The sequence below is a fragment of the Brevibacillus sp. FSL K6-0770 genome (assembly GCF_038000275.1).
GTDB classification, from domain to species: Bacteria; Bacillota; Bacilli; order Brevibacillales; family Brevibacillaceae; genus Brevibacillus; species Brevibacillus parabrevis.
Window position 1 is genome coordinate 1150343 of the sequence record NZ_JBBOBQ010000001.1, and the last position, 922746, is coordinate 2073088.

At 52.5% G+C, this 922746-nt stretch carries 841 protein-coding genes, 1 tRNA gene, 1 other RNA gene, 9 pseudogenes, 9 riboswitches and 6 other annotated features (2 of these 867 only partly in view); of the genes and pseudogenes, 649 read left to right on the top strand and 203 right to left on the bottom strand.

What is annotated here, in order from left to right:
• Positions 1 to 1164 carry the 3' portion of a bis-aminopropyl spermidine synthase family protein gene (locus NST23_RS05840; protein WP_340965163.1) on the top strand. It extends 24 nt beyond the left edge of the window, so 1164 of the gene's 1188 nt are visible here — the last part of the coding sequence; its start codon lies beyond the left edge, outside the window; it ends in the stop codon at positions 1162 to 1164.
• A 118-nt stretch (positions 1165 to 1282) separates the two neighbouring features.
• Positions 1283 to 1627, top strand: a complete 345-nt coding sequence (locus NST23_RS05845; protein ID WP_287102290.1) for a DoxX family protein — start codon at positions 1283 to 1285, stop codon at positions 1625 to 1627.
• Between the two features lie 30 nt (positions 1628 to 1657).
• Here NST23_RS05845 and helD read toward each other — a convergent pair whose 3' ends face one another.
• The 3 genes from helD to NST23_RS05860 all read right to left on the bottom strand — a co-directional run bounded on the left by helD (position 1658) and on the right by NST23_RS05860 (position 5424).
• Complete coding sequence (helD, locus tag NST23_RS05850; RefSeq protein ID WP_340963328.1) at positions 1658 to 4024, bottom strand: RNA polymerase recycling motor HelD; 2367 nt, start codon at positions 4022 to 4024, stop codon at positions 1658 to 1660.
• 280 nt (positions 4025 to 4304) lie between these two features.
• Positions 4305 to 4904, bottom strand: a complete 600-nt coding sequence (locus NST23_RS05855) for a DUF6143 family protein (RefSeq protein ID WP_173600005.1) — start codon at positions 4902 to 4904, stop codon at positions 4305 to 4307.
• Between the two features lie 145 nt (positions 4905 to 5049).
• Positions 5050 to 5424 carry a DUF423 domain-containing protein gene (locus NST23_RS05860; RefSeq protein WP_122962755.1) on the bottom strand — a complete coding sequence of 125 codons (375 nt, stop codon included), beginning with the start codon at positions 5422 to 5424 and terminating at the stop codon, positions 5050 to 5052.
• A 201-nt stretch (positions 5425 to 5625) separates the two neighbouring features.
• Between NST23_RS05860 and NST23_RS05865 the strand changes: the two genes are divergently transcribed.
• From NST23_RS05865 to NST23_RS05890, 6 genes are all read left to right on the top strand, one after another.
• On the top strand, positions 5626 to 5808 hold the full coding sequence (locus NST23_RS05865) for a hypothetical protein (RefSeq protein WP_122962756.1): 183 nt from the start codon (positions 5626 to 5628) through the stop codon (positions 5806 to 5808).
• A gap of 279 nt (positions 5809 to 6087) precedes the next feature.
• A complete protein-coding gene (locus tag NST23_RS05870; protein ID WP_173596021.1) occupies positions 6088 to 6315 on the top strand; it encodes a hypothetical protein in 228 nt (75 codons plus the stop codon).
• 575 nt (positions 6316 to 6890) lie between these two features.
• Positions 6891 to 7064 (top strand): hypothetical protein, encoded by a 174-nt coding sequence (locus tag NST23_RS05875; RefSeq protein ID WP_233454046.1) that lies wholly within the window; start codon positions 6891 to 6893, stop codon positions 7062 to 7064.
• A gap of 205 nt (positions 7065 to 7269) precedes the next feature.
• Positions 7270 to 8691, top strand: coding sequence for a SpoVR family protein (locus NST23_RS05880; protein ID WP_122962758.1), 1422 nt, complete (start codon positions 7270 to 7272; stop codon positions 8689 to 8691).
• A gap of 139 nt (positions 8692 to 8830) precedes the next feature.
• Positions 8831 to 9766, top strand: coding sequence for a 3-hydroxyacyl-CoA dehydrogenase family protein (locus NST23_RS05885; RefSeq protein ID WP_217021859.1), 936 nt, complete (start codon positions 8831 to 8833; stop codon positions 9764 to 9766).
• A gap of 240 nt (positions 9767 to 10006) precedes the next feature.
• Positions 10007 to 11989 (top strand): methyl-accepting chemotaxis protein, encoded by a 1983-nt coding sequence (locus NST23_RS05890; RefSeq protein ID WP_217021860.1) that lies wholly within the window; start codon positions 10007 to 10009, stop codon positions 11987 to 11989.
• Between the two features lie 114 nt (positions 11990 to 12103).
• Here NST23_RS05890 and NST23_RS05895 read toward each other — a convergent pair whose 3' ends face one another.
• On the bottom strand, positions 12104 to 12538 hold the full coding sequence (locus tag NST23_RS05895) for a hypothetical protein (protein WP_122962761.1): 435 nt from the start codon (positions 12536 to 12538) through the stop codon (positions 12104 to 12106).
• 357 nt (positions 12539 to 12895) lie between these two features.
• Here NST23_RS05895 and NST23_RS05900 point away from each other — a divergent pair.
• Positions 12896 to 13159 (top strand): annotated as a pseudogene (locus NST23_RS05900) (transposase); the annotation flags it as partial.
• A gap of 148 nt (positions 13160 to 13307) precedes the next feature.
• On the top strand, positions 13308 to 14558 hold the full coding sequence (locus tag NST23_RS05905) for a hypothetical protein (protein WP_122962762.1): 1251 nt from the start codon (positions 13308 to 13310) through the stop codon (positions 14556 to 14558).
• A gap of 430 nt (positions 14559 to 14988) precedes the next feature.
• Here NST23_RS05905 and NST23_RS05910 read toward each other — a convergent pair.
• Positions 14989 to 15161, bottom strand: a pseudogene (locus NST23_RS05910) (IS256 family transposase); the annotation flags it as partial.
• Between the two features lie 54 nt (positions 15162 to 15215).
• Complete coding sequence (locus NST23_RS05915; RefSeq protein ID WP_287103240.1) at positions 15216 to 15476, bottom strand: hypothetical protein; 261 nt, start codon at positions 15474 to 15476, stop codon at positions 15216 to 15218.
• A 181-nt stretch (positions 15477 to 15657) separates the two neighbouring features.
• Here NST23_RS05915 and NST23_RS05920 point away from each other — a divergent pair, with 181 nt between their 5' ends.
• The 29 genes from NST23_RS05920 to NST23_RS06060 all read left to right on the top strand — a co-directional run bounded on the left by NST23_RS05920 (position 15658) and on the right by NST23_RS06060 (position 42101).
• Positions 15658 to 15882, top strand: a complete 225-nt coding sequence (locus NST23_RS05920) for a hypothetical protein (RefSeq protein ID WP_122962765.1) — start codon at positions 15658 to 15660, stop codon at positions 15880 to 15882.
• A 36-nt stretch (positions 15883 to 15918) separates the two neighbouring features.
• A complete protein-coding gene (locus NST23_RS05925) occupies positions 15919 to 17484 on the top strand; it encodes a PucR family transcriptional regulator (RefSeq protein WP_122962766.1) in 1566 nt (521 codons plus the stop codon).
• A 288-nt stretch (positions 17485 to 17772) separates the two neighbouring features.
• Positions 17773 to 19383 carry an OPT/YSL family transporter gene (locus NST23_RS05930; protein WP_122962767.1) on the top strand — a complete coding sequence of 537 codons (1611 nt, stop codon included), beginning with the start codon at positions 17773 to 17775 and terminating at the stop codon, positions 19381 to 19383.
• A 21-nt stretch (positions 19384 to 19404) separates the two neighbouring features.
• On the top strand, positions 19405 to 20466 hold the full coding sequence (locus NST23_RS05935; RefSeq protein ID WP_122962768.1) for a DUF917 domain-containing protein: 1062 nt from the start codon (positions 19405 to 19407) through the stop codon (positions 20464 to 20466).
• A 63-nt stretch (positions 20467 to 20529) separates the two neighbouring features.
• Positions 20530 to 21474, top strand: a complete 945-nt coding sequence (locus tag NST23_RS05940) for a DUF1177 domain-containing protein (protein ID WP_122962769.1) — start codon at positions 20530 to 20532, stop codon at positions 21472 to 21474.
• 76 nt (positions 21475 to 21550) lie between these two features.
• Positions 21551 to 22225, top strand: a complete 675-nt coding sequence (locus tag NST23_RS05945) for an AroM family protein (RefSeq protein ID WP_328140237.1) — start codon at positions 21551 to 21553, stop codon at positions 22223 to 22225.
• Positions 22226 to 22331: 106 nt separating this feature from the next.
• Complete coding sequence (locus NST23_RS05950; RefSeq protein ID WP_287102218.1) at positions 22332 to 22664, top strand: hypothetical protein; 333 nt, start codon at positions 22332 to 22334, stop codon at positions 22662 to 22664.
• 184 nt (positions 22665 to 22848) lie between these two features.
• Entirely contained in the window at positions 22849 to 23550 is a 702-nt protein-coding gene (locus tag NST23_RS05955) for a TerC family protein (protein WP_122962772.1), read from the top strand.
• A 2-nt stretch (positions 23551 to 23552) separates the two neighbouring features.
• Complete coding sequence (locus NST23_RS05960; RefSeq protein WP_122962773.1) at positions 23553 to 24425, top strand: LysR family transcriptional regulator; 873 nt, start codon at positions 23553 to 23555, stop codon at positions 24423 to 24425.
• 179 nt (positions 24426 to 24604) lie between these two features.
• Entirely contained in the window at positions 24605 to 25684 is a 1080-nt protein-coding gene (locus NST23_RS05965) for an AbrB family transcriptional regulator (RefSeq protein WP_280648084.1), read from the top strand.
• 278 nt (positions 25685 to 25962) lie between these two features.
• Entirely contained in the window at positions 25963 to 26175 is a 213-nt protein-coding gene (locus NST23_RS05970; protein WP_122962775.1) for a hypothetical protein, read from the top strand.
• Positions 26176 to 26714: 539 nt separating this feature from the next.
• The gene (qoxA, locus tag NST23_RS05975) at positions 26715 to 27692 is read left to right on the top strand and encodes a cytochrome aa3 quinol oxidase subunit II (protein ID WP_122962776.1); all 978 of its coding nucleotides are present in this window, start codon (positions 26715 to 26717) and stop codon (positions 27690 to 27692) included.
• Positions 27693 to 27713: 21 nt separating this feature from the next.
• Positions 27714 to 29684 (top strand): cbb3-type cytochrome c oxidase subunit I, encoded by a 1971-nt coding sequence (locus tag NST23_RS05980; RefSeq protein ID WP_122962777.1) that lies wholly within the window; start codon positions 27714 to 27716, stop codon positions 29682 to 29684.
• Between the two features lie 2 nt (positions 29685 to 29686).
• Positions 29687 to 30289 (top strand): cytochrome o ubiquinol oxidase subunit III, encoded by a 603-nt coding sequence (cyoC, locus tag NST23_RS05985; RefSeq protein WP_173596270.1) that lies wholly within the window; start codon positions 29687 to 29689, stop codon positions 30287 to 30289.
• Between the two features lies 1 nt (position 30290).
• The gene (gene cyoD / locus NST23_RS05990) at positions 30291 to 30608 is read left to right on the top strand and encodes a cytochrome o ubiquinol oxidase subunit IV (protein WP_063228404.1); all 318 of its coding nucleotides are present in this window, start codon (positions 30291 to 30293) and stop codon (positions 30606 to 30608) included.
• A 137-nt stretch (positions 30609 to 30745) separates the two neighbouring features.
• Positions 30746 to 31270: a GNAT family N-acetyltransferase gene (locus NST23_RS05995; protein ID WP_122962779.1), complete on the top strand. Its 525-nt coding sequence runs from the start codon at positions 30746 to 30748 to the stop codon at positions 31268 to 31270.
• A 160-nt stretch (positions 31271 to 31430) separates the two neighbouring features.
• Positions 31431 to 32000: an FAD-dependent oxidoreductase gene (locus tag NST23_RS06000; RefSeq protein ID WP_063228402.1), complete on the top strand. Its 570-nt coding sequence runs from the start codon at positions 31431 to 31433 to the stop codon at positions 31998 to 32000.
• A 167-nt stretch (positions 32001 to 32167) separates the two neighbouring features.
• Positions 32168 to 33691 carry an MDR family MFS transporter gene (locus tag NST23_RS06005; RefSeq protein ID WP_122962781.1) on the top strand — a complete coding sequence of 508 codons (1524 nt, stop codon included), beginning with the start codon at positions 32168 to 32170 and terminating at the stop codon, positions 33689 to 33691.
• A 13-nt stretch (positions 33692 to 33704) separates the two neighbouring features.
• The gene (locus NST23_RS06010) at positions 33705 to 34226 is read left to right on the top strand and encodes a PadR family transcriptional regulator (protein ID WP_063228400.1); all 522 of its coding nucleotides are present in this window, start codon (positions 33705 to 33707) and stop codon (positions 34224 to 34226) included.
• Positions 34227 to 34320: 94 nt separating this feature from the next.
• Entirely contained in the window at positions 34321 to 34611 is a 291-nt protein-coding gene (locus NST23_RS06015; RefSeq protein WP_122962782.1) for a DUF3817 domain-containing protein, read from the top strand.
• Positions 34612 to 34725: 114 nt separating this feature from the next.
• Positions 34726 to 34923, top strand: a complete 198-nt coding sequence (locus NST23_RS06020) for a hypothetical protein (protein WP_122962783.1) — start codon at positions 34726 to 34728, stop codon at positions 34921 to 34923.
• Positions 34924 to 35001: 78 nt separating this feature from the next.
• Positions 35002 to 35928 (top strand): ADP-ribosylglycohydrolase family protein, encoded by a 927-nt coding sequence (locus NST23_RS06025; protein WP_173598473.1) that lies wholly within the window; start codon positions 35002 to 35004, stop codon positions 35926 to 35928.
• Positions 35929 to 36102: 174 nt separating this feature from the next.
• A complete protein-coding gene (locus NST23_RS06030; protein ID WP_122962785.1) occupies positions 36103 to 36621 on the top strand; it encodes a DUF2179 domain-containing protein in 519 nt (172 codons plus the stop codon).
• 192 nt (positions 36622 to 36813) lie between these two features.
• Positions 36814 to 37542, top strand: a complete 729-nt coding sequence (locus tag NST23_RS06035; protein ID WP_122962786.1) for an amino acid ABC transporter ATP-binding protein — start codon at positions 36814 to 36816, stop codon at positions 37540 to 37542.
• A 33-nt stretch (positions 37543 to 37575) separates the two neighbouring features.
• A complete protein-coding gene (locus NST23_RS06040) occupies positions 37576 to 38430 on the top strand; it encodes a glutamate ABC transporter substrate-binding protein (RefSeq protein WP_122962787.1) in 855 nt (284 codons plus the stop codon).
• An 83-nt stretch (positions 38431 to 38513) separates the two neighbouring features.
• Positions 38514 to 39167 (top strand): amino acid ABC transporter permease, encoded by a 654-nt coding sequence (locus NST23_RS06045; RefSeq protein WP_063228395.1) that lies wholly within the window; start codon positions 38514 to 38516, stop codon positions 39165 to 39167.
• A 13-nt stretch (positions 39168 to 39180) separates the two neighbouring features.
• Positions 39181 to 39831, top strand: a complete 651-nt coding sequence (locus tag NST23_RS06050; protein ID WP_122962788.1) for an amino acid ABC transporter permease — start codon at positions 39181 to 39183, stop codon at positions 39829 to 39831.
• 80 nt (positions 39832 to 39911) lie between these two features.
• Complete coding sequence (locus NST23_RS06055) at positions 39912 to 41180, top strand: sensor histidine kinase (RefSeq protein ID WP_122962789.1); 1269 nt, start codon at positions 39912 to 39914, stop codon at positions 41178 to 41180.
• Between the two features lie 3 nt (positions 41181 to 41183).
• Positions 41184 to 42101 (top strand): response regulator, encoded by a 918-nt coding sequence (locus tag NST23_RS06060; RefSeq protein ID WP_122962790.1) that lies wholly within the window; start codon positions 41184 to 41186, stop codon positions 42099 to 42101.
• 141 nt (positions 42102 to 42242) lie between these two features.
• On the opposite strand, the gene NST23_RS06065 is transcribed toward NST23_RS06060, so the two are convergent.
• Genes NST23_RS06065 through NST23_RS06080 form a run of 4 tightly spaced genes read right to left on the bottom strand, consistent with a single transcriptional unit; the run spans position 42243 to position 45782 of the window.
• Positions 42243 to 42971: an ABC transporter ATP-binding protein gene (locus NST23_RS06065; RefSeq protein WP_280648086.1), complete on the bottom strand. Its 729-nt coding sequence runs from the start codon at positions 42969 to 42971 to the stop codon at positions 42243 to 42245.
• Between the two features lie 4 nt (positions 42972 to 42975).
• Positions 42976 to 43782 carry an ABC transporter permease gene (locus NST23_RS06070; protein ID WP_122962794.1) on the bottom strand — a complete coding sequence of 269 codons (807 nt, stop codon included), beginning with the start codon at positions 43780 to 43782 and terminating at the stop codon, positions 42976 to 42978.
• A 27-nt stretch (positions 43783 to 43809) separates the two neighbouring features.
• A complete protein-coding gene (locus NST23_RS06075; RefSeq protein WP_122962795.1) occupies positions 43810 to 44397 on the bottom strand; it encodes a nitrous oxide reductase accessory protein NosL in 588 nt (195 codons plus the stop codon).
• A complete protein-coding gene (locus tag NST23_RS06080) occupies positions 44394 to 45782 on the bottom strand; it encodes a right-handed parallel beta-helix repeat-containing protein (protein WP_340963331.1) in 1389 nt (462 codons plus the stop codon). The genes NST23_RS06075 and NST23_RS06080 overlap by 4 nt, the downstream gene beginning before the upstream one ends.
• Before the next feature lie 281 nt (positions 45783 to 46063).
• On the opposite strand from NST23_RS06080, the gene NST23_RS06085 reads away from it, so the two are divergent.
• Positions 46064 to 46375, top strand: coding sequence for a hypothetical protein (locus tag NST23_RS06085; RefSeq protein ID WP_122962796.1), 312 nt, complete (start codon positions 46064 to 46066; stop codon positions 46373 to 46375).
• A gap of 93 nt (positions 46376 to 46468) precedes the next feature.
• Here NST23_RS06085 and NST23_RS06090 read toward each other — a convergent pair whose 3' ends face one another.
• Positions 46469 to 46999, bottom strand: a complete 531-nt coding sequence (locus NST23_RS06090; protein WP_122962797.1) for a peroxiredoxin — start codon at positions 46997 to 46999, stop codon at positions 46469 to 46471.
• 213 nt (positions 47000 to 47212) lie between these two features.
• On the opposite strand from NST23_RS06090, the gene NST23_RS06095 reads away from it, so the two are divergent.
• Positions 47213 to 48811, top strand: a complete 1599-nt coding sequence (locus NST23_RS06095) for an FMN-binding glutamate synthase family protein (protein ID WP_122962798.1) — start codon at positions 47213 to 47215, stop codon at positions 48809 to 48811.
• Here the strand turns inward: NST23_RS06095 and NST23_RS06100 are convergent.
• Positions 48791 to 50035 (bottom strand): copper amine oxidase N-terminal domain-containing protein, encoded by a 1245-nt coding sequence (locus tag NST23_RS06100; protein WP_122962799.1) that lies wholly within the window; start codon positions 50033 to 50035, stop codon positions 48791 to 48793. The genes NST23_RS06095 and NST23_RS06100 overlap by 21 nt on opposite strands.
• Before the next feature lie 273 nt (positions 50036 to 50308).
• On the opposite strand from NST23_RS06100, the gene NST23_RS06105 reads away from it, so the two are divergent.
• The 21 genes from NST23_RS06105 to NST23_RS06205 all read left to right on the top strand — a co-directional run bounded on the left by NST23_RS06105 (position 50309) and on the right by NST23_RS06205 (position 72425).
• Positions 50309 to 52399 carry a TerD family protein gene (locus tag NST23_RS06105; RefSeq protein ID WP_122962800.1) on the top strand — a complete coding sequence of 697 codons (2091 nt, stop codon included), beginning with the start codon at positions 50309 to 50311 and terminating at the stop codon, positions 52397 to 52399.
• Positions 52400 to 52579: 180 nt separating this feature from the next.
• Positions 52580 to 52801: riboswitch (cobalamin riboswitch) on the top strand.
• A gap of 270 nt (positions 52802 to 53071) precedes the next feature.
• Complete coding sequence (gene cobO, locus NST23_RS06110; protein ID WP_122962801.1) at positions 53072 to 53611, top strand: cob(I)yrinic acid a,c-diamide adenosyltransferase; 540 nt, start codon at positions 53072 to 53074, stop codon at positions 53609 to 53611.
• Positions 53611 to 54717, top strand: a complete 1107-nt coding sequence (cobD, locus tag NST23_RS06115) for a threonine-phosphate decarboxylase CobD (protein ID WP_122962802.1) — start codon at positions 53611 to 53613, stop codon at positions 54715 to 54717. The genes cobO and cobD overlap by 1 nt, the downstream gene beginning before the upstream one ends.
• 5 nt (positions 54718 to 54722) lie before the next feature.
• Entirely contained in the window at positions 54723 to 55253 is a 531-nt protein-coding gene (gene cobU / locus NST23_RS06120; RefSeq protein ID WP_233454051.1) for a bifunctional adenosylcobinamide kinase/adenosylcobinamide-phosphate guanylyltransferase, read from the top strand.
• Positions 55250 to 55990 (top strand): adenosylcobinamide-GDP ribazoletransferase, encoded by a 741-nt coding sequence (cobS, locus tag NST23_RS06125; protein ID WP_122962804.1) that lies wholly within the window; start codon positions 55250 to 55252, stop codon positions 55988 to 55990. The genes cobU and cobS overlap by 4 nt, the downstream gene beginning before the upstream one ends.
• On the top strand, positions 55987 to 56592 hold the full coding sequence (locus tag NST23_RS06130; RefSeq protein ID WP_122962805.1) for a histidine phosphatase family protein: 606 nt from the start codon (positions 55987 to 55989) through the stop codon (positions 56590 to 56592). Before cobS ends, NST23_RS06130 begins: the two co-directional genes overlap by 4 nt.
• A gap of 13 nt (positions 56593 to 56605) precedes the next feature.
• A complete protein-coding gene (gene cbiB, locus NST23_RS06135) occupies positions 56606 to 57565 on the top strand; it encodes an adenosylcobinamide-phosphate synthase CbiB (RefSeq protein ID WP_340963333.1) in 960 nt (319 codons plus the stop codon).
• Between the two features lie 87 nt (positions 57566 to 57652).
• Complete coding sequence (gene cobJ, locus NST23_RS06140; RefSeq protein ID WP_280648091.1) at positions 57653 to 59437, top strand: precorrin-3B C(17)-methyltransferase; 1785 nt, start codon at positions 57653 to 57655, stop codon at positions 59435 to 59437.
• A 50-nt stretch (positions 59438 to 59487) separates the two neighbouring features.
• Positions 59488 to 60528, top strand: coding sequence for a sirohydrochlorin chelatase (locus NST23_RS06145; protein ID WP_340963334.1), 1041 nt, complete (start codon positions 59488 to 59490; stop codon positions 60526 to 60528).
• A gap of 13 nt (positions 60529 to 60541) precedes the next feature.
• Entirely contained in the window at positions 60542 to 61309 is a 768-nt protein-coding gene (cobK, locus tag NST23_RS06150) for a precorrin-6A reductase (protein ID WP_122962809.1), read from the top strand.
• Between the two features lie 57 nt (positions 61310 to 61366).
• The gene (locus tag NST23_RS06155) at positions 61367 to 62017 is read left to right on the top strand and encodes a precorrin-8X methylmutase (protein ID WP_063228372.1); all 651 of its coding nucleotides are present in this window, start codon (positions 61367 to 61369) and stop codon (positions 62015 to 62017) included.
• 4 nt (positions 62018 to 62021) lie between these two features.
• Positions 62022 to 63158 carry a cobalt-precorrin-5B (C(1))-methyltransferase gene (locus NST23_RS06160; protein ID WP_340963336.1) on the top strand — a complete coding sequence of 379 codons (1137 nt, stop codon included), beginning with the start codon at positions 62022 to 62024 and terminating at the stop codon, positions 63156 to 63158.
• The gene (gene cbiE / locus NST23_RS06165) at positions 63121 to 64350 is read left to right on the top strand and encodes a precorrin-6y C5,15-methyltransferase (decarboxylating) subunit CbiE (RefSeq protein WP_122962811.1); all 1230 of its coding nucleotides are present in this window, start codon (positions 63121 to 63123) and stop codon (positions 64348 to 64350) included. The genes NST23_RS06160 and cbiE overlap by 38 nt, the downstream gene beginning before the upstream one ends.
• Positions 64347 to 65060 carry a precorrin-2 C(20)-methyltransferase gene (gene cobI / locus NST23_RS06170; RefSeq protein ID WP_063228369.1) on the top strand — a complete coding sequence of 238 codons (714 nt, stop codon included), beginning with the start codon at positions 64347 to 64349 and terminating at the stop codon, positions 65058 to 65060. The genes cbiE and cobI overlap by 4 nt, the downstream gene beginning before the upstream one ends.
• Positions 65057 to 65836 (top strand): precorrin-4 C(11)-methyltransferase, encoded by a 780-nt coding sequence (cobM, locus tag NST23_RS06175; RefSeq protein ID WP_063228368.1) that lies wholly within the window; start codon positions 65057 to 65059, stop codon positions 65834 to 65836. The genes cobI and cobM overlap by 4 nt, the downstream gene beginning before the upstream one ends.
• Entirely contained in the window at positions 65833 to 66975 is a 1143-nt protein-coding gene (locus NST23_RS06180; protein ID WP_217021871.1) for a cobalt-precorrin 5A hydrolase, read from the top strand. Before cobM ends, NST23_RS06180 begins: the two co-directional genes overlap by 4 nt.
• Entirely contained in the window at positions 66972 to 68351 is a 1380-nt protein-coding gene (locus NST23_RS06185) for a cobyrinate a,c-diamide synthase (RefSeq protein WP_122962813.1), read from the top strand. Before NST23_RS06180 ends, NST23_RS06185 begins: the two co-directional genes overlap by 4 nt.
• The gene (locus NST23_RS06190) at positions 68344 to 69861 is read left to right on the top strand and encodes a cobyric acid synthase (RefSeq protein WP_122962814.1); all 1518 of its coding nucleotides are present in this window, start codon (positions 68344 to 68346) and stop codon (positions 69859 to 69861) included. Before NST23_RS06185 ends, NST23_RS06190 begins: the two co-directional genes overlap by 8 nt.
• The gene (gene cobT, locus NST23_RS06195; protein ID WP_173596049.1) at positions 69858 to 70910 is read left to right on the top strand and encodes a nicotinate-nucleotide--dimethylbenzimidazole phosphoribosyltransferase; all 1053 of its coding nucleotides are present in this window, start codon (positions 69858 to 69860) and stop codon (positions 70908 to 70910) included. Before NST23_RS06190 ends, cobT begins: the two co-directional genes overlap by 4 nt.
• The gene (gene cobA, locus NST23_RS06200) at positions 70907 to 71695 is read left to right on the top strand and encodes a uroporphyrinogen-III C-methyltransferase (RefSeq protein ID WP_122962815.1); all 789 of its coding nucleotides are present in this window, start codon (positions 70907 to 70909) and stop codon (positions 71693 to 71695) included. The genes cobT and cobA overlap by 4 nt, the downstream gene beginning before the upstream one ends.
• A 73-nt stretch (positions 71696 to 71768) precedes the next feature.
• Positions 71769 to 72425, top strand: coding sequence for a precorrin-2 dehydrogenase/sirohydrochlorin ferrochelatase family protein (locus NST23_RS06205; RefSeq protein WP_217021873.1), 657 nt, complete (start codon positions 71769 to 71771; stop codon positions 72423 to 72425).
• Between the two features lie 39 nt (positions 72426 to 72464).
• Here NST23_RS06205 and NST23_RS06210 read toward each other — a convergent pair whose 3' ends face one another.
• Positions 72465 to 72770, bottom strand: a complete 306-nt coding sequence (locus NST23_RS06210) for a hypothetical protein (protein ID WP_217021874.1) — start codon at positions 72768 to 72770, stop codon at positions 72465 to 72467.
• 85 nt (positions 72771 to 72855) lie between these two features.
• Here NST23_RS06210 and NST23_RS06215 point away from each other — a divergent pair, with 85 nt between their 5' ends.
• Both NST23_RS06215 and NST23_RS06220 read left to right on the top strand, forming a co-directional pair.
• A complete protein-coding gene (locus NST23_RS06215; protein WP_122962818.1) occupies positions 72856 to 73548 on the top strand; it encodes a hypothetical protein in 693 nt (230 codons plus the stop codon).
• Complete coding sequence (locus NST23_RS06220) at positions 73538 to 74104, top strand: peroxiredoxin family protein (protein ID WP_173596052.1); 567 nt, start codon at positions 73538 to 73540, stop codon at positions 74102 to 74104. The genes NST23_RS06215 and NST23_RS06220 overlap by 11 nt, the downstream gene beginning before the upstream one ends.
• A 101-nt stretch (positions 74105 to 74205) precedes the next feature.
• Here the strand turns inward: NST23_RS06220 and NST23_RS06225 are convergent, their stop codons facing one another.
• Together NST23_RS06225 and NST23_RS06230 are read right to left on the bottom strand one after the other, a co-directional pair.
• Entirely contained in the window at positions 74206 to 75435 is a 1230-nt protein-coding gene (locus NST23_RS06225; protein ID WP_122962820.1) for a cation:proton antiporter, read from the bottom strand.
• Positions 75436 to 75437: 2 nt separating this feature from the next.
• Entirely contained in the window at positions 75438 to 75935 is a 498-nt protein-coding gene (locus tag NST23_RS06230; protein WP_173596053.1) for a cation:proton antiporter regulatory subunit, read from the bottom strand.
• Between the two features lie 260 nt (positions 75936 to 76195).
• Between NST23_RS06230 and NST23_RS06235 the strand changes: the two genes are divergently transcribed.
• The 12 genes from NST23_RS06235 (at position 76196) to NST23_RS06290 (ending at position 87271) form a co-directional block, all read left to right on the top strand.
• Complete coding sequence (locus tag NST23_RS06235) at positions 76196 to 76450, top strand: hypothetical protein (protein ID WP_063228359.1); 255 nt, start codon at positions 76196 to 76198, stop codon at positions 76448 to 76450.
• Between the two features lie 243 nt (positions 76451 to 76693).
• Complete coding sequence (locus NST23_RS06240) at positions 76694 to 77440, top strand: stalk domain-containing protein (RefSeq protein WP_122962822.1); 747 nt, start codon at positions 76694 to 76696, stop codon at positions 77438 to 77440.
• A 173-nt stretch (positions 77441 to 77613) separates the two neighbouring features.
• Positions 77614 to 78294: a response regulator transcription factor gene (locus tag NST23_RS06245; protein ID WP_122962823.1), complete on the top strand. Its 681-nt coding sequence runs from the start codon at positions 77614 to 77616 to the stop codon at positions 78292 to 78294.
• The gene (locus tag NST23_RS06250) at positions 78284 to 79768 is read left to right on the top strand and encodes a HAMP domain-containing sensor histidine kinase (protein WP_122962824.1); all 1485 of its coding nucleotides are present in this window, start codon (positions 78284 to 78286) and stop codon (positions 79766 to 79768) included. Before NST23_RS06245 ends, NST23_RS06250 begins: the two co-directional genes overlap by 11 nt.
• The gene (locus NST23_RS06255) at positions 79765 to 81135 is read left to right on the top strand and encodes a sigma-54 interaction domain-containing protein (RefSeq protein ID WP_122962825.1); all 1371 of its coding nucleotides are present in this window, start codon (positions 79765 to 79767) and stop codon (positions 81133 to 81135) included. Before NST23_RS06250 ends, NST23_RS06255 begins: the two co-directional genes overlap by 4 nt.
• Positions 81136 to 81368: 233 nt before the next feature.
• Positions 81369 to 82298, top strand: coding sequence for a S66 peptidase family protein (locus tag NST23_RS06260; RefSeq protein WP_122962826.1), 930 nt, complete (start codon positions 81369 to 81371; stop codon positions 82296 to 82298).
• A complete protein-coding gene (locus tag NST23_RS06265; protein ID WP_328140231.1) occupies positions 82295 to 83509 on the top strand; it encodes a M20 metallopeptidase family protein in 1215 nt (404 codons plus the stop codon). The genes NST23_RS06260 and NST23_RS06265 overlap by 4 nt, the downstream gene beginning before the upstream one ends.
• Positions 83510 to 83609: 100 nt before the next feature.
• On the top strand, positions 83610 to 84062 hold the full coding sequence (locus NST23_RS06270) for a Dps family protein (protein WP_122962828.1): 453 nt from the start codon (positions 83610 to 83612) through the stop codon (positions 84060 to 84062).
• A gap of 179 nt (positions 84063 to 84241) precedes the next feature.
• Positions 84242 to 84733, top strand: coding sequence for an RNA polymerase sigma factor (locus tag NST23_RS06275; RefSeq protein ID WP_229049840.1), 492 nt, complete (start codon positions 84242 to 84244; stop codon positions 84731 to 84733).
• Entirely contained in the window at positions 84724 to 85710 is a 987-nt protein-coding gene (locus NST23_RS06280; protein WP_122962829.1) for a hypothetical protein, read from the top strand. Before NST23_RS06275 ends, NST23_RS06280 begins: the two co-directional genes overlap by 10 nt.
• Before the next feature lie 155 nt (positions 85711 to 85865).
• Positions 85866 to 86798: a type I pantothenate kinase gene (gene coaA / locus NST23_RS06285; protein WP_229049841.1), complete on the top strand. Its 933-nt coding sequence runs from the start codon at positions 85866 to 85868 to the stop codon at positions 86796 to 86798.
• 32 nt (positions 86799 to 86830) lie between these two features.
• Positions 86831 to 87271, top strand: a complete 441-nt coding sequence (locus NST23_RS06290) for a DUF523 domain-containing protein (RefSeq protein WP_287102239.1) — start codon at positions 86831 to 86833, stop codon at positions 87269 to 87271.
• Positions 87272 to 87393: 122 nt separating this feature from the next.
• On the opposite strand, the gene NST23_RS06295 is transcribed toward NST23_RS06290, so the two are convergent.
• The gene (locus NST23_RS06295; RefSeq protein ID WP_173598456.1) at positions 87394 to 88917 is read right to left on the bottom strand and encodes a glycine betaine uptake BCCT transporter; all 1524 of its coding nucleotides are present in this window, start codon (positions 88915 to 88917) and stop codon (positions 87394 to 87396) included.
• A 97-nt stretch (positions 88918 to 89014) separates the two neighbouring features.
• Entirely contained in the window at positions 89015 to 89884 is an 870-nt protein-coding gene (locus tag NST23_RS06300) for a LysR family transcriptional regulator (RefSeq protein WP_173598455.1), read from the bottom strand.
• A 144-nt stretch (positions 89885 to 90028) separates the two neighbouring features.
• On the opposite strand from NST23_RS06300, the gene NST23_RS06305 reads away from it, so the two are divergent.
• Together NST23_RS06305 and NST23_RS06310 are read left to right on the top strand one after the other, a co-directional pair.
• Positions 90029 to 91321, top strand: coding sequence for an NCS2 family permease (locus NST23_RS06305; protein ID WP_122962833.1), 1293 nt, complete (start codon positions 90029 to 90031; stop codon positions 91319 to 91321).
• Positions 91322 to 91524: 203 nt separating this feature from the next.
• The gene (locus NST23_RS06310) at positions 91525 to 92001 is read left to right on the top strand and encodes a hypothetical protein (RefSeq protein WP_122962834.1); all 477 of its coding nucleotides are present in this window, start codon (positions 91525 to 91527) and stop codon (positions 91999 to 92001) included.
• An 88-nt stretch (positions 92002 to 92089) separates the two neighbouring features.
• Here NST23_RS06310 and NST23_RS06315 read toward each other — a convergent pair whose 3' ends face one another.
• A complete protein-coding gene (locus NST23_RS06315; RefSeq protein WP_340963337.1) occupies positions 92090 to 93280 on the bottom strand; it encodes a hypothetical protein in 1191 nt (396 codons plus the stop codon).
• Between the two features lie 827 nt (positions 93281 to 94107).
• On the opposite strand from NST23_RS06315, the gene NST23_RS06320 reads away from it, so the two are divergent.
• A complete protein-coding gene (locus NST23_RS06320) occupies positions 94108 to 94548 on the top strand; it encodes a GNAT family N-acetyltransferase (protein WP_173596057.1) in 441 nt (146 codons plus the stop codon).
• A gap of 152 nt (positions 94549 to 94700) precedes the next feature.
• Here the strand turns inward: NST23_RS06320 and NST23_RS06325 are convergent, their stop codons facing one another.
• Positions 94701 to 95759, bottom strand: a complete 1059-nt coding sequence (locus tag NST23_RS06325; RefSeq protein ID WP_122962835.1) for a hypothetical protein — start codon at positions 95757 to 95759, stop codon at positions 94701 to 94703.
• A 357-nt stretch (positions 95760 to 96116) separates the two neighbouring features.
• Between NST23_RS06325 and NST23_RS06330 the strand changes: the two genes are divergently transcribed.
• The 8 genes from NST23_RS06330 (at position 96117) to NST23_RS06365 (ending at position 109272) form a co-directional block, all read left to right on the top strand.
• Positions 96117 to 96797: a queuosine precursor transporter gene (locus NST23_RS06330; protein WP_122962836.1), complete on the top strand. Its 681-nt coding sequence runs from the start codon at positions 96117 to 96119 to the stop codon at positions 96795 to 96797.
• A gap of 170 nt (positions 96798 to 96967) precedes the next feature.
• Complete coding sequence (locus NST23_RS06335; RefSeq protein ID WP_340963340.1) at positions 96968 to 102499, top strand: chitobiase/beta-hexosaminidase C-terminal domain-containing protein; 5532 nt, start codon at positions 96968 to 96970, stop codon at positions 102497 to 102499.
• Between the two features lie 275 nt (positions 102500 to 102774).
• Positions 102775 to 103506 (top strand): IclR family transcriptional regulator, encoded by a 732-nt coding sequence (locus tag NST23_RS06340; RefSeq protein WP_173596059.1) that lies wholly within the window; start codon positions 102775 to 102777, stop codon positions 103504 to 103506.
• A gap of 19 nt (positions 103507 to 103525) precedes the next feature.
• The gene (locus NST23_RS06345; protein WP_122962839.1) at positions 103526 to 104914 is read left to right on the top strand and encodes a dihydroorotase; all 1389 of its coding nucleotides are present in this window, start codon (positions 103526 to 103528) and stop codon (positions 104912 to 104914) included.
• Between the two features lie 2 nt (positions 104915 to 104916).
• On the top strand, positions 104917 to 106272 hold the full coding sequence (locus NST23_RS06350; RefSeq protein ID WP_173596060.1) for an MmgE/PrpD family protein: 1356 nt from the start codon (positions 104917 to 104919) through the stop codon (positions 106270 to 106272).
• Between the two features lie 7 nt (positions 106273 to 106279).
• On the top strand, positions 106280 to 107485 hold the full coding sequence (locus NST23_RS06355; RefSeq protein WP_173596061.1) for a Zn-dependent hydrolase: 1206 nt from the start codon (positions 106280 to 106282) through the stop codon (positions 107483 to 107485).
• Between the two features lie 114 nt (positions 107486 to 107599).
• Positions 107600 to 107803, top strand: a complete 204-nt coding sequence (locus tag NST23_RS06360) for a DUF3311 domain-containing protein (protein ID WP_122962842.1) — start codon at positions 107600 to 107602, stop codon at positions 107801 to 107803.
• Positions 107800 to 109272, top strand: a complete 1473-nt coding sequence (locus NST23_RS06365; protein ID WP_173596062.1) for a sodium:solute symporter family protein — start codon at positions 107800 to 107802, stop codon at positions 109270 to 109272. The genes NST23_RS06360 and NST23_RS06365 overlap by 4 nt, the downstream gene beginning before the upstream one ends.
• A 71-nt stretch (positions 109273 to 109343) precedes the next feature.
• Here NST23_RS06365 and trpS read toward each other — a convergent pair whose 3' ends face one another.
• Positions 109344 to 110327: a tryptophan--tRNA ligase gene (gene trpS / locus NST23_RS06370; protein ID WP_122962844.1), complete on the bottom strand. Its 984-nt coding sequence runs from the start codon at positions 110325 to 110327 to the stop codon at positions 109344 to 109346.
• Positions 110328 to 110394: 67 nt separating this feature from the next.
• Positions 110395 to 110659: a binding site (T-box leader), on the bottom strand.
• Positions 110660 to 110792: 133 nt separating this feature from the next.
• Here trpS and NST23_RS06375 point away from each other — a divergent pair.
• The 5 genes from NST23_RS06375 to NST23_RS06395 all read left to right on the top strand — a co-directional run bounded on the left by NST23_RS06375 (position 110793) and on the right by NST23_RS06395 (position 115906).
• Positions 110793 to 111383, top strand: coding sequence for a TetR/AcrR family transcriptional regulator (locus tag NST23_RS06375; protein ID WP_173596064.1), 591 nt, complete (start codon positions 110793 to 110795; stop codon positions 111381 to 111383).
• 12 nt (positions 111384 to 111395) lie between these two features.
• A complete protein-coding gene (locus NST23_RS06380; RefSeq protein ID WP_242772387.1) occupies positions 111396 to 111932 on the top strand; it encodes an HXXEE domain-containing protein in 537 nt (178 codons plus the stop codon).
• A gap of 72 nt (positions 111933 to 112004) precedes the next feature.
• Entirely contained in the window at positions 112005 to 113303 is a 1299-nt protein-coding gene (locus NST23_RS06385) for an ArsR family transcriptional regulator (protein ID WP_173598449.1), read from the top strand.
• Between the two features lie 130 nt (positions 113304 to 113433).
• Positions 113434 to 114663 (top strand): Zn-dependent hydrolase, encoded by a 1230-nt coding sequence (locus NST23_RS06390; protein WP_173598448.1) that lies wholly within the window; start codon positions 113434 to 113436, stop codon positions 114661 to 114663.
• Between the two features lie 58 nt (positions 114664 to 114721).
• Positions 114722 to 115906 carry a M20 family metallopeptidase gene (locus NST23_RS06395; protein WP_122962850.1) on the top strand — a complete coding sequence of 395 codons (1185 nt, stop codon included), beginning with the start codon at positions 114722 to 114724 and terminating at the stop codon, positions 115904 to 115906.
• A gap of 79 nt (positions 115907 to 115985) precedes the next feature.
• On the opposite strand, the gene NST23_RS06400 is transcribed toward NST23_RS06395, so the two are convergent.
• From NST23_RS06400 to NST23_RS06420, 5 genes are read right to left on the bottom strand one after another with little or no spacing between them, the layout of a single operon-like run.
• A complete protein-coding gene (locus NST23_RS06400) occupies positions 115986 to 116456 on the bottom strand; it encodes a DinB family protein (RefSeq protein ID WP_122962851.1) in 471 nt (156 codons plus the stop codon).
• 28 nt (positions 116457 to 116484) lie between these two features.
• Positions 116485 to 116991, bottom strand: a complete 507-nt coding sequence (locus NST23_RS06405) for a HugZ family pyridoxamine 5'-phosphate oxidase (RefSeq protein WP_122962852.1) — start codon at positions 116989 to 116991, stop codon at positions 116485 to 116487.
• 25 nt (positions 116992 to 117016) lie between these two features.
• Positions 117017 to 117796, bottom strand: coding sequence for an ABC transporter ATP-binding protein (locus NST23_RS06410; RefSeq protein ID WP_122962853.1), 780 nt, complete (start codon positions 117794 to 117796; stop codon positions 117017 to 117019).
• Position 117797: 1 nt separating this feature from the next.
• Entirely contained in the window at positions 117798 to 118793 is a 996-nt protein-coding gene (locus NST23_RS06415; RefSeq protein ID WP_173596068.1) for an iron chelate uptake ABC transporter family permease subunit, read from the bottom strand.
• 19 nt (positions 118794 to 118812) lie between these two features.
• A complete protein-coding gene (locus NST23_RS06420; RefSeq protein ID WP_173596069.1) occupies positions 118813 to 119820 on the bottom strand; it encodes a helical backbone metal receptor in 1008 nt (335 codons plus the stop codon).
• 246 nt (positions 119821 to 120066) lie between these two features.
• Between NST23_RS06420 and NST23_RS06425 the strand changes: the two genes are divergently transcribed.
• The 7 genes from NST23_RS06425 to NST23_RS06455 all read left to right on the top strand — a co-directional run bounded on the left by NST23_RS06425 (position 120067) and on the right by NST23_RS06455 (position 132341).
• A complete protein-coding gene (locus NST23_RS06425) occupies positions 120067 to 120756 on the top strand; it encodes an ABC transporter ATP-binding protein (protein WP_122962856.1) in 690 nt (229 codons plus the stop codon).
• Positions 120757 to 120760: 4 nt separating this feature from the next.
• On the top strand, positions 120761 to 121897 hold the full coding sequence (locus NST23_RS06430) for an efflux RND transporter periplasmic adaptor subunit (protein WP_229049842.1): 1137 nt from the start codon (positions 120761 to 120763) through the stop codon (positions 121895 to 121897).
• A gap of 18 nt (positions 121898 to 121915) precedes the next feature.
• Positions 121916 to 124792, top strand: a complete 2877-nt coding sequence (locus NST23_RS06435; protein ID WP_340965166.1) for an FtsX-like permease family protein — start codon at positions 121916 to 121918, stop codon at positions 124790 to 124792.
• Positions 124793 to 124796: 4 nt separating this feature from the next.
• Positions 124797 to 125660, top strand: coding sequence for an ABC transporter ATP-binding protein (locus NST23_RS06440; protein ID WP_122962859.1), 864 nt, complete (start codon positions 124797 to 124799; stop codon positions 125658 to 125660).
• Between the two features lie 160 nt (positions 125661 to 125820).
• Complete coding sequence (locus tag NST23_RS06445) at positions 125821 to 130614, top strand: polymorphic toxin-type HINT domain-containing protein (RefSeq protein WP_340963342.1); 4794 nt, start codon at positions 125821 to 125823, stop codon at positions 130612 to 130614.
• Positions 130615 to 130625: 11 nt separating this feature from the next.
• Positions 130626 to 130997 (top strand): hypothetical protein, encoded by a 372-nt coding sequence (locus tag NST23_RS06450; protein ID WP_122962861.1) that lies wholly within the window; start codon positions 130626 to 130628, stop codon positions 130995 to 130997.
• Between the two features lie 126 nt (positions 130998 to 131123).
• A complete protein-coding gene (locus NST23_RS06455; protein ID WP_173600261.1) occupies positions 131124 to 132341 on the top strand; it encodes an IS256 family transposase in 1218 nt (405 codons plus the stop codon).
• Positions 132342 to 132781: 440 nt separating this feature from the next.
• Here the strand turns inward: NST23_RS06455 and NST23_RS06460 are convergent, their stop codons facing one another.
• A complete protein-coding gene (locus tag NST23_RS06460; RefSeq protein ID WP_173596075.1) occupies positions 132782 to 133357 on the bottom strand; it encodes a hypothetical protein in 576 nt (191 codons plus the stop codon).
• A 598-nt stretch (positions 133358 to 133955) separates the two neighbouring features.
• A complete protein-coding gene (locus NST23_RS06465) occupies positions 133956 to 134561 on the bottom strand; it encodes a hypothetical protein (protein WP_340963343.1) in 606 nt (201 codons plus the stop codon).
• Positions 134562 to 134851: 290 nt separating this feature from the next.
• On the opposite strand from NST23_RS06465, the gene NST23_RS06470 reads away from it, so the two are divergent.
• Complete coding sequence (locus tag NST23_RS06470; RefSeq protein WP_122962864.1) at positions 134852 to 135046, top strand: hypothetical protein; 195 nt, start codon at positions 134852 to 134854, stop codon at positions 135044 to 135046.
• A gap of 167 nt (positions 135047 to 135213) precedes the next feature.
• On the top strand, positions 135214 to 135909 hold the full coding sequence (locus NST23_RS06475) for a metal-dependent hydrolase (protein WP_340963346.1): 696 nt from the start codon (positions 135214 to 135216) through the stop codon (positions 135907 to 135909).
• 82 nt (positions 135910 to 135991) lie between these two features.
• Here NST23_RS06475 and NST23_RS06480 read toward each other — a convergent pair whose 3' ends face one another.
• The gene (locus NST23_RS06480; protein WP_122962866.1) at positions 135992 to 136216 is read right to left on the bottom strand and encodes a hypothetical protein; all 225 of its coding nucleotides are present in this window, start codon (positions 136214 to 136216) and stop codon (positions 135992 to 135994) included.
• A 158-nt stretch (positions 136217 to 136374) separates the two neighbouring features.
• Between NST23_RS06480 and NST23_RS06485 the strand changes: the two genes are divergently transcribed.
• Complete coding sequence (locus NST23_RS06485) at positions 136375 to 136833, top strand: TspO/MBR family protein (RefSeq protein ID WP_122962867.1); 459 nt, start codon at positions 136375 to 136377, stop codon at positions 136831 to 136833.
• 19 nt (positions 136834 to 136852) lie between these two features.
• Here the strand turns inward: NST23_RS06485 and NST23_RS06490 are convergent, their stop codons facing one another.
• Positions 136853 to 138151, bottom strand: coding sequence for an amidohydrolase (locus NST23_RS06490; protein ID WP_340963350.1), 1299 nt, complete (start codon positions 138149 to 138151; stop codon positions 136853 to 136855).
• A 215-nt stretch (positions 138152 to 138366) separates the two neighbouring features.
• On the opposite strand from NST23_RS06490, the gene NST23_RS06495 reads away from it, so the two are divergent.
• The 10 genes from NST23_RS06495 (at position 138367) to NST23_RS06540 (ending at position 148561) form a co-directional block, all read left to right on the top strand.
• Positions 138367 to 139224: a MurR/RpiR family transcriptional regulator gene (locus tag NST23_RS06495; RefSeq protein WP_122963250.1), complete on the top strand. Its 858-nt coding sequence runs from the start codon at positions 138367 to 138369 to the stop codon at positions 139222 to 139224.
• A 20-nt stretch (positions 139225 to 139244) separates the two neighbouring features.
• Positions 139245 to 140282 (top strand): serine hydrolase domain-containing protein, encoded by a 1038-nt coding sequence (locus NST23_RS06500; RefSeq protein WP_287102523.1) that lies wholly within the window; start codon positions 139245 to 139247, stop codon positions 140280 to 140282.
• 60 nt (positions 140283 to 140342) lie between these two features.
• Positions 140343 to 141641, top strand: coding sequence for an ABC transporter substrate-binding protein (locus NST23_RS06505; RefSeq protein WP_173596080.1), 1299 nt, complete (start codon positions 140343 to 140345; stop codon positions 141639 to 141641).
• Between the two features lie 84 nt (positions 141642 to 141725).
• Positions 141726 to 142658, top strand: a complete 933-nt coding sequence (locus tag NST23_RS06510; protein WP_122962871.1) for a carbohydrate ABC transporter permease — start codon at positions 141726 to 141728, stop codon at positions 142656 to 142658.
• Positions 142659 to 142702: 44 nt separating this feature from the next.
• Positions 142703 to 143527, top strand: coding sequence for a carbohydrate ABC transporter permease (locus NST23_RS06515; protein WP_122962872.1), 825 nt, complete (start codon positions 142703 to 142705; stop codon positions 143525 to 143527).
• Positions 143514 to 144488: an N-acetylglucosamine kinase gene (locus tag NST23_RS06520; RefSeq protein ID WP_309538940.1), complete on the top strand. Its 975-nt coding sequence runs from the start codon at positions 143514 to 143516 to the stop codon at positions 144486 to 144488. The genes NST23_RS06515 and NST23_RS06520 overlap by 14 nt, the downstream gene beginning before the upstream one ends.
• 8 nt (positions 144489 to 144496) lie before the next feature.
• The gene (gene murQ, locus NST23_RS06525; protein WP_122962874.1) at positions 144497 to 145399 is read left to right on the top strand and encodes an N-acetylmuramic acid 6-phosphate etherase; all 903 of its coding nucleotides are present in this window, start codon (positions 144497 to 144499) and stop codon (positions 145397 to 145399) included.
• 147 nt (positions 145400 to 145546) lie between these two features.
• Entirely contained in the window at positions 145547 to 146959 is a 1413-nt protein-coding gene (locus tag NST23_RS06530) for a PAS domain-containing sensor histidine kinase (RefSeq protein ID WP_173596082.1), read from the top strand.
• A gap of 33 nt (positions 146960 to 146992) precedes the next feature.
• On the top strand, positions 146993 to 147319 hold the full coding sequence (locus NST23_RS06535) for a DUF3870 domain-containing protein (protein WP_063229137.1): 327 nt from the start codon (positions 146993 to 146995) through the stop codon (positions 147317 to 147319).
• 27 nt (positions 147320 to 147346) lie between these two features.
• On the top strand, positions 147347 to 148561 hold the full coding sequence (locus tag NST23_RS06540; RefSeq protein ID WP_122962876.1) for a sensor domain-containing diguanylate cyclase: 1215 nt from the start codon (positions 147347 to 147349) through the stop codon (positions 148559 to 148561).
• Here NST23_RS06540 and nhaC read toward each other — a convergent pair.
• Positions 148558 to 149910, bottom strand: coding sequence for a Na+/H+ antiporter NhaC (gene nhaC, locus NST23_RS06545; RefSeq protein WP_173596083.1), 1353 nt, complete (start codon positions 149908 to 149910; stop codon positions 148558 to 148560). The two genes, NST23_RS06540 and nhaC, sit on opposite strands and share 4 nt — an antisense overlap.
• Before the next feature lie 356 nt (positions 149911 to 150266).
• Between nhaC and NST23_RS06550 the strand changes: the two genes are divergently transcribed.
• The 14 genes from NST23_RS06550 (at position 150267) to NST23_RS06615 (ending at position 166065) form a co-directional block, all read left to right on the top strand.
• A complete protein-coding gene (locus NST23_RS06550) occupies positions 150267 to 151190 on the top strand; it encodes an NAD(P)/FAD-dependent oxidoreductase (protein WP_340963353.1) in 924 nt (307 codons plus the stop codon).
• Between the two features lie 28 nt (positions 151191 to 151218).
• The gene (locus NST23_RS06555; protein ID WP_122962878.1) at positions 151219 to 151467 is read left to right on the top strand and encodes a glutaredoxin family protein; all 249 of its coding nucleotides are present in this window, start codon (positions 151219 to 151221) and stop codon (positions 151465 to 151467) included.
• Positions 151468 to 151539: 72 nt separating this feature from the next.
• A complete protein-coding gene (locus NST23_RS06560) occupies positions 151540 to 152094 on the top strand; it encodes a peroxiredoxin (RefSeq protein ID WP_173596084.1) in 555 nt (184 codons plus the stop codon).
• Positions 152095 to 152606: 512 nt separating this feature from the next.
• Complete coding sequence (locus NST23_RS06565) at positions 152607 to 154841, top strand: hypothetical protein (RefSeq protein ID WP_340963356.1); 2235 nt, start codon at positions 152607 to 152609, stop codon at positions 154839 to 154841.
• A 24-nt stretch (positions 154842 to 154865) separates the two neighbouring features.
• A complete protein-coding gene (locus tag NST23_RS06570) occupies positions 154866 to 156053 on the top strand; it encodes a HEAT repeat domain-containing protein (RefSeq protein WP_309538942.1) in 1188 nt (395 codons plus the stop codon).
• 17 nt (positions 156054 to 156070) lie between these two features.
• Positions 156071 to 157507 (top strand): glycosyltransferase family 2 protein, encoded by a 1437-nt coding sequence (locus NST23_RS06575; protein WP_122962882.1) that lies wholly within the window; start codon positions 156071 to 156073, stop codon positions 157505 to 157507.
• Positions 157508 to 157509: 2 nt separating this feature from the next.
• The gene (locus NST23_RS06580) at positions 157510 to 158301 is read left to right on the top strand and encodes a response regulator transcription factor (protein ID WP_122962883.1); all 792 of its coding nucleotides are present in this window, start codon (positions 157510 to 157512) and stop codon (positions 158299 to 158301) included.
• 22 nt (positions 158302 to 158323) lie between these two features.
• Positions 158324 to 159685 carry a nucleotide sugar dehydrogenase gene (locus NST23_RS06585; protein ID WP_309538944.1) on the top strand — a complete coding sequence of 454 codons (1362 nt, stop codon included), beginning with the start codon at positions 158324 to 158326 and terminating at the stop codon, positions 159683 to 159685.
• A gap of 34 nt (positions 159686 to 159719) precedes the next feature.
• On the top strand, positions 159720 to 161552 hold the full coding sequence (gene glmS / locus NST23_RS06590) for a glutamine--fructose-6-phosphate transaminase (isomerizing) (protein WP_309538945.1): 1833 nt from the start codon (positions 159720 to 159722) through the stop codon (positions 161550 to 161552).
• 57 nt (positions 161553 to 161609) lie between these two features.
• On the top strand, positions 161610 to 161816 hold the full coding sequence (locus tag NST23_RS06595; RefSeq protein ID WP_122962886.1) for a hypothetical protein: 207 nt from the start codon (positions 161610 to 161612) through the stop codon (positions 161814 to 161816).
• Positions 161813 to 162835 (top strand): bifunctional UDP-N-acetylglucosamine diphosphorylase/glucosamine-1-phosphate N-acetyltransferase GlmU, encoded by a 1023-nt coding sequence (glmU, locus tag NST23_RS06600; RefSeq protein WP_340963361.1) that lies wholly within the window; start codon positions 161813 to 161815, stop codon positions 162833 to 162835. The genes NST23_RS06595 and glmU overlap by 4 nt, the downstream gene beginning before the upstream one ends.
• A complete protein-coding gene (locus NST23_RS06605) occupies positions 162835 to 163755 on the top strand; it encodes a hypothetical protein (RefSeq protein WP_274874997.1) in 921 nt (306 codons plus the stop codon). Before glmU ends, NST23_RS06605 begins: the two co-directional genes overlap by 1 nt.
• Before the next feature lie 5 nt (positions 163756 to 163760).
• Positions 163761 to 165440, top strand: coding sequence for a hypothetical protein (locus NST23_RS06610; protein ID WP_173598442.1), 1680 nt, complete (start codon positions 163761 to 163763; stop codon positions 165438 to 165440).
• 82 nt (positions 165441 to 165522) lie between these two features.
• On the top strand, positions 165523 to 166065 hold the full coding sequence (locus NST23_RS06615) for a hypothetical protein (protein WP_340963364.1): 543 nt from the start codon (positions 165523 to 165525) through the stop codon (positions 166063 to 166065).
• Between the two features lie 75 nt (positions 166066 to 166140).
• Here the strand turns inward: NST23_RS06615 and NST23_RS06620 are convergent, their stop codons facing one another.
• From NST23_RS06620 to NST23_RS06645, 6 genes are all read right to left on the bottom strand, one after another.
• The gene (locus NST23_RS06620) at positions 166141 to 166986 is read right to left on the bottom strand and encodes a hypothetical protein (RefSeq protein WP_122962891.1); all 846 of its coding nucleotides are present in this window, start codon (positions 166984 to 166986) and stop codon (positions 166141 to 166143) included.
• A 105-nt stretch (positions 166987 to 167091) separates the two neighbouring features.
• Positions 167092 to 167574 carry a GNAT family N-acetyltransferase gene (locus NST23_RS06625; RefSeq protein WP_122962892.1) on the bottom strand — a complete coding sequence of 161 codons (483 nt, stop codon included), beginning with the start codon at positions 167572 to 167574 and terminating at the stop codon, positions 167092 to 167094.
• Between the two features lie 5 nt (positions 167575 to 167579).
• Positions 167580 to 168893, bottom strand: coding sequence for a YheC/YheD family endospore coat-associated protein (locus NST23_RS06630; protein ID WP_173596093.1), 1314 nt, complete (start codon positions 168891 to 168893; stop codon positions 167580 to 167582).
• Between the two features lie 42 nt (positions 168894 to 168935).
• Positions 168936 to 170312 (bottom strand): YheC/YheD family endospore coat-associated protein, encoded by a 1377-nt coding sequence (locus NST23_RS06635; protein WP_122962894.1) that lies wholly within the window; start codon positions 170310 to 170312, stop codon positions 168936 to 168938.
• Between the two features lie 2 nt (positions 170313 to 170314).
• Positions 170315 to 171406: a YheC/YheD family endospore coat-associated protein gene (locus NST23_RS06640; protein ID WP_122962895.1), complete on the bottom strand. Its 1092-nt coding sequence runs from the start codon at positions 171404 to 171406 to the stop codon at positions 170315 to 170317.
• Between the two features lie 5 nt (positions 171407 to 171411).
• Positions 171412 to 172845 (bottom strand): YheC/YheD family endospore coat-associated protein, encoded by a 1434-nt coding sequence (locus NST23_RS06645; RefSeq protein WP_340963366.1) that lies wholly within the window; start codon positions 172843 to 172845, stop codon positions 171412 to 171414.
• Positions 172846 to 172938: 93 nt separating this feature from the next.
• Between NST23_RS06645 and NST23_RS06650 the strand changes: the two genes are divergently transcribed.
• From NST23_RS06650 to NST23_RS06660, 3 genes are all read left to right on the top strand, one after another.
• On the top strand, positions 172939 to 174096 hold the full coding sequence (locus NST23_RS06650) for a DUF445 domain-containing protein (protein ID WP_340963370.1): 1158 nt from the start codon (positions 172939 to 172941) through the stop codon (positions 174094 to 174096).
• Between the two features lie 214 nt (positions 174097 to 174310).
• Complete coding sequence (locus NST23_RS06655; protein WP_063229161.1) at positions 174311 to 175621, top strand: DRTGG domain-containing protein; 1311 nt, start codon at positions 174311 to 174313, stop codon at positions 175619 to 175621.
• A gap of 210 nt (positions 175622 to 175831) precedes the next feature.
• Positions 175832 to 176470: a DUF2087 domain-containing protein gene (locus tag NST23_RS06660; protein WP_122962898.1), complete on the top strand. Its 639-nt coding sequence runs from the start codon at positions 175832 to 175834 to the stop codon at positions 176468 to 176470.
• 175 nt (positions 176471 to 176645) lie between these two features.
• Here NST23_RS06660 and NST23_RS06665 read toward each other — a convergent pair whose 3' ends face one another.
• Together NST23_RS06665 and NST23_RS06670 are read right to left on the bottom strand one after the other, a co-directional pair.
• Positions 176646 to 176972 (bottom strand): hypothetical protein, encoded by a 327-nt coding sequence (locus NST23_RS06665; RefSeq protein WP_122962899.1) that lies wholly within the window; start codon positions 176970 to 176972, stop codon positions 176646 to 176648.
• Positions 176973 to 177192: 220 nt separating this feature from the next.
• On the bottom strand, positions 177193 to 177504 hold the full coding sequence (locus tag NST23_RS06670; protein WP_173596094.1) for a YtpI family protein: 312 nt from the start codon (positions 177502 to 177504) through the stop codon (positions 177193 to 177195).
• A 177-nt stretch (positions 177505 to 177681) separates the two neighbouring features.
• On the opposite strand from NST23_RS06670, the gene NST23_RS06675 reads away from it, so the two are divergent.
• The 9 genes from NST23_RS06675 to nrdJ all read left to right on the top strand — a co-directional run bounded on the left by NST23_RS06675 (position 177682) and on the right by nrdJ (position 191190).
• The gene (locus NST23_RS06675) at positions 177682 to 181110 is read left to right on the top strand and encodes a DNA polymerase III subunit alpha (protein WP_274875000.1); all 3429 of its coding nucleotides are present in this window, start codon (positions 177682 to 177684) and stop codon (positions 181108 to 181110) included.
• Between the two features lie 168 nt (positions 181111 to 181278).
• The gene (locus tag NST23_RS06680; RefSeq protein WP_122962902.1) at positions 181279 to 182523 is read left to right on the top strand and encodes an NAD(P)-dependent malic enzyme; all 1245 of its coding nucleotides are present in this window, start codon (positions 181279 to 181281) and stop codon (positions 182521 to 182523) included.
• 98 nt (positions 182524 to 182621) lie between these two features.
• Positions 182622 to 183293 carry a FadR/GntR family transcriptional regulator gene (locus NST23_RS06685; RefSeq protein WP_122962903.1) on the top strand — a complete coding sequence of 224 codons (672 nt, stop codon included), beginning with the start codon at positions 182622 to 182624 and terminating at the stop codon, positions 183291 to 183293.
• Between the two features lie 82 nt (positions 183294 to 183375).
• Complete coding sequence (locus NST23_RS06690; RefSeq protein WP_122962904.1) at positions 183376 to 183558, top strand: glutamate decarboxylase; 183 nt, start codon at positions 183376 to 183378, stop codon at positions 183556 to 183558.
• Between the two features lie 21 nt (positions 183559 to 183579).
• Positions 183580 to 184524: an acetyl-CoA carboxylase, carboxyltransferase subunit beta gene (gene accD, locus NST23_RS06695; RefSeq protein ID WP_122962905.1), complete on the top strand. Its 945-nt coding sequence runs from the start codon at positions 183580 to 183582 to the stop codon at positions 184522 to 184524.
• On the top strand, positions 184491 to 185447 hold the full coding sequence (gene accA, locus NST23_RS06700) for an acetyl-CoA carboxylase carboxyl transferase subunit alpha (protein ID WP_063229170.1): 957 nt from the start codon (positions 184491 to 184493) through the stop codon (positions 185445 to 185447). The genes accD and accA overlap by 34 nt, the downstream gene beginning before the upstream one ends.
• A gap of 311 nt (positions 185448 to 185758) precedes the next feature.
• Complete coding sequence (pfkA, locus tag NST23_RS06705; protein ID WP_122962906.1) at positions 185759 to 186718, top strand: 6-phosphofructokinase; 960 nt, start codon at positions 185759 to 185761, stop codon at positions 186716 to 186718.
• 45 nt (positions 186719 to 186763) lie between these two features.
• Positions 186764 to 188518 carry a pyruvate kinase gene (pyk, locus tag NST23_RS06710; RefSeq protein ID WP_122962907.1) on the top strand — a complete coding sequence of 585 codons (1755 nt, stop codon included), beginning with the start codon at positions 186764 to 186766 and terminating at the stop codon, positions 188516 to 188518.
• Positions 188519 to 188928: 410 nt separating this feature from the next.
• Positions 188929 to 191190 (top strand): ribonucleoside-triphosphate reductase, adenosylcobalamin-dependent, encoded by a 2262-nt coding sequence (nrdJ, locus tag NST23_RS06715; RefSeq protein ID WP_122962908.1) that lies wholly within the window; start codon positions 188929 to 188931, stop codon positions 191188 to 191190.
• A 30-nt stretch (positions 191191 to 191220) separates the two neighbouring features.
• On the opposite strand, the gene NST23_RS06720 is transcribed toward nrdJ, so the two are convergent.
• Together NST23_RS06720 and NST23_RS06725 are read right to left on the bottom strand one after the other, a co-directional pair.
• The gene (locus tag NST23_RS06720) at positions 191221 to 192333 is read right to left on the bottom strand and encodes a GerAB/ArcD/ProY family transporter (protein WP_122962909.1); all 1113 of its coding nucleotides are present in this window, start codon (positions 192331 to 192333) and stop codon (positions 191221 to 191223) included.
• 11 nt (positions 192334 to 192344) lie between these two features.
• A complete protein-coding gene (locus NST23_RS06725; protein ID WP_122962910.1) occupies positions 192345 to 192578 on the bottom strand; it encodes a hypothetical protein in 234 nt (77 codons plus the stop codon).
• A 138-nt stretch (positions 192579 to 192716) separates the two neighbouring features.
• Between NST23_RS06725 and NST23_RS06730 the strand changes: the two genes are divergently transcribed.
• Both NST23_RS06730 and NST23_RS06735 read left to right on the top strand, forming a co-directional pair.
• Positions 192717 to 193148 (top strand): acyl-CoA thioesterase, encoded by a 432-nt coding sequence (locus NST23_RS06730; RefSeq protein WP_173598436.1) that lies wholly within the window; start codon positions 192717 to 192719, stop codon positions 193146 to 193148.
• Position 193149: 1 nt separating this feature from the next.
• The gene (locus tag NST23_RS06735) at positions 193150 to 193545 is read left to right on the top strand and encodes an FxsA family protein (RefSeq protein ID WP_122962912.1); all 396 of its coding nucleotides are present in this window, start codon (positions 193150 to 193152) and stop codon (positions 193543 to 193545) included.
• 88 nt (positions 193546 to 193633) lie between these two features.
• On the opposite strand, the gene ytvI (NST23_RS06740) is transcribed toward NST23_RS06735, so the two are convergent.
• Positions 193634 to 194764, bottom strand: a complete 1131-nt coding sequence (ytvI, locus tag NST23_RS06740) for a sporulation integral membrane protein YtvI (RefSeq protein WP_173596098.1) — start codon at positions 194762 to 194764, stop codon at positions 193634 to 193636.
• A gap of 369 nt (positions 194765 to 195133) precedes the next feature.
• Between ytvI (NST23_RS06740) and citZ the strand changes: the two genes are divergently transcribed.
• The 12 genes from citZ (at position 195134) to NST23_RS06800 (ending at position 208505) form a co-directional block, all read left to right on the top strand.
• Positions 195134 to 196246, top strand: coding sequence for a citrate synthase (gene citZ / locus NST23_RS06745; RefSeq protein ID WP_063229179.1), 1113 nt, complete (start codon positions 195134 to 195136; stop codon positions 196244 to 196246).
• Positions 196247 to 196396: 150 nt separating this feature from the next.
• Positions 196397 to 197680 carry an NADP-dependent isocitrate dehydrogenase gene (gene icd, locus NST23_RS06750; protein WP_122962914.1) on the top strand — a complete coding sequence of 428 codons (1284 nt, stop codon included), beginning with the start codon at positions 196397 to 196399 and terminating at the stop codon, positions 197678 to 197680.
• A gap of 54 nt (positions 197681 to 197734) precedes the next feature.
• Positions 197735 to 198673: a malate dehydrogenase gene (gene mdh, locus NST23_RS06755; RefSeq protein ID WP_122962915.1), complete on the top strand. Its 939-nt coding sequence runs from the start codon at positions 197735 to 197737 to the stop codon at positions 198671 to 198673.
• A 263-nt stretch (positions 198674 to 198936) separates the two neighbouring features.
• Positions 198937 to 199632, top strand: coding sequence for a response regulator transcription factor (locus NST23_RS06760; RefSeq protein ID WP_122962916.1), 696 nt, complete (start codon positions 198937 to 198939; stop codon positions 199630 to 199632).
• Positions 199633 to 199646: 14 nt separating this feature from the next.
• Positions 199647 to 201410 carry a two-component system histidine kinase PnpS gene (pnpS, locus tag NST23_RS06765; RefSeq protein ID WP_122962917.1) on the top strand — a complete coding sequence of 588 codons (1764 nt, stop codon included), beginning with the start codon at positions 199647 to 199649 and terminating at the stop codon, positions 201408 to 201410.
• 93 nt (positions 201411 to 201503) lie between these two features.
• Positions 201504 to 202160 carry a phosphate signaling complex protein PhoU gene (phoU, locus tag NST23_RS06770; RefSeq protein WP_122962918.1) on the top strand — a complete coding sequence of 219 codons (657 nt, stop codon included), beginning with the start codon at positions 201504 to 201506 and terminating at the stop codon, positions 202158 to 202160.
• 188 nt (positions 202161 to 202348) lie between these two features.
• Positions 202349 to 203437 carry a PRK06851 family protein gene (locus NST23_RS06775; RefSeq protein ID WP_122962919.1) on the top strand — a complete coding sequence of 363 codons (1089 nt, stop codon included), beginning with the start codon at positions 202349 to 202351 and terminating at the stop codon, positions 203435 to 203437.
• A 65-nt stretch (positions 203438 to 203502) separates the two neighbouring features.
• Positions 203503 to 204441, top strand: a complete 939-nt coding sequence (locus tag NST23_RS06780; RefSeq protein ID WP_122962920.1) for a VanW family protein — start codon at positions 203503 to 203505, stop codon at positions 204439 to 204441.
• Between the two features lie 142 nt (positions 204442 to 204583).
• The gene (locus tag NST23_RS06785; protein WP_122962921.1) at positions 204584 to 205012 is read left to right on the top strand and encodes a MarR family winged helix-turn-helix transcriptional regulator; all 429 of its coding nucleotides are present in this window, start codon (positions 204584 to 204586) and stop codon (positions 205010 to 205012) included.
• Between the two features lie 9 nt (positions 205013 to 205021).
• Entirely contained in the window at positions 205022 to 205681 is a 660-nt protein-coding gene (locus tag NST23_RS06790) for an efflux RND transporter periplasmic adaptor subunit (protein ID WP_122962922.1), read from the top strand.
• A 6-nt stretch (positions 205682 to 205687) separates the two neighbouring features.
• Positions 205688 to 206917, top strand: coding sequence for an efflux RND transporter periplasmic adaptor subunit (locus tag NST23_RS06795; protein WP_122962923.1), 1230 nt, complete (start codon positions 205688 to 205690; stop codon positions 206915 to 206917).
• A gap of 13 nt (positions 206918 to 206930) precedes the next feature.
• Positions 206931 to 208505 (top strand): DHA2 family efflux MFS transporter permease subunit, encoded by a 1575-nt coding sequence (locus NST23_RS06800; RefSeq protein WP_122962924.1) that lies wholly within the window; start codon positions 206931 to 206933, stop codon positions 208503 to 208505.
• A gap of 63 nt (positions 208506 to 208568) precedes the next feature.
• Here NST23_RS06800 and NST23_RS06805 read toward each other — a convergent pair whose 3' ends face one another.
• The gene (locus tag NST23_RS06805) at positions 208569 to 208709 is read right to left on the bottom strand and encodes a hypothetical protein (protein WP_167470232.1); all 141 of its coding nucleotides are present in this window, start codon (positions 208707 to 208709) and stop codon (positions 208569 to 208571) included.
• Positions 208672 to 209616, bottom strand: a complete 945-nt coding sequence (locus tag NST23_RS06810; RefSeq protein ID WP_122962925.1) for a DMT family transporter — start codon at positions 209614 to 209616, stop codon at positions 208672 to 208674. Before NST23_RS06810 ends, NST23_RS06805 begins: the two co-directional genes overlap by 38 nt.
• Positions 209617 to 209744: 128 nt before the next feature.
• Between NST23_RS06810 and NST23_RS06815 the strand changes: the two genes are divergently transcribed.
• Positions 209745 to 210503, top strand: a complete 759-nt coding sequence (locus tag NST23_RS06815; protein ID WP_122962926.1) for an N-acetylmuramoyl-L-alanine amidase family protein — start codon at positions 209745 to 209747, stop codon at positions 210501 to 210503.
• Here the strand turns inward: NST23_RS06815 and NST23_RS06820 are convergent.
• Complete coding sequence (locus NST23_RS06820) at positions 210481 to 211278, bottom strand: divergent polysaccharide deacetylase family protein (RefSeq protein WP_122962927.1); 798 nt, start codon at positions 211276 to 211278, stop codon at positions 210481 to 210483. The two genes, NST23_RS06815 and NST23_RS06820, sit on opposite strands and share 23 nt — an antisense overlap.
• Before the next feature lie 140 nt (positions 211279 to 211418).
• Here NST23_RS06820 and polA point away from each other — a divergent pair, with 140 nt between their 5' ends.
• The 5 genes from polA to NST23_RS06845 all read left to right on the top strand — a co-directional run bounded on the left by polA (position 211419) and on the right by NST23_RS06845 (position 217384).
• Entirely contained in the window at positions 211419 to 214067 is a 2649-nt protein-coding gene (polA, locus tag NST23_RS06825; RefSeq protein WP_173596100.1) for a DNA polymerase I, read from the top strand.
• A gap of 59 nt (positions 214068 to 214126) precedes the next feature.
• Positions 214127 to 214954, top strand: coding sequence for a DNA-formamidopyrimidine glycosylase (gene mutM / locus NST23_RS06830; protein ID WP_173596101.1), 828 nt, complete (start codon positions 214127 to 214129; stop codon positions 214952 to 214954).
• A 21-nt stretch (positions 214955 to 214975) separates the two neighbouring features.
• Entirely contained in the window at positions 214976 to 215584 is a 609-nt protein-coding gene (coaE, locus tag NST23_RS06835) for a dephospho-CoA kinase (RefSeq protein ID WP_122962930.1), read from the top strand.
• Positions 215581 to 216144 (top strand): lytic transglycosylase domain-containing protein, encoded by a 564-nt coding sequence (locus NST23_RS06840; RefSeq protein ID WP_122962931.1) that lies wholly within the window; start codon positions 215581 to 215583, stop codon positions 216142 to 216144. The genes coaE and NST23_RS06840 overlap by 4 nt, the downstream gene beginning before the upstream one ends.
• 193 nt (positions 216145 to 216337) lie before the next feature.
• A complete protein-coding gene (locus NST23_RS06845) occupies positions 216338 to 217384 on the top strand; it encodes a glyceraldehyde-3-phosphate dehydrogenase (RefSeq protein ID WP_122962932.1) in 1047 nt (348 codons plus the stop codon).
• Positions 217385 to 217505: 121 nt separating this feature from the next.
• Here NST23_RS06845 and NST23_RS06850 read toward each other — a convergent pair whose 3' ends face one another.
• Positions 217506 to 218636 (bottom strand): HD-GYP domain-containing protein, encoded by a 1131-nt coding sequence (locus NST23_RS06850; protein ID WP_122962933.1) that lies wholly within the window; start codon positions 218634 to 218636, stop codon positions 217506 to 217508.
• A 137-nt stretch (positions 218637 to 218773) separates the two neighbouring features.
• Here NST23_RS06850 and nrdR point away from each other — a divergent pair, with 137 nt between their 5' ends.
• From nrdR to dnaI, 3 genes are all read left to right on the top strand, one after another.
• Positions 218774 to 219262 carry a transcriptional regulator NrdR gene (nrdR, locus tag NST23_RS06855; protein ID WP_122962934.1) on the top strand — a complete coding sequence of 163 codons (489 nt, stop codon included), beginning with the start codon at positions 218774 to 218776 and terminating at the stop codon, positions 219260 to 219262.
• A gap of 151 nt (positions 219263 to 219413) precedes the next feature.
• On the top strand, positions 219414 to 220853 hold the full coding sequence (locus NST23_RS06860; RefSeq protein WP_122962935.1) for a replication initiation and membrane attachment family protein: 1440 nt from the start codon (positions 219414 to 219416) through the stop codon (positions 220851 to 220853).
• 15 nt (positions 220854 to 220868) lie between these two features.
• Complete coding sequence (dnaI, locus tag NST23_RS06865) at positions 220869 to 221807, top strand: primosomal protein DnaI (protein WP_122962936.1); 939 nt, start codon at positions 220869 to 220871, stop codon at positions 221805 to 221807.
• Positions 221808 to 221909: 102 nt separating this feature from the next.
• Here dnaI and NST23_RS06870 read toward each other — a convergent pair.
• Positions 221910 to 222605 (bottom strand): annotated as a pseudogene (locus NST23_RS06870) (YdcF family protein); the annotation flags it as partial.
• Positions 222606 to 222624: 19 nt separating this feature from the next.
• Between NST23_RS06870 and NST23_RS06875 the strand changes: the two are divergent.
• The 3 genes from NST23_RS06875 to NST23_RS06885 all read left to right on the top strand — a co-directional run bounded on the left by NST23_RS06875 (position 222625) and on the right by NST23_RS06885 (position 226863).
• Positions 222625 to 225249, top strand: coding sequence for an Ig-like domain-containing protein (locus NST23_RS06875; RefSeq protein ID WP_122962937.1), 2625 nt, complete (start codon positions 222625 to 222627; stop codon positions 225247 to 225249).
• A 103-nt stretch (positions 225250 to 225352) separates the two neighbouring features.
• Positions 225353 to 226438 (top strand): ankyrin repeat domain-containing protein, encoded by a 1086-nt coding sequence (locus NST23_RS06880; RefSeq protein ID WP_340963374.1) that lies wholly within the window; start codon positions 225353 to 225355, stop codon positions 226436 to 226438.
• Positions 226439 to 226787: 349 nt separating this feature from the next.
• Positions 226788 to 226863: transfer RNA gene (locus tag NST23_RS06885), tRNA-Ala, on the top strand.
• Between the two features lie 227 nt (positions 226864 to 227090).
• On the opposite strand, the gene NST23_RS06890 is transcribed toward NST23_RS06885, so the two are convergent.
• On the bottom strand, positions 227091 to 228206 hold the full coding sequence (locus tag NST23_RS06890) for a site-specific integrase (protein WP_340963376.1): 1116 nt from the start codon (positions 228204 to 228206) through the stop codon (positions 227091 to 227093).
• A 169-nt stretch (positions 228207 to 228375) separates the two neighbouring features.
• Positions 228376 to 228585: a helix-turn-helix domain-containing protein gene (locus NST23_RS06895; RefSeq protein ID WP_340963378.1), complete on the bottom strand. Its 210-nt coding sequence runs from the start codon at positions 228583 to 228585 to the stop codon at positions 228376 to 228378.
• Between the two features lie 405 nt (positions 228586 to 228990).
• On the opposite strand from NST23_RS06895, the gene NST23_RS06900 reads away from it, so the two are divergent.
• Positions 228991 to 230946, top strand: a complete 1956-nt coding sequence (locus NST23_RS06900) for a hypothetical protein (protein ID WP_340963380.1) — start codon at positions 228991 to 228993, stop codon at positions 230944 to 230946.
• Between the two features lie 285 nt (positions 230947 to 231231).
• On the top strand, positions 231232 to 232305 hold the full coding sequence (locus tag NST23_RS06905) for a hypothetical protein (protein ID WP_340963382.1): 1074 nt from the start codon (positions 231232 to 231234) through the stop codon (positions 232303 to 232305).
• A 72-nt stretch (positions 232306 to 232377) separates the two neighbouring features.
• Here NST23_RS06905 and NST23_RS06910 read toward each other — a convergent pair whose 3' ends face one another.
• The 4 genes from NST23_RS06910 to radC (NST23_RS06925) all read right to left on the bottom strand — a co-directional run bounded on the left by NST23_RS06910 (position 232378) and on the right by radC (NST23_RS06925) (position 234959).
• Entirely contained in the window at positions 232378 to 232827 is a 450-nt protein-coding gene (locus tag NST23_RS06910) for a hypothetical protein (RefSeq protein WP_340963385.1), read from the bottom strand.
• 57 nt (positions 232828 to 232884) lie between these two features.
• On the bottom strand, positions 232885 to 233820 hold the full coding sequence (locus NST23_RS06915; RefSeq protein WP_340963386.1) for a hypothetical protein: 936 nt from the start codon (positions 233818 to 233820) through the stop codon (positions 232885 to 232887).
• Entirely contained in the window at positions 233763 to 234215 is a 453-nt protein-coding gene (locus tag NST23_RS06920) for a helix-turn-helix domain-containing protein (protein ID WP_340963387.1), read from the bottom strand. The genes NST23_RS06915 and NST23_RS06920 overlap by 58 nt, the downstream gene beginning before the upstream one ends.
• Positions 234216 to 234350: 135 nt before the next feature.
• Entirely contained in the window at positions 234351 to 234959 is a 609-nt protein-coding gene (gene radC / locus NST23_RS06925; RefSeq protein WP_340963389.1) for a RadC family protein, read from the bottom strand.
• A 258-nt stretch (positions 234960 to 235217) separates the two neighbouring features.
• On the opposite strand from radC (NST23_RS06925), the gene NST23_RS06930 reads away from it, so the two are divergent.
• The 9 genes from NST23_RS06930 (at position 235218) to NST23_RS06970 (ending at position 246164) form a co-directional block, all read left to right on the top strand.
• Positions 235218 to 236405 (top strand): ABC-three component system protein, encoded by a 1188-nt coding sequence (locus tag NST23_RS06930; protein ID WP_340963391.1) that lies wholly within the window; start codon positions 235218 to 235220, stop codon positions 236403 to 236405.
• A complete protein-coding gene (locus tag NST23_RS06935; RefSeq protein ID WP_340963393.1) occupies positions 236402 to 236884 on the top strand; it encodes a three component ABC system middle component in 483 nt (160 codons plus the stop codon). The genes NST23_RS06930 and NST23_RS06935 overlap by 4 nt, the downstream gene beginning before the upstream one ends.
• A complete protein-coding gene (locus NST23_RS06940) occupies positions 236881 to 238827 on the top strand; it encodes a DUF3732 domain-containing protein (protein ID WP_340963394.1) in 1947 nt (648 codons plus the stop codon). The genes NST23_RS06935 and NST23_RS06940 overlap by 4 nt, the downstream gene beginning before the upstream one ends.
• Positions 238828 to 238932: 105 nt before the next feature.
• Positions 238933 to 239883, top strand: coding sequence for a hypothetical protein (locus NST23_RS06945; RefSeq protein ID WP_340963396.1), 951 nt, complete (start codon positions 238933 to 238935; stop codon positions 239881 to 239883).
• 179 nt (positions 239884 to 240062) lie between these two features.
• A complete protein-coding gene (locus tag NST23_RS06950; RefSeq protein ID WP_340963399.1) occupies positions 240063 to 241379 on the top strand; it encodes a hypothetical protein in 1317 nt (438 codons plus the stop codon).
• Positions 241380 to 241442: 63 nt separating this feature from the next.
• Complete coding sequence (locus NST23_RS06955) at positions 241443 to 242795, top strand: hypothetical protein (RefSeq protein WP_340963400.1); 1353 nt, start codon at positions 241443 to 241445, stop codon at positions 242793 to 242795.
• Positions 242796 to 243582: 787 nt separating this feature from the next.
• Complete coding sequence (locus NST23_RS06960; RefSeq protein ID WP_063229206.1) at positions 243583 to 244155, top strand: MarR family winged helix-turn-helix transcriptional regulator; 573 nt, start codon at positions 243583 to 243585, stop codon at positions 244153 to 244155.
• Positions 244145 to 245104, top strand: a complete 960-nt coding sequence (locus NST23_RS06965) for an alpha/beta fold hydrolase (protein ID WP_280648112.1) — start codon at positions 244145 to 244147, stop codon at positions 245102 to 245104. The genes NST23_RS06960 and NST23_RS06965 overlap by 11 nt, the downstream gene beginning before the upstream one ends.
• Before the next feature lie 625 nt (positions 245105 to 245729).
• Positions 245730 to 246164, top strand: coding sequence for a DoxX family protein (locus NST23_RS06970; RefSeq protein WP_122962939.1), 435 nt, complete (start codon positions 245730 to 245732; stop codon positions 246162 to 246164).
• Between the two features lie 386 nt (positions 246165 to 246550).
• Here the strand turns inward: NST23_RS06970 and NST23_RS28410 are convergent, their stop codons facing one another.
• Entirely contained in the window at positions 246551 to 246691 is a 141-nt protein-coding gene (locus NST23_RS28410) for a hypothetical protein (RefSeq protein ID WP_412679200.1), read from the bottom strand.
• A gap of 312 nt (positions 246692 to 247003) precedes the next feature.
• Between NST23_RS28410 and NST23_RS06975 the strand changes: the two genes are divergently transcribed.
• From NST23_RS06975 to NST23_RS07040, 14 genes are all read left to right on the top strand, one after another.
• Positions 247004 to 247336: a hypothetical protein gene (locus NST23_RS06975; RefSeq protein ID WP_242772327.1), complete on the top strand. Its 333-nt coding sequence runs from the start codon at positions 247004 to 247006 to the stop codon at positions 247334 to 247336.
• A 414-nt stretch (positions 247337 to 247750) separates the two neighbouring features.
• The gene (locus NST23_RS06980; protein ID WP_340963402.1) at positions 247751 to 248746 is read left to right on the top strand and encodes a DUF6602 domain-containing protein; all 996 of its coding nucleotides are present in this window, start codon (positions 247751 to 247753) and stop codon (positions 248744 to 248746) included.
• Complete coding sequence (locus NST23_RS06985) at positions 248743 to 250344, top strand: hypothetical protein (protein ID WP_280648114.1); 1602 nt, start codon at positions 248743 to 248745, stop codon at positions 250342 to 250344. The genes NST23_RS06980 and NST23_RS06985 overlap by 4 nt, the downstream gene beginning before the upstream one ends.
• Positions 250341 to 252539 carry an RAMP superfamily CRISPR-associated protein gene (locus tag NST23_RS06990; protein WP_280648115.1) on the top strand — a complete coding sequence of 733 codons (2199 nt, stop codon included), beginning with the start codon at positions 250341 to 250343 and terminating at the stop codon, positions 252537 to 252539. Before NST23_RS06985 ends, NST23_RS06990 begins: the two co-directional genes overlap by 4 nt.
• Positions 252536 to 253957, top strand: coding sequence for an RAMP superfamily CRISPR-associated protein (locus tag NST23_RS06995; RefSeq protein ID WP_280648116.1), 1422 nt, complete (start codon positions 252536 to 252538; stop codon positions 253955 to 253957). Before NST23_RS06990 ends, NST23_RS06995 begins: the two co-directional genes overlap by 4 nt.
• The gene (gene csx19, locus NST23_RS07000; protein ID WP_340963404.1) at positions 253954 to 254607 is read left to right on the top strand and encodes a type III-D CRISPR-associated protein Csx19; all 654 of its coding nucleotides are present in this window, start codon (positions 253954 to 253956) and stop codon (positions 254605 to 254607) included. The genes NST23_RS06995 and csx19 overlap by 4 nt, the downstream gene beginning before the upstream one ends.
• Positions 254585 to 256522 (top strand): TIGR03986 family type III CRISPR-associated RAMP protein, encoded by a 1938-nt coding sequence (locus tag NST23_RS07005; RefSeq protein ID WP_280648118.1) that lies wholly within the window; start codon positions 254585 to 254587, stop codon positions 256520 to 256522. Before csx19 ends, NST23_RS07005 begins: the two co-directional genes overlap by 23 nt.
• 266 nt (positions 256523 to 256788) lie before the next feature.
• Complete coding sequence (locus NST23_RS07010; RefSeq protein ID WP_280648119.1) at positions 256789 to 257628, top strand: Ig-like domain-containing protein; 840 nt, start codon at positions 256789 to 256791, stop codon at positions 257626 to 257628.
• Positions 257629 to 258110: 482 nt separating this feature from the next.
• A complete protein-coding gene (locus NST23_RS07015) occupies positions 258111 to 258926 on the top strand; it encodes a MerR family transcriptional regulator (RefSeq protein WP_122962946.1) in 816 nt (271 codons plus the stop codon).
• 30 nt (positions 258927 to 258956) lie between these two features.
• Positions 258957 to 260156: an MFS transporter gene (locus tag NST23_RS07020; RefSeq protein WP_122962947.1), complete on the top strand. Its 1200-nt coding sequence runs from the start codon at positions 258957 to 258959 to the stop codon at positions 260154 to 260156.
• A 451-nt stretch (positions 260157 to 260607) separates the two neighbouring features.
• Complete coding sequence (locus NST23_RS07025; protein ID WP_122962948.1) at positions 260608 to 261078, top strand: hypothetical protein; 471 nt, start codon at positions 260608 to 260610, stop codon at positions 261076 to 261078.
• A gap of 362 nt (positions 261079 to 261440) precedes the next feature.
• Complete coding sequence (locus NST23_RS07030) at positions 261441 to 262451, top strand: ATP-binding cassette domain-containing protein (RefSeq protein WP_340963406.1); 1011 nt, start codon at positions 261441 to 261443, stop codon at positions 262449 to 262451.
• Positions 262448 to 263263 (top strand): ABC transporter permease, encoded by an 816-nt coding sequence (locus NST23_RS07035; RefSeq protein ID WP_242772287.1) that lies wholly within the window; start codon positions 262448 to 262450, stop codon positions 263261 to 263263. Before NST23_RS07030 ends, NST23_RS07035 begins: the two co-directional genes overlap by 4 nt.
• Before the next feature lie 202 nt (positions 263264 to 263465).
• Positions 263466 to 265604, top strand: a complete 2139-nt coding sequence (locus NST23_RS07040) for an AraC family transcriptional regulator (protein ID WP_340963408.1) — start codon at positions 263466 to 263468, stop codon at positions 265602 to 265604.
• 76 nt (positions 265605 to 265680) lie between these two features.
• Here NST23_RS07040 and NST23_RS07045 read toward each other — a convergent pair whose 3' ends face one another.
• The 3 genes from NST23_RS07045 to NST23_RS07055 form a co-directional block, all read right to left on the bottom strand.
• Entirely contained in the window at positions 265681 to 266208 is a 528-nt protein-coding gene (locus NST23_RS07045; RefSeq protein WP_122962951.1) for a hypothetical protein, read from the bottom strand.
• Positions 266209 to 266311: 103 nt separating this feature from the next.
• Positions 266312 to 267295 (bottom strand): drug/metabolite exporter YedA, encoded by a 984-nt coding sequence (yedA, locus tag NST23_RS07050; protein ID WP_340963411.1) that lies wholly within the window; start codon positions 267293 to 267295, stop codon positions 266312 to 266314.
• A gap of 22 nt (positions 267296 to 267317) precedes the next feature.
• On the bottom strand, positions 267318 to 267770 hold the full coding sequence (locus NST23_RS07055) for an Lrp/AsnC family transcriptional regulator (protein WP_242772282.1): 453 nt from the start codon (positions 267768 to 267770) through the stop codon (positions 267318 to 267320).
• A gap of 122 nt (positions 267771 to 267892) precedes the next feature.
• On the opposite strand from NST23_RS07055, the gene NST23_RS07060 reads away from it, so the two are divergent.
• The gene (locus tag NST23_RS07060; RefSeq protein ID WP_122962953.1) at positions 267893 to 268168 is read left to right on the top strand and encodes a hypothetical protein; all 276 of its coding nucleotides are present in this window, start codon (positions 267893 to 267895) and stop codon (positions 268166 to 268168) included.
• 271 nt (positions 268169 to 268439) lie between these two features.
• Here the strand turns inward: NST23_RS07060 and NST23_RS07065 are convergent, their stop codons facing one another.
• The 4 genes and pseudogenes from NST23_RS07065 to NST23_RS07080 form a co-directional block, all read right to left on the bottom strand.
• Entirely contained in the window at positions 268440 to 268856 is a 417-nt protein-coding gene (locus NST23_RS07065) for a hypothetical protein (RefSeq protein ID WP_063229227.1), read from the bottom strand.
• A gap of 125 nt (positions 268857 to 268981) precedes the next feature.
• A complete protein-coding gene (locus tag NST23_RS07070) occupies positions 268982 to 269935 on the bottom strand; it encodes a hypothetical protein (protein ID WP_148040610.1) in 954 nt (317 codons plus the stop codon).
• Between the two features lie 162 nt (positions 269936 to 270097).
• Positions 270098 to 270416: pseudogene (locus NST23_RS07075) on the bottom strand (hypothetical protein); the annotation flags it as partial.
• 251 nt (positions 270417 to 270667) lie between these two features.
• A complete protein-coding gene (locus NST23_RS07080; RefSeq protein ID WP_063229229.1) occupies positions 270668 to 271198 on the bottom strand; it encodes an ECF transporter S component in 531 nt (176 codons plus the stop codon).
• Positions 271199 to 271408: 210 nt separating this feature from the next.
• Here NST23_RS07080 and NST23_RS07085 point away from each other — a divergent pair, with 210 nt between their 5' ends.
• From NST23_RS07085 to NST23_RS07130, 10 genes and pseudogenes are all read left to right on the top strand, one after another.
• The gene (locus NST23_RS07085; RefSeq protein ID WP_122962955.1) at positions 271409 to 272251 is read left to right on the top strand and encodes an AraC family transcriptional regulator; all 843 of its coding nucleotides are present in this window, start codon (positions 271409 to 271411) and stop codon (positions 272249 to 272251) included.
• A 288-nt stretch (positions 272252 to 272539) separates the two neighbouring features.
• Positions 272540 to 273847 (top strand): NtaA/DmoA family FMN-dependent monooxygenase, encoded by a 1308-nt coding sequence (locus NST23_RS07090; RefSeq protein ID WP_122962956.1) that lies wholly within the window; start codon positions 272540 to 272542, stop codon positions 273845 to 273847.
• A gap of 87 nt (positions 273848 to 273934) precedes the next feature.
• A pseudogene (locus tag NST23_RS07095) lies at positions 273935 to 274096 on the top strand (TetR/AcrR family transcriptional regulator); the annotation flags it as partial.
• A 27-nt stretch (positions 274097 to 274123) separates the two neighbouring features.
• Positions 274124 to 274492, top strand: a complete 369-nt coding sequence (locus tag NST23_RS07100) for a DUF4180 domain-containing protein (protein ID WP_122962957.1) — start codon at positions 274124 to 274126, stop codon at positions 274490 to 274492.
• Between the two features lie 32 nt (positions 274493 to 274524).
• A pseudogene (locus tag NST23_RS07105) lies at positions 274525 to 274635 on the top strand (formylglycine-generating enzyme family protein); the annotation flags it as partial.
• Positions 274636 to 275017: 382 nt separating this feature from the next.
• Entirely contained in the window at positions 275018 to 276277 is a 1260-nt protein-coding gene (gene tyrS, locus NST23_RS07110; RefSeq protein ID WP_122963254.1) for a tyrosine--tRNA ligase, read from the top strand.
• Between the two features lie 195 nt (positions 276278 to 276472).
• Positions 276473 to 277243 carry a DUF4253 domain-containing protein gene (locus NST23_RS07115; protein WP_122962959.1) on the top strand — a complete coding sequence of 257 codons (771 nt, stop codon included), beginning with the start codon at positions 276473 to 276475 and terminating at the stop codon, positions 277241 to 277243.
• Positions 277234 to 279879 (top strand): LuxR C-terminal-related transcriptional regulator, encoded by a 2646-nt coding sequence (locus NST23_RS07120; protein WP_340965169.1) that lies wholly within the window; start codon positions 277234 to 277236, stop codon positions 279877 to 279879. Before NST23_RS07115 ends, NST23_RS07120 begins: the two co-directional genes overlap by 10 nt.
• A gap of 119 nt (positions 279880 to 279998) precedes the next feature.
• Positions 279999 to 280937, top strand: coding sequence for an NAD(P)-dependent alcohol dehydrogenase (locus NST23_RS07125; RefSeq protein WP_242772276.1), 939 nt, complete (start codon positions 279999 to 280001; stop codon positions 280935 to 280937).
• A gap of 260 nt (positions 280938 to 281197) precedes the next feature.
• On the top strand, positions 281198 to 282175 hold the full coding sequence (locus NST23_RS07130; protein ID WP_173596107.1) for an iron-hydroxamate ABC transporter substrate-binding protein: 978 nt from the start codon (positions 281198 to 281200) through the stop codon (positions 282173 to 282175).
• A gap of 216 nt (positions 282176 to 282391) precedes the next feature.
• Here NST23_RS07130 and NST23_RS07135 read toward each other — a convergent pair whose 3' ends face one another.
• The 8 genes from NST23_RS07135 to NST23_RS07170 form a co-directional block, all read right to left on the bottom strand.
• Positions 282392 to 283249, bottom strand: a complete 858-nt coding sequence (locus tag NST23_RS07135; protein ID WP_122962962.1) for an amidohydrolase family protein — start codon at positions 283247 to 283249, stop codon at positions 282392 to 282394.
• Positions 283236 to 286361 carry a GNAT family N-acetyltransferase gene (locus NST23_RS07140; RefSeq protein ID WP_340963412.1) on the bottom strand — a complete coding sequence of 1042 codons (3126 nt, stop codon included), beginning with the start codon at positions 286359 to 286361 and terminating at the stop codon, positions 283236 to 283238. The genes NST23_RS07135 and NST23_RS07140 overlap by 14 nt, the downstream gene beginning before the upstream one ends.
• Before the next feature lie 181 nt (positions 286362 to 286542).
• Positions 286543 to 286848, bottom strand: coding sequence for an AraC family ligand binding domain-containing protein (locus tag NST23_RS07145; RefSeq protein WP_122962964.1), 306 nt, complete (start codon positions 286846 to 286848; stop codon positions 286543 to 286545).
• A 6-nt stretch (positions 286849 to 286854) separates the two neighbouring features.
• Positions 286855 to 287625, bottom strand: coding sequence for an ABC transporter permease (locus NST23_RS07150; RefSeq protein ID WP_122962965.1), 771 nt, complete (start codon positions 287623 to 287625; stop codon positions 286855 to 286857).
• Positions 287600 to 288667, bottom strand: coding sequence for an MqnA/MqnD/SBP family protein (locus NST23_RS07155; RefSeq protein WP_173596108.1), 1068 nt, complete (start codon positions 288665 to 288667; stop codon positions 287600 to 287602). The genes NST23_RS07150 and NST23_RS07155 overlap by 26 nt, the downstream gene beginning before the upstream one ends.
• 4 nt (positions 288668 to 288671) lie before the next feature.
• On the bottom strand, positions 288672 to 289391 hold the full coding sequence (locus NST23_RS07160; RefSeq protein ID WP_122962967.1) for an ABC transporter ATP-binding protein: 720 nt from the start codon (positions 289389 to 289391) through the stop codon (positions 288672 to 288674).
• A gap of 20 nt (positions 289392 to 289411) precedes the next feature.
• On the bottom strand, positions 289412 to 290191 hold the full coding sequence (locus tag NST23_RS07165) for a class I SAM-dependent methyltransferase (RefSeq protein ID WP_122962968.1): 780 nt from the start codon (positions 290189 to 290191) through the stop codon (positions 289412 to 289414).
• 29 nt (positions 290192 to 290220) lie between these two features.
• Positions 290221 to 291006, bottom strand: a complete 786-nt coding sequence (locus NST23_RS07170) for a Crp/Fnr family transcriptional regulator (RefSeq protein WP_173598421.1) — start codon at positions 291004 to 291006, stop codon at positions 290221 to 290223.
• 391 nt (positions 291007 to 291397) lie between these two features.
• On the opposite strand from NST23_RS07170, the gene NST23_RS07175 reads away from it, so the two are divergent.
• The 4 genes from NST23_RS07175 (at position 291398) to NST23_RS07190 (ending at position 294780) form a co-directional block, all read left to right on the top strand.
• Positions 291398 to 292243 carry an SDR family NAD(P)-dependent oxidoreductase gene (locus NST23_RS07175; protein ID WP_173598420.1) on the top strand — a complete coding sequence of 282 codons (846 nt, stop codon included), beginning with the start codon at positions 291398 to 291400 and terminating at the stop codon, positions 292241 to 292243.
• A gap of 2 nt (positions 292244 to 292245) precedes the next feature.
• The gene (locus NST23_RS07180) at positions 292246 to 293811 is read left to right on the top strand and encodes an AMP-binding protein (RefSeq protein WP_242772271.1); all 1566 of its coding nucleotides are present in this window, start codon (positions 292246 to 292248) and stop codon (positions 293809 to 293811) included.
• A gap of 111 nt (positions 293812 to 293922) precedes the next feature.
• On the top strand, positions 293923 to 294363 hold the full coding sequence (locus NST23_RS07185) for a CoxG family protein (RefSeq protein WP_217021902.1): 441 nt from the start codon (positions 293923 to 293925) through the stop codon (positions 294361 to 294363).
• Between the two features lie 174 nt (positions 294364 to 294537).
• The gene (locus NST23_RS07190) at positions 294538 to 294780 is read left to right on the top strand and encodes a DUF2798 domain-containing protein (protein WP_217365623.1); all 243 of its coding nucleotides are present in this window, start codon (positions 294538 to 294540) and stop codon (positions 294778 to 294780) included.
• A 114-nt stretch (positions 294781 to 294894) separates the two neighbouring features.
• Here NST23_RS07190 and NST23_RS07195 read toward each other — a convergent pair whose 3' ends face one another.
• On the bottom strand, positions 294895 to 295743 hold the full coding sequence (locus NST23_RS07195) for a LysR family transcriptional regulator (protein ID WP_173596113.1): 849 nt from the start codon (positions 295741 to 295743) through the stop codon (positions 294895 to 294897).
• A gap of 124 nt (positions 295744 to 295867) precedes the next feature.
• Between NST23_RS07195 and NST23_RS07200 the strand changes: the two genes are divergently transcribed.
• From NST23_RS07200 to NST23_RS07220, 5 genes are all read left to right on the top strand, one after another.
• Positions 295868 to 296977, top strand: coding sequence for a Gfo/Idh/MocA family protein (locus tag NST23_RS07200; protein WP_340963414.1), 1110 nt, complete (start codon positions 295868 to 295870; stop codon positions 296975 to 296977).
• A gap of 94 nt (positions 296978 to 297071) precedes the next feature.
• A complete protein-coding gene (locus NST23_RS07205) occupies positions 297072 to 298460 on the top strand; it encodes a TraB/GumN family protein (protein ID WP_340963416.1) in 1389 nt (462 codons plus the stop codon).
• Between the two features lie 244 nt (positions 298461 to 298704).
• A complete protein-coding gene (locus tag NST23_RS07210; RefSeq protein WP_122962975.1) occupies positions 298705 to 299097 on the top strand; it encodes a DoxX family protein in 393 nt (130 codons plus the stop codon).
• Positions 299098 to 299185: 88 nt separating this feature from the next.
• Positions 299186 to 299404 (top strand): hypothetical protein, encoded by a 219-nt coding sequence (locus tag NST23_RS07215; protein WP_340963418.1) that lies wholly within the window; start codon positions 299186 to 299188, stop codon positions 299402 to 299404.
• 6 nt (positions 299405 to 299410) lie between these two features.
• On the top strand, positions 299411 to 299620 hold the full coding sequence (locus tag NST23_RS07220; RefSeq protein ID WP_340965172.1) for an SRPBCC domain-containing protein: 210 nt from the start codon (positions 299411 to 299413) through the stop codon (positions 299618 to 299620).
• 37 nt (positions 299621 to 299657) lie between these two features.
• Here the strand turns inward: NST23_RS07220 and NST23_RS07225 are convergent, their stop codons facing one another.
• Positions 299658 to 300650 (bottom strand): helix-turn-helix domain-containing protein, encoded by a 993-nt coding sequence (locus NST23_RS07225; RefSeq protein ID WP_122962977.1) that lies wholly within the window; start codon positions 300648 to 300650, stop codon positions 299658 to 299660.
• 180 nt (positions 300651 to 300830) lie between these two features.
• On the opposite strand from NST23_RS07225, the gene NST23_RS07230 reads away from it, so the two are divergent.
• The 6 genes from NST23_RS07230 (at position 300831) to NST23_RS07255 (ending at position 308591) form a co-directional block, all read left to right on the top strand.
• A complete protein-coding gene (locus tag NST23_RS07230) occupies positions 300831 to 301433 on the top strand; it encodes an MptD family putative ECF transporter S component (RefSeq protein WP_122962978.1) in 603 nt (200 codons plus the stop codon).
• Positions 301430 to 302107 carry an energy-coupling factor transporter transmembrane component T gene (locus NST23_RS07235; protein ID WP_122962979.1) on the top strand — a complete coding sequence of 226 codons (678 nt, stop codon included), beginning with the start codon at positions 301430 to 301432 and terminating at the stop codon, positions 302105 to 302107. The genes NST23_RS07230 and NST23_RS07235 overlap by 4 nt, the downstream gene beginning before the upstream one ends.
• The gene (locus NST23_RS07240) at positions 302104 to 303573 is read left to right on the top strand and encodes an ABC transporter ATP-binding protein (protein WP_122962980.1); all 1470 of its coding nucleotides are present in this window, start codon (positions 302104 to 302106) and stop codon (positions 303571 to 303573) included. The genes NST23_RS07235 and NST23_RS07240 overlap by 4 nt, the downstream gene beginning before the upstream one ends.
• Positions 303563 to 305374, top strand: coding sequence for an ABC transporter ATP-binding protein (locus tag NST23_RS07245; protein ID WP_173596119.1), 1812 nt, complete (start codon positions 303563 to 303565; stop codon positions 305372 to 305374). Before NST23_RS07240 ends, NST23_RS07245 begins: the two co-directional genes overlap by 11 nt.
• Positions 305374 to 307113 (top strand): ABC transporter ATP-binding protein, encoded by a 1740-nt coding sequence (locus NST23_RS07250; protein ID WP_340963420.1) that lies wholly within the window; start codon positions 305374 to 305376, stop codon positions 307111 to 307113. The genes NST23_RS07245 and NST23_RS07250 overlap by 1 nt, the downstream gene beginning before the upstream one ends.
• A gap of 638 nt (positions 307114 to 307751) precedes the next feature.
• A complete protein-coding gene (locus NST23_RS07255) occupies positions 307752 to 308591 on the top strand; it encodes an alpha/beta fold hydrolase (RefSeq protein ID WP_340963423.1) in 840 nt (279 codons plus the stop codon).
• 24 nt (positions 308592 to 308615) lie between these two features.
• Here NST23_RS07255 and NST23_RS07260 read toward each other — a convergent pair whose 3' ends face one another.
• Positions 308616 to 308975 (bottom strand): winged helix-turn-helix transcriptional regulator, encoded by a 360-nt coding sequence (locus NST23_RS07260; RefSeq protein WP_340963424.1) that lies wholly within the window; start codon positions 308973 to 308975, stop codon positions 308616 to 308618.
• A 126-nt stretch (positions 308976 to 309101) separates the two neighbouring features.
• On the opposite strand from NST23_RS07260, the gene NST23_RS07265 reads away from it, so the two are divergent.
• Together NST23_RS07265 and NST23_RS07270 are read left to right on the top strand one after the other, a co-directional pair.
• The gene (locus NST23_RS07265; protein WP_340963427.1) at positions 309102 to 309824 is read left to right on the top strand and encodes an SDR family oxidoreductase; all 723 of its coding nucleotides are present in this window, start codon (positions 309102 to 309104) and stop codon (positions 309822 to 309824) included.
• A gap of 142 nt (positions 309825 to 309966) precedes the next feature.
• Positions 309967 to 310935, top strand: a complete 969-nt coding sequence (locus tag NST23_RS07270) for a hypothetical protein (RefSeq protein WP_173596123.1) — start codon at positions 309967 to 309969, stop codon at positions 310933 to 310935.
• Between the two features lie 76 nt (positions 310936 to 311011).
• Here NST23_RS07270 and NST23_RS07275 read toward each other — a convergent pair whose 3' ends face one another.
• Positions 311012 to 311749, bottom strand: a complete 738-nt coding sequence (locus tag NST23_RS07275; protein WP_173596124.1) for a cyclase family protein — start codon at positions 311747 to 311749, stop codon at positions 311012 to 311014.
• 402 nt (positions 311750 to 312151) lie between these two features.
• On the opposite strand from NST23_RS07275, the gene NST23_RS07280 reads away from it, so the two are divergent.
• From NST23_RS07280 to htpG, 4 genes are all read left to right on the top strand, one after another.
• The gene (locus NST23_RS07280) at positions 312152 to 312958 is read left to right on the top strand and encodes an alpha/beta hydrolase (RefSeq protein WP_340963429.1); all 807 of its coding nucleotides are present in this window, start codon (positions 312152 to 312154) and stop codon (positions 312956 to 312958) included.
• A 164-nt stretch (positions 312959 to 313122) separates the two neighbouring features.
• Positions 313123 to 313357: a binding site (T-box leader), on the top strand.
• A 182-nt stretch (positions 313358 to 313539) separates the two neighbouring features.
• Positions 313540 to 315075, top strand: a complete 1536-nt coding sequence (locus tag NST23_RS07285; RefSeq protein WP_122962989.1) for a 2-isopropylmalate synthase — start codon at positions 313540 to 313542, stop codon at positions 315073 to 315075.
• A 409-nt stretch (positions 315076 to 315484) separates the two neighbouring features.
• The gene (locus tag NST23_RS07290; protein ID WP_340963431.1) at positions 315485 to 316243 is read left to right on the top strand and encodes a MerR family transcriptional regulator; all 759 of its coding nucleotides are present in this window, start codon (positions 315485 to 315487) and stop codon (positions 316241 to 316243) included.
• Between the two features lie 211 nt (positions 316244 to 316454).
• Positions 316455 to 318335: a molecular chaperone HtpG gene (gene htpG / locus NST23_RS07295; RefSeq protein ID WP_173598406.1), complete on the top strand. Its 1881-nt coding sequence runs from the start codon at positions 316455 to 316457 to the stop codon at positions 318333 to 318335.
• Positions 318336 to 318670: 335 nt separating this feature from the next.
• Here the strand turns inward: htpG and NST23_RS07300 are convergent, their stop codons facing one another.
• Positions 318671 to 319417, bottom strand: a complete 747-nt coding sequence (locus tag NST23_RS07300) for a DUF5701 family protein (RefSeq protein WP_340963434.1) — start codon at positions 319415 to 319417, stop codon at positions 318671 to 318673.
• 139 nt (positions 319418 to 319556) lie between these two features.
• Between NST23_RS07300 and NST23_RS07305 the strand changes: the two genes are divergently transcribed.
• Complete coding sequence (locus NST23_RS07305) at positions 319557 to 320261, top strand: MerR family DNA-binding transcriptional regulator (protein WP_340963436.1); 705 nt, start codon at positions 319557 to 319559, stop codon at positions 320259 to 320261.
• 39 nt (positions 320262 to 320300) lie between these two features.
• Here the strand turns inward: NST23_RS07305 and NST23_RS07310 are convergent, their stop codons facing one another.
• The 3 genes from NST23_RS07310 to NST23_RS07320 form a co-directional block, all read right to left on the bottom strand.
• On the bottom strand, positions 320301 to 321140 hold the full coding sequence (locus NST23_RS07310) for a putative bifunctional diguanylate cyclase/phosphodiesterase (protein WP_122962993.1): 840 nt from the start codon (positions 321138 to 321140) through the stop codon (positions 320301 to 320303).
• 149 nt (positions 321141 to 321289) lie between these two features.
• Entirely contained in the window at positions 321290 to 322006 is a 717-nt protein-coding gene (locus tag NST23_RS07315) for a response regulator transcription factor (RefSeq protein ID WP_122962994.1), read from the bottom strand.
• A gap of 146 nt (positions 322007 to 322152) precedes the next feature.
• Positions 322153 to 325095 carry a response regulator gene (locus NST23_RS07320; protein WP_340963437.1) on the bottom strand — a complete coding sequence of 981 codons (2943 nt, stop codon included), beginning with the start codon at positions 325093 to 325095 and terminating at the stop codon, positions 322153 to 322155.
• A gap of 124 nt (positions 325096 to 325219) precedes the next feature.
• On the opposite strand from NST23_RS07320, the gene NST23_RS07325 reads away from it, so the two are divergent.
• Complete coding sequence (locus NST23_RS07325) at positions 325220 to 325558, top strand: hypothetical protein (protein WP_122962996.1); 339 nt, start codon at positions 325220 to 325222, stop codon at positions 325556 to 325558.
• 20 nt (positions 325559 to 325578) lie between these two features.
• Positions 325579 to 327180: a sigma-54 interaction domain-containing protein gene (locus tag NST23_RS07330; protein WP_122962997.1), complete on the top strand. Its 1602-nt coding sequence runs from the start codon at positions 325579 to 325581 to the stop codon at positions 327178 to 327180.
• A 101-nt stretch (positions 327181 to 327281) separates the two neighbouring features.
• Here the strand turns inward: NST23_RS07330 and NST23_RS07335 are convergent, their stop codons facing one another.
• Positions 327282 to 328655 carry an amino acid permease gene (locus NST23_RS07335; protein ID WP_122962998.1) on the bottom strand — a complete coding sequence of 458 codons (1374 nt, stop codon included), beginning with the start codon at positions 328653 to 328655 and terminating at the stop codon, positions 327282 to 327284.
• A gap of 338 nt (positions 328656 to 328993) precedes the next feature.
• A riboswitch (glycine riboswitch) is annotated at positions 328994 to 329052 on the bottom strand.
• Positions 329053 to 329055: 3 nt separating this feature from the next.
• A riboswitch (glycine riboswitch) is annotated at positions 329056 to 329155 on the bottom strand.
• Positions 329156 to 329560: 405 nt separating this feature from the next.
• On the opposite strand from NST23_RS07335, the gene NST23_RS07340 reads away from it, so the two are divergent.
• The 7 genes from NST23_RS07340 to NST23_RS07370 all read left to right on the top strand — a co-directional run bounded on the left by NST23_RS07340 (position 329561) and on the right by NST23_RS07370 (position 337334).
• The gene (locus NST23_RS07340) at positions 329561 to 330706 is read left to right on the top strand and encodes an iron-containing alcohol dehydrogenase (protein WP_340963438.1); all 1146 of its coding nucleotides are present in this window, start codon (positions 329561 to 329563) and stop codon (positions 330704 to 330706) included.
• Between the two features lie 14 nt (positions 330707 to 330720).
• A complete protein-coding gene (locus NST23_RS07345; protein ID WP_340963441.1) occupies positions 330721 to 332103 on the top strand; it encodes a hypothetical protein in 1383 nt (460 codons plus the stop codon).
• Between the two features lie 65 nt (positions 332104 to 332168).
• Complete coding sequence (locus NST23_RS07350) at positions 332169 to 333542, top strand: NAD-dependent succinate-semialdehyde dehydrogenase (RefSeq protein ID WP_281869067.1); 1374 nt, start codon at positions 332169 to 332171, stop codon at positions 333540 to 333542.
• 294 nt (positions 333543 to 333836) lie between these two features.
• Positions 333837 to 334580, top strand: a complete 744-nt coding sequence (locus NST23_RS07355; RefSeq protein WP_122963002.1) for a metal ABC transporter ATP-binding protein — start codon at positions 333837 to 333839, stop codon at positions 334578 to 334580.
• Positions 334580 to 335440, top strand: coding sequence for a metal ABC transporter permease (locus NST23_RS07360; RefSeq protein WP_173596130.1), 861 nt, complete (start codon positions 334580 to 334582; stop codon positions 335438 to 335440). Before NST23_RS07355 ends, NST23_RS07360 begins: the two co-directional genes overlap by 1 nt.
• Before the next feature lie 18 nt (positions 335441 to 335458).
• Positions 335459 to 336403, top strand: a complete 945-nt coding sequence (locus NST23_RS07365) for a metal ABC transporter substrate-binding protein (RefSeq protein WP_173596131.1) — start codon at positions 335459 to 335461, stop codon at positions 336401 to 336403.
• Positions 336404 to 336614: 211 nt separating this feature from the next.
• Complete coding sequence (locus tag NST23_RS07370; protein ID WP_122963004.1) at positions 336615 to 337334, top strand: YebC/PmpR family DNA-binding transcriptional regulator; 720 nt, start codon at positions 336615 to 336617, stop codon at positions 337332 to 337334.
• 314 nt (positions 337335 to 337648) lie between these two features.
• On the opposite strand, the gene NST23_RS07375 is transcribed toward NST23_RS07370, so the two are convergent.
• A complete protein-coding gene (locus tag NST23_RS07375; RefSeq protein WP_340963443.1) occupies positions 337649 to 338599 on the bottom strand; it encodes an ABC transporter substrate-binding protein in 951 nt (316 codons plus the stop codon).
• Between the two features lie 315 nt (positions 338600 to 338914).
• Here NST23_RS07375 and NST23_RS07380 point away from each other — a divergent pair, with 315 nt between their 5' ends.
• The 18 genes from NST23_RS07380 (at position 338915) to NST23_RS07465 (ending at position 359100) form a co-directional block, all read left to right on the top strand.
• Entirely contained in the window at positions 338915 to 339781 is an 867-nt protein-coding gene (locus tag NST23_RS07380) for a LysR family transcriptional regulator (RefSeq protein WP_173598401.1), read from the top strand.
• Between the two features lie 164 nt (positions 339782 to 339945).
• Positions 339946 to 341352 (top strand): YfcC family protein, encoded by a 1407-nt coding sequence (locus NST23_RS07385; protein ID WP_174769194.1) that lies wholly within the window; start codon positions 339946 to 339948, stop codon positions 341350 to 341352.
• A 31-nt stretch (positions 341353 to 341383) separates the two neighbouring features.
• A complete protein-coding gene (locus tag NST23_RS07390; protein ID WP_173596134.1) occupies positions 341384 to 342493 on the top strand; it encodes a mandelate racemase/muconate lactonizing enzyme family protein in 1110 nt (369 codons plus the stop codon).
• Positions 342494 to 342599: 106 nt separating this feature from the next.
• Positions 342600 to 343016, top strand: a complete 417-nt coding sequence (locus NST23_RS07395; protein WP_122963009.1) for a VOC family protein — start codon at positions 342600 to 342602, stop codon at positions 343014 to 343016.
• Between the two features lie 189 nt (positions 343017 to 343205).
• Positions 343206 to 343310: riboswitch (glycine riboswitch) on the top strand.
• A gap of 229 nt (positions 343311 to 343539) precedes the next feature.
• Positions 343540 to 343878 carry an iron-sulfur cluster biosynthesis family protein gene (locus NST23_RS07400; RefSeq protein WP_167470236.1) on the top strand — a complete coding sequence of 113 codons (339 nt, stop codon included), beginning with the start codon at positions 343540 to 343542 and terminating at the stop codon, positions 343876 to 343878.
• Positions 343879 to 344007: 129 nt separating this feature from the next.
• Positions 344008 to 345420 (top strand): dihydrolipoyl dehydrogenase, encoded by a 1413-nt coding sequence (gene lpdA / locus NST23_RS07405; RefSeq protein WP_340963445.1) that lies wholly within the window; start codon positions 344008 to 344010, stop codon positions 345418 to 345420.
• 14 nt (positions 345421 to 345434) lie between these two features.
• Positions 345435 to 345538: riboswitch (glycine riboswitch) on the top strand.
• A gap of 2 nt (positions 345539 to 345540) precedes the next feature.
• A riboswitch (glycine riboswitch) is annotated at positions 345541 to 345621 on the top strand.
• A gap of 103 nt (positions 345622 to 345724) precedes the next feature.
• Complete coding sequence (gene glyA, locus NST23_RS07410) at positions 345725 to 346978, top strand: serine hydroxymethyltransferase (RefSeq protein WP_122963012.1); 1254 nt, start codon at positions 345725 to 345727, stop codon at positions 346976 to 346978.
• Positions 346979 to 346993: 15 nt separating this feature from the next.
• Positions 346994 to 347512: a serine dehydratase beta chain gene (locus tag NST23_RS07415; RefSeq protein WP_122963013.1), complete on the top strand. Its 519-nt coding sequence runs from the start codon at positions 346994 to 346996 to the stop codon at positions 347510 to 347512.
• A 1-nt stretch (position 347513) separates the two neighbouring features.
• Positions 347514 to 348386 carry an L-serine ammonia-lyase, iron-sulfur-dependent, subunit alpha gene (sdaAA, locus tag NST23_RS07420; protein ID WP_122963014.1) on the top strand — a complete coding sequence of 291 codons (873 nt, stop codon included), beginning with the start codon at positions 347514 to 347516 and terminating at the stop codon, positions 348384 to 348386.
• Between the two features lie 20 nt (positions 348387 to 348406).
• Positions 348407 to 349522, top strand: coding sequence for a glycine cleavage system aminomethyltransferase GcvT (gcvT, locus tag NST23_RS07425; protein ID WP_280648142.1), 1116 nt, complete (start codon positions 348407 to 348409; stop codon positions 349520 to 349522).
• Positions 349523 to 349575: 53 nt separating this feature from the next.
• A complete protein-coding gene (gcvH, locus tag NST23_RS07430; RefSeq protein ID WP_274875030.1) occupies positions 349576 to 349965 on the top strand; it encodes a glycine cleavage system protein GcvH in 390 nt (129 codons plus the stop codon).
• A 23-nt stretch (positions 349966 to 349988) separates the two neighbouring features.
• A complete protein-coding gene (gene gcvPA, locus NST23_RS07435) occupies positions 349989 to 351323 on the top strand; it encodes an aminomethyl-transferring glycine dehydrogenase subunit GcvPA (RefSeq protein ID WP_420840580.1) in 1335 nt (444 codons plus the stop codon).
• 25 nt (positions 351324 to 351348) lie between these two features.
• The gene (gene gcvPB, locus NST23_RS07440; RefSeq protein WP_429827470.1) at positions 351349 to 352833 is read left to right on the top strand and encodes an aminomethyl-transferring glycine dehydrogenase subunit GcvPB; all 1485 of its coding nucleotides are present in this window, start codon (positions 351349 to 351351) and stop codon (positions 352831 to 352833) included.
• Positions 352814 to 353692, top strand: coding sequence for a lipoyl synthase (lipA, locus tag NST23_RS07445; RefSeq protein ID WP_280648145.1), 879 nt, complete (start codon positions 352814 to 352816; stop codon positions 353690 to 353692). The genes gcvPB and lipA overlap by 20 nt, the downstream gene beginning before the upstream one ends.
• A 149-nt stretch (positions 353693 to 353841) precedes the next feature.
• Positions 353842 to 354717, top strand: coding sequence for a formyltetrahydrofolate deformylase (gene purU, locus NST23_RS07450; protein WP_122963020.1), 876 nt, complete (start codon positions 353842 to 353844; stop codon positions 354715 to 354717).
• Positions 354718 to 355185: 468 nt separating this feature from the next.
• The gene (locus tag NST23_RS07455) at positions 355186 to 356892 is read left to right on the top strand and encodes a DUF262 domain-containing protein (RefSeq protein WP_340963447.1); all 1707 of its coding nucleotides are present in this window, start codon (positions 355186 to 355188) and stop codon (positions 356890 to 356892) included.
• A 429-nt stretch (positions 356893 to 357321) separates the two neighbouring features.
• Positions 357322 to 357759, top strand: coding sequence for a hypothetical protein (locus NST23_RS07460; RefSeq protein ID WP_063228592.1), 438 nt, complete (start codon positions 357322 to 357324; stop codon positions 357757 to 357759).
• Positions 357760 to 357774: 15 nt separating this feature from the next.
• Positions 357775 to 359100 (top strand): hypothetical protein, encoded by a 1326-nt coding sequence (locus NST23_RS07465; protein ID WP_122963022.1) that lies wholly within the window; start codon positions 357775 to 357777, stop codon positions 359098 to 359100.
• A gap of 68 nt (positions 359101 to 359168) precedes the next feature.
• Here NST23_RS07465 and def read toward each other — a convergent pair whose 3' ends face one another.
• Both def and NST23_RS07475 read right to left on the bottom strand, forming a co-directional pair.
• On the bottom strand, positions 359169 to 359687 hold the full coding sequence (def, locus tag NST23_RS07470; RefSeq protein WP_122963023.1) for a peptide deformylase: 519 nt from the start codon (positions 359685 to 359687) through the stop codon (positions 359169 to 359171).
• A gap of 26 nt (positions 359688 to 359713) precedes the next feature.
• Positions 359714 to 359956: a helix-turn-helix domain-containing protein gene (locus NST23_RS07475; protein WP_122963024.1), complete on the bottom strand. Its 243-nt coding sequence runs from the start codon at positions 359954 to 359956 to the stop codon at positions 359714 to 359716.
• Between the two features lie 271 nt (positions 359957 to 360227).
• Between NST23_RS07475 and NST23_RS07480 the strand changes: the two genes are divergently transcribed.
• The 3 genes from NST23_RS07480 to NST23_RS07490 all read left to right on the top strand — a co-directional run bounded on the left by NST23_RS07480 (position 360228) and on the right by NST23_RS07490 (position 365197).
• Positions 360228 to 361316 carry a M24 family metallopeptidase gene (locus NST23_RS07480; RefSeq protein WP_122963025.1) on the top strand — a complete coding sequence of 363 codons (1089 nt, stop codon included), beginning with the start codon at positions 360228 to 360230 and terminating at the stop codon, positions 361314 to 361316.
• Positions 361317 to 361611: 295 nt separating this feature from the next.
• Complete coding sequence (locus NST23_RS07485; protein WP_122963026.1) at positions 361612 to 363348, top strand: ABC transporter ATP-binding protein; 1737 nt, start codon at positions 361612 to 361614, stop codon at positions 363346 to 363348.
• A gap of 1 nt (position 363349) precedes the next feature.
• Positions 363350 to 365197 (top strand): ABC transporter ATP-binding protein, encoded by a 1848-nt coding sequence (locus NST23_RS07490; RefSeq protein WP_328140205.1) that lies wholly within the window; start codon positions 363350 to 363352, stop codon positions 365195 to 365197.
• A gap of 401 nt (positions 365198 to 365598) precedes the next feature.
• Here the strand turns inward: NST23_RS07490 and NST23_RS07495 are convergent, their stop codons facing one another.
• Both NST23_RS07495 and NST23_RS07500 read right to left on the bottom strand, forming a co-directional pair.
• The gene (locus NST23_RS07495) at positions 365599 to 366339 is read right to left on the bottom strand and encodes an MBL fold metallo-hydrolase (RefSeq protein ID WP_242772232.1); all 741 of its coding nucleotides are present in this window, start codon (positions 366337 to 366339) and stop codon (positions 365599 to 365601) included.
• Between the two features lie 83 nt (positions 366340 to 366422).
• On the bottom strand, positions 366423 to 366689 hold the full coding sequence (locus tag NST23_RS07500) for a CD3324 family protein (RefSeq protein WP_340963449.1): 267 nt from the start codon (positions 366687 to 366689) through the stop codon (positions 366423 to 366425).
• A gap of 215 nt (positions 366690 to 366904) precedes the next feature.
• Between NST23_RS07500 and NST23_RS07505 the strand changes: the two genes are divergently transcribed.
• Positions 366905 to 367318 (top strand): hypothetical protein, encoded by a 414-nt coding sequence (locus NST23_RS07505; protein ID WP_340963451.1) that lies wholly within the window; start codon positions 366905 to 366907, stop codon positions 367316 to 367318.
• Complete coding sequence (locus tag NST23_RS07510; protein ID WP_340963453.1) at positions 367275 to 367829, top strand: ABC transporter substrate-binding protein; 555 nt, start codon at positions 367275 to 367277, stop codon at positions 367827 to 367829. The genes NST23_RS07505 and NST23_RS07510 overlap by 44 nt, the downstream gene beginning before the upstream one ends.
• Positions 367830 to 367889: 60 nt before the next feature.
• Here the strand turns inward: NST23_RS07510 and NST23_RS07515 are convergent, their stop codons facing one another.
• A complete protein-coding gene (locus NST23_RS07515; RefSeq protein WP_122963031.1) occupies positions 367890 to 368771 on the bottom strand; it encodes a LysR family transcriptional regulator in 882 nt (293 codons plus the stop codon).
• Between the two features lie 147 nt (positions 368772 to 368918).
• Between NST23_RS07515 and NST23_RS07520 the strand changes: the two genes are divergently transcribed.
• From NST23_RS07520 to NST23_RS07530, 3 genes are all read left to right on the top strand, one after another.
• Positions 368919 to 370151 carry an MFS transporter gene (locus tag NST23_RS07520; RefSeq protein ID WP_280648151.1) on the top strand — a complete coding sequence of 411 codons (1233 nt, stop codon included), beginning with the start codon at positions 368919 to 368921 and terminating at the stop codon, positions 370149 to 370151.
• A gap of 619 nt (positions 370152 to 370770) precedes the next feature.
• On the top strand, positions 370771 to 370986 hold the full coding sequence (locus NST23_RS07525; protein ID WP_173596149.1) for a hypothetical protein: 216 nt from the start codon (positions 370771 to 370773) through the stop codon (positions 370984 to 370986).
• A 65-nt stretch (positions 370987 to 371051) separates the two neighbouring features.
• Positions 371052 to 371882 carry a prohibitin family protein gene (locus tag NST23_RS07530; protein WP_122963035.1) on the top strand — a complete coding sequence of 277 codons (831 nt, stop codon included), beginning with the start codon at positions 371052 to 371054 and terminating at the stop codon, positions 371880 to 371882.
• A gap of 70 nt (positions 371883 to 371952) precedes the next feature.
• Here the strand turns inward: NST23_RS07530 and NST23_RS07535 are convergent, their stop codons facing one another.
• Together NST23_RS07535 and NST23_RS07540 are read right to left on the bottom strand one after the other, a co-directional pair.
• The gene (locus NST23_RS07535; RefSeq protein WP_063228603.1) at positions 371953 to 372342 is read right to left on the bottom strand and encodes a VOC family protein; all 390 of its coding nucleotides are present in this window, start codon (positions 372340 to 372342) and stop codon (positions 371953 to 371955) included.
• A gap of 20 nt (positions 372343 to 372362) precedes the next feature.
• Complete coding sequence (locus NST23_RS07540; RefSeq protein ID WP_340963456.1) at positions 372363 to 373226, bottom strand: S-layer homology domain-containing protein; 864 nt, start codon at positions 373224 to 373226, stop codon at positions 372363 to 372365.
• A 187-nt stretch (positions 373227 to 373413) separates the two neighbouring features.
• Here NST23_RS07540 and NST23_RS07545 point away from each other — a divergent pair, with 187 nt between their 5' ends.
• The gene (locus tag NST23_RS07545; protein WP_173596151.1) at positions 373414 to 373863 is read left to right on the top strand and encodes a DinB family protein; all 450 of its coding nucleotides are present in this window, start codon (positions 373414 to 373416) and stop codon (positions 373861 to 373863) included.
• On the opposite strand, the gene NST23_RS07550 is transcribed toward NST23_RS07545, so the two are convergent.
• Positions 373860 to 374681: an MBL fold metallo-hydrolase gene (locus NST23_RS07550; protein WP_173596152.1), complete on the bottom strand. Its 822-nt coding sequence runs from the start codon at positions 374679 to 374681 to the stop codon at positions 373860 to 373862. The two genes, NST23_RS07545 and NST23_RS07550, sit on opposite strands and share 4 nt — an antisense overlap.
• A gap of 174 nt (positions 374682 to 374855) precedes the next feature.
• Between NST23_RS07550 and hrpB the strand changes: the two genes are divergently transcribed.
• A complete protein-coding gene (gene hrpB, locus NST23_RS07555) occupies positions 374856 to 377378 on the top strand; it encodes an ATP-dependent helicase HrpB (protein ID WP_173596153.1) in 2523 nt (840 codons plus the stop codon).
• Positions 377379 to 377534: 156 nt separating this feature from the next.
• On the opposite strand, the gene bluB is transcribed toward hrpB, so the two are convergent.
• Positions 377535 to 378218: a 5,6-dimethylbenzimidazole synthase gene (gene bluB, locus NST23_RS07560; RefSeq protein ID WP_063228607.1), complete on the bottom strand. Its 684-nt coding sequence runs from the start codon at positions 378216 to 378218 to the stop codon at positions 377535 to 377537.
• 139 nt (positions 378219 to 378357) lie between these two features.
• Between bluB and NST23_RS07565 the strand changes: the two genes are divergently transcribed.
• From NST23_RS07565 to NST23_RS07590, 6 genes are all read left to right on the top strand, one after another.
• Positions 378358 to 379041, top strand: coding sequence for a response regulator transcription factor (locus NST23_RS07565; RefSeq protein WP_122963040.1), 684 nt, complete (start codon positions 378358 to 378360; stop codon positions 379039 to 379041).
• The gene (locus NST23_RS07570) at positions 379034 to 380440 is read left to right on the top strand and encodes a HAMP domain-containing sensor histidine kinase (protein ID WP_122963041.1); all 1407 of its coding nucleotides are present in this window, start codon (positions 379034 to 379036) and stop codon (positions 380438 to 380440) included. Before NST23_RS07565 ends, NST23_RS07570 begins: the two co-directional genes overlap by 8 nt.
• Before the next feature lie 159 nt (positions 380441 to 380599).
• Positions 380600 to 382237: an efflux RND transporter periplasmic adaptor subunit gene (locus NST23_RS07575; protein ID WP_173596154.1), complete on the top strand. Its 1638-nt coding sequence runs from the start codon at positions 380600 to 380602 to the stop codon at positions 382235 to 382237.
• Between the two features lie 3 nt (positions 382238 to 382240).
• Entirely contained in the window at positions 382241 to 382963 is a 723-nt protein-coding gene (locus NST23_RS07580; protein ID WP_122963043.1) for an ABC transporter ATP-binding protein, read from the top strand.
• Positions 382960 to 384177 (top strand): ABC transporter permease, encoded by a 1218-nt coding sequence (locus tag NST23_RS07585; protein ID WP_122963044.1) that lies wholly within the window; start codon positions 382960 to 382962, stop codon positions 384175 to 384177. Before NST23_RS07580 ends, NST23_RS07585 begins: the two co-directional genes overlap by 4 nt.
• A gap of 53 nt (positions 384178 to 384230) precedes the next feature.
• Positions 384231 to 384446, top strand: coding sequence for a hypothetical protein (locus NST23_RS07590; RefSeq protein ID WP_063228613.1), 216 nt, complete (start codon positions 384231 to 384233; stop codon positions 384444 to 384446).
• 405 nt (positions 384447 to 384851) lie between these two features.
• Here the strand turns inward: NST23_RS07590 and NST23_RS07595 are convergent, their stop codons facing one another.
• Complete coding sequence (locus NST23_RS07595) at positions 384852 to 385184, bottom strand: hypothetical protein (RefSeq protein WP_173596155.1); 333 nt, start codon at positions 385182 to 385184, stop codon at positions 384852 to 384854.
• A 235-nt stretch (positions 385185 to 385419) separates the two neighbouring features.
• Here NST23_RS07595 and NST23_RS07600 point away from each other — a divergent pair, with 235 nt between their 5' ends.
• From NST23_RS07600 to mscL, 3 genes are read left to right on the top strand one after another with little or no spacing between them, the layout of a single operon-like run.
• On the top strand, positions 385420 to 386268 hold the full coding sequence (locus NST23_RS07600) for a nucleoside hydrolase (RefSeq protein ID WP_287103211.1): 849 nt from the start codon (positions 385420 to 385422) through the stop codon (positions 386266 to 386268).
• The gene (locus NST23_RS07605; RefSeq protein ID WP_122963047.1) at positions 386265 to 387197 is read left to right on the top strand and encodes a nucleoside hydrolase; all 933 of its coding nucleotides are present in this window, start codon (positions 386265 to 386267) and stop codon (positions 387195 to 387197) included. Before NST23_RS07600 ends, NST23_RS07605 begins: the two co-directional genes overlap by 4 nt.
• Before the next feature lie 12 nt (positions 387198 to 387209).
• Positions 387210 to 387674: a large-conductance mechanosensitive channel protein MscL gene (gene mscL, locus NST23_RS07610; RefSeq protein WP_063228617.1), complete on the top strand. Its 465-nt coding sequence runs from the start codon at positions 387210 to 387212 to the stop codon at positions 387672 to 387674.
• 131 nt (positions 387675 to 387805) lie between these two features.
• Here the strand turns inward: mscL and NST23_RS07615 are convergent, their stop codons facing one another.
• From NST23_RS07615 to NST23_RS07630, 4 genes are all read right to left on the bottom strand, one after another.
• Positions 387806 to 388507, bottom strand: a complete 702-nt coding sequence (locus tag NST23_RS07615; RefSeq protein ID WP_173596160.1) for a YczE/YyaS/YitT family protein — start codon at positions 388505 to 388507, stop codon at positions 387806 to 387808.
• A 268-nt stretch (positions 388508 to 388775) separates the two neighbouring features.
• Complete coding sequence (locus NST23_RS07620) at positions 388776 to 390503, bottom strand: amidohydrolase family protein (protein ID WP_173596161.1); 1728 nt, start codon at positions 390501 to 390503, stop codon at positions 388776 to 388778.
• Positions 390504 to 390866: 363 nt separating this feature from the next.
• On the bottom strand, positions 390867 to 391844 hold the full coding sequence (locus tag NST23_RS07625) for a LacI family DNA-binding transcriptional regulator (protein ID WP_173596162.1): 978 nt from the start codon (positions 391842 to 391844) through the stop codon (positions 390867 to 390869).
• 180 nt (positions 391845 to 392024) lie between these two features.
• A complete protein-coding gene (locus tag NST23_RS07630) occupies positions 392025 to 392795 on the bottom strand; it encodes a YheC/YheD family protein (RefSeq protein ID WP_173596279.1) in 771 nt (256 codons plus the stop codon).
• A 181-nt stretch (positions 392796 to 392976) separates the two neighbouring features.
• Here NST23_RS07630 and NST23_RS07635 point away from each other — a divergent pair, with 181 nt between their 5' ends.
• From NST23_RS07635 to NST23_RS07670, 8 genes are all read left to right on the top strand, one after another.
• Entirely contained in the window at positions 392977 to 393855 is an 879-nt protein-coding gene (locus NST23_RS07635) for a helix-turn-helix transcriptional regulator (protein ID WP_173596163.1), read from the top strand.
• A gap of 90 nt (positions 393856 to 393945) precedes the next feature.
• Positions 393946 to 394323, top strand: coding sequence for a VOC family protein (locus tag NST23_RS07640; RefSeq protein WP_173596164.1), 378 nt, complete (start codon positions 393946 to 393948; stop codon positions 394321 to 394323).
• 233 nt (positions 394324 to 394556) lie between these two features.
• Positions 394557 to 396503: a transporter substrate-binding domain-containing protein gene (locus tag NST23_RS07645; protein ID WP_173596165.1), complete on the top strand. Its 1947-nt coding sequence runs from the start codon at positions 394557 to 394559 to the stop codon at positions 396501 to 396503.
• On the top strand, positions 396484 to 397851 hold the full coding sequence (locus tag NST23_RS07650; RefSeq protein WP_173596166.1) for a sigma-54-dependent transcriptional regulator: 1368 nt from the start codon (positions 396484 to 396486) through the stop codon (positions 397849 to 397851). Before NST23_RS07645 ends, NST23_RS07650 begins: the two co-directional genes overlap by 20 nt.
• Positions 397848 to 398858, top strand: a complete 1011-nt coding sequence (locus tag NST23_RS07655) for a TAXI family TRAP transporter solute-binding subunit (RefSeq protein WP_173596167.1) — start codon at positions 397848 to 397850, stop codon at positions 398856 to 398858. The genes NST23_RS07650 and NST23_RS07655 overlap by 4 nt, the downstream gene beginning before the upstream one ends.
• Before the next feature lie 283 nt (positions 398859 to 399141).
• Complete coding sequence (locus tag NST23_RS07660) at positions 399142 to 400461, top strand: MFS transporter (protein WP_173596168.1); 1320 nt, start codon at positions 399142 to 399144, stop codon at positions 400459 to 400461.
• A 210-nt stretch (positions 400462 to 400671) separates the two neighbouring features.
• Complete coding sequence (locus NST23_RS07665) at positions 400672 to 402087, top strand: FAD-binding oxidoreductase (protein ID WP_340963457.1); 1416 nt, start codon at positions 400672 to 400674, stop codon at positions 402085 to 402087.
• On the top strand, positions 402080 to 403378 hold the full coding sequence (locus tag NST23_RS07670) for a (Fe-S)-binding protein (RefSeq protein ID WP_340963459.1): 1299 nt from the start codon (positions 402080 to 402082) through the stop codon (positions 403376 to 403378). Before NST23_RS07665 ends, NST23_RS07670 begins: the two co-directional genes overlap by 8 nt.
• Before the next feature lie 85 nt (positions 403379 to 403463).
• Here the strand turns inward: NST23_RS07670 and ytvI (NST23_RS07675) are convergent, their stop codons facing one another.
• Positions 403464 to 404495: a sporulation integral membrane protein YtvI gene (gene ytvI, locus NST23_RS07675; RefSeq protein ID WP_122963059.1), complete on the bottom strand. Its 1032-nt coding sequence runs from the start codon at positions 404493 to 404495 to the stop codon at positions 403464 to 403466.
• A 264-nt stretch (positions 404496 to 404759) separates the two neighbouring features.
• Between ytvI (NST23_RS07675) and NST23_RS07680 the strand changes: the two genes are divergently transcribed.
• The 13 genes from NST23_RS07680 to ileS all read left to right on the top strand — a co-directional run bounded on the left by NST23_RS07680 (position 404760) and on the right by ileS (position 418438).
• On the top strand, positions 404760 to 406034 hold the full coding sequence (locus NST23_RS07680) for a cation:dicarboxylate symporter family transporter (RefSeq protein ID WP_122963060.1): 1275 nt from the start codon (positions 404760 to 404762) through the stop codon (positions 406032 to 406034).
• Positions 406035 to 406216: 182 nt separating this feature from the next.
• On the top strand, positions 406217 to 407125 hold the full coding sequence (locus NST23_RS07685) for an NUDIX hydrolase (RefSeq protein WP_122963061.1): 909 nt from the start codon (positions 406217 to 406219) through the stop codon (positions 407123 to 407125).
• Positions 407126 to 407149: 24 nt separating this feature from the next.
• Positions 407150 to 407995, top strand: a complete 846-nt coding sequence (locus tag NST23_RS07690) for a TIGR02452 family protein (protein ID WP_340963461.1) — start codon at positions 407150 to 407152, stop codon at positions 407993 to 407995.
• Positions 407992 to 408705, top strand: coding sequence for a nicotinamide riboside transporter PnuC (gene pnuC / locus NST23_RS07695; RefSeq protein WP_122963063.1), 714 nt, complete (start codon positions 407992 to 407994; stop codon positions 408703 to 408705). The genes NST23_RS07690 and pnuC overlap by 4 nt, the downstream gene beginning before the upstream one ends.
• Positions 408693 to 409715, top strand: a complete 1023-nt coding sequence (nadR, locus tag NST23_RS07700) for a multifunctional transcriptional regulator/nicotinamide-nucleotide adenylyltransferase/ribosylnicotinamide kinase NadR (RefSeq protein ID WP_173596173.1) — start codon at positions 408693 to 408695, stop codon at positions 409713 to 409715. The genes pnuC and nadR overlap by 13 nt, the downstream gene beginning before the upstream one ends.
• A 78-nt stretch (positions 409716 to 409793) precedes the next feature.
• Positions 409794 to 410381, top strand: coding sequence for a DUF1802 family protein (locus tag NST23_RS07705; protein WP_122963065.1), 588 nt, complete (start codon positions 409794 to 409796; stop codon positions 410379 to 410381).
• 128 nt (positions 410382 to 410509) lie between these two features.
• Complete coding sequence (locus NST23_RS07710) at positions 410510 to 411490, top strand: quinone oxidoreductase family protein (protein WP_340963463.1); 981 nt, start codon at positions 410510 to 410512, stop codon at positions 411488 to 411490.
• Between the two features lie 38 nt (positions 411491 to 411528).
• Positions 411529 to 412005: a GNAT family N-acetyltransferase gene (locus NST23_RS07715; RefSeq protein WP_173598381.1), complete on the top strand. Its 477-nt coding sequence runs from the start codon at positions 411529 to 411531 to the stop codon at positions 412003 to 412005.
• Between the two features lie 225 nt (positions 412006 to 412230).
• On the top strand, positions 412231 to 412671 hold the full coding sequence (locus NST23_RS07720; protein WP_122963068.1) for an Rrf2 family transcriptional regulator: 441 nt from the start codon (positions 412231 to 412233) through the stop codon (positions 412669 to 412671).
• 74 nt (positions 412672 to 412745) lie between these two features.
• Positions 412746 to 413138 carry a hypothetical protein gene (locus NST23_RS07725; protein ID WP_340963466.1) on the top strand — a complete coding sequence of 131 codons (393 nt, stop codon included), beginning with the start codon at positions 412746 to 412748 and terminating at the stop codon, positions 413136 to 413138.
• A 36-nt stretch (positions 413139 to 413174) separates the two neighbouring features.
• Positions 413175 to 413738, top strand: a complete 564-nt coding sequence (locus NST23_RS07730) for a thioredoxin family protein (protein ID WP_340963468.1) — start codon at positions 413175 to 413177, stop codon at positions 413736 to 413738.
• Between the two features lie 32 nt (positions 413739 to 413770).
• Positions 413771 to 414976: an MFS transporter gene (locus tag NST23_RS07735; protein ID WP_122963071.1), complete on the top strand. Its 1206-nt coding sequence runs from the start codon at positions 413771 to 413773 to the stop codon at positions 414974 to 414976.
• A gap of 70 nt (positions 414977 to 415046) precedes the next feature.
• Positions 415047 to 415305, top strand: a binding site (T-box leader).
• A 52-nt stretch (positions 415306 to 415357) separates the two neighbouring features.
• The gene (gene ileS / locus NST23_RS07740; protein WP_340963471.1) at positions 415358 to 418438 is read left to right on the top strand and encodes an isoleucine--tRNA ligase; all 3081 of its coding nucleotides are present in this window, start codon (positions 415358 to 415360) and stop codon (positions 418436 to 418438) included.
• A 54-nt stretch (positions 418439 to 418492) separates the two neighbouring features.
• Here ileS and NST23_RS07745 read toward each other — a convergent pair whose 3' ends face one another.
• The gene (locus tag NST23_RS07745; protein ID WP_122963073.1) at positions 418493 to 418873 is read right to left on the bottom strand and encodes an ArsR/SmtB family transcription factor; all 381 of its coding nucleotides are present in this window, start codon (positions 418871 to 418873) and stop codon (positions 418493 to 418495) included.
• Positions 418874 to 419287, bottom strand: a complete 414-nt coding sequence (locus NST23_RS07750) for an SRPBCC family protein (RefSeq protein ID WP_122963074.1) — start codon at positions 419285 to 419287, stop codon at positions 418874 to 418876.
• A 198-nt stretch (positions 419288 to 419485) separates the two neighbouring features.
• Here NST23_RS07750 and NST23_RS07755 point away from each other — a divergent pair, with 198 nt between their 5' ends.
• The 4 genes from NST23_RS07755 to NST23_RS07770 all read left to right on the top strand — a co-directional run bounded on the left by NST23_RS07755 (position 419486) and on the right by NST23_RS07770 (position 425576).
• The gene (locus tag NST23_RS07755; protein ID WP_217021930.1) at positions 419486 to 420055 is read left to right on the top strand and encodes a TetR/AcrR family transcriptional regulator; all 570 of its coding nucleotides are present in this window, start codon (positions 419486 to 419488) and stop codon (positions 420053 to 420055) included.
• 96 nt (positions 420056 to 420151) lie between these two features.
• Positions 420152 to 421405: an efflux RND transporter periplasmic adaptor subunit gene (locus NST23_RS07760; RefSeq protein ID WP_340963473.1), complete on the top strand. Its 1254-nt coding sequence runs from the start codon at positions 420152 to 420154 to the stop codon at positions 421403 to 421405.
• Positions 421398 to 424502, top strand: a complete 3105-nt coding sequence (locus NST23_RS07765; protein WP_340963475.1) for an efflux RND transporter permease subunit — start codon at positions 421398 to 421400, stop codon at positions 424500 to 424502. The genes NST23_RS07760 and NST23_RS07765 overlap by 8 nt, the downstream gene beginning before the upstream one ends.
• Positions 424503 to 424619: 117 nt before the next feature.
• Complete coding sequence (locus NST23_RS07770) at positions 424620 to 425576, top strand: Gfo/Idh/MocA family protein (protein WP_122963078.1); 957 nt, start codon at positions 424620 to 424622, stop codon at positions 425574 to 425576.
• A 94-nt stretch (positions 425577 to 425670) separates the two neighbouring features.
• Here NST23_RS07770 and NST23_RS07775 read toward each other — a convergent pair whose 3' ends face one another.
• Together NST23_RS07775 and NST23_RS07780 are read right to left on the bottom strand one after the other, a co-directional pair.
• Positions 425671 to 426636 (bottom strand): DHH family phosphoesterase, encoded by a 966-nt coding sequence (locus NST23_RS07775; protein WP_287103221.1) that lies wholly within the window; start codon positions 426634 to 426636, stop codon positions 425671 to 425673.
• A gap of 163 nt (positions 426637 to 426799) precedes the next feature.
• Positions 426800 to 427690 carry a LysR family transcriptional regulator gene (locus tag NST23_RS07780; protein ID WP_173598374.1) on the bottom strand — a complete coding sequence of 297 codons (891 nt, stop codon included), beginning with the start codon at positions 427688 to 427690 and terminating at the stop codon, positions 426800 to 426802.
• Positions 427691 to 427806: 116 nt separating this feature from the next.
• On the opposite strand from NST23_RS07780, the gene NST23_RS07785 reads away from it, so the two are divergent.
• Complete coding sequence (locus tag NST23_RS07785; RefSeq protein WP_122963081.1) at positions 427807 to 428967, top strand: MFS transporter; 1161 nt, start codon at positions 427807 to 427809, stop codon at positions 428965 to 428967.
• Between the two features lie 766 nt (positions 428968 to 429733).
• Here NST23_RS07785 and NST23_RS07790 read toward each other — a convergent pair.
• On the bottom strand, positions 429734 to 430624 hold the full coding sequence (locus NST23_RS07790) for a LysR family transcriptional regulator (RefSeq protein WP_173596184.1): 891 nt from the start codon (positions 430622 to 430624) through the stop codon (positions 429734 to 429736).
• Between the two features lie 148 nt (positions 430625 to 430772).
• Here NST23_RS07790 and NST23_RS07795 point away from each other — a divergent pair, with 148 nt between their 5' ends.
• The 6 genes from NST23_RS07795 to NST23_RS07820 all read left to right on the top strand — a co-directional run bounded on the left by NST23_RS07795 (position 430773) and on the right by NST23_RS07820 (position 437518).
• Positions 430773 to 431708, top strand: coding sequence for a dipeptidase (locus tag NST23_RS07795; protein WP_242775327.1), 936 nt, complete (start codon positions 430773 to 430775; stop codon positions 431706 to 431708).
• A 26-nt stretch (positions 431709 to 431734) separates the two neighbouring features.
• Positions 431735 to 432826: a DmpA family aminopeptidase gene (locus tag NST23_RS07800; RefSeq protein ID WP_242772179.1), complete on the top strand. Its 1092-nt coding sequence runs from the start codon at positions 431735 to 431737 to the stop codon at positions 432824 to 432826.
• A 56-nt stretch (positions 432827 to 432882) separates the two neighbouring features.
• On the top strand, positions 432883 to 434199 hold the full coding sequence (locus NST23_RS07805; RefSeq protein WP_122963084.1) for a serine hydrolase domain-containing protein: 1317 nt from the start codon (positions 432883 to 432885) through the stop codon (positions 434197 to 434199).
• Between the two features lie 368 nt (positions 434200 to 434567).
• On the top strand, positions 434568 to 435716 hold the full coding sequence (locus NST23_RS07810) for an ABC transporter substrate-binding protein (protein ID WP_373926306.1): 1149 nt from the start codon (positions 434568 to 434570) through the stop codon (positions 435714 to 435716).
• A 17-nt stretch (positions 435717 to 435733) separates the two neighbouring features.
• Positions 435734 to 436684 carry a carbohydrate ABC transporter permease gene (locus NST23_RS07815; RefSeq protein ID WP_122963086.1) on the top strand — a complete coding sequence of 317 codons (951 nt, stop codon included), beginning with the start codon at positions 435734 to 435736 and terminating at the stop codon, positions 436682 to 436684.
• Positions 436685 to 437518: a carbohydrate ABC transporter permease gene (locus NST23_RS07820; RefSeq protein WP_122963087.1), complete on the top strand. Its 834-nt coding sequence runs from the start codon at positions 436685 to 436687 to the stop codon at positions 437516 to 437518.
• A 5-nt stretch (positions 437519 to 437523) separates the two neighbouring features.
• On the opposite strand, the gene NST23_RS07825 is transcribed toward NST23_RS07820, so the two are convergent.
• The 10 genes from NST23_RS07825 to NST23_RS07870 form a co-directional block, all read right to left on the bottom strand.
• Entirely contained in the window at positions 437524 to 438402 is an 879-nt protein-coding gene (locus tag NST23_RS07825) for a phosphotransferase family protein (RefSeq protein WP_274875059.1), read from the bottom strand.
• 75 nt (positions 438403 to 438477) lie between these two features.
• Positions 438478 to 438924 (bottom strand): hypothetical protein, encoded by a 447-nt coding sequence (locus NST23_RS07830; protein ID WP_122963089.1) that lies wholly within the window; start codon positions 438922 to 438924, stop codon positions 438478 to 438480.
• Between the two features lie 99 nt (positions 438925 to 439023).
• Positions 439024 to 439917, bottom strand: coding sequence for a DMT family transporter (locus NST23_RS07835; RefSeq protein WP_340963478.1), 894 nt, complete (start codon positions 439915 to 439917; stop codon positions 439024 to 439026).
• Positions 439918 to 439981: 64 nt separating this feature from the next.
• Positions 439982 to 441298 carry a sodium:solute symporter family transporter gene (locus NST23_RS07840; protein WP_063228656.1) on the bottom strand — a complete coding sequence of 439 codons (1317 nt, stop codon included), beginning with the start codon at positions 441296 to 441298 and terminating at the stop codon, positions 439982 to 439984.
• Positions 441295 to 441999, bottom strand: coding sequence for a response regulator transcription factor (locus tag NST23_RS07845; protein ID WP_122963092.1), 705 nt, complete (start codon positions 441997 to 441999; stop codon positions 441295 to 441297). The genes NST23_RS07840 and NST23_RS07845 overlap by 4 nt, the downstream gene beginning before the upstream one ends.
• A gap of 5 nt (positions 442000 to 442004) precedes the next feature.
• Positions 442005 to 442724, bottom strand: coding sequence for a sensor histidine kinase (locus NST23_RS07850; RefSeq protein WP_229049852.1), 720 nt, complete (start codon positions 442722 to 442724; stop codon positions 442005 to 442007).
• Between the two features lie 170 nt (positions 442725 to 442894).
• The gene (locus tag NST23_RS07855) at positions 442895 to 443884 is read right to left on the bottom strand and encodes an ABC transporter ATP-binding protein (RefSeq protein ID WP_122963094.1); all 990 of its coding nucleotides are present in this window, start codon (positions 443882 to 443884) and stop codon (positions 442895 to 442897) included.
• A gap of 4 nt (positions 443885 to 443888) precedes the next feature.
• Positions 443889 to 444911 (bottom strand): ABC transporter ATP-binding protein, encoded by a 1023-nt coding sequence (locus NST23_RS07860; protein WP_122963095.1) that lies wholly within the window; start codon positions 444909 to 444911, stop codon positions 443889 to 443891.
• Between the two features lie 12 nt (positions 444912 to 444923).
• A complete protein-coding gene (gene nikB, locus NST23_RS07865; RefSeq protein ID WP_122963096.1) occupies positions 444924 to 445844 on the bottom strand; it encodes a nickel ABC transporter permease in 921 nt (306 codons plus the stop codon).
• Positions 445845 to 445857: 13 nt separating this feature from the next.
• Positions 445858 to 446757: an ABC transporter permease gene (locus NST23_RS07870; RefSeq protein ID WP_340963480.1), complete on the bottom strand. Its 900-nt coding sequence runs from the start codon at positions 446755 to 446757 to the stop codon at positions 445858 to 445860.
• A gap of 184 nt (positions 446758 to 446941) precedes the next feature.
• On the opposite strand from NST23_RS07870, the gene NST23_RS07875 reads away from it, so the two are divergent.
• From NST23_RS07875 to NST23_RS07885, 3 genes are all read left to right on the top strand, one after another.
• Positions 446942 to 448186, top strand: coding sequence for an amidohydrolase (locus tag NST23_RS07875; protein WP_173596192.1), 1245 nt, complete (start codon positions 446942 to 446944; stop codon positions 448184 to 448186).
• 6 nt (positions 448187 to 448192) lie between these two features.
• Positions 448193 to 449416 carry an amidohydrolase gene (locus NST23_RS07880; RefSeq protein WP_340963483.1) on the top strand — a complete coding sequence of 408 codons (1224 nt, stop codon included), beginning with the start codon at positions 448193 to 448195 and terminating at the stop codon, positions 449414 to 449416.
• A 117-nt stretch (positions 449417 to 449533) separates the two neighbouring features.
• On the top strand, positions 449534 to 450754 hold the full coding sequence (locus tag NST23_RS07885) for an amidohydrolase family protein (RefSeq protein WP_340963485.1): 1221 nt from the start codon (positions 449534 to 449536) through the stop codon (positions 450752 to 450754).
• A 246-nt stretch (positions 450755 to 451000) separates the two neighbouring features.
• On the opposite strand, the gene NST23_RS07890 is transcribed toward NST23_RS07885, so the two are convergent.
• Complete coding sequence (locus NST23_RS07890; protein ID WP_340963488.1) at positions 451001 to 451675, bottom strand: MBL fold metallo-hydrolase; 675 nt, start codon at positions 451673 to 451675, stop codon at positions 451001 to 451003.
• A 293-nt stretch (positions 451676 to 451968) separates the two neighbouring features.
• Between NST23_RS07890 and NST23_RS07895 the strand changes: the two genes are divergently transcribed.
• Entirely contained in the window at positions 451969 to 453171 is a 1203-nt protein-coding gene (locus NST23_RS07895; protein ID WP_340963492.1) for a hypothetical protein, read from the top strand.
• A 316-nt stretch (positions 453172 to 453487) separates the two neighbouring features.
• On the opposite strand, the gene NST23_RS07900 is transcribed toward NST23_RS07895, so the two are convergent.
• Positions 453488 to 454732, bottom strand: a complete 1245-nt coding sequence (locus NST23_RS07900; protein WP_340963495.1) for an amidohydrolase family protein — start codon at positions 454730 to 454732, stop codon at positions 453488 to 453490.
• 308 nt (positions 454733 to 455040) lie between these two features.
• Between NST23_RS07900 and NST23_RS07905 the strand changes: the two genes are divergently transcribed.
• The gene (locus tag NST23_RS07905; protein ID WP_122963103.1) at positions 455041 to 456510 is read left to right on the top strand and encodes an amidohydrolase family protein; all 1470 of its coding nucleotides are present in this window, start codon (positions 455041 to 455043) and stop codon (positions 456508 to 456510) included.
• Between the two features lie 95 nt (positions 456511 to 456605).
• Here NST23_RS07905 and NST23_RS07910 read toward each other — a convergent pair whose 3' ends face one another.
• Genes NST23_RS07910 through NST23_RS07920 form a run of 3 tightly spaced genes read right to left on the bottom strand, consistent with a single transcriptional unit; the run spans position 456606 to position 457986 of the window.
• Complete coding sequence (locus tag NST23_RS07910) at positions 456606 to 457370, bottom strand: SDR family oxidoreductase (protein WP_122963104.1); 765 nt, start codon at positions 457368 to 457370, stop codon at positions 456606 to 456608.
• A 54-nt stretch (positions 457371 to 457424) separates the two neighbouring features.
• On the bottom strand, positions 457425 to 457631 hold the full coding sequence (locus NST23_RS07915) for a hypothetical protein (RefSeq protein ID WP_122963105.1): 207 nt from the start codon (positions 457629 to 457631) through the stop codon (positions 457425 to 457427).
• The gene (locus tag NST23_RS07920; protein ID WP_233454203.1) at positions 457624 to 457986 is read right to left on the bottom strand and encodes a hypothetical protein; all 363 of its coding nucleotides are present in this window, start codon (positions 457984 to 457986) and stop codon (positions 457624 to 457626) included. Before NST23_RS07920 ends, NST23_RS07915 begins: the two co-directional genes overlap by 8 nt.
• A 165-nt stretch (positions 457987 to 458151) precedes the next feature.
• Here NST23_RS07920 and NST23_RS07925 point away from each other — a divergent pair, with 165 nt between their 5' ends.
• Both NST23_RS07925 and NST23_RS07930 read left to right on the top strand, forming a co-directional pair.
• Positions 458152 to 458595, top strand: coding sequence for an aminotransferase class I/II-fold pyridoxal phosphate-dependent enzyme (locus NST23_RS07925; RefSeq protein WP_122963106.1), 444 nt, complete (start codon positions 458152 to 458154; stop codon positions 458593 to 458595).
• 127 nt (positions 458596 to 458722) lie between these two features.
• On the top strand, positions 458723 to 459796 hold the full coding sequence (locus NST23_RS07930; RefSeq protein ID WP_122963107.1) for a branched-chain amino acid aminotransferase: 1074 nt from the start codon (positions 458723 to 458725) through the stop codon (positions 459794 to 459796).
• 185 nt (positions 459797 to 459981) lie between these two features.
• On the opposite strand, the gene NST23_RS07935 is transcribed toward NST23_RS07930, so the two are convergent.
• Positions 459982 to 460500 (bottom strand): DUF3231 family protein, encoded by a 519-nt coding sequence (locus NST23_RS07935; protein WP_122963108.1) that lies wholly within the window; start codon positions 460498 to 460500, stop codon positions 459982 to 459984.
• 266 nt (positions 460501 to 460766) lie between these two features.
• Here NST23_RS07935 and NST23_RS07940 point away from each other — a divergent pair, with 266 nt between their 5' ends.
• From NST23_RS07940 to NST23_RS07990, 11 genes are all read left to right on the top strand, one after another.
• Entirely contained in the window at positions 460767 to 462371 is a 1605-nt protein-coding gene (locus NST23_RS07940; protein ID WP_173596199.1) for a glutathione ABC transporter substrate-binding protein, read from the top strand.
• A 210-nt stretch (positions 462372 to 462581) separates the two neighbouring features.
• On the top strand, positions 462582 to 464171 hold the full coding sequence (locus NST23_RS07945; protein ID WP_122963110.1) for a glutathione ABC transporter substrate-binding protein: 1590 nt from the start codon (positions 462582 to 462584) through the stop codon (positions 464169 to 464171).
• Positions 464172 to 464284: 113 nt separating this feature from the next.
• Positions 464285 to 465856: a glutathione ABC transporter substrate-binding protein gene (locus tag NST23_RS07950; RefSeq protein WP_280648175.1), complete on the top strand. Its 1572-nt coding sequence runs from the start codon at positions 464285 to 464287 to the stop codon at positions 465854 to 465856.
• Positions 465857 to 465871: 15 nt separating this feature from the next.
• Entirely contained in the window at positions 465872 to 467101 is a 1230-nt protein-coding gene (locus NST23_RS07955; RefSeq protein WP_217021939.1) for an amidohydrolase, read from the top strand.
• Between the two features lie 222 nt (positions 467102 to 467323).
• Entirely contained in the window at positions 467324 to 468895 is a 1572-nt protein-coding gene (locus NST23_RS07960) for a glutathione ABC transporter substrate-binding protein (RefSeq protein WP_340963500.1), read from the top strand.
• A 254-nt stretch (positions 468896 to 469149) separates the two neighbouring features.
• Positions 469150 to 469770 carry an NUDIX hydrolase gene (locus tag NST23_RS07965; protein WP_122963113.1) on the top strand — a complete coding sequence of 207 codons (621 nt, stop codon included), beginning with the start codon at positions 469150 to 469152 and terminating at the stop codon, positions 469768 to 469770.
• 185 nt (positions 469771 to 469955) lie between these two features.
• The gene (locus NST23_RS07970; RefSeq protein WP_122963114.1) at positions 469956 to 471395 is read left to right on the top strand and encodes an MDR family MFS transporter; all 1440 of its coding nucleotides are present in this window, start codon (positions 469956 to 469958) and stop codon (positions 471393 to 471395) included.
• A 178-nt stretch (positions 471396 to 471573) separates the two neighbouring features.
• Complete coding sequence (locus NST23_RS07975; RefSeq protein WP_340963504.1) at positions 471574 to 472824, top strand: GNAT family N-acetyltransferase; 1251 nt, start codon at positions 471574 to 471576, stop codon at positions 472822 to 472824.
• A gap of 90 nt (positions 472825 to 472914) precedes the next feature.
• Positions 472915 to 473091 (top strand): hypothetical protein, encoded by a 177-nt coding sequence (locus NST23_RS07980; protein ID WP_167470237.1) that lies wholly within the window; start codon positions 472915 to 472917, stop codon positions 473089 to 473091.
• 155 nt (positions 473092 to 473246) lie between these two features.
• Positions 473247 to 473723 carry a PilZ domain-containing protein gene (locus NST23_RS07985; protein ID WP_122963116.1) on the top strand — a complete coding sequence of 159 codons (477 nt, stop codon included), beginning with the start codon at positions 473247 to 473249 and terminating at the stop codon, positions 473721 to 473723.
• A gap of 136 nt (positions 473724 to 473859) precedes the next feature.
• The gene (locus tag NST23_RS07990; protein WP_340963507.1) at positions 473860 to 475011 is read left to right on the top strand and encodes a DUF2087 domain-containing protein; all 1152 of its coding nucleotides are present in this window, start codon (positions 473860 to 473862) and stop codon (positions 475009 to 475011) included.
• Between the two features lie 42 nt (positions 475012 to 475053).
• Here the strand turns inward: NST23_RS07990 and NST23_RS07995 are convergent, their stop codons facing one another.
• The 3 genes from NST23_RS07995 to NST23_RS08005 all read right to left on the bottom strand — a co-directional run bounded on the left by NST23_RS07995 (position 475054) and on the right by NST23_RS08005 (position 476356).
• On the bottom strand, positions 475054 to 475359 hold the full coding sequence (locus tag NST23_RS07995; protein ID WP_122963118.1) for a hypothetical protein: 306 nt from the start codon (positions 475357 to 475359) through the stop codon (positions 475054 to 475056).
• A gap of 124 nt (positions 475360 to 475483) precedes the next feature.
• Positions 475484 to 475906 carry a spore coat protein GerQ gene (gene gerQ, locus NST23_RS08000; RefSeq protein WP_122963119.1) on the bottom strand — a complete coding sequence of 141 codons (423 nt, stop codon included), beginning with the start codon at positions 475904 to 475906 and terminating at the stop codon, positions 475484 to 475486.
• Positions 475907 to 475933: 27 nt separating this feature from the next.
• Complete coding sequence (locus NST23_RS08005) at positions 475934 to 476356, bottom strand: cell wall hydrolase (protein WP_122963120.1); 423 nt, start codon at positions 476354 to 476356, stop codon at positions 475934 to 475936.
• A gap of 182 nt (positions 476357 to 476538) precedes the next feature.
• Here NST23_RS08005 and NST23_RS08010 point away from each other — a divergent pair, with 182 nt between their 5' ends.
• Genes NST23_RS08010 through NST23_RS08020 form a run of 3 tightly spaced genes read left to right on the top strand, consistent with a single transcriptional unit; the run spans position 476539 to position 480331 of the window.
• Positions 476539 to 476955, top strand: coding sequence for a MerR family transcriptional regulator (locus NST23_RS08010; RefSeq protein WP_122963121.1), 417 nt, complete (start codon positions 476539 to 476541; stop codon positions 476953 to 476955).
• Entirely contained in the window at positions 476952 to 478523 is a 1572-nt protein-coding gene (locus NST23_RS08015; RefSeq protein ID WP_340963510.1) for a class I adenylate-forming enzyme family protein, read from the top strand. The genes NST23_RS08010 and NST23_RS08015 overlap by 4 nt, the downstream gene beginning before the upstream one ends.
• Positions 478520 to 480331 (top strand): acyl-CoA dehydrogenase family protein, encoded by a 1812-nt coding sequence (locus NST23_RS08020; protein WP_122963123.1) that lies wholly within the window; start codon positions 478520 to 478522, stop codon positions 480329 to 480331. Before NST23_RS08015 ends, NST23_RS08020 begins: the two co-directional genes overlap by 4 nt.
• Positions 480332 to 480396: 65 nt before the next feature.
• Here NST23_RS08020 and NST23_RS08025 read toward each other — a convergent pair whose 3' ends face one another.
• Positions 480397 to 480963: a YqaA family protein gene (locus NST23_RS08025; protein ID WP_063228694.1), complete on the bottom strand. Its 567-nt coding sequence runs from the start codon at positions 480961 to 480963 to the stop codon at positions 480397 to 480399.
• A 316-nt stretch (positions 480964 to 481279) separates the two neighbouring features.
• On the opposite strand from NST23_RS08025, the gene NST23_RS08030 reads away from it, so the two are divergent.
• From NST23_RS08030 to thrS, 4 genes are all read left to right on the top strand, one after another.
• Positions 481280 to 481498, top strand: a complete 219-nt coding sequence (locus NST23_RS08030) for a hypothetical protein (RefSeq protein ID WP_063228695.1) — start codon at positions 481280 to 481282, stop codon at positions 481496 to 481498.
• Positions 481499 to 481651: 153 nt separating this feature from the next.
• Positions 481652 to 482758, top strand: coding sequence for a cyclic dehypoxanthinyl futalosine synthase (mqnC, locus tag NST23_RS08035; protein WP_122963124.1), 1107 nt, complete (start codon positions 481652 to 481654; stop codon positions 482756 to 482758).
• Positions 482759 to 482943: 185 nt separating this feature from the next.
• Positions 482944 to 483864, top strand: a complete 921-nt coding sequence (gene ytxC / locus NST23_RS08040; RefSeq protein WP_122963125.1) for a putative sporulation protein YtxC — start codon at positions 482944 to 482946, stop codon at positions 483862 to 483864.
• A 332-nt stretch (positions 483865 to 484196) separates the two neighbouring features.
• On the top strand, positions 484197 to 486110 hold the full coding sequence (gene thrS, locus NST23_RS08045) for a threonine--tRNA ligase (protein ID WP_122963126.1): 1914 nt from the start codon (positions 484197 to 484199) through the stop codon (positions 486108 to 486110).
• Between the two features lie 89 nt (positions 486111 to 486199).
• On the opposite strand, the gene NST23_RS08050 is transcribed toward thrS, so the two are convergent.
• Positions 486200 to 487930 carry a methyl-accepting chemotaxis protein gene (locus tag NST23_RS08050; protein WP_122963127.1) on the bottom strand — a complete coding sequence of 577 codons (1731 nt, stop codon included), beginning with the start codon at positions 487928 to 487930 and terminating at the stop codon, positions 486200 to 486202.
• Positions 487931 to 488078: 148 nt separating this feature from the next.
• Positions 488079 to 488161, bottom strand: a riboswitch (cyclic di-GMP riboswitch).
• A gap of 188 nt (positions 488162 to 488349) precedes the next feature.
• Here NST23_RS08050 and moaA point away from each other — a divergent pair.
• From moaA to leuB, 12 genes are all read left to right on the top strand, one after another.
• Positions 488350 to 489375, top strand: a complete 1026-nt coding sequence (gene moaA / locus NST23_RS08055; RefSeq protein WP_173596208.1) for a GTP 3',8-cyclase MoaA — start codon at positions 488350 to 488352, stop codon at positions 489373 to 489375.
• Between the two features lie 262 nt (positions 489376 to 489637).
• Positions 489638 to 490141: a translation initiation factor IF-3 gene (gene infC, locus NST23_RS08060; protein ID WP_005829338.1), complete on the top strand. Its 504-nt coding sequence runs from the start codon at positions 489638 to 489640 to the stop codon at positions 490139 to 490141.
• 30 nt (positions 490142 to 490171) lie between these two features.
• Positions 490172 to 490369, top strand: a complete 198-nt coding sequence (gene rpmI / locus NST23_RS08065) for a 50S ribosomal protein L35 (protein WP_012685334.1) — start codon at positions 490172 to 490174, stop codon at positions 490367 to 490369.
• Between the two features lie 91 nt (positions 490370 to 490460).
• Positions 490461 to 490820 (top strand): 50S ribosomal protein L20, encoded by a 360-nt coding sequence (rplT, locus tag NST23_RS08070; RefSeq protein ID WP_063228701.1) that lies wholly within the window; start codon positions 490461 to 490463, stop codon positions 490818 to 490820.
• A 270-nt stretch (positions 490821 to 491090) separates the two neighbouring features.
• The gene (locus NST23_RS08075) at positions 491091 to 491324 is read left to right on the top strand and encodes a hypothetical protein (RefSeq protein WP_173596209.1); all 234 of its coding nucleotides are present in this window, start codon (positions 491091 to 491093) and stop codon (positions 491322 to 491324) included.
• 154 nt (positions 491325 to 491478) lie between these two features.
• The gene (locus NST23_RS08080; protein ID WP_173596210.1) at positions 491479 to 492180 is read left to right on the top strand and encodes a phosphoadenylyl-sulfate reductase; all 702 of its coding nucleotides are present in this window, start codon (positions 491479 to 491481) and stop codon (positions 492178 to 492180) included.
• Positions 492181 to 492202: 22 nt separating this feature from the next.
• On the top strand, positions 492203 to 493354 hold the full coding sequence (sat, locus tag NST23_RS08085; protein WP_173596211.1) for a sulfate adenylyltransferase: 1152 nt from the start codon (positions 492203 to 492205) through the stop codon (positions 493352 to 493354).
• Between the two features lie 607 nt (positions 493355 to 493961).
• Positions 493962 to 495698 (top strand): biosynthetic-type acetolactate synthase large subunit, encoded by a 1737-nt coding sequence (gene ilvB / locus NST23_RS08090; RefSeq protein ID WP_173596212.1) that lies wholly within the window; start codon positions 493962 to 493964, stop codon positions 495696 to 495698.
• Position 495699: 1 nt separating this feature from the next.
• A complete protein-coding gene (ilvN, locus tag NST23_RS08095) occupies positions 495700 to 496206 on the top strand; it encodes an acetolactate synthase small subunit (protein WP_063228706.1) in 507 nt (168 codons plus the stop codon).
• 57 nt (positions 496207 to 496263) lie between these two features.
• Positions 496264 to 497286, top strand: coding sequence for a ketol-acid reductoisomerase (gene ilvC, locus NST23_RS08100; RefSeq protein WP_122963131.1), 1023 nt, complete (start codon positions 496264 to 496266; stop codon positions 497284 to 497286).
• Between the two features lie 56 nt (positions 497287 to 497342).
• A complete protein-coding gene (locus NST23_RS08105) occupies positions 497343 to 498878 on the top strand; it encodes a 2-isopropylmalate synthase (protein WP_122963132.1) in 1536 nt (511 codons plus the stop codon).
• A 77-nt stretch (positions 498879 to 498955) separates the two neighbouring features.
• A complete protein-coding gene (leuB, locus tag NST23_RS08110; protein WP_173596213.1) occupies positions 498956 to 500050 on the top strand; it encodes a 3-isopropylmalate dehydrogenase in 1095 nt (364 codons plus the stop codon).
• Positions 500051 to 500125: 75 nt separating this feature from the next.
• Here leuB and NST23_RS08115 read toward each other — a convergent pair whose 3' ends face one another.
• Positions 500126 to 501472, bottom strand: a complete 1347-nt coding sequence (locus tag NST23_RS08115) for a TrkH family potassium uptake protein (protein WP_173596214.1) — start codon at positions 501470 to 501472, stop codon at positions 500126 to 500128.
• A gap of 93 nt (positions 501473 to 501565) precedes the next feature.
• A complete protein-coding gene (locus NST23_RS08120; protein WP_173596215.1) occupies positions 501566 to 503008 on the bottom strand; it encodes an aminotransferase-like domain-containing protein in 1443 nt (480 codons plus the stop codon).
• A 192-nt stretch (positions 503009 to 503200) separates the two neighbouring features.
• Here NST23_RS08120 and NST23_RS08125 point away from each other — a divergent pair, with 192 nt between their 5' ends.
• From NST23_RS08125 to NST23_RS08210, 18 genes are all read left to right on the top strand, one after another.
• Positions 503201 to 503707: a MogA/MoaB family molybdenum cofactor biosynthesis protein gene (locus tag NST23_RS08125; protein WP_173596216.1), complete on the top strand. Its 507-nt coding sequence runs from the start codon at positions 503201 to 503203 to the stop codon at positions 503705 to 503707.
• A 133-nt stretch (positions 503708 to 503840) separates the two neighbouring features.
• Positions 503841 to 505619, top strand: a complete 1779-nt coding sequence (locus tag NST23_RS08130; RefSeq protein WP_173596217.1) for a B12-binding domain-containing radical SAM protein — start codon at positions 503841 to 503843, stop codon at positions 505617 to 505619.
• Positions 505582 to 506070: a DNA alkylation repair protein gene (locus tag NST23_RS08135; RefSeq protein WP_229049854.1), complete on the top strand. Its 489-nt coding sequence runs from the start codon at positions 505582 to 505584 to the stop codon at positions 506068 to 506070. Before NST23_RS08130 ends, NST23_RS08135 begins: the two co-directional genes overlap by 38 nt.
• 178 nt (positions 506071 to 506248) lie before the next feature.
• A complete protein-coding gene (locus tag NST23_RS08140) occupies positions 506249 to 506866 on the top strand; it encodes a DedA family protein (protein ID WP_063228714.1) in 618 nt (205 codons plus the stop codon).
• A gap of 3 nt (positions 506867 to 506869) precedes the next feature.
• On the top strand, positions 506870 to 507229 hold the full coding sequence (locus NST23_RS08145; protein WP_122963137.1) for a DUF1294 domain-containing protein: 360 nt from the start codon (positions 506870 to 506872) through the stop codon (positions 507227 to 507229).
• A gap of 183 nt (positions 507230 to 507412) precedes the next feature.
• A complete protein-coding gene (locus NST23_RS08150) occupies positions 507413 to 508177 on the top strand; it encodes an IclR family transcriptional regulator (protein WP_122963138.1) in 765 nt (254 codons plus the stop codon).
• A gap of 164 nt (positions 508178 to 508341) precedes the next feature.
• Entirely contained in the window at positions 508342 to 508881 is a 540-nt protein-coding gene (locus tag NST23_RS08155) for a 3-hydroxyanthranilate 3,4-dioxygenase (protein WP_122963139.1), read from the top strand.
• Complete coding sequence (locus NST23_RS08160) at positions 508866 to 509858, top strand: amidohydrolase family protein (protein ID WP_173596218.1); 993 nt, start codon at positions 508866 to 508868, stop codon at positions 509856 to 509858. Before NST23_RS08155 ends, NST23_RS08160 begins: the two co-directional genes overlap by 16 nt.
• 14 nt (positions 509859 to 509872) lie before the next feature.
• Positions 509873 to 510334, top strand: a complete 462-nt coding sequence (locus NST23_RS08165; protein ID WP_122963141.1) for a RidA family protein — start codon at positions 509873 to 509875, stop codon at positions 510332 to 510334.
• Between the two features lie 13 nt (positions 510335 to 510347).
• Positions 510348 to 511799 (top strand): aldehyde dehydrogenase, encoded by a 1452-nt coding sequence (locus NST23_RS08170; RefSeq protein WP_173596219.1) that lies wholly within the window; start codon positions 510348 to 510350, stop codon positions 511797 to 511799.
• Between the two features lie 31 nt (positions 511800 to 511830).
• A complete protein-coding gene (locus tag NST23_RS08175) occupies positions 511831 to 512610 on the top strand; it encodes a 2-keto-4-pentenoate hydratase (RefSeq protein WP_122963143.1) in 780 nt (259 codons plus the stop codon).
• Between the two features lie 14 nt (positions 512611 to 512624).
• A complete protein-coding gene (locus NST23_RS08180) occupies positions 512625 to 513524 on the top strand; it encodes an acetaldehyde dehydrogenase (acetylating) (protein ID WP_122963144.1) in 900 nt (299 codons plus the stop codon).
• Complete coding sequence (gene dmpG, locus NST23_RS08185; RefSeq protein ID WP_122963145.1) at positions 513511 to 514539, top strand: 4-hydroxy-2-oxovalerate aldolase; 1029 nt, start codon at positions 513511 to 513513, stop codon at positions 514537 to 514539. The genes NST23_RS08180 and dmpG overlap by 14 nt, the downstream gene beginning before the upstream one ends.
• A 3-nt stretch (positions 514540 to 514542) precedes the next feature.
• Positions 514543 to 515334 (top strand): 2-keto-4-pentenoate hydratase, encoded by a 792-nt coding sequence (locus NST23_RS08190; protein WP_122963146.1) that lies wholly within the window; start codon positions 514543 to 514545, stop codon positions 515332 to 515334.
• Between the two features lie 64 nt (positions 515335 to 515398).
• Positions 515399 to 515593 (top strand): 4-oxalocrotonate tautomerase, encoded by a 195-nt coding sequence (locus NST23_RS08195; protein WP_122963147.1) that lies wholly within the window; start codon positions 515399 to 515401, stop codon positions 515591 to 515593.
• Between the two features lie 22 nt (positions 515594 to 515615).
• Positions 515616 to 516899 (top strand): kynureninase, encoded by a 1284-nt coding sequence (kynU, locus tag NST23_RS08200; RefSeq protein ID WP_122963148.1) that lies wholly within the window; start codon positions 515616 to 515618, stop codon positions 516897 to 516899.
• A 56-nt stretch (positions 516900 to 516955) separates the two neighbouring features.
• On the top strand, positions 516956 to 518371 hold the full coding sequence (locus tag NST23_RS08205; RefSeq protein WP_122963265.1) for an amino acid permease: 1416 nt from the start codon (positions 516956 to 516958) through the stop codon (positions 518369 to 518371).
• A 49-nt stretch (positions 518372 to 518420) separates the two neighbouring features.
• Positions 518421 to 520169 carry a hypothetical protein gene (locus tag NST23_RS08210; protein WP_122963149.1) on the top strand — a complete coding sequence of 583 codons (1749 nt, stop codon included), beginning with the start codon at positions 518421 to 518423 and terminating at the stop codon, positions 520167 to 520169.
• A gap of 157 nt (positions 520170 to 520326) precedes the next feature.
• On the opposite strand, the gene NST23_RS08215 is transcribed toward NST23_RS08210, so the two are convergent.
• Positions 520327 to 521328: a virulence RhuM family protein gene (locus NST23_RS08215; protein WP_242772123.1), complete on the bottom strand. Its 1002-nt coding sequence runs from the start codon at positions 521326 to 521328 to the stop codon at positions 520327 to 520329.
• Positions 521329 to 521597: 269 nt separating this feature from the next.
• Between NST23_RS08215 and NST23_RS08220 the strand changes: the two genes are divergently transcribed.
• Genes NST23_RS08220 through NST23_RS08235 form a run of 4 tightly spaced genes read left to right on the top strand, consistent with a single transcriptional unit; the run spans position 521598 to position 526607 of the window.
• A complete protein-coding gene (locus tag NST23_RS08220; protein ID WP_340963512.1) occupies positions 521598 to 523133 on the top strand; it encodes a spore germination protein in 1536 nt (511 codons plus the stop codon).
• Positions 523130 to 524290: a GerAB/ArcD/ProY family transporter gene (locus NST23_RS08225; protein WP_122963151.1), complete on the top strand. Its 1161-nt coding sequence runs from the start codon at positions 523130 to 523132 to the stop codon at positions 524288 to 524290. The genes NST23_RS08220 and NST23_RS08225 overlap by 4 nt, the downstream gene beginning before the upstream one ends.
• Positions 524283 to 525443: a Ger(x)C family spore germination protein gene (locus tag NST23_RS08230; protein ID WP_122963152.1), complete on the top strand. Its 1161-nt coding sequence runs from the start codon at positions 524283 to 524285 to the stop codon at positions 525441 to 525443. Before NST23_RS08225 ends, NST23_RS08230 begins: the two co-directional genes overlap by 8 nt.
• A gap of 12 nt (positions 525444 to 525455) precedes the next feature.
• Complete coding sequence (locus NST23_RS08235; protein ID WP_122963153.1) at positions 525456 to 526607, top strand: GerAB/ArcD/ProY family transporter; 1152 nt, start codon at positions 525456 to 525458, stop codon at positions 526605 to 526607.
• Between the two features lie 34 nt (positions 526608 to 526641).
• On the opposite strand, the gene sspI is transcribed toward NST23_RS08235, so the two are convergent.
• Positions 526642 to 526878: a small acid-soluble spore protein SspI gene (gene sspI / locus NST23_RS08240; protein WP_063227234.1), complete on the bottom strand. Its 237-nt coding sequence runs from the start codon at positions 526876 to 526878 to the stop codon at positions 526642 to 526644.
• 227 nt (positions 526879 to 527105) lie between these two features.
• Here sspI and NST23_RS08245 point away from each other — a divergent pair, with 227 nt between their 5' ends.
• Entirely contained in the window at positions 527106 to 527759 is a 654-nt protein-coding gene (locus NST23_RS08245; protein WP_005829288.1) for a potassium channel family protein, read from the top strand.
• A 2-nt stretch (positions 527760 to 527761) separates the two neighbouring features.
• Entirely contained in the window at positions 527762 to 528577 is an 816-nt protein-coding gene (gene rlmB, locus NST23_RS08250; RefSeq protein WP_122963154.1) for a 23S rRNA (guanosine(2251)-2'-O)-methyltransferase RlmB, read from the top strand.
• Positions 528578 to 528640: 63 nt separating this feature from the next.
• Here the strand turns inward: rlmB and NST23_RS08255 are convergent.
• Positions 528641 to 528880, bottom strand: a pseudogene (locus tag NST23_RS08255) (LysR substrate-binding domain-containing protein); the annotation flags it as partial.
• Here NST23_RS08255 and NST23_RS08260 point away from each other — a divergent pair.
• Positions 528852 to 528965 (top strand): zinc-binding dehydrogenase, encoded by a 114-nt coding sequence (locus NST23_RS08260; protein WP_233454121.1) that lies wholly within the window; start codon positions 528852 to 528854, stop codon positions 528963 to 528965. The pseudogene NST23_RS08255 and the gene NST23_RS08260 sit on opposite strands and share 29 nt — an antisense overlap.
• A 108-nt stretch (positions 528966 to 529073) precedes the next feature.
• Here NST23_RS08260 and NST23_RS08265 read toward each other — a convergent pair whose 3' ends face one another.
• Positions 529074 to 529793, bottom strand: coding sequence for a DUF2225 domain-containing protein (locus NST23_RS08265; protein WP_122963155.1), 720 nt, complete (start codon positions 529791 to 529793; stop codon positions 529074 to 529076).
• 454 nt (positions 529794 to 530247) lie between these two features.
• Here NST23_RS08265 and pheS point away from each other — a divergent pair, with 454 nt between their 5' ends.
• The 5 genes from pheS to larB all read left to right on the top strand — a co-directional run bounded on the left by pheS (position 530248) and on the right by larB (position 535779).
• Positions 530248 to 531282, top strand: coding sequence for a phenylalanine--tRNA ligase subunit alpha (pheS, locus tag NST23_RS08270; RefSeq protein ID WP_122963156.1), 1035 nt, complete (start codon positions 530248 to 530250; stop codon positions 531280 to 531282).
• A gap of 15 nt (positions 531283 to 531297) precedes the next feature.
• On the top strand, positions 531298 to 533721 hold the full coding sequence (pheT, locus tag NST23_RS08275; protein WP_242772117.1) for a phenylalanine--tRNA ligase subunit beta: 2424 nt from the start codon (positions 531298 to 531300) through the stop codon (positions 533719 to 533721).
• Positions 533722 to 533802: 81 nt separating this feature from the next.
• Positions 533803 to 534078, top strand: coding sequence for a cell division protein ZapA (gene zapA, locus NST23_RS08280; RefSeq protein WP_063227229.1), 276 nt, complete (start codon positions 533803 to 533805; stop codon positions 534076 to 534078).
• A gap of 77 nt (positions 534079 to 534155) precedes the next feature.
• Positions 534156 to 535016, top strand: a complete 861-nt coding sequence (gene larE / locus NST23_RS08285; protein ID WP_173598490.1) for an ATP-dependent sacrificial sulfur transferase LarE — start codon at positions 534156 to 534158, stop codon at positions 535014 to 535016.
• Positions 535009 to 535779, top strand: coding sequence for a nickel pincer cofactor biosynthesis protein LarB (larB, locus tag NST23_RS08290; RefSeq protein ID WP_122963159.1), 771 nt, complete (start codon positions 535009 to 535011; stop codon positions 535777 to 535779). The genes larE and larB overlap by 8 nt, the downstream gene beginning before the upstream one ends.
• A gap of 51 nt (positions 535780 to 535830) precedes the next feature.
• On the opposite strand, the gene NST23_RS08295 is transcribed toward larB, so the two are convergent.
• The gene (locus NST23_RS08295; RefSeq protein WP_063227226.1) at positions 535831 to 536205 is read right to left on the bottom strand and encodes a phage holin family protein; all 375 of its coding nucleotides are present in this window, start codon (positions 536203 to 536205) and stop codon (positions 535831 to 535833) included.
• Positions 536206 to 536402: 197 nt separating this feature from the next.
• Here NST23_RS08295 and NST23_RS08300 point away from each other — a divergent pair, with 197 nt between their 5' ends.
• The 5 genes from NST23_RS08300 (at position 536403) to NST23_RS08320 (ending at position 541568) form a co-directional block, all read left to right on the top strand.
• Positions 536403 to 538760, top strand: coding sequence for an endonuclease MutS2 (locus NST23_RS08300; RefSeq protein WP_122963160.1), 2358 nt, complete (start codon positions 536403 to 536405; stop codon positions 538758 to 538760).
• Between the two features lie 20 nt (positions 538761 to 538780).
• A complete protein-coding gene (locus tag NST23_RS08305) occupies positions 538781 to 539191 on the top strand; it encodes a DUF350 domain-containing protein (RefSeq protein WP_122963161.1) in 411 nt (136 codons plus the stop codon).
• 41 nt (positions 539192 to 539232) lie between these two features.
• The gene (locus tag NST23_RS08310) at positions 539233 to 539550 is read left to right on the top strand and encodes a 2Fe-2S iron-sulfur cluster-binding protein (protein WP_217021951.1); all 318 of its coding nucleotides are present in this window, start codon (positions 539233 to 539235) and stop codon (positions 539548 to 539550) included.
• 298 nt (positions 539551 to 539848) lie between these two features.
• Positions 539849 to 541147 carry a nucleotide sugar dehydrogenase gene (locus NST23_RS08315; protein ID WP_340963514.1) on the top strand — a complete coding sequence of 433 codons (1299 nt, stop codon included), beginning with the start codon at positions 539849 to 539851 and terminating at the stop codon, positions 541145 to 541147.
• Positions 541148 to 541367: 220 nt separating this feature from the next.
• The gene (locus NST23_RS08320; RefSeq protein WP_063227221.1) at positions 541368 to 541568 is read left to right on the top strand and encodes a cold-shock protein; all 201 of its coding nucleotides are present in this window, start codon (positions 541368 to 541370) and stop codon (positions 541566 to 541568) included.
• 283 nt (positions 541569 to 541851) lie between these two features.
• Here the strand turns inward: NST23_RS08320 and NST23_RS08325 are convergent, their stop codons facing one another.
• Positions 541852 to 542679 (bottom strand): M55 family metallopeptidase, encoded by an 828-nt coding sequence (locus NST23_RS08325; protein WP_340963515.1) that lies wholly within the window; start codon positions 542677 to 542679, stop codon positions 541852 to 541854.
• A 162-nt stretch (positions 542680 to 542841) separates the two neighbouring features.
• The gene (locus tag NST23_RS08330; RefSeq protein WP_340963518.1) at positions 542842 to 543978 is read right to left on the bottom strand and encodes a glycosyltransferase; all 1137 of its coding nucleotides are present in this window, start codon (positions 543976 to 543978) and stop codon (positions 542842 to 542844) included.
• A 154-nt stretch (positions 543979 to 544132) separates the two neighbouring features.
• Between NST23_RS08330 and NST23_RS08335 the strand changes: the two genes are divergently transcribed.
• Together NST23_RS08335 and NST23_RS08340 are read left to right on the top strand one after the other, a co-directional pair.
• A complete protein-coding gene (locus tag NST23_RS08335) occupies positions 544133 to 545497 on the top strand; it encodes a glycosyltransferase family 4 protein (protein ID WP_340963520.1) in 1365 nt (454 codons plus the stop codon).
• 76 nt (positions 545498 to 545573) lie between these two features.
• Positions 545574 to 546731 (top strand): MFS transporter, encoded by a 1158-nt coding sequence (locus NST23_RS08340; protein WP_173596226.1) that lies wholly within the window; start codon positions 545574 to 545576, stop codon positions 546729 to 546731.
• A gap of 133 nt (positions 546732 to 546864) precedes the next feature.
• Here NST23_RS08340 and NST23_RS08345 read toward each other — a convergent pair whose 3' ends face one another.
• Genes NST23_RS08345 through NST23_RS08355 form a run of 3 tightly spaced genes read right to left on the bottom strand, consistent with a single transcriptional unit; the run spans position 546865 to position 550571 of the window.
• Positions 546865 to 547683, bottom strand: a complete 819-nt coding sequence (locus NST23_RS08345; RefSeq protein ID WP_173596227.1) for a hypothetical protein — start codon at positions 547681 to 547683, stop codon at positions 546865 to 546867.
• On the bottom strand, positions 547676 to 549304 hold the full coding sequence (locus NST23_RS08350) for a hypothetical protein (protein WP_173596228.1): 1629 nt from the start codon (positions 549302 to 549304) through the stop codon (positions 547676 to 547678). Before NST23_RS08350 ends, NST23_RS08345 begins: the two co-directional genes overlap by 8 nt.
• Before the next feature lie 4 nt (positions 549305 to 549308).
• Positions 549309 to 550571, bottom strand: coding sequence for an O-antigen ligase family protein (locus NST23_RS08355; protein ID WP_122963170.1), 1263 nt, complete (start codon positions 550569 to 550571; stop codon positions 549309 to 549311).
• Between the two features lie 248 nt (positions 550572 to 550819).
• Between NST23_RS08355 and murJ the strand changes: the two genes are divergently transcribed.
• Complete coding sequence (gene murJ, locus NST23_RS08360; RefSeq protein WP_173596229.1) at positions 550820 to 552346, top strand: murein biosynthesis integral membrane protein MurJ; 1527 nt, start codon at positions 550820 to 550822, stop codon at positions 552344 to 552346.
• On the opposite strand, the gene NST23_RS08365 is transcribed toward murJ, so the two are convergent.
• Positions 552321 to 553697, bottom strand: coding sequence for a phenylacetate--CoA ligase family protein (locus NST23_RS08365; RefSeq protein ID WP_173596230.1), 1377 nt, complete (start codon positions 553695 to 553697; stop codon positions 552321 to 552323). The genes murJ and NST23_RS08365 overlap by 26 nt on opposite strands.
• Before the next feature lie 188 nt (positions 553698 to 553885).
• Here NST23_RS08365 and NST23_RS08370 point away from each other — a divergent pair, with 188 nt between their 5' ends.
• Positions 553886 to 555523 carry a polysaccharide biosynthesis protein gene (locus NST23_RS08370; RefSeq protein WP_122963173.1) on the top strand — a complete coding sequence of 546 codons (1638 nt, stop codon included), beginning with the start codon at positions 553886 to 553888 and terminating at the stop codon, positions 555521 to 555523.
• A gap of 34 nt (positions 555524 to 555557) precedes the next feature.
• On the opposite strand, the gene NST23_RS08375 is transcribed toward NST23_RS08370, so the two are convergent.
• Positions 555558 to 556415, bottom strand: a complete 858-nt coding sequence (locus NST23_RS08375) for a class I SAM-dependent methyltransferase (RefSeq protein ID WP_122963174.1) — start codon at positions 556413 to 556415, stop codon at positions 555558 to 555560.
• 26 nt (positions 556416 to 556441) lie between these two features.
• A complete protein-coding gene (csaB, locus tag NST23_RS08380) occupies positions 556442 to 557539 on the bottom strand; it encodes a polysaccharide pyruvyl transferase CsaB (RefSeq protein ID WP_122963175.1) in 1098 nt (365 codons plus the stop codon).
• A gap of 461 nt (positions 557540 to 558000) precedes the next feature.
• Between csaB and NST23_RS08385 the strand changes: the two genes are divergently transcribed.
• From NST23_RS08385 to NST23_RS08445, 13 genes are all read left to right on the top strand, one after another.
• Complete coding sequence (locus tag NST23_RS08385) at positions 558001 to 558948, top strand: 50S ribosomal protein L11 methyltransferase (protein WP_173596231.1); 948 nt, start codon at positions 558001 to 558003, stop codon at positions 558946 to 558948.
• A 40-nt stretch (positions 558949 to 558988) separates the two neighbouring features.
• Positions 558989 to 560164 carry a thiolase family protein gene (locus NST23_RS08390; RefSeq protein ID WP_122963176.1) on the top strand — a complete coding sequence of 392 codons (1176 nt, stop codon included), beginning with the start codon at positions 558989 to 558991 and terminating at the stop codon, positions 560162 to 560164.
• 141 nt (positions 560165 to 560305) lie between these two features.
• A complete protein-coding gene (locus tag NST23_RS08395; RefSeq protein ID WP_122963177.1) occupies positions 560306 to 561301 on the top strand; it encodes an LCP family protein in 996 nt (331 codons plus the stop codon).
• Between the two features lie 191 nt (positions 561302 to 561492).
• Positions 561493 to 563193 carry an AMP-binding protein gene (locus tag NST23_RS08400; RefSeq protein WP_217021959.1) on the top strand — a complete coding sequence of 567 codons (1701 nt, stop codon included), beginning with the start codon at positions 561493 to 561495 and terminating at the stop codon, positions 563191 to 563193.
• A gap of 204 nt (positions 563194 to 563397) precedes the next feature.
• Positions 563398 to 563988 (top strand): TetR/AcrR family transcriptional regulator, encoded by a 591-nt coding sequence (locus NST23_RS08405; protein ID WP_122963179.1) that lies wholly within the window; start codon positions 563398 to 563400, stop codon positions 563986 to 563988.
• Positions 563989 to 564107: 119 nt separating this feature from the next.
• Entirely contained in the window at positions 564108 to 564881 is a 774-nt protein-coding gene (locus NST23_RS08410) for an enoyl-CoA hydratase (protein ID WP_122963180.1), read from the top strand.
• A 56-nt stretch (positions 564882 to 564937) separates the two neighbouring features.
• Complete coding sequence (locus tag NST23_RS08415) at positions 564938 to 565705, top strand: electron transfer flavoprotein subunit beta/FixA family protein (protein ID WP_063227201.1); 768 nt, start codon at positions 564938 to 564940, stop codon at positions 565703 to 565705.
• Positions 565706 to 565725: 20 nt separating this feature from the next.
• A complete protein-coding gene (locus tag NST23_RS08420; RefSeq protein ID WP_063227200.1) occupies positions 565726 to 566685 on the top strand; it encodes an electron transfer flavoprotein subunit alpha/FixB family protein in 960 nt (319 codons plus the stop codon).
• A gap of 121 nt (positions 566686 to 566806) precedes the next feature.
• Positions 566807 to 567094: a hypothetical protein gene (locus tag NST23_RS08425; RefSeq protein WP_122963181.1), complete on the top strand. Its 288-nt coding sequence runs from the start codon at positions 566807 to 566809 to the stop codon at positions 567092 to 567094.
• 161 nt (positions 567095 to 567255) lie between these two features.
• The gene (gene trxA, locus NST23_RS08430) at positions 567256 to 567573 is read left to right on the top strand and encodes a thioredoxin (protein ID WP_063227198.1); all 318 of its coding nucleotides are present in this window, start codon (positions 567256 to 567258) and stop codon (positions 567571 to 567573) included.
• A 259-nt stretch (positions 567574 to 567832) separates the two neighbouring features.
• Positions 567833 to 568084 (top strand): DUF2164 domain-containing protein, encoded by a 252-nt coding sequence (locus NST23_RS08435; protein WP_122963182.1) that lies wholly within the window; start codon positions 567833 to 567835, stop codon positions 568082 to 568084.
• A 29-nt stretch (positions 568085 to 568113) separates the two neighbouring features.
• Complete coding sequence (uvrC, locus tag NST23_RS08440; RefSeq protein WP_122963183.1) at positions 568114 to 569895, top strand: excinuclease ABC subunit UvrC; 1782 nt, start codon at positions 568114 to 568116, stop codon at positions 569893 to 569895.
• Positions 569896 to 569981: 86 nt separating this feature from the next.
• Positions 569982 to 570168, top strand: a riboswitch (Lysine riboswitch).
• Between the two features lie 231 nt (positions 570169 to 570399).
• A complete protein-coding gene (locus tag NST23_RS08445) occupies positions 570400 to 571641 on the top strand; it encodes an aspartate kinase (RefSeq protein ID WP_122963184.1) in 1242 nt (413 codons plus the stop codon).
• Positions 571642 to 571745: 104 nt separating this feature from the next.
• Here NST23_RS08445 and NST23_RS08450 read toward each other — a convergent pair whose 3' ends face one another.
• Positions 571746 to 572198, bottom strand: coding sequence for a DUF2507 domain-containing protein (locus NST23_RS08450; protein WP_122963185.1), 453 nt, complete (start codon positions 572196 to 572198; stop codon positions 571746 to 571748).
• 325 nt (positions 572199 to 572523) lie between these two features.
• Here NST23_RS08450 and NST23_RS08455 point away from each other — a divergent pair, with 325 nt between their 5' ends.
• From NST23_RS08455 to sdhB, 3 genes are read left to right on the top strand one after another with little or no spacing between them, the layout of a single operon-like run.
• Positions 572524 to 573135, top strand: coding sequence for a succinate dehydrogenase cytochrome b558 subunit (locus NST23_RS08455; protein ID WP_063227193.1), 612 nt, complete (start codon positions 572524 to 572526; stop codon positions 573133 to 573135).
• An 18-nt stretch (positions 573136 to 573153) separates the two neighbouring features.
• On the top strand, positions 573154 to 574911 hold the full coding sequence (gene sdhA / locus NST23_RS08460) for a succinate dehydrogenase flavoprotein subunit (RefSeq protein ID WP_122963186.1): 1758 nt from the start codon (positions 573154 to 573156) through the stop codon (positions 574909 to 574911).
• An 18-nt stretch (positions 574912 to 574929) separates the two neighbouring features.
• A complete protein-coding gene (gene sdhB / locus NST23_RS08465; RefSeq protein ID WP_063227191.1) occupies positions 574930 to 575679 on the top strand; it encodes a succinate dehydrogenase iron-sulfur subunit in 750 nt (249 codons plus the stop codon).
• Positions 575680 to 575709: 30 nt separating this feature from the next.
• Here the strand turns inward: sdhB and NST23_RS08470 are convergent, their stop codons facing one another.
• Complete coding sequence (locus NST23_RS08470) at positions 575710 to 576171, bottom strand: MarR family winged helix-turn-helix transcriptional regulator (protein WP_063227190.1); 462 nt, start codon at positions 576169 to 576171, stop codon at positions 575710 to 575712.
• A 192-nt stretch (positions 576172 to 576363) separates the two neighbouring features.
• Between NST23_RS08470 and NST23_RS08475 the strand changes: the two genes are divergently transcribed.
• From NST23_RS08475 to NST23_RS08505, 7 genes are all read left to right on the top strand, one after another.
• Positions 576364 to 580128 carry a S8 family serine peptidase gene (locus NST23_RS08475; RefSeq protein ID WP_340963522.1) on the top strand — a complete coding sequence of 1255 codons (3765 nt, stop codon included), beginning with the start codon at positions 576364 to 576366 and terminating at the stop codon, positions 580126 to 580128.
• A gap of 65 nt (positions 580129 to 580193) precedes the next feature.
• Positions 580194 to 580589: a hypothetical protein gene (locus NST23_RS08480; RefSeq protein WP_063227188.1), complete on the top strand. Its 396-nt coding sequence runs from the start codon at positions 580194 to 580196 to the stop codon at positions 580587 to 580589.
• 79 nt (positions 580590 to 580668) lie between these two features.
• The gene (locus tag NST23_RS08485; protein ID WP_122963188.1) at positions 580669 to 581127 is read left to right on the top strand and encodes a chemotaxis protein CheX; all 459 of its coding nucleotides are present in this window, start codon (positions 580669 to 580671) and stop codon (positions 581125 to 581127) included.
• A gap of 145 nt (positions 581128 to 581272) precedes the next feature.
• Positions 581273 to 582136 carry an ABC transporter permease subunit gene (locus NST23_RS08490; protein WP_229049857.1) on the top strand — a complete coding sequence of 288 codons (864 nt, stop codon included), beginning with the start codon at positions 581273 to 581275 and terminating at the stop codon, positions 582134 to 582136.
• A gap of 34 nt (positions 582137 to 582170) precedes the next feature.
• Positions 582171 to 583094, top strand: a complete 924-nt coding sequence (locus tag NST23_RS08495; RefSeq protein ID WP_063227185.1) for an ABC transporter permease — start codon at positions 582171 to 582173, stop codon at positions 583092 to 583094.
• Between the two features lie 460 nt (positions 583095 to 583554).
• Positions 583555 to 583776 carry a helix-turn-helix domain-containing protein gene (locus tag NST23_RS08500; RefSeq protein ID WP_003387736.1) on the top strand — a complete coding sequence of 74 codons (222 nt, stop codon included), beginning with the start codon at positions 583555 to 583557 and terminating at the stop codon, positions 583774 to 583776.
• A 167-nt stretch (positions 583777 to 583943) separates the two neighbouring features.
• Positions 583944 to 584090, top strand: a complete 147-nt coding sequence (locus NST23_RS08505) for a hypothetical protein (protein ID WP_340963525.1) — start codon at positions 583944 to 583946, stop codon at positions 584088 to 584090.
• A 19-nt stretch (positions 584091 to 584109) separates the two neighbouring features.
• On the opposite strand, the gene NST23_RS08510 is transcribed toward NST23_RS08505, so the two are convergent.
• From NST23_RS08510 to NST23_RS08525, 4 genes are all read right to left on the bottom strand, one after another.
• Positions 584110 to 585630: an NAD(P)/FAD-dependent oxidoreductase gene (locus NST23_RS08510; protein WP_340963528.1), complete on the bottom strand. Its 1521-nt coding sequence runs from the start codon at positions 585628 to 585630 to the stop codon at positions 584110 to 584112.
• A gap of 468 nt (positions 585631 to 586098) precedes the next feature.
• A complete protein-coding gene (locus NST23_RS08515; protein ID WP_340963531.1) occupies positions 586099 to 586827 on the bottom strand; it encodes a hypothetical protein in 729 nt (242 codons plus the stop codon).
• Positions 586828 to 587727: 900 nt separating this feature from the next.
• Positions 587728 to 588147 carry a hypothetical protein gene (locus NST23_RS08520; protein ID WP_340963533.1) on the bottom strand — a complete coding sequence of 140 codons (420 nt, stop codon included), beginning with the start codon at positions 588145 to 588147 and terminating at the stop codon, positions 587728 to 587730.
• Between the two features lie 15 nt (positions 588148 to 588162).
• Positions 588163 to 588381 (bottom strand): PLDc N-terminal domain-containing protein, encoded by a 219-nt coding sequence (locus tag NST23_RS08525; RefSeq protein ID WP_122963269.1) that lies wholly within the window; start codon positions 588379 to 588381, stop codon positions 588163 to 588165.
• A gap of 453 nt (positions 588382 to 588834) precedes the next feature.
• Here NST23_RS08525 and NST23_RS08530 point away from each other — a divergent pair, with 453 nt between their 5' ends.
• The 9 genes from NST23_RS08530 to NST23_RS08570 all read left to right on the top strand — a co-directional run bounded on the left by NST23_RS08530 (position 588835) and on the right by NST23_RS08570 (position 598224).
• Entirely contained in the window at positions 588835 to 590040 is a 1206-nt protein-coding gene (locus NST23_RS08530) for an ROK family transcriptional regulator (protein ID WP_122963194.1), read from the top strand.
• Positions 590041 to 590188: 148 nt separating this feature from the next.
• The gene (locus NST23_RS08535; protein WP_122963195.1) at positions 590189 to 591472 is read left to right on the top strand and encodes an ABC transporter substrate-binding protein; all 1284 of its coding nucleotides are present in this window, start codon (positions 590189 to 590191) and stop codon (positions 591470 to 591472) included.
• Positions 591473 to 591553: 81 nt separating this feature from the next.
• Entirely contained in the window at positions 591554 to 592501 is a 948-nt protein-coding gene (locus NST23_RS08540) for a carbohydrate ABC transporter permease (RefSeq protein WP_122963196.1), read from the top strand.
• Between the two features lie 30 nt (positions 592502 to 592531).
• On the top strand, positions 592532 to 593374 hold the full coding sequence (locus tag NST23_RS08545; protein ID WP_122963197.1) for a carbohydrate ABC transporter permease: 843 nt from the start codon (positions 592532 to 592534) through the stop codon (positions 593372 to 593374).
• 31 nt (positions 593375 to 593405) lie between these two features.
• On the top strand, positions 593406 to 594395 hold the full coding sequence (locus NST23_RS08550) for a Gfo/Idh/MocA family protein (protein ID WP_173599782.1): 990 nt from the start codon (positions 593406 to 593408) through the stop codon (positions 594393 to 594395).
• A gap of 13 nt (positions 594396 to 594408) precedes the next feature.
• Positions 594409 to 595383, top strand: a complete 975-nt coding sequence (locus NST23_RS08555) for a Gfo/Idh/MocA family protein (protein WP_122963199.1) — start codon at positions 594409 to 594411, stop codon at positions 595381 to 595383.
• An 18-nt stretch (positions 595384 to 595401) separates the two neighbouring features.
• Positions 595402 to 596370, top strand: a complete 969-nt coding sequence (locus tag NST23_RS08560) for a Gfo/Idh/MocA family protein (protein WP_173599783.1) — start codon at positions 595402 to 595404, stop codon at positions 596368 to 596370.
• Between the two features lie 15 nt (positions 596371 to 596385).
• Entirely contained in the window at positions 596386 to 597207 is an 822-nt protein-coding gene (locus tag NST23_RS08565) for a sugar phosphate isomerase/epimerase family protein (RefSeq protein WP_122963201.1), read from the top strand.
• A 30-nt stretch (positions 597208 to 597237) separates the two neighbouring features.
• Complete coding sequence (locus NST23_RS08570) at positions 597238 to 598224, top strand: ROK family protein (RefSeq protein WP_122963202.1); 987 nt, start codon at positions 597238 to 597240, stop codon at positions 598222 to 598224.
• Positions 598225 to 598310: 86 nt separating this feature from the next.
• Here NST23_RS08570 and NST23_RS08575 read toward each other — a convergent pair whose 3' ends face one another.
• Positions 598311 to 598862: a DUF3267 domain-containing protein gene (locus tag NST23_RS08575; protein ID WP_229049876.1), complete on the bottom strand. Its 552-nt coding sequence runs from the start codon at positions 598860 to 598862 to the stop codon at positions 598311 to 598313.
• A gap of 197 nt (positions 598863 to 599059) precedes the next feature.
• Between NST23_RS08575 and NST23_RS08580 the strand changes: the two genes are divergently transcribed.
• From NST23_RS08580 to NST23_RS08590, 3 genes are all read left to right on the top strand, one after another.
• Positions 599060 to 600133 carry a hypothetical protein gene (locus NST23_RS08580; protein WP_173599784.1) on the top strand — a complete coding sequence of 358 codons (1074 nt, stop codon included), beginning with the start codon at positions 599060 to 599062 and terminating at the stop codon, positions 600131 to 600133.
• A 140-nt stretch (positions 600134 to 600273) separates the two neighbouring features.
• Positions 600274 to 601188 (top strand): cysteine synthase A, encoded by a 915-nt coding sequence (gene cysK, locus NST23_RS08585; protein WP_173596245.1) that lies wholly within the window; start codon positions 600274 to 600276, stop codon positions 601186 to 601188.
• A gap of 114 nt (positions 601189 to 601302) precedes the next feature.
• Entirely contained in the window at positions 601303 to 602478 is a 1176-nt protein-coding gene (locus NST23_RS08590) for an FAD-dependent monooxygenase (RefSeq protein ID WP_173599785.1), read from the top strand.
• Between the two features lie 52 nt (positions 602479 to 602530).
• Here NST23_RS08590 and NST23_RS08595 read toward each other — a convergent pair whose 3' ends face one another.
• The gene (locus NST23_RS08595; protein WP_242772095.1) at positions 602531 to 603718 is read right to left on the bottom strand and encodes a M20 metallopeptidase family protein; all 1188 of its coding nucleotides are present in this window, start codon (positions 603716 to 603718) and stop codon (positions 602531 to 602533) included.
• Between the two features lie 247 nt (positions 603719 to 603965).
• Here NST23_RS08595 and NST23_RS08600 point away from each other — a divergent pair, with 247 nt between their 5' ends.
• The 7 genes from NST23_RS08600 (at position 603966) to NST23_RS08630 (ending at position 611913) form a co-directional block, all read left to right on the top strand.
• Complete coding sequence (locus tag NST23_RS08600; RefSeq protein ID WP_229049877.1) at positions 603966 to 605243, top strand: ATP-binding protein; 1278 nt, start codon at positions 603966 to 603968, stop codon at positions 605241 to 605243.
• A gap of 429 nt (positions 605244 to 605672) precedes the next feature.
• Positions 605673 to 607931 (top strand): immune inhibitor A domain-containing protein, encoded by a 2259-nt coding sequence (locus NST23_RS08605; RefSeq protein ID WP_122963209.1) that lies wholly within the window; start codon positions 605673 to 605675, stop codon positions 607929 to 607931.
• A gap of 357 nt (positions 607932 to 608288) precedes the next feature.
• Positions 608289 to 609119 (top strand): electron transfer flavoprotein subunit beta/FixA family protein, encoded by an 831-nt coding sequence (locus tag NST23_RS08610; RefSeq protein ID WP_122963210.1) that lies wholly within the window; start codon positions 608289 to 608291, stop codon positions 609117 to 609119.
• Positions 609116 to 610138, top strand: coding sequence for an electron transfer flavoprotein subunit alpha/FixB family protein (locus NST23_RS08615; protein ID WP_173599786.1), 1023 nt, complete (start codon positions 609116 to 609118; stop codon positions 610136 to 610138). Before NST23_RS08610 ends, NST23_RS08615 begins: the two co-directional genes overlap by 4 nt.
• Complete coding sequence (locus tag NST23_RS08620) at positions 610131 to 611426, top strand: FAD-dependent oxidoreductase (RefSeq protein WP_122963212.1); 1296 nt, start codon at positions 610131 to 610133, stop codon at positions 611424 to 611426. The genes NST23_RS08615 and NST23_RS08620 overlap by 8 nt, the downstream gene beginning before the upstream one ends.
• Positions 611426 to 611722: a ferredoxin family protein gene (locus tag NST23_RS08625; protein ID WP_122963213.1), complete on the top strand. Its 297-nt coding sequence runs from the start codon at positions 611426 to 611428 to the stop codon at positions 611720 to 611722. Before NST23_RS08620 ends, NST23_RS08625 begins: the two co-directional genes overlap by 1 nt.
• Before the next feature lie 17 nt (positions 611723 to 611739).
• A complete protein-coding gene (locus NST23_RS08630; RefSeq protein WP_167470239.1) occupies positions 611740 to 611913 on the top strand; it encodes a hypothetical protein in 174 nt (57 codons plus the stop codon).
• 41 nt (positions 611914 to 611954) lie between these two features.
• Here NST23_RS08630 and NST23_RS08635 read toward each other — a convergent pair whose 3' ends face one another.
• The 5 genes from NST23_RS08635 to NST23_RS08655 form a co-directional block, all read right to left on the bottom strand.
• Positions 611955 to 612341: a Mov34/MPN/PAD-1 family protein gene (locus tag NST23_RS08635; RefSeq protein WP_122963270.1), complete on the bottom strand. Its 387-nt coding sequence runs from the start codon at positions 612339 to 612341 to the stop codon at positions 611955 to 611957.
• A gap of 22 nt (positions 612342 to 612363) precedes the next feature.
• On the bottom strand, positions 612364 to 612546 hold the full coding sequence (locus NST23_RS08640) for a hypothetical protein (protein ID WP_063227158.1): 183 nt from the start codon (positions 612544 to 612546) through the stop codon (positions 612364 to 612366).
• An 82-nt stretch (positions 612547 to 612628) separates the two neighbouring features.
• Positions 612629 to 616561 carry a hypothetical protein gene (locus NST23_RS08645; protein ID WP_340963537.1) on the bottom strand — a complete coding sequence of 1311 codons (3933 nt, stop codon included), beginning with the start codon at positions 616559 to 616561 and terminating at the stop codon, positions 612629 to 612631.
• 173 nt (positions 616562 to 616734) lie between these two features.
• Complete coding sequence (locus tag NST23_RS08650; RefSeq protein ID WP_122963215.1) at positions 616735 to 617937, bottom strand: hypothetical protein; 1203 nt, start codon at positions 617935 to 617937, stop codon at positions 616735 to 616737.
• Positions 617938 to 618044: 107 nt separating this feature from the next.
• Positions 618045 to 618929, bottom strand: coding sequence for a glycosyltransferase family 2 protein (locus NST23_RS08655; protein WP_122963216.1), 885 nt, complete (start codon positions 618927 to 618929; stop codon positions 618045 to 618047).
• A 139-nt stretch (positions 618930 to 619068) separates the two neighbouring features.
• Between NST23_RS08655 and NST23_RS08660 the strand changes: the two genes are divergently transcribed.
• The gene (locus NST23_RS08660; protein ID WP_281869060.1) at positions 619069 to 620586 is read left to right on the top strand and encodes a hypothetical protein; all 1518 of its coding nucleotides are present in this window, start codon (positions 619069 to 619071) and stop codon (positions 620584 to 620586) included.
• Between the two features lie 60 nt (positions 620587 to 620646).
• On the opposite strand, the gene NST23_RS08665 is transcribed toward NST23_RS08660, so the two are convergent.
• Entirely contained in the window at positions 620647 to 621723 is a 1077-nt protein-coding gene (locus NST23_RS08665) for a peptidoglycan-binding protein (protein WP_173596254.1), read from the bottom strand.
• Positions 621724 to 621817: 94 nt separating this feature from the next.
• Between NST23_RS08665 and NST23_RS08670 the strand changes: the two genes are divergently transcribed.
• A complete protein-coding gene (locus NST23_RS08670) occupies positions 621818 to 622162 on the top strand; it encodes a DUF1360 domain-containing protein (RefSeq protein ID WP_173596255.1) in 345 nt (114 codons plus the stop codon).
• A gap of 16 nt (positions 622163 to 622178) precedes the next feature.
• On the opposite strand, the gene NST23_RS08675 is transcribed toward NST23_RS08670, so the two are convergent.
• Positions 622179 to 623366: a glycosyltransferase family 2 protein gene (locus tag NST23_RS08675; protein WP_173596256.1), complete on the bottom strand. Its 1188-nt coding sequence runs from the start codon at positions 623364 to 623366 to the stop codon at positions 622179 to 622181.
• 195 nt (positions 623367 to 623561) lie between these two features.
• Positions 623562 to 624410 (bottom strand): DUF1698 domain-containing protein, encoded by an 849-nt coding sequence (locus NST23_RS08680; protein WP_173596257.1) that lies wholly within the window; start codon positions 624408 to 624410, stop codon positions 623562 to 623564.
• A 212-nt stretch (positions 624411 to 624622) separates the two neighbouring features.
• On the opposite strand from NST23_RS08680, the gene NST23_RS08685 reads away from it, so the two are divergent.
• The 5 genes from NST23_RS08685 (at position 624623) to NST23_RS08705 (ending at position 629780) form a co-directional block, all read left to right on the top strand.
• Positions 624623 to 625471 (top strand): hypothetical protein, encoded by an 849-nt coding sequence (locus NST23_RS08685; protein WP_173599789.1) that lies wholly within the window; start codon positions 624623 to 624625, stop codon positions 625469 to 625471.
• Between the two features lie 168 nt (positions 625472 to 625639).
• Complete coding sequence (locus NST23_RS08690; RefSeq protein ID WP_340963538.1) at positions 625640 to 627007, top strand: sugar phosphate nucleotidyltransferase; 1368 nt, start codon at positions 625640 to 625642, stop codon at positions 627005 to 627007.
• Positions 627007 to 628110: a CDP-glucose 4,6-dehydratase gene (gene rfbG / locus NST23_RS08695; protein ID WP_340965174.1), complete on the top strand. Its 1104-nt coding sequence runs from the start codon at positions 627007 to 627009 to the stop codon at positions 628108 to 628110. The genes NST23_RS08690 and rfbG overlap by 1 nt, the downstream gene beginning before the upstream one ends.
• Positions 628107 to 628874 (top strand): glucose-1-phosphate cytidylyltransferase, encoded by a 768-nt coding sequence (gene rfbF / locus NST23_RS08700; RefSeq protein ID WP_173596260.1) that lies wholly within the window; start codon positions 628107 to 628109, stop codon positions 628872 to 628874. Before rfbG ends, rfbF begins: the two co-directional genes overlap by 4 nt.
• 6 nt (positions 628875 to 628880) lie before the next feature.
• Positions 628881 to 629780, top strand: a complete 900-nt coding sequence (locus NST23_RS08705; RefSeq protein ID WP_173599790.1) for an NAD-dependent epimerase/dehydratase family protein — start codon at positions 628881 to 628883, stop codon at positions 629778 to 629780.
• A gap of 104 nt (positions 629781 to 629884) precedes the next feature.
• Here NST23_RS08705 and NST23_RS08710 read toward each other — a convergent pair whose 3' ends face one another.
• From NST23_RS08710 to NST23_RS08730, 5 genes are read right to left on the bottom strand one after another with little or no spacing between them, the layout of a single operon-like run.
• Positions 629885 to 631318, bottom strand: a complete 1434-nt coding sequence (locus NST23_RS08710) for an FkbM family methyltransferase (RefSeq protein ID WP_229049878.1) — start codon at positions 631316 to 631318, stop codon at positions 629885 to 629887.
• A gap of 18 nt (positions 631319 to 631336) precedes the next feature.
• A complete protein-coding gene (locus tag NST23_RS08715; protein ID WP_173599791.1) occupies positions 631337 to 632443 on the bottom strand; it encodes a glycosyltransferase family 4 protein in 1107 nt (368 codons plus the stop codon).
• Positions 632440 to 633396 (bottom strand): GDP-L-fucose synthase family protein, encoded by a 957-nt coding sequence (locus NST23_RS08720; protein WP_173599792.1) that lies wholly within the window; start codon positions 633394 to 633396, stop codon positions 632440 to 632442. The genes NST23_RS08715 and NST23_RS08720 overlap by 4 nt, the downstream gene beginning before the upstream one ends.
• A gap of 31 nt (positions 633397 to 633427) precedes the next feature.
• Positions 633428 to 634669 (bottom strand): glycosyltransferase family 2 protein, encoded by a 1242-nt coding sequence (locus tag NST23_RS08725; RefSeq protein ID WP_173599793.1) that lies wholly within the window; start codon positions 634667 to 634669, stop codon positions 633428 to 633430.
• A complete protein-coding gene (locus tag NST23_RS08730) occupies positions 634669 to 635652 on the bottom strand; it encodes a GDP-mannose 4,6-dehydratase (RefSeq protein ID WP_173599794.1) in 984 nt (327 codons plus the stop codon). The genes NST23_RS08725 and NST23_RS08730 overlap by 1 nt, the downstream gene beginning before the upstream one ends.
• Before the next feature lie 237 nt (positions 635653 to 635889).
• Here NST23_RS08730 and NST23_RS08735 point away from each other — a divergent pair, with 237 nt between their 5' ends.
• Entirely contained in the window at positions 635890 to 636606 is a 717-nt protein-coding gene (locus tag NST23_RS08735; RefSeq protein WP_229049879.1) for a hypothetical protein, read from the top strand.
• Here the strand turns inward: NST23_RS08735 and NST23_RS08740 are convergent.
• Complete coding sequence (locus tag NST23_RS08740) at positions 636603 to 638351, bottom strand: phospho-sugar mutase (protein WP_173599795.1); 1749 nt, start codon at positions 638349 to 638351, stop codon at positions 636603 to 636605. The two genes, NST23_RS08735 and NST23_RS08740, sit on opposite strands and share 4 nt — an antisense overlap.
• 227 nt (positions 638352 to 638578) lie before the next feature.
• On the opposite strand from NST23_RS08740, the gene NST23_RS08745 reads away from it, so the two are divergent.
• The 10 genes from NST23_RS08745 to NST23_RS08790 all read left to right on the top strand — a co-directional run bounded on the left by NST23_RS08745 (position 638579) and on the right by NST23_RS08790 (position 650982).
• Positions 638579 to 639547 carry a GDP-mannose 4,6-dehydratase gene (locus NST23_RS08745; RefSeq protein ID WP_122963231.1) on the top strand — a complete coding sequence of 323 codons (969 nt, stop codon included), beginning with the start codon at positions 638579 to 638581 and terminating at the stop codon, positions 639545 to 639547.
• 291 nt (positions 639548 to 639838) lie between these two features.
• Positions 639839 to 640864 carry an asparaginase gene (locus NST23_RS08750; RefSeq protein ID WP_122963232.1) on the top strand — a complete coding sequence of 342 codons (1026 nt, stop codon included), beginning with the start codon at positions 639839 to 639841 and terminating at the stop codon, positions 640862 to 640864.
• Positions 640865 to 640933: 69 nt separating this feature from the next.
• Entirely contained in the window at positions 640934 to 642604 is a 1671-nt protein-coding gene (locus NST23_RS08755; RefSeq protein WP_122963233.1) for a peptide ABC transporter substrate-binding protein, read from the top strand.
• Positions 642605 to 642678: 74 nt separating this feature from the next.
• On the top strand, positions 642679 to 644754 hold the full coding sequence (locus NST23_RS08760) for a sigma-54 interaction domain-containing protein (protein WP_122963234.1): 2076 nt from the start codon (positions 642679 to 642681) through the stop codon (positions 644752 to 644754).
• Entirely contained in the window at positions 644751 to 646187 is a 1437-nt protein-coding gene (pepV, locus tag NST23_RS08765; protein WP_309539213.1) for a dipeptidase PepV, read from the top strand. The genes NST23_RS08760 and pepV overlap by 4 nt, the downstream gene beginning before the upstream one ends.
• A gap of 15 nt (positions 646188 to 646202) precedes the next feature.
• The gene (locus NST23_RS08770; protein WP_063227133.1) at positions 646203 to 647135 is read left to right on the top strand and encodes an ABC transporter permease; all 933 of its coding nucleotides are present in this window, start codon (positions 646203 to 646205) and stop codon (positions 647133 to 647135) included.
• A gap of 9 nt (positions 647136 to 647144) precedes the next feature.
• Positions 647145 to 648080: an ABC transporter permease gene (locus tag NST23_RS08775; RefSeq protein ID WP_167470244.1), complete on the top strand. Its 936-nt coding sequence runs from the start codon at positions 647145 to 647147 to the stop codon at positions 648078 to 648080.
• 17 nt (positions 648081 to 648097) lie between these two features.
• Positions 648098 to 649126, top strand: coding sequence for an ABC transporter ATP-binding protein (locus NST23_RS08780; protein WP_122963237.1), 1029 nt, complete (start codon positions 648098 to 648100; stop codon positions 649124 to 649126).
• Positions 649123 to 650073 (top strand): ABC transporter ATP-binding protein, encoded by a 951-nt coding sequence (locus tag NST23_RS08785; protein ID WP_122963238.1) that lies wholly within the window; start codon positions 649123 to 649125, stop codon positions 650071 to 650073. The genes NST23_RS08780 and NST23_RS08785 overlap by 4 nt, the downstream gene beginning before the upstream one ends.
• Before the next feature lie 225 nt (positions 650074 to 650298).
• A complete protein-coding gene (locus NST23_RS08790; protein WP_254223227.1) occupies positions 650299 to 650982 on the top strand; it encodes a hypothetical protein in 684 nt (227 codons plus the stop codon).
• Here the strand turns inward: NST23_RS08790 and NST23_RS08795 are convergent.
• Positions 650960 to 651337: a DUF3899 domain-containing protein gene (locus tag NST23_RS08795; RefSeq protein ID WP_217021970.1), complete on the bottom strand. Its 378-nt coding sequence runs from the start codon at positions 651335 to 651337 to the stop codon at positions 650960 to 650962. The genes NST23_RS08790 and NST23_RS08795 overlap by 23 nt on opposite strands.
• 334 nt (positions 651338 to 651671) lie before the next feature.
• On the opposite strand from NST23_RS08795, the gene NST23_RS08800 reads away from it, so the two are divergent.
• From NST23_RS08800 to NST23_RS28415, 7 genes are all read left to right on the top strand, one after another.
• Positions 651672 to 661349 carry an Ig-like domain-containing protein gene (locus NST23_RS08800; protein ID WP_340963540.1) on the top strand — a complete coding sequence of 3226 codons (9678 nt, stop codon included), beginning with the start codon at positions 651672 to 651674 and terminating at the stop codon, positions 661347 to 661349.
• On the top strand, positions 661346 to 662335 hold the full coding sequence (locus NST23_RS08805; protein WP_340963543.1) for an RCC1 domain-containing protein: 990 nt from the start codon (positions 661346 to 661348) through the stop codon (positions 662333 to 662335). Before NST23_RS08800 ends, NST23_RS08805 begins: the two co-directional genes overlap by 4 nt.
• A gap of 57 nt (positions 662336 to 662392) precedes the next feature.
• Positions 662393 to 667819: an RHS repeat domain-containing protein gene (locus NST23_RS08810; RefSeq protein ID WP_340963546.1), complete on the top strand. Its 5427-nt coding sequence runs from the start codon at positions 662393 to 662395 to the stop codon at positions 667817 to 667819.
• Positions 667820 to 667836: 17 nt separating this feature from the next.
• Positions 667837 to 668415 (top strand): hypothetical protein, encoded by a 579-nt coding sequence (locus NST23_RS08815; protein ID WP_173597497.1) that lies wholly within the window; start codon positions 667837 to 667839, stop codon positions 668413 to 668415.
• 556 nt (positions 668416 to 668971) lie between these two features.
• Positions 668972 to 669295 carry a methyltransferase domain-containing protein gene (locus NST23_RS08820; protein WP_173597496.1) on the top strand — a complete coding sequence of 108 codons (324 nt, stop codon included), beginning with the start codon at positions 668972 to 668974 and terminating at the stop codon, positions 669293 to 669295.
• A gap of 88 nt (positions 669296 to 669383) precedes the next feature.
• Complete coding sequence (locus tag NST23_RS08825) at positions 669384 to 669875, top strand: hypothetical protein (RefSeq protein ID WP_173597495.1); 492 nt, start codon at positions 669384 to 669386, stop codon at positions 669873 to 669875.
• Between the two features lie 241 nt (positions 669876 to 670116).
• Positions 670117 to 670488, top strand: a complete 372-nt coding sequence (locus NST23_RS28415; RefSeq protein WP_371736957.1) for a hypothetical protein — start codon at positions 670117 to 670119, stop codon at positions 670486 to 670488.
• A 118-nt stretch (positions 670489 to 670606) separates the two neighbouring features.
• On the opposite strand, the gene NST23_RS08835 is transcribed toward NST23_RS28415, so the two are convergent.
• Positions 670607 to 671071 carry a VOC family protein gene (locus tag NST23_RS08835; RefSeq protein WP_242772053.1) on the bottom strand — a complete coding sequence of 155 codons (465 nt, stop codon included), beginning with the start codon at positions 671069 to 671071 and terminating at the stop codon, positions 670607 to 670609.
• 129 nt (positions 671072 to 671200) lie between these two features.
• On the opposite strand from NST23_RS08835, the gene NST23_RS08840 reads away from it, so the two are divergent.
• The 4 genes from NST23_RS08840 (at position 671201) to NST23_RS08855 (ending at position 675383) form a co-directional block, all read left to right on the top strand.
• On the top strand, positions 671201 to 672112 hold the full coding sequence (locus NST23_RS08840) for a helix-turn-helix transcriptional regulator (protein WP_340963549.1): 912 nt from the start codon (positions 671201 to 671203) through the stop codon (positions 672110 to 672112).
• A gap of 772 nt (positions 672113 to 672884) precedes the next feature.
• The gene (locus tag NST23_RS08845; protein ID WP_242772050.1) at positions 672885 to 673289 is read left to right on the top strand and encodes a DUF4279 domain-containing protein; all 405 of its coding nucleotides are present in this window, start codon (positions 672885 to 672887) and stop codon (positions 673287 to 673289) included.
• 612 nt (positions 673290 to 673901) lie between these two features.
• Positions 673902 to 674528 carry a hypothetical protein gene (locus NST23_RS08850; protein ID WP_122964276.1) on the top strand — a complete coding sequence of 209 codons (627 nt, stop codon included), beginning with the start codon at positions 673902 to 673904 and terminating at the stop codon, positions 674526 to 674528.
• A 111-nt stretch (positions 674529 to 674639) separates the two neighbouring features.
• A complete protein-coding gene (locus NST23_RS08855) occupies positions 674640 to 675383 on the top strand; it encodes a suppressor of fused domain protein (RefSeq protein WP_122964275.1) in 744 nt (247 codons plus the stop codon).
• Positions 675384 to 675435: 52 nt separating this feature from the next.
• Here the strand turns inward: NST23_RS08855 and NST23_RS08860 are convergent, their stop codons facing one another.
• On the bottom strand, positions 675436 to 676506 hold the full coding sequence (locus NST23_RS08860; protein ID WP_340963551.1) for a hypothetical protein: 1071 nt from the start codon (positions 676504 to 676506) through the stop codon (positions 675436 to 675438).
• Positions 676490 to 677023: an RNA polymerase sigma factor gene (locus NST23_RS08865; protein ID WP_122964273.1), complete on the bottom strand. Its 534-nt coding sequence runs from the start codon at positions 677021 to 677023 to the stop codon at positions 676490 to 676492. Before NST23_RS08865 ends, NST23_RS08860 begins: the two co-directional genes overlap by 17 nt.
• A 249-nt stretch (positions 677024 to 677272) precedes the next feature.
• Between NST23_RS08865 and NST23_RS08870 the strand changes: the two genes are divergently transcribed.
• The gene (locus tag NST23_RS08870; protein ID WP_242772047.1) at positions 677273 to 678382 is read left to right on the top strand and encodes a peptidylprolyl isomerase; all 1110 of its coding nucleotides are present in this window, start codon (positions 677273 to 677275) and stop codon (positions 678380 to 678382) included.
• 88 nt (positions 678383 to 678470) lie between these two features.
• On the opposite strand, the gene NST23_RS08875 is transcribed toward NST23_RS08870, so the two are convergent.
• Complete coding sequence (locus NST23_RS08875) at positions 678471 to 679520, bottom strand: superoxide dismutase (RefSeq protein WP_340963553.1); 1050 nt, start codon at positions 679518 to 679520, stop codon at positions 678471 to 678473.
• Between the two features lie 169 nt (positions 679521 to 679689).
• Between NST23_RS08875 and racE the strand changes: the two genes are divergently transcribed.
• On the top strand, positions 679690 to 680502 hold the full coding sequence (gene racE, locus NST23_RS08880) for a glutamate racemase (RefSeq protein WP_063231179.1): 813 nt from the start codon (positions 679690 to 679692) through the stop codon (positions 680500 to 680502).
• Between the two features lie 103 nt (positions 680503 to 680605).
• The gene (locus NST23_RS08885; protein WP_340963556.1) at positions 680606 to 681658 is read left to right on the top strand and encodes a GerMN domain-containing protein; all 1053 of its coding nucleotides are present in this window, start codon (positions 680606 to 680608) and stop codon (positions 681656 to 681658) included.
• A 69-nt stretch (positions 681659 to 681727) separates the two neighbouring features.
• On the opposite strand, the gene NST23_RS08890 is transcribed toward NST23_RS08885, so the two are convergent.
• On the bottom strand, positions 681728 to 682999 hold the full coding sequence (locus NST23_RS08890) for an MFS transporter (RefSeq protein ID WP_242772044.1): 1272 nt from the start codon (positions 682997 to 682999) through the stop codon (positions 681728 to 681730).
• Between the two features lie 237 nt (positions 683000 to 683236).
• Here NST23_RS08890 and rph point away from each other — a divergent pair, with 237 nt between their 5' ends.
• The 10 genes from rph (at position 683237) to NST23_RS08940 (ending at position 695160) form a co-directional block, all read left to right on the top strand.
• Positions 683237 to 683998, top strand: coding sequence for a ribonuclease PH (gene rph / locus NST23_RS08895; RefSeq protein WP_063231181.1), 762 nt, complete (start codon positions 683237 to 683239; stop codon positions 683996 to 683998).
• 1 nt (position 683999) lies between these two features.
• Positions 684000 to 684584, top strand: a complete 585-nt coding sequence (locus tag NST23_RS08900) for an XTP/dITP diphosphatase (protein ID WP_173597505.1) — start codon at positions 684000 to 684002, stop codon at positions 684582 to 684584.
• Positions 684585 to 684630: 46 nt separating this feature from the next.
• The gene (locus NST23_RS08905; protein WP_242772042.1) at positions 684631 to 685155 is read left to right on the top strand and encodes a metallophosphoesterase family protein; all 525 of its coding nucleotides are present in this window, start codon (positions 684631 to 684633) and stop codon (positions 685153 to 685155) included.
• Between the two features lie 142 nt (positions 685156 to 685297).
• Entirely contained in the window at positions 685298 to 686590 is a 1293-nt protein-coding gene (tig, locus tag NST23_RS08910; protein ID WP_063231184.1) for a trigger factor, read from the top strand.
• A gap of 168 nt (positions 686591 to 686758) precedes the next feature.
• Positions 686759 to 687340, top strand: coding sequence for an ATP-dependent Clp endopeptidase proteolytic subunit ClpP (clpP, locus tag NST23_RS08915; RefSeq protein ID WP_122964266.1), 582 nt, complete (start codon positions 686759 to 686761; stop codon positions 687338 to 687340).
• 20 nt (positions 687341 to 687360) lie between these two features.
• The gene (clpX, locus tag NST23_RS08920) at positions 687361 to 688626 is read left to right on the top strand and encodes an ATP-dependent protease ATP-binding subunit ClpX (RefSeq protein ID WP_063231186.1); all 1266 of its coding nucleotides are present in this window, start codon (positions 687361 to 687363) and stop codon (positions 688624 to 688626) included.
• Positions 688627 to 688802: 176 nt separating this feature from the next.
• Positions 688803 to 690500, top strand: coding sequence for an ATP-dependent protease LonB (lonB, locus tag NST23_RS08925; RefSeq protein WP_122964265.1), 1698 nt, complete (start codon positions 688803 to 688805; stop codon positions 690498 to 690500).
• 257 nt (positions 690501 to 690757) lie between these two features.
• Positions 690758 to 693100: an endopeptidase La gene (lon, locus tag NST23_RS08930; RefSeq protein ID WP_122964264.1), complete on the top strand. Its 2343-nt coding sequence runs from the start codon at positions 690758 to 690760 to the stop codon at positions 693098 to 693100.
• On the top strand, positions 693097 to 693753 hold the full coding sequence (gene yihA / locus NST23_RS08935; protein WP_122964263.1) for a ribosome biogenesis GTP-binding protein YihA/YsxC: 657 nt from the start codon (positions 693097 to 693099) through the stop codon (positions 693751 to 693753). The genes lon and yihA overlap by 4 nt, the downstream gene beginning before the upstream one ends.
• Positions 693754 to 693807: 54 nt before the next feature.
• Positions 693808 to 695160 carry a protein O-GlcNAcase gene (locus NST23_RS08940; RefSeq protein WP_173597486.1) on the top strand — a complete coding sequence of 451 codons (1353 nt, stop codon included), beginning with the start codon at positions 693808 to 693810 and terminating at the stop codon, positions 695158 to 695160.
• Between the two features lie 119 nt (positions 695161 to 695279).
• On the opposite strand, the gene NST23_RS08945 is transcribed toward NST23_RS08940, so the two are convergent.
• Positions 695280 to 696221: a DMT family transporter gene (locus NST23_RS08945; RefSeq protein WP_328139424.1), complete on the bottom strand. Its 942-nt coding sequence runs from the start codon at positions 696219 to 696221 to the stop codon at positions 695280 to 695282.
• A 281-nt stretch (positions 696222 to 696502) separates the two neighbouring features.
• Here NST23_RS08945 and hemA point away from each other — a divergent pair, with 281 nt between their 5' ends.
• The 19 genes from hemA (at position 696503) to NST23_RS09040 (ending at position 716211) form a co-directional block, all read left to right on the top strand.
• Positions 696503 to 697864 carry a glutamyl-tRNA reductase gene (hemA, locus tag NST23_RS08950; protein WP_173597485.1) on the top strand — a complete coding sequence of 454 codons (1362 nt, stop codon included), beginning with the start codon at positions 696503 to 696505 and terminating at the stop codon, positions 697862 to 697864.
• A 66-nt stretch (positions 697865 to 697930) separates the two neighbouring features.
• Entirely contained in the window at positions 697931 to 698749 is an 819-nt protein-coding gene (locus NST23_RS08955; protein WP_063230139.1) for a cytochrome C assembly family protein, read from the top strand.
• Positions 698750 to 698773: 24 nt separating this feature from the next.
• Complete coding sequence (gene hemC / locus NST23_RS08960) at positions 698774 to 699703, top strand: hydroxymethylbilane synthase (RefSeq protein WP_122964259.1); 930 nt, start codon at positions 698774 to 698776, stop codon at positions 699701 to 699703.
• Positions 699700 to 700494 (top strand): uroporphyrinogen-III synthase, encoded by a 795-nt coding sequence (locus NST23_RS08965; protein ID WP_122964258.1) that lies wholly within the window; start codon positions 699700 to 699702, stop codon positions 700492 to 700494. Before hemC ends, NST23_RS08965 begins: the two co-directional genes overlap by 4 nt.
• Before the next feature lies 1 nt (position 700495).
• Entirely contained in the window at positions 700496 to 701470 is a 975-nt protein-coding gene (hemB, locus tag NST23_RS08970) for a porphobilinogen synthase (protein ID WP_063230142.1), read from the top strand.
• A gap of 7 nt (positions 701471 to 701477) precedes the next feature.
• Positions 701478 to 702773, top strand: coding sequence for a glutamate-1-semialdehyde 2,1-aminomutase (gene hemL, locus NST23_RS08975; RefSeq protein WP_281869102.1), 1296 nt, complete (start codon positions 701478 to 701480; stop codon positions 702771 to 702773).
• A 133-nt stretch (positions 702774 to 702906) separates the two neighbouring features.
• Positions 702907 to 703383 carry a GyrI-like domain-containing protein gene (locus NST23_RS08980; RefSeq protein ID WP_173597482.1) on the top strand — a complete coding sequence of 159 codons (477 nt, stop codon included), beginning with the start codon at positions 702907 to 702909 and terminating at the stop codon, positions 703381 to 703383.
• A 113-nt stretch (positions 703384 to 703496) separates the two neighbouring features.
• Positions 703497 to 704309, top strand: coding sequence for a HipA family kinase (locus tag NST23_RS08985; RefSeq protein ID WP_274875142.1), 813 nt, complete (start codon positions 703497 to 703499; stop codon positions 704307 to 704309).
• A 134-nt stretch (positions 704310 to 704443) separates the two neighbouring features.
• Entirely contained in the window at positions 704444 to 705256 is an 813-nt protein-coding gene (locus NST23_RS08990; protein WP_274875143.1) for an alpha/beta fold hydrolase, read from the top strand.
• Positions 705257 to 705322: 66 nt separating this feature from the next.
• Positions 705323 to 707197 carry a bifunctional metallophosphatase/5'-nucleotidase gene (locus tag NST23_RS08995; protein WP_122964253.1) on the top strand — a complete coding sequence of 625 codons (1875 nt, stop codon included), beginning with the start codon at positions 705323 to 705325 and terminating at the stop codon, positions 707195 to 707197.
• Positions 707198 to 707308: 111 nt separating this feature from the next.
• Positions 707309 to 707638, top strand: a complete 330-nt coding sequence (locus tag NST23_RS09000) for a PadR family transcriptional regulator (RefSeq protein WP_122964252.1) — start codon at positions 707309 to 707311, stop codon at positions 707636 to 707638.
• On the top strand, positions 707625 to 708176 hold the full coding sequence (locus NST23_RS09005) for an HAAS signaling domain-containing protein (protein ID WP_122964251.1): 552 nt from the start codon (positions 707625 to 707627) through the stop codon (positions 708174 to 708176). The genes NST23_RS09000 and NST23_RS09005 overlap by 14 nt, the downstream gene beginning before the upstream one ends.
• A gap of 1 nt (position 708177) precedes the next feature.
• Complete coding sequence (locus NST23_RS09010) at positions 708178 to 709026, top strand: DUF4097 family beta strand repeat-containing protein (RefSeq protein WP_122964250.1); 849 nt, start codon at positions 708178 to 708180, stop codon at positions 709024 to 709026.
• 138 nt (positions 709027 to 709164) lie between these two features.
• Complete coding sequence (hemE, locus tag NST23_RS09015; RefSeq protein WP_122964249.1) at positions 709165 to 710202, top strand: uroporphyrinogen decarboxylase; 1038 nt, start codon at positions 709165 to 709167, stop codon at positions 710200 to 710202.
• A 16-nt stretch (positions 710203 to 710218) separates the two neighbouring features.
• Positions 710219 to 711151: a ferrochelatase gene (gene hemH / locus NST23_RS09020; protein ID WP_122964248.1), complete on the top strand. Its 933-nt coding sequence runs from the start codon at positions 710219 to 710221 to the stop codon at positions 711149 to 711151.
• A 12-nt stretch (positions 711152 to 711163) separates the two neighbouring features.
• Positions 711164 to 712573 (top strand): protoporphyrinogen oxidase, encoded by a 1410-nt coding sequence (gene hemY / locus NST23_RS09025; RefSeq protein ID WP_280648217.1) that lies wholly within the window; start codon positions 711164 to 711166, stop codon positions 712571 to 712573.
• Between the two features lie 176 nt (positions 712574 to 712749).
• On the top strand, positions 712750 to 714216 hold the full coding sequence (locus NST23_RS09030) for a LysM peptidoglycan-binding domain-containing protein (protein ID WP_173597478.1): 1467 nt from the start codon (positions 712750 to 712752) through the stop codon (positions 714214 to 714216).
• Between the two features lie 14 nt (positions 714217 to 714230).
• Entirely contained in the window at positions 714231 to 715229 is a 999-nt protein-coding gene (locus NST23_RS09035; RefSeq protein WP_122964245.1) for a phosphotransferase, read from the top strand.
• Positions 715216 to 716211, top strand: coding sequence for a hypothetical protein (locus NST23_RS09040; protein WP_122964244.1), 996 nt, complete (start codon positions 715216 to 715218; stop codon positions 716209 to 716211). The genes NST23_RS09035 and NST23_RS09040 overlap by 14 nt, the downstream gene beginning before the upstream one ends.
• A 40-nt stretch (positions 716212 to 716251) precedes the next feature.
• Here the strand turns inward: NST23_RS09040 and NST23_RS09045 are convergent, their stop codons facing one another.
• The gene (locus NST23_RS09045) at positions 716252 to 716437 is read right to left on the bottom strand and encodes a hypothetical protein (RefSeq protein WP_063230156.1); all 186 of its coding nucleotides are present in this window, start codon (positions 716435 to 716437) and stop codon (positions 716252 to 716254) included.
• 176 nt (positions 716438 to 716613) lie between these two features.
• Between NST23_RS09045 and NST23_RS09050 the strand changes: the two genes are divergently transcribed.
• The 21 genes from NST23_RS09050 (at position 716614) to NST23_RS09150 (ending at position 740411) form a co-directional block, all read left to right on the top strand.
• Positions 716614 to 718428 carry a PP2C family protein-serine/threonine phosphatase gene (locus NST23_RS09050; RefSeq protein WP_242772029.1) on the top strand — a complete coding sequence of 605 codons (1815 nt, stop codon included), beginning with the start codon at positions 716614 to 716616 and terminating at the stop codon, positions 718426 to 718428.
• Positions 718429 to 718443: 15 nt separating this feature from the next.
• On the top strand, positions 718444 to 719688 hold the full coding sequence (locus tag NST23_RS09055; protein ID WP_122964243.1) for an ATP-binding protein: 1245 nt from the start codon (positions 718444 to 718446) through the stop codon (positions 719686 to 719688).
• Between the two features lie 105 nt (positions 719689 to 719793).
• A complete protein-coding gene (locus tag NST23_RS09060) occupies positions 719794 to 720144 on the top strand; it encodes an STAS domain-containing protein (protein ID WP_063230159.1) in 351 nt (116 codons plus the stop codon).
• A 33-nt stretch (positions 720145 to 720177) separates the two neighbouring features.
• Positions 720178 to 720424 (top strand) — a binding site (T-box leader).
• A gap of 40 nt (positions 720425 to 720464) precedes the next feature.
• On the top strand, positions 720465 to 723137 hold the full coding sequence (locus NST23_RS09065) for a valine--tRNA ligase (RefSeq protein ID WP_173597477.1): 2673 nt from the start codon (positions 720465 to 720467) through the stop codon (positions 723135 to 723137).
• Between the two features lie 43 nt (positions 723138 to 723180).
• A complete protein-coding gene (locus NST23_RS09070) occupies positions 723181 to 724554 on the top strand; it encodes a bifunctional folylpolyglutamate synthase/dihydrofolate synthase (RefSeq protein WP_173597476.1) in 1374 nt (457 codons plus the stop codon).
• A gap of 1 nt (position 724555) precedes the next feature.
• The gene (gene murC, locus NST23_RS09075; RefSeq protein ID WP_122964240.1) at positions 724556 to 725938 is read left to right on the top strand and encodes a UDP-N-acetylmuramate--L-alanine ligase; all 1383 of its coding nucleotides are present in this window, start codon (positions 724556 to 724558) and stop codon (positions 725936 to 725938) included.
• Positions 725939 to 726074: 136 nt separating this feature from the next.
• Entirely contained in the window at positions 726075 to 727076 is a 1002-nt protein-coding gene (locus NST23_RS09080) for a ketoacyl-ACP synthase III (RefSeq protein ID WP_173597475.1), read from the top strand.
• 144 nt (positions 727077 to 727220) lie between these two features.
• A complete protein-coding gene (locus NST23_RS09085; protein ID WP_122964238.1) occupies positions 727221 to 728504 on the top strand; it encodes a hypothetical protein in 1284 nt (427 codons plus the stop codon).
• Between the two features lie 281 nt (positions 728505 to 728785).
• Positions 728786 to 728914 carry a DUF4321 domain-containing protein gene (locus tag NST23_RS09090; protein ID WP_229049943.1) on the top strand — a complete coding sequence of 43 codons (129 nt, stop codon included), beginning with the start codon at positions 728786 to 728788 and terminating at the stop codon, positions 728912 to 728914.
• An 8-nt stretch (positions 728915 to 728922) separates the two neighbouring features.
• On the top strand, positions 728923 to 729513 hold the full coding sequence (locus tag NST23_RS09095; RefSeq protein ID WP_122964236.1) for a Maf family protein: 591 nt from the start codon (positions 728923 to 728925) through the stop codon (positions 729511 to 729513).
• A 101-nt stretch (positions 729514 to 729614) separates the two neighbouring features.
• Entirely contained in the window at positions 729615 to 730313 is a 699-nt protein-coding gene (gene radC / locus NST23_RS09100; protein WP_173597474.1) for a RadC family protein, read from the top strand.
• A gap of 47 nt (positions 730314 to 730360) precedes the next feature.
• A complete protein-coding gene (locus NST23_RS09105) occupies positions 730361 to 731404 on the top strand; it encodes a rod shape-determining protein (protein ID WP_063230168.1) in 1044 nt (347 codons plus the stop codon).
• Positions 731405 to 731419: 15 nt separating this feature from the next.
• Positions 731420 to 732406, top strand: a complete 987-nt coding sequence (gene mreC, locus NST23_RS09110; RefSeq protein ID WP_217022415.1) for a rod shape-determining protein MreC — start codon at positions 731420 to 731422, stop codon at positions 732404 to 732406.
• Positions 732407 to 732931, top strand: a complete 525-nt coding sequence (gene mreD / locus NST23_RS09115; protein WP_281869093.1) for a rod shape-determining protein MreD — start codon at positions 732407 to 732409, stop codon at positions 732929 to 732931.
• 40 nt (positions 732932 to 732971) lie between these two features.
• Positions 732972 to 735413 carry a peptidoglycan D,D-transpeptidase FtsI family protein gene (locus tag NST23_RS09120; protein WP_122964232.1) on the top strand — a complete coding sequence of 814 codons (2442 nt, stop codon included), beginning with the start codon at positions 732972 to 732974 and terminating at the stop codon, positions 735411 to 735413.
• A 113-nt stretch (positions 735414 to 735526) separates the two neighbouring features.
• The gene (gene minC / locus NST23_RS09125) at positions 735527 to 736204 is read left to right on the top strand and encodes a septum site-determining protein MinC (protein ID WP_122964231.1); all 678 of its coding nucleotides are present in this window, start codon (positions 735527 to 735529) and stop codon (positions 736202 to 736204) included.
• Positions 736205 to 736224: 20 nt separating this feature from the next.
• Positions 736225 to 737019 (top strand): septum site-determining protein MinD, encoded by a 795-nt coding sequence (gene minD / locus NST23_RS09130; RefSeq protein WP_122964230.1) that lies wholly within the window; start codon positions 736225 to 736227, stop codon positions 737017 to 737019.
• 58 nt (positions 737020 to 737077) lie between these two features.
• Complete coding sequence (locus NST23_RS09135) at positions 737078 to 738208, top strand: FtsW/RodA/SpoVE family cell cycle protein (RefSeq protein WP_122964229.1); 1131 nt, start codon at positions 737078 to 737080, stop codon at positions 738206 to 738208.
• Between the two features lie 234 nt (positions 738209 to 738442).
• Complete coding sequence (locus NST23_RS09140) at positions 738443 to 738643, top strand: cold-shock protein (RefSeq protein WP_005832370.1); 201 nt, start codon at positions 738443 to 738445, stop codon at positions 738641 to 738643.
• A 159-nt stretch (positions 738644 to 738802) separates the two neighbouring features.
• Positions 738803 to 739582: a M23 family metallopeptidase gene (locus NST23_RS09145; protein ID WP_340963559.1), complete on the top strand. Its 780-nt coding sequence runs from the start codon at positions 738803 to 738805 to the stop codon at positions 739580 to 739582.
• Positions 739575 to 740411 (top strand): M50 family metallopeptidase, encoded by an 837-nt coding sequence (locus NST23_RS09150; RefSeq protein ID WP_122964227.1) that lies wholly within the window; start codon positions 739575 to 739577, stop codon positions 740409 to 740411. The genes NST23_RS09145 and NST23_RS09150 overlap by 8 nt, the downstream gene beginning before the upstream one ends.
• An 86-nt stretch (positions 740412 to 740497) precedes the next feature.
• Here NST23_RS09150 and NST23_RS09155 read toward each other — a convergent pair whose 3' ends face one another.
• A complete protein-coding gene (locus NST23_RS09155; RefSeq protein ID WP_340963561.1) occupies positions 740498 to 740917 on the bottom strand; it encodes a GNAT family N-acetyltransferase in 420 nt (139 codons plus the stop codon).
• A 130-nt stretch (positions 740918 to 741047) separates the two neighbouring features.
• On the opposite strand from NST23_RS09155, the gene NST23_RS09160 reads away from it, so the two are divergent.
• The 9 genes from NST23_RS09160 to NST23_RS09200 all read left to right on the top strand — a co-directional run bounded on the left by NST23_RS09160 (position 741048) and on the right by NST23_RS09200 (position 748347).
• Positions 741048 to 742538 (top strand): Rne/Rng family ribonuclease, encoded by a 1491-nt coding sequence (locus tag NST23_RS09160; RefSeq protein ID WP_340963563.1) that lies wholly within the window; start codon positions 741048 to 741050, stop codon positions 742536 to 742538.
• Positions 742539 to 742590: 52 nt separating this feature from the next.
• Positions 742591 to 742669: a sequence feature (ribosomal protein L21 leader region), on the top strand.
• A 10-nt stretch (positions 742670 to 742679) separates the two neighbouring features.
• Complete coding sequence (gene rplU / locus NST23_RS09165) at positions 742680 to 742991, top strand: 50S ribosomal protein L21 (RefSeq protein WP_173597471.1); 312 nt, start codon at positions 742680 to 742682, stop codon at positions 742989 to 742991.
• 15 nt (positions 742992 to 743006) lie between these two features.
• Positions 743007 to 743357 (top strand): ribosomal-processing cysteine protease Prp, encoded by a 351-nt coding sequence (locus NST23_RS09170; RefSeq protein WP_122964225.1) that lies wholly within the window; start codon positions 743007 to 743009, stop codon positions 743355 to 743357.
• Positions 743358 to 743364: 7 nt separating this feature from the next.
• On the top strand, positions 743365 to 743658 hold the full coding sequence (rpmA, locus tag NST23_RS09175) for a 50S ribosomal protein L27 (RefSeq protein ID WP_063230242.1): 294 nt from the start codon (positions 743365 to 743367) through the stop codon (positions 743656 to 743658).
• Positions 743659 to 743839: 181 nt separating this feature from the next.
• Positions 743840 to 744424: a Spo0B C-terminal domain-containing protein gene (locus NST23_RS09180; protein ID WP_340963564.1), complete on the top strand. Its 585-nt coding sequence runs from the start codon at positions 743840 to 743842 to the stop codon at positions 744422 to 744424.
• A gap of 13 nt (positions 744425 to 744437) precedes the next feature.
• The gene (gene obgE / locus NST23_RS09185) at positions 744438 to 745715 is read left to right on the top strand and encodes a GTPase ObgE (protein WP_122964223.1); all 1278 of its coding nucleotides are present in this window, start codon (positions 744438 to 744440) and stop codon (positions 745713 to 745715) included.
• 8 nt (positions 745716 to 745723) lie between these two features.
• Complete coding sequence (locus NST23_RS09190; RefSeq protein ID WP_122964222.1) at positions 745724 to 746389, top strand: PilZ domain-containing protein; 666 nt, start codon at positions 745724 to 745726, stop codon at positions 746387 to 746389.
• A 290-nt stretch (positions 746390 to 746679) separates the two neighbouring features.
• Positions 746680 to 747129 carry a DUF1641 domain-containing protein gene (locus NST23_RS09195; RefSeq protein ID WP_122964221.1) on the top strand — a complete coding sequence of 150 codons (450 nt, stop codon included), beginning with the start codon at positions 746680 to 746682 and terminating at the stop codon, positions 747127 to 747129.
• Between the two features lie 39 nt (positions 747130 to 747168).
• Positions 747169 to 748347 carry an NAD(P)/FAD-dependent oxidoreductase gene (locus NST23_RS09200; RefSeq protein WP_173597470.1) on the top strand — a complete coding sequence of 393 codons (1179 nt, stop codon included), beginning with the start codon at positions 747169 to 747171 and terminating at the stop codon, positions 748345 to 748347.
• A 162-nt stretch (positions 748348 to 748509) separates the two neighbouring features.
• Here the strand turns inward: NST23_RS09200 and NST23_RS09205 are convergent, their stop codons facing one another.
• The gene (locus NST23_RS09205; protein ID WP_167470286.1) at positions 748510 to 748662 is read right to left on the bottom strand and encodes a hypothetical protein; all 153 of its coding nucleotides are present in this window, start codon (positions 748660 to 748662) and stop codon (positions 748510 to 748512) included.
• 187 nt (positions 748663 to 748849) lie between these two features.
• Here NST23_RS09205 and NST23_RS09210 point away from each other — a divergent pair, with 187 nt between their 5' ends.
• The 6 genes and pseudogenes from NST23_RS09210 to NST23_RS09235 form a co-directional block, all read left to right on the top strand.
• On the top strand, positions 748850 to 749293 hold the full coding sequence (locus NST23_RS09210; RefSeq protein ID WP_122964219.1) for an ACT domain-containing protein: 444 nt from the start codon (positions 748850 to 748852) through the stop codon (positions 749291 to 749293).
• 24 nt (positions 749294 to 749317) lie between these two features.
• Positions 749318 to 750619 carry a homoserine dehydrogenase gene (locus tag NST23_RS09215; RefSeq protein ID WP_122964218.1) on the top strand — a complete coding sequence of 434 codons (1302 nt, stop codon included), beginning with the start codon at positions 749318 to 749320 and terminating at the stop codon, positions 750617 to 750619.
• Entirely contained in the window at positions 750619 to 751701 is a 1083-nt protein-coding gene (gene thrC / locus NST23_RS09220; protein WP_122964217.1) for a threonine synthase, read from the top strand. The genes NST23_RS09215 and thrC overlap by 1 nt, the downstream gene beginning before the upstream one ends.
• Complete coding sequence (gene thrB / locus NST23_RS09225) at positions 751698 to 752627, top strand: homoserine kinase (protein ID WP_173598623.1); 930 nt, start codon at positions 751698 to 751700, stop codon at positions 752625 to 752627. Before thrC ends, thrB begins: the two co-directional genes overlap by 4 nt.
• Before the next feature lie 23 nt (positions 752628 to 752650).
• The gene (gene pheA / locus NST23_RS09230) at positions 752651 to 753526 is read left to right on the top strand and encodes a prephenate dehydratase (protein ID WP_173597468.1); all 876 of its coding nucleotides are present in this window, start codon (positions 752651 to 752653) and stop codon (positions 753524 to 753526) included.
• Positions 753527 to 753675: 149 nt separating this feature from the next.
• Positions 753676 to 753729, top strand: a pseudogene (locus NST23_RS09235) (LysM peptidoglycan-binding domain-containing protein); the annotation flags it as partial.
• Positions 753730 to 753827: 98 nt separating this feature from the next.
• Here the strand turns inward: NST23_RS09235 and NST23_RS09240 are convergent.
• Both NST23_RS09240 and NST23_RS09245 read right to left on the bottom strand, forming a co-directional pair.
• Positions 753828 to 754229 carry a hypothetical protein gene (locus tag NST23_RS09240; RefSeq protein WP_340965224.1) on the bottom strand — a complete coding sequence of 134 codons (402 nt, stop codon included), beginning with the start codon at positions 754227 to 754229 and terminating at the stop codon, positions 753828 to 753830.
• 75 nt (positions 754230 to 754304) lie between these two features.
• Complete coding sequence (locus tag NST23_RS09245; protein WP_340965226.1) at positions 754305 to 754445, bottom strand: hypothetical protein; 141 nt, start codon at positions 754443 to 754445, stop codon at positions 754305 to 754307.
• A gap of 51 nt (positions 754446 to 754496) precedes the next feature.
• Between NST23_RS09245 and NST23_RS09250 the strand changes: the two genes are divergently transcribed.
• Together NST23_RS09250 and NST23_RS09255 are read left to right on the top strand one after the other, a co-directional pair.
• Positions 754497 to 754898: a hypothetical protein gene (locus tag NST23_RS09250; RefSeq protein WP_340965229.1), complete on the top strand. Its 402-nt coding sequence runs from the start codon at positions 754497 to 754499 to the stop codon at positions 754896 to 754898.
• 186 nt (positions 754899 to 755084) lie between these two features.
• Positions 755085 to 756113, top strand: a complete 1029-nt coding sequence (locus NST23_RS09255; protein ID WP_122964214.1) for a phosphotransferase — start codon at positions 755085 to 755087, stop codon at positions 756111 to 756113.
• Positions 756114 to 756173: 60 nt separating this feature from the next.
• On the opposite strand, the gene NST23_RS09260 is transcribed toward NST23_RS09255, so the two are convergent.
• Positions 756174 to 758162 (bottom strand): bifunctional 2',3'-cyclic-nucleotide 2'-phosphodiesterase/3'-nucleotidase, encoded by a 1989-nt coding sequence (locus NST23_RS09260; protein ID WP_122964213.1) that lies wholly within the window; start codon positions 758160 to 758162, stop codon positions 756174 to 756176.
• Between the two features lie 256 nt (positions 758163 to 758418).
• Between NST23_RS09260 and NST23_RS09265 the strand changes: the two genes are divergently transcribed.
• Positions 758419 to 758988: a BofC C-terminal domain-containing protein gene (locus NST23_RS09265; RefSeq protein ID WP_173597466.1), complete on the top strand. Its 570-nt coding sequence runs from the start codon at positions 758419 to 758421 to the stop codon at positions 758986 to 758988.
• Between the two features lie 57 nt (positions 758989 to 759045).
• Here NST23_RS09265 and NST23_RS09270 read toward each other — a convergent pair whose 3' ends face one another.
• Positions 759046 to 760137, bottom strand: a complete 1092-nt coding sequence (locus tag NST23_RS09270; protein WP_340963565.1) for a hypothetical protein — start codon at positions 760135 to 760137, stop codon at positions 759046 to 759048.
• A 134-nt stretch (positions 760138 to 760271) separates the two neighbouring features.
• On the opposite strand from NST23_RS09270, the gene NST23_RS09275 reads away from it, so the two are divergent.
• From NST23_RS09275 to yajC, 9 genes are all read left to right on the top strand, one after another.
• Positions 760272 to 760463, top strand: coding sequence for a hypothetical protein (locus tag NST23_RS09275; protein WP_063230197.1), 192 nt, complete (start codon positions 760272 to 760274; stop codon positions 760461 to 760463).
• A 124-nt stretch (positions 760464 to 760587) separates the two neighbouring features.
• The gene (ruvC, locus tag NST23_RS09280; protein WP_063230198.1) at positions 760588 to 761088 is read left to right on the top strand and encodes a crossover junction endodeoxyribonuclease RuvC; all 501 of its coding nucleotides are present in this window, start codon (positions 760588 to 760590) and stop codon (positions 761086 to 761088) included.
• The gene (gene ruvA, locus NST23_RS09285; RefSeq protein ID WP_122964210.1) at positions 761085 to 761702 is read left to right on the top strand and encodes a Holliday junction branch migration protein RuvA; all 618 of its coding nucleotides are present in this window, start codon (positions 761085 to 761087) and stop codon (positions 761700 to 761702) included. Before ruvC ends, ruvA begins: the two co-directional genes overlap by 4 nt.
• Before the next feature lie 4 nt (positions 761703 to 761706).
• The gene (gene ruvB / locus NST23_RS09290; RefSeq protein ID WP_122964209.1) at positions 761707 to 762705 is read left to right on the top strand and encodes a Holliday junction branch migration DNA helicase RuvB; all 999 of its coding nucleotides are present in this window, start codon (positions 761707 to 761709) and stop codon (positions 762703 to 762705) included.
• Positions 762702 to 762920: a DUF2905 domain-containing protein gene (locus NST23_RS09295; protein WP_063230201.1), complete on the top strand. Its 219-nt coding sequence runs from the start codon at positions 762702 to 762704 to the stop codon at positions 762918 to 762920. Before ruvB ends, NST23_RS09295 begins: the two co-directional genes overlap by 4 nt.
• 183 nt (positions 762921 to 763103) lie before the next feature.
• Positions 763104 to 765032: a SpoIID/LytB domain-containing protein gene (locus NST23_RS09300; protein WP_122964301.1), complete on the top strand. Its 1929-nt coding sequence runs from the start codon at positions 763104 to 763106 to the stop codon at positions 765030 to 765032.
• 43 nt (positions 765033 to 765075) lie between these two features.
• Entirely contained in the window at positions 765076 to 766104 is a 1029-nt protein-coding gene (gene queA / locus NST23_RS09305; RefSeq protein ID WP_173597464.1) for a tRNA preQ1(34) S-adenosylmethionine ribosyltransferase-isomerase QueA, read from the top strand.
• A gap of 117 nt (positions 766105 to 766221) precedes the next feature.
• Complete coding sequence (tgt, locus tag NST23_RS09310) at positions 766222 to 767352, top strand: tRNA guanosine(34) transglycosylase Tgt (RefSeq protein ID WP_063230203.1); 1131 nt, start codon at positions 766222 to 766224, stop codon at positions 767350 to 767352.
• Between the two features lie 15 nt (positions 767353 to 767367).
• Positions 767368 to 767688, top strand: a complete 321-nt coding sequence (yajC, locus tag NST23_RS09315) for a preprotein translocase subunit YajC (RefSeq protein WP_063230204.1) — start codon at positions 767368 to 767370, stop codon at positions 767686 to 767688.
• 60 nt (positions 767689 to 767748) lie between these two features.
• Here yajC and NST23_RS09320 read toward each other — a convergent pair whose 3' ends face one another.
• A complete protein-coding gene (locus NST23_RS09320) occupies positions 767749 to 768150 on the bottom strand; it encodes a TIGR04086 family membrane protein (protein WP_122964207.1) in 402 nt (133 codons plus the stop codon).
• A 133-nt stretch (positions 768151 to 768283) separates the two neighbouring features.
• Between NST23_RS09320 and corA the strand changes: the two genes are divergently transcribed.
• Together corA and NST23_RS09330 are read left to right on the top strand one after the other, a co-directional pair.
• Positions 768284 to 769261, top strand: coding sequence for a magnesium/cobalt transporter CorA (gene corA / locus NST23_RS09325; protein WP_063230206.1), 978 nt, complete (start codon positions 768284 to 768286; stop codon positions 769259 to 769261).
• Positions 769262 to 769305: 44 nt separating this feature from the next.
• Positions 769306 to 770043: a DUF421 domain-containing protein gene (locus tag NST23_RS09330; protein ID WP_217365236.1), complete on the top strand. Its 738-nt coding sequence runs from the start codon at positions 769306 to 769308 to the stop codon at positions 770041 to 770043.
• 3 nt (positions 770044 to 770046) lie between these two features.
• Here NST23_RS09330 and spoVB read toward each other — a convergent pair whose 3' ends face one another.
• Positions 770047 to 771633: a stage V sporulation protein B gene (gene spoVB, locus NST23_RS09335; protein ID WP_122964205.1), complete on the bottom strand. Its 1587-nt coding sequence runs from the start codon at positions 771631 to 771633 to the stop codon at positions 770047 to 770049.
• 87 nt (positions 771634 to 771720) lie between these two features.
• Here spoVB and NST23_RS09340 point away from each other — a divergent pair, with 87 nt between their 5' ends.
• The 9 genes from NST23_RS09340 (at position 771721) to NST23_RS09380 (ending at position 781510) form a co-directional block, all read left to right on the top strand.
• The gene (locus NST23_RS09340; RefSeq protein ID WP_122964204.1) at positions 771721 to 771957 is read left to right on the top strand and encodes a post-transcriptional regulator; all 237 of its coding nucleotides are present in this window, start codon (positions 771721 to 771723) and stop codon (positions 771955 to 771957) included.
• Positions 771958 to 772135: 178 nt separating this feature from the next.
• Positions 772136 to 773374 carry a protein translocase subunit SecD gene (gene secD / locus NST23_RS09345; protein ID WP_122964203.1) on the top strand — a complete coding sequence of 413 codons (1239 nt, stop codon included), beginning with the start codon at positions 772136 to 772138 and terminating at the stop codon, positions 773372 to 773374.
• Positions 773364 to 774278: a protein translocase subunit SecF gene (gene secF / locus NST23_RS09350; protein ID WP_122964202.1), complete on the top strand. Its 915-nt coding sequence runs from the start codon at positions 773364 to 773366 to the stop codon at positions 774276 to 774278. The genes secD and secF overlap by 11 nt, the downstream gene beginning before the upstream one ends.
• A gap of 113 nt (positions 774279 to 774391) precedes the next feature.
• Positions 774392 to 775300 carry a cation diffusion facilitator family transporter gene (locus tag NST23_RS09355; protein ID WP_122964201.1) on the top strand — a complete coding sequence of 303 codons (909 nt, stop codon included), beginning with the start codon at positions 774392 to 774394 and terminating at the stop codon, positions 775298 to 775300.
• A 73-nt stretch (positions 775301 to 775373) separates the two neighbouring features.
• A complete protein-coding gene (gene recJ, locus NST23_RS09360) occupies positions 775374 to 777728 on the top strand; it encodes a single-stranded-DNA-specific exonuclease RecJ (RefSeq protein ID WP_340963568.1) in 2355 nt (784 codons plus the stop codon).
• 12 nt (positions 777729 to 777740) lie between these two features.
• Positions 777741 to 778253 carry an adenine phosphoribosyltransferase gene (locus NST23_RS09365; RefSeq protein WP_063230212.1) on the top strand — a complete coding sequence of 171 codons (513 nt, stop codon included), beginning with the start codon at positions 777741 to 777743 and terminating at the stop codon, positions 778251 to 778253.
• 358 nt (positions 778254 to 778611) lie between these two features.
• Positions 778612 to 780783: a RelA/SpoT family protein gene (locus NST23_RS09370; protein ID WP_340963570.1), complete on the top strand. Its 2172-nt coding sequence runs from the start codon at positions 778612 to 778614 to the stop codon at positions 780781 to 780783.
• Between the two features lie 84 nt (positions 780784 to 780867).
• The gene (dtd, locus tag NST23_RS09375) at positions 780868 to 781305 is read left to right on the top strand and encodes a D-aminoacyl-tRNA deacylase (RefSeq protein WP_173598617.1); all 438 of its coding nucleotides are present in this window, start codon (positions 780868 to 780870) and stop codon (positions 781303 to 781305) included.
• 25 nt (positions 781306 to 781330) lie between these two features.
• Positions 781331 to 781510, top strand: coding sequence for a hypothetical protein (locus NST23_RS09380; RefSeq protein WP_340963573.1), 180 nt, complete (start codon positions 781331 to 781333; stop codon positions 781508 to 781510).
• 223 nt (positions 781511 to 781733) lie between these two features.
• On the opposite strand, the gene NST23_RS09385 is transcribed toward NST23_RS09380, so the two are convergent.
• Complete coding sequence (locus NST23_RS09385; protein WP_445662488.1) at positions 781734 to 783647, bottom strand: SH3 domain-containing protein; 1914 nt, start codon at positions 783645 to 783647, stop codon at positions 781734 to 781736.
• 146 nt (positions 783648 to 783793) lie between these two features.
• On the opposite strand from NST23_RS09385, the gene NST23_RS09390 reads away from it, so the two are divergent.
• The 7 genes from NST23_RS09390 (at position 783794) to NST23_RS09420 (ending at position 791603) form a co-directional block, all read left to right on the top strand.
• On the top strand, positions 783794 to 783964 hold the full coding sequence (locus tag NST23_RS09390; protein WP_167470285.1) for a hypothetical protein: 171 nt from the start codon (positions 783794 to 783796) through the stop codon (positions 783962 to 783964).
• 93 nt (positions 783965 to 784057) lie between these two features.
• A complete protein-coding gene (locus NST23_RS09395; RefSeq protein ID WP_340963578.1) occupies positions 784058 to 785563 on the top strand; it encodes a coproporphyrinogen III oxidase in 1506 nt (501 codons plus the stop codon).
• Positions 785564 to 786070: 507 nt separating this feature from the next.
• Positions 786071 to 787351 (top strand): histidine--tRNA ligase, encoded by a 1281-nt coding sequence (gene hisS, locus NST23_RS09400; protein ID WP_173597460.1) that lies wholly within the window; start codon positions 786071 to 786073, stop codon positions 787349 to 787351.
• Between the two features lie 39 nt (positions 787352 to 787390).
• Entirely contained in the window at positions 787391 to 789181 is a 1791-nt protein-coding gene (aspS, locus tag NST23_RS09405) for an aspartate--tRNA ligase (RefSeq protein WP_217022422.1), read from the top strand.
• A 50-nt stretch (positions 789182 to 789231) separates the two neighbouring features.
• A non-coding RNA gene (gene ssrS, locus NST23_RS09410) (6S RNA) lies at positions 789232 to 789413 on the top strand.
• 69 nt (positions 789414 to 789482) lie between these two features.
• Positions 789483 to 790238, top strand: coding sequence for a tRNA threonylcarbamoyladenosine dehydratase (locus NST23_RS09415; protein WP_340963581.1), 756 nt, complete (start codon positions 789483 to 789485; stop codon positions 790236 to 790238).
• A gap of 6 nt (positions 790239 to 790244) precedes the next feature.
• A complete protein-coding gene (locus NST23_RS09420) occupies positions 790245 to 791603 on the top strand; it encodes an AAA family ATPase (RefSeq protein ID WP_122964194.1) in 1359 nt (452 codons plus the stop codon).
• A 15-nt stretch (positions 791604 to 791618) separates the two neighbouring features.
• On the opposite strand, the gene NST23_RS09425 is transcribed toward NST23_RS09420, so the two are convergent.
• Entirely contained in the window at positions 791619 to 791792 is a 174-nt protein-coding gene (locus NST23_RS09425) for a hypothetical protein (protein ID WP_167470284.1), read from the bottom strand.
• A 98-nt stretch (positions 791793 to 791890) separates the two neighbouring features.
• Between NST23_RS09425 and cymR the strand changes: the two genes are divergently transcribed.
• From cymR to NST23_RS09470, 9 genes are all read left to right on the top strand, one after another.
• Complete coding sequence (cymR, locus tag NST23_RS09430) at positions 791891 to 792310, top strand: cysteine metabolism transcriptional regulator CymR (protein WP_063230222.1); 420 nt, start codon at positions 791891 to 791893, stop codon at positions 792308 to 792310.
• A gap of 33 nt (positions 792311 to 792343) precedes the next feature.
• Positions 792344 to 793492, top strand: coding sequence for a cysteine desulfurase family protein (locus NST23_RS09435; RefSeq protein ID WP_274875154.1), 1149 nt, complete (start codon positions 792344 to 792346; stop codon positions 793490 to 793492).
• Between the two features lie 136 nt (positions 793493 to 793628).
• Positions 793629 to 794009 (top strand): DUF4183 domain-containing protein, encoded by a 381-nt coding sequence (locus NST23_RS09440; protein WP_173598614.1) that lies wholly within the window; start codon positions 793629 to 793631, stop codon positions 794007 to 794009.
• A gap of 106 nt (positions 794010 to 794115) precedes the next feature.
• Positions 794116 to 794493, top strand: coding sequence for a DUF4183 domain-containing protein (locus NST23_RS09445; RefSeq protein WP_122964191.1), 378 nt, complete (start codon positions 794116 to 794118; stop codon positions 794491 to 794493).
• A gap of 234 nt (positions 794494 to 794727) precedes the next feature.
• Positions 794728 to 796392, top strand: coding sequence for a methyl-accepting chemotaxis protein (locus tag NST23_RS09450; protein WP_122964190.1), 1665 nt, complete (start codon positions 794728 to 794730; stop codon positions 796390 to 796392).
• 102 nt (positions 796393 to 796494) lie between these two features.
• On the top strand, positions 796495 to 798756 hold the full coding sequence (gene recD2 / locus NST23_RS09455) for an SF1B family DNA helicase RecD2 (RefSeq protein WP_173597456.1): 2262 nt from the start codon (positions 796495 to 796497) through the stop codon (positions 798754 to 798756).
• Positions 798757 to 798831: 75 nt separating this feature from the next.
• The gene (locus NST23_RS09460) at positions 798832 to 799329 is read left to right on the top strand and encodes a PRC-barrel domain-containing protein (RefSeq protein WP_122964188.1); all 498 of its coding nucleotides are present in this window, start codon (positions 798832 to 798834) and stop codon (positions 799327 to 799329) included.
• A gap of 18 nt (positions 799330 to 799347) precedes the next feature.
• Entirely contained in the window at positions 799348 to 799554 is a 207-nt protein-coding gene (locus tag NST23_RS09465; protein ID WP_005832479.1) for a hypothetical protein, read from the top strand.
• Positions 799555 to 799584: 30 nt separating this feature from the next.
• Positions 799585 to 799779, top strand: coding sequence for a hypothetical protein (locus NST23_RS09470; protein ID WP_229049892.1), 195 nt, complete (start codon positions 799585 to 799587; stop codon positions 799777 to 799779).
• 120 nt (positions 799780 to 799899) lie between these two features.
• Here NST23_RS09470 and NST23_RS09475 read toward each other — a convergent pair whose 3' ends face one another.
• The gene (locus NST23_RS09475) at positions 799900 to 800586 is read right to left on the bottom strand and encodes a TerC family protein (RefSeq protein ID WP_122964299.1); all 687 of its coding nucleotides are present in this window, start codon (positions 800584 to 800586) and stop codon (positions 799900 to 799902) included.
• Positions 800587 to 800958: 372 nt separating this feature from the next.
• Between NST23_RS09475 and NST23_RS09480 the strand changes: the two genes are divergently transcribed.
• The 11 genes from NST23_RS09480 to udk all read left to right on the top strand — a co-directional run bounded on the left by NST23_RS09480 (position 800959) and on the right by udk (position 813194).
• The gene (locus NST23_RS09480) at positions 800959 to 802023 is read left to right on the top strand and encodes an AI-2E family transporter (protein ID WP_287102321.1); all 1065 of its coding nucleotides are present in this window, start codon (positions 800959 to 800961) and stop codon (positions 802021 to 802023) included.
• A 321-nt stretch (positions 802024 to 802344) separates the two neighbouring features.
• On the top strand, positions 802345 to 804993 hold the full coding sequence (gene alaS / locus NST23_RS09485) for an alanine--tRNA ligase (protein ID WP_340963584.1): 2649 nt from the start codon (positions 802345 to 802347) through the stop codon (positions 804991 to 804993).
• A 123-nt stretch (positions 804994 to 805116) separates the two neighbouring features.
• The gene (locus NST23_RS09490; protein ID WP_063230247.1) at positions 805117 to 805377 is read left to right on the top strand and encodes an IreB family regulatory phosphoprotein; all 261 of its coding nucleotides are present in this window, start codon (positions 805117 to 805119) and stop codon (positions 805375 to 805377) included.
• A 9-nt stretch (positions 805378 to 805386) separates the two neighbouring features.
• Positions 805387 to 805803 carry a Holliday junction resolvase RuvX gene (ruvX, locus tag NST23_RS09495; RefSeq protein WP_122964184.1) on the top strand — a complete coding sequence of 139 codons (417 nt, stop codon included), beginning with the start codon at positions 805387 to 805389 and terminating at the stop codon, positions 805801 to 805803.
• Between the two features lie 6 nt (positions 805804 to 805809).
• Entirely contained in the window at positions 805810 to 806100 is a 291-nt protein-coding gene (locus NST23_RS09500; RefSeq protein ID WP_005832492.1) for a DUF1292 domain-containing protein, read from the top strand.
• An 82-nt stretch (positions 806101 to 806182) separates the two neighbouring features.
• On the top strand, positions 806183 to 807661 hold the full coding sequence (locus NST23_RS09505; RefSeq protein WP_122964183.1) for a sigma-54 interaction domain-containing protein: 1479 nt from the start codon (positions 806183 to 806185) through the stop codon (positions 807659 to 807661).
• Between the two features lie 528 nt (positions 807662 to 808189).
• Positions 808190 to 809080: an NAD(P)-dependent oxidoreductase gene (locus NST23_RS09510; protein ID WP_167470288.1), complete on the top strand. Its 891-nt coding sequence runs from the start codon at positions 808190 to 808192 to the stop codon at positions 809078 to 809080.
• A gap of 24 nt (positions 809081 to 809104) precedes the next feature.
• Complete coding sequence (locus tag NST23_RS09515) at positions 809105 to 810562, top strand: CoA-acylating methylmalonate-semialdehyde dehydrogenase (protein ID WP_122964181.1); 1458 nt, start codon at positions 809105 to 809107, stop codon at positions 810560 to 810562.
• Positions 810563 to 810692: 130 nt separating this feature from the next.
• A complete protein-coding gene (mltG, locus tag NST23_RS09520; protein WP_280648229.1) occupies positions 810693 to 811793 on the top strand; it encodes an endolytic transglycosylase MltG in 1101 nt (366 codons plus the stop codon).
• A gap of 71 nt (positions 811794 to 811864) precedes the next feature.
• Complete coding sequence (locus tag NST23_RS09525) at positions 811865 to 812509, top strand: O-methyltransferase (protein ID WP_340963586.1); 645 nt, start codon at positions 811865 to 811867, stop codon at positions 812507 to 812509.
• A 43-nt stretch (positions 812510 to 812552) separates the two neighbouring features.
• Entirely contained in the window at positions 812553 to 813194 is a 642-nt protein-coding gene (gene udk / locus NST23_RS09530) for a uridine kinase (RefSeq protein ID WP_309539015.1), read from the top strand.
• A 196-nt stretch (positions 813195 to 813390) separates the two neighbouring features.
• On the opposite strand, the gene NST23_RS09535 is transcribed toward udk, so the two are convergent.
• Positions 813391 to 813954: a DUF3221 domain-containing protein gene (locus NST23_RS09535; protein WP_167470282.1), complete on the bottom strand. Its 564-nt coding sequence runs from the start codon at positions 813952 to 813954 to the stop codon at positions 813391 to 813393.
• A gap of 31 nt (positions 813955 to 813985) precedes the next feature.
• Positions 813986 to 815347 carry a S1 family peptidase gene (locus NST23_RS09540; RefSeq protein ID WP_280649188.1) on the bottom strand — a complete coding sequence of 454 codons (1362 nt, stop codon included), beginning with the start codon at positions 815345 to 815347 and terminating at the stop codon, positions 813986 to 813988.
• Between the two features lie 386 nt (positions 815348 to 815733).
• Here NST23_RS09540 and NST23_RS09545 point away from each other — a divergent pair, with 386 nt between their 5' ends.
• Entirely contained in the window at positions 815734 to 817563 is a 1830-nt protein-coding gene (locus tag NST23_RS09545) for a peptidoglycan D,D-transpeptidase FtsI family protein (protein WP_340963589.1), read from the top strand.
• Between the two features lie 91 nt (positions 817564 to 817654).
• Here the strand turns inward: NST23_RS09545 and NST23_RS09550 are convergent.
• Positions 817655 to 817966: pseudogene (locus NST23_RS09550) on the bottom strand (Mov34/MPN/PAD-1 family protein); the annotation flags it as partial.
• Positions 817967 to 818136: 170 nt separating this feature from the next.
• Between NST23_RS09550 and NST23_RS09555 the strand changes: the two are divergent.
• The 8 genes from NST23_RS09555 to NST23_RS09590 all read left to right on the top strand — a co-directional run bounded on the left by NST23_RS09555 (position 818137) and on the right by NST23_RS09590 (position 825318).
• Positions 818137 to 819201, top strand: coding sequence for an HD-GYP domain-containing protein (locus NST23_RS09555; RefSeq protein ID WP_122964174.1), 1065 nt, complete (start codon positions 818137 to 818139; stop codon positions 819199 to 819201).
• 212 nt (positions 819202 to 819413) lie between these two features.
• Entirely contained in the window at positions 819414 to 819980 is a 567-nt protein-coding gene (locus tag NST23_RS09560) for a GNAT family N-acetyltransferase (protein ID WP_122964173.1), read from the top strand.
• A gap of 240 nt (positions 819981 to 820220) precedes the next feature.
• Entirely contained in the window at positions 820221 to 821537 is a 1317-nt protein-coding gene (locus tag NST23_RS09565) for an SMI1/KNR4 family protein (protein ID WP_340963590.1), read from the top strand.
• Positions 821538 to 821573: 36 nt separating this feature from the next.
• Positions 821574 to 821993 carry an immunity 22 family protein gene (locus NST23_RS09570; RefSeq protein ID WP_340963593.1) on the top strand — a complete coding sequence of 140 codons (420 nt, stop codon included), beginning with the start codon at positions 821574 to 821576 and terminating at the stop codon, positions 821991 to 821993.
• Between the two features lie 277 nt (positions 821994 to 822270).
• The gene (locus NST23_RS09575) at positions 822271 to 822555 is read left to right on the top strand and encodes a DUF4183 domain-containing protein (RefSeq protein ID WP_122964170.1); all 285 of its coding nucleotides are present in this window, start codon (positions 822271 to 822273) and stop codon (positions 822553 to 822555) included.
• Positions 822556 to 822641: 86 nt separating this feature from the next.
• Positions 822642 to 823049: a DUF4183 domain-containing protein gene (locus tag NST23_RS09580; protein WP_122964169.1), complete on the top strand. Its 408-nt coding sequence runs from the start codon at positions 822642 to 822644 to the stop codon at positions 823047 to 823049.
• Between the two features lie 129 nt (positions 823050 to 823178).
• Positions 823179 to 823889, top strand: a complete 711-nt coding sequence (sigK, locus tag NST23_RS09585; RefSeq protein ID WP_122964168.1) for an RNA polymerase sporulation sigma factor SigK — start codon at positions 823179 to 823181, stop codon at positions 823887 to 823889.
• Between the two features lie 211 nt (positions 823890 to 824100).
• A complete protein-coding gene (locus tag NST23_RS09590; RefSeq protein ID WP_173600261.1) occupies positions 824101 to 825318 on the top strand; it encodes an IS256 family transposase in 1218 nt (405 codons plus the stop codon).
• 497 nt (positions 825319 to 825815) lie between these two features.
• Here the strand turns inward: NST23_RS09590 and NST23_RS09595 are convergent, their stop codons facing one another.
• Positions 825816 to 826415, bottom strand: a complete 600-nt coding sequence (locus NST23_RS09595) for a hypothetical protein (protein ID WP_122964167.1) — start codon at positions 826413 to 826415, stop codon at positions 825816 to 825818.
• 391 nt (positions 826416 to 826806) lie between these two features.
• Between NST23_RS09595 and NST23_RS09600 the strand changes: the two genes are divergently transcribed.
• On the top strand, positions 826807 to 827220 hold the full coding sequence (locus NST23_RS09600; protein WP_173597444.1) for a hypothetical protein: 414 nt from the start codon (positions 826807 to 826809) through the stop codon (positions 827218 to 827220).
• A 513-nt stretch (positions 827221 to 827733) separates the two neighbouring features.
• Here NST23_RS09600 and NST23_RS09605 read toward each other — a convergent pair.
• Both NST23_RS09605 and NST23_RS09610 read right to left on the bottom strand, forming a co-directional pair.
• Positions 827734 to 828585, bottom strand: a complete 852-nt coding sequence (locus tag NST23_RS09605; RefSeq protein ID WP_340963595.1) for a hypothetical protein — start codon at positions 828583 to 828585, stop codon at positions 827734 to 827736.
• A 91-nt stretch (positions 828586 to 828676) separates the two neighbouring features.
• Positions 828677 to 829090 carry a hypothetical protein gene (locus NST23_RS09610; RefSeq protein ID WP_173598603.1) on the bottom strand — a complete coding sequence of 138 codons (414 nt, stop codon included), beginning with the start codon at positions 829088 to 829090 and terminating at the stop codon, positions 828677 to 828679.
• A gap of 569 nt (positions 829091 to 829659) precedes the next feature.
• Between NST23_RS09610 and NST23_RS09615 the strand changes: the two genes are divergently transcribed.
• The 4 genes from NST23_RS09615 (at position 829660) to NST23_RS09630 (ending at position 832030) form a co-directional block, all read left to right on the top strand.
• The gene (locus NST23_RS09615) at positions 829660 to 830085 is read left to right on the top strand and encodes a DMT family transporter (RefSeq protein ID WP_122964298.1); all 426 of its coding nucleotides are present in this window, start codon (positions 829660 to 829662) and stop codon (positions 830083 to 830085) included.
• Between the two features lie 48 nt (positions 830086 to 830133).
• Positions 830134 to 830832, top strand: a complete 699-nt coding sequence (locus NST23_RS09620) for a Crp/Fnr family transcriptional regulator (RefSeq protein ID WP_122964164.1) — start codon at positions 830134 to 830136, stop codon at positions 830830 to 830832.
• Between the two features lie 13 nt (positions 830833 to 830845).
• On the top strand, positions 830846 to 831313 hold the full coding sequence (locus NST23_RS09625) for a DMT family transporter (RefSeq protein ID WP_122964163.1): 468 nt from the start codon (positions 830846 to 830848) through the stop codon (positions 831311 to 831313).
• A 171-nt stretch (positions 831314 to 831484) separates the two neighbouring features.
• Complete coding sequence (locus NST23_RS09630) at positions 831485 to 832030, top strand: CarD family transcriptional regulator (protein ID WP_122964162.1); 546 nt, start codon at positions 831485 to 831487, stop codon at positions 832028 to 832030.
• A gap of 305 nt (positions 832031 to 832335) precedes the next feature.
• Here the strand turns inward: NST23_RS09630 and NST23_RS09635 are convergent, their stop codons facing one another.
• Positions 832336 to 833403 carry a CapA family protein gene (locus tag NST23_RS09635; RefSeq protein ID WP_242771977.1) on the bottom strand — a complete coding sequence of 356 codons (1068 nt, stop codon included), beginning with the start codon at positions 833401 to 833403 and terminating at the stop codon, positions 832336 to 832338.
• A 150-nt stretch (positions 833404 to 833553) separates the two neighbouring features.
• Here NST23_RS09635 and NST23_RS09640 point away from each other — a divergent pair, with 150 nt between their 5' ends.
• Entirely contained in the window at positions 833554 to 834744 is a 1191-nt protein-coding gene (locus NST23_RS09640) for a UDP-N-acetylmuramoyl-tripeptide--D-alanyl-D-alanine ligase (RefSeq protein ID WP_254223384.1), read from the top strand.
• A 233-nt stretch (positions 834745 to 834977) separates the two neighbouring features.
• The gene (locus NST23_RS09645; RefSeq protein WP_122964159.1) at positions 834978 to 835967 is read left to right on the top strand and encodes a C40 family peptidase; all 990 of its coding nucleotides are present in this window, start codon (positions 834978 to 834980) and stop codon (positions 835965 to 835967) included.
• 577 nt (positions 835968 to 836544) lie between these two features.
• Here the strand turns inward: NST23_RS09645 and NST23_RS09650 are convergent.
• The 6 genes from NST23_RS09650 to NST23_RS09675 form a co-directional block, all read right to left on the bottom strand.
• Positions 836545 to 837327: a FixH family protein gene (locus NST23_RS09650; RefSeq protein WP_242771975.1), complete on the bottom strand. Its 783-nt coding sequence runs from the start codon at positions 837325 to 837327 to the stop codon at positions 836545 to 836547.
• Positions 837328 to 837332: 5 nt separating this feature from the next.
• Complete coding sequence (locus NST23_RS09655) at positions 837333 to 837944, bottom strand: SCO family protein (RefSeq protein ID WP_063231326.1); 612 nt, start codon at positions 837942 to 837944, stop codon at positions 837333 to 837335.
• A 49-nt stretch (positions 837945 to 837993) separates the two neighbouring features.
• Positions 837994 to 838863 carry a cytochrome c oxidase assembly factor CtaG gene (ctaG, locus tag NST23_RS09660; RefSeq protein WP_063231423.1) on the bottom strand — a complete coding sequence of 290 codons (870 nt, stop codon included), beginning with the start codon at positions 838861 to 838863 and terminating at the stop codon, positions 837994 to 837996.
• Positions 838864 to 839028: 165 nt separating this feature from the next.
• Complete coding sequence (locus tag NST23_RS09665; protein ID WP_122964156.1) at positions 839029 to 839499, bottom strand: thioredoxin family protein; 471 nt, start codon at positions 839497 to 839499, stop codon at positions 839029 to 839031.
• 3 nt (positions 839500 to 839502) lie between these two features.
• Positions 839503 to 839931, bottom strand: coding sequence for a disulfide oxidoreductase (locus NST23_RS09670; RefSeq protein WP_063231328.1), 429 nt, complete (start codon positions 839929 to 839931; stop codon positions 839503 to 839505).
• A 147-nt stretch (positions 839932 to 840078) separates the two neighbouring features.
• A complete protein-coding gene (locus NST23_RS09675) occupies positions 840079 to 840864 on the bottom strand; it encodes a metallophosphoesterase family protein (protein WP_173597437.1) in 786 nt (261 codons plus the stop codon).
• 196 nt (positions 840865 to 841060) lie between these two features.
• Between NST23_RS09675 and NST23_RS09680 the strand changes: the two genes are divergently transcribed.
• The 4 genes from NST23_RS09680 to NST23_RS09695 all read left to right on the top strand — a co-directional run bounded on the left by NST23_RS09680 (position 841061) and on the right by NST23_RS09695 (position 845121).
• Positions 841061 to 841891 (top strand): cupin domain-containing protein, encoded by an 831-nt coding sequence (locus NST23_RS09680; protein WP_340963597.1) that lies wholly within the window; start codon positions 841061 to 841063, stop codon positions 841889 to 841891.
• Positions 841892 to 841978: 87 nt separating this feature from the next.
• Positions 841979 to 842701: an NAD-dependent deacylase gene (locus NST23_RS09685; protein WP_340963599.1), complete on the top strand. Its 723-nt coding sequence runs from the start codon at positions 841979 to 841981 to the stop codon at positions 842699 to 842701.
• 167 nt (positions 842702 to 842868) lie between these two features.
• Positions 842869 to 844791 carry an ABC-F family ATP-binding cassette domain-containing protein gene (locus tag NST23_RS09690; protein ID WP_173598598.1) on the top strand — a complete coding sequence of 641 codons (1923 nt, stop codon included), beginning with the start codon at positions 842869 to 842871 and terminating at the stop codon, positions 844789 to 844791.
• 108 nt (positions 844792 to 844899) lie between these two features.
• Positions 844900 to 845121: a hypothetical protein gene (locus NST23_RS09695; RefSeq protein ID WP_122964150.1), complete on the top strand. Its 222-nt coding sequence runs from the start codon at positions 844900 to 844902 to the stop codon at positions 845119 to 845121.
• 57 nt (positions 845122 to 845178) lie between these two features.
• Here NST23_RS09695 and NST23_RS09700 read toward each other — a convergent pair whose 3' ends face one another.
• On the bottom strand, positions 845179 to 845541 hold the full coding sequence (locus NST23_RS09700) for a L,D-transpeptidase (protein WP_173598597.1): 363 nt from the start codon (positions 845539 to 845541) through the stop codon (positions 845179 to 845181).
• Positions 845542 to 845625: 84 nt separating this feature from the next.
• Entirely contained in the window at positions 845626 to 845862 is a 237-nt protein-coding gene (locus NST23_RS09705; RefSeq protein ID WP_122904675.1) for a hypothetical protein, read from the bottom strand.
• 196 nt (positions 845863 to 846058) lie between these two features.
• Between NST23_RS09705 and NST23_RS09710 the strand changes: the two genes are divergently transcribed.
• The 3 genes from NST23_RS09710 to NST23_RS09720 all read left to right on the top strand — a co-directional run bounded on the left by NST23_RS09710 (position 846059) and on the right by NST23_RS09720 (position 848929).
• Positions 846059 to 846817 carry a DUF4931 domain-containing protein gene (locus tag NST23_RS09710; protein WP_063231335.1) on the top strand — a complete coding sequence of 253 codons (759 nt, stop codon included), beginning with the start codon at positions 846059 to 846061 and terminating at the stop codon, positions 846815 to 846817.
• Positions 846818 to 846836: 19 nt separating this feature from the next.
• Entirely contained in the window at positions 846837 to 847697 is an 861-nt protein-coding gene (locus tag NST23_RS09715) for a GNAT family N-acetyltransferase (RefSeq protein ID WP_173597432.1), read from the top strand.
• Positions 847698 to 847798: 101 nt separating this feature from the next.
• The gene (locus NST23_RS09720; protein ID WP_173597431.1) at positions 847799 to 848929 is read left to right on the top strand and encodes a virulence factor; all 1131 of its coding nucleotides are present in this window, start codon (positions 847799 to 847801) and stop codon (positions 848927 to 848929) included.
• Positions 848930 to 848986: 57 nt separating this feature from the next.
• Here NST23_RS09720 and NST23_RS09725 read toward each other — a convergent pair whose 3' ends face one another.
• Positions 848987 to 849673 carry a M15 family metallopeptidase gene (locus tag NST23_RS09725; protein WP_173598596.1) on the bottom strand — a complete coding sequence of 229 codons (687 nt, stop codon included), beginning with the start codon at positions 849671 to 849673 and terminating at the stop codon, positions 848987 to 848989.
• A 182-nt stretch (positions 849674 to 849855) separates the two neighbouring features.
• Here NST23_RS09725 and NST23_RS09730 point away from each other — a divergent pair, with 182 nt between their 5' ends.
• Positions 849856 to 851154 (top strand): phytoene desaturase family protein, encoded by a 1299-nt coding sequence (locus tag NST23_RS09730; protein ID WP_122964145.1) that lies wholly within the window; start codon positions 849856 to 849858, stop codon positions 851152 to 851154.
• 99 nt (positions 851155 to 851253) lie between these two features.
• On the opposite strand, the gene NST23_RS09735 is transcribed toward NST23_RS09730, so the two are convergent.
• Entirely contained in the window at positions 851254 to 852066 is an 813-nt protein-coding gene (locus tag NST23_RS09735; RefSeq protein ID WP_122964144.1) for a serine hydrolase, read from the bottom strand.
• Positions 852067 to 852174: 108 nt separating this feature from the next.
• Here NST23_RS09735 and NST23_RS09740 point away from each other — a divergent pair, with 108 nt between their 5' ends.
• The 5 genes from NST23_RS09740 to NST23_RS09760 all read left to right on the top strand — a co-directional run bounded on the left by NST23_RS09740 (position 852175) and on the right by NST23_RS09760 (position 856457).
• Positions 852175 to 853800, top strand: coding sequence for a peptide ABC transporter substrate-binding protein (locus NST23_RS09740; protein WP_122964143.1), 1626 nt, complete (start codon positions 852175 to 852177; stop codon positions 853798 to 853800).
• A 30-nt stretch (positions 853801 to 853830) separates the two neighbouring features.
• Entirely contained in the window at positions 853831 to 854565 is a 735-nt protein-coding gene (locus NST23_RS09745) for a gamma-glutamyl-gamma-aminobutyrate hydrolase family protein (protein WP_122964142.1), read from the top strand.
• 87 nt (positions 854566 to 854652) lie between these two features.
• Positions 854653 to 855096, top strand: a complete 444-nt coding sequence (locus tag NST23_RS09750; RefSeq protein ID WP_122964141.1) for a peroxiredoxin — start codon at positions 854653 to 854655, stop codon at positions 855094 to 855096.
• A 99-nt stretch (positions 855097 to 855195) separates the two neighbouring features.
• Entirely contained in the window at positions 855196 to 856248 is a 1053-nt protein-coding gene (locus NST23_RS09755; RefSeq protein ID WP_122964140.1) for a DNA polymerase IV, read from the top strand.
• A gap of 11 nt (positions 856249 to 856259) precedes the next feature.
• Positions 856260 to 856457, top strand: a complete 198-nt coding sequence (locus NST23_RS09760; RefSeq protein ID WP_122964139.1) for a hypothetical protein — start codon at positions 856260 to 856262, stop codon at positions 856455 to 856457.
• Between the two features lie 154 nt (positions 856458 to 856611).
• On the opposite strand, the gene NST23_RS09765 is transcribed toward NST23_RS09760, so the two are convergent.
• Both NST23_RS09765 and NST23_RS09770 read right to left on the bottom strand, forming a co-directional pair.
• On the bottom strand, positions 856612 to 857832 hold the full coding sequence (locus NST23_RS09765) for an MFS transporter (RefSeq protein ID WP_173597428.1): 1221 nt from the start codon (positions 857830 to 857832) through the stop codon (positions 856612 to 856614).
• 82 nt (positions 857833 to 857914) lie between these two features.
• Positions 857915 to 858478, bottom strand: a complete 564-nt coding sequence (locus NST23_RS09770) for a TetR/AcrR family transcriptional regulator (protein ID WP_340963602.1) — start codon at positions 858476 to 858478, stop codon at positions 857915 to 857917.
• 199 nt (positions 858479 to 858677) lie between these two features.
• Between NST23_RS09770 and NST23_RS09775 the strand changes: the two genes are divergently transcribed.
• From NST23_RS09775 to leuS, 9 genes are all read left to right on the top strand, one after another.
• The gene (locus tag NST23_RS09775) at positions 858678 to 859202 is read left to right on the top strand and encodes a YqeG family HAD IIIA-type phosphatase (RefSeq protein WP_122964136.1); all 525 of its coding nucleotides are present in this window, start codon (positions 858678 to 858680) and stop codon (positions 859200 to 859202) included.
• On the top strand, positions 859199 to 860320 hold the full coding sequence (yqeH, locus tag NST23_RS09780; RefSeq protein ID WP_122964135.1) for a ribosome biogenesis GTPase YqeH: 1122 nt from the start codon (positions 859199 to 859201) through the stop codon (positions 860318 to 860320). Before NST23_RS09775 ends, yqeH begins: the two co-directional genes overlap by 4 nt.
• Positions 860321 to 860403: 83 nt before the next feature.
• Positions 860404 to 861255, top strand: a complete 852-nt coding sequence (locus NST23_RS09785) for a shikimate dehydrogenase (RefSeq protein WP_173597426.1) — start codon at positions 860404 to 860406, stop codon at positions 861253 to 861255.
• Positions 861256 to 861292: 37 nt separating this feature from the next.
• Positions 861293 to 861583 carry a ribosome assembly RNA-binding protein YhbY gene (yhbY, locus tag NST23_RS09790; RefSeq protein WP_122964133.1) on the top strand — a complete coding sequence of 97 codons (291 nt, stop codon included), beginning with the start codon at positions 861293 to 861295 and terminating at the stop codon, positions 861581 to 861583.
• A gap of 17 nt (positions 861584 to 861600) precedes the next feature.
• Positions 861601 to 862194, top strand: coding sequence for a nicotinate-nucleotide adenylyltransferase (locus NST23_RS09795; protein WP_122964132.1), 594 nt, complete (start codon positions 861601 to 861603; stop codon positions 862192 to 862194).
• Complete coding sequence (yqeK, locus tag NST23_RS09800; protein WP_122964131.1) at positions 862178 to 862768, top strand: bis(5'-nucleosyl)-tetraphosphatase (symmetrical) YqeK; 591 nt, start codon at positions 862178 to 862180, stop codon at positions 862766 to 862768. Before NST23_RS09795 ends, yqeK begins: the two co-directional genes overlap by 17 nt.
• Complete coding sequence (gene rsfS, locus NST23_RS09805; protein ID WP_063231353.1) at positions 862768 to 863124, top strand: ribosome silencing factor; 357 nt, start codon at positions 862768 to 862770, stop codon at positions 863122 to 863124. Before yqeK ends, rsfS begins: the two co-directional genes overlap by 1 nt.
• Before the next feature lie 5 nt (positions 863125 to 863129).
• Positions 863130 to 863867: a class I SAM-dependent DNA methyltransferase gene (locus NST23_RS09810; protein ID WP_173598595.1), complete on the top strand. Its 738-nt coding sequence runs from the start codon at positions 863130 to 863132 to the stop codon at positions 863865 to 863867.
• A gap of 51 nt (positions 863868 to 863918) precedes the next feature.
• Positions 863919 to 864160 (top strand) — a binding site (T-box leader).
• 129 nt (positions 864161 to 864289) lie between these two features.
• Positions 864290 to 866707: a leucine--tRNA ligase gene (gene leuS / locus NST23_RS09815; protein ID WP_173597424.1), complete on the top strand. Its 2418-nt coding sequence runs from the start codon at positions 864290 to 864292 to the stop codon at positions 866705 to 866707.
• Positions 866708 to 867143: 436 nt separating this feature from the next.
• Here the strand turns inward: leuS and comER are convergent, their stop codons facing one another.
• From comER to asnB, 3 genes are all read right to left on the bottom strand, one after another.
• Entirely contained in the window at positions 867144 to 867977 is an 834-nt protein-coding gene (comER, locus tag NST23_RS09820; protein ID WP_122964128.1) for a late competence protein ComER, read from the bottom strand.
• A gap of 71 nt (positions 867978 to 868048) precedes the next feature.
• Positions 868049 to 868810 carry a helix-hairpin-helix domain-containing protein gene (locus tag NST23_RS09825; protein ID WP_340963604.1) on the bottom strand — a complete coding sequence of 254 codons (762 nt, stop codon included), beginning with the start codon at positions 868808 to 868810 and terminating at the stop codon, positions 868049 to 868051.
• 112 nt (positions 868811 to 868922) lie between these two features.
• The gene (gene asnB, locus NST23_RS09830; protein WP_122964126.1) at positions 868923 to 870848 is read right to left on the bottom strand and encodes an asparagine synthase (glutamine-hydrolyzing); all 1926 of its coding nucleotides are present in this window, start codon (positions 870846 to 870848) and stop codon (positions 868923 to 868925) included.
• Positions 870849 to 871061: 213 nt separating this feature from the next.
• Here asnB and NST23_RS09835 point away from each other — a divergent pair, with 213 nt between their 5' ends.
• The 5 genes from NST23_RS09835 (at position 871062) to holA (ending at position 876323) form a co-directional block, all read left to right on the top strand.
• Complete coding sequence (locus NST23_RS09835; protein ID WP_340963607.1) at positions 871062 to 873437, top strand: DNA internalization-related competence protein ComEC/Rec2; 2376 nt, start codon at positions 871062 to 871064, stop codon at positions 873435 to 873437.
• Positions 873438 to 873490: 53 nt separating this feature from the next.
• A complete protein-coding gene (locus NST23_RS09840; RefSeq protein WP_340963609.1) occupies positions 873491 to 874036 on the top strand; it encodes an RNA polymerase sigma factor in 546 nt (181 codons plus the stop codon).
• On the top strand, positions 874036 to 874896 hold the full coding sequence (locus tag NST23_RS09845; protein WP_122964124.1) for a hypothetical protein: 861 nt from the start codon (positions 874036 to 874038) through the stop codon (positions 874894 to 874896). Before NST23_RS09840 ends, NST23_RS09845 begins: the two co-directional genes overlap by 1 nt.
• Positions 874897 to 875064: 168 nt before the next feature.
• Positions 875065 to 875229, top strand: a complete 165-nt coding sequence (locus NST23_RS09850; protein ID WP_173597418.1) for a hypothetical protein — start codon at positions 875065 to 875067, stop codon at positions 875227 to 875229.
• A gap of 53 nt (positions 875230 to 875282) precedes the next feature.
• Positions 875283 to 876323 carry a DNA polymerase III subunit delta gene (gene holA, locus NST23_RS09855; RefSeq protein WP_217022443.1) on the top strand — a complete coding sequence of 347 codons (1041 nt, stop codon included), beginning with the start codon at positions 875283 to 875285 and terminating at the stop codon, positions 876321 to 876323.
• A 79-nt stretch (positions 876324 to 876402) separates the two neighbouring features.
• Here the strand turns inward: holA and rpsT are convergent, their stop codons facing one another.
• Positions 876403 to 876678 (bottom strand): 30S ribosomal protein S20, encoded by a 276-nt coding sequence (gene rpsT / locus NST23_RS09860; RefSeq protein WP_005833151.1) that lies wholly within the window; start codon positions 876676 to 876678, stop codon positions 876403 to 876405.
• A gap of 176 nt (positions 876679 to 876854) precedes the next feature.
• On the opposite strand from rpsT, the gene gpr reads away from it, so the two are divergent.
• From gpr to NST23_RS09935, 15 genes are all read left to right on the top strand, one after another.
• On the top strand, positions 876855 to 877955 hold the full coding sequence (gene gpr, locus NST23_RS09865) for a GPR endopeptidase (RefSeq protein WP_122964122.1): 1101 nt from the start codon (positions 876855 to 876857) through the stop codon (positions 877953 to 877955).
• A 147-nt stretch (positions 877956 to 878102) separates the two neighbouring features.
• Positions 878103 to 879281 carry a stage II sporulation protein P gene (locus tag NST23_RS09870; protein ID WP_122964121.1) on the top strand — a complete coding sequence of 393 codons (1179 nt, stop codon included), beginning with the start codon at positions 878103 to 878105 and terminating at the stop codon, positions 879279 to 879281.
• Between the two features lie 5 nt (positions 879282 to 879286).
• Entirely contained in the window at positions 879287 to 879595 is a 309-nt protein-coding gene (locus tag NST23_RS09875; protein WP_063231364.1) for a DUF3679 domain-containing protein, read from the top strand.
• 313 nt (positions 879596 to 879908) lie between these two features.
• Entirely contained in the window at positions 879909 to 880877 is a 969-nt protein-coding gene (locus NST23_RS09880; protein ID WP_122964120.1) for an ABC transporter ATP-binding protein, read from the top strand.
• Between the two features lie 19 nt (positions 880878 to 880896).
• A complete protein-coding gene (locus tag NST23_RS09885; RefSeq protein WP_122964119.1) occupies positions 880897 to 881868 on the top strand; it encodes an ABC transporter ATP-binding protein in 972 nt (323 codons plus the stop codon).
• A 128-nt stretch (positions 881869 to 881996) separates the two neighbouring features.
• Positions 881997 to 883661 carry an ABC transporter substrate-binding protein gene (locus tag NST23_RS09890; RefSeq protein WP_122964118.1) on the top strand — a complete coding sequence of 555 codons (1665 nt, stop codon included), beginning with the start codon at positions 881997 to 881999 and terminating at the stop codon, positions 883659 to 883661.
• 103 nt (positions 883662 to 883764) lie between these two features.
• Positions 883765 to 884775, top strand: a complete 1011-nt coding sequence (locus NST23_RS09895) for an ABC transporter permease (protein ID WP_122964117.1) — start codon at positions 883765 to 883767, stop codon at positions 884773 to 884775.
• A gap of 18 nt (positions 884776 to 884793) precedes the next feature.
• A complete protein-coding gene (locus tag NST23_RS09900; protein WP_122964116.1) occupies positions 884794 to 885687 on the top strand; it encodes an ABC transporter permease in 894 nt (297 codons plus the stop codon).
• A gap of 185 nt (positions 885688 to 885872) precedes the next feature.
• The gene (locus NST23_RS09905) at positions 885873 to 886964 is read left to right on the top strand and encodes a M24 family metallopeptidase (RefSeq protein ID WP_340965177.1); all 1092 of its coding nucleotides are present in this window, start codon (positions 885873 to 885875) and stop codon (positions 886962 to 886964) included.
• A gap of 17 nt (positions 886965 to 886981) precedes the next feature.
• Positions 886982 to 887191, top strand: a riboswitch (cobalamin riboswitch).
• A gap of 298 nt (positions 887192 to 887489) precedes the next feature.
• Complete coding sequence (locus tag NST23_RS09910) at positions 887490 to 888527, top strand: ABC transporter substrate-binding protein (protein WP_122964114.1); 1038 nt, start codon at positions 887490 to 887492, stop codon at positions 888525 to 888527.
• Positions 888528 to 888574: 47 nt separating this feature from the next.
• On the top strand, positions 888575 to 889612 hold the full coding sequence (locus tag NST23_RS09915) for a FecCD family ABC transporter permease (RefSeq protein ID WP_063231372.1): 1038 nt from the start codon (positions 888575 to 888577) through the stop codon (positions 889610 to 889612).
• Positions 889609 to 890415, top strand: coding sequence for a heme ABC transporter ATP-binding protein (locus NST23_RS09920; protein WP_122964113.1), 807 nt, complete (start codon positions 889609 to 889611; stop codon positions 890413 to 890415). The genes NST23_RS09915 and NST23_RS09920 overlap by 4 nt, the downstream gene beginning before the upstream one ends.
• Positions 890412 to 891422 (top strand): methyltransferase domain-containing protein, encoded by a 1011-nt coding sequence (locus NST23_RS09925; RefSeq protein ID WP_122964112.1) that lies wholly within the window; start codon positions 890412 to 890414, stop codon positions 891420 to 891422. Before NST23_RS09920 ends, NST23_RS09925 begins: the two co-directional genes overlap by 4 nt.
• A 58-nt stretch (positions 891423 to 891480) precedes the next feature.
• On the top strand, positions 891481 to 892029 hold the full coding sequence (locus tag NST23_RS09930; RefSeq protein ID WP_340963611.1) for a sigma-70 family RNA polymerase sigma factor: 549 nt from the start codon (positions 891481 to 891483) through the stop codon (positions 892027 to 892029).
• Entirely contained in the window at positions 891999 to 892985 is a 987-nt protein-coding gene (locus tag NST23_RS09935) for a hypothetical protein (RefSeq protein WP_340963615.1), read from the top strand. The genes NST23_RS09930 and NST23_RS09935 overlap by 31 nt, the downstream gene beginning before the upstream one ends.
• Before the next feature lie 81 nt (positions 892986 to 893066).
• Here NST23_RS09935 and NST23_RS09940 read toward each other — a convergent pair whose 3' ends face one another.
• Both NST23_RS09940 and NST23_RS09945 read right to left on the bottom strand, forming a co-directional pair.
• Entirely contained in the window at positions 893067 to 893933 is an 867-nt protein-coding gene (locus NST23_RS09940; protein WP_340963618.1) for a GNAT family N-acetyltransferase, read from the bottom strand.
• A gap of 6 nt (positions 893934 to 893939) precedes the next feature.
• On the bottom strand, positions 893940 to 894416 hold the full coding sequence (locus tag NST23_RS09945) for an HIT family protein (RefSeq protein WP_328139360.1): 477 nt from the start codon (positions 894414 to 894416) through the stop codon (positions 893940 to 893942).
• A gap of 189 nt (positions 894417 to 894605) precedes the next feature.
• On the opposite strand from NST23_RS09945, the gene lepA reads away from it, so the two are divergent.
• From lepA to NST23_RS10010, 13 genes are all read left to right on the top strand, one after another.
• Complete coding sequence (gene lepA, locus NST23_RS09950) at positions 894606 to 896423, top strand: translation elongation factor 4 (RefSeq protein ID WP_063231378.1); 1818 nt, start codon at positions 894606 to 894608, stop codon at positions 896421 to 896423.
• 830 nt (positions 896424 to 897253) lie between these two features.
• Entirely contained in the window at positions 897254 to 898396 is a 1143-nt protein-coding gene (gene hemW, locus NST23_RS09955; RefSeq protein WP_173597413.1) for a radical SAM family heme chaperone HemW, read from the top strand.
• 197 nt (positions 898397 to 898593) lie between these two features.
• On the top strand, positions 898594 to 899619 hold the full coding sequence (gene hrcA, locus NST23_RS09960) for a heat-inducible transcriptional repressor HrcA (protein ID WP_063231382.1): 1026 nt from the start codon (positions 898594 to 898596) through the stop codon (positions 899617 to 899619).
• 76 nt (positions 899620 to 899695) lie between these two features.
• Positions 899696 to 900223 (top strand): nucleotide exchange factor GrpE, encoded by a 528-nt coding sequence (grpE, locus tag NST23_RS09965; RefSeq protein WP_229049944.1) that lies wholly within the window; start codon positions 899696 to 899698, stop codon positions 900221 to 900223.
• A gap of 52 nt (positions 900224 to 900275) precedes the next feature.
• Positions 900276 to 902105 carry a molecular chaperone DnaK gene (dnaK, locus tag NST23_RS09970; protein ID WP_122964105.1) on the top strand — a complete coding sequence of 610 codons (1830 nt, stop codon included), beginning with the start codon at positions 900276 to 900278 and terminating at the stop codon, positions 902103 to 902105.
• Between the two features lie 155 nt (positions 902106 to 902260).
• Complete coding sequence (gene dnaJ, locus NST23_RS09975) at positions 902261 to 903388, top strand: molecular chaperone DnaJ (protein WP_122964104.1); 1128 nt, start codon at positions 902261 to 902263, stop codon at positions 903386 to 903388.
• A 71-nt stretch (positions 903389 to 903459) separates the two neighbouring features.
• Positions 903460 to 904401, top strand: coding sequence for a 50S ribosomal protein L11 methyltransferase (gene prmA, locus NST23_RS09980; protein ID WP_173597412.1), 942 nt, complete (start codon positions 903460 to 903462; stop codon positions 904399 to 904401).
• A gap of 18 nt (positions 904402 to 904419) precedes the next feature.
• A complete protein-coding gene (locus NST23_RS09985) occupies positions 904420 to 905178 on the top strand; it encodes a 16S rRNA (uracil(1498)-N(3))-methyltransferase (RefSeq protein WP_063231386.1) in 759 nt (252 codons plus the stop codon).
• Positions 905179 to 905202: 24 nt separating this feature from the next.
• Positions 905203 to 906561: a tRNA (N(6)-L-threonylcarbamoyladenosine(37)-C(2))-methylthiotransferase MtaB gene (gene mtaB, locus NST23_RS09990; protein ID WP_122964102.1), complete on the top strand. Its 1359-nt coding sequence runs from the start codon at positions 905203 to 905205 to the stop codon at positions 906559 to 906561.
• Positions 906558 to 906986: an NUDIX hydrolase gene (locus NST23_RS09995; protein WP_122964101.1), complete on the top strand. Its 429-nt coding sequence runs from the start codon at positions 906558 to 906560 to the stop codon at positions 906984 to 906986. The genes mtaB and NST23_RS09995 overlap by 4 nt, the downstream gene beginning before the upstream one ends.
• Positions 906987 to 906989: 3 nt before the next feature.
• Entirely contained in the window at positions 906990 to 907655 is a 666-nt protein-coding gene (gene deoC / locus NST23_RS10000; RefSeq protein ID WP_063231389.1) for a deoxyribose-phosphate aldolase, read from the top strand.
• Between the two features lie 117 nt (positions 907656 to 907772).
• Entirely contained in the window at positions 907773 to 908165 is a 393-nt protein-coding gene (locus NST23_RS10005) for a CidA/LrgA family protein (RefSeq protein WP_217365248.1), read from the top strand.
• Complete coding sequence (locus NST23_RS10010) at positions 908158 to 908823, top strand: LrgB family protein (RefSeq protein ID WP_122964099.1); 666 nt, start codon at positions 908158 to 908160, stop codon at positions 908821 to 908823. The genes NST23_RS10005 and NST23_RS10010 overlap by 8 nt, the downstream gene beginning before the upstream one ends.
• Here NST23_RS10010 and NST23_RS10015 read toward each other — a convergent pair.
• The gene (locus tag NST23_RS10015) at positions 908804 to 909781 is read right to left on the bottom strand and encodes a Na/Pi cotransporter family protein (protein WP_122964098.1); all 978 of its coding nucleotides are present in this window, start codon (positions 909779 to 909781) and stop codon (positions 908804 to 908806) included. The two genes, NST23_RS10010 and NST23_RS10015, sit on opposite strands and share 20 nt — an antisense overlap.
• Before the next feature lie 131 nt (positions 909782 to 909912).
• On the opposite strand from NST23_RS10015, the gene NST23_RS10020 reads away from it, so the two are divergent.
• Positions 909913 to 911208: a class I SAM-dependent rRNA methyltransferase gene (locus NST23_RS10020; protein ID WP_217022446.1), complete on the top strand. Its 1296-nt coding sequence runs from the start codon at positions 909913 to 909915 to the stop codon at positions 911206 to 911208.
• Positions 911209 to 911384: 176 nt separating this feature from the next.
• Here NST23_RS10020 and NST23_RS10025 read toward each other — a convergent pair whose 3' ends face one another.
• Complete coding sequence (locus NST23_RS10025; protein ID WP_122964096.1) at positions 911385 to 911879, bottom strand: hypothetical protein; 495 nt, start codon at positions 911877 to 911879, stop codon at positions 911385 to 911387.
• A gap of 235 nt (positions 911880 to 912114) precedes the next feature.
• Here NST23_RS10025 and NST23_RS10030 point away from each other — a divergent pair, with 235 nt between their 5' ends.
• Complete coding sequence (locus NST23_RS10030) at positions 912115 to 913200, top strand: D-alanine--D-alanine ligase (RefSeq protein WP_122964095.1); 1086 nt, start codon at positions 912115 to 912117, stop codon at positions 913198 to 913200.
• 78 nt (positions 913201 to 913278) lie between these two features.
• Here NST23_RS10030 and NST23_RS10035 read toward each other — a convergent pair whose 3' ends face one another.
• Positions 913279 to 914661: a UDP-N-acetylmuramoyl-tripeptide--D-alanyl-D-alanine ligase gene (locus NST23_RS10035; RefSeq protein ID WP_122964094.1), complete on the bottom strand. Its 1383-nt coding sequence runs from the start codon at positions 914659 to 914661 to the stop codon at positions 913279 to 913281.
• Positions 914662 to 914911: 250 nt separating this feature from the next.
• Between NST23_RS10035 and NST23_RS10040 the strand changes: the two genes are divergently transcribed.
• The 11 genes from NST23_RS10040 to NST23_RS10090 form a co-directional block, all read left to right on the top strand.
• Positions 914912 to 915235 carry a histidine triad nucleotide-binding protein gene (locus tag NST23_RS10040; protein ID WP_122964093.1) on the top strand — a complete coding sequence of 108 codons (324 nt, stop codon included), beginning with the start codon at positions 914912 to 914914 and terminating at the stop codon, positions 915233 to 915235.
• A gap of 112 nt (positions 915236 to 915347) precedes the next feature.
• The gene (gene rpsU / locus NST23_RS10045) at positions 915348 to 915521 is read left to right on the top strand and encodes a 30S ribosomal protein S21 (RefSeq protein ID WP_007727630.1); all 174 of its coding nucleotides are present in this window, start codon (positions 915348 to 915350) and stop codon (positions 915519 to 915521) included.
• A 17-nt stretch (positions 915522 to 915538) separates the two neighbouring features.
• Positions 915539 to 915985, top strand: coding sequence for a GatB/YqeY domain-containing protein (locus NST23_RS10050; RefSeq protein WP_063231398.1), 447 nt, complete (start codon positions 915539 to 915541; stop codon positions 915983 to 915985).
• Positions 915986 to 916152: 167 nt separating this feature from the next.
• Entirely contained in the window at positions 916153 to 917487 is a 1335-nt protein-coding gene (locus NST23_RS10055) for an NfeD family protein (protein ID WP_122964092.1), read from the top strand.
• 15 nt (positions 917488 to 917502) lie between these two features.
• The gene (floA, locus tag NST23_RS10060; protein ID WP_122964091.1) at positions 917503 to 918507 is read left to right on the top strand and encodes a flotillin-like protein FloA; all 1005 of its coding nucleotides are present in this window, start codon (positions 917503 to 917505) and stop codon (positions 918505 to 918507) included.
• Between the two features lie 11 nt (positions 918508 to 918518).
• Positions 918519 to 919028: a hypothetical protein gene (locus NST23_RS10065; RefSeq protein ID WP_173598582.1), complete on the top strand. Its 510-nt coding sequence runs from the start codon at positions 918519 to 918521 to the stop codon at positions 919026 to 919028.
• 303 nt (positions 919029 to 919331) lie between these two features.
• Complete coding sequence (gene yqfC, locus NST23_RS10070; protein WP_007777585.1) at positions 919332 to 919628, top strand: sporulation protein YqfC; 297 nt, start codon at positions 919332 to 919334, stop codon at positions 919626 to 919628.
• Positions 919629 to 919652: 24 nt separating this feature from the next.
• On the top strand, positions 919653 to 920861 hold the full coding sequence (yqfD, locus tag NST23_RS10075; protein ID WP_122964089.1) for a sporulation protein YqfD: 1209 nt from the start codon (positions 919653 to 919655) through the stop codon (positions 920859 to 920861).
• A gap of 40 nt (positions 920862 to 920901) precedes the next feature.
• On the top strand, positions 920902 to 921873 hold the full coding sequence (locus NST23_RS10080) for a PhoH family protein (RefSeq protein ID WP_122964088.1): 972 nt from the start codon (positions 920902 to 920904) through the stop codon (positions 921871 to 921873).
• Between the two features lie 32 nt (positions 921874 to 921905).
• Entirely contained in the window at positions 921906 to 922385 is a 480-nt protein-coding gene (ybeY, locus tag NST23_RS10085; protein ID WP_122964087.1) for an rRNA maturation RNase YbeY, read from the top strand.
• A 9-nt stretch (positions 922386 to 922394) separates the two neighbouring features.
• On the top strand, positions 922395 to 922746 hold the 5' portion of the coding sequence (locus NST23_RS10090; protein ID WP_122964086.1) for a diacylglycerol kinase family protein. It continues 20 nt past the right edge of the window; 352 of the gene's 372 nt are visible here — the first part of the coding sequence; it begins with the start codon at positions 922395 to 922397; its stop codon lies off the right edge, out of view.

Consider the following 922746-nt stretch of genomic DNA (forward strand, 5'->3'; position numbering starts at 1 on the left):
TATCGTCAAGTTCAATTGCAGGAAGGGCCGCAAGTGATTGAGCAGTTCCTGCTGCATTGTTATTTTCAGCCGGGCTTGCCTGGCAAAGAGTTGGCGCGAAAAGTCATGCTGCCTGTTCCGGTGGCGACTGCAATCAAAAAAGAACTGATCAAGGCCGGGGCGTTGCAAGCGAGAAACGGCTTGGCTTGCACGGAAGACGGCTTGGCCTACGTGGAAAATGGACTTGGGTTCGGCGGGCTGGACCGGACTTTGTACAATAAGCTGATGCAAGACGAGTCGGCCTGGAAAAACGAGCTGGCGGACGTGTACAACGAGTTGGAGAGCATCTTGTCCGAGCGGCCGCAAGTGAATGTGCAGCTCGATCAGGCAAAATGCACGGCAGAGACGAGTTTGCGCCGGGCGCTGCTTTGTCTGCGGAACCATGCGCTTGTCGGCAAGAAAGTATTGTGCGTGGGCGACGACGACTTGGTCAGCGTGTCGCTCGCCCTTTTGCTGAAACGGTTGTTTCCAGGAAAAGCGGGGGGCGCAGGCAAGATTGAGGTTGTCGATATTGATGAACGCTTTTTGCAATATATCAGGGATGTAGCGCAGCAGCGGAACTTGGCGATCCAATGCCATCACGCCGATTTGCGCGAGCCGCTGCCTGCGCGGTTGCATCGTCAGTTCGATTGCTTTTTTACCGATCCGCCGTATACGCTGCAAGGGATGTCCCTGTTTTTGTCACGGGGAATCAGCGGTTTGCAGCCGCGCAAAGGACTGCCTGTTTTCTTGTCTTTTGCGCACAAGTCGCCCGATTTTACGTTGCAGATGCAGCAGCAGTTCGTGCAGGCGGGATTGAGCGTCCGGGAAGTTCTCAGTCATTTTAACGAGTACGAGGGGGCACAACTGCTGGGCGGAAAAGGCCAGATGATCGTGCTCGTCACTACCGAGCAGACGGCTCCAATCGTGAAGGAAGCGTACAGAAAGCCGCTGTACACCGGAGAAGAAGTGCGTTCGCAGCGGCTGTATCGCTGCAAGCGCTGCGCTCAGGTGGCCAAGGTTGGGGCCAACGAGCGGGTGAAGACGATTGAAGCTCTGAAAAGCAAAGGCTGCCCGCGCTGCCGACAGACGAGGTTTGAACTGATCTCTCGCTGTAGCGTCGATCGTCATGCTGATCATGATTGATTGCCCTGTGGCTCGGTTCGATCGCAGAGCTGCCCATAGGTGCGCTGACCGAACGTCATGCCGAGCACGACTGATTGTCCCGCGACTGGCATATGGTAGTGGTGAGGAGGGGCGAGCTATGGCTTACGAGAGAGCGTTCGTTGTTTTGCGGATGGCGACTGGCGTGCTGTTTTTGCTCCATGGTCTGGCGAAGCTGCAGCGGGGGATGGGGGCGGTCAGCGAAATGTTTGGCGATCTCGGCTTGCCGGGGTGGCTTGCTTTTCTGGTGCTTGCCATCGAGCTGATTGGCGGACTGGCCTTTTTGCTGGGGATCGGAGCGAGCTATGCGGCGTGGGGACTGGCAGGAGCGATTGTGACGGTGAAGTGGGAGAAAGGGTTTATCGGCGGGTATGAACTGGATTTGATTTTGCTTTTGGTCGCAATCTATGTCGGCCTTAAACCGACAAAAGCAAGACCCGGTTAAGCCAGAGTGGCGCAGCCGGGTCTTTTGTGATCAGTTGTCCGTTTCCAGATGCTCGTAGCTGCTCGCGGATACGTGGTCGAGCAAGAACGTTTTTGCATCGCGGTAGTAAAGATGCAGCTCGTGCATGGCGCGTGTGCAAGCGGTATAAAACAGCTTGCGTTCGCTTTCCCGGCTGTAGCTCTTGGCAGAAGCGTCGTATAGGATGACGGCATCGAACTCGACCCCTTTTGCCAAGTACGACGGGATGACGAGATTGCCTGTATCGTAGGACAAGGTAGAGGTGGTAATCAGACGAATCGGCAAAAGCGCAGCGAGACTCTGATGCGCTTTCTCGGCTTCCGCAGCTGTTTTCGTAATGACGGCAATCGTCTTGTGGCCGTTTGCCGACAGCTTTTTCACCCGCTCGACAATCTGCTGTGTAAGCTCGGCGTCGCTGTGTACCTTCGTCACGGTCGGCATCCGGCCATCCCGGTTGAAAGGCTCGATCTGCTCGCCGCCTGCGACCAGCTGCTTCGTGAACCGGACAATCGGCAAGGTAGAGCGGTAGCTTTTCGTCAGCACGAATGTTTCTGTCTCTTCTGGTTCAAAGAGCGAGGAGACTGTGCCGAAGCTTTCGTCGTGCGCAGCATGCGCGTAAATCGCCTGATTCCAGTCGCCGAGCACGGTCATTTTGGCGCGCGGAAACAAGTTTTTGATCAGCGCAAACTGAAACGCCGAGTAATCCTGGGCTTCGTCGAGAAATACATGGCGGACGAGATTGTTCGTCTGCTTGCCTTCCAGGCGCTCCTGCAAGTACAAATAAGGCGGAATGTCTTCCTGTGTCAGCTTGCCTTGATCCAAGCACTCCAGGGTCAGCGAACAGATCGCGGGCCATGCAGCTGAACTCAGGGACGGCTCAGCTGACAGCAACTGGTCGAGCAGCGCCTGATCGGCATACATTTGGCGATAAGTGGCCTGTATATCAATAAATTGCAGCGAAGCAATCGAGTCGCGAACCGGCTGAAAATGCTGTTTGACCACCCGCTTTGCCAGCAGCTCCTGCTCGCGGTCGAAGTCGTCGAAAGAATCGTCGCGAAACTGCTTTTTGCGGCGAAGCTGCTGATAGGCGGCTACATAAGCATCTTTATCGAGCAATTGCACCTCGTCCTCGACCCACGGTTTACTGCGCTCGCGCCGTTCCAGCTGTTTGACTTCCGCGAGCAAAGCTCGTGCCACCAGAGCCATCCGGTTCGGGATCGGCAGAGAGGTGTCATGGGAATAAAACAGCTCCTGTATGTGCGCGGCGGAAATAAGCGTGCCCTGGCGAAACGAAATCGGACGGAACACGATGCCTCCTCGCATGAGGCGATCCGCGTACTGATTCATCACGCGCAGGAAAGGCGCGGACGATTTGCAGCGAATCGCCGCAAGCCTTGCCTCGTAGCCAGGCTCGTCATGGGCGGTAAGCACGTATTCCATTTGCTCCAGCGAATTTTCCAGGGAAAAGGAATCGCCAAGCCGATGCTGGGCGTACTCCTGAAAAGTCGTTTGCTGCATGTTTTCCTCGCCCAGCTCGGGAAGAACCGTCGAGATGTAGCTGTTGAACAGCGAGTTGGGGGAAAACAGGACGATCTGCTCTGCGGTCAATGTCTTGCGATAGCGGTAGAGCAAATAGGCGACCCGTTGCAGGGCGGCCGAAGTCTTGCCGCTGCCGGCTGCCCCGGAGACGATCAGCAAGCGGCTTTTTTCGTTGCGAATAATCCGGTTCTGGTCACGCTGGATCGTGGCGACGATGCTTTTCATTTGCGAATCGGCTTGCTTGCCCAACACTTCCTGAAGCAGCTCGTCGCCGATGGTCACGCCTGTATCGAACATGTGAAGCAGTTGCCCATCGCGGATGATATATTGCCGCTTGCACGTAATCTTTCCTGAGACGACCCCGCTTGGCGTGTCATAGTGAGCCGGGCCGGGGGAATAGTCGTAGTACAGGCTGGAGATCGGTGCCCGCCAGTCATAAATGAGAAAATGCTCGTCGTTTTTGTCCAGCAAAGAGGCGATTCCGAGATAAATGCGTTCTGAACCAGGCTCGGTTTCTTCGTGAAAATCAATCCGGCCAAAATAGGGAGAGTGCATCAATCGCTGCATGGTACGCAACTGATTCTGGGCATGACGCTGGCTGCGCTCCCGCTCCGACAATACTTCAGCTTGCTGCTTGATGCTGACGTACGTCTCGATCGCCTCGGTGGCATCCTCGAAGTTGACGGTCACATCGTCCCAAAAATGCTTGCGGATTCCGACGATATCTTCACTTACGACTTGTACTTGCTGTTCGAGGTCGGTGATCCGGTTGCTGATTTCAGTGATGACTGTCTCAACCCGTTGCTGCTCGTTTTGCCTTTCTTGATCAGTAGCGCTCATGGTACCGCTCCTTTTTCGTTCCCCTTTTTTGATCTGAAGGTTTGACAAGGATGTTGCAATGTGGTAAGATTAAATTGGAGATAGAATGATAGTTGTTTCGAAAAGTCACCTACAGACCAATTCCCATTGTAGCAGAGGGTCTATAGGTTTTCAACATGTAAAAAAATAGTAGCCGATACGACGAAGACGGGGCGATGCCTGTGTCTTCGTTTTTTTGCTTTCAGGGGCAGTTATGGTTATGGAAAAGAGGGCGGGGAAAAAGCGAATGGCTTTTTCCCTCCTATAACGGGTGCTCCCACCAGTTCATGTAAACATAAAAAGCCGGTTGCTCGCCTGTATCCGGGACGCGAATCGTCAAGGCCATTCCCGGGCCGATGATCCACTGGCCGTTTGGTTGCTCGCCCGCTGTCGCCATGGGCGGGACGATGCGGATCGAGGCGAAGACTCCGTCTGGATGGCCGGGTGGATGGTCTGATCCGTACATGATCTGTCCTTGAGCCGCGGGACAGGCAGCAAGCTGGATGTAGCCGGACGTCACTTGCGCCGATGCTTTGGCTTTGCCGATGCCAGCTGCTTTGCCAAACCAGATGTGCGCTTCGAGAGGGCATGCTTGCGGATTCGTGATCAGCCACTGGTTTACGTATAAAAGCACGCCAGAGCGAAGCGGATTGACCAGAGAAGCGAAGCCGTGCTCGCCGTCTTGAGCGACTATTTTTTCCGATTGCCCGAGGAAGTGCTTGCATGGATCGGAGATTGGCATCGTGTATGGGACGGGCATGTTGCGGTTCAGCGGTGCAGTGGGCGGAGGTGTGGGAAAGGGAAAGTAGCCCATCTGCATGTAAATATCAGGCAGGCCGTAATAGTAGGAGGAGTTGGTCATGTTCTTTTCTCCTTACCGATTCAGTAGTGCCAGCCCTACAGCATATGGCATTCGTCTATCCGGGGTGCGGCGCTGCTTCTTTTACAGAGAAAAACGCCCAAACAGCGAGCGTTGGGCGTACGATGACGTCTGAGGTATGGAGCGGTTACGATACGGCTTTCCAGGCGTGGAAGGCAAGCAGTGCCCAGCCAGCGAGAAACAGGACGCCGCCGATCGGGGTAATCGCCCCGAGCACTTTGATCCCGGTCATGGCCAATGTGTAGAGACTGCCGGAAAAGATCACGGTTCCGGCTGCGAAGCACCATCCCGCCCAGACAAGCCCGGAAGAGTCCGGGTACCATTTGAGCAGCAAAGCGACGAGCACGAGTGCCAGAGCGTGAGTCGTCTGGTACGTCACTCCCGTATGAAAAATGCCAAGCGAATATTCATCCAGCTTTTCTTTCAGGGCGTGGGCACCGAATGCTCCAAGCGCAACCGAAAGAAAACCGCTGACACTGCCGAGCAGCAAAAACAGCTTCATGCGTCATTCACTCCTTCAGATAATCGAAATCAGGCACAAATATCCATTATTATTGTACCGCACAAGGATGAGCTATGCCCAATTGCAATTTGATGAACAGTGTGTTGGACGAACGTACAGACCGCTTGTCAGCCTCTGACATAGAGTGAAGTATTGCAGCGGTTTCATTTTTAGGCTGTTGCATAGGGAGGTGACGTGGACATGAACAAATGGCTTTCCTTGGCTGGCGGTCTGCTCGGCGGCTATGCTTTGTTGAACACTCCGTTGGACGGCACGTTTTTGAACGGGCTGAATCCAGTGGTGGACGGCATTGGCCTGATCGCTATGCTCGTCTTCTCCGGTGCTCTTATTTATTCGGGCGTGCGTGACTGGTTCCAAAAATAAGGACGACACGCAGGCGTGAACAAAGCGAAGGCGTCTCCTGGATGGGGGCGCTTTTTTATTTGGGGAACAAGTTCTTGCCAGCCTGGCGATTTAGAAGCATATTGATTCAAGCGTGGCAAAGCAAGTAAGCTAATTGCCTTATCTAACATCGCTGCGTGCATTACATATTTGTGATATAGGGCTAAAGAAATAGACATATTGGAAATTTTCAATTAAAATATTCTGGAAATGAGGATCGCCTGAATTATGTTCATTTGACCGAATTAGGAGGAGCAAAAAATGGCAACTCTTGAAGATGTAGTAAGCGTTTTGGTGGAAATACTAGGTGAGATCAAGGTTTTAAATGAGCGCGTGGATAAGATCGAGGACTATCTTATTGATATGACAGTTGCTGTTGAGTCGATTAAGAATATTACAGAAAGCATAGACGATAATGTCCATACTATAAAATTAGATGTTGATTCAATCGACAATACTGTTCAAAATATTGATATTTCCGTCGGCTAAAGGCATTAAAATCTTAGACCGATTGTGTATAGGGTTGTCCCGAAAGTCAGATGTCTGATTTTTGGGACAGCCCTTAATTATGCTTTTATCCACGTGTATCACTGGAAAAAGGTGGTAGCTGGGGATGAGAAGCAAGCAAAGAGCTTATTGGAATGGGCAAAGCCTAAGTTTCCAGAAAAATGGTTGGCTTGGCATTATCGCTCGCAGTACGAAGAGCTAATCAATTTTTCAAACTACGCATTTTATGACAAACGAGTTCAGATAGCACCTACAGTATCAACGGACAAGAAATCGAAGCCTATCGAATTTATACCTGTTAATGGGCATTGGTTGAACCGATCAAACAGACTGGAAGCCGAGCAGATCGTTGAAACAGTACCAATTCCTTATCGAAGAAGCCAAAAATCGAAAAAATGGTGAAGAGAATGTCGGGTTTTTTGTGAAAAATATTGAAAATGTTCAGGGGGATGAACGAGATATTATCCTTTTTTCAGTTGGGTATGCCAAAGATATCGATGGAAAAATGGTAAGTCAATTCGGCCCATTGTCACGTGACGGCGGGGAAAATCGATTAAATGTGGCTAGTTGCGCGGGAAAGGGATATATACAGACAAAGATTTTTAGAAGAAAAGGGATGGGTTATTCATCGCATTTGGAGTCGAAATTGGTGGATTTCAAAGGAAAAAGAGATGGCTAAGATTGAGAGCGTACTTGAACAATTAATGAGCACAAAAATACAAAGAGTGTGAGATAGCATGACATATGAGGGCTTTTAAGTACCCAAGAATAAAGAATGACTAAACTCGATGAAGGCGTTTCCTCAAAAGGAGACGCTTTTTTGTTGTCAAAACACTTCCCTGCCACTCCAACCGTTTTTTCCAAGAACCGTGGCGTCTTTTCTCCACTTGCCCCATATACATAAAGTAGGCTTTGGCGAATGGAGGGGGAAAGGCAATGACAGGCGACGAGCGCAAAGAACTGGAGCGATCCATTGACGAGATCACGGAGATAGCCAAGGGGTTCAACCTTGATTTTTATCCGATGCGATACGAAATATGCCCGGCAGACATCATCTACACGTTTGGCGCGTACGGCATGCCGACCAGGTTCTCGCACTGGAGTTTTGGAAAGAGCTTTTACCGGATGAAACTGCAATACGACCTGAACCTGAGCAAAATTTACGAGCTGGTCATCAACTCCAACCCGTGCTATGCGTTTCTTCTGGACGGCAACTCACTGATCCAAAACAAGCTGATCGTTGCCCACGTGCTGGCTCACTGCGACTTTTTCAAAAACAACATGCGCTTCTCCAATACGAACCGCGATATGGTCGAGAGCATGGCGGCGAGCGGCGAGCGGATTCGCCAGTACGAGATCGAGCACGGCAAGGAAGCGGTCGAGAACTTGCTGGATGCGAGCCTGGCGATACAGGAGCATATTGATCCGAGCTTGCTGCGTCCCAAGCTGAGATGGAAGCGGGAAGGGGAAGAGCCACAGAAAAAAGCGAAGTATGAGCGGACATCGCCTTACGATGACCTGTGGGGACTGGATCGCAAAGAAAAAGTGGAGGCTGATCCCGCCAAGCAAGTGCGCAAATTCCCGCCGGCTCCGGAAAAAGACTTGCTGCTGTTCATCATGGAGTACAGCAACGTGTTGGACGATTGGCAACGCGATGTGCTGACGATCATCCGCGACGAGATGCTCTACTTCTGGCCGCAGATGGAGACGAAGATCATGAACGAAGGCTGGGCGACCTACTGGCATATGCGCATTTTGCGGGAGATGGAGCTGACGGAGGCGGAGACGATTGAATTTGCCAAGCTGCATTCCTCAGTCATCCAGCCGTCGACGACAAGCATTAACCCGTACCATCTCGGCTTGAAAATTTTTGAGGACATTGAAAGACGCTGGGACAATCCAACGCAGGAAGAGCAGGAGCGCTTTGGCCGCAAGCCGGGCGAAGGGCGCGCCAAGCTGTTTGAGGTGCGCGAGCTGGAATCCGACATCAGCTTTATCCGCAACTTCCTGACGAAAGACTTGGTGAGCGACCTCGACCTGTACATGTTCGGCAAGCAGGGCAACGACTGGGTCGTAACGGAAAAACAGTGGGAGCAAGTACGCGACGGTCTGGCCGGGACGCGAGTAAACGGCGGCTTCCCATATGTGCTGGTGCATGATGGCGACTATTTGCGCTCAGGAGAGCTATTGCTCAAGCACCACTTCGAAGGCTTGGAGCTGGACGTGAAGTACGTCGAGAAGACGCTGCCTTACGTCTACACCTTGTGGGGAAAAAATATCCACCTGGAGACAGTCGTGGAAGACCGGCAAGTCATGTTCACCTATGACGGCAAAAAGGTGCATCGCAGGTTTTTGTAAAAAAGGCAAGCCGTACGTCCGGGGATGATCCAGCCGGGGGTGCGGCTTTTCTGCTTGCTGCCAGCAGGATTTGGTCCGCCCGTTGTGGAAATTTTCGCAAAGCAAAAGCGATCTACCTACTTCCCGGGAGGTTCTCCACATGATAAAGCACGTAGCAGTAATCGGATCAGGTGTAATGGGGCATGGCATCGCCCAGCTATATGCGTTGGCGGGTTTCTCTGTTTCGCTTTACGATTTGCAGGAGGAACTATTGCACAAAGCAAAAGCGAGCGTGGAACAAAGTCTGGACTTGCTGGAAAAAGAGGGAGTCATTACGGAGCAGGACAAGTCCTCTGCACTGGAGCGGATTGTGCTGACTACCGATTTGCAGCAAGCAGTGGCTGAGGCTGATGTGATTACGGAAGCTGTGCCGGAAGTGATCGAGCTGAAATGGCAGCTGTTCGCCCAGTTGGAGCAGTTTGCCAAGCCGGAGGCGATTATCGCTTCCAATACGTCTACTTTCTCTATCGCGCGGCTGATCGAAAAGGCAAAGTTGCCGCACCGTTTTATCATCACTCACTTTTTCAATCCGGCGCAGCTCGTTCCGCTTGTCGAGATTGTGCGCCATGAACAAACGGCTGAGGAAGTTGTCACAGCGACAGTCAAGCTGATGGAACGAATCGGAAAAGCTCCCGTGCTGCTGAAAAAAGATGTGCCTGGCTTTATCGCCAACCGCCTGCAAACGGCGTTGATGAGAGAGGCGTTTCATTTGCTGGAGGAAGGCGTGGCGAGTGCGGAAGACATCGATACGGTAATGAAAGCAGGCATCGGCTTTCGCTGGGCGTTCGTCGGGCCGATCGAGACGGCTGATTTTGGCGGGCTGGATACGTGGCAGCGCGTCATGGACAATTTGGCGCCGGAACTGGATCAATCTACTGCGGCTCCACAGATTATTAGCGAGCACGTGAACAAAGGCGAGCTGGGCACCAAATCAGGAGCAGGCATCTACTCGTACGAGCACGTCTCAGTCGCGGACAGGCTGCACGCAAGAGACGAGCAGTTTATCCGACTGACCAAGCTGAAAAATGAGCGATGACGAATAGGACAAAAGCCACTAGGAAAAAGGTCGGGGGATATCCCGGCCTTTTTTACATCCATTTTTTCGCCCGGAAACGCATGCTACTGCCCTTTTGCAGGCGATCCCGGGTATCATAGCCGATTAACTTTATCGTCTTTTTGCTAAACAAACGTTAGCTAGTTACCGATATTAGTCATTAGGACTTATAACGATTGTCCTTTTTTCTCCAAATTCAACACGGAAAGAAGATGAACAGACTTGAACGTAAGACAGCTAGAATGGATCAAAAGCTTCAAAACCAAGTTGATTGTGACGTTTCTGTTGATCCTGATTATCCCTTCCCTCGTGGTTGGAGCCTTGTCTTTCCAGGAGGCCAAGCAGGAAATTGAGAAGCAGATCATGACAAGCGCGAATGAAAATGTTTCTCTCGTAAATTCGATCATCTCCAATACGTTTGAGCCGAAAATGAAAGACGCTGACTACTTGGCGAAAGTGATCAACAAGAGCATGTATGCAGCAAAAGACAACTCGGAGGCTGTGAAATTCCTCGATATTTACATGGGGATGAACCCGGAAGTAGCGAGTATCAGTTTAGGGACGGAAGACGGGAGTTACATGCGCTCGCCCAGACAGGAAGTGAAGGCAGACTTTGACCCGCGTACCCGCGACTGGTACAAAATCGCGATGGCGAGCAAAGGCAAGGCGATTATTACCGCGCCGTACATTTCCGCCGTTACGGGTGAAGTCATCGTAACGATTGCCAAAGCGACGGATGACGGCTCTGGAGTCATCGGCATTACGCTCGGCATTGAGCAAATCAAAAAAGTGGCCAGCAGCGTGAATATCGGCACGAACGGTTACGTGATGGTGTTGGATGGGACCAAGAAGTACGTTGTGCACCCGGAAGAGACTGCGGGAGAGGAAGCAAAAGAAGCTTTCTATGACAACTTGTACCAGGCGGAGACGGGCCAGTTCTCGTATTCGTTTCAGGATCAGCCAAAAGAAATGTACTTTATGACCAATCCGACTACGGGCTGGAAAGTAGCTGGTTCGATGCTCCGCTCGGAAGTGGATGAGGCTGCCCGCCCGATCTATACGCATACGCTTTGGACGATTGCGGTTTGCTTGATCGTGGGCGGGATGATCATTTTCGTGATTTTGCGTTCGATTATTGCAAGCATTCGCGAGGTGAAAGAGCATGCGGTCCGGGTCAGCCAAGGCATTTTGACCGATTCCATCGAAGTGCGCACGAGCGATGAGCTTGGCGAGCTTGGCCGCGCGTTCAACATGATGCAGGAGCATTTGCGCACGCTCATTTCCGATGTGGAAGCGCGAGCCGAGCAAGTTGCCGCTTCGTCCGAGCAGTTGACGGCAAGTGCCCAGCAGACAAGCATTGCTACGGAGCAAGTGACGAATGCGGTTCTGGAAGTGGCAGGAGGGGCGGAAAAGCAGACCGCAGTCACGGAGCGCAATGTGCACTCTCTCCAAGAGGTGTCGGAAGGAATCGTCCAAATCACGCAAAGTGTCCAGGTTCTCGCGGATATCGCTACGAAAACGACGGAGCAGGCGGATGAAGGCGGAAGCTCGGTGCAGCAAGTCGTAGGGCAAATGAACTCGATTCATGCTTCCGTGGAGAAATCCGATCAAATGATAAAATCGCTGTACGACCGTTCCAAAGAAATCGGCTCGATCTCGGAAGTCATCAGCGGCATCTCCCAGCAGACCAATTTGCTGGCGCTCAATGCCGCGATCGAAGCAGCCCGCGCTGGCGAACACGGAAAAGGCTTCGCCGTCGTCGCGACCGAAGTGCGCTTGCTGGCAGAGCAATCCCAGGAGTCAGCCAAGCAAATCGTCGAATTGATCGCAGAAATTCAAAAAGAGACGAGAGCCTCGGTCGATAACATGGAGAAAGTCAGACAGGATGTGGCTGAAGGCTTGGCTCTCTCTACGGAAACGATCCACAAGTTTGAGGAAATCGTCCAGAGTACCCGCCAAACGAATCCGCTCATCGACGAAGTATCAGCCATTGCGGGACAAATCGCAAACGCGGTGCATGAAGTGACGACAGCTGCGAACGATCTGGCGCAGATTGCGAGAGGCAATGCCGAAACTGCCGAGGAAGTAGCGGCTTCCTCCGAAGAACAGCTCGCCTCCATGGAGGAAATTTCCTCGTCGGCGCAAGCGCTGTCGGTGTTGTCCGAGGAATTGAAAGTGTTGATTAACAAGTTTACGTATGAGTAAAGGCAAAATTTCCAGGTAGGGAGATAGAAGCTCAAAATATACGAAAAGAAACAGGCCCTTTTTAAAAGCTGCCTGTTTCTTTTTGTGTATGGTTCGAAAAATGACAGCTCAAAACTAATAAACAAAATACAACAACAAAAAGATAGAAATGGATACGACCAGGCCACCTATCGCAGTTGTGTAAGAAGCAGTGCGTTTAGTAGAAAGCTGAGCAAGATAAAAAAATATTGAACCGCAAATCGTAATTACAAATGTAATCATTTTGAACGGCAATAAAAACGAAAGAACGATGGAATACGCCAATCCAAGTAGTGCGAATAAAACGATATTAAGCAATACGTTGTGTGACTTTTTTCTTGATAAATTCAAATATAGTGCCAATCCAAAAAGTGCTCCGACAAAATTTAATACAATAATGTAGCCTTGAAGTATATAGTATGTACCGCTATCATCTACTGGTACTACTCCTTCTCTACTTACTACATAAAAATAAAGTAGAATACTTGCAACGAATAATGAACAGCCTGCACCTCTAAAGTAGGTTAGCACTATTGCACCTCCTTGGTATTATTTTATATAAAAATAGTATTATATTACATTTGTTACAATAATAAATAATCTTGTTTACCTAAATAGAAAAGTCCTCCTTTAACCACAGTGTAATTGTCCGAAGAAAAACAGCAACCGACAATAAGCAGACTAAGAAAATCCAGCCGGGACAAGACGCGTGGGAGAAAATCAGCTGAGTAGCCAGCCGTTAGCCATCAAGCCGTTTCTAAAACAGGCTCAGTACAGTTTAAGAGAGCGTAAAAAGTTTTGTGTAAATGGTTAAACTCCCCATTAAGGAGATGATCATTTATGCAAGACAACAGAGACATGACGATCAAGTAGTTAGCGAAGGATTAAGACGTACACGCCATGCTTAAAGATTTGTTTCGTGACACCATCCAGCAGTTGTTTGAAGCATAAATAGATGACCATTTGGGCTATAACAAATATAGTACCGAGGGCAATCATTCAGGAAATAGTCGGAATGGGTATAGTAAAAAGACGCTGAAAACAAAGTTCGGTAACACAAAAATTCGTGTACCTCGTGGCCGTAACAGCGAATTTAAACCTCACATTGTGAAGAAGCATGAAACCACCGCAAATGGTTGTATATCACAACTGGCCATCCATTTTGGAGATCGATTGTAAGGCACATAACCCAACGGTTGAGTCGGCTTGACATGGAGCCTAGTATGAGCGAATGTTGCACACATTACTAATATATATTATATTTGTCATATTATGTAAATTTCTTGTGGAGGCATAAATTATGAAGTTGAAAAGTGTTGTGCTGAATTTAATGGTCGTAGGTGCAATATCTATTTTGCCACTATCTAATACGATCATTGCTGAAGGAAAGGAAAAGGAGGACAAAGTGCGTTATGTTACTCCGATTGATGAAGATGAGTTCTGGGATAGAATGGAGATTCAAAAGCGAATACCTGACTTGATTGAGTATTTAGAAAAAAAGTTTGATGATAACTATGCGGGGCTATACGTTGATCAAGAACATGGAGGAATAATTCATATTGGTTTCCATTCTATCCCTCAAAAAGATGAGTTGAATAAAGTTAGAGACATATTGGGGGAAGATGTTGAAGTTGAATATGATGAAGTAAAGTATTCCAAGGAAGACTTGGATAAAGTTGTTGAAGAGCTTTCGGTGAACATTGATAGATTCGAGAAGAATGTTGCAAGCATCTCTTCTAGTTTTAAAGATCAGTCTGTAATCGTAGGTTATACTGAAGATGAAAGTGAGGCAAAAGATAGTATAGAAAAAGGGTTGAACAAAAAATCGATTCGAAAAATGACTATAGATGAGTCACTAATTAAATTTGAACAAACAGAAAAAATTGAGCCTAAAATAGATAGAGCACAAATAAAGGTTAGACCAGTACCGGGAGCAGCTCAAATGAATTATTCAGGAAGCGGTTTTTGTACAAATGGCTTTTCAGCAAAAGATTCAAATAGTTCTACTTACTTTTTAGTTTCAGCAGGACACTGTGCTGATAATACAGGGCAACAAGTTTTACAGAGCTACAATAAAGACAATTTAATCGGCACTGTTCATAAAAAGATATTTTACTGGGGTAGTTCAGTAGATGTATCCCTGGTCAAAGTTAAATCTGATTTAACAACTCACAACATCTTAACTACATCAGGAAACAATTACGATGAAGCAGGATACCAAATCATTGGTGAGCAAATCAACGATTGGGAAGGTATGGGAGTATGCACATCATTAGGTCAATCTGATACTCAAATGTGTGGATTTGTACAAGGAACGAATGAAAGTGTATATGCATTAGGCAGCCATTTAAAAAACCAGAAAAAGGTTTCGCTTAAAGTTGTAAATGGAGACAGCGGATCGCCAGTTGGAGTACCTGATTCTAAAAACACGAAAAAACTATACTTATATGGAATTGTATCTGCTGCTAGATCTAATGAAAGTGTTACCTATTTAACTTATATTGGCAATATAAAAGCAGAAACAGGCATCAAAGTAATAACTGGTAAATAGTTCCAAAATACTAACCCGCGCCTAAGAGAGACTCATAAAATGGGCGTGGGTTAGTAAGGAGGTATATTCTATGAGGAAAATAATAGAATACTTAATAATATATTTGATTACTGGGACTTTCGTGTTTCTTGGAAAGGTATTTGTTTATATGCTAGGTGATGAACAGGCGTTTGGAGAATCCGCACTTTATTACTTTTGCAATTTTATATATTACGTTGTGGCATTCTATATTATTTACATTGGTGTCAAAAGGTTACGATTAAATAATGCAAGTAAAACAAATAGAGTAATGGATGTTTCAATATTTATAATCTGTGTTTTTTTAGTGTATTGGAGTGCAAATGTGTTTATCTCAAATTATGTTGTTTATCTTGTATAGAAAGTAATAGGGTCTGACCAGTATTTTGGTAAACCCTTTTGAAGCATAGAACTAACGCAAGCAATGCCCGATCCGATCAGGGAAGAAAACGGAGAGTTGAAGGAGCATTTGCCCCAGTTTTGTACACGCCCCGTCCACTTTCGGGTCACGTCCGTGGTCGCCAAATAGAGCATTTTGAACAGGGCTTCATCCGTCGTAAAAATGCTCTTGCCCTTGGTCACCTTTCCAAACAGCCCCCCTGCTCGCCTAAACGCACAGGGGGGCTGTTTTGGTGACATTTACAAATCGCGTGCGACGTGGGGTTTGCTATAATGACTGGTGCCCCCACCGCCAACGAGGACTCTGCCGCCTTTGCCGAAAATCAGCAGTTTTCTGGAACCGTCCGCCAACAGGACGATGATTTTGGCCTGGTTAGCTGTTGCCGTATAAACGACGTATCCGCTTCTGGACACGAATCTGCGCCAGTTTCTGTCAAATTCCGAGCGCAGAACGCGAGTGGAGTACACTTGGTTTTCTACGCGTGTTGCCGTTTTTTTCATCTTGATGAACACCTCCTGTCCCTTTTACTTTATTCACAAGCGAACAATTGGTTTGGACAAGTGTTGGTAGACGTCGCCTATTTTCGTTGCAAACCAGCACCAGGCGTACTATGATAACAACAAGGATGGCAGTCGCAGACGGTACCAAAGCGAACGGGCCGCCACAAAGGAGTGAGTGAAAATGGCAAAAAGCAGCGCGCGCAAGCATCGGGAAAAATTGGCGCGGGAAGGCAAGCGCAACCCGGAGTTGAACAGGAGCATTTTCGTGTTTGCTGACATGAGACAGCGAGCGACGAAGACAAAAGCGGAGAAACTGAATCAGCACAAGCACAAGAGATCGTTGTCCTATCAAAGTGATGACGGTCTTTTTTATTGCCGTTTTTCTGCCCTCCGCATTTTGTGGTAGCATGTAGCCAAGAGTCAAAAGCGAAGAGGTGAAGTCATGGAAAACTCTCCTTTTACCGTCGAGCGGCTGTTGCAATTGCCTGTGTTTCGCGGATCGGAAATCATGGCCGGACACGCAGGAATCGCCAAAGAAATTTATTACATAAGCTCCGTGGAAATGCCTGATTTGACAGGCTTTTTGCGGCCGAACGAACTGATTATTACGACAGGTTACGCGTTTCGGCATGAGCCGATGCTGCTCTGCCGCTTGCTGGATGAAATGCATCGGATTGGCAGTTCGGCTATCGGCATCAAGACGAGGAGAGTCATTCAGGAAGTGCCTGCGGAGGCGTTGTACAAAAGCAATTTGTACGGTATCCCGCTGTTTGATATCCCGCTGGAAAATTCGTTTATCGACATGACGCATGCCGTGATTGACCAGGTGCTTCAGCGCCAGGCGTTTTTGTTGCGCGAGGTGCGGGAAGTGAACCAGCAGTTTACCAATCTCGTCCTGAATCGGCGGACGACCGAGCTTGTCGTATTGATCGGGAACATGCTCGCTTGCGAGGCGGCTGTGCTGAAAGAGGACGGGGAAATCGAGAGTGCTACGTCGCAGTTTGATGTTAGGCAGATTCAACAAAAGCGGCCGATCCAGGTGGGCAGCAGGGTGATGGGCTATCTTGCCATTTCGCGCGAACTGAAAGAACAGGAACGCTTCGAACAAATGTGCCTGGATCATGCGGTGACCGTGCTGGCGATTGACTTTACGATCCGCCAGTCACAGCAGTTGCAACGGGAACGAGAGCAGGAGTCGTTTTTGGTCGAGCTGTTTTCCGGTTCTGCCCACCAGGAAGACTTGCTGCGCTACCGGGCCAAGCAACTGGGAATCTCGCTCAGGCAATATCATTACGTAATCGTCATGCGTGTGCAAAGCAAGGTCGAGATGGCGCAAAAGGAACGGGATGAACAGCTTGCGCAGGTGTACCATCTGCTGTTGCAAAAGCTGAACAAGCCAGGGGTGCATGCACGCAAAGGAGTCGTCATCAACGATTCGCTGCTCGTGCTCTGTTCATCGGCTTTTGCCGAAGCGGACAAGCAAAAAGCGGACGCGGAAGCACTCATGAGGGAGCTGGCGCTTCTGCAAGAGGAGTTTTCGGCCCAGTGGCAGCTTGCTGTAGGAATCGGGGGAGCGCGCGAGCATTTGGCAGACGTTCCGGCTAGTTCGCGCGAAGCGTACAAAGCGATTGCTGTCGGAGCCAAGACGCGACCGAAACAGGAAATGGTGCATTATCACGAGATTCTCGTCGAAGACTTGCTGCTGGACAACACAGGTCATCCGGTGCTGGCGGCGCTCACCTCCATGCTGATCGAGCCGCTCGTCCGCTACGACGAAGAGTACGGGACAGAATTGCTGGCGACATTGGGCGCTTTTCTTCAATCGGGGGGAAATACAAAGCGGGTCGCGGAGGAAATGTTCATTCATCGCAACTCGGTCTTGTATCGGCTGGAGCGAATTGGCGAGATTCTGCAAACCGATTTGAATGATCCCGAGGTGCGGTTTCGTTTGGATGTCGCCATGCGAGTCTGGAAAACGCAGGGAGTCGACATTCATTCGTTCGAATAACGACAGGCCGTTTGTGATCGTGCCCAAAAAAGGGTGCGAACTTTTGGGACGCTTCCCATAGGGGAAAGCGTCCTTTTTTTGTTAAAGTGGAAAAACACAGAATAGAAAGAAACGTGGCGCAAAAGGGGGGAAAGCAACAAAGCTTTTGGCCAGCGAACGTGGAGGCGCTTTCATGGCAAAAGGCGAAGCGGATTGGCAATACTAGCCAACAAATAAGTTGGATCGCAAAAAGGCTATTTTCCATTTTTTCTTTTCATCATGATTCATTCAACAAAGGAGGCGCTACTTATGCAAAAAGACAAGACACCACGAGAAAAACATCCCTCCGCATTTGAGCCAATGACGCTTATTCTCAATATCGCCTTGTCCGTATTCGGGGCGATGATCGGGATGCAACTGATTACTTCACTCGGGGTCACACCGAGCACATCGATTATCGGGGCGATTGCCGCGATGCTGATTGCGCGCATTCCGATGGAGATTTTCTCCAAATACCGCTCGACTCATCGGCAAAATCTGGTGCAAACGTCGATCTCCTCTGCGACGTTCGGGGCTGCCAACAGTTTGTTGATTCCGATCGGGATTCCGTTTGCGATGAACATGCCGGAGCTGATTATTCCGATGCTGATCGGGGCTGGACTGGCGATGTTTGTGGACACGGCCCTGTTGTACAAGCTGTTTGATTCGAAAATTTTTCCCGCTTCCGGGACATGGGCACCTGGCGTAGCAACGGCCGAGGCGATTATCGCCGGAGACAAAGGCGGCAAGCGCGGCGTGCTGCTGGGAGTCGGTACAGGCGCTGGATTGTTAGGCTCGTACCTCGGCATTTCGATGTCGGCGTTCGGGGTGGCGTTCATCGGGAACATCTGGGCGCTCACGATGTTCGGAATCGGTCTTTTGCTGCGGCAATATTCCGTTCCGCTGTTCAATCAAGACTTGAACGCGCTGTACATCCCGCATGGCTTCATGATCGGGGCCGGGATCGTCGCGTTGTTCCAAGTAGCTTTTATCATTTTGAAAAAGAAAAAGCCTGCTGCGGCCACCGCAGGAAACGCGAACAATCCCGAGGACAGCTACACTCAAAATGAAAAGACGACATCCCGCATCTTGGGGCTTGGCTTCGTCGCGTATCTCGTCGTAGCGCTGATTGTTGCGCTTGCAGGCGGATTGATGACGGACATGTCGTTTGGCATGCTGATCGGCTTTCTGTTGTTCGCCGCTTTTGCTGCCTATGTTCACGAGCTGATTGTGGGGATTGCGGCGATGCATTCCGGCTGGTTCCCCGCGTTTGCGATTGCACTGATTACGCTGATTATCGGGATGATGATTGGCTTCCCGCCTGTCGCGCTCGCTCTTCTGGTCGGCTTTAGCGCAGCGACCGGGCCTGCTTTTGCCGACATGGGCTACGATTTGAAAACCGGCTACATTTTGCGCGGCCAGGGCGCAGACGCGGCTCTGGAGGTAGACGGTCGCAAGCAACAGTACATTACCGGATTGATTGCCTTCGGGGTTGCGCTCATTACCGTTGCCTTTTCCTATCAAAGCTTTTTCTCGCAAGGCTTGATTCCGCCAGTAGACAAAGTTTACGCCAGTACAATCGCAGCAGGCACTTCCCCGGAAGTGGCCAAGCAGCTGTTCCTGTGGGCGATTCCGGGTGCGCTCCTGCAATTGATTGGCGGCTCCAACCGTCAGCTCGGCGTCATGTTTGCCACAGGTTTGCTGATTCTCAACCCGAATGCGGGCTGGGCCGTACTGGCGGGAATTTTGATCCGCTTTGTCGTCCTGAAAGTGAAGGGCAAACAGGCAGAAAGCACACTGAGCATTCTCGCAGCAGGTTTTATCGCAGGTGACGCGATCTACAGTTTCTGTAACTCCCTGATCAAATTCGCGAAAAAATAAAGCAACTGGAGGAGAAACGAAATGGCGAAAATCATACTGGATCAAGCAATGATGGAAGCGGCCGTCTACGGCGGAGCAGTCCTTGGCGGCGGCGGGGGCGGCTGGATCGAGGATGGCATGGAGACAGGACGTCTCGCCCTCGAAGTCGGCTCTCCTGTCCTGGTGACAGCAGATGAAATGAATGACGCTGATTTGCTGGCAACCGTTGCGCTGGTCGGAGCGCCTGCTGCGGAAAATCAGTACGTCAAGCCGATGCACTACGTACGCGCTCTGCAACTGCTGGAAAAGACGATCGGACAACCGATCAAAGGAATCATCACCAATGAAAATGGCGCCGGAACGACCGTAAACGGCTGGTTCCAGGCCGCAGTGACGGGATTGCCCGTAATCGACCTGCCTTGCAACGGCCGTGCCCATCCGACTGGTTCGATGGGAGCGATGAATCTGCACGAGGTAGAGGGCTACATTTCCCATCAGGCGGCAGTCGGCGGCAAGGATGAGCTTTACCATGAAGTATGTGTGAGCGGACAGTTGCAGCAGGCGGCAGGTCTGGTGCGCAAAGTGTCGGTCGAGACGGGCGGTTTGGTAGTCGTGGCCCGCAACCCGATCAGCGTAGGCTATGCCCGCGAGCATGGAGCGCCAGGAGCGATCAGCCAAGCGATTGAAGTGGGGCAGGCACTGCTCGGGGCAAAAGGCGAGGCTGCGATCGAAGCTGTGTGCCGAAAATTGGGCGGGCGCATTGTGACGGCAGGCTCCGTAGATGAATGCGAATTGACGACAGCGGGCGGTTTTGACGTCGGGCGCGTAGTGATCAGCGGGCACGAGATGACTTTCTGGAACGAGTACATGACATTGGAGCACAAAGGAGAGCGGCTCGGCACGTTCCCGGACCTGATCATGACACTCGACGCCAATACAGCGAAGCCGATTGTTTCGGCGGAAATCGAAAAAGGACAGCAAATTGCCGTTATTCACGTCCCGAAAGAGAACTTGCTTCTCAGCGCAACGATGCGAAACAAACAACTGCTTGCCGCTGTGGAAGGTGCCGTGGGCAAACAAATCCTGCCTTATCTTTTCGGCTAGAAACGATTGATTCCACATCACATCACGAGACAACATCTATGTTCGGATCGAGGAGGAGCAACCATGTCTTTGAAGCAAACGATGACTGTTTTTGAAACGATGGACAGCGCCTATGTGAATGGCGAAACGATCAAGGAGCTGTTTACCGCCTACCCCGGCGTTTCGGTTGCCGTGCAAACGGTCGCAGGAGCAGAAGGCAGCACCGATTTCGTAAAAATCGTCGTACCGGGGAAAAACGGCAAGTCCACTGGCGGCAGCGCGCGAACATTCGGGATTATCGGCCGACTTGGCGGAATCGGAGCGCGTCCGAGCCGGATCGGGATGGTATCTGATGCCGACGGCGCTGTAGCTGCAATCGCTTGCGCCTTGAAGCTTGCCGAGATGCAAAAAAATGGCGATGTTCTCGATGGCGATGTGATCATCAGCACGCACATATGCCCGAATGCGCCGACACAGCCGCATGAGCCGGTCGATTTCATGGGATCGCCTGTCGATATTTTGACGATGAATCGCTATGAAGTCAGCGACGAGATGGAAGCGATTCTCTCGATTGACACGACAAAAGGCAACCGCATCGTGAACCATAAAGGAATCGCCATCTCGCCAACCGTCAAGGAAGGCTACATTTTGCGCATCAGCGAAGATTTGTTGCGGATCATGGAAATGACGACAGGGCAGCTGCCTGTGACGTTCCCGATTACGCAGCAAGACATCACGCCGTACGGCAACGATCTTTTTCACATCAACAGCATTTTGCAGCCTGCTGTCGCCACCGATGCTCCGGTAGTCGGAGTAGCGATTACGGCCCAGACGGCTGTTCCCGGATGCGGCACAGGCGCAAGTCATGAGACGGATATTGCGCTCGCGGTCAAGTTTGCGGTTGAAGTGGCAAAAGAATACACGAACGGCACAACCAGCTTTTACGACGAACAAGAATTTGCTCATATGAATCGCCGCTACGGCTCCATGAAAATTTTTCAAACGATGGGCGTGGAAGCGCACAACTAAACAAGCGAACGGGGAGAGCTGGATTCTCCCCGTTTTTTTACAAACAAGCGATGTGGAAAAAGGAGGCAAGCAGCCGATGAGAAAAGTAGGAATGATTACGATTGGACAAGCACCGCGGCAAGATATTGCGCCGATTGTAGAAAAGCATTTGGCGGGCCGGGCGGAGCTGGTCCAGGCCGGGGTGCTGGATCAGATGACGAAAGCGGAGATTGCAAACAAGCTGGCTCCGACTGCGAGCGATTACGTGTTGACTTCGCGCCTGACAAGCGGCGAGTCTGTCGTCTTGTCCAGGGAACGGATTCAGCCGATTTTGCAGCAAAAAATAGCGGACATGGAGCGGTCAGGAATCCGCAACATTTTGCTTTTGTGCACGGGAGTCTTTCCCGGACTGCGCGCAGAGCAGGCTTTTTTGCTGGAACCGGATCGGATCATTCCGCCCATGGCAGCAATTATGGCAAAAGGCCGCAGACTCGGCGTGCTTGTGCCTTTGGCCGAGCAGGTGGAAGCGCTGCGGGAAAAATACGCGCCGCATGGCTTGGAGCCAATATTTGCCGTCGTCTCCCCGTTCGCGCTGGATCGGGCGGCATACCAGGCGGCAATCGAACCGCTCAAAGACAAGGTCGATGTCCTGCTCATGGATTGCATGGGGTATACGGAGGAAGCGAGAGAGCTTGTGAGCGAACTGACCGGATTGCCCGTTGTATTGTCCAGCGCTTTTATGGCGAAGCTGATAGCGGAGTGGTGCAGCTAGGCTCGCCGCGCGATCATGCTTTTTGCGCATGTTATGGTTGTTGAAAGCATGGGCATTGCTTATGCTAGAAGGGCAACTATATATAGAAGAAACGAGGCATTTGTTTATGAATGACCGTTTGGCGAATGCGGCCAGTCCCGATGTTCATCCCGATTGTGCGAGAGCAATTCGGCAACTGCTCCAGATGAAAGAACCGAAGCGAGAAGATTTTCTGGCCTTGCGCACTTACGGCAATGACCGTTATTCGGCAATGGGCTGGGAAGAGCTTCAGTCCTACATAAATGAAAAGACGGTCATTATCGTCGAGCAGTTTGAGAATGAGCAAAATATCATGTCGGCTTTGCGTTGGGTAGCGCGGGGCTTGCCTGTCTGGCATGCGATCCGCAAAGTAAAGGCCGACTACTCCGTATACGGCTACAAGGGACAGGGCAACAACTAATGCAATCGCGCTAGATGAATCCTTCAGCCAGCCGCAATCGAACGAAAACAGAGTCTGTCGCGATGGGCAGACTTTTTCTGTGCCTGAACCTGATAAAAAGTGCAGGCAAAAGCGAAAAAAATACTGCAGATGAAAACGAAAAGGTCTATTATTGTCACTATCATCGCCTACGGAGGGAGCCATCATGACAGAATTGTTACTTAGCTTACTACAAATCATCATCGTCAATCTGGTCTTGAGTGGGGACAATGCCGTCGTTATTGCGCTGGCTTGTCGTAACTTGCGTCCAGAAGTGCAAAAGAAAGCTGTTTTCTGGGGCGGATTCGGGGCAATCGGACTGAGAATCATCCTGACTTTCATTGCCATTTGGCTGCTGCAAATCCCGTTTGTCCAAGTTTTGGGCGGACTGCTTTTGATCGTGATCGCGGTCAAACTGCTCAAAGGCGAGGAAGAGGATGCCCGCATTGGTAGCGGTTCGAACATGATGGAGGCTTTGAAAACGATTATTTTTGCCGATTTGATCATGAGTCTGGACAACGTCATCGCCGTTGCAGGTGCAGCAAATGGGAACATGCTGCTGGTCGTCATCGGGCTTGCGGTCAGCATTCCTTTGATTGTGTGGGGCAGCCAGCTTTTGATGAAGCTGATGAATCGGTTTCCGATCATCGTCCTGCTGGGAGCGGCATTGCTTGGGTACACAGCAGGCGAGATGATCGTCGGCGACAAGGTAGTCGGAGCTTTTCTGGAACAACTGTTGCCTGCTTTGCATGTCATTTTGCCGGTCGCTTTGGCGCTCGTGGTCATTGCTGTGGGCACGTACCTGAAGCGCAAGGGTGAAAAGTCAGAGGAAGGCAGCGCCGCGCAAGATCACGCGGAGACATTGTAGCCATGGAATACCGCGACTGGTCGATTTTGCGAACGCTGTATCAGGAACAAAACATTACCAAAACGGCGAAAAGCCTGTACTTGTCCCAACCTGCTTTGACCAAGCGTCTGCGGCAAATCGAAAAAGAATTTGGCGTGCAAATCGTGCAGCGCGGCAGAAGGGGCGTTCACTTTACACCGGAGGGCGAGTATTTGGCGAACTGTGCAGACGAAATGCTCGTCCGACTGCGCAAGATCAAGGAACATGTGGCGAATATGGGAGAAGAGGTTAGCGGCACCTTGCGCCTCGGCGTCTCCAACTACTTTGCCCGTTACAAGCTGCCAGGGCTTTTGAAGCTGTTCAAGCAAAAGTATCCGCTGGTGGAATTTAAGGTGGAGACAGGCTGGAGCAAAGACGTGTACCAGGCCGTTTACAACCAGGATGTGCACCTTGGCTTCGTGCGCGGTGATTACAATTGGCCGGGGGGCAAACAGCTTTTGTTTGAGGAAAGCGTGTGCATTGTCTCGCAAACTCCGCTCGATTTAAAAAGCCTTCCTGACTTGCCGCGAATTGATTACGAGACTGATCCGCTTTTGCAGACATTGGTGGATAGCTGGTGGACACAAAATTACTCCTCGCCGCCGCGAATCGACATGGAAGTAGACAAGGCTGACACGTGCGGCGAGATGGTCGCGAGCGGGCTTGGCTACGCCATTTTGCCCCGTCTGGTGGCAGAGGGCAAGGAAGGGCTGCATCTGATCGAGCTTCGGGATGCGGCAAACCAGCCGATCAGGCGAAGCACATGGATGTTTTACCATGAGGAATCCATGGAGCTGCAAAATGTAAAAGCGTTCGTCCGCTTTATGCAACAGATGGATTTTCCTCATTCCTATTAACGCGTTCGTCGCTGCCCGAGCAAGGAGTGCAAGCTCCACGCGGGCAGCTTTTTCTTTTGTGCCATTCGCGAAACGAATCGATCGCGATAACGATTCGGTATTTTTCAGCTGTTTTCTTCTGGCGTACACTGGAACTGTACAAAAGATCGCAACGTCAGACAGGGAGAGAAGGAATCAGCATGAACTTGCTTCGAATAGGGCTTGCACTGTCGCTCGGAGCGGCTGGAGGCTGGCTGTTTGCTCTCGTTCACAGCCCGCTTCCATGGATGATCGGTTCGCTCGTCGCCACCGTCGCTGCTACGATGTTGGGCAGCAAAAACTTGTGGATTCCCGGTTGGTTCCGTCAGGCGGGACTGATCGTGATCGGCATATCGCTTGGCCTGCGCATGACGCCGAGTATTTGGCAGACCATGACAGATCATATCGGTTTGATGCTGATCGCCACCTTGTTCACCGTGTTGCTCAGCCTGTTCAACGCGTGGCTTTTTTACAAAATCGGCAAGGTGGATCGAATTACTGCTATCTTCAGCAACATACCGGGCGGGCTGTCGGAAATGGTGTCGATTGGACAGTCCATCGGCGGCAATCAGCAGATCATCTCCATTTTTCATTCGATCCGCGCCGTCATGATTGTGCTGTGCATCCCCTTTTTGATTTCCTGGATATCCGGGAACCACAGCTCGACTACGGGGGTGTTGGCGAGCGGCCAGCAGCTGGCATGGCTCCCGACTGTGCTTCTGGTCATCGCCAGCTCGCTTGCTGCCTTGCTCGCAGCGCGCTGTCGCGTGCCAGCGCCATACCTTCTCGGACCATTGCTGATTGCCGCGATTGTGTCGCTGAACAACCCGTCGGGCAATGCAAATCCGCTGCTGGCGGGAGAGCTGGTCAAGGCGGCGCAAGTGATGATCGGGGTGAGTATCGGCCTTGGCTTTCGCAAAGAGGAAGTCCGGCAGCAAAAACGCTTCTTTCTATTCGCCGTCATGCACGCTCTGCTGCTGTTCGCGATCGTAACAGCGATGGCTGCCGGCATGACTTATTTGGCTGACATGGAGCTTGCGACAGGCATCCTGGCGACTGCGCCTGGCGGAATCGCGGAAATGAGCCTGACTGCGATGACGATCGGAGCCGATCCGTTGCTTGTGACCGCCTTCCAGTTGTTCCGCGTCCTGTTTGTCCTGACGTTGTTCTCTGTTGGCGGGCGCAGTTGGGGCAAAAGGCACAGGAATGAGGCGGCTGCCACTTTGGAAAAGACAGCTTGATTGGTTGATGGGCAAGGCAAAAGGGAACAAAAGAGTCTGCCGTTTTTCGCAAAAGCGAGGCGGCAGGCTTTTTTTGTCCGCTTTTTCCCTGTTTCACAATTAAGACACAAAGGAAAAATGTAACAACATAGACCGCAAGAGGTTTGCGAAAAAACTTTTGACAAATTTTCAATCAAAATTTGAACAAAACATGAACAAAAAGTGAATTTTATGTTACAATAAGTTCAACAAAGAAAACGAGCAAAGACGAAAATCCAAAACGACAGGGGTTTTAAATCATGAATACAGATAAAAGAGCCGCAGATGTGCTGAGATGGATTGCCTGGACCGCAATTGCAATTGGTGGCCTGCTGATGGCGTTTACTGCAAGCGATTTCAGAGCAGAGAACTTCCCGTTGATGGTATCGATTGGTTTCTTGATTGCAGGAATGAACATTTTCATTATGAGCACCGTTTTCCGCCTGTTGAATCTGCGTAAGCAAGAAGTGTAAAGAGCGATGACAAATTCATAGACAAAACCTCTCATGAAGCTTTCTTTTTAAAATGAGAGGTTTTTTTCTGTGAAAAATGTCTCGACGTTTTTCATGAAATGGGATGTGACCGTTTGTTTGCCTTGATCCAGCCCCTTCTTCTGGCGATGTCCAAAGGAAGGGGCTGTTTATTTTAAATGAAACAACGCAAAGGCGGCAAAACGGCTGGATATCGCGACCAATTTTGGATGGAGATGTGCATCGCAGGGGATTGTTAACAAGAATTTGATCAACTCGTGACTGGTTCGTGAACACTTTGTCACAGAAAAGCTACGAATTATTGAACGTCCGAAAAAAGAAGTACAAAAGTTCTCCGTCTCTGATAGTATGTATATGCGGTTAGTTGATATGTTCACTTACGTTAAAATTCTCTGCTGAGTCCTGCTCGAAGATGGATTCCATCCTCTGTCGTGAAAGACTCGGAGGGGAAGCGGACGCGAATAGCGGACACATCATCAGTTAGAGGCTTGTTGTTTTGTGAAAGAGGAGGGATTAGGAGAATGAGTGGAGGAAAAATGCTGAGGCAAATCCACTTTTGGATCTTGGCAGCGTTAACCACCGTCCTGCTTTCAGGCTGTGGTAGTGAGTATCTTGTCTTGAATCCGAAAGGGCCTGTAGCAGAGACGCAGTACAATCTCATTATTATTTCCACGATATTGTGCGCCGTCATCATCGTTCCGGTTCTTGCGCTTACCGCTTTTATCGTGTATCGATATCGGGATAAACCGGATAACAAGGCGCCTTACAAACCTGAGTGGGCACATAACTCGGTCCTTGAAGCAATCTGGTGGGGCATTCCGGTAGTCATCATTGCGATCTTGGGTTACTTTACCGTTCGCGATACGTATGTGCTGAAGGAATCTCCGAATAAAGAAGTAGCACCGATGACCGTTCAGGTTACCGCATTGGATTGGAAATGGATGTTCACTTATCCAGAACAAAACATTGCGACGGTCAACTACCTGGAAATTCCGGTTGGTGTACCTGTTCATTTCCAAATTTCCGCAGAAGCTCCGATGAACTCTTTCTGGGTGCCATCGTTGGGCGGTCAGGTTTACGCGATGGCAGGTATGGCGACTGAGCTGTATTTGCAAGCAGATGAACCAGGCGAATTTGCTGGATTCAGTTCCAACTTCTCTGGTGAAAAATTTGCGCACATGCAGTTTAAAGTAGTAGCGAAACCGCAAGAAGAGTTCAATAAATGGGTCAGTGAAGTAAAAGGCACTTCCCCTGCTATGACAAAAGAAGATTACAACGAGCTGAAAAAACCAGGATTGGCTGAGGAAAAACTGTACTCTGCATTCCCGGAAGGCTTGTTTGAAGAGATTGTTCAAAAATACGGTCATGGCCATGATATGGACCATGTAATGCAAAAGCAGCCTGCTCCGACAGGCGATAAGTCAAAAGAAACCTCGCAATTGCCACCAACTGACATGAGCAACATGCCTGGAATGGATCATTCCAGCATGAAACATTAGGAGAGGGAGGAGGAATACCACGTGTGGGAGGACATTAAGGATTTTGCATCCACGTTCTTTGTAACTGGTGACCCACTGATTTACGGTGCGGACGTATCGATTGTTTTGACAATGCTCGCGATCGTGTTTGTCCTGACCAAATATAAAAAATGGGGTTGGCTCTGGCGCGAATGGCTGACTACCGTTGACCATAAACGTATCGGGATCATGTACCTGATTGCATCGCTCCTCATGCTGTTCCGCGGTGGGGTTGACGCCCTGCTGATGCGTTTGCAGCTGGCATTCCCGAATTTGGAATTCCTGCATGCCGATCACTATAACGCGATCTTTACGACTCACGGTACGATCATGATTTTGTTCATGGCGATGCCGATGATGTTTGGTTTGTTCAACATGGTTGTTCCGCTGCAAATCGGTGCGCGCGACGTTGCGTATCCGTTCCTGAACGCGCTCAGCTTCTGGCTGTTCTTCCTTGGCGCGATGCTGTTCAACCTGTCGTTCGTTATCGGGGGCTCCCCGGACGCTGGTTGGTTGTCTTATCCGCCATTGTCACAAAATGATTTCAGTCCGGGACCTGGTCAAAACTTCTGGATCTGGGGTATTCAAATTTCCGGTATCGGTAGTTTGGCAACAGGTATCAACTTTATCGTTACGATTCTCAAAATGCGTGCACCAGGAATGACTCTTTCCAAAATGCCGCTGTTTAGCTGGTCGGTATTGTCTTCCAGCATCATGATTATCTTTGCTTTCCCAATCTTGACTATTACAATCGCACTTTTGTTCCTTGACCGTTTCGCAGGTGCTCACTTCTTCACGATGGACGGCGGCGGTAACCCGATGATGTACCTGAACCTCATCTGGATGTGGGGTCACCCAGAGGTATACATCGTAGTTGTACCAGCATTCGGTATTTTCTCTGAAGTAGTTGCGACATTCTCGCGCAAACGCATTTTCGGTTACAAATCCATGGTGTGGGCTTTGATGGCGATTGCGATCGCGTCCTTCTTCACATGGGCTCACCACTTTTTCACAATGGGTACAAGCGCCAGCGTTATCGCGTTCTTTGCGATATCGACGATGGTCATTGCGATCCCGACCGGGGTTAAGGTATTTAACTGGCTGTTTACGATGTTCCGTGGTCGGATATCCTTTAAACAACCAATGCTGTGGACCATTGCGTTCATTCCTTGCTTCCTCGTAGGGGGAGCGACAGGTGTCATGCTGGCGGTAGCTCCGGCAGACTACCAGTACCACAACAGCTACTTCCTGATTGCCCACTTCCACCAAGTGTTGATCGGTGGGGTTGTGTTCGGTTACCTGGCAGGTATTTACTACTGGTGGCCAAAACTGTTCGGCTTCAAGCTCGATGAGAAGCTCGGACGTTGGGGCTTCTGGTTCTGGAATATCGGTTTCTATATTTGCTTTATGCCGCAATACGCGCTCGGTTTCATGGGTATGACACGCCGTTACTACACATACGGCTGGGATCGCGGTTGGGAAGACCTCAACCTCGTATCGACTGTCGGTGCCTTCATGATGGGGATCGGTTTCATCTTCCAAGTATGGCAAATTACGTACAGCATCAAGCATGGGGAACGGGATACAACAGGCGACCCATGGGATGCGCGTACACTGGAATGGTCGATTCCATCTCCAGCACCGTTCTACAACTTTGCTGTCGTTCCGAATGTAAAAGACTCGGATGATTGGTGGGCAACAAAACAAGCGAAAGCAAACGGCACGTATAAAGAAGAGCCGGTGCATCTGGAACCAATTCATATGCCGAAAAACTCGGGTATTCCGATTATCATGTCGACCTTCTGGTTCCTGATTGGATTTGGTTTCACCTTTGGATGGGTATGGATGGCCGTAGTTGGATTCATTGGAGTTGCCGTGTGCATGTGGGTACGCTCCTTCCAATACGATACGGATTATTACGTACCGGTGGATGAAGTGCGTCGCACGGAGGCTTCACTGGGGAGGGTGTTGTAATGATGGCTAATCATCACGACCATAGTCATGGCCATGACCATCATGAAGAGCATGAGCAACTCAAGGTTCTTGGCTTCTGGATTTTCGTTGTAACGGACTGCATTTTGTTCGGTACGCTGTTTGCTACCTATGCGGTAATGATGCATAGCTTTGCAGGCGGACCGACTGGAAAAGAATTGTTTGAACTGCCTGGGATCATCGCTTCAACCTTTATCTTGTTGACCAGTAGCTTTACCAGCGGACTTGCTGTACTGGCGATGAACAAAGGGAAAGTAAAAGAGCTGATCGCCTGGCTCGCTGTAACTGCTGTTCTCGGTCTTGCGTTCGTCGTGCTGGAGGTTAACGAGTTTACGCATTTGATGCACGAAGGTGCGACCATGGCTACTAGCGGCTTCTGGTCCGCGTTCTTCACACTGGTCGGTACGCACGGTTTGCACGTTTCCGTTGGTCTGTTCTGGATGGTAGCGCTGATGATGCAGCTGAAGCGCCGTGGAATTAATGCGGTAACTCGCCGCAAAGTTACCAACCTGAGCTTGTACTGGCACTTCCTGGACGTTGTGTGGATCTTCCTCTTCACAGTCGTCTATCTGATGGGGGTGATGTAAGATGACACAACATCAAAACCATGGCGGTCATCAAGATCACGGATCGCTGAAGTCTTACGTGATCGGTTTCGTTCTCTCGATTGTGCTCACCATCATCCCGCTGGTGCTGGTCATGAATCAGATGCTCGAAAAAACGGCTCTCGTAATCACGATTCTGGTGATGGCCATCTTGCAATTCGTTGTTCAGCTGTTCTTCTTCATGCACATCCGTGAGGGAGAAAAGCCGCGCTACAATGTACAGACACTGATTCTCGGACTTGTGATCGTGTTCACGATTATCGCAGGTTCCATCTGGATCATGATGTTCAACAAGTACTAAGAAGCAAGGGTAATTTTCAAAAACAAACAAGGCGTGATGCGAGCGATTGGCTGCTCGTGTCACGCTTTTTTTCTTGTCCAGCGGCGATGTCCATGCTAAGATAGACGGAATTTATTGACAAAAAGGAGAGAACAAGCATGTCGGAGACGCCGTATTTGGTCAAGCCGTCAGTCGAGCGCAAACAGGAGTATTTGGCTTTTTACGAGGAATGGAAGCAAAGCGGGGAACCGTTCGTTCCATGGGTGATCGGGCACGATCCGCATGATTTTGAGACTTATCTGGCATTCATGGAGCGAGAGGGAAAGGAAGAAAACTTGCAAGCAGGTTGGGTGCCGCACTCTACTTACTGGCTGGTCGATGGAAAAGAGCAGATCGTCGGGGCGGTCAACATTCGCCATCGCCTGAACGAACGGTTGCTGAACGTCGGGGGACATATTGGCTACGGCATCCGGCCCAGCGAAAGACGCAAAGGCTACGCGACGGCAATTCTTGCCCAAGCGCTGGACAAGACGAGGGAGCTTGGCCTGGAGCGGGTGCTGGTCGTGTGCGACAGTCACAATATCGGTTCGGAAAAAACGATTCTCGGCAACGGCGGGGTGTTTGAATCCGAGGTGATCGAAGAGGATGGCAATGTCGTGCGGCGGTTTTGGATTCGTCTGTAAGGTTTTGCGCCAAAGCCGTGCATCGTTTTCTGCGAAGATTTCATACTATTGAAGGGTGCAGAACGTCTTCGCGAGATTTTCAGAGAAGGGAAGGCTTTTCTTTTCACAAACAAAGTATATAATTATGTCTTGTAACACATTTTGGAAAGGGGAGATTTCTTTGTTTGATATCGTGATTATTGGAGCAGGTCCAGCGGGAGGCAGCGCAGCGATTTTCGCTGCAAAAGCAGGCAAAAAGACGCTGTTGATTGACAATGACAAAAGCATGACCAAACGCGCTTGGATGGAAAACCACTATGGCATCATGGAAATCTCTGGCCCTGACCTGATTGAAACGGGGAAAAAACAGGCTGCGAAATTCGGAGCAGAGCTGGTGGAAGACCAAGTAACCAACGTGACGAAAACCGAGCAAGGACTGGTAGTCGAAACGGCGGAAAAAGGCTCGTTCGAAGCGAAGCACGTCATTTTGGCGACGGGAGCAGTCACAGCTCTCGCGGAAACAATCGGCTTGAATACGAAAGATGGCACGGAGCCAAGAATCAAAACAATAGTAGATGTAGACGCGCAAGGAAAAACGAACATCGACGGCATTTGGGCAGCGGGCACGTGCGCAGGCGTGAGCGTACATACGATCATTACTTCTGGCGATGGCGCCAAAGTTGCGATCAACGTCATCAGCGAGCTGAATGGCGAGCGTTATGTCGATCACGACGTGTTGAAAACGAACTAAGCGAAAAGTAAGGCACCTTCTCTTTTGGGAGAGAAGGTGTTTTTGTATCGCGCGAAGAGAAGGAGAAGCCAGTTGGAGTTCTTCAATATTTTTTTACAGACAAATGGTCAAATTTGAATATAATAAGGAATATTAGTTTGATTTGACTATCAGGGAGGACAACGGCAATGATCGCCAAAGAAAGCAAAGTGAATTTTGTCGTCGCGGGCCTCTTGTTAGGGCTCTTGATCGCGTCTATGGACAACACGATCGTGGCGACTGCCATGGCGACGATTGTGGGCGAGATGGGCGGCATGGACAAATTCGTCTGGGTAACATCCGCTTACATGGTCGCGACGATGGCGGGTATGCCGATCTTCGGCAAGCTTTCCGACATGTACGGGCGCAAGCGTTTCTACATATTTGGCCTGATCGTTTTCTTATTGGGTTCGATTTTGTGCGGAACGGCAAACAGCATCATCGAATTGAGCATTTACCGCGCCATTCAGGGGATCGGCGGAGGCGCTTTGATGCCGATTGCCTTCACGATCATTTTTGACGTGTTCCCGCCGGAAAAGCGCGGGAAAATGACGGGGCTGTTCGGTGCGGTTTTCGGTACTTCCAGCGTGTTCGGGCCGTTGCTCGGAGCGTACATCACGGAGTACGTCAGCTGGCACTGGATCTTTTTCATCAACGTGCCAATCGGGGCGCTGTCTCTCTGGTTTATCGCGAGGTACTACAGAGAGTCGCTTGAGCACCGCAAGCAAAGCATCGACTGGTGGGGAGCGATCACGCTTGTCGGCGCTGTCGTCAGTCTCATGTTTGCCCTGGAGCTTGGCGGCAATCAGTACGCATGGAACTCCGTGCAAATCATCGGACTGTTCACTGCGTTTTTCCTGCTGTTCGTGATTTTTCTGTTTGTGGAAAAGAAAGCTTCGGAACCGATTATTTCGTTTGCGATGTTTAAACGCAGATTGTTCGCTACGACGAATGCAGTCGCTCTGCTGTACGGAGCCGCTTTTATCATCACGACGGTCTATTTGCCGATCTTCATCCAAGGGGTATATGGCGGGTCTGCATCCAATTCCGGCTTGCTCCTGACGCCGATGATGCTCGGTTCGGTTGTCGGCAGCCAGGTCGGCGGTTTTCTCACGACGAAAACGAGCTTCCGCAACATCATGCTGCTGTCAGCGGTCTTTTTCGTACCGGGATTGTTCCTGCTCAGCACCTTGTCGCCTGACATGGCTCGCTCTACGGTGACGATCTTCATGACGATTACCGGATTTGGCGTCGGGTTCAATTTCTCGGTTCTCGGGATATCCGCGATTCATGGCTTCGACATGCGTCAACGTGGATCGGCCAGCTCGACGAACTCTTTTTCCCGTTCGCTCGGCATGACGCTGGGGATTACGGTGTTTGGCATTTTGCAGCGCAACCAGTTTGAAAATGGCATGGCTTCTGCTTTCTCCGGTCAAGGTGCAGCTGGTGCGATCACCGATCCGCGCGCGATTTTGACGCCGGAAGCAAGAGCTGCGATTCCGGCTCCCGTGCTGGAAAAAATGACGGACATTCTTGCTTCTTCCATCGCTCACACGTTTTTGTGGGCGCTTGTTCCCGCTCTACTCGCGGTCGTCTGTATTTTGCTGATGGGCAATGAGCGAGTGGTAACGTCGGGAAAAAAGGCTCCGCAAGCCAAGCCTGAACGCGGGTAAGAGGGGAGTAGCCATGAGTTTGAAATTGCTTATTTTAGGGCTGCTGATGGAAGGGGAAAAGCACCCGTATGAAATCCAGCAGCAGGTGAAGACGCGAGGAATCGATTGCTACGTCAAATACGCCAAAGGCTCACTCTACTACGCCATCAATCAGCTTGAAAAGGGTGGGATGATCGAGATTACGCAAGTCATTCGCGAGTCTAACCGCCCGGATAAGACAATGTATCGCATCACCAAAACAGGGGAGGCGGAGTTTCAGGAGCTGCTTTTGCAGGAAATGCGCAAGCCGATGCAACTCACCAATCCGATTTATACAGCTCTGACCTTCGCCTCTCATGGCGATCCCGCAAAAATGGGGGAAGCTTTGGCCGTGAACATCCAGGAGGTGCAACGGCTCGCTGCCTTGCTCGAATCGATCATGGAGCAGCAGCAGCTGAATTGGGGGGCGAAGACGATCCTGATTGGGGCGATCGAGCATTTGCATGCCGAGGTGCGCTGGATGGAACGCATTCGCGAACAATCATGGGGCCGCTGATTTTGAATTTATTATGAACAATGGACAATTCTCATCATTTAGATAGTTTTTCGTTTATAATGATGATAATTACAAGCAAGGATGGTATCCGCCCATGATGAATACCGCACTCGGACGTTTTCGCGTTATCGGCATTATTGAAGGAATTTCGTATCTGGTGTTGCTGTTGATTGCGATGCCGCTCAAGTACTACCTCGATTTTCCGGACGCAGTAAAAGTCGCAGGCTCATTGCATGGCTTGTTTTTTGTCCTCTATATTTTGGCCTTGGCTCATGTTACATTTAAGGACAGATGGTCCATTTTGAAGGTAATCGTGGCGTTTATCGCGTCTCTGTTGCCGTTCGGCAATTTTGTTCTGGATGCACGATTGAAAAAAGAGCAATAAAACAACAAAGAGCGCAGAGGAAAGGCGGGTCATCGTACCCGTCTTTGCTGCACCAGCAGATAAGTTCAATCGTAGGTGGGTTGTCTATATTTACCACGACGGGGGAGGATCTGTGTGGAGACCAGGATTTTGGCAGGTGTTCTTTTGTGGGATAACGAAGGGCAGTATGTGCTGGAAACCGTGATGGAGAATCGGTACAAGCTGGTAATGCCGCAGATTATTACCTTCACGCAAAGCGACGAGAAGGTGGCGTCTGACGAGCTGGACGAGCAGCATGTCGGCAAGAGTGTGATTGCCAGATGTTTTGTCTGAAGGAGGTAGGGTAGGCAAGAGCCTATTCTGACCTGCTGATAAATAGATTGATAATTCTGTTAAAAGGTGGTGTTGGCTATGGAACTGCGTGAGCGTTATGCAGGCAGTTTGCTCGGTTTGGCAATAGGGGATGCGCTTGGAGCGACGCTGGAATTTCGCAAGCCAGGCACGTTTGAGCCGCTTACGGAAATGATCGGCGGAGGGCCGTTTGATTTGCAGCCGGGTCAATGGACGGATGATACTTCCATGGCACTGTGCCTGGCGGAGAGCCTGAGCGAGACGGGGAGGTTCGATCCAGAGGATCAAATGAACCGTTACTTGGCCTGGTATCGCAAAGGGTACATGAGCTGCAAGGATCACTGTTTTGACATCGGCAATGCGACAAAGGAAGCGCTGTGGCGGTATGAACAGACAGGACAGCCATACAGCGGATCGACAGACCCGAGGACGGCTGGAAACGGTTCGATCATGCGGCTGGCTCCTGTAGCGCTCTTTTTCGCAGGCGAGCCGAGGCAAGCCATCGACATGTGCGCCCAAAGCTCGCGCACGACGCATGCGGCAGCCCAAGCGGTAGATGGCTGCCGGTTTTTGGGTGCGCTGTTGCTGGGAGCTTTGCAGGGCGTGCCAAAAGATCAATTGCTGGCGGGAGCCTATTCGCCTGTCGAGAATTTGTGGGCAGAGGAACCGCTTGATCCCGGCATTGCCCGCGTCGCTCTTGGTTCGTACAAAGGCAAAGCAGAGACGGAAATCAAAGGATCAGGGTACGTGGTAGAGTCGCTGGAAGCAGCGCTGTGGGCTTTTTGCACGACAGACACATTTGAGGCGGGCTTGTTGCGCGCTGTCAATCTCGGTGATGACGCGGATACGACCGGGGCTGTTTACGGTCAATTGGCAGGAGCCTACTACGGAGTCGAGGCACTGCCCAAGCGAATGCTCGATTTGCTGGCCAAGCGCGAGCTGATCGAGCAGATGGCTGACAAGCTGCTGGATCGGCGGGCGAACTGAGCAAATCTACCCAATTCTTTTGGTCATTAAGCTGTTTTGGGCTGTTGGTGAAAGGCGGCTCGCTGGAAAATTTTAAGCGTCCTTTTCCAGCTAGATTTTGCACGGCACATCGTTTATATTCGAGACGTGATTGGAAAACAGCAATGACCCGGTCTGGGTGGGGGTAGGGGAGAAATGGGCTTCGAGTTTGTGTGGATCATCATCGGGATTAACATTTTGTACGTGTCTTTTTTTACGTTGAGACTGTTGATGGTGATCAAAGGGTACCGCGTGTTGGCTTCGCTCCTGGCGATGGTGGAAGTGTTCGTGTATTTGAAAGGACTGGCGATTGTTCTGGATAACCTGGACAATCCGGTCAATCTCGCCGCTTACTGTATCGGGTGGGGAATGGGCGTGTACATCGGCAGCAAGATCGAGGAATATTTGGCCCTGGGCTATGTGACGCTCCAGGTGGTGGTCGATTCTGTCGATCTGGACGTTCCGGTGAAGCTGCGGGAACATGGCTTTGGCGTCACTTCCTGGGTAGCGGAAGGCCGCGATGGGCATCGGCTCATGATGCAAGTGCTGACCAAGCGCAGCAACGAAAAAAAACTGTGGCAGCTCATTCAGCAGATCGCGCCTAAAGCTTTTGTCATTTCTTTTGAGCCAAAACACTTGAAGGGCGGTTTCTGGGTGAACCGTCTGCGGGGATAAGGCGATCCAAAAACGAAGCCAGTTGACTTTTGTGCCGGGCAGGCATGGGGGCAACTGGCCTTTTTTGTGCTTAAATTCCGTTCACAATTTAGAAAATTATAAAGAGAAATAAAATTGATTTGTATTTTTCTGTAGATTCGGGTAGTTCGCCTTTACGATACAAACTATGAAAGAGAGCAAGGGGGGATCTGGTTGATCAGTTTTCATCAAGTCAACAAACATTACGGAAGCTTCCACGTCTTGAAAAACATCGACCTGCATATCAACCAGGGAGAGGTTGTCGTCGTCATCGGCCCGTCCGGTTCGGGGAAGAGTACGATGGTTCGTTGCATCAACAGATTGGAAACGGTTACAAGCGGAGAGCTTTTGGTGGACGGCGTAAAAGTAAACGACAAAAATACCGACATCAACAAGCTGCGCCGCGATATCGGCATGGTGTTCCAGCACTTCAACCTGTATCCGCACAAGACTGTTCTGGAAAACATCACGCTTGCGCCGATCAAAGTATTGGGTGTCTCCAAACAGGAAGCAGAAGAAACGGCGCTCTATTACTTGGAGAAGGTAGGGATTCCGGAAAAGGCGGAAAAATTCCCGACCCAGCTCTCCGGCGGGCAGCAGCAGCGCGTAGCGATTGCCCGTGGACTGGCGATGCGTCCGAAAATCATGCTGTTCGACGAGCCGACCTCAGCGCTCGATCCCGAGACGATCGGGGAAGTGCTGGACGTCATGAAGACGCTTGCAAAAGAAGGGATGACGATGGTCGTTGTCACGCACGAAATGGGCTTTGCCCGCGAGGTGGCCGATCGCATCGTGTTCATGGACCAGGGAACGATTTTGGAAGAAGCGACACCGCAGGAATTTTTCGCAAGTCCGCGTGAAGAGCGTGCGCGTCTGTTCCTGAGCCGAATTTTGAATCACTAGCCATTCACATAAAAAGAGATGAGGGGTAATCAAATGAAAACAAAAAACGTCTGGAAAAAAATCGCAGGAATGGGTCTTGTCTTGATGCTTAGCGCAACTGCTTTGGCAGGCTGTGGCGGGGCCAAGTCGGAGGGAGGAACCGCTTCGACTGGCGCTGGTGCGGCAGCTGGTACCGGAACATTGGCAAAAATCAAAGAAAGAGACAAGTTTGTCGTCGGCGTCAAGTACGACCTGAACCTGTTCGGTTTGAAAGATCCGGCGTCCGGCAACGTAGAAGGCTTCGACATCGATATCGCCAAAGCGATTGCGAAAAAAGTGCTCGGCGACGAAAACAAAATCGAGTTGAAGGAAGTAACCTCCAAAACGCGCATCCCGATGCTGAAAAACGGGGAAATTGACGCAATTATCGCGACGATGACCATTACCGAGGACCGCAAAAAAGAAGTAGACTTCTCCGATGTGTACTTCCTGGCTGGACAGTCTTTGCTCGTGAAAAAAGACAGCCCGATCAACGGACTCAAAGACCTGCAAAAAGGGATGAAAGTGCTGACAGCCAAAGGCTCCACTTCTGCGAAAAACATTCGCGCCAGCGCGCCTGATGTAGAAGTGCTCGAATTTGAAAACTACGCAGAAGCCTTCACAGCGCTCAAGGCTGGACAAGGCGATGCGCTCACTACCGATAACGCTCTCCTGTACGGAATGGCGAAGCAAGATCCGAACTACCGTGTAACAGAAGAAACGTTCACCGAAGAGCCGTACGGTATCGCGATCAACAAAGGCGACGCCGAGTTTGTCAAAGCCGTCAACGACCTGCTGAAAGAAATGAAGGAAAACGGCGAATACGACAAGATTTATGAAAAATGGATCGGGGAAAAACCAAAAAAATAAGCGGTTCTACTCCATGACGGATGAGCGGTTCACTTCGCCGCTCATTCCCTTATTTTCTTACGACTAGGGGGATCGCTACAGCTATGATCGATTTTTCCATCTTGTTTGATCATTGGGATATGTACCTCGAAGGCTTCTGGAACACGGTGCAAGCCAGCCTGCTCGCTCTCGTCGGGAGCTTTGTTTTGGGAACGCTTTTTGCGATTTTTCGGATTTCGCCGATTCGCCCGCTCAATTGGATCGGAACGGCTTACGTGGAGTTCGTCCGCAACATTCCGCTGATTCTCGTCGTGTTTCTGTTCTTTGTCGGTCTGCCTGCCATGGGCATTTTGCTGGCGCCATTCGTAGCCGGGACGCTTGGACTGACGGTGTACACCGCAGCATTCATTGCGGAGACTATCCGCGCCGGAATTTTGGCTGTACCAAAAGGACAAATGGAAGCAGCCCGTTCCTCGGGACTTACGTACGGACAGGCGATGCGCTACATCATTTTGCCGCAAGCGATCAAGGTCGTCATTCCGCCGATGGGCAACCAGTTTATCAACCTGGTGAAAAATTCCTCGGTGCTTGGCGTTATCGCGGGTCTTGATCTGATGTACTTCGGGGATTTGATCTCTGCCGACACATTCGTGACGTTTGACGTTTACATTTTTGTCGCCATCTTTTATTTGATTTTGACACTTCCGTTGAGCATGCTCGTCAGCTATTGGGAGCGACGCTTGGCTGGAAGCCGCTAAGGGAGGGGAAAACATGGACTTTATCGGAGCATACGCGCCCAGTCATTTGACCTTCCTGCTCGAAGGTTTCTGGCTTACTTTGCAAGTTGCCTTTTTAGCGATTGTGTTCAGCTTTGCGATCGCGATCGTCGTCGGGGTTCTGCGCTACGCCAATATTCCCGGTGTTTCCCAAGCTCTGGCTACAGTCGTCGAGCTGATCCGCAACCTGCCGCTCTTGTTGATTATATTTTTCACGTACTTTGCTTTGCCGGAAGTCGGCATCAAGCTCGACAAGTTTTATGCAGCTGTCCTTGCACTGGTCATCTTTGAAGCGGCGATGCTCTCGGAGATCGTGCGCAGCGGTTTAAAATCGGTGGAAAAAGGGCAAATTGAGGCTGCGCGTTCATCGGGCCTTACCTACGTGCAAACGCTGTGGCACATCATTTTGCCGCAAGCTTTGCGAAGGATGGTTCCGCCGATCGTCAGCCAGTTCATCTCGCTGCTGAAAGACACGTCGCTCGCCGTCGTAATCGCCCTGCCAGAGCTGATGAACCACGCGCAAATCATCAACGGGCGCAACGTCAACTACGTGATCCCGACCTTCCTGCTGGTAGCGGTCATGTACTTCGTCGTCAATTACGCCTTGTCGATCGTGTCCAAACGACTTGAAAACAAACACGCCTGATGCAAAAGCATCTGTTCGGATCTCCAGTTCTTAGTAAAATAGGAATGGGAGATCTTTTTGCGTAGGAAAGGGGGGAATCTATGCGCGAGCGCCTGTTGGTCCTCATGATTATTATGCTGGCAACGGCCTTTTTCGGAGAGATGAAGGTCAATCCGCTTGGAGGATCGTTTCGCTTCTCGCTGGGGATTGCTGCTTTTTCTTTCGGTTTGCTCTGGTTTTCTTCCGTACCTGTGATCACGACAGGCTTTTTAACCGGGACGTTCATCCTCGGCTTTCGGGTCGGCATGGACATGCTCATGGGCTACGGCCCGTGGCTGGAAAGTGTGTATGATCACCTTCCCTCTGCGTTTTACTATTTCAGCTTTGCCATTTTGTTCCGGGTGCTGCGGGCAAGAAACTACGTGGAATTTCCGCTGAAAATGGGGCTGATCGGAGCTTCTGTCGACTTTGCTTCCAATCTGGTCGAATTGCAGGTGCGCGAGTTTTTGAACGGTTTTCCGCCGCTTACGTGGCAAGGCTTTTTCATGCTCTTGTTCTTCGGCGTATTGCGCAGCTTTTTCGCTGTCGGTCTGTACAACAGCGTCTCGATCCGGCAAATTCGTGCGGTAGGCGAGGTGCGCCAGCAAGAGCTGGAACGGCTGCGGATGATCAATACCGAGCTTTACGAAGAGGCGTTTTACTTGCGCAAATCGATGACGCAACTGGAGGACATCACCCGTGAAAGCTATCGGTTGTACAGGCGGCTGCTGACGTCGCAGCATGCCGAATCTCCTACGGCTTTGACGATTGCCGAGCATGTGCACGAGGTAAAAAAAGACTCGCAGCGCATTCTCGCAGGTATTTCCAAGCTGATCAATCAGGAGGGACTGGCTCCCCAGATGCCTGTCGGCGAATTGTGCGAGCTGGTGATGCGAGCGAATCAGAAGTATGCGGAGATGCTCGGAAAAGAAATCGAGTTTGCCTGGAGCTGTCAGGTCAGCCTGGCGACCAATCAAATTTATGCGCTGTTGTCTGTGCTGAACAATTTGGTGGCGAATGCCGTAGAAGCAATCGACGGATCGGGTAAAATTGAATTGAACGTCAGACTGGAAGGGCGGCAAATCGTCTTTCAGGTGCTGGACACCGGGCCGGGAATCTCGCAGGATGAACGGGAGTGGGTGTTTGAACCGGGCTATACGACGAAATACGACGCGCAGGGCAACGCATCCACCGGGATTGGCCTGACACATGCTAGAGGCATCGTGCAGAGCTTGCAGGGACAGTTGCACATTTTGCGCGATCTGGGAGAGTGGACTCATTTTGAAGTGCGGATTCCGACTCATCAATTGCTGAGAGGGGAGGGAGGATAACCGATGATACGTTTCTTTTTGATTGAAGACGATGCCGTAGTGCGACGCATGCTGGAGCGAATCATAGCGGACAGCGGCCTGGGCGAGATCGTCGGCCAGGCAAGCGATGGCAACTGTGTCTCCATCGATCAGCTTTACGGAGTAGATGTCGTCCTGATCGATTTGCTCATGCCTGGGCTGGATGGCATCCAGACGATCAAGAAGTTGCAAGCGGAAGGGTTCGCGGGCCGGTTCATCATGGTTTCTCAGGTGGAGAACAAGGAGATGATCGGAGAGGCTTATTTGCAGGGGATTGATACGTTTATCCAGAAGCCGATCAACCGCCTGGAGGTCATCGCAGTGCTCAAAAGGGTGTCTGATTACTTGACGCTGGAAGCCTCTTTGCAATCTATCCGCAAGTCGTTGCAAATTCTTGATGTCAAAGGAAAAGAGCAGCCGACGGGCGGGCTGAAAGCTCATTCCTCCGACGAGGAGGGCCTGGCGCAAAAAGCGAGACAGCTGCTGTTGCAGCTCGGGATCGCAAGCGAGGCGGGGGCGCACGATTTGCTCGTCATCATGGGCTGGCTGGCGCAAAACGATCGGGAAGTGGACAAACTGCGGGATTTGCAACTGAAGGAGCTGTACACGCAAATTTTGCTCAAGTTGCACGGCAGCCTCGACGAGCAGGCGTTGACCAAAGAGGTACGGGCGATGGAGCAGCGGATTCGCCGCATGGTGTTGCAAGCGTTTACGCATTTGTCCTCGCTCGGTTTGACGGATTACGCGAACCCGACTTTTGAGCATTTTGCCCCGCGCTTGTTTGACTTCCAGGAAATTCGCCAACGGATGCAGGAGCTGGAAGCCGGAGAAAAGACGACGAAATGCCGCATCAGCGTGAAAAAGTTTTTATCTGTTTTTTATATGGAAGCGAAGGCGATTTGAGTTACAAAATCATGGTAGACAAGGCTTTTCAGGGGAAAGGGATTGCCAAGACAGCGACAGCGCTGATGATTGCCGAAATGGCTGCAATCAAATCGATGAACTGAATAAAAGCAAAAAGCTTGGGAATAATCCCAAGCTTTTTTATTGCGCATGCGCCCGAGACACCAGCTCCGCGAACGCGCCGTACAGTCCGACATTGCCGTACTGCTCCTGGTACTGATCAATCGTGTCGTCGCGGACGATTTGTCCGTTCATGAGGAAAATCGCGCGGTCAGCCACGGCGTCAGCTACTTGAAGCTGGTGAGTGGAGAAGATGACCGACTGTCCCGCCAGGCGCAGCTCGCGCACGAGATCGACGAAGGCGTCCATCCAGTAAGGGTCGAGGCCGTTTGTCGGCTCGTCCAGGACGACCAAGGCCGGTTTTGCCAGGATCGCCTGGGCAAACAGCAGGCGTTGCTGCATGCCTTTGGAAAAATGCGAAACGCGCTTGTTGCGGGCATCGTGCAGACCGACGGCTTTCAACATCCGGTCGGCATCTTCTGCGGTCCGATTGCGCAGCGCAGCGTAAAACTCCAATGTTTCGCGTGCAGTCAGACCAGCCGTGAAGGAGAAATGATCAGGCATGTAGCCAATCTGCTGCAAATAGTCGACGCGCTGCTCCTCCCAGCTCATGCCGTTGAGCTGAATCGTGCCTGTAGTGGGACGGAGAATGCCTACCAGCATGCGCAGGATCGTGCTTTTTCCCGCTCCGTTTCCGCCGCACAGAGCGACCACTTCGCCAGGCTCGATGCGCAGGCTGAAAGGATGGACAATCGTTTTGTCGTTGATCGTCTTGCTTACCTGATCGACGGTAAGGCCGAATGTTTGCATCGTTTTATCTCCTTTCCCATGCCCGGGTAGCGATAAACAGCGTAGCGCTAATCCACAGCAGACAGAGTGCGACGAAGCAAACGTCGCCGAGCGCCGAGTCGATCCAGTAAATCCACTTGTAGTATTCCGGCCCGAAAATGGCACCGCCGCCAAGCCGGGTCACAGAATAGACGCGGACAAATTCAGCTGGATTGAAAAAAGTCACGATTTGCAGCAAGGGCTTGATCCACGTGTACGGCACGAAGCTGAGCAAGGAAATCAACAGCGTCGGCCAGGCCAAGATGTAGAAAAACCAGATGCTGACGCCCATGGTCAAAGCTTGCCAGCGATTCCGGCACAGCGCGCCAATCAGCATGGCGATTCCTAAAAATAAAAGGATCAGACAAATCGAGAAGACGAGCAGGAACAGCAGGGTGGAAAAGGCAAAGCTTTTGCCGAGCAAAAGTCCAGCCACCCCGGAGATGCCGTAGCCAAAGCTGACGATGGCAATCAGGACGAGCGCCTGGCCGACGTATTTGCCGATGAGAAACGACGAGGTCGTCATCGCGTAGGTCGAGAGCAGTTGCCAGCTGCCTTCCTCTTTCTCCGCAGTCAGGGAGAAAGAGGAGAGGAGCATCGTCATCAGTGGCAGCAAATACAAAATCAGATTGAGCATGGTGCCTGTCGTATACGTGTAGCCTTTCATGTAGGACTGCGACTGGATCACCAGCAGCCCCAGGCTAAACAGGGAAAACAGAGCCATGAAAGAGTAGGCCCATGGATTGCGGAAACCTACCTTCACTTCCCTTTTCGCAATCAGATTGATGTGCAAGGCTCGCCACTTCCTCTATTCGTGGTATTAGTGGTGTGTAGTCGTTGGCGTGCTTGTGCCATTGCCGTGTGCTGGGGCAGGAGTGCTCTCCGTACCGCCGGATTGATGTCCGCCCGAAGAATGTCCGTCTTTTTTCATATGCTCGCTCATGCTGCGTTCCCACGTGTGGCTTTTCAGGCCTTCCGCGTTCATGACGACGCCTTTCTTTTGTTCCGCCACGAATTTGTCCGCTTCCGCTTTGTCTTTAAACGAGTAGATGCCGTAGCTCATTGGCGTTTTAAATTCTTTGTCGTAGGCAAAAGTTGCCGTATCGGCTTTTGTCCACTCTGCCGTATAGTAATCGCGAACGTATTGCATGGCGACTTCGTCTGTTCCGTGTTCTTTCGTCCATTCATGCAAGCAGCCGATATCGTCGAACTTCAGCGCTTTGCCGTCTTTCAAAATGATTTCTGTTGCGTTGTGGTCGTTCGGCACGTGCATGTGGCAGAGGTCACATTTGTCTACGCCTTCCGCGATGTCTACAGGCTGTGCTTCTTCTTTTCCGCAGCCGACCATGAGCAGGCTGATTCCTGCGATTGCTCCCAGTGTGGTTACCCATTTTTTCAATTTCATCATGATTTCTTCACTCCTACGTATATGAATGTACAGCTTCCCAGTAAAAGAATGAGGCCAAGTATGCCAGCACCCCAGCCGCTGGTCGTTTGGGCATCGGCTGCCAAGACAGCGGATGTCGGCATCAGCGGCGAGTTGTCCCGAATCGGACTGCCTGCGCCGTTTGTGAACAAATTTTCCAGAAACACGAAGCCCGGCGACTGGAAAAACAGCTGATAGGCGGGAACGGCGTCAGTCAGGCCGAGGTAAAACGGGTTCATTTCGTACGGCAGATCGCTGATATGATCGCCGTCTACGTCAAGACCGAGCAAGTTGTCCCAATAGTTGCCGTTTATGTTGTCAGTGGCGCTGTCCTGGGCTTGCGCCGCGATGACATTGGAGATGAACTGGTTGTTCGTCCACGTGTTTTGCGAAGAGGACGTGAGCTGCATCCCGACGAAATTGAGCGCCAGTTGATTGCCTTTGACGGTAATCCCGGTCGAGCGTTCCAGGTACAGTCCGACCCGGTTCCCTTCGATGCGGTTGTCCGTGATGAGCGAGTTTTGCACATCGTACAGCAAAATGCCTTGGGAGTTCGGGTTTTTCTGCTGCTTCAAAAATTGGTTCCCGATGACTGTGGCTTCGCTTGTTTCCATCAGCATGGCGCCCGTCACATTTTCGCTGCCGGTATTGTTTTTCAAAGTTGTATTCGTGGTGCCCATCAGGTGATAGCCGTAGCGCGACTTTTCCACCCAGTTTTGCTCCAGTTGATTGCCGCTGCTTTTCTCCAGGTAGATTCCGTCAAAGACGTTCGTCACCTGATTGTCGGTCAGCCGATTGTCATTCGAGTCGTACAGGTCGATGCCGTTTCCTTTTTGAGCCTGAACCGTCACCTTTGGCTTGCTTTGGCTTTTGGACAGATGAGCGCTGTGATCGTGGCCGACATCACTCGTACTGCCCCTGTCTTTTACCTTGCCGATGACGAAAACTTTGTGCAGCGTATTGGAGTTGGCCCCTCGCAACTGAACGCCCGTTCCCATCGTATCCACGGTGACTTTTTCCAGCAGATTGCGGTTGCCCTTGACGATAATCGAGGCGTCCTCGCTGTTGATTCTCCTGTCCACCACCGTAATGCCTTGCAAGGTAACGTCGTCTGCCGCGATGATCAAGGCAGCTTCCTCGCTCGGGTTGGTCAGCTTGACGTCTCCGTCTGCCACCAGTTTGAGCGGCTTCGTAATGCGAATCGGCCCTTCGTATTTGCCTTCCGGTATCGTGATAGTTTCGCCTGATGCCGCCCGGTCGATCTGTGCTTGCAAGGAGTCTGCGGACTCTTCCGCCAGCGCTGTGAGGGCAGCAGGCATGACAAGCGCGATTGCCAGGGAAGCAGACAGCAGTTGGCGAAGCGCCATTTTTTTGTTCCTAGTACGAGTCAGGGTACGTTCCCCCCTTTGTAATGAGAGCTCTCGATAATTCCTCCTGAGGGAAGGGGCTGCCAGCTAAGACTAGGATAGCAGTCCCGATTCATTTGCGTATGACTCAAACGGGCTATAAAAGGTGTCAAAAATCGCAACGATTATAAAAAATGGAAGGGACTTCATCCGAAAGCGGAGGTGCCGGAAAGGCTGGAAAAGGGCAGCGAAAGCGGTCATACTAGCTAGGAAGAATACAGGAGCGAAAAGGAGGGCGGAGCATGGACGCGACGATCGAAAAAGCACTGCGCCAGACGCTGGATGCGTGGGAGCGGATGAAAAGAAGCCATGAGGATGACGCCGAAGATGACGCCAACCAGTTCGAGGCGTCGTTTTACAAGCTGATGGATGCGATTCGCGGCTGGTTCAATGAGCTGCCAGCAAAGCCCGAATCGCTGGAAGACGCGCTGCTGCTTCCCGATTTGGCAGAGGTCGCCGACCAGATGCCGGGCGAAATCGTGCTGAACTTCGAAACGGAGCTGGAGCTGATCGTGGACGGGCAAATACGCGTGGACGACGAGAAGTACGATTAGGCTGTTTGTTCGCCAAAAAGAAACCTCGACCGGAGCTGTCAACCAGCTCATTCGGTCGAGGTTTTTCGTTGCCTGTCAGTTGCTGTATGCCTGTTAAGAGATCGTTTTTTGCCCTGGCTTCCAGTCCATCGGACACAGGCCGCCGGATTGCAAAGCTTCAATGACCCGCAATGTCTCATCTACGCTTCGGCCCACTTTGGAGTTGGAGACAACCGCATACTGCAAGATGCCTTCCGGGTCAATGATGAAGCTCGCCCGCAGGGGTGCTTTGGTCGCTTCATCGAGCACGCCGTAGCTGTTGGTCGCTTCTTTGCTGTAATCAGAAGCCAGCGGGAACGACAGCGGCCCGATTCCGTCGCTTGCTCTCATCCAGGCTTTGTGCGTATGCACACTGTCTCCGCTGACGCCGAGCACTTCGACGTTCAGCTCACGGAACTCGTCAATTCGGCGATTGAGACTGAGAATTTCGGTCGGGCATACTTTGGAAAAATCAAATGGATAAAAAAATAGCAGCAGCCACTTGCCGCGGTAATCGACCAAGCTTTTCGGAACAGGGAAGCCGTTGTCAAACGTCACGGTGTCCATCGTAAAATCGGGTGCGGGAAGTCCAATGCGTGCGCTCATCGAGAATCTCCTCGTTTCTGTAGGCATGATGTATGGTTCTGCTATCAAATTATCATGAATGATATTTATAATCAATATCATTTGAAAGTTACTTTAAATAATATTTTGCACAAAAACAGGAGCGGAATTGCCCTAAACCGCCGTACTGTATGAGAGGAAGGATCAGGTAGCATCCTAATGAACGAAGATGCTCAATGCCGGAGGGGAAACAAGATGCAGTCGATACTTTTGATCATAGTGCTCGTGGTGGTGGTACTGCCGCCGCTTGTCTTTTTCGGATATATGTACGCCTTGTCCAAACAGCCGAAGCATTCGATTATCCGCTCGCACCCGTTTTTGGGCTGGGTGCGCTATTTGCTGGAAAAGCTCGGGCCGGAATTTCGCCAATACTGGTTTGACAACGACACAGACGGCAGACCGTTTTCCCGCGCTGATTTCGTCGGGTTGGTCTACGCGGCGAAATACCGCACGGATCTCATCTCGTTTGGCGGCAGACGAGATTACGAAAAGCCGGGCTTTTACTTGTCCAACGCCATGTTTCCCAAGCTGACGAGCGAGCTGCGGGTAGACAACGAGCAAGTGCTTGTGGGCAAAAAGTACGTGATTACAGATGAGGGCCTGTTCACTCGCCAGGAAAAGTTCATCGAGGAACAAGTGAAGCCGTGGCTGCTGGCTGATCAGGATGCGATTGTCGTGGGAGAGCGCCGCGAACACCCGTGGCGGCTCAAAGGCATGTTCGGGGCATCTGCCACATCGTACGGGGCGGTCGGAGAAAACTACATTTTGTCTACGGGAAGCGGAGCCAAAATGGCGGGCGGCTCCTGGATCAACACAGGAGAAGGGGGCGTGGCGGAAGTCCACCTCGCTACAGGCGCGGATATCGTCGCACAGATCGGGCCAGGCATGTTCGGATACCGCGATGACGAAGGGCGATTCTCGATCGAGGAATACAAGCGCAAGGCGAGTCAGCCTGCGATCAAAGCGTTTGAACTGAAATTTCATCAAGGGGCAAAAATACGGGGCGGCCATCTCGAAGGCTCCAAGGTGACAGAAAAGGTGGCGGCAGCGCGGCTGGTGCCTGTGGGCAAAACGGTCAATTCCCCCAACCGTTTTGCGTTTCTGACCAAACCAGAGGAAGCTCTCCGGTTTGTCGGCACGTTGCAGGAAGCGGGCGGAAAACCAGTGGGAATTAAAATCGTCGTCGGTGACGCCAAAAGGCTGGAGCCGCTGTTCGCCAAAATGACCGAGCTGGATATTTACCCCGATTTCATTACGGTTGACGGCTCGGAGGGAGGTTCTGGCGCGACTTTCAAAGCGATGGCGGACGGGATGGGGCTGCCGCTCTATCCTGCGCTGCTCATCCTCGACGATGTGGCGCGGACATTCGGCGTGCGTGACCGCTTCAAAATTTTTGCGTCCGGCAAGCTGATCACGCCTGACAAAGTGGCGATTGCTCTCGCCTTAGGGGCGGACGCTGTCAACTCCGCGCGCGGCTTCATGATGGCGAACGGCTGCATCATGGCGATGCAATGCCATACAGGCAAGTGTCCGACCGGAATTACGACCACGGACGCCAAATACCAGGAGGCGCTCGCCCCGGAAGAAAAGCAGTGGCGGGTCATGAACTACATTTTGCAGTTGCGCGAAGGCTTGTTTTCGCTCGCCGCAGCCTGTGGACTGGAAAGCCCGCGTGATTTTACGCGCGAGCATGTCGTCTACACGAATGAAAGCGGCCAGAGCGTGCGGGTAGCGGATTTGTTCCCGTATCCCGAGCCCGAGCAGCCCGGACACTCAGAAGCTGTCTTGCTTTAGTTTCGTCCAGTGGTTGTAGTCATGAATGGCAAAGCCTGCGTAGCTTGCGTGCTGAGCGAGCTTTTCCTTGGCGAGCTGAAGCTCTGTTTTCAGCACATGTGTCGGCAGCGAATGAAAAGTCGTATGGGCACCTTCCGCGCTGGGGGCGGTTTCGATTCCGACGATGACCTGCTTGCCCAATGTGCCCGCTTCCCGCAAAATCGGCTGGGCATTGGCGATGATTCCGTCATTGCCCAAAGCGGAGTTGCGGTAATCCATGATGACCACCGCATCGGCTTTTTCCAGCATCCACGCACTCAAACTGTAGCGGGTGTCGGGAACCTTGACCTGATGCAGCCAAAAAGGAATGTCCAGCGTAAGCCGCAGACCGTTCGCTTTTGTTCTGCGCTCGATCAGGCGTATGCTGTCCATCCAGTTGCTGACGACCCGTGTCTGATCGCTTTTCCATTCGGGAAGCACGTACGGTTCAATGTCAAAATGCAGCCCGGAAAACCTCTCCTCAGGGGCGACAGCCGCATTGTAGGCTTCGACCCAGTCGATAAAAGCCTCGATCTGGCTGTGGCCGGAAGGAAAAGCCCATCCGGGGCGGCCGTTCAATGCTTCTACTTTGATTTGCCTTTTTTGCGCTTTTTGCATGAACGATTGGTATACAGCTTGCGGAATGTCCTTGTCGATTTGCAAGTAAATGCTCGTCACTTGCTGTTCCGCGGCAAATTCAATCATTCGCTCCTGTTCCTGACCGCTCAAAAGCAAGGACGCATCCCACAGCCACGTGCTGTGCTGCTTTGGAGCGGCTGTCGCGATAACAATCAGATTGCGCTCGGCGTTCCAATCGATCCGGGCGTCAAATGATTCGCTGATAAAACGGAGCGGCACCATTGTCCGGCCATTGCGGAGCGCAGCCGCCGTATCCAGCTGGACTTGCTTGCCGTTCACGTGCGCAATGCTTTGACCGACCGTCAGCCTGATCGTGGTTGTCGCGTTTTGCAGCGTAACCTGTCCGGTTTTTGCATCCCATTGCGTGCGCAGCCCGAGCTTTTCAGCCACGAATCTGACGGGCACCAGCGTACGTTGCGAGCGTGCGTCTACATACGGCTGGACGTCGGGAAAGGCGACAGCTTGCCCGTTTACCGTGACGTCGACGGGCTGTGCGCAGACAGGAGTGCCGAAGGAAACAGCGCTTTGCAGTACAGCCAGCGCCATGATTTGCTGAATTTTTTTCATCTGTCATGTCCTCAATGTTTTTCATTTCAGGCAGGTGCTGTCTTATTGTACTATGGGGTTGTTTTCCAGTGCCTGATCGAAAGGATGCAAGGCCAAACAGACCGCCTGTGAAGAAACTCCTATTTTTCGGGAGAGCCTTTACAACCTATGGCAAACAGGATAATATGTATAAAAATGACAAAAGGAACAAAAAAATCAGGCTATTGTACACCTTCCTTCTACTCAACTTGGATATTAGGGGTACTGCTTTCCTGATTTTTTTTATTGCTGCCGATGAAAAATCAAATCTACCTTCGCCGGAAAAACAAACTGATTGTGAAAGCGGGACAGCATGAATTGCCTGTCTCTTACTTGGCTGCGGCCTTGCGCAATATGGAGAGCTTGGGCTACACGTTTTCCCTGGAGCTGATCGAGCGAATCCGCACGCTGTCCGAAGCGGAATTTTTCCCGCTCTACTCGGAGGTAGTGAGAGTTTTAAAAGACATGGTCGGTGCCTCCAGGCGCTTCAAGCCTTTTTATCCGAATTTCCCGCGCCAGGTCATGGAAGCGAGCGACGGGGAACTGTACCTCCAGGCGATTATCCATTACTTGACGTGGCAGCTTCCCGTGCATGAAGTGAAAAAGCGGCTGCCGCTCCTGAAAGAATCCCGTTTGAAAGTGATTCAACTGGGAACGGACGAAGAGCTGCTGCAAATAGGCATGAACATGCTGCGGGCGAACAGCTCGCTCTCCGCTCAGGACAAGGAAGACTTGAAAGGCTTGATTCACGGTTGCAAAGGGATTGCGGAAGCTTTGCCGCCGGAAATCCCGCACAAGGAAAATGCCGCTGTCGTGGCGAGCGTGTTGCTTCGGGCCGACAAAATGCCGCCTGACTTTTTTGCGAAGTATTGCAAGACGTCAACAGATGTTCTGCGACTGGCGACGGCTCTGTCCGACGGGGATGTCAGCCTGGCTGCCCCTGCGAAGTTTCGCAAGTTCAGACGGGCCGAGCGCAGGCTGTTGCTTCGATTGCTGGAAGCAAGCCCGAACCTGGCGGAAGACATGCAGCGCTATAAAAACCGCTGGATTCGCCTCGGGGAGATTTTGCATCCTTTTGAATACAAAGACCGTTATCCGCGGGCAGCGGAAGCGTTTGATATTTTGCGCAACAATCGGCGCATCGAGACTTTCAACAGTCAGGTCGAGCTGGCGATCCTGGCGTGCGATATAAAAGAAGCGACCAGATTGCTGATGCAACGGCCAGGTGAATTTGCCCGACGGCTGGATCACATGCTCCGCTTGACGGAAGCGGGCGATCAGGTGTTGCGCTCCTTTGAGCAGATAGCGACTTCTGTATCGACCCCCGTCCTTTTGCAGGTGATGAATCACTTTGACAAGCGGGAGCGATACGGTGAGTGGCGAACGTTCTTTCCAAAAGGAGAAGTGGCAAAAGTACAGGCGATCCCCAATATGCTTCCGCAGCTGGCGGATGAACAGCGCGCGCGTGCAGCCGGGATATGTCGCGAGGTATTGATTCGGCGCTTTTCTGCCTTGCCTACTCTCGGAAAAGTTTATATCGACCCGCAATTGCACGAGCAACTGGTGCCTTTTTCCCAAAGATCGGCAAGCAAGGCGTTGCGCACGATAGCGCGCGGCTCCAGACTGCCGATCCCCGAGGGGAGCACGATCCGCTTTTTCACCTGGTGGAAGGAAGGGATCGTCAACGATGTCCCTACCGGGCGGGTAGATATCGATTTGTCCGCTGTCCTGTATGACGAGAAGTGGACGTACATGGAGCATGTGTCCTACACCAATTTGCGGTCCGCGAAGTATCGCGCCTGCCATAGCGGCGATGTCGTACAGGCGCCGAACGGAGCGTGCGAGTTCATCGATGTCGATATCGAGTCAGTGCTTCGATACGGCGGGCGCTATGTCGTGATGTCACTGAACTCGTTTACGAGCCAGCCGTATTGCGATTTGCCGGAGTGCTTCGCAGGCTGGATGATCCGCAGTCAGCCCGAGTCCGGCGAAGTTTTTGAACCGTTGACAGTTCAGGATAAAGCCGACATCGCTGCCCGTTCGACGATCTGCCTCCCGGTCATTCTCGATCTGGCAGAGCGAAAAGTCATTTGGACGGACATCGCGCTGCGTTCGCATCCGCGCTTCGTCAACAACGTAGAGGCAAATGGCGGCGGTATCGAATGGATGGGCCGCGCGCTGACGACACTTGTGAAGCCGACCTTGCACGAGCTGTTCACCCTGCACGCACAGGCGAGAGGGACGATTACCGACCGGATGGAGGAAGCAGACACGGTTTTTTCCATGGAAGAGGGGATTACCCCGTTTGACATGGAAGTGATCTTGGCTGATTTCCTCGCTGGTTAATGATGGGAAGTTTAAAAGTCAGCTCAGGCTGGCTTTTTTCGTTGTTTGCAAGAATCGCTCCCTCGGATTTTCCGTGTTTTTCCATTTTCCCTCTCCGATTTGCAGCTTTTGCTTGAATCCACGGTAGCATTTGCTATTATTAAAACAAGTGAGTGTTATTGAAATGAATGAACGACATTTGAATAGGATAGAAAACAGGTCCTTGTGTTTTTGCGAGTGCTTATTTCGTGAAAGACAGGGTTAAAAGGGAAGTTTGGTGAAATGCCAACGCGGTCCCGCCACTGTAAAAGAGTAGCTCTTCTTCCTGGCAACGGCGCCATCCACTGCCCCACTACGAGGCGGGAAGGAGAAGAAGAGTGATGATCCTTGAGCCAGGAAACCTGCCTGTTTTGGTGTATGCACTGTTTTCCTTCGGGTCAAAGGAAGAGGTGAGGATTGTTTTTGTCAGCTATCCGCGCTTTGTTTTCCTTCTAGATTTTGGAAAACAAAGCGTTTTTTTGTGCGCCTGACAAGCAATCGCTGACACTTTTTGGACTGGACAATGGGGTCCCCGAAAAGTACCTGAAAAGGGCTGGAGAAAACTATCCTTTTTAGGTAACTGACGGGGGCCCTGAAAAGTATGTAGGGTCAAAATGACAGCAAGGTCTTCACTTCAATCTGGGGGTGTGCGTTGTGAGCAATAAACGTGGACTGTTTTTGGTCTATACCGGAGACGGAAAAGGAAAGACGACAGCAGCGGTGGGCTTGGCTGTACGGGCGACCGGGCGGGGAAAAAAGGTGATTATGATTCAGTTCATCAAGTCGCCTGAGCGGACGTATGGAGAGAAAATCATTTTTGACAAGCTCGGCATCGAGATCGTGCAAAAGGGCGTAGGCTTTACGTGGACGAAGACGCCAGAGGAGCATCGGGAAGCGCTCAAGGAGGCGTGGACTTTTGCCCGGGAAACGCTGTCTTCGGGAGCGTATGACGTCGTGATTTTGGACGAGCTGAACAACGCGCTGGCGATCGACCGTTTTCCCATTGACGATGTGCTGCCGCTTTCGGATGTTTTGGAAGCGATTCAAAACAGGCCGAGCCATGTGCATCTGGTCGTGACGGGGCGGAGCGCCAAGCAGGAAGTGATGGACATGGCTGATCTGGTGACAGAAATGAAGCCGCTCAAGCATTACTATGACGAAGGAATACCAGCAGTGCTGGGGGTAGAATTTTAATGAACGTGCTGGAAACGTATGGTCACGGTGGCGACTTGCTGACCGCCTCGCAACGCTTTGGCGTAAAGCCTGGAGAGTTTCTCGATTTCAGCGCCAATATCAATCCGCTCGGCATGCCGGAACGGGTCAGGGACATGCTGCTGGATTCGCTGTCTGCGGTGTTGCGCTATCCGGACCCGGGACACCGCGAGTTTCGCAAGGCGCTGGCGAAGCGTCTCGGACTGCCGGAAGCATATCTTTTGCCAGCCAATGGAGCGGCGGAAGCGATGGCTTTGGCGATTCTCGGGCTGCAACCAGAGACAGTCGGCGTCGTGTATCCGTGCTTTTCGGAATATGCAGAGCTTTCCGAGCAGTTTGGCGCGCGTGTCATTGGTTGCTACGGAAAAGCAGAGAACGGCTACAAGCCGGATCGCGCCGAGCTGTACAAGCTGTTTGAACAGGCTGATCTCGTATTTGTCGGCTCGCCGAACAACCCGACCGGGATCTTGTACGAGCCGCAGGAGCTGTTGCAAATGGCGGACTGGGCGGCAGAGACAGGCACCTGGCTGGTCGTGGACGAAGCTTTTCTCGATTTCGTGGCGGAAGAACGGCAGTTTACGCTGGCGAGTCGCCTGGAGAGCTTTCCATGGGTCATTTTGATGCGGTCGATGACGAAAATGTATGCGATTCCCGGCCTGCGTCTGGGATACGCGATCGCCCATCCAGACGTGATCGCCAACATGCGGCAAAAGCAAGTGAGCTGGAGCGTGAATGCGCTGGCCCTTTTGGCGGGGGAACTGTGCCTGATGGAGCAGGAGTACGAGCGAAAAACCCGCAGCCTGATCGCCGAAGAGCGGGCCAAATTGCTCGACTTCGTCGGCAAGGAGCTGGGATGGCAAGTGTGGCCGGGAGAGGCGAACTTCTTGCTCGTTCGCTCGCCGGGGGAGCTGCCGGCGGCCCAGTTGCAAGAATGGCTTGGCAAAAAAGGGGTGCTGATCCGCAATTGCGCGATGTATCCCGGACTGACTGCCCATGACGTGCGCATCGCGGTTCGCGGAAGTGCGGAAAATGCTCGCCTGATGGCGGTCTTGCGCGAGGTGCGGGATGAAAGGGGCGGCAAGCGTTGAGTCTGGTGTTGGTGACAGGCGGCGTTCGCTCCGGCAAGAGCCGCTTTGCCGAAGAGCTGGCCGAACAGGCTGGCGAGCGAGTTCTTTACGTAGCAACGGGGCAAGCCTGGGACGAAGAGATGAAGCAGCGGATCGAGCGGCACAAAGAGCGCCGTCCAAGTCAATGGGGAAGCGTCGAGGTAGGGGAGCGGCTTTGCGACTACGAGAGCGTTGCATCAGGCTACGGGGTCGTGCTGATTGATTGCTTGTCGACATGGGTGAGCAATCGGCTGATGAGCGTCGAGGAAGCGCAGTGGCGCAGCCAGGAGCATACCGAAGCGCTTTTGCAGGAACTGGAGGCGTGGCTTGCCCTCGTCAGCCGCTCCCCGCAAAAAGTGATCGCAGTCACCAGCGAGGTCGGCTTGGGCGGAGTGGCGATGAATCGGCTGGGCAGATGGTTCGCCGATGTGCTCGGGGATGTCAATCAACAGACTGCACGGCAGGCGGATGCCGTCTACGCGGTAATGGCCGGAATCCCGTGGAGGATCAAAGGATGAATGCATTTTGGCACGCGATTGCCTTTTTTACGCGGATTCCCGTCCCGTGGCTGCGCCCATCCGATGAGGCGTGGAAAAAAAGCGTCAACTGGTATCCGGCTGTCGGGCTGGTCATAGGTATTTTGCTATGGGGTGTCCACCAGGCAGGGCTTTCGCTCTTCAGTCCGTGGCTTGCCGCCGTGTTGACGCTCATCGTCTGGGTGTACATCACAGGCGGACTGCATCTCGACGGCTGGATGGATTTGGCGGACGGATTGGGCAGCAGCAGGCCAAAAGAACAAGTGCTTGCGATCATGAAGGACAGCCGCGTGGGTGCTTTTGGCGTGCTGGCGGCGCTTTTGCTACTGCTGCTCAAGGCGGGCGCTTTGACAGAGCTGACACATCCAGGCTGGGGGCTGCTCCTCGTTTTTGTTCCCGCAGCGGCGCGGACCCATGTCCTGCTTGCCATTCGGCTCTGGCCGTACTTGTCGGCGGATAAAGGGATCGGCAAAGGCATCAGCGCCGGATTGTCGCTGTGGGCGATCGTCATCGGCTATGTGGCTTTGCTCGCAGTTGGCTGGCTGGCAGGCGGCTGGCAGGTCGTCGCGGCGATCGCTGGATCGTGCTTGTTCGCTCTGCTGTTCTGTCGTTCGGTTGCCCGCAAGCTGGGCGGGCTGAACGGGGATTGCTACGGGGCTGTCATCGAGAGCAGCGAGGCGGTCATGCTGCTTGTACTGGTCGGGAGTTGGTGGTTATGAGGTGGGTCTGGATACGCCATGGCGAGACTGACAGCAATCGGGAACACAGATATCTCGGGCATAGCGACGTCCCTTTGAACATAGATGGAAAAAGGCAGGCGAGTGAACTGGCAGAGCGCTTGTCCCGCCAGATCGAACGGCCTGATGCGCTCTACGCCAGCGATTTGCTCCGGTGCATGGAGACGGCCCAACCGCTGGCCGACGTATGGGATGTGCCGATCATCTCTGTTCCGGCTTTGCGGGAGCTGTCTTTTGGCGACTGGGAGCTGCTGACCTACGACGAGCTGATGCAGGCGGATTGCGAGCGGGCTACGCGCTGGTACGACGATCCTTTTCACTGCTGTCCGCCCAACGGGGAAAGCCTGCAAGCGCTGGGCCACCGCGTAGACGGCTGGTTGTGCAAGCTGATGGATCGGCAACAGCGGGAGCCAAACGAAACGACCGTATTGGTTGCCCACGGCGGAGTGATTCGCTGGTTTCAGGCGGCATGGCTTGCAAAAGACCCGCGCCAATACTGGCAAGTAGACGGGCTAAAGCACGGAGAAGCGCTGTTTGCGGAGTGGGATGGGCAGCGCTGGCACAGACAAAGGCTGGGAAGCTAAAGAGAGGGACAACATGACGGAAGTGTGGGTATTGTGCGCGGCATACTTGATTGATCGGGTGGTAGGCGACCCGCGCAGCTTGCCGCATCCGGTGGTGATCATCGGATGGTGGATCACGCGGCTGGAGCGTGTCATTCGCGCTGTCGTCAAGCGGGAATCGCATTTGAAGCTGGCGGGAATCCTGTTTCCGCTCCTGATCGTGTCAGGCAGCTATGCCGCCGTCTGGCTGATTTTGTGGGTGGCTGCTCTCGTGCATCCACTGCTCGCGTGGGTGGTTGGAGCCTGGCTCATCTCCACGACGATCGCGACAAAAGGCTTGGCGGACGCTGGGCTGGAGATTGCCCGCCATCTGCTGGCAAATGACATGGCGGCGGCAAGGAGCTCCTTGTCGATGGTTGTAGGGCGTGACACGGATCAGCTCGATGAGCCGGAAATTTGCCGGGGGGCGGTGGAGACGGTAGCGGAAAACATCGTGGATGCGATTGTTTCCCCGCTGATCTACGCCGCATTGGGCGGTGCGCCACTGGCGATGGCTTATCGGGCGGCCAACACGCTTGATTCGATGGTCGGCTACAAAAATGAGAAGTACAAAAACTTGGGCTGGGCGTCCGCGCGTTTTGACGACGTGATGAATTACATACCCGCTCGCCTGACCGCGCTGCTTTTGGTCATGGCAAGCTGGCTGCAACGACTGGACTGGAGACAGTGCTGGGCGATGATCAAAAGAGACGCGCACCTGCATCCAAGTCCAAACAGCGGATTGCCGGAAGCGGGGGTGGCTGGCGCACTTGGCGTACAGCTTGGGGGTCTTAACTACTACCAAGGTGTGCCGTCCAATCGGGCAAGGCTCGGGGACCCGCATCGGCCGTTGGCTGCTGCCGATATCACGGCAACCATTCGTCTGATGTATCTCACTTCCTTGCTGTGCCTGCTTTTATGTTTGGGGATTGCAGCAGTTCTGGCACTTGTCTAGCCGGATGATGAGCGAAAAGACACCGTAAGAGTAAGACCATATAACGCCTGCATGCGACACGTATGCGATGGAAAGGGGAGGGGCCGTATGAGCGGCAAGTTGTTTGTGATCGGGTTTGGCCCGGGAAGTTTTGAACATATCACCAAGCGTGCGCGGGAAGCCCTGCAAGAATCTGACGTCATTATCGGTTACTCGACGTACGTGGATTTGATCCGCGGACTTTTGACCAATCAGGAGATCGTCAGTACCGGGATGACCGAGGAAGTGACGCGTGCGCGCGAAGCCGTGCGCCAAGCGGAAGAGGAAGGCAAAAAAGTAGCGGTGATCTCCAGTGGAGACTCCGGCGTTTACGGGATGGCGGGTCTGGTCTACGAAGTGCTGGTCGAGAAAGGCTGGACAGAGGCGACAGGCGTTCCGATCGAAATCGTTCCGGGCATCTCGGCGATCAACTCCTGTGGCGCTATTCTCGGTGCTCCGATCATGCATGACGCCTGCACGATCAGCTTGAGCGACCACTTGACGCCGTGGGAGCTGATTGCCAGACGGATCGATGCAGCCGGGATGGCTGATTTCGTCATCGCCTTGTACAACCCGCGCAGCGGTCGACGCACGCGCCAGATTGTGGAGGCGCAGCGCATCCTTTTGCAATACCGTTCGCCTGATACACCTGTCGGAATCGTGAAAAGCGCCTACCGCGAGCGCGAGACGGTCGTGGTGACGACACTTGCGCAAATGCTGGAGCACGACATCGGCATGTTGACGACGGTCATCATCGGGAACTCTTCGACGTTCGTATACGATGGCAAAATGATTACGCCGCGCGGCTACCAGCGCAAATACACGCTGTCGGCAGACGAACAGCCGCTCAAGCCGCATCAACGGCTGCGCGTGGAAAATGAACCGTGGTCATTGGAAGCAGGCGACGAAAGCGTGGGCACGACTGCCCCAAAGACAGTAGAGCCAGCAAGTGAGCGACCTGTGCTGGCGACTGATGTGGAAAGTCCGTCGGCTGCTGGTCAAGCCGGACTAGCCGGAAGTGCAACGAGTACGGCTGTCCTGGAAGCTCCTCCGGTGGAACAGGCAGCGCAAACGGTTGCTCACCAGGCAGAGCGCTCGCCGCTCGATTGGGCCATGCAAGCGCTGAGTGCCGTCAATACGGCAAAAGGCATCGAAACGAAGCCTGCCCAAGCAAGCGCTGTTCGTACGGCTTCATCGTTTCAGCCGGAAATGATTTTTGAGTTCGCCGTCAGTCCCGGTGTCGCCAACAAAAAAATCACGCCGATGCAGATGATGGCGATCGCCGAAGTCGCAGGAGAAAAAGGCGAGATCGAATATACCCCGCACCACCAGATCATCATGCGTGTGCCGACTGCTGATCCGGAAAGCGTGACCAGCCGTTTGCGCGAGCTGGGGCTTATCCTCAGCCCGATCGGGGATGTGTTGCAGGTGAAGGCGTGCGATTTTTGCGATGGCGAGAAAAAAGACAGCATCCCGTACGCGGAGGAGCTGCACCAGCGGCTGGGTGGCAAGGAAATGCCCAAAGAGCTGAGAATCGGCTTTAACGGCTGCGGCATGGCCTGCTATGGAGCTGTTCAGGAGGATATCGGAATCGTGTTCCGCAAAGGCAAATTCGATTTGTTCCTGGGCGCGAAAACGGTGGGACGTAACGCGCATTCCGGCATTCCGGTTGCGGAAGGCATTGATAAAGAGGCGATTGTGCCGCTTGTCGAGCGAATCGTGAACCGATTCAAAAAAGAGGCGTTTCCGAATGAGCGCTTCCACAAGTTTTTCCAACGGGTAGGCGAGCTGGAGGGGTATGCCTGGTACGAACCTGCCAAAGCGGAAATCGAGAACGCCGCTTGCGGAGATTGACAGACGGATCAATAGGTAGCGGAGTTGACCGAAAACGAGGGGGAAACGAAATGGACGCGGTTTTATTTGTAGGACACGGAAGCAAGGACCCGGAAGGCAACGAAGAGATTCGCCAGTTTGTCGCTTCCCTTGCGCCTGAGCTGGATGTGCCGATTATCGAGACGTGCTTTCTCGAGTTTGCCAGACCAGACATGCTGCAAGGATTGAATACGTGTGTAGCGAGAGGAGCGACGCGGGTAGTGGTCATTCCGATCATCCTGTTCTCTGCGGGGCATGCGAAAATCCACATCCCGGCGGCGATTGACGAAGCGAAGGAGCTGCACCCGCACGTACAGTTCATCTACGGTCGTCCGATCGGCATTCACGAAGAAGTGATCAACATTTTGTCTACACGCATGGCAGAAGCGGGCTTCGCTTCCGGAGAAGATTACGACGATCTGGCTGTGCTCGTCATCGGGCGCGGCAGCAGCGACGCGGATGCCAACAGTGATATTTACAAAATGTCCCGCCTTTTCTGGGAGCGTTACAAGGCGCCTTTGGTCGAGACAGCTTTCATGGGTGTGACCTACCCGCTGTACGACGAGGGAGTGGAGCGCTGCCTGAAGCTTGGCGCCAAGCGCATCGTGCTGTTGCCGTACTTCCTGTTTACAGGTGTGCTGATCAAACGGATGAGCGATCAACTGGAGAAGTTCCGCGCGCAATATCCGGATGCCCAGTTTGAGATGGCCGAGTATTTCGGTTTCCACCCGTTGCTGAAAGAAGTGCTCAAGGATCGCGTCGAGGAAGCTTTGCACGGGGAAGTGAAGCTGAACTGTGACACCTGTCAGTACAGACTGGCAGCGATGGAGCATATCGACCACCATCACCACCATCACCACCACCATGATGACGATCACGGACATGGACATCACCACCACCATCACGGGCATCATCATGATCACGATCACCACCATGACCATGATCATCACCATGCTCACGATCATCACCATGACCACGATCACCACCATGCTCACGATCATCACCATGGTCATGATCACGATCATGACCACGACCACAAGCATGACCACAAGCATGACCACGTAACCAAGTAGGAGGAGACACAGCATGATTCTCGTATTGGCTGGAACGAGCGACGCGCGTGAATTGGCCTTGTTGATCAAGGAAAACGGCTACGATCTGCTGACCACCGTCGTAACGGACAACGCAGCGAAAAGCATGGAGGAGGCCGGTGTGCCCGTCCAGGTCGGACGCTTGACTGCCGACGACATCCAGCAGTTGATCCAGGAAAGGGGCGTGCGCTGTGTCGTTGACGCGAGCCACCCTTTTGCGGAGGAAGCCTCGAAAAACGCGATGGCGGGCGCACAAGGAGCGGGTGTTCCGTACATCCGTTACGAGCGTGAGAGTCTGGATGCGCCAGGCAGCGAAAAGCTGATCATCGTCGAGGATTACGTGCAAGCAGCCGAGCTTGCGGCTGACAAGCGCGGCGTCATCATGCTGACGACTGGCAGCAAGACGTTGAAGACGTTCACGGATCGTCTCCTGGGCCTGCCGGACACGACATTGGTTGCCCGCATGCTGCCGCGGCTCGACAATATGCAAAAATGCGAAGAACTCGGCGTGGAGCAAAAAAACATCGTCGCCATGCAAGGGCCTTTTTCCAAAGAGCTGAACAAAGCGCTCTACGCCCACTATGGCGTGACGCTGATGATTACGAAAGAGAGCGGCAAGGTAGGCGCTTTTGACGAAAAAGTGGAAGCAGCGCTGGAAATGGGCATCGAGACAATCGTCATCGGACGTCCGAAAATCGATTACGGCACCAAGTTTTCCGACTACCAAAGCGTGCTGAACCAGCTTAAAGAGGTCGTGCAATAACACGGCATCCCGCCTGTATAAACAAGCATCCAAACAAGTGACTGGAGGAAACCAACCATGGACTTCAAAACCGAATTTAAGCCTTTGACTGTACAACCGCAAGAGATCGAGGACATGAGCTTTCAAATCATTACCGACGAGCTGGGCGAGCACCCGTTTACAGAGGAACAATACCCTGTCGTGCAGCGCGTCATCCACGCTTCCGCCGACTTTGATCTCGGACGCAGTCTCGTTTTCCACCCGGATGCTGTCCAATCCGGTATTCAAGCGATTCGCAGCGGAAAAATCGTCGTGGCGGACGTGCAAATGGTTCAAGTCGGCATCAGCAAAAATCGGATTGAGAAATTCGGCGGCGAAGTGAAAGTATACATCTCTGACCGCGACGTCATGGAAGAAGCAAAACGCCTCAACACCACTCGTGCGATTATTTCCATGCGCAAAGCTGTGAAGGAAGCAGACGGAGGAATTTTCTGCATCGGTAACGCGCCGACAGCTCTGCTGGAGCTGATTCGCATGGTGAAGGAAGGGGAAGCGAAGCCAGGACTTGTCATCGGAATGCCAGTAGGCTTCGTATCTGCGGCGGAGTCCAAGGAAGAGCTGGCGAAGCTCGACATTCCTTTCATCACCAACATCGGGCGCAAAGGCGGAAGCCCTGTAACTGTAGCGGCATTGAATGCCATCTCCATCATGGCGGAACGGTTGGGCTAAGCAGATGGCAGCCAAAGCAGCATCGGACGAAAAAGAGGCGAAACCCCTCCGCCACGGCTACACAACTGGATCATGCGCAACGGCGACGACCAAGGCTGCTTTGATAGCGCTGATAACCCAGGAGCCGCAAAGGGAGGCTACGATCCGCCTGCCGATCGGGGAAGACGTGACTTTCCAGATGGAGAGCTGCGAGTTTTCGCCGGAAAAAGCGACAGCAGCCACGATCAAGGACGGCGGTGACGACCCGGATGCCACGCATGGGGCGTTGATTCTTTCCACTGTCGAATGGTCAGACGAGCCTGGGATTATTTTGGACGGTGGCGTCGGGATAGGACGGGTGACCAAGCCAGGGTTGCCTGTCCCGATTGGCGAGGCCGCGATCAATCCCGTTCCGCGCAAAATGATTCGCGAGACGGCTCAGGCGGTACTCGATGAGTACGGGATAGAGCGCGGGATCAAAATCGTAATTTCCGTGCCTGCGGGCGAGGAAATTGCCAAAAAAACATTGAACGGACGACTCGGCATACTCGGCGGCATTTCCATTTTGGGGACGCGCGGAATCGTGGTGCCGTTTTCCACTTCTGCTTACAAGGCAAGCGTGGCTCAGGCGATCAACGTCGCCAAAGAAGCGGGCTGCGATCACATCGTCCTCTCCACGGGCGGAAAAAGTGAGTCGTATGGAATCGCTACCTACCCGGAGCTGTCCGAGGAAGCTTTCGTGGAGATGGGCGATTTCGTCGGGTTTGCGCTCAAGCAGTGCAAGGTCAGGAAAATGCGCAAAGTGACGCTTGTCGGCATGATGGGCAAGTTTTCCAAAGTGGCGCAAGGTGTCATGATGGTTCACTCGAAAAGCGCTCCTGTCGACTTCGGATTTTTGGCCCAGATGGCGACGGAAGCAGGTGTTTCCCAAGAGCAAGTGGACGAAATACTGGGAGCAAATACAGCCTCGCAGGTCGGGGATATGATGGCGGAGACGCCTGCCTTTTTCGAGATCATGTGCGCCAACTGCTGCCGTGCCGCCCTGAAAGAAGTAGGCGGCGGCATCGTGGTCGAAACCATCATCATTACTATGAAAGGGTCCCTGCTGGGAAGGGTGACGATCGATGACACAAGCGATGAAAGTGATCGGGATCGGGGATGACGGACAGCAAAGCTTGCTGCCGCTGTACCGGACCTGGATCGAAGAGAGTGAGCTGTTGGTTGGAGGAGAGCGGCATCTTGGCTTTTTTCCGGAGTACAAAGGGGAAAAGCGAGTTTTGAAAGGCGGATTGACCGCGATGGTCGAGGAACTGCGGTCAGAGACGCGCAAGACGGTCATTCTCGCTTCCGGCGATCCGCTCTTTTACGGGATCGGCAGCCTTTTGGCGAAAAAGCTCAACGTGGACATTTACCCGCACCTCAGCTCCATTCAGCTCGCTTTTGCCAAAATGGGCGAGGCGTGGCAAGATGCGACATTGCTCAGCGTACACGGCCGCAGCATCAAAGGGCTGGCGCAGCGGATGGACGGGAAGGACAAAGTCGCGCTGCTCACCGATCGGGAAAACACGCCTGCGGCGATCGCCAAGTATTTGCTGTCGTTTCAGATGACCGAATACGATGCGTTCGTGGCGGAAAACTTGGGCAGCGAAGACGAGCGGACAGGCTGGTACGCTTTGCAGGACATGGCTGACGGCGTCTTTTCCGATTTGAACGTCGTGATTTTGAAAAAGCGTCGGCCAAGCCCGGTCTGGCCGTTTGGGATTGCGGACGAGGAGTTTTCCCAGCGCAAGCCGGACAAGGGACTGATTACGAAAAAAGAAGTGCGCATTTTAAGCATCGCCCAACTGCAATTGCACGCCAAAAGCATCGTTTGGGACATCGGCACCTGCACAGGCTCCGTCGCGATCGAGGCAGCGCGAATCGCACGCGAAGGCGAAGTGTACGGCGTGGAGAAAAATGCGGACGACCTGGAAAACTGCCGCCAAAACATGGCGAAGTTTCGCACCGATCTGACTGTTGTGAATGCCCGCGCGCCAAAAGGACTGGATGAGTTCCCCGACCCGGATGCTGTATTCATCGGGGGCAGCGGCGGAGAATTGCGCGAGCTTCTGAACATTTGCTGCACGCGGCTTCGGGCAGGCGGACGCATCGTGGTCAACGCGGCGACGATTGAGACGTTGTACGAAGCGACGCAAGCTTTTGCAGAGGAAGGCTTCGAAACATCGGTCACGCTGGCGCAGCTGTCGCGCAGCAAGCCGATTTTGTCTTTGACCCGTTTTGAAGCGTTGAATCCGATCTACATCATTACGGCCTGGGCAAAGCAGGCAGAGGAACAAGGAGGAGACAGCAAGTGACCAAGATCGGAACATTGTACGGGCTGGGAGTCGGCCCTGGCGATCCAGAATTGATTACTGTCAAGGCATTCCGCCTGCTGCAGCAATCCCCGGTAGTTGCGTACCCGAAAAAACGGATGGGCAGCAAAAGCTACGCCCACCAAATTGCCGAGCTGTACGTGCAGCCGCAAGACAAGGAAATGCTCGGACTCGTCTTCCCGATGACACGCGACAAAGAAATTTTGGAGCGCGAGTGGAACAAAACGGTCGAAATCGTCTGGGAGCGTCTGTCCGAAGGCAAAGACGTCGCGTTTGTGACCGAAGGCGATCCGATGTTTTACAGTACGTTCATCCACATGATGCGCGTCATGCATGAAGAGCACCCGGAAGTGCCTGTCGTAACCGTGCCGGGCGTATCTTCGTTCCTCGGAGCTGCTTCCCGCTTCAACATGCCGCTCGCGGATGGCGACGAGCAAATCGGGATCATTCCGGCTACAGAAGACAAGGAAGCGATGCGCAAAGCGATTGAAGATCACGATACCGTCGTGTTTTTGAAGGTAGCAAAAGTGCTGCCGATGATCATCGGTTTGCTGAAAGAAATGGGACTCGCAGACAAAGCCGCTGTTGCGACAAAGGTCACTTCCTCGGAAGAAATGGTCTGGACGGACATGCGTGAACTGGAGCGGGCAGAGCTTAGCTATCTTACACTGATGGTGGTGAAAAAGGGATGAAACTGTACATAGTGGGAGCGGGTCCCGGCGACCCGGATTTGATTACCGTAAAAGGCATGAAGCTGCTGCAAAAGGCAGACGTCATTTTGTACACCGACTCGCTCGTCAACGAAGAGCTGGTTGCGCTTGGCAATCCTGATGCAGAGGTGCTGCACAGCTCGGGCATGGCGCTGGAAGAAATGGTAGAGCTGATGGTAGACCGCATCAGCAGCGGAAAAACAGTCGTGCGCTTGCATACGGGCGACCCGTCCGTGTACGGAGCGATCATGGAGCAGATCGCCTTGCTGAAAGCAAAAGGCATCGAGGTAGAGATCGTGCCAGGCGTCAGCTCCGTATTTGCGGCAGCAGCAGCAGTAGGCGCCGAACTGACCATCCCGGAGCTGACCCAGACGCTCATCCTTACCCGCGCAGAGGGGCGCACGCCTGTACCGGACAGGGAGAAGCTGCGCGCGCTTGCCGAGCATCACTGCACACTCGCTTTGTACTTGAGCGCGACTTTGACGAAAAAAGTAGTGCGTGAGCTTGTCGAGGCAGGCTGGAGCGAAGATACGCCAGTCGCTGTCGTGCAACGGGCAAGCTGGCCGGATCAGCTGATCGTGCGCACGACTTTGAGAAATTTGGACGAAGACATGGGCAAAAACGGCATTCGCAAGCACGCGATGATTTTGGCAGGCTGGGCTTTGGACCCGGATATCCATGAAAAAAGCGAACAGTACCGTTCCAAGCTGTACGATAAAACCTTCACGCACGGGTACAGAAAAGGTGTGAAAGAATGATTATCGAACTGGTTGAAGGGGAAATTCCAGCCATCCGCCAGCGCGGGGAATATGCGATCGTCGCCATCACGAAGCACGGGGTAGAGATGGCACGCGATCTGGCGCAAAAATTTCCCGGGGCAGACTTGTACTACATGAGCAAGTTCGCCCGTGGAGACGAGGAAGCGCGCGGCATCCAGCTGTTTTCCAACAGTGTGCGCATGCTGTTTCCTGCGCTTTGGCCCGCTTACAAAGGGCTGATTATCATTATTTCGCTCGGGGCGGTTGTGCGGATGATCGCTCCTTTGCTGGAAGATAAAAAGAAAGACCCGGGTGTCGTCGTCGTGGACGATCGCGGGGAAAATGTGATCAGCGTCCTGTCCGGCCACCTCGGGGGAGCCAATGAGCTGGCTCGCGAGGTAGCGGCAATCATGGGCGCTCGTCCGATCATCACGACTGCTTCCGATGTACAAAAGACGATCCCTGTCGATTTGTTCGGCCGCCGTTTTGGCTGGGAGTGGGATTCGGCTGACAAGCTGACGCCAGTGAGCGCCTCTGTCGTCAACGAGGAGCATGTAGCGGTGGTCAACGAATCAGGCGAGCGCGACTGGTGGATGCACGACACGCCGATGCCACCGTCGATCAAGGAATACAAGACGATTGCCGAAGCGCAGGCAGCCAATCCGCATGCCGCGCTCGTCGTCTCTCACCGCTTGCTTGCGCCAGAGGAGCAGACGATTTTGGACAATGGCGTCCTGTATCGTCCGAAAGTAATCGTGCTCGGAATGGGCTGCAACCGGGGAACATCTGCCGAGGAGATCGAGGCGGTCATCAAGGAGACGCTGGATGAATTACAGTTCTCCATCAAAAGCGTCAAGGCTCTTGCGACGATTGAACTGAAAAAAGACGAGGCTGGACTGATCGCCGTATGCGAGAAGTACGGCTGGCCGTTCGTCTGGTATTCCTCGGAAGAGCTGAACAAGGTGGAGATCAGCGATCCGTCCGAGACGGTATTTAAGTTCACGGGAGCGTACGGGGTAAGCGAGCCTGCGGCGAAGCTGTACGCAGGTGTCGACGAACTCGTCCTGACCAAGAAAAAATCGGGCAACGCCACTATTTCTGTCGCTTTAATGCCTTATCGTGAGGAGGAGCGCGTATGACGGATAACAGCCGCCGTATCGTAATCGCCGGAACGGGCAGTGGGGCAGGCAAGACGACCGTTACCATCGGACTGATGGCTGCCCTGATCCGCAAAGGCCATGTCGTCCAAGGCTTCAAGTGCGGCCCTGACTATATCGATCCCACTTACCATACAGCCGTAACAGGCAGAGCGTCGCGCAACCTCGACAGCTTCATGCTGGAGCATGAGGTGGTCAAAGAGATTTTCGTCCGCGGCAGCGAAGGCGCGGACATCTCGATCATCGAGGGCGTCATGGGCATGTACGACGGCAAGGAAGCGACGAGCGACAAAGGAAGCACGGCTGAAATCAGCATTTTGACAGCTTCGCCTGTGTTGCTCGTGGTCAACTGCCAAAGCATGGCGCGCAGCGCGGCTGCGATCGTCAAAGGCTTTCAGCTGCTCAATCCGCAGGCGAAAATCGTCGGTGTGATCGCCAACAAAGTCGGCAGCGAAGGGCACCACAAAATCGTCAAGGCGGCGATTGAGCAGGAGTGCGGGATTCCGGTTGTCGGCTATTTGAAACGGGAAAACGAGCTGGAAATTCCCGAGCGTCATCTCGGACTCGTGCCATCCGTGGAACGCGGCGAGCTTGCGCCTCTGTTTGCGAAGCTGGCAGACTTGATTCACGAAACGGTAGACCTCGATCTGGTTTGGGAACTGGCGAAAGCAGAGCCGCTGCAAGTGGAGCCAAAGCTGTTCGCGCCGCGTCAAGCGAACTACGACGTGACGATCGCGGTAGCGAAAGACCCGGCGTTTCATTTTTACTATCCGGAAAATTTGGAACTGCTGCAGGCGCACGGAGCGAAGCTGGCCTTTTTCTCGCCGCTGGCAGGAGAAGGCGTGCCGGAAGCAGCGGACGGCCTGTACATCGGCGGAGGCTTTCCTGAGGAGTTTGCTGCCGAGCTGTCGCAAAACGAGCTGGTGAAAGACTCGTTCCGCAAGGCGATTGCCAAAGGCTTGCCGACCTTGGCCGAGTGCGGCGGGTTCATGTTTTTGACGGAAGCGATTGTGACGACAGACGGCGAGAGCTTCCCGATGCTCGGGATCGTGCCCGGGAAGGTGACGATGCAGAAAAAGCTGGCCGCGCTTGGCTATCGGGAAGTGCGCGGCAAGGCAGGCAATTTCCTGATCGGCCCGGATGAACAGGCAAAAGGGCACGAGTTCCATTATTCGACTTATTCTAGCGAGCAACAGCTTCCTGCGGCCTATGAGACAAAAGGGCTGCGCGGAACTAAGCCAGAAGGCTTCGCAGAGGGCAATCTGGTCGCAGGCTACACGCACTTGCACTTTGGCTCCAATCCAGAGCTGGTGAAGCGGTGGCTGAGTCTGTGCGCGGAGGTGGCGGCTCGTGCCTAAAGCTCTCCCGCTGATGGTTCAGGGAACCAGCTCAGACGCAGGGAAAAGTGCGATCGCAACGGCACTTTGCCGAATTTTTGCGCAGGATGGCTACAAGACGGCCCCGTTCAAATCGCAAAACATGGCGCTGAACTCCTACGTCACGCTGGACGGGAAAGAAATCGGGCGGGCACAGGGCGTTCAGGCGGAAGCGGCCGGGATTCTCGCCACGACCGACATGAATCCGATCCTGATCAAGCCGACGCGCGATTCCGAGTCGCAAATCGTGGTGAACGGCGAGCCGTACGCCAACATGAAAGCGATGGCGTATCGCCAGGAGTTTTACGAGGAAGGACTGCGGATTATCGGCGAGGCTTACGAGCGGCTCGCCGCCGCGTATGAGCGGATCGTGATTGAGGGGGCAGGCAGTCCGGCAGAAGTCAATCTCAACGATCGCGAGCTGGTCAACATGCGGGTCGCGCGACTGACGAACGCTCCGGTCATTTTGGTGGCTGACATCGAGCGCGGCGGCGTTTTTGCCAGCCTGGTCGGCACGCTGCAACTGCTCGAACCCGAAGATCGCGACCGGGTGATCGGCGTCGTCATCAACCGTTTTCGCGGCGATTTGACGCTGTTGCAGTCAGGCTTGGACTGGTTTGAGGAGTATACGGGCAAGCCTGTGCTTGGCGTGGTGCCGTTCATTCCCGACTTGTGGATCGATGCGGAGGACTCGCTGATTTTGCATCGCTACCAGGGGCAGAGAGAGACGCCGCGCGATCTGGACATCGCGGTCTTGCGCTATCCGCGCATTTCCAATTTCACAGACGTAGACCCGTTTTTTGTGGAGCCGGATTGCCGGATGCGCTTCGTGACTCGTTTGGAAGAGCTGGGCGAGCCTGACCTCATCGTGTTGCCAGGCAGCAAAAATACGCTGGAAGACTTGCAGTTTTTGCGCGAGTCAGGGCTGGCAGACGCCGTGAAACAGCTCCATGTGCAAAAAAAATCGTACGTAGTCGGTCTGTGTGGCGGCTATCAAATGCTGGGGCTGACGATTTTGGACCCGGATGGCGTGGAATCTCCGCTGCAGCAGCTTGACGGGCTGGGGCTGATTCCGATGACGACGACGATGGAGACAAAGAAGACGACGGTTTTGTCGAGGGGCGAAGCGGTGTTTGCCGGAGAGCGGCTCGAAGTGGAAGGCTACGAGATTCATATGGGCCAGTCCGCTTATGAGCAGGTGGATGCCCCCTTTATCCAGATGGGAGAGCGCACGGAAGGCTACTGTCAGGAGGAGCGCCAACTGATCGGGACGTATTTTCACGGGTTGTTTCACAACGACCGCTTTCGTACGCTGCTATTGAACGCAATCCGTGCGAAAAAAGGGTTGGAGCCAATCGTGGAGCGTCCGTCCTTCGTGGCGCTTCGCGAGCAAGGCTACGATCTGCTGGCAGATACGGTACGCCGTCATGTGCGGATGGATGTCATTGAAGAACAGATGAAGGCTTATCAGGAAAAAGAGGTGCGTATATGATGGCAGGCTTGGAAAAGCTATTTCCGGCGATTGAGCCGCGAAACCATGAGGCAAGTGAGCAAACGAGACAACATGTGGATCAGCTGACCAAGCCGCTGGGAAGTTTGGGACGCCTGGAGGAACTGGCTGTGGAGCTGGCAGGAATGACAGGAGAGACGTTTCCGGTCGTCACGCCGCCTGGCGTACTTGTTTTCGCGGCGGATCACGGCGTCGCTGCTGAGGGAGTGTCGGCCTATCCCCAGGAAGTAACGGCGCAAATGGTGCTGAACCTGGTGAACGGTGGCGCGGGGATCAACGTGTTCGCCCGGCAAATCGGCGCGATCCAAAAATTCGTGGATGTCGGCGTGGCTGTAGAGGTAGAGGCTCCCGGAGTGACCAGCAGACGTATCCGCTCTGGCTCGGGCAACATGCTGAAAGAAGCGGCGATGTCGCCGGAAGAAGCGCGGCAGTCGCTTGCGGTCGGCATCGAGCTGGCGCAGCAGATCATCGATGAAGGAGCCAAGGTGCTGATCGTCGGTGAAGTAGGGATCGGCAACACGACAGCGAGCAGCGCGATTTTGTCCGCTTTGACGGGCGCAGACCCGGATGAGATTGTCGGGCGGGGCACAGGCTTGGACGACGCTGGCTGGCAGCGCAAAAAAGCCGTTGTCCGCGAAGCGCTCGCGCTGCATCGCCCGGATGCGGATCAGCCGCTCGACGTGCTGGCAAAAGTGGGCGGACTGGAAATCGGCGCGATGGCAGGGGCCGTGATCGGCGCTGCATCCAGACGCGTTCCGGTGTTGCTCGACGGCTTTATCGCCACCGTAGCAGCACTTTTGGCGGTGCGGTTGGAGCCAGGCGTAGCGGACTACTTGATTGCCGGTCACCGTTCCCAGGAGCCGGGACATGCTTTCGTACTGAACGTACTGGGCAAACAGCCGTTGCTCGATTTGAACCTGCGGCTTGGCGAAGGCAGCGGAGCGGCAGTGGCGTTTTCCATCGTCGAGGCATCGGCACGGATGGTGCGCGAGATGGCGACTTTTGCTTCGGCGGGAGTCAGTGACCGATGAGCGGCGCGGGAAAAGTGTACCTCGTCGGCGCTGGACCTGGTGATCCCAAGCTGATTACGGTCAAAGGGCTTGAATGCTTGCAAAAGGCTGATGTGGTCGTCTATGACCGCCTGGCTAACCCTGAATTGCTCGCTTATGCGCCTGAAACGGCAGAGCGTATTTATTGCGGCAAACTGCCTGATCATCACACGATGCGCCAGGAATCGATCAATGAAGTCCTCGCGGAGAAGGCGCTGGAAGGCAAGATCGTTGTACGCCTGAAAGGTGGCGACCCGTGCGTGTTCGGACGTGCGGGAGAAGAAGCCGAGCATCTGGCTGGGCGAGGAGTCGCTTTTGAGATCGTGCCAGGCGTCACGGCGGGAATCGCGGCTTCCGCATATGCGGGAATCCCGGTGACTCATCGCGATCACGGTTCATCTTTTGCCGTAGTGACAGGTCATCTGCGCGAAGACAAGCCGGAGCTGGCTGTGGAAAAATGGCGGGCGCTGGCGAGCGGGATCGACACGGTTGCCTTTTACATGGGCGTCGCCAATTTGCCGCTGATCCGCACGCAATTGATCAAGCACGGCCGCGACGCAGAGACGCCTGTCGCTGTCATCTCCTGGGGGACGCTGCCCAAGCAAGCGGTCGTAACGGGCACTTTGGCAAACATCGAGGAACGCTTGGCAGAGAACAGCCACGTCACCAATCCGGCGATCATTTTGGTCGGCGATGTCGTGAAAATGCGGGAAAAAATCAACTGGTTTGAGGCCACGCTTGGCGTAAACGATAGTCTTGCCGAGTAAAGCGCAACGGCTGGGCGGCTAGGCTAGACGGTTTGCTGCCGCGAATATGTAGTATTGCAGGGAGGGACGGCGGATGCCGCACTATGCGATGATGGTCAATCTGGAACGTAAACGTTGCGTCGTAGTCGGTGGCGGACAGGTCGCAGAACGGAAAATCGCCAGTCTGCTTGCCGCTGGCGCGGATGTCTGCGTCGTCAGTCCCACCTGTACAGAAGCGATTCACGCCTGGGGGCAAGCGGGCAGGCTGACGCTTTGGCAGCGACCGTTTGCTTCCGCTGATGTTTCTTCTGCTGTGCTCGTTGTCGCTGCGACCAGCGATTCTGCGGTCAATCTGGCTGTCTACGAAGCGTGTCAGCAAGCCGGGTGCCCGTGGATCAATGTAGTGGATCGTCCCGACCTGTGCTCGTTTACGGTTCCGTCCGTAGTCGAGCGCGGCGACCTGACTGTGGCCATCTCGACAGGGGGCAACAATCCGGGCTTGGCGAAAAAACTGCGCCGCCAGCTGGAAGCGTGGATCGGGCCTGAGTACGAAGACTACACGCGCTTTTTGGGAACGATGCGCAAACGGGTGCTCGCGCTGGACGAACTGGACGCTGCAGGCAAACGAGCCGTTTTGGCCGAGCTTTTGGATGACCGTTTCCTGGAATGGACCCGCAGCGGGGAGATCGAGCGAAGGGATCGGGAGGCAGAGGCGGTTGTAGCTGAATGGCTGGGCTGTGATCGATCATAGGCAAAAAAGGAACAACCTAAGTCTGATCGGGATGTCGACTTAGGTTGTTTCTTTTTGTGCGCGATCCGCGATGAGAAGCAGGCAGCTTAGCTCGTCCGAAAAAGGCAAGGAGGGATGCAGTGTTACTTTCAGACGTCCCAGCCCTCGTTCTTTGGCGTCCTGTAGCTGCCTGGCTATGTAGCTTTTGATCCAGTCTTCACCCGGCGCGTCATAAATTTGGCTGAAATTGCTGGAATACATGTCTGAAATGTTCTCGTCCCGGTAGTGATGAACGTGGGGCACGGTCGTGCGTTTCGAGAAGGAGCAGTCAAAGCTCTCTTGCAACGCAAAAATTTGCTGAAGCATTCCATTATTCTCCTTTTCCTGATATGGTGATAGTTGGTACGTATACCCTCTAGCGTAAGTCATTTTTTTCAGGGAGGAAACCTCTTTGTGGGATGCTGTTCAAATCGGCCCGTTTTTATTGAAAATGAGCACCTTGGCCGTCATCGTTTCCATTGCGACGGGCTTTCTTGCAATCACGTTTCTTGTCAAAAAAGACAGGGCGACAAGAGGGGCGCTCACGGAGCTGCTAAGCAACGCCGTTCTCCTCGGCTTTTTGGTTTGGAAGTTCAGCTATGCGCTGTTTCATCTGGACCAAGTCGTGCAAAATCCTTCGTCGCTTTTGTATTTTTCCGGCGGCGAGCGTGGAGCCTGGCTGGCGGCGCTTGCTGTGCTGGTATATTTTTCGCTGCGTCTGCGCAAAAAATCGGTTCCGGTCGACCTCGTGGCCTGGGCGGTGGCTACTGGTTCGTTGGCTGCGACAGGCATGTATCAGCTATTGACGGTGCTGCTTGAACAAAGCGGCTTTTTGTACGATGTTCAGCAGATCGTTTTATGCCTGTTGTTCCTTGTCTGGCTCCAACGCGCGCGAAAACAGCTGAACGAGCTGGCTGTCTGGCTTATGCTGCTGATGTGGTTTGCGATTGGACAAGTGTACGTGCAGTTTTACGTTCAACCGCGCGAAGCCGCCTTCGCGGGACTTTCCTCCGAGCAGCTTGTCTACTACGGGTGCGCGCTGTTGCTGCTCTTTTTGTCCAGACGCATGACCAAACGGAAAGGTGAGAACGCAGATGAAGTTTAATCAAATAGCGGCGTTTGTCGTGTTGATCGGCTTGCTGGCGTGGGGAATTGTCGATGCCTCGATCCTGTCGCCAAAAGGGAAAAATGCCGCGACGAGCGGGCCGGGGGCGACTAGCACAGCGCAGGTCGGCACGGAAAAAGGAAACGCGGCTCCCGATTTTGAACTGCAACAGCTGGACGGCAAGAAAGTAAAGCTGTCCGATTTTCGCGGGAAAAAAGTGATCGTCAATTTGTGGGCTACCTGGTGTCCGCCTTGTCGGGCAGAAATTCCCGACATGCAGCAATACTATGAAGCAAACAAAGACAACGATGTCGTCATTTTGGGCGTAAACTTGACGACGACGGAAACAAAACCGGAAGATGTCGGCGTGTTCGTAAAAGCGTACGGCATGACGTTCCCTGTCCTGCTGGATGAAGACAAGCAAGTCACCAACGAGTACAAGGCGATCTCGATTCCGACCAGCTACATTATTGATTCGAATGGCATCGTCCAGCACAAGTACATCGGGCCGATGAGCTACGAATGGATGGAGGAGACGCTGGCAGCGATTCAGTGAGGAAGCATGGGGGCGGAAAGCGGCGAGCACGATGATGGACGGAACGGACGAAAAAGGCAGCCTGTACACGCAGCGGCTGCCTTGAATCACCTATCAATACACTATGAATCGGACTGGTTTGCAGGAGGCTGCTTGACACTGCCGCGCTCCAGTGGAAGGACGGCATTCAGCAACTGGTAGATGCGCTTTGATTCTTTCGTCAGCAAAGGGCCTAAAATGGCGAGAATCAGCACGTACAAAGCTGCGAACGGCTGGAGAATATCCATGAGTGCGCCCGCTTTTCCCAGATTAGCCATGATGATGGAAAACTCACCGCGTGAAACGATTGTCAGTCCAATGTTGGTGGAAGCTTTGGGCGGCAGCCCGGCGCTGCGTCCTGCCAAAAGTCCGGCAGCGACGTTTCCGATGAGGGTGATGACGACCGCAGCGATGGACAGCCAGACGGCTCCCCCCAATGACAGAGGATCAATCGTTAAACCGAAGCTGAAGAAAAACATGGCGCCGAAAAAGTCGCGAAATGGCAGTATCAGATGTTCGATGCGTTTCATATGTTGTGTTTCTGCTAATACGAGCCCCACGAGCAGCGCGCCGATGGCTTCAGCTACATGGATTGTCTCGGAAAAACCCGCAATCAAAAACAGGGCGGCAAACACCGTAATCATGAACACTTCGTTTGATTTGATGTTTAGCGCGCGATTCAAAAAAGGGACGAGCCTGCGGCCTACGACGATGAGCAGGAGCATGTAGCCGAGAGCAATCAGAGCGGAGGAAACCACGCCTCCGAGAGAAGTTGCTCCGCTGAGGACAAGCCCCGATACGATCGAGATGTACACTGCCAAAAAGATGTCCTCGAACATGATGATCCCAAGAATCATCTCGGTTTCGCGATTGGCTGTCCGTTTGAGATCGACCAGGACTTTGGCGACGATGGCGCTGGACGAAATCGTAGTGATTCCGGCGATGATCAGCACTTCTTTCAGCGGAAAGCCGCAGACCCAGCCAAACAGCACGCCGAGAGTAAAGTTAATGGCGATGTAGATCGTCCCGCCGATCGCGATAGAGCGTCCGGCCTTGATCAGACGCCCTACCGAAAACTCAAGGCCGAGGTAAAACAGCAGGAAAAGCACCCCGACTCTGCCCATAAATTCGATGAGCGGCGCACTGTCGATAAAGCGCAGATCGAACAGGCCGATATCGGGGGCGTGCGGACCGACGACCATCCCGACCAAAATGTAAAAGGGAACGATGGAGAACTTCAACTTGATGGAGAGGAAGCCGGCGATGGCAATCAGAGCGAGCGCCAGGCCGACTTCAAACACGATGTGCTCCAAGGTCAATCACCCCCGTTGCTGAGAATAGTCTTGAGCGCTTTCACCTGCTTTCGTTCACCTGCTACTACGAGGGTGGAGCTTGCACGAAGCACATACTCCGGTCCCGGATTGATCGTTTGTGTGTGGTCTTTTTCAATGACAGCGATGATCGTGGCACCCGTCTCCTGACGCACGTCCAGCTCGCCGATCGTCTTGCCGACGGCGCGTGAGCCAGCGTCGATTTTGTACCATTCGATCATAAGCTTGTCCAAAGCGACCTCAACTGTTTCCAGAGCGGTCGGCGTGTACGTCAGGCCGCCGACAATCGCTGCAATTTGCCGCGCCTCGTCGTCATCCAGCGTAACCATCGAGATGTTCTCATCCGGATCTTCGCGGTCAAAATGGTACATTTCCCGGCGGCCGTCATCGTGAATGACGATGACCAGCTTGTCGCCGCCTTTTGTTTCTACCTGATATTTTCTGCCGATTCCCGGCAAATCCGTCTCGCGAATCGAGAACATGCAACAACCTCCTTCTACGTCTGCCCATATGTATATAGGTAATCACTCTTATGCACGAAAGAGCGCCCTGCATGTCGCGCAAGATCATTTGGAATTATAACCATTCCGGTGTTACTTTAGTAATAATTCCGGATCATCCTTGGAAGCATTGTCGACATACGTACCCATTATCCATTATTATACACGAAGCGGCTTTCCCTTTTTGGCATAACCGAAACAAATTCGCATAGATTTGACACATTTTTTAAGGGTGATGAAGCGTGGCTAACAAGCAATATCGTTTGACAGAAGCAGAGTGGAACTTTATTTCGGACATGCGCTCCATGGAGATGGATGAGCTGCTGGACATTGTCATCGCTCTGCGCAATGAAGTGCGAGAGCTGGAAAAGAAAGCGGAAATCATCCGCGAACGGGAAAAAGAAGGCTGGGAAGCCGAATACCAGGCTGCCAAGAAGCGAATCAATCACCTTCGCCAGTTTGAGCAAGACTTGCGCAAGACGTGGCCGCATGATTAACCAGGCAGCCCGGCATGGCTGGCGCTTGCCAAAAGCATCCATAAGGAAACAGCAGAACCTGCGATCAGCGGGTTCTTTTTTTGTCTGATGGAATAAACCTGGAGGTGCGAAACAGGATGTCTCCGGAATTTGGCAAGGAAAAAATGCGATGTTGACATACTCTCGACACGATCAATAGGTAAAGTAAGTTATGTACATAGCGACATGATAGGAAAAAGACAACCGGGAGAAGGAGGACTTTTCATGTTCAAAAAACAGTATCTAGCAGTTTTCTCAGCGGTGGTTCTTGCGACGAGCTTGCTGCCGACTGGCTCTCAGGCAGCGACTGGAACAAAAAACTTGCAGGCAAAGTACAACAATATCAAGGTCTTGTATAATGGTGCTACTGTTCCGACTACGATCGAACCATTTATCGTAAACGGAACCACTTACATCCCGCTTCGCATGATGGCAGGCGTGTTCAACAAGGAAGTCGAGTGGAATGGCACGTCCTACACCATCACGGTAAAAGATCAGGCAGATGCGCAGCATGCAGCCGAGTTGTCCGCGCGTGACGCCCAGATTCGCACCTTGCAAAGCAAGATCGACACGCTGAACCAACAAATCTCTGATCTGGAAGACGATTTGGACGATGCGAAAAACAAAGACGATGACGACGATGTAGATGACCGTATGGACGATCTGGAGGATGCCCTGAATGACGACTACGGAGATTTCCGTGGCGTTGAATGGGATATCACCCTGAGCGGCGACGAGGATGACATCGACGTAGAAATCGCGCTTGACTTCGATGAGTACGAGGATGAACTGGATCAATCGGACTTCGAAGACCTCGTGGAAAATGTCATCGAAGACATTTGGGATGAGTTTGAAGACGCTGACGTAACAGGCGAAATCGTAGACTCCAGCAACAACGACAAAACGGAATACGACTTTGATGGCGATGCCAGCGATGAAGAAATCAGCTTCGAAGACGATGTTATCAACTAATCTTTTCTAAAGAAAAGCCTTGCTTCCCGAAAAATGGGGCAAGGCTTTTTTCCTATTTTCCAAAAACCGCAAATCCAAATATAAAAAGAAAGAGGTAAACTGATAGTATTAGGAGTACGTATTGGAAAGAGAGGAACCATGCGAGCAATCGCGAATGGGAGAAAAGGGAGCCTATGAAAAGCATTTTGTTGGTAGAAGATGAACTGGTAATCTCGCGCGTTTTGAAGGCGTACCTGCAAAAGGAAGGCCATCAGGTCTGGCAAGCTGACGATGGAATCGCCGCCATTCGGCTGTTTGACGAGAAAAAGCCGGATCTCGTTCTTTTGGATGTCATGCTTCCGGAGCGAAGCGGCTGGGAGATTTTACAGTATATTCGCGAAAAGAGCGCCTGTCCGGTGATCATTTTGACTGCGCTGGGGCAGACTGATCAAAAGCTGAAAGGGCTGAACCAGGGAGCCGATGACTATATAACGAAACCGTTTGTCGCTGAGGAAGTAGTGGCGCGGGTCAATGCTGTGCTGCGGCGGTCGGCGATTTTGGTAAAAGATCAGGAGACGCGCTTTTTCGGCAGTCTGAGAATCAACTTCCAGTCTCACCACGTAACCTTGCATGGACTGGAGCTGGTGTTTCATCCTCGCGATCTGTCGCTGCTGCTGTTTTTGGCCCAAAATCCGAATCAGACGTTCACGCGGGAACAATTGATAGATCAAGTGTGGGGAATCGACTTTGCAGGCAGCGATCGCGCTGTGGACCTCGCTATCAAGCGAGTGAGAAAAACATTGGAGAACTGGCCTGCCCAAGAAGGCGAGATCAAGACGCTCCGAGGGGTGGGGTATCAGTTCTGTGTTTACTAAAAAAAACGAGCCTGTCTCACTGCTGCGCTACTGGACGACGCGCTACCTGCTGACGTTGGTAGTAGGACTGCTCATCGTCGGAGCGGTTTCCGCCTACTGGATCAAATACGCCGCCGTGGAGAAGCAGATTGAAGTGACCAAGCTGTTCGCCGAAGAAGTAGCGGATCGGGTCGTAGACGACGATGGCAACATTTTGGTAGGCGGCAAGCTTCATCAGACGCTGGACAATCGGCGAAAATTTATGGGGGTGGATCGCAACCTCGTTTTGTTCATCAAAGACAAGCAGGGCGAAGTGATCTACAGCCGACCGGGGATGGGCATGCTCCCTCCCGAAATTCAGAAGGTGCTTCCCGGTTTGCTCCAGCAAGCAGACGAGGCAGACAAAATTCGGCAACCGACAGGAGATACGCTGTACGTCATCAGGAAAAATTTGGAATATAATGACAGCGTAATCGGGAAGGTCATTTTGCTGTTTCCGGAAACAGACATCAAGATCGGCAGGGAGCAGCTACAGTATTTGGTCATCATGCTCGGCAGTCTCGGCGTGCTCGGTTGGGCCGTCATCTACTTCCATTCCAGAAGGTTGTCTGAGCCGATTCAAAATGTCGTGCTGTCTGCGCGCAAAATCGTGGAAGGCAACTACGATGTGACGATTACGAAGCCGATCAAGGAGCGGGAAATTCACGAGCTGGTGTATACTTTCAAGGAGATGGCGGATCGGCTTCGTCAACTGGAAAGCATGCGCACGGAGCTGTTGGCAGGTGTGACCCACGAGTTGAAGACTCCCGTCACTTCGATTAGCGGATTGGTGCAGGCGGTTAACGACGAGGTCGTTTCGGGAGCCGAGCAGAAAGAATTTCTGGAGATTTGCCTGCGTGAAACAAAACGGCTGCAAAAAATGGTCGAAGACTTGCTCGATTTCAACTCGTTTGCGGTCGGAGCCATTACAGTCCAGCAAGAAGAGCAAAACATCAGCAAGCTGGTCAAAGAAATCGCTTCGCAATGGCGAATCGTCCAGGAGCTGGAAGGAATCGTGTTTGAGATCGTCGTCCCGGAAAAGCAACTGCTGCTGTTTGTTGACTCTGGCCGCGTTCAGCAAATCTTGACGAATTTGTTGAACAACGCAAGACAGGCAGTAGGCAAAGCAGGCGCGCGCGGGAACATCCAATTGGTGATGTACGAGACAGAGCACGCGGTGTGCATCGATGTAAAAGACAATGGCAACGGGATTCCCGTTGAGGAGCAGCCGCTCGTTTTCGAGCGCTTTTTTCGGGGCAGCAACAAAAAAGACAAAGTGCGCGGATTGGGATTGGGGCTGTCCTACTCCCGTCTGATGGCAAAAGCGCTCGGCGGGGAGCTGGTGCTTGCATCCAGCAGTGAGCAAGGCTCCGTTTTTACCCTTGCATTGCCATTGCCCAAGCGAGCGGAGGCAGGCGCAAGCGAGCACGAGACTGGGGGTGGCAAGCGGATATGATCGATTACGAAGCCATTTTGGGGGCGCTTTTTGATATCGTGCACGTCACCGACGAAAAGGGACGGACACTGTATTGCTCCGGGCGCTACGAGGAATTTTTCGGGATTGACCCGCAGGAAATGATCGGGAAGCCTATCGAGGAATTTTATCATTTGGGCTATTTTTCTCCGACCATCACGATGCGGGTCATTCGCGACAGAAAAAAGGTGCATACGATTCAGACGACGCGCAACAACCGTAGATTGCTGGTCGAAGGCACTCCGCTGTGGGATGCGAACGGGGAGTTTTGCGGAGTCGTCAACACGTCGCTTGATATTACCGATCAGGAGCAGCTACAGCAGGTGCAGAACGAGAGGAAGTACGTCGGCGGCATTTTGCAAAGCGAGATGACCAAGGAGAACAGCAGGAAAAAAAGCAAAACGAACCTGATCTACCGCAGCCAGTCGATGGAGCAGGTGACCACGATGGCAGAAAAGCTGGCGCAGGTCGAGTCGTCGATGATTTTGCTTGGAGAGTCAGGCGTTGGCAAGGGCGTCCTGGCGAAATACATACACGAGTGCAGTCCGCGCTCAGGGAAGCCTTTTATCCACATCAACTGTGGCGCGATCCCCGAGACTTTGCTGGAGTCCGAGCTGTTCGGGTACGAAAAAGGCGCGTTTACCGGAGCGGACAAGGACGGCAAAGCAGGCTTGATCGAAAAGGCGAACGGCGGCACGCTGTTTTTGGATGAAATCGGCGAAATGCCGCTATCTTTGCAAGTCAAACTGCTCAATGTGCTGCAGGAAAAAACGATTACGCCTGTCGGCAGTGCGGTCCCGCGAAAAGTCGACGTCAAGCTGATTACCGCCACCAACCAAAATTTGCGGCAGATGGTCAAAGAGGGCAGATTTCGCGAGGATTTGTACTACCGGATTCACGTCGTGCCGCTGGAGATTCCGCCATTGCGGGAACGCCGCGAAGAAATTCCGGTGCTCGTCCATTACTTTCTCCATGTTTTTTCGGAAAAATATTGTTTGGACAGACGGCTGGCCGATGTGTGCTACCGGATTCTTGCGGAGTACGATTGGCCTGGCAATGTGCGTGAATTGGAAAATGTAGTGGAGCGGCTTGTCGTGACTTCACCGGACGTCCTCATCACGCCGAGTCAAATTCCGCGCTATATCCACGGCCACGAGGGCAGCCCTTCAGGGGGAATCAAAGTGGAGCGGGTGATGCAGATGCAGGAGGCGATGGAGGAAGTGGAGCGGCAATTGCTTGAGCGCGCCTACGAGCAGCATAAGACGACGACAAAAGTAGCGGAAGTGCTTGGCATCAGCCAGCCGTCAGCGAGCCGGAAGCTGCGAAAATGGCTATTCACGCGTGAATAAACGCTATTCAACTGCGAATAGCACGCGAGCCGATGATTTTCGCTTTTAGCGACTCCGATATGCAGCGGTGAATAGAGGAGGAGCGGATCGCGAGCAGCCAACGTATTGGCATTGTTTTTGCAATATTACGAAAGTCATCAACAGCATAGTGGCAGCGTACGTGGAGCGTGCCAAGTTGCATGCAACAGGAAGCTGTGAACGGGATCAATCATCGTAAAAGGGAGACGGGTCGGATGAACAAAGGAAAAGCGTTGCGTGCAGGAGATACGATCGGACTGGTTGCCACTTCAAGTCCGGCTACGGAAGAAATGTTGAACAAAGCGATTGCCGGGCTTGTGGAGCTTGGCTTCAAGGTAAAAGTCGGGGAAACGTGCTATGAGACGTACGGCGGGTATTTGGCCGGGACGCCGCTGCAGCGGGCTGGCGAGCTGAACGCGATGTTTGCCGATGACGAAGTGGACGGAATCATGTGCATGCGTGGCGGATACGGGGCGCCGCAAATTTTGCCGATGCTCGATTACGACCTGATTGCGCAAAATCCGAAGCTGTTTGTCGGCTACAGCGACATTACAGCGCTGCACACCGCTTTTGGGCAGCAGGCCGGGCTTGCGACTTTGCACGGCCCGATGGCGACTTCCGATATTGCACACGGGCTGGATGACTGGTCCAAACAGTATTTGCTGCGGGCGATGACGCGACCGGAGCCGCTCGGACCGATCATCAATCCGCCGGGAGAGGACGTTGTCTGTCTCGTAGAAGGGCAAGCGTACGGGCCGATTGTCGGCGGCAATCTCGCTTTGATCGCCACTTTGATGGGCACGCCTTATCAGCTGGATACGCGAGGAAAAATCTTGTTTCTGGAAGATATCGACGAGGAGCCGTACCGCATCGATCGCATGCTGACACAGATGGCGCTCGGCGGGCTGTTCAACGATTGCGCGGGCGTGGTCATCGGTACGTGGACCAACTGCGAGCCGAAAAAACGCGAAGGCTTTTCCGTGTGGGACGTCTTCCAAAACATTGTCGTGCCGTACGGGAAGCCGACCATCTGGAACGTGCAAATCGGGCACGGCGCTTTCAACATGGCTCTGCCTTTTGGCGTGGAGGCTACGCTTGACGCAACGCACGGGGTGTTGGCGATTGAGGAGAGTGTGACGGTATGAGTACAGGGCTAAACGAAGCGTTGCTGCAACGTGCACAAGAGCTGCTTCCGTGGCTGACGGAGGTTCGACGCGATTTTCACCGATATCCCGAGTTCGGGATGGAGGAGTTCCGTACCCAGGAAAAAATCAGCGCCTACTTGAACGAACTGGGCATTCCGCATGAAAAAGTGGCGGGCACAGGTATCGTCGGAATAATCGAAGGAGCGCATCCGGGTGGTGTTGTCGGGCTTCGCGGCGATATGGATGCCTTGCCGATTTTCGAGGAAAACGCGGTGGAGTACCGCTCCCAGATCGAGGGCCGGATGCATGCCTGCGGTCACGATGCCCACATGACATGCTTGCTTGGCGCAGCGCGGCTGCTCGTAGCGCAGAAGCATCAACTGGCAGGCAGCGTGAAGCTGTTTTTCCAGCCAGCAGAAGAGACGGTAGGCGGGGCGTTGCCGATGATTCGCGAAGGCGTGCTGGACAACCCGCGTGTGGACGCCGTCTTTGGCTTGCACGTATCCCCGGAGCTTGCCGTCGGCAGCATCGCGGTCAAATACGGACAAATGAACGCCGCGTCTGACGATGTACACATCGTCGTCAGGGGAGAAAACGGGCACGGCGCCTATCCGCACAACGGAAGAGACGCGATTGTGATCGCCGCCCACGTCATCACCGCTCTGCAAACGATTGTCAGCCGAAACGTCGATCCGCGCGACTCGGCGGTGCTGTCGCTCGGCATGATTTCCGGCGGGACGGCGAGCAACGTGATCGCTTCGGAAGTGAAGCTGACCGGAACGATTCGGACGCTGGACAAAAAAGTCAGGACGATGGTGAAGGAGCGCGTGCGCGAGGTGGCAGAGCTTGCGGCGCGAAGCCTCGGCGGGGCGGCTGAGGTCGTGTTTGAGGAAGGCTACACTTCCTTGATCAACGACAGCGCCATGGTTGACCTCGTGAAGCAGTGCGGCGAGCAACTGCTGGGAACCGACAAGGTTAAGGTGAATGAGCTGCCCAGTCTGGGCGTAGAGGACTTTGCCTTTTTTGCCGATCATGTTCCCAGTGCTTTTTACCACCTGGGCGTGCGCAATGAGCAGGCGGGCCTCGTTTATCCCGTTCACCACCCGCGCTTCGACCTCGATGAGCGCAGCCTGATGATCGGCGCAGCCATGCAAGCCTGTAACGCCATGACCTTTTTGCAAAAACAGGCGGCGCAACGCCAAGCAAAATAGCGAGGAAGCTGAATCCGTGGGACGGGTATAGGATATCGCGAGCGGCGGCACAATACAGACGCATATCTTTTTTAGGAAAGTGAAGAGAGGAGCGTCTTTCATGAGCATGACAATGAGTCGGCCCGTCACCGATGTGTTGAATAAGCAGGTTGCCAACTGGTCTGTGTTGTATGTGAAGCTGCACCATTTCCACTGGTATGTAAAAGGCCCGCATTTCTTCACGCTCCATGCCAAATTCGAGGAGCTGTACAACGAAGCCGCGACGTATGTGGACGACCTGGCTGAACGACTTCTCGCTGTCGGCGGCAAGCCTGTCTCGACCATGAAGTCCTGTATCGAGCAAGCTTCCATCAAGGAAGCGGCTGGCGGCGAGTCGGCCGATCAGATGGTGCAAGCAGTCGTGAGCGATTTCACGACATTGATCGGGGAGCTTGAAGAGGGCATCACGGCGGCGGAAGCGGCAAACGACGAAGCGACAGGCGACATGTTTTTGGGAATGAGTGAAAGCTTGCAAAAGCATGTCTGGATGCTGCAGGCGTACTTGGGAAAATAAACGAAAGCAGAAGCAAGCTGATGCCTTTGGTGTCAGCTTGTTTTTATATGAAAATATTTACAAAATAGCTGTAAGAAACAAGCAGATGTTGTATCTAACAGGAGAAGGAGGCGAGAAAGCTGAGGAATAAAGAGCTGCTATCGTCCATCTCGGTTCTCCATGCTACGGCGGAAGTCTCGTTGGAACAATTGGTTGATGACCATCTTTATCGCGTGTATCGCCTGTGTTGTTGGCTGGTCCAAGATCGGCTGGTTGCGGAAGATATCACGCAGGAAGTGTTTTTGCGTGCGTATCAGCATCTGCCGAACTTTCGGGGCGATAGTAAAGTCGAAACCTGGCTGTATCGGATTGCTGTCAATGAATGCAAAAGATATCGACGATCATGGTCATTCCGAAATTTGTTTTACCAGGCAGATCCGCTTGTTCCAGGGTTTACCGAATTGGAAGAGGAAGTCATGCAAAAAGAAGAATGGCGTCAATTGGTTACAACTGTATCCAAACTGCCCTATCGGCATCGGCAAATGCTGATTCTCTGCTATTTTGAAGAGCTTAGCGCGGAAGAGATCGCAGAGGTGCTTGGCATCTCGACTGGTGCGGTGTATACGCGATTGCATCGTGCCCGCGAAAAGCTAAAGGCACTTTTGCTAAAGGAGGGAGAGGATTGGACATAGAGAAAGGACTGCGCCTGTTGGCAAAGCGCGAGCAGAAGGCATTCAAGGCGGATGCAGAACACTTGAAGCAAATCGAACAAAACATTTTCGCCCAGGTAAAGGGAAGGAAAAAAAGCGGGTCAGGCCGGATCGCAGCCATTTTGGCGTGCTCGGTTCTCATTGCCGTGACAAGTGCAGGCGTTACGAGCGAGTTTGGCCAGGAGAGCAGCAAAAATTGGTCGCAGGAAAAAGAGAGCGTTCCAGTGAGCGATTATTTCGTTCAAAGGCAGCTGGAAAGCATGAAAGAGCTGCTGTGGGTATATGGAGGGGTGAACATCGAGAAAATGTCACGTTCACCACTGGACGGTGTCTTCCTCGATGCCAAAGAAGCGCTGCTGTTAGAAGACAAGCGCAGGAAGCTTCATGTCGTTTTGTTCCCGGAAGGCTATCAGGCAGACCAAATCAAGATCAAAGAAGACTTCACGCGCTCGCACGATATTACGTATACGTTTGAGAATGCCCGTTTGAAAGCAGAACGGCTGCCGCTGCGAGCCAGTGGGCCAACTTATGTGTATGCTTTTCAAAACATTCTTTTTTTGACGAACAACCTGGAATTTCAGGCAGATGTGAAGTATGCCTATGAACTTGCGCAAAAAAAAGCAGCGATGCTCCAATCTTTTTCTCTTGAGCCGTCTGCCTTTATTTACCTCAGCAATGACAAGCAGGGTCGTATCTACGCTGATTTGGGATGGAGGGAAGAGGTGTTAAAACAAATCGCTCGCCTCTCCATGCAACCAGTTTTCGAGAACAGGCCGTACAAAGGGAGCCTTCCTTCCGTATTTTTAGCAAGGCATAATCCTACCGCAATCGTGATTTACAATGACGGAAAGGGCAGCGATCAGTCTGTTCGCTACCGCTGGGTGGAGCAAACGAAAACCTGGGAATTGGAGGGAAAACAAAGCTTGCCAGCCAAAGACTTCGCGAAACAAGAAAGGTGATATTGCTGTGGGAATGTACTCATTTTCGCAGGGGGAAAGTGTCCGTGATTTGCTTCGGGACATCCCTCTTGTTCCCAAGAGCGGCATGCTAGTGTAAACTTACTTTGTGATGAAACAAAGAAAGCACTTTCATGATGGAAAGGATGTACATTCCCATGGCATCACCCTACGTTACTTTCAACCGCGAGCAGTGGAGAGCACTGCGTGCTTCCACACCGCTAACCATATCAGATGAAGAGCTCTCCTGTTTGCAGGGACTGAATGAAAATATATCCATGACCGAGGTCGCCGACATTTATTTGCCGTTGTCCCGACTGTTGAACTTGTATGTTGGCGGCATGCAGGAGCTGTATCAGGCTACGCATACGTTTTTGGGCAATCAGGACGGCAAGGTTCCGTTTATTATCGGGATTGCCGGCAGCGTCGCTGTAGGCAAAAGCACGACGGCCCGGATTTTGCAGACGCTCTTGTCGCGTTGGCCGAACCATCCCAAGGTCGATCTGGTCACGACAGACGGCTTCCTCTACCCGAACCGCGTCCTGGAAGAGCGGGGCATCATGAAGCGCAAAGGCTTCCCGGAGAGCTACGACCTGCGCCGTTTTATCAATTTTTTGGCTGATGTGAAATCCGGGTTGCCTGAAGTCAAGGCTCCTGTTTACTCCCATCTGGTCTACGACATCGTTCCGGGGGAATGGCAAACCGTTCGCCAGCCGGATATTCTGATTGTGGAAGGATTGAATGTTCTGCAACCGCCAAAAGGCGACGAGCCGCGCATATCGGAAGTCATCGTCTCCGATTTCTTCGATTATTCGATTTACGTGCATGCAGAAGAAAAAGACATTTTGGAATGGTACGTCGAGCGCTTCAAGTTGCTGCGGCAAACGGCGTTTTCCGATCCGAACTCGTATTTCAGACGGTATGCGAGCTTGTCCGACGAAGAAGCGACAGAAGTGGCGACAGGCATCTGGACGGAAATCAACGGGGCCAATTTGGTGCAAAACATTTTGCCGACGCGAGTCAGGGCGCAGCTCATTTTGAACAAAGGGCAAGATCACATGGTGCAAAGCGTCAAGCTGCGCAAACTGTAACGAAAAGCGAATCGCAACGGGAGGGATTGCTTGTGAAAGTGATCAGTGCGTGCCTGATCGGGTGTGAATGCCGTTATGACCAGAAATCGTGCCTGGACAGCGAGCTGGAACAACTGCTGAGGGAGGGCAAAGCAATCCCTGTCTGTCCTGAGCAGTTGGGTGGTCTGCCAACTCCCCGTCCGCCAGCGGAGATTGTCGGGGGCGACGGATACGATGTGCTGGATGGCCGGGCAAAAATTATCGACAACACAGGCCGCGACGTGACGGCCGAATTTTTGGCGGGAGCACAGCAGGCGCTCAGGCTGGCGACAACTGTCGGGGCAACTTCTGCCATTTTGAAGGAAAACAGTCCGTCCTGTGGCAGTTCGTTTGTGTACGACGGCCAATTTTCGGGGAAAAAGGTGTCGGGCATCGGCTTGACCGCCGCCTTGTTCCGCAGAAACGGGATAGAAGTCCGGTCGGAGCGGGACTAAAGCGAAACAGAAGAACAAAGCGGGTGGAGAAAACTTTTGCCTGCGATGCCATGAAAAGCCCGTGTACGCAGCGATTGCTCTGTACGCGGGCTTTTTGTGCTGGCTGACTCCTCATGAGCCATTCACGATTTTTCCAGCAAGCGCTCCAACTTTCTTTGCTGTTCCTTGCGCTGCTTTTTGACAAGCTGGTCTTCTTCTTTGAGCGCTTTTAGCAAGGAGTAGCACATCAAAACCATGATGACGGCAAAAGGCAGGGCAGCGACGATCGAGGCGGTTTGCAGCCCTTCCAATCCGCCGCTGAGCAACAGCACGACGGCAATGGCCGATTGCAGGATGCCCCACGTAATTTTGACGCGATTGGACGGATTCAGCTTGCCGTCCGACGACAGCATGCCCAGGACAAAAATAGCCGAGTCCGCCGAAGTGATAAAAAAGGTGATGACCAAAAGCGTTGCGACTACGGCCAAGATGTAGCCCATGGGAAGCTGCTCCAGAGCGAGAAACAGGGCAGTGGAAATATCGTTCTGCACAGCTTGCCCGATCTGGGCCTGATCAAAAATCTCCAGATGCAGCGCGGTTCCCCCAAACACGGAAAACCAGATGAAGCTGAGCAGGCTCGGCACGAGCATGACGCAGATGACGAACTCTTTGATTGTGCGCCCTTTGGAGACGCGGGCGATGAACATGCCGACAAACGGTGCCCAGGCAATCCACCAGGCCCAGTAAAACAGCGTCCAGTTCGCCACCCATGTTCCTTGCGTGAACGGGGTGAGTCTGAGGCTCATGGAGACAAGGTTGTTCAAGTAGCTGCCAAGGGTGCTTGTGAAAGTATCGAACAGAAACGAGGTCGGCCCCAGGACAAGCGTGAGGAAAAGCAAGGCCAATGCCAAAATCAGGTTGGTGTTGCTGAGGTACTTGATCCCTTTGTCCAGTCCGGTCGTTGCGGACACGAGAAACAGCACGGTAATGACTACGATAATGGCGATTTGCACGAACAAATTGGAAGGCACGCCGAACAAGTGGGTAAAGCCTCCGTTAATTTGCAGCGTGCCCAGCCCGAGGGAAGTGGCAACGCCAAAAGCAGTCGCAATGACAGCGAGCACATCAATGCCTTTGCCGATCGGGCCGTTTACTTTGTCGCCAAGCAGAGGGAGAAAAGTCGAGGAGATCAAGCCTTTTGCCCCTTTGCGGAACTGAAAGTAGGCGAGGGCAAGCGCAATGACGGCGTATATTCCCCACGGATGCAAGCCCCAGTGGAAAAAGGCGTAACGCAAGGCCGTCTGGGCGGCTTCGGTCGTTTGTCCGGTCACGCCCGCCGGGGGAGCAAAGTAGTGCGAGATCGGCTCTGCCACTCCCCAAAAAACAAGCCCGATGCCCATTCCGGCACTAAACAGCATGGCAAACCAGGTCGGCAAGGAATATTCCGGCTCGTCGTCATCGCCGCCGAGCGGAATTTGTCCATAGCGGCTAAACGCGAGAAACAGGCAAAAGATCAGAAAACCGAATGTGACGATCAAGTAAAACCAGCCAAAGTTCGTCGTGGTCATCTTCAGCACCTGCGCGGCTGCGCTGGCAAAAAGCTCCGGCGAGATAGCACCGAACAAGACGATCAGCACCACGATCACGATAGAAATGAAAAAGGTCATACGGTTCCTCCCGGGACAGGCAATATGGCGATAGTTTATCGTCCCGCGAGATTTCCGAGATTATTCCAATGAGATGGCATTAGACATACGGCAGCCTCTACGAAAACGTCTCAATGAACCGCTTGGCGGCTTTGGACAAATGCCGCCCGGATTGCCAGACGACAGCCGCGGACGAGTAAATAGAAGTTCCCGCGAGCTTGATTCCGCGGATTTGTTCGCTCTGATGCGTTTCCCAGGCGGAGATCGGGACGATCGACGAACCGACGGAAGCGGCGACCATGCTGACGATCAGCGAAATATCCGGACACTCGCAGATGACGTGCGGCTCCACGCCCAGCCGGGAAAATTCTTTCACGATCAGATCGTAGATGCCCAGCCCGGGAAGGCTTGGCATGATCAGCGGCAACTGGGCGATTTCACGCATGTGAATCTCGCTGCGATCTGCATAGGGCGAGTCTGCCGGGACGATCAGGACGAAAGCTTCCTCTTCCAGCGGAATCATGGTGCAGTTGTTGAGCGAGTGGGGCAGCCGGACGATGGCGACCTCAATCGTGCGCCGCTCCAGCCATTGATTGAGCAACTGGGTGTCGCCTTTCCAGACTTTATACGTAATGAGCGGGTATTTTTGCTGGAACAGGCGAATTTGCCCCGGCAGGCGATAGGCGGACAGAGCGCTCACCCCGATGGACAGCGTCCCGCGAATCCCTTCCCCCGTTTCTTTTACTTCGGACAAAGCTTCTTCCATTTGGTGCACGATATTCAGCGCCTGTCTGTACAGAGTGAGTCCGGCTTCCGTCAACTCCATCCGTTTTCCGGAGCGCTCCACCAGTACGACTCCCAGCTCGTCCTCCATTTGCTTGAGCTGCTGGCTCAGCGGCGGTTGGGCCATGTTCAGCCGCTTTGCCGCCCCCGTAATCTGCCCTTCTTCCGCGATCGCGATAAAGTAGCGTAACTGCCGTATATCCACGTAGCTTCCTTCTTTCTGTTGTCATCTATATGATTTCGATATGAAAAGCAGATTTTCTTGATATTTTTCATATTGTTGTCGCTATGATAGCATATTTTTTACGTGAAAGTTGGAGAAGACAACGAAGAAAGAAGGGAAATATACGTGCGTACGTGGCTGGAAAAACTTTTTCACTTGCGCGCTTGCGACACGACGTTTCAAAGGGAACTTATCGCCGGATTTATCGGCTTTGTCACCATTGTCTACATTGTTGCCGTAAACGCTTCGATTTTGCAGGATGCCGGAATACCGATGGAAGCGGGCATTCTCGCAACGGTACTGACCGCTTTTATCGGCTCGCTCTTGATGGCCTTCTGGGCGAATGCGCCGATTATTCTCGTCCCTGGGATGGGGATTAACGCGCTGTTCACTTATACGCTTTGCCAGTCGATGGGGCTGTCCTGGCAAGAAGCGCTGGCAGCCGTATTCGTTTCCGGGTTGATTTTTACCGTCATCGCCTTTACCCGGGTGGCGACGATTTTGTCCAATGCGATTCCTACGTCGCTGAAAGAAGCGATCACCGTGGGCATCGGTCTGTTTTTGACCTTTATCGGGCTGCAAAAAGGCGGCCTGATCGTCACCAACCCGTCCACATTCGTGGCGCTCGGCGATTTGTCCAGCCCGCATGTGGTAGTGACACTGGTCACGCTGTTGCTTACGCTGATCTTGTTCGTGCGCAATGTCCCGGGCAATTTTTTGATCGGGATTGCGGCGGGAACCGGATTGGGTTTCTTGCTCGGGGTTGTTTCGCCGGGTGAAGGCGGCAGCTTCTCGTTTGCGCAGTACGGGCAAGTTTTTGCTGGCATGTCGTTTTCCGCCATCTGGACTTTGCCATTCTGGATCGCCACTTTTTCGCTGGCAATGGTGATCGTGTTTGAAAATATCGGATTGCTGCACGGGCATACAGCGATGTTCGGCCAGCCGCAAAAGTTTCGCCGCTCCTTGCAAGCAAACGCCTTGTCGGCAGCCATCTCGGGGATTATGGGAACCAGCCCGACGGTCGCTACGGTTGAGACAGCCGCAGGTATCGCCGCAGGTGGGCGCACAGGCTTGACCACGCTCGTGACCGGAACGCTTCTGCTGTTCTCGCTCGGCCTGATTCCGGTCGTGAAAATGATCCCGGATGGCGCCGTTGCTCCTGTGTTGATCATCATCGGGGCGTTGATGCTGCAAAATGTGCAAAACATCAACCTGAAAGACTTTTCCGAGGGCTTCCCGGCCTTCCTGATCATCGCGATCATTCCGCTGTCCTACAGCATTGTCGACGGAATCGCTTTTGGCTTCGTGGCGTACCCGCTGATGAAGCTCGCGCTGGGCAAACGCCAGGAAGTGCCTGCTCTGCTCTACGTGATCGCCGGACTGTTTTTGCTCAACCTGATGCTGCCGATTTTGGCGTGAGACAACGATACCCTGACGTAAATAGTCGGGGTATTTTTTTGTCTCGTTTGGGCGTGATGAAAAATTGCCTTTTGATAAAGATGAAATTACATAAAAAAGAGAGCATGCCTGTGTTAAGAAGAGGTTTCTATACGATATTACTTATTTGTGATATAATTTTAAAATGTAAATTTTATACAAAAATAGAAAGCGGGTAGATTCTAATGAGAAAAATTATTTTAGTTTTTCTGATTATTATTGCTGTTGTCTTAGGATTGCTTGCTAGAGATTTGTATAACTATAATTCTGCTACTGAAGCATTAAAAAAGATAAAAGTTGAGTATGAGGAAGATGGAACTACGATTAATGAAAGGGATAAAATAAGCATAAATTTAAAAATATCAGGAGTACCTCAAACAGGAGAGACCAAAATAATTATTCATGCAGACAATAGGTACTTAGAATTAGCTCCAGAGAGTTTCAAGCAAGCCGAAGGAGTCAGTTTTGAAGGGATGAAAGGAGGATATGAAGAGTCTGTATTTTCAGTTAGTCATGATGTGGAAATTCGATTGACATACTGGAAGAAAGGAAATAACTCTGCTCCACTCACCTCAGTTTATTCTTCCTTTGTGACAGAAGTGGATAACTACATTCTGAGCGATACAATTCTTTTTAGTGATATGTATCCATTTTCCTATTAAAAAAGTTACATAACTTAAATAAAAGAAGCTAAAAGCAAAAATAGCGGTTAGGTTATATAGCCTAACCGCTATTTTTGTGCAAATAAGATTATTTAATTATTTTAATCGTGTAGTAATCACTATGCGTTATTTCTGTATAATAATTGAGTAGTAGAGAATAGGAGTTGTATTTTGATCTGTATTTAAAATAACCATTAAAATTAACTTTTTTGCTTCCAGTGCTTATTGAAGAGGGCGTATCCATAAAATATTTTACAACAAAACCTGGAGCGGATTTAGGATTAACATCAAATTTTCTTTCATCTAGGTAACCAGAAGGGGAATAGGCTGAATTCCATGTTAATTTGTAGAGTAAGTTATCTGTACCTGATCCTGTTATTGTAACATCGTGAGCTCTCACAGTAATAAATTGTGTACCCACGTATTGTCCTAAGTACATTGGGATTTGGAACTCTGTTGTTGAATTGCTAATTGGCTCTACAGTGTTAAATACAAGAGGCGCATTAGTGTATACTCTTGTTCTGAAATCAACAATATCATGGTATCCAGTGTAATCAATCCCTTCTTTTTTTAATTTTGTTTCAATGTCCTTAATTTTTGTACCCCATCTAAATGCGTAATTATTACCAGCGTCTATATGTGTTGTCTCAGGCCCTTGAATTAAGTATCTATAGCCTTTTCCAGACCCACCTTGTAAATCGCTATAATAGGAGTCTTCTTCACTAAAAGATTTTAGAGCATTATTAGATAAGCTAAGTACAATAGGTTTTCTTTCTGTTTCAATTCTATATTTTTTTATCTCAGAAGAATTTCCATCAAATATAAAAGTATTTGCATTTATTGGTTCTTCATTGTTTTCCAAGTATTCATAGATGTTAATGGTTGATTTATAGTCATTGTCTGATACTTTTTCTACTATTGCTTCAAATTGAATCAAGTCATTATTAGAATCTTTTCCAATAAAATAGTAAGCTTGATCTTCAGACAATACTTTATCTAATTCTCCTATTAAATTGTAGGAAATCCCTTGTTCTAAATTCTTAATCTTGGCTGAAAACAATTTTTCATTCACGTTAAACATTCCTTTTACATCTACACCGTGTTTTTCAGTTGTTATTTCTTCCCCTGTTGCTTCATTGTACTCCGTTTCTGAAGTGATTGACTCAAGGTGACCTACTGTCCTTATATTGAAATTTTTTTCTGCTGCCATACCACTAGGTGTAACCACTAAGGAAGATACAAGAGCAAAAGCTATAACTAAACTACTTATTTTTTTCATACTTATTACCTCCTTTATAATAAGTGAAATATTACCATTAATTATTTTTGTTGTAAAATATTGTTTAGGAGTTCATTTCCAATTATTAATATTTTGAAACTTTTACTTTGGCTTTCATACGTCTCTTAATAGCTATCTTTAAAATAAATAGGGTGCATAGTTTTCTAAAGCGTTTTTCATAGATGAGTCTTTGACAGGTTCTTGAGACCTTTGGTATCAAGGGCTAGAAAAGCATAAAAAAGACTTCACCTTCTTGGAGGTTTTCAAGCGACCAAGCACGAAAACTTCGAGAAAGGTGAAGTCACTTGTGCCAATACGTAAAAGAATTAAGAAGCATTCCCCCCAAGGTGCAACGGGGCACAGCCGCGAAGCGATTTTACGGGCTTTGTTGATGGCGCCGCGCGAAGGCACTTTTTAATTTATTGCCCTTCACCTGAGATTTATCAGTGATTTACGTTTGCGTTATCAATGTGGGTTTCCCATCGATCATCCGGTTCCATCCATTGCAACATTTAGATTTGAAATGGCGTACGCAGGCGACGACAGAAACGATCTCAAATTTCACTGCCCTCATGTGATGGGAAAAGTAAAGTTTCCACACGGTTCGAACTGGTGCTCCTCATCCAAATACGGAATGGTAGTAAAAGTGAACGGCACCGATGATCTCCACAAATTTTCATTGTCACATCGGGACACAAGAAAATTGGAGGAATCTGTATAATGAACGAGCAGGTGTAGAGCGATGCAATGCCTGTTTCAAGGAAAACCTGACAGCCAATGATTTTTATGTCGGCGGCATTCAAAAAGTGAAAAAGGGGAGGAAACAAATGCTCCAGCTAAAACAAATCCATGAACTGACGGATGATGTCGCGTCCGTCATCGCAGCGAGCATTTTCAACCCGACCGAGGAAAAACTGAACGTGCTCATGCGGCTGTACAAGTCCGACCCGAACCGGATTTTGTACGCTTTCGCGGAAGGCGAAAAGCTCGTGGCGATCATTGGACTCAAAATCAATCGCACGGAAAATACCGCCGTCATTTTACATATCGCTGTCGAAGAAGCAAAAAGAGGAAAAGGAATTGGCCGCAAACTGATTGACGAGGTATTGCAGCAGCATTCGTTTGCTGCCCTGCAAGCGGAGACAGACCAGGACGCAGTCGCGTTTTATCAGGCGTGTGGCTTTGCCGTGGAGAGCCTGGGAGAGCTGTACCCCGGGACGGAACGTTTTTTCTGTGTCAAACCAAACAGTCATGACCGTGTCGTTTGAGCGCAAGCCGTCACACCCCATTGCATAAAAAAACGCCGAGACGTTGTTCACAGAAAAAAGACACCTGCTGCACCTGATCGGGCAAAAGGTGTCCTTTTCTTTTTCATGGCTCACGAAGTCTAGAGGCTCGGCTGGCTCAGATGCTTGAAAGCTTAGCGCTTCACCAGCACGAACGCTTTTTTCACTTCATCCAGCGTCATGACCAGCGAGAGAAACTTTTTGCCTTGGTCTGTTGCCGGGTCGAATACGCTGTCCTGAGGCAAAGCAGCTGCATAGACCGTGTTGGTAGCGGGATCTTGCGCGATTTCGTAGCCGACTGGCGGCTCGTCAGGGTTGTTCAGCTTTTTCCAGTCGTTTTTGTCAAAAGCGTAGATGACGACGACAGCCGCCTGATCTTCCGTTTTGCTTGCGTTGAACTGGAAGGAAGTCACGCTTTTGGCTTCCGGCAAGTAAGGGTCTGCGTTCGGGCCTGTCCGCTCGTCAATCAGGATGTTGCCGTTCCAAGACTTTGGCGCGAGAAAAGCATACGCGGAGTCATGGCTTTTAAAAGAACCTTGGTACACTTGCTTTTCCGTTTTGGTCGGCTCGAAGTGGGCGCTCATCAATTCCCATTTGTTTTGGCTCCATTTCCATTTCGACTGGAGGTAGCCGCGAACGTCCGCATTGTAATCTCCGGTCAGGCGCTCTGTGCCTTCCAGAACGTACAGGCCGTTTTTATTGTTGTCGATCGGTTTCAGCTGGACGAATCCGCCGCCGAGCACACCTGCCTTGTTTTTATCCAGTCCAGGCAAGCTGAGCTTCTCGGCTTTGCCGTTTTTCAGCGTGTAAATATAGTTGGTGGTATAGCCGCCGCTGCCGCCTGTATCAGCCGAAACCATGATTTCGCCTTTTTTGTCGTAAGTGAAATCTTGCACGGACAGCTTTGGCTCATAGCCGCTGTCTTTGAGGTCAATCGTCACGGACTTTTTCGTTTGGCCGTCTGTCACTTTGACAGTGAGATCGCTCACGTACGGGCTGTTTTTCTCCTTTTTGCCATACAAGGCGATCGTGTCGGCTTTGTTGTCGCCGGTAACGTCTGCCGTTTTTTGCGAGAGCACCTGCAAGTTTTTCGGTGCAGAGCTTGTGCTTGCGGCATCGGCAGTCAGGGCTTGTCCGGTGAAAAGCACCGAAGTGAGCACCGTTCCGGTTACGATTTTGTTCCAGTTGTTCATGATGAAAATCCTCTCCTGTCCAGATGTTTGTTCGTGGTGTGTGTGGTGAGTGAGCTCGTGTCTTGCTATGCGTTCATTATGTACGAAGCAGATAGCGAAATGGTTACAACCGGATGACATCGTGCTGACAAAGGAGTAACAGGACATGCTTGAAGGATCGTTGTCATGAAAAATAGCACGTGGAAAACGACAGCGGGCGACATGCGGCGCGGCAAGCCGGAGGGGGAGGGGGAGGGAGTGGGAACCTCGCCAAGATATCATTGCGAAAACAAGCAAATCCAAGTACAATGTTGGAATGCCCAAAAAGGGCCGCGGTTCGCAAAACTCCCGCGTTATCAAAACTAGGAGGCATTATATATGTTTAATCTTACACTTGGAGTCTTTTTCGCTCTGGTGAATTTCGGGCTGTTTCTGCTCTGCTACCGCCTGTTCGGCCGCATGGGGCTGTATGCCTGGATCGGGATGGCTACGGTGCTCGCCAACATACAGGTGGTGAAAACCATCGAAATGTTTGGACTGGTCATGACATTGGGCAACACGATTTACGCGTCGATTTATCTCGTGTCAGACCTGCTGAACGAAAAGTATGGGGAGAAGGCAGCGAAAAAGGCAGTCTGGTTCGGATTTTTCACCTTGATCGCGACGACGATCATTATGCAGCTCGTGCTTGTATTTGAGCCGCAAGAAACAGACATTTCGCAGCAATCGCTGGAGACGCTGTTCGGCTTGATGCCGCGGCTTGCGCTGGGCAGCCTGTGCGCGTATTTGCTCAGCCAGTTTGTCGACGTGAAAATTTACTCCTGGCTGAAAAAGAAATGCCCGGGCCGCAATCAGTTGTGGATTCGCAACAACGGGAGCACCTTGTTTAGCCAATTGCTCGATTCCGTTACTTTTTGCACGATTGCTTTTCTCGGTGTATACCCGATGGAAGTATGGTGGCAAATTTTGCTGACTACCTACCTGATCAAGTTTGTCGTATCGGCCGCTTCCACGCCGGTTCTCTATATCGCCCGCAGTATGAAAGTTCCGGAGGATTAAGTGAAAAGACAGAAAAACCGCCAAAGCATCGTGCTTTTTGGCGGTTTTTGTTGTGTGCATAATGGAAGGATTATACATTGTTTACATCAAATTTACATACAGTTCAGATTGATTGTTTACGATGTTCATAGCTTTCGTTTCGTATTTTGGAGAGGAGGAATGAAGAAAGAATGTCACACAAAAACCAAGGTTTTCGCCGTTTGCCCAAGCTGGCGCTAATCGCAGCTGTGGTTGCGGGCGCGGTTTTGCCGACGGGATGGCTGCCGCAGGCAAAGGCGCAGCATGCCGATCATATCGTGATCAGCGAGGTGTACGGGGGCGGGGGAAACAGCGGGTCCCATTACAAAAATGACTTTATCGAGCTGTACAACCCGACTAGCACACCAGTATCTCTTAACGGCTGGTCGGTGCAATACGGTTCTGCCAAAGGAACAGGCGCCTGGCAAAAGTCCAGTTTGACTGGCACGATTGCCCCGTACGGCTTTTATTTGGTCAAACAGGCGGCAGGCACAGGTGGCATAGCAGAGCTTCCCGCACCGGATGATACAGGGACGCTGAACTTGTCCGGCACGGAAGGAAAGGTTGCGCTGGTCAGGAGCGGAACCGTTTTGACCGGAACCGATGTGTCATCCCCTGATATCGTCGATCTGGTCGGCTTCGGAGCAGCCAATGCGTATGAAGGCGCAGCACCTGCTCCGGCTACGACGGCCTCCACCAGTGTCTCTCGCAAAAGCAACGCCGACGGCATCGCGCCAAACGGCGGAAACGGCTGGGATACGAACGATAACAGCGCCGACTTCATCGCGGGTGAGCTGACGCCGAAAAATACGGCGAGTCCGGCAGAAACTCCGCCTGCGACAGATGTCACCGAGAAGCCGAGCGGCAGAGGGCTGCTGTTTGACAACACGAATCCGGCGGCAGCCACCATTCGCGGCTATGTCCGCCCGAATGTCACGATCAAAGTATACGCAGCCCAGCCCACGGGAAGCGAAACAGCTCTGGCTGAACAAGCAGCAGACCAAGCCGGGCAAATCGATTTGACTTTTGCCAATCACAATCCGGGGGCAACGGCTGTCTATCTCACGGCAAAAGAAGGCAGCAAACAGGAAAGTCAGGGCGCGGAACTGGTTCCAGCAGCTACAAGCCCTGCCATCGCAGTAGACAAAGTCAGTTTGCAGCAAGGGGGGCAGACAGCCGAGCTGAAGGGCCAGGCAGGAGCGGCAGCGGGCAAGGCGATTCTTCGCGCGTATGACGCTCCCGGCGGAAACAGCTTGTTGCTCGGCGGCAGTCCGACAGGAAGCGCAGCGGACAATGGGGCCTTTTCCTATTCGGTTCAAGTTCCCGATCAGCTGGAAAAAGTGTACGTGACGCAGCAGCTTGCGGACGAGCGCGGCCAGATGTTCGAAAGCGAGCCTGTAGCCGTGGCGAAGGCTGTGCTTGCGCCGAGCGCGATTGCCGAAGCGAGAGTTTTGGCCAAAGGGACAACAGCCATGATTGAAGGAACCGTCACAGCCATGTTCGAGGCAGGCGGGCAGTTCAACGTCTACATGCAGGATGACACAGCCGGGATTGTCCTGCGCGCGCCAGGACTTGCGGGCAAGATCGAGGTCGGAGACAAAATTCAGGCGACCGGAAAACTGAACGACTACTACGGGCTTGCCCAGTTGGAAGCGGCAGCCGATCAGGTCACGGTCGTAGAAAAGCAGGCAGGCGTGCCAGCACCGCAGTTGGTTACCTCGGCCGATTTTGCGGCAAGCACGGGAGAAGCAATCGAAGGCAAGCTGGTCACAGTTCACCAAGTTACGGTAAAGTCCGTACAAAGCGGAAACTACACGCTGCAAGACGCGCAGGGAAGCTTTCTGTCGCGTCCATCGCCAGCGCTTCCTTTGGAAAAGGACGTGACCTACGCCAGCATCACCGGGGTCGTCAATTACGATTATAACGAGTACAAACTTGTGCCGCGCACGGCGGCTGATCTGGTAGAGGATGCGACCACAGTGCCGACTGTGACAGCGTATCCGCAAGGGCCGCTGATCGCCGCAGGCACCAAAGTAACTTTGTCTACGTCTATGGCCGATGCGAAAATTTACTACACGACAGACGGTTCGCCGCCGACTCGCGCCAGTGCCGTCTATACAGCCCCGCTCCAGATTGATGCGGACACGACGATTCAAGCGTTTGCAGTCAAAGAAGGCTTTACGGATAGCAAAGTCGCCACGTTCCGTTACACGATCCAAAAAGACAACATTCGCATTCATGATATCCAAGGAGCTTCGCACCAATCGCCGATGGCGGACGGCACGGTAAAAGCTGTTGCGGGAATTGTCACGGCGGTCGTGAAAAGCAGCGGAACAGTCCAGGGCTTCTACATGCAAGACACAGCTCCCGACGATGATCCGCGTACATCAGAAGGAATTTATGTGTATGAGCCGAAAGCAGCCGTCAAACCGGGCGATGAAGTGAGCGTCGACGGGACTGTGAAGGAGTATGTGCAACAGAGCAGGGCGGCCACTGACCTCACGCAGACGCAGATTGATGCTGCGAAAGTCACCGTGACGAAACCGGATCAGTCCTTGCCAGACCCGATTGTGCTCGGAAAAGGAAATTACCGCTATCCAAAAAGGGTCATCGACAACGACAGTCTGGGCAAGTTCGATCCGGAGGAGGACGGCATTGATTTTTGGGAAAGCCTCGAAGGGATGCTGGTTCAGATCGACAATCCAGTCGTGGTCGGGGAGACAAAAGTTTTCTCCAACCCGGCAAGTGTTGAGTTCGTCATCATTGACGACCAAGCGCACCCCGAACAGCCGCGAACGCCAGCAGGCGGAGTTTTGCTGCAAGCAGACGATTTTCACCCTGAGCGCATTACGGTAGCGGACAAATTCGAGCCGATCTTGGATCATCCGAAGGTTGGCGACACTTTTTCCGAACCGTTGGTAGGAATTGTCGATTACAGCTTTGCGAACTACAAGCTGTATCACACCAAAACGTTTTCCGTACAGGCAGGCGGCAGCGAGCCGACTGTGACCAAACTGTCTCCAAAACCGGATAAGCTCGTGATCGCTTCCTACAACATCGAGAACTTTTCAGCGAAAACGGATTCAGACAAAATCGGGCGCATCGCGGAAACGATCGTGGAGAACATGAAAGCGCCGGATATTATCGGTGTCGTAGAGATGCAGGACAACAACGGGCCGACAGACAACGGTGAGACGGATGCTTCCAAATCGGCGCAAGCGTTGATTCAGGCCATCGGGCAAAAGAACGGGCCTGCTTACCGCTACGTCGATATCGCTCCGCAAAACAACCAGGACGGCGGCCAGCCAGGCGGCAACATTCGCGTCGGATTTTTCTACAACCCGGATCGCGTGCAACTGGCAGACGGCGCAGCGGGAACAGCAACAGAAGCGGTGCAGGTCGAGTCGCGCAACGGAGCGCCGCATCTCACACTCAATCCGGGCCGGGTCGATCCGAACAACGAGGCGTTCGCGTCCAGCCGCAAGCCACTGGCAGCCGAGTTTGTATTCCAGGGCCAATCCGTGTTTGTCATCGCCAACCATTTTAATTCCAAGGGCGGAGATGGGGCGCTGTTTGGCAAAGATCAGCCGCCGAAGCTGGTGAGTGAAGCGCAGCGGATGAAAATCGCCGGCGTTGTGAACCGCTTTGTCAAACAGATTCACGCAGCAGACGCCAAGGCAAACGTAGTTGTTTTGGGTGACCTGAATGACTTCCCGTTCTCCAACCCGGTGAGAGCTTTGGCGGATGGAGCTTTGACCAACATGGTCGAGACGCTGCCGCCGGGCAGACAATACACGTATGTGTACCAAGGCAACTCGCAAGTGCTCGATCAAATTTTGGTCAGCCCGCATCTGGAACCAAACGCGAAGGTCGATATCGTGCATATCAATGCCGGGTTCACAGAGCGTCAAGGCCGGGTAAGCGACCATGATCCGGTGCTTGTGCAGCTCGATTTGCAAAATCAAGGCGAGCACGAAACGACAGCGCAGGAAGTAGCAGACAGTATTACACGCATCGCCCAGCCAGCAGCCGGAGCGACCAGACTCGCTCTGCCGCAAGTGCCGGCAAAATTTGCGCTTGCGATCAAGTCGTCGAGCGACACCGATGTCATAGCGCTGGATGGCACGATCACGCCGCCGAATCGCGCGATGAGTGTAGAGCTGATTTTGCAAGTGACCAGGCTGTCAGATCAATCGACTGCCCTGACCCAAACGCTTGCGGTGCAAGTGCCTGCCAAACCGACAAGCCCGTCGATTCCGCCAGTCACCCCGCCAGACACGACACCGACGCCGGAAAAGCAGAGGGAGCTGAACAAGCAAGCGGAAAACGCGATTTTGTCTGCAACCGACGAGGAAAGCATTGTGAAACAGGTGGGCCTCGTTCTCGGCAGTTTGGAAAAGCTGCTCCAATCGAAAAAGCCGGAGCCAGCGGACAAGTGGGATACAGTTTCCGATACGATTTCAACGGTGCTGGCTGCTGTAATGGAGCAGGCCGAACGTGAGGTCATCCGGGAAGCGACAATGCGTGATTTGACCGAATCATTTTTGCAAAAAGCGTTTGATCCTCTTGTCAGCGAAAAAGGGGAGGACGAAGAGCTTGCCAGACTCGGGCTTGCTGCCTTGACGAACTTTGCCAAAACGGCGCTCGCCCCACTCGATGCAGAAGATATCTCAAAAGACGCGGCGAAACGCGTTCGCGTCCTGGCTGAAACGCTGCTGAAACAGGCTGGCACAATCGAGGTCGAGTCTGGAGCCGAGATCAAGGCGTCAGACGAGCAAGTGGAGGAATTGCTGGAAACGCTCGGCGATTTCCTTGTGGCAATCAAGGATGTGAGGGAAAAAATCGGCTTCACGCCTGCGTTGTTCATCCAGATCGAAGAGGAGGCAGTAGAGGCACCCGAGGAGGATGATGCCGATACAGAAGATCGCTTCCAGAGCAAACAGGCAAGGCAGGAAGAGCAGCAGATTTCACTGGATCAGCAACTGGTCGAAGTGTTGAAGAAAAAGGAGATCGGCGCAAGACTGACCGTACCTGGCGGGGCATGGGTGGAAGTGCCGGGAGCGTATTTTGCGGCGGAACGGGCCAGAAAATTCGCCCTCTCCTTGACGGAAGCAGAAGGAAACGGGTGGCAAGGCGTTCCCAATCCGGGCGAAGCCTACCTGTTGCAAGCGTGGAGTAACGGAAAAGAACTGACCAGCCTGGGCAAAGCAGGCTTCACGCTCGGATTGCCCGCTGCAACTGACGGCGACGACAAGCGGCAAGTTTACACGTACCGGAACAAAAAGTGGAAGACGGTAACCGGAGCCAAGGGCAAGCCGATCAAGGTGACACGAGAGGATGACATGGCCGTTTTCCCGGTGCAATCCGCTGCGGCTTACGTCGTCGGAGATGCCGCTTTGGACAAACTCGAAGTCAAGGCAAAATCGCTAAAGCTCGTACCTGGAGAGGAGCTGCAGCTTGAAGTCCTCGCTACTTACGGCGACGGAAGTTCAGAAGAAGTGACGGATGCAGCAGGAATCCAGTTCGAGTCGAGCGTGCCCGAGCAGGTGGAGGTAGACGAGACAGGACGGATTCGCGTCTTGGCAGATGCCTCTGGGGGTACAAGGGCAACGATCACGATCCAGTATGAAGGCAAGACGGTGAAGGTGTATGTGTTTGTGCGAAATGTAGAAACTAGCCAATGAGCGAAAAGCTCCTCTGTCAAACAGGGGAGCTTTTTCTTTTTTGCTGCGTACCAAACAAAACCCGCTCGTATCAAGCATTTATGGCCGGGAGAAAAGCTTTATTTTCAGGCAAATGAAAAAATGAGTTGTCTTCAGCAAACGAAGTGCGCTATAGTAAAAACATAAAATTTAATAAATGATAATCAATTATCAAATGTTGATAATGGAACAAGAGTCAGTCCTATGCTAATCTGTTAGGAGGGATATCACACTACGAAAGAAGGATACAAGATCAGATGAGTGCAGAGAAAACCTTGGACATTTTGGATTTGTTCGATTTTGACACAAGAGCGTTGAACGTACCGCAAATCGCCGAGAAGTTGGGACAGCCGCAAAGTTCTGTCTATCGTCATCTGCGTTTGCTCAAAGAAAAAGGCTATATCATGGAATCGGCCAACGGGTACTACAGCCTGGGCTACCGTTTTTTGAAGCTGGCGAAAATCGTCCGCCTGGACATGAACATAACAGCCATCGCGCAGCCTGTGATGAGGCAATTGACCAAGGAGACAGAAGAGACGTCGATTTTGCTGGTGTACTCCAACATGCAGGCGGTCTGTCTCGAAACGATTGCGTCTCATCAGCCCATCAAAGTTTCGTCGGAGCAAGGACAGATTGTTCCGTTGTACGGCGGGGCATCTTCCAAGGCGCTGCTTGCCTTTCTTGCAGAGGAGATCGTGGAAGAGCTGTACGGGAAAGGGTTTGTGCGCAAACACACCGAGCAGACGATCACCGATCTCGCCGTCATGAAACAAAATTTGGCTGAAATCAGAGAGAAGGGGTACGCCTTCTCGGATGGGGAGATCGATGAAGGCGTCGTTTCTTACGGTGTACCCATCCATGATTCCGATCAGCAGGTTGTCGCTTCTTTGAGCATTGCCGGACCTCGTGGACGGATGCTGGAAAAAGACGAAAAGGAACTGGTTGCCCATCTGATGGCAGCGGCAGAGTCGATTCAGCGCTATCTGTAAAGATAGGTGGGAGAATACAATGGAAAAATACGATTTGGTTGTTCGCGGGAAGATGGTACGAGAAGATCAGGTGACTTTGGGACAGATTGGGGTCAAGGACGGGAAGATTGCCGTTATCGAGTCGCCGGATGCGGTTCTTGTGGCGGATAAGGTGCTGGATTTTGCCAACGCCTACGTGTTCCCGGGAACCATCGATGTTCACGTTCACTGTTTCAGCAATCCGAACGAAGGATTTATCCCGACGAGCATGTCTGCGGCAGCAGGGGGAATCACGACATTTCTGGACATGCCCTACGACCTGCCAAATCCGATTTCGAATGTAGAAATCTTTGAAAAAAAGGTAAAACAATTGGAGCAAGAAGCGGTCGTGGACATATGTCTGTGGGGCACCATTTCCAAAACGAACGGGACGGATCAGATCGTGCCGCTCGCGGAGGCTGGCGCCGTCGCTTTCAAAATGTCCACGTTTGAGACCGATGCGTACCGTTTTCCGCGCATCCCGGACCCGGAAATTATCAAGGCGATGGAGCTGATCAAAGAAACGGGACTGCGCGCAGCTTTTCACTCCGAAAATGACGAAATCATCGTCGACATGATCGAGGAGTATAAACAGGCAAACAAAGTGTACCCAAAAGCGCATAATGAGACGCGCCCGCCTGTCACCGAGACAAGCGCCGTGCTCAAGCTGATGGAATTTGCCTATTGGACAGGCGTGAAGCTGCACATCGTCCATGTCAGTCATCCGCGTACGATCGATTTGATCAATGCTTTCAAGGCGCAAGGCGTCCAGGTGACGAGCGAAACTTGTTATCCGTACTTGCTGCTGGACGTGAACGCACTGGATCAGTTCGGACCGAAAGCGAAAAACAATCCTCCGCTGCGCGAGCCAGAGGAAGTGGCAGGGTTGTGGAAGCACCTCCAGGACGGGAATATCGAACTGATTTCCTCCGACCATGCGCCATGGGGAGCCGAGCACAAAAATCCGGGCAACGACAACATTTTCAAAGCGGCATCCGGTTTGCCAGGCGTGGAGATCATGACGCCGCTGATGTTTGCTGCGACGGTAGCAAAAGGCACGATGACCCCTGTCCAGTTCGCCAAAGTAATGGCGCAGCATCCGGCAGAAGTGTTCCAGATTCCGGGCAAAGGGAAAATCGCCGTAGGCTACGATGCCGATTTTGCCGTGATTGATCCTGACCAGACATGGGTAATTGACGAGACTCGCTTCCGCTCTCATTCGAAAATGTCGCCGTTCCACGGCCAGGAAGTGAAGGGCAAAGTCATTCAGACGATTGTGCGCGGAACGACTGTGTACGACGGCGAAGAGGTCACTGTCGAGCCGGGCTTCGGTTCGTTTGTTCCCGGTTCCGCTTACAAGGGAGCGGCTGTTGGGGGGCGCAACCATTGAGCATGGAGCGATTTACAGACATGTTGAGCGAACTGCTCGACTTGCGGCCGGAAGACATCCCTGCCGAGACGATCGAGCGGGCTACGTGGATGATTGCGGATACGCTGTTTGCTGCCTGCTACGGCTTCGCTTCGCCAGAGCTGAGCGCTTATTTGGAAAACGTGGCTTTTGCCGAGCGGGACGAGCTGCACGCCGTTCCCGTATTTGGAACCGGATTGTATACGACGAGTGCGCAGGCAGCGATGCTGTACGGCACCGCGATCGTAACGAATGAGCTGGATGAGGGCAACCAGTTTGCAAAAGGGCATCCTGCGGCGCACATGCTCGCGCCTGCCCTGATTACCGCCCTGGAGCACAAGGCGTCAGGCGCAGAACTGATCCGTGCCTTTGCCATTGGCTATGAAGTAGCAGCGCGTCTGGCTTATGCGAGCAACATGAATGACGACATGCACCCGCACGGAACGTGGGGAATTGTCGGGGGAGCGGTTGCCAGCGGCCTTTTGCAAAAAAAGTCCAGGCAGCAAATCATCGAGGCGGCGCTGCTCGCTGCCTCGCTCCCGCTGGCAACGTCTTGGGAAGCAGCCGTCACGGGGATGACGGTTCGCAATCTGTATGCCGGGATCGGCAGTTTTCTGGCGTTGCAGGCGTGGGAGTTCCAGGCGGCCGGTTTTGCAAGCAGCGAGCATGTCGTCGACCATCTGTGGGGAACGATTTTGTCCAAAGGCATCCGGTACGAGCTGTTCCAGACGGATTTGTGGGCACCGCCCTTGTTGAACAAAAATTACTTCAAGCTATACCCGTCTTGCCGTTTTTCCCATTCCGCAATCGATGCCCTGCTTGCTCTCCAGCAAGAAATGGAGCTGCAAGCAGCGCAGATCGACTTCGTGCAAGTAGAGACGTACGGTTTGGCGGCCCGCCTAGACGATCCAGATCCGGCGAACGCTTTGGCGGCGAAGTTTTCCATCCCGTTTTTGCTCTCCGTGCTCATCCACGGCCATTCGCTGTACGATTGCTTCTCTGGGGCCCTGTTCCAAGACCGTTCTGTCCGCGAGCTGGCAAAAAAAATACGCGTGACGGAAAGTGCGGAAATGACGGCGCTGCTGCCAGCCAAGCGTGCGGCGAGAGTGACGGTTGCGACGCGCGAAGGCACAACGAAAAGCGTCTACGTCGATGCGGCATCGGGGGGATTCGATCAGCCGTTTCCAACGGAATTGCTGCGCGACAAATTTACCAGCATGCTCGGACGATGGAAGGCGGATGTATCCAGCAAGATGATCGCAGAAGCCTTGCTGCTACCAGAGCGAACGTCCGTCGGCGAATGGCTGGAGCGGATCGAAAGTTGGTCAGTGGAAGGATGAAGACAACATGACACGAATGCGCATCAACCTCGAACGGTTGAAAAACAACTTGATGGAAGTGGGCGCGGTTGCCAATGCAGGAACAGCAGGCTATACCCGGCTGGCCTACTCCGCCGAGGAAAAAAGGGCGCTTGCCTGGCTGCAAGAAAAGATGTCCGCACTGAAGCTGACGGTAAACGAAGACAGCTTGGGAAACGTGACTGGTCGGTGGGGAGCTGCGGGAGTACCCGCCATTGTGTTTGGCTCCCACCTCGATACGGTGCCAAACGGCGGATTGTACGACGGAGCGCTCGGCGTCATCGTCGGACTGGAATGTATCCAGACATTGCAGGAAGCAGGCAGCCTGCCGGAAGTGCCGCTAGAACTGGTTGGTTTTGTAGGCGAGGAAGCCAATCTTCTCGGAGGCACATTTGGCAGCAGAGCAGTCGCAGGATCAATCGAACAGTCGGAAGATTTTGACAAAAAACTGCGTCAGTTGAACTTTACATGGTGCGACGTTGCAGGCGCCAAGCGCAGTAAAGACGACTACCATTGCTATCTGGAACTGCACATTGAGCAGGGCGCCCTTTTGGAAACCAATCAAAAGCGAATCGGCATTGTGACAGCCATTGCGGGAATCCTGAGACTAGCCGTGAAAGTTAAGGGGCGGGCCAGCCACTCCGGCACGACACCGATGCATCTGCGCCATGACGCCTTGCTTGATGCGGCGCGCTTGATCCAGGAGGTCAACAGGCTCGCTGTCGCAGCGAACAGCGATATTGTGGCAACGGTTGGCGAAATAGCTATTTCGCCCAATCTGGCAAACGTCGTGCCAGGCGAAGCCGATCTCAACATTGAAATTCGCGGCAGCAACTGGGAGGAAATGAAGGGGATTGAGGAGCAGATTCGGAACTGGTCGCAAGCCAATATCGCGGCCCGGATCGAGGTGGACGTGGAAAAGCGGCCAAATGCGCTCTCGCCGCGGATTCAGGCGAACATAGAGGCAGCGTGCCAGCAACTAGGCGAGTCTTACCAGTACATGTTCAGCGGGGCCAATCACGATGCCAACTCGCTGACGGCTGTTACCGACGTCGGCATGATTTTCGTTCCCAGCAAGGACGGGGTTAGCCATCATCCGGATGAGTTTACGTCTTGGGAAGACATTGAGGCTGGAGCCAATGTCATGCTGGAAACACTGCATTTGTTGATGAAAACATACGGACAGGCCCAATAAAAACAGTCACAGAGCAGGCGAACGGAGCGCTGGCCATTTTTACCGGAACGGCTGTAAACGACCGGACCGGGCGGCTGGTCTCCTGTTGCCTGCCACGAAAAGGGGGCTACATCGATGAAAGTGTATTATTTGCTCGGCTTGCTGCCGTTTCTGGCAATTCTTGTCGGCACAGGATTTGTCAACCGAATGGAACCATTCGTTTTCGGACTTCCTTTCCTGCTGTTCTGGTTCTTTTTCTGGACGATTATGTCCTCTGTCATCATGTGGATCATTTTCAAGCTCGATCCGATTAACAAACAAGAGGAGGAAACCGAATGAACAGCGCGATGTGGATCATCTTCGGGGCGTTACTCGTCAGTCTGTTGCTGGGCATCATGGCCCGCAGGGGAAAAGACATGAGCATGGAGCAATGGGCGATTGGCGGCAGGGGATTCGGCAGTATTTTCGTGTTCCTGCTGTTGGCGGGTGAGACGTACTCGATTTTTACCCTGCTCGGCACGAGCGGTCTGGCTTATTCCAAAGGCGCAGTCGGCTTTTATCTGATCGCTTTCACGACTTTGGGCGCGATTACGTCCTACTGGCTGTTGCCCCCGATCTGGCGGTTCGCGAAGAAACACAACCTCGTGTCCCAATCCGAATTTTTTGCCGTCAAATACAACAGTCCCGTGTTGGGCGTGTTTGTGACGATTGTCGGCGTAGTCGCCCTTGTCCCTTATATTGTTCTGTTGTTCAAGTCGATGGGTATACTGGTGTCCGCCACTTCGTACGGAGCGATTTCTCCTACCGTAGCGATCTGGATCGGGATGATCGCCTTGGTCGTTTACGTCATGATTTCCGGCATCCACGGTTCTGCCTGGACTTCCACGGTGAAAGACTTTCTGATTTTCTTTGTCATCCTGTTCCTCGGTATTTACTTGCCCGTGCATTACCATGGCAGTTTTCAACATATGTTTGAAACGGTCAGTGCGGCCAAGGAAGGGATTTTGACCTTGCCGGACAAAGGCATGAGTCTCTCCTGGTTCATCTCCACCGTAGCGATCAGCGCTTTCGGCTACTTCATGTGGCCGCATAACGCACCGACGATTTTCGCAGCCAAAAATGCGCGGACATTCCGCACCAACGCCATTTTGCTTCCGCTCTATGCGATCATGATTTTGTTCGTCTACTTTGTCGGCTTTACCGCCATCGTTCAAGTGCCTGGACTTACGGGGCCAGACGGCGATTACGCGCTTTTGCGCCTGTCGATGAAGACGTTTGATCCGTGGTTTGTGGGCATCATCGGTGCTACAGGCTTGTTGGCTACCCTCGTGCCCGGCTCCATGATGCTGATGTCTGCGGCTACGATGCTGACGAAGAATGTATACGGTTACATGTTTCCCAAGGCCGAAGGGGCCAACTCTGCCTTGATTGCCAAAAGCTTCGTGATCGTCCTGTCCCTCGTGTGCACGATGATGGCTTTGGGCGAGAACAACACGCTTGCCACTTTGTACCTCACCTCGTTCAGTTTGGTGACCCAATTGGCTCCGGCCCTGTATTGCAGCTTGATGAAGCGTAACCAGATTACGAAGCAAGGGGCGTTCCTGGGCATTTTCTTCGGGGTAGGAATCGTCTTGTACATGACGTTCACCAAAACGACCATGGCCATGCTGTTCGCGGGCTTCCCCCAGTGGATTCAGGATTTGAACAACGGGGTTTTCGCTCTCGTGGTCAACATATTCGTCATGGTTGCTGTCAGCTTCGTTACCAAAAAGGCGGCCGATGCGAAGCAAGTAACGCAGTATTCGTAGTCGCCTTTGCCAAAAGAAAACGGGTCGGGAGATATATCCCGGCCCGTTTTTTGCGTGGTTCTTGCTGTCGGTCAGCGAGCCATGCCCATCGCTGTTTCGACTTTGTGCAGCATCTCGTTGGCAGCATCATTGGCTTTTTTGGCTCCGGCAGAGAGAATGTCATCCAGCTCGGAGGAGTGGAATAGCTGCTCGTAGCGCTCCTGGATCGGACGCAATGTTTCCACCACGACTTCGGCCAGGTCGGTCTTGAAAGCGCCGTAGCCTTTGCCGTCGTACATCGCTTCGATCTCTTGCAGCGATTTGCCGGAGCAGAGCGAGTAGATGGTCATCAGGTTGGAGACAGCTGGCTTTTCTGTCTTGTCATAGCGCACAGCGCTGTCGGAATCGGTCTGCGCACGCTTGATTTTTTTCGTGATCGTAGCCGGGTCATCCAGCATGGAGATGAAGCCGCCCTGGTTCGGATCGGATTTGCTCATCTTTTTCGTGCCATCGGCGAGCGACATGATGCGTGCGCCCGTTTCCGGCAGGCGAACTTCCGGGATGGTGAAAATTTCTCCGTAACGGTTGTTGAAGCGGGTTGCCAGGTCGCGCGTCAGCTCCAGGTGTTGCTTCTGGTCTTCGCCGACTGGAACGAGGTCTGTGCCGTACAGGAGAATGTCTGCCGCCATCAGCGGAGGATACGCCAGCAGTCCGGCAGGGATCGACTCGCCGCGTCCGTCCGATTTGTCCTTGAATTGGGTCATGCGCTCCAGCTCGCCGAGGTACGCCGTGCAAAGCATGATCCAGCCGAGCTTGGCGTGGGCCGGAACTTCCGATTGGATGAACAAGGTCATTTTGTTCGGATCGAGGCCGACTGCCAGGTAGAGGGCTGCGAGACGACGAATGTTTTCGCGCAAAACAGCTGGCTCTTGCGGCACAGTGATCGCATGCTGATCGACGATGCAGTAATAGCAGTTGAACTGGTCCTGCAACGGAACAAAATGCTTCATGGCGCCCAGATAGTTGCCGAGGGTCAAGATGCCGCTGGGCTGAATACCGGAAAAAATGGTTTTCATGATAGATGCTGCTCCTTTCCAAATGGGGAAATAAATGATGGAAATACAAAAAGGTCCATCCGCCCTGGACAGGGACGAATGAACCGTGGTGCCACCCTTGTTATTTTGCACAGGAAACAATCATGCGCAAAATCGCTTTGTTCCGTACCGTTTTGATACGGTGTCCTTTGTAACGTACGGACGTAACGCCAAAGCCTACTGCCGCTGCGAACAAGCCGGGTTCGGTTTGGAGCTCGGAAGCCCATTCATCATTCCCTCAACACTGATTCGCACCAACCATCAGCTCTCTGTCGTCTCGAAAAATGACTACTCTTCTTCCTCATTGCCATTAAAAAGATACCCTTTGAGCAATCATTTTACGCAGTGCCAATCAAAAAAGCAAGAGGGGATTGACAAAATAAGCCAAAAAATGTAAAAGTAACTCATGAGTTATATAACTGTTGAGTTACTTTTGGGGGTGGGGAGATGGAGGAGAGCAAATTGCCAAAAGGCGAGCAAAGCCGTGGCCGACTGCTTGCGGCGGCAGCTTCTGAATTTGCGGCGAAAGGGTTTCATCGCGCGCGGGTGAGCGACATCGTCAAGGCGGCGGGGCTGACGCAAGCTTCTTTTTACCAGTATTTCGAGAGCAAGGAAGGGCTGTACCAGCAGCTTATGGACGAATTTTTTTCCCGGCTGTGGGAGCTTGCTGACGGAGGGAGCAAGGTAACGGCGTTGGGCAAAGCAGACGTCTTCGACCAGGTGCGCGAAAATCTCGTCGCTCTGTTTGGGTTCTTTCAGGAGCGGCCCGAATTGACGCAGATTGTCCTGTATCAGGCGGAAGCAGGAGAGGAGCTGCACCGCAAGCTGGCAGCGATGGTAAGCGCCAACTTGCGGCAAAATCAGGCTGCCGGACACGTCCGCGCCGCTTTGTCGCCTGAAGTGGCCGCAGAAGCGATGGTCGCCGTATGCTACCGGCTGACGGCCCGCTTTTTGCTGACCGGGGAAAAGCCGCCCGAGCAGCTCGCCGACGAAGCCGTATGCTTTTTGGCGCACGGAATTTTGCAGGAAAAGCGATGAGGAGGATGGCGCATGGGTGAGTTGACGCATCTCATTTGGCTGTTGCTGGTTGTGTTTGTCTTTCACGATCTGGAGGAAATCATCATGGTCGAAAGCTGGCTCCGGGTGAAGCGGGAGCAGATCATGCAAAAGGTTCCCCGCGGCCTGCAAAAATGGCTGGAGCCGTCTCTGTCCATGAGTACCGCACAGTTTGCCGTGGCAGTCGCGTGCATTTTCGCTGTCCTCTCTGCTGCGGTCGTGCTTGCGGCTGCCACACTGCCACAGGGAACTTATTTGCCGTTGTTCCTGGTCTGCCTGCACGTCATGTTTCTGCATGTCTTCACCCATCTCGGGCATACAATTGCGCTGCGCACGTACACACCTGGCGTGGCAACTGCCGTGATTTTGGTTCTGCCCTACAGCGTGTACACGTATGTCCACTTGTTCGAAGCGGGTCTGGTCACATGGTCGCTCGTCTGGAGCACGCTGCCTTACTGTTTGCTGGTCGTGCCCATTTTGTACGCGGCGCACCGGATCGGGCAGGCAGCAGGCAGTCTGGTCGCCCGTTAACGGAAGGCGGTGGCTGTTTGCCGGCGCAAATTTTTGCTATTCTAGGAAAAAAGCGTGAAAGAGGGACGAGTATTGAGGCTGCGACTAGGCGTGATCGGCGCGGATGATTCGCTTGCGATCATCGAATCGGCTGTGCAGGAGTTTCCCGAGATTGAATGCTTGCCGATTGTGTATTGGAGAGAAGAAGACATTCCGGATTTGCTGCTGCCGCACCTGGACGAGGTGGACATGTGGCTTTTTTCCGGCCAGGTTCCGCATGCGATGGCGAGCCAGACGGGCAAAATCCAGGTGCCGACAGCCTATGTGCCGCACATTGGCGCGAGCTTGTACCGAACGTTGCTGCATTTGTCCCACCAGCTCGGGATTCGCGTAGACGAGGTGAGCTTCGACACGTTCACTGCGGAAGAGCTGGGACACTTTTTGCAGGAAGCGGGCATAGCAGAAGGCTTTCGCTGGCTCAAACATTACGAGGGCGCGATTTTGGCCAGTGAGCTGGCGGATTTTCACGAAAAGCTATGGCAGGAAGGCAAGACAAAGGCAGCGGTCACTTGCCTGCGAACGGCTGAGCTGGAGCTTTTGCGCCGCGGTGTCCCGGTACATCGCGTCGTGCCGACAAAAGCGGGGGTGCTGTCTGTCATCCACATGCTTTTGCGCACGCACGAGATGCTCCACTTCAAGGATACGCAGATCGCGGTGCAGATGATGGAAATCGATCCGTTCCGCGAGCTTGCGGGCGGCAATTTTTCCACGGATGAATGGCAAAATGCCGAGATCAAGACGATGGAAAAGCTCTTGCGCTACGCCAAGTATTTGCAAGGCTCGCTGAAGACGGCCGGGCCGGGGCGCTACGTGATTTTTACCACGCGCGGAAAAGTGCAGGAGGTCACGTCTGACTACGCCACGATTCCCGATCTGGAGGAGCTGTTCGGGATTCGCCCCGATCTGGTCACGTGCGGCATCGGCATCGGCAAAACGGCTTACGAAGCGGAAATTCACGGCGGCACGGCACTTCTTCACGCCAAGGAGCGGGGAGCTGGCAACTGGATGGTGTTTTTGGACGACAAAAGCGTCCTTGGACCACTGGGACGGGAGGAGCAGATCGCCTATCGCTACGACTCGGAAAAGTTGCAGGAACTGAGCCAGTTGACGTCGTTAAGCGTCATGACTTTGTCCAAGCTGGAGTCGATTTTGAAAAAGCGGGGCAAGCAAGAGATCAACGCGCATGAGTTGGCTTCGCATATGCAAATTTTGCCACGCAGCGCCCGCCGGATATTGATCGAGCTGGAGTCGAAAGGCATCGCGCAAGTCGTCGGCGAGGAGAGTCCGAATCCGCGCGGCCGTCCGCGCAAAGTGTACCGGATTTCCTTGTGATAAGTGCGTTATTTGGGAGGCGTGGCGACACGCTTTTTTCTTTTCAAAATAGACAGACTATTATACAATTAGGGACATAGCCGTAAATCAACCGTTAATAAGCGGTTGGATAAGGGAGGAGTCACTCGTCATGATCAATGCGGATCGGTTGTGGGATCGACTGGGGCAGTTGGGCAAGATTGGCGCCCAGGAAGCTGGAGGGATAACGCGGCTGTCGTTTACCCCCGAAGAGCGTGCGGCAAAAGATCTCGTAGCTTCCTTCATGAAGGAAGCAGGGCTTGACGTTCGCGAGGATGAAGTAGGCAATCTGATTGGACGCAAAGAAGGGAAAAATCCTTCGGCACCTGTTGTTTTGGTTGGCTCGCATATCGACTCCGTGCCGAATGGCGGAGATTTTGACGGGCCTCTTGGCGTTTTGGCAGGCGTGGAAATTTTGCAGACGATGAATGAGCAGGGAATTGAGACGGAGCACCCGATTGAGGTGCTTGCTTTGACGGACGAGGAAGGAACGCGGTTTGGCTACGGGATGATCGGAAGCCGGGCGATTGCCGGACTGATCAAAAGAAGCGAGCTGGAGCAGGCAGACAAGGACGGAATCACCATAGCCGAGGCGATGCGCCAGGTCGGGCTTGATCCTGACCAGACGGGCCTTGCCGCACGCGCGCCTGGCAGCGTCAAGGCGTATGTGGAGCTGCATATCGAACAGGGCAAAGTGCTGGAAAGCCGCGGTTTGTCCGTCGGAATCGTCACAGGTGTAGCGGGGCCGCTCTGGATGAAATTCATTTTGGAAGGCGAGGCAGGGCATGCCGGAGCTACCCCGATGAATTTGCGCCGTGATCCACTGGCTGCGGCCGCACGCGTGATGCTCGCCATCGAAGACGAAGCCGCCCGGACGAGAACCAGCGTCGGGACAGTCGGACAAATCCAGGCGTTTCCTGGCGGGGTCAACGTGATTCCGGGCCGGGTAGAGTTCTCGCTCGACCTGCGCGATGTGGACGAGTTGATTCGCGATGACGTAGAACGGCGCATTTGCGATCGGGCCAAGGCGATTTGCGCAGAGCGCAACGTGACGCTGAAAGTGGAGTTGTTGCAGCGGATCGCGCCAGCGGTATGCTCGGACAGCATTCAGGAGGCTGCGGCGGACGGCTGTGCAGCGGAAGGCTTGGAAGTGTTCCGACTCCCTAGCGGAGCGGGGCACGACTGCATGCAGCTGGTCGATTTGTGTCCGGTCGGGATGATTTTCATCCGCTCCAAAGACGGCATCAGCCACAATCCGGCGGAATACTCGACTATGGAGGATTGTGCGGACGGAGCGAAGGTGTTGTACCGAACCGTTTTGACTTTGGCAAAGCAAATATAGAGAGCAGGCAGGCGGGCAGGCGCTCCAAAGCCGTTCGCCGGGCGAGGAGGAGACAACGATGACAGCGACAGTGACAGATTTGAACCAGGCGGCCGGAGCGGTCAAAGAGCAAGTCATAGCGTGGAGACGCTACTTGCACGAGCATCCCGAGCTGTCCTTCCACGAAGAGAAGACAGCGCAATTCGTCTATGAGACGCTTTTGTCTTTTGGCAACCTGGAAGTGAGCAGACCGACGAAAAACAGTGTGATGGCGCGGCTTATCGGCTCCGAGCCTGGAAAAGTGCTGGCGATGCGCGCGGACATGGACGCGCTCCCGATTACGGAAGAAAACAGCTTTGAATTTGTCTCGAAAAATCCGGGCGTGATGCACGCTTGCGGGCACGACGGACATACCTCGATGCTGCTTGGTACTGCGAAAATTTTGTCCGGCATGAAAGAGCAGATCAAGGGCGAAGTGCGCTTTTTGTTCCAGCACGCCGAAGAAGTGTTTCCAGGCGGTGCGGAGGAGATGGTGCAGGCAGGTGTAATGGATGGCGTGGATATCGTCATCGGGACGCACCTGTGGGCGACGATGGAGTTCGGGACAGTCGGCATTTGCCCGGGACCAATGATGGCAGCGCCTGACACGTTCTGGATCACTGTGGTGGGAAAAGGCGGCCATGCCGCGCTTCCGCATGAAACTATCGACAGCATCGCCGTTGCGGCACAGGTCGTAACCAATTTGCAGCATATCGTCTCGCGCAATGCCGATCCGCTCGACAACCTGGTGCTGTCCGTCACGCAGTTTGTCGGCGGGACTACTCACAACGTCATTCCTGGCTCGGTAGAAATTTGCGGGACGGTGCGCAGCTTTGACCAAACGTTGCGGGAGTCCATTCCCGGCCTGATGGAGCGCGTGATCAAAGGGATTACCGAAGCACACGGCGCGAGCTATCAGTTCAAGTACGAGTTCGGCTACCGTCCGGTAATCAACGATGCGGAAGTGACGCGTCTGATGGAAGAGGTCGTCGTGGAAGCGCTGGGCGAAGAGTGGGTCGAGCATATGCGTCCGACGATGGGCGGCGAAGACTTTTCCGCCTTCCAGCAAAAAGCTCCGGGCTGCTTCTTCTATGTCGCGGCCGGAAACAAGGAAAAAGGGATCACTTACCCGCACCATCATCCGCGCTTTACCATCGACGAGGATGCGCTGGAAATCGGCGTGAAAATGTTTTTGAACGCAGCCAGAAAAATCGTCATGTCCTGACGCAATTGCCAATGAAAAAATCGCCCTTTCGTCCGCTGGATCGTGACGAGGGGCGATCTTGTTTGTGTAGAGCGGCGCTTTAATGCGTGCGCTCTTTTTCTTTTGCATGGAACGCTCGCTGAATTTGCGAGATTTGTCCGGCGTGGATGCCTGTGTGGTACATGAGGCGTCCCAATGCTTCGAGCGGGGTCGACGTACCGAGCGGCGTCGTCACAGGCGTCGTCCACGCTTCTTCCGACATGTTCTGCATTCCGGCAAGCAGATGGTCGTTGGAGGCTGTCATGAAATCGGCAAGCTCGCGCATGTTGGTAAATTCTTTTCCCTCGACAGGCCCGTTTTTCGTCAAAAGCTGAACGTCTGCCGGGATGCTTTGCCCGAAATACCAGTCGGCAAACATGTATTCCACCTCGGCGTTATGTCTGAGCATATAGCCGATGGATGCCGCGCCCATGCGGAGCTTCAAATCTTCTTCCGGCATGCTTTTGGCTGTTTTGTGGAATCTCTCCTGGATGGTGAGCCACAGTGTCAATGCAGTTGAATATGTAGTCATGAAATTGCCCTCCTGTTGGCGTGAATGTCTATTTGGCTGATTGGGAATGGCCGTCCCGGTTGACGTGCACGAATTTGTCCGCGGCCAGGTCGATGTCGTAGGCCTGACCAAATCCGGCAACGTAGCGTCCTTCCGATGGCTCAAGCTCGAACAGGGAGAAGTCGAGGCCGCGCAGCATATCCATCATGCTTTTGCCGAAGCGCTGTTCGAACTGGGCGAATATCTCATCATGTCCGGTGTTGCCGATGTTGCGGGCTGTGCAGACGAAGCGGGCGCGCTGGCGGGCAAACAGATTCGCCGTCTTGGATTCGTCTTCAATCAGCATCGCATCGACTCCCGGCTGTTCTTCCAGGTAACGGTAGTGATTGGCGATTTTGCTGATGTAAATATAAAAATTTCCGTTGTGCTTGACGAACGGGGCATAGGAGATAAACGGCGTTCCATGCTCGTCGATTGTGCTGAGCATGAGTGTTTTCATACCGGCAGCAAACGTCTGGTACTGAACCTTCATCGCTTCTTTGTCCATTGCTTTCATACGAGCATCCCTCGCTTTTCGTAAATTATTGTGCTTTTTTCAGGACGTGGATACGCGGGCTTTTGCTGTCTGGCGTATATTGAATTTCCGTGTCGACGCCGTAGACGCTGCGAATCAGCTCCATCGTAAAGACATCCTGGGGCTTGCCGAATACGCGAATGTCCCCGTCCTTGATGACGCAAATCTTGTCGCTGTAAGTGCTGGCGTGGTTCAGATCGTGCAGCACCATCACAACCGTGAGCTGTAATTCCTTATTCAGCTTTGCTACCAGCTCGAGTACGTCCAGTTGGTGGGCGATGTCCAAATACGTTGTCGGTTCATCGAGCAAGAGAAGCTTCGGTTTCTGGGCCAAGGCCATGGCAATCCAGGCTCGTTGGGCTTCCCCGCCGGACAGGGAAGCCAGATAGCGCTTCCGGTAGCTGTCCATGCCTGTTTGTTGCAAGGCCCAGTCGACGATTTCAAAATCGTTTGCATCGAGTCGTTCATACCACTTTTTGTGCGGAACACGACCATATCCGACGAGTTCCTCGACGGTGACATCCGAGGGACAGGAGTTGGATTGGCACAGCATGCACATGACGCGGGACAGCTGCTTCATGCTCATGCTGTCCGCCAGTTGGCCCGCGATGCGCACACAGCCGCTCTCGCAAGGAATCAGGCGCGAGATCGCTTTGAGCACGGTCGATTTGCCTGAGCCGTTTGGTCCGATGATCGAAACGATTTCCCCTTCCTCGATCGTCAGGGAAAAATCGTTGACGATTCGTTTGCTCCCGTAATTTATATTCAACGACTGTACATGTAGCACTTCACTGTCCTCCTTTTCGCATCAGGTAAAGGAAGTAGGGGCCGCCGACAATCGCCATGACGATCCCTGCCGGAATTTCGAGCGGTGCAAAAAGCGTCCGTCCCAGCGTATCCGCTACGAGCAGGACGAGAGAGCCGAGGACAAGTCCGAAAGGCAGGTTCATCCGGTAATCGGAGCCCATCAGCATGCGCGCCATGTGCGGGACGATCAGCCCGACAAAACCGACCAGTCCCACGGTCGATACGGAGATGGCAGCGAGGTAGACGGCGATCAGGGACAAGGTGAAGCGGAGCCGATTCAAGTTTTGCCCGAGATTGTGCGCGACCTGCTCGCCCAGGCGCAAGATGTTGGTGGAGCGAATGCATAACAGAGCGGCGATCCACCCGGCGACCGAGTAGGGGAGGATCGTCAGCACATCGCTCATGCTTTTCCCGGACAGGCTCCCGTTCATCCATTGCAGAGCCGCTGGCAGCTTGTCGCTGTACAAAATGGACAACAGGCCGATGACGCCGCCAAATACGGCATTGACGGCGACACCAGACAGGATGATGCGCACAGGAGTGAAGCCCCCCTGCTTTTTCCAGGCCCATATGTAAACCATCAAGGCAGCGACCCCGCCTCCGAGGATGGCAAAAAGCGGGATGAGAGCGGAATAGCCGGGCACCACCAGCATAATGAACAAAACCGTGACGGCTGCACCGCTGGATACTCCGGTCAGCCCGGGATCGGCCAGCGGGTTTTGCATGACAGCCTGCAACAGCGCTCCGGATGCGGCGAGATTGGCGCCAATCAAGAGCGCAAGGAAAACGCGGGGAATCCGAATGTCCCACAGGATGGTATGGTTGGCCTCAGTCCCTTGCCCCAGTACCGTTGTCATTGTTTCCCACAGCGATAGCTGCACACTCCCGAGCCCGACAGAGAGCAGCGTAGCCAGCAGAAGCAGCAGGCAGGCGATTCCCAACACGACTGTTTTTTTGTTTGAGTGGTTCTGGCTCACGGCAAAAGCTCCTTATTGCTTACTTGTACAGGATGTCCGCAAGCTGCTGATAGGCCGCAGGGGCGTTGACGAGAGAAGCCGTGCCGAACGTACTGAAATCAAGCGACTGCATTTTGCCATTTTTGAAGGCGTTCATTTTTTCCCAGGCGCCGTTCTTTTTCACGTCTTCTTCGAATTTTTTCGCTACAGCATTCGGATCGCCGTGCGCTACAAGCAAGATGGCATCCGGATTGGCCGCGATGATGCTCTCCATGTTCAAAGGAGCGTAGGTTTGCGTTTGTTTGAGTGTATCGGCAGCTACGTTGACAGCCCCCAGGTTGCGGGCGATGCTTCCGGCGAACGTGTTTTCATTCATGACCATGAGCGCTTCAGCCGAGCCGAACAAAAACAGCACTTTGGGAGCCGGCTTGCCCTTCGTCGCCTCGATGGCGGTTTTTTCCTGTTCCGCGATTTTGCCGAGCAGTTGTTCTGCTTTCGCTTCCTGTTTGAAAAGGCGTCCGAGCACGACTGTGGACAGCTTCAGCTCATCGAGGGAATCGACGGGCAAATAAGCGGTTGGCGTGCCCGCAGGCTTCAATTTTTTGTCGACACTGTCTTTGATGGAGCTGGGGCCGAGGACGATTTCCGGCTGGAGCTTGGCGATTTGCTCCAGGTCAGGCTGGTGCGACGTCCCGATCCGGGGCACGCTGTCCAGAGCAGCAGGCAGCTTGCTGCTGGTCGTAGGCACTCCGATCGGGGCAATGCCTAGCTCGTTCATGATTTCGGTAATCGCGACGGAGATCGTTACGACTTTGGCAGGAGAGTGACCCTGGAATTGCGCCAGCAGCTCTGCTGCCTGTTTCTCGTCCACGCTAATTGCGGCAGCCGCTTTCTCTGTTGAGGACGAGGTTGTCTGTTGTTCTGTAGCTGGTTGTTGTGCGGTTGCGCTTGAATCCTTCGCCGGTTCGGCAGGTTGCGTGTTGCTGCACCCGACTGCACTTGTCAACAGCAACGCCATCATGCCCATTTTCCATCCTGCTTGCTTCACGATGTATAGCCTCCCGTTACTTGATAATGAGAATCAATATCTTTGTCTTTTGGGATGATTATATTAGAGAATGATTACTATTATCAATAAGAATTTTGAATAGGAATAGAACTGGAAACAAAAAGAAATAAAGTAACGGTTTATTTTATTTTATATTGCTTTATTACATTTTCATGGAAAAGAAGTCATTATTTTCGTTACTATAATATTCTATCTATTTAAAAATTTATTTTCGGGGGTGTCATCGTGACTTTGATTGCAGAGACAAAAAGCGTAGAACGCATATTTGGCCGAGGGGCGGCTGCCGTTCGAGCGCTGCAAGGTGTAGAAATGCACGTGGAAAAAGGAAGATTGCTAGTTTTAAAAGGAAGATCAGGGTCAGGCAAGACGACTCTTTTAAATCTGCTGGGCGGCCTTGATCGCCCGACGTCAGGCAGCGTTTATTTCGAGGGCCGTGAAATCGGCAAGCTTCCTGATCATGCGCGCACCAAAATCAGGAAAAAGCACATGGGCTTTATTTTTCAATCGTTTGGCTTGCTTCCACTCATGTCAGCGGCGGAAAACGTCGAGTTTGGGCTGCGCCTGTCCGGAGCGTCTGCTGCGACATGGAAGGAGCGTGTTGGTGAATCTCTTGACTTCGTGGGATTGTCCAAACGGGCACAGCATCGGCCGTTCGAGATGTCCGGAGGAGAACAGCAGCGATGTGCGATTGCCAGAGCGATTGCGAGCAGGCCGACACTGCTTTTGGCAGATGAGCCGACAGCCGAGCTAGACAGCAAAACAGGGCTGCAGATCAGCCGTTTGTTTCGCCGCTTGGTGGATGAAGGCGAAATGAGCATCGTCATGACCACACACGATCCTGGGGTAATGGAGGTGGCGGATGATGTCTATGAATTGGAGGACGGTCGCATCAAGACGGTACGCGGTTCGAGGTAAGCAGATGAAGTGGCTGTATGTATCGTTGGCCGTGATGTTGACAGGCTGTTCCCTGTTGCCAAAGGAAGAGGAAGCTTTGGCGCCGCCGCTGGTGGAGCCATCTCCGATTACGTACGAGGTTGCCGAAGTGACGCAAGGATCAATCGTGAAAAGCGTCAAAGGCAACAGTACGTTTACGACCGCGAATACGGTGGAGCTATCTTTTCCCGAGACAAAAGGACTGCGCCTGAAGTCGTTTGCTGCCCAAAGCGGGGAGCGGGTGAAAAAAGGGCAAGTGCTGGCTGAGCTGGATGCCGCCGATCTGGAGCGGGAGATCGAATCCGCCCGCTACGAGGTGGAAAAAGCCAAGCTGGAGCTGCTGGATGCCCAGCGCGACAATCATTACGAAGTGGAATCGGCCAAGCTGGATGCTCTGAAGGCGGAGATGAACGCCAAGGCGAGTGAGACGAAGCTGGCCAAGATCGAGTGGGACAAGGCTCTTTTGGAGCTGGCAAAATTGCAGGACCCGCAAGAACGCAAGTACGCCGTGGAGCGGGCGAAGCTGAATGTGAAGCAAAAGCAAATGGAGCTGGACAATCTGCAAAAGCGCTGGACGCAGACCAAGCTGGTGGCGCCTTTTGACGGAATCGTCATCTTCGTCAGCAACGAGCAAGTAGGCGATGAGGTGGACGCGCACCAAACGCTCGTCACGGTAGGCGATCCGAGCAAGCTGTACGTCATTTACACTGCTCCGGAGCGAGAGGCTCTGAAAGATGTCAAGGAAGGCATGAACGTCATTATCTCTGTTAACGGCGGAGATAAAATAGAGGGAACAGTCGTACAGACACCGCTTCACGTCCCGGAAAATTTGCCGGAAGATTTGAGCAATTTGTATCAGCGAAGCTTGCTCATCTCCCCGAAAACGTTTGCGCAGGGACTGGAAATCGGAACGGGAGTCAGCATTGAGGTTATCGTGGACAAAGCGGAGCAGACACTGATTATCCCGCGAAAAGCGCTGCATGAAATAGCGGGCAGAAACTACGTGCGCGTCTTGGACGGCAAGAGCAAGAAGGAAGTGGACGTGGAGATCGGGATCATGAACCAGACGGAGGTCGAAATTCGCAAGGGTCTTGTGGCAGGCCAACTGATTATTTTGGAATAGGGGGACAATGTCGTGGCGATGGTGCAGATGATCCTGCGAAAAATGATAAATAACCGCTGGCTTGTCGGCAGTTTGCTGATCGGGCTAATCGTCGCTGTAGGATTGGTTTCCAGCATTCCTGCCTTCACGTCAGGGGTTCTCCAGCGTTTGCTCACAAAGGAGCTGGAGGAATACCAAAACAAGGTGAAGCACTTCCCTGGCGGCCTGCTCGTCTCTGTCAATTTGAACAAACCAGTGGAGAATAGCGCAGCCCTTTTCGACAATATGGCCGTCCATTTGCAAAACGAGGTGATTGCTCCGCTGGGTGTGCCTGTACTCGAACATGTCACCGTTTTGCGGACAGTCCCTTTTGACGCCGTGCCATCCCGTCTGCAAGGAACAAAGGCTGCCAGCTCCGATAGTACGCCGCTCTATTCCTTGAGTGAGTTGGAAAAGCATACGACTCTGGTCGATGGGCGAATGCCGGCTGCAACGCAAGTAGATGGCGTGCTGGAAGCGCTTGTGACGGAAAAAGCTTTGCGGGATAGAAAAATGGTCCTGGGAAGTTTGTATGAGCTGACGACAGATAAGGCAAAAGGGCTTACGGTACGAGTCAAGCCAGTTGGCGTATTCAAGGAAAAAGAGGGAAACGATCCGTATTGGTTTGTCACCGCGTCCGAATACGAAAAAGGCTTTATTTTGGACGAGCAACTGTTGCGCAGCGCTTTTTTGCAGGAAAAGAATCTCGTTATATTTGCCCAGATGTACGTGGCCATGCAGTATCAGTCGTTTCGCATTCCCGATACGGAACAGTTGCTTTCTGTCGTAGCGGGGATGGAAGCGTATTTGAAGCAGCAAGGTTTGAAGGGGGCGGAGTACGGCATCCAGTTTCCAGCAGGCAGTATCGCGAAAAAATACGAGGAGCAGGCGAAGCAGTTCAAGCTGATTCTTTGGTCGCTCTACATCCCGATTTTTCTGATGCTCGGTCTGTATTTGGTCATGGTTTCCGGCTTGATTGTGGAGAGGCAGCGCACAGAGATTGCAGTGCTCGGGAGCCGTGGAGCGAGTCGGCTGCAAATCTTTTTTATCTATTTAATGGAGATAGGCATTCTCGGATTGTGCGCTTTTCTGCTCGGGCCTTTTGTCGGGGTTCAGCTCAGCAAAATATTGGGCATTTCCAACGGGTTTCTCGAATTTGTCGATCGCAAAGGGCTGGAGATCGCCGTAAACAGCGAGGTTTTTGCTTACGCGGCGTGGACGGTGCTTGCATGTATCGGGCTTTTGCTGTTGTCGGTGTTTTTCGCTACGAGACAAAATATAGTGACGCATAAGCAAAGTCTCGCGCGAATGAGTGGCTCGGCGGTCTGGCATCGGCTTTTCCTCGATGTACTGCTGCTTGCGATATCGTGGTATGGCTGGTATTCGCACCGACTCGCCGTGGAAAACGCCGCCAAAGTGACGGAAGGGGCTTCGGACATCTCCGTAGACTTCCTGCTCTTTTTTGTGCCTGTTCTGTTTTCGCTAGGCTTTGGCTTGCTCTGCCTCCGGCTGTACCCGTGGTTGCTGCGGTTGCTGTCGTGGGCGGGGCGCTCGGTCTTTCCGCTCTCGCTGCATACTACGCTGGTCCAGGTAGGCAGGTCGCCGCGCCAGTATCATTTTCTCATGCTCTTTGTGACGATTACCGTTGCAGTGGGGATGTACAGCGCAAGCACGGCGCGGACCATTAATCAAAATGCGGAAGAGCGAATCCGCTACGGAACAGGTGCCGACATCCGGCTGAAAACCGAGTGGGAGAGCGACAAGCCACCTGTCATGGTCTTTAGGCGGGGCAACAACGCAGAGGAAGGCGAGAGCGCGGAAAAAGAGCCTGTAGCGCCTCCTGTTCAGTATATCGAGCCGGATTTTCAAGTGTTCACCAGCTTGCCGGAAGTGGAGCATGCCGCGAAGGTATACGTAAATGGACTGGCCGAGGCCGCTTTTCAGGGAGATCCGGTGTCCGATGTTACCTTGATGGGGATCGATCCAAAAGAGTTCGGACAGACGGCCTGGATCAAGCCTGGTTTGCTGCCGCATCATTTTCATGAATATTTGAACTTGCTGGCAAAAGAACCGCGGGCGCTTTTGTTGTCCCGTTCGCTCGCCGACAAGCTGCACGTTGTGGAGGGGCAAACGATCCTGATGGGATGGGGCAATTCGCGCCGGGTTGAGATGGTTGTATATGCGATCGTCGACTACTGGCCGGGATGGAGTCCGGCGCCAGTCAAAAGCACGTATACAAGCAAAATGCAGGAACAGTACCTGGCTGTGGCCAACTTGCCTTTTGTCCAGGACAAGATTCGGCTGGAGCCTTATGAGGTCTGGATCAAAATGAAGGCTGGGGCATCCTCCGAGTCGCTCTACAAAAGTTTGGCCCAAGGCGGGGTCAAGCTCGCCATGCTGGACAATGCCAGGCAGCAGCTGATCACGGTGAAAAACAACGCCTTTTACCTCGGACTGAACGGCTCGCTGACGCTCGGATTTTTGCTGTCGATGCTCGTTACTTTTATCGGGTACGTGATGTATTGGGTACTGACACTGGGAGCAAGGAAATTGCAATACGGCGTGTTCCGCGCGATGGGCATGCCGTTCAGGCAGCTTTTGTCCATCCTGGCCTGGGAGCAGCTGTTGACGTTCGGCTTTGCTTTTGCGATCGGAATGGCGGCAGGCAAGCTGTCCAACATCCTGTTTTTGCCGGCACTGCGTCTCTACTTGCATGCAGACAAGCAAGTGCCGCCCTTTACCGTCGTCTCGATGCCGCAAGATGAGCAAGTGATCTATACGTTTATTGCGGTGACACTTGCTATCGGAATCGGCATTGTAGGGTTTTTGCTGTCGCGCATGCAGATTCACCAGGCCGTCAAGCTGGGGGAGGACTAAGCAGATGATTGTGTGCGAAAACTTGGTTAAAATCTACAAGGCTAACGATCTGGAAGTAGTGGCGCTGCAAGGATTGGATCTGCGTGTGGAGAACGGAGAATTGATGGGAATTATCGGAAATAGCGGGAGCGGAAAGTCAACGCTTCTGAACATGCTGGGGGGACTGGATCGTCCCTCGGCCGGAAAGCTGTCGGTCGCGGGAGCGGATTTGTTTCGGTTGACGCCGAGGGAATTGGTGCAATATCGTTTGCAGACGGTCGGCTTTGTCTGGCAAAACAACGCGCGCAACCTGATCCCGTATCTCTCGGCTTTGCAAAATGTAGAGATGCCGATGCTGCTTCGCGGCATGCGAAAACGCGAGCGGGCGCACGAACTGCTGGAACTGGTCGGGCTGGGCCATCGCAAAAAGAACAAGCTGAGCGAGCTGTCCGGTGGCGAGCAGCAGCGAGTGGCGATCGCCATTGCTTTGGCAAACAACCCAAAGCTGCTGTTGGCTGACGAGCCGACGGGAAGCGTAGACACCCGCACAGCGGCGATTATTCTCGATTTGTTTCAGGAGCTGAACCGTTCGTTCGGTCTTACCGTCGTGATCGTGACGCATGACCTGGAGCTTGCGCGCAAGGTGGATCGCGTCGTAGCGATCCGGGACGGAAAGACGTCCAGCGAGCTGTTGCGACGAAAAGGAACAGAAGAGGACAGCGGCGATTCAGCAGGAGAAGAGGCGGATTCCCATGAAGAATGGGCAGTGCTTGACCAGGCTGGACGGCTGCAAATCCCGATGGAGTACCTCCAGGCGATCCAGGCAGACGGCAAGCTGCGGATCGAGTTGCAGGATGATCGAATCGTTCTCTTCCCGCCGCGGCGGTAAATTATGGTTTGGGGGCAGGGATTTGTTAGAAAACAGACACGTACATGTGACGTGTCTGTTTTTGATGTGAAAAGCTAATCATCTTGCACTCAGATTCATTAAGCGTATAATCAAGTTTGCATATCAATTAATTGGAAAAAGAGGAAGGGATGTGTAAGGTTTGGTTCACTTAAAGCGACTTTTATGCTGCTTTGTTATGTTTTGCCTATTGCTAGAACCAATCGGTATTTTTAGCCAGCCACTCATTTTTAACAATACGGCCTTGGCTCAGGAAGTTGTTTCATCCGTCGATGAAAGCAAGACGAATCCGGGCACTGCCCCTCCGGAAGAACCTGTCCAGACTGATACAGAAGAAGAGATTGCTGATGGCACGTCATCAGAAAAAACACCCGAAGCAGAGCCTGCTAATCTTGAAGAAGAAGCCTCGGTAAAAGGAGAGTTTGCACTAGCAGCAGCTTACGATGGATCCATCACCTTATCAAAGGGTGAGTCTTATAAATTCACGAACATCCATACGAATGCCACGTACATAAAATCTAACGCAACGAGTACAAATACGTACGATTACGCCATCTACCTGCCAGACGGATCCGGTTACGATTATGATACGGATTCAAAGTCTACTTCCAGGTCCGTTCGTGCCGGTGGGCACATGGTTGTTACAGTTACCTCGTCAAACCCCGTTACTTTCACTTTTACTACCAGTCAAGTCATCTCTGAAGCGAGCACTACTCCGGCATTAGTAAAAAAAGAAGCGTCGTCAGGAGAGAGTTTCTCGTTTGTAAATACCGGGGAGGTTAACAATTCCATCAAGGTGGAAGGTGTAGCAAAAGAGTTTAGTTATCAAACGTATAAAGAAGATGGTACTTTATCAACCGAAGCCTATGATTATGCTTCCAGTACCGTAACGATACCCGCAGGCGGGAAAATCATCGCTACAGTGACAGCCGACGATCCCGTTACGTTTGCTGGATATTATGACTTTAACGACGAAGAACCTGTAAGCGATGCATTACTTTTCGTAACTTTGGAAGCAGGGGAATCCTATCTTTTTGAAAATCTTGATGATACGGCTACCCACGTCATTAAAACAAACGCTTCAAACTCGTCCAGTGCCAAGAAGACATACGATTCAGCCATATATAAAGCAGATGGTAGCGCTCATGCCCAGGATGCCGATGCAACGGTTACTTCCAAAACGATCCCTGCTGGCGGGAAAATGGTCGTTACTGCCACGTCAGCTATTCCCGTTACCTTTAAGGCTTTCACAAGCTACTTTAGTGGGAAAAGAAACGATCATCCGGCATTAATCAAAAAAACACTCAAAAAAGAGGAAACGATTCAACTATTCAATACGGCAACGGAAAGCACGACCGTTTTGGTAAACGGCTCCAGCAGCAGACGCTACAGTTACCAGTTGTTAAAAAGTGATGGATCTACTTATCAACAGTCCTATGACTCTGGAAATACCTCTCTCTCCATCCCTGCTGGTGGCAAGCTGATCGCAACCACAATCAGTGATACGCCTGTTACCTTTACCGGTTATTATGATATTTTGCAAGACCTTACTTCGGCGGATTCGATCATTACGAAAACGTTGGACAATGGTCAATCTTATATTTTCGTAAATACGTCAGGTTCTAACCAAAGCATAGATACAGATGGGACTTTAAATTCGTCCGGTAAAAGAACTTTTAACTATGCCATCTATAGCGGCAGCGGGGACCCGTTATATCAGGATATTGATTCAGGCGTATCTTCCAAAGTTGTCCCTGCAGGTGGAACGATTGTCGTTACCGCAACATCAGAGTTGCCTGTAACCTTCCGGGCATTCAAATCTTATTTTATCGGGCAAGATACATCGAGACCTGCTCTATTTACACAGAAGCTCAGCAAAGGAAGCAGTATCTCGGTAACGAACATCGGCAAGGCGAATGCAGACTTGCTCACCATTAGCAGTGGAGGCAAGTTTAGTTACCAGTTGATGGAAAACGGAACGGTTACATCTGCTCATCATAATGCCACTGTTTCCTATCGAAACATCCCTGCGAATGCAACTATCCTTGCTACAGTCACATCAGAGGAGCCCGTTACTTTTAGCGGATACGAACAAATATTTCGGCCGGAATTGCAGAGTGCCTCCTCTATCATTCAAAAGACTTTGGAGAACACTCAATCGTATGAGTTTGTGAATCAAACCGATCAGCAACAAAGTGTAGATATCCGTACCAATGGAGCAAAGTCGTTTGATTTTGTGATCTTGAATCAGGATGGGTCTATCCGTTCACAAGATATGGATGCGACCATTTCTACCATGCAAGTTCCGCCGCGTGGCAAATTGATCATTACGAATCATTCCAATGATCCGCTCATGCTAGAAGCCTTCACCTCGGATTTTGTTGGCTTGGAAAGAACACAGCCTGCAATTATTAGAGAAACCGTTGTTCAAGGCCAGAACCTTGCATTTAAAAACAAATCTTTGCTGGAGAGCCAACTACTGAGATACGATGCGATCAATGTGGTGGAGAGATACGACTACGAAATCTACGATAGCGCGGGTTCCCTGGTTTCCAGCGAGTTAAACTCAGCGCTTACTTCGCTTCAAGTTCCGGCAGGTGGAGCGATTAAAGTAACCGTAACATCAGCAGCTCCGATCACTTTTTTTGGTTCCTACGATCATATTCAAATCGCAAATGACAGCGGCAATGAACCGCAGTTTGAGAACTTGAGTGTCGATGCATTTACGGATGTAAATAAAAATAATCGCACAGCAGCTTTCTTTAAAGTGACGCCGGACCATTCTGGTAAGCACCGGATCTTTTCGTCTCCGTATTTAAATAATGGACTTGAACAAGATACAAGACTGTATATTTATTCGGATGTAAATTTGCAGAATGAAGTGACAAGCAACGACGATCACGGTGGTCCTTTTGGCACCAAATTTTCAAAAGTCGAATGGGACGCAACAGCGAATACAACATACTACGTTAAACTTGAAACAACAGCATCTGCCTTGCAGTCTCGACTTACATTTGAAGAAGACTTGGACAGCACGAGAGAAACAGCCATTCCGGCTGAATGGGATGAAATTTATACGGACAAATTGTCTTCTCCCTATGACGTTGACTACTTTGTGCTCACGGCTGAAGAAATGGCTTACATGAACCTTTATGTGACAAATAACATGCTCATCTTGGAGGACTCACAAGGAACAGAGCTTAAAACCTTCCACGCGAATGAGGAAGACACGTTGTTTGTTACGGAAGTGGCTGGGACCTATTATGCAAAAGTAGTTTGGAATAAAAGCCAGACGCAAGCCCAATTAAAGTCTGGCATTTCGCTATTGTCCACCGAAATCGGTGGAAACTATCAGGCAGGCTTTCATGGTCCAAAACGAATTTCCAGTAATTTCGCAGTGGATACAACACCAGGTTTTGAAAAATCAGTAACTGTACAATGGAGATTTTCAAATCCGCATCCAAGCGTAACGATTCAGGTAATCAAGCAGGGAAGACCTGTCTATGAAGAAACCAGAACAAACCAACCAGCAGGATACCATACGTTTAGTTGGAATGGCATCTACACAAAAGGGAATCCCGGACAACGGGCTGAAAGTGGCGTCTACTTTGTTAAAGTCGTAGCTTCCGATGCACAACAATATCAAATTCTTGTGCCAATAAGCGTTGTGAATACGAACCCGAATGAAGAGCTTGATATCCAATATTTAATCTCTCGCTACAATAGCACCATTCCAAGCGCAACGATCCGTCAAGCACAAGAGAACCTACAGGCGATGCTGTTCTACGATGGCCCGATCACGGGTGCGTACAATGAAGACTTCTTGATGTCTGCCATTGCTTTTGAAGTGATTCTGAACAGAAGCGTGCATGTTTCTCTCAACGTAAACGTTGGCGGTGGAGAAGTGCTAGAAGAGAAAGGGGAGTTAACGAATCAGTTAGTTTATTACATCCATTCAGGAAGAGCGACTGGGCGGGATAAATATGGAAAGTTTGCTCAGTTTCTCTTTAATGGAGATATTGTTATATATGAGACTGGTGCAGCCGCGGTTCCTGTGCTTCGCTTGACCAAGAGTGGTGGAAAGCTAGTCAAGAAAGCGGGTAAGACCATTGATGATCTATTTGAATGCAACTGCTTTACAGCAGGCACAAAGATTTTAACAGACGCAGGGGAGAAAAATATCGAAGACATTGAAGTCGGAGATAAGGTTCTTTCCAAGAATGAAGAAACTGGTGAGCAGGCTTACAAGGTAGTTACGCATCTGTATCGAAATGATAAGGAGATCATCTATGAACTCACTGTAGGCGACCAAGTCATTGAGACAACCGATAACCATCCGTTTTGGGCAATAGGCAAAGGCTGGGTACTGGCGGCAGACTTGAAGGTGGGGGATAAGTTACAGCAGAGTAACGGGAATACCTTGACGATTGACAACATCAAGATTGTTAAGCATGATGAGCCAGTTGAGGTATATAATTTTACTGTTGCTGACTTCCATACCTACTTTGTAAGTGACTTGGGCATTTGGGTTCATAATATTGGATGGTGTGATATAGCTAAAAGTGTTTACAACATTATGACTACCTATGTAACAAAAATTAAAAAGCTATATCCCGATGCAAAAGTTGGTTATCGAGGGTCTCTTGCAACTGGCACCAAATATTCCACTGGGGGCCCTTTTGACCCGAATGATTTTGACGTAGATGCTTTCATCGTAAGTGATAAATTGGCTTCTCAGTTTGGCCCTAACGTTGTTTTCAGGGATGCGAGAAGGTTTAAGGAATTAGGTGCTATATGTGATGACTTGGAGAAGGTATTTAAAAAATCCTTTGATGGATATCGCACGGAACCTGGAAAACCATTTACATTTAGGGTTTGGACAGAGGCAGAGTTCGAACAAAAGGTTAAACCGTATGGATACAATTTATTTAAATAGGGAGGACATGAATGGATAAATTACCTTATCTCGTGGGCGATGTTACAATAAAATCGAACTTGGAAATAGAGGAAGTAGGAAACGTTATTTCTAAGGAAATATTAGGGGGATTAAAATTTGGAGGGAAGGAGAAGAGAATTTATGATGAGGTACCAGCATTATTCATCTCATCTCCATTATTAGGTCTGAGCGTGGTATTACAAGGGTATAAAGGATTTGGTGAAACAGAAGGTTATGTATTATCAATTTTGCCAAATGACAATATATGTGATGTTGAACGAGAGGAGTTTAAACTTGATTATTATTTAACCATGCTGCTTAAAAGTGTACTTAAAAATCATGACGAAATTGAAGTGTTGGATGTAGACATAAATAGATGTTAAAGAATAAGCAATGAACAAATAATTACAAGAGGGTGGTAGCTGAATAGTTGCCACCTTCTCTATCTCTCGAGAGCGTAAAAAGTTTTGTGTAAATGGTTAAACTTCCCATTAAGGAGATGATCATTTATGCAAGACAAGAGAGACATGACCATCAAGGAGTTAGCGAAGGATTGCCGAACCATCGAGGACGTGCACATCATGCTAAAAGATTTGTTCCGTGACACCATCCAGCAGTTGTTTGAAGCAGAAATGGATGACCATTTGGGCTATGCCAAACATAGTGCCGATGGTGATCATTCAGGAAATAGTCGGAATGGGTATAGCAAAAAGACGCTGAAAACAAAGTTCGGCAATACAGAAATTCGTGTCCCCCGTGATCGCAACGGCGAATTTGAACCTCACATTGTGAAGAAGCATGAAACAACCACAAATGGCTTGGAGGAGCAAATCATCGCACTCTACGCCAAAGGTATGTCTACTCGCGATATTGAAGAACACATGAAGGATCTGTATGGGATCGACGTGTCTCCTACGATGGTCAGTAAAGTAACCGACAAGATTATGCCGATGGTGGCAGAATGGCAATGTAGACCACTTGATCGAGTCTATCCGATCGTGTTTCTTGATGCCATTCACTTCAAAGTTCGGCAAGAGAATCGTATCGTTAACAAAGCAGCATACAGCGTTCTTGGCATTACTATGTCTGGTCATAAGGACATTTTGGGCATTTGGATCGGCGAGCACGAAAGTGCAAGCTTCTGGCTCAATGTGTGTACAGAGCTGAAAAGCCGTGGTGTAGAAGACATTCTCATCGCCTGCAAGGACGGTCTTTCAGGGTTTTCTGAGGCGATCCATGCTGCTTTTCCGAAAACCCAAATTCAACTGTGCGTCATCCACCAGATTCGTAACTCTATGAAATATGTTCCGTTCAAAGAAGAAAAGTTAGTCTTGGCAGATTTAAAGAAAGTCTATCAAGCCCTTACGTTAGAAGAAGCTGAGACTGCTTTTTCTACGTTCAAAGACAAGTGGGGAAAGAAGTACCCCATCATTATTCGCTCCTGGGAAAACAACTGGCTCGAACTGACCGCCTATTTCAGCTATCCCCCAGAGATACGCAAGATGATTTATACGACGAATATCATCGAGGGCTATCATCGGCAACTCCGTAAGGTCACAAAGACAAAAACGGCTTATCCATCCGACGATGCTCTACGGAAAATCATCTATCTGGCTACCGTTGAGGCATCGAAGAAATGGACTATGCCGCTTCGGAGTTGGAAAGAATGTATATCGCAACTTGCCATCCATTTTGGAGATCGATTGCAAGGGGAACTGTCCGCATAATCAACTGTTGAGTCGGCTTGACATGGAGCCTCTGCGGGCATGATTTCTTGCGATTGGGCGATGCCAGTAAAATATGCATCGCATGGCAAGCGAGCCTATCATGCCCGCCACTCCATGTAAAGCCGTTGACGTAACTGTCCACCCGTTAAAAACCCATTTACACAAAAAAATTTACATTCCCTATCTCTCCTTCACACCCAGTGCCAAATGAATCGGGCGGCACACTCCGAAAGAACTTAACCCTCATCACCTCCGCATGATATTCCTCTAATATGCTTGTACGTACTTAAACGCTTGAATTTTTATGCTTTTGGGAAGATGATGGAAGGAAGTACAGATCCAAGTTACTATAAGCGTGCAAGTTCCGGTTCGGGTGCGGGGAGTTGTTGCAAGAAAAACAGACACGTGCATGTGACGTGTCTGTTTTTGCTGTGGCAAAACTATTCAATGGAAAGCTCTCTTGCTTCTATTACTGGAACAAGGGAAGAGCCGATGTTTTCGTATTTTTCGCCGTTCTTTTTGTATATATGGTTGGGAGTTGTCAGCTGATAAATTTCTTTCCCGTATAAATCTGAGTGGGTGCTTTTAAGAAAGAGTAAATATTCCCCTGCCTCCAATTTTATTTTTTCTTCTTCGACAAGAGGAAGAAATTTACCGCTTTTCTTTTGTTTCAATCCAACTGGAACGTAAAGCTCAATCATTTCGTCTTTTTTAAGAGCGTGGTTGCTGTTGTTTTTGGCGGACTCTGCCACTTTGACTTCGTACACGCGTGAAATTTCATAAAGCCCTTTTTCGTCAGGCAGTTCTACTTCTACTTCCGTATATTGTTCGGGAACAAAGCCTGTCACAATCAGATCCGATTTCTTCATCAGCTTGTCTTTTTCTTTGTAGGCTGGGCTTAAAGCAGTGGTTTCCTGACGATCGCTTTTTTTGTATTCGTTCAGAGCGACAACAGAACCCACTCCCAGTAACACAGCTAACATACTTGAAAGTACCGTTATGGAAAGCTTTTTCATTTATTTTCTCCACCTGTCTTTTGGTATCTGAATAGGTCGAGTTGTGGTCAAGCCCTGTTTAGTGGACATTGAAAAAAGTCCTGGGCAGCAAGCTGATGTCGGTACTCAACTGGCGTCAGCTTCTGAGTCCCTCCTGGTGGTGCCAAACTGGCTTTAGAACATTATCAAATGTCTGCACAAGAGTGCCAAATAAATGACAAGGGATCGTCAGGTTTGACTCTTCGCAGGAGACAGATAAACAGTGGTTCATTGAAATCGTAAACGACTCGCATCAAGAAATTTCACCGGAGAGACAGCGAGGGCAAAGGGAAGGCTACCTGAATGGACGATGGAGCGGCAAGCTGTCTGCCAGAATCGAACTGGCGGAAGAGATGAAAAATACATCCAATGATCAGCAACGCGCCTGGAGCGCATGCGCAATCACCTATCATGACCAGCCCCACAACGTAACAGTTAACGACCAAAACAAAAAACACTCTACCGCCCTCCCGCACCGAGGCGAGTCAGAGTGTTTTTGCATTTGCCTCACGAACAAATGAACGAAACCGCAGAACCGTCCCCCGCCAGCTTGCCAAGCAGCAGCTATCTACCATTACATTTAGTTCAGCCGAAACAGCTTATGCCAAATAGAAGTTTTCCGCTCGGCGTCCTGCATTTTTGCCAACTGCACCTTGGCGTCCATGATGTCGCTCATTGCTTTGGTCAGGCGGCGGTCGCGCTCCTTCAAGCTGGTGCGAATGTACGCTTCCTGCTTTTCCAGACGGGCGAGCAATGCCTGCTGGTTCTCGTCCTGTTGCTTCACGTGGAGCGCCAGTGCGTGCAGCTTTTCATCGATGGCTTCCAGTGCTTCCAGGGCGTCCAGGGCGTCTTCATTTGCGGCAGGGTGAGTGACAGGAGCGAGGGCAACCGCGACAGCCGTTTCGTTTCGGGTCGTTTCCACCTGGGTTTGGCTGACGATCATTTGCGCGGCTTCTTCCTGGGGGATGAGCTGATCTTTGGTCAGCCGATAAAAGCGTTTCATGCAGGATACATCCAGCTGGCGATACTCGCGGCGGTTTTGGCTGTCCCGCAGGAACCAGTAGCCGTGCTGTTCTAAGAGCATGCTCCATTTGCGCAAGGTGCTCGCGCCAATTCCCAGCATCTCGGCGACTTCCCTGCCGCTGTAAGTCCGTTCTCTGGCAACAAGCTCAATGACGTCTCCCATGTTTACCCCTCCTGACGCAGAGTGCGTTCGTACGTTTTCTAACCCTTTTCTGTGCGCCAAAAGGGAAATCCTTTTGGAATCGTGCGACAAATTCCAGCAGCGTTCGAAACTCGTGCACGACTGTTTGTCCGGCTCTGCCAACTGGCGGAAAAACTTGTCTATTTGACGGGAAAAGCGGCAATCGGGACAAATGACGGACGGGTACAAGTACATTTTCTGTTTGTCTGTGCATCTGCTCAGTAGGGCTATGCCAAACGTACATAGGATGCTTACAGAAGGAGGGATTGACCATGGCATTCAGAGACCAGGTGAAACGATTCGAAGGGAAAAATGTAAAGGTTGAGACTGTGAATGGCAACTTTTTCGGCAAGCTGGTTGAAGTGAAATCCAGCACGATCATCCTGCGTGAACACGATAATAATCGCCGCACTATCATCCGTGATTCGAAAATCATTGCCGTTACAGAACACGACCACGATTGCTAAGCTTCCAAGGAAGTCTTGGCAAGAAAAAAGTTGTTCCTCAGGCTGTCGAGCAATCGGCGGCCTCTTCTCTTTTTGGGCAGCAACTGTTCAGGTGGATTTTATTCCCACCCCTGGACGTGGTAACATGATAGAGTACAAAACGATAATGAAAGAGGGCAGGGGATACCATGTTGGAAATCCGGTTTCACGGACACTCTTCCGTGCAGTTGACCAGTGAAGGTCATTCGATCATGATTGACCCGTTTATTTCGGGAAATCCGCTGGCAAAAACAAAGCTTGAAGACATCCACGTCCAGTACATCCTGCTGACGCACGGACATCAGGACCACATTCTCGATGCGGTGGAACTGGCAAAAGCGAACGATGCCACGATCGTTGCGACGCATGAGCTTGCTACATACCTTGGCTGGCAAGGAGTAAAAACGATTTCCATGAATTTGGGCGGATCGGTGACGCTGCCTTTTGGCAAAGTCAAAATGACACAGGCGTTCCACAGCTCGGGCGTGGTGCTCGATGACCAACAGCAAATCGTCTACATGGGCATGCCGGGCGGATTCGTATTCGAGCTGGGCGGCAAAACGATCTATCACGCGGGAGATACAGGCTTGTTCGGGGATATGAAGCTGATCGGCGATTCCCACGACATCGATCTGGCGTTTTTGCCGATCGGAGACGTGTTCACGATGGGGCCGGAGGATGCCGTGAAGGCTGCTGAGTGGATCGAAGCCGACTACGTTGTGCCGATTCATTATGACACCTTCCAGCCGATCAAGCAGGATGGAGACGCCTTTGTTGCGACATTGGCCGAAAAGGATATCAGAGGCAAAGCGCTCAAGCCGGGAGAGATTTTGCGTCTGCCGTAGCTTGAGCACTTGTTTTGCGATTGCAAAAAACCGCTCGTCTCGAAAAAGGGACAAGCGGTTTTTCTTGTTTTGCCAGGAGTTATCAGAAACCCCATTTTTGTAGCCGCATGTAGCCATAGACGCCGATCAGAGCAGCAATAGCCACGATCACTCGAAAAAGTTGTTCCGGGAAGGGCGAGACGCCAAATCTGTCTGCAAGCCCGATTTCACTGGCATCTGCTTGCCACATTACGGCTGTGACGAGCAGCACGACTGCACCAAATATGTAAAAATAGCCGATTAAGGTTACTCCGAGAGGTCTGTTCATTTGCTTGCCTCCTTTTATCAGGCAATACGCATTCTAAACTTGACGCTGAAAAAAGAGCAAGGGACTATCTTTGAAAATACGGCATGAAAATGGTAGCGACTCTCATAGACATAGAAACATAGGAAAGGCAACTTGGCAAAAAGGAGAGGGTTGTCTGAATGAGTACGCTGCATCATGTTTTGCTATTTTTCACTGTCATTGTCCTTTATTCGCTGGCGAGCTTCGCCTTTCCAGTAGGTGGGGCTTGGTATGCTTCATTAGCCAAGCCTGACGGAACGCCACCCGACTATGTGCTGGGAACGGTTTGGTTTCTTTTGCATGCGCTCATCGCCGCTTCTGTCGTTCTTTCGGTTCGGCGCAGACAAATGAACCGGGAGCTGCTTCTATTATATGGAATCAACTGGTTTTTTCATCAGTTGTTCCCGCTTTTGTTCTATGGCTTGCAGCTCCCGTTTCTTGCCGCTGTCGACACGCTCCTGATTTTGTACTCGACATGGGTCCTGATCAGAGCGATCCGTCCTCTGGACAAAATCGCTTCCTCGCTCTTGATTCCGTATTTGCAATGGAGCGTATTTGCCATCTACTTGGCTGTTTCGTTCTGTGTGCTGAATTTGTGAGCGCTGAGCGCTGCTTGGCTTACAGCCCTTCGACGAGTCGCTTGGCCCGCACAGCGGCTTCCCGCTGGATTTCTTCCCAGGAAATGAGCGTCAGTTCGCGGTTGCGCATCAGTATTTCCCCGTTGACGATGGTCGTATCGACATCTGCTCCGGTAGCGCTGTAAGCGATGAGCGAATGCAAGTCGTGGAGGGGAGAGAGATGCGGCTTGTTCGTATCGATCAGGATGAGATCAGCCCGCTTGCCGACCTCAAGTGTGCCCACTTCGTGATCGATGTGCAGCAGCTTGGCGCTTTCAATCGTCGCCATGCGCAAAACTTGCTCGGCAGGCAGGACAGTCGGATCGCCGTAGTGCAGCTTTTGCATCCAGGATGCCGCCTTGATTTCGGCAAACATGTCGAGCGTTGTGGCGCTTCCTGCTCCGTCCGTACCCATTCCGACTGTGACACCTTGCGAGAGCAGTTCCGTCACAGGCGCGATGCCGCAGCCGAGCTTTAGGTTGCTGACGGGATTGTGCGCGACACCGCCGCGCATGCCGCGAAGCCGTCCGATGTCTTCCAGATCGAGATGGACAGCGTGGGCGAGCAGGACGTGATTGTCGTGGAACACCCCAAGCTCGTGCAAATACTCGGTAGGAGTCTGGTTGTATTTTTCGCGGATTTTGGCCACTTCTTCGCGCGTTTCCGCGAGGTGAATATGCAACGGGATTTGCCGGCTTCTGGCCAGGGCGGATACTTCTTGCAGCGGTTGCGGAGGGCACGTGTAAGGCGCGTGCGGCCCGAGCATGGTCGTGATTCGGCCGTCTGCTGCACCCGACCATTTATCAATCAAATCGAGGGCTTCTGTCATGCGGCGGCCGCCGTCATCTTGCAAAAAGACGAGCCCGCGAGTCAGGGAAGCTCTGATTCCGCTGTCCTGCACCGCTTCGGCGACAGCATCCATGTGCACGTACATGTCGGCAAAAGCAGTCGTGCCGGATGCGATCATCTCGGCAATGCCAAGCAACGTTCCCCAGTAGACGTCTTCTCGCGTCATGCGCGCCTCGGCAGGCAGCATTTTTTTGTCCAGCCAATCCATCAGCTTCAGGTCGTCGGAAAAAGCGCGCAACAGCGACATGCTGGCATGGTTGTGCGCGTTGATCAGCCCTGGCATGGCTATCCTATTTTTCGCCTCGATCACGGTGCCGGTGCTTGCACTCGCCTCAATCGCTTCCGCCATCCGGACGATCCGGCCATTCTCGATCAAAATGTCTCCGATCCACGGCTTTTCCTTTTCCACCATCGTCATGATGTGGCAGCCTTTAATCAGCAATGTTTTCATTTCCGCTTCCTCCTTGGTATCTTGTTCGGTTGTTAGCGTAAAGCTTCACGCCACGGCAGAGTCAAGGATGATTTGCCGTGAAAAAACAGCATCGGGCGGAAAAGCAGTGCTGATTTGCAGGTTTCTGTAATATTGTTTATTAGATAACAATTGACGCAGGAAATAATGCTACATAAAATGGAAGTAAGATTCGGAGGAAGAAAGCGGTGGCGCATATGTTAAACGGAGGACTTGTCAGCTTGCAGGCGATTTTGGATGAGTTGAAACCATCCGAACGCAAGGTGGCAGAGTATATAGTAGCTCACCCGGAAGACGTGGTGAAGCTGTCGGTGCAAAAACTGGCGGAGCTGAGCGGAGTGTCCGAGGCGACGATCATTCGTCTGGCTCGCTCGCTCAATATGAAAGGCTATCAGGAGTTGAAGCTGCGAATCGCGGGCGATCTGAACAAGCAGACGACTCCCACGAGCTATCAGGAAATCATGATGGAAGGCTCGGTAGAATCGATCATGCAGGCGGTCAGCTGGAACAACATCCAGTCGATCCAGGACACTCTCTCGGTTTTATCAAGCGAGGAAGTGAAGCGAGCGGTCGAAGCGCTGTCTACAGCGAGAAAAATAGATGTATACGGCGTGGGAGCTTCCGCCGTCATTGCCGATGACATCAAGCAAAAATTTTGCCGGATCAATCTGTGGTGCGAGGCGTACTCCGATTTTCACGCCCAATTGACATCGGCAGTCAATTTGACGCCAAACGATGTAGTGATCGGCATCTCTTATTCCGGGCAGACAGAAGACATCATTCAGTCGCTGACGGAAGCGAGACAGCAAGGGGCTACCGTCATTACGCTGACCAAGTTCGGCCCTTCTCCCGTAGCGGAGCTGGCCCACATTCGGCTCTTTACCAGTTCGGTCGAAAAAAGCATTCGCAGCGGAGCGATGGCATCACGCATCGCACAGTTGAATGTCATCGATATTTTGTTCATGACCATGGTCAGCAGAAAGCAGGAAGAGGTCATACCATTGCTGGAAAAAACCAGGCTGGCTGTCAGCCGTACGAAGCGTTCATCCAATTGACAGCGGAAGGAGGGGAAAGCATGAAGGCGATCGAAACATTGTTGCAAAGCTGGATCGACGAGAAATTGTTGCCGGGAGCCGCCCTGCGCATCGTACGGGAAGGGCGGACCTGCTTTTCTCTCGATGTTGGCGCCACGAGTGTAGCTTGCGGCCAACCGATTACAAAAGACACGTTATTCGATTTGGCGTCCCTGACGAAGGTGACGGCGACATTGCCCGCCGTGCTGCTCTTGATGCAGGACGGAAAGCTTGCGGCCGATGAGCGGATTGGCGCCTTTTTTGCGGATTGTCCAGCAGATAAGGCTGAGATTACGATTGGGCAATTGCTCACGCACACATCCGGTTTGCCCGCTGATCTGGAGGTGCGCACAAGGAACAGCGACATTGACCTGCCGGGGCTTTTGTATCGCCAGCCGTTGCTTTACAAGCCAGGCGAGCAGGTCGTTTACAGCGATCTCGGCATGATCTGGCTCGGTTTGCTCATTGAAAAACTGGCAGAGAAGCCACTGGATGAGTTTGTCACGCAGCGCGTATTTGCTCCTTTGAAAATGGAACGCACCTGTTTCCGTCCAAGTGCCAGATGTTTTCCGAATATTGCGCAAACAGAGTATTGTTCGCTCACAGACGCGTACATCTGCGGGGAAGTGCACGATGAAAAAGCATTCGCCATGGGAGGCGTCGCAGGCCATGCCGGATTGTTTTCGACGGCTGACGACTTGTGCCTGTACGCCAAAAGCTGGCTGTACGCCGACCCTCCCTTGCTGGCAAAGCAGTGGCGCGATGAGGCTGTCCGCAACCATACGGCGCACGCCAATGGCAGTCGCGGTTACGGCTGGGAGCTGAATCAGACAGGAACGTTGCTCAGTTGCGGCCAAAATTTTCACTCTACCAGCTACGGACATACAGGCTTTACCGGAACAAGCATCTGGCTCGATCCGGTACGCGAGCTTGCTGTCATTTTCCTCACCAATGCCGTTCACCTCGGGCGCAATCATCAGCTTAGGCAACTGCGGCCTATTCTGCATGACGCTGTCACGACCGCTTTGCAAACGGTCTGACTGGATAAAGCGAGAGCAGCAGGAAGGATCGGTTCGAAGAAAAAGGGGGAGGGTTTGCGGATGAAGCAGTTCCGTCTTCACAAGGTGGCATCTGTCTGTTTGATTGCAGCCATGGCGCTTGTCGGTTGCAGCTCGCAAGGAGGGGAGAAAGCCGCGCCAGGCACTCAGCCAGGCGCAAGTGAAGGGAGCGGACAGCAAGTGACGCTGTCCATGCATAGCTGGCGCGTCGAGGACACGGAAGGCTACAAGGCGATTATCCAAGCATTCGAGGCCGAAAATCCGAATATCAAGATCGACTTCAAGCCGTTCAAAGCGACGGAGTACAACACGATTCTCAACACAGCGCTGCAAAGCGACAGCGGGCCGGACATTCTCCAGTTGCGGCCATACGCCCCGGGCATTTCGCTTGCGGAAGCAGGGTATTTGGAACCGCTGGACAACATCGCAGGCATCTCGGCTTTCCCCAAAGACGTCCTCGCAGCAGCGACAGGCAAAGACGGCAAAGTCTACGGCGTCCCACTCTCCCTGAACTCCACGCAATTTTTCTACAACAAGAAAATTTTCGAGCAAAACGGCCTGAAGGAACCGAAAAGCTGGGATGAACTGATTGCAACGGCCAAAACGTTGAAGGAAAAAGGAATCGTTCCGATTTCGTTTGGAGCAAAAGAAGGCTGGCTGCTCTCCTTGAGTCACGGCGTCATTGCGCCAGCGAGCTACAGCGGCAGCAGTTACATCGACAAGCTGCTAAAAGGCGAGAGCAATTTGCAAAGTCCCGAGTTTCTCCAATCCATTTCACGAATGCAGGAACTCATCCCTTATTTCCCGGAAAATTATGTTGGGCTTGAGTTGAATGATATGCGCACGCTGTTTGCGACAGAAAAAGCGGCGATGTTCATCAATGGCAGCTTTGAGCTGGAAGGACTGAAAAAGCTCAACCCTGACTTGCAGCTCGATTTCTTCCCGATGCCGACCAACGATCAAAAAGCAGTCATTACGACTTGGGTAGACGGCTCTTATGCGGTGAACGCCAAGTCGAAGCATAAGCCGGAAGCGTTGAAGTTCATGGAGTTTATGGCGACGAAAAAATTCGGGGAGCTGTTTGCCAACCAATTCAAGCGGATCAGTGCAGTGCCGGGCGTGTCGACTGATGATCCGTTGGTGAACAAAATGGCGGAGCTGTCCCAATCCAGCTCGACACCGTATTTGATGGTCGTTCATTTTGCCGAGGGCAAACCGACGACGAAGCAAGCGCTGGAAAATGCACTGCAAGGCATGTATTTGGGCAAGCTCACACCGGAACAGGTTGCAGAGGAAATTCAAAAGTCAGCCGCTACCTGGTTCCCTCCATTTAAAAAGTAGGCCGTGATGACAACAGGCGGGAGGCAAAGGCAGGGCAAAACTCCCGCCTGTTGATTTGTTAAGGGGGTGGAGAACATCGGTACGATGAACAGGCACACGATTCAACCGAAGGGGCGGGCTCGCTGGTTGATCCACCTGTTTCCTTTGCCCGCGCTGATCATTTACACGCTGTTTGTCCTGTACCCGATTGTGAGCGCCTTTTTGTATAGCTTGTACGATTGGGATGGGATCAAGCGCGGAGTATTTGTCGGGCTGAAAAATTTCGTCACGTTGTTTACAGTGGAGCCGTTTCATGAAATGTTCTGGAATGCTTTCGGGCACAACGTCTACTATTTTGTCATCGAGATGATCGTGCAAAACGGCATCGCCTTTGGCCTGGCTTTTCTCATCTACCGCAAAATTCGCGGCGCGGCTTTTCTCAAGATGGCGTACTTCATGCCGAGACTTCTGTCCGTTATTGTGATTGGGTTTTTATGGAAATTGATTTTGAATCCGAATTATGGCGCGTTGAATACGCTGCTGACAGAAATCGGGCTGCAACAATGGGCCAAACCGTGGTTGGGCGACCCGGATACGGCGCTGCTCGCGATCATTTTGATCAACTGCTGGTTCGGCATCGGCTTTGCCATGCTCATATTTTTGGCGGGGCTTCAGGCGATCCCGGAGGAGCTGATTGAGGCAGCCAGGCTGGATGGCGCTACGGGCTTCCGGCTGTTGTGGAAAATCATCCTGCCGTTGTGCATGCCTGCGATTACGATTATGACCATTTTCACCTTTATCCAGGCGTTTGAAGCTTTTGAGCTGGTGTATGCGATGCAAGGCTCGATGGGCGAGCCGTTTCGGTCGACGGATACGCTTGCCGTCTATTTTTACCGATTGGCGTTTTCCAGCGCGGGCGGGGCGGGAGACGTGGCGGTCGGACTCGGTTCTGCCCTGGCTGTCGTGCTGTTTTTCATCGTCGCATCCGTATCGGCCGTCTCGCTCTACTTGATGCGCAAGCGTGAAGTCCAGCATTGAGCGATCAGGCGTGTGGCAAATGGAACGTGAAGGGAGGGATGCGGGTGAAAACGAACGTGGGCAGCAAGGCGATCTCGTATGTCGCCGCGTATGTGTTTGCATTACTGTCGCTGTATCCGATCGTCCTGATGATTCTTTCTTCCTTGAAAACGAACTTGGAAATATTTTCAAGTCCTCTGTCTCTTCCCAACTCTTTCAGTCTGGATACGTATAAAAAGCTGTGGGAAGCCGTGCCTTTTGCCGACTTTTTGCTGAACAGTGTTTTCGTCAGTGGCATGTCGGTCCTGCTCATCACCGTTTTTTCCGCGATGGCGGCCTTTTACTTGTCCCGCTTTTCCTACAAATGGACGGGGGCGCTCTATTTCTTTTTCATTATCGGGCTGATGATTCCGATTAAACTGGGGATTGTGCCGTTGTTTTTGCTGATGAAAAATATCGGGCTGTTAAATTCGCTCTGGTCGCTGATTCTCATCTACACAGCAAGCGGGATTCCCATTTCCGTGTTTATTTTGACAGGGTTTTTCCGGACCTTGCCTGTGGAACTGGAGGAAGCGGCGCGAATCGATGGCTGCAATCATCTTCAAGTGTTTTGGCGGGTGCTTTTGCCGTTGATCCGGCCAGCGCTTGCGACCGTTGTGATCATTAATTTCATCCACGCCTGGAACGACTTCTTTTTCCCGCTGATTTTCATTCAGGAAGAAGCGCTGAAGACGATTCCGGTGGGCATGATGGTTTTGTTCGGAGAATACGAAACAGATTGGAGTCTGCTTTTTGCCGGATTGACATTGTCTGCTTTGCCGATGATCGTCGTATTTTTGCTGGCGTCGAAGCAGTTCATGGAGGGGTTGACCGCAGGTGCTGTCAAATGACGAAAAAAAATGGTTTATCGGGATAGATGGAGGGGGAACAAAGACAAAAGCGGCGATTTGCGATGAGCGAGGTCAGGTGCAGACGATCGCGACAGGCGATTCTTCCAATCCGTTGTCGCGTCCTTGGGCTGAGGTGGAAGCGACGCTCAAACAGCTCGTCACAACCGTATGCCAAGAGGCCCGGATCAGGGATGAAGAGGTTTCGGGCCTGTTCATCGGCCTGGGCGGTGCAGATCGCCCGTTTGTTCGGGAAAAAATCGATGCTGCGTTTGCTGAGGCGTGGCAGGAGCGGTTGTTCTTTGACAACGATGTGATCCCGGCGCTTTACTCCGGGACGTGGGGGCAGCCGGGGATCGTTCTTATCTCAGGTACAGGCTCGATCGCGTGTGCGCTGACGAGCGAAGGAGTGCGGCATCGCGTAGGTGGCTGGGGCTATTTGCTCGGGGATGAAGGCAGCGGCTTTGATCTGGGAAAAAAAGCGGCCGCGGCCGTTTTGCGCGCACATGACGGGCGCGGGGAGCCGACGGTTTTAACCGAGCTGTTTCTTGCCCATTACCATGTGTCCAGTCAGGAAGAGTTGATCGCATTCATTTACGGTGACGACAACCCGCGCATGCAGCTTGCCAGAGCCAGTGAGCTGGTGGAGCAGGCGGCAAGGCAGAAGGACCGTCTCGCGAACGGACTGATCCGGGAAGCGGCGGCTGCGTTGTGCGAACTGGCGCATGCTTGCTTGAAAAAGACGCAGGAAGCGCTCCCGGTTGTCCTCGCTGGCGGGGTGCTTGCACAAGACACGCTGGTCAGACAGCGCGTGCTCGCAGAAGCTTCATTTCCGGTTGTGATCCCTGAGGTTTCGCCTGTGATCGGGGCGTTGGTTGCAGCCATGACCCGCGCAGGCCACCGGGTGGACGAAAGCGTGGCAGAGCAGTTGCGAGAAAGCGGTACAGCCTTGGAGAAGAGGTGAGCCTCACCATGGATGAGAACTTGTATCAGCTTCAGACCGAAAAGCGCAATGCGGCAAGCGAGCGGCTGGATCAGATGAGTGCGCTGGAAATCGTCACTTTGATGAACGAAGAAGATCAAAAGGTCGCCTTGGCCGTGAAGCGTGTGCTGCCACAAATAGCTCAGTCCGTCGACATGATCGTGCGCTCCTTGTCCGGCGGAGGGCGGCTGCTTTACTTCGGGGCGGGTACGAGTGGCAGGCTGGGGATTCTGGATGCGGCAGAATGCCCTCCGACTTTTGGCACGGAGCCTTCTGTCGTGCAAGGAATCATCGCGGGCGGAGTCAAAGCGATGACAGAGGCGATCGAAGGAGCCGAGGATTCCCGCGAGCTGGGCTGTCAAGATGTGCAGGAGGCAGGAGTGAGCCAAAAAGATGTCGTGGTCGGAATAGCCGCCAGCGGGCGGACACCGTACGTATGGGGCGCGCTTCAGGAAGCAAAGACGCGGCAGGCGGGAACGATTTCGCTCTCCTGCAACTCTGACCCGGATATTGGCAAAAGCGCGGATATTGCGATCAATCTCGCAGTCGGCCCGGAAGTGGTGACAGGCTCGACAAGGCTCAAGGCGGGCAGCGCGACGAAGATGGTGCTGAACATGCTGACGACAGCCAGCATGGTGAAGCTGGGCAAGGTCTACCAAAATTTGATGGTCAACGTCCAGGCGACCAACCAGAAGCTGCGCGAGCGGGCCAAACATATTGTGATGCAGGCGACGGGTGTCTCGTACGCGGTTGCCGACCGACTGCTTGCGGAAGCGGCGGGCGATGTGAAAGTGGCGATTGTGATGCAGAAAACAGGACTGGCAGCCAAGGCAGCACAAGAGCGTCTGGCGCGTGTCGGCCACAAGGTCAGAGAAGCAATCGAACTTATATAAAAGAAGATTTATGTGCATTTCGCAAACCCAAGGGTTGGAAACGACCCAGGGAATAGGGTAAAATTGGGTATGAATAGCATTTGAGAACGGTTAGGCTATTTCCGGAGTGGAGTAGCCGTTTTCTCGTCCCAGGAGGGGAGGGGCACAATGAAAGACTTGGTAGATAATGAATGCAGGAGCAGTCTTCTCTATCGCTCCTTCTTTGATCAAATGGTGCAAGCCGCTTTTTTGCTAGATCAATCAGGAAGCGTTTGCAAGGGAAATCCGGCTTGCGAAGCACTGACAGGCTTTTCAGCAGACGAGTGGGAAGGCGACCCGTTCTGGAAGCTGGCAGTTGCAGAAGAACAGGAAAGAGTGCGTCTGCAAACGCAGTGCGCGGTAAAAGGGGAGCCGAAGCCGTTTTGTACCTATTTTTCCCGCAAGAATGGCCCGCCTGTTCACGTACATATTACATATGGCGAGTTTTTTTCCGAAGGGACAACGATCGGATACTACGCGATGGTGCAAAAGATGTCGCAAGCCATGGCAGAGGCCAGCGAGGTCAAACAGTGCAAAATACTGGACCTGTCTCTGGAAGCGGCTTTTGTCTATGAAAAGGGCGTGCTGCGCTATGTCAACCAGTCTGGCATCAGGCTCATCGGGGCACAGCGTTTCGAGGAACTGTTGCCGTATCCTTTCACATCCTTTTTTCATCCGCGAGACATGCCGTTGATTCGCGAGTTGCAAAAGCGGCTGGAGTGGGGAGAGACAGCGGCTCCGATCGAGGCCGAGCTGATCCGGCTGGACGGGGCGCGCATTGAAGTCGAGGTCTGCGGAACATCTGTCATGATTCAGGACAAGCTGTGCAAATACATACTCATTCGCGATATGACCGAGCGGAAAAGAGCGCATGAATTTTTGCAAAACTCGGAAAAACTGGCATTGGTTGGGCAATTGGCTGCCGGGATCGCTCATGAGATTCGCAATCCGCTGACTTCCTTGAAAGGCTTTGTGCAACTGATGCAAGAAGATGGCATGAGAAAGCAGGAGTATTTTTCCATCATGAGCTCGGAGCTGGCCCGGATTGAGTTGATCGTCAGCGAGCTGCTGGTGCTGGCCAAACCGCACGCTTCCGCCTTCGAGGTACGGGACTTGACCAACTTGATGAACCACGTCGTGACGCTTTTGGAAACGGAAGCGATCCTGCAAAAAGTGACGATTCGCATGGTCATGGAGTCGCCGCTGCCGATGGTGCATTGCGATGAGAACCAGCTGAAGCAGGCATTCATCAACTTTTTGAAAAACGGGATCGAAGCCACATCCGGCAGCGGAGAAATCGTCATCCGGCTGTGGTGCGAGAGGGACAAGGTCGTCATCCGTTTTGAGGACAATGGAGTAGGGATACCCGAGGAGCAGCTTGCTCGTCTGGGCGAGGCGTTTTTCACGACCAAAGAGTCAGGAACCGGACTGGGATTGATGGTCAGCCGCAGAATCATCGAAAACCATCGCGGGACATTACGGCTCATGAGCACCCAGGGCAGAGGTACGACGGTAGAGGTATGTTTGCCCATTATCAGTTAACAGGGCGCGAGCGGCGAAGGGGAGGACAAGCAAATGGCTGACTGGAAAAACAGAAATACGGTGCTGACAGCGGGGTTTGCCCAAATTCCCAAAGGGACGACACTGTACGAGGTGTCGACGATGGTCGGCTGTGTGCTCATCATCGACGCGGATGACGGTGTGATATGCGATGCCAGCTTTACTTTTGTGATGGACAAGACCAGTGAGTTTTTGGTCAGTTTGCTCGTGGGCAAGTCTGTGGCAGCAGGGATGCAGGAAATTACGCAGACGATTCAGGAGCGTTTCCTCGCCCCCGGCCAGGGAGCTGTTTTGCAGGCAATTCGTGCAGCTGTCGATCGATATCATGAGAAAAAATCGTAAGACTACCCAATAGTCGGAGGGTTGTTCATGCATGAAGACCACGCCGTAAAAGAAGCGTATGCAAAGCAGTTGTTGGAGCGTTACAGCGACTGGCTCAGCCGTGTGGAATCAGTAGATCCGCAGGAAATCGAGGCAGTCGCTGTCGAGATAGACGAAGTATTTTCCGCAGATGTCGGACAACTGCACAAGGAGCTGCTGGGCAAAATCAGCGCCTTGCGCGACAAAGTGTCCGAAATGATGTGGATGTCGGAGCACATGAAGATTTTGCACGACTTGAGCCACATTTTTGCGAAGACGTTTGAAGAGGACAAGATTTTGTGGAAAGCGTTCGAGCTGGTTTCGCGCGTGATGCGCACAGATGCGTTTTTCATTGCGTTTTTTGACGAGGGCGACAGTGAGATCAGGATTCCGATCAGCATCGACGACGGTGTCAATTACGGGCCGCTTGTCATTCCGTACGGACAGGCGCTCATCTCCAGAGTGATCGAGACGAAGCAAACGATCCACATCCGAACGATGAAGGGAGAGCCGAGCGAGCCGGAAATGATCCGCTGGGGCAGCCCGGAGATCGACACCAACACTTGTATTTTCGTTCCCTTGATGCTGGGGAATCAAATCAAAGGCGTGATCTCGGCCCAGTCGTATCTCGAATTTGCCTATAAAAAAGAGCACGAGGAGCTTTTGAAAATGATCGGCTTCCAGGTGGCGAGCGCGATTGAGACGGCGCGTCTGTACGATCGCATGTACCAAATGTCTTTTCAGGATGAATTGACCGGGCTTGCCAACTACCGGGCGTTTCACCGCGATTTGGAGCAGTTGCTGGGAGAAGAGGATTCGGCGGTTGCCTTGATCATGCTCGATTCGGACAGCCTGAAATCGGTGAACGATCTGTACGGGCATCATGCCGGGGATGAGCTGATCCGCAGAATTGCCCAAGCGATGCGGACGGTGGCGGACAAAAAAGAGAACGCCTATCGTTATGCAGGAGACGAGTTTATGCTGCTGTGTCCACAGGCGAGCATGAAAGAGGCGGAAGAAAAGGTGAGGGCGATTCGCGACTTTTTGCGTTTGCATCCCTTGCTTCAGGACAATTGCTGTATTCCAATCGGGGTCAGTGTCGGCATCGCCCGGTTTCCGGACGACAGCAACACGGCGGACGGCTTGAAGCGGGCAGCCGATGAGGCACTGTACCGCTCCAAGCGCAGAGGCAAAAACTGTACGACCGTGTATGCGACAGGCTAGGCTTTCGGCTGTCGCAGGGCAAAAAGGAAAGTGAGCAGCGGCGAAATCCACAGGTAGATCACATACGGCAAGTAATCGATCGTCGCTACGTGCAACGTAGAGGTGAAAAAGGCTCCGCTGACGCCCCAGGGGATGAGCGGGTTAACCAATGTACCGCAGTCTTCCAATGTGCGGGAAAGACGTCGGCCCTCGATTCCTTGCTCGGCAAACGCATCGCGGAACATTTGTCCCGGCAGCAGGATCGACAAGTATTGCTCCCCTGTCAGCACATTGACGAGGATGGAAGACGATCCGGCCAGTCCGACCATGCCTGCCGCTTTTTTGATCCGTTTGATCATGCCTGCGAACAAGGCGTGGAACACACCGCTGTATTGCAGGATGCCGCCGAGAGACAGGGCAATCAAAATCAAGGCGAGGGACCAGGTCATGGACAACAGCCCTCCCCGGTTTACGATAGAAGCAACGGCTTCGTTGGCGATCTCGCTGGCGAAGCCGTTTTGCATGACGTTCATCCATTCGACAGGGGAATGAACACCTTGCATCAGGGCAGCTGTGGCGATTCCGCTCAAAATCCCGAAGACGAGCGTCGGGAGGATCGGCTTGCGCAGGGCAGAGCAGACGAGCACGACGGCAGCAGGCAACAAAGTCGCTATGCCAAGCGAAAAGTTTTGTTCCAAAGACAACTGGATCGCTTGGATGGCATCGAGGCTCACGTTCGCGGACTGCCCTTGAACGACGAAGAAAATCGCAGTAATCGCCAGCGCCGGAATCGCGGTATGCGACATGAATTTGACGTGATTCATCAGCGAGACATTGGCGATAGCCGCAGCAAAGTTGGTCGTGTCCGACAGGGGAGACATCTTGTCCCCAAAACAGGCTCCGCAAATAATCGCTCCGGCGGTCATCAACGGATCAAGTCCAAGCGCAGTGGAGACACCCATCATCGCCACGCCGATCGTGCTGATCGTCGTAAACGAGCTACCAGTGACAGTCGAGACAATCACAGTCAAAAAGAGGGCGCTGATCGTAAAATATTCCGGCGAAATCAGGGAAATGCCGAGGTGCAGGATCATCGGCACGGTTCCGCTCATCATCCAGACGCCGATCAAAATGCCGATCAGGCACAAAATCAGCATCGGGGCGATCGCGGTTTGAATGCCTTTGACCAAGCCTTCCTCCATCTGCTTCCAAGGCACGCCGAACAGGCGCAGCAGAGTGGCTGCCGCAATCGTGGCGGCAAAAAGCGGCATGTGTGGTTCTACTTTCCCCCAGAATAAGGCGGGAAACAGGATGCCGAATATGATCAAGAGCACCCAGAGACTTTGGGAAAAGGAAATAGTTTTGTTCATGATGGCAACTCCTTGCAAAGACTGGCAAGCAAAAGCGGACAAGCTGCACAGCTTTCCACTTTTGTGCTTTGTCGCTTTTTGGCTTTTTTGCTTTTGTGCGTTCAAGCGATAGGCTGACTTTATCCTGAATGCCCAGCTTCGTCAACGCGTTCAAATAAATTCGGAATCGCAAAATAATACGGAGTAGTAGCACATTTCTTGCGATCATAAGCCTGGCTGGCATATCGCTCCATGGGAAAAAGCTTATTTAAAATGATTACAAAAAGATATTGACTTTTACTTTATATCTAGTAAAATGAGAAATGTTCCTAGTTGATAATAATTATAATTTGGATGCGAGAAAGGGGGAGCCATACATGTATGATGTCATCATCATTGGTGGCGGTCCGGCTGGCACATCCGCTGCCATATACACAGCCCGGGGAAATTTGAAAACACTCGTAATCGACAAGGCACCCGGCACAGGTGCGCTTGCCCTGACACATAAAATCGCCAACTACCCTGGTGTAGAAGGCGAAATGACCGGAAAAGAACTGCTGGATAAAATGCGCAGACAGGCAGAGAGCTTCGGCGCTGAATTTATCCAGACGACGATTTCCGCTGTCGATGTAGAAGACGAAGTGAAAAGCATCTTCACAGCGCATGGCACTTTTGAAGCGAAGGCTGTCATCGTCGCTACCGGCTCCAAAGGCCGCAACCGGATGCTGCCAGGCGAAGAGGCGCTGCTCGGTCGCGGTGTCAGCACATGTGCGACATGCGACGGCGCTTTTTATGAAGGAAAGCATGTCGCTGTGATCGGCGATTCGGAGGAAGCGTTGGAAGAAGCGCATGCGCTGACCAAATTTGCAGATAAAATTACTTTCCTCGTACCGCGTGGCGACCTGCAAGGAGTCGAAGAGGTGCCTGAGCTGCCTAATACGGAAATCTTTTTCCGCTCCCGACCTTTGGAGATTGTCGGTGAAAAGGCAGTAGAAGGCTTGCGCGTCCGCACAGCGGAAGGCAACGAAGAGCTGCTTGCGGTAGACGGTGTGTTCGTCTTTTTGTCCGGCAGCAAGCCCGGGACGGATTTTCTGGACGGACAGGTTCCGCTCGACGAGGAAGGCTTCATGATCCTCGACGAATACATGCAGTCTTCTGTTCCGGGCGTGTTCGGAGCAGGAGAGGTTCGCAAAACTCCGGTCAAGCAAGCTGTCGTGGCTGCGGCGGACGGAGCGATTGCGGCGATGGCTGTCGACAAGTACATCAACAAACGTTCCAAAGTGGTTCCCCAATACAAATAATCGACGACTATAAAGGAGAGATTTTCTCATGGCACAAGCAATCGTATACTCCAGCACAAACTGCAGCTTCTGCAAACAACTGAAAACATATTTGACCGAACAAAACATCGCTTTTGAAGAGCGCAACATTGACGAAAAAGAAGAATTTGCCCAAGAACTGAACCGTCTCGGCGTGATGTCCGTACCTTTGACGGTCATCGGTGAAAAGCAAATCCTCGGCTTCAACCCGACCCGCATCAAAAAAGCGCTGGCAGCTCTGGAAGAGACTGCACAGTAATTCATCGCCGCTGTTTCGATCACTTACGCCCACTGACTATAAAAAGCGCAACAGGAAAAGGAGCGATTGATGATGACAACGCAACAAACTGTACAACTGCAAGTAGGAAAACCGGCACCAGACTTCAACATGCTCTCCACGAAAAACTTGGAGACATTGGAAGAGCGCGTGACGCTGGCTGATTACAAAGGCAAATGGCTGATTCTCTTCTTCTGGCCGTTCGACTTCACCTTCGTTTGCCCTACCGAAGTCACTTCCTTCAGCGACAACATGGAAGAATTTGAGGATCTCGATTGCGAAGTGCTCGGCGTGTCCACAGACAGCGTACACACTCACCGCGCATGGATCAAAACGCCGCGCGACCAAAACGGAATCGGTCCAGTCAACTTCCCGATAGCGAGCGACTTCAACAAAGACACAGCGCGTGCGTACGGCGTACTGGATGAAGAAACAGGCGCAGCTCACCGCGGACTGTTCATTATCGACCCGGAAGGAATCTTGCGCTATCAAGTCGTTACAGACATGAACGTAGGCCGCAGCGTCGACGAAACAACTCGCGTGCTGCAAGCTCTCCAGGCAGGCGGACTGTGCCCTGCAAACTGGAAGCCTGGCATGAAAACTTTGTAATTTCGTCTGGCCAAACAGCATAAGCGTGAAAAAAGAGGCAATCTAACCGTCCTGGTAAGGCGGCGATTGCCTCTTTTTTTGCAGTCTTCCTTACCACGAAAAACAGAAGAGTAGGGCTATTCGCCGATTCGAAACGGCTTTTACAACTTTTCTCCTGTAATTTTTATGTAAAGATCAGACGATATCGGCAAAAATCAGTCATTTCCAAATAGTAGCAACCTACTATTTTTCCTGCCTTTCCCAAATGGAAAACTTCAAGCACATATACCTAATTGTCAGAAAAATATGGGTCAGATGGACGGTCGGGTTGCAGGACTTCGCACCAAAAAAAGTAGGCCGATGGGGGCGAATATGCTTTTGCATTACATTTTCATGACAAATAGGCAAAAGAGACATTAGTGAATTTCGTCTATGGGAACCGTTTGCCCCCTATGTTTACAATGACAGTGATGTTGGGCGAGAGAGCCGGCAGCCGCTCGCGGCAGCGGCAGCTTATCGGAGGTTGACGGGAATTGGAACCAAAAAAGAATAGACGCAAGCGTTGGGCGAGTCTCATGGCCCTGATGGTGATAGGCGTAAGCGCGGTGTGGTGGTTCTGGGACGCAGACCGGGTCGAGAGCATGGAGACGACGTCTGGCATCCAAATCAAGTTTCGCACAGAAGGCGATCAGCTCCAGGTATTCCAAGCGGAAAAATGGCAGCCGTTCTTTGCAAAAGGCGTCAATCTGGGGGCGTCGCTGCCAGGACATTATCCCGGAGAGCTGCCCATTCAAAAAGAAGACTACTTGCGCTGGTTCGCAATGATCGACGAGATGGGCGCGAATGTCATCCGCGTATACACGATTCACCCGCCTGCTTTTTATGAGGCGCTCGTTGAGTTCAATCGCAGCAAGGCAGGATCACCGCTCTATTTGATGCAGGGCATCTGGAGTCCGGAGGAGTTGTTGATCGAGAAAAAAGACGCGTATTTGCCAGAGATTCGCGAGCAGTTTCGCCAAGAGATCAAGGACGCGGTCGGGGCTGTTTACGGCGAGGTCACTCTGCCGGAGAAGTCAGGCAAGGCGAGCGGCAAATATGCGGCGAATGCAGGCAAATACTTGATTGGCTGGCACACCGGAACGGAGTGGGACCCGGTCATGGTGCAAAACACAAACCGTTTGCACCAGAAGCTGCCGCCGTATCAGGGGAAGCATTTTAACGCCACGGCGGATGCTACCGCTTTTGAGACCTGGATCGCCGAAATGGTCGATACGGTCGCAACAGAAGAAAGCAAGTACGGCTGGCAGCACCCGATGACGTTTACCAACTGGGTGACGACCGATCCGCTGTCGCATCCGGGAGAACCGTTGCATCACGAAGATTTGGTCAGTGTGGACCCTATGCATATTCAGCCAGTGAAATGGGAGGCGGGCTACTTCGCGTCCTACCACGTCTATCCGTACTATCCGGATTTGTTCCGTTACGATCCGGCCCTGCAACAAGTGAAAAACGACGCAGGGCAAATCGACACGTACAAGGCGTATTTGCGGCAATTGAAGGCGCATCACAAAAACATGCCAGTCATGGTTACGGAGTTCGGTGTCCCGGCGTCAGTCGGAATCGCTCACCTGGGCAATCTCGGACGCAATCAGGGCGGGCACTCCGAGCGGCAGCAAGGCGAGATCGACGCGGCGCTCATGCGCGAAATTCATCAGGAAGGATACGCGGGCGGCATCCTGTTCGTCTGGCAGGATGAATGGTTCAAAAAAACGTGGAACACGATGCGCTTCGAACTGCCGGAAGATCGCCGTTCCTTTTGGCTCAACGTCCTGACCAACGAGTCGTTGTTCGGCGTCCTGGGGATGTATCCGAACAAAGAAGGCGTGCTCGTCATGGATGGCGATCGTTCCGACTGGGATCAGCTCAAACCGGAGGAGAAGCAGAAGCTCGACATCCGTGTTCCCGGTATCGACGAAATCTGGATGACGCACGACGAAGGCTATGTGTATATGCTGGCGAAGCTTGCGCACCCTTTTGACCCGGAAAAAGCAAAGCTGTATTTCGGTGTCGATACGATTCTGGGAGGCAACAAGCACACGGCACAACTGCCCGGACTTACGCTGGACGAAGGATGGGAGACGCTGATCGAGCTGGGCAAAGCCGAGGAGAGCCAGATTCAGATTGCGGCGAACTACGACTTCCACACGCGGCTTTACGGGAAACGGTACGGGATGCTTGAAGTGAAGGAAGAGGAGCTGCGCGACGATTCCGGTGTATTCAAGCCGTGGAAACTCGCCGTGGGACTGGAGATGGAGCCGCCCGACAGCAAGACGTACCATCCGCTGGAAGAAGTGCTGGTCGGGAAGCTTTTGCGGGGAACGATCGATGCCCAGGACCCGCAGTACGACTCGCGGACGGCCTGGCAGGCAAAAGGCGATGTGGTAGAGCTGAGAGTGCCGTGGATGCTGCTTGGATTCACCGATCCGAGTTCGCTTGCGGTCATGAGCTACAAGGATGCTGGCAAAAGCTTTTCATCAGAGACGAGCAAAGGAATCCGGCTTTTGCCCATTCTCGTCGAGCGCTCGACGCAAAGCATTGTCGGGAAAAACGAGCTGCCTTCCCCTTATCCGGTGTCGCAGCTTCCGATCTACTCCTGGCCAGCCTGGGAGCAGGTCGGTTACCACGAGCGGAAAAAGCAAAGCTATTCGATCATCCAAAAAGCATGGAAACAGATACAGGCTCCCGTGACAGACAAAGCTCAACCTTAAACGTTGGACAGGAGAGTGGCAAATGTGCAAACACCTTTGGCGACAGCAATTGTTTTTGTGTACGCGCTAAGCGGGATTACCGTGCTGGGATTGCTTGCCTTGTTCGCACTGAAGCTGCGAAATTTATCGGCAGAGAAGCAGGCACGCATGTGCGAAGAAAAATACCGCGATTACTTCGTCTACTTGCAGGCTTACGGCGAAGAGGAAGAACGCCTGAAGGTGCCCTACGGCGAGGTGACGCAAAAGGAAAAGCAGCTCATTCAAAAAAAGCTGTTTGAACTGATGGAACGCTTTACGGGCGTCCACAGGCAGAAATTGATCCAGCTCTGCGAAGATATGGGACTCGTTGCACACGATCTCGAACGGCTGCGGAGCGGCTGGAAATGGACGCGAGTCGACGCCGCCTACAATTTGGGGGTCATGCGATCCGGCCAGGCAGCGCCTGATTTGCTCGTTCTGTTGCAAAAAAGCGGGGCAAACGATCCGAGCCTGTTCATCTTTGCCAGGGCGATTGCCAAATGCGCCCGAGATGCGGAAGACCTGCGGCAGATGGCGGAGTATGTCGTGCGGATGAAAAAGAACGTTCACCAGCTCATCGTCGACATGATCAGCGACTCGCAGCTGGACACGACTTCGTTTTATACCGAATGGATCCGCGACAAAAATCCGGAATTGGTCAAAATCGGGTTGATCGGCTTCGCCGTACACGCTCAGCCTGAACTGGAGCCGGGATTGTCCAGGTTGGCGCTCTCTTCTGACAAAGAGGTGCGGATCAAGGCCGTGAAGCTCATGTGCCGCGATATCCGTTATTTGAACGACCAGACGATCAAAGACTTTTTGAACCACAAAGACTGGGAAATACGCGCATTGATCGTCAAAGCTATTGGGGCGATGCAGCTTGCAGACTACGTACCCGCCCTGAAAAAAGCGGTTGGCGATGCCAACTGGTGGGTGCGGCATCACAGCGCCCGCAGCTTGACGCAGCTGCAAGCAAAAGGCTTTTCGGCTCTGTGCGACATATTGCGGGAAGAGGGCAGCAATCCGAAAAGCGAGATGGCTCAGCAAATCATCCAGGAAGAGCTGGAAAAAGCAGAGCGCAGCCTCGGTGGCGAGCCAAGCACAGAAAAGCTGTTGGATTACAATGAAAAGCTGCATTTGTACCGCAAGTCGTGCAAAAAAACCATTTCCACCGTTCAGGCGATGGAAGGATAAGCAGAAAGGAGGCCCGCATGAGAGAGTTTTTGCTGTACTACGGAATGTTTGCCATCTACTACGTCATGGCGATCAATTCCTTGTATTTCATCATCATGCTGTTTTCGTTCAAAAGCATCATGGGGATTTTGAAAAGCTCGATTTATTCGCGCTTCCAGGCATTGTCCGGCTCGGAGCACGTACCGCCGATTTCGATTCTCGTGCCTGCCTATAACGAAGAGCTGACAATCATTGAGAATGTGCGATCGCTGCTTGCGCTGAACTATCCGCGGTATGAGGTGATCGTGGTCAATGACGGCTCCAAGGATGATACTTTGCAAGTGTTGATCCAAGAGTTTTCCTTGACGATATCCAAACATTTGCCAGTTCAGCCGCTGCTGCACACTTCACAGGTCAGGGGCATTTACCACAACCCGGATTTCCCCAACTTGTACTTGATCGACAAAGAAAACGGGGGCAAAGCGGACTCGCTGAACGCCGGAATCAATTTGTCGCACTATCCGCTGATCGCTTCGATTGATGCCGACTCGTTGCTGGAAAAAGATGCGCTCATTCGCATTGCCAAGGTGTACATGGAAAACCCCGAGGAAACCGTGGCGATCGGCGGCGACATCCGGATTGCCAACGGCTGCAAAATCGAGAACGGCGTGGTCAAAGAAATTCGCCTGCCGGACAAATTTTTGCCGATGATGCAGTCGGTGGAATACTTGAAGGCGTTTCTCGGCGGACGCATCGGCTGGAGCGCGATCAACGGCCTGATCATCGTCTCGGGGGCGTTCGGCGTCTTCCGCAAAGACTACGTGGTCAAAGTCGGCGGCTATCGCGAGGGTTATCCGGGCGAGGACATGAACATCATCATCAAGCTGCACAAATACATGCTAGAAAACAAGCTGCCGTACCGGGTAGCGTTTTGCCCGGACGCCGTCTGCTGGACGCAAGCGCCCGACTCGTTGAAAATTTTGGGCAGTCAGCGCCGCCGCTGGGGGCGAGGCAACCTGAAAAACATGATCGAATACGGCAAGCATATGGTACTGCGCCCGAAATACAAGCTGTTCGGGATGCTAACGCTGCCTTTCAACATTTTGTTTGAGACATTGAATCCGTATTTTCGCATTACGGGACTGCTGGCGCTGATCGGCTATACGCTTTTGGACATGACGAACAGCCACGTTCTTCTGATTTACGGCTTGCTCAACGTGCTGTACGGCGTACTGCTCGGCATCGGGTCCCTGTTGCTAGAGGAAATCGCATTTCGACGCTATCCCCGTTTTCAGGACATCGTCAAAATGCTTTTCTATACCATTCTCATGTTTTTCGGCTATCGGCAAATCGGCGTCATCTGGAGATTCCTCGGACACATTGAATATTTGCGGAACAACAATTCGTGGGGAACGATGACCCGGACGAGCTGGCAGTCGAAAAGCAATAAAAACATTTCCAGTCTGGAGGCTTGATCATGAGTAATCTCGTACCTGCTTTTTATGAGCTTCTGAGCAAAATGGAAGAGCGAAGCGTGGCGTGCGGCGTCATTTTGGCTGCTTGCAAAAACGTTTCGGCGGAGTCGCTGGAGCTGGTCAAACGGGACATGGAGGCACAGCTAAAAGACGGGCTTACGTTGCATGCCGCATACGACAAAAACAAGCAAATTCTCGGTATTTTGCTGGAACAGAAGAAACTGGCAGATACCCATTTTTACGCCCTGCAAATCAGGGATTACATGCTCTCGCGCAAGCTGCTGACAGGCGGCATGTACATCGCCAGCTTCCCGGAAAGCTCCCGTTCCACAGCGCAAATGCTGATGCGAATGATCCAGGAAATGAAGGAGCAGAGCGAGCCGGGCAGCATCAGCGTATACGAGCAGCACGGCAATCAGAGACAGCAGGAGCAGGCGAGCATCTTGCTCGTCAATCCGGATGAGACGGTCAACGAGTTTTTGCGCATCTATTTGCAGCGCAAAGGCTACCAGATCACGGTCGCCCACGATGGAGGAGACGGCGTGGAAAAGCTGCGCCAGGCCGCTTTTGATCTCGTCATTACCGATCTGAATTTGCCAGTATTAAACGGCTACCAGCTGATGGAAAAAATTCGCCATCTCGGTCAGGAAGCGATGAGCAAAATCATGGTGCTGACGGACAAAAAGCTGGAAGAAGACGTGCAAAAATCGTTTGCCCTCGGGGCGTCCGACTACATGACGAAGCCATTTTCGCCAGTAGAGCTGGAAGCCAGAGTCAAGCGCTTGATTTCATAAAGAAAAAGGGAGAGAAACCGGGATGACTAGATACGAGGAGCTACAGAAAAAAATTGCCGACAAAACAGCGAGAATCGGCGTAATTGGACTTGGCTACGTCGGGCTGCCCCTCGCAGTGGAAATTGTGAAAAGCGGGTACACCGTAGTAGGAATTGATTTGCACGAGGGAAAAATCGAGAGCTTGAAAAACGGACAGTCCTACGTCCAGGACATCGCCAATGAAACGTTGCAGGAGTGCCTGGCAACCGAGCGCTTTTTGCCAACGAGCGAATATCGCGTCATCGGGGAGCTGGACGCGATCAGCATTTGCGTTCCGACGCCGCTCAGTCCGAATCAGGACCCGGACACGTCCTACATCACGAATGTCGTGGAACAAATTAAAACGTACATGCGACAAGGGCTGCTCATCACTCTGGAGAGCACGACGTATCCGGGAACGACCGACGAGCTGATCGGGCGCGAGCTGGAGAAGCTCGGCTATGTCACAGGTGTCGACTTTTTCCTTTGCTACTCGCCGGAGCGGGTCGATCCGGGCAATCGCAAGTTCAACACGTACAACACGCCGAAAATTATCGGAGGGACAACGGATCGTTGCATCGAGCTGGGAACGCTGTTGTACGGCAACCTGGTGAAAACAGTGGTTCCGGTCTCCTCGCCAAAAGTGGCGGAAATGTCCAAGCTTTTGGAAAACACGTTTCGCAGCGTCAACATCGCGTTCATGAATGAAATGGCGATGATGTGCGACAGAATGGGCATCAACGTCTGGGAGGTAATCAAGGCCGCATCGACCAAGCCATTCGGGTTCATGCCGTTTTATCCGGGACCTGGGATCGGTGGGCATTGCATACCGCTCGATCCGATGTATCTGTCTTGGAAAGCAAAAGGCTATCGCTTCCACAGCCAGTTCATCGAAATTGCCCAATCGATCAACGACAATATGCCAGACTACGTGCTGAACAAGACGGCACAAGTGCTGAACATTTACGCCAAGGCGATCAACAGCTCGCGCATCCTCATTTTGGGCATGGCCTACAAGCCGGATATCGACGATCTGCGCGAGTCCCCGGGCCTGGAAATTTACGAGTTGTTCAAAAAGAGCGGTGCGCAGGTGGACTATTTCGATCCGTACGCGCAAAGCTTCCTCGACAAAAAGGGGCAAGTTGTTTCTTCTATTAATAATGACTACGACTTGTTCAAAACGTACGATTGCATGGTGCTCATCACCAACCACAAATGCTTTGACTATCAGGAGCTGGCTGATTTGGGCATCGCGATTATCGATACACGCAATGCCTTCGACGGAATCAAGAATCCGAATGTGTATCGCATCGGCACCTCGGTAGCGATCCAGGAGGAAAAACAGATTGTAAGCTTGCTGGCGTAAACAGCGCCGGGCAGCAGAAGGAGGAGTTACGAACATGTGCGGAATCATGGGATACATCGGGTACAGACAAGCACAACCCATTTTGATCAACGGCCTGAAAAAGCTGGAATACAGAGGCTATGACTCGGCTGGCATCGCGATTTGCGATGGAGAGTCTATCGCCGTGCGCAAGGCGAAAGGAAGAATCGACGCGCTGGTGCAAAAGACCGAGCAATCCGGGCTATCCGGCTCCATCGGCATCGGGCACACGCGCTGGGCTACGCACGGGCGTCCTTCCGATGAAAATTCACATCCTCACTTGGATGCGACCAACAAGTTTTCGATTGTCCACAACGGCATTATCGAAAACTACCTGGAGATCAAGCAGGAGCTGATCGAGCAGGGTGTCGCGTTTCGCTCGGAAACAGACACGGAAGTGATCGCCCACCTGCTGGCGCGGGAATACGCTGGCGATCTGGTCGCGGCGGTACGCGCAGTGGCAGGGAAAATTCGCGGAGCGTTTGCTCTCGGAGTCATGTCGGAATACGAACCAGACAAGCTCGTCGCGGTACGCGTGGCGAGTCCGCTGATCATCGGAGTGGGGGAGAACGAGAATTTTATCGGCTCTGACATTCCCGCTATTCTGGAGCATACGCGCGATGTGTACGTTTTGGAGGACGGCGATCTGGCTGTGCTGACGAGTGATTCTGTGCGGGTCATGAGTCTTTTGACAGACGATCCTGTCAAGCGCGAACTCGTCCGCATTGACTGGGACAAGGAGCAGGCGGAAAAAGACGGGTACGCCCATTACATGGAAAAGGAAATCCATGAGCAGCCGCGCGCTCTGCGCAATACGATGACAGGGCGGATCGACGAGACAGGACAGAAGGTTATTTTTCCTAATCTTCAGTTATCGTCTCAATCTGTCAAGCAAATCGAGAAAATATACATCGTCGCATGCGGTACCGCCTACCACGCGGGCTTGATCGGCAAGCACGTCATCGAGAGTCTTGCCCAAATCCCGGTCGAGGTGGATGTCGCTTCCGAGTTCCGCTACCGCCGACCGTTGTTTGCGAAAAACACGTTGACGATTGCCGTCAGCCAGTCCGGGGAAACGGCGGATACGCTCGCTGCCATGCGAGAGGCGAAGCGCAACGGATCGGCTGTCCTCGCCATCACCAACGTGGTCGGCAGCTCGATTGCCCGTGAAGCAGACGATGTGATCACGACCAATGCCGGGCCGGAAATCGCCGTCGCTTCCACGAAAGCGTACACTTCCCAGCTGATCGCCTTTTATTTGTGGGGAATGTATTTGGCGCAACAAAAAGCGACGATGGCCCCGCAAGAGATTGCTGCGCTGCTCGGGAAGCTGAAAGAGTTGCCAGAGCAAGTCGCAGAGATTTTGACCCATGCCAAGCAGTTGCGGCATTTTGCCGAGTCGATCAAGGACGAGCGCCAGTTGTTTTTCATCGGGCGCGGAATCGACTTCGCCGTTTCCATGGAAGGCTCGCTCAAGCTCAAGGAAATCTCCTACATCCACTCCGAGGCGTACGCGGCGGGAGAGTTGAAGCATGGCACCTTGGCCTTGATCGAAGAAGGGACGCGGGTGATCGCGCTGTCCACGCAGGACGCGCTGCATGAGAAAATGATCAGCAACATTACGGAAGTAAAAGCGCGCGGCGCCAACGTGCTCGGCATTACGCACGAAGACCACCTCGACTTGCACCGGACAGTGGATGATGTGTGCCTGATTCCGAAGACAGATGCGCTGCTCTCCCCTGTGCTTAGCGTCATTCCGCTACAGCTCATCGCTTACTACACGTCAGTCGTCTTGGGCAATGATGTAGACCGTCCACGCAATTTGGCCAAAAGTGTAACAGTTGAGTAGGCTGATCCGTCCATGGTTAAGAACCACAATACGGGACTGACTGGGAGGAACGAGCGAATGAGCACCTCGAAGCCGGAGTTGAATCAGGAAGTATTGCTTGCGATCATGCTCCAAGCCTATCAGCTGGGCGTACAGAGGAAAGATGTTGATTTGAACATGATGATCCACACATTGACGTATGAATTGAAACCGTATTTGGAACCACAAATCCAGCAAGGCCCGCTTGCATCCAGTCAAGGGGCCAAAGTGGAGGCGACAGGATGAACATACACGCAGTAGTGCTTGCAGCAGGAAAAGGCACCCGAATGAACTCATCGCTCTACAAAGTGATGCATCCGCTGTGCGGAAAGCCGATGATTGAGCATGTTGTCGATGCGCTTGTTCCATTGGCATTGCGAAATCTGGTGGTGATCGTCGGCCACGGAGCGGAGGCGGTGAAAGAGCAGCTGGGCAACCGCGTGCAGTACGCCTTGCAAAAAGAGCAGCTTGGCACAGCGCACGCCCTCTGGATGAGCAGCGGCATTCTCGGGGAGCAAGAAGGTGTAACGATTGTCCTGAACGGCGATACGCCTCTCGTCCAGAGCGAAACATTGCAGGAGCTGCTCGACTGCCATCAGGCCAAACAGGCTGCGGCGACCGTGCTGACCGCCGTCGTGGACAACCCGACAGGCTACGGGAGAATTATCCGCGATGAGAATGGAGCCGTCCGCAAAATCGTCGAGGAGAAAGACGCGACGCTGGGACAAAAAAAGGTGAACGAAATCAGCACGGGAATTTTTTGCTTCGACAACCGGAAGCTGTTTGCCACTCTCCCGCACGTTTCCAACGAGAACGCCCAAGGTGAATATTACTTGCCGGACGTCCTCGCATTGTTGCAGGAGCAAGGCGAGCTGGTGGCTGCATCGGTGGCAGCGGACGCGGAAGAAGGCGTGGGAGTCAACGACCGGGTGCAGCTCGCCTACATGGAGCAGCTCATGCGCAAGCGAATCAACGAGCGCCACATGCGCAGAGGGGTAACGATGGTTGATCCCAACGCCACCTATATCGATTCTACCGTGACGATTGGCCGTGACACGGTGCTCTATCCCGGCACCGTTTTGCTGGGACAAACCCGGATCGGGGAAGGCTGCCAGTTTGGGCCGCATGCCCAGGTAAAAGACATGAATATCGAGGATTACACGAGAGTTCCGCCATTTTCGGCGTTTGACGGGAACAGGCACACAGACAGGGCATTGGCATATGCAGGGGCGGCGACAAGCGGGCAGAGCTACGAGCAGAAATGATGCGCGCACTACGCAAATACGGCCCGCTCTGGGCAGGCGTTGCGCTGCTCGTGGCAGCCTCCATTCTCATGCTCACACTCGCAAATCAAACCCGTCAAGCCCTGACGACAGCTACCTGGATATGGGATGCCAAACAGATCGAGACACAGACCGACGAAATGATCGACTTCGCCAGGCAAAATGAGATCAATCTGATTTACCTGCACATTGAACCGACTGCGGTTGCTCCGCACACGTACCGCTCCTTCGTCCGCAAAGCGGGACAGGCTGGCATTTTGGTGGAGGCGCTTGGCGGCGATCCCAACTGGGCGCTGACCAAGAATCGCCAAAGTATCGATGAGCTGATCTCCTGGGTGAAGGCGTACAACAAACAGGCGAAGGCAAACGAACGCTTCTCAGGCATCCATGTCGACATCGAGCCGTATTTGCTGCCGGACTGGAAGGAATCCCGGCAAGAAGTCGTCCGGGAGTGGCTGAAAAATGTTACATACTTGGTGGCTGAGACGAAAAAAGACACCGATTTGACGGTCAGCGCGGACTTGCCGTTCTGGATCGACTCCGTGTCGGTTCCGGGGAGCGAAGAAAAGGTGAGCAACTGGATGGTGGAACGGCTCGACAGCATCACGCTCATGGCGTACCGCAATCGTGCCGAGGGAAACAACGGCATTGTGGAGCTTGTCAAAAAGATCGTCGCCGATGCCAATTCCCGAAAAAAAGGCTCCGTCATCGTCGGGGTCAACATCATGGAATCGGCGGAAGGCGCACATGTCAGCTTTTTTGCTGACGGCCCGACGGAAATGAAAAACCAGCTGGTCATTTTGCAAGAAGTGCTGTCAGGCAATCCTGCCTTCGCGGGAAGCGCCATTCACGACTACGAAAGCTGGAAGCAAAGTATAGAAGCCAACGAGAGGAGTAGCTAACATACATGAAAGCCGCGCCCATCTACCTTAGTGCACTCTGCCTGACGCTCGGCTTTCTGTTCGGCTTTTCCCCAGCGGAAAAAAAGAGTAAGGCCACGTGGATTTGGCAATCCGAGATGATTGGAGACGAGAAACGGGAAATTCTGGCCTTTTGCCAGGAAAACGAGATCAATTTGATTTACTTGCGGATCGAAATGAACAAGCCGTTTGATTACTACCAGGCTTTTATTCGCGAAGCAAGTGCGCTGGGGATCGAGGTTCACGCTGTCGCTGGTCATCCCGCCTGGGCGCTTGCCAGCAACGAAAAGCGAATGCTCAACATCGTCAAGTGGGTGAAGGCATACAATCTGGAGGCGACTGATCAGGAGCGAATCCGCGGCATTCAACTGGATATCGAGCCGTATTTGCTGCCGTTTTGGGACACCGATCGCGAACGGGTGCTCCGCGAGTGGCAAGCGAACATGCAGGCATTCACGCGGGAAGTGAAACGGCAGCCCGACCTTGTGGCGAGTGCGGCGATCGCTTTTTGGCTCGACGATATATCCATGCCGGATCAAAAAGATGTTTTTGTGTCCGAGTGGATGATCGAGCAGTTTGATACGGTGTGCATCATGGCGTACCGCGATACGCTCGCCGGGAACAACGGCATCCTTGCGCTGGTCGAGGATGAGCTGAGAGAAGCGGACAAGCTGGGCAAACGGGTGATGGTGGCAGTCAACATGAAAAAGCTCAGCGACGATCACGCTTCCTTCGCCGAAGAAGGTGCGATGGAGATGAACCGCCAGCTTGCGCTTTTGCCGGAAAAGCTGGGAGATCATCCCTCCTTTTCCGGTGTGGCGATCCACGATTATCGGCATTGGAAGGAGGCTGCGCCGTTGGAGCCGGTTCCGAAAGCGCGTTACAGAGGCACCTATATATGGCGAGCCGAATTGATCGGCACAGAAAAAGCGGAAATTCTCGCCTTTGCCAAACAGAACGGGGTCAACCTGTTGTACGTCCGGCTTGATTTGGAACAGCCGCCTTCCTATTATCGTGATTTCGTCCGCCAAGCCAAAGCTGCGGGGATCGAAGTGCACGCCATGGGCGGTCATCCGATCTGGGCGCTGGCTGAGAGCAAAGGGAAAATCATGAAGCTCGTCAACTGGGTGAAGGCGTACAACCGCTCCGTCAGCGAGGACGAACAGTTTCACGGCATCCATCTCGATATCGAGCCATATGTCATGCCTGTCTGGCGGGAAGACAAGGACGAGGTATTGCGCCAGTGGATGGGCAATATTGAAGCGTTCGTGGAGGAGACGAAGCGAGACGGCGAACTGGAAGCAAGCGTCGATCTCGCAGCGTGGCTGGATCATACGCCAGTGCCGGGACAGCCTGATCTGCCGTTTTCCCACTGGATGATTCAGCAGCTGGATCATACGACCTTGATGGCTTTTCGCGATTCAGCAGACCGAATCGTCGGACTGGTAGAGCAGCAGCTGGCGTACGCGCAAAGCATCCAGAAAAATATTGTCGTCGCCGTGGAAACGAAGGAAAGTCACGAAGGGAGCGGCATCTCGTTTTACGAGGAAGGGATGACCGAGATGGAGCGGCAGCTAAAGCAGGTGACGAAATCGCTTGCGCCGTACGAATCGTACATGGGCCACGCCATCCACGCTTACGATTACTGGAAAAACGGGAAAGAGTAAAAAGCAGGGAAGCGGCGCCACGAACTGGCGAGTGTTGTACAATGAAAGAGAGGAAGGTCGGTGGAAGAGAGGGGAAACGATCATGCGTGACAGTTCCAACAGACATCGAGGTCTTCCGCCTCGCACGCCTGAGCTTTTGTACAACGTCGTTCGCAAGTTTTACCGCGGTGCCGTCAGCCATTACGACCTGATCCAGGAGAAAAAGCAGGAGGCGTACGCCTGTTTTGAACAGATGCAAACTACTGGTGACGATCAGCCGTTGCGTGCCGCTCTTGCGACTCTGTTTTTGGAATTTCATTTTTACACGACTTGCTGGCTGCAAATCGAGTTGGCGCTGTACCGCTTGGCCCGTCAGGATGAGCGGCTGGCGAAGGTGATGGATACGTTTCGGACCGCACTGGAAACGCATGTGGCTGTCCGCGAGCAACTGGAGCAGACAGAGGCATGTGTAGCCGCCCAATTCGCAGCGGGAAGCTCCGGCTTGTCCTGTGTCGGGGTGGAACGCGACGCCTATTTGTTCGACCGCTTCACGTTCACAGTCGACGAGACGAGCCTGGCACAGTTGCACGCCCTGTTTGCCGCCGTCGAGGAACAGCGCACCATGTCTACAAGTGAAAAAGCGTGACCGTCTTTAAGGGCGGTCACGCTTTTTTTGATCGACAGGCTTGCGGCCCGTTGATGCCAATGTGTGTCAGGGGTCCTAGTAAGATCCCGGGAAGATCGAACCTGTATGTGGCGCTGCTGCCTGACCAGGCGCGTTCAACTGACGAACTTCTTGCACGTTGGTTCCGGCGAAGCCAGGAGAGAAAATCGATTGTGCCCCAAGGCCGATCGAAGGCTGGTGTTGCTGATATTGCTGCGGCTGGTTGTAGTTTGCCTGCATGCCATATCCGCCTTGCGCGGTTGGGGAAGCATAGCCGCCTTGGTTGAGCTGACGCACTTCCTGAACGTTTGTATTCGCGAATCCAGGAGAGAAGATGCTGCCTGTCAGCGCAGGAGGATAGGAAGTTTGTGCAGCATAGTGCTGCTGACCTGTGTAGCCAGCGTATCCCGGTTGATTTTGCTGGCGCACTTCCTGCGCGTTTGTTCCGGCAAAACCGGGAGAGAAAATCGAATTGATGCCGGCACCGTACGATTGCTGGTACGCAGGCTGAGCCGGAATGTAGCCTCCCGATTGGTGCATGATGGATTGCAATGCCTGGTTTTGTCCATAGCCTTGCTGTTGCTGACCATAAGCTTGTTGCTGGTTGTAGCCTTGTGCTTGCGGAGCCTGATAGCTGTGGTTCAGCTGTCTGACCTCCTGTGCATTGGTGCCCGCGAAGCCTGGAGAGAAAATGGACTGTCCTTGGCCGATACCGCCGCCCGCAGGCATGCCGTATGTAGGAGTCCCGATCGATTGGGCATGTCCACCGTGATTCCAGTGTTGTACTTCCTGAACGTTTGTTCCGGCGTACCCTGGTTGAAGCATAGCCCCTGCTGGAGTCATCGCTCCGAGAAATTGTTGTTGTCCAGATTGCATTTGATTTTGGTTGTTTGTGTAGGTCATGGGTAAGACCACCTCCACGAGGTATTTTTACCAAGGTGGTTTTACTCATGCACGAATCGATGAAGCAAAAGAATTCGCATTAGGAAGAAAAAACATGCCGGACCATCAGCCGGCATGTTCCTGTAAATCGGTGAGAGTCCAATGGCCATAGGCGAGCCAAAGCGTAGGTTTGCCCGCTGGCCCGATGCTCGCTTTGACAGGCTCAAAGCCCAACGTTCGGAAAAAGGAAAGACTTGCCTCATTATCCAGACCTACGCGCACATACAGTTTGGGCAGACACTGACAGATGTGTTCCGTCAGTGCCTTGCCGATTCCGCGATGGCGGTAGCGCTTATCTACAACCAGGAAGGAATGACCCAGTCCACAGCGAGAAACAGCGAACAGTCCGACTACGTGCTTCCCGTTCATGGCAAGAGCGACACTGGTTTCCTGTTTGGAAAGCATCTTGGGGGTCAGGCGCGCGAGCCATTCGATTGCGTGCTGGGTGATGCGCCGCTCCCCTTCCTGACGGGCAAATCTCACCAAGGTTGCCTGAGATTCGGCCAGTGCTTGTGGAGGCAGGAGTACGTATTTCAACGATTTTATCATGGCGATTACCCTGCGGCGGCTTCACGCCCGTTTTGCAATCGCGACACGTACTGAGCGTAGTGGATGAGGTTGGACAAAGACAATCGCCTGATGGAAGGCTCATCGAACTTCTCCGGTTTGGCATTGGCTTCAAAAAACCACAGACTGCCGTCTTCTGTCAGGCCGAGGTCCATCGACATTTCCGCCAGATCCGGGATTTCCTCATTCAAAGCGCGGGCGATGGCAAGTGCTGTCTCGTGAATCGAGTTTTCCATCTTTTCCGGATCTGCCTTGAACAAAGACTGGAGAACGGAAGACAAAGAGTGGATGGAGCCGCCGCGAGGCACGTGCGTAGTAATGCTTTGCGACCCGGAACGCCGGATGCCGACCCCGGTTACGCCCCATTCGCCTTTGCCGTCTTTTTGCACCAGCACCCGAACGTCAAACGGCTTGCCGTTGAAGCGTGCCCTGCGTATCCCCTGCTGCATGATGTACCGCTGCTGCCGCACATGGCTCTTCACATGCTTCCATAAATCGTCCAGATTGGAAAAACGGCGCGTGACGGCCTTTTGTTCCTTCAGCCGCTGAAGACGCCAGCCGTCATTTTTGTATTCAATGCGCATGATTCCTTCTCCGGCTTTGCCGCGCACGGGCTTGAGGTACACAAAGCGATGCTCGTTGCAAAAGCCTTTGAAGCGGGCGAGCGTATCGAGCTTTTTCGTCTCCGGCAAATAGGTCTGCACCTCAGGGTGTTTTTTCAGCATGGAGAAAAGCTCTTGCTTGTCAAAAAAGCAACGGTTGAACAAGGTGACGTTAGGCAGTTCGTCGATGCGGGCCAAAGCTTTTTTGACGTCGGGCCGCTGCTCGGCTTTGCGGGTTGGGATGCGGTTGTAGACGACATGCGGGAAAGGAAGGATGACTTCTTGCCACAAGTTTTGCTTTTGATTGTACAAATAGCCGCGAACCTTCTTTTTCTCCCAGTTGATACCTTGGGGAGTGAAGACGTACACGAGTGCGCCCCATCGCTTGCCGGATTGTGAGATGTCTTTGAAGTTTTCGCGATTTCCCACAAAGGCCGTGCCCTCACCAACGGTCAAAATGCCGATGAGCGGACCTAGCTTCAGTGACTCGCTGTTGATCATTTTCCAGTTGATTCTCGTTCGAAAACGCCCTGGCTGCATTGCCGGCAAGCCGGTGTACACCCGTTTGTGATGAGAAAAGGGGCCGAGGCTTGCGAATAACTTTTTTTGCGACCGCTTGCCTAGAGCTTGCCGAGGTAGCTGTATGAACCATTTGCCGCTTGGGAGGATGGTCAGCCACCCGGAGCGCTGCTGAAGCATGGGTGTTCCTCCTTCCTGAAAAACGGTGCTAGTTGCATGCGCCTAGAAATTGGCCAAATAACAACTGTAGTCGACGAGAAGCTTGCGGGATTCCTGGTCTGCCTGCCTCAGTCTGGAATGCTTGAAGATGGAGCGTCCCGGCTTGGAGTTGGCTTCGAACATCCAGACATGGCCGTGGATGTCGATTCCCATGTCCAGACCGAGTTCGCCAAGGTCGATTCCTTTTGCCTGCTCAATCGCGGTAGCGAGGCGGATGGATGCTTCGCTGACCCGCTCGGACATCAATTCTTTTTGTTTTCCGTACAAATGGTGCAGCAATTCGTCGCCAGGGATGACGGTGCCGCCTGTGCGCACGTGTGTCGTCACGCTGCCGGAACCGGCTACTTTGGCGGCCGTGCAGGACACGACCCATTCGTTTTGCTGGTTTTTATGCAAATGGACGCGGAAATCAAACGGGCGTCCGTGGAATGTTTTGAGCGGGATGCCTTGCTGCGCCAAATAACCGCCTACGCGACGGCTGCGGAACACATGCTGGTACAGACTGGACAGCTTGGAAAACTGCCGTTTCACATTTCCGCTGCCGTTGTGGTAAGAAGCGGTATAGCCGCCGCCGGATTGTCTGACGACCTTCACGATGCCGTAACCGAGGCTGCCGTTTTTCGGCTTCAAATAGACGATCGGATACTTGCGCAGCAAATTGCGCACAGTGGTGAGGGACGGGGAGGTGTACGTTTCCGGGATATGCTCATTGACTTCCGGGTTCGGATAGAGCAATTGGTGAACTCCCCACTTGTTGAAAAAGCCCTGGTTGAACATCGGCATGTTCGGGTAGCTGGCGAGCTTGTATTTGAACTCCCTGACAGCTTCATGCTTCTCCGCTGAACGGGAAGGGATTCGGTCGTAGACCACATCCGGCATGGCTGTGACCATCTTTTTCCAGAAGTATCCGCCTGTTTTGCCCTTGCGCAAAAACCAGGCATTGACGGTATTCGTGCTCCAGTCCACGTCGTGCGGGGAGAAGATGTAGTAAAAGACGCCTTTTCCTTCCTGAGCTTGTAGCAGCTTGTAGAAAAAAGAGGTGCGCGGGCCGATTGGCTGCCGCGAGTCCCTGCGGATTCCTGTGGTGACAATCCCGATAGCCGGACCGATGCGCAGCGCCGAGTCTTCTTGCTTGAGCTGGATCAAGCCGCCGTGAGGAATGCCAAGCTCGGATTGCAACAGCGTCGTCACCTTGATGACGTTTGCTTCCGGATTCCGCTTGTCTTGCAGTACGGTTGCGACGACTTCCTTTTTGCCCAGCATGACCTTGATTTTTTGCCGATGGCGCAGCTGTAGCTTGGAGAAGAGATTAGTCGGCAGGATGATCCCGCTGACACGGGGATTGGAAAGGAAGCGGAGTCGCATTCTGAACGTTTCCATGCTTAGTAACCTCCTACGCGCTCTTTCATGAGATAGTGGGCGTATCGAACGGGCTGGGTAATCGAGTGACGCTTGGCGATCGGGTCGTCAATCAAGCGAAAGACAGTCCTGCCGGGCCTGCTGTTGACTTCGATAATCCAGACGTTTCCGGATGTATCAATCCCGACATCGATTCCCAGCTCCACCAGTCTGCCGTGGCACTCCTCCAAAAAGCGTGGCAATTTTTCTGCCACCTGATTGATGGTCGTCTCGATTTTGGAGTGGACGGCAGGCTTGAAATGACGAGATAGGAAAGCGGAGAGCGGCTGTGCTTTACCGCCTCCGTGCAGGTTGGAGGTGATACTTCGCTTGTCGCCCAAGCGGACCGCCTTGCCGGTTGTCTCCCAATCACCCTGCCCGTTTTTTTGCACGAGCACCCTCACATCAAAAGGGGTGCCGTCCGGTGTGTGCAGCTTCAGATAGGGCTGTACAAGGAACTTGCGACCAGAAGTGAACGAGGCGATAAAAGTTTTCAATCCGGCGGAGTCGCGGATCAGTCTGCGGAACGGCTGGTTCTCCCGGTTCCGCCCTGTGGCCTCGTAACCGCTTTTGGTTTCCTTGATGCGCACGACGCCGATTCCATGCGTTCCCGCCATTGGCTTGATGACGACGGCGCCGTATTGTTGCAGCATGTCGTTCACCGTGGCGAGCGATAAAATTTCGGTCGGCGGCAACAGGGAAGCCAGTTGCGGCGATTGGGTCAGCATCTGGTGCACCTGCCACTTGCCGGACAGGCCATGCCCCAAAAATGTAATGTTGCGATCGTTTTGCAACTTTTCCACAAATGGTTTATAGTGGCGATAAGATGGGCCAACGAAGCACCGATCGTAGATCAAGGCGGGGAGCGGGAAAGTGTTCGGCTGCCATGATCCGTTGCGGTACTCGAAGCCTCTTACGGTTCGCGAGGAAAAGTTGACCTGACGCGGCGAGAACACGAAGACACGCATCCCGTGCTTGCGTCCGTAAAGCGTCAGCTTTTTGTAATAGCCTTTGTCTACAAAGTGGGAGCCTTGGCAGCGCGTCATGATGCCAAGACTTCGCTCGTCTGCTCTCATGTGGGTCACCTTCGCCTGTTTTTCTTGCTCTTCGGTTTTCCTGTTGCCGTTCTGGTTTTAGTTTTGGCTGACCGGGGAAAACCACTGATGTATGATGCGTATTCCAGCATGCGTACGACGGAAGGCCGGGCGCGGCGGGGCGGTTCTTCCACGCCTTCAGGCAAAGGAACGGTATTGGCCGTTTTGGACGGCTTGCTGTTAACCTCCAATAGCCATACTTGCCCGCGGACATCGACGCCGAGATCGACACCAAATTCAGCGTAATGGCCGGGCAGCGCCTCTTCGAGCAAGACAGACAGCTTCAACGCCACAGCTTTTAGTGTGGCTGGGGATGGGCGAACCGAACTGGCCCAAGGCCCACAGGCACGCAGAGCCTGGAGGGGCGTCATCATCTGGCCGCCTCTGGATATATTGGAAACGATGCGATTCAATCCCAAACGGGCAACCATAGATGTAACGGCCCATTCGCCTGCCCGGTTTTTTTGCACCAATACACGAAAATCAGTCGGCCGTCCGTGAAGGCCGATCAATGGTAAACCTTGTTGCAGCAAATAAGGTTTGCCTTTTGTCTGTTTGCTCAAATATTGATGCAAGCCCATTATGCTGGAAAATGTTTTGCCAAACCCGCCCGGGCGAGCGAGCTGATATCCCTCCTGCGTTCGGCGCAGCCGGATAATCCCTCGACCCATGCTGCCGTTTGCCGGCTTTGCATAAACCGTCCGGTGCTCGGACAGCATCGTCCGCAAATCTTCCAGACTTTGATAGCGAACCATAGCTGGAAGATGTTCGGAAGCACTCTCCTGATCTTGCAGAGCGGAATGCACGTGCCACTTGTTTAAAAAGTGTTCGTTGAAAAACGGAATGTTGGCGTCTTTGCACCGTTGCAACCAGTTGGCCATCTGCTCGCTGCGCTCCCGCTGACGGGATACGAGCCGATTGTAAATACATTGGGGCAAGGGCAAGACTCTTTGGCGCCACACTCCGCCCCGGCGAACAAGACCGCGCACGATCCCGGCATCCCAGTTGACGTCCTGTAGGCGGAATGCGCAGATAATCCCTCCGCGCTTGCGGCAAATATCGGCTACTTCGTTGAAAAAAGGGGACAATGGTCCAAACGGGGATTGCGGAAATTGGGCATTGTAAGAGGATACGAGAATCCCTACATACGGCCCGACAACAAGAGTTTGCTGATCTGCGTTGTAGCGCACAAGCATGGGCCCTCCTGTAGGCAGCCGGAGCGACTGGGCCAAGGCAGGCCGGATAAGCGTTTGGTTGCTGCGATCAATGCCGCTGATACGGGCGCGAACCGTTTTGCTTCCGAATTGGACAGTAGCTGTGGGCGAAGAAAGATTCCATTTGCGCATTTGCGCCTGGGGCAGGTAAAGGTCTACTTCCGTCTTTGGCTCGTATCCGACGACGATGGTTGGAACGTAAGACATGGCTATCCCCTTCCCATCAGGCATAAAGTTAGTCTATGGTATGAGTAGCCAAATCGTTTGGTGCCATGCAGAGAAGAAAGGTTGTTAGTATTTATGAACTTGTGGATAGTATTAGTGAATATCGGCGTAGGCTCTGTGATCGGCGGCGTCACGAACGAACTCGCCATCCGCATGCTGTTTCGACCGCTCAAGCCTTGGTATATCGGCAGTTGGAAGCTTCCGTTCACCCCGGGACTGATCCCGAGAAGGCGGGACGACATCGCGATACAAATGGGCAGATTAGTGGAGGAGCATTTGCTTACGACAGAAGGCGTCAGGCGGGCACTGGCCCAGGGCGACCTGGAAAATACGCTGGCGGGCTGGATGAACAACCTGGCTGCGGACTGGATGGCGGATGAGCGTACGTTGCGCCAAACGCTGCAACGGGCAGTGCCCCAGCTTTTTATCGAGGACGGAGGATGGAGCGAAGCGGTACGCGTCCCTGTCCAGCAAAAATGGCATTCTTTTGTCCAGCAGCTGTTTACACAATATGAAGAAACAAAACTGCGCGATCTGCTTCCACAAGCAGGCATAGATCGCCTGGACGGGGCGGTGACTTCGGCGAGTCACCATATGTTGGGCCGGATTCGCGAGTATTTGTACTCCCCGCAAGGACAGCAAACGTTGCAAGGCATGGTCAAAGGCATGCTCGGCGGAGGCGGGGGCATGTTCGGTGGGCTGGTCGGCATGTTTCTTGGGGACGACAAGATCATTGGCAAAATTGTTCCGCATCTCGATGAGCTTTTGCAAAGCCCGGAGATGGCTGAGCGCTTGCAACAGTTTTTGCGCAAAGAGGCGGACAAGCTGCTGGATAAAACGGTCGGGGAACTGGTGGAGTGGCTCGGCCACGATCAGCTCGACGACTGGTCCCGCGCGCTTTTTGCGAGAATCGAAGCGCAGAGCCTGCAACTCGTGGATCAGCCTATGTCGCGCCTGACCGCGCCGATTCAGCAAACCGTCACAAACGATCTCGTTCCGCGCCTGGCGAAATGGATGGTAGAGTCTTTGCAGACAAACGTCGAGAAAATCTTTTCCCGTCTAGCGATTCGCGATATTGTTACGAGACAGGTGGAAGGCTTCCCGATCGAACGGATCGAAGAAATGGTGGTCGGCATCTCGGGAAAAGAGTTCCGCATGATTACGGTCCTCGGCTTTATTCTTGGCGGGATTATCGGACTGGTTCAGGGACTTTTGGCGAATTGGCTGGGATAGGAAAACTGAAACGAAACTGTAACGGCTCTGTAATAATCCTGTAATATTCCTTGGGTAAGATAAAAGCACGATGAAAACCCCCTTAATGATATACTTTCTGAGTTGGTAGCTTGAAAAAAGCTACCCTTTTTTTTTGTCGCGCCTTCGGGTATATTGGTCGAAGGAGCGCACGTACATTGGAACGGGTGGGAGACCAGGAAGGGGGATTAGCAATATGGCAACGAAACATGAACAAATCTTGCAACATATTGATCGCCTTCCGATCGGTTCGAAGATTTCCGTGCGGCAGATCGCCAAAGACCTGGATGTGAGTGAGGGTACGGCCTACCGCGCAATCAAGGAAGCGGAAACACAAGGATACGTCAGTACGATCGAACGTGTCGGCACAGTGAGAATCGAGAAGAAGCACAAAGAAAACATAGAGCGGCTGACTTTCGCGGAAGTGGTGAACATCGTCGACGGCCATGTGCTTGGCGGACGGGAAGGGCTGCACAAGACGCTGAACAAATTCGTCATCGGTGCGATGCAGCTGGAAGCGATGATGCGCTATATCGACGCGGGCAGTCTATTAATTGTAGGAAACCGTTATCAGGCGCACAAAATTGCCTTGCAGCAAGGAGCGGCTGTCCTGATCACGGGTGGCTTCGATACGAGTGAGGAAATCAAGCAGTTGGCGGATCGTTTGGCTTTGCCGATCATTTCGTCGAGCTACGACTCTTTTACAGTAGCATCGATGATCAACCGGGCCATCTACGACCGTTTGATCAAAAAAGAGATCGTCATGGTCGAGGATGTGCTGAAGCCGCTGGCTGAAACGCCCGTGCTGCTGCCGTCCGACACAGTCGCCAAATGGCACCAGTACACGGAGCTGTATCAGGATACGCGCTTTCCGGTTGTCGATGAGCAAATGCGGCTCATCGGGATCGTGACTTCGAAAGATATTATCGGCCACGAGGAGACGGCGACGATCGACAAGGTCATGACGAAAAATCCGATCACGACCTCGCCGCGCGTGTCTGTCGCTTCGTCGGCGCACATGATGGTGTGGGAAGGGATCGAGCTGTTGCCGGTCGTGGACAATTATCGCAAGCTGGTGGGCGTGCTGAGCCGCAACGACGTGTTGAAGGCGCTCCAGTTTACGGCGAAGCAGCCGCAGATGAGTGAAACATTTCCGAACCTGATCATGTCGCATTTCCGCGAGGAGCGTCAGGCAGACGAGCTGATTTACTTGGGCGACGTCACGCCGCAGATGACGAATCACCTGGGAACGATCGCCAGTGGCATCATGACGACAGTGATGGTCGAAGCGGCCTGTAACTTGCTGCGTCAGCATCGCCGCGGCGACATGGTGCCGGAAAATATTACGGTGTACTTTTTGAAGCCGGTGCAGATGGAGAGCCACATACAGGTGCAGCCGCGACTTTTGGACATCAGCCGCCGCTTCGGTAAGGTCGAGGTGTCGGTTTACCACGGCGAGCAGCTTGTGGGGCAGGCTATGATTACGGCGCAGATTATTGATCGGTAATAGTGGATCGTTGGTGAGGGCAGTCTCTTTGGGGGGCTGCTCTTTTTTTGTTTTTTGCTTGGGGAAGTGGCCGCAGTGCAGGGCTTCGCGAACCGTGGCGTCTTTCCGCCCTCCTGATTGACAAACCAAACAAAAATAACCTATCATCTAATTAGAAAAGTATCTAATTAGAACCGAAAGCACATTTTCCCGAAGAAAGGAGCATCTCTTTTGCAACTCGATAAACTCGTCACCTTTTACAAAGCGCTCGGCGACCCGACTCGTGTGCGGATTTTGGCCATGTTGGCAAATGGACCGCTGCACGGGCAGGCGCTGGCAGGGAAGCTCGGAGTGACGCCGCCGACGATTACACACCATATGGCGAAGCTGCGCGATGCAGGAATCGTCTACGAGCGGCGTGACAAAAACACGATTTACTTTTATTTGCACGAAGCGAACATGAAGCGGCAAACCCAGGCGATTTTGAATGTGTTGGAACGGGCGAAAGGTACGATGGAGGAAGACCTTTTTGCAGATGAGGAAACCAAAACGATCCAGGAGCAGAGGAGGTCCCAGATGGCAGCGGATCAGATGCACGTAATCAAAAGCTTCTTGACCCCCGACGGCAAGCTCAAGCAGATTCCGGCCCAGCGCAAGAAAAAGCTGATCGTGTTCGAATACATGGTGCGGGGGCTGGAGTTTGGCCGCAAATACAAGGAACAGGAAATCAATGACTACATCCGCCAGTTTCACGACGATTACGCGACGATTCGCCGCGAATTTGTCATGAACCACTATATGTATCGCGAAGAGGGCATCTACGAGCTGAATCCGGAAGAGATGTGGGCCAAGGCAGAAGAATTGCGCTAACAGGAAAATGATTCCTTTTGAAAAAGCATAAAAAAAGACAACCGTCGGCACTGCGCTCAGGTTGTCGGAAACAATAGAATGTCACACAAACTGATTATAGCGAGAACTAATTGCGTTTAGCCATGGCAAACGATTGGGAAAACAGGAAAAGTATTTCAGCATGCTGCTTCTTCGCTTAATTCCAATTCACTTTTGATATTTTCCATTTAAGAGCCGCAGAGATGAAATACAGGATGGAAGCAATAAAAAATAGAGTAAACATATCTCCGGTCATCAATAAGTAAAGACTTAAAGGTAAGGAAATCACAAAAGAAATAATGATCAGCGGTTGTTTAAGGAACGAGGTAAGTAAACCGAATATCGCGGGAAGTAACAAACAAAGTGCAGTAAAGACAGAAACAGTTGGTTTGTTGTAAAGCAAAAAGTACCAAAGAATCATGGTTCCAACAGAAGCAAGCAAACCACATATCAGCGACAGGCTGAACATAAAATTGAATTTCACGTTGGTCACCCTCTTTCAAAAACGCACGATTTTCCCATTTAGTGAAGGGCTCGCGTATTCGACGTGAGAAGGAACGTGTTGCTGGCAAAAAGCAGCAGCACAAGCGATGCAGAACTGGTAGCAAGCTGCTCGCCTGTTGTTCTCGGCTTCGCTTCACATAGGCCCCCATACAGAAAAAAGCATGTGGAACAATCGCTCTGTTCTCATGCTTTTTTAGCTCTCAGCTGCCTTTTTTCAATTCTGCCTGCCAGGCGCTGCGATAGTGCAAAAAGTTGCGGGTTCCCAGGTACAGGTTCAGCACACCGACGATCAGCATGATGATCGCGACCACGATGCGGATCGTATCGAGCGTATCAAACGTAAACTGGTTAAGCCCGAACAAAGATACGAGAATGCCGAGTGCGATGTTCATTTTGCCCAGCGTCATTCTGGATTCCAGCGGGTGGATGCCTCTTCTGCGTGCGTGGATGCTGAAGTAGACGCTGGCTACAAGTGAAGCGAGAACGCCGGTCAAATAAAAGGCCGACCACATAGATGGCTTCATCCTTTCCAACAAATCTGGTATTATCCTACCAAATCAAAGCAAGAAAGGTCAAATTCAAACAAGAACGTTCGTTCTTGTTTCCCCACGATCCTCTTACTTTCGGTATAATGATAGAGAGAAAGCTACTACACGATTCGAGTCGTAAACAGGAGAGGAAGGAACCAGATGACCTCCTTTGTCCATTTGCATGTTCATACGGAGTACAGCCTGCTAGACGGAGCGGCGCGGATTGATGCGCTGGTGGAGCGTGCCAAAGAGCTGGGCATGACTGCGCTGGCGATTACGGATCACGCCAATCTGTATGGCGCTGTCCCTTTTTATAAAGCATGTACAGAAAACCAGATCAAGCCGATTATCGGGATGGAATTGTATGTGATCGAAGGAAACTTGCAAGATCGCGTGCGCAATGCGCCTCCCCCGAGCCATTTGATCGTGCTTGCCGAAAATGAGGCGGGCTATCGCAATCTGTTGAAGCTCGCCACGATCGCCAATACGGATGGAAACTACATGATTCCCCGCCTGAACAAAGAAGTGCTGGCCCGGCATGCGGAAGGGTTGATCGCCCTTAGCGGCTGCCAGCAGGGCGAGGTTGCGCAGCTTTTGCTGGCTGGCGAAGCCGAGGCAGCGAAAGAAGCAGCCTTGTGGCACCTTCGCGTTTTTGGCGAGGCGAATTACTTTTTGGAGCTGGCTGACCACGGCCTGGAGAGCGAGCGCAGACTCAATGCCCGTCTGGTCAAGCTGAGCCAGGAGACGGGCATCCCGCTGGTCGTCACGAACAATGTGCACTACGTGAAGCAAAACGAGCATCGCCAGCACGATATTTTGCTCGCGATCAAAGAGGGCAAGACCATCGACGAGGAAAACCGCTTCCGCTACGAAACCGACCAATACTATTTGAAAAGCGAAGCAGAAATGGCCGCCGCCTTTTCTTACGTACCCGAAGCGCTTGCCAACACGGGAAAAATCGCGGACAGATGCAACCTCACATTGTCGTTTGGGGCGCACATTTTGCCGGAATTTCCCTTGCCGGAGGGCCGGGATTCGACGCAATATTTGCGTTCGCTATGCGAGCAAGGCTGCCGGGAGCGGTACAAGACAATCACGCCGGACATACAGGCGCGTCTCGATCACGAGCTGTCGATCATTACAGGCACGGGCTTTACCGATTACTTCCTGATCGTCTGGGACTTCATGCGCTACGCCCATCAGCACGGGATTCCGACCGGACCAGGGCGGGGTTCTGCTGCCGGAAGCCTCGTCGCCTACGCATTGAAAATAACGAACGTAGACCCGCTTCATTTCAATCTGCTGTTTGAACGGTTTCTCAATCCGGAGCGGGTGACGATGCCCGATATCGATATCGACTTTTCCGTGGAGCGGCGCGACGAAGTCATCCATTACGTGGCGAAAAAATACGGTCACGACCGCGTGGCCCAGATTATTACGTTTGGAACGATGGCGGCTCGCGCTGCGGTGCGCGACGTAGGCCGGGCACTCGGCCTGTCCGTCGGGATCGTCGACCGGGTAGCGAAAATGATTCCGCAATCTCCCGGCATGACGATTGACCGTGCCATGAAGCTCATTCCGGACATCGGCAAGCTGTGCCAGGAAAACAGACAGGCCGCCCTTTTGATCGAGACGGCAAAAGGCGTGGAAGGTTTGCCGCGCCATGCTTCGACACATGCGGCGGGCGTCGTGATCTCGCGGGAGCCGCTGACCAGCTATGTTCCGTTGCAGACGGGCAGCGAAGGCTTGGCACTGACGCAGTATCCGATGGAGGTGCTGGAGGAAGTCGGTCTGTTGAAAATGGATTTTCTCGGCTTGCGCAACTTGACGATCATTCAGGAGACACTTCGTCATCTGCATGAACAGGGGATTGCGATTGAGTTGGAGAGCATTCCGACGGATGATCCGAATACGTTCCGCATGTTGTCGCGCGGCGAGACGACAGGGGTATTCCAGCTGGAGTCCGGCGGGATGCGCAACGTGCTCCGCGACCTGAAGCCGACCAGTCTGGACGATATTATCGCTGTGCTGGCCTTGTATCGGCCGGGACCGATGGAAATTATCCCGCAGTACATCGCCGCCAAGCACGGCCAGAGCGCTGTGCATTACGCGCATCCGGTGCTTGAGCCGATCTTGCGCGAGACGCACGGCTTCATGATCTACCAGGAGCAAATTATGCAAATCTCGTCTACGCTCGCTGGCTTCAGCTTGGGTGAGGCAGATATTTTGCGCCGGGCGGTCGGAAAGAAAAAACGCGAGCTGTTGGCCGAGCAGCGGGAAAAGTTCGTGGCTGGTTGCGTCCGTCAAGGCTACGGCGAAGAGCTTGGTCATCAAGTGTACGATCTGATCGTCCGCTTTGCCGATTACGGCTTCAATAAAGCGCACTCTGTCGCCTACGCGGTCATCGCCTACCAGATGGCGTATTTGAAAGCGACCTATCCGCTTGCTTTTATGGCAGCCCTTTTGTCGCTGTCGATCGGCTCGCAGACGAGAATCGCCGAGTACACGGAGGAGGCGCGGCGTCTGGGGCTTCGCGTGCTGGGGCCGGATGTCAACAAAAGCACGGCGTCCTTTGCAGTCGAACAAGATGCGATTCGCTTCGGGCTTGCTGCCGTCAAAAACGTCGGCTATGGAGCGATCGAATCGATTGTAAAAGAACGGGCTGTGCGTCCGTATCGGGACGTTTTCGATTTTTGCGCCAGAGTAGATGCGCGTCTCGTGAACAGACGAGTCGTAGAATCGCTGACGCTCTGCGGGGCGCTGGATTCGCTGCCTGGTCACCGCAGCCAGTTGCTGCTGCTTTTGGACGAGGCGGTCGGCAAGACGAATGCGAAGCGGATCGAGCGCGACGCGAATCAGCTCGACCTGTTTGCGGGAGAAGAACAAGCGGCGCCATTGCGCGAGCCGGCTGAATATCCGGAAGTGCCGCCGATGTCACGCGCCCAGCAACTGAAAGAAGAACGGGAACTGATCGGCGTGTACATTTCCGGCCATCCGCTCGACCAGTATGCGCACGTGGCTGCCCGCCCCGAAGTGACGGCTGTTTCAGCGCTCAGCGAGCTGGCCCGCGACAAAACGGTGAAAGTGTTCGGAATGATTGCGGAAGAAAAGCGCATCCAGACGAAAAAGGGCGACCCGATGGCGTTTTTGGTGCTGGAGGACAAAACCGCGCAGGTGGAGCTGGTCGTCTTTCCGCAAGTGTTTGCCAAGTACGGCGACTTGCTCGGCAAAGAGCGGATGGTCGTAGCCGAAGCGCGGGTGGACCATCAGGATGACATGGTGAAGCTGCTCGCATCGCGCTTTTGGGATGCCGAGACACTGCAAGCGCCGACTGCCGAGACGGTGTTGTTTGTCAAAATTTCCGCCCAGCAGGAGCACGATTCGACACTGCAACGTTTGCAACGGCTGTTTGTCGAAAAAAAAGGAACGATTCCTGTGATTCTGTTTTACGAGGGAAAAAGACAGACAATTCGCCTGCCGGAGGACATTCGGGTCGAGGTGGACGAGTCATTTTTGGAGCAAGCGCGAGATATTGTGGGACGTGACAGCGTAATTCAGAAAGAATTGCCCATAAATTGGGGAGGATGAGGAATGTCCTCCCTTTTTCGCCGTTTTCGGCAGGTTTACAGGATAACAGGTTTTGCTATATATTGAATTCATAACTCGTTAAGTGGTCAGACCACTTAGGGCTTTCAAGCAATAAAGAGGCTGTTCAGGCAATCATAGAAAGACTATCGTGAAATGGAGTGGTAATGGATGTCTAGTTTGAGAGAGGAAGCGCTGGAACTTCACCGAAAAAATAAAGGGAAGCTGGAGGCAGTGACCAAGGTTCCCGTTCGCAATGCTCGCGATCTGAGCCTTGCTTATTCTCCTGGTGTTGCTGAGCCTTGCAAAGACATTTTTGACGACAAATCCAAAGTTTACGAATACACCATGAAGGGCAACCTCGTTGCAGTCGTGAGCGATGGTACCGCTGTTCTCGGTCTCGGCAACATCGGACCGGAAGCCGCTATGCCGGTGATGGAAGGAAAAGCCGTACTGTTCAAATCGTTCGCAGGCGTGGACGCATTCCCGATCTGCCTGAACACGACTGATGTAGACAAAATCGTAGAAACTGTGAAGCTGCTCGAACCGACTTTTGGCGGTGTTAACCTTGAAGATATCGCAGCTCCGGCATGCTTCGAGGTAGAAGAGCGCCTGAAGCGCGAAACAAACATTCCGATTTTCCACGACGATCAGCACGGTACAGCAATCGTAACGGCTGCGGGCCTGATCAACGCCCTGCGCGTGGTTGACAAAAAGCTCGAAGATATCCGCGTGGTAGCGAACGGTGCGGGCGCTGCTGGTATCGCGATCATGAAACTTTTGATTTCCATGGGTGTAAAAGAAGTGATCATGGTTGATACAAAAGGAATCGTGTACGAAGGCCGTCAATTCGGGATGAACCCGGTAAAAGAAGAGATGGCGAAAATCACGAACCGCAGCAAGCTGCAAGGCGACCTCGCTGACGCGATGAAAGGCGCTGACGTCTTCATCGGCGTATCTGTAGCAGGCGCGGTAACTCCTGACATGGTTCGCTCCATGAACCGCGATGCGATCATCTTCGCGATGGCGAACCCGACTCCGGAAATCATGCCGAGCGAGGCGAAAGAAGCAGGGGCAGCCGTAGTCGGTACAGGCCGTTCCGACTTCCCGAACCAGGTGAACAACGTACTTGCCTTCCCGGGCATTTTCCGTGGGGCGCTCGATACGCGCGCGACTGAAATCAACGAGGACATGAAGCTGGCAGCCGTGTACGCAATCGCGGACCTGATCACGCCAGAAGAGCTTTCCGCAGAAAAAGTCATCCCTGCTCCGTTTGATCCGCGCGTCGCTCCAAATGTGGCGGCAGCCGTAGCCAAAGCAGCGATGGAGAGCGGCGTTGCCCGCATCACTGTCGATCCGGAAGCAGTAAAAGAGAAAACAGCCAGTCTGGCAGCCATTTCCTATCAGCAAGTGTAAGGAAGTGCAGTCAAACACCCTCCACGAGCATCTGTATCAGACGTGAATATGTGGGGGGTGCTTCACTTCACCAGTAGCAGCCATTAAGGGGGATCATTGTGCTCGACTCAACTCAAGATCGAAAGGTTTACGAAGGCATACTCCTGCAATTGCATGCAATCATTCAGGAGCAAAACTTACGGCCTGGCGACAAGCTTCCGTCGGAGCGAGAGTTGTCTGAGCAATTAGGGGCTGGTCGCTCCTCTGTACGCGAAGCCCTCCGTGCGCTGGAGCTGCTCGGGCTCATCGAGACGCGCCGCGGGGAAGGCACTTTCCTCAAGCATTATCGGCACAACCGACTGATCGATATTCTTGGCTTTTTTATCCTACGGGATACGAAAACCAAGAAGGACTTGATCGAAATGCGCAAGATGCTGGAGATCGATGCTGTCCGTCTCGCCTGTAGACGGGCCACGCCCAAGCATTTCGAGGAAATGGAACGGATTCTCGCGATCGCACAAGAGCGGGTAGAGAGAGGCGAGGTTCCTACAGAAGAAGACTACCAGTTCCACCGCGTGATTTGCCGATCCAGCCGCAACTCCATTTTGCACCGCATCTGGACGCCTTTGGTAGAGTACAGCAACAGTGTGCGGATTGAATCGTTGTCGCGGGAAGGCAGGGCGCGCATGGCATTGGAGGAGCATCGCGAGATCATGGAAGCGATTCGCGAAGGCGATGTCACTGTCGCGGTTGAGAGAATGAGGCACCACTTGGAGAACAGCAAGCTCTAGATTTTACTCCTATTTGCGAGGGGCGCTGGCGCTGTGATATGATGATGCAGACCTGTATTGGACGATGAAGGAGGAAGCCAGCATGTGGACGGTCATCTACATCGCTCCTAGCGCTAGAATAGCTGAACGGATACAGCAACGTTTGACAGATGAAGGATTTTTGGTCAAGGTTCGCGAGGCGAGAGTTTCGAAGCAATACGAGATTCTTGTGCCCGAAGGCGAACTGAACGAAGTCCGGGATGTACTCGGCTCGATCCTTCACTGATGAGAAAGGTGGGGTGTACCTGTGCTAAAAGATCTTTTTGGGAAAAAGCGCAAATTTGCCACTGTCCCTTCCGAGACGCTGGCACGTGTCCCTGCTTCCACCGACGCTAGCAAGGAAGCGGGTACGAAGGAGAAGGAAGTCCCTGAGGGATTGATGAATAAATGCCCACATTGTGGGACGATCCACTACTCGAAGGATTTGGAAAAAAACTTGCGCGTATGCAAAGGCTGCCAGTTTCACTATTCCATGTCCGCGCCAGAGCGGTTGCAATCCCTTTTGGATGAAGGTGTCCTGACAGAGGAGTTTGACGCGAACCTGATCGCGTCCAATCCGCTCGGGTTCCCTGACTATCTGGAAAAGCTGGAGCAGGATATGGCAAACACGAATTTGAACGAAGCGATCATCACTGGCGAGGGCTTGCTCGGCGGCAACCGCATCGTGATCGGGGTTATGGATTCCCGCTTCCGCATGGCCAGCATGGGCTCGGTTGTCGGGGAAAAAATTACGCGTGCAATTGAGCAAGCGATCGAACGGCGTCTGCCTTTCATCCTGTTCTCCGCATCCGGCGGTGCGCGCATGCAGGAAGGCGTACTGAGTCTGATGCAGATGGCGAAGACCAGTGCCGCTTTGTCCAGACTGGACCGCGAGCGCTTGCTGTTCGTTTCGGTCATGACGAATCCTACATATGGCGGTGTATCTGCAAGCTTCTCTTCCCTTGGCGACTACAATATCGCAGAACCGGGAGCCATGATCGGCTTTGCGGGACGTCGCGTCATTGAGCAAACGATTCGCCAGGAGCTGCCAAAAGACTTCCAGACTGCGGAGTTTTTGCTGAAAAACGGTCAGCTCGACATGGTCGTACATCGCAAGGACATGCGTCAAACGCTGTCCAAACTGGTAGAGATGCACACGTCACGGGAAGGAGTGGAAATATGGCAGGCGAACTCCCCTTTGAAAAGCCATTAGTAGAATTGCAAGACAAGATTAAGGAATTGCGCCGCTTTACCGAAGAAAAAGGCATTGATTTCTCCGACGAAGTAAAGCGTCTGGAGCAAAAGGCAAAAGAGCTTGCCGAACAAATTTATGGCAACTTGACGCCGTGGCAGCGCGTCCAACTGGCCCGTCACCCGGAAAGACCAACGACTTTGGACTATATTCAACTTCTTTTTACTGATTTTATAGAAGTACACGGGGACAGGTTGTACGGGGATGACCATTCGATCGTGGGCGGCATCGCCAAGCTGGACGGTCGTCCGGTGACTGTGATCGGCCATCAAAAAGGCAAAGACACCAAGGACAACATCAAGCGCAATTTCGGGATGGCGCATCCTGAAGGGTACAGAAAAGCTCTGCGCATCATGCAGCAGGCCGACAAATTCGGACGTCCGATTATTTGTTTCATCAACACATCGGGAGCGTATCCGGGTAAAGCGGCAGAAGAGCGCGGCCAGAGCGAAGCGATTGCTCGCAACTTGCGGGAAATGGCTACTTTTCGCGTGCCGATTATTTGTATCGTCATCGGCGAAGGCGGCAGCGGCGGTGCGCTGGCGATCAGCGTCGGCAATCGCATCTATATGCTGGAGAATTCCTATTACTCCGTGATTGCACCGGAGAGCGCGGCGGCCATTTTGTGGAGAGATTCCAGCCTTGGCATGCGCGCAGCGGAGTCGATGAAAATTACGGCTCCTGATTTGCTCGCGCTCGGCGTGATCGACGGCATCATTGACGAGCCGTTCGGCGGGGCGCATCGAGACTTGATTGCGCAGGCAACAGCGGTCAAGACGGTGATTGCCGAGCAATTGGAACAGTTGGGTCGTTTGAGCCCGGATGAACTGATACAGGACCGATATGAGAAGTTCAAACGAATCGGCGAATACGCCTCCCTGTAAGTCACAGGGGGCGTTTTTTGTGCGGTAAAAAGACTGAGTCTATTGATGGACGATCGTATAGTCTGAACACAGACCGCAATAAAATCATGGCACAGCCAAGTTTTCTTATCTTTTTTTGGCACGGAAAATCTGCTACAATCGATTTCGAACAAGCGAGTTATCAGAGCTTTCAAAAAGTATGGCACATTTCTGTTCTGTGTATAACAGATATACGAAATGGAGTAATACAGCATGTTTCATAGTCGTTATGGTACATACTGTTTCCGTTTCATGACATGCTAAAGACGAAATGGATTGGAGAGGTGGATTCCATGCAAAAGCTTGCGGTTCTGACCAGCGGAGGAGATTCGCCCGGCATGAACGCCGCGGTGCGTGCGGCAGTTCGTCGTGCTGCTTACCACGGAGTGCAAATGTACGGGGTGTATCACGGCTACGAAGGTCTGATGAATGGCGATATCCAGGAAATGACACTGGGCTCCGTTGGGGACATTATCCAGCGAGGAGGAACCATCCTTTACTCTGCCCGCAGCCAAGCCTTCAGAACAGAGGAAGGGCAGCAAAAAGCAGTGGAGCAGCTGCGCAAATTCGGGATTGAAGGGCTGATCGTCATCGGTGGAGACGGGTCGTTCCGCGGCGCACAGAAGCTGACGGAAAAAGGCTTCCCGACCATCGGCGTGCCGGGAACGATTGATAACGACATTCCGTGCACCGATTTTACGATTGGGTTCGATACCGCTCTGAATACGATTGTGGAAGCGATCGATAAAATTCGCGACACGGCAACCTCTCATGAGCGCACCTACATTATCGAGGTAATGGGCCGGGACGCAGGCGATTTGGCACTGTGGGCAGGACTTGCTGCTGGGGCCGAGTCGATTATCATCCCGGAAGAATCCCAGGACATGAGCGATATTATAGAACGCCTGCATGCCGGACAGCGCCGTGGCAAAAAGCATTCCATCATTATAGTGGCGGAAGGCGTAGGCAGCGCTGCTTCGTACGCGGAAGCCATCACCAAGGAAACAGGCTGGGAGACGCGCGTGACCGTGCTCGGACACATTCAGCGCGGAGGCTCACCTACCGCGATGGACCGCATGCTGGCGAGCCGGATGGGAGCAGCCGCAGTCGACTTGCTCCTGGAAGGCAAAAAAGACCGGATGGTTGGCATCCAGAACAACACAATCGTCGACGTCGATTTCAATGAAGCATTGTCCCAGAAACACCAACTGGATTTATCCGTATATCAACTGGCGCGCACACTGTCTATTTGATCAGGCAAAGCCTGGATAGCAGTGTATAGAGGAGGCATAATTCCTATGTTAAGGAAAGCAAAAATCGTGTGTACAATCGGACCGGCGAGTGAGTCCGTTGAAACGTTGAAAAAGCTGATTCATGCGGGGATGAACGTAGCCCGTCTGAACTTTTCCCACGGAAGCCATGAAGAGCACGCAGCGCGGATCGTGAACATTCGTCGTGCGTCCGAAGAGACAGGCAAGCCGGTGGCGATTCTTTTGGATACAAAAGGGCCGGAAATCCGCACAGGCACGCTTGCTACAGATTCGGTCGAGCTGGAAGAAGGCAAGACGCTGATTTTGACGACAGAAGAACTGGCAGGAACGGCAGAAAAAGTCTCGATCACTTATTCGGAACTGCCTCAGGATGTCAATCCGGGCGACACGATTTTGATTGATGACGGCCTGATCGGGCTGACGGTTCTGGAAGTGCAAGGCAACGAGATCGTTTGCCAAATCAAAAACGGCGGCACGCTGAAAAGCAAAAAGGGCGTCAACGTGCCAGGCGTCAAAATCAATTTGCCGGGAATTACGGAAAAGGACGCACAAGATATCGAGTTCGGGATTGCGCAGCAAGTCGATTTCATTGCGGCTTCTTTTGTCCGCAAGGCGAGCGACATTCTCGAAATTCGCCAGATTTTGGAGCGCCACAACGTGCGCATTGACATCATCGCGAAGATCGAAAACCAGGAAGGCGTCGACAATGTCGATGAAATCCTCGTCGTAACAGACGGCATCATGGTAGCGCGTGGCGACCTTGGCGTGGAAATACCTGCTGAGGAAGTGCCGCTCGTCCAGAAAAAGCTGATCAAAAAATGCAACGAGCTGGCCAAACCTGTCATCACGGCGACGCAAATGCTCGATTCCATGCAGCGCAACCCTCGTCCTACTCGCGCAGAAGCAAGCGACGTAGCCAATGCGATTTTTGACGGCACAGACGCGATCATGCTGTCCGGTGAGACGGCTGCGGGCAAATATCCGGTAGAATCGGTCGAAACGATGGACCGCATCGCGGTACGAGCAGAGCAAGAGCTTAACTACCGTGAGATTTTGTATGCGCAAGCGCAGCTCAAGCAAGTGACGATTACCGATGCGATTAGCCAGGCTGTCTCCAATGCAGCGCTCGATCTCGATGCGACAGCGATCATTACGGCGACAGAGAGCGGTCATACGGCGCGCATGGTATCCAAATTCCGTCCGAAAGCTCCCATCGTAGCGGTCACACCGCACGAAGCTGTCATTCGCCGACTGGCGCTCGTAAACGGCGTATATCCGGTCAAAGGCGTGCTGGCAAACACAACCGATGAGATGCTGGAGATGTCTGTCCAGGAAGCAATCGACGCAGGCTTCGTGCGTCACGGCGACCTCGTAGTCATTACCGCGGGTGTGCCTGTGCGTGAAGTAGGGACAACCAACCTCATGAAGATTCACGTGATCGGCGATGTCGTGGCAAAAGGCCAAGGCATCGGTCGCAAAGTCGTGACGAGCAAAGTCGTCATCGCCCGTTCGGCAGAAGAAGCGCTGCAAAAAGTAGAAGACGGCGTGATCCTGGTGACGATCGGAACGGACTCGGACATGATTGAAGCGTTCAGCAAGGCAGGAGCGGTCATTTGCGAAGAGGGCGGGCTGACATCCCATGCAGCGATCGTCGGGCTCAATTTGGGCGTCCCAGTGATCGTAGGCGTGCAGTTTGCCACCGACTTGCTGAAGGAAGGCCAAATCGTTACGGTGGACTCCGAACGTGGGCATATTTATTCAGGGCAGACGCGGGTTCTGTAGGTCATCAGACTCATTTTTATAGCAAAAGCACTTTTTGGGGGTGGCATCTTGTCACCCCTTTTTGCATTGGGCAGACTGGTGGCAACGCGATTTTCGCTGATAGCATTTTCCAGAATACGGTGTTTTTTAGGTGGTGCAAACGGGGAGGGAATCTGATAAAATCGATCAGGTGTTCGTCTGAGCAAGCGCCGGGAAAGTGTCGAGTTTTCACTGTAACGGCCTGTTTGCAAGGAGCGAAAACACCGAAAATCGCTTCCCGTTGCGTGATGAGCGATGTCAAGAACTATTTTTGCGCAAAACACAACATATAGTGTTGTCGAATTTTATTGCGTACAACATATAGATAAAACTATTGAGTTTTTCCCATAAAGATAGTTAACTAGAGAGGAACCATTCGAAGGAGGAACGTTATGCTGGCGACCGAAACTGTATCCCGCACCGCTTTCTTGAGGGATGAATTTTTAGCACAATACAAAGACTTTCCCGATCATATGAATCCTCTGGGACAATTTGTGTACTATCGGACTTATTCTCGTTTTATCCCGGAAAAAGGCAGACGGGAAACATGGAAAGAAACATGCCGCCGTTCGGTGGATTACAATATGAAGCTTGCGTATCAACATTTGCAAAAAATCGGCCTGTACCCGGATGAGCGTGCGATGGAAGCAGAAGCGGAAGGTCTGTTTGACAACATGTTTAACCTGCGTCAGTTTTTGTCCGGCCGGACGCTGTGGGTGGGCGGAGCTGAAAACGGCGTGGCCGATTTGTACCCGCTGGCCAACTTCAACTGCTCTTTCCTGAACATCAAATCGTGGGACGACCTTGGCGATTTGTTCTACCTGCTGCTGGTAGGAACAGGTGTCGGCTTCAAATGCACGAAAGCGATGGCAGCAGGACTCGGTCCGATCCGGACCAACGTGGCCTTGCTTTCTTCCGAGTACCGCCCATTGCCCAAGCATCAGCGACTGGAGCGTTCCGAGCTGAATGTGCTGGATAACGGTTTCGCCAAAATTTACGTGGGAGACAGCAAAGAGGGCTGGGTAGAGTCGCTGCGCTTGTACCTGCAAATTTTGACCGACGGTTCCTACGAGCATATTCATACAGTGAAAATCTCCTACAACAGCGTGCGTCCAAAAGGAGAGCGACTGAAGCGTTTTGGCGGTACAGCAAGCGGACATGAGCCGCTTCGCGAGATGTTTGAAGGCATCGACAAAGTGCTGAAAAACCAGATCGACGAGCATCTGGCCCCGATTGAAAGTGACGAAAAAGGGTACGGCAAGATTCGCCCCGTACATATTCTCGACATTGGCAATCTGATCGGAGCAAACGTCGTAGTTGGGGGCGTGCGCCGCACAGCGGAAATTTTCCTGTTCGATCACGACGACTACGAGTGCATGCTGGCGAAATACGGCATCAACGGCTTCTGGACGGAAGAGCAGCTGGCGCATCACCGCCGCGTCGGCGAACTTTTGGGCGAGCACAAGCCTGTATGGTTTGACAGCATTGAAAAGGTAGGGGACGGACGATTCGGCCTGGATCACCGCCGCATGTCCAACAACTCCATCGCCTTTACGAAACAACCGTCTAGAGAGTTTTTGCATCTCGTGTTCACCTTGATGCAACTGGAAGGCGAGCCTGGCTTTATCAACTTGGAAGAAGCCAATCGCCGTCGTCCAAATGCGGAGGGCTTGAATCCTTGTGCGGAAATTTTGCTTGATTCATATGGCGTTTGCAACTTGACTACGGTCAATCTCGTTCAGTTTGTGCGTGAGAACGAAGACGGCTCCAAGTATTTGGATCTGGATGGACTTTTGGATGCGCAACGCAAATCTGCCCGTGCAGGACTGCGGATGACGCTCGTTACACTGGAGCTGCCACATTGGGATACGGTGCAACAGCGCGACCGTTTGCTCGGAACGTCGCTGACTGGCTTGAAAGATGCGCTCGCGTCTCTCGGCTATACGGAGGAGCAGGAGCTTGAACTGCTGCGTCAGCTCGGAAATGCTGCCCGCGACGAAGCGAACCGCTATGCGTACGAGCTGCGCGTCAATTCGCCGCTGCTGGTCACGACAGTGAAGCCGGAAGGAACGCTGTCACAGGTGGCTGGCGGGGTTTCCAGCGGCTTGCACTGGTCGCACTCGCCGTACTACATCCGCCGCATTCGCATCAACGCACAAGACCCGTTGGCAAAAGCGGTACAAGCTCTCGGCTGGACGGTTCACCCGGAGGTCGGCACACAAGGGGAGACGCACGAGGAGCGCATGGCGAATGCCCGCACGCTCGTGATTGACTTCCCGGTAGCGTCGGGTGCGCAGGAAACCAAAAACGAAGTGAGCGCCAAGCGCCAATTCGATACGTACTTCCGTTTCCAAAAGGAGTACACCGAACACAATTCCTCCAACACGATTACCGTTCGCAAGGAAGAATGGAACGAAGTGGAAGAGATCGTCTATGCAAACTGGGACAATTTTGTCGGCGTGTCTTTCTTGCAGCTCGATGGCGGAAACTACCAGTTGGCTCCGTACGAGGAATGCAGCAAAGAGCAGTACGAAGCGCTCAAGCAGTCGATGAAGCCTTTCGATCCTGCTATTTTGCAGCAATACGAGACAGGCACAGATGCAGACCTGTCGACCGCAGAATCTTGCGAAGGCGGCGCTTGCCCGATTCGCTAATCCAGTCAGTCATCAACCAGGGAGAGACCGTTACGATGGGTCTCTCCCTGGTTTTGTTTTGGCTCGGATCAGGCCGACGACGAGCAGGAGCAGCGGGTAAAACAGTCCGAAGATCAGGCTGTAGGGAAACCAGGCATCGACATCCCATTTTGCCATGTACGCTGTGTTCGGGTAGACAATCAGCGAAAAGACGGCTACGACGAAAGCGGTCGGGATGATCAACGGTTTGTAGGTGCGGAGCCGAAAGACGTGGGTCATGCTGATTAATCCGGCGTAAAAGTACATGCTCAGTTTGACGAAGATGGTAAAGAACCAGAGGATGGCGACGATCGCCTCCACTCTCTGCAAAAAATTTCCAATACTAATCCGCTGGGCCAGCGTATAGCTGGGGTAGGCGTAAAGGATCGAGCCATCAGGCCCCAGTACCAAAATGCTGACCAGGATGACCATGGATAATTTCAAACCGGCAATCAGCCCTCCGGCAATAAAATATTTGCGTGCGGAGCGGGGATCAGTGAGGCAAACGGGAAAAAAGACGAGCAAGGTGGGAAGTGTCAAATACGTCATACTGGCAAACGTCAAGGTTCCTTTTACGAGGCTTTTCCCGTCCGCTTCCAGAATCGGCTGGATATTTTCGATCTCCATGCTCGGAAAAAGAAAAAAGATCAGGGAGAAAAACAACAAGAGCAAAAGCGGCACAAACAACTCGATGCTTCGCGCAAACGTCTCCAGTCCCAGGTGGGCAGCGAGCATGACGACGAGCAAAAAAAGAATGTGCAGCGCGATGATGGGCGTCTCCGGGAACATGTTTGTCTTTAAAAAATTGCCGATGTAAAAAAGCACCTGAGCGGAGGAGAGCAGCATGGTGAACAGAAAGAAGCACGAAGCAAGCCAGCCGAGCCATTTGCCCAAGATCCGTTCGTTTATTTCCAGCAGGTTGTTTTTTGGATAAAACAAGCCGACGGAGATGTACAGCCAGGCCAGGCCCAAGCCGACTGCATTTCCCAAGAGGGCGCAAATCCAGGCGTCCTGTTGTGCGTTCGCAGCCAGAGTGGAAGGGGCGACCAGAATCGTCGTGCCGATGCTGAATAGGCAAGTAATGATCGTCATTTGCCGATTCGAGATTTTGACTGTGGACAGCACCTGACGTCCTCCTATTCGAACAGTTTCTGCAAAAATTCTCCGAAGGGACTCAAGATGACTTTCACCCAGTCGCCCGGATTGGGGACAGGTACGTCCAATATCTTGAGCGTTCCTGTAATGGCGCCGAGCAGAAGCAAGAGGGAAAACACGACGAGCTCCCGATGATAGCGTCTTCGAACAAGCTTCGGGACTTCAAACCAGGCGATGATGGCCGCTGTGACCAAAACAAACGCTGCTCCCCACATTCCCTTTTTTCCTACTTTCCTGATTTAGGCAGTCTTTTCTTCGAGTATTGACCGAATGAAAAAATGCCATACCATCGTCAACCGCAAGCGCAGTTTGTCTATGGTACAATAGCCTTAGAGAGAAAGGGGCGATGGTTTGTGAGTCCAATTATTCATACTCATCAATTGCGAGTGCGCTACGGCGAAACCGATCAGATGGGTGTGGTCTACCATACGAATTACTTGAACTGGTTTGAGGTGGGGCGAACAGAGTTGATCCGCCAAGCGGGACTCACCTATCGCGAGCTGGAGGAAAGAGGTGTGCTTTTGCCGGTTACGGATGCCGCCATCTCGTACAAAAAGCCTGCTCGTTACGATGATATGGTGGAGATCAGGACGCGGGTCAAAGAACTGACTGCCGTTCGCCTGACGTTTGCTTACGAAGCTATTCGCGTGTCGGATCAGGAGCTGCTTGTGTCGGGGGAGACGATGCACGTCTTCACGAACAGCGAGCTTAGACCGATACGCCTGGCCAAAACGGAGCCGGAAGTTTACGCTTGGCTGGATGCCCAGCACAAAGGAGGGGAATAGCATGTTGCGCTTTCTCGTGATCCTGTTTGTGATCGGATTTGGTTTGGAGCTATGGGGATTGATTACAGTAGGTTCGCTGATCGGCGGATGGAACACCGTTTTGCTGGTCATTGTTACGGGGCTGTTGGGCGCTTGGCTCGCGAAGCAACAAGGGGTTCAAGTGTTTCGCACGCTTCAGTTCCAACTGTCTCGCGGGCAGATGCCGACAGAGACGATCATCGACGGTGTGCTGATCTTGGTTGGCGGCATTTTGCTCTTGCTCCCAGGGTTTGTGTCGGATGTGATCGGTTTGATTTTTCTCATCCCTTACACCCGGATGATGCTGCGGCACTTGCTGAAGCAATGGCTGTGGTATTTGATTTCTTCGGGACGGATTCGCTTTTTGTTCCGTCGCTAAGTCGCTAGGTAGAAGACAGACAGGTTATGGCAAAAAAAGAACCGCTTCGAGCTTTGCCCCAGCAGGCAGCTCGCAAGCGGTTTTTTCTTTAGGTGCGTTTTCCCTTGATGTACATCCAGATGTCGACGAACACATTGGCTTTGACCAGGGCGTTGATCAACACGAGGGAGACGGGGCCGATGATCAGTCCGAGGAACCCGAACAGCTGCAACCCGACGAACAGGGCGACCAGCGTGAGCAGCGGATCGAGGCCGACGCTCTCTGCTACAACCTTTGGCTCGATGATCTGGCGGAAGATGAGCACGACAGCGTACAAAATCGACAGACCGATGACCATGGTGTAGTTGCCTTTGAAAAACATGTAGATGATCCAGGGAACGAAAACGGTTCCCGTGCCGAGATACGGCAGGAGATCAACCAATCCGGTAATCAGGCCGATCGTAATCGCGTATTCCACGCGCATGATCAACAGTCCGATGATCACGATTGCCGCAGTCAGGGAAATAAGCGTCACCTGAGCTTTGATGAACCCGAACAAAGCGGCGCGCAGATCGCGAAAAATCTGATCCAGGCGATTGTTGACCCCGCTTGGCAAAAGGCGGCGGAAGCGCGATTCCCAGAGGAAGAAATCTTTTGAAATAAAGAAAGCGCCCATGATGGAGATGACCGAGACGGTAGCCATGTTCGGCAAGGAGACGAGCAAGTTTTTCAAGCCGTCCAGGAAGCTGACAATCAGATTTTGTCCGGCGTGTGTGATCGAAGTGATGCCGCTGCCGACCGTGTTGCTGATTTTGTCCTTGTAGTTCGGATCAAGCTGGTCGTAAATCCATTGAACCTGGTTGTAGATGCCGAGCAAGAAGTCTTGGGAAATCGTCCGCTGCAAATACTCGGACAGCTCTTGGGCAAACACCGGCAGCCGTTTTGCCAGTTCGCCGATCTCTACGACCGTTTCCGTTACGACCAGGGTAGCCAGGCCGATGGCGAGAAGCATCAGTACAAGCAGGGCGATCGTAACCGACAGCCAGCGGGGAATTTTGAACTTTTTCGTGATGAAAGTGACGGGTCTGTGGATCATGAGCGCAATGACTAAAGCGATTATAAATGGGTACAGTAATGGTGTTGCAAACTGAAACAGCCAGATTCCTACATAAACAAGCAGGCATACCCAGAAAAAGCGAATGATCTGAAAGACGCGCTCCACCCAGTTTTCCTGATTCAAAAAGGTCTCCTTTCTGCCAAAAAACAGCAACAAATGCTTATGGAACTATTATGCAGCAATCGGGACAAATGGAGCAAGCGCGCGAAAAAACAAAACTGGGTTTCATCCTTTGAAACATTTTTTCGCCAATCTTATTCACAAAATCGCAATAATCTTTTATAATTGGGTCGACTTATAGTGGATTCTTTTCTCTCGCCTCTCCCCCTTGGCATGCTCAAGGATTTGCGTGGATATATTTCCTGACAAGAGTGGTGGATGAAAGAAACCGCTGCTATCAATTTCTTTAAGAAGAGGTCGTTTATCAGTCACGAGGACAAGCGAAGGACTGGATAAGCACTATTACTTGAGTGGAAAAGGAGAGGGAGTTCTATGACAACAACACGTGGACTTGAAGGCGTCGTTGCCGCTCAATCATCGATCTGTTCGATCGTCGATGGGGTTCTTTGCTATGGCGGGATCAACATCGATGAGTTAGCAGAACATGCAACTTTTGAAGAGGTTGTATACTTGCTCTGGCATGGAGCGTTACCGAAGCGTGATCAGCTGGACGCTTTGAAAAAACAATTGGGTGAAAATGCAGCAGTAGCAAAAGAAGTGCTGGAAAGCATTCGCCATTACCCAAAAGGCGTGCACCCAATGGCGGCGTTGCGCACAGCTGTCTCTTCGTTAGCGCTCTACGACACAGAAGCGCAAGATATGTCTCCTGAAGCCAACTATCGCAAATCCATCCGTCTGATGGCTCAAACTCCTACTCTGATTGCTGCTTACGAGCGCATGCGCAAAGGATTGGAGCCAATCGCTCCTCGTGCAGATTTCACCATTGCCCAAAACTTCCTTTACATGCTGACTGGCGAAGAGCCAACAGAAACAGCTGTGAAAGCGTTTGATGTTGCGCTGGTTCTGCACGCAGACCATGAGTTCAATGCTTCTACTTTTGCTGCTCGCGTAACCGTTGCGACCCTGACAGATATCTACTCCGGTATCGTGTCCGCAATCGGCACGCTCAAAGGCCCTCTGCACGGCGGCGCCAATGAAGCGGTTGCGAAAATGCTGGTGGAAATCGGCGGACTCGACAACGTGGAATCTTACATCCGCAGCAAGCTGGACAACAAAGAGAAAATCATGGGCTTCGGACACCGCGTTTACAAAGATGGCGACCCGCGTGCGAAATGGCTGAAGCAAATGTCTCAAAAGCTGACGGCGCAAATCGGCCGTCCTGAGCTGTATGAAATGTCCGTGAAAATCGACAACATGATTACATCGGAAAAAGGATTGAAGCCAAACGTTGACTTCTACTCCGCATCCGTGTACATCTCTCTCGGCCTAGAAACAGACCTGTTCACACCGATCTTTGCCATCAGCCGCATGTCCGGTTGGACGGCACACATCATGGAACAGTATGAAAACAATCGTCTGATCCGTCCTCGCGCGGATTACATCGGTCCGGTCAACCAACATTACGTTCCGATTGACCGCCGCTAAAAACCCGCTATTTTCGAGCGTGGAGGGCCGTGTGCAGCCATGCTGACCAGCCCTAAGTGCAAGCTTGAGAACTACCACAAGAAGTGGTAGTTCTCCTACGTCTGGAAATATTCATAATCACCCAATATCTTCAACACTGGAGGGATTCTTGTGTTCAAAAACCTTACTCAACCAACTGCTGGTGAAAAAATCACCGTAGATAACGGCAAACTGGTCGTTCCAAACAACCCGATCATTCCTTTCATCGAGGGTGACGGTACTGGCCCTGACATCTGGAACGCTTCCGTTCGCGTTCTGGATGCAGCAGTAGAAAAAGCGTACAACGGCGAGAAAAAAATCGCTTGGTTCGAAGTGTTCGCAGGCGAAAAATCGTTCAACCAATACAACGAGTGGCTGCCAGAAGATACGCTGACTGCTGTTCGCGAATACTTGATCGCAATCAAAGGTCCTCTGACTACACCAGTAGGCGGCGGTATCCGCTCCATCAACGTAGCGCTGCGTCAAGAGCTGGATCTGTACGCTTGCGTGCGTCCTGTTCAATACTTCGATGGCGTTCCATCCCCTGTCAAACATCCTGAATTGACAGATATGGTGATCTTCCGCGAGAACACAGAAGACATCTACGCTGGTGTTGAATGGGCAGAAGGCACTCCAGAAGTGAAAAAAGTAATCGACTTCCTGCAAAACGAAATGGGCGTGAAGAAAATCCGCTTCCCGGAAACTTCCGGTATCGGGATCAAGCCTGTTTCCAAAGACGGTACAGAGCGTCTGGTTCGCGCAGCGATCAACTACGCGATCGACAACAAACGCAAATCCGTTACCCTCGTACACAAAGGCAACATCATGAAGTTCACCGAAGGCGCGTTCAAAAGCTGGGGCTATGCAGTGGCTGAAGCAGAATACGGCGACAAAGTGTTCACTTGGGCACAATACGACCGCATCAAAGCAGAAGGCGGCGACGCTGACAAAGCGCAAAAAGAAGCAGAAGCAGCTGGCAAAATCATCGTAAAAGACGTGATTGCTGACGCGTTCCTGCAACAAATCTTGACTCGTCCGGCTGAGTACGATGTAGTAGCTACCCTCAACCTGAACGGTGACTACATCTCCGACGCTCTGGCTGCACAAGTAGGCGGTATCGGTATCGCTCCGGGAGCGAACATCAACTACCTGACTGGTCATGCGATCTTCGAAGCAACACACGGTACAGCTCCTAAATACGCTGGTCTGGACAAAGTGAACCCATCCTCCGTGATCCTGTCCGGAGAAATGATGCTGCGTCACCTGGGCTGGAACGAAGCAGCTGATCTGATCATCAACTCCATGGAAAAAACCATCTCCGCGAAAACAGTAACGTACGATTTCGCTCGTCTGATGGATGGCGCAACTGAACTGAAATGCTCCGAGTTTGCTGACGCGCTGATTCAAAACATGTAAGATAGAGATAGTTTGGCAACTATTTACACTTACAGTTTGGAGGGGAGTTAAGTCATGGCATTCAACCGTAAAAAAATCGCTGTTATCGGTAGTGGCTTCACTGGTGCAACCACAGCATTTATTTTGGGGCAAAAAGAATTAGGCGACGTAGTTTTGGTTGACATTCCGCAACTGGAGAACCCGACAAAAGGGAAAGCGCTGGATATGATGGAGTCTTCCCCTGTGCTTGGCTTCGACGCCCAGATTACAGGTACTGCAAGCTACGAGGATATTCAAGGCGCTGATCTGGTGATCATCACCGCAGGTATTGCCCGCAAGCCAGGCATGTCCCGCGATGACCTTGTAAACACCAATGCAAGCATCATGAAGTCGGTTGCGGAGCAAGTGAAGACATATGCTCCCAACTCGATCGTGCTCGTCCTTTCCAACCCCGTTGATGCAATGACTTACACTTTCTTTAAAACGTCCGGCTTCCCGAAAGAGCGTGTCATCGGGCAGTCCGGCGTGCTGGATACGGCGCGTTTCCGTACCTTCGTGGCCATGGAGCTGAACGTTTCTGTTGAGGACGTGACAGGCTTCGTGCTCGGTGGTCACGGCGACGACATGGTTCCGCTGGTTCGCTACTCGTATGCGGGTGGCATTCCACTGGAAACGTTGATCCCGAAAGACCGTCTGGACGCCATCGTCGAACGCACCCGCAAAGGCGGCGGCGAGATCGTCAACTTGCTTGGCAACGGCTCCGCTTACTATGCGCCGGCTGCCGCTCTCGTACAGATGGCGGAAGCGATCATCAAGGATAAACGACGTATCCTTCCATCCATTGCGCTTTTGCAAGGCGAGTACGGCTATCAAGATATTTACCTCGGCGTTCCGACCCTTCTGGGTGCAAACGGAATCGAGAAAGTCATCGAGCTGGAACTCACCGCAGAAGAAAAAGCCGCGCTCGACAAATCGGCCGACTCGGTGCGCAATGTCATGGCTGTATTGAAATAGTTTGTCTGATCGGAATACGAAAGACGCCTTTCTTCGTGAAGGGCGTCTTTTTTCATGCCAAAGCCGATTTCGAGGAATACTACAGTCCAAAGCAAATTTCATGCCCAGAGTAGCCTGTCGCTAAACACCTTTACAAAAAAATTACTTGTCTTCCGGTTTCAGCATTGGCAGACTGAGTAGTGTAGAGAGAAGAAACAAATCAGAGGACGAAGGTCTGCAACATTCAATCTGTAGCATCGCATTGGTAGGGGGAAACGGACAAAATGATCAAGGTTTTGGTAGTGGATGACGAAGCTTCTATCGTGAAGCTGCTGCAATTCAATCTGGAAAAATCGGGATTTCAGGTCGTTACTGCATTTGATGGCAGACAGGCATTGGATATGGTGAAAAGCGAGCAGCCTGACTTTATCATTCTCGACTTGATGCTGCCAAAAATGGACGGCATGGATGTCTGTAAAACATTGCGGCAGGAACGCATCAATACACCGATTCTCATGCTGACCGCAAAAGATGACGAACTGGACAAGATTCTCGGCCTGGAGCTTGGGGCTGACGACTACTTGACCAAGCCATTCAGCCCGAGAGAGGTAGTGGCACGCGTCAAAGCCATTTTGCGACGAATCCAATCGACACCGGAAGCGGCTACTGCTCCTGAAGACGTCGTGCTTCAGTTTGGCGACATCCGCATCTATCCGGAAAAATATGAAGTGTTTTGCAAAGACGCCAAAATCGAGCTGACTCCGAAAGAATTTGAGCTGCTCAACTACTTGGCCAGCCACCAGGGACGTGTCCTGACGCGCGATCAACTGCTGAATGCCGTCTGGAACTACGATTTCATCGGCGACTCGCGGATTGTGGACGTACATGTGAGCCACCTGAGAGAAAAACTGGAGGAAGACACGAAAAATCCGCGCTACATTAAAACAGTCCGCGGCTTGGGATACAAACTGGAAGGATAACAGGAGGCACGACCTTGACTCGCTTTCGTATCAAACTCACCTTCACTATCTTGGGATTAATCTCATTGGTTCTCCTTTTGATGGGAATGTACTTTGCGAAGGTACTGGAGAACTCTTACCTGCAATCTTTGCATGAGCTTTTATCCCGCGAGTCCAAGCTTGTTGCCCAGGCTGTTCGCTTCCCGACGGTTTTTGACAATCAGGTTACGCTGGCGGATCGCGTCAAGCAAGTGGCTCCTTCCGACGAAGTCCGCCTGACGATCATCAACCGCGAAGGTCAGGTGCTGTACGACAACTCCTCCCATGTAGAGGAGATGGAAAATCATCACGACAGGCCGGAGATGAAGGCTGCGCTGCGGGGCGAAACAGGCATTTCCCGCCGATTCAGCGAGACGCTCGGCTATGACATGATGTACGTGGCGGTGCCAGTCGAGCAAGGCACAAACATTGTCGGGGCTGTTCGCTCCGCCATGTCGATGAAAGACATTACGGACACGATTCACAACATGTGGTACAGCTTGCTTACAGGGCTTTTGGTCACACTGGTGGTCGGCTCCATTGTGGTCTCACGCATTTCTTTTTCCATCATCCGTCCGATTGAGGAAATCACCAGGGTAGCCCGCAACATTACCCAGCGTCAGTACGAGAGCCGGGTACGGATCAAGGCCAAGGACGAGATCGGTCAGCTCGCCGGGGCGATTAACTTCATGGCTTCCAGCTTGGAGCAGCAAATGTACGAAATCTCCGAGAACCAGCAGAGGCTCGCCGGGGTTTTGACCAACATGACGAGCGGTGTGATCTTCATATCGGAGCAGCGCAGAATCATGCTCGTCAACCCTGCGGTCGAGAAGCTTCTCGGGACGGCTGGGCATGAGCTGGTAGGCAAGCTGCACATCGAGGCAGGCAAAAGCTTTGGACTGTCCCAGTACATCGACAGATGCCTGGACAAGAGCGAGAAGTTTCGGCAGGAGGTTCACATTTACTACCCGCAGGAACGCGTGCTCGACGTCAATTTTGCCCCGTACATCAATTTCAAGGGCGAGTCGCGAGGTGTAGTCGTCGTCCTGCATGACATCACGGAAATCCGCCGTCTGGAAAAGATGCGCAGCGACTTTGTCGCCAACGTGTCGCACGAGCTGCGCACGCCGATTACGTCGATCAAAGGGTTTACCGAGACGCTGTTGGAAGGCGCGATGCAGGATGAGGAGACATGCCGCAACTTCCTGCAAATCATTTCCGATGAAAGTGAACGGTTGTACCGGATGATCCGCGACATTCTCGATTTGTCCAAAATCGAGCAGAAGCGCATCCCGCTGCATCTCAGCCACGTGCACGTACAGGAGCTGATCCGTTCTGCGGCCGCGATCATGCACGATCAGGCGCAAAGAAAGCAGCTGAAAGTGGCGCTGCCGGAGAGCCAGCCGGACATTTGGCTGATGACGGACAAAGATTGCCTCCAGCAAATCGTGCTGAACCTGATGACAAACGCGATCGCCTACACGCCGGAAGAGGGCGAGATCACGATCAGGACAGAAGCGGACGACAAGCAGATTACCATTCAGGTGGCAGATACAGGGATCGGCATTCCGGAAAAAGACCTGGCAAGAATTTTCGAACGGTTCTACCGGGTGGATAAGGCTCGCAGCCGCGATTCGGGCGGCACAGGGCTTGGTCTGGCCATCGTGAAGCATCTGGTCGAAAACTTGCACGGCCAGATCAAGGTAGAGAGCGTGGAAGGAAGAGGCTCCACCTTCACAGTCATCTTGCCGCTCACCTGAAATATTTACACAAACAAAATAGTAGCTTTACCCGCAGACTACAATCCCCTTGTACTATTTGTCGTGTCAGACAAATGAAGGGGGACGAGGAACATGTCGCGGCACGCTTTCGAAGAGCAGCTGGATGTACTGCATCGCAAACTCATGTCCATGGGAACATTGGTTGAGGAAGCGATTCATAAATCGATTAAAAGTTTGGTAGAACGGGATGTCCATCTGGCGGAACAAGTGATTGCGGCCGATCCGGTTATCAATGAGCTGGAGCAGGAAATACAGAGCGAATGCTTCCGCCTGATCGCCTTGCAGCAGCCTGTCGGGAGCGATCTTCGCCGCCTGGGAACCATGCTGAAGCTGGTGACTGATCTGGAGAGAATGGGCGATCATGCCGTGTCCATCTCCAAGACGACACGTCGCCTGATGGCGGAGCCATACGTCAAGCCGCTGATCGATATTCCGTTGATGGCGGATCATGTGAAAGCGATGGTGAGGGATTGCCTGAATGCCTATATCGCTCGCAACAAAGAAGCGGCAGAAGAGATCGCTGCGCGAGACGATATTGTCGATAAGCTGTTCGCCACGATCTTCCGTGATCTGATCGAGGTCATGATGAAAAATGGCAATGCGATTTCCCAAGGCACGCATCTGCTCCTGGTGGCGCAATATTTGGAACGGATTGCCGATCACGTCACGAACATTTGCGAGTGGATCATCTACATGTCCACAGGCAAAATGACGGACTTGAACAAATAGGATCGAGGACGCTCAAAGCTTTTGCCAGCGGGCGCTCTGGATACGGAATAAAAGTCGCTGTGAGCCTTTCGCGCTTGCAGCGGCTTTTTTCCTTTTTCCTGTCGTGACAGATGCCCATTTCCTCCTCGCTGCATACAATACATCGATCCGATCCATTTTCGATCAGTGAGTGACTGGAGGGAATGTGCATGGCTAAAAAAGTGCGTCACATATACGCTGCGGGCAACACGGCGCGAGGATACAAAACATTTTACGACTCGGTCCTGCAAGGCATGGAGCGCGTATACATCCTGTCAGGAGTGGTGGAGGGGGTTACATCGCCGCTCATCGAGACGATTGGCAAGGAGATGTCTCGCAAGACCGATCAGGTGGAGTGGATTCATTCACCGTTCGTGAACGGGCAGTACGACGGTGTTGTCTTTCACGAATGGCGGGTAGCGATTATGGACGGCAGCTATCCCCGCATCTGGAGACCGGCTGCGCCCGGCGTTACCGAGATTCACGTCAACTTGCAGTCGGCGCTCGATACCGATCAGCTGGCTTTGTACAAAAGGCATATCGCGGCGTGGTACGAAGAGATTTTCCAAAAGAGCGAGGAAGCTTATCAGGCATTCGGGGAGGCGCTGCGCATCCACGATGAATGGGAAGCCCCCTACATCGAGAATCTGAACCGGGAGGCAGCCAATCTCGTCACGCAAGAGGTCGTGGAGCTGTTTTTCGGAGAGGAGAAGCAGAACAAGCGGGCGCAGGTGCGCAGAATGTACCTTGGCGCCGCCACTCCGAACGGTCCGGTGGATCACATCATGAAGCTGACCGATTCGCTGCAGAAGCGCTATTTCATCAAAGGCCGGCCGGGATCAGGCAAGTCGACCATGCTGAAAAAGCTGGTGACAGAGGCGGAGAATCGCGGCTTCGATGTGGAGGTATACCACTGCGGACTTGACCCGCACAGCCTGGACATGGTGATTGTGCCGGAGAAAAGCGTGGCGATTTTTGACAGTACGGCTCCACACGAATACTTCCCCAGCAAAGAAACAGATGAAGTGATCGACATGTACGCACGGGCGATCGACCCTGACACCGACGAGCTGTATCACGATGAGCTGGCTGAGATCAAGTCGCGCTACACGCAAAAAATCAAGGAAGCGACAGCATCGCTTTTGGCTGCCAAGGAACTGCGCGATCAGCTGAACAATGTGTACGCCGAACTGGCAGATGAGTCCAGGCTCAAAGCGGTTGCCCAAGCGATCATGAGCAGGCTGGCGCGGATGGGATAAACCAATATCGACCCGAATGAAACCTGTTCGGCTGCTCATACTACAAGAAGGAGGTGAGCGGCCGGATGGGTTTTGCTTTGACGCTGGCTTTGCTGCTGCTAGCCAATCCCCTCGATCCGACCAACTTTTTGCACATCGAGTTGGGAGAGAAAACAGTAGCCATCCTGGACCGAGCGGATTATACCTTGCCTGTTGACGGTGTCCCAGTGGCAGATGACTACCGTTTGCAAAAAGTAATAGACGATGTCGCCAAACAGGCGTATGTGGAGCCGATCAATGCGACGATTAATGCGCAAGGGTCCATCGTTGCCGAGAAAAAAGGGCGCAAGCTGGATGAAGCTGCTTTTTTGCAGCAGTTTTACCAGTATTACTACGGCGAGGGCGCTTCGACTCTACAAGTTTCCTTCCAGGAAGTCCATCCAAAAGTGGACAAGGCTCTCATCAGCCAGGTTCGGAAAAAAGTGATCGGGCAGTATGCCACCTATTTCAATTCGCGGAACAAAAACCGCTCTCACAACATCAAACTCGCTTCCCAAGCGATCAACAACTACGTCGTCTTGCCGGGAGAGATTTTTTCTTTCAATAAAGTAGTCGGCCAAAGAACGAAGGAAAAAGGGTACATGCAGGCACCGATCATCGTCAGGGGAGAGCTGTCGGAGGGAATTGGCGGCGGGATTTGCCAAGTATCCTCGACTTTGTTCAACGCCGTGGACAAGGCTGGATTGCATATCATGCAGCGCTATTCCCATAGCAGAAACGTCGCCTACGTCCCGCCTGGCCGGGATGCGACCGTGAGCTGGTACGGGCCGGATTTTGTGTTTCAGAACAAATACGCCTACCCGATCATGCTCAGGGCTATCGCAGGAAACGGAGCGATGTATGTGACCGTGCATTCGTTTCCCGAGATTGAATACGAGCCTCGACATGTTCCAAGCGTGCGCCAGAACACACCGGAAGAAGGGCCAGCCAGCCCGGAAACCATCACGGAACCAACACTGCCTTGAGCTTGACGGGCATGTTGGTTTTTTTATTACCTAGTTAAAATTTAATGTAAAGAAATAGTTGCCACGGAATAAAAAAAGTCGTATAGTGTTTTCTGTGATAAAAATTTCGTGTCCGAAATATTAGTTAGGAAAGGAGTGCATCATGAACAAGCCGTTGCATATACGGGACTTGCTGAAGCGTCTGAACAAGACCTTCGCGACGATGGCTACCAAGGAACTGAGCAAATACGGTTTGACCGTTCCCCAATTGATGATCATTCGGCAAATTCATTGCGAGCCCAAAACGATCGGCCAGTTGAGCAAAGCTGTCGATTTGTCGTACAGCACCGTTTCCGGCATCATTGACCGACTGGAAAGGGAGCAGCTGGTCGAGCGAGTGCGTGATGAGAAGGACCGCCGAGTTGTCTGGATTCAGAAAACGGAGAAGATTACCGAACTGTTTGCCAAGGTTGACTTTTTCTCGGAAGAATTTTACAAGCGGATTTTCCACGGTTTTTCGGATGAAGACCTAGATGGCATTATTTATTCGATGGAAACGTTGATTACGAAACTAGAAGAGAGAGAAAGTTGAGGAGAAATCATGAAGCGAAAACTGGTTTTGTATGTCATTTTGCTCCTGTTTGTCGCAGGGGGCGGGGGCATCGGTTACTACTACTGGTATCAAGGTGAACACTACGTTACGACGCAGGATGCCAGAGTCGCAGGGGATATTTATCGGGTTATGCCTAAAATGACAGGCAAGCTGACCGGACTCGCTGTAAAAGAAGGCGACGCGGTTGTAGCAGATCAAATTGTCGGACAGCAAGATACGAGCAACCTCGCGACTACTTCGCTGGAAAACAGCGTCCTGCGTTCTCCGATTACAGGAACCGTGATCAAAACGCAGGCGAAGGAAGGCGAAATTGTTTCCACAGGGCAATCCGTTGCGCTGGTGATTGACGAGAGCAAGCTGTACATCTCCGCAAACCTGGAAGAAACCGAGATCGAGCGGCTGAAGCTGGGCCAAAAGGTAGAATTTTCGCTGGATGCCTATCCGGGCAAAAAACTGACTGGTCATCTGATGGAGATCGGAAAAGCGACCAACTCCACGTTTTCCTTGATGCCAGCCGTCAACACAAGCGGGAACTTCACCAAAGTCACCCAGCGTATTCCGATTAAAATTGCCATTGATGACACAGCAGGTCTTCATTTGGCTGCCGGTTTGAACGCCGAGATCAAAGTGCAAGTGAAGGAGATGTAATCTGGCATGAAAAAAACAGCTCAATGGAAGTCCATCGCCGCTGTCTTGATGGCGATTTCGCTCATTACAGCAGGCTGTAGCGATACATCCTCCGCGTCTTCCGGAGGCGAAAGCATTCCGGTTGTGAAGACATGGAAGGTGACCCCTTCCCAGACAGGAGTCATTGCGAACGGTAAAATCGCCGCTTCGGATGAAATTCAGGTCGTGTCCAAAGTGTCCGGCAAAGCGGCGAGCGTCAACGTAAAAGAAGGCTCTGTCGTCAAGCAAGGCGATGTATTGGTTACGCTGGAGGCGGCAGACTATCAGCAACAAATTAATCAGGCGCAGGCGGCTATTGCCGGAGCAAGCGCCAAGCTGCGCGATACAAAAGCAGGCGCCCGCAACGAGCAGCTCACACAGTTGTCGAGCATCGTGACGCAAGCGCAAGCCGGCTTGAAGGTGGCAGAGAGCAACTACAATCGCATGAAAGCTTTGTTCGATGCAGGGGCGCTGTCACAGGCTGAACTGGAAAGAGTCTCGCTCGATCTGGAAAAGGCGAGAACAGGACTGGAGCAGGCGCAAGCGCAGTACGATCTGGCAAAAGCAGGTCCGACCGCTGACACGGTTGCCGCGCTTCAAGCAGAGGTAAGCCGTCTCAATTCCAGCTTGGAGCTGGCAAAAAGCAGCTATGACAACACGATCATTCGCGCGCCAATCAGCGGCATCGTCGCGAAGCGTTCCATCGATCCGGGTGAAATGGCTGGAGCAGGCACGCCATTGCTCGTCCTCGTCAACATGGCTGACGTGAAAGTAGAGGCAAGCGTACCGCAAGATCAGATCAACAGCGTCAAAGTTGGCTCTGAAGTTGACGTAAAAGTCGGCAGCCTGGGCGGAAAAGTGTTGAAAGGTACAGTAGAGTTCGTCTCCCCGGTTTCTGACCCTAACAGCAGCTCGTTCCCGATCAAGGTTAAGGTGAGCAATCAAGAAGGACTGCTGCGCGCCGGGATGGTAGCTGAAGTGGCCCTGCAAGGTCAGGCGACCCAAGGAATGAAAATACCGACGACAGCTGTTCTTGCCAAAGAAAACAAGCATTACATCTACACCGTGGACAACGACGTCGTTCACCAGGTGGAAGTTTCTGTAGACAACGCAAGCGGTGACTGGACAACTGTGACCCAAGGTGTGAAAGACAACGATCAGATTGTTTTGAACCCGACAGACAAACTGTCCGAGGGCACCAAGGTGATCGCAAACTAACGGGGGTGATGACATGGCGGAAGCGGTGGCACAGCGGGAGGAAAAGAGCGGCAACGGCAGCATGTGGCTGTCATTGATCGCGATTCTCTCGGGAACCTTCGTTGCGATTTTGAATAACAGTTTGATCAACGTTGCCCTGCCCACCATGGTCAGTATTTTTGGCTCCACGACAGAGACCATGCAATGGGTTTTGACAGGATACATGCTGGCAAACGCCGTCATGATTCCGATGAGCGGTTCGCTGTCAGCCAAATTCGGGGCAAAGAAAATATTCGTCCTGTCATTGTCTGCCTTTACGATCTCATCCGTCCTTTGTGCGCTCGCCTGGAGCGATTCTTCCTTGATTGCGTTTCGCGTCGTGCAAGGGGTGAGTGGCGGGATGATCATGCCGATCGGGATGTCGATGATCTACATGATCGTTCCCCGGGAAAAGATCGGGATGGCTCTGGGGATTTTCGGGATTGCTTCGATGACGGCGCCTGCATTGGGCCCGACTCTTGGCGGTTACCTCATTGAGTTTTTGAGCTGGCAGTTTCTGTTTTTGGTCGGTGTTCCTTTCGGGATTTTTGCGGTAATCATGAGTATGGTTTTGCTCAAGGAAACACCGAAAAAACCGGAGTTGAAGTTCGACTTTCTCGGCGCTTTTCTGGCGATTGTCGGCTTTGGTGCCCTTCTGCTCGCGTTCAGTAAAGGACAAGCGGAAGGATGGACGTCCTTTTTTATTGTCAGTCTGTTCTTCGTTGCCATCACGAGCCTTGCGCTGTTCGTCTGGGTGGAACTTGGAAAAGAACAGCCGCTGCTTGACTTGCGCTTGCTGAAAATTCCTGTCTTTTCCATCAGTATTCTGACGTCCGGTTTTGTCATGATGGGGATGATGGGCGGGATCTTCCTGATGCCGATCTTCCTGCAAAACATTCAGGGGATGACGGCCATGGAGTCAGGGATATTGCTGATGCCGCAGTCGATTGCGATGGCAGTCATGATGCCGATCAGCGGCAAGCTGATGGATAAATACGGCATCGGACCAATCGGACTGGTCGGGCTGACGATCATGACCATCACGACTTATGAGCTGCACAATCTTGCGGCAGACAGCATGCATTCCTGGATGGACATGATTTTGACCATCCGCGGTGTGGGTATTGGCCTGTGCATGATGACGCTGTCGACGGTCGGGATGAACGCGGTGCCGCGGACGAGTGTCGGGGATGCTTCTCCGCTCTCGAACGTGCTGCGCCAGGTCATGAGCTCGTTCGCGATTGCGATTTTGACCGTGATCATGCAGGCGCGGCAAACGTTCCACATGTCTTCCATTGCCGACAACCTGAACTCGGATATGGCTACGCAGTTTATCGGCGGAATTTCCGGCTTGTACGTTCAGGCAGGGGTAGATACAGCGAGCGCAACAGGCGGAGCGAGCACGATCCTGTACGGGATGATGGCAAAAGAAGCGCTGGTGCAAGGGATCGGAGACACGTTCCTCGTCTCTGTCATCCCGATTGCCTTGTCGATCCCACTCTTGTACTTTTTGCATAAAAAACCGAAGAAAGCTCCGCAGGCGCCCGAGCAACAAAAGGCGGCTGCCTAAGAAGAAAGGGTCACTCCTGCAAGCCTTGTGTCAGGCTGCGGGGGTGACCCTCTTTTCATCCAGTCAGGAAGTAACCTTCCACAACCAGTACACGATCCTTCCGACGATGTAGCCCAAAAGAATCGTCCAGCCGATCTTGGCCCAGACGTTCAGTCCTTTGACAAATTCACGCAAGCTTTTTCGGTGTTGGGGGTGCTTGTTCACCTTGGGACACTCCTTTAGCTGGTTGGTTATAGCGAATGAACAAATAAATACCTGCGATGATGACAAGGCCGCCTACCCATTGCGGCACCGTAACGATCTCTCCCAAAATAAAGTAAGCCAGGATGGCCGTCCCGATCGGTTCTCCCAAAATTCCCATCGAAATCGTGGTCGTACTCAGCCACTTGATCACCCAGTTGAAGATCGAGTGCCCAAGCAAAGTCGGGAACAGGGCGAGGCAGAAAAACCAACCCCAGTCTTGCGCGGGATAGCCGACCAGCGGATAGCCCAGTGCGAGATCGTACGCCACGAGAATCACGCTCGTCGCAGAGTAGACGACGAGTGTATAGGAGAACGAAGACATGTGCTGGCGGACGTATTGGCCGACCAGCCAGTAGCCTGTAACGGTCACCGCTCCGAGCAAGGCGAGGGCATCGCCAAAAAGAGCCATTCCCCCGACCTGAAAATCACCCCAGCCGATGACGAAGCTGCCCACGATCGCGAGCAGTCCGCCAGAGAGCGCGAGCAGCCGCACGCGTTCCCCGAAGAAAAAGTAACCGCCGATAAAGGCGAACAAGGGCTGCAACGTTACGAGAACCGTAGAACTGGCTACAGATGTGTAGTTCAACGATTCGAACCACAACAGAAAGTGGCTGGCCAAAAATGCGCCAGACAATAGACAGAGTAGCCACACTTTTTTGCTCATTTTTCCGATCTCGGCGATGGCACCGCGATTCCAGAGCAAAAAAGGAAGCGTGAGCACGACAGAAAAAATCAGCCGATACGTGGCGATGATCGGTGCAGGTGCACTGGACAGTTTGACGAAAATCGCGGACGAAGAAATCGCAATCACCCCGATCAACAGCGCGAGATACGGGGGAAAAGGCGGTTTTTCCAATGAATGATTCATGAGTACACCTTCTTATGTCTGCTAAAAGTCACGATGTTCTCTATTGTAACGTCCGCCTGAAAAATTCACAATGTTATGCTTACCCAGTTGCCTGAAAGGTTTTTTTTCAATCAGGCAATCCTACAAGCATGAGATATCTACCTTTCTTTTTCCGTGTTGCTGTCCTGCTGTTCCTGTTCGTCGTCGTCAGTTTTCCGGCCCGGACAGAAGCGATCCCGCTGACTCCCATCCACATTTTGATTGACGTCGGTCACGGAGGGATTGATTCCGGCACGTCGTATGGCGACCTTTACGAAAAGGACATCAATCTGCAAATCGCCAAGCGCTTGTATGAGCAATTGACCAAAGCGGGGTACAGCGTCGCGCTCAATCGGTACGAGGATATCGCGCTGAGCGACGACAACCGCTGGCTGGGGAATCGCTCCCGGCACATTCGCGACCTGGCCCAGCGCAAAAACTTGGCGAAAGAAATGGTGCCGCAAATGATGTTGAGCCTGCACGTCAACTGGTCAAAAGATGCGCGCCGCCGCGGCCCTGTCGTGCTCTACCAGAGCAACGAGCAGAGCTACATGCTGGCGGATCTTTTGCAAAGCTCCCTCAACCGTCTGGCGAACACCAATGACAAACCAGTCAAAGGCAAAACGTACTACGTACTTCGCCACCAATACTGTCCGTCCGTCATTGTGGAAATGGGATTTATCAGCAACGCTTCTGACCGACATATGCTTACCCATCCCCAGTCACAAGAAAAAATCGCCCAGGCGATCAGCGATGCCGTGAGCGAGTACGTGACCTTGACGGGAAATTTGAAAATGGAGGCGTCCACAGAAGAAAGCTGGTGGCAAGAGCCATTGATTGAGCAAATCAATGGCCGGATTGTTGAATAAGCTTCGAGATAGTTACAAATTCGGCCTCCTTCTGAATCCGCGGGATGTACTGGCGCAGAACGGAGGCTGTTTTCTTGCCAGGAGGGCCGACATGCCCGATCGCGATGCAAACCGGGTGGTTATCGATCAGCTTGCATATTTTCTCCATTTGTTTGGTGATGTGCGGCACGGTGTACTGGTCGTCGAGAAAAATCCGGTTTTCTGCATGGGGAACCCCCATTTCAGCCGCGACCTTGCCTGCGACGCTCTTGTCGGTTGTTTTGCTGTCCAGGTAAACCAGACCGCGCTCTTTGATGACGCTCATCACGATGCGCATGATTCGCTCGTCCGCCGTCACTTTTGAGCCCATATGGTTGTTCATCCCGATCGCGTGCGGCACGTCATCAATCGCCTTTTCCACGCGCTTGCGGATTTCTTCATCGGACAAATCCGTGGTGAGCGCCCCGGGGCCGAGCCAGGAGCGTTTGCCTTTTACCGGCTCCATCGGCATATGGACGAATACGTCGTGCCCTTTTTGGTGGGCAAGCTCGGCGTCCTGCTTCGTACTGGGCATAAACGGCATGACCGCAACTGTCAGCGGTACGGGCATGTTCAGCATTTCTTCTGTTCCCGCCATGTTGTTGCCAAAATCATCGATAACAAAAGCAATCAGGTGCTTTGGCTTCGGCTTTGGCTGTTCGGGCGAAGGCGTATCATTTGCCGTTGTCGCCGTGGAAAAGGCAAAACACGAGAGCAGAAGCGCTACAATCAACGGGATTTTTTTGAGCAGTTGCATGCAATCGCCTTCCTTGTCATTTTTTTCATAGTCTGTTCAACCATGCCCGTGTTTACCCGCGACATCTGCGGCTTGGCTTATGCAATCGCCCTATGTTACGATAAAAGATAGTAGTTTCGCCACGAGAGGGGTCGGATTCCTTGAGTCATTTTGTGTTGATTGATGGAAACAGTGTTGCTAACCGGGCGTTTTACGCGCTCCCTTTGTTGTCCACGTCAGCTGGACTGCATACGAACGCAGTGCTCGGTTTTACCACCATGCTGCTGAAAGTGCTGGAAGAAATGAAGCCAACGCATATCATGGTTGCTTTTGACGCCGGAAAAGTTGTGTTTCGCCACAGCGAATACGCAGAGTACAAGGGTGGACGCAGCAAGACACCACCTGAGCTGTCCGAGCAGTTTCCGCTGATTCGCGAGCTTCTGGACGCCTTTTCCATCAAGCGATTTGAGCTGGAGGGCTACGAGGCCGACGACATTATCGGTACGCTGACCAAGCATGCGGACGAGCAGTCTTGGAAAACGACCGTCATTACCGGGGACAAAGACATGCTCCAGCTCGTGTCCGATCACATATCGGTCGCGCTGACTCGCAAAGGCGTCAGTGAAATCGAGCTGTACACCCCGCAGGAAATTCAGGAAAAATACGGCCTTGCGCCGCTGCAAATCATTGATCTGAAAGGCTTGATGGGCGATTCGTCCGACAACATTCCGGGTGTTCCCGGCGTCGGCGAGAAAACAGCCCTGAAGCTGTTGCACGAATACGGCTCTGTCGAGAAGGTGCTGGAAAACATCGATCGCATCTCCGGCAAAAAGCTGCAAGAAAACTTGCGCGAGAACGTGGACAAGGCCAACATGAGCAAGGCGTTGGCGACGATTTTGCGCGAAGCTCCGGTCGAATTGCAAGTCGAAGAGACAGCGTACGCCGGCTATGACGGAGCGCTCGTCAGCGACTTCTTTAAAAAGATGGAATTTAAGTCGCTGCTCTCCAAAATCAAGGTGGCACAGCCAGGAGAAGGCAGCGAGCAAGCAGAGGCGAAGCCGTTCCACTTCGAAGTGGTCACGGAGGAAAATGCCGACAAGCATGCAGACAAGCTGACCTCGCCAATGGCGCTGTACATCGAAATGGATGGGGAGAACTACCACCATGCGCCGATTCTTGGCTTCGGTCTGGCGTCAGAAGAGAACGTCCTGTTCGTACCGTGGGACGTGGCACGCGAATGGAAGGCATTCTGTACGTGGCTGGCTGACCCGGCGCAGGAAAAGTGGGCGTTTGACGGCAAGCGCGACACGGTCGGCCTAGCCTGGCATGAGCTGGAGGCGAAAGGGATCAGCTTTGACGTGTACCTCGCGTCTTATTTGCTCAACGCTGCGGAGAGCAACCCTACGCTTGACAGCATCGCTTCGCAATATGCCCACGTACGCGTACTGTCCGACGAAGAGGTATATGGAAAAGGAGCCAAACGGCTTGTTCCAGAGATGGATGTGCTCAGTGAGCATGTAGCGCACAAGGCCGCCGCGATTTGGCAAAGCGTTCCCGTCCTGCGCGAGCAGCTGGTGGAAAATGAAATGGTGGAGCTGCTCCGCGATCTGGAAGCGCCGCTCAGCATGGTGTTGGCGCAAATGGAGAAGCAGGGCATCAAGGTCAACAGCGAGCGCCTGGCACAGATGGGGGAAGAGCTGGACAGAAAGCTGGCTGATTTGACCACCCAGATTTACGACCTGGCTGGCGGTTCGTTCAACATCAACTCGCCGAAGCAATTGGGTGAAATTTTGTTCGACAAGCTGTCTTTGCCTGTGATCAAAAAAACGAAAACAGGTCCGTCGACCAGCGCAGACGTGTTGGAGAAGCTGGCACCGTATCACCCGATTATCGACGCGATCCTAAACTTCCGCCAGCTCGGGAAGCTTCGCTCTACGTACATTGAAGGCTTGATTAAAGAAATTCATACGAAGACGAGCAAGGTGCACACGTTGTACAATCAGGCCACTACCGCCACAGGACGTTTGTCGAGTACGGAGCCGAACCTGCAAAACATCCCGATCCGCATGGAGGAAGGCCGCAAAATCCGCGAAGCGTTCATCCCGTCCGAGGAGGACTGGTACATGCTGGCGGCGGACTACTCGCAGATCGAGCTGCGGATTCTCGCCCATATTTCCGGCGACGCCAATCTGATCGACGCGTTCCAAAAAGGGATGGACATTCATACGCGGACAGCGATGGACGTGTTCGGAGTGAGCGAAGACGAAGTGACTTCGCTGATGCGCCGTCAGGCCAAAGCGGTCAACTTCGGCATCGTCTACGGGATCAGCGACTACGGATTGTCGCAAAACTTGAACATCACCCGCAAGGAAGCGGCCGATTTTATCGAGCGTTACTTCGCCGTTTTCTCCGGCGTGAAACATTGGATGGAAGAGATCGTTCAGCAGGCCAAGCAGGATGGCTACGTGACCACTCTGCTGCACCGCCGCCGTTATTTGCCGGACATTCGCAGCAGCAACTTCAATCTGCGTTCCTTTGCAGAGCGCACAGCGATGAACACGCCGATTCAAGGGACAGCGGCGGATGTCATCAAGCTGGCGATGATTCGCATGCAAGAGAGTCTGGTGGAAAAAGGGCTGTCCAGCCGCATGCTTTTGCAGGTGCACGATGAGCTTGTGTTTGAAGTGCCAAAAGACGAGCTTGAGATCATGCGCAAGCTCGTGCCGGAAGTCATGGAAGGGGCGCTTGCGCTCGATGTTCCGCTCAAAGTGGACGTGAGTGACGGACGCAGCTGGTACGAAGCGAAGTAAGCAGGCGTGTCGCCGTAAACAATAGAAGAAGCAAAGAGACAGCGAGAGGAGGAGGCACCATGCCGGAGTTGCCAGAGGTAGAAACCGTTGTGCGCACACTGCGCAGTTTGGTGCTGGGAAAAACGATTGAGCGGGTCAGTGTCCATCTGCCCCGAATCATTCGCCAGCCGGATGATATCGAACAATTCAAGGCCCAATTGGCGGGACAAACGATTCAGGACATCTCGCGCCGGGCCAAGTTCATTCAATTTTTCATGGATCAGGATGTGCTGATCTCCCATCTGCGGATGGAAGGAAGGTACGGATTGTACCAGTCGGAAGAGCCGATGGAAAAGCACACGCATGTCGTGTTCCATTTTACAGATCAGTCGGAGCTGCGTTATCGCGACGTGCGCCAGTTCGGGACGATGGATCTTTTTCCAAAAGGAATGGAAACAGCGACCGGGCCGTTGGCAAAACTGGGAGTAGAGCCGCTTGAAGAGAGCTTTACTCCCGATGTTCTCGCCAAGCTTTTGGCAGGGCGGTCAACAAAAATCAAACCGCTCCTTCTGAACCAGGAATGTATTGTCGGGCTGGGGAATATTTATGTGGACGAGTCGCTGTTTAAGGCAGGAATCCACCCGGAGAAGCCGGCAGGAGAATTGACGCGCGAAGAGGTCGAACGACTGCACGAGAGCATCGTCGCTACTTTGTCCGAGGCTGTCGAGCAAGGAGGCAGCTCCATCAAGTCCTACGTGAACGGCCAGGGCGAGATGGGCATGTTCCAGCAATCGCTTACGGTGTATGGACGGAAAAACGAGGCTTGCGTCCGCTGCGGAGCCGAGATCGTCCGCTTTGTCGTGGGTGGCAGAGGAACCCATATTTGTCCGGTGTGCCAGAAGAAGTAACATTTTTGCCGAGGGAGGAGGATGGATATGATTTTAGGATTGACAGGCGGGATCGCCACTGGCAAGAGCACAGTCACAGGGATGCTCAGAGAACGCGGGATTCCCGTGATCGATGCGGATCAGATTGCCAGAGAAGTCGTAGAGCCGGGGAAACCAGCCTATGAAGCGATTGTGCGTCATTTTGGAAGAGACATTTTGCTGGAAGACGGTCAGATTGATCGAAAAGGGCTGGGAGAAATCGTGTTCTCAGACGAATCCGAGCGACAAAAGCTGAATGCCATCGTCCATCCTGAGGTACGGAGAGTCATGCGGGAGGAAGCGGAAGCAGCAGAGGCCAACGGGGCTGACATCGTGTTTATGGACATCCCGCTGTTGTTCGAGAGCAAGCTGCAACACATGGTCGAGAAAATCGTCGTGGTCTACGCGCCAGGCGATATGCAGCTCGCCCGCATGATGGAACGGGACGAGTTGGAAGAAGAACAGGCGCAAAAACGGTTGCGAGCGCAATTTCCGATTGACCAGAAGAAGCTGGAAGCCGACTTTTTGATCGACAACTCCTTTTCACGCGAAGAGACAGAGCGACAAGTGGAAGCCCTTCTCGCCGAGATTCGGGCGGAGCTGCGATCATGAAATCAGGCAAACGCGCAGCATTCATCCTGCTCGTCTTGATGAGCGTTTTTTTGCTGCAAGGCACGCCTATGGTTTGGAAGTGGATGTACCCGATCAAGTATCAGCAGGAAATTTTGACAGCAGCGATCAAATACAATGTGGACCCTTATCTCGTGTTGGCCGTCATCCGTTCGGAGAGTGGCTTCAAGACGGATCGCGTCTCGAAAAAGGGCGCAGTTGGCTTGATGCAAATCATGCCCGACACCGCTGAATGGATCGTCACTCAGGCCAAATTTCAACCGAAAGACGAGCAATACTTGTACGATCCGGTCATGAACATCGAGATCGGAACATGGTATTTGAACTTTTTGCTCAATCGGTATGAGGGCGATCTGATCAAGGTCGTCGCCGCCTACAACGCCGGCCCGGGAAAAGTGAACGGCTGGCTGACGACCGAGCAGTGGAGCGGGCACCGCGAGACGATTGAAGACATTCCGTTCGGGGAGACGCGCCAGTACGTGCAGCGAGTCCTCTATTATCATGACCGTTACAAGCGCATATATGACTTCCAATTGAGGTAAAAGCCGCTTCTCGTGTATGAGGGCGGCTTTTGTTCGTGTTTAGGGCAGGCTAAGAAACAAAACGGACAAAAAATAGGAGGGGAAAATCGTCCAAATATTTATTTTTCAGTAAAACACATTGATAATTGTGTTATACTTATTATAATGAAAGTAACAGATGAGCGTAACTTAATCGCGAAAGGGGTTTCTATTTATGACAATCAAAATTGGTATTAATGGTTTCGGCCGTATCGGGCGCATGGTATTCCGCCGCGCTATTCAGGACCCCAACATTGAAATCGTAGCGATCAACGCTAGCTACCCAGCGGAGACGCTTGCACATTTGCTCAAATACGATACCATTCACGGACGCCTGCAAAATAAAGTAGAAGTACAAGACAACAAAATCATCGTAGATGGCAAAGCGACAGTTGTCCTGTCTGACCGCGACCCGCTGAAACTGCCTTGGGGCGAACTGGGCGTGGAAATCGTCGTAGAAGCGACAGGCAAATTCAAAGACCGCGAAGGCGCTGGCAAGCACCTGCAAAGCGGAGCGAAAAAAGTAGTCATTACCGCTCCTGCCAAGGAAGAAGACGCAACGATTGTGATGGGTGTAAACGATACCATCTACGACCATGCGAATCACCATATCGTGTCCAACGCTTCCTGCACAACCAACTGCCTCGCTCCTGTGGCAAAAGTGCTGAATGATGCATTCGGCATCGAGCAAGGCTTGATGACAACCATTCACTCGATTACGAACGATCAGGTAAACATCGACAACCCACACAAAGACCTGCGCCGTGCCCGCGCTGCTGGCGAGTCCATCATCCCGACCACTACAGGTGCTGCCCGCGCGGTAGGCAAAGTGTTGCCTGAGCTGAACGGCAAGCTGAACGGCTTCGCGCTGCGTGTCCCAACTCCTAACGTGTCGGTTGTGGACCTGGTGATCAACACGAAAAAGCCTGTAACGGTCGAAGAAGTGAACCGCGTGCTGCGCGAAGCGAGCGAAGGCCATATGAAAGGCTACCTGGAATTTTGCGACGAGCCGCTCGTATCCAGCGACTTCAACGGAAACGACAACTCCTCGATCGTAGACGGTTTGTCCACCATGGTAATGGGAACCAACCAAGTAAAAGTGATCGCTTGGTACGACAACGAGTGGGGCTATTCCTGCCGCGTTGTTGACCTGGTTCGCCACGTATCTGAGATGCACAACCAAACAACTGTGAAAGAAGCGGCTACAGCTGGTGTAAACTAAGTTGCTGCTATGGAGAACCCTCTGTCCCGATTGAACGGGCAGAGGGTTTTTTCATGACATGAGAAGGGAAAAGAAAAAGCTTCGCCGCAAGTGGGCGAAGCCGGATATGTTTGCAAGCAAGTCACGAGGATTCGGATTCAGACAATCCACTGATGTTAAACAACTGGTCATCTTCGAACCCGATGATAAACAGCCTGATGTTCTCCTTGAGGTTGAGATCGTAAGGAGCGATGACATCGTTGCCGCGGCCGTCTCTCAGGATACGCACCGTTGGCCGATGCGAATAGTCCGGGTCAACACGGCTGACTACTCCTGTCTCGCCTGTATTGAGAACGACGCTGCTTCCGATCGGGAAGATGGCGATATGCTTGATAAAGGCGTTCACGAGATGGTGCTCGAACAGGTGACCGCCCGAGCCGAGCAAGTATTCGACGGCATCTTGCGGCATGTATCGTTTACGCCAAGGACGAGGCGAAGTCAATGAATCGTAAATATCGCAGATGCCCACGATTTGGGCAAATTCGTGAATCTGCTTTCCGACCAGTCCTTGAGGATATCCGCTTCCGTTCAGCCGTTCGTGGTGCTGCAAGCAGACGTGTGCGGACATCAAAGAAATGTCATGCTGCTTGCGGAGCAGATTAAATCCGAGCGTGGTATGCTGCTTGGCAATCTCTTGTTCTTCCGCGTTCCAGCGCTCTTTTTTCTGCAACAACTCTTCAGGCAAGCTGACTTTGCCGATATCATGCAGCATGGCCCCAACGCCCAGGTTCATCAGTTGTGTCCGGTTGTAGCCGATCGACATGCCGACGGCTGTCGCGAGCACGGCCACGTTGACCGAGTGATGATACAAGGACGGAGAGTGAGAAGAGATTGTCGTCAGGTGGCCGACCATTTGTTTATTTTGCATCAGGTCGTCCAGAATGGAGCTAAAAGCCCGTTGAAAATGCAACCCCATCTCTTTCAAGGAGATTTTACGGGCGAGCTTGTTTGAGTTGGTGATCTGCTTGATCGTCTTTTCGATGACTTCGACCGCGATTTGTCTAGTCTGGGGGCGAATGACTTCCTCCACCACGATGTCTTCTGTACGCGGGTCATCGATGTACACAGAGTCCACACCAGATCGCTGGAGCCCAGAAATCAAGCGCTCTGTCAATTGCATACCGACGCCAAGCAGCACTTTGCCATCTTCCGTGAAAACGGTACGGCCGAGCTTCATTCCCGGCTGGACTTGTCTTAAAGAAACTAAACGCATTGCAATCCCTCCAACAGTACCCATATTGTACTCCAAACGACTTATCATATAAATAGGTACAAGGATTGACTTGACTTCTGACTGGAATATGAGGGACACTGTAGACATGTATTGTCAATATTGGAGTTGATTCTGATATGCGTTGTCCATTTTGTGAATACAACGGGACTAAAGTCCTGGATTCGCGTCCGTTTAATCATAATAAATCGATCCGTCGCCGCCGTGAGTGCGAATCGTGCGAGCGTCGCTTTACTACATTTGAAATGGTCGAGGAGACCCCGCTGTTGATTGTGAAAAAGGATGGCACCCGCGAAGAGTTCAGCCGTGAAAAGGTGCTGCGCGGATTGGTGCGCGCCTGCGAGAAGCGGCCCGTTCCTTTGGAAGTCCTGGAAAATGTGGTAAACGACATCGAAAAAGAATTGCGCAGTTGCGGCCAGGCCGAGATCCCGAGCAACGACGTCGGGGAAAAGGTCATGGAACGTTTGTACCACGTAGATGAAGTCGCTTACGTCCGTTTCGCGTCCGTTTACCGCCAATTCAAAGATATCAATGTATTCATGAAAGAGCTGGAGGAGCTTCTGACGCAGGCGAGGGGCAGCCAGCCATCATCCCCAAAAGAATCATAGAGAAAGGCGGACGCGTCCGCTCCTATAGATTTCTCCTCACGCTCTTGCGAAAAAACGCCAGGGCTTCTTTGCTTTCCAGTTATTTTTCTACGCACATTCGTTTGCCATGCTATAATAAAAGAATCGAATTTTGTCAGGAAGGAAAGATCGGATGCGCCGTTTAGTCTGGAACGAATTGTTGCCCAAGGATCGTTATTTGGTGCGGCTGGCAAGACCTCTCAGTTTTTCGGAAATGGGGTTTGTCACGCAGTTGTACTTGCCGATCATTGGCGTCGAATCGTACGCCCTCTACCAAATGCTTGTCCATAGCATGCAGGAAGCGAGCGGGGCCTCTGCGGAGGGAACCCACCGCAGTCTCATGCTTGCGTCTTCCTTGTCCCTGGATCGTTTGCTGGATGCGCGTGAACGTCTGGAGGCCATCGGACTTGTAGAAGTGCGCCGCCGCGAAAACCAGCAGCGCGATTATTACTACGAATACTTGATCAAACCTCCGCTTGCACCCGGAGAGTTTTTTGCCGATTACGTCCTCTCGCTGATGCTGCTCAACAAGATCGAAAACGTCCGCTTCTCCCAGCTGCGCCAGCAGTATGCGGATGGGCTGGGCAGCCAGTTGGCGGAAGAATATTCGCAGGTCGAAAACATAACGAAAGATTTTCATGAAGTGTTCCAATCGTTGAAACCGTCGGAGCTGGAAGTGAAAAAAGGTTCGGAGCGCGAGCGCTTTTTGAGCGAGATGGAGACGAGCTTCCCGCAGGCTGCGATGAAATCCGGCTTCGAGGCCCAGGTGAACCACTCGCTGAGCGTGTCGTCGCTGCGGCTTTATTTGCCGGACAATGCCGATCCTGCCAAGGTTCTGGATGGCAAAAGCATGGAGCTGTTGTTTTCCCTCTGCCATTTTTATCAGTTGGACAGTTGGGGAATGGGGCAGGAACTGCGGGACTGGACGTTGTACAATACGGATCGGAGTTTGGACGGGGATGTGCTGCGCAAACGGCTCATGCAGCGCTACACGGAAGACAAGCTGTACCGCAGCGATTCGGCGCCTGCATCGCTGGATGACGACTGGGGGCCAGGCAAGTTGCCCGAGCCGGGCAGCGAAGCGTTTGTCCGTGCATGCCGCTTGCTTTCCCCGCTTGCGCTGCTCGAAAAGGTCGTGGGCGGCCGCGTGAGCAAAGTGTACTTGGAGCGGGCGGAGACGCTCGTTTTTGCAGACGGCATGTCCGCTGAAGTAGTGAACGCACTGCTTTTGCACACGCTCGCCAGCATGCAAATGGAGCTGCCAAAAGCGTACATGGAGACGATTCGCGACAGCTGGAAGGCCAAGCGGATCGCCACGGTCGATGAAGCGGTGAAGCAGATCGTAGAGCGCTCCGAGCAACGGGCGCAATCGGCCGAGAAAGCCAAGACAGCGAAAAAGGAAACGACGCCAGTCAGACGCAACGGCAGGGCGATTTTGCAAGACAAGCTGCCGGCTTCGGTGGAGTGGCAAATGTCGCAGGAAAAGGCAGCGCCAGACGTTGCCAAAGGACAGTCGATTCAAGATTTTCCGGACTTGCAGAAGAGACTGGAAACACTGCGAAAACGGAAGTAAGGAGCGTGAGGGAAAATGGAATCTATCAGTGAGTTCATGCAGGAGCTTGCCAAGCGAACACCGCGTCAGCTGCTGACACCCGATCAGCAATTGGATAAAATGTTTCGTTCGTCCGCCTATCTGAAAGCATTTCAAGCGGAGCACCCGGCATTGACCCGAGACGATTACCTGCGCTCGCTCTCCAGTATATATACAGCGGTCAAAGAACAGTATTGGTGCGAGCGTTGTCCAGGGCTGAAAGAGTGCCCGAATCTGGTCAAGGGCCACAGCACGCAGCTGGAAGTGGCCCACCAGAACATCGTCAGCTCCATCACTCCCTGTTCCAAGCAGCTTGCCCATGAGGAAGAAGTGCGCCGCCGCCGCCTCATGCGCAGCTACTACGTGTCAGAAGAGACATTGAACGCGAGCTTTGAAGGAATGGTCATCGACACAGACAATTTGGCCTCGGTGGAAGCGGCCGTGCAGTTTTGTGAAAAGATCGGCACGGGCGAGCGGGTAAAAGGTCTGTATTTTCACGGCCCGTTCGGCGTAGGAAAAAGCTACATCATGGGCGCGATCGGCCGCGAGCTTTCCGAGAAGAACGTGGCTTCCCTGCTCGTTTACGTTCCCGATTTTATCCGCGAAATGAAAGACTCGATCTCGGATCAATCGTATGCCGGAAAGCTCGAGTTGCTCAAAGAAGTGCCCGTGCTTATCTTGGACGATATTGGCGCGGAAAACTTGACGCCATGGGTGCGCGACGAGATTTTGGGAGTCATCCTGAACCAGCGGGCGAACAATCACCTGCCGACTTTGTTTACATCGAATTACTCGCTGGAGGAACTACAGGAGCATCTGTCTATCTCCAACGGCAACCGGATTGAACAGACGAAAGCGGCCCGGATCATGGAGCGGATTCGCCATTTTGTGGACGTCTACGAAATCCGCCGCCAGAACCACCGAGCGGGCAACTAATGAGAACAGGCTGGAAACCTCCCAATAGGAGAGAGCCAGCACTTCTCTGCCGCGATGGTACGGTCCAAACAGGACGTGCGAATGGACGGCGACGGGAGAGGCGTTGATTCCCAGCGATTCAGCCATCGTCATCGCCCGCGCCAAATGGTAGTCGTGGCTAATGATCAACACATGTCGAATAGAGTGCTTTTCCAAAACCTGCTGGCTATTCAGCAGGTTTTCGTATGTACTGGTAGATTCGTCTTCCATGAGAATCTGCCCGGACGGAACGCCGTGGGCGATCAAATACTCGCGGCTGACCTCTGCTTCTGTTCGCGTCTTGCCTTCACCAAGCCCGCCAGTGACCAGCAAAGTGGAAACGTACCCATCTTCGTACAGCCGGACGGCTTGCTCCAGTCGTTCGCGCAGTCCGGGACTGGGGCCTTCCCCCCACACAGCAGCGCCGAGGACAATTCCGATATCGGCATGGCGAGGAATCGCCTGTGCGGCTGCTTGTTCAATCCGCCACCAATGATAGCCGACCCACACTCCGCCGATCAGAAAAAGGATAGCCAACGCGATCAAAACTCTTCGCGGAAAAAATATTTGCAGTCGTTTTGCTAGATTCTTCATTTTTTTGCTGCTCCCTTGTATCTCTCTTTTTCGCACAAATGCTAGTTCTTTCTCTTTCATTAGACGTGGAAACAGCTGTCTAGTTACACCCTTCGACACATGGCCGACATAAATCACTGGTAAATTATTTCTCGCAAATGCCGATATAGTAATGGTGGAATGGTTTCGAAAAACAGCAAATGTCATACTTGCGAGGAGGCTGGCAATGTTCTGGAAAAAAACAATGCTCTTGTTTCTGGCCGCCCTGCTTTTTGTGGGAACCGGGAGCGCAGGGGTCGGATTGGCTGCGGAAGTAATCAACCGCCTGGTGCTGACCAAAAACGAGGTAACGGTAGAGTTGGGTGACACGGTATCCGTAGGAGCCACAGCCCTTTACGAGAGCGGAAAAACAGAAGATGTTACGGTAAAGACGAATTGGCAAAGCCCTGACCAGGGCAAAGTGATTAACGTCTACTCAGGACAAATCACGGCCAAGGCTGTTGGAAACGCCGTAGTTACTGCGGAATATATGGGCCAGACAGCCATCGTCAATGTAACCGTCACGAAAAAAGTCAAGGCGCTGTCGTTGAATCAGCAGTCGGTCAACACCCGCATCGGGGAAGAGAAAACGGTTGAATTGACTGCGTATTACAGCGAAGGCGAACCGGAAAAAGTAACAGAAAAAGCAGACTGGTCGATCGACAAGCCGGCCGTCGCCACCGTGATCAACGGCAAGATCAGAGGGCTTAGCTCCGGTACGGCAACGATTACTGCCAAGTTTGGCAGTCAGTCTACAAGCATGCAGGTAAGCGTCGAGATTGCGCATCGACTCGACCCGGACAAAACCCAACTGTCGCTGCTTTTGGGAGAATCGCAAAACATCGTGCTGACCGCGATTTATCCGGATGGCTCCGAAGATAAGGATGTCGCTGCAAAAGCAGAATGGTCTTCTGACAACGCTGCAGTAGCAGACGCCATCAAAGGAAAAATTACCGCCTACAGCGCGGGTACTGCCACCATTACCGCCACATACGGGACAAAAACAGCTACGATCAAGGTGGATGTGGACAATACGCAACGACTGGTCGTTTCGCCACAAAACGTCTTTTTGAAAGTTGGCGCAGAGCAGACGGTCAAGCTGGAAGCTACCTATGCCAACTCCACCACTCCTGTCGACGTGAAGGACAAGGCAGAATGGTCCTCGGACAAGGAAAACGTCGCTTACTACAGCAACGGGAAAATTCATGCTGTAGCTTCAGGCGAAGCCGTCATTACGGCGAAATACAGCAACAAAACGGTGCAAATTCTCGTTGATGTAGAAGTGCCGCGCTCGCTGGATATCATTCCGTCCTACCTGACGATGCAAAGCGGCAAAAGCGTGGAAGTAGGAACGGCACCAAATGGCAACAACGTAGTGGTAAAAGCTTATTTTGCAGATGGACAAAGTGAGTATATTACGGACAAGCTGGAATGGTCCTCGGATCAACCGGACATCGTGTTTGCCAGCGGGAAAACCATTACGGCTTACAAAGCGGGCTCCGCGACATTGACGGCGAAATACGGCGGCAAGACAGCGAACTTCGTGGTAGACGTGGATGTACCGCAAAGCTTGACAGCCAATCCTTCCAAAGTGGCAATTCAGGTGGGCGACGTCAAGCAGATCACAGTAACGGCTGCCTTCCCGAACGCAAGCAGTGAAGATGTGACACAAAAAGTCACCTGGACATCCAGCGCGCCAGCAGTTGCAACCGTGCGCCAAGGTCTGGTCACAGGTGTAGCGACGGGTGCCGCAACGATCACAGCGACGTTTGGCACACGCTCGATCACCATTCCGGTATCGGTCGGTGTCCTGCAATCTTTGACGGTAGACAAAAAGTCAGTGGTCTTAAGCAAAGGCGACAGCCAGGAAGTCAAGCTGACCGCCACTTATGCGGATGGAACAGTCAAAAACAACATCAATGAGCAAGCGACTTGGACGTCCACTTCTGCGGCAGTAGCCGAAGTGAACGCAGGCAAAATTACAGCAATCGGCTCCGGGAAAGCGACGATCACAGGTTCTTTTGAAGGCAAGAGCGTGACCGTGACGGTCGAGGTAGACCAGGCACAGACCTTGACCATCAATCCGCGAATCTTGATCATCAACGTCAATGACACGGCCTCAATCGAATTGAAAGCGACAGACGCTTCCGGCGCCACTATCGATGTATCCAAAACCGCAGATTGGACCTCGACCAACCTGAAGGTAGCCGATGTGGAAAACGGCAAAGTGCGTGGGCTTGCCAACGGTCGCGCGACAATCACTTTCAAATACGGAAGCAAGTCTGTATCGCTTCCGGTAGAAGTAGGCATTGTGACCAAGCTGGAGGCGGACAAGCGCTTTGTCAGCCTGAAATCAAACGGTGGCGGGGTACAAATCACCCTGACCGCAACCATGTCAGACGGCCGCACGATGGACGTCACGAACATGGCAGACTGGAAGGTCAGCAACTATAAAATTGCCGACGTATCCAAAGGCTTGGTCAAAGGTCTGGCTTTCGGCAAAGCCACAATCAGCGCCAAATACAGCGACAAGAGCGTGAGCATCCCGGTCGATGTGGACACGCTGAAATATTTGAAAACAGACGTCGTTCAAGTCGTCATGAGCAAAGGCGAGTCGAAGCAAGTCAGCGCGATCGCTACTTACATGGACGGCACCGAAGCGAACGTCACGAAGCCAGCCCTGTGGACCACCTCTCGCCTGCTCGTAGCAGACGTGAAGGACGGGATCATCAAGGCGACTGGCTCCGGCAAAGCTACCATTTACGTCAGCTACGGCGGCAAGAAAACGCCAATCGTCGTAACCGTACGCTAGATCTGATCTATAGAAGCATTAGCTCCAGGGGGTGTCTCATCAGCCGAGTATTCGGCAGGAGACCCCCTTTTTTTAGGGAAAAGAGAAAAGGGAGGGGCCACACATGCCCAAGATCAAGGACTTAGGGAATTTTGAGGTGTTGCCAGAGATTGCAGCGCACATTTACGAAGGAAATGTCGACGCTTTGCAGGCAGCTTTGGCAGCCGGCTGGGATCTGGAAAAAGAAATCGTCTTGAGCCAATACACGACAGTCAGCCCGCTAGAGTTGGCGTTAATGGCGGAGAAGCTGGAAGTAGTCAAGCTTCTCGTCGAACACGGCGCCAACCTCAATGCGAAAGAGAAGCCTGCTTTTTTGCTGGCTGTCCGCTATTGCAAAGAAAACATCGTCCGCTATGTTCATGCACAAGGCGCCCGCATGGATATGGTAAATCGGGTCAAATCCGGCGCATATGAGCAAGCCTACTACGGCCAAAAAAGCAATATCCCGCTGATCCACGAGCTCGGTCTGGACATCAGACAGCACGCAGGAGAGGTGCTGCGCAAGGCCGCAGCGGACAACGACCGCAAAACAATCGATTACTTGCTGGAGCATGGCGTAGACATCAACTACAATCAGCCAGACATGGTCTATCCGTACAAGGCAACACCGCTGACCGTCGCAACCCGCATGGGCAACGTCGGCATGGTCAAATACTTGGTCGAGCGCGGCGCAGACGTCACCTTCGCGGAAAAAGGCGGCGAGCGCCCCTATACGATTGCCGTCAGCAACAAGCAGGAGGAACTGGCCGCCTATTTAAAATCGTTGGAGCCCGCCGAGCTGCATGATCTGGAGAACAGAAAATACGAACTGCAAAAGCACAAGCTGTCCGCCGAGCTAATCGCCTTCCTCACCGGAGACAACTTGCACGTGAAGCTTGCAGACAATGATTTCGAGATAAAGCACATCGATTTTTTGTCCCTGACAGATACAGTCGAAATGAAAATCGGCCGCAAAAAGCTGCTGCGCATCTCCGCCTGCGTCGACAACTACTCCGGTCTGGTTTTGGTATGGAATCCACAGAAAAAAGGCATGATCGGCTGCTACGACGAGGAGCACCAGGAATATGCCGACCTGGCCAGCTTTGCAGAATTTATGAAGCGGCCGGAGGTTTATTTGATGAAGTTTATGGAGGGGGAGTTGGGAGAGTAGGGCGTGGGAAGAGAGAGGGAGGCAGGTAAGGGGTCTGGGGAGTAATGTTTGCGGCTTGGTGGGGTGAGTCAGAGAGAGCAACTGGAGCGGAAGGGTCACCCACCAGCTTTGCCCCCTATTCCTCTTCGCCACTCGGCTGCTCCCCAAAAAGAAAGCACGATTAGCACAGCTGACACACCATCAGGTCATCAAACTAACGACTCCCTTCTTTAAATGAAAAGGCGAAGGAATGGCCGAAGGATTTTTCAAAAGGAGTGGGAATTTTTCCTGTTTTTTCGCTTGCAGTGTAAACGGACCGTGTGCTATACTTAGAACACTGAGGCGGTAATATCGCTGAAGAATACATAATGGGGCATTAGCTCAGCTGGGAGAGCGCTACACTGGCAGTGTAGAGGTCAGCGGTTCGATCCCGCTATGCTCCACCATAAAAAGACCTTGAGACGCTTGAATTTCCGAGCGTTTTTTGTTTTTCTGATAAGAAATCGATTCTCTTGTGTTGGGCTGTGGTCACACAGTTGGTCACACTGGGTAGTTTCAGAGGTTTATTTGCTCATTATTAGGGCACCTATCGACCAATCAGAGATAAATAATTCTCGATCTTAAAAAAACTCGCTCAGTCCATAATCTTGTGACTGAGCGAGTTTTCATGTCATTATCCAAACAACATATTGCCAAATTGTTTAGCGGTCTCTTTATGAACGGTTGGTAAAACGTGGGTATAAGTATCAAGAGTAACTCTGATATCGCTATGCCCAAGGATTTCTTTTACTACTTTTGGATTTACTCCTTGGGTGAGCAGCAATGTGGCAACAGTATGACGGAGCCCGTGGAATTTTATCTTAGGCACCTTTGCCTTTTTCATTAGCCTATAAAAGTCACGGAGCAAATTTCGGGGATTGATCGGGGTTCCCGTCTTAGTGCAAACGACAAGGTTGTAATCTTGGTAGCTTGATCCGGCAGCAAGCTTTTCCTTTGCTACCCTCTTCTTGTGGGCCTTGAGTTCCTCGATTGTTTTTTCAGTAAGTGTAATGGTTCGAGTGCTTGATTTGGTTTTGGTTTCTTTGGAGAAATGCTTTCCGTCATGGCTCAATGTTTGACGAACTTGAAGAGTTCCATTCTCTAAATCTATATCCTTCCATCGGAGGCCGAGTATTTCTCCTTGCCTCATTCCTGTTGTCAGGGCGAGAAGATACGCCATGGATAAATTGCTACCTTCAGTCTCTTTGAGGAAACGGGTGGTTTCTTCTAAATTCCACACCAGCATTTCCTTTCGAGGGACCTTGGGAGTCTCCACATCTGCTGCTGGGCTGTAAGAAATATACTTTCGCTTAACGGCCATCTTCAAAGAGCTCTTGACGATCTTATGAATATCTAAAATGGTGGTCTCTGATAATCCTTTTTCTTTTGCCAAGTGAGCGTAGAATTTTTCGATCATCTGTGGTGTGATTTTTCTGAGTTCTACCTTTTTAAAATATGCGACGATGTGTTTCTGGACGTTGTGTCTGTAGGTAGCAAGTGTAACAGGCTTTAGCTTTAAAGCTTTGCTATCCAGCCATTCACCTTCTAAAAATTCACTGTATCCCAGTTTGGTATTTTTGATATAGGTATTCTCATCTACCTGTTGCAGAATTTTCCTCATTTCTCTCAAAGCTTCTTTTTCTGTACGAAATCCCCGGCGCTTGATTTGTCTTCTCTTGCCGAGTTCATCTTTCCCCGCGCTGACAACAAACCAGTATGTACCTGTCTTTGAGTCTTTGTTAACTTTCATTTACGCATAACCTCCACTTGGTTAGTCATTTAGGAAACAAAAATAAGCAGGAGCATTTGGCCCCTGCCGATTTACAAAGCTGTTACTCAACAAATGATTTTTTACTGTAATATGCTGTCAGATTGGAATGAACTGCATGAAAGCCAATAACAGCTCATCTAGGCGAAACTTAATCAGCTAATTCTCTGTAACGCTCCAGTTTCATATCCGTCTGTGTGAGAACAAAATCAATGACGGCTGCTTTTGGTACTCGATAGCCTTTCAGTTTGATCGCCTTTATTCGTCCAGTCCTCAACAGATCATATACTTTGGAGCGGCCTAAATTCAGAGCTTCCATTACATCCTCAACTGACATGATGTCATCGTACTGAGTAAACATAGTCTCATCCTTTCTTTACAGGCTTTTCTCTTGTTTGAAATAGATGCAAGTCATTTCAACGAGTTCAATTATCATATTGTTCTGTGCAAGTTAGTTTTAATTGATTGTCGTTCGTTCGATTTAGTTGACGTTCAATACTACTGATACTAAGAGCAATGACAGACAGGCTACTTAGAAGATGGATGCCACGAAATCAGAGAGGTGTGGTAAAATAATCCTGCTAGGTGTGACCATGATTTTTTATTTGGATCTTAACAGTGTTCAAATAGTTGCTGCCAATGAATACTTCATACAGAAACAACAAATTGTACAGTTATAGAAAGCCTATAATCATGGGTTTTCTATCTAACTACCTTGCTTCCTTACTTCCTAATAGTCCAAATGATTGCAGATGGAGAATGATAAATGTTTAAAGGTATGAAGCTGTTTACTGACTCTTATCATATAAGTAGTGACTCTCTCTATGGCATTCATGAAATTGAGAAAATGAGAGCGACCTTTAATCAAGCTTTTGAGGAGAATAACATTGAAATCTTTGTAGATGATGATTTTACCGTTATCTATGGTGATCCATCTGATCATCTATCCACTTACGAGTTGAACGCCGATCCTATTTTGAATAAATATTTCTTCTTCCCAATCGCTAAACTCTATTTGGATGATGGCTCTAATAAGCGAGATATGGGAATTAGAATGTGCTTTGTTAAGGAAGGAAAGCGTGGAATAAAATGCCACGTATTTGATATTGCAAGCAAGCAATATGAAAAGGTCGGAAGTTGGTCTAAGGCACAAGAATTCTTCGGAAATAAGTATATTAGTAATAATATTCGCAAGATGTACCCCACATATATATCTGTGTGTAACAAGATTTCCGGTCAATTAGAAAAGAGACCACATATTGTTTATACAACTCAAAACGGTTGGGTCGAAGGGGGTCATAACTGGTTCTACGTCCCTGTTTCTCCTAGTGACGAATGTGACTTGCTCTACAGTGAGTCATTAAACTCAAAGTATAAAATGAGTCCAGCTAGACATTTAACCAGCCAGGAGGCATTCCGGCAAACATGGAGTATGTTAGACATTGCGGACAAGAGAATAACATTGCCGCTTTTGTCTTACACTTTTTTGTCTCTGATTACAAGCTTAATGAACTATAATGCAGATGATTTTCCCAAATTTACAATCTGCATTTCGGGTAACAATGAGTTACTGAATCAACAAGGTTTTGCCAACCTGTTTTGTAACTTGTATGACAGAAAAATGAATATTTTCAGCTTAAATTCTGTGTATCACATTAACTCGGACATGGACAAAAATACAATTGAAAAGAAGTTCTCCAAAATTAGGGATGGCATTCTGATCATTAATGCCAATACACGCCCAAAACTTATTGAGCGGTCAATACGAGGGATGCAAAACCTCAATGCTGAGAACATGCTGCTGATCCTAAATGAAAAAAGGTTAGATAAAGAGTTTGTATTGAATCTTGATATAAGCGAAGTTGACATTAATTCCTCCCATTTAGAGTACCAGCGGCAAAATACTGATTTACTAGCGTCATCGGTCTTTCATGCTATTGAGTTCTTTAGAAGATCGTTTCAACTCGCAGACACTTCTACTCTAAAGAAAATGGAAGGGTATCTACGCAAACGATATAAGTACTTCCGGAAGCTTCTTGAGAAGGACGATACTCGGCAGGACGAAGATAAATTACACATGTATTCGTGCCTGCTGATAGGGCTTGATCTATTACTTAATCCAGTAAAAAATGATTTGCTCGTGTTTAGTCACAACATAGGTGACGAAAAAGTACAGGCATATATGGACGAAGCGGTGCAGCTTTTCCAACAAGAGTGTACAACTGAAGATACGGCTGCTGTGATCGAGAGTAAAATGACAACCGAGAATAACGGACAGCCGATAAAGGATGAACATATTGTTTTTCTTGAAAAACTGTTTGAATTGCTGCCAACGCCAATACCACGTTTTCAAGATAAAAACGACAATCCTGATATATTTACTTGGACGGATAAAAAGGACGAAAACATTATTTGGATTAAGAATTCCGTTTTTCAAACGATTTTGTTATCTATCTACAGCAAGTTTGAAGAACTAGATGAAGATGAGCGAAGATCGACCATTACTAAATATAAGACCAGGATTTACGAAATGCTGCGTTCCAATGAAATTTCCGTTATTTTGCCTAAGAATGGTGACCCACAAAATAGTACTATTAAAATTGGGACTACCGAAAAAGACGATTACACAGGGAATAGAGCTATCGGGACGCGCAAGCCGTGTTCAGTTTTCAAAATGGACAGACGGAGAGCAGAAGAGTATCTAAACTCTTTAAAGAATTGAATGATTCAGTATCAGAAGGCGTATAGACAAAGCGAAACGATGTCATAAACTGCGAGGCCTTGCTAGTTCCAAGGCTTGATTGAAGAACTATCTACAGACTAATTCCGAGTCTCAATAAAAGAAAAACTACACGGTCAGCACTTGATTGACACTCCGTGTAGTTTTTTATTTGCCAAGTAACAGTACCTCGACTTAAATAATACTCCCCCTCCGCCAGCAGAGTCTGACACTACCTGCAAATAGCGGTACTTCGGGGAATAAGGCGAGGTACGGAGAATGATTGACATGATGTACATTACCTGTCGGCTATCTGCCACTGAGTATAAAACGTGCAGAGAACGATTGAATCAATACTTGGATAAGAATTTCCATTCACATAAGCTTCGCAAAGATCGATTTGATAAAACTGCTCTCGTGACGAATGGGTTGGCAAAATGGGGTTTTCAAGAAATCCGATTGCGGAAGGGGTGTTGGGCAAATACGATGGAGATACGCTTTCGCCCGCAGCTGCTAATAAACCAACAAGGGTATTATCAACTGACATCCATCCGGCAATTTGAGCAGATACACATTCTATTCAATTATTTGTTGCTTGATCTTCTCTCACTACCAGTCCCCGATTTTTTTGCTTGGACTGCCAAGAGAGTTGAGGCTGCTGTTGATCTGGCCGTAGACGAACAGCTTATCCCGAAATATATCGTCCTCTTCAAAAAAGGATATATCCCTGAGTATTTTTGGATGGCAAAACTGACAAGAACGTATTGGGATTCAGTGACGAATGTTTATTTAATGTCCGCTAACAAAACCGTTAACTGGTATAATCGGTACGCGACTTTGCAGGAAAAAACTAAGAAATCGAACAAGCAATATATGGACTTCTCTGAGACGAGAGGAATTCTACGTTTTGAGACTCAGGTTAGAGACAATATGAAATCAGTGATGGATACGCTGAACCAGACTTATTTAAAACAGGAAGTTATGAAATTCTACAACTTGATTGTAGGAAAGGGTGACTATTATTCCCTGGAGAAAGCACTCACCATTGTACGTCAAAACACCTCGAATCAGACAAAGCGTATGGCGCTTGAAAGACTGCTACGGCTTCTTGAGAGATGCGGAAGTATTCATGCTGCAAAGGATTGCTTCCTTGAAGGACAGAACGCTGACAAAGCTGCTGACAAATTTAGTAAACGCATCAATCAGCTACGTAATCTAGGTATAAATCCTGTGCTGTTGCCTCCTGAATGGGGAATAGAGTGGTTAGAGAATTTATACGACAAGATCAATGCCACGGCTGACAAAGAGGAAAAAGGAGCCAAGAGCCTTAGGGAATTGGGAGTGCTTACTATGTCTGTTTAAAATAACAGAAGGAGCTATTCGCCCCTTCTGTTGTTGTACTGTCAAGATAAAACTTACCTCTGTATTTCTGGTCTAAGAAGCCTTTTTCCAATCCCATTTACGCCACTTAACCGATTCCCCGTGCTCTTTGCGTACTAAGTCTTTCAACATCCACAAAAAGTTATTGGAATTATCAAAATCACCCGTTAAGCAACCCGCACAAAATTGATGGCAATTATCCAGCAGCACATTGTACTTTCTAATCGCTTCCAGATTGTCATTTGCTCGGGCTCCTGCCATAGGGAAGCCGATGGACCAGTCTCTATCAGAATAACAAGGAACATAGATTTCATGGTTAAACGTAGTGATATGATTTGTGAATTCTTCTAATGAGACTCTTTCGACGAGTCCTTGTCCATTCAGATGAATGATAGAATTCTGACCAACGAAAATACCTGAATGTTCCGCAATACCAAAGCCTAATTCAGTGTACACAACTGAACCATATGATGGTGCTATGTTCCTAGTTGTTCCCCAAAACATATAAAGACCTCCTTTAGAAATAGGAATGAATTACTTCCAAGAATTTGCAAGTTGTCATTACTTGATCTTGATTTCCATATACACGATTTTATTGTCAGCATTGTTGACCGTCAGATTTACAATGGTCGGTCTCTGGCTGCCAGCAAAGTTGTAACTATATAGGGTTGTATTCTTGACTCCTTCATTTGTATGGAGGGGCTTTCCAAATACTTGAGTTGCCTTGTCCAAGCTGTCGTTAGTCCGTATCCCTTGAATGTTATAAATGCTGTTTGTAGGGATGATAATTTGCTTTACAATGTTACTTTGATTGTCGACAACCAGTTCAAAGCCTTCCAAGGCGTACAGTGTTTCACCCTGAGATGTGTTTTTGTCTTTAACCTCGAACAATTTTTTTATTTCTTCTTCCGAGGCTGTTAATCCTAGCATCTTGGAAAGGTCGAGACTCTGGGACTGCAGACTTCCATTATAGGCAACGAAATCGATGCTGGATATTTGATCAGAGTTAAAATCAGTGGAAAACAGTAAAAGGAAATCTTCATTCGTCAAATACATGGCATTTTTCTTTCCATCTTTGACTGTACTCAAATTTGGCTTACCAAGCCGGGTTACATTTTCGTCAAAGGACGAACCAATCGTGACATCAAAGATTTTATAGGTATCTGATGAGGGAGATTTCATCATGTCATTCTGCATGGAAATTTCTAGTGCGCCTTTTTCGGTCCCGCTCACCATAAATCCCGCATCATATCCAAAACTGTAGCCGTCTGCATCCTCACGAACAATTTCAGAGGGTTTTCCGAACTTCTCGATAATCTGTTGCTTGCTCATTGTAGTCATTTTAGTTAATTCATAGGCCGTAGATTCGCCACCAGATGATAAAATTCCAACAAACAAAAAGAGAGCAAATACTGACAAGAGCCAGAACCACCAGCGTTTTAGGAGCGGTTTTTTTCTTGGTCTTCCAATTGATTGACTGATCTCTTGCTTGGACATGTGTGAAAATTCCCCTTTTCTATTTGAGTGTTAGTATATGCTTTTAAACTCTTTCCCTGATGAGTAATAACGATGTTCGTATTATCTATGAGCACTTCAAGGAGGCACTGCTTGATGTCGTCAGGGGTTAGAAAATCCAGCGGTTGATGACCCCGGCAATCTTGGTTCATCCCTCCTCTCGTTGATTCGTATGAGGATATAAGAGCGAGGAGAGAAATTCCAAGAGCGGATGAAATTTTTTCGAGTACCTTAATCGTAGGGTTCTTTTCTCCACGTTCGATTTGACCGATGTAAGACGTATTTACGCCCGCATTCAAAGCAAGCTGCTCTTGACTCATCCCGTTCTTCAGCCGATGGAGTCGAATACTTTCCCCAATAGCTTCCATGTTTTCCATGCCTCTCACCCCTAGTAAAACGATAGACTTTCTTCAAAGTGCTCTCAATAGGATATAGTGAGGATGCCAGTGTCTATAGTCTCGAATTGATGCGGAGTGTACTGATTTACCGGATAAAGGCGTTGGGCAATGGGATTAGAAATGCCCGTTTTCTTTCAGACTATAGAACCGGTTGCCGCCAATAATGACGTGATCCAGTACTTCTATGCCAATGATTTCGCCAGCTTCCCGAAGGCGTTTTGTCAAAATCAAGTCTTCAGTAGATGGAGTCGAATCTCCGCTCGGGTGATTGTGGGCGCATATGAGAGAAGCGCTGCAACGCTTGATTGCAGCGCGGAAAACTTCTCTTGGGTGGACGATTGCGGCATTTAGGGAGCCAATAGAGATAATCTCCTTGCATATGACCCTATTCTTTGTATTTAGGAATAAGCAGATAAAATGTTCCTTGGCTTGATACCTTACTTCGGGTTCAAGTAGATCATATACATCCTTTGGGGTTCGAATGGTGTATTGTTCGCTCAATGGAATAGTAAGAACCTTTGCAAGTTTAAGTAGTGCAGTAATTTGTCTTGCCTTTCCAACTCCAATACCCTTGATGGCTATCAATTGTTGTTCAGTGGCGTCCATTAATTCTGTTGGTGTCGGAAATTGGTGAAATAGCTCTTGGATGACATAACTATCTTGACGTTCTCTTAATGTCTCGGAAATCAATTTTTTCAGATCTTCATTGTGGTGTACGATCATCGAGTAATCCTCCTTAATTTTATAAGAAAATTGAAATAGAAAGTGCCGAACACGTTTGATTGTGTTCGGCACTTTGCATTAACACTACTCAAGTAGATTATCTATATGAATAGGTTACAGGTATATAATATGTAACTAAAATTAGGGATATTACGACAAAAAGAACGTTTGTTTGGAAGGAATTGGTGCTAATTTGACGAACCGTGAAACTAGAGTAGTTCAATAGTCTTGTAATCTAATTAAAGGTGGCGAATAATCTTGTCAACAAACATTCACTCCGCGAAAGCACCAATGCTGGGGTATCGATTTCAGCCACTTTACGCACTAATGGTATTGTGGCAAGAATCAGATGATGATTTCGATCAAGTAAGTGTTGAATCTGATGATGATGTTGTACTTAAAGGTAAAGAAATTAAGCTTTATCAATTAAAGCATAGCGCTGGAAAAAACGGAACTCTTACGATAAAGAACGATGGTTTTTGGAAAACTATTAGAATATGGTCGCAGTATGCTGACACTTCAAATTATAAGTTGTTCTTTGTTACTGGAGATACTGTTGCCCAAAATGATCCGTTGATAAAACTGGTAAATGGCGATACCGATAGAGTAGATATCATTACCTTAATGGAGGCTGAAGCGAAAGCCGTTATTTCAGCAAGGAAACAAGCAGTTGCTAACCGGAAGCAAAAACTGCCATATGAAACAAGATTCCAAGGCTGTGAAGCTTTTTTAAAATTATCTGCTAACCAACGCAAAAAGTTGTTAGACAAAATTACGGTTCGCCCCGATACTTTTAATATTTTTGATATTCATAACCAAGTTATTGATCAACTAGGTCAAATGGTAATAAAAAAAGTGCGTCCGCTCATTGCACAGCGATTACTGGAGTGGTGGGATAATAGGATGCTTAATGCCACTCTAGGAATTAGCAAAACTGAACTTCTGTTTCAGCTTCAAAATTTAATTGCTCAATTTCAGGATAACAATCTATCGGATGATTATTCCAAATTAACCCCAACTTCAATTCAATCGGAGTTAGGTGGTTATATGGAGAAGCAGATTGATTTAGTTAATGGAGGCGATAGTAGAAAAAGAAGGGCAGCGGTAGCAAGATGGAGAGCCAGAAATCAAAGGGAAAAATGGATTCAGGACGATGTGCTTAATGCGATGGAGCTTGAGGAATACGATTGCCAATTAATAGAGACTTGGACATATCGACATGAACCAATGAAAGAAGATTTAGAAGGTGAATCAGAAGATATATGCAAAAAAAGAGGTCTAAAGTTGCTTGACTGGATTCATGATGATTCTCATCTACACATTCATCCAATTAGAAGTGAATGGAAACAGCACTTTTTAATTCATGGTTCATTCCAGCAACTATCAGAAGATTTGAAAGTTGGTTGGCATCCTAGATATGATGAATTGTTGAGGGATGAACGATGATTTCGACGGATGTATTTTCAATTACTAATCCTGCTCTTGGATCATTGGTAATATGGTCATTCTTACAAGGATATGAAGAAAATGAGAAAAGCGGTTGTTCTTTTCCTTTACTCTTCTTACCACTCCCATTAATACTATCTAAATCAATACGAGATGAATTCAAAGGAACAAATGCGGAAACTGGATTGTATACTTGGATTACTAGAAAGCAGAACGTTTTAATCAATCTTGATTTAAGAATAAATAAATGCAGTGATTTAACAAGAAACGCCATTATTTTTGGTTGCACAAATGAAATACTAGTCATTCGAGAAAATGGTAAACTTCATTCTAACAACAAAGGAGTTTATAAAGGTCGGATAAATAATTCTTCTGATGAGGTTAAAGAAATGATAAATGTCTCCAAGAAGTTGGGGATTTGGTTATCACAAATCAACTCAACATCAAGTATATTAAACAGTTTGGGGTTAACGTTATGAAGAGATGGAATATTCGACAGATACTTTTATATAGTCATGATGGTCGAAGAAATGAAATAACTTTTGATCTTGAAAAAGTGAATATAATAACTGGAGATTCACAAACAGGTAAATCAGCAATTCCAGAAATCATCGATTATGTCATGGGATCAAGTGAGTGTCATATCCCTACATATGTAAGAAGAAGTGTAGCTTGGGTTGGTGTCTTATGGAAAAAGGATGAAACTGAATATGCTATGTTTAGAAAGGTACCAAGAGCCCCCTATGTATCAAGTAATGAAATGCATTATCTTACAGGAAAAGTGGTAAATATTCCTAACACAGCAAATGAAATCCCTTCTTCCACTAATTTAGATGGAGCACTTAGAAAATTTGAACGATTAGTAGGGATGGGAAATGTTAAAAGTGAAGTTTTTGGAACGTCGAGGGATCGCAAGGCAGTTACAATAAGAAGTGCAATGCCTTTATTATTGCAAGACGATAATATTATTATTAATAAAACTACGCTCTTAAGAGGACTTAATGATTATAAAAGACGACAAACAATTATAGATGCATTACCATATTATCTTGGAATTATTGATGAAGATACTATGGAAAAGGAAGTAGAATTAAAAATATTAAGCAAGCAACTAAGGCGCATTGAAAAAAATAGTAATGAAGATGAGCAAATTTCTGGAAGTATAAAAGCTCATACTTTATTGTATCAAGCAGCACAACTAGGACTATGTGAAGTCCCATCTTTTGGGGCTACTGAAGAAACTGTTTTCAGTATGCTAAATAATATTGCACAATGGAATCCTACCGTAGATTCTTCCACTGAAGAAGATAAGTTATCTGAGTTATATGATCAATTAAGTGTTCTACAGAATGAGGCCATTTCGATTAAAAGACGAATTAATTATACGAAAAAATCAATTCATTTTGCTGATGAGTTTGAAAATACTATCAGTAACCAGAAAAGACGACTAGATGTCATAAATATATTTAAAAATCCAGCTGAACCAGATTCATGTCCACTGTGCCAACAAAATCTCAATAAAGAGATTAAACCAATTAAACTTATAAATGAAACTGTAAGTAAAGTCCAAATGGATTTAAATAATATAGAAAAAGAAAGACCAAAGTTAGATGAATATATTAACTATTTGAAAGAACTTTTAGGTTCTACAGAAGAGAAGATATCAATAGTTCAGAATGAAATTGCTTCTCTTATAAAGGAAAACGAAAGTATTGAAGCAGGATTAGATTTAAAAGATAGAAGGAATAGATTGGTAGGGGTTGTGAATTTTTATCTTAACTCAGTTAATAAAGTAGCTGCGAAAACTTCATCGACCACTTATTCAGACATTTCTACATTACGAAGACGTATTGAGGAACTAAATTCAGAACTAGATGTTGAATCGAAAAAAGAAGCACTTGAAAATGCTGAACGAAGAATTGCAAATACTGCTAAGGAGATTATTTCTAAACTTCCCTTTGAGAACAGATATAAAGATAATCCAATTTATTTAAACTTTCGTGATCTCAAAGTAGGTGTTTCCTTACCAACTCGTATCGAATACATGAGAGATGTAGGTTCAGATGAAAATTATTTAAGTCTCCATGTTTCAATTTTGCTTGCATTACATCGACATTTTGCTGAATTAAATCGACCTGTTCCGGGAGTGTTATTATTTGATCAATTAAGTCGTCCCTATTTTCCTTCTGACGATGAACCTGAAATCATCGAAATTGGGGAAGAGCGTGACAATGATACAAGTGCATTGTTAAAGTATTTTAATTTGCTATTTGAAGAGGTTAACCGTGGCGAATCATTACAAATAATAGTTATAGAACACGCTTATTTTAATAATCATCCTGAGTATAAAAAAGCAGTTAAGAAGAGATGGAAGAAAGGGATCGATGGTTTAATCCCTATTGGCTGGCCTGAGAAAGATTAGATTACGGGAAATATTAAAATTGGAAATCTGAGTTTCATAAAGAAGATGGAGCATTAAACTGCTTGCATCCTTTTGGTAAATGAGTCATTGATTAGGAGAATGGTTATGCAAACAAACATTGAGGTAAAAAAAATCGCTATTGAAATAATATCTAATTTAGTAAATATAAAAAATCAAATGTACGAGCATATTCTCAAGCCTGCTGGTATAAATAAACAATACTTCGCAGAATTATTAAAAAGAAGAAATCCAGATGGGAAGCAACTAACAAAAAGAGAAATGGGGGCAATAATTCTGGATTCTTTAGATAATAAGTCGGAATATCAAAAAAACATTCGAAAGATCATTAGTATTGGTGCAAATTGGTCGCAATATCATTTAGCAGATAATGAGATGCAAGCAAGGGCAACTGTACAAAAAGCGAGAGAAGTGCTCAATCTAATTGAAATCATGGAGGAAAAAGACGCAGAGATTCTTAGAAATGAGCGTGAAAATGAACGGATAAGGCTAGAGAAAGAGAAACAAAGAGTCAAGTTAGAAAGGCAACTTGAAATAAAAAAAAGTTCTAGTCTCTTATTAATGATGTACGATGAGCTTGTATTGATGAAGGATAATCCACAGAAAAGGGGTCTAATGCTAGAAGAGGTTATGAATTTACTCTTTAATGTCTATGGAATTGCACTTATGGAGAGTTTCCGTAGAAATTCAGGAGGAGAACAAATCGACGGAGCCTTTAAAATAGACGGATGGCATTACATAGTAGAAATAAAGTGGACAAATCAAGTAACAGATATAAGACAATTAGACTCTTTATATGGAAAAGTTGCACGCTCTGGGAAACAAACAATGGGAATGTTTCTTTCGGTGAATGGATGGTCAAGTCATGTTATTCCATTAATGAAACAGCAGCCTGATAAATCGATCTTCCTAATGGATGGTTTAGATTTGAGAATGGTTTTGACGCAAGAAATTTCTTTAATTGATCTATTGCATAAGAAAATTGGTAAGCTCAATATCGAAGCAGAACCTTTTGTAGGCGTAAATTCTTTATTATAAAGAATAAACTCCTTTTTGGAGATTTATATATGTAGAAATATGTTGTGTGAAGTTAACAATTGTAGAACGGGCAGTCTGTAAAATCGGAAGTATAAAAACATTTTCCCCGTTAATTTTCGATTTAATATTGATTAACTGTTCAATACCGAGAGGTTAGATTCAAAGGAGGAAACATTAGAATGTCAATAAATAATAATATTAGAAGTGGCTACTGGTCAATTTCTACACAAAAGCATCTAAAAGTCTTTAAAAGTGATTCGGCAGGTTTGTCTCAATTGGGTAATCTCAACTTAACTGGCAAAGTAGGTAGATTTCTTGGTGTCATAAGAGGTAACGGACAAATAACTGATATGAATAAGATTGAGCTTATGGCAAATAGTGTGGGGATAAATAATAAGCAAGAGCTCCACAAGATTGTACTTCCTGAACTTGAAGCAGCTTCGGATAAAAGAATTGAATTGATTAAAGATATCACTGGTGGAATTACTGGAATTGCTGAATATGTATACGACAATCCTACTGTACTTGCTATTTCTGGACAAGTTTTCGAAAATCAAAATCCGTCGGAGATAGAAAGAATCGTAATTAATACAATGGACGAGACTAAAAAAATTCCATATTTGCAAAGGGATTTAGTTCAAATTTTAACTTCACAAGGGTTTTCAGAGAAAGATGTTTCTATGTCACTTGCATTGCAGAATAACTTTAAACTAATAAGAATATTAGACAAAATGAAAAATCGAGAGCCGATTATTAGCAATGAATACGTCTGGGGGGATAATCATGAGAAAATTGCTATGGCAGTCTCGGGTCTAGATGGTTTTGAAAAAGAAACCTTAAAAACTATCATCGAGGCGATTCAAAATTTTCAGGGATTACCTCTAGAAAAGATAGATCCGAGTGCAAATAGCTTATTGTCATTGGCAAAGAAAACAGGCATGATTAATCCTACTACCATTGTTTCAACAAGAGGGCTCCAGAAAGACTTTGGTTTTAGTACTAACCTGTTACAGCCTGAAAATTACAATAATGACATTCTCGATGATGTTAAATTACTTCTAGCTTCAATTCGTTTTGGAGAAAATTACACTCCATATTCAACGATAAATGACCCGGAAAAATTCCTAACTAAGTTAATTGACTCAGGTGACATTGGACCACATGATGCTAATAAAACGGATTATACACTTCTCGAAAAAAAGGGTATTGTTAGAGTAGTAACTAAAACAAAGTATAATTCCTATTGGGGGACATATAGAACAGGTCCTTGTCTTGAACTGATAAGAACAGATGTCGCGAAGGAAGCCTTGAGCATTATCAAGCATCCAAACTATACTATGAACAACGACACTGAAATTACAGATTTTGGTTCTATGATGGATGTTGGAAGCTTTTTTACTCCAGAAGAGGAACGTATGAGGATGGCGGAAATGCCAGAACCTATGAAAGAAATAGAAGAATATACACTAAGAGTACTTAGAGGAGAAAATATTTAAGGAAGATGGTGACGCCTTTTGAACGAAATAAATAATCCGAAAAAGACAAATGAGGAAGAGACAGTGAGTACACCTGTAAGCAAACCAATAGGTGTGAGTACTGAAAAATTAGGTAGCATAATATCTAATGAGAATGTAAATAAGCAAAATATTGAAAAGGAGGAAGAGGGCTCTCACAGTGCCTTCCTTGCGACTGATCAAAGTAAACAGCAGGATAACACAAAGAATGGTAGATATAATAAGGGAAACAAAAAAAGGGGGAGTAATCAACATAACAAAAAACAACTTTCTAGTGGGAATGAAAATTTACCCAAAGGATATCTATTAGAATATCGAATGAAGAGGCTTCTATTTTACATGGGATACTTTCCGAAAGTTGGAATAGATATCCGTACTACTTATGATGATTCGTCAGACAAAATTACCGACTTAGATGTTTATGGTATATATGTCCATCGTAACTTTGCACGTAAGACCATATGGGTAGATTGTAAATCAGGTTCCGTTCAGATACATGATAGGATTACATGGATAAAAGGGATAATGGGAGAAGTAGCAGTAAACGATATGATTTTTGTAGTAAATGGTGCTCGTACATCAGTAAAGCAATATGCGAGAAAAGCAGGTATTCAACTACTAGATTTAAGGATACTTGATAAACTTGAGGCGGATTATAATATCAATGAGAATGATTGGAGGGGATCCTGGAATCCAGACACACAACATAATAAAATTAACCAATTAGCTAAGTTCAGTATTCCAACAAATGATTTATATAAAAGAATTGCAAAATATATTTCATCTGATTACTGGGCAATTGATGATAATTACTCTAAAGTGAAGAAAACACTTTCGGGAATTAGAGATTTGTCACTATTTAATAATGAGAGTTTTAATGCGGAGCAGAATAAAGTCATACAGTGGGCAATCTTTGAACTAACTAATTTGTTTTTATTAGCCGTACTTGATATAGCAAAAGAGCTATATTATTTTAATGATAGCGAAAAACGCGAAACGATTTTAGAAGGGCTGAGTTCAGGAGATATCCCTAATAGAAAACGGAAAGAAATATTTGATTCTGCATTTAGGGTAGCGTATAGTATGGTTAAAACTCAAATTCCTGACTTCAAATTGCCATCGACTATGCCTTCATTTAACATTACACCACCCAGCTATTCCGATGCTTTTGTGGATTTGATCTATAGGATAACAAATAATCCAATGAATTTTTATGATTTATTACGATTTTTAGATTTTACTCTTATGGAGTATGATCATCAATCCAAAAGTATTAATGAGAATGAATTGCGGACTCTCTTCAAAAATTATGATGAATTACTCGTCGGTGCTAAGACTTTAGTTCACTTTATTTGTCAGGTTACTAATGTTCCGCGTTCATTTTTTCAATTAATTTAAAATGTACTCAGAAAAAACCTCTTACTTGAAATTTGAATTAGAGGTTTTTCTCTTTTATATAAGTAAATTAATTATAAAAATCAGAGCCCTACTGGCTCAAGGGTTTTAAGCATAGAAAAGGTGCCCCCTTCAAATCTTGATAAAGTTGTAAGAACACATCATTGACATATGGAGGTCAAAAATTTGAAAACAGCTGCTCAACACAATTATTAAACAGAACTTGAATTATGTTACGGTGGTCACAGTTTTGGTCACACTTTTGCATTATTGACCTTCTCGGAAACTCCGAACGGAGAACCATAAAATCAAATAAAGACTTGCCACATAAGGTTTTCCTACACAAATTCCTTTACATTCAAAAGCCTCTCCCCACACTGGCAGTGTAGAGGTCAGCGGTTCGATCCCGCTATGCTCCACCATATGAAACACAGGAAAACGGCAGAGATGCCGTTTTTTTATTATAGTGAGGTTGCCTACTTACACAGCACAGTGTAGTGAATCAAGTGTTTATTGGGGAAAGTAGAGAATTCTTGAATGATGTATCAACTTTCACCACGGAAGAATGCTACACTGGGGAGTGAAGAGATCAGAGCTTCGCCCCCCGCTATGTTCCATTATATATAAGAATGTAGAACCCTTGAGAAATCATGGGTTTTTTGCTGTTTATGGAAGACGGAGTCCCACTCAAAATTTCACTTACCCACAAATAAAGACAATATATTGACTTAACTTCCCTTCCTTGATATGCTCCCATTAGACTATATATTGTCTAATGGGAGAGGTGCTTATGGATATTTTCAAAGAGTTATTTTTAATGCAGCAGACCTATGCCACCCTGTTTTCGCTTGCAAATAAGATTCAGATAACAGGCGATCAATACCTAAAGAGTCTGACATCCAGACAGTACATGGCGATGTTGGCAATTGCTCATCTGCAGGAAGAAGATACAACACTCAACAACATCGGAAAAAAACTTGGCACCAGCAAACAAAATGTGAAACAAATCATCTCGATATTGGAAAAGAAAGGATACGTACACATTACGCCCAGCCGAAAGGACAAGCGCGCTGTCAATGTCCAAATCACGGAATCGGGAAAACAGGTGTTATTGGAAGCGGCCGAAAGAGGAATCTATTTTTTTACGGATCTTTTTAGAGAATTTACGGCAAAGGAACTGGAACAAACATGGGGCTTGTTGAAGAAAATGTACCGATTTGACGGTGAAGATCAGGACGGTTTTGAAGAGGAAGGCTACTTGGAACACGTTGAAAATCAAAATGAAATACAAGCAAGAGTGTTGATGGAATTCGAAAAACGAAGAAAACAAACAAAGAAGGCGGATGCAAAAGATGAAGAATAAATCGGAGAGGACGATTTGTCTTGAGGAATATGTAACCATAAATGGCATCAGTCAATTTTTGTATCACATGGGAACAAACAATGAGAATCCCGTTATGCTGTTTTTGCACGGAGGACCCGGATCGGTCGAATCCTTATTCACGAAGAAATTTCAGGAAAAATGGGAGGAAATTTATACTGTTGTGCATTGGGATCAGCGCGGGGCTGGGAAAACATTGACGAAGAATCCAGATAAGTTGCCTACAATTGAATTGCTGCTACAGGATTTGTATGAAATCATTCAGTACCTGAAAAAGAAATATGACAAGCAAAAGATCGTAATTCTTGGCCATTCATGGGGCAGTGTTTTAGGATCGATATTTATCAGAAAACATCCCGAAGAGGCAGCTTATTTCATAGGCGTCGGGCAAGTTGTCAATATGCTGGAGAATGAGCAAGTTGGCTACAACAAACTTCTCGAAATGATTGAGCTATCCGGTGACCAAAAATCCAAAAAAATGCTTCAGTCAATCGGTGAATATCCAGGTAATAAGATCGTTTTTGACAAAGAGTTTTTGAAAAAGTGCGAAAAGGTCAGGAAGCTTCAAGGAAAATATAACTTGGGCATAAAATTTGATCTTTCGGTTTGGATAACGATGTTCAAGAGCCCCATTTTCAGATTTTCGGATATTGTCGCGTTTATGAAGATTTTTCGTGCAAATGCACATCTTCACAGGTTTCTGGGAGATTTCAACTTACGCAATGAAAAGGCAGAGTATAAAGTACCAATCTATTATGTTTTGGGCGGGAATGACTGGCAGGCCCCATATGTCATAGCCCAGAAATACTTTGAAGAAATAGAAGCTCCGAATAAAGGTATATATATTATTCCCAATGCCGGACATATGACGATGATGGATCAACCTGATCTGTTCTTTGATGCATTGCTAGAAATAAACAAGAAAGAATAACTGTGGCAATAACACCATTAGTCGGTGTGGGTAGTGAAACTGACCACTACGGGAGAGGGCTACACTGGCGGCGATGAGGTCAGGGGTTCGATCCCGCTACGCTCCACCATATGAAACGTAAGAAAAACGGCAGAGGTGCCGTTTTTTGTTGTGAGATTCAAACATTATATGAGCATATCTTATTGACTAAAAATAGCATAGTTTCCTAAAGACCCCCCATTTTATGGAAAGGGAAAAAGCGCAAGGATAAATATTTCCAAAAAAGAGATCGCCCATTTACAAACCGACGGTCGGTATTTTATAATTGGCATAGAGACACCAAATGCCCCGCATAAAGATACAAACTAGCCTGGTTAGCCGTACTTATTCCGTTGCAGCTCAGAATGATTCGCTACAGCTTCCACCACATCAAAAGCGGCAAAATCTCCAAGGAGTATCGTGAGACTTCCCGCTCTTGGGCAGTTTTCGGCATCGCCATTACGGCGACCGCCCATCGTGATGGTTGATGGTATACCTCTTGGCAGTGACAGGCTTCTATAAAAGGCTGGGGACAACAGCGAATAGAACAAGGGTCTGACCCTCGTCACGTTCCTTAATAAGCAGATTCCTAAAGGGAGAGATGAAAATGGTGCCTTTTTACGTGCTTGTCGGAGCTTTTCTGCTGTTCAAGATTCTCGGGTTAATCGGCTTGTCTTATTTCGAAGGGTGGCATTCCTCGCTTCAGGGAGCGGTAGCTGTTATGCTGCTGCTTACCGCTTCTGCCCACTGGGGGGCAAAACGTCCTGACCTAATCCGCATGGTTCCGCCGATTTTTCCGAAGCCAGGTTGGATCGTGACAGCTACCGGGCTGCTGGAAATTGCCGGAGCCATCGGCATTCTGTTCCCAGCCACCTCTCAGGCGGCTTCCATAGGTTTGGCAGTGCTGCTGGTGGCGATGTTCCCAGCCAATGTGCGTGCGGCCAGGGAATCCTTAACGATTGGGGGGAGACCTGTACCTAAGCTACTTCTTCGTACAGTGCTTCAGTTCGTCTTTTTAGCAGCAGTCCTGTTGGCGGGGTAAACTTGTGGCTTGCATAACTTTCTCACTATAGTAAAACGATGTTCCAGGTGCCTCGTTCATTATGTGTCGTTTAGTTTGTTTCGGATTTATGGGGAGTGAAACAAACTATTGTGGGAGAGCGCATCGCTGGCAATGTAGAGGTCAGTGGTTTAATCCGGCTATGTTCCATCATATAACAACACTTAAAACCCTTGAGGAATCAAGGGTTTTGATTATTACAAGACTTTGATTACGAATGATACAGCAGCAATCGATTATTGAGGCTGTTTACGGATTGTTGACGTAATTAGCTAATTTTCTGGTTTAGATCGCGGAATGCACATGCTGTACATCTATTCATTTCTTTGATTGAAGTGAGTAGTGCTGGACAATATGCGAGCATACTTTTAGTATACTGGGTTCAGCCGGTTCACCAAAAAAGTTACAATCTGAGTAGTTTTTATCTGGTTTATCCGTAAGGGACCAAAAGAGGGTAATATATGACTTTTCAAATAGGTGTCATGGCTATCTAAAGTAGTGAGAGACATTTTTTCTCCCCTTTTTTACAAAAGAGCTAAAAGTCATTTTCACTGTAGCAATATATTCGCCTGTGCCCACTTCAATAACAAACTTCGCTAACCTCTTATCCGCTCCACGCTTGCCATTACTTCTTCAGTTTTGGTCTTTTATTCGTTTGCAATCGCAGCACTCATAGGGCTCACCACTTATTCAGAACGTTCGCTCCTTCTGTGTTCTTACTCCTTTATTAATCATGTGTTGCGTTATTTGAAACAAAAAGCCAATAGTCTCGTATTACTAATTGTAATTTTTTATCAAATAGACTAAATGGAGGTTATTTTTTGAATCAGGAAAACATTGATAATCCAACTGTAGAAGCATTTAGGGTATTAGTTTTCTTCAAAAGCGCTCAAGAACATAGAGATGTAGAGCAAATGATTGAGCATTCCATAGATATTAGATACCAGGATGATGATGCACGGAGAAGAGATTATCCCTCTCTCTTGAGTCAAGACTCTACTTCAATGGCCAGCATTGGAAAAATGATAGAAATTGATAATAATCTCGTCATGGCTCAAGTTAAATTTCAAAAAGACGGAAATTGTCGTTACTTAACAGTGCCAATCTATAGAAAAGATGGCCAATGGAAAGTGATAATGGGCGCAAGTGTATAAAATACATATTCAATTTTTTCACGCGCACCTTGCGCGTTTCTTTATTATTACTGATCTGTTATTGCAGTTTCTTCACTGCCTCCATACCGACATTGCAATCGTGTCGCTCTTTCAATTTGTTGCATACAGATGACCATCCTTTCTAGTTAAAAGCAAAGATCGGCAATGCGCTTGATTTTTCTCTAATTGGGATAATCAGGGAGGAGTTTGTAATAATGAGTCGAAATTTTGGGATAAGGGCATGATTCTTATGAACTATGTCAAAAGTTTGATTTCACTTTAATTGAAGCTTGCATTGAATTTTGTGGTCGCCACACGAAGCCTTATTGAGAGAATGCCAGCATTCATGCCATCCAATCAGATCAGCACATCACTTTACAAACAATGATCAGAAAACTGGGAGGGACATAAAGAATGGACAAGGAGACGAAGCAGAAGGAAGAACGAATCAAAGCAGAAAAAAATACAGTTCGTGCCATCATTGACAACTATAAAGGATTGGCTGGTTCACTTGCGCAGCAGTTGACCTTGAAGACGCCGAATCATCATGTGACGACAGGAAGTCATCGTGAAGAAGTATGGAAGAGCTTGTTTGTGCAAATGGTGCCTCGCAAGTTTCATATCGAGCAAGGCGTGTTCATCATTGACTCCGAGGGGCACATTTCGGATGAGGTGGATTTGGCTATTTTTGATGAGAACTACACCCCATATATTTTCAAGTTTGGCAAAATCAAATTCATTCCGATTGAAGCGGTTGCAGTAGCTGTGCAATGCAAAAGCTCGAATATTAATGGCGCAGAGGATTGGGCGAAATCTATAAAGCGGTTGTTGCCAGCTTTTGATTCAGTCACGCGAGTCTTACCCGGCTTGAATCACAATAATTTGGAATCGGCAAAAATGCTACTAGAAAAGGAGAAAAAACAACAATCTCAAACTGCCACTCGCCCAATATTAATTTTGTGTTCTTTGGTGGAAAAAGGAAATCCGGCCGATCCACACAAGGCGGGTACCATACAGCATGGAAACGCAAAAGACTTCGACATCATCCTGAACGTTGATGAAAACAACCAGTTGAGCCAAGTCATACCCAATGAGAATTGGGATTACAGGGAGTGGTACAAGGAACTGAATCATTATGATCTGAAGCGATATAAGGAGTGCGACGATTATGAAAAGGTAGCCATGGGCGGCTCCTCTCTCGGCAAAACATTAAAAGAACTGGAGATCGATAAGGAGGGCGAAAACGTCATTTTGTCGCTCACCTTCCAATTGAACCAACTGCTGATGCTCATTAACAACCCGATGTTTTTCCCGCACCAATCTTATGTCAATATGTTCCGGGAGCATTTAATTAACACGGATCGTGTAGGTAAGGAGCAAACGGGAGCAAAATCAGGAGGCACTAAATGATACTTGCCAACTACGATGTGAGCGGCATACAGGAATACATTTTTCAGTCGAGGCGCATGAAGGAAAATATCGGCGCATCCCGGATTGTTGGAGATGTACTCAAAGTGCATCTGCCAGACATTTTGAAGCAACAGTATCCTGACGATGCGGGGCAGCGGGTGATTTGCAACTGGAGTGAGCAGCCGTTTTCTCTCCTGGCGAATCAGGCTGTCATGATCGAGGTCATTTACGTTGGCGGAGGCAATGCTTTCGTCGCTTTTCGGGATGTAGACGACTTTCACGCGGTCAACGAACAGTTGGCAAAACGCTTGCTGGAACGCAGCCGTACGCTTTATTTGGCGGTGGCGGCCATTGAATCGAATGGGCAAAGCTTTATCGAAGACAAGCAAAGGCTGGAACGGCGCATGGCCAAAGTGAAGGCACAAATGCTGCGGCCCCAACCTCCCGGAGCTTTTCCCGTATCGGAACAGGAAAACCAAAGCGGACTGCCGATTACCGATTTCAGTGAGGGTGTACAACAAAATGTTTCCAGACTGCAATGGCTGAAGCTGGCGGCAATTCCAAAGGAAAACGCACAGGAGATTGTTCCTTTCCCATCCAATGTGTTCGGCTATAAAAACTGGACGCTTGAACTAGACCATATGATCCAGGGGCGAGACACGGATAGCTTCATCGCCATCATACATATCGACGGAAACGGGATGGGAATGCAACTGAAACAAAAGGAAAACGAGATTAAGGAGAAAAAGCTCTCTTATTCTGATGAGGTACAGGCAATGCGGAGGCTGTCCGAGCAAATCTCCAGCGGCTATTCCAAAGTGTTTGAGCAGGCGACGATCAGCCTGATGGAAGCTCAGCATTCGGAATCCGGTTCCCCTAAATCACTTTACTTGCCTATGCGGCCGCTCATTATGGATGGAGACGACCTGACCATCGTGTGTCTTGGCGCCTGGGGAGTTCCGTTTGCAGCTCGCATGTTGGAGGAGTTGGAAAAGGCATCCCGTGATGTGCCAAGCGATGGTATCTCGTTGTCAGCTTGTGCCGGTGTTGCGCTTATGCATAGCCATTTTCCATTCAATTTGGGTTATGAAGTTGCGGAAGCCTGCTGCAAGAGGGCGAAGCGGAAGCGGACAGACGAGGGTGGAAGCCATGCCTATCTGGATTTTGAAATGGTAAGAGACAGCATTCCGCAAAATTCAAATCGTGAACAATTGCAGGCAGGTCCGTATCGCATTTCTTTTGGGGCGGAAAACTTGCTTGCGCAGATGGCATCGAGTTGTAAGCAACGTTTGGACGACTTTTCCATATTGGCAAAATGTATAGCCAGGATTACCGAGAGCAAGTGGCCGAACTGGAGGTTGGAAAAGCTGTATTCCGCTTTGTTGGGCAATTCAGAGCAACTGCGGTTTTACTTGCAGGAATGCAGGTCGCGCGGCTACGAGGTGGATATGCTTTTGCCTGTTGATGAAGTCGGCTGTTTGGATAACAAACAACAGGATATTCCAATCGATGTGCGCAAGCTGTTGCTCGACGCACTGGACTTGTACCAGATGTTTGACCAGAAGGTGTGGACCTGCGGCAAGGGGGGCGCCGAATGAAAAGTGGATGGCTGGATATTGAACTGAGAAGCGAATTGACAACGGGGACGGGAGATACATTGAATGGGCTTGTTGATATCGACATTGCCCATGTACACGGACTCCCTGTCATTCCGGCGAAGCGGCTGAAGGGTGCGCTGCTCGAAGTAGGCAAAGAGATGGTGGACTGGGGCCTGCTGAAAGCAAGAGATTTATATGCGGTATTTGGCAAGGCCGGGCTTGACGTCAGCTCGCCGCTGCAAATTCATGATGCCCATTTGTATCAAATCCCGGACGGCTCGTCGACACAAGTGGTTGAACATGTTCCCGAATTGCTGCGCCAGCTTCGGGAGAGCGAGTGGCAGGAGCAGGAGGTACTGGAGGCGTTTACAGATTTGCATACCCGTACTGCGATTGATGAACAGGATGGTTCAGCGAAGGAAGGGAATTTGCGTACCGTGAGAGCGGTAAACAAAGGAATTGTATTGCGCAGCTACGTCGAATTAGACGAAGAGGTCAACTCCGAGGTGCTGGAGAATACGCTGCAAATGTGCGTCAAGGGGCTGCGTCACCTTGGATTGGCAAGTACGCGTGGCAGCGGCGAGGTTCGCTGTAAATTAACAAAGTTTTCCTATCCTAAAGAAGAACTCGTTCAATCAGGTACTGCTGTCATGAAGGAGCTAGGCGATGGCAGGGTAGAGCTGCCCTTTCACCTTGAACTGGAGCAGCCGCTTGTCATTGCAGGACGCAAAGGGCTTGCGGACAGGAGCGAGGAATGGATTCCGGGCAGTACGCTGCTCGGTGTCTTCGCTGAGTTGTACATCCGCGAGTATCAATGCGGTCAGCAGGCACATGAAGATGAGCGCTTTTCACGAATATTTCTCAGAGGCGGGGTTAGCTTCGGCTATGCCCTGCCATTGGTTGGCAGTCGGGTATTTGCGCCCAGTGCCGCCATGTGGCAGCAGCAAAAGAATGCAAATGATGGCTTTGATCTGATGCGCGGCTCGGAGCCATCTGACACGGTCTTGCGAAATTTGGACGGAATGGTGCACATGGCGTTGCCAACGTCGCATACAGAACAGGCAAAACCGACCTTGTACAAGTATAAAGTTCGCAAACAAGTACGCATGCATCACGCTCGGGCGAGCAACCGAGCCATTGGACGAGCGCTTGGCGAGAAGCAGCCGGCAGATGCACAAAAGCAGGGAGTACCACTGCAACAAGATTCTGCAAACCGCGGGCAACTTTTTCAATATGAAGCGATAGAGGCTGGCCAGCGGTTCTATGGAGTGTTGCAAGGTAGACGCGAGGATGTCCAACTGCTGGTTGATTTGGCCGCAAAGTACCGGAACCGACTGAGAATGGGACGTTCACGTACAGCAGAATACGGCAATGTCCACTTCGTTCCTCGTCACGATTTTTGCCCGGTGCTGCTATCGGGCGAGCCAGCCCGAGAACCGTCTGCTTTCGTCGCGTTATCTTTTGTCACACCGATGTTGCTATTGGACGAGAGCGGCCGTCCTGACCCAGCCCCAAGGTGGCTGCAAAAGCAGATTACTGACAAGCTTGGTTGCGATGTTGAAGTGAAAGCGGCGCAGCTACGTTACACGACCTTATCCGGCTACAACGCCAAATGGAGGCTGCCGAAACCACAGAATGCAGCACTGGATGCTGGCACAACCCTAATTGTAAAACTGACGCCGCCGATCGCTGCCGAGAAACTGGAATCGATGTTTTGGGGATGGGATACAGGAGAGGGCAACGGACAGGTTCGGGCGATTCCTCTTGCTGAAGAGCAACTGCAGCAGGCACAATCGTTTACATTGTCTGCGGTGAAGCTGGAAGAATCACAACCTGTCGAAGAGGCGTCAGCCCACCCGCTACTGATCTGGCTTGCCAAACGCAGGCAGGACAAGCTGTGGATACTGGAACAACAGGCGGCGGGAGTCGAGTGCGCTGAGAGGACTGTGAGCAATTTCGCTGATGCTTTTAAAAGCGTGGGGCTTACCAAGATCCAGCAGATGAGGTTATGGGCGAAAACAACTAACGACAACCAGAGCAGCTATGAGACGCTGCAGAAACAAGTCGAGGAAATCGAGCAATCGCAGACGAACCAGGCTTGTATGAAACTGATCCAGCCTTGCGAAAACAAAAGCAGTGTGTTTATTCAATCGTATTTACGAGCGTTGGAGCTGAAAGCGAGGGGAAGAAAATGAGCAATCCAATTGTCAAACGTTATTGTCTGCTGCTGGAGGGCTGCCTGGCTTCCCCGTTGTTGGCAGGCTCAGGCAAAGATATCGTAACAGATTTCGATGTGATCGTGGATTCCGCTGGACGTCCTTATTTGCCTGGCAGCTCGCTGGCAGGGGCAAGTTTGCATTATTTAAAAACGTCTTTTCCCGATCAGACAGATGCCTTGACGAACTTGTTCGGATCAAGGGAAGGGTATCGCAGTCGACTGCATTGTTATCACACAGAGCTGTTTTCGCCAGACCGGGGGGAAAGGATTTTTTCTCGCAGGGATGGAGTGAAACTGGATGAATTTAAAACGGCCGAAGATCAGGCAAAGTATGAGCTGCAAATCGTGGAGAGCGGCAGTTCGTTCCGGATGAGGCTGGAGTGGATTTTGCGCGAAGACAGTGTGATACAGGAGGAGAAGGAGGAGGCGCTGTTGTGCATGCTGTTGGACGGCATCGCCCGGGGCGAGCTGACCTTCGGTGCCAAGAGCAGGCGAGGATTCGGGCGTCTGAAGCTGGAGCGTGTGTCAATCACTGCCTTTCAGCATTTGAAAGGCATGGAACGGGACAACCTGCGCTGGCTCGATTGGGACTGGCAGGAGAATGACTTCGACTACTCCATAGACTGGCAACCAGGCGAGAGTACGCTGCGGCAAACGGAAAACAGTTGTCTCCGTTCCTTGCGAGCGAACTCCAGATGGCATGAGCTTCGGATTCCGCTTGCTGTCAGACAGACCATGATGATTCGACAGTATAACACCTCTTCGTCCGGGAAAGTCGATTACGAGCAATTGACCGGAGGAGCGAAAAATCTTCCCGTTATTCCAGGTACGAGCTGGGCAGGAGCCATTCGGCGTCATCTGCTGCGAATCGTAGAGGAAATAAGTGCGGACCGGAATCTGGCGGCTTTCAAAATCAGTCAGTTATTCGGCTCTTGGACAGATGGGGCGCCAGAAAATCGAAATCGGCTGGAAGCGTCATTGTTGCGCATAGAAGAAACAGAAATCGTGGGGGGCACGGCGCTGCTGACCTCACGAACAGCAGTAGACCGCTTTACAGGTGGTGTCAAGAGTGGCGCATTGTTTACGACTAGACCATGGGTACATGGACATGTTGAGCTGGTCATTCGCTGGATGGACAAGAAAACAGAAGTGGACGCGCATGGGCTGGCCTTGTCACATGAGGTAATTTGTGGTTTGCTGCTGTGGATGGCGCGGGATTTGCAAGACGGTCTGTTGCCGATTGGCGGCGAAACAGCGATTGGGCGCGGTGTCATGGAAAAGGCAGGAGAAATTCAGCTGGACGGCAAGGCTATCGATCCCGGGTTCGAGTCCAGATGCAGCCGCCAAGCACTGATATGGTGCGATCCGCAACATCAGGAGGAGAATCAGGCATGAAACGGACAGTAGATGAAACTGTGTTTTTAAAACGCCAGGTACAAAGCGATGTCGATGAGCAGACCGTTATGAAGCTGGCGCGGGAAACAGTTGATTCATTCGCTGAAGCCTTCGCGTATGCGATGATGGATCATGCAGTTGCTTTCGGTTGGTACCGCGACGGCGAGATTACGTTGATCGTCGATGGTTTCCCAGTGGCGCTGGATTCGCTGCGTTATGTGCGGGAACTGCGGCTGTTTGACAAATCCGGCGAGTTCAAGGCTGTTCGCACAGGAGAAGCTTTTTGCTGCCGGGTGCTGCAGGAAGACGAGGACACAACCAGCAAGCCATACACGGTTTACGAAGAGACGCACAAGCTCTGGGGCTCGGTCGATACAAGCGGCAGAAACGGCAGAACGACTGTGCCAGAATGGTGTCTGCTTTCCTCGGAGCGAGGGACGCGTCTCTATGTGCCGGAACCAAAAGGACGGGCAAGGAGCAAGGGACTAATTGTGCGCAGCTATATCGAATTTTGCCGACAACACCCGGGTGTCGAAGCAACGGATATTGATTACTCCGGTTTGTATCGATTTATAGATGAACGCTTTGTCAAATTTGTCGATTGGGGCGAAAGGGGAGTGGAAAATCGTGAAAGGTTGGAAGGAAACTAAAAAACGATTCGTAAATCCGTACAACTTCGTTCCGCTGGATGGGAGATGCGAACGTCATCCTGCTGAATATTATCGGGAAGGGGAGCGGTTGACGGGCTATATCGAATGCTCGCTCACTACCTTGACACCGCTGATTATTCCCAATACATCGAATGACAAGGCGCTGCATACTTCCGGGACGCAAATTGAGCAGAGTTACAATTTTTATTCCTATACAAATCTCGAAGAAGTCGAAGATGAAGCTACCCTGAAAGACTTTCACGAACCGGTAATCCCTGGCTCCGAGCTGCGCGGAGTCATACGCAGTGTATATGAAGCGGCATTCAACGGTTGCCTTTCGACGGCGGATATTGGAAGAACGTTGTATCGGAGGACGATGAAGGTAAAGCAGGCTGGGATTCTGCGGAGGGAAGAAGGTCGGTGGACGATAGAGCCTTGCAGGAGATATCCTCTTTCTGTTGCACCTGAAGGAAGTGGTGGAGCCGATGATAAGTACATTGTGTCACGTGAGATCTATAATCAATGGAAGGAGGGAGAAACAGTCTCGGTTATAGTCGGAGGAACAAAGGTTAAAAGAGTTTTAGAGATAGAAAAAGGTCATTTTAAAAAAAATGATTTCAATCCAGGATATTTACATAAAGGAGAAGCGTTTGAATCCAAAAAATACGAGTCAGTTTTTGTGACCACCCCACATAAAACTAAAATTCTTGTACATGACGACGAAATCAACCGATTGAATGAGGTATTGACTCAGTATGCAGATGACAAGTTGAACCGGCATATCGGCCCAACAGGGCATACCGGATATGCTGAGTACCGAAAGATATTTGACAGGCTTCGGAAAAATGGCGGACAGGGTCAGTTGCTTGTTTATTACAGCACATACAAGCAGGGAGCAACTGAGCAGGCTATTTATTTGACACCGGCAATGATGTCCAAAGAAGTGTATCGCAAAACAATCGCTGATTTGTTGGATAAGAATGGAAAATATCAACCGTGTACAGATCGGAGCCATGTTTGTCCTGCTTGCGGTTTATTTGGGATGATAGGGGAAAAACCAAAATCTTCACTTGGCTCGCGTATTCGTTTTTCAGATGCTGAGTATGTGCCTAATGATTCCAATCAAACACGTGGAGGTATGTATAAGTCAATAGTCTTGCCAGAATTGGGAGAACCAAAGCCGGGGGCAGTCGAATTTTATACAATGCCCCCTGTAAAGAGGGATTTTGGTTACAAGAAATGGACGTATGAGGATGTCCTGGAATCTTCGAAAGAAATTCGGCTCTTGAAATCACATGAATCTCGACTGAGAGGGCGAAAGTTTTATTGGCATCATTCGCCTAAGCTGGGAGAAGAAAATAGCGATTCGAGTCAATCGGATGGAAACTTGGCGATGCAAAAAGAAGTTCGGGCAATCAATGAAGATAATACTTTTCGGTTTCGTCTCTATTTTGACCAAGTGACAATAAAGGAACTCGCACAGCTATATTGGTCGTTGGCATTAGGGAACAGCGACCAATACGCCCACAAAATCGGTCACGGCAAGCCACTTGGTTACGGGAGTGCGAAAATAAAACCGGAAAACGTATGGATTCGACGGATCGACTCTACTAACGGATTGAGGACGTTATCTCTTTTGGATTCCAATGAACTGGAGAAGCATACACCAAAATTATCGAGAGCTATGGAACAACTCCAACATTTGCTGAATTACAAGTCTCCACTCTCTAAGTTTGTTTCTTACCCGAGGGTGCGATCTGGAGAGGAAACAAGTACAATCAACGACAGTGCCTCTCATCAGTGGTTTAAGGCAAATGTGGTCAAAAATCAGTTTTCAAAGGTGCTTCCTACAGTTGAACAGGAAGTGGGAGTTAAGCAATTTGCCCATCTGTTTGAACTTGATAAGAAAGAGTAAGGTTCATAGTTCAACAACGTTCCGAAAAAGATCGCGTGCGTAACCTATAGCGGTCTTATCGTTTCTACTTGAAACAGAATAATTACGCGAACTGCTTACATGTTGCCCCCAAAACTGATTTTTCAGTATTTACTTTTATAGCCGATGAAATCTATGATACAATCAAATTGCCCGTTGTAGGAGTTCTAAAGTCCTAGGAAAGGAGTCCTTCTTTAGCGTTGGTGGAACGCCGTGTGCGTTGAAAGGCGCCTGCACGGTGTTGGTCTGTGCGAAAGCCCGTTTTTGGGTTAGCCGGAAATAGCGGACAAGCAATTACAGGAGTAGGTACATCTGCAACAGTTTTACAGATTGGCGAGACAATTACGAGAACAGCAACAACAACAGAACCAGGAACCAAGATTTGGTCATCGAGCAATCCGTCAGTAGCGACTGTAAATGCTTTCACTGGAGTGATTACGGCAGTTTCACCTGGAACGACAACGATCCAATATACAAGTTCTAATGGAGCTGTAAACAGTGTCACTGTGACAGTCTACGCTACAGCGCAAGAAACCAACCCTTCATACTCGGGTACTGGAACGAATGGAAACCTTGCTGAAGGCGATACGGCTATATCCCCGGATCAAACGATCACGGCAGGTTCCGGACAAACCATTACTTGGACATCAAGCAATCCAGGCAAAATTTCAGTCGACACAGAGGGCAAGATTTCGAGGCAAGGTGGAGGCTCAGCAGTGATTAGCTACGTGATTACTGATGATGCTGATCATCATGTGGTACAGAAGGGTTCTGTGACCGTTACCGCTGATTTTGCCATCAACAATGATGTGACATTGACTGCGAAACCTACTGCGATGTTCACAATCGACAGTGCCGCAAAAGTGATTGATGGAAGTGCTGTCTTCTTCAGTGGTTCTACCTATGTCGGATCTGCATTGATGGGTCATCTTGAAGGCCCAGATGGCGCAACGGTCAAGCTGTTCTCTGCTTCTCACGTCGAAAAAGGTTCCTTCGACCTTTTGGAAACAGGAGATTATGTGCTGGTTACAGCAACGGATGGAACGACAACAGCCACATACACGATCTTGTTTGTCACTACCCCATAGTTCTGTTGCATGCACCACAATTCCCCAGGAGAAATCCTGGGTTTTTTCATTTCAAACCGCAGCCCTCAAAACGTTTTAGCAGCCAGAAAACGTATGAGTGAAGGAGGCGCTAGTAGGTTAACCATACTTAAACATCCAAAGCAGCCAAAATGAAGGCTGCTTTTTTCTGTGTCGGGAGCGGCCTGTTTACTTTCAGATAAATGCAGGGGCAATCGCGATACGTTAGAGCAACGAAAGACTCGCGAACAGGATTCTCCTCTGAATGATGCAGGAATCTTGTTGCCAACCTAGTGTCTTCTACTAAAACGGTGAGACGAATGACAGGTTCAGCGGCTCCAGGTAGAAATGGCGAAGACGCAGAAATTCCGGTTTATACGAAAATTTCTCCTAGATCGCTTCCCTTGACTCTCCCCTCAACTGGAACGTTATACTCGGAAAAGACCAGGGAGAGAATAGAATGACCCGTGCAAGGAGATGGATGGATGTTTAAAATCAGCGAGTTTTCAAAAATCAGCCAGGTGTCCGTAAAGACGCTTCGTTACTACGACCAGTTAAATTTGCTCAAGCCGAATCACACCGACCGATTTACAGGTTATCGGTATTATACGGCTGACCAAATGTTTCAACTCAATCGGATTTTGGCCTTTAAAGAACTGGGCTTCTCGTTAGAGCAAATTCGCCAGTTGGTAGGAGAGCAAATCTCGCAAGAACAAATTCGGGGAATGTTTCGGTTGAAGGAAAGCGAGATTTTGTCCAATTTGGCTAAGGAGCAGGCAAAACTGACGCAAATTAAGGAACGGCTGTCTTTCATCGAAAATGAAGGCGAGAATCAAAAGTCGCACGACGTTATTGTAAAGGAAGTCGGGCCTCAACTTGTGCTGTCTTACCGCCAAAAAGCTTCGCTCAAGCAAATTCCGGAGCTTTTCCAACAGGTGGATGATCAATTGGGAAATTCCGTTCAGCCATCTACGCCTCAAATTGTACTTTGGCACGGATGTGAAGAAAGCGAGGACGAAATTGACATGGAAGTGGCACGGCCTCTGACTCTTGATATGCCGAGCCGGCCTCCTTTTACGGTGAAACAATTGCCGGAAGTTCCGATGATGGCTACGCTTATCCACCTTTGCCGGACGACTCGCCCCTGTAGTGCAAGCGCGGTATTGGCAGCGTGGATTGAACGGAACGGATATCGTATGAAAGAGAATGAACCGCGGCGCGAAATTTGTTTGCCGCATGAAAAGTCAAACGATCCGGAAGCTCACGTTGCCGAGTTGCAGGTTGCCATAGAAAGAGCATGAGGAAGTTCATCTGGAGAGGAGATTCAATGAATGGCGAAACAACATAAGCGACTGATTTTCAATTTGTTTTTATTAACTTTCGTCTTGGGAACGAGTGAATTTGTGATTGTCGGGTTGCTCAATGAAGTGTCAGCAGATTTGAAAATAGCGATATCAACGGCGGGTTCGCTTGTATCGGTTTTTGCCATCACGTTTGCCATAAGCACGCCGATCTTGACGGCTGTTTTAAGCCGATTTTCCAAGTATCCGCTGATGCTTGCCCTGATCGGGGTGTTTATTGTCGCAAATGTCATTACGGCTTTATCGGGATCGTTTGCACTGCTTGTTGCCAGCAGAATCGTCACGGCCGTAGTTACCGGGGTACTGATCGCACTTGCAATGAGTGTGGCGAATGAAACGATGCCTGCCGACAAGCGGGGGCCAGCTATATCGATTATTTTTGCGGGGTTTACGATAGCAAGCGTAGTCGGGGTGCCGATCGGAACGTATATCGGGCAATGGAGCGGCTGGCAAATGGCTTTTTGGTTTACCAGCGTATTGGGTATCGTATCCTTAATCGTAAGCGCTGTGACCATTCCCAAACAGCTGAGGGGAACAAAGAGTTCCTTGCAAAAACAAATGGGTCTCATAACCAATCCGCGTATTGTCATCGGCTTTTTTATTCCCGCATTAAGTATTGGGGCTACCTATACGGTATATACGTATTTGGCTCCTTTGCTGCAAGAAGTGCTATTCGTGCCTGAGCGTTACATCGGCGTCATTTTTTTGCTGTACGGTGTTGTTTCCGTTTTTAGCACGCTCATTGGCGGGAAGCTGGCGATCCGTAACGGGATTGGCAAGTTGAGGTATGTGTTTCTGATTCAAGCTGCTATCCTTGCTTCGTTGTACTTTTCTTCCCATTCGATTGTCGCAGCCTTGATTAGTATCGCACTCATTGCTCTTGTTGTTTACATGATGAACTCGACCATGCAATTGTATTTCATTGATGTAGCACATAAGTATTATCCGGCAGCGAAGGAGTTGGCTTCGTCGTTGGCTCCTGTATCTATAAACGTCGGAATCGCATTTGGAGCGGCTCTCGGGGGAATCGTCACGGTGAACAGGGAACTTATCGACGTATCCTGGGCAGGCGGGATCGTTGCGGTGGCTGCATCATTGTTGACCTTTGTCAGTTATCAGCTGGACCGTAAAGCCAGCCGCTACCGCAGTCACATGAAAGAAACGCTTTGATGGATCTTGCAAAAACGGCAGAAGTGCCGTTTTTTTGTTGGATATGACGGCTTCCGCGAATGATCTGCGAACAATGTTTTAACCAAACGATTTTCCGTGCCAGGCACTAAAGTCGGCAGCCTAGCTGACTATACTAGGTTATGCTACTATGAGGAAAACTTTTGATAGATTCTCCTGTGTAAAAGTGTGGCCGATCCTCACTTTGCCTGATCGCACTACTTGCTAGACGGACATCACAAAATGTTTGCGGCTGCTCATGCCAAAATGCCCGTCTCCATGTTGTCTTTCCTATCAATTGATGAGTCATTTGCCAGCCGGGCGCAGATCGATAAACTTATCCAAGCATTGAGATGATAAAATGTTTTTTGACTGGAAAAAGCAGATTGGCTGACGGGTGATTTTGGAGAGATGAGGAACGAAATAACGTTAGGATCGGGAGGCACAACAGAAAATGCAAAGCGTTGACAAGAGCAGCAATCACTCGAAAATTACGGGGGATTTTGCCGAACATTTAATTATGTACTGGTTGTCTCGACATGGATTCGAGTGTGTGCATGTCACTCATACGGGAATTGACATCATTGCAACGAGGAAGTCAACAGGTGAACGGTTGGGCATATCCGTTAAATCGCGAAGCAGGGCAGCGGGGCAAATTGATAACGCACTGACAATTACCAGACCGAGTGATGAATTTCGAAAAGTAGACGAGGCGTGCGGGCATTTTGCTTGCAAACCTTACTTTGCGATTGTTATTGATCAGGAGAATGTCATTAACGCTTATATAACTTCGAAGGAAAACATCATTAACATGTTTGGGCACAGCAGTGCATCAAGCCAAAACTGGAATTATAAGAAGCTTGAAAATGATCGTAATACCGTTTTGTTTTCCCTTGAATACGGCAAGCAGCGGTGGTTTCAGTAATATCACCGCCATTGCTACATTGATTATACTGCCAATGGTGCTCGTTCGCTCCCGCTTACGTGCGCCAGCATATAAAAGGCACGAAAAACGGCCGAGATGCCGTTTTTTTGTTGGAGTTAAAAGCGGATTGTTGTAGCTAACCAAGAACATTCCACATTGTCTCTGGACAATCATTCTCTTTTTATGTCTCGGCAAAACACTTCCCTCTCCTCCTCCAGACTGACCTCCACCCCCTTCCCATGTACGTGTAACAACCGGACAAAAAGCCCTAAAATAAAAAAACGACAACCAGTTTACATTCAGTTTAAATCCGCACGGTATTGTTGCGATATCAAATAAACAGTGGGTAAGGAGATGCCAGAATGAACAAGAAGTACAGCAATGAATGGGCAGTCGAAGCCCGTGGGCTTGTCAAAGTGTTCGGAGACAATCGCGCTGTAGATGGCGTGGATTTGAACGTGTGCGCAGGCTCGATTTACGGCGTGCTTGGTCCAAATGGGGCGGGCAAGACTACGACGATTCGCATGTTGGCGACTTTGCTCCGGGCGGATGGCGGAGAGGCGCGCATTTTCGGGCACGATGTGACGAAAGAGGCGCATGTCGTGCGGCAGTTGATCGGGGTAACGGGGCAATACGCTTCGGTCGATGAGTCGTTAAGCGCCACAGAGAACCTGATTATTTTCTCCCGTTTGCTCGGCTTGGGGCGCGCCGAGGCGAAGCGAAAAGCTGCTGAGCTGCTGGAAGAGTTTGGTCTGACGGAGGCTGCCAAACGTCCATTGAAGCACTTTTCCGGGGGGATGCGCCGTCGGCTGGATTTGGCTGCCAGTCTCATCGCGCAGCCACCGCTCATTTTCCTGGACGAACCGACGACCGGGCTGGACCCGCGAACGCGTTCGCAAATGTGGGATACGATTCGCCGCCTGGTAGAAACGGGGTCGACAGTTTTGCTCACCACGCAATACCTCGATGAAGCAGACCAGTTGGCCGACCGAATCGCGGTGATCGACCGTGGGCGGGTCGTGGCAGAAGGTACGGTGGATGAGTTGAAAGCATCTGTCGGGAACTCCGCCTTGCATCTGCGAGTCCAAAATGTACAGGACATTGCCAATGCTCGTGAAATGGTGGAGCAAGTGCTCGGAGTTCGCTCCAGCGTAACGGCAGAAGCAGGCAAGATTACGGCGCCAATGGCGAACGCCGACCAGGTCACCGATTTGCTGATCGCTCTGCGGGCGAAAGGCATTCACCTGACGGAGATCAGCGTGCAAAAGCCGACGCTGGACGAAGTCTTTTTAACGATTACGGGGCACGGTGCCAGCGAAAATGCACAGCAAGCCTCAGAACAATCGAACAGAACGGAGGAAGCCACTGTATGAAAAGCGCAGCATTGACGCAAGAGCTTGATCGTTCGTTGAAAAACCGCGCCAGTTTCGCTCAGGCGCTCCGCCATTCGTTGACGATGGCCTACCGGGGGCTGCTGAAAATTCGGCGCACTCCCGAGCAGCTGTTTGATGTCACGATTCAGCCGATCCTTTTCACCCTGATGTTCACGTATATTTTTGGCGGCGCGATTTCAGGAAACGTGGAAAACTACTTGCCGATCATCATTCCTGGCATTCTCGTGCAGACCGTTATCTCGACGTCTATCGTGACGGGCGTTCAGCTCCGTGAGGATATGGACAAAGGAGTTTTCGACCGATTCAAGTCGCTGCCGATTGCCCGGATCGCGCCTTTGGCCGGGGCGTTGCTCGCCGATACGATCCGCTATACGATTGCGACCGTGCTTACTTTTGCGATGGGGTATATCATGGGCTACCAGCCAGAGGGCGGACTGGGATTCGTCGCGATTGCGGGGATTCTTGTCATTGCCTGCTCGTGGGCGGTCAGTTGGATTTTCGCCTTTTTCGGGGTTATTGCGAGGACGGCGGCAAGCGTGCAAGGGATTTCCATGCTGGTGCTGTTTCCGCTGACTTTTCTCTCCAATGCGTTCGTGCCAGTTGAAACGATGCCGACGTGGCTCCAGTGGTTCGTCCAACTCAACCCGATCTCCCATCTGGTGAGCGCGGTTCGCGAATTGGTCAATAGCGGCACGATCGGCACGGAGTTCGTTTTGTCGCTCGCGAGCGCTGCCGTTATCGTGGCTATTTTCGCTCCGCTGACGGTGCGGGCTTACATGCGGCGGACGTAGTGAATTTTGTAGGGACGGGAAGCGGGTCAACAAGGGATTGCAAGGCTTGCTCAGACTTAGACTCAGGCTCGGTGTAACTATCATTTGGCAATTGTACATTGTACGGTTCATCCAACTAACAAGAGACATAAACAACCGCTATATGCCGGAGCTGTCTGGCAGGTAGCGGTTGTTGTTGTTGTTGTTGGGAAGACAGTTTTTCATGACTATATACATTTATAATGCCGTCAATCGCTGGTTCGACCACTCTTATGGGAGACGGATAAACAGCGAAAAAAGCTATGAGCACAGCAAAGCGATGGCTCCGGTTCGTTTTAGCCAGATTGCTGTTCTTGCTCTTCAACTGATAATTATTATCAATTATAATAAAGCAACCAAACAAAAAGGACTGGTCACATTGAAGCAAGAAAACACCCAAGCGCTGCTATGGAACCAGGCTGCCATTAAAATTTTGGACATCCGTCACACAGCGTTGGCACCGGGGGAAGGGTTTGGACCGTACAAGCTCCCGGCCAGCATGTTTCTTTTTTCCACGCGGGGCAACGCGCAGGTTTTGTTGGATGGGACGGCGTACATGGCAAAAGGGTTTCAGCTCATGCACAGCGGAAAAGGAGCCACGCTCCAGATCGTACCTGCGGGTGAAGCGTTTGAATATTACTCGATTTTTTACAAAGCAACGATTCCGGCACCCGCAAGCCAGAGTTTGCTTGAACTGTTAAAGCGCAGCAACCCATTTTTGGCGCAATACAGCCTGATCCCGAGCAGCCCGGTTTTGCTTTTTCACAACTTGCAACAAATGCACGAGCAATGGCAGGGCCCAGAGTCGCTGAGGCGGTTTCAGATCAAAGCTCTTTTCTACCAATTTGTTTATCAGGTGCTGGCAGAGTTGGAGCGGGAGGGCAGTGAAGTGACCTATCCCGATTTGACGGCACAAATCATGCTGTACATGGAAAAAAATTATGCGGAGCCGATCACGCTGGAGTCTTTGGCGGAGATGTTTCGTTACAGTGCATACCATTTATCCGCGACATTCAAGCAAAGCACGGGCTACAGTCCGATCGATTATTTGATTCGCATTCGCCTTGAAAAAGCGGCGAGCCTGTTGACGGAGACGGACGCTTCGCTGCGGACGATTTCGGCAGGTGTCGGGTACAAAGATGTGTATTATTTCAGCCGCTTGTTCAAGAAAAAGCTGGGCGTGTCGCCTGCCGAGTATCGGAGAAGGAATTGGCAACAGAGCAAAGTTGCAGATAGTCCGGCAAAATTCCCTACATATTCTATTGTGGAACGGATGCTGAATCGGTACATTGATAGTGATAATTATTATCAATATACAAAAAAAGGGGATTTTCCGATGAGCAGAGGTTCACGAGCGTCACTGGCGGCAACTGCGCTGTTGTGCATCATGCTGTTGCTGAGTGCTTGCTCTGGCGCGACCAGCACGAGTAATGGGGCAGCAGCCCCGGCACAAGGGGATGCGAATAACGTGGCAAAAGTAGAGACGATCACCTACAAGACGACAAGCGGAGAGGTGACGATTCCGAAAAATCCGAAGCGGGTTATCGTTTTGGCAGACAGTTACGTAGGCTATTTCCTCGCTTTGGGCATCAAGCCTGTAGGGTTGTCGGAGTTTGCCCTGAATCATCCTTTTTACGCCGGAAAAGTGGACGGGATTGAAAATATCGGGGGCTATGGCGATGACAGCAACTCGCTGGAAAAGCTGTTGGAGCTGAAGCCTGACGTCATTATCGCCTTGGACAACGCGAAAAACCTGGAGAACATCCAAAAAATAGCGCCGACTGTCGCGATCAAATACGGGGAAAAAAATTTGCGGGAGCAGCTTCGGGCTTTTGGCAAAGCGTTTGGCAGGGAGCAGGAAGCAGAAGCGTGGATTGCGAACTGGGATAGCAAAGTGGCGAAGTATAAGCCAGCCGTGCACGAGGTCGTGGGTGACAAAAAAGTGGCGATTTTGGGGGGAGACATGAAATCGCTTGGTGCGTTCGGAGATTTTTACGGACGAGGCGGAGAGATTTTATATCGCGAGTTTGGGTTGAAAGCGCCGGAGATCATCCAGAAAGCAACGATGGATATCGACAAAGGCTACGTTGCGCTTTCGCATGAAAAACTGCCGGAATATGCGGGAGATTTTTTGTTCATCGAGGATTCGCTGGAAAAGGAGATAAGCAAGAACGAGTTGTGGCAACAGCTGGATGCCGTCAAAAACAAGCGTGTGTATACGATTGATTCGAATACATTTTATTTCAATGATCCGCTGTCGTTGGAAAAGCAGTTTGATTATATTGCGGGGAAATTGCTTGGTGAGGAAACGATCAGTAAGTAGTAAAAGTTGAGAGATACGCGAAACCAAAAGCAGCCCTCCTTGTATTCGACTGGCAGAGGGCTGCTTTTGATCCTTTTTAAATGATGGTAGGCTGGATACCCATCTGAACTTGAATCCCTTTAAACCATACTAAGTAGTTCTGCATCTCTTCATCAGTGAAAATAGTGCCGGGGGCTGTAGCTACTCTTGGCAGTTTCCTTAGATCGATTCCTTTCCCAATGAAGTAATTTTCGTTGGGATTAATTTCAAGGTTGGTGACATTACCGTATTTTACAAGCAAGAGGGCATCTTCCACTCTGAGATCATACCACTTCCCAAACCCCTCTTGAAACCGATACCCTGCCGCTGGCGGCGACCCTGTAGCTGTCTTTTTGTCCTTGATAAAGCTATCTTCAATTCGGCCAATGACATGGAAAGAACTCTTTTTAAGCAACATCGCTATGAGACGGATGAAGCTTGGATTTATGCGGCTTAACTCGATTGTATTTCTGGAGATGCAATCTTCAAATACATTTCTGGTCAATGACTCCAGTTGTTCCTCCAGTCCCTCTTGTTCAATAAGGTCGAAAATTTTAGTTTGAAGTCCCTGGTTCTCTTTGTCCAAATGATTCGCCCCTCTGCTTTTTTCTAAGCAAACATGACTTGTTTTTGCTTTATTATAAAAATTGGATTATGAGGGTAATTTCACCTTTTTCTCAAACTAATAATTACACGCCCTCCCCTTCCCCTCTCACCACTTCTTTCCGCTCGATGGCTTTCCTCTGCCCGCCAAAAACCGTAATCATCATGACCGCGACAACGATAATGATAGCGGCGGCCCAGGCGTGGGGAGAGAGTCGCTCGTTTGCCAGAAACCAGCCCAAAAATACGGCGACGATCGGATTGACGAAAGCATAAGTCGATACCCAGGCGGGGTCAGCATTTTTCAATAGCCAAATGTACGCTGTGTAGCTGATGATCGAGCCGAACACGATCAGATAGCCCAAGGCGAGAGCGGAGCGGACAGATAGCTCAGACAGGTGCAGCTTCGTCCAATCGTCGAGGAAAAATGAAACAAAGATCAGCAAAGCGCCGCCTACCATCATTTGCGCCGCTGTCGATTGCAGGGGAGACGCGGGGAGTTTTGCCCTGCGAGAATACAAAGATCCGATTGACCAAGAAACCGAAGCGATCAAGAGGGCGATCATGCCGATTGTGTCCATGTTTTGGCTGTTCGCTCCGCCTGTGTTCAGGACGAGCACGGCAATGCCGGAAAAGCCGAGCAGTACGCCAGCGAGGACGCCGAGCGCAGGTCTTTTTTTGTTGCCGCCAAGCCAGTTGAAAGCAAGAATCCATAAAGGAACAGTTGCTACCAGCAGGGAGGCGATGGCTGACGGGACTTTTTGTTCCGCCCAGGCGACCAGCCCGTTCCCGCCCAAGAGCAAGAGAGCGCCCACGATTCCTGCGCCTTTCCATTCGGCAACGCTCGGATGCTGCTCACCCTTTAACCGCGCAAGCACATAGAGGACAGTTCCAGCCACAAAAAACCGAATGCCTGCCATGATAAAAGGCGGGATGGTTTCAATCGCAACCTTCATCCCGAGATACGTTCCTCCCCAAAAAATGTACACGGAGAGTAAAGCGATTACAACGAGAGTAATATTTGAATTTTCTGACTCGTAGATTTGCATTGCTTTTTTCCCTTGCATCATCCAGGGTCGCCTCTCTTCTTTCTCAATTCTCCTTCATCCCGTTTTCGTAAAGGGTAGATAAAACAAACGTCGTCGAGGTCTCCTGAACGTCAGGGAATTTGACCATTTCATCGATCAGATTCGTAATATCCTCAGGGGAGGATACCCGCACTTTGAGCATCATGCACCATTCCCCGGCCAGTCTTTGGCATTCGAGAATCGTTGCGCCCGGAACGTGCAAATCGACAATCTTGCCTGCGATTTCTTTGAAGTTTTGGCATTTCATTTTGACAAAGATCAGCACTTTCAACTTCTGCTCCAACTTGCTCCAATCGACAATGCAGCGGTAACCTTTGATGATGTTGCTCTTTTCCAGCTTTGCCACCCGCTGATGAACGGCAGGGCGGGATATGTGCAAAAGCTTGCTTAGTTCTTCGTGCGAGAGTCTCCCTTTTTCCTCAAGGAGTTGCAAAATTTTGATATCGATATCGTCCATGGCGTACCTCCTGCAGAATCTTTTCGAATGTTTTACGCATAATCGCGACTCTTTTCTATAATCGCATTGTAGTAATGATTATCAGCTATGATTGTTTGGTTGGATAAAAGGGGCGTGAACGCATGGACAAGCTGTATGGTGGGCAGAGAATGCTTCGAGGGGCGCTCCACAATGCGTTGTGGATGTGGGAAAATGCGACCATTATGATTGCCGATATCCCGCATCGGCTGCTGCGACCGGACGAGTCAATTCGCCACTATCAGATGCTTGCCAACATGTTTATGTTCGCGGAGCGATCACAAGTGTATTTGGATGATGCACAGTATCAAACGGAACGGTTTGGCGTTTTTCATGAAGGGAAGGGAACGCTGCTCTCCATCCCTCCTAAGTATCTTTGAAGTGGAGACGTTTAAAATCTTCACTAAATTTCGTCATAGAAAAACTGCACTTCCAACTGTTGGAGGGCCCAACAAATGTGGTGCAGTTCAAACCTGGTCTGTGGAGGAATTTAAAAGTCATCAAAAAACAACGTGTTATAGCTAATAGCAGCATGTGAAACTGACATGACCTATGCAACCAATTGCTAGCCCTTCGGACGAAGGAGGCACATGATCGAAAGTGCCCCCTCCTTCGTCCGAAGATGGTACTTAAAAGGGAGCACTTTAAAAATTATTCACTCGATTCATCTTGATCGGGGATAAATCGCTTTAAGCAGTTGATAAGCGATTCAAAGTTCTCTATATAATGATCGCAGTATTTGGACCAGACTACGGATTTCCCTTCTAGCAATGTAAAGAAATCCAAGACGGGGATCGGGCGATTGATTCCAATTTCTGCACCTAACAGACTCAATCTGGATAACAATTCAATTTCCGTCCACTCCCATTTGAGTTCACCTAACACAATAGTAGCTGCGGACAGATCGATATCTTGAGGAATGGAGCATGCGTCTTCGGGAAACACATTTTCATCCAGGTAATGTTGATAGTTATGGTGAAAGAACTTGGCTGACTGTTCGTCAATGTCTTTGTAGAGCTTTTCGAGATGGATGGAATTCTGATTCGAATGAAGGTCATCCTGATTCATGAAATTATCACCTAGCTATGTTCGAAATAGGAGGTTAAAAAATGAAGCAACTGTTTTTTAGTGAAATATCGGAAACGACATATACATTTATAGCTTATATGTCGTTTCCAGTCCCAGACTAATTATTAATCAAGTGGATCGTAGGGGAAGAAATGGTGACCAGGCAATTTATTTCGACGAGCTTCATCAGTGGTCATATGATAATGAGGTAAATTGGCGAGATATCCCAATGTAATGTGACCGCCTTCATCATAATACCAATAGTTTGTTTGCTTTACTACTTTTTTTGCACTCTCTTTACTTACACTAAATGTATCCAAACCATTTCGAGCCCGACTTTGCGCTTCAGATAAACTAATCGACCGTCCAATAAAAATACCGCCCCATCCACCAGTGGATAGCCAAGCTTCGAAGTGTTTTTTTCCTTTCTTAATTTCTTTTCTGGTTGCAATGCTTAATGAAACAGCTCCGGTGACTTTACTAATAGCGTTTCTTAGGGAAACTGATTTTAAATAGTTTGTAATTTCATCTAAATTTGCAATGTAGTTGTCAAGATTCGGGTTAAGGATCACAGCCCCTGCAAGGAGAGCAACAAAATCTCCAATAGGAATAGGACCATCAAGAGATGCGATAGCACCTAAAGTTGCGAGTCTAGCAATTAGTTGATCTTTAGTCCAATTCACGCCGTAACCTTTTAATAGATTTAAGGCTACATCATAAGAGGCAGACGAAGCTAATCTATTAGTAAGGACTTTCTTTTCAGGAAAATATCCGTGTTCTTTATAAAAGTCAAAGTAAGTATCAAAGTAACTTTGCGCTTCAACGTCGATACTATGAAACTCTTCAATTAATTCCTCATTTATTTCTATCTCGTTAGATTCAAAATAAACTTCTTGTTCATTACCAATTTGCTCGAACTGAACGTTGTTTCTCTGCTTAAAAAGATCTGTTAGATTCTCCGTGTCACTTGTAATGCTAGTAGTTTGTTGACTTGAGTTTTCAGCTGCAGCTACATTTGTAACACTACCAAGCAATAATGCGACAGTTATTAGAAACTTTAAAAACACATTCATCTTCATAAAAAAGTTAATCATATATATTTTCAATATATGATTTTTAACCTCCCTTATATTGGTATTTTTGACCGGTCAATTAGGGATTATAGCAACTTGTTTAGTTTGTGTAAACATATTTTTACAATTAAGTTATTTTATATAAAATCTTTTGATTCAGACGGATTGTCAAGCCAAGTGCGACAGAGCTTCCATGAATGATTCGTGAGCCGTCTTCCAGCCCGGACATTTTCTTGGTCGGTTGTTAATGAGATACAAGGCTTGAGCAAGTTCTTCTTCAGAGACCTTGGCAAAGGCGAGTCTTACGCTCAGCGAACCTAGCGACGCATGCTTTACTTTTTCCCCGACTGGAAACAACCGTATCCAGTTCCCAGTGACCAAAACTAAGACGTTTTCTCACTTCTTTAGGGCGCTGCTGGATGGACTTCCCTACGTTGAATCGGCCACGTGTTTCAACAGGATCTCGGCGTTTGCTCTTATGACGCAAGACAGCCGTATTCCCTTTGCCGTACCATCGATGTCTCCGGCTCCAGCTCAGCCCATCCGGCTCCATCGTTACACATACGAGCACAAATTTATCGCCTTTGTCTGACCGAATCGTTCGAGAATTTCAGACACATCCTTGAAAAAAAATCGCCTAGGAATCAGAATCTCCTGGGCGATTTTTATAGTTACAGCTCTATTGGGGCATCACATGAATCGCTCTTTTGCAAGTTTTACGAGAAAGTGATTTTCTACTTACACCTGTCCCACAATCTTTTTCAACCGCCCTACGAGTGGCAGCACGATAATTCCGGCAACGATAACCTGGAGGAAGTTCCCAGGGATGGAGCCGAACGGCTGAATCCAGTTGCCATACAAAATCACTTCCACGAAGTAGTAGCCGACGATTTTAATAATCAGCGCGACGGCGATCGCCACACAGTAAGCCAGTGTGCGTTTGCCAGGCATTTTTTCCCCGATGAGGCCAGCGACATAACCCATGGCACCGACGATGATGAACGTAAAAGGCGCCCAGGCTGTCCAGCCGGAGATCAGGTCGAAGAGACCCATGCCGAAAGCTCCGGCAATCGCTCCCGTTTTTCTGCCGTACACAAAGGCAGCAATAAAAAGAGGCACGTTACCGAGGTGAATCAGGCCGCCGTTGCCCATGATCGGTAGGCGGATGTTGATGAACATGGTAGCTGCGAGGGTAAAAGCGATAAAAAGGGCATGAATCACAAGCATTTTTGTTTTCGAAGTAGATCTTGGTGAGTAAGTTGAATCCATATAACAGCCTCTTTCTTTTTTTCTATTATCATACCCGCAAACGGTTCCTAAATAAATATGCTTCCCGCGATTTATTTGGGCAGGGAGCGCCAGATGGTACGGCAAACCCGGGGATGGAGCGCATGCGATGTTCCTACGGCAAAATCAGGCCCGATCCTATGATAAAATAAGCAGGGGTACACGATATGGACAGAAAGCAGGTTTCCTTTCATGATGGATTTGGACAAGATAGCGGAAATATTCGCCGGCGGTTCCTATGAGATAGCCAATGTGCAGCGCTTGGTCATTCAGCCGAAAAGTATTTTGCGCGGTTTCAAGACTGTCCAATACGGATTTCTGTTTATTGTGCGTGGAGAGGCGAAGATGCATGTGAACGGAACCGCTTACGATTTGTTGCCGGGAACGGTCGTTCATGCTGCTCCAGGCATGCAAATGGACTCGCGGGTCATTGGTCAGTCAGAATTGGAGTATTTCATTGTCTTTTACAGGTGGAACAAACACGCAAATGACACAGCGGCTGTTGAACTGGATACTCACTTCAAGCTCGAATCCGGCGCGAATCCCCGGCTGCTTGAAGCGCTCATCATGATCCAGCAAAAAGCCCGCGCTACAGGCGGGATCGGGAAGCTGCATGTCAAAGAGCTGTTTTTAGGCATCATGCATCAAGTGCTGGTGGGCTGCAAGAGTCGGGAGGAAGGACGTTCTCCAGGCCAAAAAATAATCGAAGAAGCGATTGCGTACATTAGCGGGCACTACATGGAGCCGCTGACGCTCGGCGAATTGGCTGAGTTGCACGGTATGAGCCCCAAGCAATTTTCTTACTTTTTCCATAAATACACAGGATACCGCCCTATCGACTACGTGATTCATTACCGGATGGAGAGAGCGCGCGAGCTACTGAAAGCAGGCAGCTATCCGATCAGCGATATCGCCGTCAGTGTCGGGTATGCCAATCCGCTCTATTTCAGCAGGATGTTTAAAAAGAAATTCGGCGTGTCGCCTTCCGCGTACAGAGAGCAAGAAGAGAGTCATAAGGACGTCGGACAGTCATGACTGTGATTGCTGACTGCAAGAAACCGCAAGCTGCGAGCTGCAAACCGCCCACCAACTGCGCTGAAAACGCCGGGACGTTTTTCAAAGAAAAGCACTGGATTAGACAATCTTGCATATCGTTTTCGTGATTTGTGCATTTGCTTTTACTTCTGCCCTTGCTACACTATTTAACGATAATGATTATCATTGTTGGAAAAAGGCGCGTATTTGCGCTTTTGCCAACATGACGGAAGAGCGGGGCAAGTCCTAATCGCGAAACGAATCTCAATCCAGGAGAGGTGGATACGTATGGCTGAAAATAGACAATTGTGCATCGGACTGGCGATTAATACTACGTGGATGAAAGGGGCAGGCTGGCGGCGTCCTGACAGTGATATCGAGAAACTGGACACGATCGACTACTATATTGATTTGGCGAAAATGGCCGAGCAAGCCAAGCTCGATTTTTTGTTCAAAGCCGATTATTTATACGTCGGTCCGCAGATGCTGGGAGACGCCGTCAGCTTTGGCAGCGTTGATCCGACACTGATGTTCTCCGCTATTGCCCGGGAAACCGAGCGAATCGGGTTGGTGACGACGATCTCCACCACATTCAATCCGCCGTTCATCGTGGCGAGACAGCTTCAGTCGTTGCACTGGCTGAGCAACGGGCGAGCTGGCTGGAATATCGTCACATCGATTGAAGGGGCCGAGAACTTCGGCGATGCTCCGATGCCATCACCGCAAGAGCGCTATGCGAAAGCAAAAGAGTTTATCGAGGTCGTACGCAAGCTGTGGGATAGCTACCCGCGCGAAGCGATTGTCATGGATCGGGAGACAGGCATTTTTACCGATCGGGACAAGGTAACGCCGATCAACCATTCGGGCGAATTTTTCAGTGTCAAAGGGCCGCTGACGATGCCAGCCCATGCCTCCGGCTCGATTCCGTTTTTCCAGGCGGGTGCGTCGGATACGGGACGTGATTTTGCTTCTTCCGTCGCGGATGCGATTTTTGCAGCCATGCCGGATATTGAATCAGGAGTCGAACTGCGAAGCGACTTGCGCAAAAGGGCGGAGGAGCATGGACGTAATCCGGATGCAGTCAAAGTGCTGCCGGGCCTGTACTTTTTCTTGGGGGAGACGCGCGAGGAGGCAGAGGAATTGCATAAAGTGGCGCATGCCAATTTGAGCACGGAGCGCAGGCTGGCTTCGCTGAAATTCGTACTCGGAATGGAAGCAAGCCATCTGGCTCTGGATCAACGCATAACAGCTGACATGCTCCCTGATCCGAACCTGCCCGTCCGCAGCCGGACACATGCCGAGCTGTTGCGCCGATTTATCACGAAGTACGAGCCGACTTTGCAAGAAGTGCTGGCACGCCCTGAGGTAGTCGGATCGGCGCATTGGGTGTCTGTCGGAACTGTCGACGATGTACTGGCTGATATTATCGAGCGTTACGAGGCGGGAGCGATTGACGGGTTCATCGCTCTGCCGGGCGGATCGGAAAAATCGATGAACATCTTTTTCGAACAACTGATGCCCAAGCTGGTGGAAAAAGGCTTGTTCAAGCGGGAATACGCAGGCGCCACCTTGCGCGAGCATCTGGGAATCCAATAAAATCGTGCGTTGCCGGGAATGAACTGCTTTAGCCACCCTGCCCCGCCTCCTGTCCTTCTTTTTCCCTAAAAAATCAGCCGTTGCCAGCTGGCGGAAGAAGATGCTCAGGGGGCCGCTTATGGGCTGATGGCGATGGTAGTCGGGCTGAGCTTTTTTCGGGTGGCGGGGATTGCGCCGCCGCAGGGCGAAGACAATCGCTATATAGGCGAGCAGTATGTCCAAAGACTTTTCCAGGCCCATGCCAAATGAGTGGCTGATCAAACAGGGAGGTAGACGATGAACATTGCCAAGCACACCGTTAACGGAGTCAATATTGCTGTCGTAACAAGCGAGGAACACGTCATCGCCGATGTCCAGGCGGCACTGGATCTGATCGCGACGGCATGGTACGAAGCCGAATGCGACCGCATCGTCATTCACAAAACGATGCTTGCGGAGAGCTTTTTCGATCTGAAGACGCGACTGGCGGGCGACATTTTGCAAAAGTTCATCAATTACAAGGCAAAGCTGGCGATCGTGGGCGATTTTTCCGTGTATGCAAGCAAAAGCTTGAAAGACTTCATCTATGAGTCGAACAACGGCAACGACATCTTTTTCCTGCCGACTGAGCAGCAGGCGATCGAAAAGCTGAGCTTGGCTAAATAAAAGTGGAAAGCGGAGGGAATCAGATGACAGGCGGGCAGGCTTGGGCGGAAGCGGCTAGAGGTGTCGGCGCGACATGCCGCAGGCGCAGTCATTCGACGTTTTGCATCGATGATCTCGGCTTTCGGCTTGCCCGGGCGGTGTGAGGGCAAACGCCAGTTGACACCGATCTTCCAATTCACTATACTGTCTGTAATCTTATATGCGACATACGTTGAAAGAGCCCAGTAGCAGATTGGTCCCTGTCCCAGAAAGCCGGGGGATGATGAAACCCGGCACACACCAAGCAAGCGAATTACAACTCTGGAGTATCTCGGGTAATGCTGAGCGGAAGCGGCGAACGATATCTCGCCGAGAGTGGCATGAATGGCGCGCAAAAGGAAGGCGTGTGCGGCATTGGTGCAATCTGGGTGGTAACACGGTTATTCAATCGTCCCTATGTCTATATGACAAGGGGCGATTTTTTGTTGTCACGCACAACGTTGATCCGGTATAGGAGAACTACGAACCTGAGGGAGTGAATTGGCTGTGAACATTATTGATGAACTCGAATGGCGCGGCGCCATCAATCAACAAACAGATGCCGAGGGACTTCGCGAATTGACCGAGCAAAAATCGATCTCGCTCTACTGTGGCGTGGACCCGACAGGCGACAGCATGCATATCGGTCACCTGATCCCATTCATCATGCTGAAACGCTTCCAGTTGGCTGGTCACCGCCCGGTTATTTTGATCGGCGGCGCGACAGGAACGATCGGCGATCCGAGCGGCCGGCAATCGGAGCGCTCGCTGCAAACATTGGAGCAAGTGCAGGCGAATGTGGATGCGCTGACTGCGCAAATGAAAAAGCTGTTCATCACAGAAGGCGACAATCAAATCCGCCTGGTGAACAACTACGACTGGACGCATAAAATCAACGTCATCGAATTTTTGCGCGACTACGGGAAAAATTTCAGTATCAACGCGATGCTCGCCAAAGACGTGGTGGCAAGCCGACTGGACAGCGGTATTTCCTTTACCGAGTTCTCCTACCAAATCCTGCAATCGCTCGATTACTTGCACCTGTACAAACACGAAGACGTGCAGCTGCAAATCGGCGGTTCGGACCAATGGGGCAACATTACGAGCGGCCTCGATCTGATCCGCAAAAAAGAAGGGCCAGAAGCGAAAGCGTTTGGCTTGACCATTCCGCTGATGCTGAAAGCAGACGGCACGAAGTTCGGGAAAACGGCTGGCGGCGCTGTCTGGCTCGATCCGAACAAAACGACGCCATTCGAGTTTTACCAGTTCTGGGCGAATACCGATGACCGTGATGTTGTGAAATACTTGAACTACTTCACGTTCTTGTCCAAAGAGCAAATTGAGGAGCTGGCTGAAAAAGTCCAGACCGAACCGCATAAACGCGAAGCGCAAAAAATGCTCGCAGAAGAAATGACCCGATTCGTGCACGGGGAAGAGCTGCTGGAGCAGGCCAAACGCATTACAGCTGCCTTGTTCACGGGAGACATCAAGTCGTTGACGGCAGATGAAATCGAGCAAGGCTTCAAAGAAATGCCGACCTATGAAGCGACGAAAGAAGCGAAAAACATCGTGGATTGGCTGGTAGAGCTGGGCATCGAGCCATCCAAGCGCCAGGCGCGCGAGGACATTACCAAAGGCGCGATTTCCATGAACGGCGAAAAGGTGAGCGATCTGGAGCTGGAAGTAACGGCTGACCTCGCCATCGGCGGACGCTTCATCATCATCCGCAAAGGCAAGAAAAACTACAGCCTGGTTAAGCTGTCGTAACACAAGCAAATCGCACGAAAAAAGGAAAGCTTCCCTCCCGACTGGCGAGGGAAGCTTTTTTTAGGTTAGCTCTACATTCTTCTGGATAGATGGTGTACGATGAACAAGTGTGGCTTATTTTTCCAAAAATGCGAACAAGCCATTTGCATAAATCGATAAAGCGAATGAATGCGTGAAGAAAAAGAGGTGTCGGTCATGGTTGAAGAATTGGTCGAGTATTTGGATGAATGCGAAACAGAAGTCGTCGCAGTAGAACAATTGGCGTTGCCGCTGCAAGCAGAAGGGAAGCACCGCATTTTGGTGTTGCCGGGCTACAACCTGCTGGAAATGATGGAAGAAGTGTGCGAGGAAGCAGAAACGTTGTCCGCTTTTGTCGCGCAGCAGCTGGAAGAAGCCCGCAGCCTGAGCGTAGAGGATACCTTCCGCAAAATCGTGGAGTCCCGGCTGGTCTACACTGATTTGCCAGCTGAGGAGAAGCAGCTGCAAGGCAAAAACTTTTCCGAATGTTATCAGGCGTACGCAGCGATGTGGGAAGGCAGCGAGCTGGTTCACGAGCAGTTGGTCGCAACAGAAGCATCGACAGAACCGTTTCAGCTCGATCGGGAATGGGCACAGGACCGGATCGAGGATGGAGATTCGCTCGTCGTGCTGAACTTGCCGCAGGAGCGCGGGCATGAGGCTCCGCTGTGGATTCCGATGGGCGGATACAACGAATGCCCTTTGCCTGTGTACCAGTCGGTCATCTTCAAGCATTTTCAGGAACAGTACGGCGCAAGCATCCTCGCTGTGACAGGCGATACATGGGTGCTGCAAGCGAAGCGGCGTCCGCAAACGGCTGAAGAAGCGCTGCAATTGGCAAAAGAGCATTTTATTTTTTGCCAGTACGTTTTGGACGATCAACAGACGCTCGGTCATTACGCCGATTACTTGCTGAAGCAGGACGTGTGGTATTTTTGGTGGGATTAGAAAAGGACATTCTTTTGACAAAGCTGTACATCCCCAAACCGCGGCCAAAAGCGGTCCGACGCCCGCGGCTCGTGGAAAAATTGAGCGAAGGGATGCATCGCAAGCTGACGCTGATTTCTGCTCCAGCAGGCTACGGCAAGACGGCGCTTGTCAGTGAATGGCTGGCAGATGCTCCCGTCTCTGTCGCCTGGCTGTCGCTCGATGGGGGAGACGACGACCTGGGGCGTTTCCTGCGCTGCGTGATCGCAGCTATGCAGACGATTGAGCCGTCTATTGGAAAAGGGCTGCTGCCCATGCTCAAGGCTGCGGAAAGTTCGCCAAGCGAGGCGATGCTGCTGTCTTTGTTGCACGATCTCCACTCTTTATCCCCGGCGATGGTTCTCGTTCTGGATGACTATCATCTTCTCCGCTCTCCGAGTATTCATGAGGCGGTTGCTTTTCTGGTGGAACGCATGCCGCCGCAGCTTCATCTCGTCATCACGACCCGCGCGCAGCCGCCGTTGCCTTTGGCGAGGATGCGCGCGAAGGATCAGCTGACGGAAGTTCATGCTGGCGATCTGCGCTTTGCCCAGCGGGAAGCCGGCGAATTTTTGTGCCAGGGGATGGGGCTGGTTCTTTCCGAGACAAGCGTCGGGATTTTGGCAGAACGCACAGAAGGCTGGATTGCCGGATTGCAGCTGGTCGCGCTTGCTTTGCGCAGGGAAGGCGAGCCGGATCGGTTGATTCGGTCTTTTCCGCCTAATCATCCTTATGTGTGGGACTATTTGGTCGAGGAAGTGTTGAATCAGGAAACGGAGAGCATCCAGTCGTTTTTGCTCCAGACGTCTGTTCTTGAACGGATGAGCGGGCCGCTGTGCGATGCTGTTCTGAGCGACGGGGAGCACACAGTCCGGGCTGGCTTTGGCGAAGCGACGCTGGCCTTGCTTGATCGCGCCAATCTGTTTCTTGTCGCCTTGGACAGCGAACGGCGCTGGTATCGCTACCACCATCTTTTTGCCGAGCTTTTGCGCAAACGGCTTGATCCAACCGTCGCTGCAAGCTTGCATATTCGCGCAAGCAGCTGGTATGAAGCGAACGGCTTTGCGTTTGAGGCGTTTCACCATGCTGTTTGCGCCCACGATACAAAAAGGGCGGCGCGGCTGGCGGAAGGTGCTGGCTTGCCCCTGATTTTTCGCGGGGCAGTGACCCCTGTTCTGCAATGGCTGGAGTCATTGGGCGAGCAGGAAAAGAACGAGCTGCCCGGTTTGTGGGTGATGCAAGCGTCTGCGCTGTTGATGACTGGAAAAACAACAGGCGTGGAACCAAAGCTGCAAGCTGCCGAAAAAGTGTTGCAGGCGGTGGAGCAAAGCGACATGACCCGTGATTTGCTCGGTCATATCGCGGCGATCCGCGCTTCGCTGGCGGTGAGCAAGCACGACGCGGAGCGGATCGTAGCGGAGTCGCACCGTGCTCTGGAGCTTTTGCATCCGGAAAATGTGCCTGTACGCACAGCGACACTATGGGCACGCGGGTACGGCTGCCAGCTTCGGGGTGAATGGGCAGAGGCGAGCGTGGCTTATACGCAAGCTTTGGCGAACAGTGAAAGGGTCGGCCATGTCCTGATTACCATGCTGGCAACACTTGGCCTGGGGATGATTCAGGAGATGGAATCCCGGCTGTACCTGGCGGAGCGAAGCTATCTGCGGGTGCTGAAGCTCGCGGGCGATCCGCCGCTGCCGGCAGCTTGCAAGGCGCATCTTGGTTTGGCTCGCCTGTATTACGAGTGGAATGAACGGGAAAAAGCGTTGGAGCATACTCGTCAGAGCGTGAAGTGGGCAAAACAGCTGGAACAGACGGACTGCGTGGTCGAGAGCGAGATTTTTTTAGCCAGGCTAAAGCTTGTCCAAGGCGATGCCAGCGGGGCAGCACGCATGCTGGCAGAAAGCGATCACACGGTCCAGCGGCAAAACTTCGCAGTCCAGCTTCCTCAGCTTTTGGCGGTCCAGACCATGGTGCAACTGCATAAAGGCAATCTGGCTGCTGCCGAGCGCCTGGCGACGGCGAATGGACAGCTCGCAAGCACTCGCGCCCGGGTGTATTTGGCCAAGGGCAATTCCGCCCAAGCCGTGGCGATTCTCAAACCGTGGCATCAAGAGCTGGAGCAGACCCGCCAAGAACGGGAGCGGATCGAGGCCAAGCTGCTTTTGGCTGTCGCGCTTTTTGGGCATGGGGAAAAGCGCCAGGCGGTACAACTGCTTCGCGAAGCTTTGGCACTGGCTGAGCCGGGCGGGCTGGTGCGGACGTTTGTCGATGAAGCTGCTTTGCTCCTGCCGCTGTTGCGTGAGTGGACAGCAGCCGAAGCGGCGTCTGAGTATTGTGGCAAGCTTCTCGCTGCCATGAACCAGTTGGCGCCAGCACACGGGACGGGTCAGCCAGCGCAAGCGCAGCAAGCCGAGTCTCTGATCGAGCCGTTGAGCAATCGCGAGCTGGAAGTGCTCCGCCTGATTGCCCAAGGATTTTCCAACCAGCAGATCAGCGAAAGGCTGTTTATTGCGTTGCCGACTGTAAAAGGGCACAACCGGGTCATTTTTGAAAAGCTGCAAGTGAAGCGGCGCACGGAGGCAGTCGCGCGGGCACGCGAGCTTGGACTGTTGTAGGCGGTGCTGTTTTTCAGCCGTGATTGTTTTTGCAAAACCATACTTTAGTAGCTGTAGCGAGACAGTTCATAGCGGCTATACTCATGGCAAACAGGAAATAAGGAAAAAGGAGGAAGCCCATGAGAGCTGTCGTCTGCACAAGCTATGGAGCACCGGATGTCCTCTCGCTCCAGGAGGTAGCCAAGCCCGTTCCGAAAGAGCATGAGATTCTCGTGAAAATATATGCGACCACGGTCACTTCCGGGGATTGCCGGGTGCGCGCTTTTCGCTGTCCGTTGCTGTATTGGCTGCCTATGCGGTTGCTGATCGGATGGAACAAGCCGCGAAACCCGATTTTGGGCGTCGAGCTGGCTGGAGAGGTGGAAGCGGTCGGCAAGCAAGTCAAGCGCTTCAAGCCAAAAGACAAGGTGTATGCGATCACCGAGATGGACTTTGGCACGTATGCCGAATACAAATGCTTGCACGAGGACGCCAACGTCACCCTCATGCCGACTAATGCCACTTATGAAGAAGCCGCAGTGATGCCGTTTGGCGGAACTACCGCCTTGCACTTTTTCCGCAAAGGACAGTTGCAGCGCGAGCAACGAGTCTTGATCTACGGCGCCTCGGGATCGGTCGGCACATCGGCGGTGCAGCTCGCCAAATACTTCGGAGCCGAGGTGACCGGAGTGTGCAGTACCGCCAATGTAGAACTGGTCAGGCAGCTTGGCGCGGATGAGGTGATCGACTATACAAAAGAAAACTTTGCCCAATCCGGCAAGCAGTACGACATCGTCTTTGACGCTGTAGGAAAATGCGCGAAATCCCGCTGCAAGCAGGTGCTGGCTCCCCATGGCAAATACCTCACCGTGGAAGGGCAAGGAGTGGCAAAAGTGCGCGTGGAAGACATGCAGCTTCTCACCGAGCTGATGGAGGCGGGCCAGCTTCGGGCGGTCATCGACAGACGCTATCCGCTGGAACAGATTCCGCAGGCACATGAATACGTAGAGCAAGGGCACAAAAAAGGAAATGTAGTCATTACGGTAGCAGATGACTCCGCGAACGGACACAACGGCTGAAAAGGCCGTTTTTTTGTATTTGTATGGAAAAACGTCTCGATATTTATCGCGAAAACGCATGTGACCGCTTCTGGTCAGCCAAGCAGACATGACGTCATTGTTTGCCGCAACACATGGGTGGAAGCGGTTCCAACAGCATGTCAGGGGAAAGAGAGTGACCGTATTGACAGGCAGGTGAGAACTGTTTATAGTATGTAATTGTCAGAAATGATTATCATTATCATCTGCAAGTTTTTATTTGCCAAAAAGGAGACTGCAACATGAAAAAGTGGCTCATTCCTTTCCTGATGTCGCTTTCGCTGATGGTCAGCGCTTGCGGCAATGCATCGACGCCGGCACCAAACAATGCGGGCGGCAGTGAGACAAATCAACAGCAGGCAACAAAAACCGAAGAAAAGCCGAATGCGAATGCTGAGGCCAAACCTGAAATGATCACGTACCAGTCGGAGAACGGTCCGGTTGAGGTTCCTGCCCAGCCAAAAAGAATCGTGGGCCTGACCAACGCACCTAACGTAGTTGCGCTTGGCGGCACACTGGTCGGGATCGACGAGTGGACGAAGAAAAATCCACTGTTCACCGACAAAGTCAAAGATGTCGAAGTCGTATCGGACGAGACGATGGAGAAGATTTTGGCTCTTCAGCCCGACCTGATTATTGCCGGATCGTGGATGAAAAACCTCGACAAGATGAAGGAAATCGCACCGACAGTCGTCTACACGTGGGGCAAGCTGGACTACCTGGCGCAGCAACGCGAGATTGGCAAGCTTTTGAACAAGGAAAAAGAGGCGCAAGCGTGGATCGACGATTTCACGAAGCGCGCGCAAGCTGCTGGCGAAGAAATCAAGGCGAAAATCGGCAAGGACACGACCGTCTCCGTGTTCGAGCATGATACGAAAGACTTTTACGTCTTCGGCAACAACTGGGCTCGCGGAACGGAAATCCTGTATCAGGCAATGGGCCTCGCCATGCCGGAAAAAGTCAAGAAAGACGCACTTGGCCCTGGCTACTACACGCTTTCTTTGGAAGTGATTCCGGAGTACGCTGGAGACTACATCGTGCTCAGCCAGCGCAAGGGCGGAGAAAATCCGTTCCTGACCTCGGAGACGTGGAAAAAGATTCCCGCTGTGAAAAATAACCATGTGATCGTGATCGACATGGAAGCATCGACGTACAGCGACCCGATTACGCTGGAATATTTGCTGAAAATCTTCAAGGAAGGCTTTCTCTCCCAGTCGTAACGAGAGGCAGCTGCATACGAAAAAAGAACGAGAACGTCTGGGGAACCAGGCGTTTTTATTTGTGGGAGCATGCCGGGGCGCAAAGCTCGCACAATACTGCCAAAGAACACGTCAAACCCCTTCTGGCAAAAGAAAAATCCCATGTGTCTTCACGCGAATGAGCGCAGACATGTGGGATTTTTTTGATGGACGTGAAAGGAAATTCATTGCAGTTTACTACTCGACAAAAGCCCGCACCTTCGGAAACACCTTCAACGCCGTCTTGTAAAACACATCCGCATGATACTCAGCCGGAATCAGCTCCTGCACAAACTGGATGTACGACTTCACAGGGGCGAGCGGCCAGTCGGTGCCGAACAAAAATTTGTCATAATGATCGCAGTACGTAATCGCATGGCGCAGATGAGCGAAGAACAGCGGCGATTCGGCCAGTCTGCGGCAGTTGTCTGCGTCACCGACCATCAAGCCGGACAGGTCGGCAAACATGTTGCGGTTTTTGTACACGACTTCTGCGCCATCCAGCACCCACGGGTCACCGAAATGGGCCATCATGAAGTTCACGTCCCGATGCTTCACCGCTACCTCGTCGAGAGTGAGCGGATGCGAATACTTGAGCAGACCTCGTTCCGAGTAAGTGTCACCCGTATGGAAAACAACGGGCACCCCGTATTTGGCGGCGAGTGCATAGACCGGATCGTAGACGCTGTCGTAGGCGTAAAACGGATAGTAGCCGAGATAAATTTTCAAGCCGACCGCCTGGGGGTGTTGCAAATCTTGCTCCAGGCGAGCAACCGCCGCATCGTCCAGCGTGTACGGATTGATCCCCAGGCAGTAGACGAGCTGCGGTGGCAGTTCAGCGGTCAAGTCCAGACCCATCGGCGTGATCGCTTCGTAATCGGGAAAGCCGTCCTGCTTTGTTTCCGTCAAGCCCATGCCGATTCCGAGCACCACTCCGTTGTCCTTATATTCCTGCAAAATGCCTTGGACAGAGTAGTCGACAAACGACTTCTCCGCGGCTGTCCGCTTAAATTCTTCGATATGCGATAAATGCATGTGCGCATCAATGATCTTCATCTGAATTTCCCCCTTCGCCTTCGCTGGTAAACCGGATCGCCCGCAAAGCCGCCAAGGAATCGGCAGGCAGCTCTTTGTCGGCAAACAGGAAAAAGACAGGCGGTGTAAAGCTCGTGCTGTTGTCCGGCAAGTTCAGTTCGCGCAGGATGGTGGTCATCGCGATTTCCTTGTTGGCGTACACTTCGACATCTGCGGTGCCCAGATCGGTGAAGAGCGTGAGCTGCTCGGCGCGGGAAGCTGCGCCAAACGTATAGTCGGATTGTTCCGTTACGGTCAAATCTCCCTGCGCCAGCTTGTAGGTCAGCGGCTCCCCGTGTTTCCCCGCTGTTTTCAGCCAAACCGTTTCGTCAGCCGCTTCTGTCTGCAAAAAGACTTCGGTCGCAAAGCTTTTGTGGGCAAAGTACGTTCCGGTTTTTTGCACGATTTCGACCGTATGGCAAAGGAGCGGGACGCCCGGCAGCAAAAGAAAATATTGGTGGCAGGTGAGGCCGCGATACTTCTCCTGTTTTTTGACGTGATAGCTGAGCTTGATGCCTTGCCAGACGTTCTGGCGATTGTCGGTCAGCTGGACGAAGGCGGCGCTTCTTTCTTCTTTAACCAGTGAAAAAGCGCTCAGTTCTTCGATGTGGTTGCCGATGCCGCCTGTCCACGGATTCCACCACGATTTCGGTTGCCGCTGCGGGAAAGAGCTGGCCAGCCATTCCTGTCCGCCCGAAACGAGCGAGAACAGCGACGGGTAAAAATCCGGTGCTGCTTTGATGCGGATGGAGCCGTTGTCTGCGCTGTAGACTTGCTGGCCTTGCTCTTCGGTCACTTCCATGGAGATGGAGCCTGGTTGAACCGGGAAAAGGGCGCTTTGCAAGCAAATGTCGTGGGTAGCGAACTGACCGTCCACACGAACCAGCTCGTACGCTTTGGCCGAAGCAGGCAAAGCGAAGTGCGCTTCCTGTTCCTCGGCTTCTTCCGTGAAGCGTTGCGTCTGTCCCAGAGCTTCTTCGCTCGCAAGTAAGGCCGTCAGTTCCCCGTCCAGGTACTGCTGTTTGTATTCTTTTACCTCAACTTTCACTTCGCCGTTTGCCAAAAATGGGTTGTGATCGTTGGCAATCAGCTCCAGATGAGGGGTCAGCGACAAGTCTTTGGCCAAAGCTTCTTTTCGGGCAAAAGCACGAAATTCTTTCCAGTCCGTATACGCTCCATGCGCCACGCATATCGGGCCGAACGTCGCGCTGCTCTGCGGCTCCAGCTCTCCGATGCACGATTCCAGGGCGATTTGCCAGCCTTGAATATCCATCTGGCAAGATGGCGGCCAGCACAATCCCCACGGGGCTGCATCTTCCCGGGAAAACAGCCAGTTTTCACTGAGCAGCTTGCCGTCCCAATATTCCAGGTCGCTGCCGTAAGAAGTGGGAACGTCTACATAGCGGCCTTGATAGGGCAAGATCGGGTGCTGGATCGAGTGGATGAGGCTTTGTGTCAGCCATAGCTCAGCAGCCAGTTTTTCCGTGGAAGTGTTGGTTATATCCAGCGTGTGTTCAACGGTGCCATCGCCGTGCAGCAGCGTTTTGCTGATCAGCGAAAGAGCAGGGTAGGCATCGGAACGGTAAGCGGCGCGAATACCGATGGCGCCTTTTTCGGAAAAGAAGTCGACGTGCTCCGCGCGCTTTTTGGAAAACTCGCTGGAATACGGCTTGCCAAGCTTCGGATAGGCGATGTACGTCGGCGCTCCGCCGTTTCCGCCGGAAATGGTGAGTTCGTTGTCGTCCTTGTTCAAGGTGAGCGTATGGCGGCCGTGATGCACTTGCCACGTCAATTCTGTTTCGCCTGCCAGGAGCGCTCCCAATCCGGTAAAGGCAGCGCCAAGCTTTTTCACGAAGGAGACTTGCTTGCCGTCTGCAAGCTGCCCCACGATTTGCACATCGGCGCTGTAAAATCCGTGGTCGATCAGATCGGCGCGAAGCGGAAGCGAGACGCGTTCTTTGCCGGACAACCGCAGCGAATGGCTGTGTTCGTGGAAGCGCAAGAATGGCGAGTCAGCCAGTTCAAAAGAAAACTGTGCTTCTTCGGAAAAGTTGTTTTCCATGTCCAAATAATAGTGTGCAGTTTGACCCGGATAAGTCAGACCAGGAACGTGCATGGTGAGCGAAGCAGGGAATTTGGGCAAGATGCCGACCTGGAACAGCGCCTTTTTGCCGTTGATTTGAATGTGTGTGCAAACTCTTGGATGCGTGCGCCAAATGCTTTGCTCTTCCGTGATTGCTCCGACCGTAAAGCTTGCAGACAAGCTCGTTTCGTCCGTGACGGACAGCTCCTGCTGGTAGTCAAACTGAATGTTTTCATTCGACTCTCCCGTCAAGGAAAGCTGCAACGGCTTGCCCGATTTATTGACGATCCGGTAGTGAATCTGGTAGTCGCGGCCGAAGACCAGCTCCAGCTGCTCGACCTCGGCGGACAGCAAGTAGTCTTCCGTTTCGATCAGGCGCAGCCCGCGGCCGCGCCGTTCAAACTCCACGCGCAAGCTCAGGTCGGCTTTTTTCCAGGAGTAGGTGAAGTAATCAAAGCCGTTTTCTTTTCGTCCATCCGGCTCGACCACAATTTGTCTTGTGGAATCCTGGTACCAGTCCAGCGTATCGAAATAATGCGCGATAGCTTCTGTGCGCAGGACAGTGGGCATCATGTTCATCAAGTGCGTCGAGTCATCCCGGTCTTCCCAGAAAAAACCGAATTTTTTATACAAAGGAACCGCCTTCGTGTTGCCAGCCCATGTGTACAGGTCAAGCCGCGGCCAACCAAGCTGGACAGTCTGGTCCAGGGCGAGGGCAAGCAGCATGCGGCCTACTTTTTTTCCGTGATAGTCAGGACGAACGTTGAGCAGGGGGATGTAGAGGGCGCCCGTATCTTCCCTGTATTCCGCCAGGCTGCAATAGCCGACTACCGATTCGCCGTCCATTGCGAGGTACACAGCAAGCGCGTCGGAGCGAGCTTCTTCCTGTCTGATTTGTTCCGCCGTCGTAATCGAATTGCCGCCTCCCCAGCTGTCTCGGCTGGCGTTCCACATATCAGCGACAGCCGCAGCCAGCTCCGGTCGGTAGAGAACGATAGAGATAGATTCCATGTTTGCTTGCACCTCGATCTCATGTCAGTTTTTGCCTATTAATAGAGATACGTTTGAAGATAGCATCGGTTTCTCGTTCTGGCAGTTTTTTCTTGTCAACGCGAAAAGCCAGTATCGCTCGGTCAAACTCTAACGATACTGGCTTTTTCACTGTTCACTTGTGGCAACCGAATGTGTGCACTTACGCACGCTCGATGCGGATGACGACCATTTCCACGTCTTCATCCAAAGCGCGCACACTGTGCTTCTCCGCTGGCAGCATGTACAAAAGCGACTGTGGATCAAGCTCGATCTGCTTCCCGGAAAAGTCAAAGACCGCTTTGCCTTTTTGCACGAGAATCAACACGTCGGCGTCTGTGTCGTGTTCCGGGATAAAGCTGCCGGCACGCAATTGCAGTTGCAGCACTTTGGTGCGTTCAAAGCCCATCAACGCGCCAATATGCTTGGGCGCGGACTCCAGATAGTTTTTCAGGTCGAACGTTTGCATAAATGATCACTCCTCACGGTTCCAGCGCAGAATAAATTTCCGCAGCGGAGATATGACAAGATGGTCCAGCAGGATGATGATGAAAATACTGACGAGTGTCCAGGCGAACACTTTTGCCGTATCGATGTTGACTCTGGCAAAGGCGAGCGAATAGCCGATTCCCGCATCTGCGCCGAGCAGCTCTGCCATGATCGTGATGCGGACGGCAGAGCCAGTCGCAAGCGAGATCGCAGTGAAAATCGGCACGGCAAGTCCGGGCAAAATGATGTGTCTCAACGTGTGCCACGGAGTGCTTTTGTAGATCGCCGCCATTTCCAGCAGCTGGCGGTCGATATTGCGCCAGCCGTCCGCCGTATTCAAGTAAATGCCGGGGAAAACGAGCACAGAGACGACAAACACGGGAACCATCGAGCCTGTGCCGAACCAGACCATCGCCAGGACGACGACGATGATCGGCGGAATCCCCATGAGCATCGACTGAACCGGACGCATCGCATCGTACAGGACGGGAGAACGTCCTGCGACAAGCCCGCAGCAAATCGCGACTATCATTCCGCTAAAAAGTCCGGTAAACATGCGGGAAGCGGACTGGAGCAACTGCTCGGTGAACTCCCCGCTCTCGACCATCCGAACGAAAGCGGCTGCGGTGTCCAGTGGTGAAGCGAACAGGATAGAGGGCAAGGACATCGATAAGCCTTGCCAAATGGCGAGCAGGATCAGGATTGTCACGCCCTGTACGAGCAGGCGGCGATTACGGAGCGTAGTAGAATCCTGCATCCGGCAATTTCCCCCCAATAATCTCCGGGGACAGAGTGGAGAGCTCGGTGAAGAAAAATTCCAGTTCTTCCTTGGCGTCCTTGGCCGAGACGAACTGCAAGTTCAGGGAAGGAATGACATTTTCAATGATTGGCGGGGTCAGCCCGTCCTGGTATTTCGCGATCATCGCGGCAGCGTCTTTTGGCTTTTCGTTCAGGAACTGGACGGATTGCTCAAACTGTTTTTGCAGTTCCGCCACCAGTTCAGGATGCTTGGCGATCAGTTCGCCTGAGACGAGGATACCAGCTTGCGGGATGCGCGGCGATTTGCCTGTCGCTTTCGCCCATTCGGCTTGCAAGCTCATGACTTTGCCCAGTTTTTTGCCTGCCTTGTTGCCTTGCATCACAGACATGGTCGCCATATGCTCCGGCAAGATGGCGTACTTCGCCTTGCCTGCGACGAGCAAGCCGACCAGCTCCTGCGGCGCGCTGACGTATTCGATTTTGACATCTTTAGTCGGATCGAGATTGTTTTTTTTCAGCAAGTAGCGGAAGACGAGATCGGGCATATCGCCTTTAAACGGAACGTGAACGGTCTGCCCGCGCAGGCTGTCCCAACTGACTGCCTCACCGTCGGGGCCGATCATATAGAGGATGCCCCAGATCAGCGTGTTGATCAGCTTGACATCCATTCCCCGGTTGTACAGATTGGCGCCGACATAAGTAGGTACGGCGGATACTTCGGCCTGGCCGCTACTGATTCGGGCGCGCAGCTCATCCGGTGTTTTCCACGGCTTGTACTCAACGTTTTCGGCGAACGGGCTGAGCGATTTGTCCTCGATCATTTTATAGATGGGAGAAGAGAGCGAGATTCCCACTGGTGCCTGAATGGTCAAATGCTCGCGTTTTTGCACTTCTTGCGCAGTCGCAGCTGGTTGCTCGGCGGCTGATTGTTGGCTTGAGGTGGTAGCCTGATTCGTTTGAGCGGAGCAGCCGATCAGGGCGCTGGTGATGGCGACAATCAGGGACATCATGACGTAGCTGGTTTTGGATGTGCGTGACACTTGTCTATCCTCCTGTCAGGTGCTGGTGCAGCACGGCTTTGATTTGTTGAATTTGTTCCTCGCTCCTGCCTGCTCTTTGTCCGGGGAGGGGGTATTCCCGGATGACTGTTGCCGCTGCAAGGTTGTTGCTTTTGCTGAACAACAGGACGCGGTCAGCCAGGCGGGCCGCTTCTTCCGGATCGTGTGTCACATAGACCATTCCGATGCGGCGTTCCTCGATCAAACGGATGACATCTTGTTGCAGCTCGCGCTTGAGGGCGAGATCGAGCGCGGAAAAAGGCTCGTCCATCAGCATCATTTTCGGGTCTGTGACCAGCGCGCGTGCGATGGATACACGTTGCTTCATCCCGCCGGAGAGCTGCTTCGGATAGTAGTCGCGGGCATGGAACAGCCCGACTTTTTGCAACACCGTCGTCACTTTTTCGTTCATCGTGTCTTGGTCCATGCGGCCGAGCACAAAACGAATGTTGTCCGTGACCGTTTTCCACGGAATCAGCCGCGGCTCCTGAAAGACATAGCCGAGCTGTTCCGTGCGGACGGTCACCGTTCCGGAAGTCTGCCTGATCAATCCGGCTGCCATGTTGAGAATCGTTGTTTTGCCGCAGCCGGAAGGGCCGAGGATGGCGACGACCTCTCCCGCCGCGAGAGAGAAGGAAAAGCCAGCGAGTACAGTCGTCCCGTTGAACGACTTCGTGACGGAGGCAAATTCCAGCAAGGCTTCCATCGGCTCGCCTCCTGACTTTGTTATTTCACGACCGTAAAGGTGATGTGTCCGTACAGGTCGTCGTTGGCATCGAATGTACGAATCAGTTCAAACAAATGGGCTTGATCCGCCGGGTTTTTGCACGCGTTGGTCAAAAGTTGGATCGTGCCTTCCCAGCCTTCGTCTGTGAGCAAGCCTTTCAGCGACAGAAGCGACATTTTTCCTGTCTGGCAATCGACTTGGCGGAAGGCAGCCTGTTCGAACAAACCGCGCCAGTTCGCTTCGGTCATCGGCTGGGCATTGACCGCGAGCAGTTGGCGCAAAGCAGCCAGGCGCTCCTGCACTTCCGGCGTTTCCGGGTCCTTGCACAGCAGCAAATCGTGGGTCGCCAGTCTGCCGCCCGGCTTCAAGACGCGGAAATATTCCGCGATCGCCTGCTTTTTCTGTTCCAGCGGCAGCATGCTGAGCATCGCTTCATTGATCACCACGTCAAACGTTTCAGCGGCAAAAGGCAGCTCCAATGCATTGCCGTATGCAATCTGGACGCGCTCTTCCAGTCCGTGCTGGCGAATGTTTTCCTGCGCCCGCTCGACGCTCGGCTGGTGAATATCAATTCCGGTCACCTGGCAACCGTACTCCTTGGCGATCTGAATGGCGGTCGTGCCCATGTTTGGCGCTACTTCCAGCACTTTCGTATCGGCGGTGAGGCGGCATGCTTGCAAAATGCGCTCGGTCGCTTCTTTTCCGCCCGGACGCAGCCGGGTTTTCCCAAGGGAAGCGAGAAACAGGTGAGTAGGCTTGCGGCTTGCTTTTTCGGTCATGTCAAACATCCTTTCTTATGATCGCACGTTCACACCTCATGGCAGCCTCTGACGCAGCATGCCTGGGCGTGAGTGCGGATAAAATGGTCTTTTTGGGGATCGATCGGTACAACAGGCGTGTCAGGAAGCAAGCTTCTCAGCTTTTCCAGGTGAATGTGCATGCTGCCGCCCTGGGCCATCACGACCGCTTGCTGCTTTTTCAGCTTCTGGATCGTGCGGTTGACCGTCTCTCGCGTCGTGCCGAGCATCCCGGCCAGCTCGCTATTGGTAAAAGTGGTGGAAAAGCGGAGCCATTCTGCGTCGAGCCTGGCTGCGTGTGTCTCGCTCAGGCGCAGCAACAAAGACACGAGCTGGCTTTCCACCGGATAAAACGTCTTGTCTTCCAGACGCTGCTGAAGGTCGATAATTTTGTCCGCCAGCACTTGCATGATTTTGAAGCTGATGGCGGGATGAGCGAGCAGCAGCTGTTCGAAAGTGCGCACGGGAATGACGAGGCAATGGACGTCATCCAGCGCGACGGCGTGGTGCGGATAGCTGTCTGTGCGAAAAAATCCGAGGTGAGGGAACATGTCGCCCTGATCGGCAAGCAGGAAAGTTTGTTCTTTTCCATCTTCACTCGTGCTGAACAGACGGACTCGGCCGGAAATGACGAAGTACACTTGCAAGATTTCTTCCGATTGATAGAAAAGGTAGTCGCCTCTTGCAAATTCACCGGATTTGCACGTAGCCGCAACAGCTTTCAACTCATGCTCGGACAAATTGCGAAACAAATGAAAGCAACGCAAAACGGAGGAGATCGGGCCAGTAGACAGCATAGGAATGCACTCCTTTTCTCGCATTGTTATAATTGATTATAATAATCATTCTCAATTATAACATTGTGTGAACGGAAAAAAATGAGAAAAGGAAGCAAAGGCCAGAGCAATCGCACTGAGGCGCACTTTCACAACCTTTCACGCGTTTTAATGGGAGCAGGTAGTTGATTGATTACGAGCCCAGTATAAAACATGTGCAGAGCGATGCCTTGTGACCAATATCACAGTTGAGAATTTATCTCATTCTTGTTTCTGCGGGCTAGGTCGAGGAAAATAAAGGAGAATGGACGACTAACCAAAACGAACATGACCGTTTTGTTGACCGCAAGCGGTCACATCCCATTTCATGAAAAACGGCGAGACGTTTTTCACAGAAAAAAGGACGATGCGGATGCCTGCCTATACGTTGTGGGAAAACATGCTGTTTTGGCCAACGGCTCTGGATGAGGGCAAGCTCGCGGCGGCTGTTGCGGGCAAGACGATTCTCATTACCGGGGCCAGCTCGGGAATCGGGGAGCAGCTGGCATATGTGCTGGGGCGCTGCCAAGTGCACTTGCTGCTGGTGGCGAGAAGAGAGGAAAAGCTGCGCCGGATCAAAGCTGAAATCGAGCGAGACGGGGCGAGAGTCAGTGTGTGCGGGGCCGATCTTCGCGATCCGGCTCAGTTGGAGGCATTTCTTGCGTTTTTGCACGAGCAGTCTGGCGGGATCGACATCGTGGTCAGCAATGCAGGCTTGTCCATCCGGCGACCGATCATGGACTCTCTGGAGCGCTATCACGATTTTACCCGGACGATGGCGATCAATTATTTTGCTCCGGTTAAAATCTTGTTGTCGCTTACTGAGCAGCTCGCCCGAAACAAAGGGCAGATCGTAAACGTCTCCACGATCAACACATCGTTGCTCCCGTTGCCTTACTGGGCGGCGTATCAAGCTTCGAAAGCCGCGTTCGACACCTGGTTTCGCTCGGCCGCGCCGGAGTGGAGCGCGAAGGGGATTGCCACGACATCGATTTACTTGCCGCTGGTGAGAACGCCGATGATTTTGCCCACGACTGCCTATCGGAGCATGCCTGCCATGAGCGCAGAGCACGCTGCGAGGCTCATCGCCAAATCGCTGTACACGAAACGGACCACGATCCGCCCGTGGTGGCTTTTGGGGGGCGAGCTGGCTTCCTTGTTTGGCAGAGGGCTATGGGAGCGATTGCTTCCTCGCTGGCTACGCAAAAGGGGGGAATGACGATGCGCCTGATGTATTTGCTCGCTGTGCTTGCCAAAATGAAGCTTTTGACGCCAGCAGGCATCGGCAGGCTGCTCGCCGCCTTGTTCCGATGCGGAACGAACCTGATGACGCTGCTGAAGCTCGCGCAAAGCACCCACGCTCAAAAGGTCGCATTGGTCGACGAGCGGGAAACGGTTTGCTTTCAGCAGCTTTGGACAGACTCTCTGCGGCTCTCTTGGGTGTTCAAGGAAAAATACGGTCTTGCGAAAAGCAAACAGGTCGGCTTTTTATGCCAAAACCACATCGCGTTGGTGCGAGCCATTTTCGCGGCGTCCGGTACGGGCTGCGATGTATATTTGCTCAATCCCGAAATGAGTGCGGGACAGCTCAGGCAGTTGTTCGACGAAGTGGAGCTGGACCTGCTTATCCACGACGAAAAGCAGACGGCGACCATCGAGCAGGCGGGATACGCGGGAGCGAGTCTGTACAGCTATCACGAGCATCTTCCCGCGATCAACCAGTTGCTGGGAGAATGCTCGGACTGGTCGGACGAAGAGCTGGCGTCAGTGCCAGTACCAGCGCGCAGTTCTGCGGGCAAGATCATGCTCCTGACAGGCGGAACGACGGGGCGTGCGAAAAAAGTGCCGCACAAGCCGTCGCTGTTTCATTATTTGCCGCCGTTTTTGGCTCTGCTCAGCCAGCTTGGGCTGCTTCGGCTGAATACAGCCTATATTGCGACGCCGATCTACCATGGATACGGTTTGGCTATCTTGCTGTTGTTTGTCGCTTTGGGCAAAAAAACAGTGATCACTCCCGGCTTCGCTGCCGCCAAAGCGTGTGAGCTGATTGCCAGACACAAAGTAGAGGTCGTATCCGTTGTCCCGTTGATGCTCAGAAAAATGCTGCATCACGATCCGACAGCGTTGCAGTCTCTTGTTTGCATCGCATCAGGCGGAGCGCCGCTTGCCACCGGACTCGTAGCCGAGGTGTCCGCCGAATTGGGCGACTGTCTGTACAATTTATACGGGACAACGGAAGCGGGGCTATGTGTGATCGCCACGCCCGGCGACCTCCGGCATCGTGCGCACACGATCGGGCAAAAAATCCCGGGTGTCCGTTTGCATGTGCGAAATGTGCGAAACTCCGATCAGCGTCCATGCAAGGCAGGCGAAATCGGCCAGCTGTGCGTGAAGGCGGGCGGCTCGCTGTTTTTCAAGCGACAGGCTTGGATCGAGACAGGCGACGTCGGTTATCGGGATGCAGCGGGCTATTACTACTTGTGCGGGCGAACAGACGACATGGTGGTGTCCGCTGGCGAAAATGTGTATCCAGTCGAGCTTGCGCGAGTGCTTGTGGAGCATCCGGCCATCGAAGACGCGACTGTGATCGGCATCCCGGATGAAGCGTTTGGGCAAAGGTTGAAGGCGTTCGTCCAGCTCGCGAGTCATGCCGGACTGACTGAGACACAATTGCAGCAATGGCTGCGGCAAAAAGTAGCCAGATATCAGATGCCCAAAGAAATCGTTTTTGTCGAGCAGCTGCCGTACACCGAGTTGGGCAAGCCGGACCGGAAGCAGCTCATGTAAAATGGCCTGGCATGGGCAAACGCTTCGCCACATTTTCCCGATATATCCTGTCAAAACAAACCATACATATTACGAGACAGAGAAATCATACGGGGAAAGGGATGAAAAGCCATGCCTCAAGGCATCCACGATATCGAAGTGCCGCTGCCAATCCGAACGGTTTGGGAGTTTGTCCGTGTATTGGATCATTGGGTAGTGCTAGTTCCGGGCTACATCAGCCACGAAGTCATTAACGAGCGCCGCGTGACCTGGAGCTTTACCGGAGACATCGGCATCTTGAAAAAGGAGATCAGCTTGCAGGTAGATATTACGGAATGGAACGAGCCGACCGAAGTCAAATTCATGCTGGCCGGAATCAACGAGAATTTCACGGGCGAAGGCTACTTCAAGGCACAGGAATTGGGCGAGAAGTGTACGAAAATGACCGGCTTTCTCGATATTACAGCCAAAGGCTTGAAGGCGCCGATGGTAAATTCCATCCTGAAATCGCACGTTCCCCAGTTGACAACCGAACTGGCGGAAGCGGTAGCCAGCCGGATGAAAGAACAATAGCGAAGACATGTCTAAAAACCCTTGATTGCCAAGGGTTTTTTCTTTTTTTTCAGCCGACACTTACGCGATTGACGACTTCGCCATTATGCTTTAATCTACCATAGTTAACGAGGTAACTATTGCGCAAAATAGGTACCTTATAATAGGAAATAACAGGAAATTACAACGAGGGTGATGCTTGTGAAAATCAACAAAAAATACGAACACATTCTTTTTACTTTTCTGATGGCTTTGGGCATGTCCTGTCTTTTGTCGTTTTTCATGATGCTGGTTAATTTCGGCTTCGACTCCATGCTGCTCGCACGCTGGCTCAAGGCGTGGCCGATGGCGTTTTCACTGGCTTTTCCAGTCGCTTATTTTTTGCCAAAAGGCATCAGGCTGCTCATGAAGAAGATTACATTTGTCGAGGGAAAATAAAGAGCGGATCGGGAACGCACAGCAGGGGCAAAGCTGTGTGTTTTTTTTCAGCGCTGTCCCAGTACCTCGAACCGGGACAAGAAGCAGGAAAAAAGCGGAGAAAACCAGGTCGGACTATAAAAAGTGGCTGGCTTCTATAAATTGCTTTTCCAGCGGAGAAAGCTCATAGCCTTGCCTGGTAACCACATATTTATCGAGAAAACGCTGCTCGGCAGGCAGCTCCAAATAGTTCGTCACACCGAGCCGTTCGACAATGCGTTTGGACATGAGAGTAATGCCCATTCCCAGCGCGGCGAATTGTAGCAGAGTTTCCACTACAGCAACCTGTGTCACGGGTGCTTTTGGCAGACCGAAATCGGAAAAAAGTTGTGCCATGCGCGATGTATACAGGCATTGTTCGGACAAAATCAGTACCGTTGCTCCTGGCAAAATGCTTTTGAGCGACATGCCTGGCACGGCTCCTTTTCCAACCAGGACGACTTCCTCCAAGCCGATTTTTTTATAGTGCAGCTGTTCCGTCTTGCTGGATGCGCCAATCGTGAAAGCCAGGTCGATCGTGCCATTCATCAGCGCTTGTTCCATTTCGGCAGTTGAGCCAGTCTGTAAAGTAACGGACAGCTGCGGGTATTTTTCATACAAGCCGGCAAGCGTAGCGGTAATTTCCGAGCCAATCACCGATTGCATCGTGCCCAGCCGAAGCTTCGGTTCAAGCTGTTTCATCTCTTGTTCGGCTTCTTCCCACAAGCTCAAGAGCTTCTTGTAGTGCGTGTAAAGCCGCTTGCCTTCCACCGTCAGCTCCATGCCTTTGGAACTGCGAATGAACAGTTGCTGTGCGTAATGAGCTTCGATTTTTTTGATTTTCGCCGTCATGTTGGATTGCAGATGGTTCATGCGAAAGGCAGCGGCGGACAGGCTCTTCAACTCGGCAACTGTCACGAACGCCCGGATCGTATCCATATCCATGTTTTCAACTCCTTCCATCAAAAAAAGTGATAGAGCAATCAAAAGTTAACATTATTCGAGATGTCTTTGGATTAGTATACTTTTCACAAAAAAGAATTGCACGCGTGAAGCAGGAGGGAAAGACATGGATACAAAGCAAATTCGCACCGGGATTATCGGCGGGTCGTTGAACAATCAGTGGGCAAGCAAGACGCATATTCCTGTGCTTTTGCAAAGTGAGCGACACCGCATCACCGCAATCGCCACGACAAACGAAGCGAGTGCGCGAAAGAGCGCGGAAGTGACCGGGGCTACGCTCGCTGCGACAGACCACCGCGCCGTAAGCGGCTCGTCAGCTGTGGAGCTGGTAGTTGTAAGCGTCAAGGTTCCTGATCATTACGATGCAGTCCGCAGCGCCATCCTTGCAGGGAAGCATGTGTACTGCGAGTGGCCTCTAGCTGTCACGACAAGCGAAGCAGAACAGTTGGCTGGTCTGGCAAGACAGGCAGGCGTTCATCACGCAGCAGGGCTTCAGGCGAGACAGTCACCTGTGCTGCGGCAAGTGAAGCAGCGTCTGGAGCGAGGCGAGATTGGCCGTATCTTGTCTTGTCACATGCGCGTTTCCACGCAAGGAAAAGGCGGAGTCACCGATCAGCAAGGGGCGTATTTGCTGAGCGAAAAACACGGTGCGACATTGCTTGCGATCAACGGCGGCCATTCCCTGGATGCCCTGTGCTACTTGCTTGGCGATTTTCGTGAGCTGTCCGCGATGATGAACCGGAATTTTTCTACTGCGACTGTGCTTACGACGAATGAAATCATTGCAAAAGACACAGCAGATCAGATCATGGTGCAAGGAGTGCTGAAAAGCGGGGCTTCGGCATTCGTTCATATCCAGGCAGGCACGTATCCCGCCTTTGAGCTGGAAATTCAGGGAGAGCTGGGAGTCATTCGCATCGTGCAGCACAATTCGGTGGGGCATGTACAGTTCGGCAACCTGGAAGCGCACATGACAGCCTACTCTTCTGCAAGCCGTGTTGCAGCAAGCAATCCGGACCACTTCGTCTCGGTTGCAAAAGATGCGGCAGAAGGCGAAGCAGTCAGGCAATATGTGGCTAGTGCCCATGAAGCTTTTGCCAAGGACATTCAGACAGGGACGTTCACCGTTCCCGATTTTTTTGAGGCACTCCACCTGCATCGGCTTCTGGATGCGATCAGACTGGCGGCTGCCACAGGGAGCAGGCAGACTTTTTGACGTTTACCTACCATTTTCAACTGTGGTATAATCTACCATTGTTTACTAGAAGCATGCAGGCAAGTTGCAGACAGCATGAGAGGAGATCTTGAAAATGCAAAGAAACAACCACTGGAAGAAGCTTGGCAGATGGGCAGGGGCGGGAGTGCTTGGCCTGACGATTTTGCTCGGCCACGTATACCCGCTGAAAGCCGCAGAGCCTGTTCAGGTTCCTGTTCTCAGTGAATGGTCCATTTCGACATTGAATGAAGGCGAGAAATACGGAATTTTTCCGTTAGCCTGGTACAAAGACGAATCGTTCCTTCAACCGATTCCTGCCGATAAGTTTGCGGATTTGCTGAAAGCGACAGAGAAGAAGCTCGATCAGCTTGGCTTGAAGAAAAAAGCAGCTTTGTCCTGGTCAGACAACCGTGTGGCGACGCGCGAAGCAGTAGCCGTTTCCTTGCACAAGCTGCTGGCAAACTATGAGTGGCCAGCCGGAAAGGGAGCCGATGTGACTGCACTCGCTCCGTTGGAGTACATGCGCAAACATGGACTTGTCAAAGGGACGAGCGCAGGTTTGGAGCTGGATCAGCCAGCAACAGTAGAGCAGGCTGCGGTCATGGCCAGCCGGGTGGTCGAGTTCGCCAATGATTTGGCGGGCGGCGGAGCCAAAGGCTTGTTGTGGAAAGTGACCAAAGGCCAAAATACGCTCTATTTGCTCGGCTCGATTCATATGGGCACAACCGACATGTACCCGATGCAAAAAACAATCCGCGACGCTTATGAAGCGTCAGACGATCTGTGGGTCGAGGCGGATATCCTTGCTGGCGACATGAATTACATGCTGGAGAAAATGATTTACAGCGACGGAACGACACTCCAGGATCACGTGTCAGCCGCCACATACAGCAAGCTGCAAAAGGCGCTGGCAAGCATGAAATTGCCTGAAAATGCGTTCGATGGCTACAAGCCGTTTGCCGTTGGTCTTTCCCTGGTAACGGTAGGCTATACCGGAAGCCCGGAGGAAGGAGAGCTGGCGATGCTGACAGGGATCGACCGCTATTTCCTGGCCAAAGCGATGCTTGAGCAAAAGCCGATCCACGAGCTGGAAGGCATCAAGCTGCAAGCCGATTTGCTCTCGGGCGTATCCGCAGAGCAGCAGGAAAAGGAATTGAACGTCATTCTGGACAGCTTGCTTTCCGGAAAAGAGCCGGCAGCAAGCTATCAGGTGTTGCAAGACATGCAGACGAAGTGGGTGCAAGGCGATCTGGAAGGCATGACTCGCGTTTTGAGCGTGGAAGGACAATTCGATGCCGGAGGATTGAACCAGCGCCTCGTTGGTGAACGGGACAAAAACATGGCGAACAAGCTGGCCCAGTTGCTGGAACAGGAAGGCGAGCACACTTCCTTTGTCGTCGTAGGCTCTGCCCACTACGCGCTGAAAGGCATGGTGCTTGACCAACTGAAGGAAAAAGGCTATCAGGTGGAGCGGCTGAAGTAAGCGGCACAGCAAAATAACAGAAGAACGCAGGCAGTTCGAGCAGCGAGGCAGCAGCCTTTTGCACGGACTGCTTTTTTCTGTGAAAAACGTCTCGATGTTTTGGCAGGAGAGTGAGAGGAGCGGCATGCGGTCCACAAGCCGTGACGCTGAACATAGCAAACGAGAAGAAACGTTGTTGAGCGGTTTATGATACGCTTCTTTTAACAAAAGGATTTTGGCAAATAAAGAGAGGCGGTTAGAAAACATGGCGAAAACAATTTCCCGAACGCGACTGTGGGTAGCGCGGATCATGAGCTGGCTGGTCATCCTCTTCATGCTGTTTGACGGTGTGTTCAAGCTGATCCAACCCGCTCCTGTCGTCGAAGGCACACTGGTACTCGGATTTGCGCAGCACCATATTGCGCTCTTGGGCATTTTGGCGATTATCTCTACTGTTTTGTACGCTTTGCCGCGAACTGCAGTGTTGGGAGCGATTTTGCTGACAGGCTACTTCGGTGGCGTCATCGCTACACAAGTTCGCGTAGATGCGCCGCTTTTGACGCACACGCTGTTTGCTGTCTACCTGGCCATTTTGGCCTGGGGCGGGCTTTGGCTGCGGGATGAGCGGGTACGCAACTTGTTTTCCTCTGTGGATTGATTGATATTTCCAAAAAATGAAAGTATGCTAGAAAGACAAGTTTGTGAGCATTAGCATGCACATTTCGAACGGATAGGGGGAAGTACAGATGAACAAAAAGCAGTCCGCTGCCATCCCTAAGGTGGTGGGGCAAACCGCTGCTGCCGGGTTTCAGATCGGCGTGAGGAGAACGCTTCCCGTAGAGGCGGAGCCAATCTGGCTTTTTCTGACCTCTCCGGAGGGAACGAAGCTTTGGCTGGGCGACCTGCCGCCGCTGTCGCTTGCAGCAGAAGCAGCTTTTGAATCGCAGCAAGGAATATCCGGATAGTTCAAAATCGTCAAGCCTTATCAGCAGCTTCGCCTAAGGTGGAAAAAAAGCGATTGGGAAAAGTTCTCGACGCTGCAAATCCGCTTGATTTCCGCCAAAAACGGGAAAACTACCGTCAGCTTTCATCAGGAAAACTTGGCGGATGCCGACATGCGCGAGCAGATGAAGGAACATTGGGAAAGCGTGATCGAGCAACTGAAGACGCACGTTTGCTGAAAAAATAAGCTGTAGCCGTCACAGAAGCGGCCACAGCTTATTTTTTTGCTACGCCAAGCAGAGGGGTGGCGCAATGTCTTCTGTATTCGTTGGGCAAAAGACCAGTCATCTTGCGGAACAGCTCGGAAAAACGGCTCGAATTGTGATAGCCGACGATCTGGGCGATCTGGCTGATCGGCAAGTCAGTCGTGCTGAGCAGTTGTTCCGCATGGCTCATTCGCTTGTTTTGAATGTATTCGGTAATCGTGCACTTATAGACGAGCTTGAACGTGTACTTGAGCTTTGTCGTACCCATGCAGGCAATGCGGGCGAGATGCTCCAGGTGAAGTTCTCCGGCAAAATGTTCATCCATATACGCAGTCACAGCTTGAAGACTATCCAAATCCTCTCTGGACACAAACTTGCTCGGATGAGCCTTTTTTTGCTGTTTGGCCCGTTCGACGATCAGGGAAACCGCTTCGGCAACCTTGCTCTCGTAGTACAGTCGCGCGGCAATTCCCGTACCGCGAAATTGTCTGATTTGCCTGAGCAAAAAGACAAGCTCGGGGAAATGAGTCAGGCCGTCCACGCTGACAAAAGCGGAACGAAGGTCTGTGTACTCATCGGGGTATTTGGTCTGCAAATAATCTTCGTAATACTCCGGCGTAATCTCAAACCCAGTGGAACGAATCGGCACATTTTTCTCATATCGCGCCCGATACACGTTATTGCAGCCAAAATGCACCCGGATGTATCCGGAGGAGAGACGCTTCGGCGGATGCAGCTCTTCTCCCGCCACGGAGTCGTAGTAGTTCAGGCTCATATATTTCGGCTGCTCAAATTCCAGGTACAAATCCTCGTAAAAAACGAAGTCGAGGATGGAGATGGAAAACAGATTCTCGCGGGAATACGTCCAGTAATGCCCGGAGCCTTTTTCCGGCGAGATGGAGAAGCACGTTCCCGCCTGACTGTAAGGAGATGGGCTGTCATCGCGGAAAAAACCGCATTTTGCCAGGCAAGGCACGTGCATGTCAGCTACAAGATCCTTCATTTCTACTCACCTCCCAATGCTTTGATCAGACGAAATGATGCCATGAAAAGACACACCTGCCGTTAGCTCATTGACCCCCCGAGTTGGAAAAAAATAAAATGGAACCAAGTTACTGCAAATGAAAATTGATCTCATTTACAGTCCTATCATCTCAGAGTATGAACAAAAGGAGGATTTATCATGGAAGCCGCCGTCTCACCCCTGCAAAACAGATGGACTTTGCGGGACTTTATCACACTCGCTATTTTTAACGTAGTCATGCTCATTATTATGACGATTTGCCCGATCTTTACCTTCGCCTCGTATCTGGTGGTTGGCGGGATTACGGCTTTGCTCAATGCGCCGCTTTACGTTGTCATGTCCAACAAAATCAACAAAAGAGGTGTCCTGTTCTTCACTTCCGTCATTACAGGCTTGTATTTTATCGCCTATGGCTACGCGTATTTTTTGCTCGTATTGGCCTGCATGGGAATCGTGGGCGAACTGGTTTTGTGGGGCAAGGACGGCTATAAAAATCCTGTCCGCAACGCCATTGCCTACGCCCTGTTTTACGTAGGCTATTCGCTCTGCGCCATCGTTCCGCTCATTTTCTTCCGCGATGCGTATATTGCCACTTTGTCCAAGAGCTATTCCAAAGCCGCTATGGATAAGATGCTCTATTACTACAGTACGCCGAGCATGGCGATTACGATGTTAGCGATTTCAGCAGCGGGCGGGCTGCTTGGGTGCCTGATCGGAAACGTGTTGTTCAAGAAGCATGTGAAAAAGGCGAAGCTGGCATGAGAAAACCGGGTCCAAAGACACACTTGTCGGTGCTTTTGCTGGCAACGATCCTGACCATTTTGATCAAGGAAGAATGGCAAGTACATATGATGGTTGCTTTAAGTGTAGTGTACTTGGTCTTAAATCACCTGTCCAGAAAGGTCATGCCATTTATTCTCGTTTATGTGATGTCGCTGGTTATTGCGTATATCATGCCGCAGATGCTGGGCACGATGAAGCTCGTTTTCTATTCTTTTGCCAGAATGATGCCGCTGGTCATGATCGGGGCGACGCTGATGTACTCGCCTCCTGGCAGTCTGATGTGCGTGCTGGAGAGAATGGCTGTGCCCCGGCCGATCACGGTAATGATTTGCGTTTTGCTCCGCTTTTTCCCGGTTGTCATCATGGAAATGCAGGCGATTCGGGACGGGATTCGCGCTCGGGGCATTTTCCCGCACTGGTACAGCGCGCTGCTTCATCCGGCTATGGCTTACGAGTGCTATTTCATGCCGCTGGTCGTGCGTTGCCTGAAACTGTCAGCCGAGCTGGCTTCATCGGCTGAGCTGCGCGGGATCGAGAGCAAGTGCAGCAGGACATCTATCTATCCGTATCATTTCAAATCGGTGGACGCAGTGGCTTTGCTCATTTATATCATCGCAGGAACAGCGATTTACGGGGGAGGGATTATTCGATGATCGAATTGCGCGATGTCACCTTCCATTATGCAAGTGATGACGGAGAGCCCGGCAGCGAGTCGGGAGTCAAACAGATCAATTTGTCTGTCAAAGCCGGACAGTGCGTCGTGTTGTGCGGGCGCTCCGGCAGCGGCAAGAGCACGATGATGCGGCTGGTCAACGGGCTGGCTCCCGGCTTTTATCCAGGGACGCTCAGCGGTACGGTGAGTGTGGGCGGGAAAAGTCCGGCCGAGCTTTTGCCGCAGGAGAGAACGATGCTGATGGGTGTCGTATTTCAGGACCCGCGCAGCCAGTTTTTTATGGAAAAGGTGCGGGATGAGCTGGCGTTTTCGGCGGAGAACATCGGGATGGACCCGGGAGAAATTATCGAGCGGGTTGAAAGTGTGGCGAAACAACTCGGGGTAGATCATTTGCTCGACCGCTCGCTGCACAAGCTGTCCAGCGGGCAAAAGCAGCGTGTCGCGATCGCGGCGGCATCTGTCCTGAACCCGCCGCTGCTTTTGCTAGACGAGCCTACAGCCAATCTGGATCAATCCTCTACGCGAAATCTGATCGAGATTTTGGGGAGACTCAAGGACAACGGCACGACTTTGCTCATTTGCGAGCATCGGCTGAATCCGTTTTTGCCTGTCGCGGACTCGTTTGTCTGCATGAATCAAGGCCAAATCGCCCGGAGGTGGTCGCGGGACGAGTTTGCCGAACTGCCGATGGAAGCGGTTCGCCCGTACGGTTTGCGCCATCCCGATATGATTCGGATGGGGGAGCAGGAGCACAGGGAGACCGTACGCACGGCGGAAATGGCGCTGGAAGCCCGGGAGCTGTCGTATTCCTACCGGAAAAAAGGAGATGGGATCTCGAATCTGAACGTCACGCTTCCGAAGGGCACAGTGACGGCCTTGACGGGTGAAAACGGATCGGGGAAGACGACCCTGTGCAAAGTGTTGTGCGGGCTGTTGCGCGAGCGAAGCGGAGCGGTCTTCTACGGTTCTGCCCGTTATTCCGCCAGCAAGCGGCGCTCGGCCAGCTACTTGGTCATGCAAGACGCAGACTACCAGCTGTATTCGGACAGTGTGGGCAACGAGATTGTCATGGGCAGAGCGCTGGACGAGAACTTGCGCAAGCGGGCCTATGAAGCGATGGCAGCGTTCGGCATTGAAGGACTGCGCGACCGTCATCCGGCTTCCTTGTCAGGGGGAGAAAAGCAGCGGGTGACGATGGCTGCCGCCTACTGCTCGGATGCCGAGTGGATTATTTTGGACGAACCGACGAGCGGGCTGGACGGTGACGGTGTCCTCAAAGTCGCAGCGTGGGTCAAGCAGCTGGCCCGGGCAGGAAAGACCGTCGTGATTATCACACACGACAAGATTTTGTCCGGACTGGCAAGCGACCAGGTTGTGGAGTTGAAAGCGGCTCATGATGAGGAGACGATTTTCACAGAACAAGGAGTGAGAACCGTTGAAACGTAAGCCCAAAAAAGGACTGGCCCGGCTTATGGAACTGGCAGGCGAGAAAAAGACGCTGATGGTTTGCTCGGCCGTTTTGTCTACCGTGAGCGTCTTTTTGCTGCTCGTCCCGTACTTGTCGATTTACTGCGTTTTGGCTGAGCTTTTGCGCCATGCGGATGACATTGCCGCTGTCGACGCCGCGTATGTCATCACATGGGCGGTATGGGGCGTGGTTGGACTGCTCCTCGGCTATTTGTTCATGTACGTTGGCGGGATGTGCTCGCACATTGCCGCTTTTCGTATTTTGTACGGCATCCGGGTCAAGCTGGCTGATCATATCGGCTCTTTGCCGCTCGGCTACTTCAATAAAAATGCGACGGGAAAAATTAAAAAAGTGGTGGAGCTGGACGTGGAGCGAATTGAGCTGTTTATTGCCCATCAGCTTCCCGATTTGATCAATACGGCAGTCATGCTAGTCGTGATCATCGTGGCGATGTTCTCGCTCGACGTTTGGCTGGCTCTGGCCTGCATCATCCCGATGGTGCTCGGATTTGCCGCCCAGTTTTCGATGATGGCTGGCAAAAAGGCAAAGGCGGGGCTGAAGGAGTATTTTGACGCGCTGGAATCGATCAGCACCTCTTCTGTGCAGTACGTCCGCGGGATGCCGGCGATCAAAGTATTCGGCCAAACTGTGCATTCATTTCGCAAGTTTTATCAAGACATGCTGCATTATCGCGATTTCAGTCTGCGCTATACGGACAATTTTGAACGGGGCTACGTCTCTTTCAAGGTCATCTTGCTGTCTCTTGCGACTTTTTTCTTTCCGGTCGGGGTGTATTTTCTCAGCAAAGACCCGGATCATGTCGCTTTCGCCGCCACACTGATGCTGTTTCTCGTGCTGGCGCCAGGGATTTCTACGCCGATTTTCAAGCTGAACAGCTTCGCTTCGGCCATGACGACGATCGCGGAGGGAGTCAACCGTATTGACGACATGCTGAAAGAGCAGCCGATCCCGGAACCGGACAACGGACACAAGCCGACGGGCTATGACATCGCGTTTCAACATGTCTCCTTCTCCTATAACGAGCAGGGGGGCAACGAAGTGCTGAGAGACATCAGCTTCGTGGCACAGCAAGGAAAAATTACGGCGCTGGTCGGCCCGTCCGGCTCTGGAAAATCGACGATTGCCCAGTTGATTCCGCGGTTTTGGGATGTGCAAAAGGGGACGATTTCCGTTGGCGGGGTGGACATCCGTGCGATGAAAACTGGCGAGCTGATGGATGCGATGTCCTTTGTATTCCAGGATACGTTCCTGTTTTCCGATACGCTGTACAACAACATTTTGGCGGGAAGGCCGTCTGCGACGCGAGAGGACGTATACCGGGCGGCCAAGGCTGCGCAATGCCACACGTTTATCGAGCGGTTGCCAAAAGGCTACGACACGCTGATCGGCGAGGGCGGCGTGCATCTGTCGGGTGGAGAGGCGCAGCGTGTGTCGGTTGCCCGGGCGATTTTGAAAAACGCGCCGATTTTAATTCTCGATGAAGCGACGGCTTACGCTGATCCTGAGAACGAGTACGAGATGCAGCTCGCCTTGGGGGAACTGATCAAGGGCAAGACTGTACTGATTATCGCCCATCGGTTGACGACCATCTGCGAGGCGGACCAGATCATCGTGCTGCGGGACGGAACGATCGCGGACAGAGGTACGCACAGAGAGCTTTTGGCCAGAGGCGGGCTGTACAAAAACATGTGGGTGGCCTACACGAGTTCGACGGATTGGACAGTCGATCTCAGGCAAGAGAAGGAGGTGTTCGGCTGATGCGCAACATGTTGTATAACATTACGGCCGGCCACCCGGAAAAAATGGCGAAGCCGATTATCTGGGCTGTGCTTGCCAATCTGGCGAACATGCTGCCTTTTGGCTGTCTGGCTTGGGCTGTCAGTCTCGTGTACGCCTATTACGCGGGGGAGCAGGCCGTGCTTGACACGACAGGTTTGTGGCTCGCAGCGGCTGGTATGGTTGTGTTTCTCGGCGTGGTGTATTTCTGCGAGCAGAAGGCGTATCGCGCCATTTATCGCGGCGCCTATGAAGCGTCTGCCGCCGGACGGACGAACTTGGCCGAGCATTTGCGCAAGCTGCCGCTTGGCTTTCTCATGCGCAAGGATGCTGGCGAGCTGGGCCACACCATCATGAACGATTTTACTCAAATTGAAAATGCGAGCACTTCGGTGTTGCCGCAACTGGTCAGCGGGATACTGATTCCGTTCCTCGCGTTTTTTGGCTTGCTGTTTTGGGATTGGCGCATGGCGTTGGCGATGTTGGCCGGCTTTCCTGTCACGATCCTGATTTTGTGGGGAGTCTCCAGGCTGGAGCGACAGCTTGGCACGAGCCATTCCCAGGCAAAAGTCACACTCGCCAACTGTCTGCAAGAATACTTGTACGGGATGAAGGTCATCAAAGCGTACAATTTGCGCACGGACAACTTTACCCGGCTGGAGCGATCGTTTTATCAGTTCATGAAGGAAAGCATCCGCATCGAAGGGGTGCTCGGCCCGTTTTTTCTCGTGGCGATGGCGTTCATGCAGTCGGGCGTGTCGCTCGTGACGATTGTTGGCGTGTATCGCGTACTCGGCGGGGAAATGACCGTTCCTTTGTTCGCGATGTTTCTGCTCGTAGGAGCGCGTATTTTCGACCCGCTTTCCGTCGCGATCATGCGCTTGCCTTCATTCAAATACGATGCGATGGCAGGCGAGCGCATCGTCAACCTGCTTGCCCAGCCGATCATGCAAGGAGAACAGGATGCGCCGCACGGGCACGACATCTGGTTCGAGGAGGTCAGCTTCGGCTATGACGATACGCTTGTGCTCGACAAAGTTTCTGTCGAAATGAGAGAAGGCACGTTGACGGCGATTGTCGGGCCATCCGGCAGCGGGAAAAGTACCATGCTGCGGCTGGCGGCGCGGTTTTACGACCCGCTCGGCGGACGAGTGCTGTTCGGCGGCAAAGATGAGCGCGAGCTGGACCCGGAGAAGCTGTTGAAAAAAATCTCCATGGTTTTTCAGGATGTATATTTGTTTCAGGACACGATCCGCAACAATATACGTTATGGCCGAGAAGATGCGACGCAAGAGGAGATTGAGGCAGCCGCCAAGGAAGCGTGCTGTCACGATTTCATCATGAAGCTGCCGGACGGCTACGACACGATGGTCGGAGAGGGCGGTTCTACCCTGTCTGGCGGGGAGAAGCAGCGCATCTCGATTGCGCGGGCGATTTTGAAAAATGCGCCTGTGCTGTTGCTGGACGAAGCGACTTCTTCTCTCGATCCGGAAAATGAAGCGGTCATGCAGCAGGCGATCGGCCGTCTGGTCAAAGGGCGCACGGTCATCATGATCGCTCATCGGCTGAAAACAGTCGTGAATGCGGACAATATCATCGTGCTGGAAGAGGGCAAAGTCGTGGAGCAGGGGCGTCACCAGGAGCTGCTGGAAAAAGGCGGGCTTTACGCGCGGCTGTGGGAGCTGCAGCAAAGAACGAGCGGCTGGAGAATTACCGCGTAGCACGCGAAGGAATGGGCTGTTGGATGGGCAACAAAGAACGAAGCGATTGGAGAGTTACTGCGTAGCTGAAAAGGAACGAGCTAAGGAAGCCAATCGCTGGGCGAGCACCAGTTATTGACAGTCAAAAGCAGCGCATGATAAGCTGTAGGCACTTGAATGGAACGGAGGGTTACGTGTGGCAAATTAATTTTTCGATTGGATTCCTGGCACAATGATTTTGAATAGCACAAAAAGGCTATGTTGTGTGCATACGGTAATCGAAAAATGGTTTGCCATTCAGGTAACCTGTTTGCAGGGCGCAAGTGCGTAAGCGTGTGAAAACGCGTGAAAAGCAGGTGAATGCGGCACTTGTTTGCCCTGGAAAACAACAAACAATGGAAAAGAGAACGGAACGGCCATTTTCTCGTGGCTGTTGTCATCGTGCGCGGAAAGCAGGGTGTTTTTTGCGCGGTTCTTTTTCTTTGTATGTTTCGATTACACAAGCACAGGCAACCAGCCTGTGTTTTTTTGTTGGCAAAATGTGATGAGCGAAGCGAAACAACTGTGCAAGCTTGGCAGAGGCAGCGAGCGATATTGCCTGGTTCTCGTAGCAGCCAAGCGAGCTAATGATAACACGGACTTTGAAGGGAGATGTACGAATGACTCAACAAATGGTGAAGGTGAAGAACGCGGAGATTTGCACGGAGAGCTTTGGGAACCCCGCTGATCCGGCTATTTTGCTGATTATGGGGGCTCAGGCGTCACTGGTTTGGTGGGAGGAAGAGTTTTGCCAGCGGCTGGCGGATGCAGGCCGGTTTGTCATTCGCTACGACAATCGCGATGTCGGGCGCTCCACGACTTTTGAGCTTGGCAATCCGGGGTATACGTTCGAGGACATGGCGGACGATGCGATCTGCATCCTGGACGCTTACAAAATCGAGCGGGCGCACATCGTCGGCATGTCGATGGGAGGGATTATTACCCAGATGATCGCTTTGCGAAACCCGGAGAGGGTGCAGGCGATCAGTTTGCTGGCAACGTCCAATTTCGCTCCTGATTTGCCCCCGATGGAGGACAAGGTGATACAATTTTTCAGCAATGCGCAAGAGGTCGACTGGGCGAATGAGCAGGCGGTGATTGCGTTTTGCATTGCAAGGTGCGAAGTGCTCGTCGGCTCCAAGTATCCGCTGGATGAGAAGCGCACGCGAGAGTTGGCAGCGGCGGAATTTAAAAGAAGCCGCAAGATGGCAAACATCAACAATCATGCCCTGATCACAGGCTGCGAAGCTTATTTGGCCCGGACGGAAGAAATCGCGGTGCCTACTTTGGTCATTCATGGCACAGAGGACCCGATCATTCCGTATCCGCATGGAGTGGCGCTTGCTCAGGCGATTCCCGGAGCTGTGCTGCTGACGCTGGAAGGGACAGGGCACGAGCTTCCGTATGGCGATTGGGCTGCCGTCCTTGGCGGAATTTTGCAGCATTCCAGAAAGGGCTAAAGGTAGCAGCGAGAGCGCCCTGCGTCATTTCTCTTCTGTTTCGTCGCAGAGCAGACGCTCCATTTGCCCGTGATCGACGTGCGCAATTCCCCAGTCGCAAATCATTTCCAAAAGCGGGATGAGCGAGAGTCCTTTTGCAGTCAGCGCGTATTCGACGCGGGGCGGAACTTCGGGGTAGACGGTTCGAATTACCAGGCCGTCTTCTTCCAGCTCTCTTAATTGATTGGTCAATGTTTTGGGCGAAATATCCCGGATGTAGCGGTGCAGCTCCCCGAAGCGTCTGGGAGAGTTTTCATACAGCTCGTAAAGAATCATGACTTTCCACTTACCCTGGATGATTTGCAGGGTGGCGTCAAATTCGTTCAGGTACTTTTTCTTCGTCATGGCTGCGTCCTTTCTTACCTCAAGGTTACTAGCTCACTTCAAAGTGCTTACTAGCGAAGCGCGGGCATTCCTTTTATACTCACTTTACCATGAAACACGAAACGATAGGGAGAGAGGGAGACAGGAATGAAAACGGGATTTGTAGCAGTAACCGGGGCTTCTTCCGGGATCGGCAAAGCGACCGCTGCTTTGTTTATTGAAAAAGGATTCAACGTGCTTTTGATCGCAAGACGGGTAGAGCGGCTGGAGGAATTTCAGGGAGACAATATCATCAAGGCGCAGGTTGACGTGACTGACGAGCCAGCGTTGAAGCAGGCGATTGCCGATGCAGAGGCACGATTTGGTCCGGTAGAGGCGATCGTCAACAATGCAGGACGGATGCTCCTGGGCGATATCAGTTCCCAGGACAGCAGTGAATGGAAGGACATGTACGCGGTCAATGTCATCGGCGTGTTGAACGGCATGCAGGCCGTGCTTCCATCCATGATCGAGCGCAAGACAGGAACGATCATCAACATCAGCTCGATTGCGGGCAAAAAGACGTTCGCGGACCATGCGGCTTACGTGGGCACGAAGTTCGCCGTTCATTCCATCAGCGAAAACGTGCGGGAAGAAGTGGCGAAGCACAACGTCCGCGTCATGACGATCGCCCCCGGCGTTGTCGAGACGGAACTGTTGAGCTACACGACCGATGAGACGATCAAGGAGAATTACACCGATTGGAAACAGTCGATTGAAGGCGGCCTCGATCCAAGAACAGTAGCGGAGACGATCTACTTCGCCTTCAGCCAGCCGCAAAGTGTCAACATCCGAGAAATAGCGCTGGCGCCGACGAGGCAGCAAGGTTAATAGAGTGCGGAACCCCCAGATGGTTGACTAGGGGTTCTTTTTTTGGATCAAAAGTCCTGGGAGTATGGTACAATATTTGGTAATTTGCATGATTGTTGAGTGTAGCGGAATGGAAAATGGAAAAAAGAGTATGGAGGGGAGCATGGGAGGGACGCGGTTTTGGGAGTTTTATTTGGTGCGCTACTTGCTGGGCACGATTTTTGGGATTGTGATTTTGTTTTATTTGGTGATTAATTATGATGGGCTGATAACGAAAGCTTTTTATCCCAAATCAGATTTTCTATGTGCAGAGTGCGATGTTGCTGGCTGTCAAAGTATAAAAGATGATGTGAAAAGCTTGTTGTTTAGTACGACTTATGGTCTGGGCGTTGATGATGCGAACAGTCTTTTAAAAACCATAGGGAGTAATCATTTGATTGATGCGAAAAATGAAAACATAGAGATAACAGAGACAGGTTTTCCCATCTTGGCTGCGATTATTTTGGCAGTCTCCGGATTTTTGTATATGTATTTTTCCAGTATGCTGATTTTGATTTTGCATGGAATTAGGTCATTAATATTTTTTTATCCTCCAAAATCATGGACAAAATACGTAGGAATAGTATTTTTTGTAGGTTTCTTGTCGTACATTTCTTGGATATTTACTCCTATGTTAATGGACGGGAAATACGCGGATCATTGGAGAAATAACAAGCACCTCATTGCAATAAGTATCATTGTAGGATTAATTCTCTTACTATTATTTAGTTCTCGTCTCATTCAGGAGTTTTATGAGAAATTAAGCAAATTCAGAACGAATAATGAGGATATAGCAAGAAAATCAAGCGTTCTTAAAATGAGAGTAACGACGGGCGAAACCCACCTAAATAAAGAAAGCTTATCTGAGGAACAGAAGGATGATCAAATTAAAGATTATATAGAGTCGTACAAACATTTGAGAGAGCATGGCAATGCATTCGGAATCATTGTGTGCGAAATAGTATTCGCATTCTGGTTGTATATTTGGGACTTTGAATTTTGGGCTGTTCTTTATTGGTGCATTCTGGGCTTTATGGCGTGGTTTTTAGGTTCCTATTTAGAAATCAGAGGAGTATCCACTAAAAATAAGTAGGACAAAAAGTAGACGATAAAAGAAGACAGTCCTAAGTCAATTTTGACTGCGGACTGTCCTTTTTTATTTGGAAAAACTAAGGCAAAATCGCAAACGAACGCACCGGGAATCCGGACGCTTTTTCCGGTTTGGGGGTAATGTTGACGATGACGGCGCCTTTGGCTGGCAGCTTGTCCAGGTTTTTCAGCAGCTCGACCTGGTACGTATCTTGTGCCAGCACGTAATACTCGCCAAGCAGCGCGCCGTTTTTCTGGAAGTCCACGCTGGCGTCGGTGTCGAATGTTTCGTGGCCGACGGCTTTGATTTGCCTTTCTTCAAACAAGAACTTCAAGGCGTCCAGGCCCCAGCCGGGAGCGTGGTTGTTGCCATCTGCATCTTTGTTGTTGAACGCCGCCACATCGGGCCAGCGCTTGCTCCAGTCCGTGCGAAGGGCGACGAAGCTGCCGCTCTCGATTTTGCCGTGCTCGGCTTCGAATTGCAAAATATCTTCCACCGTCAGGCTGTAGTCGTTGTTTGCTTCGGCTTCCTTCGATTTGTCGATGACGACGAGGGGCAACACGAGTTCCTTCAAGTCCAGCTCGTCCAGGTACCGCTTGTCGCGCACAAAGTGGATCGGCGCATCCAGGTGCGTGCCGTATTGTCCGGCAAAAGTGAAGCTTTGCGAGAAAAAGCCGTCGTCATGCGTAAACAGCGTTTTGAACTCGGCTGATTCAAAGGCAGAAAAATGCGGTGATTCCGGGCCGAATGTATGAGTCAAGTCTACCCATTCTTTCTCTTTCAGCAGTTGGATTGCTTGGATCAAGTCGTTTGCCATGCGCCCACCTCATCAACGTTTTTGGAATTTTCGCCCGAATCCTTCGGCAACAAGTCCTTGTCTGCCAAGACGAATCTTGCCAGGCGCCAGGGCGTCCAGAGGTTGTCCGGTTTTTGCATGTCTGCCTGCAACTTGTTGGAAGGATTTATTATACCATTACTTTATGCGTTATAATTCCGAGTGTCAATAAGGGGATTAACGAGACGAATAAATCGACAGGGGAGAGTGGCGACGATAGAGGTGGGGGCGTGAGCGAGGGATTTTTGGGCGCGAAGGTTGGCGGGCAAGCTCAGGCAAGCGGCTTTTGGCGTTTTGTCCATCTCCGATCTGGATTTAGTACATGGCAACGCGCTGCCCTACTCCTTATAATTTGATAGGAATGAGTGGGAGAGGGGTGCAAAGATGCAGCAACATCGAATCATCAAGGAAAAAGTAGCGGATTTTGAACTGACCATTTATTTGCCGAACAGCTATGCAGAAGGCGCGAAGCGATATCCGGCTTTTTATGTGCAGGACGGGGGAAATGTCGTCCTGAATGCGTTTAATTACCTCGATCATCTGTTCATCACAAAGCAGCTGCCGGAACTGATTTTTGTCGGAATCACGCCGCACGACCGCAATTATGAATACACGCCGTGGCCGGCAGACACGCTGGTGCCTGGCGGAGTGTTGTTTGGCGGTGGAGCGAACGATTATATTCAAGTGCTTGCCGATCAGATCAAACCATATATCGACGCTCATTATGCGACGATGCCTGAACCGGAGCACACGGCAATTGCCGGATGTTCGTTCGGTGGTCTGGTCAGTGCGCACGCCTATTATTTGCGATCCGATACATTTGGCAAAAGCGCCTGGCTGTCCGCCTCCTTCTGGTATGAGGGCTACGTCAAGCACATGCAGGAAACACCGCTTCCCGCTGCCGATCATCGGCTGTACATGTACGTGGGCGAGCTGGAAGGCATCCACAAGACGACGATTCAAGCGGAAATGGTCGCACAGACGAAAGCAGCGTACCGCATCTTGCTGGACAAAGGCTTCCCGGAGCAAAACGTGAAATTCGAGACAGATCCGCTCGGCACGCACGACAGCTTTTTCTTCGCCATGAAGTTTATTCATGCGCTGAGATGGCTGTTTGCGGAAGGGACGGAAGCGGAAAAAAGGGAATTTGCCCGCGACCGTACGCGCGAGTCGAACAGGGAAACGATTTAGCAGCGACAAAAGCGAGCGCCTTCTTTGCGGAGGCGTTTTTTCGATTTGCCCGCCGGATTGTTCTCGCTTTATTTTCTTCAATCAAAAATGTTTGATCGACCATCCAGCATTTTGCTTGTTGACAGTGGCATTTTTCTGCCCATATAATTACAAAAAATGATAAAACAAATGTTGCGATTAGAAATAGTAGAAATAAAAAGACTTTTCAGAGAGCCGTTGGGTGGTGCGAAACGGCAATGTCGTTTATTTCGAACTCGTCTATGAACAGCTGCCTGACAATGTAGGGTAAGCCGGAGTTCCACCGTTACAGGGATAGATGGTGATGGCCATCGAAAAAGATCGTTTCCGTTATTTGGAAATGAATTAGAGTGGTACCGCGAGTTCAACCTCGTCTCTATGCGCAGAGACGAGGTTTTTTTGCGTGAAAAACGTCGCGACGTTTTTTTAGAAAAGCGGATGTTGATTGCGAGTGATCAATAAAACGGGTCATGACCGTTTTGCTGGCTGAAGACCGGGTTTAGCCGGCCCCGCTTTCCATAAATCGAGTTGCAAAAACAAACCATTTTGGGGAGGAACAGAAAATGAGCCGTAAAATTATCGTGTTTGATACAACGCTGCGTGATGGAGAACAAGTGCCGGGAGCGAAGTTGAACGTCCAGCAAAAAATCGAGATCGCCCAACAGCTCAAAAAATTGCGGGTGGACATCATCGAGGCGGGCTTTCCGGCTTCGTCCGAGGGAGATTTTCGCGCGGTGCAGGAGATTGCCCGCAGTGTCGGTGACAGCGTGTCGATCACGGCTTTGGCCCGTGCCGTGAAAAGCGACATCGATGCGGTGTACGAAAGTGTCAAGATCGCCCAGGACCCGCTCATTCACATCGTTTTGGGAACGTCCAACATTCACGTAGAGAAGAAGTTCAACCGCTCCAAGGACGCCGTCATGGAAATGGGCGTGGAGGCAGTACGCTACGCCAAAACATTGCTGCCGCACGTTCAGTATTCGACTGAGGATGCATCGCGGTCCGATTTTGAATATTTGTGGAGTACGATTGAAGCCGTCGTCAAAGCGGGAGCGACGATGATCAACGTCCCGGATACGGTGGGCTACGCGGTGCCGGATGAGTTCGGCGATTTGATCCGCCGCATCAACGATCGCCTGAAAAACCTCAACCCGGATGTCATCCTGAGCGTCCACTGTCATAACGATTTGGGCATGGCTACGGCCAATACGCTCGCCGCGATCAAAAACGGAGCGGAAAAAGTCGAGTGTACCATCAACGGACTCGGGGAACGTGCCGGAAATGCCTCGTTGGAGGAAGTCGTGATGGGGATGAAGGTGCGCGAGAATTTTTACCAGTGCCATACGAACATCAACACGAAGGAGTTGCTGCGCACCTCGATGCTGGTGAGCCATTTGACTGGTCTGGATGTGCAGGTGAACAAGGCGATTACGGGCGCGAATGCTTTTGCCCATTCGTCGGGGATTCACCAGGACGGTCTTTTGAAAGATAAGCAAGTGTACGAAATCATGTCGCCGGAAGAAGTCGGGGCAGACAGCATGGAGCTGATTTTGACAGCGCGTTCTGGGCGCCACGCTTTTAAAAATGCTGTTGAGAAGCTCGGCTTTGAAACGAACGACGCGGCTGATTTCGAGGTGTTGTTCGCCAAGTTCCTGGAGCTGGCAGACGCCAAAAAAGAAGTGTACGACCACGACGTATTTTATTTGGTGGCGAATCACCGCACGCTCGCAGATAGCAGCAAGCATCTGTATGAGCTGGAGTCGTTCCAGGTCGTCAGCAACGATTTGTACCCGACTGCGACGGTCAAGCTGAAAAAAGGCGAGGAAATGCTGAAAGGCAGCGCAGTAGGCGAAGGGCCGATCGAAGCGTTGTACGACGTGATCAAAACGTTGGTCGGGCTGGATGTCCACCTGAAGGATTACAAGATCAACAGCATTTCTCGCGGCAAAGACGCTGTAGGCCGTGTCAATATTCGCATCGAGTACATGGGGAAAACGTACTCCGGTCGGGCGATGGATACCGATATTATCAAGGCGAGCGCCCTTGCGTTTTTGAACGGGGTCAACGCTGCGGTGCTTGATCTGGTTGCGGTCGGATAGTCGGATAAAGCAAGAGCAGGCGCGAGACGACTAGGCGATCCCTGCCTGAAAAACGCCGAGAATCAAGCATGTAAAAAGACTGCTGCCAACTCAGGCTGAATGTCCAAAGGCTGCTCGAACAGGAAAGCGGGCTGCAAAGGCAAAAAGGCTGCTCGAACAGGAAAGCGGGCTGCAAAGGCAAAAAGGCTGCTCTGTATCGGTAGAAATGGCTGCCAACTGATGGCAAAGCAGATTTGGCAGCGAGCCTGCAAGTATAGGAATGGAAAATTTGGAAAAACTGATTACCATACACTGTTAACCACCTTTTTCAACCCTCGCGGCTGTTTGCGGGGGCTTTTTTTATGAAAAAAACGCTGGACTCTCCGCTTGGGGGAGTCTTTACACTAGAGGAGAAAGGAGGGCGGACAGCGTGTTGTACACAGTTAAGGAAGTAGCGGAGCTTTCCCGCGTGACGATCAAGACGTTGCACCATTACCACAGGATTGGCCTGCTCATTCCGGGCGAGATCAGTGAAGCGGGCTATCGGTTGTACGGCGACAAAGAGCTTGCGCGTTTGCAGCAAATTTTGTTTTACTGCGAACTGGATTTTCCGCTGCAAAAGATTCGCGAGCTGCTTGATGGAGAGCCGGAGCGAGAGCTTGTGTTGCAAGAACAGGAACAGCTGCTCTTGGCCCGACAAAGCAGGTTGGAAGAGGTCATACGCACGCTGCAAAAAACGCTGGCGTGCCTGCGAGGAGGAAAAGGAATGGATAACCAAGCGATGTTTCAAGGGTTTAGCAGTGAGGAAGAGTGGAGAGCAGCCCTGCAGGAGCAAAGCGAGCATTTGCAGGAAACGTACGGATACGATCTGGCACAGGAAGCTTCCATCGACGTGGCGAAGATGAATGAACAAGCGCAGGAAGCCGAACGGTTCATGGCGCAGATGGCTGCCGCATTGCGCGATGGAGTCAAGCATACGGATGCGAAGCTGCATCAGTTGATCGGGGAGCATCTGCGCTTTATGCATGAGCACGGGCATTCGCTTACTCCGTACGAGTTTGCCGGGCAGACTCGGTTTTTCCTGCAAGACGACTTCCATTTGCAGATGCTGGAGGGGCAGCAGACAGGACTTGCCTATTTTCTGGCGATCGCAGCCGAGGCGTATGCGGCTCATGCAAAAGCAGAGTAGGGAAAGAGAGAAGGGACCATTGAGAACGATGGTCCTTTTTCTTTTGGTCTTTTGGGCAAAAAGCTTGTGCGGCGATCAGGGAATAATTTACAAAAAACAGGGGCGGTATATTGACAGAAAAATCTAGGACTGTTATAAAAAATAGTGGATAGCACTCTCGCGGTGAGAGTGCTAACAATTGTGTGTGGCAAAATAGAAGGGAGAATGGCCGATGGAAAAAAAGCAGTTTCAGGCTGAATCGACGCGACTGTTGGAAATGATGATCCACTCCATTTACACGCAAAAAGAGATTTTCCTGCGTGAGCTGATTTCCAACGCAAGCGATGCGATTGACAAAATCTATTACCGCTCGCTGACGGATGATCAGCTGGTGTTCGATAAAGACAATTACTTCATTAAAATTAGCGTGGACAAGGCTGCCCGCGAATTGACGATTACCGATACGGGAATCGGCATGACCGCTGAAGAGCTGGAAAACAACTTGGGCGTGATCGCCAAAAGCGGTTCCCTTGCCTTCAAAAAAGAAAACGATGCCAAAGACGGCTACAATATTATCGGGCAATTCGGGGTGGGCTTCTACTCTGCCTTCATGGTCGCTGACGTCGTAACGGTCACGAGCAAAGCGCTGGGGGCAGACACAGGCTACAGATGGCAATCCAGCGGAACCGATGGCTATACCATCGAGCCTTATGCAAAAGATGAGGTCGGCACTACGATCACTCTCAAAATCAAAGAGAATACGGAAGAAGAACGCTACGATGAGTTTTTGGAAGAGTATCGCTTGAAGGCGATTATCAAAAAATACTCGGACTTCATTCGCTACCCGATCAAGATGGACGTGACGAAGCATCAGCCGAAAGAAGGCAGCGACAGCGAGTTTGAGGAAGTGCAAGAAGAGCAGACGGTCAACAGCATGGTGCCGATCTGGCGCAAGAACAAAAACGAGCTGACTGACGAAGACTACGAACAGTTTTATGTAAGCAAGCATTACGGTTTCGACAAGCCGCTTGCGCACGTTCACGTCAGCGCGGATGGAGCGGTCGTCTATCAGGCGATTTTGTACATCCCGGAAAGCATTCCGTTCGACTACTACTCCAAAGAGTATGAAAAAGGTCTGGAGCTGTACGCCAATGGTGTACTGATCATGAACAAATGTGCTGACCTGCTGCCAGATTACTTCAGCTTCGTCAAAGGGATGGTCGATTCGGAAAGCCTGTCTCTCAACATTTCCAGGGAAATGCTGCAGCATGACCGCCAGTTGAAGCTGATCGCGAAAAACATCTCCAGCAAAATCAAGGGCCAACTGCAAAGCATGCAAAAAAATGAGCGGGAGAAGTACGAAAAGTTTTACGAAGCGTTCGGCAGACAGCTGAAATACGGCGTATACAGCGATTTTGGCACACACAAGGACACGCTTCAGGACTTGCTCATGTTCTACTCTTCCAAAGAGAAAAAGCTGGTGACGCTGGCCGAGTACGTCGAGAGAATGCCGGAAGACCAGAAGTACATCTACTATGCGACAGGGGAATCCAACGAGCGCATCGAAAAACTGCCGCAAACCGAGCTGGTATCCGACAAAGGCTATGAAATCCTTTACTTCACAGAGGATATCGACGAGTTCGCGATCAAGATGCTGCGCACCTACAAAGACAAGGAGTTCCGTTCCGTCTCCAGCGCCGATCTGGGAATTGAACCAGACGAGCAGGACAAGGCGGCAGACGCTGAAAATGAAGACAACCAGGAGCTGTTCGCTTACATGAAGAGCCTGCTCGAAGGCAAAGTTGCAAGCGTAAAAGCATCCAAGCGTCTCAAATCCCATCCAGTCTGCCTGTCGACAGAAGGCGATGTCACGATCGAGATGGAAAAAGTGCTGAACGCCATGCCGAACAGCCAAGGCGTGAAAGCGCAAAAGGTGCTGGAGATCAACGTGAACCATGACGTGTTCCAGTCGCTGAAGGCCGCTTTCGGTCAAGACAAGGAAAAAGTGAATTTGTACACAGCGGTGCTTTACCATCAGGCGCTGCTGATCGAAGGCTTGCCGATTGAAGATCCGGTCGCGTTCACGAACGATATTTGCAAAATGATGGTATAGCAAAAGGGGGATGCATGAGGCATCCCCTTTTTTCGCTGGAAATAATCGCTTGCGAAAAGCACATCGCGCACCGCGGTTTTCTTGCCTTTTCCGAGTGTGGCCGAGAAGATGGAAGCAACAAAGGAGAATCGTTCCCAAGCGCTCTTGGCGTGTAGCGATCCAGTCCGGTTCGTGATGGAGGTCGGAAAATGCGGGCTGAGCAGCTGCAAAAGGCGCTTGCGACCGATGCAGATGAACTGCGCAGCCTTGTGGGAGTTCCGTACGAGGCAGTAGCGAAAAAGCATTGCCCAGGTGGAAGCACATGTCACCAACGGAGTTACGCTAAAGTAAAACCGTTAGCTGTTGTGGGAGCAAACCTTAAAGCTGCCTTCAAGGTTTTTTTCGTTTGCGACGCTGTCCGTTCCTATGCGCTCCAGACATGAGGCTGAGCCTAGCCACGTATGCGGGTTACCTGCCCAGCACCATCCGAGCTTCGGCTTGCCTTGACTGATCCATAGGGCCGTTACGCGCCGATCGCCACAACGGGAGCCGAGCAGGGAAAAACCGTTGTTCTTTTTCAACAGCTCAGGAAAGTGGGTAACGAGGGCAATGCCTTCCTCCAGAGTAAGCGGAGAGCGCCCTTGGGCCAAAAGGCGGGGCAGGGCGTCGTTCGGCGTGACGTTGAGCGTTTGTCCTCCGGTATCAATGTCAGCCAAAAGATAGGCGACTCCGGCAGGCAACGCGATTCCATCGATCGGCTTGAAGCGGCACATATCCTGCTCATCCATGACGCTAAAGCCCGCCTTTTTCTGGCGCTCCACGAGCTGGATGGCACGGCTGCTGTCGACCCACTCGCTTTTTACGACGAGGGCAAAAGGAGCATAACCTTCAGGCAGTTCCGTCTCATTTGTCCACGGAGGAAGCGAGGCTGCTTTGTCCTTCAACGGTTCCAGTTGCTTGCGGAAAGCGCTCTCTGTCATCCGGGCAATGCTAGGATACCCTTTTGCAACGAGATTGGTAACTTGGCGTTCAAATTCCATTTCCAACAGGTCAAAGACGATGGGAAACCCCTCCTTCGATATGCGCATCACTAACGAGGACATTTTTCCTTTTCATCTTACAACATGGATGCTAATTCGAAGGTTTGATCAGAAGTTTTGTTGAATAAATAGGGGAGAGTTGCTCAAACGTTATAAGCGAGCTTTAAACCAGGAACAAATGAAGAGAGGGGTCCACGAAAAAATGCGGCCGATTGACATTGCGCGAAAATTGAAGCTGAGCACAAGCGCCTTGCGCAACTACGAAGCGCAAGGACTTGTTCCGCCAGTGGAACGGTCTGCGGGCGGCTATCGTTTGTATACCGCCGAGCACGTTGCCTATTTTACTTGTATACAGGCTATGTCGCCCGGGTTCGGGATGGAGGTGACTGCGGAAGTTGTGCGGAACGTTCAAGCAAGGCAGCTCGATGCGGCGCTATGGCGCGTGAATGAGGTGCAAGCCCTTTTGCAACGGGACAAGCAACTGGCAGAAAGCAACATGCGGATGTTCTGCGAGCTGGATGGCAAGCAAACGCAAGCAGAGTCTGGCGAAGCGTGGCTGACGATCAAGGAAGCTTCCCGAAAAACAGGGCTTCCCAGCTCGACGATTCGCCATTGGGAGAAAACAGGGCTGATTACAACCACGCGCGATCCGCAAAATGGCTATCGGTTGTTCAATCGCTCGCATATCCGAAAAATTATGCTTTTGCAAGCGTTGCGCGCGCAGGTGTATTCGCCAACGGTTGTAGAGCTGAAAAATGCCATTGCTCACATGAGGGAAGACGATGTTTTAGAGGCGAGAAAAATCGCCACGGACTTCTTGCAGTATTTGCATCGGGTCAACTGCTGGCAAATGCGCGGAATCCATGCTCTCTATGATCTGTGCCGATTGGTAAAGCTGGTTGAATGAGAGGAGGGTGCCTTCGGTTCGGTAACCGAAGCTTTTTCATCATGTATGCAGAAACTTGTTTTCCTGCTTCCATTCTACTTTGCGGAAAAACAGGGGCAACTCGCTTTCGTGCAACGGTTTGCTGATCAGAAAGCCTTGCACAAAATCACATTTCCACTTTTGCAGGCTATGGAGCTGTTCAAACGTCTCGATGCCTTCAGCGACGACAGTGAGCCCCAGTTTGCGCGCCAGTGAAATGATCCATTCGACGAGTACCGTTCCTTCATAATGATTGGCAATATGAGCGACAAATGACCGATCGACTTTAATAGTTGAGAGGGGGAGAGTCGTGATGTATTCAAGCGAGGAGTATTCCGTCCCGAAATCATCCAATACGATTTTGATGCCGTGGTTAGCGAATTTTTTCAAAGTATCGATCCGTCTGTCCTTGAGCGAGATTCTGTCCCGTTCTGTCAATTCCAGCTCCAATGATTGAGGGGAGAGAGCTGTTTTCTGCAAAATGCCGCATACCCGATCGAAGAAGAGAGAGTCTTGCAATTGCAGGCCCGAGATGTTGACTGACATGACGGAAGTGGGCATGTACTTTTCTTGAATTTGCTTGTTTTTTTGGCAAGCGGTCTGGATGACCCAGTCACCGATGGAATAAATCAGTCCGATCTCTTCGGCGAGCGGGATAAATTCCGTAGGGGAGATCGGTCCGAAGAGCGGATGGTGCCATCTGAGCAAAGCTTCAAAACCGCGTACGTTGCCAGAGACGGTTTCGAACTGCGGTTGGTAATGCAAAGTCAGCTGTTCAAGCCGTACTGCTTCTTGCAAATCATTGGCCAGTCTCAGCTTGTGCTCCAGATCCTCGCTCGTCAGTAACGATGTAAACTCCATGTTTTATTTACCCTCCATTTTGCGTCCATTTCTTCTGGGATTGATTATGCACGGGATGTATTAGATAAGTTTCTGTCTATGTATTAGGATAGTGTGAAATAATCTCAAAAAAATAGCACCATCTCGCAGGAGACGATGCCATTTGTCTGCTAGTTTTTAGAAACGAACTTGTATCCTACACCCCAAACGGTGCGGATGTATTTCGGTTCCTTCGGATTGTCTTCGATTTTTTTGCGCAGGTTGGCGATGTGAACATCGATGGCCCGATCTGTCACAAAAGAATCGAAACCGCGCAGTTCGTAGAGCAATTCCTCCCGACTGAATACTTTTCCCTCATTTGTAATGAACAGACGCATAATCTCAAATTCGGAAAAAGTCGTTTCGACGTGAAACTGATTGACAAAGATCGCCCTGCGCTCCAAATCGAGCAGGAAAGTATTCTCGGAACTCGCGACTGCTGTGTCAGCCTGTTCCCCGCTTTCTGGGGCAGCAGGCTGTTGGTATTGGTGGGTTCGTCTGATCATGGCTCCGATTTTTGCGGAAATCTCTCGCAAGGAAAAAGGCTTGCAAATATAATCGTCCGCTCCAGCTTGCAAAGCCTCTACGCGATCGGATACGTCTGTCTTCATCGAGACAATCAGGATGGGAGCAACGGAAAAGGTGCGCAGCTCGCTGCATATCCTGGTACCGCTCATATCCGGCAGAATCATGTCCACGAGGATGACATCTGGAGCAAATGATTGCGCCATGTCCAAGCCTTTCTGTCCATGATCCGCTATTTTTACAGAATAGCCTTCTTCGGTTAAATACATGGCCAGCATTTCGCCCATAATCTGATCGTCTTCGATAATCAATAGGTTGTACATCAGATTCCTCACTCTTTCTGGGAGAAAGTTATTCGTAAAAATGGGAAAGAGCTAGCAATTTTTCGTTTTTTCCTAATACTTTTCTCATATTTTAGCAAAAAAGCGAGGAGAATGGACCTAATTTCATGAAAAATGCTAAAAAAATGTTAGGAGATTGCCAGAGTTTCTTGCCATTCGTTTGCTAACGCTAACACTTCGTTCAACTGCCATTCCAGTTCGCTCATAAATTCTTGATAATCGTTCGGATTTACAGAAGCAGAAAGCTGCGCCTCCATTTTTCTTGATAAAAGAAGCAATCTTTGTGCAGACAAATTTCCCGCAACACCACTGAGAGTGTGAATCATTCTTCTTGCTTCCTGGAAGTTTCCTGCGAGAAACGCCGTTTGGAGGTTTGATGTAAAATCCGAATATTCTTTAGTGAATGAACGGAGAATTTGCGTGTATATCGGGATTTTTCCATCCAGTCGCTCCAGTGCGAGCGAAACATCCAGACAAGGTACGGGAATTGCTCGCTTCAATGTTTCCTTCATCTCGCCCAAATGAATCGGCTTGGTAATGACGCCGTTCATCCCCGAACGGTAGCAATTGTCGTGTTCGGCTTTAATGACGCTCGCCGTCATCGCAATAATGGGCAGGCTGGCGTACTGTTTGTGCTGGCGGATGCGGATCGTCGCTTCACAACCGTCCATCTCCGGCATGTGGACATCCATGAGAATCAGATCCCATTTTCTCGTCTCCAAAAGCTCCAGCACTTCTTGCCCGTTTTTGGCAACGGTCACAGCGTAACCTTCGCGCCGGAGGAACTCGACCGCTACCAGCTGATTGATCTCGTTGTCCTCTGCCAGCAAAATTTTGCCGCGATATCCGGGGAAGAGGACGTTTTCGTAAGGAGCGGACTGCGGCTTCTGCAAAGTCTCGGTCACATGTGTTTCCTTGTGCTCCTGTGCCCCCAGTATCGCGCGCGCTACATCCATCCGGTTAATCGGCTTGATCAGAACAGCGTCAGGCTGGGCGGATTCCTCCAGGGAGGCCAGCTCGTCGCGGCCGTACTCTGTCGTCATGGCAATTGTCGCTGCGTCGCATAGCTCGGCGAGCGCGTGCAGCCGCTGCAACGATTCTACGCCGTACATGTCTTCCGCTTCCATGTCGACGAACACAAAGCGAAACGGGTTGTGCGCTTCAGCGTGTTCCAACAGCTCGAAAGCCTCTCGCCAGGTGGCGACGCAGATAGGCGAAAAGTTTAGGCCAAACAACATGTCAGCCATGCTGCTTCGCATTTTGTCGTGATTTTCCACAATCAGGACACGCTGGCCTTCGTAGCCTGGTGGCAGCATGGAGCCAGGGCTTTCGCTTTCCAGCCAGGGCGCGTGTTCAAACGGGAGGGTGAAGGAGAAGCAGCTTCCTTTGCCGATTGCGCTAGTCACTTCGAGAGTGGCGCCCATCATCTCGACGAGACTGCGCGAGATGACCAGACCAAGTCCGGTGCCGCCGTATTTTCTGCTCGTCGTGCCATCTGCCTGTGTGAACGGTTCAAACAGCTTGTCGAGCTGATCTTCCGACATGCCGATGCCTGTATCCTCTACGGCAAAATGCAAGTACAGCAGTCGTCCTTCTTCTTTTTCCAGCGTGATTCGCACAGAGACGTATCCTTGCTCGGTAAACTTGATGGCGTTGTGGCACAGATTGAGCAACACTTGCTCCAGCCGATGCTGGTCCCCGATCAGTTTGGGCAACATTTTCGGCGGCAGATCGAGAATGATTTCGATTTGCTTCGTCCCGAGGTAAATGCTCAGCATATGCGAGAGCCGCCGGACAAAATCGTCGAGGTCAAAGCTTGCCTTTTCCAGCTCCAGCTTGCCAGCCTCGATCTTGGAAAAGTCGAGAATCTCGTTAATGAGGCGGAGCAATACTTGGGAGGAAGACAGCACCTTGTCCAAGTAATTTTTTTGCATCACCGTCATCACCGTTTTCTGCATCAGTTGGGACAGTCCGATGATCCCGTTGAGCGGGGTGCGGATTTCGTGACTCATCCGCGCCAAAAAGTCGGTTTTCGCCTTGCTCGCTTCCTCCGCTTCTTCCTTGGCTGCCCGCAGTTCGGCCTGAATCCGCCGCTGTTCCTTCAACATGAAGTGCAGCAAAAGCGAGAGCAGACTGACCAGAACGAAAATGGAAACTTTGGTAATCAGGCTGGACAAGTCTTGTACAGAGTTCAATTGTCCGAGCGCTTCGCTGGCAGGCAGTACGGCTGCGACAGACCAGCCCGTGGAAGAGACAGGGGAGTAGCCGATGTAATAGTTGTTGCCGTCGATGGAGACGAGTTGCAATCCTTTTTGTCCAGCGACCATGCCTTGTCCGATTTTGGCCAGATCGCCTGGTTGTTCCGTCAGCTTGTGTCGGCTGACAAGCTCGGGATTTGGATGGTACATGATCGTTCCGTCTTTGGAAACCAGGATGGCGTAGCCCGATTCCCCGATCGGGTACGTGCCGAGCATTTGCGGAATGTCGTCGAGCAAAATATCGATGGCGACGAAGCCCAGCAGCCTTTCGTTTTCCTCAATCTTCATGGTGCCGCTGGTCACCATTTTTTTCGTGAGATAATCGGCGTACGGCTCGGAAAAAACGACGTCATTGGAACGGACGGCGTCTGGATACCAGGGGCGTTTGGTGAGCGACCAGTCTTTTCCTGAGAGCGTGTCGGTGTTGCCGATCGTGAAGTTGCCCGCATTGCTGGAAACCCATACAAGACCCAGGTTGTGGTCCAGCCGCTGGATGCCGTCCAATGCGGTCGCTACGTCCAAGTAATGCGGGCTGGTGAAGGCATGCTCTCGCGTCTGCACGGTTTGCAGGTAGCGCAAGATTGCCTGGTTGGTGCTCATTTGCCTGATCAGCAACGCTTTTTGCGCAAAGAAAGCGTCCATCCGTTCGGCCAGAGCCTGGCTTTGCAGGGTCAGCTTGTTCTCAATCTCGACTTTCATGATCCGGTTGGTTTGGGAGCGCATGATGTAGCCGGACAGGGAGAAGGCGACCACGATGATCAGGAGGATGAGAATGGTCAGTTTTCGGGCATGGCTGACGTGAAAAGTTTTCATGAACGACCTCGCAATCTGTGATGTACGTTGTTTTCATTTTACAACACAAATCTCAAAATCTTCCGGAAAAAGCGCGGCTTGCTCCCGATTCATCTAGTAAAATAGAGAGGAAGGGGTGACAGTCATGTACACCGTATGGAAAGTGAAATACTTGAAAATATCTTCCTACCTCAAACTATGTGTGGGAGCCGGTTTTTCACTGGGTCTCTTGATCGGACTTGTTCAACTGCTTTTTCTGTTTTTGATGCGTGCCACAGAGGGACATTCAGGAGCAAGCGGCATGTGGGACAGCTTGCTTGCCGGCCTGGCGAATGCGGCAGGCACTGTCATCGTCTATACTTTTGGCGCCGCGGTTATCAGTCTTATTTCTTATTTTCCTTTTATGGCTTTTCTCAAACGCAAGCAAGGAATAAAGATCGAAGGAATATTGGAACCATTTGAAGAGAGCGAGATCAGGTCATGACATCATGGAGAGAATCGCACATGCATCCATTGCGTCCAACGATGACGGTCGAGGAAGCCGTCGCCCATTTTACGCCAGACCGGAACGAAGTGCAGGAAGTATACAGTGAAGAAGACGAATTTATCGGCTATTTGACGGTAGAAGCGATCGCCCATGCGATTCATCGCGGGGAATTGACGCGGCCGATTGTCGAATACGTGGTGCCGGAAGTGAGCTTGCCGGATCGAAAGCGGCAGGCAAGCTCGCAGGCGCAGCTTCACGCTTTTTTCGAGAGTCCGATCTGCCAAATCGTGTTCAATGCGCTGTATGACGGCGTGTACATTACAGACGGAGCGGGCATTACTTTGTTCATCAACCAGGCGTACCAGCGCATTACCGGGATTCGCGAAGAAGAGGTCATCGGCAAGCATATGGGCGATTTGATCAAGCAAGGCATGATCTCCGTGTCCGCTTCGCTGGAGACGATCCGCACGCGAAGGCCCGTGACGCTGATCCAGACGATACGCAACAGCCGCAAAATCATCGTTTCCGCGACGCCTGTGCTGTCGTCCGCAGGCGAGATTTTATACATCATCAGCAGTGTCCGGGACATCACCGAGCTGATCCGCTTGAAGCACGAGCTGGATAGTCAAAAGCTGCTGCAAAGCGATGTGCCCCCTGCCGATCAGATGGGGCTGGAAGATGTTGTGCTCGGGCCAGCGACGCGCTCGCTTTTCCGCCTGGCTGACAAGGTCGCCAAGACAGATGCAAAAATTTTGTTGCAGGGCGAGACGGGTGTAGGGAAAAGCATGATTGCGAAATACATCCACGCCAGGAGCAGTCGAGCCAACGAAATTTTTATGGAGTTGAACTGCGCGGCAATCCCGGGCCATCTGGTGGAGGCTGAGCTGTTTGGCTACGAGCCGGGTGCGTTTACGGGAGCGCTCAAGCAAGGCAAGGTCGGCATTTTGGAAAGCGCCCATCGCGGTACGCTTTTTCTCGACGAGATTGGCGATTTGCCGCTGGAGCTGCAAGTCAAGCTGTTGAAGGTCGTGGAGGAAAGCAAATTCATGCGCGTCGGCTCCACGCAAGTGCGACATGTAGATGTGCGGATCATCACGGCGACTCATCGGGATTTGGCTACGCTGGTGCGGGAAGGGTTGTTCCGCGAGGATTTGTACTATCGGCTGAACATCGTCACTTTCGAGGTTCCACCGCTGCGGCAGCGCCGGGAAGAGATTGTCCCGCTGCTTGAGTCCTATCTGGAAAAATTCAACGAAAAGTACAACGAGCAAAAAACGATGACGCTGGAGTGTTACGAGTGGCTGACCAACTACAGTTGGCCGGGGAACATCCGGGAGCTGGCGAACCTGGTCGAGCGGCTGGTTGTCACGACTTTTCACAACACGATTGACGTGGGAGATTTGCCCGGCTTTTTGCAACAGGTGTTTCCGCAAGCGGAGCCGACGTCGTTGCGCGATGCGGTGGCACGACTGGAGCGCAGCATGATCAGCCAAGCGATCCAGACGCACCGGACGACCAGACTGGCAGCAGAAGCGCTTGGGATCAGCCAAAGTGCGCTCGTCCAGAAGATGAAAAAGTGGCAGCTGCACATCGGCAGCGAACCGGAGTTGAACGAATAGGAAAACATCCCGCGAGCGCCTGACGCCATCGCGGGATGTTTGTTTTACTCATGCAGCCACATTCGTTCATGAATGTGGTTTTTGGTTGTGTCGCTTACCGCTTACGAGTTTTCGGCAATTTTGACCTGATCGACTTTCGCTTTGCGCAGCTTGTAAATCACCACGAGCATGATGAACCAGACAGGTGTGATGAACAAGGCAACGCGCGTGTCTTCAGCAAGTGCGAGCACGACGAGAATGAACGCGAGAAAAGCGAGAATCAAGTAATTGGCAAACGGATAGAGCGGCATTTTGAATTTGTTTTGCGCTGCCAGCTCTGGTCTTGTCTTGCGGTATTTCAGGTGGCAAATGACCGTAATGCCCCAGATGAACAGGAAGCAAACCGTCGAGACACTCGTGATCAGCGTGAAGACGCCTTCTGGCATGATGTAGTTCAATACAACGGCGATGAGAATGACGACGGTAGAGAAGAACAGGGCATTGGCAGGAACTTGGCGAGTCGTGAGCTTGGTCATGGCCGCAGGCGCGTTTTGTTCTCTGCCCAAAGAGTAGACCATTCGGCTTGTACTGAAGACGGCGCTGTTACATGCCGAAGCGGCGGAGGTCAGTACGACAAAGTTGACGATTCCCGCAGCGGCAGCAATTCCGATTGCGGCAAACACTTGCACGAACGGGCTTTCTGTCGGAACGATCGCACTCCATGGGTAGATGCTCATAATCACGATCAGCGCACCGACGTAGAACAGCAAGACGCGGATCGGAATGTTGTTGATCGCTTTTGGAATGACGCGCTCAGGATTTTCTGTCTCTCCGGCAGTCAGTCCGACCAGCTCAATGCCGACGAACGCGAAGACGACCATCTGGAACGAAAGTAAGAAGCCGTTGATTCCGTTCGGGAACATCCCGCCATGGCTCCACAAGTTCGTGAAGCTGGAAGCGCCGGAGTTGGTGGAGAAGCCTTTGACGATCATGACGATACCGACGACGATCAAGGCGAGAATCGCGATGACTTTTACCAGCGCGAACCAAAACTCCATTTCTCCGAACAGCTTCACGGTTGCCAGGTTCATGAAAAGTAAAATTACGAGGGCAATCAACCCCGGCATCCATTGCGGCACTCCCGGAAACCAATACTGTGTGTACAAGCCGACAGCCGTCAAATCGGCCATGGCAATCGAAATCCAGCAAAACCAATACGTCCAGCCTGTGACGAACGCAGCCATGTTTCCGAGGTAGTCTTTTACGAAGTCGACGAAGGAATGGTAGTTCAGGTTGCTCAGGAGAAGTTCACCGAGCGAGCGCATGATCAAAAAGCAAATAATCCCAGTAATCAGGTACGCAAACAAAATGGATGGCCCGGCGAGGTGAATGGATTTTCCCGCACCCAGAAATAGTCCGGTACCAATGGCTCCACCGATTGCGATGAGTTGAACGTGTCTGTTTTTCAGACCTCTCGCCAATTTTTGTTGTTCCATGTGATCCCCCTCTTTCTCTCTGTCTGATTCTGCACAGTTACTTGGAAAGACAACTACTTGCTCGACGACTTTTTCTTCGCAAAAGTTTATGGTTCTTTATAATTCTCATAGTAACATAGCTGTACAGAATAAATACATCATTAAGTTACTTCCAACGAAAAAAACGCTTACATTTTTCAGTGAGTCCTTATTTTTTGCTGTTTGCTTCCGGTTGCTCCCTCCTTGTTTGCCCGAGTGGGGATGTGGCTGTTCCCCTGAAAGCGCAGCGATTTCTAGCAGCAATCCTATTTTTCGCCAATAAAAAAAGGAACGGGAAAAATAGGCTGGTTCCTATTTTCCTCTGTCCTTTTACCTGAGAGTGTTTAACTCCTTTGGTGGCCAATGGCTCTCTCCAGAGATGCGTCCCATTGCGGTCCTTTTACCTGAGAGATTTGTCCTGGGGGTCAGGATTTGCTCCTTCGGTGCTAAACGGTAAGTTTAGTCTCTCCCGCAATATTCATCCGCGATAGATATTCGCATGCGTTCTTTTGATAGTAAATTATTCCAAATAGCTTGTCAAACGAAAATTGCCAATTGACAGACTATTTTAAGCATAAAACATTTTTGACCGATTGAAGTCCAACAAACAAGGGAGATGGCAAGAATCAACAACAATTTGATTCGAAAGCAAATCAATATGATGTATTTTGATTTGAAACATGATCGGTGATCGGATGAAAACGGTTGCTTTTTGTTCCGGGCAAAGCGAGAGCGAAAAATGTGACGAACATGTGAGAAAAGGTGGTTTTGCGAGCGGAAATCTACCATTTCGCCGGGAGCAAACGAGGTTGGGTGCAGCGAATTTTAAGGCTTTGGCACGGGATTTGCTTTTAAGTGGCAGCACAGAGAAGGGAGAGAGTGACAACATGAACATTTCTACATTTGCTGCTGCGAACAAGCTGGTCACAGGCCGCGATTCGCTGACATTGCTTGCAGAGGAAGTCGCCCGGCTGGGGGTGCAGCGTCCGCTGATCGTCACCGACCATATTTTGATTCAGGCCGGGGTGGTGGCACAAGTCGAGGAGCTTTTGCCGATGAAGGCAGGCATCTTCCCGGACGTCAATCCGGAGCCGGAAATCGAAATCGTCGACCTGTGTGTCAGCATGATTCGCGCAGGAAGCTACGACGGGCTGATTGCGGTCGGCGGAGGAAGCGCGATCGACATTGCGAAAGCGGCTGCGGTCATGGCGACTAATGAGGGCAGCATCGAACAGTATTTTGGCACGAATCTGGTCAAGCAGCCGGGCTTGCCGCTGATCGCGATTCCGACTACAGCGGGAACAGGCTCGGAAGTGACCAATATCTCGATTTTGTCCGATACGAAGGAGCAAGTAAAAAAAGGAATTGTAAGCCCTTACTTGCTGCCGGATGTCGCTATCGTCTCGCCGATGATGACGCTGACGTGCCCGCCGAGTGTTACCGCTGCGAGCGGCGTGGATGCGTTGGTGCATGCAGTGGAAGCCTATATTTCCAAGTTTGCCTCCCCAGTCACGGACGCGCTGGCGATTGGCGCGATGAAGCTGATCGCTGTTCACCTGCCAAAAGCGTACGCGGCCCCGGACAACATCGAATCGCGCGAAGCCATGATTACAGCCGCGTTGATGGCGGGTCTTGCCTTCGGAAATGCAGGGGTAGGAGCTGTACATGCCCTGGCTTACCCGCTCGGCGGACGCTTCCACATGGCGCACGGCGTCAGCAACTCGCTGCTTTTGCCTTACGTGATGCGCACGAACAAGATCGCCTGCCTGGAAAAGCTGGGAGACATCGCCCAGGCGCTCGGAGAAAATACAACTGGCCTGAGCCTGGATGAAGCGGCGGAAAAAGCGATCGAAGCGATGACGCGTCTGTGCCGTTACGTGGAAATTCCCCAGTCGTTGCGCGAGTTCAACATCCCTGAGACAGCGCTTGCCGAGATGGCGGAAGAAGCGATGAAGCAGACCCGGCTTTTGAAAAACAATCCCCGCACCTTGCGGAAAAAAGACATAGAAGATATATATCGCGCAGCTTACTAAGAGGGGGATATCACATGAAGTGGAAGCAACGCAAAGATGGTGCAGAGACTCCGTATATTCCGGTTGGCCCGTTCAAAATTCGCCTGCCGTTCGTGCATTATCGTTTTGAATGGCCTGATTACTTGCAAGGATTGCTGATGTGCGCCGTCGATCTCGGCGCCATCACGTTGCTTGCCGATCACCTTGGCATGCCGTTTGAGGTCGGCTTGGCTGTCGTCATTTTAAATGGCTTCTTGTATTTGCTGCACCACTTGCTGGGCGATCCGGTCATTCCGGGCTGGATTACCCCTGCGATTCCGTTGATCGTGCTGTTTGTCGGGCAATTTCCCGAAGGGCCGGATCGGGTGTACGCCCTGATTGCCTTCCAGTTGACGCTCGGGCTGCTATCGATTATTTTGGGCGTCACCGGGCTTGCCAAACGGGTAGTCAACTTCGTGCCGAACGCGATCAAATCAGGCATTATCCTCGGCGCGGGGATTGGCGCGATCACCTCGATTTTTGAAAAAGGCGGGAAGTTCGACCTGTTCCCGTACACGATTGCGATTTGTATCGGTTTCTGCTTTTATCTCGTATTTTCCAAGCATTTTGAAGGATTGAAGCAAAAAGGCAAGCTGTGGGCGCTGCTCGGCAATTTGGGGATTTTGCCTGCGATTTTGTTGGCGGTATTCGTAGCGCCGATCTTCGGGGAAGCGAAGTGGCCGGATATTCAGTGGGGATTCAGCCAACCGGACTTCGCCACGCTCTGGTCGCAGTATACGGTCTTCGGCTTGGGGCTGCCGGCGCTGTCCTTTTTCATCACGGCGCTTCCTGCGGTGTTCGCGACTTACCTTGTCGTCTTTGGCGATGTGCTGAAAACGAAAGCGCTGTTATCCGAATCTGACCAGGTGCGTCTCGATGAAAAAGTCGACTACAATCCTGACCGGGCGCACATGATTTTTGGCGGACGCAACATGCTGATGAGCCTGATCGGACCGGATATTACGATGTGCGGCCCGATGTGGGCAGCGATGCAGGTCGTGGTCGTGGAGCGGTTCAAAAAAGGCAAGCAGGCGATGAACTCCTTTTTCGGGGGCGCAGGCTCTTTCCGCTGGGGAACGAATACAGGTCTGCTGCTGTTGCCGATCGTCAGCCTCGTTCAGCCGATTCTCGGTGTTGCAGTGGCATTGACCTTGCTCGTGCAAGGCTACGTCAGCGTGCGAATTGGCGTGATGCAGGCGCGTAGCCAGCGCGATTTGGGGATCGCCGGAGTCGTCGGAGCCATTCTGGTGATCAAAGGGGCAGCGATGGCTTTTGGCGCGGGAATTTTGCTGTGCGTTTTATTATATGGAAAAGATTGGTTGCGCGGAGAAAAAGAGAAATTGTTTACAGCCAATGAACAGGAGGAAAAAGCGGCGTGAAACAACAACAAGAGTGGAACAAAGGGATTTACGTGAATGGAACATGGCTGACATTGGACAAGCGCATGATCGTGCAAAATCCGGCGACGCTCGCGACGATTGGCAGTGTGCCGGACGCGGGTGCGGAAGAAGCGAAGCAGGCAGTCGATGCCGCGCAAGCCGCTTTTGACAGCTGGTCGAAAACGACGGCTTACGAGCGGGCCACTCTTCTGGAGCGCTGGCATCAGGCCATTGAAGCCAGACTCGATGAAATCGCCTACGTGATGACGATGGAGCAGGGCAAGCCGCTTGCAGAAGCGCGGGGCGAGGTGCAGTATGCCAACAGCTACATCAAATGGTACGCGGAAGAAGCGAAGCGGATTTACGGGGAGACGATCCCGTCGTCTGCCGTCTCCAAACGGATCATCGTCCAGAAGCAGCCTGTCGGTGTCGTGGCTGCGGTTACTCCGTGGAACTTTCCGGCGGCAATGATCGCGCGCAAGCTCGCTCCGGCGCTTGCCGCAGGCTGCACGGCCGTAGCCAAGCCAGCGGAACAGACGCCGTTGACGGCGCTGTTGCTGGCGGAATGCGCCGAGGAGGCTGGCATCCCCGCAGGTGTAATCAACATCGTCACTACTTCGCGGGCGGGAGAAGTGGTCGACGTCTGGATGGAAGATTCTCGCGTGAAAAAGCTGACGTTTACCGGATCGACGCCTGTGGGCAAGCTCTTGATGAAAAAAGCGGCGGACACCGTGAAAAAGCTGTCTCTGGAGCTGGGCGGTTTGGCGCCGTTCATCGTGGCAGAAGACGCGAATCTCGAAGCGGCTGTCAAAGGCTTGATCCAGTCCAAATTCCGCAACGCCGGGCAAACGTGCATTTGCGCCAACCGGATTTACGTGCACGAGGCTGTGAAAGAACCATTTTTGCAAAGGCTGACAGAAGCGGTCGCTGCGCTGCGCGTAGGTGTCGGGACAGAGGACCATGTCGAGATCGGCCCGCTGATCGATGACAGAGCGGTCAAAAAAGTCCGGCAGCAGGTAGACGACGCTATCTCCAAAGGGGCTGTGCTGCATGGCAATCCGGAGCTGGAAGGTGCGGTCGGCTATTTCTTGAAGCCTGTTGTGCTCTCGGAGGTCACAGACGAAATGCTCTGCATGCAAGAGGAGACGTTCGGGCCGATTGCTCCTGTCAGCACGTACTCCGACGACGCGGACGTCATCAGACGCGCGAATGCGACACCGTACGGACTGGCGGCTTACGTTTTCACCCAGTCGTTGACGCGGGCATTCATGTTCTCGGAAAATCTGGAATACGGCATTGTCGGGGTAAACGACGGGGGGCCATCTGTCGCGCAAGCACCGTTTGGCGGCATGAAGGAAAGCGGTCTCGGCCGGGAAGGCAGTCACCAAGGAATCGAAGAATATTTGGAGGTCAAATACATTTCGCTGCAACTGGTGTAACCAACAGATGACAAAGTGAATAAACAAAGAGCACAGCGCGTGATATGCGGGCTGTGCTTTTTCTTTATTCCCTAGAAAATGAAATTAAGGGTTGACAGTGAGAACGATTTCCAGTAAATTTTGCATCAGGGAAACATTTTTATACACAAGCATATTATTTTGCCATGGCGAATATTATTGGTTAATAACTACAATTTTGTGTATAAGCATATATAAGTGAGTCGGGACAACCAGAGCGGATGATGTAGCGCAACAGCGAGAATAAAACGACTGATTATTTTTGGAGGGAATCTCATGAATAGTGCTGTGTCAGTCAGAGAGCTTCACGTTTCCTATTTTGGAGTTGAGGTCGTGCAGGGTGTATCGTTTGCGGTTGAGCAGGGCAGCATGGTGGGCATCATCGGCCCGAACGGCGCAGGCAAATCGACCATGATCAAAGCCATGTTGGGGTTGATCGGAAAAGACAAGGGAGACGTCCTGTTTTACGGCAAAGAAGTAAGCGAGGTGCGCAAGAAAATCGCTTATGTGCCGCAGCGAAGCCAAATCGACTGGACGTTTCCGATCACGGTGATGGATACGGTTCTCATCGGAACATATCCAAGCGTCGGATTATTCAAATTTCCGAAAAAAAAGGAAAAGTTGTGGGCGATGGAGTGTCTGCGAAAAGTGGGACTGGAGGACTTCGCCAAGCGGCAGATCGGCGAGTTGTCAGGCGGGCAGCAGCAGCGCGTATTTTTGGCCCGGGCACTGGCGCAAAAACCGGAATTGCTCCTTCTGGACGAGCCGTTTGTCGGAATCGACGTCGCCAGCGAGGAAACGATCATCCATATTTTGAAGGAGCTTCAGCTTCAGGACAAAACGATCGTAGTCGTCCACCACGACTTGAGCAAAGCGAATGCGTATTTCGATCAGCTGCTGCTTTTGAACAAGGAATTGATCAAGTTTGGAGCAGTCGATGAGGTGCTGAACCGGGAAGTCATGTCCAAAGCTTACGCGCATCAACTGCAATTTCTGGAGAAGGCCGAGGTAACTGCGTAATGGAATTTTTACATGCGATCGGACAATATGATTTTTTGCAAAAGGCATTGTTTACATCAGTCGTGGTGGGAATCATTTGCGGGGTCATTGGCAGCTTCATCATTTTGCGCGGGATGTCGTTGATGGGCGATGCCATCTCCCACGCGGTTTTGCCAGGGGTGGCGCTCTCGTATGCCTTCGGGATCAACTTTTTCCTGGGCGCAGTCGCCACCGGGGTGCTTACAGCGATCGGGATCGGATATGTCAGCCAAAACAGCCGGATTAAAAACGATACGGCGATCGGGATTTTGTTCACTTCCGCTTTTGCCTTGGGAATCATCATGATTACGATGCTGAAAAGCAGCACGGACCTGTATCACATTTTGTTCGGGAACGTTCTGGCAGTGCGACCGTCCGACATGTGGGTGACGGTCGGGATCGGCGTGATTGTGATTGTGACCGTCTACGCGTTTTTCAAGGAACTGCTGCTGACGTCCTTCGATCCGACGATTGCGGCGGCGTACGGTCTGCGCAACAATCTGATTCACTATTTGCTGATGACGTTGCTGACGATGGTTACCGTAGCGTCGCTGCAAACCGTGGGAATCGTGCTGGTGGTCGCCATGCTGATTACTCCCGCAGCGACAGCCTATTTGCTGACAGACAGACTGTCGGTGATGATTTTCCTGGCAGCGAGCTTCGGGGTCATTTCAGCGATTATCGGCCTGTACTTCAGCTTTACCTACAACCTGGCTTCGGGGGCAACCATCGTAATGGTGGCGACAGGTTTGTTCCTTCTGGCCTTCCTGTTCTCGAAAAAGCACGGAGTTGTATGGAAATCCATTCGAGTGCGGCAAAAAAGAGCCGAGCTTTCGAAGTAAATAAAAGGAGAACTCGTCATGAAAAAATGGAATCTGTTTCTCGTCTTTCTCATCTCATCCGTCCTGCTCGCCGCGTGCGGTGCGCCGCAAAGTTCCAATCAAGAGGTAAAAACTGGAAATGAAAAGCTGCACGTAGTGACAACGTATTCGATTTTGTATGACATTGTGAAAAATGTGGGCGGAGATCGCGTGGAAATTCACAGCTTGGCTCCGGTCGGCTCGAACCCGCACGAATACGATCCGTTGCCAGCCGACGTGCAAAAAACAACAGATGCCGATGCCGTGTTCTACAACGGCTTGAATCTGGAAGCAGGAAACTCGTGGTTTGAAAAGCTGATGCACACAGCAGGCAAGTCTGGACAAGATGCACCCGTGTTCCGCATGAGTGAAGGCGTAGCCGCCAAGCATTTGACGACAAAAGGCAAAGAGAGCGAAGAAGATCCGCATGCGTGGCTGGATGTGCGCAACGGCATCAAGTACGCGGAAAATGCCAGAGACGCACTGATCAAGGTCGACCCGGCGCACAAGGACACGTACGAGCAAAATGCAAAAGCGTACATCGAAAAGCTGCGCGCTTTGCACGAAGAGGCAGTCAAGCAATACAATCAAATTCCGCGTGAACAGCGCGTTCTCGTAACGAGCGAAGGAGCGTTTAAATATTTCAGCGAAGCATACGATTTCGACGCCGCCTACATTTGGGAAATCAACTCGGAAAACCAGGGAACGCCTGAGCAAGTCAGCCAGGTAGTCGATACGATCCGCGCGAAAAAAATTCCGGCTCTGTTCGTGGAAACGAGCATTGACCCGCGCAGCATGGAGATGGTATCCCGGGAAACCGGTGTGCCGATCGTCGGAAAAGTGTTTACCGACTCGCTCGGCAAGCCAGGCGAAGATGGCGATACGTACATCAAAATGATGGAGTGGAATATTAAGACAATCTACGAAGGCTTGACGAAAAAATAGAAAGCAAGTCGTACACGGCGCAGCTCTCCATCCAGGGGGGCTGTGCTTTTTTAGCCGATGGAGGAGTTGTCCGCAACAAGGGGCGGATGAACTTTTCGAAATGATTTTCTCGTAAAAAAACACGAGATTGAGGTATAATAGTTGAGTGTGAAAATGGACTACGGAGTCTTGCAAGCAATCAATCTGTGACGTTGAAAGAGAGTGGGAATTTATGGGTCGTAAGTGGAACAATATCAAAGAGAAAAAAGCGTCGAAGGATGCGAGCACCAGTCGCGTATATGCCAAGTTCGGGAAGGAAATTTATGTAGCGGCGAAGCAAGGCGAGCCGGACCCAGAGTCGAACCGCGCTCTGAAGGTCGTCCTGGAGCGTGCCAAAACATACAGCGTACCGAAAGCGATTATTGACCGCGCAATCGAGAAAGCGAAGGGCGGATCGGAAGAAAGCTACAGCGAGCTGCGTTATGAAGGCTTCGGCCCGAACGGCTCGATGGTGATCGTGGACGCCTTGACCAACAACGTAAACCGCACAGCGTCTGAAGTGCGCGCCGCTTTCAACAAAAACGGCGGAAACATGGGCGTGACCGGATCTGTCGCTTACATGTTCGACCCGACTGCGGTGTTCGGCCTCGAAGGCAAAACCGCCGAGGAAGTGCTTGAGCTGTTGATGGAAGCCGAAGTCGATGTGCGCGACATTTTGGACGAAGACGGAGCTGTCATCGTCTACGCCGAGCCTGAGCAGTTCCACGCTGTACAGGAAGCGCTGAAAAAAGCGGGCATTACCGAGTTTACCGTAGCGGAGCTGACCATGCTCGCTCAAAACGAAGTAACGCTGGACGAAGAGGCGCAAGCCCAGTTTGAAAAAATGATCGATGCGCTGGAAGACCTGGACGATGTGCAACAGGTGTACCATAACGTTGATTTGGGAGAATAAATATGTCCGTGAAAAAACCTTTGCTGGCAGTTGCTGCGAAGGTTTTTTTTCATGGGCAAAATAAAACCGCCTCCTAAAAGGAGACGGCATATATCGAGCTCGCTAGTTTTGAGGTGTTACCGATCATCACGTGCGACGCATCTACCTCCAGTGTGAAGTTAGAAGCTTATTGCAGTGTTGCGGTTTTCCTTACTCACTAGGTGATCGTGTAAATCATCCATGGCACATCGCCTCCGTTAGGGACTACAGCCTGTTTGAAAACACACCACCGAGCTCGATAAGTATAGTATGGTCCGATTTTGTGCTCTTATACATCATTTCAACATGCGGGCGGAAATCGCGTTCATGAAGGACTGGTTGCTGTAGGCAGTGCCCCCGGCCAAGCCCGGATTGACGGCGTTGACGTAAACCCGTCCGTCTTTGGTCACATGCAGGTTGCTCCATTCGCTTTTTTGCTGCAACTGTTCAAAGGCAGCTTCTGCGCCGGGGTCGCTGCTTTTGTCGACCATGACAAACAAATAATCGGGGTCTGTCTGGGCCAGTTGTTCAAGCGTCAGCGATACAGGCTCTTTTGCCTGTTCTACAACGTCTGGTGTCGCCAGCCCGAGATCGGTGTAGAGCAAATAGTTGTACCGTTCGTTTTTCGGGGAGACGACAAAAGCGCCCTCGTGGAACCAGACAGCCAACACCTTTTTATCCTTCAGCGGGGCAAGCTTTTCCCGCGTATTTTCGATGTTGGTTCTTACCTTGCTCACAATCGCATCCACGTTTGCGTCTTTGCCGCGCACTTCAGCCAAAAGCCGCAGGTTGTCTTCCCAGTGCGCTCCGTTCGAGGAAATAGGGATCACGGACGCTGCCTTTTCCAGCGTGGCGCGCTTTTCCGCAGGCGTCTTGTCAGAGGTCAGGATAGTGTCCGGGTAGAGAGCTTTCAGGTCATCAATCCGCTCGACGATGTCTGCCGGGAGCTTTTGCGTATTTTGCGTAATCGAGGCGTATTCCTGCGGGAACGCGCCGGATTTTTCTACCGTTGCGGCGAACGGCGGTATGCCGAGCAAAAGCGAGTCTTCAAAGCTGCTTCGCGAATCGACAAAGGCGATTTGTTTGGTTCGCGCCGGAATTTTATAGGCAGTGCCCAAATATTGAATGGACCTGGTCGGCTTTGCGGCAGGCGAGCCGTCTGCGGTTTGCCCTCCGGAACCCGCGCCGCATGCGGCAAGCAACAGAAAAACAGCCGTCACAGGGATGGCCAGTAGCTTTTTGTACATCTCTCGTCACTCCGATCGTACATATATGGTCTGTCTATGGCAGGGGAGATCATCACAGTAAATTATAGGGTACCCGAATGAGCCAGGGCTGCTTCATTCCTGAACATTTTCAGACATTCTCCCGTAAGCTTTTTCCGTCACCAAGAGCCATCGCCCCATGACGAAGCAGTATCCTTCAGCGCCAAGCGGCTTTTCGCCCTCCTGCGAGGCACGCTTTTCGGTGCGGTTTTCGTATTGTCTGTTCACAGCAAATGTTCTACGATGAACAAATACAAAACGAAACGAAAGTCTAACTGAGCTTTTGGGGTGATGGGGATGGAGCTGCGCCACTTGAAGACGTTCCACGTCGTTGCGGAATGTTTGAATCTCACCAAGGCTGCGGAAATTTTGCGCTATACGCAACCGACGATCAGCCTGCAAATTCAGGCGCTGGAACAAGACATCGGCCATACCTTGCTGAACCGGGTGGGAAAAAGGACGTTTTTGACGCCGACAGGCAAGCTGTTGAAAAAGCATACAGACAAGCTGTTTCAAAATTTGGATGAGCTGGAACAAGACTTGCGGCGGCTGGAAAAGCCGTACGGCAATTTGACCATCGCGGCGCCCGAGTTTTATTGCAGCTATTACTTGTCGCAACTGCTCAGCATTTACGTGAAGGTGCATCCGCAAGTGCAGATGAAGCTGCTCTGTTACAACAGCAAGGAGACGATCAAGCTGGTGGAGTCGAACCGGGCGGATATCGGGATTGTCGCCGGGAAGTGCAATCGGCCGGGGATTGAGGAAATTTTGATCGATCAGGAAGATTTGGTGCTGGTAGCGAGTCCGCTCCTGGTCAAGTCGCGCAGCGCCGAGGAGCTTTTTGCGGAGCATCCGTTCATTACGTACGATATGGAAGGCGTTATTCGCGAATGTTTGGAAGAAATCGGCTGCAAACCGCTCTGGACGATCGAATGCGGCAGCGAAGAGGCGATCAAGCGGGCGGTTATGTCCCAGACGGGGATTGCCTTGATCAGCGACGTCATGATTGAAAAAGAAGTAAGGCAGGGAACGCTGCAAGTGCTGCACCGCTTTCCGAAAAGGCTTTTGACTTACTTGATTTATCCGCGCGACCAGCGCGATTACAGCACCGTCAGCAGCTTTGTCGACGTGGTGCTTGATGTGTGGCCGACTTTTCGGGCTTGAATGAAGCCGTGGTATACGACTTTCGGAAGCGATTCCGGGGGTCGTTTTTTTGTGTGGCGAAGTATGGATTTATTTATGGTTATCATTGAACAACCTCATTTTTCATGCCGAATCAAATCGACTACGATAAAAAAACAGAATAATAAAAAAAGGGGGAGTTGGAAGTGCTTCCAAACAGCAAAGAACAAGCAGCAAGACGCAAGAGAGGAATCAACGTTTTCGTGCTGTTGTTTGGCGTGCTGCTCATCGCGACGTTTCTCACCCACGTCGTTCCGGCGGGAGAATACGCCCGCGTGGAAGTGAACGGCAGAAACGTCGTCGATCCACAGTCGTACAAAGCGATTGAACAGACGCCCGTCTCCGTTTTTTCCCTGTTTAGCGCGATCCACACGGGGATGGTGGACGCAGGAGAAATTATTTTCTTTGTTTTGATCATCGGAGGAGCGTTTGGCGTGCTGACTGCGACAGGAGCTGTCGACGCTTTTATCCGCTCGCTGTCCAAAAAGCTCGGGAACAAGGAAAAGTGGCTGATCCCGATCATGATGCTGTTTTTCGCCTTTGCCGGGGCGTTTACCGGAATGGCGGAGGAGACGCTGGCTTACATCCCGATTTTGGTGCCGCTTGCTGTCTCGCTCGGCTTTGATGTCATCACGGGAACCGCGATTGTCCTGGTAGGAGCCTCGATCGGTTTTACGACGGCGATCATGAATCCGTTTACAGTGGGGATTGCCCAAGGAATCGCCCAGCTGCCGATTTTCTCGGGCATTGGCTACCGGATCATCTTGTTCGTGATCATGTATGCCGTATCGGTTGGCTTCATTTACCGCTACGCGATGAAGGTGAAAAAAGATCGCTCGCTCGGATTTTACGGCGAAGGAGTCGCAGCGTTTGAGCAGATTGCACCGACAACTGACCAACCTTTGTCCCAAACGCACAAATGGGTGCTGATCTGCTTCCTGCTTAACTTCGTCGCCTTGATTTACGGCGTCCTGCAATTCCAATGGTACATTACCGAAATCTCTGCCTTGTTCGTCATTTTGGCCATCGTAATTACGCTCATTTCCCGCATGTCTGCCGATCAGTTGATCGAGTCGTTCATGAAAGGGGCGGCGGGGATGCTCACGGGCGCTCTCATCATCGGGTTGTCGCGAGCGACACTGGTCGTGCTTGGCGACGGACACGTCATCGATACGCTGTTGTTCCATGCGTCAGGCATGCTGCACGAAATTCCGCCTGTGCTCAGCGCGGCTGGCATGTACATTTTGCAAGCGTTGATTCACTTCGTCGTACCTTCGGGCAGCGGACAAGCGGCGCTGACCATGCCGATCATGGCGCCATTGGCTGATCTGGTCGGAGTGACGCGGCAAACGGCGGTGCTGTCTTTCTCGCTGGCAGACGGAATCGGCAACATTATTTTCCCGACCTCGGGTTACTTCATGGCAGGGCTGGCGCTTGCGGGCATCCCGTGGATTCGTTGGGCGAAGTGGATTTTGCCATTGATTTTGACGCAGTTCGGGATTGGGCTGGTAGCGGTCATCATCGCCAATTGGATGCACTATGGACCGTTTTAAGAAAAATGTGTGAGCAATGGAGGGTTTCCTGTTGAAAATTGTTGCGATTGAAGTATTTGCGACCGAGCTGCCTTTGGTGCGGCCGTTTATCGTGGCCTACGATGCGTTTCACAAGCTTCCGAGCATCATTGTCAAAATGACGACGGACACGGGGCTTGTCGGTTACGGCGAAGGCATGCCCGACCCGCACGTGACGGGCGAGACATTTTCCAGCACGTACGAGATGCTGGTGAAAGACATTGCGCCGCTCGTCCTCGGGGCTAACCCGTTTGATATTGAAAAAGTTCACCGAATCATGGAGCAGGCTGTCTATTGCGCGCCATCTGCAAAAGCGGCCATCGATATCGCCTGCTACGATCTCATGGGCAAAGCCGCGGGACAGCCTGTCTACAATTTGCTTGGCGGAAAAGCGCACGACTTTTTGACGGTGCCTTATGTTGTGAGCATTTTGCCGCCGGAAGAAATGGCTCGCCAGGCGGCGCAAGCTTTGCAAGACGGATATTCGAGCATCAAGATCAAGGTCGGCGGCGATCCGGCTGTCGATGTCAAACGGATTCGCGCCGTCCGCGAGGCAATTGGCCCGGACGTCCAGCTGCGCGTGGACGCGAACCAGGGCTGGCGCAATGTGGCGACAACGATGCGCGTGTTGAAGCAAGTAGAGGACTGCCAGCTCGACTGGATTGAGCAGCCTGTTTTGGCGGACGATCTGATCGGTTTGGCAGAGGTTCGCCAAAAAACGTTCATTCCGGTCATGGTCGACGAAGGCTTGCACGGCGACAAAGAAATGCGGGAAGTCATCGTCCGCCAGGCAGCCGATTTGATCAACATCAAGCTGATGAAGTGCGGCGGCCTGTATCCGGCGCTCAAGCTGGTCGCGCAGGCAGAGATGGCGGGGATGGGATGTCAGGTTGGCTCGATGGTCGAATCAGCCGTGGCCACCGCCGCCGGGGCGCATCTGTCTTTGGCAAAAGGGATGATCTTTTCCAACGAAATGGTGGGGCCGCTCATGTTCTCCCGCGACTTCGGACAGCTTCGCTACGAGCAGGATCGCTTGCTGCTCGCAGATCGTCCGGGGCTTGGCGTGGAAGTCGATGAGGCTGTTGTGCGCGAGTTGAGTGTTTTTGCGGCGGAGGTTTCTTAGGAGGGGCGAATCAGTTGGCGTAATTAGCAATCCATAAGAAGCATCGTATCCCAAGAGATGGTACGATTTAATCAATCACAACACTTATCGAAAAGAGGGATACGCAATGGCACTGCAATCAAAACAAATTTTTGTCAATTTGCCCGTGAAAGATTTGAACAAGTCGATTGATTTTTTTACAGCGCTGGGCTATGAGTTCAACCCGCAATTTACGGATCAAAATGCCGCTTGCCTGGTGATTGGCGAAAATATTTACGCGATGCTCTTGGTGGAGGAGTTTTTCCAATCGTTCACGAACAAGCCCGTGACGGATACGGCCCAGAGCACCGAGGTCATCGTGGCGCTGTCAGCCGAGAGCCGGGAGCAAGTCGACGAGATCGTAAACAAAGCGCACGAAGCAGGGGCCAAGCCGGCTAAAGACCCGGTAGACCACGGCTTCATGTACAGCTGGAGCTTTATCGATCTGGACGGACATTTGTGGGAATACGTGTACATGGATGAGGCTGCGATTTCGCAACAGTAAAAAATAGGGTGGATCAACAGGCCAAAAGCAGGCGTTACCGCTTTTGGCCTGTTCGCGATGCCAGTCGTCATGGCGGCCCGCCGCAAATCGAATAAGGTTACCTGAATAATAATTTTTTTCAGAATTGACATCGGCAGAAGGAGTGTGATTTACTAATGTCAATGTTAGCCAACAAGTGAATAGCGGCGGATGATGATTGTAGGAGAGACTAAACGACGCGTTTAGCACCGAAGGAGCAAGTCCCATAAAACCCTTGGGATTAATCTCTCAGGTACCAGATACTACAATCGGACGCACCTCTGGAGAGCGCTGCACAAGCCACCCAAGGGGAATACTTCGGAACCGATTGATTGCCGAAGTTAAACTCTCAGGTAAAAAGGACAGAGGAAAGGTAGAGTATTCGTCACTCTATCTTTCCTCTGTCCTTTTTTGCTGAATGAAACGTCGCGTCGAGTTGCACAAAAGCGGGCGCAGACGCTTGCATTTCGGCCAAACGAAACGGATACGAGTGAAAGGTGGCGCGATGGGAAAGGAGCAGGCGATCACGAAAATGGAGCTTACGATCAAGAAAGCGGCTCAAGCAGAGCTGAAAAAACTGAATTTTCCGCAGGATACCGCGCTCAGGATTGACGTGGTGATCTCCGGCGACTGCGGTTGCGGATTTTTTGTCCAGCTCGGAGTAGATGAGTTGCGCAAAAACGACACGCTCGTGTACGAAAACGGGATTCCGGTCTGCATGGATCGGTTGACCAAACGGCATCTCGGGGATGTGCTTACCCTGGACTACGACCCTTTCCTGGGCTTCGCCTTGTCCAGCCCGGAAGAAGCTTTTGCGGATCGGCTCGCTGTTCGTCGCGGTTGACAACGGAAACAGGCAGAACAGCACGAGCAGCAGTTGGCCGACTGCAAGCAGGCGCAGGCGCCTCTTCCTGCGGGGTAAAACCGCGGGAGACGCCTTACACAGAAAAAGAAAAACAGGTGGAGAGAACAAATGACAACGAACGGAACAGTAGAGCAGGTGGATGTTCTCGTGATCGGAGCGGGGCCGGGGGGCTACGTAGCCGCGATCCGGGCGGCTCAGCTCGGCAAGCAGGTCGCGATTGTGGAAAAAGATACGGTCGGCGGCGTATGTTTGAACCGCGGCTGCATTCCTTCCAAGGCGCTGATCTCGGCGGCGCATCAATACGAAGCGATGACGCAATCCGCGAGCATCGGCTTGCAGGCAGCAGAAGTGAGCGTCGATTTCGCCAAGGTCCAGGCATGGAAGCGCAGCGTGGTCGACAAATTGACCGGAGGCGTAAGCTCGCTGCTCAAAGGCAACAAGATCAAAAGAATCAGCGGGGAAGCGCGGCTAGTCGGCGAGCAGCTGGTTGAGGTGAAAAATGGCGACGACTGCATACAGGTGCAATTCCGGCAAGCGATTCTCGCGACAGGCTCGCGTCCGATCGAATTGAAAGCCTTTCCATTCGCGGGCCGCATTCTTTCCTCGACAGAACTGCTGGCGCTTGAAGAATTGCCGAAAAGCTTGCTGGTCATTGGCGGCGGGTATATCGGGATCGAGCTGGGGCAGACATTTGCCAAGCTGGGCACGAAGGTGACGATTTTGGAAGGCTCGGACTCGATCTTGCCCGGCTTTGAAAAAGAGCTGTCGCGTCTGGTGGCGAGGAAGCTGAAAAAGCTCGGCGTGGAAGTGCACACCGAAGCGCTGGCCAAAGGGGCGGAACAAACAGCCGAACAGGTCAGCGTCACCTATGCGGAAAAAGGCGAAGAGCGTCAGGCGACCGCTGACTATGTGCTCGTTACGGTTGGCAGACGGCCGAACATCGAGGGGCTGGGATTGGAAAAGCTCGCTGTCAAGCTGACAGAGCGCGGCTTCATCCAGATCGACCAACAGTGCCAAACGAGCATTCCGCACCTGTATGCGATCGGCGATCTGGTGGAAGGCCCGGCTCTTGCCCACAAAGCGTCGTACGAAGGCAAAATCGCGGCGGAAGCCATCGCTGGCAAAGACAGCAAGCTCACCGACAAAAAGATTCCCGCTGTCGTGTTCTCCGATCCGGAGATTGCCAGTGTGGGACTGACCGAGTCGGAAGCCAAAGAGCGCGGACACAAGGTGGCAGTTGGCAAGTTCCCTTATGCCGCGAATGGGCGGGCACTGTCTCTGAACGTCGGGGAAGGCTTCGTGAAGCTCGTGGGCGACAAGGAGACGGGGCTGCTGCTGGGAGCGCAGATTATCGGGCCGGAAGCGTCCAATCTGATCGGCGAGGTTGCCCTGGCGATTGAAAAAGGGCATACGCTGACAGATATTGCCGAGACGATCCACGCCCATCCGAGCCTGGGAGAAATCATCATGGAAGCGGCAGAAGGAGCGCTCGGGCACGGCATTCATCAACTGAACAAATAACTGCATATCGGCGGATGATGATCGTGGGAGAGACTGGCCGCACTGGCTGGCACCGAAGGAGCAAGTCCCAAAAACCCTTGGGATTAATCTCTCAGGTAAAGAGTACCACGATTGGACGCACCTCTGGAGAGCGCTGCACAAGCCACCCAAGGGGAAAGCTTCGCGAACCGAAGCCAAACTCTCAGGTAAAAAGGACAGAGGAAAGGTAGATTTTTTCCGAAAAAGGAGTCTATCTTTCCATTGTCCTTTTTTCGCGTTCGTACGCTTGGGAAAGGTAGCGAGCAAAAGTTGAAACGGGGGAGATATCGTGAGTTTGCAGGAGCGCGATCAAGAAATTTTTGCGGCGATGGAAGACGAGCGGCAGCGGCAGCATCAAACATTGGAGCTGATTGCTTCCGAGAACTTCGTCAGCGAAGAAGTGATGCAGGCGATGGGGTCCGTACTGACTAACAAATACGCGGAGGGCTACCCGGGAAAACGGTACTACGGGGGCTGCGAGCATGTCGATGTCGTCGAGCGTTTGGCGATCGAACGGGTGAGCAGCTTGTTTGGCGCAACGTACGCGAACGTGCAGCCGCACTCCGGGGCGCAGGCGAATACGGCCGTCTTTTTCTCCCTGCTTTCGCCCGGCGATACGATCATGGGGATGAATTTGTCCCACGGCGGGCATTTGACGCACGGCAGCCCTGTCAGCCTGTCGGGAAAATGGTTCAATGTCGTCGCTTACGGCGTGCGCGAAGATACGCACCGGATCGACTATGAAGAAGTCGAGGCTGTTGCATTGCGCGAACGGCCGAAGCTGCTGATTGCCGGAGCGAGCGCTTATCCGCGCCAGATCGATTTCGCCCGGTTCAAGGAAATCGCGGACAAAGTCGGAGCCAAGCTGATGGTGGACATGGCGCACATCGCCGGACTGGTCGCCGCAGGCTTGCATCCTTCGCCCGTTCCACACGCAGATGTCACGACGAGTACGACGCACAAAACATTGCGCGGCCCGCGCGGCGGCATCATCCTGACGAACGACGAAGAAATTTTCAAAGGGATCAACAAAGCCATTTTCCCGGGCATCCAGGGCGGGCCGCTCATGCATGTGATCGCCGCCAAGGCAGTGTCCTTCAAAGAAGCGTTGCAGCCGAGCTTCGTCACCTACGCGCAGCAAGTGGTGAAAAACGCCGCGGCATTGGCGGAGACGCTGAAAAGCGAAGGGGCGACGCTCGTGTCCGGGGGAACGGATAACCATCTGGTCTTGCTCGATGTGCGGCCGTGGGATTTGACAGGCAAAGAAGCGGAGCATCTGCTGGAGGCGGCAGGCATTACGGTGAACAAAAACACGATTCCGTACGATACGGCAAGTCCGTTTGTGACGAGCGGCGTGCGAATCGGCACGGCTGCGATTACGACCCGCGGCATGAAGGAAGCGGATATGGAGACGATTGGCCGGGCGATTGCCGCTGTGCTCAAAGAAAAGGGCAGCGAAGCGACGACCGCCAGGGTGAAAAGCGAAATTCGCGGGCTGTGCGAATCGTATCCGCTGTATCAACAGCTCGCAGTGAGGTAAGCAGGAGGAGCGACGATGGTATACAACAGCTGCTTTGATATTATCGGGCCGATCATGGTTGGCCCTTCCAGCTCGCATACAGCGGGAGTCGTCACGATCGGAAAATTCGTCCGCGATTTTCTCGGCGGCGAAATCGAGTCAGCGACGATTGTGTTTTACGACTCTTTTTCGGAAACGTACAAAGGGCACGGGACAGACAAGGCAGTGGTCGGCGGCTTGCTCGGGATGGACACGGATGACAGCCGGATACGCGTAGCGCTGGAGCTGGCAGCGGCGAAAGGGCTGCAGGTCGTATTCGAAAAGCGGGGCGACTGCCCGTACTACGATCATCCCAATACCGTCATGATCCAGGCCCGCACAGCACGCGATATCGCCGTCATCGGCGGCGTCTCGCTCGGCGGCGGCATCTCGAAAGTGTTTTACGTGAACGAGTTCGCTGTCGATATTCCGTTGAACGCGCCGTACGATCTGGATGACTTGCGCAACAAGCTTTGGCACAATACACGCTGCGAGGCTGCGGTAGGGGGAGCATAGCATGGACTTTACTTCAATGACAGAGCTGCTCGCTCTCTGTGAATCGACCAACAGGAGCATAGCAGAAGTGATGGTGGCCCGCGAGAGCGCGAAAAGCGGGCGGTCGGAGCAGGAGATTGTGGAAACGATGAAGCTGCGGCTCGTCCGGATGAAAGAGGCGATCGATCAGGGAGTGTCCGATCAGTCCCTCGCCCCAAGCGGCATCTCGGGCGGCGATGCCTACAAGCTGGAGCGCTACCTGGAAAAAGGGGAGCAGCTGACAGGGCCGATTGTCGGGGATGCGATGAAGTTCGCTTTTGCCACCTCGGAAATGAACGCCCGCATGGGAATCATCGTCGCGACGCCAACAGCGGGCTCGGCAGGAATCTTGCCCGGCTGCCTGTTTTCGCTGCACGAAAATCAAAAATATACGTTTGAGCATCTGGTGATGGGGCTGTTCACGGCAAGCGCCATCGGCTATGTGATCGCCAACCGCGCGTTTATTTCGGGTGCTGCGGGAGGCTGCCAGGCAGAAGTTGGATCTGCAACAGCGATGGCTGCTGCCGCGCTCGTCGAGATCAAGCAAGGGACGCCGCGCCAGGCGGTTCATGCGGCTGCCATCGCCTTGAAATCGTTGCTCGGGCTTGTCTGCGATCCGGTTGCAGGCTTGGTGGAAGTGCCGTGCATCAAGCGCAACGTGATCGGTTCTTCCATCGCCTTTTCCGCAGCCGATATCGCGCTGGCTGGCATCGAAAGCCAGATTCCGTGCGATGAAGTGATCGGAGCGATGTACGAGATCGGAAAAAAAATGCCCCGCGCCTACCGCGAGACGGCTCTCGGCGGACTTGCCGTGACGCCAACCGGAGAGGCGGTCAAAGAGAGAATCATGAAATGAAGACGAAGGGATGAGGCTGGATGCAAGCTCAAGCTTTGAAACGAACGCCGCTCTACCCGCTCTACGCCCAGCACGGCGCCAAGGTAATCGACTTTGGCGGCTGGGAGTTGCCTGTGCAGTTCAGCAGTATTATCGAAGAGCATCACACGGTACGGACGAAGGCAGGACTGTTCGATGTGTCCCATATGGGTGAGGTCATGATTGAAGGCCCTGACGCCAGCGCGTTTGTCCAGTCGCTGATTACGAACGACGTGACGACGCTGCAAACGAATCAGGCGCTGTACGCGGCGATGTGCTACCCGGATGGCGGCACAGTGGACGATCTGCTTGTCTACAAGCAGGGCGAGCAAAAATTTTTGCTGGTGATCAACGCGTCCAACATCGACAAAGACGTAGACTGGATCGTCTCGCATGCCAAAGGCGAGGTCACGGTCGAAAATGTGAGCGACGCGACGGCTCAACTGGCGATTCAAGGCCCGCTTGCCGAGCAGGTGCTGCAACGGTTGACCGCAACTGACCTGTCGCAAATCCGCTATTTCTGGTTCCAGCAAGACGTGGATGTCGCGGGCATCAAGGCGCTCGTATCGCGCACAGGCTACACCGGAGAAGACGGCTTCGAGCTGTACGTGTCTGCGGCAGATGCGCCTTCTCTCTGGGAAAAAATTTTGGCGGAGGGCAAAGCAGACGGCGTGCTGCCGTGCGGACTGGGCGCGCGGGACACGCTGCGTTTTGAAGCAAGACTGCCTCTGTACGGGCAAGAGCTGGGGGCCGACATCACGCCGCTTGAAGCCGGGATCGGCTTTGCCGTGAAGCTGCAAAAGGAACAGGACTTCATCGGCAAAGAGGCGCTGCAAAAGCAAAAAGCAGCAGGCGTGCCGCGCAAGCTCGTCGGCGTCGAACTGATCGGCAGAGGGATTCCGCGCCCAGGCTATCCTGTGTTTGCGCAAGAAGCAGGGGAGCAGGATGAGCCGATCGGCTACATCACCTCTGGCACGCAATCCCCGACATTGAAGAAAAACTTGGGGCTGGCGCTGATCCGCGCAGAGTACGCAGCTGTAGACACGCCGCTTGCTGTGGAGATTCGCGGAAAGCGGGTCGAGGCGGTAACGGTCAAATCCCCTTTTTACAAACGCTAAAAAATCAGGAAACGGATGAATCCGAATACGAACGAGTCAAAGGAGATCAGGACATGAGCAAAGTCGTCAAAGGTTGGTTGTACAGCAGGGAACACGAATGGGTCGAGGTGCTGAGCGAAACGAGAGTGCGCGTGGGAATCACCGATTTTGCGCAAAACCAGCTCGGGGATCTCGTATTTGTAGATCTGCCGCAAGTGGGTGCCGAAGTTGTCGCGAATCAAAGCATGGGCTCGGTCGAGTCGGTCAAAGCGGTATCGGACCTGTTTTCGCCAGTGAGCGGCAAAGTGGTGGAAGTGAACAGCGAGCTGGAAGACAGCCCGGAAGTCATCAACAGCGATGCGTACAGCGGCGGCTGGATGATCGTCGTGGAAATCAGCAATCCGGATGAACTGTCCGAGCTGCTTTCTGCGGAACAATATGCAGATTTTGCCTTGGAGGGATAAGTGTGAACTATCGTTACTTGCCAATGACAACGGAAGACAAGCAAGAGATGCTGTCGTTTCTCGGTCTGTCTAGCGTAGAGGAGCTGTTTGCGGACATCCCGGAAGCGATCCGCTTTCAAGGCAGCCTGCAAATTCCGACTGCGCTGTCCGAGCCGGAAACCGTGCGGCATTTTACCAAGCTGGCGAGACAAAATGTCGACAGCAGCGAATACGCCTATTTTCTCGGAGCGGGCATCTACGACCATTACATTCCCAGCACCGTGAACCACGTGATTTCCCGTTCGGAGTTTTACACGGCTTACACGCCGTACCAGCCGGAAATCAGTCAGGGAGAGCTTCAGGCGATTTTTGAATTTCAGACGATGATTTGCGAGCTGACCGGGATGGAAGTAGCGAACTCGTCGATGTACGACGGGCCGACGGCGTTGGCGGAAGCGGCGAATCTGGCTGTCGGCGGCGTTGCCGGAAAAAATGTCATCGTGTCGAAAGCGGTACATCCGGAAGCGCGTGAAATTCTCGGGGTCAATGCCAAGGCTCAAGGCTATGAAGTGATCGAGATTGGCTGCAAGGGCGGCGTGACTGACCTGGAAGCGTTGGAGCAAGCGGTAAACGAACAGACGGCAGCGGTCATGGTGCAGTACCCGAACTTTTTCGGGGCAGTCGAAGATTTGGCTTCGCTTGAGAAAATCGCGCATCAGCACAAGTCGCTGTTTGTCGTCAGTGCCAACCCGCTGGCCCTCGGTGTGTTGCAGCCGCCGGGAGCGTACAACGCCGATATCGTCGTCGGCGAAGCGCAGCCTTTTGGCATCCCGATGCAGCTTGGCGGGCCATCTTGCGGTTATTTTGCCGTCAAGGAAAAGCTCATGCGCAAAATCCCGGGAAGAATCGTCGGCCAGACCGTTGACCAGGAAGGACGCCGCGGATTCGTGCTTACGCTGCAAGCGCGCGAGCAGCACATTCGCCGGGAGAAGGCGACGTCCAATATTTGCTCGAACCAGGCGCTGAACGCTCTGGCTGCCTCTGTCGCCATGACCGCCCTCGGCAAGCGCGGCGTGCAGGAAATGGCCCGGCTGAACGTGCAGAAGACCCAGTATGCGCTGCGCGAGCTGGCGAAGCTGGACAATTGCCAGCTCGTTTACCACAGCCCTGTTTTCAACGAATTTGTGCTCAAGGTGCCGAAAAGCGTAGGCGAAGTCAACCGCGAGCTGTTGAGGAAAAAGATCGTCGGGGGCTACGACCTCGGGCGGGATTACCCTGAGCTGGCCAACCACATGCTTTTGGCTGTGACGGAAGCACGCACGAAAGAAGAGATCGACGCACTTGTCCAAGGATTGGGGGAGATTGGCCGTGCAAACTAACAAGGAAAAAGAGCTGATTTTCGAAATGAGCAAGCCGGGTCGCGTCGCTTACAGCCTGCCTGAGAGCGATGTCCCAGAGGTGGAGCTGGACGCAGTTTTCCCCGCACAGTATTTGCGCAAGCAGCCTGCGGAGCTGCCGGAAGTATCCGAGCTGGACTTGATGCGTCACTACACCGGGCTGTCCAACCGCAACCACGGGATCGACTCCGGCTTTTATCCGCTCGGCTCATGCACGATGAAGTACAATCCGAAAATCAACGAAGATGTCGTTCGCTACCCCGGCTTTGCCAAAATTCATCCGTACCAGGCGGAGGAAACGATGCAGGGCGCATTGCGGGTATTGTACGACTTGCAGGCGGAGCTTTCGGAAATTACCGGGATGGATGCGGTTAGCTTGCAGCCTGCGGCGGGAGCACAGGGCGAATGGGCGGCGCTGATGATGATTCGCGCTTACCACGAGAGCCGCGGGGAAAAACGGACGAAAGTGATCGTGCCTGACACGGCGCACGGGACGAATCCGGCGAGCGCGGCAGTCGCTGGTTTGGAGACGGTCACGATTTCTTCTGATGAACAGGGAAACGTCAATCTGGAGGAGCTGCGCAAAGTCGTGGGAGCAGACACGGCTGCATTGATGCTGACGAATCCGAGCACGCTCGGCTTGTTTGAGGAAAGCATCCAGGAGATTGCCGAGATCGTCCACGCGGCGGGCGGCTTGCTGTACTACGATGGAGCGAATGCGAACGCGATCATGGGCATCGCTCGCCCGGGAGACATGGGCTTCGATGTGGTGCATCTGAACTTGCACAAGACGTTTACCGGGCCGCATGGCGGCGGCGGTCCTGGCGCTGGCCCAATCGGCTGCAAAAAAGAGCTGGTGCCGTTTTTGCCGCGTCCGCAGGTGGTCAAGGAGGGCGACACGTATCGCCTCGACTACGATATTCCGCAATCGATCGGACGGGTCAAAGCGTTTTACGGCAACTTCGGGATTTTGCTGCGCTCGTTCGTCTACATTCGCGCCAACGGGCCGGAAGGGTTGCTGCGCGTCTCCCAGGAAGCCGTGTTGAATGCGAACTACATGATGCGCAAGCTGGCGCCGTACTACGATCTTCCTTACGACCGCATTTGCAAGCATGAATTTGTCCTGTCCGGGCGCAAACAAAAGAAATTGGGCGTGCGCACGCTGGACATTGCCAAACGTCTGCTTGATTTCGGCTATCACCCGCCGACGATTTACTTCCCGCTGATCGTGGATGAGTGCATGATGATCGAGCCGACCGAGACGGAGTCGAAAGAGACGCTGGATCAGTTCATCGACGCCATGATTGCGATTGCGAAAGAAGTGGAGGAAAATCCGACGATTGTGCAGGAAGCTCCGCATACGACGATTGTCTCGCGTCTGGATGAGGTGACGGCGGCGCGCAAGCCCGTATTGCGCTATCGGAAGCCGGCAGAGGAAAACGCTGTGCCGAAAGCAGAGGGGAGCCAAGCCAATGAAGGTGCCCTCGTCTGAGCGAAAACCGGAATGGCTGAAAATCAAGCTGCATACGAATGAGCAGATGAAAGAGCTGAAAGCGATCATGCGCGGCGGCAACCTGCACACCGTATGCGAGGAAGCGAAATGCCCGAACATCTACGAATGCTGGAGCAACCGCACGGCGACGTTCATGATTTTGGGCAGCATCTGCACGCGCGCCTGCCGCTTTTGCGCCGTGAAAACGGGCCTGCCAACCGAGCTTGACCAGGAAGAGCCGCAAAAGGTAGCGATTGCGACAGCGAAAATGGGCTTGAAGCATGTGGTCGTCACCTCGGTTGCGCGCGATGATCTGCGCGACGGCGGAGCGTCGATTTTCGCGGAGACGATCCGGGCGATTCGCGAGCGCAATCCGCTGACAGGCATCGAAGTATTGATTCCCGACTTCGGCGGATCGGAGGAGGCGCTGGCGACGGTTTTGGCCGAAAAGCCGGACATATTGAACCACAACATCGAGACAGTCGAGCGCCTGTCGGATCGGGTGCGGGCGAGAGCGAAATATCCGCGTTCCTTGACGCTTTTGCAAAATGCGAAAAAGCTTCGGCCCGGGCAGAAAACAAAGTCCAGCATCATGCTTGGCGTAGGGGAAACGGACGAGGAAATCGTGCAGACGATGCACGACTTGCGCGCCGTCAACTGCGATATTATGACGCTCGGGCAGTATTTGCAGCCGACGAAAAAGCATTTGCCCGTCCTGAAATACTACACGCCGGATGAGTTTCGCGAATTTAAGGAACTGGGAATGAAGCTGGGCTTTGCCCATGTGGAATCAGGGCCGCTCGTCCGCAGCTCCTACCATGCGCATGAGCAGGTGGCGCAAGCGACGATTGCCAAATAAACGCGACTCCCGCGCCTGTTGCTTGACAGGGCGGGAGCTTGCTTGTTTGTTTGTCCATGCCATGAAAGCTGATCGCAGCTTTTCCAACGGTTTTGGACAGTCTATGTCTATGAAGAGGGAAAAGCATCCAGAATGGGAGGAACATACATATGAACCACGAGCCTGCAAAAAATGAGAACCGCGCCGTCCTCTTGATTTCTTGCCCGGAGAGATTGGGCATCATCTCTGCCGTTTCCAATCTGCTGCTCAGCTACAAAGCGAACATCGTTCAGTTCGACCAACACACGACAGACCCGCGCGACGGGATGTTTTTCATGCGCATTTTGTTTGACCTCGACTCTCTTCCGACGGCATTTTCACAGTTGGAGCAGGACTTGGCCAAAATGGCCGAGGATTACCCGATGGACTGGCGGCTCAGCAAGGAAAGCCAAAGAAAACGCATGGCGATTTTCGTCTCCAAAATGGATCATTGCCTTGTCGAGCTGCTCTGGCGAGTCAAATCGCAGGAAATTCTCGTCGATATTCCCATGGTCATCAGCAATCATCCGGATGCGAAAGAGACGGTGGAAGCGTACGGCATTCCGTTCCATCACATATCGCTTGCGACCCAGAGCAAGGAAGAGGCTGAGCGCAAGGCGCTTGAGCTGTTGCAAGGCAATGTCGACTTCATCGTTTTGGCCCGGTACATGCAGATTTTGTCTCCGCGCTTTATTACCCATTTTCCCAATCAGATTATCAACATTCACCATTCCTTCCTGCCCGCCTTTATCGGGGCGAATCCGTACAAGCGCGCCTTCATGCGCGGGGTGAAGCTGATCGGGGCAACGGCGCACTACGTCACGAACGATCTGGATGAAGGCCCAATCATCGAACAAGACGTGATTCGCGTCAACCATCGCTATACGGAAGAAGATTTGAAAGTGGCAGGCCGCCACGTCGAGCGAAACGTTTTGGCCCAGGCGATCTCCTGGCACGTGGAGGACAAAGTCATCGTGTACGGCAACAAGACGATCGTGTTTGCCTAAAAAATATTTGCTTATTTTTCAGGCTTTGTTACGCTTGCCCTATCGAAAAATGAAAGGGTGACCGAAAGCCGATGATCTCCTAATCCGATTTCCAGGAAAAACTCATATGAAAATGACGAATTTTTTTGGACAGGATAGGTGTAGGCTTTTGCTCGTAAAATATGGCATTTGACTTTTTCTCATGGAGAAGTGTGCCTGTTTATTTGCGTGTCGAATTTTCGCCTCCTGTCCAAAAAATGGATGAGGGGGCTTTTTTATGTTGCGCAAAGGTCATCTGCCAGCTGTGCTTGGCGTTTGATGGTGAATATGTTTATGGTGATGGTGGGAGTTGGCTTGATTATTCCGCCGCGGTGGCAAGAAACCTTTTGAAATGGCAAAAGGTTGTGGAAAACCGTGGTCATTTTAACTAAGATGAAAGGAAAAGACGAATATTGAATCCGCTTTTTGGAAAAAGGAGTCCGATGGCACATGGCTAACTGGGAAACAAAAAAAGTATCCGAAATCGTTACGCGTATCCACGACAACACCCTGGTACTGCCTGTCATCCAGCGCAGGCTCGTCTGGGAAGAAGAGAAAATGGAATTGCTGTTTGACACTCTGCTCAAGGGAAACTCGTTCGGCGGGATTATGGCGATCGAGGAAGAAGAGGGCAACAAGCCGCTCTTTGCCTATAGGCATTTTACGAAGGACGGTCAGGCCATCAGTTCGATCTACGATGAAACCAATTCAAAGGATCACCTGTTCATCATCGACGGTCAGCAAAGACTCCAATCGTTTTACCTCGGATTGCTGGGAAGCTTTAACGGAAAAATTTTGTATTTCGACTTGTTTAGCGACTTTAAAAATCTCGTATTTTACTTCAAGTTCGAAAAAGACAGCGACAAGCTGCCCAAGCAGGCGACGGATAAAGAAGAGTGCGAATTGAAGACGTACAAGTGGTATTCGGTCAGCAAACTGTACCGCTCCTTGAAACAGACAAACGACGAGGATCAAGTAGCGGATGAAATCATCCAGAACTTTGCGATCACGGAAGCGCTTGAGAAGGACTACGTTCGCAAAAACATCGCCCGCTTTTACCGCAGCATTTTTAATAACGAAAGCATTGGCCTCTCGAAAGTGCGCATCAACCGTTCGCTGAACGAAAACTCCAATCGCCAGCGGATCGTCGAGTTGTTCAGAAGGCTGAACGACGGCGGGACAAAGCTGTCTTCCTTTGATTTGGTGGCGTCGATCCTGAAAGGGTTCGAGTGGAAAATGGAAGAATTTCTGGAGTCCACGCTGAAAGATTATCAAGACATCGGATTGACGCAAGAAGTTTTGATCAAGCTCGTCTTTTTGCTGAACGACAATCACAAAAAGGAAATGACCGATATCGAGGAAGCAGACGCGACATTCGCCATCGAAAATCGGGCGCGCATCCTTGAAACGTTAAAATCGTTGCGGAAGTTTTTGCAGTCCGCCAAGCTGCTCAACTACTACCGGGAAGGGAACCGTTCCTTTATCCCGCTCTACTTCATCGCGTATCATATTTTTCACAAAACGGATGTGCCGACGGACAGGCTGGAAAATCTGTTCGATACATTCGATACGAGCAACGAGGACTTCGCAAGTATTTATGAATGGATGTACTGGTCGCTGCTGAACGGGGTATTCAGCCGAGGCTCCGGATGGATTCCGTATAAAACGGGGATTCGAAAAATATTGGAGGAAATGAAGCAGCACAAAAATGCGCCTTTTCCGACGCAGCGCCTGTTTTCCATCTACACCAGCCACCCGCTCTGGTTTACGCGGAATCTCGATGCATCCAGCATCAGCAACCAGTTTGACAGCAACTTTTTGTTCTATTTGATCTACGACCGTGAACCTGTCACAAGAAAACAGGATATGGACCACATCCACCCGTACTCGATTCTTGTGAGCAAAGGGTATTCGCTGGACCAGGTCAACAGCGTCTTCAACTATCAGCTCCTCGATTACGGCACAAACCGCGGAGTGAAAAACGCGAAGCCGTTGAAGGAATGGATTGACAATCATGTCACGAACAAAACGTTTTACATCAACCAGCATCTGATTCCAAGAGATGAGCAAACGTGGGATGCGGATCAGTTTCTCCGGTTTTACGAGCAGCGTGCTCAGTTGATTAAGGAGAAGCTTCATCCGATGTTGTATATTTAGGTTGGCGTAGAAGAGTAAGGGCATCCACAGGCTGGTTTGGTGTGGGTGCCTTTTTTGGTGCGTTGGGGATCGGTGCTGTAGTGGAGGGAGGAAACAGGAGAAATTGCTTTAGGGCACCTGGACTCTTGCGGGGAAGCATGGACTGGTCCGCCTATGGCAAAAAAGGAAAACCGCGTCAAAAGCAGCGTGCTCGAAGAAGCGTAATCACGTGCTGCTGAAAAGCCGGTTTCCTTTTTCTCCTCCAGTTGGGTGGGAGTCCGAAAGTTCTGCCGCTTGTTTTTTCTGTTTCCTCGACCAACGTTAGCTTGATCCGATACTGCGTTCCTGAGCGAGTTTTGGTAAATCATACGCTGGAAGATGATTCCGAAAATAGAGGCTAACGTGTAAAATTGAAAGAGCATGGGAAAATATGAAAGTCGAGGGAATTACATGAGTATTATCGCACTAACTATTATTCTGTTTTTTGTGTTCCAGCATTATTTGCCTACTGTTACGCAGGACGATCTGTGGTATCCAGAAATGCTCGGTTATTACCAGCAGTTTCATTCGGACACGGTTGCGATCCTGATTCTCTCCTACGCTATCGCCTTTCCACTTGGATTAATCATGGAGGGATGGATCGCAAAAGGACTGCAAAAGATTCGTTTCAAAAGGGAAGACTGGGCGATTTTAAGAGTTTTGACGGTAGCGAATGAGAATGATGGATACATTACGGCCGTGGATGTTGCCGCAAAAACTACGCTTTCCTTAACGGAATCGCAAAAAATTTTGGATGATCTGCATAACAGGGGATACGCAGACTTGAGCGTGGCGAAAACAGGGGATATTCTTTACTGCTTCCCCGGATTTTCCAATAGGGACGAATAGAAGGGAGGGGAAGGAATGGAATACTTCTTCGGGATGGCTTTTTTTATTTTGGTGGGTATTTTAATTCTTTGTGCAGTATTAATAATCCTTGGTGTTGCACTATGGAAGCCATTTTTTACTACTATACATCTCTTGATGGACAATGAGAGCATCATAGGTCTACTCTTGGTGATTCTTTCCCTGATCTACATTGGCTCCCGGATGATTGAGCGAATGCTTGCGAAAAAGAGTCAGGATATCAAGTATCATGCAGATGTGATCGGGATTGCGCTAGATTATGGCAACGAGGTTACCGCGCCAATGCTGGCATTGAAAACTTCATTGAAGCTGGCAGAATGTGAGCGGATTTTAAAGGAACTTGAACAAAAGCAGATTCTAAGCAGTTCATCTGCTGTCGGCGACGCCACAGTATATGAATTGGCGCCGCTCGTCTACGAGAATTGGCTGCCAGATGAGCGGGATTATTGTGGCAAGGTGGATGAAACGGAAGAAGATGAAAAGAAACAAAAAGCATGGAAAAAGTTGCCGAGGATTACCTTTATCGTTCTTGTGACCATCATAGCTCCGCTCTGGCTATTGGATAAACAGATGATTTATTCAGATGCATTTTTGACAGGAGCCATCATCGTCTGCACGTTAGCAGTGATCCGCCTGATTCATGTTGTTTACTTGGCTTACCGAGACTATGTGCGGAAAACCGAACATGATGTCCTGGGTTACGTTTTGGACAACCAAGGCGTGCTATATCCGCAAGAAATCGCAGAATTTACCAACGAGAGCATGTCATCCCTCCAGCCGATGATTGATCGCTGGCACAAGAACAATCTTGTGACGATATCGTACGAGAATGACGGGACAGCGATATATTTGTTTCCGAATTGCTCGCATGAATCTATGGTGTACAATCGGGAGCCAAATTACAAGCCGCAAGCGAAGTTCAAGCATCTGCAAGAGCAGCTGATGATGACGTGTTGTTATGCTTTCTTTTATTCGTTATTGGCTGGTTACGCTTTAATGAACTGGAATAATTTCCTCTTTTATGGGGGGATTGGGGCGGTTATCGGCGGATACAGAGTTTTGTATTTAATCAGGGCTAAGGAGGAAGCAGAAAAAATGGAGCGAGTGGCTTTCCAGGTAGCCAAGCGGAAGAATGGTCGCCTGACCGTCCACGAATTGGCTTACAATGCAGTGGTCAGCATGGAGGAGGCGGCAAAACTGCTGAAAAAGTGGGAGCTTGACGGCTTCGCCAGAAAAATGGATGCCAGCGAAGAGTTCGTTCCTGTCTACATCATCAGCGGTATCGTTTCCAAAGAACAGCGGCGGACTTCAGAACGCGTATAGAACGTATAAAACGAAAAATCCACCCTGAAATCATCAGGTGGATTTTTCGTTTTCCCATCAAAACCGAATTACCCTTGCTTTTGCGTCAACTTCCACACATCCATCAGGTTCACTTTGCGCTTCGTCTGGTCATGGTACAGCTTATCGCCTTCAATCCGGTCCACGAACAAAATCCCGTCCAGATGGTCGATTTCGTGCTGGATGCAGCGCGCCAAAAAGTCTTCGGCTTCCATGGTGAATGTCTCGCCAGTGCGGGTCGCAGTCTCGATTTTGACGTACTGGGCGCGTTTCACAATGCCGGAGTAGCCGGGAAAAGACAGGCAGGCTTCCGGGCCGAGCTGCTCGCCGGACATCTCCAGAATCTGTGGATTGATCAGCTCGATCAGCCCGTCTCCGCAATCCATGACGATGACCCGCTTCAAAAATCCGACTTGCGGAGCGGCCAGCCCTGCGCGGCCTTCCTTGGCGTACAGCGTTTCTGCCATATCGTCCAAAAGTTTCCCCAGTCTGTCATTAAATTCAACCACCGGCTTCGCGCTTTTGCGCAAAATCGGCTCTCCGAAAGGCAGGATTGTTTTGACTGCCATCTGCTTTCAACCTCCAAAGGTAGTAATTATGCCCCATCTTGTTGGGAGGGTGGGGTGTAGACCCATAAATCATTCGGTGTGCAGTCCAATGCCGTGCACAAGGCATCGAGCGTGTCAGCCTTCATCTGCTTGGGCTGACCGTTCAAGAGAGCGCTGATCGACGGTGCCGATATTTCGTAGCCGGCTTTTTCCTTCAGCAGACGGGCGAGCGCTGCTCCGGACCAGATCCCTCTGTCAGCCATTACTTTTCGCAACATCCACACAAGCATTCGATCACCTTCTTTTAGGTGTTGCCTAATGTTTTAAGTTATTACCTAATATAACGGATTTCGCGAAAAAAGCAAGCGGGACGGCGGACCATTTTGCCAAAAGGACATCGGCTTTCCGGTACGCAGGTGCAGAATGGACGGCTTCGGCAGGATTTGTCGTCCGTTCTGTTGTATTGAAGGGGAAAGGCAAAGAGGCGGAAGTGGAAAAAAGCATCCTTGCCGCAGGCTATATCGGAGCAAGCGCCATCAACGGCAAAAAGGAGAGAACGAGATGCAGGAAGCGAGAAGACAACGCCTTGCCCATCATTTGCAGCAGGAAAACACGGATGCGTGCATTTTGGTGCCTGGCCCGAATCTGTACTACTTCACTGGTCTGGCGCTGCATCAAAGCGAACGGCTCAGCCTGGCTATTCTCACGAAGGAGAATCAGTTGTTGTTTTTGATGCCCAAGCTGGAAGTGAGCAAGGTCGAGCAGGTGGCACACGATGCTTTGTTCTCGTACACGGACGAGCAAGGTCCGGGACAGGCGTTGGCGGAGGTGCAGAAAAAACTGGGCACGCTCGGCCGGGTCGGAATCGAGTATGGGCACATGCGCGTCAAGGAATGGAAAGCGGTTGAGCAGCTTGGGGCACAGGAGTTTGTCGAGATCGAGCAAACGGTTGATGCGTTGCGCGTGATCAAGGACGAGCAAGAGATCGAGGCGATCCGGCAAGCGGTACGCATCGTGGAAGACAGCTTTCAGGCGATCCTGCCTCGCGTCAGGGCTGGTGTCGCGGAGCTGGAGGTTGCCGCCGAGCTGGAATACGAGATGCGAAAAAGAGGCTCGGAAGGCACGCCGTTTGACACGATTGTCGCGTCGGGATATCGCGGGGCGCTGCCGCACGGACGGGCATCGGACAAGCTGATCCAGTCCGGTGAGCTGGTCGTCATCGATTTCGGAGCCATTTTTCATGGGTATGTGGCTGATATTACGCGAACGGTGGCTGTCGGGGAGCTGGACGCGGAGCTTGCGAACATTTACGAGGTCGTGCGGCAGGCGCAGCAAGCGGCAGTTGAGGCGGTTCGCCCTGGCGTCACGGCGCATGAGATTGACGAAACAGCCCGCGCGATTATCCGGGATAGCGGCTATGGCGAATACTTCACGCATCGGCTTGGACATGGCATCGGGCTTTGCGGACACGAGGAGCCGTACATGATCCAGAACAATCCGCTGGTGCTTGCGCCAGGCATGGCGTTCACGATTGAACCGGGCATTTACTTGCCGAACAAAGGCGGAGTCCGAATCGAGGACAATGTCATTGTGACGGAAGACGGCTGTCTCAATTTGATGAATTTGCCGAAAGAGCTTCTGTCCTTGTAAAAAAGCGATGATGGGCGGGTGCCAAACGCATTTTGCTGAAAAAAGCGGACGTCCAGCCGGAGATCACTCGAGACGAAGCTTGAGTTCAAGGCATAGGAAGTCGCAGCAATAATCGGAAAGCGTCGCATATAAAATAATCCTTATATATAGAAGAAACACCTCACAAGCAGCAAAGAGCAAGCATGTTCTCTGCTGCTTGTTTATCGTGAAGAGATACAACTCCCCTCGTGACAATTTGGATGGCAACAGGTATCGTGGAACGTAGAAGCTTTGCAGCAAGAAATGAGGTGACTCAATGCGGTTTTATCAAAAATACATAAAAAAATACGGCTTTGTTGCAAGCGTATCCATGATCTTTTTGACGGTGGAAGCTTTGTGCGACCTTTTACAGCCGACGATTATGTCCCGAATCATCGACATCGGTGTCGCGCAGCGCGATCTGGATTACGTGCTGAAAACGGGCGGGCTGATGCTGTTGATTACAGCCTTGGGCGCTGTGGCTGCTACCGTCCGCAATCTGCTTGCCACGTACGTGTCGCAAAACTTCGGAGCGCAGCTTCGCGCCGATCTGTTCACGAAGGTGCAGTCGCTGTCTTTTGACAGTTTGAACAAGTTCGACCGCGCCTCGCTCGTCACGCGCATGACCAACGACGTCAATCAGGTGCAGGTGTTTGTCAACGGCATGATGCGTATTTTCGTCAAAGCGCCGCTGATGTGCATCGGCGGCTTGTTCATGGCGACCCAGTTGAATGCCGACCTGGCGGTAGTGCTCGCAGTCGTGGTGCCGATTGTCGGGCTGTTGATCTTTTTGAATCTGAAAATCGGTTTTCCGTTTTTCCTCAAGGTGCAGCAGGCGCTCGACAAGGTAAACGGTGCTATGCGCGAGTATTTGTCGGGCGTGCGGGTCGTCAAGGCGTTTAACCGTTTTGACTTCGAGGTGGGCAAGTTCACCGGGGCCAATGAAGAGTTGCAAAAGAAATCGCTGTCTGCGACCCGCGTCATGTCGGTTTTCAGCCCGGCGATCATGCTCACGGTCAACCTCGGAATCGTCGCTGTGCTGTGGCTGGGCGGTTTGGGAGTCGAGCAAGGGAGCATTCAGGTTGGACACATCATCGCGTTTACCAACTACATGACGCAAATCTTGTTCTCGCTGATGATGATTTCGCTCGTCTTCAACATGTTCGTGCGGGCCAAAGCATCGGCTGGGCGGATCGGCGAAGTTTTTGCCGAGGAAAACCGGATGAGCTGGAAGGAAGCGGCGGCGGGGGCGGATGAAGCCGGGGCTGAAACAGGCCGGATCGATTTTGAAAACGTCAGCTTTTCCTATGCCGGAACGAATGGTCAGCCTGTCCTGAAGCAAGTCTCTTTTACATGCTTGCCGGGGGAAACAGTAGGGATCATCGGCTCTACCGGATCGGGGAAAAGCAGCCTGGTCGGCTTGATTCCGCGTTTTTACGATGTGACGGAAGGGACGATTCGCGTAGACGGACAGGATGTGCGCGATGTCGAGCCTGCCAAGCTCCGCGAAAAAATGGCGATCGTGCCGCAGAAAACGACGCTTTTTACAGGCACGGTACTGGAAAATATTCGTTGGGGCAAGGAAGATGCGACGGAGGAAGAGGCGATCGAGGCGGCGCGCATGGCACAGGCGCATGAGTTTATCGCCGCCACTCCCGAAGGCTACCAGACGCGGGTAGGCCAGGGCGGGGTCAATTTTTCCGGGGGGCAAAAGCAGCGGCTCTCGATTGCCAGAGCGTTGGTGAAAAAGCCGGACATTCTCATTCTCGACGATAGCACCAGTGCGGTTGATGTGGCGACGGAAAGCCGGATCAAGGAAGCGCTCAAAACGTACGCGAAAGGGCTGACCTGCATTTTGATCGCGCAGCGGATCACGTCTGTCATGGATGCCGACAAGATTGTCGTCCTCGACAACGGCGCAGTGGCGGGGATTGGCTCGCACGAAACGCTGCTCGCTACGTGTCAGGTCTATCAGGAAATCTTCCTATCGCAAATCGGCAGGGAGGTGAGCTAACATGTCGCAACAACAAAAAGAGCAGCAGCCGATTTTTCCGACGCGGCCTGGACGCGGGTTTGGGCATGGGGCACAGCGAGGTCCGGTGAGCAAGCCGAAAAACTTCCAAGCCACGCTGAAAAGACTGTGGCAATCGTTCGGGCGGGAAAAAAGATGGCTGCCGCTCGTCTTTGTCATCGTGTTGGTAGACGGGTTCCTGATGCTCTCGGCTCCGTACTTGATCGGAAAATCGATCGATGCGATGACGGGCGGCCCCGGGTCGCTTTCGCTGTTGTCGATCATCGTTTTGGCCTTGCTCAGCTCTTATGTGCTCGATGGGGCTTTGACGTTTTTGCAAGGCTGGATGGTCGCGGGAATCACGCAGCGGATCGTGACGAATATGCGCCAGGCGATGTTTGAAAAGCTGCAAAAGCTCCCGGTCGCCTTTTTCGATTCGCGTACGCATGGCGAGCTGATGAGCCGGCTGACCAACGATATCGACAACGTCAGCAACTCGATCTCGCAGTCGACGACACAGCTGATGTCAGGCGTCATCGTGATTGCGGGGTCTTTGATCATGATGATCGTGCTGTCCCCGATTTTGACGCTTGCCTGCCTGATTACGGTTCCGCTTGTGTTCCTGTTGACCCGCACGATTGCGAAAAGAACCAGTGTGCTGTTCAAAGATCAGCAGTCCGAGCTGGGCAAGCTGAACGGGCATATTGAAGAGACGATTTCCGGCATCCAGGTCGTCAAGGCGTTCAACCATGAAGAAAAGGCGATTGCCGACTTCGCGGCGATTAACGACCGACTGTGCAAGGTCGGGATGAAAGCGCAAGTGTGGTCGGGCTTTTTGATGCCGATCATGAACGTGATCAACAACCTCGGCTTCGGCATGGTCGCGATTGTCGGCGGTGTGCTCGCGGTCAAAGGGATGATTACCGTCGGCGTGATCGCCAGCTTTCTCAGCTATTCGCGGCAGTTTGTCCGTCCGCTGAACGACCTCGCCAGCATTTTCAACGTGCTCCAGTCTGGAGTCGCCGGAGCAGAGCGCGTGTTTGAAGTGCTGGACGAGCAAGAAGAGCCGCTCGATGCGCCGAATGCGGTCGTGCTTGCGAATCCGAAAGGGCATGTCGTCTTCGATCGGGTGAGCTTCGGCTATCGCCCTGATCAGCCGATTTTGCAAAACGTCAGCTTCGGGGCGGAGGCGGGCAGCACGACGGCATTGGTCGGACCAACAGGGGCAGGCAAAACGACAGTGGTCAACTTGCTGACGCGCTTCTACGATGTGACGGAAGGAACCATTTACCTCGATGGAAAAGACATTCGCGAATATTCGCGGGACAGCCTGCGCCGCAGCTTCGGCTTCGTTTTGCAGGACACGTATTTGTTTTCCGGGACGATCAAGGAAAACATCATGTACGGCAAGCCCGATGCGACAGACGCCGAGGTGGAAGCGGCAGCGAAAATGGCGCATGCAGACGTGTTCATCAACCGCCTGCCCAAGCGCTACGATACGCCGCTGACGGAAAACGGGGGGAATCTGAGTCAGGGACAGCGCCAGCTTTTGGCGATTGCCCGCGTCTTTCTCGCGAGGCCGTCGCTGTTGATTCTCGACGAGGCGACGAGCAGCATCGACACCCGTACCGAGTTGATCATTCAGGACGCCCTTGCTTCGATCATGGAAGGGCGCACGAGCTTTGTGATCGCCCACAGGCTCGGAACGATCCGCGATGCCGACACGATCATGGTCGTCGATCGCGGGCAGATCGTGGAAAAAGGCAGCCACGACGACCTGATCGAGCAAAAAGGGATGTATCATCAATTGTTTTACAATCAGTTCAAAAACTTGGAGACGGCTTCGCAGTAGAAAAATGCCTCGGCTGGCGCGCGTTGGCGCGTGTGCAGGCGGGGTGTTTTGTTGTGGCGGACTCAGCGATTTGACGCCTATGACTTTGATGCGACGCTGAACATTTTTTCCCCGTCGTATGGACGAGAATGCGCTCCCTCCTCGGTTGATGACGCCCTGGAACATATCGGCTTGATTTTGCATGACCATGACTGCTGTACTCTTGTGAAACCGAAGCGGTACCGAGCGAACGACGGCAAAAGCAAAGCCCTGGCATCCACTTCGGCGGACGACAGGGCTTTTTGGCGGTGACAGCTTGTGCAAGCGAAAAAAGCGAAGTTGCAAAACAACGCCAATCCTCATTGTAACTTGTTGCCTGGCATCGGACTGCGCGCTTTTTGCAGTCGGGAGTAATCAATTTGTCATGTTGTCTGGTAACGTTGAAGCAGCTCTTCCAGTGCCTGCTTCACATCGCCCTGAAACAGCCCGCCGTGATAACAGACGAGCTGCCTGATCTCATAGTCGAGCAAGCGGCGGACAGAGCGGACGGCATCGGCAAGGTCCAATGCGTACTGCGGATTGGCAATCGCGAGTTTTCCGTCCTCGATGACCACGGCATCTCCGGCAATCATGGTCTGGCTTGCCGGAAGATACAAAGACATATGTCCAGGCATGTGACCGGGCGTGTGAACGATCTCGATCCCGCCGCACCAGGGCAGACGATCCTGATCGACTACCGTGCGCTCGACTGGTGCTGGCTCGATCGTCTGCAAAAAGCGGATAAACTGTTCCGCAAGCTCCAGCTCCTCGCCAGTGAGGGAGGCGAGCGTTGCTTGCGCCTGCAAAATTCGCAGCGAAGTTTTGGCGCCAGTTACGTATGGGGCATCTGACTCGTAGGCGATGATTTCAATTTGCGGGTATGCTTGCTTCAAAGCGGCGAGCGCGCCGATATGGTCGACATCATGGTGAGTCGCGATCACTCTGGTCAGCGCGGACAAGTCGAGCTGCTGGCTGTTCGCTGCTTCTGCCAGCAGCGGCAGGAATCCGGGATAGCCGCAGTCTACGAGGATCAGCTCGTGTTCGTCGCGCAGCAGGACGGGTGTGATGACTTGACTGTGTCCGTTTTGCTCAAAAGACAGCGAAAGCAGATGCATGCCATTCATGGAACGTACCTCCATTTGTCGTAGCGATAAGCGAAGTGTAACGCAGGAAGTGCGGTACTTGCACGGACGACTACTTTTCTGGATTATGGCTGTTCGCGAATGATGCGGCGGATGCTGTGTCTCGTCAAAAAATATTGCTCGGCCAATTCCTTGACGCCCGTTCCTTGGCGATAAGCCTGCAAGATGGCCTGGTTTCGCTCGCGAAGCAATTGCTTCGTGTCGGTGCCGTCGCCCCACTTTCTTTTGGAAGCGGAAGACTTCGGAATATACAAATAGCTGCCCTGGACGTATTGCTGGATTTCCTGCAAAAGCGGTTCCGGCAAAACGAGTTTGGCATTTTGGTATCTCATCTGACTCTGCTCCTGTCTATATAACGTGAAGTCGGTATATAGCAGGGCAAAGAGGCCCTTCTTTTAACACTAGCGAGTCGGCCCTGAGTAAAGAGGAAGGAGGACTCTTTGCCCAGAGCCGCAATCGGCAGTTCGAACGTAAGGGTCTAGCATACGGTCAACTCCTTTCCCTTTTAATAGTAGTAAGCGGTTTGGCGGGATGCAAGGACATTCCCTTGTGGACATGGAAAAAAGCTGCTGGTAAGATAGCTTGTGATAATAATTATCAATTTCATTCGGAGGAAACTGTGCCAAAATACGCGAAATGGATCGCGAAAGGAACGGCAATTCTCGCTTTACTCGTTGCCATGACAGGATGCGGGGCGGCAACGGAGCCAAAAGGGGCCAGCAATGAAACCCCGGCTCAGCAAGCGGCGCCAGCACAGGATAGCGTGAAGATGAAAATGTATAAAATGCCTAACGGAAAAGAAATCCAGATTCCTGCAGCACCGAAGCGCATCGTCTCCGATCTGTATCTTGGCCAGCTTTTGTCCATCGGGGATCAAGCCGATCGGAACGACTGGCTATTCCAAGATCGCGCCGACTGTGCTGATCCCATACGGCACGTACAACGACGACATCCGCGCTGACATACGGGCTTTTGGCGAGCTGCTGGACAAGCAAGCGGAGGCAGAGGCTTGGATCAAGCAATTCGATGAAAAAGCAGCGAGTGCCCGCGAAAAAATCAAGACGGCGGTAAAAGACGGGGAGACGGTCGGAATTTACGAGCTGCGCTCTCAGGAGTTTTACGTGCTCGGAGACAACTGGGGACGCGGCGGTCAAGTCATCTACAATGCGCTCAAGCTGACACCGCCGCCAGCCGTGAAGGAAGTCGTAGATGCCAACACGCCGCCCAAGCTGATTTCCCAGGAAGTGTTGCCGCAATTCGCAGCAGACCACATGTTTGTGACCACGTATGAGACGAAGCAAGAGGATAAGGATAAGTTTTTCGGGAACGCGGTTTACAAAAATTTGCCAGCCGTCAAAAACAACCACATCTACGAGATGACGTTTGAGCAAATGTACTATTACGATCCGCTGGCGATTGAAGGCCAGCTCGACCTGGTCGTCGAACAGCTGTTGGCGCATCAGGCAAAATAAAGCAACGAATATGCGGAAAGACCCTCGGAGCACAGCCTACAGTCCGAGGGTCTTTTTCCGTCATTTCCTGAATGTGTCCAGGACAAATTCCTTGAAGCGCACGGCAGCAGGAGACAAGTAGCCGCCCTGGACCTGGGCCATGCCGATGACGCGCTGGCATTTCGGGCTGCTGATGCGGATTTGCGCGATTTTGCTTTTGTCGATGCCCCGCAAATCGGGCAGCAAGGACACGCCGAGTCCCGCCGAAACCAGCCCTGCTACGGTGGCTGCTTCTTCGCCTTCGAAGGTCACTCGCGGGACTACACCCAGCTGCTCAAACAACTGGTCTGTCGTTCGCCGCAGGGCGTAGCCCTTTTTCAAAAAGATGAACGACTCCTCGGCAATTTCCGCGAGCAGGATGCTCTCCCGTTCAGCCAGCGGATGTCCGAGCGGAACGATGGCAAACAGTTCTTCGCTCCAGAGCGGCGTCCACAAAATCGGCAGCTTGGTTTCGGTCGGTTCTGCCAACAGGCACAAATCCAGCTCGCCGGCGTCGAGATGCGCAAGCAGCGAGTAGCTGTGATTTTGGATCATGGTGAAGCTGATCGAGGGCGACTTGGCGCGGAAAGAACCGATCAGGTCGGGAATCAGGCTGGTGCCGAGCGTGTGCAGAAAGCCAAGCGCCACTTCCCCGTGATCGGGATGAACGAGATCGCGAAGCTCCTGTTTTCCGTCCTCAAATTCCTTGAGAATCCGGTTGACGCGCTTTAAAAAAAGCTGGCCGTAGCGATTGAGCATAATCGTCCGGCCTTGGCGCTCAAAAAGCGGGACGCCAAGCTCCTCCTCCAGCCGGGCGATGGAGCGGCTAAGTGCAGGCTGGGAAAGCGACATGGCTTCCGCTGCGCGGGTGACGTGCTGGATGCGGGCGAGTGTCTGAAAGTATTCGAGCTGTTGCCATTCCATGGAAGCAACCTCCCTGTATGACGCTGATCTGTCGTCGATTCATTACTTTGGTGCATCAAAATTATGATTACAATAAATTATACATTATGAATTGTCAATGATAGTATAACAGTGAAGCGGGGAGAAACACGGGGAGGTTTCACCATCATGGGACACATCAAGCAAGGCACAGCCACTTTTCGCAAGACGAACCTGGCGTTTTTTGCAGCGGGTTTCAATACGTTTGCCATTTTGTACAGCACGCAGCCATTAATGCCTGAATTTACGAAAGAATTTGGCATTTCGCCGACGATGGCAAGCTTGTCGCTTTCGCTGACGACGATCTCTCTTTCGATCAGCATGCTGATTTTCGGGACGGTGTCCGAAGTGTGGGGGCGCAAGCCGGTGATGATCAGCTCGATGCTGGCGGCGTCGCTCTTGTCGATTTTGACGGCATGCAGCACTTCCTACGAGACTTTACTTCTGTACCGCATTATTCAAGGAATTTCATTGGGAGGACTCCCTTCGATCGCCATGGCTTATCTCGGAGAAGAGATGGAACCGAAAAGTCTCGGTGTGGCGATGGGACTATACATCAGCGGGAACTCGCTTGGAGCGGTGTGCGGGCGGATTCTCTCCGGGACGCTCACGGACTTGTTCAACTGGCACGTGGCAATGGGGACAATCAGCCTGATGAGCCTGGTAGCCACACTGGTTTTCTGGATGAGCTTGCCCGCCTCGCAAAATTTTCACGCGCGTGCTCCCGAGCTGCGCAAGCTGGCAGGCTCGATGCTCGCCCACTTGCGGGACCCGGCTCTGCTTTGTCTGTTTGGCATCGGATTTTTGAGCCTTGGCAGCAACGTCGCGCTCTACAACTATATCGGGTATGTGCTGACTGCGCCGCCCTACTCGCTCAGCCAAACGCTCGTAGGCTGGATCTTCATCGTCTTTCTCGTCGGGATGTTCGCTTCCGTCTGGATGGCGAAGCTGGCCGAGAAGTTCGGGCGGACGAAAATGCTGCTCGTCTCTTTGTTGCTGACGCTGATTGGCGCATGCCTGACGCTCGATGCGCATTTGGCTGTCATCGTCGCGGGCCTGCCGATTCTCACCTTTGGCTTTTTCGGCAGCCACTCCATCGCGAGCGGCTGGGTAGGCAAGCGCGCAACCCACGACAAGGCGCAAGCGTCTTCGCTCTACTTGTTCTTTTATTACGCAGGCTCCAGCATTGGCGGGACGATGGGAGGACTTTTCTGGTCTTCGCTCGGCTGGGGTGGCGTCGTCACCATGATCGCCGGATTCATGGCCGTAGCCTTCGTGTTTGCCACAAAATTGTCCAAAGCGATAGCCATTCCGGCGCCTCCGGTTTTGGAGAAGAAGTGGTCGGTGGCGAAGATGAAGTGATAATGAGGAAAAGCCCCAACGGCTTGTTGGGGCTTTTTCTTATGAACTGCGATTCCTCGTAACACTTATCACTGCCGCTAAGTAAAGAATCGCAGCAACGATGGCTCTTAGGAACGAGCGGTCACCAGTGTCATTATTGTAAATGGAAACGGACGCCATTACCACGATGTGGCCAAGTATGTAAACCAATAGGCCGTACAGAAGTTTTTTCCACATAAGGGACCATCCTTTTTCATAATCAAAGCTGTCGTAATCGGGGGATGCCATCTCTATATCTGCAAGGTATTGTACGGTTGAGCGATGGCTGGTGAGTTTCTTTTCGGCTGCAAATACAAGGGCGCTTTTTGCTGTAATTATTTTCCTTTTCATTATATACCAGGAAATTCCGAATGAATATAATTACAAGAAGAAGTGCGAGAAGATCGATAAAAACCTCCGACATAGGACGCTTTGTACTGCCGGAGCAACGAGATTCAGGAAAAAAGAGCCGGGAAACGCTCGGGATTGCAAGTGGAGAGAGATAGGGGTTCACAAACTCGGTAAAAACGTTCAATATTAGCACCATATACGAGAAGACGACAAGATCCAGTTCTATTCATCCCGAAAGGACCTGATCAAAATGACCCTAGGCGGTTTTCAAAGCGGCTTTTCAGCCAGAAAAGTGCCGCGCTCCGAAGTGAAGTGGGAGCAGTTCCTCATTTGCAGTCACGGGTGCGAGGAAGTCATCCAGCTGATCTCCCACGTATCGGGCGAGGTTGAGTTTGAGTTGTGCAAAATCGAGGCGGAGCGAATGGGCAAAGTGCTGCTTGAAGCTGCGAAGACAGAAAGTTTTTGAAACTTCTGGGCCGCTGATCCGTACGTATGTAAGAAGAGAACCGATTACAAAAGGGGAGGCGGAACATGAGCGAAAATCAGGGAGTAAAAATGAGTCCCTTCCAAGCTGGGGGGAAGCTGATCGTCACGATTCTCGTACTTGTCGTTTTGGTCTTGCTCGGGACCCAATCGTTTACCATCATATCAGCTGGTCACAGCGGCGTCGTTTTGCAGCTCGGTGCTGTCCAGCCAAAAGTTTTGCAGGAAGGCATGCACTTCAAAATTCCTTTTATCCAAACGATCGTTCCGATGGAGGTGCGGGTGCAAAAATCGGAGACGAGTCAAACGTCCGCTTCGCGTGACTTGCAAACCGTATCGACGACCATCGCGGTCAACCACCACCTGGACAGCGACAACGTGAACAAACTGTACCAGCAAGTAGGTTTGGAGTACAACAGCCGCATCGTCGACCCGGCTATCGCCGAGGCTTTGAAGGCGGTTACGGCGCAGTACACGGCAGAAGAACTCATTTCCAAGCGTTCCGAAGTGAGCAACAAAGTCAAAGAAGTTTTGCGGCAAAAGCTGTCCACGTACAATATCATTCTGGATGAAATCAACATTCGCGAATTTACGTTCAGCGATGAATTTAACCGCGCAATCGAGTCGAAGCAAGTGGCGGAGCAGCAAGCGCTCAAATCGAAGCTCGACCTGGAGCGGATCAAAATCGAGAAAGAGCAGGAAATCACGCGAGCGCAGGCACAGGCCGAAGCTTTGCGCCTGCAAAAACAAGAAGTGACGCCGGAGCTGATCCAGCTCAGACAGATCGAAGCACAGCTGGAAGCGATCCGCAAATGGGACGGCAAGCTGCCGAACGTCACGGGAGGCGCCACTCCGTTTATCAACGTGGGGAATCAATAACGACCAAACGAAAAGACCATCGGGCTACAGTCGGCCAGATGGTCTTTTTTTTTTTGCAGTGAAAAGCTTGTTAGCGGGTGCTTTCAAACAACTCCAGCCACTCGCCATCCGGTCCGCGGAAAAACATGTAGCGGGAGCCGTTGGGGAGAGTGGTGATCGCCTCGTCGATAAAGGAGACGTCAAGCTGTTTGAGCCGCGCGATTTCTTCTTCCAGGTTGTCCACAGCGAGTGCGAGATGATGAACTTTGCCCTCTACAGGCAGAGAGTCGTTGTAGCCGTGGATCAGCTCCAGCTCGGTTTCCGGGCGGCCGGGGAAGCCGAGGAAAGCGAGCGTGATAACTTGGTTGGAGTGCACCAAGGTGCCTTTTAGCTCCATGCCAATCACGTTCGTATAAAAAGCGATGGACGCATCCAAATCTTTTACCATCAAGCCGACGTGCTCGATTTTTTTGATCGCCACTTTGATTTCCCCCGTTACATTTATTTGCTGGAATACTTCGCAAGCGCTCCGGTTTGCTTCAGGCGCAAGTACAGCCTGTGCAAAATCGTGACCGCTTCCGCACGAGTCAGCATGTCTTGTGCCTCAAATTCTCCGTTGTAGGCTGTCATGATGCCTGTTTTTTGCAAGAGAGCGAGATCGCTGGCGACAATGCCGCTGTAATCATCCGGGATGTGCAGTTCATTGCCGTCTTTGGCGAACAACAGAGGAAACAGCAGGTTCGTTTTATTGCCCGCGTTTTCGTCGTAGCGCCCATCCTCTTGAAGGGGATGGCCCATAAACAGCTCGTCATCTGAGTAAGAGCTGACGACTATGGGAACATCGCGCATGGCAGAAACGATCTGATACACTTCTTCGTTGGACAGATCCTCCTCCGCCAGCATGAACAGCGGGAGAAGGTTGACCGCTCCGATGCGATTCAGCTTGGCGTCAGGGTAGAACAGATACCCTTTCGGGGAGGATTGGACGGCATTCCACCAGGAGATGTTGATGAGCGAGCTGATTTCTTTGTACGCCCAATGATTGCTAGGAACATCGGCAAATTGCTTGATCGAATAGCTGTTATCGTTCGAACCTTGACCAGAGCTGTTCGGTCGGTAGCGATCAAACAGCCGATAAATCATCACGGTCATCTCCGCTTTGTCTACGAATCTCCCTGGCTTGAAGGTGCCATCCGGATAGCCGCTGATCACGCCTTTTCCGACCATAAAGGAAATGGCGTCCTCCGCCCAGCCGTACTCTGCGGGATTGACGTCGGAAAAGCGCGTAGCAGCCTGCGCGGGAGCTGATGTTGCCAGAACAGTGCCAAAAATGAAAACAAAAAATAGGCAGAGCTTTCTTCTCATGTTGCCTCCTTTGCTGATCGCGTTTGGCGAGGATCATACGGGTATGGAATCAGTGCTTCTTTCTAGTATATCGCCTGAACGAAAAAAAGGAAGACTTCACCAATACCGATGACGGCCATCGAACTCTTCTATTGGTGCAGACGGGCCGGATCTGATAGGGTGAAAAGAAAGCAGAGGAGGAATGAGCATGGAGCAACAAATTGCTAGGCTGGAAAAACATTTGCTTGCCGTTGCCCAAACATTTCAGCAGATCGGAGAGGAGAAGGCGGCAAGCCGTCCTGCTCCCGGGAAGTGGTCCGCCAAGGAAATTTTGGGTCATTTGTGCGATTCGGCGATCAACAATTTGCCCCGATTTGTCCGGGCACAGACTGAACAGCCGTATGTGCTTATTCCGTATCAGCAGGATGAATGGGTGAAGGCGCAGGCGTACCAGCAGCGGACCGTTGAAGAGATTGTTCAGCTCTACAGCAGCATGAACCGCGCGATCATCACCGTGATCTCCGTCATGCCAGCATCCGCCTACGACCATTCATGTACGACTGCCGATGGCACAGCCGTGAGCTTGCAGTGGCTGGTGCAAGATTACGTGGAGCACATGGAGCACCACCTCGACCAGTTGCAGAGGCAAATCAGCTAGATTAGCGATGACGGCTCGCTGTGTCCTTGATCCGAGAGCACAGAAGTAACGATGTGCCGGGAGTCGAACTCACCTTCCGACAGTGCGATGATCGGAGATGTTTTTGCAAAAAGCTTCGAATGGATCTCTGCGGCAGTCAGTCCTTGCTGGTGCAAGTGCACAATCTCTCCCTGCAAATGGAGCAGGTCGTCCAGCTTGCGGGACAACAGAGCTTTTCCCTCGGCGATGTAACCCGCGTGTGCGCAGAACATGGCGCCAAAATCGCGTGTCAGCACCTGGCGAAGCGATTGGATCAGCAGCGGGATGGATTCGTCTTGCAAAATCACTTTCGTTTTCGTCCCGAGAAACAGGTCGCCAGAAAACAGGCGGCCTGTTTGTTTGTCAAAAAACGCGACGTGGTCATGCGCGTGTCCAGGTGTATGGATGACCTCCCAGTCGATGGAACGGGAATGAACAGTCTCTCCCAGAGGCTGTGCGGCAAAAGGCTCGCGCACTCCCCAAACCAATTGGCGATACAGCGGGTAGTCTGCTGGCTGCAAGCATTGCCCTACCCCTTTTTCATGGATGAAAATGGGCACGCCTTTGGTGCTGGCGATCCAGGCTGCGTTGCCGCTGTGATCTTCATGGCTGTGTGTCAAAACAACCGCGTCGAACGAGGCTTGCGAAAAACAGTCGATCAAATCAGTGGCAAGTGATTGCGGGCCAGTATCGATCATCATGCCGTCTGCCACATACACGCAGATGCCGGATTCGCGGCCAGCTCTTTTCACCACGCCTTCCAGACATAAAACATTTTCATGCTGATGGACTTCTACCACGTTAACACCCCCGTATTTTCTTCATCCTGCTGCCAGATCCGCTTCCGCCCTGCAGTGAACGTATGCTCATTATACTATTGAATGATTATTCAGTCATTTGGCAATCTCTTTTCCTGTCGCTCCAATCGTGTATGATGATTACAGAATGGATTTGGACATGAGGTGAAACACAACATGGCATTGCCTATTGATACCGTGCTGCCGCAGCTGATCGAGACGCTTGCGGCAAGCAACAGCGCGGTGCTGGTCGCAGCTCCCGGCGCGGGAAAGACGACCAGAGTGCCGCTTGCTTTTCTGGAGCAGGCGTGGCTGTCCAACAAGCGCATTCTCATGCTGGAGCCAAGGCGTCTGGCAGCCCGTTCGGCGGCGGGTTACATGGCGCGTAAGCTGGGAGAACAAGTAGGGGAGACGGTCGGCTATCGGGTCAAGCACGATACGCGAATCGGCCCGAACACGCGGATTGAGGTCATTACGGAGGGTGTCCTGACACGCATGCTTCAGGACGATCCGGGTCTGGAAGCTGTCGGTCTGCTTATTTTTGACGAGTTTCACGAACGCAGCTTGCATGCCGACCTCGGACTTGCCCTCAGTCTTCAGACGCAAAGCCTGTTTCGCCCCGACCTGCGCATTTTGGTCATGTCAGCGACGCTTGCGGCGGAGCCTGTCGCCCGGTTGCTCGGTGACGCTCCGATCATCGTCAGCGAGGGCAGGGCTTTTCCGGTCGAGACGCGCTTTTTGCCCAAACCGCTGAATGGTTCCGTGGAAGAAGAGATCGTCCGTCTCGCGCTCGCGGCGCTTATGCAGGACGAGGGAGACATGCTGGTATTTTTGCCGGGAGCCAAAGAAATCCGCACGACGCAAGCTCTGTTGGCGAAAAGTCAGCTTGGGGCACAGGTGCGCGTATGTCCGTTGTACGGAGCGCTTTCGCAGCAGGAGCAAGATCGGGCGTTGCGTCCCGGGCAGCCAGGAGAGCGCAAAATCGTGCTCGCGACTTCCATCGCGGAAACGAGCCTGACTGTAGAAGGCGTGCGGATTGTCATCGATAGCGGTTTGAAAAGGTATCCGCGCTTCTCTTCGCGCACCGGGATGACGCGACTGGAGACAGGGCGTGTATCGAGATCGTCCGCAGAACAGCGCATGGGCAGGGCGGGCAGGCTGGACACGGGCGTGTGCTATCGGTTGTGGACCGAGCAGGAAGACCGGATGCTTGCCGCGCACGATTCGCCGGAAATCATCGACGCTGACCTAGCGCCGCTTGCTTTGGAGCTTGCGGCTTGGGGCGTGAAGGATGTCGAGGAGCTGCAATGGCTGGATATCCCGCCAAAAGCGGCACTGGCCCAGGGGCAAGAGCTGCTTCAGCAGTTGGGAGCACTGGACGCTCATGGGCAAATAACGGCGCATGGCCGGGTGCTGGCCGGGATGGGACTGCATCCGAGGCTTGGGCAGATGATTCAGCGAGCAAGCGAGCTGGGACTGCTCGATTTGGCTTGCGAATTGGCTGTGCTGCTGGAAGAGCGGGATATCGTTCGCGGGAGAGGGGCTGCGGCTGACGCGGATATTGGCTCGCGAGTCGAACTTTTGCGGCTCGTGGCAGGAAATCGCGGGGAGGGCCGTTCTGTTCACGGACATGGGCTGCAAGTGGAAGAAGCCGTTTGCAGCAAGCTGTGGAACGACGCGGCGCAGTTGAAGCGGCAGTGGAGAAAAAGCGGGGAGCCAAAGACAAGCGTGAGCGGCGACATCAGCCAGACAGGCAGACTGCTGGCATTTGCTTATCCAGATCGGATCGCGCAGCGCAGGGGCGACGGGCGATATTTGCTGCGCAATGGCCGTGGAGCAGCGTTTGGGTTGGAGCAGCCACTGGCTTTTGCCCCGTATGTGGTAGCGCCGCTTCTTGACGATCAGGGAGTAGACAGCCGCATCATGCTGGCAGCGCAAATCGAAGAGAGCGAACTGCACCAGGACTGGGCCGGGCAGATCAGCGAAGAAACAGCCGTCTGGTGGGATCGTTCCGCTGGCGCTGTGCGGTCGCGTACCCGCAAGAAGCTCGGTGCGCTCATCTTAAAAGAGACGGCGGCAGACCGGGATGCCGACGCCGTGTTGCACGCCTTGCTTACCGGCATCAGGACAGAGGGCCTGGCGATACTGCCATGGAGCCGTCACGCCCGCCAGCTCCGGGAGAGGTTGCAGTTCATGAGCGACCTGTTCCCGGAATGGCCTCGCGTCGATGACGAAGCTCTGCTCGCTACGCTGGAAGAATGGCTTGCGCCGCATGTGTACGGCATGCGAAAAAGAGACGAGCTGCAACAGCTGTCTCTGGCTGCCATTTTGGAAGGGATGCTCGGCTGGGACGAACGGCGACAACTGGACGAGTATGCGCCCACCCATGTGCGAGTTCCCAGCGGATCGAACATTCCCGTCGATTACAGCGATCCGGCTGCGCCCAGTCTGTTTGTCCGGCTGCAGGAGCTGTTCGGCTGGCAAGACACGCCGCGCATCGGGCGTGGAAAAGTGCCGCTAACGCTTCACCTGCTGTCTCCGGCACAGCGTCCGGTGCAAGTGACGAAAGACTTGGCGAGTTTTTGGCAGCAAGCGTACTTCGAAGTGAAAAAAGACTTGAAAGGGCGCTACCCGAAGCATTACTGGCCGGACGACCCGCTGACGGCTGTTCCGACAAACAGGACGCGCCCGCAGAACTAACTCATCTGCTTGCGCTGCCAGCACGATCGGGTGATATTTCCCAATTTTGTAGTTCCATGTGAGCAAGTCGGCTTTTCGCTGAAACTTGCGGGCAGGGTAGTTACGTCAGGAACATACCGAGATTCACGTACTACCCTCCACTTTGATTGGGGCTGCCTAGTTTTCCGGCAGCCCTTTTTGTGCGTGCCGGGCACTTTCTCCCCAGCTGTTGCGATAGATCAGTTGTTGCAAGTCTTGCCGCTGTGCCCATTTGTGCAGCTCTAAAAGCGGCCGATCCGGGTAGTGGTCTGTATAGCCAATAGATAGCAAGGCAACCGGATCGATGTGCGGCGGGATGTGCAAAATGCGGCGGACGTCTGCTTTTTTGTAAAAGCTCACCCAGCCCATCGCCAAGTCTTCGGCATACGCTGCCAGCCACATGTTCTGGATGGCGCAGCTGACAGACATGATATCTGTCTCGGGGATGGAATTGCGTCCGAGGACGTGGTCGCCGCCCCGCGTCGGATCACAGGTGACGCAGATCGTAATGGGAGCTTCTTTGATCCCTTGAATTTTCAAGTCGAGAAAAGCCGATTCGCGGCCGGTTCCCTCGTAGTGGATCGCGAGCGCCCGACGTTCTTTGTCTGCACAGTCTGCCAGCTCCTGCTTGATTTGCTCATCCTCCACGAGAATGAAATTCCACGGCTGCATGAAGCCGACGGAAGGAGCGTGGTGAGCAGCGGCGAGAATCATGGCAACTTTTTCAGGCGGAACCGGGTCGCGGCGAAAAGTGCGAATATCCCGCCGATTGCTGATCGCCTTGTACAGTCCGGTTTTTTCTTCCTCGGTCAAACGTTTCATAAGTATAGCCTCCCCAAATCTACTACAGCTTTCTTCATTTTAATGCCAGTCTAGCTATTGATCTAGACATTTGCTTGACATATTCATGTCCTACGCTAGAGAGGGAAGACCTGTCGTTTTCGAGGGGAGAGAAAGTGCAATGACAAACATCTTGATCGTGGAAGACGAACTGCCCATCTCTCGGGTACTAAAAGCGTATCTGGAGAAGCATCAGTTCCAGGTCGAACAGGCTTTTACCGGAGACGAAGCCCAGAGCAAATTCGATGCCTTCAACCCGGCGCTGGTCCTTCTGGACGTCATGCTGCCAGGACGAAGCGGGTGGAGTCTCTTAGAATACATACGTTCCAAAAGTTCTTGTCCCGTCATCATGCTGACGGCACTCGGGCATATCGACAACAAGCTCGCCGGGCTGGAGCAAGGAGCCGACGATTACATTACCAAGCCGTTTATCGCGGATGAAGTCGTTGCGCGGGTCAAGGCTGTGCTTCGCCGCTCCAAGCAAATTATCGAGGGCGATCAGGTCAAGCAGTTTGGCAGTCTCAAAGTCGATTTCAAGGCGTACACCGTTACCTTGCATGGCATTGAGCTGGCGTTTACGCCGAAAGACTTGTCCCTGTTTTTGTTTCTCGCCCAATACAAAAACCAGACATTTACCCGCGAGCAGCTGATCGAGCAAGTGTGGGGGATGGATTACGAGGGAAGCGACCGGGCCGTCGATCTCGCCATCAAGCGGATTCGCCGATCGTTGGAGAACTGGCCGGCTTCTGAAGGGGAAATTCGCACGTACCGCGGCTTGGGTTACAAGCTATGTGTCTATGAGTGAGAAAAAGCGGATTACTTTGTTCCGGTATTGGACGACCCGGTATTTGATTACGCTTTGCATCGGCCTGTTGGTCATCGGTATCGCTTCCAGCTTCTGGATCAACTACAGCGAAAAGCAAAAGCGGCTCGACTTCATGCGCTTGATGGCGGCGGAAGTATCGGACCGCGTCGTGGATGCGGACGGAAAAGTCGTCATTTCGCCGTTTTTGTTCCGCCTGCTCGACAGTCGGCAAGAGTCGCTGCGCGTCAATTACAAACCGTTCATGGTCATTTTGGATGCCAATCATCGGGCCGTGTTTGGCGGGCGTGATCCGCTCAACTCTGAACTGCGGCGGATGGCCCAAGACCTGGTGGAAGCAGACGAAAGCATGTCACAGGTGAAGCTGGAACGCGGCGAAGAGTTGCTGTTCGTGAAAAAAAGCATCCGGGTCAACCAGCAAACTGTCGGCTGGGTCATGCTTTTTACCCCGAAGCAAGACTTGATGCGCAGCACGACCGAGTTTCAGCTGATGTTCATCATGCTGATCAGTCTCGGACTGCTCGGCTGGCTCGTCATCTATTTGTTGACGAAAAAGCTGTCTACCCCGATCAAGGACGTAGCAGACGCGGCCAAGCAAATCGTCATGGGCAACTACGAGATTCACTTCGAGAAAGACAGGCGCGAAGAGGAAATTGACGAGCTGATTCATTCGTTCAAGGAAATGGCTGATCGCTTGCGGCAGCTGGAGCTGATGCGCACCGAATTGCTGGCAGGAGTCACGCACGAGCTGAAAACGCCTGTCACGTCGATTAGCGGGCTGGTTCAGGCGGTCAAGGATGATATCGTCAGCGGCGAGGAAGCCAAGGAATTTTTGGAGATATGCGCGAAGGAAACCGTACGCCTGCAAAAAATGGTGGAGGATTTGCTCGACTTCAACTCGTTTGCGGTCGGGGATATCCGCATTCGCCGCGAGCAGCAAAACATGTACGAGCTGGTGCAGGAAATTACGCACCAGTGGCAGATTATGCAGGAGGCGGAGCAGATCGAGCTGTCCATCCAGAAGCCAGCCGAACCGATCATCGTGAACACGGACCCGTTGCGCGTGCAGCAAATTTTGTACAATCTGCTGAACAATGCGGCACAAGCGATGGGCTCGCGAGGGAAGATCGACGTGTCGCTTTCGGTGGTCGGCGAAGAAATTCGCGTAGATGTCAAAGATACGGGGCAAGGAATCCCGGAGGCGGAGCAGCCACTGATTTTCGAGCGGTTTTACCGTGGCGAGGAAAAGAAGCAGGTCGTTCGCGGGCTGGGGCTGGGCTTGTCTTTTAGCAAAATGATCGCGCAGGCGCTCGGGGGCAAGCTGCTGCTTGCGGAAAGCTCCAAGGACGGCAGTACCTTCACCCTTGTTTTGCACCAATAACATAGGCTTGCCACAAGCGACCATGCCAAATCGGCTGGTCGTTTTTCACATCATTCCCATTCATCTGACTTATCCCTGACGTATTCGTTCCGTATATTGATCGCAACAGGGAAGACAAGGTGTTTCCCGCTTATTACGCACAAGGCAGGAGGATTTGATGTGACGCAATCGGAGAAGAAACGGACGTTGTTTTCGGCGGCGCGAAATAGCAAGAAGAAATGGCTCATCGCCGGACTGGCGGTCGCGGTGATCGCGGGAGGGGGCGTGTATGGATACAAAGCGTTTGTGACCCCTGAGCAGGCGCAAGCAGCTTTTCAGGTTGTCACGGTCCAAAAAGGCGACGTCTCCGAAACCGTGCTGGCATCCGGGACCGTTCAGGCTTCCAAGCGTTCCTCGCTATCGTTTTCAGATGCAGAGGACGCCAAAGATTCCATCTCGACCATCCAGGTGAAAATCGGTGACCAGGTCAAAGCGGGACAGGTGCTGGCAACGATGGATGATTCCGTGGCGAAAATCCAGGTGACGAATGCGCAGGCTAATCTGTTGTCCGCGCAAGCCAAGCTGGAAGATGCGCAAAAGCGCAAGAGCACAGCGGAAATTGCTTCGCTCCAGGCGGCGGTCACTCAAGCGAAAAGCGAGCTTGAGCTGGCGAAGCAAAACATCGACGGGAAGAAGGCGACAAACGACGTAGCGAAGGCCAAAGCCGCGCTCGAAAATGCGCAGAAGACATTTGACTCGCAAAAAGCGCTGTTTGCGGCAGGAGCCATCTCGCAGACTGAATACGACAACGCGAGCGACTCCCTGGAGCAAGCGAAGCGCGACTACAACTCCGCTACATTGACAGCCGGACAGACGACATCGCAGTCCAGCGTCAAAGTCGATCAGGCGGAGGCAGCCTATCAGACGGCGCAAGAAGCTTTGAAAGAAGCGAGCGAAGGCCCGGATTCTGCGACGATCCTCGCAGCGAAGGCAGCGGTAGAACAGGCGAAAGCCGAGCTGCAAAAAGCGCAGAAGGCTTTGAATGCTGTGACACTGAAAGCGCCGATGGACGGGGTGATCGTTCAGTTGAACGGCAACGTAGGTGAAATTCCCGGCAATGATTTTATTATTATGGATAATTCCAACTCGGGTGACCTTGAGGTGCTGGCGCAAATCAGCCAGAGCGACATCGGAAAAGTAAAAGAAGGTCTGCCCGTGTCTTTTACGACCAGCTCTTATACGGATGATACTTTTACAGGCAAGGTCAAGCTGATTTACCCCGAGGCGAAAACCGATTCGGGTGTGACGAGCTATGATGTGCTGCTGTCTGTGGCAAACAAAGACAACAAGCTGAAGATCGGAATGACGATGAACGTGACGATTGAGCTTGGGACACACAAGGATGTGCTCTACGTGCCAGCTGCTGCCCTGCAAACGCAAAACGGCAAGGACGGCGTCTACCTGATGGCCGGAGAGCGTTCGGGTACGGCGGCAAATGCAACCGCAACGGCTGCGCAGACTGAGACAAAAACGGAAGCTGCCGACAAGTCGCAAGAAAAGCCGAGAAGTGAGCGAGCCAACAGAATGGCGTCGATGCCGTACCATTTCACACCGATCAAAATCGGATTTTTTGCGGCGGATCGGGTAGAGATTTTGGAAGGCTTGAAAGAAGGCGATCGGGTCGTCATCCCGGTCAGCACAAGCACAACCTCAACGTCCGCCAACTCGGGTAATATGCGCATGGGCGGAAGCGGATTCCCGGGGATGGGCGGAGGCTTCCCTAGCGGCGGAGGCGGCGTCCAGATGAGGGGTCGATAAAAGATGAGACCAGTCATTCAAATCGAAGACTTGAAGAAACAGTATCAGATTGGCGACCAGGAGATTATGGCTTTGCGGGGCGTCAGCCTGACGATTGACGAGGGCGACTTCGTGGCGATCATGGGGCCGTCCGGCTCAGGCAAGTCGTCGATGATGAACGTCATCGGCTGCCTCGATAAACCGACCTCGGGAGAGTTTTATTTGGACGGGCAGCCTGTGTCTTTGGCTCACGATGACGAGCTGGCTGTAATCCGCAATCAGAAGATCGGATTTGTCTTTCAAAATTTCAACTTGCTCCCGCGCACGACCGCGGTAGAAAACGTGGAGCTGCCGCTTCTGTACGGCGGTGCGTCAGCCAAAGAGCGGCGGGAGAGAGCGATCAAGGCACTCATCAGCGTAGGACTGGCCGAGCGGCTGAACAATAAGCCGAATGAGCTGTCTGGCGGCCAGCAGCAGCGGGTGTCGATTGCCCGGGCACTGGTCAACGATCCGGTTATCTTGCTCGCGGACGAACCGACGGGTGCATTGGATACGAAGACGAGCGAAGAGATCATGGGAATTTTCCAGCGGCTGAATGACGCAGGCAAGACGGTGATTCTCGTCACGCATGAGCCGGACATTGCCGAGTATGCCAAACGGATCGTCCGTTTTCGCGACGGTCAGATCATTTCCAATGAAGTGGTACAAGAGCGCAGAATAGCGCAGGCAGAGGAAGTGAGAACATGAGCTTGATTGAATGTGTACGTGTTTCGTTTCGCAGCATCCGGGCAAATGGCTTGCGCTCTGTGCTCACGATGCTGGGGATTATTATCGGGGTGGCAGCCGTTATTGCCATGGTTGCGATCGGGGAAGGAACGTCTTCTTCTGTCGCTTCCCAAATCAACGGACTGGGGAGCAATCTTTTGATCGTCTCGCCGGGACAGGCGACACAAGGCAGGGTAAGCCTCGGGGCCGGGTCGCTGAATACGCTGACGATGGCTGATGCCGAAGCGATTGCCGAGAACGATTCGGTCGCGGGAGTGGCACCGAGCGTCAACGGACGCGCGCAAATCGTCTGGGGAAGCAACAACTACTCCAGCTCACTGGAGGGAACGACTGCCGACTTCCTGCAAGTCCGCAACGCAGAAGTAGCGCAAGGCCGCTTTTTCTCGAATTTCGAGGTGACGAGGCAGTTCAACGTGGCGGTTGTCGGGACCGAGGTCGTCAGCAATCTGTTCAAAAACGCGACGACAAACCCGATCGGGCAAACCGTTCAAATCAACCGGGTTCCTTTTACAATCATCGGGGTGTTGAAAAGTCAGGGCAGCTCGGGGATGACGAACAATGACGACAGAATCCTTATTCCGATTACGACCGCAATGAGCCGTCTGACGGGGGGCAAAAATGTCGGCACGATCTACGTGTCCGCTGCTTCCTCTGATGTCATGGACAAAGCGCAGCAAGACATCCGCCAGACGTTGCGCGCCAAACATAACTTGCGGCCGCAAAAAGAAGATGATTTCCGCATTACCTCCCAGTCCGACATTTTGAGCACAGCGCAGGAAGTGTCCAGCTCCATGACGGCGCTGTTGTCCGGCATTGCCGCGATCTCGCTTATTGTCGGCGGGATAGGCGTCATGAACATCATGCTGGTGTCCGTGACGGAGCGCACCCGGGAAATCGGCATTCGCAAGGCGATCGGAGCCAAGCGCCGAGACATTTTGCGCCAGTTTTTGATCGAGGCGGTCACTCTCAGCCTGATTGGCGGCATTTTAGGGATCGCCTTCGGTGTAGGGGCGGCGCTGTTGATCAGCAAGCTCGGATCGCTTTCGACCTCGATCAGTCTCACCCCGATTTTGTACGCCTTTTTGACCTCGTCATTGGTCGGCGTCATCTTCGGTGTCTATCCAGCGCGCAAGGCAGCCCAGTTAAAGCCGATCGATGCGCTGCGGTATGAGTAAGTGTGTATTTTTTCCAATCGGGGCATACTAGCTTCGGTGAGGTGTTTGTACAGATGGAGAAAAACGTCCAATTTTCCGTGTCGTGGCGAGAAGCGGTGCGCATCTTGAAACGGCTGAAAACGAGCAAATTGCGGTATGTTGTCAGGCAGCATGCGGGGAAAGCGGGCGTCGCCTTTGTCTTTCCGCGAGTCAGTGTCAGCCAATACGTCTATTTGTACATCATCTTTGGGCCGAGAGCTGCTGATGTGATGGACAAGGATACGAAGTAGCAGGGAATCCCTGATCGGATAGTCGGGTCAGGGGTTCGCTATTTTTCCACTTTTTCTATCTATTTTCCCACTATTTCGCTATAAAACAAAACCTGACACTTTTCGATAGAAGAGTTTCATAGTACAATTCCAATATGAACGAACTTGGGGAAGTTCGGGATGGCGGTACCCAAACTGTGCAGGAGGGCCGCCTACTTTTTTTCAAGAGCGGGCGAATGTGGCTTTGCAGGTGGATAGAACAGGTTTTTTTGCCTAAACATACAGCTAGACCCGATAGGTACTTGGATATACAATAATCGTATTCACGTGAATACTTCCGTACTACCCTTCCCAGGAGCATATCCTGGGTTTTTTGTTGTCCAAAAACAGCAAACAGCCACCCGAAGTTGCTCATCTGGCTGGCTGTTACGATGCGGGTGTCTTGGGGGAAAAGCTGCCTTTCAACAGGGCGTCAATCAACTGCTCCTGTGAGAGCGAAATAGAGATTCCGGGATCGGGAAGATCGGCGTGAAAACAGTCTTCCTTGTGCAAATACCAGAGGGAGCCTGTTGGCTGAAGAAGATAGAGGCGGATGTTTTCCCGGCGTTGCCGCCCAGTTTTGGCGATGTCCCGCAAAGCGGTAAAAAGCTCGCCCCACACGGGTAAATAAGGCTTTGTTTTGGATTGGATAATCGCGCGAAGCAAATGCTGTTTGGCGAGGGAAATCGAGTCAGTCGGGTGGTTTTCCACAGAGGGCATGTCGCTTGCTCCTTTTGTGAAGATTGTCGAATCGCAGGAGAATGAGTATAACCTACAAAATGGAAGTTGACGAACTTTGTCGAATATAAAGATAAGTGTAAAATAGACTGCCCCGCGATGCAAGAGGATAGCTGGTGCAAGTGTGCTGACATTTGACGACTGCTGCCGATTTCGTTAGCATAAGTACAGCACATTTTGCAAAAAAAGACATAGACCAATGCGGGAGTTGAGAGCCATGGCATCAAAACAGCGGCTGCTGATCGATTTTAGCGGTGACTCCGATCAAGCGATAGGGCTGTTGTATGCACTACAGTCGCCAAAGGTTCAAGTGAGCGGAATTATCGTGAGCGATGCCGAGCCAGATCGCGGCATCCAGCTGGCACGCAGACTGGTAGATCAGGTTCGGCCAGGTGAAGAGATTCCTGTCATGGCAGGAACGCAACAGCCGCTATTTCGCGGGGAAGCCGATCGCGCGGCTGATTCCGTCATGACCAGTGAAGCGGTCACCTTTTTGACTGAGCTTGCGCCCGATCCGGACAACCCGCTCACGCTCGTTACTTTAGGGCGTCTGACGACCGTGGCCAAGGCGATTGCCAGAAAGCCTGAGTGGCTGCAAGTTGTGCAGCGAATCGTCGTGCGCGGGGGAGCGATCCGCGTGCCGGGAGATGTGACGGCTATTGCGGAAGCCAATTTGCATGCCGACCCGGAGGCTGCTGCTTTTGTTCTCGCTGCGAAAGGACCGCTTTTGTTCGTTCCGCTTGATGCGACCGAATCGCTCGGCGTGACGGATGAACAGGCGGCGTTGTTGGCGAAAACGGTAAGGGGAACCACAGCCACTGGAAAAGCAGGCACTGTAAAAAGCGTGCTGGGAGCGATGATTGCGGCTGTAGCGCCTGAACAGATCGAAACCGAGCGGCTGAAGCTGAGCATCGACTGCCACAGCCTACTGTCTCGCGGCGCTCTTATTGCCGACCTGCGGGCCAAGCCAAGTGCAGGAACAGATGCCGACGTCTGCATGGCGATACAATCCGAAGCGATCGAGACTTGGGTCCGGCAGCTGACGGAGGGGGAGGACAGAGCATGAAAAAGGTCATTCTGGACGTAGATACGGGAATCGATGACGCACTCGCGATCTCTTACGCCGTACATTCCCCTCATTTAGAAGTGTGCGGCATCAACACGACCTTCGGGAACATTACAGTGGAGGAAGCGACGAGAAATACGCTGCAAATGCTGGAGCTGCTCGGGGCTACCCACATACCTGTCTACCAGGGATCGTCTCGTCCGATCGTGCGCGAGCTGACGGGCAAGGCGAGGCTGTTTCACGGGGAAAACGGGCTTGGCAACGTCGTGTTGCCTGAACCGACTGCAACTGCGCAGCCAGAGAGCGCCACGCAGTTTCTGATTTCGACGATCAAGGCGAATCCCCATCAAGTCACGCTGATCACGGTAGGCAGCATGACGAACCTCGCCCGGGCGATTATGGCGGCGCCAGAAATCGTGACACTCATCGAGCAGGTCGTCGTAATGGGCGGAGCGGTCAGTGTGCCCGGCAATCGCACTCCGGTCGCGGAAGCCAATATATGCGCCGACCCGGAAGCGGCTGCCTTTGTGTTTCAATCAGGCATCCCGCTGACGATGGTCGGACTGGATGTGACGATGCAGACGTTGCTCACCCGCGATCATCTGCGGGAATGGAGAGCGCTGGATACACCGCTTGCCCATGTGTTCGCTGATATGTGCCAGGTGTATATGGACGCGTATGCCACAGTCGGCAACCTGCGCGGCTGCGGCTTGCACGATCCGCTGGCGGTCGGTGTGGTGATCGACCCGACTTTCGTGAAAAAAGTGCCGATGCACGTCGAGGTGGATACGTCCGGCGGCGCGAGCGATGCCCGCACGATTGGCGACAGACGGGCCAATCCGGCCAAGCCTGCGAATGTGCAAGTGTGCCTGGAAGTAGACCACGAGCGGTTTGTCGAACATTTTTTGCAGCATGTACTGGGACATTAAGGAGGAATTTGCATGTTAAAAGAATTTAAAGAGTTTGCTTTAAAAGGCAATGTACTGGATCTCGCTATCGGGGTCGTCATCGGGGGAGCCTTCGGAAAAATCGTGACCTCGCTCGTCAACGACATCATTACGCCGTTAATCGGTCTGTTGCTGGGCAAAGTTGACTTTACCAATCTGTTTATTACGTTGAGCGGCGGAGATTTCCCTACGCTGGCGGAAGCCAAAAAAGGCGGAGCAGCGACGCTGAACTACGGACTTTTCCTTAATTCTGTCATCGATTTTCTGATTATCGCCTTCTCGATCTTCATCGTGATCAAACAGCTGAACCGCTTCAAGCGCAAGCAGGAAGTCGTTCAGGCGCCGGTAACAACCAAGGAGTGCCCGCACTGCATCACGTCCATTCCGATCAAGGCAACCCGCTGCCCGCATTGCACCTCCATGCTGGACGGGAACAAAGCTGCACTGGCGCACGAGTAAGCGGGGGCGCAAGTCAAACGCGCAATCACACAATCACAACGATTATGGAAACGACAAAAGCAAGCCGACCAAAAGGAGCGGCTTGCTTTTGTTTTGTTTGCAACCGAATGTTTACCGTCAAAAGGATGCAGCTAGTTTTTGATAATGTTCGGATTTTGCGGGGCTTTTCCGGCCTGCGATTTTTTGTACAGGTGCGTGTACAGCTTGATGTATTGGCCGACGAGGATGGCGTTGATAATCGTACCTTCGCGGATGAACTTGATTTCGCCGAGGAACAGCAGGCCGATACATGCCGAGGCGACCAAAAGGGAGCAGTCGAATGCGGTCTTGATGTTCCCCCATTTCCACCCGGTTTTTTGGAACAGCGTATTGACGAACAAATCGACGGGAATCAGGACCAGGTTCGCCTGGAGCATGAGAAACAGTCCGAAGGCGAGAGCCGCGTCAGCGACAATCAGCAGCATGACTTTTGCCGCGTACAAATCCAGCTGGATGAAGCCGGTCAACAGCAAGTTCAGGTCGAGAAACAGGCTGAGGGCAAGCGCCGGGATCAATCCGGCAAAATACTTGAGCTGGAACGCCTTTGGCATGACGAGAAAGGCAAGCAAAAGCATGAGCAGCTCCAGCATGAAAGAATAAGTGCCTTGGGTCAAGTTTGGATAAATGACAGTGAGCGTCCGGGTAAGGCTGCTCTGCGGCGAAATACCGATTCCCGCCCGGATCGCCAGGCTGATGCCAAGAGTCAGGATATAAATGCCGACCAAGTAAATGATCCACCGTTTGGTCAAACTGCCCTTCAGTTGCAGTTCCGTCGAATCCCCGTGAGTGTGCATATACCAATCCCTCTTTCTAAAGAAGTTTTATGATGCTGACAGCAAACCACCAGGCGTGAAAATGGGGAGGGAAAGTAGCGCGAGCAGGATACGATACAGCGTGAGATAGCAAATGTTCCCCCGAAATGTGCGCAGGCATGGGGGAGATGAGGCTTTTTGAGAGATCATCCCCCCATACGTTAAAGCGCTTTCTTTTTTGTGAAAAGGATTCAGGCAAAAAGATTCCGATGATTCAGACAGTTAATGACAGTCTTGACGAGCTTTGCCATTATTCCATGAAGCGGAAGCGGTGCAGAGAGATAAACAGGCTGAGCAGCTTGTTTACAACAGGTTCGCCTTCGTTGCGGTTGCCCATCTCTTCCAGAGCGGCGTCGATGGCATCGGCGCTTTGCGTCAGTTCGCTGACAGTCATGTTCGCCATCACCCCGTAAATTTCCAGCGGCAGCACGCTTTTGTTGGTCTTGTTGTCGGTGACGATGCAAGCTCCGGAATACTTGTCCACTTCTTTGGCGCAATAGCACATTTCTTCGCTTTCTTGCCCGACGACGACGAAGTACGGGATCGGTGCTGGCCAGGAGGTTGCCACAGCGCCGTGTTCCACGTAAACGCCTTTGAACAAACCGTTGACAATATGGCGTTTGCCATCGGCATAGCGGCGAATGACAGACAGGCGGCTCAATTTTTCGCCTTCATGCTCCGCGACGACTTTGCCGTCTACTACAGGCACCCAGATTTCCTGATAAAACTTGGCATGGCCGCGGCCGTATACGTCAAACAGGTACACTTTGGCTTGTTGCCCGTCTTCGGACAGTTCCAGCGGCACGATGTCAAGCTGCTCCGGCGTCAAGTCGTCCAGCCCGGTGACGCCTTTTGTGCACATGGCGGAGTAGTCGATGTCGGCATTTTTCAACATTTTTCTGTCTTTGGCAATCAATTCCCCGTCCTTGAAGACGTACAGCGGGTTGATTTGCGACAAGCTATCTGTCAACACGATATCGGCAAAACGGCCTGGTGTCAAAGAGCCGATTTGATGATCCATGTTAAACGACTTCGCCGTGTTGTAGGAAGCCATTTTGATCGCCTTGATCGGATTGATGCCCATTTGGGTGCAGAGGGAGATGATCCAATCCATGTGTCCCATTTTCAGCAAGCGCTCAATCGAGATGTTGTCGGTGCAGAGCATGAAGTTTTCCGTCGGGAACTTGCGGTCGACGATGGAGCGGAGCAATGTTTTGATGACTTCGCTGCTGCCGACGCCAAATTTGATTTGGGTAGGGAAGCCGTAGCGGATGCTTTTTTCGATGTCGTCTCCGTTCCAGACGTCATGGTTGTTCGATACCCCGATGGCTGGCAAGTAGTTCAGCACCATGTCCGGCAGAGCGGTCAAGCCCCAGTGGCCATTCATGAAGCCGCCTTTGGCCCGCACCCACGCTGCTTTCTGGAAATCGTCCTCATCGCCTTTGCTGTAGGTGAAATGCTCGAACTCGCCCAAACCGATGACTGGCTCCATTCCCAGCACTTCTTTGGTCACCCAAGCTGCGGTCTTTTTGCCAGGCGCAAAAGCGTACAGGCGATACGGTAGCTTGTCGTAATCGCGGAACAAATTTTGCGCCGCGCGCACGCCATCTTCGCCAGCAGCACTGAGGAGGTCCAGACATTCTGCAAAAATCGTCGTCGTCCCGCAAGGCACCATCGCTTCCGCAAGCGCCGTCGGATGAGCGAGCTGCGATTCGAAGTGCAGGTGGGCATCGATCAAGCCTGGAATGGCATACAGTCCTTGACCGTCAAATACTTCTTTTACCTGGATGACCGATTCGTCTGGGTTGAGCGCAACGATTCGTTTGTCGTAAATCAAGAGGGAGCCATGGTAGACGGTTTCTCCGTGAACATCCAAAATGTTCAGGTTTTTCAGGAGCAGGTCGGCTTCCTTTTTCCCGTGCAAAATATCGAAGATCGCACGGACTTTTTCAAGGTGGTTGATTTCTGTTTGCTTCATGGCTGAGTTCTTCCTTTCCTTGGCAAAAATTTTATATAAGTAGAGCTAGGCTCTGCACTTATCGGGAGTAGGGTGATGACAGTCAGTTAATCGTTTAACTAAAAGGGAACAAACAGAGACTGGCTGCAAAGGGCGAAAAAAAGAGATTGGCTGCATGGGACGAAAATTTGCTTAGTTAAACGATTAACCAAGTGGGTGTAAAAAAGCAGCTTTCCATGCAAGCCCAAAAACGAAGGGAACTTCCAGTTAATCGTTTAACTAAAAGAGGAACGAAAGGCCAAAAGACGTGTGGTCCTTTTGCGGCCTGGTGACTGTTCTACCAACTGCGCTGCCAACTGTTCTACCAACTGTCGCGCCATCCAGTCACGCTGATTTTCGCACGACGATGCACGGCGCAAGCACAGTGACAGGTTCAAACTCTTCTTTGCGAATCTGGCTTAAAATCATTTCTGCGCTTTTGATCCCAAGCTCGCGGTTCTGCAAATCCACACATGTCAGCTCAGGGGTCGATATTTGCGACATCAAGGAATTGCCCAAGCTCAGCACAGCCATGTCTTCCGGAATCCGAATGTTGGCTTCAACGAGTGCTTTCGTCAAATAGACAGCGCTTAGCTCGTTCAGCACAAAAACGCCTTCGATGCTGTTTTCGACAAGAGTCGGAATGCAGTCTTTGACAAGCTCCAGCTCATCGGAGATTTCCAGGAGCAGTGGCTTCTCGTCGCTGTTCGTCGCCTGGCGATACCCTTCCAAAAATAGCGCGAGCAGCTGATCGGGCACTTTTTTGTGGACAAAAGCGAGCTTGTTTTTGCCGCTGGCTTGCAAATATTCGGTTCCTAGCTTGCTGGCCTGGACCAAATCGGGGTACAGCAGCGGGAAGCCTTCGAACGGCATGCAGCGATTGGCGTAGACGACGGGAATGTTCCAGTCGATGACGTTCTGGATGCTCTCGGAAAAGGAAGTGTCCGAGAACAAGCCGATGAAGATGATGCCCGCTACCATGTTTTCGCGCATGAGCTGGAGGATGGCTTCTTCCTGGAGGTTCAGGTTGTCGACTTCATAAATATAGAGATTGTAGTGATGCTTCCCCAAAGTTTGGCTGATGCCGGAGGTAATCTCGGAATAGTAAAGGTTGTTGATTTTCGGCAGGATGACAGCGATGTTGAACGTCTCCTTGCGCTTGAGCGATTTTGCCACCACGTTGCGCACGTAGCCGAGTTCTTTGATGGCGTGCAAAATGCGTTCCTCTGTTTCTTTTTTGATGACGATATCATCGTTCAAATATCGGGAGACGGTGCAGGCACTGACATTCGCATGCTTGGCAATGTCTTTTAAAGTAGCCATGGGAACCTCCTTGCCAAAGCTTAGTTAAACGTATCAGTTAATCGATTAACTTGTTCTGTTGAGAGAATAGTAGCATTGTGTTTGTGGAATTGCAAGAAAATTCTGTTGTTGTTTTTCGAAAAAAGCAAAGATAGAGAATCCAGAGGCGATCTGAAAGCTCTATCCCGAAAAATGGCCCGCTCACGCTTTTTTCTTTTTGCGCCTCACCCGGTTTTTGTACTGGTAGTGCAGCCGCTTGATGTTGTGGAAGTACGTTTTGTCCTTGAGCTTGGCAAAAAGCGCGTGCGACGGAAAGTCGTAGTTGACCTCGATGATCGAGAGCTGGCCTTGCTTGTCGATGGCAAAATCAACCCCGATTTGCGCGCTGTGGCGGTACTTGTTGAAGTGCGCACAGACGCGATGACTGACCTGGATGAGCTTCGCGACGATGGCTTTGACTTGTTCCGGCTCCACGGCTTTCGACTTCGTCAAGGCATACGGAACGGTAACCGCATATCCGCCGCCGCGGGCGACGTTCGTAATTATGCTGTCGCTGCCAGCCACCTTTGCCAGCATTCCGGCATACTGCCATTTCCCGAGGCCGTTTCGCATCATCATGACGCGTATATCGTACGGTCGTCCGTCCAGCTCCGCCAAGTCCAGCCCTTTTTGAATCACGTAGTTTTTTTCCGTGCATTGGCGAGCGAGCTGTTGCTTCAACTCGGACAAGGAGCCTGCCTGTACAGGCTCTCCGCGTTCTTTGACGAGCGAAAAGCCGTCTGCTGTTTTCCAGACGCGCATGATGCCTTTGCCCATGTGGGTTCTGGTCGGCTTGATATAAACCGTGCCGTACTTGCCGAGATAGTCTTCGAGAAGCGCAGGCTGGTAGAGCGACGTGGGGGGCAAATACGGGCGAACGTACGGGCTTTTGGAAAAGAACTGATGAAGACTCCATTTGGATGAGGAGATCAAATCGTGCACCTCGCCTTTCTCCAAAGATCAAAGTTCCATTCTTGCTAACATATACAACAAATTGGGAAAAAGTGAGCAGGAGTTGGGCCATCGTGGGGAAAATAGGTTCTAGAAGCAAAGAAGCCCGCTTCGCTTCGCAAAAGCCAGTGAAGCAGGCTCGCCAAAAGAACGGAGAAACACGATGAGACGATACCGACCTGTGCAGCCGCCGACCTTGCAAAAGCCGGACTGGCCTGACCGTTACCATTATCACGAATACTTGCCGAGCGAGCGTCTGGCGAACTATGTGGCTTGCTATTGGACGTCGCAGTTTCACGGGCAGAGCACGCCGCACTTGCACCGGGTCATACCGGATGGCTGCGTCGACATCATTTTCGATCTGCAAGCCGGGACGTTTGCCAGCGGAGCTTTTGTCACCGGGTTGATGACCTCCTATGAAGTCATGCCACTGGCAGGGCCGCAGTCGATGTTCGGCATTCGCTTTTTCGTGGAGGAGGCAGACCGTTTTTTCCGCTTTCCCGTAGCCGAAGTGAGTGCAGCCCATGTCTTTTTGCAAGATTTGTGGGGGATGGAGGCGCTTTGGGCTATGGAAAGAATTTTGGAGGCGGCGAATACGGCGGAGCGGATCGCCCGTGTCGAGCAAATGCTTATGCAGTGCCTGAACCGCGACAGGCCACCGACAAACTCGTTGCTGTTGACCAGCATGCAGTACATGTACGAGCAGCGCGGAACGCTGTCCATCGCGGCTTTGGCGGACAAAGTGGCGTACAGCGAAAGAAACGTGCGCAGGCTGTTCCAGCAAGCTTTTGGCGTGGGGCCGAAAGAGCTTATGCGCATCATTCAGTTCCAAAGCTTGCTGCAAATGCTGTCCCGCAATCAGGCGGTGCCTTTTGTAGAAGCGGCTTTGCAATGCGGCTATTACGATCAGTCGCACGTGATCAAAAGCTTTCGCAGCTTTTACGGCGAGCCGCCAAGCGGAGTTTTTGCCCAGCCCCAGCGTACAGGTGTGCAGGTGCAGCAATCGCCCGAAGCTGTCCGTTTTTTACAATCCGGCAACTAGGCTTGTCTGATATGGTTGAACAAGACCCCCGCTGACGCCTGGATCGCTCTGGCGGGAGAAGCTGTGAACAAGGACAGGAGGACATTAAACATGACAATCAAGCTCGATATGGTAGGAATTGTCGTACAGGATATGAAAAAAGCGCTGGACTTTTACCGCACGCTCGGACTTGCGATTCCAGAAGAGGCGAATGGGGAGCACCACGTAGAAGTGGCGCAGGATGGCGTCCGCTTGGCTTTTGACACGGTAGAGATCGCGAAAAGCGTCTACGGCGGTTGGGAGCCTGCCAGCGGCCACCGAATCGAGCTGGCCTTTTTATGCGAGGATGCCGCCGCTTTGGACGCTTTGTATGCAAAAATCGTCGAGCGCGGCTACGAAAGCCACCGCGAGCCGTGGGATGCCGTCTGGGGCCAGCGCTATGCGATCGTCAAAGACCCGGACGGAAACTTGATCAGCCTGTTCGTCTGAGATTCAGCGGCGTCCGGCATTCTGCGATCCGCCAGATGCAGAGGAAAGAAAAGCAAGCCGATTCTCCATGCCAAAAGGAGACTCGGCTTGTTTGGTTTTGGTTTTGGCTGTAACTGTAGTTTTGGCGTTCGGGCGCATGCATTCTTTTCAAGCATGCTTCCTTCGTCCATAATAAGCTTGTTGCATCAACCCGTCTGGACGGCACGAAGAGCAGGAGAAAGGAGGCGGGTTTTTTGCGCAGGTTCGCATGGCTCATCGCTTTATTCACCTTGGTTTGCTTGTTCGTACCAATCGCTCATACGAAAGCGCAGGAAGAGCGGCTCATCCGCGTCGGCTTTGACAAAAGCTTGCCGCCGCTGTCTTACGTGGATAAAAACGGGGAAGCAGCCGGGTTTGATATTGAACTGATTCGCAGCATGGACGCCTTGCATGGCTATCAGATCGAGTATGTTCCGCTCGAATGGGAGGATGCGGTCATCAAGCTGAGAGAAGGACAGCTGGACGTGGTTGTCGGGATGAAATACACGAGTACGCGCGATACGCAGTTCGACTTTAGCGACTCGTATTTGACCGCGGCGGACGCGTTCGTCATTCCGCAAGCGATGCGGGATATTGCGGCGATCAGCGACCTGCGGGGCAAAGTCGTGGCAATTCAGCGCGACGACGCAGGCGTGTCGCAATTGGAGAGCATTCGCGGCGGCAAAAGGCTGGCTGCGTTCAGTCAGACGGATGCGCTGGAGATGCTTTTTCTCGATCGGGCCGATGTGTTTTTGGGCAACCGCTGGACAGCCGAGTATATGCTGGAGAGAACGGGCAAGGGGAGCGACTACCGGATTCGCACGGGACTGATTCCGCCGTCCGACTATGCGTTTGCCGTCCGGGAAGGAAACTACGAGCTGGTGAACAAGCTCAATGCCGGACTGGCGCAACTGCACCGCAACGGCGTGTATGAACAGTTGTATTCGCGGTATTTGGAGCCGTACAGCGCACTGGCGATCGACTGGTGGCGAAAGCTGGTCTACGGGCTGCTCATCGTGATGGGCATCGTCATCGTCGTGTTGACGGGCAGTTTTTTGTGGAACAAAAGGCTGCAAAAAGCAGTTCGGAGGCAAACGGCAGCTTTGGCGGACAGCTTCGCTTTTCAGACGACGGTTCTCAACAGCGTAGACAACGGCATCTTGTCGTTCGACCAGGAAGGCAAAATTACACTGATCAACCATGCGGCACAAAAATGGTTGGGGAACATGGACAAGCCGGAAGCCGCGTCTGTGATGGATTGCCTGCCGGAGCTGCCCGTCCGGGAGCTTTTGCAGATACAGGATGCCCGCGTGCTGGAAGGCGAGCTGCACTTGGGGGATGGCACGGGTCGGATTGTGCAATACTACCTCGCTACTTTGACGAACGGGGCTGGACAGAGAACGGGCGGGATACTCTGCTTGCAGGATCGGACGGAGCAGAAGCATTTGCAGGCCCGCTTGATTGCCCAGGAAAAAATGCGCGCGCTGGGCGAACTGGTCGCGGGCATTGCTCACGAAATCCGCAATCCGCTCACCGCGATCAAAACGTTTGCCGAGCTTTTGCCGAAGAAGCTGAATGACGAACGCTTCCGCGCACAGCTTGTGGAGCACGTTCCCGAAGAAGTGGCGCGCATGAACCGCATCATCGAAGACTTGCTCGATTACTCCCGGGAAAAGCCGTTGCAGCGCAAGTGGGAAAATCTGCTGGAGATTGTGCAATCCGTGCAGGGACTTTTTGCCAAGCGGCTGGAGAGCGAGCGGATCGAGCCAAAGCTTGACCCTACGCTCGATGTGGACGTGCTTGTCGATCGGGACCGGATCAAGCAAGTGCTGATCAATCTGTTGCTGAATGCCAGCGAAGCGATGGCGCAACAATCTGCTGACAAGCAATTGACGTTTCGCGTACTGCCCGGAGAAGCTCGGGCGGTGTGCCTGGCGATTTCCGATACCGGGCCGGGCATGAGCGAACAGGACAGGCTGCATTTGTTCCAGCCTTTTTTCACGACGAAAAGCCAAGGAATCGGACTAGGCTTGTACCTCAGTCAAAAAATCATGCACGACCACGGGGGAGAAATTACCGTGCAGAGCACAGAAGGAGCGGGAACGACGTTCTACCTGCATTTTGCGAAAGGAGAGACTGGCGATGAACATCTTGATCATTGATGATGAACGGGCGATCTGTTCGTCGCTTTCCTTTGCCCTGGATGACGAGTATCGGGTGTTCACTGCCTCCGGGCCAGAGGAAAGCTTGCAGTTGTTGGAACAGGAGCCGATCGACGGCATTCTGCTCGATTTGAACTTGCGCGGGACGAGCGGGATCGAGCTTTTGCGCCAGATCAAGGAAAAGCAGCCGGACGCAGTCGTCATCATGATGACTGCCTACGGCTCCATCGAGTCGTCCGTCGAGGCGATGAAAGCAGGTGCCTACCATTACTTGACCAAGCCGCTCAATTTGGAGGAGGTCAGGCTGCTGCTCGGCAAAGCGCTCGCTTTTCAGCAGCTGCATCGCCAGGTTCAGGTGCTGAGTCAGGCTGTCCGCCAGCAGGAAACGTACGCGGGGATCATCGGCAAGAGCCATGCCATGCAGAAAGTGTTTCAACTGGTGGAAAAGGTCAAGGACATCAATTCGCATGTGCTGATTAGCGGAGAAAGCGGGACGGGAAAAGAGCTGGTCGCCCGGGCGATCCATTATCAAGGCGACAGGCAAAAGCGCGCCTTTTCCGTCATCAACTGCGCGGCTATCCCTGAGTTGCTGTTGGAAAGCGAACTGTTCGGGCATGAAAAAGGGGCGTTTACCGGAGCGTACGCGCGGCAGCAAGGTCTGTTTGAGCGCTCGGATGGCGGCACGATTTTTCTCGATGAAATCGGCGAGATGCCGCTCGCCCTGCAAGCCAAAATTTTGCGCGTCATTCAGGAAAAGGTGGTCACGCCGATCGGCTCGCAGCAGTCCAAGGAAGTCGACGTGCGAATCATCTCCGCAACGAACCGTCAGTTGCAGGACGAAGTGGCAAAAGGAACGTTTCGCGAAGATTTGTACTACCGGCTGAACGTGATTCCGATTCATCTGCCGCCATTGCGAGAGCGCAAGGAAGACGTGCCGCTGCTCGTGGAGCACTTTTTGGCCTTGTATTCGGCGAATATGGGGGTCAGGACGAAAACGCTCAGTCCGGAGGCCAAGCGAAAGCTGTATGACTATGCATACCCTGGCAACGTGCGGGAGCTGTCCAACATCCTCGAATATGCGGTTGCCCTATCGGAAAAGGAAGTGATCGGGCCGCATGACTTGCCGGAAGCAGTGCGCGAAAAGCGGAGCAGCAGCCAGGCGCAAGCAGCAGAAGAACAAGCGCTGTTGATACCGCCAGGATTGACTTTGGCAGAAGCAGAGCGGATGTACATTTTGTATACGCTGGACAATAACAACGGGCATCGGTTGAACACGGCCAAGCAGCTTGCGATCAGCGAACGGGGCTTGCGCGAGAAGCTGAAGCAATACGGGAGAGGCGCGCAATGAGGCAGGCTCGCGCATGGATTGCCGTGACGGCTGTCGTTGTTGGATTGGCGCTTTTGGCAAGCGCTGGCGGGTGCGCTCCGAAGCCGGAGTCGGCCCAGCCTGTTCCCGGCGAAGAACAAGCGCTGCTGACGATCGCAACGGGCGGCGCGTCAGGTCCGTACGACGTCATCGGGGGAGCGTTGGCTAAAGTGTATCAAACGAAGCTCGGCTATCATACGGCGGTCCGTTCCTCTGACGGCTCTGTGGAAAACGTGCGCCTGCTGGAGAGCGGAAAAGCCGATTTGGCCTTTGCGATGTCAGATGTCGCTTCGTTCGCGCTCGGCGGGCTGGAGAGCTTCCAGTCAAGCGGGCCGGTTGCGCGCATGAAGTCGGTGGCCGGGCTGTATTTGAACTACGTGCAAATCGTGACGAAAAAAGACCGGGACATTCATTCCGTGTACGATCTGAAAGGCAAGCGGGTAGGCGTAGGTGCGCCGAACAGCGGCGTCGAGGTCAACGCGCGGATGATTTTAAACGAGCACGGCATTACGTACAACGATCTGCGGCCGGAGTATTTGTCTTACTCGGAGGCGATCGAGCAGTTGAAAACCAACGCGATTGACGCAGCCTTCGTCACGTCCGGCTTGCCCAACACGGCTGTGCTCGCGCTGCAATCCACCGATGAGGTGCAAATCGTCCCGATCTTTCCCGAGCATATCGAAAAGCTGACCAAACGGTTTGCCTTTTTCGAAAAAGCCCAGCTTCCGCCTGGCGTCTACCAAAACGAAAAAGCGATCCCGACGGTTGCGATCCGCAATATTCTTTTGGTTCGCTCCGATTTGCCCAACGAACAAGTGTATCGGCTGACGAAAGCCTTTTTCGAAAATCTGGGCGCCTTGCAACATGCCCATGAAGCCGCGAAGCAAATCGACAGGCAAAAAGCGGGCGAAAACCTGGTCGTTCCGCTTCATCCGGGAGCAGCCTTGTACTACGCGGAGCTGGCCCGAGCGAAGGAGCCACAGCCGTAAAGGAAAAAAAGTACGCGTCATGTTACCGACCCGGCAAAAAATTCCGCCTCAACCGGAGTTTTTTGCCGGGTTTTTGTGTGGGCCAAGAAAAATGCTGATGGACGCAGGCGGCTGATTTGCTAGACGAAACATTTTGGCAGATCGGAAAATTCCATGGATAGCGCGCGCTCAGAATCGTTTGCCTGTGACCTGCCAGCAGTTTGCGACTGGTTTGGCATGCAACTTGCTTTTGTATATTCGCGAATGATTTTTGAAACCGATTACATTTGGAGGAGGAAGAAAAGTGAGTCAAGCAAACGATCGCGCCAATTCGCGACGCATCACGGGCAACATTTTCAAAGGTTCGATCGGAAACCTGATTGAATGGTACGACTGGTATGTGTATTCCGCATTCGCAGTGTACTTCTCGTCCGAGTTTTTCCCGAAAGGTGATCCGACCAGCCAACTGCTCAACACCGCAGCGATTTTTGCCATCGGCTTTTTAATGCGTCCTATCGGAAGCTTGCTGATGGGGCGTTACGCCGACCGTCACGGCAGACGCGCAGCATTGACGCTGTCCATTACGGTGATGGCCAGCGGTTCCCTGATTATCGCCTTGACGCCAGGCTATAGCACGATTGGCATTTATGCGCCTATTATTCTCGTTCTCGCGCGCCTGCTGCAAGGTTTGTCACTGGGTGGAGAATACGGAACTTCCGCTACTTATTTGTCAGAGATGGCGAGCAGCGGACGCCGCGGCTTCTACTCCAGCTTCCAGTACGTTACGTTAATCGCCGGACAGTTGCTTGCCCTCGGGGTGCAAATCGTCCTTCAGCAAGTTCTCAGCGAAGCGGACATGCATGCATGGGGCTGGCGCATTCCGTTCGTGATCGGGGCGCTTGGAGCTTTGGCTGTCCTCTGGCTGCGCCGCTCGATGGATGAGTCGGAGCAATTTTCGAAAATGGAGAAGAAGAGCAAGGAAAGCGCGGGTACCCTTCGCGCGCTGATGAAGCATCCGAAGGCTGTGCTGACCGTCGTCGGACTGACGCTCGGCGGAACGATTGCTTTCAACACGTACACGACGTATTTGCAAAAGTTCATGGTCAATACCGTGGGGCTTCCGAAAGAAACGGTAAGCTGGATCAACTTCACGGCGTTGCTCGTCTTCGTCGTGCTGCAACCGATTGCCGGAATGCTGTCTGACCGGATCGGCCGTCGTCCGCTCCTGATGGGATTCGGTATTTTGGGAACGCTGTTTACGGTGCCGATGTTCCTGTTGATGGAGCAAACAAAAAGTCCGATGGTTGCCTTCGTCTTGATGCTGACAGGGCTGATCATCGTCACTGGCTACACTTCGATCAACGCGATTGTGAAAGCCGAGCTGTTCCCGACGGAAATTCGCGCATTGGGCGTAGGCTTCCCGTATGCGATCACGGTTGCCGTCTTCGGGGGAACGGCTGAATTTATCGCCCTCGGCTTGAAAAACATCGGCTCTGAATCGCTCTTCTACTACTATGTCGCCGGCTGTATTGCGATCAGCCTGATTACGTACTGGCGCATGGGCGAAACATCCAGCGCTTCCCGGATCGAGGCTGAGCTGGATGACCAGAAGAACGCAAGCTAACGAGGTGTACACAGAAAAAAGGCGCGTATTGCGTCTTTTTTTGTTTGGGGTGAAAAAATACTTTGAAACAAAATTTACTTAAAACGATTTGACTAACGTAATTTCATTACATAAAATGAAAACGAATGATAAAGAGCGAATATTTGAACGATTGATGGATGGATGGATGGATGGATGCAGAAAGGGATTGCCGGAAGGGAGAGATTTTGGATGTTGCCTGCACCGATTCGCGCACAGCTTCGGGCCACTGTCGGCGAGAAACATTGCCTGGACAGCCAGGAAGCGCTTGTAGCCTATTCGTATGACGCGACTCCTATGCAACAAGCTTTGCCCGATGCCGTAGTCATGCCGGGGAGCACCGCAGAAGTTCAGGAGGTGATGCGGCTATGCGCCTCGGCACGGATTCCCGTCGTGACACGCGGCGCTGGCTCCAACTTGTGCGGCGGGACGATTCCGCTGGGAGGCGGCATTGTGCTGGTGCTCAACCGCATGAATCAAATCGTGGAGATCGACGAGCAAAACTTGACGATTACGGTTCAGCCGGGAGTACGGACAGTCGACATTCATCAGGCGGTGGAAGCGCGCGGACTGTTTTATCCGCCCGATCCGGGGAGCATGGTCATTTCGACCATTGGCGGGAATATTGCGCTCAATTCGGGCGGACTGCGCGGTTTGAAGTACGGCACGACCAAAGATTACGTATTGGGACTGGAAGCGGTGCTGCCGAGCGGAGAGATGATTCGCACCGGAGGAAAGCTGATGAAGGACGTAGCGGGCTACGATCTGACGAAGCTTCTGGTAGGCAGCGAAGGGACGCTGGCGATCATCACGGAGGCGATTTTGAAGCTGATTCCCAAGCCGCAGACGCAGCGGGTCATGCTGGCGATGTACGCGGATATGGCGCAGGCGGCGAAGTCGGTGTCGGACATTATCGCCAACCGGATCATTCCCGGCACGCTGGAGTTTCTCGATCAGGGCACGATTCGCGTCGTCGAGGAGTTCAAAAAGATCGGGCTTCCTACAGACGTGGCGGCCATTTTGCTGATCGGACAAGATGGCGACCCGCTGACGGTCGATCAGGATATGGACAAAATTGCTGCGATCTGCCAAAAAAACGCTGCGGTACAAATCAAAGTGGCGACGACAGCGGAAGAAGCGGACGAAGTCATGACGGCGAGGCGGAGTGCGCTTGCCGCCCTGTCCAGAATGCGGCCGACGACGATTTTGGAGGATGCGACTGTGCCGCGCGCAGCCATCGCTCCGATGGTCGCCGCCATCCAGGAAATCGCCAGCCGCTACGGGCTGCAAATCTGCACCTTTGGCCACGCGGGAGACGGCAATTTGCATCCGACCTGTATGACCGATGCCCGGAATACGGAGGAAATCGAGCGCGTGGAGCACGCTTTTGAAGAAATATTCGCCGCAGCGATCGAGCTGGGCGGGACGATTACCGGAGAGCACGGCGTCGGAATCGTCAAAGCGCCCTATCTGGAATGGAAAGCAGGGGCTGCCGGAATGGAAGTGATGAAGGGAATCAAGCAAGCTTTTGACCCAAATCATTTGCTGAATCCGGGAAAGATGTTCGCCAAAGAGTCGCGCCAGAGAGTGGTGGTGCAGCGTGCTTAAAGAAGCGCTCGTCAAAAAGCTGGATTACGAGGAATTGTCCAATTGCATGCGCTGCGGCTTTTGTCAGCCAGCTTGTCCGACGTTTCGCGAGACAGGCTATGAGGCGGCATCTCCGCGCGGCCGGATAGCCCTGATGAAAGCGGTGGCAGACGGCGTCATGGAACCGGACAAAGACTTTGTCGACCAGATGAATTTGTGCCTGGGCTGCCGGGCGTGCGAGCCAGTTTGTCCGGCTGGCGTGTCTTATGGACAGCTGATCGAGCAGACGCGGGAGGCGATCGAGGACGTACAGCAGCACCCGTGGTGGATCAAAGCCGTGCGCAAGCTCGCTTTTGTGCATTTGTTTCCCGAGCAAAAGCGGCTGCGACAGCTCGGCCGACTGCTGCGCTTTTACCAACGCTCCGGGCTGCAAAAGGCAGTGCGCAAGCTGGGCTTGCTGTTCTGGCTGCCCCGGCACTTGCGGGAGATGGAAGCGATCATGCCGGAAGCAGCCGCGCGCAGTCTCGCGGACGAATGGCAAGCTGCGGTCATCCCGGCCGTTGGGGAACGCAAGTATCGGGTCGGGATGTTTTCCGGCTGTATTATGGATGTGCTGTTTCAGGAGACGAACCGAAATACGGTGCGCTTGCTCGCCGAAGCGGGCTGCGAGGTTGTCATCGTGCCCGGTCAGGTTTGCTGTGGCGCGCTCCATGCCCATAGCGGAGAGCGCGGCATCGCCCGCAAGCTGGCGCGGACCAATGTAGCGGTCTTTCACGCAGCGAATGTGGACATGATCATTTCCAATGCGGGCGGGTGCGGCGCCATGCTGAAAGAGTACGACCATTTGCTGGCGGACGACGCGGAGGTGCGCGAGCAGGCTGACTGGTTTGCGGCGCGAGTCAAAGACATCAGCGAGGTGTTGGGCGAGCAAATGGATGCGCAAACATGGCAGTCCTTGCCGCAGCGAATCACCTATCAGTCTTCCTGTCACCTGCGCAACGGGATGAAGGTGAGCAACGAACCTGTCCAACTGCTGAAAGCGATCCCCGGTGCAACGTATGTCCCGCTGTTTGAAGGGGAGCGCTGCTGCGGCTCGGCAGGCATCTACAACTTGCTCCAGCCCGAGATGGCTTCCGGTTTGCTGGATGAAAAAATGGGGCACGTCGCAAAGACGCAAGCGGACATTCTCGTCACCTCGAATCCGGGCTGCCTGCTTCAGATGAAGGCCGGGATTCACCGCGCCGGATTGGACGGGCGCATGGAAGCTGTACATCTCGTCGATCTGTTGGCCCGCGTCTCCCCCAAGGAATAAGAAAACCGTCTGGATTGTCCAGGCGGTTTTTTGCTGTTGCTTCATATAGACGTCCAACGCTGCATGAACGGCGCGGCCTGCGTTTTTAAAAATCAATTTTGAAGTTCAAAAAGCCCGCCTTGCGCAAGGCTTCGTAAATGATCACCAGCGCAGGGCCGATAATCAGCCCGAAAAATCCCATGACCTGAAAACCGAGGAAGAGGCTGACGAGAGCCGCCAGGGCGCTGATCCCGAGGTTGGAAGCGAGAACTTTCGGCTCGATAATGCGCCGGACAACGGTAATGACGAGGAACAGGATAATCAGCCCGATCCCCAGGCGGGCATTTCCGGTCAAAAAGTTGTAGACCGCCCACGGAACGAGAAAAGAACCTGTTCCGAGAATGGGCAAAATATCGACGAGTACGATCAGCAAAGCGACGACAGCCGCGTATTTTACGTGCAAGATGAGCAGCCCCAAAAACGAAAGCAAAAACGTCAGGAGACTGAGGATGATTTGTGCGCGCAAAAATCCGACGGTGGCGCGGTTCAACTGGGAAAAGACAACATTGACCTTTTCTCTGGCCGACACGGTGAACATCCGCAGGAAGCCAGCCCGCAGCCTTGGCAGATCCAGACTGATCAGGAACAGCGCGACCAGGTAAATGATCGTGCTGATCAAAAAGCCGGGGATGATCGCAACGGCTCCGAGAATCGCTCTGGCGACGCCTGACGCGCTCGTGATCGCCCAGTTTTTCAATCCGGCAAAGACGCTCTGGATTTGCACGACCGTGTCTGCCGGCAAAGTAGCGTAGTAGCTTTCCCAGCTCAACAGGTACGATTCCACCAGCTCGAACAAGTGCTGGGAAAAGCCCGGCAACCGCTGGGCCAAATCAATCCCTTGAATGACGATCTGCGTGGCGATCCAGTACAAAATGATGCCAAAGGAGACGAGAAAAAGCAAAAAGGAGACGCTGACGGCGCCCATCCGGTTCATTTTGACCCGACGGATGAGGAACAAAACAAGCGGCTCAAGCAAAATCGCGGTCAAAAGCGCGAGCAGAAACGGGACAGAGTATGGCAATAGAAATAGTGCAACGGCCAACAGCAAGCCCAGAAGCAACATTTTCCGAATTGTCATGAAAGTGCTCCATTCATGTTTAATGAGTCCAGCGTATTACGGTAGGCTTATTTTAGCATTTTTGCCGAACCGAGCACAATCTGCCCGCTAATTGCGGAAAAAGAACTGGTTGTCAAAAAATAAAGAGAAATAAAAAGAATAGAAAAAAACAGGGTAGCCAAAAAAACATGATATGATTCTCATCTATATAACACTTCGTTTCAGACGGATGTGTATATAGTGTGACAAACCATTCTTTTCAAACTATACTAGCGAGGTGTCAGAATGAAGCGGTTTGGGTTAGCGATTCAAATTGTCCTCGGACTCATTCTGGGTATCCTGGTGGGTGCCATCTTCTATGGCAACCCGGCAGTGGCGACCTATTTGCAGCCTATTGGCGATGTATTTTTGCGGCTGATCAAAATGATTGTCGTTCCGATTGTCATTGCCACTCTGATCGTTGGGGTAGCGGGAGTCGGAGACATCAAGAAGCTCGGTAAAATCGGCGGAAAAACCATCCTCTATTTTGAAATCGTTACCACGATTGCCATTGTGGTCGGTCTTTTGGCCGCCAACCTGTTCCAGCCGGGTGTGGGCGTCGACATGTCCCATCTGACGAAAACAGACATTCATACGTATGTTGAGACAGCGGAAACGACGCAAAGTCACAGCATGATTGACACATTCGTAAATATCGTTCCGAAAAACATATTCGATGCCATTGTCCGCGGAGACATGTTGGCCATTATTTTCTTCTCTGTCTTGTTTGGACTTGGTGTTGCCGCTGCCGGGGATAAAGGAAAGCCCGTGCTCGCCTTCTTCCAGGGAGTTGCCGATGCGATGTTCTGGGTTGTAAACGCGATCATGCGCTTTGCCCCATTCGGTGTATTCGCCCTGATCGGGGTGACGGTATCCAAGTTTGGCTTGTCGTCCCTTGTTCCATTGGGAAAACTGGTCATCCTCGTTCACCTGGCGATGCTGTTCTTCATCCTCGTCGTACTGGGAACGATCGCCCGCATCAGCGGAGTCAAGATCACGTCGATTCTTCGCATTTTGAAGGACGAGCTGTTGCTGGCCTACTCCACGTCCAGTTCGGAGACGGTACTGCCGAAGATCATGGAAAAGATGGAGAAAATGGGCTGTCCAAAGGCGATTACTTCCTTTGTCGTTCCGACGGGCTACTCCTTCAACTTGGATGGCTCGACCTTGTACCAGGCACTGGCTGCTTTGTTCATTGCCCAAATGTACGGCATTGATATGCCGATCAGCGCTCAAATTACGCTGATGCTTGTGCTCATGGTAACTTCCAAAGGGATTGCCGGTGTTCCAGGCGTATCGTTTGTCGTATTGCTTGCGACTCTCGGTTCCGTAGGGATTCCGCTGGAAGGACTCGCCTTTATCGCTGGTGTCGACCGACTGCTGGACATGGCTCGCACCGTCGTCAACGTGGTAGGAAACGCGTTGGCTGCTGTCGTCATCTCCCGTTGGGAAGGCCAGTTTGACCAACAAAAAGCAGAGCAGTACATTCAAGAAGTGAAAGCCGAAGCAAGAGCGGCTTAACCATCGAAACATACGAAAGCCTCCTGTTAGGATGTCCTGACAGGGGGCTTTTTGCTGTTGTTTTTGCTTGACACCAAAAACAGGAAGCAGTAATATGATGAAAACAAATTGATAATAACATTTTGTTAATAACAAAACGTGCGTAACAATAAGCGATTTTTTACAGAGGTGATTTTATTTCCATGACCGATAAACCGCTTGTCAATAAAAGAGGTCAGACCGAGCAGGAGTATTTGCGCACGTACGATGCCAGCCAGTTCGAGCGGCCGTCCGTGACAGTCGATATGCTTATTTTCACCGTAGTGGACGAACAGGAAGAAAACTACCGCAAGCTCTCGCCCAAATCGTTGCAAATCTTGCTCGTGAAGCGCGGAGAACATCCGTTTTTGGGCCAATGGGCGCTGCCGGGCGGGTTTGTCTCGCCGCGCGAAAGTTTGGAGGATGCGGCCAAGCGCGAGTTGTTTACGGAAACGAACATCCAGAACATTTACCTGGAACAGCTGTACACGTGGGGAGACGTCGGGCGTGATCCGCGCATGCGAGTCATCAGCACTTCCTACATGGCTTTGGTCGATAGCTCGACTCTCAGTTTGCAGGCAGGGGATGACGCGGACGAGGCAGAGTGGTTTCGCATCGAGGACAAGTGGCTGAAGGAAACGAAAACGGCGACAGAGAACGGCACGGTGACAGAAAAATGGCTGGAGCTGCGGCTGGTCAATGCCAAGGAAGAACTGTCTGCCACGATCAAGATTACGAAGACGATCGCCAACCGGATCGTGCAGGAGAAGCGCGAGATTGTGGACGCTGGCAATATCGCGTTCGATCACGCCAAGCTGATCCAGTACGCGCTGGAGCGGCTACGCGGCAAGATTGAATACACCGATATCGCGTTTGCCTTGATGCCGGAGCTGTTTACGTTGAGCGAGCTGCAACAGGTGTATGAAGTCATTTTGGGCAAGGAGCTGCTCGCAGCGGCATTTCGCCGGAAGGTGGCAGACAAAGTGCTGGAAACGAACCAATACAGAAAACATGCCGGACACCGTCCATCCAAATACTATCGCTTCAACCCGGAGTGGATGGAACAGTCATAGGCGCAAGCAGGGAGAGAAGAAACGATGAGCCAGGGAAACAACCGTGGCGGCCGCGCAAAAACGGCCCACGAAACGTTGCACATATTGGAGCAAGGCGAGTACGTGAATCGCCGCGGACAAAAAGTGCAGATCGCAGCCGAGCTTGCGACAGCAGTCAGCGGCACTCTGTTGTATCGTCCAGATGATTTGACCGAGAACTCGGCGGCAGGGGTAGCGAGAACGGGCCGAGGCTCGATCCAGGTGACCTCCGAGTCGAGCTTGGGGGCAGCGGAAAGGCTCATTGTGCGGGAAAAGCGCAGCGATACGCTCTGCCTGAACTTCGCTTCGGCGAAAAATCCGGGCGGCGGCTTTCTCGGCGGGAGCCAGGCGCAGGAGGAAAGCTTGGCCCGGGCGTCCGGACTGTATCCGTGCCTGGTGCAAATGGAGGAAATGTACCAGTACAATCGCCAATTGAAAACATGCTTTTATTCCGACTACATGATTTACTCGCCCGACGTGCCCGTGATCCGCAACGAGGCAGACGAACTGCTGGATGAGCCGTACCTGCTGTCGTTTGTCACCGCTCCGGCTGTGAACGCGGGAGTAGTCCGCGAGCGCGAACCGGAAAATGTCAGCCTAATCGCAACTGTAATGAAAGAGCGCATCCGAAAAGTGCTGCGCCTGGCTGCGATGCACGAGAAACGCACAATCATTTTGGGCGCTTACGGCTGCGGCGTCTTTCGCAATCACGCCCGGGATGTGGCGGACTACTTTGCCCAGGTGCTGCTGCATGAAGAGTACGCGCCGCTGTTTGACCAGATCGTCTTCGCCATCTATGACCATTCGGCGCGGCAGGAAAACCTGCGGGCGTTCAAGGAGAGATTCGCATGATCGCAATGAGTCGCCGGTTTTTGGCAGACTGGAATTGGTTCGAGCGGATTTGGCTGGCTTCGTTTACGCTTGTCACCGTCTATTTGTACGTAGCGCTCGATGATACGTGGATCGGCTTGTGCGCGTCATTGACCGGGATGCTGAGTGTCGTGCTGGTCGCCAAAGGCAAGACGTTCAACTACTATCCGGGCATCGTCAATGTGATTTTGTACGCCTTCGTCGCGTATGGGCAAAAGTATTATGGCGAAGTGATGCTGAACCTGCTCTATTTTTTGCCGATGCAGTTTATCGGCCTGATCATGTGGCGCAAGAACAAAGTGTCGGAGCAAAAGCAAAACGACGTCAAAATAGCCGTATTGCGCTCGTCTGAACGCATTTGGTGGAGCGTGCTGTGCGTAGTCGCTACGGTCGCCTACGGATTTGTGCTGAAACAGCTGGGCGGAGCCTTGCCCTTCATCGATTCGCTGACAGCCGTTCTCTCGATTGTGGCGATGATTTTCATGGTGAAACGGCTGGTAGAGCAGTGGGTTGTCTGGGTCATCATCGACTTGTTCACGATTTACATGTGGGTGGTCGCTTTTCTCGCGGACGGCAATGACATCTCGATTCTCGTCATGTGGTCGGCTTACCTGGTCAATGCGCTTTACGGCCTGCTGAACTGGATTCGCCAATATCGCGCGCAAAAGGAGGGGCAGCTATGGGTACCGTAGGCTTTATCGGCGGCAAGTTTTTGCCGTTGCACCAAGGGCACGTCTACGCCATTACCCAGGCGGCGTGCCGCTGCGACGAGCTGTACGTGGTGCTCTCGCACAGCCCCGTTCGCGATCAAAAGCTGTGCGAAGCGGCGGGGATGAAGCCGATACCGTACGAGGTCAGGCTGCGCTGGCTGTCGACACTGGTCAAGGATATGGAAAATGTGCGGGTAATTGCGGTGGAGGATGGCGCGGAGAGCGACGAGACGTACGATTGGCAGGCGGGCGCTGCCGACATCAAGCGCAAAATCGGCAAGCCGATCGATTTCGTCTTCAGCTCGGAGCAGTCGTATGATCCGATTTTTCGCCGCTTGTACCCGGACGCCAAACACGTCGTGCTCGATGGTGCGCGCAGTCAGGTGCCGATCTCGGCTACCCGGATCAGAAACGAGGGCGTCTTCGCCCATTGGCAGCACATTCCGGCCGTGGCTCAGCCTTTCTTTGTGAAAAAGGTGGTCGTCGTCGGGACGGAAAGCTGCGGCAAGTCGACGCTGACCCGCTATCTCGCCAAAATCTACAACACTGTGTTTGTCGAGGAGTACGGCCGCACGATTTGCGAAGAGGTGGGCGGCTGCGACACGATTTTGACGAAAGAGTATTTCCCGCACATCGCCTACGGGCATAAAATGAAGGAATACGAAGCGCTCCAGCGGGCCAACAAGCTGTTGTTCATCGATACGGAAGCGATCGTCACGCAGTTTTATTCAGAGCTTTACACAGGGACTTCCTTTCCGGTGCTGGACGAAATCGCGCGCGAACAGCATTACGATTTGTGGCTGCTCCTCGCGCCGGATGTCGCCTGGATTGATGACGGCCTGCGCGTCCACGGCGCTGAGCAAATCCGTCTGGACAATCACCAAAAGCTGTGCCGGATGCTGGATGAGCGGGGCATTGCTTACGTGACGATTACAGGTGACTATGAAGAGCGTTTGCATCGCGCTGTGCAGCAAGTCAATCAATTGCTGTAAATGTCTTCCCTTTTAGTCGGAATTAAGCTAGACTATGGTCATCAAACGATTCTGACAGAGAGAAGGGAGACGTACTGCATGCAGACGATCGTACAGCCGCAATCCCCCTTGAGCCTGAAGGAATGGGCGGTCGCTGTCAAAGCGCTCGGGGAAGGCGAGCAGATCATTACGATCCGCAAGGGCGGGTTATACGAAGAAACACGAGAATTTCGATTGGAAAACAATCTGTTTTACTTGTACCCTACTTACGAGCATCAGAAGCGCGACATGGTGAAGCCAGCTTACCACCATTTGCTGGATGCGACGCTTGCAGGCTGGTCGAGTGATCAGACGACCGTCTCCATCGAATATTTTGCCGAAGTGACCGACGATGTGGAGCTGATGGACGAAGCCAAGCTGCGCGCGCTCTCGCCTTACCACATCTGGACAGACAACTTTGCGGATGTGCGCCTGCACTGGAAAAAGAAGCAGCCGCTGCATATTTTGTTCGTCCGCATGTACCGTCTGGCGCAGCCGGTCGTGATTCCGATTGAGGCCGCTTACCAGGGGTGCAAGTCGTGGCACGATTTGCTCGCAGACTTGCCGCGCAGCGAGTTTGCGCCCGTGCTTGCCGACGAAGAGTTTGCGCGGAAAAAGGCGGAAATCTTGGGCATTTTGCAAGCATAAAAGCATAAAAAAGCGAGAAACCGTTCACGCCTTGAGCGGTTTTTTGCGTCTGATCGGCAGGAACTGGCAGGGAATCGGAAGCTCATGCGGAAGTAAAAGAGCGACCAATCAGCATGGGAGGCATGTTCATGAAGGCGATCTTGGTAACACAACTGGGCGGCCCGGAAACGATGCAGTACACGGACGTGGATATACCGAAGATTTCAGCTGTGCAAGTGCTCATTCGCGTGGAGATGGCGAGTGTCAATTTTGCCGATATCAAGTCGCGCTACGGCAAAAAGGGAGCAGCCAAGCTGCCGTTTATTCCCGGACTGGATGCGACAGGAGTAATTGAAGAAGTCGGGTCAGAAGTGAAAAATTTGCGCGTCGGGCAGCGCGTGATCGCGTTTCCGGCGAACGGCTCGTATGCGGAATACGTCGTTGCCGATGAGGCGCTCACCTTCGCGATTCCCGACTCGATCAGCACGGAAACAGCCGCAGCTTGCCCTGTGGTGTCGTTTACTTCCTATCAGTTGCTGGCAAAAGTCGCCCGTTTGGCCGAAGGAGAAACGGTGCTGATCCACGCGGCGGCGGGCGGGATCGGCACGACGGCGATTCAGTTGGCCAAGCTTCTCGGAGCGGGGCGCGTCATCGGGAGCGTGGGCAGCGCGGCAAAAGCCGCAGTCGCTTTGGCTGCCGGAGCGGATCATGCCATTTGCCACGACACGGAAGACTTTGTGGAAAAAGTACGCGAGCTGACGGACGGGGCTGGCGCTGACGTCATTTTGGACTCGATCTCCGGCCGGGTGAGCGAGCGAAGCATCGAATGTCTCGCCTGGTACGGCCGACTCGTGCATTTTGGCAATGCGAGCGGAGAAATCGGGCAAATTCGCACGCTTGATCTGCATGCAAGCTGCCGCTCGGTGCTCGGTTTCAGCTTCGGTACGACGCGGAAGCTGCGTCCGCATCTTTTGCAGGATACAGCCCGGCAAGTGATCGACTTTTTGGCAAAAGGACAGCTCGACGTCAAGATCGGCAAAGTGTTTTCGCTGGAAGAGGCGGCAAACGCCCACGCATGGGTAGAAAGCAGACAGAGCACAGGAAAGGTACTGCTGCAAGTGCGGCCCTAGCATACGGGAGAATCGAAACGGCTAAAGAGGTGCAGAGCATGAACATCATAGCGGCAAGCGAACTTTCGAAAAGCGTCATTACGGACTTTTTCATCACCAACTGGGGAAGTCCGCAAATGGTGATCGGAAGCGGCATTTTTACATGTGACGAGCTGGACGGCTATGCGCACATCGGCGCGGATGGCGCGATCCAGGGGTATGTCAGCTATGTGCTGGAGCAGACCGAGTGCGAAATCATTTCGCTGGACAGCCTGGCGGAAAACAGGGGGATCGGCTCTGCCCTTTTGGCGAGAGCGGAGCAGGCGGCGAAGGAAGCGGGCTGCGAGCGGATGAAGCTGGTGACGACCAATGACAACTTGCATGCGCTCGGCTTTTATCAGCGGCGCGGCTATCAGTTTCACGAGCTGCATGTCAACGCTGTGGAAAAAGCGCGGGCGATCAAGCCGGAGATTCCGCTGATCGCGGACAACGGGATTCCGATTCGCGACGAAATCGTGTTGGTCAAGCTGATTTAAACAGTATGAGCATGAGAGGGGAAGAGGAAACCAGAACGGAAGCCAGAGCATCAGCTAGAGCCAGAGCACCAGACCAAGGCTTCCTCCCGCTCAAGCCCGCCACCACAACCACTGCAAAAGAAAAACCAGCATATTTGGAATACAGTTACGCCTCCCGCAATTGTTGACATTCTTAACTGTAAGAATTATGATTACAGTACTCTTTCGGAGGGGGCCGTCTCAGACGTGAATAGTGAGTTTACGATAGCTGTTCACAGCTTGGCCTTGTTGGCTCATATACCGGGACATATGGCAAGCAGTGAGCTCATCGCGCAAAACGTGTGCACCAATCCTGCCAGAATACGCAAAATTATGGGTATCCTGCGAAAAAACGGATTTGTGAAGACAAAAGAAGGCGTAGGCGGCGGATACATTTTGGCTTGCGATCCGCATGCAGTGACACTGGCCGAGATTTACCATTCCATGTCAAAAGGAACCTTGAAGCCGCATTGGTGTTCGGGTGACCCGAAAGAAGCCTGCCTGGTGTCTGCGAATATCCACAACGTGATGGATCAAATTTTTACGGAAGCAGAGCTGTACTACACGAAGTATTTGGAGCAGCTTACCATTCAGAGCGTTCTGGATAAAATTCGTCAAAGCACGTGTCAGGATCAGGTCAGCGAATAAGCAAAGCAGACGAAGCGACTTGTTTGACTGGAAACTGTAACTATTTTTACTACATTTTAAGGTGGTGCGTTCGTATGAATCGGGAACAGTTGCTGGAAATCAGTGATTGGGTATTGGGCAAGACCAAGCATGGCGAGTTGGTTCAAGGCTTCGTGGAAACCGTCGATTCATTGCGGGGCATTGCGAAAGTCTACGTCGTCAAATGCGACAACGAAAACACGGTGGGCAAGATCGTGACCATCCCGTTGCAATGGCTGGAGCGCATGCCGACAGGCACTTTTGACGATCTGGAATCTTTGCATGATTTGATCGACCTGTCGCTGCTCATTCGCGACAAAGCGTGGTTCCTGGAGCTTGCGGCAAAAGCAGAAGCGGTGCGGGACTCGGCAACTGAGGTGCAAACGGGCAAGGCCAGACATTTTTCTGTGCGAAATCGCCTGGGCACGTCAGCGATTTGGGAGCAATGATTTATCATTTTTGCATATAGAGGAGGAGTACCCATTATGTCTAACGTGAATCAGAGCAGTTGGTTTGAAAAAGGAATGACATTTGAGCAGTATCGCGACAGCATGAATGTGAACAAGCAAGAGTTGAGCCGCGTCTACGAGCAGCTGACGTTCAGCGAGGAAGATCTCGCGTTTTGGAAGGATCTGTCCGCGCGCAACTGGAAAGGCATCGTGCTGACAGCCGACTGGTGTGGAGATGCGGCGTTGTGCGTTCCGGTCATTCAACGCATCGCGGAAGAAAGCAATATCGAGCTGCGCTTCCTCATTCGCGACGAGAATCTGGAGCTGATGGACCAATACTTGACGAACGGTACAGCGCGGGCGATCCCGATTTTCGTTTTCCTCGACCAGGATGGTTACGAAGCTTGTGTCTGGGGGCCGCGCTCGCCAGAGGTGCAGGAAATGATCACGACTGCGCGGGCGACGCTGCCTGCGACCGATGCGCCGGATTTTGAGGAGAAGCAAAAGCAGTTGTATCGGACGTTCAAGGAAACGATCACGACTGATCCTGCGGTGTGGCGCACCGTGATCGAAAGCGTGAAGGCGAGGCTCAAAGCGTAAAGAGAAAAAATAAACAGGATAGGATTGGATCAATGAAAAGTGAAAATGCAGAGAATAGCGGGCGACCGATTCTCTTTTTGATGATGAACATGTTTATTGCCATGCTCGGAATCGGCTTGATTATCCCGATTTTGCCCGAGTTTTTGAAAGAATTTGGAGCAGGCGGGAAGACGGCTGGCTACCTGGTGGCAGCGTTTGGTTTGACGCAGTTTCTGTTCTCTCCGATCGCGGGAGAGTGGTCGGACAAATACGGTCGGAAAATCATGATCGTCTCCGGCCTGGTGTTGTTTACGATTTCGAATCTGGTGTTTGCCCTGGCCGAACAGACATGGGTGCTCTACCTCTCCCGTTTGATCGGGGGAATCGGCGCCGCTTCGATGATTCCTTCCATGCTCGCGTACGTCGCCGATATTACGACCGAGGACAAGCGCGGAAAAGGCTTGGGACTGCTCGGCGCGGCGATGTCTCTCGGGTTCGTGATCGGGCCGGGGATCGGCGGTTTTCTCGCCGAGCTTGGGCTGCGGATGCCGTTTTACATTTCCGCGGCGGTAGGGGCCGTGGCGACGATCGGCTCCGTGCTCTTTTTGTCTGAATCATTGCCAAAAGACAAACAGCTGGCAGCCCGCCGTTCGGAGCAGAAGAAAGAAAATATTTTCCTGCAACTCGGCAAGTCTTTCCAGTCGTCGTATTTCATCATGCTCGTGCTGATTTTTACGATGACTTTCGGGCTGGCGAACTTTGAAGTAATTTTTCCGCTCTTCGTAGATGCGAAGTTCGGCTATACGCCGCGTGACATCTCGATCATCATCACGGTCGGAGCGTTGGCTGGAACGATTGTGCAGGCTATGCTGATCGGGAAGCTGATCTCCCGTTTTGGAGAAAAGAAGCTGATCAACTGGACGTTTTTCAGCTCGGCGGTCACGATGGTGCTGATGCTTTTGTCAGGGAACTTCTGGTATATGCTCGTCTTGACTGTGTTGTTCTTCACCTTGACCTCGATCATGCGTCCGGCGATCAATACGCTCATCTCCAAGCGGGCCGGGGATGAACAAGGCTTTGTCGCCGGGATGAACAACGCCTACATGAGTCTGGGCAACATTTTTGGCCCGGCTGTGGCGGGGACTTTGTACGGAATGCATGTGAACGCACCGTACTTGTTCGGAGCGATCGTCCTTGTCCTAAGCTTGTTCCTGTCGCGCGTGGAAAGCCGCAGAAGCTTGAAGCGGGTCGCGGCGTAACAGACCGCTTGCTTTCGTTTCTTGACAAAGCTGGAAAACTGATGTAAAAAGAAGGTACGAATTGAACTGATCAAATTCATTGACGAGAAAGAGTACGCTAAACCCCTTGTTCCCCAGAGAGTTGGCCTAGTGCTGAAAGCCAACGTTCAAGACTTAGCCGAAAATCCTCTCCGAGAAGGAAAGCTGAAGCGCAACAAAGTAAGCTGACCCGGGACCCCGCCGTTACAAGGGGCGCGTATGATGGTACGTAGCAGAGGTGTCGAAGCGTCACGTTTTCGTGATCGTTTCGGAACAAGGGTGGTAACGCGAGATGAAATCTCGTCCCTTCGGGGGCGGGATTTTTTGCGTTTTCGGACATCAATCGCAGGAGGGATGAGTGAAATGAGAAAAGTCGACGTCAAAGAAAAGGCGAGGGCACGCGAGCTGCGTGTGCTGGCGCAATGGAAAGAGGATGGCACCTTTCAAAAATCGATGGACAATCGGCTCGGCAAACCGAACTACGTGTTTTACGAAGGGCCGCCGACGGCAAATGGTCAGCCGCATATCGGACACGTGCTCGGGCGGGTGATCAAAGACTTCATCGGGCGTTACAAAACGATGTCCGGATACCGCGTCGTGCGCAAAGCAGGCTGGGATACGCATGGCTTGCCAGTGGAGCTTGGCGTGGAAAAGCAGTTGGGCATCTCCGGGAAGCATGAGATCGAGAACTACGGTGTGGCGAAGTTCGTGGAGCGCTGCAAGGCGAGCGTGTTCGAGTACGAGAAGCAATGGCGGGAGCTGACGGAGGCAATCGGCTACTGGACGGATATGAATCATCCGTACGTGACGCTCACTAACGACTACATCGAAAGTGTCTGGCACATTTTGGCTACGATCCACAAAAAGGGGCTGTTGTACAAAGGGCATCGCGTCAGTCCGTACTGCCCGGATTGCCAGACGACGCTCAGCTCTCACGAAGTAGCGCAAGGCTACGAAGATGTGAAAGATTTGAGCGCGACGGTCAAGTTCCGCAGCAAGCAGGGGGAGGAAGTGTTTCTCGCCTGGACGACTACGCCGTGGACGCTTCCGGCAAACGTGGCTCTCGCCGTCAACAAAGAGCTGGACTACGTGCGCGCGAAGCAAAACGGCGAAGTGTACGTCGTCGCGAAAAATCTCGCAGACAAAGTGTTCACCGATGCATATGAAGTGTTGTCGACGCACAAAGGGGCGGAATTTGTCGGGACGGAATACGAGCCGCCGTACAGCTACGTCCGCGTGGAAAAAGGGCATGTCATCGTCGACGCCGAGTATGTCAGCGATACGAGCGGGACGGGGATCGTCCATACGGCTCCCGCCCACGGAGAGGACGACTATCGCACGACCCGTCAGCACGGACTGGACTTCGTGAACGTAATCAATCTGGCTGGGCGTTACACGGAGCAAATTACCGATTTTGCCGGGCGCTTCGTCAAGGAGTGCGACGTCGACATCGTCAAAGACTTGGCCCATCGCGGACTGTTGTTCTCCAAGGAACGGTACGAGCACAGCTATCCGTTTTGCTGGCGCTGCAAGTCGCCCTTGCTCTACTACGCGATGGAAAGCTGGTTCATCCAGACGACGGCGATCAAGGATCAGCTGATCGCCAACAACAGCAAAGTCGAATGGTATCCGGGCCATTTGCGCGAAGGGCGGTTCGGCAATTTTCTCGAAGAGTTGGTGGACTGGAACATCAGCCGCAACCGCTATTGGGGAACGCCGCTCAACATCTGGCTTTGTCACGATTGCGGCAGCGAGTACGCGCCTGGAAGCATCGCAGAGCTGCGCGCGAAGGCAGCCGTGTCAATCGACGAGTCGCTGGAGCTGCACAAGCCGTATGTGGATGAAGTCAAGCTGCGCTGTACATGCGGCTCTGTGATGGAGCGCACCCCCGAAGTCATCGACGTCTGGTTTGACAGCGGTTCGATGCCTTTTGCCCAGTACCATCATCCGTTTGGCGACGACAAGCAGTTCCAGGAGCAATACCCTGCCGACATGATCTCGGAGGGGATCGATCAGACGCGGGGCTGGTTTTTCAGCCTGTTGGCTGTCTCCACGCTTTACAACGGGCAAGCGCCGTACAAAGCGGTCATCTCGACCGGGCACGTATTGGATGAGCACGGCCAAAAAATGTCGAAGAGCAAAAGCAATGGAATCGACCCGTGGGAAGTGATCGAGGAGTTCGGGGCAGATGCATTCCGCTGGGCGCTTTTGTCGGACAGCGCGCCGTGGAGCAGCAAGCGCTTTTCCAAGCGGATCGTCGCCGAGGCGAAGTTCAAGGTGATCGATACGATCCACAACACGCACGCCTTTTACTCGCTGTACGCGGGTATCGACCAGTTCGATCCACAGCAGCATCCAGCGGTCGTGTCTGAAAACGAGCTGGATCGCTGGGTACTGTCCCGCTTGCATACGACGTTGAAAAATGTGCGCAAAGGGCTGGACACGTACGACTTCATGAATCCGGCGAAGCAGATTGAAGCATTCGTCGACGAGCTGAGCAACTGGTACATCCGCCGTTCGCGCGACCGCTTCTGGGAAAGCGGCCTGTCTGCCGACAAAATCGCCGCTTACCATACGCTGCGCGAGGTGCTTTTGACACTTGCGCGGATGATTGCGCCATACGCTCCACTGATCGCGGATGATATGTACGGCAATCTCGGCGAAGCGGGCAGCGTTCATCTGGCAGACTATCCGCAAGTAAACGAGGACGTACGCGACGAAGCGCTTGAGCGCGACATGGAGACGGCGAGACAAATCGTCGAGCTGGCCCGCAATATCCGCAACGAAACCGGAATCAAGACGCGTCAGCCGCTGTCCGAGCTGATCGTCTCGCTCGATCGACCGTTTCGCCTCGACCAGTTTGCCGGCATCATCCGGGACGAAATCAATGTGAAAAGCATTCGTCTGGAACAGAGCGACGACGGTTTTGTCACCTATCATTTCAAGCTGAATCTGAAAGTGGCTGGCAAAAAATACGGCAAGCTCGTAAGCGGGCTGCAAGCGCATTTGAAAGAACTGTTGCCAGCCGCAGCCAAGCAAGTGATGGAGTCGGGGCATCTGGACGTGGTGCTGGACGATGAGCCGATTCGCGTTCCGCTCGAAGACTTGCTCGTCGAAAAGCAAGGAAAACAAGGCTTTGCCTCCGCATCCGGCTATCAAATCCACGTTGCGCTGACGACGGAGCTGACAGAGGAGCTTGTCCAGGAAGGGCTGGTGCGGGAAGTGATCCGCGTCATTCAGGACTACCGCAAGCGCATGGAGCTACCGATCGACAAACGGGTAGTTGTCACACTCGCGGTCGACGAGGAGCTGCGGACAGCGCTGAACCGTTTTGAGCATTTGCTGCGGGAGAGCGTGCTGCTGTCCGATGTGGTGTACACGTCCGGGCAAGAGCTTGCGACGGTGTCTTTTGGCGAAAAATCGTTCGGCTTGCATATCGAATAAGCAAAAAGGATAGGGAGAAGCGGCACGAATGCTGCTTTCCCTATCCTTTTTTCATTACAACTCATCCCGCTTGGTTTCCACAAGACGCGGCCCTGTCAGCGAATGATCCTCAGGCTGCTCGGCTTCCACCAGCCGTTTCAGTGCGGTCAGCTTGTTGTCCCAGAAGCGGTCATAGTAGGACAGCCAGCTTTTCAGCTCGGCAAGCGGCTCCGGTTGCATCCGATACCTCGTCTCGCGGCCTACACGCTGCTCCTTGACCAGCCCTGCTTCGGACAAAATGCGCAAATGCTTGGAAACGGCAGTGCGGCTGATCGGAAAGTGTCTGCTGATCGCGGTCACAGGCATTTCCTGATCGGTCAGCAATTGCAAAAGCTTGCGGCGCGTCGGATCGGCGATGGCTTGAAATACGTCATGCTTGGCGGCAGAGCTGCTCATTTACGCTTCCACATACGCTTTCAGCTTAGGCAGCACAGAAGAATCCCAGCCCTGGTTCATCCGGTCGCGGACGACGGCATGGCCTTCCCCAAACTCCGTTACCGTATCGGCAGACCAACCGGAATGAATCAGTGTGAACTCTGTTGTTTCTCCCAAATCTTTTAACGCGAACGTGATTACCCAGTCTTTGCCCCATTTGAACACGAGACGGTTCGGCGGGTCAATTTCTTGCACGACGCAAGGAGAATCGCCGTATGGGGAATGGATGGTAAAGGCATGTCCAGCTACTGGCTGAAAATCGTTTGGCATGAACCAGGCGGCAATCCCGTCTGCTGTAGCGACGGCATCCCAAACTTTTTGCAGCGGAGCTTGAAATACTTGTGTCTGAACGATATCAGGAATGGTGTTGGACATGAATACGCCTCCGTAAAAAGAAAGTAGTTTCCTAGTTTGCACATGGAAACGAAACCAAAACGTTTCGCTTTTTGCAGTATACGAAACCAAAAGGTTGCATGTCAACGGATGATAGGAAAGAAAGATTTGACAGGTTCAGGAGAAATTGATTACAATCAAAACGGAATGAACATTCATTCCGAAGTGAGGAGGTCTGGCATGTCTGAGACAAAGCGGGAGTTAATATTGGAAGCGGCGATGGTTCTGTTTGAACAGCGAGGCTTCGACGGCACGACTGTTCCGATGATCGTCGACAAAGCAGGCGTGGGCGCCGGGACACTGTATCGCTATTTTGAAAACAAGGAAGCGCTGGTCAACACGTTGTTTCAAGAGTGCGTCAACGATGTGCTGGAGACGCTGAACCAGGGCTATCCGCACGACTCGCATGATTCGCGCAAGCAATTCGCTCATATTGCCAAGCAGTTGGTCAGCTATGCGAATAAAAATCTCACGGCCTTGCTGTTTGTCGATTCCCATGTCAATGGCTACTATTTGGACGAAGCAAGCCAGGCAGCTTACATGCGCCTGCGCACGTTTTTTTATGAGTTCATTGACCAGGGGAAGAAAAACGAAATCATTCGTCCGTTGCCTGCCGACGCATTGATCGCGATTATTGACGGTGCGTTTATATCGCTGTACAAGTCTTGCCGGGCGGGCGAGATCGAGGAAACACCGGAATTGCTGGCAGGCGTGGAAGAGGCTTGCTGGGATGCGATCAGAATTCATTGATTCTGATCTTTCTTTTGAACAAAACGGAATGAATATTCATTCCGTTAAACCGACAGCGCTTGGGCATGTACCTAATTAAGTAGGAGTGAAGAGAACATGAATGCATGGATCAGGAAAGCGGCGGGAAGTGTAGCGCTCCTCTCGCTTGTGCTGGTGGGAACGGCTTGCACAACAGGGGAGCAGCCTGCAAGCAGCGTGGAAACCCGGCTGGATGCAAAAGTGGTGGAAACGAAACGCGTTCAAACGAAGACTGTCCGTACCGAGAGCGAGCTGTCGGGCACGCTTGCTCCTGTAGAAGAGGTGACGGTTGCTTTTGAAATTGCCGGGGAAATCAAACGGATGCCGTTCAAGGAGGGGGATTCGGTTAAAAAGGGAGACGTTCTGGCGGTGCTTGGCACCACGGACTACTCGCTCCAGCTCGCAATGGCAAACGCAGAAGCAAACGGCGCGAACGCCCAATTGGCCAAAGCGAAAAACGGCTCCCGCAAGGAAGAAGTCCAGCAAGCGCAGGCAGCGGTTGAAGCGAAGCAAATCTCTTTGCAGCAGGCCGAGAGCGATTACCGCCGCATGGAGCAGCTACATAAAAATGGGGCGATCTCGCAAAGTGAGTTTGAACGGGCGAAAAATGCGCGGGAGCTGGCGGAAAAAGATCTTTTCCAGGCAAAAGCGACCTACTCTCTGGTCGTCGAAGGGGCGCGCGCGGAAGATGTGAACGCGACGCAGGCGAGCTATCAAGGAGCGATGGCAGCACGCAATCAGGCGGCGGCGACACTGGCGAAAACCGAGGCGAAAGCGCCTTTTGCCGGAACCGTACTGGCAAAAATGGCGGATGTCGGTCAGCTTGCAGGCCCGGGTGCTCCCGTGTATCGCATCGGCAACATCCAGCAGTTGAAAACGATTTTGCCTGTGCCGGATCAAGACATCTCATCCTGGCGGGCAGGCGACGAGGTCGAGCTTGCGCTGTACGGGAACAAGCGCAAAGGCAAAGTGACGAACATCTATCCGGCTACGAATGAACAGACGGGCACGATCGGCGTGGAAGTGGTGGTCGACAATGCCGCCAAAGACTGGTTTGCCGGGCAAGTGGTCAGTGCGAAACGAACCTTGGAGCAAAAAGCAGCGATTTTTATCCCGACCCAAGCTGTTTTCAGCCGCGGGTCTGAACCTTATGTCTTCCTTTTGACAGAAGGAAAAGCCCGCAAGACGACGGTAACGCTGGGGGAGTATGTCGACAACGAGCTGGAAATTACAGCAGGGATAGCGGCGGGCGATGTCTTGATCACTGACGGGGCAGACCGCTTGCTCGACGGGGATCAGGTCACTGTCAAAGGAGGCGTGAAGCATGATTGAATTTTTGATCAAGAAGCGAAAAATCACGCTCGTTTTTTTTGCGATGCTGATCTTGATGGGGGTTTACGTCTTGTTCTCGCTCCCGAGACAGGAGCAGCCTGACATCATCGTCGGCACCGCGACAGTGACTACGGTCTATCCGGGAGCGACTCCGCAAAAAATCGAGCAGACCGTCACGAAAAAGCTGGAAGAGAAGATCAATGAAGTGCAAGGGATCAAGTCGATCAACTCCGAGTCGCGTTCAGGGGTGTCGATCATTACCGTACAGACGGAAAATGATGCCAAACCGAAAGCCGTGTTTGAAGACATGCGGAAAAAAGTGAAGGACGCCGAAGCCGACCTGCCGGAAGAGGCGGAGCAGCCGATCATCAATGATGACATGAGCCGCACTTTCATCCAGTCGTTCCAAATTACCGCCGATTCTTTTGAACAAATCCTGCAATTGCGCGATACGCTCGACCTGTGGAAGGATCAGCTGCGCACCGTTCCGGGCGTGTCCGATGTCTCGATCCTCGGATTGCCCGAGCAGGAAGTGAAAGTCAACGTACAGGCGCAAAAGCTCCAGCATTACGGCATTTCTTGGGCGCAAGTCATGAACGCGATTCAAACGAAAAACGAGACGGTTCCACTCGGAGACATACATGTCGACAAACGCCAATACCAACTGACCATGCCTGTCAGCTACGATCCGACTTCGCTCGGAAAAGTGGTCGTGACCCGTACTGCTCAGGGGGTACCCGTCTATTTGCAAGATGTCGCCACGATTTTGGACAGTACGAAACGGGTGGAATACAAGACGTACTACAACGGAAAGCCCGCCGTCACGGTCAGCATCAACGCCGAGCTGGGCAGCAACGTCCCGAGCGTCCAGCGCGCGGTCGACGAGAAGCTGCATTCTTTAGAAGAGCAGCTGCCTTCGTGGGCGAAAAAGGAAACGGTTTACGCCCAGATGGAGCGGATCGACAGTTTGTTTTCCGAGCTGTTGCATGAAATGCTGATCGCGATTGTGGCCGTCCTGTTCGTTTGCATGCTCGGCTTGAACTTGACGACTTCGATGATGGTCGCCCTCGCGATCCCCATCTCGCTTGCGTCAGGGATGGCTGTTCTCCCTTTGCTCGGGATTACGCTGAATCAGATGAGTGTCTTTGGCATGATCATCGTTCTCGGGATTTTGGTGGATGACGCCGTTGTGGTCAATGACAACATTGAGCGCAGGCTGTCCGTGCTTGGAGAGGAGCCGTATACGGCAGCTGTGCTTGGCACGAAAGAGGTTGCCGTTTCGATTGTCACGGCGACATTTGCCACGATCAGCGCATTTGGCCCGATCATTTTTTTGACAGGCGATGCCGGGCAGTTCATTTTTCCGGTGCCAGTCGTCATCATTTTCACGATGACCGCCTCCATGATCATGTCGCTCTCGCTCATCCCGATTTACCGGGAGTGGAACGAGAGACGAAAAAACAAGCGCGCGAAAAAAACGGCAGCAGACCGCAAGCCAGCCGGACTTTTGGGCAAGCAGATCGATGCGCTGACCCGCTGGTACGGAGATCGAGTCATGCCGGCGATGCTGAAAAACCCGTTGAAAACGGGAGTGATCGGGGTGCTGGTCGCTACAGCCTTTTACGGACTGGCTGCGTTTATTCCGATCCAGCTGTTCCCGGATGACGACAGACCGCAGATGATTGTCAACATAAACATGCCGATCGGCAGCAATTTGCAGGAAACCGACCGGATCGTCCAAGGCACCAGCGACTGGATTGTCAAACAGCCGCACATTCAAAAGGTGGCTGCCTTCGTCGGGGGAGCTGCCCCGCAGATGATCACGAGTGCCCCGTCGATCGGAACAGGCGAAAACATGGCGCAGCTCGTCGTCGTCTTTGACCATACGCAGATGGATGCGCGCAAAGTCGTCGAGCCGTGGACTGTGCAGCTGAAAGAACTGTACCCGGAGGCGAATATCATTCCGTACAGCGTGAAGGCGGGCATGTATTCGGGCAGCCCGGTCGCCATTCGCGTGTATGGAAATGACTTGTCCGAGCTGTATGCGATTTCCGAGGAAGTCAAAGCGATGATTAAAGAGACGAAAGGAACTTACAATATCAATGACACGCTCGGGAATGCGCAATATTCCCTCCAATTCCAGGTGGAGCAGGGGAAAATGGACAAGGCGCTGGTCCATGAAGCGGATTTGACGAGAACGTTGCGTCTGATCAGTCAAGGCATCCCGGTTGGACAGTTTGACAACGGGAAAAAGCTGATCGACATGACTTTGCTGGCTGATCAGGCGAACATGACTCCGCAGCAGCTTTTTAGCCAGCTTACGGTTCCGAATAGCCAAGGGCAGCTCATTCCGGTGGCGCAAATAGCGGAAATGAAACCGACTTTGTCCATCCAGAGCATTCCCCGCTACAATATGTCCCGCAGTGTCACGATTACGAGCGATGTGCGGGGGCGCACGGCGGATGACGTGATGAGCGAGCTGGTGCAAAAGCTGGAACACGTCGAAATGCCGGATGGTTACGCATGGAATGTGACGGGTGAATCGGAGGAGGAAGGCGACGTGCTGGCCGATTTGGGGCTGCTCGCGGTGGTGGCTGTGCTGCTCATCTTCCTGTTGATTGTGTTGCAGTTCAATTCCTTGTCGATACCGACTTTGGTGATGAGCACAGTCTACCTGGCAATCGCCGGAAGCATGATCGGGTTGTTCATTACCGACACGCCGATCGGCTTCATGACAGTAGCCGGGTTTATCTCCTTGGCCGGAATTGTCGTGCGAAACGGAATTGTCCTGATCGAGTTCATCGAAGAAGCAAGGCACGCTGGCATGGGGTTGCGAGACGCGGTGATCGGCGCTGGAAAAGCGCGGTTGCGCCCGATTTTGCTGACGACTTTTGCAGCCGTGGCTGGCCTTGCGCCGATGGCGATTTCCGGGAGCGTGCTGTTCAAACCGCTGGCCATCACGATTATTTCCGGGCTGCTGTTCTCGATGCTTTTAACTTTGATTGTCGTGCCGTCGCTTTATACCGTCGTGGCGCTGCAAAAGGAAAAGAAGCGTGAGCGGGTGGAGAAGCAGCAAGAGGCTCCGGCTTGCGTGTAGCGGTTTTGGCAAAGCTTTTTTGCGCGATCTCGTTTTTTTACAAGGAATTTTCAGACAAATGGAGAAATGGGGGAGGTGCAAAAAAGACGTATTTCATCAGGAAGCGAGGAAAGACAGATGAACCAGAGCAAGTGGAAAGTGGGCGTCATCGGCGCAGGAGTCATGGGCGAACGAATGATGAACGCCATTCGCACGCACGAAACATTTTGTGTAGCGGCAGTCAGTGACGTTTCGGCGGAAAGAGCCCAGGAGGCTGCGCAAAAATCCGGAGACGTGCCGTGGTACACCGATTACAAGGAATTGCTCGCAAAAGAAGAGCTGGATTGCATCTATCTGGCTGTTCCGCCAAAATTCCACCACGCGATTGCCTTGGACGTGCTGGCTCACAAAAAGCATTTGCTGTGCGAGAAGCCGCTCGCCAACTCGCTTGGGGAAGCGGAGGAAATGCTGGCCGCAGCGAAAGACGCAGGTGTCGTACACGCGATGAATTTCCCGCTCTACTATCAGGGCATTTTCCCGGAGCTGCGCCGCAGGCTGGAGGAGATCGGCGATGTGCGCAGAATCGACATTTTGACTCATTTCCATACATGGCCGCGCCCGTGGCAGCAGACGCCGTGGCTGTCCGGTCGGGAGCAGGGCGGCTTCATCCGCGAGGTTTTGCCGCATTTTACCCATTTGACGTACGCTTTGTTTGGCGACTTGCAGGTGATCCGCTCGGAGGTAGACTATCCGGAAGATCCGCAAGCGTGTGAAACAGGCGTATCTGCCTTCTTGCGCCTGGCAGACGGCACGCCTGTGACGATCAACGGGCTGGCGGGTATCGCGCATCAGGAGCATTTGGACTACCGCATTTACGGTACAAAAGGCACGCTCAGTGTGGTCAACTGGAGCAAGCTGTCTGTCGGAAGAGACAATGAAGCTCCTCAGGCAGCGGGCGTGCCCGAGCAGGACCGTCTGTCGCTGTTGCTCGATGAGCTGGCGCTGGCTCTGGAAGGCAAGGAAGCCAGGCTGGTTACGTTTGAGACAGGTGTAAAAGTGCAGAAAGTATTGGAAGCGTTGCTGGGTCACGCGTAACGGTAAGGCAGGAAAAATCCCCTCGCGGAAGCGTCCGCGTTCGTCTCGTAACAGCTTGGGACGGACGTGGATGACCGGAGGGGATTTTTTGCGTTTAATGGACGCGCAGGGCTGGGTAGACGAACGTTTTCAACGTCAGCCCTGTGAACGAGCAGCCCGCCGCTTTTGGATGTCCGCCACCGCCGTAATGGGCGGCGATCACAGAGAGATCGACGTCATCGCGGTTCGTGCGCAGGCTGATCCGGCCTTTTCCCGGATCGAGCATGGCGACAAAGTCGATTGTCTCGTCGCTTTTGCACAAAAAGCTTCCCGTCGTAGAGTGGTATTGCTCCAAAAAGACGACCCCGACTGTGTACTGCTTCGGCTTGTCCAGGTCGATGTCGACCGGAAGCCGCTTCATTTGCCGCAGCTTTTTTTGCTCGTAGGCAGCGATTTTGCGTTCCTCCGCATAGATCAGGATCGACTCCCATTCCGTGAACACAAACTGATCCGTGTCGTCGCCTTCCCCGCGCAATCGTCCGATTACTTGATCGGCAAAAGTCTCCCGTTCTGCCAAGTAAAACAACAGGTTCAACTGATGCGCCTGGTCGTTGCCGCTCGTCTCCCAGTCCCACGTGTCAAAAGCGCGAACCAGCTCTACGTAGTGGGAGAGCACGTCGGTAGGCGCAAGCGCGCCCTTTTGGATCAAGTAGTCGTAGTAAAGGCTTGTGGCCGAGGGCTTTTTCCCCGCCTCCTCTACCACGACATTCGCCCAGTCGTACTTGGCTGACAGCGGCAGCGCTGTCGGGTGGTGGTCGATCAGGACGAACGAATGCCCGCGCGCGACCTGTTTTTGAATCAGGGCGGCGGCTTTTTCGTTGACGCTGACATCGGTAATGACAACGGACATTCCGGGGGCAAGCTCCTGCTCGATAAACGTCTCGATCTCCTGGCTGACGGTATACGGAGATACGCCGCGGACGAGGACTTCCTGGTCGGCATAGGCGATTCGGCTCAGGATGGCGCACGATTCTCCGTCGAGGTCCTTGTCGGTGAAATGGATGATGGCTGGCTGATGCATTGAAGGCTCTCCTTGTGTTTGGCTTTTTGTGGGATAGCGAAGCTACCACTTAGGATGTCCTTTTCGGCTGGTGTTCGAACCAGCGGGAGGGCGAGCCGAGCCATTTTTCAAAAGTGTGTGTCGTCTGAAGTTCGTTGATGAACAAGCAGTCCGCCTGCGTTTGTTAACGAAAGGTGCGAAAAGACGTCTCCAGCTTATGGATAAACGCTTTGGCAGCCACACTCATGTACTTGTCGTTGCGATACATGATCACCATTTCCCGGATCGGCGAATCTTTGATCTCGATCGCGCGAATGTTGAGCGAGGGGAAGCTTTCGATCAGGCGGCTGGGCTGGATCGTGGCTCCGATTCCGGCGTGAACGAGTTGGAGCAGAGAGGTGGCAGAGCCTGTTTCCATGATCGTCTCAACGGTCAGCCCGTATTCCAGCCCCCATCTGTCGATCAAATCTCTGCCGTAAAAGCCTTTCGGATACATGACAAACGGGATGGTGCGCAAATCGTCGGCAGACACAAATTCGTTCTCGGCAAGCGGGTGGTCGGCATGGACGTAGAGACTGTACGTTTCCGTGTAAAACGGGATGCGGGTCAAGCGCTGGTCGGCAGGCACGGCGGGCATGGACAGACCGACACCCAGGTCGACTTCAATGTTTAATACCTGGTTGACGATGTCGATGGAAGGAAACACTTGCACTTTGGTTTGCGGGAATTGCTTATGAAAGTCGATGAGCAAAGAGGTGAGCCGATAGTCCAGGTCGGAGGGCAGTACGGCAATGCGCAAGTGGCTGGCATGCAGGCGGGTCAAGTCTGCGATGGCTGTTTTCGCATTTTCAAGCTGCTGCGCGATTTGTCTGGCGTGATACTCCAAAATTTCTCCGGCTTCTGTCTTTACCGTTTTTTTCCCGATGCGGTCGAACAGGGGGACGCCGACTTCGTCTTCCAGAACGCGGATTTGCTGGCTCAATGTCGGCTGGGTGATGCCGAGCTTGTAGGCGGCTTCGGAAAAATGCAGTTCGTTGCACAGCATGAGAAAGTATTGCAGCTGGCGAAATTCCATCGCTTCCGCTCCTTTATACATAGTCTGTAACTATTGTTTGTATAGAAAAAATAGAATTGATCTATTATAATCCGGCATTTACACTTCATTCAAGGACTGAGGAAGGAAGTGCTTGCGTGAAGTTTTTTTATTTGGGTTTCGTCGTGTTTTTTCTGTCGCTGAACTTGCGGCCGTCCATTACGTCTGTAGGACCGTTGCTTGACATCATTCAAAAGGATTTGGGCATGAGCGGCGTGACCGCCAGCCTGATTACGACGCTTCCGGTCTTGTGCATGGGGCTGTTTGCGCTTTTGTCGATCACGCTTAGCCAGCGTTTTGGGCTGGAGCGAGCGTTGTTTGTCTCTATGGTGATGATTTTTGCGGCTACGGCGTTTCGGGCGGCGGTCAACGACAGTGTCAGCCTGCTGGCGACTGCCCTGATTTCCGGAATTGGCATCGGCATCGCGGGCCCGCTTTTGTCAGGCTTTATCAAAAAGCATTTTCCTGGCAGGCCGGGTGCTACGAGCATCTACTCCGTATCGCTGGTCATCGGGGCGGCGGTCGCTTCGAGCTTGTCGATTCCGATTTTTGAAGGGCTGCACCAGTCGTGGCAATATGCGCTGTGCGTCTGGGCAGGCTTGGCGGTGATTGCGGCGGGGCTGCTGCTTCCGCTGACGAAAGAAAAAGCGGCGAAATCGGAGCTGACACGGCCTTCCTTGCGGGTGAAAAATGGGCGAATGGGCAGCAGCATGGTGTTTTTCGGTTGCATGTCATCGATGTTTTACATGATTACCGCCTGGCTGGCGCCGCTCGTGCAATCGGCAGGAATCAGCCACGAGCAGTCGGGACTCGTTCTGACGTTGTTTACGATCATCCAGATTCCCGTCAGCTTTTTCGTCCCGGTCATCGTCAGCCGCACGGGCAAACGCAATCTGTGGCTCGTCATCTGTGCCCTGTCCGAGCTGATCGGCGTCGCTTTGCTGCTCGCTCACCTGTCGCCGTGGTTGGCGACCGTGTTTCTCGGAATCGGGGCAGGCGGTCTGTTCCCGCTGGCGCTTTTGATCCCGATTCAGGAAGCGGAGAGCGCTGCGGAAGCGACTTCCTGGTCAGCGGCAATGCAATGCGGCGGCTACATGCTCGGCTGTCTTGGGCCGATGCTGATTGGGTTGACTGTGGATGTTTTTGGCAATTTTACGGTTGGGTTGATCGTGATGCTGTTCATCATCGGTTGTCTGCTCTGGTCGATCAGCAGGCTCGGCGGGCGGAAGCAGGTGGTTAAAAGGACGGTGGCGACATAGGGGAGGAAACAGGAGAAACCGCCGCAGGGCACCTGGCCTCTTGCGGAGAAGGGGAGACTGGAGGAGTCCGAAAGCCCTGCCGCTTGTTTCTCCTGTTTCCTCGGCCAGCGTTTGGCTTTGGTCGGAGTTTGTTTATTTGTTGAAAGTTAATTGGAGGAGAAAATTTTGGATGAGGTTTGTGGTGGTTGATCAGGAACTGAAATTTTAGTGCAGCTGTTGATCGGTGCTGCAGCGAAGGGAGGAAACAGGAGAAACCGCCGCAGGGCACCTGGCCTCTTGCGGAGAAGCCTAGACTGGCCGCCTGCGGTGAAAAAGGAAAACCGCGGCAAAAGCAGTGTGTTCGAAGAAGTGTGCTCACGTTGCCGCTTAAAAGCCGTTTTCCTTTTTCGCCTCCGGCTGGGGGGAGTCCGAAAGCCCTGCCGCTTGTTTCTCCTGTTTCCTCGGCCAGCGTTTGGCTTTGGTCGGAGTTTGTTTGTTGAAAGTTAAGCGGAGGAGGAAATTTCTGGATGAGCTTCGTGATGGTTGATCAGGGGGAAATTCAGTGCGGGAAGTAGACAATCCTTTTTTATAGATGCGTTGTATGACGCAACCGACTTCAAGAAAAACCTTAATCATGGTTTCGATTTTACCTTGTCACGGCGGAAGTGCCGATGACGCAAACTACAGAGAGTCAGCCCAAGCGCTCCCCATTCAACCGAAGCCACCCAAAAAGAAAAAGCCTCGCGCACAAAAAACGTGCCGAAGCCTTTTGCCAACGGTATATCCCTCACTGCAACGCCTTGTTTTGCATCAAAAAATCGATAAACGTCCGCATGATTCCGTTCACAGGCGTGTCTTTCAAGTAAATCAGCTCAAAATTGCGGTTGATTTGCGGCAGGTTGAGGACATCTACTTCCTTCAACTCCCCGTCACTCAAATCCTTGCTGATCGCAAAGCGCGGCAAAAAGGCGATGCCAAGCCGCTGCTTCACCATCCGCTTGACGACCTCGATGTTGTCCGCTTCCATGACCACGTTGTTTTGCAGTTGAAAATGGCTGAACGCGTTGTTGATCAGCTTCCAGTCCAAAGAGCCGCGGTTGAACAAAATCAGCCGTTCGCGCGCCACCTCTTCGATCGACACCTGATGGCGATAGGCAAACGAATGCTCAGGGTAAATCGCCAGCACCATGTCGTCGGACATGAGCTGAATCCGGTTGATCTGCGGGTGGTTGACCGCCCTGGCGATGCCGAACGAAACCTCGTGGTTGAGCACCATATCGAGCACCTGATGAGAATGTCCCGTGAGGATCGTCAGCTTGATTTTCGGGTACAGCTGCTGAAACTGTTCCACGAGATCCGGCAAGATGTAGAAGGCCGAAACGAATACGGTCGAAATGGTCAGCTCGCCTTCCACGTCGCCTTGCGACCGCTGAATCGCCTGTTGGCCTTCTTGCAGTGTGTTCATGATATTTTTCGCGTAGGGCAAAAACAAGTCGCCTTCTTTGGTCAGCGAGATCGTATGTCCGGTGCGTTGAAACAGCTTGCAGCCCATCGAGGTTTCCAGCGCTTTGATCCGCATGCTGACGGTCGGCTGGGAAAGGTACAACAGGTCTGCTGTTTTGCTGAAACTCCCGGTCAAGGCAACAAAGATAAACGCTTCCAGTTGTTCCATATTCATAGGGGTAGGCTCCATTATGCAAAATTTTGAAGATGCCTATAGCAAAAATTCATTGGAATCGCACTTAAAAATACATTACCGTAAAATGAGAGAATTAGGTAGAGTTCGACCAGAGAAAATAGAGCGAGGAATGATGGGAATGCAGGGAATGATGGGAATGCCGATTATCGATTTGCATTGCGATGCGCTGTTGAAGCTGTGGGAGGAAAAGGGCAGCATCTCCTTCACCGATTCCGACAAGCTCGATGTGAACAGAAACAGACTGCACGAAGGCGGAGTAAAGGTGCAAAGCTACGCGATTTTCACGCCACCCGATCTGCCGTCGGAAAGCCGGTTCCAGTGCGCGCTGGATCAGATTCATTACTTTTACGCCGAAGTGCTCGGCAAACACCCGGAAATGAAACAGATTCGCGACTGGAGCGATCTGGACAAGCTCGGCGACGGTGAGATCGGAGCCATGTTGACACTCGAAGGGGTCGAGCCGATCGGCAACGACTTGAAAAAGCTGCACATTTTGTACCAGCTGGGCGTGCGTTCTGTTGGGCTTACCTGGAACTTGGCGAACTTGGCGGCTGATGGAGTGCTGGAAGAACGGAAGGGCGGGCTGACCGCGTTTGGCAAAGAGCTGATCCAGTTTCACAATGAACGAAAAATTTTGACAGATGTTTCGCATTTGTGTGAGCGCAGCTTCTGGGAGACGCTGGAGCTGGCAAAATACCCGATCGCGAGCCATTCCAATGCGCAGGCGATTTGCGGCCATCCCCGCAACCTGTCCGATGAGCAGGCCAAGGCGATGTTTGCCAAAGGAGCCAACGTCCACGTCGTCTACTGCACGATGTTCATTAACGAGTCGACACCGCCGACAATCGACGATCTGATCCGGCATATCGACCATTTTTGCTCGCTCGGCGGAGTACGCCACATCGGGCTAGGCTCCGATTTCGACGGGATTTCTGCCAAAGTCGTCGGACTGGAGCATGCGGGCATGAGCCAAAATTTGATCAATGAACTGCTCAAACGATACAAAGAGGATGAAGTGCGCGGGTTCGCCTACGAAAACTTTTTGCGCAACCGTCCAGTGTAAGCAAAAAAGCGCAAGGAGGAGTAACCATGGACCGCACTGAAAAGAACAGAGGAAAAATTCGCGAATGGGGAGCTGCCGTCGGCAAGCTGCCTACAGGCGAAAAAAACGATCTGACAGACGTGGCAGGTGTCCGCGTGGGGCATGTGACGATTCAGCACGAGTTGGCAGACGGGGAGTGCGCATGTACAGGAGTGACGGCGATTTTGCCGCACGGAGGGAGTCTGTTCCGCGAAAAGGTGACCGCTGCAAGCTACGTCATCAACGGCTTCGGCAAGACGACCGGGCTTGTGCAAGTAAACGAGCTGGGGGTGCTGGAATCGCCGATCATGCTGACCAACACGTTTTCGGTGCCAGCTGTCACACAGGGCACCTTGCAATACATGCTGGCTACCAACGAAGAAATCGGCGATACGACAGGAACGGTCAACATCGTGGTCGGCGAGTGCAACGACGGGCATCTCAACTCCATCCGCCGATGCGTGGTACGGCCGGAAGACGCAGTGGCGGCGATTGAAAACGCTTCGGAGCAAGCGGTAGAGGAAGGAGCGGTCGGAGCAGGAACGGGCATGATCGCTTTTGGCTACAAAGGCGGAATCGGTTCGTCTTCACGGGTCGTGGCGGCGGATGGGCAGAAGTACACGCTCGGTTCGCTGGTGCTGTCCAATTTTGGCAGCAAGGACGACTTTTTGGGCCACCGGCTGTTTGCCAACAGCAATACCAACGCCGACGAAACAGAAACGGACAAACAGGCAACCGAGCGCAAAGAGGACGGTTCGATCATCATGGTACTGGCTACGGACGCGCCGCTGAGCGATCGGCAGTTGCTGCGCGTCGCCAAGCGGGCAGGAATCGGGCTGGGGCGTACGGGAAGTCACTTCGGGCACGGGAGCGGCGACATCGTCATTGCCTTTTCCACCGCACAGAAAATTCCGCACAACACAGACGCGCATATCGAGACGCGCGTACAGCTTCGCGAGGATCACCCGATCATGAACGAGCTGTTTGCGGCGGCGGCAGAGGCGACGGAGGAAGCGATCTACAACTCGCTGTCCCAGGCAGTCACGACGAATGGCAGAAAAGGGCGCACGGTGCACGCGCTGCCGACCCCGCTTTTGTAAAAAGGTCGGCTTCAGCAAGAACGATCTCATTTATCCCAACAATATGGAGGACGGCTATGGAGCGACTGCAAACGACAGAGCTTGCGCATTACATAGAAACTTTCATGGAAGAGCACAGCGTCCCTGGCCTTGCCGTGGCGCTGTCTCTTCACGGACAAACGATCTATGCCAAAGGGTTTGGCGTGCGCGATCTGGATACAAAAGAGCCTGTTACGCCCGAAACGGTTTTCGGCATCGCTTCCGTCACCAAGTCGTTTACGGCAGCGGCGATCATGCAGCTTGTTCACGAAGGAAAGCTGTCGCTGGATGATCCGGTCAACAAATACTTGCCGTCGTTCCGACTGACAGGCTGCGATGCGGGCAAAATCCAGATTCGCCATCTCCTGTCCCATACCTCCGGCGTTCCGCCGCTGCTGCGCAAAGAAGAGCTGATCCAGTTTCACGAGCATCTCGATTATTTGGCTCACGTGGAATTTGCCGCGCTGGGCGAGCCGGGACAGTATTTCAGCTACGCCAATGACATGTTCCTGCTGCTTGGGGCGATCATCGAGCGAGTGACGGGCCGTCTGTACCGCCGTTATATGACGGAACGGCTGCTGGAGCCGCTTGGCATGCACCGCTCTACGTTCAGCCTGGAGGAAGTCGCGCGTCTGTCCAATGTCTCTACCCCGTATGCGCGGCGAGGGGCAAACCAGCAGATGACAAAGGTTGCCTGGCCAACGCTCGGCAACTACGAGGTTGGCGGCGGCATTCGTTCCAGCGTGGAGGATTTGCTTGCGTACGGAAGCCTGTACGTAGGCGGAGGACCCGATCAACAGCAGGAAATCGTGCCCGCCAAAGGACTTGCGCCGATGTGGCAGCCCGCCCATCGGCTGACGAAAGACGCCTGGTACGGATATGCGCTCAAGACGACAACGGACTACGCGGGGGTCACGCTGGTCGAGCACGGGGGAGGGCAGCCAGGCGTGTCGTCCAATTTCGGTTTTGTGCCAGAAAAAGGTCTGGTTTGTGTCGTGCTGTCCAACATGGAAAACGTGCCAATCCGCAAAGTATGGCTGGCAGCGGTAAACGCGGCGCTGGGCTTGCCGCTTGCCCACAAGGAGCCAGACGCGCCGCTGTATCAGATCGACGGCGAGGAGCTGGACAAGCTTGTCGGGACGTACGCTTGCGCAGAAGGCGGGCACCTGCGGCTTTTCGTCAGGGAGGGCGTGCCCGTCGCCGATGTGGCAGGCACCGAGTTTGCCCTGCGCGCTGCCGCAAGCGATACATTGATCTTTACAGACAGCGAGCTGCCGCTGCGCTTTTTCTTCAAGGCGGATCGCCGAGCCTGGGCTGTGCTGCTCGGGATGAGGATGCTGCAACGCGTCGAATAGTCTTTTGCAAAAGCTGCATTCGCAAGCCTGTTTCACGGGAGAAGTAAGTCGTGGAACGGGCTGTTTGCTTTGCAGCGAAAAAGAGTAAAGAAAGTGAAAATATTGGTAAAAATTTTAAAACTAATAATTCTGAATATTTACTATAATACGAACTGTCTTCCAAAAGTAGAGGGGGTTCGTGTATGGGAGTTCGATCCTGGATATTTGCGGCACTCCAAGTGAGTATCGCCACGGCATTGCTGGTTGGGTGTAGTCAGCCCGCCGCCAATTCCGGCCAAGCGCAGCCAGATGGCGCGAAAGAGCAAGCTGGACAAGAAGTCAGGCTGAAGATGGTCGAGAGCATTACCAGTCCGCAGCGCACAGCGCTTCTGAAGGAAATGCTGACCCAGTTTGAAGCGAAAAACCCGGGCATCAAGGTAGACCTGATCTCCCCGCCTTTCGAGGGGGCCGATCAAAAAATTACGCAAATGCTGATGGCAAAAGAAGAGCTTGATGTGCTGGAGGTCCGTGAGTTCAATGCGAAGCAGTTCTCGATGAACGGCTTTATTGAAAATCTGAAGCCCTACACGGAAAAATGGAGCAATTACGACCAGCTGACCGATGTGGCGAAACGCCGCGCCACTTGGGTCGACAACACCCCTTACTATATTCCGAACGGCTTGTATCAGCGCGTCCTGTACTATCGGGCGGACTGGTTCAAGGAAGCGGGCATCGAAGCGCCCAAGACGTGGGCTGAGCTGTTGGCCGCGGGCAAAAAAATGACCGACCCGGCCAAAAACCGTTACGGGTACAGCTTCCGGGGAGGCCCTACCGGGTGGGACTACGCCTTGATTGCGATGTGGGCCTACAACGGCACCGAGGTCGATCCGTCCTCTGCTTTTTTCCTGAAAGACGGCCGGACGCTTTTTTCTACGCCGGAGTCCTTGGAGGCAATGCGCTACTACAAGCAGCTGTACAAAGAAATATCGCCGCCCGATTCGGTAAGCTGGGGCTTCCAGGAGATGGTGCAAGGCTTCGTGGCAGGTTCGACGGCCATGCTGATCCAAGACCCCGATGTCATCGATGGAGCCAAGGAAAAAATGCAGGAAGGAACATGGGCAACCGCCCCTTTGCCGATTGGGCCATCAGGTGTAGCCCAGCAAGTGGTAGGCGGACCAGGCTGGGGCATGACAGCATACTCCAAGCATAAAGCGGAAGCATGGAAGCTGATCGAATTTCTCTCTGACCCCGAGCAAAGCACCCACTTCGCCAAGAAAACGTCTGTCATTCCTGTGGTAAAAAGCGCAGCGGAAGACGAGTTTTACAAAACCGGATACTTCCAGCCGTTCATTGAGATGAACCAGCAGCCGCAAACATTCATCGATGTATCCAGACCTGTCGACTACAAAGGCTGGGGAGCGTGGCAAAGCGCGGCAGACAAGGAAATCCAGAGCTATTTGCTCGATCAGCTCTCTGCGGAAGACTTGCTGAAAAAGTGGGACGAGTATTGGACAAAAGAGCGGGCTGAGCGCAAATAGACGAGGAGGGAACGGTCTTGCAAACAGAGAAGCCCATCGTTGTAACGAAAGAACCATTCGTTTCGCCACCGAAAAAGCCGTTTCGCCTGTCCAAGGAAGGAGCTTTCATCTGCCTTTGCTTGCTGCCAGCGGTATTGTTTGTCGGCATTTTTACTTACTATCCGCTGCTGCGCGGCATCATCATGTCCTTCCAAAACTACACGTTGTTTAATTTGCTGGATGTGCGCTTCATCGGCTTGGACAACTTCTTCGCTGTCCTGACCAGCCCGGAGTTTCCCCGTGTGGCGTTGAACAGCTTTTACTGGGTGGCTGTCTCGCTGTTCTTCCAGTTGCTGTTCGGCTTTGCCTTGGCGTTGTTCATGCGCCGCCGTTTCCGGGGGAGAGGCATCTATCAGGCGTTTGTGTTTTTTCCGTGGGCGATGTCCGGGTTTTTGATCGGATTGATCTGGCGGTGGATGTTCAATGCGCAATTTGGCGTCATTAATGACTTGCTGGTGAAAAGCGGGTTGATCGCTGCCCCGATCCCGTTTTTGGCCGATGGAAAATGGGCGCTTGCGGCCGTGATCATCGCAAACATTTGGTACGGTGTCGCTTTTTTTGCCATCATGATTTTGGCTGCCCTGCAATCGATCCCGGAGGAGCTGTACGAGGCGGCAGCGATGGACGGCGCGGGGCGCATCCAGCAGTTTTGGAGCGTGACCTTGCCCTACATTTTGCCGACGATGCTGGTGACGATTCTTCTTCGGGTCATTTGGATCTTGAATTTTCCCGACATCATTTACGCGATGACCAATGGCGGTCCGGCAGGCTCGACTCACATCTTCGCCACGTATATGATCGATAAAGTCATTTTCGGACAGGATTACGGGCAAGCCTCGGCTGTAGGGGTCATCATTGTCTTGCTCCTTCTGGTGTTCACCGTGTTTTACGTCAAGGCGACCCGCATGGAGAAGGGAGGGGATTTCTAGATGCAGCGCGATCACATATGGTGGCAAACAGCGCGGGTAGTTGTCTTGGGCGGATTTTTGGCCTTTGCGATTTTTCCGTTGTACTGGATTGTCATCACGTCGCTCAAAGGGCAAAAAGAAATTTTCTCGTTGCCGATCCGCTACTGGCCCGATGAGGTGACGTTGCTCAATTATGTGGAGATTTTTCGCATCTCGCATTTTCAGGTCTATATCTGGAACAGCTTTCTCGTATCGCTGTTCGCTTCGGCGCTTGTCGTCGTGATCGCCATGCTTGGCGGGTACGTTCTGGCCCGCTTTTCGTTTCGGGGCAAAAGAGAGGTCATGTTCGGCTTTCTCGTCACGCAGATGATTCCGATCTTCATCGGGATGGCGCCGCTCTATGTCATGATGTCGAAAATGCATATTTTGAACAGTCTGTTTTCTTTAATCCTGATTTACACCGTCATGCTGATTCCGTTTTGCACGATCATCATGTCCGGCTTTTTTCAACGCATCCCGAACGCGTTGGAAGAGGCGGCCATGATGGATGGCTGTTCCCGGATCAGCGCGTTGTTTCGCGTAATCGTGCCGATCATGCTCCCCGGTATCGCAGCCACGTTCATTTTTGCCTTCGTGCAATGCTGGAACGAGCTGATCATGGCCGTTTTGTTCATCGATGAAGAGTCGGTCAAGACGATCCCGGTCGCCATGAACGCTTTCATCAAAAAGTACGACATCGAGTGGGGAGCGATGTCGGCAGCTACTGTTCTGTCTGTCATCCCGACGATGCTGTTGTTTGCCTTTTGCCAAAAGTACCTGGTGGAGGGGCTGACGCAAGGAGCCGTGAAAGGATGAAGACGCTACACATAGTCCCGCATCCCCGCCCGATACGCCTGTTCATCCCCTTGCTCGATGCCGAACAATGCTTCCTGCAAGGCAAACGTGCTGCGATAAAAGCGCATGCGGACGAGGACGGAATCCAGATCGGGGTACCACGGTGACAGGCAGGACAAAAAGTTCTCGCCATAGCTCGCGGCGAGTCCGGCGAAATCGTAAGCCGCGTCGCCGATGCCTGCTCCGCCGAAGTCAATGATGCCTGTGATCCGCTGTTTTTGCGCGTCGTACAAAATGTTGGTCGTGCCGAAGTCGCCATGAATGAGCCGCGGCGCAAACGCAAAGTGGGCAGGATCAGCCAAATACGTCTCAAATCGTTCAGCAATCTCCTGTTTGGCCGACTCGCGCATGGCCGGGAACAGCCGGGAGACGATTCGGTCGTAAAGCTCCGTCAGCTCGTCTGCCATGCCAACCGAGTCGGAAACAAGCTCAGGGAGCCGCTGTTCATACGGAAAAGAGTGCAGCTCGTACAGAAATCGCCCGAGCTGGGCCGCGATGGCAGGGAGCTGATTGTGACGGGCTGCTTGCGCAAACGCTTCACGCGTAAACGGCTCTCCGCGTAGCAGCGGGTAGCCAGTGAAGACTTTTCCAGGCTCCTCCGGCACGAAGGAACGGTAGACCGGAGCGGGGATCGGCAGGGAAACGCTATCCTGGACCGCTTGCAAAATGGCTGTCTCTTTTTTCAACTGGCGAATGCCCAGCGCGTACTTGGGAAAGCGAAATACGTACGCGCCGTTGACGATCCACACATCGTTGTTTTGTCCGATCTCATTGCGAACGAGAGAGTGGACAATGAAATCAGGATAGACATCCTGGATGGCGCGTATGCAGCTTTGTTCATTCATAGCCGTTCTCCTTTTAGCGTGTAAAATGTGAAAAAGAAAGAGCACTCTCCCGCGTGGAAAGTGCTCTTTTCGCATTCAGGAAGCAGCCAGCTCGAATCGGACCACCGTTTCCTTGCCGCCCGCGAGCTTTTCCTGCTCGACGACTCGCCAGTTTCTGGAGATCGTCTTGCGCATCCAGTCGAGCGCTTCAACTGACAAGCGAACCTGGCTCAGTGCCGTTTCCTCTACCTCATAATCTTGCTCGGCCAGCAGCTGATAGCGCTTATTCAACAGGAACTTGATCCCGTTTATCGTCGTGAACTTGATTTGATAGCCGTCGCGAATGGCTTGTTCCAGCGCAGCAGAATCGTTTTGGTACAGTTCAAAGAGGGGAGAGAAATCGTATTTGCCGCCTTCCACATCAGCGAAAGGCTCCGAATCGCCCGTTCTCAGCCTGTGAATGATTTCTTCATCGACAAATCCATGGGCACGAGCGGCTTCCAGAAGCATCGTCTCCCATTGGGACAGCTTAACCGTAGACATGAACAGCCCTCCTCGATCTTTGCATGTACTGTCTAGTATAATCTCTGCTTTTGTAAAACTCAACCATAATTCCGACTGTTTTTGTATGAAATGAAAACGTCACGAAGAAACAGGCGAAGCGGACTTATGATCGCGCGGCTCTTTGGAAGTGGTGGTTAGCGTAACGCCTGCGATGATCAGGAGCGCTCCAAACAGTTGAATGAGCGTGACGGGCTTCGCCAACAGGAAAAAGCCGAACAGCATGGCGATAAACGGCTCCAGATTGGAAAACATCGCGGCTTTGGCCGCTCCGACTTTTTGCAGCTGGCTGTTCCAGATCAAGGTGACGATGCCGTGCATGATGACAGCGGTCACAAACAACAAAATCCACGAAGACAACTGCGTGCTGTAGGCAACTTGCGGCAAGCTGGCGAAGACGAACGGCAGCAGCGCGCCGAATCCGATCAGGTTGGAAAAAAGCGTGGTCACGAGCGAAGGCAGTCGGTGGCCGAGCATGCGGACGAGAATGATCGAGACGGCAAATGTCAGCATCGTCAGCACGATCCAGAGAATGCCGACGTCAAAGTGCAGCTCCGCCCCTGTGTAAATGACGAACAGAACACCAGCCGTACCGATGACAGCGCCAAGCCCCATCCGCCATGTCAGCGCTTCTTTTAAAAACAGGGCGGCGAGCAGCGCAGTCGTTACCGGAGTCAAAGCCAAAATCAGCGACGAAGTAGTGGGATCAGCCGTCACCAGCCCTTTGTAAAACGACCACTGGTTAATCCCGACGCCGACAATGCCGAGAGTCGCAACCAAAAGCCAGTCGCGCCGTGACAGCTTCGGAATCGTCAGTCGTCCTTTTGCCCAGATCAACAAAAACAGCGCGATGAACAGCAGACGCATGACAGACAAAAACAGCGGCGAAAATTCCGCCACCAGCATTTTGCCAAAGACAAAATTGCTGCCCCAGGCGGTGACGCAAAAAATGAGCAGCAAGTAAGATCGCAGCATGACATTCGTTCCTTCCTGTGCGATCAGCGCCAGCCAGCACCAGCAGCGTAAGGGCTTGCAGGCGTTACGCCGTGCGGAAGTAGCGCCTCCACAGCCAGGCGATGCTCAGGTAGCCTACCAGGAAGAAGGCCGTAGCAAAAGAAGCGATCCAGATCGCTTTCATCGGATCGACAAACGCTCTGCTGACGTACCCTGCTGCCTGTCCTACCACAGCGCTGATCAAAATGAAATTGGATGCCTTCCCCCGCGACCAGACGATGACGATCAAGGGCAAAATCAGGGAGGCGTAGATGATGCCGAAGAAAAACAGCAAGTCGAGCAAGGTCGGCTTGAAATAGCTCGTCAGACCAAAAGACACCGCGCCAATCATGATGGCGAGCATGTAGCCCGTGCGAATTTTTTGCCGTTCGGTTGCACGCGGGCGGAACAGCTGATAGACGTTGTTGACCATCAGGCTGATCATGGAATGCAGCCCGGCTCCGAATGCGGACATGATCGCACCGAAGGAGCACAGGACGAACAGGACAAGCAAAAACATCGAATCGATTTTGCGGACGAGGTCGAACATGAGCGAGTAGATGTCGTCAAAGCCGCCCGTGAAAATGACGATGATGATTAGCGACGAAAAGGCCAGCGGCACCGTGGCGAAAATCAGTCCGGACAGCAAAAAGGTCGGGACGATTTTTTTCTCTTCCATCATATACAGCCGCTGCCAGGAAGCCTGGTCGGAAAAAACTTGTCCGAAGCCGATCAACAGCCCCGTGACGATAAACAACAGCCCTTCCTTGTTGCTTGCCACGAGCAAATACGGATGGTACAGCCGCAAGCCGTTGTAGACGTGCTCGACGCCTTTTCCGATGAAAAAGTAAACCGGAATGAGAATCGCCGCAGCAAATGTAATCACAATCTGCACGATGGCAAAGCGGTGGATCGAGCGGATTCCACCGATGCCGGCAAACAGGACGGAGAACACAAAAAAACAGAGCAGACCGAGCGGGATAGGCAAGCCGAACAAAATGTTCAGCAAAACGCCGCCAGCCATCCCTTGGACAAACATCGCTTCGATCGTCGTCAGCAGCAACAAAATAATCATCAGCCAGTAGCCAAAAGGGTGCAGCTTGCCCTGCAAGTAATCGCCGATGGTCATGCCTTCGGAAAATTCCCGGCGCACCCGGCGGCCGAGCAAACCGAAGAAGCAGAGGGCGACTGCCCCCATCAAGGCGAAGCCGATCCCGCCGAAGATGCCGTATTTGACGAGCGCCTCTGGTGAGCCAAAAATGGTGTTGCCAGTCACCCAGCGGGCAAGAATGGAGACGGCTCCGAGTCCGATCCCGATTTTGGCTGCGCCCAGCACGTACTCGCGAAAGGATAAATACGTCAAAATACATTCCCCTTGTCCCGATATTCTTTGGGAGTTTTCCCGACCACCTTGCGGAAGATGGTGCTGAAATAGTGCTGGCTGTTGAAGCCTGTGCGCTCCGCTACGGTCGAGATGCTCCATTCCGGATGGCCGATCAGAAATTTTTTGGACATCTGAATCCGGTATTGCATCAGGTACTCGGAAAACGAAACGCCGACTTCCTCATGAAACCGTCGACTGAGATAAGTCGGATTGATGTGCACCTCTGCCGCGAGGTCAGCCAGGTTGAGCTTTTCGGCAAATTTCTGGTGGATGATGTTCATCGCATCGGAAATAATCCGGGTGTAGGCGGACAAGGCAGGACTTTTCTGGTATTTGTTCAAAATCTCGACCAGCTCGCTCTCGATGACAGGCTTCGTGATGTAATCGACGACACCGAGGCGGATGGATTGTTTGGCGTAATGAAAATCTTGGTAAGCGGTCACGATGATCAGTTCGATCTCTTTATGCTGGGCACGCAGCTCCTCGCCGAGCGCCAGCCCGGATTTCCCCGGCAAATTGATGTCCAGAAAGGCGAGATGAAGAGGCACCTTCTGGCTGATCGCCATGGCTTGGCTGCCGTCAGCGGCCTTGTACAAATTCCACAAGGGGAACATGGGCTGGATCAAGTATTCCAGCTGGTCCAGCTCCAACGGTTCGTCATCCACGAGTAGTACGTTCATCTTGTTCACCTCACATCAACATGTTCAAAAATACACGGCCATTGAACAATCACACGCGTTCCTCCCTCAGATGAGCTTTCTAGCTGTAATTGTGCGTGATCACCAAAGCAAAGGTGAAGGCGGCGCCGGATGTTGTCCAAGCCGTGGCCGCTCTTCTCATGCGGCTGTTCGGCTTCGCTGTCTGTTCCATTCTCATGCTCGAAGGCGGCGAGGTCAACAGAGCCGTTGTCTGCGACGACGAGCAAGACATCGTCTGCTTGGCGGCTGATGTGGATTTGCAAAACAGCGTCGCCCATCTTGCGCTCCAGCCCGTGTTTGAACGCATTTTCCACGAGCGTTTGCAGCACGAACGGAGGGATCGAGGCGGTGAGCAAATCGTCCGCGCATTCGAGAGTAATGTGCAGTCGGTGGCCGAAGCGGAGCTTTTGAATCTCCAGGTACTGCTCGGTGTATTGAATCTCCCGGGCGAGTGAAATCAACGGCTCCGTCGATTTGTACTTGAATTTGAGAAACTGGGAGAGGACTTCGAGAGCCCTCACCAGCTCTTTTGTCCGGTTGAGCCGTGCCAGGCTGAGGATGACATTCAATGTATTAAACAGGAAGTGCGGCTGGATTTGCTGGTTCAGCTGATTGTAGAGCGCTTGCTGAAGCTCCTTTTCCAGCTCGATCTTCACATTTTTGTTTTCCAGCAGGTCGATGCGCTTTTCAAAAATGAACAAAAACAATAAAGCAATAGCTCCTATAATAGGAGCCAAAATGAACAACAGAATGAGCAGAGTGAAACCTTCGAAGCTTATCATGAGATCCCTTCTGTATGGTCGTCTTTGATTTTGCAGTTACCATCATATCATGCCGCTTGAGGCTCGCTTGCTTTTTTAGAAAATTTTAATGTCTCTTACGGCACGAGGTGGCAGGCAACCTGATGCGTGCTGTGTACGTTGGTCAGAGCCGGAACTTCTGTCTTGCAGCGCTCGACCGCGAGCGGGCAGCGCGTATGGAAGCGGCAGCCTTGCGGTGGATTGATCGGCGAAGGCACGTCTCCGCGCAGGATGATCCGTTCTTGCTTTTTGCTGACGTCCGGGACCGGAATCGCGGACAAAAGCGCCTGTGTATACGGATGCTGCGGACTGTCGAACAGCGACTTCTTGTCGGCGATTTCCACGACTTTGCCGAGATACATCACCATCACGCGATCAGAAATGTGGCGAACGACGCCAAGGTCATGCGAGATGAACAAGTAGGTCAGCTTGAACTCTTTTTGCAGGGATTTCAACAGATTCAGCACTTGTGCCTGAATCGAAACGTCGAGAGCAGACACCGCTTCGTCGCAAATGATCAGCTTGGGCTGCATCGCCAGAGCGCGGGCAATCCCGATCCGCTGCCGCTGCCCGCCGCTAAATTCGTGCGGAAAACGATCGATTTGATCCGGGCGCAGACCGACGTGGCTGAGCAGTTCAATGATGCGCTCCCGGCGCTGATTGGCAGGGACGATGTTTTGGATCGCCAGTGCTTCGCCGAGAATTTGCGCCACGGACTGACGCGGATTCAGCGATGCGAACGGGTCCTGGAAGATGACCTGCAAGTCTTTGCGCATGCTGCGCATTTGCGATTTGGACATGGCGAGCAAGTCTTTTCCTTCGAAAAACACCGAGCCGCTTGTCGGTTCATCGAGGCGAAGGATGGCGCGTCCGGTGGTCGATTTTCCGCAGCCGGATTCGCCTACGATGCTGAGCGTTTCGCCTTCAAAAATCGTGAAGCTGACATCGTCAACCGCTTTGACGTGATTGACGGTGCGGCCCAAGATGCCGCCTTTGATCGGGAAGTGCTGCTTGAGGTTTTGGACTTCGAGCAGTGGTTTTTTCGTTTGATCGGCTGTCATCATCATGACGTCATACCCCCATTTCTGTAGCAGTCTTGCTGGCGCCATCCCATTCAGGCGTGTACATCCAGCAGCGTACCTTGCTTCCGTCGTCGCTTGTCAAAAGCTCGGGCAGCTTGGAGTGGCACAGTTCAGTGGCATGCGGGCAGCGCGGGGCGAAGCGGCAGCCAGTCGGCATGTTGAAGGGGCTTGGAACGTTGCCCTTGATCGCCACCAACTCTTCCACATCCTCGTCCAGACGGGGGAGGGAGTTCATCAGACCGATCGTATACGGGTGCTTCGGATTTTCGAACAAGTTTTTGGCGGTCGTGTACTCGACGACTTTTCCGGCGTACATGACAGCGACGCGGTCGCACGTCTCTGCGACGACGCCGAGATCGTGGGTAATCATGATAATGCTCATGCCCATTTCGGCCTGCAGCTTTTTCATCAGCTCCAAAATTTGCGCCTGGATCGTCACGTCGAGCGCGGTCGTCGGCTCATCCGCGATGAGAATTTCCGGGCGGCAAGCGAGTGCCATCGCGATCATGACGCGCTGACGCATCCCGCCGGACAACTCGTGCGGCTCCTGGGTCGCGCGTTTTTCCGGGGAAGGGATGCCGACGAGGCGCAGCATGTCGACCGCTTTTTCCCACGCTTCTTTGCGGCCCATGTTCTGGTGCAGACGCAGCACCTCGGCGATTTGCTCGCCGACCGTGTACACCGGGTTGAGCGATGTCATCGGCTCCTGAAAAATCATCGAGATTTCGTTACCGCGAATTTTGCGCATCTCGGCTTCTGATTTGGCAATCAGGTCTTGCCCTTTGAACAAAATTTCTCCTCCTACAATTTTTCCCGGAGGGCTGGCAATCAAACGCAAGATCGAAAGCGAGGTGATACTTTTTCCACAGCCGGATTCGCCTACCAGACCGAGCGTTTCTCCTTTGTTCAGGGAGAAATCAACGCCATCCACGGCTTTACTGACGCCATCATCTGTGAAAAAGTGCGTTTGCAGGTTGCGAACGTCCAGTATTTTTTCTTGTTGTCCTGGCATGGTGCTCCCTCCTTAGTTCAGATCGATTCGTTTATTGAAGTAGCGATACAGTACGTCGACGAGCAGGTTGACGAACACGAAGATGACGGAAGCGATCAGTACGCCGCCCTGGACGACAGGCAAATCGCGCATGCGGATCGCGTCGACGATCAGACGGCCCAAACCGTTGATGGCAAAGACGGATTCGACGAGAACCGTACCGCCCAACAGGAACCCGAACTGCAAGCCGACAACGGTGATAATCGGGATCAGGGCGTTTTTCAACGCGTGCTTGTAAACGATCACTTGTTCACGCAAGCCTTTTGCCCGCGCTGTGCGGATGTAGTCCTGGCGTACGACGTCGAGCATGCTGGAGCGGGTCATCCGCGCTACGATGGCAGCCCCGGCTGTTCCGAGCGTGATCGCGGGCAAAACCATGTGTTTCCACGTGCCCCAGCCAGCGACCGGGAACCATTGCAGTTTGACCGAGAAGTAGTAGATCAGGCTCAAACCGAGCCAGAAGCTTGGCAGCGAGACGCCGAGCAGGGCGACGATCATGATCGTGATGTCAGCCGCGGAATACTGCTTGGTAGCCGAGATGATCCCCGCGACCATTCCGAGTACGACGGTGACAAAAATACTGGCAATGGCAAGCTCGATCGTTGCTGGCAGGCGAGCCATGATTTCGTCGAAGACAGGCAGGTTGGAGCGCAGGGACGTACCCAAATCTCCGGTCATGACGTCCGTTACATAATGGAAGTATTGCACCATGACAGGCTGGTCGAGCCCGAGCTGTGTGCGAATTTTGGCAATCGTTTCTGCAGAAGCACCTTCACCAGCGAGCAGGACAGCCGGATCGCCGGGAACCATTTGCATGATCAAGAACACAACCAGAATGACACCGAGCAGGACGGGAATCATCTGTAACAGGCGACGAACAATGTAGACAAACATGAAGCCTTCCCTCCTATTGTTTCATTCTTGGGTCCAGAGCGTCCCGCAGGCCGTCTCCGAAAATGTTGAAGCCGAGTACGAGCGTAGAAATCGCCAGGCCAGGGAACATGGCCAAATAAGGAGCGGTGAACAAAAAGTCGCGTCCGTTGCTCAGCATGGCGCCCCATTCTGGCAGGGGAGGCTGTGCGCCGAGCCCAAGGAACGACAGACCGGCAGCGGACAAAATCGCTGTCGCGAGACGCATCGTTGCTTGCACGATAATAGGAGACAAAATATTTGGGAAAATGTGCTTGAAAATGATCGTGAAGTCGTTGGCGCCGAGCGAGCGAATCGCGTCGATGTATTCCAGCTTTTTCACCGTCAAGGTAGAACCGCGGACGATCCGGGCAAACACCGGAATCGAGAAGACCCCGACAGCGACCATGACGTTGAACAAGTTGGGACCCAGGGCGCTGACGATAGCCAGCGAGAGCAGGATGCCCGGGAACGCAAGCAGAACATCAATGACACGGGAGATGATCGTGTCGACCCATTTGCCGTAGTAGCCGGACAACAGACCGAGAATAATTCCGAAGAAAGCGCCGATAAAAACAGCGACGAATCCGACAGATATGGAAAGACGTGTTCCGTAGAGGAGACGACTGAGCACATCCCGACCTTTGTCGTCCGTACCCATCCAGTGATCAGCGGATGGCGGCTTGAGCTTGTTCACCAGATCAATCGCGTAAGGATCATGCGGAGCGATAACTGGTGCCAACAGGGCGATTGCGATGTAGAACAAGACGATAAACCCGCCTACCATCGCCAATTTGTTTTTGCGCAATTTCCGGTAAAAAGTCCGCCATCTGCCTGGGCGTGCTGCCGCAGCTTTTGACGGAAGAGCTTGATTGGTTGGTGCGAACTCAACCTTCATGATGTGACCCCCTCCTTTGCTTACGTCAAAGTTATCAGAAAAATGTATGAAGTAAAGGCAATTTGAACAAGTCGTAAAAATAGTGAAAATAGACGTAAAGATTGTGCAAATCAACGCTCGTCCCTTCCTAGATAATGGGTAGGGAAGGCATAGATACACATTTCCCAGAGAGGATGGATGATGGATGGGCACTGCCTATTGGCTGACCAATGTTCGTTTGGAGACGGGCTATCGCAGGGAAAACGGAGTCGTCGCTGGAACGGATGCATCCTTGTTTCACATCTTGATAAAAGACGGAAAATTTGCACGTATTGCACAGGCGACGGAGACGCTTGCGGACGATTTGCCGCAAAAAGACGCCAAAGGACTTTTGGCGTTGCCGTCCTTCATTGAAAAACATGTGCATCTGGACAAGACACTCTTGGGCGAGCCGTGGCGGGCTGTCATTCCGGTAGCGAACATTATCGAGCGCTGCGAGATTGAAAAGCGGGCATTGCCAGCCTTGCCGACGACTACGCAGGAGCGGGCGGAAAACCTGCTGTCCGTGCTGCTTTCCTACGGTTCCACACACGTGCGCACACACGTCGACATTTATCCGGAAGCGGGCATCTCCAATCTGGAATCGGTGCAGGCAGCGCTGGCTACTTATGCGAATCGGGTAACTCATGAGATCGTGGCGTTCCCGCAGCACGGGCTTTTGCGGACGGATGCGCAGCCGCTGTTGCGTGAGGCGCTGCGCCAGGGCGCGACACATGTCGGCGGAGTAGACCCGGCAACGGTAGACGGCGATCTCGAACAGTCGCTGCACCAGATGATGGAGCTGGCGGTCGAGGCGAACGCCGGGGTTGATTTGCATTTGCACGACCCGGGACATTTGGGAACGTTTACGATGAAAAGGCTTGCAGCCATGACGGTAGACGCCGGGTGGCAAGGCCGCGTAGCGATCAGCCACGCTTTTGCGCTCGGAGACATTCCGGTGCCGGAAGCAGAAGAGATGGCGACGATCTTGCGGGAAGCGGGCATTACGATTATTTCCAGCGTTCCGTTCAGCCGGGCGATCCCGCCTGTGTCATTGCTGCATCAAAACGGAGTGGACGTGGCGCTTGGCTGCGACAACATTTTTGATACGTGGCAGCCGTACGGCAACGGCGACGTGCTGGAGCGCTTGTGGCGCTTGGCGGAGCGTAACCGTTGGCTGGACGAGCTGGCTTTGTCCCAGTCGCTTCGCTTCATTACGGGCGGGAAAACGACTTTGGATGCGAATGGCACGCAGCTGTGGCCTGCTGTCGGAGAAGAAGCGAGTCTCGTTCTGGTGGAAGCGTCGTGCTCGGCTGAAGCAATCGCGCGGCGGGCAGATCGCCAGGCGGTCTTTTTCAAAGGAAGCCAGGTCGCCGGACAAGTGGAAGAAGCGACCACAACGAAGGGATGATCGCAAATGAAGGCATCTCCGTACTGGATAATTAACGCTCGCCTGGAGTGCGGGTATGAGTGGGATCAGGGAGTTGTCACAGGAACGCGTACCGAGCTGTGCGATTTGCTTATCGAGAACGGGAAAATCACCCGAATCGTTCCGTCCAGCGAAATTTTGGAGGACGGAGTGCCAAAAAAGGATGCGAAGGGTCTGTTGATTTTGCCTGCGATGGCGGAAAAGCACATCCACTTGGAAAAAACGTATTACGGCGGGCCGTGGAAAGCGACGACTCCGGTGAAAAACTTGTTTGAACGGCACGCGGAGGATCGCACGTTGCTGCCGATGTACTTGAAGCAGGCACAGGCGGGAGCGGAGAGCATTTTGTCGCTTTTGGTGGCAACGGGCGTTACGCACGTGCGCACGCATTGCCACGTCGACCCGACTGTCGGCCTCGGTTTTTTGGAGAGCATGCTGCGGGCTTTCGAAACTTTTACAGACAAAGTGTCGCATGAGATTGTCGCCTTCCCGAACTACGGCATGCTGCGCACGCAAGCACGCGAGACGGTGCGAGAGGCGCTGCGCCAAGGAGCGACGCATGTGGGCGGCGTCGATCCCGGCGGCGTCGACCAGGATATCGAACGCTCGCTGCAAACGATCATGGAGCTGGCTGTGGAAGCGGATGCCGACATCGACTTGCATCTGCACGACCCTGGGCACCTCGGACTTTTCACGATCAAGCGGATCGCAGCGATGACGGAAGAGGCAGGGTGGCAAGGGCGTGTCACGATCAGTCACGCGCTCGGGCTGGGAGATGTGTCGCTGGAGGAGGCGAGAGAGGTGGCGCAGCAGCTGGCAACGCTCGGCATCTCGATCGCATCGACGGTTCCGATCAACCGCCCGACGATTCCGATTCCGCTGTTGCACAAAGCAGGCGTCGCCGTCATGCTCGGCAACGACAGCCTGACAGACAACTGGACGCCGTTCGGAAGCGGAGATTTGCTGGAAAAAGCAGGCCGACTCGCGGAACGTTTTCGCCTGACGGATGAGCGGTCGCTGGGAGTGGCCCTCGGCTTCGTGACAGAGGGGCGCATTCCGCTGGACGATGCGGGCAATCGTCTGTGGCCGCTGGTAGGGGATGAGGCAAGCCTGATGGCAGTGGAAGCCGCTTCTTCGGCAGAAGCGGTGGCAAGGCGGGCGAAGCGCAGAGTGGTGCTGTTTCAGGGCAACAGGGTAGCGGGCGAATGGTAACAGGCAACAGGCAACAGGCGTCGCGACATGTGGCGAAGAAGCCAACGGTCGGCGGCAAGCCTTGCGCGGTGACAACGGTTTTTTACAAATCCCATCTGGAAAGGATGTTATGAATACATGTCTACAGCCTATTGGATTACGAACGTTCGCCTGGAGCGTGGATACCGGACAGAAAATGGCAAAATTGTCGCAACCGACACAGAGCTGGCGCACCTTTTGATCGAGGACGGCCGGATTGCCCAAATCGCCTATGGCGACGAGGCAGGGGCGAGCGGACTGCCTGTCAAAGATGCGAACGGCTTGTTGGCTGTACCGTCGTTTCAGGACATGCACATCCACATCGACAAGACGTACTACGGCGGCCCTTGGAAAGCGGTCACTCCGGTCAAAAGCATTTTGGAGCGTCTGGAAGAAGAGAGCCGACTGATGCCCAAGCTGTTGCCGACGGCGCAGGAGCGCGCGGAAAAGATGCTGGAACTGCTTTTGTCCGCCGGTTCGACGAAAATTCGCAGCCATTGCAACATCGACCCGTATATCGGCCTGAAAAACTTGGAGGCGACACTTGCTGCCATGGAAACGTTCAGCGGCAAGTTGGAATGCGAGGTCGTTGCTTTCCCGCAACAAGGGCTTTTGCGCAGCAATCAGGTGGAGAACATTCGCCAGGCGCTGAAAATGGGCGCGACCTACGTCGGCGGCGTCGATCCGGCGACTGTCGATCAAAACATCGAGAAATCGCTGGCGACGATTTTTGAACTGGCGGTAGAAGCGGATGCTCCGATCGACGTTCACTTGCACGATCCTGACCATCTCGGCATTTTCACGTTCAAGCGTCTGGCGAAAATGACCGAAGAGGCAGGCTGGCAAGGCCGCGTCACGATCAGCCACGCCATCGCTTTGGCTGACGTCAGCCTGGAGGAAGCGGGAGACGTAGCCGAGATGCTCGCCGCACTCGGCATCTCGATCACTTCTACCGTTCCTGTCAACAAGGCGACCATTCCGATTCCGCTTCTGCGCGACAAAGGCGTCAAAGTCATGCTCGGCGACGACAGCATTACCGATCACTGGTCGCCGTTCGGCCAGGGAGACAGTTTGGAAAAGGCAGGACGATTGGCGGAGCGCTTCCGCATGCAGGATGAGCGTTCCTTGTCCCAGGCGCTGGGCTTTATCACAGGCGGCAAAACGCCGCTCGACAAAGAGGGCAACCGCCAATGGCCGAATGTAGGAGACGAAGCAGACATGGTGTTGTTGCACGCTTCCTCTGTGGCGGAGGCCGTAGCGCGCCGCTCGAAGCGTCAGGCTGTCGTGTTCCGTGGCAATGTGGTGTCCGGGGCGCTGTAAGCTGACAGGTACTTGAAACGTTACGTACCATTTGCAGCAAAACATTCATGGCCGTTTTGTTGACTGCAAGCGGTCACATCCTATTTCACGAAAAACGTCGAGATGTTTTCACAGAAAAAAAGAGGCAGACCGCTTGCGGTTTTGCCTCTTTTTTGGCGTATGGAGCCATGCTTGTTTGCTAATGCGTTCGTGAAACAGCCCGTTCTTCCTATGAAATCAACGCCTGAGACGACAGACAGCGCGCGATCATTCCTGGCCAAGCTTCACGATTTGCTCGCGGACGTTTCCTTTGCATACGCCCCCGTGATAGCAGACGACGGCTTCCAGGTCGAGGTCTGCATACTTTTTCAGCGAGCGCCGGGCTGCATCCATATCTGGTGTCGTCGGGGCATGAATGCCGCCGATCATCCCGTCTACACTGTACAGCGAATCTCCGGCAATGAGCGTCTTGCTCTTTTTTACATACAGGCTGATATGTCCGGGAGTATGTCCGGGCGTATGAATGACGCGAATCCCGCCGCAAAAAGGCAGATCCTGACCGTCCTTTACTGTATGATCTACGCGGCCTTGCGGGGGATTCTCCAGGTGGCTGTCTTTTAACAGCGGCAACTCTCCCTGAATGTACGGCTGATCCAGCGCGTGCGCGTAAATTTTCACACGTGGACCGCATTCCTGCAAAATCTCAGGCAGACAGCCGATATGGTCCATGTCCTGATGCGTCAAAATCACGGCTTGCAGCTGGGCGATCGGCACTCCTGCCGCGTCCATGGCTGCGCGCAAATCTTCTATTTGCCCGGGAAAGCCTGTGTCTATCAAAACGCTCATTTCTCCCTCGCGCAGAAGCATGGGGTGAACGATATTCCCGTGAAAATCGAGCGAAAGCATGTAAACCCCCGGTGAAATCTCCGCCGCCATTGTCATCGCCATCAACCTTTCGTAAAATTACATTTTTACGTAAATATATAATATTACGTTGGTTTTGCCGTTGTCAATCTTTACCGGATGATTTGGCTTGCTGCCCTTGACCTGGTTGTATCGTGTGGCACAAGAAAAAAGCTCCCGACTTGTAAAACTGGAAATAGTTCTTAAACAAATTATGAAAAATGGCAGAAAAAAGTTGATCACAAATTGATTTGCAAATGGAAATTATTAGATTTAATTTATATATTTTGGTAAAATTTGGTTAAGAAGATTATTAAGAAAGGATGTAAGCAATGAAGCGTTATTTTCATTACCTGTCCAAAATATTCTTAGTGGCATGCCTGTTGTTTACTTGTTTAACAGTTCCTAAAGTAAGTGCAGAGGAAGAATATGAGCAATCCAATAATCGCTTTACAATAGAAGTTCTGGATGACTCGTCTTCCCATTATGAAATTGCTATTCACAACACTGTGGAAGACTCCACTTATACTATTCAAATAGTAGATACCGAAGATGGAAAATACCTTTGGAAAGCTGCAATACGTGTAAATGACAAAGTAATATCAGAATCCGAATTATTGATTCAAAAGATAAAGAGTTTTGACAAAAAAGAATTCGAACAGATCGTGAGTGATTATTTTACTGGGAACGGAAATGAAGACTATTTTGCTGAGTATCTTGCTAAAACATTTGTGTTCGCATCTTCTGATGAAGGCGGGAAAAATAGTCAAAGGGCTGTGGTGGCTTCAACAAGTGTCAGTATTGCAGCAGGGCCAATAAATACGACGAACTTAGCCGTTTTCCACGCGGCGCTGTTTAGAATATTATCTACATCACTTGCAATTAACTCCTATCTTATCTTGGAAGATAGGGCAAACACATCAACGGTAACAAACAGTGTACGAGAAAGAGATACTGCAGTGGAACATTGGGAGGACTTCACTGGAATTCCACGTAGAACTACTACTTCAGCTACTCGACATATCTCAATGGATGGTGTTCGTGAAATCTCAAATCGTCTCAATAGAGATCGAGACAATAATGGTGATCTTGAGCTGTTTACCAGTACATCGGCAATTGGAGAGAGGGTTTTAGCTGTATACGACATAAATAGTAGACTTGTAACAAATCTCAATCGACATCTAGGGAATCACTTAGATGGCTCTGTCATTGCGGATAGAGCTTATGGAAATGAGCGCTTGGACTTAAACGGTTACACTGTTTATCTGATCTACAATCACGAGAGTGGCTATCTGTTCCATGCTCACTTTGTACCTCAATCCGATAGATCAAAAGAAACTAAGTATCAGCGCTATAGAGGAGGGTTTGATCTTAAACTTTTCCCAAGGATATCGCATGCTCCTGCATATAACAAAGACAAGCAGAAAACGGATGCTGAAATTTTAGAATGGGAAAGAATGTATGACAGGGCTTTGCAAAATCGCAATTTGACACGAGATACAAACGGTAGAAAATCTGTAGTACCATATAAATAATAAAAATCATGTGCCTGGGGTAGTGAAAAGATGCGGAGCGGTTTCGATTTTCTTGTTTGTGACCATTGTTCTAAAAAAGTGAGTCCTGGAGAAATTGAGCATCTTACGCTCAGTAAATGTGACATTTTGCTTGAGGGCGAGATGTACTCGATTTGTGAATATTGCATCGGGGATATGGAAGGTAAGTTCATGGATAATGGCGGCGAAAAAAATTATTGGAACCAATGGGTTATGCAAAAAAGACAAATATAAGGAGATGCTGTGAACAACCTCCCGACTGTTCTTGCTGACAGTCGAGAGGTTGTTTTCGTCTTCTTTAGTTTTCCCTTTCTCTCTCCAACGCCCCATGCACGACTTTCCCTTTGAACATGACAGCAGCCCGGCGCGATCTTCTGGCGATGGCTTCGGCGGAGCAGGAAGCTTCGGCAAAAACGATGTTCGCTTCGTCACCAGCTTTGGGCCATGCGCGGTTGCCAGCGCGGTCGAGCGTCGTTTTGCCGCCTGTGATGAAAAAGAGCGATTGCACCAGCGAGCGCTCGTCCACCCAGCGATAGCGCTCCACGAGGCGATTCAGCTTCTCCAGCATGTCGCCCGTTCCGTACGGCGACCACGAATCGTAGAAACCGTCATAGCCAAGAGCTACGCGCACGCCTTTTTCGTGCAGAATCGGTACGGGAGGCATCGCTCGGTTGATCGGCACGGTCGTCATGATCATCGTGCCCAATCGGGACAAACGCTCCGCCATTTCTGTACTTTCCTCGACAGATACATCACCGAGAGCAAAGGCGTGGCTGATCGCCATCCGGTTTTGCCAGCCTGCTTCTTCTGTCAGGTCGAGAATGCGCTTGATCGTATAAAAGCCGAGCGTGCCCGGATCGTGCAGGTGGATATCGACATCGGCGTCAGCTTCCACGGCAATGTCCATCATCTCGCGCAGCGAACCTTCCAGCTCGTTGTCGATGCCGGCAGGGTCCAATCCGCCGACGAGCGTAGCGCCTTCTTTCATCGCCTGTCTCATCAAGGAGCTTGCTTGTGTGCGCAACAGCCCTTGCTGCGGAAAAGCGACAATCTCGTAGGTCATCCGGTCGCTGTACGCTTCCAGTGCGGCCCGTACGCCCTCCAAGTTTTTCAGGCCGATGTACGGGTCAATATTGACGTGCGTCCGTACATGGGTGGCACCGCCGTTCAGCAAAAGCTGCAACATCGCTTCGGCCCGCTTTTGCGTGGTTCCGGTCATCAGCGGCATTTCTGTCGCTTCGAACTCTAGGCGATCAATCAGCTTTTTCGGAGGGAGACACGACTTCCAGGTAGCGCCTGCATACGTTTTGTCCAGATGGTTGTGCTTTTCCACGAACGACGGGAGCGCAAGCAGTCCGTTGGCGTCCTGCTGCGGAAGCGTTGTGTCGAGCGGCTTGGTCGCGGAAATGATCTCGTTAATCACCCCGTCCTGAATTTTCAGGTGGCAAATTTCCGAGCGTGTGTGGACTACCCCATCCTCTCCGGTTTCAAATCCGCTATCGAGACGAACGTTGGTTAGCCAGTATGAGTATGCTTGACTCACAAAAAATCAGCCCTTTCGCATGAAAAATAGTAAGAGGATCGTTGAAAAAAGCCCAGCCTAGCTTCATTGCTCTCTATTAATTGTAAGGAATATTTTGAATAAAGATTTGCAGCTTCTTTACGAGTTTTTGCATGATTTTTACTTATTGGCGAAATTCTTGCCGTTTTTTGAAAAGTAGTAAAGATTGTGCAAATACATGTAAAGCAATTGAAACAAACTTGACAGAATATTTCTTATACTGGCAAAGGATACAAAGATAGATAGTGGAGAGTGTGAGCACGAATCCGGAAGCAAGGGGGAGGAGCAGCATGAAAAAGAAACTGACAGCCAAGTATGTCATCGGGTACGACGGAGAAGACCACATCATCATCAAAGACGGGGAAGTCGTCTACGAAGGTGAGACGATTTTGTATGTAGGACATGCGTATGACGGAGAAGTGGACGAAGTGACCGACATGGGCAATGCCGTGATCAGCCCGGGGTTCATCGATCTGAACGCGCTTGGCGATATTGACCACGACATCGTGCATCTGGAAGTGTCGGCGCAGCGAAACAAAAATTTGCTCTGGTCGGAAGCGTACTACAACAAAGGCTACCACGAGGTCATGACGCCGGAGGAAGAGGCGTTTAAATCGCTGTACGCCTACAGCCAACTGATCTTGAACGGCGTGACGACGGCGATGCCGATCACCTCTGTCTTTTACAAGCGCTGGGCAGAGACGTACGAGGAACTGGCAGCGGCAGCGGAGCATGCAGGACGCCTGGGACTGCGCATGTACATGGGACCGAGCTACCAGTCGGGAATGCGCGTCGTCAAGGCAAATGGCGAGATTGAAGTGCTGTGGAACGAAGCGGAAGGACGGGCAGGGCTTGAGCGGGCTGTCCAGTTCGTCAAAGACTTTGACGGCGCCCACAACGGCCTGATCCGCGGCATGCTCGCGCCGGAGCGGATCGAGACGCAAACGCCGGAAAATCTGGTTCTGACGAAACGCTACAGCGATGAGCTGGGTTGCCCGATCCGCCTGCATGCGGCGCAAGGAAGCTACGAGTACACGGAAATTCATCGTCGCCATGGCATGTCGCCCATCCAGTACCTCAACGAAATCGGGTTCCTGGGCAAAAGGACGGCGATTCCGCACGCGCATTTCATCCCTGGCTACAGCGAAGCGACGATCGGGGAAGGCGACGATCTGGCCATCCTGCAAGAAACGGGAACAACGGTCATTCATTGCCCGCTCGTCATCGGACGCCACGGCTCCGCGCTGGAATCTTTTGCCCGCTACAAGCGTCGCGGCATTAATATCGCGATCGGGACGGACACGTTCCCGCCAGACTTCATCCAAAACATTCGCACGGCCAGCATGCTTTCCCGCTTGCAGGAGCGCGATGTGGCAGACTCCAGCTACGCGGATATTTTCCGCGCGGCAACACTGGGCGGCGCCCACTTCCTCGGAAGGGACGATCTCGGCAGACTCGCTCCGGGAGCGCAAGCCGACATCATCGCGATCGACCTGGACGGATTCCACATGGGAACCGTTGACGATCCGATTCGCACCCTGATCATGTGCGGCTCCGGGCGCGATGTGAAGCTGTCGATCATCGCAGGACGCACCGTAATGAAAGACCGCGTGCTGCCAGGCGTTGATCTTGCGGAAATCAAGGAGCGCGGCCAACGCTATTTTGACAAAATGCGCCTCGGCTATGTGGAGAGAGACTATCAGCAGCTTGGCGAAAAGGAACTGTTCACCCCGTCGTTTCGCATCGTCAACAAACCGTAACGCTCTGCACTAAAAGCCAATCCAAAAAGCACAATCTGCTGTTGTATAGCGGATTGTGCTTTTATTTTGCGCGCAACACACGCAAAAGTGGCAGCTCAACGCAAAAATCCTCCTTCCGAATGAATGATTTGTCCGGTAATCCATCCCGCTTCCTCGCTTGCCAAAAAAGCGACCAGACGTGCCGCATCTTCCGGTTGGCCGATCCTGCCCATGGGGCTGCGCTCCAAGAGGAACGGCACCAGCTCTTTTGACATCCATCCGGTATCTGTAGGGCCGGGATTGACTGCGTTGACGGTAATTCCGAGCGGAGCGACTTCTGCGGCAAAAGTAATCGTGAACGCATCCAGCGCCCCTTTTGTCGCGGCATAGGCGATTTCGCCAGGCATGGGACCTTTCGATTGCCCGGAAGTCAGGTGAATAATCCGGCCGTTGCCAGGCTGGGAGAATCGACGGGCAAATTCGGCGCTGAGCATGATCGGCGCGCGAACGTTGAGCGCATAATGAGCGTCCAGACTGGCAGCCGAAAGCGACTGATAATTGTCGGAAGTGGAATGGCAAGCGTTGTTGACGAGAATACAGGGAGCGCCAACCTGCGAGCTGGCTTCATCGAGGACATGCGACCACGAGTCAGGCTTGGACAAATCGATTTCGCTGCACGCGCACTGTACTCCATAGCGGGTCAACTGTTCGCGCAGTTGCGCTGGCTCATCGTCTTGTATCCCCCAGTCCATTGTCTTGTCGTACGCTGTCCAATACGTGAAAAACAGATCAATCCCTTGTGCAGCCAACGCTCTGCATATGGCAGCACCAATACCGTTCAGCCGACTTGCTCCTGTGACGATGGCGACTTTTCTACTCATAGGCACGAAACCTCCTCAGCGATAATGGATCATTTGCGTTTTGCCCACGGGTAATCAAAACAAGTTCAGCAACAACGATGGCGGAGCCAAGTAAATATACCCGATGATGAGATAGGCGAACAGCAAGAAAAAGCAAATCCCGGAAATGGTGAGGTGTATGCGAATTTTTTTCGGATGGTAACCAAACAAACCGAGGAGCAGGCAAACGAAGCCGACGATTCCCAGCAAAAGCGGGATCGCGATGATAATATATTCATTCATGATAAAAATCACCCCACTTTACTACCTTCTTTTCGTTCCATGTAAAAGTCCAATCTTTGATGGGATGCGTGAGCACAACCAGAGCGCTGTTTTTGCAAAATGCAGTCCATTTTTCTTGCGCTGATGAATACTGCCTTTTTTGGGAATAGTCAATCACTTCGCTGTTCGCTCGCACATGCCGATGAAAATCACCCGATTCCATGAACAGGTACAACGTTTTCTGGAAAATGGGCGCAGCGTACTGGTCGTAGCTGTTGCTTTTCGTCAGGAAGCGGTCGAGCAGTGCGGGAGGCAGAACGAGATAGCTGAGCCGAATAGAGGGGCACAACACTCTGGAAAACGTTCCGACGTACACGACGCGTCCGTTGGAGCATGTCGACTTCCATTCCTTTCGTTCCTGGCACTGGAAAAAGCAGAAAACTGGATATTTCTTCTTTGTCTTTGTAAAATTAAGGATATTCTACATCATAACATCTTTGCAAAGCGAATCGGAAGCAGGGATGAGAAAGTCGCACGCGACATGGAGGAGAGAAGCAATGACGATGATTTTGCCTCATATCGAAAAGATGCCCGGCAATGTGAAAGGCGCGATGCCCTCGGCGGGAACAAAAGCGATCCGCCTGAATCTGCGATCGCACGCCATCTCGCGCTTGCGGCGTTGCGCGATCAAAGCTATATGCAAGAGACGACAGGCAGGATCAAGCGGACGCGGGCGGTTTTTTCCAAGCAGCTTGAATCGCTCGGTTTCAGCGTCGTCCCAGCGCAGACGAATTTCATTTTGTGCCAGCCACCAGCGAAGGCAGAAGGACAGTCTGCGCGCGAGCTGTATGAAAAGCTGATGGAGCAAGGAATTTACGTGCGCTATGATCAACTGCCGCGCCTTGCGGACATGTTGCGCATCACAGTCGGAACGGAAGCGGAGATGGAAGAGGTTTATGCTGCACTTTCCCCGATGATAGAGTAACTTTCCTGTTAGCCGTTTCTGGCAAAAGGAAAGTTAAGCTGGCAATCATTCGAAATAGTTGATATTTTAAATATATAAAGCTTATTTCAGAAATGCAGGATTTTAATAATCAAGGGAGATGTAGAAGATGGAGTGTCAGCTAACGATTGTCCGAACAGAACAGAAAAAAGAGAAGCCAGCACTCGACAAGCTGGGGTTCGGCGTGCATTTTACCGACCATATGTTCACGATGGATTACACGGAAGGAAAAGGCTGGCACGATCCGCAAATCGTTCCGCACGCTCCGCTGACGCTCGATCCGGCTGCGATGGTACTCCACTACGGACAAGCGATTTTTGAAGGAATGAAAGCATACCGCAACAAAGCAGGCAAGGTGCTTCTGTTCCGTCCGGAGCAAAACTTCAAGCGGATGAATCGGTCCCTGGAGCGGATGAGCATGCCGCAAGTGGACGGGGAATTTATGGTCGATGCGCTGAAACAGCTGGTAGCGCTTGAAAAAGAATGGATTCCGGCAGAGAGCGGCATGTCGCTGTACATCCGTCCATTCGTGATCGCTACGGAGCCATGTTTCGGCGTGCGTCCATCGCACACGTACAAGCTGATCATCGTTCTGTCTCCGGTTGGCGCTTACTATGCAAATGGTATGGAGCCAGTGAAAATTTACGTAGAAAACAAATACGTTCGCGCTGTCCGCGGCGGTACAGGCAATGCCAAAGTAGCGGGGAACTACGCAGGCGCTCTGAAAGCACAGGCGGAAGCCAAGGAAAAAGGCTACGAGCAAGTGCTTTGGCTGGATGGCGTAGAAAATAAATACATTGAAGAAGTCGGCAGCATGAACGTATTTTTCAAAGTGGGCGAAGAAGTGTGGACCCCTGCTTTGAACGGCAGCATTTTGGAGGGAATCACCCGTGATTCGACGATCCACCTGCTGAAAGACTGGGGCATCCCGGTAGTAGAAAAGCGGATTTCCGTCGAAGAATTGTACGAGGCGTACACAAAAGGGCAACTGGAAGAAGCGTTTGGAACAGGCACGGCAGCGGTCATCTCGCCAGTCGGCGACCTGAACTGGAACGGCCACCAAATGATTCTCAACGGCGAAAAAACAGGCCCGTTGACCACCAAACTGTACGAAACAATGACCGGAATCCAGTATGGCGAAAAAGAAGACAAGTTCGGCTGGTCTGTAGAAGTCAGCGAGTAATTTGATAACGACAATGCGACAAGCTGCAAAGCATGCCTTCCTCGTCTCGACGAGCGGGGGCATGCTTTTTTATGGCGCTACGCCAGCGAGATTTGCCAAGTTGCTTCCCTCAACGTAATCAAAAATGACCGAACGCGCAAAAAAGCACTGCCCACTCACTGACAGTGCTTATTCACGACAACAGGCTAGACGTGCGCAAGCTCTGGCGCGTGCATGTGCAGGGGTGGGGAAATCAGCCAGCCCTTTTCCTTGAGGATGCGTTGCAGACGAAAACCGGAGTGCGCTTTCGCAAAGTGGAACTCGGCAAACATCAAGCCGATATCCTCGCGCAGCGACTGGCTCATGACCTGGCTGCATGTCAGCAAGCCTCCGGCAATATCCCGGGCAATTCCCAGCGCAATCTCGGAGTCGTTGAGCCTGGCTCCGACCGGAATGCTGCTCCGATCAGCCAGTGGCCGATCGGGAGGGGAAGGCGGCAAGGCGACGCCGTTTATTTTAAGTACATCCTCCAACTGGTCAATTTCCTTTTTCATCGTTTGCATGATATCTTCGAGAAAGTCCTTCAAATCCGTATCGCCAGCATGATTCATCGCTGTCTGATAACCAGCGAGCAGAGCTTTTGTCGTCGCCAAATAAACCCAGACGCCAAACACTTCGCCATAATGCAGCGGCTCTTGTTTGGAATTGTCACCAAAAATCCCCATGCCTGTCCTCCTTCTGATGCCGTTCATCTGACGGCGGCACTCGAATGATCTTCCGCCCATTGATAAGATTCGCCATGCACGGCAAATTCACCGTGGAAAATGTAGGCACTCGCCTGGTAGAGATTTTTTTAACATTCAAAAACAACAAGGTAAAGATAGTGAAAAAGAAAGTAAAGATCGTGCAAAGATTAATAGTAAGAAAATTAGTAATATTTTGTTATGTCATTATTTTTCTTTTTACCAACGAGACAAAGGGGGCATTTTCATTGAAGAAAACGCGCATCGTACGTTCCATTCTTGCTTTGTCTGTCGCGTTTGCGACCGTTTTGACAGGCTGTTCCGGCACCTCGCAATCGCAACCGGCCTCGACCGGCTCCAACTCCGGACAAGCAACCGGCAGTCCTGCGCCATCCACCCCTGCTGCGGCTGGCGGCGGTACGTTGATTATCGCCCGGCTGTCTGACGCGAACAACCTCGACCCGCATTTCAGTACGCAAATCAACTCCATGGCAGTCGTGCAGCACAAAATGTACGAAGGTCTGGTGATGATGGACCGCAACAGCGAGTACAAGCCGCTTCTGGCGACAGAATGGAAGCAGAAAGACGATGTGACATGGGAATTTACTTTGCGGGACGGCGTGACGTTCCACGACGGAACCGCGTTTGATGCGGAAGCTGTGAAGAAGACGATCAATCGCATTTTGGACAAAAACCAGCCGACTCCCAAGGCAAATATGTTCGGGATGATCAAGGAAGTCAAAGTGATTGATCCGAAAAAAGTCGAGATCATTTTGCATTATCCATTCGCGGGATTGCTTTCTGTCCTCGCCAGCGCCGAGGGCGGCATCATCAGCCCGAAGGCGATTGAGCAGTACGGCAAAGACTTGGCCAAGCACCCGGTAGGGACAGGCCCGTTCGTCTTTGAGTCGTGGACGCCCGGTCAGGAAATCGTCATCGTCAAAAATGAAAACTACTGGGGCACGAAGCCAAAAGTGGACAAAGTCGTGTTCAAGACGGTTCCGGAGGACACGACGCGTGTCGCGATGGTGGAGACAGGCGAAGCGCACGTTGCCGAGCAGTTGCCCGTCACGGAGCTGGAGCGGGTGCAAAACTCCGCGAATATGTCGCTGGGGCGCTTCGAGTCTTTTGCCGTGGATCATATCGGGATGAATGTCAAAATGAAGCCGTTTGACGATGTCCGCGTCCGCCAGGCGATTGCGCATGCGATTGACAAGGAAGCGATTATTCAAGGCGTCTACAATAACGTCGGCAAAGTCGCGATCTCTTCGCTCGGTCCAAAAGTAATCGGCTATAGTCCGAACATCAAGACGCCTGAGTACGACTTGAACAAAGCCAAGCAATTGCTCACAGAAGCCGGATACGGCAACGGACTCAAGGCGACCGTGTACTTGAATGACAACAAAGCGCGCATCAACGTGGCAGAGGTGTTGCAATCGCAGCTGAAAGGCATCGGCATTGACCTGCAAATCCAGGTGATGGAGTTCGGGGCGTATTTGGAGCTGGCGGCAAAAGGCGAAGCCCAGATGTTCATCAGCGGCTGGGGCAATGCCACAGGCGACGGCGACTACAACCAGTACAACTTGTTCCACAGCACGTCTGCCGGAGTGCCAGGCAACCATTCCTTCTACAGCAATCCAAAAGTCGACGCGTTGATCGAAGCAGCCCGCAAGGAAAAAGACCCGGAGAAACGCAAGCAAATCTACGCAGAGGCGCAACAGATCGAGATGGACGAAGTGCCGCTGCTCCCGTATCGCAGCTCTGAAAACCTGGCAGCTATCGCGAAAAATGTGCAAGGCGTCTACATCAGCCCTTCCGGCTACATCGAGGTCAGCGATGTGACGATTCAATAGGCTGTGCCAAAAGTCTCTCCCAATTGCTGGGAGGGGCTTTTTCTTTTGCTATCCCAATATGTGGAAAAGGCAAAAAAAGAGTAAAGAAAGTGAAAATAGTAGTAAAGAGAGTGAAAAAATAATGCCTGAATAGTAGGTAAAATGAGACATGCGCGAATGGTCAAAAAATTATAGCACATCCGGCGCAAACAAAAGAGGGGGAAACACTACATGAAAAAGACGCGCTTTTTCCAGACGCTGATCGCCATGACTGTTGCCGTATCGGCAGCTCTGGCCGGCTGCTCGCAGGCGCCAGCGCCAGAAGCGGGGACGAACGCCAATACGTCCGGGCAAACAGCAGCGCCTGGCACGGGCAAAGCAGGTGGCACACTGGTCATCGCCCGGTTGTCGGACGCAAACAATCTGGACCCGCACTTTCTTACGCAAATTAACTCGGCAGCTATCATTCATCACAAAGTATACGAGGGTCTGGTCCGCATGGACAAAGAAAGCAAATACGTCGGTTCGCTGGCAAGCGAATGGAAGCAAGTGGACGATGTGACGTGGGAGTTTAAACTGCGCACAGGCATAACTTTCCACGACGGCACCCCATTCAATGCAGAAGCGGTGCAAAAGACGATCGCCCGCGTCCAGGACCCGGCAGTCGGCTCGAACCGCGCCAACCTGTTCGAAGCGATCAAGGAAGTAAAAGTCGTGGATGACAACACGGTGCAATTTATCCTCAACTACCCGTACGCTCCGCTGTTGTCCGTTCTCGCCAGCGCAGAAGGCGGCATCCTGTCGCCAAAAGCGATCGAGCAGTACGGCAAAGACTTGACCAAGCATCCAACCGGAACAGGGCCGTACAAGTTTGAATCGTGGACGCCAGGACAAGAAGTTGTGCTGGTGAAAAACGACAACTACTGGGGAGACAAGCCGAAGCTGGACAAGGTTGTCTTCAAAACAGTACCTGAGGACACAACCCGACTGGCTATGGTCGAGACAGGCGAAGCACAAGTGGCTGAACAACTTCCTGTAACAGAAGTAGACCGCGTGAAAAACTCGGCAAACATGACACTCGGCCGCTATGCGTCCTTCTCCAGCGAGCATATCGGCATCAACAACAAGAAAAAGCCGTTTGACGATGTGCGCGTCCGTCAAGCGATTGCGCTTGCGATCGACAAGCCGACGATCATTCAAGGGGTGTACAACGATGTGGGAACGGTCGCTCATTCCTCGATCTCTCCTACGATGGTCGGCTACAGCGCGAACGTAAAAGACCTTGGCTACGACATCGAGAAAGCGAAAAAATTGCTGGCGGACGCAGGCTATGCCAACGGCTTCAAGGCAACCGTCTACCTCAATGACAACAAGGCGCGGGTCAACGTAGCGGAAGTATTGCAACAACAACTGAAACAAATCAATGTCGATCTGGAAGTCAAAGTGCTGGAGTTTGGCGCCTATATCGACGCAGCGAGCAAAGGCGAAACAGACTTGTTCATCAGCGGCTGGGGCAACGCGACAGGCGATGCTGACTACAATCAGTACAACTTGTTCCACACGAAGTCTCACGGCGCACCAGGCAACCACTCCTTCTACAGCAATCCGGAAGTAGACAAGCTGATCGAAGAAGGACGCAAAGAGAAAGACGAAGAAAAACGCAAACAAATTTACGAAAAAGCGCAACAGCTCGAAATGGATGAAGTAGCAGTCGTGCCTTACCGCTTCGCAGAAAACTTGGCAGCGATTGAAAAAGGGGTAGAGGGCGTCTGGATCAGCCCGGCTGGTCACATCGAAATCGACGAAATCACCTTGCCATAACCGCAAGCTTCCAAGAGCAATGAATCGCAGCATAGCCGAGTTCCTTGAAGGGATCAGCTATGCTGCTCTACTTTCAAAACAAGAGACAGAAAAGCAAAAACGGGGGCGATTTTATGAAAAGACGCAAAGGATGGAGCATTCTGATGTCGGGCGTGCTCGGCGTTGGACTGGTGCTTGCAGGGTGTTCGGCACAACCGGAGCAGGGGGCTGCGGACAATCCAGCCAAAAGCGAAGCGGCTGATGGAACACAGACGCTGATTATTGCCAGACAATCGGATGCCAACAACTTGGACCCGCACTTTATTTCCGCGATCAACGCGGCGAGCGTCGTCCATCACAAAGTGTACGAAGGATTGATTCGCCGTGATGAAAATATGGAGTTCAAGCCGATGCTCGCAACCGAGTGGAAGCAGCTGGACGAAGTGACGTGGGAGTTCAAGCTGCGCCAGGGCGTTGTTTTCCACGACGGAACACCGTTTAACGCAGAAGCGGTCAAAGCGACGTTTGCTCGCGTCCTCGACCCGAAAGTCGGCTCTCCGCGCGCCACCCAGTTCCAAATGATCCAGGAAGTGAAAGCCGTAGACGACTACACTGTGCAAATCAAGCTGACTTACCCATACTCGCCGCTGTTGTCCATTTTGGCCAACCATGAAGGGAGCATTATCAGCCCGAAAGCGATCGAGCAATACGGAAAAGATTTGAGCAAGCATCCGGTAGGCACAGGGCCGTTCGTGTTCGAGGCGTGGACGCCGGGACAGGAAATCGTGCTCGCACGCAATGACAACTACTGGGGTGAAAAGGTAAAATACGCAAAGGCCGTCTTCAAGGTCGTTCCGGAAGATACGACGCGAATTGCCATGGTTGAGACAGGCGAAGCCCATATTGCGGAGCCGCTGCCTGTAACCGAGATCGAACGCGTCAGCCAGTCGCCGCAAATGGCTCTGTATCGCACAGAAGGACTGGGCACCGATTTTATCGGCTTCAATACGAAGAAAAAGCCTTTTGACGATGTCCGGGTTCGCCAGGCGATCAACTATGCGATCGAGACAGATGCCATCATCCAAGGCGTTTTTAACAATGTAGGAACAAAAGCCAATTCTGCGATGAGCCCGAAAGTTCTCGGCTATAGCGAGGCGCTGAAAGGCTACGAGTTCGACCCGAACAAGGCCAAGGCGCTGCTCAAGGAAGCGGGCTATGCCAACGGCTTCAAGACAACGCTGTGGACCGGGGATCGCAAAGAGCGGATCAATGCCGCAGAAGTCATTCAGTCGCAGTTGAAAGGCATCGGCGTGGAAGTAGAGGTCAAAGTGCTGGAGTACGGAGCGTACCTCGATGCCGAAGACAATGGCGAGACAGACATGTTTATCAGCGGTTGGGGCAACGCGACAGGCGACGGCGACTACAACCAGTACAACCTGTTCCACTCCAGCTCGCTCGGCAAGGGCGGCAACACGACTTTTTACGTGAACAAGGAAGTGGACAAGCTGATCGAAGAAGCGCGCCGCGAGCCGGACAGCGCCAAGCGCAAGCAACTTTACGCCCAGGCGCTGGAAATCGAGTCCAAGGAAGCGCCGATGGTTCCGATCCGCAATCTGGAACACGTTGCAGCGGTCAGCAAAAAAATCAAGGGCTTCTGGATCAGCCCATCCGGTTACATGATGATTAACGATATTACGATGGAGTAAGAAGGGGGAGCGAACATGGAGAGCGGGAAAGACAGCCTCTGGATCAAAAACGCACGTCTGGAAAGCGGGTTTCAAGAGGAGAACGGGAGGATAACAGGGACGGCGACAGAGCGTGTCCATCTGCTTTTGGCGGACGGCCGCGTGGAAAAAATCGTCCCTGCCAGCACTTCGCTCCCACAAGCTGCCTCTTACTGGGACGCAGACGGGCTGCTCATGCTGCCGTCTTTTCGGGAGATGCATATCCATCTGGATAAAACGTTTTACGGAGGTCCCTGGCAGGCAGTCATTCCTGCTCCCAACCGCTTTTTCCGGATTCAACAAGAGCAGGAACTGCTGCCGCGCCAGCTTCCGGTAGCCAAACAGCGTGCAGAAGGCTTGCTGCACCTGCTGCAATCGCACGGTGCGACACACGTCCGAACGCATTGCAATATCGATCCGGTCATCGGTTTGCAAAACTTGGAGGCCACACTCGCTGCTCTGGAAACTTACCGGGAAAAACTTTCCTGGGAAATTGTCGCTTTCCCTCAGCATGGATTGCTGCGCAGTGATTCCGTAGCGCTCGTCCGCGAGGCGATGAAGCATGGGGCGGGACTCGTCGGGGGTGTCGATCCAGCTTCTTTTGATGAAGATATCGAAAAATCGCTGCACACAATGATGGATATTGCGGTAGAAGCCAATGCGGACATCGACCTGCATTTGCACGAGCCGGGGCATTTGGGCATTTTCATCATGAAGCGACTCGCTGCGATGGTGCGCGATGCTGGCTGGCAAGGCCGGACGACTGTCAGCCACGCCTATGCGCTGGGAGAGGTGCCGACGGCTTTGGCAGAAGAGATCGCGGAATTGTGCACGGAACTGAACATCGCGATCATGTCCGCGGTGCCGATCGACATGCCGACGATCCCGATTCCGCTGCTCCGGGCAAAAGGGGTGCAGATCGGACTTGGCAACGATAACATTACCGATCATTGGGACCCGTTCGGCACAGGAGATATGCTGCAAAAAGCGAATCGCGTAGCGGAGCGCTTCCGGCTCATTGACGAGAAATCGCTTGCCCGCACGCTCGGCCTGGTCACTGGCGGCATCACCCCGCTTGACGAGGCAGGGAATCGCGCCTGGCCAAAGCCTGGTGACGCTGCCGATGCTGTGTTTGTCCGGGCCAGTTGCTCGGCTGAAGCTGTCGCACGTCAAGCTGCGAAGGAAGCAGTCGTGTACGCGGGAAAAATCGTCTGGCAAAAGCAGTAGCCATCTGCTTTTATTGGAGAAAACCGCTTATCCGTTCACAGGGGATGAGCGGTTTTTTCACGCAGTCCCTTTCCGGAAGCTGAATTAGATAAAATTAAATAAAAGTAAAAATATTATAAATAGAAGTAAAGATGCTGAAAGGCTGCGCAGAAAGTCTACCGTATAATGCAAATAAGAAATAGATTCAGAATTTTCGACAGCATTGTACAGGGGGACACGCAGATGAAGAAAACACGCTTGTTTGGATCGCTGCTCGCGCTGTCGCTGACCGTCGGTGTAGCACTGACGGGATGTGGCGCAGGTACAGAGCAGCAAAACGTAAATGGAGCACCGGCTTCCGAGGCGGCAAAAGAAGGCGGAACCTTGATCGTAGCGCGCAAGGCAGACGCAAACAATCTCGATCCGCATTTCATTTCCAACATTCCATCCGCCAACTATATTTACGGCAAAGTATATGAGAGTCTGGTGGCGCGGGACAAAAACGCAGGCTACAAGCCAGCGCTGGCTACCGAGTGGAAACAGGTTGACGATCTGACTTGGGAATTTAAGCTGCGCGAAGGCGTTACTTTCCACGACGGCACACCGTTCAATGCCGAAGCCGTGAAAAAGACGTTCGAACGTGCCCTCGATCCGAAAGTAGGTTCCCCGCGCGCTTCCAACTTCGCGATGATCAAGGAAATCAAGGCAGTCGACGACAAAACGGTTCAGTTTATTTTGGACTACCCGTTTGCGCCGCTGCTGTCGATTCTCGCAAGCACGGAAGGCAGCATTATCAGCCCGAAAGCGATTGCCGAAGGCGCTGACACATTGGCGAGAAAGCCGGTAGGAACCGGGCCTTTCAAATTTGAAGACTGGATTCCAGGTCAGGAAATGACCCTGGCGAAAAACGAAAACTACTGGGGCGAGAAGCCGAAAGTGGACAAAGTCCAATATAAAGTCGTACCGGAAGACACGACCCGCATCGCGATGGTCGAGGCAGGCGAAGCGCATATCGGCGACCAGCTTCCTGTAACAGAGGTGGAGCGCGCACAAGCAACGCCAAGCATGAACATGGTTCGCGCAGAAGGTCTCGGTGTGGAATACATCGGCTTCAACGTGACGAAAAAACCGTTTGACGACGTACGTGTGCGCCAGGCTGTCGCGCATGCGATTGAAAAAGAAGCGATTGTCAAAGGCGTGTACAACAACGTAGGGACAGAAGCAGTCTCTTCGATGTCTCCTAAAGTGATCGGCTACAACCCGAACCTTGAGGACTACAAGTACGATGTGAACGAAGCGAAGTCGCTGCTTGCTGCGGCAGGGTACGCGAACGGCTTCAAAACATCGATTGTGACCGATGACCGCAAAGAGCGCATGAACGTAGCGGAAGTAATCCAGTCCCAGCTGAAGGGCATTGGCATCGACGTGGAAATCAAAGTAATGGAGTACGGGGCATATTTGGAGTACACAGACAAAGGCGAGCATGCGATGTTTATCGGCGGCTGGGGCAATGCCACAGGCGACGGCGACTACAACCAGTACAACGTCTTCCACAGCTCCTCTAAAGGCAGCGCCGGAAACATTGCCTTTTACAACAACCCGGAAGTCGACAAGCTGATTGAAGAAGGCCGCCGCGAAAAGGATGAAGCGAAGCGGAACGCGATCTATGCCAAGCTGCAAGAGATCGAGCTGAAAGAAGTTCCGGTCATTCCGATCCGCACCATCGACCACGTATCGGTAACAGCCAAAGATGTAAAAGGCTTCTGGTTAAGTCCGGTAGGCTACCTGATGCTGGACGAAGTCACAATTCAATAAGCTTTCACCAGGACAACACGATGAGACAAAGGGATGGCGCCAGGCGCTGTCCCTTTGTCTATAGGAAGGGAGCGAGGCTGTCAACATAGCGGCCTGGCAAGGCTTTGGATCGAGCATGGACAGCGCAAAAGCAAAGCCGAGACGGGGCGGAGTGGCGGTAGTGCATATTTCGGGCGAACAGAGTAGCCAACACTTCGCCTAACTGGTAAGGTGGAAAAGAATGAGAAACCGATACGCAGATGAGGTGGAGTTGGATGACGGAAGAACGCTTTGACATTTTTGACGAATCAGGACAGCAGATCGGTGTGGAAGCGCGCAGCGAGGTGCACCGAAAAGGGGATTGGCACCAAACTTTCCATTGCTGGCTTTACCGGGTGCACAATGGACAACTGGAGCTTTTGTTCCAGAAAAGGCATCCGGAAAAAGATACGGGCCCGAATTTGCTTGATATAACATCGGCAGGCCATTTGCTCGCAGGGGAGCGGCCCTGTGACGGAGTGCGGGAATTGGAGGAAGAGCTTGGACTTGTCGTGCCGTATGAAAAGCTCCGCCAGATTGGCGTCATTCGCGATGTGATTACGGCGCCAGGCATCATCGACAAGGAGCTGTGCCACGTATTTGCGATGGAGTGCGATCAGCCGCTGCACGAATATCGCTTGCAAAAGGAAGAAGTGACAGGACTTCTCTGGGTGAATGTGCAGGAGTTGGAGGCGTTGTTTGCAGACCAGCTTTCGCAAGTGGCAGCGAAAGGGTTTTTGACCGATGCGGCAGGAGAGCGCTACGACGCTAGTCTGATGGTCAAGCAGAGTGATTTTGTTCCCCATGAAGTGCATTATTATCAGGAAGTGTTTCAGGCGATCAAAAGCTGGCTGTAACAAGATCAGGAGCGAAGGCGGCTCCCCGAGTCCCCAGTCTTGTCAATCCTTTCGCGCGTTGCAACAACGGCGCGGACAGGTGGCAGACGCGTTTTTGTTTCATAGGTAAGCAAAGTTTTGTGATATACTATGACAACGCTTTTTGGCGAATCGCGATCGTGCGTAGATAGAGAGAGGAGATCGAGATGAGAGTAAAAATTATGGTGGCACTGATGCTTTCCACCTTCCTGGCCGCCATGGAAGGGACGATTGTCAGTACAGCGGTGCCGCGGATTACAAGTGATTTATCGGGATTTGAGCTGGTCAGCTGGGTTTACGCCATCTACATGCTGGCGACTGCCGTGTCTGCCCCGATTTATGGCAAACTCGCTGACTTGTTTGGACGCAAAAATGTGTTGCTGATCGGGATCGGTATTTTCTTGCTTGGTTCCACGCTTTGCGGTGTGGCCATGACGATGGGCCAGCTTATCGTGTTCCGGGCGATTCAAGGCTTGGGCGCGGGTGCGGTCATGCCGATTACGATGACGATTATCGGCGACTTGTATACCGAGCAGACCGCGAGAGCGAAAGCCCAGGGCTGGATCAGCGCTGTATGGGGCCTGTCGGGTGTGGCAGGGCCGCTCGTTGGCGGGTTTTTGGTCGACACGCTTTCCTGGCGTTATATCTTTTTTCTCAATTTGCCGTTCGGGCTTTTGTCCTTTTTCATGCTGGTCTGGTTTTACCGCGAAAAGCTGCTGGCAAAAGCGAAGCGTCATATCGATTATCCGGGAGCGCTGATCTTCACCGTGGGCACGATTGCCTTGTTGTACGCGCTGTTGACGGGCAGCCAGGATCAGTCCTGGACCAATCCGGTGACGATTTCTTTGATTGTGTTTGCACTCGTGACCTACCTGGTTTTCGTTACGGTAGAAAAGCGCTCGCCTGAGCCGCTGATTCCGCTCACCCTTTTGACGAATCGCAACGTGACGATGATCAACATGCTGACGTTTTTGACCAACGGAATTGTGATCAGCATGGTCGTGTACTTGCCGATCTGGAGCCAGGGCGTACTGGGGGAAAGCGCGACGATGGCAGGCTTTGTCCTGACGCCGATGCCCGTCTGTTGGACGATCGGCTCGATTTTGTCCGGCAATCTCTTGGGCAAGCTGCGGGCAGAGCAGTTGATTATCGGAGGGACGGCCATATTGACCGTTGCCACGACGCTTTTAACGATTCTGTCTTCCCATTCGGCAAGTTACTTGATTTATGTCGCCGTAGGCTTGGTGGGGCTTGGCATGGGGCTGATCAGCCCGATCGTCATGGTCAAAATTCAGGCGTCGGTCGCTGTCGACAAACGGGGAACGGCTGTCGCATTGAACACGTTCACAGGAACCTTCAGCCAAACCTTCGGGGCGGCAGTCTTCGGGATGCTGTTCAACATGGTCACGGTAGCGGGAGGCCACGCGAATCTCGGCGCATCCTTCGAGACAGGCTCCATCCCTGCGGAACAGCTGGCGTCGATCCGCGATTTGCTTTCTTCCGGGGTTCACGTCGTCTTTACCGGAACACTGGTTATCGCGATTGGCTGCTTCCTCTTGTCGCTTGTGATTGCCAAAAATCAGCGGCAACAGGCGAACAGCCAGTAATTCATCAAGCGTCGGCCAGTCGGTCGGCGCTTTTTGGATGGCCAAGCTAAATATGGCTGAAAATGAAACTTTTCCAAAATATACAAAAACTTGTTGCTATTTACCGCATAGATTCTATAAAATTTTTTTAGACGAAATGGTTTGTCCCAAATGCGTACAGACAGGAGTGATTGTGACGATGGACGAGATTCGCCCTGTTTCTTTGAACGATATCGACGAGGTAGCGAGAATTGCCGCCATGGCTTATCCGGGAAGCAATCTTCTCGGGACGGAGGGCAGACAGCAGTTCGCTGAACGGGTCAAAAGCACGCTGGAAAATGACCCGAACGTAAGCTATCACGGATGCTATCGGGACGGACAGCTCGTAGGAATCATGAAGTGGTACGATTTTTCCATGTATGTATACGGTCAATCTGTACTGACAGGAGGAATCGGCACGGTCGCTGTCGATCTGTTGCATAAAAAAGAAAAGGTAGCGAAAACGATGCTGCACGGGTTTCTCGCGGCTTACCGGGAGAGAGGGATTCCACTTGTGTCGCTCTATCCGTTTCGCGTTGATTTTTACAAGCAGATGGGCTTTGGGACAGGAAGCAAAATTCATCAGTACAAATTCAAGCCTGCAAGCCTTCCCTATACGGGCAAGGATCAAATCGTGTACATGACAAAAGAGGACAAGGAGCAAGTGCTGGCGTGTTACCAGCGGGTCGCCCGGCAGACGCACGGGATGATCAAACGGACGGAGCGGGATGTGGACAGCCTGCTGAATGTGCCGGAAAAAATCGTCGTCGGTGTCCGACAGGAGGACAAACTGACGGGATATCTTGCCTTCCAATTTGAAAGCGCTCACGAGGAAAATAAAATTTTCAACAATATCGTCGCGAAAGAGCTGGTCTATGAATCGCGCGAGGCGTTGGCGCAGCTACTCTCCTTCCTGCACAGCCAGGCGGATCAAATACAGCGGGTTGTCCTCAATACTGCGGACGAAGACTTCCATTTGCTTTTGTCTGATCCGGGAAATGGAACGAACCGACTTTTGCCTAGCGTCTACCATGAGAGTCATGTTTCAGGGGTTGGGCTGATGTATCGGGTGATTGATGTACCGGGCTTTTTCCGGCAAATGTCCGCTCATCGCTTTGGCGCAGAAACGGTTCGCTTGCAGCTGACGGTGCGCGACTCCTTCCTGCCGGAAAACAGCGGGACATGGCTTGTCCAGTTCACAGACGGACATGCTCGCGTGGTAGAGGAAGGACAGGCAGACGCTGCTGTTCAACTGGATATATCCGATTTTTCCTCGCTCGTCATGGGGGCGGTTCGTTTCAGCAAGCTGCACGAGTACGGTCTGGCAGAGCTGGATGACCTGCGCGCGTTGCCGCAGTTGGATCGGCTTTTTTACACGACGAAAAAACCGCAGAGCATGACGCCGTTCTGATTTTTAAAATTGTCATGATTTTGCCATAATTGGTCATCTTATTTTGCCTCTCCCCATATGTTGTTAACAAACGGGGAGGGGGCAGGTCTTATGATTTTTTTTACCGTCGTCATCTTTTTTGCGTTTTTGCTGGTTGTCTGGTTTGTGGTGAAGCTCCTGTTCCGTCTGGAGAAGCGCGATTCCATCAAGTACGACCAAAGGGAGCTTTGGGAATCATTTGACACAAAGTTGCAGGACATTCGGTACAAGAAAGAGAAAAATAAATAGAGCGCCAGTCACACGGCGCTGTTTTCTTTTGTGACATGCGGTGGGAAGTCATTACCTAAGAAATGAATGCGGGCAGCGAAAACCTTGTGCCGACAGGGACGAGGGCTTCGCCGCGTTTGGGAATAAATCGGGCAAGGGAAAGGAAGGTGAGAGCAATGGCGAGTGGATCAGAGGGTCACAAACGTGAATATTTCCGGTTGAAGCTGGAGCATCCCCTCTGTGCATTCATGACCATTGTTCTTGTCAAAGGAAAGACGATGGAGATCGGCAGCGCGAAGGTGCTGATTGAGGATATCGGCGCAGGCGGACTGCGATTTCTCTCGCACTTGAAAATGCCGGCCAGCGACCAGCTCGTCTTGCAGTTTGAGACGGAGTTGTGCGGTTCGACATTGAAAATGTACGGACATGTCGTGCGTACAAGCCCGTGGGAGCAAGATTTTTATGAATACGCGGTACGGTTCACGATGGAAGAAGCGCAGCATTTGGAGATCAACCAGTTGGTGAACCGTCTGGCCATTCGCTATCGGCAAAACCGGGTAGGGACGGAAGGGAGCTTTTGGAAGGGCGATCGGCAAGCCTTTCTGCAAGAATTGGCCCAGGCGTCGCAAACTTTGGAGACGACGAGAGCATAGGGCAAAACAGCAAACGAATCAAGACGAGCAGGCTTCTTGTTGGTGGGGTGACCAACAAGGGGCTTTTTTTGACAATGCACAAACGAAGTGTTATATTGTCTGCAATAAACTAAACATTTTGGGGATGTGCTTGTCAATGGGCATCAATGAATCGTTTTGGACTGCTTCATTGGAGGAAGCCAAGCAAGGATATGTAGAGCGGGAGCACGATTATTTGTGCTTGCTATGTGGCGCAGAAGTGGAAAAAGGAATTATCTATCCGGTAGACGGCGCCCTGTTCGAGGCGTCCCGTTACATGCGTCATCATATCGAGCAGGAGCATGAATCGGTTTTTGCTCATCTGAGCGGGTTGGACAAGCGGTTGACCGGACTGTCCGATCATCAGGCCAGCTTGATGCGGTTGTTTTATGCGGGCAAAAGCGATGCCGAGGTGCAAGCCGAGATGGGCATCGGCAGCGCTTCGACGATCCGCAATCACCGTTTTGCCCTCAAAGAGAAAGAGCGGCAAGCAAAAGTATTTTTGGCAATGATGGAGCTGCTGCGGGAAACGGACAAAGCAAGCACAGGCTCTTCAACGGGTAAGGGAAAGCCAAACAAGCAGGCTGAAAAGCAGAGAGAGGCCGGGCCGTCTGAATATGCCGCGGTTGTGCAAAAGTATTTTCCGAACGGGAAAGGCCATTCGCTGGCGCGGATACCACGCAAGCATAGCCACAGGCAGATTGTTTTTCAGGAGATTGCCAATCGCTTTGCGCCGGACAAGGTGTACAAGGAGCGGGAAGTCAATGAGCTGCTGGAAGCGATTTATGAGGACCACGTCACCTTGCGCCGTTACTTGATCGACTTCGCTTTGTTGAGCCGGGAAGCCGACGGCAGCGCGTATTGGCGCACGAGCCGGGCGGGCGGCGACGGAGCGGAGCAAGAGGCGACGACGGATCGCAAGCAAGAGCTGAAGCAGCTATACAAAGAAGTGAAGAGCGAGGCTGGCGTCTACCAGATCCGCAACAAAGAGAACGGCAAGGTACTCGTGGCGAGCACCATGAACATCAAAACGATGAACGGCAAAAAGTTCATGTTGCAGCACGGCTCCCATCCCAACCGGGAACTGCAAAACGATTGGAACGAGCTGGGCGCTGATGCATTCGAGTTCGAGGTGCTGGAAGTGCTGGAAAACAAAGACGACTCCTCGTTTGATGCGAAGGCTGCTTTGGAGAAATTGGAAGCAAAGTGGGTAGAGAAGCTGGCTCCATACGGCGACCGCGGATACCATACCCGAAAACAGGCAGAGTAGAAAAAGCAACAGGCTACCTTGAACTGGAGGGTAGCCTGTTTTTTAGTCGAGCAGGCGAAAGCGCTCCAGGTGGTCGTGCAATCCGATCTGCTGCAAAATCTCGATTTGCCTCGGGCCAATCAGGTCAAAGTGGGGAAAAGCGGCGCGGTTGTGAATATAGGCGGGATTCAAGCCGTGCTGGCGGCACCATTCCACCAACTTGTTTGGATCGGCGCAGCCTACTTTTGTCACGGTTTTCATCTCAGGAAAACGCGGGTCCAGCCAGTAATGTGTCAGAAAAGCAATCTCTCCGCGCCGGACCGCCTGTTTCCACTCGTTTAACTCTGCTCGTGAAATGCCGAATGCCACGAATGCTCTCCTCTTTCTGTTGAAAAGATGTGTGGCACAAGCGCATGCTTTGCCTATCGCCCCATTATAGCAAAAAGACAGCGCCCATCTGAACGAGAGATGGACACTGTCTTTTTGGTAAAGCTTAACGTACCCCCTGAGGAAGTGTCGGAGGAATGTAGTTCAGCTCTTCGTCGGCTGTGATGTAGTCGGTATTGACCATGAGCAGCAAGTAGCGTTTGCCCGTTTGCGGGTCGCTGAGAATGATGTGGTCGCGCCCGGCTGTCTCCAGCACGCCGCGGAAAATTTTCGCGTTCCACTGGCTGTTGTTCTCGAACGTCTGGTAAACGGTAATGACCTTGCCGCGATTCATGCGCAAAATGTTTTCGATGTACGATTCTTCCATGACTTGCCCCGGCGTATAAGGCGTGCCAGGGATCAGCGCGCCGCTTGGCTGCATAGGAACCAATTGCGGCTGCTGTTGTTGCTGCATGCCAAAAGGAAACTGTGCGGAAGGATACATTTCATACCCGTAAGGATACGGTTGGTATGGGATTTGCTGACTCATGATGAACTCGCTCCTTTTATCTATCTGTTAAAAAACGCGCGGACAATCGGCTCTGGTTGGAATGAAGAAGCAGTGCGCCTTGTAACGCCCGGAGTTTGCCTGATCCCACCAGGTGGCAGGGCAATTGCCGACAGGACGGTAAAACCAAAGCGCATTGGTGGCTGGACGTGTCCGCTCGCCATTGATCGTTCGCTGGGCCAAACGTCTTTCGCGCTCACGTGCCCGCTGGTAGAAGTACGGCTTTTGCACAGACTCATATCCGCCCGGAGATTGATAGACCATATCTCGCATCGTCCGTATGTTCTTGAAGTCAAGGCAGTTGGCGAGAATCCGGTTGACGCCCACATTCCCCACCATCAGCATCCCCAGCTCGCCTTCGCCTTCCGCTTCCGCGCGCATTAAACGAGCCAACATATCGACGTCATTGCTGTTCGCTTTGATAACGGCCATTGCTTCACCTCCTCATAAAACTCACAATGACAATATATGGGCGTATGCCAGATCGGTGATTGCACCAGCGAAATTTTTCGGTAGATCGGGGCGGCAGTTGACGTTAACGTAAACGGAAGGTAAAATATGGTTAATCAGTTATTTCTGAATATTAGAAAAGAAAGGTAAAGGAGCAGGAGACGATGAACAGAGAAGGCGACGAAAAGCAAGCACCATGGTCCATCTCTGATCTTGCTCACGAACTGGATGTCAGCACGAGAACGATTCGTTACTACGAGGAAGTCGGCCTGATTTTTCCGGCTCGAACTGAGCGGGGGATCAGGTATTACAGCCGCCAGGATCGGGCCAGGCTGCGATTGATTATGCGGGGAAAGCGCTTCGGCTTCTCGCTGGAGCAAATCCGGGAAATGATCGAGTTGTTTGGCGAGGATCGCAGCGGTCGCGCCCAGTTGCTGCGTGCCATTGATTACGGCAACCAGAAGCTGGCGGAGATTGACGACAAGATCAGGGAGCTGTCGCTGCTGCGGGAAGATATTCTCGCTTACAAGCTGGGGTTTGAACAAAAATTGCTGGAAGAACATGGGGAGGGGAACCGATGAACGTATCAGCTTTGCTTGCTGCAAACGGACGCAAATATCCCGACAAGCCTGCACTTGTTGCAGGTGATGCAGAACTTACCTTTGCCGAGTGGAATGATCGGGCGAGCAGGTGGGCCTATCGTTTGAGAGAGCATGGCGTCGAGCCAGGAGATCGCGTGGTTTTGATGCTGCCGAATTGTCCGGAGTTTGCGGTTTTTTACATAGCCGTTATTCGCTGCCAGGCGCTTGTCGTACCGATCAATGCGCGGTCGACCCAGGAGGAAGTGCGCTACATATGCGAGCATGCAGGGGCGAAAGCACTGATCGTTCACGAAGCTCTCGTGCACGCGGTCAACGAATGGATCGAACAAGGAACGAATCTGCTTGCCATCAAGACGGGCGGCAGTCAGGGCGTTTGGCTGGGAACAGCAGCTTGGGAGACAGGCGAAGACGTTCTCGGCAAGCTGGATGAATTTGCGATCGACCCGGATGCTCCGAACTTGACAGAAGACAGCGAAGTCAGCATTTTGTACACGTCAGGTACAACGGGCCGGCCAAAAGGTGTTTTGTACACGCACAGAAGCTTGCTGACCGTCGCGACCATGATGGCCATCGAACTGTCGATCCAGCATCGCTCTCGCATCCTCCAGCTCATGCCGCTCAGCCATTCAGCGCCGCTGCACTTGTTTTTTATCTCAGGCTTGATGGTCGGAGCGACGCAAGTGATGGCGCTCACGTTTTCGCCGGAGCTACTCTTGTCGCTCGTGCAAAAGCACCGGATTACCCACTTTTTCGGGGCGCCCGTTGCTTACTTGCTGACGATGAAGCATCCCGAGTTCGCCCGGTACGATTTGTCATCCGTGGAGTTTTGGATGTACGGAGGCGCTCCTTTGTCCAAGGAAATGGCTGCGCAGATGGAGCAAGCGTACGGCAGGGACAAACTGGCTTGCGTCTACGGGCTGACGGAAGCAGGGCCGACGGGCACTCGCCTGCTGCACCGCGAGCACCCGGACAAGGTGGGCAGCGTCGGAAACCGCGGTGTCCTGTTCGCCGAAGTCGAGGTTGTCGACGAAGCGGGCAGACCTGTCCCGGCAGGTACGCCTGGCGAGGTGCGAGTTCGCGGAGCAGGCACGATGAAAGCCTATTACAACAACCCGGAAGCGACGAGCGAGGCGCTGCGCGACGGCTGGCTTTACACGGGAGATATCGGAAAATTCGACGAGGACGGCTTCCTGTGGATCGTCGACAGGAAAAAGGATGTCATGATTACGGGCGGAGTCAATGTCTACCCGAAGGAACTTGAACAGCTGCTGGAGCGTCACCCGGCGATTGCCGAAGTGGCTGTCGTGGGGCTGCCCCATCCCGAGTGGGGCGAGACGGTTACCGCTTACGTGGTACTTGCTGCAGGGGCTGATCCGGCGCACGATTGGCTGACAGAAGTGCGCGGCTTTTTGAGCGGACACCTTGCCGATTACAAGCTGCCGCGACAGGTGAAAGTCCTCGCCCAGCTGCCGCGCAATACGAGCGGAAAAGTGCTCAAGCATGCTTTGCGCGATTCGGCTGCGCAAAAGGAAGTGGAGCTGACATGAGCGACCTGCAAGCGAAAATCGACCAGCGCCGCTACAGCGACAACATCCCTCACCCGCGCGCAGGCAGCCAGCAAAACTTTTTTGCGGCAGACCCCAACCTTGCTTTCTTGCTGGAGCGGTATTTGCCGGCGCCGATGCACGATTGGGCGAAGCAGCAGCTCGGTTGGCTGGGGGCACATGCGGCGGGGCCGCTGGATGAGCGGGCAGCCTATACCGATCGGGACGGCAAGCCGCACTTGCGCAAATACAATCGCCTTGGCGAAGACGTTTCCGAGATCATCACCAACGAAGGCTACAAGCAGACGGTGGCTGACGTGTACGGGGCGGGGATCGTCCATTATTTGTACCACGACATTCCCGAGCTTGGGTTCAAGGCACCGTACAGCTACTCCTTTTTGCTGGGCTACCTCGTCAGCCAGACCGAGCCAGGCTTTTATTGCCCGGTGACCTTGACGATGTCGGCGGCGTATTTGATCGATAAATACGGGGATGAGCAGCAAAAAGAGCAGTACCTGAGCGGGCTGACCTCGCGGGATCGCCGTTCGCTGTACGAGGGAGCCACTTGGCTGACGGAGCGTCAGGGCGGCTCGGATGTCGGGGCGAATCTCACGGTTGCCAAGCCGACAGCTGGGAAGCCGGGCGTCTATCAGTTGACGGGCGAGAAATTTTTTGCCAGCAATGCGGGCGCGATGGTCGCCACGGTGCTTGCGAGAATCGACGACAGCAAGCCGGGCACAAAAGGCTTGGGGCTGTTTCTCGTCCCGTGGGTTCGGCCGGATGGCACGCGCAACCAGATTGAGGTTCGGCGTTTGAAAGATAAGCTCGGAGTGAACGCAGTGCCGTCTGCGGAGGTGCTGCTTCACGGCGCGGAAGGCTATTTGATCGGACAGCCGGAAAATGGCTTCAAATACATGGCGGAAGCGCTGAATTTGTCGCGAATTTGCAATGCGATCGCATCGGTCGGAATCATGCGCCGAGCCTTGTATGAAGCCAAATATTACGCGAGCGAGCGGCGTGCTTTTCAAAAGCCGATCGACCAGTACCCGATGGTCAGAGAAATGCTGGTCAACCTGCTCTTGGATACGGAAGTAAGCACAGGCGCCGTGTTCGACATGATTGCTGTCTACGACCGCGTACAGGATGGTTCGGGGGGCAGGGACAATTTGGCGCTTTGCCGGCTGTTGATTCCCCTGTTGAAATACCGGACGGGAGAGGAAGCGGTGGAAGCCGCCCACACAGCTATCGAGATTCACGGCGGCAACGGTTTTATCGAAGAGTATGTCACACCGCGCTTGCTGAGGGATGCGCAGGTGTTGACGGTGTGGGAGGGAACTTCGAACATTCTTGCGCTGGACATTTTGCGCGTCATGCAAAAAGAAAACAGCCATGCGGTCTTGATCCGGCTGTTGCGTTCGCGTGCGGCAGGCTGGCACCATGCCTTTTCCCGGCCGTTCGCCCAGCTTTTGCAATCCGAGCTTGCTGTACTGGAGGAGAATATTGCTTATTTGCTCCAGCAGTCGCCTGATTATCTCAGCTATAAATTGAAGGCGCTCGCCGACCACATGATTGACTTGTACACGCTTTCCTGCATCGTCAGCGAAGCAGAGGATCAGCTGCTGCGAGACAACAATGCCCGCAAATACGTGCTGGCAAAGCTGTACGCAAACAAGCATTTGCTGCCGAAGACAAAGCGGGGCATCCAGGGTGACGAGCTGCTGGATGTGCATTTTTTCCGCGAGCTTCTGGACTATGAGCCGATCCCGCTGGAGGCGCTACAGCAGCAGTCTGCCTTTTTGTTCGCCACGTAACCAATCGCATCAAAAGGAAAAAACGCCCATGCAGCCAATTCGAGGTTGCTTGGGCGTTTTTCATCTCAGGCATAGCGTTTTCTGCGTTTGTTCCAGATGAACCAGCCAACGGCTACAAGTGCAGCGGCTGCGAGCAATGAGACTTCCAAGTATTCGTCCAGCAACACTTTGGCATGTTTGCCGTACAAGTAAAACAACGTACCGATCAGGAAAAATTTCAGGCCGCGACCGACGATGGCAAAGAGCATCAGCTTTGTCAGCGAATAGTTGAAAACGCCGCTCAATACGGTAAATACTTTGAACGGGATGGGCGTAAATGCGCCGATCAACACCGCAGCGTCTCCGTTTTTGGCGAATTTCTCGGTGGCGACCACGACCCATTTTTCCGGGAGCAGCTTGTGCAAAAGCGGTTTCCCCAGCCACTTGCCGAGCAAAAATCCGATTGGCGCCCCAAGAATCGAGGCGGTAAAAGCCACCGTTGCAAAGCGGAGGGCCGATCCGGGGTCAAGCAGACTCATCGCAATTTGCATAAAAAAAGGAGGAATCGGACTGATGAACGAATCCAAAAATGCCATGCCAAAGAGGCCCCATATTCCATATTGCATGAAAAGTTCTGTGATTTGATCGAGCATGAGCATCTCCTTAAGCACATTTCCTCTCGGGAATCAATTATACAGGAAAAAAGCGGTTTTCAGTAGTTAGGATATGCTTGGTCGTGCGGACAAAGACCGAAAAAGCGGGCTGATCCAAACAGATAGAAATACGATTGATTACACCGGGGGGTTACATTTTCCTGGTATTTTCCGGCTTTTAAGGAGATTCGTCCTGAGCGAAACGGCCCTGTGTATGCGTGAGTCGTGGTCAGGAAGTCCCTAGCTTTTCCATTGACGATAGGAAAGAATATCCATTAGTATAGAGAAGAAGGACATACAGCGTTGGGAGGAGCCCATGAAGACATTGGGATCGGGGAAAGTCGTTTTTTATGCGCCGGATGGAACCAGCGTGCAACTGACAGGAGAAATTGACGTGCGCGGAGACCGGGTAGCCGTGACTGAAATCATTTACTTTAACGGTCAGCCTAATGGTGCGCGTGAAACCAATCTGCCACTTTCGCAAACGGTCATCTACTGGGAACCGGAAGTGTATGAGCAGATCGGATTTGAATGATAAAAGAACAAGAAATATCGGGCAGCCCTGCTTTTTGCGGGGCTGTTTTGCATAAAGCTCCTGTTTGTGGCAGCACCTCGGGCTATAGCCGTTATGTCCCGAGTGTGATATCATGTGGGATGGAATTTACGTATGGTACAAGGAGTGATCCTGATGATCGATGCTATATTGGAGCGTGCCCTTGCAGGGGAACGACTGGGCCTGGAAGACGGCCTGGCCTTGTTTGCCAGCAACGAAATTGAAAAGATCGGACACTACGCCAATCTGGTGATGCAAAAGCATCATCCGGAACCAATTGCCACGTTTGTTATCAGCCGAAATGTGAACTACACGAACATTTGCGATACGTATTGCCGCTTTTGCGCCTTTTACCGTCGTCCAGGCTCAAGCGAAGGCTATGTACTGCCAAGAGAAACCATTTTCCAAAAGATTCAGGAGACCGTAGACGTAGGCGGTACGGAAATCTTGATGCAGGGCGGAACGAACCCGGATTTGAAAATTGATTACTTTACCGACCTGCTGCGGGCGATCAAGGAACGTTTTCCGAAAATCACCATGCACTCGCTGTCGGTAGCGGAAGTCATCAAAATCGCGGAAGTCTCCAACATGTCGGTCGAGGATGTGCTCAAAGAGCTGAAGGCAGCGGGGCTGGATTCCTTGCCGGGAGCGGGCGGAGAAATTCTCGACGACCGTACGCGCCGCAAAATTTCCCGTTTGAAAGGCTCTTGGAAAGAGTGGATCGATACGCAAAAAGCTGCTCACCGCATCGGGTTGCCAGGTACGGCGACGATGGTAATCGGCTTTGGCGAGGAGATGGAGGAGCGCGTGCTGTCTTTGCTGCGCATCCGTGAAGCACAGGACGAGACGCACGGCTTCAAAGCGTTCATCGTCTGGACGTTCCAGCCGGACAACACCAACATGAAGGCCGTCAACAACACGCCGGAGGAATACCTCAAGTCTTTGGCGATCAGCCGACTCATGCTGGACAATATCGAAAACTTCCAATCTTCCTGGGTTACCATGGGCCCGCACTACGGCCAATTGTCACTCTCTTACGGAGCAAACGACTTCGGTCAGACGATGATGGAAGAAAATGTCGTGTCAGCCGCCGCATGTACGTACAAAGTGAACACCAACCAGATTCTCGAACTGATTCGCGGAGCAGGCAAAATCCCTGCGCAGCGCAATACCCAGTACGACATCCTGCGCGTGTTCCAGGACGGCGAGATGGCAGAGAAAGATTTTGTGATGCAAAACTAATTGATATACCAGCTGTTTCCACGCGCTGCTTGATCACCAGCCTTTGTCAAAGGGGAAGTGATGAGGGAGCGCGTTTTTCATATGGAACGACCCCATTTTCCAATCCCCGGTTTCCAATCGTTTAAAAGTATATCGCCAATCAAGGGACATATACTGTAACTACAATTGCGGTTGGGGGGATGAAAATGCAAACGTATCGCGTATTGCTGGAGAATGTCCCTGAGCATAGTGGCACGTATCGCGTGATCGTAAACGAAATGCTGGAGCGAGTCAATACGGCCCCGGTGCGCATTACATACAAGGAGCAAGAGCAGGAGGACTACTGCACGTTCCTTTTTCAAAGCTGGTGCGAAGAAGAATATGATGCGCAGACGATAGAGTGGGCGAGAGCTTTTGTGGCATTGACGTTGGCAGAGTGGGTGACACAGGTCAAGGAAGCGGACATCATGCAGGAAATGGCTGCCGATCTGTTGGCGGCAGAACAACTGGAAGAAGAATGGGGAGAAATTTTGCCCTACATCGAGCGCATGTGCCAGGAAATCGAGCAGGATGGCCGCGAGCTTTTGGCTGCCACGACCCGCAAGGCCAATGTTTACCGCAAGGCGTTTTTGTATCTGGAGCAGGAGCGGACGATCAACGTCCTGGGTTTCATCCGGTTCCGGCTGCAAGAGCATTGGAACGAGCTGTTTGAACTGGTGGAGTCCGGGATTGACGAATATCTGGAAGACAAGCAATACCAGGAATTTGTCGAGCTGTTGCGCTACTTCATCGCCGTGCAGGAAGTGAAACAGGAAGTGGTCCATGTTGTTCCTAGTGTGGACAAACCTTTCCATCTTTATGACAAACAGGGAGACCGTCTCTGGCTGGAGCAGCTTGATTCCGTGCTCAGCATGGACGAACAAAAGTGCCGGGACGAGGATTATTTGGTCAGCGCCTTGGTTACACTGGCTCCTGAGAGTATCGTGCTGCACATGGCTGGCGACAGGCCGGGGCTTGCGCAAACGATACGCAGCATTTTCGACAGCCGGCTGATTACGTGCCATTCCTGTTCATTATGCATTGGGCAAAGACGTGTACTTGACGGGAACAATCCGAGTCCACTATAATAAGCAACAACAAACGTATATGGCTTACAAATACGATGAGAAGGACATGGACGATATGAAGATCGCTCTAGAGAGGCGGGCCTAGGCTGGGAGCTTGCTGCGAGATCATATGGATCTACCCCCTTCGAGTAGCAGCCGGGAACGAAGCGCGTTTGCTTCCACTATCGGTTTGCCGGTTCCCATACCGTTATCATGTCATGAGGAGTCTGTTTCGGTGTTCCTTTTTATGCAAACAGACTTGAACTAGGGTGGTACCGCGAGAATGCACTCGTCCCTTTTTGGGATGGGTGTTTTTTATTTTCTCAAAAACAAACAGGAAGGAAGAATCCAAGGTGGCACAAATTAACGTAACATTCCCAGATGGCGCAGTTCGTCAGTATGATGCTGGGATCACCATCGAAGAGATCGCAGGCTCGATTAGCGCAAGCCTGAAGAAAAAAGCAGTAGCCGGTAAAAAAGACGGCAAAGTGGTGGATTTGTACACGCCACTTGAGGATGATGCAGCGATTGAAATCGTCACTCTCGATACACCGGACGGATTGGAAGTATATCGCCACAGTACCGCTCACTTGCTCGCCCAGGCTGTACGCCGCATCTACGGCAGCGAAGTGAAATTCGGTATCGGTCCCGTGATTGAGGATGGCTTCTACTACGATATGGATATTCCGGTAGCACTCTCGCCAGAGGATTTGGGCAAGATCGAAGCCGAAATGGAAAAAATCGTGAAAGAAGATTTGCCGATTCGCCGCAGAGTGGTGAGCCGCGATGAGGCGATTCGAATCTTCTCCGATCTGAACGATCACCTCAAGCTGGAACTGATTCGCGATCTGCCAGACGAGGCTACCATTACTTTGTACGAGCAGGGCGAGTTTTTCGACCTCTGTCGCGGCCCGCACTTGCCATCGACTGGCTTCATCAAGGCGTTCAAGCTGATGAGTGTAGCAGGCGCATACTGGCGCGGAAAAGCGGAAAACCAGGTGCTGCAACGCGTATACGGTACAGCTTGGCCGAAAAAAGCCGACATGGATGAATATCTGCACTTCATCGAAGAGGCGAGAAAACGCGATCACCGCAAACTGGGCAAAGAGCTGGGATTGTTCATGTTCTCCGAAGAAGCTCCAGGCATGCCGTTCTACCTGCCATACGGCTTCACTGTCCGCAACGAGCTGGAGCAATTCTCCCGCCGCCTGCAGCAGTTGGCGCAGTACACAGAGGTGCGCTCTCCGTTCCTCATGAACGAGCGTCTCTGGAAAGAGTCCGGCCACTGGGATCACTACAAGGAAAACATGTACTTCTCCGAGGTCGAGCACGCGACTTATGCGCTGAAGCCGATGAACTGCCCTGGACACATGCTGATTTACAAAAATGCGATGCACTCCTATCGCGACCTGCCAATCCGCTACTCCGAATTTGGTCAGGTGCACCGCCACGAGTATTCCGGTGCGCTGAACGGCATGCTTCGCGTTCGGACTTTCTGCCAGGATGACGCGCACGCCTTCGTTCGTCCTGACCAGATCCAGAACGAAATCAAGAGCATGATTCAACTGATCGATAAAATTTACAACGTCTTCGGCTTCGAATACAGCGTAGCGCTCTCGACTCGTCCAGAGGATTCCATGGGCTCCGACGAACTGTGGGAGACTGCGGAAAGCTCCTTGAAAAAGGTGCTGGAAGACTTGGAAATGCCTTACGAGATCAAAGAAGGCGACGGCGCTTTCTACGGTCCGAAGATCGACTTCCAAATTACTGACGCGTTGAAACGCCGCCACCAATGCGGAACGATCCAGCTCGACTTCCAGATGCCAGAGAAGTTTGACCTGACTTATATTGGCCAGGACAACGAGAAGCACCGTCCGGTTGTCTTGCACCGTGCGATGTACGGCTCGATGGAGCGCTTCATCGGCATCCTGATCGAGCACTATGCCGGGGCGTTCCCAGTATGGCTGACTCCGGTTCAGGCTCGCCTGATGAACATTAGCGAAGTGCACATTCCTTATGCAGAGCAAGTCAAAGAAAAACTGCAACAAGCAGGAATCCGCGTGGAGCTGGATGCGCGCAACGAAAAAATCGGCTACAAAATCCGCGAAGCGCAAGTGCAAAAAATCCCGTACATGCTGGTCATCGGTGAAAAAGAGATGGCTGACGGCACACTGTCTGTTCGCAGACGTGGCGTAGGCGATGAAGGTGCCATGACTGTGGATGCCTTCGTGGAAAAAATCCGCGCTGAAATCAACGAAATGAAGTAAAAACAACAAAACGGTCATGAAAAAGGGCAGTCTCTTCCGCGATGAAGAGAACTGCCCTTTTTGCTTTTTTCGTGATTCGTGAAAGGAAATTACAGAGCGGACTCCAGGCGGGACAACAGGGAGACGACCTCGCTCGATGCCTCCTGGAGCAAGAGATACGTTTGCTGCGCTCCCGCCAGATCTTGAGCCTGGTACTGCTCGACGGCTTGCTTGGCGTAAGCATGAACCATCCGGTGCGGCTCCTCAAGCTTTTTGAAGATCGGATTGTTTCGCACTTGGGCAGACAACTCGCCATAGTACCAGTTCCCGAGACGGCATGTGTGGTGGGAGCCCATTTCGCTTGCGTTCAAGTGCTCCAAGCCCAAAAACATGTTGTAAATTTTCCATTTCCACAGAAGATGGTCGGTTTTTGCCACGCGGACGATGTCTTTCGAGCTGAGCTTGACGTTGATCGTAAAGAATGTTTTGCGGTAATCGTCCATTTTTCGGCTCAATTCCAAAATCAGCTGGGCCGTATCCTTGGCGATTTCCTGCGAATGCGCGCTCAAGTCAAAAATCGTGGAGTTGCGGCGGGCAATGTCCGTTACGGAAGAAGCCTGCTCCTCGGTCATGGCGGCAATTTGCGAGGTCGATTGGCTGATTTCCTGCATCGCGGTCACAATTTTGTTCAAGGCGACGTCAGCGTATTGGGCCTCACTCACACAGCGCTCAACCAGTTTGCCTGTATCGTCCATTTGCTGGGTCACCTGATTGGAGACATGCTGCAACGATGCCATATTGGTTGTAATTTGGCTGATTTGTTCTTTTGTATGCTCGGCCAATTTGCGAACTTCCGAGGCGACAACCGCGAAGCCGCGCCCCTGGTCGCCTGCCCGCGCAGCCTCGATACTGGCGTTGAGGGCGAGCAGATTCGTTTGCTCGGCGATTTCCCGAATAATATGCACGACATCCTGGGTCTGGTGAATCTCCTGATCGAGCTTGTTGACGCGGCCCATGACCTCTTCGAAGACGCGCCCGACTTGCCGGATGTCTCCCAGTGCGGCATTGATGATCTGCCTGCTCTGTTCTGCGGAGTGGACGGCATCGTCCGTTCCTTCCGCCACCTTGATAGCGTGGTTGGCCACTTCCTGAATGGAAGCGCTCATTTCTTCCGTAGCTGCTGTCACGCTGTGGCTTTCCTCAATTTGTTCGTCCATGCCCGAGATGAGCTGTTTGGTCGTATCGAGCTGTGTCATATGATTCAACATGTCGGAGATGCCGAACAAAAATGATTTGAACGTCTCTTCCATATATACTTCCACGATCAGTTGCTGATCGAACGCTGCCAGTTTTTGGACGGATGTGACCATTTGCATCATTTGATGCGGCTGATGGCTCCATTTTTCCATCAAGATCGATGTCATGATCTGAATCAACATATGATGAGCGGAGATAAAATGATCGGCTGTCAGATGAATGCGGCTGTGAACTTGTCCAATCACAATTCTCGTCTTCACGTATTCGTAATCCACATTCGCCTGCAGAAACTGTTCAAGATACAACTCCAATGTGTGTTTCAATTTTCCTAGTGTTGAGTGGTCGAGAATCAGTTTTTGCAATTGATCAACAGCCGTGATTGCGCCGTAAAATTGGTCGACAATCTTCGCTTTAAAGGGCGAAAGCGTTTCGGCAGCATTTTTGACATGGGCGAGCGTGTCTTGATCCACCCCTAAAAAGGACAAGCGCTCCTTTACTCGTTCTCCTACTTGATCGATGTCAGTCGTGTGAGAGGATTTTACGTACTCTGTCCATGGCTTTGTTTTCTTCGTAAAAAATTGCATGCAGACCTCCGGATTCTTTGCTTTTCTCTTTTTTAGTCGTTCGCTTCAAAACGGGGGAAGAGAGCATACGTCAATGGTGCTTTGGTGAGTGAATTGGCGATAGTGGACACGACAAATGTTCTGGGATAAAATAAACCGACCCTACAGCAATAATAGGGTCGGTTGCACTACTCACTCCCAGCCATTCAAGTGCCCACATACAAATCGCTGATCATCGCTTCCACTTTCAGTTATACAATTTCACAATATATAGTCATATTAGCTTATATTAATTCAAAAAGGGAATAGCAAAAATGAGCTATTTACACTTTCAAGCAAAATATTATGGTTTTGCATAGGAACAACCAGGCGAAAGTGCAGGAAAGCTATTACGCCCGATCGTGGATATGATACGCTAGGAAAAAGGAGAGTGACAGCCAATGCCAGAGCAGTCGCCACTCGTTGATACACGAAATCGCCCTCTCCGCGATTTGCGTATTTCCGTGACAGACAAATGCAATTTTCGTTGCAGATACTGCATGCCTGCGGAAATTTTTGGACCGGACTTTGAGTTTTTGCCGCAGCACAAGCTGCTTTCATTTGAAGAGATTGTTCGACTGACCGACATTTTCGCCTCGCTTGGCGTCCAGAAAATCAGAATTACAGGCGGAGAGCCGCTCATGCGCAGAGGCTTGCCTGTGTTAATTGAAATGATAAAAAAAGTAGCAGGTATTCACGACATCGCTATGACCACCAACGGTTCGTTGCTCGTCCGCCACGCGCAGGCTCTGAAGGAAGCAGGACTTGACCGCGTGACAGTCAGTCTCGACAGTCTGGACAACGAGCGGTTCGGCACATTGAACGGCAGGGGCTATCCGGTAGAAGCTGTGCTGGACGGCATACGGGCGGCGGCTGAAGCAGGTCTTGGCGTGAAAATCAACATGGTCGTGCAGCGGGGAGTGAATGACCAAGATATTTTGCCGATGGCCAAATACTTCCGCGAGCAGGGGCATACTTTGCGCTTCATTGAATTTATGGATGTCGGAAACTCCAATGGCTGGAAGCTGGATCAGGTCGTGCCGTCCAGCGAAATCGTCCGCATGATTCACCAGGAGATGCCGCTTGTTCCGATCGAGGCAAATTACTTCGGGGAGGTCGCTTCGCGCTATCGCTACGAGGACGGGGATCAGGAGATCGGGCTGATTTCTTCTGTGACGCAAGCTTTTTGCTCCACCTGTACCCGCGCCAGGCTGTCCGCAGAGGGCAAAATGTACAACTGCTTGTTCGCTTCTGCGGGAGAAGACTTGCGCGAGCCGCTGCGAAACGGAGCGAGCGACGATGAGATCAGAGCGCAGATTCAGACGATCTGGAGCAAGCGCGATGAACGATATTCAGAAGAGCGGCTGGATGAGACGCCTGGCCTCGTAAAACGTCCCAAGGTGGAAATGTCGCACATTGGAGGATAGTGTGTGATAAGCCTTGACAAAGACAACTCTAACCTGTATCATGAATTGAGTGTATAAACACTTCATACTTCGAGAACAAGCAGAGGCGCCCAGCTTCTCACCTGCGTCGACGTCTTCCACGACTGTTGACAGGTAACTCTTATGCAAAGATCCTTGGATCTGATGAAATTGCTTAGGTGAGATATGTGCGGGCGCAGATGCGTTCGCACATTTTTGTTCCTTCTCGAAATTGACGGAGGTGGCAAGTATTAGCAAGGATCAAATGTTAATCAACGAAGCGATCCGTGCCCGTGAAGTCCGTTTGATCGGTGCTGACGGGAGCCAATTGGGAGTCGTACCTTTTAGGGAAGCGTTGCGCATTGCCCAGGAAGCCGAACTGGATCTGGTAAACGTTGCTCCTACAGCCAAACCGCCTGTTTGCCGTATCATGGACTATGGAAAGTTCAAGTACGAGCAGGCGAAAAAGGAGAAAGAAGCGCGGAAAAACCAGAAGATCATCGAGCTGAAAGAAGTGCGTTTTTCGTCTAACATCGAGGAACACGATTTTCAAACCAAGCTTCGCAACGTCCGCAAGTTCTTGGAGGATCATCACAAGGTGAAGTGTACGATCCGTTTCCGTGGACGTGAAATCACCCACTCCGAAATCGGCCTTGGCGTTATGGAACGTGTGGCTGCCCAGTGTGAAGATCTCGCTACGCCTGAGCGTAAACCGAAGATCGAGGGCCGCAGCATGATCATGATTCTGGCTCCGAAAGCGGAAAAGTAAGATAGTAGTTTAGACAGGAGGATTTTTCAGATGCCTAAAATGAAAACCAACAAGGCTGCTGCGAAACGTTTCAAAAAGACTGGAAGCGGCCAATTGAAGCGCGACCGCGCATTTGGTAGCCACTTGTTCGCTAACAAATCGACGAAAGCGAAGCGCCACCTGCGCAAAGCTGCACTCGTTTCCAAAGGCGATCAAAAACGTATTGAGCAAATGCTCACTTACCTGTAAGTTTTTGTATCACTACACACATTACGCAGCATGAGCTCCCTAAGCGCCTAGCAGTAGGCCGCCATGCTGGAAAGACCAGGAGGAGTTTAGTATGCCAAGAGTAAAAGGTGGCATTGTTACACGCCGTCGTCATAAGAAAATTTTGAAGCTGGCGAAAGGATACTTCGGTTCCAAACATCGCCTGTTTAAATCCGCTAATGCGCAGGTAATGAAATCCCTGCTTTATGCATACCGTGATCGTCGTCAAAAGAAACGCGACTTCCGCAAACTGTGGATCACTCGTATCAACGCGCAAGCTCGCTTGAACGGTCTGTCCTACAGCCGTCTGATGCATGGCCTGAAAGTGGCTGGCATCGAAGTGAACCGCAAAATGCTGGCTGATCTGGCTGTTAACGACAAAGCTGCTTTCAACGAACTGGCAACAGTTGCAAAAGGCAAGCTGAACGCTTAATCGGCTGCATCACGAGCCGACCTTTTCCCCGTGGGGAGATGGTCGGTTTTTTTGCGTATAAAGGTCTTTCCCTTTTTCCATCCGCAAGACAGCAAGTATCGGCAAAAAGCAGCCAAACGGCTTTTGCCGCCAAAAAATGGGCGTGGGACGTAGAAGAACTTCCGTCTCAGGTTGGAGAGAAAAACAATCTTCCGTCCGTGTCGGAGGGACTGCCTCCTGCCATACAATAAAAAGTGTCAAAGGAAAACATTGGATAGGGAGAGATCATATATGAAAAAACAAAAATGGATGATGATGATGGGTGCTACGGCGGTTGTTTGTTCGGCGTTGTTCGTTCCGGGAGCATTTGCCAAAGAAAAAGACGATGTCTATGTAGCACCGGTCGTTTTCACGAAAGGCGCACCTCTTGTGCAAAACGTGGATCAGGTCAAAAATACGATTCCTACCAGCAGCACATTTATTATCCCGCCTGCCAAAGAAGACGTGAAAGTAGAAAAGAAATAACAGCGAAATACCGCGAGAAGCGATCAGGCATAATGTCTGGTCGCTTCGTTCATTTTGGCGTGGCCGATGCAGTTTTGTCGGCAGGACGAATCTCCACTTCCGGATTTTCAACATATGATGGTGGGTGAATCCTAGCAGGAAGGGAGTTTCGCTGATGAGCAATCGCCAGAGGATGGCGGATGAGGAATTGCAGGTATGGGCATACCGGATGGAAGCCAAATTGCCACAGGACGTGCTGGTTCTGGCGGTAGAAAACTTTGCAGGCAATCTCGTCCTCGCCTCAAGCTTTGGTGCCGAAGATGTAGTGCTGATCGACATGCTGCATAAACTGGCGCCGACCATACCTGTCTTTTATCTCGATACGAACAAGCATTTTGCCGAAACCTACGAGACGCGGGACAAACTGCAAGAGCGTTACCAGACCAAGTTTATCCAGGTGTTGCCACAGATGACGCTGGCTGAGCAGGAAGAGAAGCATGGAGAGAAATTATGGGAAACGGACCCGAATCTTTGCTGCCAAATTCGCAAGGTAGAGCCATTGCAGCGGGTTTTGTCCGGCTACGACGCGTGGATTACAGGAATACGCCGCGATCAGGCGCCGACACGCGCCCATGCGAAAAAAGTGGAGTGGGATGACAAATTCAATCTGGTGAAGTTTAATCCGCTTGCGGACTGGACGATGGATCAGGTGTGGGAATATATACATGCAAATCAGGTCCCTTACAATCCGCTGCATGATCGCCACTATCCGAGCATTGGCTGCAGTGTGTGCACCCGGCCTGTCCTCCCGGGGCAAGATCCGCGTGCAGGGCGCTGGGCCGGCTTTGACAAGACCGAGTGCGGTCTGCACAAGTAGGAGAGGAAGAGGGGGAGTTGGCATGCAAACGATCTTGCCGCACGGCGGAACACTTATCAATCGGCTGGTGAACCAGGCGGAAGCGGCAGACAACGCAAGTGTCAAAAAAGTGATCACGATAGACGAATGGACCTTGTCCGATCTCGATTGTTTGGCGATTGGCGCCTTTTCGCCGCTGACAGGCTTTATGAACGAGGCAGACTACCGCTCTGTCGTCGAGACGATGCGGCTCGCAGACGGGACAGTGTGGCCTTTGCCAGTAACACTTGCTGTCGATCCGCTCGCGCATGCGGACATTCAGCCGGGAGACAGGGTGCTGTTGCGCGGGGAGGATGGGGAGAATTATGCGGTTCTTCACGTGCAAAGCTGCTATGAGCCGGACAAGGAACGGGAAGCGAGACAAGTATTTCGCACGGCCGATCAGGCGCATCCGGGCGTGAAAAAGCTTGCCCAGAAGCCGGGCCTGTATGTGGGCGGCCCTGTGCAAGTGCTGAAAAGACCGAGGCCAAAGCGTTTTGCCGAGTATTATTTGACGCCGCAAGAAACGCGAGAAAGCTTTGCCAGACAAGGCTGGAAAACAGTGGTCGGCTTTCAGACGAGAAATCCGGTCCACCGGGCGCACGAGTACATCCAGAAAGCGGCGATGGAGATCGTTGACGGGCTGTTTCTCAACCCGTTGATGGGGGAGACGAAGTCGGACGATATCGATTCGCAAGTGAGAATGAAAAGCTATCTCGCCCTGCTGGAAAATTACTATCCGAAACAGCGCGTGCTGCTCGCCGCCTTTCCGGCAGCCATGCGTTATGCGGGGCCGAGAGAGGCGGTTTTTCACGCGCTCGTCCGCAAAAACTACGGCTGCACGCACTTCATCGTAGGCCGCGATCATGCAGGAGTCGGCGATTACTACGGGACGTATGACGCGCAGCACATCTTTTCTGCGTTTGAGCCAGGCGAGCTGGGTATCCAGCTTTTGTTTTTCGAACACAGCTTTTACTGCACGGCTTGCCAGGGGATGGCGACCGCGAAGACTTGCCCGCATGACGCGAGCTTGCACCTGACGCTTTCCGGGACAAAAGTGCGCGAATTGCTGCGCAGCGGCAAGACTCCGCCCCCGGAATTTACCCGCCCGGAAATCGCCAGCATTTTGATCGAGGGTCTGCGCGAACAGAGATAAACGTGTTCCCAAAACAGGGGGAAGGGACGGCAGTGCCGTTCCGTTTCCTTGTCCAAAACGGGGACAAGCCGGAACAAAAATGTATCCGCTTTCACGCAAAAACCGCGCCGTTCCGCCATTTTCTATTGAGCACTCGTTCGGACGAAAGTCTAGTAAAATCTTTTTGTTTTCGTTGACACCCCAAAAGTGCCTAGCTATAATCAGACGTAACACTTTATTTTCTGACAACAACAATATTAGAAATATTGTTATAATAGCAGGCTATGACGAGGATGGTGCACGTCTCCCCTTTTACAGAGAGCCCTGATTGCTGAGAAACGGGTATCGGGTACGTTGCATTGCTCACCTCCGAGCTGTTTTGCTGAAATGTGCGTAAAATCACATAGTAGGCAAAACCGATTAACACCCGTTAGCGTGTTACAGTCCGCATTTATTGTGACTGGCTGAGATCGGCTGACCGTGAGGCGCCGATAAAGTTGGGTGGTACCGCGAACCCTTTCGCCCCAAAAGACATGGAAATCGAACCGTGTCGGGGCGAAAGGGTTTTTCTATGTGTCTATAGGTATTGTTTATAGGTACCTGTTGAGAAGTGGGAGGAGGAGAGGAAATGAGTGTTGAAATGGCCGAATTGCAGAAAAAGAACGGCATGCCACCGATCCAGTTCGGTGAGGAAGTGACAGGAGCAGAAACGCTTCTGCGCTGTTTGATCCTGGAGCAGGTCGAGTACATTTTCGGCTATCCAGGCGGAGCGGTTCTCCCGATCTACGATTCCTTGTACGGGAGCTACTTCAAGCACATTTTGACTCGCCATGAGCAAGGCGCTATCCACGCTGCTGACGGATATGCCCGCGCCACTGGCAAACCGGGCGTATGTATCGCCACTTCCGGGCCGGGGGCGACCAACCTCGTAACGGGAATTGCGACAGCCCAGATGGACTCGGTTCCGCTGGTGTGCATCACCGGAAACGTAGCCCAGTCGTTGATCGGAACAGACGCGTTCCAGGAAGCGAACATTACAGGGATCACGATCCCGATTACAAAGCACAGCTACTTCGTCCGCGATATCCGCGATCTGCCGCGCATCGTGAAGGAAGCGTTCCACATCGCAACGACAGGACGTCCGGGTCCGGTGCTCATCGATATTCCAAAAGATGTGGCGAATGCGACAGCGCCGTTCACCTACCCGGACAAAGTCGAGATTCGCGGCTACCGCGACACGCTCGTGCCGACAGACGAAGAAGTGCAAACATTTGTTACCGCGATTGGCGAAGCGAAGCGCCCGGTCATTTTGGCAGGCGGCGGCATCATCGCCTCGAAAGCCGAAGCAGAGCTGCTCGCTTTTGCCGAAAAGGCTCGCATCCCTGTCATCAACACTTTCATGGGTCTTGGCGGTTTCCCTGGAACGCACGAATTGGCGCTCGCCATGCCGGGCATGCACGGAAACTACACCGCCAACCAGGCGCTGCTGAACGCAGACTGTGTCATCGGGCTGGGCGCGCGTTTCGATGACCGGATCACGATGGGCCGCACAAAAGAATTTGCGCCGAAAGCTCGCATCGTTCACGTCGACATCGATCCGGCAGAGCTGGGCAAAAACGTGGAAACAGCCGTAACGGTGGCCGGAGATGTCAAAAGCACCCTGGCCAAAGCGATTCCGGTTGCCCGCACTTGCGATTCCGAAGCGTGGATCAGCCAGTTGAAAGAATGGCAAGCCCAGTATCCGTACAAGTACAAAAAAGACGGCGACGTGCTGAAGCCGCAAGCAGTCATCGAGCTTCTGTACAGCTCCACAGATGGGGAAGCGATCGTCACAACAGACGTTGGACAACACCAGATGTGGACAGCACAATACTACAAGTTCAAGCATCCGCGCTCGTTTATCTCTTCCGGTGGCCTCGGCACGATGGGCTTCGGCTTCCCGGCAGCGATCGGCGCACAGATCGCGCATCCTGATCGCACAGTAATTTCAGTGGTTGGCGATGGCGGCTTCCAGATGACAAACCAGGAGCTGGCGATTGTCTCCCAGTACAACATTCCGGTGAAAGTCGCGATTGTGAACAACCAGTGCTTGGGGATGGTTCGCCAATGGCAGGAATTGTTCTACGACAATCGTTACAGCCAAATCGATCTGACGTGCAGCCCGGATTTCGTCAAACTGGCGGAAGCGTACGGAGTCAAAGGATTGCGTGCAACCACACCAGAGGAAGCGGAAGCGGTTTGGGCAGAGGCGCTCAAGCATGATGGGCCAGTCGTAGTGGACTTCCGCGTCGCGCAGGAAGAAAACGTATATCCGATGGTAGCGTCAGGCGACACATTAGATCAGATGGAATTGGGGGACGATTAGGATGCAACAACATACCATCGCCGTACTCGTCAACGATCACCCCGGCGTTTTGACCCGAGTCGCTACCTTGTTCGGGCAGCGCGGCTATAACATCGACAGCATCACGGTGGGCGGAACAGAAGAACAAGGTCTGTCCCGGATGATTATTACCACAGGCGCAGATGACCGTCAGATCCAACAACTGATGAAGCAACTGCAAAAACTGATCGATGTCATCTCGGTGACGAACCTCAGCGAAAATCCTTATGTTTCCAGAGAGCTGGCGCTGATCAAGGTAAGTGCTTCGCCAAGCCAGCTGGCAGAGCTGAACGGGATCGTCGAGCCGTTCCGCGCCGCGATCGTCGATGTCGGGCCGACTTCGCTGATCGTGCAAGTGACGGGTGACACCGAAAAAATCGACGCGCTGCTTGTCCTTTTGCAAAGCTATGGGGTACTCGAACTGACCCGCACCGGATCAGTAGCGATGGCGCGCAGTATTGTTCCAGCAACAGCCGCAGCAACGGTTTAAATTGCAAAATTCAGAATAGAAATTCAAACTAAACGATATTTCAGGGAGGCTACACAAATGGTAAAAATGTATTATGAAGCGGACGTAAACAAAGAGGTACTGCGTGGCAAAACAATTGCGATCATCGGCTACGGCAGCCAAGGCCATGCGCAAGCACAAAACCTACGCGACAGCGGTTATAAAGTAGTAGTAGGTCTGCGCCCCGGGAAATCCTGGGATGTAGCGGCTAAAGACGGCTTTGAAGTTTTGACGGTAGCAGAAGCAACCAAGCGCGCTGATGTTGTGCAAATCTTGATGCCAGACGAGCGCCAGGCGCAAGTGTACCGCGACGAGATCGCGCCAAACCTGAAATCCGGCGCAGCACTGTGCTTCTCCCACGGCTTCAACATCCACTATGCGCAAATCGTGCCGCCAGCAGACGTTGACGTCATCATGTCCGCTCCGAAAAGCCCTGGTCACCTCGTTCGCCGCGTATACCAAGAAGGCTTCGGCGTACCTGGTCTGATCGCGATCTATCAGGATGCGACTGGCAATGCGAAAGACCTCGCTCTGGCCTACTCCAGCGGAATCGGTTGCACCAAAGCAGGCGTAATCGAAACAACCTTCCGTGAAGAGACAGAAACAGACCTGTTCGGTGAGCAAGCGGTATTGTGTGGCGGAGCAAGCGAGCTGGTAAAAGCAGGATTCGATACGCTGGTAGAAGCAGGGTACGCCCCTGAGATCGCCTACTTCGAGTGCTTGCATGAGCTGAAGCTGATCGTCGACCTGATGTACGAGGGCGGTCTGGCTCGCATGCGCTACTCGATCAGTGACACAGCGGAATACGGTGACTACAGCACAGGCCGCCGCATCATCACAGACGAGACTCGCAAAGAAATGAAAAAAGTGCTGGCTGAAATCCAAGACGGTACTTTCGCTCGCAACTGGATCTTGGAAAACCAAGCGAACCGCCCTGGCTTCACTTCCCGCCGCCGTCTGGAAGCAGAACACGGCATCGAAGTAGTAGGTCAACAACTGCGCGGCATGATGTCTTGGCTGAACAAAGACACGAAAAAAGAAGAAGCGAAAATCGGTCAATAAGGATCGTTACAAAGAGACATATATAATGTAGGAAAAAATGTGGAGGTGAAAAGTTCATGCGGACCATTGAGATTTTTGATACGACATTACGTGATGGGGAGCAGTCTCCGGGCGTCAACATTAGCACGAACGAAAAGGTGGAGATCGCCCTCCAACTGGAAAAGCTGGGCGTAAACAGAATTGAGGCCGGCTTCGCGGCTGCTTCCCCGGGCGACCAAAAGTCTGTGGCCGAAGTGGCGAAGCGGGTGAAAAACTCCACCATCGTAAGTCTCGCACGTGCCGTCAAAGACGACATGGATAAGGCGTACGAAGCGCTGCGCAACGCGCAAAACGCATCCCTCCACGTCTTTCTTGCAACCTCTCCGATCCACCGCCAGTACAAACTGAACATGAGCAAGGAGCAAGTCCTTGCTCGTGCGGTGGAGGCAGTCACGTATGCGAAAAAGTATTTCACGGAAGTACAATTTTCTGCTGAGGATGCAGCGCGTACAGAGATCGACTTTTTGGCCGAGGTAGTGGAGGCAGTCATCAAGGCTGGGGCTACGACTGTCAATATTCCGGACACGGTTGGCTACATGACGCCTTATCAGTACGGAAACATTTTCCGCGAGTTGAAAAAGCGCGTGCCGGCTACAGACGGAATCCGCCTGAGCTGTCATTGCCACGATGACCTGGGAATGGCTGTCGCGAACAGTTTGGCAGCGGTAGAAGGCGGGGCGACCCAAGTGGAAGGCACGATCAACGGGATCGGTGAACGCGCCGGCAACGCTGCCTTGGAAGAAGTCGCGCTCGCTCTTGAGACTCGCAAAGATTACTACCAGGCGACAACCAAGCTGCACTTGAAGGAAATCGCGCGGACCAGCCAGTTGGTGAGCCGTTTGACGGGAATGATCGTGCCGGGCAACAAGGCCGTCGTAGGAGCGAACGCTTTTGCGCACGAATCCGGTATCCATCAGGATGGCGTTTTGAAGGAAGTTACCACCTACGAGATTATTCGTCCAGAGTCGGTCGGCTTCAAGTCAAACAAACTGGTTCTCGGCAAGCACTCGGGCCGTCACGCTTTCAAGGAAAAGCTGGTGGAACTGGGCTACCACCTCGACCAAGAGGAAGTAAACGCCGCTTTTGCCGCATTCAAAGCATTGTGCGACAAGAAAAAGGAAATTACGGACGACGACATTCTTGCCTTGATCGATACCAAAATCGTTCGCGGCCAGGAAGCGTTCCAGCTGGAATCGGTTCAACTCGCCTACGGCAACATTTCCGTGCCGACCGCCAGCGTTCGTCTCAAGCGGGCTGACGATTCGGTCGTAGAAGAAGCAGCGATTGGCAATGGTTCCGTCGATGCGATCTACAAAGCGATCGACCGTGCGACTGGAGAAGAAGTCACTTTGATTGACTACAAAATTCTTTCGGTTACGCATGGCCAGGATGCGCTCGGCGAAGTGTATGTCCGTCTGCAACAGGGCGAGCTGACGGTTACGGGCCGTGGAGTCAGTACGGACGTGCTGGAAGCGAGCGCGATTGCCTATATACGCGCCATCAACAAAATTTTGGAGCGTCGCGGGGAATCGGTACCAGTGGCTGTGAACTAGAAAGAAAGCGTATTGGATAGGAACAGGAACCAGCAAGGAACGAAAAACCATTACAGAAAAGAAATGCGGGATAAACGATGAAGAAAAACTATCGCATCGCCGTTCTTCCTGGTGACGGTATCGGACCGGAGATCATGCAGGAAGCAGTCAAAGTCCTTCAGCTTGTAGGAGAGCGCGAAGGCGTTACATTTACGTGCGAGGAAGGCCGAATCGGTGGAATTGCCATCGACACGGACGGAACTCCTTTGCCGGAAGCAACCATCACATTGACGAAGCAAGCTGACGCTGTGCTGCTTGGCGCAGTAGGCGGACCGAAGTGGGATCAAAACCCGGGACATCTGCGCCCGGAAACTGGCCTCTTGGGCATTCGCAAAGCGCTTGGATTGTTTGCCAACATTCGCCCGGCGACCATGCACAGCTCGCTCGTCGACGCCTCTTCGCTCAAGCCTGAAGTGGTTTCCGGCGTAGACCTGATTGTCGTGCGCGAGCTGACTGGCGGCATTTACTTCGGGGAGAAAAAGCGCTACGACGGCCCGAACGGAGAAGTAGCGGAAGATCAGTGCATCTACAACGAAGCCGAAGTGGAGCGAATCATCCGCGTGGGCTTCGATATCGCCCGCAAGCGTCAAAAACGTCTCGTCTCCGTCGACAAAGCGAACGTCTTGGAAAGCTCCCGCCTCTGGCGCAAAGTAGCCGAGCGTGTTGCAGCCGACTATCCTGACGTGGAGCTGTCGCATCAGCTGGTCGATTCGTGCGCGATGCAGCTTGTTCGCGCACCGAAGCAGTTCGACGTCATCGTGACGGAAAACATGTTTGGAGACATTTTGAGCGATCAGGCGGCTATGCTGACCGGATCGATCGGAATGCTCGCTTCTGCCAGTCTGGCAGCGGGAAGCTTCGGTCTGTACGAACCTGTGCACGGCTCCGCGCCTGATATTGCCGGAAAAGGCATTGCCAATCCGCTGGCGACGATTCTTTCCGTAGCGATGATGCTTCGCCTCTCGCTCGGCATGGATGAGGCTGCGGCAGCGGTCGAGAATGCCGTGTGGGCCGTTCTTGAGGCCGGACACCGCACAGGCGATATCGCAGCAGATCCGAGCAAAGCGATTGGCACCGTGGCAATGGGCCAACTGGTTCGCGACGAGCTGTCCAAACAGTTGCAGCATAAGTAAGCAAAAGCACGAAAAAGATGAAAAACCCTGCCGCAGCGTCCCAACGGACAACTGGCAGGGTTTTCGTTCGTTCATTCAACCGATCGTGATTTTGCCTTTTGGATAGCGGAAGTATTCTTTCTGCCTGCGTTGGGCCAGTGCGAATGCGATCGTCAGCGGCCCGACCCGTCCTGCAAACATTGTCAAAATGATCAGCGTTTTGCCGATCGGGGAGAGACTGGGGGTCAGCCCCATCGATAGCCCGGTCGTGGCGAAAGCGGACGTGACTTCGAACAAAATCATTTCAAAACGTGCGCCTTCTTCGGTAATGGACAGAGCCATCGTGACGGCCATGACGATGAACAACCCGGTCATGGTCACGGTCAGCGACTTGTAAATCATGTGCGGCAAAATGCGTTGCCGGAAAAAGATGACGTCTTCCTTCCCTTTGATCTGGGCGATGACCGCACCGATGAGCGTGGCAAACGTCGTCGTCTTGATCCCGCCCCCGGTGGAACCGGGAGAAGCCCCGATGAACATCAGCAAAATGATCAGGAACAGCGAAGACTGGCGCATGTCGCCGATGCTCAGCGTGTTCGACCCGGCCGTTCGCGCCGTCACAGACTGATAGAGCGAGCCGAGCACTTTTCCGAGCATGGAGAGCGGCTGCAACGTTTTCGGGTTCGTATACTCCAAAATGAAGATCAGCACCGTACCGCCCAGTACCAAGAGGGCAGTCGTGGACAAGACGACTTTGGTATGCAGCGACAGGCGGCGCGTATGGCGATATTCGTACAGATCGCTGACGACGATAAAGCCAATCCCGCCGAGAATAATCAATAAGCATACGACGAGCGTGACGAGCGGATCGTCTACATAGCCCGTCAGGCTGGCGAAGTCGCCCATCAAGTCAAAGCCGGCGTTGTTGAAATTGGAGATGGCGTGAAAAAAGCCAAAGTAGATCGCTTTTGGCAAAGGAAAGTCGAAGGCGAACCGGATCGAAAGCAAAACCCCGCCGATCAGCTCTGCCAGCGCGGTGAAAATCAGGATCATTTTGGCCAGACGGACGACGCCTTCCATCGTCATCTGGTTCAGCGACTCTTGCAAGATAAGTCGCTCGCGCAACGAGATTTTTTTGCGCATGATCAAGGAAAAGAAAGTGGCGACGGTCATGAAGCCAAGACCGCCAATTTGGATAAGCGAGAGGATGACCATCTGACCGAAAGTCGTAAAGGTCGTTCCGGTGTCCACGACGACCAGACCTGTCACGCAGGTGGCCGAAGTGGCGGTGAACAGAGAATCAAGCCACGGCAGTCCTTGTCCGTTGACGGTAGCGCTCGGCAGGGTCAACAGGAATGTGCCGAGAAGGATAATCAGGGCGAACCCAAGGACGAGTGTTTTCGGGGGATCAAGCTGTAGCTTGTCAGTCCATTTTCTGATCATGTAGGTCATACCTCGACTTCTTTATACGATTGTGAATGGTTTGATGCGAGAAAAACTCGGTATTTCCTTAGTATGGCGTTTCCCCTGAAAAAATTACCGCAAAAGGGCGGCCCCCAGACGATGCAGCCAGTGCTTCAGTTCGCGCTCCTCCAGCGGGGCGAGCGGAAACCGGACAGCAGGGCGGCGCTTGGTGTCGTCAGGCTCGTCAGCTACCCGAAAAGCATGGCCGCACGTAAGCTCAAGCCCTTCTTCCCGCAGGATGGTTACGACCCGCTCTTCCAGCTCGGTGGCGTTCGTAGTCGGATTTCCCCATTCGATCCACGTATTCAGCCCGCCGGAAATCGGATACATCCGGGCGTGGGACGGCAAAGCCTGCTGTTTTTCCTTCCAAAGCCTAAGGAAGCGGGATTGGAACAAAGCGCGGTGATCCGGCAAATACTTTTCGTAAAACCAGGGATCGCCGAGGAGTGTAACGGCTGCCTCTACGACCAAGAGCGATGGCTCCGCGCCTGTCATCGAGACAATCTGTCTGTAGCGCTCCAGCTCCTCTTCGGCAAAATCAGAAGGCAGCATCAGGACGCCGAGTTGCAGATCGCGCGCCAGCGTCTTGGACAGAGAGTGCAGGTAGTACACGTCGACAGGGCTTTTTTGCTGAAAAGCCATCTCGTAAATCGGCTTGCTCGGCTCCTCGAACCACAAGTCGCCGTAGTGGTCGTTTTCCACGATGCGCACGCTGTGGCGTTCGGCCCAGGCAAGCAGTTCTTCCTTGCGTTTCAGCGAGTAGCTGATCCCGGTAGGAAAATGATAGTGCGGATTGATCAAGAGCCAGTTGGCCGGGTAGTGCTCCTGTTCCTGATCGAGTGCTTCTATGCTGACTCCTTCGTCGTCGAGCCGAATCGGACGCACCGTGATGCCGCACTGACTGAGCAAGCGCAAAAAGACGGGGTAGCTGTATTCCTCCACGTAGACGACATCGCGCGGATTCATGATGCGCTGGGCGAGAAAGGCGAACCCGCTCGTACTCCGGTTGAACAGCAGCACGCGTTCAGGGGAGTGCGGCAAGCCTCTTCTGCTCAGGTGATCGGCAAATACTTTGGCGGCTTGGGCGCGGCGGAGTTTCTTTTGCGCCGAAGGTTCGTCCAGTACGGCCAGGCTCTCGTAAAAGGCGCCGCGCAGTCGCTTGACCAGCTCTTCGCCAGGGCGGGGAGAAGAGTCGGCGAGCGAAGCGATCGGAATGTCGGTGAGCGGCAGGCGGCTTTCCAGACGCGCTTCTTTTGCCAGTTGCGTCAAGTAGTAGCCTTTGCCGTGCACCGCCTCCAGCCAGCCTTCCAATGCGAGGTGATCGTATGCTTTTTTGACGGTTTCCAGCGAGCAGCCGCTGACGGTTTTCATATCGCGAAGGGAAATCAACTGCTGACCGTCTACAAGAAAGGCTCCGCGCAGAATAGCTGTTTTCAGTTGCTCGGCTAGTTGCACATAAATGGGCGTGTGGGATTGCTTGTGAAAATGGAACGAAAAAAATGGGCGTTCTGCCATCCGGGGACGCCTCCTTGTCTGTCGAAAATAGCTGTCATCAGCATTATATCGAAAACCGCGCCATCTCGGGTAGCAGAAGTGTGAAAAACGTCGAGAGGTTTTCACGGAAATCGCGCGGTTGAGCCGTACCGGATTGAGGGAAAATGGTAGAATGAGAGAAAATGCGCCAGCAGGAAAAGGGGAGGACGCAAAATGAGCACACAGGAGCACAAGGCATTGTCGCCCAAACACGTAACGTGCATGGTCATCACCGTGTCAGATACGCGGACCGAAGAGACAGACAAGAGCGGACAATTAATGAAGCAACTGGTGGGCGAAGCAGGTCATCACGTTGCCCTGTACCAGATCGTGAAGGACGAGCCTGCCGAGGTGATCGCAGCTATCGAAGCAGGAGTGGCGCATCCAGACGTGCAGGTCATTTTGCTCAACGGCGGGACAGGCATATCGCCGCGCGACAACACGTTCGAAGCGGTGCGCGGCTTGCTGGAAAAAGAAATGCCCGGCTTTGGCGAGCTGTTTCGGATGCTGAGCTTTACGGAAGATATCGGATCGGCGGCCATGCTCAGTCGCGCAGTCGCGGGCACCCGGGGAGGAAAAATGATCTTCTCCACGCCTGGATCGACAGGTGCGGTCAAGCTGGCGATGAATCGCCTGATCGTGCCGGAACTGGGGCATGTCGTGCGAGAGTTGAATCGCTGATCAGAACAGGATTTGCCGTGTTCTTGTCTCGTGTGGTACTGTTACGAAAGGAAATCGCTCGGTTTTCCACCGACTGTCGCAGCACAGATGGTTGGTGGCATGGCCGGATTGTGCAAGGAGAGTAGACTCATTCATGAAGATTGTATTATCGACCTTAAATGCCAAGTTCATTCACTCCTCACTGGCTTTGCGCTATTTGCGCAGCTACGCCCAGGAAGCTTTTCCGGGCATCGAGCTGGTGGAGTATACGATCAACGACGTGACGCTCAACATCGTGGCGGACATCTACAAGCGACAGCCCGATCTCGTCGCCTTTTCCTGTTATATCTGGAACATCCGCGAGACGTTGGACGTGATCCGCACATTGAAAAAAATATGTCCCGATGTTCCAGTGATTCTCGGAGGGCCGGAAGTGACTTACGATGCGGACGAATGGATGAAAAAGCATCCGGAGATTGATGTCATCGCCATCGGAGAAGGGGAGCAGACTTTTCTTGCGCTGCTGCAAACCTATCAGGAGGCGAAAAACAGCGGTCAGCCTCCTCGCCTGCGGGATGTAGCGGGAATCGCCTATCGCGACGACGAGTACGTTCGCTTTTCCATGCCGAGAGCACAGATTGAAGAGATGGATGCGATTCCGTCGCCATTTGTGGATCATCTCGACGAACTGAACAATCGCGTCGTCTATTTCGAGGCATCCCGGGGGTGTCCGTTCAAGTGTCAGTACTGTCTTTCTTCTATTGAAGATGGCGTGCGCTACTTCAGCCTGGAGCGGGTGAAGGAAGACTTGCTGCGATTGATTCAGCATGGCATCAAAACGATTAAGTTCGTTGACCGTACGTTTAATATCAATAAAAAGTATGCGTTGGAGATTTTCCAGTTCCTTATCGACAATCACAACGGCACCGTTTTTCAGTTCGAGATTACGGCAGACATTTTGCGTGCGGACGTCCTGGACTTTTTGACGGAAAATGCGCCTCCGGGGATTTTCCGCTTCGAGATCGGCGTCCAGTCTACCAATGACGAAACAAACCGCCTGGTGCAGCGCATCCAGCGCTTCGACCGTCTGTCCAGAACGGTTACGCAAATCAAGGAATCGAAGAAGATCGACCAGCATCTCGATTTGATCGCGGGCTTGCCGGAGGAAGACTATCACTCCTTCCGCAAGACGTTCAACGATGTGTTTGCCCTGCGTCCGGAGGAGCTTCAGCTCGGCTTTTTGAAAATGCTGCGCGGAACCGGAGTGCGGGCGCGCGCTGCCCAACACGGCTATGTGTTTATGGATGAAGCGCCTTACGAGATTTTGGGCAACAACGTGCTGTCTTTTGCGGATATGCAGAAGATCAAGCGGGTGGAGGACGTGCTGGAGAAATACTGGAACGCGCACCGGATGGATCTGACCTTGGAATGGCTTTTGGCCAATCAGTTCGAGACGGCGTTTGACTTCTTCCAGACGTTTGGCGACTATTGGGAAAAGCAAGGCTGGAGCCGCATCGGGCATCAGCTGGAAGATTTGTTCACTCGCTTGCAGTCCTTTTTGGAGCAGCAAAAGGTCGAAGGGCTGGAACACGTGCTCAGCCTGATGAAATTCGACTACCTGCGCAACCAGAAGCATCGCCCGCGCAAGCTGTGGTGGGAGGATATCATGGACAAGGAAGCGATGCAGCTGACGTATGCTGCCGTTTACGAGCAGCGCGACCGTTTGCGCGAAGACTTTGCCGCGCATGCTGCGCTGGAAAAAGACTACTTCAAGCACACCGTAACGGCGAAAGTGACCTTCGATGTGGAGAAGTGGATGAGAACCGGAGAGATTATCGAAGGCGATTTTACCCTTGTCGTGTACTATCCGTATAAAAAAGAAGAAACGAACGATTTTGCTGTCGTCACTTCTGCCGTTCACGCTGCTGGCTGAGCGCGAGTATCAATACGTGGCGATGGACTTGCTGGAGAAGCGAAAAAAGCAGCTGACACCTGAGCATCTGCCGTGGATCGTCCACTGGATTACTACAAAGTCGTGGTGGGACACGGTCGACTATTTGGCGGCTCATACCACAGGCAAGCTGTTTTCCCTGCATCCCGGGCTGATCCGGCCGAATGTGACAGCGTGGGTGCAAGGAGACGACATCTGGCTTGCGCGAACAGCGATCCTGTTCCAGCTGTCTTATAAGGCCAAGACCGATCAAAAGCTGCTGTTTTCCCTGATCGAGTCGGGTGCAGCGTCCAACCAATTTTTCATTCAAAAAGCGATAGGCTGGTCCCTGAGGGAATACGCTAAAACAGAACCCGAAGCAGTGCGTGGCTTTGCAGAAAGGACTGTGCTGTCGAACCTGAGCAAGCGAGAGGCGCTCAAACACCTTGGTTGATCGGCGCGTCGTGTTGTCCATGATTTCTTCGCTTGATAAAAATGGTTCATCTATTGCAAAATAGACAAGTACCTTTTTGCATGTTCACACGTAATAACTAAGAGTCACATACTGCGCGCAGCCACTGCCCGTCGACTGAAATTTTGCCGCCAGTGGCAAAGATAGGGGATTTTGCCTCATGGAAATCAACCTGCTGATGTCAATCATCGAACAATACGGCTACGTTGCGATTTTTTTCCTGCTCTGGCTGGGGATTGTCGGCTTGCCCATCCCGGATGAGCTGGTCGTCGCCACGGGAGGTTTTCTCGCCTCGATTGGCCTATTGGACCCGTTCTACTCGTTTTTGGCCGGGTACATGGGAGTTGCTTCCGGATTGACCATAGGTTTTTTATTAGGAAAATACTTTGGGAAGCCGATCTTGCAATGGCTGTCCAAAAGCGAAAAGATGAGACATGCTGTAGAGCGATCGACAGGCTTGCTGGAGAAATACGGCACGACAGCCTTGTGCATCAGCTATCTCTTTCCGGTTGTCCGCCACGTCGTGCCTTATTTGGTGGCGCTGGGAGGCATGACGTACCGCCGCTATGCCTTGCTGTCGTATCCGATCGGGCTTGTCTGGACGATTGCTTTTTACTTTCTCGGCTATGTATTCGGAAACAACGTAGAGGCGATTATCGGGATGATTCGCCAGTACGGGTTTTACGCGTTGCTGGTCGTCGTGGTGGGACTGGCCGCCTGGTTGATCGTGCGCAAGCTCATCATCAGCAATCGCGCGTATCGGGCCAAAGGAGAATAAGCGATGAGACTGGAACAAGTGGCAACGCACAGGCGCAATCGCAATCTGGTGCTTGCGCTCGCCTGGCTGCTGGTGCTCGGAGGGTATTTCAGCTTCGAGCCGTTTGTCACGGCAGCGGGCGCTCTGATTGTGAACGGCTACGCCTGGTTTCTGATGTACACGGACAAGCGTCTGGCAAAAAGGAAAAGCTGGCGGATTCCCGAGGCCAGCCTTCTGCTCGTCGCTTTTCTCGGAGGAGGACCGGGGGCACTGGCGGGGATGCTGTTGCACCGCCACAAAACCCGGCATGCCTCCTTCCTGTTTTTTGTCCCACTGTTTTGTCTATTGCAAATCGCGCTGGTCGTCTGGATCGGCAGACAATAAGGCAAGAACCTCGTGTGCAACGAATGACGCGAGGTTCTTTTTTTGTTTTCCCATAATGAAAACGCATAAATGACAGAAAACTCTAAATTGTATATTGCGCATTTGGGAAATCGAGCCTATAATAAGAAATGTAATCAACATTATCGAATGTCGTTCGATAATATCGAACGAACAGGAGGGATCATGAGCGAAAAGTTTATCCAATCTGTGGATCGAGCCATCGATATTTTGGAGCTGTTTTCCCTCGCGCAGCAGGAGCTGAGCGTCAAGGAGATCAGTGATCGGCTGCAACTCTCGAAGAGCACGGTTCACGGCTTGATCAAAACCTTGGAGCACAGAGGATACCTGGAGCAAAAGCCGACCGATCAAAAGTACAAGCTCGGACTGCGTCTGTTCGAGCTGGGGAACCTGGTGGGCAGCGGCATGGAGCTGCGCAATCTCGCCTACCCGATCATTCAAGAGTTGGTCGCGAAATTGCAAGAGACGGTTCACCTGGTCGTGCTCGACAAGGACGAAGTGGTGTACGTGGAAAAAGTGGAAGGGCCTGCTGCCCTGCGGATGTACTCCATGCTGGGGAAGCGCGCTCCCATGTATTGCACAGGGGTAGGGAAAGCGCTGTTCGCTTACTTGGATGAGGCGACCGTGGATCGCATTTTGCAAGAAGCGGAGATGACGGCATTCACGCCGTTTACGCTGACTGATCCGGACGCGATCAAGCAAGAGCTGGGCAAGATTCGCGAGCAAGGGTACGCCATCGACGACGAAGAGATCGAGATCGGCCTGAAATGCGTGGCAGCGCCGATTTTCAACCATGAAGGGAAAGTGATCGCCTCCATAAGCTGCGCCGGTCCCAAACATCGCTTCTCCGACGACAAAATGGCGACGTTCATTCACGAGGTCAAGCAAGCTGCGCTGGCGGTTTCCAGACGGTTTGGGTATCGAGGCTGATGGGCAACAAAAAGAGACTTCCCCCTTGTTGGAGCAGTTTTCAAGCGGCCAGCCGAAAACACCACAAAGAGAAGTCTATCTGAGAACCATTCGCCAACCATACTCAAACCTCCTGCAATTGGTGAGAGAATCATTTTTCAAATACGAAAAGGAGCGTGTCCGATATGAGCACTATCACAAAACCAATAAATATTTGGAAGTTCATCGATGAGAATAAAGACAGCCTGAAACCGCCTGTCAACAACAAAGTCGTCTGGAAGGACGCCGAACTGATGATGATGGTGCTGGGCGGGCCAAACAAACGCCGCGACTTCCACGTCGATCCGTCCGAGGAAATTTTTTATCAGCTGAAGGGCGACTGCTACGTGGAAATCATCAACGCCGAAGGCAAGCGCGAGGTCATCACGGTACGCGAGGGAGAAATGTTCCTGTTGCCAGCGAATGTTCCGCATTCCCCGCACCGTGTAGCAGATACGATCGGGTTGGTCATCGAGCGCAACCGGGATGAAGGCGAGCTGGAAGATTTCGTCTGGTTTTGCGAGAAGTGCGACCAGGAGATGCACCGCACCCGCGTGCAGCTGACAGATATCGAAAAACAGGTGAAAGAAGCGATCCACACTTTCAACGGTAGCGAAGATTTGCGCACATGCAAAAACTGCGGTCATGTAGCGTCGGAGGAAGTGAAGGAATGGCAGCCAGAATAGATTTTCACACGCACATCATCCCGGCAGATTTACCTGACTTTTCGCAAAAATACGGCGGAGAGCGTTGGCCGACCCTGCAGCCGACATGCTCGTGCGGAGCGAACATCATGGTCGGCGGAAAGCTGTTTCGGGAGATTACCGATCAGTGCTGGGACCCGCAAAAGCGGATCGCGGACATGATCGCGGAAGGCGTGGACATGCAAGTGCTCTCGCCGATTCCCGTCACCTTTTCCTATTGGGCGCCGAGCGAGGCGGCAGAAGCGATGGCCCGCCTGCAAAACGACTTTATCGCCGATACAGTGCGTCAATATCCCGACAGGTTCATCGGACTCGGAACCGTTCCTTTGCAAGATGTGGAAAGCTCGATTCGCGAGATGGATCGCTGCATTCATCAACTAGGGCTGAAAGGGATCGAGATCGGTTCGAACATCAACGGGCAAAACCTCGACGATCCAGCCTTCCTGCCGTTTTTTGAGATGTGCGAGAAGTGGGACGTGCCGCTGTTTGTCCACCCGTGGGAGACGTTGGGCCGGGAGCGGATGCCGCGCCACAACTTCATGTACACCGTCGGAATGCCGAGCGAAACCGCGCTTGCCGCAGCGAGTCTGGTCGGCGGCGGAGTCATCGAGAAATTCCCGAATTTGCGCGTCTGCTTTGCGCACGGCGGCGGTTCTTTTCCGTACATCCTGCCGCGTCTCGACCAAGGCTGGAACGTGTGGCCGCACCTGCGCGTGACGGAGCGTCCGCCGAGTCATTACACACAAAACTTTTACTTCGACTCGCTGAACTACGAGCCGTTGAATATCCGGCTTTTGATCGAAAGGTTCGGCCACGAAAAAATCGTCATGGGCACCGACTATCCGTTCTTGCTGCGCGAGCTTCCGCCGGGCAAAGTCATCGACGAGACGCCAGGGCTGACAGAAGAACAAAAAGTCGCCATGCTCGGCGGCAATGCATTGAGATTTTTGAAAGTGTGAGAGGAGAGGTAGGAGTGGGAGAACAGACAAAGACACCGGAGGAAAATCTTGCTGCCTTGCAGCTTTCGCTTCCGCAGCTCCGTACGCCAGTGGGCAACTACGTAGCTTGCGTCCGCACAGGCAATCTGTTGTTTACGGCAGGACAGGGAGTGGATCAGTACAAAGGCAAGCTGGGAAGAGACTTGACCGTCGAGGAAGGCTACCTGGCAGCCCGTCAGTCCATGCTGAACGTGCTTGCAGCGGTCAAGGCGGAGCTTGGCGATCTGGGAAAAGTGAAAAGAGTCGTCAAAATATTGGGATTTGTCAATTCGACGGAAGAGTTTACCGACCAGCCGAAAGTGATGAACGGTGCTTCCGATCTGTTGGTTGCCGTCTTTGGCGAGGCGGGCAAGCACGGTCGCTCTGCGGTAGGCATGGCCCAGCTTCCGAACAATACGGCAGTCGAAATCGAGATGGTACTGGAGATCGAGGACTAGGCAGGAGGGAACTATGAACAGCATTCACGTGAAAAATGCCAAGCTGTTTATCAACGGCGAGTACGTCGATGCGCAGTCCGGCGAAACGTTTGACACGATCAATCCGGCCACGGGCGAGAAGCTGGCGGAAGTGGCTTGCGCAGACGTACACGATACAAACAGGACGATTGAAGTAGCACAGGCTGCTTTTGAGAGCGGCGTGTGGAGCAAAAAATCGGCCGAGGAACGCGCGGAAATTTTGTGCCGGATGTCTGATCTGGTGATGGAACGCGTGGAAGAGCTGGCGACAGTCGAAACGCTCGACGTCGGCAAACCGATCAAGGAAAGCCTTGGCTTCGATATCCCGCGAGCGGCGCAAAACCTGCGGTTCTTTGCGGAAATGGCGAAGTATGTCCACCATGAGCACTACGACAAAGGCAACTTCATGTCGTACGCCAAATACGCTCCGGCAGGCGTGACCAGCCTGATCATCCCGTGGAATTTGCCGTTCATGCAGATGACGTGGAAAGCTTCTGCGGCGCTGGCGGCAGGCAATACCGTCGTGGTCAAACCGGCGTCGTATACGCCCTTGTCGGCACTCATGCTCGGTGAGATCGCCAACGAAGCTGGCCTTCCTGCTGGCGTTCTGAATATTTTGACGGGACCAGGCGGAACGGTCGGGACGGCCATGACCACCAACCCGCATGTGCGCCGCATCTCGTTTGTCGGCGAGACGACGACAGGCAAAACGATCATGAAAAACGCAGCCGCCGAGCTGATTCCCGTCTCTTTGGAGCTGGGCGGAAAATCGGCGAACATCGTGTTTGCGGACGCGGACTTGGACGAAGCGGTAAAAGGCTCCGTAGAGGCGATTTTCCGCAATCAGGGCGAGATTTGCCTGGCTGGCTCCAGACTTTTGGTGCAAGAGACGGTGTACGAGCCATTTTTGGAAAAGTTCGTGGCCGCCGTGCAGAAGATCAAAGTCGGCGATCCGCTGGCTCCAGACACAGACATGGGCGCGCTCGTCTCCAAAAGCCATCTGGAAACCGTCGATGAGTACGTGCAGATTGGCTTGGCCGAAGGGGCGAAGCTGGCACATGGCGGCAAGCGCGTAGCGGGCCTGGACAAAGGCAATTTTTACGAGCCGACCGTCCTGTACGATGTCGATAACAAAATGCGGGTGGCCCAGGAAGAGATTTTCGGCCCGGTACTGGTCGTCATCCCGTTCAAAACAGAAGAAGACGCGATTCGGATCGCCAACGATTCCATCTACGGACTGGCAGGGGTGGTCTGGACGAACGACTTGCGCCGGGCGCACCGCGTCGCGGCAGGCATCAACTCGGGCTTGTTGTGGATCAATTGCTGGTACGTCCGCGACCTGCGCACGCCTTTTGGCGGATCGAAAGCGAGCGGAATCGGCCGGGAAGGCGGACGCCACAGCTTTGAATTTTATACCGAAGCCAAAACCGTGACGATGAAGCTGTAGGCAGCGGGGAGAGTCGAAAGGTGGTCAGAAGATGGGGAGCTTAGTGGAGACAATCGCGCAAGAACTGCTGGCGGCCGAGCAAAGCTGCCAGCCAGTGGCGCCGATAACGGAACGCTTTGCAGGCTTGGAGGCAAGCGATGCGTATCGCATCCAGCTCAAGGTGTTGGAGAAAAAGCTCGACAGCGGTCGGGCAGTCATCGGCAAAAAAGTCGGGCTGACCAGCCTGGCGATGCAGCGGATGCTCGGTGTGAATGAGCCGGATTACGGTCATTTGCTCGACAACATGCTGGTGTCAAACAACGGGACTGTCGAGGTGAACAGGCTTTTGCTTCCGAAAGTGGAGGCGGAGATCGGCTTCGTGCTCGGAGCGGATTTGCAGGGGCCAAACGTCAACTATCTCGACGTGCTGATGGCGACCGAATATGTGGTGCCGACGCTGGAGATCATCGACAGCCGGATTGCCGACTGGAAGATCAAGCTCGTCGATACGGTAGCGGACAACGGTTCCTCGGCGCTTGTCGTGGTCGGCGATCAGCGCACGCGCCTGGCGGGTCTGGATTTGCGCAGCGTGGGAATGGCGATGTACAAAAATGAGCTTGAAGTGGGAAATGGAGCAGGAGCAGCGGCGCTCGGTCATCCGGCGCACGCAGTGGCCTGGCTGGCAAACAAGCTGCATGAATTTGGCATCAGCCTGAAGGCGGGCGAACTGATTTTGCCGGGAGCGCTGTCTGCTGCTGTCGCTGTTCAAGAGGGAGATGTCGTCACGGCCAGCTTTGGCGCATTGGGTGCCGTAACCGTGACGTTTCGTTAGAGAGGAGACATACTGTGAGAAAAATCAAGGCGGCCATCTTGGGTTCAGGAAACATCGGGACCGACCTGATGTACAAGTTGGAGAGAAGCAGGGAAATCGAGATCGCAGCCGTCATCGGGATTGATCCCGACTCGGATGGTTTACAGCGGGCAAAAGAGCGGGGATATGCGGTATTTGCCAACGGGATACAGGCGATTGTAGATCAGCCTGACATGGCGGAGATCGTGTTTGATGCCACCTCGGCAAAAGCGCACGTGCGTCACGCAAAAGCGCTGAAGGAGCTGGGCAAGGTAGCGATTGACCTGACTCCGGCAGCTCGCGGCCCCTTCGTCTGTCCGGTGGTAAATCTGCAGGAGCAGCTGGAAAAAGAAACAGCCAACGTCAACATGATCACTTGTGGCGGTCAGGCGACGATCCCGATCGTCTATGCGATCAACCGGGTAGCCGATGTCAGCTATGCGGAAATCGTGGCGACGATTGCCAGCAAAAGCGCAGGCCCGGGAACGCGTGCCAATATCGACGAGTTTACCGTGACGACTCGCCAAGGACTGGAGCAAGTCGGGGGAGCGGATCAAGGCAAGGCGCTCATCATCCTCAATCCTGCGGAACCGCCCATTTTGATGCGCGACACGGTGTATTGCGAAGTCAAGCAGATGGATCAGGCGGCGATCCGCCAGTCGATTGCGGAAATGGTCGAGCAAGTGAGACAGTACGTTCCTGGCTACCGATTGAAGCAGGAGCCGCTGTTTGAAGAAAATCGCGTAACCGTGTTCCTGGAGGTCGAGGGTGCGGGAGATTATTTCCCGCCTTACGCAGGCAATTTGGACATCATGACGGCCGCGGCCGTGCGGGTGGGAGAAGAGGTCGCCCGTCATCTTTTGGATGGGAGAGGGGTTAGCCTTGGAACGGAATAGCGATAAACCAATCAAAATAACAGAGGTTTGCTTGCGCGACGGCAGCCACGTCGTTGCCCATCAGTTCACGCGCGAGCAGGTGCAGGCTGTCGCCAAAGGGCTGGACGATGCAGGCGTCCCTTACATCGAAGTCAGCCACGGAGACGGTCTGGGCGGTTCGACGATCCAGTACGGACGCTCTCTCGTCGGTGAGATGGAACTGATTGAAGCGGCAGTTGCTTCGTGCAAACAAGCGAAAGTCGCGGTGTTGCTCATACCGGGCATCGGTACGGTACATGAACTGAAGGAAGCGCAAAACCGCGGGGCGGGACTGGTTCGGGTAGCGACCCATGTGACGGAAGCCGATGTATCTGCGCAGCACATTCACATTGCGCGCGAGCTGGGAATGGAAGTGTGCGGCTTCTTGATGATGGCCCACTCTGCCCCGGTCGAAAAGCTGGTCGAGCAAGCGAAGCTGATGCAGAGCTACGGTGCCGAGGCGGTATACGTGACCGATTCGGCGGGAGCGCTTTTGCCTGATCAGGTACGGGAACGCATTCGCGCGCTGCGCCAATCGCTGGACATCGAAATCGGCTTTCACGCGCATAACAACTTGTCGGTGGCGATCGCCAACACTTTGGTTGCGCTGGAGGAAGGGGCGACCCGGATTGACGGCAGTCTCCGCTGTCTGGGAGCCGGAGCGGGCAACGCACAGACGGAAGTGTTGATTGCGGTGCTGGATCGCATGGGAATGGACATCGGGATTGATTTGTACAAACTGATGGACGTCGCCGAAGAGATCGTTGGCCCGATCATGCCGCACTCCCAGGAAATCCGCAAGGGCAGCCTCGTGATGGGCTATGCCGGAGTTTACTCCAGCTTCCTTTTGCACGCAGAGCGGGCGGGAAAACGGTTTGGCGTCGATCCGCGCGACATTTTGCTGGAAGTAGGCAGGCGCAAAGCCGTCGGCGGACAGGAAGACATGATCATCGATGTCGCGGCTGAACTGGCGAAGTTGCAAAAGGCAGGGGGATGACAGATGACAGTGACGCAGGAAGTGCAAAGCGAGCTGGTCGAATATTTACTTAGGGCACAACGGGAACGGCGTGAGGTGGAAAAGCTGACGGCGAAGTACCCTGACTTGCCCATCGAGACTGCCTATGAGATTCAAGCGCAGCTGATTGCGCGAATGGAAGCTGATGGTGAGCGCTGCATCGGCTTGAAGCTGGGATTGACCAGCAGGGCCAAGCAGCAAATGATGGGGGTGCACGAAGCTATTTACGGCTACCTGACAGACGGGATGCTCGCGCTGGAGTGGGAGCCGCTTTCCTGCCAACGCTTCATCCATCCCAAGGCAGAGCCGGAAATCGCGTTTCTCATGGGCGAAGATTTGGCGGGAACAGCCGTGACGGCCGAAGATGTGCTGCGCGCCACGCGCTATGTCGCGCCAGCCATCGAAATCATCGACAGCCGCTATGAAAATTTCCGTTTCACCCTCCCGGATGTCGTGGCGGACAATTGCTCTTCTTCCGCTTTTCTGGTAGGCAGCAAATGGGTATCGCCCCACGAATTTGATCTCGCGTTAACAGGTGTGGTCATGAGCAAAAATGGCGTGACTCAGACGACAGGCTCCGGAGCGGCCGTGCTGGGATCGCCGGCAGCGGCAATGGCCTGGGCAGTCAACAAGCTGGGCGAGCGCGGACTTGGTTTGAAAAAAGGCCAGATTGTGTTGTCCGGTGCGATCACAGAAGCGATTGCCTTTGAACCGGGTGACGTCATTACCGTGACGGTCGACGGTTTGGGCAGTGTCTCCTTCGGCTGCCAGGCGTAGACCGGCAACATAGTCAACCGAGGCAGCGGCTTTACAGCTTGTTGAAAAGACAGAGGTGATGTTCATGCCAATCGTACAGGTGTCCATCCTGGAAGGCCGAGACAAAGAACAGATCAGACAAATGATTGAGGGCGTTACTCAAGCCATCACAGATAGCTTGCAGGTGAAGCCGGAGCAAGTCCGTGTACTGGTAACAGAGGTTCCCCCTTCCCACTGGGGCGCGGGGGGAGTCACAAAAGAACAATCCCGTTCCCTGTAACGGAAAATCAAGGAGGTCACTCATGTCTCAATCATCTATCCCACTAACACAAAGCTACGCCCAACAGCTGGATGCCCAGGACGAGTTGACAAAATACCGCGAAGAGTTTTACTTGCTGCCTGCCATGTACCTGGATGGCAATTCGCTGGGACTTATGTCAAAACGAGCAGAGAAAAGCTTGCAGGACATCATGCTTTCTTGGAAAGAGCTTGGCATTGACGGTTGGACGACAGGACAGCATCCGTGGTTTTTCCTGCCAGAAAAATTGGGGGAAATGAGTGCGTCGCTCGTCGGGGCTGAACCGGAGGAAGTCATTGTGACTGGTTCTACCACCGTCAACTTGCATCAGTTGGCAGCGACTTTTTATCAGCCGCAAGGGAAAAGAACGAAAATCATTGCGACAGAGCTTGACTTCCCGACCGACATTTACGCCCTGCAAAGCCAAATCAAACTGCACGGCTTGAATCCGGATGAACAGCTGGTTCGCATCGCTTCCCGGGACGGCCGTCTCATTGAAGAAGACGACATTATCAGCGCGATGACAGAGGAAGTCGCACTCGTCATTTTGCCGACTGTGCTCTACCGCAGCGGACAACTGCTCGATATCGAACGTCTGACCAAAGCAGCTCACGAGAGAGGCATCCTGATCGGCTTTGACGGCTGCCACTCGGTAGGAGCCATCCCGCACTACTTCAGCAAGTGGGAAGTGGATTTCGCTTACTGGTGCAACTACAAGTACCTGAACGGCGGCCCTGGCTGCGTAGGAAGCCTGTATGTCAACCGCAAGCATTTTGGCAGAGTACCGGGATTGACAGGCTGGTACAGCTCGAAAAAAGACAAACAGTTCGATATGGAACATACGCTGGACGTCTGCGAGACGGCTGGTGCCTATCAATTGGGAACGCCGAACATGCTAAGCGTCGCACCGCTGCTCGGTTCGCTGGAAATGTTCCAGGAAGTGCCGATCGAGAAGCTCCGCGAAAAGTCGCTCAAGCTTACGAGATACATGATGGATTTGATGGAAGTGGAGCTGGCTGGCATGGGCTTTACCGTAGCGAATCCGACAGAGGACGAACGCCGCGGCGGTCACGTCAGCCTGGAACACGAAGAAGCGGTGCGAATTTGCAAGGCGTTGAAAGAGGGCGGGATCATTCCGGACTTCCGCGCGCCGAACATCATTCGCCTGGCTCCGGTTGCCTTCTACACGACGTACAGCGAAGTCTGGGAAAGCGTGCAAGTGTTAAAAGCGATCATGCAAGAAAAGCGCTACGAAAAATTCGAAAACAAGCGCGGGGTTGTCGCCTAAGCGCTTGGTTAAAGGAGTGAGTGCACTTGGCAAATCAAAATCAATTTCAAGACATCATGGAACGTGAAAAAGGGCTGCAGCGCGGGTTAACCACCCGCCAGCTCGCCATGATTGCCATCGGCGGCGCAATCGGTACGGGGTTGTTTTTGGGAAGCGGGATGGCGATTGGCTTTGCCGGACCGAGCGTAATTGTCAGCTATTTGATCGGGGCCGTGATCGCACTGCTGCTGATGGGCTGCCTCGCGGAAATGACGGTAGCTCATCCGACGACAGGCTCGTTTGGCGCCCATGCGGAGCGTTACGTGAGTCCGTGGGCAGGCTTTTCCGTCCGCTACGCGTACTGGTTCAGTCTGGTCTGCGCGATAGGAACCGAAGTATCTGCGATGTCTGTCTACATGAAATACTGGTTCCCTGACGTTCCAGGCATCATCTGGATTCTCATCTTCTCAGCCGTTCTGCTTTATGTAAACGCTACCAGTGTCAATTTGTTCGGCACCGTCGAATACTGGTTCTCTATGATTAAAGTCGCTGCCATTATTTTGTTTATCGTATTCGGAGCTTATGTCGTATTCGGCGGTAGCGCGAACCCGGAGATCGGCCCGCAAAACTTCACGAACAACGGAGGCTTTTTCCCGAATGGCATGTGGGGCATGTGGATCGCCATTTTCATCTCCTTGTTCAGCTATCTCAGCATTGAAATGATCGCGGTCAGTGCTGGAGAAGCGAAAGAACCGGAAAAAGCGGTTCCGATGGCGTTGAAGTCGGCAGTCGTTCGTCTCGTCCTGTTCTACATCATGACGCTCGCTTTGATGCTGATGATCGTTCCTTGGCAAAATGCCGGAAGTGATGCGAGTCCATTTGTCAAAGTATTTCAAATTATCAATATTCCGGGCGCGGCTGGCATCATGAACTTCGTCGTGCTCACGGCTGCCCTGTCTGCGATGAACAGCCAGCTGTACATTTCTACCCGCATGGTATTTTCCTTGTCCCGCGCAGGCTTCGCTCCTGCCAAACTCGGAGAGCTGAGCAAAAAAGGCGTTCCGGTCAAAGCGCTGGCGCTGTCCACCATCGGAATTGCCATCGCCTCGATTATCAACATCGTCGCACCTGACCAGTCGTTCGTCGTGATGATCTCCCTTTCCAGCTTCGGTGCCATGTTCGCCTGGTTCATGGTCTTTGTCACCCACTTGTTTTTCCGCCGCAAATGGGAGGAAATGGGCGGTCGCAAACTGCCAGTGAGAATGATCGGCTTCCCGTACTTGACGATTATCGGAGCTGTTTTACTGGCTTGCGTCGTACTCTCGACCTGGTTCCAGCCGGAATTTAAGGACACCTTGACTATGGGCTTCCCGCTTTTGCTGCTCATCACGATCGCCTACTTCATCTGGAAAAAGGCAAACCCGGCTGCCTATGAAGCGTCCGTCAACATGGGCAAGCAAGGCGCAAGCGACAAGAAAGACATCCCATCGTAACATCCAGACTTTCATAAAACGTTGAGAGAAAAGGTAGGGGGGAAATTCGATGAAGAACAAGCAGACAAAGCGAGTCGTCAGTGCATGGCTTGCCACTGCGCTCGCGGTAGGCTCGCTCATTCCGTTGACAGCCGTAAATGCTGCGGGAGAGGCTCAGTCAAACAGCTTTACCGCTCCGCGTACCGGGCTGAATGTGAATGCGCCTGATGCGCCGCCGCCGTATCCAAAAGCAGAGCACAAGCTGCTCCCTGGCGAACCGGCGGAGCCTGCGGCTGGTACGTGGGGGTACGATGTCAAAACAGGCAAGTTCAAGCACCCGACTGCTACGCCGGACAACGAAGGGCCGCAGCCGTTCAACGGAAGCTTGCCTTATTTGGATCAAAACCAGTACATCAAAAACATGAAAGTCGAAGGATTTTACCCGTACGTGGCAGGGTGGGGCCACAGCTGGCAAGCCACTTTTGACTTGAATGGCCGCCGCTATTTGTACGACTACGAAACGACGATGTACAACGTGTACGATATTACTGATCCGCGCAATGCCAAGCGCATCGCGTACAAAAACTTTGACACCAAAGTAGAACACCAGTTTGGACCGATGACGATCAAGTACAACAAACAACTCGGCAAGCTGATCGCTGTGCAAGTTTACGAAGTGCCGCGCTACGGTGTACTGTCCAACAAATACACCAATCCCGAAGAAGTGGAAGCGATCAAAAAACGCGAAATGCTGCGCGGCTTCCGGATTTATGAAGTAACCAGCCCGCTGTTTACCGATTGGAAGCTGCTCTCCGAAACGGCGCTTGACCCGAAGGCGAAGCCTGGCGATGCCGTACAGCAAGGCTCGGGCGGTCTGGATGTGCCTGTGTATAACGGCGACAAATATTTGTTTATCGCCGGAGCGCCGGACGACAGCTTCTCCAATACCGAGTACAAAAGCTATCTGTACTCCGCAGGACAATTGGCCTTTGACGTCTCCGATCCGACCAAGCCAAAACGTCTGGATACATGGTGGGTGCCTGGACAGCGCAAAGGGGAAGAAGCGGAATATAACAAAAACCCGCGTGCAGGCAACAAGACGACCTGGATGGGCGCGAGAATGCCGCTGTTCATTCCGAAGCCGGTTGAACAGGGCGGCAAGTACGGCTATGCAGCGATGGGCGGCTACGGCTTCTGGGTAGTGGACATCAGCGATCCGAACAACATGAAAGCCGTATCCCATATCGACATGCCGATGAGTGTGAGCGGTACGGAAGGCGACAATATCGATGTGACCAAAGTAGAGACGACCGGAATGGTCTATTACAGCGGCTACCCGCTTGGCGAAGACTGCCACGAGCCGTACAAGGAAATTTATGCGATCGACGTTCGCGACCCGCTGAAACCGAAAATCGCCATGACCTTGCCACGGCCTACGCCGCCAAGCGACGCTCCGTTCACAGACTACTGCCAGCGTCGCGGCAGCTTCGGACCGAAGCGCAGCGGCTACGCGGCGATTCAGCCGGGCACGCCTAGCCAAACGGTCATGCCGTACGCCTTTTACAACGCAGGCGTGCAAGTCTTTGACCTGAAAGACCCGAACAAACCGACGATTGGCGCTTACTTTGTGCCAAAAATGTCCGGAGAATACTTGAGCAACGACGGCAGCGGCTTCGAGCAGAGCGAGCACTCCAATCCGGTGCACAGCATTTTCGTCGAGTGGGATCGCAACCTCGTGTGGGCTTTCTCCAACCACGGCATCTACGTGCTGTCCACCCCGCTTCTGGGCAACCCGGTCAACGGATTGCCGAAAAAGTAGCCGCAACGGATGGCTCAAAAAAGAGAGGGTTTCGACTTTAGGAGACTACTGAAAAAGCCCCGTTGATACAGAACAGGTACAGCCACTCAAGAAAAATGAGGGGGTGTACCTTTTTCTGTATCTTTCAGGGAAACACGCAACATAACAGTAAAAAAAGCTAACGCTTATCTAATTGATTGTTCTTCACGAACTCATCAAAATCGTCGCTTTCATCATCAATCGCTAATCGATGCTGATTGTACTTCTCATACTCCGCTGTAGCCAATTTCTCCGCAACTTCTTGTGAAATTTTACCTGCATTCGTTAAAATCTCACGTTCATTAAACTTCAAAAATGAATTTAGCTTATCAATCCAATCCTTCATGTACATGAGGGACTGGCGTTCCGCTTGGTCTTCCGCATAGTCCAAGTACATCGTTACAATGCGATTTAATGACTGCAATTCTTTGTCGGTCAAATAATTTTTAGCTACTGTTACATCGCTTTTCCTAACTTTGTTGCCTTTCCAACTTGTTAGTCCCATATTATCTTTTTCTGCGTTTGCTCGCTCGGCAATCAGCTCTGCCGCTGTATGTCCATGAATGGCAAAGTGAAGTTTGTTCTGCACAGTCGCAAAAAATTCCTTGGACATGCTGGCGTTGGGATCGTAGTCAACAGAAGTGGCGTAGATATCTGTAATTTTGCGATAAAATCTTTTCTCGGATGCACGTATGTCACGAATTCGCTGAAGGAGTTCGTCGAAATAGTCTTGCCCGAAATGGCGCATGTCTTTCAAGCGCTCATCATCCATCGTAAAACCTTTGACAAGATATTCGTTTAGCCGTTCTGTTGCCCAACGTCTGAACTGTGTACCTCTGTGCGAGCGGACGCGGTAGCCGATAGCAATGATCAACTCCAAATTGTAGTGCTTGGTGCTGCGTTTTATTTCTCTTTTTCCTTCGATTTGAACTTGTAAGTATTCCTTACAAGTTGACTCCAACGATAGTTCTCCTTCTTCATAAATGTTCTTAATATGAAGTGTGATGTTCTGCGGCGTTGTTTGATATAACTCCGCGATGGCTTTCTGCGTCATCCAGACGGTTCCGTTTTCCAACTTCACATCGATTTTCGTTTTCCCGTCCTCGGTTTGGTATAGTAAAAGGTCAGTATGATTGTCCATGAAAAGTTCCCCCTTAGCTTTTGCTTGTTTACGGGGTGGAAGCATATGTTCTTATTTTGTCGTATTTAAATAATATACGTTGAAAAAGCATCTCGCAAGGTTAAGACTACTGAAAAAGCCCCGTTGATACAGAACAGGTACAGCCACTCACAAAACCGAGGGCGCTGTACCTTTTTTCTTGTTTCCTTAAAAAATGGGTTTTCATTTCCTTTCTTGGGCACACTATCCGTACTCGATATCGCATGCCCACAATCTAGGAGGGGAAGGCGTTGAGCCAGTTTTGGAAAGCGTGGCAAAAGCGGAAGGACACCCTTCAGGAGAAGGCGCTACATCATCATGCGGACAGAAGTATGGAAAATATTTCGGATATAGAGCTTTCATTGGTGATTGATGAAAATATCATGATGATCGAGAAAGGCTTGGGCGATTGCGATGATCTGGTCATCCGGCGTTTCCGGGACAAGCGGGATACCGATTGCGCGATCGTGTTTCTGGACGGGATGGTCGATCGCAACATTATTAGCGAATTTATCATCACGTATATGACCAACCCGCAAATTCCCGTCGATCTGCCCGCGTCAAACGAGCTGGAGTCCACCGACGGGCTGAGACAGGTCATCCGCAATGTTTTGTCGGGAACAGCCGTGCTCATGCGAAATGGCGAAAGCAAAGCGTACTTGAACAACACGCGCGGCTGGGACAGACGAAGCGTGGACGAGCCGCAGACAGAGTCTGTCGTGCGCGGGCCGCGGGATGGCTTTTGCGAGACGCTCTGTGTCAACTCCGCGCTGATCCGGTTTCGCCTGAAGGACCCGAACCTGCGGGTGCGCCACATGGTCATCGGGCAACGGACGCAGACCGATATTTATGTGATGTACATCGAGGGGATCGCCCATCCGCCGATGGTGCAAGAAGTGCTGGCGCGCATGGAAAAAATCAATGTCGATTCCATCCTGGAGAGCGGCTACATCGAGCAGTTGATCCAGGATCGCAGGTGGTCGCCTTTTCCCCAAATTCAAAATACCGAGAGGCCGGACAAGGTCGTGGCTAACCTGCTGGAAGGAAAAGTAGGCATCCTGGTCGACGGGACGCCTTTTGCCTTGATTGCTCCGGCTGTGTTCTCCCAGTTTTATCAAAGCCCGGAGGATTACTATGAACGATTTTACATTGCGACACTGCTGCGGTTTATTCGCATCATCAGTATTTCGATCGCCTTGCTCCTGCCGTCCCTGTACATTGCCTTCAGCGCCTTTCACCCGGAAATGATCCCGTCCCGGCTCGTGATTGCGATGGCAGCGGGCAGGTCGACGGTTCCGTTTCCTTCGCTGGTAGAGGCGTTGTTCATGGAGCTGGCCATCGAGATTTTGCGGGAGGCGAGCGTCCGGCTGCCAGGGCCGATCGGACCGACAATCGGGATCGTCGGAGCGCTGGTAGTAGGGGAGGCGGCGGTGTCTGCCGGGCTGGTCAGTCCGGTCATGGTCATCATTGTCGCGGTGACGACGATCGGATCATTTGCGTCTCCCAGCTACAGCGCGGCGATTGCCATCCGGATGCTGCGCTTTCCGGTCATGCTTCTCGCGGGAATGTTCGGCTTGTACGGGATCATGCTGTTTTTGATCGTCATTTTGATTCATTTGTCCTCGCTCAAGTCGTTCGGCGTGCCGTACATGTCGCCGCTCAGTCCGCTGAATTTGAGGGGGATGAAAGATTTGTTCATCCGGGCGCCGCACCATTTGCTGCGAACTCGCCCCACCATGTTTCATGTACACGATGAAATCCGAATGAGAGAGGATGAAAAACCGTGAGCAGGCAGGACGTGAGCAGCCAACAACAAACGTTTTCCTTGTGGCAGCAGACGTCCTTGATTACCAGCACGCTGATTGGGGTAGGGGTTTTGACCTTGCCGCGCACCACCTCGGCCATCTTGTATGAGGCGGGATGGATGTCACCCCTGTTCGGTTCGATCGTCGCTTTTGTCTCCGTCTGGATGATCGCCAAGCTCAGCCAGCATTTTCCGGGGATGACCTTCATCGAATACAGCACGATTGTCTGGGGAGCGAAAAAAAACTCGCGCATGGGAAAATGGCTCAGTCTCCCCTGGATCATCCTTTATCTCGGGTTTATGTACTTGTCGACGGCAATCGTCTCGCGGATTTTTGGCGAGGTGGTAGTGACATCGGTTTTGCTGGATACGCCGCTCGAAGTGATTATCATTACCATGTTTTTGCTGGCATTCATTCTTTCCTTGCACGATCTGGAGGTTGTCGCGCGCATCAACGAGCTGTTGCTGCCGATGATTTTGTTTCCGCTTTTGTTCATCGCGTTTGCGTCCTTTCAAAAAGCGGAGTGGAACAATCTGCTGCCGCTTTTTCGAGCTAGTGGCTCCTCCTTGATCAAGGGGGCTTACGAGGCGATTTATTCTTTTTCCGGCTATGAGATCATGCTCATCTTTTTTGCTTACGCGCATGAAAATCAAAGCAAGGTGAGGGCAGGTTTTTACGGGATCGCGATGGGCATGTTCGTCTACACCTTGATTGTCGTGGCTGGCATTGTCGTATTCGGCTACGAGGAACTGCAGCGCGTGGCCTGGCCGACTCTGGAGCTGGTGAAAACGACGCAAGTGCCCGGATTGATCCTGGAACGTTTGGAATCGGCTTTTCTCGCTGTGTGGGTTACCGCTGTGTTTACGACAGTGGCGAACGCCTACTACGCCGTCGTATACGGATTGCGGCAGCTGTTCAACAGAGGGTTGGGCTTTCAGCGATTGATCTCGGCTATCATGTTCATTCCGCTCTACTATATCGCGCTGTGGCCGCAAAACATCGTCGAAATGTTTCGGGCCAGCTCCTACTTGGGCATATACAGCCTCATCCTCAATCTGGGAATACCGGCCCTCTACTTGACTATGCTTTTCTTCCGAGGTGTGGGACGAAAACAAAAGGAGAGGAATGCAGATGGCTAAAGGGTGGCTCCGAATGGCAATTGTTTGTTTGTGCGCCTCTCTTTTGACAGGATGCTGGGACAGAAGAGAGCTGGAGGAGCGAACCTCCGTCCTCGCGATCGCGATCGATATGGCAGAAGGACAAAAAGATTTGTACAGATTGACTGTGCAAATTCCGATTCCGATCAAAATCGCGGGAAGCAGCGGACAGGGAGGCGGCGGGAATGCCGATGCGGTAAAAATCATGAGCGTGACCGGGCGGACGATTCTCGATGCCAACAACAACCTGCAATTGCGGCTGAACCAAAAGCTGTTTTTGGGCCATACCCGCGTGCTCGCTGTCAGTGAAGAAGTGGCGAAAAAAGGAATCAGCGACATCATGGACAGCTTCCGCCGCGAACCGCAAATCCGCCGCCTGATGTGGCCGATCGTCGTCAAAGGAGAAGCCGCCACCTTGCTCAAAATCAAGCCGCAACTGGCGCAAATCCCTGTCGTGTTTCTCATGGATCTGATTGAGAACGGAGTGAAGATGGGCGCGATCCCGGATCAGACTTTGGGAGACTATTTCAACCAAACGTCCAACAAATCGATGCAGCCGTTCCTAAACTACGTGCAGGCAAGCGCAACCGAAGTGCGCTGGCGAGGTGTGGCCGTCTTTCGCGAGCACAAGATGGTAGGCACGCTGAACGATGTTCAGTCGTGGTCGCTTTTGCAACTGCGCAACGAAGACCGGGGAGGCGATGTCGTCATCCCGTTGCCCAATACAGACAACGGCTATGTCACCTTTCGCCCCCATTTTGTCAAAACCAGGCTGGAGCTTACGGAGAAAAGCAAGGGAGGAAACAAAAACAACGAAGCGTTTGCGGCGATGTTTTACTGTGAGCTGCAGGGCGATATCGTGGAAGTGACCGCGAATACGAAAGTGTCGCCGGAAAAGTTTATCCAGGACATGCAGCGGCTGATCAAAAAAGAAATGGAGGAGCGGGCGAAAAAGCTGTTCTACCAGTTGCAAAAAGAAGACAACAGTGACATTTTGAAGCTCGGCCTTGCTCTTCGGGCACACCATTACCGCGATTACTGGGAGAAGCACGATTGGCATAAGGATTTTAAAAATTTTCCAATTGGCGTAGATTATACGATCAAAGTTCGCCGCTTAGGGATGGAAATGCAATAGGAGCCGATGAAGATGGAAAATCAACGGGGCAGCATCAGTACATGGCAACTAATCGCAATCCTGATCAGCTCGATGATCGGTGTAGGCATCCTTACCTTGCCGCGGACAGCAACGACCCAGATGCAGGAGATGGGGTGGCTGGGGCCGCTGATCGGCGGATTGATTGCGGTCATTCCGCTCATGTCCATCATTTACTTGAGCAAACAGTACCCGGGTTTGACTTTTGTCGAATACGCTCCACTTATATTTGGCGGCAAACGTCACCAGACATGGGGGAAAATTCTCCATTTCCCCTGGATTCTCGCCTACCTCTTGTTTCAGTTTTTGAATACGGGCATGGTGGCGCGCGGGTTTGGCGAAGTGATCGTGACGACCGTGCTTTTGGATACACCGCTGGAAGTAATCGTGCTGACCTTGTTCATGATTGTTCTCTATTTGTGCATGCACGAGTTCGAGGTGCTGGTCCGTGTGAACGAGCTGTTGTTTCCGATCATGTTTGTTCCGATCCTGATCATTCCGTATGTGACGATCAATAGCGCGAGCTGGTACAACCTGCTTCCGTTGCACATCGACTCGTGGAAAGGGACTGCCGAAACCGCCATCGGGACGTTTACGATGTACACGGGATTTGAGCTGATGATGATCTACTTCGGATTGGCTATGCCGGGGGCGAGAATTGCGCTTGCTACATGGGGCGGGTTGAGCTTCACAGTCGTGTCGTACGTGCTGACAGTGGCAGCGGGCATTGTCGTGTTTGGCTACGAAGAACTGCAACACCTCATCTGGCCGACATTGGAGATGGTCAAGACAGCGCAGCGGACAGGCTGGTTTCTGGAGCGGATGGAGTCCGCTTTTCTCACGATCTGGATGGCTTCTGTCTTCACGACGTTTGGCAACATGTACTATACGATGATTTACGCGACGCGCTTGTGGCTGAAGAAGGGAATCCGATTCCAGCGCATCGCTGCCCTTGTTTTCATCATCCCGCTTTTTTATGTCTCGCTGGGACCACAAAACATCGTCGAGTTTTTCGCCTATGCCCAGAAGTTGACGTATTTCAGCTATTTGCCAACCGTGCTCTTTCCGACTTTGTTGGCGGTCATCCAGTTGTTTCGGGCGAGAGGTGCTCATGCTGTGGCAGACGACAAAAAGGGAGGGACGTAAAGTCGTCTCTCCCTTTTGCCTGATGTCTTTTGGATTAAATCGGCTTTTCTGCCTGAGCGGGCAGGTGGGATGCGATCGTCTCCACCATCTCCTGGCGGGCGGAGGAGTCGCTGTTTTGCCACAGCACTTCAAACAGGACGCCGAGACCAGGCAATGTTTTTTCCTGGCCGCTTGTGATCGCATCGGTGATCGTTTCTTGTACCGCTCCTGAATCGGAGCCTTGCATTTTGTACATGATCGCTTGACGCAAATTGAGCGAGGCAATGTTCATAACCTTATCTAGCACCTCTCTTGTGTAAATGAATACATGGGTTAGTATTTGTCTTCGCGGGATTGCCCATACCCCCTTTTGTGGCGAGGGATTTCATTGTACTATCAGAAAGTGCCGAATCATAAGGCTGGAAAAAGTAATGCAACTTTGGCGCTCTCTTGTGCAAAGCACGGTTTGCTAATGCTATAATGCTTCATATTGGATATGGATCGAAGGAGAAGATCAGCATGTCAAAACAATTTGCCATTATCGGGATGGGACGGTTTGGTTCCAGCGTGGCCAGAACGTTGTACGAAATGGATTACGAAGTGATGGGAATCGACGAAAACGAAGAACGCATCAATGAAAATATTCAGTACGTCACCCACGCGGTAGCGGCTGACTCGACAGATGAACGGGCTTTGAAAGAAATCGGCATTCGCAACTTCGACGTGGTTGTCGTGGCGATCGGGGTGGATATTCAGGCGAGCATTTTGACAGTCCTGACACTCAAGGAACTGGGCGTGAAAAAGATCGTCGCCAAGGCGCAAAATGAGCGACACGGACAAGTGTTGTACAAGGTGGGAGCCGACCGGGTCGTATTCCCCGAGCGGGACATGGGCGTGCGGGTAGCGCACAACCTCATCTCCGCCAACGTCCTCGATTTTATCGAACTGGCAGAAGACTACAGCGTGGCAGAGGTCGTGGTATCGTCCAAACTGGTAGGCCAGAACTTGAGACAGCTCGATATCCGCCGAAAATACGAGGTCAACGTCATCGCGATCAAGAGCGGAGACAAATTCAATATCGCACCAAGCCCGGATGAAGTCATTCAGTACGGAGACGTGCTTGTCGTGATCGGAAACAACAAAGATTTGAAAGCATTTGAGGAGCGGGCGTAACCATGGCATATGAAATCATCACTTCTGTTCAAAACCCGCTGGTGAAAAGACTTCACCAGTTGCTCGATAAAAAAGGCAGGGAGGAGCAGGGGCGTTTTCTCGTCGAAGGCGCCCATCTGGTAGAAGAGGCGCTGAAAAGCGGAGCGCACGTCGTGACAGTCCTGTACGATCAGGAGCGGAATCTCGATCCGGCCTGCCAGCGGGCACTCGCGAATCATCCCCAGGATACGCAGGTGATCGCAGCTTCTGCTGCTGTTTTGGCCAAGCTGTCGGAAACGAAGTCGCCGCAAGGAATTGTGGCTGAAGTAAACAAGACGGCGAACGAATGGGACGAATGGGTGAACAAGCTGTCCGACCAGGACGACACGCTGCTGTTGTTCCTCGACGAAATCCAGGACCCGGGCAATCTGGGCACGATTTTGCGGACGGCAGAAGCGGCTGGAGTCGACGGGGTCGTGCTCGGCAAAGGCAGCGTCGACATCTACAACGGCAAAGTCGTGCGCGCCACGATGGGAGCGATGTTCCGCCTCCCGCTATTCATGCGGGAACTGGGCCAAGCGGCAGAAGAGTGGAAGCGCCAGGGCGGCCGTGTTCTCGTCTCTTCTTTGGCACAGGACAGCGTAGCGTACGATCAGGCGGAGTATTCCGGCAAAATCGCGCTCGTCATCGGCAACGAAGGCAGAGGCGTTTCCAAAGAAATGCTGGCGTGCGCGGACCAGTTCGTGCACATTCCGCTGTACGGCAAAGCAGAGTCGCTGAATGCCGCGGTCGCGGCGGGAATTTTTGTGTATGAGGCACAACGCAACAGAAGACGGTGACAGGTAACCAAAACAGGGATACTGGGCATTGCTCCAGTGTCCCTGTTGTTTTTGACCGTGAGTTCAATCAGCTTCAGCCGATTCGGCAAAGTACCTGATGAGAAAGTCGCGAAATTTGCGGGCAGCGAGGGAGAGGTAGCGCTTTTCGTGCCAAACAATCTGGAAATTGCGCTGGCAAACGGGGAACTCAATGCGCAGCAGGTTCAGCGGGGAGTTCGGGCCTCCGCAGTTGCCTACCAATGCAACGCCAAGCCCGGCCCGGACAAGGCTTGCAATGGCGGCAGGCTCGTCGACCCGGCACACTTTCCCGCTGGAGCAGGCCGGCGATGCGCATCGGGCCATCGAAGCGAGACGCGGACGCGGGAAGATCGTCCTCACCATCGACTAAGCAAGGGCGGGAGAGAACCAGGGGGTGCCGCGCCCTTTTGCCCTTTGTCACTCACGTAGCCAATAAAAAAGGCATTCCAACAAAGTTGAAATACCTGCATGCTGCATGTCAGCCGATTTTTTGCTCGCTTTTTTTCTCTTTAAATTCCTCGCGCGCCAGCTGCCATTGATCTTGCGCCATGCGAATGATGCCGCTTTCGATCGTGTGATTGCGGAAAGCGAGTGCCTTGCCGAAATACTTGATGGCGAGATCGAATTTTTCCAGGCGGCGGTACAGCTCGCCGATGAGGTACAGAAGGCGCACCTCAGACATGTCCTTGTCGCCGCGCGTATAGTCGGAGTGAATGTACGACTCTTCGTACTCGTCTACTGCCATCGCGATGAAGCGCAGCTCTTCCGGGAGGTTGTTCTGGTAACGGTACAGCCAGGCAAGCCGCAAGTACAGGCCGGCTTTCACCGAGTGCGGCTGGTCTGTCAACTCAGCGGCGTAAATCGCCAGCTTGTAGCTGACAATCGCTTCCGGCACCTTGCGAATCGAGCCGAAGTCTTTTGTTTGCCACTTTGAAGAGATATGCTCAGCGACCGCCTGCTTTTGCCAAGGAGCCAGCTTGGTTGTGAACTGGTCGGTAAAAGCAAAGCCGCATGTCGGGCATACATTTACGGTGTACAATATCGGATTCAAGGACTGCTCCTTGAAAGTGGTATAGAAGTCGCTGTCGCGGTGAATCATGGTAAGAGTTCCGCTTCTGACTCGCTTGGTGGAGAAGGCTGCTTCGCAGTGCCGACAGACATTGGTTTTATCATAGAGGGCCGAAACCTTATCGATCATGTCAAAAGTCCCCTTTCAGATTCGCGAAAATCGATCTAGGGCAAGCAAGTGAGTATGTAACATTTGTAGAATTGAAAGTTAGCTCTTGTTGCGCTATAATTTTCCTACATCTTGATTATAACGCAAAGCGATGACGGAGACTAGTACGCAGGTCCTATCTGTTTTTCAGGGAGAAGATGCCACAGACTGCGAGCATCTTTAGCACGATAGCTGCCGAATTCACTCCGTAGCCGCACTCTGAACCGCATTGGCGCAGTAGGAGCAGCCGGGTCATTCCCGTTACCAATGAACTGAAGTGAGGCAGAAGTCTTGCTCGCAGTTAGTGATAATGTCACGGTTTTGTCACAAGCGAGCAATCTGTCTAACAAGGGTGGTACCGCGAGAAAAAAGTAACTCGTCCCTTTTTGGGGCGGGTTTTTCTTTTTTTATCAACAGAAAAAAGGAGCGATTCGAAGTGCAAACTCGGTTGCAAGAAATGAAGGAGTCCGCACTGGGGCAAATCAGCCAGGTGACGGAAGCTGCACAACTTCAGGATTTGCGCGTCAAATACCTGGGGAAAAAGGGCGAGCTGACAGAGCTTCTGCGCGGCATGGGCAGCCTGTCTCCTGAAGAGCGCCCGGTGGTAGGGCAACTCGTGAATGAAGTGAGAGAAGCGCTGGAGGCTGCTTTTTCCGGCAAGCAGCAAGCGATTGAAGAGGCGGCACTGAATGCGAAGCTGTCCTCGCAGACGGTCGACGTGACTTTGCCAGGACGTCCGGTGCCTGCCGGAACGATGCACCCGCTCTCCCGCATCATCGAGGAGATCGAAGACATTTTCGTCGGACTGGGCTTTGAAGTAGCTGAGGGTCCTGAGGTCGAGCTGGATCATTTCAACTTCGAGATGCTCAACCTGCCAAAAGGTCATCCGGCCCGCGACATGCAGGATACGTTTTACGTGACCGACGAAATTTTGATGCGCACCCATACTTCTCCGGTGCAGGCGCGCACGATGCTGAAAAAAGAAGGCAAGACTCCGGTAAAAATCATCTGTCCCGGAAAAGTGTATCGCCGCGATGACGACGACGCGACCCATTCCCACCAATTCACGCAAATCGAGGGACTGGTTGTCGATAAAGGCATCGGAATGAGCGACCTGAAAGGAATCCTTTTGACCTTTGCCCGCCAAATGTTCGGCGCCGATCAGCAAATTCGTCTGCGCCCAAGCTTCTTCCCGTTCACGGAGCCGAGCGCAGAGGTAGACTTGCAATGCTTCAACTGCGGCGGCCACGGTTGCCGGGTGTGCAAACAGACAGGCTGGATCGAGATTTTGGGTTCTGGCATGGTGCATCCGCGCGTGCTGGAAATGGCAGGGTACAATCCGGAGGAAGTCAGCGGATTTGCGTTTGGAATGGGTGTAGAGCGAATCGCTATGCTCAAATACGGGGTGGAGGACATCCGCCATTTCTATACCAACGACGTGCGTTTCTTGCGTCAGTTCAACCGAGGCTAGAGAGGAGAGGCAAAGATGAAGGTATCATACCAATGGTTATCCGAGTACGTCGATCTGAGTGGAATGACGCCCCACGAGCTGGCTGAAAAGCTGACTCGCAGCGGGATTGAAGTAGATGCGGTAGAATCCCGCAACGCGGGTGTTTCCGGTGTCGTGATCGGCTATGTAAAAGAACGCAGCAAGCACCCTGACGCTGACCGCCTGAACGTATGCGTCGTCGATGCAGGGCAAGGAGAAGATTTGCAAATCGTCTGCGGCGCTCCAAACGTAGACAAAGGACAAAAGGTGCTCGTGGCCCTGATTGGCGCGAAATTGCCTGGCGGTCTGAACATCAAGCGCTCCAAGCTGCGCGGCGTGGAATCGCAAGGCATGATCTGCTCGGCAAAAGAGCTGGGCCTAAACGACAAGCTGCTGGCAAAAGACCAGCAAGAAGGCATCATGGTGCTGCCTGAGGATGCGGAAATCGGCATGGATGCGATCTCCTACCTCGGTCTGGACGACTACGTGCTGGAGCTTGGCTTGACGCCAAACCGCTCCGACTGCCTGAGCATGCTCGGTGTTGCTTACGAAGTAGCCGCTATTTTGGGCAAAGAAGTGGTACTGCCGCAGATCGAGCTGACGGAAAATGGCGGAGACAACCCGCTGCAAGTGTCGATCGCAGCCGAAAACGAATGCTATCAGTACCATGGCCGCCACTTCACCAACGCGAAGATCGCCACTTCTCCGCAATGGATGAAAAACCGCCTGATGGCAGCGGGCGTTCGTCCGATCAACAACGTCGTGGACGTAACCAACTACGTTTTGCTCGAATACGGACAGCCGCTGCATGCGTTTGATGCGACACAAGTCCAGGATCGCACGATTGTCGTTCGCCTGGCGGAAGAAGGGGAGAAGCTGGTCACGCTCGATGATCAAGAGCGCGAGCTGGATGCGCAAACTTTGCTGATCACCGACCCGGCAAAAGGCTTGGCGATCGCAGGGGTGATGGGCGGAGCCAACTCCGAGATCACGAATGAAACGAGTGAAATCATCCTCGAAGCCGCTTGGTTCACGCCGCAGACTGTGCGCCGCACCGCTCGTACGCTGGGCATGCGCACAGAAGGCTGCGTCCGTTGGGAAAAAGGAGTCGACCAGGCGCGCGTGCAGGAAGCCGGGGAGCGAGCTGCTGCCCTGATCCAGCAACTGTCTGGCGCAACCGTATCCAAAGGCATCCGTTCCGCTGTCGTGAGCGAAGCGAAACCAGCGGTTGTCTCGGTGACTCTCGCCAAAATCAACCAGCATCTCGGAACGAGCTTGTCGGCCGCAGACGTCTCCCCGATTTTCGAGCGTCTGCAATTCCCGTTTGCCGTGGCAGAAGACAACTGGACGGTAACAGTCCCAACCCGCCGTGGCGACATTACGCTACCTGAGGATTTGGTGGAAGAAGTGGCTCGCCTGTACGGCTACGACAACATCCCGACCAGCTTGCCGACTGGCACGACTACGCAAGGCCAGCTGACCAATGAGCAAAAACTGCGCCGGACGATCCGCCACCACCTGATCGGAACCGGATTGAACGAAGCGATCTCTTATGCGCTCGTGCACCCGGATCGCGTAGAGGCAGTAGCAGGACTCCACCAGCATAAAGTCAATCCGGTATCCTTGCTGATGCCGATGAGCGAGGAGCACAGCACGCTGCGCACAAGCCTCGTTCCAAGCCTGTTGGAAACAGTGGCGTACAATAAAAATCGCCAAAATCACGACGTCGCCATCTTTGAACTTGGCCGCGTGTTCTTGTCTGCGGAAGAAGCGCTGACGCAGCTTCCAGAGGAGCGCCTGTATGTGGCAGGTGCGCTGACAGGGCAGTTGCTGTCGCAAAACTGGATGGGCGCGAAACAGCCTGTAGACTTTTATCAGGTCAAAGGGATCGTCGATTCGCTCCTGGCTCGTCTGGGAATCCGCACAGCCGAGTACAAGGCAGCGGCGGACATTGCTGGCATGCACCCGGGCCGCACAGCGGAAGTATGGGTCAATGACAAGCGCCTCGGCTATCTGGGGCAAGTGCATCCAGGTACGGAAAAAGCGTACGACTTGTCTGAGACTTACGTGTTCCAGTTCGATGTAGCCGAGCTGATTGAGGCAGCAGCAGATGCGGGCCACTACAGCCAACTGCCGAAGTTCCCGGCTGTGACGCGCGATCTGGCGCTGGTTGTCGATCGCAGTGTGCCAGCAGGAGCGCTGGAAGCGACGATTCGCGAAGCGGCGGGCGATCTGCTGGAATCATTGACGCTGTTTGACGTGTACACTGGCGAGCGGATTGCGCAGGACAAGAAGAGCATGGCGTTTGCCCTCGTGTTCCGTAACGCGGAGCGCACGCTGCAAGATGAAGAGATTCAGCAGGTGACAACGGCTGTTGTCGAAGCGCTGAAAAACAAGACGGGTGCCGAACTGCGCATGTAACATGGCTTGACGAACTCTGACATTTTCAGTAACCTAAAAAGGATACAGTAGAGCAAAGGTCGCAGTAGGGAGGAACCCCTCGTGCAAGGTGATGGGAAAAATCGTTTGACGGTGGATATCTTCGGCCAACAATACCGGCTCAGTGGCAAGGCAAGTGTCAATCACATACGCATGGTGGCCGGTTTCGTTGATGACAAGATGAACGAAATCGCGAACGGCAACCATCGATTGGACACGGCTAAAATTGCCGTACTCTCTGCGGTGAACATCGCGGATGAATACTTCCGCTTGCGTCAAGAGTACGAAGAACTGCTGAAGATCCTTCAGGAAGATGCAAATGAAAAGCCGATAGATTAAGGGAAAGAGGGGCTGCGGCCTCTCTTTTCGCATTGTGCGGCAAAAGCTTGGACACAAAGGAGGGGCAGCTTGTGGAGATGGATAAACGTATGGCAACAGGCAGCGAAGGGTGGACGCTGGCGGAAAAGAACGACAGGCTGGGAGCTGTCCTGCGCGAGATGGGAACGGTTCTGGTGGCGTTTTCCGGGGGAGTGGACAGCACTTTTTTGTTGGCGAGAGCGATTGAGGAGCTAGGCGAGCAGGCGATTGCCGTGACGGCTGCTTCGGAGACGTTTCCCACGCGCGAGTTTGAAGCGGCGAAGTTTCTGGCCGCCAAGCTTGGCGCACGGTTTGTCACGACGGAAATTCGCGAAATGGAAAATCCGAATTTTGTGTCCAATCCGCCCAATCGTTGTTTTTATTGCAAAGACGGCCTGTACGAGCACCTCGGCAAGCTGGCGGAGGCAAACGAGTGGAAAGCCGTCATTTGCGACGGAGCGAACATGGACGATCGCGGCGATTACCGCCCGGGCCGTATAGCCGCAGCCCAGCGAGGGGTGCGCAGCCCGCTTCAGGAAGCCGGATTTTATAAGGAAGACATCCGCGCGCTCTCCAAAGAAATGGGACTGTCTACGTGGAACAAGCCGTCTTTTGCCTGCCTCTCTTCCAGGATTCCCTACGGCTCCTCGATTACGCTGGAAAAAATCGACCAGGTGGATCGGGCGGAAGGGTTTTTGCTCAGCCTCGGCTTTCACCAGGTCAGAGTCCGGCACCACGACACGATTGCGCGAATCGAAGTCAGTCCGCAAGAGTTTGAGCGGCTGCTTGCCCACCATGCCGACATCCACAAAGCGTTGCAGGAAATCGGTTTTTCGTACGTCACCCTCGATTTGTTCGGATATCAGACCGGGAGCATGAACGCTGTACTGGAAACGGAAGTGAAGGCCAAGCATGGATGATCTCAAAAACATTTTGCAAAAGGTAGCCGCTGGACAGCTCAGCGTGGAGCAAGGCGAAGAGCAGCTTCGCGGCATCAGCCGCTTGGACTATGCGACGCTCGATCTGGCTCGCTCGGAGCGAACAGGCTTCCCGGAAGTCGTCTACGGGGAGGGGAAAAGCGCAAGCCAGCTGCTCGGAATCATGGAAAAGCTGCGCGAGCATCAAAAGCTTGTTTTGGTTACCCGGGTGAGTGAGCAGCAGGCACGCGCAGTTCGGGAGAGCTGGCCGGATGTCCAGTACATCGCAGAAGCGCGCTTGCTGTTGTCCACACACGAGCCGCTGGTGCCGCAACGGGATGGCTACGTTGCCGTCGTGGCAGCCGGAACGTCGGACTGGCAGGTGGCGCAGGAAGCGGCCTGGACCGCGCGCTGCTTTGGCAGCGAAGCCCGGGTTATCGTCGATGTCGGCGTCGCGGGCATTCATCGCCTGTTTCAGCGTCTGGAGGAAATCAGGTCGGCAAGCGTCATCGTCTGTGTCGCAGGGATGGAGGGAGCGCTCGCCAGCGTAGTGGCTGGACTCGTCGACAAGCCGGTCATCGCCGTGCCCACCAGCGTCGGATACGGGGCCAGCTTTGGCGGTGTCTCGGCGCTTTTGACCATGCTCAACTCCTGTGCCAACGGCGTAGCGGTCGTCAATATCGACAACGGTTTCGGCGCGGGCTACCTGGCTGGTATGATCCATCGCCAGTCTGCCGCAAGTGCCATAGATGACGGAACAAGCTGAAAAAGAGCCAGCCCGCGCGTAACGGGTTGGCTCTTTTCACGAAAAGCTCTCTTACGTTTCCTGGCGGTTTCCGGCATCGCCATTGCGCATGTCCATGTGAGTCTTGATCGGAATGAACAGGTCGATGATCCCGATCACAAGAGAAGCCAAAAGCGCTCCGATGACCGTGACATGGAAACCGGAAACGATGAACTGAGTCAGATAGATCACGACTGCACTGACTAGAAAGCCGATGATTCCGCGGTTGTACGGGGAAATGCGGTCTCCGAACATGGCTTCCACAACCCAGCCCAACAGGGCAATTACAACAGCGGCAAGAAATGCTGTCCAGAAGCTGCTAACGGAAAATCCGGGAACCAGAAATCCGACGAACATCAGGACGACGGCAGCGACGACAAAGCGGACGAGATGGCGCATGATCGTCATGGATACTCCTCCTTTTGGATTGGTTCTTTTTCATTCTGGCTCTTTCCAGGCGGAACTATGCCAAGCAGGAGGCGTGTAAAATTATCCTTCAAACCGCTGGCGTGATATAATGAGGAAATCGTAGTGATTGAAGGTTCAGACCGTGGTACTCATCCGCGCAGTCCGACGGTCGCCGCTGATGAAATAAGGAGGATACAGTGGAACAACGGGTCTTAAAAACTTTGGAATACGATAAAATTATCGCCCTGTTAGTTGACAAGGCATCTTGCACATATGGAAAAGAAAAAGCAGCAGAGCTGACGCCGTTCGTTCAACTGGACGAGGTCAAAATCGCCCAGCAAGGAACGCAGGAAGCTGCTACGGTACTCCGCTTGAAAGGCAGCGCCCCATTGGGAGGCATTCGCGACATCAGAAGCTCCGTCCAACGAGCCAGGCTGAATGCGATGCTGGCCCCGCTGGAGCTTTTGGACATTGCCAGCACGATCATGGCTGGCCGTCGCTTGAAAAATTTCTTGCTGGATATGTGCCAGGACCATGACTTGCCGCTGCTTCAGCTACAGGCAGAGCGCATCGAGGGCTTGCGCGAGCTGGAAATGGAAATTCGCCGCTGCATCGATGAAAACGGCGATGTGCTGGACAGTGCCAGCGTCGAGCTGCGTCAGGTTCGTCAGGAAATCAGGCAGGTGGAATCGCGCATCCGTGAGAAGCTGGATCAGATGACGCGCTCCTCCTCGTATCAAAAAATGTTGATGGAAAACATCGTAACCATCCGCGGCGATCGCTTCGTCATTCCGGTGAAGCAGGAATACCGCCACGTCTTTGGCGGGATTGTCCACGACCAGTCTGCGTCAGGTGCCACTTTGTTCATCGAGCCGGAAGTGATCGTGTCGATGAACAACAAGTTGCGCGAACTGCGCTTGCGTGAAGAGCGCGAGGTTGAGCGCATTTTGTACATTTTGACCGAGCAAGTCTCCTTTGCGGTGGAAGCTCTGAGCGAAAATGTCGATGCGCTGACTGAGCTTGACTTCCTGTTTGCCAAGGCACAGCTCGCCTGGAGCATGAAGGCAGTCTGTCCCAAACTGAACGACCGCGGTTATTTGCAGATGAGAAAAGCGCGGCATCCGCTGATCCCGCGAGAAGTCGTCGTTCCCGTCGACGTCGAGCTGGGTGGAGAGTATCAGGCGATTGTCGTGACTGGTCCGAACACGGGCGGTAAAACCGTTTCGTTGAAAACGATCGGGCTGTTGTCGCTGATGGCGATGTCGGGGCTGCATATCCCGGCAGAGGAAGAGAGCGAAATGACGGTGTTCTCCTCCGTCTTTGCCGATATCGGGGATGAGCAGTCCATCGAGCAGAGCCTTTCCACCTTTTCCAGTCATATGACCAATATCATCTCCATTCTGGAAAAAATGGATGAGAAAAGTCTGGTGCTGTTCGATGAGCTGGGAGCGGGTACAGACCCGACAGAAGGGGCTGCGCTCGCCATGTCGATTATCGACCATGTGATTGACTCCGGCGCGCGGATGGTGGCCACGACCCACTACAGCGAGCTGAAGGCGTATGCGTACGACAGACCGGAAGTGATCAACGCCAGCGTGGAGTTCGATGTGCAGACTTTGCGCCCGACTTACCGTTTGCTCGTCGGCGTGCCAGGGCGGTCCAACGCTTTTGCCATTGCCAGACGATTGGGGCTGCCGGAAGCGATCATCGAAGTCGCTCGCGGCTCGATCAGCGAGGAAGACAACCAGGTGGAAAGCATGATTGCTTCCCTTGAACGCAACCGCAAATCGGCAGAAGCGGACAGAAATGCAGCCGCCTCCTTGCGCCGCGAAGCGGAAGAACTGCGTCGCCAGCTCGATGAAGAGCGCGCCCGTTTTGCCGAAGAGAAAAACAAGCTGATGGAACGCGCCGAAGAAGAAGCGCGGATCGCTGTCCAACTGGCCAAAGAAGAGGCGGAGACGATCATTCGCGAACTGCGCGAGATGCGCGACGATGGCGTCGAGATCAAGGAACACCGCCTGATCGAGGCGAAAAAGCGGCTCGGCAACGCAGTGCTTGAGCTGGAAAAGGAAAAAGTGAAGAAGCCGGCCAGAGCCGTTCGCGCCACCCAGATCAAGGTGGGCGACGAAGTCATGGTCACCAGTTTCGGACAAAAAGGAACTGTGCTGGAAAAAGTGAATAACGACGAGTTTCTCGTGCAGATCGGCATCATGAAGATGAAAGTCAGACGAGATGACATGAATGTGCAAAACTCGATCACGCAAAAGCCGCAGGCTGCTCCGTACACATCGGTCAATCGCCGGACAGCCAGCATCAAAATGGACCTCGACTTGCGCGGATATAACGTCGAGGATGCCATTCGGGAGATGGATCAATTCCTGGACGATGCGCTTTTGGGCGGGCTGCACTCCGTATCGATCATTCACGGGCATGGCACAGGCGTCTTGCGCAAAGGAGTGCACGAATACTTGCGCAGCCACCGCAACGTCAAGTCCTTCCGCCTCGGCGGTCAAGGTGAGGGCGGCGTTGGCGCTACGATAGCCGAACTGAAATAGAGATGTCGGGAGGAGATTCCATGGCAGGCCTTATGCACAATCCATATTTTGCAACTGCCGCTTACTTTACCGTTACGGGACTCGCGATGATTTTGTTTTTGGTCGTCTTCGAACTCGTGACGCGTTATCACGTATGGGCAGAGCTGAAACGTGGAAACATGGCCGTCGCGATGGCAACAGGCGGAAAAATTTTCGGGATCGCCAACATTTTCCGCTATTCGATTCAGGCGAATCTTTCTTTGGGGCAAGCGCTGATCTGGGGCACATTCGGATTTTGCCTGCTATTGGTCGCGTACTTCATTTTTGAATTTATGACCCCTTCGTTCAAGGTGGATCAGGAAATAGCCAATGACAACAGGGCGATCGGCTTTATTGCGATGGTCCTGTCCATCGGCTTTTCTTATATTATCGGAGTCAGCCTGTCCAGGTAGAGCGCAGTCGTGCTTTCGACGCAGCGAAGGAGGGAAGCGGTGTGGAAGACAAACGGCCACAGCAGTTTGCAGGGACCGTCTGGGAAAATGGCAGGCAGCACAGCATTGCCATGACGGATGGAGAAAATTTGCTCATGGCGCTGGTGCGCGCGCAGATGCCAATCGATTTTTTCTGTACCACCGGAAAGTGCCGGACTTGTATGGTCAGAGCAAATATTCCCGCAGGTTCTGCTCCCGCTCCTTCTGCGACAGAGCAATACCGTCTGGGGGACGCAGCGCAAAAAGGGTATCGGCTTGCTTGTCAGGTTTACGTGAGCGGGCCGTTGACCGTTTTTTTGGACAGTTCCGGCTCTGCTTGAAAAGAAACCCTGGTTGAACGATATTTCAATCGAGAGTATAATTAGGATTTGGCAGAGAGTTCCGCACTTTTTTCCCAATCGGGTGCGGTCCCATGCCCTCTTGGACAGGGCCGAGCCTACAATTTGAAACATGGGGAGGAGCAGCCTTGGAGACGTTGTACAAGGTCCTCATAGGATTGTGCGTGCTTTTTATCGCTGCGGGCATTTACTATCTGTCGTAAGCAGTTTTGCAAGTTGGCCGCGTGACTGTTTGGTCACCCGGACCTTACCTTAGAGAACGTGAAAGAGGAGATACGCAATGACTCAGCCTGTACGCGTAGCTGTAGTGGGATTAGGGTTTGTCGGCTTGCCGCTTGCTCTTACTTATGCCATGAAAGGAGCAAACGTTGTCGGCATTGACGTCCTGCCTCACGTCGTCGATGAAATTAATGCGGGTCACTCCCACCACCTGGAGTCCTATCAAGGGAAGACTTTGCCGGAAATTTTGAAAGAACAAATAGAAGCGAAGCGGTTCCGCGCTATGACCTCCTACGAGGAAGCGGCTGCGGAAGTCGATCATTATATCGTGACAGCCGGTTTGCCAGTGCATAACGGCGACCCGGACCTCGGCCCGTTGAAAAACTGTGCCCAAACGCTTGGGGGCGTGCTGAAAAAAGGCGATACGATCATGATCAGAAGCACGGTCGTCCCGGGAACGACAGAAGAAGTGATTTTGCCGATTCTCGAAGAGGCGAGCGGTCTGGTCGCAGGCGTCGATTTCTACCTCACGTATTGCTCCGAGCGAATTGCGGAGGGACGAGCTTTTGAAGAGTTCATCCACATGCCGCTCGTGCTCGGCGGGATCAACGAGATCAGTGCCGAAAAAGGCAAAGAGCTGCTGTCCGTCATCAGCGAAACGGACATTACCATCTCGGATATCCGCGTCGTGGAAACAGCCAAAGTGATCGAGAACATCCAGCGTGACGTGAATATCGCCATGGTGCAGGAGTTTGCCCGTTTTGCCGAGGCGTTCGGGATCGATACGTTTGAACTGATCAAGGTCGCCAATACGCACACGCGTGTGAACCTGTTGACCCCAGGGCCGGGTGTAGGCGGCTTCTGCCTGCCAAACGCCTTGTACTACCTGCAACCGAAAGCGCGCGAGCTGGAAGTGTCCCTGCCGATTTTGCAGCAGGCGCGCCTCACGAACGACGCTGTGCCGGAAGTGCTGATCGGCATGCTGGAAAAAGCGTTGAAGCAAAAAGGCAAGTCGCTCGCAGGAAGCCGTGTAGCTGTCTTGGGCTTGGCGATGAAAGATTTCTCCAACGACGACCGCGTCAGCCCGGTGCATGACCTGATCAAGCTGTTGCTCGCCAAAGGCGTCGAAGTGCGCTCGTATGACCCGGCTGTTCCGACTGCATACGAGCACAAGGCAGACTCTCTGGAAGCAGCCGTGCGCGGCGCTGATGCCCTGTATTTGACGGCGGTGCAAAAAGAATTTGCCGAAGTGAACTGGGATGAGGTAGCAGAAAAAATGGCTGACTCGCCGATCCTGTTTGACACGAAAAACCGCATTCCGCTCGATTCGGTCAGCAAAGCGACGGTTGTCCGCATTTAACAAATAAGCGAACAGCATTCCACAAGGGAAGCCTCCGCAAAGCGTCACATGCAGCGTTTGCGGAGGTTTTTTACGCGAGAATCGCTCCTGTCAGCACGTACAGGAGAAACCGATTTTGCGTTTCGCTGTTTTCACGTATAACTCCCCGTTTTTATGGCAATAGTAACCAGGTAAGATCATATTTCAATGTCATGTAAGTGATACATGCTAGGAGGCAAAAATGGAACGTGGTAGAGTAAAATGGTTCAACAGCGAAAAAGGTTTCGGTTTTATCGAGAGAGATGGGGCAGATGACGTATTCGTTCACTTCTCCGCGATTCAAGGAGACGGGTACAAATCCTTGGATGAGGGACAGGAAGTAGAGTTTGACGTGGAAAACGGTCAACGCGGCCCTCAAGCGACAAACGTTCGGAAGCTGTAAAAGCCAAAAACGACAAACAGACTCAGTTGCTGAGTCTGTTTTTTTGTGCGCGTAACGCTTGTGCTGGCATTCGCCTTTTTTTGCGAGGCAGTGTCATCTGTCCCACACGCTTTGTCCACTGGCCCCGGCTCCAAGGCGTCCAACAGCGGGATGCGAAACAGCCAGAGGACAAAAGCGAAAGCACAGCCGAAGTTTAAGCGCAAAATGAGCACAGCGCTCAGGCAAAAAAGGCACGGCGTGATTGCCCTGCCTTTTTGTGCGTCTGATGGACGAGTGCCGCTTCCTAGAAAAATTCTGCTTCGGAAGCGAGGTTCAGCATGGCCCGCATCGTTTTGTACAAATCTTGCGGGTCTTCCGTGCTGTAATAGACAGTATTTGTCGCCGTCTCGTAGCGGGTGCCAGGAACAATCGCTGCCATTTCCGCTTGGCCGGCATGGGAAAATTCCATCGCCATCTCCAGCGGGGTGGTGTTGATGAACGGAGCAATCGAGGAGATGTTGCCCAAAGCGAGCTTCGTTTGCTCCTGCAAGGCAGCAGACGCTTCTCCACGCGACAGACAGATAGCAGCTGTGCGCGATACCGCTTCCTTGACGATGGCGGTATGAATGCCAGGGATCAGCTCAGACGCTTCTTTGGCAATGAGATTGTCGCCGGACACCATGACGACCGGAACATTGTACAAGCCTGCTACAGCAGCGTTAAAGCCAAATTCGCCTACGACTCGTCCGTTGATGTACAAATTGCGGACGACACCAGACATGGTGTGGCTGAGCACGCCAGGAACCCCTTGACGGGTGTGGTAGCCGATGAACATGGCGGCATCAAAGCTTGCGTCCAAACCTTGCATCATGGAGCAGTCGCGAGGGGAGCCAGCGAGCAGACGAGCTTTCGGGTGCAGCTTTTCCCACAAAATGTTGTTCATCGTGTTGTGGCTGTCCGCGACGACGATTTCCGTCACGCCGCTGGCGAGGGCCGCTTCGATGACGGCATTCGCATCGTCCGTCATGAACTGACGGCCGCGCTGGTAGTTCACACCCGAATCAGGATTGATGTAGCTGGTGTCTACGATGCCGGAAATGCCTTCCATATCTACGGAGAGAAAAAGTTTCATGTTTGGTTTCATCCTTTCGCGTGCGATTCAAAATCGTCCCAGTTCTATGTAACCAGATTGTCTCTCTGGAGGCAACCATGAATACAGATTCTTCAAACAGTTTTTACTTTCAGGTTGCAGCCAAAAAAGCACGGGAAGCGCCTGTGCAGGGCATCCGTGCTTTCAGTTGTTCAACAGCTTGCGATAAAGCGTCAAAATGTCAGCGGTCATCTGCTGGATGGTGAAGGTTGCCTCGACTTTTTCCAGGGCGTTTTGCACCAATGTCTCCCGCAGTGCAGGCTCAGTCCAGATTCGCTCCATCGCTTTGGACAGAGCGGCAGGATCGTTTGGCTCGACGAGCAAGCCTGTGCGCTCCTGGAAGACGAACTCTTTCACGCCGCCGACGTTGCTGGCGACGACAGGCACCTTGGAGGCCATCGCTTCGATGATCGTGTAGCCCAGCCCTTCATACAAGGAAGAATGAACGAAGCCGTCAATCGCATGCAAGCAGGAAGGGATGTCCTGACGAAATCCGGCGAACCGGACGCGATCCACGAGGCCCAACTCTTGCGCCTTCGCTTCCAGCAGTGGACGTTCCGGGCCATCGCCGATCATGACCAAATAAGCGTCATTGCCGTTGTTCTGTGCAAAAGTATGGAAGGCGTCGAGCAGGATCGGCAGTCCTTTGACCGGAACAAATCGCGCTACGGTTCCGAACAAAAAGGCTTCCTCAGGCACGTTCCATTCCGCGCGAAAACGTTTGCGGTCCGCTTCACGCAGCTGATCTTGCTGATAAGGAGACAAGTCCATGCCGTTGTAGATGACGCTGAGCTGGGAATTTTTCACGCCCTGCGCGCGCAAATCGTCGGCAATGGCGCCGCTGACAGCGATGTAATGCCGATTCCAGTGGCGCGTGCTCCGTTCCATCAGGCTGACAATCGCGTACGCCAGCGTGCCCGCATAGTCGAAGCGCAGCGCACTGTGCACCGTAGTCAACAGCGGCACATTCATGCCAAGCGAGGCAAGCCGGGAAAAAAAGTTGGCTTTCACTCCGTGCGTATGAATGATCGCTGGACCAAACGAAAGAAAAGTCTGCCGCAAAGCTTGTAGCAGACGAATGTCAAATCGCCCGAACTGGTTTAACGCAATCACGTTGATGCCAGCTTCCCTCAGCTTTTTGGCAAAGAGCGAATCGTAGAAGCAGACGACAGCAACGTCGACTTCTTCCGCAGGAAACGTGGAGACCAGATTGAGAATATGTTGTTCCGCACCGCCAAATTCCCCCCCGCCAATCACGTGGAGGACTCGTAGTTTGCTCATGTAATTTCACCCGAATCTTAGTAAGAAAACCTCTGTCGAAGGTTTAACCAAAGCCATTCTCACTATAGCAGATGGCTGATAGATTCGCAATAAGACAGCACTTGTGGTATCGTTTAGGATGGAAAACGTAAAAACGAGAAGGACGGTTACATACATGAAGGCGCATAACGTTTTGATCATATGCTACATTTTTCCTCCCATCGGGGGCGGAGGGGTGCCGCGGCCGCTGAAAATGGCCAAATATTTGGGGGAGTTCGGCTGGAACGTGCACGTGCTTACCGTCGATCCGACTTACCATGCAACGCTTGATCCAACGCTTTTGACCCAGCTTCCGGCTGACGTCAGCATTCATCGGGCGAAAGAGTGGAAGCTGTTGCCGGGCAGAGGACAAGCTGCTGCGGCAAGCGGGAGCGGCTCGACTGCCGTGGCAAACACCGGCGCGCGTCCATCGTTGAAAGCGCAGGTCAAAAAGCAGATCGTGAACGTCCTGAAAAAGGTCAAGCCGTACTTGTTGATCCCGGACGATCAAATTCTTTGGCTGCCCAATGCGCTCAAGCTCGGGCGGGAAATCATGCGTCAGGAAAAAATCGACGTGATTTTCTCCACCTCCGGGCCTGTTACCAACCATCTGATTGCCGAAAAGCTTGCCGACGAATTTGGCTGCAAATGGGTGGCAGACTTCCGCGATCCGTGGACGCAAAACATGCACACTTCGGGTATTCCGTGGCGCGAACGTCTGGAAGAGCGGATGGAAGCGCGAGTAATGGCAAAAGCGGATGCGATTACGACGGTAACGGCGACTTTTGCCGAAAACTTCCGCAAGAAGCACCAGGAGCGAATCAAGCGGATGGAGCTGATCTACAACGGCTTCGATCAGGGCGATTTCCAAGGGCTTGCTCCAAGTCACGCGGCTCCCGGCAAATTCCATGCTGTCTACGCGGGCATTTTGTATCAAAAGCGCAATCCGCGGCTACTCTTGCAAGCAATCCGCGAGCTGATCGACGAAGGCAAGGTGGACAGGCAAGAGCTGATGCTCAGCTTTGCAGGCGTGTTTGACTATCCCGGCTACTCGGAGAACCGAGACTGCGTGGAGGCGCTCGAACTGGGCGACATCGTGCGCGTCTTGGGAAATTTGCCGCACAAGGAAGCGCTCGGATTGATGAAAAGCGCCGACGCCCTTTTGCTGATCGGGGATGTGTCGAGTGATGCCGGGGCGTACATCCCGGGCAAGCTCTACGAGTACATGGGCATCGGCAATCCGATACTCGCCTTGAACAAGGCGGGAGAGGCGACGGAGATTATCGAGAATTTCCGTCTCGGCCAAGTAGCCGATCCGGAACAGAAGGATGCGATCAAAGAAGCTTATTGGAAGCTGTATCGGGAATGGAAGGAAAACAGCAGTCAGGCAAAAGGCGAGGCAGAGCGCGGAGCGGACTTTGCCGAGCGAGTCAAGCCGTACGAGCGCCGCGAGCAGGCAAGACAGTTGGCCGACCTGATGAATGAGCTGCTGACCAGATAACGTTGACCCCATGCCCCGGGAGCCAGGAACAGGCTGCGGGGCTATTTTTCATTTTGGGACAAAAACGAGGTGGAACGTGAATACATCTTTGCTTAGTTTGCGGGCGTACAATTTCTTTTACTTTTCCTTGCTGTCGATTTTTATTTCCTTTTTACCAGTTTATTTGAGCTTTCGCGGTGTTACACCGGCACAAATCGGCGTGTTGATTGGAGCAGGTTCCTTTATCGGCATTTTGTCGCAGCCGTTTTGGGGGATGGTCAGCGACCGGACGAAAACGATCAAGCGGGTCATTCTCGTCACGCTGGGCTTATCCATCGTTTCAGGAATTGCGTTGTTTACGACGACTCCGTTTTTCGCGTTGTTTTTGCTCGTAGGCGCCATGTATTTTTTCCTGTTGCCGACCGATCCTTTGACAGAGAGTCTCAACTATCGGATGGCTGAGCAGCATCGCACAAGCTTTGGCTCCATTCGCACATTTGGCGCAGTCGGCTACGCTACAGCGTCTTTGTTCATCGGCTGGACGCTCGATCGATTGGGGATGGAACAGCTTGTCTGGCTGTTTGTCGGCTACGGCGTGCTTGCCTATTTGTGCGCGTTGGCGATGAAGGATGCTCCGGCGAGCAGCAAGCCGTTGTCCTGGCCGGAGCTAAAGCGATTTTTCCTCTATCCGAAAACGCAGCGGTTCTTTCTCCTTGTGCTGATCGCAGCGACTCCGCACCGGACGAATGACAGCTTTCTCGGCGTGTACGTGCAAAGCTTGGGAGGCACGACCGGAGATGTCGGGCAGGCGTGGTTTTTGGCAGCGGTGAGCGAAGTGGCGTTTTTCGCGATCAGTGCGCGGATTTTGGCCCGCTGGAGCGAAATCAGGCTGATTATGCTCGCATCGGCGCTGTACGCTATTCGCTACGTGCTGTGCGCACTGGCACCTTCACCGGAATGGGTGGTCTACTTGCAACTGACGCAAGGCGTCACGTTCGTCATTTTTTACACCGCGACGATTCAATACTTGTACAAAATCATCCCGGAAGAATGGAGAGCGACCGGACAAACCGTATTGGCCGTTTTGTTTTTCGGCATATCGGGCATCATCGGTTCGCTGCTGGGCGGCTGGCTGTTTCAGCAAAGCGGGGGCGCTGCGCTTTATTGGGCGATGGGCATATGCTCAGCAGTTGCCTTCGTCTACAGCCTGGTGCTGGCAAGCGCGAAAAGCTCAGTGGGTGGTGCGGGAATGTAAACGAAAGAGCCTGCCGCGAAATTTCTTCGCAGCAGGCTCTTTTTCTGTGCAAAACGCTTCGCTGTTTTGGCTAAAAGCGGACGTGGCCGCAAGTGGTCATGGGCCTTTAGCCGTTTGACGGGAGCCGGGCTTTCTAGTAGAGCAAGTATTTCTCCACTTCTTCCGGTTCCTTGATGTTGATGCCGCCTGTATCGCCGTACTTGTACAGGTTGAACTTCACTTGCTGGTCCATCGTCCCGGCTTCCGGCAACGGCAGGATGATCCACGTCTCGTACTGATGAATCAGCCGGTCTTCCTTGCCGAACCAGAATGTCGCTTTGATGGTCGATTCTTTCAAAATGTATTCGAGGTCCGGGCGATCGCCGACCAGCTTTTTCAGCGGCTCAAACAGCGGGCTTTGACTTTTCGCCAGCCACTCGGCGCCAGTCATTTTGACTTGGAACGGCACGGAGACGACGCCAATCGCTTTTTCATCCGGAAGCTGCACAGCCCGATCCATGAAAGGCAGCCAGTCCTCGAAGCCTTTCAGTACGTCAAATTCCAGCGGCTCGTCAGGAGCAGTCACCCAGTAGTCGTTGGAACGGATGTAGCGTTTGTCGCCGATCCGGTAGTACGTGTACGGCTGTGCCGCGATGCGCGTGCCGACATTGTAGCCTTTGTCGGTGAGCACGGCCCCGTCGAACATGCTTGTCGTGGAGCGGGAGAGAATCCGGTTGATTACGTATCCCTTGTACCAGAAAGCTTGCGCGTCTTTTTCCGTTTTTCCTTTTTCCAAAGCGGTTTTCAGCCATTCTGCGGCCGATTCGGTCTGCGCGGTCGTCGTTTGCTTTGGCTTCGTATCGAAGTTGGTAGTGGTAAAAGCTTTCGTTCCCGACTCGTACGTGCAACCGCCGAGCATGGAAGCCGTGCAGATGGCAGCGAGCAATGCCCATGCTTTTGTGCGTTTACGCATGGCGAACCCTCCTTACAACCCCGTATACGAGCAGACCGGCAAACAGGGCGATGGTCAACGCGAATACCGGAATGTTGTGCTGCTTGAACACGAGAATGCGATGCGAATTTTCCAGCGAAGCGACGATCTCGTTTTGCTTGTCGCCGTCGATATCTCCGATCTGGACGTTGATCAGCGGCAAGTAAATGCGCCAGTTTTCCTTCAAGCCCTCTGGCGTATAGTCGTAGCCGGAGAGATAGCGTGCATCGGTCGTGCTGATCCAGCTGCGCGCTTTGGCGACGATCTCGGGCGTCTGGTCGGTGCCGACCGCAGCGAAGTTGGAGAAGCGGAAGCTCTTGTCCTTTTCGTCGCTGGCCCAGAGAATGTCCCAGGTGCCATCCGCTTTTGGTTTCAAAATGTACGAAGGTCTGCCAGCTACGAGCAGCTCGTCCACCTTGTCGTGGTCGATGTCAGCCGGAATGAACTCTCCGGTGGCAAGCTCGGCCTGCTTGCGGGTCAATTGATAAGCTTCGGTGAGTGTGCCGTCCGGCTCAACAGCCAGCACGCTCAAATGCTCGCCAATGACGATCAGCCCTTCACGGCCATCAGGCAAGTTCATGGTGGTCAGCAACTTGGTTGCTTTGGTAGAGCCGCCAAATGGCTTGCCTTCGTATGTGCCTGTCAGCATGCCGTTTGTAATATGCAAGTCTTTGAATTTGCTTCCCAGCTCATGGCGCACGTCCATGCTGCCTTTGTTTGTCTCAAGCATGTTGGCGATGTTGTTCAGATCGAGCACAAAAGCGCGGTGTGCCGTCGTACCGGCTTGCATCATGGCTTCCGAGTATGGCTGTCTCTGCACGTTTGGAACGAGCTTGTCGTCTTTCATCGTGTAATACGGGAAGCCAGGGTAGTCTGTTGGCAAGTTTTCCTTGATCCGCTCCATCGTTTCGGCTGGAATCTGGTCGTTTTTCATCCGGACTATTTGGCCGTCTTTCCAGGACATCACATAGAGCGACACAGGTTCCGCCTGCAAATGGCGCAGCTTTTCCGCCATTGCTTTTTTCTCTTCTTCTGTTTCCGGCTTCTCGACCTTTTCCGGCAGCGGTAGTTCTTCGGCATTGCCGTAGGTGACAATCTCCATTTTTCCGTCGCCATCGACGTCGTACAAGGTCATCGGGAAGTAGTCTACCCAGTCGCCGTTGTACATCCGGCTTGATTCGTACTGAACGGTAAAGTGGCTGAGTGCCGGCAACGTATAGCGGTTGAACGTGACGTTGGCCAGCACCGCGATCAGGACGAGCGGAGCGACAGCGCGCCAGCTCAAACGGCCGTACCATTTGACGAGCAGGGCAATCACGATGATGGCGACAGCGCCGCCAATGAGCAGAGCAGCCGTCGTTTTCACGTCGACGCGGGTCAAGGCGCGGTCCAGCAGCAAAAAGCCGACGGTGAACACAAGCACCTGTCGCCGCTCCGACGGGTGAATCACGTAGTAGCAAAACGCGAGCAGCGGCAAGAAAATCAGCAAAGCGATCCAGCTCAGGTCAAGGAACGCAGGCTTGACGAGCAGATGGTAAATCAAAAACAGGGCAATGGCGTACAGCGCCCAGCTTATTGTAGAGAGAATAGGATTGCGGCGCATGGGTTCACCACCTTTTGTTTTGTGTTTGGTCGACGTACAAAGCGCAGAGGAAGCCGCCAAACAGCCAGAAATAGAGGGCCATGAACGGCACCTCGAAAATGTTTTCCACGAGGTTGTGCGTCGCGACCGCAATCAACCCGCCAAACAGGCCAAGCACTGTGAAAAAGTGCGGCGATCCGATCAGCTTGCGAATCAGTCCCGCTCCGTACTTCAGCATGGAGACGACCAGACCGATCCAGAGGATGATGCCGATCAGACCGTACTCAGCCAAGCTTTTGAAGAAATAGCTGTCGGAGTAAATCGTGCCAAAATGTCGGGAGGCTACTGCCCCGCCGTGATGGCCGAGACCGACCCCGAACAGCGGCTCGATGCGCATTTTGTCATACGCTTCGCCCCAGCGGCCTACACGGCCTCCCTGGCTGCTCGACTCGAAGTATTCAGGTGTGAACAGCGTGAAAATCCGGTTTTTGATCGTTCCAACCATCGGAACGGACTCCGGCACGAAAAACAGAGCGACAAGCCCGATGACACCTGCAAGCACCAGATAGCCTGCAATTCGTTTGTTCCATATGTAGAAGCAGATGAACATCGCAAACGCAAGCGCAAACCAGGCTCCACGCGATCCGGTCAAAAGCAGCGCGGCAAGTGTCGCCAGAGTGACGACGGCCCACAGCCCTTTTTTCCACAGCCCCTTCGACTGGACGAACAGTCCGGCCGCTACTGGTACGATCAAAGCCATGTAGCTGCCCAACACGTTTGGACTGGTTACGAACGAAAAGGCGCGAGTCGTAATGGCTTCGCCTTCCTGTACCCATGATTCGGGCGTTTTGACGCCGAGGGCGACCTGCATGACGCCGACGAGCGCGGCCAAAAAGCCGATCAGGGCGAGAACCTTCATAAATTTGTCCAGGTCTTCAACGGACTTCAACAAATAAAAGCCCATCAAAAAGGCGATGATGTACTGGTAGACAGAGCGGAATCCTTCCACGCTGGCTTCCCAGTTCGCCATGTCCGTTACCATCAAGGCAAGGCCGAGGACGAAGAAGGCGCTGAGCAAATGTTTGATTCCAGGCATCGTCCGGTTCGTTTGCAAAAAAGCGCCGAACGTAAACACCATCAAGATGATGAGCAACGCTTCATCCCAAAAAGACGAAACGACTGGAATCGGTAGAATCTTTCGCAAGACATAGTCGATTACCGGATAGGCCAACAGCAGATACAACCACGTGGTTGATTGGCTTCCCCACTTCACAACGGTTTCTCTCATTTTGTTTGTAGTCCTCCTACAGGCAGGGATTAACCTACCCATTATAATGAATCTGGCAACCTGCAAGCAAGCTGGCGGGAAAGAGGTTGGTAGGAAAGCTAGAAATAAGATATGATAACAGGTGTGTTTGAGCTGGAGCGATTCGCAAAAGCTCTATGAAATTTTCACGAACGAAAAACAGGCTGTGCCCGATTGCTGTCTATGCGACGGACACCATTGTTTTGAACGAGGGATAGGAGAATTGGGTCATGAGTTTGTTGAGAATTGCCTCCATGATCGTCGTGCTGACGCTCGTGGGAAGGCTGCTGGGATTTTTTCGCAGCGTATACGTCTCCAACTTGTATGGCACAGGGATGGAGGCAGATGCGTTTAACATCGCAGCGACGATCCCTTTGACGCTGTTTCTGGTTGTACCCGGCGCAGTCAATGCCGTGCTGATTCCGACGATGCGCGGTTTGCTTGAAAAGAAAGAGCCGACCAGTGAGCTGTACCACAAAATGCTCGCGATCATTCTGGGAATATTCACACTGCTGGCGCTGTTGGGTGTCGCTTTCTCCCATCAGTTGGCAGCGATGTTCGGCCTGTCAGGGGAAAAGCTGGAACTGACAGCCGAGATGCTTCAGTGGATGTGGCCTTCCGCCATTTTTATCGGCTTGACTGGATTGTGGTCGAGCTTGTGCAATGCGCACCAGCATTTTTTCACGCCGACTTTGGGCACGGTAGCGAACGGAGCCTTGGTCATCATCGGGATGTACATTCTCGTTCCGATCTACGGGTCAGTTGGCCTGGCGATTGCGACAAGCATCGGTTATTTGGCGGCGATGCTGACGATGCTGCCTACCTTGCGCAGCTTTGGCTACACGCATCGGGTGTCGCTTGCCTGGAGAGAGGATGCCTCGTTAAAAGGGATGGGCGAGCGCGTCATTCCGATTTTGATTGGCGCCGTAGTGGCACAGGCGACGACATTTATGGAAAGAGGCTTTGCGGAAGGGGTAGGGACAGGCGTAGTCTCCGCGCTTGCCAATGCGAATCAGATCGTGCAGATGCCGATGGCGATTTTTGTAGGCGCGTTTACTTTGCCGCTGTTCCCGCTGTTGGCGAGTCACGTCAAACGCGGCGAGATGGCCGAGATGAAGCAAATCTTGCAAAAAGGACTTGCCTATCTGTTCATTTTGCTCGTGCCTGTCACCGTGGGCCTTGCCTTGTACGCAGAGCCGGTCGTCCGCCTCGCTTTTGAGCGGGGAGCTTTTGACGAGCATTCTGTCGCACTGACTGCCTGGGCCTTGCCGTTTTACGGGCTGGGGCTGTATTTCCTGGCAGCCCGCGATTTGCTGACTCGCGCCTTTTACGCGCTGGAAAACACGAAGACACCCGTCATCATCGGGGCTATCGGAATCGGCGTATACGTGCTGGCCAACTGGCTGTTGATTCCGTTGCTCGGACACGGCGGGATTGCGCTGGCAAATGCCGTGTCGGCCATCTGCCAGGCGCTGTTTCTGTTTCTGTTGCTTTGGCGAGCCGTGGGCAGTCCGGTGCGGGCGAGCTTCCTTGCCACCGCAGGGAAGACACTTTTGGCCTGCGCGATCATGGGTGCCGCGATTGTGCTCGTCGATCCGTGGCTGTCGCTTTTGTCCGTCTGGCTGTATTTGCCGATCGGAATTGGCGGCGGAGCTTTGATTTATGTGCTCGTGATGGCTGTCCTGCGCGAACCGCTCGTATCGGAGCTGCTGCAAAAAGTGCGGAAGCGTTCTACTCCGGCGGCAGGGCGCTCGTAAGCGGGCATTCCCGGATGGCGTAGCGAACTTTGCCTGAGCTGCTCGGCGGGATGTGTTCCACGTACGAGACTTGTACGCTCACCTCGCCGAGCGCCGAGCGAATCCCTGCGAGCAGTCTTGCTTCGTCGGCTGGCAGGAAGCGCTCCGGCTCTTTCACGAGTCGGAGGCTTAGCCGCTGCGGCTCGTGCTGCACGATTTGAAACGTGCGGAAGCTGTCCAGATTGCGGACGATATGGTTGAAGTAGTGGCCGTGAACGTACTGGCCGTTTTGCGAGATGAACATGTCGTCTTCCCGGCCGTCGATTGTTTCCAACAGCGGAAACGACACAGGGCACGGGCATGATTTTCCGGAGAGCGCGACGACATCGCCCAACTGGTAGCGCAATCGCGGCATGGACGTGTTGTGCAGGTCTGTGACGAGCAAGGCGCCGGGAACTCCGGGGAACACAGGAATCCGTGTGAGCGGGTCGACGACTTCCAAATAGCTGTTTTCAGAAAAAGCGTGCATGTTGCCAGCCTGGCATTGGTACGCGATAATGCCGCCATCCCGTGCGCCGTATTCGTTGACGACAGGAGCGGCAAAGGCAGCCTCCAGCGCGCGGCGCTGGTGCTCGTGCAGACTTTCTGCGGTAGACACGACAGCTTTCAGCGGAATCCCTAACGTCACACCTCTGGCCAGCATCATTTGCGAGAGTGTGTACAAGGCGGAAGCGTAACCGTACAAATAAGCGGGACGAAAGCGGCGGATCAGCTTGAGCTGGGTATCGAGCCTGCGTTCATCCAGCTCGTAGGCGGAGAGCAACAGCCGATTTTTCAGCCAGCGCTCCTTGAAGCGATACGTCCGCGCCTGCTGTTGAGTCAGCTCCAGCGGAGATCCCCAGAGCATGACACATGGATCGCCGATACGGATGCCGTGCCAGGACAGGCCGAGCCAACGGGCCGCTTCGTAGCGCTCGACCGTGGGGCGATCGAGGTAGAAGCGGGTCGGTTCTCCCGTGGAGCCGCCTGTGCGATTGGCGATCAGCTTGTCAGGGCGAATGTTTTTGCTCAAATATTGCTCGGCATTGCGGCGAAAATGCGTCTTGTCGAGGATCGGCAGCTTTTGCACAAACCGTTCAGGCGCTTCCCGGTACTCGCGCCACGTGCTGCGGTATGGCTCGTAAGCCGCGACGTTGTGGACAGCGTGGTCCAGCAGCTTGACAAGCTTCTCGCGCTGCCGCCATTCCAGCATGTCCTTGGACAGGTGCTGGACGAGCTTTAGCTCCTGCATGTATGGACGCGTGCGGTTTTCTTTTACTACCTCCATCAAAGGCCACTGTACTTGGCGAATCCAAAATCCTGTTACAGCCATCCTTTTCCTCCTGCTCTTCCCATCAGACGATTCGAAGAAGTCAATGGAATCTGTTTTTCACCAGTATTCCAGCCAAATTCCATCGATATACCTGTTTGCTGGATGGAGGAATTGATAGTAGGATAGAGAGTGGGTTTATGGCGATTGCAAGTTCCCAAGTCAAAGTGACGCAAAAAAGGAGTTACCCAATGTTGAAAAAAAGTCATTTTCTCGCAGGGGCGCTGATCTTGGCCATCGCGGGAATTTTGTCAAAAGTAATCGGGATGTTTTACCGGATTCCTCTCCAGGAAATTGTGGGGGATAACGGTCTTGGGCTTTACCAGGAAGTATATCCGCTCTACCTGACCTTTCTGATCCTGGCGACGGCGGGCGTGCCCGTCGCGTTGTCGCGAGTCATTGCCGAAGCGCTTGCGGAGGGCAAGCAAGGCTCTGTCGGGCAAATTTTGGCCCGCAGCATGGTGATGATGGGCGGAATCGGGATCGTCTTGTTCGCGCTGCTGTACGCCAGCTCGCCGCTGATCGCGAAGCTGATGGGAAATCCGCATCTGATCGAGCCGATTCGCGCGATCTCGCTATCTCTGCTGTTCGTACCGCTGATTGCCGTGATTCGCGGCTTCTTTTACGGACATCAAAAGATGCTGTACGTCGGTCTGTCGCAGATTGTGGAGCAGACGCTCCGGGTGATCTTCATTCTCGTAGCGTCCCTGTACCTTGTCCGGTTGGGCGAGGACACGGATACGGTGATCACCGGAGTCAATTTCGGGACGATGATCAGCACGTTCCTCAGCCTCGGTTTTCTGGCGCTGCTCATGTGGCTGCATAACCGGAAAAACTCCGTGTTCACGAACGCGGAGTGGGGGCGTCTGGACTGGTGGTACGACCGCGCGTTTTTCGGCTCGATGTGGCGCATTGCCTGGCCGATTTGCGTGAGCGCCCTCGTCATTCCGATTTTCAGCCTGACGGATTCGTTTTTGGCGATCAATATTTTTCGCTACATCTGGAATGTCGACGGATTGACGGCAGATACGTGGTTTGGCATTTACAGCCGTGGCGGCCCGCTTTTGCAAATGGCCAGCCTGTTCGGCTCATCGATCGCGCTGTCCATCGTTCCGGCGATTGCGGAAGCGAAGCGGCAAAAAGACACGGAGCGGGTTACGACCTTGACCAAGCTGTCGCTGCGCTTTGCCTGGCTGATCGGCTTGCCGGCAGGTCTGGGGCTTACTGCTGTGGCGGAAGGGGCCAATCTGGCCTTGTACGGGGATATGGAAGGGACGCGGGCGATGGCGATTCTCGGCATCAGCGCGATCCCGCTCTCGCTGCTCCTGGCGACAAACGGCATCTTGCAAGGGATCGGCAAGGAGAAAATTCCGGCTCGCCACCTGCTGTACGGCGTGATCGTCAAAGTCGCGGCTACGCTCGTCTTCACGTCCTTGTTCGGCATGGATGGACTGTCTTTGTCCTGGCTGTGCGCGACCGCTTTTGTCTGCATTCTCAACATGCGCGTCATCGCGAAGCTCGTGCAGGTTCCGATCCATTGGCGCTTCGATACGATCTATCCGCTTCTGGTCGCCAACCTGATGCTGCTGCTTGCCTGGGGCACGACCGAAGCTGTCGGGCTGCTGCTCGCAGGGAAGGAAAAAGTGCGCCTGCTCGGGGCAATCGAAACGGTAGGGGGAGTTGGCGTTGGGCTGGTCGTCTATCTGGGACTGCTGCTGCTCATCCCGCTTATCGAGGACAAGGAGCTGGACTGGCTGCCGGGTGGTGGCAAGCTGCGCGCTTTTATCAATCTCATACGCAAAAAGCAGCCGTCCTCCAAAGCGCAATAGGACAGGCTGACACGAAAAAAACCCCTTTCTCCACTCAGGAGGAAGGGGTTTTTTGATACACACAGACGACCATTTTTACGAAAAACTCGCGGAAACCGGGCACGTTCGCCAAGCCTTTGAGCTGGTTGCGCAACGGAATCTCGCGTTCGTAGACAGCGGGCTGTGTCACGCCTTTTTGGATGTTGCGAAAACGCTTGATCGTCATCCGGTTGATGTAGGAAATCGTATCGCTTCCGTCCGGGCGCTTGTCGAAGCGGAACGAGATGCGGTCAGAACCGTCTGGCAAGTCACGCACCAGCTTTTTGTACGCGTCGATCAGCGCTTGCTCGGAGAAGAGGGCGTGCACCCAAGGAATCCCGATGGCGTCTGACAAATGAGCGCCGTACGGATGGTAGTAAGGCGGAAAGTTGATGTACAGATGGCCGCCCGGCTTGAGCACGCGGAAGCATTCTTCCAGCGTCTTTTCCGGCTCGCCAACGTGCTCCATCGCATCGTTCATAATGATCGTGTCAAAGGTGTTGTCCGCAAAGTCCATTCGCGCGGCGTCGCCTGTCATGAAAGATACGACGTCCGCCAGCCCTTTTTCTTTGGCAAAGGCATTGCCTTCCTCTGCATAGTGCGGGACGATGTCGATGCCGATCATCTTTTTCGGGCCAAAAGTGGCGTAGTAACAGGTCTTGCCCCCGCCGCCACAGCCGATATCCAGCACGGTCTTGCCTGTGAACATTTGCTCCTGGGAGTGGAAGGGGAGGAAAAACTGAATCGTTTGATCCCCTTTTTGAAATTGCCACTCGGTATAGCTCATTTCCCCGTCATTCGCCAAATTGAAGGGATGGACGGGGAGCGGGAATAGTCGGTTTAATCCAAGCAATACTTGTGAAGAAAAGGACATGGCTTCGTCCTCCTTTCCTGTCAGCCTTATGTGCGCAGCGCCTGGAGCACCAGCTCGCTGCTTTTGGCCGCTTCAATTGCCAGCACGCGGGAATGCTCCGTTACCAGATCAATCTCGGCAGCAAGTCCGTCGATTTTTTCCGCGAGCAGCGCAAGCAACTGTGCTTCGTCGAGCTCGGTAATGTGTCCGGCGTTCGGCATCCCGGCGCGCTCGACAAAGCGGTCGATTTTCGGATCGTACGAAATGCCGATAAAAGGAATGCGCAGCATGCAAGCGAGAATAAGCGAGTGGAGCCGCATGCCGACGACGTAGTCGCACTGTTTTAAAACAGACATGATATCGTGAAAAGTAACGGGCGCATCGAGAAGACGTGCTCCTGGCTGGGTCATCTGTTCCATGATCTCCTTGGACGGAGCCAAGTCGCTGGGAACGTGCATCGGCAGAAACAGGACATTCCAGCCGCGCAAGACAAACCAGTCCGCCGCTTTGGCGATGGTTTGCTTGAACGCTTGCTCCTGCTTCCAGTCGCGCACAGAGATCGCCACCAAAGGCTTGTCCGGATCAGCGAACAAACCGTGGAGCAGTTCTTTTCCACGCGCATCCGAAATATCTTCGGGAGATATCGTCAGGGCGGGATCAGCTGTGACGTGAATCGGCGCTTTTTTGACGCCGCAAGCTTTGAAGTCTTCTCCCGATTCGTAATCTCGCACGGTAATGACATCGACATGATTCACTACGCGCTTGATAACCTGGCGACTGAGCGGTTTGAGAATGGGTCCGAACCCTTGAGCGTAAAAGACCACGGGCTTGCGGAGTAGCTTGGCGATGGTGACGATGCCCAAATAGTAGAGAACACTGCGCGGACTGGTAACGTCCTGCATCAGCGTCCCTCCGCCCATCACTAGCATGTCGCTTCGCGAAAGCTCACGGACGATGGTTCCAAAGCTCCAGCGGTCATAAGCTTCAATCCCGAACAGTTCCGCAGTCCGATCAGGCTGGTTCGACAGAACGGCGAGAGAGATATTTGGTTGTTCCCGCTTAAGAGAGCTGATGATGCCGTAGAGGACCACATCGTCTCCGGCATTGTTGAAGCCGTAGTACCCGGAGATGAGAATTCGCGACATGGAGTGAACCTTCTTTCTATATCAAACGTACAGGAAAAATACATCCTCAAGTATAATCGAGTAAACAAGGGGAAGTAAAGCGACCCCGGAACAAAACTTGGTGCCAAAGCTTTTCGCGATAGACCTTGGGCTAGCAGGTTTTCATAGGGTATAATGAAAACACTTCACGAATCAGGAACGCTCGCCCTATGAGAACATGTAGAGGAAACCCATGGCGAACATGCCGATTCCGAGTACGATCAAGGCAATCATCACGCCGAGCATTCCTTTGTTTTTTCGACGTCGGTAAAAAAATTCGTCAAACATGGCAAGCCTCCCTGAAGCAAAATAGTCCATTCTATTATCATACCATGTTCCCTGGCTAACTTGCCAACAGCAGATGAAAAGGCTGACGGCAAACCCGGGAACGAACAAGCCAAATGGCCATGCAGCGCAACAACCTGGAAGGAGAAAGATTCATCATGGAGAGCATGTGGTTAAAATACACCTTGTTGGTAGAGCAAGCGACAGAGGATTTGTTTGTGGCGGAAGTGTTGGGCAGCCCGTACACGCTCGGCTGGGTCGAGCCGCAAATCGAGATTTTGACGACAGAAAACGGTTATGATTACGCGGAAAATACCGAAGGTCCTGTCGTTGCCTATTTGTTTGAGCCCATGCAAGATTCCGAAGAAGAACATGTTTCCCGGCTCAGAGCGTACATCTCGCGCTGGGACGGTCAGGTGAGCCTCAAGGAAATCGAGCAGGTCGCGGAAGAAAACGAATCGTGGAAAGAGGAGTTTCGCGAGGTACAAATCGGTGAATGGTGGGTGGCTCCTACGTGGACAGACCCGCAATTGCTGGAGGACGCCAAGCATGTCCTCTGGATCGATCCGGGTGCGGCGTTTGGCACAGGCTACCACGGAACGACGCAAGATATTCTTTTGCTTTTGCAAGAGATGGATGTGACGGGCAAAACCGTTTTTGATATCGGAGCAGGCTCGGGCATTTTGTCGCTGTTCAGTGCCTTGAACGGAGCGAAGTATCCGGTCTGGGCGATTGATATCAACCCGCAAAGCGAGTATCAGGTAAAAGTCAATACAGCGAACAATCATCTGCCGGAAGAAGCCGTTCAGGTGGTCATCGGAGACGCAAGCGAACAAGAAGTCGCAGCCAGGCTCCCCGCGCAAGCCGATCTGATTCTCGTCAATATCGGTGGAGATGAAAATGTCTCGATCCTCCCGCTGATTCGCGAACGGATCGCTGCGGATGGTCAAGTCATTCTCTCCGGAATCGTTGACTGGAATCGCGAAGCCGTCCTGTCCGCTTTTGAAGCGGCCGGTTTTCAAGCCGAAGCAGAACGGCATTCGGAGGAGTGGGTGACGATTTTGTTGAAAAATACGGCTGTGAACCATTCTGTAACTACTGTGTGAGAACATACAAACAATACCGATCAGTGGAGGGGAAAACAAAATGGAGCATGTCGTGATTGCTGCCGCCGGACGTACGCCAATTGGCACGTTTGGGGGTGTACTGAAAGATGTAAGCGCTCGCAAGCTGGCTGAACTGTCCATCCGTGCCGTTATGGCCAGAGCAGGACTCGAAGCATCGCAGATCGACGAAGTCATTTTGGGCAATTGCATTCAGCGCACAGATGAACCGAACATCGCCAGGGTAGCGGCGATTGACGCCGGACTGGGCAAGGAAGTGACAGGCTTTACCGTACAGCGGCAATGCGCGTCAGGCATGCAGGCGATCGCCAGCGGCGCCTCGCAAATTTTGCTGGGCGAAAATGAAGTGGTGATTGCAGGCGGTACCGAGAGCATGAGCAACGCTCCATATGTCCTGAAAAATGCGAGATGGGGCCGCAGACTTATGCACGGCGAGATGACGGATGCCATGTGGGAGCTGTTGACAGACCCGCACCACCAAATTTTGATGGGAGAGACGGCCGAACGTCTGGCTGACCTGTACAAGATCAGTCGCGAGGAGCAGGACGAAATCGCCATGCGCAGCCAGCACAATGCGATTCATGCGATCGACAACGGGCTGTTTGCCGAGGAAATCATCGGTGTGCCGATTGCCAAGCGCACGGGCGAGATCATCGTCACCGAAGACGAATTTCCGAGAAGAGGCGTCACGATGGAAAGCCTGGGCAAACTGAAGCCGGGCTTCCGCGAAGCTGGCACGGTGACCGCGGGCAACGCTTCCGGGCTGAACGACGGAGCTTCTGCCGTCGTGCTCATGAGCGAAACGAAGGCGAAGCAGTTGGGAATCGAACCGCTGGGCAGAATCGTCTCGTGGGCGACAGCGGGCGTGGAGCCTGATCTGATGGGGTACGGCCCTGTTCCTGCTGTGAAAAAGGCTTTGGCAAAAGCCAATCTGACTATGGCCGATATGGAGCTGATCGAGGTGAACGAAGCATTCGCGGCTCAATACCTCGCTGTCGAAAAGCTTCTGGAGCTGCCGCGCGAGATCACGAATGTAAACGGCAGCGGAATTTCGCTCGGTCATCCGGTCGGTTCAACCGGTTGTCGGATTGTTGTGACTTTGCTGCACGAAATGAAGCGCCGCCAGCTCAAGCGCGGACTCGCTACACTGTGCGTCGGTGGCGGCATGGGCATGGCGATGATCCTCGAAAGAGTGTAGAACTGGCAAACTGCTTTTCGCGCGCAGCAAACTGTGAGCATGTTTAAATCAAGCCTCCCCGGTTAAAAATGGAAAGCAAGCCCCACTTGTGTCTGCACGCAAGAAGGTGGCGGCTGTGCTTGCAAAGGGGGAGGCTTTTTCATGGCATTTTTTTCATTTTTGAAGCAATACAAAAAACAGATCGCTTTGCATTTCTTTTCCTTTCTGTTGGCCGGGGCATTGTTCGCCATCGGTTACAGTGCCTATCAATACAAACAGATGACCGAAAAATGGTACGCGCCACTCGGCGGACAGACGACGGGCGGTGCGAAGCAAGCAACTGCCTCGCTGCCACCGCCCCGCGATCTGCTGACCGGAACCGAGCCGTTGAAGCCGTTCGTGGTCATGCTGCTCGGCGTGGACAGTCGCGACGGCGAGAGCGCCCGTTCTGACACGATGATGCTCGCCGCTGTCCATCCGGCGAAGCAATCTGTCTACCTCATTTCCATCCCGAGGGACAGCTACATGGAACTGCCGGGAAAAGGCCATGACAAAGTCAATCACGCCATGGCTTTCGGCGGCCCCAAGCTGGTCAAGGAGTCGCTGGAAAACTTTTTGGATATCAAGATCGATCGCTATGTATCCGTTGACTTTGAAGGCTTCCGCAAAATTGTCGACGAGCTTGGCGGCGTCTCCGTTCAAGTCCAAAAGCGGATGAAATACAGCGACCCTACGGACGACACTTACATCGACCTGATGCCGGGCTTGCAGGTGCTTTCCGGCGAACAGGCGCTGGACTACGCCCGCTATCGCAAGAGCGACCTGGGAAAAGAGGACAGCGACTACCAGAGGATTAACCGCCAGCAGGAGATTTTGGCTGCTCTGGCGCAAAAGGGAGCATCGGCACAGATGTACTCCAAGGCGTTTACTTTGATGGAAATTTTGGGACAGCACGTGAAAACCGATTTTACTGACCAGGAGATCGCTTCCCTGTTGCTTAGCTACAGCGATGGGACCCCGAACAAAATCAAGACAGATACGCTGGTCGGGCAGGACGAACGAATCTGGCACAACGGAATCGTCGGCTGGTACCATCTCGTTCCGACTGCGGAGCGGGAGCGCGTCCGCAAGCAAATGCAGGCCGCCTTGCAGCCATGACCCGTGACATACGCAGCGAAAACAAACGCAGGAAGACGCACTCCGCATGAGCAGGGGCGCGTCTTTTTTGCGAGGAGACGTTTTTAATTGGAAAATTGATTATTTTTCGAATACAATAGCGATAAGGAAGAGATTATGAATGTCGATCATAGGGGAGGGGCAAGGCCATTTAAGGGATGGAGGGAATGACCATGTCAAATGCCAAGCCTTGGATTGCCAATTACCCGTCCGAAACTGCACCGTCACTGGACTACCCCCGTATTCCGTTGACGCAATTTCTCGTGCAGTCGGCTGCGTCGTACCCAGACAACAATGCGATCTACTTCATGGGAAAAACCATATCGTACCGGGAGCTTTTGGAGCTGTCCTACCGTTTCGCCAACGCGTTGGTAGAGCGCGGCGTGCAAAAAGGCGAACGCGTGGCGATCATGCTGCCCAACACCCCCCAGGCTGTAATCAGTTACTATGGCGTGCTGTTCGCAGGAGCAACCGTGGTGATGACGAATCCGCTCTACACCGAGCGGGAGCTGATTCATCAACTGGAAGATTCCGGCGCACAGACCATCATCACGTTGGATTTGCTGTACAAACGCGTCGCGCAGGTTCGCTCATCGACTCCACTCAAGCGCATTTTCGTTACAAGTATTGGCGATTTCCTTCCCTTGCTGAAAAAATGGCTGTATCCACTGGTTCAAAAGAAACAAGGGCACAATCCGCAGGTTACATACGGTGCCGATGTGGAACCGTTTCTTTCCGTCATAAAAGAAAGCGCTGTCAAACCTGTCCAGGTGCCCGTCGATCCGGACAAGGACATTGCCTTGCTCCAGTACACGGGAGGCACTACCGGAGTGGCAAAAGGCGTGATGCTGACTCATGCCAACCTCATCGCCAACGCGATCCAGTGCCAGGCTGTCCTTTACAAGCTGAAAAAAGGCGGCGAGCGAATTTTGGGCGTGCTCCCGCTGTTTCACGTCTACGGCATGACGACCGTGATGAACAAAGGAATCTGTATTGCCGCCGAAATCATTCTCGTGCCCAAATTCGAGGTCAAACAAATTTTCGAGATGATCGACAAGCGCAAGCCGACTTTGTTCCCCGGGGCACCGACGATGTACATTGCGCTGATCAATCACCCTGACTTGAAAAACCACGACCTGTCTTCGATCGACGCGTGCGTCAGCGGCTCGGCGCCGTTGCCGATCGAGGTCAAACTCAAGTTTGAGGAGCTGACAGGAGGCAAGCTGGTGGAAGGCTACGGCCTGACCGAAGCTTCGCCGGTGACGCATTCCAATCCGATCTGGGAAAAGAGCATCACAGGCAGCATCGGCATGCCTTGGCCGGATACCGACTGCCGCATCATCGACACGGCTACGGGAGAAGAGCTGCCACAGGGCGAGATCGGGGAGCTGGCGGTAAAAGGGCCGCAGGTCATGCTCGGCTACTGGAACCGGCCGGAAGATACTGCCGCCGTCCTGAAAGATGGCTGGCTCTTGACAGGCGACGTCGGGTACATGGACGAGAACGGCTATTTTTACATCGTCGACCGCAAAAAAGACATGATCATCGCGGGCGGCTTCAACATTTATCCGCGTGAAGTGGAAGAAGTGCTGTTCGAGCATCCGGCGATTCAGGAAGCGGCGGTGATCGGCGTGCCCGACCCGTATCGCGGCGAGACAGTCAAAGCGTTTATCGTCTTCAAGGACGGAAAGCAGGCGAGCGAGGAAGAATTGGAAGCGCATTGCCGCCAGAAGCTTGCCGCCTACAAAATTCCGCGCAAGTACGAAGTTCGCACAGAGCTGCCGAAAACGATGGTCGGAAAAGTGTTGCGCAGGCAGCTGCAAGAAGAAGACAAAGCGCGTCGGGAAACACAAGAAGAGATCAAAACAAGCTGACGAAAGACAGGGTCAAGCGGTGCGCATCCTGAGAGGGAAGCGGCCGTTTTTGTGGGGCGAAAAGGGACAAGCATTCGTTGTTCGTCGACGCGCGGCACTTGCGATTGACACCGTCAGGTTCGTGTATTAAACTATTTTTATGAATGAATAATCATTCATTTCAGGATTTTTTTATCATCACTGCGAGTAAAGATGGAGGTTATTATGGCAAAGAAAACGGGGGAAAAGTATCAAGCCATTATTGATGCTGCTGTACGGGTAATCGCCAAACAAGGCTATTACAGCGCCCAGGTATCGAAGATTGCAAAAGAGGCGAAGGTAGCAGACGGCACCATATACCTCTATTTTGAAAACAAGGATGATATCCTGATTTCCTTGTTCAACGAAAAAATGGGACAGTTTGTGGACGAAAACCGCAAGCGAATCTCGGAAGCGACGACGATTGAACAAAAATTGTACGTCCTCGTGCATGCGCATCTGAGCCAACTGGCGAAAGACCAGGAGCTGGCAAAGGTGACGCAAATTGAACTGCGCCAAGCCAATCCGTTCATCAACGAAGGCATCGGCAAAGTGATGAAGCAATATTTCAATCTGATTGAGGAAGTCATCCAGGAAGGGATGGAGCAAGGAGTATTCCGCCCCGATCTGGAGGTCAGAATGACACGCAAAATGATTTTCGGCACGCTGGATGAAGTGACGACTTCCTGGGTCATGAAGCAGTGCAAGTACGACCTTGTCTCTCATGTTGATTCCATTCATAACCTCTTCCTGTTTGGTATGAAGGGAAAAGAATGAAAGAAAAGCTTTTTTTGTGTGAGAACGTTTGTTACAATGGAAACAGCAAGACTGAGCGTTCGTTCAGAAAGCATAAATAGCCTGTTTGTTCATATGGATAGATGTTTGGGGGGAGAGGAATGGATTCGCATTGGAATGTGGAAATCGCTGATCGGGTCGCTACCGTCACGATCAGCAACCCGCCAGCTAACGCATTGGGCAAAGCGGTGCTCGATGAATTGAGTGAACTTTTGGACCAGTTGGAAAACAACGCAGACGTCAAAGCGATTGTTTTGACTGGCGAAGGGCGCTTTTTCATTGCGGGAGCGGATATCAAAGAGTTTACCCAATTGGCCCCTGCCGAGGCGGAAGCGATGGCCAGAAGTGGTCAAGCGTTGTTCGATCGACTGGAGACATTCCCTAAGCCCATTATCGCCGCCATCAACGGCGCTTGCCTGGGTGGCGGACTGGAACTTGCGATGGCTTGCCATATACGCTTTGCCGCCGTGGAAGCAAAGCTCGGCCTGCCGGAGCTGAACCTGGGGCTGATCCCCGGCTACGGAGGAACGCAGCGTTTGCCGCGACTGGTCGGCAGAGGAAAAGCGACCCAGATGATTCTCACCTCCGAGATGATTGGCGGCGAGGAAGCTTTGCGCATCGGGCTTGTGGAAGCGGTTTATCCGGCGGAGATTTTGCTGGATGAAGTGAAAAAGCTGACTCAGGCGATCGTGCAAAAAAGCGCTGTTACGCTCAAGCTCGCCCTGCAATCGGTTCACAATACGGTGCAAGTCGGTTTGGCGGAAGGCTTGGAACAGGAAGCGAAAAAATTCGGGGAAGCTTTTGCTTCAGAAGATATGAAAGAAGGCGTTGCAGCCTTTTTGGAAAAGCGCAAACCGCAGTTTGCAGACAAGTAATCACATGCAGCAGCGGCATCACCAGTACGAGGAACGATTAAGGAGGAGGCATCCTGATGAAAATCGTGGTTGTGTTGAAGCAGACGTTTGACACAGAAGAAAAAATCGTGATCCAAAACGGGCAAATTTCCGAGGATGGCGTGGAAGTCATCATCAATCCTTACGACGAGTATGCGGTAGAGGAAGCAATCAAGCTCAAAGAGGAACATGGCGGCGAAGTGACGGTGATCAGCGTAGGTCCTGACCGTGTGGAAAGCTCTTTGCGCACCGCTTTGGCGATGGGCGCGGACAAAGCTGTCCTGGTGGATGACGAGTCTTTGTTTGGCGACGAATATACAACCGCTAAGGTGCTTGCTGCGGTTGCGAACAAAATCGGCTATGACATCATCATCGGCGGGCAAATGGCGGTTGACTCCGGCGCAGGCCAAGGCGGACCTCGCCTCGCGGAAGAGCTGGGAATCAACCACGTCTCCACTGCTGTGAAGCTGGAAGTGGACGGCACCACCGTTCGTGTTGAGCGCGATGTGGAAGGCGATCTCGAAGTGGTGGAAACCAGCTTGCCTGTGTTGATTACGGCTCAGCAAGGGCTGAACGAGCCGCGCTATCCTTCTCTCCCGGGGATCATGAAAGCGAAGAAAAAGCCGTTGGATCGACTCGGTGCAGACGATTTGGGACTGACAGCCGAAGCGGTGCAGGCCAAGACGCAAATTGTCGACCAGACGCTGCCTCCGAAAAAGCAGGCTGGCCGTATTCTCTCTGGCGATTTGGCGGCCCAAACGTCGGAATTGGTGCAACTGTTGCGCAATGAAGCGAAAGTGATCTAAGCGAGAGGGAGAGGATATCCATGAAAAAAGTTCTTGTACTTACAGAAGTACGTGACGGACAACTTCGCAATGTGTCGCTGGAAGCGTTGGCCGCAGCGCAAGTATTGGCCGAAGGTGGCGAAATCGTTGCAGGCGTATTCGGGGCAGATGCTGCTTCCCATGCGCAAGTATTGGCGCAGCATGGAGCGAGCACAGTTTATACAGCGGATCACCAGGCACTGGTTCAGTACACACCTGACGCTTATGCGCAGGCACTTGTCCAGCTGATCGAGCTTGCCTCTCCTGATGCGATCGTGCTGGGCCACACGGCAATCGGCCGCGATGTTGCTCCTCGCGTAGCGGCGAAGCTCGGCTACGGCCTCGTATCTGACGTAACAAGCCTGGAAGCAGGACCTGTGTTCGTTCGTCCGATTTACGCCGGAAAAGCGTTCCAACAACGCAAATTTGTGGACGGCAAAATTTTTATCACGATCCGTCCAAACAATATCGCAATCGGTACGCCGGACGCGTCCAAAACGGCTGTTGTCGTTCCGGTTGATCTGGAAATCAAAGACTTGCGTACGATCGTGAAAGAAGTCGTACGAAAAACGAGCGGAAAAGTGGACTTGTCCGAAGCGAAAGTCGTCATCTCCGGCGGGCGCGGCGTGAAGAGCGCGGAAGGCTTCCAGCCGCTGTACGATTTGGCTGAGGTGCTGGGAGCGGCTGTAGGGGCATCCCGTGGCGCTTGCGACGCCGACTACTGCGACTACTCCATGCAGATCGGGCAAACCGGAAAAGTCGTCACACCTGACCTGTATATCGCGTGCGGAATTTCCGGGGCGATCCAGCACTTGGCCGGGATGTCCAGCTCCAAAGTGATCGTTGCGATCAACAAAGACCCGGAAGCACCTATTTTCCAAGTGGCCGATTACGGCATCGTGGGCGACCTGTTCGAAGTGCTCCCGCTGCTGACTGCCGAGTTCAAAAAAGTGTTGGTGTAAGGCGAAAGAAACAATTGTCACACATGGAAGCGTCCCACTCCCGGGGCGCTTTTTTTGTTCCAAACCCTTACCTTATTCTGTTCTCGGTTGTTATAATAAATGAATAGGAGAGGTGAGCGTCATGAGTGAAGAGCTGTTGCAACAACTGGTTCACATGGTGGCGGAGAACAATCGGCTCATCAAAGACGTGCAGCAGGAGCTGCGGGAGTTCAAGGCTGAGATGTATGAGTTCAAAACGGAGATGTACGCATTTCGCGACGAGATGTACGAGTTCCGCGATGATGCTACCCAGCGCCTGGAGCGTCTGGAGCGGCAAGACAAGCTGATCGAAGCTGACATCGGTTTGATGCACAAAAAGGTGAGCGACCATGAACGGGAGATCAACCGTATCAAGCAAGTCGGTCAATAAATCGAATGGTCAACAATAAGGGAGCGACACTCTGGATAGACTATAGCGTGAAGTGCGCACAAAGTGCGGGGCGCCGTAGTCATTTTTGTTTTTGGATGATATACTGTAGGAGCGTCTGAACCCTTTTTTTAGTAATTGACTTTTCGAGGAGGTAACTTTCCATGGCAATCGTAAATGCAACTGACCAAAACTTTTCCCAGGAAGTAGAGCAAGGCGGTACTGTCCTGGTTGACTTCTGGGCTCCTTGGTGCGGCCCTTGCAAAATGATCGCTCCTGTCCTGGAGCAAATCGACGGAGAAGTGGGCTCCAAGCTCAAAATCGTCAAAGTAAACGTTGACGACAACCCGGATTCCGCAGGCCGTTTTGGCGTTATGTCCATCCCGACCTTGATCGTCTTCAAAGATGGTCAGCCTGTAGACAAAGTGATCGGCTTCCAACCAAAAGAAGCCCTCATGGCAACCGTAGGCAAACACCTGTAAGCATAAACGACCAGACAGCATGAGAAGCGGCGCTCCAATGCCGCTTTTCTCATGTCTGCACGGATGCTGTCTTTTTGCTTCCTTATAATAGAAAGCGTTTTCACGAACGATTAAACTGTCGCTGCAATGAGAAGCGGCAGTTTTTTTGCTTGGGCTGCGATTATGCCGGAGCTACGTTTTCTAATCCGCCGAATCGTGATACTATGAGCATAGAACGTACATTCTTATTGCAGGAATGATAAGGGAAGGAAGTCATTTGATGCCAAGCAAATTGACGAAAGAGCAAAGCGACTATCTCGTGTCGAAAATACAGCGGTTTTTCGCTGAACAACGCTCGGAAAACCTGGGCAATCTGGAAACGGAAGAGATGATCGAGTTCTTTTCCAAAGAACTGGGGCCGTTTTTTTACAACCAAGGAGTACAGGATAGCCGCAAGCTTTTGCTGGAACGGATGAGCGCACTGGAAGACGAGCTGTACGTCCTGGAGCAGCCCGTCATGAAAAAGCGATAGCAGATGAAAGAACGAGGGAGGGAGCAGCCATGAACCGTTCGTTGAAAGATAAGCTGGCTGTGCTGCCAGAAAAACCCGGCTGCTACCTGATGAAAAATGCAAGCGGGGAAATTATTTACGTCGGAAAGGCTAAAGTGCTGAAAAACCGCGTACGCTCCTACTTTACGGGTAGCCATAACGGGAAGACGCAGCTTTTGGTCAGCGAGATCGTCGATTTTGAGTACATTGTGGTAGCCTCGGCGATTGAGGCGCTGCTGTTGGAGTGCAACCTGATCAAAAAGCATGACCCCCGCTACAACGTCATGCTGCGCGATGACAAGACGTATCCGTACATCAAAATCACGAATGAAGAACAGCCTCGTCTGGAGATTACTCGCAAGGTGCTGAAGGACAAAGCCAAATATTTTGGCCCGTATCCAAACGCTGGTGATGCTTCCGAGGTGAAGAAGCTGCTGGACCGGCTCTATCCTTTGCGCAAATGCCGCAACATGCCCAAACAGGTTTGCTTGTACTACCATTTGGGCCAATGTCTTGCTCCCTGTGTGTACGAGGTTTCGGCAGAGGAAAACCAGCGACTGGTTGACGAGATTAGCCGATTCCTCGACGGCGGTCATGATCAGATGAAGCAGAGCCTGACCGAGAAAATGCTACAGGCGGCAGAAGCGATGGAGTTCGAGCGGGCCAAGGAACTGCGGGATCAGATCAAGAGCATTGAAGCGGTGATGGAAAAGCAGAAGATCACGTTTACCGACACGGTAGACCGCGACATTATCGGCTTTGCGGTAGAAAAGGGCTGGATGTGCATTCAAATTTTTTACATGCGCCAGGGCAAAATGATCGAGCGGCAGACGACCTCTTTTCCATACTATGGCGGCGAAAGCGAAGACTTCATGTCGTACGTCACCCAGTTTTACTACGACAAGCAAAACGCGCTGCCAAAAGAAATTTTGCTGCCGGAGGAAAGCGAGCCGGAGCTGCTTAGCGAATGGCTCGGGGTCAAAGTATTGACACCGAAGCGGAGCAAAAAGCGCGAGCTGGTCGAGATGGCCTGTGAAAACGCGCGCATTGCCCTCCAGGAGAAGTTCGCGCTGATGTCCAAAGATGATGCGAGGACGATTCAGGCTGTGCACAATTTGGGGCACGTGCTGGGGATTGGCGTTCCCCATCGGATCGAGGCGTTCGACAACTCCAACATTCAAGGAACAGAGCCGGTGTCTGCGATGATCGTGTTTACAGACGGTCGTCCGGACAAAAAGGAGTACCGCAAGTTCAAGATCAAGACGGTCGAAGGCCCCGACGATTACGGCTCCATGCGCGAAGTTGTCCGCAGACGCTATTCGCGGTTGTTGAAGGAAAACCAGCCGTTGCCGGACTTGATCGTCATTGACGGAGGCAAGGGCCAAATCAGCGCTGCCATGGACGTCCTGGAGAACGAATTGGGGCTGTATATTCCGGTCTGCGGCTTGGCGAAGGATGAAAAGCACAAAACGGCGCAGCTGATGTACGGCGATCCGCCAGAACCCGTGAATCTGAAGCGGGACAGCTATGAGTTTTATTTGCTGCAACGCATTCAGGACGAGGTTCACCGTTTTGCGATCACGTTCCACAGACAGTCACGGACGAAAACGATGCTCTCCTCCCAACTGGATGAAATTCCGGGCATCGGCGAGAAGCGGCGCAAGCTGTTGTTTACCCATTTTGGCTCGCTGAAAAAAATGCGCGAAGCGACTGTGGAGGATTTCCGGCAGCTTGGGATCGGCGACAAGCTGGCCCGAGAGATCATCACTCATTTGCGCAAGCTGGAATCGTAACGGTTTTGCAAAAAGCGATTGAACCGCTCGGATTCCCATGATATAATGCGTTTCAAACAGAATAGTTAGCCTCACTTCCATTTATGGAGTGAGGTAGAGGCGCGAAAACCATGAGTACCACCTTGAGATCGGGTATCTGTGAAGGGAACGGGAAAGGGGGATTCGCCGAAGTGTGGAGAAAAACCCGTTTGTCTCCATGCTGGGTCTGCATTGAACAAGTGCAGGACTGTCATCTGGCTCTTGACCGGCGCCAGATGGAGAGCTATCTCACGGTGTGTCGATGTGAGCGGTGACAGGGATTTGCCTTGTCATGTGCTGCCATGGACCGCGTGTAATTGGGAGGGAGGAACCGGTATGTCGAAACAGTAGGCAGCGGCAGGTACTTATTCCTTGTCGGTGCCTTTTTTATACAGACTTTTTCCAGTAAAAATAGAGAGATTCATAAAACGGCAGCAAAAGATACATTCTACAATCATTGGATATGAGAAAAGGGAGAGAAGCCGCATGGGGTTGATCGTGCAGAAATACGGAGGCACCTCTGTAGGGACCATTGAGCGAATTTTACGAGTTGCAGATCGAATTGCCAGTTACAAAGAAGAAGGGCACGATGTGGTGGTCGTCGTATCTGCGATGGGCAAATCTACAGACGTATTGGTAGATATGGCCAAACAGATCAGCGCCTACCCGTCCGAGCGAGAGCTGGATATGTTGCTGACCACGGGGGAGCAAGTATCTATCGCCTTGCTTGCAATGGCCTTGCACACGAAAGGCTACGATGCGATTTCTTTGACAGGCTGGCAGGCTGGAATCACGACGGAAGCGATTCATGGCCGGGCGCGAATCAAACAAATTGATTCTGAGCGCATCCAGGCAGAAATAAGCCGCGGACGTGTTGTGATCGTAGCAGGTTTTCAAGGTCTCAGCGACGAAGGAGAAATTACGACGCTCGGCCGGGGTGGTTCGGATACATCGGCAGTTACGCTGGCCGCCAGCTTGAATGCAGACAAATGCGAGATTTTCACGGATGTGTCCGGTGTGTACACAGCCGATCCGCGGATGGTGCCAGCGGCAAGCAAGCTGGACATGATCTCGTACGACGAGATGCTTGAACTCGCGAATCTCGGAGCGGGAGTTCTTCACCCGCGTTCGGTGGAGGCCGCGAAGAAATACAAAGTACGGCTGGTCGTCCGCTCCAGCTTTACTGCCGAAGAAGGTACGTACGTTGAGGAGGTTGCCAACATGGAAACAGGAAGAGTAGTAAGTGGAGTCGCGCATGACGAGGATGTAGCAAAAGTCACGGTTGTCGGTATGCCTGCGAAGGTTGGGACTCTTTCCCGCCTGTTCAATACGCTGGCGGACAATCAGGTGAACGTCGACATCATTATTCAAAGCTCCTATGACGCAGCAGTGACGAATATTTCCTTCACGGTTGCTGCGGATGACTTGAAAAAGGCATTGGACACGTTGGAAAACCACAAAGCAGAGCTTGGCTTCGAAAAAGTCGATTACGAGCAAAACCTGACCAAAGTGTCCATCGTAGGCTCCGGCATGGTCAACAATCCGGGAGTGGCTGCCGAGATGTTCCGCGTTTTGGCAGAAAAAGAAATTTCTATTAAAATGGTTTCAACTTCAGACATCAAAGTTTCTTGCGTCATTCCTGCCGGGCAGACTGAGCTTGCTGTCCGCAGCCTGCACTCGGCATACGGACTCGATGTGGAAGAGACAGCAGTGGTGCACGGAATCTAGGCAGCGAATGCTCCCTCGCCTGTAGGCAGAGGGGGCATCTTTTTGACCTGACAAGACACGCCAGTCCTGACAATTATTGCGCTGCCAATGGTTGGCATGAAGGATCACTTTGGAGTATGGGCGCGTATCATGATCGTAGAACTACTCTCGACCTCTAGCCGGGCAAAGGTGTCTTTTCCTTTCCATTGCTCAATGCTGCCAGCAATGATGCCTGCTTCGAGCGACAGGGAGCGGCTGAGGCGTTCCGGTGTTTGGTAGTTGTGGATCGTATGGGTGAGTTTGTAGACGATGGTTTCGGCAGACTCTTCCAAAAGATCAAGCTGTCCCAATCCGAGGCGAATAAAAGGCATAATCGGACCTGTGGAAGACTGGATGGGGATTTTTCGCCCGAGGTCTTTTCCCAGCCAGTACAAAATTGGACTCTCGCTGTCTCCGAGCAGGCTGTTCGTCAATGTCTCGCGTAGCAGATGGTAGCCGAGGTAGGGCATGTTCATTCTTTCCGCTACGGGAATCGTTTGCGGCGGCAACAGTGCTGCCAGCTGATCGGTTTGGTTCATGGCGCTTCCCTCCTGTTTGTAAGAGAGTATGAGAGAAGCCCGGACTCTATGACCGATTCATAGAAAAAATAGTGAAATTGAACAAAGTTATTCTATCAATGTATTTAGTCTATTGATTGTCTTGACGCTCTCTGTCGACAAGAGTACAATTGGATTTGGTCAAAGTTTTGCCCAACTTTTTTTCGTATTTTGACACATTCCGACAAAGTTAGGCGTGAGAGGTTCTAACGGCTTTTTGGCATGTCTAATAGGGTAGGCAATGGGTTAGGATATGGGAGAAAGGTCCATAAAAGAGCGCTACATACACTGAAAGGGGGACCATTGTATGGCGAAAGGCCATAGCTTTCTCAGTCACAAGCTGCACTCACTTCTTGGTTTGTTTCCGATCGGGCTCTTCCTGCTGTTTCACTTGACAGCCAACTATCAAGCGACCCACGGAGCAGAAGCGTTCAACCAGACTGTTGGTCTGATTGAAAAAGTTCCACTTCTCTTGATCGTTGAATTCGTTTTCATCTACATCCCGATCCTGTTCCACGCTATTTACGGTCTCTACATCGCATTCCAGGCAAAACAAAACGTGGGGAACTTCAGTTACTTCAGAAACCAAATGTTTCTGTGGCAACGCCTGACAGGAGTCATTACCCTCATTTTCATTGTTTGGCATGTGTGGTCGACACGTATCCCGAAAGCGATGGGTGTAACCGTAAATTTTGACATGATGGCTGACATTCTTAGCAGCCCAGCAATGATCGTATTCTACACAATTGGGATTATCAGTACGGTTTTCCACTTCTCCAACGGAATCTGGTCGTTCCTGGTTCACTGGGGAATTACAGTTGGACCACGTTCCCAACGAATTGCAACATACTTCACTATGGTCGTATTCGTAGTTGTAACCTTCATCGGATTGCGTGCGATGTCGGCTTTCATTCTGTAGGGATAGGGGGACTCAATCATGGCAAAAGGTAAACTGATCATTGTCGGTGGTGGTTTGGCCGGCTTGATGGCTACCATCAAAGCAGCAGAAAAAGGCGTTCCCGTCCAGCTGTTCTCCCTGGTTCCGGTAAAACGTTCCCACTCTGTATGTGCACAGGGCGGTATCAACGGCGCGGTAAATACCAAAGGGGAAGGCGACTCCACTTGGGAGCACTTTGACGATACAGTATACGGCGGAGACTTCTTGGCAAACCAACCGCCTGTAAAAGCAATGTGTGATGCAGCACCTGGAATTATTTACATGCTTGACCGTATGGGCGTTATGTTCAACCGTACAGCAGAAGGTCTTCTGGACTTCCGTCGTTTTGGAGGAACCAAGCACCACCGTACTGCGTTTGCAGGCGCGACTACCGGTCAACAATTGCTGTACGCTTTGGACGAGCAAGTACGCCGTTATGAAGCAGAAGGTCTTGTAACCAAGTACGAATATTGGGATTTCCTCGGAGCCGTTTTGGACGATACAGGAACCTGTCGCGGGATTACCGCGCAAAATATGCGTTCCGGTGAAATTCAATCCTTCCGTGCAGATGCTGTCATTCTGGCAACAGGCGGACCTGGTATCATCTTTGGTAAATCGACCAACTCGATCATCAACACGGGTACAGCAGCGTCTGCGGCTTACCAGCAAGGCGTTATCTACTCCAATGGTGAGATGATCCAGATTCACCCGACAGCGATTCCTGGCGACGACAAACTGCGTCTGATGTCTGAATCTGCGCGCGGTGAAGGCGGACGTGTATGGACATACAGAGACGGTAAACCTTGGTACTTCCTGGAGGATAAATATCCTGCATACGGAAACCTGGTGCCGCGCGATATCGCGACTCGCGAAATCTTCTCTGTCTGCGTAGACATGAAACTGGGTGTCAACGGCGAGAACATGGTATACCTCGACCTGTCCCACAAAGATCCAAAAGAGCTGGATGTAAAACTGGGCGGTATTATCGAGATTTACGAAAAATTCGTTGGGGATGACCCACGCAAAGTACCAATGAAGATTTTCCCTGCGGTTCACTACTCCATGGGCGGTATGTGGGTAGATTACAACCAGATGACCAACATTCCTGGTCTGTTTGCAGCGGGTGAGTGCGATTACTCCCAGCACGGCGCAAACCGTTTGGGTGCAAACTCCCTGTTGTCCGCGATCTACGGCGGTATGGTTGCCGGTCCGAAAGCTATCGAGTACATCAAAGGCTTGAACCAATCTTCGGACGACCTGTCTTCTACTCTCTTTGACAGCTACACAAGCAAAGAGCAGGCGAAATACGACGGCATCTTGAAAATGGACGGAACAGAAAATGCTTACCTGATCCACAAAGAGCTTGGCGAGTGGATGACAGACAACGTAACGGTAGTTCGCTACAACGACCGTCTGGAAAAAACAGATGCCAAGATTCAAGAGTTGATGGAGCGTTACAAAAAAATCAACATCAACGATACAAACAAATGGAGCAACTCCGGTGCTTCCTTTACCCGTCACCTGTGGAACATGCTGGTTCTCTCCCGCGCGATCACAATCGGTGCGCTCATGCGTAACGAAAGCCGCGGTGCTCACTACAAACCAGACTTCCCAGAGCGTGATGACGAGAACTTCATGAAGACAACCATGGCGAAGTACAACCCGGAAACAACTGCGCCAGAGATTTACTATGAAGACATCGATGTTTCGTTGATTGCACCACGGAAACGTGACTATACGTCTGACAAGAAGCACTAAAAGAGGAGGAAACTGATCATGGCAGAAAAATTGATTCACCTGATTATTACCCGCCAAGATAGCCCTGACAGCACTCCATACAAGGAAGAGTTCAGAATCCCGTACCGCCCTGGTATGAACGTCATTAGTGCACTGATGGAGATTCAACGCAATCCGGTCAATGCACAAGGCCAGAAAACCGCTCCGGTAAACTGGGAATCGAACTGCTTGGAAGAAGTATGTGGTGCGTGCTCGATGGTGATCAACGGTAGACCACGCCAAGCTTGCTCGGCGCTGGTAGACAAATTGGAGCAGCCGATTCGTCTGGAACCAATGAGCACATTCCCTGTACAACGTGACTTGTCGATTGACCGCAGCCGCATGTTCGATGCGCTGAAACGCGTAAAAGCGTGGGTTCCAATCGATGGTACGCACGATCTGGGACCAGGTCCACGCATGCCGGAAGTTGAGCGCCAATGGGCGTACGAGCTGTCCAAATGCATGACGTGCGGTGTTTGCCTGGAGGCTTGCCCGAACGTGAACTCGAAAGCCGAGTTCATTGGACCGTTCGCAATCTCGCAAGTTCGTCTGTTCAACCAGCATCCAACTGGTATGATGAACAAGCATGAGCGTCTGGAAGCACTGATGGAGGATGGCGGTATCGGCGATTGCGGTAACTCGCAAAACTGCGTGCAAGCTTGTCCAAAAGGCATCCCGCTCACCACTTCGATCGCTCACATGAACAAAGAAACAGTCAAACATGCTGTGAAGAAGTTCTTCTTCTCCTAAGCTGTTGTCAAAAGAAAAGGCGTGCGCCGGTTACCCGGAATGCACGCCTTTTTGTCTTGCTTCCTGGACAGCCGCAACTGCCAGTTTTTCAAACATGTACACGAACTGCTCCCATTCCTCATCCGTGAAATGAGCAAACAGTTGCTTCAACGCCTCCAGCCGATTTTGCTTGGCTTTGGTCAAAATGCTTTTTCCGTGATCCAAAAGACTGATGTACACGACGCGCCGATCTTCCTCATCGCGGTCGCGGCTTACGTACCCGTGCTTGTCCAGGCGATCAATCATGGCAGTGATTGCGCTTGGTTTGACATTCATGGAATCGGCCAATTCTCCGACGGTGCATCTTTGGCGTTGCTCCAATTGATGGAGAATATAAAACTGCGGTCCGGTCAAACCTGCCACAGGCTCGGCCAACTGTGACCCAAGTGTGCGCATAATCGTGCGGAATGCCTCTTGCAGGCGATCTATTGACTCAGGGGAGGGGGAAGACATGCTGAATTTCAGCTCCTTACAGCATAGTAGCAATATAGTAACGAGGAAGTTTCGTACAGGAAATATTTAACGTAATTAAATATAGGCCGAATCACCTGATTTGTCAACCTTACGGCAAAAGACGAGAATACCCGAGCGGTTCCCAGTGAAAACTGATACATAATGGGTGTACTTCCAACAAGGGGGCAAACGATGAAAAAACAGGTGATCAGCTTAGGGTTAGCGTTGGTTTTGCTTCCCGTAACAACCGTGAATCAGACGCAGGCAGACGTGTTCGCTTCTGGCGACTCCGCTGTTCTGCCGCGTGTGGTCATGCAGGATTTGGCGGAAATGAAGCAGCCATTACATACAAGTCATTCAGCAGAGACGGCAGGGAGCGGACAGCGGGCAAGCAGCGCCAATGAGTGGCAGCGCTCGGAGTCGGTTCCACTGGGCGAACAAGCTGTGCAAGCGCAAGTGTCCACCCTGGAGATGATCGAGGCTGGCCGTGCCTGGCAGGAAGCAGGCGTCAAAGGGGAAGGGATGCTCGTCTCCGTCATCGATACAGGAGTGAACCCGCGCCATCCTGACTTGCCAGCGCCGCACGACAAGCGGTTGGCGGTGCAAAAGTCCGGTTCGGCCCAAAAGGTGATTCCAGGCTTCAACTGGGCGGACCGCAACCAGACGACGGAAGATGTCGCCGAATCCCAACACGGCATCCACGTGGCCGGGATCATCGCCGCCAACGGGAAAATCAAAGGAGTTGCACCGGAAGCGCAAATCATGAGCCAGAAAGTCTTTTCCAACTATCAGGGGGAAGTGCCCGGCCTCAGTGAGTCCATCCTGTTTGCGATCAACGACTCGATCACGAAAAAAGCGGACGTCATCAACCTCAGTCTCGGCTCCTCTGCCGGATACGTGGATGAGTCAAACGTCGAGCAGATGGCCGTGAAAAAAGCCGTCGACAATGGCGTGATCGTCGTGGCTGCTGCGGGGAATGACTCTTATTTTGGCAGTGACAAAGTTCGGGCGCAAAACCCGGACGTGGCGATGATCGGTTCTCCCGGGCTCAGTCCGGACGCGTTTTCCGTTGCTTCTGTCAACGCGACGACACTTGCGGGCAACAGCTTTTCCGTCCAGGGTGTATCAGGGCTGGAACGAGTCGTATACTTGCCGGGGCACGTGGAGAGCGGGGCCGCGCTCAATCCGGTCGTGTCTCTCCTGAAGCCGTATCCGCTCGTCTACATGGGCAAAGGCAAAAAAGAAGACTACAACGTCTCGGTCAAGGAAAAAATCGTGCTGCTGGAGCGCGGCGACATTTCTTTTGACGAAAAGCTGCGCCTGGCGAAAGCGGCGGGTGCTGTCGGCGCGATCATTTACAACAATGAATCAGGGCCGCTGATTATAAGCGCGGAGCATTTGAAGCAAATTCCTGCCGTCGCTGTGCTCAAGCAGATGGGGGAGCAGCTGGCGCAGGCAGTGAAAAAAGGCAAAAAAGTAACGGTCACCTTCAATGGCGAATACGCGCAAAATCCGATGCCGTACCCGGATGGCGGAACGATTTCCGGCTTCTCCTCCTGGGGACCGACTCCCGATCTGCAATTCAAGCCGGAGATTGCGGCACCGGGCGGAGGCATTTTGTCGCTTGTGCGCGATTCGGAGTACGCCGTGAAAAGCGGAACCTCGATGGCGACGCCGCACGTGGCGGGCGGGATGGCGCTGCTCAAGCAAGCGTATCAAAAGCAAGGGCGCAACCTGCAAGGACGAGCTTTGGTGGAAACGTTGAAAGCAGCGGCGATGAACACGGCCGAGCCGGTGCTCGATCCGCGAGGGAGCGTGGCTGCATCTGACAAGGCCAAGGTGAAAAAGGTTCCGTACAGCCCGCGCGTGCAAGGAGCGGGCTTGATGCAAATCGCCAAGGCGATCCAGACCCCGGCGGTAGTCGTAGACGCGAAAGGAAAAGCAGGCGTCTCGCTCGGAGAGATCGGTCAGACGACGACATTTTCGCTGTTTGTCGATAACAAGTTTGGGAAAAAGCCGCTGACGTATCAGATTCAAGATGAGTACGGCGTCATGACCGATTTGCGCAAGGATGGCCTGAATATGCTTACGGAAACCGCTCTGGAAGGGGCACAGCTGCGTTTTTCCGCACAAAAGGTAACCGTGGAGCCAGGGAAGCGAGCAGAGGTCAAAGTGACGCTGGCGATTCCTCAGACAGCAGCGCGCAACCAGTTTGCGGAAGGGTTCATCGCCTTTTTGCCGGAGGAGAAAGCGTTGCCTGTCTTGCGCGTGCCGTATTTCGGCTTTTTCGGGGACTGGGATGAACCGCGGATCATGGATCAGCCCGTGTGGGAGGCTGGCAGCCAGGAAAAGCGCACGGGCGTCAAAACAACCTGGTTCCACGATAAACGCAATGACAAATGGCGTTACCGCGATTATTTGGGCGTGACGGGTGCCAAAGATGACGGCACGGCACAGATTGATCCGAACCAGATTGCGTTTTCGCCAAACGGAGATGGACACTACGATATCGCCGCTCCTTCGATTACGTTTTTGCGCAACGCCCGTCAAGTGATCGTGGAGGTCATCGACCAGTCAGGCAAGCCGGTACGGACACTTGTGCGCGATGAAAAAATCAGCAAGTACGACCAGTCCAAGCTGGGAACGCCTTATTACTACACGGAACGGGAAGCGTGGAGCTGGGATGGCAAAATCTTTTCCCCGCAAAAAGGCAGCTATGTGCAAGCACCAGACGGCGCGTACCAGTTTTTGATCAAGGCAAAGATCGACGGCCGGCAAACGAATTGGCAGACGATGACACTGCCGATTCGCGTAGACACGAAACCGCCTGTCGTAACCGCGTCTGTCTCCGGCAACAAAGTGCAGTGGAGCAGCCGGGACAAAGATGTGCAAGGCTATTTACTGTACGTGAACGGCAAGAAAGTAGGAGGGCCGTACTCCCCGAAAATTACGAGTACGCTGGTCAACCAGCCGGAGAAAAAAATCAGCGTAGTGGCCTTTGACTACGCCGGAAACATCGGTGTGGCGAATGTAAACGGCAAGAGCGATACGGTGCCGCCGTTCGTAGAATTTCCGGATGACCTGTTCAGCTATTTGAAAATATCGAAGCAGCCGGATGTCGCCTTGCGCGGGAAGGTAGCAGGCGAGGAGCTGCTCGACCGAGTTCGTTTATCCATCAACAAAACACCTGTGAAGCTGGAGGCAGACGGTTCGTTCGAAACGATCCTGAGACTGCAAGAAGGATTGAACTACGTCGTCTACAGCGCTGCTGACATGTACGGCAATACAAGGCAGTTCACGCAGCGCGTCATCGTCGATACAAGCCCGCCGATGCTGCAGCTGCAAAACGACGGCTCCGAGGACATTCAGTTTGACCCGGCAACGAAAACGATGCTCGTGCCGATTCGCTTCATGTACCGCGATCAAACGTACAAGGGGCAGGCGAGCGTCAACGGACAGATCGTTTCCAACTTCGAGGAAGACCAGCTGGAAATACCTGTGCACAAAAATTTGACGCACGTTTTGCCGATGAAGCAAGGAGAGAACCGCGTCCTGATCGAAGGAAAAGACGGGGCAGGCAATCAAAGCTCGCTGCTGCTATACGCGTACGTGGATGCAAGCGCTGGAACGGTCGTGCTCACCTTGGGAGAGCAACGGCTGAACTATCGGGCGAGAACGGTAGCCGCGCCTACGATTCAATTGATGAAACAACAAGTGGAGAGCCAGGAAGGCGAGACGCTGCCGATCGAAGGCAAGGTGACAGGGGCAGGCCCCGTCCATGTGCAAGTCATGTACAAAGAGCAGCCGATTGCTGCGGATGTGAATGACCGTGGAGGGTTCCGCCTGGTGCTGAATCGGGTGGAGGAAGGGAAGCAAAAGCTGACTGTGATCGCAACCGACTCGCTGGGACGTGAAGTGCGCGCCGAAATGAACGTGATCGGCAAAAGGAAGCAGTAAGGATGGCCCGGCGTAGCGAATTATCGCTGCAGCCGGGCTTGCTGCTTTAGGGGGAAACAAATTCGATGTTTTATCACGGAATCAAGTGGGAATATGTTAGAAAAGAGTATCCACTGCTCTCGCCCAGACGAATTGCCGGGAAAAACGGCAAGGCGCAATGCATGGATCGGCTGCACCTGCTTCAGCAGTTCGGACTGGAGCCTGTCCATTTGCTCGAAGCAGACGATAGCTATCCGGATGAGCGCTGTATAGCAGAGTGTCTCGCATTTGGCGATACTGTTTTTGCATTTGAGCGGCTCAGTTTGCCGATGTGGCAGCTAAGCCGGCATGAGGTAGGCGTAGAAGTGTTGGATCTGCGTACGTGCTCGGCTATCTATACCAAAAGGCATGATGCAAAAGTATGGGAATTATTTCCGGGAGTTCGGCGGATAAGTGACCTTTTGCCTATGAAGTTTTTGTGATAGTCTTGCATCTGCCAAATATCGACATTATGATAGTCCTATAGCAGAGATAATTGCCCGGGAAAGGAAGAGATCGCAAATGATAGTCAAATACCTAGATCCATTTCTTGAATCAGCCTCCTCTGTGATTCAACAGGTATGTAACGTAGGCATTTCGCGTGGGGAATTGGCTGAGAAGGAGTGGAGCAATGCGGAGGGTCACACCTGGATTCGGATCGGGATGACAGGGCAATTGCAAGGAGACGTGTTTTTTGGTCTGCAAGAGGATTTGGCTTTGCGCATTGTCTCTGCCATGATGGGTGGTTTTCCGGTGCAGGAGATGGACGAGCTGGGGAAGAGCGCCATATCCGAGCTGGGGAACATGATCTCAGGCAACGCCAGCACCTTGCTATCCAATAACGGTGTGATTGTCGACATTACGCCTCCGTTGTTCGTGCATCATCAAGATTTGAAAGACGTGACGGGAACAGCGCTTACGGCCCCTCTCGATCTGCATGACATGGGCCGATTGGAAATTCAAATTATCGTGATCCGGTAAAAGGCGGCAGCGGCCGTCTTTTTTGTTTTAGAAGGAGAAACGAATCTATTGTCTGAAATATAAAAAAACATAAAATATTTTTTGATTGTATAGATGATTTTTTTTAGATGGTGTATTGTTGGAATTAGTAAGGGGGTAGGAGTGTTTGTCATATGTAAAACAACTGCTTGGGATGTTCTTCCTGGTCATCGTCGTCTGTGGCGGGCCATTTATGCTATATACGGTCAAGGAAGAGATCGTATTCGCACCGGAAGAAATCGTTGTCCACTCTGTCTTTTTGATCCAGCAGATCGCGAGTGGTTCTCTCGGCACCTACTACTTGGGGGAAAATGAGAGAAGCATCGCGGAGGATATCGTCCCGTTTGCCATGAATACGTTTAAGCTCTTGTTTTCCAGCGTCAGCATTGCTGTGGTGGCCAGTCTGGTATTCGGCTTGTTTTTGCAACGCTTTCGCATGGTCCGCCAGTTGCAAAAGGTTCTGAATCTTGTTGCCACGATTCCCGATTTTATTCTGATTTTTATGTCGATTTTGGCAGCAGTCGGATTTTACAAGCTGACGAATATTCGCATCATCACCTTGTCGCCTACCAGCGACTCCGCCAATGACTGGTTCCCGATGACGCTGCTCGCGATCGGGCCAACGATTTTCCTGATGAAAGTAGTCAGTCTGAAATACGTGCAAATCGGCGGCGAAGATTACATTAAGACAGCGCTTGCAAAAGGGATGGGCATTTGGCATGTACTGACCCACCACGTATACAAAAACATCAAGCCGTTTCTCGTGGCCGATTTGAAAAAGACGATTGCGATTACTGTCGCAAACTTGTTCATCGTGGAATATTTGCTCAACGTCGTCGGTCTTACCCGCTTTATTTTCAGCAAGGACGGGGGCTATCAGTTCAATGCCGCGGTCATGGGGCTGCTGGGCATCATTTTGCTCTCGATTCTGGTCTATGTGCTCATCCGCGCGGTGCTGTACCTGTTCGAACGGGTAGCCGTGTACAAATAACGCGATGTTTCGTCGTAACGAGTGAGGTTTTTCTATGCAAAAAGGATTCAACTGGTCTTTGTGGACGGGGAGCATCCTCGTGGTGCTGCTCCTGATCCTCGGTGTGCTCGGGCCGTATATCGCTCCTTATGAGCTGGACTATCAGGAAAAGCTGCGCAACGAGGTCGTAAACGGCAAAACCATCATCATCGCACCGCCATTGCCGCCGTCTGAGGCTCACTGGCTGGGAACGGACAAATGGGGATACGATCTGCTCACACTGTTGTTGCACGGCGCTCCTTATACTGTTTTTGTCACGCTGGCGGTGGCTGCTGTGCGCCTGTTGATCGGGACGTTTCTCGGACTGTATATCGGCATTCAGGACAAGCCGCAGCGCTGGTGGCTCGCCATCGAAAACGCCTGGAGCTACATGCCGATCTTCATCCCCGTCTACTTTTTGCTCAAAGGCATCAATATCAATCCATTGACGCCGACATCGACGCTTGTCCTGTTTTTCATCGTGCTTGTCGGAGTGCTGGGAGCGCCTTCTGTGGCTTCTTCCATTCGTCAAAAGACAGAACAGATCAAGGAATCGCAATACGTCCTGGCGGCTACCTCGTTGGGAGCGGGACGCGAGCAAATCATTTTCCGGCATATTCTCCCGCACTTGAAAGAGCAGATCATTATTATTTTGGTGACAGAAATGGTCGCCATCATGACCTTGATGGGACTTTTGGGGATGTTTGACCTGTTTGTCGGCGGGACGAAAATGACGATGGACCCCGTCCTTTTCCACTCGATCACGCATGAGTGGGCTGGGCTGCTCGGAGCGTACCGGGGGTTTGTTTACAGCAATTACACCTGGATTTTCCTGACGCCGCTGGTTGCTTTCGTGATCGCAATCGGTTCGTTCACGCTGTTGGCGAAGGGATTGCGCGAGAAGTTCGAACAGACGTATCATCGCACGCCGTTTATTTGACAGTGGATGGCAAAGTTGGCAGCCCCGATCGTGATGGATCGGGGTTTTTGGTGTGGCTGTGCGCCCTGCTGGAACAAGCTTGCGAAGAACGCGGAAAAAGGAGGGGGAAAGAAGGGAGCAGCACACATGCTATGTGAATAGACTGAAGTGTCGGGGGCGGTGTTGGCCTTTGGGTTCCGGCGCCAGCCTCCCCAAGCGGGCAAGTACGCAAGCCTGTTTGGTCAAAGAGACAACCGGCAGACTGCCGACCAACATGATTTTTTCGGAAGTGGCGGGGATGGCTGGAGATGTTTCTTGTGTGGTGTTCGGAACCCATTGCCCATTTTGTGAATAGGATGTAAGGCAAAAGCCTAAAATCCTTGAAATTCCGGCACCATCACCCACCCCCCATCATAGGATAAGGTGACTCTGTAATCCCTCAACCTTGTTCCTGTAGAGCCCACAAGGAGGGGTGGCACGATTGAAGGGTAGCGACCAAACCAAGCCGTTGTTAACGAATCGCGAAAGAGAAGTGTTTGAACTCTTGGTCCAAGATAAGACAACCAAAGAGATTGCCGGACAACTCTTCATCAGCGAAAAGACTGTGCGCAATCACATCAGTAATGTCATGCAAAAATTAGGTGTCAAAGGTCGATCTCAGGCAGTAGTCGAACTCGTTCGACTTGGTGAACTAGAGATTTGAACCCAGTCCACCCAGCCTCCCTTTTCTTCCCATGGTCGGAAGGGAGGGTTTTTTATTTTTGGGGCGCATTTTACAAGCAGGAGCACTGGCCTGCTGAGCGCGAAACACGGTTTATTCCGCCCACTCTCCGTGGTGCGAACCGGCGTGGCTTTGAAGAGTTGCCTGTTGTGCGGGAATGGCGCGGGCCGATGTTCAACTCTGTGCTTGCGACTTCCCATAAATATGGCGGGAGCAATGCCAGCATGCTGGTTGCCAAGAGAGCGGGCAGTGGATTCAAACATCTGAAAAATCCGGCACGAAGCCGGGTAGCCTAGCAGTATCTATTACTGTTTTTCAATGATGGGAGTCGGAAGCGAACAGACTTGGCACCTTTTGATCAAATGCTAAAGTAAAGGAAGGAATCAACTCATTGATCCTCTCTTGCAGATGTGTCGCATCGTGCTCTCCCAGTTCCGCTAAAAGTTGTGTTTCTTCGCGAGATTCATCTCCGGTTAGCAACGTAGTTAGCGTGCGTTGGTTAATGATTTCCTGAGGGGAAAGGACTAATGCGTTCATCATCACATATTGCTGGAACATGGAAAGGTCATGATTCTCCATGGCCTGCTTCACGGCTGTTTTGAGGTATAGATCAAAGTATTTCTGAGCGAATGCCACCCCTTTTAAGGGGATAGCGCCTTCATGCTCCACCCCGTTCCAACGTAAATCGGCAATCGCACTCAACCACCAGGCAGGTTCAATGGCTTGTTGCATCCGTTGCAGCACCTTGCGTTCGAAGTCAGGTTGAAGCAGATCGCCTTTCTGTAAACTGATGTCCAACATTTCGGCTTCAATCGCAGCTACCGTCATGCCTTGCCCATAAATAGGGTCAAAGTTGCAAAATGCATCTCCCAACACCAGCAGTCCCGAGGGCCAATTTTCCATTTGCTCATAATGCTGCCGCGTCGATTCTTCTGCCCGAAAACCACGGGGAGCGCCGATTGGCTCCAACTCTTTGATTAACTCCTTCAACATGGGAGTAGACAAGGAGTACAGCTCTTTTTCATATTCTTCCGGGGCTGTTGGGGGATATTGTTTCCCTCCCGCACGAAACAACAATGCCTGCGCTATGTTATCCTCAATATACAGCAGCCCCACCGCACCCTTGTTGTTAGCAGGATCTCCTTCTGAACTAGCCGACAATTTTTCTGTAAGATCGGCAGGGACTCGGTAATGTCGGGTACTGTACCCAAAACGGACTTTTAAGCGCTCAGGCTCTGGAACAGCATATCCCAGCGCTTCCAGCCATTTATTGAGCTTCGATTGACGGCCGCATGTATCCACTACCAGATGAGCGGCAACGGTTCGCTCCTTGTTCCGTTCCTTTCGTGCGTGAAGGCGAACACCGACAACTTGCCTGTGATCTTCCGAAGCAAGCAGTCCTGTCACTACTTGTTTCGTTACAAAGCGTATATTGGGAATCTTTTGCACACGCTGGCGAATCGTCCATTCCAACAAGGCCCGACTGCTAGATGCATTTTTTTGGCTGCTAACCAATTCAAGTTTTCCATATGCAGTAAATCGGGTCATTTTGCTATTTTGCACGTTACATGCACCGAGATTCAGTAAATCATCGATATATCCCGGGAACAAGCGGTTCATAATCAAATCCCCACGCGGCAGCACACGATGAGGATGAAAATCCTGTGGGGTACCAGGACGAGTAGATGGCTTTTCTGGCAGCTCATCTTTTTCTACAACCATGACTTCCGCAAAATGACCGGAAAGAACGCGGGCGGCTAGCAAGCCTGCAATGCCGGCTCCAATTACAAGTGCTTTTTCTTGCTTTCTTTTGTCAGCTTGCAGTTGTTTGTTCATAGCTTGTTTCCTCCTTAAAATTGATTCGCAGTTCGCCGCGATTCATTAGTTGGAGTTGCAGTGTTTTCAGCAAATGTATCCGAAGCCATACCAGACGTGTTAGTTTGATGCTTCTAATAAATACTTTATGGACAAAAAAACGTTCTATGAACAGCATCTGTTTATATTGCCTGATCCGAACAGAAGAAATATGAAAAGCGGTTGAGCAAAAGAAAGAGAGAGTATTTGAGGCGGAAGAGTTGGAAAAAGTACTTCAACAACTGGGCAAAATGACTTTTCCTTTTCCTATAACGAACTTGCTCTGGCAGCGGGATGATGAAAAAGTGATATGGAAAGAAGATGCTCAGAGGGCAGCGAAGTGAGCCAAAAAGAAACAAGCTGATGTCGAATGCACGTCCGACGCCAGCTTGTCCATTGGCTGCATGTCATGTGTCTATTGCCCATGCATGCGGCTTTCCGTGTTCTGTTTTAGCTAACACGCTTGATCAGATTGTTTGATCCTTGCGAGCGAACGATGATCCATCCGCTTGGGAGAGGCGAACCTAGCAGTACCCATTGCTCATAGCCAATCGGAGCGCTCGCAATATTTTTAATGTAGCGCGTATTTCCGTTAGTTCTGGTGATGACCCATCCGGCTGGAATAGGCGAGCTAAGCAGGACCCAGCGTTCGGTGCCAAAAGGAGCATTATTGACGTTCTCGATGTAATTCGTATTTCCGTTGTTTCTGGTGACGATCCATCCGGTTGGAATAGGCGAGCTAATCAACACCCAGTGTTGAGCGCCATAAGCCGCGTTATTGACATTTTGGATGTATTTGGTATTTTCCTGGTATCTCGTCACGATCCATCCAGTCGGGATCGGGGAGCCTCCCAATACCCATAGTTGGGCATTAGCGGGTGCATTGTTCAGGTCTCTGATCAGATTCATGTTTCCTTGATTTCTGACGATGACCCAACCGCTTGGAATGGGCGAGCTAATGGTCACCCAATGCTCTTCGCCGTATGCTTTGTTTGCGATTGCTTTAGCGGACACTTTGGAAGGAGACTGCTTCGTTTTCCCGTCTTCTTTGCTGAAAGCGGATGCGTAAGCGGTCGTTTTTGCCTGGGGAGATGGCGTTGCTCCATGGGCTTGCGCAGCGAGAGCCGATACGGCGACAACGGAGCTTAATGTCAGGAGGAGCAAAGATTTCTTAAACATGAACATCACCTTTCTTGATCATAGTAGATGGCGTTTGGACAATATCATCAAGTGGAAGTCAACGGTTGTGATGTTAATTCCAACATTTACCATTTTAAAGCACGTTCTTTGCCTTTACCTTAGGAGATACTGTCGAATCATGGAATTAATTTACAATATTTTGAACGAGTGTAAAAATAAATTAGCGCTCGAAACATGGTAGAAACAAGTTTGCTGGTAAAAAAACGCTAACCTTGAAAGCAGTCGGTGGTCGCCACCAAATATAAAAAAAGATCCCCGGAGAAATCCGAAGATTGTTGATGGATTCGCTATTAAGGTGTAGTGCGCGTAATGACATTGCCATGCCGATCCTTTGCCGCTCCATTGACAAAGTTTACGTATTTCCCTGGATCTGGGGTGTTGCTTAATTTAGTGTTCATAATCAGGAGCGGATGGTCAGGATCTGTCGTATCCCATGCCAATGAGGTAACAAAAGCGGAAGGATTCCACACTGTGCCCTTCATGCCAAAGAAAGCTATGACTTTTTTCGGGTCTATTTCAGCGATGGTGTCATCGTCGAGCGCTTTGTTGAAGTGGATGATGTATCGCGGGAGGGTACTATTCTCCGCGATCGTGCCAATCGCTGGGCTGGTATCGCTATTCTGGCCTTGTTCCCTCCGGTTATTTTGGAGGGATTTCGTTCGAGCCTACGCCGTGCGGGCGACTTTCATAGCACACCGCGTTCCATCAACGGATAAGAGGTCGTTTTACAACGGGCGAATTTAGCATAACGAAGCGAACATTCAGTGTCGTCTAGCGAAAGTTAGCAAACTTGGACAGACTGGGCTGGCCAGGGCAGCGGAGACAGAACGAGCCTTTAGAAAAAGGCACTCATCTCCTTGCATCGAGAGAGAAGAAACCTCATTTCTTTTCCTGATCTTCCCCAGGATTTTCATGCAACCCGACAATCTCAATCACTTCCGCTACAGCTACTTTTCGCGCACCCTCCATGAAATACCCGACAATTCCTGGCTTGATGCGATAGATATGGACGGTTTGGCGCATCTGCGGGAACAAAATCCACATGCGGGCCGTTCCTTCTGCCGGGACTGGAGCAGTCAGATCGCGGATGACATCCCCGTCCGGCGTCTCAAACTCAGGGTGGATAGCGAACAGCTCGATTTTTTCATTGTCGCCGGCATAAGAAAAATCGCTTCGATAGCCTTGAACAGGCGGCAGCTTTCTCCCGCTCTCTGCTTCCGAATAAAAGCGATACTTGACCCGGAAGTCAGCAGGATGCCCCCGCCAATCCTCGTAAGGCGTCCACACAGTCGCCGTCATGAGCAGCTTCCCCCTCTATGGTTCGTCTTTGCGAATAATCAGGTACACAATCAGCCCGATAATCGGGAAAAATAACAACGCTACCAGGACGATAATGGAAAATTCCTTGCTGTTGCCTCTGCGCCGCGAATCGCGATAGCCCCAAATACTGATCACGATGTTCAGCACGTTCAGGAGCACGATTACCAACAGGGGCAGAAGCATGAAAAAAGAAGAGTCACCGATGCTAACCAATGCAATCACCTGCTTTTTCATTATAGCGCTTTTATGAGTATACCAAAAATTGGGATATTGCTCGATGTTCGTGCATGCAGCCCGCACTACAGGCAATTGCTCTCTCTGTACCGTTTTTGATACTCGCTTTTCTTGTCTTCGATCAACGGGAACCTGCGAGAGGCCAGCTTGGATAAAAAGCAACAGATATAAAACGGACCCAGGCAACTCTTCATTTCCCGATGCAGCAGGTTATCTCTCATGAACGGTACCCCCATTTTCGCGTAAGGTGAAGTGGAGCCAAGCCATATCAGTATCAGCTTCATTTTACAAAAAGAAAGAGCCAGATGGAAAAGAAAGGAAGCTGTCCAGAAAAAGTGCAAAAAACTGAAAAATCCAAATTGACACAAGCTGGAAGGGTCTGCTATGATCACTTTATAAAGTCATTGGAAAAACAAAGGATGAGCTTATAAAATGCGCAGGACCGGAGACCTCAAACTGATTCAAGAACTAAATCGCTTTATTATACTCGATACAATCCGCCAGCATGGGCCCATCTCGCGCAGTGACATTGCCAAAAAGCAAGGCATCAGCCCGACTACGGTCACGTCGGCAGTCAACGAGCTGATTCGTGACGGCGTGGTAGCGGAGGATGGAACAGGAGAATCAAAAGGCGGCAGAAAGCCGATCATGGTGCGCTTTTGCCCCGATGGAAAGTTTTTGATTGGCGTCTCCATCACGAACACGGCGATCACCATCGCGGAAATGAATCTGGAGGCGGCGACCAAGCGCAAGCAAGTATATCCGGTCGGTCCTGGTCTTGTCAGCGATCGGATGGTGCAGTATGTACTGGACTCGATTGCAGACTTTTTGACACAGGCAGCGGACACAGAGCGTTGCTTGGGTATCTCCATTATCGCTCCGGGGATTGTCGACGCAGCGAGCGGAGTGATTCGCTTCAATTCCAAGCTGCGATTGACGGATGTTCCGTTGAAGGAGCTGGCTGAGCAGCGTTTCGGCATGAGTACGTGGCTCGACAACGACGCCAACGCGATTGCCTTGGCAGAGAAAAATTTCGGGGTAGGGATCGAAGCCGACAACCTGCTGTTCGTAACAGTGGGCGAAGGGGTAGGTTCAGGTCTTGTTGTAAACGGTTCCATTTTCCGGGGAAGCCGCGGGGGAGCTGGCGAGTTCGGGCACACGACCGTAGACCGCAGCGGCATGCGCTGTGATTGCGGCAACGTCGGCTGTCTGGAAAACTACGTCGCCTGGCCGGCGATCTACACAGGATTGCTGTCTGCGATTGCCCGCGGCAAAGAGACGCTGGTCCTGGAGCTGGCGGGTGGAGACATGACGCAAATTACGTTTGAAGTGTTCCGCCGTGCCTTGCAGCAAAAGGATCAGGTGTGCGAGGACATCGTAGAAGAAATCGCCGCGTATTTGTCCATCGGCATCGTCAACCTGGTCAATCTGTTCAACCCGAGCCTGATCATTTTGGGCGGGGAAATGATGCGCGACAATCAAGTGTTGTTTGAGCGCATCGAAAAGCAGGTGCGCGAACAGGCAATGGGCATTATGGTAGACGGGCTGGAATTCCGTCCGACAATGCTGGGAGCGGACTTTGAAGTCAAGGCAGCCGCTGCCGTACTGCTACAGGACGTCTTTCATTTCAGCCTGTAGTTCCTTTTTGAATACTTTGTTTTAGCATTGGAAAAAGAAAGATTGCATCGTACGGTGAAAGGGGGGAGCCGTGGAGGTCAAGACGCAGTCGTTTCAACTGAGTTGGGGGTAAAAAAAGAGGAGAACGTATGTCGAGGAGGGACTTCAGATGAAGAAGTTGGTTTCGTTGGCAATGGCCGCATTGTTGGTAGCGGTAGCAGGATGTTCCGGTGGCGGACAAAGTGCCACACCGTCAGATGGACAAAAATCAGGCGCCGCAACCGGAGAAAAGGTAACGCTTACTTACGCCCTCTGGGATAAAAACCAGATGCCGGCCATGGAGGAAATTGCAAAGAAATTCCATGAAGCGAACCCGAATGTTGACATCAAGATCGAGCTGACACCGAACAAACAGTATTGGACGAAGATGGAAGCGGCTGCGACTGGCGGAACTTTGCCGGACGTTTTCTGGATCAACGGCCCGCGGATCATCAAGTATGCGGCAAACGACGTGCTGCTGCCGCTCGATGAACAGATCAAGGCAGACGGCGTCGACCTTGGCAATTATCCCAAAGCGCTGGTTGATCTCTACACATACGACGGAAAAACGTTTGCATTGCCAAAAGATTTTGACACTATCGGGCTCTGGTACAACAAGAAGCTGTTTGATGACGCCAAAGTGCCGTATCCGGACGAAACATGGGATTGGAACAAGCTGAAGGAAGCAGCGAAAAAGTTGACGGACGAGAAAAAAGGCATCTGGGGAATCGCGGCAGCGCCATACGGACAAGACAATTACTACAACACGATTTTCCAAGCTGGCGGCTCCGTCATTTCCGAAGACAGAAAGTCGTCGGGCTTTGACAAACCGGAAACGATCGAAGGCTTGAAGCTGTGGGTAGACATGATCAATGACAAAGTGTCGCCGTCTGCGGCGCAAATGTCGGAGACTGAATCGACGCAACTTTTCGAATCCGGGAAAGTGGCGATGGTTTACTCCGGGTCTTGGATGGCAAGCGCATTCAATGGCAACGAGTACACCAAAGACAAAGTGGACGTGGCCTACCTTCCTAAAGGCAAGGAAAACACGAGCGTTATCCACGGTTTGGGCAATGTGATCGCGGCGAACACGAAGCACCCGAAAGAAGCGTGGGAGTTCGTCAAGTACCTGGGCTCCAAGGAAGCGGCGGAGATCCAGGCAAGCAAGGGAGCGGCAATCCCGGCGTTCAACGGTACACAAGATACTTGGGTGAAATCGATGCCTAACTTTAATCTGAAAATTTTTATTGATCAGGCAGCTAACGCAAAAGCGTACCCGATCTCCAAGGACACCGCGAAATGGGCGAAGCTGGAAACCGATTACATGACCAAAGCATGGGCAGGTCAAATGAGCGTAGAAGATGCAGCGAAAGAACTTGCGCAAAAAATGAACGAGTTGCTGGCGCAAGAGTAGGGGTTTCTTTTCACGGATGGCTTCGTGTCGAGGACGGAGCCATCCCCTGTTACGAGCTTATTGTCAGGGGGGAATATTGCGATGAGCAGCCAACTTCAGCCAGAAGTGCATGCCGCTGCCCGGCCAAAACCAGCAAAGCCATTGAATCGCATGAAACGAAGCGACTGGTTGTGGGCGTATCTCATGATTGCGCCGACGTTGCTCGGTCTGGGTTTGTTCTACATATGGCCAGTCGTGCAGACTATTTATCTCAGCTTCACCAAATGGGGAGGCTTCGGCAAGTACAAATGGACGGGCGTGGACAACTATGTCCTGCTGTTCCAAGACCCGAACCTGTGGATCGCACTGAAAAACACGCTTATTTATACGGTTCTTGCAGTTCCAGCCAGTATCGCTATCTCCATATTAATCGCCGTCTTGCTCAACCAGAAAATCAAAGGCATCTCGTTTTACCGTACCTTGTACTTTTTGCCAGTCGTAACGATGGCGGCTGCCGTGGCGATGGTGTGGAGATGGCTGTACAATGCCGATTACGGCTTGATCAACTACTTGTTAGGGACAGTGGGGATACAGGGACCGCGCTGGATTTCCGACCCTGACATCGCTCTGTACGCTGTCATCATCGTTGCCGTCTGGAGTTCGATCGGCTACAACATGGTGATTTTCCTGGCGGGCTTGCAGGGGATTCCGCGCAGCTATTACGAAGCGGCGGAAATCGACGGAGCCGGACCTGTGCGGATGTTTTTTACGATTACATTGCCGCTGTTGACGCCATCGATTTTTTTCGTGAGCATCACTTCGCTGATTGGCGCGTTCCAAGTATTCGACCTGATCTACTTGATGATCGGCAAGCTGGGCAATCCGGCGGCTGAATCGACGCAGACGGTGGCGTACTTGTTCTTCACGAACGGCTTCGAATCAGGCAATGGCGGTTATGCAGCAGCAGTAGCAGTCGTGCTTTTGGTGCTGATCCTGATTGTTACCGCGATTCAAATGAAAATGCAGAAAAAATGGGTCCATTACGATTAAGCGAGCATGACTGGACAGGAGGAATGATCGATGAGTGTCCAAACAGGACGTAATCGGGTTGGCAAAAATCTTTTGATTCATCTGCTGCTGATACTAGGCGCTCTAGTAATGGTCGCGCCGTTTGTCTGGATGATCCTGACTTCGCTCAAAACGCTGGGTGAATCGACGCAGGTGCCGCCAGTCATTTGGCCGACGTCCCTGCAATGGGAAAACTACACGCACATTTTCGAAATGCTGCCTTTCTACGACTTTTACTGGAACACGATTTTGACTACAGTCGTGAAAGTCGTCGGGCAAGTATTCCTTTGCTCGCTTGCGGCATACGCGTTTGCCCGCATCGAGTTTCCGGGGCGCAACGCCTTGTTCATCGTCTTTTTGTCCGTCCTGATGGTGCCGGGGCAAGTGTTTTTGCTCCCGCAGTTTCTCATCATGAAGGAGCTTGGCTGGCTGAACACGCTCACCGCGTTGATCGTGCCAGGACTGTTCAGTGCTTTCGGCACATTTTTGCTGCGCCAGTTTTTCATGTCATTGCCGAAAGAGCTGGAAGAGGCGGCAAAGCTCGACGGCTGCAATCACTTCCAAATCTACTGGCGCATTATGCTTCCTCTGGCGAAGCCCGGTTTGATCGCTTTGGCCATCTTCGTCGCCCTCTGGTCGTGGAATGATCTGATGTGGCCGCTGATCGTCAACAGCACGCCGGATAAAATGACGCTGTCGGCAGGATTGGCCTATTTGACAGGAGAACATACGAACATGACGAACTATCCGATTTTGATGGCTGGTTCTGTTCTCGCCATCTGGCCGATGATTATCGTCTTTATTTTCTTGCAGAAGCATTTTGTCGAGGGTATTACCCTAACCGGGTCCAAATAGCCATTTTCCCCTGAAGGAGTGAAAAACCACTATGCATCATGTTCTGGTAATCGGAGCAGGTACGATGGGAACTGTTCACGCAAAATCTTACGCTGCCATGAAAAACGTCGAGCTGGTCGGCATTGTCGACTTGCGCGGAGAGCGCGGCCGCGAGCTGGCAGCCGAAACGAATACGCAATGGTTTGCGAGCTACGATGAAGCCATGGAGAAGCTGGAGCGGGTAGATATCATTGACGTGTGTCTGCCGACTTACCTGCATAAAACGTATGTGCAAAAAGCTGCGGACGCAGGCAAGCACGTCATTTGCGAAAAGCCGCTGGCACGCAGCAAGGAAGAGGCGCAATCGATCGTTGACTATTGCAGCGAGAAAAACGTCAAGCTGTTCGTCGGCCATGTGCTGCGCTTTTTCCCTGAGTACGAGAAGTCCCGTCAACTGGTGAACGATGGCACGATCGGCAATGTCGGCGTGGCGCGGACGTTCCGTGGCGGTATTTTCCCGACGGCGTGGAATGACTGGTATGCGGATTACAAAAACAGCGGCGGTCTTGTGCTGGACATGATCATCCACGACTTCGACTTTTTGCGCTGGTGCTTCGGCGACGTGGAGCGCGTCTATGCGAAAAGCTTGCTTGGACGCGGCTTCGCCCGCATCGACTACGCGCTGGTGACGCTTCGGTTCAAAAGCGGGATGATCGCTCATGTGGAAGGGTCTTGGGCGCATGAAGGCTTCTCGATGAAAATGGAGCTGGCGGGAAGCGAAGGAATCATTCAGTACGATAGTGCAAAAGAAAAGCCGCTGATCGCCGTAAATCGCGCGAAACAGGCAGGTATGGGCGGAGTGGCTGTGCCGGAGAGTCCGCTGCGTGAAAATCCGTACTTCCGCGAGCTGAAGCATTTCATCGATTGCATCGAAAACGATCTCCAGCCGCGCGTGACGGTCGAGGATGCCGTGAAAGCAGTGGAAATCGCGCGAGCTGCGCTTGAGTCAATCGAAACGGGCAAACCCGTAACGCTAGTGTAGGAGGGGACCACATATGAAACTGGGAATCATCAGTGTCGCACATATGCACGCATACAGCTACGCGAATGCGATCGGGAAGCTTGCGGGCGTACAATTGGTCGGTGTAGCCGACGAGGATGAAGCACGTGGCAAGGAAGCGGCAGAAAAGTGGGGCGTACCGTTTTACCACGATTATCGCGAGCTTTTGGCAGCTGACGTCGACGCTGTCATCATTACTTCGGAAAATGCCAAGCATCATGAGCATACAGTAGCAGCCGCGAAAGCAGGCAAGCACATTTTGTGCGAAAAGCCGCTTGCGACCACGCTGGCGGCGGCCCAGGAAATGATTGAGATTTGCCGCGAGCAAGGCGTCATTTTGCAAACGGCGTTCCCTGTTCGCTTCCACCCTGCGGTTGTGCGGGCAAAACAGCTGGTAGAGCAAGGCAAGGTTGGCCGCATCATGGCGATCCGCGGCACGAATCGCGGGCAAAATCCGGGCGGCTGGTTCGTCGATCCTGCCAAGTCCGGCGGCGGCGCTGTTATCGATCATACGGTGCATGTCGTTGACTTGATGCGCTGGTTCATGGGTGTGGAAGTGCGCGAGGTGTACGCAGAAGTAGACAGCAAATTTTCGCCTACCCCGATTGACGACTGCGGCATTTTGACGATGGAATTTGAAAATGGCGTATTCGCCACGCTGGATTGCAGCTGGTCGCGCAACAAGACGTTCCCGGTCTGGGGCGACGTTACGATGGAAATCATCGGCACGGAAGGCACTATCTCGCTCGATGCCTTTTCGCAAAAGCTCGACGTGTACAGCAATGACAAAGGATTGAAATGGGTCAACTGGGGCGACGACATGGACAGCCAGCTGGTGAGCGACTTTGTTGCCAGCGTCCGCGAGAAAAAAGCGCCATCCGTAACAGGAGAAGACGGCATGCGCGCGGTCGAAGTAGCGCTTGCTGCCTACCAGTCGGCTGAATCGAAGCAACCGGTGGTCATTCGCTAACGGGGACGGTGGATCAATATGAGTATGAAGATCGGAATGATCGGCGTCGGAGGGATCGGCCAGCATCACCTGCAAGGCTTGCTCGCTGACGAACGAGTGAAAGTTACCGCTGTCTGCGATGTGAATCGGGAAGCAGCAATGTCCACGGCCGAGCGGATCGGTGCTTCCGGCTACACGTCCTGGCAGGAGCTGCTCACGCACGAAAAGCTGGATGCGCTGTTTGTCTGCGTCCCGCCTTTTGCCCACGAAGAAATCGAGGAGCAGGCGGCAGCAAAAGGGATTCACCTGTTCGTGGAAAAGCCGATTGGCCTCGATATGCACATAGTCGCGAAGAAACAGGCGGCGATGGAAAAAGCAGGGATTATTACCTCGACAGGTTATTGCCTGCGCTATCTGGATATCGTGCAGCAAGCCCGCGAGTATTTGGCTGACAAGCAGATCGCCCTGGTGCGCGGCCATTATTTGACCAAATTCGTGGAAACTCCGTGGTGGCGGCAAATGGGCAAATCGGGCGGCCAACTGGTCGAGCAGGCGACGCATACACTCGACATGATGCGCTTTTTGGCGGGTGACGTGGAAAAAGTATACGCGCAGATGTCTTTGCTCGTCTCGCAAGACATTGAAGGCATCGACATCCCGGATGTGTCTGCGGTCAGCATGGCCTTTTCCACAGGGGCGCTCGGCCATCTGGATACGTGCTTTATCCAGGCGGATCACCGGACAGGTGTAGAAATTTTGGGGAAACATTTCCGTGTGCTGATCGACGGCAGACAACTGACGATCACGGACGAGGCTGGTACGCGCACATTTGAGGCGACAGTAGATATGTACCGGGAACAGGATCGCGCTTTTGTGACGGCGATTGAAACCGGAGATACGAGCCTGATCTTGTCGCCATACGCCTCTGCGAAAAAGACGCTGGCAGTGACATTGGCCGCAAACGAGTCTGCGCAGTCCGGTGCACCTGTCATCATTTCGCACGATTAAGAAGGAGTGAGCAGCATGTCTTTTCAAAAAGGAATCAACGCTTGGTGCTTTCCGAAAGAAAGCCGCGCAGAACATATTTTTCAGCAAGCAAAAGAGTACGGGTACAAAGGCGTCGAGTTGAATCTCGACGAGGGAGACGCGCCCTTGCATCTGGAAATGACGGAGGGCGAGCTGGCGAAGCTGGCGCAACTGGCTCGCGAGTATGGATTGGAGCTGCCGAGTGTCTCGACGGCGCTCCTCTGGAAGTACCCGCTCACCCATAACGATGCGGAAGTGCGGGAAAAAGGCATCCAGGTCGTCGAGAAAATGATTGAGGCAGCAAGCGTTTTTGGAGCACGTACGGTTCTGGTCGTGCCAGGGCTGGTGACACCGGAAGTATCGTACGACACGGCGTATGAGCGGGCACGCGAAGCGCTCACACGACTGGCGAAAACGGCGGAAGCCAAGCAAGTGCATATCGGGATTGAAAACGTCTGGAACAAATTTTTGCTCAGCCCGCTGGAAATGGCCAGGTTGATTGATGAAGTGAACAGCCCGTGGGTGGGCGCTTACTTCGATGTCGGCAATGTGCTGCAATTCGGTTTTCCCGAGCAGTGGATTCGCATTCTCGGCAAAAGAATCCGGGCGATTCACGTCAAAGATTTCAAGACGACGACGGGCAACATTACCGGATTTGTGCCGCTTTTGGCTGGCGACATTCCGTGGGCGCGCGTGGCAGAGGCGCTGCGCGAGATCGGGTACAGCGGCTACATCATCCCGGAAATCTCGCCGTATGCCTACAAGCCAGAGCAGCTGGTCGCTTCGACCTCCGAGGCGCTCGACGCTATTTTCAAATAGAGAACAGACAGCGAGGATGTGAGTCACACGATGACCCAAGAGAAACCATATGCCATCGGGATTGACCTGGGAGGCACGAAAGTCATCGCCGCGATTGTCGACCAGAATGGCAGCATCCTAAGCCAAGCGAACGCTCCGACACAAAAAGAGGACGCGGCTGAGATTGTCATTTCGCGAATTGGCGATCTCGTCTCGTCCGTACTCGCGGACAGCGGTGTCGGCATCTCGCAAATACGCGGAATTGGAATTGCTACAGCCGGAATCATTGATACAAACCGGCAAATGGTCATTTTTGCAAGCAATTTGAACTGGAGCGATGTGGCGATCGGCGACAAGCTCGGCCAACGGTTCGGCGTTCCGGTGCAGCTGATCAACGACGCCAATTCGGCAGCCGTTGCCGAGTGGGCCTTCGGCAGCGCCAGCGGCACCGATGATCTCATCTACGTCACGGTAAGCACGGGAGTGGGCGCCGGGATCATCAGCGGAGGGCGGCTGATTACAGGCATTGGCGACAGTGCAGGCGAGTTCGGCCACATCTCGCTCGATCCGGAAGGGCCGCTGTGCGCTTGCGGGAACAGAGGATGCCTGGAAAATTACGTGTCGGGACTGGCGCTGGCAAAAATGGCGCAGGAACAGTTGCAAGCTGGCGCGGAAAGCTCCCTGCGAACCGTCTGCGAGGGCGAGCTCGGGCGCATAACGGCCAAGGAGATCGGCGAGCAGGCAGAGAGCGGCGATCCGCTGAGCATCAGCTTGATGAAGCAGGCAGGCTACTACCTCGGTGTCGGCCTGACCAACCTGATTCATCTGTTCAATCCGCAGGTGATCGTGTTCGGCGGAGGCGTCATGAAAAACGGCCGAATTTTGCTGGAGGAAGCAGAGCGGGTGATTCGCCAGCGCTGCATTTCCCGGATGGCGAGCCAGGCGACGTTCCAGTTCACCACGATGGGAGCAGAGGCGGGCGTGCTTGGCGCAGCCGGGCTGTATTTCCCTGCCGCACGCAAACAGGTAGCGGTATAGGTGTAGCAAACAAAACGAGTTGACAAGCCGCATAAAAAAGCCGACGGTTCCGCATGGACGTCGGCTTTTTGGCATGGCAGATGAAATCACGCTTTTGATTCGGGCAGGTAAGCTACGTAACCGATGCTGTCTGGCGAGTCGGCAATGCGTGTCTGTTTGGAAAAAGAACGGAGCGTCCACAAGATGTAGAAGTCGCCAAAGCTGCCGATCAGCATGACGATGCTCCACACGTACCAAAACAGCGATTGGAAAAAGTAGGCCAAGAAAAAGGGCAACACACCGAGCAGCAAAGCCGGCAGGGCGACAGCAAGCCGATAGCTGCCCACAGAGATCGGCTTCAGGCAGCAGGCGTAAACAACAAGCTTGCGCCACATTACCCCGAAGCGGATATCGGATGTAGCAACCTGGCGGCTGAGCATGAAGCCGACTCCGTGCACAGCTTCATGGACGATGATTCCGCCGAGAACGACTACAAAAAACAGCCCGATATCGCTGAGAGATACCGAGAACGTCACCGCCTTTTGATAGAAAAGCAAAGCGGCCGGAACAAACAGGAGAAGGCAAACACAAGCAAACAGGTTGGCTTTCCATGGTTGCAAGACGACTTGCTTTTGGACATAGTTCGTTTCCAATTTCAACCTGGCCTCCTCTGGTGATATACTTGTAGTATAGCGCGGCAAGCTGCAATAGTTCAAATTCAAGCTCGGAAAGCTTTCATGGATTTGGCCTTTCGACTCATATGGCTGAGGGTCATGATTCATGTATGATGAAATAGTGGTACGTACTGGTAAAAGCGGGTCAAAAGAAACAGAAAAAGCGGATGAGGGGTCGCGGTATGCAGGGGAAAAACAAACGGATCGTAGGAATAATAGCGTTGCTGGTCGTCTGCGCTTTGGGCTTTTGGGGCTATCGCGCGCTTATGCCGATCGCGCTGGCAGAAGGCTATTTGTACGCAGACCAGAGCCGGATGGTGTACGCCAAGGTGACGCCGGAACAGGAGCAACTCAACGTCGAAATCACGTTGTCCAAGCTGCTAGTCGAGGATACGGTTCCTCGCTTGCAAACAGAGACAAGCCTTTTTACAGGGACGCGGGAAGGCGATGCGCTGACGCTTCAGCCGAAGTCCGCATCTGCGGATAAGACGGCTGAGTCGGTTGGGCCGCTTCAGGCCAAGCTGAGTGCGGACGGCCTTTTGATTACAGGTTCACTCGCACAAGGAGAGCCACAGGAAACCAAGCTTGTTGCCAGCACAAACCAGGCTTACAGCGACAAGCTTGCCGCCTGGACGAAAAGCGTCGAGCTGGAAGCGGAGCAGAAGAAAAAAGTGTTGGCGGAGCAGCGAGCCAAGGAAGAGGCGCGGGTGGCTTTTGCGAACAAAGTCGTGCGGACGGAAAAGCTCGCGGCTGACTTGCAGGAGAGCGCGCAATATTTGCAGGAAATCCAGTTCGCAGACGAGATTCAATTTTCCAAAGACCAGACGGCTGAGCTGCAAGGGTTGTTGGACGAGCTGACTACCTACTCCAAGCAGCCTAGTTTGAGCAAAATGGAGTATGACGTCATGGCCGGGACGCTCGGCAGCATGAAGGTGCTGGTCGACGGGATGGATGCGATGGACAGCACAATCGCCCAGAAGAAGCAAAGCATGCAAGACCTGATTGCCGTCCTGGAAACGGATATTAAGGACACGCAGACGGTTTGGGAAGAGATCAAGGCGAATGCTCCGGACGCGGCTAATCGCGAAAAAGCGTTGCAGGCGGCGATCAAGGCAGGCACCGACGCAATCGATCAGGCGAAGCAGCGGCTGGCTGCGCTGGAAAAAGAGCAAGGCGGCGGCAAGACTGCTGCGAACAAGCTCTATCAGCAGGCGGCAAACGTGCTGCAACAGACCAAGGCCAAGTACGGCTTCTAAAGCGCGCAAACAGATCAAGTCCCGTTGCCACGGTGCGGCTGTGCACCAGGGAACGGGCTTTTTTGCTGTTTTCAGATCGGTTTAATTGTATTATGCTTATTCGTATACACCAGCCAGTTGGCTTTGTCCGGGAGGTTTTTATGAACGTCTACCAAAATATCACCGAGCTGATTGGAAATACGCCTTGCGTTCGCCTGAACCGGATGGTTCCCGAGGGAGCGGCAGAGGTGTGGGTCAAACTGGAAAAGTTCAATCCGTCCGGGAGCGTCAAAGACCGCGCTGCTTACAATCTGATTGCCAGAGCGGAGCGGGAGGGGCTGATCAAGCCCGGGGATACGATTATCGAGCCGACGAGCGGCAACACGGGAATCGGTTTGGCGATGAACGCGGCAGCCAAAGGCTACAAGGCGATTTTGGTCATGCCCGATAACATGTCGAAAGAGCGGATCAACATTTTGAAAGCATACGGGGCAGAAGTCGTGCTGACGCCGAGTGAACAGCGGATGCCAGGCGCGATTGCCAGAGCGAAGGAGTTGCAGCAGGAAATCCCAGGGAGCTTCATTCCGCAGCAGTTTGAAAATGCGGCGAATCCGGACATTCATCGCGTCACGACAGCCCGGGAAATTTTGGCCCAGACAAAAGGACAGCTCGATGCTTTTGTCGCGACGGCGGGCACAGGCGGGACGATTACAGGGACGGGCGAGGTGCTGCGCGAAGAGGTTCCCGGGTTGTACATCGCCGTCGTGGAGCCAAAAGGTTCGCCTGTTTTGTCGGGTGGCAAGCCGGGGCCGCACAAGCTGGTCGGCACAAGTCCCGGGTTTATTCCGCGCATTTTGAATACGGACATTTACGACGAGATCATCCAGATCGCCGACGAAGAAGCTTTGGACAGCATGCGCAAGCTCGCCGCGTGGGAAGGCATTTTGGTCGGCCCGTCGTCAGGAGCTTCTGTATTTGCGGCGATCACGATTGCCAAAAGACTGGGCACAGGCAAACGGGTGGTCTGCATTGCGCCGGATACGGGTGAACGTTACTTGAGCATGAACTTGTTCTAGGAGACAGGCGACAAGCGAGAGAGCTGCTTTTCGATGGAAAAGCGGCTTTTTCGTATGCCCTGGTCGCTTGCCATGTTATGATTTGGAAAAGTCTTACTGACGGGAGAAAAAGTCATGACCAACGGCAAGCACAAAGACAGAAAAGCGATGATCATCGGGGCCGGGTTGGCTGGAATGTCGGCGGCGATTGCCTTGAAACAGGCAGGTTGGCAGGTCAGGCTGTATGAGCAAGCCAGGGAGCAAAAAGGTATCGGGGCAGGCATCGTGCTGGCTGCCAATGCGATGAAGGCACTGGACAAGCTGGAAGCGGGCCAACGCGTCCGGGAGCTTGGTTCACCCGTCCGCAAGGCGAGCATTTGCGATTGGCAAGGAAACGTGCTGGTCGAGCTGCCTGTCGCACGTCAAGCCGAGCGCTGCGGGGCGGACAGCTACCTTGTGCACCGCGCAGACTTGCAACAAGCGCTGCGCGAAAGGGTGGACGAGCAAGAGCTGGTTCTGGGCAAAAAGCTGACCGCTTTTTCGCAGGAAGCGGAGCGGGTCCAAGCGTCTTTTGCCGATGGCACGACAGCGGAAGCAGACGTCCTCATCGGTGCGGACGGGATTCACTCCAGCGTGCGCAAGCTGTTGTTTGGCGCGGAAAAGATGCGCTACTCCGGCTATACGGCCATTCGCGGAATCGCCCGGTATGAAGATGCGCGCTATCCGCTGGAAACGGGCGGCGGCTTTGAAGCGTGGGGGAGTGGAGCGCGGTTCGGTTTTTCCCATATCGGTCACAACCGGATACACTGGTTCGCTGCCATCAATGCCCCGGAAGGCGAAAAAGATCCGCCGATCGGACGAAAGCTCGCGGCGTTGCGCCGCCTGGAAAACTGGTACGAGCCTGTCCGCGCCGTCATCGCCGCTACGCCGGAGGAAGCGATTTTGCGGCACGACATTTACGATCGACTGCCGTTGAAACGGTGGGGTACGGGAAGGGTCAGCCTTTTGGGCGATGCCGCACATCCGATGCTGCCGAATCTGGGGCAGGGAGCAGGGCAAGGGCTGGAGGACGCGCTTGTGCTGGCACGTTGTCTTGCGCCTGCCGACGTGGATATTCCAGCCGCTCTCGTCCACTACGAGAAGCAGCGGAAAAAGCGGGCACATGCGATCGTGCGCGGCTCGCGTCTGATGGGCTATGTTACCCAGTGGGAAAATCCGTTGGCAATCGCCGTGCGCAATTGGTTGCTGAAAACGATTCCGCCTGGCATGCAAAGCAGGCGTCTGGAATGGATCATCCGCCATGAAGTATAGCCAATAGGAAAAGGCAGGGAGCCTGAAGTCCCTGCCTTTTTTGTAGAGCGGATTATTCTTGATGACGAGCCTGGTACGCGAGCAGTGCTCCGATGAACAGTTGCCCCGTTTGAATCATGGAACGCTCATCCACATCGAACTTGGGATGATGGTGCGGATAGGTTGCCAAAAGCTCCGGATTGCGTCCGCCGGTCATGAAGAAAGTAGCTGGACGTTCCTGCGCGTAGTAGGCGAAGTCTTCTCCCCCCATGATCGGTGGCATTTGGATGACGCGCTCTTCGCCAAAAAGACGTTTCGCTTCTGCTTCCACGAGCGGCGTTTCCACTTCATCGTTCCATGTAGCCGGATAGCCGCGTTCGTACTTGATTTCGCAAGTCGCGCCGACAGCATGGCAGCTCGCTTCCACGATGCGGCGCATGGATTGCTCAACCGCTACGCGCACTTCTTCGTCGTACGTGCGGACGGTTCCTTTCAGGCGCACCTGGTCGGGAATGACGTTGTACGCTTCGCCGCCACCGTTAAACGAGCAGACGGACAGCACGACTTGCTTGAGCGGGTCTATCTGGCGGCTCGCCACTTGTTGCAGGTTCATCACAATCTGGCTGCCGAGGACGATCGGGTCAATGGAAGTGTGCGGGGAAGCGCCATGCCCGCCTTTTCCGTACAAAACAATTTCAAAGCTGTCAGCAGCGGCTGTGACGTATCCTTTTGCAATGCCGACGACGCCAACTGGCAAATCAGAAGCGACGTGGGCACCGTAGACGACATCGACGCCTTCCAGGCAGCCTGCTTCGACCATGGATTTCGCTCCGCCAGGCGGCAGCTCTTCGGCAAACTGATGAAGAAACACGACCGTACCTGGCAGCTCATCGCGGAACTCGCTCAAAACTTGGGCGACACCGAGCAAGCCGGCCGTGTGAATGTCGTGGCCGCATGCGTGCATCACGCCGGGAATCCGCGATTTATACTCAACCTCTTTTTCATCCTGAATCGGCAAAGCGTCAAAATCGGCGCGCAAAGCGACCGTCTTTCCCGGTTTTCCACCCTTGAGGTAGCCGACGACGCCCAGGCCGCCTACTCCGGTTTTTACTTCGATGCCAAAGGAAGCGAGCTTGTCCGCTACTTTCTTTGCCGTGTTTTCTTCTTTAAAGGAAAGCTCAGGGTACATATGCAGATCGCGTCTGAATGAAACCAGCTCCGGGTAAATTTCCTGTAAACGGGCAAACATTTTGTCTTGCATCGGACCCACTCCTTTTCACGGTGGAAACAGATTGGTAATTCGCAGTCTCCTTATTATAAAAAGAAGTCAAAATAGTTTGCAATCTATGTTGTGCGAAAGTATGTCTGTCAAGAGGGGAGCGCAGGTGGACAGCTTTGAAACAAATCGACTAGAATGGATAAGGGAGTGACACGTCAATGAGAGAACGGCAGAGGAGAAAATGGTAACATCCTTTACAAAAAATCGCAGAGTCTGGATTTGTGTGCTGATGTCAGGCGTCCTGTTTTTGACGATGACCTGTCTTAGCATCGCAGGCTCTTATTACAATACGATGCAGTCGGTCCGCCTTTCGATTGCCAATCAGAGCATGAAGACGGCGGCGATGGTGGCGCAGCGAATCGATATTGCCGCCTATGAGCAATTTTTGCAGCACCCTGCCAAGGACAACCCGGCTTATGAGTCGATTCGTACCCAACTTAGTCAGGCGCGAGAGCAATTCGGGATTCTTTACTCGTACATTATGCAAATCAACGAGGATGGAAACGGCGGCAAAGTCATGGTCGTGGCCTATCCGCCTGATCGGACGCTTCCTTTTCAGATTGGCGATCCTTGCTATGTGACGGCAGAGCAGATTGCCAAAATTCGCACGGGTCAATCCTACTATTCCGACATCATCCGCGACCCTGTTTACGGCGTTTACATGTCGGCCGGTGCGCCGCTGGTCGGAAAAGACGGTCAGCTGCTAGGCATCGTTGGCGTCGACACAGACATGGCGATGGTGGAAGGGATTGGCGAAGAGGTCGTTCGAAACAGCACGCCTGTCTTTGTTTTTCACGGGCTGTTCGTCGTCGTGCTGATCGTGCTGATCCTCGGGTTGCAGCGCTGGTATCGCCGGGAGCTTAAAGCAGCCGTTGGCGAGACAGAGGAGCATTATCAGGATGAGCTGCGCTCCGTCATCAGCTCGATTCGTTCGATTCGCCACGACTTTGTCAACCATATGCAAGTTTTGTACGGTTTGATCGAGTGCGGCTATTTTGACAAGGCACGCGATTACATTCAATCGCTGTTAAAGGAGACGAAGCTGCTTGATCTTACGGTGCGGATCGCCAACCCGGCGTTGATGGTTTTGTTCCACACGAAATGGGAGCAGGCCAAGTCGAAACAGATTGTCATGCAATTTGCCGAATGTCCCGACCCTTTCGAGAGCATTCCGTCTATCGATTTGGTGAAAATATTGTCCAATCTGATCGACAATGCGATCGATGCCGCGGAAACGGCGGAGGGCGAAAAGCGAATCCGGATTGCTTGTCGCCGGGAAGACAAGCAGTACATTTTTGAAGTAGAAAATACAGGGACGGAAATATCGCCAGAGCAGCGCGCGCAAATTTTCACGGTAGGATATACGACCAAGCCAGCCACGCAATCATGTGCAAGGGGAGCGGGCCTGCCGATCGTGCAAGCAGTAGTCAGCAAACATGCGGGGAACATCGAGATCGTGTCAGAGCATGGCGTTACGAGATTCACCGTGACCTTGCCGATCAAGTGATATTTTCCGGCCTATTACGCATCAAGGTATCGAGGGAAAAGCCATCTGTGCGAGATGGCTTTTTGCGTTTTTTTCAAAAAGGAAACGTGATATGCAAGGTAACAGGTAAGGAAAATGCAATTATATTTCGACTTATTTAGACAAAATACGACAATTTTTTCCTGCGTCTTTTGGCAGTAGACATATAAGTGAAGTGGTCTTTTTTTCAGCCAAATGGACAAGAATCTGCATAAAAATCAAAAAAAATAAAGATTTGTCAAAGTGGGTCAGATTGCTCAGGTGAAAAAATGATTTTGATCATGAAGGATTTTCTGTCGAAAGAATTTTTTTGGCTATAACCAAAAAACATGTAATAATTGTGAATAGTCGGAACTGGGGGTTTCTATCATAGTCCGGCAAAAAATAGATAGAAAAAGAGGGTGAACGGCAGTGAAGAAAAGCAAGAAGCTATTATCCATTTTATTTTCATCATCGCTCGTGCTAACCGCATTTGCGGCGGTACCCGCTACGGGGTTGGCGAAATCGAAGGAGGACAAGCATAGCCTGGAGGTGGACTTGTCCACGGTCAACATCGACCGGCTGGTCAAAGGTTTGATTGAGCAAGGGATCATTGATGAGGATGCCGATCAGGATGAAATCAATGAAGCTTTGGAGGATTACCTCAAAGACAAGAAAGTGCCGCATGGCGTAGACGAATCCTCTTCCTTCGGGAAAAAGGCGACGAAATCCCAGCTGGCGGCTTTGTCGGATGCAGCGCAACGAGTTACGGAGATTGAAGATGAAGAAGAATTGCGCGCTTCGAAAAGAGTACATACAGACAATATCGTGATCGCGCTGGTTGAGTTTTCCGATCGCGAACACAACGAACTGCCTAAAATGAACGATACGCTCTGGACAGCGGATTTCAACGAAAAGCACTACAAGGAAATGCTGTTCAATCAAAAAGGATACGAGACGCCAGAAGGCACCAGCATGACGACCATGGCGGAATACTACTACTTGCAATCCGGCAGAAGCTGGACGGTAGACGGGGTAGTCACTCCGTGGCAAATGGCTGAGAAAAGCTACAAGTATTATGGCGAAAACAACTCCGGCGGCAGCGATTCCGCTCCGCGCGACTTGGTCGTGGAAACGCTTGACGCAGTAGGAGAGGCAATCGCAGGCAAAGAAGACGAGTACGACCAACGCGACCCGTACGATTTGGATGGCGACGGGGATTTGATGGAGCCGGATGGCATGTTGGACAACCTGATGCTTGTTCACGCAGGCATCGGGGAGGAAACAGGGGAAGATGCAGACGCAATCTGGTCGCATCGCTGGACTTTGAAAAAGCCGGTGGAAATCCCAGGCACCAGCCTGAAAGCTTTTGACTATATGATCCAGCCAGAAGACGGCGCGCCAGGCGTATTCGCTCACGAGTACGGGCACAACCTCGGCTTGCCAGACTTGTATGACACAAGCAAGCAAGGGCACGATTCCCCAGTAGGGGCTTGGTCCTTGATGTCGTCCGGAAGCCATACCGGCCAAATTTTCCAAACGCAACCGACCGGAATGGACCCTTGGTCTAAAATGATGCTGCAACAAATGTACGGCGGCAAATGGATCTCGCCGCGCGTGCTTGACTACAAAGATTTGGAAAACAAGAAAAAGACAGTCAGCCTGGTTGACGCTTCCAGCCTGGAAATGGGCGGAAAAGTCATCAAGCTCAACATGCCGCAAGTAGAAAAAGAGCCACCGATTCAGCCAAAAGATGGGGACTACTCCTACTTCTCTGACGAGGGTGACAATCTCGATACCAAAATGGTTTCGGACGTCATTGACTTGAGCGGAGTAAGCTCGGCTTCCATGAGCTTTGATTCTTGGAGAGCGATTGAAACCGACTACGACTTCCTGTACGTCAATGTGATTGATGAAAATACCGGGGAAAGCAAAGAAGTAGAAGTGTTCGACGATGTAACGAAAGGCTGGGATCACGAAAAAATCAGCCTGAACGATTTTGCCGGCAAGAAAATTCGCGTTGAGTTCAACTACAAGACAGATGGCGGCCTGGCTATGGCTGGTTTCTATCTCGACAACTTTGAAGTTGAAGGAGACGGACAGGTTATTTTCGAGGATGACGCAGAAGGCGAACCGAAGTTCAAGCTGGACGGCTTCCAGCACTTTGATGGAAAAGGCAAAATGTACGACACGTACTACCTGATCGAGCTGCGTTCTCACGAAGGCGTAGACGCTGGATTGAAGTATTTCCGTCGCAACGATACGTTCTTCACTTACGATCCAGGTATGGTGATTTGGTACTACGACGGCCGTTACGGCAAAACGCAGGACAACAACACAAGCCAGCATCCAGGCTACGGCATGCTCGGCGTAGTCGACGCGCATCAAGAAGTGCGCTACTGGAACAACGACGAAGGAAACAAAGACGCGATCGCAGACTCCCGCTACCAGGTGAACGATGCGGCATTCAGCCCGAACAAAACATCTGGCATGGATCTCGATTACATTTACGGCACGATGGATTATGAGCCGCTCGCTGGAGTAACGACATTCGACGACGGCGACGACTACACGATGTCGGAAGTGCCGGAAATCGGTAAAATCCTTCCTGAGATCGGACTGCAAATCAAGCTGAAACGGGTATCCAAGAAGTTTACCGAAGGAACCGTTGAGCTGTCTGTGAAAAAGTAAGAAGCAAAGAGCAAGACGCCCGCAAGCCACGAGTTGGCAGCGGGCGTCTTTTTGCATGCCGTAGACAAACAGACGGAAAAACATGCCCAGAAACGAATGCATGATCTCGGATCGCTCGTCTTTCCGATAAGCGACACCTGCTTCCAGGCGAATGCTCACGCCCGCGAGGGGGCGGCAGACAACGGATTTTCCCCCGTGCAAAGGCAATTCCGGCTGTTTACTGGTCTAAGCCTGCCTTTGGTGCAATAGGTTATAACAACGAACGACAAGCTGCCCGCAGGAAATCGCGCGAAAGAAAGACAACCTTTGCACAGGCCGACAGAAAAACCCGCGCCAGGCAGCAAGGGGGGATTGTTCATGCTGCACATCGTTGCCTGTATCAAGCAAGTACCGGATACGAAGATCATCAAGATGAATCCGAAGACAAACACGATGGATCGCGCCAGTGCGCCTGCGATCCTCAACCCGTATGACGCGCATGCAGTAGAGGAAGCCGTCCGTCTGAAACAGCGTTATGGCGGCGTGGTTTCTGTGGTGACGATGGGGCCGCCGCCAGCCGTAAAAGCGATTCGCAAATGCATCGAGATCGGCGCAGACGCGGGCTATTTGGTGACGGACCGCGCATTTGCCGGAGCAGACACGCTGGCGACGAGCTATGCGATCACGAAGGCGATTGAAAAAATCGCTGAGGAGCATCCGGTTGACCTCGTCATCTGCGGCAAGATGACGATTGACGGAGATACGGGACAGGTCGGGCCGGGAGTTGCCAGACGGCTGGATATTCCCCCGCTGACCAATGTGAAAAAGGTAGTGGAAGTGAACAAGGAACAAGGCTATGCCATCGTTCACCGCAAGCTGGAAGACGGTCATGAGGTTGTCCAGTCGACGCTGCCTTGTCTTTTTTCCGTGGAGAAGGAAATCAACGAGGTGCCGTATTCTCCTCTGCCCAACATGCTGCGGGCGGCCAGGTACAATCCGGTTGTCTGGTCCGTGAACGATCTCGGCGATATTGACCGGACTTTGCTTGGATTGAAAGGCTCGCCGACTATCGTCGCGAAAGTATGGCCGCCGGAAAAGCCGAAGGGCGGAGAAATGCTGGAGGGAACAGCGACAGAGCAAGTGGAGCGCTTGATGGACATCCTCCGGGAGAAACAGGGATTGTTTCGTGTGAAGGAGGGACAGTCATGAATCTGGAGGAGTATCGCGGCATCTGGGTCTATCTGGAGGCGCGGGATGGACAGATTGCGCCCGTATCGCTGGAGCTTTTGGGAGCAGGGCGGCAAATGGCGGACAAACGCGGCGTGCCGCTGGCGGGACTTTTAATCGGAGATGGCGTGGAGGAGCTGGCGCAAACGGCTTTTCCGTACGGGGCGGATCAGGTGTACGTCTACGATCAGCGCATTTTTGCCGACTACCGCACGGAGTCGTACATGCGCGCTGTCATCGAGTGTGTGGAGAAGCACAAGCCGGAGATCATTTTGTACGGGGCGACCACGACAGGAAAAGACTTGGCGAGCGCGGTAGCTACCGACTTGCAGACGGGGCTGACCGCTGACACGACGATGCTGGATGTCAATGCGGAGACAGGACTGCTGGAAGCGAGCCGACCTGCTTTTGGCGGGAACATTATGGCGACGATTTTATGCAAAAAGCATCGGCCGCAAATGGCGACGGTGCGCCCGAAAGTCATGAAAGCACTGGAAGCGGATCAGATGCGGACGGGCGAAGTCATCAAGGAGAGCATCAAGCTTGCAGAGGAAGACATTCGCACCAAAGTGTTGAAAATCGTGCGGGAAACGAGAGAAAAGGTCAGGCTGGATGAAGCCGATGTCATCGTAGCTGGCGGGAAAGGGCTGGGCAGCAAGGAAGGGTTTCAGCTCATCCACCGTTTCGCGGAATCGATCGGAGCGACAGTTGGGGCGAGCAGGGATGCCGTCGAAGCGGGCTGGGTCGATCACGCGCATCAGGTGGGACAGACAGGGGTTACGGTTACGCCGAAAATTTACTTTGCCATCGGCATTTCCGGGGCGATCCAGCATCTGGTCGGCATGCGCAATTCCGGGCTGATCATCGCGATCAACAAAGACCCGAATGCCCTGATCTTCCAGGCGTGTCACTACGGCATTGTGGGCGACGCTTTTGAGATCGTGCCATTGCTGATGAAAGCGTTCCAAAAGGAGCCGGACAGGGAGGTTACGTATGGCTGAAAAATTTGACGTGATTGTCGTCGGGGCAGGTCCGGCCGGAACAGCCTGTGCTTACACGCTGGCGAAGGCTGGTGTCAGTGTGCTGTTGATGGAAAGAGGCGAATATCCCGGCTCCAAAAATGTGATGGGCGGGGTGTTGTATCGCAAGACGATGGAGGATATCATCCCGGGCTTTTACAAGGAGGCTCCGGTCGAGCGGCCGATCGTGGAGCAGCGCTTTATGATGCTCGATAAAGAATCGGCGCTCAATTTCAGCTACAAAGGCATGGAATGGGCGCAGGAGCCGTACAACAACTTCACGGTGCTCAGAGCCAAGTTCGACCAGTGGTTTGCCGATAAAGCGGTGCAGGAAGGCGCGCTTTTGCTGAATGAGACAGTGGCGTTATCCTGTATTGTCGAGGACGGCAAGGTCGTCGGGATCAAGACTGACCGACCGGACGGCGATGTTTACGCCGATGTGGTCGTCCTCGCTGACGGGGTCAATTCGTTGTTGGCAAAATCGCTGGGCTTCCACAAGGAGTTTCGCCCTGACGAGGTTGCGCTGGCCGTGATGGAAGTATTGAAGCTGGATCGCAAAATCATCGAGGACCGCTTTAATCTGGAGGGCGATCACGGCTGTACGATCGAGATTTTTGGAGACTCGACCAAGGGAATACTGGGCACAGCCTGGCTCTATACGAACAAGGACAGCCTGAACATCGGCGTGGGCACGATGCTGTCCGGGCTGATCAAGCATAAGCTCAAGCCGTATGAGCTGCTGGATTACGTCAAGAACCATCCGATGATCCGCCCCTATATACAAGGCTGCGAACAGCAGGAGTATTTGGCGCACCTGATCCCGGAAGGCGGCTATCGCTCGATGCCAAAAGTCGTCGGAAACGGTGTCATCGTCGTGGGAGACGCGGCACAGCTCGTCAACGCGATTCACCGGGAAGGCTCGAACATGGCGATGGCTTCGGGGGTAATGGCTGCCGAGACGATTATGCAGGCAAGAGAGGCGAACGACTTCTCGGAAAAAATGCTCATGCCGTACCGCGACAGCCTGTTGAACAGCTTTGTCGGTCAGGATTTGAAAAAGTACAAGGATGCTACACACCATTTTGAAAAGTTCCCGCAATATTTTGAGCAGTATATCCCGCTGATGAACAAGGCAGCCAGCCAAATGTTCACGGTGGACGGAAGCTCGAAGTGGAACAAGCAGAAAAAAATATGGAGCGATCTGGGCAGCGCCAAGGACAAGTGGAAAATGGCGCGCGATCTGATGAATGCATGGAGGGTGATGAAGTGATGACGCAAATACCCAAAGGGCAATCGATCGAAGAGAAGCAGTATCTCGTTCGCTTCAAGGCAGATACGCAATCGCACCTGCACGTATTGAGCGCGGATGTGTGCGCGTCGCAATGCCCGGATAAGCTCTGTACGATCTTTTGTCCGGCGGAGGTTTACAAATGGGAAGAAGTGCGGATGCATGTGGGCTACGAGGGCTGTCACGAGTGCGGGAGCTGTCGCATCGGCTGTCCGCACGAAAACATCCGGTGGGAATACCCGAAGGGCGGCCACGGAATCATTTTCAGACTCGGATAATGGGCGGGCGATCTCCGGTGATCCAAGTGGGCGATCTGGTCGTATTTGTGAAGGATGGAGCCAAAGGTGTCGTCATCAGCATCGAGGAAGAACGGTGTCAAGTTTTGTGGGAGGATGATTTTGTAAGCTGGGAGCAGCGCGAATGCTTGCTGGTCGCCAAAAAGGAACAGCCAGAACAGCGGGGGAGATGACCCGGCGTTCTGGCTGTTTTTCCTCTGTGGGTGAATAGTGTTTATTCAAGGCGGAAGGGGCGTGGAAAAGCTCTGGCCCCCCAAATGCGATAACAACCGAGTGCAGGTTGGGGCGAAGATAAGGAAACGATGAGGTAAGCGGCTTCCGTGTAGTGGGCGTAAGCGATGTCCTCGGTGGACGGAACGGGCGGAGCGGTTGGATGGGAATGGTAAATCCCGACCAGATTCTCGCCGCGCATGGCCATTTTATTTAGCACCTTCTGAATTTGCCGTGTGCTCATGGCAAAAGCATCGGGGCGTTTCAGGACGTTTTCCATCCGCCAAATGGTCTGGGCGCTGTTGCCCCTTCCGGAAAGCAATCCGCATGCCTCATACGGTTTTTCTTCTTGGCAATGTCGAACCATTTCGTCCCACACAGATCGGGTCATGGAAAAGGGTGTTTCGGTTGTATTAGCCTTGCCAACGTCTGCCGCAGCATCCTCCGGTTGTTTTGGATTGGACAAAGGGTTTCACGTTGTGCACAGGCCCGGATTTTGGCAGTGGCGATGGCGGCATCCCCAGCGGACGCATGCCTTGGCGAACAGGGCGTTGCTGACGCTGATTGTAAAGTGCGCGGAGTTGATCTGGTGTCATGGATTTCCCTCCCTTTCTGTACTGTACTATGTTTTATTCAGCGAGCTGTCGAGTGGTAACGGCGATCGCACATTGCAACTGGTCACTTGAACGGGTTGAATGTGTTTCCTTGCTGCGTATGCGGCGGCATCTTGAACGAGATTGGGCTGGAAGCAGGGATGTTGTTGTTTGCGTTGCCGTTCATGTGGCCGTTCATGGACGAAGAAGTGCTGTGCGGCAGTTGGCTCAACGTCTTGTTTGCCCGCGCTTCTTTTTGGCTGAAATCTTTTATGGCTTGTCTGTACTTCTCCTCTTTCTCCTGATGCTCCTTGACCAACTGTTTTAGTCCGGCGACTGTCTTTTTCAAGACAAGCTCCTGGGTAGTGATTTGCTCCAGTTGTTTTTCTTTTTCTTTGAGCTGTTGCTTGAAGGAGTGAATCGTGTCTTCCAGGCGTTTGTTCCAGCTGCTTTCATCCGTCTGTTGCAAAGTCAGCTTGTCTTCGGCGGCCCGCAGCTGCTTTTGGATCGCGGACAAGTTTGCGTTTGCTTCGGTCAGCTGTTTTTGCGCGTCGTCGAGCTGCTGTTGTTTTGCTGTCAGGCGCGCTTCCAGTTCTTTCGTTGCTTCCAGTTGTTGGGAAGCGGTGTTTAGCTGCTGAACGAGCGAAAGGTGCTTGTCGTTCAATTGCTCATACGATTGGCGACTCGTTTGCAGTTCGCTGCTCTTTTGTTCCAATTCTTGCTTCAACTGCTGCTCCTGTTGCTCCAAGCGGGCGATCGCTGCTTCCAGCTGTTGCTGCTTGGTCAGCAGCTGTACCTCCTGCTCGCGGGCGGCATGGAGCTGCTGGGAAGTAACGTCGAACCGGGAAGTTGTGCTTTGCAGTTGGGTTTTTGTTTCGTCCAGTTGTTTGGTCGTCTCGGCGAGTTGTTGCGCAGAACTGTTAAGCTGCTGAAGCGTCTGGGTGTGCTTTTCGCCCAATTCGAGATAGTCGCGGTGGGCGTCTTGCAGTTCGGTATTTTTTTGTTCCAAAGCTTGTTGCCACAGTCGCTCTTGTTGCTCCCACTGGACAATGCTTGCTTCGAGTTGTTGTTGCTTCGCTGTCAGCTGCGCTGCCTGCTCGCGAGCGGCTTGGAGTTGCTCTGTGGTGTCTTGGAGCTGGGCGGCTGTGCTTTCCAGTTGTTGCTGAGTTTCGCCGAGTTGTTGGGAAGATGCGTCCAGTTGGGAGCGGGTGCTTTGTAGTTCGGCTTGAGTATCTGCCAACTGTTGCTGTGCTTCGTCAAGCTGCTGGGAAGCTGTGTTCAACTGCTGAAGCGCTTGCTCGTGTTTTCCGCTCAGTTCGAGGTAGTCCTGATGAGCGCTATGCAGCTCGGCTGTTTTTTGTTCCAAAGCTTGCTGCCAGAAAACTTCCTGTTGCTCCCAGTCCGCGATGCTTGCCTGAAGCTGTTCCTGTCGCGCAATCAGCTGCGCCTTGGAGGCAAGGGCGCTTTCGAGCTGTCGGGAAGTGGCGTCAAGCTGCTGCGCAGTCGCGTCAAGTTGCTGTGAAGTGGCGTCCAACTGCTCCGACTTGGCGTCGAGCAGGGAAGTCGTGTCTTGCAGTTGAGCCGCCGTTTCCGCCAAAAGCTGGTTCGCTTCGCCGAGCTGGGCGGAAGTGGTGTCCAGCTGCTGCGAAGTAGTGTCGAGTTGCTGAGTAGTCACGTCAAGTTGGGCGGAGGTGGTGTCAAGCTGCTGCGCAGTCGTGTCGAGCTGCTTCGTGGTCACGTCAAGTTGCTGCAAAGCGTCGTCAAGCTGCTCGGACTTGGCATCGAGCAGGGAAGTCGTGCTGTGCAGTTGAGCCGCCGTTTCCGCCAAAAGCTGGTTCGCTTCGACGAGTTGGGCGGAAGTGGTGTCAAGCTGCTGCGAAGTAGTGTCGAGTTGCTGAGTAGTCACGTCAAGTTGCTGTAAAGCGTCGTCAAGCTGCTCGGATTTGGCATCGAGCAGGGAAGTCGTGGTTTGCAGCTGAGCCGCCGTTTCCGCCAAAAGCTGGTTCGCTTCGTCGAGTTGGGCGGAGGTGGTGTCAAGCTGCTGCGCAGTCGTGTCGAGCTGCTTCGTGGTCACGTCAAGTTGCTGCAAAGCGTCGTCAAGCTGCTCGGACTTGGCATCGAGCAGGGAAGTCGTGGTTTGCAGCTGAGCCGCCGTTTCCGCCAAAAGTTGGTTCGCTTCGCCGAGCTGAGCGGAGGTGGTGTCAAGCTGCTGCGCAGTCGTGTCGAGTTGCTGCGTAGTCACGTCAAGTTGCTGTAAAGCGGCGTCAAGCTGTTCAGCCTTGGCATCGAGCTGTTGAGAGGTCGCGTCAAGCTGTTGAACCACCTGGTCGTGCTTCGCATTCCACTCGTGGGACAGGTGGAGCGCAGCTTGCACCTCAGCGTCTTTTTGCTCAAGCGCCTCGGTCCACACGATCTTTTGTTGCTCCCAATGCGTGACGGCTGCTTCGAGCTGTTGCTGTTGGGCGAGAAGCTGCGTCTCGTGTTCGCGAGCGGCATCGAGCTGGCGGGAAGCGGCGTCAAGCTGTTGTGTAGTTTGATCCAGCTGCCGGGAAGTCTCGTCAAGCTGTTGCGCAGTGTGATCCAGCTGCTGGGAGGCGGCGTCGAGTTGGGAAGTTGTGCTGTGCAGCCGGGCTGTGGTGTCTTCCAGTTGCTGATTTGTTTCGTCGAGTTGCTGTGCCGTTGTGCCCAGCTGTTGCAGCGTCTGATCGTGCCTTTCAATTAACGCCAAATAATCGTGATGAGCCGCGATCAGCTCAGCGTCTTTTTTCTCCAGGGCTTGCTGCAACGAAAGCTCCTGCTGTTCCCGCTGAACAAGGGCAGCTTCCAGCTGTTGCTGCTTCTCGATCAGCTCCTGCTCCAGAGCGCGGGCCGCGTCAAGCTGCTGGGAGGTAGCTTCCAGCTGGGCCGAGGCGTTTTGCAATTGTACGGTTGTCTCGTGCAGTTGCCGTGCGGTTTCATCTAAGTGCTGCTGTTTGAGCAAAAGCTGCGCTTCCAGATCGCGTGCAGCTTCCAGTTGCTGGGACGCGTTTGTCAGCTGTGCGGACGTGTCTTGCAAAAGTTGAGTCGTTTCCTGGAGTTGCAGGGAAGTTGTTTCCAGATTATGATTTGTTGCTTCCAGCTGTTGGCGCTTGGTGTGCAGGTCTTGCTGGGATGCTTCCAGCTGCTGTTGCAAATGCTCCAGCTGGGAAAGCTGCTCCTGTTCCACGAGCTGGGCGCTTTCGTATTCGTCGTGCATATGCTCAAGCGCTCGTTTCCAGGAATTTTCCTGCTGTTCCAAATGGGTAATCGTTTCGAGCAACTGCTGGCGTTCTGCAAGCAGCTCCTCGATCTTGTCACGCTGTTGTTGCTGCTGCTCATGCAATTGGGTGTTGACCTGCTCCGACGAGGCGATCAGCTGTGCCAGTTCTGCTTCTTTTCGTCTCGCTTCCTCCAGCTGCTGCTGTGCGTGCTCGCTGGCGGACTCATATGATTTCAGCTTCGCCAGGCTTTGCTCCCACTCCGCTTCCTTTTTCTCAAAGTGATCCAGCCTGCGCTGCAATAGTTCGATACGCTCCCGCAAAGTGGCTTCCATGGCCTCATGCTTGGAAATGGCTTCCGCGAGCTTGGGGGATGTTTCATGCTCGTGCAGCTCGCTCCGCAGCTCATCTACCGTTCGCTTCAGCTTGCCCTCCCGATCTTTGTAGACCGAAATGGCTTTTTCGCGCTGCTGGAGAAGGTTCTGGTAGTGGTCCAGTTTCGCTTCCAGATCGCTGAGCAGCTTCTGCGACCGATCTGTGTACTGCTGCCATTCATTTGCTTTTTGGTCCAGATCGGCGAGGGTCTGGTGCAGTTCCTCCAGCTGTGCCCGGTATTCCTGGTTTTCCAGGCTGGTTGCTTCTATCTTTTCCTCAAGCTCCATCACTCTCATGCCCAGTTGGTTAGCTTTGTCCTCGTAGTAGTACGCCTGTTTTTTCAGCAAAAGGAACTTCTCGTTCCCTGCTTTTGGCTTGCTTGTGCTGGAGGTTCTTTTTTTAAGCACAGTGTTGTCCTCCTTTTTTGCGTAAGGTTATCCTCTATAGACATATGTAATGGTCGGCATTTGGTGCATGTATCCCGATGCGGCCAATCTGGCGGCAAAAGAAACGAAAAAAGGGAGAAGACAAAGTCTTCTCCCGGTGGAAACACCAGTATAGTTTGCAGGAAGCAGGAAGCTTACGGCGTGGTGATGACGATGTCTCCGAATGTGACGCAATCGCGCACCAGCAATTGCTCGTCGGGAACGATGGTGAGGTTGGCAGAGAAGACGAGGATGCCGTTTGCATCTGTCAGTGTCAGGATGATCACGTCTGGCAGACCGAGTGCTGTTTCGGCCAGAGTCAAGGAGTAGGTCATGAACTCTTGCGCTCCGGTTGCTGTGAAGGTTCTCACGCCGGTACCGGATACGACCAGACCAGTGATCAGATCCAGACCTGGCAGCACGGTAATGCACGTAGGCGAACTGATCGAGGTAGGCGAGAAGCTGAAGCTTTGGTCGCCCAACAGGTCAGTCAAGACTGTATCGAAGAAGTTAAAGGTGAACGAGCTGCTGGATGGATCGCAGCTTGGGCAGATATCGGCGATGAGCTGGACTGTACCGACTGCGATTTCGAGTGGGATACCGATGCTGATCGATACGTTCGGGATCAGTGCGTTTACGGACGCCTGGCAATCGCAGTTGCGAACTGGGAAGATTGGCGGGCATTGTGGCGGGAATGTGATCGGCGGGCAACGGAAAGAAGGCGTTGGCGACGGTACAGGAATGTTGTTAGGACGCGGCGAGCAGAATTTGGCGAGCACTTCGAGTTTGACTTCCGCTTCTACCTGGATTTCCACGCACACAATGACATCCAGCTGAACCATGCCGCCGAGGAGTACGTTGCCGGTAGGGCTGCATTCCAGGGCGCTGATTCGGCAAACGATGTTGTCTTCGTCAAGCGGTTCAGGCAAGCACAGTACGACCTCCTGATCGAACTGTACCGTTGTCGTAAATTCGCAGAGTGGCGTTCCGTCTGCGAAAACGCGCACGATAACAGTGGCGCTGAACACGAAGCGGACAACACCTACGCGGACGGTTGTGCCGTTGACTGTGATGTTTTCGCGGCGAATGCTGACGACGCTGCAGCTAGGGCCAGGAGATACAGGCTCTACGCACGAGATGGAAATATCTTGCCCTGCACGAATAGCTGCGTCCACAAGTGCTCGACAATCGTCGGGAAGGGCAATCTTGTTCCGGTAGCTGTTAGCAAGAACGACCCAGTCGTACACCTTTTGAACGCGAATGCACTCTTCCTGAAGGTTGTTCGGAGTAGGAGGAGTAGCGGTCGGTGTTGGTGTAGGGAGCTGGCGACCCATAATGGGCTTCACAGGATGTTTCACCGTAAGAATCCTTCCTTTCCTAGGGGATTTGCTTTGCAGTTACATACTATGTGGGCAAGGGGAAATTTGCTTGTCAACGAATGCCCATTTTTTAGGTGAAAGACGGATTAAAACGGGATTTGAAATTGTTGGAAAAACCAGTTGTCATCGCGTTTTCTCTGGGCGAGGTAGCGGATGCGCTGGGCAGCTGCTCCAGAGGTCAGCACGTCGTCTTCGATTTCGCTGGCATTTGCGTACACGATGAGCTTCTTCGTGGCTTCAATCCGCTGTTCGCTAAAATGGCTGTACGCCATCCGCAGCATATTGTAGTAGATGTGCTCATGCACCACTGTATAAGGATGCGTTTGCCTGAACAGATGACGAATTTTCACGGAAGGGTGGACAAAGCAGGTGAAGCCGAACAGCCACATTTTGATGGAAAACTCGATGTCTTCAAAGCCCCACACGCGGAACCCGCGATCGAATCCGCCGACCTTCATGAAAGCTTCTCGCGTGACAATAAAGCAGCCCCCTGGCAAAATCGCAATCGGAGCAGGCCGCTGCGGATTCGGATACCAGACGACGCCCAGCTTTTGATCAAGCTTTTGGCCGTAGCCGATTTTGTGCGGCTCTGTCATGGAGGCGATCCCCGGTGCGACGCCGTCCGCTTTTTTGGTGAGGATCAGCTCCAGCATGCGATCGATCCAGAAATTTTCAAAAGCGAGGTGCGCATCGCAAAAGATCAAAAACCTGCCCTGCGCGTGATCGACGCCCAAATTTCTCGCGGCTGCTGCTCCGATCCCTTCTGTCGTGATCAGCTTGATGTTTGACGGGTTTTCCTGATTGCGCAAAAAATGACAGCCATTATCAGTAGAAGCATCGTCGACCACGATGACTTCATAGGTCATATTGGTTCTCGCATTGACGAGAGAAGTAATCGTTGTGCGCACATTGTCTCCTTCGTTTTTGACAGGGATGATAATAGAGACCAATGGCGGTTGCTCGACGGACATATGACCACTCCTTTCTAGTAGCCATGGTATGCCGCACGTCAGGGGAGGGAACGCCCGCTGCCAAATTTGCTCACTCTTGGCACTAGGCATTCATACAATATCGCGGAGAGTCTAGATCGTGTCGTGAGGAGTGAAAAGGATGGACGTCGAGGTATATTACAGCGGGCAGCGTGGCGGGACCATGCCGTATGCGGCTCTGCCTGCTTTTCGATTGTTTTGCAAGCAAAACGGATTTCAATTGAAATGGGACCCGAAACAGAAGCGGATCGATCTCGATTCGGGCCTGAAAGGGAAAGTGTGCGTTCTTTTTACAGGCGGCCAAACGACGGAAACTGCCTACGAGTGGGATGTGCTGGGGAAAGTCCAGCGCTTCGTTTCTGATTATGGAATGGAAGTGGTGCTGACGAAAAACAACCTCAGCCTGGCGAAAAATACCGACGTTGCGATCCGCTTCAGCATGAAGGAACTGCGCTTGCTGGAAAAGCCGCGGCTGGTTTTATATCCGCACGAAAATGAGCGGCAGAGAGAGCTGATCCGCTGCTTGCAGCAAGAACTGAAGCAGACGGGGATAGCGTGCCAGCAAAAAGCGAGCAAAGCGCCCAAACAAGCGGGCGGAATCGTGCATATCCAGCTGCAAATTCCGATTCACACGGAAGTGTACAAAAGAAAAGCTTACGGCGAAAAAATAGCTTTCTATCTCGCTTCGGGCATTTTGGAATATTTTCAAAACGGCTTGCACATTCAGCCGCTTGCTTACCTTCCCCCGAACATATTGAAGCTGTTCTACTCCAGCGTCTGGTCGTCCGAGCAAAGTCAGCTGACCACAAGCACAAGCGACGATGAGGAATTGCTTGCAGAAGTGGAGGAGCTGCTTGACCAGGCAGATGAACACGATTGCGAGCAAAGCGAGAGCGAAGCTGGCGAGGAGCAAGCAGAGGCGCCAGTCATGACCGCACAGGCAGTGCCAGACCTTCAGGAGGAACAGACAGCAGTAGCCAGCCTGCAAAAGGCGGAACAGCCGCAGGCAGAGCAAGTGGTTCAGCAAGAGCAGGAAGCTGCTGCACACCTGGCAGAAGAGGTAGTCGCATCGCAGGAGCGAGAGCAACCACAGGAGCCGCACGCAGCCGTCCTCCATATAGAAGAAGCAGCTCCCGAACAAACAGAGGAACAGGAACAGGCTGTAGAAGCGCGCACAGCGGCAGAAGTGTTTTTTGACTATACATTGATTCACTCAGACTCCAATGAAAAACCGTATTTGCTAATAGGCACTTTGCAAGTCAAAAACACGGGAACAGAGGTGCTGTACAATCCGATCGTTTGCCTGCGGGTAAGCCCAGCCGATTCGATCAAGATGGGCGGGCAAATTTTGCCGCCGCGGCTGGTCGAGACATTGGCTGTGCAAGGCAGCAACGGCTTGAAAGGCTGGCGGTACCTCGATGACGACTGGTTTACCCAAGCGATGGAACGCGGCGAATACTGGATTGCTCCGATCCAGCCTGTCGCGATCCCGCCGCAGTCAGCGGAAGCTTTTCAAAATTTCCAGGTGTCTTTTTTGAAGCAGGATTCGGGCAAGGCGATCGTTGTAGAAGGAGTCGTTCTCTGCAACGACCAATCCGTGCATTTTTCGGCGAACAACCGGATTGCTGTTTCGTTCTAGGCATAGGCAAAAAAAGCCACCATTTCGATAGCGAAATGATGGCTTTTACATTCAGCGAGCTTACTTTTTCAAAAACATTTGGACGAACGTTTTTCCGTAAGGGCCGCCATTGACTACAGCGATTCCCACATAGTCATACGTAGGGCTGAGGATGTTGGTCTTGTGGCCCGAAGAGTTCATGAACATTTGATGGGCACCGCTTACCGACGGATTTTGGGCAATGTTTTCAGCTGCCGCCATATAATTGATACCAAAGGTGTCCATCATCTGGAAAGGCGAACCGTACGTCGGAGAAGTGTGGCTGAAGTAGCCTTTGGTCACCATCTCCTGGGCTTTGACTCGCGCTACTTTGACCAGTTGCATATCGACCTGGTACGGCGCGAGTCCGCGGCTCGTGCGCTCCTGATTGACCAACTGGACCATTTCCTTTTCGTCAGCAGTCAAATCGGCTGGCAAAGGAACGGTCGTGCCAGTGCCCGGGTTTTGCGGTTTTTCTGGCTGTGTTGGCGTCACAGGCGGTGTCGGGGTTGGCGTTGGTGTCGGAGTTGGCTTCGGATTGTTCTTGTTGTTCTTGTACTGCTCTTCAATCGCCTTGTACGTTTTCGCGTCGGCTTCCCCGGTCAAAGTCTGCTTGTTGCGGGATTGAAACAGCATGACGGCAAAACGGGTAGAGTCATCATAAGTGCCTGTCGCAGTCACCTTGTAGCCGAGGTTGGCGAGCATGGCTTGCAAATCTTTGACGCGCTCACCTGTAGAGCCGAGCTTCAGGGTGACAGCTGGTTCGGCAGGCTTGCTTGGCGTCTCCGGTTTGGGAGCCGGTTTTGTCTTTTGCGCCTTGTACACTTTGTTCAGCTTGTCGTAAGTCGCTTTGTTCACAATTCCCGTTTGCTTGAGCTTGTACTTTTTCTGGAATTGCTTGACGTTGTACACGGTGTCGACGGTATAGAGCTTGTCTACTTTCAGTTTGTGGTCAAAATGCAGGGCATCGAGCATTTTCTCCACTTCGAGCACGCGTGCATTATTCATCCCCTTTTTCAGAGGGGTAAATGTTGTTTTTGCAAATGCAGGTTGTCCGATCATGGTGAAGGTGACGGACAGGGAAAGGATAGCTGCAATCTTCGAAATGTTGCGATTCATGTCATCACGCCTTTCTCTGGTTTGTCGCCCTCCAATGGTACCCGATATTGTTTTGGGAAAGAAACCACAAAATATTGGAAAGAGGGAAAATTCGATGTTTGGCATCTCGTGGATTGACCTGGTCATTCTCGTGCTGGCCAGCTTTCGCCTCACCCATTTGATTGTGTATGACGAGATCACGTCGTTTCTTCGCAACCCGTTTTTTACCGTCGTGTACGAGGCAGACGCGACCGGACAAATGAACCGGCAGTATCGTTTTAAAGGGGGAAAAGTCCGCCGCTTTTTTGGCGAATTGCTCAGTTGCCACTGGTGCACGGGCATTTGGGTAGCTGTGGCGACAGTGGCGGTCTACGCGTATGTACCAGCCGCCTATCCCATCTTGTTGCTGCTGGCGATTGCAGGGGCGGCGGCTGTTCTGGAGACGAGGCTGTACATGTGAAGCATGCGCAGGGTCTTTAGGCTCGCGAAAAAGCTTGATACACAACAAATTCATCATGAGACAGCGGGATCACTTCCTCGGCCTGATAACCTCCGACCAGCTTGTTTTGCAGATGCGGGACGGTCGCCGGGGCCGTCAAGGAAGAAGCGATGTCTACGCGATGCACGTTTGTTCGCGGGTCGAGCGGGATTTCCAGGGCGAACTGCGACTTTTCGACGGTGAAAGACTTGGCCCGAGCTCCGTTGACGAGAGCGGTCAGTTGAAAAGGTTTGGGCAGCTTCGCTGGCGCACCGGGAATTTTGCCTTTGATCAGCAAAATATGTGCCGGCTTGTCAGGGTCAGACTGAATGATCGTGCGCAAGACGGGAGGCGCCCATGTGTCCGGGAAGCGGTTCGTGCTGGTGACATGTGTGGAGTTGGAAGGAAACGACTTGAATATTTTCAGCAAGTCAATTACGCCCATCCCCCGATATTGCGAGACGTGCGAGATCCAGCCGCTCGGGATGCTCGAATAGTGCTTGGCGAGCGATTTGAACACTTCCGGGATTCCGACCGAATGCCACTGCGTCGTCGATTTGCAGGTGGCGTGGATGCGGGCATTGGCGAAAAACTCCGGAACAAAGCCAATTTGATGAAACTTGGCGATGCGCATCCAAAGCTCGTAGTCCATGCAAAAGTTCAGCTTTTCGTCCACGCCCTTCATGTGGGTGATGACATTGCGGCGAATAAACGCGGCGGGCTGGCAGATGCAGCACGTGTAGTAAAGCTGTTTGGCATCGGCGTGCGAGGAGGGAAACGTATTGACTGCCTGGCTATGTTCATTGATGACCTGACATTTTCCATGAACCATTCCCCAAGCCGGATGCTGCAATAAAGCGTGGACAGCCTTGCGAATCGCTCCGGGAAGATAGGTGTCGTCCGAGTTGAGCCAGCCGATGATGGTTCCTTGCGCCATGGCAAAACCTTTGTTGAGCGCATGGGATTGTCCGTTGTCCGGTTCGGAAATATATCGGAAGCGGCTGTCCGCACTGGCGTATTCCTGCAAAATGGCGAGTGTTCCATCCGTCGAACCGCCGTCGATCACGAGCATTTCCAGGTTCGGGTAGTCCTGGAGCAGCACGCTGTTGATCGTTTCGCGAATGAATCTGGCCTGATTGAAGGAGGGGGTTACGATACTGACGAGAGGCAGCTGCCCGCTAGACATTTCTGTCACTCCTTTTCAAAAAGTCAGCGCAAAAAAGAAATGGCACGCCTGCAATACCATATGTACAAGAACCGGATTTGGCATCGGGATACGTTTCTTATTTTGACAGATTCCCATAGCAAAAAGGTGTGGCGCCCTCGCTTGCAGGAGGGAGCGCACACCTTGATAGACGCACATGGCGAGATTGTGTTTACCTTACAAATAGTCCGGCACCAGACCCGGGTTGCGGTAAATGCGCAGCAGTTCCGCGTACGAATCGGCAGCTGTTTCCCGCCCGCTGATGGCCCGCGCAACCATCGTGACGCGGCCGATCGGGTAGTCGTTTTTGGTCCCGGAGTTGACGGTTGTGATGCTTTGCGGCAATACTTCGAAAAGCGTGCTGGCGAGCATCTCCCGCAAGCATCTGATCGAAGGCACCCAGTAGGTCGTTATATCGTGGTAGATTCTGTTCATATTTCCCGGAGGGCCGTTGAAGATCATTCTTGATTCGTTGTCGTCGAGGATGCAAGCCGTCTCCAACAGCAGATGTCCGCCAGTCTTGATCACACTGCGCGCTTGCGACAGCGTCCACAAAGGATCGCGGACGTGGTAGAGCAGTCCGGTATGCTGAACGATATCGAACAGGTTGTGGCGAATTTGCTGCGGGAACGGCAACGGAGCGGAGAAATCGTCCATCAGCAGCACTTTCAAACCTTCCCACAAGTTGTAGGGAGAAATGTTATACAGCGGAAGAACCTTGCTTTCGAGAATGTCTTTGCACAGTTCAAAGTTGGAGTACAGCGGCTGCATGCAGTCGGTGGCGACGACGAGCGAGGCTCCGAGCTTTTCTGCTTCAAACGCCCACATTCCGTCGAAGCTGGCAATGTCCAGCACCCGTTTCCCTGCGTAATTGATGTGCGCTCTGGATTTGCGCGTACTGTCCCAAAGTGGCTCCAAAATTTTCAGGCCAGGAGTTGCGATCCCGGGACGCAACTGAATTTTATGGTACCAGGTGCGCTTGGCAATCTCCGCCAAAATTTCACTGTCTGTCCATGTTCCTCCCACTCATGTCCCTCCTTCAGAAGAATCGGTGTCTAGGCAAAATGCGATCATGCTACATTACGATATGAACGCCGCAGATGTCGGGAAACGGGTGTAATCCCCCATTCTCAGGCGCATGGCGGCGGATTTAGGCGTCCGGTACAAGCAGTGGCCGTTTCCGGCACGATCCGAAAAGCATACGGTGGAGGAAAAGGAATGTACAGGAGGGTGCGCCAATGACCTTGCCTATCATTTTCATGCACAGGGACGATGAGGATTATTTAGCCTACAGTTTGCGGCAAGCCAAGATGAGCAATCCCCGCTCTCCCGTTTACTTGCTCGGCAGGGAGGCTAACCGGAAATACGCCTCGTCCGGCGCCATGCATGTCATGATGGATTCGTATATGCAGACAGCGCAGATGTTCGCCAAGGTGTATCAGCACATGCATGTCATGAGCTACGAATATAATTTGTTCTGCTTTCAGCGCTGGTTTATTCTCCGCGACTTCATGCGCAAAAACCGGATACAAGGCTGCTTTTACCTCGATTCGGACGTGATGCTCTACACCCAGGTCAACAAGCCGGAATACCGGGCGTTTTCCATGGAGTTTGCGTGGACAAGTTTCGTAGGCTTGGATACGCTGGATCGTTTCTGCAATTTGACGATGCAATACTTTGTGAATCCGCAGATGTTCCGGCTGCTCGTGCAAAAAACGATCGAGCTTGACCAGGTGATCGAAGGGGTTCCGCTGGTGTCGGACATGGTGCTGTGCCTGCTTTATTTCCGTTCTTACTCCGGCCAGGCGCATACGCATGGAACGTTCGGCGACAGCTTCTTCGACGAAAATATTAACCGCCCGCGGTGGGCAGAGAGTCTTTCGGGCAAGAAAAAAGTGTACGCCATCGACGGACAGCTCTACTGCAAGGATCAGGCCAGCGGTGCCCTCAAGCGGCTAAATTCGTTGCATTTCCAGGGGCTTACGGCCAAAAGCTACATGAAAGATTTCTGGCTCCCCCATATCCCCAGGCAACCCGGCGTTCATTATTACGACTATGCATCGTCCCAATGGACCATACAGAACTGAAGCTCATGCCCCGGCGAATCGCGTCGGGGTATTTGTCTACTAGGCTAGTGATTGCCGGTTTTCCAAAAGGCGGGAGAATCGACCATTTTCGCGTACCAAACAGTCACCCTCTATCAACTTTTCATATGATGATTCATGCATGAAGTTTAACGGACAGAGGTGGCCTGGATGAAACTGGTGTTGCTATCGGGCGGTTCGGGCAAAAGACTGTGGCCGCTCTCCAACGATGTTCGCTCCAAGCAGTTTTTGAAGCTGATTCGCAATGGGGAAAGCGAACCGGAATCCATGGTTCAGCGGGTATGGAGGCAGCTTGCTGCCAATCAGTTTGAGGACATGGCTTATATCTCAACGAGTCAATCGCAGGTAGATCTCATATACAGCCAGCTGGGAGCGGATGTGCCGCTGATTCTGGAGCCGCAAAAAAGGGATACGTTTCCCGCCATCGCGCTGATCGCCAGTTATTTGCACAGCGTCAAACAACTGGGGCCAGACGAGGTCGTGACTGTGATGCCTGTCGACTCTTTTGTGGAGGATCACTTTTTTCAAAAGTTGAAAGGACTGGAAACGGTCATACAGCAGTCAGGGGCCGACCTCGCCTTGATGGGAGTGAAGCCGACGTACCCTTCCACCAAGTATGGATACGTCATTCCGGTGCAAGCCGACAACGAGTCTGGCAGCTTTTTGCAGGTCGCGCGCTTTACAGAAAAGCCTTCTGTGGAAACAGCTTCCCAGCTGATTGCGCAAGGCGCCCTGTGGAATTGCGGCGTATTTGCGTTTCGCCTGGGCTATATGCTGCAAGAGCTGCAAAAGAAACAACTGCCGACGGACTACGATCAGCTGGTTGCGCGCTATACGGCATTGCCGAAAATCAGTTTTGATTACGAGGTTGTCGAAAAAGCCAAGCATGTCGTCGTTGTGCCGTACGCAGGCGATTGGAAGGACCTTGGCACATGGAACACGCTGACCGAGGAAATGAGCGACAGCTCAGTGGGGCGCGTGCATCTGGAGGAAAGCACGAATACGCATGTCATTAATGAACTGGATTTGCCGATCGTCGCAATTGGCGTATCCGACCTCGTCGTCGCCGCCAGCCCGGATGGCATCCTGGTCGCAGCGAAGGACAAAAGCCACAAGGTCAAGGATATTGCAAGCGATTGGTCGCAGCGGCCGATGTTCGAGGAGCGGCGCTGGGGCTGGTACCACGTCTTGCAGTTTCAGAAAATGAATGAAAAGGTCGAGGTGTTGACCAAGCAGCTCCACCTCCATGCCGGAAAAAATTTGAGCTATCAATACCACCACTTTCGCAGCGAGGTGTGGATGATAGTGGAGGGAGAAGGGGAGTTTGTCCTGAATGATCGCTTGATGATCGTCAAGCCTGGCGATGTGGTGGAAATTCCTGTCGGAGCCAAGCATGCGATCAAAGCGATCAGCGACCTCGACATTATCGAGGTGCAGATGGGCAGCAAGCTGGTCGAAGAGGACATCGTCCGGCTGGGCATGGACTGGAATGACATCGTGGAAATGGTCAGTGAATGATGATGCGACCAGACGCTGCCTTTTGGCAAGGAAAAAGAGTGTTCCTGACAGGACATACGGGCTTCAAAGGCTCGTGGATGTGCCTGTTGCTGCATCGCTTGGGGGCGCAGGTGACCGGATATGCGCTGGCTCCGCCGACCCATCCCAGCCTGTTTGAGCTGTGCCGCATCGATTCCTTGATCGACTCCGTGTCAGGCGACATTCGCGACAGTCAGCAGCTGCAAACGGCGCTTTTGCAAGCAAAACCGGATATCGTCATCCATATGGCGGCACAGCCTCTGGTTGGCCTGTCCTATCAGGAACCTGTCGCCACTTATGAGACGAACGTCATGGGAACGGCTTATTTGCTGGAAGCCGTTCGCCTGGCGAGAAATGCAGGTATTCCCATCCGCGCGCTGGTCAATGTCACGACAGACAAATGCTACGAAAACAAGGAGTGGCCCTGGGGGTATCGGGAGGTGGACACGCTGGGCGGGCACGACCCGTATTCCAATAGCAAGGCGTGCGCTGAAATGGTGACCGCCTGTTACCGCGCCGCTTTTTTTCAGCAGAACGGGCAGGCCCAAGACTTGCCTCCGATCGGACTTGCAACAGCACGCGCAGGCAACGTCATCGGTGGCGGCGATTTCACACCCGGGCGGTTGATTCCTGATCTGCTGCAGAGTTTGCTCGCTGACCAGCCGATGCAGCTTCGCCATCCGCAAGCGGTTCGCCCTTGGCAGCACGTTTTGGAGTCGCTGCACGGGTATTTGCTGCTGGCGCAAAGGTTGTATGGGGATAGTCCACGCTACTCGTGTAGCTGGAATTTCGGGCCGGATGCCAACGACGCCAAAAGCGTGGAATGGCTGGCTGCGCGTCTGTGCCAAAAATGGGGGAAGCAGGCGACTTACGAGGTTGACGAGCGAGCTTCTTTTCACGAGACGACGTACCTCAGACTCGACAGCTCGCAAGCGCGGGAAAAGCTGGGCTGGCGTCCGCACTGGACGATCGAGCAGGCATTGGATCGCATCGTGGAGTGGACAAGAGCCTACCAGCAACAAGCCGACATGCGGCAAGTCTGTTTTGCGCACATCGATCAATACGGAAAGGAGGGGGCTTCATGAAAGTCGTTATCTTGGCTGGCGGATACGGAACGCGGATCGGAGAAGAATCGCAGCTTAGGCCGAAGCCCCTGATTGAGATCGGGGAAAAGCCGATCATTTGCCATATCATGTCCATCTACTCCAAGTACGGGTACAACGATTTCATTATTTGCCTCGGCTACAAAGGCTACATGATCAAGGAATATTTCGCCCACTACTTTTTGCACCAGTCGGATGTCACGTTTGACTTTCGCCGCGGGAACGAGATGATTTTACACAATCGCTGCCAGGACCCGTGGAAGGTGACGCTGATCGATACGGGCAAGGATACGATGACAGGCGGCAGGATCAAGCGAATCCAGCCATTCGTCGGCGAGGAGCCGTTCATGCTTACGTATGGAGACGGGGTGGGAAATATCGATATTGCCGCTCTCGTTGCGTTCCATCAGTCGCACGGCAAGCTGGCGACGATTACGGCCGTGCAGCCGCCAGGAAGGTTTGGCGCGCTCGATCTGGAAGCAGACGGCCAGGTGAAAGGCTTCCAGGAAAAGCCGAGCGGCGATGGCGGTTGGATCAATGCCGGATTTTTCGTGTTGCAGCCAGAGGTGTTTTCCTATCTGGGCGATGATGCGACTGTTTTTGAGCAAGCGCCGCTGGAACGACTGGCGCAAAGCGGCAAGCTCGCAGCCTATCGGCACAGCGGGTTCTGGCAGCCGATGGACACGATGCGCGACAAAAATTACCTGGAGTCGCTGTGGAAAAGCGGAAAGGCGGAGTGGAGGTAGCAGAGCATGAACATTTTGCTTACGGGAGCGACCGGATTTCTCGGCAGCCATCTGGCGCGGGCATTGGTGCAAGCTTCGCATCGGCTGGTCATCGTCAAACGCAGCTCGTCCGATTGCGCAAGGCTTGCGGACATCGCCAGCGAGATGATCGCGTACGATGCAGATGAGGAAGCGAGCGTGTACCGGCTCTTTGCCGAGCAAGGGCCTTTTGATGTCGTCATTCATGCCGCAACCGCTTACGGCCGGAGAGGGGAGTCAGACGTGGGACTGCTGGAAGCCAACGTCTTGTTCCCGCTTCGGCTCCTCCAGCTTTGTTGTGAGCAGGGCACCAGGCTGTTTGTGAATACGGATACGTTTTCCCGCGATTCCCTTGCACAAGGAGCGCCGCATTTGGCAGGCTATCACCTGACGAAAAAGCAGTTTGCGGAATGGGGGGCGTACATAGCCAAAAAGTACGGGCTGACGTTTGCCAACATGCGGCTGGAGCACGTATACGGGCCGTTCGACCAGTCTGACAAATTCATCCCGTACGTAATCAGCCAGTGTCTTCGGGATGGGGCACAGCTCGCGCTCACTTCCGGGGAGCAGAAGCGCGACTTTGTATATGTAGAGGATGTCGTGGCAGCGTACTTGCTTTTGCTGCGGGAAAAGTCGTCCTTGCCAGCCGAATACGCCGAGTTTCAGGTGGGAACGGGCAAAGCGACGGCGGTACGTGAATTGGTCGAAAAAATTCATTCGCTGACTCGCTCGACGGCGGTGCTGCAATTCGGAGCATTCGCCCAGCGAGAGGGGGAGCTGATGTGCTCGCAAGCCGATACGGGCAAACTCGGCGCACTCGGCTGGCAAGCGCGCGTTTCCCTGGAGCAAGGATTGAAGCTGATCTTGCAAAAGGAAGCCGCGGATTAACAAAAAAACAGCGAACGAACAACAAAACAGCCCGGCTGCGTTCCCTTCGTTCGGGACGGCGCAGCCGGGCATTTTTTTGTTGCGGATGACGAGGCTGGCGTGGATTACAGCAGAGCCGTTTTGTTCGTGCAAAACAAATCGCCGTGAAACGGCCTGATGGCCTCCAACAGTTGGGGATAGGAGTGGATCGGGAGCAGCCCGCCTTCCCGTTTAATCAAGTAGATTTTTTTGTACAGCGCGAACAGCCGCAGGAACAGCTCGTTGGGGTCCTTGCCGAAATAGCCGCGCAGGTTGTCGGGATTAAATTCGATCACCAGATCGGGATCGAAGGCTTTGAATGTTTCCTGCCCGCCTTGCAGCACCTGAATCTCCGAGCCTTCCACGTCGAGCTTGATCAAGTCGATCCGGGACAGGTTATGAGCAGCGACCCAGTCGTCCAGACGCGTGCACGAAATCGTGTTGGTAGCAGCAGAAGTCGCTTCGCTGGCGATGAACGACCAGCCGCCGCCGCGATCGACCTCGCAAAACTCGATGATGCCGTTGCGGTCGAATACGCCGAGCGGAACAGGCTCTACATTGCCGATCCCATTATCCTGCAAAGTCTGATGCAAAAAGGCGAGGTTGACGGAAGATGGCTCAAACGCGTACACCTTGCCCTGCGGTGCGAGATGACTGAGCGCAAGCGAAATCGTTCCGAGGTTCGCCCCGATGTCGAGACAGATGGAATCTGGCTTCACGACCCGCTTCAGCACGTTAAGCACGTACTCCTCGTAGAGGCCGTTTGCCATTTCGATGTAGTACAGGACGCTCTGGTCTGAACTGCTGCCGTGGACCAAAAACGATTTTTCGTCAAAAGGCAGACGGAAGGTGACCGTCTTTTTCGGATCGTGGGCAATCGGCGGATGAATGCGGATGATGTCGTCCTTCACTTCGAAGTGCAGATCGGGCCGCAGGGTAGCCACGTACTGTTTCAGCTCGGCGATGGTCGGATAGTCTTTTAACAGCGGATTGGAGCCGATGAAGCAGCGGGCGTCGTCAATCAGGATGACGTGATTCGGCACGGGATGGGACAAGATGGCGGCCAGTTCGGCCAAAATTGGCGTATCGAGATTGCCTTTGGCAGACTCGGTTGACAGCGGGATGTAGTGTCCGTCCAGCCAGAACAGGCAAGGTTCGTCAATCGATGCGAGCAGTTGGGGAAGCACTGTGCCGCTGTCGCCGTGCAAGATGGATACATGGGCGTCGGCGGCGAAATGCGTTTTGGCTGCCGTGTACAGTGCAAGGTCAAGCTCGATCGAATAAATTCGTTGAAAAACAGCCTTCTGGGCATCCACCATGTAACCGCGATACGTGCCGGTTTCAATCAGCGTGTTGATTTGGTGCTTTTTTCCGTATTGGGCGACAGCCGTCGTTTTCACCTCGTAAGGCGGCGATTCCAGCAGCCAAAAATCCCACGCTTCCTGAGCGGTGAGCGGAAACGGAATGCGCAACTCCTGTTGCCAAACCCGCCTGATTTCGTCCATGCGTGACATGAGCATGCTCCTTTCCTCTTTCGGTTATTTTCCTGCGACCTGATGCAGAATCGCGAGCGTTTCCCTGGCGCATTTGGACCAGGAAAACTGTGCCGCTTGCCGCAATCCTTTGGCGATGAGGTCCGAGCGCACAGACTGGTTTTGCACCTCGACTATTTTGCGGGCGATGTCTTCCGGAGAAATCGGATCGAAAGTAAGCGCAGCATCTCCGACGATTTCCGGGATGCTGCCGTTGTTGGAGCAAATGATCGGCAGCTCGGTTCGCATCGCTTCCACCAGCGGAATCCCGAAGCCTTCGAACAGGGACGGGAAGCAGAGAAAGTTGGCGTTGCGAAACAAATACGGCATCTCTTCCTGCGGAATGTAGTCCAGCCACGTAATTTGATCGGACAACTGGTGCTCACGGATCGTCGCCAGAACCTGGTTGTGTGCTTCCTGGGGGGCTCCGGTGAACACCATATGAATTTTCAACTGGTGTGCATCGCGCAAATAAGCGAGCGCCTGCAAGAGCGAAACGTGATTTTTGTGCCACCACGTATTCGCAGGATAATAGCCGTAATGAGCGGGCAGCCGATATTTTTGCCGCACCCGCTGATTGACGGATTCGTTGTACGGGAGCGTAAATTCATGGGCAGAATCGAGATGGATCGCATGTACGCGATGCTTCGGAATCCCGAACTTGGTAATGATGCTCTCCCGGGAATACTCGGACAACGTCAAGACGGCGTTTGTCTTCAGCGCGGACGATTGGTAGGTCGCCTTGCGCCATTGCAGCGAGTTCTCGTCAAAAAACTGCGGGTAAAATTCATGCTGAATGTCCGGGATGTTGATCACGCTCGGGATGGGAGCATCGATCGGATTCAGCACCAGGAGCGGGCAGAACCACAGATCGAGCGCAAGCGCGCGAATCCAGGCGTGGAACTGCTTATGCGCGTCTATGTGCTCGTGCATCATCACTTTTTGGATTTTCGGATGGTTGGGAAAGGTGTGGTAATTCGTCTTGGTCAAAAACAAGAACCATTGGTCGTTGTCCTTGTTTTGAATCGAGTACGCCAGCAAATTCCGCACGTACTGTTCCATGCCGCCGATTTTTCCAGGGATACAGGCGAGCAGATTTACACCGATTTTCACGGAGCCTTCACCTCGTCATCGCGTCTGTGTAGGCGATACCAGTCAATCGTTTGCTGCAAGCCTGCGAGAAGCGGAGTGGTTGCCGTAAAGCCAAAAGCGTCCCTCGCTTTGTCTGTTGCCAGCTTGCGGCGCGGCTGTCCGTCAGGCTTGCTGGCATCCCAGACAATCCGTCCTTCGTACCCGCACAGCTTTTGAATCGTACTGGCCAGCTCGGCAATGGTCATTTCTTCACCGGAGCCGATATTGACCGGATCGGAGGAATCGTATTTCTCGGTCGCCAGCACAATGGCGCGGGCAGCGTCCTGTACATAAATAAATTCGCGGGTGACGTTCCCGGTGCCCCAGAGAACGATCTCGTCCTGTTTGGCGGCTTTGGCCTCCAGGCATTTGCGGATGATCGCCGGGATGACGTGGGAAGATTCGAGATCGAAGTTGTCGTGAGGGCCGTACAGGTTGACGGGCAGCAAGAAAATCGAATTGAAGCCGTACTGCTCACGATACGCCTGAGACTGCACCAGCATCATTTTTTTCGCCAAACCGTACGGAGCGTTCGTCTCTTCCGGGTAGCCGTTCCACAGGTCTTCTTCCAGAAAAGGGACGGGTGCGAACTTGGGATAAGAGCAAATCGTTCCGATGGCGACAAACTTTTTCACGCCAAACAGTCTCGCTTGCTCGATCAACTGTGTGCCCATGATCAGGTTGTCGTAAAAAAATTTGCCGGGATTTTTCTGGTTGGCGCCGATGCCCCCTACGACGGCGGCGAGGTGGATAATGATGTCCGGTGCGTAAGTATGCAGCATCAAGACGATGTCGTTTTCTTTGCGCAGATCAAAGTCGCGGCTTCTCGGGACGAACACATGCTGGCATTGCTGGGCTTGCAGCTGGCTGAGCACATGCTTTCCCAGGAAACCTGCTCCGCCGGTAACGACGATTCGTTTGTCCGACAGATTCATGAAAGCAACACCTTCCTTTACGCGAATGTGGTCACAGCGAAGGGACTGGCTGCCTGTTTTTCAACAACCAGTTGGCGACATCCCGAGGATTTTTTTTGTATTCCAAGTAAAACTGGTATTCCTGGGCAGAGAGCGGCATCGCGTTTTGCACCTGGAGGCTGACCGTGCCGATGCTTGCCGCCATTTCTGTTTCCGGCAAAATTTGCTGCCTGCTGCACACCAGCTCGACGACGGCATTTGGCGTAGTAACTGGGAATACGATGCTCGTTTCAAAGTGACCGGCCGGAATGACGTGATGAGCGGTCGGCACTTGATCGACCATGACGTGGACGTGAACAGGCTGGTTGAATAACGTATTGATGCCTTTGATGACCAGAGCATGCATCGGCTGGGCCGGATCGACGTACAGATGCATCCGGTAGCGCGGCGGGACCCAGAAGGAAGCATGGCGATTGCTGTCCACGAGCAGGGGAGTATTTCCGAAGACCCGATGACTTTTGAACAGATCGAGATACCAGAACACGCCTTTGTTCGGATAGTGCGTAAGAAAATGATACAGCCAGTGATTGGCGACGGTGCCGAAGTGCCGGACGCTGGCCAGCAATATTTCCGGCAGTCCGAGATCGACCTCCAGCGCGACGGACTTGCAGGCTGCATGCAGGCGGGAGGCAGCGAGAAAATCGTGAATGTAGCCGACCTGATGCGTTTTGGACAGGCGCATCCACAAGTCGTAGTCCATGCAATAGTGCAAGTTTTCGTCCACACCGCCGACAGCTTGAAAGACTTCTTTGCGGATGAAGGCAGTCGGTTGGCAAATGATGCAAAACAGAAACAGGGCCTGACGGGAAAACGGTTTTGTCGGGTAGACGCTGGTAATCTTGTCCTCGGCGTTGATGTGCAGGGCGTTCCCGTACACCATCGACCATTGCGGGTTGGTTTGCAGCGCAGAGATGGCTTTGCCGACAGCGCCATTCAAATACTTGTCATCCGAGTTCAGCCAGCCGATGATCTGGCCTTTTGCCAGTGCCAAGCCTTTGTTGATGGCGTGCGACTGGCCCCGGTCAGGCTCGGAAACGAAGCGGAAGCGCTGTTTTTCATGGGCGTATTCCTGCAAAATCTCCAAAGTCCCGTCTGTAGAACCGCCGTCGACGACGATGTGTTCGATGTTCGGATAGTCCTGGCTGCACACACTCTCGATCGTTTGCCTGATAAAGGCGGCCTGATTGAAGGAAGGCGTAATGATACTGACTAGCGGCAAGTTCTGCGATCCCATCAACTGCCCTCCTTTTCCCCGGCTGGTGCTTGCAAAGTGTCTCGCCAATATTGAAGTAAGTCGTGCATCGTCTGGTGAAAAGGAATTTCCGGCTGCCAGCCCGTTTGCGTGCAAAAAGCGCTGGCGTCGCCGAGCAGTACCTCTACGTCGGAGGGGCGCAGCCGCTTGGGATCGACGAGAATCTGCACAGGCGCGGAAGTGAAGGACAGGAGGGTATGCAATACTTCTTCGATCGTTCGCGTGTTCCCCGAAGAGATGTTGTAGACGCTCCCGGGCACTCCCCGTTCCAGCGCGAGCCAATACGCTTTGACGACATCGCGCACATCTGTAAAGTCACGTCGCGCTTGCAAGTTTCCGACATGGACGTGCGGCGGCTGCAAGCCAAGCTCGATTTGGGCAATTTGTTTGGCGAAATTGGAGGTGGCAAAGCGCTCTCCCCGCCGCGGCCCTGTATGGTTAAAAGTACGCGTGCGAACAATGGAAAGTCCGTAGCTTTGATAATACTGGTAGCCGAGAAAATCTTGGGCGATTTTGCTCACGGCATAAGGACTCTGCGGCCGCAGCGGGTTTGTCTCCCGCACTGGCAGTTCGTCAGGGTAGACGAGGCCGTATTCCTCGCTGGAGCATGCCACCTGTATTTTGCACGGAATATCAGCTGCCCGGACCGCTTCGAAAATGTGCAGCTGGCTGACGATATTGTTCATCATCGTGTCGGCGGGCGAAGTCCACGAAGCGGGGACAAAGCTTTGGGCAGCGAGATGGTAAATATGTGCCGGCTTGATTCGGGCAATCATTTGGGCGACGGCTGCGGGGTCTTGCAGTTCGCATTCCACGAGATGAAGCTGATCCGCGATGTGGGCGATATGGTCCATTCGGCTGCGAGCCCGGTAAGTTCCATAGATTTCGACATCGCCGCGCGAGAGCAGATATTCTGCCAAATGGCTGCCGGCAAACCCGGTAATGCCTGTAATCAAAACTTTCAAGAGGCTTCCCCCCTTGCTCGTGATGTTTTTTTGCAGCAGCAGGCAAAACCGTTTCCAAAAAAAGAAAGCAGTTGCTTTATATATAGTAAGAACATGCGGATACTGGCACGGCGAATGTCTTTTTATGTACAGGGAAAGTGCGGCACGCCTTTTTCTCGCCAAGGGGGAGCAGATGACTACGCCTTTCGCGCACACGGCAAATACGATGGAGAAAAGAGAACGAAAGAAGGAGGGGCGATGAACCGAATGGACTCCATCAATCTCTATGAAAAGCGTGTTTTCTCGCAAAATGGTGAAGATGGCATGATCGAGGAGTTGTTTGCGCGGATCGGGACAACGAATCGATTTTTTGTTGAATTTGGAGTCGAGGGAGGCGTGGAGTGCCTGTCTCGAAACCTGGCGTACGCGCACCAATGGTCGGGAGTGTTGATCGAGGGACACCCGCTCAAATACATCTATTTGCAGCAGACCTATGCCGCGCTCCCTCAGGTTGCCACCCATCAGGCGTTCATTACCAGAGAAAATATCGCCTCGTTGTTTGCCCAATTTCGCGTTCCGGCACAGTTTGATTTGCTCTCGATCGATCTGGACGGGATCGACTATTGGGTCTGGCAAGCGCTGGCTGCCTACAAGCCGCGAGTGGTGATCATCGAATACAACGCTTCTTTTCCGCCGCCGCAAAAGATGGTCGTAGCGTACGATCCTTCCTTTACATGGAACGGAACAACCTATTTCGGAGCGAGCCTGACATCGCTTGCCGAACTTGGGAAAAAGCTCGGCTATGCGCTGATCGGCACCGATTCATGTGGAGTCAACGCCTTCTTTGTCCGCCGGGAGCTGTTGGGTCTGGCACGCTTTGCGGAGCGAACTCCACAAGAGGCGTACCATCCGCCAAGCTACGGCCCTGATGGCGGGGGCCACCCGCGTGGAAATGGCCCCTACCTGGAAATCTAGGCGGGCAACAGCTGCTGCAAATAGTCGAGCACCGCTTTTTTCATGTTGGCAAGGGCAGTCAAGGCTGCACTTTCTGAGACGTCCTTGACCCCAAAATACAGCTTCATCTTCGGTTCCGTACCGGATGGACGGATGCAAAACCAGGCATGGTCGCCCATGATGAACTTCAAGACATCGCTTGCTGGCAGCGCCAAAGGCTGTGACTCGTTTGTCGCTTGCAGCCGACGTTCGCCAGTCAAGTAATCCTCGATGGAGGTCACCGCATCGCCCGCGACAGTTGTCAGCGGCCTGTCGCGCAAGGCAGCGAGGATCGCTGTCATGGTTTGCATGCCGTCTTTTCCCGGATACGTAATCGAGATCAGCTCTTCCCGGAAAGTGCCGTGCTTGGTGTACAGCTCCTGCAAACGCTGGTGGAGGCTTGAGCCTTGCGACAGCTGGAACGCGCAGGCGTCCGCCAGCAAAAAAGCGGCCTGGACGGCGTCTTTGTCCCGGACGAAATCACCGCGCAAATACCCGCAGCTTTCTTCCAGTCCAAACAAAAAGTGATGCGCTCCGCTTTGCGCAAATTCCTCGATTTTTTCCCCGATGTACTTGAATCCGGTCAAGGTGTCGATTGTAGCCACACCGTAGTCAGCGGCGATCGCGCGAACCATTTCCGAGGTGACGATCGTTTTCACGACGGCAGCGTGGGCCGGGAGCGTTCCGGCAAGCTTTTCTTGCGTCAAAATATAGTCCAAAAGCAAGACGCCCGCCTGATTTCCGTTCAAGATGACATGCTGGTTAGGGCCCGTCCTGATGGCTACCCCGAGCCTGTCTCCATCCGGGTCTGTACAGATGATCAAGTCGGCGCCTTTTTTGCGAGCGTGCTTCAAGGCAAATCGAAAGCTTTCCGGCTCTTCCGGATTGGGGGTGGAGACGGTAGAAAACAAAGGATCTGGTTCCGCCTGCTCCTGAACGACCTTTACCTGCTCAAAGCCTAGCGATTGCAGTCCTTGCGCAATCGGTACAAGCGTCGTGCCGTGCAGCGGAGAAAAGACGATGCGCGGCTGGTGGGCAGCGACGATGGCGGAAGCGGCAGGGGAGCGAAGCTGTTTTTGGCAGGCCATATAAGCGGTAAATACTTCGTCGCCCAACATTCGCAACAGACCGCTGTCCAACAGCTCATTCACTTCACGCGTTCCGATTTGCAGCTCATCCCCGGCTTGTTCCATCTGGGCAAAAATCCGGTCGGCGGCTTGCGGCGGAATTTGTCCTCCGTCTGACCCGTATATTTTGAAGCCGTTGTACTCCGGCGGGTTGTGGCTCGCCGTGATGACGACGCCTGCGGCAGCTCCCAGATGCCGAACGGCAAAAGACAAGAGCGGCGTCGGACACAAATTCTCGAACAAACATGCGGAAACGCCGTAATAACCGAGAACTTTTGCCGTTTCCAGTGCAAAGGTGTACGAATCGTTGCGCGAGTCGTAGGCGATGACGACCGCAAGCTGGGCCGCATCCGAATGTTGCTCCAGCAAATGCAGGGCCAGCCCTGCGGCAACTTTGCGAATCGTATAAAGGTTAATCCGGTTGATCCCCGGCTCCATGACCCCGCGCATGCCACCTGTACCGAAGGCAATCGGCTTGTAAAAGCAGTCTTCCAGTTTTTGCTCGTCGCCTTCCAGTTGCTCCAGGTGGCGCTGAAGCTGCGGGTCCAGGTCTGTGTATTGCTTCCAGCGCGTATAATGCTTGTGCCAATCCATCTGCATGCCAAACCTCACTTCCCGTCAAAAAAGTCTTGCCTCTTTCTTAGCGTATTAAGGAAAAGGGCGGGAAGTGAGGGAGGAGCAAAAGATCATTCGCAAGAGACAGGGCGGAGGCACATGCGAAAAACGAAGTTGCTTCAAGCGTCCAGCCCTGTTTTTGAACGAATGCGCGCAGGGTGGCATATGCTTTTAACGATTGGGATTGGATCAGGCCAGGGGAGAGGTGACGCATGAAAACAGCTTTCCTTACAGGAATAACCGGGCAGGACGGTGCGTATTTGGCGAAGTTTTTGCTGGACAAAGGCTATCGCGTGGCAGGACTTGTGCCGCGCCGCAGCACTGTGGATCGCTGGCGGCTGGAGTATTTGGGCATTGCCGATGAAATCGAGTACAAGGACGGCGATATTTTGGATTTGTCGTCTTTGACCAGGGCGCTCAAAAGCGTGAAGCCGGATGAGCTGTATCATTTGGCGGCGCAAAGCTTTGTCGGCTCATCGTGGGAGCAGCCCGTCTTGACGGCGCAATCGACCGGGATGGGTGTTTTGCATGTGCTGGAGGCCATTCGCGAGACGAATCCCGCGATCAAAATGTATCAAGCTTCCTCAAGCGAGCTGTACGGATTGATCCAGGAGCCGCAGCAATCGGAGCAAACCCCGTTTTATCCGCGCAGTCCGTATGCGGTATCCAAGCTGTTCGGCTACTGGATGACGAAAAACTACCGGGAAAGCTTCCAGATGTACAGCTGCAACGGCATTTTGTTCAACCATGAATCGCCGTTGCGCGGGCTTGAATTTGTCACCCGAAAAGTAACCGACGCTGTGGCGAGAATTGCCGCGAACAAACAAAAAGAGCTGCGGCTCGGCAACATTGCGGCCAAACGGGACTGGGGCTTCGCAGGCGACTTCGTGGAGGCGATGTGGCTCATGCTCCAGCAGGAGAAGCCGGATGACTTTGTCATTGCGACCGGAAAAACGTCAACCGTCGAGGACATGTGCAAAATCGCCTTTGACTACGTCGGCTTGAATTATCAGGATTACTTGCTGATTGATCCGAAGCTGTACCGCCCCGCAGAAGTGGACGTCTTGCTGGGAAATCCGGAAAAGGCGAAGCGGGAGCTGGGCTGGACGCCGAAAACAAAGCTGGTCGAGCTGATTCATATGATGGTGGAAGCCGATATGCAGCGCGTGGCAAAAGAGTAGCGAAACAGCAGCGAGAAAATCATTAGTGACACCCTATTTCTGGAAGCGCAAAAGAAAAGGGGTGTTTTTTTGTTTGGGCAAAAACGAGTTAACCTATTAATGATTAAAAACAACCTATTAAGCCTTGTATAACAACCAGTTACCCTCTGCTGCTCCCCGCTTTTTCACTCGCTACAGCGATAAACTTGCAGAAAATTCGGTTTTAACCCTGCCTTGCCAGTGGTTGGCACGCAACTTGCTTTTGAGAAAAGTACAAACATTTCAACTATCGCGTCAAAAGGAGACTTTGCTATGAATGTAGTTGCTAACGTATACCGGGGAGAACAGGTGGAAAGCTCGCACCTTGGTCATATCGCCGTTGTGGATGCTTCCGGAACTTTGCTGTATGCATTCGGAGATCCACACCGAATGACCTATGCCCGTTCAAGCATGAAGCCGTTGCAGGCGATTCCGGTCGTGGAGACAGGCGCCGCTGATCATTACGGATTTGAGCCTGCCGATCTGTCGCTTTGCTGCGCCTCCCATAGCGGGGAGCCGCGCCATCGCACGCGCGCGCTCTCGATGCTGGAACGTGCGGGTCAACCGGAAGCGACCTTGCAATGCGGGACGCACGTGCCGCGTCACGAGGAGAGCTACAAAGAGCTGATCCGTCAGGGGAAACCGCTTACACCCGTATTTTCCAACTGCTCCGGTAAGCATTCGGGCATGATTGCAACCGCGACGTACATGGGAGAAGAGGTCGCCACCTATCACCTGCCAGAGCATCCGGTGCAGCAGCGGATTCTCGATGTCGTGGAAGACATTACAGGCTATCCAAAAGAGAAGATCAACCTGGGAACAGACGGTTGCGGAGTGCCTGTTCATCAACTGCCGCTCGCGAACTTCGCCTGGGCTTTTGCCAAGCTCGTTCGCCCGGAAGTGATCGCGAAGCCGGAGCGCCGCAAAGCGGTAGAGAGAATTACAGAAGCGATGACGGCTCATCCGGAAATGGTCGGGGGCGAAAATCGCTACTGCACCGATCTGATGAATGCTTTTGCCGGGCGCATCGTGGGCAAGGCGGGCGCTGAGTCTGTCTACTGTCTGGGTGACAGAAAAACAGGGCTGGGTATCGCAGTGAAGATCGAGGACGGCGGGCCACGCGCCATCAATCCGGTCGTAAACGAGGTGCTGCGCCAACTCGGGATCGGTACAGACGGCCCGCTGGAAGTGTTGGCACAATACACAAACCCACCGATCACCAACATGAGCAATAGCGTCGTAGGCCGGATCGAAACGCCGTTTTTGCTGACGCAAACGAGCGTGTCACTGGGGGTATAAGCGGCAGCTACCTTTCGTTGCCGTTTATCTATAAAGATTTTTTCAAAAGAAGAAGGGGGTCACAAAAAAATGAAGTTGCACAAAGGATGGAAGCTGCTCAGCACTGCCGCCCTGGTCGCGGTTTTGGCCGTGACAGGATGTAGCCAGTCGGCTGCTCCGACGAAGCAAGGCGAGGGAACACCAGCCGGACAGCCAGCAGGCGACTCTGGTGGACAAGCAGATCCGGCAGCAAGACTGAAGCTCAACCTGAAGACCGAGCCACCGTCCCTCGATCCGCCAAAAGGCTTTGACAGCACGTCCAATGAGGTGCTCAATGCGACGATGGAAGGTTTGGCCCGTCTCGACAAAGACCACAAGCCGCAGCCTGCCATGGCGGAAAAATGGTCGGTGAGCGAGGATGGAAAAACGTACACCTTTACGCTGCGCGACAGCAAGTGGTCCAATGGCGATCCGGTAACGGCGCAAGACTTTGAATTTGCTTTCAAGCGCATCGTCGATCCGAACAACGCGTTCCCGTCCGCTTTCCTCGCCTACTACATCGAGGGAGCAGAGGAGTTCAACAAAGGAACCGGCACCGCAGACGGCGTGAAGGTAAAAGCGGTCGATGAAAAGACGCTGGAAGTACATCTCAAGGCGCCAGCAGGCTTTTTCCTGCACATCATCACGCAGCCTACGTTCTTCCCCGTGAATAAAAAAGTGGTGGAAAGCAATCCGAAGTGGGCAGAAAATGCGTCGAGCATCGTCACAAACGGTCCTTTCAAAATGGAAGACTGGGTGCATGACCAATCTGTCAAACTCGTGAAAAACGATGGCTACTGGGATCGCGACTCCGTCAAATTTGCCGGAATCGACTGGGTGATGGTCAACGACGAAAATACACAGTATCAAATGTACTCCACCGCACAACTGGACATGATCCAGACCGTACCGAACGACTTGAAGAAAAAGCTGATCGACTCCGGAGAGGCCAAAGTCGAATCCGAAGCGGCGATTTACTACTACCGGATGAACACGCAGATGCCTCCGTTTACGAACGCCAACATCCGCAAAGCGTTTGCGCTGGCGATCGACCGCCAAACGCTGATCGACAACGTGGTACAAGGCAAGCAGGCTCCTGCACTGGCGCACGTGCCATTCGGCTTCCCGGAACCGGAAGGCGGCGACTTCCGCGAGAAGGGCGGAGACTTCATCAAAGACAACGACATCGAGCAGGCAAAAGCTTTGCTGAAAAAAGGAATGGAAGAGGAAGGCTGGACAACCTTGCCGCCTGTAACCATGACGTACAACACAAGTGACGCCCACAAAGCGATCGCGCAAGTTTTGCAAGAGATGTACAAGAAAAACCTCGGGGTAGACGTGAAGCTGGAGAACAAGGAATGGAAAGTGTTCCTGGAAGAACAGCGCGGCCGCAAGCTGCAATTCTCCCGTTCCACCATCCCGGCTGACTACGGCGATCCGGTCAACTATCTGGAGCTGTTCGTCACCGATCACCCGGGCAACCGCATCAATTACAGCAACAAAGAGTACGACGCGCTGGTCGAAAAAATTCGCAACACCGCAAACGAAACCGAGCGCTTCAAGCTGATGCACGATGCAGAAAAAATCTTTATGGAAGACATGCCGCTGGTGCCGATCTACTTCAGCACCAAAGTGTTCATGGATCAGCCAAACATCAAGGGCATCATTCGCCATCCGGTCGGAACTCTCGACTACAAATGGGTAGAGATCGGGAAGAAATAGTAGAATAGACGAAGACAAGAGCGCAAGGGCAGCTTTGTGCTCTTGTCTTCACACTACATCTGGAGCGAGTGTCCATGCCGAAAAAAACAATTACGTTCATCGCGAGAATGGACGAATTTTTGCAATCCGTGGTCAGTCAATGCCACGAACTGGGGATATCTGAAGACATTCACGTGGAAGCGATCCGAGTGGACCAGCTTCCGTTTCGACCGATTACGCCGGGGGCGCTGGTGGTTTTGTCCACGAAAAGCATCGTCTCGCTTGTCGAGCCGTATTTGCCTGGCGATGCGAGCATTCTCGTTGCCAAGCGGATGCTGCCGTATCACAATTTGCGCGGCATGCTGGAGATTCCGAAAGGCGTCAAAGTGCTTTTGGTAAGCGATACCAAAGAAACCGCAGAGGAAAACGTGGATTTGCTGCGGGCGTCCAGCATGGATTTTGAGTTGTATCCGTACTATCCCGGAGCGGACTATCCGTCCGATATTGAAATTGCAGTTACGCCTGGCGAGCCTGAACATGTTCCGCCCGGCATTCGCAAAGTAGTCGACATCGGTTACCGCGTCATTGATTTATCGACCTGGATGGCGATCTACTCGCATTTTGGCAGTGGAAATTTCCAAAAGGTGACGGCGAGAGCGATGCAATCGTTGATTTACGTCACGAAAGAGCTGAACAACGAGATTCAGCACGCGCACCTTTTGAGCAAATACTTGGAAGCCATCGTCAACCGGATCGAGGATGCGATCATTGCGTTTGATGAGAAGGAATGGATTCGCTTCGTCAATCAAAAGGCAATCGAATCGTTGCATCTGGAGGGCAGGCAAGTGGTCGGAGAGCGTGCAGCCGACTGTCTTCCGCCGGACTTTTACGAGTTGATCCGGCAGTGTGAAGAGAATGAGGACGTTTTGGTAGATTGGGCGAACAAAACCTACTTTTTCCGCAAGATGCACATTGTCATGGAGGGCAGCTTTCTCGGAAGCTTGCTGTTGTTCCGCAAGGCGGCGGAGATCGAAAAGCTGGAGCACGACTACCGCATGCGCCTGTACAGCAAGGGGCTGGTTGCCAAATACCATTTTGATGATATCTACGGAGAAAGTCCTTCTGTGCAAAAAGTGATCCAGATTGCCAAGAAAATGGCCAGAAGCAATTCGACGGTGCTTTTGTTAGGCGAGACAGGAACAGGGAAGGAATTGCTCGCCCAGGCTATCCACAATGCCTCTCCGCGCAGGCGAGAGCCGTTTGTCGGCGTCAACTTCGCGGCTATCTCCGAATCGCTGTTGGAGAGCGAGCTTTTTGGTTACGAGGAAGGGGCGTTTACAGGGGCGCGAAAAGGCGGCCACATCGGCTGGTTCGAGCTTGCCCACAAAGGAACGATTTTTCTCGACGAGATTGGCGACGCCAGTGGCGCGATTCAAAATCGGCTGCTCCGGGTGTTGCAGGAGCGGCAAATCATGCGGGTGGGGGGCAACAAGGTCATTCCGACGGACATCCGCGTGGTCGCTGCCACCAATCAGGATTTGCAAAAGATGGTGACAGAAGGCTCTTTTCGCGCTGATCTGTACTATCGGCTGAACATCTTGCCGATTCACCTGCCGCCACTTCGCAAACGCCGGGAGGACATCCCGTGGCTCGCGCAGCAATTCGTGAAAAAATACTCGCTCGATTTGCGGCGTCCGCCTTTTACCTTGACCAGCGAGGCGATGAAGGCGCTGATGAACTACGATTGGCCGGGGAATATCCGCGAGCTGGAAAACGTCATCGAGTATTTGGCGCACGTCGCAGAGGAAGAGGCGTACGTGTATCAGTTGCCGTTTTGGAACGAGGCACCGGAAATGCCGCTTGTATCAGACGGGCAGGAAGAACGGTTTGAGTCGATCGCAAGCGAATACGTCAAGCGAGGCTTTTTGGAGGAGGTTTTCGCGATTTTGCAGGAGCTTGGAGCCGGGAGCGGCGGTCGCTACTCCTTGATGGAACAGCTTGGCGAGCGCGACGTGGCGATTTCGTCGCAGCAGTTGCGTTACCGTTTGAAACTGATGCAGCAAGATGAACTGATCCATGTGGGAAAAGGCAGACAAGGAAGTCATATTTCTGCGAAGGGAGAAGCGTTTCTGAGATTCCTTGCGCAGAGGAAAGCAGGTGGACACAGATGAGCGAATATTGGAAGAAGCAAGCTCTCCTGCAAAAAGAAGCGTTCGTGGACGAGCTGGTGGCGTTTCTTTCCATTAACAGTATCGAGGACATGACGACTGCGACGGAGGGCAAGCCGTTCGGACAAGGTGTCGCGGCCGCACTGGAAGCGATGCTTGAGCGCGGACAGCAGGATGGGTTTGCGACGAAAAACCTCGACGGCTACGCAGGAACGATCGAGTATGGCGACGGCGAAGAAGAGATCGGGGTGCTCGTCCACATCGACGTCGTGACGGTCGGAGAAGGCTGGACGACGCCTCCTTTTGAGCCGACGATTCGCGATGGGCGCATGTATGCCAGAGGAGCGCTCGACGACAAGGGACCGGCTCTTGCTGCTTACTATGCGCTCAGGCTGGTGAGAGACTCCGGGCTTGCTCTCTCCAAAAAGGTGCGTTTGATCATCGGAACTGATGAAGAAAGCGGCTGGCTGTGCATGAAGCATTTTGCCGAGCATGACCGGGTGCCGCCTGTCGGCTTTTCGCCAGATTCGGCTTTTCCGATGATTCATGCGGAAAAAGGCCAGATCAACCCGACGCTGACGATCGCTCCGACACAGCGGAGTGCGGATGCGGACCGGGGCTGGACGTTGCTTTCCTTTGTTTCCGGCGATCAGGGCAACAGTGTGCCGGACAAGGCGGAAGCGGTTGTCGAGCTGGGCGCACAAGCGAAAGCGAAGTTCGACTTCGCGCAGCTCGCTGCCGAGTGGGATGCCTTTTTGCAGGCAATGGGAACGAGCGGGCGGATCGAGCAAGTCGATTCAGACAAGCTGGCATTCACCCTGGCGGGCAAGCCCGCACACGGAATGGCTCCACACGAGGGCGTGAATGCGGGAACGATGCTTGCCTGTTTTTTGCGGGAGCAATCGTTTGAAGGTTCCGCATCTTCGTTTCTTTCGCTCTTGTCAGATATTGTTCACGAAGATTATTACGGGCACGAGCTTCATCTGGCTTGCGAGGACGAAGTATCCGGCAAGCTGACTGTCAATGCGGGAATTTTGCGCTACAGCGAAACGGACGGGGGAAGCGTTCGGCTGAACATCCGCTATCCTGCGACGATTTCCTGTGAGGAGTACGTGGAAAAGCTGAGGACGCGCGTGGCGGAGCTGGGCTGGACAATCGCCAGTCTGCGCACGTCGAAGTCGCATTACGTTCCGGCCGATCATTCTGTCATTCAGACGTTGTCCAAGGTGTACGAGGAGCATACGGGCGAGCCGACTGCCCTGCTGTCATCCGGCGGTGCGACCTACGCCAAAATCATGCCGTACGGAGTCGCTTACGGGCCGCTTTTTCCAGGCAAGGAATCGACGGCGCACCTGGTGGACGAATATGTGGAAATCGACGACCTGCTGCGGGCGATGGGGATTTACGCCCACGCCATCTACGAGCTGGCCAAATAAACGAGGAGGAACTTCATGTCAAACTACCTGGTGAAACGCGTTTTGATGATGATCGTCACGCTGTGGATCATCGTGACGCTGACTTTTTCCTTGATGCATGCCATTCCGGGAAATCCGTTCGCCTCCGAGTCGGATCAGCTGCCGGAGCAAATTTTGAACAACTTGCGGGCCAAGTACAACCTCGATCAACCGCTGCCCGTCCAGTACGTGCTCTACTTGAAAAATTTGTTGCTGCTCGACCTCGGCCCGTCCATCAAATCAGACTCGCGCGGCGTCAACGACATGATTTCCGACGGCTTCGGCGCGTCCGCCTGGCTGGGGGCGCAAGCGATTGCGATCGCTCTGGTGTTCGGGATCACGTTTGGTATCGTGGCAGCGCTCAACCGCAATAAATGGCTGGACTATGTCGCGATGGCGCTGGCCGTTCTCGGGGTAGCGATTCCGAGCTTCATTATGGCTCCGTTGCTGATCAACTTTTTTGCGATCAAGGTGTCGATTTTTCCGGTGGCGACGTGGGGTACATGGATGCACACAGTGCTGCCGTCACTCGCTCTCGCCTTCGGTCCGGTCGCCATCATCACGCGGTATATGCGGGCCAGCATGATTGAAGTGATGAATCAAAACTACATTCGCACGGCCGAGGCAAAAGGCATTCCGATGTTTTTGGTCGTGTTGCGCCACGGCATTCGCAACGCGATTTTGCCTGTCGTGACGTTTCTCGGTCCATTGATCGCCTCGCTGATCACGGGAACGTTTGTCGTCGAGAAAATTTTCGCGATTCCCGGCATCGGCAAATATTTCGTGGACGGTATTTTCAACCGTGATTATCCCGTTATTTTGGGTACGACGATTTTTTACAGCGCCATTTTGATCGTGACCATTTTCCTGATCGATATCGCGTATACGCTGATCGACCCGAGAATCAAGCTGACCAACAAGGAGAGATAGCCTGTGGCGATGGAACATAGAGTAGACCCGTTATTTCAGCCGCTGTCCAAAAAAGGGCAGGCCAACGTCATTTCCCGGCCGAGCCTGAGCAATGGGCAGCAAGTGATTCGCAAGTTGGCAAAAAACAAGCTGGCGATGCTCGGTTTGTTCATCATCACGGCACTGGTCGCGATGGCGATTATCGGACCGAACCTCGTGCCTTACAGTTACTCGGATCAGAGCTTGTTGACGAAAAATCAGGAAGTGTCGTCCGAGCACTGGTTTGGAACTGACGAGCTTGGCCGGGACATGTTTGCCAGAACGTGGTACGGCGCAAGAATCTCGTTGACCATCGGGGTGGTGGCGGCGCTCATCGATTTGGTGATCGGCGTAACCGTCGGCGGCATCGCTGGCTACATGGCAGGGCGCGGCAAGCGGGGGGATCGGATCGATACGATTATCATGCGCGTGATTGAAGTGCTGTACGGCTTGCCGTACTTGCTGGTCGTGATCTTGCTGATGGTCGTCATGGAGCCGGGCATATTGACGATTATTATTGCGCTGTCCGCTACGGGCTGGGTCGGCATGGCGCGGCTGGTGCGCGGACAAATTTTGCAGTTGAAAAACCAGGAGTTCATTTTGGCTGCGCAAGTGCTGGGAGCCAAATTCAACCGGATTTTGCTCAAACATCTGATCCCGAATACATTCGGCGTCATTATTGTCAATTTGACGTTTACGATTCCGTCCGCGATTTTTGCCGAGTCGTTCCTGAGCTTTCTCGGACTCGGCGTGCAAGCGCCTGTGGCGAGCTGGGGAACGATGACGAACGACGCTCTTGGCGTTATTTTGACCGGAGACTGGTGGCGGCTGTTTTTCCCGGCGCTCATGATCTCGCTGACGATGTTCGCTTTTAACGTATTTGGAGACGGTTTGCAGGATGCGCTTGACCCGCGCCTGCGCGACTGATGGGGGAGAGGGAGAAAATGACGAAAAATCAGCATTTGCTAGCAATCGACGAGCTGCGTGTCAACTTCAAGACCTACGGTGGCGAAGTGCAAGCGGTGCGCGGCGTCTCCTTTCACGTGGACAAGGGCGAGACGGTCGCGATCGTAGGGGAGAGCGGCTGCGGCAAAAGCGTCACCGCGCAGGCGATCATGGGGCTGATCCCCAACCCGCCTGGCAAAATCGTCGGGGGAAAGATCGTGTTTGACGGGCAGGACATCAGCGGGCTTTCCAAAAAGGAGCTGCTCGGCATTCGCGGAACGCAGATCGGGATGGTGTTCCAGGACCCGATGACCGCGCTCAACCCGACGATGAAGGTCGGAACGCAAATCGTAGAAGGATTTGTGCGCAGTCAAAAAGTGACGCGTGAAGAGGCGCGCCAGCGTGCCATCGAGATGCTCCGGCTGGTCGGCATACCAGACCCGGAAAAGCGGATCGATCAATACCCCCACCAGTTCAGCGGCGGGATGCGCCAGCGCGTCGTCATCGCGATTGCCCTTGCCTGCCAGCCGCGGCTCGTGATCGCCGATGAGCCGACGACAGCTTTGGACGTAACGATTCAGGCGCAAATTCTCGATTTGCTGAAGCGGCTGCAAGCAGAGCAGGAGCTTTCGGTTGTCATCATTACGCATGACCTCGGTGTCGTGGCGGAAATCGCCCATCGGATGGTCGTCATGTATGCAGGCATGGTTGTCGAGACAGGAACGGTCGAGGATGTGTTTGCCAACCCGCGCCATCCGTACACATGGGGATTGATGCGCTCGCTGCCTCGTCTCGATGAGGGCGAGAAGCAGCGGCTCGTACCGATCGACGGCACGCCGCCGGACTTGTTCCAACCGCCAAAAGGCTGCCCGTTTGCGGCGCGTTGTGATTTTGCCATGGAAATATGCGATCAGCAAATGCCAGCCAAAAACGACTTTGGAGCGGGCCACGAGGCGGCTTGCTGGCTGCACGATCCAAGAGCGCCGCGCATCGATGAATTGGTTGCAGCAGGGAGGCAGGGAGTATGACAGAAGCGTTGGTTGATGTACGCGATTTGAAAAAGCATTTCTCCATGGGTCCCGGTTTTGATCTGAAAGCTGTGGACGGGGTGACTTTTACGATTCAAAAAGGCGAGACGCTCGGACTGGTAGGCGAGAGCGGCTGCGGCAAATCCACGCTGGGCCGCACGATTATCCGGCTGTATGAGAATACGGCTGGCGAGGTGCTGTTCAAAGGGAAGAACGTCCACCAGTTGCGCGGAAAAGAAGTGGGCCAGTTCAATCGGGATGTCCAGATGATTTTCCAGGACCCGCAGGCCAGCCTCAATCCGCGCATGACGGTAGAGGACATCATCGCGGAAGGTTTGGACATTCACGGACTCAGCAGAGGATCGCGCCGGGAGCGGGTCGCCGAGCTGTTGCAACTGGTCGGTCTGCATAAAGACCACGCCCAGCGGTTCCCGCACGAGTTCAGCGGAGGCCAGCGCCAACGGATCGGCATCGCCCGCGCCCTCGCTGTCGAACCGCAATTCATCATTGCCGACGAGCCGATTTCCGCCCTGGACGTCTCGATTCAGGCGCAGGTCGTCAATTTGCTGGAAGATTTGCAGCACGATCGCGGTCTTACGTATTTGTTCATCGCCCACGACTTGTCCATGGTCAAACACATTTCCAATCGCATCGGCGTGATGTACTTGGGCAAAATGGTCGAGCTGGCTGCCAGCAATGATTTGTACGCCCGTCCGTTGCATCCGTATACGCAGGCACTGCTCTCGTCTGTGCCTGTTCCCGACCCGACTGTCAAGCGCGAGCGAATCGTGCTTCAGGGCGATTTGCCAAGCCCGGCGAACAAGCCAAGCGGCTGCGGCTTCCGGACGCGCTGCCCGCTCGCCACCGCGCGCTGCGCCGAAGAAGAGCCGAAGTGGCTGGAGGCAGAGCGAGGACACTGGGTCGCCTGTCATTTGCTAGAAGCATAGGTACGGAAACAAAAGACGCCTTTTTCCAGGCGTCTTTTTGCGTTAGATGGCGGTGGCGGCAGGTGATAGATAAAGGAGCGATGTTCGAGTCTGCCCGGTTCTGGCGCGATCCTTTGCCTAATCCCTTGGTCAATCCCTTGCAATCCGTGAATGTCCAAGCCTTCCTTCCGCGATGTCTCGTCATTTACAAGCAGTTGTGTTTTTACATATATTAGGAGTTGAGGTTTGGATGAAGCGTTTGCGAGATTGTGGGGAGAGGTTGTTCGGAAAGGGCGTGCGACGGTGAAAAAGAGAACGATGACTGCCATTCTAGTATTACTGGCTGTTGGGCTTGGCTTGACACTCGCTTTTATAAAAAGGCAGGAAGCATCTTTGGCGGATTCTTCCGGTTATTCATTGTCAAAAGTGTACAACTCCACCAGCGAGTTGGTCGGTTTTTCCAATGTAATCCTCAAAGGAAAGATTTCCATGGAACCGAGACAAGAGCAATTGGCCGAGCTCGTTTTTCATGTGTACGACGTCGAGGTAGAAAAGCTGTACGACAACCAGACCGAGCAAAATATCAAGGCTGGGGATACGGTTGAGGTTTACCGGATCATTGGGTACGCCCCAGGGGATATCCACGAGATGGCCAGTCTCGTCGCCCCCGAGTATCAACAGCTGGAGCAAGGGGAGTACCTGCTCTTTTTGAATAGCAGTTATGAGGAAGAAGGCGACAAGCACATCTTGATTCCCAATTCACCCGAGCAGCTTTACAAAGCGAAGGGAGCAGAAGGCTTTCCCTGGCTGAAGCCGGCAGGCGAACGCTTTGACAGTATTTCGCCGCAAGAGCAGTTGCCGACGATCTATGAATCCGATGTACTCCTGGCCATCGGCAAATCGTTGCTTATAAATAGTAGAAACAAGTAAGCACCAGCGAAAACACAATCAATCCGGTCCCGGAGGCGAGAAAGAGGGAAGTCGCCACCTTGATGACGGATTGTTTTTTTTGCGCAAAAACGGGATCGTCTCCTTGCACGAGATCGCTCTCCATCATGCGCGGCTTGCGGAAAAAGAAGCCTTTGAGCTGCTTGAAGCCGCGCATGAAAACGGTGAAGAAGCCGGAACGGGTAACGACGGCAGCACAGCCGACCATCAGCAAAATCAGCCCGAACAGAAAGCTCTGATTGATATAAGGCAGCAAGGCAAGCGTCTCGGAGGTCACCCCGAGTACGAGGCTACAGGTGATTGCTAGGACCAGGATGATGGCAAACCAATTGTTCACAGTAGAAGCACGTCCTTTTTCGAGTCAGTCTTTTGCCAGCCAAGCCGGCAGTAGGTGCAAATCGACATTTTCAGATAAAATCCTGTTCATTTGACTTTACCGCAAATGTTGAAAAATTGCCAATGGTGTCGAAAATGCAAATTTCAAGTAAATTCCTGTTGAACCATGTTTTGAAATTTAATATAATTCGCCTGAATGCAACAGGAATATTTTACTATTTTTGCTGTGAATTTCATACCTTTGCAAACTGTTGACAGGAGGGAGAGGTACCATTTTCATTGGGCAAATGACACAGCCGCAACCAACAAATCAATCCAGATAAGGAGTCACGTGAATGAACCAGGCCTTCATCCGTTTATTCAGTATGTTCCAAGCGTTCCTCCTGGTGTCGCTCCTGCTTTTGCAGCTCGTTCCCGCGCATGCGGCGGCGAGTGCGGACAGCAAGACGTACCTGATCGGCTTCAAAAAACAGGAACGCGCCAAGGTCCGAGCGATTCAGCGGTCATCGGTGGAGCCACTCACCGGACAAATCGTGGTCGCCGAACTGACCGAAAGCGAAAAACAAGCGATGCTGGAAGACGAACATGTCGCCTACATCGAAGAAGACAGCGAAACCGAGCTGGCGGAAGCAAGTCTCTCGCCAGGTCAAAGCCAGCAAGTGCCGTGGGGCGTCGAGCATATCGGTGCCGCCGCTGCGCACAGCCAGCAGTACAAAGGGCAACGCATCAAAATCGGGGTGCTGGATACGGGAATTTCCGCTCATCCTGACTTGGAGATCAAGGGCGGTGTGTCCTACATCGAAGGAGAGGACGATTTTGGCGACCAGCACGGCCACGGTACGGCTGTAGCGGGAGTCATCGCCGCTCGGGACAACGATTTTGGTATCGTCGGCGTCGCGCCGGAAGCGGAATTGTACGCGATTAAAGTGTTGGACAAAAAAGGCCACGGGACCTACTCCAGCATGATCCAGGGGATCGAATGGGCGATTCAAAACCGGATGAACATCCTCTCGATCAGCGCGGGCGGTTATGTAAACAGCCGCGCCTTGCACGACCAGATCAAACGGGCGAACGAGCACGGCATTCTGGTCATTGCGGCGGCGGGCAACCGGGGCTTGGGCGAAGAAACCGAGCTGTTCCCAGCCCAGTATGCGGAAACGATTTCGGTCGGTGCGGTTGACCAGGAAGATCAGCGCGCCGATTTTTCCAGTGTCGGAAAAGAGCTGGACCTCATGGCGCCAGGGGTGGATATCCGCAGTACCGCGCCTGGTGGAGATTTTCAGACGAGGTCCGGCACTTCGCTCGCTGCTCCGCACGTAGCGGGGGCGGCGGCCGTGATTTGGTCGGCGAAAGGAAACATTTCTAGCACTGAGCTGCGCGATCTGTTGACGAAAAGCGCCAAGCCACTGGGCGAGTCCCGTTTTTATGGCAAAGGGCTGGTGCATTTGGAGAAAGCGCTAGGGCAAGGGGAAGCTTCTGCGGAAATCGAAGCGCTTTTGCCTTCTGTTTCAGAACTCAAGCTGGCACAGGGGGAAAGCCAGCCGCTCAAAGTCACAGCCAAGCGCACAGATGGTTCGGAGCAAGACGTGGCCAAGCGGGTCAGCTATGCCGTGCAGGATGAGGCCATTGCCAAGGTAAGTGCTGCGGGCGTGGTAAGCGGCGTCGGGCCGGGCGAAACCAAAGTAACGGGAGAGTTGGAAGGACATCACTTCGAGATTTCCGTTACGGTGACCCCGCCGGAACCGCTGCGTCCACTGGCAGGGCTGGATAGTCCGGAAAATGGCGAATGGACGAGCGGCCTGTTGAATGGAAAAGGGTGGTATCTCGATTCTGCGGGAGTGGCGAGCATTCGCATCCAAGTGGATGGGGCTGACGCAGGAGAAGCGCAGTACGGTCAGCCACGACCGGATATCGCGGCGAAATATCCGGCGTATGGCAATCCAAACGCAGGGTTTACGTTCCAACTGGACACGCAAACACTAGCGAGCGGAGCGCATACACTTGCGGTGATCATAGAAAATGCGGCTGGCGAGAAAACGACCATTGAGGGCCGATCCTTTTATGTCGGGGAAACGCCGTTGCCGGAGGGCTTGCAGGCGGATGTCCAGAAGCTGGAGTTGGCTCCTGGCAATAGCCATCCGTTGAAGATATCCGTCATTTTGGAGGATCGCTCGGTCCAAGACGTGACGCAGCAGGCGACCTATGTTTCCTCTGACCCGGGAGTTGCTACCGTGAGCGAGACGGGAGTCGTGCAAGCGGTTGGAGTTGGCAGCACAAACCTTACCGTCACCTACGAAGCCAAGACGCTGGTCATCCCGGTACAGGTCAAGGAAGAAACGCCGCTCCCTGCGCGCGGGGAAGTGGAGCACCCAGCAAACAACGCCACCGTAGCGGGTCAAGTGCTGGTGGAAGGCTGGTACTTGGACCCGGCCGGAGTGGCGAAAATCGAGGTGCAACTGGACGGAACGCGGCTGGGGGATGCGCAGTACGGGATTGTCCGTCGCGACATCGAAACAGCTTACTCGGACTACCGCAATCCGGCGGCAGGTTTTCAGTTCCTTTTCCAGACAAGCGCTGGGCAAGAAGGAGCGCATGTATTGAAAGTAACGGCTGTCAGCAACGACGGCACGGAACATGTGCTGGCGGAGCGAGCTATCCTAGTTGAACAAGAACAGCCAACGACAAGCATCTCGGCTGCGCCTGAAAAAGTAGAAGTGGCTCGCGGGAAAACGCAACAGCTACGCATTTCGGCTGTCCTTTCCGATCAAGGGACAAAAGACGTGACCGCAGGAGCGACCTATGCCGCAGACCATCCGCATGTGGCCAGTATTTCGCCAAGCGGAATGGTCACGGGATTAGAAGCCGGACAAACGACCATCACCGTCCACTACCAGGAGCATGTGCTGACCGTTCCCGTAACGGTGCGGGAAGCGGCAGGCTTCATCCAAGGCGGAATCGATACCCCACCGGACAACGCGACCATTAGCGGCGTGTACCCGATTACGGGCTGGTATTTCCACTCGGGCGGAGTCGCCAAGGTGGAAGTGCTGGTAGACGGTATCCTCCAAGGGGAAGCCGCCTACGGCATACCCCGTCCAGAAGTAGAGATCACGGATGTCTCCTCGCCGAATCACGATATCGGCTATCAATTCGATCTCGATACGGGCAAGCTCCAGGAAGGAACGCATACGCTTTCCGTACGCGGAACGGGCCAAGACGGGACGCAGACGATGCTTGGGGAAAGAAAGATCCACGTCGTTCCGCTTTTGCCAGCGAAAAGTCTTCAGGCCAACAGCACCGCGCTGAGCTTGACGGCAGGCAAAACGCATCTACTCGTGGTCAAGGCCATTCTCGACGACGAAAGCGAGCATGATGTCAGCAAACTGGCACGCTACACCGTAGATAACCTCTCCGTAGCGAAAGTAAACGCAGATGGCCTGGTCACCGCCATTACACCTGGCACGGCGAACTTGACCATCTCCTACGGACAGCAGAGCCTCCTTATCCCCATCACCGTCACGGAAGCCGGACCACTGTCCGCGATGGGCGAAATCGAGACGCCGGTGCAGGGAGCTGTCATCGAGGGCACAAGCACGATCGCCGGATGGTTTTTAGCGACGATACCTATTACGCGTTACGAAGTGTTGGTGGACGGAACGAAGAAAGGCGAAGCAAAAGCAGGCATCGCTCGCCCGGATATCGCCTTGCTGCACCCGGATTATGCAAACAGCTACGCCGGTTTTAGCCTGACGCTGGAGGGATCCGACCTGCCAGCCGGGGAGCATACCGTTGCCGTGGTGGCCATCGATCCAGAAGGCAAGTCGCATCCGTTGCCAGAAAAACGCTTCGTCATCAGGAAACAACCCCCGATCCTTCGTTTGCAGCCGCAAGAGCCAACCGTCACCTTGCCGAAAGATTCCAGCAAAAAGCTGACGATCTCCGCGCTACTGACGGAGCAAACGACCAAAGAGATCACAGGAGAAGCACAGTACACGGCAGAAAAGGCCGAGATCATCCATGTCAGCCCTCTCGGTGTGGTAACGGGGCTGCAAGTCGGCCAGACCAACGTAGTCGCAAGCTACGGCGGGCAATCTGTCACCATCCCCGTCACCGTGACGGAGACAGAAGCCGGGTCCACGCAGCCAAAAGGGCAATTAGAGCTGCCATTTGACCGCGCTGTCATCGGCGGCGTGACCACCGTCCAAGGCTGGTTGCTCGACCCGTCTGGCATCGCCAAAGTCGAGGTACTCGTGGATGGACAAGCTGTGGGCACCGCCGAATATGGCGAGCCTCGTCCGGATATTGCGGCGCTGTATCCACATTACCGCCAGGCAAACGCCGGGTTCCGCTACCAATGGGACACGCTTCCGTTCGCCGAAGGCACGCACAAGCTGACCATCCGCGCCACCAATCAGGCGGGACAGGAAAGCCTCGTGCTGGAAAGAGACGTGGTCATTGGTCCCGTTGCCAAACTGACCGCCAATCTCACCTCGATCGCGCTGGAAAAAGACAAGACCGTGACCTTCCAACTGACCGCCACCCATCGTGACAACAGCACAAAAGACGTCACCGCCGAAGCGACGTACGCGTTTGAGAACCCGGCCCTCACCAAAATCGAGGCGTCGACAGGCTTGATCACGGGCCTGATGCCAGGAAACACGCATCTGCGCGTATCGTATGCCGGAATCGTGCAGACGTATCCGGTGCAGGTCCAAGGAGACGGACCGAGCCACGGTGGAGAAATCGACACGCCGTCAGACAACGAAGTCATCAGCGGAAACTACCTCGTCACGGGTTGGTTCCTCCCCGAGGGTGAGTTGGACAAAATCGAGGTGCTGCTGGACGAAACCGTTTTGGGCGAGGCGCTGTACGGCACCGAGCGCCCTGATGTGCTGCGCACGTACCCGGGCAGCCAAGGCGCGAAGCCAGGCTTTTCCTACGGGCTGCGTGCAGAGGAGCAACCAAAAGGAACGCACAAGCTGACCGTACGGGTTACCGAAAAAGACGGAAAACAGACCAACCTGGAGAGAACCGTAACGATTGTCGAGGCGATCACCGAAGAAAATCGCTACTGGCTGCAATTTTCCAAGGAACAGGGCAAACACAACTGGTCCTACCTGGAGGCCAAGGAAGAGCGCTACACCGAGCTTATGTGGAACCAGGAAAGCGAGCAGTGGAAAAGCCCGCAAGGCGAGACGATCATCGGGAATACGTGGATGCACATCGGCGGCTCCGATCCGGTCATTCGCTGGGAAGCGCCGCGTTCCGGGAAGATTCACGTCGGCGGCTGGGCGTCCATGCTCGAAGGAAACGAAGGAGACGGCGTTAACCTCCGCCTTTTGAAAAACGATACCCAAATCTGGCCGTCGGCAGGCTGGCAGTCCATTGCGTTCAACGATCAGATTGGGGTGGAGCTAGCGCAAGAGCTGGAAGTTGAGGCAGGAGACAAGCTGTATTTCCAAGCGCAGGCAAAAGAAACCGAGGTGGGGGATTCATTCAAATGGACCCCGGAGATTGACTATCTCTCCACGAACATCCCGGATAACGCCGCGCCGCGTGTGTACCTCACCACCCCCGTTACCGGAAAAGTCATCGATCAGGTGAACGGGCAGGATGTGATCCCCCTTTCCGGTTGGGTCATGGACCCGAATCTGGGGGATCGCGTCAGCCTCTGGTATCAAATCGACGAAGGGGAAGTGCACCAGATCGCTTCGTTCCTGGCGTCAGAAAACGCCTCCGCCTTTTTGTACCACGCTCCGGTGCAAGACCTGAAGCCAGACGACGTATACTCCCTGAAAGTCTGGGCTACCGATCAGAAGCAGGGCCTGTCTCCCGTGCAGCAGGTGGACTTTACCCTGGATATGCGCGCACAGGCCAAGGAAAAAGACCCGATCGATGTCGGGGCCACATGGAATAGTCCAGCCAATAACGCGGAGATTAACTTGGGAGAACGGGTGATCCTCACTTGGGATTACTCGACAAGCTATGGCTCCTACTTGGACAAAATAACGGGCCAGGAATTGACGATTTACATTTCCGAGGCGGGTCATGTCACTTCCACCGTTAAGGAAAAACTGTCGGCGAATACCCGCTCCTATGAGTTGAATACTTCCACCATTTCCAAAAGCGCCAACGTGGAAGCGCGGCTGCGCACTATTTTGAGCAGCAACGTGCCCGCATACGTCAGCGGCACCACCGTCAAACGGTTTTTCAAAATCCTGAACGGCAACCAAGCTCCGGTTTTGGAAAGCACGGAACTCATCGTCATTTACGGAGGGAAGACCGGACAAATCAGCTTCACGATTGCGGATAAGGATGCTACGGACAAACTGGTAGCACGGAAAATTCGGATTGGCTGGACACCGGGTGGAAATGAGGTAAGAGAGACGATGGAGGGTATTTATGAGGTGGATCAAGGGCGAAAATTCACAGGTCGCTACCAATTTCCCATCACCAAAGACATGCTGTTTCGGACCATCTATTGGACCGCACAGGCCCAAGATAACCGCGGAGCCTGGTCGGAGCCGCAAGTCTACTCGGCTCGTCTGGTGGATCACCTCCCAGAGCTGGCAGTCTACACCCCTACAGAGAAGCGCATTATCGACTTGAAGGAAACCTTTACCCTGGACGGCACGTACAGCCGCTTGCAGGCAGGAGACACGCTCACAGGAACGATTTATCCGGCGACGTATGCCAGGAAAACGACGACCACGACTGGTTCAGCTGGTTATTGGAGTATGAGCTGGCTGGGCCAGGAGCTGGGCGAAGGTACGTATACGAATACGGAGGTACGCAGCGCAAGCGGTCGAGCCGCTTCTTACAGCGGAGTCCTGGTCGTCGAACGGAAACCGGGAGCGCCGGTCATTGTCAAGACCGAGCCGACCAAGAACGCCATCACGGTGTACTGGAACCCGAGCCCCGGAGCCAGCACCTACCAGATCCGCCTGGATAACCATCCTCTGGCGCGAGATGTAGGGAACGTCACCAGCTACACGTTCTCCGGCCTCCAGCCAGGCCGCGCCTATACGATCATGCTGTGGGCCTACAGCCCATCCGGAATTAGCAGCTATCCGGCTTCGATCTCCGTCGAGACGCTGCCTGCGGAGGAAAACTTCACGCTGTTGCAGGAAAACAGCCCGATTCGCATGTACTACCCGGCGGATCAAGCGAAATATTTCAAGCTCACCGCCAAGACGAGCGGCACGTACCAGTTTACGTTGACCAACGATTCCAGTTCCCTCGCCGCAGGGAAAATCGCGGTGTTCCGCAGTGCGTCTCTGCAAACGCCGGACCAAATCGCTTCCGGTGAAAACGGGAGTGTCAGCGCGGCACTGGTCGCAGGCAAAACGTACTATCTGTCCGTCCAGTCCCGCAGCTCCTTGTACGCGACGCTCCTGGCCAAGGCGAGCGGAGAAGCGATTGTGTTCAACCAGGCCAGGGAACTCACGATCCCGGCCGGGCAATCGGTCGAGCTGTCCATGAATGCAGTGATCCCTGGAACCTACCGCACCGTGGTCCAGCTGAAAAATCCAGGCAGCAAATACCCGACGGTCGCTGTGCTGTCCAACGGCACGCTCGTCAGTCCGAAGCAAAAGCCAAGCGAGGCCGAGGCCGTGTACGAGCTGGCATCCGGCAGCTACACCGTCCGGCTGACGAACAACGACACCACTGCGCTTAGCCTGTCGTTTACCGTCTTTGCTCCACTGGCAGGAGGCACGCTGTATGAATACGTCTACGATGCCAACAACCGGATCACGGCGATCAAGGAAAACGGCGCCAACAGCGTCACCTTCACCCACGATGAGAACGGAAACTTGCTCAAAAGCGTCAAGCAAGCCGTCTCGCCTCAGCCAAAGGCAACCGCATTAAAGCTCGATTCGGACAAAGTGGATGTGTCCTCCGGCGGCTCGGCGTCCATCCAGGTAACCGCGACGCTGGAAAATGGCAGTCAGGTGGACGTCACCTCGCAAGTGACGGTCATCGTGGAAAATCCATCCGTGGCGTACATCAGCAACGGGCGCGTCTACGCCGTCAACGGCGGGACCACCCAGGCACGGCTGTACTATGGCGGACAAACGAAGACACTCACGATTACCGTAAGCGCTCCGGCGATCTCTTTGTCGTCCATCAGCCTGAGCCCGGCGCAAACGACCCTGGCAGAAGGACAAATCCAGCGCGTGTACGCCACCGCCTACTACACCGATGGCAGCAGCAAAGACATCAACAGCGTCGCCAGCTTTTCTTCCTCCAGTCCATCGGTGGCGCAGGTGAGCAGCCAGGGCGTCGTGACCGGGATCGCCCCGGGAACCGCGACGATTACCGCTTCCTATAACGGCAAAAGCGCTTCCGCTCAAGTAACGGTGCAGGGAGCTTACTTGCTGGGGCTGAAAGCCAGTCCCGCGCAGCTTTCGCTGGCAGCCGGAAACAAGGGACAACTGAGCATCTACGCACAGTATTCCAACGGAGTCGAGGAAAACGTTTCGGCCAAAGCCCAATACACCAGCGGCAACCCTGCGATTGCCTCGGTCGATGGCATGGGAGGCGTGGTGGCAACTACCGCTGGAACGACAACCATCCAGGTCACCTACGGAGCGAAAAGCCTGTCCGTTCCCGTCACGGTGACAGGAACGGTCGTCACCTTGCAGACGATCTCGGTTCGTCCGGAGTCCGTCAGCGTGAAAAAGGGTGCAACCCAGCAACTGGAAGTCAAAGCAACGTATAGCGATAACAAGGTGACCGATGTGACCAGTCAAGCCACCTACCAAATCGCTCAGCCCGCGATTGCCACAGTTTCAGCGACTGGATTGATAACAGGAGCAGCCGTTGGCTCCACGACAGTTACCATATCTTTTGGCGGTAAAACCGTCTCTGTGCCTGTACAGGTCACAGAAGCTCAGGAGCCTGTGCAGAGTCTGACCGTCACGCCTGTCAAACTGGATCTTCTGGTAGGCAAAACGCAAACCTTGCAAGTAACGGCCACCTACCAAGACGGCAAAACGGCAGACGTATCCAAGCAAGTTACGTACTTGTCGCAAGATCCAGCCACAGCAACCGTCCAGCCTGACGGACTCGTCACCGCTGTCAAGGCCGGAAGTACGAGTCTCACTGTGACGTATGAAGGCGTGAGCGTCAACGTACCCGTTGTCGTCACGGCGGAGAACGCGGTAGTGGACATCAAGATCGTTCCGGAAGCCATTACCTTGCTGGAACATGCGACGAAGCAGCTCGCAGTCAAGGCTGTACACGCAGATGGAACAGAGTCCGACATGACCGACAAGGCCCAGTACACTGTCGATGACCCGTCCATCGCATCCGTAAGTACGGGCGGTTTGCTGACAGCTAAAAAAGCAGGAACGGCGACACTTGCCGCAGCATTTTCCGGCAAGCAGCGGAGCGTGGCGGTGAAAGTGAGTGACCCGGGCGTCCAATTGCAAAGTTTGTCTGCCGGAATGGCATATACACAGATTTTGCGAGCGGATGGAAGCCTTTGGGCAACCGGACAAAATGAGCACGGGCAGCTAGGGAATGGAACGATGCAAAATCAGACGACACCTGTTCCGGTTATGGTGGATGTCGTCGTTACACAACTGGAGACAACGGCGAATCTCGTAGAAATGAATGCGTACGAGAGTAAGCCATTAAAGGTGACAGCCACGTATGCAAATGGCCATGCGCAAGATGTTACCGATCAAGTCATATATGAAAGCAGCCAGCCAGAGATTCTCCAAGTCGATCAGCATGGAGTCATGACATCCGGCGAAATGGGAGGGAAAGCGAGCGTTGTCATTCGTTATTACGATCAACAACTGACCATTCCTGTGCAAGTCAAAGGGATTCCAAGAAGTGTTCAGTACATCTCGGCAGGAATGAATTACACGCTGATCATGACAGATGACGGAAGCTTCTGGGCGACCGGACAAAATGAGAGTGGGCAGTTGGGAGATGGAACCATGCAAAATCGGAATAGCCCGATTAAAATCATCGGTCAGGAACCTGGGAGGGTAACAAAATGATCTGGAATAACCACAGCATCCAAAAAATAATGTGCTCTTTCATCATTGTACTGACCGTATTTGGCTTACTGGGAGAAAGGGCTCATGCCGACAGTAAGGTCAAATCAAGTGCGGCCGGGAAGTACCACACCCTCCTTTTAAAAGAGGATGGAACCGTGTGGTCTTGGGGCCTAAACGATGATGGACAATTGGGCGATGGAACGAAGATCGCCAAAACGACCCCGGTTCAAGTAGCTGGACTCACTGACATGGTAGGCATTGCTGCCGGAGCCAATTTCAGCCTGGCTTTAAAAAACGATGGAACGGTTTGGGGATGGGGCTTTAATCGGGACGGTCAATTGGGCGATGCTAACAAACAGCCTAAAGTAGTACCTGCACAAATAGCTGGTTTGTCCAATGTGACGGCGATTGCGGCTGGCGAGGTGTATGCACTGGCATTGACACGCGATGGAACGGTCTTCATGTGGGGAGTCAATATGGGCAATTTCACAAAAAATCGAACACCAGTGAAAGTCGAAGGTCTGGCCGAGATCAAGAGTATTAAGGCAGGAGCCACTCACAGTTTGGCTCTCAAAAGTGACAATACCGTGTATTCATGGGGAGCCAACGATTTTGGACAGCTCGGTCATGGTAACCTGACCCCCAGTGGCCCCCCACAAAAAATTGAATCTCTTACCCAAATTGCTGAGATCGAGACAAATGCCTTGAGCAGTTACGCTATTGATTTGGAGGGCCGGGTTTTTGTCTGGGGAGCCAATGCTTCCGGTCAACTGGGAAATGGAACAACAGACGAGCAGACAAAACCTGTCCTCATCCCGGAACTGACTTCCATCAAGAAGATTTTTACGGGAACTTTTGCAGCACACGTTTTTGCGTTGACGAACGATGGAACCGTTCTAGGCTGGGGAGCTAATGAGAACGGGCAACTTGGCAACGGCACAACTACCCCTAGTTACAAACCAATTCCGATTACATGGTTCCCCTAACCAACACCAATCCCCCCTTCTCACCAAGGGGGGACTACTACCCATGATGGAGGCCCTATGAAACACCTTTCCATAAAAGCACTCATCTACCTTCTCTGCCTGGCCCTATGCATCACCCTGCTGCCACCAGGAGCAGCCCTGGCCAACGAACCGTCCCAAGAGCCGCTCCCACAGGAAGCGCAGGACACACCAACCACCGCATCCACACCGGAAGCCGTGGCCAACGAACTCCAGCAGTCCATCGCGGACGAGCAACTTGTTCCGATCGAACAACAAGCCGCGAAAAGCGATCCGACCACCTTTACCGAAGCGGATATCGCCAAGCTGCCCTGGACACAACTGGACGCTTCCACCGCCAGCGAAATCCACCGCACGTTTGACCGGGAGCTATTGACATTTGCCGCCTATTTCTACTCGGATCTGGAACAACTCCTCACCGAAGAAGAGCGCGCGCAAGCCAAAGCCTTCACCGACACGGACCTTCTTTCCCGTTATCAATCGGTGACGTCGGACCAGCAGCAATGGCTCCAAAAGCTCACACCGCTTATCCCGGCGAAAATGGCGGAAATCCGCAAGCTCGCGGAAACGATGGACATCCAGGCAGCGACGCCGCTTCCGCCTACGCAGTACACGGAAAAAGAGCAAGAGTTTCACTTCGCCCGCTCCAAGACCGAATCATCGGTAGACGACGTGTACCGGGCGGCCAATCTGGTCGAGCAGGATGTGTACCTGCAAGGCAAACATGGCCTGGACGTGGTCCTGCAACGCCGCTACCATTCTCTGGGCAGCAAAATTAGCGTGCCCGGCTGGAACGAAACCGAGACAGGCAACGAAGCCCATTCCTCTCCGGAACGATTTGCGACCGGCTGGGACTTCAACGTGCCGAAATTGGAGATCGTCTCCCGCGAGCACTCCGCCTCCGTGAGCGACGATTCCCGCAACCCGGGGCAAGAAATCTACACCACCCGGGTCTACGATCTGCCGGCGGGCAACCGTTATTTTATTACGCTCGAAGACGGAACGTCGCTCGAATACCACTACAACCAGTTTGTCAATTACCCGTACAAAGATGCCAGCTTCTCCGTGGAGCGACTGAACAGCAACTACACCTTGTCCTTCCGCAACTGGATTTACGAGTTTGACTTGCTGAGAGGGACGATCGTCAAATCGAACATCTACGGCGATAAAATCACGTACACGGTCAGTAGTGACGGCGAGCTCATCTCCATCGAGGACAGCGTCGGGCGGTATGTGGTCCTGAAAAGAAGGGGCGTCAACGACCAGACCCAAGACCTGATCGTCTACAAGGACAAATCGGAAACGACGGTGCTCAAGCACATCCGCTACCATTTGGAACAAAAATCGGGCTTGGCCATCTACACCCAGCTCACTCGTGTAGAGGTGCTCCCGCCAGGCGGCAAAGGAAACGGCGCCTACACCACCGCCCGCTACTCGTACCATAACCCGCGCACCAAAGGAATGGCCTATTTCAACCTGAACAAAAAGTACACGTTGGACAAGGTCGCAACGGATCAGGCGCTCCAGGAGTCGCCGAAATATTGGGCCGAAGACAAAAAGACGCGGAAGGAATTCGACTATTTGCTCATGCAGGAGGCCAGCTACCCGCTGCAAGGGCTGTCGATCCAGTATGAGTATCGGCCATACACACTCGATCAGACGTCGATCAAAGACGGACTGGTGCGCATGTTCCAAGACCGTTACGCCCTAAGCTACATCTCCTATCATCCCGTGAACAAGGTCACGTACAGCTACGCTCTGCAAACGCCAAAAGGCACGAACACGTACCGTTTGGAAAAAAGCTATGCCGACAACGACACCTTTTACGAAATATGGAAAATGCCGAAAGAGCAGCTGCCCCGGCTGAAAAACATGGCCGATCGGCATGGCGATACGTTCCAGGTCACGGAAACGGAGCCGTCCCGCTACACCCGCTCTCTGTTTTACCGCATCAACGCAGACGGAACGCCGCTGCTGCGAAGCGCGAAGACGACCGGAATCAGCCAGGGAGGAACGTCGATTGCGGGGGCGAAATATGCCGTATCGTACAACCCGACAACGTATACCACCTATGCCTATTCCGGCCGCCAGACGAAGCCGACCTACCAGTACGTATTTCTGGAACCCGTCTCCGTGTCCGACCCGGATGTGTTTTCGTCCTATTTAAAAGAACCCGTTCTGTCCAAGCGTGCCGCGTACGCCGCCAAACTCAACAACTACGCGCAAGAGACGTACTACGAATACAACGAGTACGGGCATCTGGTCAAACAACTGGCGCCAGACGGCATCTTGACGACATGGACGTACGATCTGGAAAGCCAAGGGAGATTCCGCACCTTTTCCTTGCTGAAGGCGACGCGGACGCAAGCCACCGCCGCTTCCAGCGATCCATATTATTCCAACTTGTCCTACGAGTACAACGATCAGTATTTGCTGCGAAAAGAAACCGAGATCCACTCGTATCCAGCGAATCTGGCGGGGTACAAAAGCCAGACGACAGAGCGCACCTACGAATACACGAACAAGCAGCTTTACTCGGTCACGGAAAACTTCGGCGGCAAGACGAGAACGCAAACGTTTCCCGCCTACGACGCCTACGGCTTGCAGCCAACGCAAATCACGGTGGCCGGGGTCGAGCTGGAAAGTGGCAAGACCGACGTCCTGAATTTTACGCTAGACATCGATGAACAAAGCCAGGTCAAAAGCCAAACGTACCCGGACGGGGGCAAAGTCACCTACGACTACGACACGCTGGGTCGTCTCCTTTCCGAGAGCTATCGGAACCAGGGATCAACGCGCACGATTTCGTACACGTACCGCGATGGCGATGCCACGGGCACCAAGACGGCAGGGCCAGGGGTGGTCGAACGAACCTTGCCAGACTCGTCGCGGGTTATTACGTACTACACCCCGTATGGCGATATCGCCTACCAGGAGCAAAAAGGGAAAAACGGCGGCACACGTCCGCTCGTGGAAAACGAGTTTACGCCAGACGGTTTGCAGGTCAGCCGCACGATTCCCTACGGAAACCAGGCCAAGAGCACCTCTTATGCCTACGACTGGGACGGCTTTGTTTACCAAACGACGAACGCTCTCGGAACGACCCGCTCCCATCGCAACAACGCCTACCGCGACGGCAGCAGCTACTTGCCGCGCCTGACCGAACAAACCGTGGCACCAAACGGCTACATCGTCACCACCTACCGCGATTTGTACGGTCGGGTAGAGAGCACCGAGGAAACGACACAACAAGACGGAAAGCGCCGTGTCACGAATATCCAGACAGACCGTTTCGGAAAAGTGACAGACAAAGAAGTAACCGACGGCAGCACCTCCCAACGCTGGACCTTGCGCTACGATGCCAACGGCCAGCTCGTCTACCTGCGCGACCCGGAGAACAACGTCAACGAATACGGCTACGACGGACTCGGCAACCTCGTCACCGTCGTCGAAAATGGCACGACCTCCGCCGTGTACACGTATAACACGCTGTCCTGGAAACTATCCGAAAAGAACCCGGAAACCAAAGCCGAGCAGTACACCTACGACAAAAACGGCTCGGTCAAAACCTTCCAGGACAAAAACGGCGTCCTGTTCAATTACCAATACTCGCCGTTTTACGAAATGACGAAAGTGTCCGCCGGCAATGGCTTCTACGAAGAACGCACCTACGATCCGCTCGCTGGCTTGCTTTTGACGGAAACCAATAACTACGGCCAAACCGTCCGCTACAGCTACGACGAGTTCCACCGCCTGAACAACCAAACGATGATGGGAAAAGACTACCAGCTCGTACACACCGATCAGGACGATGCCATCGACGCCCTGATTTACCCGTCTCGCAGCGCGGTATCCGGCTCGGCCCCTTCCATGCGGGTCGATTACAGCTACGACAGCGCCGACCGCCTGAGCAGCGTGACCATCCCAAGCGTCGGCACCACGACCTACACGTACGACATCAAGAGCAGCGGCGAAACCAACACCGTTTCGTACCCCGGCCAACCGAACGCGATGCAGAAAACGATGAGCTCCTTTGCCGAAATTACTGGAATCAATCACGCCGATGGCTGGAGCGAGACGAACGGCTACGATCTGTTTGGCAACATCACGAGTCAAAAGCGCGGAGGAACCACCTACGGCACATTCGCCTACGACAAGCTGTCCCGGATCAAGGAAGAGACCATCCAGGGCAACACCCGTCAATACGCCTACGACCGCCGCGGCAACCGCCAAGCGTATGCCAACGCACCAGCAGACTCGACGCGCTCGTACGAACTGAAACACGACTTGTTCAACCGCCTGACCGAATACAAAGACGACAAAGGAACCACGACCTACACGTACTACCCGGGCGGCCTGCGTGCCACCAAACAGCAAACCGGAACCGTAACCGACACCACCCACTACGTGTACCTGAACGGACAAGTGATTGAGGAATTGACCCAAGATGGCCGGGTCAAAGCCCGCAACGTCTTCGGCAACCAACTGATCTGGCGCAAAGACTACACGACGAACCAGGAAGGCACTTACTACTACAATAGCCACGGCGATGTCGTGAAGATCAAGGGGCCAAGCGGCAACGTCCTGAATACGTATGAGTACGACATCTGGGGCAACCTGCTCGCGGACAAGGTCAAGGAAACGATGCCCAACCCGTTTGCGTATGCGGGGGAAATGTACGACAAGGAGAGCGGTTTTTACTACCTGCGGGCGCGGTACTATGATCCGAAGATGGGGAGGTTTATTTCGGAGGATACGTATAAGGGGCAAGTGGATAATCCGCTTTCGTTGAATCGGTATACGTATGTAAGTAATAATCCATTACGATTCATTGACTCTTCTGGGCATACGGAGACTATTGTTGGGGATGGTACCCCAGGTACGTACTATTATTATGACAAGCAGGGGATCAGAAGGGTTCATGGAAGCAAGGAAATCGATTACGAATATTATGACGAAATATTTACGGTAGAAGGAATAAATGGAATTCCTAATGTAGGTGGATTAAGAGAAAATTATGTCGGTAGCGCCAGAGAATTAGAAGGATTGGAAGATCCGCTCACGTATGTTAGTGTAGGAGGTGGCTTAGCTCGAGGGCTTTTAGTTTCTACAGCTAAAACAGTAGTTAAAAGTGTTGCATTCAATAGTGGAAGAGCTGGGGAGCTTTATTTAGCCAAACTAGTCGGTGGGAATGCTAAACCCGTTTATTTTAAAACCTCACTAGGGGCAAGATATGTAGATGTTTTAAAGGATGGTATTGCCTATGAATCTAAAGTAGGCTATAAAACACTTACAGCTTTTAATAAAAAGCAAGTATTAAAAGATGTTGAGTTATTGAAGAAAGGTACTGTCGATTCTGTAGAATGGCATTTCTTTAAAAGTGAAATAACTGGTAAAAGTGGAGCGTCGCAACAATTACTGGATTTTCTTACTCAAAATGGCATAAAGTACACTATTCATCCCTAAAGAAGGAGTTGTTAATAATGAAATATTCTTTAATGGAACCACATTTTATAATGAAATCTTTTCAAGAAATGAATAAAAAAGAAGCTCAACAGCACTTTGATTGGTATATTAGTGAAATTTCTAATCGAATAAACCAATTGGCGAGTTATTATGATACTAATGGGGGAAAAAAAGAAGAATTGGATTTTTCACCAGAGTCATTAAAGCTAATATGGGCTTGGTTTATTCCATTAATTAAAACAACAATAAAAACAAGTGAAGAAATTGAAACTGAAGTAAAAAATGCTCCTGAATGGTTAAGAGAAACAATTGAAGCGGGTAAAGAAAAGCCTAGTACCGAAACGTTAGCAATTGCAATGGATATTGCTATCTATTTTGCTGAAGTGTTTACCAAAAATTTCAAACAATTAAAATGGGGTTTTATAGGAAAGCCTAAATCTCTCGCTTATGTAAATCGTCCTGTATTGGTGGGTTTCAAAAGCATGGAAATGGATCCAAGGGCAATTGTTTATAACCAATTGCTTAAATCTATGAGAGGTAGTAAAGATTCTAATCTCTTGTTTAATCTCTTTGAAATATGGAAAAATGATATTTAATATTCTGTACTAGATACTTCAAAACTTCATTCGAGCAACATGAATTGTTACCCAAGAAATAAATAGGATTTTAAATAAGCTTGTTGAAAATTTAAGCAGCTATGAGATGACTCTTGAATTCATCAGGGGTCCTCTTTTTTAATATCCACTGGTAATGAAAGGAGTAGCAAATCTAGGTAGTAACTAAAATGTCACTGGGATGAAGTGGCAAAGGCCATTAATCGTCATTTAAATTGGGAGTATGATAATATTCAATACGAAACACTTGATGAAGCAATAGCAAAGCTAAAAACAGAATAACTGATTACAAAGACCTTGGGGGCAGCAATCCTCAAGGTCATCTTTTTACCCACACCCAGTGTCGAATGAATCGGGCGGTACGCCTCTATACCAGAAGTCATCTCTGCTGTTTTATGCATCATGGAGAACTGAATTCAAGACTCGGCTTTACACCTGAGACAAAAAAAGCGGTACAGTGAAAACCTTTTAAGACAGAATGGAGATATTCAACTATCAGTAACCATCGCTCAACGAGATAGGGCTTTCAGATAAACTAATGAATTTAGAATTAGGTAATAACCCAATTATTGAAGCAATTAATGTGGACATAAAAGCAGGCAAAGGAGTAAACGTTATTGCAGATGCAAATAAATTACCTTTTGAGAACGCTTCTTTTGATGCAATTGTGTCTGTTAGCCCTTTTGAATATAACCCGTTAACATCTGATGCATTCAGAATCTTAAAAGAAGGGGGCACATTTACTATTGTGGGTACCTATAATAACAAGTATTTTAAGAATGTATTTAACGCATCAGAGCAAGAACTTAGTAGTGCGGGTTTTGGATTGTTATATAAAGGTAAACCAGTTGAAGGTTTATGAACTAGTTTTCAAACTAATGGTCAACCAATCAAATCAGATACATTAAAACAGATTACACTGTATAAATTACATTTTGACTAAGAAATGGGTGAGTAAAATTAGAAACGTCCTTGATGTTACTGGTAAGCTATTTGATCAAGTAGATTTTACAGAAGCGACATTATTTTTCCACGGTCATAGAGAATTACCCGAATCAATAGCAATCGAAGTATGGGGTCTTTCATTTATAGAAACACAACAGACAAAAGATTACTATGTATCAGGAATTGCGACTATCAGCTTTGAAGGAGTGACATCGGGTCTAATAGAGGTTTCGTTATACCAAACAAATGAAGATGATTTCATTAAAATCAAAAATGAGAAATATTTAACGTTAACAAAAAGCTGGGGGAAGCCTCTAGGTTTTGAAGAGTATCAATATCATCTAGGGGGAGTATTAGACTGGCCAAGAGGTTATTCTCAATTAGGTATTAACGCAACTGGAAAAGTGACAGTGTCATTTGAAACAAATAATTGTGTATTAACTAGCGACTATGTAAGAAATCCAGAGAAATATACGTACAAGGGGAATAGAGACTAATCTACGCAAAAAGCGTAACACCCCAAACGAGTAACCAACTACTGGGACTGACCCCGTAACGTGAGACAAATCAAAACACCTTCAAGAGAACACGCCCATGTCGTAAGTAGGGGGACAACCTTGGAGGTGTTTTTGTGTTGGCAACTAGAGTTAGTTATCCCATAGAAATTAAAATGAAAGCAATTGAAATGCGCCTTGCAGGCGTCACCATTGAGATCATCTCAAAGAAACAAGTGAATTAATTGAAACAGGCTATGTAATCAGGCCAGCCAAGACAAGAAATGTTCATAGGAAACAAGTCAGTCCTCATCTGATTTATGAGAGATTACATGCATTAGAAGAATACTTTGGTTTGGACAATTTACGAGTGAAAACGATTCAACGTAGCGGGATGATCTGGATGGGAAAACAACTGCTAGAACGTGATGGTCAACTCGGAAAAGAGCAGTATTATGAGATCTGTGCACGGTTCGGCGTAAACAAAGTCATGAATGGCAACAAGCTAGAGTATATGTGGTGGGGATTAAAAGACTTCGTAAATCCAGACATGATTGCTGCATTGTACAAGAGTAACGAACCTAGGGGATGTAATTCCTCTGGGGAAGCAATATAAAACTAAAAATTTATTGTAAATTGATGGAGAAGGTGAACAAACAAACGATTCCCGTTCTTAGCGGGAAAATAAAAAAATGGTCTTCTCTTCGGTAGCAAGACCATTTTTTTGAATGATTTTACCGCTTGTCTGCAATTACCCTGTCCAGGAAAATATCCGCGTCGCTGTTGAACTTCCAGGCTACCCCGAATTTGTCAACCAGCATCCCGAAACACGATGACCAAGGCATATTGCCTAATGGCATGATCACATGGCCGCCAACGGACAAAGCGGTGAAGTATTTCTGCAGTTTTGATTTGTCGTCCATAACGAGCGTAATCAGCATGTTATTGCCTTGAACGACTTCCCCCGTTACCTTCTTCATCGAAGGCAGGACATCCGACATCATGATTTTTCCACCTTCGAAGGCTATAGACGACTCCATAATCAAGTTCAACTCATTTTCCGGCAACGGGTAGTTCGGGTCTTGAGGAATATCCTTGAACTTCACTGCTTTCACTTCACTTGCGCTCAAAGCCTCTGCATAAAACGCAATGGCTTGCTCTGCAACCCCATCGAAATTCATATACACAACTGCCGCCATAAAATGAATACCTCCTCCTTGTTCTAGCTACATATTAAGCTATAATAGGTGACATCTTATGTGTCGCTTATTCGTATTGCGTTAAAAAGAAATTTCATTGTTGAGCGCAAGGCAAACGGGAGGCTTTAAATGAACAAAGTGGAGCGGCTGATTTCGATTGTAATGATTTTGTTGCAAAAAGAGGTCATGTCGGCGGGAGCCTTCGCCAGCCTGTTTGGCGTCAGCAAAAGAACCATTCTGCGCGACATGGAAACGCTGGGACTTTCCAACATTCCGATCTATGCGGTTCACGGGGTTCATGGCGGCTATGCGATAATGAATACGTACAAATTGGACAAGCGTCTTTTGAATCAAACGGATCTGGAAAATGTGTTGACGGCGCTGAACGGGCTGGGGCAGCTGATGGTGAGCAAAGAAGTAGAAGCCACTATTCAAAAGATCGCGTCCATGGTCGGCACCGCATCTCGCAATAGCATGATTCAACTCTCCTTTTACGATTGGGAAGGACGCTCGGATCTTCTCCCCGTCTTGAACGGATGCCAGCAAGCCATTGTACAAAACAGGCTGGTTGCCTTCGACTATCTGGATCGCAAGGGGATTGCCACGCACCGAAGGGTGGAACCGCATCGCCTTCATTTTAGTGAAAGAAGCTGGTATCTCAGAGGGTTCTGTTTGGAGCGCCAGACTTTTCGAACCTTCAAGCTGTCCAGGACAGACCGGTTCAGGATGGAAGAGGCCCGATTTGTGCCTAGAGACGATAGCGAGAACCACATAACGGAACTTGATTATCAAAGCCCGCTTGTTGCGATTAAAGCACGGATCTCTCCCCGCGTGAAGGAACAATTCATTGAGCGCTATGGACGAAAATGCATGGATGCCTCTGATCCGGAATACCTGATTGCCTCGATCAGCATTCCTCAAAACGAGGACGGTTTTCGCTTTTTAGCCGGTTTTGGTACGGACGTGAGGATCATGGAGCCTTCGTCGTATGTCGAACAATTCAAAGCATTTTTAGCTGCCATGAAGGACGCCTACTCGTAATATTGTATCTTCCATTACATCAGCTATGTAGATATTTATGAAATGCTATTGGCGGACATTCAGCGCCATGCGCGGACAGCCGAGGAAAAGCTCTTTTGTGGAGATGCTGGTCGACGTAAGCCAGAAGCAACAAGAGAAAGAATGGGGGGCAGCTCTCAAGGAACGGGACAAGCTGACCAAGCGGGAGAGCGAACTGCAAACGATTCAGCGCAAGCAATGCATTGGGGCGAATTACAGATCAGCATTATGTGGCGCTGTTACGAGATTTTACAGCAGAGCAAGCGCAAATCAAAGAGCGCTTAAAGCTGCTGGAAGAACTGCTTAGTCAGGCAGAAAGCAAATGTGGGCCTCTTTTCACCGTAAAGATGGTTGCAGCAGAACTGTTGTCACGTTTCTCTTTCCATCTTCCGCCTTATCATGGAGGATACGTATAAAGGGCAAGTGGATAATTCGCTTAGTTTGAATCGGTAGACGTATGTGGAGAATAATCCAATTATGTTCATTGACCCTACGGGAAATATAACGTTTAAGGAAGGATGGGGCACTTTTACTGATCCTGCCAGTTATGAAAAAGCCATTAATACCGTTACGAGTATTGAGAACTACAAGCCTGCACTGGAAGCACTCGCAGACTACTAAGTCTTGGACAATAAAGACTTTAGAAGATTTTTGGATTAGCAACACTTAAACTGGTCAAAGTATTTTTTGAAAAGAGAGGGTTAGGCAATGGTATACCTACTGAGGAATTTATTGATAATTAGGGAGTGGAAGAATGAATAAGACTAGCGTAATGGTAGAGTTTACTCTAACTGGAGACCAGTTTAACCCAGACTTTATTGCAGAGAGATTGGAAATTAAACCAAATGAAATCTATTATAAAGGCGATCAAGCAAAGCATAGAAAAGCTGTGAGAAAGGAGACTTGCTGGTCAATTAATACGGGATATCAAGAGTCTCTTGATGTTAATATTCAACTTAGAGATGTTATTGAAAAAATAAGGCCCAAAAAAAATGATCTTAAAGAGTTGCAGGTAGAGAACAACCTCGAAATCAAATTTTGTATCGTTATTAAAATTGAGGAAAATCAAACACCTGCTATATATTTAGATAGTGATATAATAGCATTTGCGCATGAAATAAAAGCAGAATTTGACTTTGATTTGTACATCTACTCATAAGTAGTTCACGAAGGTATTTCAGTAATTTCGTGTAAATTATGCTCAGTTTATATTGTTTAAAGAGATGGCTTCTTACTTAATTATAGAGGTCATCTTTTTTGTTTCCTATTGTATGAGCATACCATTGAGAAATAGAATGTAGTCCAGCACAGAGCATCACAATGTTTAGGGGTAGCATCAGTTGCTTGTCGCACTTATTTGAACAAAATTCGTTGCCAAAAAGCTATAGTGTGTACCTGTACGAATGGGTAAAAAAGACTGTGATTAACCTAGATACTACGCAAGGCAGCTACTGCCGCATATCGAATTTCTAAACAGATCGTTTGGGACGAAAAAGTTTCTGGCAAGGCACTGGATCGCTCGCTTCGATATCAACGATCAGGGAAGTCAGTAAGTGATTTTTAGAGGAAGGACTATTACATCTGTTATCATACTCCTTGTAGCCCTAGTTATCTGCACAGCTTGCGAAGAACAAAACAACATCTTTACCCCAAATTATAATAATGAACCTACTTCCAGTGTAAATTCAGAAGAGCTCCATACTAGGGTTACTAATTCAAACCATGAGGCGATACTACCAGATTCCATTAAAAACAAGAGGGGGAACACCCAGTGCGACTGTGGTTGAAAGTAATGTGGGTCATCACTATACTCGTTAATTTATCAGGTGTGATCTGGTTTGTACTGGGGTCGACTGCAAATTTTCAACGGGGTATAGACTTAATTTCCACAGTAATACTTGTGTATCTAGGTATACCCTCCATTTTATTGATAGTCGTTTCTAGTTTTCTATTATTGAAAAAGTGGAGTCCGTCTAGGTGGTGGGAGGTCATTGGGGTTTTCATGATCATGACTGCCATGCTTGTACTGACTCCACATTTGTATAAAAACGTAGAGACGAGCGGATGGTTAACAGAGAAACTAGAGACGGATTCCATCCAGCAAACCTCAGATCAGCGCTATATGTACTGTTTAGAACTTATTAATTTGTTTCAGCAAAATGGCTCAGCTCGCTTGTATTTAAAAAATGCGAATACACGGGAGGAACTTAGAATCGCTGTAGACCTACCGTTAACCAAGATTCAAGGAATATCTTGGGGTGAAGTGCCCCGCTTTATTAAGCTTGAGCCAACAAACGACGCAAATATATACATCCTGCATACAACCGAGAGCTTTCCTATTCCAAATGAAAAGTTTGAAATTCATATACAAGAGAAAACATCAGTAAAAATAGGCTAATAGCATGTCCTGAATGAGAGCGATTCAAATTTTAACCTCTATCCCCCATCCAAAACAACCGATGTAATAAAAGGATAAAAAATCCAAAGTCCAAGAAAGCGAGGCACCACCATGAACTTTTTCAAGAAATTGTTTGGCGGCGTGGAAACTGACGAAAAAGCAAAGGACGGCACTGCGATTTATACCTACAACCAGCAAGCTGGCTTTGAACCGCCGGCTCCGATGAAATATGTAGACGATGTCGTGAACCACTTTCAAACGGTTTTTGCCGGGAGAGAGAGCAGCGTTTTCCATGAGATCATTTCCGATACCATCCATATTGATGTCAATGTCATGAGCCCGACAGAAGAAGAGCCATTCTGGGTGCTGTACACAAACGGGATGAGCGATTTGCCGATGACGATTCCGGATGAAGTGCAGGAGCAGATGGAGGAAGTGATCGATCGGGCGGAAGTGATGATATTTTTGCCAGCCTCCTGGGAGCTGACGGAAGAGTCGCTGAAGGATGAAAATCTGTACTGGCCGATCCGGCTGATGAAGCAGATGGCGCGTTTTCCGCACCAGTACAATACGTGGCTCGGTTACGGACATACGATTCCGAATTATGCGGAATACGAGCCGTATGCGGATGGGACTGGACTGAATGGTGTCATTATGTTCCAGCTCTCCGAGGAACTCAGCGTCATTTCTGCCAAGGACGGAACGCAGATTCACGCCTACTTCTTGCTTCCACTGTATAAAGAAGAGATGGACTACAAGCTGGAGCACGGCATGGATGCCTTGCTGGACAAATTGTTTGAACTGGGCGATGAGGCGCTCATTTTAAATCCGAACAGAAAAAATACGTGCAAGTAAAGTGCGAAAAAGCTGCTGACCATGACCTGAGTCAAGTCGGCAGCTTTCTTTGTTATTTTTCCATGCGGATGCTGTAAATATTGCCGACGTCCAAATTGTAAAGGTGGATGGAAAAGCTTGGTTTCCCTGGGCTTCTCAGCACGTAGCCGCCCCAATCTTTGCCGCCGTGCGCTGTATATCCGCTGATGTCCATGCCAAAAATGTCTTGAATGAGCGGCTTGGTAACAGGAATGACTTCATCCAGTGCTTTGATTTTGTACATATCTGTTACATAGTCCACCTTGTACACTTGACCTGTCGTTGCTCCGACTGTCACCGCATAGTTCGCTTGTTTGTTGTCGAGCTGCCAAGTAGCTTCGCCCGTCTCTTTCCTTTTTTTGGCTTCGGTAAAGGCAAACTGTTTTTCGTGGGAGAGGCGCGTCAAGGCTGTTTGCGCGATGGAGATTGCCTTTTGATCCACGTCTTTTGGGTTGTAATTCAATGCGAAACCAGCGACTTTGTTTGTGGCAAAATCGACTTGGACGTGCTGATTGCCCGCAAGCTCGAAGGAAAAATAGTGTTCGCCCATGCCTTTAAAAAACCAGCTTTTCTGGAGGGCAACCTGCTGGGAAGCCTCCTTGAAGGCGTTCTGCGCCGTTTCTACATATTTTTGATAGGGCGGGATCAGTTCGTTTGTGGCAAATTCAGCGGCAACACTGCGAACTTCTGTCGTGCCAGGCTTGAACGTTACGATGGCTTGGTAATCTTTTGCCCGGACAATCGTGTATTCCGCGTCTTTTTCGATCTCGTCAAAAGGAAAGGTTTTCTGAATGCCGCTCGCTGCTTGTACGGCTTTTTGGGCAGCGGCAAAATACGTTTGCTCCTCAGGAGTCAAAGCTGCCTGACTCGTTGTTTCTGCCGGAACAGCAAATGGTTTCAGCCAGAAAAAGCCGAGCAACAAGCCGCAGGTGATCAGTCCTTTGGCCATCCAGCCGTAATACGCTTTTCGTTTGTTCACTTTTTGCAGTTTGCCTCCTTCTTTTCGTACACCTTCCAAGATCGCCTGGCTGCGTTCCCGGGAAAGGCTTTGCTGCGGGAATTGGTTCAATTCCTCCAGGATGATCTGCTCATCTTGTGATGGCATCGTGCATCACCTCCGCAATCGAAACATGCATTTTGTTTTGAATCGCCTTCATCGCTCTGTGTAACGTGAGATTGACCTTGGCTTCCGTCCAGCCCAAAACCTCCGCCGTCTCCTTGCTCGATAATCCCTTGATTCCGCGCAGGATCAAAACGTCCCGATACGAACGCTTCAACTGATTGATCAGCTCGTACAGCATGCGCTTGTTTTCGCTTAACTCCAGTGACTCCTCGGGTGTTTTATCGCGCGAAACGAGATGCTGCAAAAACACATCCGGCAGCCAGTTGATCAGCTTGGCTCGGCGCTTTTCATCAATGGCTACGTTTCGCGCAATGGCAAACAGCCACGTTTTTGGATTCTCGATCTCTGTTTGCTGTGCTGCTCTCAGGGCACGAATAAAGGTCTCTTGAACCAGATCGTCGATATCTTTTCGCCCGGTGTAATAGACGAGAAACCGATAGACATCTTGGCTGTATAAATGAAACCATTGCTCGATTCGCGAGCCAGTATCTTGATTCAAAAGGGTTTCACCTCCTTGTCCCTGTAAAGACGAATAAAGGCTTGGCAATCTTTCACTTGTCCGAATAAAAATATGAACCTTTCAAAAGGAGCAGTCAAATGCTTCAGCCAGAAAAACTTGCTCCCGGCGAGAGCAAGAGTGGCGGATGAAAAGTAGAAATATTCCAAAAACAACTACCTTCCAGACAAGCTTTACGCTATACTACCTTCATGGAAATATTTTCAAAAGCACATTTAGGGGGCGAATCTATTGAAAAAGCTTGTTTCCTTCCTGGTAGTCGCAAGTATGGCTATCCCACTGTTCAGTCCGGTTGCTGTCCAACAAGCAGCTGCGAGCACCACTCATAATTATCGAACAGAAGTCCAGACACACCAATTTCGCCCGCATGGTGGAGACAAGCAGGAAGTGGCGGATTTCGCCCAGGCTTTGGTGAAGCATCGCACCAATCCGGCCGAGCTGGACAAGCTGTTGGCAAAAGACTCCCTGAATTACTATGCGATGCAGGAGTATGTAAAAACGTTGGCCCAGTTCCAGAAGATTGAAGTGGTGGAAGCGGTGCCGCAAAAGCTGTACACCGTGGAAAAAGAGGACGCTTACAACAGCTATCGTTCCATTGTGAAATTTAAATATATCGGGTACACAGCGGACAATAAGGCAATCGAAAAAACAGATTTGATCGGCCTCGTCAAACGCGGCAACAAAGACGGGGCCGTCTGGCAGGCGTGGGGCATGGTGTGGCAGGATACAGGCATCGACGTCTCCAACGTGAAGCTGTTTCAGCTTGAAAAGCCGCGCAAAGGGGAAGAAATCGTCGTCATGACTACCGATGCGGGAGTGATCAAGCTGAGGCTGTTCCCGGACAAAGCTCCGAAAGCGGTCGAGAACTTCAAGGGGCTCGCCAAAAAAGGCGTCTACAACAACATGATTTTCCACCGCGTCATCAACGACTTCATGATTCAGGCGGGAGAGCTTACTGGCCCGGATGGCAAGGAGCTGCCGAGCATTTACGGCAAAGATTTTGCAGATGAGTTCAACCGCGACTTGTTCAACTTCCGCGGGGCGCTGTCCATGGGCAACGCAGGACCGAACACGAACAGCACGCATTTTTATATCGTCCAAAGTCCGAATGTAGATCAGGAGTACCTCGATCTGTCCGCGCTCCCGCTGAATGCAGAAGCCAAGTACAAGGAAATTGGCGGGCGGGCGTACCTGGACAACCGTCATACCGTTTTTGGTCAAGTGTTTGAGGGGATGGAAGTCGTAGACAAGATTGCCGCCCAAAAAACCGATGAAAACGCCAAGCCGCTCACAAATCCGGTCAAGGTGAAAAAGATCGAGTTCGTCATTTACAATCCGTAACGAACAGGAAACAGGACCCAGAAGCCTTATACCCCCTTTCATCCCGACGTCTTGGGAGAACAGGGGGTTTTTTTGCGGGGAAAATGGCTCAAAACGGCTCCCAGCGCAGCTTGCGCGCTTGCTGAAAACGCTCCTGGACATAGGGCCAATGGACGATGTTCCACCAGTTTTCCACGTATTTGTCGCGCTGGTTTTGATAAGACAGGAAGTACGCGTGTTCCCAGACGTCCAGAACGAGGAGCGGAATCGCATCCCATTGGGCGAGATTTTGGTGTTTTTCCGCCGTCAGTATTTCCAGGTGGTGCGCCCGGGGAGACCAGACGAGGATCGCCCAGCCAGGGCCTTCCACTTTGACAGCGGCCTGGGAAAATTGCTGCTGGAATGCGCCAAAAGACCCGAAATACCGCTGGATCGCTTCGGCCAGCTCTCCCGTAGGAGCACCACCGCCCTCTGGACTCATGGACGGCCAGAAAATGGTATGCAAATAATGGCCAGCCCCATTGAAAGCCAGCTCGCGTTCCCAGTGGCGAACCAGATCGTAGTTGCCGCTTTGCCGGGCTTCGACCAGTTTTTTCTCCGCCGTGTTCAGGTCGTCGACATATTTTTGATGCAGCTTTTCGTGGTGAATGCGCATCGTATGTTCATCGATGTATGGCTCAAGAGCGTTGTGCGCGTATGGCAGCGGGGGCAGAGTGTGGCGTCCGGCAGCGACAGGGCGGGTTGCGCGAACAGGTTCCCGGGCTGTTGGATACGACACGGGCATGGGGGCGCCGACAGGATCGACCTCTGCGAGAGTTGCTGTGTGGACCAACTGAGTTTCGGGGAAATCTTCTTGAACGGGAACGATGGCGGTGGTGGCGTCGTCTTGCTGCTCCTCTTCGGTCAGTTGCGCCAGTCGCAAAAAGTGGTGGAATTGCTCCTGAACTTGTTCGGCCCGCGCAATTAACGTCGGCAATGTCTCCTCGGCAGCCAACTTATCCAGGCGCGAAGCCTGTCTTCCTATTTTCGTAAAAGACTCTTCGAATTTGTGCAGATGCCGTTCCAGCTCGCGGTTTATTGGTTTCTGTTTTCGCAGATGGTCGATCCACTGACGGCCCCACTGACTCCAATCCAGCAGTTGCTTGGCTTGCTCCTCCACAAACATTCCTCCTCACATGGGCGCATCTCTCCCACAGATTATGAACGCAGCCCAGAGAAGGTGCGACATTCGCGGAGTACAAGAAAATTAAACTCAGCATATGGTAGTAGCACAAATGTTTGAGTGGTATGCTGTACTATATTCATTTCAACAGGGGAGACACATTTGCATGAGTAGAGATGGAGCGATTGCTGTCATTGATTCAGGAGTGGGAGGGTTGACTGTAGCCAAAGAGATCATGCGTCAACTGCCCGAAGAAAGGATCATATACGTAGGAGACAACGCGCGGTGCCCGTACGGCTCCAAGTCCCCGGAAGAGATTCGGACATACAGTTTTCAAATGATTGATTATGTAATGACCACACCGCTTAAAGCGCTGGTGATTGCTTGCAATACAGCAACTGCTGTCGTTTTGGAAGAAGCGATCTCTTATTTGCCGCTGCCGGTAATCGGGGTGATTGAGCCGGGAGCGCGTGCTGCCGTTTCAGTGACGAAAAATGGACGGGTCGGAGTGATCGGTACGGAGACGACGATTCGCACGAAGGCGTATGAGCGCGCTCTGCTGCGGGCGGAGCCGGATTTATACGTGGTGGGAAAGGCTTGTCCTGCGTTTGTGCCATTGGTGGAAAGCCATCAGGCAAGCTCGGAAGAAGCACGCCAAGTCGTCAAAGAATCACTGGCGTCGTTGCAGGGCGAGAATCTGGATACGTTGATTCTCGGCTGTACGCACTATCCGTTGCTTGCGCCCGTGATCCAGGAAGTCATGGGGGATGGCGTCCGGCTGATCAACTCAGCGGAGGAAACCGCCCGTGAGCTGTCGCTGCAAATCGTCTCCACAGAAGCTGGCAAGAAGCTGGAACAAGTACAGCATCTGTTTGTCACAAGCGGCGAGACAGAGCGTTTCCGGCTGATTGCGGAGGAATGGCTGGGCAGCAAGGTGGACGTCATTCACCACACGCTGGAAAAATCCGTGCAGCCTTAAAACGGCGGAAGGCCGTCCATTTTGCCAGACAAACTTTCAACGCATAAACCCAAGCCCTGCTCGTATACATGGTAGTACAAAGTGTCTGGAGGAGGCTGGGGAAATGAAGATGCGACACATAGGCAAAATGACGGCTGTCCTGGGGGTAAGCGCCGTGCTTTTGTCGGGCTGCGGTCTTTTTGGCCCGGAACAGGAAACGAGCAGTATCGACGCACCGCCACAGTCACAGGTGTCGGCCAATCAGCCAAATGGCACCGTGTCACCGGATGTCGCGGTGCAAGGAAAAGAGCAGGCAGTTCAAGAGACAAACGAGAAGACCGTTTATTTGCTCGATGCAAACGGCTATGTCGTGCCCGTGTCCTTGACGATTCCCAAATCGGAGGGACCTGCCAAGCAAGTCTTGAACTACATGGTCAAAGGCGGCCCTGTGGAAAGCTTGCTGCAAGGAGGGTTCACGGCTGTGCTGCCAACCGGGACAGAAGTGAAAGGACTCGTAATCAAAGACGGCGTGGCGACGGTGGACTTTTCCAAAGAGTTCAAAGCGTATGAGGAACAGGACGAGAAAAAAATTCTCGACGCTGTGACGCGGGCGTTGACGGAATTTCCCAATGTCAAAACGGTGCAAATCTGGGTGAACGGAACACCGTTGACCGAGATGCCGACAGCAAGTACGCCGATTACGCAGCTGGACCGCAATCATGGGGTGAATCTGGAGCTGGCAGACGGAGCCGTGCCGGGCAACACGTCAGCGGTCACCGTGTACTTCCAGGGGCAACTGAATGACACCCGTACGTATTACGTTCCCGTCACGCGACTCGTTCCAGAGACAGCCGACATCGCCAAGGCGACAGTGGAAGAGCTGATCAAGGGGCCGAAGCAAGGCTCGCAGCTATTCAGCTCGCTGCTCAGAACGACCCGCGTACTGGACGTGAAGCAGGAAAAAGACTTGGTCACCGTCAATTTGAGCAGCGATATTCTCAAATACGACGATGGCAAGGAAGCCAGTCCCGAGGCGCTGCAATCCCTTGTGCTTTCCTTGACCGATTCGACCGGAGCCAAGCAGGTGCAGCTTCTCGTCGAGGGCAAACCGCTTGCCAGCGGAGATTTCACCAAGCCGGTATCCCGGCCGTTGCAGCTCAACCCGCTCGCTTTTTAAATCAACCAGCGCAATGCCACGCCCGCCAGTTTTCGAGCGTGGTTTTTTCTTTTGCACGACAGTTCACGGCTATATGCTGCGGGATGGCACTGGCTGGTCGTCAGCCGTTTCAGCCATCTCGGCCGTTCGTGCCGCTCGCCAGATCAGAAGGCCGAGACAAATCGAGCAAGTGGTGACGAACGCCCCAGCGGCAAAACCGACAATCCGCGGATCGGCAAAAGTCAAAATCCAGCCGCCAGCGAGCATGGACAGGCCGAGCAGGACGTTTGAGAGCGTGGCTTCCAGAGCGAAGACCCGGCCCAAATAATCAGGTTTGACGTACTTCATCAGCAAGGTGTTCAGGCTGGCATTCCCCATTCCGCCTGCTACAGTCGAGCAAGCGTAGCAGGCGGCTGTGACAAAAATCGACGGCGACACGCTCGTCAGCAGGACGAAAAATCCTTCGAAAGCGAAGCTGACCGAAGCGATCGCCCGCGTATGCCGCTGGAACTGCTGGGCTACGATCCCGCCAGCGATGAAACCTACCCCGATTGCCCCGTACAAAAGCCCGATGCCCCATTGCCCCGCAGCGAATACTTGATAGGCGTAGACGGAAATCAGCACATTGATCAAGCCGCCGCCAATCGGCCACAGCGCTGTCAGCAACAAAATCACGAGCACAACCGGAGTTGCTTTGATCTGTTGCCAAGCTTTTTTGTAGGAAGCGCTGTCTGTTGCCTGCGATTCCACTTGTCGCTGCTTGGCGGGTGCAGTCGTGCCGTCGGTCGTAGTAGCGACAGTCAACCGCTGCAAAAGGAGAGCGGAGACGAAAAACGACAGCGAATTGAACCAAAAAGCCACTTCGCTCCCCCAGAGCGCGACGAAAAATCCGCCGACAAGCGAGCCGATCGCCATCACAACTCCGAAGACGCTCTGATCAAGGGCGTTGGCGGAAGCAAGCCCGCTTTTGTCCACGATGTCGGGGAGAATAGCCAGGCGGGACGGATTGTAGAGCGAAGAAAACGCGACGAGCAAAAAAGTGCCCGCATACACGAGCCATACGTCGGCATCACTTGCGACGAATAAAAAACAGAGCGCGATGAGTCCGCGAGCGAGATCGCAAACGATCATCACTGATTTGCGGGAAAAACGATCCGCCAAGTATCCGCCCAGCGGCCCGAACAGCAAGTGCGGCAACGTCCGCAGGGCAAGCGTAATTCCGACTGCCAGCGCTTCGCCCGTTATTTGCAAAAGCAGGCTGAGAACCGCGACGCTGTTGAACCAGTCGCCGATTCCGCTGAGCAGATTGGCTGATACGAGCCGCCGCATGTTCGGATTTTTCAACAAGAAAAGAAAGTTCATTTTTCACCATCCTCTAATTAATTAAATATCTAATTAGGTGTCATTCTAATTTAAGGCATCTGTTTTTCGCAAGCGCTTTTTCTTGCTTCGCGGGGGAAGAAAGCATCCCGTCGCGCAAGTCATTGGAAAATTGCCAATTGAGGCAAATAGCCCAGAGCGGTTTGGGCAGTGGCAGATCGTTTCGTGCCTCTGGTATAATGAGCGGAGTGTAACAAAGCGATTTAGGAGGAACTTGGAATGAGAGTGGATGGCCGTGCCCATGACCAGTTGCGCCCAGTAACGATTACGCGCAATTACATTAAACACGCAGAAGGATCATGCCTGATCGAAGTCGGAGATACGAAGGTGATTTGTACGGCGACTCTGGAGGATCGGGTACCGCCTTTCATGCGTGGCGGCGGGAAGGGCTGGATCACAGCCGAGTATTCCATGCTTCCCCGAGCGACAGCGACCCGCAACGCGCGTGAGTCTTCCAAAGGAAAAGTCGGAGGACGGACGATGGAAATCCAGCGGCTGATCGGCCGTGCGCTTCGTTCGGTGGTGCATCTCGAAGCGATGGGAGAACGTACAATCTGGCTGGATTGCGACGTGATCCAGGCGGACGGAGGGACGCGCACAGCTTCCATTACGGGAGCGTACGTGGCGATGGTCGATGCCATGCATAAGCTGGTGGAGAACGGCGTATGGAAGCAACTGCCGCTCAACGATTTTCTGGCGGCGACATCCGTTGGCGTGATCGGCGAGGAGACCGTGCTCGATTTGAACTACAAGGAAGACTCGACTGCAACGGTTGACATGAACGTTGTCATGACAGGCAAAGGCAAATTCGTCGAGCTGCAAGGCACAGGCGAGGACGCACCATTTTCTCCTGAGCAACTGCAAGAGATGATCGCCTTGGCGAAAATCGGGATCGGCAATCTGATTCAAAACCAGAAGCAGGCGCTCTCGGATGTTCCCCTGACATTTGCAGAATCGGTAGCGGAGGAAAGTCATGTCTGATCTGAAAAAAGTCGTGCTTGCGACGCGCAACCAAGGGAAAGTAAAAGAATTTAACCGACTGTTTGCCGAGTACGGCTGGGAAGGAATCAGCCTGGCCGAGTATGAAGGCGTTCCGGAAGTGGTGGAGGACGGAGAGACGTTTGAAGCCAATGCCCTGAAAAAGGCAATCGAAATTTCTACATACTTGAATCTGCCGGCTCTCGGTGACGATTCCGGACTGGAAGTAGACGCGCTGGATGGCCGTCCAGGCGTCTACTCCGCCAGATACGCCGGAGAGGAAGCGACTGACGAACAAAACTGGCGCAAGCTTTTGACCGAGCTTGACAGTGTGCCGATGGAGCAGCGCACGGCGCGTTTTCGCTGCACGCTGGCGCTGGTGATTCCGGGCGAAGAGCCGATCATCGCGACAGGCGCCTGCGAAGGCATGATCGCGCGCGAGCCAAAAGGTGCAAACGGTTTTGGCTACGATCCGGTCTTCTACATCCCTGAGCTGAACAAACAGATGGCAGAGCTTTTGCCGGAAGAAAAAAATCAGATCAGCCACCGGGCGAAAGCGATGCAGAAGCTTTTGGAGCTGCTGAAATAACGGGCCGTACAGCCTGACAGAAAGACAACACGGGAGAGTGAGTGCGATGGGAATCCTCGTCGTAAGTGACAGCCACGGCCTGATCAGAGAAGTCGCTCAGGTGGTCAAGAGACACCCTGTCGACAAAATTTTGCACTGCGGCGATTTTTGTGTCGATCACAAGCGTGAGCCGTTCGCCGGGATGACTTTGGTGAGAGGAAACTGCGATGCGACATCAGAGGTTCCGACCGAGCAACAGACCAAATGGCGCGATCTCCACATCCTGCAAACCCACGGACACCTGTTCGGAGTAAAAAGCTCGCTGCTTCGCCTGCACTACCGGGCAGAGGAAGTCGGTGCGAATGTAGTCGTTTTCGGTCATTCGCACGTCCCGGCCTGTGGCGTGGAACGGGATATTTTGTTTGTAAATCCTGGCAGCCTTCAGATGCCCCGCGGCTTCGCTGTGCCGACCTATGCGATCATCGAGGAGACAGGAGTCACCCCGCAAACGGTCCAGGTGGCAGTTGCGTTTTACGACTATCAGGGCAATCCGGTAAGGGAGCTGGGAGGAAGCTATTCGATTCGGCGCTAAAGCGAGTGGCTTCTTGTAAAATAAAAGATTTATGCTATACTAGAATGGTTATAATGGCTAGAATATTATCATCCGAGCCTGCGAAGATACCATGGCGCGGCTGGCGATGTTCTGTTGATTCGATTTAGGAGGGGAAGTTTACGTGGCAGCAAATTGGGAAAAGGTAGAGAATAACCAGGGAGTCCTGACGGTTGAAGTAGATGCTTCGCAAGTAGACGCAGCATTGGATCAAGCGTTTAAAAAAGTTGTGCAAAAGGTTCAAGTTCCAGGATTCCGCAAAGGAAAAGTACCTCGCAAAATGTTCGAATCCCGTTTTGGTGTAGAATCTCTGTACCAAGACGCACTCGATATTCTGCTTCCAACCGCTTACGGACAGGCTGTTCGTGAAGCTGGCATCGAGCCGGTAGATCGTCCAGAAGTAGACGTTGAGCAAATGGAAAAAGGGAAAAACCTGATCTTCAAAGCTACGGTAACTGTTAAGCCTGAAGTGAAACTCGGCGACTACAAAGGTCTGGCTATCGAAGAAAAAGACTTCGCAGTGACTGACGAGAGCGTGGATGCTGAACTGAAGCGCATGCAAGAGCGTCACGCTGAGCTGGTATCCGTAGAAGAAGGCGCTGCACAAGAAGGCGACATCGCGGTTATCGATTTCGAAGGCTTCCAAGACGGTGTTGCATTCGAAGGCGGAAAAGCAGAAGACTACTCTCTGGAACTGGGTTCCGGCACTTTCATCGCTGGTTTCGAAGAGCAACTCGTAGGTCTTGCAATCGGCGAAGAAAAAGAAATCAAGGTTACCTTCCCAGAAGAGTACCACTCTCCTAACCTCGCTGGTAAAGAAGCGGTATTCCAAGTGAAATTGAACAGCCTGAAGCGCAAAAACCTGCCAGTTCTGGACGACGAGTTCGCAAAAGACGTGAGCGAGTTCGACACACTGGAAGAGCTGAAAGCTGACACCAAGAAAAAGCTCGAAGAAAAATCCGCGCAAGAAAAAGAACAGTATGTTCGTGAACAACTGGTTCTGAAAGCTGCGGAAAACGCGGAAATCGATTTGCCAGCAGTAATGGTTGAGCATGAGCTGGACCAAATGGTGAACGAGTTTGGCCAACGCCTCCAATACCAAGGAATGACTCTGGAGCTGTACTACCAGTTCTCCGGTATGGATGAAAGCCAACTGCGCGACCAACTGCGTGCAGACGCTACTTCCCGCGTTCGCACATCCTTGACTTTGGAAGCAATCGGCAAAGCGGAAAAAATCGAAGTGACAGAAGAAGATGTAACAGAAGAGCTGAACAAGCTGGCTGGCGTATACGGCCGTCCTGCTGACGAGCTGCGCAAAATCTTCACTGCTCAAGACAACCTCTTGGCACTGTACCGCGACGTTCAAATTCGCAAAACGGTTGATTTCCTGGTTGCAGAAAGCAAAGTAAGCGCATAAGCTTAGGAAGACGCATGATTGGTTAGTGGTCAGGCTCTCTTGACCACTGGCTGTACCAACCACAAGGCACGATGCACTCGTGCCTTGTTTTTCCACCATCGACTTTTTGGTAAAATCCTTCTCACTTAAAGGGCCATCCCTTTTACCGCAAAGGAGGAAAGATACATAATGCTGATCCCTATGGTCATCGAGCAAACCAGCAGAGGCGAGCGTTCCTACGATATTTACTCGCGCCTCTTGAAAGACCGGATTATTCTGCTCGGCACCGAGATTGACGACGAGGTAGCCAATCTGGTGGTCGCGCAACTGCTCTTTTTGCAGGCAGAAGATCCGGACAAAGACATTTCGCTATACATAAACTCTCCAGGCGGTTCTGTTACAGCAGGTATGGCTATCTATGACACCATGCAGTACATCAAGCCGGATGTGTCCACGATTTGCGTGGGCATGGCTGCCAGCATGGGAGCATTTCTCCTGGCTGCTGGCGCAAAAGGCAAGCGCTTTGCTTTGCCAAACAGCGAAGTGATGATCCATCAGCCGCTCGGCGGCGTGCGCGGACAGGCAGAAGACATTCGCATTCATGCCGAATGGATTTTGAAAACGAAGCGCCAGCTGAACCAGATTTTGTCTGAGCGTACAGGCCAGCCGTACGAACGTGTTGAGCTTGATACGGATCGCGACAACTTCATGAGTGCAGAAGAAGCCAAGGCTTATGGATTGATTGACACGATTATCGAACGCAAAAACTGACCCGTTGTGAGGTGAAGCGCATGTTTAAGTTTAACGACGACAAAGGCCAACTGAAGTGCTCCTTCTGCGGCAAGTCCCAGGAACAGGTGCGCAAGCTGGTAGCCGGTCCTGGCGTTTACATTTGTGACGAGTGTATCGAACTGTGCAACGAAATTGTGCAGGAAGAGCTGGGCACGGAAGAAGAAATTGACATGAAGGAAATTCCAAAGCCTGTGGAAATCCGCAAAATCCTGGACGACTATGTCATCGGTCAGGACCTGGCGAAGAAATCTTTGTCGGTAGCGGTGTACAACCACTACAAGCGGATTAATTCCGGAGCGAAGATCGAAGATGTGGAGCTGCAAAAATCCAACATTTTGCTGATCGGACCTACAGGTAGTGGGAAAACGTTGCTCGCCCAAACGCTGGCGCGTATCTTGAACGTGCCGTTTGCGATCGCAGATGCCACCTCGCTGACTGAGGCTGGTTATGTGGGCGAAGACGTGGAAAACATTTTGCTCAAACTGATCCAGGCTGCTGACTACGATGTGGAAAAAGCTGAAAAAGGCATCATCTACATCGATGAGATCGATAAAGTTGCGCGCAAATCGGAAAACCCTTCGATCACACGCGATGTTTCCGGTGAAGGTGTGCAGCAGGCTCTCCTGAAAATTTTGGAGGGAACTGTTGCCAGCGTGCCACCGCAAGGCGGACGCAAGCATCCTCATCAAGAATTTATCCAGATCGACACGTCGAACATCCTGTTCATCTGTGGCGGTGCTTTTGATGGCGTAGAGCAAATCATCAAGCGCCGTTTGGGTAAAAAAGTGATTGGCTTCGGCGCTGATTTTGGCGATGGAGTCAAAGGCGATCTGAAAGCAGGCGAGTACCTGAAGTACATCCTGCCGGAAGACTTGCTGAAATTCGGTCTGATTCCGGAGTTCGTCGGCCGTTTGCCAGTTCTGGCGACATTGGAGCCTTTGGACGAGGAAACATTGGTGCGCATCCTGACAGAACCGAAAAACTCCCTGGTGAAGCAGTATCAAAAACTGCTCAGCCTGGACGGTGTTGAACTGGAGTTCGACGCTGGCGCCCTCTTGCAAATTGCCAAAGAGGCAATCAAGCGCAATACAGGGGCTCGCGGACTGCGTGCGATCATCGAGCAAATCATGCTCGATATGATGTATGAGCTGCCTTCCCGTGAAGACGTGACCAAATGCGTCATCACAGAAGAAACGGTGCGCGACAAAGTGAAGCCGCGTCTCATGACCAAAGAAGGTCAAGAGCTGCACGGCGAAACGGCATAAAGACGCTTCAAGCAAAACCATCCCGTTTTTCGGGGTGGTTTTTTTCCATATTCATCCTGTGCGCTTTGCGGGTTTATGGTTTACGTATACGGATGCGGGGCAATACTACTTGATATCGCTGAAGAGATTTTACATATGCGTAAATAAGCTGCATGGACGCATGGGAGGGACTGCATATGGACTATACCACACTGGTCATTGCTGTCATTGAAGTGGTCGTTGGGATTGTCATCGGCACCTACTTCTGGAATTTGCTGCGAGCGCAGAGAAACACGAAAACTTCCACGGAAAAAGAATCGCGAAAAGATCTGGACTCGATTCGCAAAATGAGAATGATTGCATTGACGGAGCCTTTGTCGGAAAAAACACGTCCGGCTACTTTGGAAGAAATCGTCGGCCAAGAAGACGGACTGCGCGCTTTACGAGCCGCGCTGTGCGGGCCGAATCCGCAGCACGTCATCATTTACGGTCCGCCGGGAGTGGGCAAAACGGCTGCTGCCCGGGTCGTGCTGGAAGAAGCGAAGAAAAACCAACTGTCGCCTTTTAATGCAGACGCCAAGTTTATCGAGATTGACGCCACGATCGCCCGGTTTGACGAGCGCGGCATCGCCGACCCGCTCATCGGCTCTGTTCACGATCCGATTTACCAGGGGGCAGGTTCGCTCGGGCAGGCGGGTATCCCGCAACCGAAGCCGGGTGCTGTCACGAAAGCACATGGCGGGATGCTGTTCCTTGACGAGATCGGGGAGTTGCATCCTGTACAGATGAACAAACTGTTAAAAGTGCTCGAAGACCGCAAAGTCATGCTGGAAAGCGCTTATTACAGCGAGGAAAACAACCAGATTCCTTCGCATATTCATGATGTATTCAAGTATGGACTGCCAGCGGATTTCCGCTTGGTCGGGGCAACGACGCGGCTGCCGGATGAATTGCCAGCGGCTTTGCGCTCCCGTTGCCTGGAAATTTTCTTTCGCCCGTTGAAAGGGGCGGAAATCGGCAGCATCGTGCGCACAGCCGTTCCGAAAATGCATATGAACATTGATGAGGATGCGGTGTCCGTCATCGAGCGGTATGCCACCAACGGCCGCGAAGCGATCAATACATTGCAAATCGCCGCCGGAATTGCCTTGACCGAGGAACGCAAAAACATCATCGCGCAAGATGTGGAGTGGGTCGTGCACAGCAGCCAGAAGTCGCCGCGCCCTGAAAAACAGGTGCATGATACGCCACAAGTCGGTCTGGTGAACGGGCTTGCCGTTTACGGGCCGAACATGGGCAGCGTCATGGAGCTGGAAGTGACCGCTACGCCTGCTGCTGTGCCCGGACAAGGCCGGATGGCCATGACAGGGATGGCAGAGGAAGAGGAGATGGGCAGCCGCAGTCGCACCATCCGCAGGAAGTCGATGGCAAAAGGTTCGATTGAAAACGTCCTGACCGTCCTCAGCCGCATGGGTGTTCGCCCGTACGATTACGATCTGCACATCAATTTTCCGGGCGGTGTTCCGGTCGACGGGCCATCAGCGGGAATTACCATCGCGACCGCCATTTACTCCGCGATCACGGAAGTGCCGGTCGACAATTTGCTCGCCATGACTGGAGAGGTAAGCATTCACGGCAAAGTGAAGCCTGTCGGCGGAGTCGTCGCCAAAGTAGAGGCAGCCAAACAAGCGGGAGCCACACGCGTGTTGATCCCCGAGGAAAATTGGCAGAGCATTTTTGCCGACATGAAAGGCATTGAGGTCATTCCTGTCTCAACGGTGTCGCAAGTCATTGAACTGGCTGTGCCGCAAGTCGCTGTACAGGAGGAAGAAGCGCCTGGCTTTACGCTCCAGCTTCCGGCGGAGGATCTGGCTTCCTCGCCTATGACCCTGTAGCAGTCGCGTGCGCCCGCAGATTAGACATCGGATTGTGTTTGCGCTACAATGGTAAAAAGCTTCTGCTTGCAAAGAGCCCGGGGCCCTACCCGGCCTGTTACGGGCTCCCCAAATGGCGGGAAGATCAGTTTTTCTCGCGCTTGCTTTTGGGGTGATTCGGATATGCCGGGTGGGCAAAAAACGGCTTTGGGAGCCGTTTTTGTCTGTTATCAGGCTCTTGGTAAGAGGGATAGATCAACAAGGAGAGGTGCATCCGCTTGGGCGAACGTTCCGGTAAACGAGAATTACCGCTTCTCCCGTTGCGAGGATTGCTTGTGTATCCGACCATGGTACTCCACCTGGACGTTGGACGGGAAAAGTCCATCCGCGCGCTGGAGCAAGCCATGGTGGACGACAACAAGATTTTGCTTGCAACACAGGAAGAAGTCCACATAGAGGAGCCAGATGCAGAGCAAATCTACAGCATCGGTACCGTTGCGCGTGTCAAACAAATGCTGAAGCTGCCAAACGGCACAATCCGTGTATTGGTGGAAGGGCTGCAACGCGCGAAGATTGAGGAATATCTTCAACAGGAAGATTATTTCGTCGTGTCTATTACATACTTGCAAGAAGAAAAAACGGAGGAAAACGAAGTAGAAGCCTTGATGCGCTCGCTGTTAAACCATTTCGAGCAATACATCAAGCTTTCCAAAAAGGTTTCTCCCGAGACGCTGACATCCGTGACAGACATTGAAGAGCCAGGCCGACTGGCTGACGTGATTGCTTCCCATTTGCCGCTGAAAATGAAGGACAAACAGGAAATTTTGGAGACGGTCAACATCAAGGAGCGACTCGAAATTTTGCTGGATATCTTGAACAACGAGCGCGAGGTTCTGGAGCTGGAGCGCAAGATCGGCAACCGGGTGAAAAAGCAGATGGAGCGCACGCAAAAGGAATACTACTTGCGTGAGCAAATGAAAGCGATCCAGAAAGAACTGGGCGACAAGGACGGCCGTCAGGGAGAAGTGGATGAGCTGCGCTCGCAGTTGGAGAAGTCCGACGCTCCCGAGCGAATCAAGACCAAAATCGAAAAAGAGCTGGAGCGCCTGGAAAAAATGCCGGCGACTTCCGCAGAAGGCTCTGTCATTCGCACGTATATCGACACCCTTTTGGCGCTGCCATGGACGAAAACGACCGAGGACAATCTGGATATCCATCACGCGCAGGAAGTTCTGGACGAGGATCACTACGGACTGGAAAAGCCGAAAGAACGCGTGCTGGAGTATTTGGCTGTGCAAAAGCTGGTCAATTCCATGCGCGGGCCGATTCTCTGTCTGGTTGGACCTCCGGGGGTAGGGAAAACTTCCCTCGCCCGTTCGATCGCACGTGCACTGGAGCGCAACTTCGTGCGGATTTCGCTCGGAGGCGTGCGCGATGAAGCGGAAATTCGCGGTCATCGCCGCACGTATGTAGGTGCTCTGCCAGGGCGGATCATCCAGGGAATGAAGCAGGCTGGCACGATCAATCCGGTCTTTTTGCTCGATGAGATCGACAAGCTGGCATCCGATTTCCGCGGAGATCCTGCTTCCGCGCTTCTCGAAGTGCTGGACCCGAACCAGAACGACAAGTTCAGCGACCACTATATTGAAGAGACGTACGATCTGACGAATGTCATGTTCATCACGACGGCGAACAGTCTCGATACGATTCCGCGTCCGCTTCTCGACCGGATGGAGGTCATCTCGATCTCCGGCTACACCGAGCTGGAAAAGCTCAACATCATGCGCGGGTACTTGCTGCCCAAACAGATGGAGGAGCACGGTCTTGGCAAGGATAAGCTGCAAGTGCACGAAGATGCCATGCTGAAGCTCATCCGCCTGTATACGCGTGAAGCAGGCGTGCGCAACTTGAACCGGGAATCCGCCAATGTATGCCGCAAAGCAGCGAAGCTGATCGTCAGCGGAGAAAAGAAGCGTGTCGTGGTCACGGCCAAAACATTGGAGACGCTGCTCGGAAAACCGCGCTTCCGCTACGGATTGGCAGAGCAAAAAGACCAGATCGGCTCCGTAACAGGTCTTGCCTGGACACAGGCAGGCGGGGATACGTTGAACGTAGAGGTCAGCATTTTGCCTGGAAAAGGCAAGCTCACCCTGACCGGAAAACTCGGCGATGTGATGAAGGAATCGGCGCAGGCTGCGTTTAGCTACATTCGCTCGCGCGCGGACCAGTGGGGAATTGATCCGGCCTTCCATGAGAAGAACGACATTCACATTCACGTTCCAGAAGGCGCGATTCCGAAAGACGGTCCATCCGCAGGGATTACGATGGCGACCGCGCTTGTCTCGGCTCTGACCCAGGTTCCTGTGAAAAAAGAAGTGGGCATGACCGGGGAAATCACGCTCCGCGGCAAAGTGCTGCCGATTGGCGGCCTGAAAGAAAAGTGCATGTCAGCCCATCGCGCTGGCTTGACGACGATTATTTTGCCAAAAGACAACGAGAAAGACATTGAAGATATTCCGGAGAGCGTGCGAAAAGAACTGACTTTTTATCCGGTCGAGCACCTGGATGAAGTATTGCGCCACGCTCTGACCAAACAGCCGACAGCAGGTGACAAAGCATGAAAGTAACATCATCCGAGTTCGTCATCAGCGCTGTCGGACCGAAACAATACCCGGAGGACGGCCTGCACGAGATTGCGCTGGTAGGCCGCTCCAACGTGGGCAAGTCTTCCTTGCTCAACAAAATGATGAACCGCAAAGGGCTTGCCCGCATCAGCTCGCGGCCCGGCAAGACCCAGACGCTGAACTACTTCCGCGTCAATCAGATGCTCTATTTCGTCGATTTCCCCGGCTACGGCTACGCCAAGGTCGCGAAGACGATCAAGGAACAATGGGGAAAAATGATCGAAGGCTACCTGAAAAACCGCGAGCAGCTGCGGTTTGTCATCCAGCTGGTTGACATTCGCCACGCACCGTCCAAGGACGACGTGGCGATGTACGACTGGTGCAAACAGATCGGCATTCCTACAGTGATCGTGGCGACCAAGGGCGACAAAATTGCCCGTGGACGCTGGCTGCAACATACAAAAATCATTCGTCAGACTTTGAACATGCGTGGCGGCGATACGATCATCGTGTTTTCTTCGGAAACAGGACAAGGCAAAGATGAGCTGTGGGGAGAAATCATGCGCCGTCTGCGCGAAAGCAACGAGTCTGCACAGGAAGCGGGAGCAGCAGCTTCGGTTCCGGCAGCGACCTCAAGCGAGTCAGAGTAAGGGAAGAGAAAAAGTCCAAGACCCAATCCGCAACTGGGAAGGGGAGGCATTCTTGTGAGCAAACTGGCTTGCTTTGCCGTACGCGGTGTGATCGAAGGCTTCTACGGAACGCCCTGGACGCATGCAGAGCGGCTGGACATGATTGATTTTTTGCATCGGCACGATTACAATGCCTATTTCTACTCGCCAAAAGACGATCTGTTTTTGCGGGAGCGCTGGATGGAGTCGCACCCGACAGAAGCGATGCGTCAGCTGGACGAACTGATTGACAGCACAAGGCAGCGCCAGATGCAGTTCGTCTACTGTTTAAGCCCCGGCCTTAGCATGGAATATGCGAATCCGGCCCATATCAAGCAGCTTGTTCAAAAATATCGGACGATGTACGACAGAGGCGTCCGGTATTTTTCCTTGTTGTTTGACGACATTCCCATGCACTTGCTGCATGAGCAAGACATTGCGCAGTTCGCTCACCTGGCAGACGCTCACGTGCAAACGGCCAGCCGGGTATGGGAGATGATGCAAGGATGGGGCGAGCCGGTCAGGCTGTTTGTGTGTCCAACCCAGTACAACGGGATTGGCAAAGAGCCGTATATCCAGCATCTCGGCCAGCATTTGTCCGAAGAGATGGATTTGTTCTGGACGGGACGCTTCGTTTGTTCTCCGTACTTGACAGATGGGGATGCTGTACGCTTTGCCGAGTACACGCGCCACAAGCCGTTTTACTGGGACAACTACCCGGTGAACGATCTGGCTATGGCAAACGAGCTGCACATTGGCCCTTTGCGCCATCGCGACCCCGACTTGTGGCAACACGCCTCGGGTTATGTGGCGAATGCGATGTCGCTGCCGGAGTGTTCCAAGATTCCGTTGATGACGACGGCTGCGTATTTGCGCGATCCGTACGGCTACGATCCGCACATCGCCTGGAAACAGGCGGTGGCAGAAGTAGCGGGTGATGCCGATGCCGATGCTTTTTTCGCGTTTGCCGATAATGTGCAAAGCTCGTTTTTGTGTGAAGTCGAGTCGCCGCGTCTGCTCGAAGCGTTTCTGTCCTTTCGCTTTCAGTTTTTGCAGGGGGATCGGAACAAAGCAGTCTCTGAGCTGAACTTGCTTTTCCGCGAGATGGAGCAGACCGCCCACCAGCTGCTGGGAGGAATGAGCAACTACAAGCTCGCGAAGGAAGCGCGGCCGTGGATTGAAAAATACCGCCATTGGGCAAAAGTGGGGCAATCGGCTGTCGCCTTGATCGACCACGGAACGAGCGGTCGAGTGCCGCATGCGGCTTTCCACCTGATGCGGCTGCGGCAGTGGCTCAAGCGGACGGAGCGATTGCCGCAAAAAGTGTGCGGGCAAGTCATGCAGCTGTTTGTCGATGCCATTTTGCAGGAAGTGAAAAAAAGCTCCTGACGCGCGATCCAGGCGTGTCGGAGCTTGTTGGCCGCAAGCGGTCAGAGCCAATTTCATGGAAAAAGGTTCCTTTTCCAGCGGGGAGAAGGAACCTTTTTTCTGTCATTTTTGCCACTCAGTCAGGCCGATTCGCGGCCTGCTTTTGTTTTGTCTTTTCGCTCGCGAGCTTGCTGGAGCCATTGGGCGATCGGCAGCTCTGCCAGGATCATTCCGGTAAAAATCATCAAGCAGCCAGTCAGCTGGCGTCCGTTCAATACTTCATGAATGAAGATGTACGAAGTAAGGGCGGCAAACACAGGCTCAAGGGCGAAAATGAGTGCCACTCGCGTCGAGCTGGTTTGCTTTTGCAAAGCCGTCTGGGCCAAAAAGGCAAGCGCGGTCGCAAAGATCGACGTGACGATCAGGCCCATTGCCACTTCGGGGATGAACAAGATCGCCGGATCAAACGCACGGCTCCAGTCTTCGAAGAAAAAAGCGTAGAGCCAACTCATGACCGCGACGGTGCCCAACTGAACGATGGCGAGCGGCAAGGCCGAGAAGCGGGGCGCGTACTTTCCGGTAAAAACGATCTGCATGGCGAAGCAAATCGCACAGCCGAACACGAGCGCATCACCCAGGTTGAACGAAAACTCCTGATTTTGGGTCAGCAAATACAAGCCTGCTGCTGCGAGAATCACGCCAATGACGGCGACAACCTTGATTCTGTCGCGCAAAAGCAAAAAAGAGAACAGCGGCACGAGCACGACAGACAAGCCTGTAATAAATCCGGCTTTGGAAGGCGTCGTGTAAAGCAGGCCGACTGTTTGCAGAGCGTAGCCAAGACAGAGCCAGAAGCCGAGAATGATGCCAGCGCGAATGATCGGACCGCGGAACTCGGTAAGCTGGCGACGATTGCGAATCAATAGAATGACGAGCAAAAACAGAGCGGCTACTGTGAAGCGCACAGCATTGAACGTGTTGGGGGGCAGTGAGGCGATCGCCTGCTGTACGATTAAAAATGTGGTTCCCCAGACCAAAGCGATAAGAAGCAGCGTTATGTCTGCCATCCATGGTTTTCTCAATGCTTCTTTTCTCTCCTCCCGGCTTGTTTACGAAATTTTATATTTATAGACGTATAGCCAGCATCATACGGTATCGGCAATGGGATTTCAAGCGGATTTATGCGCCATTTGTCGCTTTTTGCCGCGGTTTGCACCCTAGCGATTCGACTCTATGAGCGCCCAAAAGTGCGTTCAGTTAATAAACTTTTCACAATTACTCATGTCCGTTTACGGGCATAATGTTATAATAATAGTGCATTTTACATATGGCGTATGCAAGTATGTCATTCTGGGAGGACATTATGGATATTCTTTTGCTGGGCTTAAATTATAAAACGGCACCTGTCGAAGTTCGCGAAAAGTTTACATTCAGCGATGATGGGACTGTGCGCGCTCTTCATCTTCTCTCCCAGACGAAGAGTATTGCAGAATGTGTCATCTTGGGGACATGCAACCGTACGGAAATTTACGTCGTTTGCGATCAGGCGAATATCGGCCGGGACTATTCGCGTCGTTTTTTGGCGGAATGGTTCGGTGTGGAAAAAGAACGATTCAAGGATCACCTCTATATAAAAGAGAACGAACAGGCAATCGACCATCTGTTTAGAGTGTCTGCTGGTCTTGATTCGATGGTGATGGGAGAGACGCAAATTCTCGGTCAGGTGCGCGATGCCTTTTTGATGGCGCAAGAGCTGAAAACGACGGGAACCGTGTTCAACACGCTGTTCAAGCAAGCGATTACGTTCGCGAAGCGTGCCCATACGGAGACGGCTATCGGACAAAACGCCGTTTCGGTCAGCTATGCGGCGGTTGAACTGGGCAAAAAAATATTCGGCTCTTTCGCCGGGAAGTCCGTCCTGATTGTCGGAGCGGGCAAAATGAGCGAGCTGACTGCCAAACATTTGCACGCCAACGGTTCCGAACGCGTCACGGTAGCAAACCGCACGCTGGAGAGAGCGCAGCTTTTGGCGGAAAAATTCAAAGGGGATTCCTGTACGATGGAGCAGTTGCCTGAGGCGCTGCTCACCGCAGACATCGTCATCAGCTCGACGGGAGCGACCGGGTACGTCCTCGGCAAGCAAGATTTGGCGCCGATCATGAAGCAGCGGAAGCACCGCCCGCTGTTCATGGTGGATATTGCGGTTCCCCGTGACCTGAACCCTGATCTGCACGATCTGGATAACGTCTTTTTGTACGATATCGATGATCTGGAAGGCATCGTCGCAAGCAACGTCGCAGAGCGCTCGCGGGAAGCGGAGCGACTGGAGGCTATGATCGAAGAGGAAATCATGGCGTTTACCGCCTGGTACCAGACGCTCGGAGTAGCGCCGCTGATCGCTGCCCTGCGTGAAAAAACGCTCACCATTCAAGGCGAAGCGATGCGCAAGATTGAAAACAAGCTGCCAAACTTGACGGAGCGCGAGATGCACATCATCCGCAAGACGACAAAAGGGATCGTCAATCAGCTAATGCATGATCCGGTTGTCCGTCTGAAGGAGATGGCAGCTACCAAATCCGGAGAAGAAGTGCTGGACATTTTCACCAAGATGTTTGCTCTGGAAGAAATCCTGGAACGCAAAGAGCAGGAGGCGATCTGGGCAGACGATAAAACAAAACAACCAGCAGCTCGTGAAAAGGTATTGGCTTCCCGCCTGCCGGACTAACAACCTTCTTTGCAAAAACGATACTGCCATCGATAGAAACCGATAGGGAAAGAGGGGAGAGAGTGCATGGCCGAGGTGAGATGGATCTACGACCTGACGATCTTTCTCTACGCTGCAAGTGTTCTCTTCTATTTTAACGACTTCTTGCAAAGCAACCGGAAAGTCAATCGTTTGGCTTTCGGGTTGCTTATTGTCGTTTGGGCCTTGCAAACCGCTTTTTTTGTGTCGCAAACGGTGATGAAAGCTTATTTTCCTGTCATTACACTGTTTGAGACGCTGTTTTTTTACTCATGGGTGCTGGTAAGTCTGTCGCTTGCCATTCACTATTTTTTTCGCATTGATTTACTGGTTTTTTTTACAAATATCATCGGATTTGTCGTCCTGGTCATGTCGATGTTTTTGCCAGAGACGCCCATCGTCGCTGTATCCAGTGTGCTGACCTCTGAGCTTCTGTTGACACATGTGACGCTGGCGATGTTCAGCTACGGAGCTTTCTCGCTGTCGATGATCTTTTCAGCGATGTACCTGTTGCAGCATAAGATGCTCAAGGAGCGCCGCTGGACTCCGCTTTTGCGCAGATTGCCCAGTCTCGATCAATTGGAGGGCTACGCTTACCGGATGAATATGCTCGGTGTGCCGATGCTGCTGCTCTCGATTGTGCTGGGGATCATTTGGGGAAAAATGGTACTGCCGGAGAAATTTTTGCTGGATTCCAAAGTCGTGCTCTCTTTGCTCGTCTTGGCCAGCTATTCGTTCTGGCTGTACAAGCGATTTCGCGATACGATGCAAATGCGCAGGATGGCGCAATGGAACGTCTTGGCGTTTTTGCTTTTGCTCATCAATTTCTTAGGAATCACGACATCTACATTTCACAGCTGGTGGTAGCGGCTGTTCATCAAGGAGGCTGTCATGGGAAAATGGAAAGTGGGTACGCGGCGCAGCAAGCTGGCGCTCACCCAGACGAAGTGGGTTGTAGCGAAACTGCAGGAAATCGCGCCGGAAGCTGATTTTGAACTGCATGAGATTGTGACAAAAGGCGACCGGATTCTCGATGTTACTCTGTCCAAGGTGGGCGGAAAAGGCTTGTTCGTCAAAGAAATCGAACAGTCTTTGTACGACAAGGAAACGGATTTGGCGGTGCACAGCTTGAAAGACATGCCAGCCGAATTGCCGGAAGGACTCGTGATCGGGGCGATTCCGAAGCGCGTTGACCCGCGGGACGTCCTGCTTTCCCTGGATGGAAAAACGCTTGATGAGCTGCGGGAGGGGGCGCTGGTCGGAACCAGCAGTCTGCGCCGCAGTGCGCAAATTCTCGCGCATCGCCCGGACATTCAGATCGAGTCGCTGCGTGGAAACATTGATACGCGCATCCGCAAGCTGGAAGAAGGCAACTTTGATGCGATCATTTTGGCGGCAGCGGGTCTGGAGCGCGTCCAGTATGCGGGAAACATTTCGCAATATTTGCCCGTGGAAATCAGCCTGCCAGCTGTCGGACAGGGTGCGCTCGCCATCGAATGCCGCGCGGATGATGAAGAGACGCTGGCCCTGTTGAAACAGCTTGATGATGAGCCTACGCGTCTGGCTGTTACAGCCGAGCGCAGCTTCCTGCACAAGCTGCAAGGCGGCTGTCAAGTTCCGATCGGGGCGTATGCGACCGTGGATGAGGCGAAGCAGATCACTTTGACAGGCATGGTCGGCTCGCCGGATGGAAAACAGCTGTTCAAAAACACGGCGACAGGCACGGATGCGCTGGCGCTCGGCGTTCAGGTGGCGGAAGCGCTGCTCGCGCAAGGAGCGGGCGAGGTGCTCGCACAAGTTTTGCGGGAGAACCAGGAATGACAGCCGTCGGATCGCGCGGGCCGCTGACAGGCAAGCAGATCATGGTGACGCGCGCCAAAAGCCAGGTTCAGGAACTGGTGGACAAAATCGAACATTTGGGCGGAGAGGCTTATGCCTTTCCGCTTCTGAAAATGATCCCGCCTGCGGACAATGCGAGGCTGGATGAAGCCATCGCCGAGTTGTCCAGCTATGAGTGGGTCATTTTTACGAGTGTCAATGGCGTGCGGTTTTTTCTGGATCGGATGCAGCAGCTGGAAGTCGGTCTTCAAGCATTCGCAGGGAGGATTGCCGCAGTCGGTCCCAAGACGGCTCAGGCTCTGACCAGCCACGGTCTTGAGGTTGCCGTGATCCCTTCCGACTACGTAGCCGAGGGATTGCTCGCCAGTTTGCACGAACAGCTGCGTCCTGGCCAGCGTGTTTTGCTGCCGCGAGCGGACATTGCCCGCAAAGCGCTGCCAGCCGAATTGCAAGAACGAGGGCTTGCGGTGACAGAGGTGGACGTTTATCATACGGTCATCGACGCATCGCTTGCGCCGGAAGCGGCAAAAGAGTTGCAGCAAGGCCGCATTGATGTCATCTTGTTTACCAGCTCGTCTACCGTGACTCACTTCATCCAGGCGATGTCGCCTTATGCGACCCCAGGCTGGCTCGATCAGGTGCGGATCGCCTGCATCGGTCCGATCACAGCTGATACAGCCAGACAGAACGGGCTTGTTGTCGATGTGGTCGCGAGCGAGTACACGGTGGATGGACTGTTAGAAGCTTTACTAGAGAATCTGGGAGGGAATTGACATGGCACTTACATTTGACCGTCATCGCCGTCTGCGCCAAAGCGCGGCTATGCGCAATCTGGTACGAGAAAATCACATTCACCTGGAAGATCTGATTTATCCTTTGTTTGTCGTGGAAGGAACCGGCATCAAAAATGAAATTGCTTCGATGCCAGGCGTGTACCAGTTCTCTCTGGATGTTTTGGCGGAAGAAATGAAAGAGATTGTGGCGCTGGGAATCCAGTCCGTGCTGATGTTCGGGGTGCCGGAGCACAAAGACGCTTGCGGGACAGAGGCGTACAACGACGATGCGGTTACGCAGCAAGCCATCCGTCAGATCAAGGAAGCCCACCCGGAAATGATCGTGATTGCCGATACGTGCCTGTGTGAGTACACGGACCACGGTCATTGCGGCGTCATTCACAATGGCGAAGTCGTCAACGACGAGACGCTTGAACTTTTGGCAAAAACAGCGGTCTCCCAGGCAAAAGCGGGCGCTGACATCATCGCTCCGTCCAACATGATGGACGGATTTGTCGTTGCGATCCGCGAAGCTTTGGATGAAGCAGGCTTTTCCCATATTCCGATCATGTCCTACGCAGTGAAATACGCTTCCGCCTTCTACGGCCCATTCCGCGATGCCGCTGGTTCGACACCGCAATTCGGCGATCGCAAAAGCTACCAGATGGACGCGGCAAACGCACGGGAAGGACTGCGAGAAGCGGCTTCTGATGTAAAAGAAGGGGCAGACTTTTTGATCGTGAAGCCAGGTCTGGCTTTCATGGACATGGTGCTGCGCCTGCGCGAGAACTTCAACCTGCCGATCGTCGCCTACAACGTGAGTGCCGAATACTCCATGGTCAAAGCGGCAGCCCTCAACGGCTGGATTGATGAAGAGCGCATCGTAATGGAGGCGCTGCTTGGCTTCAAACGGGCTGGCGCAGACTTGATTATTACGTATCATGCCAAAGATGTAGCAAAATGGCTGGCGAGGTGAGCAAAAGATGATGAGAGAAAAATCGACTCAGTTGTTTGCAGAAGCACAGCATTACATACCTGGTGGAGTGAACAGCCCGGTGCGGGCGTTCAAGAGTGTGGGCGGCAATCCTGTCTACATTGAAAAAGGGGAAGGCTCCCGCATTTTTGATGTGGACGGCAACAGCTACATCGACTATATCGGCTCGTGGGGACCGCTGATTCTCGGTCATGCGCATCCGCGCGTGCTGGCGGCGATTACGGAAGTCGCTGCGCTCGGAACCAGCTTCGGTGCTCCGACAGAGCGCGAAACCGAGATGGCGAAGCTCGTATGTGAGCTGGTTCCATCCGTGGAAGTTGTGCGCATGGTCAACTCGGGCACAGAAGCGACGATGAGCGCTCTGCGTCTCGCCCGCGGCTACACGAAGCGCAACAAAATCATGAAGTTCGAAGGCTGTTACCACGGCCATGCCGACAGTCTGCTGATCAAAGCCGGTTCTGGCGTAGCGACGCTCGGTTTGCCGGATAGTCCGGGCGTGCCAGAAGGAACCGCTGTGAATACAATCACAGTGCCATACAACGATTTGGACAGCGTCAAGCTCGCTTTCGAGCATTTTGGCGACGATCTGGCTGCGGTCATTGTCGAGCCAATCGGAGGCAACATGGGCGTAGTGCCGCCACAGCCCGGTTTTTTGGAGGGGCTGCGTGAAATCACCAAGCAATACGGCGCGTTGCTCATTTTCGATGAAGTCATGACAGGCTTCCGTGTAGCGCTTGGCGGCGCTCAACAACTGTACGGCATCACGCCTGACCTGACCACGATGGGCAAAGTCATCGGCGGCGGTCTTCCGGTGGGAGCGTACGGCGGCAAACGGGAAATCATGCAGCAGATTGCCCCGGCAGGACCGATCTATCAGGCGGGAACGCTGTCCGGCAACCCGCTGGCGATGGCGGCAGGCTTGACTACCTTGCAAGAGCTGAGCAAGCCAGGTGCTTACGAGTATTTGGAAAAGCTGTCTGCGCGACTGGGTGAGGGACTGGCAGAAAATGCTCGCAAGCTGGGTATCCCGCACACGCTCAACCGGGTTGGCTCCATGGTATGCCTGTTCTTTACCGATACGCCAGTCATCAACTACGAGACGGCGAAAACAGCTGATTTGGAACGCTTCTCGGCTTACTTCAGCTATTTGCTGGAAGAAGGCGTCATGATCCCGCCGTCCCAGTTTGAAGGGATGTTCGTTTCCTTGGCACATACGGAAGAGGACATTGAACGGACGATTGAAGCGAGCTACCGCGCTATGAAAAAGGCGCTGGAAGCTGAATAAACAAGAGAGCGACACCTTCTGTAACTGCGCAGGAGGTGTTTTTTAGTTTTTTTGTAAAGATCGGCTGGAAGAAGCAGGATATTGCCATAACGGATGAGAATACGAGGGGAGCAAAAAAGAGCGAGGTGGAGTCATGGAAGGAACAATTGTACAGGTGCCAGAAAAACACGTGGTAGGACTCAGCTTTTCCGGCTCGTTTTCCATGTTGATCGAGCACATGCCCAAGCTGTGGGAAACGTTTTTGCAGCGACAAAAGGAGATTCCGCTTATGGTGCAGCCCAACGTGCGCTATGACATCAGTGACGAGAACCAGACGTACCAAATGTATACCGAGTATATCGTGGTAGAGGTAGAAGGCTTTGAAAAAATTCCTCCTGGCATGGTCGGGTTCACGCTGCCAGCCAGAACGTACGCCCGCTTCACCCATGCAGGACCGATGGAGACGGTGCAGGACACGTACCGTCAGTTGTTTGGCTGGCTTGACGCACACGGCCACCAGGTCGATCCGCAAGCTTTGCGCATGGAACGGTACGACCAGCGCTTCATTCCTTCCGTGCATCCCCGGCAAAGAGCGGAGAATACGTACGAAATTTTCATTCCGCTCCGCTAAGCGACAAGGGAACAACACCTCTTTTTGCTTTTTGGCGAGGTGATGTTCCTTTTGATTTCACCATTCTGCACCCAAATTCGTATACTGTTAAAAAACAGGGAAGAGGTGTACAGGTGGTGAGATTGAGATGGCGTTATCGGAAGCGCCTGCGTAAACGGTACGGCCGACTGATCTGGAAGGTCAAAAGCCGCAAAGGACGCAAGGGATACTTCAAATCGACGGTATATCGGCATCATCGCAAAAATTACCGCATTCTCGTAGCAAACGAGTACATCGCCGCGCATTTGGCGAAAAGCCTCGGGGTGCCTGTCGCAAAAGTGATGCAAGCCCATGTGCGCGGGCCAAACGGCCGGATCAAGCGTGGAATTATTTCCATCAAGGGCAAAGGCAGCAAGGTGATCCACTGGAAAAAAGTCAAAAAGCAATGGCTGAAAAAACCGCACAAGCACATCAAAGGGGCCAAAAAGCTGGCGCGGCTCGTCGCTTTTGACGCCTGGATTCTCAACCCGGATCGCTCCAACCGCAACCTGATTCTGCACAAGAAAAAGTCGTGGAAGAAGTACAAATGGTACGGAATCGATCATGGGATTTCCTTGTTTGGTAATCCTACTAAATGGAATCTGCGCCGCGCCAGGAAAAAGTTTTCCTGCAAAAAAGCCTACAAGTTTTGCCTGCATTCCGGCGAAAAGAAAAAACAGCGCATTCCCAAAGGGCTGAAGCGCTTTACCCGCGACAACCGCAAGCAACTGGAAAAAATGGTCAAGAAAATCCAGTCCTTGCCCAAAGGAAAGCTCAAAAAAGCGATTCGCCGAGTACCGAAGGGCTTGTTGACCCGGGCAGAAAAACGGTTTATCGAAAAAGTGCTGCTGTGCCGTCGCAAGCATTTGAAAAAGGCATTGAAGCGGATTTCCAAGCATTTCGGGTAGCGTTGGAGTGCTTGACCCATCTAGTAAATGAAGTTGAACAGATGGCCTGGAGGAGGCTGTTTTTTCAAGCGTTGCAGTCAGCGCTGGCAACTGGCACGCGGGCAGGCTGAACCAATCACCAAGGAGCGATGCACATGCGAAAAGAAATTCAACTGACAAACGGAGTCAAGCTCGCCTATGTAGAGGAGGGCATAGGGGAAGCGGTCGTTCTCTTGCACGGCTTCTGCGGCAGCTCGCGCTACTGGGACAAGCTGATCCCGTTGTTGTCCCGCACTCACCGTGTATTGGCTGTTGATTTGCGGGGACACGGCCACAGCGCTGCTCCGGACGAGCCTTATTCCATGGAACGGTTTGCCGAGGACATCGCGCTTTGGGCGGAAGCAGCAGGGCTTGCGAAATTCCATCTGTTCGGCCATTCGCTCGGCGGCTATGTGACACTCGCTTTTGCTGAAAAGCACGCGGACAAGCTGGCAAGCTTCGGGCTGATTCACTCCACGCCGTTCCCGGATGACGAAGCGGCCAAGGCGAATCGCAACAAAGGAGCCGACAGCATTCGCGAAAACGGGATGGAGCCGTTTATCAAAGCGCTTGTGCCCAAGCTGTTTGCACCTGATCACGTCGCTTCACTCACGCAAGAGGTCCAAACCGCAAAAGACATCGGGTTCGCCACCAGTCCGGTTGGCGCGATTCAAACGCTTTATGCGATGCGAGATCGCCCGGACCGCAATCGCGTTTTGCAAGAGACAGCGCTGCCTGTGCTTTTGGTTGCAGGGGCAAAAGACCAGATCATTCCGGTAGAAAAAACGTTCACTGTGGAACGAAGTCATGTGGTTCATAGGTTGTTGCCTGATGCCGGACACATGGGGATGCTGGAAGCGCCGGAGCAACTGTCAGAAGCCATAGCCGATTTTGTCGGAAAAAACAGCAAATCTGCACCATCAGCCTAGCAAATTTTGCTATAATGGAAGCGTTATCCTATCTTTTTGCATACATAGATGAGAGGGGAATTTCCTATGAAAAAAGCACGTCGCATTACCATGATGGCGTTTGCATCGGTTGTCTTCGCATCGTTGCTGTCGTCCTCCGCACTCGCAGCTCCACTGCATCCTGTCAAACACGTGGACTGGATGGTGAAAAAAGCGATCGTAACAGCAGGGCAAAACGGCGACCTGGCTCTGGATCGTACCGTAACGCTCGCTGAGGCAACCGTTGTATTCTCCAAACTCAAAGGCGCTCAAATCGGTGCGGCAGCAAAAGGCGCGCACTGGGCAACTCCTTACCTGGACTGGGCAAAAGGCCAAGGGGCAGTATCCCAGGACGACTTCAAAAATCCGACTCAAGTGGTCACTTCTGCAAAACTGACGCAAATGGCTGAAAAGCTGGGCTACAAAGTCACTTTCGGAAACAAGGCGAACGTGACGCGCGGAGAGTTTTTCCAGGCGTTGGGTGACGCTGCGACGACACACGTAACCATCGCTCACACAAACGATACGCACGGACACATTCAGGAAGACAAAAGCCAAAAAGAATTTGGCTTCGCTAAAATCGCTACCTTGCTGAAAGAATGGCGTGCGGAAAACAACAACTTCCTTTTGCTGGATGCAGGTGATACGTTCCAAGGAACCGTATTCGTCAACCAGTTCAAGGGCGAATCCGTCGTTCCAATCCTGAACAGCCTCGACTACAATGTGATGGCAGCGGGCAACCACGAGTTTGACTTCGGCTACGAGCAATTGCTGAAACTGCGCGACATGCTGGAACATCCGGTCATTTCCGCGAACGTGTTCAAAGCGGATGGCAAAGAGCTGTTGCTGCCAACCTTCAAGGCTGAAATCGGCGGCAAAAAATTCGCGTTTGTCGGCTTTGTGGCTGAAGATACTCCTGTTTTGACTCACCCTGACAACGTGAAGGGTCTGACCTTCAAGAACCCGGTTGAAGTGGCAAAAGCAGTTGTGCCGCAACTGAAAAAAGAAGTCGATCACGTCATCGTCGTCTCCCATATCGGGGTAGATGTGGACCGCGAAATCGCGAAAAACGTTCCTGGCATCGACCTGATCGTCGGCGGCCACTCCCATACGCCACTGAAAGAGCCTGAGCTGGTCAACGGCACATACATCGTTCAGGACTGGGAATACGGCAAGTCTTTGGGACGCGCTGACCTGTACTACCTGGGCAAAGAGCTGGTTGCATTCAGCGGCGGCTTGAAAGAATACGATGAAACTGTCGTTGCCGATCCGGAAGTTGACAAAATGGTTCAGGAAATTGTGAAGAAAATTGATTCCGTCATGAATGTGGTCATTGCAAAATCCGAGGTTCCACTGGACGGCGACCGCACGCTCGTACGCGCGAAGGAAACCAACGTAGGTAACCTGATTACCGATATCATGCTGGAGCGCACGAAGTCGATCAAAGGACATGAAGCGGATGTAGCGCTGGCAAACGGCGGCGGTATCCGTACACAGCTTCCGGCTGGAGACATTACAAAGAAAAACCTGTACACGCTGCTCCCGTTTGAAAACAACACACTGTCTGTTGTGGAAGTGACGGGAGAAGAGCTGAAGCAGGCGCTGGAAAACGGCGTGAGCCAAGTGGGCACAGGAGCAGGACGCTTCCCGCAAATCAGCGGCATGAGCTTTACTTACAACCCGACAAAACCGGTTGGCGAGCGCGTCCTGGAAGTGAAGGTAGGCGACAAGCCGCTTGACCTGACCAAAACTTACAAAGTAGCGACCATCGACTTCCTGGCAGCTGGCGGCGATGGCTACGAGTCCTTTAAAAAGCCGTTCTTCAACACAGGCTTGTCCATGTACAGCATCGTGGAAGAAGGATTGATGAAGCGCAAAGTGGTCAATCCGAAAGTAGAAGGACGTATTGTCGAAGTAAAATAAAGGTTGTGACGGATCAGACAGGGAAGATGTTCACTTCCCTGTCTTTTCTATCATAAAGTACCTTGCAATATACAGTAGCAATTTGGTAAGCTTTGACATGGGTGATGGACAATGAACGTACAGTTTAAAAAAGGTGTCCTGGAGCTGTGTGTTCTCGTGTTGACCGCCAAACGCGACAGATACGGATATGAACTGGTCGCGAGCATCTCCGAGAAGTTTCATATTGCGGAAGGGACCGTCTACCCTTTGCTGCGCCGATTGACCCTGGAAGGCTTTTTTGAAACCTATCTGACAGAATCGCAAGAAGGGCCGCCACGAAAATATTATCGGCTGACCGAGCAGGGAAGACGCTACATGAATGATCTCGTGCTGGAGTGGCGCATATTCAACCGCGGGGTCAACGAAATGATAGAGGAGGGACTGGGGTATGACAAGACGTGAGTTTATGGATGAGCTGGGCGCGTTGCTTGGCGATTTGCCTGACAAAGAGCGTCTGGACATCCTGGCTGATTATACCGAACATTTTTTGATCGGGATCAAGCAAGGAAAAAGTGAGCATGAAATTGCGGAAAGCCTGGGCAGCCCAAAAACGATTGCCAGAGAGCTTTTGGCCGGCTACCGGATTGATCAGGCGCAGTCCAACGCATCGGTAAGCAATATGTCCAGAGCCATTCTCGCCACGATCAGTCTGGGCTTTTTCAATCTGCTGTTTGTCCTCGGGCCGTTTTTTGGCTTGATCGGCGTGCTGATCGCCTGCTATGCCGTCTCCTTCTCGCTTCTGGTGGCACCGTTTGGCATTTTGATGGAATACGGGTATCCCGAACCGTCGCAGGAACGGCTCTTGCTCTTGTTTGGCAGCCTTGTATCGGTCGGACTGGGAGGAATGCTCACGGTAGGCTTGCTGCGCTTCACCAAGTGGATTTACAGCATGTTCCTAAAGTATCTGCAATTTAACGTGCAGATGATCAGGGGGAAATAAGATGAAAAATTGGGGAAAAAAGCTGTTCGGCATCAGCTTTCTGCTGTTTATCATCGGGGTGTGCGGGCTTGTTTGGCTGTTTTCCAAGCAAGAATATTTCGCCTTCTCGCTAAAAAAAGTCGAGCAGCAGCAAACGATTGAGCAAGATTTCAAGGCAGTGGATGTGAGCACAGGAACCGCAGATTTGGTCATTACGCCGGCAAAAGTAGAGAAAGCGACTGTGCGGCTCGTCGGAGAAGTTGCCGAGATGCAAAAAGATCGCCTGCAATTTACGAGCGAAGTAAGGCCGGACGGGACGCTTGTGGTGTACGTTCAGGAAAAGCTGCGCGTGAGCCTTTTCTATATAGGCAACGACGACTTGAAGCTGGAAGTGACGTTGCCGGAAAAGCAGTATGAGAGCATTCGCTTGAAAACCGACACAGGCAATATCACCAGCGGGGCGTTGACTGCGAGAAAAGCCGACATCGCGTCTCACACGGGTGATTTGGAGTTGAACGGCTTCGCGGGTGAGCGGCTGGACATACAGACCGACACGGGGGATATGCAGCTTGCCGGAATCCGCGCCGCTGTAACGATCGACACGGCCACAGGAGACATCGACAAGCTGATTTTGCCTGAGTTGACGCAAAATACGACAATCCGGACCGATACGGGCGATGTGCGGATGGAAGTGGAAAAGCAGCCGGAAAAGGCGCAACTGGAACTTTCCACAGATACGGGAACGATCGAGGCTGGCTGGCAAGGGATGTCCTACGAGGAAAAAGACAGGTATTACATGAAAGGAACGCTCGGAACAGCGGGGCCGAAGGTGTATGTCAAGACTTCTACGGGAGATATCCGCATTCAATAGAAGAAGTTTGGCAACAATGGTGGATAGGATTGGAAAGCGCGAAACGAAAAGATTTTGACACAAAAGAGTCATTACTTGTCGAATGCCCAGTGGTATCATATTGATGGGACAGATTATTGTGCAAAGAGAGGATTATTCATGACTTCAAAACCATTTAACGATACGTTTTTGAAAGCATGCCGCGGGGAGGCGACAGAGCATGTCCCTGTCTGGTACATGCGCCAGGCGGGACGATACCAGCCCGAATACCGCGCAATTCGCGCGAAGTATACCTTTTTTGAGATGAATTACATACCGGAAGTGTGCGCAGAAGTGACACGCCTGCCTGTAGACCAGTTGGGCGTAGATGCCGCCATTTTGTTCGCGGACATCATGACCCCGCTAAAACCGATTGGTGTCGACGTGAACATCGAGTCGGGAATTGGCCCGGTGATTGCCAATCCGATTGAGTCATTGGCGGATGTGCAGCGCCTGCTCGACCTGGAGCCGGAAACGCACGTGCCGTATATTTTGGAATCGATCAAGCTGTTGCGCGAGCAGTTGTCTGTTCCGCTGATCGGTTTTGCGGGAGCGCCGTTCACCCTTGCCAGCTACATGATCGAGGGCGGCCCTTCCAAGCATTACCACAAGACCAAAGCTTTCATGTACACGGAACCAGCAGCTTGGCAGGCGCTGATGGAGAAGCTCGGCGACTTGACGATCACGTACCTGAAGGCGCAAATCAAGGCCGGGGCGCAAGCGGTTCAAGTGTTTGACTCATGGGTAGGCGCGTTGAACGACGAAGATTATCGCGAGTACATAACGCCTGTCATGACCCGGATTTTTCAAGCGCTGAAAGAAACAGGAGTGCCGACCATCTACTTCGGAATCGGTGCGGGTCATCTTTTGCTGGATTGGAACCGCTTGCCTGTGGATGTCGTCGGTCTGGACTGGCGCACTTCCATCACGACAGCGCGCAATATGGGTGTGACCAAAACGCTCCAGGGCAACCTCGACCCGACGCTGCTGCTTGCTCCTTGGGAGAAGCTCGAAGCAAAAGCGAAAGAGATTCTCGACGAAGGTACAAAACAGCCAGGTTTCATTTTCAATCTGGGGCACGGTGTATTCCCTGACGCCAAGGTAGAAACGCTGCAAAAATTGACCGCGTTCATTCATAGCTACAAACGGGACGTGTGACCAGGAGGGGTTGGAAATGTCGAAGCCAAAAACAGGGCTTTTGCTGATGGCGTATGGAACGCCGCGCAGCCCTGAGCAAATCGAACCATACTACACGCACATTCGCCGCGGCCGCAAACCGCCGCAAGAACTGCTTGACGACTTGAGAGCCCGCTATGAGGCGGTAGATGGGCTGAACCGTTTTGCGGATATTACGGACGAGCAGGTGCGAGCGCTGACTGCGGAACTGAACAAGCGTTATCCCGATCGGGAGTTTGTCGGATACTTGGGGTTGAAGCATATTGCCCCGTTCATCGAGGATGCTGTCGAGCAGATGAAGCGAGACGGTATTGAAGAGGCGGTAAGTCTGGTTCTCGCTCCGCATTACTCCAGCTACAGCGTAAAAGAGTACAACGGCAGAGCGCAGGAGCATTCCGAATCGATCCAAGGCCCGAAAATCGAGAGCATCGAGAGCTGGTATTTGGAACCGGGCTTCATTGAATACTGGGCGAAAGCGATTGCGGGTACGTTTGCCTCGATGCCGGAAGAAGAACGCGGACAAGCCGTCGTCATCTTCTCTGCCCACAGTCTCCCTGAAAAAATCTTGAAGTCTGGCGATCCTTATCCGCAGCAACTGGAGGATACAGCCAAGCTGATTGCCGAGCAGGCCGGAATTTCCCGCTATGCTATCGGCTGGCAGAGTGCGGGCAACACGCCAGAGCCGTGGCTTGGGCCAGACGTTCAAGATTTGACGAGAGACTTGTACAAAGAGCACGGCTACCAGTCGTTCGTCTATTGTCCGGTCGGGTTCGTAGCCGAGCACCTCGAAGTGTTGTTTGACAATGATATGGAATGCAAGGCAGTAACGGAAGAGCTGGGTGTTCACTACCATCGCCCTCCGATGCCTAACGCCAGACCTGCGTTTATTTCCTGTCTGGCTGATGCGATCGGGAAAAAGCTGGCGAACTAGGGGATTGATCACATGAGCGAGAAATCTTATCATGTAACGATTGTTGGCGGCGGCATCACCGGATTGACCGCTGCTTTTTACTTGCAAAAAGAGATCGAAGCAAAAGGGCTGCCGATTTCCTATCAGCTGCTCGAACAGCAGGATCACCTGGGCGGAAAGATCAAGACGTGGCGGCACGAAGGCTTTGTCATCGAGCTGGGACCGGATTCGTTTTTGGAGCGGAAAACGAGCGCAGGCGAGCTGGCAGCCGATTTGGGGCTTGCGCATGAACTGGTGCGCAACAGCACCGGACAGGCTTACATTTGGCACAAAAATCGCTTGCAGCCGATTCCGGAAGGCGCCGTGATGGGGGTGCCGACCAAGCTGATGCCGTTTGTGACGACAGACCTGATCTCGTGGCCAGGCAAAATCCGCGCAGCAGCCGACTTGATTTTGCCTGCCTCCAAAGGCGATGCGGATATTTCCGTAGGCGAATTTTTCCGGCGCAGGCTGGGGGATGAAGTGATCGACAACCTCATTTCTCCGCTTCTGTCAGGCGTCTACTCCGGGGATCTCGACCACCTCAGCTTGCTGGCGAGCTTTCCGCAGTTCGCGCAAATGGAAAAGCAGCACCGCAGCCTGATTCTCGCGATGAAGCATTCGCGCCCGCAGTCGAAAGCACCTGGCAAGCCAAAAGGCATTTTCCTGACGCTTGCGAACGGATTGCAATCGTTGGTGGAAGGCATTGAAAAAAGCTTGCCTAGTGAAGTGTTGCTGAAAGGCACAGGGGTCACCAAGCTGGAAAAACGGCCAGACGGCAAGTATGCGCTCGCTTTGACAAACGGTCAGCTGCTTGAGACGGACGCCGTTTTGTTCACCGTACCCCACGCTGTCTCGGAGCCTTTGCTGCGGCCTTTTGCCAATGTTGCGGCACTGGAGAACGCCAAGCCGCACATGGTAGCGACGATTGCCATGGCTTTTCCGGAGAGCGGGATCGAGCTGGGGATGGAAGGGACAGGCTTCATCGTGCCGCGCCACTCCGGTGCGACGATTACGGCGTGTACGTGGGCGCATCGGAAATGGCCGCACATGGTGCCGAACAACAAGGCGCTCTTGAGAAGCTTCGTCGGGCGAGCGACAGAGCAAGCCTTTATGCAGATGACCGACGAAGAGATTCTGGAAGTTGTGCTGCGCGATTTGCGCAAGATCATGACCATCCGTCAAGAGCCGGAGTTTTACAGTGTCACCCGTCTGCAAAACGCGATTCCATATGTAGTCGGACATCAGGCGTGGGTGCGGGACGTGAAACAAAAGCTGAAAGCCAGCCTGCCGGGGGTCATGGTGGCAGGGGCATCCTACGACGGTGTAGGTGTGCCGGATTGTATTGCCCAAGGAAAAAAAGCCATATTGGAATGGATCGCATCTGTGCAACCGGGGAGCTAACCCCGGTTTTTCCTTTTTTCGGTGCTAAACGGCTCGTCCTGTCCATATAGTATAGGGAAATGTCCTGCACTCGGTCGATCGGATGCCTGTACAACTCGTATCGACCTTGGCGCATCAAAGGCATCGCCCAAAAAAAAGCTTGGCGGAGCCCAAGTTTTCGAAAAGGAGGAGCACGAATGGCGTTACAGGATGGGCTGCTTTCGTTTGCCATCAAGGAGACCATTTTCCTCTCATCCGATAGAGCCGGAATCGGCGAATTGCAAGAGCTGGAACTGGTGCCTGATGTCGAGGTTCTGGAAAACGATTCGTATGTCTCGATCACGGGTTGCTTGCAATTGGTAGGAAAATACGAGCCGATCAGGGAGGCCGCAGAAGCGAACAGCGGCGGAACGGAAACTCTGGTTGAGGCAGTAACTTTTCCGCCGTTTCGTCAGGAAGCGTCGGAAGAGGTGCAGTACGGCTGGGAGGAGCAAATCGGCCATCGCATCCCGTTGAACATTACGATTCCGTTGGACCGGATTGCGGAAATTGGCGACATTTACGCGATTGTAGACAGCTTTGATTACAAGCTGGAATCTCCGCATCAAATGCTGATTGATGCAGATTTGAAAATCATGGGGATTCTTTTGGGCGAACAACAGGCTGCCCAGCCAGCGTCAGCCGATCAGGAACCGGCTGCAGAGGAAGCGAGAGCCTGGGAATACGCCCATGCGACGGACGAATCGTATCAGGAGTACGCTTCACCTGCCTCTCTGGACGAAATCGAGGAAAAGCTGAGTGCGCTCGAAGCAGAACTGGAACGGCAGGCATTGCCAGCTTCTTATGACTCGACTGAATCGCCGTCCGTTTTCGACGCTCCCGCGATTGCCTACAGCGATCCTGAGGATATCCCGTCGCAATACGGGGAAGTGCAGGAACATTATGGCGAGGTGCAGGAGGTGGCGCAAAGTGAGCCGCAAAAAGCGTGGATGGCCGATCCTGCCGCTTACGAAACGCACGGTCAGGCTGAGGCTCAGTACGACTCCCCTGCGTACGATGCGCTTGCCTATCAGGATGTTCAGGCCCGCGAGCAGGAGAGAAAACAGCATGACGCGGATGAACCTGTGCTTGCCATCCACGAACAGAACGAGATTGATTACGCTCCGGTAGCGAGTGAGCCTGACGAGTCTGCCTACGATGCGAATGCCGTACAAGAAGTGCATGCCGACCTCGAGGAAGAGGAAGCAGAGCCAGTAATTGCGCAGCCAGAAGTGGTGGAAGAGACAGAGCTGAAAGTAGCCATTTCCGGCAAGGCTTCCCGCGAAGAGAAGGCCAATGTCAACATCACCACCATCTTTTCGCAAGCCAGTCGCGCCAAACAGGAAGCGCAAGCCAGCGAAGCGGAGTCCTCGTCCAGCACCTCCCGCCACGGCTCTTCAGTGGGGGCGAGTCCCGGGACGATGGAGGCGATGCATAATCTCACCTCGTTCGTGCGGCGCAAGGAAGAGAGCACAAGTCAGTTGAAGATGTGCATCATTCAGCGTGACGAGACGCTGGAGCATATTTCCCAGCGCTATTCGTTGCCAGTGTCCAAAATCGTGGAAGTGAACAGGCTCGCTTCCGAACAGGTTGTCGCGGGACAAATTTTGTACATCCCGCAATAAAGGAGTGGGGGACCGTGGATAAGATCGATCTCTCCGAAGTTTGCCAGCATTATCGGGCGCGCGTGATTCGAATCACGCCGCTCGATGACTGCTATTTACTGGAGACTAACCGGGGCCCCAAGGAACTCCACGTCTGGCCGCGTGTGGATGTGATGCGCTGGTCGTTTGCCTGGCGCGAGCGATTGGCTCGTCAGGGGTTTCGCGTAGTGGAAAGGTTCATACGTACGCGAGAGACCAAGCCGTTTCTGGTTGTAGGCAAGCGTGGCGTCACCATGACCGACCACGCCCGGCACATCGAAGCGTGCGAGCCTGGGACGGAATGGGCTTACAGGTGTGGCCGAGTCATTGGCATGATGCACTTGTCTCAGCAGGAAAGTCCCATCTTGTCGGGGATCGATTACTTGAAGCAAGAGCAAATCGGTGCAGATGCCAAATGGACGAAGGCCAAGGCGTTCGCAGAAGCGTTTCGGAACAAGCACGGACGCGAGCCGGGAGAAAAAAGATGGGTAGCAGAGTTGATGCAGCCGATGCTTCAGCGAATGGAGCGCTCTTCGGCCATGCTCACTCATCCGAGTATTACGCCGGAAACCGTCAGTGTGTCGCATCGGGAGCTGCTGCGGGACAATTGGGGCATGGTGAAAGGCGAGCTGTACCTGAGGGGCTTTTTCCGGCCAGCCTTGTCCGTTCAGCAAAGAGACGTGGCGAGTTTTCTGCGGGATCATTACTTGACGCATAAAGATCTGGGGCAAATTGACGCTTTTCTCGACGGATACGAGGAGGTCAAGCCGCTCACCTACGGAGATTACACCGTCATGCTCGCTTTTATGGCTCGTCCTCGCGAAGTGTACAAAAGCATGGAAGCCTACACCAGACGGATTGCGAACAGGGAAGAAGCATCGGTAAAAGCGATCGAGCAGGCGCTGCGCATTCAAGAGTCGGTAGACCAGTTGCTTCAGCACATTGCGTACCGGGCTGAGCAGACGAGGAGGGAGGGAGTAGATGAGCCGATATGACGATGTTTATCCGTTGTTTCAAGAGTACGATATGTACGCGCAGAGCATCGATCTTCTAAAAGAACCAAACGTATTCAAGGCGACGACTCCCTACGGCTCTTACGTCTGCAAGCGGGCGAACGTGTCTGCCAAGCGGCTCGTTTTCGTAAGCGACATGCTGCGCCAGCTGCAGCAGCGAGGCTGGGATGGAGCGGTTCCTTTTACGTATACGAAATTCGATGACCCGTTTATTGTGCTGGGGGATGCGGTGTACTATGTGACGCCCTGGCAGCCGGGGAGCGAGGAGTGGACAGAGCAGCCGCTGGCGTGGGCAACTCCAGCCATCGAGCGGCTGGCCGAGCTTCATCATCTGACGCAAAACTATCGCTTCGATGATCCGCGACAGGTAGAGCCGCTGATCGACTCGCTGCTGAATCGCTGGCAGTATTGGCAAGGCCAGATGGAAAAGGCGGCGGAAGTGGCGGGAGGGCGGCAGTATCCTTCTCCGTTCGACCTCGTCTTTTTGGCAAACAAAGCGTTTGTGACAGAGATGAGCCAGACAGCCACCGACCTTTTGACCGACTGGAAAGAACGGCATGAGACACACGCGCATTTTCGCCTGTCGCTGATTCACGGCTATCCGCACCCCGCGCATATCGTGCCGGATCGCTCGGGGAAGGGAAAGCTGCTCAATTTTGATCGAGCCAGCTTTGACACGCCTGTGCGCGACCTCACCCTGTTTTACCGGACGTATTTTCAACTGGCGGGGGATGAAGCAGGCGCCTCCCAGCTGTACCATCGCTACGCAGCCATTTTTCCCTTGCGACCGGAAGAAATCGAGCTGTTGGCAGCGTTCCTGTCGTACCCGGAACGAATCATGAGGGACATCGACGTCTATTACCACAATCGCAAAGATTGGAGTGAGCTGTACGCGGTGAAGCGCCTGGAAAAAGATATGGACCGTCTGATGCGGTTGCATCGTTGGGTCCAGCAAGCTTTTTGACGAGCAACGTCTCACAAAGGTGGGGCGTTGCTTTTTGCATTTACAGCCACTCCAGCACGATCGCCACGTACAAAAGGGCGAGCAGGCCGAGAAGGATCACGTCAAACGAGGTGGGAAACAGGACGGTGCGGATGAACTGAAAAATCATCAAGGGAATCAACACTTGCTTGCATCCATATTTGATTCGCAGGTAGGTAGGGTTGTACTTCCAGCGAAAATTCATCATCGTTATCACCTCATTTCAGCATATGCGAGGTGGGCTGGGTCAGTGCCTAGATTTCCGCAGCGAAAAAACGAGATTTCTTTCTTGTTTACGTATATTTGAACATATGGGTTTGAGAATGGGAGGAAACGGGAACGTATAGGGCAGGAAGGCTAGGACGAACGTGTAAAGGTGAGCGAATGATCTGGAAAATAGCACTCTACTTGTCAGGGATAGGTATAGGTGTGTATTTGATTTTCTTATCGTGCGGCTTGCAGCGGCAACCGCATAGATGGTTTGACATTTCTTTTTTGCAAGGGATCGGACTGATTGCCTGGGGACTTGGCAGTTTGCTCGTTCTTGCTTTCGCCTGGATCGGTCACGGGCTAGGGGTGCCGTTTTGTTCAGGGACTTATCTGGCGGGCATCGTTTCCTTGCTCTTTTTGCTTTTGACGCACAGACCGCTGCGCGCGAAAACGCAAATCAAGGGTGCCCAGCTTTTAATGGACTGGCAAATGAGCACAAGGCAGCACACAGGCATCGTGCAGGTGATTCTTCTGGTCATCACTGCTTCCTTGCTTGCGCTGCCGGAAATGCCGTTTTATGCTAAAGTAGGATTGGCTATAGCTGTTGGCTATACGAGCGTTCGGACATACTTAAACAATAGGGACAACCAGCATCTCATGTCGGAGACGCTATCGTCGGTCAGCTCTCTGGAATCGAGGCTTACCCAGCAGCTCGCCCATACGGAGTGGATGAACAATCAGCTGTCTCTCGTTGAGGAACTCAAGCAAAATTACGAGGAATTGCTGATTGCGAGCAACAAAATCAGCGTGAGCGACGTCCATTACGATAGCATTCACCGCATAACGACTGAGCTTGTAGATGTCTGGTTTCATCAAATCAAAACACTTGCTTACATTGGCATCAGTTGGGAGTCCGAGCACGGGGATGTTTATTTTCACATGGAGCGGGGCAGACGCGACGACCATGGCGCTGCGCACTTCGTCGAGGAGCGGATTGTCGTCTCGGAGCAGTGGGACACCGCCAAGACACCCCGCTATGTCAGGCTGTTGGCTCAGACTGTATGCAACGAGTACGATATGGAAACAAAAGAGCTGGAGCAATCGTTTTTCCAGCTGCTGCTCGTGACCGTGCGGGGATTGATCTTGCGCTGCCTGCATGAGCACCAGTCGTCAGAGCTGAAAGAGCTTGAGCTGGAGATGGGCTTGGCTCGCAGAATCCAGTCCATGCTGATTCCGAAAGAGGAATGGCGGGTGGACGGATTGCGCGCCAGAACCGTTTTTGTTCCGGTCACTTACGTAGGCGGAGATTACATTGATTTTGTCCCGATTGATGAACGCTACACTTGTTTTATTGTAGCGGACGTATCCGGGCACGGTCTGCCTGCGAGCATTTGGGCGACAGGCATTCGCATTGCCGTAAGGGCGGTGCTGCAAAACAACGCGTCGCCGGACGACATTTTGCAGCGGTTGAATCAGCTGCTGTATACTGATTTGGCCAAAACGCGCTCGTACATTACCATGCTGGTCGCCGTCTACGACTCTGTCCAGCACAAAATTTTGCTTGCCAGGGCAGGCCATCCGCAGCCGCTCTATTTGTCGGCGACGAAAAAAGCGGTTCTGCGCTGCAACGGGGGCGTAGGACTAGGGCTTTTGGCGGATAGCACCTATCAGCTTGAGGAAGTACCCTTGAAAGAAGAGGGTATACTACTACTATACACAGATGGATTATTGGATACGGGAAGAAAAGATGTGCTGCGAAGCTCTCACGGTTTGCTCGAAGAACTTGCTGTTCTTTTGGACGAGCACGAGCCGGGCAGTGAAGAGACGATTGAGCGTGTGGAATCGTACCTGTGGGCGATGATGCGCCAAGGCCAGCAAACCGATGACATATCCGTTTTGATTTTGCAGTTTCAGTCCGGCTCTTCTGCTGGACATAGAGGAAAGGAAACTCCTGTACTGTTGGGAGTACCCGAGCTGAAGCGCCCGTGAATAGGAGGATGAACGGTGATTCTGTGTGAACAGTGTCCGGACAATCCCTCTTGTCGCAACTGTCTTCTGGAGCTCCGTTCTGGCGGGTCCGCCCAAAAAGTGTTGCCGCCGCGCAAGGTAAAAGTGACGGAGCTTGCGACAATGGAAACAAGTCAAGCGCAATTGATAGCAGTCAGCCGGACAGCTATCGGCCTGCTTAGTCCGTCCAAACAATTGCATGGACGCATGGAGGTCGAGCTCGCTTTCGATTTTCGCATTATCGGCAGCGGGCTACAGGGAATCAACGGTGTTCCTTACTATGTCGTTGATATCGAGAAGGTTTTGCGCAAAGAAGAAGTTCTGGAGCGATTGCTTCTGGAAGAATTTCACACCTGGCATTTGCGTGGCGAATTGGACCCTACAGACGTATTAACTAATTGGAAAGATCGCGACGACGAGCGAGGACGGCTGATTAAACAGGAGCTGCAAAAGCTGTCGATCCTGCGGCAAATCGAATCGATCTTCCTCTACCTTTTTGATGACGGAAACATCCGCCCGCTTGGATCGAGTCGGGCAGATCCGGATGTCGAGACACAGATGCAGCGTCTGATCAACGAAGCGGCTGTTCGTGGTGCAGGCGAATCGCTGCGGGAGCAGATCGTCAGCGGCGACGGGAAAAAAGTATTCGAGATGTATGTTTCCGATCTCCCGGACCGTACCTGTGGGATTGCCCTGATCGATGTCACGGCAGCTATCGCGGAAGAACGGATGAGAAAGCGGCGCGAATGGGAGATTTACCGCGATATTTTAGGGGTGGTTACCGCCGGAAAGCTGCTGCTGCTAAGCGACGAAGAGCTGTTTTTTTTGCTGCGGGAGGGCCGGAAATCGCTGGCGATGGACATCAAGGAGCCAGGCGATCTGGCTTTGCTCAGGCGAGCGTTCAAGCGTGCTCTTGAGCCGTTGGGGCTTGTTGCCAACCGATTGCTGCAATTTTTGGTGGCGGTTAACGAAGCGGCTTCGAATACACTCAAGCATGGAAGCGGTGGAACGATTACTTTGTACATAGCAAACGATCTGGGGCTTTGCCGGGTTGTCATTCACGACCAGGGGCAGGGGATTTTGCTGGAGGACTTGCCGCGAGCGACGCTGCAGCAAGGATTTTCGACGCGAAATTCCCTCGGTGCGGGCTTTCATGTCATGCTGCAATACTGCGATCGTATTTATTTGAGCAGCACAGCACAAGGGACCAAGCTTATTTTGGAGAGTGCGTTGCCAAGCTGATGAACATTGGGGAAAATACCAAATGTTTGCAAGTGGAGTGAACCGGGTAACATGAGAGAGAGAAAAGAATCAGGTGTACCGATACCTATTGAGAGGAGTTTGAGCATGGACTACCGAGCAACAGAGACGAACGGACAGGCGACGCTGTTTTTCGCTGGAGAGCTGGACATGGCGGTGGGAGATCGAGTGGGTGAACTGCTCCAGCAATACGGAGGGCGAAACCATTCCGTGACTGTCGATTTTCATGGTGTATCCTTTGTAGATTCTTCCGGTATTGGCAGTCTGTATTTCACAACGAAAGAATTGCTTGCCTCTGGCAAACAGGTAGAGATTGTCAATGTCCGGGAAGAAATTTTGGACATTTTAAGTGTACTGGGCTTTACCGAGGCGCTGGGCATTACGGTCGGAAAAGTAGGCGAAACCGGGTTTGACGCCAAACAGCGTGATTGTATATAATAAGCAAAGGCAATGATCCCACAACTACATATCGTATCAATGATGATCGGGAAGAGTAGGTCAGGAGCCCTTTTACAGAGAGGAGAATCAGTTGCTGGAAGATTCTCTAAGGAGACAATGGACTGAAGGTCGCCCGGGAGTTGTTTTTGGTGAACACGATGTGTCTAGCCGAAAGCGGTTCGCAGCCGTTATCTTGTTTGAGGGAACTTGCGATGGGCAGTTTTGCCTGTCGTCTGTTAACAAAGGTGGTACCGCGAAATGAAATCCTTTCGTCCTTTGGATGAAGGGTTTTTTTATTTTTTCTAGAGGAGGACCTAACTATGTCAAATCAGCCAACAACCGACATCGACCAATTGCTGCCGAAGAACTACGATCCGAAGGCAGCAGAGAGCAAATGGTATCCGTACTGGATCGAAAAGCAGTTTTTCAAGGCGGAACGCGACCCGGCGAAGCGTCCGTTCACGATCGTCATCCCGCCTCCGAACGTAACAGGCAAGCTGCATTTGGGCCACGCGCTTGATACGACGCTTCAAGATATCATCACGCGCGCCAAACGGATGCAAGGGTACAGCACGCTGTTCTTGCCAGGGATGGACCACGCAGGGATCGCCACACAAGCCCGTGTAGAAGCGACTTTGCGCGAAGAAGGAATCTCCCGCCACGACCTCGGCCGTGACAAGTTCATCGAAAAAGTATGGGAATGGAAGCATATTTACGCTTCGCACATTCGCGAGCAGTGGGAAAAGCTCGGTCTTGCCCTGGATTACTCCCGCGAGCGTTTCACGATGGATGAAGGCTTGTCCAAAGCGGTGCGCGAAGTATTCGTCCGCCTGTACGAAAAAGGGCTGATCTACCGCGGCAACCGCATCATCAACTGGGACCCGGCTGCCCGTACGGCTCTGTCCGATATCGAAGTTATTTACAAAGAAGTAAAAGGCGCGCTTCACCACATGCGTTATCCGCTGGCTGACGGTACTGGCTACATCGAAGTAGCGACCACTCGTCCGGAAACGATGCTCGGTGATACGGCAGTCGCTGTCCATCCGGAAGACGAGCGCTACAAGCATTTGATCGGAAAAATGGTCATTTTGCCGATTGTCGGCCGGGAAATCCCGATCGTAGCAGACACGTATGTCGATCCCGAGTTCGGTTCCGGCGCGGTAAAAATCACGCCTGCGCACGATCCGAACGACTTTGAACTGGGACTTCGCCATCAGTTGCCGCAAATCGTCGTCATGGACGAAACCGGAACGATGAACGAACAGGCAGGCATTTACAAAGGTCTGGACCGTTTTGCGTGCCGCAAGCAAATCATTAAAGATTTGACAGAGCAAGGCGTAATGTTCAAGGTAGAGGAGCACATTCACCAGGTAGGTCACAGTGAGCGCAGCGATGCTGTCGTGGAACCGTACCTGTCTACCCAGTGGTTTGTAAAAATGCAGCCATTGGCTGACCTGGCGCTTGCCAACTCCAACAGCGAAGAAAGCGTCAAGTTCGTTCCGGAGCGCTTCAAAACGAACTACTTGCGCTGGATCGAAAACATTCGCGACTGGTGCATTTCCCGCCAGCTCTGGTGGGGTCACCGCATTCCTGCCTGGTATTGCGCAGATTGCGGGGAAACCGTCGTATCTCGTGACGATGTAAGCGAATGTCCGAGCTGCCACAGCCACAAGCTGGAGCAAGACAACGACGTTCTCGATACGTGGTTCTCGTCTGGTCTGTGGCCGTTCTCCACGCTCGGCTGGCCGGAAGAATCCGAGGACATGAAGTATTTCTACCCGACCAATGTACTGGTTACCGGATATGACATCATTTTCTTCTGGGTAGCGCGCATGATGTTCTCCGGTCTTGAATTTACCGGAAAAAGTCCGTTTGAATCCGTGCTGATTCACGGCATTATCCGCGACTCCGAAGGCCGCAAAATGTCCAAGTCGCTCGGAAACGGTGTCGATCCGATGGAAGTGATCGAAAAATACGGCGCGGACGCTCTGCGTTTCACACTGGCAACAGGAAACTCGCCAGGGAACGACCAACGCTTTTACTGGGAAAAGGTGGAGGCAAACCGCAACTTCGCGAACAAGATTTGGAACGCCTCGCGTTTTGCCCTGATGAACTTGACCGGATTCACTTACGACGATATTGATCTCAGCGGCGAGCTGTCGACGCCAGACAAGTGGATTCTCTCCCGTCTGCAAGCGACGATCGCTGACGTGACGCGCCTGTCCGACGCATTTGAGTTTGGCGAAGCGGGCCGCGTGCTGTACAACTTCATCTGGGATGACCTGTGCGACTGGTACATCGAGATGGCGAAGCTGCCGCTCTACGGAAACGACGAAGCAGCGAAGAAAACGACCCAATCGGTACTCGTTACCGTGCTGGATCAAACACTCAAACTGCTGCACCCGTTCATGCCATTCATCACTGAGGAAATTTGGCAGGCGTTGCCGCACCAAGGCGAGAGCATTACCGTAGCTCCTTGGCCTGCGGTCAATGAGCAGTGGATTTTCGCTGAGGCAGAGGGCGAAATGAACTTGCTGATGGAAATTATCCGCAGCGTGCGCAACATCCGTGCGGAAGTAAACGTGCCGATGTCCAAGAAAATCGAGCTGATGATCAAGCCGAGCGATGCGATCTCGGCAGAGCGTCTGGCTCGCGGCGAGGAGTATATCGCGCGTTTCTGCAACCCGGAGACATTGACGATCAGTCAGGACCTGGCGACGCCGGAGAAGGCAATGTCTGCGGTTGTGACAGGAGCAGAGCTGTTCTTGCCGCTGGCTGGGCTGATTGACATCGAGCAGGAGCTGAAGCGTCTCGACAAAGAGGTGGCTACCTTGAACGGTGAAGTGGAGCGAATCGAGAAAAAGCTGAACAACGCTGGCTTCATGGCGAAAGCGCCGGAAAAAGTAGTGGAAGAGGAAAAGGCGAAGATGGCCGACTACATGGAGAAGCGCGATAAGGTCATTGCGCGACTTGCCGAACTGAAAGGCGAATGATCCGCCGTACCAACGCATATTTTTGAGAATGGAGCATTGTAGTATGCATGCAGAAGCATCATTTGTTGAATACAAAGAAGCGCTCGACTGGCTGCATGGACTGCTTCGCTTCGGCCAGCGGCCGGGGCTTGAGAGAATGCAGTGGGTACTTGAGCAACTGGGTCATCCGGAACGGAGAATCCCGTTTATTCATGTGGCAGGCACCAACGGAAAAGGCTCGACATGCGCATTCCTGACGCAAATGCTGATGGAGGCGGGTTACAGTGTCGGGACGTTCACTTCGCCGTATTTGCTAGATTTCCGCGAGCGCATTCGCTACAACGGGAGCATGATCAGCGAGGCTGATCTGCTCTCGCTGGTGAATGAAGTGAAAGTCTTGAGCGAGCGCTGCGAGCAGGAGACGGATTTTGGCTCGCCTACCGAATTTGAAGTCATTACGCTGATCGCCATTCTCTATTTTTCGAGAGTGGCGAGACCAGCTGTCGTCGTATGGGAAACAGGGCTTGGGGGTCGGCTCGATTCGACCAATGTCGTCCTGCCGCTCGTTTCTGTCATCACGAATATCGGCATGGATCATACACAAGTTTTGGGCGATACGCTGCAGGACATCGCCCGTGAAAAAGCTGGCATCATCAAGCCGGGCGTGCCTGTTATCACTGGCGAGACACGAGAGGAAATTCTCGCTGTGTTCAAGGAGCGGGCTCGCGAGACGCGAAGCACGCTGTACAGCCTGCACGAGCATTTTTTTGCCGAACAGGTAGAAGAAGAGCTGGGACAGCAGCGTTTCCGCTACGGCAGCATCCATCGGCGCGATGAATCTATCTATCGTTTGACGATGAACGGCATTCACCAGACGACGAATGCAGCGATTGCTCTGATGACCATTGATGTCTTGCGCAACTATTTTTCGTTCTTGCTGGAAGAAGAAGAAATATCGCGTGGCTTGCAACAAACACGCTGGCCTGGTCGTCTAGAAGTCGTCTCGCCAAGACCGCTTGTGATCTTGGACGGGGCGCACAATCAGGAGGGAATGGAAGCGCTGGTCAAAAGTCTGGAGCGGCTTTTGCCGAACGATGCGGGTCTGCACCTGCTCTTTTCCGGCTTGGCTGATAAACCGCTATCCGAGATGGCGAAAGCACTCGCTCCCCTCAAGGAGCGAATCCAATCCTTATACGTAACGGAATTTGACTTTCCGCGTGCAGCAGATGCAAGCACGCTGCGCGAGGCGTTTTTGCAAGGTGGATGGGCAGAGGAAAACCTCGAAGCCGTCCCGGACTGGCAAACGTTTCTCCTTTCTTGGATGCGGGAGAAGCAATCAGCGAAAGCGGATGACTGGCTGGTCGTCTGCGGTTCGCTCTACTTCATCGCCCAAGTGCGCGCATTCTTTCCCACTACAGTAGAAGAGGCAGGTGAATAGGGTGGATCAGGCTAGGCACGTCCACTTTGTGGGCATCGGCGGATATGGCATGAGTGCCATTGCCCGCGTCTTGATCGACCTTGGATACAAGGTAACCGGCTCCGATGTCGCCATGAACGATTTGGCGAAGAAGCTGGAAGCGAGAGGGGCGGTCGTTCATATTGGCCACAATGCTGCCCATGTAGAGGGAGCAGACAGTATTGTTTACTCTACCAGCATATCCCCGGACAATCCGGAGGTAGTCGCTGCGGAAGCGCTGGGGATTCCGGTCATGCACCGCTCCCAAATGCTTGCCCAGATTTTAAATGAACGAACAGGCGTAGCTGTTGCAGGCGCGCACGGGAAAACGACTACGACGTCCATGATTTCGCATGTACTGGAAGAGTGCGGCGTCGATCCGACCTTTATTATCGGCGGCGAGCTGATGAACGCAGGCACGAATGCCAAGGCTGGCACGAGTGATTTTGTCATTGCGGAAGCGGATGAAAGCGACGGTTCTTTTCTGGAATATCGACCAATGTACGAGATTGTGACCAGCATCGAACCGGATCACCTGGAGCACTTCGGTGGCGATTTCAACAATTTGAAAAAGGCGTACGTCCAGTTTTTGAGCCATCTCAAGCCGGGCGGCAAAGCCATTTTGTGCATCGACGACGCGCATGTGCGCGAGGTGCTGCCTTCCGTTGCAGGTACAGTGGTAACGTATGCAATTGATCCGTCGTTTGCAACGCAAGCCGAGTTTCGTGCCGAGGCAATCGAGTGCGGAGATCGCTGCAGCACATGCCAGGTGTACCACCAGGAAAAGCTGCTCGGCACGCTCTCGCTTACCGTACCGGGCAAACACAATATCGCCAATGCGCTCGCTGCCATCATCGTCTGCCTGGACGCCGGGCTTTCGTTTGAGCAGATCGCAGGAGCTTTGACATCTTTTCGCGGGGCGAAGCGGCGGTTCCAGATCATCGGGGAAGCGCGCGACATTTTGGTAGTCGATGACTATGCGCACCATCCGACAGAGATCATCGCGACACTGAATGGGGCGAAAGCATCCGGCCGTCGAGTCATTGCGGTGTTCCAGCCGCAGCGCTACACGCGAACGTACTTCCTCATGGATGAGTTCAGTCGCGCTTTTGCCCAGGCTGATGAAGTAATTGTCACAGACATCTACTCTCCGGCCGGAGAAGCCAAAATCGAAGGGGTAACTTCCGAGGTGCTCGTCCAAAAAATCAGGACCAACAGCCACCCGCGCGCGCAATACATTCCGACCAAGGAACAGATGCAGGAAAAACTGTTCAAGGAATTGCAAGCAGGTGACCTGGTGCTGACCATGGGAGCGGGAGATATTTGGAAGTCTGCCTACTGGTTGGCGGAAAAGCTGGAAAAATAAGAAGCATACGCAGTGAAAGACCTGGTTTCGCAAAGAGCCAGGTCTTTTTTTTGTGGACAAAAACATAAAAATTAGTACCAGATAATAATATCTAGTGTTATGATGTGGTTATAATAAACCGAGGTGATGATTCGATATGATGAACACAAGTGTTGTACCATCCCGTCTCACAGCGATTGGAACTTATGTGCCAAGCCGTGTGCTTCGCAATGCCGATCTGGAAAAAATGGTCGAGACTTCGGACGAGTGGATTTTGCAGCGCACCGGAATACATGAGCGGCGAATGGCGGCAGACGATGAATTTACGAGCGACTTGGCGATCGCCGCTGTGCAAAATATGGCGGACACCTATCAAAAAGAGCTGACGGACGTCGATCTGATTCTGGTTGCGACCAGCACCCCGGACTATCCGTTCCCCAGCGTGGCGAGCCAAATCCAGGCTCATTTTGGCATCGCACAGGCGGGGGCCATGGATCTTGCCGCTACGTGCGCAGGCTTTACTTATGCACTGCACACAGCGAATGCCATGATCAGCTCCGGACTGCATCGCAAAGTGCTGGTAGTAGCTGCCGAAACATTGACCAAAGTGACGGATTACACTGACCGGACGACTTGCATCCTGTTTGGCGACGGTGCAGGCGCTGTCCTCGTGGAGGCGGACGAGGAGGCTCCCGGTTTCCATGCAGCTTATTTAGGCTCCAAAGGAGATGGCGGAATCCACGTGTACCGCTCCGGGCTGTCGACAAACATGGATGGCAAACAACTGACGGGCGGGGGCTGCATCGTCCAAAACGGCAGGGAAGTGTACAAGTGGGCAGTCACGACAGTGCCAGTCGGCATGCAAGCCGTCGTTGACCGCGCGGGAATCACGCTGGATGAGGTGGACTGGTTCATTCCGCACAGCGCCAATCTGCGCATGATCGAATCGATTTGCGAGCGCAGCGGCTTTCCGATCGAGAAAACGTTGTACAGTCTGTCCTATTACGGCAATACATCGGCGGCTACCATTCCGCTGGCGCTCGGGCTTGGCATTCAGGAGGGCAAGGTAAAAGCGGGAGACAAAATTTTGCTGTACGGATTTGGCGGAGGGCTTGTCCACGCCGGGCTGTTGCTGACCTGGGACCCGAAAAAGGCGTAACTGCCGAGCAGCTTTTCCGCTTTTTGGAAAGAGCTAGATTTTAAACTGCTAGAGAATTTGCTAGATTTGCTAGATCATAGTCATAACCCGTCCCGCCCAGACGTAAGCTAGTACAAAGAGCCTGCAAGCTGGGAGGGCATGAGCGTGAACGGAGAAAAGAAAAATCATGTAACCGTCAAGATGAATGGAAGGTTTTGGGACGAAAAACGCGAGACACAAAAGCAGGAAGCAAGCGCAAAACGTACGCCAAAAGACGACACGCCGCGTGTGAAAATTCAGGGTCCAACCGTGATTCCGCCACAGAAAAAGGAAAACGACGCCTGGGAACGAATGATGCAGCTCAGAGGCGCAGCCCAGCGGGAGACGAGCAGGGATGTGACGCCAATTGCAGTCGAGTCATCGGAAGAGATCCCGTGGCAGGAAGAGGTTACAGAAACAACAGAAACATACGGCAGCTACAGTCACACGCCTGCCAAACGGCTCCTGTCGTTCTGGCCCAAGGCACCGATCTGGCGCACGGCTTTGACGACGGGCGGGGCTGTCGCAATCGGACTTCTTTTCGGATTTTTGGTGCTGAACATTTTTTCGCAGGAACAATTTTCGCAATCGTATGGAAGTGTGTTGAGCGATACCGTGCAAACGTTGACGGCCCAAGACACCGAAAGCGATTCGAGCGAGGAGCAGAAGCCGCCTGCTTCGTCTGAGGAGGCAGGTACAGGTGCAAAAACGTCTGGCGAGAATGCGCCTGCTGGCGAACAGCGCGATGTTTCGTTACAGGTGCCGCAAATCAGCATGTTCGTCGCACAGGCAGGTGTCTTCCAACCGGACGCCTCCAAGCAATCCGCAGTGGAGCCGCTGGCCAAGGCGGGGATTCCGCACCTGCTGTACAAAGATACAGACGGAGGCAAACAGTATATGTTCGCTGCTGCTGCCCCCACCAGAGACGCCGTACTGGGCTTTGCCAGCAGTTTGAAAAACAAAGGAATGGATGTATACGTCAAAGAATTTGCGTTTCCCGCTTTTCAGGGAGCAGTCCCGGTAAGCAAATCTGCTGCTGATGCAGAAGGGCAGAAAGTGCAGGCGTTTTTTGACAACGGCGTGAAGCTCGCCAAGACGCTTTCGGCGCAATCGGGAATGATCATTACGTCGGGACAGCTGTCTGCTACTCCGCAGGAAACAGCCGATTTGAAAGAGTGGCATCGCCAATTTTTGGAGGACAGCCGACTGATTCAGGTGCAGACTGCGTGGAAGCCGCTTTTTGAAGGAATGGTAAACGGGATCAATCAGGCACTGGCAGCCCGCGACAAGATGGCGGAAGCGAGTGCGGGAAAAAAAGGAGAAAGCGCCGAATCGTATGCGTGGCAAGTGCAGGCGGGCGTGCTCGGTTATTTGGAAAACTACGCGAGCTGGGTGCAATTGGCGCGTTGAGAGAAACGATGAGGTGGCGATCAGGCTTTCGCAAGATTTCTTGCAGGAGGCCTTTTCTTTTTATACAGTAACTACCAAGAGCAATCAGGGATTGTTTCACCCCTTCCCATTTGCTAAACTTATGGTTGGCAAAAAGAGAATCCCTTCTAAAAAGGGAGTTGGGAAAAGGAATGGGGAAAGAAACGCTTACACTCGTGTTTCTACTGGTAAGTGGTCTACTGTTTGGCAGCATCGTCGGGGAAATTCTCGGTCCCTGGGTGCCTTTTTTGACCAAAAGCAAGATGATCACATGGTCACCTGCGGCAGATTTAGAAATTTTGAAGTACGACCTGAACTTTCAGGTAAAACTAAATCTAGCCAGTATCGGGGGACTTGCCCTCGCGTTTTGGATACATCGACGGATAAAGTAGGTTGAAAAATGACGACGAAAAAACAGGATACTCTCATTCTTGCTTCATCATCGCCTCGCCGCAGAGAGCTGTTGCAGGCGCTGGGGATTCCGTTTACGGTAATGACGAGCGATGTCGACGAGACGACTGCGCCAGGCTTGTCTCCAAAAGAAGTAGTGGAAGAACTGTCTCTGCGCAAGGCAAATGCAGTGGCCGATCGCTTGACAGAAGGCGTCGTTCTCGGGTCCGACACGATTGTCGTCCTGGATGGACAAATACTGGGCAAGCCAGAAGACGAAGCGGACGCGTTTCGCATGCTGTCCATGCTTCAGGGGCGAGAACATACCGTTTACAGCGGAGTGGCCCTGATTGACGCAGCGATTGGACGCTCTGAGGTGGCGCATAGCCATACCCAAGTGAAAATTCGCCCGTTGAGCGAAGCAGAGATCAAGTCGTACATTGCAACGAAGGAGCCGATGGACAAGGCAGGCTCCTATGCGATTCAAGGAATCGGAGCCACGATTGTGGAGGGGATCACCGGAGATTACTTTACGGTAGTCGGATTGCCGCTGTGCTTGACCTCCAATCTGCTTGCGCGTTTCGGGATGTCCATTTTGTAAAGTTGTTTCGCTTTATTGAAAAGTGACAACGGCCAACCGCCCCATGACCTTCATCAGAGTCAGCCGTTGACGAATTTGAAAGAGGCTGGAGGCGGCGAAAAATGGCAGCAAATACCTGTAACAAAACAGACGTCAAAAACGTCCCTTACTATGACCGTCCACGTGAACGACTGCTTCGCGAAGGAGCGGTCCATCTGTCTGATACAGAACTTCTTGCCATTTTGCTGAGGACAGGCAGCGAGCGGGAGACAGCCTATCAGTTGGCGCAGCGCTTGTTAGCCAAATTTGGTGACTTGCGTGGATTGGCGCAAGCCTCTCACGCTGAGCTGAGAGAACTGAAGGGGATCGGCCAGGTAAAAGCGGTTGAACTGCATGCCGCTTTTGAACTCGGACGCCGCTTGGTGGGCGTACCGCGGATAAGCCGTGCCTCCATCCGTTTGCCGCGCGATGTAGCTGACCTGATGTCGCCTGAGCTTGCTCATCTGACACAGGAGCACTTTGTCTGCCTCTTTCTAAATACGAAGAACCACGTGATTGGCAAGCAGACTATTTTTGTAGGCAGTCTGGACGCTTCCATCGTACACCCTAGAGAAGTCTTTAAAGAAGCGATCCGTCGTAGCAGCGCATCGGTGATTTGCCTACATAACCATCCGAGTGGAGATCCGACACCTAGCAGGGAAGATATCGCGATTACGCACACATTGCGTGAAGCGGGCGAACTGGTAGGGATTTCATTGTTGGATCATGTGATTATCGGGGATGGCAGGTACGTCAGCTTAAAAGAGCAAGGGTACTTGTAGGAGTTAATAATGCTTGTCATTTGTATATTATTGGAAGGAGTTTTTTTATGTTTGGTGGATTTACACGTGACTTGGGGATTGACCTCGGCACTGCCAATACACTTGTTTTCGTCAAGGGAAAAGGAATTGTCGTGCGTGAACCTTCTGTAGTAGCGATTCGCACGAACAACAATTCTATTGAAGCGGTGGGAAATGCGGCCAAAAGCATGATCGGCCGTACACCTGGAAACATCGTGGCTGTTCGTCCGATGAAGGACGGAGTGATCGCAGATTTTGACACGACAGCAACGATGATGCGTTATTTCATTAATCAGGCTCAAAAAAACCAGGGCCTGTTCAGCCGTCGCCCGAATGTAATGGTTTGTGTGCCTTCTGGCATTACCGCTGTAGAGAAGCGCGCCGTTGAGGATGCGACGAAGCAGGCTGGTGCGCGCGAGGCTTACACGATTGAAGAACCGTTCGCAGCGGCTATCGGAGCTGATCTGCCTGTTTGGGAGCCTACCGGAAGCATGGTTGTCGACATCGGTGGGGGTACGACAGAAGTAGCGATCATTTCTTTGGGCGGGATTGTTACTTCCCGTTCCATCCGCGTGGCTGGAGATGAGATGGACGAGGCGATCATCCAGTACATCAAGCGTCGCTACAACCTGATGATCGGGGAGCGCACAGCAGAGACCTTGAAGCTGGAGATTGGCTCCGCCATCGCACCGGAAGAACCGGAGAACGTCGATATTCGCGGTCGCGACCTCGTAACAGGCTTGCCTAAGACGCTCTCTGTCAGCAGCACGGAAATTGCCGAAGCCCTGGCAGAGACAGTCGCAGCGATTATCGAAGCCGTGAAGGTGACTTTGGAGAAGAGTCCGCCGGAACTTGCGGCAGATATTATGGATCGCGGGATCGTGTTGACAGGTGGTGGCGCGCTTCTGCGCAACATGGATCGTCTGCTCAGCAAGGAAACAGGTATGCCCGTGCACGTTGCGGAAAATGCGCTGGATTGCGTAGCGATCGGAACAGGTCGGGCATTGGAAAATATCCACCTGTTCAAATCGAAACAAGGCATCACCTCTTCCCGACAAAAACGGGGTAAATAAACGGAGGTTTCGGGCATGTCGTTTTTCGGGAATAAGCGGCTAATTATTGTACTTGTAGGCTTGGTCCTCTTAATCTCCGTCGTTGGCTTCACTTCTCGTGAACGGGATAACCTGACATGGCCAGAAATGTTTTTCAAAGATACGTTCAGCGTGGTGCAGGGCTTGTTTTATCGCCCTGCCCAAGCTGTTTCTGGCTTTTTTCAGGAAATTGAAGAAGCGTACAGTGTATATGAGGAAAATAAGGCATTGAAGGCGGGACTGGATCATTATGCCCGTTTGACAGCAGAGTTGCACGATCTCAAAGCGCAGAATGAACGGCTGCGCAAAGACCTGGAAGCGAAAAATACGCTGAAATCTTCGTATAATCTCCTGTTTGCGGAAGTCGTGGCTCGCAATCCCGATACGTGGAACAACGTGATTACGATCGATCTGGGGCTGAAGAGCGGCATTAAAAAAGATATGGCGGTCATTACGGCAAAAGGGATGATCGGGCGTGTACAAAGTGTTGCCAACTTTTCCGCTACGGTTGAACTGTTGACAAGCTATGAGCGGCGCGATCACATTTCAGCCGATATTCAAGCCACACAAATTGTGGACGGCAAAACGATTTATGAGCCTATCAGCGGCGTCATCGAGGAATACGACCCGCAGGAGCGCTTGCTCGTCATGCGCAAAATTCCTTGGGGCAAAAAAATCGAACCGAAGCAACAAGTCATCACCTCCGGGCGCGGGGGAGTCGTTCCGCGGAATTTGCCGCTTGGCTATATTGTTCGGATCGTCCCGGATGACTACGGGCTGACTCAAACGGCTTACATACAGCCAAGCGCAGATTTTTCGCAATTGAGCGAAGTGATGGTGGTAGAGCGTGACTTTACCATTTCCCCAAACGGAGAGCTGATTCCGAAGCAGCCAACTGGAGAGGCGCCTGCGACAGGAGGAAAAACGGCAACGCCCAATTCGACGGGAACACCTTCCACTGGAACTGGCGGAGGTGGACAGTAGATGGCGAGGTTTTTAGTGACACTGGGTGTCGTGGTCTTGTTTGTTCTGGAAGGGACAGTCATGCAGGTCCTCTCACCTGATCTATGGGGACTGTCATGGATGACAGTCCCTCGCTTCGCGCTCGTATGCTGTATTTTCATTTCCATGTATCTCGGCAGACGGGAAGGGCTGTACTACGGGTTGGCATTCGGATTTTTGCAGGATGTTTTGTTTGGACAAGTCATCGGCATTTATACGATGTCGATGATGGTTGCCAGCTATTTTGCCGGCTTGATTGTCTTGCTGTTCCAAAGGGGCATCGGAATGGTGTTCGTGACAAGCTTTTTGATTTTGTTTGGACACGAGTGGCTCTTGTACTCTCTGTACCGTCTGTTCTCGGTCGCTCCTTACGATGTGCAGTGGATTCTCACTCATCAAATTTTGCCAAGTGTATTGTTGAATCTCGTTTTTGGCCTGATTGTGTACGTGCCGATCAAGAACGGATGCAACAAGGTACTCGCCAAAAAGGAAATGCACATGGACTGAAATGGAGGCGGGAAATTTCCCGGAAAGGAGAGGATCACTCGTGGAAGAAACCAAAGAACCCAAATCGCACATACCCGTGCGTCTTAATATTTTGTTTCTGATCGTCTTCCTGTTTTTTGCTGCGATCATTTTGCGGCTCGCTTTCGTCCAACTGGTTGAAGGGGAGCAGTATCGGCATGAACTGGAAAAATTCAGTATCCGCGAGTTGCCAATTCCTGCTCCGCGCGGACGAATCATGGACAAAAACGGCGAGGTGCTCGTATCCAACAAGCCTGTTTACACTGTTCAATACGTCGAGGAGCAAGGACAAGACATTGATGAAGAAAAAGTCGCTGACCGACTCGCGAAAATCCTGATTCCTGATATCGGAAAAACGGGAACGGACAAAGAGTTGCTCAAAAAGACGATCGACTTGGGCTCCACTTTGCCGATTGCTTTTAACAATGAGGAAACAAACGCGTTGAAAAGCAGAGTAGCTGCCAAGCTGCAAGCTGTTCCCAAGCAGGAAGCGGTGGACAGCATGTCCGATTTCGAGCTGGTGAAGACGGCTCTGTATGTAGGGTTGCGCGTACGTTCGCCATTTGATGACAAGCAGCGAAAAGACGTGATCAAAAAGCTCAATGCCAACAACAAGAGCGCAGAGAAAGCCTTGACGGAAGACAACGTTTCCGATTTTGAGCTGCTGAAGATGGCGATCAGCGCCAACATGCAGCTGACGCTCACGTTGGACAAGGAAGATCGCGATGCCCTCAGCAAGGAAGTGAAGGCGCAAATTCGCAAACTGCCTGCCCCCAACGGACTGTCTGACAAATCCGACATGGAGCTGTTGCGCTACGCCTCGCTGTTTGAACTGGATGTACAACTTCCGCTCAAACCGGAGCAGCGGCAATTTCAATGGCACAAGCTCTCACTTTTGCAGGAGATGCGCTCGCCGCAGATGGCGAGCTATATCCCGCGGCGTGTGAAGGTAAACATCACAGACAATGAGATGTTTCAAATCGAAGAACGCCGTACAGAGCTGCCTGGGATTAGCGTTGTGCTGGAGCCTGTCCGGCAAATTTTCCGGGACCCGGATGGCTCTGCTTTCGGAACGCACTTTCTCGGCTACATCAACGCGATTCGCCCCGAGAGCCTGAAAGAGTATCAGGCGCAAGGCTACAATGCGATTGACCGCGTTGGTGTCACCGGACTGGAAAGCTCCTATGAGAGATATTTGCGCGGCAAGGACGGCGTCATGGATGTCTTCGTAAACAAAAACTCGGAGACGGTGAAAAAGGAAATGCGGCCGGGAAGAGAGCCGGAGCCGGGCAACGACCTCGTGCTCGCGATGGACTGGCGCTACCAGAGCAAGGTGGAAGCGATCCTGAAAGAAGAGGTAGAGGCGTTTAAAAAGCGGCCTACTACACCAAAAGAGTTCAAGGATGCACACGTCCTGGTAATGAATCCGAATACGGGCGAGATTTTGGCGATGGCCAGCTACCCGGATTACGATTTGAACCTGTACTACGATCGCAAGGCGTTCAACGAAAACTACACCTCGCTCATTTTGCCGAACGAGTCCAATCGGTTCATTTATACACCGTACCCTCCTGCCTCTACTTACAAGCCGTTGTCAGTCATGATCGCGTTGCAGGAAGGGCTGACGACGCCAAGCGAACCGATTAATGACCGTGGGGGCTTGAATGTCGGTACTTCTTACAAGCGCAACTGGAAGGCTGGCGGACACGGTATCGTCAACGCGCGCCGCGCTTTGCAAGTTTCGAACAATACGTACATGTACGAAATGGCGATCCGCTTGGCGAGAAAAGGTAAAGAAGGCTGGGAGAAACAATTTTCCGTGCTGGATTACTACAATGCCCAGTTCGGACTTGGCGTCAAAACAGGCATCGACCTGCCGGGTGAGAAGACAGGCTGGGAAAACCCGAACCTGTACTACGGGAACTTGGCTGACGCGATGATCGGTCAGTACGATTTGTTTACACCGATACAGATCGGGCAATATGTCTCGACGATTGCCAATGGCGGGTATCGGGTGCGTCCGCACCTGGTCAAGGAAATACGCAAAGGCACGACCGATCCGAAGCAAAAAGGACAGACGCTTGCACAAATTGAGCCGCAAGTTTTGAATCGGGTCAACATCGATCCTAAGTACATCCAGGTTGTAAAAGAAGGGATGCGCATGGTTACGCAGCCAGGCGGTACGGTTCAGCGTTTTAACGGGTTGCCGTTTGCCGTGGCGGCGAAATCCGGTACAGCGCAGACCGGAAAAAGTGCGGAAAACGCGCTGGTTGTAGGCTTTGCGCCGTATGAGAAGCCTCAGCTCGTGTTTGTCGTCGTCGCACCAAACAGTTTGCGGGACGGGACATCCAGTTCGGATGCGACTGGTCCGATCGCGCGCCGTTTGCTGGAAGCTTACAATGAATTGAATCCGGGAGTTTTGACAAACGGAGTACCGATTCCAAATCCGCCCTCCTCTAAATAAATAACGGGACGAGACCTTCGCCCAGCAGCATTTGACCCGATTCGGCAAATTTTTCATGCAGAGCAGGAGAAATCTTTCTGTATGGCGAATGGTATCGGTCGAGGTGAAACCGGGTGACGACTGTGAAAAGCAAGGTCACAATCAAAGGGACTAAAGAAGGTCTCGTCTTCTTTATGGATGATGCCTGTTCCTTCGACGAACTGCTGGCCGATGTGCGTGAAAAAATAGAGCATAGCCACCAACAGATATTGTCGGGGCCACTGATACGGGTATCCATAAAATTGGGGAAACGTTACTGCACTCCTGAACAACAGGAGCAGTTGACACAAATTATCCGGCAAAAAGGAAACCTGGTGATTCACACGATCGAAGCCGACGTGATCACACGGGAGGAAGCTTTTGCTGAACGCCTAAAAACCCATTTTTCCATACAGGTAAACACCGTTCGCTCTGGTCAAGTATTGGAGTTTGACGGAGATTTGCTTTTATTGGGGGATGTCAATCCCGGGGGAACGGTTCGCAGTACAGGAAGCATTTATGTGCTAGGTCATCTGCGTGGATACGCCCATGCAGGTATTTCCGGCGATGCACAGGTGATTATAGCGGCTGCGGTCATGAGTCCTACCCAGTTGCGGATTGCCGATGTGATCAGCAAGCCTGGAGAAGAATGGACGAATCATTCCGGAGGGACAGAGTTTGCCTATCTGGACAATGAGACCATGCTCGTAGCAAAAATGAACTACTTGTCGCGAATACGCCCGGATCTTGGCGCGAACAAGCGTGAGGGTTGAGGGAAAGAGGAGGAACGGACGTGGGTATTGGAATAGTCGTAACTTCAGGAAAAGGCGGCGTGGGCAAGACGACCACATCCGCGAATTTGGGAACAGCACTTGCATTGCTGGGCCAAAAGGTGTGCATGGTAGATACTGATATCGGTTTGCGCAATCTCGACGTGGTCATGGGTCTTGAGAACCGGATCATCTACGATCTGGTGGACGTGGCAGAAGGCGCTTGCCGACTTCCGCAAGCGCTGATCAAGGACAAGCGCTTCGAGAACCTTTCCCTGCTGCCTGCTGCTCAGACAAAGGACAAATCGGCAGTCTCGCCTGAGCAGATGGAGGAAATCATCACGCAGCTCAAGCGTGAATTTGATTACGTGATTATCGACTGCCCGGCAGGCATCGAGCAAGGTTTCCGCAACGCAGTAGCGGGAGCCGATCAGGCCATCGTCGTAACAACTCCAGAAAAGGCGGCTGTCCGTGACGCGGACCGCATTATCGGCCTTTTGGAGCGGGAAAAAGTGGGGATGCCAAAGCTCGTCATCAATCGCGTGCGCTCTCACATGGTAAAAAACGGCGACATGCTTGACGTGGAAGATATTTTGGATTTGCTTGCCATTGACTTGATCGGTGTCGTGCCTGATGATGATCATGTCATCAAATCGGCCAATCAGGGCGAGCCTGCTGTCATGAATCATGAATCGCGTGCGTCGATCGCGTATCGCAATGTGGCGCGCCGCTTGCTCGGAGAAGCCGTTCCTCTGCAACCGCTGGAGGAAAAGGCTGGGGTCTTCACGAAAATGCGCAAATTTTTTGGGTTAAAATAGGGTATACTTGGCTCCCCTTCTGTTAAAGAGGGGAGTCACGTTTTCTAGGAGGAAAAACATGGACCTGGAAAAACGACATTTAAAATCGATTGACTGGACCATTATCTTGATTTTGGCCGGGCTTGGCATCTTCAGTTACTTGGGCATTTCCGGATCAGCTGCCGGATTGGACACGGCCCATCGACAGGTGATGTGGTACGTCATCGGATTTATCGTGCTCGGAGGGGTATTGCTTTTTGACTATCGGCTCTTTCACAACTTCTCCTACGTCTTGTACACGTTGGGGCTGATTTTGCTGATCGGAGTCTTTAAGACAACGCCGATCAACAATACGACGAGCTGGTATAACTTGGGGCCTGTGTTGTTCCAGCCTTCAGAACCGATGAAGCTGTTTACGATTTTGACGGTCGCCCGCTTCATGTCCAAACGGGCGGAGGACCCGGATCGTTTTTACTATTTTTACAAGCTGATTCCGGTAGCGGCTCTCGTAGGCGTTCCTTTGCTTTTGATTTTGGTGCAGCCAGACCTGGGAACAGCGATGGTCTTTACAGGGATGCTTGCTACCATGCTGATCGTCGGTGGAATCCGGATGAAGCATGTATTGTACTTGGGCGGCATTATCGGCAGCTTTTTTGCGGCGATGACGCTTTTGTACGAGTACAAGCAAGATGTTTTTTTCAAGATCATCAAGCCGTACCAGTGGGATCGCGTCGTCTTTTGGATGGACCCCGATCTGGACCCGATGGGAAAAGGCTTTCAGTTGAAGCAGGCACTGATCTCGATTGGTTCGGGCCAACTGTTCGGAAAAGGCATTAACACGCCGACACAGGCGAGCTTTGGCTGGGTGCCTGTCGGGGAAAGCGATTTTATTTTCACGGTCATTGCCGAAAAGCTCGGCTTCATGGGCGCAGGGCTGTTGATGATTTTGTTCTTCGCCTTGATTTACCGCATGATTCGCATCGCGATGGAAGCGAAAGATCCGTTCGGCTCCTACGTGGTGGCGGGCGTGGTGGGGATGCTCACCTTCCAGATTTTTGAGAATATCGGCATGACGATCCAGTTGATGCCGATTACAGGGATTCCGTTGCCCTTTATCAGTTACGGGGGGAGCTCGTTGATCACCAACTTTTTGATCATCGGGGTTGTCCTCAATATTGGCATGCGCAAGGATAAGTTGCGATTTGACTAAATGCGTGACAAATCGGAAAGTATATGATAAAATCATCCTAAGTTAACCATTTTTACAAGTTATAGTGGTTTGGATGATTGGTTATGGAGTCGTACGGTTGTGAGAGACGTCACCATTGGTCAATCGCAATTTGTCCGACTTTTTTCCTTGACGCAAAAGGCTTATCTGTAAAAAAGGGGTTAACGCTACACTCTTTCGCCTCATGGGGCGTAATGTTCAGGGAGGTTTTGTTTCATGCAACAAGGTATCGTAAAATGGTTTAACGCAGAAAAAGGATACGGTTTCATCCAAGTTGAAGGTGGAGACGACGTATTCGTTCACTACAGCGCGATCCAGTCTGAAGGTTTCAAATCTCTGGACGAAGGTCAAAAAGTTGAGTTCGAAATCGTTCAAGGTAGCCGTGGACCACAAGCTGCTAGCGTAACTAAACTGTAAACTTCGACAGATTCAGAGACAGTCTCTCAACAGGGAGACTGTCTTTTTTGCATTTTCGCCATACGCGAGAGCAACGAAGAACGCACGAGGAGACGACGGCATAAAGCGGGTAGACAAGTCATAAGATGGAACAAAGGCTTGGCCTGCGGAGGGATGGACATGTTTGGTGGAGCAAATCGTGTAAAAGAAAGACGGCGGGAGCGACTGGAGCGAATCCGTACACAATCACGAGACAGTTTCTCTCCTTACGTGGATGATTGGAAAGATCCCATTGATGTGCAGTCTGATCCATACGATTTTCCCCTCAGGGAAAATGATGAGGAAAACAAGCCGCCTTCTCACGAAAAATGGGGGCTGCAAGTGTTTGCTTCCATTCTTTTGCTGGGAACGGCCTATTTATTGTTCCAGACGTCCTTGATTCCTGCCAACTGGAAAGACTCTGCGCGCGAGGTCATGACCCGGGATTTCAATTTCACTGGCGTAGCGGATTGGTACGAGGCGCGTTTTGGACCGATCCCCACCTTGTTGCCTGCGATGCAGGGACCGAGTGCGGTTCCTGCAACCAGCACAGCCAAAGATGTCGCTGTCTGGCGGCTGCCGGCAAGCTGGAAAATCGTGAAGCCGTTTGAACTGCAAAACGCCAAGGTCGTATTGGATACGGGCTTAGGGGAGCAAGTGAAGATCGGGGAGGCCGGGTGGGTTACGTACGTCGGAGAGCAGTCTGGCTTTGGCACGACTGTGATCATCCGGCTGACAAAAGGCCGGGAAGTGTGGCTCGGCAATCTGGACAGCGTCGGAGTGACAAAAGACGAGGTGCTATCACCCGGTCAAGTGATCGGCACAGCGCGGGTGGTGAACGGAAAAGAGCGTCACCTGTACTTTGCGGCCAGGGCAGAGGAAGAGTTCGTCGATCCGCTGGAAGTGATCCCGTTTGAATAGAGGGGGATGGCTGGACATACGCTTTCGCATTCACCTGCTCTTCTGGGCGGTAATCGGTGTGTCTGTGCTGACAGGCCACTTTTTGGAAGTAATTACGCTGTTCGTGATCGTGCTCATACACGAATTGGGACATGTGGCAATGGCTCGGGAGTTGGGGTGGAGAGTGCATGAAGTCCAGCTGCTCCCTTTTGGCGGAGTGGCGACAGTAGAAAACAGCTATGCGACAGACCCGATGGATGAGATTGTCGTAGCGTTGGCCGGGCCGTTCATGAATGTAGTGATGATGGCGGCATCGTACCTGTTTTGGTATACAGGTGTCTGGACGGAGGACTGGTCCCGTTTTTTTCTCGTCAGCAACGCCACGATTGCTTTGTTCAATCTGCTGCCGATTTGGCCGCTGGATGGCGGGAGGATCGTGCTTGGGGTGCTGTGCTGTTTTTTGTCTTATCGGCAGGCAGCGATCGTCTCCATGACGGGCAGCACCCTTTTGGCTGGCATCCTGGTCGGAGTGTCCGGCTTTGATCTGAAGCTCAACCTGATCATCATCGGGCTGTATTTGCTGGCGATGAACATTCAGGCATTCGTCCGCTTTCCGTACCAGTTTTTTCGCTTTCTGGTGGAAAAGTACGGGCGCAGGCAAGAGGAAACAAACGTACAGGCTATCCGCGTCCGTCCAGAGGAGACGGTATTGGCTGTATCCCACAAGCTGCGGCGTGGCCGCTCTCACCTTTTTTACGTACAGGGGGCGGGGCTGTTGGCAGAGGAGCAGCTGCTGCACGCCTTGTTATTCGAACAGAAACACGATGCTGCTGTCGGCAAGCTCCTCTAGTTTTCAGCGGGAGATGGGCGCCACTCCATCAGCAGGCAATCGCGCAAGCTTCCTTCGTGCCACTCGTGCCGGGGAAGCTTTTTCTTTTAGCGAAAACCGCATTTTTCATAGCAGCGGATCGCCCGTTTGTTCCATTCTTGCGGGTCCATGACAACGACCGCTGCTCCCAACTGGTGAACATAGCGGATTACAGCCTGTACCAAGTCAGCGCCTATCCCGCGATTCCAGTAGGCCGGCTCGCCGATAAACTGATCCATGCCGTAGACGATCGTGTCTTTGGCGTAACCGTAGGCTTCCTTGGTCGCAGGATCGAGCGGATAAAACTGGAGGTAGCCGACAGGGACCGCTTCATGGCAGACGAGACAGCGCGTCACATTTTCAGCGTCTGTGGAATAAAAATGCTCCTGGACAAGTGCGGCGTCATGGGGGCGGTCACGGCCTTCGTAAAAAGCGAGAACCTGCTCGTCCGAGAGCCATTTGAGCAAATGGACGGCATCGTCGGGCACAAGCTGTCTGATGGATTACTCCGCTGCGATGACTTTTCTTTTACGGCAGGCTATGATAGATTACTTCCTGTATGTCCGGCAATCCTGCCTGGGTGCCGGAAAAAGGACGGAAGTGCGGAGAGTGAGCGTAATGAGACAATTGGCTATCAGCGGCAGAAGCGGCGTGCAGATCGCGTATTTGGCAGACGGACAGCTGATCGAATGGCGGACGCAGGAGACGGGCGGGCTTGTCAGCGCCGGGGAGATTTACTACGGGCGGATCGCGGACGTAAAACCGGGCATCCAGTCTGCCTTTGTCGACATCGGCTGTGGACAAAACGCGTATTTGTACGTAGATGATACGCTGAACAAAGGAACGGCGGGAAAAGGGAAGCCGAACATTTCCGAGCGGGTGCAAGTTGGTCAAGCGGTTATTTGCCAGGTGACAAAAGAAGCCTCTGAATGGAAGGCTCCGAAAATCTCGTTGAAAGTCAGTCTCCAGGGACGTTACCTCGTGTATCTGCCACAAGAAGCGGGGATATCTATATCGCGAAAAATCAGCCAGCCGGAAGAACGGGCACGACTGGAAGAAACCATCGCGCCGCTGCTCGTTGAAGGGGAAGGCGTCATTGTGCGGACGGAAGCGGCTGGCATGGACGGACAGCAGCTGGCAAACGAACTGGCCTATTTGCGCAAGCGCTGGGAAGGCGTCTGCCAGCAAGCGGAGGCGAAAAAGACGCCGGGTCGGGTCGGTCACGATCTCGATGGAATCGAAGCGATATTGCGCGAAGCTTTGGCGGAAGGGCTTGATGAGGTGATCGTGGAGGATGCTGCCACGTATCGGCAAATCAAAGACATGCTGACAGTCTTTTCTGCCGATGCGGAAAGTTTGCTGCGCAAGCATACAGGCAAAGAGCCACTGTTTGACGCGCTGCGCTTGGAGGCCAAGCTGGAACAGGCGTTCAGGCGTCAGGTGCCGCTGGCAAACGGCGGACATCTGGTGTTTGACAAGACAGAAGCCATGACCGTGATCGATGTCAATACCGGCTCTTTTACCGGAGCGGGCGGCCAGCAAAGGGAGCAGGCAGTCACGGCAACCAACGTGGAGGCGGCCAAAGAAATAGCCAGACAGCTCAGATTGCGCGACATTGGCGGGATCGTCGTCATCGATTTTATCGATATGAAAGAGTCTGCCAACAAAGAACGCGTGCTGTCGACGCTGAAAAGAGAGCTTGCCCGCGATGCGACACCTTCTACAGTCCATGGCATGACAGCGCTTGGACTGGTCGAATTGACGCGCAAGCGGGTGAGAGCGAGTCTCTCTGAGCGGCTGATGGAAACGTGCGCGGTGTGTGATGGGCGCGGGCGAATTTTGCGCGGGGATGAGAGCATCCGGCGGTTGCAAAACGAACTTGCAGGATTGGCCCGTTCGCAGCAAGTGGAGGCAGCTGTGGTGGAGCTTTCCGGCAGATTGTTCCAACTCGTTGAGCAGTTGGAGACGACAGGGGATGAAAAAAGCTGGCCGCTACGCGTCTTCAAGCGTGAGGAGCCGCGGCTCGCTCCGGACGAGTACCGGATTGCATATGCGGGAAATACGGCAGAAGCAAAGCGTCTGTACGAAAAACAATGGAAAATAACTTGACTGGGCAATTGCAGCTATGATAACCTAATGGTTGTCATGCAGCTATGCCCCGTGCATACTGTAACCGCACGAATCGGGTACATAAGTCGCCGCCAGACGGCGCACCTGTAGAGGCGAGTCTGAGTATAGGAGGTGCACACAGTGTACGCAATTATCGAAACCGGTGGAAAGCAATACAAAGTTGAAGAGGGTTCCGTTCTCTTCATCGAGAAATTGGCTGGCAACGAAGGAGAATCTGTTACTTTTGACAAAGTTCTCTTCGTAAGCAAAGACGGCAAAGTTACTGCAGGAGCTCCTACAGTAGCTGGTGCAACGGTAACTGGTAAAGTAGAAAAACACGGTAAAGCTGCAAAAATTATCGTGTACAAATACAAAGCCAAGAAAAACTACCGTCGCAAACAAGGTCACCGTCAACCGTTCACCAAAGTTGTGATCGAAAAGATCAACGCTTAATTTTGGTGACCTGATATGATTGAAGTGATCGTGAGCCGTGCGCAGCACGGTATCCATGAAATTTGTATTTCCGGACATGCCAATGCGGGTGCCTATGGGGCGGACATCGTTTGTTCTGCCGTGTCAGGCATCAGCTTTGGTATATTAAACAGCGTGCAGCCGTTGACAGGACTGACACCGCAAGTATCAGTCGCCCAAGAAGGCGGCGGCTTTCTAAAATGGACGCTGGCTTCGCAAGAAGCGGCGGACATACTAGAAAAGCAGCAGCTTTTGGCTGAGAGCATGGTGATCGCTCTGTTATCGGTAGAAGCGCAGTACGGGAAATACGTAAAAGTGAATGACCATAAATGGCAGGGAGGTGTCTGATATGAACATGCTGTTTAATTTGGACCTTCAGTTTTTCGCATCGAAAAAAGGGGTAGGTTCCACTAAAAACGGACGCGATTCCATTTCCAAACGTCTGGGCGTGAAACGTGGTGACGGTCAATTCGTTACTGCCGGAAACATCCTCGTTCGCCAACGCGGAACGAAGATCTACCCAGGTACGAACGTAATGAAAGGCGGAGACGACACTCTGTTTGCAACTGCAGATGGTGTTGTTCGTTTCAAGCGTCTGGGCCGCGATCGCAAACAAGTTGTGATCGAGCCAGTTGCTTCCGAAGCGTAAATATTTTTCCAAAAGAAAACCCAGCATCGGTGCTGGGTTTTCTTTTTGGTTTCGGGTAGGCGGATTTTGGGAATAAGACTTGTGTCAAAATAGTTGGGCGCAGCCAAGTTTTCTCATTGTCTGGCCCCCTTTTATGGTACAATAGTTAAGAAAGAAATTCTTATCGACTTGGGTGAATGTGATGGGGGACGAGCGGAGACTGCTTACGCATCAGACAGACCAGCTGTTGGCCGTACTGAACCGGCAGCGGCATGACTGGTTGAACCACGTTCAGGTTCTGCTCGTCTATTTGCATATGAACCGTACTGAGCAGGGAGAGGCGCATTTGAAGCGCATCGCGCAGATGGCGATGCAGGAATCGATGGTCGCCCGTTTGAACAACTCCCTGTTGTCCGTCTTCTTCTTGACATTCAATGCGCTGAACAAGGAAATGCTTTTGGAAGTAGACGTGTGCAATGACGTGGATCTCACGCGAATAGCATTAGGCGAGCAGCACTTGTTTCAGTTGGTGTCAGAGATATTATGCACAGTGAACGATCATGTAGACCAAAGCGGCTACGAACCAGCCAGTATGCAAGTAAGCTTGCAGGCGGATCAACGAGGCGTTCATTTTCGTTTTGACCTGGCCGGAGAGCTGAATGCATCCGGAATGGAAAAATTGGAAAAGCTGATACGGAATAGCGAGCAAAGTACGGTGGAGGTCACCGAGTGGATACATACGGAAGACGAATGGGTCCTGGATTTGCTGGTTCCATTCGCGCAATGAAAGAGGTGGCACCATGTTTGTCGATCAGGTAAAAGTTTATGTCAAAGGTGGAGACGGCGGTAACGGAGCCGTTTCTTTCCGCAGAGAGAAGTACGTGCCACTGGGCGGGCCAGCAGGTGGCGATGGTGGAAAAGGCGGAGATGTCATATTCGAGGTGGACGAAGGACTGCGCACGCTCGTAGACTTCCGCTACCAAAGACACTTCAAGGCGACACGCGGCGAGCACGGCCGCAACAAGTCGCAGCACGGAGCAGGCGCGGAGGATATGGTTGTTCGCGTACCGCCGGGAACGACTGTGATCGATGACGATACAAAAGAAGTCATCGCCGATCTGATCGAGCATGGTCAGCGTGCTGTGATCGCCAAAGGCGGACGCGGTGGACGGGGTAATATCCGTTTTGCCAATTCGTCGAATCCGGCGCCGCATATTTCCGAGAACGGCGAGCCTGGCCAAGAGCGCTACATCGTCATGGAGCTGAAGCTGATTGCCGACGTCGGTCTGGTTGGTTATCCGAGCGTAGGGAAGTCTACGCTGCTCTCCAGTGTGACCGCAGCGAAGCCAAAAATTGCTGCCTATCACTTTACTACATTGACTCCGAATCTCGGTGTCGTGGATTTGGGCGAACAGAGCTTCGTCATGGCTGACTTGCCAGGGCTGATTGAGGGAGCGCACGAAGGTGTAGGGCTTGGTCATCAATTCCTGCGCCACGTAGAGCGCACTCGTCTGATTGTCCATGTCATTGACATGGCGGGAGTGGATGGACGCGATCCGTACGAAGACTATTTGCAGATCAACCGCGAGCTGAAGCTGTACAACCTGAAGCTCGAAGATCGTCCGCAAATCGTTGCTGCCAACAAGATGGACGTGCCGGAAGCGGCCGAAAATTTGCAGCGCTTCAAAGAAAAAGTGCCAGGTGTTCAAGTTTTCGAAATCTCGGCAGCGACCCAGCAAGGTGTCAAGGAACTGATGTACGCAGTAGGCGAGACATTGTCCACAATTCCGGACAAGCCGACAGTCGAAGAAGTACAAGAAGTGGAAGAGCGCGTGATGTTCCGTGCGGAGAAAGAGCCGGAGCCGTTTGAAATCACTCGCGACAACGAAGTATTCGTGATCAGCGGGGAAAAAATCGAGAAGCTGGTGCGCATGACGAACCTCAACAGCTATGACGCAGCTCAGCGCTTCGCGAGACAGATGCGCAGCATGGGTGTGGACGAGGCATTGCGCAAACACGGTGCAAGAGACGGGGATACCGTTCGGATTGGCAAATTAGAGTTTGACTTTGTGGAGTGACAAATAGAATGATTGATATCCCATCCCTCACCCCTTTTATGGCGGACAAACGCCTCCAACGCGGTGCTTCATTGCCGATGATGATCTCTAGACAGGTCAAATCGCCCATTCAAGTAATGGTTGAGCATGTCAAAAGTAGTTATCTCGTCGTTTCTCTTGAGATGAAGGCCGATGCAAAGGCCGAGCTGCTCGGATCAACGGTGCGTGTTCGGTGGGAATCGGATGCGGCGATTAACACGATTGATCTGGAAGTGATTTCGGAAGAAACGATATGGCCTATCAAGCTGTTGGCGATGGTTCCGGTCAGCGTCGGCGTCGAGATTGCCACAGGCCGCAAGCAGGAACCCATTCCGCCCGGGATTGACATTCGCGTCCCGTACAAGGTGATGGGCGCAAGACCGATCGAGGAAAAAGGGGAGGCTGTGCTGCTGAAATTTTCCCCTACACGACTGATACTCGCAACAGAAGGTTATGTGGCCAAAGGGGAGTTTCTCCACCTTTCTTTCACGGTTCCTTCGACTGGGCAAGAAATCGTCATGATGGCAAAAATCGTGGAAAAGACCTTCGAAGACAAGCAGACAGTAATCGAGTTAATTTTTACGGATATCAATGAAAAACATCACCAAGTCATCAAAGATTACTATAAAAAGCTCTCAACTGCCGCTTCTTCCTAAGGAAGCGGTTTTTTTCCTTTGCTGTTCCCGCGAAGAAGGTATATAGTAGAGTACATAGAGTTCTAAATCGAGCCTGTTCACCTGATGGATTTGTTCTGTGCTTTTTCCTGAATATCACTTTGTGAAATCATGCACTTTTGATCATTCGACGTAGCTGTATCATTCGCTTTGTGAAAAATATTACAAGCACACGTGCTTTTCGGTATTTTGGGAGAATAGCGGCCGTAACTCGTATGAACAGGCATCGAGAATGAAGGCCTCTATTCCAAAGCAAAGGAGGACGTTTTTCCATGTCTCAAACAACCACGCAACAAGCTCAAGCAGAAGTAGCAAGCACAGCTACTCTGGCACCTGAGCAACAAATGGATGTACTCGATCAGTTGATGAAACCAGAAATTCAAGAATCCCTGAATGTATTGGTGGCAAACTTGCCAAAACTGGCCGAGATGACAACTATCCTCACCAAAACGTACGACCTGGTAAACACCGTAGCTAACGATCATGTACTCATCGACGACATCAAGGGCGGTATGGAAGAGTTCGTCAAACCGATTTCCGACAAGGCAAAAGGCATCGCGCAAGCGGCTATTGAAGCAAACGACCGCGCGCATACTGAGGAAACGACCGTTGGCTTGTTTGGCATGCTCAAAATGCTGAAAGATCCGCAAGTGCAAAAAACATTGCGTTTTGCACAAGCATTCCTCGAAGTTTTGGCTGAGCGCCAACAACAAAAACGCTAATTACGATAACCTACGAGAGACAAGGACGGAGGATTAGGCATGGCGAAGCATATTCTCATTCTGGGCGGCGGCTACGGCGGTTTGCTGTCCGCTTTGACTGCACGCAAATACATGACGGCGGAAGAGGCGACGATCACGGTTGTGAACCGTTTCCCTACGCACCAAATCATCACGGAGCTGCACCGTTTGGCAGTAGGCAACCTGTCTGAACAAAACGTGGCACTGCCATTGGAAAGACTGCTGCGTGGAAAAGACATCAACCTGGTGATCGACACTGTTGAAAAAATCGGTCTGGAATCGCAACGCGTCACTTTGACGAGCGGCGAGAGCATCAAATACGATGCACTCGTAGTTGCTCTGGGCAGCGAAACCGCATTCTTCGGTATCCCTGGCTTGCAAGAGTACAGCTTTACACTGAAATCCGTAGAGGAAGCGAACCGTCTGCGCGCGCACCTCGAAGAGCGCGTAGTGGAATACAGCAAGAGCAAAAACAAAGCCGATGCGACTTTTGTGGTCGGTGGCGGCGGCCTGACCGGAATCGAGCTGGTTGGCGAATTTGCTGACATGCTGCCTGATCTTTGCCGCAAGTACGGCGTAGATTTTGCAGACCTGTCCATCTATTGCGTAGAGGCAGGACCATCGATCCTCGCGGGTTTTGCTCCTGACCTGGTAGAGCGTGCAAAAACCAGCCTGGAAAAACGTGGCGTTCAGTTCCTGACTGGCGTTCCTGTAACCGAAATGAAAGAAACAACCGTTTGCCTGAAAGACGGCAACACCATCGAAACCAAAACAATGGTTTGGACTGGTGGCGTTCAAGGAAATCGCGTAGTGGCTGAGTGCGGCATCGAAGTAAACCGCGGCCGCGCAACTGTGACTGAGTTCCTGCAATCCACTTCTCACCCGGAAGTATTCCTCGCGGGAGACAGTGCAGTGGTTATGGGGCCAGAAGGCCGTCCATACCCGCCAACTGCTCAATTGGCATGGCAAATGGGTGAAGTGGTTGGCTACAACCTGTTCGCTCACTTCAACGGCTCCAAAATGGACACGTTCAAGCCAGTCTTCTCCGGTACTCTCGGAAGCTTGGGCCGCAAAGATGCCATCGGAACCATCGGTGCAAGCCAGCTGAAGCTGAAAGGCTTGCCAGCTACGCTGATGAAGGAAGCGAGCAACGTGCGCTACCTGACTCACATCAACGGCTTGTCTTCGCTCGCGTACTAAACCAAAAACAACCATACGAACAAGCGTCAAACCCCGGGATACACAAATCCCGGGGTTTTTTCTTTACAAAACAGCTCGCTCGCTTTTAGCAAGGGAAATGTGCCTGCTTGCGCCTGACCATACGCCTGTGGCCGTTTGCTGAAAAAGCTTGGCCGTTGACGGCTATTTATTGCCGCTCGGGTCCTCGATGATGTTAGGCGATTGCGCCATTTTTTTGCCCCGAAGATCAGAACCGAACTGCTCCAGGCTGCTCGGTTTTCCAGCCGGATGATTGTTGCGGCGCTCCGATTTGTCTGACTTTCCGCGTCCTGCCATTCGTGCTTCACCTCCTCTTTTTCTTGCCGCTTTTAGTGTGTACGAAGATCGACATAGCCATGTAACCCAGGTGAACCGAATATGGTTCCATGAAAAAAGTTGGCGATGAAGGATTGTCACAGCGAGTACTATCCGTTATAATGTCCTCTATGAAGAAACAACTGTTTTTCTCAGGAGGACACAACACGTGAAACGGGAAGAGAAGTTCTACTTGATACGATCTGACATCTTACCAGAATCAATCGTCAAGACGATCGAAGCGAAAAAGATGCTGGAATCCGGCGAAGTGGACACCGTGAATGAGGCAGTAGATCGAGTGGGACTGAGCCGGAGTGCATTTTACAAATACAAGGACGGGATATTTCCCTTCAATGCCATGATGAGCGAAAAGATCATGACGATCACGTTTTCGCTGGAGCACATGTCCGGTTATTTGTCGAAGGTGCTCACGTATGTTGCAGAACAAGGCGGGAACGTCCTGACGATCAATCAGACGATTCCGCTGCAAGGGATTGCCAATATTTCCATGTCTGTCGATATGGCCAATCTGCGCGTATCCAGCACGGAATTTCTGGAAAGCTTGCAAGAAATCCCCGGCGTTCGCAAAGCGATGATCGTCGGTAGAGGGTAAAAGAAGGGTAGGAGGAGAGAAACAATGGAGAAGCAAAGCATCAAGCTGGGGTTAATGGGGTTTGGAACAGTCGGGACTGGGGTTGTCCGCATCATTTCTGCTCATCAGGACGATTTGCAAAAGCAGACCGGACTGGGGATTGAGATCACGAAGATTCTCGTGCAGGATGCCGAGAAGTCGCGCAATATCGCCGCCATGGAAAATTTGCTGACGACAGAGCCTGCCGAGCTTCTGGATGATCCGGACATCGAGGTAATCGTCGAGGTAATTGGCGGCATCCACCCGGCCAAAGAATACATCCTCCAGGCGCTGGAGCGCGGCAAGCACGTAGTCACTGCCAACAAAGATTTGATGGCCTTGCATGGGGCTGAAATCTTGAACAAGGCGCAAGAAAAAGGCTGTGACGTGTTTTATGAAGCGAGCGTAGCGGGCGGGATTCCGATTTTGCGCGCTTTGGTGGAAGGCTTTTCCTCCGATCGCATTACGAAAATGATGGGGATCGTCAACGGGACGACCAACTATATTTTGACCAAAATGAGCCAAGAGGGCGCAGACTACAGCGACGTCCTCAAAGAAGCGCAAGCGCTGGGCTACGCGGAAGCGAATCCTACCTCCGATGTCGAAGGTTTTGACGCAGCCCGCAAGATGGCGATTCTCGCCACACTCGGTTTCCGCGTGCCGATGAAGCTGGAAGATGTGGACGTCAAAGGAATCAGTGCAGTAAGCAAGCAAGACATCGCATACGGCAAGCAGTTGGGCTATGAAATCAAGCTGTTGGGTCTGGCCCGCCGCGACGAGGAAGCGATCGAGGTAAGCGTGCAGCCGACGATGGTGCCGAAATCGCATCCGCTTGCTTCTGTCAACGGCGTGTTCAATGCGGTGTACGTACACGGGGAAGCCGTAGGCGAGACGATGTTTTACGGCCCGGGCGCAGGCGAGCTTCCGACCGCAACCGCAGTCGTGTCCGATCTGGTCACGGTTGTGAAAAACCGAAAGCTGGGCGTAAACGGACGCGGGATGGTTGCGCCGTACAAGGAAAAAGTGCTTAAAGACGACAGCCAAAAGCTGTCCAAATATTTCCTGCGAATCGTGGTGGCGGACAAACGCGGCGTTTTGGCAAAGATTACCCAGTTGCTGGCGGACAAAAACATTTCGCTGGAGCAAGTCATTCAGCAGCCGTACAACAATGGCGGCGAAGCGGAGATCATCATGGTGACGCACCAATCGTCCAAGAGCGACATGGATGGGGTCATCGCCTATATGGAACAAATGGACATCATCTCCAAAGTGGAGAGCTGCTACCGTGTAGAAGGGGGAGACAAGTAATGAGTTTTGATCGTCAATCTGGCATTATTGCGCGCTACCGGGAGTTTCTTCCGGTTACGGACAAGACACCGCTGGTCAGCCTGCACGAAGGAAACACTCCGCTGATCCATGCAGCGAACTTGTCCAAGAAGCTGGGAGTCGAGCTGTATGTAAAATATGAAGGACTGAATCCGACAGGCTCGTTCAAAGACAGAGGCATGGTCATGGCTGTTGCCAAAGCAGTGGAGGAAGGCAGCAAAACGATCATGTGCGCTTCCACCGGAAATACGTCTGCGGCAGCAGCGGCGTATGCAGCGCGTTCCGGTCTGCGTTGCATCGTCCTGATCCCGAGCGGCAACATCGCGCTGGGCAAGCTGGCGCAAGCGATCGCATACGGTGCCGAGGTTATCGCTATCGACGGCAACTTTGACGAAGCGCTGAATATCGTGCGCGACATTACGGCGAAAGAGCCGATTACGCTGGTGAACTCCGTCAACCCTTACCGGATCGAAGGACAAAAGACAGCAGCGTTCGAAGTGTGCGACGCTCTGGCCGATGCACCGGACATTTTGGCGATTCCCGTAGGAAATGCCGGAAACATCACCGCCTACTGGAAAGGCTTCAAGGAGTATAAGGAAGCAGGCAAATCAAGCCGTTTGCCGCACATGTACGGCTTCCAGGCGGCGGGGGCCGCTCCGCTGGTGCTCGGACAGCCTGTACCCAATCCGGAAACAATCGCGACTGCGATCCGCATCGGAAACCCTGCGAGCAAGGACGGCGCTTTACATGCGATTTCTGAATCGAACGGTCTTGTTGACAGCGTGACAGACGATGAAATTTTGCAGGCATACCAGCTGCTGGCCAAAGAAGAGGGCGTTTTCTGCGAACCGGCTTCTGCTGCCTCCCTGGCCGGAATCATCAAGTTGCATCGAGCAAACAAACTGCCGCAAGGTGTCAAGGTTGCGTGCGTTTTGACAGGAAACGGCTTGAAAGATCCAAACATCGCCCTGAAGCTCGTTGGAGAAGAGCCACGCTCAGTGCCTGCGACACATGAAGCCGTCATGGAGCTGGTTCGCCAGAGCGGGAGAGAAGTCGTCTCATGAGCAGTCAGCGTGTAAAAGTAACGATTCCCGCAAGCACAGCCAATCTGGGGCCAGGCTTTGATGCTTTGGGAATGGCATTTCAATTGTATTCCGTAGTAGAAATGGAAATCAGTGACCGGACCACCGTCGAGCTGGTTGGCAAAGAGCTGGAAGGCACACCTGCGGACAAAAGCAACTTGTTGTATCAAGTAGCAGCGAGTCTGTTTCAGGAAGCAGGGCTTGCCGTGCCGGAGCTTGCCATACGCGCATCGAGTGAAGCTCCCCTGACCCGCGGGCTGGGGAGCAGTGCGGCTGCGATTGTCGGGGCATTGGTGGCGGCCAATCAACTCGCTGGCGAGCCATTTAGCCGCGAGCAGCTTTTCGCCCGCGCCACAGCACTGGAAGGACATCCAGACAACGTCGGAGCCTCTCTGTTTGGCGGGATCATCGTGGCGACTATGCCAGAGACGATCGAAGAACCTGTTCCTTACGTTCGCTTTTCCCCTCCCGCCGGATTGCAGACACTCGTCGTGATCCCGGATTTCATGCTGGAGACGACAAAAGCGCGGAACGTCCTGCCACAGGTGTACAGCAAAGAAGATGTTGTATATAATGTGGGACATAGCAGTTTGCTTGTTGCCGCTTTGGCACAAGGCAGACTAGACCTGATGGGACGGGCCATGTCAGATCGGCTGCATCAGCCGTACCGCGCTAAACTTGTACCTGGCTTGAACGAAATCCTGGACAAAGCGACTGAGCACGGTGCCGTAGGCGCTGCCTTGAGCGGCGCGGGACCAACCATCCTGTGCTTCTTTTCTTCCGCGGAAGAGGAGGGGCAACTGCGCGCATTCGTGGACAGAGTGATGAAAGGACACGGCATTGCCTACCGTGTAATGATTTTGCAGCCGGACGAAAATGGCGTACAAGTAGAAATCCATCAGAGATAGAGCATAGTGGATAGGAGAACGCCATGGAGAAGAAACTTGCTTTTCTCGGACCACGCGGAACATTCACAGAAGAGGCGGCGCGGACTTTGACGCAACGCCAGCCGCTCTCGCTCGTTCCGTATCCGAGCATCATCGATGTGCTGGATGCTGTTTCCAACAAGGAAGTGGCATTCGGGGTCGTGCCGATGGAAAATTCCATCGAGGGTACCGTCAATTCGACTTTGGACTGGCTCATTCACGAGGTCGATTTGCCGATCCTGGCTGAGCTGGCGCTGCCGATTACGCAAAACTTGCTGGTAGCCAAAAGAGAGCAAGCCTTGCCTTTGTCTGCGATCACAAAAGTGTTGTCGCACCCGCAAGCGATTGCCCAGAGCCACAATTTCTTGCGGGAAAACTTGCCGCACGCCAAGATCGAGTACATGAACAGCACGGCACTGGCTGCAAAAACGGTGAGCGAGCATCCCGAGGAGCCGTGGGCTGCTGTTGGCACGAAGCTGAATGTGGAGATTTACCCGCTGGAGTTCGCCCGCGAACAAATTCAAGATTATTCGAATAACTACACGCGTTTTGTGCTGGTCGGCACGGAGCCGTTGGAGTTGCAGGCGTCCTCACGCGAGAAAACGACGATACTTGTCACGCTGCCGGAAGATTTCCCTGGTGCGCTGTATCAAGTGTTGGCCGCGTTTGCCTGGAGAAAGGTCAACCTGTCGCGGATTGAGTCCCGGCCGACGAAAAAAGCGTTGGGAAGCTACTATTTTGTCATCGATATCGAGCAAAAAATGGACGATGTCCTCTTGCCGGGCGCTTTTGCCGAGATTGAAGCTATCGGTTGTCAGGTGCGTCAGCTGGGAACGTATCCGTTTTATATGCAAGGAGCCAAGCTGGAAGCCAATTTGTAAAAATTGGCTTCTTTCTTTTTTCTCCCCTGCAAGCGTAAAAGCGAAGGCCGCCAAGGAGCAAAAAGCCCATGGGTGCATACCATGGTAGGGAGTTTTTACGCAAGGGAGGAGAAACATTGAGGATTCACATCGTACAAAAGGGCGACAGCATGTGGAAGATCGCCAAAAGATATGGCGTCGATTACAAGGAACTGCTTCGCTTAAACAGCCAGGTCAAAACTCCCGACACGCTCTATCCAGGAGCAAGAATCAAAATTCCGACGAAGAGCGTTCCTGTCAGGCCCCAGCCACGAACAACGCCTCATCCGATGAGTGAGGCAGCTCCATATGTAAAAGAACGTCCGCGGACAGAAGCAGAGTCGGAGGAAGTGCCGAGACAAATTGAGCGGCGGCCGATTGAGCCTGAGGAAGAAGTGCAAATCGAATCGGAAACGAGAATCACGCAGGAAGCGCCGTCTACACCTCCGGCAAAAGAGCGGCCGCCAGCGTCTCCAGGCCCACTCGTGTCTCCGGAGACGATCCAGCCCACACCAACGCCTGCACCTACACCTACACCTGTGCCGACTTTGCAGCCGCAAAGGGTGCTTCCGCCTGCGCCTTCAGCGCCGAATATCATGTCGGAGCCTACGAGTCCGCCGGCACTGCCGACACCTACACGGCCGTTCGTTCCGCCTGCGCCGCCAACACAGGTCAGTCCGTACATTTACCAGCCGCCTAGTCCGCCAAACATCGGGATGCCGAACATACCGCCGATGCCGCCAACACAGATCAGCCCATTTCAGCCGCAAACACCGCCAGCTATCATGTGCCCGCCATGCCCGCCTGTGCAGGTGCAACCAACCAGACCGCCAGCCCAAGTGAGGCCGTTTACACAAATGCCGCCCGCACAGGTTCGTCCAATGCCACCAATGCCGCCCATGCAGCAGCGTCCTATGCAGCCATTCATGCCGCCTGCGCCGCAGCTTAGGCCATGCCCGCCCGTGCGACCATGCCCACCGTGTGCCGCACCGAGGATGCAACAGCCAATGCCTCCTGGCAGGCAGCAGCAGCTACTAAGCCCTCAACAGATGGGGCCAATGCCATCCCAAAGACCGTTTGGCGGCCCTGGTCAGCCGATGTTTCCTTATCGGCCATTTATGGGTCCGGGGCAAATGATGCCGCCATTTCCGGGGATGGGCATGATGCCATTCGGACCGCCACCACCAATGCCACCAATGATGCCGCCGATGATGCGACCAATGCCATTCCCTATGCCGCTCTATCCGATGCCCATGCCGTTTCCACCGTCACCGCCACCGCATCCGCCAAGACGGCCGCATCCGCAGTTACCTGTATGCCCAGAACCAGTGGAATCATCGTCTTCATCATGTGAGTGTTCCTCGGACAGCCCGGAATTGAGAAGGCGCAGAAGCGCGAAAAGCAGCCGTGGCCCGCAGCCGTTTCACAACAACATGATGTTCCCTCCTTCCCAATGTGTCGCTTCCATGCCGGAACAAGGCGCATGGCCTAACTGGGGAGACGGACTCGATGAATCCTCTTCGTACTGAGAGGGACGGTTATGAACAAAGGACTCATACCAGCGATCGAAAAAGCTTTTCGTTGTGAGGTGCACGGGGTTAAGCCTAAGAGGAATGTCAATCTGCTCAAAACAGACCGGGGACACTGGATCATCAAAGGGTATAAGCAGTTGGAAAAAGCAGTATGGGTCACGGAGTTAGCCGACGCCTTGAGGCAAAAAGGCTTTGTTCACACAGTTCACTACGTATCAACTACCGAGGGTGCCAAAATATTTCCTTTCGAGGATCGCTATTACACCATCATGAAGCTGATTGATGGCGAGGAAGCGGATAACGCGTCACTCTTTGATGTGAAAAAGACAGCAGAGACGTTGGCGCGGTTTCATGTCGCGGCTCAAGGCTTCCCTGTCGTTCATTCCTATGCTTACGAGGGCAAGCCAGCCTTGCTCGACAAGTGGGAGAGTCGGATGGAATACTTTGAACGACTGACGTGGATGATTGAGCAAAACGGCCCGCAAAACAAACTGGAGCAAGTCATTGCCCACGCTGCCGATGAGGTGCTGCGTGACGGTCAGCAACTGCTGCAATCCGCCCACAAGCTTCCGCTGATTCCGGAAATGTATATGGCGATGGAAAGAGGCACATTGGCGCATCGCGACGTCGCCAGCCACAATTTTTTGCTGACGCAGCGAGGGAATTGCTATTTGATCGATCTGGATACGGTCGGACACGACATCCAGCTTGTCGATCTCGTCCAGCTGATGTCGCGCATGCTGTTGATGCAGGAATATCGGATGGAATCGTTCGTAGAGGCGATGGAGGCATACAGTAAAATCAATTACTTGAGCGACACCCAGATTTGGGCGGTTCATCAATTGCTCCGTTATCCGGACAATTTTTTGCGCGAGGTGACCGGGCTGTACAGCAGGCGTCCCGGTTATCATATGCGCGGCGTTTTGCAGCTGGTGATGCTGGAGGGAAGACTTGCCCAAAATCGCCAACAATTTTTGAACGATGGGGAGCGCATCTTCCAGCGTTCGCCCTGGGGTGAATATCATTTTGTCGGATAACCGATTTTGGCAAGAAAAAACATCCCTCGATCATGAGGGATGTTTGTCTTGCGTCGAAGCTTATTTGGAAGCTGGTTTGGACAAGTCGATGGAGAATTTGGCGAAACCAGATTCCAGTTGGCTGATGAATTTCAGGTTGGAGATTTTTTCTGCAAATGGCTTCGCATCTGGCGAAGAAGTGAAGGTTACGTTCACTTTTTCTTTGATTGGCGCAAATGTCCAGTTGTTGTCAGCCGCAGGGTTGATGTCTTTTTGGCTCAAGATGTAGTCGATGACAACTTGACGGTTTTCGTCTGGAGAATCGATGATGATGTTTTTGCCGTCCAGACCTGGGAAGCTTCCGCCGCCGCTTGCACGGTAGTTGTTCGTTACGACGATGAACTTGTCTTCCGGTTTGACAGGCTTGCCGTTGTAGGACAGGTTTTTGATGCGGTTGGCATCTTTGTTAGCCAGCTTGCCGTCTACAGCGTATTTGGATGGTTGAGTCACATCGATTTGATAGGTTACGCCATCGATTACGTCGTAGTTGTAAGTTGGGAATGCTTCGTTTACGAGCGGTTGCTCTTCTGTTTTCTTCACATCGATCTGGTTGAATTGGCCAGCGGAGCGCTCCAGCCATTCTTGCAGCTGGGAACCGTTGATCAGGACAGCTTTCAACGTGTTTGGATAGATGTACAGGTCAGATACGTTTTTGATGGCAATTGTGCCGGCAGGGATGTTCGTGTAGTAAGTTGCGCCGTTGCGGCCGCCCGCTTTGAACGGTGCTCCTGCGGACAGCACTGGAATGCCGTCGTATTCGGTACCTTTCACGTTTTTCTCAACGAACCATTTTTGTGCATTGGTCACGATCTGGATGGATGGGTCATCTTGCACCAGCGCGAAGTAGCTGAAGATAGGGGAAGATGTTTTCCCTACTGCGGAACGCACCCATTCCACTGTGTGATCATGGTCTTCTTTTACAGCGTCCAGTACAGCTTTGTCTGCATCAGCCAGGGACGCTTTGTTTGTTTTGTCGTAGATTGGAACGGTTTTGGTAACGGATTCCGTTACTTTCCATTTGCCGTTTTCTTGGGTGAGTGTCAGGTCGATCACGCCCAGGTTGTTGCCCCAGTAGCCAGGCATTACAGCCGGTTTGCCGTTGATGGTGCCTTTTGTACCGTCAACGCCAGGGATGTTTTCAAAGCCAGGACCCGGGAATACCAGGTGGGAGTGGCCGAACAGGATGGCGTCGATGCCATCGATTTTGCTCAATTGGTAGCTGGCGTTCTCCAGGTTCGCTCCGCCTTCAACAGGACCGATGCCGGAGTGAGGAACCGCGACGATGATGTCTGCTCCCTTTTTCTTCATTTCAGGGATGAATTTGTTGGCGCTTTCCACGATGTCTTTGGCGATGACTTTGCCTTCCAGGTTCGCTTTGTCCCACTGCATGATTTGCGGAGGTACAAATCCGATTACACCGACTTTCAGCGTCACTTCTTTTCCGCTCTCATCCTTGAATTTGCGCTCCAGAATTTGGTAAGGGGTGAACATGTTTTTATCGTTGTCCGGATTTTTATCCTTGTCGTCAATGTAGACGTTGGAGTTGATGTAAGGGAATTTTGCACCTTTCAGGCTGCGATCGAGGTGCTCCAAACCGAAGTTGAACTCGTGGTTTCCGATGTTGCCCAGATCGTAGTTCAACAGGTTCATCGCTTTGTAAACCGGGTGAGTTTCTCCGTCTTTCAAAGGATCGATTTTAGCAACATAGTCGCCGAGCGGGTTTCCTTGCAACAGGTCGCCGTTGTCGATGAGAATGCTGTTTTTCGCTTCGTCTCTCGCTTTTTTGATCAACGTCGCTGTTTTGGCGAAACCAAATTCATCTGTGGACTTGTCTTGATAGTAGTCATAGTTCACGATGTTGGTGTGGATGTCAGTTGTTTCGAGCAAGCGAAGTTTCAGGGTGGAACTAGCTGCGGCGCTCACAGGCGTAGTAGAGAAAGTGAGAGCGCTGACAACTAAAGAAGTGCTGAGGAGAAAAGCGGTCAGCATTTTTTTGTTTGCCTTTTTCATGTTTTGATTGACCTCCATAAGTTCACAATGAATACCAAGCAAAAATAGTTTATCACTAGAATCAATAGATTGGTAGATAATTGCAGGTTAAGATTATTAAATTTTGGCTATTGACAAAAATCATAAAATGTTCCCTCGTTTTGTCGTTTCGTGGAAGTGAATTTCTAGCCAATTACGAATGTTGAGTGATTCATGTATGGCCCCGATCCAACATGGCGACACTAGAAAAAAAGCTTGTGAAGGGGTTCATCGAACAATGCGAAAAAAGTGGATGGTGTACGCATCGTGGAGCGCGGCGCTTCTCACAGGTGTCGTATTGGGCATCCTGCTGGCAGGCAGCGGAAGCAAAGGGACGGGGCTTTCGCAGTTGATGCACACGGGCATAGGCAGGACGGCCGAGGTGACAGGGAAGCCATATGAGCTTGTATTGACGCGAAGCTATTTGTGTGGCGTCCGAGACGAAGAGCGGCGTCCTGTCGGCACGGGATATCTCCCTCAAGCGATGGGAGAATACAAAGGCTGGGAGATCGTGACTTCCGATGCCGCCAAGATGATCCTGATGAAAAGGGAGCAGGACATTTCTCCTGCCTGCAAAGAAAACGGTCATTTCGGACTGTCAGCGGACGGCATGCTGACTTTGTTTCACGGTGTGCCAACGGAACAGGACGTCATCCAGACTTTTTACCGGATCAATACGGAGAAAATGGAAGCGAATCTGCCCAAAGAAGAGCTGGAAAATTTGAAGCGGGGCATTCGCATCCGCAATCTCGCGGAGTACAACAGCATTCTTTCCACGTATGGGGAGTTTCAACTGGATGCGCCATGATCATCAGGGAAGGGAAAAGCCGGAGAGCGATTCCGGCTTTTTTCTATATTTATAGCCTTATAGCTCTACCGCGATGACGCGCCATCTGTCCCACGGAACCGGGCGATGGAGGACAAACGTCCACTTTTCCTTGCGCTCGTCGTTGTTCCGCGTGAAGTAGGTCAGATGAACGGGCACTTCTAACAGCAAGGGACCTTTTTCATCGGAAGGGATGACCATCTCGGTTTTGCGAATCGATGCTACTTGCGCCAGGCGATCTGGCAGCGGAAAGCCGTCTGTCGTCATCCGCAGCGAATGAATGTCCTGTTCGTGCAGGGCGGTCAAAAAATAGCCGACCAGCTCTTCGGCAGATGCCCCGATCAAGTTCGCGGCCAGAGAGCCGGAAGCTTTTTGGATCATCAGGCTGTGGCTCGGGTCAGGCTCCTTGCGTTTGTGGGTAGAACTGCCAAAAAAGTGGATGCAAAAGTGTCCGGGAAAGTCGTTTCCGGCGATAGCCCCCGCACCGTGAGGCATGCCGTGCATCGAGGCGGCGAAATAAACGCCGTTGACCTCCACGAGAATCGCCCTGCGCTTCCAGCTCCATTTGCCCTGATAAATTTTTTTCATCGTTTGGGTATCCGTACGTGTCAATGGCTGCACATCGGCATGGCGACTGCCCGCCCGGCGCTGGACGTGAAACCGTTCCCCTGTTTCCAGGTCGATGACGGTCGCGTATTCCATGCGCCCGAAAGTCTGCTTGACTTGTTCCCACGGAGTTGCTTTGGCGTAGTGCACACTTTCCACTTTTGCTACCAGATCTTCGATTTTTTGTTTCAAGTTTGCGCTCAGCATGTATTGCAGCGGGCGTTCCTTTTCAAACAAATTCCCGTCGTGATCGTACAAGAAATGGCGATTGTGCACGACAAGAGTCGGGCGGACCCAGTATGGATTCACATAGGCTGCGACTGTCTTTGCACGCAGCAGTTGCTTCACAAACGAGTGCTGGGCGCGAAACGTCAACGTGGAGTGAAAGGAAGAAGCGGGTGAGACCGAGACAGATACGGTGATTTCTTCTTTGCTTTTGGCATGGGCAGATTGGGCGGATGGCTCCGGGATCAACAGCGTCAGGAGAAGACAGATGAATACGAAAGCAAATCGTAAGTGTCGCACCGGATGAAAGCACCTCCACCAGTTATGTTGTCTTGACAAAAGCAGGGCAATGAGGTGTAAATCTTGGCATCATAAGCGTCGTGGTCGCACGCCATACTGTAGGCATACGGTGATCGAAGGAGGAGTCTTTTCATATGTCTACCATGCCAAGAGGTAGCTACAAAGACCAGTTCCATCAGCGTTTGTACGTTCAGTTGAATCAGGGACACAACAAGCTCAATTACCAGCAGATCAACAAAATCCAGGAGCAAATGCAGAGCGGTGTGGATGAATATGCCCACATGCAGCATGATGTGTCAGATACACTCGGGATGAACAAACACTAAAGCGACGCCGTATGGCCCGTTCCTCGCAAGCAGGAGCGGGCTTTTGCATGGAAATACACGTTCGCTTTTCGGGCGCTTTGTGATACAGTAGAGAGTAGAAACTTAAGCCTACGGAGAGTGGACTATGCGCATTTTAGGAATCGACCCTGGCATTGCGATCGTTGGGTTTGGGGTTCTGGATAAGCAGGGTAGCCAATTGCGTCCCGTCCAGTATGGAAGCATTCAGACAGAGGCAGGCTTGCCTGTTCCGCTTCGCCTGAAACAAATTTTTGAAGCGATGCAAAGCTTGCTGGAAACGTATCGACCAGATGAAATGTCAGTAGAAAAGCTGTTTTTCAATAAAAACGTGACAACCGCCTTCACCGTCGGGCAAGCGCGCGGCGTCATCCTGCTCGCGGCAGAGCTTGCTGGGGTGCCCGTGTACGAATACACGCCGATGCAAGTCAAGCAGGCGGTGACCGGGTACGGTGGGGCAGAGAAGAAGCAAATCCAGGAAATGACCAAGCTGCTCTTGCGGCTGAAAGAAGTGCCAAAGCCGGATGACGTGGCGGATGCGTTGGGGATTGCGATTACGCACGCACAGTTTAAGGCGTTTATCTCCATCTCGGAAGGAGTTCAAAAATGATTGATTTTGTGGAAGGGACACTTTGTTACCTGGATTCAGAATACATAGTCGTAGAGACTGGAGGGATCGGGTATCGCCTGTTTTGTCCCAATCCGTACCAGTTCGTTCGCTACGAGGGCAGCAAGACGAAGCTGTATACGCACCATCATGTCCGCGAAGACGCGATATTGCTCTACGGCTTTGCGACCCGCGACGAACGCGATTTGTTCCGCAAGCTGCTCGACGTGAGCGGCATCGGGCCAAAAGGCGGCCTGGCGATTCTCGCGGCTGCTACACCTGAGCAGCTCGTGATGGCCGTGCAACAAGAAAATGTGACGTATTTGACCAAGTTCCCCGGGATCGGCAAAAAGACGGCACAGCGCATTATTCTCGATCTCAAGGACAAGTTGGTCGGCTATACGCCATCGGCGATTTTGACTGTCGCAGCCGGCGATCTGACGGCAGGCGAGCAGGCGGTATCCGCGTTGAACGAAGCGCTCGACGCCTTGACGGCGCTCGGCTATTCGGATGGCGAGCTGCAAAAAATCAGAAACGCGCTGTCGGAGAAATCCAAAGAGGGCGAGAGTGTTGAAAAGCTCATCAAGCAAGGGCTTGCCCTGCTCATGAGGGGGTAGGATTTTGGATCAGCGAATTATTACGACGCACATGAACTGGGAAGAGGATGCTGCGGAACTGAGCCTCCGTCCCCGTTATTTGAATGAGTACATCGGACAGCAGCATGTGAAGGAAAACTTGAAAATTTTCATCGAAGCGGCGAAAATGCGCAAAGAGTCGCTGGACCACGTCTTGCTGTACGGGCCGCCCGGATTGGGAAAAACGACGCTTTCGCAAATTATCGCCAACGAGCTTGGCGTCAACATCCGCACGACATCCGGGCCAGCCATCGAACGCCCTGGTGATCTGGCGGCGATTTTGACCAACTTGCAAGAGGGCGACGTGCTGTTTATCGACGAGATACACCGACTGAACCGGAGCGTCGAGGAAGTGCTGTACCCGGCCATGGAGGACTTTGCGCTCGACATCATCATCGGAAAAGGGCCAAGTGCGCGCAGCGTTCGCCTCGACTTGCCGCCGTTTACGCTGGTGGGAGCGACGACGAGAGCAGGGATGCTTTCCGCTCCGCTCCGCGACCGATTCGGCGTGGTCAACCGGCTGGAGTTTTATACGGTTCCCGAGCTGACGTTTATCGTGTCGCGGGCTGCTGACATTTTGCAAGTCATCATTCGTGAGGGCGGGGCAGAGGAGATTGCCAGACGCTCGCGTGGCACCCCGCGCGTGGCGAATCGTCTGTTGAAGCGCGTGCGCGATTTTGCTCAGGTCAAGGGCGAGGGCGTCATCACGACAGAGATTGCGCAAGAAGCGCTGGAGCGGCTGCAAGTAGATGCATGCGGACTGGATCATATCGACCACAAGCTGCTGCTTGCGATTATCGAGCGCTTTGACGGCGGTCCGGTCGGACTGGATACGATTGCCGCCACCATCGGGGAAGAGGCGCAAACGGTAGAAGACGTTTGCGAACCGTATTTGATGCAGATCGGCTTTATGCAGCGGACGCCGCGGGGACGTGTGCTCACCCCGAGTGCGTACCAGCATTTTGGGCGGGAGATGAAATCGTGAATCCAATAGCCAAGCTACTCGTCATCGGCGGGGCCGTCCTGATCGTCATCGGCTTGTTGTGGCAGGTGGGCGGACGCTTCTTGCCTTTGGGGCGCCTGCCGGGAGATATCGTCGTGGAAAAGGAAAACGTCAAGTTTTATTTTCCGATTGTGACGTGTATTGTGATTAGCGTCGTCCTGTCGCTTCTGATGTATGTCATCCGGCTTTTCAAGTGAGAGCGCTTCTCTTTTGCACATGTAGAACAAAGCTTACGCCATCGGAGCTGGGTGCCCGATGGCTTTTTGCGTGCAAGCGGATTGGTCCCATTTTGGGAAAAAGGGCAGGAAAATCTCCAGTGATTGTCGAAAAAGATGGGAGCGCATGCCAATTTTCGACGAAATCAGGAGAAAGGAAGGACGTTGGACGACATGAAAAAGAAGTGGATGGGGAAAGTCCTTTCGGCGGGTCTGATCACAGTGGCTCTCCTGGGAGGAACAGTACCGACTCAGGCGGCTGGCGACAACAATATCCGGGTAGCACTTTTTGTGGATATCGGAAAAGGATACAGGGGAGTAGTCCCTTCTGTTACACTTACGGCTGAAAAAGGGATGGAAGTGACGTTGACAGGCCCGGAAGGCAAAATAGAGCTGCCTGAATTAGATGGAGACGCTGTCCGCTACCGGGTGGACGAGTACCATCTGGTTGTAGCGCAGACTTCTGACTGGAATCAGGCGCAGCAAATCGCTCAACTCATGAGCCAGAAAAAATACGAAGGCTCGATTCAAGTGGTCAATCGGGGCGGACAAACGCTTTATCAAATCGTAAGCGGCACGTACGATACGTATCAGGCCGCAGCTGCACAGGTGGCGGCAGTAGCACAAGCGACAGGCCAGAAGCCGATCGTTCAAGGCCCTCTTCGCTTGGAAGCTGGTCAGTTCAAGAGCTTGAGCGAAGCGCAGAAGTGGCAAGAAGCTTTTGAGCAAAAAGGAATCGCGGCTTATCCCGTGCTTTTGTCCAACGGCGAGAAGGTCAAATACGCGGTATGGATCGGCGACGAAGTCAGTCAGGAAGCGCTCTCGTCCCTGGCGCGCAAAGCGAGCAATGCGCTGCCGAACTTTTCTTACTCGGCACCTTCGAGCCAATCTTACGTCGTGCTGAAGCAAGACGTATTCGGATCGCCGGACGAGCCGATCTGGAAGTACGTGTTCTCGCCGCAAGCCAAGCTGACAGTAGAGGCGAAAAAGGCGGACGGCGAATCATTGCTCGGGGTCGTGGAGCGCGATCAGCGAACATACCGGGGGGAGATGGAGCTGTCGGAATACAACGGTCATCTGACGGTTGTGAATGAACTGCCGATGGAACAATACTTGTACGGCGTTGTCGGTTCGGAAATGGCTCCGGGCTGGCCGCTCGAAGCGCTGAAAACACAGGCGGTGCTGTCGCGCACTCGCGCCTTGTGGCAAGGAAACAAATACGGGATTGCCAATGTCTCCGATACGGTGATGGAGCAAGCCTATTACGGATATGGAAAAGAGTCGGAAGACGTTCGCGAGGCGGTCGATGAGACAAAAGGAGAAGCCATTTATTACCAAGGTAACCTGGTCGAATCGTTGTTTTATTCCAATGCAGGCGGGATGACAGCGGACGGTACGGAAGTATGGGGCAATCCCGTTCCGTATTTGCGTTCGGTGGAAAGCGATGACGCGCTGCCTGTAGACGGTGTGAATGCGTGGTATCGCGTGCAGCTTGCAGATGGCTCGATCGGCTATGTCCGCGGCGACCTGATCAGAGAAAGCGGCACAGATGACACGGGAGCGAGGATGGCTGTCATTACGACAGAAAATACGAATCTGCGTCTGGGACCAAGCACGGCGACCCGGGTTTTGTCTACGTTGCCGAACGGAGCGGAAGTGACGATTCTCTCCCAAGAGGCAGAAGAGAATGCCTACGCGTGGACGCGCGGGCCTTTTACCTCGGCTGAATTGACGGCGATGATCAATGCGAATCAGGACAAAAACAAGGCTCCCCGCATTCCCGGGAACGTCACCAGTCTGAAAGTGACGAAGCGAGGACCATCGGGACGTGTCATCGCGATGGAGGCAAACGGCATTCCGATCAAGGTAACGGCACCGGATGCTTTCCGTTCGATCTTTTCCCAGGGCGGTACGGCATTGCGCAGTACAAAATTTGACGTAGAGGTAGTCAAGGGTGGACAGTTCCTGTTCCGCGGAAACGGTTTCGGGCATGGACTGGGTGTATCGCAATACGGCGCTCGTGCCATGGCACAGGGCGGGTATGACTATCAGCAGATTTTGCAACACTATTACCAGGATGTGACAATCGACTAGCAAGCTTTTGCCACATGAACTGTCATTAAAGGAGTAACGAGTCGTGGACGTGCAACAATTTGATTTTGATTTGCCGGAGCATCTGATTGCCCAGCATCCTTTGGAAGACCGGACATCATCGCGGCTGCTTGTTTTGGACAAACAGACGGGGGCGATTGCGCATCAGCGGTTTACCGATCTGATCGACCATTTGCAGCCCGGAGATGTACTGGTTATGAACGACAGCCGTGTGCTTCCGGCCAGACTGATCGGGGAAAAGGCCGAGACGGGAGCGAAAATCGAGATCCTGTTGTTGAAATCGCTGGGAGACGATCGCTGGGAGACGCTGGTGAAGCCTGGAAAGCGAATGAAGCCGGGAACCGAGGTCGTTTTCGGAAACGGTCTTTTGCGCTGCGTATGCGAGGAAGCGACGGAGACGGGCGGACGGATTGTTCGTTTTTTGTACGAGGGAATTTTTTACGAGATTCTCGATCAACTGGGATCAATGCCGCTGCCGCCGTACATCCATGCGCAGCTCGAAGACAGCGAGCGCTACCAGACCGTCTACGCGAGGGAACGGGGATCGGCGGCAGCTCCGACTGCTGGCTTGCACTTTACGAAGCCGTACTTGGAACAAATTGCGGCCAAAGGCGTACAGCTTGCTTACGTGACGCTGCATGTGGGGCTAGGAACGTTCCGGCCTGTGTCGGCTGATTCTGTCGAGGAGCACGTCATGCATGCCGAGTATTACGAGATTCCCGAAGAAACCGTGGAGCTGGTGAACAAGGCAAAAGCGGAAGGAAGAAGGGTCATCGCCGTCGGGACGACTTCGTGCCGGACGCTGGAGACGGTCGGCCGGGCCAACGAAGGCAAGCTGGTGGCTGCGTCCGGCTGGACGGACATTTTCATCTATCCGGGCTATACGTTCTCGATACTGGACGGACTTTTGACGAATTTCCACTTGCCCAAATCGACACTCGTCATGCTGGTCAGCGCGCTGGCAGGCAAAGAACATGTCATGAATGCGTACAAGACGGCAGTTCGTGAGGAATACCGCTTCTTCAGTTTCGGAGACGCCATGCTGATTGTCTAAAAAACGCCACATCCCACCCGCATAAGTGCACACTTATAAGTCGGGTGGGTTTACTTCACTCTCAAGTTTTCTTATAATAGGAAAGACTTACATACATAGCTTGAGGAGTGCGACAATTTGGCTGTACGTTACGAATTAATCAAAACATGCAAGCAAACAGGCGCCAGGCTCGGTAAGCTGCACACTCCGCATGGGACGATCGACACTCCTGTCTTTATGCCAGTCGGCACGCAGGCGACAGTCAAGACGATGAGTCCCGAAGAGTTGAAGGCGATCGGAGCGGGCATTATCCTCAGTAATACCTACCATCTGTTTCTCCGTCCAGGGCATGAAATTGTCCGGGAAGCTGGCGGACTGCACGGCTTCATGAACTGGGACCGTGCCATCCTGACCGATTCTGGCGGATTTCAAGTATTCAGCTTGAGCAACCTACGCAAGATTACGGAGGAAGGGGTTTCCTTCCGTTCACATCTTAACGGAGAAAAGCTGTTTATCGGCCCTGAGGAGGCCACACAGATCCAAAACGCGCTCGGAGCCGATATTTTTATGGCATTTGACGAGTGCGCCCCTTATCCTGCGGAGTACGATTACGTGAAAAAGTCGATGGAGCGCACAACCAGATGGGCAGAACGCTGCCTCAAGGCACATGCGCGGCCAAACGATCAGGCGCTTTTCGGAATCGTGCAAGGCGGGATGTTCAACGACCTGCGCGAGCAGAGCGCCAAAGATCTCATTTCCATGGATTTTCCAGGTTATGCGATTGGCGGTTTGAGCGTGGGAGAGCCGTTCCCCTTGATGTACGAAGTGCTGGAACATACGGTTCCGCTGCTTCCTGCAAACAAGCCTCGCTACCTCATGGGAGTAGGATCACCTGACGCTCTCATCGACGGAGCGATCCGCGGCATCGACATGTTTGACTGCGTACTGCCGACGCGGATTGCCCGCAACGGGACATGCATGACAAGCCAGGGAAGACTGGTGATCCGCAATGCGAAGTTCGCGCGAGACTTTACTCCGCTCGACCCGAATTGCGATTGCTACACCTGCAAGAACTACACCCGCGCTTACATCCGCCATCTCATCAAGGCGGAGGAGACCTTTGGCATTCGTTTGACCACCTACCACAATCTGCATTTCCTTGTGAAGCTGATGGAGCAGGTGCGACAAGCGATTGCGGAAGACCGCTTGCAAGATTTCCGGGACCAGTTTTTCGCTCAATATGGATTGGGTGAAGATAGATCTTTTTAATCGAGGGGGATTTTCATGGAAGGCTTGACACAGTTTTTACCGATTATCATCATGTTTGCGATTTTCTACTTCTTGCTGATTCGCCCGCAACAAAAGAAAGCAAAACAACGCAACGCCATGCTGGCTGCTGTCAAAAAAGGTGACAAGATCGTAACAATCGGCGGCATGCACGGCACCATTCAAGAGTTGACTGACGATACAGTGACTCTGCGCATTGCCCACAACGTAAACGTTACATTCGATCGCGGTGCGATCAACAGCGTGACATCCGCAAGCAATGAGCCGGCGAAAAGCGAACCAGCTAAAGTCGAATTGGAAAAAGAAGAATCCAAATAAAGCAAAGAAAAAGCAGGTGGGGAAAATCCCGCCTGCTTTTTTCTTGGACGCATAAGCTTGTTAGCGTCTGGGCTTGAAATTTTTCGGCTTTTGGCTGGAGTTGGCGGAATTGACGCCGAGAATGCCGCCCAATGCTGCAACTCCGAACGCACCGAGCAAAAAGAGGAACGTTCCCCATTGCATCGGGGCATCGAATCCCAGAAAACCGATCAAAAGAATCAGGAGAAAATAAGAAAATCCGGTCAGACCCCCGTAGTACCAGCCTTTGCCGCCACAGCGCTTTCCGGTGACGAAGCCGCCGACCAGAAGAGCAACCGCATTGATGATGTACGTAAAATAAGGCAAAGAGCCTTCGCGCATGCTGGTGAAGCTCAGAAGCAAGGTTGCGAGCAATGCCCCGAACAAAACAAGTCCTGTCGTGTACAATAGACCTGTCAGCACAGAGGTGGATGCACTCCGCACAATGTTTACCCCCTCACTGATCAACTGTTTGTACCATCTATATGAATGGCCTGGCCGCTCTATTCATCTTCGCGTTGAACATTAGGAGGAATTTTCGTATGATGGATGGGGAACGAGACGGGGGTGAGGAAGGTTGATCAAAACGTACTTTTATAACCACTCAGAGCAGAAGATGTTTCATGATGTTGATCTGGCGACAAAAGATCAATGGTTGAAATCTCCGGAGGATTTGCTCTGGATCGATCTGTATGATGTGGGGAACAATGAACTGCCCTATATTGCCAAGATCTTCGACTTTCACCCACTGGCAATTGAGGACTGCCTGCACGTCAGTCCACGTGCCAAGGTAGACAAGTACGATGATTACTATTTCTTCGTTTTTCACGCCCTGCGTTACAATGAAGAAAGCGATGACGAGATTACCACGGTAGAACTGAACGTTTTTCTCGGCCCTAATTACATCGTGACGATCCACAAATCCCCGATGAACACGATCGGGCGGATCGCAGCCATGTGTCACCGCAACAATTCCTATCTGAACCGGGGTCCCGACTATTTGCTGTATGCGATTGTCGACGGGATTACCGACGAGTATTTTCCGATTATCGATCGGATTAGTGTGCGGATTGACGAGCTGGAGGACGAGATTTACGAGCATCAGATGGAGGAAATTACGGAGGAGTTCCTGGCGCTGAAGCGGACGATTATTTTGATCAGGCGTGTCATCATGCCGCAAAAACGAATCTTCGCCAATGTGAATGGCCGCTTCTCTTTCGATATTTCCGAGGAAAACGTTCCGTTCTACAGCGACTTGACCGACCACCTGGAGCGGATCTCCGACTCGACAGAGACTTTCCGCGACCTGGTGAACGGTGCGCTCGATACGTATTACACGATCATCAGCGCCAAGACGACCGAGACGATGCGTGTACTCACGATCATCTCCACCATCATCCTGCCGCTTACGTTTATCACCGGGCTTTTCGGGATGAACACATTCGCCTGGCTGGGTGAGGAGGCAGAGCCTTACATGCTGATCGTAGCGCTTGTGATCATGCTGGCGATGACCTTCTTCATGCTGCACATTTTCCGCAAACGAAAGTGGTTGTAATTGGAGCTAATAGTTGCAAGCTCCCTGCCGAACAATAATATCAAATGTTCGATAGGGGGCGGCGGGAAGTGGAAGATATTTCAACTGTCATGTTGCGCACCCTTTTCTCGTATTTTTTCCTCCTGATCTTGCTCCGCATCATGGGCAAGCGAGAACTGGGAAAGCTGTCCGTTTTTGATGTGGTGATTTCCATTATGCTGGCTGAAATGGCGGCTCTGGCGATTGAGGATGTAGAAAAGCCCGGGTTGCGCTTTTATTTGCCGATGTTGCTGATTGCCGTTCTGGAAATCGCCATGGCGTATCTCTCGTTAAAGAGCAAGAAATTTCGCGATGTGGTCGACGGTTCAGCCGATATGATCATTGAAAACGGGCAAATCCGAGAGCAGGCGATGCGCCGCAATCAGTTGAACATGGATGACCTGATGGTACATCTGCGGCAAAAAAACGTGAAAAATATTGCGGATGTCGAGTTCGCCCTGCTGGAGCCTACCGGGCAGATGAGCGTCTTTTTGAAGCCGGAAAAAGAGCATCTCACCCGTGGGGATATCGAACTGGCTAAAGAAGAACATATCGGGCCGGTTTCATACAAAGGCTTGCCCATTCCGTTGATTCTGGACGGCAAAGTCAGGCAGGAAGCTTTGCAAAAGATCGGGCAAAATCAACTGTGGCTCAAGCGGGAAATTCGCAAATACGGGATCAAGGACATCCGGGAAGTTTCCTTTTGCAGCATTGACGAGCGAGGAATTATGTACCTGGATAAAAAAGACAAGCCGCTACACTAGGTGTTAGCGGCGAGGGAAGAAGATGGCGAGCTGCTCTCCGATCCAGGGAATCCGGCGGACGTCCTGTTTGCCCAGGACGCGCATGGCGACCAGAAGGAGCAAATACAGCAAGCTGCTGATGGACGCGCTGGCGAGAAGCAGCTTGGCCGTCGAGGAATGCAAGAACAGGTGATCCGCCATGTATGAGCCGAGGTAACCCATGGCCAGCATGGCGATCCCAATTTTTCCGAACTCCCATACATCGACGGTAAATCCGATTTTTTTGATCAGGCTGGCAAAGTGCAAAAGGGTGCCCAATGTGATGCCAATATTGGTCGCAATGACGGCGCCGTGAATGCCGAAGGTCGGTTGGGCTGTAAAGACGAACATGGCGGCTGTTTTGATTACAGCGCTGATCAGCGTATTTCGGAAAACGACCTGGGCGTAGTCAAGACCTTGCAAGGCCGCTGCGAGCGGGGCCTGGAAAAAGAGGAACACGGAAAACGGAGCCAGCTCCTTGAGCAAGACGCCGACCTCTCGATATTCGCTGCCGTAGAGCAGTGTACATAACGGCTCCGCAAAAATAGTAAGCAGGACAGTACATGGTGCTCCGATTACGAGTGTGATGCGCATCGCTTGATAGATGCGCCGATGCACGAGAGGAGCATTTTTTTGATAGGCGGCCTCTGCTACAGCAGGAACGAGTGAAACGGACAAGGAATAGGTTAAAAAAGTGGGAAAAAGCAGCAGAGGTACGGCCATACCGGCAAACTGTCCGTACAATCCCGTTGCCGTGGCAGTCGTATACCCCGCGATGACGAGCGCAAGCGGTACGAGCATCGGTTCCAGGACGTAGGCGATCGAACCGATGATGCGGCTCAACGTGACGGGCAGAGCGACGTGAATCAGTTGGGAGATGTTTGTCTTGCTGGCAGAGACAGCTTGCAGAAACGGTCTTTCCAGAAGTTGCGCAGCAGCTTTTTTGCTTCCTTTGCGATATTGCCAGAGAATGTAGAGGAGTCCGGCGGCTTCCCCGAAAATAATGCTGGCGACTGCACCGGCTGTGGCATACTCGATCCCTGCGGACAAAAACGACATGGTCATGACGACGACCAGCGCCATGCGGGCCACTTGCTCCAGCAACTGGGAGATGGCGGTGGGGATCATGTTTTGCTTTCCCTGGAAGTATCCGCGCAGCACGAGTGAAATACTGGAGATCGGAATGACCGGGATGGCGGCGAGCATGACGATATGGGCGCGAGGGTCCGCGAATAGAGCGCCCGCAATCCAGTGGGAAAACAGCAGGAGCAGCGTGCAAACCAGCAAGCTGATGCCGCCAGCGACTGCGAGGGCGAGCAGCAAGTAGCGGCGGGTCATGCGCGGATTGTTAGCTGCCTCGGTTTCCGCCACTTGCTTGGCGATGGCGACAGGCAGACCGAATGTCGTCACCGTGATCAGAAAGTACAACAGGGGCACGACCATTTGATACAGCCCCATTCCTTCCGCTCCGATGATGCGTGAAAGCACGATCCTGTGAGCAAAGCCAAACACTTTGGTGATGCCGCCAGCAATGATGAGGATAACCGTTCCGTAAAAGAATGACTGTCTCATGGAAGGCTCCTTTGCAAGGAAAAATTCACTCAGTAAAGAATATGGACGTGCCGCTGTCGGCATGACTACTTTGAGGGGGAAACGGGGATGGACCAAGCGCAAAAACAGGAATGGTATGGGCAAGTAGCAAGTCTTTGCCAGAGCAAGGCCGAGGAATTTGCCTTGTTGGGCTACGAAAACGTGGATGCCAAGGACATATGGGAATGCGTCACGAACGGGTACAAGGAATTTCCCCCGATGCACCGTCTCGTCAACGATATTTTGTCTCTGAAACCGAACAAGTACATGAACTATCTCATGATTCAAATGTATAAAAATTCTTAGTGAAACTTCCAGCCTCCCTATTCGTATAAGTAGCATGCTCATTATAGATAAGGGGTTGGTTACCATGGTTCGCTCTTCCAGCAATAATTGACACGTTTTTTCATACTTCGCTATAATGGGCATATTGGTTTCTCGCTTAGGGGCGGGACCCTGTTTATGAAAGAGGGGTATTACAACGATGATAAAATGGGGAAGATTTCTCCTGTTCCTGGTTGTTGTAGGGCTTTTGGCGACACTTGTGTCAACTACGACCAAACAGGTGGCAGGAAACATCACTCTCGGTCTTGACCTGCAAGGCGGGTTTGAGATTTTGTATGAGGTAGAGCCTCTTGAGGCTGGGCACAAGGTTGATATCGAGCTGTTGAAATCAACTGCACACATGATTGAGAAACGGATTAACATCGGCGGCGTGGCAGAACCTGTCATTTCTACTGAGCTGCCAAACCGGATTCGCGTGCAAATCGCTTCGCAATCCGCTGATCAGGACAAGCTGCGTGAACTGATCGGAAAACCTGCTGTACTGACGTTCCGCGACGAGTCGGGCAAGGTCATCCTGCAAGGTAGCGACTTGGCGCCAAACGGGGCAGCGGTCGGCTACGATGACCTGAAACGCCCTCTCGTAACCGTGAAATTCTCGGATGCAAAAAAATTGGAGGATGTAACTCGCGCCAACCTGCATAAGCGCATGGCGATTTTCCTGGACGAAAACCTCCAAACCAATCCTACGATCCAATCCGTGATCTCGGGCGGCAGCGCTCAAATCACAGGAGACTATACCCAAGAATCGGCTCAGGAACTGGCTGACTTGCTGAACTCCGGTGCGATGCCAGCGAAGCTGATTGAGAAGCAGGTAACATCTGTGGGAGCGTCTCTGGGTGCCCTGGCATTGGAGAAGACGCTTTATGCCGGCTATATCGGCGCTGCGCTGATTTTCGTGTTCATGCTGCTCGTCTATCGCATGCCGGGCATGATTGCGAATATTACATTGGCTGGATTTACTTACTTTTGTATGGTCGTTCTCGACTGGATGGACGCAACGCTGACTCTCCCAGGTATCGCCGGTTTCATTTTGGCGGTAGGGATGGCTGTCGATGCGAACATCATTACGTATGAGCGTATCCAAGAAGAAATTCGCTCGGGCAAAACGATTTTGTCAGCGTTCCGCTCCGGTGAACGCCGCTCTTTGATCACCATTATTGATGCGCACGTGACGACGCTGATCGCGACAGGCGTATTGTTCTACTTCGGAACAAGCTCCGTTCAAGGTTTTGCTGTCGTACTGGCTATGACAATCATCGTAAGTATTATCACCAACGTGTTCGGGTCTCGTTTCCTCCTTTGGCTGGTGGTCCGTGCCAACATGTTTAAAAAGCCGTTCTGGTTCGGAGTAAAGGAGAGTGAGATCGGTGAGCTTTGATCGCGAGCATACCGTAGTGCGGTTTGATATCGTTAAAAATCGCCGGAAGTTCTTCATTTTCTCTTCCGCGATTATCATCATCGGTTTTTTGTTTATGATGTTCCAAGGGCTGCACCTTGGGGTTGACTTCAAGGCAGGTACGCGCCTGGACATTTACGTAGGAAAAGAGTTCAAGCCGGAAGACGTCGAAGCGGTTCTCAAACAGGAGATTCCGAACGTCGCTTTCTCCAAGGTAACGCCGTACGGGCAAAATCAAGCCTACACACGCTTTGATCAAACCATTTCTTCGGATACCTTGATGAAGACAGAAGAAGCGCTGAAGAAAAAGTTCGGCGATCAGGTCACAAAACAAGTATCGTCCGTTGATCCGAGCATTGCTCAGGAGATGGTGAAAAAGGCAGCCATCGCGGTAGGGATCGCTTCCCTCGGGATCGTCATTTACATCGCGATTCGCTTCCAGGTGCTGTTCGGGATTGCCTGCGTCGTGGGACTTTTGCATGACGTGATTATCCCGATCGCGCTGTTCTCCGTGTTTGATCTGGAAGTAGACATTACTTTCATCGCAGCGCTTTTGACCATTCTCGGTTACTCGATCAACGATAAAATCGTTATTTTTGACCGTATCCGCGAAAACTTGCGTACCATGAAGTCCAAGACGATTCCGGATCTGGAGCATCTGGTGAACGTTTCGCTTTGGCAGACGATGCGCCGTTCCGTATACACAGTAGCTACCGTATTTTTTACCGCGCTGGCTATTGCGGTACTCGGAAGCGAGAGCATTCGCAACTTCTCGCTGGCTCTGTTGTTCGGTCTGGTGAGCGGTACGTACTCCTCCATCTTTATTGCTGCTCAAGTTTGGGTAAACTTGAAGGAGCGGAATATGAGAAAGAAGAAAGAAGCATAAGCGGTTCGCTTTTCGCTTCGTCAAAGAGCTTTCGCTATGTAGACCGCAGGGGTTATTCCCTGCGGTTTTCTACTCTTGAAGACAAGTAGGCTGATAGAGGAGGAGAGGCAGGAATGGGCGATGATCGGTTGGCACAAGCGCAGTTTGGGGCATGGGTAGGCATTGTGGGCAACCTTGCTTTGGCAGGGGTGAAGCTGTTGATCGGGCTTATGGCGAAGTCACAGGCATTGATTGCCGATTCTGTGCATTCCGCATCGGATGTAGTCGGTTCCGTGGCGGTTCTGATCGGCTTGCGAGCGGCAGAGCGTCCGCCTGACGCAGATCATCCGTACGGTCATGGAAAAGCCGAATCGATCGCAGCGATTATTGTCGCAGTTTTGTTGGCGGTTGTCGGCTTCGAAATTGCGATGTCTTCGATTAAAGCGTTTTTTGCCCCTGTGGAAGCGCCAGGCATGCTGGCAGTTTGGGCTGCCATCGGTTCCATGATCGTCAAGGAATGGATGTTCCGCTACAAGTTCAAGCTCGGCAAAAAACTGAACAGCCAGTCGTTGATCGCCAACGCCTATGAGCATCGCTCGGACGTATACTCTTCGTTTGCCGCACTGGTAGGCATCGGCGGCGCGATTGTGGGCGAGCGGCTGGGTGTTCCCTGGATGCTGTATCTGGACCCGGCAGCCGGGATATTCGTATCTGTGCTCGTTTTGAAAATGGCTTACAACATCATGATGGAATCGATCCACAGCACGCTGGATCACGTCTTGCACGAGGAAGATACCAAGCAGCTCAGACAGGCGATTGCCGAGGTCGATGGCGTGTTGCGCATCGATTCGCTGCGGGCCAGGGAGCACGGGCATTACCAGATCGTCGATGTGAAAATCGGGGTGGACCCGGCGATTACCGTCCTTGCCGGGCATCAAATTGGCAAGCGCGTCAAGCATATGCTGCTGGAAACATTTCCTGATATTCGCGATGTTTTGGTCCATGTAAACCCATTTGATCCCACTTCACAGCCAAAACGGTAAAAACGGCATGTTTTATGCTGTTGTCAGTCTCCCTCTCCATCCACTATAATGAATGAGGATTGGAGGAGAGCCTATGCTGAAAGCGAAAACACGCTGGAAACTGGCCACCTACGATGAACAGATTGCGGCCAGTATAGCTGAGGAGTGCCAGCTAACTCCGCTCGTGTCCAAGCTGCTGGTGATTCGCGGCGTCGACACAGCGCAGAAGGCCCGTGATTTTTTGCAAGCTGGCCCGGAGTTGTTTCATGACCCTTATTTGCTTGATGGAATGGAACAGAGCGTGCATCGCATTCAACAAGCGATAGAGAGGCAAGAGCCGATCTGTATTTACGGAGACTATGACGCGGATGGGGTCAGTTCGACATCGTTAATGGTACACCTGTTGCGCCAACTGGGCGCTGTTTTTGACTATTACATTCCCAACCGTTTTACTGAAGGGTATGGGTTACATAAAGACGCCTTGGCGCATCTGCATAAAAGCGGTTACAAGCTGATCATTACAGTAGATACAGGAATCAGTGCAGTAGAGCAGGTAGCGTATGCCACGCAGTTAGGTCTTGACGTCATTGTAACCGACCACCACGAACCTCCGGCTGTGATTCCGGAGGCATTTGCTGTGATCAACCCTAAAAAGCCTGGCTGTACGTATCCGTTTGACATGCTCGCGGGAGTCGGGGTCGCCTTCAAGCTGGGGCATGCCTTGCTAAAGGAGCCTCCTTTGCATTTGGCTGACCTGGCAGCACTCGGGACGATCGCCGATTTGGTGCCTTTGGTAGATGAAAACCGCATCCTCGCCAGAGCGGGCTTGAAGCGTCTGAATCAGACCCGCAATATCGGATTGCAGGCGCTGATCCGCGTGTGTGGACTGTCTGACAGCGAACTGTCGGCCGGACATGTCGGATTCGCGCTCGGGCCGCGTCTGAACGCAAGTGGACGGCTGGAGACGGCAGAGTCCGCCGTCAAGTTGCTGACGACCGAGGATATGGCGGAAGCAGAGCAGTGCGCACAAGCTTTGGACGATTTGAATCGCGAGCGTCAGGAGCTTGTAGCGACGATGACGGAAGAAGCCGTGCAGATGGTGAAGGAGCAGTATCCACCCGAGGAAAACAACGTCCTCGTCCTGGCGAAGGAAGGCTGGAACGTCGGGGTTGTAGGAATCGTAGCGTCACGGCTGGTAGAGCTGTTTTACCGTCCGACGATCGTGCTTGGCATCGATCCGGAAAAAGGGACAGCCAAAGGCTCGGCGAGAAGCATCGCCGGCTTTGACATGTACGAAGGTTTGACAGCATGCAAGGAGTGGCTCCCGCATTACGGGGGGCATACGATGGCCGCAGGAATGACACTCCCGGTGGAAAACCTCGATCTCTTGCGCAGCAGGCTGAACGAGCTGGCGGGGGAATGGCTGACGCCGGAAGATTTTACCCCTCTGACCAAAGTAGATGTGTCGATGAGCATGGACGAAATCAGCCTGGAGGCAGCCGAGCAGCTGGAACGGCTCGCTCCTTACGGGATGGGCAATCCGACTCCGCTCGTCATGCTGGATGAAGTCGAGACACAGGGAATGCGCACAATCGGGCGCGATGACAATCATTTGAAATGCACACTCGTCAGGTCAGGCCAAACGTTGGATGCCATCGGCTTCAACTGGGCGCACGTGACGAAAAAGGTGACCCCAAAAGCGCGTTTTCAGGTGCTGGGAGAGCTTTCAGTCAATGAATGGAATGGCAACCGCAAGCCGCAGCTGACGATCCGGGACTTGTCCGTTCCGCATCAGCAAGTGTTCGACTGGCGGGGAAGTCGGGACAAAATAGAGAAATGGCAGCAGTTGATAGCGGAGTCCGGGACGATGACCGTTGTGTTTCGGGCGGAAAGCTATGAACAGCTCGTGCCAAAGACAAGCGCGGACGGGCAGGCTTCTCTCTTTTTCCTGGGCAATGCTGTCGCGCTTGACAGGCAGGCGCCGCAGCAAGCGGTTGTGCTCTACGACTTGCCGAAGCGTCGTGCCGATTTGCTGCAAATCAGTCCGCTGCTGCAACAGGCTGAGCGCATCTACTGTCTGTTTGGCGACCCGGATTTGGGCATGGAGCGGCTATCCTGTCCGAGCCGCGATCATTTCAAGCAGCTGTACCAGTTTTTTGTGCAAGTGCCAGTAGTGAAGCGCATACATTTGGATGCGCTCGCCCGCAAGCTGCAATGGAAGCGAAGCTTGCTGGACGGCATGCTTGCGATCTTTTTGGAGTTGCAGTTTTTGCAGGAGGATGCCGAACAGTATCGCCTGCAGGAGACGGCAGAAAAAAGGCCGCTGGAAAGCTCCGTCATTTATACGGAGTGGAAGGAAGAAGCGCAACTCGCTACGGATTTGCTGCTCTCATCCTCGGAATCATTGATCCAAACGTTTCATCAGCTGGTGACACCGGTCACCGTATAGGAGGAATTTTTCATGGATTACAAACAATACATTCGCGTCATTCCGGACTTCCCGCAACCGGGGATTCGTTTCAAAGATATCACGACTTTGCTGAAAGACGGTCCTGCTTATCGCGCAGCGATTCAAGACTTGGCTGAATTTGCCCGCGAAGTGCAGGCTGACGTGATTGCAGGTCCGGAAGCACGCGGATTTGTCGTAGGAGCGCCTCTGTCTTACGAAATGGGAATCGGCTTTGTGCCGATCCGCAAATCCGGCAAGCTGCCTTACGAGTCGATCAAGGCAGATTACGACCTGGAGTACGGCAAAGACGCGCTCGCTGTGCACGTAGATGCCGTTACGCCAGGCCAGCGCGTGCTGATTGCGGACGACCTTCTGGCGACCGGAGGAACCATCGAAACGACGATCAATCTGATCGAGCAACTCGGCGGAAAAGTAGTAGGCGCTGCCTTCTTCATCGAGCTGTCCTATCTGGAAGGACGCAAAAAAATCGGGGATGTTCCGATCAAATCCTTGGTGCAATATTAATTGATGCTTCAACGAAAAACGGGTCATGTACCCGTTTTTTTCTTTTTTCCACGCATGGATCATACTTTACAGGGGAAACAGCTTTACAATACGAACGACATAAAAGATAATAGTATGAAATAGACATGACGCTTTTTTTCATCCAGACAGACAACCGATAATGTTCGTCTGCCGCTTCCAAGGAAGAGCAGGCTGCCAGCGTCCGCACGCAGGACGCACCAAAATCATCCGCTACAGAAGAACTACTTGTTCGAAAGGGCTTCTATAGATGATTTTTTTTATACGCTCAAAGCCTTCGCCTGTGACATAAGGCTTGGCAAAGCCAAGTTTTCCAATGAGAGGATAAGGGAAGGGAACTATGATTACCGGCATTGATGAGGTAGTAAAAAAAGCAAGCACCTATTTGTCACAATCGGATCTGGACCTGATTACTCGCGCCTATCAGCTGGCTGAAAAAGCTCACGAAGGGCAGATAAGAAAATCAGGCGTTCCGTACATCATGCACCCGATCGCAGTAGCGGGGATTCTCGCTAACCTGCACATGGACGCGGTTACAATCGCTGCCGGATTTTTGCATGATGTAGTGGAAGACACCGACATTACGCTTGACGATCTCCGCCAACAGTTCGGTCCTGACGTGGCTCTGCTGGTAGACGGGGTAACCAAGCTGGAAAAAATCAAATACAAGTCCAAGGAAGAGCAGCTTGCTGAAAACCACCGCAAGATGCTGGTTGCCATGGCGCAGGACATTCGTGTCATCATGATCAAGCTGGCAGACCGTTTGCACAACATGCGGACATTGCGCCACATGTCCGAAGAGAAGCAGCGGGAAATATCCGATGAGACGCTGGAGATTTTCGCGCCCCTGGCTCATCGGCTGGGGATTGCCTCCGTCAAATGGGAGCTGGAAGATACGGCGCTGCGCTATTTGAATCCGCAGCAGTATTACCGGATCGTCAACCTGATGCAAAAGAAGCGGGTGGAGCGCGAGGCTTACCTGAACGAAGCATCGGATACGATCAGGGAGAAGCTTGGCGAGCTGAACATCGAGGCGGAAATATCGGGGCGGCCCAAGCATATATACAGCATCTTTAAAAAGATGACCAAGCAAAACAAGCAGTTCAACGAAATTTATGACTTGCTGGCTTTGCGGATCATTGTGAACGACATTCGCGATTGCTACGCGGTGCTTGGCATTGTCCATACACTGTGGAAGCCGATGCCTGGCAGATTCAAGGACTATATCGCGATGCCGAAGACCAACATGTACCAATCGCTGCATACGACGGTGATCGGGCCTAAAGGCGAACCGTTGGAAGTGCAGATTCGCACGTGGGATATGCATCAGACGGCAGAGAGCGGGATCGCGGCCCACTGGGCGTACAAGGAAGGCCAGAGTGTCGTGCAAGGATCGTTTGCCGAGAAGCTGGGCAGCTTGCGCGAGATTATCGAAGGCGGGTCAGAGGAAGCGCCCAATGCGCAGGAGTTCATGGAAAGCCTCAAGCAGGATTTGTTCTCGGACACGGTCTTTGTGTTCACGCCAAAAGGAGATGTAGTCGAACTGCCAAAAGGCTCCGTGCCGCTGGACTTTTCCTATCGCATTCACTCGGCGGTAGGAAACCGGACGATTGGGGCAAAGGTAAACGGCAAGATCGTTCCGCTTGATTACGCCATGAAAACGGGCGATATCGTCGAAATCCTTACTTCCAAGCATTCGTACGGGCCAAGCCAGGACTGGCTGAAAATGGCCAAGTCCGCCCATGCCCGCAACAAAATCAAGCAGTGGTTCAAAAAAGAAAAGCGGGAAGAGAACGTTGCCAAAGGCCAACAGATGGTGGAAGCGGAGATCAAATCGCGCAGCTTCGACGTGAAGGAAGCGATGACGGACACCAACCTGAAGGAAGCGGCGGCGCGATTCAACTTCCAGGGGGCCGAGGACATGTTTGCCGCAGTCGGCTACGGCGGCATTACGGCTTCCCAGATTGCCACACGTCTGCTCGACAAGCTTCGCCGCGAGCGGGAGGAGCAAAATCCGGTCATCCCGGAGATCAAGCAAAATCCGGCTCACCGTGCGCAAAAGAGCGAGTCCGGGGTAAAAGTGCGCGGCGTAGACAACCTGTTGGTGCGTATCTCGCGTTGCTGTACACCAGTTCCGGGCGATCAGATCATCGGCTTTATTACAAGAGGGCGCGGTGTGTCTGTGCACCGGAAAGACTGTCCGAATGTGCTCGCAGATGAATGCTCAGAGCGTTTGATCGACGTCGAATGGGATACCGATCAGAAGCACAACTTCAACGTGGAAATCGAGATCACGGGCAACGATCGCAGCGGACTGTTGAACGACGTGTTGCAAGTCGTCGCAGAGACGAAGACGAATATTGCTGCCGTCAGTGGCAAAGCAGATAAAAATCGGGTGGCGACGATTCATATGACCATCTCGATCAGCAATGTGGATCATCTCTTGAAAGTTGTGGAACGAATCAAGCGGATTAAAGATATTTATTCGGTTCGCCGCATATTGAGCACCTGATCCGTTTTTGGATCGGGTGTTTTGTTTAGGTCAGCCGTGCGTCATTGTGAGCGGCGAGCTTCCAAACGAAAGGAATGGATCGACGTGAGAGTTGTCGTACAGAGAACGAAAGAAGCAAGCGTGACCGTTGCTGGCGAGGTAGTCGGGCAAATCGAGCACGGGCTGTTGCTGTTAGTCGGAATCACCCACGAGGACAGCGAAAAGGAAGTAGACTTTGTTGCGGATAAAATCGCCAATCTGCGAATTTTTGAAGACGAAGCAGGAAAAATGAACTTTTCCGTCCTGGAGACGGGCGGGCAGATTTTATCGGTGTCCCAGTTCACGCTGTACGGAGACTGCCGCAAAGGGAGAAGGCCGAACTTCATGGCAGCCGCTCGCCCTGAGCAGGCTGAACCGCTGTACGAGCTGTTTAATGCCAAGCTGCGGGAAAAAGGGCTGATCGTGGAGACGGGGCGTTTTGGCGCGATGATGGACGTGCGTCTGCTCAACGACGGGCCTGTCACCCTGATCGTAGAATCGTAAGCGAAAAGACGGGGAGGCGGGGAAAATGGCACAGGAAGCGCTGGTGATCGGGGCGAGCGGCATGCTGACAGAGGTAGCTCGCTGGCTTGCCAAAGAAGGCTATCGAGTGACAGGGGTGGGACGCGATCGGCAAAAGCTTGCCAGCGTGCGGGACGGTTCCGGCAATCCGGCAAAAAGCAGCACAGGCGATTGTCGGACAGGTTGAGCCGTGGGAGCGGCGTCCGAGTTACTGAGACTGCGAGATATCTGAAGAACGGCTGCTGCGGCAACCGTTTTTTCTTTTGCGTGAAACTGCTTATTACAAAAAAATGAAAACACCCCCGCCCAAGGAGGGGACGCACTGGCGATTCGCGCAAGCAGTGTGTCCGTCTCTCGTGGTACGGGGGTTTTGTTTTGGAACCCGTTGTTACGCAGTCTGGCAGCCGGAATTAGCCGCCCTGAGAGTTCAGCGTATTGAAGTATTGGACGATCCCTTTGTACAAGCCGTCTGCGGCGAGATCCTGCTGTTTTTCCGAGCGCACGCGCAGCTCCTCGTTGTAGTTGGACAGGAACCCGATCTCGGCCAGGATGGACGGAACGGAGTTTTCCCGCAGCACGAAGTAATCGCCAAAACGGGATTGCAAATCTTTGTAGCTCGTCGCTTTCACCAGTTCGTTTTGCACGAGGGACGCGAGCTTGCTGGAATTGCCTTGGTAGTAAAAAAACACGATGGAGCCGTTGGTCGCCGTGTTTGGATGTGTATTGTGGTGAATGCTGACAAAAATATCCGCTTTGTTCATGATGGCGACATCCACGCGCTGCTGCAAGGTGAGCTTGCGGTCATCGGCTCTCGTCATGATGACTTTGGCCCCGGAAGCCTCCAGCTTGTTTTTCAGCAGCAGGGCAACTTGCAGGTTGACGGTTTTTTCCAGCGTAGAAAAGCTTTTGCCGGTTGCCCCGTTGTCGTTGCCCCCGTGTCCTGCGTCGACGACGATCAGCTTTCCGGCGAGATCCTGACTGCGAATTACGGCAGGCACGCCGCTTGCCGATACGAGCCACCCGGCAATATAGCCTGTCGAGCCATCGCTGAGCGTTACTTTGAACCAGTCGCCCTCTTTGGACACGACGCTGTATTTTTCCCCTGCCTGCACTTGGCGAATCAAACTGTGCTCGGCACCGGGACCTGAGCGAACGTTCGTATTCGGATTGATGACCGTGACATACGGCCCGCTTGGTGTCGGCACATTCGGCCCGGAGACACTGACCAGCCATCCGGCTACCCAGCCTGTCTGTCCGGCCGATGTCTGCACCCGATACCACTCGCCTTGCTTCTCCAGCACCTTCAGCTTGCTGCCGACAGGCAACGTAGCGAGAATCGCACTGGATGTATTGGACTGGCTGCGCAGGTTCAGCCCGTCCGTTTGCACGGTAGCTGTCTGTTCGGCAGGTGTGGCAGGCTGACTCGGCTGGCTTGCCGAGCCGGAATTGGCATCGGTGTTTGGCCCGGGAGACGTGGTCGTGTCTTGCGCGGGCTTGTTGCTGTCCGTTGATATCCAGGCGTTGACGCCATCGTAAGGGAATTGAATCCAGCCGTTTTGCTGCGATAAAACCGTGATCGTCTCGCCAGCGTGAAGCTGCCCGATGGCAGGAGCGCTGGCATCCGGCGTAGGGTACACGTAGGGAGCGAACTCCAGTGTCAGGCTTGCTCCTTGAACGGCTGTCGGCTTCGGCGGGGTGACGACACTCCCGGAATTGCCGGAGCCTCCTGGCTGTTGTGGTGCAGTAGTTCCGCTTCCCTGCGTGGAACCTGGCGACGCTGGGGATGAGCTGTCCTTGACCAGCCAGGCTGCCACCCAGCCTTTGCTTGTCCCATTTAGCTGAATCATGATCCAGTCGCCGTTTTTTTGCACGATCGGGTATTTGGTTCCCGGGTTGATCGTCGTCACAACCGGGTACGTTTGGCCCGGGCCGGAGCGGACGTTGAGATTGGTAGTCGTGCTCTCTGCCGTACTCGCCGGAGCTTGTGCAGGCTGCTGGTTTTGCGAGACGAGCCAGTTTGCCACCCAGCCGCTCTGACCATTAGGCAGCTTGACTTGAATCCAGTCGTTTTTGGTAGAGATGACAGGCAGCACGGTCTTGTTTGGCAGCGTGGTGACGACAGCGTCCTGAAGGCTCGGCCCGGAGCGGACATTGAGCTTGTCCACGCTGACCTGAACAGAACCGGCGGCCCAGGCAGTTGAAACGGGGAGGGAGATGGCGCAAGCGATAGCCAGGAGCGACCCCAGGATTTTTTGACGTAACAGCACGTTTTTGACATCCTTTCCAGATAAAATGCGAGGGAGGCGAAGCGTCGATTCTTTCATGTTTTTGCCAACACAATCACTTCGCGCCAGTTTCTCGTTTTTCCTGCAAGAAGCGACAAAGCTTTTGCCAGGTGCCGCTGGTTGCAATTTGTTGCAAAAGGCCATACTAGAACAGATAGAGCCACAAAAACGCAGGAGGAATTGCAGTGAGGCAGTCAAACAAGGAAACGTTTGCGCAAGGCTTGAATCGACAATTTTTTTCCGTCGACTTTCATGACGATTTGGCGAAAGAATCGTCACGGCAAAATGTAGAAATGTCCCAAGATTTTTATGTCAATATGCGAGACTTGCCGCAATCACACCCGAAAAGGAAGTAATCGCCTGAGATGCCGCCCATCCGCTCTGTTGACCGCGATTGTGCCTGTCAGCTATGATGGAGTGTGGCATTTTAAATAAGCAGGTGAGCACATATGATTCAAATAAAATGCGAGGGACACGCGTTTGAACGCGAACTCTCCTTAATTCTTGCGCTGTTTTACGAAGACCCTGCGTTAGCTTTTGTCTCGGAGTGGGATGGCGCTGCCGATACGCAAATCAGGCTCGCGCTTGCCACTGACAGCTCGGGTGTAGTGGCGTCGGGAGAACTGGATGACAAAACTACTCGACTCAGCCGCCAGGTCAGGCGGGAGTACGTTTCCCGCGATGAAAAGGCGATGCGCAAAACAGCGAAGCAGGCATTGTGCTACACGCTGTTGCTTATGCTGGAACAATATACGGGAATCGAACAAGGCTGGGGGATTTTGACGGGAATCCGTCCGACCAAACTGCTCCATCAGCTGAACGTGGCAGGTGTCGAGAAAGCAGAGGCGCACAAGCGGCTGCAACAGGATGTCATTTTGCGTCCGTACAAACTGGAGCTGCTCCAGGAGATCGTCGACAAGCAGCTTCACGTCGTGCCTGATCTGTACCAGATCGACCGCGAGCTGTCGGTGTACATCGGCATCCCTTTCTGTCCGACGAAGTGCGCCTACTGTACGTTTCCTGCCTACGCGATCCGCAGTCATACGGCTTCGGTCAATCCGTTTCTCGAAGGACTGCATTACGAGATCGAAAAGATGGGCGAGTGGCTGACGAGAAACGACCAGCGAATTACTTCGATCTACTTCGGGGGAGGAACGCCGACGAGCATTACCGCCGATGATATGAACCAGCTGTTCGAGACGATGCACCGCAGCTTCCCGCACATGGACGGCGTGCGCGAGTTGACCGTCGAAGCGGGCAGGCCGGATACGATTACGGCAGAAAAGCTCGATGTGATGAAACGGTGGGAAGTCGACCGGATCAGCATCAATCCCCAATCGTTTACACAAGAGACGCTCAAAGCGATCGGGCGGCACCATACCGTGGAGGAGACGATCGAGAAGTACCATCTCGCCATGGAAATGGGCCTGACCAATATCAACATGGACTTGATTATCGGGCTGCCGAACGAGGGCGTAGCCGAGCTGGCGCACAGTCTGGAAGAAGTGGAAAAGCTGATGCCTGCGTCGCTTACCGTGCACACGCTCTCCTTCAAGAGAGCTTCGGAAATGACCCAGAACAAGGAGCGTTACAAGGTAGCCAGTCGCGACGAAATCGGCAAAATGATGGAAATGGCGTCTGCCTGGACGAAAGCAAACGGCTACGATCCGTATTATTTGTATCGCCAAAAAAACATTTTGGGTAACCTGGAGAATGTCGGCTATGCGAAACCGGGGCAGGAAAGCATCTACAACATCATGATCATGGAAGAAGTGCAGACGATTCTCGGCCTTGGCTGCGGGGCGGTTTCCAAGCTGATGGCGCCGGGCAGCGGCAAGCTGAAGCGTTTTCCGAATCCGAAGGACCCGAAAACCTACAACGACACGTACAAAACATTGGTGGAAAACAAGCTGCACGATCTGGATGAAGTCTACGCAGGGGCAACGACTACGTAAAAAAGCAGCGCAGGTGCAGGCTGAACGCGCGGCAAACCATAGTAAAAAAAGTTTTATGGAGCGCCTGTTGACGCCTGCTGGCTGGTTTGCTATGATTCACATTAAGCTTTTGGATACAATCAGATCTGATGACGGGAACAAGTACCCAACGAACCGGATAACCAGAGAGAAAGCGCCGTGGCTGAGAGTGCTTTCGTATCACGACTTGGTGAATGACATCCCTGAAGACCGCAGTGAACGAGCGAGGAGCAATCCTCTCCCTTCAGTAACTGGCAGGCGTGCGCCGGCGTTAACGGCTTAATCAAGTGGGATGGCCTTTGATACACAAGGCTGTTCAAACAGGGTGGCACCACGGGAGTATAACCAGTCTCTCGTCCCTGACATGTGGCGAATTGCTAAATGTCAGGAGGCGAGGGGCTTTTTTATTTGGCTAAATAGAAAAGGTCCTTTGATCCTGGAGGTTTGGCGTTGCCCAAGTTTTTCAAAAGACATGGAGGTTCGAGAGGAATGACGAGAATCCAGATTCCCCGCGGTACGCAGGATATCATGCCAGGTACCGTAGAGTTGTGGCACTACGTAGAGGCAAAAGCCCGCGATTTGTGCCGCCGCTTTAACTACGCGGAGATTCGCACGCCGCTGTTCGAGAGCACGGAGTTGTTCCAGCGAGGCGTTGGCGAGACGACGGACATCGTGGAAAAGGAAATGTACAGCGTAGCAAATCCGCGCAGCAACGACGCGCTCACGCTGCGTCCGGAAGGGACGGCTGGCGTCGTACGCTCTTACGTGGAAAACAAGCTGTACGGATCGCCCAACCAGCCTACCAAGCTGTACTATCTGGGGCCGATGTTCCGCCACGAGCGCCCGCAAGCAGGACGCTACCGCCAATTCGTTCAATTCGGGGCAGAAGCGATCGGTTCGAGCGACCCGGCGATTGATGCAGAAGTGATCGGCCTCGCCATTCGCCTGTATCAGGAGCTTGGCCTGACAGGGCTGTCTGTCGAGCTGAACAGCGTCGGCACCGTAGAAGACCGCGCTCGCCACCGCGAGCATTTGCTGGCGCATCTGAACGGCGTACGCTCCGAGCTGTGCGAGGATTGCCAATCCCGGATTGATCGCAATCCGCTGCGCGTGCTCGATTGCAAAAACGAAAAATGCAAAACATTGACCAAAGACGCACCTTCCATTCTGGATTACTTGAGCGAAGCATCGGCAGCTCACTTCGAAGCAGTGAAAGGCTACCTGACTGCTCTCGACATTCCGTACCATGTCAATCCGCGTCTGGTTCGTGGATTGGACTACTACACGCTGACGGCTTTCGAGATCAAAATGGCGGAAATCGGCGCGGTGGAAACGCTTTGCGGCGGCGGACGCTACAACGGTCTGGTTGCAGAGCTGGGCGGCGACGATATGCCAGGCATCGGTTTCGCACTGAGCATCGAGCGCTTGCTGCTCGCTCTGGAGAAACAAGGCGTGCAGCTGCCGATTAGCGGCGGTATTGACTGCTTCGTCGTCGTACAGACACCGGAAGCCAAGCAAGGCGCCTTTATTCTCGTCGACCAACTGCGTCAAGCAGGCGTGGCGGCCGAACTGGACTACCTCGACCGGAAAATGAAAGCGCAGCTGAAACAGGCTGATCGCCTCTCGGCCCGCTTTACGGCCATCATCGGAGAATCCGAGCTGGCAAACGGTACCGTCGTTCTGAAAGAAATGGCAACAGGCGAACAGCAGGAGCTGAAACAGGCTGATTTCGTAGCTGCGCTTGCCGCAAAAGTACAAGGCAACAACTAACAAACAAAACAAAACAAAGCAAAAGTGGGGGAAATCATCATGTCTTGGCAATATCGCACCGTACACTGCGGTGAAGTGACAACTGCACACGTAGGACAGGAAATCGTATTGAACGGCTGGGTACAAAAGCGCCGCGACCTCGGCGGAGTTATTTTCATCGACTTCCGCGACCGTACGGGAATCGTGCAGATCGTATTCAACCCGGAGCACAACAAAGCGGCTTGGGAAGCGGCTGACAAAGTGCGCAGCGAGTACGTTCTGGTCGTAAAAGGAACAGTAGTCAACCGCGCGCCTGAAGCAATCAATCCGAAGCTGAAAACAGGCGAAGTCGAAGTTCATATTTCCGACATTCAAATCTTGAACGACGCGAAAACGCCTCCGTTCCAAATCGAAGACGACATCGAAGTAGATGAGCAAGTTCGCCTGAAATACCGCTACCTCGACCTGCGCCGTCCGGAAATGCAACGTTCCCTGTTCCTGCGCAGCAAAGCGGCGAAAGCATTCCGCGACTTCCTGGACGAGAACGGCTTCCTGGAAGTAGAGACACCGATTTTGAACAAGAGCACGCCAGAGGGCGCCCGCGATTACCTCGTGCCGTCCCGTGTGCATCCAGGCGAGTTTTACGCCCTGCCGCAATCCCCTCAGCTGTTCAAGCAGCTTTTGATGGTGTCCGGTCTGGAGCGCTACTACCAGATCGCCCGCTGCTTCCGCGACGAAGACTTGCGCGCTGACCGCCAGCCTGAGTTTACCCAGGTGGACATCGAGACGTCGTTCTTATCGATGGACGAAATTTTGCCGATGATGGAAAAAATGGTCGCTCACGTGTTCAAGCAAACGATCGGCGTGGATGTCGTGACGCCATTCCCTCGTCTGACTTACGCGGAAGCGATGGGACGCTACGGCTCTGACAAACCGGACGTGCGCTTCGGCATGGAGCTGACAGATGTATCCGACCTCGTAGTCAACAGCGACTTTAAAGTGTTCGCTTCTGTCGTATCTGGCGGCGGTCAAGTAAAAGGGATCAATGCAAAAGGCTGCGGTCACTACTCCCGCAAAGAAGCAGACGATCTGGGCAAATTCGCTTCCCGCTACGGAGCAAAAGGCTTGGCTTGGATGGGCTTCAAAGATGGCGAAGTAAAAGGACCGATTGCCAAGTTCTTTAAAGAAGAAGAAATTACCGAGCTGAAAAAGCGTCTCGAAGCGGAAGAAGGCGACCTGCTTCTGTTCGTAGCCGACAAGCCGAAAGTGGTTGCAGACGCATTGGGAGCACTGCGCTCCAAGCTGGGCGCGGAGCTTGGCCTGATCGATCACAGCAAGTTCGCATTCCTCTGGGTTGTAGACTTCCCGCTGGTAGAGTGGGATGAGGATGCCAAACGTTACGTGGCTCTGCACCATCCGTTCACTCGTCCAAAAGACGAAGACCTGCACCTGTTCGACACCGATCCGGGCCAAATCCGTGCGCAAGCGTACGACATGGTGCTCAACGGCTACGAGCTGGGCGGCGGTTCCATGCGGATTTTCAAACGCGACGTGCAAGAAAAAATGTTCAAGGCGCTCGGCTTCACACTGGAAGAAGCGCATGAGCAATTCGGCTTCCTCCTCGATGCATTCGAGTACGGTACACCTCCACACGGCGGAATCGCCCTCGGTCTGGACCGTCTGATCATGCTCCTGGCTGGCCGTACCAACCTGCGTGAAGTGATCGCGTTCCCGAAAACGGCAAGTGCGAGCGACCTGATGGTCAATGCGCCGGATGTAGTAGCTCCGAAACAACTGCAAGAGCTGTCGATTGCAACAATCGTGACAGAAGAAGAAAAGGTAGAAGCGTAATCGACTTGCGCAACTGCATTGCTGTTTGATACATTGGTAATACTATCTACAAAGCCCTGCGATGTTCGTGACATCCGATAGTTTTGAGCCACAAAGTTTGTTCAGGGAGTTTTTCGTCCGCAATTGTAAAGGCATGCCTCCGTCGAGTGGACGTCTGTAACAGTTGGGCAAGACACCCACCTGCGATTAGCAGGTTCAAAACTAAGGAGCTACACGGCATAATGGGGCTCCTTTTTTCTTTGTGATTCCTACTTTTCCGATTGACAATTATCTTACTTGCGAATGAAAGGTGAAACGAACGATGCTTCATCAATTTTCCCGTTGCGAATTGGCCTTCGGTCCCGAAGGTTTGGAAAAAATGAAAAATAGCTGCGTCGCGGTTCTCGGAGTCGGCGGTGTCGGTTCCTTTACAGTGGAAGCGCTGGCGCGTACAGGTGTAGGCAAGCTTGTGCTGGTGGACAAGGACGCCGTTGACATCACGAACATTAATCGGCAGATTCATGCGACACTGAACACGATTGGACAAAAAAAGGCAGAACTGATGAAGGAGCGCATCGCTTCGATCAATCCCGAGTGCGAAGTCGTGACGCTCAACATGTTTTACAACGAGGAGACATATGAGCAGTTGTTTGCCCATGAACTCGACTATATCGTAGACGCCATGGATACGATGTCTGCCAAGCTGCATCTGATCCAGGAAGCCAAACGCCGCAACATCCCGATTATCTCCAGCATGGGCGCTGCCAACAAAATGGACCCGACCCGGTTTGAAGTAGCGGATATTTCCCAGACGAGCTACGATCCGATCGCCAAGGTCATTCGCCGTGAGCTGCGCAAAAAAGGCATCTACAAAGGCGTCAAGGTCGTCTATTCAAGAGAGATTCCTGTAAACGTGCGCACGGATGTGCGTGAGAAAATCGTTTCCAACCCGGATTCACCGATTAGCAAAGTGCGGCAGCCTCCAGCGAGCAACGCGTTTGTTCCGTCCGTAGCGGGCCTGATTTTGGCCAGCGTCGTCGTGCGTGACTTGCTGGACTGGCAGCCGATAAAAGGATAGGGTAGCATGAACGATCTGTTTTCGTTTGCTTATGAAGAAGAGGGCGGCAGCAAGCAAAAGCCGCTCGCTGCACGCATGCGTCCAAAGACGATCCAGGAAGTGATCGGCCAATCCCACATTCTCGCGCCAGGCAAGCTCCTGCGCCGGGCGATTGAAGCCGATCAAGTATCGTCGCTCATTTTTTACGGGCCGCCCGGGACGGGAAAAACGACCTTGGCAAAAGTGATTGCCCGGACGACCCGCACGCATTTTTCCGAGTTGAACGCCGTAACGGCAGGAGTGGCGGACATTCGCAAAGTCGTTGAGGCGGCCAAGGAAAGACTCGTGATGGACAACCAGCGCACGACTTTGTTCGTCGATGAGATTCATCGCTTCAACAAGTCCCAGCAAGATGCGCTGCTTCCTTATGTAGAGGAAGGAACGATCATTTTGATCGGGGCGACGACGGAGAATCCTTTTTTCGAGGTCAATCCGGCGCTCTTGTCGCGTTCGCAAGTGTTTTCGCTCCAGTCGCTTTCGCACGAGGAATTGCAGCAGGTCATGGATCGCGCGCTCGCAGATGAAGAGAACGGATTGGCGGAACTGTCTGTCAACGTGACGAAGGAAGCGGCGGAGCATTTGATCCAGTACGCAGAAGGAGACGCCAGACGTTTGCTGAACGCCTTGGAGCTGGCTGTGATGACGACGCCGCCCGGAGCGGACGGGAGAGTGACCGTAACGCTCGATGTAGCGGTCGAGTCGATCCAGCGCCGCGCCGTGCGCTATGACAAAAGCGGCGACAACCACTACGACACGATTTCCGCTTTTATCAAGTCGATACGCGGTTCCGATCCCGATGCTGCGCTGTACTGGCTGGCGAGGATGATCGATGCCGGAGAAGACCCGCGGTTTATTTCGCGCCGACTGGTCATCTCGGCTTCCGAGGATATTGGAAATGCCGATCCGCAGGCGATCTCGGTTGCGGTAGCCTGCTTCCAAGCGGTAGAATTGGTGGGGATGCCTGAAGGACGAATCCCGCTGGCGCAAGCGACGACGTATTTGGCTACAGCTCCGAAAAGCAATGCCGCATACAACGGGATCAACTCTGCGCTGGACCGGATTCGCACCGACGGCCACAAGCAGGTTCCTATCCACTTGCGAGACTCGGCTTACAAGGGCGCAGCCAAGCTGGGACACGGTCAGGGATATCTGTATCCGCACGACTATCCGTACGGTTATGTGCCCCAACAGTATCTGCCTGACGGTGTACATTATTCGTTTTACCAGCCAAAGGACTTTGGCTACGAGCGTCATATCCGGCGTTTTCAGGAAGAGAGACAAAAGCTGGATAACCGTGGATTGCCGAAGAAAAACTCCCCCGAATAAAGGGGGAGGGTGAAGTTAGGTGCGGACGTCTCCGCCGGGTTTGTTCGGCAAGTCACCGTTTTCGTTCGGCTGTTTGCTCTGTTCGCTCGCCCCGTAGCGGGCTTTGTGGGCAATGGTGCCCGCAGGCTGTTCGTACAACGTGTCGGACGGGTGGTTGCGTCCTCGTTCTGAGCGTTTGTTTGTCGCCATTTTGCTTTCACCCCCTAAGATGCTAGTGTGTCCCAGGACGCTCAAGTCATGTAAGCTAAGGGAGTGGGTAAACCCAAGAATAAGAGGAGAGTTGCTACGTGAAGATTTCTACGAAAGGACGCTACGGACTGACGATCATGATGGAACTGGCCAACCGTGTTGGAGAAGGGCCGACTTCCTTGCGCAGCATTGCCCAGAAGCACGACCTGTCCGAGCATTATTTGGAGCAGTTGATCGCGCCTTTGCGCAACGCAGGATTGGTGAAAAGTATTCGCGGAGCTTACGGCGGCTACGTGCTGGCGAAACAGCCGGACGAAATATCCGCAGGCGACGTCATCCGCGTACTGGAAGGACCGATCAGTCCGGTCGAGTTTGCAGAAGAAGAAGATCCGGCCAAACGCCATCTGTGGCTGCGCATTCGCGACAGCATCTCTGCGGTGCTGGACGCGACTTCGCTTCAGGATTTGATCAGCTTCGAAGACGACGGGCATTCCGATAACTATATGTTTTACATTTAAGCAACAGCTACCAAGCTAGTAGAAGGTGACACAGTGTCTGACATGTTGTATTTTGACCACGCTGCCACGACTCCGGTACATCCGCGAGTGTTGGAAGCGATGACTCCGTATTTGACGCAAGTATTCGGCAACCCGTCCAGTGTCCACGGTGCCGGTCGCGAGGCGCGCAAAGCATTGGAGCAAGCGCGGGATGCGATTGCCAGCTTCATGGGTGCCGAAGCGCAATCGCTCATTTTTACGAGCGGCGGCACGGAAGCGGACAATATGGCGATTATCGGCGGGGCGATGGCCCAGCGCGAACGCGGCCGCCATGTCATTACGACGCAAATCGAGCATCATGCCGTCCTGCACGCTTGCGAGTATTTGGAGCAGGCAGGGTTTGACGTCACGTATTTGCCCGTAGATGAGACAGGCTCTGTCCGCATGGAAGACTTGCAGCAGGCTGTTCGTCCCGATACGGTGCTTGTGTCGATCATGTACGGCAACAACGAAGTGGGAACGATTCAACCCATCGTAGAGATCGGGAACTTCCTCCGGGAAAAAGGCATTATTTTTCATACAGACGCCGTTCAGGCATTTGGCGTGCTGCCGTTTCAAGTGAGCGAGTTGCCTGTGGACATGCTGTCCGTGTCCGCGCATAAAATCAACGGGCCAAAAGGCGTTGGCGCCCTGTACCTCGGACGCAAGATTCCGGTGTCTCCGATTTTGCACGGCGGCTCCCAAGAGCGCAAGCGCCGGGCGGGAACGGAGAATTTGGCGGGAATCGTCGGCTTCGCTGAAGCGACGAAGGTTGCCGCAGAGGAGAGGGCGGACCGGGTAGCCAAATACGAGCAGATGAAGGCAGTCATGCTCGCGGTTTGGCAAGAGGCGAACATCGCTTGCCATGTAAACGGTCATCCCGAGCATGTGCTCCCGCATATTTTGAATGTCAGCTTCCCTGGCGTTCACACCGAGACGATGCTGATGAACCTCGACTTGGTTGGCATCGCAGCTGCGAGTGGCTCTGCCTGCACGTCCGGGTCGCTGGAACTGTCGCATGTACTCGTGGCGATGAAGCTTGCCGATGAGATTGCCCGATCCGCCATCCGCTTCAGCTTTGGCATTACCAACACGGTAGAAGAAGCAAAACAGGCGGCGCAGGCCGTGGCGCAAATCGTGAGCCGTCTCGCCCGAAGCAAATAGCCTTCAACGACAAACGAACCGCTTGGGCTATGTCCCTGAGCGGTTTTTTCCTGTCCAAAAAATGGTTGCCTGCCGGATTCCAACGGCTTTTCGCAAACATACGCTACTACTGACGTCGGTTGAAAAAGGTGAGAGTATGTTCACGGACAAAGCATCTGAGGCAAAAGCGAAAAAAATCGAAGCAGAGAAGGCGACCAGACTTTGTGCGGAGCCAGAGCTGGAAAAGCAAGAAAGGCAGCAAAAGCAAACGCATCTGAAAGCGGACTGTCATTACTTTTGTGCGATCGCGGATGGGACGAAGCGGGTCTACACCGACGAGGACGCCTGGTTGCCGTACACGACCAGCGGGATTCTTGATCCTGCCTGCGTTTCGTTGGTGAACTTGTTTATCAACGGGATGATCCAGCCTCCTGTCCTCTATGAAGTAGCCAAAGGCAGACTGCGGCTGCTGACAAAAGAGCCTCCAGGCAAAGATGTGAGCATCGTCCTGCAATTCATTGCCATTGCCGCATCTTAGCGTTCGTTCGCGACGGAAAATAAGGCGGATGATTACGTCACTTGTCCAACACTTCTTCGCAGCTTGCTCAATAAAATAGAGTAGCAACGAAAAAGGAGGACGGATGATGGCGCTTGAGATACTGAAGATCGTGGTCACAGCTACGACGACAACGAATGCGGTTCCGACCGTGACGCGCTTTTTTCGCAGAACATTGGCTCTTGTCGTCGGACCGGCGACGTTGACCATAAATGTAGGGGACTTTCAAACGGATGCGGGTACAACGGCTACCTCTCTCCCGACCCTTCCGGCAAACAATAGCTACTATAACGTCTACATTAACGGGATCATGCAAATGGGCGGGCTTACCACTTATACTCCGGGTGGATCGGGAGTAGGGAAGCTGGACATTACCGTGCCGTCGGGGCAAACGATCGCACTCAGTACCGTCATTGTACTGGAAATTGTCAGCTATGCTCCTACGTCGTCGACAACAGTGAGCTGACGGCGCAACGTACCACAGCACACATGGAAAATGAGGGAATAAAAGGGAAAAAATCAGATAACAGTTCGGTGCAGATTGCAAGCAAAAAAAGCAATCTGCTTTTGTTTTTCGCTCCAAATTTTCTAATTGTGTGGCAATTGTGGTTAATAGTGGATAACAATGTTAGAATGATTCCGTAGAACCAGGCCGGAAGAACGAAAGCGCTTTCGTCCAGCAAAAGGAGAGGAATTATTCATGATTGCCAGACGTATCTCGATTCGCTACAAACTGGTGCTTACCATTCTCTTCCTGACCATGCTTCCATTGATGGTAGTCGGGTACATCCAGTTTGAAAACGCACGGAATGCGGTTTACAGACTGACCGTTTCCGATTTGCAATACATAACCCAAATGAAGGCCCGGGAGCTGGTTCCCTACACGCAGGACACAACGATCAGCGACAGCAATAGACAAAAAATTGACGAGATCATTCGCGAGGTGGCAGAGAGCTACTATAAGCCGAATGGCATGGTTGGCTATGCCTATATCGCGGATGCCAGCGGAGTCCCGATCTTCCACCCGGACCCGAACGTGCAAAACAAATCGCTCGCGGGCGAAGCGTTCATGCAAGAGATGCTGGCGAAAAAGAGCGGCTGGCTGGAGTATGAGTTCCAGGGAGCTACGAAGTTGACCGTGTACGAAGAGTTGCCGAACGGCTGGATTCTCGCGATTGGCAGCTACCAGAACGATTTGCTGGCGACGATCGAGAGCAGCCGTCCGATGATGTTCCTTTTGAACCTGATTAGTGCAATCGTGGCTCTGGCTACCGGAATTTTTATCGTCAGCAGGCTGGTTCGTCCGCTGAAAGAGCTGGTCGCAGCGATGAAAATGGCCGAGACGGGAGATTTGACCAAGCGTGCGAAAATCCGTTCGGGGGACGAGCTTGGCGAGCTGTCAGCCATGTACAACGAGATGATGGAAGTGTTTTGTAAAATGCTGAGTGAAGTGCAGCGTGTCTCCCAGCAGGTTGCGGCGGCATCCGAGGAGTTGACAGCGAGTGCAGCAGAGAGTGCCAGGGCTGCCGAGCAAATCTCGCTTGCTTCAACCGAGATCGCCATGGGCTCGGAGCAGCAGAAACAGACCGTATCGGATACCACCCGATCTTTGTCGCACATCGGTGGCGATATCCAGGAAATCGCCTCTTCCACGGAGCGGGTCAATGCGGATGCGACGCAGGCGTTCCTTTTGGCGCAAGATGGCGAAGGCAAGCTGAAAGAACTTGTTCAGGAAATGGATCAGATCACAAATCATGCGAGAAATACAGAGCAAGTCATCCGGGAACTGGGAATGCAATCGGAAAAAATTATTGGAATTATTACGATCATCCGGCAAATTTCTGATCAAACCAATCTGCTTGCGCTGAATGCAGCGATTGAAGCTGCCCGCGCAGGTGAACAAGGAAAAAGCTTTGCAGTCGTTGCGCAAGAGGTACGCAAGCTGGCAGAACAGTCAGGACATGCGGCAGAAGAAATTGCTTCGCTGATCCATGCGATTCATACCGATATTTTGGATGCGGTGCAGGCGATGGGAACGACAACCGAAGCCGTCCAGGAAGGCAGAGGCGGAGTAGCCATCGCCGGAGAAAGTTTCCAGCAAATTTTGGTGGCCGTCCAGGATGTCAGTCAGCAAGTGTACCGGATGAACGAGGCTGCCCAAGGGATTCATCGCGATACGGTCAAACTGGTCGCGCACTCGGATAAAATTGCGGAGCTGGCTGACACGGCGGCACGAGATACGCAAGAGGTAGCGGCAGCGTCCGAACAACAGACCGCGACGACGCAAGAGATGACGGCGGCTGCGGAAACATTGGCGCAAATGGCTGAACAGTTGTCAGACCAAGTAAAACGCTTTACAATTTAAAACGTATGACTGCGAGAAAAATCCACTTTCCCTGTTAAAGTGGATTTTTCTGTTCGTGCCACTTTGAACGTGCTTGGAGCAAGCAAGAGAGGAGAAGGTGAGATGGAAGAACAACAATCAATCTCCCTGTTTGCGGAAAACTATATTCGCGGATTTATTTCACAAGAAATTTTTTACAATGAAGAAACATGGTACGGAGTTATTCGTCTAAAGATAGAGGAGACTACTGAAGCGATCAAGGAATCAGAAGTCATTATTGTCGGCAACTTCCCTCGTCCTCATCCGGATGAGCTATACACCTTCTACGGCGAGTGGAAAACGCATGCTCGCTTCGGGCAGCAGTACGTGGCGAAGCGATACGAGCGAGAGACGCCGAAGACATTGTCGGGCGTGGAGCGGTATTTGGCCAGTGGACTGTTTCAGGGCATCGGGAAAAAAATGGCCAAACGAATCGTGGAACATCTCGGCGTAGATGCCTTGACGATTATCGCCGATTATCCGGAGCGGCTCGCAGAAATTCAAGGGATTTCCGAATCGCGCGCCAAAATCATTTACGAGTCTGTGCTGGAACATCGTTCGCTGGAAAGCGCGATGGTATTTTTGTACGACTTCGGAATTGGCGTGAACATGGCGTTGCGAATTTACCAGACGTACAAGCTGGAGACGATGACCGTGCTCAAGGAAGAACCGTACCGGCTGATTGAAGATATCGTCGGGATCGGCTTCAAGCGGGCGGACGATATTGCGCGTGCTACCGGGATAGCCGCATCTTCGGAAGAGCGTGTCAAGGCAGCGGCGCTGTTTGTGCTCCAGGAAGCGTCTTATTCGGAAGGCCATGTTTATTTGCCGATCGAAGAGCTTTGCGAAAGAACATTGGCACTGCTTTTGGAATGCGGCGGACATCTGTTTGTCGCAGAAGACATTACCCGTGCGGTCGAGGACATGTTTGTCGCGAGCAAAATTGCCTGGGAAGACGAGCGCGTTTACTTGCCCTCCTTGTTTTTTGCCGAGCTTGGGTTGGCAAAAAGGCTGCGTCATTTCGCGCAGCGGGACTCATTCGGCTCGTTTCCTACCTCTGAATTTTACCGTGCGCTGGGAGCCGTAGAAGATGAACTGGGTATCACGTACGCCCAGACGCAGCGAGACGCGATCGAGCAGGCGATTACATCCGGGCTGATGCTTTTGACGGGGGGACCGGGAACGGGGAAAACAACGGTAATTCGCGGGATTTGCCGCGTCTTTTCGCAGCTGCACGGCCTGTCACTCGACCTGAAAAAATACAACGAAGAAAATCCTTTTCCGATCTTGCTCGTTGCGCCAACCGGACGGGCTGCCAAGCGGATGACGGAGACGACTGGCTTGCCAGCCATGACGATTCATCGCCTGTTGGGCTACAAAGGGGAGAGCTTCGAGCACGACGCCGAGCATCCGATTCGCGGCAGGCTGTTGATTGTGGACGAAATGTCGATGGTCGATATTTGGCTGGCGAACCAGTTGTTCCGTGCCGTACCGGATGAGATGCAAATTATTATGGTCGGCGATCCCGACCAGCTGCCGTCCGTCGGCCCGGGAAACGTCCTGCTCGATATGATCCGCTCCGGCTTGTTGCCGCTGGCCCAGCTTACGGAGATTTATCGGCAGGCGGAGGAGTCGACGATTATCCGGCTCGCCCACGATGTGCGCAAAGGCAACGTCCCGGCAGATTTGCTCGATACGACACCGGATCGGCGATTTTTCACAAGTTCGCCACAAGAAGTTCCGGAAGCAGTGAAACAAATTTGCTCCGGAGCCGTAAAAAAAGGATATACGGCAAAAGATGTACAGGTTTTGGCACCTATTTATAAAGGAAATGCCGGGGTGAACCGGCTGAATGAAGAGTTGCAGGAGCTGTTTAATCCAAAGACGCCGCAAAAACGGGAAGTGACCTTCGGGGACACGACGTTTCGCACTGGCGACAAAGTCCTGCAACTGGTGAATAATGCTGAGGAACAGGTGTTCAACGGCGATATGGGTGAAATTGTTGCGATTTTTTTCCCGAATGAGAACGCAGAAAACCAGGAAATGCTGGTCGCTGCCTTCGACAATCGGGAAGTGGTGTACAAGCGTTCCGATTACCATCAGTTGACGCTTGCCTACTGCTGTTCCGTACACAAATCACAGGGGAGCGAATTTCCGATCGTAGTCATGCCGTTTGTCAGAAGCTATTACCGGATGCTGCGGCGCAAGCTCGTTTATACGGGCATTACCCGGAGCAAGTCTTTCCTCATTATGTGCGGGGAGCCAGATGCTTTTCGCGCAGCCGTGGAAACGGACGAGGAAGGCGTGCGGTACAGCTTTTTGGAAGAACGGCTCAAGCAGGATTGAAAGCTGGAACCATTTGCGCCGAATGGACATGTCCGTTTCGCCCGATACTAAAGGAGCGGAAGGGGGATGTCCCACATGCGCAAGGCAATGGATGCAGTCGGTTTGCCAGTAGTTTGCCTCCAGACGGGAGAGACGCTCGGCACCGTTCGTGACATTCTTTGCGACTCCACTTGGCATGTACGAGGAGTCTTGCTGAGCGAACAGGGTTGGTTCCATTCTGGCACCTACATTCCTACCGAACAGATTCATGCGGTAGGGGAATCCTGCCTTACCGTATCGGGTAAAAACGCAATCACGCCCTTGCCTCATCTCGCCGGATTTGAGCCTGTCGGCATCGTGACGGGAAAATCAAAGCTAAAAGGAAAAGCGGTCATTACCGCTTCCGGAGAACTCCTTGGCAGGCTGGAAGATGTTTACTTTTCAGCGAACTGGGAGAAACTTGTAGGGTACGAACTGTCCAATGGCTGGTTTGCGGACGTGACAGAAGGTCGCAAGCGTTTGTCTGCCCCAGCTTCCGTCATCATCGGGGAAGAAAACCTGATCGTGCCGGACTTTGTTCGTATCCAGGCGTGATAAGGGAGGAAAAGCGTGATGCGTGTCATTTGCCCGAACTGCAGTTCCAAAGACGTAGGGAAGATTGGAACCAATCAATACTACTGCTGGAATTGCTTTATAGAAATGAGCGTTTCCAACGAGCAGATTGCTTCTGTCTATCAGGTGGAAGAAGACGGTTCTTTGCATTCGCTCAACGATCTGTTTATTGAAGATCAAACTGTCTCTGCTCAACTGAACATGTAGCAACTGCTTACGCAGGAAAAACAACTGGAGGTGGCACGCTTGTTTACACGAAGCCTTTTGCGCGTCCTTGCCACAAGCGGAATTGTGGCTGTCATTGGCTATTTGATGGCTCCGCGCCGCCGCAGTCGGTTTTCACTGAATTGGAATCAGCTGCCGTTTTCCATGCGTGATGTGACGCGCATGCTAAAGACAGGGCGCAAGCTGATGCGCGCCGTAACCCGTTAACGGGGGATGACGCTCACAGGAACGTTCATAAGCACCTGAACATAGTATGAGTTCGGGTGCTTTTTTTTGTGCAGAAAAAAGCTCCGTCGCACGAATGGCGACGGAGCCTACGTTTATTTGTCAGTTTTGCTCGGCGAGTCGTTTTTGCTGCTGGCTTTTCATGCGTCCAATCAGCAGGACGCCGACGACAGCGGCAACGATGAATACCCATTTGACCCACGGATAAGCGGTAAAGAACGGGGCCAAAAACTTCTCGCTCGTTACCATGCTTGCAGCCGTGTAAGCGAGGACGCCCGCACCGACGTAAATCACGACAGGGAAACGCTCCATGAATTTCAAAATCATCGTGCTTCCCCAGACCATGATCGGAACGCTAATGATCAGTCCGATGATCACCAGAAGAAAGTCGCCATGTGCGGCACCGGCAACAGCGATAACGTTGTCCAGACCCATTACGGTATCCGCCACGATAATCGTCCAGATCGCTGCGCCAAGACTTCCGCTCGCCTTCATATTCTCGTGACCGTCATCGGAGACGAGCAGTTTGAGGGCGATCCACAACAGAATCAAGCCACCTACGAGCAGCAAGCCCGGAATTTTCAGCAGCCACACTACTGCAAGTGTTGCCAAAGCCCGGATAATAATCGCGCCCACCGTTCCCCAGATGATCGCTTTTTTCTGCTGATGGGCTGGAAGGTTGCGTGCAGCCATCCCGATGACAATCGCGTTGTCTCCGGCCAAGACCAGGTCGATGACGATGATCGCAAGCAGCGCCGACCAAAATTCAGGTTGTAACAATAGTTCCATGTTCAATTCCTCCTCCTCTTCCTGTTTGGAAAAATGAGTCATCCACCGGGCCGTTTTCTAGATACCTCCCATATTGTATGTAAAGGGGCACAAAAGAAAACGACCTTTCCCTGGACAGGCAAAGGTCGTTTGAAAACAGAAAAAGACCTTTTACCTGTTAGGCAAAGGTCTTGCTTACAACATTAGAAAAATGTTGCCAACATAGCCGGGGATTTCTCCCGTAATGACGACTATGTTGCGAAAAAGCTACTCCCCTTTGGAGATATCCTCTTGTAACTCCATACTACTATCGGTGCTTGGAAGGTGTCAATAGGTTACATGAATTTTGTACGAAGAACACACCCTAATGGAAATGGAGAGGAGGTGTCCTTCGTGGATGAATTGCGGCGTAGCCGCCTTTTTGCGGCTGCTCTCTGGTTGATTGCGCTGCTCGTCATCGGCAATCTGCTGTGGATGCTCCGTTCGGTCCTCGGGCAGTTGTTCGCCCTTTTGGAGGAAGTGCTGATTCCCATTATATTGGGTCTGGTCATTGCGTATTTGCTTCATCCGGTCGTGCAGCTGCTGGAAAAGCGCAGAGTCCCGCGGCTGATGGCCGTTCTGCTGATTTACGCTTCCTTTGTACTGGTGATTACGATTGCGGTCATCAACGCGATTCCCGTCTTTACCAATCAACTCGTGGAGCTGTCCGATGACTTGCCGCGGCTGATGGACTGGTACTACACGTGGATGAGCGAATGGGAGGCACACAAATACTTTTTGCCAGACAGTATCTCCCACGGGGTGGATCGGGTAATTATCCAGTCGCAGGAAGGGATGTCCCACTCCGTGACCAAGTTCGTCAACAATGCCCGCCAGTCGCTGGGCAAGCTGTTTGCCTTTGCGATCGTCCCGTTTATTGCCTTCTATTTTTTAAAAGACATGAAGGAACTGCACGAAACAGGCATGTCCATCGTTCCGAAGCCGTACCGCAAACAAGTGCTGGTCGTCCTGCGGGACATTAATGAATCGCTCGGGAATTACATACACGGCCAGATGATCGTTGCGTTGGTCGTCGGGGTGCTGGCTTATCTCGGCTACTGGCTGATCGGCATGCCGTATCCGTTCGTGCTCGCCGCTGTGGTATGTTTGACGAACATCATTCCTTACATCGGGCCATTGATCGGGGCGGCGCCTGCGATTGTCGTCGCGCTGACGATTTCGACCAAAATGCTGTTGTTCGTGATCGCCGTCAATCTCGTCATTCAAGTGCTGGAAGGCAACATCCTGTCGCCGAACATCGTGGGGCGCTCCTTGCAGTTGCATCCGCTGACGATTATCGTGGCCTTGCTTGTCGGGGAGACGATCGGAGGGATTATCGGGCTGATCGTGGCTGTGCCCGTACTCGCCGTTTGCAAAGTTGTCATCAGCCGAATCGCTGTGATGATGCATGAAAGTTGACATGGGTCAGGAAAAAAATTTATAATACGAACAGATGAGTACAGGCTTGATCAATGAGGGAACGAGTACGCTGCAAACCTTCTACAGAGAGGGCGCTTCACGGTTGAGAGGGCGCTCAGAAGAAGTGCAACGGAAGGCTACTCCTAAGACCGGGCAAAAACCGGCGGGTTGGCACCGTTAGATGCCCATAAAGCGACAGGCTGTCGCGCCGTTTGGCGTGCAAGAGAGCCTGTAAGCAGGGTGGTACCGCGAGAAAAACAGTTCTCGTCCCTGAGGGGATGGGAGCTTTTTTATTTATTTTCAGAATAGAGGAGAATGCAGATGAAGAAGCTGACAGGCAATCAAATTCGCCAGATGTTCCTTGACTTTTTTGTGGAAAAAGGACATCGCATTGAGCCGAGTGCTCCCCTGGTGCCAATCGACGATCCTTCCTTGCTGTGGATCAACAGTGGTGTAGCGACGCTCAAAAAGTATTTTGACGGACGCATCATCCCGGACAATCCGCGCATCACCAATTCGCAAAAGTCAATCCGTACCAACGATATTGAAAACGTTGGCCGGACGGCTCGCCACCATACCTTCTTCGAGATGCTGGGCAACTTCTCCATCGGGGAGTATTTTAAAGAAGAAGCGATCGAGTGGGCGTGGGAGTTTTTGACCAGCCCGAAATGGATCGGCTTCGATCCAGAGCTGCTTTCCGTCACAATCCACCCGGAAGACGAGGAAGCGTTTGAGCTGTGGAACAAAAAAATCGGAGTTCCCGAGGAGCGCATCGTTCGTCTGGAAGGCAACTTCTGGGATATCGGTGAAGGTCCGAGCGGCCCGAACACGGAGATTTTCTACGATCGCGGCGAAGCGTTTGGCAACGATCCAAGCGACCCGGAACTGTACCCGGGCGGCGAGAACGAGCGTTATCTGGAAGTGTGGAACCTGGTGTTCTCCCAGTTCAACCACAACCCGGATGGCACCTACACGCCACTGCCTAAGAAAAACATCGATACCGGCATGGGGCTGGAGCGGATGGCGTCGATCATCCAAGGTGTCGACAACAACTTTGAAACAGACCTGCTGTTCCCGCTGATCGAGCAAACGAGCGCGATTTCGGGTGTGAAATACAAGACAAGCCCTGAGCTTGACGTAGCGTTGAAAGTCATAGCTGACCACGCGCGTACGGTCGTGTTTGCCATCGGGGATGGAGCGCTTCCTTCCAATGAAGGCCGCGGCTACGTCATCCGCCGTCTGCTGCGCCGCGCTGTGCGGATGGGCAAAAAGCTGGGTGTAGAAAAGCCATTCCTGTACAGCCTGACAGAAACAGTCGGCACGATGATGGGCGAGTTCTACCCAGAGGTTGTAGAAAAACGCGCGTTTATCGAAAAAGTCATCCGTGCCGAGGAAGAGCGCTTCCACGAAACGTTGAACGACGGCCTGGCTATTTTGTCCGACATGGTGAAGGCAGCAAAGGAAAGCGGTCAAACGCAACTGTCCGGCCAAGACGTATTCAAAATGTACGACACGTACGGATTCCCGGTTGACTTGACCGAAGACTTCGCGAACGAGCAAGGCTTGAGCGTAGATCGCGACGGTTTCGATAAAGCGATGGAGGAACAACGCGAGCGTGCCCGCGCTGCCCGTCAAGACGTGGACAGCATGCAAATCCAGGGCGGTCCATTGTCCGAATTGACGGTTACAAGCCAGTTTGTTGGTTATACTGAATTGGTAGCAACAGGAAAAATCGAAGCGATCATTTTCGACAACCAATTGGCTGAACAAGCGGAAGAAGGCCAGACTGTACAAGTGATTCTCGACCAGACGCCATTTTATGCAGAGAGCGGCGGTCAGATCAACGACGAAGGATACTTGGTGTCCGACTCCGTCAAAGCCCGTGTGACAGATGTGCAAAAAGGTCCAATGGGCCAAAACGTGCACTCGGTCATCGTCGAAGCAGGAACACTGCGCAAAGGCGATACAGTCCGCGCGGAAGTAAACCGCGAAGCACGCCTGGCGATTACGAAAAACCATACAGCTACCCACTTGCTGCACCAAGCGCTGAAAGACGTACTGGGCACGCATGTCAACCAGGCAGGTTCTTTGGTAGCACCGGAGCGTCTGCGCTTTGACTTCACTCACATCAGTGCGATCACAGCAGAAGAACTGGAGCGCATCGAGGCAATCGTCAATGAAAAAGTGTGGGAGAACCTGACTGTCGAAATCTCCAACAAAGCTTTGGCAGAAGCAAAAGCAATGGGCGCCATGGCGTTGTTCGGCGAGAAGTACGGCGATGTCGTGCGCGTTGTCAAAGTGGGCGACTACAGCCTTGAGCTTTGCGGCGGCTGCCATGTCAACAACACAGCGGAAATCGGACTGTTCAAGCTGGTCAGCGAAAGCGGCATCGGCGCAGGGACACGCCGGATTGAAGCCGTGACAGGACGCGGGGCTTACCAGTTCCTGAACCAGCAGTTCACGACGCTCAAAGAAGTGGCTCACGCACTGAAAGCACCTGTGCTGGCAGAAGCGCCTGCGCGCGTGGAAGGCTTGCAGCAACAACTGAAAGAAGTTCAGCGCGAAAACGAATCGTTGCGCGCGAAACTGGGCAACATCGAAGCGGCATCGCTGACCGATCAGCTGAAGCAGGTAGACGGCATGAACGTGCTCGCTGCACGCGTATCCGCTTCTGACATGGACAACCTGCGCGGCATGGTAGACGAGCTGAAGAACAAGCTTGGCTCTGCTGTCATCGTGCTTGGCTCTGTCGATGGCGAGAAGGTCAACCTGGTAGCAGGTGTCACCAAAGATCTGATGGATCAAGGCGTTCACGCCGGAAAAATTATCAAGGAAGTGGCTACTCGTTGCGGCGGTGGCGGCGGCGGTCGTCCTGACATGGCGCAAGCGGGCGGAAAAGATCCTTCCAAGCTACAAGAAGCATTGGATGCGGTAGTGGAGCTTGTCAAAAGCCAGGCAGTAGCGAAATAACGAAAATCCCGCCAACAATTTTTGCAAAATCGACAAGGAGTAGGTTCCATCCGGGTCGAATAAAGTATGGAAGCGAAAAGCCAATACAACCTTTAAGTCTTGAAGGAAATCGAGGTGTTGATTGTGAGTTCGTTGGATAATACCATGAAGTTTACGGTGCCCAAGGAAGCGAATGCGGCGGAAGTGCAGGCAACATTGACAGAGGTTTACCAAGCCCTGCAAGAAAAAGGATACAACCCGATCACCCAGATCGTCGGTTACTTGCTTTCTGGCGACCCGGCGTTTATCCCTCGCCACAACAACGCGCGCAGCCTGATTGGCAAACTGGAACGGGACAAAATCATAGAAGAGTTGGTGACCGTTTACTTGTCCGAGCGCAAGTAGACCTTGAACATGACACGATTGATGGGATTGGATGTAGGCGACAAGACGATTGGAATTGCTGTCAGCGATGAGCTGGGATGGACCGCCCAAGGGGTGGAGACCATCAAGCGGCAGTCCAAGGAAAAAGATTTTGCCCGCATTCAGGAATTGGTAGCGCAATATCAAGTAGGTGCTTTCGTAGTAGGCTTGCCGAAAAACATGAATGGCACAATCGGGCCGCGCGCCGAGATGTGCCAGGCATTTGGCAAGCTTTTGGAGGAACGGACATCTCTTCCTGTCCACATGTGGGACGAGCGTTTGACGACGATGGCAGCAGAGCGTATGCTGATTTCTGCGGACGTCAGTCGCCAAAAGCGCAAAACAGTAATTGACAAAATGGCGGCCACATTGATCCTGCAAGGATTTTTGGACGCGAAATCGAGGTGACCCTAAGTGAGTGAAGAGATGATGGAAGAATTTGAAGTAGGCGACGTGATTGCCCTGACAGAAGAGGGAACAGAGGAGCCGCGAGATTTTCGGATCATGTATATTTTTGATATCGAAGACCGCAGCTATCTGGTGCTCGTTCCAGTCGATCAGGAGGAAGAAGAAGAGTACGAGGTTCACTTCCTGCGCTATGACGGTACAGACATGCTTCAGCCAATCGAAGACGACGAAGAGTGGGAGCAAGTAGAAGCTACCTTCGAAACATTGATTGCTGATTTGGAGAAAGACGGGATTTAACAACGAGAGAGGGCAGATGCCCTCTCTTTTTTTATCGGCAAGGCTGTTTGCTTCCGAAGTCAAACAGAGAGGAGAAAGCGAGATGGATGGCCTAATCGAGTCCGGCTCCGAACTGATTTGGGAAAAGTACAAGGAAGCCGAAAAACGGATACAGGAGTTGGAAAATTCAATCGAATGGTTCAAGGTGTGCTTCGATACAGCGTACGAGGGCATTACGATCGTGGATGAGCACGGCTACATTCGCATGATGAACGATGCGTACTGCCGATTTATCAGCGTGCGAAAAGAAGATGTCATCGGCCGTTACGTGGAAGAGGTGATCGAAAATACGCGTTTGCCTGTCGTGCTGCAAACCGGAATACCGGAAAGAAACCAGGCGCACAGACTGCTCGGGCAGGATATGGTCGTTCACCGCATCCCGATCTGGAAAGAAAACCGGGTCATTGGCGCCGTTGGCATGCTGATTTTTGAAGGGGTGTCGGAGCTGTACCAAATTTTTGACCGCATGCAAGTGCTGCACGAGAATATCGGAGACAGCCGAATTGTGATCGAGGCGCCTAGGCCGAAAAGCAACAAAGTGACATTTGACCAGATTATCGGGGAGAGCGAAGCGATCGCAGAGGCGAAAAAAGTCGCGCGGCGAGCGGCCCAGACGTCTGCCACGATTTTGCTGAACGGGGAGAGCGGAGTGGGCAAGGAGCTGTTCGCCAAAGCGATTCACTCGCTAAGTCCGTTCCAAAATGGCCCGCTCGTAATTGTCAACTGTGCCTCCATCCCGGAAAATTTGCTGGAGTCGGAGCTGTTCGGCTACGAGGAAGGCGCTTTTACCGGCTCGAAAAAAGACGGAAAGCCGGGCAAGTTCGAGCTGGCAAACAAAGGAACGCTTTTTCTGGACGAGATTGGCGACATGCCGCTGCACATGCAAGCGAAAATTTTGCGGGTCTTGCAGGAGCGCGAGGTGGAACGCGTCGGGGGAGTCAAGAGCATTCCCGTCGACTTTCGGCTGGTTGCGGCTACACACCATTCATTGGAAGACAGGGTGCGGGAGGGGACTTTTCGCAAAGATTTGTATTACCGCCTGAACGTCATTCCGCTTGTCATTCCTCCATTGGCGCAAAGAAGAACGGACATTCCTTTGTTGATCGCGGCGCAGTTGCAGGCGCTCAGCAAGAAAAACAACATGCCGCCAAAAGACATCGACAAAGAAGCCATGTCACTGTTGATCAACTACGATTGGCCGGGCAACATACGCGAGCTGGTCAACACGGTTGAGCGCCTTGTCACCTTGTCGGAGGACCATCGGATACGGACGAGTGACCTGCCTGCGGTCTTTTTCGGGGGAACAGGCTTTGCCGAAGCAGTCTTGCCCCAGCGTGATCGGCAAGCCGGGACGCCGCTGAGTCAGGCTGATGGAGGCGGAGCAGAGGGGGCTTTGGCGGAAAAGAAGCGTATTCTGGAAGCGCTGCATGAAGTGAAAGGGAACAAGTCGAAAGCAGCCAAAAAGCTCGGCATTTCCCGGGCAACGCTTTACAACAAGCTGAGCAAGTATCAAATTAGCTGATAGGTAGCAGAACGGGGGCGGCGATCAAAAAGTGTCTAGACGATTCGGTGTAATTGTCTAGACACTTTTTGTGTTTTCTGGACAGTTGGTCGAAAGAAAGCAAGGATGAAGCGGTTAAAACGTCGTGGCACGGAGTTTGCTTTCTGGAGGGGGGAGAGGCGGGATGTGGCTGCGATTTAGGAGAGGTAGAAAGCGCCTTGGGTTTGGAGATGCGGATGTGTCTGCGAACTAGGAAGAGGCAAAGAGCGTCCGGGACATAGGGAGGCGGGGTGTGCCTGCGATTTTAGGAGAGGGAGAAAGCGCCTTGGACTTGGCGAGGCGGATGTGTCTGCGACCTAGGAAGAGGCAAATAGCGTCCTGAACTTAGGAGGGGCGGGTGTGCCTACGATTAGGAGAAGTAAAGAGCGCCTTTGATTTAGGGATAGGCGGAGTGACCGCTAGACTCAGGAACAGACAGAGGCATCTGCCGTAGTGCATCCGTCTAACCCCTCATCTTTTAGAAAAAAGGAGGAGTTCACTATGTCGAGTTTGCCTGCAATTGGCATGATTGGTCTGGGCAATATGGGGATGCCTATGTCCAAAAACTTGCTTGGCAGCGGGTATGCGGTATATGGCTTCGACGTCAATCCAGACGCGGAAAAGGAGTTTGCGGCCGCTGGCGGAGTTGCGGGACTGACGATTGAAGAGGTGGTGAAACAGACAGAGGTCGTTTTGACGAGCTTGCCCTCGCCTGGAATTGTTGAGAGCGTTTACACCGGAGCGGGCGGCATTCTGGAGCATGCGAGAGCAGGGCAGATTCTCATGGATACGAGCACGGTGACACCTGGGCTGAATGAGCGCTTGGCAGTGGCTTGCGCAGGAAAAGGCGTCGGCTATTTGGCTGCTCCTGTCAGCGGCGGAGTCATTGGGGCGAAAAATCGGACGTTGACCATCATGGTGGGCGGACCAAAGAACTTGTTCGACCAGATGCAGCCGATATTCGCTGCGCTCGGTCAAAATATTTTTCACGTCGGGGCGAGGGTCGACAGCGGAACGGCGGTCAAGCTGATCAACAACTTGCTGATCGGGTTTTATACATCTGCGGTCAGTGAAGGCGTAACATTGGCGGCGCAAATGGGGCTCGACCTCGACCAGCTGTTCGAGATATTGAATGTCAGCTACGGACAGAGTCGCATCTACGAGCGCAACTATAAAAGCTTTATCGCAACCAACGACTTTGCGCCGCACTTTTCCTTGAATTTGCTGCTGAAAGACTTGAAAATCGCCCAGGAGATGGCTCATCAGGCTGGTCTGGATTTGCCGATCACAGCCGAGCTGATCAGCCTGTACGAGAAGTCGCAGCAAGCGGGCTTCGGTGAGCAGGACATGGCGGCGCTGTATTCCTACGTGCAAGCCGCACAGCGAAAAATTCAGGCGTAGTGCCACAGGGGAGGAGAATGATTCATGGCTACAGCAGTGAAAGAGGTAAAAAACTTCATCAACGGAGAGTGGGTGCAAAGCAGCTCCGGCAAATCGGAAGCCGTCATCAATCCAGCCACAGGCGAAGTCATCGCGCAGGTTCCGCTGTCTTCCCGGGAAGAACTCGATCAGGCTGTGAAGGCGGCGAGCGAAGCGTTTTCCTGGTGGCGCAAAACGCCCGTGCCCAATCGCACGCGGATTTTGTACCGCTATCATCAACTGCTTGTGCAGGAAGCGGAAGAGCTGGCTGTCATTATTACGCAAGAAAACGGCAAAAACATCAAAGACTCCCGTGGCGAGGTACAGCGCGGGATCGAGGCGTTGGAGGTTGCGACAGCCACTCCTACACTGATGATGGGACAATCGCTGCCGGAAATCGCGACAGGAATCGAGGGCGTCATGTACCGCTATCCGCTCGGAGTCGTGGCAGGAATTACTCCGTTCAATTTTCCGATGATGATCCCGCTCTGGATGTTTCCGCTGGCGCTTGCATGCGGCAACACGTTTGTGCTGAAGCCATCCGAGCGCACGCCGCTGCTTGCGGAAAGACTGGTTGAGCTGATGATGGAGGCTGGATTGCCAAAAGGCGTGCTGAACATGGTGCACGGCGCCCACGACGTCGTGAACGGCATGCTGGTCCATCCGCTCGTCAAAGCGGTTTCGTTCGTCGGTTCCCAGCCGGTGGCCGAGTATGTCTACAAAACCGGAGCAGCTCATGGCAAGCGGGTTCAAGCGCTGGCGGGAGCGAAAAACCACGCGGTCGTCATGGCAGACTGCCACATGGAGAAAACCGTGCAGGGAATCATCAACGGCGCTTTCGGCAGCGCGGGAGAGCGGTGCATGGCGACGTCTGTCGTATGTGTCATGGAAGACATCGCGGATGAATTTACCGCAAAGCTGCTGGAAGCCGCGCAGGAGCTGAAAGCAGGAGATACGCAAGACGAGGAGGCGTTCGTTGCTCCGCTGATTCGGGACGCCCATCGCCAGCGTGTGCTCGGATACATTGAGAGCGGGGAGGCGCAGCGAGCGCGTTTGCTGCTGGACGGCAGAAGCGTGATGCAGGAGCTGCCGGACGGCTACTATTTGGGGCCGACCGTTTTTGACGGGGTGACGCCGGAGATGAAAATCTGGCAGGACGAAATTTTCGCTCCCGTTTTAAGCATTGTTCGTGTCAAAAGCCTGGATGAAGCAATCGAGCTGGCGAACCGCTCGGATTTTGCCAATGGAGCCGTGCTTTACACAACATCGGGAGAGCATGTGCGGCATTTCCGTGAAAATATCGACGCGGGAATGATCGGGGTGAACGTGAATGTTCCGGCTCCGATGGCGTTTTTCTCTTTTGCAGGCAACAAGGCGTCGTTTTACGGCGATTTGGGCACAAACGGAACGGATGGGGTGCAGTTCTACACCCGCAAAAAAACAGTGACGGCCCGCTGGTTCTAATCGGGTCTTGAGCAGAAATCCTCCCAATTCTTCTCTTTTCGCCAAAAAATCGTATACAGTGACAGCGAAAGTCAGCTCTTGTATAATAGACGGGATGGAGAGAAGAGACCCTAAAGGGAGGATTTCTAGCTTGAAACCAATGTCAGCGAAGTCTGATTTCAGATCGGAAAGACCTGCCACGTATCGGCGCAGACGGGGCGGACGAATTGTCATGTGGCTCGTCGCCTTGTTTCTCATTGGCTTGTTGGCCGCAGGAGGGGCAGCGTGGTACGTGTACAACGGGCTGCAACCCGTAGATGGTCCGCAAGAAGCCAAAAACGTGACGATCCCCACCGGTTCTTCCGCGCGGGAAATCGGCAGACTGCTGGAAGAGCAAGGGCTTATCCGCAATGCCGATCTGTTCCAGTATTACGTGAAGTACAAAGGCGTGGGACCGCAGCTGAAAGCGGGAGAATACCAGTTTACAACAGGACAAGCCATTGACGATATGCTCACGGCGATGGCCGAGGGAAAAACGGTCGTCAACGCCGAGCGTTTTACGATCCCGGAAGGCTGGAATATTGAGCAGATTGCCGAGCATCTGGACAAGGAAGGAATTGTGGAAAAAGCAGCCTTCCTGAAAGAAGTGAATGAAGGAGAGTTCCCCGAGTTTGCTTTTGTAGCGGAAATTCCGAAAGATAAAAACCGGAAGCACCGCCTCGAAGGATACCTTTTCCCGGAGACGTACGAAGTGAAAAAAGATTCGACGGCCCATGATGTCGTGTCCCGCATGCTGGCTCAGTTTGCCAAGGAATGGCAGCCGGAATGGAACGAGCTGATCAAGCAGCGTGGGCTGACCATGGACGAAGTGGTCAACCTTGCGTCCATCGTCGAGCGGGAAGTGACCGTGGACAAAGAACGTCCGCTCGTCGCGGGTGTTTATTTCAACCGCATCCGGGACAAATGGCCGCTGCAGGCAGACGCTACCGTGCAGTTTATACTGGGCAAACAACGCGACCGGCTGACGTATGACGACTTGAAGGTAAAAAGCCCGTACAATACGTACACGAACCCTGGATTGCCGCCGGGACCAATCGCAAACCCGGGCCGGGCATCGCTTACGGCGGTTGTCAATCCAGCGAAGCACGACTTCTTTTTCTACGTGACGAAAAAAGACGGAACCTCGGAACATTACTTTTCCAAAACACTTTCCGAGCACAACGCAAATGATGCAAAAAGCAGGGGAAACTAACCAGGTTTCCCCTGTTCTTTTTTGCAAGGTATGCTATAATAATGCGGTTGTAACGAAAGAGGAGTGAAAGCATGATAACCAATCCCGCAATTGACGACTACGTGTCGGGCCTGGTTCCGGAACGTTCTTCGCTGCTCGCGCGGCTGGAACAGGAAGCGGCCGAGGAAAATATTCCGATCGTTCAGCTCGCTTCCGCTCAGGTGATGAGAATGCTGCTTTTGCTGCATCGCCCCGCAGCGATTCTGGAGGTGGGGACGGCAATCGGCTATTCGACCATTTGGCTTGCCGAAGCGGCACCACAGGCGCGGATTGTCACGATGGACATAGATGAAGACCGATTGATCCGGGCACGGGCAAATGTACAGGAAGCAGGCTGCGCAGAACGGGTTGAAATTCTTTCCCGCGACGCGACGCTCGGCTTGCCTGATTCTTATCAGTTTGACTGTCTGTTTATCGACGCGGCAAAAGGACAGTATCGGGCGTTTCTCGATTTGTATTTGCCGCTGCTGAAAGAAGGCGGGCTGGTGATCAGCGATAACGTGCTGTTCCGCGGTTTGGTGGCGACACCGGAAGAGGCTGGAAAGAGACAGAAGCCGATGGTGGACAAGCTGATCGCATTCAACGCCCATTTGGCGGAGCGACCGGATTTGGAGACGACGTTCATTCCGGTAGGAGACGGATTGGCTGTCAGCCTGAAGAAAAAGATACAGCCGTAGGGCAAAAAAGGATGGACGCAGCATGAGGAAGGGGACATGTGGCATGGGTAACCCTGTATTGATTGGCGTGGCAGGGGGCAGTGGTTCCGGAAAAACCACTGTGGCAAGGGAGTTGTATCATCAGTTCCGCAACGATAGCGTGACGATGATCGAGCAAGATTCTTATTACAAAGATCAAAGCCATCTGAGCGTGGAAGACCGGGCTTTGACCAATTACGACCATCCGTTCGCTTTTGACAACGATCTGCTTTTGCAGCATTTGCAGGAGCTTTTGCAAGGAAAGGCGATCCAGAAGCCGATCTACGACTTCAAGGTGCACAACCGCAAGAGCGAGCAAGTCAAGGTAGACCCGAAAGACGTCATCATTTTGGAAGGAATGCTGATTCTCGAAGATGAGCGCATTCGCAACCTCATGGACATCAAAGTGTTCGTCGACACGGATGCAGACGTCCGCATCGTTCGCCGGATCGTACGCGATATCGAGGAGCGCGGCCGTTCCCTGGACTCCGTGGTCAACCAGTATTTGAACGTCGTCCGCCCGATGCATCTGCAATTTATCGAGCCGACCAAACGCTACGCCGACGTCATCATCCCAGAGGGCGGATACAACCGGGTGGCGCTCGATCTGTTGTCCACCAAAATCAAAAACATTTTGTTGGAAAAACAGGAGCCAGCCAAGCTGTAGCATTCTGATGGATACAAAAGAAGGCAAGCGCGATGGGCTGTCCCAAAAGGGGAGTCCCGAATGACGGAAACCCTAAAAAGGAATAAAAACATCCCGTTTCACTATCAAAAGTGGAGCGGGATGTTTTTATTCAATAAGTTGTTCTTCTGATTTTAATTTAGCAAGATAAGGGGGTGACTCAATTGCAGTTTGGGGCTTAAGAGACTTCAGCAGTCTCTGGATTAACTCTTAATTCATAACTCTTCCCTAAATCAAAATTATATATATGAATGAGCCATTCAGTTTTTTTCATTTCTATCTTTTGCACGATTAGTGTTGCTGGTTTGTCAGAAAGATTTTTTGCAAAATTTAAAGCCGCTTGAATGGCTTTCTTTTGTGACATATCAGAATTAGGGTGCTTCACATCATCTGCAACTACTAGCTTACTCAAGTCTGTTTTAGCTGGATATGACTCTAGCGAAGGTGAAGTTGACCATGTTTCTACCTCTGAACCCACTTCAATATCTGTAAACAAAATCTTACTATTCTTACTATCAAGCAGAATAGCATCGTCATTTAACGAATACCATTCAACACCATATTTTCCTTCTGTAGCAGATGTTTTGTCACTTTCTGCAACAAGTAGCGCTCTTTTTTCATAGTTCGCCTCAATGACAAATCCCGTTAGTCCTTTATGTTCATTTTTAGGTTTTTCCTCTGAGCAACCTACTGTTAAGAGAACCATGGTAGACAAGGTAATGAACTTTAGATATTTATTCATTTTACCTATTCTCCCTCGTATAAAAAATATCTTAGTCTCCAATATAGATGTCATCAATATCAAAATGATTAACAGCTCTAGTTATATGAGTGTAAATACCATCCCCTGCGTTATGAATGCCTATAGCTGTACCCCCTAGAAAGATTGGAGCGCCACTATCCCCACTCTGGCTTGAATATGACGCTTGTCTCAAGCCTGTAAAGTAAACTTTACCGTCACTGGTGGTTAGGTAGCCACTCCAATTCTTTGATTCTAATGTCCCGCATTTGACGCTTCTTGTTGTAGCACCAGAAATGCATACGGCATCTCCAACTGTTTCATTTTTTGTTTTTTGAACCTCATCAATGTTATTTAATTTTGACTTATCGTTACCAAAAAGATAATAAGTGGCGTCATCAGATCCTTCATCTAACTTAATGATTGCAGCATCAACATTTCCCCCGAAGTTATAATCCTCAACTCTACCAAATCTCTCCCCGCCTTGAGAGAATTTATCTCCAGTAGACTCGACACAATGACCAGCAGTAAGCACATAAGAATCTGTTCCAATTTGAGCAGAGAATGCAGATGTGCAGTTACCACCCGTCTCCACATTAGTAATCCTTAAACCGGCTTGAATTGGCCTGAATTTACTGGATGGGCTAGCTTGAACTTCATGCACATCTTCTTCAAATATATTAATGAGATTGCCATCAACGCCTAGATCTAAATCACTAACAATGACTGAATCTAAAAGAAGACTTCTGGAAGCAGCGGTCTTTTTCTTTACTCCAATATCAATTTTTTGTTCAGGAATATTAACACTGACAGAAGAAATATCCAGTCCCCGCTGTGCTAATACATCCCTTTTTTCGGATACAGACTCTGCAATTTCATCCAGTTGCTGTTCAGTATAATCTGTGTAGTATAACTCAAGCATGTCTTTTGAATAAAGGTTCTTCAGTTCTTCCTCAAATTTTTTGACCTTTTCTTCAGATCCAGTTTTAAATCCAATACGAACTATGCCCCCTAGTTTTTGATCAATATACATGCTAGCAAATTCTTCTTGCAGATTTTCTGCAATGAAGTCCTTGATTGGCGGAATGAGCTTTTTTTGTTCCTCTAGCCTTGCATCTAGCTCTTTTTCCTCTTTTTTCGTGAGAAATACCCCATATTTTTCTGAGAAATTTTGAGAGTCTTTGGACAATGCTTTTAAGTTTTTAGTATTGGAGGACAAGCCTATTTCCTCTCTAAATCTTTCACTTTCCTTGAGTGCATCATTAGACTCGAGATATTGCTGTATCTCTGGGCTGTGTTTTTGTGCTGCCAATGTTGACGTTGCCGGAATTGAGAATGTAGTTACTGTGGTAGCTAATAGTGCTGCGACCAAAAGTGACGCTCCTAGTTTCTTCATTAGTTCTTACCTCTTTTGTATGATAATGGTAAATTATAACATTTTTTAGGTTAAAAAACCTCATTTCATATTAATTGATAAAATTTCATTTTTTTACATTATTTGAGTTTTAAACACTTTATATTTTCATTTAAATAAAACCATCTTTCATTTGGTTCACGAACCGAAATGCTGCCTATCACGTGTAATGAATTGGATATTTGCCAATGAAAATGATGCTAGCCTTAAACATTGGGCACGAGAAAACGGTAGTGTGCTTAGAATTTTTGTGGAACAAATGCACCATCAGCACAAGCCGCTTGGAGTGTCAAGTTTTCGCACCGGATCGTTTTTCGCCCGGCTATTCTGGCAATACTGGGAAGAAAAGGGCGAGGAGGGGAAGCTTCATGCAACTGGATCGCCGAATCAAAAGACGGCATTTTTTGGTGCTGATGGTGATGTCGCTTGTCTGGCTGGGGCTGATCGCCCGTCTGTGGTGGATACAGCTCGGAGCGCCTCACCGCTTTTCCAGACGCGGGATCGACTTGGTGAAAGCCTCGGTGAAGCAGCGGCAGCAAAGTATCGTGCTGCACAGCGGGCGCGGAGATATTTTGGATCGGGGAGGCTATGCGTTCACGGGCGTGGAGCATTTGGCGCTGATCTTGTTTCCGCTCGCTCGTGGGAGCATGGAAGGCACAGATGGGCTTGTCAGACTGGCGAAGATCACCGGACAGCCGAGTGAGCGATTGTCGCGGGCGATGGAGCAGGCGAAGGTGCCGCAGCTTTTGCGCAATGACGCAGGCAAGCTGATCGAGCTAACCAAACAGCAGGCAGAGGAGATCAACGCGCTGGCGATACCGGGCGTGGTGGCGCTGGCGGTGACAGAGCGCTATCGCACGGAAGAAGTAGCGAAGCACCTCATCGGCTTTATTCATAAAAACCCCGGCATGGTCGAGGCCCTGTATCCCGATGAGTGGGCAAACGGCAAAATGAACGCCGAATCGACCGTGGGCGCGTCTGGTCTGGAGCGGAGCTTCGACCGCTTTTTGCAAGGTGTGGAGCCATCTGTCTTGTCCTACTATGTGGACGGTCAAGGAAAGCCGCTGCGTGGTCTCGATATTCGCTATACGAAGCCAAGCAACCAATACTATCCGCTGTCGTTGTCCACTACGCTCGATGTGGACATTCAGCGGCGCATGGAAGCAGCGGCTGAGCAGGTCGGGCTTCGGGAAGGCAGCTTGATTGTTCTGGATGCGCAAAATGCCGATATCATCGCGGCTGTCAGTCGCCCGGCCTACGACCAGACGAATGTGAGCGGGCTTGCGACGGAGTGGAAAAACAGAGCGTTCAAACAGTTGCCGCCAGGTTCCGTCTTCAAGACGGTAGTCGCTGCCGCCGCTCTGGCAGAGGGTGTCGTTTCCACGACCGATCGGTTTACATGCAGCGGAGAGTATGGCAAGTACCATTTTTCTTGCTGGAAAAAAGAGGGGCACGGCAGCGTCACGTTGGAAGAGGCGTATGCGCAGTCGTGCAATATCGCTTTTGCCGAGGTTGCGAAAAGGGTCGGCGGGGAAAAGCTTGCGGAATACGCCCGCCGACTGGGTTTGACGACAGAGGTTGGGCACGCTACGGCCCACTTGTTCAAGCTCGATGGTTTCAAGCAGCTCGATGGCGAAGAAAGCGGGCGTGTATTTGCCGAGGGCGTGTCCCACAATGACGAAGGCGTGCTGATCCAAAGCGCCATCGGCCAGCGCGATGTGCGGATAACGCCGTTGCAGGCAGCGAATTTGATGGTGACGATCCTGCGCGGAGGTGAACCCGCGCAGGCGCGTCTGGTCAAGGAAATCGCCTACCGGAACGGTCAGTCTTTTTACTCGTTTCCGGAGCAAAAGCTTGCGGCCGACGGCATCGACTACGTGACAGCCAGCAAGCTGCGAAAAATGATGCGCAAGGTCGTCACAGATGGGACCGGCCAGATGCTGCTGAACTCTTCCTGGCAGGTGGCCGGGAAGAGCGGGACCGCGCAGACAGGGAGTACAACCGATGCCAAAAATCACCTTTGGTTCGTCGGTTACGCTCCTTTGGAACAACCGCGCTTTGCGATCTGTGTGGTATCAGAGAACCAGCCAAGCTGGGGGAAGAACCAGGCACTGGAGCTTTTTCGGCGTGCGGTCGATGAACTTGCCGATTATACAGCTCGATCTTCCCGACCTCCTGGAGCGTATTCCCGAGAATGAAGCCGCGCGCCTGAAGCTGGTTGCGCTTGCCCAGCCCGACAATCAGCATGAGCGGCGAGGAAGACATGTACATGGATTGCGAAGCTTTTGTCCAGATCGTCCGTTTGTCTCCTTTGCTTGGAGACAGGCGCTTGATCGTGTGGCTGTGCCAATCCCCGATGTATTGCGACTGGCTGTTTCTGCTCATTTTGCGAACGAGCCGTTTGAGATAGTCATCGTCGAAAAAGATCGAATTGGGCTGGTGAATCGCTCGTGGCCCAGGGTCGCTGGCAAATGTCACGACCCACTTTTCATCACCGAGCGGATACCCCATCATTACCCCTCCTGTTTCCACCGAGGGTTTTTTTCGTACAGCCTGCTCGATCTGCCTCCATGCCTTTGGCGTGATGTACAGTGTTGTCATGAAACGAGGTCCCTCCTTGAGTTCACCGCTAGCATTCGCTCTATATCGTATGTGCGCAGGCGGCAGAAGGTCCCGCTCAGGAAATCATGTCAATTGTCGAAAAAAAGATTGTAACTCTCCTCCTTCCTTTCTATAATTTAGAAAAAGACATGACTGGAAAGGTTGATTGTATGCCTACGGCCCCCGTTGATCACACTCTGATTGGGCAAGAACTAGCAGATGACCTTTACTCGGATAGCGGTGTACTGCTGCTGGGGAAGAATACGACCATAACAGCTGCACATGTGCACATTCTCCTGAAACAGCGCGTACGGGAAGTCAACATCGTACGAACATGGTCAGAGGGAACTGGAGAGCATGTCACTACGCAATTATTCCAATTGGAGGCGGACGGGGAAACGGTTGCCGCCTATGTACAGGCTTTGGATCAGACGAGGTTGATTTTCGATCAGCTCAAGCAGGGGAAAGTAGCCAGTTTGGATCAGTTTTCGCAAGTTTTTGAGAATGTACTGGAAAAGTCCACGAAGGATTTGGGGCTTTTTCGCTCCCTTTACGTCCTGGAAGGGGCGGACAGTTATACATATCGGCATTCGTTGAACGTAGGCATTCTCTGTTCGCTAATTGCCCGTTTGCTGAAATGGGACGAGCAGCAGGTGACGTTTATGGGAACGGCTGGCTTCTTGCATGATGTGGGGAAAATGCGCATCCCGACAGAAATTTTGTTAAAGCCGGGCAAGCTGACAGACGAAGAGTTCGCGATTATGAAAAAACATACGACATACGGCTACGAAATGATCAAGGAGATGGAAGGCGGATCAGAGCGGCTTGCCTTGTGCGCCCTGCTCCATCATGAGCGACTGGACGGCTCCGGCTATCCTGAGCAGCGCAAAGGCCATGAGATTCCTTTGGACTGCCAGGTGTTGGCGGTTGCCGACATGTTCGACGCCATCTGCTCGGATCGGGTGTACAAAGGCCGCACCTCGCCTTTCGAAGCGGCGCAGCTTTTATGGAAAGAAGCTTGCAACGGGCTGTTGAGTATTGAAATAGTCTCTGTGTTCGTGCGTTACATTGCCTTGCTGTACGTCGGAGCGAGAGCGCGCCTGAGCAGCGGCGAAGAAGTCGAAGTGATCCTGATTCACCAGGACGAGCCGATGCGGCCATTGGTGCGGCGCAGCGGGGAGTTTCTCGATTTGCGCTACGAGCGCAAGCTGACGATCGAAAAGATGATTGGATAGAGCCGCTTTGATGCGACTGCGACCGCTCTCGTTTATGAGAGCGGTTTCTTTGTTGCCAATTTGTGACGGATGTCCCGGTTGCTCGACCTTGGGTGTAAAGTGTGACACAATAAAGCGGAAGCATGATCGTACAGGCAACAAAAAAACGTGTCCACGGACGATTTTCCGATTGGAGATGACGGGTGGACGCTTACATGCAGGGAGAGAGTAACATGATACGTAAAGCGGAACCTCAAGATGCAGCTTTTGCGGCACCGCTGATTTATGAAGCGATTGGCGACATCGCCCACACATTGACCGGAGCGACAGAGCAGGAAGAAGCGCTCTTGCTGCTGGAGCAGTTTTTTGCCCAAAAAGGCAATCGGCTCAGCTATGAAAATGCGGTTATCGCCATGCGTGAAGGCGTGCCGGTCGGCGTAGCGCTTTTCTACCACGGCAGTCAGACAGAGCAGCTGGATCGCCCGTTTGTCGAGTATGTTCAAAAGCGGACAGGAGTTGCGCCCACGCTGGTGAAGGAAGCGCGCGACGATGAATTTTATTTGGACTCGGTCGCCGTTCGGGCCGATCAGCGCGGCAAAGGAATCGGAAAAATGCTGCTTTCGGCATTCGAAGAAGAGGCAATCCGGCGCAAACACGACCGCATCGCCCTTTTGGTAGACGAGGAAAACCCGCGTGCCCGTCAACTCTACGAATCAATGGGCTATCGTCAGGACGGGAATGTGACGGTGAGCGGACATCAATTCCGCCATATGGTAAAAAGCGTATTAGTGACGGTGTAGCGACAAACGTTTCTCTCGGGCCAGCGATGACAGGTCCGGGAGAGGCGTTTTTTTGTGGTGTCGGCTGGGGGGAGGGACTTTTACGTAAACGTTAGCCCAGCGTGAACGCAGAAGCGGTGTTTTGGTGTATATGTTGGATAAAAATGGTTCTTTAGAAGGTTGAAAGTCGCGAGCTATATTCGCAACAATGAAAAAAGAAGGATTGTGATAAACGAGCAGAGTGGAAGGAGCGCTGTAGCTATGCGCCAACAAATAGAAAAATGGGTTTCTGCGTGGAGAGCGCTGATCGCGGATATGGACAGGCAGGGCGCGCACACCTGGCCGCTGATCATCGCTGATCCTGCGCAGCCGTGGCAAGTGGACGAAGCAGAGCAGCGGCTGGGGATCAGTCTGCCGCTTGCGCTTCGACGTCTGTTTCTGGAAGGGACAAGCGAAGTTCAAATATACTGGTCGCTTCCTACTAGGACCGTCGAGCCATTTTCCCTCGGCGGGGATATCGGCTGGAGCCTGGACAGTTTGGAGTGGCCTTATTTCGGTCACGACGACGAAAGCGCCGACGAGCGACAGTACCTTTGCTTCCGCGTCGGCGGCAATGGCGACATGTTGCTCTTGGATTTGCGAGCATGCGCGGACGATCCGCCTGTTTACGCCTGGGGGCATGAGACAGACGAATATATTTTGCTCGGGCACAGCTTCACAGCGTTTGTCGAGCGGGTGACCGAGCTGGGCTGTATTGGAGCGGAAGTGTGGAATTACGAGCCTTTTGCTGGCGCAGATGGACTCGATGTGCATGGGGAAAATGCGGTTCGCTGGAAAAAATGGCTGCAAACGTACCGGGAGCTGACGCTGGAAACCGCAGCAACCGATTTTGCGCAGCTCGTCGAGTACGCTGCCTTGCATGGCGCAGACGATGAGCGTGTGCGAAAAGCGTTCGATTCGTATGAAGCAAAAGTCGTCCAGCAGGCTTGGGTGGCGAAAATCAGCCAGGCGCCGAACTTTGCTGCAAAAGAGCCATGGTGCCAACTGCTGGTTGAAACGTTGGGGACGAAGGCGGCGAATTGGGTTCGCTCGCTGTGGGAATCAGCTGGGCAGGAAAAGCTTGTTTCAGATGTCCAGCGGGCGTACTTGTCAGCGGCTTGCCTGCCAAAAGAGGAAGGCTTGCCGCTGGTGCTGGCCGAGCTGGACAACGAGGCGAACAGCGAGGCGATGAGCGGCTATACAGCCTATGGCCGTCTCAAGCATTTTCGTGCCAGGGAAGTCATCGCCTGGATGGAAGCATATGCGGCGTACCCGCTCGAAGGATGGGACAAGCTGTTTGCCGTTTCTGCTCCCGAATGGCATGATCTCGCACATTGGCTGGCAGGCAGTGAGGCACAGCGCCAGATTGCGCTCATGGCTTGGGGGCGGATGCTGGACAAGGGGGATGTTCCAACAGGCGAGCCGGGTTGGACAAAGCTGGGCAGCTTATTGGACTTGGCAGCGGAGAAGGCCGTTTTGCGCAAGGAACGGGAGCGGGTCGAGCGCATTCGTGCTGCCTATGGTGAGCATGCACGGTAAACCGATGAGTCAGTAAGAAAAGGAGATGAGGTGTCCATGAAGCATGTCGTGGTGGTATGGGGAACAGACTTGCATACAGAGGATGAACTGCAAGCTTTTCTGGAGCCTGTATATACGGAAGATGGTGACATGTATCCATCGGAATTTATGAAAGCGACAGGACTCACATGGGTAGATGAAGACTTTTTTGAAGTACACGCCGTGGCGAAGGCAGAGGAGCGAGCAGATTTTTTGGAGTATTTGCGACAGGAGTGCGTTTCGGATGGGGAAATTTTTGCCGAGAAGCTGCCAGCTGCGTTTTCCGAGGAATTGACTGGCTACCCGACCGTGCTGCTGTTGTACGGGCAACAAACGGCTTACGGCACGGTTAATGAAGAGCTGTTTTCACTCGCAGACGAACCAGAGGCAGAGCGTGCGCGAGTGAAGCTACTGGCGAAAATTGAATATGAGGCTTGAAGGGGAAAGGCGTCCGTGGGAAGTGGACGCTTTTTTTGATTACTCCGTCAGTAGTTGTTGACGAGACGCTGCATAATCATTTTCCATCCAGGTTGGCAGGTTGGAGCACGGCTTTGCTATCAGACAAGGATAGATTTCTAGCATAAAGGCAGCGGGAGCCACCAAGAAAATATGCTTTCTCCCAAATGATGTTTGTCCGTTTCGGGAAAGCCGATTCCTTCATTTGATATGTAATGTAAGGTTCATCCTTACTACTTTTCACGAGGAGTTGGTGTACATGCCAATCATCAAACCATTCATGACGTCTCTGCGCTTCAACTCGACAATTGGAGCAGGAACAGGCACAGGAGCGACTTTTGCGATTGCGGCAACAGCATTCAGCACGGACGCGGGTACTGCTGCGACAGCATTCCCATCCACTTTTGCCTACTACAACCTCTATATCAACGGTGTTTTGCAGCCAGGAGGCACGTCTACTGTCACCACATCCACGCTGACGATTCCTGACGGAGACGCTGAAAACGATGGTGTATCTGTCTTGGTTGAGTTTGTCGTCAACTAAAAGAACAAACAAGTTCAAGGGAGGCCCCAGGCGATTGTACATGCCTGGGGTAATCCCATTCCAGCGCAAGAGAGGAGTGAATCGTTTTGCAGCATAGAAACATACAGCGAAGCGGAGGGCAGCGAATTTATACGGTCAATGTGCGTTCGCAAGTCATGCCGCCATATGGCTGCCCGGACATTTTCCCCGGTCAGCCGTGCCCAACCTGTCCTCCTTGTCCGTGCACTCCTGGCTTGCTTGCGACCACGATCTACCAATACACGACGTTTTCAGACGGACAAAAAAATATGTATACAGATGCTGACGCCACGCCGCAGCTCAGCACTTCGGGGATTATCGGGCAGCAAACCGTGTCCATCGTCAACTTGTTTATCAATGGCATTTTGCAGCCTCCCAATAGCTACTTGGTTCAGCCCGGAGTTTTGGTTTTGAGCGAAGTGCCTGCGCAGGGCGCCCCGATCATTTTGCAGTTCATCCAGATCACGACATCCTGAAGCACACAGGCTGGAGAGCAGAAGCAAGCCCCGCAACATACAACAGCTGTTTTCGGGTGGTACTTGCACATCTGGGTATTCGCCCACATAAGGATAGGAGTAAGCTATATAGACGTGGAGGTGGCAGCCATGTCCAGCATCATTGCGGCGCTTTCCCTTGTGTTTAAAGAACTGGTTATGTTTGTTGCTTATGTCAAGAACAATGCGTTTCCCCAGCCTCTTCAGGATACGGAAGAAGAAAAGTACCTCCGCCTCATGGCAAAAGGCGACCCGTATGCCCGCAACAAGCTGATCGAGCACAATTTGCGGCTGGTGGCGCATATTGTGAAGAAGTTTGAAAACACCGGAGAAGACAGTGAAGACCTGATTTCCATCGGCACGATCGGCCTCATCAAGGCAATCGAGAGCTACCAGGTGGAAAAGGGCACCAAGCTGGCTACGTATGCAGCGCGTTGTATTGAAAATGAAATCTTGATGCATTTGCGAAGCCTGAAAAAAACGAAAAAAGACGTTTCCCTGCACGATCCGATTGGGACCGATAAAGAAGGGAACGAAATTACGCTGATCGACGTGCTCGGCACAGAAACCGACGAAGTGGTCGATGCTGTGCAGCTCAAACTGGAATCAAACAAGATTTATCAGCACATCCATATTCTCGATGAGCGCGAAAAAGAAGTCATCATCGGCAGGTTTGGTCTGGATCAGGACAAAGAAAAGACACAGCGCGAAATTGCCCGCGAGTTGGGGATTTCTCGCTCATACGTATCCCGCATCGAGAAGCGGGCGCTGATGAAGCTGTTCAATGAGTTTTACCGGACGAAGCAGACGCAAAATCGCTGAATGGATTGTCGAGCGGGGAAAGCAAATAGGTGCGTTCGCCCGCAAGCTGGACACAGGGAGAAAGGTGTCCGGCTTGCGGGTATTTTTGTTTGGAGTGGAGGAGAGTGGGCGCTTTTGGAGCGGTGCTTTTTTACCAAAGCTAAGAGATAATCGGAGAGCGTAAAAAGTTTTGTGTAAATGGTTAAACTTCCCATTAAGGAGATGATCATTTATGCAAGACAAGAGAGACATGACCATCAAGGAGTTAGCGAAGGATTGCCGAACCATCGAGGACGTGCACATCATGCTAAAAGATTTGTTCCGTGACACCATCCAGCAGTTGTTTGAAGCAGAAATGGATGACCATTTGGGCTATGCCAAACATAGTGCCGATGGTGATCATTCAGGAAATAGTCGGAATGGGTATAGCAAAAAGACGCTGAAAACAAAGTTCGGCAATACAGAAATTCGTGTCCCCCGTGATCGCAACGGCGAATTTGAACCTCACATTGTGAAGAAGCATGAAACAACCACAAATGGCTTGGAGGAGCAAATCATCGCACTCTACGCCAAAGGTATGTCTACTCGCGATATTGAAGAACACATGAAGGATCTGTATGGGATCGACGTGTCTCCTACGATGGTCAGTAAAGTAACCGACAAGATTATGCCGATGGTGGCAGAATGGCAATGTAGACCACTTGATCGAGTCTATCCGATCGTGTTTCTTGATGCCATTCACTTCAAAGTTCGGCAAGAGAATCGTATCGTTAACAAAGCAGCATACAGCGTTCTTGGCATTACTATGTCTGGTCATAAGGACATTTTGGGCATTTGGATCGGCGAGCACGAAAGTGCAAGCTTCTGGCTCAATGTGTGTACAGAGCTGAAAAGCCGTGGTGTAGAAGACATTCTCATCGCCTGCAAGGACGGTCTTTCAGGGTTTTCTGAGGCGATCCATGCTGCTTTTCCGAAAACCCAAATTCAACTGTGCGTCATCCACCAGATTCGTAACTCTATGAAATATGTTCCGTTCAAAGAAGAAAAGTTAGTCTTGGCAGATTTAAAGAAAGTCTATCAAGCCCTTACGTTAGAAGAAGCTGAGACTGCTTTTTCTACGTTCAAAGACAAGTGGGGAAAGAAGTACCCCATCATTATTCGCTCCTGGGAAAACAACTGGCTCGAACTGACCGCCTATTTCAGCTATCCCCCAGAGATACGCAAGATGATTTATACGACGAATATCATCGAGGGCTATCATCGGCAACTCCGTAAGGTCACAAAGACAAAAACGGCTTATCCATCCGACGATGCTCTACGGAAAATCATCTATCTGGCTACCGTTGAGGCATCGAAGAAATGGACTATGCCGCTTCGGAGTTGGAAAGAATGTATATCGCAACTTGCCATCCATTTTGGAGATCGATTGCAAGGGGAACTGTCCGCATAATCAACTGTTGAGTCGGCTTGACATGGAGCCTCTGCGGGCATGATTTCTTGCGATTGGGCGATGCCAGTAAAATATGCATCGCATGGCAAGCGAGCCTATCATGCCCGCCACTCCATGTAAAGCCGTTGACGTAACTGTCCACCCGTTAAAAACCCATTTACACAAAAAAATTTACATTCCCGATAATCGAATCAGGCACCTCCGCTTGTTCGTTTGCCTCGCCTATGCACGGTTGTCTTTCATCTTCCTCGCTCTCCAGCCGCCAATAACGCAAGCCTGTCCTTCATCTTTGCAACATCTTTTGGCAACTGAGCAAACCCCTCTTTGCAGTTTTACTTTCGGAATTTCCGGCATCATTGGCTTTTTTGCAGAGAATTAGTCACCGTCTAAAAAGACTACAGATCGCAGATAGATAGAAAGATAAAAAAAGAACGGATGGCCAGTAATACTTGATCCATCAGTTCTTTTTCTCTGATATGCTTGATCAGAATTGTTTTCTATTTATTCATGTTTTTAATGTACATGCCAGTAACCTGTTGGCCATTGTAAACCCATCCTGCCGGAATCGGTGAATATTTGCTCACAAGCAGTACGGTTCCATAAGGAGCGCCGTTGGCATTCATGATTGTTTTGCTGTCATAGTTCTCGCGCAGGACAACCCAGCCGGTTGGAATCGGAGAGAACTTGGTCACAGTGAACTCCTGACGATAAGAAGCCCCTGTTGTACATTTGATCGTCCTGCCAGCCAGTTCATCTCGCAAAACGACCCATCCTACCGGAACGGGAGAGTATTTGCTGACTCGCAATTCCGCGCCAAAGGGCGCGCCTGCTGTATTTTTGATCAGTTTTGAACCGAGATCTTCGCGAATGACGACCCAACCTTGCGGGACAGCAGAAGATTTTTTGATCCATTTCTCCTCGGAACTCCATCCTTTCGCTTTAGCAGCAAATGAGGAGTCTGCCTGCCAACGAACGGTAGTTGGCGCACTTTTGCCATCGTTTGCCGGCAAGTTTACTTCTGCGGCTTGAACCTGGGATGTCAGGATGGTAGCAAATAACGCTACGCCTAATGCTGAAAAAACACTGTTTTTGAACATAGTGATTCCCCTGCCTCTCCTATCGGTAACATCTGTTTGAATATACCATATTTTTCCAATCGTATACAGTTTTATTTTATGAATAAAATGTCATAAGTTTGTGAGTGTGGAAGTTCTGTTAAAGATTTTTCATGAAAGATTGGGAGATGACTTCCAACGAATGGTAACGATGCAGCGAATAAGACATTTAAATCGAAGTCCTAATGCACCTGCGTAGGCTGACAAAAGCGGTACAGATAAAGAGGGGAACGAAATTACGCTGATTGACGTACTCATGGCAGCGACTGGCGAAGTGGCGGACGCTGTGCCGTTCAGGCTGGAATCGATCAAGATTTGGCGGTTTTTTGGGGAATATTGTAAGCTGGATTTGTAAAAGGGGAGGAGGTATAAAGTGAAAAAGCTCGTATTCGTTTGTCTTCTGATTTTAGCCGCTTGCAATTCTGACCAGAAAAGCATCCCGTTCCAGGCACAACACGACATTTTGCATGGGGAGAAAGACCTGGTAGATTTTCAGAGTAGCTCTGCTGTAGTGGAGTGGGCTCCAGCGGCACTGACGGAGATTGACGCCCTATTCGATGATCTGCTTCCTACGATTCAAATAACAGGGGAAATGAGCGAGTATGATGCCTATACTTCCAACAATCTATTAGGGTCTTACGAGGATGCTGTCGTGATTGTTCCACTTGACAGTAAACAGTATGCAATCAATTATTTGATTGTGGAAATAAACGGTAAGTATTACTCTGCCACCGCGGATGAAGAGGCAATGAAGAAAATACGTGCATTGGAAAGGAAAATGAGATGATCTGCCAGTCAGGTGAGCGAGAGCTAGAGAGCAAAGAGGTGGTTACATGGAATTTTTCATAATAATCGGCTCGAAAATGATCGTATTTCACCTGCTATCGATAATTCTCAGCGGCTTTTTACGTTTTGTGTGGCCGAAGCTGCATTTGTTAGTTTTGTTATTCGCCAATGCGATAGCAGGAGTTTTATTTATAAAATATCTGGAACTATCCTGGACTGTTTCATTTCTCATCGTTAATCTGATGACATCCCTAATAGGGAGTGGGATGGGGAGCCTGCTGCGGAAATTAGTCAAAGATTTTAAACAGGAAGGCCGTCTATAACGGTTCTCTAGACGTGGAGTGATCTGTAAATATTCGTGATCCGCATTGGTGGACGGCTGTCCACTTTTGTGCTTTCAACGAAAAAACAATTCATATGTTTTCAATGCAACGTACCCTACTGGCTGAAAACGGCAAGCATTACCACACAAAGCAAACAGACCAGAAGCCCAACCCTCTGGTCTGCCAAAATCTTACCCGCGGATTCTTCCGCCGTTTTTTATGAGCCATTCGCCCGTCTCCCAATCGGACAGCCCCTTTCCTTCCGCTTTGTAGTACAAATCAAAGCGGAAGCCCAGCCCATGATCCCACGGGCTTTTGATGGCGACGCAGCGAAAAATCTCTTCCAGTCCCGGTATGGCAAATCCGTTGGGGGCGGGAAATAGCGCCTCCATTTCTTCGCGCGATATATTTGTTTCCAAGGCAAACTGAAAAAGCGGCTTGGCGGTATACGAATCGTAGACCAGTTCGAACTTCGGCGTTCGTTTCACCGAGAAATCCGTGATGTTTGTCGCATGTTCCTCCGCTTCCGCCGGGATAATGAACGGCCAGTCTTCATCCGGGTAGCGGTACAAGTTGCAAACGGTGGAAAGCGTGGCGAGGAACTTATCCCATTCTGGACGTGGCATGAGCGTAACCGGGATGTTGACTCCCGTATGATCGACTCCTGTCAGCCTGCCTTTCAGTTGATGATATAGCTGGGAAATGTCGATGCCAGCAGACTGTTCCTGCGTCTGGGGTAGCTCCGCGTGCAAACGGTTCAAACTTGCCAGCTCGATACCCGCAGATTTGCGATCGGAAATAAGCAAATCTGCCACTTTCAGCTTAAACGCTTTTGGCGAATGAAACACGATGGCGGGAAATGCTGCATCTCCCGTGCGAAAATCTGTTGCCGGCATTGCCGAGCCGGAAAACAAAGGACGGAGCTGGTCAGCTTCTCGGAAGTGGGGAACCTCTTTTAGCAATTGGGAAAAGTAGGAGCACCATTCTTTTTCAGCAGCATGCTTGTTAGGAAAAACATACGAGATCAAATCCAGACGGTTCATGTTTCGTCTCCTTTGCTCCAGGGGATAGGGAAGAGCGGAATCGCTTCGATTCATAGACTCTTGAACCGAAGCGATTCTGACGAAACACTGTCTACAGAGACAAAACAGCCGCCGCCGCTTTCTTTTTCCAGCAAGACAAAGCAAGATAGCCAAACGCCAGACCGCAAATAATCGAAGCCTGGCTTCCGTATTCAGCGAAGAAAGACAGCGGCACATCTATTCCTACGGGATAAAAGTAAACGAGAAAAATCAGATCGATGAGAAGAGCAGGAATGCCGAGCACGGTAAAAGGCAGCCAATCGAATGTCCAGCTTCCTTTTGTCACGCATGTCTGGATAAAGGTCGGCAGGGCAAAAACCAGCCCGATGAGAACAGGGTATAAAGTGGTGAACAGGAGAAACGGTAAGCGTTCGAAAGTAAGCGCCGCCTCTTCTTTCAACAGCTGCTCGCAGTACAGAATAACATCGAGCATGAACACCGCAATGATCAGAAAAACAATATACATGAACAACCGTTTACGTGTAGAAATAAGAATCTCCTCCTGAGTGTTGTGCGCAAAACTTACGGCTTAAAATGTGGGCAAAGCAGTTGTGTCCAGCTGCGGCAAAGCCAGGTGTTGCCGCGACTTCAGCGTGAGGGCCAAGCCATGTGCCAAGATGGTCTTTTTCCTGTTCATACTTCCTCCTATGTTTTTACAAATGGCATACATTGAGTATGTCGTATGAACAGGAAAAAAGTAACGGGTTTTTGGTTAAAATGCTAAAATTTAGGCAAAAACGCCCGTGAGGAGTTGGATAACAAGCCCGTGGCGAGCTGCAATCCGCTCGTATCCAGCAGGGGACGAACTGTAAGCTGCAAGTTGCAAGTGACGTTCAAACCGGGAACGGGAATCGGGAGCAGTAACCGATCAAAGGGGAAATGCAGCGGCAAGTTCGGCCCTCTCAACCGCTTTTCCTAAACCAACATCGACAGCCTTCAGGATCAATCCGAGGGTTCTTTCTTTTTCAGGACATATGTCCTTCCCTGCAAGCCTGCATCTGTTTTTTAATGAAGGAGGGAATGGGGGAGAGGGAATTGAAAGGCATCCTTTTTGCATTTTTCGCAGGGGCATTCCTCACTTTGCAAGGAGTGGCAAACGCCCGGATCAGCTACGACATCGGAACGTGGCAAGCCGCGACATTGACTCAGTTGACGGGCTTTGTCGCCGCTCTTTTCGTGCTGCTCGCCAGCCGAAGGGCAAACTGGCAGGCACTGCGGCAAGTGAAGCCGCTGTATCGGTTTGGCGGTGCTTTTGCCGCCGTCATTATTTTCGGCAATGTCTTTGCGATCCAACAGATCGGAGTGACACTGACGATTTCGACGCTGCTGATAGCACAGCTTGGGTTGACGTTTCTCATCGACAGCAAGGGCTGGTTTGGAGTGAAGAAACAGCAGGTAACGTGGCCGCACGTGGTCGGAATCGGCTTGATGATCGCAGGAGTGGTCATACTAAAAGCTTGATCGGATCATCAAGGGGATAGAGAGCAGAAAGCGGGGGAAGAGCCAGTCATGCGAGTAACGCAAGATCGTGAAGAGCAAAACCATTATTTGCAGGCGTATCAGCTGGAAACGGTTTTCCCCGAGGAGCTGCAGGCGCATATGACGCTTTGCTATTTGGAGCGAGGAGAGCTTATTTGTTCCCAGGGAGCGAGCGCGGACACGCTTTATGTGCTGGTGAGCGGGAAGCTGAAAATATTTACAAACTCGCAGGAAGGCAAGACGCTGATCCTGTCGTTCAAGACGCCGCTTGAGGTGATCGGGGATATTGAATACGTGCGGGAAATGGAGACAATGAACACCGTTGAGGCGGTAGCACCGTCTGTGCTGCTTGCCGTGCCTTTCCGTTTCCTGAGAAAATACGCGAGCAATCATGCGCCGTTTTTACACTTTTTGCTGGAGATTATTACGAAAAAATTTACCGTCAAGTCGAACGATTTAAGCTTCAACTTGCTGTACCCGGTAGAAGTGCGACTGGCGAGTTATTTGTTGTCGGTGTGCTTTGAGGACGGGGATTCTAGCCTCAGAGGACAAGTAAGCTCGGCGAGCCTGTCCGACGCAGCCAACCTGATCGGCACCAGCTCTCGCCACGTGAATCGCGTTCTTCAGCAGTTTCGTCAAGCTGGATTGGTCGAGCGCGAGAAGACGCATTTGTTGATCAAAGACAGACAAGGCTTGCAAAAAGTAGCCAATCCGCATTTATACGCGTAGGAGGGGGAATACGATGCTTGCAGGACTTGTTCTCGCGATCGTGGCCGGCTCACTGGTCAGCTTGCAAAATGTTTTCAACAGCAAGGTCAACGAGCGGGCTGGGTCGTGGACGACGACGACTTTGGTGCTGGGGATGGGGTTTTTGGCCTCGCTCGTGTGCGGTCTTTTGTTTGAGGGGGAAAAGCTGTGGGAATGGCGCAACATGCAGCCGTGGTACTGGTTTAGCGGGCTGATCGGGGTGGGAGTGGTCACTTGCCTGGTACAAGGAATCCGCCTGCTGGGCCCGACGCTTGCCGTTTCCATCGCGTTGACCTCGCAGCTCAGTTTTGCCCTGCTGTGGGATTCGTTGGGATGGATGGGGCTGACCCAAGTTCCTTTTACATGGAAGCAGCTAAGCGGTGTACTGGTTGTGATCGTTGGCATGCTCGTGTTCAAATGGGGCGGGCAAAAAAAGAGCCAGGAATGGTCGAAAGCGACGTGAGTCGGTAGACCGTCCCTGGCTTTTTCGTCTGTCTGGCTTGTTCACAAAAGTTTATGTATTTTTATCCAAAAGAAGATATTGACTTAAAATAAATGTGCATGATAAAATTAAAAATTTTAAAATCAATAACTGTGTTATAATGGAGAAGATCGCATTGTAGGAGGTGGACGTATGTTTCAGGTTGGAGACAAGATTTTTTACCCGATGCACGGGGCAGGCGTAATTGACGCCATGGAGGAAAAAGAGTTTCTGGGTGAGAAGCACCTCTATTATGTGCTCCATATGCTGCAAAGAGAGTTAAATATCATGGTCCCCGTTGAAAAGATGTCCGCGCTGGGGATTCGGATGATTGTAGATGCCGACATTTTGGACAATGTGTTGGCAGCGATGCAAGAAAGGAGCCCTGACTCCGCGCTGAATGCGGCACAGCGATTCAAGCTGAACACGGAAAAAATGAAGCGTGGCGATATTCATGAGCACGCGGAAGTGGTTCGGGATTTATGGGTGATCAGCAAAGGGAAAATATTGGGAACGAGCGACAAGCTGATGCTCGATAATGCCCAACAGCTGATAAGCAGCGAAATTGCGCTGGTCAAAGGTCTGGATTTGGAGCGGGCCACCCAGATTTTGAAACAAGTGTTGGCGACAGAGCCGAGCAAAGCAGACGAGGGGGCCTCCGAGCAGACGGCGGCAGGCTATCAAAAGTGCGTGCTGTAATCGAACGCAAATAGAAAAGGGTGTGATTGCCATTGGCAGTCGCACCCCTTTTTTCATGGTGGGAAGAAAGAACTAGCCGCTTTTGGACACGGACGAGCGAACCAGATTGTATTCCAGTCGGCTGGCAAAACGGGCATACTCCGCACATGACTATTGATCAGCCCATTGCTGGTATGATGTCTTCCTTGGCTATAGATTCAGCTCAGACCGTTCGGATGTCTCTTCTGAATATTTTGCTTTTTCTCCATTTTTCCATGCTATCAAAGCTATAAAAAACAGAGGGAGCAAGGACGAAACGCTCCCTCCTACTCGATCAAAATGCCTGGCTTCCGGCCGATGATGCGAACAGCGCGGTCCCACATCAGGCGCAGTTTTTTTCGCTGCATGAGCGGGAGGTGGATGTCGGGACGCCTCAAATAGGAGCGTATGGGAACGACGCGAAAACGGACGCGCCCGCCATACGTATAACGTTGGCAATAGGTGGGAATGACGGATATTCGCCCGATGGATACCCGACCCTCTGCCTCCTTTTCTACAGAAAAGCGCAGAATGGCACCGATTTGCGATTGATCGAAGCTGAGCATTTTTTCCGAAGTGAAATTCCCCAGCGAGTAGGCGACCAGTGTGCGTTTTGTCTCTCCAGTTGCCAGGGTGGCGCTCGGTGTGACGACAGGCTGCAAGACGTGAGGATGCGCGCCGAGAATGACATCTGCTCCGTGGTCGAGCAAGCTTTGTACGAGCAGACGCTGATTGGCGGTCGGGGTGTAGCGGAACTCCACGCCGAAGTGCAGCGAGACGATCACGAGGTCGACGAGCGGGCGAACGGAAGCGATGTCGCGCAAAATGGCATCGCGCATGATGAGATTGACCAGCCACGGCATGTGATCGGGAATGACCTGCTTGTTCGTGCCGTATGTGTAGGCGAGCACAGCGATGCGGATTCCGTTTACTTCCTGGATCAAAGGGACGGTCGAGTCTTGCAAGGAGCGGTACGTGCCTGTGTGAGCGAGCTTGTGGCGATCCAGCACGTCCAGTGTGCGGAAAAGTCCGTTTGGCCCTCCGTCCAGACAGTGGTTGTTTACGGTCGTCAAAAGGTCGAAGCCGACTTGTTTGAGATCGCGCGCCAGCTCGTCAGGACAATTGAATCTGGGGTAGCCTGTGCGCGCCGAGCCGATCTGATAAGGTTGACTCTTTCCGGAAAAGGTCGTCTCCAGATTGCCGATGGTCAGATCGGCATTTGTCAAAAGCGGAGCAACAGGGGCGAACATATCGGCAAAGGAATATTGATCGGCTGAAGCCAGCTTGGCGCAAGCCACTTGATTCTTCCACATGAGAATATCGCCTACTGCGGCGATCGTGACTTTCTTGTTCATTGGCTTCACCTCTCCCATCTACTCTATTCCAAAAGTTGTCTGCTTGTTTTGGATAGAAGCGGAACGTTTTCATAGATGACGGTCTATACAGGCTGTCTCAGCCGCTCATACAATAGGAAAGCTGATTGGGAGAGGGAGGCAGAGGGGGGATTGTCAGTGAAGAAAAAGGCAGGAAAAACCAGGCCGCAAAAAACGCTGATTCTGAACAAGCCAGTGATCGCAGTCACAGGGAGCGCGGGAAAAACAACGACAAAAGAAATGATCTTCGCGATCTTGAATAGACGTATGTCCACGTATCGGTCGATGTACAACAAAAATTTTCTCGGCAATACGCGAGCGCATGTCAAACGCTTGCGGGACGAGCACGAGGCGGCTGTGCTTGAGTTTGGAATCTTGCGAAGCGGGCACATTCAACAGCATTGCCGGATCATTCAACCGAACATGGGCGTGATTACGAATATTGGCACGGCGCACATTGGCAACTTTGAAGGCAAGGCAGGGCGCCTCGCGATGGCAAAATCGGAGCTGATTCGCAACATGAAGCCGACAGGAACCGTGTTTATCAATCGGGACTGTCCTTACTCCCGCCGATTTGCCGGGCAGCCTTTCAGAGGAAGCTTTGCTGGCAGATTCGTCACGTTCGGGATCGAGCAGGAAGCTGATTATCGGGCGGAGCACATCGTGATGGAGGCAGACGGAATCTCTTTTGTCTGCCAGATCGGACAGCAAAGCGAGGCGTTTTTCATCCCGACGCTGGGAGGACATAACGTGTACAATGCTTTGGCAGCGATCGCCGTGGCGCACACGCTCGGCATACCGCTCGCGGATATCCGGCAAGGATTGCGCCAATTTCAGCCGCAAAAAAAACGACTGGTCTGCTATCGCCTGAACAACAACGTGCAAGTTCTCGACGACACCTACAGCTCCAACCCGGATGCAGCCAAGGCGGCAATCGACGTCCTCAGCCAGTCTGAACACGGTACAAAAGTAGCTGTTTTGGCGAGCATGCTGGAGATGGGCAAATACGAAGTACAGGGACATGAAGAAGTCGGGCAGTATTTGAGCAGCAAAAATGTAGACTACTTGTATACGTTCGGCAGCAGTGCCCGCCATATCGCGCGTGCGGCCATTCGCGCAGGCTTTCCGGCAGAGCGGGTGATGCATTGCGCAAACAAGGAAGTCTTGCACCGCAGTCTCGCCAAACGCGTGAAACCGGACACTACCATACTGGTCAAAGGCTCCCACAAGCTGAAAATGGGAGAAACGGTGGAGTTTTTGCGCAAGGTGACAGCGGGCAGCAAACTCCCGCGCAGAAAACTGCCGAATCGAAAGCAGGCGTAACCAAACAGAACCGGGCAGGCGTTTGTCCCAAAAGCGGACAAGGGCCTTTTTGCCGTGAGAGCGAAGAGAGGGGCGAGTGATTCCGAAGCGGGCAAAAGCTAGGGCTATGGTCATCCGACTATGTAATCAAATCCTCAATTGGAAAGATTTACAGACTTATACGCATACGCTTTTTCCAGTAAAGTGGGTTTGTACCCAATCTGTTGGGAAAAACACAGCCAGGAGGAGAACGAATGACGAAACGAGATTGGTTGCAAAAGTCGACTGTCGCCGTCATGCTAAGTACATCCCTGCTTCTGTTCGCGGAAGGTGGACAGGCAGCAGCTAAGACTGTGGATTCACAATCTTCTGTGAAAGCGGAGGAAATTGTCAAGCTGACACAATCGTTGCTCGGCAAAGACTACAAGTACGGGGCAGTAGGACCCAACTCATTCGGTTCAGCAGGCTTGGCCACTTATGTGTACAAAAAAGCCGGGCTGACCATCGACGACACGATTGATGAGCTGTACAAGGCGGGAGAGGCCGTCTCTGCCGACAAAATCGAGCCAGGAGACTTGCTGTTCTTTTCCTCGAATGGGAAAGGAAAGCCGAGCTTCATGGGCATCTATATCGGAAATGACCAGTACATATACTCTTCGCAGGGCGAAGACGCAGTCGTTTTGAAAAACGTCAGCGATTATACGAAAAAGTTGGTAGGTGCGCGCCGAATTGCCGTTTTGGACAACGGGACAGGCACGACCCCGACTCCGGACCCAGGCCAGGAGGAAGGCTCCAACTCTGGCGAGATCGCAGATAACGTGATTGCGGCAGGCAAAAAATATTTGGGCACACCTTATGAATACAGCTCGACCCGTTCCAACAAAAAGACGATGGATTGCTCCGAATTTACGATGTGGGCGTACCGCGATGGTGCCGATATCGACATGGGCAATGGGGGGGCGCGTTCGCAAGCCGACTTTGTGAAAAAAAATGGCACGTACACCACGGATATCAACAAGCTGAAAAAAGGCGACCTCGTTTTCTTCATGGCGTATAAAGGCTACAAGGAATCCGATTACAAAGGAATCAATGTGCCGAAGCAGAGCATTACCCACGTAGGCATCTACATGGGCGACAACAAGCTGCTGCATACGTTTTCGAAAGAATCCGGCGGAGTGAAAGTGACCGACTTCAAAAATACGCATTGGGAATACCGATTCATTATGGGTGGACGGCCTTATTAATACAGTCAGCGACGGTGCGATTGCACCGTCTTTTTTCATGAGCGCGACACAAGCAGGCAGAGGCAGTAGCGGAAAAAATAGGTGAATGACCGCGGGCAAACGCACAGTCCATCTGTGCGTTTGCTGCATCTCTTATAGGGAGACTTGTAGGAGGTGAAACGTCATGTCATATCAGTATCCCCCAGGAGGTTATCCACCGCCGCCGCCACCACCCGGAGGTTCATCTGGAGGCTTTCCTCCGCCACCACCAGGTCCACCCCCAGGCAGGACGCCCAGCTCACCGGGATCGCGAGGGTATGGGGGAACAAGGCGAATTGAACCGGGCGGCTTCTATCCCTGCTTATATCGCTATACGTATATTTGGCTGAAAAATGGTCGTTCCTTCTGGTTTTACCCTGTTTTCATCGGCCGTACATCCGTGACTGGCTATCGCTGGAGACAAAACCGCTGGGAATACTACGGTTTGGAACTGGATCGGATTGCTTACTTTACATGCTGATCAAAACAAAACGGCCTTCCCGCGTTCAGGGAATGGCCGTTTTTGTTTGCGGTGTGCCGCAGGCAAGGCAGCGCGCTGTTACTTGACGGTGACCGCAAAATCTTTATGGTCGTGAATGTCGCCTTTTTCCAGATGGACTTTCACGGTGTAGTCGCCAGCAGCGGGAAAGGTCAGCTTGCCTTCGTACTGCCCGGCACTGCTTTCTTTGGCATCGACGAAGCTGTGCTTGGCCTCATTTCCCGTCCAAAATTCGAATTCGACCGTGCCGCCTGAGAACGGCTGGTTGTCTTTCATCAGGTGAACGAGCATCGCTGCCTCTGACTGCGCTGCAAGCTCGTCTGGCGGCATGAGGTGAAAATCGACTCCGCTTGGCGCATGCGCTTCACCGGAAGCGGCTTGGCCGTGATGCTCGTGTCCTGTTGCTGTCTGCTCCGACGTGTTAACGCCAGCAGGGGAGTTGCTGTCTACCGCTTTTACCGTAAACGGTGTTTTGCGCATGTTGTGGAAGTCGCGGGCGGTGACGTGATAGTAGACAAAGTAGGAGCCAGGCTCGCTGATCGTCTGCTGCGCCGTATAAACGCCGTCGGCTACGAGCTTTGCCGGGATCGTCTCATGCTTTTCCTGGCCATCCTTCCACCATTCAAACGATACTTCGCGCGCATCATCTACCGGCTTTCCTTCCTGGGTCACCTTGACCGAAAACGTAATCGTGCCTCCAGCTACAGGCTCCGTTGGTTCCAGCGTAAATGCGGCGTCCACAGGGGCGCCGGAAGCAGCCTCCATCCCCTGGTCATTCTGGTTGGAGCATGCCGCAGCCAGAACGGTCAGCATGGACAGGAACAGCGTGAAAAAGCGTTTCATTTGCGTTACCCTTCCTTCTTCAAGTTCAACAACTCTTGATAAATTTGCTCGGGATCAAAATCTTCCCCCATGCCGAATTTGCGAATAACCGCGTTGTTTTGATCGACAAGATAGGTGCTTGACGTGTGGGAGATGAACCCGTCATCCGTCTTTTTGGCAAAAAAGCCGAGGGAACTCGTCACCGTGCGAATCGTCTCTTCGTCGCCGCGCAAGATCGTCCAGCCGTCTTCTGCAATGCCGAGCTGTCGGGCATAGTAGCGCAAGACGTCAGGCGTATCGTTTTGCGGATCGATCGTGATCGTCAAAAAGTCGACGCCTTTTCCCATAACCCCCGCTTCCTGCAAACGTTTTTGCAACTGCACCATCTTGATCGTGGTGGTAGGGCAAATATCGGGACAGCGAGTATAAATCAGCTCGACCAGCCGGACGGTTCCCGGCTTGGGAGAGAGGGAGTAGGCGGCTCCATCCAAAGTTTGCAGCTGTGCATCCGGCAACTTGGCTGAGACCTCCGAAGGGGTGAGCCAAAGCCACGAAGCGATGAGAGCGGCAAGGACAAAGAGCGGCAACAAAAGCACGAGCCGTCTGAGTCGAGTGGCGGCAGTTGGGGTGAGTGGCACGCCGGATTCCTCCTTTTTCAAATGGCGAGGCAGAACAACTCGCGGACGGTTATTGCGGCATCAGTCCATCGTCAGGCTGGTCTTTCTCTCTCCGGTACCAGGCTGCGAAGACGTAAGCGAGCACGGAACCGTACGTCAATTCCTGCAACAGCTTCATGATGATTCCGCCCAGACGCTGATCCTCCAACGGCGGCAGGGGAACGGCGAACATCGATTTGTCGATCGGAGCGGAGAAAAACGGCGCGCACAGCATGGAAGGTCCGTTTACATACGTCTCGTAAAGCGCCGACTCGGAGAAAATGATCAGCGCACAGGCTGGCGTAATCAGCACGCCGTTGGCAAAAATATAAGCCAGCTTTTGCAGCTCGGACAGCCGATGGATCTCCGGGATGGGAGCGATTACAGGAAGCCACATCCAAAGCGCTGTCACCAGGAGCAACAGGTGAATCAGGTTGTGCGCCGCCAAATTGTTCATCGTCATGTCTAGAATAACAGGCATGTGATAAAACGAGAATAGGGCATTGAACAAAAGGACGGCAGGGATCGGATGGCTGACCACGCGCAAAAACCCTTTCAACCCTTTGCGGTAAAAAAGGAAGCGCATGAGCCAGGGCGGTGTGCCGGCCAACAGCAACAAAGGCATCACGAGATAGAGAATCGACTGCTGAAGCATATGGGCGCTGAACAAAAAGTGGCCCGCGACATTCAAGGGGCTGCCCATGCCGAAGTAAAACAGCAGCAAGCCGAGGGAAAACGATAGTTTCTGTTTGAGCGAAGCAGGTTTGGCGTCAGGGAAAGTATGGCGCAAAGGTCCTGTCAAGGAAAAGTAAGCCAGTCCGATCAGAGCCGTCAACAGAAAAAGCTCCGGGTTCCACGTCGCCCGAAAGCCAAAGGTCTCGGTCAAGTATATAAGGGTCAACACCATTACCTCCGTTTTCCTGGAATATACCCAGTATCCATTATAGGCATTCGTTTCCAAAAGCCTAATGACTCTTTCGGGCTATTTCTGGCTGTTTTCGTTCACAGTTTTGTCACCGATACGAGAAAAGGCCCTGGAGCTTTCGCGTCCGGGGCCTTTTGTCCGCTATGATTTTTTCTGCTCTTCCAGCCATTTCTTCCACTGGTCGGCTTCGTGGCCGCCGACCAGACGAGCTACTTCCTTGCCGTCTTTGTAGTGAACGAGAGTCGGGGTGAACTCGATCTGGAAATCATCCCAGCTTGCGTTAAATTCGAGCAGGTTGTGCTTTTTCATGTCGATTTGCATGTCTTTGACGATCGGCACCAAAACAGGTGTCGTAGCGCGGCAATGCTCGCATAGCGGGCTGTAGTAGTAGACGTACAAGTCTTCTTTGCCCGCGATCTTGCTCTTCAGCTCGTCCGGCATGATCAGGTTGTCGTACAGCGGGTCTTGCAATTGCTCGATAGTAGCCGGATTCAGGTTGGCTTTGCCGTAAGGATTGCCGGCAGCCGCCTGGCGGTTGGACATATCCGAGTACACAATTGCGCCGATCAAGAGCGCTGCTACCAGGATAGACAGGAAAATAATCTTTTTCATGCATCAATTCTCCTTTGCGTTTTTCATGACGATGAACAGCAAAATACTGATCAAAGCAAATGCGACCAGCGCCAGAAAAGGAATGGTGATAAACCCGAACCAGTTGATGTAGTCCGTATTGCAGGGGACAATGCCGCAAGCGTTGCCCAGCTCATGCAGGAAGGGAACCTTTTGGATCAAGTAATGATAGAGGGAGATGCAGCCGCCGATCAAAGAGAGAATCAAGGCGTACGAGGACATTTTGTAGTCCTTTTTCGCGGACGCCACTCCGAGCAAAATGATGAGCGGATACATCAGGATGCGCTGGTACCAGCACAAATCACACGGTATGTACTTCAATACTTCCGAAAAAAACAGACTTCCAGCCGTGGCAATCAGGGACAAGCCCCAAGCCGCAAACATGGATTGTTCCATCACTTGTTGACGTTTCATAACAACACCTCGTTCATATCTTACCATATTACGATTCGGAAGTAGATTATAAAAAGTAACAATTTTTCAAAGGGAAAGGCTTGTGCTTGTACCAAAAACAGGATAGAGGCGCTACCCGAAGCGCTAGGGCTACAGGTAGTGTCGCCGTCAGATGACGCGTACTTGCATGGCAGGCTGGACGTCGCCAACAGGGACAAAGATCGATTGCAGAGAGGGCCACTCTACCAACAATACTCCTCGCCGATAAGCGGCACCGCCATCGATGCCGATCAGGTTGCCGCGCCGCCAGGGACCATAGCCTTCATAGTCAGGCAAACGAGGCACCGGGGTATGACCGAAGACGATTGGCCTGTCTCCTTCATAATAAAGGTAGAAGGGCTCGCGAATCCACAGGAGATCTTCTGGATTTTGCTGGCGCAGCGGAATGCCGGGACGAATGCCCGCGTGGACGAGCAGAACAGCGGGCGCTCCCGTCTGCGGATCGGCTGGAAGCTCCATGTACAACGGCAAGGCGGACAAGGCGGGCAACAGTCCCGGGTACTCGCTCTGAATCAGCCGTCGAGCTTCCTCCTGTTCGGCGCTGGATGGCATGGAATGGAGAAAAGCCCGGCGCAGAGGGTGGTTTCCCAAGAGCGAACGGATCGTGGCATCTCCGCCGTTGTAACGCAAGTACAGCTCCGGGTTTCCTTGTCCTTTCAGCCAATCCTCCAGCATCTGCTCGTGATTGCCTTTCAGGAGAAAGACCTGGTTTGGATATTGCTTTTGCAAGGTAAACAGGTCGAACAGCACTTCCTTCGATTCCGGGCCGCGGTCGATCATATCGCCGATCACATAGAGACGATCTCCCGTTTGCGGGGAAAAGGAGGCATCGCGCAATGCTCTGCGAAATGCCTGGTTCTGGCCGTGAATGTCCGAGACGAAATAGGTGGCCACTTCCACTCACCTCCCATGAGGACTTGGCGCGACTCTTATTACGATATGCCGATCAGGAGAGGGAGTGCCAATGCAACGAGCCGTGCGAGCTGAATCCAGGCTGCCTTGTTGAAAACATAGGCGCACCAACTGGGCGTTCGGGAATATGGATACCTATGAGACATATACCCAGAACGTTGGAGGGAAGACGGGACAGATGGCTACCACTTATCGGGACTATACTTCGCCGAATACGCAATTTACGTACGATATGCGCAACAACACGTTTTTTCGAAAAGACGCGGGCAACTTCATCGATTCTCTCGGCATCCAGCAGTTGAACACGCTGGGCAACACTTCGCTGCTCGACATCTTTTTGACGACTGGAAACGTGATTGAGCCACATATTCATCAAAACGCTTCCGAACTGGTTTACTGTGTGTCCGGCGAGGCAGCCGTTTCCATTATTAATCCATTCACGAACCAGTTGCTTACTTTCCATATCAAGCCGAGGCAAGTGGCGAATGTGCCGCAGGGCTGGTGGCATTACGAGATTGCCCTGACGGACGATACGCATCTGATAGCCGTTTTTGACGCTCCGGTGCCGGAAGTGATCTTTGGCTCCGACATCCTGCGACTGACCCCGGCAAGCGTATGGGCGCACACGTACTGCCTGGACGAAGCGAAGGTCAAGGACACTTTTGCTCCGATCACCAGAACCGTTGTCATCGGTCCGCCGCTTGGTTGCCAGCGAGGGGCGAATCCGGGAGCGAACCAAGGCTCGAATCCGGGCGCAAACCAAGGCACGAACCAATGGAACAGCCCGTCCAGCCAGCTTCCGCACTACGGCTATTCCAGCCAATGGCCGACAAGCTCCTATTACTACGATGCCGCCGCTTATGCCCAGGCGCCGGAGTACGGACAGTACACGCACTATCCGGAACTGTCCGGGTACACGTATTATCCGCCCAGCCAGCCTCAGCTCCAGCAACAGCCTCAGCCTCAGGCGTCTTATCCGCAGCAATATGGATATGCCGGAACGTATTAGCTGACGTACGAGACACAAGACTCCTTATTTGCTGTACACTTCCTTTTTCCTCTTTTACAATGAGAGCAAAAAAGCGGAGGGATGCAGATGGAGTCGCTGGCCAAATGGCTGCAACAATCACCCCGAACGATTGTCTTTACAGGTGCAGGCATGTCTACCGAAAGCGGCCTGCCTGATTTTCGTTCCCAGACCGGATTGTGGCGCGGATTGGACCCCCAGCAGCTCGCCAGCACGAAAGCGATGCGCGAGAACCGGGACGAGTTCGCCGCTTTTTACCGCAAGCGGATCGAAGGGTTGCTGTCCTGCCAACCGCATGCAGGACACGAGTTGCTGGCAAAATGGGAGCAGCGCGGGCTGGTCGAAGGCATTATCACGCAAAATGTAGACGGCTTTCACCAGCGGGCAGGGAGCCAGGCAGTGGCGCAACTGCATGGCACATTGAGCACGGTTAGCTGCATTCGTTGCCAGGAGCGCTATTCCAGCGAGCGGTATTTGCAGGCAGACGGGACTAGGTGTGCGTGCGGAGGCTTTGTCCGTCCCGATGTCGTCTTGTTCGGAGAAGCTTTGCCGCCGACGCAGGTTGAGCAAGCCGTCGAGTGGGCTGAGAGCGCTTCGCTGTTCCTCGTGCTCGGCTCCTCGCTGACAGTCAGTCCGGCTAACTGGTTTCCCCAGCGAGCGAAAGAAAGCGGGGCGAGACTGGTAATTGTCAATCAGGAGCCGACGCCGCTCGATGACTGGGCGGATTTTGTGGTGCGCGACCAGAAAATAGGGGAGCTATTGTCGCAAACCGAGCGATGGCTGACGAGCTGAACAAACAGGCGGGGCGTACTCACGACGAGTGAAGTGCGCCTGCTTTTTTGCATGCCGGACAGGAACCGGGCAGAGAATCCTAGAGCTTGCACGAAAAAAATGGTACGATCATAAGATAGCATCCCTTTCAACTGGAGAGGGCAAATAGAAAAGTACAGGTGAAGACCATGCAAATTATTTCAGTAGAAAACCTCTCCAAAAGCTACGGAGACAAAATTTTGTTTGATCATATTTCCTTCCATATCGCAGAGCAGCAACGGATCGGGCTGATCGGAGTCAACGGTACAGGAAAGTCTTCGCTGTTGCGCATCATGGCGGGACAAGATACGCCAGACAGCGGAAAAATCATTCACGCCAACCATTTTCACGTCGAATACTTGCCGCAAAACCCAAGCTTTGATGAGGAATCAACCGTATTGGAGCAAGTGTTCTACGGAGAGTCTCCGCTGATTCAACTGCTGCGTGAGTACGAAATCGCGCTGGAAGCCGTTCAGGCAGATCCCCAGGACGAGAAAAAGCAGGCGCGCCTGTTCGCTGTACAAGGGCGGATGGACGCAGCAGATGCGTGGGAGAGCAATACGCAGGCCAAGACGATTTTGACGAAGCTCGGGCTGCACAACTTTTCGCAAAAAGTCAAAGAGCTGTCCGGGGGCCAACGCAAGCGGGTAGCCATGGCGCGGGCGCTGATTCAGCCAGCCGATTTGCTGATTTTGGACGAGCCGACGAACCATATCGACAATGAGACGGTAGAGTGGCTGGAGGAATTTTTGTCCCGCTACAAGGGCGCTTTGCTGCTCGTCACGCACGATCGCTACTTCCTCGACCGGGTGACGAACCGCACGTTTGAGCTGGATCGCGGCAAGCTGTACAGCTACGAAGGCAACTACGCCACGTTTTTGGAGAAAAAAGCCGAGCGGGAAGAAAATGAGGCAGCAGCAGAAGACAAGCGGCAAAATTTGTTGCGCCGCGAGCTGGCCTGGCTGCGCAGAGGGGCCAAAGCGCGGACGACCAAGCAAAAAGCGCGTGTCCAGCGGGCAGAGGAGCTGCGCGACCGGACCGTGGAAGGCCCGACAGCCAAGCTGGAGATGGCGCTTGGTGCAAGCAGGTTGGGCAAAAAGGTCATCGAGATCGAGCACGTGCAAAAAGGATACGGCGACCGCAGTCTTATCAACGACTTCAGCTATATCGTCCTGCCAGGTGATCGCGTGGGGATCATCGGGCCAAACGGCAGCGGCAAGTCGACGCTGTTGAACATGCTGGCCGGACGAATCCAGCCTGACAGCGGGACGATCGATATCGGGACGACGGTGAAAATCGCCTACTACACGCAGGATAGCGTGGAGATGAACGAGAAGCTGCGCGTGATCGAGTATGTGAAGGAAGCGGCAGAAGTAATCACGACGAGCAACGGCGAGGCGATTACCGCTTCGCAAATGCTGGAGCGTTTCCTCTTTTCCCCAGCCATGCAGTGGACGCCGATTGCCAAGCTGTCTGGCGGCGAGCGGCGCAGGCTGTACTTGCTCCGCACGTTGATGGGCGAGCCGAACGTGCTGTTTTTGGATGAGCCGACCAACGATCTCGATATCCAGACGCTCAGCATTTTGGAAGATTATTTGGAGCAGTTCCCTGGCGCGGTCATCACGGTTTCCCATGACCGCTACTTCCTTGATCGCACGGTCGACCACCTGTTTGCTTTTGAAGGAGACGGACAAATTCGCCATTTTATCGGCAATTACTCCGAGTATCTGGAAGAAAAGCGAGTGGAGGACACCGCAGCAGCAACAGCTTCCGTGGGGCAGCAGCCATCCGTCGAGAAGCAGGCGAGCAGTCAGGCGACGCGCGGCAACAACCGCACGAAAAAGCTTTCGTACAAGGATCAGAAGGATTGGGATACGATCGAAGGCAAAATTGCAGCTCTTGAAGAACGGATCGCGACGCTCAAAAAAGAAATTGCCGGAGCGGGCAGCGACTACGGCAAGGTAGAAAAGCTGTTTGCGGAAGAACAGCAAGTGACTGCCGATCTGGAAGCGGCAGTAGAGCGCTGGGCGGAGTTGTCTGCCCTGATCGAAGAGTTGGAGCAAGGGAAGTAATTGGCAGGGTGCCAATCTCTGTTTGTCTAGCCAGTTATTGAGGCTGGGAAAGCAACGCCGATCTCCTGTAGACTAGAGAGGATTACTAGAGTAGAGGAGTCGCTGTCGTTGCCTGCCTATAAGCTGGACCCGGAATGGGTGATGTCTTACCTCGTATTGCAAGAAGAAAGGCTCGCTTGTGAAGTCCATCCGAAGGACAAAGAAGCGATCATGAACAAAATCAGGGAAATGACGCTTTCGATTATGTACAAGCAAGCCAGAAGATTTCTCGTATACTTGGAGACGAATGACCAAAAAACGGTCGATGAAACGGATAAGCACCTCATGTAAAAAAGACCCGCCTTTTCGAAAATGAAGAGGCGGGTCTTTGCCTGTGCACGCGGCCATTTATTGCAGGCGGATTCGGACAGGTGTGCCGATGGGAACGATTTTGGCCAGTTCGTTGACATCCTGATTGTACATGCGAATGCAGCCGTGCGAGACGTAGTGCCCGATCGAGGATGGGTTGTTTGTGCCGTGTATGCCGTAATGAGGTTTGCTCAGCCCCAGCCAGTATGTTCCGAAAACGCTGAGCGGTCCTCCCGGGTACGAGTCGGGATAAGGAACCTTGTTGATGATCGTAAAATCGCCACGAGGTGTTTCCGTCGCGATCTTGCCGAGCGCAACCGGATAGGAGCGGATCAACGTATTGCCGTCGTACAAATCGAGCTTTAGCCTTCTGATCGAGATGCGAATGTTGTATGCAGGCATTCCCTCACCTCCCTTTGGCAGCCGCCCTCGACAACGTTGCTACTATCGTATGTGAGATGGCGGGAGAGGTACGCGGGTTTCTTTTTAGCGGAAGGAAGAAAAGGTATCAGGGTAGCGCAAGCCGTCGCGGTAGAACAAGGTGCGCACCCAGGCGTACAGACGCAACGGAATGGACGGGAAGACAATCGCCAGCTTCCCTTCTTCCAAAATGGGCAGGTCGAGCGGAGACTGAATCTCGTAAGGAACGCCCTCCTGATCGAGCAGTGCCTTGTAATGGTGTGCTTCGCTCCAGCTCACCGGGTAATAGAATGATTTTTCCATCGCATCCAACACCTTTCCGGTTTTCACTGCTCCCATTATATGCAACCCATTTGGGGTAAAAAAAGAAACGAGCGCGTAGATCAAGGAAAATAGGCTTTCTCTGTGGCCAAAATGTGCCGCGAGCGAAATTACGGCATGATTTTCAAAACAATTCAGTGTAAAGTGAAAGTATCCAGAAAATGGAGGGACGCTTTGTATGGCGCAGACACATTTGCACTTTAACATGCACATCGGAAAAAAGAAGCCGGAGAGCGTAATCAATCGGGAAACAGCGTGTCCTTTTTGTGATCGCGGCAGTTTGACTGACGTCCTGGAGCAGCGAGGTTCCATGATCTGGCTGATGAACAAATTTCCCGTCCTGCAAGACACGCATCAGACAGTGTTGATTGAATCAGAGGAGTGCAACGGCGACTGGTCGACGTATTCCCGGGAGCATGTGCACGCTTTGCTCTCCTTTGGCGTCGAGAAATGGCTGGAGATGGAGAGAAGCGGTTCTTTTCGCTCGGTTTTGTTTTTCAAAAACCACGGCCCGTATTCCGGCGGGAGCATTCGCCATCCGCACATGCAGATTGTCGGCCTGACTGGCTACGACTATCGCTCGCAAGTGAAGGACAGCGACTTTATGGGCATTACGATCGACAAGGAAGCAGGGGTTTCCTGCACGCTCTCCACGCATCCGCGAGCGGGCTTTTTTGAATACAATGTCATTTTGGAGGACTTGGATCGGCTGCCCAAAATGGCCGAATACTTGCAAATATTGGCGCACTGGATTTTGCATCACGTCAATCCGCGCAACCAGAGCTACAACTTTTTCTTTTATCAATGGAAAGAAAAGCTGATTGCGAAAGCCATCCCGCGCTTTGTGACGTCGCCCCTGTACGTCGGCTACACGATTCCGCAAGTGGCAAACAACCTGGATGAAATGATCGAAGAAATGAGAAGGCATTATTTTTAACGAAAAAGGAGCGAGGCTTTTGACATACGAGATCGTAGCGAAACAAACATTGACCGCAGAGGAATTGGCGCAAATTAACGAATTGGTTCGATTATGCAACGAACATGACGGGATTGATCTGAAAATCAACCCGGACATGCTGCGAAACCGCTCAGGCAAACATACAGAAGATTTTCTCTGCTACGCGGACGGCAAACTGGTCGGATTCCTCGGCTTGTACGTTTTCCACAGGAAAGAGGCAGAAGCGAGCGGGATGGTACACCCTGACTATCGCCGAAAAGGAATTTTTTCCAGTTTGCAGCGAGCTGCCGAAGAAGCGTGCAAACAACGGGAAATTCCTTCGCTCCTCTTTATCGTCCAGCACAACTCGCAGTCCGGAGCAGCGTACATGCAGCAAATCGGCGCGACGTACGAACATTCGGAGCACTGGATGGACTTGGGCGAGGGCGGGCGTCAGACCTGTAACGACACGTTGCGAATCCGCCCGGAAACGGCTGACGATTACGAGACGCTGATTCAACTCAATGTGCACGGTTTTCAAATGGAAGAACAACAGGTGCGAGAGATGGCCGAGATGATGGCAAGCGATCTCAACTCCCGTACATACTTGGTGATTGTAGAAGAGGAAGCGGTCGGCAAAATCAGTGTGAGCCGCAAAGATGCGAAGGCGTTCATTTACGGATTTTGCGTCCATCCCGACCATCAAGGCAAAGGCTACGGCCGTCAGGCGTTGGCGCAAACGATTCGGCTGATCGAAGAGGAAGGCTACAAGCACGTCTCTCTGGAAGTCGCCTGTGAGAACAGCAAGGCGCTGGGGCTGTACGAATCTTGCGGCTTCGTCGTGAAGTCTGCCAACGATTACTACAGGCTGAATTTGTAGCAGGCAAACTGCTTTTGCTTGCACCTGCGGATTGGCAAACGCAGGAGCTTCCGTGCTACCATAGGGGAGAGGTAGCATTGCGGAAAAAGGAGTGACGAAAGATGAAACTGTTGTCGATCGAACCGACGCCGAGTCCGAACGTGATGAAGCTGAACGTGGACGAGACTCTGCCAGGCGGCGTGCAACATGTTTATACAAAGGCGGAAGCAGCGAAAGCGCCGGAACTGATGCAGGAGCTGCTCGCCATTGACGGAGTGACGTCGATTTTTCACACGGCGGACTTCCTGGCGTTGGAGCGCAAGTCGAATGCAGACTGGCAGCGCATTTTGACAGAAGCGCGGGAGATTTTGCAGGCAGGAAAAGGAACGGCAATTCCTGTCGTCTCCGCTGAGCAGGCGGGAGCCTACGGCGAGGCGCAAGTATTCGTCCAGATGTTTCGCGGCGTGCCGATGCAAGTGAAAGTAACGATGGGAACGGAGCAAATTCGCGCAGCTCTGCCTGAGCGATTCGGACAGGCTGCTGTACAGGCTGGATCTGCTTCGCCGAACTTGATCATGGAGCGAAAATGGGTGGAGCATGGCGTGCGTTACGGCGATTTGCGCGAAATTGGCGAAGAAGTAGCGCAAGAGGTCGATGCGACTTACCCGCCAAGCCGCGTGGAGGAAATCGTCCAGCAGGCGATGCTGCTTGGTCCTGGGGAAGCGCCGCAAGAAGTGGAGCGCGAGAAAAAAGTCGTCACGCTTGAGATGCTGGACGACCCGGATTGGCGAAACCGCTATGAAGCGCTGGATCGGATGGAGCCGACAGAGGAAGACTTGCCTGTCCTGGAAAAAGCGCTCCGCGATCCCAAGCCTTCCATTCGCAGGCTGGCTGTCGTCTACCTCGGCATGGTGGGCGGCGATAATGTGTTCCCGTTGTTGTTCGAGGCGCTGCGGGACGACTCCGTCTCCGTGAGAAGGACGGCTGGCGACACGCTGTCCGATTTGGGCGATGTCCGGGCGATTGGGCCGATGTGTGAGGCGCTCAAGGATCGGAACAAGCTGGTGCGCTGGCGTGCCGCTCGCTATTTGTTTGAAGTAGGCGACGAGACAGCCCTGGAAGCCCTGCACGCTGCCCAGAACGATCCTGAGTTCGAAGTCAGCTTGCAGGTGCAAATGGCTGTACAGCGGATCGAACGGGGAGAAGCTGCCAGCGGTACAGTTTGGCAGCAGATGACAAGACGCAACGACTAATCGCTCTATCGCGGCTTCCGATTCGGGGAAGCCGCGATAGAGTTTTTTGCTTGCAAGCTACACGCCGCCGTACATGGCGCATGCCTGCCCGGTTTGAGCCGCCCATGCCTGGTTGCCGTAGTCAAAATGCCACCATTCGTCTGGGTAATTGGTGAATCCTACGCCTGTCATCACCGCATACAGCAAGCGGCGGTTGGCCTGCGCTTGTCTGTCGGACTCGTCAGTGAGTTCGTTGCTTTCAAAATAGCGCGTACAGGCGCGCGGTGAAAAGTCATCAAAAGCGGTTCCCATCTCCAGCCAGCCGTCTGGCCCGGCAATCGTCAGGTCAATGGCCCCTCCGGTCAGGTGACGCGGCGGTTTTGCCGGATCGTGCGTGGGGCGGGCCACAAAGCGGTGCAGCTCCGTGTACAATTCCTCGCCTTCGACGAAGCCTTGGGCGAGAAGCTGCGCTTTGAAACGATCGTACAAGGCTTGCTGCACCCGGATCGGGCGGTATCCGTCCAGCACGACGAAGCGAAGAGTGGGCGGGAGCAGCTTCGCGGCTTGCAAAAGCTTGTCTGCGACCCCTTTTCTGATCAGGCAATCCGCCGTGGCTCCGTCCAATTCCTGGATGTGGTAGGCCGGATATACCTCGAACTGTGGGGCATACTGCTTGAGAGAAATGAGCGGATCGTTGTTTTCACAGATGGCAGGAAGCGTGTCTGCCTCTTTTTGCGCCGGAGGAATCGGGGTATTCCAGTCCATGTGGCAACCACCTTTTGCGTTTTTCTTCATCATAGCACAGCCGATCTAGGTAAAAAATGGTATCAGACAGTATAAAAATAGACACAGTTCAATAATAGTTGACTTCCACCTTATCCATCCCTTATTCTATTGTAGGGTTTAGCTCATGAATCAACATCGCTAGTGCGTAGGGGAGATTGTGTATGACAACCAATCACTATGACGTTGTTATTGTAGGTGCCGGACTGGCTGGTCTTTCCAGTGCCGCCTACCTGTCGTCTAAAGGTAAAAAAGTTTTAGTTTTGGAGCGCGGACAATTGGGTGGACGTGCCGTTACATTGAAGATCAAAGGCTTTAACTTCAACTTCGGTGCTCACGCCATTTATGCTCGCGACAGCTCTGTATTGAGAACGTTTGAAAAAGAACTCGGACTCAACATTGACTGGCAAGATTTCAATCCGACAAAAGCGAAGTACGATATCGGAAGCGATCTGACTGCGGTTCCTTCCAACGTGCAAGGACTTTTCCAAACAAAGCTGCTCAAAGGGATGGACAAGGTGTTGTTCACGTTTGAAATCCTGAAAACGATGCTCAAAGTGGAAAAAGGCCATCCGCACATGTCGATCCAAAAGTGGATGGAAAAAAAGCATGTCAGCGAAGAAGTGCAAGATATGATGCTGACACTCGCCTCCTCCAACTTCTTTACCCGTGAACCGGAAAAAATTCCGTCGGATGTGTTCTTCACGTACTACAGCCGTTTGTTCACCACGAACAAGCCTGTAGCTTATATCGGTGGCGGCTGGCAAGCTCTGATCGACGAATTTGTTCGCGTGATCGAAGCAAACCAGGGAACCATCATGCTCAAGAACAAAGTAGAAAAGTTCCTCGTAGAGAACGATCGCGTGGTTGGAGTGGTGACGCCGGAGGGCGAGTTTACGGCTGATGAGTTCGTCTGCTGTATTCCGCCGAAAGAGTTGGCAAAAGTATTCGCAGAAACGCGTCTGGAGCACGCAGTGGCCCAGCATGCGGAATACGAGCCGACAGTCGTCATGGTATACGACATTGGTTTGAAAGAGCGCATTGACGTGCCGTTCTCCTACATCTACGACAAGCAGAACAATATTTTTATCACCGACATCTCTTACTACGACCGCACTTGTGTGCCGGAGGGCGGACAGCTGTTGCAGGCGACTGCGTACATGCGTCAGGCCGACGTCGGCAACAAGGAAGCGGCAGATATCCGCAAGCAAGAGATCGAGAACCTGTACGACAAGCACTTCCCGGGCTGGCGCGAGCAATTGGTTGTTCCGCGTGTTTCCGCCCGCGCAGTGGTACAGGAGATCAAATGGACGATGAATCAAAAGCCAATGCCGACCTTCTTCCCGGACTACCGCAACCTGTTCTTTGCAGGAGACTGGTGTGAAGGGCAAGGCCAGTTGTCCGAGCTGTCCTTCTCCAGCGCATGGCAAGTGTCCAACCTGATTTTGGAAAAAGATAAGTAAAAGTAAGCGGGTCATTCCTTTTTGTTGCGAGAGGAAAGACCCGTTTTTTCGCGTGGGCGCAGAAAAGCCCGCCAGACGAAGCGGGCGGGCAGTGGCAAGCTACGCTTTTGGACCGTACGCGTCATACAAAAGACTGCCGATGCGGGCCATGACAGCAGCTGCATCTTTTTGCGCAAGACCTTTGTTGAGCAGGGAGACGCTGATCGCGTGCGGACCTGTGTAGAAAATTCCGACATCATGCGTGATTTTGGTAACCGAGCCTGTCTTGTTGGCGAACTCCCATTTGGGAACCATGCCGATGATCTCGCCATCCGGATCGGGCAAGAGGAACGGAAAACGGTCGCGATGCTGTTGCTGCTTCAAGATCGCAATCATTTTCAGACAGCTGTCGTAGGAGATGACTTTGCCAGTCGCCAAATAGCGGAGGTGGCTGCCGATATCTGCTGCTGTAATCTCGTTGTAGCCTTCCAGTTCGGCGGGCACGACCATCAGTTTGTTGTAAAAGGAGCTGTTTTCCATGCCTGTCTTGCGCATGGCGTTGCGGATGCTGTCTGTCCCGACGAGATCGATCATCATGTTCGTGGCTGTGTTGTCACTCTGGATGATCATCAAGGTGACGAGATCGTACACGGTGAACTCGGTTCCGGGTGTCATGTGCTGAAGAACGCCTGCCCCGCCGACGAGATCTTCCTGGCGCAGCTTGATTTTGTCTTCGAGAGCGAGCTTTCCGGCATACGCTTCCGCGAACACGGCTGTCATGATCGGCACCTTGATGACGCTTGCCGCATAAAACCGTTCGTTCTCGTTGATCGCGAGCTTTTCGTTTGTCTGTAAATCTTCCAGATAGACTCCCCACTCACCGCCAGCAGCTTCCAAAAGTTCTGAAACAGGGGTAAACAGACTGGATAGCATCAAACCCATCTCCTTTTTATTCGTGTAGACAAAATTTTCTCAAGATAATATTATTTAGTCATGCTCCTAACAATCAAGAAGAATTATTCCAAAGACGGGGGTTTTGTTGTGAAAAAGTTGAAGAATCTATCATTTTGCGCCGTTTTGCTGACCAGCTTGGTGTTTGCTGGCTGTGGAACGCCGCAAGCCGGCACGCCAGAGAAAGCGCCAGGTGCGCAAGAGGAGCAGAAAAGCGCGCCGCAAACAATGCAGGTCAACCTGAACACAGGTGAGCCGAACACGATCGACCCTGGACTGGCAGAAGATATCCCTTCGATGTCTGTTGCCCGTGCAGCATTTGATGGCCTCCTGCGCCTGAATGCAAAAGGCGAGCTGAAAGAGGCGGTCGCCGAGAAGTACGAAGTTTCCGCTGATGGCTTGACCTACACGTTCCATCTGCGCGATTCCAAATGGTCCAACGGCGATCCCGTTACGGCCCACGATTTTGAATACGCCTGGAAACGGGTGCTCGATCCCGAGACAGCGTCCGGCTATGCGTATCAGCTGTACTATTTGAAAAACGGGGAAGCGTTCAACGCCAAGAAGGCGAAAGCGGACGATGTCGGCGTGAAGGCGACCGATGACAAAACATTGGTCGTGACACTGGAAAATCCGGCTCCATTCTTCCCTGAGCTGGTGGCGTCCGTCACTTATTTCCCAGTCAATAAAAAGGCGGTCGAAGCCGGCAAGGATTGGGCTGCGAAGCCAGAAACGTACATCGGCAACGGCCCGTTTGTCCTGAAAAAATGGGAGCACAAATCGCTGATCGAGTTTGCGAAGAACGACTCCTACTGGGATAAAGACGCTGTGCAACTGTCTACTTTGACGATCAACATGATTGAAGATGCGAATACCGAGCTGTCCATGTTCGAAAAAGGCGATCTGGACTGGGCTGGCTCTCCGCTCGGCGACTTGCCGCTCGATGCGCTGGACTCGCTGAAAAATTCCGGGAAAATGCAGTCCCAGGCGACAGCAGGCACGTACTGGTACATTTTCAACACGACGCAAAAGCCGTTCGACAACAAAAAAATTCGCCAGGCGTTCGCAACTGCTGTCAACCGCAAGGAAATCTCGGAAAACGTAGTGCCGTTCAAGAGCACGCCAGCGCTGGGAATCCTCCCGCCAACCATGGCGCTCAATCCGGATGGCTACATCAAGGATGGCGACGTGGAAACAGCGAAAAAGCTGCTGGCCGAAGGAATGAAGGAAGCAGGCTTGACCCAGTTGCCTGAGTTGACGATCGCCTACAATACGACAGAAGTGAACCAGCGTATTGCCACTGTGATCCAGGATCAGTGGAGAAAAGCGTTTGGCATCGAAGTCAAGCTGGTGAACAAAGAGAACAAAGTCCACCGCGAGCAAATGAAAGAAGGCAACTTCACGATCGGCCGCGCCAGCTGGATCGGCGACTTTAACGATCCGATCAACTTCCTGGAAGTATTCAAGGGCGGCTTGAACACATCGAAATGGGAGAACAAAGAGTTCCTCGACCTGCTTGCCCAGTCTGCCAAGGAAGGCGATCTGGCAAAGCGCAAAGAAATTTTGCAAAAGGCGGACGCCATCGTCATGGATGAAATGCCTGCATTGCCGATCTACTATTTCACCTATGCGTGGGTGAAGCAAGACAGCGTAAAAGACGTCGTCGTGGACGCTCTCGGGTTCATCGACTTCAAGTACGCTTCAAACGTCAAATAAACCAAGGTAGCGATAAGGGAGTGACTTTGCGTGCGTCCGATTATTGGTGTCGCGTGTACGAAAATGTATTTCCCGAATAACAATCTGGATCAATTTTTTTACGTCGGCTCAGGCTATGTGGACGGAGTGGCCCGCGCAGGCGGGATACCGCTTATCCTGCCGCTTTTGACGGTACAGGAAGCGCCGTTTCGGGAAATGGTCGAGTCGCTCGACGGCCTGATTTTGACGGGCGGAGATGATCCTGCCCCTCACTTGTACGGGGAGGAACCGCTGCAAGGGCTGGGCGATATCGAATACGAGCGGGACTTGGCCGAGCTTGCGGTAATCAAGCTGGCGCTGGAGCTGAAAAAGCCGATTTTGGGCATTTGCCGCGGAATGCAGATTTTGAATGTAGCGTGTGGCGGCACGCTCATCCAGGATATTCCGAGCCAGGTTCCGGGAGCCTTCCAGCACGCGCAAAAAGGCTCGCGCCAGTACGGCGCACACAAAGTCACGCTGCAACCGGGATTTTTGGCGGACGCTCTCGGACAACAAGAAGTGTTGGTCAATACGTCCCACCATCAGGCAGTCAAGGACGTAGCGCCAGGCTTCCAGATGACAGGATGCGCGGCTGACGGAGTGATTGAAGCGATTGAGAGTCAAAACGGGCTGTACATCGGTGTGCAATGGCATCCCGAGCGGATGTGGTCGCACGATAGCCAGATGTTTAAAATCGCCCAGGCATTTATTGCCCGGGTAAAACAGCAAAAGCTGCAAGCCAACTAAACGAAAAGCCGTTCTGCACTTGCGCAGGGCGGCTTTTTGCAATCGCAAAACGATTTTCGATGTATACTGGGCTTAGAGGTGAGTGAAATGTTGCCAATTGGAGCAAAAGCCCCTTTCTTTTCCGCCAAAAGCACAAAAGGCCCGGTCGATTTGCGCGACTATGTAGGCAAGCAAACGATCGTGCTGGTCTTTTACCCGGGAGATGATACCCCGGTATGCACGAAGCAACTGTGCGCCCTTCAGGACAACTACGGCACATTGCAGCAGAAAAATACGGTCGTGTTTGGCATCAATCCGGGTGAACTGGACAAAAAGCAGGCGTTTGCAACGAAATTTCAGTATGAATTTCCTTTGATCGTCGATGAAGGCCAAAAAATTCGCGAGGCATATGATGTAGGAAAAATCCTCGGGTTGTTTTTCCAGCAGCGAATCGTCTATATCATCGGCAAAGACGGGACGATCGTCTACGCGAAAAAAGGCAATCCTCCCGTATCCGAGCTGCTTCGGGTCATGGAAGCGCAAGAGCAATAACGGGCGAACGGCGGTTGGGGAGATATCCGCTTGCATTGAAGGGCCAAAACAAGGATAATACAAGTACAAATGAGAATGTATGTTTGGTGGTTATCCGCTATGAAAAAATTCCTTCATCTGGATATCGACGCGTTTTTCGCCAGTGTAGAGCAGCTTGACCGCCCCGAGTTGCGCGGCAAGCCGGTCATCGTCGGGGGAACAGCCAATCGCGGCGTCGTCTCGACGTGCAGCTACGAGGCGCGCAAGTACGGTGTTCGCTCTGCCATGCCTGTCGCGATGGCGCGAAAAAAATGCCCGCAAGGTGTGTACCTCCCCGTCCGCTATGGGCGTTACATCGAGAAATCGGCGGAAGTCAGGGAGATTTTCACTTCCTATACGGCGCGTTACCAAACGGTCGGGTTGGACGAAGCCTACCTGGACGTCACGGACTACGAGAATGCCGTTCCCGTCGCGCGCGAGCTCAAGCGGCGAATCAAACGGGAGACAGGATTAACCTGTAGTATCGGTCTTTCCTATAATATGTCGCTGGCGAAAATCGCCAGTGATTTGAAAAAGCCGGACGCTTTTGTCATCATTCGTCCCGAGCAGGCGCTGGACGTACTGCGCCCTTTGCCGATCGGAACGCTGCACGGCGTCGGAAAAAAATCGCAGGAATTGCTCGCCAAAAAGGGCATTGCTACGGTCGAGGACTTTTGGCAACTGTCTCTGGACGAGGTCGTGCAACTGTTCGGCAAGTTTGGCCGCTCGCTGTACGACCGCTCCAGAGGGGAAGACAGCCGGGAGATCGTGATGGACCGCGCACCGAAGTCGACGAGCCGCGAGACGACACTGTCTTTTGACTTGTATGACCGCGAGTCGATCGCGCCGATTGCCTATTCCTTGCTGCGGGAAGTCGAAGAGGACGTGCGCCAGGATGGGGTCGAGCCGCAGACGATTACGCTCAAGATCAAGTACGCCGATTTTACGCAACGGACGAAACAGCACAAGGCAGTCGCAGGGGCCAACTGGCAAGAACTTCTGGACGATTTGCTCGATGCGTTTGATTACTCGCCGGGTGTCAGGCTGGTCGGAGTTGGCTTTTCCAATTTTGCCGAGCCGAAACAGGAGCGCTACGAGCAATTGTCCATGTTTCCTTGGAAGCTGGGGAGATAGGAGGAGGGGCAATGGGCGAGGAGAACCCGTTTCATTGTTGTGCGACCTGTACGCATTTTCGCGTGGAAAAAGCGCCCGGCGGCGTGACTTATCGCTGTTCGCGGCTGACGTACGAGACGCGGCCGGACTACCGTTTTCAGTGCTGGACTCCGACGGAGCGGGTCAAGCGCCTGATGGAGACGAGACAACAACCGTTCGATAGCGAATAAAAGACGACACCCCCGATGGCCACGTACTAGCGTGACAGCGGGGGTGTTGTTTGTTTGGCTGGAGCATGTGGTTGCTTCGTCAGTGGCTTGGTCAATCGGTCGCTCGGTCACCCAGTCGCTGCCGCAGCATTCGTCTGTGCGTTTCCTTTAGACATTAAGACGAATGCATCTCGCCTTTTGACGAAGAGACTCGCACGGCTCCACTCGCTTTGAGCTGGAGGAACAGCATGATGCCGAAGCCAAGCACGGCTGCTGCCACAACGAGGATGGCAGACGATACAGGCAACAAATCCGTCAAAATGCCGCCTGCCAACGGCCCGGCTACCATGCCGATCCCGTGGAACATGTTGAACAAAGCGTAGGCTGTGCCATAGGCGCCGCTTCCCCCTTGGTCGATGATGCTGCCCAAAGTCGGGAGGGTGGGTGACAGCGTAAAGCCTACGCCTGCGCCGACAAGCGCCATCGCAATTCCCGCCTGCCACAGCGAGCCAGCCCATACCAGTGAAGGCATGAAGACAGCGAGGATGACGATTCCGGCGAACATCAGCTTATACGGATTAAAACGGTTGGACAGCGAGCCTGCTACCGGGGCAATCAATCCGTAGGCCAAAGTCATCGCTGCAAACAGCAAGCCGATCGCAGTCGGGGTGATGCTGAACTTTTGCGTTAAAAAGACGGGCAGCGTCGGCTCCAAGAGACAGAGCGATACTTCCGCCAGCAGGACGATTCCGGCGATGAAGACGACCTGTGGATTGCGCAAAAATCCGCCTACCGCAAGCTTTTCGCTGGCTGTACGAGCCGCTTCTTCCTTCAGGAACAAAAAGACGAGCACGATGTTGATGACCGTAAAGGCCGCAGCGGCGAGAAACGGCATCCGGTGATCGCTGATCTCAAACAGCCAGCCGCCGATCGGTGCGCCGAGCAAAGTGCCTGTAGAAATAGCGGTCAACGCCGTTCCCATGACCGCTCCGCGCATTTTCGGAGGGAACAGGTCGGCGAGCAGGGCGAGAGCGGTCGGCCAAGTCGCAGCCGCTGCAATCCCTTGCACGAAGCGGGCAGTAATCAACAAGGCCATGGTGTCAGAGAACGCGAACAGCAGCGTGGAAGCTGCCAGCCCAATCAGGCCGACCAACAGCACGGCACGTCTGCCCAAGCGGTCCGAGATCGGGCCGAAGATCGGAGTGGCGAGCAGCATGGCGACCGCATAGCTGCTGAACAGAATGCCCATCATGGTAGAGGAGGGCTTTAGCGTCTCGGAAAAATAAGGGACGATTGGAATCAACAGACTGTAGAGCAGCATATCGATGAACAAAATCAGAATCACGAACAGCAAGCCAGTGCGTTGCGCTTTTGTCATTTGGGTAAAAACAGCCATGGTGAACACCTCATTTCAAGTCGTGTACTCGAAAAACTATTTTTGTTTTATTGGTTTTCGCAAAAAAAGAGAATAAAAGGGGCTACCTTTTATCCACAGGGATCAGGCCGTACAACAGAACATCGACAATCGCCGCCAAAGCTTCGGAAACCGTAATCTGGTTTTTCATGTAAAAGCGCTGATCCAGTGTCGAATTGACGGCGTCGATGATCAGCTTCATCACTAATGTCACGTTCATGTTGACGATCAGCCCTTCTTTGACCCCTTGTTCAATCAGGGTGCGCAGCGTCTGCCAATCGTCCGAGAGCGCGGAGTCGACCAGCGCCCATTGCTCCGGGTAGTAGCGCTTCATCTGTTCAAGAATGCGCAAATCGTAAAACTCGTAGTGTGTCGGCAACACGAGCATGACCCCTTTGATTTTATCGAGGAGAGAAAGACTGTCGTCAGCGAGAATTTGTCGGGTTTTTTCATCGCCCTCGGCAAACGTCTGGGAGATGATTGTTTCGAGAATCTCCACTTTGGAAGAAAAATGCTCATACAGCGTTCGCTTGCTGATCCCCAGCCTGCGCGCCAGGTCGTCCATGGAAAACTTCATGCCTTTTTCTCTGATCTCTTCAATAAAACCTTTCATGATTCGGTCTTTCATCTTCAGCGACCCCCTGCCTGACTTACGGGTGAAAACTATTTAAACAAAAACAGTTTTATAAGTACCGCCATTATGACACACTCTGATTGTCCGTGGCAAGGGGCGGCGCAAGCTTTTTCTTTTGCAACAGAGTGGTCGATTATGGTATAGTAGGTGCCGAAATCGCGGTTAATGGCTGCACATCATTTGGAGGTGCCCCGTGTTTTTAAACAAGCTGATGCCCAGTCAGTTCGTAGAGTCAATCCATCACATTGATATAGATCAATTGAAACGAAATAAAATCCGTGCGGTGATAACAGACCTGGACAATACGTTGGTGGAGTGGGACAGGCCGGAGGCTACTCCGGAGGTAATCGACTGGCTGGCCCGGATGCAGGAAGCAGGCATTCAGGTCACTGTTGTGTCCAACAACAACAAGGAGCGCGTACATCGCTTCTGTGCACCACTCGATCTCGGTTTTATTTGTGCGGCGAAAAAGCCGACCAACCGTGCCTTTTTGCAGGCAGTTCGGCAAATGAACGTGACCATCGCCGAGACTGTCGTGATTGGCGATCAATTGTTTACTGATGTGCTGGGGGGAAATCGACTGGGGTTTCATACGATCCTGGTCGTGCCTGTGGCCCAGACGGACGGTTTCTGGACGCGCTTTAACCGTCAGATGGAGCGCGTGGCTTTAAGCTGGATGGAAAGGAAAGGAATGGTTTCGTGGAGGAGAAAAGCATGACGGAACAAACACTCGGCTCTTGTGCCGGATGTGGGATCGCGATTCAGACAGAGGATGCGAAAAAGCCCGGCTATGCGCCGGAGTCGGCATTGGGGCGCAAGGTCGTCATCTGTCAGCGCTGCTATCGCATCAAGCATTACAATGAAGTCGCTCCGGTAGGAATGGGTGACGACGACTTCCTGAAAATTTTGGATGGCATCGGCTCTACGCAATCGCTGGTCGTCATGGTCGTCGATATTTTTGACTTCCAAGGCTCCTGGCTCAGAGGGCTGCCGCGCTTTGTCGGGAAAAACCCGATTTTGCTCGTGGGCAACAAAGTGGACTTGCTGCCGAAAAACATCAACCTGAACCGCGTGCGCAACTGGATGCAGCATGAAGCGAAAGAGCGCGGCTTGCGCCCGGAAGACATCGTGCTGATCAGCGCGCAAAAAGGACTGCATATCGACGAACTGTTGAATCGGATCGGGGAGCTGCGCAAAGGGCGCGACGTGTACATCGTCGGAGTGACCAATGTCGGCAAATCGACGATGATCAACCGCATCCTGCACGATTACGGAGCCGCAGAGCTGGAGATCACGACATCGCCGTTCCCTGGCACGACGCTCGATAAAATCGAAATTCCGCTGGAAGACGGCCGCTCCATTTACGATACGCCGGGCATCATCAACCGCGATCAGATTGGACATATGGTGTCGCCAGCCGATTTGCGCAAAATCACTCCGAAAAGCCGGATCAACTCCAAAGTATACCAGCTCGAAGCTGGACAAACTCTGTTTCTCGGCGGCTTGGCACGCATCGACTTTGTGCGTGGATCTAAACAGCCGTTTGTCGTTTATGTAGACAACGACCTGTACATTCATCGCACGAAGCTGGAAAAAGCGGACGAAGTGATGGAAAAGCATCACGGCACGCTGCTGGTGCCTCCGACAGGAGAAGAAGCGGCAAAAGCGCTCCCGCCGTTCGTCAAGCATTCCTTCAAGGTGACCCAATCGCAAATGTCTACGGATATCGTCATCTCCGGGCTGGGCTGGGTGACCATTCAAGGCAAGTACGAAGCGAACGTCGTGGTGCACGCGCCAAAAGGAGTAAGCGTGGGCATGCGCCGCGGGCTGATCTAGCCAGTCCAACAAGTATCCGCATATGGCGCTCCCTTTTTCGTGCCATATGCTAGAGAGAGAAGCTACGGGGGAGGAAATGCTCCATGATTACAAGCAAAACGCAGTTGGTTGGCCTGTTCGGACATCCGGTTTCCCATTCCCAATCTCCGATGATGCACAATGCTGCTTTTTCCGAGACCGGACTTGGATTCGCTTATGCGGCGTTTGACGTAGACCCGGAAGACTTGGCGGACGCGGTAGCGGGGATTCGCGCATTGGGCTTGCGCGGGATTAACGTGACGATTCCCCACAAGGTGGCGATCATGCCGATGCTCGATGAAATCGATCCGCTGGCGAAGCGCATCGGCGCGGTCAATACGGTCGTAAGCAAGGATGGCAGGCTGATCGGTTACAATACGGACGGCATGGGCTACGTCCGCTCGCTTGTAGCGGAGACGGGGATCGTGCTGGACAAACAAATTGTTACGATGATGGGCGCGGGCGGAGCTGCCCGTGCTGTTGCGTTTACTTTGGCGGAAAAAGGCGTCAAGGAAATTCGCATCATCAACCGCTCGCGGGAAAGAGCGGCTGTACTGGCAGAGCATGTGGGAACACTCGTCCCGACGCGGATCGTGGAGCAAGGGGAAGGCAAAGACGCCATCGCGGACTCCTCCCTGTTGATCAACACGACTTCCATCGGCATGCTGCCAAACGTGCAGGAAACCCCTGTGCCAGCAGAATGGCTCCATCCCGGCCTGACTGTCAGCGATCTGATCTACAACCCGCTGGAGACGCGCCTGTTGCGTGAAGCGAAAGAAATCGGCGCGACTGTCCACTCCGGCGTCGGGATGTTCGTAAACCAGGGGGCACTGGCATTTGAGCTGTGGACGGGAACAGACGCACCGACAGATGTCATGCGTGAGATTGTCTTGCAGCAACTGACGAAAACAACCTGATCAATCTTGATTGCAGGAATTAAAAGGAGGCATGCCGATGTTGACCGGCAAGCAAAAGCGCTTTTTGCGCGCAGAAGCACACCATCTCACCCCGATTTTCCAAGTAGGAAAAGGGGGCGTGAATGAAAATATGATCACCCAGATCAAAGAGGCGCTGGAAGTGCGCGAATTGATCAAAGTAGCGATCTTGCAAAACAACAGCGATGACAAACACGAGGTAGCAGAAGATTTGGCAGCAGGTGCGGGTGCCGAGCTGGTACAGCTGATCGGCCATACGGTTGTCTTGTACAAAGAGTCACGGGAGCACAAGACCATCAAGCTGCCGTAACCATAAGGACTACCGCCATGAAGCATGCCGTCAAAAAAGTAGGGATGATGGGCGGGACATTCGATCCGATCCACTGCGGTCATTTGCTGGCAGCAGAACAAGCCAGGGAACAGGCCGGGCTTGATGAAATCTGGTTCATGCCGACGCACATTCCTCCGCACAAACAGAGGGACAGTCTGACATTGGCAGAGCATCGCCTGAACATGGTTCAGATGGCTGTGGCCGATCACGAGGCTTTTCGCGTCACGGATATCGAGCTGAGAAGAGAAGGCCCGTCATACACTTACGACACAATGGTTCAGCTAACACAGCAGTTCCCTGATTGTCAGTTTTCTTTTATTATTGGGGGAGACATGGTCAAAATCTTGCCCAAATGGTACCAGTTCCAAGAGCTGCTTCGCATGGTACGCTTTATAGGACTCGCCCGGCCGGGCACCGAGCTGGATCGGGAGGCAAGCGAGTACGTCACTTTTGTGGAGATGCCGGTTTGGGACATCTCTTCCACGTTGATCCGCGAAAAGGCGGCTGCGGGCAAAAGCATCCGCTACTTGGTGCCAGCTGCTGTGGAGCGCTATATAAAGGAGAACCGATTCTATGAAACTCTTGACTAATCGGGAAGAACTGCTTGCCCGCATTCGGGCGCAAATGCATGAAAAGCGCTTCAACCACACGCTCGGAGTCGCCCAGTCAGCTCGCAACCTTGCCGTTCGCTACGGGGCTGACCCGGACAAAGCGGAGCTTGCAGGGCTGTTGCACGACTACTGCAAATGCTGGCCCGTGGAGAAAATGTTCGAAATTCTCGTTCGCCACGATATGCCGACAGAGCTTCTGGAAGGGGAAAAAGAGCTGTGGCACGCTTTTGCCGGGGCGATCGTCATCCAGACGGATCTCGGTGTGACAGATACGGATATTTTGCAAGCCGTTCGCTACCACACGACGGGGCGAGCGGGGATGTCCCTGTTAGAAAAAGTCGTTTGTGTGGCAGACTATATAGAACCGAACCGCATTTTTCCTGGTGTCGACGAGATTCGCGCGCTGGCTGAAAAGAATTTGGATCAAGCCTTGGCACTAGCTTTGGGCGGCACCATTCAGTTTTTGATAGAAAAGCAGAAAACGGTTTATCCGTTGACGCTGATTGCCTATAACGATCTGGTATCCCGCAAAGGGAGAGAAGGAGGGTTTTGATGGTTAAAACAGTAGAAGAGTTGGCTCGCTTGGTAGTGAAGGCAGCCGATGACAAAAAGGCAGAAAATCTCAAGGTGCTGGACATCAGCAAGCTGTCCGTCATTGCAGATTACTTCATGATTTGCCACGGAAACAACGAGCGCCAAGTACAGGCAATCGTGCGCGAGATTCGCGACCAGGCCCATAAAAACGGCTATGATGTTCGCGGGATTGAAGGGGCAGACGAAGGACGCTGGGTGCTGGTTGACCTGGGAGATATCGTCATTCACGTCTTCCACCGGGAAGATCGCGAGTTTTACAACCTGGAGCGCCTGTGGAAGGATGCAGAAGAGGTTTCCTTCGCTGTGCAAGGGTAATAAAGATGGCCTACGCACACATGGCCGCCGTCTACGATGCGTTGATGGCAGACACCCCCTACGATCAGTGGCTCGACTGGATTGAGCGCAGCTGGCAAAAAGGCAGCGCACCCAAGCGGATTATCGATCTCGGCTGCGGGACAGGGACGATCGCCATTCCGCTGGCGAAGCGGGGCTATCGCGTCACAGGTGTCGACCTCTCAGCCGAAATGCTGGCGATTGCCTACGATAAAATGCGCCAGGAGCAAGTAGAGGTAGCGTGGGTGGAACAAGATATGCGCGAGCTTTCCTTGCCGGAAGCCGATGCGGTCATTTCCTTGTGCGACTCTCTCAGCTACTTGACAGAAGAGGCGGACGTGCAAGAGACGTTTCGACGCGTGTTCGCTCATCTTGCTCCAGGGGGAAGCTTCTTGTTTGATGTGCACAGTCCGTACAAGATGCTGCACGTTTTCGGAGACGAGACGTTCACCTACGTCGACGACGAGGTTTCGTACATTTGGCAATGTTTCTGCGACCCGCTTCGCCTGGAAGTAGAGCATCAGCTGACCTTTTTCATCCGCCAGCCAAACGGCTTGTACGAGCGGATGGAGGAGGAGCATTGGCAAAGAGCTTACCAGCCTGTGCAACTGATGCGCTGGCTCGCGGAGGCCGGGTTCACGGACATCGTCATTACGGCAGACTATTCGGACTTGCCACCGCAGGAAGCGAGCGAGCGCCTGTTTTTTTCCGCACGCAAGCCATAAAGTTTGACATGGTTGGTTCCAATTGACTATAATGGCGTTATAACTGCAAATTTCGACGCGTTTAAGAGGAATAGTAGGAATATGCCCCGCGAGCATACAGAGAGTTGACGGCAGGTGCAAGTCAACCCGGGATCGTCCGAACTCGCCTCTCAGCACTCGCCTTGAAGGCCATTCTAATATGGTTGTGTAAGGGTGGGCGGCTCATCCCCGTTACGGATTTAAGCGGGTGGATGCTTTGCATTCGCCAATGTGGGTGGTACCGCGGGAGTATAAACAAACCTCTCGTCCCTTTCGTTCAAGCGATTGGGGCGTGAGGTTTTCTTTATATGGCCGAAAGGCAGTTTGGATCATGATGTTGGCAACAGCTTGGCATAGCCAAGTTTTCTACTTTTTTACCTATTTCAAGATGGGAGTGCTCTACCATGGTTTTCAGTCATCGTGAAGTCGAAAAAAAATGGCAACAATACTGGGAGCAAAACAAAACCTTTAAAACATCAGAAGACCCAGGCAAGCAAAAGTTTTACGCTCTCGATATGTTCCCGTACCCTTCCGGTGCAGGGCTGCACGTCGGACATCCGGAAGGCTATACGGCTACCGATATTTTGTCTCGCATGAAGCGGATGCAAGGCTACAACGTGCTTCACCCAATGGGCTGGGATGCGTTTGGTCTGCCTGCTGAGCAATACGCGCTCGACACAGGCAATGACCCTGCGGAGTTCACGGAAAAAAATATCAACACGTTCCGCCGCCAAATCAAGTCTTTGGGCTTCTCCTACGATTGGGACAGAGAGATCAACACGACTGACCCGCACTACTACAAATGGACCCAGTGGATTTTCACGAAGCTGTATGAGCACGGCTTGGCGTACATTGACGAAGTAGCTGTAAACTGGTGCCCTGCACTGGGAACGGTGCTGGCAAACGAAGAAGTCATCGATGGCAAGAGCGAGCGCGGCGGACATCCAGTCGAGCGCCGTCCAATGAAGCAATGGGTGCTGAAAATTACGGCCTATGCGGAAAGACTGCTGCAAGACCTGGAAGAGCTGGATTGGCCGGAGAGCATCAAGGAAATGCAGCGCAACTGGATCGGCCGCTCCGAAGGGGCAGAAGTTACTTTTGCCGTCGACGGACACGATCAAAGCTTTACCGTCTTCACGACGCGCCCGGACACGCTCTACGGCGCTACTTACGCGGTACTCGCTCCAGAGCACAAACTGGTTGAGCAGATTACCAGCCCAGAGCAAAAAGCAGCCGTAGAAGCTTATCTGGAGCAAGCCAAACACAAAAGCGATCTGGAACGTACAGACCTGGCAAAAGAAAAGACAGGGGTATTCACCGGGGCATACGCCATCAATCCGGTAAACGGCGAGCGCCTGCCGATCTGGATCGCGGACTACGTGCTGATCAGCTATGGAACCGGCTCGATCATGGCGGTACCTGCACACGACGAGCGCGACTATGAATTTGCAAAAACATTCGACCTGCCGATCAAAGCAGTAATCGCGGGTGGAGACATTTCCAAAGAAGCGTACACAGGCGATGGAGAGCATATCAATTCCGGCATGCTCGACGGTCTGAACAAAGAGCAGGCGATCAACAAAATGATCGAATGGCTGGAAGCCGAAGGCAAAGGAAATCGCAAAGTGACCTACCGTCTGCGCGACTGGCTGTTCAGCCGTCAACGCTACTGGGGTGAGCCGATTCCGATTTTGCACCTCGAAGATGGCACGATGAAAACTGTTCCCGTATCCGAACTGCCGATTATGCTGCCAAAAACAAAAGAAATCAAGCCATCCGGCACGGGCGAATCGCCGCTTGCCAACATTACCGACTGGCTGAACACCGTCGATCCGGAAACAGGCATGAAAGCGCGCCGCGAAACCAACACGATGCCGCAATGGGCGGGCAGCTGCTGGTACTTCCTGCGCTTTATCGATCCGCACAACGATCAAGCCATGGCTGATCCGGAAAAGCTGAAAGAATGGCTGCCAGTCGACATCTACATCGGTGGAGCAGAGCACGCGGTACTGCACTTGCTGTACTCCCGTTTCTGGCACAAATTCCTGTACGACATCGGCGTCGTACCTACCAAGGAGCCATTCCAAAAGCTGTTTAACCAAGGAATGATCCTCGGCGAAAACAACGAAAAAATGAGCAAATCCAAAGGCAACGTCGTCAACCCTGACGATATCGTACACAGCCACGGCGCTGATACGCTCCGCCTGTACGAGATGTTCATGGGGCCGCTGGATGCTTCCATCGCCTGGTCGACAAAAGGCCTCGATGGTGCGCGCCGCTTCCTGGACCGCGTATACCGCCTGTTCGTGCAAGACAACGGCCAGCTGAACGAGAAAATCGTCGATACGAAAAAAGCGACGAGCATGGAGCGCGTTTACCATCAAACCGTGAAAAAAGTAACCGAAGACTACGAGGGCCTGCGTTTCAACACAGGTATCTCCCAACTGATGGTATTCGTGAACGAAGCGTACAAAGCAGACGTTCTGCCGAAATCGTACATGGAAGACTTCGTAAAAATGTTGTCGCCAATCGCTCCGCACTTGGGTGAAGAACTGTGGGAGAAGCTCGGACACAACGAAACGATCTCCTACGAAGCATGGCCAACTTACGATGAGTCGAAGCTGGTGGAGGACGAAGTGGAAATCGTCATCCAGATCAACGGCAAGAACAAAGAGAAGTTGCTGATCGCTTCCGATTCGACCAAGGAACAAATGGAAGAGCTGGCGCTTAACAACGACATGATCAAAGAACTGATCGATGGCAAAACGATCGTCAAAATCATTGCCGTTCCTGGCAAACTGGTCAACATCGTCGTTCGCTAATCGATTCGAGTGAACAACCATACAAGATTATTTGCTTGCTACTTCTGTTGTTAGCCACCGCTGCTGGTTAGAAGAGGAAGCTTGATGATCCAAACGGAAAAAAGGAGTGGAGCTTGCATTAGCAGGCGTCCCACTCCTTTTTGATTATCTGCGTGCGGGTCCGGCAAGCAAGCCTGTCACGCGGCGCCTGATCAAGCGTACTGTCACGCAGCCTATCACGCGCCCGGGTCAAGCGTATCCGTCACGCAGCCTATCACGCGCCCGGTCAAGTGTACTGTCACGCAGCCTATCACGCGCCCGGTCAAGTGTACTATCACGCAGCCCATCACGCGCCCGGTCAAGCATACTGTCACGAAGCCTGTCATGCGTCTGGTCAAGCGTACCCGTCACGCGATCTTTTATAATCGACCTGTGCAACGATCAGCACATATGCAAGCTACTGCGGCTGCTCATTCAAGTAACGGTCAAGCAGTTCCTGATCCTCGGAAAATTTCGCTCGTGTGCGCTGGAATACTTCTCTGAAAATGCCTGGAAACTTACTTTGCAAAGGAATCAAACCTTCTCCGGTGATGCCTCCCGGGACGCAGACCCGTTGCTGCAAGGAAGGGAGCGTAAATTTTTCTTCCCGAAGCAAGTCAGCCACGCCGATCAGCATCTGCGAGGTCAAATACGTAGCAGCCTCTGGAGAAATGTTTGTCTCCTCCACGGCATCTTGAATCATCTGCTGCAAAATGTAGCTGAGAAAAGCAGGGCCGCAACTGGCGATGTCCGAAGTGATGCGCAAAAACGGTTCGCTGATTTCGACCGGGGTACTGATGTGGGCGAAAAGATTGCGGATGTAATGACGTTGCTCCTCGCTAACCCGCGACCCGAACTCGCATAGACTGACTCCGCTTTGTGCGGCATTGGTAATGCTGGGCACGACCCGGGCGATGGCGCATGGCACTTTCGATTCCAGATGCTCCAGTTTGATCGGGCTGGTAATGGTGATGAACAGATGTCCCTCCGTCAAAACAGGGGCGAGTTGGGCAAGCAGCTCGCTGTATTCCAGCGGCTTGACGCACAACACGATGATGTTGGCTTCTCTGGCCAAGTCTGCGTTGCTATGAGCGACCGCCAGCCCGCCAAGCCGCTTTGCGAGCTGTTCGGCTTTTTCGATTGTGCGATTGGTGATGATCATTTGGCTGGGAGACAGCGCTTTGGCGGACAGCAATGCTTCAATTAAGATACTGCCCATGCTGCCCGTACCAATGAACCCGATTTTATCCATGGGCATACCTCCCTCCGATATTCTTTTCCCATTCTATGTGGCAATTTTGCCAATCATGACCGGATGATCGTTTATTGCGCAACGATGTGGTCTTTGATCTTCTCGAACATCTTGGCCCCGATCCCCGATACCTTTTTCAACTCGTCGACCGAGCGAAAACGACCGACTTGCGTGCGGTATTCCAGGATCGCTGCTGCCCGCGACTCGCCGATTCCAGGCAACGTCATCAGCTCCTGGACTGTGGCCGAGTTGAGATTGACCGTTTTGCCTGGTTGCTTGCTGCTCCCCGCACCTGGAGCACCATTCACGCCCACCTGGACAGAAGCGGGGGAGGGCAAGCCTACGCCGGGCAGGGGAGAAGTGCCGCTGCTGCCTTTTGCCGGGATGATCAAGGCGGTGCCGTCAGCGAGTGGCTGAGCCAGATTGATTTGATCGAGGTCTGCCTGTGGAAGCGCTCCGCCAGCCTCTTCGATCGCATCTGCGACCCGCTTGCCAGGCGCAAAGCGATACAGCCCCGGTTTTTTCACTTTTCCTTTCACGTCGACGTAAAGAGACGGAGCAGCTTGCTCTTGTGCCGCCCCGGCTGCAAGCTGCCTGGAAGCCGAAGCAGGCACCGACGCGTCAGGTGCGGCTCTTTGCTCCGCTGGCGTGGTGGCAACGGATGGCGCTTTCGGCTCCGCTGCGCCCTGCGCATAGGCAGACGCAGCGATCGGCACGCCAACCGTCCCTTCGCGGTTGTCTCGCTGATAAAGCCAAAAGCTGAGCGCCAAAAAAGCGATGGCCGCAACGATCAGAATGAGACGGCGATAACGTTCCCACCAATCGAGAAGCATGACAAAAGACCCTCCCTTACCCCGCGCGTGATTGTGAAATCGCTCTAGTCACAATCTACGAAAAGTAAGAGAGGGTCTGCAAATTTTTTTCACTCGCTCCTTGCCAGTTAAGTTAACCGATGTGCTGCAAGGAATTTTTTTTGCGGCGAATGTCTACGTTTGGACTGACATACGGATCAAACGTATATTTTTGCTCGATGAAAATTTGGTGCCACAGCATGAAGACGAGAATCGTCCAGATTTTGCGGCTGTAGTCGGCATTGCCTTCGCGATGCTCGTCAAGCATGTAGAGCACGTAAGCCTTGTTGATCAAATTGTCGACCTTCGATTCGAAAATGATCTCTTTGGCCCATTTGTAAAACTCGTTTTTTAGCCAATGGCGCGTCGGAACCGGGAAGCCCAGTTTCTTCTTCGACTTGATTTCCTGCGGCAAGAAGTCTTTCATCGCCTCGCGCAGAACGTGTTTGGTCGTGCCGTTGGCGATCTTGTACTTCGTTGGAATGGTCGCAGCAAATTCGAACACCTTCAGATCGATGAACGGAACGCGCAGCTCCAGGGAGTTGGCCATCGTCATTTTGTCGGCTTTCATCAAAATGTTTCCGCGCAGCCAAGTGTGAATGTCCAGATACTGCATTTTCGTTACATCATCGTACTGGGAGGCGCGCTTGTAAATGTCTTCGGTGATCGTAAACGGCGAAACGTACGATTCAGAGCGTGCGATGTCGTCCATCACGACGCGTCTTTTCATCTCTTCGCTGAAAATCAGGGCGTTTCCGAAAAAGCGTTGTTCAACCGTTTTCGAACCGCGGATGAGGAAGTTTTTCCCTTTTACCTGATCAGGCAGGCGATGGGCCATGTAGCCGATGGACTGGCGCATCCAGCCCGGCATGCCGGAAAACATTTTGAGAGAGCTAGGTTCTCTGTAGATGTTGTACCCGCCAAAAAATTCGTCGGCACCTTCGCCAGACAAGACGACGGTGACGTGCTCGCTTGCCATTTGCGCAACGAAGTAGAGCAAGATCGCAGAAGGGTCTGCCACCGGCTCATCCTGATGCCAGATGAGACGCGGTAATTCGTCCATGTATTGCTGGGCGTTGATTACCCGCTCGAAGTGCTCGGTTCCCAAAAAGCCAGCCGTGCGCTTGGCGAAATCAAGCTCGCTGTAGCCAGGGATGTCTGATCCGACAGAAAAAGTTTTCACCGGCTCAAAGGTGCGCAGCATGGCGACGATACTGCTGGAATCGACGCCGCTGGAGAGGAAAGCTCCGCGCGGCACTTCGCTAATCCGGTGTTTGTCGATCGACTCCATCATCACATCGCGGGTTCCTTCGACGAAATACGAGAACGGCTTGCTCTCATCCGGCTTGAACTCCACGTCCCAGTAGCGTTCCAGCTTGATCTGGTCGTTTTCGACGATGAACGAGTGCGCTGGCGGGATGCGATAGATGCCTTGATACATCGTTTCCGGATCAGGCACGTATTGGAAAGTCAAGTAATGATAAAAACCGTTGTGGTTTACTTCGCGCGTAAAGCCAGGAATCTCCAATAAGCTTTTGATTTCGCTGGCGACCCCGATGGAATCTTGCGTCTCCACGTAGTAGAGCGGCTTGATCCCGAAGTGGTCGCGTGCGCCGAACAACCGTTTTTTGCGGGAGTCGTAAATGGTAAAGCCGAACATGCCGCGCAAATGTTTAGGTGCTTCTGTTCCTACCTCCTCGTAGAGGTGCAGGATGGTTTCAATATCAGAATCGGTATGGAAAACGTGACCGATGTCTTTTAACCATTGTTGCAATTCCTTGTAGTTGTACACTTCACCGTTGCCAATAATCCAGATGTCACGTGTTTCGTTAAACAGCGGTTGATGCCCGCCTTCCACGTCAATGATGCTTAAACGACGAAAGCCCAGGGCGATGTTGTCTTCGAGATGAAAACCATCGTCGTCTGGACCACGGTGCAGGATGATACCGGTCATCGCGCTGATCGCTTCTTGCCTAACTGGCATTTGCCGCTTGTTGTAGAGTGTTACGATTCCACACATATGAAATGACTCTTCCTCTCACTGGATTGCTCCTGCTAACTCTATCACGTATCGCAAGCTGGCGCAATCTCTTCTGAATGCTTGGGACTGTACGCAAAACAGTCGTACAGCCTAAGGAAAAAGGACTCTCGTCTCTTCTATTTTTGTCCGCACGCCAAGGGATATACTCTCCTAAAGAAAAGAACAGTTCGACAAAGAACGGAGGGAGAGACTATGTCACTTTGGGGCGCTAGTCTGGCCGTAATGAGCGGTTTTCTCCTGGCTGCCTACGTCCAGTCCTTTTGGATGGCGGGCGTTCTCGGCGCATGGGCAGCAGTCTTGGCGTTTCTTCCGCTTGTCTACCGAAGGCGGCTCGCTTTTTACTGCTTCCTCTCTATTCTAGCAGGTCTCTATTTTTATGGGTACGAGATTCTCCATGCGTCCACGCTGAAACCATCAGCTGAACAGCAAGCGGCTGTCTGGGTTCGTGGAGAGATTGCTTCTGTCGTCAAGCGGGACGGCGATGCTGCCCGTTTTTTTGCCACCATCAGCGAATGGGGGGAGGAAAAAGAGCGGTTGCGACCGCTTGCCAGTAACGAAAAAATAGTTCTTCGCGTCCAATTAGGTACGGCTGAGGAAGCAGCTGCGATTGAAAAGTGGCGGACGGGCAGCCAGCTGACGGCCTTTGTCCGGCTGGCTTTGCCGAGTGGGGCGCGTAACCCGCATGCTTTTGACTATGCCCGCTATTTGCATTGGCAAGGGGTACACGTCACAGGCGACACATCATTTGGCGAGGTGCGCACAGAAGCGGTGGCAAGCGTATGGGGGAGCTTTCAGGAGTGGCAGGAGGCGGGAGCGAGCCGGATTGACCGCTTGTTTCCCGATCAAGAAACGGCGGGATACATGAAGTCGTTGCTGCTTGGGGTCAGTCAGGAGGTGACGCCCCAGCTTGCGTCCATGTACACCAATTTGGGCCTGAGCCATATTCTCGCCATATCCGGCTTGCATGTGACACTGGTGACCTCGATGTTTTTGTGGACGCTGGAAAAAGCGGGCGTCAGCCGTCGCTGGGGCTTATGTGCGACGGTCTTGCTGCTTGTGGGTTACGTACTGCTCGTTGGCGCCAGTGCTTCCGCTGTGCGAGCCGGCTTGATGGGAGGAGTGGGCCTTGTCTGTCAGGTCGTGGGAAAAAGACTGGATGGAAAAGAGGTTTGGGCAGGCGCGCTCCTCGGCATGCTCGCCACGAATCCGTATCAGTTGTGGCATGTCGGCTTCCAACTGTCTTTTGCCGTTACACTGGGGCTTATTTTGTTTGTGCCGTACAGCCAGCAAGTAGCTGTCCGCGTGCCTGCGTGGATCAGAACACTTGTGGCTGTGACGGTTTCCGCCCAGCTCGTCTCTTTTCCGTTTCTGCTGTACCATTTCCACCAGTTTTCTCCGCTTTCCTGGCTGGTCAATCTGATTGTGACGCCTGTGCTGTCTTTTTCTGTCTTGCCGCTCGGATATGCGGCGATCGTGCTTGATTTGCTTCACCCGGCGCTGGCGACGCTCCCTGTCTGGGTGGCTACCCATTTGCTCAGCTGGGTACACGAACCGCTCCTGGCTATGGATCAGTGGCTGATTCCATTTACCTACTGGCCGCATCCGGAATGGTGGTGGCTCCTCCTGTATGCCTGTTTTCTCGGGAGCATGCCCAGTTTGTGGAAGCTCGGTTTTCATCGGAAACGCGACGTCGTGCTCTGTTTGGCCTTATTTCTCGGGCTTTTGGCGGCGGCGAGACAACCGTTCGCAGGCAGCGATGAAGTGCGAATCACGTTCCTGGATGTCGGGCAAGGGGATTCCATCGTTGTCGAAATTGGCAATCAGAAGGTATACTTAATGGATGCGGGTGGGACAATGCGCCATCCGGCAGCGGAGCCATGGATGGAAAAGCGCGACCCGTTTGAAGTGGGCAAAGACGTCGTCCTCCCGTTTCTGATGTCGCGCGGGATTGAGAAAATTGACCGTGTCATCATGACGCATGGCGATTGGGACCATATCGGTGGAATGAAAGCGCTGGTGCCCCGCTTTTCTTTTGGAGAAGTGATGGTGAATGCTGCAACACCGGAGGAGAAAGAGACGGAGATTCTCCAGATGTTCCAGCAAAAAGGCGTTCCCATTACGACTGGCACCCCTGGTCAGGTGTGGTCGGATGGGCCGGAAATCGAATGGAAATGGCTTCATCCTGGAAAAACGACTCTTCGCGGCAATGATGCGTCCGTCGTGCTTCAGCTGACGGCATACAACAAAACGGTCTTATTTACGGGAGATGTGGAAAAGGACGGAGAGGCGGTCCTTGTGCAAAACGGCTTGACGCCCGTCGACGTTTTGAAAGTCGCCCATCACGGCAGCAAAAGCTCCAGTACCGACGAACTGCTGGCAGCTGTTTCTCCCGAGGCAGCGGTCATTTCGGTTGGCGTGAACAATCGGTACGGACATCCTGCGAGCGAGGTACTGCATCGTCTGGAAAGCTGCGGTGCTGCCGTTTACCGAACGGATCAGCAAGGGGCGGTTACGCTGATTATCTCGTCTGCGGGACTGATTTGGAAGACCCAACAATTGGATACATAACATGGTTGCAACCTTTTATATGAGCGACCCGTCTGTAGGGGGGAGAGGAGATTATGCAGGAAGCAGAATTGATCAGGCTGGCGCAAACCGGGGATCATGATGCGCTTGTCGAGCTGCTTCGATCCATTGAGACCTCCGTTTACCGAAGCGCTTATTACATTCTGGGAAGTGAACAGGACGCGCTCGATGCGGCTCAGGAAGTGCTCATACGCATTTATCGAAAATTGGACACTTATCAGGAAAAGGCGAAGTTTTCGACCTGGGTACAACGCATCGTCAGCAACGTCTGTATGGATAAATTTCGCGCGAAGAAGGAAACGGTCTCAATCGACGAACACGAGCTGATCATACCTGATCGAAACAACGTAGAAGATGAAATCCTTCTCACCGGACTGTCAAACGACATCCAGGAAGCCATCGGAAAACTGCCTAGGCAGTACAGGATGGTAGTAGTTCTCCGCTATCTGGAAGACTTGTCTTACCAGGAAATCGCGGAAGCATTGGATTTGCCGCTTAACACGGTAAAATCGTATTTGTTTCGGGCTAGGCAACAGTTGCAGGAACTGTTGTACGACTACCAGAAAGGGGGGATCGGTTGATGACCAACGAAGAAATTTGGGAATGCATGCAGCGGGATCTGGATGGGGATTTGTCAGTGCAAGAGCAGCAAGTGCTGCGCAACCTCATCCAAAAAGATGCTGACCTGCAACTTATGTACAACCGTCTGAAAACTGTGTCGCAAAAGCTAGAGCAGTTGCCCCCTGTCGTACCCTCAATCAGCATTGTAGATTCGATTCTGCCGCGTCTGGAATCCGCCGCAGCGAAGCCTGCGGTTGTGCAATCTGCTGTGCTAGAGGAATCCTTGCCTACTCTCGAAGTTAAGCGCAAGTCGTCTTCCCTGGCGGAATCGAAAAAGTGGAAGCGAGTGAAAGTGTGGCTGGCTGGTATTGGCAGTACGGCAGTCGCTGCCTGCTTGCTGGTTGGCGTGCTGTTTTCGGGGAGTGAAGAAAAGCCGCTGCAGCCGGATGCGTTTCAAAATGGTGCGGACAGCACACCGCCTGTCGTGACGAAAGATCCGGTTGTTTACGGCCCGGAAGCTCCTACTCCAAGCACTAATCCATCTCCATTGAATAAAAAGGAAGAGGAGAAGAAGTCCGAAAAGGCGCCACCGAAGAAACAAACACACAAGCCACCAGCAAAGACCGAGTATAAGCCACCTGCCAAGCCGCCTGCTGCTAATGCGACTCCGCCAAATAAAGCGCCCGCAAATGTTCCAAAGCCTGTAGTAGTGACAGAGGATAAGCCACCGTCATTCCCGGTTGGACTGGAAGAGAAATCGGACGAAGATGACAACAAGTCTGCGCGTGAAAAAGATGACGGGGACAAGGACGAGGAGAAAGACAACAAGAAAGACAACAAGCAGGAAGAGCGGGAGAGCAATAAAGAGAACGACGATTGATAAAAAGGTCTCTCCTGCTTTGCACATGCAAACGTGGTTTTTCAAACGGGACTGGCACCACTAAGGGGATTCGTGCGTAAAGTACATTATCAAGCACCCCCTGCTTACCGTTTGGGGAGGAGGAATCCCGGGGCTTTTCCCTGAACGTTTACATAGAGGTGCCAACGGATGGAAAAACCGCTGCCGACCGAACAGGTAGCGGTTTTTTTCTGTTCAAAATCGCTGCTTGCGGCTGGTTCGCCATCTCCTGCACCGATGAACGCGGTTGCAGGCTCGCAAAAAGCAGGCGGCCGATTGATTGTGCCTGGAGCAACGAACAGCAAACCACGGTGAGCGTTTTGTGCTATAATTACGCAGGAAAGAGCAAGGAAAGGGAGGGAACAGGCATGCCACTCCTCTCGGCGATTCGGGAAATCAGGCAAAAGCAATTTTCGCCGGTCTATGTGTTGTATGGCCCGGAGGCATTTCTGGCCGAAGAATTTTTGACACTGGCGAAAAATCAGATGATTGATCCGCAGTTTCGCGATCTGAACATGAGCGTATACGATTGCACGGAGACAGGGCTGACAGACATTTTGCAAGACGCGGAGACGTTGCCGTTTTTGGGCGAGCATCGGCTGGTTATCGCCAGACAGGCTTATTTTTTGACGGGGAGCAAGCCGCAGACAAAAGTGGAAAGCGATCCGGATGCCTTGCTGGGGTATCTGCAAAATCCGCCTCCGTATACGACCTTGATTTTACATACGGAGTCAGAGAAGCTGGACGAACGGAAAAAGCTCGTCAAAACGCTGCAGCAAAAAGCAAAAGTCATTCCGTTTCCGTTGCTGAAAGATGCTGACTTGTACGGTTGGGTGGAACGGCAAGCGGATAAGTACCAGGCAAAAATCGGACGTCAGCAGGCGATGAAGCTGGTGGAACGCGTAGGGCAAGAATTGCGGCTTCTGGACAAGGAAGTGGAGAAGCTGGCCTTGTATGTAGGAGTCGGGGGAAGCATTACGGATGAGATAATCGAAATGCTTGGCGCACGGACGCTGGAGCAGGATGTGTTCGGGCTGATTGAGCAAGTAGCGTCAGGCAAGCTGGACAGGGCATTGCGCATGATGTACGACTGCATGAAGACAGGCGAGGAGCCGATCAAGCTGATTGCCTTGCTGGCCAGACAGTTCCGCATGCTTTTGCATGTCAAGCAGTTGGCACCGCGCGGTTACTCGCAACAGCAAATGGCCGGGATGATCAAGATGCATCCGTACGCGGTGAAAAAAGCGATGGAGCAGGCGCGGCATTTTTCCGAGGACTCGTTGAAAAAGTTGCTGCACATTTTGGCGGAAGAAGATTTCCGCATGAAGTCCGGACAAGTGGACAAGCGGCTTGCCTTGGAGCTGTTTGTTGCGCGGGCGCATGCAGAGCGGCAGCGGACGACCGGGTAGTGCCAACGGCCAATAGGCCAATCAGCCAATAAAAAAACCCCATGAACAAATTGTTCGCGGGGTTTTTTCGGCTGGTCTCTTACGCTACAGGAGCGCTCAGAACGTTGAGCTTTTTCATCAAACGAGACTTTTGACGGTTTGCTGCGTTTTTATGAATGAGACCTTTCGAAGCGGCCTTGTCCAGCTTTTTCACAGCCACCAGAAGAGTGGATTTCGCCAATGCTACATCAGAAGCGGCGACAGCTTTCTCAAAGCTCTTGATGGAAGTGCGCAGATCAGACTTTTGAGAAGCACGGTGTGCGCGGCGCTTTTCGATTGTTTTGGTGCGTTTAATCGCGGATTTAATGTTTGGCATGTGTGTCACCTCCTTAGACGACCATAGACATACAGTCATACAACAAAGTAATTCTAGCATGCGCCAACACCATTTGCAAGAAAGGATTCGGAATAAAAATAAAGGATTCAAGCAACCTAGTAGCAGGAAGAAAACGGTCATGGCCGTTTTTACTTCGTGAAGGGAGTCGATGGAACATGGCGCACAACATTGATTTGTCAGGCTACTCGATTCGAACCGATCTGGCGGTGGAGGCGCACGAGCTGGCCCAGCAGCAAAACGAAAGCAACATCGAAGGCATTTGGCTGCAAGCAGACGACAGTGAGCCGAATATCAAAGTGACGCGACTGCACGTGCAGACCGAAGCGGCAGGCAAGCAAATCGGCAAGCTGCCGGGGCGCTATTTGACGATGGAAGTACCAAAGCTGCGCGACAACGATACTTCCATAGAAGAGCAAGTGGCGAAGCGATTCGCGATGGAGTTTGCCGCTTTTCTGGAACAGATGGGGATCACGAAAGACAAGAAAGCGCTCGTCGTGGGGCTCGGCAACTGGAATGTGACCCCGGACGCGCTCGGCCCGATGGTGGTGGAAAATCTGCTCGTTACACGCCACTTGTACAAGCTGGCGCCGGAAACAGTGGGTGAAGGCTATCGCGAGGTCAGTGCCCTGTCGCCGGGTGTTTTGGGCATTACCGGGATCGAGACGAGCGAGATCGTGTTTGGGGTCGTAGAAAAAAGCAAGCCGGACTTCGTCATCTGTATCGATGCGCTGGCCTCTCGCGCTCTGCATCGCGTAAACACGACGATTCAAGTATCCGACACGGGCATACACCCCGGCTCAGGCGTGGGCAACAAGCGAAAATCGATTGATCAGGCTACTCTCGGGATTCCGGTCATTGCGGTCGGAGTGCCGACCGTTGTTTTTGCTTCTACCATCGTCAACGACGCGATTACGTATTTGCTCGGGCATTTTGGACAATCCATGGTCGAGAGCAAGCGAGCGTTCAACAAGCTGTCGCTGAGTACCGTTCCCGAACGCAAGGAACCGTATACCGAGGATGATCTGCCTGATATGGAATCACGCAAGACGTTCATGGGGCTGGTCGGATCGCTTCCGGAAGAAGAAAAGCGGCAACTGATCCACGAAGTGCTGCGGCCGCTGGGGCAAGATTTGGTCGTCACGCCCAAAGAAGTGGATGACTTCATTGAAGGAGTTGCCAATGTGATTGCCACAGGCTTGAATCGATCTCTGCATCAGGCTGTGAATGAAGATAATAGCGCCGCCTACACTCACTAGACGGCTGAAGGATGAAAATAACTAGATTGGGAGAGTTGAGCTAGAAAAGGGTTCTATCGTCTCTATGAGGCTCATAGGCTAAAGCATAGACAAGCGTGAAAGAAAGCATGCGTGCTTGTCCATGCTACAGCCAGAGGAGTGAGACTGATGGCGACCCTAGTCCAACGCCAATTCGCTGTTCTTTCATTCATAACCGCTTTTTTGTTCGTCATGACGGGTGTGTTTTCGCTGGGAGGAAATCGCCTCGCAATCACCTCCTCCGCCATCCAGCAGGCGGCTTCGCATATATCGAGCCTGGCGATACTCAACTGGATGGGGCAGGAGATTCCAGCGTTGTCTGCCACCGTGCAAGCTTCGGGCGATGCCAGATCCAACAGCGTGACGGGCTTTCTTTTTCAGCTCGCGACGAACATTCAACCCGGAGATTTGCGCAGTCTGCTTGGCAGAGAGCTGCCGGGGATGGTAACGACAGAAGACGCCCGCTTTGTCGTTCAGGGAAAAGGTGCGTCGTTGGCTGATTTTTACGTAGAGTACCCAACGCGAGTGGCGGATACTTCCCAGCTCGTTCCGGTTGTAGAGCCAGCGACACAAGAAGCGGCGAAGCAGGAAGAAGAGAAGCCCGCTCCGGCTCCGGTAGCAAAGCCGGTGTCGACAGGCGGCAAGAAAATCGTGTTCGTCTACAATTCGCACAACCGCGAGTCGTGGTTTAGTGAGACAAAGCCTGTAGGAACGGCTGTCGATCATCCTACGCGAAACATCTCTTTGGTCAGCCAGCGTCTGAGCGAAGAACTGAACGAGCGGGGGATCGGCTCGGAGGTTAGCAAGGACGACATTTACCAGCAACTGTTGAACAAGAAAATGGACTACGCCCTGTCATACGCCCAATCGTTGCAGGTGGTCAAGGCTGCCGTGGAAAAAAATCGCGAGCTGCACTACTTTTTCGACCTGCACCGCGACACGGCTCCGCGCGAAACTACTACCGTAACGATCAAAGGCAAAACATACGCAAGAGTCATGTTCGTCATCGGCAAGCGCAACAAAAGCTACGAGAAGAACGAAGCGTTTGCGACAGACCTGCACAATCTGATGGAGAAAATGTACCCTGAGCTGTCACGCGGAGTGATGGAAAAAGGCGGAAAAACCGATCACGGCGAGTATAATCAGTCCATCTCTTCGGGAAGCATGTTAATGGAAATAGGTGGAACGGGAAATACGTTGCAGGAAAGCCTGAATACGGCGGAGGCGCTGGCCGATGTTTTTGCCGCTTATTACTTGCAGGCTGAGAAGGTAAGCAAAACGGAATCGCAAGAGCCTGCGAAGAGGTGATGGGCATGAACGTGACGGTGAAGCTGACGGGGCTTTTGGTCGTCCTTTTGATCGGTGTGGTGCTTGGGCTGCAAACGGCGGAGCGGGGCATATCCAAAGTAAGCGGTGTGCCGGAAGAAAAGGCGCAAACCTTTTACATCAAAAAAGTGGATCAAGGCCAGATGGAAATCGCGGTGATGGGCAAGCAGGTCCAGACTGCCGGGCCGGAGAAAATGGTCAATTACGTGAGCCGGGTGGGACTGACACTGGGTGACAGCATCAAAAACGGTGCGCAAATGTTTGTCGATTGGGTAGGAAGTTTTTTCGAGCCATAGATTTTGTTTACGCGCAAAAAGAAGGGGTGTACAAAGCCCCAGTGACAAAAGGCCCGCCAAAACGGGCTTTTTTTGTGCGCATGGACAGGCTCGGACAAGATGTCCCAAACGGCATAACGCAGACTGTGTCTGAGATGTGGGCTTCAAAAACATTTTCTGGAAGGAAATGGAGAAGGTGAAGGAGAATATTCTATATAGTCAGTAAAAATATAATAGTTAGAATTTATTGTGTTGCCAAAAAATTGTATTAATGGCATAATGTCTACTGATAGATCTTTTTCTACTGAATATATCGGTAAGAGAGGTGAGCCACGTGTCAGATCCTGTCCTGCAAATTGAAAACCTGCAAACGCACTTTTTCACGGACCGCGGCCAAATCCCTGCCGTTGATGGCGTGACGATCACGGTTAACAAAGGAGAAGTAGTGGGCATAGTCGGCGAGTCAGGCTGTGGAAAAAGCGTCACTTCCCTGTCTGTCATGAAGCTGGTGCCCAATCCGCCGGGAAAAATCGTCGGGGGAACAATCAAGTTCAAAGGGGAAGACCTCGTAACAGCCAATGAAAAGCGGATGAGAGACATACGCGGAAATGAAATCGCGATGATTTTCCAGGAGCCGATGACATCTCTGAACCCCGTTTTCACGATCGGGAATCAGATCGGCGAGGCCATTCGATTACATACAAAGGCTAGCAAAAAACAGTCGCGGGATCGCGCCATCGACATGTTGAAAAAAGTGGGAATCCCGCGAGCCGAAGCGATTGTCGATGAATACCCGCACCAGCTCTCCGGCGGGATGAGACAGCGTGTCATGATTGCCATGGCTATGGCCTGTAATCCGGAGCTTTTGATTGCGGACGAGCCGACGACGGCTCTCGATGTGACGATTCAGGCGCAAATTCTCGACTTGATGCGGCAGCTCAACCGGGAAGCGCAGACGGCGATTTTGCTCATCACCCATGACTTGGGCGTGGTTGCCGAAATGTGCCACAGAGTTGTCGTCATGTACGCGGGCAATGTCATCGAAGAAGGGGATGTCCGCACCATTTTGAAAAAGCCCAAACATCCGTACACAAAAGGGCTGCTCAATTCCTTGCCGAAGCTGGAAGAGTCGCAGGAAAGGCTCTACTCGATTCCGGGGAATGTGCCGATCCCAGGCTCGCTCACGGTCGGATGCCGCTTTGCACCTCGTTGTGATCAGGCGACAGACCTTTGCCGCAGCGAAATGCCGCAGCTCAAAGCGGTAGGAGACAACCATTTTTCCCGCTGCTGGCTGAGTGAATAACCCGAAAGGAGCATGCCCGTTGACAGAAGAACTACTCGTCGTAAAAAACTTGAAAAAGTATTATCCCATCACAGGTGGCGTCCTGGGCGGGGAAGTAGGTGTGGTGAAGGCCGTCGATGATGTCTCGTTCGCCGTCAAGCGCGGGGAGACGCTCGGATTGGTCGGAGAGAGCGGCTGTGGCAAGTCCACGACGGGACGCTCGCTGCTTCGGCTGATTGAGCCTACCGCAGGCGAAATCACGTTTGACGGTGTCAACGTTACAGCACTTTCCACAGATGAGATGCGCAAAATGCGGCGCGATATGCAGATCGTGTTTCAAGATCCGTTCGCCTCTCTGAATCCTCGTCACAATATTGAGAAGATTCTGGAAGAGCCACTTGTCGTACATAAAATCGGGACGAGTTCCGAGCGCAAAAAAAGAGTGCAGGAAATGCTGGAAGTCGTGGGGCTGAGCAGCTACCACGCGAGGCGCTACCCGCACCAGTTCAGCGGCGGGCAACGTCAGCGGATCGGCATCGCCAGAGCGCTCATGCTCAACCCCAAGCTGATTGTAGCGGATGAGCCTGTGTCCGCGCTTGACGTGTCCATTCAGTCGCAGGTGCTCAATCTCATGCAAGATTTGCAAAAGGAAATGGGCCTCACCTACTTGTTTATCGCCCATGATTTGAGCGTGGTGCGTCACATCAGCGACCGGGTGGGTGTGATGTACCTCGGCCGAATTGTCGAATTGACGACGAGCGGACAACTTTACTCGAACCCGCTCCACCCTTATACAAAAGCACTATTGTCTGCGGTGCCGACTCCGGACCCGGATGATGTACGGGAACGGGTGATCTTGCAAGGTGACGTGCCAAGCCCGGCGAATCCGCCGAGCGGCTGTACGTTCCATACTCGCTGCCCCCACGTGACAGAAGAATGCCGCTCAACTCGTCCCGCTTTTCAGGACGTGGGTGATGGACATTTTGTGGCCTGTCATCTGTACAAACAGTAAAGCCGCACACGAGGATGACCGCCTGATGAAAAGGAAGCCTTTTTAAAGGGGGGATGCGAGGCAGGAGCGACACGGATGATGATGGATTAATGTAACATGCTTTCATTTTAGAAGAGGGGGATGTTTTCATGAAGAAGAGAGTTCTCTCCGCAGCCATGACCAGCCTGTTGGCTCTGGGCATGTTGCTTGCTGGATGCAGCGGTTCTCAAACGACACAAGCGCCGGCAGAACAGCCAAAGACAGAAACTCCGGCAGCGACTCCAGCACCTGAGCCAGCCAAATCGGGGCCTAAGCAATTGATCGTAGGCCGCGGCGGCGATACAGTCGGTCTCGACCCGATCGCTCAAACCGATGGCGAATCGTTCAAGGTGACGGAAAACGTGTTCGATACACTGGTAGGTTACGCCGAAGAAAGCACAGAAGTTGTTCCTTCTCTGGCGGAAAAGTGGGAAATTTCTCCGGACGGCTTGACGTACACCTTCCATTTGCGCAGTGGAGTCAAATTCCATGACGGCACCGATTTCAATGCAGAAGCCGTGAAATGGAACTTCGAGCGCTGGAGCGACAAGAGCCATCCGCAACATAACAAAGAAGGCTTCGAATACTACAACGACATGTTCGGCGGCTACAAAGGCGACGAAAACCATGTCATCAAGTCTGTAGAAGCGGTAGATGCGCAAACGGTGAAGTTCACCCTGAACCGCCCCCTCGCGCCATTCATTCAAAACCTGGGCATGTCCTGCTTCGCGATTGCCTCGCCAAAAGCGGTACAGGATATGGGACCTGAGAAATTCAACGAAAATCCGGTAGGAACCGGGCCGTTCAAGTTCGTAGAGTGGAAGCGCAATGACACCATTACGCTGGAGAAAAACCCTGACTACTGGAACGCTGGTTTCCCTAAACTCGACAAACTCGTGTTCAAGGTTATCCCTGAAAACACGGCTCGCTTGACAGCACTGACCTCTGGCGAAATCGACATGATGGACGGTGTGAACCCGGATGACGCGCAAACGGTAAAAGACAACAAGGATCTGCAACTGATCCTGCGTCCATCCATGAACATCGGCTTCGTCGGTTTCAACGTGGAGAAAAAGCCACTCGACAATCCAAAAGTTCGTGAAGCACTCGCATACGCGATCAACAAGCCAGCTATCATCGAAGCATTCTTTGCAGGACTTGGCCAACCGGCTGTGAACCCAATGCCACCATCGATCTGGGGCCACAACGGCAACATCAAGGATCGTGAATTTAGCATTGACAAAGCGAAGCAGCTTTTGACCGAAGCAGGCTTCCCGAACGGCTTCAAAATCAAGTTCTGGGCAATGCCAGTTGCTCGTCCGTACATGCCTGATGGCGTGAAAATTGCCGAGGCAATCCAGCAAGACCTGAAAAAAATCGGCGTAGAAGCTGAAATCGTGACGATGGAATGGGCGACTTACCTGGAAAAAACAAAAGCAGGCGAGCAAGAAATGTTCATGCTCGGTTGGACCGGCGACAACGGCGACCCGGACAACTTCCTGGCGACTTTGCTGGATAAAAACAACATCGGCGGAAACAACCGTACGCGCTGGGCAAATGAAGATGCGCACAAGCTCTTGATGGCTGCTCAGTCCGCTACGACCAAGGAAGAGCGCGAGAAGCTGTACCTGCAAGTGCAAGAACTGATCTTCAAGGACGTGCCGATGGTGCCACTGGCTCACTCTACGCCAGCATTGGCTGCCAAAGCGAACATCATCAACTACAAGCCGCATCCAAAAGGCTCCGAGAGTCTGGAAAAGGTTGACTTCCAGTAAAACCGGATGGAATGTGAAAGCCAAGCAGGGTAAGAGGAGAAAACCTCTTCTTACCCTTTCTTTTTGCACCTAGCCATTATCTTTTTGTAAGGAAAGCGAGGAGATGGCATTGCTATCCTACAGCATCCGAAGAATTTTTATGCTCATCCCCGTTCTACTGGGCATGTCCATCGTCGTATTTTCCATCATCCGTGCCATCCCAGGTGATCCGGCTCTGACCATATTGGGAGAGAAAGCAAGTCCGAAAGCGATTGAAGATTTACGGGAAGTTTTAGGCTTGAACAATCCGTGGTACATTCAATACTTTGACTATTTGAAGCAAATCATCACCGGAGATTTGGGAGTTTCCCTGCATTCCGGAGCAAGCATCACGCAAGAAATCGGGCCGTATTTGGCCGCTACTACCGAGCTGACGATCGTCAGCATGCTTTTCGCTGTGATTATCGGAGTGAACGCAGGAATTTTGTCTGCGTGGAAGCAAAACTCCTGGTTTGACTACTGTGCGATGTTGATCGCCTTGATCGGTGTCTCAATGCCAATCTTTTGGCTAGGTTTGATGGAGCAATGGTTCTTTGCGCAAGAACTGAAATGGCTGCCATCCGTTGGTCGCGACAATTCGCGTAATCCTGTAGAGGCCATTACGCAGTTCTATATACTGGACACGATTATGGCTGGACAGTGGGATCAGCTGTGGGAAGTGGTCAAGCATTTGATCCTGCCCGGAGTGGCTCTCGGAACGATTCCGATGGCGATTATCGCCCGGATTACCCGATCGAGCATGCTGGAAGTGATGCGTGCGGATTACGTCAGAACAGCCCGGGCAAAAGGCTTGGCGCAGTTCTGGGTCGTGTACAAGCATGCATTGAAAAATGCGATGATTCCAGTGTTGACGGTGATTGGTCTGCAAACAGGCTTGCTCCTGGGGGGAGCGGTGCTGACCGAAACGATTTTTGGCTGGCCCGGCGTCGGCCGCTACATTTTCACAGCCATCGGAAACCGGGATTATCCGGTGATCCAGTCCGGCATCTTGGTGATCGCTACGATTTTCGTACTGATCAATCTCTTGGTCGACCTTCTGTATGCTTACATTGACCCGCGCATTAAATACCGCTAGAGGAGGGACAAAGGAGATATGGCAGAAACTCACGTACAGACTGTGACCTGGAAAGTAAAGGATGAAGAAGTAGTCTCTCCTTGGCGGGAAGCGTGGAGAGCGCTGCGCAAGAACAAGCTGGCGATGGTCGGATTGGCGATTATCCTGTTTTTCGTGGCGGTCGCTGTGTTTGCTCCGATGATCGCGCCGTATCCTTATGATGAAGGCGAGCTGGTCATGAAAAACAAGCCGCCATCGGGGGAGCACTGGTTTGGAACGGATTACAACGGGCGGGACGTGTTCAGCCGCGTCGTGTACGGGGCGCGCATTTCCTTGTGGGTAGGCACCTTTTCCGTCATCGGCTCGGTCGTCGCCGGAACGATTCTCGGCTTGCTCGCCGGATTTTACGGCAAATGGATTGACACGCTGATCTCCCGCATTTTTGATATTATGCTGGCGTTCCCAAGCATTTTGTTGGCGATTGCGATTGTCGCGATTTTGGGGCCGTCTTTGCAAAACGCGCTGTTGGCGATTGCCATTATCAACATTCCGACTTTTGGACGTCTGGTTCGCTCGCGGGTTCTCAGCTTGAAGGAAGAAGAGTTCGTCATGGCGGCGCGCGCGATCGGAATGAAAGATTCCCGGATCATTATGCAGCACATTTTGCCGAACAGCCTGGCTCCGATCATCGTGACAGGGACGATGGGGATTGCTACTGCGATCATTGAAGCGGCGGCACTCGGCTTCCTTGGACTCGGTGCGCAGCCACCGGAGCCTGAGTGGGGGAAAATGCTTTCCGATTCCCGTCAATACATTCAAAAAGCGCCGTGGACGGTTATTTTTCCCGGACTGTCGATCATGTTGACCGTACTTGGCTTCAACCTGATTGGCGACGGCTTGCGGGATGCGCTTGATCCACGGATGAAAAATTAGTTGTAGTGCGAAGGGCAGTAGGGACACAAGCGTCCAGGCTGCCCCTTTTTTCGCGTCTGCTGGCTTATTTTCTTTGGGCATATGCTGGAGGATTCATGAGAGAATTTTCCGCTTCTCTCTTCTTTTTTAGGCAGGAAAATGGTATTCTCAGGGGTAGAATATTGTCGAAAGAGAAGGTGACGCAGTTGTTCCAGGAGCGTATTTCGAAGCTGCACGATTTTTTGGCAAACCATGAGTTAGACGCGGTATTGATCACTTCTCCCAAGCATGTTTACTATTTGACCGGGTTTTTTACTGATCCGCACGAGCGTTTTATGGGGCTGATCATTCCGGCCCAAGGCGAGCCTTCGCTGATTGTGCCTGCCCTTGATCGGGAAGCGGCGGTGGCAGCATCGTTTGTTCAGACGATTCTTACACATACGGATACGGACAATCCGTACGAGATTCTCAAGCAGGCGTTGCCAGCGGGCTTGTCCAAGCTGGGCATCGAGAAAAGCCACATGACGGTAGAACGCTTCGAAGCCATGGGACAAGTCGTCGGTGCGCAGAGCTACACCGATGTGGAAGAACCGCTTCGTGAAATGCGCCTGATCAAATCGGCAGATGAAGTTGCCCGTTTGAAAAATGCGGTTCAACTGATCGAAGATACGCTTGGCGAGACGTTGAAAAAATTCAAAGTCGGTCAGACCGAAATGGAGATTGTCGCGGAACTGGAATTTCAGATGAAGCGTCTGGGAGCAGATGGCCCATCCTTTTCCACGATGGTACTGGCAGGCGAAAAATCGGCATTGCCGCATGGAACGCCAGGGTCGCGCCAGGTGCAGGAAGGCGATTTGCTGCTGTTTGACATCGGCGTAGCAGCTGATGGTTACGTTTCGGATATTACCCGCACGTTTGCCGTCGGGGAAGTCAGCGAACAACTGCGCGAGATTTACGAGACAGTGCTTGCGGCGAATGAGGCGGCGATTGCAGAGGTTCGTCCAGGCGTGACTTTTGCCCATCTCGACAAGACCGCTCGCGACTTGATTGCCGCGCGAGGCTATGGCGAATACTTCATGCACCGACTGGGACACGGTTTGGGCATGGATGTGCACGAATATCCGTCCGTACATGGTCAAAATCAGGAAACGCTTCGCCCGGGCATGGTGTTCACCATCGAGCCAGGCGTTTACGTACCGGGAGTAGGCGGCGTGCGCATTGAAGACGATGTGCTCGTAACCGAATCAGGCGTGGAAGTATTGAGCAAGTTCCCGAAACAATTGACTGTGATTGGCTAACGATCACGAAACACACAATTTCATATGAATCTGATGGTGCTGGCTGGAATCGTTTGGTTCCGCCAGCTTAATAGGGAAGTCCGGTGAAAATCCGGCGCGGTCCCGCCACTGTAAACGAGGAGTGCCTAGTACGCAGCAACCACTGTTTTTCGCGAGACGAAAAATGGGAAGGGAACTAGGCATGTTGATTCGTGAGCCAGGAGACCTGCCATGAGATCATTTGCAATCGACCCACGAGGATGGGACAGATGTAGAAGCAATCTTTAGAAAAGGCGCTCCACAAACGCTGGATCTATAGATATGTCTGCGTATGTCGAGCACCTCCCGATTGGAAAACTGGGGGGTGCTTTTTTCTATGGGTATCATCGTGGCAGCAACACGTGGAGAGGGGGGATGCCATTTCCTGTATTGCCAAACGGAGCGGCTTTCCGTATAGTGTAGATGTAATTCGTAACAATTACGATTTGCATAACGATTGTTTTCATCGTACAGAGAACATGAAAAGAAGAGAGGGTAACAAAACAAATGAATAAAACACCTAAGAAAAAGAAAGCCTTGCAAGGATTTTGGTTCGCGTCTGTGACTGCAATCATGCTGCTCATGTCTGCGTGTGGTTCCGCAACACCGGCAGCTCCTGAACAAGCTGCTACCAAGCCAGGCTCGGAGCAAGCTGCCCAGCCTGCCGCTGGCGAAAACAAGCCAGTGACAATCGTCAACAACGGCATCGAAATGACTTATCCGGAAGCACCAAAACGCGCTGTCACCATGAACCAGCACGTGACGGAAATTATGCTCGCTCTCGGTCTGGCTGACAAAATGGCCGGGACTGCGTATTTGGACGATCAAATTTTGCCTGAGTTGAAAGCTGACTACGACAAAGTGCCTGTGCTGTCCGACAAGTACCCGACGAAAGAAGTGCTGATGGCTGCCAACCCTGACTTTGTGTATGCAGGCTGGAAAAGCGCCTTTGGCGATAAAGGTGTAGGCTCGATGGAGGAGTTGGAGAAAGCAGGGGTCAAATCGTACCTGCAAGAGTCTTCCAACAAGCCGGGCCCGACTATTGACGACGTATTCGCTGACATTGCAAACATCGGCCGCATTTTCCGCGTGGAAGACAAGGCGAACGAACTGATTGGCAAAATGAAAGCGGAAATGGAACAAACGACAAGCAAAATCGGTACCGTGGACAAGCCGCTCAGCGTGTTTGTGTACGATAGCGGAGAAGATCAGCCGTTCACAGCTGCAAACAACTACATGACTGCCCTGATCAAGGCGGCGGGCGGCAAAAACGTGTTTGACGACATTCAAAAAGGCTGGGCAACCGTGAGCTGGGAAGAAGTCGTGAACCGCAAGCCTGACGTTATCGTTGTCGTGGATTACGGCGACAAAACGATTGATCAGAAGAAAGAGTTTTTGCTCGCCAAAAAGGAACTGGCTGACTTGCCAGCGATTCAAAACAAACGTTTGATTGTATTGCCACTGTCCGCAGCTTCCGAAGGGGTACGCGCACCGATCGCGCTGAAAATCCTCGGCGAAGGACTGTACCCGGATAAATTCAAATAAAGAACGGCTGCTTAATTAAGGAGGGAACGGCCCTGCATAAGATCAAGATGCCCTTCATCATCGTTGCCCTGCTGATCGGGTTGCTCGTCTCGATTACGTTTGCGGTAACACTCGGCTCGGTGGAAATCAAACCAGCGACAGTATGGAAAATTGCCTTATCGAATCTTCCGCTGACCAACCAGTGGATCGAAGTGGATTGGTCAAAAGGAGAGCAGACAATTATCTGGGATATTCGGTTTCCCCGTGTCCTGTTGGGGGCAGTTGTCGGGGCTGGTCTATCTGTTGTGGGGGTTGCGATTCAGTCTCTCGTTCGCAACTCCCTGGCAGATCCGTACATATTAGGCGTTTCCTCGGGAGCATCGGCTGGAGCGACTTTGGTGATTTTGTTCGGAGCATTCAGCATGTACGGACAATTCGCCCTGTCGTTTGGCGCTTTCACAGGGGCGCTTGTCTCGATCCTGCTTATTTTTACTTTGTCGCGAATCGGCGGGCAAAACTCGACCGTGCGCTTGCTCATGGCGGGGATTGCCATTTCTGCGATTTTGTCGGCGATTACGAGTCTGATCATTTTCTCTGCGCCAAACGAACACGGCATCCGCTCGGTGTTGTTCTGGATGAGCGGCAGTCTCGCGGGCGGCAAGTGGGAGTATTTGACCATCCCGACATTGATCGTAGTCATTTGTCTGATCGTGCTGCTGGCGCAGTATCGTTCGTTGAATGCGATGCTGATGGGCGAGGAGTCTGCCGGGACGCTTGGGGTCAACACGGTGCAATTTCGCAAGCTGCTGTTGGTCATTACGGCCCTGCTCACGGGAGTCATCGTCTCGATCAGCGGAGCGATCGGATTTGTCGGTTTGATGATGCCGCATATCGTGCGGGTTATCGTCGGTTCCGATCACCGACGCGTCTTGCCTGTCAGCGCCTTGCTGGGAGCGATTTTTCTGATCTGGGCGGACGTGATTGCCCGGCTTGCTTTTGCCCCGGAGGAGCTTCCTATCGGGATCATCACGGCGTTGTGCGGAGGCCCGTTCTTTATTTGGCTGATGCTGCGCAGTTCTTATTCTTTCGGAGGTAGCGGACGATGAATCTGAATGTGGAGAACATTACAGTCGGGCTGGAAAACAAAACGATTTTGCACAACGTCAGTCTGACGGTCCGCTCCGGTGAGTTCGTCGGGCTGATCGGGCCGAATGGCAGCGGGAAGTCGACTTTGCTCAAAAGCATTTATCGCGTGCTGAAGCCGTACAGCGGATTGATTTCGCTCGACGATGACAACGTGTACCAGCTGTCTGCCCGGCAAAATGCACAGCGCATGGCGGTGGTTCGTCAGGAAAGCTCGGTCGAATTTGACTTTACGGTCATGGAGATCGTCATGATGGGCCGCTCACCGCATAAGCGGCTGTTTCAAACGGATACGACAGCCGACAGCCGCATTTGCGAGGAGTCGCTGGAACGAGTTGGGATGCAGGCTTACGCCGAGCGCAGCTTTTTTTCCTTGTCCGGCGGGGAAAAGCAGCGCGTCTTGATTGCCAGGGCGCTGGTGCAGCAAGCGGAGTTTCTCGTTCTCGACGAGCCGACCAACCATCTGGATGTCCGGTATCAGCTGCAAGTCATGGATTTGGTCAAAACACTCGGAATTACCGTGTTTTCATCGCTGCACGATCTCAACATCGCCGCGATGTACTGTGATCGGCTGTACGTCATCCGCGACGGTGAGCTGGTCGCTTCCGGCACCCCTGATGAGGTTTTGGAACCCGGCTTGATTCGGGATGTGTTCGGGGTAGAAACGGAAGTAATCACTCATCCGCGCACAGGGAAAAAACACGTCTATTTCTTTTCCGAAGCATTGCGCAACGAGCAATCTCGACAGGAGGTCAAAGCGTTATGAGTGTTTACAGCTGCCAAGTATGCAAATTTCGATATGATGAATGGTTAGGCGATACGAAAAATGGCGTCCCACCGGGGGTGCCTTTTTCACATTTGGCAGGTTCCGTCTGTACGACGTGCGGCATGCAGGGAGAAGGGCGGCATCTGCCTCTGCCTGAAGCCAAATACATCGGGCTGGAAGCCACTTACTACGATCAGTTCGCGGGCAAGGCGGGGATCGCCTTTTATCGCAACTGGCTCATGCAGGAAGCGCAGCTCGCTCCCGTGTCTGTGCTGGAGCTTGGGGTAGGCACGGGGCGGATCGCGATTGAGCTGGCGCGGTGTGGGCTGTCCGTCTGCGGCGTGGACAACAGTCCGGACATGCTGGAGATGGCGACGAAAAAGAAACGGCGCATGCTGAAAGACCAGGAGGATTTGCTCGTGCTCGTGGAGCAAGATGTACGCGAATTGCAGCTCGATTCCACCTTCACGCACATACTGCTTCCGGAAGGCATCTTTCAGCAGGCGACCTGTAGAGCGGAGCAGCGACAGTTCCTCGCGGTGATCGGACAGCATTTGACCGCGAACGGGACGGTTGCGATTGACTTGCTGCTTCCGCCGGTCAACAGCAAATGGTCCGTCATGCAGCGCAAATTCGTTTTCCCTGACCGGATGGTTTACCAAAAGGTGGAGGGAGAAACGCTTTTGGCCGAGCAAAAATTTCGTTACACGCTGACGTACGAGACGTTTTTGGAGCAGATGGAACAGCCGCGCTACAGGGTGGAGCGGGAGCTGGCGCTGTTGTTGCCGGGAGAGCTGCATCTGCTTTTGGAAGCGGCGGGATACGAGATCGTGCAAAGCATGGAAAATGTCGTCTGTCACCACAGCGAGCTGCCAGAACAAACCGAAGAATACGAGGCGGATCGCTGGCAGCACGGGGGCTATCCGTTTGCGGAGCCGCCGGGTGCACCGGGAGCCGCGACGCGCTGGACGATCATTGCCAAAAAAATTTCTGCCCTTTCGCTGTAACAAAATCCGGACGGTTGCATCTAACCAGTAAAGGATTTGTGGGAAGGAGGTCGCGCCCTTGGATAAATTGCAGCCGACTGTCGAAGCTGCCTTTGAACAAATCATGCAAGACTACGGGACGCGGATTCTTCGCCTTGTCACTTTTCTGGTCAAGGATCACAGTTTGGCAGAGGACATTACCCAAGACGTGTTTGTGAAGGCGTACCAGCATCTTCCGCGTTTTCGCGGGGAGAGCAGCGTTCATACATGGCTATACCGGATCGCCGTCAATGAATGCAAAGGCTATTTGCGGTCGTGGTCATTCCGCCATATCCTCCCTCGCTCCTGGATCAGAAAAGATGGCGAGCTGTCCACCGAAAGCCTCGTGCTGCATCAGGAGCAGCGGAATCAGCTCGTGGCTGAGGTGTTGCAGCTTGCGCCCTTGTATCGTCAGGTGATCGTCCTGCATTACTACGCAGATTTGTCGATCAAAGAGGTAGCGGACGTCCTTCGCATATCCGAAGGGACCGCGAGAACCCGTCTGCACAGGACGAGGCAACACTTGAAGCAGAGTCTTGGGGAAGGGAGCGAGTGGGAATGGACGACAACCGATGGATCGCAAATTTGAAGGACAGGGCCGATCAAACCGTTTTGCGCAACGTTCACTTTACGGAAGCGATGAAAAACGGCGTGCGCGAGCGGATCAGGCAAAAAGGCAGACTGCCGATTGTCTGGAAAAGGTTTGCGCTGCCCGTGGCGGGCTTGCTGCTGGTCGTTTGGCTATGGTCGTCCTTTTCGCTGAGTGGGCCGACTAGCCAAGGGGAGCGCGCAGGGAAGCCTGTGCCTGAACTATTGCCCGGCGGCCAATTGACCTCACCCGACTTGTGGAAGCCGATGCCGCAGCACTCAGCCACTTACCTGGAGCAAACTTTTTCGTACATTGGTGAAAAGCCTGTGCGGGCGATGACCGATCCCAATGAGCTGTACGAAGGGCAGACGCAACGCTTCATCTGGCTGTTGAACGGCAGCGGATTGTCACAGGTAGAGATCGTCGCCTACAGGACGGATGGGAAACGGGTAGAGCTTGGCAGCTATCAGGTGATGGGACCGCTGCACGACGCGACCGGACATGTTCCAACCGGGATTGCCTTGCCCGATCCGGGCGTGTGGAAGCTGCAAGTTTTGGCTCAGGGAAAACACGTGGGGCAAGTTTTTGTCGAGGTGAAAAAGGGGATATCGCCAGCCAATCGCGATCTGGTGGAACCGATTATCCGCAACTATTTGGAGACAGAAGGCAAGCAGCTGGGCATAATGGCGGCGGACAGGCAAGTTACGCTGGAAGTGCTCGGCGTGGATGCGCCGGATGCAGAGCGCCGGACAGTCTACGCCTGGGTGAACGTGTTGAGCAAAAATCCGCTGCACTCTTCTGGCGTCAGTGCCCCGATGGTTTTTCACATCGTTTACGACGGGCAAAAGTACCGTGTGCAAAGTATGCAGATGCCTGAGGACGGTAACCGATACATGAGCAGCTTGCAAAAGCTTTTTCCGCCAAAAGTGCTGGAACAGCTTGAGAACAACCGGTAAGCCAATGTCTTTTCTTGCAAAGAAGCGGACCATGCCCGAACAGGAGCAGGTCCGCTTTTTCGATGGCACGCGCGAAGACGGCTAGCCGTAAATTTGCGCCCCGATGGCGAAGTAGCTGCCGTTGCGCTGGGGCAAGCTTTTGGCATTTGCGACCATGACAGGTGGCCGCGACGCCTTTTGAAAACCGTTTTGCTCCAAAAAGGCCAGGAATGCTTCCGGTCCATCCGGTACGTCGATTCGCACCTGTCCGTCGTGGTTTTGGATCAGTGCACAGAGCAGCTGGATTGCCATGTCCGCGTCCCGGGCGACAATCGGCCCGGCGATCAAGTTGATCGGGCCTTGGACAGCAAAGCCGTAGCCGACAACGGTGCCATTAGCATCTTTGGCAACCAGACAGCGGGCCGCCTGGGCTTTGCGCATTTGCACAAAAAGCGAGCGACGGCTGCCAAGCGCTCCCTGGTCCAGTTCGACAACTTGCTCCAAATCTGCTGCTTCCATGGAAGCGATTTGATAAGGCACGGCTTTTGCGGCAGGGGGGACGACAGGTGTATCGCCACGGCGCAAAAATTTGTGGATGTGGGCAGCTGTCACAAAACCGAGTCGCTGGTAGAGCGGTTCTCCATCGGGCGTGGCGATCAGCATGATGGCCGTATCGCCGGAAACAGCCTTCATACAGGCTTCCATCAGGTCGCGACCATACCCGAACCCGCGGCATGAGGAGTGGACGATGACCATGCCGATCGTAGCCAGCCCTTCTTCATATTCGATAATGGCCGCAGAAGAAACGATCCTGTCACTGTCATCTTTGTGTCCGAATACCGTACCAATAGACAGAATCGTGCGAATTTCCGCTTCATCATAGTCCCAGCCTACTGAGTCAGAGAGGGCGATCAGATCGGGAATGTCAGCGGCAGACAAAGTATGCAGGCGATGGGTCGTGCTTTTCACGTGGGATCAGTCTCCGTTTCGTTCAGGAAGCTCCGTCTGCTTCCCGTTTTTAACCGCTTCCGCTAACAGTGTACGTGTTTGGGCCAGACGCGTTCCGGCTCCATGCTCCTGCCGCGGCTCGCTCCAGGCGAAACCGTCGTCGGGAAAGCGCGGGATGACGTGCAGATGAAAGTGGGTCAGATCGTTAAAAGCGCCGCCATTTTGACAGAGCGTAATTCCGGCAGGCTTGTACACACTTGTAAGAGTTTGAGACATGAGGGTCGCCGCTTCCGTCACTTTTTGCATGGTCACTGCATCCAAATCTGTCCATTCAACGAGATGCCGCTTGGGCAAAATCAGCATGTGGCCCTCGGAAAAAGGATCGATATCCAAGAGGCAGGTCACCCAATCGTTCTCATAGACGACATGGGCAGGCTCTGCGGATAAGGCCAGTCGGCAGCCGAGGCAATCGAAACGCTCCGCTTGTTGAAGCTCTGTTCGCATGCCAGTCTCCTTTTTTTAAGACCACTTTATCATAAAGAAAGTTTTGGCGGGAGCAAAAAACGTGGCAAGTGCCGTATTCTCTTTGGTTGCTCTTTGTATCAAGCGTTTGTTATAATTACCGTTAGTGTATTTTTGCGAGGCGCAATCTGTACGTTTGAATGGATTCGCGTGGGAGGGAACGAACAACACATGGATCGCCGTGAAAGACAAAAGAGGATTCGAAATTTTTCCATCATCGCCCACATTGACCATGGAAAGTCGACGCTGGCAGACCGGATTTTGGAGCTGACAGGAGCGCTTACCGCACGTGAGATGGAAGCCCAGTTTCTGGATACGATGGAGCTGGAAAAAGAGCGCGGGATTACAATCAAGCTGAATGCCGTGCGTTTGAACTATAAAGCAGATGACGGAGAGGACTACATTCTCCACCTGATCGACACACCTGGACACGTAGACTTTACGTACGAAGTATCCCGCAGCTTGGCGGCCTGTGAAGGAGCCATTCTCGTCGTGGACGCCGCCCAGGGGATCGAAGCCCAGACGCTTGCCAACGTCTATTTGGCGCTGGACAGCAATCTGGAGATCATTCCGGTTATCAACAAAATCGACTTGCCGAGCGCAGAGCCTGAGCGCGTGAAGCAAGAGGTGGAGGACGTGATCGGGCTGGATGCCAGCGAAGCGGTACTCACCTCTGCCAAAGCGGGAATCGGGATCAAAGAAGTGCTGGAAGCGGTCGTGCAAAAAGTTCCGGCTCCAGAAGGAGATCCGGATGCGCCGCTGCAAGCCTTGATTTTCGACTCGTACTTTGATGCGTACCGCGGCGTTATCGCTTCGATTCGCGTCATCAACGGTACGTTGAAAAAAGGCATGAAGATCAAAATGATGGCGACAGGCAAGTCCTTCGAGGTAACGGAAATCGGGACGTCCACGCCGCGCCAGACCCAAGTGGAAGAATTGACAGTCGGAGACGTAGGATACGTAGCCGCTTCGATCAAAACAGTAGGCGACACAAGCGTCGGGGATACGATCACAGATGCTGCCCGTCCTGCTGCTGAACCGTTGCCGGGCTACCGCAAGATCAACCCGATGGTTTTCTGCGGTCTGTACCCGATCGAGACAAACGAGTACAACGATCTGCGCGAAGCACTCGAAAAGCTCCAGCTGAACGACGCATCGCTGCAATTCGAGCCGGAGACATCGCAAGCGCTCGGCTTCGGGTTCCGTTGCGGCTTCCTGGGTCTTCTGCACATGGAGATCATCCAGGAGCGCATCGAGCGCGAATTTAACATCAACCTGATCACGACTGCACCGAGCGTAATTTACCGCATCACGCGGACGAATGGCGAAGTGTTCGAGATCGACAACCCGTCCAAAATGCCGGAAGCGCAAAAGATCGAAATGATCGAGGAGCCTTACGTGCTGGCGACGATTATGGTGCCAAAAGAATACGTCGGGGACGTTATGCAGCTTTGCCAAGGCAAGCGCGGGGAGTTTCTCGACATGCAGTACATGGGCGAAAATCGCGTGCAACTGAAATACGACATGCCGCTCTCCGAGATCGTCTACGACTTTTTCGACATGCTGAAGTCGGGTACGCGCGGATATGCGTCCTTCGACTACGAGCTGGCAGGCTACAAGCCGTCCAAGCTCGTGAAGATGGACATTCTCCTGAACAGCGAGATGGTCGACGCCCTGTCGTTTATCGTGCACAAAGATACCGCTTATGCGCGCGGAAAAGTCATTTGCGAAAAGCTGAAGGAACTGATTCCGCGTCAGCAGTTCGAGGTGCCGATCCAGGCGACAATCGGGCACAAGGTCGTTGCCCGCGAGACGATCAGCGCGCTGCGCAAAAACGTTCTTGCCAAATGTTACGGCGGGGACATCTCGCGGAAACGCAAGTTGCTCGAAAAGCAAAAAGAAGGAAAGAAGCGCATGAAGTCCGTCGGTTCCGTAGAGGTTCCACAAGAAGCGTTTATGGCTGTATTGCGCATGGATGAGAAGAAGTAAGAGCTTGAGCGAATGAAGCAAAGATGTTCGCAGCATCTTTGGTCATGCTCTCGATAAAAGGTGGACATAGCGACCTTCTGTGATGGTTGCTATGTCCCTTTTTTTAGTAACCCGCTTGTGCCAGTTCACTTTACAGCAAACTTTTGCATGAAAACATACAAAAAAGCCGCCCGGGTGAGCGACTTGATCGTTTGCGCTTCGCTTGACTAGCGTGGATCATAGCAAAAGTGGGTAGGGCATCCGTAATTGCCTGCAAAAGCACTCGTAGACAGAGACAGAACGATAAACAGAGCAAAGCCAATCGCGATCACTTTTTTCATAGCATCCACCTCCTTGTTTGAGGGATTTATGTAAATATTATAACTTATTTCTAATTTCTGTAAATATCAATCGGACTGTTTCTAGCATTCATCCGTGGAAAGAGGAAATCCAAGGGGAGAGCAGGCTGTGGAAAAGCCCCAGACAATCATCCGTGGCTTTTTACTATTGGATGGCTGCCTTCTTAATAAGAGAATAAGAGATTCGTTACCCGCCGTGTACCTGCGCTCTTGAGGGACACACAACACGTTTGACTAGAGTCGAAAAAATACATTATGATAATTTAGCCCTTACAAATGCTTGCAAGACCAACAGTCCAAGGCGAAACATCGTTTCAAAAAACAACTGGATACGTTAGGTCTGCAAGAAACGTTTATGTCTGCACCACGCATGGATGATAAAAAGTAGGCCTGACCTCGTGTCAGGTCTTTTCCATTCGCCCGTTGGAATGAAGCAAGCGTAACGAAGACAGGCATTCGCCTGTATTTTGAACAAAAAGGAGGGGAAGAGATATGACGCCGCAATCGGTTTACATCCACATTCCCTTTTGTACGAATAAATGCTATTACTGCGACTTCAACTCGTTCGTGACAAACAACCCGCAATTGATCTGGGATTACCTGGACGCTTTGGATAAAGAAATGGAGCTGACGTTTCGCGAGCGACCTGTGCAGGAGGTCAAAACGATCTTTGTCGGCGGCGGCACCCCTACGTTCCTCGATCATGCCCAAATGCGAGCGTTTTTGCAGATGGTCCAAAATCACCTGGGCAAGCATTGGGCAGCGGATATCGAGTTTTCCATGGAAGCGAATCCCGGTACGACAGATAGCGAAAAGCTGCGCATCATGCATGAGCTTGGCGTCAACAGGCTGAGCTTCGGCGTGCAGTCGTTTGACAACGCGCTTTTGAAACGGCTGGGACGGATTCACGACCGCGACGATGTGTACCGCAGCATCGAGAATGCGAAAGCAGCAGGGTTCGCTAACATCAGCATCGACTTGATGTTCGGCTTGCCGGATCAGACGATGGAGATTTTCCGCCAGACGTTGGAGAAAGCGTTCGAGCTGGGCACGAAACACTTTTCCGCATACAGTCTCAAGGTCGAGGAAAATACGCTATTTCACACGCTCTATCAAAAGGATCAGCTTCCGCTCCCGTCCGAGGAGGCAGAGCTTGCGATGTACATGGTACTGATTGAAGAGATGGAACGCCGCGGCTATCAGCAGTACGAGATCAGCAATTTCGCCAAGCCGGGCTTTGAGAGCAAACATAATAAAACGTATTGGCTCAATCGTGAATACTATGGTTTGGGTGCAGGCGCCCACGGCTACGTTTGCGGCGAGAGACATGTCAACGCCGGACCGCTTGCGATCTATTTGCAAAAATGCAAAGAAGGTTTGCCGCGGGTGGAACAGTTTGCCGTTCCGCAGGAAGATGCGATGGAAGAACAGATGATTTTGGGGCTGCGCCTGCGGGAAGGAGTCGATCTCGCCCAGTTCGCATCGCGTTTTGGCGTATCTGCGCACGAAGTTTTTGGGACGATAATAAAAGAAGAGATTGCCAAAGGCATGCTGGAAGAGCAAAACGGCTGTCTCAAGCTGACCAAGCGGGGGCTTCCGCTCGGAAATGAGGTATTTGCCCGTTTTCTCCGCTAACAAGCGGGAGCAGTTGGCGAAATATGTGAGATTTTGACGGCGGATATCGTGGAAGTCCGTTGACAAATCCTTCTTCTATTGATACCTTAGTAAATAGATTTAGCACTCGTTAGGTATGAGTGCTAACAAAACCGCTCCGACATTGCGGGCGATACCTTTTTTCACTTTTATGCTCAACGGGGAGGCGAGCGACATCCATGTTATCTGACCGTCAACAACTGATTTTGAATGCGATTGTCGATAATTACATTCATTCTGCCGAACCGGTTGGTTCCCGAACCATTTCCAAACGCGAGGACATCGGATTTTCTTCGGCAACCATCCGTAACGAGATGTCCGATCTGGAAGAGTTGGGATACTTGGAGCAGCCTCATACGTCGGCCGGGCGAGTTCCTTCTACAAAAGGGTACCGTTTTTACGTCGACAACCTGATTCAGCCGCAGCTCTTGAACGAGGCCGAATTGGGCAAACTGAAGCAGTTGTTTGCCGAGCGTATTCTGCACTCCGAACAGGTCGTGGAATACACCGCTCAAATTCTTTCCCAGTTGACGAATTACACGGCAATTGTCCTGGGACCGGAAATTTTTGAGCATCGGTTAAAACATATTCAAATCGTTCCTCTGAACGAGACACAGGCGGTGGCGATTGTCGTCACCCATACCGGACGAGTAGAGAACAAGCTGATCGACCTTCCCGAAGGCATCGGCGCAAGCGAAATCGAGCGCCTTGTCAACTTGTTGAATGCCAAACTGACTGACGTGCCGCTGTGGCAACTGAGACAGCGGGTCTATCAGGAAATATCGGGCGAGATGCGCCGCTATGCGGAGCAGTACGAAGAAATGCTGAAAGTTCTCGACAAGTCGCTGACACAAGAAGAGGAACGTGTATACTTACGCGGTGCCACCAAAATCATGAACCAGCCGGAATTCCGCGACGTAGACAAGGTCAAGGATATTTTGGAACTGCTGGAGCAAAACGATCAACTGCTGCATTTGATCGGGATGCCGGGAGATGGACTGACGGTGCGCATCGGCCAGGAAAACCAGCTGGACGCGATCAAGCAATGCAGTATTATTACGACATCCTACTCGCTTGGAGGCAAGCCCGTGGGAATGGTGGGAATACTTGGCCCGACGCGAATGGAATACGGAAAAGTCATTACCGTACTCAATTATTTGGCAGAAGGCTTATCGCGGATGCTGACTTCGCAGTTTGAGAAATAAATGGAGGAAGGCTCCCTGACGAGAAGGCAAGTCAGGCAAGAGCCCCCAGGAGGTATCGACGTTGAGCGAGGAAAAAATGACCAAAGACCCGGCTGCGGAAGACGAGCAAGTAAATGAGGCAGTCGACGCGCAAGACGCGGGCGAAGTGAACTGGGAGCAGGAAGCGGCTCAGTGGAAGGCGCAGGCAGAGGAGCATCAAAACCGCATGCTGCGGGCCATGGCTGACATGGATAACCTCAGACGCCGTGTGCGCAAGGAGCAGGAAGACCTGGCGAAGTACGCTTCCCTGAAAATCGTGGAAGAGCTTTTGCCGGTACTCGACAACTTCGAGCGGGCATTGGCTGCTGACAAGGAATCGATGACGGTCGAGTCGCTTTTGACAGGCGTCAACATGGTGTACCGCCAGATGGTGCAAGTTTTCGAAAAAGAAGGCTTGACTCCGATCGAGGCAAAAGGCGCTCCGTTCGATCCGCATGTACACCAGGCTGTTATGCAGACGCAAGACCCTGAATTTGATTCGGGCGTCGTCGTAGCAGAATTGCAAAAAGGATATATGTTCAAAGACCGCGTCGTTCGTCCGGCGATGGTGCAAGTGAACGAATAAATCGAGATTCCATCATTCATTCAGATGAGAAAGTGTTAGGAGGACATATTGTATGAGTCGCGTAATCGGTATTGACCTTGGAACAACCAACTCTTGCGTAGCAGTAATGGAAGGCGGCGAGCCAGTCGTTATTGCCAACGCAGAAGGAAACCGCACCACTCCTTCCGTCGTCGCTTTCAAAAACGGCGAGCGCATCGTAGGGGAAGCGGCAAAACGTCAGGCGATCACCAACCCTGACAACACGGTTATCTCCATCAAGCGTCACATGGGTACTTCCCACAAGGAAACACTGGAAGGAAATCCATACACACCTGAGCAAATCTCTGCCATGATCCTGCAAAAGCTGAAAGCAGATGCAGAAGCTTACCTGGGCCAACCAGTAACACAAGCGGTGATTACCGTTCCAGCTTACTTCAATGACTCCCAACGCCAAGCGACTAAAGACGCTGGTAAAATCGCGGGTCTGGAAGTTTTGCGTATCGTGAACGAACCAACCGCAGCAGCACTTGCATACGGTATGGAAAAGACAGAAGATCAAACCGTTCTCGTATTCGACCTTGGCGGCGGTACGTTTGACGTCTCCATCCTGGAGCTTTCCGACGGTTTCTTCGAAGTAAAGGCGACTTCCGGCGACAACAAGCTCGGTGGAGACGACTTCGACGATGTGATCATGAACTACCTCGTGAGCGAGTTCAAAAAAGAGCACGGCATTGACCTGTCCAAAGACCGCATGGCACAGCAACGTTTGAAAGACGCGGCTGAAAAAGCGAAAAAAGACCTCTCCGGCGTACTGACTACGACTATCTCGCTGCCGTTTATCACAGCAGATGCTTCCGGTCCAAAACACTTGGAGATGAACCTGACTCGCGCCAAATTCGAAGAGCTTTCCGCTGAACTGGTTGAGCGCACGATGGGCCCAACTCGCCAAGCGCTGAAAGACGCAGGCTTGACTCCTAGCGAAATCGACCGCGTAATCCTCGTGGGTGGTTCCACACGGATTCCGGCTGTACAAGAAGCGATCAAGAAATTTACTGGAAAAGAGCCGCACAAAGGCGTGAATCCAGACGAAGTAGTAGCACTGGGCGCTGCCGTGCAAGCAGGGGTACTGACCGGTGACGTGAAAGACGTCGTACTGCTCGACGTTACTCCGCTGTCGCTCGGTATCGAAACATTGGGCGGCGTGTTCACCAAGCTGATCGACCGCAACACGACAATCCCGACCAGCAAATCCCAAGTGTTCTCTACAGCTGCCGACAACCAGACTTCTGTAGAAATCCACGTTCTTCAGGGCGAACGCCAAATGGCGGGCGACAACAAAACATTGGGCCGCTTCACGCTGTCCGACATTCCGCCAGCGCCGCGCGGTATCCCGCAAATCGAAGTTTCCTTCGACATCGACGCCAACGGTATCGTGAACGTGCGTGCAAAAGACCTGGGTACAGGAAAAGAGCAACGCATCACCATCACGTCCAACTCCGGTTTGTCTGACGATGAAATCGACCGCATGGTAAAAGAAGCCGAGCTGAATGCGGAAGAAGACAAAAAGCGCAAAGAGCAAGTAGAAATCCGCAACGAAGCAGACCAACTCGTGTTCACTACCGAGAAAACACTGAAAGAAGTGGAAGGCAAGGTAGACCAAGCGGAAATCGATCGCGCCAACGCTGCGAAAGACAAAGTGAAAAAAGCGCTGGAAGGCGGCAACATCGAGGAAATCAAAGCGGCAAAAGACGAACTGTCCGAGATCATCCAACAAATTTCCGTGAAGCTCTATGAGCAAGCTGCACAAGCGCAGCAAAATGCTGGGGGCGCAGCAGAAGGCCAAGAACCGAAGAAGGACAATGTCGTTGATGCTGACTATGAAGTGGTAGACGATAAAAAGTAATCACGACGAAAGCGTCAGGGGAGAGCTTTTCTCCCCTCGCTCTTTCGCGATGTGACCCCATGAAAGTCAAAGTCACGCAAAAGCTGACTTTGACTTTTTTTCAGGTCTGTCACATGCTATGATAACAGTTGACTGTCATGGGAGTGATTTAGGAGATGAAACGCGATTACTACGAGGTTCTGGGAGTAGCCAAGGAAGCCGACGCGGACGAAATCAAGAAAGCGTACCGGAAGCTTGCTCGCCAGTACCATCCGGATGTAAATAAAGACGCTGATGCGGAAGAAAAGTTCAAGGAAGTCAAGGAAGCTTACGATGTCCTGTCTGAGCCGCAAAAGCGCGCGCAATACGACCGTTTCGGTCATCAGGACCCGAATCAGGGCTTTGGCGGCGGCGGTTTTGATACGTCGGGCATGGGCGGCTTCGGAGACATTTTTGACATGTTCTTCGGTGGTGGCGGCAGACGAGCGAATCCGAACGCGCCGCGCAAAGGGGCCGATCTGCAATTTGGCCTGAGCATCGATTTTATCGACGCGATTTTCGGAAAAGAAACCGATGTGGAAATCCCGAAAGAGGCAGAGTGCGATACGTGCCTCGGCTCTGGTGCCAAGCCGGGAACAGGCGTCGAAACGTGCAAAACTTGTAGCGGTACCGGTCAGCAGGAAGTGGCAGCCAACACGCCGTTCGGCCGAATCGTCAACCGACGGGTCTGCTCCACTTGCGAAGGCAAAGGGAAAGTGTTCAAGGAAAAATGCTCCTCGTGCCGAGGCAGCGGACGTGTCAAAGTACGCCGCAAAATTCACCTCAACATCCCGGCTGGTGTGGATGACGGTGCGCAATTGCGCGTCTCCGGCGAAGGCGAGCCAGGTGCCAACGGCGGGCCAGCAGGCGATCTGTACGTTGTGCTGCGCGTGAAAAGCCACGAGTTTTTCGAGCGCGAAGGCAACGACATTTACTGTGAAGTACCGCTTACGTATGCACAGGCGGCGCTCGGCGATGAAATCGAGGTTCCGACGGTCGATGGCCGCGTGAAGCTGAAGATTCCGGCAGGCACACAGACCGAGACGTTTTTCCGCTTGCGTGGAAAAGGCGTGCCGCACTTGCGCGGCAACGGTCGCGGCGATCAGCATGTAAAAGTGCGCGTCATTACGCCGACGAAGCTGAGCGACAAGCAAAAAGAGCTGCTGCGCGAGTTGGCAGAGCTGTCTGGCGAGAAGCCGGGCCAGCACGGAACGGAAGACGAAGGCTTTTTTGAAAAAATGAAACGGGCATTCCGCGGCGAGTAATCGGTCGCGGTTTTGTCCGCTTGCAGGTTGACAAGTCCATCAGGAAAGCAAAAGTGGGGAGTGGTAGATTCGTGAAATGGTCAGAAATCAGTATCCATACAACAGCGGAGGCTACGGAGGCGGTGTCCAGCCTTCTCTATGAAATGGGTGCCAACGGCGTCGTCATCGAAGACCCGGAGGTGCTCTATCGCGAGTGGGATACCCCCTTTGGCGAAATCTACCAGCTCTCTCCTGACGATTTTCCGGCCGAGGGCGTATTCGTCAAAGCGTACCTGCCCGTTGACAGCAGCGAGCTGATCGATGTCGTAGAAGAATTGAAAGAACAGCTGGCGCAGTTGACCGAGTACGGTCTGGACATCGGCAAGGCTGCGATTGCCGTAAACGATGTTCACGAAGACGAATGGGCCCACGCCTGGAAAAAGTATTACAAGCCGGTTCACGTCTCCGACAACATGACAATCAAGCCGGTTTGGGAAGAGTACGAGCCGCGTCATCCGGGAGAGATCATCATCGAGATGGACCCGGGAATGGCTTTTGGCACGGGAACGCATCCGACCACGATTCTCTGTTTGCGCGCGCTGGAGAAGCATTTGGCCAAAGGCGATCGCGTGTACGATGTGGGAACAGGCACGGCGATTTTGAGCATTGCCGCCATCAAGCTGGGCGCAAAAGAAGTGCTCGCGATGGATTTGGACGAGGTGGCAGTCCGCTCCGCACAGGCGAACACCGAGCTGAACGGCGTGTATGAGCATATCGTCGTCAGACAAAACAACTTGCTGGATGGCATCGAGGAGCAAGTCGAAGTGATCGTCGCCAATATTTTGGCGGAAGTCATTTTGCGCTTTACAGACGATGTGTTCCGCTTGCTTCTGCCAGGCGGCACCTTCATCGCATCCGGCATTATTGCGGCGCGGGAAGCGGATGTGAAAGCCGCTCTGGTCGCTTCCGGCCTTGAGATCGTGGAAACGATTTTCATTGATGACTGGGTAGCAATTACCGCAAAAAAACGATAGAATAGTGAGGTTGGCGAGATGCAACGATATTTTGTCGAGCCACATCTCTTTCATGAGCATGAGCTAACGATTATCGGAGACGATGTTCATCATATCGTAAACGTGATGCGAGCGCGGGCAGGCGATGAAATTCTCGTCTCGGACGGAGCAGGGAGATCGGCGCGAGCCAAGCTCGTCAGCCTTTCTGCCAAGGAAGTCCAGGCAGAGGTGATCGAGATGCTCCAGGAAGAGCGTGAGCTGCCGATCCGCGTGACCATTGGGCAAGGAATGCCAAAAGGCGAAAAGATGGAGTGGATCTTGCAAAAGGGGACGGAACTCGGAGCGTACTCCTTTTTTCCGTTTTCTTCCGAGAGAACCATCGTCAAACTGGACGCCAAAAAAGAGGCGAAAAAGCTGGAGCGCTGGCGCAAAATCGTCAAGGAGGCTGCCGAGCAGTCGCACCGGGCCGTTTTGCCTGAGCTGCTTGCCCCTGTCTCGTTTCGCGAGGCGCTTGCGGCAGGTCAAGCCTATACGCAGCTGGCTATCGCCTATGAAAAGGAAGGAAGCACGACTGTTCATGAAGTGCTGGAACAGATGGCAAGTGGAGACTCCCTGCTCGTTCTGATTGGGCCTGAAGGGGGCTTTACCCCGGAAGAAGTGGCGCAAGCAGAGAGCAAGGGATTTTTGCCTGTTTCGCTCGGGCCGCGTATTTTGCGCACCGAAACGGCCAGCCAGTATGTACTTGCCGCGGCTTCCTATCAGTTTGAACGAAAAGCTTCCATACATCGCAAAGGATAAGCGCAAGCGAAAGGAGGAATGGCAATGTCTACCGTTGCTTTTCATACATTAGGCTGCAAAGTGAACAGTTATGAGACTGAGGCGATTTGGCAATTGTTCAAGGCAGATGGCTACGAGCGAGTCGACTTTGAACAGGACGACGCCGATGTTTACGTGATCAATACTTGTACCGTTACGAATACAGGTGATAAAAAGAGCCGCCAGGTCATCCGCCGGGCGATTCGCCGCAACCCGGAAGCGATCGTCGCTGTGACAGGCTGCTATGCGCAAACTTCTCCAAGCGAGATTGCACAAATTCCTGGGGTGGATATCGTAGTGGGCACGCAAGGCCGCGAGAAGCTGACCGATTACGTCAAGCAAATCCGCGCTGAGCGCCAACCGATCAATGCGGTCGGAAACATCATGAAAGCCCGTGATTTCGAGGAGCTGGATGTTCCCAACTTTACAGACAGAACCCGCGCTTCCCTGAAAATTCAGGAAGGCTGCAACAACTTCTGCACGTTCTGCATCATTCCGTGGGCGCGTGGTCTCATGCGCTCGCGCAAGCCGGAAAGCGTCGTTGAACAGGCGAAAAAGCTGGTGGAAGCAGGCTATCTGGAAATCGTTCTGACGGGGATTCACACCGGAGGATACGGAGAAGACCTGGAAGACTACAACCTGGCGAAGCTGCTGCTTGATTTGCATGAAGTAGATGGACTGAAACGCATTCGCATCAGCTCCATCGAAGCGAGCCAGATCACGGATGAAGTCATCGAGGTCATCAACAACTCCGACCGTGTCGTACGCCACCTGCACGTACCGCTCCAGGCGGGCGATGATGAAGTGTTGAAGCGCATGCGCCGCAAATACACGACAGCCGAGTTTTATGAAAAAATGGTGAAAGTACGCAAAGCGCTGCCAGGCGCGGCGATCACGACGGACGTCATTGTCGGCTTCCCGGGTGAAACCGAGGAGCAATTCATGAACGGCTACAACTTCATCAAAGAAATCGGCTTCGCCGAGCTGCACGTTTTCCCGTACTCGATGCGCACAGGCACACCGGCTGCGCGGATGACCGACCAGATTCCCGAAGAGGAAAAACACGAGCGCGTGACGAAATTGTTGGAGCTGAATCGGGAGCTGACCATGGCTTACTCCAAGCAGTTTGTCGGCGACGTGCTGGAAGTCATTCCAGAGCGTCCGTTCAAGGATGCGCCGGAAAGCGGCCTGTTGATGGGATATTCCGATAACTACCTGAACGTTGTTTTCCCGGGAGACGAAAGCATGATCGGGAAAATTTGCAAGGTGAAGCTGGAACAACCAGGCTCCGAATATTGCCAGGGAACTTTTGTCCGCGTTGTGGAGACGGAGATGCTGCCTTATTTGAAGGAGCGAGCCATATGAAGGAGATTTCGGCAGGAGGCGTAGTCTATCAGCTGCAAGACGGAGAGTACATGCTTCTCTTGATCGAAGACCGTTATGGCAAAGTGACTTTGGCAAAAGGCAAGCAGGAGATCGGCGAGACTATCGAAGAAACCGCTTTGCGTGAAGTGCTTGAAGAGACGGGAGTGGCGGGGCGTCTCGGCGCCAAGCTTGACCGGATCACTTACGTCTACACGCATCCGGTGACGGGCGAGTCGGTCGACAAAGAAGTCCACTACTATCTGGTCGAGGCTTACAACACAGAAATAACGGTACAGCTGGAAGAAATCAATGACGTTCATTGGCATCCGGCAAAAGAGGCTTGGGAGCTGCAACTCCAGAGAGGCTACCGAAACAACGATGAGATTTTTCGTCTGGCCTTCCAAAAACTCGGGATTGAGGTGTAGTTTATGCAATTGAACAAATTTATCGACCATACCCTGTTGAAGCCTGAAGCGACGCAAGAGATGATCGACAAGCTCTGCGCGGAAGCGAAAGAACACGATTTTATGTCTGTGTGCGTCAACCCTTACTGGGTGAAGCGTTCTGCTGAGCTGTTGGCGGGTACAGATGTAAAAGTGTGCACCGTAATCGGCTTCCCTCTGGGAGCGAATACGACAGCGGCAAAAGTGGCTGAAACTCGCGATGCGATTGCAAACGGCGCAACAGAAGTCGACATGGTGCTGAACGTAGGTGCCCTGAAATCCGGCGATCTGGAAACCGTGAAGCAAGACGTGGCAGCTGTGAAGGATGCAGCTGGAGACATTCTTTTGAAAGTCATTCTTGAAACAGGTCTTTTGACTGATCAGGAAAAAGAAATCGCGTGCAAGCTCTGCGTGGAAGCAGGTGCCGATTACGTAAAAACGTCCACTGGCTTCGGCCCGGGCGGCGCTACGGTAGAAGATATCGCTTTGATGCGTAAAACAGTTGGTCCTGACATTGGAGTGAAGGCATCTGGCGGCGTGCGCGGCGGTGAAGCAGCACTCGCCATGATCGAGGCGGGAGCGAGCCGGATCGGTACAAGCTCTGGCATTTCGATTGTGACTGGAGCGAAAACGACAGGCAGCGGATACTAGAACGACTGGAACGAAAGAAAGCCTGGCCAAGGGAAGGCCGGGCTTTTCCTTCTTTTTCAAGCATTTTCGATAGAGATTAGGCAAAGAGAAAGCGGGAGAGGGGTGTGGCAGGTGAAAATGATCACGGGAGTGGCTATTCTTCTGGCTTTTTACGGAGTGGGAGTGCTTGCGAGCACATGGCTGCACATCCCTTTGCCCGGCAACCTGGTCGGGATGCTTTTGCTGACGCTGGGGCTTGTGACTGGCTGGATTCGGATGGAGTGGGTAGACCGGGCGAGTTCGTTTCTCATCCGGCACATGATGCTGTTTTTCGTGCCGATTATTGTGGGGGTCGTCTCCTACTTCAAATGGTTTGCCCAAGCGCCATGGCCGATCGCGCTGTCGATGATTGTGGCTCCGATGCTGGTCATGTTCGTGACAGGCCGCGTGGTACAAGCTTACTTGAACAGACAGAAGAAGCAAGAGACACCCGCTTCCGCCGCACCAGAGAGGAGGACGCTCGATGCTTAGTCAATGGCTGGCGATCCTCGTTACGCTTGTCGGCTACAAAGGAGCAACGACGGTCAACGCCCGCTTTCCCCGCGTGCAGCCGCTGCTTGTGGCGGTCGTGCTCGTCTGGGTGATCTGGTGGGCGGTGAGCGATGATTGGGAAGCTTTTTCTGCGGGAGGACAGTGGATTTCGTTCTGGCTCGGCCCGGCGACAGTGGCATTGGCTGTTCCTTTGGCCAAACAGATCAGGCAATTCGCCCACATCTGGCGCGGCGTTTTGCTCGGCGTCAGTGCAGGGTGCGCCGTGGCTATCGTGTCGGTGTACGCGATTCATTGGTGCTTCGGATCGGATGACATCTTGCTCAGAAGCATGCTGAGCAAATCGGTGACGACGCCAATCGCTTTGGAACTGACGGCCTCGATAGGCGGAGTGCCTGCTTTGGCAGCCTTTTTTACCGCCCTCACAGGAATGGTTGGAGTGCTGATCGCGCGCCCTGTGCTCAAATGGGGGCGAATTACGGATGACTGGGCGATCGGGATTGCCGTAGGGACGAGTGCGCATGCGATCGGGACAGCCAGTTTGAACCGCATCTCGCCCGTGCAGACGGCTGCATCGAGTGTGGCGATGATCGTGGCCGGGGTCGTCACCTCGCTGTACCTCATCCCGTTTTCTTTTTAATCCATACAGCAGTCGGTGTAGGCGGTTTGCGCTTGTCTGGAATGAGCCATTGGATAAACCGGGCGATCTGCGGAACGAATGGCAGGGCGACCATGGAGCAAATCAGATTGAAAATCGTTTGCGAATGGGCGATTTGCATGGAGGGGCTGCTCGTTAAAAAGGCGCTTACCAGGGCAAGCTGGGAAAGAAAAGGCAAAAACACGACAGCCCCTGCTACATTAAAGAGCGTATGGCACCAGGCGACCTGCTTGGAGGCCGTATTCGTGCCGATGGCGGCTATGACAGCGGTGAAGCATGTGCCGACATTGGCGCCGAGGACGATGGCAAGCGCCGTCTCCATGGACAGGATTTGATGGCTGAGCAACCCCATCGTGATGACGGTCGTTGCAGAGCCGCTGTGGATGAGCGCGGTGAAAATGACGCCTGTGATCAGCCCGATCCAGATGGAATGACTGCTCTCCAGAAAAAGCGACCGAAACGTTTCGGATTGTTCCAGCGGCTTGGCCATCAGCTTGAGTGTATCAATCCCGAGGAAAATCAGCCCGAATCCGGCGATGACCAGTCCGGTGCAGCGAACAGTTGGCCGCGGCATCAGCCAGAGGGCGACACCGACGAGCAACATCGGGATGGCGAACGACTCCAGTTTGAGTGCGACCAGCTCCGTTGTGACGGTCGTTCCCAGGTTGGTGCCGAGAATGATCCCGACGGTTTGCGCGAACTGGATAATCCCCGCATTGGTCAAGCCGATCGTCAAGACGGTGACGGCACTGGAGCTTTGCAGGACGAAAGTCGCAATCAACCCGATCCAGAAGCTGTGGTATGGCGTGCGTGTAAAGCGGGCCATCCATTGTTCCATTTTTTTGCCCGCCAAATTTTGAAATCCGGTCCGCATGGCGTACATACCGAACAGAAAAAAACAGAGCCCGATCGTAAACGGGGCGAGGATGGAGACAATCACAAGTTGGGTTCCTCCTTCTTGGTTACAATGGCAAGCGAGGCTGGCCGTAGAACGCCGGGCCAACCGTAAAGGAAGTTACTATAACGCTATGCCTGTACGAGGGCAAGCATGACAAGGAGAGAATCAACCGCATGGCAAAAGTCTTACTGAATCAGCATCGGAAAAAGCGACTGGAAGCGGGGCATCCGTGGATTTTCCAATCGGAAGTATTGGAAATCCAGGGCGAGGTTGTACCGGGTGAAATCGTTGAGGTGACGAATCACAAAGGACACTTTTTGGCAAAAGGCTACATCAATCCGGCATCGCAAATGATCGTGCGCATTTTGAGCTACGATCCAAAAGAAGACATCGACTATTCGTTCTTCCTGCGCAAAATCAGGCAGGCGGCGGAGTTTCGCACTCGGTTTGTGGACAATCCGCGCGCATGCCGCGTCATTTACGGCGAAGCAGACTTTTTGCCTGGTCTGATCGTGGATCGCTACGAGGACGTCCTGGTCGTGCAGGTATTGTCTTTGGGCATGGAAAAGCGGATGGAGTGGATTCGCGATGCGCTTGTGGAAGTGTTTGCGCCTGCTGGCATCTACTTGCGCAACGACGTTCCCGTGCGCAAGCTGGAAGGCTTGGCGGAAGGTAAAGAAGTGCTGTACGGAGAGTGTCCGCGCGAGGTGTTGATTGAGGAAAACGGCTTGAAGTATTACGTGGATATCGTCGAAGGACAAAAGACAGGATTTTTCTACGACCAGCGTGAGAACCGCGCTTCGATTGCGCCATTGATGAAAGGCTGGGGCGAGAAGCACGGCATTACGCTGCAAACCATCGAGGTGGACGGCGAGCAAAAGCTCATGCCAGTCGACAAGCGGGGAAAAGCGATCAAAAATCCGTTCTGGGACGGAGCAGAAGTGCTGGAATGCTTCACCCATACCGGCTCCTTCACGCTGAACGCTTGCAAGCACGGCGCGAAAAAAGTAACCGCGCTCGACATTTCCGAGCATGCGATCGAAACCGCAAAGCGCAACATCACCTTGAACGGCTTTTTGCATCGCGTCGATTTTGTCGTGGCAAACGCGTTTGATTACTTGCGGGAAAATGTCGAGGCAGGAAAGAGCTGGGATGTCGTCATTCTCGATCCGCCCGCCTTCGCCAAATCGCGCGGCGCGGTCAAAGGCGCATGCCGCGGCTACAAAGATATCAACCTGAACGGGATGAAGCTCGTTCGTCCTGGCGGTTTTTTGGTCACCGCCTCCTGCTCGTACCACATGTCGCCGGAACTGTTCCTGGAAACGATTCAGGAAGCGGCTGTGGACGCGAAAAAAATATTGCGCCTGATCGAGTGGCGCGGGGCAGGCAAAGACCACCCGCAAATCAGCGGCGCTGACGAAGCGCATTACCTGAAATTCGCGATCTTCGAAGTGCGCGATCGCAAGTAGAAAAAGAGAACAGCGCCGGAGCGTATCTGGCGCTGTTTTTGCGTTTTCGTGAAAAGGATGGGACGCACAGGGCTAGGTTGCTGCCCGGGCAAGCTGGCAGACATTCGAGCGACCAGTCCGCTGCCCAAACAAGCTGGCAGATATTCAAGCGTCCCGTCCGCTAGGCGAAGTCAGGCTTACTGCGCAAACTGCTTGTCGTTTTTCACCTGCCGGACGAGGTCGAGAGCCTTTTTGAAGCCAAGCTCTTTTCCCAGCAAGACTTGTCCTTCTGCGGGGGTAGCGGCGCGCGCCTGGCTGAGCGTATGCAACTCGTGAACAAGCAAATGCTCGATGAGATAGAGCTGGACCTGGCCGATTTCCCGCTCGCTTTTGCGATCCCGCTCCCGAAACTTCGCCCGTTGCTGGCTTTCCTCCACGTATTTATCGATGTCGTCTTCGAGAAAATGCGAGGCGTTGCCAATAATTTGGCGATAGTCATCCGTCTGGGAGGGAATAGGCCGGATGGTGTGGCCGAGGTGAGCGAGCAAAAATTTGTTCAAAACGATGTTGTCGCGCGTGTAATCATTGTGCAGGAGCGAGTATTCCCCCAAAAAAGTTCCGGCGTCTTTATCGAAGCTGTGCAACAACGTGTACGTGGAGCAATACGTACAATAAAGCAAGTAGTCTCTCATGGACATCCCTCCAGCAAAATAGCTCCATGACAGTGTTTTTACTACCCATGATATGACAAAGTTCATGCGTGGGTGATACTTGCTTCTCTTGTATTTGGCAGTCGGTTTGTGTATGCTAAATGACGGGCTTTGCCCGGTACAAAGAGCAGATGCTGGGCGCTTGCATAGCATAGGAGAGAGATGAAACTCAAGGGTAGACTCTTTGCCTGCCACAGAGGAAAGGAGCATGGCACGGATGGGAAACGATAAGATCCGTCTAGGAATTATTTATGGAGGAAAATCCTCGGAGCACGAGGTTTCATTGCGTACGGCCTTGTCGATCATGAAGGCTGTCGATGCAAATAAATACGAGGTAACGCCCATTTACGTTCAGTTGGACGGAACTTGGGTAAAAGGAGACGCTTTCGCTGAGCAGGTGCCGCAAAACATCGACACACTGCGCCTCGCTTCCGGCGATCCGGCAAAAAAATCTGACTCCTTGTTCGATATCGCGCAGCAAGTCGATGTGATTTTTCCTGTCGTGCATGGGCCGAACGGGGAAGATGGCACGATTCAAGGACTGCTGGAGCTGGTCAACCTGCCATATGTGGGAACAGGCGTGATGGCTTCCGCTGTCGGGATGGACAAGTGGATGATGAAGACGGTTTTTGCCCAAGCGGGCTTGCCGCAGGTTAAGTACGTAGGGTTTTTGCGCTCCCAGTGGGAAAAAGGTCCCGAGGAAGTGGCGGAAACAATCGAGCGTGAACTTGGCTACCCATGCTTTGTCAAGCCAGCGAACATGGGCTCCAGCGTCGGAATCAGCAAGGCGAAGAACCGCGCAGAACTGGTGACCGCGATCAATCTGGCTGCCCGTTTTGACCGCAGGCTGATCGTGGAGGAGTTTGTTTCGGTGCGCGAGCTGGAGATCGGCGTGCTTGGCAACGAGGAGCTGGTCACGTCTGTCGTCGGCGAAATTATCGCGGCCAAAGAATTTTATGACTACGAAGCCAAGTACAAGGGAGCGGGCACAGAGCTGTCCATTCCTGCGGTCGTTCCTGCGCATGTCGCAGAAGGCATCTCCGATATCGCGAAAAAGGCATTTCAGGCGCTGGACGGCTCAGGGCTTTCCCGCGTCGACTTTTTCTGGGATGAGAAAAACGACCAACTGTACATTAACGAAGTAAACACGATGCCAGGCTTTACCCCGTTCAGCATGTACCCGATGCTTTTCCAGGCAGCGGGTGTGGGCTACAGCGAACTGATCGACCGCCTGGTGCAGCTGGCGATAGAGCGCCATGCCGATAAGCAGCGCAACATCGTGGAAGCCGAAGGGCTGGAATAGCAATCTGAATTTTACGACCTACAAGCAAACGCAAAAAAGCCGTCTCTCAACTGATCCGAGAGGCGGCTTTCTTTTTTTCTATTCGTGCTGTTCCAGATCAGTCAAAAGCGTCCACAGCTCCATCCCGCGCGACGCTTTGAACAAAAAGGCATGGCTGGCATCGCGCAATGGCAGAAGGGCGGCGAGCGCCTCCGGTTTGCTTGCCACATGCAGCTTGTTGCCGTTATAGGCGCGATGAAGATGTTGCGTATCCTCGCCAACGGTGACGAGCAGCTCGATGTGCTCGACAATATCGTTGAGCGCTTCGCCGACTCCTGCGTGCATGTGAGCGCTTTGCTCGCCCATCTCGTACATGTCGCCCAAGACGAGCACTTTTTTGCGGCCAGGAAACAGCTCGGCGAACGTCCGGGCAGCAGCTTCCATGGAAGACGGACTGGCGTTGTATGCATCGCTGATATACAGGGAGCCGTGTCTGGAATGCACCTGTTCAAACCGCATGGCAGAGAGCTTGACCGTGGAGAGCGCTTGCACGATTTGTTCTGTGTCCATCCCCAGTCTTTTCGCAATCGCAATCGCAGGAAGCGCGTTCAGCACGCTATGCTTGCCGTGAAGCGGGAGAAAGGCGGAGAAGCGTTCGCCATTCGCGAAGCAGACGTCAAACTGTGTTCCATTATCATTCGGCTGAATATGTTCCGCCCAGATGTCACAAGGCTCCAGCACGGAATAGTACATGATCTCCCCGGCATACAGATGGGCCACTCGCGGCAAATACTCCGAGTCCTTGTTGAGAAGAACCAGGCCGTCAGGGGCGGTGTGGGGGAGCAGCTCGGCTTTGGCGAGCGCAAGCTTTTCCCGCGTGCCGAAAAACTCCAGATGCGACTCGCCGATATACGTAATGACGCTGATCTCCGGCTTGACGAGCGAAGCCAATAAGTCGATCTCTCCGGCGTGATTCATCCCCAGCTCCAGCACGGCAGCCTGGTGTTGCGGCTCCATTTGCAGCAAGGAAAGCGGCACGCCCAAATGATTGTTCAAGTTTTTATATGTCTTGTAGACAGGGGATCGCGCTTCCAATACGTGAGCTACGATGTCCTTCACCGTCGTTTTCCCGATGCTGCCCGTAATCGCGATATGCGGGATCGCAAAGTCTTTCCGATAGGCAGCTGCCAGCTTTTGAAAACCGCGCAGCGTGTCATTGACGAGAATCAGCCCGAACTCCTCGGGCAAGCCAGCCGGAATTTTTTCCTGATTGGATACGAGTGCGGCTACCGCTCCTTGTTCGGCTGCTTGCAGCAAAAAATCGTGCCCATCGCGAGCGCCGCCTGTCAGCGCCACGAATAAAGAACCCGCTTTCAGTTGGCGGGTATCAAAGTGAACCGATGACAAGACAAGGTGCGGGGAGCCTGCCAGCAAGAGTCCTTCTGCATTGATTGTCGCCTGTTCCAGTGCAAGTGGTTTCATGTGCACGAACTCCTTTTTTCTATATGATCCATCTCCAACCTCGAAGCTGACCACGCGCACGTGAAATCGCGAAGTCATCCGGTCACGAACTCGTGAATCCTCGAAGTCATGCTACCATGCGCCCGGGAAGGCCGCAAGACAAAAGTGCGGGACAAGCCGTTGCATTTGCTTCGTGCTGTCCGCTATCATGAAACTATCTGTGCTTTGCAAAACATCGAAGCCATCTATATAGCTGAAAGGGGTTTCCCACATGGAGAAAAGCATTTTTACCCGGATTATGGAGGGCGAAATTCCAGCCCGCGTAGAATATGAAGACGAACACGTCATCGTGATTCACGACATCGCGCCAAAGGCACGCGTCCACCTGCTGATCATCCCGCGCAAGCCGATTGCGACATTAATGGATGTAACAGCGGAAGATTTGCCGCTGATCGGCCATATTCATCAAGTAGCGCAGACATTGGCGAAAAAGCTGGAGCTGCCAGGATTTCGCCTGATTAATAACTGCGGAAAAGAAGGCGGACAAGAAGTTTTCCATATTCATTACCACCTCTTGGCAGGATTTCACGAATAAAAATGAACTAAAGGTTGACCTTCATTAGTCATCTATCCTATAATGAAGTGTGACAGTCTGTTCGTACGACGATTCAGGCGTCCCACGGTTTTAGCGGAGGGAGGGAAGACAAATGGCAGAAATTCGAGTCAAGAAAAACGAGTCTTTGGATAGCGCACTTCGCCGCTTCAAGCGTGAGAGCGCCAAATCCGGGGTGATGGCGGAACTGCGTAAACGTCGCCACTTTGAGAAGCCTAGCATTAAGCGTAAAAAGAAATCCGAAGCAGCTCGTAAGCGTAAGTTTTAATGGACGGAGGGCCCATCATGAGTGTAATGGAGCGACTCGATCAAGATATGAAGCAAGCAATGAGAGACAAAGCTGCTCTAAAACTCTCTGTTATTCGCATGGTGAAAGCCGCTTTAAAGAATGAAGAGATTAACAAAGGCAGAACTTTGTCTGAAGACGAAGTGCTGACCATCTTGACTCGTGAGTTAAAACAACGCCGTGAATCCCTCCACGAATTTGAGAAGGCAGGCCGTGAAGAACTTGCCTTAAAATCGCGCGAAGAGATCGATGTGCTCTCCGCTTACTTACCCGCTCAGCTCAGCGAAGATGAGATTCGCGATATCGTTCGGGAAGCTATTGCTGCCACCAATGCCACCTCCAAGAAGGAGATGGGCAAAGTGATGGGAGCACTTATGCCGAAAGTGAAAGGCAGAGCAGACGGAAACCTCGTGCAAAAGATTGTATCTGAGGAACTACCATCGTAGATAAGCAACACCTCATATAGATACGAATGGAAAAGCCCAGCCGGATGACGGTTGGGTTTTTTCTTTGTTTCCCCAAAAGCTGACAAAAATCTGAAACAATCTCCTCCTTTGTTCGTATACCTTATTGGGCATAAGTTGAAGCTGATACGAGGAAGGAGGTAAATGTCATGACTGCAACGAGGTTAGCGTTGCGGCGGATGCGATTGCTACTGTCTCTTCTTTGCCTGATCACGGGCTTCTCGATGTTTTTGTTTACGCCAGGCATTCAGGCCCAGTCTTATCAGAAAGCGGTCTGGATTCCGGTAGACAACACAATCGAGCGTGGCTTGGAGAGTTTCCTTGCAAGGGCTTTCGCAGATGCACAGGAAGAAAAAGCAGACCTTGTCATTTTGCATATTAATACGCCGGGTGGCGAAGTGGACGCTGCTGATCAGATTGGCCAGTTGATTCGCCAATCACCCATGCATACCATCGCCTATATTGATAACCAGGCTTTCTCAGCGGGAACATACATCGCTTTGAACGCCAACGAAATCATTATGACGCCAGGAAGCAGCATGGGAGCGGCTACACCGATTGATCTGGCGGGCAATGCAGCAGACATCAAGTTCATCTCGGGATGGAGCAAAAAAATGACCGCTGCCGCCAGTCTGAACCAACGCAATCCGGACGTGGCGCGAGCAATGGTCGAAATCGATACGGAGTTTCCGGGACTGAAGCCAAAAGGAACCGTGCTTTCGCTCGACGCGCAGCAAGCGAAAACGCTCGGCTACGCAGATCACGTCGTTTCTGGAAAAGAGGAGCTGCTTGCCAGCCTGGGAATTTCCAGCGACTCTCTGCATGTGATCGAGCCGACTGGCGGGGAAAAGGTTGCGCGCTGGGTAACCAGCCCGTACGTCATGAGCTTGCTTCTGGTCATCGGTTTGGTCGGGATTGTCGTTGAACTGTTTGCACCAGGCTTTGGCGTCGCCGGAACGATTTCGCTAGTTTCGTTCGGCTTGTATTTCTTCGGGCATTATGTCGCAGGCTTTGCAAACTGGCTGCACATCGGTCTGTTTGTCATCGGAATTTTACTCATGATTCTAGAAATTTTCCTGCCAGGCGGCATCGTCGGAGCTATCGGCTTTATCAGTATCGTGACTGGCCTGGTGATGGCTGCCTACGATACGCAGCAAGGACTCGCCTCGCTGGGAATTGCGGCTGTAGTTACACTTGTTGTAACGTTTCTGCTCGTCAAGCGTTACGGCATCAAAGGACTTTTTGGCAAGTTCGTCCTCGGTGACGCACAGCACAACGAGGAAGGCTATGTGGCCCCGAAAGATCAGCGTGATCTCACGGGCAAGTCCGGCATTGCCCTGACGCCTTTGCGCCCTGCTGGTGTCGTAAAAGTGGAAGGCAAGCGTGTCGATGCGGTATCTGCCGGAGGCTTCATCGCAGCCGGAACGGCGATTGTCGTCGTGCAAGTAGAAGGGACGCGTGTCGTCGTGTCTGAACAAGAATAAAGGAGTGACAGCATTATGTTGGAAAGCGGATTGATTCCCCTAATTTTTATGGTGGCTGTAGCCATCGTGGCCCTTTCGATTTTCTTCTCGTTTGTACCAGTCATGCTCTGGATTTCCGCCCTCGCGTCGGGCGTGAACATCGGGATTATTACACTTGTGGCGATGCGTTTGCGCCGGGTCGTTCCATCCCGCATCGTGAACCCGTTGATTAAAGCTCGCAAAGCAGGCTTGCAGCTGGACACGAACCAACTGGAAAGCCACTATCTTGCAGGCGGTAACGTTGACCGCGTTGTCGACGCCCTTGTAGCAGCGCAACGTGCAGATATTCCGCTCGGCTTTGAACGCGCCGCAGCGATTGACCTGGCAGGGCGCGATGTATTGGAAGCCGTGCAAATGAGCGTTAACCCGAAAGTGATTGAAACTCCTGTCGTAGCAGCAATGGCAAAAGACGGTATCGAGCTGCGCACGAAAGCGAAAGTAACCGTTCGCGCCAATATTGACCGTCTGGTCGGTGGTGCTGGTGAAGAAACGATCATCGCCCGTGTCGGTGAAGGGATTGTCTCCACGATCGGTTCTTCCAACAGCCACAAAGACGTATTGGAAAACCCTGATCTCATCTCCAAAACCGTTTTGAACAAAGGTCTGGACGCTGGTACAGCGTTTGAAATTCTCTCCATTGATATCGCGGACGTAGATGTTGGTAAAAACATCGGGGCACAGCTGCAAACGGACCAAGCGGAAGCCGACAAGCGCATTGCGCAGGCAAAAGCCGAGGAGCGTCGTGCGATGGCGGTTGCCCAGGAACAAGAAATGATCGCCCGCGTACAAGAAATGAAAGCAAAAGTAGTCGAGGCGGAAGCACAAGTTCCACTTGCATTGGCAGAAGCGTTGACCAGCGGCAAAATGGGCGTCATGGATTACTACAACCTGCAGAACATCGCAGCCGATACACAAATGCGCGAATCGTTCGGGCACTCAGGTGACAAACAGGACCCTGCTTCGCCTGATCAGAAAGAATAAGGGCGATTGCCATGGAAGATCTCTTTGATCTTTTCCTTGACCTGATTGACTGGATTCTGCCTCTGCTAGGAAAGTTCTGGTTCGTTATTTTGGGTTACATCGGCTACAAGCTGCTGGGAAAAGAAAAAGCCAAAGGAAAGCGGATGTCGCAAGGAACGCCAAACAAGCCCCTGACACCTGTGGATACACCTTGGACAGCCGAGCCTGCGCCAGATGCGCAGCAAGAGCGAAAAACGGTACGGGCCACGGCCAAATACGAGCCGCTGGAATCGAGAGCGGAGTCGATGGAAGGCGTCGGAGTGGAGCAGGAGTGGGCATTTTCCGAGCCTGTACGCGCTTCGACAGGTTCTACGATCCGTACATCGAGCGCGACCAGACAAATGTCGGCGGCGCAGCGCGTCAAGCCGCAGTCTGCTGCTCCTCTCGATCCGCGGGAAGGAATGAAGTGGGCGCTCATCTTTGGCGAGCCGCGCTCAAAAGCTTCTTACTTTGCCCAGCGTTCACGAAAAATAAGCAAATAACGTACAGAAAAAACAGGTAAACAAATGTTTGCCTGTTTTTTTGTTGGATTGTAAAAAACGAGCAGCTTGCAGCCATAGTCGTAACCAACCCTTGTGCTGGGAAAAACCAGATGGAGGGTTTGCCTTATGCTAACCTCCCCGCAGATCAACTCGTCCATTTTGCAAAATGCCGTGCACTGGTTTTCGTATGAATGCCGCACCGTTCGCTCGCATACGCATAGGTAAGAATGATATTGCACCGAAAGTGGCACGACCCATTTTCAGAAAACGAGGCGCGTGCGCCTGTAGAAGGGGGGCTTATCCATGAAGCGTTGGAGCCGCCGTCTGCGCCAATTGGCCGGAGGTGTGTTGGATCTGCCGCAAGATGTGGTCCTGGAAGTCCCGCGCATTACGATGATCGGTCATTTGCAAATGTACATAGAGAATCATCGCGGTGTTCTGCATTTCAGCGAACACGAGCTGCGTCTGCTGCTTACAAACGGCCAGATGATTGTCTCAGGCGAACAGCTTGTCATCCGGGCGATTTTGCCGGAAGAGGTGCTTCTCGAAGGAAGGATTGGCGGAGTCAAATTTTTGGAGACAGGGCCACAAGGCTCCTAGCACAAGGAAAGGTGGACGGCACATATGCGAAACGGACTCAAGGAATGGGTAGATGGACACATCACCATCACCGTACGGGGTAAGCGGTTTGAGCGTTTGCTGAATATGGCCGTGCGGGATGGCATTCGAATCTGGAATATTCGCAGGGTCGGTGCGGAGGTGAGCCGCTGCGATATTCTGATTCGCGACTATTTTCGCCTCAGGCCGCTGTTGAAGGAGACAGGCTGTCGCAGCCACGTGGAAAACAGGGACGGATTGCCTTTCTGGCTGCTCCGCGTGCGCAGGCGCGCTGGACTGGCTATTGGCGCTGTTTTGTTTTTTATTGGATTGTACATGCTTTCCTCGTTTGTATGGAGCGTGGAAGTAACGGGAACGAAGCACATCGACCCTGCACGCGTCATTCGCGCTGCGGACGAGATCGGGATTAAACAAGGGGCATGGAAGGTCAAACTAAAGGAACCGCTGCTGCTGCAAAAAGAGCTGTTAAGCTTGTTGCCGGAAGCCGCCTGGGTCGGAATCGACATCCAGGGAACGAAGGTCAGGCTGCAAGTGGTGGAAAAGGAAGCGCCCGTCAAGCCTTTGGCGACGGGGCCGCGCCATCTCGTCGCCAAAAAGCGTGCTGTCATCCATAAAATTCTCCCGGAAGTGGGCAAAAGCCAGGTGACGAACAATCAGCTTGTCGAAAAAGGCCAGGTGCTCATCTCCGGAATCATTGGCAATGACACGCGCCAGCAAGCCGTATCGGCGCGAGGCAAGGTGCAGGGAGAAGTCTGGTATGTAAGCAACACCTCTGTCCCTTTGAAGCAAACGATCTATCGGCTGACCGGAGAGAAGCAGGAGCAGCAGTATTTGCTGGTGGGATCGTATGCGATTCAAGTGTGGCCGTTTAACAAAGAGCTGTTTTCCGAAGCCCAGACGTCGGAAAAACGCTACGTTCCTTCCTATGCGGGATACACGTCGCCAGTAGGCTGGAAAACGGTCGAATATGCGCAAATCGAGCCGGTTACGAAGCAATTGAGCACAGAAGAGGCCACGGAAGTAGCGAAAAAATTCGCCAGAGCAGACATTTTGCAAAAAGCTGGTAAAGATGCGTTCATTCAGGACGAAAAAGTTTTGCACGTCACCGCAGAGAATGGTAAAGTTTACGTAAGCATTCATTTTTCCGTCATTGAAGAAATTGCCGTTGAACAGCCAATCGTACCCCAGTCACCCGTGAACAATGGCAATCCGTGACGTCAATTGCTGATAACCGTTGCAAGGAGATGGAAGCCTGTTGCACGTACAAGATGAGGTAAGAATCCCGTTTTCAGACGCATCTGAGGCTCTGCTTTTGTTTGGACCGCACGACGCGTACCTAAAGCTGATCGAGGAAAAAAGTCCTGCCCAAATCATGACCCGCGAAGGCGAACTGGTCATTAGCGGCGACAAGCCGGAAGTGGATAAGCTGACCGAGCTGATCGGCGTTTTGCTGCAGCTGATCCGCAGAGGAATCGCTTTGTCCGAACGAGACATCTCGTACGCGATGATGCTCGTAGGCCGGGGAGAAGCAGCCCAGCTGCTGGATGTTTATGATGAGGAAGTGGCGCGCACCCAGCGCGGAAAAGTAATCAGGGCCAAAACTCTCGGACAGCGGCACTATTTGTCGGCGATCAAGAAGCGCGACATCGTCTTCGGAATAGGGCCTGCCGGAACGGGAAAAACGTATTTGGCAGTGGTCACAGCAGTAAACGCGTTGAAAAATGGACGTGTCAAACGGATCGTTCTTACCAGACCGGCTGTAGAGGCGGGAGAAAGCTTGGGCTTTTTGCCTGGCGATCTGCAAGAAAAAGTAGACCCGTATCTGCGTCCGCTTTACGATGCTTTGTATGACATGCTTGGAAACGAGCAGGTAGCCAAGATGATGGAGCGCGGACTGATTGAAGTGGCTCCTTTGGCATACATGCGTGGGCGTACATTGGAGGACTCGTTTGTCATTCTGGATGAGGCGCAAAACACCACTCCCGAGCAAATGAAAATGTTTTTGACCAGGCTTGGTTTCGGCTCCAAAATGGTGATTACCGGAGACGTAACACAGGTGGACTTGCCGAAAGGGAAAAAATCCGGCTTGCGTGAAGCGCAGCGCATTTTAGGCGCGATACCGGATGTAGCTTTCATCCATTTCCAGGAAGGCGATGTCGTACGCCACAGTCTGGTGCAAAAAATTATCGCTGCCTATGCAAAAGAAGAAGTCGACCACGGCTATTGATAAATGGTGTGTAAAAAGGAGATCGTTCATCTGTGCTATCTGTAGAAATCCTCCACGAAGAAATCGAACCGCTTGATGAAAGCTTGCAAAAACTGATGACCGAATGCCTCGAAGCTTGCGCAAAGCTGGAGGACGTACAGGGAGAAGTCGTAGTGACTCTGGTCACCAATGAGCGAATCCACGAGCTGAACCGCGATTACCGCGGCGTGGATCGCCCAACCGACGTGTTGTCCTTCGCCATGAACGAGCCGGGCGAAGGCGAGATGGAAATCTTTTTCGACGAGGGCGAAGCGGACGAAGTTCCGAACATGCTGGGGGATATCATTATCTCTGTGCAAAAAGTCAAGGAGCAGGCCGAAGACTACGGCCACTCTTTCGAAAGAGAGCTGGGCTTCCTCGCTGTGCATGGCTTTCTCCATCTGCTCGGCTACGACCATGGTACGCCGGAAGAGGAGAAAGAAATGTTCTCCCGTCAGGAACAGGTTTTGGAGCAGATCGGCTTGACGAGGTAGGAGATTACGTTGAAAGAACTCCGAAGAATGGCGAGTAGCTTTTCGTACGCCATGCAAGGAATTGGGCATACCGTAAAGACACAGCGAAACATGCAAATCCACGTAGCCGCTGCTGTAATCGTTTTGGCGGCGGCCTGGTGGCTGCAAATTCCCCGCAGCGATGTTTTGCTGGTCTTTTTTTCTATCGGCCTTGTTTTTTCGCTGGAGCTGGTGAATACGGCCGTAGAAGCGACCGTTGACCTCGCTTCTCCCGAGTGGCATGAAAAGGCGAAAATAGCCAAGGATGCTTGCGCCGGAGCAGTGCTCGTAGCGGCTATCCTGTCTGCCATCATCGGGTTTATCGTCTTCGGGCCGCCGCTGT

What these genes read in the sequence shown, in the direction of transcription:
- NST23_RS05845 (WP_287102290.1), top strand. Translation starts at nt 1,283, where the DNA reads ATGGCTTACGAGAGAGCGTTCGTTGTTTTGCGGATGGCGACTGGCGTG.
- helD (WP_340963328.1), bottom strand. Translation starts at nt 4,024, where the DNA reads ATGAGCGCTACTGATCAAGAAAGGCAAAACGAGCAGCAACGGGTTGAG.
- NST23_RS05855 (WP_173600005.1), bottom strand. Translation starts at nt 4,904, where the DNA reads ATGACCAACTCCTCCTACTATTACGGCCTGCCTGATATTTACATGCAG.
- NST23_RS05860 (WP_122962755.1), bottom strand. Translation starts at nt 5,424, where the DNA reads ATGAAGCTGTTTTTGCTGCTCGGCAGTGTCAGCGGTTTTCTTTCGGTT.
- NST23_RS05865 (WP_122962756.1), top strand. Translation starts at nt 5,626, where the DNA reads ATGAACAAATGGCTTTCCTTGGCTGGCGGTCTGCTCGGCGGCTATGCT.
- NST23_RS05870 (WP_173596021.1), top strand. Translation starts at nt 6,088, where the DNA reads ATGGCAACTCTTGAAGATGTAGTAAGCGTTTTGGTGGAAATACTAGGT.
- NST23_RS05875 (WP_233454046.1), top strand. Translation starts at nt 6,891, where the DNA reads ATGTGGCTAGTTGCGCGGGAAAGGGATATATACAGACAAAGATTTTTA.
- NST23_RS05880 (WP_122962758.1), top strand. Translation starts at nt 7,270, where the DNA reads ATGACAGGCGACGAGCGCAAAGAACTGGAGCGATCCATTGACGAGATC.
- NST23_RS05885 (WP_217021859.1), top strand. Translation starts at nt 8,831, where the DNA reads ATGATAAAGCACGTAGCAGTAATCGGATCAGGTGTAATGGGGCATGGC.
- NST23_RS05905 (WP_122962762.1), top strand. Translation starts at nt 13,308, where the DNA reads ATGAAGTTGAAAAGTGTTGTGCTGAATTTAATGGTCGTAGGTGCAATA.
- NST23_RS05915 (WP_287103240.1), bottom strand. Translation starts at nt 15,476, where the DNA reads ATGAAAAAAACGGCAACACGCGTAGAAAACCAAGTGTACTCCACTCGC.
- NST23_RS05920 (WP_122962765.1), top strand. Translation starts at nt 15,658, where the DNA reads ATGGCAAAAAGCAGCGCGCGCAAGCATCGGGAAAAATTGGCGCGGGAA.
- NST23_RS05925 (WP_122962766.1), top strand. Translation starts at nt 15,919, where the DNA reads ATGGAAAACTCTCCTTTTACCGTCGAGCGGCTGTTGCAATTGCCTGTG.
- NST23_RS05930 (WP_122962767.1), top strand. Translation starts at nt 17,773, where the DNA reads ATGCAAAAAGACAAGACACCACGAGAAAAACATCCCTCCGCATTTGAG.
- NST23_RS05935 (WP_122962768.1), top strand. Translation starts at nt 19,405, where the DNA reads ATGGCGAAAATCATACTGGATCAAGCAATGATGGAAGCGGCCGTCTAC.
- NST23_RS05940 (WP_122962769.1), top strand. Translation starts at nt 20,530, where the DNA reads ATGTCTTTGAAGCAAACGATGACTGTTTTTGAAACGATGGACAGCGCC.
- NST23_RS05945 (WP_328140237.1), top strand. Translation starts at nt 21,551, where the DNA reads ATGAGAAAAGTAGGAATGATTACGATTGGACAAGCACCGCGGCAAGAT.
- NST23_RS05950 (WP_287102218.1), top strand. Translation starts at nt 22,332, where the DNA reads ATGAATGACCGTTTGGCGAATGCGGCCAGTCCCGATGTTCATCCCGAT.
- NST23_RS05955 (WP_122962772.1), top strand. Translation starts at nt 22,849, where the DNA reads ATGACAGAATTGTTACTTAGCTTACTACAAATCATCATCGTCAATCTG.
- NST23_RS05960 (WP_122962773.1), top strand. Translation starts at nt 23,553, where the DNA reads ATGGAATACCGCGACTGGTCGATTTTGCGAACGCTGTATCAGGAACAA.
- NST23_RS05965 (WP_280648084.1), top strand. Translation starts at nt 24,605, where the DNA reads ATGAACTTGCTTCGAATAGGGCTTGCACTGTCGCTCGGAGCGGCTGGA.
- NST23_RS05970 (WP_122962775.1), top strand. Translation starts at nt 25,963, where the DNA reads ATGAATACAGATAAAAGAGCCGCAGATGTGCTGAGATGGATTGCCTGG.
- qoxA (WP_122962776.1), top strand. Translation starts at nt 26,715, where the DNA reads ATGAGTGGAGGAAAAATGCTGAGGCAAATCCACTTTTGGATCTTGGCA.
- cyoC (WP_173596270.1), top strand. Translation starts at nt 29,687, where the DNA reads ATGGCTAATCATCACGACCATAGTCATGGCCATGACCATCATGAAGAG.
- cyoD (WP_063228404.1), top strand. Translation starts at nt 30,291, where the DNA reads ATGACACAACATCAAAACCATGGCGGTCATCAAGATCACGGATCGCTG.
- NST23_RS05995 (WP_122962779.1), top strand. Translation starts at nt 30,746, where the DNA reads ATGTCGGAGACGCCGTATTTGGTCAAGCCGTCAGTCGAGCGCAAACAG.
- NST23_RS06005 (WP_122962781.1), top strand. Translation starts at nt 32,168, where the DNA reads ATGATCGCCAAAGAAAGCAAAGTGAATTTTGTCGTCGCGGGCCTCTTG.
- NST23_RS06010 (WP_063228400.1), top strand. Translation starts at nt 33,705, where the DNA reads ATGAGTTTGAAATTGCTTATTTTAGGGCTGCTGATGGAAGGGGAAAAG.
- NST23_RS06015 (WP_122962782.1), top strand. Translation starts at nt 34,321, where the DNA reads ATGATGAATACCGCACTCGGACGTTTTCGCGTTATCGGCATTATTGAA.
- NST23_RS06025 (WP_173598473.1), top strand. Translation starts at nt 35,002, where the DNA reads ATGGAACTGCGTGAGCGTTATGCAGGCAGTTTGCTCGGTTTGGCAATA.
- NST23_RS06030 (WP_122962785.1), top strand. Translation starts at nt 36,103, where the DNA reads ATGGGCTTCGAGTTTGTGTGGATCATCATCGGGATTAACATTTTGTAC.
- NST23_RS06040 (WP_122962787.1), top strand. Translation starts at nt 37,576, where the DNA reads ATGAAAACAAAAAACGTCTGGAAAAAAATCGCAGGAATGGGTCTTGTC.
- NST23_RS06045 (WP_063228395.1), top strand. Translation starts at nt 38,514, where the DNA reads ATGATCGATTTTTCCATCTTGTTTGATCATTGGGATATGTACCTCGAA.
- NST23_RS06050 (WP_122962788.1), top strand. Translation starts at nt 39,181, where the DNA reads ATGGACTTTATCGGAGCATACGCGCCCAGTCATTTGACCTTCCTGCTC.
- NST23_RS06055 (WP_122962789.1), top strand. Translation starts at nt 39,912, where the DNA reads ATGCGCGAGCGCCTGTTGGTCCTCATGATTATTATGCTGGCAACGGCC.
- NST23_RS06060 (WP_122962790.1), top strand. Translation starts at nt 41,184, where the DNA reads ATGATACGTTTCTTTTTGATTGAAGACGATGCCGTAGTGCGACGCATG.
- NST23_RS06065 (WP_280648086.1), bottom strand. Translation starts at nt 42,971, where the DNA reads ATGCAAACATTCGGCCTTACCGTCGATCAGGTAAGCAAGACGATCAAC.
- NST23_RS06075 (WP_122962795.1), bottom strand. Translation starts at nt 44,397, where the DNA reads ATGATGAAATTGAAAAAATGGGTAACCACACTGGGAGCAATCGCAGGA.
- NST23_RS06080 (WP_340963331.1), bottom strand. Translation starts at nt 45,782, where the DNA reads ATGGCGCTTCGCCAACTGCTGTCTGCTTCCCTGGCAATCGCGCTTGTC.
- NST23_RS06085 (WP_122962796.1), top strand. Translation starts at nt 46,064, where the DNA reads ATGGACGCGACGATCGAAAAAGCACTGCGCCAGACGCTGGATGCGTGG.
- NST23_RS06090 (WP_122962797.1), bottom strand. Translation starts at nt 46,999, where the DNA reads ATGAGCGCACGCATTGGACTTCCCGCACCCGATTTTACGATGGACACC.
- NST23_RS06095 (WP_122962798.1), top strand. Translation starts at nt 47,213, where the DNA reads ATGCAGTCGATACTTTTGATCATAGTGCTCGTGGTGGTGGTACTGCCG.
- NST23_RS06100 (WP_122962799.1), bottom strand. Translation starts at nt 50,035, where the DNA reads ATGAAAAAAATTCAGCAAATCATGGCGCTGGCTGTACTGCAAAGCGCT.
- NST23_RS06105 (WP_122962800.1), top strand. Translation starts at nt 50,309, where the DNA reads ATGAAAAATCAAATCTACCTTCGCCGGAAAAACAAACTGATTGTGAAA.
- cobD (WP_122962802.1), top strand. Translation starts at nt 53,611, where the DNA reads ATGAACGTGCTGGAAACGTATGGTCACGGTGGCGACTTGCTGACCGCC.
- cobS (WP_122962804.1), top strand. Translation starts at nt 55,250, where the DNA reads ATGAATGCATTTTGGCACGCGATTGCCTTTTTTACGCGGATTCCCGTC.
- NST23_RS06130 (WP_122962805.1), top strand. Translation starts at nt 55,987, where the DNA reads ATGAGGTGGGTCTGGATACGCCATGGCGAGACTGACAGCAATCGGGAA.
- cbiB (WP_340963333.1), top strand. Translation starts at nt 56,606, where the DNA reads ATGACGGAAGTGTGGGTATTGTGCGCGGCATACTTGATTGATCGGGTG.
- cobJ (WP_280648091.1), top strand. Translation starts at nt 57,653, where the DNA reads ATGAGCGGCAAGTTGTTTGTGATCGGGTTTGGCCCGGGAAGTTTTGAA.
- NST23_RS06145 (WP_340963334.1), top strand. Translation starts at nt 59,488, where the DNA reads ATGGACGCGGTTTTATTTGTAGGACACGGAAGCAAGGACCCGGAAGGC.
- cobK (WP_122962809.1), top strand. Translation starts at nt 60,542, where the DNA reads ATGATTCTCGTATTGGCTGGAACGAGCGACGCGCGTGAATTGGCCTTG.
- NST23_RS06155 (WP_063228372.1), top strand. Translation starts at nt 61,367, where the DNA reads ATGGACTTCAAAACCGAATTTAAGCCTTTGACTGTACAACCGCAAGAG.
- NST23_RS06160 (WP_340963336.1), top strand. Translation starts at nt 62,022, where the DNA reads ATGGCAGCCAAAGCAGCATCGGACGAAAAAGAGGCGAAACCCCTCCGC.
- cbiE (WP_122962811.1), top strand. Translation starts at nt 63,121, where the DNA reads ATGACACAAGCGATGAAAGTGATCGGGATCGGGGATGACGGACAGCAA.
- cobM (WP_063228368.1), top strand. Translation starts at nt 65,057, where the DNA reads ATGAAACTGTACATAGTGGGAGCGGGTCCCGGCGACCCGGATTTGATT.
- NST23_RS06180 (WP_217021871.1), top strand. Translation starts at nt 65,833, where the DNA reads ATGATTATCGAACTGGTTGAAGGGGAAATTCCAGCCATCCGCCAGCGC.
- NST23_RS06185 (WP_122962813.1), top strand. Translation starts at nt 66,972, where the DNA reads ATGACGGATAACAGCCGCCGTATCGTAATCGCCGGAACGGGCAGTGGG.
- cobT (WP_173596049.1), top strand. Translation starts at nt 69,858, where the DNA reads ATGATGGCAGGCTTGGAAAAGCTATTTCCGGCGATTGAGCCGCGAAAC.
- cobA (WP_122962815.1), top strand. Translation starts at nt 70,907, where the DNA reads ATGAGCGGCGCGGGAAAAGTGTACCTCGTCGGCGCTGGACCTGGTGAT.
- NST23_RS06205 (WP_217021873.1), top strand. Translation starts at nt 71,769, where the DNA reads ATGCCGCACTATGCGATGATGGTCAATCTGGAACGTAAACGTTGCGTC.
- NST23_RS06210 (WP_217021874.1), bottom strand. Translation starts at nt 72,770, where the DNA reads ATGCTTCAGCAAATTTTTGCGTTGCAAGAGAGCTTTGACTGCTCCTTC.
- NST23_RS06220 (WP_173596052.1), top strand. Translation starts at nt 73,538, where the DNA reads ATGAAGTTTAATCAAATAGCGGCGTTTGTCGTGTTGATCGGCTTGCTG.
- NST23_RS06230 (WP_173596053.1), bottom strand. Translation starts at nt 75,935, where the DNA reads ATGTTCTCGATTCGCGAGACGGATTTGCCGGGAATCGGCAGAAAATAT.
- NST23_RS06240 (WP_122962822.1), top strand. Translation starts at nt 76,694, where the DNA reads ATGTTCAAAAAACAGTATCTAGCAGTTTTCTCAGCGGTGGTTCTTGCG.
- NST23_RS06245 (WP_122962823.1), top strand. Translation starts at nt 77,614, where the DNA reads ATGAAAAGCATTTTGTTGGTAGAAGATGAACTGGTAATCTCGCGCGTT.
- NST23_RS06255 (WP_122962825.1), top strand. Translation starts at nt 79,765, where the DNA reads ATGATCGATTACGAAGCCATTTTGGGGGCGCTTTTTGATATCGTGCAC.
- NST23_RS06260 (WP_122962826.1), top strand. Translation starts at nt 81,369, where the DNA reads ATGAACAAAGGAAAAGCGTTGCGTGCAGGAGATACGATCGGACTGGTT.
- NST23_RS06265 (WP_328140231.1), top strand. Translation starts at nt 82,295, where the DNA reads ATGAGTACAGGGCTAAACGAAGCGTTGCTGCAACGTGCACAAGAGCTG.
- NST23_RS06270 (WP_122962828.1), top strand. Translation starts at nt 83,610, where the DNA reads ATGAGCATGACAATGAGTCGGCCCGTCACCGATGTGTTGAATAAGCAG.
- coaA (WP_229049841.1), top strand. Translation starts at nt 85,866, where the DNA reads ATGGCATCACCCTACGTTACTTTCAACCGCGAGCAGTGGAGAGCACTG.
- NST23_RS06295 (WP_173598456.1), bottom strand. Translation starts at nt 88,917, where the DNA reads ATGACCTTTTTCATTTCTATCGTGATCGTGGTGCTGATCGTCTTGTTC.
- NST23_RS06310 (WP_122962834.1), top strand. Translation starts at nt 91,525, where the DNA reads ATGAGAAAAATTATTTTAGTTTTTCTGATTATTATTGCTGTTGTCTTA.
- NST23_RS06315 (WP_340963337.1), bottom strand. Translation starts at nt 93,280, where the DNA reads ATGAAAAAAATAAGTAGTTTAGTTATAGCTTTTGCTCTTGTATCTTCC.
- NST23_RS06320 (WP_173596057.1), top strand. Translation starts at nt 94,108, where the DNA reads ATGCTCCAGCTAAAACAAATCCATGAACTGACGGATGATGTCGCGTCC.
- NST23_RS06325 (WP_122962835.1), bottom strand. Translation starts at nt 95,759, where the DNA reads ATGAACAACTGGAACAAAATCGTAACCGGAACGGTGCTCACTTCGGTG.
- NST23_RS06330 (WP_122962836.1), top strand. Translation starts at nt 96,117, where the DNA reads ATGTTTAATCTTACACTTGGAGTCTTTTTCGCTCTGGTGAATTTCGGG.
- NST23_RS06335 (WP_340963340.1), top strand. Translation starts at nt 96,968, where the DNA reads ATGTCACACAAAAACCAAGGTTTTCGCCGTTTGCCCAAGCTGGCGCTA.
- NST23_RS06340 (WP_173596059.1), top strand. Translation starts at nt 102,775, where the DNA reads ATGAGTGCAGAGAAAACCTTGGACATTTTGGATTTGTTCGATTTTGAC.
- NST23_RS06345 (WP_122962839.1), top strand. Translation starts at nt 103,526, where the DNA reads ATGGAAAAATACGATTTGGTTGTTCGCGGGAAGATGGTACGAGAAGAT.
- NST23_RS06350 (WP_173596060.1), top strand. Translation starts at nt 104,917, where the DNA reads ATGGAGCGATTTACAGACATGTTGAGCGAACTGCTCGACTTGCGGCCG.
- NST23_RS06355 (WP_173596061.1), top strand. Translation starts at nt 106,280, where the DNA reads ATGACACGAATGCGCATCAACCTCGAACGGTTGAAAAACAACTTGATG.
- NST23_RS06360 (WP_122962842.1), top strand. Translation starts at nt 107,600, where the DNA reads ATGAAAGTGTATTATTTGCTCGGCTTGCTGCCGTTTCTGGCAATTCTT.
- NST23_RS06365 (WP_173596062.1), top strand. Translation starts at nt 107,800, where the DNA reads ATGAACAGCGCGATGTGGATCATCTTCGGGGCGTTACTCGTCAGTCTG.
- trpS (WP_122962844.1), bottom strand. Translation starts at nt 110,327, where the DNA reads ATGAAAACCATTTTTTCCGGTATTCAGCCCAGCGGCATCTTGACCCTC.
- NST23_RS06375 (WP_173596064.1), top strand. Translation starts at nt 110,793, where the DNA reads ATGGAGGAGAGCAAATTGCCAAAAGGCGAGCAAAGCCGTGGCCGACTG.
- NST23_RS06380 (WP_242772387.1), top strand. Translation starts at nt 111,396, where the DNA reads ATGGGTGAGTTGACGCATCTCATTTGGCTGTTGCTGGTTGTGTTTGTC.
- NST23_RS06390 (WP_173598448.1), top strand. Translation starts at nt 113,434, where the DNA reads ATGATCAATGCGGATCGGTTGTGGGATCGACTGGGGCAGTTGGGCAAG.
- NST23_RS06395 (WP_122962850.1), top strand. Translation starts at nt 114,722, where the DNA reads ATGACAGCGACAGTGACAGATTTGAACCAGGCGGCCGGAGCGGTCAAA.
- NST23_RS06400 (WP_122962851.1), bottom strand. Translation starts at nt 116,456, where the DNA reads ATGACTACATATTCAACTGCATTGACACTGTGGCTCACCATCCAGGAG.
- NST23_RS06405 (WP_122962852.1), bottom strand. Translation starts at nt 116,991, where the DNA reads ATGAAAGCAATGGACAAAGAAGCGATGAAGGTTCAGTACCAGACGTTT.
- NST23_RS06430 (WP_229049842.1), top strand. Translation starts at nt 120,761, where the DNA reads ATGAAGTGGCTGTATGTATCGTTGGCCGTGATGTTGACAGGCTGTTCC.
- NST23_RS06435 (WP_340965166.1), top strand. Translation starts at nt 121,916, where the DNA reads ATGGTGCAGATGATCCTGCGAAAAATGATAAATAACCGCTGGCTTGTC.
- NST23_RS06440 (WP_122962859.1), top strand. Translation starts at nt 124,797, where the DNA reads ATGATTGTGTGCGAAAACTTGGTTAAAATCTACAAGGCTAACGATCTG.
- NST23_RS06450 (WP_122962861.1), top strand. Translation starts at nt 130,626, where the DNA reads ATGGATAAATTACCTTATCTCGTGGGCGATGTTACAATAAAATCGAAC.
- NST23_RS06455 (WP_173600261.1), top strand. Translation starts at nt 131,124, where the DNA reads ATGCAAGACAAGAGAGACATGACCATCAAGGAGTTAGCGAAGGATTGC.
- NST23_RS06460 (WP_173596075.1), bottom strand. Translation starts at nt 133,357, where the DNA reads ATGAAAAAGCTTTCCATAACGGTACTTTCAAGTATGTTAGCTGTGTTA.
- NST23_RS06465 (WP_340963343.1), bottom strand. Translation starts at nt 134,561, where the DNA reads ATGGGAGACGTCATTGAGCTTGTTGCCAGAGAACGGACTTACAGCGGC.
- NST23_RS06470 (WP_122962864.1), top strand. Translation starts at nt 134,852, where the DNA reads ATGGCATTCAGAGACCAGGTGAAACGATTCGAAGGGAAAAATGTAAAG.
- NST23_RS06475 (WP_340963346.1), top strand. Translation starts at nt 135,214, where the DNA reads ATGTTGGAAATCCGGTTTCACGGACACTCTTCCGTGCAGTTGACCAGT.
- NST23_RS06480 (WP_122962866.1), bottom strand. Translation starts at nt 136,216, where the DNA reads ATGAACAGACCTCTCGGAGTAACCTTAATCGGCTATTTTTACATATTT.
- NST23_RS06485 (WP_122962867.1), top strand. Translation starts at nt 136,375, where the DNA reads ATGAGTACGCTGCATCATGTTTTGCTATTTTTCACTGTCATTGTCCTT.
- NST23_RS06490 (WP_340963350.1), bottom strand. Translation starts at nt 138,151, where the DNA reads ATGAAAACATTGCTGATTAAAGGCTGCCACATCATGACGATGGTGGAA.
- NST23_RS06495 (WP_122963250.1), top strand. Translation starts at nt 138,367, where the DNA reads ATGTTAAACGGAGGACTTGTCAGCTTGCAGGCGATTTTGGATGAGTTG.
- NST23_RS06500 (WP_287102523.1), top strand. Translation starts at nt 139,245, where the DNA reads ATGAAGGCGATCGAAACATTGTTGCAAAGCTGGATCGACGAGAAATTG.
- NST23_RS06505 (WP_173596080.1), top strand. Translation starts at nt 140,343, where the DNA reads ATGAAGCAGTTCCGTCTTCACAAGGTGGCATCTGTCTGTTTGATTGCA.
- NST23_RS06510 (WP_122962871.1), top strand. Translation starts at nt 141,726, where the DNA reads ATGAACAGGCACACGATTCAACCGAAGGGGCGGGCTCGCTGGTTGATC.
- murQ (WP_122962874.1), top strand. Translation starts at nt 144,497, where the DNA reads ATGGATGAGAACTTGTATCAGCTTCAGACCGAAAAGCGCAATGCGGCA.
- NST23_RS06530 (WP_173596082.1), top strand. Translation starts at nt 145,547, where the DNA reads ATGAAAGACTTGGTAGATAATGAATGCAGGAGCAGTCTTCTCTATCGC.
- NST23_RS06535 (WP_063229137.1), top strand. Translation starts at nt 146,993, where the DNA reads ATGGCTGACTGGAAAAACAGAAATACGGTGCTGACAGCGGGGTTTGCC.
- NST23_RS06540 (WP_122962876.1), top strand. Translation starts at nt 147,347, where the DNA reads ATGCATGAAGACCACGCCGTAAAAGAAGCGTATGCAAAGCAGTTGTTG.
- nhaC (WP_173596083.1), bottom strand. Translation starts at nt 149,910, where the DNA reads ATGAACAAAACTATTTCCTTTTCCCAAAGTCTCTGGGTGCTCTTGATC.
- NST23_RS06550 (WP_340963353.1), top strand. Translation starts at nt 150,267, where the DNA reads ATGTATGATGTCATCATCATTGGTGGCGGTCCGGCTGGCACATCCGCT.
- NST23_RS06555 (WP_122962878.1), top strand. Translation starts at nt 151,219, where the DNA reads ATGGCACAAGCAATCGTATACTCCAGCACAAACTGCAGCTTCTGCAAA.
- NST23_RS06560 (WP_173596084.1), top strand. Translation starts at nt 151,540, where the DNA reads ATGACAACGCAACAAACTGTACAACTGCAAGTAGGAAAACCGGCACCA.
- NST23_RS06575 (WP_122962882.1), top strand. Translation starts at nt 156,071, where the DNA reads ATGAGAGAGTTTTTGCTGTACTACGGAATGTTTGCCATCTACTACGTC.
- NST23_RS06580 (WP_122962883.1), top strand. Translation starts at nt 157,510, where the DNA reads ATGAGTAATCTCGTACCTGCTTTTTATGAGCTTCTGAGCAAAATGGAA.
- NST23_RS06585 (WP_309538944.1), top strand. Translation starts at nt 158,324, where the DNA reads ATGACTAGATACGAGGAGCTACAGAAAAAAATTGCCGACAAAACAGCG.
- glmS (WP_309538945.1), top strand. Translation starts at nt 159,720, where the DNA reads ATGTGCGGAATCATGGGATACATCGGGTACAGACAAGCACAACCCATT.
- NST23_RS06595 (WP_122962886.1), top strand. Translation starts at nt 161,610, where the DNA reads ATGAGCACCTCGAAGCCGGAGTTGAATCAGGAAGTATTGCTTGCGATC.
- glmU (WP_340963361.1), top strand. Translation starts at nt 161,813, where the DNA reads ATGAACATACACGCAGTAGTGCTTGCAGCAGGAAAAGGCACCCGAATG.
- NST23_RS06605 (WP_274874997.1), top strand. Translation starts at nt 162,835, where the DNA reads ATGCGCGCACTACGCAAATACGGCCCGCTCTGGGCAGGCGTTGCGCTG.
- NST23_RS06610 (WP_173598442.1), top strand. Translation starts at nt 163,761, where the DNA reads ATGAAAGCCGCGCCCATCTACCTTAGTGCACTCTGCCTGACGCTCGGC.
- NST23_RS06615 (WP_340963364.1), top strand. Translation starts at nt 165,523, where the DNA reads ATGCGTGACAGTTCCAACAGACATCGAGGTCTTCCGCCTCGCACGCCT.
- NST23_RS06620 (WP_122962891.1), bottom strand. Translation starts at nt 166,986, where the DNA reads ATGACCTACACAAACAACCAAAATCAAATGCAATCTGGACAACAACAA.
- NST23_RS06625 (WP_122962892.1), bottom strand. Translation starts at nt 167,574, where the DNA reads ATGATAAAATCGTTGAAATACGTACTCCTGCCTCCACAAGCACTGGCC.
- NST23_RS06630 (WP_173596093.1), bottom strand. Translation starts at nt 168,893, where the DNA reads ATGCTTCAGCAGCGCTCCGGGTGGCTGACCATCCTCCCAAGCGGCAAA.
- NST23_RS06635 (WP_122962894.1), bottom strand. Translation starts at nt 170,312, where the DNA reads ATGGAAACGTTCAGAATGCGACTCCGCTTCCTTTCCAATCCCCGTGTC.
- NST23_RS06640 (WP_122962895.1), bottom strand. Translation starts at nt 171,406, where the DNA reads ATGAGAGCAGACGAGCGAAGTCTTGGCATCATGACGCGCTGCCAAGGC.
- NST23_RS06645 (WP_340963366.1), bottom strand. Translation starts at nt 172,845, where the DNA reads ATGTCTTACGTTCCAACCATCGTCGTCGGATACGAGCCAAAGACGGAA.
- NST23_RS06650 (WP_340963370.1), top strand. Translation starts at nt 172,939, where the DNA reads ATGAACTTGTGGATAGTATTAGTGAATATCGGCGTAGGCTCTGTGATC.
- NST23_RS06655 (WP_063229161.1), top strand. Translation starts at nt 174,311, where the DNA reads ATGGCAACGAAACATGAACAAATCTTGCAACATATTGATCGCCTTCCG.
- NST23_RS06670 (WP_173596094.1), bottom strand. Translation starts at nt 177,504, where the DNA reads ATGTGGTCGGCCTTTTATTTGACCGGCGTTCTCGCTTCACTTGTAGCC.
- NST23_RS06675 (WP_274875000.1), top strand. Translation starts at nt 177,682, where the DNA reads ATGACCTCCTTTGTCCATTTGCATGTTCATACGGAGTACAGCCTGCTA.
- NST23_RS06680 (WP_122962902.1), top strand. Translation starts at nt 181,279, where the DNA reads ATGTCTAGTTTGAGAGAGGAAGCGCTGGAACTTCACCGAAAAAATAAA.
- NST23_RS06690 (WP_122962904.1), top strand. Translation starts at nt 183,376, where the DNA reads ATGTGGACGGTCATCTACATCGCTCCTAGCGCTAGAATAGCTGAACGG.
- accA (WP_063229170.1), top strand. Translation starts at nt 184,491, where the DNA reads ATGGCAGGCGAACTCCCCTTTGAAAAGCCATTAGTAGAATTGCAAGAC.
- pfkA (WP_122962906.1), top strand. Translation starts at nt 185,759, where the DNA reads ATGCAAAAGCTTGCGGTTCTGACCAGCGGAGGAGATTCGCCCGGCATG.
- pyk (WP_122962907.1), top strand. Translation starts at nt 186,764, where the DNA reads ATGTTAAGGAAAGCAAAAATCGTGTGTACAATCGGACCGGCGAGTGAG.
- nrdJ (WP_122962908.1), top strand. Translation starts at nt 188,929, where the DNA reads ATGCTGGCGACCGAAACTGTATCCCGCACCGCTTTCTTGAGGGATGAA.
- NST23_RS06725 (WP_122962910.1), bottom strand. Translation starts at nt 192,578, where the DNA reads ATGTGGGGAGCAGCGTTTGTTTTGGTCACAGCGGCCATCATCGCCTGG.
- NST23_RS06735 (WP_122962912.1), top strand. Translation starts at nt 193,150, where the DNA reads ATGTTGCGCTTTCTCGTGATCCTGTTTGTGATCGGATTTGGTTTGGAG.
- citZ (WP_063229179.1), top strand. Translation starts at nt 195,134, where the DNA reads ATGACAACAACACGTGGACTTGAAGGCGTCGTTGCCGCTCAATCATCG.
- mdh (WP_122962915.1), top strand. Translation starts at nt 197,735, where the DNA reads ATGGCATTCAACCGTAAAAAAATCGCTGTTATCGGTAGTGGCTTCACT.
- NST23_RS06760 (WP_122962916.1), top strand. Translation starts at nt 198,937, where the DNA reads ATGATCAAGGTTTTGGTAGTGGATGACGAAGCTTCTATCGTGAAGCTG.
- phoU (WP_122962918.1), top strand. Translation starts at nt 201,504, where the DNA reads ATGTCGCGGCACGCTTTCGAAGAGCAGCTGGATGTACTGCATCGCAAA.
- NST23_RS06775 (WP_122962919.1), top strand. Translation starts at nt 202,349, where the DNA reads ATGGCTAAAAAAGTGCGTCACATATACGCTGCGGGCAACACGGCGCGA.
- NST23_RS06780 (WP_122962920.1), top strand. Translation starts at nt 203,503, where the DNA reads ATGGGTTTTGCTTTGACGCTGGCTTTGCTGCTGCTAGCCAATCCCCTC.
- NST23_RS06785 (WP_122962921.1), top strand. Translation starts at nt 204,584, where the DNA reads ATGAACAAGCCGTTGCATATACGGGACTTGCTGAAGCGTCTGAACAAG.
- NST23_RS06790 (WP_122962922.1), top strand. Translation starts at nt 205,022, where the DNA reads ATGAAGCGAAAACTGGTTTTGTATGTCATTTTGCTCCTGTTTGTCGCA.
- NST23_RS06795 (WP_122962923.1), top strand. Translation starts at nt 205,688, where the DNA reads ATGAAAAAAACAGCTCAATGGAAGTCCATCGCCGCTGTCTTGATGGCG.
- NST23_RS06800 (WP_122962924.1), top strand. Translation starts at nt 206,931, where the DNA reads ATGGCGGAAGCGGTGGCACAGCGGGAGGAAAAGAGCGGCAACGGCAGC.
- NST23_RS06810 (WP_122962925.1), bottom strand. Translation starts at nt 209,616, where the DNA reads ATGAATCATTCATTGGAAAAACCGCCTTTTCCCCCGTATCTCGCGCTG.
- NST23_RS06815 (WP_122962926.1), top strand. Translation starts at nt 209,745, where the DNA reads ATGAGATATCTACCTTTCTTTTTCCGTGTTGCTGTCCTGCTGTTCCTG.
- NST23_RS06820 (WP_122962927.1), bottom strand. Translation starts at nt 211,278, where the DNA reads ATGCAACTGCTCAAAAAAATCCCGTTGATTGTAGCGCTTCTGCTCTCG.
- mutM (WP_173596101.1), top strand. Translation starts at nt 214,127, where the DNA reads ATGCCGGAGTTGCCAGAGGTAGAAACCGTTGTGCGCACACTGCGCAGT.
- coaE (WP_122962930.1), top strand. Translation starts at nt 214,976, where the DNA reads ATGGATATGATTTTAGGATTGACAGGCGGGATCGCCACTGGCAAGAGC.
- NST23_RS06840 (WP_122962931.1), top strand. Translation starts at nt 215,581, where the DNA reads ATGAAATCAGGCAAACGCGCAGCATTCATCCTGCTCGTCTTGATGAGC.
- NST23_RS06845 (WP_122962932.1), top strand. Translation starts at nt 216,338, where the DNA reads ATGACAATCAAAATTGGTATTAATGGTTTCGGCCGTATCGGGCGCATG.
- NST23_RS06850 (WP_122962933.1), bottom strand. Translation starts at nt 218,636, where the DNA reads ATGCGTTTAGTTTCTTTAAGACAAGTCCAGCCGGGAATGAAGCTCGGC.
- nrdR (WP_122962934.1), top strand. Translation starts at nt 218,774, where the DNA reads ATGCGTTGTCCATTTTGTGAATACAACGGGACTAAAGTCCTGGATTCG.
- NST23_RS06860 (WP_122962935.1), top strand. Translation starts at nt 219,414, where the DNA reads ATGCGCCGTTTAGTCTGGAACGAATTGTTGCCCAAGGATCGTTATTTG.
- dnaI (WP_122962936.1), top strand. Translation starts at nt 220,869, where the DNA reads ATGGAATCTATCAGTGAGTTCATGCAGGAGCTTGCCAAGCGAACACCG.
- NST23_RS06875 (WP_122962937.1), top strand. Translation starts at nt 222,625, where the DNA reads ATGTTCTGGAAAAAAACAATGCTCTTGTTTCTGGCCGCCCTGCTTTTT.
- NST23_RS06880 (WP_340963374.1), top strand. Translation starts at nt 225,353, where the DNA reads ATGCCCAAGATCAAGGACTTAGGGAATTTTGAGGTGTTGCCAGAGATT.
- NST23_RS06890 (WP_340963376.1), bottom strand. Translation starts at nt 228,206, where the DNA reads ATGAAAGTTAACAAAGACTCAAAGACAGGTACATACTGGTTTGTTGTC.
- NST23_RS06895 (WP_340963378.1), bottom strand. Translation starts at nt 228,585, where the DNA reads ATGTTTACTCAGTACGATGACATCATGTCAGTTGAGGATGTAATGGAA.
- NST23_RS06900 (WP_340963380.1), top strand. Translation starts at nt 228,991, where the DNA reads ATGTTTAAAGGTATGAAGCTGTTTACTGACTCTTATCATATAAGTAGT.
- NST23_RS06905 (WP_340963382.1), top strand. Translation starts at nt 231,232, where the DNA reads ATGATGTACATTACCTGTCGGCTATCTGCCACTGAGTATAAAACGTGC.
- NST23_RS06910 (WP_340963385.1), bottom strand. Translation starts at nt 232,827, where the DNA reads ATGTTTTGGGGAACAACTAGGAACATAGCACCATCATATGGTTCAGTT.
- NST23_RS06915 (WP_340963386.1), bottom strand. Translation starts at nt 233,820, where the DNA reads ATGTCCAAGCAAGAGATCAGTCAATCAATTGGAAGACCAAGAAAAAAA.
- NST23_RS06920 (WP_340963387.1), bottom strand. Translation starts at nt 234,215, where the DNA reads ATGGAAAACATGGAAGCTATTGGGGAAAGTATTCGACTCCATCGGCTG.
- radC (WP_340963389.1), bottom strand. Translation starts at nt 234,959, where the DNA reads ATGATCGTACACCACAATGAAGATCTGAAAAAATTGATTTCCGAGACA.
- NST23_RS06935 (WP_340963393.1), top strand. Translation starts at nt 236,402, where the DNA reads ATGATTTCGACGGATGTATTTTCAATTACTAATCCTGCTCTTGGATCA.
- NST23_RS06940 (WP_340963394.1), top strand. Translation starts at nt 236,881, where the DNA reads ATGAAGAGATGGAATATTCGACAGATACTTTTATATAGTCATGATGGT.
- NST23_RS06945 (WP_340963396.1), top strand. Translation starts at nt 238,933, where the DNA reads ATGCAAACAAACATTGAGGTAAAAAAAATCGCTATTGAAATAATATCT.
- NST23_RS06950 (WP_340963399.1), top strand. Translation starts at nt 240,063, where the DNA reads ATGTCAATAAATAATAATATTAGAAGTGGCTACTGGTCAATTTCTACA.
- NST23_RS06960 (WP_063229206.1), top strand. Translation starts at nt 243,583, where the DNA reads ATGGATATTTTCAAAGAGTTATTTTTAATGCAGCAGACCTATGCCACC.
- NST23_RS06965 (WP_280648112.1), top strand. Translation starts at nt 244,145, where the DNA reads ATGAAGAATAAATCGGAGAGGACGATTTGTCTTGAGGAATATGTAACC.
- NST23_RS06970 (WP_122962939.1), top strand. Translation starts at nt 245,730, where the DNA reads ATGGTGCCTTTTTACGTGCTTGTCGGAGCTTTTCTGCTGTTCAAGATT.
- NST23_RS28410 (WP_412679200.1), bottom strand. Translation starts at nt 246,691, where the DNA reads ATGTCTCTCACTACTTTAGATAGCCATGACACCTATTTGAAAAGTCAT.
- NST23_RS06980 (WP_340963402.1), top strand. Translation starts at nt 247,751, where the DNA reads ATGGACAAGGAGACGAAGCAGAAGGAAGAACGAATCAAAGCAGAAAAA.
- NST23_RS06985 (WP_280648114.1), top strand. Translation starts at nt 248,743, where the DNA reads ATGATACTTGCCAACTACGATGTGAGCGGCATACAGGAATACATTTTT.
- NST23_RS06990 (WP_280648115.1), top strand. Translation starts at nt 250,341, where the DNA reads ATGAAAAGTGGATGGCTGGATATTGAACTGAGAAGCGAATTGACAACG.
- NST23_RS06995 (WP_280648116.1), top strand. Translation starts at nt 252,536, where the DNA reads ATGAGCAATCCAATTGTCAAACGTTATTGTCTGCTGCTGGAGGGCTGC.
- csx19 (WP_340963404.1), top strand. Translation starts at nt 253,954, where the DNA reads ATGAAACGGACAGTAGATGAAACTGTGTTTTTAAAACGCCAGGTACAA.
- NST23_RS07015 (WP_122962946.1), top strand. Translation starts at nt 258,111, where the DNA reads ATGTTTAAAATCAGCGAGTTTTCAAAAATCAGCCAGGTGTCCGTAAAG.
- NST23_RS07020 (WP_122962947.1), top strand. Translation starts at nt 258,957, where the DNA reads ATGGCGAAACAACATAAGCGACTGATTTTCAATTTGTTTTTATTAACT.
- NST23_RS07025 (WP_122962948.1), top strand. Translation starts at nt 260,608, where the DNA reads ATGCAAAGCGTTGACAAGAGCAGCAATCACTCGAAAATTACGGGGGAT.
- NST23_RS07030 (WP_340963406.1), top strand. Translation starts at nt 261,441, where the DNA reads ATGAACAAGAAGTACAGCAATGAATGGGCAGTCGAAGCCCGTGGGCTT.
- NST23_RS07035 (WP_242772287.1), top strand. Translation starts at nt 262,448, where the DNA reads ATGAAAAGCGCAGCATTGACGCAAGAGCTTGATCGTTCGTTGAAAAAC.
- NST23_RS07040 (WP_340963408.1), top strand. Translation starts at nt 263,466, where the DNA reads ATGACTATATACATTTATAATGCCGTCAATCGCTGGTTCGACCACTCT.
- yedA (WP_340963411.1), bottom strand. Translation starts at nt 267,295, where the DNA reads ATGATGCAAGGGAAAAAAGCAATGCAAATCTACGAGTCAGAAAATTCA.
- NST23_RS07055 (WP_242772282.1), bottom strand. Translation starts at nt 267,770, where the DNA reads ATGGACGATATCGATATCAAAATTTTGCAACTCCTTGAGGAAAAAGGG.
- NST23_RS07060 (WP_122962953.1), top strand. Translation starts at nt 267,893, where the DNA reads ATGGACAAGCTGTATGGTGGGCAGAGAATGCTTCGAGGGGCGCTCCAC.
- NST23_RS07065 (WP_063229227.1), bottom strand. Translation starts at nt 268,856, where the DNA reads ATGAATCAGGATGACCTTCATTCGAATCAGAATTCCATCCATCTCGAA.
- NST23_RS07070 (WP_148040610.1), bottom strand. Translation starts at nt 269,935, where the DNA reads ATGAAGATGAATGTGTTTTTAAAGTTTCTAATAACTGTCGCATTATTG.
- NST23_RS07080 (WP_063229229.1), bottom strand. Translation starts at nt 271,198, where the DNA reads ATGGATTCAACTTACTCACCAAGATCTACTTCGAAAACAAAAATGCTT.
- NST23_RS07085 (WP_122962955.1), top strand. Translation starts at nt 271,409, where the DNA reads ATGATGGATTTGGACAAGATAGCGGAAATATTCGCCGGCGGTTCCTAT.
- NST23_RS07090 (WP_122962956.1), top strand. Translation starts at nt 272,540, where the DNA reads ATGGCTGAAAATAGACAATTGTGCATCGGACTGGCGATTAATACTACG.
- NST23_RS07100 (WP_122962957.1), top strand. Translation starts at nt 274,124, where the DNA reads ATGAACATTGCCAAGCACACCGTTAACGGAGTCAATATTGCTGTCGTA.
- NST23_RS07115 (WP_122962959.1), top strand. Translation starts at nt 276,473, where the DNA reads ATGGTTGAAGAATTGGTCGAGTATTTGGATGAATGCGAAACAGAAGTC.
- NST23_RS07125 (WP_242772276.1), top strand. Translation starts at nt 279,999, where the DNA reads ATGAGAGCTGTCGTCTGCACAAGCTATGGAGCACCGGATGTCCTCTCG.
- NST23_RS07130 (WP_173596107.1), top strand. Translation starts at nt 281,198, where the DNA reads ATGAAAAAGTGGCTCATTCCTTTCCTGATGTCGCTTTCGCTGATGGTC.
- NST23_RS07135 (WP_122962962.1), bottom strand. Translation starts at nt 283,249, where the DNA reads ATGAAGATCATTGATGCGCACATGCATTTATCGCATATCGAAGAATTT.
- NST23_RS07140 (WP_340963412.1), bottom strand. Translation starts at nt 286,361, where the DNA reads ATGGAATCTATCTCTATCGTTCTCTACCGACCGGAGCTGGCTGCGGCT.
- NST23_RS07145 (WP_122962964.1), bottom strand. Translation starts at nt 286,848, where the DNA reads ATGCAAACGTTCGACCTGAAAAACTATCTGGAGTCCGCGCCCAAGCAT.
- NST23_RS07150 (WP_122962965.1), bottom strand. Translation starts at nt 287,625, where the DNA reads ATGCAGGATTCTACTACGCTCCGTAATCGCCGCCTGCTCGTACAGGGC.
- NST23_RS07160 (WP_122962967.1), bottom strand. Translation starts at nt 289,391, where the DNA reads ATGGAAGCCTTGCTGGAATTTGCCTCCGTCACGAAGTCGTTCAACGGG.
- NST23_RS07165 (WP_122962968.1), bottom strand. Translation starts at nt 290,191, where the DNA reads ATGACCGAAAAAGCAAGCCGCAAGCCTACTCACCTGTTTCTCGCTTCC.
- NST23_RS07170 (WP_173598421.1), bottom strand. Translation starts at nt 291,006, where the DNA reads ATGCTGTCTACTGGCCCGATCTCCTCCGTTTTGCGTTGCTTTCATTTG.
- NST23_RS07175 (WP_173598420.1), top strand. Translation starts at nt 291,398, where the DNA reads ATGCCTGCCTATACGTTGTGGGAAAACATGCTGTTTTGGCCAACGGCT.
- NST23_RS07180 (WP_242772271.1), top strand. Translation starts at nt 292,246, where the DNA reads ATGCGCCTGATGTATTTGCTCGCTGTGCTTGCCAAAATGAAGCTTTTG.
- NST23_RS07185 (WP_217021902.1), top strand. Translation starts at nt 293,923, where the DNA reads ATGCCTCAAGGCATCCACGATATCGAAGTGCCGCTGCCAATCCGAACG.
- NST23_RS07190 (WP_217365623.1), top strand. Translation starts at nt 294,538, where the DNA reads ATGCTTGTGAAAATCAACAAAAAATACGAACACATTCTTTTTACTTTT.
- NST23_RS07195 (WP_173596113.1), bottom strand. Translation starts at nt 295,743, where the DNA reads ATGGATATGGATACGATCCGGGCGTTCGTGACAGTTGCCGAGTTGAAG.
- NST23_RS07200 (WP_340963414.1), top strand. Translation starts at nt 295,868, where the DNA reads ATGGATACAAAGCAAATTCGCACCGGGATTATCGGCGGGTCGTTGAAC.
- NST23_RS07205 (WP_340963416.1), top strand. Translation starts at nt 297,072, where the DNA reads ATGCAAAGAAACAACCACTGGAAGAAGCTTGGCAGATGGGCAGGGGCG.
- NST23_RS07210 (WP_122962975.1), top strand. Translation starts at nt 298,705, where the DNA reads ATGGCGAAAACAATTTCCCGAACGCGACTGTGGGTAGCGCGGATCATG.
- NST23_RS07215 (WP_340963418.1), top strand. Translation starts at nt 299,186, where the DNA reads ATGAACAAAAAGCAGTCCGCTGCCATCCCTAAGGTGGTGGGGCAAACC.
- NST23_RS07225 (WP_122962977.1), bottom strand. Translation starts at nt 300,650, where the DNA reads ATGAAGGATCTTGTAGCTGACATGCACGTGCCTTGCCTGGCAAAATGC.
- NST23_RS07230 (WP_122962978.1), top strand. Translation starts at nt 300,831, where the DNA reads ATGGAAGCCGCCGTCTCACCCCTGCAAAACAGATGGACTTTGCGGGAC.
- NST23_RS07235 (WP_122962979.1), top strand. Translation starts at nt 301,430, where the DNA reads ATGAGAAAACCGGGTCCAAAGACACACTTGTCGGTGCTTTTGCTGGCA.
- NST23_RS07240 (WP_122962980.1), top strand. Translation starts at nt 302,104, where the DNA reads ATGATCGAATTGCGCGATGTCACCTTCCATTATGCAAGTGATGACGGA.
- NST23_RS07250 (WP_340963420.1), top strand. Translation starts at nt 305,374, where the DNA reads ATGCGCAACATGTTGTATAACATTACGGCCGGCCACCCGGAAAAAATG.
- NST23_RS07255 (WP_340963423.1), top strand. Translation starts at nt 307,752, where the DNA reads ATGACTCAACAAATGGTGAAGGTGAAGAACGCGGAGATTTGCACGGAG.
- NST23_RS07260 (WP_340963424.1), bottom strand. Translation starts at nt 308,975, where the DNA reads ATGACGAAGAAAAAGTACCTGAACGAATTTGACGCCACCCTGCAAATC.
- NST23_RS07265 (WP_340963427.1), top strand. Translation starts at nt 309,102, where the DNA reads ATGAAAACGGGATTTGTAGCAGTAACCGGGGCTTCTTCCGGGATCGGC.
- NST23_RS07270 (WP_173596123.1), top strand. Translation starts at nt 309,967, where the DNA reads ATGGGAGGGACGCGGTTTTGGGAGTTTTATTTGGTGCGCTACTTGCTG.
- NST23_RS07275 (WP_173596124.1), bottom strand. Translation starts at nt 311,749, where the DNA reads ATGGCAAACGACTTGATCCAAGCAATCCAACTGCTGAAAGAGAAAGAA.
- NST23_RS07280 (WP_340963429.1), top strand. Translation starts at nt 312,152, where the DNA reads ATGCAGCAACATCGAATCATCAAGGAAAAAGTAGCGGATTTTGAACTG.
- NST23_RS07285 (WP_122962989.1), top strand. Translation starts at nt 313,540, where the DNA reads ATGAGCCGTAAAATTATCGTGTTTGATACAACGCTGCGTGATGGAGAA.
- htpG (WP_173598406.1), top strand. Translation starts at nt 316,455, where the DNA reads ATGGAAAAAAAGCAGTTTCAGGCTGAATCGACGCGACTGTTGGAAATG.
- NST23_RS07300 (WP_340963434.1), bottom strand. Translation starts at nt 319,417, where the DNA reads ATGTCCTCGTTAGTGATGCGCATATCGAAGGAGGGGTTTCCCATCGTC.
- NST23_RS07305 (WP_340963436.1), top strand. Translation starts at nt 319,557, where the DNA reads ATGCGGCCGATTGACATTGCGCGAAAATTGAAGCTGAGCACAAGCGCC.
- NST23_RS07310 (WP_122962993.1), bottom strand. Translation starts at nt 321,140, where the DNA reads ATGGAGTTTACATCGTTACTGACGAGCGAGGATCTGGAGCACAAGCTG.
- NST23_RS07315 (WP_122962994.1), bottom strand. Translation starts at nt 322,006, where the DNA reads ATGTACAACCTATTGATTATCGAAGACGATCAGATTATGGGCGAAATG.
- NST23_RS07320 (WP_340963437.1), bottom strand. Translation starts at nt 325,095, where the DNA reads ATGAAAACTTTTCACGTCAGCCATGCCCGAAAACTGACCATTCTCATC.
- NST23_RS07325 (WP_122962996.1), top strand. Translation starts at nt 325,220, where the DNA reads ATGTACACCGTATGGAAAGTGAAATACTTGAAAATATCTTCCTACCTC.
- NST23_RS07330 (WP_122962997.1), top strand. Translation starts at nt 325,579, where the DNA reads ATGCATCCATTGCGTCCAACGATGACGGTCGAGGAAGCCGTCGCCCAT.
- NST23_RS07335 (WP_122962998.1), bottom strand. Translation starts at nt 328,655, where the DNA reads ATGGAACAACAAAAATTGGCGAGAGGTCTGAAAAACAGACACGTTCAA.
- NST23_RS07340 (WP_340963438.1), top strand. Translation starts at nt 329,561, where the DNA reads ATGAACATTTCTACATTTGCTGCTGCGAACAAGCTGGTCACAGGCCGC.
- NST23_RS07345 (WP_340963441.1), top strand. Translation starts at nt 330,721, where the DNA reads ATGAAGTGGAAGCAACGCAAAGATGGTGCAGAGACTCCGTATATTCCG.
- NST23_RS07350 (WP_281869067.1), top strand. Translation starts at nt 332,169, where the DNA reads ATGATCGTGCAAAATCCGGCGACGCTCGCGACGATTGGCAGTGTGCCG.
- NST23_RS07355 (WP_122963002.1), top strand. Translation starts at nt 333,837, where the DNA reads ATGAATAGTGCTGTGTCAGTCAGAGAGCTTCACGTTTCCTATTTTGGA.
- NST23_RS07360 (WP_173596130.1), top strand. Translation starts at nt 334,580, where the DNA reads ATGGAATTTTTACATGCGATCGGACAATATGATTTTTTGCAAAAGGCA.
- NST23_RS07365 (WP_173596131.1), top strand. Translation starts at nt 335,459, where the DNA reads ATGAAAAAATGGAATCTGTTTCTCGTCTTTCTCATCTCATCCGTCCTG.
- NST23_RS07370 (WP_122963004.1), top strand. Translation starts at nt 336,615, where the DNA reads ATGGGTCGTAAGTGGAACAATATCAAAGAGAAAAAAGCGTCGAAGGAT.
- NST23_RS07375 (WP_340963443.1), bottom strand. Translation starts at nt 338,599, where the DNA reads ATGTACAAAAAGCTACTGGCCATCCCTGTGACGGCTGTTTTTCTGTTG.
- NST23_RS07380 (WP_173598401.1), top strand. Translation starts at nt 338,915, where the DNA reads ATGGAGCTGCGCCACTTGAAGACGTTCCACGTCGTTGCGGAATGTTTG.
- NST23_RS07395 (WP_122963009.1), top strand. Translation starts at nt 342,600, where the DNA reads ATGGCACTGCAATCAAAACAAATTTTTGTCAATTTGCCCGTGAAAGAT.
- NST23_RS07400 (WP_167470236.1), top strand. Translation starts at nt 343,540, where the DNA reads ATGGGAAAGGAGCAGGCGATCACGAAAATGGAGCTTACGATCAAGAAA.
- lpdA (WP_340963445.1), top strand. Translation starts at nt 344,008, where the DNA reads ATGACAACGAACGGAACAGTAGAGCAGGTGGATGTTCTCGTGATCGGA.
- NST23_RS07415 (WP_122963013.1), top strand. Translation starts at nt 346,994, where the DNA reads ATGGTATACAACAGCTGCTTTGATATTATCGGGCCGATCATGGTTGGC.
- sdaAA (WP_122963014.1), top strand. Translation starts at nt 347,514, where the DNA reads ATGGACTTTACTTCAATGACAGAGCTGCTCGCTCTCTGTGAATCGACC.
- gcvT (WP_280648142.1), top strand. Translation starts at nt 348,407, where the DNA reads ATGCAAGCTCAAGCTTTGAAACGAACGCCGCTCTACCCGCTCTACGCC.
- gcvH (WP_274875030.1), top strand. Translation starts at nt 349,576, where the DNA reads ATGAGCAAAGTCGTCAAAGGTTGGTTGTACAGCAGGGAACACGAATGG.
- gcvPA (WP_420840580.1), top strand. Translation starts at nt 349,989, where the DNA reads ATGACAACGGAAGACAAGCAAGAGATGCTGTCGTTTCTCGGTCTGTCT.
- gcvPB (WP_429827470.1), top strand. Translation starts at nt 351,349, where the DNA reads ATGAGCAAGCCGGGTCGCGTCGCTTACAGCCTGCCTGAGAGCGATGTC.
- lipA (WP_280648145.1), top strand. Translation starts at nt 352,814, where the DNA reads ATGAAGGTGCCCTCGTCTGAGCGAAAACCGGAATGGCTGAAAATCAAG.
- purU (WP_122963020.1), top strand. Translation starts at nt 353,842, where the DNA reads ATGAACCACGAGCCTGCAAAAAATGAGAACCGCGCCGTCCTCTTGATT.
- NST23_RS07455 (WP_340963447.1), top strand. Translation starts at nt 355,186, where the DNA reads ATGGCTAACTGGGAAACAAAAAAAGTATCCGAAATCGTTACGCGTATC.
- NST23_RS07460 (WP_063228592.1), top strand. Translation starts at nt 357,322, where the DNA reads ATGAGTATTATCGCACTAACTATTATTCTGTTTTTTGTGTTCCAGCAT.
- NST23_RS07465 (WP_122963022.1), top strand. Translation starts at nt 357,775, where the DNA reads ATGGAATACTTCTTCGGGATGGCTTTTTTTATTTTGGTGGGTATTTTA.
- def (WP_122963023.1), bottom strand. Translation starts at nt 359,687, where the DNA reads ATGGCAGTCAAAACAATCCTGCCTTTCGGAGAGCCGATTTTGCGCAAA.
- NST23_RS07475 (WP_122963024.1), bottom strand. Translation starts at nt 359,956, where the DNA reads ATGCTTGTGTGGATGTTGCGAAAAGTAATGGCTGACAGAGGGATCTGG.
- NST23_RS07480 (WP_122963025.1), top strand. Translation starts at nt 360,228, where the DNA reads ATGCAGGAAGCGAGAAGACAACGCCTTGCCCATCATTTGCAGCAGGAA.
- NST23_RS07485 (WP_122963026.1), top strand. Translation starts at nt 361,612, where the DNA reads ATGCGGTTTTATCAAAAATACATAAAAAAATACGGCTTTGTTGCAAGC.
- NST23_RS07490 (WP_328140205.1), top strand. Translation starts at nt 363,350, where the DNA reads ATGTCGCAACAACAAAAAGAGCAGCAGCCGATTTTTCCGACGCGGCCT.
- NST23_RS07495 (WP_242772232.1), bottom strand. Translation starts at nt 366,339, where the DNA reads ATGAATGGCATGCATCTGCTTTCGCTGTCTTTTGAGCAAAACGGACAC.
- NST23_RS07500 (WP_340963449.1), bottom strand. Translation starts at nt 366,689, where the DNA reads ATGAGATACCAAAATGCCAAACTCGTTTTGCCGGAACCGCTTTTGCAG.
- NST23_RS07515 (WP_122963031.1), bottom strand. Translation starts at nt 368,771, where the DNA reads ATGGAATGGCAACAGCTCGAATACTTTCAGACACTCGCCCGCATCCAG.
- NST23_RS07520 (WP_280648151.1), top strand. Translation starts at nt 368,919, where the DNA reads ATGGGACACATCAAGCAAGGCACAGCCACTTTTCGCAAGACGAACCTG.
- NST23_RS07525 (WP_173596149.1), top strand. Translation starts at nt 370,771, where the DNA reads ATGACCCTAGGCGGTTTTCAAAGCGGCTTTTCAGCCAGAAAAGTGCCG.
- NST23_RS07530 (WP_122963035.1), top strand. Translation starts at nt 371,052, where the DNA reads ATGAGCGAAAATCAGGGAGTAAAAATGAGTCCCTTCCAAGCTGGGGGG.
- NST23_RS07540 (WP_340963456.1), bottom strand. Translation starts at nt 373,226, where the DNA reads ATGAGAAGAAAGCTCTGCCTATTTTTTGTTTTCATTTTTGGCACTGTT.
- NST23_RS07545 (WP_173596151.1), top strand. Translation starts at nt 373,414, where the DNA reads ATGGAGCAACAAATTGCTAGGCTGGAAAAACATTTGCTTGCCGTTGCC.
- hrpB (WP_173596153.1), top strand. Translation starts at nt 374,856, where the DNA reads ATGGCATTGCCTATTGATACCGTGCTGCCGCAGCTGATCGAGACGCTT.
- bluB (WP_063228607.1), bottom strand. Translation starts at nt 378,218, where the DNA reads ATGAAACGTTTGACCGAGGAAGAAAAAACCGGACTGTACAAGGCGATC.
- NST23_RS07565 (WP_122963040.1), top strand. Translation starts at nt 378,358, where the DNA reads ATGACAAACATCTTGATCGTGGAAGACGAACTGCCCATCTCTCGGGTA.
- NST23_RS07570 (WP_122963041.1), top strand. Translation starts at nt 379,034, where the DNA reads ATGAGTGAGAAAAAGCGGATTACTTTGTTCCGGTATTGGACGACCCGG.
- NST23_RS07580 (WP_122963043.1), top strand. Translation starts at nt 382,241, where the DNA reads ATGAGACCAGTCATTCAAATCGAAGACTTGAAGAAACAGTATCAGATT.
- NST23_RS07585 (WP_122963044.1), top strand. Translation starts at nt 382,960, where the DNA reads ATGAGCTTGATTGAATGTGTACGTGTTTCGTTTCGCAGCATCCGGGCA.
- NST23_RS07590 (WP_063228613.1), top strand. Translation starts at nt 384,231, where the DNA reads ATGGAGAAAAACGTCCAATTTTCCGTGTCGTGGCGAGAAGCGGTGCGC.
- NST23_RS07595 (WP_173596155.1), bottom strand. Translation starts at nt 385,184, where the DNA reads ATGCCCTCTGTGGAAAACCACCCGACTGACTCGATTTCCCTCGCCAAA.
- NST23_RS07600 (WP_287103211.1), top strand. Translation starts at nt 385,420, where the DNA reads ATGGCATCAAAACAGCGGCTGCTGATCGATTTTAGCGGTGACTCCGAT.
- NST23_RS07605 (WP_122963047.1), top strand. Translation starts at nt 386,265, where the DNA reads ATGAAAAAGGTCATTCTGGACGTAGATACGGGAATCGATGACGCACTC.
- mscL (WP_063228617.1), top strand. Translation starts at nt 387,210, where the DNA reads ATGTTAAAAGAATTTAAAGAGTTTGCTTTAAAAGGCAATGTACTGGAT.
- NST23_RS07615 (WP_173596160.1), bottom strand. Translation starts at nt 388,507, where the DNA reads ATGCACACTCACGGGGATTCGACGGAACTGCAACTGAAGGGCAGTTTG.
- NST23_RS07620 (WP_173596161.1), bottom strand. Translation starts at nt 390,503, where the DNA reads ATGAAGCAAACAGAAATCAACCACCTTGAAAAAGTCCGTGCGATCTTC.
- NST23_RS07625 (WP_173596162.1), bottom strand. Translation starts at nt 391,844, where the DNA reads ATGGCTACTTTAAAAGACATTGCCAAGCATGCGAATGTCAGTGCCTGC.
- NST23_RS07635 (WP_173596163.1), top strand. Translation starts at nt 392,977, where the DNA reads ATGAGACGATACCGACCTGTGCAGCCGCCGACCTTGCAAAAGCCGGAC.
- NST23_RS07640 (WP_173596164.1), top strand. Translation starts at nt 393,946, where the DNA reads ATGACAATCAAGCTCGATATGGTAGGAATTGTCGTACAGGATATGAAA.
- NST23_RS07650 (WP_173596166.1), top strand. Translation starts at nt 396,484, where the DNA reads ATGAACATCTTGATCATTGATGATGAACGGGCGATCTGTTCGTCGCTT.
- NST23_RS07655 (WP_173596167.1), top strand. Translation starts at nt 397,848, where the DNA reads ATGAGGCAGGCTCGCGCATGGATTGCCGTGACGGCTGTCGTTGTTGGA.
- NST23_RS07665 (WP_340963457.1), top strand. Translation starts at nt 400,672, where the DNA reads ATGTTGCCTGCACCGATTCGCGCACAGCTTCGGGCCACTGTCGGCGAG.
- ytvI (WP_122963059.1), bottom strand. Translation starts at nt 404,495, where the DNA reads ATGACAATTCGGAAAATGTTGCTTCTGGGCTTGCTGTTGGCCGTTGCA.
- NST23_RS07680 (WP_122963060.1), top strand. Translation starts at nt 404,760, where the DNA reads ATGAAGCGGTTTGGGTTAGCGATTCAAATTGTCCTCGGACTCATTCTG.
- NST23_RS07685 (WP_122963061.1), top strand. Translation starts at nt 406,217, where the DNA reads ATGACCGATAAACCGCTTGTCAATAAAAGAGGTCAGACCGAGCAGGAG.
- NST23_RS07690 (WP_340963461.1), top strand. Translation starts at nt 407,150, where the DNA reads ATGAGCCAGGGAAACAACCGTGGCGGCCGCGCAAAAACGGCCCACGAA.
- pnuC (WP_122963063.1), top strand. Translation starts at nt 407,992, where the DNA reads ATGATCGCAATGAGTCGCCGGTTTTTGGCAGACTGGAATTGGTTCGAG.
- nadR (WP_173596173.1), top strand. Translation starts at nt 408,693, where the DNA reads ATGGGTACCGTAGGCTTTATCGGCGGCAAGTTTTTGCCGTTGCACCAA.
- NST23_RS07705 (WP_122963065.1), top strand. Translation starts at nt 409,794, where the DNA reads ATGCAGACGATCGTACAGCCGCAATCCCCCTTGAGCCTGAAGGAATGG.
- NST23_RS07710 (WP_340963463.1), top strand. Translation starts at nt 410,510, where the DNA reads ATGAAGGCGATCTTGGTAACACAACTGGGCGGCCCGGAAACGATGCAG.
- NST23_RS07715 (WP_173598381.1), top strand. Translation starts at nt 411,529, where the DNA reads ATGAACATCATAGCGGCAAGCGAACTTTCGAAAAGCGTCATTACGGAC.
- NST23_RS07725 (WP_340963466.1), top strand. Translation starts at nt 412,746, where the DNA reads ATGAATCGGGAACAGTTGCTGGAAATCAGTGATTGGGTATTGGGCAAG.
- NST23_RS07730 (WP_340963468.1), top strand. Translation starts at nt 413,175, where the DNA reads ATGTCTAACGTGAATCAGAGCAGTTGGTTTGAAAAAGGAATGACATTT.
- NST23_RS07735 (WP_122963071.1), top strand. Translation starts at nt 413,771, where the DNA reads ATGAAAAGTGAAAATGCAGAGAATAGCGGGCGACCGATTCTCTTTTTG.
- ileS (WP_340963471.1), top strand. Translation starts at nt 415,358, where the DNA reads ATGAGAAAAGTCGACGTCAAAGAAAAGGCGAGGGCACGCGAGCTGCGT.
- NST23_RS07745 (WP_122963073.1), bottom strand. Translation starts at nt 418,873, where the DNA reads ATGAGCAGCTCTGCCGCCAAGCATGACGTATTTCAAGCCATCGCCGAT.
- NST23_RS07750 (WP_122963074.1), bottom strand. Translation starts at nt 419,287, where the DNA reads ATGTCCAACACCATTCCTGATATCGTTCAGACACAAGTATTTCAAGCT.
- NST23_RS07755 (WP_217021930.1), top strand. Translation starts at nt 419,486, where the DNA reads ATGTCTGAGACAAAGCGGGAGTTAATATTGGAAGCGGCGATGGTTCTG.
- NST23_RS07760 (WP_340963473.1), top strand. Translation starts at nt 420,152, where the DNA reads ATGAATGCATGGATCAGGAAAGCGGCGGGAAGTGTAGCGCTCCTCTCG.
- NST23_RS07765 (WP_340963475.1), top strand. Translation starts at nt 421,398, where the DNA reads ATGATTGAATTTTTGATCAAGAAGCGAAAAATCACGCTCGTTTTTTTT.
- NST23_RS07770 (WP_122963078.1), top strand. Translation starts at nt 424,620, where the DNA reads ATGAACCAGAGCAAGTGGAAAGTGGGCGTCATCGGCGCAGGAGTCATG.
- NST23_RS07775 (WP_287103221.1), bottom strand. Translation starts at nt 426,636, where the DNA reads ATGCATCAGCCAGCCATCATCCATTTCACCGACAAGGACCTCGACGGA.
- NST23_RS07780 (WP_173598374.1), bottom strand. Translation starts at nt 427,690, where the DNA reads ATGGAATTTCGCCAGCTGCAATACTTTCTCATGCTGTGCAACGAACTG.
- NST23_RS07790 (WP_173596184.1), bottom strand. Translation starts at nt 430,624, where the DNA reads ATGAATATGGAACAACTGGAAGCGTTTATCTTTGTTGCCTTGACCGGG.
- NST23_RS07795 (WP_242775327.1), top strand. Translation starts at nt 430,773, where the DNA reads ATGATGGGAATGCCGATTATCGATTTGCATTGCGATGCGCTGTTGAAG.
- NST23_RS07800 (WP_242772179.1), top strand. Translation starts at nt 431,735, where the DNA reads ATGGACCGCACTGAAAAGAACAGAGGAAAAATTCGCGAATGGGGAGCT.
- NST23_RS07805 (WP_122963084.1), top strand. Translation starts at nt 432,883, where the DNA reads ATGGAGCGACTGCAAACGACAGAGCTTGCGCATTACATAGAAACTTTC.
- NST23_RS07820 (WP_122963087.1), top strand. Translation starts at nt 436,685, where the DNA reads ATGCAGCGCGATCACATATGGTGGCAAACAGCGCGGGTAGTTGTCTTG.
- NST23_RS07825 (WP_274875059.1), bottom strand. Translation starts at nt 438,402, where the DNA reads ATGAATGAACAAAGCTGCATACGCGCCATCCAGGATGTCTATCCTGAT.
- NST23_RS07830 (WP_122963089.1), bottom strand. Translation starts at nt 438,924, where the DNA reads ATGTCTACGGTTAAGCTGTCCCAATGGGAGACGATGCTTCTGGAAGCC.
- NST23_RS07835 (WP_340963478.1), bottom strand. Translation starts at nt 439,917, where the DNA reads ATGCTGCGATCTTACTTGCTGCTCATTTTTTGCGTCACCGCCTGGGGC.
- NST23_RS07845 (WP_122963092.1), bottom strand. Translation starts at nt 441,999, where the DNA reads ATGAACGTACTACTCGTGGATGACGAACCGTTGGAGCTGGACCAGCTG.
- NST23_RS07855 (WP_122963094.1), bottom strand. Translation starts at nt 443,884, where the DNA reads ATGATGATGACAGCCGATCAAACGAAAAAACCACTGCTCGAAGTCCAA.
- NST23_RS07860 (WP_122963095.1), bottom strand. Translation starts at nt 444,911, where the DNA reads ATGCCAGGACAACAAGAAAAAATACTGGACGTTCGCAACCTGCAAACG.
- nikB (WP_122963096.1), bottom strand. Translation starts at nt 445,844, where the DNA reads ATGTTTGTCTACATTGTTCGTCGCCTGTTACAGATGATTCCCGTCCTG.
- NST23_RS07870 (WP_340963480.1), bottom strand. Translation starts at nt 446,757, where the DNA reads ATGAAGGTTGAGTTCGCACCAACCAATCAAGCTCTTCCGTCAAAAGCT.
- NST23_RS07875 (WP_173596192.1), top strand. Translation starts at nt 446,942, where the DNA reads ATGGGCACTGCCTATTGGCTGACCAATGTTCGTTTGGAGACGGGCTAT.
- NST23_RS07880 (WP_340963483.1), top strand. Translation starts at nt 448,193, where the DNA reads ATGAAGGCATCTCCGTACTGGATAATTAACGCTCGCCTGGAGTGCGGG.
- NST23_RS07885 (WP_340963485.1), top strand. Translation starts at nt 449,534, where the DNA reads ATGTCTACAGCCTATTGGATTACGAACGTTCGCCTGGAGCGTGGATAC.
- NST23_RS07890 (WP_340963488.1), bottom strand. Translation starts at nt 451,675, where the DNA reads ATGACAATGGCGGCGGAGATTTCACCGGGGGTTTACATGCTTTCGCTC.
- NST23_RS07895 (WP_340963492.1), top strand. Translation starts at nt 451,969, where the DNA reads ATGAAGCGTTATTTTCATTACCTGTCCAAAATATTCTTAGTGGCATGC.
- NST23_RS07905 (WP_122963103.1), top strand. Translation starts at nt 455,041, where the DNA reads ATGAAAAAGAAACTGACAGCCAAGTATGTCATCGGGTACGACGGAGAA.
- NST23_RS07910 (WP_122963104.1), bottom strand. Translation starts at nt 457,370, where the DNA reads ATGAGTAGAAAAGTCGCCATCGTCACAGGAGCAAGTCGGCTGAACGGT.
- NST23_RS07915 (WP_122963105.1), bottom strand. Translation starts at nt 457,631, where the DNA reads ATGAATGAATATATTATCATCGCGATCCCGCTTTTGCTGGGAATCGTC.
- NST23_RS07925 (WP_122963106.1), top strand. Translation starts at nt 458,152, where the DNA reads ATGGAGGAGAGAAGCAATGACGATGATTTTGCCTCATATCGAAAAGAT.
- NST23_RS07930 (WP_122963107.1), top strand. Translation starts at nt 458,723, where the DNA reads ATGGAGTGTCAGCTAACGATTGTCCGAACAGAACAGAAAAAAGAGAAG.
- NST23_RS07935 (WP_122963108.1), bottom strand. Translation starts at nt 460,500, where the DNA reads ATGGGGATTTTTGGTGACAATTCCAAACAAGAGCCGCTGCATTATGGC.
- NST23_RS07945 (WP_122963110.1), top strand. Translation starts at nt 462,582, where the DNA reads ATGAAAAAGACGCGCTTTTTCCAGACGCTGATCGCCATGACTGTTGCC.
- NST23_RS07950 (WP_280648175.1), top strand. Translation starts at nt 464,285, where the DNA reads ATGAAAAGACGCAAAGGATGGAGCATTCTGATGTCGGGCGTGCTCGGC.
- NST23_RS07955 (WP_217021939.1), top strand. Translation starts at nt 465,872, where the DNA reads ATGGAGAGCGGGAAAGACAGCCTCTGGATCAAAAACGCACGTCTGGAA.
- NST23_RS07960 (WP_340963500.1), top strand. Translation starts at nt 467,324, where the DNA reads ATGAAGAAAACACGCTTGTTTGGATCGCTGCTCGCGCTGTCGCTGACC.
- NST23_RS07965 (WP_122963113.1), top strand. Translation starts at nt 469,150, where the DNA reads ATGACGGAAGAACGCTTTGACATTTTTGACGAATCAGGACAGCAGATC.
- NST23_RS07970 (WP_122963114.1), top strand. Translation starts at nt 469,956, where the DNA reads ATGAGAGTAAAAATTATGGTGGCACTGATGCTTTCCACCTTCCTGGCC.
- NST23_RS07975 (WP_340963504.1), top strand. Translation starts at nt 471,574, where the DNA reads ATGGACGAGATTCGCCCTGTTTCTTTGAACGATATCGACGAGGTAGCG.
- NST23_RS07980 (WP_167470237.1), top strand. Translation starts at nt 472,915, where the DNA reads ATGATTTTTTTTACCGTCGTCATCTTTTTTGCGTTTTTGCTGGTTGTC.
- NST23_RS07985 (WP_122963116.1), top strand. Translation starts at nt 473,247, where the DNA reads ATGGCGAGTGGATCAGAGGGTCACAAACGTGAATATTTCCGGTTGAAG.
- NST23_RS07990 (WP_340963507.1), top strand. Translation starts at nt 473,860, where the DNA reads ATGGGCATCAATGAATCGTTTTGGACTGCTTCATTGGAGGAAGCCAAG.
- gerQ (WP_122963119.1), bottom strand. Translation starts at nt 475,906, where the DNA reads ATGAGTCAGCAAATCCCATACCAACCGTATCCTTACGGGTATGAAATG.
- NST23_RS08005 (WP_122963120.1), bottom strand. Translation starts at nt 476,356, where the DNA reads ATGGCCGTTATCAAAGCGAACAGCAATGACGTCGATATGTTGGCTCGT.
- NST23_RS08010 (WP_122963121.1), top strand. Translation starts at nt 476,539, where the DNA reads ATGAACAGAGAAGGCGACGAAAAGCAAGCACCATGGTCCATCTCTGAT.
- NST23_RS08015 (WP_340963510.1), top strand. Translation starts at nt 476,952, where the DNA reads ATGAACGTATCAGCTTTGCTTGCTGCAAACGGACGCAAATATCCCGAC.
- NST23_RS08020 (WP_122963123.1), top strand. Translation starts at nt 478,520, where the DNA reads ATGAGCGACCTGCAAGCGAAAATCGACCAGCGCCGCTACAGCGACAAC.
- NST23_RS08025 (WP_063228694.1), bottom strand. Translation starts at nt 480,963, where the DNA reads ATGCTCGATCAAATCACAGAACTTTTCATGCAATATGGAATATGGGGC.
- NST23_RS08030 (WP_063228695.1), top strand. Translation starts at nt 481,280, where the DNA reads ATGAAGACATTGGGATCGGGGAAAGTCGTTTTTTATGCGCCGGATGGA.
- mqnC (WP_122963124.1), top strand. Translation starts at nt 481,652, where the DNA reads ATGATCGATGCTATATTGGAGCGTGCCCTTGCAGGGGAACGACTGGGC.
- ytxC (WP_122963125.1), top strand. Translation starts at nt 482,944, where the DNA reads ATGCAAACGTATCGCGTATTGCTGGAGAATGTCCCTGAGCATAGTGGC.
- NST23_RS08050 (WP_122963127.1), bottom strand. Translation starts at nt 487,930, where the DNA reads ATGCAATTTTTTACGAAGAAAACAAAGCCATGGACAGAGTACGTAAAA.
- moaA (WP_173596208.1), top strand. Translation starts at nt 488,350, where the DNA reads ATGCCAGAGCAGTCGCCACTCGTTGATACACGAAATCGCCCTCTCCGC.
- infC (WP_005829338.1), top strand. Translation starts at nt 489,638, where the DNA reads ATGTTAATCAACGAAGCGATCCGTGCCCGTGAAGTCCGTTTGATCGGT.
- rpmI (WP_012685334.1), top strand. Translation starts at nt 490,172, where the DNA reads ATGCCTAAAATGAAAACCAACAAGGCTGCTGCGAAACGTTTCAAAAAG.
- rplT (WP_063228701.1), top strand. Translation starts at nt 490,461, where the DNA reads ATGCCAAGAGTAAAAGGTGGCATTGTTACACGCCGTCGTCATAAGAAA.
- NST23_RS08075 (WP_173596209.1), top strand. Translation starts at nt 491,091, where the DNA reads ATGAAAAAACAAAAATGGATGATGATGATGGGTGCTACGGCGGTTGTT.
- NST23_RS08080 (WP_173596210.1), top strand. Translation starts at nt 491,479, where the DNA reads ATGAGCAATCGCCAGAGGATGGCGGATGAGGAATTGCAGGTATGGGCA.
- sat (WP_173596211.1), top strand. Translation starts at nt 492,203, where the DNA reads ATGCAAACGATCTTGCCGCACGGCGGAACACTTATCAATCGGCTGGTG.
- ilvB (WP_173596212.1), top strand. Translation starts at nt 493,962, where the DNA reads ATGAGTGTTGAAATGGCCGAATTGCAGAAAAAGAACGGCATGCCACCG.
- ilvN (WP_063228706.1), top strand. Translation starts at nt 495,700, where the DNA reads ATGCAACAACATACCATCGCCGTACTCGTCAACGATCACCCCGGCGTT.
- ilvC (WP_122963131.1), top strand. Translation starts at nt 496,264, where the DNA reads ATGGTAAAAATGTATTATGAAGCGGACGTAAACAAAGAGGTACTGCGT.
- NST23_RS08105 (WP_122963132.1), top strand. Translation starts at nt 497,343, where the DNA reads ATGCGGACCATTGAGATTTTTGATACGACATTACGTGATGGGGAGCAG.
- leuB (WP_173596213.1), top strand. Translation starts at nt 498,956, where the DNA reads ATGAAGAAAAACTATCGCATCGCCGTTCTTCCTGGTGACGGTATCGGA.
- NST23_RS08115 (WP_173596214.1), bottom strand. Translation starts at nt 501,472, where the DNA reads ATGATCAGAAAATGGACTGACAAGCTACAGCTTGATCCCCCGAAAACA.
- NST23_RS08120 (WP_173596215.1), bottom strand. Translation starts at nt 503,008, where the DNA reads ATGGCAGAACGCCCATTTTTTTCGTTCCATTTTCACAAGCAATCCCAC.
- NST23_RS08125 (WP_173596216.1), top strand. Translation starts at nt 503,201, where the DNA reads ATGAGCACACAGGAGCACAAGGCATTGTCGCCCAAACACGTAACGTGC.
- NST23_RS08130 (WP_173596217.1), top strand. Translation starts at nt 503,841, where the DNA reads ATGAAGATTGTATTATCGACCTTAAATGCCAAGTTCATTCACTCCTCA.
- NST23_RS08140 (WP_063228714.1), top strand. Translation starts at nt 506,249, where the DNA reads ATGGAAATCAACCTGCTGATGTCAATCATCGAACAATACGGCTACGTT.
- NST23_RS08145 (WP_122963137.1), top strand. Translation starts at nt 506,870, where the DNA reads ATGAGACTGGAACAAGTGGCAACGCACAGGCGCAATCGCAATCTGGTG.
- NST23_RS08150 (WP_122963138.1), top strand. Translation starts at nt 507,413, where the DNA reads ATGAGCGAAAAGTTTATCCAATCTGTGGATCGAGCCATCGATATTTTG.
- NST23_RS08155 (WP_122963139.1), top strand. Translation starts at nt 508,342, where the DNA reads ATGAGCACTATCACAAAACCAATAAATATTTGGAAGTTCATCGATGAG.
- NST23_RS08160 (WP_173596218.1), top strand. Translation starts at nt 508,866, where the DNA reads ATGGCAGCCAGAATAGATTTTCACACGCACATCATCCCGGCAGATTTA.
- NST23_RS08170 (WP_173596219.1), top strand. Translation starts at nt 510,348, where the DNA reads ATGAACAGCATTCACGTGAAAAATGCCAAGCTGTTTATCAACGGCGAG.
- NST23_RS08175 (WP_122963143.1), top strand. Translation starts at nt 511,831, where the DNA reads ATGGGGAGCTTAGTGGAGACAATCGCGCAAGAACTGCTGGCGGCCGAG.
- NST23_RS08190 (WP_122963146.1), top strand. Translation starts at nt 514,543, where the DNA reads ATGACAGTGACGCAGGAAGTGCAAAGCGAGCTGGTCGAATATTTACTT.
- NST23_RS08195 (WP_122963147.1), top strand. Translation starts at nt 515,399, where the DNA reads ATGCCAATCGTACAGGTGTCCATCCTGGAAGGCCGAGACAAAGAACAG.
- kynU (WP_122963148.1), top strand. Translation starts at nt 515,616, where the DNA reads ATGTCTCAATCATCTATCCCACTAACACAAAGCTACGCCCAACAGCTG.
- NST23_RS08205 (WP_122963265.1), top strand. Translation starts at nt 516,956, where the DNA reads ATGGAACGTGAAAAAGGGCTGCAGCGCGGGTTAACCACCCGCCAGCTC.
- NST23_RS08210 (WP_122963149.1), top strand. Translation starts at nt 518,421, where the DNA reads ATGAAGAACAAGCAGACAAAGCGAGTCGTCAGTGCATGGCTTGCCACT.
- NST23_RS08215 (WP_242772123.1), bottom strand. Translation starts at nt 521,328, where the DNA reads ATGGACAATCATACTGACCTTTTACTATACCAAACCGAGGACGGGAAA.
- NST23_RS08230 (WP_122963152.1), top strand. Translation starts at nt 524,283, where the DNA reads ATGGCTAAAGGGTGGCTCCGAATGGCAATTGTTTGTTTGTGCGCCTCT.
- NST23_RS08235 (WP_122963153.1), top strand. Translation starts at nt 525,456, where the DNA reads ATGGAAAATCAACGGGGCAGCATCAGTACATGGCAACTAATCGCAATC.
- sspI (WP_063227234.1), bottom strand. Translation starts at nt 526,878, where the DNA reads ATGAACATTGCCTCGCTCAATTTGCGTCAAGCGATCATGTACAAAATG.
- NST23_RS08245 (WP_005829288.1), top strand. Translation starts at nt 527,106, where the DNA reads ATGTCAAAACAATTTGCCATTATCGGGATGGGACGGTTTGGTTCCAGC.
- rlmB (WP_122963154.1), top strand. Translation starts at nt 527,762, where the DNA reads ATGGCATATGAAATCATCACTTCTGTTCAAAACCCGCTGGTGAAAAGA.
- NST23_RS08260 (WP_233454121.1), top strand. Translation starts at nt 528,852, where the DNA reads ATGGCGGCAGGCTCGTCGACCCGGCACACTTTCCCGCTGGAGCAGGCC.
- NST23_RS08265 (WP_122963155.1), bottom strand. Translation starts at nt 529,793, where the DNA reads ATGATCGATAAGGTTTCGGCCCTCTATGATAAAACCAATGTCTGTCGG.
- pheT (WP_242772117.1), top strand. Translation starts at nt 531,298, where the DNA reads ATGAAGGTATCATACCAATGGTTATCCGAGTACGTCGATCTGAGTGGA.
- larE (WP_173598490.1), top strand. Translation starts at nt 534,156, where the DNA reads ATGGATAAACGTATGGCAACAGGCAGCGAAGGGTGGACGCTGGCGGAA.
- larB (WP_122963159.1), top strand. Translation starts at nt 535,009, where the DNA reads ATGGATGATCTCAAAAACATTTTGCAAAAGGTAGCCGCTGGACAGCTC.
- NST23_RS08295 (WP_063227226.1), bottom strand. Translation starts at nt 536,205, where the DNA reads ATGACGATCATGCGCCATCTCGTCCGCTTTGTCGTCGCTGCCGTCGTC.
- NST23_RS08305 (WP_122963161.1), top strand. Translation starts at nt 538,781, where the DNA reads ATGGCAGGCCTTATGCACAATCCATATTTTGCAACTGCCGCTTACTTT.
- NST23_RS08315 (WP_340963514.1), top strand. Translation starts at nt 539,849, where the DNA reads ATGACTCAGCCTGTACGCGTAGCTGTAGTGGGATTAGGGTTTGTCGGC.
- NST23_RS08320 (WP_063227221.1), top strand. Translation starts at nt 541,368, where the DNA reads ATGGAACGTGGTAGAGTAAAATGGTTCAACAGCGAAAAAGGTTTCGGT.
- NST23_RS08325 (WP_340963515.1), bottom strand. Translation starts at nt 542,679, where the DNA reads ATGAAACTTTTTCTCTCCGTAGATATGGAAGGCATTTCCGGCATCGTA.
- NST23_RS08330 (WP_340963518.1), bottom strand. Translation starts at nt 543,978, where the DNA reads ATGAGCAAACTACGAGTCCTCCACGTGATTGGCGGGGGGGAATTTGGC.
- NST23_RS08335 (WP_340963520.1), top strand. Translation starts at nt 544,133, where the DNA reads ATGAAGGCGCATAACGTTTTGATCATATGCTACATTTTTCCTCCCATC.
- NST23_RS08345 (WP_173596227.1), bottom strand. Translation starts at nt 547,683, where the DNA reads ATGCGTAAACGCACAAAAGCATGGGCATTGCTCGCTGCCATCTGCACG.
- NST23_RS08350 (WP_173596228.1), bottom strand. Translation starts at nt 549,304, where the DNA reads ATGCGCCGCAATCCTATTCTCTCTACAATAAGCTGGGCGCTGTACGCC.
- NST23_RS08355 (WP_122963170.1), bottom strand. Translation starts at nt 550,571, where the DNA reads ATGAGAGAAACCGTTGTGAAGTGGGGAAGCCAATCAACCACGTGGTTG.
- murJ (WP_173596229.1), top strand. Translation starts at nt 550,820, where the DNA reads ATGAGTTTGTTGAGAATTGCCTCCATGATCGTCGTGCTGACGCTCGTG.
- NST23_RS08365 (WP_173596230.1), bottom strand. Translation starts at nt 553,697, where the DNA reads ATGGCTGTAACAGGATTTTGGATTCGCCAAGTACAGTGGCCTTTGATG.
- NST23_RS08370 (WP_122963173.1), top strand. Translation starts at nt 553,886, where the DNA reads ATGTTGAAAAAAAGTCATTTTCTCGCAGGGGCGCTGATCTTGGCCATC.
- NST23_RS08375 (WP_122963174.1), bottom strand. Translation starts at nt 556,415, where the DNA reads ATGTCCTTTTCTTCACAAGTATTGCTTGGATTAAACCGACTATTCCCG.
- csaB (WP_122963175.1), bottom strand. Translation starts at nt 557,539, where the DNA reads ATGTCGCGAATTCTCATCTCCGGGTACTACGGCTTCAACAATGCCGGA.
- NST23_RS08385 (WP_173596231.1), top strand. Translation starts at nt 558,001, where the DNA reads ATGGAGAGCATGTGGTTAAAATACACCTTGTTGGTAGAGCAAGCGACA.
- NST23_RS08390 (WP_122963176.1), top strand. Translation starts at nt 558,989, where the DNA reads ATGGAGCATGTCGTGATTGCTGCCGCCGGACGTACGCCAATTGGCACG.
- NST23_RS08395 (WP_122963177.1), top strand. Translation starts at nt 560,306, where the DNA reads ATGGCATTTTTTTCATTTTTGAAGCAATACAAAAAACAGATCGCTTTG.
- NST23_RS08400 (WP_217021959.1), top strand. Translation starts at nt 561,493, where the DNA reads ATGTCAAATGCCAAGCCTTGGATTGCCAATTACCCGTCCGAAACTGCA.
- NST23_RS08405 (WP_122963179.1), top strand. Translation starts at nt 563,398, where the DNA reads ATGGCAAAGAAAACGGGGGAAAAGTATCAAGCCATTATTGATGCTGCT.
- NST23_RS08410 (WP_122963180.1), top strand. Translation starts at nt 564,108, where the DNA reads ATGGATTCGCATTGGAATGTGGAAATCGCTGATCGGGTCGCTACCGTC.
- NST23_RS08415 (WP_063227201.1), top strand. Translation starts at nt 564,938, where the DNA reads ATGAAAATCGTGGTTGTGTTGAAGCAGACGTTTGACACAGAAGAAAAA.
- NST23_RS08420 (WP_063227200.1), top strand. Translation starts at nt 565,726, where the DNA reads ATGAAAAAAGTTCTTGTACTTACAGAAGTACGTGACGGACAACTTCGC.
- NST23_RS08425 (WP_122963181.1), top strand. Translation starts at nt 566,807, where the DNA reads ATGAGTGAAGAGCTGTTGCAACAACTGGTTCACATGGTGGCGGAGAAC.
- trxA (WP_063227198.1), top strand. Translation starts at nt 567,256, where the DNA reads ATGGCAATCGTAAATGCAACTGACCAAAACTTTTCCCAGGAAGTAGAG.
- NST23_RS08435 (WP_122963182.1), top strand. Translation starts at nt 567,833, where the DNA reads ATGCCAAGCAAATTGACGAAAGAGCAAAGCGACTATCTCGTGTCGAAA.
- uvrC (WP_122963183.1), top strand. Translation starts at nt 568,114, where the DNA reads ATGAACCGTTCGTTGAAAGATAAGCTGGCTGTGCTGCCAGAAAAACCC.
- NST23_RS08445 (WP_122963184.1), top strand. Translation starts at nt 570,400, where the DNA reads ATGGGGTTGATCGTGCAGAAATACGGAGGCACCTCTGTAGGGACCATT.
- NST23_RS08450 (WP_122963185.1), bottom strand. Translation starts at nt 572,198, where the DNA reads ATGAACCAAACCGATCAGCTGGCAGCACTGTTGCCGCCGCAAACGATT.
- NST23_RS08455 (WP_063227193.1), top strand. Translation starts at nt 572,524, where the DNA reads ATGGCGAAAGGCCATAGCTTTCTCAGTCACAAGCTGCACTCACTTCTT.
- sdhA (WP_122963186.1), top strand. Translation starts at nt 573,154, where the DNA reads ATGGCAAAAGGTAAACTGATCATTGTCGGTGGTGGTTTGGCCGGCTTG.
- sdhB (WP_063227191.1), top strand. Translation starts at nt 574,930, where the DNA reads ATGGCAGAAAAATTGATTCACCTGATTATTACCCGCCAAGATAGCCCT.
- NST23_RS08470 (WP_063227190.1), bottom strand. Translation starts at nt 576,171, where the DNA reads ATGTCTTCCCCCTCCCCTGAGTCAATAGATCGCCTGCAAGAGGCATTC.
- NST23_RS08475 (WP_340963522.1), top strand. Translation starts at nt 576,364, where the DNA reads ATGAAAAAACAGGTGATCAGCTTAGGGTTAGCGTTGGTTTTGCTTCCC.
- NST23_RS08480 (WP_063227188.1), top strand. Translation starts at nt 580,194, where the DNA reads ATGTTTTATCACGGAATCAAGTGGGAATATGTTAGAAAAGAGTATCCA.
- NST23_RS08485 (WP_122963188.1), top strand. Translation starts at nt 580,669, where the DNA reads ATGATAGTCAAATACCTAGATCCATTTCTTGAATCAGCCTCCTCTGTG.
- NST23_RS08495 (WP_063227185.1), top strand. Translation starts at nt 582,171, where the DNA reads ATGCAAAAAGGATTCAACTGGTCTTTGTGGACGGGGAGCATCCTCGTG.
- NST23_RS08510 (WP_340963528.1), bottom strand. Translation starts at nt 585,630, where the DNA reads ATGAACAAACAACTGCAAGCTGACAAAAGAAAGCAAGAAAAAGCACTT.
- NST23_RS08515 (WP_340963531.1), bottom strand. Translation starts at nt 586,827, where the DNA reads ATGTTTAAGAAATCTTTGCTCCTCCTGACATTAAGCTCCGTTGTCGCC.
- NST23_RS08520 (WP_340963533.1), bottom strand. Translation starts at nt 588,147, where the DNA reads ATGACGGCGACTGTGTGGACGCCTTACGAGGATTGGCGGGGGCATCCT.
- NST23_RS08530 (WP_122963194.1), top strand. Translation starts at nt 588,835, where the DNA reads ATGCGCAGGACCGGAGACCTCAAACTGATTCAAGAACTAAATCGCTTT.
- NST23_RS08535 (WP_122963195.1), top strand. Translation starts at nt 590,189, where the DNA reads ATGAAGAAGTTGGTTTCGTTGGCAATGGCCGCATTGTTGGTAGCGGTA.
- NST23_RS08540 (WP_122963196.1), top strand. Translation starts at nt 591,554, where the DNA reads ATGAGCAGCCAACTTCAGCCAGAAGTGCATGCCGCTGCCCGGCCAAAA.
- NST23_RS08545 (WP_122963197.1), top strand. Translation starts at nt 592,532, where the DNA reads ATGAGTGTCCAAACAGGACGTAATCGGGTTGGCAAAAATCTTTTGATT.
- NST23_RS08550 (WP_173599782.1), top strand. Translation starts at nt 593,406, where the DNA reads ATGCATCATGTTCTGGTAATCGGAGCAGGTACGATGGGAACTGTTCAC.
- NST23_RS08555 (WP_122963199.1), top strand. Translation starts at nt 594,409, where the DNA reads ATGAAACTGGGAATCATCAGTGTCGCACATATGCACGCATACAGCTAC.
- NST23_RS08560 (WP_173599783.1), top strand. Translation starts at nt 595,402, where the DNA reads ATGAGTATGAAGATCGGAATGATCGGCGTCGGAGGGATCGGCCAGCAT.
- NST23_RS08565 (WP_122963201.1), top strand. Translation starts at nt 596,386, where the DNA reads ATGTCTTTTCAAAAAGGAATCAACGCTTGGTGCTTTCCGAAAGAAAGC.
- NST23_RS08570 (WP_122963202.1), top strand. Translation starts at nt 597,238, where the DNA reads ATGACCCAAGAGAAACCATATGCCATCGGGATTGACCTGGGAGGCACG.
- NST23_RS08580 (WP_173599784.1), top strand. Translation starts at nt 599,060, where the DNA reads ATGCAGGGGAAAAACAAACGGATCGTAGGAATAATAGCGTTGCTGGTC.
- cysK (WP_173596245.1), top strand. Translation starts at nt 600,274, where the DNA reads ATGAACGTCTACCAAAATATCACCGAGCTGATTGGAAATACGCCTTGC.
- NST23_RS08590 (WP_173599785.1), top strand. Translation starts at nt 601,303, where the DNA reads ATGACCAACGGCAAGCACAAAGACAGAAAAGCGATGATCATCGGGGCC.
- NST23_RS08595 (WP_242772095.1), bottom strand. Translation starts at nt 603,718, where the DNA reads ATGCAAGACAAAATGTTTGCCCGTTTACAGGAAATTTACCCGGAGCTG.
- NST23_RS08600 (WP_229049877.1), top strand. Translation starts at nt 603,966, where the DNA reads ATGTCAGGCGTCCTGTTTTTGACGATGACCTGTCTTAGCATCGCAGGC.
- NST23_RS08610 (WP_122963210.1), top strand. Translation starts at nt 608,289, where the DNA reads ATGCTGCACATCGTTGCCTGTATCAAGCAAGTACCGGATACGAAGATC.
- NST23_RS08615 (WP_173599786.1), top strand. Translation starts at nt 609,116, where the DNA reads ATGAATCTGGAGGAGTATCGCGGCATCTGGGTCTATCTGGAGGCGCGG.
- NST23_RS08620 (WP_122963212.1), top strand. Translation starts at nt 610,131, where the DNA reads ATGGCTGAAAAATTTGACGTGATTGTCGTCGGGGCAGGTCCGGCCGGA.
- NST23_RS08625 (WP_122963213.1), top strand. Translation starts at nt 611,426, where the DNA reads ATGACGCAAATACCCAAAGGGCAATCGATCGAAGAGAAGCAGTATCTC.
- NST23_RS08635 (WP_122963270.1), bottom strand. Translation starts at nt 612,341, where the DNA reads ATGACCCGATCTGTGTGGGACGAAATGGTTCGACATTGCCAAGAAGAA.
- NST23_RS08640 (WP_063227158.1), bottom strand. Translation starts at nt 612,546, where the DNA reads ATGACACCAGATCAACTCCGCGCACTTTACAATCAGCGTCAGCAACGC.
- NST23_RS08655 (WP_122963216.1), bottom strand. Translation starts at nt 618,929, where the DNA reads ATGTCCGTCGAGCAACCGCCATTGGTCTCTATTATCATCCCTGTCAAA.
- NST23_RS08660 (WP_281869060.1), top strand. Translation starts at nt 619,069, where the DNA reads ATGGACGTCGAGGTATATTACAGCGGGCAGCGTGGCGGGACCATGCCG.
- NST23_RS08665 (WP_173596254.1), bottom strand. Translation starts at nt 621,723, where the DNA reads ATGAATCGCAACATTTCGAAGATTGCAGCTATCCTTTCCCTGTCCGTC.
- NST23_RS08670 (WP_173596255.1), top strand. Translation starts at nt 621,818, where the DNA reads ATGTTTGGCATCTCGTGGATTGACCTGGTCATTCTCGTGCTGGCCAGC.
- NST23_RS08675 (WP_173596256.1), bottom strand. Translation starts at nt 623,366, where the DNA reads ATGTCTAGCGGGCAGCTGCCTCTCGTCAGTATCGTAACCCCCTCCTTC.
- NST23_RS08685 (WP_173599789.1), top strand. Translation starts at nt 624,623, where the DNA reads ATGACCTTGCCTATCATTTTCATGCACAGGGACGATGAGGATTATTTA.
- NST23_RS08690 (WP_340963538.1), top strand. Translation starts at nt 625,640, where the DNA reads ATGAAACTGGTGTTGCTATCGGGCGGTTCGGGCAAAAGACTGTGGCCG.
- rfbG (WP_340965174.1), top strand. Translation starts at nt 627,007, where the DNA reads ATGATGCGACCAGACGCTGCCTTTTGGCAAGGAAAAAGAGTGTTCCTG.
- rfbF (WP_173596260.1), top strand. Translation starts at nt 628,107, where the DNA reads ATGAAAGTCGTTATCTTGGCTGGCGGATACGGAACGCGGATCGGAGAA.
- NST23_RS08705 (WP_173599790.1), top strand. Translation starts at nt 628,881, where the DNA reads ATGAACATTTTGCTTACGGGAGCGACCGGATTTCTCGGCAGCCATCTG.
- NST23_RS08710 (WP_229049878.1), bottom strand. Translation starts at nt 631,318, where the DNA reads ATGCTCATGTCACGCATGGACGAAATCAGGCGGGTTTGGCAACAGGAG.
- NST23_RS08720 (WP_173599792.1), bottom strand. Translation starts at nt 633,396, where the DNA reads ATGAATCTGTCGGACAAACGAATCGTCGTTACCGGCGGAGCAGGTTTC.
- NST23_RS08725 (WP_173599793.1), bottom strand. Translation starts at nt 634,669, where the DNA reads ATGGGATCGCAGAACTTGCCGCTAGTCAGTATCATTACGCCTTCCTTC.
- NST23_RS08735 (WP_229049879.1), top strand. Translation starts at nt 635,890, where the DNA reads ATGAACCGAATGGACTCCATCAATCTCTATGAAAAGCGTGTTTTCTCG.
- NST23_RS08740 (WP_173599795.1), bottom strand. Translation starts at nt 638,351, where the DNA reads ATGCAGATGGATTGGCACAAGCATTATACGCGCTGGAAGCAATACACA.
- NST23_RS08745 (WP_122963231.1), top strand. Translation starts at nt 638,579, where the DNA reads ATGAAAACAGCTTTCCTTACAGGAATAACCGGGCAGGACGGTGCGTAT.
- NST23_RS08750 (WP_122963232.1), top strand. Translation starts at nt 639,839, where the DNA reads ATGAATGTAGTTGCTAACGTATACCGGGGAGAACAGGTGGAAAGCTCG.
- NST23_RS08755 (WP_122963233.1), top strand. Translation starts at nt 640,934, where the DNA reads ATGAAGTTGCACAAAGGATGGAAGCTGCTCAGCACTGCCGCCCTGGTC.
- NST23_RS08760 (WP_122963234.1), top strand. Translation starts at nt 642,679, where the DNA reads ATGCCGAAAAAAACAATTACGTTCATCGCGAGAATGGACGAATTTTTG.
- pepV (WP_309539213.1), top strand. Translation starts at nt 644,751, where the DNA reads ATGAGCGAATATTGGAAGAAGCAAGCTCTCCTGCAAAAAGAAGCGTTC.
- NST23_RS08770 (WP_063227133.1), top strand. Translation starts at nt 646,203, where the DNA reads ATGTCAAACTACCTGGTGAAACGCGTTTTGATGATGATCGTCACGCTG.
- NST23_RS08775 (WP_167470244.1), top strand. Translation starts at nt 647,145, where the DNA reads ATGGAACATAGAGTAGACCCGTTATTTCAGCCGCTGTCCAAAAAAGGG.
- NST23_RS08780 (WP_122963237.1), top strand. Translation starts at nt 648,098, where the DNA reads ATGACGAAAAATCAGCATTTGCTAGCAATCGACGAGCTGCGTGTCAAC.
- NST23_RS08785 (WP_122963238.1), top strand. Translation starts at nt 649,123, where the DNA reads ATGACAGAAGCGTTGGTTGATGTACGCGATTTGAAAAAGCATTTCTCC.
- NST23_RS08800 (WP_340963540.1), top strand. Translation starts at nt 651,672, where the DNA reads ATGAACCAGGCCTTCATCCGTTTATTCAGTATGTTCCAAGCGTTCCTC.
- NST23_RS08805 (WP_340963543.1), top strand. Translation starts at nt 661,346, where the DNA reads ATGATCTGGAATAACCACAGCATCCAAAAAATAATGTGCTCTTTCATC.
- NST23_RS08810 (WP_340963546.1), top strand. Translation starts at nt 662,393, where the DNA reads ATGAAACACCTTTCCATAAAAGCACTCATCTACCTTCTCTGCCTGGCC.
- NST23_RS08815 (WP_173597497.1), top strand. Translation starts at nt 667,837, where the DNA reads ATGAAATATTCTTTAATGGAACCACATTTTATAATGAAATCTTTTCAA.
- NST23_RS08820 (WP_173597496.1), top strand. Translation starts at nt 668,972, where the DNA reads ATGAATTTAGAATTAGGTAATAACCCAATTATTGAAGCAATTAATGTG.
- NST23_RS08835 (WP_242772053.1), bottom strand. Translation starts at nt 671,071, where the DNA reads ATGGCGGCAGTTGTGTATATGAATTTCGATGGGGTTGCAGAGCAAGCC.
- NST23_RS08840 (WP_340963549.1), top strand. Translation starts at nt 671,201, where the DNA reads ATGAACAAAGTGGAGCGGCTGATTTCGATTGTAATGATTTTGTTGCAA.
- NST23_RS08845 (WP_242772050.1), top strand. Translation starts at nt 672,885, where the DNA reads ATGAATAAGACTAGCGTAATGGTAGAGTTTACTCTAACTGGAGACCAG.
- NST23_RS08855 (WP_122964275.1), top strand. Translation starts at nt 674,640, where the DNA reads ATGAACTTTTTCAAGAAATTGTTTGGCGGCGTGGAAACTGACGAAAAA.
- NST23_RS08860 (WP_340963551.1), bottom strand. Translation starts at nt 676,506, where the DNA reads ATGCCATCACAAGATGAGCAGATCATCCTGGAGGAATTGAACCAATTC.
- racE (WP_063231179.1), top strand. Translation starts at nt 679,690, where the DNA reads ATGAGTAGAGATGGAGCGATTGCTGTCATTGATTCAGGAGTGGGAGGG.
- NST23_RS08885 (WP_340963556.1), top strand. Translation starts at nt 680,606, where the DNA reads ATGAAGATGCGACACATAGGCAAAATGACGGCTGTCCTGGGGGTAAGC.
- NST23_RS08890 (WP_242772044.1), bottom strand. Translation starts at nt 682,999, where the DNA reads ATGAACTTTCTTTTCTTGTTGAAAAATCCGAACATGCGGCGGCTCGTA.
- rph (WP_063231181.1), top strand. Translation starts at nt 683,237, where the DNA reads ATGAGAGTGGATGGCCGTGCCCATGACCAGTTGCGCCCAGTAACGATT.
- NST23_RS08905 (WP_242772042.1), top strand. Translation starts at nt 684,631, where the DNA reads ATGGGAATCCTCGTCGTAAGTGACAGCCACGGCCTGATCAGAGAAGTC.
- clpP (WP_122964266.1), top strand. Translation starts at nt 686,759, where the DNA reads ATGCTGATCCCTATGGTCATCGAGCAAACCAGCAGAGGCGAGCGTTCC.
- clpX (WP_063231186.1), top strand. Translation starts at nt 687,361, where the DNA reads ATGTTTAAGTTTAACGACGACAAAGGCCAACTGAAGTGCTCCTTCTGC.
- lonB (WP_122964265.1), top strand. Translation starts at nt 688,803, where the DNA reads ATGGACTATACCACACTGGTCATTGCTGTCATTGAAGTGGTCGTTGGG.
- yihA (WP_122964263.1), top strand. Translation starts at nt 693,097, where the DNA reads ATGAAAGTAACATCATCCGAGTTCGTCATCAGCGCTGTCGGACCGAAA.
- hemA (WP_173597485.1), top strand. Translation starts at nt 696,503, where the DNA reads ATGGATATTCTTTTGCTGGGCTTAAATTATAAAACGGCACCTGTCGAA.
- NST23_RS08955 (WP_063230139.1), top strand. Translation starts at nt 697,931, where the DNA reads ATGGCCGAGGTGAGATGGATCTACGACCTGACGATCTTTCTCTACGCT.
- hemC (WP_122964259.1), top strand. Translation starts at nt 698,774, where the DNA reads ATGGGAAAATGGAAAGTGGGTACGCGGCGCAGCAAGCTGGCGCTCACC.
- NST23_RS08965 (WP_122964258.1), top strand. Translation starts at nt 699,700, where the DNA reads ATGACAGCCGTCGGATCGCGCGGGCCGCTGACAGGCAAGCAGATCATG.
- hemB (WP_063230142.1), top strand. Translation starts at nt 700,496, where the DNA reads ATGGCACTTACATTTGACCGTCATCGCCGTCTGCGCCAAAGCGCGGCT.
- hemL (WP_281869102.1), top strand. Translation starts at nt 701,478, where the DNA reads ATGATGAGAGAAAAATCGACTCAGTTGTTTGCAGAAGCACAGCATTAC.
- NST23_RS08980 (WP_173597482.1), top strand. Translation starts at nt 702,907, where the DNA reads ATGGAAGGAACAATTGTACAGGTGCCAGAAAAACACGTGGTAGGACTC.
- NST23_RS08990 (WP_274875143.1), top strand. Translation starts at nt 704,444, where the DNA reads ATGCGAAAAGAAATTCAACTGACAAACGGAGTCAAGCTCGCCTATGTA.
- NST23_RS08995 (WP_122964253.1), top strand. Translation starts at nt 705,323, where the DNA reads ATGAAAAAAGCACGTCGCATTACCATGATGGCGTTTGCATCGGTTGTC.
- NST23_RS09000 (WP_122964252.1), top strand. Translation starts at nt 707,309, where the DNA reads ATGAACGTACAGTTTAAAAAAGGTGTCCTGGAGCTGTGTGTTCTCGTG.
- NST23_RS09005 (WP_122964251.1), top strand. Translation starts at nt 707,625, where the DNA reads ATGACAAGACGTGAGTTTATGGATGAGCTGGGCGCGTTGCTTGGCGAT.
- NST23_RS09010 (WP_122964250.1), top strand. Translation starts at nt 708,178, where the DNA reads ATGAAAAATTGGGGAAAAAAGCTGTTCGGCATCAGCTTTCTGCTGTTT.
- hemE (WP_122964249.1), top strand. Translation starts at nt 709,165, where the DNA reads ATGACTTCAAAACCATTTAACGATACGTTTTTGAAAGCATGCCGCGGG.
- hemH (WP_122964248.1), top strand. Translation starts at nt 710,219, where the DNA reads ATGTCGAAGCCAAAAACAGGGCTTTTGCTGATGGCGTATGGAACGCCG.
- hemY (WP_280648217.1), top strand. Translation starts at nt 711,164, where the DNA reads ATGAGCGAGAAATCTTATCATGTAACGATTGTTGGCGGCGGCATCACC.
- NST23_RS09030 (WP_173597478.1), top strand. Translation starts at nt 712,750, where the DNA reads ATGGCGTTACAGGATGGGCTGCTTTCGTTTGCCATCAAGGAGACCATT.
- NST23_RS09040 (WP_122964244.1), top strand. Translation starts at nt 715,216, where the DNA reads ATGAGCCGATATGACGATGTTTATCCGTTGTTTCAAGAGTACGATATG.
- NST23_RS09045 (WP_063230156.1), bottom strand. Translation starts at nt 716,437, where the DNA reads ATGATGAATTTTCGCTGGAAGTACAACCCTACCTACCTGCGAATCAAA.
- NST23_RS09050 (WP_242772029.1), top strand. Translation starts at nt 716,614, where the DNA reads ATGATCTGGAAAATAGCACTCTACTTGTCAGGGATAGGTATAGGTGTG.
- NST23_RS09060 (WP_063230159.1), top strand. Translation starts at nt 719,794, where the DNA reads ATGGACTACCGAGCAACAGAGACGAACGGACAGGCGACGCTGTTTTTC.
- NST23_RS09065 (WP_173597477.1), top strand. Translation starts at nt 720,465, where the DNA reads ATGTCAAATCAGCCAACAACCGACATCGACCAATTGCTGCCGAAGAAC.
- NST23_RS09070 (WP_173597476.1), top strand. Translation starts at nt 723,181, where the DNA reads ATGCATGCAGAAGCATCATTTGTTGAATACAAAGAAGCGCTCGACTGG.
- NST23_RS09080 (WP_173597475.1), top strand. Translation starts at nt 726,075, where the DNA reads ATGATGAACACAAGTGTTGTACCATCCCGTCTCACAGCGATTGGAACT.
- NST23_RS09090 (WP_229049943.1), top strand. Translation starts at nt 728,786, where the DNA reads ATGATCACATGGTCACCTGCGGCAGATTTAGAAATTTTGAAGTACGAC.
- NST23_RS09095 (WP_122964236.1), top strand. Translation starts at nt 728,923, where the DNA reads ATGACGACGAAAAAACAGGATACTCTCATTCTTGCTTCATCATCGCCT.
- radC (WP_173597474.1), top strand. Translation starts at nt 729,615, where the DNA reads ATGGCAGCAAATACCTGTAACAAAACAGACGTCAAAAACGTCCCTTAC.
- NST23_RS09105 (WP_063230168.1), top strand. Translation starts at nt 730,361, where the DNA reads ATGTTTGGTGGATTTACACGTGACTTGGGGATTGACCTCGGCACTGCC.
- mreC (WP_217022415.1), top strand. Translation starts at nt 731,420, where the DNA reads ATGTCGTTTTTCGGGAATAAGCGGCTAATTATTGTACTTGTAGGCTTG.
- mreD (WP_281869093.1), top strand. Translation starts at nt 732,407, where the DNA reads ATGGCGAGGTTTTTAGTGACACTGGGTGTCGTGGTCTTGTTTGTTCTG.
- NST23_RS09135 (WP_122964229.1), top strand. Translation starts at nt 737,078, where the DNA reads ATGGACCTGGAAAAACGACATTTAAAATCGATTGACTGGACCATTATC.
- NST23_RS09140 (WP_005832370.1), top strand. Translation starts at nt 738,443, where the DNA reads ATGCAACAAGGTATCGTAAAATGGTTTAACGCAGAAAAAGGATACGGT.
- NST23_RS09145 (WP_340963559.1), top strand. Translation starts at nt 738,803, where the DNA reads ATGTTTGGTGGAGCAAATCGTGTAAAAGAAAGACGGCGGGAGCGACTG.
- NST23_RS09160 (WP_340963563.1), top strand. Translation starts at nt 741,048, where the DNA reads ATGAGACAATTGGCTATCAGCGGCAGAAGCGGCGTGCAGATCGCGTAT.
- NST23_RS09170 (WP_122964225.1), top strand. Translation starts at nt 743,007, where the DNA reads ATGATTGAAGTGATCGTGAGCCGTGCGCAGCACGGTATCCATGAAATT.
- rpmA (WP_063230242.1), top strand. Translation starts at nt 743,365, where the DNA reads ATGCTGTTTAATTTGGACCTTCAGTTTTTCGCATCGAAAAAAGGGGTA.
- NST23_RS09180 (WP_340963564.1), top strand. Translation starts at nt 743,840, where the DNA reads ATGGGGGACGAGCGGAGACTGCTTACGCATCAGACAGACCAGCTGTTG.
- obgE (WP_122964223.1), top strand. Translation starts at nt 744,438, where the DNA reads ATGTTTGTCGATCAGGTAAAAGTTTATGTCAAAGGTGGAGACGGCGGT.
- NST23_RS09190 (WP_122964222.1), top strand. Translation starts at nt 745,724, where the DNA reads ATGATTGATATCCCATCCCTCACCCCTTTTATGGCGGACAAACGCCTC.
- NST23_RS09195 (WP_122964221.1), top strand. Translation starts at nt 746,680, where the DNA reads ATGTCTCAAACAACCACGCAACAAGCTCAAGCAGAAGTAGCAAGCACA.
- NST23_RS09200 (WP_173597470.1), top strand. Translation starts at nt 747,169, where the DNA reads ATGGCGAAGCATATTCTCATTCTGGGCGGCGGCTACGGCGGTTTGCTG.
- NST23_RS09205 (WP_167470286.1), bottom strand. Translation starts at nt 748,662, where the DNA reads ATGGCAGGACGCGGAAAGTCAGACAAATCGGAGCGCCGCAACAATCAT.
- NST23_RS09215 (WP_122964218.1), top strand. Translation starts at nt 749,318, where the DNA reads ATGGAGAAGCAAAGCATCAAGCTGGGGTTAATGGGGTTTGGAACAGTC.
- thrC (WP_122964217.1), top strand. Translation starts at nt 750,619, where the DNA reads ATGAGTTTTGATCGTCAATCTGGCATTATTGCGCGCTACCGGGAGTTT.
- thrB (WP_173598623.1), top strand. Translation starts at nt 751,698, where the DNA reads ATGAGCAGTCAGCGTGTAAAAGTAACGATTCCCGCAAGCACAGCCAAT.
- pheA (WP_173597468.1), top strand. Translation starts at nt 752,651, where the DNA reads ATGGAGAAGAAACTTGCTTTTCTCGGACCACGCGGAACATTCACAGAA.
- NST23_RS09240 (WP_340965224.1), bottom strand. Translation starts at nt 754,229, where the DNA reads ATGTACGGACTGACCTGTGTTGGCGGCGCAGGCGGAACGAACGGCCGT.
- NST23_RS09245 (WP_340965226.1), bottom strand. Translation starts at nt 754,445, where the DNA reads ATGGGCGGCATTGGTGGCATTGGACGAACCTGTGCGGGCGGCATTTGT.
- NST23_RS09250 (WP_340965229.1), top strand. Translation starts at nt 754,497, where the DNA reads ATGCCCGCCCGTGCGACCATGCCCACCGTGTGCCGCACCGAGGATGCA.
- NST23_RS09255 (WP_122964214.1), top strand. Translation starts at nt 755,085, where the DNA reads ATGAACAAAGGACTCATACCAGCGATCGAAAAAGCTTTTCGTTGTGAG.
- NST23_RS09260 (WP_122964213.1), bottom strand. Translation starts at nt 758,162, where the DNA reads ATGAAAAAGGCAAACAAAAAAATGCTGACCGCTTTTCTCCTCAGCACT.
- NST23_RS09265 (WP_173597466.1), top strand. Translation starts at nt 758,419, where the DNA reads ATGCGAAAAAAGTGGATGGTGTACGCATCGTGGAGCGCGGCGCTTCTC.
- NST23_RS09275 (WP_063230197.1), top strand. Translation starts at nt 760,272, where the DNA reads ATGTCTACCATGCCAAGAGGTAGCTACAAAGACCAGTTCCATCAGCGT.
- ruvC (WP_063230198.1), top strand. Translation starts at nt 760,588, where the DNA reads ATGCGCATTTTAGGAATCGACCCTGGCATTGCGATCGTTGGGTTTGGG.
- ruvA (WP_122964210.1), top strand. Translation starts at nt 761,085, where the DNA reads ATGATTGATTTTGTGGAAGGGACACTTTGTTACCTGGATTCAGAATAC.
- yajC (WP_063230204.1), top strand. Translation starts at nt 767,368, where the DNA reads ATGGAAGGCTTGACACAGTTTTTACCGATTATCATCATGTTTGCGATT.
- NST23_RS09330 (WP_217365236.1), top strand. Translation starts at nt 769,306, where the DNA reads ATGTTCGATAGGGGGCGGCGGGAAGTGGAAGATATTTCAACTGTCATG.
- spoVB (WP_122964205.1), bottom strand. Translation starts at nt 771,633, where the DNA reads ATGAGACAGTCATTCTTTTACGGAACGGTTATCCTCATCATTGCTGGC.
- NST23_RS09340 (WP_122964204.1), top strand. Translation starts at nt 771,721, where the DNA reads ATGGACCAAGCGCAAAAACAGGAATGGTATGGGCAAGTAGCAAGTCTT.
- secD (WP_122964203.1), top strand. Translation starts at nt 772,136, where the DNA reads ATGATAAAATGGGGAAGATTTCTCCTGTTCCTGGTTGTTGTAGGGCTT.
- NST23_RS09355 (WP_122964201.1), top strand. Translation starts at nt 774,392, where the DNA reads ATGGGCGATGATCGGTTGGCACAAGCGCAGTTTGGGGCATGGGTAGGC.
- recJ (WP_340963568.1), top strand. Translation starts at nt 775,374, where the DNA reads ATGCTGAAAGCGAAAACACGCTGGAAACTGGCCACCTACGATGAACAG.
- NST23_RS09365 (WP_063230212.1), top strand. Translation starts at nt 777,741, where the DNA reads ATGGATTACAAACAATACATTCGCGTCATTCCGGACTTCCCGCAACCG.
- NST23_RS09370 (WP_340963570.1), top strand. Translation starts at nt 778,612, where the DNA reads ATGATTACCGGCATTGATGAGGTAGTAAAAAAAGCAAGCACCTATTTG.
- NST23_RS09380 (WP_340963573.1), top strand. Translation starts at nt 781,331, where the DNA reads ATGGCACAGGAAGCGCTGGTGATCGGGGCGAGCGGCATGCTGACAGAG.
- NST23_RS09385 (WP_445662488.1), bottom strand. Translation starts at nt 783,647, where the DNA reads ATGAAAGAATCGACGCTTCGCCTCCCTCGCATTTTATCTGGAAAGGAT.
- NST23_RS09395 (WP_340963578.1), top strand. Translation starts at nt 784,058, where the DNA reads ATGATTCAAATAAAATGCGAGGGACACGCGTTTGAACGCGAACTCTCC.
- hisS (WP_173597460.1), top strand. Translation starts at nt 786,071, where the DNA reads ATGACGAGAATCCAGATTCCCCGCGGTACGCAGGATATCATGCCAGGT.
- aspS (WP_217022422.1), top strand. Translation starts at nt 787,391, where the DNA reads ATGTCTTGGCAATATCGCACCGTACACTGCGGTGAAGTGACAACTGCA.
- NST23_RS09415 (WP_340963581.1), top strand. Translation starts at nt 789,483, where the DNA reads ATGCTTCATCAATTTTCCCGTTGCGAATTGGCCTTCGGTCCCGAAGGT.
- NST23_RS09420 (WP_122964194.1), top strand. Translation starts at nt 790,245, where the DNA reads ATGAACGATCTGTTTTCGTTTGCTTATGAAGAAGAGGGCGGCAGCAAG.
- NST23_RS09425 (WP_167470284.1), bottom strand. Translation starts at nt 791,792, where the DNA reads ATGGCGACAAACAAACGCTCAGAACGAGGACGCAACCACCCGTCCGAC.
- NST23_RS09440 (WP_173598614.1), top strand. Translation starts at nt 793,629, where the DNA reads ATGTTCACGGACAAAGCATCTGAGGCAAAAGCGAAAAAAATCGAAGCA.
- NST23_RS09445 (WP_122964191.1), top strand. Translation starts at nt 794,116, where the DNA reads ATGGCGCTTGAGATACTGAAGATCGTGGTCACAGCTACGACGACAACG.
- NST23_RS09450 (WP_122964190.1), top strand. Translation starts at nt 794,728, where the DNA reads ATGATTGCCAGACGTATCTCGATTCGCTACAAACTGGTGCTTACCATT.
- recD2 (WP_173597456.1), top strand. Translation starts at nt 796,495, where the DNA reads ATGGAAGAACAACAATCAATCTCCCTGTTTGCGGAAAACTATATTCGC.
- NST23_RS09460 (WP_122964188.1), top strand. Translation starts at nt 798,832, where the DNA reads ATGCGCAAGGCAATGGATGCAGTCGGTTTGCCAGTAGTTTGCCTCCAG.
- NST23_RS09465 (WP_005832479.1), top strand. Translation starts at nt 799,348, where the DNA reads ATGCGTGTCATTTGCCCGAACTGCAGTTCCAAAGACGTAGGGAAGATT.
- NST23_RS09475 (WP_122964299.1), bottom strand. Translation starts at nt 800,586, where the DNA reads ATGGAACTATTGTTACAACCTGAATTTTGGTCGGCGCTGCTTGCGATC.
- alaS (WP_340963584.1), top strand. Translation starts at nt 802,345, where the DNA reads ATGAAGAAGCTGACAGGCAATCAAATTCGCCAGATGTTCCTTGACTTT.
- ruvX (WP_122964184.1), top strand. Translation starts at nt 805,387, where the DNA reads ATGACACGATTGATGGGATTGGATGTAGGCGACAAGACGATTGGAATT.
- NST23_RS09505 (WP_122964183.1), top strand. Translation starts at nt 806,183, where the DNA reads ATGGATGGCCTAATCGAGTCCGGCTCCGAACTGATTTGGGAAAAGTAC.
- NST23_RS09515 (WP_122964181.1), top strand. Translation starts at nt 809,105, where the DNA reads ATGGCTACAGCAGTGAAAGAGGTAAAAAACTTCATCAACGGAGAGTGG.
- NST23_RS09525 (WP_340963586.1), top strand. Translation starts at nt 811,865, where the DNA reads ATGATAACCAATCCCGCAATTGACGACTACGTGTCGGGCCTGGTTCCG.
- udk (WP_309539015.1), top strand. Translation starts at nt 812,553, where the DNA reads ATGGGTAACCCTGTATTGATTGGCGTGGCAGGGGGCAGTGGTTCCGGA.
- NST23_RS09535 (WP_167470282.1), bottom strand. Translation starts at nt 813,954, where the DNA reads ATGAATAAATATCTAAAGTTCATTACCTTGTCTACCATGGTTCTCTTA.
- NST23_RS09540 (WP_280649188.1), bottom strand. Translation starts at nt 815,347, where the DNA reads ATGAAGAAACTAGGAGCGTCACTTTTGGTCGCAGCACTATTAGCTACC.
- NST23_RS09545 (WP_340963589.1), top strand. Translation starts at nt 815,734, where the DNA reads ATGCAACTGGATCGCCGAATCAAAAGACGGCATTTTTTGGTGCTGATG.
- NST23_RS09555 (WP_122964174.1), top strand. Translation starts at nt 818,137, where the DNA reads ATGCCTACGGCCCCCGTTGATCACACTCTGATTGGGCAAGAACTAGCA.
- NST23_RS09560 (WP_122964173.1), top strand. Translation starts at nt 819,414, where the DNA reads ATGATACGTAAAGCGGAACCTCAAGATGCAGCTTTTGCGGCACCGCTG.
- NST23_RS09565 (WP_340963590.1), top strand. Translation starts at nt 820,221, where the DNA reads ATGCGCCAACAAATAGAAAAATGGGTTTCTGCGTGGAGAGCGCTGATC.
- NST23_RS09570 (WP_340963593.1), top strand. Translation starts at nt 821,574, where the DNA reads ATGAAGCATGTCGTGGTGGTATGGGGAACAGACTTGCATACAGAGGAT.
- NST23_RS09575 (WP_122964170.1), top strand. Translation starts at nt 822,271, where the DNA reads ATGCCAATCATCAAACCATTCATGACGTCTCTGCGCTTCAACTCGACA.
- sigK (WP_122964168.1), top strand. Translation starts at nt 823,179, where the DNA reads ATGTCCAGCATCATTGCGGCGCTTTCCCTTGTGTTTAAAGAACTGGTT.
- NST23_RS09590 (WP_173600261.1), top strand. Translation starts at nt 824,101, where the DNA reads ATGCAAGACAAGAGAGACATGACCATCAAGGAGTTAGCGAAGGATTGC.
- NST23_RS09595 (WP_122964167.1), bottom strand. Translation starts at nt 826,415, where the DNA reads ATGTTCAAAAACAGTGTTTTTTCAGCATTAGGCGTAGCGTTATTTGCT.
- NST23_RS09605 (WP_340963595.1), bottom strand. Translation starts at nt 828,585, where the DNA reads ATGAACCGTCTGGATTTGATCTCGTATGTTTTTCCTAACAAGCATGCT.
- NST23_RS09610 (WP_173598603.1), bottom strand. Translation starts at nt 829,090, where the DNA reads ATGTATATTGTTTTTCTGATCATTGCGGTGTTCATGCTCGATGTTATT.
- NST23_RS09620 (WP_122964164.1), top strand. Translation starts at nt 830,134, where the DNA reads ATGCGAGTAACGCAAGATCGTGAAGAGCAAAACCATTATTTGCAGGCG.
- NST23_RS09625 (WP_122964163.1), top strand. Translation starts at nt 830,846, where the DNA reads ATGCTTGCAGGACTTGTTCTCGCGATCGTGGCCGGCTCACTGGTCAGC.
- NST23_RS09630 (WP_122964162.1), top strand. Translation starts at nt 831,485, where the DNA reads ATGTTTCAGGTTGGAGACAAGATTTTTTACCCGATGCACGGGGCAGGC.
- NST23_RS09635 (WP_242771977.1), bottom strand. Translation starts at nt 833,403, where the DNA reads ATGAACAAGAAAGTCACGATCGCCGCAGTAGGCGATATTCTCATGTGG.
- NST23_RS09645 (WP_122964159.1), top strand. Translation starts at nt 834,978, where the DNA reads ATGACGAAACGAGATTGGTTGCAAAAGTCGACTGTCGCCGTCATGCTA.
- NST23_RS09650 (WP_242771975.1), bottom strand. Translation starts at nt 837,327, where the DNA reads ATGAAACGCTTTTTCACGCTGTTCCTGTCCATGCTGACCGTTCTGGCT.
- NST23_RS09665 (WP_122964156.1), bottom strand. Translation starts at nt 839,499, where the DNA reads ATGAAAAAGATTATTTTCCTGTCTATCCTGGTAGCAGCGCTCTTGATC.
- NST23_RS09670 (WP_063231328.1), bottom strand. Translation starts at nt 839,931, where the DNA reads ATGAAACGTCAACAAGTGATGGAACAATCCATGTTTGCGGCTTGGGGC.
- NST23_RS09680 (WP_340963597.1), top strand. Translation starts at nt 841,061, where the DNA reads ATGGCTACCACTTATCGGGACTATACTTCGCCGAATACGCAATTTACG.
- NST23_RS09685 (WP_340963599.1), top strand. Translation starts at nt 841,979, where the DNA reads ATGGAGTCGCTGGCCAAATGGCTGCAACAATCACCCCGAACGATTGTC.
- NST23_RS09690 (WP_173598598.1), top strand. Translation starts at nt 842,869, where the DNA reads ATGCAAATTATTTCAGTAGAAAACCTCTCCAAAAGCTACGGAGACAAA.
- NST23_RS09700 (WP_173598597.1), bottom strand. Translation starts at nt 845,541, where the DNA reads ATGCCTGCATACAACATTCGCATCTCGATCAGAAGGCTAAAGCTCGAT.
- NST23_RS09705 (WP_122904675.1), bottom strand. Translation starts at nt 845,862, where the DNA reads ATGGAAAAATCATTCTATTACCCGGTGAGCTGGAGCGAAGCACACCAT.
- NST23_RS09710 (WP_063231335.1), top strand. Translation starts at nt 846,059, where the DNA reads ATGGCGCAGACACATTTGCACTTTAACATGCACATCGGAAAAAAGAAG.
- NST23_RS09720 (WP_173597431.1), top strand. Translation starts at nt 847,799, where the DNA reads ATGAAACTGTTGTCGATCGAACCGACGCCGAGTCCGAACGTGATGAAG.
- NST23_RS09725 (WP_173598596.1), bottom strand. Translation starts at nt 849,673, where the DNA reads ATGGACTGGAATACCCCGATTCCTCCGGCGCAAAAAGAGGCAGACACG.
- NST23_RS09730 (WP_122964145.1), top strand. Translation starts at nt 849,856, where the DNA reads ATGACAACCAATCACTATGACGTTGTTATTGTAGGTGCCGGACTGGCT.
- NST23_RS09735 (WP_122964144.1), bottom strand. Translation starts at nt 852,066, where the DNA reads ATGCTATCCAGTCTGTTTACCCCTGTTTCAGAACTTTTGGAAGCTGCT.
- NST23_RS09750 (WP_122964141.1), top strand. Translation starts at nt 854,653, where the DNA reads ATGTTGCCAATTGGAGCAAAAGCCCCTTTCTTTTCCGCCAAAAGCACA.
- NST23_RS09755 (WP_122964140.1), top strand. Translation starts at nt 855,196, where the DNA reads ATGAAAAAATTCCTTCATCTGGATATCGACGCGTTTTTCGCCAGTGTA.
- NST23_RS09760 (WP_122964139.1), top strand. Translation starts at nt 856,260, where the DNA reads ATGGGCGAGGAGAACCCGTTTCATTGTTGTGCGACCTGTACGCATTTT.
- NST23_RS09765 (WP_173597428.1), bottom strand. Translation starts at nt 857,832, where the DNA reads ATGGCTGTTTTTACCCAAATGACAAAAGCGCAACGCACTGGCTTGCTG.
- NST23_RS09770 (WP_340963602.1), bottom strand. Translation starts at nt 858,478, where the DNA reads ATGAAAGACCGAATCATGAAAGGTTTTATTGAAGAGATCAGAGAAAAA.
- yqeH (WP_122964135.1), top strand. Translation starts at nt 859,199, where the DNA reads ATGACGGAACAAACACTCGGCTCTTGTGCCGGATGTGGGATCGCGATT.
- NST23_RS09785 (WP_173597426.1), top strand. Translation starts at nt 860,404, where the DNA reads ATGATTACAAGCAAAACGCAGTTGGTTGGCCTGTTCGGACATCCGGTT.
- yhbY (WP_122964133.1), top strand. Translation starts at nt 861,293, where the DNA reads ATGTTGACCGGCAAGCAAAAGCGCTTTTTGCGCGCAGAAGCACACCAT.
- NST23_RS09795 (WP_122964132.1), top strand. Translation starts at nt 861,601, where the DNA reads ATGAAGCATGCCGTCAAAAAAGTAGGGATGATGGGCGGGACATTCGAT.
- yqeK (WP_122964131.1), top strand. Translation starts at nt 862,178, where the DNA reads ATGAAACTCTTGACTAATCGGGAAGAACTGCTTGCCCGCATTCGGGCG.
- rsfS (WP_063231353.1), top strand. Translation starts at nt 862,768, where the DNA reads ATGGTTAAAACAGTAGAAGAGTTGGCTCGCTTGGTAGTGAAGGCAGCC.
- NST23_RS09810 (WP_173598595.1), top strand. Translation starts at nt 863,130, where the DNA reads ATGGCCTACGCACACATGGCCGCCGTCTACGATGCGTTGATGGCAGAC.
- leuS (WP_173597424.1), top strand. Translation starts at nt 864,290, where the DNA reads ATGGTTTTCAGTCATCGTGAAGTCGAAAAAAAATGGCAACAATACTGG.
- comER (WP_122964128.1), bottom strand. Translation starts at nt 867,977, where the DNA reads ATGGATAAAATCGGGTTCATTGGTACGGGCAGCATGGGCAGTATCTTA.
- NST23_RS09825 (WP_340963604.1), bottom strand. Translation starts at nt 868,810, where the DNA reads ATGCTTCTCGATTGGTGGGAACGTTATCGCCGTCTCATTCTGATCGTT.
- asnB (WP_122964126.1), bottom strand. Translation starts at nt 870,848, where the DNA reads ATGTGTGGAATCGTAACACTCTACAACAAGCGGCAAATGCCAGTTAGG.
- NST23_RS09835 (WP_340963607.1), top strand. Translation starts at nt 871,062, where the DNA reads ATGTCACTTTGGGGCGCTAGTCTGGCCGTAATGAGCGGTTTTCTCCTG.
- NST23_RS09840 (WP_340963609.1), top strand. Translation starts at nt 873,491, where the DNA reads ATGCAGGAAGCAGAATTGATCAGGCTGGCGCAAACCGGGGATCATGAT.
- NST23_RS09845 (WP_122964124.1), top strand. Translation starts at nt 874,036, where the DNA reads ATGACCAACGAAGAAATTTGGGAATGCATGCAGCGGGATCTGGATGGG.
- NST23_RS09850 (WP_173597418.1), top strand. Translation starts at nt 875,065, where the DNA reads ATGGAAAAACCGCTGCCGACCGAACAGGTAGCGGTTTTTTTCTGTTCA.
- holA (WP_217022443.1), top strand. Translation starts at nt 875,283, where the DNA reads ATGCCACTCCTCTCGGCGATTCGGGAAATCAGGCAAAAGCAATTTTCG.
- rpsT (WP_005833151.1), bottom strand. Translation starts at nt 876,678, where the DNA reads ATGCCAAACATTAAATCCGCGATTAAACGCACCAAAACAATCGAAAAG.
- gpr (WP_122964122.1), top strand. Translation starts at nt 876,855, where the DNA reads ATGGCGCACAACATTGATTTGTCAGGCTACTCGATTCGAACCGATCTG.
- NST23_RS09870 (WP_122964121.1), top strand. Translation starts at nt 878,103, where the DNA reads ATGGCGACCCTAGTCCAACGCCAATTCGCTGTTCTTTCATTCATAACC.
- NST23_RS09875 (WP_063231364.1), top strand. Translation starts at nt 879,287, where the DNA reads ATGAACGTGACGGTGAAGCTGACGGGGCTTTTGGTCGTCCTTTTGATC.
- NST23_RS09890 (WP_122964118.1), top strand. Translation starts at nt 881,997, where the DNA reads ATGAAGAAGAGAGTTCTCTCCGCAGCCATGACCAGCCTGTTGGCTCTG.
- NST23_RS09895 (WP_122964117.1), top strand. Translation starts at nt 883,765, where the DNA reads ATGGCATTGCTATCCTACAGCATCCGAAGAATTTTTATGCTCATCCCC.
- NST23_RS09900 (WP_122964116.1), top strand. Translation starts at nt 884,794, where the DNA reads ATGGCAGAAACTCACGTACAGACTGTGACCTGGAAAGTAAAGGATGAA.
- NST23_RS09910 (WP_122964114.1), top strand. Translation starts at nt 887,490, where the DNA reads ATGAATAAAACACCTAAGAAAAAGAAAGCCTTGCAAGGATTTTGGTTC.
- NST23_RS09915 (WP_063231372.1), top strand. Translation starts at nt 888,575, where the DNA reads ATGCCCTTCATCATCGTTGCCCTGCTGATCGGGTTGCTCGTCTCGATT.
- NST23_RS09920 (WP_122964113.1), top strand. Translation starts at nt 889,609, where the DNA reads ATGAATCTGAATGTGGAGAACATTACAGTCGGGCTGGAAAACAAAACG.
- NST23_RS09925 (WP_122964112.1), top strand. Translation starts at nt 890,412, where the DNA reads ATGAGTGTTTACAGCTGCCAAGTATGCAAATTTCGATATGATGAATGG.
- NST23_RS09935 (WP_340963615.1), top strand. Translation starts at nt 891,999, where the DNA reads ATGGACGACAACCGATGGATCGCAAATTTGAAGGACAGGGCCGATCAA.
- NST23_RS09945 (WP_328139360.1), bottom strand. Translation starts at nt 894,416, where the DNA reads ATGCGAACAGAGCTTCAACAAGCGGAGCGTTTCGATTGCCTCGGCTGC.
- lepA (WP_063231378.1), top strand. Translation starts at nt 894,606, where the DNA reads ATGGATCGCCGTGAAAGACAAAAGAGGATTCGAAATTTTTCCATCATC.
- hemW (WP_173597413.1), top strand. Translation starts at nt 897,254, where the DNA reads ATGACGCCGCAATCGGTTTACATCCACATTCCCTTTTGTACGAATAAA.
- hrcA (WP_063231382.1), top strand. Translation starts at nt 898,594, where the DNA reads ATGTTATCTGACCGTCAACAACTGATTTTGAATGCGATTGTCGATAAT.
- grpE (WP_229049944.1), top strand. Translation starts at nt 899,696, where the DNA reads ATGACCAAAGACCCGGCTGCGGAAGACGAGCAAGTAAATGAGGCAGTC.
- dnaK (WP_122964105.1), top strand. Translation starts at nt 900,276, where the DNA reads ATGAGTCGCGTAATCGGTATTGACCTTGGAACAACCAACTCTTGCGTA.
- dnaJ (WP_122964104.1), top strand. Translation starts at nt 902,261, where the DNA reads ATGAAACGCGATTACTACGAGGTTCTGGGAGTAGCCAAGGAAGCCGAC.
- NST23_RS09985 (WP_063231386.1), top strand. Translation starts at nt 904,420, where the DNA reads ATGCAACGATATTTTGTCGAGCCACATCTCTTTCATGAGCATGAGCTA.
- mtaB (WP_122964102.1), top strand. Translation starts at nt 905,203, where the DNA reads ATGTCTACCGTTGCTTTTCATACATTAGGCTGCAAAGTGAACAGTTAT.
- NST23_RS09995 (WP_122964101.1), top strand. Translation starts at nt 906,558, where the DNA reads ATGAAGGAGATTTCGGCAGGAGGCGTAGTCTATCAGCTGCAAGACGGA.
- deoC (WP_063231389.1), top strand. Translation starts at nt 906,990, where the DNA reads ATGCAATTGAACAAATTTATCGACCATACCCTGTTGAAGCCTGAAGCG.
- NST23_RS10005 (WP_217365248.1), top strand. Translation starts at nt 907,773, where the DNA reads ATGATCACGGGAGTGGCTATTCTTCTGGCTTTTTACGGAGTGGGAGTG.
- NST23_RS10010 (WP_122964099.1), top strand. Translation starts at nt 908,158, where the DNA reads ATGCTTAGTCAATGGCTGGCGATCCTCGTTACGCTTGTCGGCTACAAA.
- NST23_RS10020 (WP_217022446.1), top strand. Translation starts at nt 909,913, where the DNA reads ATGGCAAAAGTCTTACTGAATCAGCATCGGAAAAAGCGACTGGAAGCG.
- NST23_RS10025 (WP_122964096.1), bottom strand. Translation starts at nt 911,879, where the DNA reads ATGAGAGACTACTTGCTTTATTGTACGTATTGCTCCACGTACACGTTG.
- NST23_RS10030 (WP_122964095.1), top strand. Translation starts at nt 912,115, where the DNA reads ATGGGAAACGATAAGATCCGTCTAGGAATTATTTATGGAGGAAAATCC.
- NST23_RS10035 (WP_122964094.1), bottom strand. Translation starts at nt 914,661, where the DNA reads ATGAAACCACTTGCACTGGAACAGGCGACAATCAATGCAGAAGGACTC.
- NST23_RS10040 (WP_122964093.1), top strand. Translation starts at nt 914,912, where the DNA reads ATGGAGAAAAGCATTTTTACCCGGATTATGGAGGGCGAAATTCCAGCC.
- rpsU (WP_007727630.1), top strand. Translation starts at nt 915,348, where the DNA reads ATGGCAGAAATTCGAGTCAAGAAAAACGAGTCTTTGGATAGCGCACTT.
- NST23_RS10050 (WP_063231398.1), top strand. Translation starts at nt 915,539, where the DNA reads ATGAGTGTAATGGAGCGACTCGATCAAGATATGAAGCAAGCAATGAGA.
- NST23_RS10055 (WP_122964092.1), top strand. Translation starts at nt 916,153, where the DNA reads ATGACTGCAACGAGGTTAGCGTTGCGGCGGATGCGATTGCTACTGTCT.
- floA (WP_122964091.1), top strand. Translation starts at nt 917,503, where the DNA reads ATGTTGGAAAGCGGATTGATTCCCCTAATTTTTATGGTGGCTGTAGCC.
- NST23_RS10065 (WP_173598582.1), top strand. Translation starts at nt 918,519, where the DNA reads ATGGAAGATCTCTTTGATCTTTTCCTTGACCTGATTGACTGGATTCTG.
- yqfC (WP_007777585.1), top strand. Translation starts at nt 919,332, where the DNA reads ATGAAGCGTTGGAGCCGCCGTCTGCGCCAATTGGCCGGAGGTGTGTTG.
- yqfD (WP_122964089.1), top strand. Translation starts at nt 919,653, where the DNA reads ATGCGAAACGGACTCAAGGAATGGGTAGATGGACACATCACCATCACC.